This is a genomic window from Pseudomonas sp. ASL7 (assembly GCF_056680375.1).
Genome location: NZ_CM155279.1, coordinates 1,192,507 through 2,115,252 on the forward strand (window position 1 = coordinate 1,192,507; position 922,746 = coordinate 2,115,252).

Consider the following 922,746-nt stretch of genomic DNA (forward strand, 5'->3'; position numbering starts at 1 on the left):
GAGCTGAAACCCGATGTGGTGCTGATGGACGTCAAGATGCCCGGTATCGGCGGTCTTGAAGCCACGCGCAAATTGTTGCGCAGTCATCCGGACATCAAAGTCGTTGCGGTCACCGTGTGCGAAGAGGATCCGTTTCCTACACGCCTGTTGCAGGCGGGGGCTGCGGGTTATCTGACCAAGGGCGCCGGCTTGCCTGAAATGGTCCAGGCCATCCGCCTGGTGTTTGCCGGACAACGCTACATCAGTCCGCAGATTGCCCAGCAACTGGCGATCAAATCCTTCCAGCCGACCAACGATTCGCCCTTCGACGCGTTGTCGGAGCGGGAAATCCAGATCGCGCTGATGATTGTCGGCTGTCAGAAAGTCCAGATCATTTCCGACAAGCTCTGCCTGTCGCCAAAAACCGTGAACACCTACCGTTACCGTATTTTCGAGAAGCTCTCGATCAGCAGCGATGTCGAGTTGACGCTGTTGGCGGTTCGTCACGGCATGGTTGATGCCAGCCTCTGAAAATGACTGAAGCCTTCGATCCAAGCGCCTTTCTTTCAACGGTCAGTGGGCGCCCCGGTGTGTATCGCATGTTCGACAGCGAGGCACGCCTGCTCTATGTCGGCAAGGCCAAGAACCTCAAGAATCGCCTGTCGAGTTACTTTCGAAAATCCGGTCTGGCGCCCAAGACCGCCGCGCTGGTCGCGCGCATCGCCCAAGTCGAAACGACGATTACGGCCAATGAAACCGAGGCCTTGTTGCTCGAGCAGACGCTGATCAAGGAATGGCGGCCGCCCTACAACATTCTGCTGCGCGACGATAAATCCTATCCTTACGTCTTCCTCTCGGATGGCCCGTTCCCACGTTTGAGCATCCATCGCGGTGCGAAGAAGGCCAAGGGCAAATATTTCGGTCCTTATCCAAGTGCGGGTGCCATTCGCGAAAGCCTGAGCCTGCTGCAAAAGACCTTTTTTGTTCGTCAATGCGAAGACAGCTATTACAAAAACCGCACGCGTCCCTGTTTGCAATACCAGATCAAACGCTGCAAGGCGCCTTGTGTCGGCCTGGTGGAACCCGAGGTCTATGCCGAGGACGTTCGGCACTCAGTGATGTTCCTTGAGGGTCGCAGCAATGCGCTGACCGACGAATTGTCCGCTGGCATGGAAGAGGCGGCGATCAACCTCGAGTTCGAGCGTGCGGCAGAGCTGCGGGACCAGATCTCGTTGCTGCGCCGGGTCCAGGATCAGCAAAGCATGGAAGGCGGCACGGGTGACGTCGATGTCATCGCCGCGTTTATCAACCCGGGCGGTGCGTGTGTGCACTTGATCAGCGTGCGCGGCGGCCGCGTACTGGGGAGCAAGAACTTCTTTCCGCAGGTAGGCATTGAAGAGGACGTTTCCGAGGTGATGGCGGCGTTTCTCGGCCAGTACTTCATCAGCAGCCCTGAACGCGACTTGCCGAGTGAACTCATCGTCAACGTGGTTCACGAAGACTTCCCGACCCTGATCGCGGCCATCGAAGAGCTACGCGGTCGCGAACTGACCATCAGCCATCGGGTCCGCGGTACACGAGCCCGCTGGCAGCAATTGGCTGTCACCAATGCCGAGCAGGCGCTGGGTGCACGGTTGGCCAACCGTCAACACGTTGCGGCTCGTTTCGATGCCTTGGCAGAAGTCCTGAATCTGGACGAACCGCCACAGCGCCTCGAGTGCTATGACATCAGCCACTCCAGCGGCGAAGCGACGGTGGCCTCCTGCGTAGTATTTGGCCCCGAAGGCCCGATCAAGTCTGACTACCGTCGTTACAACATTGAGGGCGTCACCCCGGGTGATGACTACGCAGCGATGCACCAGGCACTGACCCGACGTTTCAGCAAGCTGAAGGACGGGGAGGGCAAGCTGCCGGACATTCTGCTGGTGGACGGCGGCAAGGGTCAGTTGTCCATGGCCCGCGATGTGCTCAATGAACTGGCGGTGCCCGACCTTATTCTGCTGGGCGTGGCCAAAGGCGCGACACGCAAGGCCGGTTTCGAAACCTTGTACCTGAACGATGCAGCCCATGAATTTACCTTGCGCGGTGATTCCCCCGCGCTGCATTTGATTCAGCAGATACGCGACGAAGCTCACCGTTTCGCGATCACCGGCCACCGTGCGCGCCGTGGGAAAACCCGCCGCACCTCTACACTTGAGGGCGTCGCCGGGGTCGGTCCGACACGTCGCCGCGATTTGTTGAAACATTTTGGTGGATTGCAGGAGCTGTCTCGTGCCAGCATCGAAGAGATCGCCAAAGCACCCGGGATCAGTAAAAAGCTCGCAGAGTTGATTTATGCAAATCTGCACAGCGAGTAGAATGCCACCTCACCTCGTAGCCAGTTGTGCCGATGAATATCCCTAATCTGATTACCGTTCTACGTGTCCTGCTCATCCCGATCTTCATTTTACTGTTCTACCTGCCCTACCAATGGAGCTACGTGGCGTCCGCCTCGGTCTTCGCATTTGCCGCTGCCACAGACTGGCTGGACGGGTACCTGGCCCGCCGTCTGGAGCAAAGCACGCCGTTCGGGGCCTTTCTCGATCCGGTGGCTGACAAGCTGATGGTCGCCGTTGCGCTGGTATTGCTGGTGCAAGAACACGGCAACCTGTGGCTCACGCTGCCGGCCGCTGTGATCATCGGCCGCGAAATTGTCGTTTCCGCACTCCGGGAGTGGATGGCCGAACTCGGCGCTCGCGCGCACGTCGCCGTGTCCAACCTGGGCAAATGGAAAACCGCCGCGCAAATGCTGGCGCTGGTGATCCTGTTGGCCAACCCGTCGGACTTCAGTTTCTGGGTCCTGGTCGGTTACGCGTTGCTGATGGTGTCCGCTGGCCTGACTTTGTGGTCCATGGTCCAGTACTTGCGGGCTGCCTGGCCTCATCTGAAGACCGACGTAGAAAAGAAATAAAACTTTTTTGAATCAAAGGGTTGACGGGGCTTCTGGATTCTATAGAATGCGCCACACCAAGACGCGGGAATAGCTCAGTTGGTAGAGCACGACCTTGCCAAGGTCGGGGTCGCGAGTTCGAGTCTCGTTTCCCGCTCCAAGTTTGTACACATTTGTTGTTGCGCTACATGACATCAAATGTTTGAGGCCGAGTAGCAAAATGGTTATGCAGTGGATTGCAAATCCACCTACGCCGGTTCGATTCCGACCTCGGCCTCCACTAATAAACAACCCCGTAGATCAATGATCTACGGGGTTTTTTATTGCCCAAAGGAAAGTGAAGTGTTCCGCAATTTTTGGGTGGTGTTCCGCAACTGCGAACGATGGAGCACCTGTGGTCATAGTCGACGGCCATCCCCCGAACACTATCCGCCAGAGTGGGCCAGTGCCATCGATCGATACATGTCAGTCCACGGTTATTCCGGGCAGAGGCGCCTGGGGACAATTGCCGACATATAGATCGAGGTTCGGGGGGGTGTAGTTGCACCTATTCAGGGCAGGGTCGGGCACGACCGGTCCGCTGTTAATGCGATCGAGTGCGGATTGGTTAAGTACTAGTCCGGGGCAGAATTGATGGGTGCCACTCAATCTGCGTTCAGTGCCGAGCGCGCTCCAGGGCTGATGTTGCCAAGGCGCATGGGCAGTGCCGCTAGCTAAAGGTGCGGGGATAACTGCTGATGGCGTCGAGAATATAAGCCCGCGAGTAGCGAGCTTTGTCATCATCCATAGGAGTGCCCCATCCGATAGCCCGGATTCATTGTTACTGGTCGGATAGCCTCCCCCTACATCCGCGTGAGCCCCCGGAAAAAGCGATTGCACGACTCGATCTTCCTGGTCCCACAGAGTGGGAGGGAAATTGATGCGCTGTTCGTCAATCGAAATCGCGTGGAAGCCGTAGCTGACATTGCTGCTCAACTGTGTGTCGACGAATCTCAGTGCATCTATTTGACTGGGCTCATCTGCGAATTGCGGGATTCCCATTGAACCGACCGTCTCCCAGACGGCTACGGAGTCGATAGGGACGTCCGCGATAAGTTGAGTGGGGTCTACCGGAGTCCTAAAAAAGCCCGGTAGCATTGAGACCATATCCTCGAGCTTGGCTACGCGGTTTAAATCCCCCGAAACCGCCGATCGGCGGAACGCGTACCACACTGCAGTTCCCAGCTTGTACGCGGTTGCCGGGTCGTTCAAATTGTTTTTCGCGGGATTAAGTAGGCCCTGCGCTTCGATTAAGCCGGCGAGCGCGCGTACGGTGTAGGCTCCGCGGCTGAATCCGATAAGGAAAATTTTGTCCCCGCTCTGATAGTTGCGCGAAAAAAACGTATAACCGCGAATGACACGAGTGATAAGCCCTGCACCGATCGCGCCACCTAAAAATTTGACCAGAAGGTTGTCGGAATCTCCGACGCCATGAAGATACTTGGCTATTTGCACAACATTGCCGGCGAAGTCCTGCAACGTGCGCTCTTGCTCGTCCGCTAAGCGATAACTGCCTATAGCGTCGACGCCACCCAGGTTCGAAAATATTTTTAAGACGTTTGTCGGGTCTGTTACATCGTCCGGTGCTTCGCTATCACCATTCCATGTGCCGTCCGCACAGAAAACTATGTTTTTTGACATGATTTACTCCTTGCCCACGAATGGGCTGCAACTTCTTCACATCTACTTCCATAGGCATAGTTGCTTCGGCTCTTTGAAAAATGAGGCCCGAAGTAAGCTTAGGCGAGTAGGAGGGAAGTTGTGCGGTCGCTGCTGCTATAAAAGTAGTTGCTACAAGGGGCAGGCCAGGGAGCCTTGCGGGCAAGCAGAGCACGTTTCAGGTGGAAAGCTATGCACAACCATCATTGGAAAGCTAATCGTCGCTGGTTGGGCAAGGAGGGGTATGTCGGAAGCAGTGGGGGCGGAATCAGTCCTATTCTAAAAGGCCGCTACAGATTCCGCTGTGCATCCATCCGATCATGCAATACGCGAATAATCGCAATTCCATAAGCTGTGATTCGAAAGTAAATCATGTGCCGTTCAACCCTGCAGCGGACGATATTCAACCATGCGCAGTCAACATTCTTTTCTTGAATGCGACGGGGTCGAAAGGGCGAGGTTTTCCGCTGGTTTCACCTTCCCGAAGGGCTGCGCGGATACTTTCAAGCTCAGCACTACGCTCTTGTTCGCGTCGTATCAGATCGCGGATGCATTCGCTGTCGTTGGTGTAGTGGCCAGCTTCGATTTGCGCTTTGATCCAACCGTCTTGCTGGTCGGTCACAGTGATGGTTTTCCGAACGGTTCCCATGATTGACTCTCCAGGAAATGATGAGCAGGGTAAAAAGCATCATACTATTGGTGCTTTTTCGAGCGGCGAAGCCTCTCTTGCTCATAGCCAGTAGCACGCCCGGATCGAAAAAAACTGTTCCGCAACCCAGAACCAAACCCCTGCAACCCGTGGGATACAGCTCGTTAAAAATCAGTAGCTTGCGGAACGCTAATGATGCTAACCTATTGAAATTGCTTGTGTTGTGGATGGATTTCAAATCGAAGTACGCTGGCTTGATTCCGACTTCGGCCTCCACTATAAACAAGCTCCGTAGATCTATGATTTACGGAGCTTTTTTATTTGCACCATCCTGAAAGATTTAGTCTTGAAAAGGATAGTTGCGAACTTGCTTCACCGGGACGGGATGTATATATTTCCCCCTCTGCTGCACAGGCGTCAAAAATGGCCAGTTGTTTAGCCGTTTTCAGACAGCTTTATCGCGCTACCGCCCGAATGGCGAAACTGGTAGACGCATGGGACTTAAAATCCCCCGCTCGTAAGGGCGTGCCGGTTCGATTCCGGCTTCGGGCACCATGAATATCAAGGGCTTGCATGAGATACCTCATGCAAGCCCTTCGTTTTTTATTGCCGCAATTTTCAAATCTTGCCGCAATTCCTATTTTGTTGACGTTACCTTCTTGCCTTTTCGGTTGCGGATGTAGTGCTCGGTCATCACGACTGTGGTGTGTCCCAGCTGGTCCATCGCCTCTCGAATGTTGCCGGTCGATTCTTCTTTGTCGGTAGCTGCCTTGGTGACGGTGCCCCAGTTCTGGAAGTCTGGCCAGATCACCATAACTTCGCGGGCGCCGAAGTTCTCGCGGTAGGCGGTCGCTTCTTCCTTGGTCTGGCAATCCCAGGCGTTGACGTAGGCAAAGGCACGCAGCTGCTGAGCGATAGCGACCAGAGCGGTGGCCAACCGGCAGGGTGCCGAGGCCAGGCACACCGAGAATGCGCGGGGAGACCTTTAGGCGCGACTTGGCCGCGAGCAGGGCTTTCATGCCCGTGTATTTGCCGGCCGCTGTGGTGGTGCCGATCAGGTTGCTGGTGGTCGCGGCGTCATCGGCGCCTTTCGCGACACGAACCACCACGGTAACCGGTTTGGTCTGGTCGGCGATCGCCTGCAGGCTGGCCGCCAGCGTGCCTTGGGTACCCGCCTTGCCGATCGCGGCTTGCACGTTGGTGATCAGGACCGGGGTGTCCAGAGGGAACATCGTGGCATCCGCGTCTTCGGCAGTACAGACCAGACCGATGACAGCGGTGGAAACGGTGCGAATGGGGCGCGTGCCCTCGTTGATTTCGAGGACTCGCACGCCGTGGTGGTATTCGTCGGCCATGGGGATTGCCTGCGCAGTGATTGAATGACACTGCACAGGCTGCCGCGCGCGCGTTGGTTGGGCGAGTTGGTGGGCTTGTACCGTCGGTGTCTAAAAGGTCGCCGGGTCGTTCAATGTTGGGGCTCTATCGGATCTACTCGGCGATCCAGGCCGGGGATGGGTAATTGCACGGACTTGCCCACCCATTTGCATTCGACCTGACCAGTCATTTACATCGAATTTGACGAGCACGATTCGTGGGCATGACCGGCAGAGAACGACCGATTGTGTTGAAAAAGTCGGTCCTTCCAGACTCAGACTGCCCGCGTACTGACTGCTGAAAACGCCTTTTTTGCGCGCAGTTACGCGAAATCTGAGCCCGGAATCCTCTGCTTAAAGTAAAGATTTCAATCTGAAGCGCGTACTTTTCTGCCGTGGAAACCATGGCCAACTTTTTCAACAGAATCGACCCAGGCTGTGTGAAAACGCACTGAATACGTCGAAAATTGAGGCCTACGGGCGTTGCCTGCGAAACCAGCAGACTGAAGCGCGAATTGCCCTCGTCAGCTACATAGGCGCCCGTAAATGCTGTTTGGGCCGCGTCAGAGGCCCAAACAGCCACTCACGGACGATCAAACGGCTGGATTCACGCCCTGATCGCTTCAAGCAGTCCTGCGATGCCGAAGATGCTCATCATTCGTTTGAGGTTGTAGGCGAGCACATGAAGGCTCATCTCGGTACTTACCCTCGGCAGAGTTTTAGTCAGGAAGTGGGTGGCTCCCATCCAATATTTGAGTGTTCCGAAAGGATGCTCAACTGTCTTTCGGCGAACCCTCATCATCGCTGGATCATGTGCTAGTCGAACCTGCATCGCGTCGATTACCGCCTCATGTTCCCAGCGCCTCACTCGGCGCTCCTTACCCGTCGTACATTGCTTTTGCATTGCGCAGGACTGGCAGCCCGAGAAGTAGTAACAGTGCAACAACATGCCGTCTTCCATCGACGAATGCCGCCGGGTCAGCAACTGTCCCGCAGGGCATCGATACGCGTCCGATGCAGCAACGTAGATGAAGTCCTGCTTACCAAATCGGCCTTCGGCTTTGCTGCCTGATGTCAGGGGTTTTGGTACAAAGGTGGTGATGCCCGCCTGCTCGCAGGCAAGGATTTCCAGACCTTTGTAGTAGCCTCGGTCGGCCACCACCGTTAGCGTTTCAGCCTCGATTTCTTCACGCGCCAGGTTCGCCATATTGCTCAGTTGCCCACGATCATTACCAACGTTGGTCACCTCATGGGCAATGATCAAATGGTGCTTGTCGTCGACAGCTGTTTGGACGTTATAGCCAACCGTTCCGGTGCCTCGTCCGCTCGTGGCCATTGAGCGTGCATCTGGGTCTGTGAGGGAGATTTGCTGGTCTGGACTGTCGTGGAGCTGCGCCTCGATATCCTTGAGTTTCTGCATCTGCTTTTTCAGCGTTTCGATTTTTTCTTTCAGCCGCTTGGCCTTGGCCTCGGCCACTTCGGGCGTTGCCCGATCCGCCGAATCCATCGCCGCCAGATAACGGTCAATGCTCTGTTCGATCTGCTGCATACGTGCCTTCACTTTGCCCTGGGTGAAGTTACGGTCACGATTGTTGACGGCTTTGAACTTGCTGCCATCGATGGCGATGATCGATGCAGAGAAAAGATTGAGGTTGCGACAAAGCACTACGAACTGACGGCAGACGCTGCGAATGGCTTTGCCGTTGTCTTTGCGAAAGTCGGCGATGGTTTTGAAGTCAGGAGCCAAGCGCCCCGTCAGCCACATCAACTCGACGTTGCGCTCGGCCTCACGTTCAAGCCTGCGACTGGACTGAATGCGATTGAGATAGCCGTAGATATAGATCTTCAGCAAGATCGCTGGATGGTAGGCCGGACGCCCCGTTGCAGCTGGATCAACACCTTCAAACCCAAGTGCACCCAGATCGAGTTCATCGACGAAAACGTCGACCACTCGGACCGGATTTTCTTCGGCTACATAATCGTCCAGGCACTCCGGCAGCAACGTCACTTGCGTCCGAGTCTCACCTTCGATGAATCGCTTCATGATCGCCCCCGATACGATCTAGACGATCAGAAGGTTAGACAATCACTCGCGTTTTCACACAGCCTGGACCCATAGCAGACGTTCACCAAGGCGTGCATAAGGCCTGAAACGATATTCGGTCTCAATCGAACTCTAACGTGAGATTAAAGGGGTGGCATTTGGTCCGTCCTGATTAAACCAAGCGAACGACCAGAAGTAAGCGTCCGCCCAACAAACCTTACGAGGGGGATGGTGGCAACCATTTTAGCCTTAATTAGCGGTTCACCATACGCCAGCGAATCTCTCTTCCAAAAGAGGGCCCAAAGAATTTTTGCCCTGTCTAGGAACCACAGGCATTTCAGTACTCCGAACGTTCATGGTGAAATTGGTAAATGCGTATCTCTCTTTACTAAATTTTAGTGGCTGGGCCCTTGGCTTAGTTTGCCATGAGCCCGTCGGGTTAAATTACCTTGTTTACTTCACTTGCTCGGTTGTGGGGGTGTTGTATGGATAAATCACGCGCCATTCGGTGGCCATGTTCACGACCGTCCAGCCACGGGCATCGGCTACGTCCAGTGCCTTGTCCAAACGGCCGATATCAGTATTGCGGTCATAGGCCCATTCGCGTTTGGCATCGGTGTGATGCACCAGCCCCATGAATCGTTTGCCCGGACCTGCGGCGGTCCATTGCAGCATCTGCAAGTCGCCATCGGAGTTGCCGAAGGCGAGGATCGGACGTTTGCCGATGATTGCGCTGATGCTTTCCGGTTTGCCCGGACCGTCATCGTAGTGGGCAAATTTTGGTTCGCGCAGGATCGAGGTGTTGCCGTCCTTATCCTGAAAAGTTGTGACAAATGAAGTGCCGATCACTTGTTCCGGAGGAACGCCGTAGACCTTCTGGGCGAAGGTACGCATGAAATCGGTATCGCCACCCGAGACGATAAAGGTTTTGAAGTTCTCGCTACGCAAATAATCGAGCAACTCCAGCATTGGCTGGAAAACCATCTCGGTGTACAGCTTGCCGGTCGTCGGGTGCTTGGCCTGGCTGAGCCAAGTCTTGGCGTAGTCATCGAACGTTTCGGTGGTCATTCCGGTGTGGGTCGCAATGAAGATTTTTATCATGCCTTCCATGCCGCCAGCCGCCAGCGCATTGTGATCGTCTTCCAGCACGGCCTTGAACGGCTGGGTGGTTTTCCACTCAGGGTGTTGCGGCGCGGTGCGCTTGACTTCTTCGAGGGCAAACAGGAATTCGAAGTACATCGGCTTTTCGCTCCACAGGGTGCCGTCGTTGTCGAATACCGCGATGCGGTCTTCGGGTTTGACGAAGTCCTTGCTGCTTTGGTCGGTGACGGCCTGGACGAACTCCATGATGTGTTGCTTCGACGGGCCGTCGTTCCACGAGGGCAGCGGTTCGGCTGCTTGCGCAAGTATCGGAAGCGCCAGAGCCAAGAGCAGTGTCAGGCCAAAACGGTGACAGATCGATAGGGGGGGCATCGTGGGAACTCCTTCTGGTAAACAGGGTTTAACAGCCGTAATGCCGATGTTCGGCCTGAGTATGCAGCGTAGACAACGAATCCTTGAGTTGCCGCAACTCCTGATTTCGGCTGGCGCACGACCGTAGCACGCGCTGCATTGATCTGGGTCTCCGGTGGTGGCCGTGTCTGATTTCAGGTGATCTGAAAATCCGACTTTTTCAACAGAATCGGCCGATAGCGACCAGCACGCTGGCCCATGTCAAACCGGACACCTATACCTCGTTAATTTATACCGGTGCCAAGCACCTACCCCACTTGCGCAGCACCCGGGTAAGACAACACGGCCTCCAACCAAGAATCTACTGCTACGCTCAAATCTTCACGCAGGAGTCGCGATGCCAATCTCAGCCCGCTCTTCTCTGCTTTCAATATCAGTAGAAACATCAAGCCCTCTAAGCTTCGACGGTCGAGCCTTAAGTGGCTGAAATAGTACAAGGGAGAAGGGCGGTCAGCGTTGTGTTTGAATGACCGGCGGCGCGAGCCCGGAGCAATCTATATGAGTCTTGCAGGTAAGACGGTCCTGTTTGTTTACTATACGTACAGCCAGCAGACGCGGCAGGTGGTCGAGGTCATGACAGATGCTCTGCGCGAACGAGGCTGCGAGGTACGACTGGCCAGGTTGGAGTTCACGGACCCCCGGTACGCGGGCCGGTTCTCCAGCTTTCCTCTGCGCCATGTGTACCGCGACATTTTCGGCATGATTCTCCCGCAACTACGGGGTGTGACCGGTCAGATCGTTATCCCGGATGAGGCTCGCGACAGCCACTTCGACCTGGTCTGCATCGCATCGCCGACTTGGTGGCTGCACCCCTGCATGCCGATTCGTACGTTTCTTGAGTCCGACGTCGCTGGGACACTGCTTGCCGGAAATCGCTTTGCCGCCGTTGCAGTGGCCCACCGCTATTGGCGTGATGACTTGAAAATCCTGAAACGGCTCGGCGTTAAACGAGGCGGCAAATACGTGGATGGCAGCCACTTCACTGCTGGCGGTGGCCCAGTTGATTCGATGCTGGCGCTGCTCAGCTTTCTCTCGACGGGTGTCACCAAGAATCGCTACTTGGGAATAAAGATTCCGCCAGCAACTCTGCCGCCCAGCTATGTCGGGCAGGCGCGGGCGTTCGCGAACGGTCTAGCAGATCGGCTCGCCGAGGTGAACAACTTATGATCACCCCAAATGCTAGAAGAAGTTGGCGACGCATTTGGTTGGTGAAAGTTTTGGCCGCGGAGGGATTTGCGAGAACGTATCCATTTAGGCGTTTCTTTCACAGTTCGCATCGGTCGCGCCTTGGGCGGGCAACTCGGTTCAATCGATTGGCCGTTATTGGCTGTTCTCTGCCGATCATGGTTACAACGCGTGTTGGTCAAATCCGATGCAATCGCTGGTCACCACTCCATACTAGGTAGCTCGACAGCCGGAAAACCTGGCAGTTTGGTGATATCGCGCAGAGCCTGCCGGTACTTGAGCAGTGCCTTCAATTGCGGCGATGCCAGCGTCGTTTCAGTTTCAGGACCAGAGAGAAGTTCGCTTCCCCGCAACATCGCCACCGACATTGGTGGGCCATCCTCTGTAACGATCAGCCGCGTCAAGCGGACCTTGCGTTCTGACTTTCGGGACATGATTCGATCAATCAATACCTTTAGCTCTCCCGTGATCTCAATCCACCGTTTGGCGTTTGTTTTCCCCTGAAGCACCCAAATTTGGCCATTGCGGACGTCTCGTTCGTCCATCAATCGCGTGTCCGTTACACGCTGGCCGGCCAGCTCGCAAACCTCCTCGTGCGATAAAAATTGAATGCTCATGAGCTATTCCATGCCGCGCGTGGCGGCAGAAGGTGGGTATTTGGAGTTCAGATGAAGGGCGTGTGGCACGCTTTGAAGGTGAGCTACGGTTTATTGGTTCATCTCGCCAGTTGCGTTACACACTCTCTCCCCTGAGGTGACTGGTGGGGTGAACCCTTATCGGCGCGGACCTTTGTAGATGAGCCAGAGCATGTAAAGCGGGGCTGCTATCGGTAGGAGGATCATCAGTAATCCCCCCAACCCAAGCCCTGAATGTATTCAGTTTGGCGAGTGCGCAGTTTCTTTCAATGATCGACAGCGAGGAAAAGGCAGCTATTCTCGAATTCATCGCCGGTCAATACGGGATCACTTTCCAAGTTGCCTATGCAGAAGTTGCTCAGTTACACACCACGCCCTGGCCTAAAACCGGGGCCGAGGACGTAGAAGGATGCCACCTTGGCGTGCATGGAAGAGAAACAACCCATGGCTAACGAGAAAGTTGTAGTGACGACCGACACCAAAAATGAAGGCATGTCGCCTGAGCCCGCAAAGGTGCCGGCCATAAAACAAGTTCCCAAGGCTCCCCCTAGACCTACTATAGGGGCAATTACCGTTACAATCGGGACCGCAAAGCCAGCCCTCACTGGCCTTAACGGATAGGAAGCGTGGGGGGGCCGGCTGACAGGCGAGCTTGGGCGATGCTGGTGGCGAAGGTTATTACTGTTTGCCTTCGGCACCTTCGCTGGCTTGATAGACCTTGGGATTTTCTGTGGGCATGGGGGAGCCTTGGCTGATGTTCGGCTACAGTAGGTAAGTCATCGAAATGGAGATCGGACATGCAATGCTTAATTTGCCAGGCGGCTTCTAAAATTGTTTACATGACAGGATGCTGGTCCGAGGTCAAATGCTCGGCCGGATGTGGACACTTTAGGGTCTCAGCGAACCTCGTTGCGAAAATGAAATTTAAAAGTGAACTCTTTGACATTGTACGAACAAGACAATGGCTTGAGATGTCTCGGAACGAGGGGCCAATGCCGTTGATATCGACCTACGATTACAACGTTTCTTTATTGCATCGTGCCACTAAATAGTGATTTTGCAGCTTGCCGAGTCGTTCTAGGAAATCGATCGAGGTAGGTGAGGGCGGGTCAGGTGGTTAGCGAGACTTTCAGTCGTCACATTCACCGGTCCATCAATACCATTAGCCCGTGAGGGGAGACCTCGCGGGCTAATGGGCAAAACATGTTCAAAAAAAGCGCACTAAGGCGCGCACAAACCGAAAATCACAGGTAAGGCTTAGCCGCCAATCTGGTGGCTTACAGCATTCTCTTGTTGGTTAAGGGTCCTTTGCTCCTGCTTGGTGATATGTCCGCTATTTTGGCTAGCCATGCTCCGTTCTTCCTGACGAATCTGATGGTCTTCCTTATGTAGATTGGCTGCTTGCCCCTTGGTTATTTCACCCTCTTTGACTTCGTTGCTGATTCGCTTGTTCTGGTTGGCCAGACGACCATTTACTTCGGCTCTACGGGGGTGATCTTTTTGCCACTGGCCTTCAGCAGCCATTACATTGCCGGCAGCCACGCCAACAAATGCGGACAACAAAATAGCAGCAAGCTTTTTAGACATATTTGATTCCAGGTGAGGGCTTTAAAGGCTGGCCGGTTGTCCTGCTCTGCACCAGCCATGTAGATACTGCGTCATCCCTAGTCTCGTAGACACGATTCAGTCCCGACAGTTCATCTTTCAAAGCGTCCATGGGGATGCTCGTGGCTGTCTCCAGTCAGGCGCCGTGTTGCGGTCTAATGAAACCGGACACCCATTTAGGTGAGAATGCTCGCCAGATCCTCCCAAATGCCGGCAAACAAGCCGGCGTTTTTGCGTCTGCGCTTAATCTGACCATGGATCGGTTCCAGATCAACACCCGGCTGCGCATGGCGGCGTTCATCGCCCAAGTGGGCCATGAGTCGGGTCAGTTCCGCTATGTGAAGGAGCTCGGGGGCGACCAGTACCTGAGGAAGTACGACGCCGGGCTGGTGGCCCAGCGGTTGGGCAACACACCAGAAGCCGACGGCGATGGGCAAAAGTATCGCGGGTGCGGGCTGATCCAGATCACAGGCCACGACCAGTCTGATCTGACCTTGATCGCCAATGCTGGCGCCGCACAGGCCAGGCAGGCACTCGAAAAGCAACAGGTAGCCGAACGGGCGCTCGCCGCACTCGACCAAAAAGCTCAGAAGGAAAAGACCGATGCTCTCACTGAGAATGAAACTCTGCGCCGCGCTGTTGCCGATGGTGCTCGCCGGCTGCGCATCGCGGGAAGTTGTCGTGCCAGTGGCGGCGACGTGCCCAGCACCGCCAGCGCCATCAGCCTGGACCCTGGCGGATCCTTCGAACTCGCTCCAGCTGCTGGACGAGCTGTTTTCGATATCCGAGCCGGGATCATTGCCGATCAAGCAGCCCTGAGGGCGCTGCAGCGTTATGTCGGTGAAGTTTGCGTTAAGTGAGGAGTGCGCGAAAACGTGCGATTAGAGTCCGGAATAGTTCTGAGCTTGCCGGGCTGCTTTTTCTTTTTTGTGGTTCTTCATGTCAAGTCTGGCGCCACAAGCTATGACGATGACTCCGAAGATGACCAACAAAATTATTTGACTGGTAGGCATGGCCCGCTCCTTGTAAAAAAACGCCCATTGAACCCACAGCCGTGGCCCTTGCCAAATTGAAGGGGTTACAGCATGTTTCAATGGAGAGCGCGCCGTTGGCTGAGCGTCGGCAGCGGATCGGCTATGGGTGGGAGTTGGTTGCGTCGGTTGGCGTGTGTCGATAGGGATTGTGTTCGTTCGGCAGGACGCCGGGGGAGGGGCTGAGGTGGGGTGAAGTGTTACCGGAACTAAATAGTATTCCAAAAACACAGAACCCCTGAACCTCTTTAAGAAGGTCAGGGGGGCTGCGTCTCCGTAGTCCAGCCTGGCTGTTTTCTGGTCTTACCGCTCGAAAGAAAAGAACGCAGAAACTACAGGTTATGTCATCGAGTCATTCCAGAAGTCCACGGCAGCCGTGTCAGCGTTGGTTCCAAATTTCCAGATAAAACTCGGTTTCACGAACTCAGTGGTTCGTAAACTGCTGGTATCACCACCGCCGCCCGCCACCGCATTATCTAGTATGGAGAACAGCACCGCTGACGCCGAGTTCACTCCAGCGTAAAGCGGTCCTTCGATCCAGCCGTCCAGAAAAAACGCTGATTCGCCGGCGAGAAACACGCGGCGGTATGGTTGCGGAATGACTGTGGTGCCAGTCTCCTCATCCTTGTACCTTTCTGGGCTAACCACCGTGTACTGAAACGCCAGAATCGCATTGTAATTATATTGCCCCGCCAGTAGGAGCCGGAAGGCACCCTGAATATAGGGCTCATTATGCCATTCAATTTTGAAGGTGTTGTCCCCACCAATGCCTGCGCCCAAAAAACTATGATTGATAGTGTTTCCGATATCATTTAAATCGGTGGCGCCAAGATTGTTGGAGGACATGCCAATGTAACTCAAGGTCAGCTGATTGGTCGCCAAGTCCCACTTTGGGGGGGCGATAGGGGTATAGTAGGGGATCGGCAATGGCAAGGGGTGATAGCGCAGCGAGTCAAACCCATTCTGATAGGTTAGCAATACCGAGTATTTTGATGCGTCTGCATTCGGGAAAATTGCCGTTTGCCCCAGCAAGCGGTCAGTCACGATCCATCGTACTTTCTGACCATCGGCTGTCGGCCAATCGGGATTAGACAATAAAGTACCGTCCGTTGCGGCCCAAATTTTGGTGGAAGGATAAAACTCCACATTGCGAATCGACTCCCGGATTTGCTTGGTGTAAAGAGTCAGAGGGAAGTTAAGATCGCTACCAAATGTTCCAAAAGGGCGGGGGAACCCCACCGTAGTGCCTTCGTCGAGTAACATGGGCTGCATCATGGCGGGATTGCCCGTGGCCACGATAACATAATCGAACTCTTTGCTTGTAACTGTGCCGGCATCTACATAGCTGACGGAAACTGTATCTGTTAGCAGCCGGGTTATGCCAAACGCAGCGCTCATGATGACTTTAATATTCGGATTCAAATCAGTACTAAGCTTAAGGAATGACTCGGCGAATCCTGAAGACGTGAACTCAGGCCCCCACCGATACAGTGCCTCATAATCCCACACGTCATAGCGAATAAAGTCCACCATGGACGTTGGAAAGTCCTGTCCCATCCCGCCGGTACCAAATCCAACCGCCTTGAACATTCTGACGTCACTTTCCGTCCAGCTAGGCTCTCCTTCGGGCTGCGGGGCCTGCAATTGGGTCCGGACAAACATCTCCAGACTGACCTTGTCGAATTTTTCGATAATTGCGCTCCAGTACGCTTTAATACGCGTCTCTTCCTGTGCTGTGAGCGTCGGCTGTTTTAGTACCCCCGCGGTGTGCTCTAGCGTCCAGAACACTCCAGTATCAGTATCGACCTCAATCGTTGTTTCGCGAATGAACACCTCGTCAAACTCGCCTCCGAGAGTATCGACACGTGCTGGTAGTCCGAAACTGGCGACAGCTGGGTCAGAAATCCAGGTTGAGGTGTTGCCTTCGACATTCAGTGCCGTCGCGACGATGCCAGGATTGGGAAATGGTTGAAAGATTGGATTCGCTGTACCGACGGTCTTCTTGAAATAGTGCCACATCAATTTTGCCGTATCAGGAAAACGCATTGCGCCCATTTCTGCCGGATCGGCCCCGGCTGCCAGCCCCGTGAACTCTTCGGTGAAACATCTGCCGCCAATGCGCCCCGAGGCCTCGAAGAGGGTCGGCGTCAACCCGCAGCGGGTGAGTTCGTAGAGGGCGCAGAGCCCGGACATGCCGGCGCCAATAATGGCCACTCGGGTTCCTTTCTGCGTGTCATTCAATACTGCAAATGGGGCATCAGGATTAGGTGGAGCCTCAGGGTTAGCAGTACTAAAACCATCTCGAACGATTGCCGCGTAATTCGCAGCATAGACGTCCACAATACGAGTGACGCCAGTATTAAGTTGGTTCAAGGTCTTCGGTAAACGCAAAGCTCGCTTCCGGCTCCCAAACGGTACAATTGAATTAACGAAACCGCCAAATGCATCATAGGTAGGAAATGACATGATCGCTCCTTTTATCAAGTGCGCGGTTTTAGGCACCATCTGTTAATGGTGGGAAGCCGCAGTACATCACTGTTATGAGGGTCGCCTCGGTATATACGGGCGTAAGTAATCCTTGACTTTTTCCTGCTCCAATACTGCGCTTGCTTCTGCTTCTTGTAATATCTCTGCCAGAATACTCAAGGTGAAACTTGAGGAGACAAATGTAAGTAACAGCAAAGTTATCCGTGCAAACGCCTACTTTCCGACTCGGAAAATATTTGTTATTTAGGTAACTGGTTAGGTTGGATCCAACCGCAATGGATCCAAGGGTAGCCCCGTCTTGATCGTTTGCTAAATAACATTAGGGAATTAAAAGAATTCCCAAAAGAGTTATAGAAAGACGAAGCTGAGGGGGCGGTGATTTGCGGGTTTTGGATTGTGCTCGGTTGGCCGGACGCCGGGGGAGGGACCCAAAAGGGGGGCTTTTTCGGGTATTCGCTATTTCCTGTTCATCTCTGTAAGGCACCGTTTGCAGCGATGTCACCGCTGGACTCAGCCTTGTCCCTCCCAGCCTTTGCACGTAATCGCGCATCATCTGGAAAGGGTGGAGGAGCTTGCGCCTTTCTGACAGGCAACAAAAAGCCCGCGCACGGCGGGCTTTCTGCATGGGGTCAAATCCTTTTGTCTGTTCAATTTGCGCTGCATTCTGTGAGAACTTCGTGAAAACCATGTCACTGAAACGAAAAGTATCCGGTCCAAGCCAATAAACTATTTTTGTTGATGCAGGTATTTTTGTATTGCATCCACTTCAAGTTTGCTTGGCATTGCACCGTTGTCAGATTTGAAGCTGGTGCCAGCCCAATGCGGCATTGGCGTCTTCAAAGGCTTTCCATGATCGTCGATACCGCTAAGCACGGCTCGCTCAAATATTTTTGATTTCCACTCACTGGCATCTCCGGCCAGCTTAGGTGCTGATCCCCCCATGCCTCGAGGCCCATGGCAGACACTGCAGTTATCTTGAAAAAGTGCTTCTCCATCTGGAGTTGATGCCATGGTCGATGAGCAAGAGAGTAGGGTCATGATTGCAAGAACTGCGCATTTCATTGTTGGCTCCTTGACGCCCCAGCAGCGACGCCGACTGCTTTGGGGAACGCTACGTGAGAGCGTAGCAGCAGGCGCATGAGGAGAGGGCGCGAGGACTGCGGATAATTAAAAAGCCACGCATTGGGCCGGTCTTCTATGCCAAGAATCCTAATGAAAGCGATAGTTGCCGCCACAGCTGCTGCCCTTCCACAGGACCTGGTTGTGTCCCTCTCGCACGGTCACACCATGCAGATCATGGTTCACTTGACGCAGGAATGTTTAGTAGTCACGCATTGAAGGTGCTCGGCGTTGAGTCGTTCGCATTCTGCATTAGCCTCTATTCGGTTTGGATAGCAGGCTTGAAGCCTGCACTTATCGTCATTGTCGTAAATGTTGAATTCGACAGAGTCGGTCGTGCAGTAGAAGCGTGATCCGTTGCGCGTTGATCCGGTTTCCTTCGGTACCGCGGGGACAACGACGAATCTCGACATCATGTTTTTCCCCTCTAGCAATAGTGTGTCAGTGAGCTTAAGGGATAGCGGCTATTGGCCACTGGATCAAGTGAATGCCTTGAAAATCCGATAAGCAGTCCGCCGCAACCAAAACTCATTTCGATTCACCGTGGTGACTACTACTCAATCATGCGGATCAGGAGCAACGGGGGAGGGGGGCGTATCTAGGCTGCAAGGGCACGCCCTGGCACAGATCCAGGTTCTGGTGGGGTGATATCGTTACTCTTTATAGATCGTCGCTACCAGCGGCATAGCGGGGAACCAAAGCCAATCACCGTCCTGGACTGGGGCGTCAAAGTTCCGGTTCACCTCGAACAAGTGGTTACAGTCTGTCCCGTTCGTATAGGACAGCTCAATACTATGGGTAGATTGCCAGCCTTCAAAACCTCCCGTTTGCAGACCAAGCCATCCGGCTCGCTGCACAATCCCGCCAGTGATTTCGGCCCCCCTGTGAAGCGATCGTCCGGCCGGGCTGAAATGAAATGGAATGCTGGGTAGTCGAACCAAGTCGCCATTCACCGTGTAAGCCATGATTTCTGCTTTTTTATATTCCATAGGCCTTACCCTGGTTTCACTTGACTCACCAATACCGGCAATCAGCCACTATTTCAATACCTGCCAATGCGAGGCACTAAAATTTCCAGATCCATTCCGTCGCTGGGGGTTCATTACGGGCCGGTAGCAGCCGAGCTGGTATTGCTCGGTTTCAACGCGCGCATGGTCACCATGGGCTTGTGATTCCAGGGCGATTGCCAACCCCAGCGGCCGACTGTTGCCAGCCTCGCGCCGCTTGCCGACTATCTGCAGCCTCGAGGCTTGTTCGCTGTTCGGGCGTAGAATAAGTGCGCTACCTCATCAATAGGAGCCGCGTATGCAATCCGACCAAGTGAGTACTCAGGCCGCTGAGAACAGAGCCGTCTGGGATCAATACTTTTGTGCTGCATTGATTGCGGAAAGCAATCTGACGGCACCGGTTATCGGAGGTCCAAATTCGAGTCACGAGGACAGGCAAAATCTGTTGGTCGAAAGAGCTACCGTACTCGCTGACAAGATGATGGAACATAGAAGATAAACAAAGCCCAGCCATTGCGCTTAATGCTGTTCATTTAAGCGATGTGATCCACTGTAGGAGCGAGCTTGCTCGCGATGGTTGTTACAGATAGCGCGTGGTTACAGGCTAAACGCAGCGCTCTTGAATCCATCGCGAGCAAGCTCGCTCCTACAAAATCCTTAACTGAACAGCATTAAGCCATTGCGCTGGGCTTTTCACATCTGGAGCCACCCTGGCTTCCTGCGACGAAATGGCCGTGAACCCTTGAGACGATCCCAGCGTTCGGCCAGCCATGGCCATCGGTGCAACCACCGTCGGCGAGTACGACCCGGGCAGCGGTGCGCATCACCTCACACCATCACCGAGCAGACCGGCCGTGCGAAACCGTCTACTAAATGTAATGGTTTTATATAGTTGGGATAGCTGCAAGCTCAACCCCGAGGGAGCTATTGGTCTTATCGTAAAAAAATATATTGTTGGTTTTTGATTTGCCTGGGATTAGAGCTAATGTTTCCTGTAGGGCTTAGCTAAAAAGGGTGGGAGTTGTGAATAAATTAACTGCTCCAATTGTTGTTGCATTGTTCATGGCTGGCTGCTCTTCTTCCGGCCACTAAGCTGCAACTGACGGCCACGCTGCCACGCTGCCGCCAAGCAGCTGAGCGGCAGCGAAATAAGCACTATGGTGATGTGTCGGAAGCTGGATTATTACCAATCATGTATTGTGTGTTGTGTATTAAAAGTACGATAAAAAATGTAATAAAGTTTGCAGTGATGTCGTTGCGATCTGGCAACTAATAACAAGTTTTCTCTTAATCTTAAGTAGTAATGGTGGCGAGTTCTTGAGTGCTGGCTGTCTGACGCAGGTGAACAGCTCGATTTTGGTGCGTCAAATTTTTCAGCGGTCTTGCCATACCAGGCTCCGGCGGCGGCTTGGCAGGCATGCGGCGCGCAATACCCGTGCGCAACGCGCCTACGGACCACCATTCGTCGCTTATGAAATGGCGCGCCAAATATACGACTATTCATGGCTTGAGGATTGCAAAGGACGGCGTTGTTGGCGCCAGATCGACGTAATTCTGACGCGAAAACAACTACACTAGGCTTAAGAATTGCCAGCAATGCGCTGTGCCAGTCACCGGAGGATGTAACGTGTCAACTCTCAATGAAATCGCAGCGAACCACGCGAAAATGGCTAAAGCATCGGCAGGAGAGTCGACCGAATTATCCGAGCGACAAACCCAAAGGGTGGGTGGTTTTGAAGTTCCATCCATCGAGTCGCAACAACACGTTCCACTGCATCTCATCGTCGGTGCTCAAGACAACCACCAAGCACCGGTAATCGGCTACTTGTGATGGCTGCGCGGGATCGAGTGAAGTAAATATTCCTTTGGTGGCGCCGATACTTCCGTATCCCCTATCAACGGAGTAACCATGCTGCGCTGGCGTTCGGCTCTGGTGAATAAGGGTTGGCAGGCGACGGCTGATGCAAACCCTTAATTCTTTCACGCCGCCATTTTCGCGGGGCAGCGGCTATTGATCCGGATCAGCCCCGCGCCGATCTTTTCCGGAAGGGTTGCCGGTATCGACAAGCCTTCTCTCTAACAGGACATTTTGAAGTGCCTGCCGGGCTTCCGGGTCCAGTTGATGCTCCCTCTCCTTGAGCTCAAGCAAGATTGGGCTGGACCAAGCGCGATAGGTTTGTTCGGCAGTACGAATGGGTGCCATCGATCTCCTCCTGATTAGACGTCATCCAACAAAGGCGCTGCAGTTCTACGCGTTAGAAACCCTAGTTGATGAACCTGTTTGCTGCCATTAAATGACAGGGGTTCTTCGCACCCGAGGACGGGCGGGGGGATGCACTCAAGCGCATGTCGTTGCGAGAAATCATGCCGTCAGGGGCTGAACCGAGCGCACTCGATTCAGCCCACCGAAGCTTTCAGCTAAACGAATGGTTGACCGGTAAATCCACGAGGCAATCTTTGCAGTCCGGGCATCGCCGTCAGACGCTGCACCCAGGCTGCGCGCCAATCGTTGGCGGTGTGGGTGACTTTGGCTTTGCGTGCGGCTCGGCGTGCCGCGTTGCGTTCGTTGCGGCGCGCCTCTTTGAACGCGTCGGTGCTTCGGCAGCTTCTGCATTTGACGCGAGTCAGTTCGGTGCTTGAGGTGAGGTTACTGCCTTTGTGACCGCAGGCCAGGTGGCCGCCAACTTTGTAATGAGTGACCATAAGATGTCTCCTTCATGACATGTGATCGTTTGACCTCCGGGCGGCGACGTTCGTTGCGTGCGCAACAGGCAAAAAAAAGCCCAGCGTGGAGCCGAGGCGGGGTGTTTTCGGAGACGATCAGGCAGGGACGCACTCGGTGACGGGACGTCGCCGTTCATGCGTCCTGAATCAGACCCTGTACTCGCGTCGCGTGTCCGGATCGAATCATCTGAACCTTGGCAGAGGCGGGTCTACAGGTTTGAGTGAAGACAGTGTGTTGCGAATCAGTGGTGCGTCCTTTTCGATATCGTTCAGGCGATCACGAATTCTCAGGGCAGTCGGGTGTCCGCCTTGATGATCAACCCAGTCGGCGATCTCCTTGCATGCCGCTGCCAAGCGAGCCTGGCGAGAGTCGAGCAGGGTGAGCAGGGTGGTGATGGACTCTTTTTCGGACATGGCAAACACCTCCGTTCAAGAAACCTGGCAAATGGCAACAAAAAGCCCGCTGGGAGCGAGCTTTCTGCCGATGGGGTCGCTGATCCTTCAGCAGTTTTCAGTATAGACCCGGAAAAGGCAGGTGATTTTTCAGCCTTGTCGGGCTGTCACGTGTGACCTTGCGTTCAGCTGTCGACATTCTCGTTGGGCGTCTTCTTCACGATCAAAGCCATCACCGATAAAGCCGCGAGTGCGCGTATCGGCGATGCGGTACCAGACGGCGGCGTCAGGTGGCAGATGACCGGCGTCTCCTGCTCGGCGGCCGTGGATGATGATTTTGTTGCAACGCTTCACGACAAAAATGTCTTCCATGGCTCACCGCAGCAGATTCGTTCAGATCAACTATAGAAGCCATTTGCAATCGTGCAAAAAATAGACAGGTCAGTTCGTCGGTTCAGTCCTTTCGATCATCTTCTCCAGGTACATCGCCAGTCCGGCTTCCTCGGCTCTGAGTCCTTTGCGCATTCTTGGCCGAGGCAGTTCCGCCAGCGCTCCCAGCATGAATCCATCGAGTACCGCCGGATGGATGTAGCACTTGCGGCAAACGGCCGGGGTATTGCCTAACTGCTTGGCGACGTTCTTGACCATCTCCACAACATGCCGCTTGGCATCCGACTCCGGCTCCCATTGCAGTTTGCGCAACAGCGCTAACGCCAGCACGCTGCCGGCCCAGGTTCGATAGTCCTTAGCGGTGAAGTCGGCACCCGTGAGGGTTTGCAGGTAAGCGTTGACGTCAGAGGAGCTGACAGTATGTCGCTCACCGTTTTCATCGAGGTACTGAAACAGGTTTTGCCCGGGAATCTCCAGGCAGCGCTTGATGATCCGCGCCAGTCGCCGGTCTTTCACAGTGATCCGATGCTCGACGCCGCTCTTGCCGCGAAACTGGAACAGGATCGCGCTGCCGTTGACCTCGACGTGACGGTTGCGCAGGGTGGTCAGGCCATAAGAGCGGTTGTCCCGTGCGTACTGCGAATTGCCGACGCGGATCAGCGTTGTATCGAGCAGGGTAATGACTGTGGCCATGACCTTGTCGCGACTGAAGCCGGGAGCGGCCAGTAAGGCTTCCAGTCGTTTGCGCAGTTTCGGCAAGGCCAGGCCGAAGTCCCGCAGACGCGAGTACTTGTCGGCATCGCGCACCTCTCGCCAGCGCGGGTGATAACGGTATTGCTTGCGACCTCGGGCGTCACGGCCGGTGGCCTGCAGATGGCCGCACGGGTCGGCACAGATCCACACATGGGTATAGGCCGGCGGTACGGCGAGGGCATTGATGCGTTTGATTTCGTCTTGATCGGTGATGCGCTGACCTGCCGGGTCTAAGTAGTAGAACTTGCCACGCAGTTTCTTGCGGGTAATGCCGGGCTGGGTGTCGTCGACGTAACGCAGGTCGGGGGGCAGCACATCGGGCAGCGCGGTATCGGGCATGGCGGTAGTCCTTGGCCTGCAATCAGTGACCGTTACAGCCATTGACCGCAGGCTTCTACAGACGTGCCAGCGGATTTACGCCAGCACCGCCACTGCCTTGATTTGCGCCCAGAGTTGCTGGCCGGGGTGCACGCCCATTTGGTCTCGGGAGTAGCGAGTGATCCGCGCCAGCAGCGGTGTGCCGTCAGCCTCCAGGCGGATCAGCACGTGAGCGGCGTTGTCCGCGCCCATTTCACTGATCACGGTGACCGGGAGGCGATTGAGGATGCTGCTTTGCTCGACGCTTTGCAGACTCAGGCTGACATCCCGCGCTTGAACCTTGCAGCGCAGCGCCTGGCCCGCAGTCATCGGTGAGTGAGTGACGCGAATGTTCAGGTGCGTGCCGGGCAGTTGCAGGGTCAGCAATTGGTAGTCAGTGTCATAGGCACTGACGCGTCCCTCGATCACCACGCCGGCGTCGTCGCCCAGCGCCAAGGGCAGATCAAGACGCGCCAGGGTTTCGCCAATCGGGCCGCTGGCCAGCGCCTTGCCATTGCTGAGCAGGACGAGGTGATCGGCCAGTCGCGCGACTTCATCCTGTGAGTGGCTGACGTACAGCACCGGGATGTCCAGTTCATCATGCAGTCGTTGCAGGTACGGCAGGATTTCGCTTTTGCGTTGGGCGTCCAATGCTGCCAGCGGTTCGTCCAGCAGCAACAGTTTCGGGCTGGTGAGCAGGGCGCGGGCGATACCGACACGTTGACGTTCACCGCCCGAAAGGTGTTGCGGATGGCGACCCAGCAAGTGGCCAATCCCGAGCAATTCAGTCGCATGAGCCATATCGACGCGGCGCTGTTGTTTCGGGATTCGCTTAAGGCCGAACTCCAGGTTGGCCAGTACCGACAGATGAGGGAACAGGCTGGCTTCCTGGAAAACGTAACCCAGCGCGCGTTTGTGCGGCGGTACGAAAATCTTTTTGTCGCTGTCCTGCCAGACTTCATCGTTGATCTGGATGAAGCCCTGATCAGCCCTTTCCAGGCCGGCGATACAGCGCAGGCAGGTGGTCTTGCCCGAGCCCGAATGGCCGTACAGTGCGGTGACGCCGCGGCCGGGCAATTGCAGATCCACCTCCAGGGAGAATCCCGAATAACGCAGTTTCAGCTGTGTCCGAATCATCAATCAGCTCCAGCCCGCTTTGGTTTTGCGGCTGGAGTAAAGCGCCAGCAATACCGCAAAGGAGAACACCAGCATTGCCCCGGCCAGCCAATGGGCCTGTGCGTATTCCATGGCTTCGACGTGATCGTAGATCTGCACCGAGACCACGCGGGTCTTGTCGGGAATATTGCCGCCGATCATCAGCACCACGCCGAATTCACCGACGGTATGGGCGAAGCCGAGAATGGCCGCCGTGATAAAGCCCGGTCGGGCCAGCGGCAGGATCACGCTGAAAAACGTATCCCAAGGATTGGCGCGCAAGGTCGCGGCCACTTCCAGAGGGCGCGTGCCGATGGCGGAAAAGGCGTTTTGCAGCGGCTGGACCACGAACGGCATCGAGTACAGCACCGAGCCGATCACCAAACCTGTAAAGCTGAACGTCAGGGTGCCGAGCCCCAGTGACTGGGTGAAGTGGCCAACAAAGCCGTTAGGGCCAAGCGCCAGCAACAGATAGAAGCCAATCACGGTGGGTGGCAGCACCAGGGGCAGGGCGACGATCGCACCGACCGGGCCGCGCAGCCAGGATTGGGTACGCGAGAGCCATAAGGCAATCGGTGTGCCGATAACCAGCAGGATGGCGGTTGTCAGGGACGCCAGCTTCAGGGTCAGCCAAATGGCGGAAAAATCGGCACTCGAGAGCGTCATTTAGAGTTGGTAGCCATAGGATTTGATGACCGCGGCGGCTTTTGGACCTTTGAGGTATTCAACCAGCGCCGTGGCGGCCGGGTTGTCCTTGCCTTTGTTGAGGATCACCGCGTCTTGCTTGATGGGGTCGTGCAGGGCAGCCGGAACAATCCATGCCGAACCACCGGTGACTTTGCCGTCTTTGTAGATTTGCGACAAGGCTACAAAGCCGATTTCGGCGTTGCCGGTGGACACGAACTGGTAGGCCTGGGTGATGTTCTGGCCTTCAACAATCTTGTCTTTGACCTTGTCGGTCAGGCCCAGTTTGGCCAACACCTGAGTCGCGGCCAGACCATAAGGCGCGGCTTTCGGGTTGGCGATGGACAGGTGTTGATACTGATTGTCGCTCAGCACTTTGCCCTTGGCATCGACGTAACCTTCCTTGGCCGACCACAGCGCCAGGGTACCGATGGCGTAGGTGAAGCGTGAACCCTTGACCGTGTCGCCTTCGCTTTCAAGTTTTTGCGCGGTGGTGTCGTCGGCCGACAGGAACACTTCGAACGGCGCGCCATTCTTGATCTGGGTGTAGAACTGGCCGGTTGCGCCAAAGGAAGTGACCAGTTTGTGCCCGGTGTCTTTCTCGAAGTCAGCAGCGATAGCCTGAATCGGCGCGGTGAAGTTGGCGGCGACTGCCACCTGGACTTCAGCTGCCTGGGCCGACCCGAAGGCGAATACGGCGATCAGGCTCGCAAGACAAGTGGGGGCAAAGCGTGAGGCACGAAAGGTCATGAAACGGCTCCATGTTAGGCAATTGCGGCGAAGGGCGAAAACGCTATATAGAGGAATATATAGCGAATGGTCTGTAAACGGAATGTTCTGGATACGCATTGCTTGGGGCACGCTTGCGTTCAATGTAGGAGCGAGCTTGCTCGCGAAGGACTTGAGAGCAACGCGTTTATTCAGGAAGAACGCATTATCGTTAACGTCCATCGCGAGCAAGCTCGCTCCTACATCGAACGCGGCCTAATCAGGCATAGGTCAGCTTCGCCAACCCATCCTCCGCCAGGCGCCGAGTCAGCTCGGCCGTGGTCATTTCGACGCCCAGGGTGAACGCCTGCCCGGCCCAGAGATTACTGAAGTCCGCTTCCCCCTTGGCCCGCAGCGGCATCAGCGCACCACCGGCCAGCGGAAAGGCCGGGGCTTTGTCAGACATCGGCCCGAGCTCACGCATCACTCGATTGAGAATCCCGCGCGCCGGGCGTCCGGTGAAAATATTGGTGACCGCTGTCTCGCTTTCCCTGGCCGTACGCAGCGCCTTGTGATGAGAGGCGCTGACCTTGGCCTCTGGCGTGAACAAATACGCGGTACCTACTTGCACTGCCGAAGCGCCCAACAGAAAAGCCGCCGCGACACCGCGTGCATCAGCAATGCCGCCCGCCGCAATCACCGGCACTTTCACCGCGTCGACAATCTGCGGCACCAAGGCAAATAGACCCACTTGGCTGCTCAAGTCGTCGCTCAGGAACATCCCGCGATGACCGCCTGCTTCGTAGCCCATCGCGATGATCGCGTCACAGCCATGTTGCTCAAGCCAGATGGCTTCTTCTACGGTGGTGGCTGAGGACAGCACCTTTGCCCCGGCCGCTTTGACACGGTCCAGCAAGGATTTTTCCGGCAGCCCGAAGTGAAAACTCACGACTTCGGGGCGAAACTCCTCGATCACTTCGCAGGTCGCGTTATCGAACGGTGCGCGATTGGATACCGGCGTCGGTGCGTCGAAGTCGACACCCAATTCCCGGTAGTACGGTTCCAGCAGATTTTTCCAGTCACGGGCGCGTTGCTCATCGGCGGCGGGAGGCTGGTGGCAAAAGAAGTTGACGTTTATCGAGCGTTGGCTGTGTTGGCGAATCGTCCTCAACTCTTCACGCAACTGTTCGGTGCTCAACATGGCGGCAGGCATGGAACCCAGCCCGCCCGCGTTGCTTGCGGCAATCACCATGGCCGAACCGGTGGCGCCGGCCATGGGCGCCTGGATGATCGGCAGTTCGATTCCGAGCAAATCAAGAATGCGGGTGTCGGGCCATTGGTTCATTTGAAAGGTTCTCCGGCATGAAAACAGGGCAGGGACGGTAGAGCCGGTTTTGTATCATGACTGGTGCAAGGCCGGCCGAGTTTTCAGAGCCGCCGACGGGATAAAGGCCCGGTTTGGCTTAAAGTCGAGTACGGCAAAATGTTGCGTTGTGCTATTTCATCTCGACAAGCTAAGCAATTCCTTTTGGGAGGCAGCAATGTTCAAAGGTATTTTGATCGACAAAGACGACAGCGGTTACCGGGCCACACTGCAAGAGATCAATGACGATCAGCTTCCGGAGGGTGATGTGACAGTGCGCGTCGCGTACAGCACGCTGAACTTCAAGGATGCCCTGGCAATCACTGGCAGCAGCCCGGTGGTGCGAAAATTCCCGATGGTGCCGGGCATCGATCTGGCAGGTACTGTCCAAGTCAGTGGGCATCCGGACTACAAGGTCGGCGACCAGGTGCTGCTTAATGGCTGGGGCGTTGGCGAAGGGCATTGGGGTGGATTGGCGCAGAAAGCCCGCCTGAACGGCGACTGGCTGATCCCGTTGCCGCCGCAATTCAGTGCCGCCCAGGCGATGGCCATTGGCACGGCCGGGTACACGGCGATGCTCAGTATCCTGGCGCTGGAACATAACGGCGTGACGCCGGAACAGGGCGATATCCTGGTCACGGGCGCCAATGGCGGCGTAGGCAGTTTCGCCATTGCGCTGCTCAGCAGGCTCGGCTACCGGGTGGTTGCGTCCACTGGCCGTACCTCCGAACATGACTACCTCAAACAGTTGGGCGCCAGCGAAATCATCGATCGTGCCACGCTGTCCGAACCGGGTAAGCCCTTGGCCAAGGAGCGTTGGGCGGCGGTGATTGACTCGGTCGGCAGCCACACGCTGGCCAACGCCTGCGCCAGCACGAAGGCCAACGGCACTGTCGCTGCGTGTGGGCTGGCTCAAGGGATGGACTTTCCAGCCTCCGTTGCGCCATTTATTTTACGCGGTGTGACACTCGCTGGTATTAACAGCGTGACCCAGCCGAAGGCCAGGCGAGTATTGGCCTGGAGTCGACTGGCCAAGGATCTGGACTTCACCTTGTTGTCGCTGATCAGTCACGAAATCGGTCTGAGCGAAGCGATCGATGCCGCACCTCGATTACTCGCGGGGCAGTTGCGGGGAAGGGTTGTCGTCGACGTCAATCGCTGACAAGGTAGGCGCCGTTGCGGTTCGTCAGGGCCGCAAATCTGAATAACAGGGAGTGGCGCAGCAATGGACATCAAACAGGCCTATGTCGCACCGTTCATCGTTTCGGGGCTGAGGGTACGAACCCTCAACAGCGCGGAACAAGAGGCTGAAACGGCGAAGATTGGCCCGATGTGGGGGCGTCTCTATAGCGAAGGGTTGATTGAGCGGATTGCGCCGCAACAACCCGCTTCACCGGCCTACGGCGTGTACTCCGGGTACGAATCGGATGCGTTGGGGGCGTTCGATGTGACGGCCGGGATTGCTGTTCAGGCACCGGCGCAAGGTTACGAGACAATCCGCATCGAAAACGGCCAATACCTGGTGTTCGAAGGCAAGGGGCCGATGCCAGATGCCGTCATCGACGCCTGGCAGCGAATTTGGGCCTATTTCGAAGCGCACCCGCAGATCAGGCGCCGGTTCGCGACCGACTTTGAAGCCTATACAAGCCCGGATTCCGTGGCGGTGTACATCGGCATCGTCTAAGGCAGTGCTTCTCGCTCCAACAACTGGCGTTTGCGTTCCACGCCCCAGCGATAGCCTGAAAGATCGCCGTCGCTGCGCACCACGCGATGGCACGGAATTGCCACCGCGAGGCTGTTTGCGCCGCAGGCCTGGGCCACGGCGCGGAAGGCTTTTGGTGCGCCGATGCGCTGGGCGATTTCGGCGTAGCTGGCCGTGCTGCCGACGGGGATCTCTCGTAGCGCTTGCCATACCCGTTCCTGGAACGCGGTTCCGCGAACATCCAGTGGCAGGTCCAGGCCAATGGCCGGTGCTTCGATAAAACCGACCACCTTGGCGATCAGTTGCTCGAATGAATGATCGGCACCGATCAGGTTGGCCTGTCGAAACTTGTCCTGCAGATTGCACACCAGTTGGTGTGGATCGTCCCCGAGCAGGATCGCGCAAACCCCGCGTTCACTTTGCGCGACCAGAATCGCCCCCAGGGAGCATTGGCCGACGGCAAACCGAATGTCGTTGTTCTGGCCTTCGGCGCGGTAGTCTCCGGGTTTCATGCCCAATAGCTGATCCGCGGCCTCATAGAAGCGGCTGTTGGAGTTGAAGCCGGCGTCATACAGGGCGTCGGTCACCGAGCCGCCGTTCGCCAACTGTTCACGCACTCTGCGCGAGCGATGGGCCGTGGCGTAACCCTTGGGGGTCAGGCCGGTGACTGCCTTGAATATCCGGTGGAAGTGAAAACTGCTGAGGCCTGCGCTGTCAGCCAGCTCGCTGAGTGCAGGCAAATGCTCGGCGGTTTCAATCTGACGGCACGCGGCTGCCACGATCGCTGCATGTTGCGCGGCGACGTCGCTTTGATCCTTTGTCGCCCGTTTGCTCGGGCGATAACCCGCCGCCTGGGCTTGCTCGGCGGTATCAAAAAATTCAACGTTCTGCGGTTTCGGCAAACGCGCCAGGCTGCTGGGGCGACAGTAGATGCCAGTGGTTTTCACTGCATACACAAACTGTCCGTCTGCCCGGGGATCGCGCGCGACGACGGCGGCCCAGCGAGGATCGTTTTCGATGGCGATTGTTGTCGAGTGGATTGTCATGGCTTCATCTCCGTTGACCCGTTTCATTCAGAGTAACCAGCCGGCAGGCGCAGAACACTCCGGGTCTTGCGGTCGAATTCGAGGGCTTCATCCCGCGGTGCGAAAGGTGAAGTTGATCCGTTGTTCACCCATGCAGGGGTGCTGGCCTTCCTTAATGGGCAGCACGCCGTGATAACGCAACCGATCCACCCCACCCCAGACCACGATGTCTCCATGTAACAGGGGCACGCGTTGGGTTTTTTCGCGGCGTTCAAAACCGCCGAACAGGAACATCGCCGGCAATCCGAGGGACACTGACACAATCGGCGCTGCGTAGGACTTTTCGTCCTTGTCCTGATGCAATGACATCTTGGCCCCAGGGATGTAACGATTGATCAGGCAGGAATCCGGCTCGAAATCGGCAAACCCTGCTGCCCGTGCGGCCGCTTGCGCCAGTTCGAAAAACACCTCGGGCATGCTGGGCCAGGGCTGGCCGGTCTGCGGATCCTGGTGGGTGTAGCGATAACCGCAGCGGTCGGTGGTCCAGCCCAGCGTGCCGCAACTGCTCAAGGCCACCGACATGGTAAAACCACCCGGGGTGATCATCTGTCTTAACGGCGCCGCGGCCAGTACCGCTTGCAGTGCGGGCAGCAAACGTTCTAGCCACGGCAGGGCGAAGCCTCTCAATACGTAGGATTGCTCGCCTATCCGGTCGCGTCTGGGCCGCTGCTCAAGTTCCGCATCGGCAAACAGATCCAGGGTGTTCGGGCTCATGGGGTCATAACGCATCGTGAAAGATGATTCCAAGGGTATGCCGTTTTCCGCTGTGCAGGCGACTTACGCCATGGCGCAGGGTGACGCGGTAATAGCCGCGAACGCCTTTGACCGGGCGCTGGTTGACGGCAAAGACCAGTGCGTCGCCTTTCTTCAGACGGATGACTTGAGGGCGTGACTGCATCCGGGGGCGCTGTTCGGTCAGGACGAATTCGCCACCGGTGAAATCCTCGTCTGGCTCCGACAGAAGAATCGCAACTTGCAGCGGGAAGACGTGTTCGCCATACAGATCCTGATGCAAGCGGTTGTAGTCCTGCGGGCCGTATTGCAGCAACAACGGCGTCGGACGATCCTGACCGGCGGCATGGCAGCGCTCTAAAAACGCCTCATGCGTCTCGGGGAATCGGGTCGCAAGGCCCATCTGTTCGTACCAGCGATTGGCAATCGGCACCAGTCGAGGGTAGAGCGCGCCGCGCAAACGGGCTACCGGGGCGGGCAGTGGGTAGCTGAAGTATTTGTACTCGCCGCGGCCAAAACCATGGCGGGCCATGATGACGTGAGAACGGAAAGGCTCGCGCTGGTTGTAGAGGGCGCTGATGTCGTCGCATGTCTGGTGGCTTAAAAGCGACTGGATGATCGCGCAGCCATCCTGATCGAGTTGTCGTTCCAGCGCGTCCCAGTCGCATGCGACGAAGTGATGCTCACTAAACACATTCTGACTCCTTAACCCAACGTTGAGGTGGTCAGTCTAGGGCGCGGTACCTTCGTTATCACTCCGGTGCTTGCGGTCGAACTTCACCGCGTGGAGCAGACGTCCTTGTTGTCGCTCCGGATCGCTTTACAGCGCTTTGCTGACACTAATCTCGCTGATCACGTCTTCGCTCTGGCCATGAATGGCGTCCAGCGCGGCCTTGGCTTCTGCTTCGGTGCCGTTTTCAAGCTGGGCAAATTCAAAGCGGCGCTCACCGTTGAGTTTGTACTTGATGACGTATTTGGTCGTTTGAGTCACGGTCATTCCTGCCTGTTCTCTTGGTGGGGTGTCACTCAGCTCAGTTTCGAGCTGGAGCGGCGAATGATCTTGATCGAGTGAGTCAGGCTCGGTTTGCGGGTTACGCTAATCGCCTTGCGGCTGACCATGTCGATGGTAATGTTCCAGAACCCGGTACTCGGTGCAGTAATCCGGGCCGGGAAGGTGTCGAATGCACCACCATGGTAAGTGTGCCGGCCGCCATTTTTGAAGCTGCGGAAATTGGCGTCGTTCATCAAGCGGATGTTGCAGGTTTGGGAGCACTGGATGACGACGATGTCGTCTTCGTTGAGGTGCTCGCGCTGGTGGATAAATTTCATGAGGCGCCTCCAGAAGGGCTTTTTCTACAAAATCAAAACGATAGCGTTGGGCGATTGGCGCAGTTTATCAGCCCGAACGGGTTATTATCCGACCGTCGAGGTCCGCTTTGACAATTAAAAACAGTTATTCGCAATTCTATGCGCGATAACAGCAGTGAGCCTCGGAGAAAAACGGCATTTGTGCTGTCGGAGAGGCTTTATCGGAGGATTGGTATGAAGTGGGGTGTAGTGTTACTGCCGTTGGCATTGGCAATGACGGGTTGTGCAACAGTTTCGGAAATCAACGAGTCGCTGCCCACCATGAGCGTGATCTCAGGCAAGAAGCCCCATGAGTACGCGCATTGCCTGAGCGAGAAGCTGGCCGATAGTCGCGGCGCCCTGCAAATCGAGCCACAGAAGGACGGCGTGCGAGTCATCGTTCCGCAGAAATATTCGTCGGGTCCGGCCGCTGTATTCGATATCGAAAACCGCTCCAGCGGCAGCAGCATCAAGTTGCATGAGCGCATCTCCAACGTGCCTATTCGCCCACATGATGTACGCAACGCCGCCACTGAGTGCATATCCGGCTGATAGACTGTCGACCGTCAGCACCAATGCCGTCCAAGCGTCGCTTTGACGGCATTGTCATTTCTGGAGTCGAGCATGAAGCGAGAGCAGGTACGGGAGCGTCATGCAGAGGGTCATATCTCTGCCACTCACGTGATTCAGAACCCGGCAAATTCGGGAGAATGGATCGTGTTTTTCAAGAAAAGCGCCGGGCGCAGCTATTTCCTGGTGGATGAAAACGATGAAGTCGAATCCTTCAGTCGCCTGGACGACTTGATCGAGACCGTGCGCGGGCTTGGGATCAAATTCGCCGAGATTCACATGTAGGGCAGGGCGCCTTACTTGCAGACCACCACGACGGTGCGGGTCTTATAGTTGCCGACGTCGACGCCAAGGGTCTTGTCGCTTTCCTTGGTCGAAGGTGTTCCGTCGGTACCGACGATTCGATAGCCGGTGCCGGCGCAAGAGGCATCGGCTTTTTCGTAGCAAGTGGCCCAGGAGTTGGCTTCTCCGGAGCAGTCGATGCTCAGGCCCTGTTCGCCATTGTTCAGTAAAGTATTTTCGGACGTCGCACAACCGCTCAGGGCCAGCAATGCAATCAGTGGCAGAAATCTAGTCATGTCATTGTCGTCGTCAGGATGATGGGGCTAAGCGTGTGACAGCGCCGGGATCAAAAGGTTATAGCGATTGGCCACTTCGTTGCAGGCAATCACAAAAAAGCCCTGCGCTGCGACAGGGCTCCAGTCGAGTCAGGCCCGTCTCAGGACTTGTCCTTGCCGCGTCGCTTCGGCGCTGCCGGTTGATCCTGCAACACCGATGCCACCTCAATCGCCAACGCTTCGGTAGGGAACGGCCCGGCGATATTCTCGCCGCCGACGCTGTCTACCCACCACTGGCCGTCTTTTGCCTGATTGATCAGGTACCCGTTGACACTCTTTGCTACCGACATCTATCTGCCTCGTTGACTGGTTCTATCGCGCAATGATACCGCCAAATGCACTCAACAGGTGCTGATGGGTGTAGGGTGGTGCGATTGTGTGGTCGTGCATATCTGACGGTCTGTGCTATCAATAAAGGCGCCGAAGCAATCCGGGGAACTATCCGCGAGAATATTTCTCTATGATGGCATCGGTTAGCCAGCGCGGGGCATTGTAAGGTGCACGCCGCCTGATTAGACTGCGACCGAAACTCGTACACACAGCCCTATCAAGGACTTATATGATCAAGAAATGCTTGTTCCCAGCAGCCGGTTACGGTACTCGCTTCCTGCCAGCGACTAAAGCCATGCCCAAAGAAATGCTGCCGGTGGTAAACAAGCCACTGATCCAGTACGGCGTCGAAGAAGCACTGGACGCCGGGTTGACCGAAATCTCCATCGTGACCGGTCGTGGCAAGCGTGCCTTGGAAGACCACTTCGACATCAGCTACGAGCTGGAAAACCAGATCAAGGGCACCGACAAGGAAAAATACCTGGTCGGTATCCGCAAGCTGCTCGACAACTGCTCGTTCTCCTACACCCGCCAGACTGAAATGAAAGGCCTGGGCCACGCGATCCTGACCGGCCGTCCGCTGATCGGCGACGAACCGTTCGCCGTGGTACTGGCGGATGACTTGTGCGTCAACCTCGAAGGCGACGGCGTCCTGACCCAGATGGTCAAGCTGTACAAGCAGTACCGTTGCTCGATCATTGCGATCCAGGAAGTCGATCCGCTGGAAACCAACAAGTACGGCGTGATTGCCGGCGACCTGATCGGTGATGACCTCTATCGCGTTCGCAACATGGTCGAGAAACCAGCCCCGGAAGACGCACCGTCGAACCTGGCGATCATCGGTCGTTACATCCTGACACCGGACATCTTCGACCTGATCAAACAAACCGAGCCAGGCAAGGGCGGCGAAATCCAGATCACCGACGCCCTGATGAAACAGGCGCAAAACGGTTGCGTGATCGCCTACAAATTCAAGGGCAAGCGTTTCGACTGCGGTGGCGCTGAAGGCTACATCGAAGCCACCAACTTCTGCTTCGAGAACTTCTACAAGACTGGCAAGGCCTACTGATAGGGTTTGACCTGCTTGTACTGAAAAAGCCACCTTAGGGTGGCTTTTTCATTTTCCGCCCTCATATCGTCTGCAGCGCTTGCCCAACAGATGTCTGCAGGTATGCTGGTTGCCTGCCGAGGAGATTGAAGATGGCCTACGATTTTGACCTTTATGTGATTGGTGCCGGTTCCGGCGGTGTGCGGGCTGCGCGATTTGCTGCCGGGTTTGGCGCGAAAGTGGCGGTGGCCGAGAGTCGTTACCTGGGCGGTACGTGTGTGAACGTCGGTTGTGTGCCGAAAAAGTTGCTGGTTTACGGTGCGCACTTCGCCGAAGACTTCGAGCAATCTTCTGGTTTTGGCTGGACGCCAGGCGAGGCGAAGTTCGACTGGGCCACGCTGATTGCCAACAAGGACCGCGAGATCAATCGCCTGAATGGCATCTATCGCAACCTGCTGGTCAACAGCGGTGTGACCTTGCATGAAGGCCACGCCAAAATCGTTGATCCGAATACCGTCGAGATCAATGGCGAGCGTTATTCCGCCAAGAACATCCTGATCGCGACCGGCGGCTGGCCGCAGATTCCGCAGATTCCGGGGCATGAGCACGCAATCAGTTCCAATCAAGCGTTCTTCCTGAAAGAACTGCCCAAGCGCGTTCTGGTGGTGGGCGGTGGGTACATCGCCGTCGAATTCGCCGGGATCTTCCACGGCTTGGGCGCCGCGACCACGCTGTTGTATCGCGGTGAGTTGTTCCTGCGTGGCTTCGACGGTGCCGTGCGTAAGCATTTGCAGGAAGAATTGACCAAGCGCGGTATGGACCTGCAATTCAACGCCGACATTGAGCGCATCGACAAACAGGCTGACGGCAGTTTGAAAGTCACGCTCAAAGACGGCCGGGAGCTGGAGGCGGATTGTGTGTTTTACGCCACTGGCCGGCGTCCGATGCTGGACAATCTCGGGCTGGAAAACACCGGCGTCAAACTCGACAAGAAAGGCTTTGTCGAGGTCGACGAGCAGTATCAAACCGCCGAACCGTCGATTCTGGCGCTTGGCGATGTGATCGGTCGTGTGCAACTCACACCGGTCGCGCTGGCCGAGGGCATGGCTGTTGCGCGGCGTTTGTTCATGCCCGAGCAATATCGTCCGGTGGACTACAAGATGATCCCGACGGCCGTATTCAGCCTGCCGAACATCGGTACCGTAGGCCTCACCGAAGAAGAGGCTCGCGATGCAGGCCATGAGGTGGTGATCTACGAAAGCCGTTTCCGCCCGATGAAGCTGACCCTGACCGAATGTCAGGAGCGCACGCTGATGAAGCTGGTGGTAGACGCTAAGACCGACAAGGTGCTTGGCTGCCACATGGTCGGGCCGGACGCCGGCGAGATCGTCCAGGGCTTGGCGATTGCCTTGAAGGCCGGCGCCACCAAGCGCGATTTCGACGAAACCATCGGTGTGCATCCGACGGCCGCCGAAGAGTTCGTCACCATGCGGACGCCGGTCGCGGGTTAATCGCCCTTCGTCGGCTCTGATGCGTCTGGCGCTGTCGCAATGACAGTCGCCCGACGCACGCACTCATCGAGGCTCGCCTGAGTCTTGAGGCATTCAATTTCCAGCGCTTTGTTTATCTGCGACTGCTCATCGACGCTCTGCTTTAACGACTGGCTTTCCAGCAGTGCTGTACGCAAGCGTTCCTGGAGGAGGGTGCGCTCGTTGTCGATGCGATTGACCTGTTCAAGCAACTGATCCTGACGGGTGTGAGTCTGCTTGAGCTGTTCCTGCAGCAGGCTCAACTCCCGCAGCGTGCCACGGTTTTCGGTCAGCAGACGCTCATTGTCGCGGTGCAGTTGGGTGATTTCATCCTGGCGCACGAGCGCGCTTTGTTGAGCCTGGCGCAACTCCATCTGAACCTGTTGCACCTGGCCTTCGTGGCGACGTTGTTCCTGCTCGCGCTGGTCTTTGACGGCGTTGCGATAGTGCTCCAGCGCATCGCGCGCATGCAGGTGTTTTTCTTCAAGAGAGCGAATCTGCTCGTCCTTGTCTTGCAAGCGTAATTCGAAATCAGCCAGCGCCTGGTTCAGTCCGGCGTTGCGGGTTTGCTCGGTCTGCAAAATGGCCAGCGTGTTGTGCAGGGTGTCGGATTCCTGCGTTAGTGCGAGGGTTTGAATTTCGTATTGCTGCTGCAGTTCGGTGTTGGCCTCTTGAGCGACGGCCAGTTGGCGGTCCAGCTCTTTTCGTTGCTGATCGAACTGGGCGCGCGCCTGGTCGATAGGTTCCTGCGCCTGTTCTTTGAGGCGCTGTGCGAGGCGCGAGACCAGTCCCGCCAGCTCGTCATCGATGGGTTCGGAGGCCGTATCGGCGGGCTCGGCACCGTCATCCAGCTCCTTCAAATACCGGTGAATAGTGGTTTTCGAGCCGGTATTGCCCATCTCGATCCGTACCGCGTCGATGCTTGGGTTTTCGCCGCGGGCGAGGATTGCCAGGCGTGCGGTTTGAACCACCGCTTTGTTGATGCCGCCACGGGCCATGAGTGCTCCTACGATTTCGTACTGTGGTATGTATTGCGATAATACACGATGTGCTACAGCAATATAAAAATTAAAATACGTCAAGTATTCATGCGGGATATACTGGTAATACCCCGTGTGAATGCAGTTCCTAAATGTTTGCCGCTCCATATCCGTACGCAATACCACTGTAGGAGCGAGCTTGCTCGCGAAAAAACCGAGAGCGCCGCGGGGTATCAGGCTGGCAGCGTTATCGTTAACGTCCATCGCGAGCAAGCTCGCTCCTACAAGGGCATTCCCATGAGCGAGCTGGATCGCTATCTGCAAGCCGCCACGCGCGATAACACCCGTCGCAGCTACAGGGCGGCCATCGAGCATTTCGAAGTCAGTTGGGGCGGTTTTTTGCCGGCCACCGCCGACAGCGTCGCGCGCTATCTGGTGGCCTATGCGGGGGCGTTATCGATCAATACGCTGAAGTTGCGCTTGTCGGCATTGGCTCAGTGGCACAACAGCCAAGGGTTTGCCGATCCCACCAAGGCGCCGGTCGTGCGCAAGGTCTTCAAGGGCATTCGCGCACTGCACCCGATGCAGGAGAAGCAGGCCGAGCCATTGCAGCTGCAACATCTGGAGCAAGTCGTTGACTGGCTTGCGCAGGAAGCGCACACGGCAAAAGCTGAACATGACCGGCCGACGCTGCTACGGGCCAGGCGCGACACAGCACTGATCCTCCTCGGCTTCTGGCGCGGCTTTCGTAGCGACGAGTTGTGCCGCGTACAGATCGAGCATGTACAAGCCGTCGCCGGCTCCGGCATCAGCCTTTACCTGCCGCGTAGCAAGAGTGACCGCGAAAATCTTGGCAAAACGTACCAGACTCCGGCGTTACAGCGTCTCTGCCCGGTTCAGGCGTACATCGCCTGGATCACCGAAGCGGCACTGGTACGAGGGCCGGTATTCCGTGGCATCGACCGTTGGGGGCATCTGAGCGAAGAGGGGCTGCACGCCAACAGCGTCATTCCTCTATTGCGCCAGGCGCTGGAGCGCGCGGGCATCCCCGCCGAGCACTACACCAGTCATTCCTTGCGGCGAGGTTTTGCTACCTGGGCGCACCAAAGCGGCTGGGATTTGAAGTCGTTGATGAGTTACGTGGGTTGGAAAGACATGAAGTCCGCCATGCGCTATGTCGAAGCCAGCCCATTTCTCGGAATGTCCCGGCTCGCCGAAAAGCCGTTGGCACCTGAGTAGTCAGGTTGCAATACGACCCGTAGCAGCTGCCGAAGGCTGCGTTCGGCTGCGAAGCAGTCGTAAACCCTGAACACACGGATTGCCTGACAAACCGCGCTGCCTGATTTCACGACTGCTACGCAGCCGAACGCAGCCTTCGGCAGCTGCTACAGATACCGAATTCTTCTATTAATACAGTCGGCTAATAGCGAAAACAAATCAGCAGCATGAGGTTTGCCAATGAGCCTTCCGGGCGTCGGGTGGGTAGAGTTCTCTCCATCAACTTCTTAACCCCTGACGGAGAGTCAACGATGCCTATCATCAACAGCCAAGTTAAACCGTTCAAAGCTGACGCATTCAAAAATGGCGACTTCGTAAAAGTCTCGGACGCTGACCTGAAAGGCAAGTGGTCTGTGGTGTTCTTCTACCCAGCCGACTTCACCTTCGTTTGCCCAACCGAGCTGGAAGACCTGGCTGACAACTACGACGCGTTCCAGAAACTGGGCGTCGAGATCTTCAGCGTTTCCACCGATACCCACTTTGCCCACGCTGCCTGGCACAACACGTCGCCAGCCATCGGCAAAATCCAGTACACCATGATCGGCGACCCGACTCACGCCATCTCCCGCAACTTTGACGTACTGATCGAAGAAGCCGGTCTGGCTGACCGTGGCACCTTTGTGATCAACCCTGAAGGCCAGATCAAAATCGTCGAGCTGAACGACGGCGGTGTGGGTCGTGATGCTTCTGAACTGCTGCGCAAAATCAAGGCCGCTCAGTACGTGGCTGCGCACCCAGGCCAGGTTTGCCCAGCCAAGTGGAAAGAAGGCGAAGCCACGCTGGCCCCGTCCCTGGACCTGGTCGGCAAGATCTAAGTCTGTGAGTCGCGCTGCATCAGGGCGCAACGCCGCACCTACTCAGTAAGCTGCACCGCCCTATAAAACGCCCGGGCGAGATTCGCTCGGGCGTTTTTTTATGTCTGCTTTCCATGAAACAGAACAAAGGAAATCGCCCGTATGTTGGACGCCAATCTTAAAGCCCAGTTGAAGTCATACCTGGAACGGGTCACCCAGCCGATCGAGATCGTAGCCTCCCTCGACGACGGTGCGAAATCCCGGGAAATGCTCGACCTCTTGAAAGACGTTGCCAGTCTTTCCAGCCAAATTACCTTGCTCGACAACGGTGACGATGCGCGCAAACCATCGTTCTCGATCAATCGCCCGGGTGCCGATATCAGCCTGCGTTTCGCCGGTATCCCAATGGGCCACGAATTCACTTCGCTGGTGCTGGCCTTGCTGCAAGTCGGCGGTCACCCGTCGAAAGCCAGCGTTGAAGTGATTGAACAGATTCGCTCGTTAAAAGGCGAGTTCAGCTTCGAGACATACTTCTCGCTGTCCTGCCAGAACTGCCCGGACGTCGTCCAGGCGCTGAACCTGATGGCGGTGCTGAACCCGAACATCCGCCACGTCGCCATCGACGGCGCGTTGTTCCAGGCGGAAGTCGACGAGCGCCAGATCATGGCCGTGCCGAGTGTCTACCTGAACGGCGTTAACTTCGGCCAGGGTCGCATGGGCCTGGAAGAAATCCTCGCCAAAATCGACACCAGCGGCATCGAGCGTCAGGCCGAGAAGATCAGCGCCAAACAAGCCTTTGACGTGCTGGTCGTCGGCGGTGGCCCGGCCGGTGCGTCGGCAGCGATCTACGCGGCGCGTAAAGGCATTCGCACCGGCGTTGCGGCTGAACGTTTTGGTGGGCAGGTGCTGGATACCATGGCCATCGAGAACTTTATCTCCGTGCAGGAAACCGAAGGGCCGAAACTGGCCGTGGCACTGGAAGAACACGTCAAGCAGTACGATGTCGACATCATGAACCTGCAGCGCGCCGACAAACTGGTACCGGGCAAGCAGGGTGAGCTGCACGAAGTTCACTTCGCCAGTGGCGCGAAGCTCAAAGCCAGGGCTGTGATCCTGGCGACCGGTGCTAGATGGCGTGAAATGAACGTGCCGGGTGAGCAGCAATACCGCAACAAAGGCGTGGCGTACTGCCCGCACTGTGATGGTCCGCTGTTCAAGGGCAAACGCGTGGCGGTGATTGGCGGCGGTAACTCCGGCGTCGAAGCGGCCATCGACCTGGCCGGTATCGTGTCGCACGTTACGCTGCTTGAGTTTGATGTACAGCTGCGCGCCGATGCGGTTCTTCAGCGCAAATTGCACAGCCTGCCCAATATCACCGTGATCACCCATGCGCAAACCACTGAAGTGACCGGCGATGGGCAGAAGGTCAATGGCTTGCGTTACAAGGATCGTCAGTCGGACGAATTGCGTCATGTCGAACTGGAAGGGATCTTCGTGCAGATCGGTCTGCTTCCCAATACCGATTGGCTCAAAGGCACTGTCGAGCTGTCGCCTCGCGGCGAGATCATCGTCGATGCCCGCGGTGAAACGTCGATGGCCGGGGTGTTCGCTGCCGGTGACGTGACCACCGTGCCGTACAAGCAAATCGTGATTGCGGTGGGCGAGGGCGCCAAAGCGTCGCTGAGCGCATTCGATCACTTGATCCGGACGTCGGCCCCGGCCTGAAACCGGACGCTGAAAACACAAAACCCCATGAGCGGTCATGGGGTTTTTTGTGTTCTGCCCATTCCCAATGTGGGACTGGCTTTTGTAGGCGCGAGCTTTCTCGCGATAAACCCGAGACCGCCGCGGGGAACCTGTCCTCCAGCGTTATCGTTGGCGACCATCGCGAGCAAGCTCGCTCCTACAGCGGGGCGGGCTGAATGATCTCGACCCAATAGGCATCCGGGTCTTTGATGAAGGCCAGGCTCTTCATACGTCCGTCATTCAGGCGCTTCTGGAAATCGCAGCCCAGCGCTTCAAAGCGCTCGCACGCGGCGACGATGTCCGGCACCGAAATGCAGATGTGGCCAAAACCGCGCGGGTCGGTGTTGCCGTTGTGGTAGGCGAAATCCGCGTCATTCTCGGTGCCATGGTTGTGGGTCAGTTCGAGAATGCCCGGGATCGATTTCATCCATTGCGTGCGCGCAGCGGCGTCGGCCGGGATCTGGTTTTTATCGACCAGTGCCAGGAAGTACAGGCTGAATTCGGCTTCCGGGAAGTCGCGTTTTTCCACCAGCGAGAAACCGAGGATGCGCGTGTAAAAGTCCAGGGACTTGGTGATGTCCTTGACCCGCAACATGGTGTGGTTGAAGACGAACTTCTGGGTAGCGGTGTCCGGTTGGGCGGTGACGCCCGGGAAGGTGTTCAAATCGTGCAGGCTCATGGGCCCTCCGGAGATAATGGGGCTAACGAATGACGATAATGATACGCAAGGGCTCTGACATCACCAAACCCAAAGCGTCGGCTATTGCCTGACGGGCGGGCGAGGCTCAGACTTTACGGCTTAATCCGTGAGTGTTCATTGCAATGATTCGATTGTCCAAATCGCTGTTCGCCCTGATGTGTGTGCTTTCAGGTATCAACAGTGCTCACGCAGACGCGCCCATCGTGACATGGCCAGAGGGCTGGGTGGTCGAAGCGGTCGCGCCCGATGAAGCCAAGCCAGAAGTCTCCCGTCAACGCGCCGTGAAAACCGACCAGGGTGGCACGCCGGTAATGGTGATGGAGTTGACCATGACCCAGGTGGAGAGTGGACATGAAGTGAACCTGCAAGGCGTCTTGCTGGAAATGCGCAAGTCGGTGCAAAAGGGCTTTTTTCAAGGCGGCTATCAAAGTGTCTGTAACAAAATTCACCAGACTACCCTGAGCCGCTTATCGGCGCTGGAAACTACCTGCACGATCACTCAAAACGGAAGGCATGTGCTCTCGCAAACATTGGTCGCTGCGGTGGATGCCGATAAGGCCTATGTTCTTTCGTACGCGGGGCAGGCCGAGGTTTATAAGGCAAGTCAGAACGAAATTGAGGCAGCACGTAACAGCTTGAAACTTTAGTTAAAGATTTTTCGTGGTCGTGATTTTTCAGCGGGTTCTGTAGTTTTTAGATAGCCAAAAGGATTAAGTACAAAGTTAGTGAGCAAGTAGCGAGTTGATTGGAAATCTTCGTTGAATTGAGAGGGTTTCCATGAAAAAGCCCTGCATTGGCAGGGCTTTTGGGGGTACCACGAGTGCTTAGCCCCGCAGCCAGGAGTCAACGGTAGCTGCGCCGTATTGTTCCTTCCAGGCTTTCAGGCCGCGATGGTTGCCACCTTTGGTTTCAATCAGTTCACCGGTGTGCGGATTGTGATAAACCTTGACCACGCGAGCGCGGCGGGTTTTAGGCGCAGTAGCGTGTTGCAGACCGGATTTTGCCGGGTTCGGATCGAGAATGGCGATGATGTCGCGCAGGCTTTTGCCGTAGGTTTTCATCAGCCCCTGGAGCTTTTCTTCGAATTCGATTTCTTTCTTGAGCCCGGCGTCGTTCTTCAGCGATTCCAGCTGCTTGAGCTGTTCTTGAAGGGCCTTTTCAGCGGCACGAAATTCAGCGAGTCTGGACAATATCTTTACTCCAATAGTGTATTTGGCTGATACCAACCGCAAACAAAGCTATAAGCCAAGAGCCTTGAAGCGACCCGGTGATAATGGCTCACCTGCCAATCTAGCGCAGGCATGAAAAATTGTAGTAGTTAATTGGCAAAGAGTAAATCCTGACGTTTTCTGCATGTAACGGTAGTAGTGTTTTGATTCAAATCGGTGCGCCGTTTCGTTGTCTCGTCGCTTAAAGGTGCTAGTTAATGGTGGCTTAATGCTGTAATGAACTCTGCGCCGGGCATTGGACGGCCAAAGAGATAACCTTGCAGGAAGTTCACCCCGTGAGCGGTCAGGTAATCACTCTGCTCTTGGGTTTCCACGCCTTCGGCGACGATACCCAGGTCGAGTTTGGCGCAGAGTTCGATGATGCTGTCCACAATGTGCCGGGAGAGGGCGTCGGCACCGATCATGGCGACAAAACTCTGATCGATTTTCAGATAATCCACGTTGAACTGACGCAGATAACCCAGGCTCGAGTGTCCCGTGCCGAAATCATCGATGGCGATCATCACGCCGAGTTCATGAAGCAACTCGAACAATTGGTGGCTGATGGCGGTGGGCACGATGAGTTCGCGTTCGGTCAACTCCAATACCAGGTGAATGGAGCCCGGTGCGAAGGCACTCAGGAACTCGCGGCAATCTTCGACCAGTTCAAGGTCTTTGCAGTGACTGGCGGTGATATTGATACCGATATGAAACGGCCCGTCGAACGACGAAGAGAGCGGCCCTAGCAAGGCTGCGGTTTGTCGCATCAATGAGCGGGTCATCGGCACGATCAGCCCCGAGTGTTCGGCAAACGGGATAAACAGGTCCGGGCGCACCAGGCCTTCCTTCGGGTGATTCCAGCGCATCAGGACTTCGGTCCCCGACCATTTTTTGCTTTCGCCATGGACCACCGGTTGAAAATACGGAACGAACTCGGCGGCTTCCAGCGCACGCATCAGTTCATGGCTCGGCGACGACGAGCGCTTCTGCAGAAAATGCCCGATAAAGCCGGAAATCACGCCGAAAAAAATCAGCAGGCTGAACAGCGGCGGGTACTCACTGCTCATGTAGCGCCAGGTTTCACCTGCGGGAAATCCGGCGGCCACGTTGAAGGGGTAACGTGAGGACGTCCGTGCGCTTGGCGCCACCGGGAAGGCGGGCAGGGCGCCTTCGTGGAACGTTGTATCGGCGGATAGCCAATGGGGGCCGACTTGCAGCACCAGCAATGTGTTGCGGCCGATGAGGCGCAGTACGTTACTCAGGTGATAACCGTCCAGATTACTCAGCGCACCCTGTTTTCCTTCATTGAGCCGGTACACCAACAACGCGGTATCAGGCGTCACCCGGTTGCCCTTCATCAACAACAACTCGCCGTGGGTGTAGTCGCCGGCACTGATTTTTTCCTGATAATCACCAAACAAAGAACTGCAGTAGATGGTGTTGTCCCACACCAGGCTGGTCGAACGCACAAACGGACGGCGGGTGACTTGTTCGCGCAGGGCAAGCGTAACGTCGTTGCAGTTCTGACCGGCCAAGGGCAGCAATTCGCGCGCAGCCTGGGCGTTGTTGTCGAGCATCAGGTCGAACTGGCGGATGGCGGCTTCGGCGGTCTGCTCGCTACTTTGTTGGAGCGTGCGTTCTGCTTGCAGGTAGAGAATGGCAAACCCCAGCAGCACCGGGAGTAATCCGCTCAACAGTGTCAGCGCGATCTTGGTCCTGCGTTTGCGGCTGGTCTTGACGCTCAGTGGCATTGATGAAACCTGTCACGATGAAAGAGGGCTCTCAAATGCTGGCAGGGCGAGTCGCCTCCCAAAAGAGTTCAGGTACGGGCCATGATAGTTGGCCTTTGATGCCTGTGTGTTCAAACCCCTTGCGCGAGTAGGGGAAAAGGGGATTTGATACAGAAGACGGACAAATCCATTTACGCTGTGTAGAATCCGGTTACGCATACAATAATAAACGGCCTCTGGCAGCAGACGTCTCGCCCCCACGGGCCTTGGATCGACAATGAAGAGTTTCGGGTTTCAATTGATCTACGGTGACTTCCTCGCTCGCAGCGTGAGAGGCATCTCCTGTGCGCCACCCGCCGGTCTCAGCATTGCTAGTAACTAACGTTCCGTTATTTCTAAAAAAGCATGATGAGGCGCCAACCATGGCAGATTTATACGAAAACCCAATGGGCCTGATGGGCTTTGAATTCATCGAATTCGCATCGCCGACCCCCAATACCCTGGAGCCGATCTTCGCGATCATGGGCTTCACCAAGGTCGCGACCCACCGCTCCAAAGACGTGCACCTGTATCGCCAGGGCCAGATCAACCTGATCCTCAACAACGAACCGCACAGTGTGGCTTCGTACTTCGCGGCCGAGCACGGCCCGTCGGTGTGCGGCATGGCGTTTCGGGTCAAGGACTCGCAAAAGGCCTACAAGCGGGCGCTGGAACTCGGCGCCCAGCCGATTCATATCGAAACCGGCCCGATGGAACTGCACCTGCCGGCGATCAAAGGCATCGGCGGTGCACCGCTGTACCTGATCGACCGTTTCGGCGAAGGCAGCTCGATCTACGACATCGATTTCGTGTTCATCGAAGGTGTCGACCGCAATCCTGAAGGCGCGGGCCTGAAGATCATCGATCACCTGACCCACAACGTGTACCGCGGTCGCATGGCCTACTGGGCCAACTTCTACGAGAAGCTGTTCAACTTCCGCGAGATCCGTTACTTCGACATCAAGGGCGAATACACCGGCCTGACCTCCAAGGCCATGACCGCGCCGGATGGCATGATCCGCATCCCGTTGAACGAAGAATCGTCCAAGGGCGCCGGGCAGATCGAAGAATTCCTGATGCAGTTCAACGGCGAGGGCATCCAGCACGTGGCCTTCCTCAGCGATAACTTGCTGGATACCTGGGATCGCCTGAAAAAAATCGGCATGCGCTTCATGACCGCGCCGCCGGACACCTATTACGAAATGCTGGAAGGCCGTTTGCCAAACCACGGCGAGCCGGTCGATCAGCTGCAAGCGCGCGGGATTCTGCTGGACGGTTCGTCCGAGTCGGGCGACAAGCGTCTGCTGTTGCAGATCTTCTCGGAAACCCTGATGGGCCCGGTGTTCTTCGAGTTCATCCAGCGTAAAGGCGATGATGGTTTCGGTGAAGGCAACTTCAAGGCACTGTTCGAATCCATCGAACGCGACCAGGTTCGTCGTGGCGTGCTCTCGACCGATTAAGCCGAGTCAGCGATAAAACTGTAGGAGCGAGCTTGCTCGCGATGGTGTGTCAGTTGACATCTATTTAGCTGACCCACCATCGCGAGCAAGCTCGCTCCTACGTTGTTTTGAGTAGCTTAAGGCCTGCGTTGCCGCATCAAATGTTTGAACCCTTCAAACATCAGCACCAGCACCGCCATCCAGATCGGGATATAGGTCAGCCATTCACCGGGCTTGATACTTTCCCCCAGCAACAGGGCGACGCCGAGCAACAGCACTGGCTCGACATAACTCAGCAGTCCGAACAGGCTGAACGGCAACAGCCGGCTGGCGATGAGGTAGACCACCAACGCTGACGCACTGATCACGCCGAGTATCGGGATCAACAGCGACAACCACGGATGCTGGTTGAACACACCAAAACCTTGTTCGCCACTCTGAACGAACCAGAACGCCACGGGCAACATCATTGCCATGTCCAGCCATAAGCCACCGAGGTTGTCCGTCGCCAGACGCTTGCGCAGGACGAAATAGGTCGGATAGCCAACACAGACGAGCAAGGTTGCCCAGGAAAAACCACCGACCTGATACAGCTCATTGATCACGCCAAGGCAGGCGAACACCACGGCAACTTTTTGCAAATAGGAGAGGCGCTCGCCATAGGCGATCCGCCCGGTCAGGACCATGGTCAACGGCAACAGGAAATAGCCGAGCGACACATCGAGGCTGTACCCGTTGAGTGGTGCCCACATGAACAGCCAGAGTTGCACGCCGAGCAGGGCCGAGGAGGTGACCACGCCGCCAATCAACTTCGGTTGGGCGCGGACCCGGCGCAGTAGATCAACCACACGCCTCCAGTCGCCGGAGACGACGATGAACACCGTCATGCAGGGCACGGTGAGCAGCATGCGCCAGCCGAAAATTTCCACGCCACTCAACGGCGTGAGCAACGAAGTGTAGTAATACATGACGGCAAACAGCACCGAGGCTGTGACCGATAAAGCGATACCTTTAGACAAACTGCCCTCGCGAGGTTGAACGTAAAACGGGCGCAGAGGATACGTGGTTTTCGAGGTGAATATTGACCAACTGATCAACACGACTCTCCTGTAGGAGCGAGCTTGCTCGCGATGGTGGGTCAGCTACATAGCTGTCAACTGACACACCATCGCGAGCAAGCTCGCTCCTACAGTGGTTAGCGCGGTATACGGCCGGAGACGAAATGGCTCACGTCATTGAACCCCGGCGTCGACGCGTGCCCCGGCGTGACCAGCGAATCGATAAACGCCTCGTCCTCAGCCGTGATCGTCACCGCCTGAGCCTTAGTGTAGGCATCCCATTGGGCTTCGGTGCGGGGCCCGACGATGGCGGAAGTCACCGCTCTGTTGTTCAGCACCCAGGCAATCGCGAATTCGACGATGCCCACGCCACGGCCCTGGGTGTACTGCTGGATTTGCTGGGCAATGCGCAATGACTCGACGCGCCACTCGGTTTCCAGAATGCGTTTGTCGGCACGTCCTGCGCGGCTGTTGGCGTCAGGCTTTACATCCGGCGCGTATTTGCCGCTGAGCACGCCGCGCGCCAGCGGACTGTAAGGCACCACACCGAGGCCGTAGTTTTGGGCTGCGGTGAGCTGTTCGGTTTCGGCCTGGCGGTTGACGATGTTGTACAGCGGCTGGCTGATCACCGGCCGGTCGACACCCAGTTGGTCGGCCACCCGAATGACTTCGGTGATGCGCCAGCCGCGATAGTTCGACAACCCCCAATAGCGGATTTTGCCTTGGCGAATCAAATCGCCGATCGCGGATACCGTGACCGCAAGCGGCGTGTTGTGGTCTTCGCGGTGCAGGTAATAGATGTCCAGGTAGTCAGTGCCCAGACGCGTCAGGCTGGCGTCGATGCCATTGAAAATATGCTTGCGGCTCAAACCGCTGCGGTTCGGCACGCCGTCCACCGGCCCGAAACCGACCTTGGTGGCGAGCACCCATTCGTGACGATGACTGGCGATCGCTTCCCCGACGATTTCTTCGGAGCGGCCATTGGTGTAGACGTCGGCGGTGTCGATGAAGTTGATGCCCTGGTCCCAGGCCTTGTCGATGATCCGCAGGGAATCTTCGGTACTGGTCTGTTCGCCGAACATCATGGTGCCCAGGGTCAGGGTGGACACCTGCAAACCCGAATGACCCAGCGTGCGGTAGCTCATGACGAAATCCTTTTGCCGGTTGGAAAGGCTCAATCAAATACCAGAACAACCATGGGGGGCAACCGGATTTATCACTGTAGGAGCGAGCTTGCTCGCGATGGAGTATCAGCCCACACCTGTGTGGCAGACATACCATCGCGAGCAAGCTCGCTCCTACAGGGGATTGGTGTCAGGCGCGCAGGGTACGCGTCATGCGCAACGCCAGCAAACTCCCGCAAACAATCACACCCGCCAGCAGGTACAGCGCCGCATCGGTCGACCCGGTGCTGTCCTTGACCCAGCCCACCAGGTACGGGCTGAGGAAGCCCGCCATTTGCCCCATGGAGTTGATCAACGCCAAGCCACCCGCGGCAGCGCCAGCACTGAGCAATGCGGTCGGCACTGGCCAGAACATCGGCAGGCCGGTGAGGGCGCCCATGGTGGCGATGGTCAGGCCGAGAATCGCGATGGCCGGGTGGGCGGCGAAGTTCACCGCGATCAGCAGCCCCAGCGCCCCCATCAACATCGGCACCACCAAATGCCAGCGCCGCTCTTTGCGCAAATCCGCCGAGCGACCAACCACCAACATGAACACCGCCGCCAGCAGGTACGGAATCGCGCTCAACCAACCAATGACCAGGTTATCGCTGAAGCCCAGGTTCTTGATGATCGACGGCAACCAGAAGTTGATCGCGTAGACGCCGCTCTGGATGCAGAAATAGATCAAGCCAAAGGCCCAGATCGCCGGATTCTTGAACACGGCGAGTAGCGAGTCGGTGGTGGTTTTCGGCTTGTTGGCCAGATCGATCGCGTGGTCCGCTTCCAGCACCGAGCGCTCAAACGGCGTAAGCCATTTGGCGTTGGCGTAACTGTCGCTGAGCAGGAAGTAGGCGAGGGCGCCGAGGATCACCGTCGGAATGCCTTGCAGCAGGAACATCCACTGCCAGCCCGCCAAACCGGCTTGCCCGGCACCGAAGTGGTTGAGGATCCAGCCAGAAAACGGGCTGCCGAGCAGGCCTGACACCGGGATCGCCGACATGAACAATGCCATGATCCGGCCACGGCGAAAGGTCGGGAACCACTGCGAGAGATAGAGCACCACGCCCGGAAAGAACCCGGCTTCGGCCGCGCCGGTGAACAGGCGCAAGGTGTAGAACTCGGTCGGGGTGGTGACGAACAGCAGGCAGGTGGACAACGAGCCCCAGACCATCATCATCAAGGCGATCCAGCGGCGCGGCCCGAATTTGCTCAGGGCCAGGTTGCTGGGTACACCGCACAGCACGTAGCCGATAAAGAAGATTCCGGCGCCGAGGCCGTACACGGTTTCGCTGAACTTCAGCGCGTCGAGCATCTGCAGTTTGGCAAATCCAACGTTGACTCGGTCAAGGTAGTTGAACAGGTAGCAGATGAAAATGAAGGGGATCAAACGCAAGGTAATGCGTTTGTAGACGGCATTTTTGTCGTCAACGATGGCCTGGGTATCGGCAGCGCTCTGGGACATGGCGGCTCTCTCTTTATTATGATTTTTTGCGATGCAAAGGGTAACGTTGATCGCCCTGAGAGTCTCGACCACCCTCGAGGCTGCTGTCTTTGTGCCTGAGCACAGGGTTTGCTTGCAAGGCCTGTGCGGGTGAACAAGCCGTCCCACCACGCGTTCAAGGATCACCGCTATGTTCGAACTCGATCACGACCTGGCCCAGGACATCGTCGACAGGGCGATGGCCATCCTGCCATACAACGTCAACGTTATGGACAGTCAGGGCCTGATCCTCGGCAGCGGCGAGCCGGAGCGCGTCAACACCCGGCATGAAGGCGCGCAACTGGTGTTGGCCAACGGTCGCGTGGTGGAAATCGATGCGCAAACGGCGATCCACCTCAAAGGCGTGCAGCCGGGTATCAACCTGCCGTTGTTGCTCGATCAACGCTTGATTGGCGTGCTGGGCATCACCGGCGAACCCGAGCAATTGCGCACCTATGCCGAGCTGGTGCGCATGACCGCCGAGATGCTGGTGGGCCAGCGCAATCAACAGGCCGAACAGCAATGGCGGCGCCAGCGTTGCGATGACTTGCTGGCGTTGCTGCTCAGCGAGGCCGGCAGTTCGCCGCGTCTGATCGACGAAGCACAACAACTGGGGCTCAAGCCACACATGACGCGAGTGCCGTACCTGTTCGAACTGGGCCTGGAGCACGGACCGGGGCAAACCGTCGAGGCGCTCAGTGCCTGGCTGACGTCGCGCTACCCGGACAGTTGGTGCGTGAGTTCGGCCAAGTCCTCGTTGTTGTGGTGTCGACCCGCCAGCCAGACCGTCGAGAATGATCGGCTACTGGAAAAACTCGACGGCCTCGGCTGGAACATCCTGCGCATCGCCGTGGGCGGGCAGGCGGATGGCTTGACCGGCTTGCGCCGTTGCTATCGCCGTGTCGGTGATTTGTTGGCCTATGGACGCGACGTGTTGCCGCGTTCCCGCCTACTGACGCTCACCCGCTATCGACTGCCGGTGATGCTCTGGCGGCACCGCAACGACGATGCCCTCGACGAACTGCTAAGCCCGTTGCGCAAAGTCATCGCCAGGGACAACAACGGCCAACTGCTGGCGACCCTGCGCAGTTGGTGTGACCACGACGGCCAAAGCCAGGCCTGCGCCGATTCCCTGGGCATTCACCGCAACAGCTTGCGCTATCGGATGGAGCGGATTGCCGAGCTCAGCGGCGTTGATCCACTCAGGCTGGACGGCATGCTCGCGCTCTACCTCGGTGTCCAACTCCTCCCGCAAACCGACACACCGAACACCAATCCGTAGCAGCTGCCGAGCCTGCGAGGCTGCGTTCGGCGGCGCAGCCGTCGTGAAATCACGCGCCGCGCAGTTTCAGGTAAACGGTGCTAGCAGGATTGACGACGGCTGCGCCGCCGAACGCAGCCTCGCAGGCTCGACAGCTGCTACATCGAAAGGTGTGAGGGGGAAGGTTTTGTGAAAATGAACAATAATCCTCCGTGCCGCTTGTGCAGCAGCCCGGCGTTATTGTTTATATCGGCTGGCAGCATGAGCGCATTGGAACTGGAGAATTCACATGAAAATCGTCATTGCCCCCGATTCGTTCAAGGACAGCATCAGCGCACAAGGCGTAGCGGACGCGATTGCACGCGGTCTGGCTGAAGTCTGGCCTGATGCGCAGTTGGTCAGATGCCCGATGGCCGACGGCGGGGAGGGCACCGTCGCGGCGGTGCTGGCAGCCTGCGGTGGCGAACTGCACCGAGCCGAGGTGTGCGGACCACTGGGCGAAACGGTCAATACGGCGTGGGGCTGGTTGCCCCATAGCCATACGGCGATCATCGAAATGGCCGAAGCCAGTGGTCTGCAATTGATCCCGGTCGACCGCCGCGATGCCTGCATCAGTAGCACCTTCGGCACCGGTGAACTGATTCGTGCGGCACTCGATGCCGGAGCGCAACGGGTGATTCTGGCGATTGGCGGCAGTGCCACCAACGACGGCGGTGCCGGGGCCATGCAAGCCTTGGGCGTGAGGCTTCTCGACGCGCAGGGCCAGGCACTGCAACCCGGCGGCCTGGCGCTCGCGCAATTGGCCCGCATCGATCTCGGCGACCTCGATCCGCGTCTGGCCACGGTGCGTTTCGACATCGCCGCCGACGTCAACAATCCACTGTGTGGCCCTCACGGTGCGTCGGCAGTTTTCGGTCCGCAAAAAGGCGCCTCGCCCGCGCAGGTCCAGCAACTGGATCGCGCCCTCGGGCACTTTGCCGATCACTGCGCGAAGGTCTTGAAAAAAGACGTGCGCGACGAACCGGGCAGTGGTGCGGCAGGCGGGTTGGGGTTTGCCGCCAAGGCGTTTTTGGGTGCGCAATTCCAGTCCGGGGTGGACGTGGTGGCGGAGCTGGTGGGCTTGGCAGAGGAGATCGAAAATGCCGATCTGGTGATCACCGGCGAAGGCCGTTTCGACGCACAAACCCTGCGTGGCAAAACACCGTTTGGCGTCGCAAGGATTGCCAAGCGACAGGGTGTGCCTGTGATTGTCATCGCCGGTACCTTGGGCGACGATTACCAGCAGATGTATGAGCATGGCGTCGATGCCGCGTTTGCCCTGGCGAGCGGGCCGATGACGCTGGAACAGGCCTGCGCCCAAGCGCCGCGCTTGTTGCAAGAGCGGGCGGCAGACATCGCTCGGGTCTGGCGGATGGCCGCCCGCACAATCTGACATCTACCGCTACCCTGTAGCAGCTGCCGAAGGCTGCGTCCGGCTGCGCGGCAGTCGTGTTTCCTGACAGACCGCCAGGCGACCGCTTCGCGCTCGAACGCAGCCTTCGTCAGCTGCTACAGGGATTCGATTGTTTCAGAGAAAGCGCTCGTTAGTCAGGTGGGTCGACTTGATCCAGCACCCGGTTCGCCGTGATCTCCGCCAGCATGATGCTGTTGGAAATGCCCAGCAGGGCGTTGCGCGAACCACCGTCCAGAAGATCCACCAAGTGATGGACCATCACATCGACCGAGGCCAGCGTTTCGACCAGATAAACCATCAGGGTTTCGGTCGTGGCTGCTGGGTCGACGGTGAACAGCGTGCTGGGTGTACGCGGCGTGGCTTTGATGTCGGCAGTCGAAGGGAAGTGAAAGTCGAGGGCGCGTTCGGCAGCCTCGTTGAGTTTGTTTGAATCGGGTTCGTACGGGGAGACCGGATCGGTGTCCGGCGGGTTTGGTGTGACCTTGAACATATTTAAGTCTCCAACAATGTGGAGCTGTCACCGAACCGCTGCTAAACGAATGAATGGTGGCAGCTGTGTGCAGGTTAGCAGACCGGCGGAGACGAACCCGGCGCGCCCGAGGGCGCCCTGCGCACAGCTACCATAAAGTGCAGTCATCAAATGACCTGACTATCTGGATGCAGATGCGCTTCGTCACGACGGGCTGCTAAACCCGATCACTGATGGGCAGTGACACGAATCAAGTTACCGGGCGACCCCAAGGCGCACAAGCCGGCGGATTCTGGCGTAACCGTAGGCAATGACGCAAGGTCTTGTAGCTTTCATGAAGTAACCCAGAGCGGTTTTAAACAAGCGCTCTGCGAGGGTGTTGAACGAGCAGTTTCACCCACCGCGAGACAACGTTTTCCAACGCGGATCACGCAGCCTGTACAAATCGCCACCTGTCAACTCTGACAGTTTCGCTTTTTTTTCAACGAGCGCTTAATCCGTCCAGGGTCATTTCGGCATGCGGCGCGTTTGATGTGCCTGCAGAGCCCTGCTGTTGACCGACGGACGGCCATGGCCCTGCCTATGGCTCAAATGGCGTGACAGGAGAAAAAGCATGGCGACTGAACAGCGCGAGCGTAAGGACCAAGAGGCAAATAGCGCGTACCTGAGAATGCGCACCGAGTACCGGGCAACGTTTGCCGATATGGAGTTGGAAATCGACGACGATGATTTTGCCGACCCCGCGACCGGTCTGCTCCATGGGCCGAATCTAAGAGATAAAGGCGGTTTGACGGTGTACATCCCTGCATGGGATAACCTGCCGCCGCCCGGCGACAGGGAAACAATCGTGGTTGAGCTCGCCATTGGAGCGGACGGCTTCAATGAGGTGGCCAGTCATGAGTTCCAGATGAATGCGGACGGAACAGCTTTTCCGGAAATCTTCCCCCACCCAATGCTCATTGAGACCGCAAAACTTCCGGAAGAGGCTACGTGCCGCCTGAGGTACTGGCTGCACAGCTACAACAACGGCGAAATAGAATCGAACACTACAACTGTCATTTGTGATCGGCTGCCCCCCTATAAACACGCTCCGCCAAAGGCTCCGGCGTTTACCGGCGATTTCCTTGAGGACAGTAACCTGCCAGCCGGAGGCAAGCTGACGGTGACTGTTCCCGGCTACCCTGATTGGAAAGCTACTGATGAAATCGCCTTTTACCTGGTTGACTCGCAGAACATTCCCGACGATCCAACCACTGCCGTGCCCATCTACGCAGGCCTTGCTCCAGCACCGGGTACTTCCGATAGCACTGTAGAAATACCGGCCGACAAAATCCGGGCTTTTGGCGATACCAATGCACTCATTACCTATGCTTTGCGCGATTCGGCACAAAACCCCAGTCCACCGGCGTTATATAAAAAGGTAAGCCTCACCTTCGGGCCGCTCCCCATCCTTATTGCAAAGCCGAGAGTCCCGCAAGCCACCTCGCCTGGGCCGTTGAAGATGACGCATGTGCGCGATGGCGTGAGTGTCTGAATCGATAAGTACAACAACTTCAAAGGCGGTGACCACATTCGGTTGAAATGGGGAGGCAAGGTCCTGGATGACTTCCCCATCGGAAACAATCCGCTTCTCAATATTGAGGTCCCAGTGTTGCCTGCGCTGCTGATGCTTGAAGACTACGGGCAGACGACGACGGGGGTGAAAAGTACCGTGGTGAGTTATCACGTGGTTCGCAGCGGACGGGAGTTCGGTCCTCTATCGGATTCTTTCAATGTCAACTTCCAGGTTGCTCTGCCATGGCCCGACCCTTGGCCACCAGTGGACTGGCCCGACCCGGTTCATCCCGACCTGCTCGAAGGTGAAGTCAAGAACTTCGATGACAGCAGAACCAACCAGTTGACACGGGACGACAAGGACGAAGATGCGAAATTCTTCTTCACCTGGTATGTGGGCGCCGTCGATGGCCATATCGTTGATTTTTTCTGGAATGGCGTGCCGATCGTCGAAGCCCAAATCATCTTTGATAGCACGAACCCTAAGCATGTAGTGGGCAATCTTCAAGAGGTGGAAATACCGTGGGCGTATATCAAAAATGGTAAAAACGACGCGGCCTTACCGGTGCATTACCAGGTGAGTGCTGCCACTTTGGAAAATGATCTGTGTTCCGAGACGACCTACGTTGATGTCAATGCGATTCAAATAGAGTTGCCACCTGCCAGTTTCCCTTCGTTCGGCGATCCACCCACGAATTGGCCAGGCTGTGGTGCACTGGAAGCCGATGGCTCGCTAATGGTCGAGATCCCGGATCTTACGGGCGTGCTTAAGGACGGAGACAAAATCAGCGTCAAGTTCACGCCCATGCGCGGGCAAGTGCTGAATGCACCGGATGATCCAATCCGTGGTGCAGAATTCGAGGACGACTTTGTACTGGGTTCTCCCGGTCACCCCTTGACTGGGTTTACTTTTTTGGTAGAGCCCTACGCAACACATATCAAGCCGCTTTACGACCAAAACGCGGCAACCAGTCGAAGAGGCCGCGTCAAGATCGAATATTTCTTTGATGACGGTACGGATACGATTTCGTCCGAGTTCAAGGCCACCACGGCGTTTCATGGGCCGAATGATGAGTGCCCGATCCCCCGACCGTAGCGTTGTTTCCTGAGTTGGCACGGGTGTTTTTTCGCCCGTGTCGACGGCTGACAATCGCCAGTCACTCACTGGATCATTCAAATAACTTGAGCAATTTTCCATGCATAACAGGATTAGTCCTACATACCTTGAGTAAGAAAGTTCCTAGGATCGCCGCCCTTGAACGCCAAACCCTGTTGAAAGAGGCTGGGAATGGTGGTTTTCGCGAACAGTATTTTGTATGAACCCAGGAGCGATGCTATGCCCGTTAGCCATTCATTCACCGTCACGCCATTCGCACGCTTGTTTAAGCTTGCCACATTGACGCCGTTGCTTTTGATCAGCCCGTGTGTATTGGCGCAGACCTTGGTTGATGGAAAGCCAAAGTCCATCGACTCCTCCACCGCGGTGGATGATTATTTGGTGCGCACGGGCGGCGCCCTCACGGCCAACACTGCCGTTACCGACTTTATTCGTGCAACAACGGGCTCGAGTGTCACGCTTGATAACAACACACGGGTGATAGCCACCGGTACGAAAAACGGCGTTGAGCTGTCCGCCAGTCACGCAACGATTTCCAATAGTTCGGTGGTTAGCAGCGCTCGTACCGGATTGGTTCTGGCAGAGACGGCCAATGGCAGCTCCACTGCACTGGTCAGTAACAGTACGATCACGGGTGGCGAGGTGGGCGCTAGCCTGAGCGCCAACAGTATCCTGTCCCTGCAATCAAACACCAAGGTCATCGGCAGCGATGCCAATGGCATCGGTATCAAGACCTTCGGCGGTGCAATCTCGGCTACCGACAGCAGTGTGACTGGGGGACGCAACGGCATCAGCCTGTTTGCCGATGGTCATCTGGCGGCGGGCAATGGGCTCACTCTCAATAATTCGCACGTCGAAGGCCTGACCGGCTCGGCGATCATCATCGATGGCCGGACTCAGACCAATAGCGAACAGGTGAATGTCGAAGTCAACAATGGTTCCACGCTCAAAGGTGGCAATGGCAACCTTATTGAAGTCGTCAGGGGAGCTTCTGCCAACTTCAAGGCCAGCAACAGCCAACTGGTCGGTGACTTTATCGTGGCGGCCGGCAGCAGCGCCGATGTGCTGCTCGACAATTCCGCCACACTCACCGGGCGCCTGGAAAACGTCCAGAGCCTGACAGTCAACAACGACGCCCGCTGGGTGATGGTCGGTGATGGCGTTGTTGGCAAACTTGACCTCAACGGCGGTGGGGTTCAATTCGGCAATCCCGGCGAATACTTCAAGTTATCGCTGACTCAATTGACGGGTAGCGGCACGTTCTACATGCACAACAACTTCAGCACCGGCCAGGTCGATACCCTGGACGTGACGGGCACGGCCAGCGGCAGCCACAAGGTTTCGCTCGACAGCAGCGGCTCCGAGCCTGCGGCGGCGGGCGCCAAACCGGTGGTGCATATCGCGGCCGGCGACGCCCAATTTGCGTTGTTAAACGGTCCGGTGGAGCAGGGCGCCTTCTCCTATGACTTGATCAAAGTCGGCGACAACGATTGGTTCTTGAACACGGCCTCCCGGGTTATCAGCCCAGGCACTCAATCGGTGATGGCGCTGTTCAACGCTGCACCAACCGTCTGGTACGGCGAACTCAGTACCCTGCGCACTCGCATGGGTGAAGTGCGTATGGACAATGGCAAGAGCGGTGGCTGGATCCGTGCCTATGGCAACAAATACAACGTGAGCGAGAGTTCCGGCGTAGCGTTCCAGCAAACCCAGCAGGGCCTGTCATTTGGTGCCGACGCGCCGCTTCCAATCGGAGGCGGGCAGTGGTTGGTCGGTCTGTTGGCCGGCTACAGCAAATCCGACCTGAACATGAGCCGTGGTACGACCGGTGAGGTCGACAGTTACTACGCCGGTGCTTATACCACCTGGCTGGACGAGCAAAGCGGTTACTACTTCGATGGTGTCTTGAAGTTCAACCGTTTCCAGAACTCGTCTGACATTCAACTCAGTGACGGTAAAAAAACCAAGGGTGATTACAACAACAACGGTGTCGGTGCGTCGCTGGAGTTTGGACGGCATATCAAGCTGGCCGACAATAACCTGATCGGCTTTGTCGAACCGTTCGCTCAGCTGTCAGCCGTGTCCATCGGGGGCGCAAGTTACGACCTGGACAATGGATTGTCTGCTGAAGGTGATCGTACGCATTCCTTGCTCGCAAAGGTGGGTGCCACTGTCGGACGCAACTTCGTATTGAGTGAGGGCAAGGTCGTACAGCCTTATCTGCGTGCCGCCTATGTGCACGAGTTCGCCGACAACAGTGACGTTGAGGTCAACAACTATCGCTTCAACACCAACCTGTCCGGTTCTCGCGGTGAACTGGGCGCGGGCGTGGCCATGACAGTGACCGATAAGGTATCGATTCATGCTGACTTCGATTACAGCAATGGCAGCAAGATCGAACAGCCTTGGGGTGCAAATGTAGGCGTGCGTTACAACTGGTAAGCGAATGATTTGAGGCCACTGCACGGGAAAAAACAGTGGCCTGGCAAGTTCAATGTTCTTTATGTAAAGCGAGGAAGTTGGTTACGGCCTTTGTTCCTCGCTCTTTTCTAAGGAGTTTTGTTCATGAGCGAGTCAAAAATAAACCTGTCTTCCAGCAACCCCAACCTGATGCCCGAACCTCGTGTTGATGGATTGCTTGCCGATATCCCAGGCGGTGAGGTGATCGTTGCCGAACCGATGTACGTAACCTATGAAGGCGTGTTCGGTGCCTGCGGGGCGAAAGTAGTGCCGGTGGCGGTGCGTCCGGAGAACGGCTTTCGGGTTGATCCGGCAGATGTTGCAGCACGGATCACCGCGAAGACTCGCGCCATTTTGCTCACAGTCTGAACAATCCTTCCGGTGCCAGTTTGCCGTTATCGGTCTGGCAGGAACTGGCATTGCTGTGTGTTCGTCACGACCTGTGGCTGATCAGCGATGAGGTCTACAGCGATCTGCTGTATGAGGGCGAGCACATCAGCCCGGCCAGCCTGCCGGGCATGGCCGAGCGCACCGCGACCATCAACAGTTTGTCCGAATCCCACGCCATGAGCGGCTGGCGAGTGGGCTGGGTGATTGGCCCCAAACCGTTGAATGACCATCTGGAACATCTCTCGTTGTGCATGCTGTTTGGCATTCCGGAGTTTGTTCAAAAGGCCGCGCAATTGGCGCTGGATGAAGACCTGCCGGAAGTGGCGCTGATGCGCGAAGCGTATCGCCAGCGCCGCGACCTGGTGTCTGCGAGCTTGAACCACTGTCCGGGTCTCCGGGCCATTCGGCCGGATGGCGGAATGTTCGTGATGGTCGATGTGCGCCAGACCGGGTTATCTGCCCAGCACTTCGCCGAGCGACTGCTGGAAGGTTATGGCGTGTCGGTGCTGGCGGGGGAGGCGTTCGGGCCGAGCGCGGCGGGGCATATACGGCTGGGGTTGGTGGTGGATCAGCAGAAACTGGCGGAGGCGTGCCGGCGGATAGTGTTGTGTGTGGCTGACCTGTTGGAAGCGCGGCGGGCCTGATAGTTTTGTGTCGACATTGCCGGCCTCATCGCGAGCAGGCTCGCTCCCACAGGGGATCTGTGGCGTTCACACATCCCCTGTGGGAGCGAGCCTGCTCGCGAAAGCTATCTGACAAACGTCAAATCCATCAAGCCTTCCACACAGCGCCATTCACCAAATTAGCCGGCCGCTCACCCGCCAGCGCCGCCAACAGATTCTCCACCGCACACCCGGCCATCGCTTCCCGCGTCTCATGGGTCGCCGAACCGATGTGCGGTGTCGCCACCACATTGCTCAGCTGCAACAACGGCGAGTCATGGTTCAACGGCTCACGCTCGAACACATCCAGCCCGGCCGCGCGAATCTGCCCCGCACGCAGCGCCTCGATCAACGCCGCTTCATCCACGACCTTGCCCCGGGAGATGTTGATGAAGATGCTTTCCGGGCGCATCAGGGCAAATTCCTCGGTGCCGATCAGCCGCTCGGTTTCCGCAGTCAACGGCAACGTCAGGCACACGAAATCCGCCTGCTGCAACAGCTCCGGCAAGCAGCGGTACTGCGCATCGAATCGCTGCTCCACCGCCGGTTTCGGCGAATGGCTGTGGTAGATCACCGGCATGCCGAACCCGAAATGCCCACGCTGGGCCAACGCTTCGCCGATGCGTCCCATGCCGATGATGCCCAGGGTTTTACCATGCACGTCGCTGCCAAAATGCGCGGGCCCGATGTTGCGGTTCCACTGCCCGGCGCGAACCATGTTCGCCAGTTCCACCACGCGCCGGGCCGTTGCCAGGATCAGCGCAAAACCGGTGTCGGCGGTGGTTTCGGTCAACACGTCCGGGGTATTGCTCAGCAGGATGCGCCGCTCGGTCAAGTAGTCGATGTCGTAGTTGTCGACGCCCACCGAGACGCTGGCGATGGCTTCGAGATTGGGTGCCAGGTCGAGCAATCCGGCATCCAGTTTCAGACTGGCACCGAGCAAGCCTTGGGCGCGGGGCAGGGCATCGCGCAATTTGGCCAGTCCGTCGGCGTCGAGGTTGTCGATCAGCGTCACCTCGGTCTGCTCATGCAGACGAGCCATCAGCAGCGGCGAGAGTTTCTTGTACAGGACGACCTGCTTTTTCATCTGAGTGATCTCAACATCAATTCATGGATGGGCAGCGGTACGGCGGGTCAACGCGACTGTGGGCCGCTCCCGGTCACTGGCGCCGGGTTTGAGGAAAATCGTCAGCACCACCGAGAGCATCAATGCGCCGCTCATCAGCAGATACGACGCGCCGGGCGAACCGGTGGAACTGTTCAGGTAACCGACCAGATAAGAACCGCCGAACGATCCCAGCGCGCCCATGCTGTTGATCAGCGCCATGGCGCCACCGGCGACGTTGGCCGGGAGGATTTCCGGGACGATGGCGAAAAACGGCCCGTAAGGCGCGTACATGCAGGCACCGGCGATCACCAGCAGGATGTAGGACCACCAGAAATGCTCGGCGCCCAACGCGTAGGAACCGTAGAAGGCAATCGAGGCGATCAGCAGCGGTGGCCACACGAAACGTTTACGTTTTTGCAATTTGTCCGAGCCCCAGGACACCAGTAGCATTCCGATCACCGCCGCCAGGTACGGCAGTGCCGAGAGCCAGCCGGCTTCGATCATGTCCATCTTCGCCCCCGCCTTGAGAATCGACGGCAGCCACAACACAAAGCCGTAGACGCCAATGCTCCAGCAGAAAAACTGCAGGGCCAGGATGATCACCTTGGGCGAGCGGAAGGCTTCGGCGTAGTTCTTCACCGCTTTGATGCCGACCTGTTCGGCGGCCAGGGCGCTTTCCAGGTCCTGCTTCTCCTGATCGCTGAGCCACTTGGCCTGGGCCGGACGATCATCCGCCAGGCGCCACCAGATAAACGCCCAGAGCACCGCGGGCAAGCCTTCGACGATGAACATCCAGCGCCAGCTGAAATGCTGCACCAGATAACCCGACACCACCGACATCCACAGCATCGTTACCGGGTTGCCGAGGATCAAAAAGGTGTTGGCACGTGAGCGTTCGGCACGGGTGAACCAGTGGCACAAGTACACCAGCATCGCCGGCATCACGGCGGCTTCGACCACGCCGAGCATGAACCGGATGACGACCAGCCAGTAAGCGTTGGAGACAATCCCGGTCAAGGTGGCCAGGCCGCCCCAGAGGATCAGGCTGACGAAAATCAGTTTCTTCACGCTGTGCTTTTGCGCGTAGATCGCGCCCGGCACCTGGAAGAAAAAGTAACCGAGGAAGAACAGCGCGCCGAGCATCGACGACAGGCCTGGGGTGATCATCAGGTCTGCCGCCATGCCAGAGGCAGCGGCGAATCCGTAGTTGGCGCGGTCCAGATACGCCAGGCTGTAGGTGATGAACACGATGGGCATGATGTACCACCAGCGGCGGGCGGCGAGCGTTGCGGTTTTCATGTTGATGCTCCTGAGCTTGTTGTTTTTGTCGCAGCAGGTAACGGTTCGATCTTCAGTGACTGTGCGGGCCTCATCGCGAGCAGGCTCGCTCCCACATTGGATCTAGGTGCGGCACAAATCCCCTGTGGGAGCGAGCCTGCTCGCGAAGGCGGCCTCAAATTCGACGATCATTTCGGCCCGGGTAGGCAACCCCTCCATATCCCCGCGACTCTGCACCGCCCGGCTGCCAATCCAGTTGGCGCGCTTCACGGCGTCGGCAAAACTGTGGTTTTCCAGGAGGGCGCTGATCATGCCGACCGCAAAGCCATCACCGGCCCCGACGGTGTCGACCACCGTTTCCACCGGCACACCGGCGACAAAACCGGCATCCAGATGCGTGCGGTAGTAAGCGCCGTGCGGGCCCAGCTTGATCGCCACGGCCTCGGCACCCTGATCCAGATAAAACGCCGCAATGTCGGCCGGGTCTTCAAAACCGGTCAGCAAGCGACCTTCACTCAAACCCGGCAGCACCCAGTGGGCGAGGGCGGCCAGGCGGTTGATCTCGGTAATCATTTGTTGCTCGCTGGCCCACAGGCTCGGGCGCAGGTTTGGATCGAATGACACGCTGCACCCGGCATCGCGCATGCGGGTCATCAGTTCGAACGACAGTTGCCGCGCGGTTTCAGAAAGCGCCGGGGGAATGCCGGTGGCGTGCAGGTGTCGGGCCTTGAGCAATTCGGGAACGATCGAATGCGCCGAAAGATGACTCGCCGCCGAACCGCGCCGGAAATATTCGACGACAGGGTCGCTGCCATCGTCGGTGCGGGACTTGAGCTGAAAACCGGTGGGATGCGCCGTGTCGGTATCGACGTGGCGGCAATCCAGGCCTTCCTTCTCCAGGGTGTCGATCACGAAGCGACCCAGCGAATCAGCGCCGACCCGACTCAGCCAAGCGACCTTGAACCCCAGCCGCGACAAGCCGATGGCGACGTTACTGTCCGCCCCGGCAATGCGTTTGTGAAAAGCGCTGATGTCGGCCAGATTGCCGGTCTGCTCCGCAACGAACATCGCCATGGTTTCGCCGAACGACAGAATATCAATCTCAGACATGAGCGCTCTCCAGTCGCGATTGGCCCAAATGGGCGAGGGCGGTGACATGTTCGGTGGTCAGTTGCACCAAGTCGTCGCCCTGCAACGGATACTCCGCTGCCCGCATAACGCCTTGGGCCATGTGCCGCAGCAGTTGTTCCCACTGATAAAGGTCGCTGGCGACCGGCGGGATCGCAACCAGTTTGCCATCGGCGCGGCGCGTCACCGCTTTGCAGTGCACGTAGCCGACGTGGCGTCCAAGCAATCGCGCAGCGCTGGCAGGCGCCTGGTCCTGCCAGTGCCAATTGCCGATATCGAAAGTCATTTTGATCGGCAGACTGTGCTGCTCGACTTCATCGAAAAAGCGCTGGAAGGGTTCGATGCGGCCACCCTGCAGGGTCTGGTCGTTCTCTACCAACAACTGTACGGCGCTCTGCGCGAGTGTGCGGGTCAAGGCCAGAAGGTCACTGTTGTCGGTGAAGTAACCCAGCGATACCTTCAGCCATTTGGCGCCGAACGCCTGGGCGCGTTGCAGCGCGATGATCAGGTCCGGGTTGGGTTTCGACTGGCCGGCCAGCCACAACTCCATCGGCGAGGAATACACGCTTTCAAGGCCCCGGGCCTGAGCGGCGTCGGCCAGTTGGGCGGGGTCTTCGACGGTCAGCAACTCTTCACGCCATTCAATGCGCGTGGCGCCGGCGGCGGCCAGTATGTCGATGAAACTGCCCTGGCCGCGCTGGCGCACAAGGTCGGCGCCGTAGCTGGACAGGCTAATGGAGACAGCGGGTTTATTCATTGTTGTATACCTCTGAAACCGGTTTCATTTTTGTTCAAAAAAATATCGAATTTGATTTTTGTAGTGTTTTTTCGGGCCCCATCGCGAGCAGGCTCGCTCCCACATTGGATTTGTGAACACAGGCCCACTGTGGGAGCGAGCCTGCTCGCGATGGGGCCAGTCCAGTCACCGAGAACTTCCAAGTGTGGATCCCCGCACAATCAACCGCGCCGAAAAATCCAGCGTCCGCACCGGCTCGTCATCCCCGCGCAATCGCTTGAGCAAACACTCAAACGCACTCGCGCCAATCTCGGCTGTCGGCTGGGCAAGCGCGGTGATGCCGCTGCCCACCAGCGGGTACCAATCGAGGTCATCGAGGGCGATCAGGCCGACATCCTCGAACAGGTTGCAGGTAAGTTCACGCAATGAATGGGTGCTGGCCAACGCCGCGATTCCGTTCGCGCAAAACAGCGCTTTCGGGCCCGGGCCGGGTGTGTCGAGGAAAGTTTTCAGATTTGCCGTCAGGTCGCTGCCGGTTTCAATGATTGCCCCGCGAAGCGACGGCCGCTGCTCGATCTGCGCCTTGAAACTGCTGACCCGTTCGATCCGCGAACTGGTGCCGTCAAACGGTTCGGTCACCAGCAACACATCGCGATAACCGCGTTCTTCAAGGTGATTGAGGGCGATGTCGATGGCCTGCGGGTTGTTCAGCCCGACCATATCGCTTTCAAGGTGCTCGACCTTGCGATCCACCAGTACCAGCGGCATTTCCCGGTGCAGTTCGCGCAATTCGTCCCGGTGATGGCCGAGGGTGTTCACGATCAGGCCTTCGATGTTGTAGGAGCGCAGCAGGGCCAGGTGCTGGCATTCCTGCTCGTCGTCGCGGTCGGTGTTGCACACCACCAGGCTGTAGCCATGTTGACGGCAGGCGGTTTCCACCCCGTGCATCACGGCAATCGAATAAGGGTTACGGATGTCGGCCACCAGCATGCCGATCAGGCGGGTTCGCCCGCGTTTCAGGCCGCGGGCCATCTGGTTCGGGCGGTAGCCGAGTTCGGTAATTGCCTGTTCGATGCGCTGGGCAATGGCATCGGAGAGCAACGCGCGGTCATCGCCGATGAATCGCGACACGCTGGCCTTGGAGACCTTGGCGTGTTCGGCCACGTCGAGCATGGTCACGCGGCTGCGCTGGGCGGCGGAGAAGTCGTTCACGGTCTGAAACCTTCTTATTGGATGTATAAGGTCGAGTGCTTGGCACTGAAACCGGTTTCAGAAGACACCAAAAACTAATCCCTCGTCAAGTGCCTCTGGCGATTCAGGCCGACGGGTGGCGTTTAAGTCAGCACACTCAACCACGCGGAAACCAACAGCAATAGGGCCATGCAGCGATTGAAGCATTGCATCGCTTGCGCCGAGCGCAACCCTTCGAAATGCGCGCGCAACGTCTCGATGCTGGTGTCGGCGTCCTGCGCCAGTTCGAGCCAGTTGTGAGTCGTCATGCTGCATCTGTGGGGCGGATTGCCGATCTGTTTAACGCGCGTTGCGAGGGCGGTGACTAGAACGTTTGTGCAGGAAGCTTCCACTTCTACTATGTCGGACAGATCGGCTGTAGCACAAACCGTCTGCGGCGCCACTATCAGATTTGATAGTGGCGTCGGTGGCAGGGGCGGACTTTACTGTGCGGAAGTTTAGCTGCACCGAGAAACACGACATGAGCAATTTTGATTCCCCTGATAGCCCAATTGAAACGGCAGTCAACTCCGGGCCTTACTCCGAGGTACGAATCTGTGCTCCGGGCAATGTAAGAGGCTGCCGCAATTCGTCAACGACCGCCCGGTTGAGTTGGGACGAACCCTATGCGACATGCAATCTGTGCCCGGATGCCATCGGTTACGAAGTGTATGGAGAAGGTATCGCACGAAAAAGTGTGGTCCGGCCGCCTTGTGAAATAACGGGATTAAAAGCAGGGGTCGAGTACCTGTTTTATGTCACGGCAAAAGCAGCCGGAAATAATGTTTCAACACCCAGCCCTTTCTTGCTGCTGAAAATGCGCGCCCCGACTACGCCAGGCACTCCAGAGCTGAGCGCCATAACTCATGCATCGGTGAGCTTGTTTTGGGCGCCTTCAGGTTATGAAGGGACCATCCGCTACAGAGTTTATTTAAACGGGTTCCTCGTTAAGCAGGTCACCGAGCCTCTGGTCAACCTCGCGCACCTGCAAAGTCATACCGATTATCTCGTCGAGGTGCGAGCCTTCAACGAAGCCGGGGTGTCCGAATCGAGCTTCGCTCATTTCAAAACCAGGGTGCGTCCGCCTATCAACCTGAGGTTCAGCCACCTTAACGGAATCTGCAGACTGGCCTGGGATCCGGTTTTCAAGCAACTCCCGGTTCATGAGGTCTCCATCAACGGCAAAACCTTCACCGCCTCCCCCGGCCGTTGGGGCTACAACTTCCTGTTGGCGGCGGTATCGCCCGGCCCGGTTCCGCACCACTTCAAGTTTGCAGTCCGAGCGCTATTTGATGGGGAATCCTCCGAAGTGGCCTTACTCGAAGCCTCTTTGACCGACGGGGTACCGCCGACAAAACCTGGTGGACCGGTGGTCAGCAATATTACGGATACATCGGCGACACTGACTTGGGAACCCTCAAGTGACAATGTCGGTGTGACAGGTTATCGAGTCGCCCTGTATGGAATCGTCATTTATCCGACCCAGAATACTCATCACACCCTTACCAATTTGGCCAGTGGCGCCTATCACTGGGTGTTCATACGTGCGCGAGACAAGGACGGAAACCTTTCGGACGCCAGCCCAATCACGGTATTCAAAACCACCGGACAGGCGTCTTCGCCACGGCCCTCGCCCCCACCGGTCGAGATAACGCCGCTGACGTCCACCACCGCCAGACTGGATTGGTCATTTGACGAAAATGGGGGAGTCCCCTCGGGCGTAAGGATCGTGATGAATGGTCAACGCTGGAGAGATATTGTGCTCCTCCCCGGCGTGCCTTTAAGCGACTTGGTTCCGGACTCTGAATACACCATCAGTGTGTCTGCTTTTGACCTGTACGGTCAGCTATCTGAACCCACCACCCTGGTCTACGTGCCCAAGGACGTCACACCGCCCAGCATTCCGGGAGATTTGCGTCAGACGGACTTGATCCCGGGGTCGGTCACCCTGGGGTGGGAGGCGTCAACGGACGACGTCGGACTGTGCGGGTACGTGATCTACAACAATCACGAATATTTCGACAGCACACCGCTCACCCGTTACACCGTCGTTGACTTGCTTCCCGGCACCTATTCGTTTGACGTGTGTGCCATGGATCTTTCAGGGAATGCTTCAGAGCCGGCTTCAATCAGCGTTGAAATCCAAGGCCAGCCATCGAGCCCCCCCACCAACTTCCGGTACACCCAAACAGTGTTGATACCTACTCTGGAATGGGATGCACCGAGTGATGTGGAAGATCTGATCCGTTACGACATTGTCTTGACTGGACCACAGGGGACCAGCCTCCCTTACCAGACAGCCAATACCTTTCTAAAACCGGTTTTGCTTCCACGCACCCGTTACGACGTCAGCATTACGGCGGTGAACGCGTCGGGACGCTCACTGCCATTGATTGGCGAGTTGATCACGAAGTAAAGGATTGCGTGCTTGGTGGGTAAAAACTCATCGTGCGATTACCCAAAGAGCCCCGCTGCAATGTTGACCGAGAACCCGAGGATCGCCGTGTTGAACAAAAAACCGATCAGCGACTGCGCCAGCACGATCTTGCGCAGTTCCCGAGTTGCCACACCGACATCGGACGTCTGCACCGCCACGCTGATGGTGAACGAAAAATACAGGAAGTCCCAGTAATTGGGGGTTGTGAGCCCTTCAGCAAAACGCAGCGCCTGGTCTTTGCCGTCCCAGGTGTAAAAGAGGCGGGCGTAGTGCACGCTGAAAATCACCCCGATCAGAAACCAGGAACCGATCACCGTCAATGCGGTAAAACCGTAATGCAGCAGCTTGCGGGAGGTTTCCAGGTCCTTGGTGCCGGCCAGTTCGAGGGTGATGGTCGCCAGGCTGGCAATCGCGGCGATGCACACCACGAACAGCACCAGTCCAGCGTTTTCGTCTTCGATTTCAGCGATGCGTTTCACGTCCGGTGCTTTGGACCGCGCGGCGAGCCAGAGCATCAGCACCAGGTACGTCCAGACCCCGGCATTCCAGCCGAACAGGATTTTGCTGATGATCGAATCAGCCGGAGCCAGAATGCCCACCGCGACACCGAGGATGGCGGCGGCGGACAGGCGAGGGTGAGTGCGGGCGAGGAAAGGCATGGAGGCTCGATGGGTCAGGGTTTTGCAAACACCTTAGCCCAGGGTGGTCAGTTATGGCCACAACCCCGAAGCAGGCACAAACTTTTGTAGGAGCGAGCTTGCTCGCGATGGTGTATCAGCCGACAACAATGTGGCTGACACACCATCGCGAGCAAGCTCGCTCCTACAATGGGAGGTGTGTGGGTTAGATGTTTTTGTGGCGTCTGCCCACCAGCTTCATCACCACCACAAAAAACACCGGCACAAACACCACCGCCAGGGTCGCCGTGATCATCCCGCCGATCACCCCGGTGCCGATCGCCTGCTGACTCGCCGAACTGGCACCGGTGGCAATCGCCAGCGGTACCACGCCGAGGATGAACGCCAGGGACGTCATGATGATCGGCCGCAGTCGCAGGCGCGCTGCTTGCAGGGTGGCGTCAATCAAGTCATGGCCTTCGTCGTACAGGCTCTTGGCAAACTCAATGATCAGGATCGCGTTTTTCGCCGACAGACCGATGATGGTGATCAACCCGACCTTGAAGAATACGTCGTTGGGCATCCCGCGCAGCGTCACCGCCAGTACTGCGCCGAGTACGCCAAGTGGCACCACCAGCAGCACCGAGGTCGGGATCGACCAACTCTCGTACAACGCCGCCAGGCACAGGAACACGATCAACAGCGACAAGCCGAGCAGGATCGGCGCCTGGCTGCCGGACAAACGCTCCTGCAACGACAGCCCGGTCCATTCCTGGCCCAGTCCCGCCGGGCCTTGCGCCACCAGCCGCTCGATTTCCGCCATGGCCTCACCGGTGCTATGGCCGGGCGTCGGTTCGCCGGAAATGCTGATCGCCGGGTACCCGTTGTAACGGGTCAACTGCGCCGGCCCCTGAATCCATTTGGCCTGGACGAAGGCGGATAACGGCACCATTGCCCCGGCGTTGTTGCGCACGTGGATCTTCAGCAAATCGTCCACCTGACTGCGCTGATCGCCTTCAGCCTGCACCACCACCCGTTGCATCCGGCCCTGATTGGGGAAGTCGTTGATGTAGGCCGAACCGACGGTGGTGGACAATACGTTGCCGATGTCGGCAAACGAAACGCCCAGCGCATTCGCCTGTTTGCGGTCCACGATCAATTGCACCTGCGGCGCTTCGGCCAGGGCGCTTTCGCGCACGTTCATCAGGATCGGGCTCTTCTCGGCGGCCGCCAGCAATTCCTTGCGCGCCTGCATCAACGTGGCATGGCCGAGACCACCACGGTCCTGCAAGCGGAACTCGAAACCGCTGGAGGTGCCGAGACCGTTCACCGGCGGCGGCAGGATGGCGAAGGCTACGGCGTCCTTGATCTGGCTCAACGCAAGGTTGGCGCGGTCGGCAATCGAAGCCGCCGAGTCGTTGCTGCCGCGATCAGACCAGTCCTTGAGCGTGGTAAACGCCAACGCCGCGTTTTGCCCGCTACCGGAAAAACTGAAACCGAGAATCACCGTGCTGTCACCCACACCCGGTTCAGTTGCATTGTGGGCTTCGATTTGCTCAACGACCTGCACCGTGCGGTTCTTGCTCGCGCCGGGAGGCAGTTGAATGTCGGTGATGGTGTAACCCTGGTCTTCCACCGGCAGGAACGAGGAGGGCAGGCGATTGAAGCTCACGCCGAGGCCAATCAGCAACACGCCGTAGATCAACAGGTAACGACCGCTACGTTTCAGCGCATAGGCGACCCAGCCCTGATAGCGCTCGGTCAGTTGCTCGAAACGCCGGTTGAACCAGCCGAAGAAACCACCCTTGGCATGATGCTCATCTTTGGCAATCGGCTTGAGCAAGGTCGCGCACAGCGCTGGGGTCAGGGTCAGGGCCAGGAACGCCGAGAACAGGATCGAGGTGGCCATCGACAACGAGAACTGCCGGTAAATGACCCCGACCGAACCCTGCATGAACGCCATGGGAATGAACACCGCCACCAACACCAGCGTGATGCCGATGATCGCGCCGGTGATCTGCTTCATCGCCTTGCGGGTTGCTTCTTTGGGCGACAGGCCTTCGGTGACCATGATCCGCTCGACGTTCTCCACCACTACGATGGCGTCATCCACCAGGATGCCGATCGCCAGCACCATGCCGAACATGGTCAGCACGTTGATCGAGAACCCCAGCGCCAGCATGATCGCAAAGGTGCCCATCAGCGCCACCGGCACCACCAGGGTCGGGATCAGTGTGTAGCGGATGTTTTGCAGGAACAGGAACATCACCGCAAACACCAGCAGCATCGCCTCGCCGAGGGTGTAAATCACTTTGGTGATCGAGACTTTGACGAAGGGCGAGGTGTCGTAAGGAATCTTGTATTGCACGCCAGCCGGGAAATAGCGCGCCAGTTCGTCCATCTTCGCCCGCACCAACGTCGCGGTGCTCAGGGCATTGGCCCCCGGCGCCAGTTGCACACTGACGGCGGTCGACGGCTTGCCATTCAGGCGGGTGGAGAATTGATACTCCTGACTGCCGATCTCGACCCGCGCTACGTCGCCGATGCGCACGGTGGAACCGTCGGGATTGGCCTTCAGAACGATGTCGGCGAATTCTTCCGGCGTCGACAACTGGCCTTTCACCAGAATGGTCGCGGTGATTTCCTGCGTGGTGCGGGTCGGCAAATCGCCGATGCTGCCGGCCGAAACCTGCGCGTTTTGCGCAACGATGGCCGCGTTGACATCGGCCGGGGTCAGGTTGAAACCGATCAGCTTCTGTGGATCGATCCAGATGCGCATCGCGCGTTCGGCGCCATACAACTGTGCTTTGCCGACACCGTCCAGACGCTTGATCTCGTTCATCACGTTGCGCGCCAGGTAATCGCTGAGCGCCACGTCGTCGAGCTTGCCGTCACTGGAGGTCAGGGTGATCAGCAGCAGGAAGCCGGCAGAGACTTTCTCCACCTGCAAGCCTTGTTGCGTCACGGCCTGGGGCAAGCGTGATTCCACTACTTTGAGGCGGTTTTGCACGTCGACCTGCGCCATTTCCGGATCAGTGCCCGGCTGGAAGGTGACGGTGATCGTTGCGCTGCCGAGGCTGCTCTGGGATTCGAAGTACAACAAGTTGTCAGCGCCGTTGAGTTCTTCCTCGATCAGGCTGACCACGCTTTCATCCACGGTTTGCGCTGAAGCACCGGGGTACACGGCGTAGATTTCGACTTTCGGCGGCGCGACATTCGGGTACTGCGCCACCGGCAACTGCGGGATGGCCAGCGCACCGGCCAGCAGGATGAACAGGGCAACCACCCAGGCGAATACGGGGCGGTCGATAAAGAACTGCGGCATAAACAAGCGTCCTGCTTACTGACCAGAAACCTGGGCAAGTGGAAGAGGGGTGTCGTCGATTTGCACTTTTTCGCCGGGCCGGGCGTGTTGCAGGCCCTCGGTGACAATGCGGTCGCCGGGCTTGAGGCCGCCGGTGACGATCCAGCGATCGTTTTGCACGGCGCCCAGTTCTACCGGTTGCTGGCCGACCCGTTGTTCGGCGTCGAGCAACAACACATGGGCAATGCCGGCGCTGTCACGCTGGATGGCCCGTTGCGGCACGCTGATACCTTGCGCAATCACCGCTTGCTCCAGACGCACGCGAACGAAACTGCCCGGCAGCAAGTCGAGGCCCGGGTTGGGGAACTCGCTGCGCAGGATGATCTGGCCGGTGCCGGGGTCGACGGTGATGTCGGTAAACAGCAACTTGCCGGGCAGCGGATAGAGGCTGCCATCGTCCTCGATCAGCGTGGCTTTGGCCTGGCCCTGGCCGACTTGCTGCAACTGGCCGGAACGAAAGGCTCGGCGCAGTTCGTTGAGTTCGCGGGTCGACTGGGTCAGGTCGGCATGAATCGGGTTCAGCTGCTGAATCAATGCCAGTGGCGTGGTTTCGTTCTGCCCGACCAGTGCGCCTTCGGTGACCAGGGCGCGACCGATGCGCCCGGAAATCGGCGCTGTGACGGTGGCATAACCCAGATTGAGTTTCGCCCGCTCGACCGCGGCTTTGTTGGCGGCGACGTCGGCCGCGGTTTGTCGGACGCTGGCCCGGGCGTTGTCGTAGTCCTGGCCGCTGATGGCGTTGCCTTCGATCAACTGGGCGTAACGCTGCTCTTGCAAGCGTGCCTGAAAGGCATTGGCCTCGGCCTTGCGCAGCGACGCCTCGGCGCTGTCCAGGTCAGCCTTGAACGGCGCCGGGTCGATCCGGAACAGCACATCGCCTTTCTTTACGTCGCTGCCTTCACGAAAGGCCCGTTGCAACACCACGCCGGCGACCCGGGCACGGACTTCGGCAATGCGCGGCGCGGCAATCCGCCCGCTCAGTTCGCTGCTGATCGACAGTGGCCGCGCTTCGATAGTCTCGATGCGAACCGTGGCAAGTGGCGCCTGTTCTTCGGCGTTCGAGGACTTGTCACAGGCGCTCAGCGTCAGCGCCAGTGCAAGCAGACTGAGTCTGGCCAGCAGATTCTTTGACATGAATTACCCCAATAATGACCCCCAGCATCCTACGGGTCGTCGACGAGGGTAGCGGTGAAGCTTTGTAGGTGCTGTGTGAAATTGTGTAAGGGTTTTACTCAGGTGTGGGTGAGGGCGTATATCCTTGGCGACTTGATTTCTTTTGCGACTGTTATGCCGCCATCGCGAGCAAGCTCGCTCCCACAGGGATCTGATGTGGACACAGATTTTGTGAACACCACCTGCCACTGTGGGAGCGAGCTTGCTCGCGATGAGGCCCGAAAGGTCGCCACCGCACTTTCTGGAACACCCCATGCCCAACATCCTCCTGGTCGAAGACGACTCCGCGCTCTCCGAACTGATTGCCAGCTACCTGGAACGCAACGGCTACTCCGTCAGCGTGATCAGCCGTGGTGATCAGGTGCGCGAGCGTGCGCGGGTCAATCCACCGGACCTGGTGATTCTCGACCTGATGCTGCCGGGGTTCGATGGCCTGCAAGTCTGCCGCTTGCTACGCGCCGATTCGGCGACCTTGCCGATCCTGATGCTCACCGCCCGCGATGACAGCCACGACCAGGTGTTGGGGCTGGAAATGGGCGCCGATGACTACGTCACCAAACCCTGCGAGCCACGCGTTTTGCTGGCCCGGGTGCGGACGTTGCTGCGGCGCAGCAGCCTCAGTGATCCGCAAACCGCCAACGACCGCATCCTCATGGGTAATCTGTGCATCGACCTGTCCGAACGCACCGTGACCTGGCGCGATCAACTGGTCGAACTGTCCAGCGGCGAATACAACCTGCTGGTGGTGCTGGCCCGGCACGCCGGCGAAGTGCTGAGCCGCGACCAGATTCTGCAACGCCTGCGCGGCATTGAATTCAATGGCACCGACCGCTCGGTGGACGTGGCGATCTCCAAGCTGCGGCGAAAATTCGACGATCATGCGGGTGAGGCGCGCAAGATCAAGACCGTGTGGGGCAAGGGTTACCTGTTCAGTCGTTCCGAGTGGGAATGCTGAGCCGATGTTCAGAATTCTCTTTCGCCTGTACCTGGTGACCATCGTCTCGTTCAGCGCCGCGATTTATCTGGTGCCGGATCTGGTGATCAAGGTGTTCCATGAACGCTTTGTCACCTACAACCTTGATTACTCCCGCGGGCTGCAGACCCTCATCGTCAAACAGTTTCATGCCGTTCCAGCCGAACAGTGGCCGGTAATGGCTGAGGAGATGGACAAGGAGTTCGATCCGCTGCGCATCGTGCTGACCCGCAATGACGATCCCGACTTCACGCTGTACGAGCGTGAGCGTTTGCAACAGGGCGAGAACGTGGTGCGCATCGGCGACTGGGGCTGGCGCACCCTGGCGGTGGCACCGCTGAACGAAAACACCGTGGTGAAAATGGTCGTGCCGCCGGACCCGATGGACGTCAGCCTGTTGTACTGGAGCATCAACGTGCTGATCGGCGCGACCATGCTCGCTTGCCTGCTGCTGTGGCTGCGCCCGCACTGGCGCGATCTTGAACGTCTCAAAGGCACGGCTGAACGCTTCGGCAAGGGGCATCTGGACGAGCGCACGCAGATTTCCGCCCGTTCCAACATCGGCAGCCTGGCCAACGTCTTCGACACCATGGCCGGTGACATCGAAAAGCTGCTGAACCAGCAGCGCGACCTGCTCAACGCGGTGTCCCATGAATTGCGCACGCCACTGACGCGACTGGATTTCGGCCTCGCGCTGGCACTGTCCGACGATTTGCCGGCCGCCAGCCGCGAACGCTTGCAGGGTCTGGTCGCGCACATTCGTGAACTCGACGAGCTGGTGCTGGAACTGCTGTCTTACAGCCGCTTGCAAAACCCGGCGAAGTTGCCTGAGCAGGTCGAGGTGTCGCTGGATGAATTCATCGACAGCATCCTCGGCAGCGTCGACGAAGAACTGGAATCCCCGGACATCGTCATCGACGTGCTGCTTCACGGCCAGCTCGAACGCTTCAGCCTCGACCCACGCCTGACCGCCCGCGCGTTGCAGAATCTGTTGCGCAATGCGATGCGCTACTGTGAAAAACGCATTCAAGTGGGTGTGCAGGTGTGTGCCAAAGGGTGTGAGATTTGGGTCGACGATGACGGGATCGGCATTCCGGATGACGAGCGTGAGCGGGTATTTGAACCCTTCTATCGGCTTGACCGCAGCCGTGATCGGGCGACTGGCGGGTTTGGTCTGGGGCTGGCAATCAGTCGACGAGCGCTGGAAGCGCAAGGCGGCACGCTCACCGTCGAACCGTCACCGCTGGGTGGTGCGCGGTTTCGTTTGTGGTTGCCCACCCCGGTCTGAGTCCGTGGTTATTGCCGATTGCGAATATCGGAATTCGTCGTATTGATCGATGACGAAGACGATACGCTTCCACGACTCAGAGAATTCCCAATTGACTGAGCAGGCCGTTCAGGTAAATACATAGTATTGGCGTCGTAGGTATGGACTGTTCTTGGGACCACAGGCCACCCGAAACGCGAGTAAGGAGGAGGTAAAGAATTAGTCCGGGGAGGAGTCATAGCGCTTAACTCGTAGGGAGGAGGCAGGACAGATGGCGGATTGTTGGGCCAGTAGGATGGCGGCAGTTCGGTATGCGAGGAACCGGGTGGAAGCTCCTGCAATGCCATTTCCCTTTGCAGGGAGGGGGCACGCTCCGACCGGAAGGCCCCAGTCCTGCTCGGCTGACGAGTCTTCATTATTTTCGATATACCACCACCAACCCCAATGCCAGTCGCAATAATTGAAAGACCCATGAGCGCCCAAGACGTCGCCTCGTCTTCAACGAATAAACTCCCAATTGCGCTTCCGATCCCGACAATGCCGGAAACTGCGTAGAACACTGAAAGAACGGGAAAATGCCCGGTCGGATCACTCCGATTAATCGGATCCCCCACGCAATACCCATACGCATTCAACCCACCGTCCCCAAACGGACTCCAACTGTCCGGGCTGTTGAACCGCATCAACACCGGGTTGAACTGACGATACCCATTACCCAAATGATAATGCCCGGTCAGCGGATCCGGCCGTTCGCCGTTGAACCCGAGCAGGCTGAGCAAGCCGTTTTTCGAGGGTCGATGGCCGTAGGGTGTGAGGGCGAGGGGGTGCGGCCCAGCAGCGTCGAGAGCATTTATCACAGAACGTTGTTGGTCAGTCGCCAGGAGATTGGTGTCGACCTTGCCGTTTTGGCGCAGCTGTTGGGCCAGTAACTGGTCGTCGTGCTGGAAGATGCTGCGGTGAACCGCGCCTTGAATTTCGTTAGCCAGGCGCGTCTTGCAGTAAAACCGCTGGAGCCTATCCGTTGCGGATGGGGCGCAATCAACCTGACGGTCCAGCGGATCATAGCCATAGCGGCACAGCACGGTATTGCTGGAGGAAAGTGGCATCGATGCAGCTCCATGCAAAGTTCGCCATCGGGAGTCTTAGCATCGGCGGTTTTTCAATCGTTGCCTACTATCAGAACTGCTAGGGCTTGAACTGACAAAAGGCCCCGTTTTGTCGCAGTCATGGGTTGAAACTGTAAAACCTGACAGTAGTCATCCTCGCCACTTAAGCGCTTCATTGTCCCTTCGCAGTCGGGCTTTCAAGGCTGGGCAGGAGAGCGGGCATGGGTGATCAAATAACAAAAAGAAACAGTGAGGGCACGATCAACGCGATCAGGAAAGTCTGGGTTGATACAACGTCGACGAAGTTCGCCATGGTCACCCCTGATGATGGTTTTTGTTCCAGGCTGGCAATCCGCATAGGGACCAATACCACGGCGGGTGGCGATGACTATTTTCTCGTCGGAGACAAGGTGAAATACACCGTGCTAATGGGGCCGGCAGGAAAATGTGCAGGAGCTCAGGATCTGGTGAAGTTCATAGCAGGTGCCTCGGTTAATTGATGAATTCTGATGTAGCAGCTGCCGAGCTTTCGAGGCTGCGTTTGGCTGCGCAGCAGTCGTAAATTCAGGCAGACCGCATAGACAGGATTTGCGAGGACTGCGGTCGAGCGCGACCCCGGTCCGAACGCAGCCTCGCAGGCTCGGCAGCTGCTACGGTTCAACCGCAAGCGATCATTCTCAATGTTGCGCCCGAATCTGCCGGCCCAGCACCTCCATCACATCACAGCCATCACGCAGCAACATCGCCGCCGCGTGGGCCAGTTGTTGCACATCCGCGCCGCGGGCACGGGTGATGTCCAGACTGGCCAGGCTCTCCATCATTTGCGTGACGGCCAGAAAACGTGTGGCGGCATTGCTGTGCAGCACATCCAGCGGCGCCTGGGTGGCCACTAACAGCACCGGGATGTCGCAATCGTTGTTGGTCATCGGCATGTGTGGGTTCATGCGTCACCTTCCCCTAGCGCTGTGTGCAAGCCGTCGATTGAGGCCTGGACCAGTGAGCGTGCAGTACCGAGCATCTGCCGACTGGCCCAACGCATCGACGCTGTGTGTTCTGGACGGGTGGCGTGGGGGGCTTGATGGGCGAGATCTTCGGCACAGCTCAGGTAGACGGAGGCGTGTTCGAGGGCATCGAGTAATGGAATGCCCGGTTGAACGGCGAACAAATCATGGTCGACGTGATCGCAGCGGGCGAATGGGGTGGATTTTGTGGTTGGGATTTTTGGCTCGGTCATACGGATCTATCCTCAAATAAAGAAGTTTCCTAGAGAATGGAGCCGTCAACCTCCATCACGAATGTGTCGTGACAGGCGCGAGGATAGGGAGCGAGGTTTGGGCAGTCAACCGGCCGAACGCCAGAAACAGCCTGTTTGTTTGTAGGTTTGTTCCGGCGCTGACCGGAAACACCGACACCTGTAGCAGCTGCCGAGCCTGCGTCCGGCTGCGCAGCAGTCGTAAAATCATGCAGCGAGGTTTATCAGGCAAACCGCATAGACAGGTTTTGCGAGGACTGCGTCCTCGAACGCTGCCTCGCAGGCTCGGCAGCTGCTACAGTGTTGCGCCAGAATGGATGGGGAGAGAGACTCAATCAAAATGTAGGAGCTGCCGAAGGCTGCGATCTTTTGATCTTGCTTCTCCGGCCAACATCAAAATCAATAGATCGCAGCCTTCGGCAGCTGCTACATGGGGTCCACCGGTTCGCTCAGGCGCTGAGTCGGCTTCGCAATTGTTTGGCCATGTCCTCCAGTTCCGCCATGGGGTTATGCCCGATCAGCATCCACGCATGCTCCCTGTCTGCCCAGTAAACAATGTTCATCTCGTGCCGACGCTCCTGGGCAAAATCCCGCTGGCCGCTGTTGGAACGGGTGACGCAGAGCGCCATTGGGCCGTGTACCGGGTCCAGGTAGGTAATCTGGGCAATGGCCACGCCGTCGTATTCGAGGATCTGCGCACGTTTGAATTCGGGGCGCGGCAAGGTCAGTTGTGCGGGCATAAGGTTCAGGCCGAGGCGCGCATCGATGGTGCTCAGTTGCACACGCTGGGCAGCTTCGTCGCTGGGCAAGTGGTCGAGGGTTTGCGGCACATAGAGCGACATGTAGTCGGCCACCAGACCGCGCCAGTTGTTTTTCTGCTGGCTCATTTGCCAGACGATGAACAAGCGGTCCGCCACCACACCACTTGCCACCAGCCCGGCCGCTGCGGCGAGGAACCAGCGTCGACTGAGCGCCGGACGGGCCGGAGCGGGCAAGGTATCGAGCATGGCTTGCAGACGATCCTTCGGTGCTTGTCGGCCCAATTCGTCATAGGCAGCCTTGAACGGCAGGTTGCTGCGAGCCAGCCATTGCAGGCGCAGGTTGAGCATCGAATCCTCAGCAATGGCGGCGTCGATGCAGGCGCGTTGTTCGGCGTCGAGCTGGTCGTCAAGGTAGGCCACCAGCTGCTCATCCGAAGGTATCGCGTGATCGTTCATCGACGTTCTCCAGTGGAGGGGTTCGGCACAGTGTGCAGCGGTGGATACTCGGCCAGTTTCACGCGGGCGGCGGCGAGGCGGCTCATGACCGTGCCGATGGGCACTTGCAATACCTCGGCGACTTCGCGGTACGACAAGCCCTCGACATAGGCCAGAAACACCGTTTCGCGCTGGGTTTCGGGCAGCGCATCGACGCGCCGGATTACCTGAGCCGCCAGAACGTGAGTCTGGGCCACGTATTCACCGTCGAACGACAAGGCGTTGTCGGCATCCACCCACCCGGTGCCATGGCGCACTCGACGCGCGCGGACTTCATTGAGCCAGATCGAATGCAAAATGCTCAGCAGCCAACGGTCCATGCGTGTGCCCGGTTCAAACTGCCCGGCACGTTCGAGCGCGCGCACGCAGGTCGCCTGTACCAGGTCTTCGGCGACATGCCGTTGTCGGGACAACAGCAGGCCATAGCGCCATAAACGCGCCAAATGCTGGCCCAACTCTGCCCGTATTGCCTGATCGCTGGCGATGGCGACCTCCGTCTGCTCGGTGTCAGGTTTTCGATGAGTCGTTGATGGCTTCGGCCAGGTCCTGGTATTCCTCGCAGGTGTCGCCGCAGATCGATTTGATGTGCTGCAACTGCTCTTGAGCGAGGTCCAGTCGGCCTTTGATCACATACGCTTCGCCGAGGTATTCGCGCACTTGCGCATACTGCGGATCGAGTTTCACCGACTGCAAGTAGTAACCGATGCCTTCGTCGGTGCGCCCCAGTTTACGCGTAGCGTAGCCGCGATAGTTCAAGGCTTTGGCGGTGTTCGGATCTTTCAGGGTGTCGAGCAGGGCCAGGGCTTCTTCGTAACGCCCGTCCTTGGCCAGCTGATAGGCGTAGTCGGTGCGGTCGGCGTCCGGCAACAGGCTGCTGGTTTGCTTGAGGCATTTTTGCGACTTGGTGTCCAAAACCTGGCCTTTGGGGCAGCTGGGTTTGGCAGGGGCGCTATCGCCGCCGCCATTGGCCAAGGCAAGCGAACTGGATAACGCGACAGCCAGCAACAACGGAGTGGCAATAACAGCGAAACGGTTGTTCATGGGTGATGCTCCACAGGTGCTTCATGGGGGATATAGCAATGAACACCACAGTGTGAACAATTATTCATTTCTTTCTGCAGGTCTTTGCAAGGAAAGCTCAAATCGAGGCGCTATGCTCGACGGCATCGTTGTCGATCTGGAGAACCGCCATGAAAGATCATGTCCATCACGCTGCGGCTGCGGGTTATAAAGTCGGTGCTGATACTTACGTCCGTGGTCGTCCGGACTACCCGCCGCAGGTGGCCGATTGGCTGACGGAGACACTCGGCTTGAACGCGGATAAAGCCGTTATTGATCTGGGCGCGGGGACCGGAAAATTCACCGGTCGGTTGGTGGCGACCGGAGCACAGGTGATTGCTGTGGAACCGGTGGCGCAGATGCTCGAGAGATTGTCCGAGGCCTTTCCTGACGTACTGGCCGTGAGCGGCACCGCCACGGACCTGCCGCTGCCGGATGCCAGCGTGGATGTGGTGATCTGCGCCCAGGCCTTTCACTGGTTCGCCAGCACCGAGGCGCTGACTGAAATTGCCCGAGTGCTCAAACCCGGCGGAAAACTGGGGCTGGTCTGGAACCTGCGTGATACTCAGGTGAGTTGGGTGCCGAAGCTGGATGCGATCGTCAATGCGCTGGAGGGCGATACCCCGCGTTATTACACCGGGGCCTGGCGCCACGCATTTCCACATGCGGCGTTCGGTCCGCTGCAAGCGCAGCAATTCAGCCATGGGCACACGGGTTCGCCGGAGGATGTAATTTTCAACCGCGTGCGCTCCACCAGTTTTGTCGCGGCACTGCCGGCGGCAGAACGGGAAAAGGTTGATGAGCGGATCAGGGCGATGATTGCCGCCGAGCCCGATTTACGGGGTCGGGACGTGGTGACCGTGCCCTATGTGACGGCAGCGTTTGTGGCGGTGAAGGGCTGTAGGAGCGAGCTTGCTCGCGATGGATCATAACGATAACGCGTGCTTTCTGAATCAACGCGGTGCCTTCCTTTCCATCGCGAGCAAGCTCGCTCCCACAGGGGTTGCGGTGTGCAAGTAATTGATTGGTATCACCCCAGCAGGCGAATGGGTTCGCCCGCAGACCAGGCCTGAATGTCCTCGATCATCTGTGAAAAGAACTGCTGGTAATTGTGCTGGCTGACGTAGCCAACGTGAGGCGTCGCCAATACATTCTCCAGCGTTCTGAACGGATGATGCGCAGGCAGGGGTTCCTGCTCGTACACATCCAGCGCCGCGCCCGCCAGTCGCCGTTTTTGCAGTGCCTTGATCAGTGCAGACTCGTCGACAATCGGCCCACGGGCGGTGTTGACCAGTAGCGCAGTGGGCTTCATCCAGTCCAGCGCCTGAGCGTCCACCAAGCCCCGGCTGCGATCACTGAGCACCAGATGGACCGACAGCACATCGGCCTGTTCGAACAGTTCCTGTTTGCTGACATAGGTCACGCCGACTTCAGCGGCTCGTTCAGCCGTCAGGTTTTCGCTCCAGGCGATGACCCGCATGCCGAACACCTGGCCGAACTGGGCGACACGTTGGCCGATGCTGCCTAGCCCGAGGATCGCCAGGGTTTTGCCGTGCAAATCACCACCCAGGCCTTGTTGCCACTGGCCGGCACGCAGGGCGTTGGCTTCGACCACCAGGTTGCGGGTCGCCGCCATGATCAGTGCCCAGGTCAGTTCCGGGGCGGCGTGTTTATAGCTGTCGGTGCCGCTGACTTGTATGCCCAACGCGGTGGCGGTTTTCAGGTCCAGGGCCGCGTTGCGCATTCCGCCGGTGACCAGCAGCTTGAGTTTCGGTAACCGCCGCAGCAGGTCTTCATCAAACCGGGTGCGCTCGCGCATCACGCAGATCACTTCAAATTCGCTTAGACGTGCTGCCATCGTCTCGTTGTCAGACGGATAGTCATGAATAAAACTCACCGGCCCTATGGTGTCCAGAGCCGACCAGTCCACCACGCCACGGGCCACGTCCTGCCAGTCATCAATTACCGCGATCTGCACAGCCATCAGCCTTACCTCATCAACGAACGGGGTTGGTTTTGTTCAGCCAGGCGAGCAGGGCCTGGTGGAACTCTGCAGGTTCTTCCATCTGCGGCGCGTGACCCATGCCAGGGAATTCGACCAGCGTCGACTGCGGGATCAGTTTCGCCACTTGCTTGCCGAGGACATCGTAATGACCGATTTTCGCCTTGACCCCGGGTGAGGCGATGTCGCTGCCGATGGCGGTGGTGTCGGACGTGCCGATCATCAACAACGTCGGCATCTTCAGGTCCTTGAACTCGTAGTACACCGGTTGGGTGAAGATCATGTCGTAGATCAGCGCCGAGTTCCATGCCACTTGCGTATGCCCAGGGCCTTTGTTCAGGCCGGCGAGCATGTCTACCCAGCGATCGAATTCCGGCTTCCAGCGGCCACCGTAATAGGTGTTGCGCTCATAGGTGCGGATGCCGTCGGCCGTGAGTTTCAGTTCGCGTTCGTACCATTGATCGACCGTGCGATAGGGCACGCCGAGCGCCTTCCAGTCTTCCAGTCCGATAGGGTTGACCAGCGCCAGTTGCTCGACTTGATCGGGATATTGCAACGCATAGCGGGTGGCGAGCATGCCGCCGGTGGAGTGCCCGAGCACGCTGGTTTTCTGGATGCCGAGGGCTTTGAGCAACTGGTGGGTGTTGCTGGCCAGTTGCTGGAAACTGTATTGGTAATTGTCCGGTTTGCTGGAGGTGCAGAAACCGATCTGGTCCGGGGCGATCACCCGGTAACCGGCCTCGCTCAGGGCTTTGATCGAACGGTCCCAGGTCGCGCCGCAGAAATTCTTGCCGTGCATCAACACAATGCTGCGACCGTTGGCCTTGCCATGCGCGGCGACGTCCATGTAGCCCATCTGCAGGGCTTTGCCCTGGGACTGGAAGGCGAAATGCTTGAGCGTGTAGGGATACTCGAAGCCTTGCAGTTCCGGCCCGTATTCCGGGCCTTCAGCGTGAGCGATGACGGGCAGTGCGGCGGTCAGCATCAGGCCAGGCAGCCAGCGGGTGAGGGCGAGGGGCATGGGGCTACTCCATAGAAAATCGGCCGATGCTGGAACGGCACGATTAGGGCGACATTAAACACAGGCAATCGCCGTGCGTGATCGTTCAACCGATCCAGCCCAATGCCGACGAACTTCAATGGGCAGGGTAGTCCGCCACCACGACGTCAGTACCATCCTTTTTCAGACCGATTACCTGGTACGCATCACTCATGCCGTCCATTTCCATGCCGGGCGAACCCATCGGCATGCCGGGGGCGGCCACACCCAACAGATCATCGCGCTTGCTCAACGCCAGCACCTGATCGGCCGGCACATGGCCTTCGACGAATTTGCCGTTGATCAACGCCGTGTGGCAGGACGCCAGGCGTGGTGGCACACCGTGCTGTTGCTTGAATTGGCTCATGTTGGCTTCAACGTGGTCTTCGACCTTGAAGCCGTTGGCTTCCAGGTGGCTGATCCATTTTTTGCAGCAACCGCAATTGGCATCGCGGTGGACTTCGATCGGAATCAGGTCGGCAGCCTGGGCGAGGGAAGAAATGAACAGGGCGCTGAGAGCAACCAGACGTAGGTGGTTTCGCATAAAATCTCGCGTCGAATGACGGCCAAAAAAATGCATTCTGAACGGTTTTTTCGATAGTGAGTTACGAGATTGTTTCGAGTTAATACTGCAAACAATCCCCCCCTGTGTGCCTCTTGTGGGAGCGAGCTTGCTCGCGATGGTGTATCAGCTACGTTGATGTCGACTGACACACCATCGCGAGCAAGCTCGCTCCCACAGGGGGGACTGTTTGGGTGAGGAATCGGTCAGCGGTCGAGCAACTTCATCACCTCTTCCGGATAACGCAAACCGGCCGTGGCATTCGCCGGGAATATCGCTTCCAGCGCGTGCAACTCCTCGCGACTCAGCTTCACGTCCAGTGCCGCCACATTTTCTTCCAGGTATTTACGCTGCTTGGTTCCCGGAATCGGGATCAGGTAGTCGCCTTGGGCCAATACCCACGCCAGCGCCAGTTGGCCGGCGGTCACGCCTTTTTCTGCGGCCAGGGCCTGTACTTGCTGCACCAGCAGCAGATTCTTCGCGAAGTTTTCTCCTTGAAAACGCGGGCTGAAGCGACGGTAGTCGTCCGCTGCGAAATCATCCGGGCTTTTCAGGGCCCCGGTCAGAAAACCCCGGCCCAAGGGGCTGTAGGGGACAAAGGCAACGCCCAGTCGCTGACACGCCGCGAGGCAGCCGTTTTCCTCCTGATCGCGGCTCCACAGCGAGTATTCGCTTTGCAGCGCGCTGATCGGGTGCACCTTGTGTGCTCGCTCCAGCGTCGCGGCCGAGGCTTCGCTCAAACCCAGGTAACGCACCTTACCGGCCTTTACCAGTTCGGCCATGGCGCCGACGGTTTCCTCGATGGCCACCTGCGGGTCGATTCGGTGCTGATAGTACAGATCCAGCGTTTCGACACCGAGGCGTTTGAGGGTGCCGTCGATGGCTTGGCGAATGTATTCCGGTCGGCCATTTACGCCGCGTGCGCCGGGGTTGGCCGGGTCGCGGACGATGCCGAACTTGCTCGCCAGAAACACCTGGTCGCGCTTGCCGACAATCGCTTTACCGATCAGCGTTTCGTTCGTATGCGGCCCGTACATATCGGCGGTGTCGAGCAGGGTGATGCCCAATTCCAGCGCACGATGCAGGGTGGCCGTGGCTTCGCGGGTGTCAGTGCCTGTCGTATAGAAATCGGTCATGCCCATGCAGCCCAGGCCGATTGCTGACACTTGCGGACCGTTTTTGCCCAATTGACGTGTTTGCATGAGATCAGCTCCCTGTGAATGTGAAACCCATTGTTGACCTCGACAGAAACAAGATAAACCGGCTAAAACTGCTATCACTATTCGTAATTTCTAAATAATTAGCCGGGATAGCAGTAATGGACCGTTTCAACGCCATGCGCGTGTTCACCCGAATCGTCGAACTGGGCGGCTTTGCCAAGGCCGCCGACAGCCTGCAACTGCCCCGGGCCTCGGTGACTATTTTGATCAAGCAGCTCGAGGCCCACCTCGGCGTGCAGTTGCTGCAACGCACGACGCGGCAGATCAGCTTGACGCTCGACGGTGCGGCTTACTATCCCCGTTGCGTCAGGTTGCTGGCGGACCTGGAGGAAACCGAAGCGGTGTTCTCCGCTGCCCGCCACAACCCCAAGGGTTTGTTGCGGGTGGACATGCCGGCGGGGGTAGGGCGCCTGATCGTGATCCCGGCATTGCCGCAGTTCACGGCGCGGTATCCCTTGATCGAGTTGGAAATCGGTCTGAATGACCGGCCTGTCGACCTGATTCGCGAAGGTGTCGATTGTGTGCTGCGGGGCGGCTCGTCACTGGACGATTCGCTGGTGGCGCGGCCGCTGGTCATGCTGGATCAGGTCACGTGCGCCAGCCCCGACTATGTGCAGCGTCACGGGATGCCGTTGTGTCTGGCGGATCTTCAGGGGCACCACATGGTGGAGTACGTTTCGAGCAGCAGCGGCAAACGCTTCGGGCTGGAGTTTGTCGTCGATGGCGAGGTACAACCGGTCAACCTGCCCAAGCGGGTCTCGGTCAACAGTGCCGATGGTTATCTGGCGGCGTGTGAGGCCGGGTATGGATTGGTCCAGACCCCGTATTATCACGTGGCCCGGCAATTGAAGGAGGGACGTTTGATTGAAGTCTTGAGGAAGGTGCCGCCACCGGGTATGCCGTTGACGGCGCTCTATCCTCCTCACCGCCAGTTGTCACGGCGGGTCAGGGTGTTCGTGGACTGGATGGTGGAGCTTTGCACGCAGTCGGAAATTGATTTTTTCAGGAAGGCCTCAGGCCGCTGAAGGTAACGCTAGCGATGTTGGTAGTAACCCGGTCCGCCTTGTTCGTAATAGTGATCGTGGTGCCAGCCACCGTGGGGGAAAATAATGCAGCCGCTCAAGGACAATATGGCAAGCAGGGGAATCAGCATTGTGATTCGACGGAACATTTGTAGATCCTCATGGTTAAAGCCGCAATGAAGCTAATGCTCTTCATCGGCTGTAACATAGACCCTGATTGCCGCGCCTCATTCCCGGAGAACGGTAGGGGCTTGGCATGCAGTCGGATACAAAGCGGATACAATTTTCAGCTTCAGGCTCACGTACAGGCTTACGTTAAAGGAAAGTGGCAATGACTCAGTCGCAACGTTTGAAATACTCGATTCTGATCTCGCTGGTGGTGCTGGGGATCATGTTCGGCCTTTCGTATCTGCAGAACACCGGTGTCATCAGCGAAAAGCTGTTCCAATACATCGCCATTGGGGTGGCAGTGATCGTGGTGGTGGTCAATGGCGTGATGCGCCGCAAGGTCAAGCCCTGAGCGACGCGTCGGGGGCGGGTTACTCGCCGTGGAGAACGGCGAGCGCCTGCGGGTGCAGGCTGTAGCTTTTGTCCGGGTTCAGGATAATCAAACCTTCATCGCACAAGCGTTTCAAGACTTCTCTCACACTCAAAAAGGACATGGGAACACCCAGGTCCAACAGTTGAGTGTGCACGCCGCGCGCGCCCAGGCTGCGATCGCTTTCGGCGGCGATCAGCAAGGCGTCGATGACTTTCAGGCGAATCAGACTGGTCCGCAAGCCAAAGCTCTTGAGTACAAACCGGATCCGCTCATTGCCAGGGCGTTCGGTACGTCGCTCGAAAACGACGGTGCTCATGAAGTGCCCTTTGGTGCAGGGTAACCGTCCGTTGGCGTTTGCGAGTGGTACATGCAACAAACTCCTTTTCAGCGCCTGATCAGGAAAAAATGGGGGCTCTCGATCAATGAGAGGTATGAGCTTGGCAAATCATGAAGGCTCAAATGTAGAAATTTTGTCACCGACACGTCAGCAACCTGTGAGATGCCGCACAAACGCCTTCCAAGCTAGTACCCGTCAGTTAAGCCGTAACACGATCTGTAATTGAATGAACTCGCCCAAGCCTGCGTCCGGCGGCCTGTAGGAGCGAGCTTGCTCGCGATGGTGTGTCAGTCGAGGGATATGTAGCTGACACACCATCGCGAGCAAGCTCGCTCCTACAGGCAGCCGGACGCAGGCTTCGCCATTACGGGATGCTGGTGTGTAACTGGCGTCCCAAGTGGCTGATCAGCCAGGTCACGCTATCTGCGTTAGCCAGTTGCACTGCCAGCCTGATCATTGGATCTTTTTTGAAGATTGTGCGAGCACCGGCCAGATTGTCCTGGCCGGTCAAGCTCAAAATATGATCCTTTACCCGGTCAGTATCGTCATTAACCGTACTGCCCAGATCCTCCCACTCACCGTTATCGGGGGTCAGAACGTTGAACAGCTGTGTATAGGGAGTTTTGGTCGACAGTGCGGTGTCCTGTAGTTCGGTCAAGGCGGTCTTGAGATCAGTGGCAGCAGGGCTGGCTGTTCCTATCAGGTCGACGAAAGGCCTGCCAGAGTCAAGGTAAGCAATGTCCTCGGTGTTGCCGTGAAGGTGCGAAACCTCATGGATCAGCGTGGCCGCCCGGGCATGGGTGTTGATGGGAAAGGCCGCGTGGGACAAATGCGGGCGGTATACGTCGAAGCGGGGGGAGAAGAATCTCTCTGTCAGATAGATTTTCTGTTTAGGGTCGTTTAGAAGGGTAAAACCGAAGCTTTCGTCCGTGCGATCAAGGAGGCTGCCGACGACAAAACGCCTGGAGTTCGGATTTCTGAGCGAGGGGTCCAACAAGGCCGCAAAAATGTCGCCGAGCATTTTCTCGAGTTTCTCCACGTGCGCGGGCAACACGGCAGGCACATCAATAAAATCCTTGATGAGTTGATGCACGGGGGTAACCGTGTTGTCAGTCGCCTTCAGCAGTTGCAGGTTCCGGATGCTGTTCCAGGCATAGGTGGTTGCCAAGTCCAGCGCCTGCTCAATCTGACGAGCCTTGCGCGGAAAAATTTGCCGGATTTGGGGCATTCCATGTGCTTCGACATTCATGCTCTCCCACACCATCAGTGCGTTCTGAAACCGGTTGATGAGGCTGAAGCGGGGGGCGGGTGTGCCTTTATCCAGAACCCATTGCCTGGATGCGTTCTGACGGAGATAAGGGCCACGGTTTTTTGTGTCGCCGATACGCCAGCGGGTATCGTGCTGTGCGACGGGATACACCTTGCCTTCAACGGGTCCGTAGTGTTTTTTTGTCGATGGATCCGTGTAGAGCCCAAGCGTGGAATCGAGTGTAAGCGAACCCAGATCGATGTCGATGCTCTCATGACGCTTCAACTGTGTGCGTACGGGGGCAGTGACGTCGATGTCATGCCATTTGAGGGGTGTGGCGGGTGTTTGTGGCGCAGACGCACGGGGCGTCGAAGGCAACTGCAGTTGAGTATCCATCGATTGGCGCAACGTCGCGAGTTGCGCAATGCCGCTGATGAACGCTTTGATTGCCGCGCCCCACTTGTGCATTTGCAGGTCTTCGGCGGATTGCTTGATGTCGCGGTAGCTGCGCCATACCGTGAGCGGGTAGGCAAGCTTGCCGGCCAGGAACGTGAATGCCTCTCGCAGATCTTCACCCAACACATGCTTGATGGTTGCCCATTCGCGGTGCTTTTTGTCATCGGACTGACAGCCGAGCAATCGTGCCAACAGCTCGGCATTGTCGTTGAACAAGTGTTTGAACAGATTCCCCTTGATCGGATTGGACCCCAGCGTCACTTCGGTGAGGCGGTTGCTGGTGGTACTCATCCGGTTTTGAAGATGCAATCGATCAGCCGGCGGCAAGTTCATGACTACCCAGTCGAGCAATTCGCCACGCGTCTTCAGTTCTGCCAGCAGTTGTGTTTCATCCTTGTATTCCCGCAACCCGTGCCGAGGGCTGTGAGGCGCGATAAGGACCTGTGGCGCGGTGCTATCAACCGATGAGCCGATCAGATAGACGCCGGGCACTTTAATCGTTTGGTCGCTTTTGATGCCCAGGAACTCAAGGGGGCGGATGATTGCGTGGGCGCCATCGACGGTTGCACGGGCGATGGCGTCGGGCATGTCCATGACTTGCCGAATCAGATCGAACCCGGTTTTACTCAAGCGCTCTTGCAGCTTTTCGCTGTGGGCATAGTGCAGCAGCTGCCAGGGCAACTGCGCGTAAAACCGCTTCCTGCGCTCCGTTGCACTAGCCTGGGTGTCTGCAAAGGCTTCGCTCAGTGCTTTCTTTTGATGCTCGCCAAGGTTCAGGTTTCGTATCAGGTCGCTGATGTAGCGTTGGTCCATGTCCTCTGGAATCACGGTGGTATCGAGCGACACCAATTTGAAATGGGTGTTGTCCAGATCGTTGAAGTGGGTCAATGCAAAGTCGGTCAGGGTTTGGGGGCTGGTCGCGGACCTCGGGCGTGTGCTGATCTGGATCTGGACCTTGTCCGGATCGATCTCGAAGTTGTCTGCCTTGAGTTGTTTTTCAACTTCATCGTGAGCGGTGCGCGCCAGGGAGCGGATGCCGGTGAGATAGTCCTTATCCTCGGTGACACTGTTGAGGTACTGCTGAAGCAGCTCCCCATGCAGTATCTGATCTTCAACAGAGGCCTTGGCCAGCCAGGCCGGCAATTTTTGCTGGGTGGTCAGGGACCGGGCAATGTCCGTTGCACGGACTAACCCCGTCATCGGTTGGCGTAGCGCTACCAGTTTCAGAAGGCTGGCCAGGGCCGTCTCGGGGACCCTCGTGGCCAGCGCACGGGTGACGCACGCCTTATCCAGCTGGAGATAGGGCTTTTGCACGTGATCGAAAAAATTGTCGTCTATTCGCTGCAACGGCGCAAAAGTGTAGGTCTGGCCGGGCAATCGTTCGCTGCGTCCAAGGTTCTCCAGAAGGCTGGTGCGATCATTTTCGTCCTTGAGGCGTCGTTCCAGCTCTGCCAGTAACGGCTTCAATGTGATGAAGGCTTCAAACCCCAACGCCGGTGTCCACAGAATCGCCTTACCCGAATGTGTCGGGTCCAGGCCTCCGCGTTCGGTCAACACAAAGCAACTGGCCAGTTTCAAGGGGGACGTCGCGTCGCCAGCCTTCAGTGCCAGGGAAAACACGTCAGGCAGAAAACCGTTCAAGGCTGCTCGCTGCAAGCGTACCGGCGTATCGAGCACGGCGTTGATGATCGCCTGTGCCGTCGGAGCCAGGGAGCGCATGACGGTGTGCAGCTTCAATTCACTGCGCAATGCCGTTGACAGGGTGTGAGTGAAACTCGATTGCAAGCGTTCGATCGACGAATTGACGATGTGCTCCACCTCGGCAATCGTGCTGGTTTTTACCGGAATGACCGGGTGATTGTCGAGGCGTTGGTCGAGCGCCTGTTCAACGGCGCAGAGTCGTGCCAGCTGCTCGGTGGCCGACTCGGCGCGCACGGTGGCCGGTTGTGCGCTCCAGCGCTGGTCTGCGTGGGTACTCCAGCGTCCCGCGGCATCGGCAGCCAGTAGTCGATCGTCGATCAATCCCCGGACATCCAGTGCGTTGTCGAGCAGGGCATGGGGATCCTGCGTGCCTTCGCTTTCACGGTAACGGCTCAGCGCATGGGACAGGTTCTCCCGTTGCTTGTCCAGGATGTCGTCCATCAATTGCGCAAACACCGGGGCGGTGATGGGTTCACCGATAATCACGCGCTCATCGGGTTTAAATGAAAGAAACGTGCCGCGTTCGTCCAGTGACATGTAGTTGAGTAGCGTGTCTTCATGCCCTTCGCTTTTCATCATCTCCAGGAGGATTTTCCTGACGGCGGGCAGATCGCTCGTGGCCTCGATGCCTCTGGACTGGGTGTACAAAAAGCCCAGCGTGTCGCTGCTGCCGATCATCACGGTCGCGGCCAGCTCCGCGTAATGCTTGAAGGGCGCGGTGACACGCACTTTTTCGATGTGCAGAGGATTGTTGGCACCAGGTTCGAGGCTGACGTTCATCAGTCGCAGGTATTCCTGTGTCGTTAAAACACCTTCCTGACGCTGAAGTAAAAGTCTCAGGTGAAAGGTGTCACGCAACCCCTCGGCAAAAAATGTCGAACGTGACAGCCCATTGCTCATCGGTGTGTTCCAGAACGTCTCGAGCAGGCTTTGCAAGTGAGGTGTAAAACTTTGCGCGATCTCTTTGACTGCGCTTTCCCAGGCCAGGTTGTCGGCCTCGCTGCTCACACTGTGTCCAGGATTGGAAAAAGTCCTGGAATCGCCCATCGGCCACTGATTGGTCAGGTAGTACTGCAGGAGGGCATCGCTCAGAGACAGCGAGGAAAGCGGGTGCAGGTATTCGCTTTCGTCGAAGGCTGAAACCGTTTTGATAAAGCTCTTCAGACGAGTCTGGCGCTGGTCCAGTGTGGGAAATGGTTTGAGCAGTGCGTTCTTGAGGGTTTCATCCAGCATGGATTGCAGTGTGGGCATCTTCAACAGTTCGCCCAACATCGTCTTGAGGTTCTGAGCCTGATTGTTCTCGAGGGTGAGCGCCTGGTCCTCGAAAATCCCGCCTTCGATTTCGTTCGTGGAAATGTCCGGTGCCGTTGCAGCGGGTAAAGCACAGCGTTGCTCGATGGAGAGAAAGCGCAGCAGCTCATGCTTGGCGGTGGTCTGCGTCAACCACGCCTTGAGTTTGCTTTTGAGGTCTTCCATGTCCGCGCATTTGGTCAGGCCTTTCCACGGTGTGTAGAGCGTAACCTCACCTTTTTCGGACTGGCTCATGGCGAATGCGCCGGCCAAAGGTACATCCGGCTTGTCCGTCCCGCTCAGCAGCAACTGGTAAACGTACATCGGTACTTTTTGCGCGGTACGGGCGGCCTTGGTGGCCAGGTAAATGTTCTTCAACCACTTCAGGTCGTCGATCGTGAAGGCGAGCGCTTTCTCGCGATTGCCAGGTTGTTTGGCCATGGAGGCAAGGGCTGCCTCGTCGAAAAAATACGGCAGTGGGGGGGGTGTCATGTGTTTCCTCGAGTGCTGCCATGGATAGGCAAGCGCAGGTCGTTAAGTCGAGGAAAAACAGTAAGGTCTGTGGAAGGTTGCGGTGCGGTACATATTGCTTGCGTCGAACAGGCGGTCGAGACTTGACAGGACGCCAGTAAAACAGCGCTTAATCGGCGACTGCTTTTGGTTGCCCTGCAACCGCGTTCCACCCTGTTGCCCGTACTCAATAATAAAACTGGAGCTTCAGATGACCGTTACACCCGAAATGGCCACGCAAACCCTCGATTTCGAGGCGCTCGTTGTTTTGCTGGAACAGATTTTCCTGCGCCATGGCACATCCGCCGATGTCGCCCGAACACTGGCGCTCAACTGCGCTGGCGCCGAACGCGATGGCGCCCACAGCCATGGCGTGTTCCGTATTCCCGGTTATGTGTCGACGCTGAACAGTGGCTGGGTCAATGGCCTTGCCGTGCCGGTGGTCGAGGATGTGGCCTCGGGTTTTGTCCGGGTCGATGCAGGCAACGGTTTCGCCCAACCCGCCCTCGCGGCGGCACGCGCGTTGCTGGTGGAAAAGGCCCGCAGTGCCGGCATTGCGGTGCTGGCGATCCGTAACTCCCATCACTTCGCCGCCTTGTGGCCGGATGTCGAACCTTTTGCCGATGAAGGGTTGGTGGCGCTGAGTGTGGTCAACAGCATGACCTGCGTGGTGCCGCATGGCGCCGATCGCCCACTGTTCGGGACCAACCCGATTGCCTTCGCCGCGCCTCGGGCGGACGGTGAACCGATTGTCTTCGACCTGGCCACCAGCGCCATTGCCCATGGCGATGTGCAGATCGCCGCGCGCAAGGGCGAGCGCTTGCCGGCGGGTATGGGCGTGGACAGCCTGGGTCAGCCGACGCAGGATCCGAAAGCGATTCTGGAAGGGGGGGCGTTGCTGCCGTTTGGTGGGCATAAAGGTTCGGCGCTGTCGATGATGGTGGAACTGTTAGCGGCGGCGTTGACCGGCGGCAATTTCTCCTTCGAATTCGATTGGTCGAACCATCCGGGGGCCAAGACACCCTGGACCGGCCAGCTGTTGATCGTGATCGATCCGAGCAAGGCCGCCGGGCAGAATTTTTCCGAGCGCAGTCAGGAACTGGTCCGGCAGATGCACGGCGTAGGGCTCAAGCGTTTGCCGGGTGATCGACGTCACCACCAGCGGGCCAGGTCGAAGGCTGACGGCATCCCGCTCGACCCGCAGACGCTGGCGAGCCTGCGGCAGCTGGCAGGGCTTACCGAGGCGTGACAAACCTCATCATGTAGGAGCGAGCTTGCTCGCGATGGACTCAAGAGCGCCGTGTTTAGCCAGTAAACATGCGTTATCGTTAACGACCATCGCGAGCAAGCTCGCTCCTACAACCTACAAAAAGCAGAGGCGATCAGCGCCGACCCAGCAACAATCCGACCACCAGGCCGAAGCCCGCGGAAATGGCTACGGTCTGCCACGGATGACCACCAATGTAGATTTCGGTCGCGTCGACGGCGGGTTTGGTCCGAGCACGCACATTGGTAACCGAATCCATTGCCTGCTGGAGTTTCTGGGCGATTTGCCCACGCAGTGTCTCGGCTTCCTCACCCACCAGTGAGGCGCTGCTCTTGAGTAGTTTTTCCGACTCTTCGATCAGAGCCTGAAGTTCACTGAAGGCCTGATCCTTGATTTGGTCATCGGCGACTTGTGCGGCGGTTCTTCGGGCCATTGGAGTACTCCTTGCGGTGAATGGGCAGTGAACAATGGAGTCTGGCGCACCTGTAAAAGTTGCAGCCATTTTGCGTGAAAACGCCGTCCGGCAGGAAAATCCAGCGCAGGACATTTCCTTCTACAGTGTAAGATGTCGCCTATTTTACGCAGCAGGTAACCCCCATGAGCTTCAATCTGGCCGACAAACCCCTCGCCGAGCGCGCAGCGCTTGAAGATGAGAAATCCCGTCTGTTTGATCTTTGGCAAAGCAACCTGGGTAAATCCAAAGGCGAAGCCGCACGGTTGTTCGGTGAGCGCGCAAAACGCAAAGGCAAATGGGCCGAGTGGGTCCGCGCTGAACTCGATGGCATGTCGCCGCCGGAATTCGCCAACATGGTGCGCAGCGAAGTCAATCGCCTGATGGCTGCCAAGTAACCTGGACCCTCCTGTGTAGGAGCGAGCTCGCTCGCGAAGGACGTGAGAGCAACGCGTTTATTCAGGAAGAACGCGTTATCGTTAACGTCTTTCGCGAGCTAGCTCGCTCCTACAAAGCTCGCGACAATGGCTTCGCGCACTTTCAGCACCACTGGATCGAGCTGGGTGCTGGTGCGCCAGCCCAGTTCAATCGGATAACGCGGTAACGCCAACGGGCAGGGCAGCAGCGCCAGACCGCTGAGCGCCGCGATGCTCCGGGCCGCATGGGCCGGGATGGTCGCCACGGCCTGACTGCCCTTGAGTAAATACGGCAACGCCGCAAAGTGCGTGGTTGACGCACACACCCGCCGACTCAATCCCAGCGCCGCCAAACCCTCATCGGTGATCCCGATAAAGCCACCGGCCGACACCAGAATGTGTTCACGGGCGACAAACGCCTCAAGACTGATGGCCTGCTGTCCTTCGGCCAGACTGAGGGGATCCACCAGGCACAAATAGTCGCCTTCCCCCAGCACCTGACGGCTGAGCAAACGCTCGGTAAACCCGCCGGCGGTAATCGCCAGGTCGATGCTGCGCTCGATCAACGCCTGGGCGACGATCTGGCTGTGGGTCTGACGAAAGATCAGCCGCAGCTTCGGCGCAGTCGTTGCAATGTGCTCGATCAAGCGCCGACCGTAGGCGATCTCGAAATCATCCGATAAACCCACCGTGACCGAGCGGCCGTCGTAATGATCAGCGGCGGGGTCAACCATCGCCAGGCTCTGCCGGCATTTGTTCAGCGCATCGCTGACCACCGGTTTGAGTTGATTGGCCTTGAGCGTCGGGGCAAGGCCTCGACCGGTACGCACGAATAATTGATCGCCATACAGCGTCCGCAGCCGGCGTAACGCCGCGCTGACGGCCGATTGCGTCACGCCCAGGCGAAGCGCAGCGCGGCTGGCGCTAGACTCCTCATGCAAGGCTTCGAACACTTTTAGCAGGTTGAGATCAACGGTGGCGATATTCATTGGGTTCATATCATTCAGCAGCGAACAGGGCTTTATTGATGATCCAGTGCCGGCAGAAAATGAGCAACACCCGACACCAATGGAGTTACCCAGATGCCCTCGTCAATCGTTGCTGCACTGCAGATTGGGTCCTTGCCCGGTGGCAAGGCTGAGACCCTGGAGCAGATCCTGTCGTATGAAAACGCCATCATTGAATCCGCTGCGGCGCTGGTGGTCATGCCCGAAGCGTTGCTCGGCGGTTATCCGAAAGGCGAGGGGTTTGGCACTCAACTGGGCTACCGACTGCCGGAGGGGCGTGAGGCCTTTGCCCGGTATTTCGCCAACGCCATCGACGTGCCCGGTGTGGAAACCGAAGCGCTGGCCGGGTTGTCGGCCCGCACCGGGGCCAACCTGGTGATCGGCGTCATCGAACGCGCCGGCAGCACGTTGCACTGCACGGCGTTGTTTTTCGATCCGCAGGCCGGGCTCGTGGCCAAACACCGCAAACTGATGCCGACCGGCACTGAGCGCCTGATCTGGGGCAAGGGCGATGGTTCGACATTGCCGGTGATCGACAGTCAGGTCGGGCGGATCGGTGCGGTGGTGTGCTGGGAAAACATGATGCCGTTGCTGCGCACCGCGATGTACGCCAAGGGCGTGGAGCTCTGGTGCGCGCCGACGGTGGACGAGCGGGACATGTGGCAAGTCAGCATGCGCCATATCGCCCATGAAGGACGCTGCTTCGTGGTCAGTGCCTGCCAGGTTCAGGATTCGCCACAGGCCTTGGGCGTGGAAGTCGCCAACTGGCCGGCGGACCGGCCGCTGATTGCCGGCGGCAGTGTGATCGTCGGGCCGATGGGCGACGTACTGGCCGGACCGCTACGTGGCGGGCCGGGTTTGCTCACCGCACAAATCGACACCGATGACCTTATTCGCGCGCGGTACGACTTTGACGTGGTCGGCCACTACGCCCGCCCGGACGTGTTTGAGTTGACGGTGGATGAACGGGCCAAACCCGGTGTCCGCTTCAACACATAACTCCCTGTAGGAGCGAGCTTGCTCGCGATGGTGTGTCAGTCGACATCAATGCATCTGACACACCATCGCGAGCAAGCTCGCTCCTACATCGGTTTTACCAGGTGCCGGCGGACGATGTAGGCAGGCTCAGTTTGCCACTGTCGACGAAACGCATCGTGCCAAACAAGCCGCCGGCCAGTTTGCCGTGCAGCACGTAAGGCAGGTTGTCCAGCGTTTGCGTCCGGCTCAGGCCCAATGTCTGACGCAGCACCGAGAACGCTGAAACGCTCAGCGGCACGGTCAGTACGGTTTCGGAAAAACGTGCAATCGAGCCTGACTGATCGCTCACGCCAGAGGCGAGGGGCTGACCGTTAACTTCCAGATCCAGGGCGACGCCGTTGTAGTCGATGGGGGTGTCATTGGGATTCTGCACGCGAATTTTCACCGCAAAACGCACTTCCATGTCCTGGCTTTGCAGCGGTTCGATGCCGACCACGTTGATGTTGAGCGGATCGCGATTGGGGAACAGCGCACAGGCGCTCAGGGAGAGCAAAAGCAGGGAAAGAATGACGGCGTGGACACTGCGCATTGAGGTGCTCTCGTATAAAAAAGGGCTGAGCCGACTGCGGCTCAACCCTTGAGCACGGCTAGCGGTTCAACTGTGCGACAGCCACCGGCGTGGCGGGTTCACCTTTGGCCTGGGCATCCGGGTTTTCCATGACCTGAAGGATCGAGGCTTGCGGGTCGAAATCGTCTTCTTCCAGCGCAATGAATTCCTCGGGCAGGAAGATGTTCAGCACGATAGCGCACAACGCACCGACGGTGATCGGCGATTCGAAGATGTTATGCAACGCCTTCGGCAGCTCGCGCAACACTTCCGGCACGGCCGCCACACCCAGGCCCATGCCGAGTGAAATCGCCACGATCAGCATGTTGCGCCGGTGCAGCCCGGCTTCGGCGAGGATCTTGATCCCGGCCACCGCGACGGTGCCGAACATCACCAGCTCGGCACCGCCAAGCACTGGTTTGGGCATCAATTGCAGCACCGCGCCGATCATCGGGAACAACCCCAGCACCACCAACAGGCCGGCAATAAAGAATGCCACGTAGCGACTGGCGACGCCGGTGAGCTGAATCACGCCGTTATTCTGGGCGAAGGTCACCATCGGCATGCTGTTGAACACCGCCGCCATGGCCGAGTTGAGACCGTCGGCCAGCAAACCGGATTTGATTCGGCGGAGGTAGATCGGACCTTTGACCGGCTGCCCGGAAATCATCGAGTTGGCGGTCAGGTCGCCAGCCGCTTCCAGTGGCGATACCAGGAAAATCACCGCCACCGGCACGAAGGCCACCCAATCGAAATTGAAGCCGTACTTGAACGGCACCGGCAGGCTCATCAATGGCACTGCGGGCAGGCTGCTGAAATCCACATGGCCCATGAACCAGGCGACGGCATAGCCGAGGGTCAGGCCGATGACGATCGCGCCAAGGCGCAGGAACGGCACATCCACCCGGTTAAGCACGACGATAGTCCCGAGCACCAGTGCCGCCAGCGCCAGGTGACTGGCTGCGCCGAGGTCCGTTGCACCGAAACCGCCGGCGATGTCGGTCATGGCGACTTTGATCAGTGACAGGCCCATCAAGGTGATGATGGTCCCGGTCACCACTGGGGTAATCAGCATCCGCAGCTTGCCGATGAACTGGCTCAACAGCACTTCGATGAACGCGGCGAAAAAGCACACGCCGAAGATCGTCGAGAGGATTTCATCGGTGCCGCCGCCCCGGGCCTTGACCATGAAACCGGCACTGAGAATCACGCTGATGAACGAAAAACTGGTGCCTTGCAGGCACAACAACCCGGACCCGACCGGGCCAAACCGCCGCGCCTGGACGAAGGTGCCCAGGCCTGAGACAAACAGCGCCATGCTAATCAGGTAAGGCACTTCGCTTTGCAGGCCTAGCGCGCCACCCATGATCAGCGTCGGGGTAATGATGCCGACGAAACTGGCGAGTACGTGCTGCAGGGCGGCGAAGAGGGTGGCGGTCAGATGGGGGCGATCGTTGAGGCCGTAAATCAGGTCGCTGTTGCGTGAAGCAGGGGCTTTTTCAGAGGCGGTCATGGGTTTTGTGCATGCCAGAAGGCGGGCCGGGTCAGAAAATGGAGGCGCAGGATGCCAGAAAGCATATTTTGTAGCGAGCGATGAGCCAAACACACCAAACGCTCCCACAGGAGCGTCGCTGGCATCAGGCGAACGCCGCGAGCAAATCCTCTTCGAAGGCCTTCTGCGCATCCCCCGGCACCTGAGCGCGGTGTCGGGCCAGATGAAACGCCACCTCAAAACTCATATCGCTGCAACGCACGGCCTTGAGCAGGCCTTTGTCTTCCCAGCTGCGCGCAAAGTGACTGGGCAAGTAACCGACGTGCTTGCCGGACAGAATGAAGGCGAGGGTGCCTTCGACCTGTTCCGAGCGCGCCGAACACTGCTTGCCCTGGAATGGCTCGTCGCTGCGCAGGAAGCGGTAAGGGTGGTCGACCCGGTCACACGCCTGCAGCGCTTGATCGTCAGGCGCGTCATCGGTGAACAACGGATGACCGGGTGCGCAATACAAGTGCTGGGTCTCGCTGAACAGCTCGCGGTAGTCAAACGCACTTTGCACCTGTGAGAAATAACCGATGGCCAGTTCCAGCCGTTGTTGCAGCAGCAACCGTTCCATTTCACCGGGCATGGCGCTGATCAGCTCGATGCGCACCGACTCGTCCCGCTCACGAAAGCGCCGGATCGCATCGGCCACCCGTAGCAGCACGGATTGATCCAGTGCTTCGGACAAGCCCAGGCGCACCTCGCCGATCAAGCGTCCGGCCACGCCATTGGATTGATGGCGGAACGCTTCAATGGACTCGAACAGCCCGCGTGTCGCCGTGAGCAGTTGTTCGCCCTTGGGGGTGATCTTGAATCCGCCCTTGCCGCGACTGCACAGGCGATAGCCGAGTCGGGTTTCGAGCTTGGCCATTTGCTGGCTGATGCTCGACTGGCTCAGGCCCAGCTCACCCTGCGCCGCGCTGAAGCCGCCGCACTCCACCACATTGACGAACAGACGCAGCAGGTGCAGGTCCAGGTCATGCAATTGACCGAGCATCAAACATTACTCCGTAATAAAGTCAGGTTAACAAACTTGATATTTCCTCAATGTATCCGACGACGCATTCTGCAGCCACTTCCTCAGGTCAGGTGTTCGTCATGGCTCCTCTGTTCAAACTGTGTTTCCCCGCGCTGTTCCTTGCCATGGCCGTGTCGGCACAGGCCGAGGAAAAAGTCCTCAATCTTTACAGTTGGGCCGATTACGTCGCCCCTGAAACCTTGCAGCGTTTCGAGAAGGAAACCGGGATTCACGTGCGCTACGACACCTTCGACGCACCGGAAGTGCTCGAAACCAAACTGCTCACCGGTGGCAGCGGCTATGACGTGGTTGTGCCGTCGTCCAGTGTGCTGGCCCGTGGGTTGGCGGCCGGTGCGCTGAAACCTATTGATCACCAGGGGCTGAAGGGCTACGCCAACCTCGACCCGGATCTGTTGGAAAAAATGGCCGCGGTCGACCCCGGCAATCGTTACGGTGTCCCTTACACCTGGGGCACGCTGGGGCTTGGAATGAATGTCGAGGCGGTGCAGAAGCGCTTGCCGAACGTGCCGCTCAACAGCCTGGACCTGCTGTTCAAACCGGAATACGCCAGCAAATTGAAGGACTGTGGGATTGCGATCATTGATTCGCCGCAGGAGGTGATCGGGCTGGCGTTGCACTATCTGGGTAAAGATCCCTATAGCACCGGCAAGAGCGATCTCGACGCGGCGCAAGCGCTGTTAAACCAATTGCAGCCTTCGGTGCTGTACGTGGCCAGCGGACGGCAGATCAACGATCTGGCCAACGGCGATATCTGTTTGGCGTTGGCCTACAACGGTGATGCGAGCGTGGCTGCCGAGCAGGCGCGCAAAAACAAAAAGCCGTACGAAATTGCCTACCGGATTCCCAAGGAAGGCACCCTCGTGTGGCAGGACAACCTGGCGATCCCCAAGGACGCGCCGCACCCTGAAGCCGCGCGCCAGTTCATTGAGTTCATGTTGCGCCCCGAATCCGTCGCGGCGCTGACCAACACCCTGTTCTATGCCAGCGCCAATCAGGCCGCCACACCACTGGTGGATGAGGCTGTGCGCACCGACCCGGACATTTACCCGCCCGCCGACGTTCGCGACCGGCTGTACGCCGACCGCAGCATGAGCCTCAAGGACATGCGTCAACGCACACGCTTGTGGACCACTTTCCGTAGCCATCAATAATAAGGAATCCGAGATGGATGCCCCCATGCAAAACGACCAGGCCATGACCCGCGACAGTCTCTATGGCACTGCCGCAGAAAGCACCTACGCCGGTATCACCAGTTTCATGCGTCGTCGCTACAGCCGCGACTTGCGCGGCGTCGACGTAGCGGTCAGCGGTGTCCCGTTCGACACCGCCACCAGCAACCGCCCTGGCGCGCGTTTCGGACCGAGAAGCATTCGGGCCGCTTCCACCGGCATTGCCTGGGAACGCCACTGGCCGTGGACGTTTGACCCGTTCGATCATTTGGCGGTGATTGACTATGGCGATTGTGACTTTGACTACGGTTCGCCGCAGTCGACGCCAGAACGCATCGAAGCCCACGCCGAGCACATTCTCAACGCCGGCAGCGCGATGCTGACGTTCGGCGGCGATCACTTCATCACGTATCCGCTGCTTAAGGCCCATGCGCGCAAGCATGGACCGTTGTCGCTGATTCACTTCGACGCCCACAGCGATACCTGGCCGGATGAAGAGGGTAAGCGGATCGATCACGGGACCATGTTCTGGCATGCGGCCAAGGAGGGTTTGGTGGCCCCGTCACGTTCGGTGCAGATCGGTTTGCGCACCACCAACGACGATCATCAGGGCTTCCAGGTGTTGGACGCGCGGCAGGTGCATCGGCAAGGGTGTGAGGCGATTGTCGAAGCCATTCGGGCGCGGGTCGGTGACAACCCGGTGTACTTGACGTTTGACATCGATTGCCTCGATCCGGCCTTCGCGCCGGGCACTGGGACGCCGGTGTGCGGTGGCTTGAGCACGGTGCAGGCGCTGGAGATTCTCGGCGGGTTACGCGGGATCAATCTGGTGGGAATGGACGTGGTGGAAGTGGCTCCGGCCTACGACAATGCGGACATCACCTCACTGGCGGCGGCGACATTGGCGATGGAAATGCTGTGCCTCTATGCCGCTAAACATAAGGTAGATCGGTAAAACACAATCCAAAATGTAGGAGCGAGCTTGCTCGCGATGGGGTGTCAGCTGAATCAATGTCGACTGACACTCCATCGCGAGCAAGCTCGCTCCTACAGGGGAAAGGTGTCTGGCCACAGTTGATTGCACTGCCAACGCACCCAGGCCATAGGTCGTGGCATACTGCCGCGCATGAATGTCGACTCCCCCCTCAGCGCCTGGCAGCATGCCATTGAACAAAAGGGCTTCGTCCAGGACGAAGCTCAGGAACATGCTGTCTGGGCGCTCCAGAAATGCTACGAAGCCTTGCATGAAGGTCGCACGCCGACGATGGGTGTGTACCTCTGGGGCCCGGTCGGACGCGGCAAGACCTGGTTGATGGACCAGTTCTACCAAACCTTGACGGTTTCTGCCCGACGCCAACACTTTCACCACTTCATGGGCTGGGTGCATCAACGTTCGTTCCAGCTGACCGGCACTGCCGACCCGTTGAAGGCACTGGCCCGGGAATTGAGCGAGGAAGTGCGGGTTCTGTGCTTCGACGAACTGTTCGTCAACGACATCGGCGACGCGATCATTCTCGGGCGCTTGTTCCAGGTCATGTTCGAGCAGGGCGTGGTGGTGGTCTGCACCTCCAATCAGCCACCGGACCAGCTCTATGCGGACGGTTTCAATCGTGACCGGTTCATGCCTGCCATCAAGGCGATCAAGCAGCACATGCAGGTGATTGCAGTGGATGGCGCTGAAGACCATCGCCTGCATCCGGGCGCTGGCTTGCAACGTTACTGGGTGGCCGTGCCCGGCCAGCCCAGCGCGCTGAATCAAGTGTTCAAGGCCTTGACTGCCCGCCAGTCGGTGTCTGGCGACCCGATCAAGGTCGGTTACCGTTCGCTCGATGTGGTACAAGCCAGTGAAACCGTGCTCTGGAGTCGTTACGCCGACCTCTGTGAACAGCCGTTTGCCGCGATGGATTTCATGGCCCTGTGCGACACCTTCAGCGCTATTCTGTTGAGTGACGTACCCAATCTCAGCGCGCAGAAACGCGAAGGACGCATCGCCCGCGGCACTGAAGACGGTGCCGAGCGAGTGGTGGCGGGGGATCGCGAGTTGCCGCAGTTATCGGTGCATGACGACGGTGTACGGCGTTTCATTGCCCTGGTGGATGAGTGTTACGACCGCAAGGTGCCGCTGTACCTTGAAGCGCAGGTGCCCATGGTGTCGCTTTACACCGAGGGCTACCTGGAATTCCCGTTTCGCCGCACCCTCAGCCGTTTACAGGAAATGCAGCTGCAACGTTTTGCCGACGCTTAAACCCAAGGAGTCGTGAACATGAATCAGCCCTTGTCCCATCATTTGCTGACCATGGCCTATCAAAACGCCTGGGCCAATCATCGACTCGCCAAGGCCTGGAGCCAGTTGAGTCGCGCCGAACTGGCGGCCCCCCGGGTCAGCTTCTTTCCCAGCCTCAGCGCTACCCTCAATCACATCCTGACCTGCGACTGGTTTTACATGGATGCGCTGGAGCGGGAGTTGCGCGGCGATGACCCGCATCCCGAGTGCACGGTGTTTTTCAAAAAAGATGAACCGTTTACCCAAGCGACAGACCTCAAGCGTGAGCAAGCGCAGGTGGACCGTCGACTGATCGCCTATTGCGAGCAAATGCGCGACGCCGACCTCGGAAAAATCGTGACCATCGCTCGGGACACGCCGCAACATGACAGCCGCTTGCGCCTGCTCTCCCATGTGTTTGAACACCAGATCCATCATCGCGGGCAGGTTCACGCCATGCTCAGCGGTACTTCGGTCAAGCCGCCGCAGCTGGACGAGTTCTTCTGTGCCGGTGAGTCGGCTTTGAGGGCCGAGGATTTTGCCGAGCTCGGCTGGACCGAAGCACTGATTTGGGGGCACTGAAGATCAAAAGACCACACCCCAAAAGGGCGTCCCTTGGGACTTAATGTAGGAGCGAGCTCGCTCCGGGCGGCGTTCCGACGATGGATTCGAGAGAGGCGCGTTTGTTCAGAAAGAGCGCGTTATCGTTAACGTCCATCGCGAGCAAGCTCGCTCCTACAGGGACCGTCATTTGGGCCTGTAGGATTCGGTCACTTGCGCGGTTTGATCGTCTGGCACCCAGATTTCGCCATTCTTTCTGGCCTTGGCCTTTTCCTGTTCCTGATGGTGGCCAACCGGGAAGTTCGCGTAGTAATACCGCATACGTTCAGCTCCCCCTTCAGCAAATGCGGTGCATGAGACGAACGTCATCAAGCCAGCGATGATCAAGGGGGAATGTTTCATGGTGTGCCTCCCATTACGGATGTCGGGTGCCTTGAATCAATGTAGCAGGCACATGATCTGCCGAACCCGTTAAATGGGAATTAATCGGGGCTGGAGCTGAGGGCATATGGAACAAGCATCGGCGCAAGCCAGAGGAGTGAGTTGCCGCAGAGGGCGAAGCGGGCAGCGTCTCGGAAACAGCAGCGAGCTGTTTCCGGATCAGGCGAGGGGATTAAGCGTGAGGGGCACGTTGTGTCACAGGCAAGGGCTGGGTTTGATGGCCCGTTAGCAAGCGCAGTTGCGCGAGTTCCTGCTTTAGCTGGTCGCGCTCGTCTTTCAACTGGCGCAATTCATCGCGACGGATCGTGACGTAAAGGGTTTGTGCTGGCCGTGCTGCTTGTACTGTGCCCATTGCTCACCTCGCAAATGGCGTGCCTCAACTGTAAGTCTCGCACCGAGATCGGGTGCTGACTGACTATCGGCGCTGATTTTGATTTCTTTTGCCCCCGATGGGAACTTTTTTATTTTTAACGGTCGTTGTGTCTTCGGCTTGATTCGCGACGTTATCAATCGGGATCGGGCACAATGCCCGGAAACTATGTGCCTCTACGCTGGACTAACCCGGATGAGTCACGTTGGGCTATAACCTTTGACACACATTATTTGTAGTAGGGAGCATCAGCACATGCAACTCGGGATTATTGGACTGGGCCGCATGGGCGGCAATATTGCGCGGCGCCTGATGCTCAACGGGCACACCACCGTTGTGTACGACCGCAACACCGCCTTCGTCGAGACCTTGAGTGAGGAGGGCGCCACGGGCGTCGCCGACTTGTCGGCGCTGGTCGCTGGCCTGGCCAAGCCACGAGCGGTGTGGGTCATGCTGCCGGCAGGCGCACCGACCGAAGACACTATCGACACCCTGAGCACCTTGCTCGAAGCCGGCGATACCATCATCGACGGCGGCAACACCTTCTATAAAGATGACATCCGCCGGGCAAAAACCTTGTTGGAAAAAGGCCTGCACTACATCGACGTCGGTACCTCCGGCGGCGTCTGGGGCCTGGAGCGTGGTTACTGCATGATGATCGGTGGTGAAGCCGACGTCGTGAAGCGTCTCGACCCCTTGTTCGAAAGCCTCGCCCCGGGCTTGGGTGACATCCCGCGGACCAAGGACCGCAAGTCCGAGGATGATCGCGCCGAACGCGGCTATATTCACGCCGGCCCACCCGGCGCCGGGCACTTCGTGAAGATGATCCACAACGGCATCGAATACGGAATGATGCAGGCCTTCGCCGAAGGCTTCGACATCCTCAAGACCAAATCCAGCGTCAACCTGCCGGAAGATCAGCGTTTCGACCTCAACGTCGCTGACATCGCCGAAGTCTGGCGCCGTGGCAGCGTGGTGTCCTCCTGGTTGCTCGACCTGACCGCCGACGCCCTGGCCAGCGACCCGAAACTCGACGGTTACACAGGTGCCGTGGCTGACAGCGGTGAAGGTCGCTGGACCATCGAAGCCGCCATGGAGCAATCGGTGCCGGTACCGGTGCTGTCGAACTCGCTGTTCTCGCGCTACCGTTCGCGCGGGCAAGGCACCTTTGGCGACAAGATTCTCTCGGCCCAGCGCTTCGGCTTTGGCGGCCATGTGGAGACTTCGAAAAAATGACCCGTCTGATCCGCAATAAATCCAAGGCAGAACCTGCACCACCGACCACGCTGTTTCTCTTCGGTGCCCATGGCGATCTGGTCAAGCGCCTATTGATGCCGGCGCTGTACAACCTGAGTCGCGACGGTCTGCTGGGCGATGGACTGCGGATCATCGGTGTTGACCACAACGCTATTACCGATGAGGCCTTTGCGCAAAAACTCGAAGATTTCATTCGAGCCGAAGTGGCCGCCAAGGTCGGCAAGGGCGACCAAAACCTTGATCCGGCGTTGTGGGCAAAGTTGGCCAAAGGCATCAGTTACGTCCAGGGCGATTTCCTGGACGACAGCACCTATCAAGCGCTGGCGGCGAAAATCGCTGCCAGCGGCACCGGTAACGCGGTCTTCTACCTGGCCACCGCACCACGTTTTTTCAGTGAAGTGGTGCGTCGTCTCGGCGCCGCCGGCTTGCTCCAAGAAACCCCCGAAGCCTTCAGAAGGGTGGTGATCGAGAAACCGTTCGGCTCCGACCTGCCCACCGCTGAAGCCTTGAACGCGTGCTTGCTCAAGGTCATGACGGAAAATCAGATCTACCGGATCGACCACTACCTGGGCAAGGAAACCGTGCAGAACATTCTGATCAGCCGGTTCTCCAATAGCCTGTTCGAAGCGTTCTGGAGCAATCATTACATCGACCACGTGCAAATCACTGCCGCCGAAACCGTCGGCGTGGAAACCCGTGGCAGTTTTTATGAGAACACCGGCGCCTTGCGGGACATGGTGCCCAATCACCTGTTCCAGTTGCTGGCGATGGTGGCCATGGAACCACCGGCCGCCTTTGGCGCCGACGCGGTTCGTGGCGAGAAAGCCAAGGTGGTCGGGGCAATTCGTCCCTGGTCCACGGAGGAGGCGCGTGCCAATTCGGTACGCGGCCAATACGCGGCAGGTGAACTCGATGGCAAGCCGTTGCCGGGTTATCGCGAGGAAGCCAACGTAGCCCCCGATAGCAACACCGAAACCTATGTCGCGCTGAAAGTCATGATCGACAACTGGCGTTGGGTCGGCGTGCCGTTCTACCTGCGTACCGGCAAGCGCATGAGCGTTCGCGACACCGAGATCGTCATCTGTTTCAAGCCGGCGCCCTATGCACAGTTCCGCGATACCGAGGTGAATGAACTTCAGCCGACGTACCTGCGGATCCAGATTCAACCCAACGAAGGGATGTGGTTCGACTTGCTGGCCAAACGGCCCGGACCGGCGTTGAAGATGGCCAATATCGAGCTGGGATTTGCCTACAAGGATTTCTTTGAGATGCAGCCGTCCACCGGCTACGAAACCCTGATCTACGATTGCCTGACCGGCGACCAGACCCTGTTCCAGCGCGCCGACAACATCGAGAACGGCTGGCGCGCGGTGCAGCCGTTCCTCGATGCCTGGCAGCAGGATTCAACGGTGCAGAGCTATGCGGCGGGCGAAGACGGGCCTTTGGCAGGCGAAGACTTGCTGACCCGCGATGGTCGCGTCTGGCACAGCCTCGGATGAGTGGTCCGACGCAACACCCCATCCGTTTTTTGCTCAGTGACATGGACGGCACGTTGCTGCTGCCCGATCACAGTCTCAGTCAGCGCACCGTTGATGCGGTGCGCTCCTTGCGCAAAGCCGGGGTGCTGTTCAGCCTGGCCACCGGCCGTCCACCGCGCGCTATGTTGCAGCAGATCGAGGCGTTGGGCGTCGATCTGCCGACGGCGGCGTTCAATGGCGGGACTATCGTCAATCCAGATGGCAGTGTGCTGGTTGCGCATTACTTGCCTGTAACGGTCGCGTTGACCGCCTTGACCCTGTTTGCCGATGTGCCGGACATCGAGGTCTGGGTGTTCAGCGGCGGCGACTGGCTGGTAAAAGACCCGTCCGGCCCCATGGTGCCGCGTGAGCAGCATGGACTGGGCTATCCGCCAGTGGTGGTGGAGAGTTTCGAGCCGTACCTCGAGCAGATCGACAAGATCGTCGCCACCAGTCACAACACTCAATTATTGATTGAGCTGGAAGCGCAATTGCTGCCGAAGGTCGAGGGCCAGGCGCAGGTCTCGCGTTCGCAGCCGGTGTACCTGGACGTGACCGCGATGCAGGCCAACAAAGGCCAGGCGCTGGCGACACTGGCGGAGTTTGTCGGTGTACCGCTGGCGCAGACGGCAGCGCTAGGTGACGGCGGCAATGATCCGGCAATGTTTCATCGCGCCGGGTTCTCGATCGCCATGGGGCAGGCGGAGGAGGCGGTAAAGCGGCAGGCTGATGTCGTCACTGGGGCCAACACCGAAGACGGCGCGGCCCAGGCCATCGAGCGCTACATCCTCCCTCGCTAACAACACCACCCCTTGTAGGAGCGAGCTTGCTCGCGATGGCGTGTCAGCCGACATCAACGTATCTGACACACCATCGCGAGCAAGCTCGCTCCTACAAGGTCGTGTTTATAGCCAGAAACTTACCCCATACCAGCCAAGCACACCCATCACCACCGTGTACGGCAACGCCATCCACACCATCTGCCCATATGAAAGCCGAATCAGCGGTGCAATCGCCGAGGTCAGCAAAAACAGAAACGCGGCCTGACCATTGGGCGTCGCTACGCTCGGCAGGTTGGTGCCGGTATTGATCGCAATGGCCAGCGTCTCGAAGTGTTCACGGCTCATGTGCCCGGCGAGGAAGGCCCGTTTCACTTCGGTGATGTAAATGGTCGCGACGAACACATTGTCGCTGATGGCGGACAGTAAACCGTTGGCAATAAACAGCATGCCCGGTTGTTGGTCCGCCGGCAGGGCTAATACCCACTGGATCAGGGGGGTGAACAGCTGCTGGTCGTGGATCACCGCCACCACTGCAAAAAACACCACCAACAGGGCGGTGAATGGCATGGCGTCCTTGAACGCATTGCCGATACGGTGCTCGTCAGTGATGCCGGTAAACGCGGTGATCAGCACGATCACCATCAAGCCGATCAGGCCGACTTCGGCAATGTGAAACGCCAGCCCGGCGATCAGAATCAGCGCTGCCAGCCCCTGAACGATCAACGCTGCGCGTTGACGCGAGGTGCGCTCTGCATTGTCTTCGGCCGCGTAGTTGGCCAGCACGGTTCGTACAGTGTCCGGCAGCAACGTGCCGTAACCGAACCAGTGCATTTTCTCCAGCAGGACGCAGGTCAGCAGGCCCGCCGCCAGCACCGGCAACGAAACCGGGGCAACCTTCAGAAAAAACTCAGAGAAGTGCCAACCCATCTCGTGACCGATCAGCAGGTTCTGCGGCTCGCCAACCAGCGTGCAAACACCCCCCAATGCGGTGCCCACGGCGCCGTGCATCAGCAGGCTGCGCAGAAAGGCACGGAACTGTTCGAGGTCCTCGTGATGAAGCTTGGGCAGATGTTGATCATCGCTGAATCCACTGTCTTGACGCGGATCGTTGCCCGAGGCCACGCGGTGATACACCGCGTAAAAACCGACGGCCGCACTGATGATCACGGCGGTCACGGTCAAGGCATCGAGGAACGCCGATAAAAACGCCGACAGAAAGCAAAACATCAAGGCCAGCATGGCCTTGGAGCGAACACCCAGCAGCAGGCGCGAGAACAGGAACAGCAACAAGTCCTTCATGAAATAAATGCCAGCCACCATAAACATCAGCAGCAGGATCACCGGGAAGTTGTGCACCAGTTCGTCGTAGAGTGCCTGGGGCGTGGTCATTCTCAGCAACAACGCTTCAATCAGCAGCAGGCCACCGGGCATCAATGGATAACACTTGAGCGCCATGGCCAGGGTGAAGATAAATTCCAGCACCAGCAGCCAACCCGCCATTGCCGGGCCTACCGTCCACAGCACCAGGGCGTTGAGAACCAGGAAACCGACAATGCTCGCCTTGTACCAGCGGGGTGATTGCCCAAGAAAATTGTGCGCGAACGCCTGGGCCATTGAGCCGGACATCGGCTGCTCCTTGTTTTAAGAAGCGCGCAAGTTGCCGTAAGTGGCAGGGAAGTTCAAGGGCAGGAAAAAACCATTGGCCTACCCCAGGTAACGTACGACGACAGCCCGATAGTTGCCGTCCAGAGAGTAGCCGGCGACCACCACATTTCCATCGGCCTGTACGACCAATGAGGTCGCGGTATCCAGGCTGCGTCCGAGGCGGGTGCGTACCCAGCCGCCGTCGCCGAAGTCCTCATCGAGCAACCCGTCAGGCCGATGTCGGGCCACAATGAAGTCGGCTTCGACACCGCCAATCGTAGTCCCCACCGTCAGTAAGCTGCCGTCCGGCAGTGCATGGGCCGCGGTCCACCGACAGCCACTGTGGCCGATTTCCAGCAGCCGGGGTTGGCCGCCGTTGCAATGACTGTCCAGGCGACCGTTGCTGTGTACTTTCAGTGCCATGCAACGCATTGGGTCACGGCTGCTGCCAACACACTGCACAGTGCCATTTTCGGCTTGAACGATCTGGCTGACCTGAGTGCTACGCCCCCGCGCGTTGAAGGTCATAAAGCCATCCACGGCGAAACTGTCGTCGAGCTTGCCGTCGGCGTGATAGCGAGCCAACAGGCCCTCTTCAGGGAAATTCATCGTTCCGCCAACCAAAATCCGGCCATCCTGTTGTACGAGCAGACTGGTTATCCAGCTGTTCATCAGCAAGTGCCTGACAATGACGAAGCCGCGACCGTTGAAGGTGTTGTCCAGTGAACCGTCGGCGTTGAGCCGAATCAGCAGGCCGACATGATCAGCCAGCTCAAAGTGATGATTGGCCAGCAGCAGGATTCGACCATCCTCCTGCACGCACACATCACAGGTCTCGACACCCGGTATTCCGGGTGGCAGCCAGGCGTCGCGCATGCTCTCGGAAAGATTGCCCGGCAGGCGAACCACGCAGTACCCGTTGTCGCCAAATCGTTGGACTGGGTGGCCTTGCTGATCAAACAACGCCAGGGCGGGGAGGGTCCTGTGCGCATTTTCGTACTGTAGACCGGTCACTAGTATGTGTCCGTCGGGCAGAAGCTGGACGTTGTCGGCCATGGCTTCGAAGCCTCGTTCGAATTGGCCGATCACGCTGCCTCCCTTGCCGAATGCGAGGTCTGCCGAGCCATCCTCAAGCAGGCGAGCCAGGCCAAAACGGCTACCCTGCGGCGTTCCGACTTTAGCCGCTACCAGCAACCGGCCGCATGAATCAATTGCGATCCCGTTGGCCATGCTTGATGTGCTGTCAGCAAAATACACTTGGGTTTTGCCGTTGCCGGCAAAGGTGGCATCGAGGTGTCCGGGGGCACCTCGTGTGGCAGGTAAGGCAAACGCAGTCTGGATAGACATGCACGCATCTCCTTGCGAGTCGTCCTGATCCAGGAGTTGGGGCAGCGACCGTATAGCATTCAATGCCTGAATGATGGGATGCACAACTGTAAGAACGAACAGGCGGAGGGTCGCTGTGTGCCAGAACGATGTCTTTTCGAACCACTGGCAAACCTACCCAGTAACGGAAGGGCCTGGGAGTTTTAATAAATAGATGTCGTCAGTGTTGATGGCGAGAAAGGCCAGCTAACTAATGATGAAGGGAGGGTGCGGATTACCACGAAGTAATCCGCAAAACAATTAGTGCGGCATCGACCATGACTCGAGTGTGTAGCCTTCCTGGTTCAACTCGGCGCGGGCTTCTTCGAGCAGGCGTTCAAGTTGTTCAGGATCGGTATAGGTGCTGCTAGGAACCTGCTTGCGGCCTATTTTGTTGTTGGTGCGGTCGATAACGGTCAGGCTGAGTTCGCCGTTACCGTCCTGTGGCGCCCAGGCCACGCACTGGAAAGGCAGGAATGCGCGGTCGGCAATCAAAAGAGCTTCATTGATGCGGAGCGGAGCGTTCATGGGGTTTTCTCTCTGTATGCCCAATCAAGTGATGTGCCGACGGTTGGGCGTACCGATCGGCTGGTTACTTGTACTGATGCCCGCAACCCGGGTCCGGGTCACACACAATCAAAAGAAATTTCAACTTTCTTTCATATACTCAAGCTGCAGGCAGATGTTGAAAGCGCAATGAAAGCCAGGACTCGTTAGGAAACTAACATAGTCCCTTCTTATAACTCGATAGCTAATACCCCTATAGTCAAACGGTACAAGGACACGTCAAATTCTTGCTAACGTTACAGCCAGGACCGCCAAATGACTGTTTTTAATAATATTTCATATAATTTGGCGTCAAGGATTAGTCATGAGCGAAGCGCCTGCCTTAAGACGTCTGTTAGTGGTAGATCCTTGCGACGACTGCCATCGTCTGTTACCCGGTTTACGTTCTGTGGGTTGGGACGTTGATAGCTGTACGCTGGAAAATGCTGGCGACAAAACCTGCGATGTGGGCCTGTTGCGTTTGCACCCTTTTCATCTGGAACGCCCGGATGCCGTCAAAGAGTTGATCAGTCGTAGCGGCACTGAGTGGATCGCCGTTCTGAATCAGGAAGTCCTGCGGCTGCAGAATGTCGGGGACTTTGTTTGCGAATGGTTTTTCGATTTCCACACCTTGCCATTTGATGTGTCCAGGGTTCAGGTGACGCTGGGTCGAGCGTTCGGTATGGCCCGTCTACGTGGGCAGGGCACCGTTCACATCGATCAGCCTGAGCACGAGCTACTGGGCGACAGCAAGCCTATTCGTGAACTGCGCAAGCTGCTGAGCAAACTCGCTCCCACCGAATCCCCGGTATTGATTCGGGGTGAAAGCGGCACCGGTAAGGAACTGGTGGCCCGGACACTGCATCGACAATCCCAGCGTCACAACAAACCCTTTGTCGCGATCAATTGCGGGGCGATTCCCGAGCACTTGATCCAGTCGGAACTGTTTGGTCACGAGAAAGGCGCCTTTACCGGCGCCCATCAACGTAAGGTCGGACGGATCGAAGCGGCGAATGGCGGAACGTTGTTTCTCGACGAAATCGGTGACCTGCCGCTGGAACTGCAAGCCAATCTGCTGCGCTTCCTGCAGGAAAAACACATTGAACGCGTGGGCGGCAGTCAGCCGATTCCAGTGGATGTGCGGGTATTGGCGGCCACTCACGTGGACCTTGAGGCCGCGATTGAGAAGAAACGCTTTCGCGAAGATTTGTACTACCGCCTGAACGTACTGCAAGTCGTCACCGCACCGCTGCGTGAGCGCCATGGCGATTTATCGATGCTGGCCAACCACTTTTCCCACTTCTACAGCCATGAAACCGGCCGCCGTCCGCGCAGCCTCAGTGAAGACGCCTTGATTGCCATGGGCAAGCATGACTGGCCGGGCAACGTTCGCGAGCTGGCCAACCGGGTACGTCGCGGGTTGGTACTGGCCGAAGGGCGGCAGATCGAAGCGCGAGACCTGGGGCTGATCAGCCAGCAGGCCGTTGCCGTACCGATGGGCACGCTGGAAAACTACAAGCACCGGGCAGAGCGCCAGGCCTTGTGCGATGTACTTAACCGCCACAGCGATAATTTGAGCATCGCCGCCAAGGTGCTGGGGATATCCAGGCCTACCTTCTACCGTTTGTTGCACAAGCATCAGATACGTTGAGCCGCAAGTTTTAAACGGCAAGTAGAAGCGCTGAAAACGCGCAGCTATCAAAAAAAAGCCCGCTGAGAAAGCGGGCTTTTTGTGGGTGCCGGATTAGAAGTAGTACGGGAATTTCAGGCTGAAGGAAAAGTCTGGCGCGTCTTCGGTCAGGCCCATGGCCAGGTTGGGAACGATCGTCAGGTTGGGGGATACGGCCAGGGTCAGGCCGATGTTGAAGTTGGCCGAGTTGTAATCGCTGTTGGTGATCGATTGCCACTCGCCACCGTCCGGCTTGATCTTGCTCTTGCGGGCGAACTGATCGGTGAACGAGAACGACATACTCATCTTCTCGTTCAAGGCGAATGCAATGCCGGCGCCGACCTGCCAGGAGTCGCCCAGTTTCACGTCCCCAGGCACCTTGGAGTCGACCTGAGGGCTGATATCGCTGAAAGAGTTTTCAATGTTGTAGGTGTAGGCCAGGCTGCCGAACAGCACTGCCGGGTCGAAGGTCTTGACCAGCGAAATCCCCGGGGTTACCGACCAGACACCATTGCCGGTAGGCAGGCTCTGGGGGACCGAGAGGTTATCGTTGCTCGGGTCATTGACCAGCTTGATGCCGTAAGGGTTCTGACCGGTCGGCGCCTTCACGCGAAATGTAAAGACCGAATCGGGCGTTTCGGCCGATTCATCCAGAAACTTGTAAGCAACGCCAAAGTTCACATCGCCGATGGTCGGGTCGCGGGTAACGGTTGCGTCCGACGTCACCGGGCCTGCGCCCCCGGCGCCGCCGGAGGAATACGTTGACTCGCGATAAATGATGGGGACGTTAATGTCGAACTGCCAACGTTGCGCCACGTTGTAGCGGGTCGTCAGGTCCAGTGTCCAGTTGTCGGCCTTGATGCGGTCGAGGTTGATGTTGCCGAGAAAAATCGAGTCCAGTGCCAGAAAGCCATTGAGCGCCAGCGCACGGGTATCGTAGTGCGTGTAGGTCAGGCCGGTTTCGAGACTGAACTTGCCGCCACCAAAAAAGCCGCTGGCTTCGTCATACAAATTGGAAACGCTTTGCGCCGGCGCCGAATCATCCTTGAGTGATTCCCCATAGGAACTGCCCTTGGTTCCGCTGGTGGCCACCGTCTGAGCGCCTTTTACCGGTTCGGCAGGGGAGCGGGTCAGGCGTTTAGGGGGCGGTGTTGCAGGTGCTTCTTCGACTTGTTTAACGCGCTGTTCGAGTACCATCAGCGCGTTCTGTTGTGCTTCGTAACGCTGTTTCAGCTCCATGAGTTCTTGTTTTAGGGCTTCTACCTGGGGGTCCGGTGCTGCTTGCAGCAAAGTGGCCGGAGCCAGGGTACTTAAACAAACGACAGCTCTGAGCGTGAACGATCTGTGCATAGGTAAGCCGTCCCTTCTGACTACATTCGATGAGACTGAGCGTAGATCAATATCCGAGAGCGTGGAGGCCTTTAAGTTGATCCAGATTGCCGTTCATCGAGCCGGCTGACGGCAGGTTATCGCGCAGCACAACGTTGATCGACATCAGGTTGTTTACCTGGTTGCCCCCGCCGAGCAAGGTCGTGTTTTGCATCAGCCCACCCTGGGCGAGGCGTTGCGCGGTGCTGCCCTGGTTGTTGTTGGCCACGATGTTGAGCAGCACACCCGCGCCGTTAGCGGAAATGCTCAGCGCCCCGGCGCCGTTGCTGCTGGTCATGGTTGTACCCGGGGTCAACGCTTGCCCCTGGGTGTTCATTTGTGGTGCCTGGTCACCTTTTTGGACGTTGATTGCAACGTTGTTGTAAGCGCCGTTGTTGTCGCCGGCAGCGCGCACAACTTGAGTGACGCCCTCGGTCGTATTCAGGCCGCTGCCGCCGCTGACGGTGCCGGTGCCCTGAGAAACCGCCGAACCATTACCTTTGCTGTCGATCATCGTGACGTAGAACTGAGGCTTGATGGTCGATTGTTGAATTTGCATCGTCGAGGTTGCCCCGATCACTTCACCGCTGGCATTTTGCCAAGTGCTGGTCATGGCAATCCCGAAGCTGATGATTCGTCCCGGCATGACATAGCGGCCACGCAGGGTTGCCAATTCCTGATCCTTCAGTTCGATAGGCTTGAACGTTTGAGCCTGCGTCGGCAGGCTGGCGGCCAGGCAGATGATGGCCAGCCAATAAGGGGTCTTCATTGGATGCTCCCGGAGCTTCATGCTCCCTTGTCATTAGAAGAAGTCGCTCTGAATGAATCCGAAATCCAGCAACTCCGCGTCCGGCACCGGGTTGAAGGCGTTGATCTTGTTCCGGGCGGTCAAAGGCATCGGTGGGTCGAGCAGCGCATTGGTCTTGTCATAACCCTGGCCGATGACGGCGAAAATAATGCCGTTCCAGCCTTTGATGAAATCGTCGAACTTGTAGCGTTTGTGACCCAGTACCGGATCACCGACATACACCCAGTCCTTGTCGGTTTTTTGCAAGACGACGAAGTGTTTGTAGCCACGGATGTCCATGAGCACCACGACCGGAATCCGGACCTCTTTCAAAGTCTCTGGCGCTACCCGGTAACCGCGGGCGCGCATGCCGATACTTTCCACGTAGTGCTTCATGTCGAGCATGGAAAAGCCCTGGACGCGGACAAGTTTTTGATCGGAGTGTTCCAGCATGCCTTCGATGATTTGTTCTTCGTTTACGTCCAGCCAATAGGCCTGGCGCAATATGGTTGCCAGCGCAGCTGCGCCGCAACTGAAGTCGGTTTTCTGTTGCACCAGGTCGGCAAATTTGCGCTCGCGTATGCTTTGGAGCGGCTTATACACCAGCGCGCCGCCCGGCAGGACGGCAAGCGGCATTTGTGCAGCCTCGATCACACTGGCCACGCAAAGCAAAAATGCCAAGGCGATAATGCGCATGGTGGGGCGCCTTCTGGTTGGGGTGAAAAAGGCCCCCATAAGGGGGCCTCCAGAGACAGCATTAGAACGATTGATTGGCAATCGACAGCGAGTTGCTTTGTTGGTTACCCACACCGGCAGCCACGTTGACGCCCAGGTTGCCACTGCCGCCATTCACCGAACCGCTCAGGGTTGCAGTGTTGGTCACAGGGTTTGCCCAGCCAGTTGGAGTCAGCACTTGATAAGAGTAGGTGTTGCTCAAGTCAAACGCACTGCTCTCACTGTAGCTCTTCGTAACGTCTTTCGAAGACGCCGACGCTTTCTGGCCAGACTTGTCGTACGAGGAGTCATACGCCGCTGTGAACGACGAGCCTCCCGCTTTGGTGAACGACGAGTCTGCCGATTTTGTGTACGAAGAATCAGACGCTTTTTGGTGCGCTGTGGCAGCAGATGCATCGAGCGATGCGTTTAGCGACGCGTCAAGCGATGCGCTTTCAGTTGCACTGCGGGTGTGAGCGCCGCTGCCATTATTCCAGGTAACACTTCTGGAAGCATCGGCCGCTGCAGTCAAAGACGCGGCCAAAGTAGCACTCAAGGAAGCACTGCTAGAAGAGCTCGAGTTCTTGCTCTGGGAACCGCTCGCATCAAAGCTATTGGTACCGTTCGCATTAAAGCTATTGGAACCGTTTGCACTGACGCTATTGGCACCGCTCGCAGACCAGCTGCTGGAAGCGCTCTTATCAACGCTCAAGTTGGATGCACTACTGCGAGACTGGCTACCGCTGGCTGTATTGGTAACCGTCAGCGTATCCACGCGGTACGTACGATCGGCACCGTTATTTACTGTCAGGCCAGGGCTGCTTTGATCGGCAGAGGCGGTGGCTGATGCGCTACCAAGCGGGGAATTGGAGTTGGCAATTGCCATGGTGTTTTTCTGTTGGTTAAGGTCGCCACCAGCAACGTTGATACCCATGTTGCCGCTGCCGGCATTGCCCGATCCGCTCATCACACCAGAGTTTGTGGTGGAGTAGTTGTCGACCTTGTTATTGTTGCCAAATTGCGTGACTTTAGAGGTGGCATTGGCAGTCCCGAACACAAAGCTGTTATCAAGACTGGAGGTGGAGGCCGCGTTGGCGATGGCGGCGGCGTTGTCTTGTTGGTTGCCAGAGCCTGCAGCCACGTTGACGCCGACGTTGCCGCTGGAGCCTGAGGCAGAGCTGCTCATATCGGCTGAGTTCTGAGTCCCTTCGTTGCCGATGTAGTTGCCGGTACTGCTCTGCTTATCGCTCGCATTTGCAGTCGCGTTGACCGGGATCATTGTTGGAGGAGGAGTGCCGCGGCCACCACGGCCATTGCCATTGCCATTCCCATCCTGTCCAGCTTGTACAGCAACAGCCATGACCGCAGCGATTGCGAAAACCAGAGGCTTTATTGCCATTGAAGGTTTCATGCTTGTTCTCCGTACTCTATTTTTAGGTAGTTAAGTGTTGTTATTACCTGTTTGGGTCAATCCGCGACCCGTACGCTCAGGGTGTTGGCCGTTCGGTTTCCCACCCCGGCGCTCTGATTCAACTGAATCACCCCACGGCTACCGGTGAAGGCCTGATCGCTGGTAGCGATCTGGCGATAGCCAGGTGCAGAGTCAGTTGGATCGGAGTTGGTGATCAGCGCCACGTTCTGTTGCATGAGGACGCTGTCGTCGATACTTTGCGGCTGTGCACTGATGCTTATCCGCAGGGCATTGGCTTGCTGGTTGCTGGCGCCCGCACTCTGGTTGACGCCCAGTGCGCCGTTGCCATTGCTGAAGGAGTTGCCTTGAATGCTGGATCGAGCATCGATCCTGGGGTCGACCTGTGAACGCAGCCGTTGGCGAATCTGTGTGGTAGCACTGGCGTTGTTGCCAACGGCGAAAGCCCGGGCGTTGGCCTGTTGCTGCTGATCGCCCGCAGCCTCGTTGACCGAGAGGTTGCCTTGGTACTGCGTGCCCGAACCGTCGATTTCGGCGTTATTGGTCGAGGGAGGTTGGGCAAAGGTCGATGCACTGCAAAACATAGCGATAATCAGCAGCGTACGATTCATGTTAACGGTCTCCCGTCATGACTTTCATAGCACCCATGCCTTGCTGGATGCTTGAATTGACCATGTTGGCAATACCGTTGCCCGAATTTCCCGAGTGTCCCGCGGCGAGGTTGGACAACTGGGACTGGTTGCTGACATTGCCGCCCAGGTTGTTGGTGTTTTGAGTGATCAGGCCCGAAATGCCTGCACCACTGGCGACACCGGCAAAGTCACCGTCGCTCAACTCGTTCGTTTGGCTGAGGATATGTTGGGACGGGTTGGCATTGACGGTCGTGGGGTTTGGGTCGGGAACCAGCGGCGCACGCGTTGCCATGCGCGGTTGGACATCACGTTTGATGATAATGATGCCGTTGTCAGCCTGTACTGGCAGGCAGACACTTGAGCCCAGTGCGCATCCGATCAGCAGCAGGCTATAAATGCTTTTATCAAATTTCCCCACGGCGGCAATTCCTTCTGTAAGTGGAACGCTGGCCCTTATCAGCGTTGCGAGGAAGACAGCAGAAGGTGTGCCGGTTTTGGTTTTACTTTTTAAAACAGTCGGTTGGCTTTAATTGTCGAGGTGGTCAAATTAATTTTGTAACGCCACTGAGACAGAGCCACGCAAAAGCGCCGTCCATGCTGGCGGCATTGCTCGTCAAGGGCGCTGAAGGCAGGTTGTATCAGTGGCGAAACATTTTTTTTGCGCAGTGCTCGGGCCGCTTTAGTTCGCGGGTTTGAGCTGGGAGGGGTGTTTCAGGAATGGACATTTGCGGCAGGGCCGGGCACCCCTTGTCAGGCCTTGAGCAAGCGCGTCACAGCCTCGAATGCCGCGTCCTTGCGCTGTTTCCAATCACCTTGCAGTACCTGGAAAGGCTGGCGGTGCAGGTCAAGCCATTGGCGGCTGGCCTGGAAAAACGCCTGGCGTTGTGCCAGTTGCGGTTGGCAACGCTGTCCGTCGTCGTGCCAGGCCACGGTTTCAGGGCTCAGCAGCAAATGCAGGTCGTAGTGCCGTGCCAACAATGCTTGCTCGATCCACGTCGGGCAAGCGCCAAACAAAGTGCGACTCCAAAGGATATTACTTAAAAGGTGCGTATCGAGAATCAACAGTGACGGTTGTGTCGCGCGAGCTTCATCTTCCCAAGTCAGCTGGCCATGTGCTATTGGCGCAATGTCATCGTAGCGGGTTTCGCGGGCTTCGCTTTCGATAAAATGCCGAACGTACTCACCGACCAATATGCCGCCAAAATTGGCGTGAATCTCGCCCGAAAGCCAGCTTTTTCCGCTGGATTCCGGCCCTGCCAGCACCAAAATCTTCATGGGCACAGCAGCGGATCGCTGCGCCATGTGCGCCAGCCTTGAATGGCCAGCAGGGTGAACAGACCATACAGGGCGGCAGTCAGGTACATCCCCTTGTACACGAACAGGCCGACGAAAATACAGTCCAGGACGATCCACAGGGGCCAGCACTGCACGCGTTTTTGCGCCATCCATAATTGCGCCACCAGGCTGAAGGCCGTCAGCGCAGCATCCAGCCAAGGTTGCGCGGCGTCGGTCCAGTGGGCCATGGCCGCGCCCAGCAACAGACTACCCATTGCACCGACAGCCAGGCCGATTGCCACGGATCGAGCATTGAGCTGACTGACCCGCCGACCCTGTTGCGCATCACCCGCGCGGGTCCACTGCCACCAGCCATAGAGCTGCAGGGTGGCGTAGATCACTTGCAGCAGCATGTCCGAATACAGCTTCACTTCGAAAAAGATCCAGCTATAAAGCAGCACCATGACCAGGCCGATCGGCCAGCACCAGGGGTTCTGTTTGACCGTCAACCGGACGGCAATGACACCGAGGGCGGCGGCAAACAGTTCAAGCCCGGACATGGGGTTCCTTGGGGGAAAGTCGAAGAGGGGGCGGATTGTAACGGCAGACGCTGCCAAGTAGAACCGCGTCGCACGGTGTAGCAGCTGCCGAGCAGCGCGAGACGGCGCAGCCGTCGTGAAACCAGGCGATACGCAATGTCGGTTGAACCGCGTTCACCGGGTTTACGACGGCTGCGCCGCCGAACGCAGCCTCGCGCTGCTCGGCAGCTGCTACAGGTTGTAGTGCCACGTGCTGGTTGCGCTTGATAGGGCCCATTCGACCCAAGTCACGGCAGCAGTCATGAGACTTGTCTGATACGATTTCGCCCCCGCGCGGTAAATCTGAATCCAGTTGATTTTTCATAGGATTTTTACAGTTCTGTGTGGATCCTGTGCGCGCCGGACTTCAGCTACGCTGATCGCAGTGAACGCTCTACAAAATATTAACGGGGCATGCCTGGGGGCATCGCTTCTTGGGGGATTGATGGATATTTGGACCGCCATGCAGGCATTGATTCTTGGCGTTGTAGAAGGGCTGACGGAGTTTTTGCCGATTTCCAGTACCGGACACCAGATTATCGTGGCCGACTTGCTCAACTTCGGGGGTGAACGGGCTATCGCGTTCAACATCATTATCCAGTTGGGGGCGATTCTGGCAGTGGTCTGGGAGTTTCGCCGTAAAATCCTCGACGTGGTGACCGGCTTGCCGACCCAGCCGAGTGCTCGTCGCTTTACCGCGAACCTGCTGATCGCATTTATGCCCGCCGTGGTCCTCGGTGTGATTTTTTCCGATCTGATTCACCACTACCTGTTCAACCCGATTACGGTTGCCACGGCGTTGGTCGTAGGCGGGATAATCATGTTGTGGGCCGAGAAGCGTCAGCATGAAGTACATGCCGAAACGGTCGATGAAATCACCTGGCAAGACGCTCTGAAAGTCGGCTTCGCCCAGTGCCTGGCGATGATCCCGGGAACATCGCGTTCCGGTTCGACGATCATTGGTGGCTTGCTGTTCGGGCTGTCGCGCAAAACCGCTACCGAGTTCTCGTTCTTTCTGGCCATGCCGACCATGGTGGCTGCGGCAGTGTATTCGGGGTTCAAGTATCGCCACCTGTTCGTGCCGGCAGACTTCCCGGTGTTCGCTATCGGTTTCGTCACCGCGTTCATCTTCGCGATGATCGCGGTCAAGGCCCTGCTCAAGTTCATTGCCACCCATAGCTATGCGGCATTTGCCTGGTATCGCATTGTGTTCGGCATTGTAATCCTGGCGACCTGGCAATTTGGATGGGTCGATTGGGCTGGCGCGAAACCATGAATGACTCCAGCACGCGCCACAATCCCGGGCGCCCATCCGGGGGGGAGACTCAGCATCTTCGGCTAAAACTTCTGGTGTTCGCGGTCTTGTGCGCGCTGCCACTGTTTGGCTCGATCTCGCTCTGGCTGCATCGGGTATCGGTGATCCCTTTGGCGGCGTACGGGATTGTCAGCGTGCTGGCGTTTTTTCTGTATTGGAGCGACAAGCGCAAGGCGCGCTCCGACCGTTGGCGTACACCGGAGAACGTGTTGCATGCGGTGGAGTTCGCGGGCGGTTGGCCGGGGGCCTTGCTGGCGCAACAGGTGTTTCGGCACAAGACGCGCAAAGTCTCGTTTCAGCTGGTGTTCTGGATCATCGTGCTGATGCATCAAGTGTTCTGGATCGACCAGCTGTTCCTCGGTGCACACCTGTTCGCTTTGTTCTAAAAGAGCGTTCTACAACAGCAGGCCGACCTGAGTGCGCTTGGGCAGCTTGCTCACCACCAGTTGATGGGAACGTTGCAGTAAGCCCTGCAGCTCTTCGGCTGCCAACGGGTAGGGCGTTTCCATAATGATCCACTGGGCTCGCGCCAGATACGGCGCGGGATGGATGCCCGGGCGGTCGCAATGTCCGAGAAACAGGTCCTTGTCGACCTTGAACGCCAGGGACGCGCCGCGCAGGTTCTGCAAGGCGAACATCTTGTTCCCGGCAATCGAAAACACCCGCACACCTCCCCACTTGTAGTCTTCCCGCGCACCCGGCAGCGCGAGACAGAATGCGGCGACTTCCTCTTCGCTCATGCGTCCAGCCTTCATATCAGTCGGTCCCCACAGGTATTGAATGATTCGATCAAATGGTCGATCCAGGCGCGCACCGCCGGCATCACTCCGCGACGGTGAGGGTAGACAGCTTGTAACCAGCCGCCAGGTAACGACCATTCAGGCAGCAATTGCACCAGCGAACCGTTTTCCAGTTCCTGCTCGCAATACATCATCGGCAGCATCGTAAAGCCCTGGCCGGCGAGGGTGCAGGCCCGGCGCACGATGAAGTCGTCGATGCCCAGTCGCGCTTCCAGGGCTACGTCGAAGCTTTTGCCCTGTTGATCGAGCATGCGGATATGCACCATGCGGTCGGCTTCCAGTGCGCCGAGTACCGGCACGCCCTTGAGGTCCTCGGGATGATGGATCTCCCGGCCAAGGAGAAAAGCCGGACTGGCCACCAGGAGCATCTGCGCCTGACGCAGGCGCCGGGTCACCAGCAGCGGATCTTCATCGCCCAACTCGCGAACCCGCAAAGCGACGTCGACACCCTCGGTCACCAGATCGACCCGGCGGTTGAGCAGCATGACTTCCAACTGAACCTGCGGATGCTTTTCAAGAAATCTGCTGATCACCATCGGCAACATTTCGTGGGCCAACCCGACCGGGCAGGACACCCGCAAGCGCCCACGAGGTTCGCTGGACATGCTGGCCACCGCCTCATCGGCCATTTCGGCTTCCAGCAACATCGCTTGACAGTGTCGCAGGTAGCGCTCGCCCACCGCTGTCAACTTCAGTTGCCGCGTGGTGCGTTGCAGCAGGCGCGCGCCAAGGCGTTCTTCGAGTTCAGCGATGCGTCGCGAGAGCCGCGACTTCGGAATTCCCAGCAAACGTCCGGCCGCCGCAAAGCCACCGGCTTCAACCACTTTGGCAAAATAGTAGAGGTCATTGAGATCTTGCATGAGAATGTCAGCTCGATTGTTCTATCAGTGAGACAAACTATCGCATTGTTGCCGTCTAATCAGCTATTGGTTTCGCCTGTAGGATTGTTTCCATCAGATCGCCCCGTGGCGATCCTCACCTGGAGATCCCACATGAAACTGTTGCATATCGATTCAAGCATTCTTGGTGACAACTCGGCTTCCCGTCAGCTGAGCAGTGAAGTCGTTAAAGCCTGGCAAGCCGCCGAGCCGTCTGCCATGGTCACTTACCGCGACCTGGCTGCCGACGCTATCAGCCACTTCTCCGCCACGACACTGGTTGCCGCCGGCACCACCGCTGAATTGCGTAATGCCGCTCAACAACACGAAGCCGAGCTGAGCGCGTCGACCCTGGCCGAATTCATCGCGGCGGATGCTGTTGTGATCGCCGCCCCAATGTACAACTTCACCATTCCGACCCAACTCAAGGCCTGGATCGACCGAATCGCCGTTGCCGGTCAAACCTTCCGCTACACCGAAGCCGGTCCTGAAGGCCTGTGCGGTGGCAAGAAAGTCGTGATCGTTTCGACTTCCGGTGGGATGCATGCTGGCCAGGTGACTGGCGTCGCTCACGAAGAGTATTTGAAAGTGTTGTTCGGCTTCCTCGGTATCACTGACATCGAGTTCGTCCGCGCCCACGGCCTGGCTTACGGTGACGAAGTGCGTACCAAAGCCATGAGCGACGCGCACGCGCACATCAGCGAGCAGTTGTTCGCCGCCGCGTAAGGCTTTCGTAAAGTCGTCAATTGGCGCAGGCAACACCCCAAAAAACTCTGTATTCTGAACACGCAAGTGTCAGATACGGAGTTTTTTGTTTCTTGTCATTTCTGTTTTGATGAATTGTTGGCCCGCGTTATGCAGTCAACGGTTACCGTCTCCGGTCAAGTAACAAGGTGGGGCATCCCATGGTGCGTCTTTGTGCAATATTACTGATTTGCCTGCTCAGCAGCCTGAATTCAGTGCACGCCGCGCATGCGCTACGTCCTCAATGGAGCGTCGGCTTCCATGAGATGACCTTTCTCGACCCGTTGGATCTTCAACCCATGCGGGCCATCGCTTTCTATCCCTCCAACGACCGCGAACATACCAGCAAACTCGAGGGTTACTCGGTCGAAGCCGGCGAAGACACGCCAGTCGCCATGGGTCGCTTCCCGATGCTGATGCTGTCCCACGGCAACACCGGAACCCCGCTGGCCTTGCACGACCTGATGACCTCGCTGGCGCGCAAAGGTTTTGTGGTGGTGGCGGTGTTCCATCCCGGTGACAACTCCAAAGATCACAGCCGACTCGGTACCTTGAGTAACCTTTACGGCCGACCGATCCAGATTTCCGAAGCAATAACCGCGACCTTGGGCGATCGTATGCTCGCACCTTTCGTCAATGCCGATCAGGTGGGCGTGATCGGTTACTCGGCCGGCGGGGAGACAGCGTTGATCCTGTCCGGTGCCACGCCAGACCTGGATCGCTTGCGCCGCTATTGCCAGGAGCGCCCCGATGATCGCGATGCCTGCAACACGCAAGGTGAGTTGATCGTCGACCGCGATGACCTGCAACCGATCGCTGACCCGCGCGTCCACGCGTTGCTGTTAATGGCGCCACTGAGCTTGAAGTTTGGCCGTTCCACGTTGGCCGATGTGCATGTGCCGGTGCTGCTTTACAGCGGTGATGGCGACAAACTGGTGGCGTTCGACAAAAACGCCGCAGCCCTGGCGCGTAAACTGCCCATCGCACCGGACTTCAAGTTACTGGCCGGGGCAGGGCACTTCGTATTCATGGCACCGTGCGACGAAGAACAGTCTATCGCTACGCCTGCGCTGTGCACTGATGCCGATGGCGTCGACCGTGAAGACATTCACCGCAATCTGATTTCCGAAGCCGGGAGTTTCTTTTCCCGCACGCTGGTCAAAGCCACCCGCGCCGGGATGCAAACCGCCGATCAATAGACAATCCTTGTGTAGGAGCGAGCTTGCTCGCGAAGGACGTTAACGATAACGCGTTCTTCCTGAATGAATGCGTCGCTCACAAGTCCTTCGCGAGCAAGCTCGCTCCTACACAGTGGGGTGTAAAGTCAGGCCATTGCGCGACGTTGCAATAACAGGGTCAGGCCCAGTCCCGTCACCGACAGCAACGCTGCGCTGAAGAAAATCCACGAGTACCCCAGGTTCAACGCCACCGCGCCCATCAACGGCCCGGCAATTGCCAGCGCCAGATCGAAAAACACCGCATAAGCACTCAAGCCCGCTCCGCGACTGGAGTTAGGTACTTGTTTGATCGCCTCAACCCCCAGCGCCGGATACACCAATGACAGCCCAAATCCGGTCAGCCCCGCACCGATCAGGGCATAGCCGGTCGAAGGCGTCAGCCACAGCAGTACAAGGCCGACTGTTTCAATGGTCATGCAGGCGATGGCCGAGGTGAAGCCGCCGAAGCGACCAATCGCCGAGATGAACAGCAGTCGCGACAAAATGAAGCAGATCCCGAACACCGTCAGGCAATAGGCCGCGCCAGTCCAGCCTCGGCTGACGTAATACAAAGTGATAAACGTCGTCAGCGTGCCGTAACCGATCGAGGCGAGGCTCAGGCTCGCACCATACGGCGCGATCCGCCCGAAGACTGCCCAGAACGGCAGACGCTCGCCGCGAATCACCGGCACCGAGGGTTTGTTGCGGATGAGCACCAGTGCCGCCAAGGCCAGCAGCGACAGTACGATCCCCAGGCTGGCAAAGCCATAGTCTGCGACCATCACCACACCCAGCGGCGCACCAATCGCAATGGCACCATAAGAGGCAATGCCATTCCACGAAATCGAGCGTGCAGTGTGTTCCGCACCGACCTGGCCCATGCACCAGCTGATGGTGCCGACGCCGATCAAACCCTGGGCAATCCCGAGCAGCAAGCGACCGGCAATCAGGATCAACAAACTCAGCAGCGGAAAGCTTTGCAGCAGCGTAGAAATCAACGTCAGCACACCGCTCAGCACAATCCCCGTTAACCCGTAAACAATTGCCCGCTTGGTGCCGATGGTGTCCGACATGCGCCCGGCCATCGGACGGCTGAGCAGCGTGGCCAGGTATTGGGAGCCAATAGTCAGCCCCGCAACAATGGCACTAAAGCCCAGCTGTTCGTGGACATACCCCGGCAACACTGCAATCGGCAGACCGATGCAGAGGAAGGCAACAAAGGTATAGAAAACGATGGAGACGATCTGCAGGGTGATCGCCATGGAGCTTTGCGGGGGCAGTTGCTGCGCAGACATGAGGGCTCGTTCGCGGGCGGCGGTGGGAGAGCTGCATCATGGCGTGGGTGAGAAATAAAAGGAAGCAGGCTAACTATGTTCGTCGAGCCTAAGGGCCTCATCGCGAGCAAGCTCGCTCCCACAGGGGAACGCAATCCACTGTAGGAGCGAGCTTGCTCGCGAAGGTTTCAGCACCACAGAAAACCATGGGCCTGAAATAAAAAATGCCCCGTCACCAGGACAGGGCTTTTCAGTTTCAGCAGACGCTTAGAACACTACGCCTTGGCTACGCAGGTAATCGTCATAAGTACCGCTGAAGTCGATCACGCCGCTAGGGCTGAGTTCGATGATGCGGGTGGCCAACGACGACACGAACTCACGGTCGTGGCTGACGAAGATCAGCGTGCCCGGGTAGTTCTCCAGCGCCAGGTTCAGCGCCTCGATGGATTCCATGTCCAAGTGGTTGGTCGGTTCGTCCATGATCAGCACGTTCGGCTTTTGCAGGATCAGCTTGCCGAACAGCATGCGACCTTGTTCACCACCGGAGATAACCTTGACCGATTTAAGGATCTCGTCGTTGGAGAACAGCATCCGGCCAAGGGTGCCGCGAACCAGTTGCTCGCCGCCCTGGGTCCATTGACCCATCCAGTCGAACAGGTTGCAGTCATCTTCGAAGTCGTGCGCGTGGTCCTGGGCGTAGTAGCCCAGTTCCGCGGCGTCGGTCCACTTCACGGTGCCGGCATCCGGGGTCAGTTCGTTGACCAGGGTGCGCAGCAGGGTGGTTTTACCGATACCGTTCGGGCCGATGATCGCAACGCGCTCGCCAGCTTCAACAACGAAGCTGAAATCCTTGAACAGCGGCTTGCCGTCGAAGCCTTTGGCCATACGCTCGACGATGACCGCTTGACGGTGCAGCTTCTTGGTTTGTTCGAAACGGATGAACGGACTCACACGGCTCGAAGGCTTGACCTCGGCCAGTTGGATCTTGTCGATCGCCTTGGCGCGGGAAGTGGCCTGCTTGGCTTTCGAGGCGTTGGCCGAGAAGCGGCTGACGAACGATTGCAGTTCCGAAATCTGCGCTTTCTTCTTGGCGTTGTCCGACAGCAGCTGCTCGCGGGACTGGGTCGCCACGGTCATGTATTCGTCGTAGTTGCCCGGGAACAGACGCAGTTCGCCGTAATCCAGGTCAGCCATGTGGGTGCACACGCTGTTCAGGAAGTGACGGTCGTGGGAGATGATGATCATCAGGCTGGAGCGCTGGGTCAGAATGTTTTCCAGCCAGCGGATGGTGTTGATGTCCAGGTGGTTGGTCGGTTCGTCGAGCAGCAACACTTCAGGGTCGGAGAACAGCGCCTGAGCCAGCAATACGCGGAGTTTCCAGCCCGGAGACACTTCGCTCATCGGGCCGAAGTGCTGCTCGATGCCGATACCCAGGCCCAGCAACAGCTCGCCGGCACGGGATTCGGCGGTGTAGCCGTCCATTTCGGCGAATTCGGTTTCCAGTTCCGCCACGGCCATGCCGTCTTCTTCGGTCATTTCCGGCAGCGAGTAGATGCGATCGCGCTCGGCCTTGACCTTCCACAGCTCTTCGTGACCCATGATCACGGTATCGATCACGGTGAATTCTTCGTAGGCGAACTGGTCCTGGCGCAATTTACCCAGACGCACGTTCGGTTCCAGCATGACCTGGCCGCCGGATGGCTCGAGGTCGCCACCGAGGATTTTCATGAAGGTCGACTTGCCGCAACCGTTGGCGCCGATCAGGCCGTAGCGGTTGCCCGCGCCGAATTTGACCGAAACGTTTTCGAATAGCGGCTTGGCGCCGAACTGCATCGTGATGTTAGCTGTAGAGATCAAAGGTTTTTCCTGCGAAGCATTCAGAGTAGCTAGGGTTGCGGCAGTACCGATTCAGTACCCGTTTCCGGTTTTCGAACCACAGGAAATGCATCCCGGTCAGAAGCGGAAGGTCCATCTGGCAATAAGTGGACAGCAGCATGTGGAGCGCTTGGCCCGAGTCGAAGTGCGCTGAGACGGGGTTCATTTCCGTCATCAACCAAGGGGGGCGCGTAATGTTTGGCGGCGATTGTACTGGTCTGGCTCTTTAAACGATAGGGCATTGAGGCCACACGGACGCTTTGGCGGTATCAGCGGACAGATTTTCGCATCGCAAGGTTAACTATTGGTTACAAACTGTGGCTAAAATGCGATTTATCAGCCGCAGGCTAACCGTTGGCACAGGCTCAACGACGCGCTTGCGGGACCGTTGTTTCGTATTCAGACGCTGCATAAAAACCTTGGGCCCATTGGCTGGCAGGGAACGCAGTTTGTTCACTTCTGACGTGTGACGACTTTTGTGAAACTCATCATCGCCGTTATTTACGTTGTATCCATTGCTTACGTCCATCTGCGGGGGCGGGTGCGCCATAAGCTGGGCCGCCAACTGAGTGATCACTCCACGTTTCTGGCGCCGGTCAATTGCTTCCTTTATATGTGCTCGAAAATCCCCAGCAAGCCTTATCTCGATCCTGTTGATTTTCCGGACCTGAGTCCGTTACAGGATCATTGGGAAGAAATCCGTGCCGAAGGCCAGAACCTGATCAAGGCCGGAGAGATCAAGGGCTCGAGTCAATACGATGATGTCGGCTTCAACTCGTTCTTCAAGACGGGATGGAAGCGTTTCTACCTGAAGTGGTACGGCGACAGCCATCCGTCGGCGATGAAACTCTGCCCGCGCACTACGGAACTGGTGCAAAGCATCGGTTCGATCAAGGCTGCGATGTTTGCCGAGTTGCCACCCGGTTCCAGACTGGTGCGTCACCGCGATCCCTATGCCGGCTCCTATCGTTATCACCTGGGCCTCGAAACGCCCAACAACGCCGGTTGCTATATCAACGTCGATGGCGAGCGCTATCACTGGCGCGACGGCGAAGCGGTGATGTTCGATGAGACGTTCATTCATTACGCCGAAAACACCACCGAGCAGAACCGCATCATTTTGTTTTGCGACATCGAGCGCCCGATGAAGTACCGCTGGGCGGCTGCAGTCAATGAGTGGTTCAGCCGTCATGTGATGTCGGCAGCGGGCGCGCCCAACGATGCGGGAGACAAAACCGGTGGCATCAACCGCCTGTTCGCCAAAATCTACAAGATTCGCCTGCGTGGCAAGGCGCTCAAGAAGCGCAATCGCAAGCTCTACTACCTGGAGAAATGGGCGGTTTTTGGCGGGTTGCTGGCGGTTTTTGTGCTGATCTGATTTCTGTGTTGTGCTTCAAGACGCCTTCGTCGGATCGCCGCCCGGAGCCGGCTCGCTCCCACAGTTGATCTGTGTCGGTCACAAGACCAATGTGGGAGCGAGCCTGCTCGCGATGGGGCCGTATCATTCACCGCAAACCCGAATCAGCCACGAGAAGTCTTCGTGGCTTTTTTGTGTGCGGCCGGCTTTGTTTTACCGGGGCTTTTGCCCCCGAGGCTACGTTTGAGCAGCTCGGTCAGATCAATAACATCGGCCGTCTTGCGTTCTTCCTCACCCGTCGCCGATTCGACATCCTCAATCTTGCCTTCATTGGCCTTCTTCTCGACCAGCGCCATAATCTTGTCTTCGAAACTGTCGTGGTAATCCTCAGGTTTCCAGTCGGCGCTCATGTCTTCCACCAGGCGTTTGGCCATGTCCAGTTCGCCCTTGGCCAATTCCGGCTTGGTCACCTCGCTGCCCAACTCAAGCGTATCAAGGCTGCGCACTTCCGCCGGCCAGCGCAGCATCACCAGCACCATGGCCGATTCCAGCGGCATCAGCGCGGCCAAGTGCTGACGGGTATGCAGCACGACTTGGGCGAGCGCCACTTTTTTGGTCTTGCTTAACGTTTCACGCAACAAGGCATAGACCTTGCCACCGCGTTTATCCGGCGCGAGGTAGTAGGGCGTATCGATGTTTTGCAAGGGGATTTGCTCGCTGTCAACGAAGGCAAAAATGTCGATGGTCTGTGTGGACAGCGGGTGCGCCGACTTGATTTCCTCTTCGCTGAGCACGACGTACCGGCCCTTTTCGTATTGGACCCCTTTGACGATGTGCTCCTTGGTGACTTCCTTGCCAGTGACCTTGTTGACGCGCTTGTAGCCCACCGGGTCCATGCTGCGGCTGTCGAGCCAGTCGAAATCCACCCCGTGAGAGGAGGTCGCCGAGACCAGCGCCACAGGGATGTGCACCAGTCCGAAACTGATTGCGCCTTTCCAGATTGCCCTGGCCATCGTCGTCTTCTCCCATGTGATGATCAGGTGACCTGTGGCCTGGCGCAAAAGTTTCAGCAGCGTGTGGTCAGGCCCAGAGGGCAGATCAACGTCGTGTCACATCTTGCGGGGAAGGTTTTGGTTAACAAAACCCGACCCCGGGCGTAGCGTGATATCAAAGACCCTATCCATGCATACGTCGAGAGGCTTCTCCATGAATCGCTTCGTGCTGGGCATTACGGCGCTGGCATTGACTGGCGCGCTGAGCAATTTGCCCCAGGCTGACGCCGCACCCGCCAGTTTGCCATTGCGGGTTGCCCAGAACCTGCCGGGCAGCACTAACAACAATCCTTACGACAGCCCGATTCACCGAGCCAATCCCAACAGTATGCAAGGGACTCAACCCAGTGCGCCGGTTATCCGAGGGCCGAACACGGTGCCGGTGCCTCGACCACCCACTCTGGACAACGGCGGCATTGGCAATCGCTATCCCCAGGATCGGTCGGCTCCCGCCAGCCCACCGAAATTCATACCCAATCCGGCCCCTCGAGACGCAGACGACAGCAGCCGTTGATTGGAAAAACGCAGGTCTGCCAGCGGCCCTCTTCATTCCTTCAGACAGTAATGTCGGCAGCTGTGAAATTGCCATCGCGAGCAGGCTCGCTCCCACTATGGTCTTCGCCATTCATCAATCTTGTGTCCAATTGGGGATCCATTGTGGGAGTGAGCCTGCTCGCGATCGCTATCTGACGGACGCAAATTCTGATCCTGCAAGTCACGAAGCCATTGACTTGCCATCAGCACCCGGCTAGTTTTCAGCCATGACTTCCACCGTATTGCGCTGCCAGCCAAGCATTATTACCGCCATTCCTTATTTGGCGGGCTAGCTCACGACTGCAGCACCCAACCCGCCCTAGAGGCGGGTTTTTACTTTCTGTCTCTTGGGTGTGAAAACCGGACTTCCAGGAGACGACCATGAACAACACGCCCGACCAGCAAGCCTTGCTTGAGCACTACGTAAAAAAGATCCTCGCCGCGCCGGTCTATGAGCTGGCGGTGCGGACACCGTTGCAACTGGCGCCCGCCTTGTCCCAAAGCCTGGGCAACCAGATCCTGCTCAAGCGCGAGGATTTGCAACCGACCTTTTCCTTCAAGATTCGCGGCGCTTACAACAAACTGGTGCAGCTGAGCGAAGAGCAAAAGGCGCGTGGCGTGATCACCGCTTCGGCCGGGAATCACGCTCAGGGTGTTGCCCTGGCGGCACGGGAGCTGGGGATTGGCGCAATCATCGTCATGCCCTGTACGACCCCGGAGCTGAAGGTGCTGGGCGTTCGCAGTCGCGGTGCCGATGCCGTGCTGCACGGCGAGAGTTTTCCGTTTGCGCTGGAGCATGCCTTGCACCTGGCTCGGCAAACCGGACGTACCTTTGTCTCGCCATTCGACGACCCGGACGTGATCGCGGGGCAGGGCACGGTCGCCATGGAAATCCTCCGTCAGCACCCAGGGCCACTGGACGCGATCTTCGTTCCGGTGGGCGGCGGTGGTTTGATCGCCGGTATCGCGGCGTACGTCAAATACCTGCGACCCGACGTCCGGATCATCGGCGTCGAGTCGGAGCACTCCGCGTGTTTGGCCGCCGCCTTACACACGGGTGAGCGAGTTGTCTTGCCAAGCGTAGGAACCTTCGCCGATGGCGTGGCCGTTGCGCAGGTCGGCACCTACGGTTTCGAGGTCTGCAGGTTTTGCGTTGATGAAGTGCTGACGGTCAGCAACGACGAACTCTGCGCCGCGATCAAGAACATCTACGACGACACCCGTTCGATTACCGAACCCTCCGGCGCGCTGGCCGTGGCCGGCATCAAGAAATACGTTGCGCAAACCGGAGCCACCGGTCAGACCCTGGTGGCCATCGACTCGGGTGCCAATATCAACTTCGACAGTTTGCGCCATGTGGCCGAGCGCGCCGCGTTGAGCGGCGCCCCGGTGTGAGGGGATGGCTCGTTTATTCCTGGACGGCGTTTTCGACCTTGCTCGACGCCGACCAGATCCGGTAGCGCACTTCCACGTCCTTGGGCACGTAGAGCACGATCGGCAGTTTGCTGTTGTAACGCAGCATGAAGCCGTCACCGACGACCGGCACAAAGTCCTTTTTGCTCTTGCCATCGGGGCAGGCCATCAGCGTACTCATCGGGCCGATCACCTTTTCCAGTCGGTAGAAGGGGTAGCCCCAACCCTCAAGGTTCTTCTCTTCAAGAAGCCCGCCGAGGCGTTGGCGGTTGCAGTCAACGCTCAGTGTCTTGCCCGCGAGGATTTCGACCTGGTAGCTGTCTTCCTGAGTTTGCGGGGTGAGGTGAATGACCTGGCGGGTAAAACCGCTTTCAGGTTTGGGGTATGGCGCTACTGTTTCGAGATTCGCTGCATGAGCGAGGGTCGACAGTCCGGCAACGATCAGCCCGACGGTAGTGATATAGGTCAAAGAACCCATGATGCCTCCTTGCTTGTGTGTGGTCAAAGCGGATACTGAACAGTATGGCCGCATGCGCGCTGCCGTCTGACGCTAACGCAAATTGCAGCGCAATCCGCGGCCTTTCTTGCAAATTGCATGAGGGCGTTCGCTGGAAGTTTCGCTAAACCGTTGATTTACCGATGAGCTGCACGGCGAAATCCAAGGCATGTTTTATGCTGTAGCTGGTCTTTAAGCTGACCGACGTTTTCAGAGTCAGTGTTGATCGTTGATTGGCAATCTCACAATAAGGAGAGGGTCGCAATGTTTTTATCTGCCTTGGAACTTCGCAATATCATCGAAAGCAGTTTTCTGCCAAAACGCTGTTTATGCACACTGTCTCCCGACCTGGCGATGACAGTAAAAGTGTATGCAGATGGTGAAACCGATCACCTTGATCTCATGGTGACCGGCATCAATGCCCAGCGGCTGAACAGCTGTCGGGAAATTCACGAACTGATCGCCGAGCTGCGTTCTGACATGCAACATCGCGCGAGCTTTCAGCTTTTACACCTGAACAGGGCTGCGCCTTAGTTCACGGTTTCGAGTTCTACCGACACGCGCCGGGTCTGGAAAAAAGCCAGACCCAGCGCCAGCTCGACCACCACCGACACCAGTATGCCGGGTCCGGCATGGCCATTGAGCCATTCGCCGAAGCCCAGTACTGCCAATCCCAAGCAGCCGGCAATGAAACCATTACTCAGCGCGTTGCGGGTGACGGAGGGCGCCTCGTTTCGAACCCCATATAAGATCATGCCTAACGCTGCGAACAGTACGGCGCTACGCCGGGCGACCAGACCGGTCGCAGTCGAGTACTCAATGCTCCCGATCGCCAGCAACCTGTCGGGCGCCAATCCCCAGACCAGGGCCAGCAGCAAACACAGGGCGGCGGTAAACGTCGACAACGTACGAAACGATAACTGCATGGCTAATCCTTGCGGCAGTGAGGGAAGGCGCTAGAGCATAGCGCCAGATCCCTCTGAGGAATACCGCCAAGGCGTGTTTCAGTCAGTTTTGAAGACTGCAGGCATCGGAAAGTTTTCGGTAGTAGAGTTCTGCAGGCTTGCCGGTGTTATCGATGTACTTCATGTCAGCCGTCACCACTTTGCAATCCAGGGTCGTAGGCTCGGTCAGTGAGACAACCTTGGCCACATGCAATGGCATTCCGTAGTGATAGAGCACGGGTTGAGGGGGCGTAGTGTCGTTGGCCTGGGTAAAACCGGTAAAACCAATGCAAGCGAAGGCGGCGGTAACCAGCAATATGCGTGTGTTCATGAACGATCTCCAGTGCGGGCGGAAAGTCAGCCCGACGTCGTGGACGTCGAACTTGCCGCACTGGGCGTCAGGGGAGTCTGAGGGCGTGCGGTCCAGTAAAGTTTTGGACCGCAACGTTAAGTAATGGTTAACTCGGCTGAACGCCGCCTGTCGCCTGGCCAGCAGCGTCGGCAATCGGTGTTACTGGACAGTTTTGCCTTCTAACTGGTGGCGATATGGCAAATCCGGCCCGGTCTTGCTGCACGTCAACGCCGCCGCCTGGACCGCGAACTTCAGCATCCCGTCGATCTGCTCGCGGCCGAGCGATTGCACACCCTCCACCGAGTCGAGCTGGTGCTCGGTCAACCAGGCAATCAACGCCGCCTGGAAGGTATCGCCTGCGCCCACCGTGTCGGCAATTTTTACCGAACAGGCCGGCACCGACCACGAACCTTGTCCCTTGCTGAACACCGTCGCCCCCGCGCCGCCACGGGTCAAAAACACCAGCTGGCAGCGATGCTGCAGCCAGCGTTCAATGACCCGCTGAGGCTCCTGGCCGGGATACAACAGGCTCAAATCCTCATCGCTGACTTTGATCAGGTCGGCCAGCTCAACCAACGTTGCGATCCGCGTACGCCACAGCTCGATATTCGGTTCTGGATTGAGGCGCACGTTCGGGTCAAGGCTGATCAAACGCTGGCCGCTTTCCCGGCGCACCAGCGCCAGCAAGGTATCGGCAATCGGCTGCACCACCAGCGAAAACGAGCCAATATGCAAGCCGCGCACCTCGGGCCCCAACGGCGGTAGATGCTCCGGTTTTAACTGTCGATCCGCGCAACCTTCACCCCGGAAACTATAGTGGGGCGAGCCGTTGGCGCCCACCGCGACCATCGCCAGGGTCGTGGGCGCAGCAAAATCCACCAGGTAGTCAGCACGCACGCCTTCGTCCTGCAACACTTGCTGCAAACGCCGGCCCAGATAGTCGGTGGACAACCCGGCAAACAATGCCGAATCCACACCCAATCTACGCAAGCCCACCGCCACGTTGAACGGCGAGCCGCCGGCAATCGCCTTGAAATTGATTTGTGAAGCCAGGCCGCTGGCATCGTTCTCACTGAAGAAATCAAACAGCGCTTCACCACACACCACGTACATAGTTGCTCGCTCTTTAAAGGGTTACGACCCGTTGTTGATAACGTTCATAGGCCTGCTGAAAGGCGGCCACATTGTCTGCGACGGGCTGGGTTTCGCTGGTCAGATCGAGCTTCACGCACCGCCCGCAAATATCCGCCAGCCTGTCCTCGTGCCCGGTCGCCCAAGACGTACACCACGCCGCCTGAATCGCTGCGCCGAGGGCAGCGGCTTCGCTTTGTTCAGTGCAGACCACCGGGGTGTTCATGATGTCCGCGACGATCTGCCGCCACGCCGGACTTTTCGAGCCGCCGCCGATCAGGCAGATGCGCACGCTTTGTAAGCCATTGCGGCGTAGCAGGTCCAGCCCATACCGCAAACCGAAGGTCGTGCCTTCCACCACGGCGCGGCACAGGTTGGCCCGCGTCAGGTTGCTCATCGTCAGCCCCAACAGGCTGCCGGTTGCCTGGGGCAGGGCGGGGACGCGCTCGCCGTTGAGAAACGGCAGCATGCACACGCCTTCGGCACCGATGGGCGCTTGCGCGACGAGGTCGTTGAATGGCTCGATATCCAGCTCGAACAACTCGCGAACCACCCCGGTGGCATTGGTCAGGTTCATGGTACAGATCAACGGTAACCAGCCACCGGTGGAGGAACAGAACGTGGCGACCGAGGCGTCCGGGCTGACCTTCGGTTGGTCGGCATAGGCGTAAATCGTGCCCGAGGAGCCGAGGCTCATGGTGATCGCGCCGGGCTGTATGTTGCCGGTGCCGATGGCGCCCATCATGTTGTCGCCGCCGCCGCTGGAAACCAGTGCTTGTGGGTTGATGCCAAGATGTTCCGCGATACCCGGAAGAATCGTGCCGACTGCTTGATGGGAATCGATCAACTCCGGTAATGCCGCTTGCAGGCGGCCGGTTGGGTCGATGTCGCGTAGCAATTGCAAATCCCACTGGCGAGTACGTACGTTGAAATAGCCGGTGCCCGAGGCATCGCCATATTCGCTGCAACTGCGACCGGTGAGCCAATAGTTGAGGTAATCGTGGGGCAACAGCATGCGGGCGATCCGGGAAAAAACCTCGGGATGCCGTTCTTTGGTCCAGAGTAGTTTGGACACCGTGTAGCCCGGCGCGATCACCACGCCGAGACGTTCAAGTGAGCCTCTTTCGCCGCCAAGGTGAGCAAGCAGTCGGTCATTTTCCGCGGTGGATTCGGTGTCGCACCAGAGCTTGGCGGGACGCAGTACCTTGCCTTGATCGTCGAGCAGGACCAGGCCGTGTTGCTGGCCGGAGACCCCGATGCCAAGGATGTGCTGGCCGTCGACATTGGCGGCGAGCAGGGCGCGGCGGGTCGCCAGCGTGAATGCTTCCAGCCACTGATCGGTGTCTTGCTCGCGACAGCCATTGGCGCCGCTGATAAGCGTGTGCGCGGCGGCGCCCAGGCCGAGGACCTGACCGCTGTGCGCGTCGAGGACGATGGCTTTGGTGCCTTGGGTGCCGCAGTCGATGCCGAGGAAAAGTTGTTGGTTTGCCATGGAAGATCCTTGGTGTGTCAGGTCGATCTCGGTGAAGGCATTCGCGAGCAGGCTCGCTCCCACAGGAAATCTTCAGAGGACACGGACTGATGTGGGAGCGAGCCTGCTCGCGATGACGGCGGCAGATTCACCGCCGTGCTTACGCCAGCACCCGCTCCAGCGTCCGCGTCACACCCACCTCGCGCAAGCTGTTGCAACACCACTCAAACGCCACCACAAACTCGGGCGAATGCGCCATCGCCGTACCAAAAATCTCCTCGACCCCCAGCAACCGCTGCGTCATCAACGCATCATCCGCCACCAGTGCCTGACAAAACGCCGCCCGTGGATCCGCAATGGTGTAGGTATCGCCATTCTCATCCACGCCCTTCAAATACAACGCCCAAGCCGCCACTACCAACGCCGCGCGCCGTGTGTCCTGGCCGTCGGCAATCAAGCGGTTGATGGTCGGCACCGTGAACTTGGGAAACTTCGATGAACCGTCCGAACACACCCGTTCCAGTTGATCGGCAATCGCTTGATTGGAGAAGCGCTCCACCAGCGTGTTCTTGTAAACGCTCAGGTCGATGCCCGGAACGGATGACAGCTGTGGTGTCACGTCCAGGTCCATGTAGGCGCGCACGTAACGCTCAAACAGTGGGTCGTTCAGGGTTTCGTGAACGAAGCGGTAACCCTTCAAGAACCCCAGATACGTCAGGGCCAGGTGACTGCCGTTGAGCAGTTTGATCTTCATCTCTTCATAAGGCGTGACGTCATCAGTGAATTGCACGCCGACCTTTTCCCAGGCCGGGCGACCGTTGACGAACTTGTCTTCCAGCACCCACTGCACAAAGGGTTCGCAGACCACCGGCCAGGCATCGTCGACCGCATGTTTGTCGGCCAGTTGCAGGCGATGTTCGGTGCTGGTCATCGGCGTGATGCGGTCGACCATGGCGTTGGGGAAGCTGACATGGTTGGCGATCCAGTCGCGCAGTCCGGCATCGCGCAATGCAGCGAACGCCAGCAGGGCTTTGCGGGTGACGGCGCCGTTGTGCGGCAGGTTATCGCAGGACATCAGGGTGAAGGCGGGTGTGCCGGCAGCACGGCGCTTGGCCAATGCCGCGCAGAGAAATCCGAACACGGTTTTCGGCGTGTTCGGGTTGGCCAGGTCATGCTGAATCTGCGGCAGGTGCGCCATGAACTCGCCGTTGCTGTCGTCGATGCAGTAACCGCCTTCGGTGATGGTCAACGAAACGATGCGGATCTCGGGGCTGGCGAGCTTGTCGATCAGCGCTGTCGTGCCGTCTTCGGCCAGCAGCATGTCCCGGATTGCGCCGATGACCCGGACTTCGGTGTCGTCGGTATCGCCGAGTTCGAACAGGGTGAAGAGGTAATCCTGTTCTTTCAGGTCGTCCCGTGCACGGCGATCTTCAGCGCGCAGGCCAACCCCGCAAATGGCCCAGTCCAGGCCTTCGCCCAAGTTCATCAACGCGTCGGTGTAATACGCCTGATGGGCGCGGTGGAAGCCACCGACGCCAATGTGCGCGATGCCTTGGCGAGTGTCGCTCAGGGCATAGGCGGGCAGGATGACTTGCGCCGAGAGGCGGTTGAGGTTGTGTTTATTGAGTTTCATCACATGCTCTCGACATCAGGCCGCGGCGCGCAGTGGGCGGGTCAACGCCACGCCATCGGCATCAAATAAATGGCAGTGTCCGGCGTCCAGGTGCAGGCTCAAGGTTTCGCCATAGCGGCTGGCCAGGTCACCGCGAACGCGCAGGGTCAGCGCTTCACCGGACGAGGTCAGCACATGGCAGAAGGTGTCGCTGCCCAGGCGTTCGCTGACATCGGCAGTGACTTGCAAGGTGCAATCGCCGGTGTGTGCCAGCTCCAGGTGTTCGGGACGAATGCCCAGCGTCACCGCGCCGCCGACACTCAGGTTGGCGCCACTCAACGGCAGGGTGATGCGGGTGCCGGCATCGAGTTGCACCTCGCAACTTTGACGTTCGACGCGGGTGACTTTGCCCTTGAGGAAGCCCATTTTCGGCGTGCCGAGAAAGCCAGCAACAAACAGGTTGGCCGGTTGGTGATAGAGGTCCAGTGGCGAACCGACCTGTTCGATTTTGCCGCCATTGAGCACCACGACTTTGTCGGCCATGGTCATGGCTTCAACCTGGTCGTGGGTTACGTAGATCATTGTGGCTTGCAGTTCTTTGTGCAGGCGCAGCAGCTCCAGACGCATTTGCACCCGCAGGGCGGCGTCGAGGTTGGACAGAGGTTCGTCGAACAGGAATATTTTCGGGTTACGCACGATCGCCCGGCCGATGGCCACGCGTTGACGCTGGCCGCCCGACAGCTGCTTCGGTTTGCGTTCCAGCATCGGGCCGAGTTCAAGGATGCGTGCTGCTTCGCCGACTTTTTTCTCGACTTCAGCTTTCGGTACGCCGGCCAGATCGAGGGCAAACGACATGTTTTTGCGCACGCTCATGTGCGGGTACAAGGCGTAGGTCTGGAATACCATCGCCAGGTCACGCTTGGCCGGGCTGACCTCAGTGATGTCGCGGCCATCGAGCTCAATGGTGCCGCCGCTGACTTCTTCAAGGCCGGCGATGAGACGCAGCAAGGTGGATTTACCGCAGCCCGACGGGCCGACAAAGACCACGAACTCCTTGTCGTTCACTTCCAGGTCGATGCCTTTGATGATGGAAAAGCCTTCGAAGTGTTTTTGCAGATTCTTGATTTTCAGGTTGGCCATGGTGATGGGCCTCCGTTTGTTTTATTCGTTAAACCGGACTGTTTTCTGTAGGAGCGAGCTTGCTCGCGAAAAACGTCCGGACTATGAGTTCTTCCAGGCAGCGCGCGTTATCGTTCACGTCCATCGCGAGCGAGCTCGCTCCTACAGGGACTGTGTTCATTTCACGGCGCCGAACGACAGGCCTCGGACCAATTGTTTCTGGCTGATCCAGCCGAAGATCAGGATCGGGGCGCAGGCCAGTGTCGACACGGCCGACAACTTGGCCCAGAACAGCCCTTCAGGGCTGGAATACGAAGCGATCAGCGCGGTCAGTGGCGCGGCTTTCGACGAGGTCAGGTTCAGTGACCAGAACGCCTCGTTCCAGCACAGGATCAGCGACAGCAGAACCGTGGACGCCAGGCCACCCTTGGCGATCGGCAGCAGCACCCGGACCATTTCCTGCCACAACGTTGCGCCGTCGAGGCGCGCGGCTTCGAGGATGTCTTTGGGGATGTCCTTGAAGTAGGTGTAAATCATCCAGACCACGATCGGCAGGTTGATCAGCGTGTAAATCACGATCAGGGCGATGCGCGTATCGAGCAGGCCGAAGCTCTTGGCCAGCAGGTAAATCGGCATCAGCACGCCCACCGGCGGCAGCATCTTGGTGGAGAGCATCCACAACAGCGTGCCCTTGGTGCGTTGGGTTTCGTAGAACGCCATCGAGTAAGCCGCCGGCACCGCGATCAGCAAGCAAAGCGCAGTGGCGCTAAAGGAAATCACCACCGAGTTCCAGGCGAAGCTGAAGTAATCGCTGCGCTCGTTGATGTGCAGGTAGTTCTCCAGCGTCGGCATGAAGATGAACTGCGGCGGCGTGGCGAACGCGTCGATTTCGGTTTTGAAACTGGTCAGCACCATCCAGAAAATCGGAAAGAAGATCAGGATCGCGATGGCCCAGGCCAGGGTGCCCAGCAGCAGGCTTTGCAGACGACGGGATTGTTGAAGGGTCATGGCGCAGGCCTCAGGCTTTGTCTGTCAGGTTTTTGCCAATCATCCGCACCAGCACGATGGCCGCGATGTTGGCAATCACCACCGCGATCAAACCACCGGCGGACGCCATGCCGACGTCGAACTGCACCAGCGCCTGGTTGTAGATCAGGTAGGCGAGGTTGGTCGAGGCGTAGCCGGGACCGCCGTTGGTTGTGGTGAAGATCTCGGCGAACACCGAGAGCAGGAAGATGGTTTCGATCATCACCACCACCGCAATCGGCCGCGCCAGGTGCGGCAGGGTCAGGTGCCAGAAAATTGCGATGGGCCCGGCACCGTCGAGACGCGCGGCTTCTTTCTGTTCCTGGTCGAGGGACTGCATGGCGGTCATCAGGATCAGGATCGCGAAGGGCAGCCATTGCCAGGACACAATGATGATGATCGACAGCAGCGGGTAGTGCGCCAGCCAGTCCACCGGTTGCGCGCCGAACAGCTTCCAGGCGTAGGCCAGAATCCCCGAGACCGGGTGGAATATCAGGTTCTTCCAGATCAGCGCGCCGACGGTGGGCATGATGAAAAATGGCGAGATCAACATGACCCGCACGATGCCGCGACCGAAAAACTCACTGGCCTCCAGCAATGCACTGATCAAGACGCCAAACACCACGCTGATCAGCAACACGCTGCCTACCAGCAACAGGGTGTTGGTCGCACCGGGGAGGAAGCCAGAGTCGCTGAGGAAGTAGGTGAAATTCTCCAGCCCGATGAATTCGTTTTCACCCGGATTGAGCAGGTTGTAGCGAATCATCGAGAAGTAGAGGGTCATGCCCAGCGGTACGATCATCCACAGCAGCAACAATGCCACCGAGGGGCTGACCAGAAACCAGCCGGGATTGGCCAGCCGGCTTTTGCGCACGGGTTGGGGAATGTCCATTTGAGCGTTGGCAGTTGAAATATTCATGGCGTTAAAACCGATTAGGAACAGACAAATGAAGATCAACTGTGGGAGCGAGCCTGCTCGCGATGGTCTGTCTGGTGCATCGATGTCGACTGACACACCATCGCGAGCAGGCTCGCTCCCACATTGAAATGGCGGGTTACTTGGGGTAACCGGCGCGCTTCATCTCACGTTCGGTGGTTTGCTGGGCGGCGGCCAGGGCCTGGTCGACCGTGGTCTGGCCGATCAACGCTGCCGAGAAGAGCTTGCCGACCTGGGTGCCCACGGCCTGAAACTCAGGAATGGTCACCAGTTGAATGCCGATATACGGCACGGGCTTGAGGGTCGGCTTGCTCGGGTCCGCCGTTTTCAGCGACTCCAGCGTGACCTTGGCGAACGGTGCAGTGCTCATATAAGCCTCGCTGTAGGTCGAGGCCCGCGTGCCTGGGGGAACGTTGGCGATGCCGTCTTTTTCAGCAACCAATGCGCCGTATTCTTTCGACGTCGCCCAGGCACTGAAGGCTTTCGCCGCGTCCTTGGCCTTGGAACTGGTCGGGATCGCCAGTGCCCAGGAATAGAGCCAGGCCGAACCTTTATCGGTGACTTGGTGCGGCGCGTAGGTAAAGCCGACGTGGTCGCTGACCTTGCTTTGGGTCTTGTCGGTAACGAAGGAGCCGGCGACGCTGGCGTCGACCCAGATCGCGCACTTGCCACTGTTGAACAGCGCCAGGTTTTCGTTGAATCCGTTGCTTGAGGCGCCCGGCGGGCCGGAGTTTTTCATGGTGTCGACGTAGAAGTTCAGCGCGTTTTTCCACTCGGCCCCGGTGAACTCCGGCTGCCATTTCTCATCGAACCAGCGGGCGCCATAGGCATTGGCAACGGTGGTAATCAACGCCATGTTCTCGCCCCAGCCGGCCTTGCCACGCAGGCAAATGCCGTACTGTTCTTTATCTTTGTTGGTGAGCTTGCTGGCGAATTCGCCGATCTGCTCCCAGGTCGGGTGCTCGGGCATGGTCAGCCCGGCGTCTTTGAACAGGTCGGTGCGGTAATAGGTGATGGAGCTTTCGGCGTAGAACGGCAGGGCATACAGCGAACCCTTGACCGAGAGGCCTTCGCGCACCGAAGGGAACACGTCGTCCAGGGCATACGAGGCCGGCAAGTCCTTCATCGGTTCCAGCCAACCCTTGGCCCCCCAGAGTGCGGCTTCGTACATGCCGATGGTCAGCACATCGAATTGCCCGCCCTGCGTCGCGATGTCAGTGGTCAGGCGTTGGCGCAAGACGTTTTCTTCCAGCACCACCCAATTGAGCTTGATGTCCGGGTGCTCGGCCTCGAAGGTTTTCGAAAGCTTTTGCATGCGGATCATGTCGCTATTGTTGACGGTAGCGATGGTCAGGGTCTGGGCGCCAAGGCTGACACTGCTGAGGGTCATGCAAGAGAGGGAAAGCAGAGCTTTTACAGAAGGTTGCATCGTGCACTCCTTTTCTGCACCCGATGGGGCTGCAGAAGGACAGTTATTGTTTTTGTGTCTTCCGAGGGCAGGAAGAATGTGCACTGATTACAACGTTCAATTGATGATGAGACAAATCATCCATCGCACTTTAATCGATACTATTTTGCACTGGGCTTTACAGCGGTATACGCAGGGAAGGGCATTTCGGCGATGTGCAGTTATCGAATACGTACAGGTTTCGGGTCGCAATACATCACCTGTGGGAGCGAGCCTGCTCGCGAAAGCGGCGCCACATCTTATGTAGATGTGACTGACAGACCGCCTTCGCGAGCAGGCTCGCTCCCACATGGATTCTTGGGTATCAGCCGAGGTTCTGCTCAGTCAACCGCTGCACCGCCAGACGCCGGTAGTGCGATGGCGTCATGCCTTTCAATTGCTGAAAGCGCCGATTGAAGTTGGAAATATTGTTGAACCCCGACTCGAAGCACACATCGGTCACCGGTTTGTCGCCATCGGCCAGCAGCTCACAGGATTTGCTGATGCGCAGGCGATTGACGAATTCGATAAAACAGCGCCCGGTGGCTTGCTTGAAGACGCGACTGAAATACGTCGGCTTCATGCCCAGGTGTTCGGCGACTTCTTCCAGCGGCAGTTCCCGGGCGTAATGCGCGAAGATGTAATCCACGGCCCGGTTAGTGCGATCGACATTGTGTTCGTCGGCCAATTGCGGGGTCGTCGCGCCAGAGAGCAACTGATAATCGTCAGAGGCTGCCAGCAACTCCAGCAGAATGAAAAAGTGCCCCAGCCGGGTCATGCCTTGGGTATCGGCAATTCGTTGCATCAGGTCCATCGCTTGCTGAATCGTGCGCTTGCAGCGAAATTCGATGCCGTACTGCGCACGCTCCAGCAAGGGCGCGAGCGTCTTGAGTTCGGCGAACACCACATGGCCGCTGTCGAACAACTCGTCGGTGAAGTTGACCAGCATGTCGCGCTTTGGCACCACTTCGTTTTCGGCCACCTGACTGATCCAGTTGTGGGGCAGGTTGGGGCCGGTGAGGAACAGGGATTCGGGGTAGAAGTTGCCGATGTAGTCGCCAATGAACACTTTGCCGGAGCTGGCGACAATCAGGTGCAGTTCGTATTCCTTGTGGAAATGCCAGCGCACCAAGGGGCAGGGGAACCCGTGCTGGCGATAGATGATGGACAACCCGTTGTGGTCGTCCATCAGTTCGTAGGAAGGATCGGTGACTCTGGCGGCTCGGGTCATGTCAGGCGTGCTTTTTTTGTTATCGCAGCCTGATCATGCCTCTTTCCGGACGTCGAAGGCCAGCCTGCGAAACCCTTGCGTGTCTGCGTGCCGATGCAAGGCATCGCCATACACCATCATTTGGCATACGCCCGTACCAGATTGGCCATCAGGCAGTGGCGTACCACATTCGATGTTTCAAAAAAATCTGTATTGATAATGCTGCTGTTTGTCGCCCAGTCATTAAGCTCGGGATCAAACCACTGATCAATATACGCCCCGATGTTTACCGGACCTGTCGCAACTTGGTAGCTGGTCGCGGAAAGTGACCATGGTAAGGCCCTGCTCGGAGGGTACTTCATGACCTGCGTTATATACGCGTTCAGCTCACTGACACTGGTCGTCGAAATTCCGCTCCATTTGTGCTCGATTTTTCGATGGAAATAGGTCAAGTCGAGCTGCGGATGATACTCGGCAGCCACCAGCACCCGCCGGGCAGGGCTCAATTGCTTGAGCTCACCCAGTGACAGGAAAGCATTTGCATATGGAATGATCCTGTTACCCAAATGAGTCAACAACTGCCTGTTGAATTCTTTGTAGTCGAATGAATGGCTGCCGGCATTCAATTGGTGAAAATCCAGCACGATAAACTCGTCAGGATTTTCCTGAAGAAACCGGATCACACTGGTGATCAGGTTCTCCAGGGAGCGAGAGGAACGAAAGCCGTTATGCTCAAACCAGAATGTACCGACACCATTACCCGCGATTTCATACCCTAGTCTCAAATCAAGGGCGCGCGCTCCTGAGTTCAGTTGATAATAAAAAGAGTTGTTTTGGCAGGCGACCCAGTTGCTCGCGCCGGGTGCGAAGTAAGAGGCTTTCTTGTCCACGCCGGCATTATGAGCGCCTGGTAGAACCAGTTGAGCAAGCGATAATGAATCGATAATAGGAATATCGCTCATCCAGCTATTAAGTGCGAAGCCTTGGGCTACAGAAGAGAGGTTGGCCGTAGTTGTATTGATAGCAATATTCATAGTGCATCCTTGCACAGTTAATCAGGCTTAAACGGAGAGGGTTCTCACATGGGGGAGTTTAATGATTAGGCGTCTTCACGATACTTGTTTTTCGCTTCAATCCATTGCGCCATGTATTGAGTGCTCTTATGTTGATGATGGCGCAGCATACTGCCGGTGAAATTAGCGCTTCTGATTGACGACAAATGTTGGCGGCAATAGTCGAGTCGTGCGATCAATGCCGGACCATGGATGTGTTGCTGATAACGACTCGCCAGAAGGTCCAACCCAAGGGCCTGGGCCTCGAGCCACTGTGTCTTGTCCTGGTAGAGCTGCACGGCGCAATCGGCGAACGCCTGGGCCGTTCGGGTCACCGCTCCGGGCCATTGCGCTTCGCCGTGCATGCCTTCGGCACCCATCGGCGTGGTGACGTTCGGCGTACCACAGATCATCGCGTCGACGATTTTGCCTTTGATGCCGGCACCGAAACGCAACGGCGCCAGGCACACGCGTGCCGCCGACATGACCTGCAGCGCATCTTCGGCCCAGTTCATAACGTGAAACCCCTGGGCTGCGTTGTGCAGCGCGGTGGCTTTGGGCGGGGTGTAAGCGCCGTAGATGTGCAACTGAGCGCCGGGTAATTGCTGACGGATCAGTGGCCAAATAACGGTCTTCAGCCAAAGCACCGCGTCCCAGTTGGGTGCATGACGGAAGTTGCCAATATGAAGAAAGTGCGCCCGATCCTCGAAGGTCGGCGCAGGCGTGACCGGCAGATCAACCATCAGCGGGCACCAAAACAGCAGGTTGCGTGGGACGTTGAACTGTTCGACCAGCAGCTCGATTTCCACTTCGGAGATCATCAGGTTCAAGTCGCAACGATAAATGGCAGCGATTTCCCGTTTGGCCACATCGGTATCGGCCATGAACTCAAACTCTTCGCGCAACGCCGGCGCGAACAAGTCGCTGAAATCATTGGCGTCGTCACTGGCTTTCAAACGCTCCTTGAGTCGTCGCTGACGGGCATTTCGCAGGCTTTGCAAGTCTGAGGTCTCAAGCACGCGCACGGCATCGGGGCAGTGTTTTTCGACGCGCCAACCGAACTGCTCTTCCATCATGAAGCGGTCGAACAGCACAATATCCGGGGCCAGTTCGCTGATGAAGGTGTCGAAACTGCTGTTATTCAACTCGATAGCCACTTCGCGAATACCCAGCGCCGCAAGATCCGCCCGGTGTTCGCCGGTGCCGGCCGGGCTGCTGAAAGTGATGTCCCAGCTCTGCTGCAAGAAGGTCTCAAGGATTTGCATCATATGCCCACCGGCCGCGGAAGAGCGGGGCTCAGGCCAGACGTAACCGATGACCAGGACTTTGGTGGCGTGGGGTTGACTCATGCAGGGTGGTTCCTTGAAGCGGGCAGGGGATGCGGATAAAAACGGGCCGTGATTAAACCACAGCCGATGGCGAACCTTGTGCCTGCACGGCCCGAAACTAGGGTCTTACGAGAATGTCTTTTACCTTGTCCCGCAACTGGTCAATGGAGAACGGCTTGCCGATGATCGCCATGCCCGCCGGCACCTCGACGTTTTCGGCATAACCACTGGCGAACAGGATAGGCAACTCGGGTCGCAGCATACGCGCTTGCTTGGCCAGTTCACGGCCATCCATCACCGGCAAGCCGACGTCGGTCATCATCAGGTCGATGTACTGGTCTTCATCATTGAGAAACTCCAGCGCCTTTTCGCTACTCTCGGCCTCAAGCACCTCGTACTCCAGTTCCTCCAGAACATCGATGATCAGCATCCGCACGATGTCGTCGTCTTCGACGACCAGGATGATGGATTGTTCGGCGGACATAATAGGAGTTCTCAACAGTTGATTTCGCGGTTGCCGGTCAATGGAATTGCCGGGCTCTTGCATGAGTAAGTGGCAGAACCCGACAAGTTCCCACTGCGTTACAAAAAAGAATAGCCACACAAGACACGGCAAGGATAACCGCTCCTTTGCATCGGCGCGTCTGAATGTAGGGTTTTGCGCGAAAACGTATCAGAAAATTGGAACAATGTGCCGTTTTTGGGGCAAACTCCTTGGTTTTCAACAGTTCGACAAGGCCTCCCCATGACCCCTCCGTCTTCCGTTGATGAGCAACGATTCCGCAAGCTCCTGAGCCGCAACATCAGCCTGCCGTTGGGCCTCGGCGTGCTCAGCGCGGTATTCTTTGTTTCACTGATCACTTATTTGCTGTCGGTGATCCAGTGGGTCGAGCACACCGACCGGGTGATCAATAACGCCAATGAAGCGGTGAAACTGACGGTTGATCTGGAAACCGGGTTGCGCGGCTTTCTACTCACGAGTGACGAGCATTTTCTTGACCCCTACGAAACGGCCAAGCCGAGAATTACCGTCGCCCTCAACACCCTGTTGGAGTTGACAGCCGACAATCCGGTTCAGACCGACCGTCTGCACAGGCTGGAGGCCATGCAGAAGGAATGGGGCGATTACGCACAGTCAATGATCGATTTGCAGCGCAGTGCCGGTGATTATCGCAGCGCGGTCAAGGCCGGGCGCGGCAAACGGTTGACCGATGATATTCGTAAACAGTACGAAGACGTGATCGACACCGAGCAGCAGTTGCGCACCACGCGTAACGAAGAAGTGCGCAGCGCCACGATCTGGAGTATCGGCCTTTATCTGTTGTTCATCGCCGGTATCAGCGGGTTGCTGGCCTATATCGGTCGTCGGGATTTACTCACCCTTTCCCAGAGTTACAGCACCAACCTCGCCGCCCAACAGGCCAGTGCCCGTCGCCTGGAACAGCAAGCCTGGTTGCGCAACGGCCAGACCGAGCTGGCCGAACAAGTGTTGGGGCAACTGAGCCTGAATGTACTGGGCCGCAATATTCTGCAGTTTTGTGCGCAATACCTCGGCACCGCCGTGGCCGCTATCTATGTGCGTGAGGATCATGGCGGTCTCAATCGCATCGCGTCTTATGGTTTCTCCCGCGAGGAAGAAGCGCGCGAACAGCATATTTACAATGAAGAAGGGATTGCCGGGCAGGTGGCGCAACAGGCTCGCCTGATTCGCCTCGACTCGGTGCCTGAGGGCTACTTCAAAGTCAGTTCCGGAATCGGCGAAGGTCTGCCGCACAGCGTGCTGGTGGTGCCGACCTGCGATGACAATCGCGTCAATGGTGTCATCGAGTTGGGCTTCCTGCGCCCGATAACCGACCGTGACGTTGAATTGCTCGAGCTGATTGCCGGTAACATCGGCACCTCGATCGAGGCCGCCCGCTATCGCCAGCGCTTGCAGGAAGTGCTGGCCGAAACCCAACAACTCAACGAAGAGTTGCAAGTCCAGCAAGAAGAGCTGAAGACGGCCAACGAAGAGCTCGAAGAGCAGTCGCGGATTCTCAAGGAGTCCCAGGCGCATCTGGAAACCCAGCAGGTCGAGCTGGAACAGACCAACGAGCAGCTCGCCGAACAGGCGCAGATCCTGGCCGACCAGCGCGACGCCATGGACCTGAAAAATACCGAACTCAGTCAGGCCCAGATACAGCTCGAAGACCGCGCCGAAGAGTTGCAGCGTTCAAGCAAATACAAGTCCGAATTCCTCGCCAATATGTCTCATGAATTGCGCACGCCGCTGAACAGTTCGTTGATCCTGGCCAAATTGCTGGCGCAAAACCCCCAGGAAAACCTCACCCCTGAGCAGGTCAAGTTCGCCGAGTCGATTTATTCGGCCGGCAATGACTTGCTCAATTTGATCAACGACATCCTCGACATTTCCAAGGTCGAGGCCGGCAAGCTGGAGATGCGCCCGGAGAACACCAGCGTCTCTCGTCTGGTGGACGGCTTGCGCGCAATGTTCGAGCCATTGGCGGCGGATAAGAAGCTGGACTTCCACGTCGAGTTGCAGCCAGACGCGCCGCTGATGATGTTCACCGACCGCCAGCGTCTGGAGCAGGTCATCAAGAACCTGCTGTCGAACGCGGTGAAGTTCACTGAAAAGGGCTCCGTCAGCCTGACGGTTGCCAGCCAACCCAAACAAGGCATCGCCTTTATTGTCCGCGATTCCGGGATCGGCATTGCAGAGGATCAACGGGAAAGTATTTTTGAAGCGTTCCGTCAGGCCGATGGCACCACCAATCGCCGGTACGGCGGCACGGGCCTGGGGTTGTCGATTTCTCGAGACCTGGCCGCATTGCTGGGCGGTTCCATCAGCATCACCAGCGAACCAGGGCAGGGCAGCGTGTTCACCCTGGTCTTGCCGCAGCAATACGTTGAACGGGGGGAATGTCCTGTCGAGCCGATGAAAGCTTCGCCGGTTGCCGTAGCGCCGAGAGTGGCGCCCGCCGCCCCGGTGCCGTTGGTCGCGGAGGCTGCCATCGCGCATTTCGATGATGACCGCGCGAAGGCACCGTTCACGACGCGTTGCATGCTGGTGGTGGAAGATGAGCCGAACTTTGCGCACATTCTCTACGACCTGGCGCACGAACTGGGTTATCAGTGCCTGGTGGCGCACGGCGCGGACGAAGGCTACGACCTGGCCAAGGAGTTTCTCCCGGACGCCATACTTCTAGACATGCGTCTGCCGGATCATTCCGGGCTGACCGTGTTGCAACGCCTGAAGGAGCACGCTGAAACCCGGCACATTCCGGTGCACATTATCTCCGTCGAAGATCGAGTCGAAACGGCCATGCACATGGGCGCTATCGGTTACGCGGTCAAACCGACCACCCGCGAAGAACTCAAGGATGTGTTTGCCCGTCTTGAAGCCAAACTGACACAGAAAGTCAAACGGGTCCTGCTGGTCGAAGACGATGATTTGCAGCGCGACAGCATTGCCCGGTTGATTGGTGACGATGACATCGAAATCACGGCGGTAGGTTTCGCTCAGGAAGCCCTGGACCTGCTGCGCACAACGATTTTCGACTGCATGATCATCGACCTGAAGCTGCCTGACATGCTCGGCAACGATCTGCTTAAGCGTATGTCGACCGAGGATATCTGCTCGTTCCCGCCAGTGATTGTCTACACCGGCCGTAACCTGACCCGGAATGAGGAGAACGAACTGCGCAAGTATTCCCGTTCGATCATCATCAAGGGCGCGCGCTCACCCGAGCGTTTGCTGGACGAAGTGACACTCTTTCTGCACAAAGTCGAATCCAGGTTGTCTCAAGAACGACAGAGGATGCTCAAGACCGCGCGCAGCCGCGATAAGGTCTTCGAGGGTCGCAAAGTACTGCTGGTGGACGACGATGTACGCAATATCTTCGCCCTCACCAGTGCGCTGGAGCAAAAAGGCGCAGTCGTGGTCATCGGCCGGAACGGTCGTGAAGCGATTGAAAAATTGAATGAGGTTGAGGACATCGATCTGGTGCTGATGGACGTGATGATGCCTGAGATGGACGGTTTTGAAGCCACCCTCGAGATCCGCAAGGACCCGCGCTGGCGCAAACTGCCGATCATTGCGGTGACGGCCAAGGCCATGAAAGACGATCAGGAACGCTGCCTGCTGGCTGGCGCCAACGATTACCTGGCCAAGCCCATTGACCTGGACCGCCTGTTCTCGCTGATTCGTGTGTGGTTACCGAAAATGGAACGTATCTAGTGGAGCGAAATACTGAAATTGAATTGCGCTTGTTGATCGAGGCGATCTATCTCAAGTACAGCTATGACTTTCGCGATTACTCCGGCGCCTCGATCAAGCGCCGGGTCAGCCACGCATTAAGCCAGTTCGAGTGCGCGACCATTTCAGCGTTGCAGGAAAAGGTGCTGCACGATCCCACCGCGTTCATGCAATTACTGCAATTGCTGACGATCCCTGTCAGCGAGATGTTCCGCGACCCTTCGCACTTCCTGGCACTGCGTCAGGAAGTGGTCCCGCTGCTCAAGACCTATCCCTCGATCAAGATATGGATCGCCGGTTGCAGCACCGGTGAAGAGGTCTACTCGATGGCGATTTTGCTGCGCGAAGAGGGCTTGCTGGATCGCACCATTATCTACGCCACCGACATCAATCCGCGCTCGCTGGAAAAGGCCAAGCAAGGAATTTTCTCGATGGAGAACGTCCGCGCCTACACTTCTAACTACCAGCAGGCAGGTGGCCAGTGTTCGTTCGCCGACTACTACACGGCGGCGTACGGGTACGCGATTTTCGACAAGACACTGTGTGAAAACGTGACCTTCGCCGATCACAGCCTGGCCACCGACAGTGTTTTTTCAGAAACTCAGTTAATTTCGTGTCGTAACGTTTTGATTTATTTCAACAAAAAGCTTCAGGATCGTGCGTTTGGCTTGTTCCACGAGTCCCTGTGTCATCGGGGCTTCCTGGTGCTGGGCAGCAAGGAAACCCTGGATTTTTCGGCCTTTGGCAACCGGTTCGAGCCCTTGGTCAAACACGAACGGATCTACCGCAAATTATGAGCAGTGCAGCGGGCTTGCCTTCCATAGAGGCTATCGTGATCGGCGCTTCTGCTGGCGGTGTGGAGGCATTGCTGAATATCCTCGGCCCACTGCGAGAAGGGTATGCCCTGCCGATCATTGTGGTGCTGCACCTGCCGGATGAGCGTCGCAGCCCATTGACTGAAGTGTTTGCGCGGCGAGTTTCACTGCCGGTTCTTGAAGCCCGCGACAAGACGCGGGTCGAGGCCGGAACGCTGTATTTCGCGGGCCCGGGCTATCACCTGTCGGTGGAGCAAGACCGCAGTTTTTCCTTGAGCCTGGAACCCCGCGTGCACCATTCGCGACCCTCCATCGATTACCTGTTCGAATCGGCCGCCGACGCTTACGGTGCCGCGCTGGCAGCGGTGCTGTTAACCGGTGCCAATCGCGATGGTGCGCGCGGCCTGGCTCAGGTCAAACTTCGCGGTGGCATGACCATCGTGCAGGACCCGAACGAGGCCCAGGTCGCGACGATGCCCAAGGCTGCGCTTGCCATACACCAGCCAGACCACATTCTCCCTATACGCGGCATCGGCCGTCTGCTTGTCGAGCTGGAACAAATCGCATGTTAAGTAACTTCCAAGCCAAACTGCTGATCGTCGACGATCTGCCGGAGAACCTGTTGGCGCTCGAAGCGCTGATCAAGCGTGAAGACCGTCTGGTCTACAAAGCGCTGTCCGCTGATGAAGCCCTGTCGTTATTGCTGCAACACGAATTCGCGCTGGCCATTCTCGACGTGCAGATGCCCGATATGAATGGCTTTGAGCTGGCCGAGTTGATGCGCGGCACGGAAAAGACTAAAAACATCCCGATCGTCTTCGTCAGCGCGGCGGGCCGTGAACTGAACTATGCATTCAAGGGCTATGAAAGCGGCGCCGTGGACTTCCTTTACAAACCTTTGGATATCCACGCGGTCAAGAGCAAGGTCAACGTATTCGTCGAACTGTTTCGCCAGCGCAAGGAAATGAAGCTGCAGGTCGAAGCGCTGGAGGAGAGTCGCCGGGAGCAGGAAGCCTTGCTCAAACAGTTGCAGAGCACCCAGCTGGAGCTGGAGCAAGCGGTGCGCATGCGCGATGACTTCATGTCCATCGTCGCCCACGAAGTCCGCACGCCGCTCAATGGCCTGATTCTCGAAACCCAGCTGCGCAAGATGCACCTGGCCCGAAATAACGTCGCGGCGTTCACCATGGATAAGATGCACGCGATGGTCGACCGCGACGAACGGCAGATCAAAAGCCTGATCCGTTTGATTGAAGACATGCTCGATGTGTCGCGCATTCGTACCGGCAAACTGTCGATTCGACCGAAACGCTTCGATCTCTCGGCACTGGTTCGTGGCCTGTTGCAGAATTTCGCACCGCAGATCGACGCCGCACAATCTTCGGTCACCCTGGAGGCTGAGCAGCCCGTGGTCGGCAGCTGGGACGAGTTTCGCATTGAACAGGTGATTTCCAACTTGCTGACCAACGCGTTGCGTTACGGCGCCAAGAGTCCGATCACCGTTAAGGTGTACAGTGAAAACAATCAGGCGCGGGTGGACGTGCGCGATCAGGGGATCGGTATCGGTGAGGAGAACCAGAAACGTATTTTCCAGCAGTTCGAGCGTGTCTCGGCCAAACACGCCGTTGCCGGGTTGGGCCTGGGCTTGTTTATTTCTGAACAAATTGTGACCGCCCATGGCGGTTCCATTACCGTCGAAAGCCGGATTGGCGAAGGCGCCTTGTTTCGCGTTTGTCTGCCGCTGTAGGAAAACAGCCAGGTAAACGCAACCTCTGAGCGACCTCACGGTCGTATCAGCAGCTACTGACCGAACAAAGGCTTCCCATGAGTGAAGATGCACAAGACGTCGTATTGATCGTCGAAGATGACCCCTCGATCCTGATGGTGCTTTCTGCCTATCTGTCAGGGGAGGGCTACCGGGTACTGCAGGCCGAAAACGGCGAGCAGGCCTTTGAAATTCTCGCAAGCAAACCGCACCTGGACATGATGATCACCGACTTTCGCCTGCCAGGTGGAATCTCTGGGGTTCAGATCGCCGAACCAGCGGTGAAACTGCGACCGGAACTCAAGGTGATCTTTATCAGCGGTTATCCGCAGGAAATCCGCGAGACCGATAGCCCGATCACCCGCAAGGCACCGATCCTGGGCAAGCCGTTCGATCTGGATGTTCTGCAAGAGCTGATGCAGGAAATGCTCTCGTAACGTTCTTTGTAGGAGCGAGCTTGCTCGCGATGGACGTAAACGATGACGCATACTGTCTGGAAAAATGCGTCGCCTTCGAATTCTTCGCGAGCAAGCTCGCTCCTACAAGGGCACGCATCAGATCCGGATCATCTCTCGCACCTTTGCGGTCAACAGGTCGAAGGTGAACGGCTTGGTGATCATCTGCATGCCTGGATCGAGGAACCCTGCGCGCACCGCAGCGTGTTCTGCATAACCGGTGATGAACAACACCTTGAGGTCAGGCCGATACTGTCGGCCAATTTCTGCCAGTTGCCGGCCGTTCATGCCCGGCAACCCGACATCACTGATCAACAGGTCGATACGTTGCGTGGAATCCAGAATCGGTACCGCGCTGTCGCCATTGCCAGCCTCGACAAAGGCATAACCCAACTCGCTCAGCACCGTGCTCACCAGCACCCGTACCGCCGGATCGTCCTCGACGATCAAAACGGTTTCGCCATTCTGTGCAAAGGGTGCGTGATGGACATTCACCGGGCTGTGCTGCGGTATATCACCACCGAAACGCGGTAGAAACAGCGTCACGGTGGTGCCTTCGCCGACGTCGCTGCGGATGGCAACGTGGCCGCGCGATTGCTTGGTAAAACCATAGATCATCGACAGCCCAAGGCCCGTGCCCTGGCCAATCGGCTTGGTGGTAAAGAAGGGGTCGAAGGCGCGGTCAATAGTGCTTTGCGGCATGCCACATCCGGTGTCGGTGACACTCAAGACCACGTAATCACCTGGGTCCAGGTTGCCCTGGGTTTCGGTGGCGCCGATGGCCAGGTGCTGATTTGCGGTATTGACCACCAGTCTGCCGCCACCGGGCATGGCATCTCGTGCGTTGATCACCAGATTGAGCAGGGCGCTTTCCAGTTGGTTGGGATCAGCCTCGGCGACCCACAAGTCTTCGCTCAACTGCATGTCCAGCTGAATACTTTCGTTAATGCTGCGTTGCAACAGTTCACCCATGGACACCACCAGCGTGTTCATCTCCACGGGTTTGGAATCCAGCGACTGGCGACGGGAAAACGCCAGCAAACGGTGGGTCAGGGCCGCCGCCCGGTTGGCCGATGTCACGCCGAGGTCGATCAGGCTGTCCAGATCGTCTGTACGTCCACGCGCCAGACGCCTGCGCAGCAGCTCCAGGCTACCGATGATGCCGGTGAGCATGTTGTTGAAGTCGTGGGCAATACCGCCAGTGAGTTGGCCGACGGCTTCCATTTTCTGCGACTGGCGCAGGGCCTCTTCTTTGTGTCGTAGCTGTGCAGTCCGTTCCTCGACTTGCTGTTCGAGGGTTTCGAGGGTGGTTTGCAGGCGCAGTTCGCTTTGACTCAAGTCGATCAGCCGGTCTCGGGCTTCATACTGTCGTCGGCGACCGCGCAATGCAGTGGTCACCAGACTGATCAACGTCACCGGATGAAAAGGGCGTTCAAGAAACGTGACGTTGCCCAGTTGCGGGCCGAAGCGCGACGCAGGGTCCTGTTCCGGGCCGCCATGGTGGGTCAGCAATACAATGGGCAGGTCCGACCAGGTGGGTTGTCGCTCAATCAGACTGAACAGCGGTTGAAGATCACCCCCCAGGATCGCCTCGGAGGCGATCAGCAGTAATCCGGCGCCATGCACCAACTCGCTGCAAAGTCCGGTCAGATCTCGTGTAACGACGCCATCGTAGCCAGCCTCGTTGAGCATCATCAGCGCAATCTGGCCGTCGCGTCCCAGCGGCGCGAGAATGATCGCGCGCTCAGACATCGCTTCCTCAACCGTCACGGGGTTTCGTCCCCGAGCAATGGCTTGTTCGCACCCAGATAAGTCGGCACGCCGCGCAATACGCCCTGGAACGCGTCCAGAGGTTCACCGATGGTCATGCCGCGACCGCTGATGCGGTATTCGCGAATGGTCGACTCATGGCTGCCCGTGCGCTTCTTGATGATCGAAATTGCCCGCCGAACCTTGCCGAGCGCTTCGAAGTAGCGCAGCAGGATGACCGTATCGGCCAGGTAAGTGATATCGACGGGGGCCTGCATATCACCCACCAAGCCATGCTGGGCGACGGTCATGAAGGTCGCGGCACCCTGGCGATTGAGGTAAAGCAACAATTCGTGCATGTGCAATATCAGGGTGTTTTCTTCAGGCATCGCCGCCTGGTAGCCGTTGATACTGTCGATGACCACGGTCTTGATACCGCGCTCGTCAACGCAGCAACGCACCCGGTGGGAAAATTCGCCGGGGCACAATTGCGCCGCATCCACTTGCTCGATCAGCAGGTTGCCGGTGTCTTGGAGTGCCTGCAGGTCGATGCCCATGTTTTTCATGCGCTCGAACAACAAGCCCAATTCCTCATCGAAAATAAACAGCGCGGCTTTCTCCCCCCGGGCCACGGCGGCCGCCGCGAAGATCATCGAGATCAAGGATTTGCCAGTCCCGGCGGGGCCCAATATCAAGGTGCTGGAACCGGTCTCGATACCGCCCCCGAGCAGGGCGTCCATTTCCCGGATGCCGCTGGTCAATTGCTGACGGGTATACCCCCCTCGATGCTCGGCGGCCACCAGGCGCGGGAACACATGCACGCCGTCACCCAAGAGGGTGAAGTCATGATAGCCGCCACGGTATTTCTGGCCGCGGTACTTCACCACGCGGATCCGCCGACGTTCAGCGCCATAGTTGGGGGTCAGTTCTTCCAGGCAAATAACACCGTGCGCCACACTGTGCACGGTCTTGTCGAGGGACTCGGTGGTCAGGTCGTCCAGCAGCAGCACGGTGGCGTCATACCGCACAAAGTAGTGTTTGATCGCGAGGATCTGGCGACGGTAACGCAGGGAACTTTGAGCCAGCAGACGTATTTCCGAAAGGCTGTCGAGCACCACACGGGTAGGCTTGACCCGTTCAACGACTTCGAAAATCTGCTTGGTGGCTTCACCCAACTCCAGGTCGGAGGAGTACAGAAGGCTCTGCTGATGCTCGGCATTGAGCAGGCTTTCCGGCGGCGTCAGTTCGAAGATGTGGATGTTCTCATCCAGCTCCCAACCATGGGACAACGCCCCCTGGCGAAGCTCTCGCTCGGTTTCCGATAACGTGATGTATAACGAGCGCTCGCCGGCTTGCGCGCCGGCCAACAGAAAATGCAAGGCGACAGTGGTTTTGCCGGTTCCGGGTTCACCCTCAAGCAAAAACACATGGCCGCGAGACAATCCACCGGCCAAAATGTCATTCAGACCGTCAATGCCCGTGGCGGCTTTTGCGCTGAACAACTCGTTTGATCCAGACAAAAAATGCCCTCTCATGACTAGGGGAAACGAGGCAGCAGGTCTTACGTACCTGAATGAGCTGCCTGTTCACTTGACCCTTGGCCGCGACGAGCGTTCAACACTTTTTACGCTAAAACTGTAGGAGCGAGCTTGCTCGCGATTGACTTTAGAACAATGGGTTTGTCCAGCAAGAACACGTCATCGTTCACGTCCATCGCGAGCAAGCTCGCTCCTACAGGGGGATCTTTTAGAGCCCTTGCTGCAACGCCGGATCGTCCGGGTTCATCTGTTCCAGCTGCGCCAAGAGGACCTGCACGTTCTGCAGTTGTCCGCTTTCCTTCCAGTAGTTGATCAATAACACCCGTGCCTTACGGTCGGCGGGGTGGCGCTGGACGATTTCCTGCAGTTGCTTTTGCGCCGCTTCAAGCTCTTCCTCGCCATGCAGCGTGGTGGCCAGGTCGTAGCGGTAATCCTTGTTATCGGGCTCAAGCTCCACGGCCTTGGACAGACCGAGCACGGCGAATTCACTTTGGCCGTGATGCAGCAGCCATAGGCCCAAGGCATGTTGCAGGTAGGCCGATTGGGGTTGAGTCTGCAGTTGCTTGGCCAGCAGTTGCTGGGCAGCGTCGCTTTGACCTTGTTTATCCAGCACATCGATCTGCATCACCAGTGCCGGCAGGCTGTCGGGGTCCAGCTGCAATGTCTGTTCGAGTGCCTGTTGTGCTGCTTTCAATTCGGCGTTGTGCAGATGCAACCGCGCCAGTTGATAGAAGTTGGCGGCGCTTGGCGGCGCGGTTTTGAGCGCCTGTTCCCAGGCATCAATGGCTTGTTCCAACGGTCCGAAATACAAACCCAGGTCATCCGGCGAGAGTCCTAGCAACGCGTTCACTGCGGCAAGCCGTACGCTTTGTTCACTGTCTTCGAGCAATGGCCCGAGCAACAGGCTGCGTTGCCCGTTGGGCACTAGCTCACTAACGCTTTTGATCGCTGCGATGCGCACCTCGGGCGCCGGGTGTTGCAGGTCCGCATCCGCCAGTTTCAAGGCCACGGAGCTTGGGTAGTTAGGCAGCTCGGCAAGCAGCCAGATGCGCCGTTTGGGTGAAATGTCGGGGCGGCCGAGTTGCTGGTACAGAACCCGCGCGGCCCCCGGTTGACCTGCGCGAGCCTTTGTAAGCGCTTCACTGTAGCCGCGCTGGATCGCCTCCGGCACCACAGGGGGGGTGTTGCGCAGGAAAAACCAGGCAAGGCCAATGGCGAACAAGGCGCAGACGCTGATGAGCAGGTAGCGGCGGAACTGGGGCATGCAGGAATCCGGTAGCTGGCAAGCTTTTGCAAAGGTGTCAGCTTCGGTCAGGCAAGGCTGTGAGTCAAACCCTGACTCAGTTCAGCACGTACTCAATCGGTTCAAGGGCCGGCGGCAACTCGGTTTGCCCCAATGCCGCCAGCACTTCACGCTCCAGGGTACGCAAAATCGCATTGCACGGCAGATCGTTCTCATCGAAGCCGAACGGGTCTTCAAGGTCGTCGCCGATTTCGTCGAGGCCAAAAAAGGTGTAGCTGACAATGGCGGTGAACACGGGTGTCAACCAACCCAGCGGTTCGGCCATGGCAAACGGCAGCAGGATGCAGAACAGGTAAATCGTGCGGTGCAGTAACAATGTGTAGGGGAAGGGCAGCGGCGTACTTTTGATTCGTTCACAGCTGGCTTGAACCTGACTCAGGCTGACCAGCCGGGATTCCAGTTGGGTGTAACGCCATTCGCTGATGTGGTCGCGTTGGGCCAGTGCCGAGAATTGGCCACCGATGCGCTGGAGCAGCGCATCCGTCATGTTCGGGTGACCGGTATCCATGGCGTGTTGCGTCCAGGGCTTGATGGCAGTCAACTCGTCCTCCACGCGCAGGCGGGCGATCAAACCATGGGCGAAACCACAGAGCTCGCGCAACAGCAGCGTTCGTTCAGCCGCATCCATCAGCCCTTGGGTCTGGCGAATCAGCGAGCGCACTTCGATGATCAGCTGCCCGAGCTGCTTGCGGCCCTCCCACCAGCGGTCGTAACAGGCGTTATTGCGAAAACTCATGAAGATCGACAGCGACAGGCCCAGCAAGGTGAAAGGCGTGGCGTTGACCTTGGAGAAGTACGCGGGATGCCAGGTCTCCACCAGCACAATCACTGAGGCCAGCAGCGTGACCAATAGACTGCGCAAAGCAATGCGCTTGGCAATCGAGCCTTTTAGGGAAAACAGGATGCCGATCAGGTTCGGCTTGGCACGGACAATCATGGGCAGGGCTTTTTTTCAAGTGACGCTTTCGCAGCGGTTGCAGCGTAGGAGTGCGGTGAGGGTCTGTCCAATCGTTATGGCTGACGGGTTCATCGAGCGTATCTATCGATAACGACTGCTCCATCGGCGTTTTTGTCTAAACGTCGTGTCGACAGTGAAACCCGTCAGCACACCGATGGAGTGACTACGCTTGCTGGAGATGCCTCTGCGAGCGCTCCCATGCAACCGCTGCTTCAATACTTCAAGGCGATGCTCAACCCCGGGCCAGGTGTGTTGTTGTTTGCCTTGAGAACCATCGCGGCCGGGCTGTTGACGCTGTATCTGGCCTTCCTGTTCGACCTCGATCAGCCCAAATGGTCGATCATGGCGGTGGTCATCGTCAGCCAGCCCTTGGGTGGCATGGCCCTCGCACGAAGCTTCGGCCAGGTCATCGGCACCACGTTGGGGGCGGTGGTTGCGGTGTTGATCATGGCGATTTTCCCCCAGGCGCCACTGCCTTTCATCCTCACCCTGGCCTTGTGGCTGGCGCTGTGTACCGCCGGGGGCACGTTGTTGCGCTACACCAGTTCTCAGGCATTTGTGCTGAGTGGCTATACGGCGGTGGTCGTGGCACTGCTGGCGGTGCCTGATCAGGAGGGCACGTTTCTGCTGGCGGTCACCCGTGTGACCGAAACGCTGCTGGCGGTGGCCTGCGTGTGTGTTGTGAGCCTGCTGACAGCCCGACCGGAGAGCGTTGCCCGGGATTACTTCGCCAAGATCGATCAAGTGATCAAGCTGCTCGCGACCCACGCGGCCGCTGTCATTCGAACCGAAGAAAGCGAGGCTGATTTTCATCGGCGGCAAATGCAGCTGTTAGGTGCGATCAGTGCCCTGGAGGGTGTGCGTCGGCACTTGTATTTCGATGCGCCACGTTTGCGCAGCGCCAACGGGCTGGTGCAATTGCTGGGTAATCAGTTGGTGCTCCTGACCTCGCGGCTGACGGCTTTGCGCCACCAGCGGGAGCTGCTCGCCGAGCGCTGGGAAGGAGCGCTGCCGGAAGAAATACAGCTATTGCGTGCCGAAGAGCTGGCCTTTCTTGACGATTTGGCCCGTCGGGGACGCTCATTATCAGCTGAGGCTCGCCAGCATTTCGGTACGCTGCAACAGCGTTTCGATGACCAGGCCTATAAGGCTGAACAACTGACCGAAACCATGCCTGCCACGTTGCGTTCACTGGCCTGGGCACTGCGCTGGGAGCAAGCGCGGATGCTGGAGCAACTGGGGCAGATTCTGGAGTTGAGCGACGCTATTCAGGAGGAGCGCGAAGCAAGTTGCGTGTTTCGCGGCCAGGATAACCCTTTGCATCTGGACTTCACCTTGGCGGCGATGAATGCAATCCGGGCCTTTACTGCGTTACTGGTCGCCGGACTGATATGGATCGAGACCGGTTGGGACGGGGCTCGTGGCGGGATGGTTGTGTTGGGGATTCTCTGCTCGCTGATGGCGACGTTTCCGCGACCGTTACTGGCCAGCCAAAGCTTTGCCAAGGGATTGGCACTGGCCTTGGTGGTGTCGGCGCTGTATCTGTTCTTGCTGGTACCCATGATCAGTGACTTCGAGTTGTTCGCCTTGTTGCTCGCCCCCTTGCTGTATGCCGTTGCGGTGGGGCTGTCCAGTCCGGCAACCACGGGCACAGGCATTGGACTTGGCCTGACGACGATTCTGTTGCTGGGCCCGCAAAACGTAAGCGTCGGCCAAAACACGGCCATTCAGTGGTTCGAGTTTGCCGGTGCGTATATCTGCGCTGCCGCATTGGCAATGAGTGTCTACGCCTTGATTTTCCCGTTCAGGCCCGTTTTGCGGATGCGCCGCCTGTTCCATGAGAACTGCGAGCAGGTCTACGCTTTGTTGAAGACACCGGCCACCGACGAGCAGCAATTCGCGTTTGAAAGTCGCCTGGTCGATCGCTTGACCATGATGTTGGGATTATTGCCAGCCGCCAACGACAAACCATCCAGAGAACTGTTCGAAGTCAGCCTCGGGTGCATGGCACTGGGAGTGGCGTTGAACCAACTCCGGCAACAGGGGCAAAACAACACGATGCTCAGTGCCGGGCAACAAAGCCGTTTGTTGGTGTCCGTCCGTGAAACGGGACGATTGGTCGCCGGGCGCCATGGAATTGACCTTGAGCAACTGCTCGAAAACTTGCGCATCCTGGGCGATGAATTGGACGACTTGCATCTCGATGTTCATGAGCACTTGTGGTCGGTATTCAGGATGCGTGTGGCGCTGCTGATTGTGGTGTCATTTCTGGAGCGCTACCGCGATCACTTTCAACCCGCAGCCGTAGAAGGAGTGCCAGTCCTTGCTCATTGATCTGGAAGTGGGGGGCGTTTACGTGCCGCCAATCGCCCAGGCATTGCTGTTGGCCTTGCCGATTTTCTTGCTACTGGACTGGATCCTGCGCCGCTTGGGCGTGCTGCGGTTCGTCTGGCATGAAGCGTTGTTCGAAGGCGCGTTGTACGCCTGCGTTTGCGCGACGCTGATTCTGGTGATGGGAGCTTGATGCGTTGAAGAAGATCCTTTCCCGACTGGTGACTGTGGTGGTGGTGTTGCTGGCCTTTGTCCTCGGCTGGTTTGCCTGGGAACATTACACCCGCGCTCCCTGGACCCGGGATGCGCGGGTGCGTGCCGACGTGGTGACCCTGTCTGCCGATGTCTCGGGGCGCATCGTCAGCCTGAATGTCCAGGACAACCAGCATGTGGACAAGGGCCAGTTGCTGCTGGAAATCGACCCCGCGCGGTATACGCTGGCGGTTGAGCATTCCAGGCGTTCCGTGGAAGTAGCGAAAGCCGCGCTGGGTCAGTCCGAAGCATCGATTGTTTCCAGCCAGGCGCTGCTCAAGCAGCGCCAGAGTGAGGAAGTCAGGCGACGGACCCTCAAGCAACGGTTTGCGATCTCGGGTGAAGAGTGGGAAAAATCCAGCACCGAGGTGGCGGTGGCTCAGGCCGAATTGCTGCGAGATCAGGCGAACCTCGGCCTTGCTCAGGCCAATGTGCAATTGGCAATCGCCGCGCTGACCCAGGCTGAACTCGATTTGCAACGTACTCGGGTCGAATCGCCTGTCAGTGGTTATGTCACCAACCTGCTGACCCGTCAGGGCGACTATGCCGCCACCGGTGGCGCGCTGTTGGCGTTGGTGGACAGCGACTCGTTTTACGTCAGCGGCTACTTTGAAGAAACCAAGTTGCCACGAATCGAGGAGGGCGATCGCGTCAAAATCGAATTAATGAGCGGCGAGACCTTCGGCGGTACCGTGCAAAGCATCGCCTTCGCCATTGCCGACCGGGAAAACCTGCCGGGTGGTCGATTGCTGGCCAACATCAACCCCAGCTATACCTGGGTCAAACTCGCGCAACGGGTACCGGTGCGGATACAGATCGACGCCGATTACGCCGCCAAAAACCGACTGCGTGCCGGGACCACGGCCACGGTGACAGTCCTGGAAAACCAAGAGCCATGACCCCCTGTAGGAGCGAGCTTGCTCGCGAAGGACTTGAGAGCAACGCGTTTGTTCAGGAAGAACGCGTTATCGTTAACGTCCTTCGCGAGCAAGCTCGCTCCTACAGGGGGCTGGTGTTTTCATCAGGCAAAAAAAACCCCGCGACCGAATGAGGCGCAGGGCTAAAAAATGGTCGGTTGCGGCCAACCACGGAGCTGGATAAAGATTACTTGCTGGCGACGGTCTCTGGTTGCCAGCCACCGCCAAGGGCTTTGTAAATCGCGACAATGCCGCTATACAGTTCCACTTCGGCCTGGGCCTGAGTGTCTTCGGCCGCCAGACGCTCGCGTTGTGCATCGAGCAGGACGAGGAAGTCCACGGTGCCTTCGCGGTAGCGAATTTCGGCCAGGTCGGCTGCGGCGCGACTGGACTCGCTCTGACGAATCAGCGAAATCAGACGTTGCTGACGTTTGCCGTAATCGCTGAAAGCATTTTCTGATTCTTCCAGCGCCAACAGTACTTGCTGTTCGTAGGTTGCCAGTGCGCCTTCGGCATCCGCATCGGCGCCGCGTATGCGAGCGCGCACACTGCCCAGGTCGAACGCGGCCCAGGTGATGCTTGGGCCAAGCGTCCAGGCGTTGGCGGCCGGGGTACCGATCTGTGAGCCCCGTTGAGCGGTAAAGCCAAGGAAGCCGCTGAGGCTGACGCGAGGAAACAAATCAGCCGTGGCTACGCCGATACGGGCCGTGGCGGAAGCCAGTTTGCGCTCGGCGCTGAGGATATCCGGGCGACGTTGCAGCAGTTCGCCCGGATTACCGATGGGCAGTGCCTTCGAAATCGCCGGCAAGGCTTTCGGACTCAGGTCGACGCTCAGTTTGTCCGGACGTTCACCCAGCAGGGTGGCGATGCGGTTTTTCTGCCGAACCTGTTCAGCCTGCAGTTGCGGCACGCTGGCTTCGACGGACGCCAGGCGTGCATCGGCGCGTTCCACATCGAGCTGATCGCCAACGCCGGCATCACGCAGGCTTTCGGTGATCTTGCGCGACTCCTGCTGGTTGCTCAGGTTGGCCAGCGCAATTTTTTCCCGCAGTTGCGCACCGCGCAATTGACCGTAGGAGTCCACCAGTTCGGCAATCATCGTGACTTGCAGTTGGTACAAATCGGCTTCGAAGGCCTGCTGTTCGGCGTTGGCCGATTCCAGATTGCGCTGGATACGGCCAAACAGATCGATTTCCCACGCCATGTCCAGACCCAGGTCATAGCGTTCGCTGTTGACCCGACTGGTAGTGGTGCCAGGAATCTGACCCTTGGCCAGCTCGCTGCTGGCACGGCTGGTGACGGTCGGCATGGCGTCATTGCTGACGTCATCGCGAATCGCCCGGGCGGCTTTCCAGCGAGCGAAGGCCACGCGCAAATCACGGTTGCCTTTGAGCGATTGAGTCACCAACTGGTTGAGCGTCGGGTCTTCGAACTGCTGCCACCAGATGCCTTCGAAACGCGAGCGGTCGAAGTTCTTCTGGCCGGCGGCGCCATCGGTGGCCGTCGTGATGTTGGCCGGCGCCGTGTCGGGCGTCTTGTAGTCCGGGCCGACGGCGCAGGCACTCAGGGCCAGTACCAGCAGGCTCGGCAGGAAGGCTTTCAAGCTCATTGTTGCGCCTCCAGTTTCAGGGCCTTGGCCGCTTTGCGTGCTTCACCGCGCTCCACAAAGTTGCGAATCAATACGTAGAACACGGGCGTCAGCAACAGACCGAAGAAGGTCACTCCGAGCATCCCGGAGAACACCGCCACACCCATGGCATGACGCATTTCGGCACCGGCACCGCTAGAGAACACCAGCGGCACAACCCCCATGATGAACGCGAAGGAGGTCATCAGGATCGGCCGCAGACGCAGACGGCACGCTTCGAGTACCGCCGCCAGCGGGTTCATGCCTTCTTGCTGTTTATCCTTGGCGAACTCGACAATCAGAATCGCGTTCTTACAGGCAAGCCCCACCAGTACGATCAAGCCGATCTGAGTGAAGATGTTGTTGTCACCGCCCGAGGCAATCACCCCGGTAATGGCGGACAGCAGCGTCATCGGTACGATCAGGATCACCGCCAGTGGCAGGCTCCAGCTTTCGTATTGAGCGGCGAGTACCAGGAACGCCAGCAAGACGCAGAGCGGGAACACGAACAGCGCGGTGTTGCCGGACAAAATCTGCTGGTAGGTCAGGTCGGTCCACTCGTAGGTCATACCGTTCGGCAATTCTTCCTTGAGCAATTTCTCGATGGCTTTCTGGGCTTGGCCGGAGCTGTAGCCTGGCGCTGCCGCGCCGTTGATTTCAGCGGTGATGAAGCCGTTGTAGTGCATCACGCGGTCCGGCCCCGAGGTGTCGCTGACCTTGATGAAGGTCGCCAGCGGGATCATCTCGCCTTTGTTGTTACGTACTTTCAGCTGGCCGATCTGGTCCGGCTCGAGACGGAACTGCTGCTCGGCCTGGACGTTGACCTGATATGTACGACCGAAGCGGTTGAAGTCGTTGGCATACAGCGAACCCAGATAGATCTGCAAGGTGTCGAAGATGTCGCTGACGGCCACGCCGTGGGTCTTGGCTTTTTCACGGTCGATAGCGGCATCGACCTGTGGCACGTTCACGGTGTAACTGGTGAACAAGCCCGCCAGTTCCGGCACGGTGCGACTTTTGTTGATGATGTTCATGGTTTCTTTGTACAGCTCGTCATAGCCCAGGTTGCCCCGGTCTTCGATCTGCAGGCGGAACCCGCCGATAGTGCCCAGGCCTTGTACCGGCGGCGGCGGGAAGATCGCCATGTAGGCTTCCTGAATCTCGGCGTACTTGCCGTTCAACGCACCGGCAATGGCACCGGCGGACATGCTCGGGTCTTTGCGCTCATCAAACGGTTTGAGGGTCACGAACACGATGCCGGCGTTAGGACTGTTGGTGAAGCCGTTGATCGACAGGCCAGGGAAGGCCACCGCACTTTCCACACCCGGCTGTTTCAGCGCCAGGTCGGACATGCGTTTGATCACGTCTTCGGTACGGTCCAGGCTCGAGGCGTCCGGCAGTTGCGCGAAGGCCACCAGGTATTGCTTGTCCTGGCCAGGGACGAAACCGGTCGGAGTATTGGCGAAGCCGAAGAACGTCAGCACCATCAGGCCTGCGTACAACAGCAGGGCGATGCCGCTGCTGCGGATAACCCGGCCTACAGTGCCGACATAACCGTGGCTGGCTTTGTCAAAGAAGCGGTTGAATGGACGAAACAGCCAGCCGCCGAAGATCTTGTCGAGGACCTTGGAGAAACGGTCTTTCGGTGCGTCATGGCCTTTGAGCAACACCGCAGCCAGTGCTGGCGACAGCGTCAGCGAGTTGAAGGCCGAGATCACCGTCGAGATCGCAATGGTCAAGGCGAACTGCTTGTAGAACTGCCCGGTCAGCCCGGAGATAAAAGCCGCCGGGATAAACACGGCACACAGCACCAGCGCCGTCGCGATGATCGGGCCGGTCACTTCACGCATGGCCCGTTTGGTCGCTTCGACCGGGCTCAGCCCCAGGCCGATGTTTCGCTCGACGTTCTCCACCACCACGATGGCGTCGTCCACCACGATACCGATGGCCAGTACCAATCCGAACAGTGACAGGGCGTTCAACGAGAAGCCGAACAGGTGCATCACCGCAAACGTACCGATCAGCGAAACCGGCACCGCCACCAACGGAATGATCGACGCGCGCCAGGTTTGCAGGAACAGGATCACCACCAGTACCACGAGGATCAGTGCTTCGAAGAGGGTGTGAACCACCGCTTCGATAGAACCGCGCACGAAGATCGTCGGGTCATAGACGATGCTGAAGTCCATGCCTTCCGGGAAGCTTTTCTTCAGCTCGGCCATTTTCGACCGCACTTCGTTGGAAATCTCGATAGCGTTCGAGCCTGGGCGCTGGAAGATCGGGATGGCCACCGCCGGCTGGTTATTCAGCAAGGAGCGCAGGGCGTATTGGCTGGAACCCAGTTCAACGCGGGCGATGTCCTTCAGGCGAGTGATTTCACCGTTGTCGCCTGTGCGAATGATGATGTTCTCGAACTCTTCCTCGGACACCAGACGACCTTGGGTGTTGACTGACAACTGGAAGGCCGTGGCATTCGGCGCAGGCGGCGCGCCCAGGGCACCGGCAGCGACCTGACGGTTCTGCTCACGGATCGCGGTGACCACATCGGTCGCGGTCAGGTTGCGCGAAGCGGTCTTGTTCGGATCAAGCCACACCCGCAGCGAGTAGTCGCCCATACCGAACAGCTGCACATCACCGACACCGCCCAGACGCGCCAGCTCATCCTTGATGTTGAGCAAGGCGTAGTTGGACAGGTACAGCATGTCGTAGCGTTTGTCCGGCGAGGTCAAGTGCACAACCATGGTCAGGTCGGGCGATGCCTTGTCCACGGTGATACCGATGCGCGTCACTTCTTCTGGAAGTTTCGGCTCGGTCCGGGTCACACGGTTCTGTACCTGCACCTGGGCGTTATCCAGGTCAGTGCCCAGCGCGAAGGTGATGGTCAGGGTGATCTTGCCGTCAGCGGTGGACTGCGAGGACATGTACAGCATGTTCTCGACGCCAGTAATGGCTTGCTCCAGCGGGGCGGCGACGGTTTCACCGATGACTTTAGGGTTGGCACCCGGGAAGTTGGCGCGGACCACAACGGTCGGCGGCACGACTTCCGGGTATTCGCTGATCGGCAGCTGGAACAGCGAGATGGCACCGGCAATCAGGATCAGCAGCGACAGCACTGCTGCAAAGATCGGCCGTGAAATGAAGAATTGGGAAAAATTCATCGCAGTTGTTGCTCCCTTAACCGCGTGGAGTCGCAGCAGCCAGTTTTACAACCGAACCCGGCGCGACCTTGGCAGGCGCGACTTGGGGCAGGTTGCTGGCTTCCAGCGCTTGTCGTTGTTGTGCGAGTGCCGCGAGGGTTTGCTCGCTGGCCATCGGGATCACTTCAGGGGTGACCGGTGAACCAGGACGAACCCGTTGCAAGCCTTTGACGATGACGGTGTCATCCTTGTTCAGGCCGCTGCGCACGATGCGCAAACCTTCGATCTTCGGACCCAGTTCAACCGCGCGGTACGCCGTTTTGTTGTCGGCATCCATCACCAGCACAAACTTCTTGCCCAGATCGGTCCCGACCGCTTCGTCGTTGATCAACACCGCGGAGTAGGTGCCGCTGCCAACCAGTTTCAGGCGTGCATACAGGCCAGGGGTGTAAGTGCCGTCAGTGTTGTCGAACACGGCGCGACCACGGATGGTGCCGGTTTTCGGGTTGACCTGGTTGTCGACAAAGTTCATTACGCCCAGGTGCGGGTTACCGTCTTCATTGGACAGGCCGAGGTAAACCGGGGTGGTTGCACCGCGTTTGCCCTGGCGAGCGAGCTCGGTGTACTTGAGGAACACACGTTCGTCAGCATCGAAGTAGGCGTAGACCTTGTCGGTGGATACCACACTGGTCAGTGCGGTGGTGTCGGCAGTCACCAGGTTGCCGGCGGTGATTTCTGCGCGACTGACGCGCCCACTGATCGGCGCGGTCACGCGGGTGAAGCTCAGGTTCAGTTTGGCCAGGTCCAGTTGCGCCTGGACGGCTCCGACCGCGGCGCGGGCTTCTTGAGCAGCGCTGGTGCGCGAATCGGCCAGCTCGGCGGAGATCGCGTTGCTGGTACGCAGGCGCTCACCGCGCTGGGCTTCGCTTTCGCTGCGAATGGCATTGGCGCGGCCCTGAGCGACTAGTGCTTCAAGGCGGCGGACCTCGGCCTGGAACGGGCGTGGGTCGATCTGGAACAGCAAGTCGCCTTTTTTGACCAGTGCGCCTTCGGTGAAGGCGACTTCATCGATCTGGCCGGACACCCGTGGACGGATTTCTACGGTTTCCGGCGCTTCAAGGCGCCCGGTGAATTCGTCCCACTCGTTAACCGGTTGTTCCAGCACCTTGGCCACGCTGACCTTGGCTGCGGGCAGGGTGGCGGCAGTCTCTGGCGCCTTGCCGCATGCGCTCATCACCACCACGGCCAACAGGGCCAACGGGAAGCGCAAATATTTGAATGACTGTTCCATGGATGCATCCGCCAATGTATTGAGAATGGGCGGATGATGCTCGGCGGGGGGGGATCTCACGAATCGAATGAAGCAAAGGTAACTATCATTCGGAATGATATAGGCGCCGGGCGAGCCCTCTAGCCTGCGCCTTGGATCGGAACGCGATCAACTTGATTGATGACAATTCAGTGTTGCCGAGGGTGCAAGAATAAGACCTCAGACCGAGTCGCGGCCTTCGCGAGCAGGCTCGCTCCCACAGGGAAACGCTTTCCAAATGTGGGAGTGAGCCTGCTCGCGATAGGGCCAGGCGCCTTCTGTCCGCCTCTCTAGCCGTTGGTCGCAACAGAACCCGTTACGGGGCTGCAGCCCGGTATAAACGCAAATCTGTCATCAATAGCGAAGTAGATGACGTCAAATGAGAAGCGCCCCCCGGTGGGGTGACTCTTAATAACAGCACAAATGAAAAACCGCTGGCGATTAAAACTGATACGCCCACTGCACCACCTGGTTCACGGGTTGTTCAGTTCGCTAGCAGGAGAATAACAATATGATATTCGTGAAAAAATTACTGGCTGCTTCGTTCATCATGGCACTGGCCATCGGTGCCCAGGCGTCTGTTCCGAGTCAAGAAGCCGCCAAGCTGGGTGTCAGCCTGACCCTGGTGGGTGCCGAAAAGGCCGGCAATGCCGATGGCTCCATCCCGGCCTATAACGGTGGCCTGAGCACCGCGCCTGCCAGCTTCAAGGTGGGCGATAACATGCGCCCGGACCCGTACGCCGGCGAAAAACCGCTGTTGGTGATCAATGGCAAGAACCTCGACCAATATAAGGGCACGCTTACGGCCACCACGGCGGAGTTGGCCAAGCGTTTTCCCGACTACCACATCGACGTGTATCCGACCCACCGCAGCGCAGCACTGCCACAGGCGGTGCTGGACAACAGCCGGAAAAATGCCACCGCTGCCAAGTCCCTCAACGGCGGGTTGGCCATCGACAACGTACTGCCCGGTGTGCCGTTCCCGATCCCACAGTCGGGTGCCGAGGCGATGTGGAATTTCTTGCTGCGCTACCAGGGCGTCACCATCACCTCCAAGTATGACTCCTGGAGCGTCGACTCGGCTGGCGTGCCAAGCCTGATGGTCACCGGCCAGGCGTTCATCTCCTTTCCGATTTACGAAGACATGTCCAAGCCCATCAACGACACCGACATCTACTATCAGATGAAGCTGTCCTACACCGGCCCTGCACGCCGGGCCGGCGAGTCGATCATGCTTAAAGACGCCGCCAATCCGACGCAGCAGCCGGGTCGTGCCTGGCAATACTTGCCTGGCCAGCGTCGCGTCAAACTGATCTCGATCCTGGCCTACGACACGCCTAACCCCGGTACCGCTCGCGCATTGGAACTTTACGACTGGACGCTTAAGGGCAAGCAAGAAATGATTGTGCCCTACAACACCTACAAGTTGACCTACGTCCAGGATGCCAAGTCATTGACCACCCCCAATTACCTCGCACCCGATTTTGTACGTTGGGAGAAACACCGTGTCTGGGTCGTGGAGGGCAACCTCAAGCCCGGCGCGCAGCACATCTATCAGAAACGTCGCTTCTACCTGGATGAAGACAGTTGGGCCGCTCTGGCCTCCGATCAGTACGGCGCGAATGGCCAGCTTTTCCGTGGCTCCTTCGCCTTCCTGAGCCAGAGCTACGACCATAAGGTGCCCGATGCCACCCCTTTCATGACTTACGATCTGGAGCGCGGCTCTTACAACATCAATGGTGTGGTAGGCCCTCACGGCGGCATCAAGTACATCGACCCGTTGTCGACGGCACAGTGGTCGCCGGATTCCATGGCGGGTGCCGGCATTCGCTAAGCGTTAGCGGAAAAACGCCTGCAGATCGCTGTTTACTGTGTTGATCGCCACTTTGAAGTCATTGGTAGTAACAGGTTGACTGGCATTTTTCAGGGTTTCACCAAAGACTTTACGCACGACTTTGGCCACCGTTTGGCCGTTGCTCGCATCGATCAATTCGGCTTCGATATAAAGCTCGGTGTCCTGGTTGCGGTGGCCCGTGGCAGCACTCACGCCGCCGACCAGGGCAGCGACCGGGACGACTTCATACCAGTGCATGCCTTCGTTCGCCGCCGTTACGCCTGTGATGGCGGCGCGGATGATCAGCGTGCGCGAACCGGCAGGCGCAGAGTAGGCGTTCGATACGATCAGGTATTTCTGACCCAGGACGTTCTTGGCACTACGGGTCATATACGCCTGCAGCTCTTGAAGTGTCTTGAGGTTGACCCTGTCGTCCGGTTGAGGTGCCGGGTAGAGTTCAAATTGCTTGAAAGCGATCGTATCGTAGGCGTCCGGGTTCCACGAAGGGGCGACCCAACGCATCGTCTTCTGGCCGCTGGTGGTAGTGACTTCATGCAGGGTGCTGGAGTCGCCCAAGAAGTCGGTGTACTGCTCTTTCTTGGTGATTCGCGAGGTGCAACCACCTAGCATCAAGCTACCCAATGCGACACCCAGTAAAAGTTTATTGACGCTGTTCATGTGTTTCTCATTTTTGCGTTGGTTGCTGTCCGCCCCATCAAACGGTGCGCGACGTATCGTTACCCTGTACCTGAGCTTGCGGCTCGCCATGGGTGGTCAGCCAGTTCAGCATGTCGGTCACCGACACCCGGTGGCTGCTTTCCACCCATTCCACGTCGTCGTGGTTGTAATGCTCGACATAGCGGCTGAGGATCACTTCACGCTGGTCTTCCGACAGCTTCAGGCTGGTTTCGCGAACGTGCAGGGCAGCGTTGGCGTCTTTCTCTACCTGTTGTTCCAGTAGCAGTGACTGATACTTGGGCGGCATGGGTTGTGGTCTCTTCACTGGAAGGGGCGCTTGACGGATGAGGGCAGGGGCGCGCTTGGGCAAAGGCATGGCAAACCGTCTTGGCAGGAAAGGAATCAAATACTGGCATTCGCTCCTTGCTTGAGAATGTCTGTTTTTTTACCGGGCCGACACTTTGTTACCGAGTTGAAATATATGACGGATCGCATCGAATGGTTTTAGATGTGAGGTCTTTCAGAACTGAAGTGATACGCGCCGGTGAGCAGTCTTTTGATCGTGGACGATGACCTTGAGGTCCTTGCTCTGCTGAAGAAATTTTTTGTGCAACACGGCTATTCGGTGGAGGTCGCCACCGATGGCACCTCACTGTGGTCAGCCATGGAACGTCAGGCACCGGACCTGATCATTCTCGACCTGATGCTGCCGGGGGAAAACGGATTGACGCTGTGCCAGCGCCTGCGCCAGCAATACCCCACGCCGGTGATAATGCTGACCGCCATGAGCGAGCTGAGTGATCGGGTGGTGGGGCTGGAGATGGGGGCCGACGATTATCTCGGCAAACCCTTCGACGCTCGCGAGCTGTTGGCCCGGGTGCGCGCGGTGTTGCGTCGGGCCGCAGAGAGCCGGCCGTTGTCCGGGCAGATGCCGCGGCCGCTGATCAAGTTCGCCGACTGGCAGCTGGACCTTACCCGGCGGGAGCTACGTTCGCCGGATCAGGTGATGATTCCGTTGTCGGCCGGGGAGTTTGATTTGTTGCTGGTATTTGTCGAGCACTCGCAGCGCATCCTGACCCGGGAACGGTTGCTGGACCTGGCCCGAGGTCGCAGCCATGAAGCATTCGACCGGAGCATCGACGTTCAGGTCAGCCGCTTGCGACGCAAGTTGGCGTTCGACAGCAAACGCGTGGAGATCATTCGCACTGTGCGCAACGTCGGCTACCTGTTCACTCCCAATGTGACTCGCCAATGAAGGGGAGCAAGGCCGGCCGGCATCTGCGCGCGCGCGATACAATCGCTCGCTGGATCGCTCTGACTACTATCGCCGCCATGCTCACTTCGCTGGGCTTCAACGCACTGTTCACCCAGCTGGCGGGCGTATGGGCGTATCCGCCGCTGACCGAGACCGGGTTGCTGGAGAAGGTTTCCTTACTGAGCAAGCTGATCGAAGCTTCACCCGCCCCGCAGCGTGAACGCCTGGCCGCCGCCGCCAGTGACAGCAACTTGAACATCAGTTGGCACGCCAGCCGTGAAGAGCTGAATGTGCCGACGGTCCCCGACGCAATCCGTCGTGCGGCCACACTTCAGGTGCAGCGCCTGTTCGAGGCCCCTAAACGCCGACTTGAAGCCTATCAACCCGGCGACTGGCCACAGCAAAATGGCCACTACACCTTGCTGGTGCAACTGATGGATGGTTCCTGGCTGATGTTCAGCATTTCTTCGCGCAGCTGGGGACTGGGGCAGTGGCAGCGTGACCTGATCCTGATCGTACTGGTGCTGCTGTCCACCGGACTCGTCGCACTGATTGCCACCCGCCGCCTGGCCAGGCCCTTGCAGCAATTCGCCCAAGGCGCCCGACGTTTTGGTGTCGACTTCCGCGCCCCGCCCATCGAGCCGGTCGGCCCCCAGGAGATCCGCCAGGCGATCCTCGCGTTCAACGCGATGCAGGCTCAATTGCAACACTTCATCAACGACCGCACCCAAATGCTCGCCGCCATCTCCCACGACCTGCGCACGCCCCTGACCCGCATGCGCCTGCGTGGCGAATTCATTGAAGACCCCGAGCAACAGCAGCGACTGTTTCGCGACGTCGACGAAATGCAGGCCATGATTAACTCCAGCCTGCAATTTTTTCGCGACGATGCCCGACTGGAACAGGCCACGCAGTTCGACCTCGCAGAATTGCTGCAAACCCTCATCGACGACTACCGCGACCAGTCCATCGACATCACCTTCAGTGGCCCGCCCCATCTTGTTTTCTTTGGTCGTCCGCTGGGCCTCAAGCGCGTCATCACCAACCTGCTGGACAACGCCATCAAATACGCCTGCGACCCGGCCGTCGAACTGCGTGGGAACGATGAGCAGGTGACCATTCTCGTACTGGACCGCGGGCCGGGGATCCCGGTCGAAAGCCATGAGCAGGTGTTTGCACCTTTCTTCCGGCTGGAAAGCTCGCGCAATAAAAGCACCGGTGGTGTGGGGTTGGGTTTATCGGCGGCAAGAGCGATTGTGTTGGAGCAAGGCGGGGCGTTGACCCTGAGCAGTCGCAAGGCTGGAGGATTGGAGGTGAGGGTGGTGTTGCCGGTGTTGAAGGGGGAGGCGGTTGGGCAACGGAATAACTGATGATTCAGGCGTCAATCGAGTCGCGGCCTTCGCGAGCAGGCTCGCTCCCACAATTGACTGCCTTCCCCTGTGGGAGCGAGCCTGCTCGCGAAGAGGCCGGCACAATCACCGTAAATCCCAGCCAAAATAAACACACCGGATGGCATTCGCCGATACGAAAACAGTGTCAATCGTCATCGTGCCAAGAGGAAGTCCGACAATGCTTGAAGATCACTCTTCGCCGCTCCCCACTTCTCGTTCTTCGAATGCGGAGCGCACGGCTTCCACAACACGTTCCGCCCGTTGAGCGTCGTCCAGTTGCGGATACGCTTTCTTCAATTTGCCAGATACCTGCCAGCCATTTTCCTTGAGAGAGCGAATGATGCGGTTCGCGTCCTGATCCGGCATTTCCAGCACCTCTTTGAGTCGCTCCTGGGCGCGCTGGAAAATGACCAGCACACGGGCCTCATCGGCCATCTCGGTACGGACCGTATGCGCCACGACCTGTGCCGTGTACAGGACGTGTTCGGTCAAATCGGGATAGCGCCATGCAAATTGCGCGTCGTCATAGTCATCGAAGACCAGGTTGCTCGAGGTGCCGTCCTCGTAGACGACGAGTTCGCCAAACCGATAGGACGCTGCGTAGCGTTGCATGAACGGCCGCGAAAACACCTCCAGCGTACGATCGTAGCGCGCCCGAAAATCAATCGAGCTCGTGATGGTGGCCGACACCGGCAGGATCACGCCATCAGGCAATGCCTTATCGCGGATCAGGGTGTCGTTGATCAGGAAGCGATGGATCCGGCCATTGCCGTCCCGCATGGGGTGGATATACACAAAGGCGAAGGCGATTGCAGCTGCCCGGGCCAGCGGCTCGGCGCCCCGTGTTGCCAGCTCGAATGCTTTCAGGCCATCGAGCAGTTGCGTTAGCCCCTCAAATTGCGGCGCAATGTAGTGCACGATGTCCTCGCGCATGGTCGCCTGTCCTACGAAGACCGGCGAGTACCGCAGGCCCAGTCCGAAGGACTCATGACCCAAAATACCGGCTTGCAACGTGTGCAGGCTATCGTTGCTCAACGGATCCTTGATATGGCCACAGTACTTGGCGATCACGTGGGCAAACCGCTGGATCCTGTCGGCTTGGTCTGCCTCTTTCTCGATCAGAAAGCTTGCACGCGACTCCTTGAACGTCAGCCAACTGGCCGTGCGCATCAGAATGTCGGCGCCAAAGGTTTGGTTCAGCTCGCGCAGTGCTGCATCCAGGTCAAATTGCAGCGCTTGCTGTACGGAATTGGTACGGCGGACCAGGGGGCAGAACTCCGGCACGCCGGGCAGATTATCGTTGATGCGCCAGCGCCGTATCCGCAGTGGCTCAACGCGGGTCAGGTACTGCTGCGATGAAACAGCATCGACATAGCCGCCATTGGTCACATCTGGCACATCCAGATGCTGTCCGGTTAGCCACTCGTAAAGGAATCCGGCGCGGCGGGCATATTGGCCAAAGGGCGCTTGCCGGCACCAGGCTTCGATGGACTCTGGGCCAGCAGCCGCAAAGAGACGGGCGAAAAACTCGAGGTGAATTTCTTCGTACTTGAGCCCAAACTCGAAATGCCCCGCGAAATTGTCCACCGGCTGGTAGCTGGCGGGATACTTGTTCTCGACATGTCCGTTGCTCTCGCGGCTCATCCGTGTCGTACCGATCACCGATTCGACACGTAGGGGTTGTGCAAGCGCGATAGCGTAGCGATCGGCGAGTGCCTTGAAGCCTACTTGCATAGTCGAATCCCCTAACGAGAGCTAAAAAATGATAACCAGAAGGGGATAGTACGCGAAAACAATAATTCGATGGACGCGAAAACGCTAACGCTCACTAAAATTTGATAACAATTCAGCTACTCTCGCCGAAAACGATAACGGCCTCTGCCAAAAGCGGTCCCAATACCCTCCCCGAAGGGCACTTGCTCGGCATCCATGTTGCGGAACGCATCAGCTTTCGGCGGTACTCTAACTCTCCGGTGGGACACGATCAGATAGCTCGGATCCCGTCCCCCTCTGTTTTATTTGAAAGCCCCCCATTTTCGTAGCTGACCGGTGGCGTAATAACGCACGCCTCAAGTGATATCATCTGGCCTTCATCGTAAAATGTGTCAATTTGACATCGGCTTTTGAGTCCTTGTGTCAAGGCAATGCCGATGCGGGTCCGTACGGGTAGACTCAATCGCCACACTCCTGACGTTGTGTTCATGGCAAGGAGCCTGAAATGAGCATGTTCTGATTTTCAGTGCTGTCCAAAAGGGCGAAAAATGCCAAAAACTGCTGTATCGCCACAGGCTCCAGCGTCATTAATCGAGTTGTCCGCACATACCCGTGCGCACAATAAGCGCGTGGCCCTCGCCGCCGCTATCGGTAATGGCCTGGCGACTTATGATTTCACGGTCTACAGCTTTTCTGCAGTGGCCATCGGCAAGTTGTTCTTTCCTTCCGACAGCGCGTTTGGATCGCTGTTGCTGTCATTGCTCACCTTTGGTGCCGGGTTCGCGATGCGTCCGATCGGCGCGTTGTTCATCGGTCATCTGGCCGATCGCAAAGGGCGAAAGGCGGGCCTGACCTGCTCTATTGCGTTGATGACGCTGGGCACCGCGTTGATGGTATTCATGCCGCCCTATAGCGTCATGGGGCCAGGGGCCACGCTACTGATCGTTGCCGCGCGGCTGATGCAGGGGTTCGCGGTGGGCGGCGAGATTGGCGTTTCCTCGGTGGTGCTGATGGAGCTGACCGCCCGGAAGAATCGTTGTTATGGGGTCAGCTGGCGTGCGGCGAGCCAGGCTGCCGCCGCGCTGGCAGGGGCTCTGGTCGGCGCATTTACCACGATGATGCTGAGCCCTGAGGCTTTGCTCCAGTGGGGCTGGCGCATTCCGTTTGTTGTCGGACTGTTGATCGGACCGGTCGGCTGGTACCTGCGTCGGCAAATGCCCGACGCTGTGATGAAAAAGTCCCGTCGCCCGGCTATGAAGACACTCTTGGTGCAGCACTCCCGGCCGTTCTGGCTAGGCATACTGTTGATGGCAACACCGACAGCTGGCATTTATATACTGGTGTTTTACATGCCCATTTATCTGGCCGGCACGCTGCACATGCCGGCGACCGTCAGCCTGCTATCCTCCTGCCTGTCGAGCACCCTGATTTTCATCGGTGTGCCACTGCTGGCTCGCATCACCGACAGGCAACGCCTGCGCAAGCCGATCCAGTATTTGACGATGATCAGCAGCATTGTGCTGGTTTACCCGGTTTTCCTGCTATTGACGACAGGGATTGGCGAGCCACTCTCATTGCTGGTCATTGGTGGGTATTCACTGCTGTTGCTGTGTAGCAACGCCGCAACCACTGTGATGATGTTGGAAGCCTTTCCCCGTCATTATCGGGCGACTTCCATTTCGACGATCTACAGCCTGGGAACACTGATTTTTGGCGGCTTTTGCCCCTTTATCGTGACCTGGATGATCGGCGTGACCGGTAATCCAATGGCGCCTGCCTGGTATCTGTTGGCAGTCATGTGTATCAGCCTGTTTGCACTGATCCTGTTTCCAGACAGCCTTCAACGATTACGTTCGATCAGGTCCGCGAACTATTGCGCAGACGCTGCGACGCGATGAACCGCAGATCTTGTGGTGCCATTTCGTAGGTCCGACGAAAGGCCCGGGTAAAGTCCGAAGCACTTTTGAAACCCAGCCCATAAGCGATATCCATCACCGGCAGGTTCGGGAATTTGACCAACTCATCGGCCGCCTCGCGCAGCCGGCGATTGCGGATATAGGCGCCGAGCCCTCCCTCATGCTCGAACAGGCGATAGAGCGAAGGGCGGGGCAACTGCAATGCTTCCAACAAGCTTTCCGGGGACAGCGAGTCTCGATGGAGGTTGGCCTGAACATAACGCCGAGCTTTGTCGAACATGGCCGCGCGCACCGCGGCACGTGCATTGCCGCTGAGTTTGGTTTGTTTGCCAAGCGCGGCGAGCAGCAGTTGCACAGTCACATGGAAGGCGCTGTCCGCTTCATGTTCCCGCAGCCCGGGAAGGTTTCTGGAAAACGCCAGCAGATGCTCGATGAACAACTGCGTCAAGGGTGAAGTGTTTTCAAACGCTCTGCCGTGGATGGCTTCTGCATGGGGAAAGGCTGTGTCCACAACCGAGCGGGGCATGACCAATGTCAGCACCTGGCAAGCGCTACGTTGCATGCGTATCGGCTGATTCAGATCGATGGCAAAAATACTGGCGGTCGAATGCCTTCGTCCGCGTGACCGATCGCCCCTCCCAACGGACTCGATCCCGCCCGCCGTGAATACCTGAAAGACATAATCGCGCTGGGTATCCGTGGAGATACGCGCCACTGAACGATCAAGCAGCAGGCTATCGCTGACGCAGTTGGTGAAGCGACTAGTGCCGAGATCGTATCGATCGATGGCCCCATGGAAAGGCAGTTCGACTTGTGCCAATGAAGGCAGCACATCGATGACATGACCGACCCGCTCCCGCCAGGCCAGCAACTGCCGAGGTACTGACTCACCACTGACATTGAAGTGATGGTGCTTGAGTTCGAGAGCAGGCAATGGAGCACCATTAGGTTTTTTGATCGTGGTGCTATCCATTATCCATCCAATTGTTTCCGCCAAGACCTCAGTCGCGCGACACGTTAGCGTAACGCGACCCACAGGTTCAAAAAAAGTTCAAAAACTGAGACGCACGGTCAAGTGCCCTCCGTAACCCCCCGCAAAATGCCACCAAAAAACCTAGAGCCTAAAAAACTGCCAGTCAGGTCGTGATTCAGGAGGACGTGCTGTTACGCATGGTTGATCCCGAAAATCGCAACGACCCGTTCATTAAAACCGGGGGAAACATCACATGCACTCGTTCAAACACTCACCGTCACGCATACCAGGCCGATTGACGGTCCTGGCCATCGCCATTGCGTCGGCATTGGCCGCAGGCCAAGCCAGTGCCGTTAATTCGTATGGTAATTACAACAGCAGCCCGACTCCCTCGCTGGACAACCCGGCACTGACCACTCTCCATGGCAACAGTGCCGGTGTTTACAACACCAGCAGCATTGGGACGTTGAGCAACAGCGGCAGCATCACTGGCAACAACCTTGGCATTAGGAACAGCAGTAGCGGCAGCATTACCTCGCTGAACAATAACGCTGGCGGCACCATCAGCAGCGGTGGCTCCTCTAGCATTGGCAACACCGGTAGCATCGGCACGCTGAACAACAGCGGCACTATCAGCAGCAGCAACATGGGTATTTCCAACTACAATGGCGGCCTCATCGGCACGCTGAATAACAGCGGCAGCATCACGGGCCCCGGCGCTGGCATTAACAACAACAGTACCATTACCTCGCTGAGCAATAACGCTGGCGGCACCATCAGTGGCGCTAACACCGGGATTTACAACGGTGGCAGCATCGGCACGCTGAGCAACACCGGCACCATCAGCGGCGCCAGCTCTGGTGGTATTAGCAACAACGGCAGCATCGGCACGCTGAGCAACAGCGGCACCATCAGCGGTTACGATGGCATTTACAACTACGGTACCATCACCTCGCTGAACAACAGCGGTCTGATCACGGGTACTGGATTCGCCATTTATAACGATACACACGGGACCCTGAGCACTGTCACCAACTCCGGAACCATCGCCGGCGAGATCCGCAATCTCTCCACGCAGAACCTGACGATCAATGGCGGCACCGGCTCGGTGTTCGGCATCCTGACCGGCTCCGGCACAGGCGTGGGTTCGGACAACCTCGGCCAGATCACCAATAGTTTCTCGAACCTGGTATTCGGCTCGGGCAACCTGTTGCTCAATGACAACATCAACGTTTCGGGTGAACCTACCCATACGGTGTCTAACCTGGCGGCAACGCTGCAGGTCAATAACACGATCGCTATCAACGGCAATTACCAGCAGGGCGCCAATGCCAGCCTGATCTTCGGCGTGGCCAGCAACCCAGTCGCCACCGGTAATGCCGTGACCGACAGCGGTTATGGCCGCCTGGTCGTGTCCGGGACGGCGAACATCGAGGCGGGCTCCACGGTCGGCCTGCAGACGCTGGGCAGTTACGGTTTTGCTCAAGGCCAGCGTTACGTGGTGGTTCAAGCCAACGCCACCGGCACCAACTACAACGCCAGCAGCCTGCATTACACGGCCCCAGGGTATAACGTGACGGGCGCCAGTGTGGCGGATAGCACTCATGCCGACTTGTTGCTCACCGTGGGGGCGGCCATACCGGTGACTCCAGTGACCCCAGTTACTCCGGTGACTCCAGACACTCCAGTCGTTGTGGTGACTCCGGTCACTCCAGTGGTTAATCCAGTGTATGCCCCGCTCAATCAGGCCACCACGGCCAACGGCAGCGCAACCCTGGCCGGGCTGTTCAATTACGGCGGTTACAATCCCGGCCTGATGAACCTGTTCAACGCCGCCGCCGCCCTCGATTCCCCGGCCGCCGGCAACCACGCCGGTGCCCAGCTGAGCCCGACCGCGAACGCCAGCGCCGCCACCCAGGCGTCGACCGCGTCCACCGTACAAGTGCTGAATGTCACGTCGGCGCACCTCGAAGGCCTGCGCACCGCGCAGAACGACACCTTCGGCAGTGGCGTCGCCACCGGCGAAAGCGCCAACAACAGCGGGCTCTGGGGCCAGGCCTTTGGCGGCAGCTCTCGTCTGGAGAGTGACGATGTCGCCGGCTACCACGCCCATTACAGCGGCCTGTTGCTCGGTGCCGATGGGTTGATTAACGACAGCTGGCGCGCCGGCGGTCTGTTCAGCTACACCAAGACCACGGTGAACAACGACGGCGACAACACCGGCAGTTCCGCCGACGTGAAGTCCTACGGCCTGTTCGGTTATGCCAGCTACCAAGGCCAACCGTGGTACCTGGACCTGTCGCTGGGAGCTGTTCAGCACCAATACGACACCTCGCGTGAAATCGATTTCACCGGCTTTAACGGTGGTTCGGCCACCGGTCAGCACGAAGGCATGCAGTACATCGCGTCCGCGGTGGCCGGTTACCCGATCGACCTCGGCGCGGCGCTGGGCCACACGGTCCTCACGCCGATTGCCGGTTTGACCTACAGCACCTTGCGTCAGGACAGCTACACCGAATCCGGTGGCAGCGGCGCGGCCCTGCACATCGACTCCACCAGCAGCACTTCGCTCAAGAGCGACCTGGGCGCCAAGCTGGAACGCTCCTTCGCCACGTCCTACGGCAGCGTCGTGCCGTCGGCGCAACTGACCTGGCGTCATGAGTACCACGACACCAGCCTGCAGTCGGTCGCCAACTTTGCCGCCGATGGCTCGGGCGCCACCAGCTTCACCAGTCCGGGCGCGAAAGCGATTGACGACACCGGGGTGCTGGCGCTGGGCGTCACGCTGCTGCACAGCGAAAACCTCAGCCTGGGGGTGAAGTACACCCTGGAAGCGGCGAGCGGTTACACCGCCAATACCGGTGATGTGCAGGTGCGCTGGAACTTCTGATCCGCTACATTCCCGTCATCCGGTAGCGCCCATGGTTCAGGGATGAACCATGGGCGTTTATCTGTCGGTCGGCAGCGGATGTGGACGAAAATTCTTTGCACACTGGTCGCTACTCCCTATTTGAAGGCCCCGTATGAGCAGCACACCGACAACTTCCGGCACCCCACAACTGACGTTTTCCGAAGCCATGACCCTGGCCCATCAACACTGGAGCGCGGGTCAGGCACAACAGGCCGAGCAGTTGTGTCTGCGCATTCTGGCGCAATGGCCACAACAGGCCGATGCCCTGCATTTGCTCGGGCTGATAGCCCACGCCTTTGGTCGGCTGGAGTTGGCCGTGACCTACTTGCGTCAGGCGTGCCAAACGCTGAGCGCACCGGCGATTTATTTCAGTAATTTAGCCGAGATGTGCCGGCAGCAAGGCCTGCTGGCCGAGGCCGAACAGGCGGGTCGACAGGCCGTTGCGCTGGATCCTGCGCTGGTGGATGCCTGGAGCAACTTGGGGATCATCCTGCAGGAAAGCGGCAAACTGGACGACAGCCTTGAGTGTTTGCAGCGCGTCGTGACTATGCGGCCGGACGCTGCACAAGCCCACAATAATCTGGCCAATACCTTTCGCCGCCTGGATCGACAAGACCGCGCCGAGTGGCATTACAAACAGGCGTTGATCCTCGATCCGAATTACGCCGAGGCTTACAGCAACCTGTCTTTTTTGCTGAGTTCACAAGGGAATTTCGACGAGGCGGTGGCGGTCGGTCGACGGGCCATCGAACTCAACCCGCGGCTGGTCGATGCGTACCTGAATATCGCCGAAGCCGAAACGCAACGCTTGAATCATGGCGAGGCGTTGCGCTGGCTGGATGCACTGCACACGTTTGCCCCCCAGCATGTCGGTGGCCTCACGGCACGCGCCCTCGTTTTGAAAAAGGGCGGGCTCCTCGACGAGGCCCTGCGCTGCGCGCGGCAAGCGCTGGCATTGGCACCCCATGACGCCAGTGTCCACCATGCCATGGGCAATGCGCTTCAGGCTGTCGATCTGCACGATGAAGCGCTGGAGCATTTCAATCAGGCGATAGCATTACCTGGCTCGGTGACCGAAGAAGCGATGATCGCGCGAGCCGTATTGCTCCTGGAAAGTGGCCGCAAGGAAGAGGCCGCCGTGGCCTTCGAGCAGGCGCTGAGCGCGTTCCCGGGGTCAATCCGCGCTCTGACGGGGCGCTCGGACAGCAAAACCTTTAAACCCGGCGATGCCGATATCGCAGCCATGGAGGCGGGGTTGGTGCGTGAGGAAGGTCTATTACTGGCCGACAAGCTGACGACCCACTTTGCCTTGGGCAAGGCGTATCTCGACACGGGTGATTCCGTGCGCGCCTTCCATCACCTGGATACAGGAAACCGGCTCAAGCGTTCCACCTTCACCTTTGATTCTCACACTGCACAACACTGGATGCAGAACGTCGCCGGGTTGTTCACCGAGGAATTTCAATCCGCACACCAAGGCATGGGCGCAGCATCGTCGCTGCCGGTCTTCATCGTCGGCATGCCACGTTCCGGCACCACGCTGGTCGAGCAGATTCTGGCTTCCCATCCGCAGGTGCAGGGCGCAGGCGAACTGTCGGCGTTACGCCTGGCGGTGGAACGCCAAGGGGCATTCCCGCAAAACCTGGTCAACTGTTCAGCGCAGGACCTGGCCAGGACCGGTCATGACTATCTTGCGCGAATCAAGCCACTGGCCGACGGTCGGGATCGACTGGTCGACAAGATGCCGGGCAATTTTGTCTATGCCGGCCTGATTCCGTTGATCCTGCCCGGCGCCCGCATCATTCACTGCCGCCGCGATCCGGTCGATACCTGCCTTTCCTGTTACAGCAAGCAATTCAGCGGTGAGCAACTGTTCACCTACGACCAGGCCGAACTGGGGCAGTTCTATCGCGATTATGAAGTCTTGATGGGGCACTGGCGGCAGTTGCTACCCGCCGAGTCCTTCATTGAAGTGGACTACGAGTTGGTGCTGGACGATCTTGAAGGGCAGGCGAAACGCTTGATCGACTTCATTGACCTGCCGTGGGACGAGGCCTGTCTGGACTTTCACAAGACCCAACGGGTGGTGCGCACCGCCAGCGTCAATCAGGTGCGCCAGCCCCTCTACAAAACGTCGAAAGGTCGCTGGCACGCGCATGCCGAACAGCTCGAGCCGCTGTTGGCGGCGCTGGGAATTACCGAGGGATGAAAAGCCTGAGCACGTCACTGCCACAGGGTCTGCTGACGGCGCTCACCTGTCTGTGTGTGATGCTGGGGATGCTCGCAGGCTGTGCCGATCCGAACCAGCACGCCGAAACCCTGGCGCACACCGGTAACTTGCAGCGTGACCAGATCGATACCGACAGCTTTGTGCTGACCAGTTTTTACCGGATAACCCGTCCAGACCTGCCGTTGACTGTCTATATCGAAGGTGACGGAATGGCCTGGCGCTCGCGTACCGTCCCAGCCGAAAATCCGACACCGCATCAGGCCGAGGGCCTGGCCTTGGCGGTGATGGACCCGGCGCCCAACGTCGTGTATCTGGCTCGCCCCTGTCAATTCACGCCATTGGCGGTCAATCCACGCTGTGATAAAGCCTACTGGACCCACAAGCGTTTTTCCGAGGAAGTGGTCGAGGCCATGGATCAGGCCGTGACCCACTATGCGAGGAGGGTGCCGGGACAGCGCATCCATCTGGTCGGCTATTCGGGCGGCGGTGCGCTGGCGGTGCTGATCGCTGCCAGACGTCATGACGTCGTCTCGCTGCGTACCGTGGCTGGCAACCTTGATCATGCCGAAGTCAATCGACTGCATCACGTGTCGGCGATGCCGGAGTCGCTCAATGCCATCGACGTTGCACGCCAGGTTGCGTCTATCCCACAGCTTCACTTCAGCGGCGGCGATGACCGTGTCGTGCCGTCGTTGATTGCACAGCGTTTTGTCAGCGCCACGGCCAGTCAATGCGCGCATAGCCAAATCGTGCCGGGCATGAGCCATGAAAGCGACTGGGCTCGCCGCTGGCCGGAATTACTGCTAACCCCTCTGCCATGTTCCACTAGTCCCTGAGGATGAATAACAACCTGGCCGCCGTACCGCATGCACTGAGTGCATTGGACCGCGAAGCGCATTATGGCCACTGCGGCGCGGTAGTGTGGCTGACCGGACTGTCCGCTTCGGGTAAGTCCTCCTTGTCCATGGCGTTGGAGCTCGCGCTGACGAAGCTGGGGTATTTCTGTTATGTCCTCGACGGTGGCAACGTGCGCAGAGGCCTGAATGCGAATCTCGGCTTCAGTGCCGAAGACCGGACCGAGAACATCCGTCGCGTGGGTGAGGCTGCGGCCTTGTTTGCCGATGCGGGTCTGATCTGCACACCGCGTTCATTTCACCCTACCGCGCTGTGCGCTTTCTCTACTGGCTCCCAATAGGTCAAACACCGCGCATCAAAGACTCTCAGGGTCCCCGAAAAACATTTTGACTTGGCTCTAGGGCGGTGTTTTCAGGTCGATAAATCTTTTGTTTGCCCCCACTTTTGCCCCCATTCGCACCGAGTGTGCGAGTGATCGCGAATGGCGATCTTCGACGCACTCCAGTATGGAAGTGGCTGGTATTCAGTGCGCATCCGTATATTGGATGAGTAACCCGTATCTGGCAAACCCTTGCTCGTTCGGAAGAGGACATGGGTAATGAGTCGATACCCTTAAGCGGTGTTGTCGGGTCTGTTTCTCAGCACTTATCCTGAAATTGACTCGCGAAGTGTTCGTGCTCTGCGTGATGTTGCCAAGGCGCTGGTGGTCATGGGTATCGATCCGCGTGCCCATCGAGAGCTGGAGCGTAATGTTAGGCGCCTGGTCACGGAAAACGCCTGAGAAGCGGTTGTTCAGCATTGAAGTGGAACGCAAAGTTGAAAATGGTATTTCTGGTCTTGGGTCTCGATAGTCCGGTTAGGCCCAGAACCTCCCGCTTCAATTGGCCGCCAAGTCGGCTGACAACGAGGGCGCTCAGGTTGAGATGTAGAGGGGGCGCCTTACCTTCTCTGTTCTTGGCCAATTAAGCCGTTGGGCCAGGTCGCTGATCAGTGATTAGGCAAATGCAACTGCACTTCCATGACGTCATTAAGGAGTCGGACGATCTCGATCACGTCGTCGTTTGCCACACGATAGAACACGATATGGCGTAGACTTTTGACCGTCCCACGCGGGAGCGTCGGCAGAGAGCATGCACATGGCGCCTCGGCAATACGCAATGATAGTGGAATGATCTGGAAGGGTAGTAACCCAAGTTTCCAGGTCCTCCAGCTCAATGTTTAATGCGCCGGGCAGATGACCTGCTTCAAATTCATCTCCATGGCGCACATCCAAAAGAAAGACCGAGCCCTCTTTCATCCGTTCAGAAAGCTCATTCAGAGTGATCGCGTCCGCAGACTTAATGTTGAAAACCTGATAAACCGCACGATGGGCGAGTACGTCACAGGTAATACACAGCGTTACCTCGGTAGCTTCGAGCGACCTACCGCCTGAGTGCAGCGACTGGAAACGGCCGCAGCGGTGGGGTAGAGGCGTCGAGCTTTCGACCTTTCGACCTTTCGACCTGAGGGTCGGCTGCTTTGGCGTACCCCGGAATAAGGCGAATACTTCGGTAGCCCCCTAGCCGCGATGGCTTGGGGGCAGCTTGATCCTTCAGTTTCAGATTTATCCGGTCACCGATGCCACAACCCATCCATCGAGCGGCGGATATGTTGGATAGCTACGGGGCTCGCGCTCATTGAGCAGTTTGAGCCGCAAGGCTTCAATCTCCGTCAGCAACTCTCGGCTGTCTATGTTTAACTTCTTGACCATCCGTTCGATGTATTGGCAGGTCGCCCAATGCCGAGGTGGCTGTACCTCAAGAAGCTTCCGCAATACATCGGTAAGATCAGATGCATATGACGGTACAACGGCGTCAGAGTCCGAGGAACTGTTTGGCAACTGAGACAGCCTTTGCAAGAGCTGCATGAACCTCATATCTGGTTCCATATGCTTCAGAAACTGCTCTATGAATGCTCTGGGCACCCACTCATCAACTTCTGTAAGATCGTCCAGGACCCAAGGGGCAGCCTTGGCCATTAGGCCGATCCACTGTGCGGTGAGCTGTTCATCTGCTGCGACCTCAAAGAGCGATTTCCATGCCTTCGGCAGAAAGTCGCCTGTGGTCTGCATATTCCGCGCAAGCATGATGTCGAAAAGGCGCGGAGCATGTTCAGCGCCGAGGGCTTTGATGGCCTCCGAGAGCTCAACGGTGTCCCCTGAGGAAAGCATTGTCTCCCAGCAAATCTCGAACAGGGGATGGCTGGCTTGTTGAGCGAAGTGTGCCACGACAGGGCGCCAGATCTTGTGCGGGCCACCATAAACTCCGATGTACTGAACCTCTGGATGCCACCCTGTGAACACGTGCACAGCAGCATTCAGCAGCGCCGTTGGGGTATTCAGGATTGCCGGCAGTGAACTCAGCGCAAGCAGACCTTCCTCTGGGAGGATGAGTGTCAGGATCTCAGGAGGGACTGACTTTCTCGTGATCGCGGTCGCACGGAGCCAGTCAAGGTCTTCGGCCGCGGTTTCTAGCTGCTGCAGCAGCGCGTGTTGTTCTGCAGGTGTCAGCAAGTTCCACCGGGGAACCAGGTCGGCGACAACACGCATACGAGCGCTGGTGCCCGGTAATTCCAACAGCCTTTCCACGCGGCCTAAGCGTGTCGAGGGTTCAGACGTTGTACCTTCAATCAGAATGTCTGTCACACCAAGCATGTAATCGCTGAGTCGGCGAGTTGTGACACTGTTGTGCAGCAAATCAATCCAGTGATCCGCAATTCGTAGGAGCGCTTCATTTGGTATATGTGCCAGCCCCTCGGACAGCACATTGTAAAGGCGAGCTTCGCGAAAAACGGCGCCGGTAGGTAGCGCTTTCATGACTTGGCTCATCAACTCGCTGAACAGTTCCCAAGGGGGGGTGTCTCCGGTTTCCTCGATACGGTCAAAAAGCACAAGGCGTTCGATGAACGCTAAAGCAGCAATTGGAGAGTTTGCCATGGCTACCAGACCACCTTGGAGCTTGAGGCGCCTTTCTGGCTCGCAATCACCCCAAACAGCCAAGACCGACTTGAGAGCCTCAGTCGCTACAGCTGGATGCTCTTCTCCGAATATACGATCTAGCAGATCATCGTCATCGGCACGGGGTACAGAAAGCCACGCAGCGGCAGCTGGCGCTCGGATCAACGCAACGTCATAGCTGAGGAGGCGCCCCGCAGAGCTATGAGTCATTTTTTTCGGATGATGGCTTAAGTGTGTCAGCGCAGCCGCGGCTTGCTCCGGCGAAATGACAGTGGCTTCGGCGTTGTCGAGAGCTCGAACGACGTCCTTAATTTCCTCCCAGGGCCTTTCTTTGGTGAATATGCCACTTTCTATAGTGGCCCCCATGGTCCCAGCAGGAATACGGGGCTGCCCGTTAAACCATTCCACATCGTCAATATTAAAATAGGTGACAGCTGAAACCCATTTAGAAATCTGACTTTGCTTTTCGGAAGGCAAATGCGTGAGTCGCTTCACCAAGAAGCCAAAACAGTCATCGCGTGTTCTTGGGAAGATCGAGCTCAGGCCATCGATTGCGATTTCAATCACCGCCGCGCGACCATCCGGGGAATCAAGTCGATCGTAGAGCCAGGAAAGATTCCTGGCGGCCGCATCAGAGCTTTCCGGGGACAGGCTCAGCAGCGTACGACCCACTGTTTCGAGAGCACTTTTTGCTGCGCGCGCAGTAGCACCGTCAATCAGCGACTCAGAGCTCGCTCGGTAGAATGGGTGAGTAAATGCATACAAGCCGCCTGCTCGAATTTCCAAAATTCGGCGTGACTCCAGAATTTCAACCAATATATCCGTGCCAGAAACGAGTTCCGGTAATGGATCGTACTGTGGTTCAGGACGTCTGCCCCGAGTCGTCGGGGCACCAAAGGAAATTGATTTGCCAATGACCTTACTCCTGCCAGGACGATCAGGGCCGCCAGCACCCATTGCGAATGCCAGCTCTGTAGGGGATACCGGCAGGTCGGGTGTGGTCGAGATGGCCAAGGCAGTGACAAGAGGGCCAAGCCCCTCTGACTTCAAGGCTCGGCCAAGCGTCTGAGCGTCTTCGCGCGCGAGCCGAATTATCTCTGGCAGCGTTGCACCCGCTGACAATTTATGGTGGTTTGTAGCTAGATAAAGCAGGCAGCCTGGTTCGAGATCGAGTGCCGAAGTGGAGAGGGCAGATTGCACACACTCACTCAGCCATTTCGGTACGGAGTAGGTTGTGCAGGCCTGCGTCCAGACACTTGATAAAAAAACGCAGTCCAGGTGGCTAAGTTCTATCCACTTCACGCCGCGTGTTTCCATCTCATCGACGGACTTCTTGCGCGCGATCTCCAGCAACCGGTCCTGCGCTTGGACGACGATAAGCCTACGGTTTGTGCGGATCGACCCAAGCAATTGCTCAAGTAGAGCCAGCTCTCGTAAGGCATCGTCAGTGGCGTGCGCGCCACCGAATGGATCATCCACAACGGCAAGGCGATTCTCGTCCACCGGGTCCATCAAGAACCGTTGAGCCGATTGAACGCTTTCGGCAATTTTGACGATGAACCCCATTTGTTCAAAGTCACCCGCAAGTTGTCGCGATGTCATGGTCTTACCGATGCGTGGCCGACCGGCGAGGAGCAGTACTTTTTGCGCGGTTAATTTGAGTTTTAGGTTTTCCTCATCTCCTCGGGCTATATAGCCAGCGGGAGCCAGGCGTTCGTCGGGTCTGGCCGCCCGTATTTGCATCCGGATCGCTGGCAGCACATCGGCGCCGGTGCCTTTCGCGTCGAAGATGATGGTCTCCAGGGCCGTCAACGTCCCGGCGATAAGGTCGGGAACGACTCCGTGAACAGACTGGAGAAGACTTTCACACATTTGCTGCACCGTGCTTTCGTCCAGCCGCTCGATTACGCGTACACGTCGCACGGCTTGACGCAGCGCTGGATCCTTCAGCAGAGAGAAGAGGGTGCCGATGGCCTTTCTGCGCTGTTGTTGCAGAGGGCTATCCCCATTGAGGGGCACCTCATAAGACGCAAAACATTTTCGGATATTCGCCAGGTCTAGCGTCTTGATTCGAGTTGCTGGCCAAGGGGCAATCGGATCGCCAAGATCGGCTACATAAGTGGATGTGGCGTCATCACAGCGGCCAGAAGCGATCATCATGACGTTTTGGGTAGGGGTATTGACCAGACGTGCAATCAAAGGATCCTCGGCCTCGTGTGCCGGGAAATGGGCAAGCCAATCGGCGAGGGCATCAACAGTGACTTTAGCTTTCGCCCCTTTGACCTGAATTTCAAAGACTTTGCGACTCACGCTGTCGTCAAAAACCAATTGCGCATCTTCGCCACCGCGCGGTTCGATTTCCAATTGCGCGTGTGCGTTCTGTGCATGTTGCAGCGCCAAAAGCAGACATACACGATCCTGGAATTTGTATTTTTTGGGGCCAATGATTTCGATAGACATCCAGTTCCTCATGGATCTGCAGTGTGGTGGTGCAATCTAGCCGAATCATCCTGCCTCGACCATGGTCCTGAAGTTCGGTTGACAGCAAAAATCAGGATGGGTAAGGACTATTGCGGTCAACTGGCAGTCAGATCCGGACTCCCCCAGTTTTTATTTAGCGGTTCTATGAGGCTGGTCACCCCGGACCGCTGGTTGTTCTCCAGCAATCGCATCTCGCACGTGCCCTCTACGATTCGAGTGCGAATTTCCGTGGTGCAAAACTACCTGCAGTCACTGTTGATCGCCCTCAGAGGGCGCGCGCCATCGTTGCTAAAAGCATTTTGCAAAGAGAAACTAGAAAGCCATCATTCGATTAATATGTGTCGCGAGTGAAGGAGGGTCCTGACGAAGGCTTTAGAAGGAGCGGGAATTTTGATTACGACACACATGGGCTCCTTGAGCGCCGCTCATAGGGGCTATGCCTACCAAGATTTGGTTACCGCATACTTACTGGTTCGAGCACTTGTTCACCAGCATGAAGCGGTCATCGTGGATCGTAAAACTGTCGAAGACGACCGCTTCGACGATCTTGAGGTGACGGCCAATGGAACCAGAATCCGGCGCCAGCTAAAATCCAGCCTGAACCCCGACGTCGCACTGAAGCTTCAAGATTTCACAGGCCATGCCTCCTCTCTTCGATTTGACCGCTTGGTTCAGACGTTCACCCATGCAGGCATGGACGCAGCTGACGAGTACAGGCTCTGCGCGACCTGGCAGGCCCCTGTTATAGCCGACGCCATGTCCGCTTTATTTGAAGTGTCAGATGCCGCTGGCACGTTCGCAGGGTTTACTACAAAGCGATATCGCATCGATTCAGCTCGAATATGGCCAGATGCCGAAGGCCCCAAACTCTCGGTACTCTGCCCCTCCAAGGAGGGCCCAGCACCGCTTACCCGAGATCAGGTTGTCGCTTTTTGCGAGCGCTTTGTCATTGAACTTGCTTTGCCCTCAGCAACGCTTGATCTTGATAGCCCCGGCCCGTTAGAGGATTTACTGCTCGACTTGTTGAAGAAGGATGTTGGAATAGGGCGATACCCCAACGCCGAAAGACGGCCTGAGGATGTTGCAGCGTTAGCTATTCACATCGCCACCAACGCGCGCATTCAAGGCGAGAGACTGACTCCTGGGGACGTAGCAAGTCGTTTGATGCTGCGCACAGATTTCGGGCGAGTACTTCAACAGTTCCCGATTGATAATTCTGTGCTACAGCCGCGACCGCACGTTCGCGACAATCTGGCTGAAACGGTGCTGCAGGGCGGCGTTCATTTGATCCTTGCTGGCCCAGGATCAGGTAAATCTTGGGAGTTGACGCAGCTTGCCGATTTTTTGCGAAATCGCGGTGTTGTTGTAGCGCAGCACTATTGTTTCCTTGCCCCTGGAGACGGTTTGGCAGAGAAGCGGGTTAGCACCAACATCCTGTTTGCAAATCTTCTGGGGGACATCCAGGACTGGTTGAGTGAGCAAGAGAGCGTATCTGCTCGGCAAACCTTCGCGGCAGGAGCTGATGTCCTTGAAGAAAGCCTGCAGCAGGTCGTTGAAAGCGGTTCCCGAGTCGTCATTATTGTCGACGGTCTGGATCACATTGCGCGAGTACGCAGCACCTCTCAAAGCCTAAATGACAATGAAACGGATATCGTGGAGCGCTTATCTACACTTGCTTTACCCGAAGGTGTATCGCTTGTCATTGGCTCTCAACCTGGCGAACATCTTGATCCTCTCCGAGATCGTTTCAAGGACTCACTGCACCAGCACACCCTTCAAGCGTGGCAACGCGAAGAAATAATTTCTCTGTGTGACAAGCACGGCGTTTCACAAGCATTTGAAGACGTCGCCATTTGCGACCAAGGTGAACGAGACGAGTTACTCACCTTACTGGCGTCGAAGGCCCAAGGAAATCCACTCTACACCCGCTATTTGTCGGTTGGCCTCGTTGAGGGGTTAAAGAGCGGGCGCATTCAAGCGCCTCATGAATGGCTATCGTCAGCGCCAGCCTTGGACGGTGACATTACCCGTTACTACCAACACTTGAACCTGACCGCCAGCCGCAACACCATCCCCGTGGCTAATATCCTAGGTGTTCTTGATTTCTCGGTGACGGAGGCAGAGCTGCAAGAAATTGTCGGGAGCTTGATGCAAGACTATGTTCCCGAAGCGCTGGCCATGCTTTCCCCCATCCTTTCCCGCGCCACAGGTCAAGGCGGTGTGCGGATATTTCATGAGAGCTTCAGACGCTTCATTCTTGACGAGTTACAAGCCGCAGGCAAAAGCGTTCGCAATATCCTGAATCCGGTCATCGCCTGGCTAGAATCCAAGGACTTTTTTCAGGACGCTCGCTCATACCGCTTTTTGCTTCCCTCTTTGCGCCGGGTGGGGCGGGACGATGAGATTCTGGAGCGGGTCTCTGCCACCTTTGCGCGTGACAGTCTCGTTCATGGACACTCTCGAACGTCTATTGAGGACGGCGTCTCGCTTGCAGCGGACATTGCGGCAAGCAGCGGAAACTGGCCAGTGCTGCTCAGGTGCTCTGAGATCTTCCGTTCACTCGACATGTGCTTTGATGAAGGTACAAATCGCTGGCATCCGTATTGGATCACCTACCAGGCGCTACATGGGCCGCACGCTCTCGCACAACGCATGCTTTTCGATGGGGAACCAACTCTGGATGCGACTCAAGGACTGCTCGCGTGTGAGGCGGTCGAGGCCCAAGGCGCAGTAGCACCTTGGGCGGAATACCTTGAGTTGTGGTTTGACGGCCACCGCAGCAGTCACTCTGATCACTTCGATCCTGAGGCTGATCTGTATGAGGAGGAGAAGGTTTACCTGGCGTCGCTGCGTGGACAACTGCGCTTAGGGTATACGTTTGGTGTCGCCCGAGAGGTTTGTGATCAGTTGTATTTCGAGGAAGAACTCAAATTCATCTTCGTACGTAGGCTTTCGAGCATGCTCTCTCACGAGCTACCTATGTCTTCCGTTGAACGTCTCGCTGGGCGAGTGCGCGTTCAACCTGATCAGCGATTCGGCTTAAACGATGAGCGCGCGTGTGCGACTTGGTTGGGGCTGTCAGACGTTGCATGGGAGGCGAGCAACCTTGTGGCAGCAGCAGATTACGCCAGCAACGCGCTGCGTCACGCCAGAGGGGTAGAGCAGGCTGTCTGGTGTCTTGAGCGAGGCGCTTCAGTTGGAAATGGCCAGCCATTTTTGGTCGAGCCAGATACGCTCGACATCGCTCTGGGCGACGATGGCCACCTACACAGCGCCCAGCCAGTGCGTGACTGGGTCGCATCCACACGTCTACATGCCTTAACTGGCAACTCACAAACCCTGGACGCAGAGCGGCATCGTGTTCAAGGAGAGGGCTGGTACCGTTGCTGGCTACGTTTCGTGATAGCAAGCGCAGAAGCTGAAGCGGCGACCACCCAAAACAGGCCATACGACTCTAATGCCGTTTTTGCACAGTTGCTCGGGGATCTTCGTCCCTTCGTGGGATCTCCTCGGGCATGCGACCTCTATCTAATCCATTCAGTTATAGCCGATAGCCTCGCCCGAGCACTGAGTCTCCCTAGAACGCTGGAGGAATGGGAATACGCCATTTCTTCCATATCCGAGGCTCGTCTGGGTATTGCGACCCAGATGGACAGGGAAGACGGCGGGGCTATTTCGGCCAACACTTTTTTTTCGATACTGATTCCCTACGCTAAACATGAATCAGCGTCGCAGTTGGTGGTCGACGCTTTAGATCGTGAACTCGTGGCGGAGGAGATAGACGGCGGTACTTACTACAGCAACCATGCCGAGTTTTCCATGCGGGTGGCACAGGCGTTAGCAGTTGCAGGGCAACCTGAGGCGGCGGCCAGTTATTGGCGGCACTCTTGTGGGTTTCTACTGGGGTACGGGTTTCACAAAGACACCTCTCTATTTGACCTGATCGAGAGTGTGAGCGCCTTGAAGAGTGGGTCTTCCACCGCAGCGCTTGATGGCTTAATCAAGTTACAGCCGCTCGTGCGGGCAGTAAGGAACCATACCGACGGCAGAGAGACAAAGCATGCGCCGAATGCCTGGTTCAGTGCGCTCATGGCTGTTGACCCGGTACGCGGTGTTCGGCTTTTAGCGTCGACGTTGGCACGTGAGCGTGGGGGTGAGTCCTGGGTCACGCTCGCCGCGCTGACCAGCGCATTGACGAAGGTTGCCGAAACGGCAGATCCGCTCTTGCTCGATGGGGTTTGGGGCTCAATCTTGTTCGTGGTTGACCACGATGGTGCCGGCAGTAAGCTTGTCATGGAGCGGCTCAGACCGCTCGAACGGCTTATCCCGAGCAACCTGTCCTACGTCCAGGATCGATTCACACAACTATGTGCAGAAGTGTTAGATGACGCTACGGGGTATCGGATCGATGCCGTTGAGCGACTTCTTACATTTGCATCAGAGCATGCGCTTACAACTCCAGCAGCCCTGCGTGATTACCGTCATCCCACGCAGATAGTTCGCAGTGAAAGCAGATCCCGTGAAAACGACACCACAGGTGAGGAGCTTCGTCCCGCCTTTCCTCAAACGCGTACCTATACGGATGTGCTGTCTACGCTTCGCAGGCTAGGTGAAGCGAAAATCTCGGATTCCGAGATCGACGGGGTAGTGACACTACCTCTGGCTTATATCATCAGCGAAATGGTCGATGCAGGCGATGAATTAGCAGCCCAACGACTGATCCACTTTTATGTGCACGATACGGATTACTGGTTTCGGGATCGTTACCAGGCCATCAAAGGCCTGGCTGACGCGCTTGATAACGCCGGTCATGTACAATTGGCCGCCATCACGTACGTGCTTGCGTATAGCTGTGCAAAAGGCGGCGGTGGCTGGCATAACGTCGGCGGCCGTAAGCACGCAGCTTCGGTAGGCAGAGCGCTTGAGCTTGATCCTGCGCAAGCCCGGCAGGTGCTAGCAGACGAGACGGCCCGTAAGCTGCGGTCTGGCAATGTTCATGGTGTGACGCAACGTCTGGTTGAGCATCTTGCCGAATGGGAGGCTCCAGGCATCGCAACACAGGCTTGGGCGGAGGCATTCGATGTGATGGAGCTTCGTTTGCCGCTGCCGGGACGCTACCTTGGGTTTGAAGATCTTGAGCCGGGGGGCTGCGACTGGTCAGTGGACGAGGCCTTGATCAACCTGCTCCTGAATCGCCTGGGCAATCCGGTCTTGCCACGCAAAGGGCTGGTCTTGAGTGCCATAGCACGTCTGCTGCGTGATCGTACTCATCTATTCGCGCGTCCTTTGAGCCACTGGCTACTGGCTGATACATCAGTGTCCTCGCTGCATCTAGTGCTTCGCGTGTTGCTTGAGTCTCCAGTCGATCTTTCACACCTGATTGCCGATGTCACACCCGAGCTTACGCTGTGTGCCGAGTCCGACTCATGGGCAGTGGCGAGCATGGCGCAACTACTTCTTGCCAGGATAGATGTGACAGTTGCAGACCGAACTGATCCGACGATGTCGTCCACACCGGTCGTTCGTCAACAGTTACGGATGATCGCGGCACTTGAGCAGCTTGAAGTGATGGAATTTCTGGCGCAGTTCTGGCCTGACCTCCCGTACATCATCGAGGGACGTCTGAATAACATCGTGTGGCGTGATTCTATTCCAGGTCGCCGGCGATGGGAGCTCAGTGTCGGTCGTGATGGCAATACCCGTCTTCCAGCCCAAGTCTTGCTATGGCAAATGGAACTCTATCTATCCATTCTTGACTCCATGCTCGTTAGCCTTCCGCATCCCGTAGGGCTGCCCGAAGGCTTCGAATCAGAGTTGGTCGAGGAGATGCTCCGCTACATCCTGCCAAATATTCCGGCGCACTTGATGGCTGTCGCCAGCAGGACGCCGCGCCCTAAATGGGAAGCCAGCGCACGCAATGGTCTTAACCCGATCGTCACAGTTGCCGACGATGATCCGGAGTACAGTGGTTGGATTCGACTTGGCTTCTATGAGGAGGAGCATCCTCAAAACTCACGTATAAAATCGGATCGGCAGCGAATGATTATTCGTATGGGCGGGATTGTCGCAGTGCATCCTGATGAAGATATCCCGCCCGATGCGTGCCCTTTCAACGAAGGGTATGTTGAGGACTGGTTGATCAGTGCGGGCAGTCCAGATGAGCTAATGGACGAGCGTAGTCTTTGGTTAGTAAACCGGGTCCCGATTGATGACTGGTTGGGAAGGACTTCATTACTGGTCCCTCCGGCAAGTCTTCAAATGCTCGCTGATCTGCGACATTGCGGATACGCAGGCTCTATGAGATGGGTGGATACCGCCGGAAACCTTGCGGTGGTTCAACGTACGTGGCGAGTGCGGAGCGATCAGATTTCAGTTGAGGACTCGTACTGCGTAGAGGGGTGTGACGTACTGATGCGACCGGATCTACTACCTACGCTACACCTAGCGTATGGGCCTTGGTTAACGGAGTTGAGTCAGGTCATGTGACCTTTGTCGTGAGTGGCAGCAAACGACCCAGAGTGTTTAAAAACACCTTTGCGAACACTTGCTATGATTTCTGAGGATTTCATCGCAGGGATCGCCCATGAAGCGCTTTATCCAAGGTGAACATCGAGGGCAAGGCACCTTACTTCCCGAGAGCCTCGACGACTACGTCAGCGATACCAATCCGGTGCGCGTAGTCGACGTCTTTGTCGACGAACTCAACCTGGTCAATCTGGGTTTTGAAGGTCCATTCCAGCCGATACTGGCCGGCCTGCTTACCATCCCGCGATCTTGCTGAAGATCTACATCTATGGCTATCTCAACCGCATCCAGTCGAGCCGACGTTTGGATCGAGAAGCCCAACGCAACGTCGAGCTGATGTGGTTGACCGGGCGGTTGATGCCGGACTTCAAGACCATCGCCAACTTCCGAAAAGACAACAGCAAGGCCATCCGAGGCGTCTGTCGGCAGTTCGTTGTGCTGTGTCAGCAATTGGGACTGTTCGGAGACCACCTGGTCGCCATCGATGGCAGCAAATTCAAGGCCGTCAACAACCGCGACCACAATTTCACCAGCGCCAAACTGAAGCGGCGAATGGAAGAAATTGAATCGAGCATCAGCCCCTGATTCCCAAGGCTACAAAACGGCCTGCTCACTATACCGGTGGGACAAGTGAGCGTAACCCAGATGTGATAACGTCTCGTGCCTCAGCAAACCGCGTAGACAAAGGAGTTCGTGTGGATAGGGATTGGGTAAAAGATCTGATTGAGAATTTTTCTTCGGCCACGATCGGTGACATGGACATCCCGAAGCTAATCAACGACAAGCACCTGAACACGCCCAATCGACTGTTCAAAATCAGAGCCTGCGGCGAGTTTGCGCTGAAGAACCTGGCTGAGAAAACCCTCTATCTGGGCGTAGCCAATGAATTCAACGATCCCTACGACACGGCATTCTGGGTTGACTACCGGAAGCTCGCTGCTTGGGAAAAACTCGATGAACTTGGCTTTAGCGATGATCAAGTCGCCACTGCGCTTGAATCCGAGGATCCGATCTCAGCTGTAGTAGCATTGGTTTCGGCTCAAGAGCCCCCAATCATGAACGTTGCTCACTGGCTCCATGAAGTCGGAGTCTTAGCGCCAAATCACCAGGCCGGGCAGCTCCCATGGCTAATTGACCAGCTCAAAAGCAGCTACAAAATCTGCAGCTTGAGCGAGCGTGTGGATTCGGTGTTGATGTGGAGCCACTATGGCTACAACCACACTGGCTTTGCCATGGAATACGACTTCACAGGGCTTCATCGGAATCAGCTTCCGACCCCTCACGCTATGGCCCGTCGCATACACAAATCAACTGTTCGACGTCACGCACATTCTCAGAGCCCAACGCCGGGAGAAAAACTACAACGAGCTTTATGGAATTGCCGCCTCGTTGTGCAAGGCTGTCGATTGGCAGTACGAGCGAGAGTGGCGTTTAGTGGTTCCAGACGACGATAGTGAGGTCAAAGGCTTCAATGTTGCTGCGCCCCTGAAGGCCGTTCATCTTGGGGCTAGAATCTCGGATTCTCATGCGCTCGAGATCTTGAGGATATGCGGTGAAATCGACATCCCGGTCTACAAGGTCACGCTTGCGCCTAACGAGTACCGGATGATCTCGGAGCCTACTAACCTGGACGATTGGTGTTCCTATCGTTGAAGGAGAGGTGCCAACGTACCTGGTAGACACCATCGTCCCTAGTTTCTAAATTTTGAAGGGGGCTGTGCGAGACCCTTACGCATCATTTCACGGGAAATCACAATCAGGGGACTTGCATGGACGTGAAGTGGGAACCGTTGGTTTTAAAAAAAAAACACTGGGCTAGATTCCCTTCGGGGCTACCTGACAGAAGAAGGGAAGCTGTTTGTGGAGAACACGCCGGACGCTAACCTCGTAGGCTTTATGCCTGGTGCATGGCGTCCGACGGCCGAAGCTGTGAAAAATCCTGAGAATGCCCTTATCGTCGCGGGCCCACAGCCGTTTGTGGGGGAATGGCTGTGTGAGGGTCGGGACAATGAGCACGCAGACGCATACACCTATCCGTCATTCATTTTCTACCGAAAATGATGATGGCGGACTAAGTCCTAGCCTCCGACCTGTTGTCTGGGGAAGCCAAGTCCCAGATTCGGTCAAGTAAACCCATCATGAGTGTTCCCAAGAACGACCGCGAAAGCCAATTACATGGGCGGCGAGCTGGGATTGCTGCGGGTTTGAAGGGGAGGGATAGCAAGAGCTTCACGAGCCGCTACACCACACTGCTTGTGAAACTCGATCGGGATTTACGGTTCTAGTCCGAGCGCTTGCCTCATTCGGATGATCGCCATATCCGCCTCGCCGTTGGGCAGCGTCTCCGCTCGATACGGGACGTCTAAGGCTGACATATAGCAGGGCGTGGTTCGGCTCCAGCGTTGGCACCACTACGTGCCAGATCGAGCACCACTATTTTTACACGCCCTTGTGCGAACGCCTGGCAACGCTCTTCAAGCATCTTCGACATTTCCTCCGCAGAGGATGGACGACGCGAAAGAACACGAATACGCCGGTAGTCAAGGAGGAACTGCAAAAACTCTCTATATCAATGCTCTCTGAGATGGCTATATTGTCCATGTCCGAAAGTAATACGACGATGTCATAACAGGGAGAAGTGGTAGACATGGCTCCAGCTCCAACGGCTAATGACATTGCGGTGCGTGAGGTGCTTGAGAAACTCGAGTCCGATTTCGCTCCGGCTGCCAGCGCGGTCGCGAATGGCGAATTTGCGCTATGGGTAGGCTCAGGGATTTCAAGGCAAGCTCCAAACCTCGGTAACCTCATAGAACGAGCATTCGATTATATTCGAGAGAGGGCAGTTGCAGTTGAGACTGCCGCTGCGTACTTGCCCGCACTTGAAGAAGCCCTCGGGCTTGCTGAGATAGAGCCCGCGACAGTTCAGGCGCAGTACGTACAACCGCTCGCGTCTTGGCCAGAGCATGACAGCATCATTGACCGGCTCTGGAACAAGTACGCGCGTGTTCTTGACATTCGTATCGTGGGAACGAACGCTGATTTTATCCTGTGGGATGCGATCAATATCAGGCTGGCCTTCCAAGATCCCGCGCCGCCTGCCGCCGAACATCTTTGTATTGGGATCCTAATTCTAGAGGGGGCAGTACAGTCGGTCGCCTCGGCGAATTGGGACGGATTTATAGAGGCGGCGGTCGATCGTTTGAGCAACCGTGTTCCTGGTGTGCTGCAGGTGGTCGTTGACCCCGACCAGCTTAGGGGGCCTGCCGGGCGGGCACGATTGCTGAAGTTTCATGGCTGCATTGTGCATGCTTCGCGTGAGCCATTAGTTTTTCGCCGATTCTTAACCGGAAGCTACACCCAGATAATGGATTGGCCGGAGAAGCCTGAGTTCTTAGCTATGTGCAATGCTGTAGTCGGGCTTGCAACAGCTCAAAAAACGCTCGTGCTCGGACTATCGATCCAAGACAACAATCTCCAGACTCTTTTCGCGCGAGCCAAGGCGGCGCATGCTTGGCCTTGGCCGTGTGCACCGGCTGCTCCAGCGCATATCTTCTGTGAGGATAAGATCCAGCAGGGACAGCGAGATGTGTTACGCCTCTCTTATGGTGAGGCATACAACGAAAATGCCGCTGCCATTCATGAAGCTACGCTGCTGCGCGCCTGGGGTGAAAAGGTATTAATCGCGCTTGTTCTTAAGGTCCTCGGCGATAAGATCACTGCATTAATGCAGCTTGCTCTTACCGAAATCGGTAAAGGCCTGGTTGCAAGCGAACTCGAGCCTTTCCTGAAGTCGTTACGAGATAACATGGCAGAACTTGCTGTTCCCACTCCTGGGGATTGGAACCGAACTGACGTTGTAAACCAAGCTGTCAGGCAATGGTCCCGTATGCTCTCTTTGTTTCGAAGTGGCCGCCTACCTTCAAACGCGGACGCTTACGAGACGCTAAGCAACTCAACTCTCAACCTCATCGCCACTGACCAGAACGCCAAAGCTATGGGTTTGGGACGTCTTGGGGTCGCCTTGTCGCTGTTGCAATGTGGGCGAGAAACGGGGCTTTGGGATATTTATAAACCCGCGGATGAAGATCTGAAGTCAGGGGCAATATCTGCGTGCGCATTACGTCCTGACGGAATAAATCGACCAATTTTTGTCGTGAAGTCGGCCACTGAGGCGATTGCTTTAAAAATGAACGGTGGATTCGCCGACAACAATGCAATCATCCTACATGCTGACGATGCCTGGTATCAGATGGGCGGGAACGGAGGGAGTGCGAGACGCGTCCGTGCTGCTCCGGGACGAACCGGACGCATTGGCGAAACGCATGTCAGCCTCGGTAATCTACTCGCGAACTGTGGTGATGCCGCGACATTACAGCAGGAGTTTGTTAAGGAGATGATGCTGTGAGTGTTGCACCTATCATACATGCGATTCAGGAGCGACTTCACGGCGCTGATTACACTGACTTGACGATCCCTTTCAAGGTTGCTGGTGTGGAGTTCGCGTTCACCGCTGCGATGCGTGGCCACGATGGTAGGGCGCTAGATCTAGTGCTAGTGGTCGACACAACAACGGGGGAGAACGGGGACCGCGAAGGCGCAAGTGTCAAACAACGTGTCGAAGCGTTAAGTCGCGCGCTCGACGTAACCGGCTCACGTTATGTGGTAACGGTAGTCCTTGCAGGTGCAGTGCTGGTGGAGGGGATTGAGGCTCTGTCTGAAATCTGCCGTGTACTGCATGTCGAAGGAGTCTCACTTGATGATCAAGGGAGGCCGACAGGCGAGGCTGCGCAACGCCAGTTGGACGATTGTATACGTGTGCTACTACCGCTTACGCTTCCTGCTCCGATAGGACAATCCCCAACTGGTAATGGCCCTGCCTTAGAACAGCTTATTCTTGCGCTTTCCGCAAACACTAATAGCGAACTGATAGATGCTGTTATCGCCGCATCAACAGACGGAGAACAAGCGGTGATCGATACCATTTCACAGGTGATCAGCGGTGCCTTCCAATCCGATCTGGGAGCGAAGCAGTCTTGAGCGATTTCATTCTTAAAAGCCTCGACATCAACAATTTCCGAAGCATCCGCGGAAAGATTCATGCACCGCTTGACGCCAAGGTTGTGCTTATCCATGGTGAAAACGGTGCGGGAAAGACGAGCATTCTTTCAGCTATCGAGCTCGCCCTGACAGGGAAGGTTCATTCGCTGGAGCGTGCTGATCCCAGCTATGAGAAGCAACTACTTCATCGATCAGCTTCTGAGGGCAGTGTTCTGTTGTGGGCCCTCAGCGGAATTTCAGAACAAAGTTTCAACGCTACTCTCAATGTAACCGGTGCGCAGTCCATCAACGCGCTTGACAATATGCGTGCGACATTCTTCCGTGAGCGGGCATTCCTACCGCAGGCTCTGCTTGGTCAGTTGCTTCAGATCTATCAAGAAGCGGGGCACGATGCGACATCCCCCCTAGCTCAATTTGTAGCCAAACTTCTAGGACTGGATCGCCTTGACGCGCTCGAAGCTGGGCTAAAGCCGCTTGCAGATGTGCGCAACGTCCGCAAAAGTGTGGAAGGCTGGCTTACTGCGGAAAATGAAAAATTACGCCTAGATCGCCTGCTCACCGAACAACGCAAGGCACACTCAGTTTTAGACGAGCAAGTTCAAACCGTGGCTGATGAGCTTGCAATCCTCTGTGCGGAGTTGGAATTATCCGTGGAGGTGCGGGAAGAAACACTCGATGAAGTTACCACTAGCCTTTCAGATGACAAAGACGCGGATGCTTTTTCACTGCTGACGGACCAGCAACGAAAACTAGCTTCCATTCGGCGTGAAATTGAGGGGGCGCAGGCTGCAACCGGAACCACCGTGGACCTCATTACTATTGGCGCGGATGAAGCCAGTGAGGAGTTTTCGCATTGGGAAGCGACATATGGAGATCAAGTCAAATCTCTACGCAGTCGTGTCGAAGAGGTGTTATCAAATATTTCGCTTCCAAGCGACCCGGAGCAATTCGCAGAAACGGCACTGGTGCGATTAGGCACTGAGCAGCAGCATGTTTCTGAACGTGTTACTCAAGCACGGACTGATATTGCAGGGCGCGCGAAAGCGCAAGATGAACGTGATGTGGCTCTGCGCCAGAGGAACACGATAGATGAAGAAGTCGTTCTTTTATCCAGTAGTGCTGGCAGTCTGGCGGCGGCACTTTCGGAGCTGACATCATTTATTGCTGATGATACGTGTCCAGTTTGCGATCGAAATTTCACCGAAACGGGCTTGGCTCCGTTAAGCGAACATGTCCATGACAAGGTTCGAAGTTTATCTGCATCGGCAGAGCGATTACTGACACTCGGACGTGCGCGCAGTGAAATGCAAGTCGCCATTGAACGACTGGAGCGAGACATTGAGACGATTGCGGCGCGCAGTCCTGAAGAGAGTGACCTAGCTAACCTTGACCGGCGGCTAGCTGTTATCAATGTTCTGATCAGCGAACTCAAGAGTATTTTCGACGCATTGCAGTTGGGTGGAAAATTACGCGCGGCCGATGTCGCCGCGCGTCGTTCAGTGAGCGACGCCCAGATCCGCGATGTTTCTCTAGTCGCAGCGCACGACATTTTGAATGATTTTGCGCTTTCAATTCGCGCACCTGAGTTAGGTGAAGGAGAGTCCTTCGAGGCCGGAGCGACTAGGTTGGAATCGCTTTTGGCTACCCAGGCGGCGCGATTTGAAAAGCGTCTTTCATTGCGGCGAAAGGCTGCCGATTTAATCGCTACGATTCGCGCCGCGATTAGGCAACGATTAGAAGTGGATGCAAGGATTTCTGCCGATGACGAATCTTGGAAATCCGCTAACGTTGCCCTCGAGCGGGCGCAAGTCCTACGCGAGCAGGGCAACACGATCCGTAGTGCCGTTGATAAGGTGCGTTCCGCAATTATTCGTCGGGAATTCAATGATCGGCTCAACCTTGTGTGGCGCGATCTCTTTGTACGCTTGGCGCCAGGCGAACCATTTGTACCGGCATTTCGCATTCCAGAATCATCCACTCAGAGGCTACAGCCTAAATTAATTACTGAGCATAGAGATGGCGGCGAAGCCGGTGGGACACCAGGTGCAATGCTGAGCGCAGGTAATCTTAATACCGGAGCCCTCTCGTTGTTTATCGCCTTGCATCTATCAGTCCCGCGTGATCTACCGTGCCTCATTCTCGATGACCCGGTGCAATCGATGGACGACGTGCATATCGCCCACTTCGCGGCACTTCTGAAGACCTTGTCAAAGGAACATGGTCGGCAGGTTGTAATAGCTGTCCATGACCGCCAACTCTTCGAGTACCTCAAACTAGAGCTCAGTCCTGCATTCCCCGAGGATAGCCTCCTGACACTTGAGCTATCACGAGGTCCTCGTCGAGATAGCGTGTGCATCTCGGAGCGGTTCTCGTTCAAGCAAGAGACTGCGCTTCATGCTGTCGGTTAATTCTCGATCTCTCAAAGAGGTGCTGACGCGCCTCCCAACGCAATGTGCGAGTGAGATTGCGAAGGTGACCTGCCTGCTATTTTTTGTGGACGATTAGGTGATCTGAACCTGCTGAAGAGAAAGCGCTAGCCATATGATTAGCAGTCATGAAGTGCCTATCTCGCCGCGCAAATTTCAAGCGCGCCATTGAAGGGCAGGTTGGCGGCAAGCGGCCAGCGAACACACCTTGCACAGATCAGGCAGGCATCCACTGACGCGGCAGCAGTTGCTCGATCTCGCTGGCTCGCTGCGTTGGTAACCACGTCAGTACATCTTTGAGATAAGCATACGGATCATGCCCATTGATGCGCGCTGACTGGATCAGGCTCATGATCGCCGCCGCCCGCTTGCCGCTGCGCAGCGACCCAGCAAACAACCAGTTCGACCGCCCAAGCGCCCACGGCCGGATCAAGTTCTCGATCTGGTTGTTGTCGATGGGCACAGCACCATCTTCTAGGTAGCGCGTCAGCGCTACCCAGCGTTTAAGGCTGTAATCCAGAGCCTTGGCCGTGGCAGAACCCTCGGGCACAAGTTCGCGTTGGGCCAGCAACTACTCATGCAGTTTTTCAGCGATGGGCACTGCTGTTTCCTGGCGTAATCGCCAGCGGTCTTCGTCGCTCAGTTCCTTGGCGTGTCGCTCGACTTCGTACAGCCCACCAATCGAGTGAAGCACCTGCTCCGCCAACTGACTTTTATTCGCCACGTGCAGGTCGAAGTACTTGCGGCGCGCATGAGCTACGTCTGCATCGAAGGATCAGGTCCCGAGATCCAGATTAGAAAGTAGTGCTGCCGCTATTTCCAGGGCACGGCATTTCGACAATTCCGCTATGATGGCACTCTGTCCGGCATCAGGACTTGGCTGCAAGGATCGAACGTCAGATGAGCGTCCCCAAATACGACCTTCACCTCCTGGGTTGGCATAGCTTTCAGCAGTTATGCATGGCCGCAGCCTCTACGGTATTGGGTCAGACGGTCGAGACGTTCCTTGAGGGAAATGATGGAGGTCGCGACGGTGGGTTCAAGGGGACGTGGTCTCCTCAGCCAAATGAGTTGTATGAAGGCGCGTTCGTCTTTCAGTGCAAGTTCACATCGCGCCGTGATCATAATCTCACGCTGTCAGATGTAGCTGGTGAGCGTGAAAAGGTGCGCAGACTCGTCGCCAAGGGACAGTGTGATGTCTATGTTCTGATGACGAACGGCGACTGGACTGGGGAGAGCCATCTAAAGATCAAGCAGGCGTTTGAAGATGCTGGGGTCAAGCATGTTCTGCTACTGGGCTCCACATGGATCTGCGAGAAGATCCAGCTAAACAGTAACCTGCGCATGAATGTGCCTCGGCTCTATGGTCTGGGTGACCTCAGTCAGATCTTGGATGAGAGACGGTACAAGCAGACGAAGGCGCTGCTGACGGAGCTTCCTGAGCTTTCAAAGCTTGTTGTGACTGGCACCTATCGCAAAGCACTCCAGGCCCTTCAGCAGCATGGTTTTGTTCTCCTGGTTGGAGAGCCCGCTGCCGGAAAGACGACGATTGCCTCACTTATGGCCATGTGTGCGATGGATAAGTGGGGAAGTAGGGTATTGAAGCTGGAAAAGCCCGAGCAAATTCGAGATCACTGGAATACGGACGAAGCATCGCAGTTCATCTGGGTTGATGACGCCTTTGGGGCGATGCAGTACGAAGCCGACCTGGTGATGGAATGGAACCGGATACTCCCAGCGCTCTCGACGATGATCCGAGTGGGCCATCGGGTAGTCCTGACTAGCCGTGATTACATCTACAACAGCGCACGGCGTGATCTCAAGAGAACGGCATTTCCTTTGATCGAGGAAAGCCAGGTGGTCATCGACGTGAAAGATCTGACCACACGAGAAAAGTCAGAAATCCTCTACAACCATGTGAAGCTTGGCAACCAACCGCGGCGGGTTCGGACGGCTTTAAAGGAGTTTCTTCCTGCGGTGGCAGCTCACAGTCGGTTCGCTCCCGAGACAGCTCGGCGCCTGGGCAGTGTTGAATTCACCAGGGCCCTCAAGATCGACCAAAGAAGTATCGATGAGTTTGTCGCCAAGCAGGAGCGATGGCTCGTTGAGACAATGCAGGGCATGGATGACGAAAGCCAGGCCGCATTGGCTTTGCTTTACATGAAGCACGGAGCAATCGAAAGCCCGGTAAACCTCTCAGGGGATGAGGTGAAGACAATTGAAAGATTGGGCGGTAACCAAGCCGGTTGCATCCGTGCGCTTGAGAGTCTCCGGGGAAGCTTTGTACAAGTGGCAGATACTGCTGAAGGACGCTTTTGGCGGTACAAGCACCCAACGATTGGAGATGCATTTGCGTTAATACTCGCCCAGAGTCCTGATCATCTGCAGATTTTTGTAGATGGCACACCTCTTGAACAGTTGATGGAACTTGTGACGTGCGGCGATACGGGCATTCAGAATGCGACGATTTTGCCCTCGAGCATGTTTGCAGCGATCGCACAACGATGCTATCAGTACGTCACTTTTGGGGCCGACGTGGAGCGTATGAGGCGGGGCAGACTGTACTCTTTCCTGCTGCGCAGGACTGACCACGTATTCCTGGCCATGTACTCGAAAACTGATGGAGAATTGGCCTCCAGCCTGGTTCGAGATTTCGCGAGAAACCTATTCACGAAGTCGTCTGACCTGGCTCTGCGCTTGCTTCGGCAAGGTCTTTTACCGGAGTCAGCCAGAGATGCTATCTCGACCAAAATTCACGGCTTTGTGTTCGATGAGGATGACCTTGGGTACATCTACGATCAGGACATGCACGAGTTCTTTAGTGACCAGGAGCGGGAAGACTTCTACAGTGATGTACTGAAGCATGTCTTGCCTGACCTCGATAGGATCCGCCGGTCTCAGCAGGAAACGTACAGCTATGAGGAAGATCCTGATTACCACCTTTCTGATTTCGTTGATCAGCTAGAGGGAATACGTGCCGCGTTCCCTGAATGGCCCGGTGTGGATGATGTGGTCGATACCCAAAGGTGCCGAGTTGACGATTGGGTAAATGAGGTATCACAGGAGCGGGGAGCAGAGCCTGCAGTTGGCCGAAGCGATTTGATTCGTCCATCTGCACAAGAGGGCGGTCGAAACATCTTTGACGATGTCGATCTCTAGACCAGCTAAACGAGGGTATGCCGGTACCCGATCAAGCTTTTGAGTAACGAACTCTCAACGCTCAGAACGACATAAAGTCATGGGCGGAGAGAAGCGACCTCTGGGACGAGATCAGCTTTATGGTGATGTAGATGGCAGTCCGCCACTTTTCGACATCATCTCGCCGTGAAAAACGGAAAATGAGGTGACTTAATCACCTCAATCTGGACAAGAGATCGATACAAATCAAAATTGTTAGCTGGGTCAAACTCGTGGTCGGCGGTGTTCATCGCAGTCGCAGCCGCTATAACCCAGAAGGATGCTGTTGTAGTTTCTGGGTTTCACTTCAACTTTCGTGTGGATGCATTTGAACCTATAAGTGACGTGTTGAGACGCAGTTTTCCACTCGGTATCCACTAAGTTCAGGCCAATGACTCGGGCCCTCTCTCGAAGCGCCTCAAGGTATTCACTACCCTTTGCTTTCATCGTGTGTCGGCGTCGCTCTTTCACTTCTGGATGATTTCTCGCGCAGCGGGGACAGCACTTCCACTTTGCAGCTTCACGCACGATATAAGGCGCTTTAAAATCGTTGTCGCATATCTTGCACTGCCATGAGTAGGTATGCCATTTCCCGTACCATGCCGTTTCTTTCACGCTGAGGTTATGTTCCTCCGCCAGTGCCAGCAGCTTTTTTTGGCCATTCAGGTTGAGCATTGGAATGTGCGATAGCAGCAGCAAATGCTCTGGAACAACGCATTGCTTTCTCAGCCCGACCTTTTCAATGCCTTCCATAATCTTTTTCCTCACATCTGCAGCCTGAAACGGATACATGAACTCGTTTATCACAATTAGTTTGATTTCCAGCTCTCTGCACATCACAGCCTTCTGCTCATCTCGCTGAAGCTGGCGCTGGTAGCTCGCTTCCGTGCGGTGTCGGGCTTTTTGGGAGTGCCATGCGCCTTGGTATTCGAACGCGATTTTGTACTGCGCGTTGTATCCATCCAGTTCGAGGCTGGCGTGGGGCTGAATCAAGTGGGGATGATCTTTCTGCTTAAATCGCCGTTTCTGCAGCGAAAATCCGAAGCCTTCTTCAAGAACACTCCGAGTAATCGCCTCGCCAACGAAAGGAGAGCAATTGGGGCAGCTTCGACCACTAAAAATTTTCTGCGGGACTACGTTTACCTCATGGCCTTCATTGCAGCGAACCAACATGGATTCACCCTGGCTCTTGTAATCATGCTCTGGGGTAAGAAGGCTGAAACCATGTTCGGCCAATTTTGCTTGGACTTCTATGTAAGGTTTGCGGTAGCGCAGTCGAGAAATGTCTCCCTTGCAACGCTGGCATCCTGAGGGTGCTCGGTTGCCTGTTTGTACGTGCGCCGCTGCAGACGGGGTAAATGTAAAATCATGCTGCTTGCAGTAGGCAGTGATTTTGCTGACACGTGTGACTAGCTCCTCCTCTAAGTTAGGATATTCGTACTTTCCAGAGTGGGCCGCGAAAGCCTCCTCTCTAAAGTTTTGGAGCAAGGAATTTTGGTTAGCACGGCGGTTTTGTTCGGTGGTCAATACCCGGGAATTGCTCTTGCAAACCCCACAAAACGACGTACCACGCAGATGGAGTGCGGCGCTGATGCTGCCGCGTACGCCATGCTCAACGCAGAGGATACTGACTTTTTCTTGACCACTGGCATGGCTGAAATTCGTTTGGCCGTAATCGAAGCGGTCAGCGAAGCGTTGGCGTGCCGACCTGATGAACTGGTCTTGGTAGGCGCAAATATGGCATCCCGTGCCTCCCAGATGCTCTTCAGGCTTTAATTTGAAGGCTCCGTGGGTGTGGCAGATCACTTGGCACGGCCGGGAAAACGAGATAAAGAGGTTTTCCTCGTAGCGGTACTGAGCTCGGTGTTTGCGCGTGGCGTCGATGCTAAACCTCAGAAAATCGGGGTTTCGGCTGGTTTCCAAATAACGGAGTTCGGGGGGCAAGCTGCTCACCAGCGCTGCTAAAGCAGGCTGATTTTTAAGTTCGTTTACGCAGTGGCGACAACCACCGCCTGAGAGCAGAGCACTCGCAGTTAAGCTCCAGCTATGTCTATGTCGACTGCAGAATGCCTGGACAATGGTTTTGAAGCCTGACCAGGCACCGAATCGGACCGAAAGAATCGAGCCAAATTTCTGCTCGATACGCGACCGAAGTACTGGCTCGGTGATCTTGAGATTATCAGCCACGCACTTCTTGCACTTACTACCGCTCGCGTGTCGCTTGGCGCGTTGAGAGAACACGCCATGCTTGGGACAAATGATGCGAACGTTCTTGCCAAATCCCACGTAGCTCTCGGGCTCATACCGGTAGTAACCGTTATGCGTCAAATTTGCCCTAGTCAGGAATTCCTCATACTTCACGCTCCGCTGGTCGTACAGCTCCGCGTTGCTCTTTTTTAACTTTGCACTCTTGCAGGCAGGGCAGCCACCGCCTTTCAAATGGACCTCGGGGAGTTGCCAGAACTCGATGCAGTGCTTAAGGCAGTATATGAGTACTTCTGTCTTGGCATTGACATATACCAGTTTGCCGTAATCGAAGGCTTCACCGTGCCTGGCTTTGGCCTCGGCGATGAAGACCTCCCGGGTCTTGCCATGTCGAGCCCTCGCGCTGTCAGCCTTGCATTGCCTGCAGCCGCCCTTCTTGCGCAGGTGGTGATCGGGATTTATCTCTACTTTTTCGGGGGGATTGTGCCTCAGGCAATGAAGAACTACAGGTGTGCTCGCCGAGTGCCAGAGGGTCTCGACGTAATGGAACTGCTGGCCAAATTTCGCCTTGGATTTTGCGATGAAAGCCTCGGTGTCCTTAATACGGCTGATGACTTTTCTCCTTGAAATCAATCTGAGCGGCAAATCTTAGCAGAGCATTGAGTTGACGGCTGGACGGCAGTGCCGCCAGAAATACAAGCGGTGGCAGCACTGCTGTCGTCTGCTTATTCCATTCACACAGCGTGTGTCCAGGGCACGTGGTTTTTGATAGACAAATATTCTCCAATCCACAGGTATTATGGAAATTACATATTTGTACATGCAATATTCATATGATGGATAGTTTCGAGGGGCAGGGCCGTGCGGCACAGATGCGCTCAGTAGACTGACCATGGCTGCGGTAGATCATGGTTTTTGGTTTGGCTTGAAGTAAGGATGTGCTAACGCTGTTGCCTATCCAGAAGGCCAGCGAAACCGGGCAACTGCTGCCGCATCAGTGGATGCCGACCTGACTTACGCAAGGTGAGTTGGGCGCTTGCTTACGTGGGCCCTCAGGCTGGGGGCATCCTTTTCAAACCATCCAAAGTATGCCCTCAGATGTGCCCCCAATGTAGCAATCCACTGGAAGTGAATGGAGCTCCATGGTTTGTGGAAAGGCAAAAATGATCAGATGAACAGCCTGCCCGACGACGCCTAGAGACTCTCAGGGTCCCCAAAGAACATCTGAATCCTCGACCGCAACCAACGCTCGCCCGGGTCGTTATCTTGCGAGCCGCGCCAGGCCATGTGCAGCTCAAAACTGCGCACCGGCAACGGCGGATCTTCAGCCCGCACCCCGCCAGCGGCTGTCAGCGCTTCAGCCGTGTAGTCCGGCACGGTCGCCACAATATCAGTGCCGCTGATCAGCGTGCTCAGGCCGTTGAACTGCGGCACCGCAAGCACCACATGACGTTTGCGTCCGAGTTTTTCCAACTCTTCATCTATGAAACCACTCAGGTCGCCTGCGAATGACACCAGCGCGTGAGGCCGTGCGCAGAAGTCATCCAGGCTCAACGGGCCGGGGACGGTGTCGGCACGCAACAGCTTCGGCAAGCTACGCCGCAGCACCTTGCGCTTGGCGTTGGCCGGCAGGTCGGCGGTGTAGCTGACGCCGATGGAAATTTCGCCCGAGGCCAGCAGGTTCGGCATCAGGATGTAGTTGGCCCGACGCACCACCAGCACGATCCCCGGCGATTCGGCACGCAGGCGTTTGAGCAGCATCGGCAGCAGGGCGAATTCGACGTCGTCCGAAAGGCCAATGCGGAATACCGCCGTGCTGGTGGCGGGATCGAATTCCGCCGCACGGCTGACCGCGGTGGAAATCGAATCCAGTGCAGGGGAGAGCAGGGCGAAGATTTCCACCGCGCGGGCGGACGGCTCCATGCTGCGCCCGGTGCGCACGAACAACGGATCATCGAACAGCCCGCGCAGGCGTGAGAGCGCCGCACTGATGGCCGGCTGGCCGAGGAACAGTTTCTCCGCCGCGCGGGTCACGCTGCGTTCGTGCATCAATGTTTCGAATACGATCAACAGGTTCAGGTCGACACGACGCAGGTCATTACGATTCATCTGGAGTCCTGGCAGAGTCAGCAAGCTTGACGTGAGCGGCCATATAAGAACAATGGCCGGCATGAATCTTACGGGTAAAGGCTGGTACTCTGCACCGAGTAATTCAGTTTTCCTGAAAAGGCTGTTTCGGTTTTTTTGGCATTTGACGATGCCGCCGGTGCTACGGAATCAATGACAGGCATGTCGACTATTAATAGCCACTGATGGTCTTGGGTACAAAGCCCAGATAGAGTTCATGGCATTAGAGGTTTCTTTGACGAGGTTTGCGATGTCCCGCACGATCCGTTTTCACAAGTTTGGTCCAGCCGAGGTGCTCAAATGCGAAGAGCATCCAGCCGCTCTGCCTGCGCCGGGCGAAGTGCAGGTGCGCGTCGAGGCGATTGGCATCAGCTGGTACGACATTCTCTGGCGTCAGAACCTGGCCTCGTCCCATGCTCGTCTACCTGCAGGCCTGGGCCATGAAATGTCCGGCATCGTCACCGCAGTCGGTGAGGGCGTCGATGACCTGGCCGTCGGTGACAAGGTTGCCAGTTTCCCGGCCCAAAGTGCGAACGACTATCCAGTCTACGGCGAGCAGATCGTCATGCCTCGCTCGGCACTGACCCGCTACCCGGACGTGCTCAGCCCGATTGAAGCCAGCGTGCATTACACGCCACTGTTGATCGCCTATTTCGCCTACGTCGATCTGGCACGGGTCAAACCCGGGCAATTTGCCTTGGTGACTGACGCCAGTCACTGTGCCGGGCCTTCGTTCGTACAGCTGGGCAAGGCCTTGGGCGTGCGAGTGATTGCCGCTACCAAGACGGCTGAAGAACGTGAATACCTGCTGTCCCTGGGTGCCGAGAAAGTGATCGTCACCGAAGAAGAGGATCTGCTTCTGCGGATCAACAAAATCACCGATAACCGCGGTGTGGATGTGGTGTTCGATGGCCTGGGTGGCCCGCAGATGTCACTGCTCGGCGACGTGCTTGCGCCTCGCGGTAGCCTGGTGTTGTACGGCCTGCAAGGTGGCAACCAGACGCCATTCCCGGCCTGTGCAGCGTTCCAGAAGAACATCCAGTTCTTCGTGCACTGTATCGGTAACTTCACCGGTAAGCCGGAACTGGGCATCATCCAGGATCAGGTCGCACTGCAACGTGCCTTGCGCGATATCAACCAGATGACCGCCGACCGCGTGCTGCTGCCGCTCAAAACCCGGGTGTTCCCTTTTGCCGAGTTTGTCGAAGCACACCGCTACATGGACGAATGCCCATGCCGCGAACGGGTCGCCCTCCAGGTCGAACCCGCGTAACCCTCCCAACAAAAGTCCGTGCTCGCGCGGACTTTTTTGCAGCCGCGTCCCGAAATGAGACTGCCCATTGACCTGTCGATGGGGCCATTCAGCAACTGAACTGGTTTTTGCTCTCGATCTGTATCTTCTAATCAGTTTGTAAGCCTTGATAATTGAATGATTACTTTCATCTCAAGGAATGAGTCATGGCTGGGTATCAGGCTGATACTTTTCAATGCTTACCGTTGATATATGTCTGGCAAATAGTTCGTTGTTACGCAGTTTCCAAAAAACAATGGGCGACTTATTTCTTTATTTCTTGTGCTAAATGTCTGTGGGACGCTGTCAGACATTTCCTAGGATATCCCGCGCGGGCGCAAGACACCGGCATTACGCGCCTTTGCGGCGTTCCACCTGTGGTGGGGATGCGGGTGGCGCCCGAACATTTCAAATAATTACTAAAAACTTAAGTGTTAGCATTTGGCCATAAAGTCCAGTGCTTCAAACGCGTCAGGCTGTCCCGGCGGTGGCGGCTGTCGTTGTTTGCGCGATATCGAACTTACGAGCATCAGGTAAATAAAAAATGACCAATATTCATGATCAAGCGATGAACTATGTCTATCAGCAAGTACTGCAACGGTTGCTGGGTTTTTTCTCCCGGGCAGAACGCACGGCGTTACAGTTGATGATTCAGCGGCTGGTGGTCGCCGCCGGGGGCATGGAACGCATTGGCGAATACAAGGTGCTGGCCATTCAGTCCGGGTCGCGTGACAGTTGCTACACGCTTGCGCTGCTGCGTGCCGCACAACTGAGTATCGCCGGGCGGGCGCCTGTCACGTTCCAGTTGCGAGTAGCGTCCTTGGGCCTGAACGGCACCAGCTCGAAGGCCCGGGAAAATATCCATCGCAGCTATAGCGCACTGTTTCTCTACGACGATCCGCGGGTCGAAGTGTTGATGGTCGATAACCGAGAGGTGCTGCCGTTCAATCATCTCGCGCCGCTCTCGAGTGCCGGTCGTGAGTCCAACCGGTTGAACCTGCTGATGGTGGGGCATCGTCGAGTCTGGGACGGGCCGCTCGATCTGTGGGATGACGGGTATCTGGCTACCGGAGAATTCTACGGGCAAATCGCTCGTTGGGACGGCGGTGTCGACGCATTGATCAGTGGCGATACACCGCGCCAGCAGAAACAGTTTATCGATGGTTTGAAGCGCGCTGCGGCCAAGGCCGGGTTAATCGCATCGAACCACAACGAACCAGGTTATGAGGTGCTGTTCGAGCTGCTTGACGAGTTGGGCTGCGACAGCTATCGCGCGTTTTATTCCGGGCATGAGCAGGCGGCATGGCGGCCGGCCGAACAATTTGAAGCCTGTCGCCGCACTACGTTCATCGACCTTCACGATGTGTTGGTCAGTAACCTGGAAGAGCGCTGGCCGTTGCTCACCGAGTTTCTCGGTTTTCAACCGGATGAACTGACGGCTCAGCTCAGCGACAACGAGTTCGTCAGCCTCTCCATTTGCGCACACCTTCGAGGTTTGCAGGCGTGCTTCGCGCATGGGCGGAACTACGAAGCCGGGGTCGCCGAATACCTGCAACGGGCATTGGTGATGATGCGTCGCAAACGACTTCCGGAGCGTTTGTGCGAGCAAGCGGTGAAAGTGTTTGGCAACCCGGCGACGCAGGCCGATCAGCGTGCACTGGCAACGGCTGAGGTGCAGAAATATTTGGGCTTGAGTGAGGCGCAACTGGTGTGTCTGCTCTTTTCACCTTTTGTCGAGCAGGGCGCAACGCTGGAACGTTTTCTGCGCCAATGCCACCCCGGCATGCTCGTGGCGATGCCTGAATTACACCGGGCAATGCAGGGCAATCCGGTGCCGGAGCAGGTTCTGCAATGGATGGTCGATGTCAGCGGATTGCCTGTCAATTTGATCAGCACGCTTTATCGCATGGGCCCGGTGGTCACCAATGATGGCCGGGTGCCCGATACGCAAGCAGCTGGCGCACCAGCATCCGATGATGACGATGACACCGCCCAGGCAGGTGAATGGTCAGCGGGACATTGACGGTGCCGGATTCGATGAGCACTGCAGTCGGCCACTGCCCATGAAAGGGCCTCGAGAAACCGACTTTGCGTATCAGGCGGTGTATCGATACCTGACCCAGTTGATCGGCGAGCCCGCCAGCGAAGATCGCGTCCGTCTGCCATCGCTGCGGCAGTTGGCAGAACGCCTGGCGGTGTCGATTTCAACCATTCAGTACGCTTACTCGCTGCTGGAGAAGGAAGGGCGCGTGTATTCGGTCGCCAAATCCGGCTACTACGCCGTTCCGGTGTCCACTCTCAATACGTTCAGCAGCGGCAATGACCTGCTCGAAACCGTCTATGTCAACGCCAGGCGTCCCGGAATGCTGGTGTTGAGTGCCGATGAGCCGGCGTTGTTGCAACCGCTCGACAGTCCGTTGTTGCTACTTGAGAGGGAGCTGTTGCGCCAGTATCCGCGCCAACCGCAACCGGCTTCGCAACCCTGCGGCGAACTGGAGCTGCGTGCCGCACTGGCGGCACGCTATACAACGTCGCCAGTGCGCTGCTGGCATGCCGACGATGTCTACATCGGCGCAGACCTTCGCGGCGTGCTGGAAATACTGATCGCGGTGTTGAGCCTCAAAGACGCGACAATGTTGGTGGAGTCGCCGTGCGACTGGGTGATTCTGCGTTTACTCCAGGCCGCGGGCGTCAGGGTGCTCGAGCTGCCGGTAGAAGCCAATGATGGCCTGGACCTTGAGCGACTTAAGGAACTGCTGGAGTCCGAGCCGGTGCGATTGGTGATGCTGTCTTCGGGGCTGAATATGCCGCGCGGTAGCCTGGCGCCCGATGACAACCGGCAGGCCGTCGCGCAGTTGCTGGCGCGACACGGCAGTTGGGTATTGGAGAACGACTGTTACGGGGAGCTCGGATTCGAGCCAGACAGCGTGCGCTTTCGTGACCTGCTGGACCCCGATCGGCTATTGGTGTTTTCCACCTTCGAGAAAACCATCGGGCCGGAGGCACCTTACGGCTATTTGCTCTCGCGGCATCTGCGCGAGGAATTGCAACGCCACTTCCTGCTGCGTTCGTTTCGCCTGTCACCCATTCGCCAGAAAGCCATTGCTCGTCTCTACAGCAGCGGACGTATCGACCAGCACCTTCAGGTGTTACGGCGGTTGCTCAAGGATCGCAAGGTGCAGATGACTCAGCTGTTGCAGGAACGTTTGGGCGATGCCTTGCAATTCGTCGAGCCTCAGGGCGGCGCAACGATCTGGGTGCGTTCACTGCGCCAGGTTGATGTTCGTCGCGTATTCCAGCGCCTGCTCAAGCATCAGGTAGTCATTGCGCCGGGAGAACTGTTCAGTCTTCAAGGGCTGCACACGCAACATCTACGCCTGAGTCATACCTTCGCCGGCGACCATGACCTGAGCGCAGCACTGGGTCTTTTGGGGACTGCGCTGCGCCTGGAATCGATTGATTGAGGCAGCGCCAAGACATCCGCGACACACGTGGGATCGATCCCATCGCGTTACGGTCAAACTGCCAGTAAACTGCATCCCTATTCCTGAACCACTCTCTCTCAGAGGTTTTGCATGACACTCAGTCCTTTTGCGGGCAAACCGGCACCAGCAGAATTGTTGGTCGACATCCCGCGACTGGTAACGGCTTATTATACCGGCCAGCCCGATGCCGCCATCTCCACCCAGCGCGTAGCCTTTGGTACGTCCGGGCACCGGGGTAGCTCGTTCGACTTGAGTTTCAACGAGTGGCACGTTCTGGCCATCAGCCAGGCGATCTGTCTGTATCGCGAAGCCCAAGGTATCGACGGCCCGTTGTTCGTCGGCATCGACACCCACGCGCTGTCTACCCCGGCAGGTGCCAGCGCCCTGGAAGTGCTGGCGGCCAATGGCGTGACGGTGATGATCGCCGAAGGCGACGAATACACGCCGACGCCCGCTATTTCCCACGCGATTCTTTGCTATAACCGCGGTCGTACTTCGGGTCTGGCAGACGGCATCGTCATTACGCCGTCCCACAACCCGCCGCAAAGCGGTGGCTACAAATACAACCCGCCCAATGGCGGGCCGGCCGATACCCACATCACCAAGTGGATTGAAGCAAAAGCCAATGAGCTGCTCGGCAACAAGCTAGCCGGCGTCAAGCGCATCAGCTATGAGCAGGCCTTGAAGGCCAGTACGACCCATCGTCATGACTACCTCAACACCTATGTCGCCGACCTGATCAACGTGATCGATTTCGATGCCATTCGCGATGCCAAGCTGCGGCTGGGTGTCGATCCGCTGGGCGGAGCAGGGGTGCGCTACTGGTCGGCGATTGCCGAGCGTTACAAGCTGGATCTGGACGTGGTGAACACACAGGTCGATCCAACTTTCCGCTTCATGACCGTCGACTGGGATGGTCAGATCCGCATGGACCCTTCGTCCAGTTACGCCATGCAGGGTCTGATTGGATTGAAAGAGCGCTTCGATGTGGCGTTCGCCTGCGACCCCGACCATGATCGCCATGGCATCGTGACGCCGTCCGGTGGTTTGCTCGCGCCGAACAACTACCTCGCGGTGTCGATCGACTACCTGTTCCAGAACCGGCCGCAGTGGCGCGCCGATGCGGCCGTGGGCAAAACCGTAGTCAGCAGCGGCTTGATCGATCGCGTTGCAAAGCGTTTGGGGCGACGCCTGTACGAAGTGCCGGTTGGCTTCAAATGGTTTGCGGATGGCCTGTTTGACGGCTCGCTGGGCTTTGGTGGCGAAGAAAGCGCCGGGGCCTCGTTCCTGCGCAAGGATGGCAGCGTCTGGTGCACCGACAAAGATGGCTTGATTCCGGCACTGCTGGCGGCAGAGATGACTGCCCGCACAGGTCGTGATCCAAGCCAGGCCTATCGTGCACTGACTGACGAATTGGGCGAACCGTTTTCGGTACGCGTCGATGCCAAGGCCAATCCCGAGCAGAAAGCACTGCTGAGCAAGTTGTCGCCGAATCAGGTCACCTCGACTCAACTGGCGGGCGAAACGATCCAAAGCATCCTCAGCCACGCGCCGGGGAACGACCAGGCCATCGGCGGCCTGAAAGTCATGACCGAAAATGGCTGGTTCGCAGCGCGTCCGTCGGGCACTGAGGATATCTACAAAATCTACGCCGAAAGCTTTGTGAGTGACGACCACCTCAAGCAGTTGGTGGCGGAAGCCCAGACGTTGGTGGATGGCGCTATTTCTGCGAAGTGATTGAGTCCGCTTTCGCGAGCAGGCTCGCTCCCACAGGATTGCGCATATCCCTGTGGGAGCGAGCCTGCTCGCGAAGGCGCCGGACCGGATCAGTCAATAAAAAAAAGGGGCGACCATCACGGTCGCCCCTTTTTTTGTCCCGCGTTTACCCGATCAAGCCAGATCCACCAGAACAATTTCACTGTCCTCGATGGCGGTCACTCGCAACACCTGCTCATCCGCAATCGCAACACCATCTCGAGCGTGTGCACGCAAGCCATTGACTTCAATCACGCCAGTGGCCGGCACGAGGTAGGCACGACGTCCACTGTCCAGGTGATACTCGGCGGACTCGCCGGCCTTGAGGTTCGCCGCCACCAGTCGCGCATCGGCACGAATCCGCAGGCTTTGATCGTCACCGGCCTTGCCGCTGGCCAGTGTCACGAAACCTTCGCGCTGGCCTTTCGGGAAAGGTTTCGCGCCCCACGAGGGTGCCAGTCCGGTTTCGTTCGGAATGATCCAGATCTGGAAAATCCTGGTTTCGGTGGCTTCCAGGTTGTACTCGCTATGGGCGATCCCCGTGCCGGCACTCATGACCTGGACGTCGCCCGCTTCGGTGCGGCCCTTGTTACCCAGGTTGTCTTCATGGGTGATCGCGCCTTCACGGACGTAGGTAATGATCTCCATGTCCCGGTGCGGGTGTTTCGGGAAACCGGTGCCGGAGGCAATCACGTCGTCGTTCCACACTCGCAGGTTGCCCCAATTCATCCGTTTTGGGTCATGGTACTCGGCGAACGAAAAGTGGTGATGAGCATCCAACCAGCCATGATGGGCGCCGCCCAAGGCATTGAAAGGTCTGAGTTCGAGCATGATCGTCTCCTGAAAAGAGGGGTTGATGGCGAGTATCATCCATCAAGAACTAATCGATAAAAAGCGTAAAAAATGCCTCAATACAATCGATAAAATTGATCTTGGTTCACCTCGAAATGCTCTCAGCCAACCTTCACTTCATCGCATAAGCCAATGAGCTATAAGCATTTCACTAGAACTCGGCGGCAAATGCAGACACCATAGCCCCCAGCAGCCTCACACCCTGGAGACAGTCCGCGTGCCGCAACACACCCCCGATCTTCCTCCTGAACTTCGCCCCCTGGCTGAGATGCCATTGCTCAAGCGTCTGGCCGCCCGGTTCTTTGGCCATGGCCTGACCCGCCTGCGCGCACAGCACCGCGCGTCCTGGCTGCACGGACAGGCCGACGGCTTCCGCAGTGGCCATAGCGCCGGGGTGGATTATGGCTATAAAGAAGGCAAGCTCGAGGGGTTGGAGGAAGGCCGGCAGGTCTTGTTGATACGCGACTCGCGTTCCACCGAGCACCGGCGGCCTCAGGTTGATGAAAACCTGTTTGATGATTGGCGCCTGCCCTTGAGCGCTGAGCTGAAAAAACGCATGAAGGCCGATGTCGCCCGACTGCTTGCGCCACACGCCCAGCCCAGCGCCGCTCAGTGGAAAATGATCTTCAGCGATACGCCTTCAACGTCTGTGATCGCCGGTGCCGGTGCGGGCAAGTCAACGACCCTGGTCCTGCGCATTCTGCTGCTGACCCAGTATTTGGGCTTCGAGCTGAGTTCGATGACGGTCGTGACGTTTACCCGCGAGTCGCGCAAGGACTTCATTAATAAGCTGGTCGAGTTGTTTGCACTCTGGGGGCGGACGCTCAGTGCCAAAGAGGCGCGGGAACTGGTTCGCACCTTTCACTCGCGAATTCTGCCGATGGTTCGCAGCCTGCCAGGCTTTGAGCGGCTGCAAGCCTTCGAAAACCTGAGTCTGCGCTTACAACAGGGTGATGAGGAGGTCGACAGTAATCCTTTTGACCTGCGAATCAACGACGCCCAGCGCCAGCAGCTCAACGCCTGCTTCCACAACCTGCACGCCCGTGATGAGCGTTTCCGCGATGTGATCAAGCCGTTGTCGCGGCATGCGTTGCAGCTCAAGGAGTTGGAGCGCGATCATCCGGACGTGCAAAAGCGCATGGCCGTAACCGAACTGGCCGCCAAGCGAGACGAAGAGCTTTGCGACGCCATTGAAGACCTGTGGTTTCGCGCCGATGCCTGGCCGATCAAGGGCATCGAGCCGAATCGCCAGTCGTTCGACATTAACGGCTCGACGTTTCATTGCCATGGCTACATCCCGAGTCTGGACGCGTGGGTCGTACTGGGTTTCGATCCTCGGGAAAATCCACAGCTCAGTCGTCCTGACGCAAAACTGACCCTGCGGGCAGAATGGGCCGTAAAGCGCACGTTGTTTCAAGCTTTCTGTCGTAAGCCATTGATATGGCTTGATAGTTACGAATCATCAAGACGAGTGCTGGCCTCGATTGCTGGCGATGCCAGCGCGGGGCCGGGTTTTGATTACAAGGTCAAGGGCGAGCTAGGTTCTGCGCCGTTGCTGGACTGTTTTGTCGCCGCGGCGGGGTTTATCGAGAACCTGGGGCTGGATGTACCGAACGCCGTGAGTCAAATGAGTTTTGCCAAGGACGATCCTGATCGGTTTTTTTTCGAGGCCTTGAGCCTGTTCTGGCGGGCGCTGGAAGATTATCTGCTGGATCAGAAGCCCCCGATCATGACGTATAACCGGATGTTTGCCTTGTTCAGCGAGCATTCCCCGGAAAATCTGAAGCTGCTGAGCGATGAGCTGCTCAGACCGATGTCGCACCTGATGATCGACGAATTTCAGGACGTATCGCCGCAGATCGTTTCATGGGTCCGCGCCAGCCTGGCAGAGATTCGCAGTCGTGGACCGGCCATGCACGTGGGGCGCGGCGCCCAACGTTCCTCGTTGCTCTGTGTGGGCGATGACTGGCAGTCGATCTACGGCTGGCGCGGTAGCTCACCGACGTACTTCATGGAGTTCAACAAGGAATTCCCATCGCCCAGCACCACCAAAGTCATGCTCAGCGACAACTATCGAAGCCATCAGCACATTATTGATGCCGCCGAACACATCGTTCGCGCGGCACCCGCGATCGCCGGCAAGAAGGCCAAGGCCGGCGGCGAGCCCAAGGCTTTACTGCCAGTGAGCGTGCATGATCGGGATGATCAGGGCATGGCCCGGCGTTTGATCGAGCACTACAGGCGGGGCGATTCCATCTTGATGCTCTATCGAAAAAGCAGCGATAAGCTATTGATAGAAGAGCATATTAAGTCTGTAGTTAATGTAGATTCTAGCCTGCCATACGAGGCGCGAAGGCTCAAACAACTGACCTATCACAGCGCCAAGGGCCTGCAGGCTGATGCAGTGTTCTTGCTGGGAGATTGTCAGCATCTGACCAGTTCGCCTTACAAAAATCAGGTTTACCGTATGGCGGGTCTGGGCAAAGTCGGTGATAGCGAGGCTTACGACAATGCTCAGAAAGACGAGATCCTGCGATTGGCTTACGTTGGTATTACTCGGGCGGTGAGTCATTGCTACTGGTATGTCGATGCTCAGGACGCCCAGTCGGTGAATCTGCCGAAAGCCTCTGACCGGATTGGCAAGGGCAAGGCGTTCTTTGCTGATCATCGAGAAGGCAAGACGGTGGCGTAAATCGCAGCTTCTGTAGGAGCGAGCTTGCTCGCGAAGGACTTGAGAGCAATGGGTTTATCCAGGAAGAACGCGTTATCGTTAACGTTCTTCGCGAGCAAGCTCGCTCCTACAGGTACAAGTCAATCCATGCAGGCTTGTCCGCGTTCGGGCGCAACAAAAAGCCCACGTTATGTGGGCTTTTATAGTTTTGCCTGAAGCGTCAGGCATAACTCCTGAGGGCCATTGGCGGAATGAACGCTTCAAGCTCATCCTCCACTGCTTCAATTATTCGTTCCACATCTGCTGCATTCATGACAGTCGCGCAGGGAATACCGGCAATGGCGATCATGGTCTCGCCCGTGGCACGGTCAAAAAGACGGGCGATCATACTGCCCGGCGCATCCATGCTCGCCTCGAATCCCATGGGATGAAAATGCCAGCGCATCAGCTGGCAGGCGTTTGGAAAAGTGACCTTGCTAAACCCTTTATTCATCTGTTGCCCGCCTTTCTCATCGAGCCCTTCCATTAGCTCAGGTTAGGAGGGAAGAACCTTCATTGGCTCAACCGGTGTTTGCCAATTAAAAGTAGCACCCAGATGTGAAAACAATGTGGATTTCCTCAGTCCGTTTAGCGATTGCCAGCGCTTTTTTGATGCGGGTCAATAAAAGCGGGGGGTTTGGCGAAGAGTGAGCAGAGACCAGCCATTGAAGCCAAAGCCGTTATTGGGCAAGCTCGGCCTTTTCTCGCCGAGTCCTTTATGCAATCCGATGATGATGGTCCGCAGCAAACGCACACTACCGGCGAGACGGTCATGCGGTATCACCTGTGCTGGAAACACCGGGACCTGGACGGCGTCATGGCGCTGTATCACCCGGACATTCAATACAATGACTTTTTCCAGAACCGAGCGATGGCGCTGGACGAGTTACGCGAGTATGTGCGCAGCAGCATGCCTCGCAACCCCGACGAAGCGCTGGAGCATTCGGACCGCATTCGCCTCGACGGTAATACGGCGTTCATCCAGTACCAGATGACGTTACGCGGTGGCGAAGGGCTGGTGTCTTTCCGCTCCAGTGAGGCCATTACGGTACGCGACGGGTTGATCTGGCGCGTCAACGAATATGCCTCGCTGGTGCGCGAACAACCTTTAAGCAGCGCAGCCGCAAACTCGCGCCCGGCCGCCAGCCGGCTTGGGTTGTCGCCACGCCAGCTGAGTTTCATGGCGCAAGACCTGCAACAGTACTTCCAGCATCAGCAACCTTATCTCGACCCGGAGCTTGACCTGCAGCAGGTGGCGAAGGAGTGCGGGTACAGCCGCAATCAAATCTCCTATCTGCTGAACCAAGTGCTTGGCCAAAGCTTCTACCGTTATGTCAACCGGGCGCGGTTGCAGCACCTGCTTGCGGCACTGGATAGCGCCACGCCGCCGCTGCGTATCGACGATTTGGCCTTTGCCGCCGGGTTCAATTCATTGTCGGCGTTCTACAGCTGTTTCCGTCAGCACACCGGGCTTTCGCCCAAGGCCTACGTCAAACAAATTTCTTTGCGTGCACGCGCGCAAGACAGCCTCTAAGCCTGCGCTCTAGGATCGACGCCATCGAAGTTTGAATGGCGGAGTCTTACATGCCGGCGTGGCGCACTATCAGTTTGTGGATGGACCAACTCGACGAGCCATTACTGGCACGTCAGGCGCTGGAGCAGGATCTGGACGTCGACGTTGCCATCATCGGCGCGGGATACACCGGCCTGTGGACCGCGTATTACCTCAAGCGCCAGGCCCCGGAGCTGAATATCGCCATCGTTGAAGCGCAAATCGCCGGGTTTGGCGCCTCAGGACGTAATGGCGGCTGGTTGATGGGGAACATCTTGGGCGAAGATCGCCTGCTCGCCGGTTTGTCACCCGAACAGCGCCGGGCGTCTTTTGATCTGCTGCACAACATTCCTGATGAAGTCGGGAACGTCCTGGAACGTGAAGGCATTGACTGCGATTACCGAAAAGGCGGGGCGCTGTATTGCGCCGCTCGCTATCCGGAGCAAGAAGCCAGCCTGCGGCATTATCTGGACAGCCTCTATCGTCAGGGTCTGACCGAAAACGATTACCGCTGGCTCAGCCCTGAGCAGCTGGCGCTACAGATCAGAATCGCCAAGCCCTATGGCGGTATCTATGCACCGCACGTTGCAACTATCCACCCGGCAAAGTTGGTGCGAGGTCTGGCGCGGACGGTGGAACGCATGGGGGTCAGGATTTACGAAAACAGTCCGGTCACTCAGTGGCAGTCCGGCAGCTTGCGCACGGCCAAGGCCCAGGTCCGTAGCCGCTGGATCGTCCCGGCGGTTGAAGGGTATGCGGTCGACTTGCCGCCGTTGGGGCGTTATCAGTTGCCGGTGCAAAGCCTGATCGTCGCAACCGAACCGCTGTCCGCCGCGACGTGGGACGAAATCGGCCTGAGTCGCGGCCAGGCCTTCGGCGAAAGCAGTCGTCAGGTCACTTACGGCCAGCGCACGGCGGACAACCGTCTGGTGTTTGGCGCGCGCGGCGGTTATCAGTTCGCCGGCAAGCTTCGCCATGATTTCAATCTGACCACCGGCGAAGTGGAGCTGCGGCGTTATCTGTTTGGCGAACTCTTCCCACAACTCAAGAACGTGCGGATTACGCATGCCTGGGGCGGCAATCTGGGCATGTCCCGACGTTTCAAGCCCCACATGCTCTGCGATCAGGCCAGCGGCATTGCGATTTCCGGAGGTTATGGCGGGGAGGGCGTGGGCGCCAGCAACCTCGGCGGGCGGACGCTGGCGGACTTGATCCTGAAGCGCGACACCGAGTTGGTGCGCCAGCCGTGGGTCATCCCGCAGGGTGGTCTCGACGCACTCAAGGCGTGGGAGCCGGAACCCTGCCGCTGGCTCGGCTACAACGCGATCATCCGCAGCTTCGTCCACGAGGACCAAACCCTGGCCAATCCAGCCACCGCGCCATGGCACCGCAAGCTGGCCAGCAGCGTGGCGGGGTTCATGGAAGGTTTCATGCACTAAACGGCGCGCTCTTCATCTATAGGCTTCATCGACAGGTACTCCCATGAGCATCACGCAATTCAAGAACACCGCAACCTTGAAACTGGACGAATCGAACCCGGTCGCTGTGCCTTTGGGTACGCCCGTGGCGGTCGCTTCGACCACCAGCGTCGAACGCGACGACGGTGTCGAAACCGGTGTCTGGGAGTGCACGCCCGGGCGCTGGCGGCGACAGATCGTTGCCCAGGAGTTCTGCCACTTCATCCAGGGGCGCTGCACCTTCACCCCGGACGACGGTGAAACCTTGCACATAGAAGCCGGCGACGCACTGATGTTGCCAGCCAATAGCCTCGGCGTTTGGGATATCCAGGACACCGTGCGCAAGACCTACGTTTTGATTTTTTGATTTTTGAACTTCTGATTGCCTGCCAACAAAAAAAACCACACAGGAATCGACTCATGATCCGAAAGACTCTGACGCTTGCTCCACTTGCACTGATCGCGACCCTCAGCCAAGCGGCTGAGACCGTCAAGATTTACAACTGGTCGGACTACATCGCCCCGGACACCACCAAGAACTTTGAGAAGGAAAGCGGCATCGCGTTCAGCTACGACGTCTACGACAGCAACGAAACACTCGACGGCAAGCTGATGACCGGTAAATCCGGTTACGACGTGGTGTTCCCGTCCAACCATTTCATGGCCCGCCAGATTCAGGGCGGGGCGCTGAAGAAGCTCGACAAGAGCCAATTGCCGAACTGGAAAAACCTCAATCCGGTGCTGCTCAAGGCTTTGCAAACCAACGATCCAGGCAACGAACACGGGTTCCCATACCTGTGGGGAAGCACCGGCATCGGTTACAACATTGCCAAGGTCAAAGCGGTGTTGGGCGATAGCGCCCCGGTGGATTCCTGGGACCTGATTTTCAAACCCGAGAACATGGCCAAGCTGCAAAAATGCGGCGTGGCCATTCTCGACAATGGCCCTGAATTGCTGCCGGCAGCGTTGAACTACCTGGGGCTGCCGCATCACAGCAAGAATCCTGAAGACTACAAAAAAGCCGAAGCGCTGCTGATGAAAGTCCGGCCTTATGTCAGCTATTTCCACTCATCGAAGTACACCAGCGACTTGGCCAACGGTGACATTTGCGTGGCGGTCGGTTTCTCCGGCGACATCCTTCAAGCCGAAAACCGCGCCAAAGAAGCCAATAACGGGGTCGACATCGGCTATTCGATTCCCAAGGAAGGCGCAGCTATCTGGTTCGACATGGTCGCCATGCCCGCCGACGCCCCGGACGAAAAGGCCGGCTACGCCTTCATGGACTACCTGCTGCGCCCGGACGTCATGGCCAGCATCAGCAACTACGTGCACTACGCCAACGGCAACGCACAGGCCGACAGCCTGATCGATCCCTCCATCAAAAACGACACCAAGGTTTACCCGAGTGCAGAAATGATGGGCAAACTCTTTGCGCTGGAAGCGATGCCGCTGAACATCGACCGGATTCGCACGCGGGTGTGGAACAAGATTCGGACGGGGAGTTGATGATTCATATGTTGTAGCCATTCCAGTCAGTCGGGTGGGCAGGCAACGCTGTAGATTCCAGACCTGCTATCTATTGATGAGGGGGCAATGGAATGCCTGTCTGTCTGAATGCGGGAAATCTGCGCATGGGTCGTTTTTCTGAACCTGGACGTATCTATTTGCTAACGGCGGTCGCTCACCAGCGGCAGCCGTTTTTTGCCGATTGGCGGGTGGGAAGATTGGTTGCTTTGCAGTTGCGTCAGGCACAGGACGAGGGGGTGGCCGATTTTTTAACCTGGGTTGTGATGCCGGATCATATGCATTGCCTTGTGCAATTGCGCGATAAAACAATGGCCGAGCTGATGTGCCGAATAAAATCCCGAAGTAGCCTTGAGGTCAATCGTGCATTAGGTCGGCAAGGGCGGTTGTGGCAGAAGGGCTACCATGATCGCGCCGTTCGGCGGGAGGATGACGTGAAAGGTCTTGCGCGATACGTGGTCGCCAACCCCGTTCGCGCAGGACTAGTGACACGCGTTCATGATTACCCGCTGTGGGATGCGTGTTGGTTATAACGGCTTACGACTGCTGCGCAGCCGGACGCAGCCTTCGGCAGCTGCTACAGAGTGGACACCGCGCTTTTGTAGCAGCTGGCGCAGCCTGCGTTCGGGCGCGTAGCGGTCGCGAAACCATGCAACCCGGTTCCAAAGTGATGCTTGCGATGGGCTGGCGGGATTCGTCTGCTGCGCAGCCGGACGCAGCCTTCGGCAGCTGCTACAGAGTGGACGCCGCGCTTTTGTAGCAGCTGGCGCAGCCTGCGTCCGGGCGCGTAGCGGTCGCGAAACCATGCAACCCGGTTCCAAAGTGATGCTGCGATGGGCTGGCGGGATTCGTCTGCTGCGCAGCCGGACGCAGCCTTCGGCAGCTGCTACAGAGTGGGCCCCGCGCTTTTGTAGCAGCTGGCGCAGCCTGCGTTCGGGCGCGAAGCGGTCGCGAAACCATGCAACCCGGTTCCAAAGTAATGCTTGCGGTGGGCTGGCGGGATTCGTCTGCTGCGCAGCCGGACGCAGCCTTCGGCAGCTGCTACAGAGTGGGCCCCGCGCTTTTGTAGCAGCTGGCGCAGCCTGCGTTCGGGCGCGAAGCGGTCGTGGTTAGTTAATCTTCCTTGCGAATCGTGGCTACGTCATTGGAGTTGACCCGGATCTTGGCCCCGGAAATATCTTCGAACTCGAAGAAGCCGTCCTTGGTCTTGGTTTTAGGCATGTCCTTGGTCAAATACTGGGTGCCGTTTTGAAGAGTGACCACCGTTGGCGTCGAGCACCCGGCCAGGGCCAAAAAGGCCGCTACTGCCAGGGGCAAACCCAGAGTCTTGATGTTCATACCCACCTCTCATAATTCAAAAAAAACACAGTGCGACGGCTTCGAACGAGCTTCATCATCACTGTAGCTCTAACGCGTTTGGTGCGATGGATCGGCAGAAAGTTCGACAGGTCTTCGAAAATAACCGAATAGCGCCGCCGCTTATCCTTTTCCGTTTGCACGTCGCAGGGCGTACTGGTATCTGTACGCATAACCAGTATTCGCTTGCCATGGCCCATTGACTCCGTGACTGAAAATCCTCTCGACGATCCGTTCTACTACTTGAACAACTTCATGCAAGTGATTGATTGGCTTGAGCATCGCTATGCCGATGTATTGAGCGTCGAGGAGCAGGGCTTTATCCGCGATTTCCATCGGCTGCCCCGCGAGTCTAAGGCGTTATGCGTGCGGATGGTGATGCGCAAGGGGATTCATTTTCGTGCGAGCAAGCTGCATTACGTCGAGATCGGTGACATCGCTCTCGCCGCTGGCCCCTTGCTGGCGCTGGGCTGGATCGATGAGCAATGGCCGCTGCCGATCGAGGCGTTGTTCGATGTGCTGCTCAAGGCTGAAATACTCCAGTGTTTTGGCGCCGTCATCGATCAACCCAAGGGAAAAAAGACGGATTGGCTGCCGGCGTTGAGCGAGCAGTTCCCAGAAGCTCAGACTTTCGCTCAGTGGTGCGCGCCACTGGAAGACCGTTTGTTCAGCCTGACCATCATGGGCCTGTGCGACCGTCTGCGCTTGATGTTCTTTGGCAATCTTTACCAGGACTGGTCCGAGTTCGTGCTGGCTGACCTTGGCATCTTTATCTATGAAAAAGTCGAGTTTTGCGCCGACTCCCGGGGGTTGCGCAGCCGTGAGGACGTGGACGCCTGCCTGTTCCTTCATGACTGCCAGCAGGATTTCGAGGCCGGTGAGGCGGTGGCCGAGGTTGTCGAGCGAATCAACCTGCTCATGCTATCCAACCCCTGGCTGCAAAGGCGTCGCGCCAAGCTGTTGTTTCAGATCGGTCAGCACTGCGAGCGCATCGCGGCGTTTTCCTCGGCCCTGACGATCTACCGTGACTGCGCCTATCCGGGCGCGCGAGTGCGGCTGATTCGCGTATTGGAGCGCTGCGCCGAGTATCAACTGGCGCTGGAGCTGGCCACGCAGGCCGAGCAAGCCCCGCAAAGCGCTGCCGAACAGCAGCAGTTGCAGCGGGTACTGCCCCGACTGCGACGCAAACTCGGCGGTCCGGCGATCAAGCGATCGTCCCCTCGGGAAATGGTGCGCCTGGACCTGCAACTGCCCAGAGTCGACCCCGCGCTGTCGGTGGAACATTACGTTCAGGCGCACCTGGCTGAAGATTCGGCACCGGTGCACTACGTCGAAAACAGCCTGATCAATTCATTGTTCGGCCTGCTGTGCTGGCCGGCAATCTTCGCGCCTTTGCCGGGAGCGTTTTTCCACCCGTTCCAGCGTGGGCCGGTGGACCTTTTGAACGAGGACTTCCATGCTCGCCGGGCGGACCTGTTTCAGGCGTGTCTCGCCGAGCTCGATGACGGTCGCTACGTTCAGACGATCCGCGAACGTTTTACCGCGAAGTGGGGCGTGCAGTCGCCGTTCGTGTTCTGGGGCGCGTTGAGCGAGGAACTGCTCGATCAGGCGCTCGGTTGCTTGCCGGCCGACCATCTCAAGCATTGGTTCAATCGCCTGCTGCTCGACATCAAGGCCAATCGCGCCGGTATGCCGGACCTGATCCAGTTCTGGCCGCAGGATAAGACCTACCGCATGATCGAGGTCAAAGGCCCCGGCGATCGTCTGCAGGACAACCAATTGCGCTGGCTGGAGTTCTGCCATGAACACCAGATGCCGATTGCCATTTGCTACGTGCAATGGTCGGAGCAGGACGCGTGAGCTACAGCATTGCAGTGCGGGCGTTGTGCGAATTCACCGCCAAGGTCGGCGATCTCGACCTGCGCTTTACCCCGTCGCCCACCGCCCTGGAAGGGATCGTCGGGCACCGCACGGTGGCATCGCGCCGCAGCGAGGGCTACCAGAGTGAAGTGGCGCTGGAAGGCGCGTACCAAATGTTGAAGGTCAAGGGCAGGGCGGACGGCTACGACCCCGCGCAAAACTGCCTGGAAGAAGTCAAAACCTATCGCGGCGACCTGAGCAAGCAACCGGCCAATCACCGCCAGTTGCACTGGGCGCAGGCCAAGATCTACGGCTGGTTGATGTGCCAGAAACTGGATTTGGCGCGGATCAATCTCGCGCTGGTGTACTTCGACGTCGCCAACGAAAAGGAAACCTGTTTGGTCGAGGCGTTCAGCAGCGAAGCGCTGGGACAGTTCTTCGAGCAGCATTGCGCGCTGTTCCTGCACTGGGCCGAGCGGGAAATGGCCCATCGGGCATCACGTAACAGCGCGGCGCAGCAGTTGGCGTTTCCACATGCCGACTTTCGACCGGGACAGCGACACCTGGCCGAATCGGTGTTCAAGGCGGCCAGTACCGGACGCTGCCTGATGGCCCAGGCGCCCACAGGTATCGGCAAAACCGTGGGTACGCTGTTCCCGATGCTCAAGGCCCTGGCACCCCAGCAACTGGACAAAGTGTTCTTCCTCACCGCGAAAACCCCGGGGCGCAAACTGGCACTGGACGCTGCGCAGGTCATTCTTGATAGCGCCGATGCGCCGCCGTTGCGGGTACTTGAAATGATTGCCCGGGACAAAGCCTGCGAGCATCCGGACAAAGCCTGCCACGGCGACGCCTGTCCGCTGGCCCGGGGGTTCTATGATCGCTTGCCGGCTGCTCGCCAAGCCGCCAGTGAGCTGGCGTTGTTGAATCAGAGCGCATTGCGCGAGGTGGCCCTGAAACACGACGTCTGCCCCTATTACCTGAGCCAGGAAATGGCCCGCTGGGCAGATGTGGTGGTCGCCGATTACAACTACTACTTCGATTTCAGCGCGCTGCTGTTCGGCTTGGCCCAGGCTAACAACTGGAAAGTTGCGGTGCTGGTGGATGAGGCACACAACCTGGTCGAACGCGGCCGCCAGATGTACAGCGCCAGCCTCGACCAGGCGACGCTCAATGGCGTACGCAAATCGGCCCCGCAAGCATTAAAAAAATCGTTGCAGCGCGTCAATCGAGAGTGGAACGCCCTGCATAATCTGCAACCGGGCGCCTATCAGGCTTACGACAAGGTGCCGGAAAAGCTGTTGCAGGCGTTGTCGTCTTGCACGGCCAGCATCGGCGACTACCTCAACGATCACCCGCAGGGTCTGGACAACGCATTACAGACCTTCTATTTCGACATGCTGCAATTTAGCCGGGTGGCGGAGCTCTTCGATGAGCAGTTCCTGTTCGACATCAGCAAACGCGACCTCGACCGCAAGCGCAATCTCTCGCAGCTGTGCTTGCGCAACGTGGTACCCGCCGGGTTCATCCGCCCGCGCCTGACGGCTGCACGCAGTACCGTGTTGTTTTCCGCAACGCTGAGCCCGCGTCACTATTACGCCGACCTGCTGGGGACTCCGGCCAATACGGTGTGGATCGATGTCGAATCACCGTTTCACGCCGACCAGTTGCACGTCCATATCGTCAGCCAGATTTCCACGCGGTTCGTCCATCGTCAGTCATCCCTTGCGCCCATCGTCGAGCTGATTGCCCGGCAATTCACGCAACGCCCTGGCAACTACCTGGCGTTTTTCAGCAGCTTCGACTATTTGCAGCAAGTGGCGCAGTTACTGGCGCAGACACATCCGCAGATCACGCTGTGGTCGCAGTCCAGAGGCATGGGGGAAGGGCAGCGTCAGGCGTTTCTCGACCAATTCACCGCCGACAGCCAGGGTGTCGGCTTTGCGGTGCTGGGCGGGGCCTTTGGCGAAGGCATCGACTTGCCCGGTGCGCGACTGATCGGTGCGTTTATCGCCACCCTTGGACTGGCTCAACTCAACCCGGTCAATGAGCAGCTGAAACATCGCATGGCGGCGATGTTCGGGGCCGGTTATGACTACACCTACCTGTTTCCCGGTGTACAGAAAGTCGTCCAGGCGGCGGGGAGGGTGATCCGCACTCAGCAGGATCAGGGCGTTGTGATGTTGATTGATGACCGGTTTGGTGACAGTAAGGTGAAGCAGCTATTGCCGCGTTGGTGGACGGTTGGTCCGGCGATTTGTCACACCGTTCAGTAGGATTTATTACTTTAAAAAACAACGACATATCTTGAAAGACACGTCGATTTGAACATTCCGCGAAAGCGATCTTTATTCAAGGGGCGGGTTATCACTTTCAGTTTGATTCTTTGATAAGGAAATCAGGATATGTCAAAAGCACCGAAATATACGTACACCCCTGAGCAAGTCACAGCGGCATTCGACGAAATAAAAACCACGCTGTTTAGCGGCATTACTGCCGAGAGCATCCCCAAGATCCTGATCGTGGCCGGACTACAGGGTTCGGGCAAAACGTATTTGCTGGAAAAGTCCCTGCTGCCTTCTAACCGCTACAGCAATTATGTTCGTCTGTACTTGCCCGATTACCGGAAAAAACACCCCCAATACGCAGAGATGATCAAACTTGGCGTCTTGCATGCGTACGAGCATACAGAGGCGTTCGTCCGTGAGGTCAGCGGGAAGATCCATGCGCATGCATTCGATTGCAAATACAACATCATCATGGAGTGCGCCTTCGATAGCATCGACTTCGCGTCCTTCCCTCCATCAGCGACTACTGCGGGTTATCAGTTCGAGACGCACATCGTTGGCTGCACTCAAGCGTTCGCCCATGTATCGAGCATCAAGAGAGCACTCAAGAGCCTCGAAAACCAGGAACTGGAACGGTTTGTCTCCTTCGCGGCGATGGACGCCAGCATGAACAACGCGCAAGCAATCATGCTGGCGTTCGAGACCGCCGCCAAAGCGGTGAGCGGCTCACAAACCACTTTGTACGAGCGAGGCTTCGGCGATTTGAAAGAGCGGACCCTGCGCGCCCAGAGCACCTACACCAAAGCCACCGACGGCTCGCTGAACACCACGGCATCGACGAAGCCCTTTTCCTACAGCGCTTATGGCGAAATCATCAACAATTACCTCTACGCCATGAGTGACCGCAACGAAATGGTCAAGGAGTGCCACATCGCGCTGCACAAATCCCGGACTCACTCCCGATATGTTCCGGACTTCGTCTACAACGACCTGTACGCCTATATCGTCAAGCACGTGTACCGGTAAGCAGATGAACCCAATCGGCAGCGAAGCGATGACAGTCTCCCGGCCAGCGCGCGGTCAACAGCTGGCCATCACGGACTGTGAAACCGGGTTGCAGCCGATCCGCCGAATCACGCACCGCCAGCAATGAACCCCGCAGGAAATCCGTTGGGCTGGACAGCACGGCCGTGACTTCTTCCTCAACGGTTTGCGGATACGTGCGGTAATAGCGGCCCAGCCAGGGAGCTGTCATTACCCAGGCAGGTAACTCCATGGTCGCCGCCAGCAACGCGGTGACCTTGCGCCCATGCAACACCGAACGCCCGCTGTCGGGATCGAGCGTGCGGGCCAACAGCAGCACGCCATGGCAGACGGCGCCTACCGGTTTGTCTGCCTTGAAGAAGTGCAGGGCAATCGCCCGGGCCTGCTCGGATTCAAGCAGGCTGCGCATACCCTTGGCATGCCCGCCCGGAATCAGCAGCCCGGTGAATTGCTCAGGGTCGACATCGGCATAGGCCAGTGGCCGGCGAAACGAATCGTCTTCGGTCATCCGGGCGTAACTCGCAAGGTCGGCGTCGCGCGTCATCAGTAGCGGGTTCAGTGGACCAAAGCCGATATCCACCAACCGAGCGTCGGCATAGGCCGGTAACCCCGCAGGCGTTGCAAAGCACACGTCGAGTCCGGCATGACGCATCGCCTGCCAGGGCACGCTGCTTTCGGTTGGATCATAGTCAGAGCTCGGCAACAGAATCAGGATCATCGGGACGCCTTTTATCGAGCAACAACGGCCGTTGGCATCGAGCATAGGTGGAACGAAATCCACGCTCTACTGCTCAACAGTATTACGGCTTTCCAGACCTGCGGTTTGTCGCATACTTCACCTAAATAACAATGACAGGTGTAATCGATGACTGATATCCGGTCCAAACCCAGTTCTATCGAAGATGGGCGCTTTCGGCTGTTGATCGATGCCGTAGTTGATTACGCGATCTATATGATTGATCCCGATGGCATCATCACCAGCTGGAACTCCGGTGCCAAGCGTTTCAAGGGGTATGAGGAGGCGGAGATTCTCGGTCAGCACTTCTCGCGTTTTTATACCGACGAGGATCGCCGTGCCGGATTGCCCCAACGTGCGCTGGATACGGCGATTCGCGAGGGACGTTTCGAGGGCGAGGGCTGGCGGGTGCGCAAGGACGGCTCGCATTTCTGGTCCCACGTGGTGATTGATCCGATTATTGATCCGTCGGGCACCTTACTGGGTTTTGCCAAGATCACCCGCGATCTCACTGACCGCAAGATGGCTGAAGAAGTCCTCAAGCAAAGCGAGCAACAGTTTCGGTTGCTGGTTCAAAGCGTCACTGACTACGCCATTTACATGCTCGCGCCGGATGGCCGACTGACCAACTGGAACCCTGGCGCTCAACGAATCAAGGGTTACCGGGCCGAGGAAGTCATTGGCCAACATTTTTCGATGTTCTACACCGCCGAAGATCGCGCAGCCGGCGAGCCGCAACGGGCGCTGGAAACGGCTACGCGCGAAGGTCGTTTCGAAAACAAGGCCTGGCGCGTGCGCAAGGATGGTACGCGGTTTATGGCGCATGTGGTGGTCGACCCGATTTGGGGGGAGACAGGCACCTTGCTCGGTTTTGCCAAGATCACCCGCGACATTACCGAGGCGACACTAACGCAGCAAGCCCTTGAAAAGACCCGTGAAGCGTTGTTCCAGGCGCAAAAGATGCAGGCCATTGGTCAACTCAGCGGCGGTATTGCCCACGACTTCAATAATTTGCTGACGGTCATCCTCGGTAATCTGGAAATCGTCCGCAAACGCGTGGGGGACGATCCGAAAATCACCCGGCTGGTCGACAACGCCACTCAGGGGGCCTTGCGCGGCGTATCCCTGACCCAACGCATGCTGGCGTTCGCACGGCGTCAGGAACTCAAGTTCGAATCGGTGGAATTACCGGTGCTGGTGGAAGGTATCAGCGGCCTGTTGCGCAGTTCTCTCGGGCCTTCAGTGATACTCGAAACACGCTTTTCCCCTGAACTAGCACCGGTCATGGCCGACATCAATCAGCTCGAACTGACGATGCTGAACCTTGTGACCAACGCCCGCGATGCGATGCCCGACGGCGGTAAAATCGTCATCGATGCGAGGGTGGAAGACGTCCCTGATCAAACAACGTTATCGCTGGTGGCTGGCCAGTACATCTGCCTGAGCGTCACTGATACGGGCGAAGGGATGGATGCCGACACCTTGGGCTGCGCAATGGACCCGTTCTTTACCACCAAGGGTGTCGGTAAAGGCACAGGCCTGGGACTGTCGATGGTTCACGGGTTTATCGAGCAATTGGGCGGCAAATTCATACTCAAAAGCGAAAAGAACAAAGGCACAACGGCTGAACTCTGGATTCCCGTCGCGACAACCGCATCGGTCGCCAAACCCGTTACAGACTCCGCCGAAGCGACACCCGTGTCCGGGCTGTGCGTGTTGGTAGTGGACGATGACAGCCTGGTGCTCACCAGTACCGGGCTGTTGCTTGAGGACCTCGGCCACCGCGTCATCAGTGCGGGGTCCGGTGCACAAGCGCTTGCGATGTTCGACGCCAGGCAAGACATTGACCTGGTCATTACGGACATGGTCATGCCAAAAATGAATGGCGCGCAACTGGCACAGACGATCCGTATGATGAAGCCGAGCCTGCCGATCATTCTCGCCACCGGTTACGCCGAACGCCTGGAAGGCTTCGCAGCGGACCTGCCGCGCCTGTCCAAGCCTTTTACGCAACTCAACCTGGTGGAAGTCATCGCGTCGGCCATGAAACCCGAAAAACCCAAGGCCCGGCATATGCCACTGTAGGAGCGAGCTTGCTCGCGATGGTCGTTAACGATAACGCGTGTTTACTGGCTAAACGCGGCGCTTTTGAGTCCATCGCGAGCAAGCTCGCTCCTACAGCAGGCTGCGATTTTTTGACCCGGGTTCAGATTTTTCGGTGGAGCAAACTGCGCTCCATCCGCGCAATACCTTCCTCAAGCAAGGCGCGTGGGCAGCCAAAGTTCAGGCGCACGAACTGTTGGCTGTCGTCGCCGAAATCCAGTCCCGCGCTCAAACCGACTTTGGCCTCGTCAAGGAAGAACTGCTGCGGGTTATCCAGCCCCAGCGCCGAGCAATCGAGCCATGCCAGATAAGTACTTTGTGGCACATTGATCGTTACCCCCGGCAGACGCGTGCGTACCGCCTCCACCAGATAATCCCGGTTGCCTTGCAGGTACGCCTTCAAACCGGCCAGCCAGGGGCCGCCTTCGGTGTAGGCCACGCGAGTTGCTTCCATGCCCAGCGGGTTGACACTGTCGACCATGCCGCAGCGGGCGTGGTTGACCCGTGCACGCACTGCAGCGTCTTGGATAATCATGAAAGACGTCTTCAGACCGGCGATGTTGAAAGCTTTGCTCGCCGACATCAGCGTAATGGTGCGCCGGGCGATTTCCGGGCTCAGGGCGGCGGTGGGAACGTGCACGCGCCCGTCGAAACACAGTTCGGCGTGGATCTCGTCAGAGATGATCCACGCGTCCTGTTCCAGACAAATATCGGCGATGGCTTGAAGTTCTTCACGCGGGAAGACTTTGCCCAGCGGGTTGTGCGGGTTGCTCAGCAGCAACGCGCCGCCGCCGGCCAGGGACTCGCTCAAGGTCGCGAGCGGCGTGGCATACGTGCCGTCAGCCAGCGCCTCGAAATTCAGCTCGACTTTGTTCAGCCCCCAATGCCCCGGCGCGTGGCGTAGCGGTGGGTAATTCGGCACCTGAACCACAACGTTCTGCTGCGGCTGGACCAGCGCCTTCAGGGCCATGTTGAAACCTGACTCTACGCCCGGCAGGAAGATCAACTCCTCAGGCAATACGCGCCAGGCGTATTTGTTCCATAGGTCGGCAACGATGGCGTCGCGCAAATTATCCTGGGGCACGCTGTAGCCGAGCATCGGATGTTCGAGACGTTTTTGCAGGGCCTCGCGGATCACCGGCGGCGCCGCGAAGTCCATGTCCGCCACCCACATCGGCAACACGTCCGCCGGGTAGCGGCTCCATTTGGTACTGCCGGTGTTGTGGCGGTCGAACACCTGATCAAAATCGAAAGTCATGCTCAGTCTCGTAACAGCAGGTTGGTTATGGCGGCCATGATAAACGCCAACCCCCTGTAGGAGCGAGCTTGCTCGCGATGGACGTTAACGATACCGCGTGTTTTCTGAATAAACGCGCCGCCCTTGAGTCCATCGCGAGCAAGCTCGCTCCTACAGTTGATGTGATTGCGGCCGACGGTCGGTTTTCAGGCAGTCAGTTCTTCCATTGACTAAAGTTTGTAGTGTCGGCAGTCACGCTGCCGTGACCGTGTTTGCCCAGAGAAACCCGGCAAAAATACCGGGTATCCACCTGATCAGGAGTGCACGATGGACCTCAACCGTCGTCAGTTCTTCAAGGTCGCCGGTATCGGCCTTGCGGGCTCGAGCCTCGGCGCGCTGGGCTTGCTCCCCGCGCCAGCCTTCGCCGAGCAAGTGCGTCATTTCAAACTCGCCCACACCCATGAAACCCGTAACACCTGCCCGTACTGCTCGGTCGGTTGTGGCTTGATCATGTACAGCCAGGGTGACCAGGCGAAAAACGTCACCCAGAGCATCATCCACATCGAAGGCGATGCTGACCACCCGGTGAATCGCGGCACGCTCTGCCCGAAAGGCGCGGGCCTGCTGGACTTCATTCACAGTCCCAGCCGCCTTCTGTACCCGCAGGTGCGCAAGCCCGGCAGTACCGAGTGGACGCGCATCTCCTGGGATCAAGCGCTGGATCGCGTCGCCGACCTGATGAAGGCCGACCGCGATGCCAATTTCATCGAGAAGAACGCGCAGGGCCAAACGGTGAACCGTTGGCTGACCACCGGTTTCCTCGCGGCCTCGGCGGCGTCCAACGAAGCGGGCTACATCACCCACAAGGTCATTCGCAGTCTCGGCATGCTGGGGTTCGATAACCAGGCGCGTGTCTGACACGGTCCGACGGTGGCAAGTCTTGCCCCGACGTATGGCCGTGGTGCCATGACCAATACCTGGACCGATATCGCCAATGCGAATCTGATCCTGGTGATGGGCGGCAACGCAGCAGAAGCGCACCCCTGCGGTTTCAAATGGGTGACCGAAGCCAAGGCGCACAACAAGGCGCGGCTGATTGTGGTCGACCCGCGTTTTACCCGGACCGCCTCGGTGGCCGACTATTACGCGCCCATTCGCACCGGCACCGACATCGCCTTCATGGGCGGGCTGATCAATTACCTGCTGACCGAAGACAAGATCCAGCATGAGTACGTGCGGGCTTATACCGATGTGTCGTTCATCGTCAAAGCCGGGTTCAGTTTCGAGGACGGGATTTTCAGCGGTTACGACGTCGCCAAACGCCTGTATACCGACAAATCCGGCTGGGGTTATGAAGTCGGCGAGGACGGCTTTGTCAAAGTCGACCCGACATTGCAGGATCCGCGCTGCGTTTATCAGCTGATGAAAACCCACTACAGCCGCTACAACATCGACCTGGCCAGCCAGATTTGCGGCATGCCCGTGGACGCGATCAAGAAGATCTGGGAAGAAATCGCCACCTGCTCGCAACCGGGCAAGACCATGACGATTCTCTACGCGCTGGGCTGGACCCAACATTCCATTGGCTCGCAGATCATTCGCAGCGCCGCCATGGTGCAACTGCTGCTGGGCAACGTCGGCATGCCGGGCGGGGGCGTCAATGCCTTGCGCGGGCACTCCAACATCCAGGGCCTGACCGATCTTGGCTTGCTCTCCAACTCGCTGCCCGGCTACCTGACCCTGGCCACCGATGGTGAGCAGGACTACAACGCCTACATCACCCAACGGACGCTAAAACCGTTGCGGCCAGGGCAGTTGTCTTACTGGCAAAACTACGGAAAATTCCATGTCAGCCTGATGAAGTCCTGGTATGGCAACAATGCCAGCGCCGAGAACCACTGGGCCTATGACTACCTGCCAAAACTCGACATCCCCAGCTACGACATTCTTAAAATGTTCGACCTGATGGGGCAGGGCAAGGTCAACGGCTACATGTGCCAAGGCTTCAACCCGATTGCAGCGTTGCCGGACAAAAACCGGGTGATGGCGGCGCTGGCCAAGCTTAAATGGCTGGTGGTCATGGACCCGTTGTCCACCGAAACCTCGGAGTTCTGGAAAAACGTCGGGCCGTACAACGACGTGACCAGCGCCAACATCCAGACCGAAGTCATTCGCCTGCCCACGACCTGTTTCGCCGAAGAAGACGGTTCCCTGGTCAACAGCAGCCGTTGGCTGCAATGGCACTGGAAAGGTGCCGACGGCCCGGGAGAAGCCCAGACCGACATCAAGATCATGAGCGAGTTGTTCCTGCGTCTGCGCAAACGCTATCAGGCCGATGGCGGTGCGTTTGCAGACCCGATCCTGAAATTGTCGTGGCCGTACAAAATACCCGACGATCCATCGCCCGAAGAACTGGCCAAGGAAATCAACGGCTACGCTACCACTGATTTCACCGACGCCACGGGGGCAGCGGTCAAGGGCAATACGCAACTGGCCGGTTTCGCCCAGCTCAAGGATGACGGCAGCACCGCGTCTGGCTGCTGGATTTTTTGCGGCAGCTGGACCGAAACGGGCAACCAGATGGCCCGGCGCGACAACAGTGATCCGTACGGCATGAAGCAACACTTGGGCTGGGCCTGGGCCTGGCCAGCGAACCGGCGGATTCTCTACAACCGTGCCTCAAGCGACCCGCAAGGCAAACCGTGGGCGGACAATAAACGGTTGGTGTGGTGGAACGGCAAGGCCTGGGCCGGCACCGATGTGCCGGACTTTAAGGTGGACTCGCCGCCGGAAGCCGGGATGAACCCGTTCATCATGAACCCCGAAGGCGTGGCGCGGTTCTTCGCCGTCGACAAGATGAACGAAGGACCATTCCCTGAACACTACGAGCCGTTTGAAACGCCCATCGGCATCAACCCGCTGCACCCGACCAACAAGAAAGCCACCAGCAACCCGGCGGCGCGGATCTTCGACTCGGTGTGGAATACCCTCGGTGTGGCCAAGGATTACCCCTATGCCGCGACCAGTTACCGGTTGACCGAGCATTTCCACTTCTGGAGCAAGCACTGCAAGCTCAACGCGATTACCCAGCCAGAACAATTCGTCGAGATCGGCGAAGTGTTGGCCAAGGAAAAGGGCATTGCCGCGGGTGACAAAGTACGGGTCAGCAGCAAGCGCGGGTTCATCGAAGCGGTGGCGGTGGTGACCAAGCGGATTCGTCCGCTGCAAGTCAACGGCCAGGTGGTGCACCACATCGGTATCCCGTTGCACTGGGGTTTTACCGGTGTCACGCGTCACGGCTATCTGACCAACACCCTGGTGCCGTTCCTCGGCGATGGCAATTCCCAGACCCCGGAATCCAAGTCGTTCCTGGTCAACGTGGAGAAAATATAGATGGCCAGCCAAGACATCATCGCCCGTTCGGCCACCACGACAGTCCCGCCTTCAGTGCGCAATCAGGAGGAAGTGGCCAAGCTGATCGATACCACCAAATGCATTGGCTGCAAGGCCTGCCAGGTCGCCTGTTCGGAATGGAACGAGCTGCGCGACGTGGTCGGCTACAACCTTGGCACCTACGAGAATCCACAGGACCTGAGCGCAGAAACCTGGACCTTGATGCGCTTCACCGAGCATGTAACCGATGCCGGGAATCTGGAATGGTTGATCCGCAAGGACGGCTGCATGCATTGCGACGAACCGGGTTGCCTCGCGGCCTGCCCGAGCCCGGGGGCGATCATCAAGCATGCCAACGGCATCGTCGATTTCGATCAGGACCATTGCATCGGCTGCGGGTATTGCATCACGGGCTGCCCGTTCAACATCCCGCGAATTTCGCAAAAGGACCACAAAGCCTACAAATGCACGCTGTGTTCGGACCGTGTGGCGGTGGGGCTGGAGCCGGCTTGCGTGAAAACCTGCCCGACCGGCGCCATTGTGTTCGGCACCAAGGAGGACATGAAAGAACACGCCGCCGAGCGCATCGTCGACCTGAAAAGCCGGGGCTTTGAAAACGCCGGTTTGTACGACCCGGCCGGGGTGGGCGGTACTCATGTGATGTACGTGTTGCACCATGCCGACACACCACAGGTGTACGCCGGGCTGCCGAAAGATCCGGCGATCAGTCCGTTGGTAGGTTTGTGGAAAGGTGTGAGCAAACCCTTGGCCTTGCTGGCCATGGGCGCGGCGGTGCTGGCGGGGTTCTTCCACTACGTGCGAATCGGGCCGCAGCGGGTTGAGGAAGATGAGCATCCAACGGTTAACGATCCAGCGGTGCATGAAGTCGATCCGTCGGTGCACACCTATGATCCGCGCGGGGAGGACAGACCATGATTCGCAAACAGATCCTTCGTTACACCTCAAACCAGCGCACCAATCACTGGCTGGTGGCGATCCTGTTTTTCATGGCGGCGCTGTCCGGGCTGGCGTTGTTCCATCCAGCACTGTTCTGGCTGAGCAACCTGTTCGGTGGCGGTCCGTGGACGCGCATCCTGCATCCGTTCATGGGTGTGGTGATGTTTGTGCTGTTTCTTGGACTGGTGATCCGTTTCTGGCGCGCGAATTTCTTTATTCGCAACGATGGGCTGTGGCTCAGGCGAATAGGGCGGGTGATTAAAAATGAAGAGGAGGGCGTACCGCCCGTTGGCAAGTACAACCCTGGGCAGAAGCTGCTGTTCTGGACGTTACTGGCCTGCATGCTGGTGCTGCTGTTCAGCGGATTGGTGATCTGGCGCGCGTATTTCAGTCTGTACTTCGGCATCACCACGATTCGCTGGGCGATGTTGTTGCATGCGCTGGCGGGTTTTGTGTTGGTGCTGAGCATCATCGTCCATATTTATGCCGGCATCTGGATCAAGGGGTCGGTCAACGCTATGTTGCATGGCTGGGTCAGCCGTGCCTGGGCGAAAAAGCACCACGAGCTGTGGTACCGCGAAGTGACCCGCGACGAAAACCCCGACCGGCCGATCAGCAAAAAAGGATAAGCACTTGGCGACGATTCTTGAGCCTGGAGAGATCGAAGCGGCGGCGAGTTCACCGCCGTTTCTGCACTTGCCGCCCAATAACCTGTTCACCTTGCGTGCGTTACGCCTGGAGAAATTGGCTGACGGGCATCCATTGGCCGATTACCTGCGGCTGGTGGCGGAACTCTGTCAGGTCCAGCAGAGCCTGATGGATGATCCATCGATTGCCGCACCCCTCGATCCCGAACGTTTGCGCCTTTGTCAGCAACACGGCTTGCCACCGTTTGCCGCCGACTCGTTGGTGCGTGAGGACCATTGGCTGCCGTACCTCAATGGATTGTTGCAGCGTTTCCTGCCACGCCCGGATTCAGCGATTGAAAAAGCTCTCGCCACGTTACGCCACGCCAATAACGGTCAACGCAAAGCCTGGGCGATTGCCTTGCTCAGCGGTCAATATTCACTGCTGCCAGCCGCTGTGGTGCCGTTTCTCGGCGCGGCATTGCAGGCCGCCTGGAGTCATTGGTTGTTGTGCACGCCAGACCTTGTGCTGAAACCCGGTGACAGCCTCAGTCAATGCCCGGCCTGCGGTTCGCCGGCCATGGCGGGGGTGATTCGCCATCGTGGCAAATACAACGGTTTGCGCTATCTGGTGTGTTCGCTGTGCGCCTGCGAATGGCATGTGGTGCGGGTCAAGTGCGTGTATTGCGAACAGAGCAAAGGCCTCGAATACGTCAGCCTCGATGACGACCGCCACGCGGCCAATCAGGCTCCGTTGCGGGCTGAGATGTGCCCTGGCTGCAACAGCTACCTGAAACTGCTTTACCTGGAAAACGACGCCGACGCCGAAGCGCTGTCGACGGACCTGACCAGTCTCATGCTGGACATGCGCCTTGAGCAGGAAGGCTACCAGCGATTGGCGCCGAATCTGTTGTTCGCCCCCGGGGCAGACTGAGCACAGCGGCTACACTCAGGCGGTCAGCCGTTTTCGGGAGCCCCTGATGTCCACCAGACCCGCCAGCCATGCCTTGCGCCTGCCTTCCATCGACAGTTTGTTGCGTCATCCGGCGTGCCAGCCGCTGGCCGAGCGCTATGGGCGTGACGCGCTGTTGGCCAGCTTGCGGCAATTGCTCGACGACCTGCGCGAGCCGGTGCTGAGCGGCCAACTCGGTGCCGTAGAAATCATCCCGCCAGTATTGGCCGGCAGGGCGGGCGAGCGTCTGGCTGTCCAGCATCGCAGTCATGTGCGCCGTGTGTTCAACCTGACCGGTACCGTGCTGCACACTAATCTGGGGCGCGCGTTATTGCCCGAGGAAGCCATCGATGCGGTGCAAATGGCCGCCCGTTATCCACTCAATCTGGAATTCGACCTGCACAGCGGCAAGCGTGGCGACCGTGATGATTTGATCGAAGGCCTGATCCGCGAACTTACTGGCGCCGAAGCCGTGACCGTGGTCAACAACAACGCCGCCGCCGTGTTGCTGACGCTCAACAGCCTGGGCGCGCGCAAGGAAGGCATTATTTCCCGAGGGGAACTGATCGAGATCGGCGGCGCCTTCCGCATTCCCGACATCATGGCCCGCGCCGGGGTGAAACTTCACGAAGTCGGCACCACTAACCGCACACACGCCAAGGACTACGAAGCGGCCATCGGCCCGCGCAGTGGCCTGGTCATGCGTGTACACGCGAGTAACTACGAGATTCAGGGGTTCACCACCCGTGTGCCCACCGCTGAATTGGCAGCGCTGGCGCATCAGCACGGTTTGCCGTTGCTCGAAGACCTCGGCAGCGGCAGCCTGCTGGACCTCACGCGCTGGGGCTTGCCTGCCGAGCCGACGGTACGTCAGGCGTTGCTCGATGGCGCGGACATCGTCACCTTCAGCGGCGACAAGTTGCTCGGCGGTCCGCAGGCCGGGTTGATTGTCGGCCGCAAGGACTTGATCGCCCGGATCAAGAAGAACCCGCTCAAGCGCGCGCTGCGGGTCGACAAGCTGACCCTGGCCGCGCTTGAAGCGGTGTTGGGCTTGTATCGCAATCCGGATCGACTGGCCGAAAGGCTGCCGAGCCTGCGACTGCTCACGCGCGCGCAAGCCGACATTCTCGCTCAAGCCAAACGCCTGCAACCGTCATTGGCGAAGGTGTTGGGCGAAGGCTGGGACGTCGCCGCCGTCCCGGCTCTGGGCATGATCGGCAGCGGCAGCCAACCGGTGGCACGCTTGCCCAGTGCCGCGCTGTGCCTGCGACCGCACACCTCCAAACGTCTGCGCGGGCGACGATTACAGGGGTTGGAAGCAGGATTTCGGGCCTTGCCGATTCCGGTGCTCGGGCGCATCGATGACGACGCCTTGTGGCTGGACCTTCGGCAACTGGATGACGAAGCCACATGGCTGGCGCAACTCGATCAATTGCAGACGCAGGACCGCGAAGCGTGATCGTCGGCACGGCGGGGCACATCGACCACGGCAAAACCGCGTTGCTCCAGGCATTGACCGGGCAGGCGGGGGATCGGCGCCGGGAAGAGCGTGAACGCGGCATGACCATCGACCTTGGTTACCTCTATACGGCGCTGGAGCCGGGTGCGGCCCTGACCGGTTTTATCGACGTGCCCGGTCATGAACGTTTCACCCACAACATGCTGGCGGGGGCTCAGGGCATTGATCTGGTGTTGCTGGTGGTGGCGGCGGATGACGGCGTCATGCCGCAAACCCGCGAGCACCTGGCCATTGTCGAACTGCTGGGCATTCCTGGGGCGCTGGTCGCGATCACCAAATGCGACCGGGTTGATCTCGCCCGAGTGCACGCCGTGCGCCAGCAAATAGAGGCCTTGCTGGCGCCGGGACCGTTTGCCGGCGCACCGCAAATTGCGCTGTCGAGTGTGACTGGCGAGGGTATCGAAATTTTGCGGAAGGCTTTGCTGGATGCACAAAAAGAGGTCCTTCAACGCAGCTCGAGTGGAGGCTTTCGCCTGTCGATTGACCGCGCCTTCAGTGTAGCCGGCGCTGGTGTCGTGGTGACCGGCACTGCGCTGTCAGGACAAGTGGCCGTGGGCGATACGCTGCTGCTCGGTCCGCAAGGCAAACCCGTGCGCGTGCGCGGTCTGCATGCGCAAAACCAACCCGCAGAAGGTGCGGTAGCCGGCCAGCGCGTTGCGTTGAACCTGAGTGCCGAGCGCCTGGCGCTTGAACAGATTCACCGGGGGCACTGGTTGCTGGCCGACTGGCTGTTCGCACCCACCCAGCGTCTGGATATCGAGATGCAGCTGCTGGCCTGCGAACCTCGCGTCTTCGAGCACTTTCAATCCGTGCATGTTCATTTGGCAACTCAGGACGTCACGGGGCGGGTGGCGTTGCTGGAGGGTTCCAGCCTCGCGCCGGGTGAGCGGATGTGCGCGCAACTGCTGCTCAATGCACCGGTGCAGGCTGTGAAGGGCGATCGATTGATCCTGCGCGATCAGAGTGCCCAGCGCACTCTTGGTGGTGGACGGGTACTTGACCCCTTCGCGCCGAGCCGACAACGCCGAAGTCCCGAGCGATTGGCGCAGCTGCAGGCTTTGATCTCAACGGATACGCTGGAAGCCGCATTGCCCGCGCTGTTGGCCAGCAGCGACACGGGACTGGATCCGCAGCAGCTGGAGCGCCAGTTCAACCGTCTGCGCACGACGTGGGTGCTACCGCCTGACGTCCGCCTGATCGACACCCGCCAAGGTCAGCGGTTGTTCAGTGCATCTCGTTGGGAAGCCCTGAAAGCGCCGTTACTGGAACATCTCGCACGCTTTCATCAACTGGAACCGGATCAAATGGGCCCGGACCGCGATCGCTTGCGTCGATTCACCGGCACCGCACTGGCTCGCCCGACCTTTATCAGCCTGCTCGACGAATTGCTGACCAGCGGCGCCATAGCGGCCAGCGGTCCATGGCTGCACTTGCCCGGTCATCAGGTGCATTTGAGCGCTGAGGACGAAGCCCTGTGGCAACAATTGCAGCCGCTGTTCGAAGCGGCCGGTTTCGACCCACCGTGGGTGCGCGACCTGGGGCATGATGAGGCGACGGTGCGCTTGTTGCTGCGCAAAATGGCGAGGTCAGGACAGGTGCATCAAGTCGTGCGTGACCTGTTCTACACCGAAACGGTGATTAGGCGATTGGCGGCTATGCTGTTGCAACTGGCCGCCGAAAACCCGGTGATTCAGGTGTCGGCGTTTCGTGATGCGGTGGGGTTGGGGCGTAAGCGTAGTATTCAGATTCTCGAGTACTTCGACCGGATTGGCCTGACTCGACGCTTGGGTGATCAGCGTCATATCCGTTTCGACAATGCCTTGGCCCAGGTAAACGGGTTCTGATTTCAAGGAAGGCAATCGCGCCCGGTGGCGCGGCCGGGCTTCAAACCCGGTTGGGGACGGCATCCGTTCCTGGGCAGGTTCGACTCCGGCTGCCTTCCGCCATTTACTGCTTTTTGTTTGTGGGCTGTTGGTTTGGGTGTATATCCGGTTTTTTGGGTGCGGCGGCTATTGGTGCTGGAAAACGAGCACCGTCTATGACGAAAAGGCTTACTTGCAGGCTTTAACGCGTCGCGGATCAACGTTGATAGAGGCGCCGATGGAGGTGGCCACAGGTTGACGGAGAGGCTCAGGGCGTGAGGGGGCGGTGCATCGAGATCAAAAGCTGAAGGCGAGCTAACGCTCGGCCTGATGAGTGGTGAGAAGCGGATGTACACCAATCTGCTTTTATGTGGGAGCGAGCCTGCTCGCGATGGACGTGAACGATAACGCGTGCTGTCTGGAAAAATGCGTTGCCTTCGAATTCATCGCGAGCAGGCTCTCTCCTACAGGGGAATGCGTACGCTCTGTAGGCGCTGCCGAAGGCTGCGATCTTTTGATCTGCCTGCCCCTTTCCCAGAGGCCGAACGCAGGCGTTGCGCAGGGGGCACCGCGGCAAGGATGCCGCGGTAGCCGCCCCCGGTGCAATGCCTGCGTTATGGCATGCCGAGCCTAAGCGAGGCACCGAATGGAGGGGCAAATCCTTTTTGGCGTTTGAAAAAGGGACGCGCTGTAAAAGCGAAACCACCAGCCGCCGCTACCCAAAAAACGGATATGCCCCCCATCTAATCCCAAAAAACATCTCTATCACGGCTGACTCTTGGGAAAAATCAGAATCTCCAACTTACCGCGTACGAAGCGCTGCCCATCCACCGGCAATAGTTCGACCTCTTCAATTTCCTGGACACTGTTGACCCGCATGACCACACCCACCGGACCTTTTTTACGGGCCTCGGTCATCCATTGCACGACGTTGTCCTTGGTGATGATCCGCGGAGCCATGGCCGGATCTTCCAGGCCATATTTCAGCTCTCCGACAGTATTGAAAAGGAAGATCTCCGGCCGTTTCACCCGCCAGGACAGCGCAGACGCGGCACCGAGATCGTTGCTGAGCAACGAGGTGGTATTGTTTAACGCGTCCAGATGCTCGGCAATAAACTGATCCGGCATCTTGCTCTCGACGATCTGTGCAGGCATGGCTGCCGGCAACAACGCTACCAGCATCCCGATGCCGATGGCCGGCGCGGCCCAGAACCGTAGTGGACGCAAGACTTGCAGGGCATTGGTGATAATCCAGCTGACCAAAACGATATACACCAGCGACAAGGCGAACGTGTCGGTGTTTTCGTAGATCTCTTTGGTGGCTTGTAAAAAGATCAGGGCGATCAGGGCAATGGTGGCCAGGGTTGTGTTGACCACGCCATTGATGCGAATCGCTCGCCCTTGCTGCTGATTCAGCAGGTCTATTACCGCGTGCCCCATCAGTAAGGCCAGCGGAAACAGGCACGGCATGATGTAAGTCGGCAGTTTGCCGCTGCTCATGCTGAAGAACGCCAACGGTAGCAGCACCCCCATCAACAAAAATGCAATTTCGGGCTGGCGCTTTTGCTTCCAGGCTTTAATGAAGGTTACCGGCAACAACGCCGCCCACGGCAAGCTCGACGCGACCAGCAACGGCAGGTAAAACCACCACGGCCGCGCGTGTTGCGCATTTTCGGCGGCGAAACGGCGAATGTGTTCGTTCCAGAAGAAGAAGTTCCAGAAGTCCGGTTCTTGATGGTGAATGGCAAGTGCCCACGGCAGGCAGACCAGCGTCGCAACCAGCACCGTCAACATCCCGTAACGCACCAGTTCGAGAAAGCGGCGTTGCCAGAGCATGTAGGGCAGGGCGACCAATACCGGCAATAACCCGGCGAGAAAGCCTTTGGTCATGAACCCCATGCCACAGGAAAAGCCCAACAGCGCCCATGCGGCTGTTTTGCTGCGAGATGATTGACCCTCGATGGCAAACCACAACGCGACCAGGCTCAGGTTGGCCCATAACGTGAATTGCGGGTCCAGGTTGGCATAGCCCGCCTGACCGGCAATCAACCCGAAACTCATGTAGAACAACGCACAGACCGCGCTTTTGCGCGGATCGTTCCAGATACGACCGGCCAACAGGTATGCCAGCCAGACACTCAGCCCGGTGCTTATCGCCGATGCAATTCGTACCCCGAACAGATTGTCGCCAAACACGGCCTGACCGATAGCGATCATCCAGTACCCGGCAATGGGCTTCTCGAAGTAGCGAATACCCATGAAGTGCGGGGCGATCCAGTCACCGGTCAGGCGCATTTCCTGGCTGATCTGGCCATAGCGGGTTTCGTCAGGAATCCACAGGCCATGGAACATCAGCGGCAGCAGATAAAAAGCGACAAAGGCCAACAGCAGGCCCGGCACGAGCCAGCGGTCGATGAGTGACGGTGTGTGAGACGCAGGACGGGATAAATCATCCGCAGGGTTACGCAACGGCTTATGGGACGTCATTGTAGGGCCTTGGTGCAAGAGAAATTGCTCTAGATTACTTGATTTTGCTTTCGCTGTTTAACAGGGTAGGCCATCCGTCGGTATTCACAATACCGAGAACTTGAAGTTCTCCTTTGGCATCAATACTGACGAATAACGAACTTACATACTGACTCTTCTGCGCATGCCGAAAACCGGTCTCGACTTCGAAGTCCTTGATGCAGCCACTGTGGGTGACGAGCAGCAGATTGCGATGGGCTTGTTTGTGCGCCAGCACTTCGTCGCGCAGGCCGTGGCCACACGTGGCGAGCCACTCCTGGGCGACCGCATCGTGGCCGAACATGTAGCGCGAAGTTTGTGCCGTGCGCGTGATCGGGCTGCTCAACACGTCAGTCTGTTCCATGCCCATTTGCTCAAAGCCGCGACCCAGCGCTGCCGCCGCTTCGCTGCCGGCACGGGTAATGCCATCGGGAGGCCCCAGACACGGGTTGCTGGACCGGTCGCAACGCTCGGCATGCCGAATAAGCACTACGACTTCACCGGCGTGCCAGCGCTGCATCAATTGAGCGATATCCTTGGTGCTTGAATGTCCCAGATTGGTGGGCGATCTCTGCAGCCAGAAATAACCTGTTACTAAAATAACGATCGCCAGGGTAGCGATAAAAAACACCAATTTTTTTAATCGGGAGTTCATGTCTTTATCTGAAGTAGTGAGCGTGCGGGCAAATTAAGATCAGAAGGGTAGCCGAGGGGTGAAACGAATGTGAAAAAATTGCTAAGAAAGTACAAAGCGCCTATTTAGTTGGTTTTTGATAATCCTTATCCTTTGCAGGCGGCCGGTGTGTGTTCAACGGTGACACGATCCACCGTTGAACAGAGGATGGATTGATCAGGACGACGGACACCCTCTTTGTGTCCCGCTGGTTGCCTGGCTGATCAACACGGCCAGACGTTTGACATTGTTCTGCTGAGCCGCCACCAGCTCATTGATGGAAGGGCCTGAAGGCGTCTGCAACGTACTACGGCAAGTCACCAGAGTGCCGTCGCCTTCACCGGCGTTGCGCAGACGCCATTTGACGTCGATCAATCCGTATTGGCCGGGAATCGAATCAAAGCGCAGCACCTCCACCCGTACCGACACTTTACGTTGCGGATGGCTGTTGACCAGTTGGTCCTCCAGGGCGCTATGCAATTCTTCCACCAGACTGGCGCTCCACCACTCAGTGTCAAGGATAGCGATGCCGGTATTGCTCTGTCGAACCACAATCTGCGGACGATCGACCTGAGGCGGAACCGTAAGGCTTTCGATCTGGATATCCGCAGTGGTCCTTGAGCCGCTGCTCGATAGAGCCGGGGTCAACGTATGGAACTCAATCGGAGCACTGCGGCAAGCGGCGAGCAACGACAACGCTGCGACTAACATAATCTTCAGCGAAAAAGCCATGGGTGATGCTCCTGTGGTCATTTGCTCGGTGGTCCTTGCATATCAATTGGCGCGGCATTGTCCGGGCGGCCGCGAATCAGCGATTCCGGATGCCGTCCCAGGTAATTCGCGAGGTCGCGCAAGGAGCGCGAGGTGCGTCCGAGCTCATACAGGGTCTGGGACAACTGTTCCTGTTGCGGCGAGCCTTCGGTCAGCGTCGAGTTGGCCGATTCCAAGGTCTTGCTGGCGTTCGCCAGGGTGGTTTGCACGCCCGGGAGGGTCTTGGAGTTGAATTGCGCCAGGCCTTTGCGCAGTTCAATGAGGTTGCTATCAAGATTGCCGGCAATCCGCTCGATGGGCAGCTGGTTGATCTTGTTGACCATCGCTTCGAGTTTTTCCTGCAATTGTTCCAGGCTGCTGGGTATGGTCGGAATGCTGACTGGGCGTGCGGTCTGATCGAACACGACTTTTTCGGCTTTAGGGTAAAAATCGAGGGCGATATAGAGTTGCCCGGTCAACAGATTGCCGTTACGAGCCTGGGCTCGCAGACCACCTTCAATGAAAGAGCCAATTATCGCTACGGCAGCGGCTTCGTCATTCGGATCATGATTCAATGCCTTGATCATTTGGGTGTGGGCTTTGCCGAGTCGTTGCGGGTAAATGACAATGCCGACAATGACCGGGAAAGTGCGTTTTTTCGCGTCGAAGTCCAGATTGACCGAGACGACTTTGCCAAGCTCAATGCCGAGGAATTCCACTGGAGCCCCAACCTTGAGCCCGCGCAGGGCCTGGTCGAAACGCAGTGTCAGGTACTGTCCCTTTCCATTGGGCGGGGCGAGGGCGGTTTGCTGATCGTCGAACAATTCATAGGCATATTCCGCCGCGGCCGGCTTATCATCGGGGCTGTATTCTGGTGCGCGAAACGCGATGCCGCCGACCAGCAGCGAGGACAACGATTCAGTCTTCAGCGCAAAGCCGTCGGCACCGACGCTCACATCGATACCACTGGCATTCCAGAAGCGGGTATTTTCGGTGACGTAGGCGTCATTGGGTGCGTGGACAAACACTTCGACGTTCACCCCCTTGCCATCCGGGTTCAGGGCATAGGCGACCACTTGACCGACCGGAATCTTGCGGTAGTAAACCGGGGATCCGATGTCCAGCGAGCCAAGGTCCTGGGTGAACAGCGTGAAGCGCTTGCCCGGCTCACCGTAGGTGATCGGGGGTGGGTTTTCCAGGCCTGTGAATGTTTTTGCACGAGCGTTGCCCTGGCCGATATCAGCGCCAATGTAGTCACCGGAGAGCAGGGTATCGATGCCCGACACGCCGCCAGCACCGATGCGAGGACGCACGACCCAGAACTGCGAGTCTTGTCGGGTAAAACCTTCCGCCTGCTTGGCCAATTTGATCGTGGCATTGACGCTCTTCTGGTCACCGCTCAACTCCACGTCCGAGACTTGACCGATCACCACGTTGCGATACTTCACTTCAGTTTTATTGGCGGTCAGGCCTGCACCGGTCTTGAAGTTGACAGTGATCGTCGGGCCTTCCTGCAAGATGCTGTGAACCACCAGGGAAATGCCGACCAAAACGGCAACGATGGGCACGATCCATACCAGCGAAATGCTGAAACGACGGGTCTTGATTGGGGCCTGGCCGGGAGGCTGTGGCCCATCAGTGGCTTGCGACTTCATCCATGGACTCCTCGTTTAGTGGTCTTTTTGGCTCTGGGTGCGGTGCTTTATCTGGCCCTTTATCAGGCCCTCTATCCCGCTCTCTATCCCGCTCTCTATCCCAAATCAGACGCGGATCGAAACTCATCGCCGACAGCATGGTGAACACGACCACAAGGCCAAAAAACAGAATGCCGGGGCGTGGCTCGATATCCGCCAGGGCCTGAAACTTCACCAGCGAGGCCACCAGGGCCACCACAATGACGTCGAGCATTGACCAATAGCCAATGACCTCGACGAAACGGTATAACTTCGACCGTTCCTTGCGTGCCCACAGGCTGTCGCGTTGCACCGTGACCAGCAACAGCGTCAGGGCGACGAACTTGATGCCTGGCACCGCGATGCTGGCGATGAAAATGATCAGGGCAATGTCCCAGGCACCTGCCTCCCAGAACTCCAGGACGCCGCTCATGATGGTGCTGTCCGCGCCATGGCCGACCATCTTGGTGTTCATCACCGGCAACAGATTGGCCGGGATATAAAACACCAGGGCGGTGAACAGGAAGGCCCAGGTACGGGTCAGCGAATTGGTTTTGCGCCGATGCAGCGGTGCGCCGCAGCGCTCGCATTCGTGAGGATCAAGGGTCATGTCACAGGCCAGGCCGCAGCTGTGACACAGGCACAGGTTGAGTTCGCTGGCGACCGGAGGCGTTGTCATAGGATCTCCCACAGGTCACGGATATCGTGCCCGGCGATGCGGATCATCATCAGGCTGAGAATGGCCAGGGCAAACAGGCCGATGCCGGGCAGCACATCCAGCAATCCTGCGAGTTTGATCACCGCGACCATCGCCCCCAGCAAACAGACTTCCAGCATGCTCCAGGGCCTGAGGGTCTCCAGCCAGCGCATGCAGAATTTAAAACCGGGCGAGCGTCGGGAGGCGAGGGCGAAACTCAGGACCCAGATCAGCAGCAACAGCTGGAAAATCGGCGCGATGATCATCGCGATCGCCGCCACCATTGCGATAAAAGTGATCGGCCCCAGGCTCAGGGCCAGCACCGAGTCCCACAGCGTGGCGCTGTTCTTCAGGCCTTTGAGGCTGATGCTCATGACCGGATAGAAATTGGCGAAAATCCACACCATCAACGCAGTGAAGGTCAATGCCAGACGCTGTTCCACGGTCAGGCCGTTATAGCGCTGAAGCACGCCGCCGCAGCGCGTACACAGGGTTTTCTGATGTTTGGCGAGCGTGACTTTTTCGTATACGCAGTCACAGTGCTCGCAGATGATCAGTGGGTCAGTCTTCGCCATTGGCCGCGCTCAATAGGAGGCATAAAAGTCAGAGCACCCCCTCAATATAGAAGTGACTCGCAATTGAGCAAATTAAAAAGGCAGATCAACAGGACTGGCAGGGCGAATGCTCTCGTTGTAGGAGCGAGCTTGCTCGCGAAGGACTTCAAAGCAACGCGTTCATTCAGGACGAACGCGTAATCGTTAACGTCCTTCGCGAGCGAGCTCGCTCCTACAGGGGGAATGGCGATTGGTCGTTAGCCGAGCAGTTCGCGCAGGCGATACCAGAACATGCCGAGAGCCAGCAGGGGAGAACGCAACATCGGTCCGCCGGGAAAGGTCATGTGCGGTACCGCGCTGAAGGCATCGAAACCTTGGCTGTGGCCGGTATGGATCACCTCGCCCAGCAGTTTTGCGCACCAATGGGTCACGTTCAGCCCATGCCCGGAGTAACCCTGGGCGTAGAAGACATTTGGATGTTCGCTCAAGCGCCCAACCTGTGGAAAGCGATTGGCGGAGATGCCAATCTTGCCGCCCCATTGATAGTCGATGCGCACGTGCGCCAATTGCGGAAAAACCTTGAGCATTTGCGGGCGCATGTAGGCCGTGATGTCCGCCGGATCGCGCCCTGAATAATGGCAGGCGCCGCCGAACAGCAAGCGCCGGTCTGCCGAGAGACGGTAGTAATCCAGGCCGACTTTCTGGTCGCAGAGCGCCAGGTTTTGCGGGATCAGTCGGCTGGCCACCTCTGCCGTCAAAGGCTCGGTGGCAATGATGTAGCTGCCCGCCGGGAGCACTTTGCCGCTCAATTTCGGTTCGAGCTTGTCCAGGTGCGCGTTGCAGGCCAGCACCAGACTGCCGGCGCGCACCGTGCCGCCGGCACAGCGAATCTGCACGGTACTGCCATGGAGCAGTTCCAATACCGGGCTCTGCTCGAAGATCTGCACGCCGAGGGATTGCGCCAACCGCGCTTCACCCAGGACCAGGTTGAGGGGGTGCAAATGACCGGAGCCCATGTCGATCAGGCCACCGGCGTAGACGCCAGAATCCACCACCTGCTGACGGATCTGTCCGGGGCCGACAAGTCGGGTTTCATGGGCATAACCCGACTCACCGAGATGTTCGTGCTCAGCCTTTAGCGCCGTGAACTGCGCAGAGGTGTTGGCCAGTTCGCAGAAGCCCCATCGCAGGTCGCAATCGATCTCGTGTTCGCGAACGCGATTGGCTACCACTTGCACCGATTCGATGCCGGCGCGCTCCAGATACCGCACGCCGTCCTGACCGACATGGCGGGCGAAACCTGCGATGTCATGGCCAATGCCTCGGATCAACTGCCCGCCGTTGCGCCCGCTGGCGCCCCAGCCAACGCGTCGCGCTTCCAGGACAATCACCGAAAGCCCGCGTTGCGCCAGTTCGATCGCCGTGTTGATGCCGGTAAATCCTGCGCCGATCACGCACACATCGGCGAACAGATCCTCGGCCAGCGTGGGGTAAGGGGCCACGCTTTTGGCCGTCGCCGCGTAATAGGAATGTGCATGTTCGTTATTCATTTGTTGGACTTCACTTTGCTCCAGGAACGGGTCATCAAACGCATGATCGCCTGGGGCGGGGTGGTCGAAATGTAGAGCTTGTCGAGGACTGCCTGCGACGGATAGACCTCTGGATTGCTCACCAACTCAGGGTCCATGTATTGCTTGGCCGCCGGGTTCGGGTTGGCGTAACCGACCGAGGCGCTGACCTTGGCAATCACTTGTGGGTCCAGCAGGTAGTTGACGAAAGCATGCGCTTCTTTCGGGTTGGCGGCGTCAGCGGGAATGGCCAGCAGGTCAAACCACAAGTTACTGCCTTCCTTGGGAATCGCGTAGGCAATGTTCACGCCGTTCTTCGCTTCCTTGGCCCGGTTGGCGGCCTGGAACACGTCACCGGAGTAACCGAACGCCACGCAAATGTCGCCGTTCGCAAGGTCGGACACGTACTTCGAGGAATGGAAGTAGGTGATGTAGGGCCGGATGCTCATCAGTTTGGCCTCGGCTTTTTTGTAGTCCTCGGGGTTTTCGCTGCGCGGGTCCATGCCCATGTAGTTGAGAATCGCCGGGTACACCTCATCGGCCGAGTCCATCATCGATACGCCGCACTGGCTGAGTTTCTTGATGTTTTCCGGTTCGAATAGCACGGCCCAGGAATCGATGTGGTCAATGCCCAGCACTTGCTTGACCTTGTCGACGTTGTAGCCGATGCCGTTGGTGCCCCACAGATAAGGAACGGAGTGTTCGTTACCCGTATCGTTTTTTTCCAACAACGCCAGCAGCTTGGGGTCGAGGTTTTTGAAGTTGGGCAGCTGCGAACGATCCAGTTTGAGGAACGCACCGGCCTTCACCTGGCGAGCGAGGAAGTGGTTCGACGGCACCACCACGTCATACCCGGTGCGACCAGCGAGCAGTTTGCCTTCCAGGGTTTCGTTGGAGTCGAAGACGTCGTAGATCACCTTGATCCCGGTTTTTGCCTGGAAGTCGACGAGGGTGGTCTCGCCTATGTAATCGGTCCAGTTGTAGACGCTGACTGTGGGCTGAGCGTGTGCAACGGCGCTGAACAACATCGCCAGCGCGACCGGGACCACGGATTTCAATAGACGCATTTCGACACCTCTTGGAATTATTGGATTTTCAGGCGTTTCTTTGGTGTTCTGGCGGCCGTCTTCGCGAGCAGGCTCGCTCCCACATTTGGAATGGGGTCTCCTGTGGGAGCGAGCCTGCTCGCGAAGAGGCCTTTACGGACAGCTAAGGGGTTAAACGCTCAGCAGCAGGAACTCGCGCTCCCAGGAACTGATGACGCGCTTGAAGTTCTCGTGTTCGGCGCGTTTGACCGCGACGTAACCGCGGACAAACTTACTGCCCAGATAACGCTCGATGGTTTCGCATTCCTCCATCTGCGTCAGCGCGTCCTCGATGGTGATTGGCAATCGCAGGTTGCGGCGTTCATAAGCCCGGCCCTGTACCGCAGCGCTCGGCTCGATGCGCTCGACCATGCCGAGGTAGCCGCACAACAGGCTCGCGGCGATGGCCAGGTACGGATTGGCATCGGCACCCGGCAAGCGGTTTTCGACGCGCATCGCGTCCGGACTGGAGGTCGGTACGCGCAGGCCGACGGTGCGGTTTTCTTCGCCCCATTCGACGTTCACCGGTGCCGAGGTGTCCGGCAAGAAACGGCGGAACGAGTTGACGTTGGGCGCAAACATCGGCAGCACTTTGGGGATGTATTTTTGCAGGCCGCCAATGTGATGCAGGAACAACTCGCTCATCTGCCCGTCGCCATCGGCGAAGATCGGCTGACCGGTAGCGATGTCGACCACGCTCTGGTGGATATGCATCGCGCTGCCAGGCTCATCACCAATCGGCTTGGCCATGAAGGTGGCGGTCACGTTATGTTTGAGCGCCGCTTCTCGCAGGGTGCGCTTGAACACGGTGATCTGGTCCGCCAGGTCCAGCGCGTCGCCGTGGCGGAAGTTGATTTCCATCTGCGCCGGGCCGTCTTCGTGGATCAGCGTATCGAGGTCCAGGCCCTGGAGTTCGCACCAGTCGTAGACGTCTTCGAACAGCGGGTCGAATTCGTTGGCCGCATCGATGGAAAACGACTGACGACCACTTTCCGCGCGGCCTGAACGTCCCAGCGGTGCCTTGAGCGGCAAGTCCGGGTCTTCACAACGCTGAGTCAGGTAAAACTCCATTTCCGGCGCAACAATCGGCCGCCAGCCTTTGTCGGTGTATAGCTGCAAGACTTTCTTGAGCACGTTGCGCGGCGACAGCTCGATGGGATTGCCGAACTTGTCGAACGTATCGTGGATCACAATCGCTGTCGGCTCGATGGCCCATGGAATCACGTAAACCGCATCAGAGACGGGCTTGCAGACCATGTCGATGTCGGCCGGGTCGAGCAGGTCGTAGTAGATGTCGTCGTCGACAAAGTCCCCGGTTACCGTTTGCAACAGCACACTTTCCGGCAGGCGCATGCCTCGCTCATGCAGGAACTTGTTGGTGGGTGCGATTTTGCCGCGTGCAATGCCGGTCAGGTCGCTGACGACGCACTCGACTTCGGTAATCTTGTGATCTTTCAGCCACGTGAGCAGCTGATCGAAAGGGACATTCATAAAGACCTCGTTATTGGTTTTATTTAACGCCAGGGAAGACGGTTTCATCCGCCGGACACTTCCCCTGTGGCGCGTTGACGACTATCTTGGGCGAGCCTTGCAGATCCATCTATCCACTTTCAGCAGCACCAAAACGCACCAAACGAGTGCGTAAGGTCTCCCAATGTCAACGTGCACTGCCTTACACGTCCAAGCCTTCAACACCGCCGATGTCGCCGAGCAAATCCGCGCCACACCGGGTTGGGTGCAGCAGTACCAACAGATGTCACCGGGGCATTTCGCCGGGTTGGTACGCTATCTGGACTTGCAAGGCGTAGAGATTTACGAGGAACACATGAACACCCGGGTCGAGCAAAACTTCAGTGCGCCCGAAGGCTCGCTGGCGTTCTGTTTCGATCGCAGCGACAACGCGCTGTACCTGCTCAATGGTGAAAGCCGCAACATCTGGATCACCCCGGAGAACTACCAGGAAATCGCCGTGGTGTTCGGTCCGGAGTTCGTTCAGCGTCACGGACTGAATGTCGCCAGGCTCGAAGGGTTGTTCATGGCGCCGCTGAATTCGGGGCAAAACGCACTGTTCAGCCGTTGGCTGAGCGGGACCTTGACCCGACTGGCGCAAACGCTCGATCCGCCAAGCAAGGAAGCGCTGACTCAGCAGTTGCTGGAGGACTGCCTGTACCTCCTCGACAACGCATGCGTCTGTCTTGATCGCGGCGGTTTGCAGCGCCGGACCGAAGAACGCGCGGTGATGAAACGCATCGGTGAGTGGGCGGCGGATGCTCCGGAAGACACCTTGAATCTGTTGGAGCTTTCGCAGATCGCCGGGGTTTCGTTGCGTCAGTTGCAGCACGCGTTCAAGGCATACACCGGGATGACTCCGACGCATTGGCTGCGTTTACGCCGCCTCAACAGTGCGCGTCGCGAGTTACTCAGCCGTACGCCGATGGACACCACGGTGGCGGAGGTCGCGATGCGCTGGTCGTTTTGGCACTTGGGGCGGTTTTCCAGCAGTTATCGGGCATTGTTCAACGAACTTCCCAGTGAAACGTTGAAACGGTAGGGGGGGGTGATTGTGTGTATATCCGTTTTTTTGGTAGCGGCGGCTATGGGTTCCGCCCTTACGGCGGGTCACTTTGAAAAGCCTGTGCGGCCCAACCCAAAGTAACCAAACGCTTCTGCCCCTTTCGTTCGGTGCCTCGCTGTGGCTCGGCATGCTCTCGCTCCGGTCCTGCTCCGTGGGCCCGCCGCCATCGGCCATCCATGGCCGGGGGCGGCTAACCCGGCATCCATGCCGGGTTGCCCACTACGCAGAACCTCCACTCGGCCTCTCGAGGGGGCGGTGCATCGAGATCAAAAGCTGAAGGCGAGCTAACGCTCGGCCTGATGAGTGGTGAGAATCAAAGCTCCACGCCGATCTGCTGTATGTGGGAGCGAGCCTGCTCGCGATGGACGTGAACGATAACGCGTGCTGTCTGGAAAAATGCGTTGCCTTCGAATTCATCGTCGGAACGCCACCCGGAGCAATGCCGGAGTGAGGGCATGCCCCCATTGTGTAATTAGCAGCGATGCTGTGTTACCTGCCTGCACTTTTTCGTGCCACAGGCCACAACGTGGGGCATTTCAACCCGTTACCAGCACTGAAAAACCGCTCGCCCGTTGTCCTCTGACTCATCAATAAATCAATCAATTCAATTACCTGAATGCCATTTTCAAAATCTGGCATGCAATATGCTTTTTGGCTACATGGATAATTGGATACAAAAATACAAAAGGTGCATTCGATGAAATTCGCCCCCGTCTATTCCGAGCGTCAGCCCATCACAGCCGAGGAGGAGGCCTACAACTTTCTTCTCGAAGCCATTTGCAAAGGACGCTACCGCACCGGCGAGCGGCTGATTGCCGAGGACATCGCCGGTGAAATCGGCATGAGCCGGATGCCGGTGCGTGAAGCTTTCAGGCGTTTGGACGCCGATGGTCTGGTGATTCTCAGGCCCAACCGTGGTGCCATCGTCCGTGGCTTGAACATCGATGAAATGCGAGAAGTCTTCGAAATGCGCAGTGCGCTGGAAGGCCTCGCCATTCGGGTCGCCGCCACGAAAATCACCGAGCGCCATTTTAGCCATCTGGAGCGCTTGCTCGATGAGATGGATGACTACCGCGAAGACGGTGCCGAGTGGGTCAGTCGTCATCGCGCCTTCCATGAATACCTGTGCAGCTTGAGTGAGCGTCCGCGGCTGATGCGGCAAATTTCAGCGCTGTACTCGGTGATCGAGCCGCACATGCGCCTTTGGTTACAGCACGCCGACAAGCCCCGTAGCGCGCGGGATGAGCATGCGTCGATTATCGCTGCGCTGCGCTGTGCTGATCCGGATAAAGCCGCGCAAGTGGTGTGTGAACACATCGAAGGCACCATCCCGCGCCTGATCCAGTTCCTCGAAGCCCACCAATAGAAAACATTCCACCGCGTAGGCGCTGCCGCAGCCTGCGGCAGCTCCTACGCGGGACATCCGTTGCAGCACACCTGGAGTCTTGCCATGCACAAGCCTTGCGCGTTAGTTGCCGTATTTACCATGAGTCTATGTTCTCTATCGGCGCTCGCCGCCCCCCAGCTACCTGAGCGATTAAGCAAGAGCGACAAGATCGTTTATTGCTCTGGCATGGACTCGCCACCGCTGGTGTCGTTTGACGTGAAGCAGAAACCCGTGGGGCTCCAGGTCGATATGGGGGAAGCGATTGCCCAGCGTCTGGGGGACAAGAAAGTCGAATGGCGCATCTCTCCCTTCGCCGGGCTAATCCCGGCGCTGCTCGCGCAGCAATGCGACATGATCGTCGATCAATTGTTTGATAAGCCCGAACGCCGCGAAGTGATCGATATCGTCAACTTCATGTATTCCAGCCAGTCCATCGTGGTGCCCAAGGGCAATCCGAAATCGGTGAGCACCCTGGAAGATCTGTCCGGTCTCAAGGTGGCGGTCAGCAATGGTTCGACGATCCGGGTCTTGCTCGGCAAGGAGAACGAAAAGCTTGAAGCCGCCGGCAAGGCGCCGATGAAGCTGGTGGTTTACAACGTCGACGCCGATGCATTCCAGGCGTTGCGTATCAATCAGGTCGATGCCTTTGGCACTACGGTTGAGTCCGCCGGGCACTATCAGCAACTCGCGCCGGACCTTTTCCAGTCCGCCGTCCCCTCGTTCAACAGAATCCTCACCGGCTTCGGCGTGCGCAAAGGCGATCCACAGCTGACGGCAGCCTTGACCGAAGTCCTGCAAGGCATGCGCGCCGACGGCAGTTACGCCGCGCTACTCGGTAAGTGGCATGTCGACGGTGACAAACTGGACTGAGGGCGTACTCGATGAACTTCAATTGGAATGTGTTCTGGCAGTACCTGTTGCAGCCTAGCGATGTCTACCTGACGGGGTTGTGGCTGACGTGCCTGATCAGCGTGTCGGCCATGCTGCTGGGGTGTACGTTGGGGCTGGTGGCGGCGTTGATGAAATTGTCGCGCAATCCGCTGTTGCAGTACCCCGTGCGCTTTTATGTATGGCTGATGCGCGGCACGCCGCTGCTGGTGCAGATCGTTTTTCTATACACGGCACTGGCGGCCGGGGGGATTTTTCGATTCGAAGACCTGGACCTCGGCTGGTTCATCGTACCGGGCAACATCCAGGCTGCAATCATCGCCCTGGGACTCAATGAAGGCGCCTACATGGCCGAGATCATCCGTGCGGGTATCGGCGCGGTGGACAAGGGCCAGTACGAAGCCGGGCGTTCACTGGGCATGACCTTTTCCAAACTGATGCGCCGCATCGTATTGCCCCAGGCATTCCGGGTGATCGTGCCGCCGCTGGGTAACGAGTTCAACGTGATGCTCAAAAACACCACGCTGGTCAGCGTGATCGGCGTGCAGGAACTGTTGCTCAGTACGCAAATGGTCACCTCGGCAACCTTCCGGGTGTTCGAGTTGTACCTGGTGGTCGCCCTCTACTTCCTCACATTGACCACGCTCTGGGGGTTTTTCCAGCGCTGGCTCGAAACCCGGTTCGGACAGTCTGACCGGCCCGCACCGGCGGCCAGCCGCCTGTTCGGTCGCAACACCATGAAACTGCTGAGAGGGCGTTGAACATGGCGCACATGAGTGAAGAACTGGTCATCGAAGCGCTGGATATTCACAAGTCCTTCGGTGACCTGGAAATTCTGAAAGGCATCTCGCTGCAAGTTCGACGGGGCGAAGTGGTGGTGCTGATCGGCGCATCCGGCTCCGGCAAAACCACGTTTATCCGCTGTATCAACTTGCTCGAAGACATTCAGTCCGGGCAGATACGCGTCAGCGGCCGACCAATGGGTTATCGCACCAAAGCGAACGGCAGTCTGGTGAAGGATTCGGAACGCAATATCGCGCGCCAGCGCCGAGACATCGGCATGGTGTTCCAGCGCTTCAATCTGTTCCCGCACATGACGGCACTGGAAAACATTATTGAAGCACCGATTCAGGTGCTGGGCGTGTCTCGTCACGCGGCGGTGGAGCAGGCCAGGGCGCTGCTCAAGCGCGTGGGTCTGGCCGAAAAAGCCGACCACTATCCGTCGATGCTATCCGGCGGCCAGCAGCAACGGGTCGCCATCGCCCGGGCATTGGCAATGAAACCTCAAGCCATGTTATTCGACGAACCGACCAGCGCCCTGGACCCGGAGACGGTGGGCGAAGTGCTGCAAGTCATGAAGGAGTTGGCGCTGGAGGGTATGACCATGGTGGTGGTGACCCACGAGATGGGGTTTGCCCGCGAAGTGGCTGACCGCGTGGTGGTGCTTGATCAGGGCGAGTTGATCGAACAAGGCCCGCCCGAACAAATCTTCAGTCAACCCCGGCACGCTCGCACCCGCGCCTTTCTCAGTCGAGTGTTGTAGGAGCGAGCTTGCTCCGGGCGGCGTTCCGACGATGGTCGCTAACCATAACGCGTGCTAGCTGAATAAACGCGGCGCTCTCAAGTTCATCGCGAGCTAGCTCCTACAGTTTTTTCTGACCACTACTTTTGCGTGAGTCCTGCCATGTTCAAATTTTCTGCCCACGAGTATCCCTACGCTTCACAACGTCAAAGTGTTTTCGCAAAACGCGGCATGGTCGCCGCCTCCCAGCCTCTGGCCGCCGAAGCCGGCATTGAAATCATGCGTCGCGGCGGCAACGCCATAGACGCCGCGATTGCCACGGCGGCGGCGCTGACGGTGGTTGAACCCACCGGTTGCGGTATCGGTGGCGATGCCTTTGCGCTGGTCTGGACCAACAATAAACTGCATGGCTTGAACGCCAACGGCTCAGCGCCACAAGCCCTGAGTATCGACGCGGTGAAAGCGGCCGGGCACGAAAAAATGCCCTTGCACGGCTGGACGCCCGTGACCGTTCCGGGGTGCGCGTCAGCCTGGGCTGAACTATCCAAACGCTTCGGCCGTCTGCCGTTTGCGCAGCTGTTACAACCGGCGATCAGTCTGGCGCGCGACGGGTTCCCGGTGTCGCCAGTGGTTGCCTTGCAATGGCAAACGGCGCTGGAGGGCTTCACCCCGGATCGCGACGAAGTGCTCGATAGCTGGTTCGACACCTTTCTGATCGATGGCCGGGCACCCCGAGCCGGCGAGATGTTTCGCAACCCTGCCCAGGCTCGAACCCTGGAGGACCTGGCGGCCACAGGCTGCGAAAGCCTTTATCGTGGCGCACTGGCGCAGCGGCTGGATGCGCATTCGCGGGCCACGGGCGGTTATCTGCGCGCCAGTGATCTGCACACCTATCGCGCGCAGTGGGTCGACCCGATCAAGGTCAACTATCGCGGCGTCGACGTTTGGGAGATCCCGCCCAGCGGGCAAGGTCTCGTGGCGTTGATGACGCTGAAGATTCTCGAAGGCTTTGACTTTGATCATCGCGATAGCCAGCAAACCTGGCACCGTCAGCTTGAAGCCATGAAACTGGCTTACAGCGACGGGCTCCACTACATCACAGACCCCGAGCACATGCGGGTGGCGGTGGAAGATTTGCTGAGCGATCAGTACGCCGCTCTCCGTCGCGGGCAAATCGGCGAACAGGCTGTGGCGCCGCAGCCGGGCGAGCCTCACGCCAGCGGCACCGTGTACCTGGCCACCGCTGATGCCGAAGGCAACATGGTCTCGTTCATCCAGAGCAACTACCACGGTTTCGGCTCAGGCGTGGTGCTGCCGGACAGCGGCATTGCTCTGCAAAACCGTGGTGAAGAGTTCAGCCTCGATCCCGAACATTCGAACTGCCTGGCACCCGGTAAAAAGACCTTCCACACCATCATTCCGGGCTTTCTCAGTAAGGACGGCGTGGCAATGGGGCCGTTCGGCGTCATGGGCGGCTATATGCAACCCCAGGGGCATGTGCAGATGGTCATGAACCTGGTGGATTTCGGCCTCAACCCGCAAGCGGCGCTGGATGCACCGCGCTGGCAATGGTTGGGAGGATTGAAGGTCGGCATCGAGCAGGGCGCTTCGCGAGATATGGCCGCGGCATTGGCGCGGCGCGGGCACCAAGTGGAAGTGGCGTGCGACCTGACCAGTTACGGGCGCGGACAGATCATCCTGCGCGATCCCGATACTGGCGTGTTATGCGGTGGAACCGAGCCACGCACGGACTCGCATATCGCCGTGTGTTAACGGGCAGTGGCGAGGGTATCGCGCCCTCGCCACTACGCAGGCGTGGCCGGTTTGGCCAATTCGATACCGGCCGCACTCAAGCGCTTGAGAATTTCAAACAACAGGTCGCTTTTCGTGATGCCGACGATTCTCGGGCTGCTGACGTATCCCGTGATTGTCAACGTGATGCCGTCGGGCGAGAGTTTGCTGAATCGAACATAAGGGGCCGGTTTATCAAGGATGGTTTCGTTCTCGTTATACGTGTCGCACAACAGGCTTTGTACTTGCTCGGGGTCAATGTCCAGCGGGAACATCAGTTCGAGTGTCGCTACACCCTGCGCACTGCCGCCCAGCGTCACGTTACGCAAGTTTTGCGAAATCAATTGTGAGTTCGGAACGATGACTATCGAACGGTCGCTGAGTTGAATTTCAGTGGCCCTGACATTGATTCGCCGGATGTCACCTTCAACCCCGCTGATACTGATCATGTCGCCAACCTTGACCGGGCGTTCGGTCAGAAGAATCAGGCCGGAAACGAAGTTTTTGACGATTTCCTGCAAGCCAAAACCAATACCGACGGACAGGGCGCTGACGATCCAGGCCAGGTTGGTCCACTCCACGCCCAGTGACGACAGTGCCAGCAGAATGGCCAGGACATAGCCAATATTGGCGAACAGTGTACTGAGGGAATCGCACATGCCGGGGTCCATATCGGTCTTGGGTAGTAATTCGTTATCCAGCCACCGGCGTAATGAGCGAATCAGGTAGATACCGACCAACAGGGCCAGCAATGCATTAAATACGTGGCCAGGGATGATATTGAATTTGCGCAAGCCATCACCGCCGAGGATGGCGAGCACTTGGGAGACCAGTTGCCCGAGTGTCGTTCCTACGCCACCCACAAACAGTGAAATGAAGGCGAGCAGTAACAACGTGGCGCGACCCGCTCCGGACAAAATGATCGACACTTGCTCAAGACGCACATCACCAATCCCGAGCGATTGTTTAAACGCTTTTCCACTGGGACTCTTGGGGGAGAACAGGTACTCACAGCTGTCTTTGAACAACTGAATCAGCAGGTAAAAACCGGACAGGATGGTAAAGCCCCATACCAGTTCGTAGGTGATGAATCTGGCCAGGGAAACGTAGCCGATCAGCAGGGCGAACAGCGATACAACAACCGCAATGCCGGCGAAGGAATAAATCACGCCGGCGAGGGTGGTACTCGATTCGGGGGCTTCACCGCTGGCTGCCACGGCCCTTCGGACGTTGCTGGCACGCCGGAATAACGTACCGAGAATCAGCGTGACAACGAGTCCGATCACGCCGCGACAAAAAAGCACGACTGGGGTGCTCATGTTGGTGACATTGGTAATTTGCGTCAGCCCCACCAGCACCAGGAGCGTACCGGCCAATAGTCTGGGAAAGGGTTCTATCGCCAGGGCGACAGAGTCGGAGATAGCCGGTAGCCGCCAGGAGGGATGTTTGGTCGAGAGCATCGCCCGGCTTAAACCGGTGATCAGGACACAGGTATAAATAAGCTTTTCGAATTCATCGGCAAAGTTCTGCATCATGGGCGACAACGGAAGTTGTCGAGTCAGTGCATAAAACAGCACCTGCATCGCGCAGGCAGTGGTCAATATCGTCGCCACCACTGAGGCCAGTGCAAGGGTACTTCGACGCAAACGCCCTTCGGGCATTCGATGTATGCACACCCAGGTCAGCCCGCGCTCCGCGACGTTCCGGCCCCAGGTCCAAATGAGCAGTGCCAGAACCATCAGTGTGATGGAAAACAGGCGCTGGCCGGGCTGCCAGGTTATTTTGATCGAATGACTGGCCTGCTCGATGAAGTCGCGCAGTCGCTCACGGTCCTCCATTAGCGGGTTAAACATCGGTGCCCAAAACTCCGGCCCCAGAATACTGCCGCTACGAAGCGTTATTTCGGACTCCAGAAGGCTGCGTCGAATCGTAGCAATCTGAGCCATGAGGTCGGAGGCATTTTGTCTAAGCACTGCCAAGGTTTTCAAGCTGGCATCGACGGCCCTCTTTTGTTCGGAAAAAAAGGCTCTTTGCGTTGCGATATCCGACTTTTCCGGCGTGAGATCGCCAGCGTTGACAGGGCCTAACACATCAAGTTGAGCTTGTAATTGCCTCTGTTCAGGCAGCAGCGATGACTGCAGGCGGTCCACATCACTGATCAAAGATTGAATGGAATCTTGCAGACCCACCATCTGGGAGAGGTTATCCGCCAACGAAGCCTCTTGTTTGATCCGGTCAAGCCGAATTTGAAGTTCTTGCAGATCACTTGGGGACACTGTAACGGACGAAGTGCCTGGCGTGTCGGTTGAAGTCACTGCGATGTCGGCAGCCGACAGCTCACTGATGCTCGCACCCCACAATGTAATCATGAAAATCAGGATTAATTTCAATGCAGGACACATTGGCATGCTCCAGCGACTTTAACCATTGATGTTAGGCCATGGCGGGTGCTGGCGCGAAAAATAAAGAGTTTCAGGCATTGCCTGCAAGGGCAGGGGTATCAGGTCAACCCTTGAACGTCTTTTTGCTGACGCCGGTCGAGTAGATGGACCATCAGGCAGGCGTATAGCGTCACGAAGATGAACAACCCCATGCGCACGGCAAATGCGGTGTAGACGTCTTTGCCCGCCGCGCTGTCCTGAACCGACTGCCCCAGCAGGATAATCAGCGTAATCAGGGTGTTGAGCCAGAACCCCGGGGTTTGTCGCGTCGGGTTCAAGGCATAGAGCTTGCGCGCCAGCACCAGGCCGAACAGCAGCGTCCACAGAAAGAACATCCACAGATGGACAAACAGACTGAGGGCGCACCAGAACAGGATGGCCAGCAGCCCGCCGAGCAACGTCGACCCGATCAGCTCACGACCTGCGGTGCGGGCTGTGGTTGTGGCGCTTTGCTGACCCAGGCTGACGGCCTTCAGGATAATCGGCAAATAGGTGGCGGGATCGATCAGCGCCAGCACGAATGTCGGCAACACAATCAGGGTGGCACGCAGTGCAATCCTGGTCACCTCGTCAGCCGACAGGGCAGGGGCGGCCGGTGGCGACGGGGCGTTGGCCGGTTCTGGAAAAAGCTGATGACTTAAAGCCACCACGATGACGGCAAGGAGCAGCCCCTTGACCAGTGCACCAATCACCATCATCGCCAGGTCAAAATCGGCCACACCCGCCGAAGAAATCATGGTCAAGCCAATCACCAGAAAGGTCACGAGCAAGTTGTTACCGCCGCGCAGCCCAAAACCAAAGGCCAGGAACAGGCTGACACCGATCAGCAACACACCCGTGAAGGGGTAGTAGCGCAGGACTGGAATCAACACCAGGCCGACGCCCGTGATCAACATCGCAGCCAGTGCGAGAACCAGTCCAACCTTGAAGGGCAGCGGCCGATTAAGTGTGCCAAGCAACAATACACACAGTACCGGTGCAAGAAACGGGATCGGCAACCCCAGGCCGAAACTGGCAGCGAGGCAGAGTGCCGTGCCCAAGGCCAGACGAAGCGCGCGCTGAGCCCGGGGATTGCGCTCAGTCGGCCTGCTCTTAATAGGCATAGCTCAGCCAGCTCATTAACCCGAAAAACACGCGACCGAGCACATTCAACGGGTTGCCCTGAGTCGGGAACGCCATGACTTCAGCCTGTCCGCCGGCCCGGATGGCGCGACTGTCCCGCAGCATATTCATCGAGTCCTCGGAAAATTCGATAATCACCGGAAAACGCTGTGCCGGACGCAGCCAGTCACGGCTGTTCTGTACGCTCGGCAGACTGCCGGCCGGGGTGGGCGGACCGACACTGACGCCAAAGCCGACACTGCGCACTCGGCCCTCGTACGTGTGGCCCGGCATCGCGTCGAGGATGATCCGCACCGGCGTGTCCGGGGCGACCAAACCCAGGTTGTTCTCAGTCATGTCCGCACTGATCCACACATCGTGGATCGCGATCAGGATCATGACCGGGCTGCCGGCGGCGGCGAACTGTCCGACGTCAGTGCGCAGGTCGGTAATCAGGCCTGCCGAGCGCGCACGGATCTGCGTATTGGCCAGGTCCAGTTCGGCTTTGGACAACGCCGTGGCCGCGCTGCGCAGCTTGGCGTTGTCTTCATCACTGCCGCCTTCTGTTTCGCGCGCCCGCTCAACCTCGGCACGGGCGGCGGCCACCTGACTGGTGGCCTGTTCGCGGTTGGCGCGTGACACTTCCAGCAGGCGCACGGAAATGGTGCCCGGGTCTTCGCGGTACAACCCTTCAAGACGCTGATTGTCCTGCTTCGTCTTCAGTTCATTGGCTTGGGCCGCTCGCAGCGAGGCTTGAGCCGAGGCAATGCCGGCGGTACCGGCGCCGATCTGCCGGCGTGTCGATTCAAGGTCCGCGCGCGCTCGGTCGACGGCGATTTGATAAGACTGCGGATCTACTTCAAACAGGACATCGCCCGCCTTGACGTCCTGGTTGTTGCGCACGTTCACCCGGGTCACCCGGCCCGCCACCTCTGCGGCCACCGGAATCACAAAGGCCCCCACGCGAGCCTGTTGCGTGTAAGGCGTGAAGCGGTCAGCCAGCAAGTACCAGACCAGGCTGAGGAAGATCAGCGCCAACACCCACTGGAGGCCTTTTTTTGAAGGATCGGCGGCCGGCTCTGGCGACTCGGGGGAGGGCAGGTCGGGAGCGGGCTGCGCGGCTTCACTCATCTTCATTTACCTTCTGAGGGAGGGGAAAGGCTGGCTGTGCAGCGGCGGGTTCCAGTAAATTGCCCCAATCCGTGCGTTTTTCCATTTGTTGGCGGGTGGCCTGATCCACTTTGGGTTGGCCGCTGTACCATCCACCGCCCAGTGCTTTGTATAAGGCAATCACATTGCTGACGGCGTTGCTGCGGGCTATCAGGTAGTTGTCTTGTTGATTGAGTAGCGCGCTCTGAGCATCCAGTACCCGCTGGAAATCTGAATAACCTTCCCGAAACTGAGCGCTGGCCAACACCAGCGAACGCTGGGCGGCCACTGCGGCCTCACCCAGGATTCGTTCACGCTCCAGGGATTTGATCAGGCCGCTGGCGGCATCGTCAGCCTCGCGTGCAGCCTGGCGAACCAAGTCCCGGTACGCCTCGATCAGCTGCTGCAATCGCGCATCCTGAACACGTACGTTGTTGGTGATCTGACCGTGATCGAACACGTTCCAGCGTAGACTCGGGCCGCCAATCAGGTCCAGATTATTGGCAGTGCCTCCCAGCGAATTGGCTGACCAGATGATGCTCCCGAACAAGCTCAGCGATGGATAAAAATCACTTTCCGCCACGCCGATCAGCGCCGACTGGGCGGCAACATTGAGCTCGGCCGCGCGCACATCCGGTCGACGCAACAGTAGAGTGGCGGGTACATCTTGCAGCACGGCGCGGTCGACCAACGGGATCAAGCCGACATTCTCCACCAGTTGCGGTAGCGCACCGGGGGGCTGGCCGATCAGCACCGCCAACGCATTGCGGGTACGCAGGAACTGGTCTTCGAGGTCGGGGATGGTACTCAACGTTCCCAGGTATTGGGTCTTGGCTTGTTGCAGGTCGAGTTCGGCATTCTGGCCGCTTTTAAAGAGTTTCTCGGTGATCTCGAAGCTGCGCTTTTGCTGGCTGGCATTCTCCCGGGCGACGCGTAGACGGGCTTCAAGGGTGCGCAATGAAAAATAGGTATCGGCCACTTGGGCCCGCAGCAGTACCAGGGCATCTTCATAGTTGGCCTGGGCAGCGAAATAGCTGGCATCGGACGACTCGATTGCGCGACTGAAACGACCCCAGAAATCCAGTTCCCAGCTGACATCAAAACCCGCACCGTATTGCCAGAAACGGTTGTTCTGAGGATTTCTCCCACCGGATTGCCTGCGGCTGTCGTACAGGCTGTCGGCGCTGACTTGTTGCTGTTGCGGATAGAGCCCCGCCTGGGCAATGCCCAGTTGTGCACGGGCTTCCATTACGCTCAGACCGGCGATTTTCAGGCTGGTATTGTGCGCATCCGATTCGGCAATCAGGCGGTCGAGCACCGGATCGGCGAACACTTTCCACCACTGACGGATGTCCGGGCTCGGGCCCCGCTGACTGGATTGCTCAAGGGCAGGGGTGTCCCAGTGCTTGATCCATTCTTCACCCGGTGGCTGGAAGTCCGGCCCCAACCGCACGCAGCCGTGGAGGGCGAATACGCCCACCAGCAGGAAGGGGGCCGACCGTTTCAGCATGGCGGTACGTGAAAGCATCAATGGCGATCCATGAAGGATGATGAGTGGGAGCATAGACGTCTGAACGGGCGTGCACGTTTGTCATCAAATGACAAGCCATTGTCGCCTGATGAGAAGCGGCCAGTCCGCTTGCGACCTAAAGTCCAATCAACGCATAACGCCAAAAAATGGCTGATTGGAGAATAAAAACATGGCTAAAGCCGTACGTTTCTACGAAGCCGGTGGTCCCGAAGTCCTTCGCTATGAAGACGTCGAAGTCGGGGAGCCCGGCCCAGGCCAGGTTCGTCTGCGTCACGTTGCCGTCGGACTGAACTATGCCGACACCTACTTTCGCAATGGCACCTACCCGATCCCGCTGGCGAACGGCATGGGCGTTGAAGCCTCTGGCGTGGTACAGGCGATCGGCGAGGGCGTGACCCAGGTCGAGGTCGGCGATCGCGTCACCTACACCGGATTTCTCAACACGCTGGGTGCATACAGTACCGAACGTTTGATTCCAGCCGCGGCGCTGATCAAACTGCCGGAAACCATCGGTTTCGAGACTGCCGCCGCCATGACCATGCGCGGGCTGACTTCAGCGTACCTGATGCGCCGGATCCACAATTTCAAGGCCGGCGACAGCATTTTGCTGCATGCCGCTGCCGGTGGCGTCGGCCTGATCGTTTCGCAATGGGCCAAGCTGCTGGGGCTGACGGTCATCGGCACGGTATCCACCGAGGGCAAGGGTGAAATCGCTCGGGCCCATGGCTGTGACCATGTCATCAATTACAGCCATGAAGATGTCGCCCAGCGCGTTCGCGAGCTGACTGACGGTGTCGGCGTCAACGTGGTGTTCGACAGCGTCGGCAAGAATACTTTCATGGGGTCCCTGGACTCGCTTAAACGCCGCGGCCTGATGGTTTGCGTGGGGACTGCATCCGGCCCGATTCCAGCCTTTGACCCGGTGCTGCTGGCCATGAAAGGTTCGCTGTTCCTGACTCGTCCTGCGTTGGCCGACTACATCGCCGACCCGCAAGAAAAAGCCGCCCTGGCAGGCGAACTGTTTGATCACGTCGGCAGCGGTCGAATCAAGATCGAGATCAACCAGCACTACGCCTTGCAGGATGCCGTGCAGGCCCATCGTGACCTGGAATCGCGCAAGACCACCGGCTCCTCGATTTTCGTCATTTAAGGGAGTCGCCTGCCATGAAAGTCGAACAATTGACCTGCAACATCGGCGCGGAACTCATCGGCGTCAATCTCGCCGACGCCGTCCATGACGACGGTCTTTTTGCCGAGATTCGTGCTCAGTTGCTCAAGCACCGAGTGGTGTTTTTGCGTGATCAGGAGATCAGCCGCGCCGAGCACGTCGCCTTCGCTCGTCGCTTTGGCGAGCTGGAGGATCATCCGGTGGCGGGCACTGATCCGGACCATCCGGGGCTGGTGCGCATCTACAAGAACCCGGACCAGCCGATGGACCGCTATGAGAACGCCTGGCACACCGACGCCACCTGGCGCGACGCGCCGCCGATGGGTTGCGTGCTGCGCTGCGTGGAGTGTCCACCGGTGGGCGGCGACACCATGTGGGCCAACATGGTTCAGGCCTACGCGAACTTGCCGGACGACGTAAAGGTGAAGATCGCCGACCTTCGCGCTCGGCATAGCATCGAGGCCAGCTTCGGCGCGGCCATGCCGATCGAGAAGCGTCTGGCGCTCAAGGCCATGTATCCGGACCCCGAGCACCCGGTGGTGCGCATCCACCCGGAAACCGGCGAAAAGGTGCTGTTCGTCAACGCGTTCACCACCCATTTCAGCAACTACCACACCCCTGAACGAGTGCGCTTCGGCCAGGACGCCAACCCGGGTGCCGGCGAGCTGTTGCGCTACCTGATCAGCCAGGCCTACATCCCCGAGTACCAAGTGCGCTGGCGCTGGAAACCCAACAGCATTGCCATCTGGGACAACCGCAGTACCCAACACTACGCCGTCATGGATTACCCGCCGTGCCATCGCAAGATGGAACGTGCCGGCATCATCGGCGACAAGACGTTCTGATCAACCCGTTCGTACTCGCCTATCCGTTTGCCCGGCATCGCCCGCCGGGCAGGCAATCATAATAATAGGAGTCACTCATGCAATTCTTCGACGATTCGCTGCACCCGGAAAACATGGAAAAGGTGGTAATCACCGTAGCCCCATACGGCCCTGAATGGATGCCGGAAGACTTTCCGGAAGACATTCCGCTGACCATGGATGAACAGGTGCAGAAGGCGGTTGATTGTTATGAGGCAGGTGCCACCGTTTTGCACCTGCACGTACGCGAACTGGATGGCAAAGGCTCCAAGCGCCTGTCCAAGTTCAACGAGCTGATCGCGGGTGTGCGTGAAGCCGTGCCGGACATGATCATTCAGGTTGGCGGGTCGATTTCCTTCGCCCCTGAAAGCGATGGCGAAGCCGCCAAGTGGCTGTCTGACGACACTCGCCACATGCTGGCTGAACTGACGCCAAAACCGGATCAGGTGACAGTGGCCATCAACACCACCCAAATGAACATCATGGAGCTGCTCTATCCGGAATACCTGGAAGGCACCTCCCTGGCCAATCCGGCTTTTCAGGCCGCCTACAGCGAGATGACCGTACCGGCTGGCCCAGCTTGGGTTGCTGAACACCTTAAGCGCCTGATGGACAACGACATTCAGCCGCACTTCCAGCTGACCGGCATGCATGCCATGGAAACCCTCGAACGCCTGGTGCGCAGGGGTGTGTACATGGGCCCGCTGAACCTGACCTGGATCGGCATTGGTGGCGGTTTCGACGGTCCTAACCCGTTCAACTTCTTCAACTTTATCCACCGCGCGCCGGACGGCTGCACCCTGACCTCCGAGTCGCTGCTCAAGAACGTAATGCCGTTCAACACCATGTCGATGGCCATGGGCATGCACCCACGTGTGGGCAATGAAGACACGATCATTGATCACAAAGGCGATCGTTTCGGCTCGGTTGCGCAGATCAAGCAAACCGTGCGCATCGCTCATGAACTGGGTCGCGAAATTGCCACCGGCAAAGAAGCCCGTGAGATCTACCGCATCGGTGTGAAGTACCAGAGCATTGAGGAGACCCTGTTGGCCAACGGCATGTCCCCCAACCGCAAGGTTGGCCAAAAAGGTGTGCCGCAACGCGGCTGACCGGTAGCGGGGCGGAAGGCCGACGGCTTCTCGCCCCGCTGCACCGCATACCCTATAACAATAAGAAGCACTAGCAACATCCGAGGAGGCAATATGGCCTTTTACCCCGGCGCAGCAGACGATGACGAGCCAGGCTCGGTCGGTGTTGCGCGCAAATATGCCTGGATCGTCTTCGCGCTGACGTTCGGCCTGTTGATTTCCGACTACATGTCTCGCCAAGTGCTTAACGCAGTGTTCCCGCTGCTTAAAAGCGAGTGGACGTTGAGCGACGGCCAGCTCGGTCTGCTCAGTGGTATCGTCGCCTTGATGGTCGGACTGCTGACGTTTCCCCTGTCACTGCTGGCCGACCGTTTCGGGCGGGTCAAAAGCCTGGCGCTGATGGCCTTGATGTGGAGCCTGGCAACCCTGGGCTGCGCGTTGGCGCAAGACTATCAGCAGATGTTTATTGCCCGGTTCATGGTCGGCGTAGGCGAGGCGGCCTATGGCAGCGTCGGCATCGCCGTTGTGATTTCCGTATTTCCCAAGCACATGCGTGCCACGCTTTCCAGTGCCTTTATGGCCGGAGGCATGTTCGGCTCGGTGTTGGGCATGGCCTTTGGCGGAGTGATTGCCAACAAGTTGGGCTGGCGGTGGTCCTTCGCCGGCATGGCGCTGTTTGGCCTGTTGCTGGCGGTGCTTTACCCGATCATCGTGAAGGAAGCGCGCATCGCTCCACAGCGCGCCACCATGGCCGCGAACAAAGCTGCTGCCGCAGTCAAGCGTCCGTTGCGCACGTTGTTTTCCAGTCGTTCGGTGATCGGTGCCTATGTCGGCAGCGGCTTGCAGCTATTCGTCGGTGGCACGGTGATTGTGTGGATGCCGAGCTACCTCAACCGTTATTACGAAATGGGCACAGACAAGGCGGGGGCGGTGGCCGCCATCATCGTGCTGTGCAGCGGCGCCGGGATGATTCTGTGCGGGATGCTCAGCGATCGCCTGTGCCACCAATCGCCTGAACGCAAGATCGCCCTGGCCATCGCTTATTGCCTGGGCAGCTGCCTGCTGTTGTCGTTGGCATTCGCCTTGCCGGTCGGGCCTGCGCAACTGGCGCTGATCTGCCTGGGCATGCTGATTGCTGCCGGTACCACAGGGCCTGCCGGGGCGATGGTTGCCAATTTGACCCACTATTCGGTCCACGGCACGGCGTTCGCCACGCTGACCCTGGCCAACAACATGCTGGGACTGGCCCCGGGGCCATTCATTACCGGCAAGGTCTCCGATTTGATCGGCCTGCATGCAGCGTTCCAGTTGGTCCCCCTGATCAGCATCGTGGCGGCGGCGGTGTTTTTCTACGCCAAGTGTCATTACAACAACGACATTGCTCGGCTTAACGGCGAGCCCGTCGCTGACACCGTCGGTAAAAAAGTAGTGTTTGAGGTGAAGTTGTGAGTCGTCGTTTACAGGTAGATGTGTTTTTCGATTTCATTTGCCCCTGGTGCCTGATCGGTAAGCGCCAATTGGAGCATGCGCAGGTACAGTTTCGCAGTCGCCAACCGGATGTGCAGATCACCACGGTGTGGCACGGCGTGCAGTTGCTGCCTCAGTTGCCGGTACAAGGGGAACCCTTCGCCGACTTCTACCGTAAACGTCTGGGCAGTACCGAAGCCGTGGGCATGCGCCAGGCCCAGGTCCGGCAGGCCGCTGCGGCAGTCGGGTTGGCTATCGACTTCAGCCGCATCGCGACGATGCCCAACACCGCAGACGCGCATCGAGTGTTCGAGCGTCTCAGCGCGCAGGGCAATGCTGTCCAGCGGGACGTCCTGCTGGAGCGACTGTTTGCCGCTTATTTCCAGAAGGGCGAAGACCTGGGCTGCCGTGAGACGTTGCTTGCGATTGCCCGCTCCTGCGGCTTTGATACTGACGCCTTGGCCGACTGCCTGAAGGGTGACGCCAGTCCGTTTTCAAGCCTCCCGGGCGCGGCGGGTGGCGTGCCCAGCTTTCAGTTCGATCACCGCATGACGCTAGTGGGCGCGCAACCCGCCGAGGTCTTACTCGGGGCCATGAGCCGGGCACTGAAAGAAAGTGATCACGAGCGGCAACCGGCATGACGCGCCGCATTCCTGTGCCTGCCGGAAAACTCCCGCAAGCGGGTGGTCGTGCGCTGGTTGAGTTCGATGACAAAAGCCTGGCGCTGTTCAACGTCGACGGGCAGTTGTTTGCCATCGACGACAGCTGCCCGCATCAGGGCGCCTCGCTGTGCGGCGGGCGTCTTGAGGGCCGGGTCATTCAATGCTGCGCCCATGGTTTGCGCTTCGACCTGAGCAGCGGCTACCTGCTCAACTCAACCGCGCTCAAGGTTGCCAACTACCCGGTCGAAGTCATCGACGGCCACGCATTTATCGTTATTGTTCCCGAGGAGTCCGCGCCATGAGCGCCATTGCTATCAGTAGCATCCACAGCCGCGTGCGCGAATTAGCGCCAGGCTTTATCGTCAGTCTGATCGTTGCTGCTGCGGCGTCCTTCCTGTCCGAACACTACGGCGCGCCGGTCATGCTGTTCGCGTTGCTGGTCGGCATGGGGCTGAACTTTCTTTCCGGTGACGGTCCATGCAAAGCCGGCATCGAATTCACTGCGCGCACCGTGTTGCGCCTCGGCGTGGCCCTGCTGGGGATGCGCATCACCCTCGAGCAGATCGCCGCGTTGGGCTGGAAGCCTTTTGCACTGGTTGTGATCCTGGTGGTGGTGACCATCAGTGTTTCAGTGGTGGCAGCCAAGGCCCTGGGCTTCTCACGCTTGTTTGGGATGCTTACCGGCGGCGCTACGGCAATCTGTGGCGCTTCGGCGGCGATGGCGCTGGCGGCGGCGTTGCCCAATCATCCGCAGAAAGAACGTGCCACTCTGTTCACCGTTATCGGGGTGTCGGCGCTGTCCACCACGGCAATGATCCTTTACCCGATGATTGCCAACTGGTTGGCGTTGTCGCCACAAGTGGCAGGAGTGTTCCTCGGCGGGACCATCCACGATGTGGCGCAGGTGGTCGGTGCCGGATACAGCCTGTCGACCGAGACCGGAGACATCGCCACCGTGGTCAAGCTGATGCGCGTCGCCATGCTGCTACCGGTGATCCTCAGTGCCACCCTGATCACGCGTATGCAGGGCGCCGACACGGGCGGCAAGCGGCCGCCGCTGCTGCCTTGGTTCGCCGTCGGTTTCCTGGTGCTCGCCTGCATCAACAGTACCGGGTGGGTTGCCCCGGCGGTGCAGGGCTCCATCAACGAGCTGTCGCGCTGGAGCCTGGTGGTTTCGATCAGTGCCTTGGGCATGAAAACCCAGCTCAAGGAGCTGGCCTCTGTCGGCATCAAGCCCATCCTGTTGATGATCGGGGAAACCGTATTCCTTGCCGTTCTCGTGTTGCTGTTGTTGCACTGGGGGCTGTAAGCCCGGCTGCACGCAGCACTGTCTGGCAAGCAGCGCCGCTTTGCGTTTACTCCGACGCGGAGTGGCACGAGACCGGTGTCATAAGCTCCGGTTCTTTTGCGGCGACTGTATTAGCAGTCGCCGTTTTTTTTTGGCAATTCAGGCGGGGGGACGTCCACGAGAGCGAGCTGTATTGCCGGCGCCAGCCACCGATTATTCGAAGGCTTGGCGGGCTCAGGGCTTTTTGGAGCCGGCGAGAGTTTTTGAGATGCGTTTTGTCTGTGCGCGCCACGCTGCGGGCGGCATTCCGAATTGGGTGATGAACCAACGCGTAAACGAACTCGCCATGGAGTAGCCCAGCATGTCGGCAACCTGGCTCAGCGAATAGGTCGGGTTTTCCAGGTAGCGCAGCACCAGATCGCGGCGCACATCGTTGATCAGGTCATTGAAGGTGCAGTCGTCTTCTTTCAGGCGGCGCTGCAACGTGCGCACGTTCATGCCCTGACTCTGGGCGATCTGCTCGATGGTCGCGCGTCCCATGGGCAGCAGCATGTAGATGGCTTTGCGTACCTCGAACAGGGCCGAAGGCCCTTCGTTGCTTTGCAGTGAATCGAGATAACGCTGGGCGTAACGTGCCATGCCCGGATCGGCATGGGGATTGGTTATGTCAAGGTTGAGGTCAGGGCAGACGATGCCATTGAACTCACTGCCGAACTCCAGCTTGCAACCAAACAGCCGGCGATGCAGTTGCAGGTTGTTGGGGGGCTGGTGGGTGAAGTTGACGCTGTAGGGGTGCCAGTGGGCACCGAGCAGGGCGGCGCAGAGACGAAACATCACACCGATTGCCAGTTCATTGGCTTGCCGACAGGGCATTGGCGAATCGGTGACCACCTCCTCGCGGATGATCACCATTTTGCCCGCTTCCTCGACAAAGATCGCCAACGACTCGTTCATCAGGTGACGGTAATGCACCAGCACTTGTAACGCATCACGTAGCGTTCGCTGATGGGTGAGCAACAAGCTGACGACACCAAAATCGGAGAGCTGGCGTGATTCGGCCATGCTCAAGCCAAAGTACTGGCAACCGCTGGCGATGGAGGAGTTTTCCAGCAGGCGCACCGCCGTATCAATAGGAATTCGGTGTTCGGGGGTTTGCAACAGGGCTTTGTTCAAGCCGACGTCGAGCAGCATGGTCTGTGGGTTCAATCCCTGGTTTTGCGCCACCTCCAGGTAGTTAGTCAAGACAGCGGCGCGTACGAGCTTGGTCATGCTGGACCTTTTTTCTTGTAGTGATTGCGACCGAACTTAACGTGACCGGCTACATCCGGCAAGTCATGAAATGAAAAGTTTTGAAGGGAGGCTTTCAGTTCCTTTTTGTCCTCGGCAGTTCATCCGAACAACCGCAAACTTGTCATCAAAAGAAAAGTCGCTGACGTCAAATGCAAAGCATTGTGGGAGGGGGCTCTTTAATGTCGGTACTACAAAAAGATTCTGGCGAAATAGCCAGTCGAGTCATCGTGAAGACGAAGGTGTTCAAGTGGACAAACTGCAAACTAGCGCAACCGTTCTGATCGTCCCGGGTCTGCGTGACCACGTTGCCGAGCATTGGCAAACACTACTTCAAGCCCGATTGAGCAAGGTGCGCAGCGTCCCGCCGCTTGAAACCGACAAGCTCGACTGCGCTGCCCGGGTCCGGGCGATCCAGCATGAACTGGAACAAATCGACGGGCCGGTAATTCTCGTCGCTCACAGCGCCGGGGTGCTGATGGTCGCGCACTGGGCCGCCCGGCACAGCGGTTTGATCAAGGGCGCTCTGCTGGCCGCACCGCCTGATCTCGATGCCGCCTGGCCGCAGAACTATCCGTCACCTGAATCCCTTAAAGCCAATGGCTGGGACCCTCTGCCTGCCGGTGCGCTGCCGTTTCGCAGCATCGTGGCAGGCAGCACCAACGATCACCTGGCCAGCCTCGAGGCTGTCACCCGTATGGCTCACGGCTGGGGCAGCGAACTGATCAACCTCGGCGAAGTCGGCCACCTCAACCCGGCTTCCGGCTTTGGTCACTGGCCGCAGGCTGAAGCTCTGATTCTGGAATTGGATCGTTAGTCAGGAGCCGGCCTGGTCGCAAGCCACCGGCAATTGCCCTCATTCCTGAAAGCACTGGCTCTTTCACCGGCTGCCAGTGCGAGGGCTACTACGCTTTAAAAAAAATACAAAAAGGCGGAGCCAACTCAATGCATAACAATAAGAGTCACAGTTACAACCCGTTGCGTCTAAGTCTGTTGGCCTCGGCTATCTTGGCCGCGTCCATGCCGACAGCCCACGCCTTCGAACTGGATACCGGTAGTCCCGATTGGTCAGTGCGCTTTGATAACACCGTCAAGTACAACTACGGTGTGCGTACCGAAAACGCTGACAAGCGCATGCTCGCGACGCCGAACAACAATGACGGCGATTATAACTTCCGCGGGGCGGGTACCAATATTACCAATCGCCTTGACGTGCTGACCGAGTTGGATGTGGTCAACCAGGGCAAACAGGGGTTTCGTGTCAGTGCCGCGAGTTGGTACGACCAGGCCTATGATGACATCGGCTCCAGTTCCAATCCCTTCGTCAATGGCAATGGCTCGACCTCCGGGCTGGTTAACAATGACACGCGCCCTTTGATTGGTAGTCGCGTCAACCCCGGCGTCGGCAACGGCAGTCCCCACCTGAGCAACTATGCCCAGCGCTACTACAGTGGTCCGTCCGGGGAAATCCTCGACGCCTTTGTGTTCTGGAACCATGAAGTGGGCGATGAGTCGCAGATCAGCCTGAAGGCAGGTCAGCACAACGTGTTCTGGGGTGAGACCATTCTGAACCCGGTGCATTCGATCAGCTACGGCCAGTCGGGCCTGGACCTTGCCAAGCTCGCGGCTTCGCCGGGTACCGAGGCCAAGGAACTGTTCGTTCCGCGTAACCAAATCTCGATGACCTTCACCGTCAATCCCGAGCTGACCGTAGGCGCGCAGTACTTCATGCATTGGGACGCCGCCCGCCTGCCCGAGGCTGGTACCTACTATGGCGGCTCCGATCTGGTGGGTACCGGTGCACAGTCTTTCCTGCTGGGTAATACCAATGCCACCGTACCAGGTAGCGCTCTGGGCTGCGGTCTGGCGCCTTGCAACGGTCTGACCAATGTGCGTCGCGGTCACGACCTGACGCCGGATAACAGCGGGGACTGGGGGGTTATGGCCAAATGGTCGCCGGCCTGGCTGGACGGGACACTGGGCGTCTACTACCGCCAGACCTCGGATATTTTGCCCCAGGTGTGGATGAACGCCACCGGTATTACTTCGGCTAACCCCAATGGGACTGTGCCCAATTTCAGGACCGCAGCGGGGCAGGTGCAGGGAGTGGCCAATACGCTTAACTCGCTGAACACCGCCACCTATCAAATGGCCTATGCCGATGATATTCATATTTTCGGTTTGAGCCTGTCCAAGGACGTGGGCGGTGTGAGTGTTGGCTCGGACCTGAACATCCGCGAAAACATGCCACTGGCCAGCATTCCGGCAATCGTCGTCAATAGCAACACGTTCGGCCTGGGCCAGGGGCTAGGCCTATTGCCTCCTCGTACGGCGGACACCGGTGTTGTCGATGAAATCCCAAACAATAACAACTTGAGCGCCACCGGTGAGACGTTGCACTGGACACTCAACGGCCTGATGACCCTGCCAAAAACCCCTGTGTTCGATCAGGCAACCGTGCTCGCCGAGCTCTATTACAGCAACTTGCTGCACCTCGATAGCCAGAATGCCGCGCTCTACAAGGGTAATAGCAGCTACCAAGGCATCGATAAGCCGACTCGCGACAACTGGGGTATTGCGGTCAACTTCACGCCGACGTGGTACCAGGTATTCCCTGGCGTCGACCTGAACATGCCGATGTCTGTCAATGCGGGGCTTGCTGGCGTGTCACCGGTAAGCGGAGGGGGTGCAAAAGACACTGGCAACTATGCCTTCGGCGTCGGCGCGATTGTTTACAACAAATACTTCGTCGATCTGAAGTATGTGGACTCCTTCGGCAAGACTGACAAGTGCAACGTCAGCGGCGTGAGCACAGGTCCAAACGGTGGCGACGGCTCCACGCCGAACGCCTTCAGTGGTAACGAAAACTACGCGTGTTATGGCGGTGGCTACTCGTCCTTCTCCGGTGCGAGCGCGACTACAGCCGACCGTGGAGCCGTTTACCTGACGCTTAAAACCACTTTTTGATTCGCCAATGGCTTACCTCAGTAAGCAGGAGAATAACAAGATGAAATTCGTGCACACGTTGCTGGCCGCATCCCTGGCCATGGCTTTCGCCGCTCATGCGCAGGCCGCCGTCTCGGCTCAGGAAGCGGCCAAACTCGGCAGCAGCCTGACCCTGATCGGGGCCGAAAAGGCCGCTAATGCCGATGGCTCCATTCCGGCGTATACCGGCGGCTTGACCACCTCTCCGGCTAACTTCAAACCCGGCGACAGCATGCGTCCGGACCCTTTTGCCAATGAAAAACCGCTGCAGGTGATCGATGGCAAGAACGTCGATCAATACAAGGGTTCGCTGACAGCCACCACTGCGGAGTTGGCCAAGCGTTTTGCGACCTATCACATCAATGTGTACCCGACCCACCGCACGGCAGCACTGCCTCAGGCGGTGCTGGACAACGGCCTGAAAAATGCCAGCGGTGCCAAGTCGCTCGAAGGCGGGTTGGCCATCGACAACGTCCTGCCCGGCGTGCCATTCCCGATCCCGCAATCGGGTGCCGAGGCAATGTGGAACTTCCTGCTGCGCTACCAGGGCGTCAGCATCAACTCCAAGTACGACTCCTGGAACGTCGACTCGGCGGGCGTACCAAGCCTGGCGATCACTGGCGAAGCGTTCATCGCTTATCCGATTTATGAAAACATGACGAAGCCCATCAGCAGCAGCGACATCTACTATCAGATGAAGCTGTACTACACCGGTCCTGCGCGCCGGGCCGGCGAGTCGGTCATGCTCAAGGACGCCGCCAACCCGTTGCAACAGCCGCGCCGTGCCTGGCAGTACCTGCCAGGACAACGTCGGGTAAAACTGGCACCGGACCTGGCTTACGACACGCCTAACCCGGGTACTGCCGGCGCAGGTACCTATGACGATGTCTTCGTGTTCAACGGTGCACTGGATCGCTACGACTGGAAGCTGGTGGGCAAGCAGGAAATGATCGTGCCGTACAACACCTACAAGCTGACCTATGCCCAGGATCCGAAGTCGCTGACCACCCCCAACCACCTGGCACCCGACTTCGTGCGCTGGGAAAAACACCGCGTCTGGGTCGTGGAGGGCAACCTCAAGGCCGGCGCACGGCACGTCTACCAGAAACGCCGCTTCTACCTGGATGAAGACACCTGGACCGCTCTGGCCTCCGACGAGTACGACGCCCGTGGTCAGCTGTACCGTGGCTCTTTCGCTTTCCTCAGCCAGAGCTATGACAAGCAAGTCCCGGACGCCACGCCCTTCATGATTTACGACCTGGTCGGTGGCTCCTACAACATCAATGGTGTGGTAGGCCCGTACGGTGGCATCAAGTACATCGACCCGCTCTCGAAGGTGCAGTGGTCACCTGACTCCCTGGCGGGCGCCGGTATTCGCTAAGGCCTGTCCGGTCCACTGCCTCCCCGGCAGTGGGGCCGGGCAACTCTCGGCATCAAGCCGAGAATCCAGGGGTGCCTGATTTCAACGCTGGGTTGCACGTTCGTGCCCCAGCGCAGTTCCCTCAAGAGGACGCCGTATGTGTTCGTACAAAAAGTGCGTGTCGATGGTGCTGGGCGCCACGCTGGCACTGTTGCAGGGATTCGCCCAGGCGACCGGCTATGTTGACGTGCTGGACCTGCCAGCCAAGGCCAGTACCCTGGCGGTGCGCAGCCCCCTGCTGGATGTGGCCCGCGCGGGAGAGCGACTGGTTGCTGTCGGCCAGCGTGGACACATTCTTTATTCCGATGATGCTGGCAAGAGCTGGCAGCAGGCTGCTGTACCGGTCAGTTCCGACCTGACAGCAGTGAATTTTCCTACAGCAACACAAGGCTGGGCGGTCGGCAATGACGGTGTAGTACTACACAGCGACGATGCCGGTGCGACCTGGAGCAAACAGATCGATGGTCGTCAAATCGGTGCATTGCTGGTCAAACACTACGGTGACTTGGCCAGTGCCGATCCGGCCAACGAACAATGGGCGCAGCTCGTCAGCGAAGGCCAGCATCTGGTCGAGGAGGGCGCCGACAAGCCACTGCTGGGCGTCTGGTTCGCCAACGCCAAACTCGGTTATGTCGTCGGTGTGTTCAACCTGATCTTGCGTACAGAAGACGGTGGTCAGCACTGGACGCCCTTCGAGGACCGCACTGAAAACCCGCAAGGCTTGCACCTCGAAGCCATAGCCTCCACCGGTGACGCGCTCTACATCGCCGGAGAACAGGGCCTGCTGCTCAAGTGGGATGAGTCCAGTCAGCATTTCATGGCCGTGCAAACGCCCTATCAGGGCAGCTTTTTCGGCGTCATTGGCAAGCCTGGCGAAGTGCTGGCCTACGGCCTGCGCGGACATGTGTTTCGCAGCGTCGATGCCGGCAAGAACTGGAGCGAGTTGAACGCCGGGCTGCCGGTCAACATCACCGCCGCCACGCTGGACGCGAAAGGCAACTACCGGTTGTTCACTCAGGCCGGTCACATGTTGGTGGAGCAGGAAGGCAGTACGACGTTGCAATTGGTACCGCAGCAGGGCCAATCACCCGTAGCAGGTGCCACGCTGGCCGCCGATGGTTCGCTGGTGTTGGTGGGCAGTCGTGGTGTGCGTGCACTTCGCGTCGAATAAGAACTGGATCAATTAGAGCGAGTACCCTGACATGGGCAACATCAAGCAAGACACCATGCCGGTGATCCGCCACTTGCGTGACTTCGATCAGCGCTCCGGCAACCGTCTGGAACGCTGGGTGTTCAATCACCGTCCGCTGTTCATGCTGTTCATGGTGATCGTCACTCTGCTGCTGGGTTATATGGCGCTGACGCGTCTGGAGCTGCGTCCCAGCTTTGAGAAAATGATCCCGCAGAGCCAGCCGTATATCAAAAACTTCCTGGAGAACCGCAAGTCGCTGCGGGGTCTGGGTAACTCGGTGCGGGTGGTGGTGGAAAATACCCAGGGCGACATTTTCGACCCTGAGTATCTGAGTGTGCTCAAACAGGTCAACGATGAGTTGTTCCTCACCGAGGGCGTCGATCGCGCCTGGATGAAATCGCTGTGGAGCCCGTCGGTACGCTGGACTGAAGTCACCGAGCAGGGTTTTCAGGGTGGCCCGGTAATGCCCGATGACTACAAGGGCTCGCCGTCAGACATTGAGAAGCTGCGCCAGAATATCAACCGTGCAGGTCTCGTCGGGAGTCTGGTTGCCAGCGACTTCAAGTCGAGCATGATGGTGGTGCCATTACTGGACGTCGCCTCGGCCACCGGCCATGGCATCGACTACTACCAATTCGCCCAGACCCTCGAGCAGCAACTGCGCGACAAGGTTGAGTTCGCCGGTGACAGCGCCGCGCGCAAGGCCGGAAAAGAAGGCACCGGAAAGTACAAGGTGCATGTGATCGGTTTCGCCAAGTTGATCGGTGATCTGATCGACGGCCTGATCCAGGTGATGATGTTCTTCGGCCTGGCCGTGGTCACCTCGTTCGTCATCATTTATCTGTACACCCGTTGCATCCGCAGCACACTGCTGGTGATCTTCTGTTCACTGACGGCGGTGGTCTGGCAGCTGGGCATCGTGGCCTGGCTGGGTTATGCGATTGATCCGTACTCGGTACTGGTGCCGTTCCTGATCTTCGCCATCGGCGTCTCGCACGCGGCGCAGAAGATGAACGGCATCATGCAGGACATCGCCCGCGGCACGAATAAATTGGTGGCGGCGCGCTACACCTTCCGTCGCTTGTTTATCGCCGGTGTCACCGCGCTGCTGGCCGATGCGGTGGGTTTCGCGGTGCTGATGCTGATTGACATTCCGGTGATTCAGGACCTGGCCATTACCGCCAGTATTGGTGTGGCGGTGCTGATCTTCACCTCGCTGCTGATGATGCCGGTGACGCTGTCCTACATCGGTGTCGGGCGCAAGGCGGCCGAGCGAGCACTGAAGATCGACACACGGGCCGCCCATAATCGAGGCTTCGGCCAATTGTGGAACCTGCTCGACCGCTTCACGACACCCAAGTGGGCTACCGGCACCTTAGTGGTCGCGGTGTTGCTGGGGATCGGTGGCTTCGTGGTCAGCCAACGGCTGCAGATTGGCGATCTCGACAGTGGGGCCCCGGAGCTTCGCGCGGACTCGCGTTACAACCGTGACAACGCCTACATCACCAGCCACTACGCGCTGTCCAGCGACCTGTTCGCGGTGATGATCAAGACGGCACCCGAAGGCTGCCTGAACTACAAGACACTGATCCTGGCCGACCGCCTGGCCTGGGAGCTGCAGCAATACCCAGGCGTGCAAGCAACTTCATCGCTGGTCAACGCGGTACGCCAGATCACCGTTGGCTCCTACGAGGGCAACCCTAAGCTGAACAGCATCCAGCGCAACCAGAACGTGCTGAACTACGCCGCGCAGCAGGCCTCGGTGAATGCGCCGGAATTGTTCAATACCGACTGTTCCGTGATGCCGGTGATCGCCTACCTCAAGGACCACAAGGCTGAAACGCTGGATGCAGTGGTCGCCATCGCCGACAAGTTCGCCAAGGAAAACAGCAATGAGGATCGTCAGTTCCTGCTGGCTGCGGGCACTGCCGGCATCGAGGCGGCGACCAACATTGTGGTGCGCGAGGCCAATCACACCATGCTGCTCTACGTCTATGCGGCGGTGACGCTGTTCTGCCTGATCACTTTCCGCAGCGTGCGTGCGACGCTGGTGGCGCTGCTGCCACTGGTGCTGACCTCAATCCTCTGCGAGGCGTTGATGGTGGTCATGGGCATTGGCGTGAAAGTGGCGACCCTGCCGGTGATCGCGCTGGGCGTGGGGATCGGCGTGGACTACGCGCTGTACCTGCTCAGCGTACAGCTGCATTACCAGCGCCAGGGCATGTCGCTGTCTGAGGCCTATCGCAATGCGGTGGCCTTCACTGGGCGTGTGGTCGGTCTGGTCGGCATCACGTTGGCGGCCGGTGTGGTGTGCTGGGCCTGGTCACCCATCAAGTTCCAGGCCGACATGGGCATCCTGCTGACCTTCATGTTCATCTGGAACATGCTCGGCGCATTGATCCTGATTCCAGCGCTGTCCTGGTTCCTGCTGCGAAGCGTCGGCACCCAGTCAATCAACGTGCACTCATTAGAGGAAGCCCACGGATAGCCCCTTCAATTTTTTTAGTACGCACCCGAGAGGGTGACACTTCCACTGACCAGGGCATGTTCAATGCCCTGATATTGCCTGAGTATTTCAATCATGTCTGATTACAAAGCCCCTCTACGTGACATTCGTTTCGTACTCAACGAAGTGTTCGAAGTATCCAGGCTGTGGGCCACAATGCCGGCCCTGGCCGAGGTGGTGGATGAAGAGACTGCCCATGCCGTGCTCGAGGAGGCCGGCAAGCTCGCTGCGCAGCTCATCGCACCGCTCAATCAGAGCGCAGACGAGCAGGGCTGTTCCTGGACTGATGGCGTGGTGAACACCCCGGCTGGTTTCCCTGCTGCCTACCGTGCCTTTGCCGAAGGCGGCTGGGGTGGCGTCGGGGGCGATCCAGCGTACGGGGGCATGGGTATGCCCAAGGTGATCGGTGCCCAGGTCGAGGAAATGGTCAACTCGGCCAACCTTTCATTTGGCCTCTACCCGATGTTGACCGCCGGTGCCTGCCTGGCCATCAACGCTCACGCCAGCGAAGCGCTGAAAGCCGCGTACTTGCCAAACATGTATGCCGGCATCTGGACCGGTTCCATGTGCCTGACCGAGCCTCATGCCGGTACCGATCTGGGCATCATTCGCACCAAGGCCGAACCGCAAGCCGATGGTTCCTACACGGTCAGCGGTACCAAGATTTTCATCACCGGTGGCGAGCAAGACCTGACCGAGAACATCATTCACCTGGTACTGGCCAGACTGCCTGATGCACCGGCAGGCCCGAAAGGCATCTCGTTGTTCCTGGTACCGAAAGTCATGGTCAACGCCGATGGCAGTCTGGGCAAGAACAACGCAGTGTCGTGCGGCTCAATCGAACACAAGATGGGCATCAAGGGCTCGGCCACCTGCGTGATGAACTTCGACGGCGCCACAGGCTGGATCGTCGATGCGCCGAACAAGGGCCTGGCAGCGATGTTTACCATGATGAACTATGAGCGCCTGGGTGTCGGCATCCAGGGGCTGGCCTGCGCTGAACGCTCCTATCAAAGCGCCGTCGAGTACGCCCGTGATCGTCTTCAAAGCCGTTCACCCACCGGTCCCCAGAGCACGGACAAGGTCGCTGACCCTATCATCGTCCACCCGGATGTGCGTCGGATGTTGCTGACCATGAAAGCCACGAATGAAGGGGGACGGGCGTTTTCCACGTACGTGGCGATGCAACTCGATATAGCCAAATTCGACGAAGATGCCGCCACGCGCAAACGCGCCGAGACACTGGTGTCACTGTTGACCCCCGTTGCCAAGGCATTCCTCACCGACCTGGGCCTGGAGTCCACCGTGCTTGGTCAGCAGGTGTTTGGCGGTCACGGCTACATTCGCGAGTGGGGGCAGGAGCAACTGGTGCGCGATGTGCGCATCACCCAGATCTATGAAGGCACCAACGGCATTCAGGCGCTGGATCTGGTTGGGCGCAAGGTCGTCGGCACAGGCGGCGAGTTGTACCGGCTGTTCGCTGATGAGATCCGCCATTTCGTCGCAACCGCCAGTGCTGAGCTGGCTGAGTTCACCAAACCTCTGAACGCTGCGCTGGACAACCTCGACGAACTCACCGCCTGGGTGCTGGATCGCGCACAAAACAATCCCAATGAAATCGGCGCGGCGTCGGTCGAGTACCTTCATGCCTTCGGTTACACCGCCTATGCCTACATGTGGGCGTTGATGGCCAAGGCAGCCATGGGCAAGGAGGCTCAAGACGATTTTTACGCCAGCAAACTGGGCACCGCACGCTTCTACTTTGCCCGCCTGCTGCCGCGTGTCCATTCGTTGGCGGCGTCGGTCAAGGCCGGTAGCGAATCGCTTTACCTGCTCGATGCCGCGCAGTTCTGACCCAGCGAACCGCAGATGATCTCCAAACAACAGATTCAGGAAGCCCCCCCCGTGGTAACAACAAAAATTATCCCGCCCGCACAGGGCGCGTACACCTATCCACTGTTGATCAAGAGCCTGTTGCTCTCGGGCGCGCGCTATGCGCCCGATCAGGAAATTGTTTACGCGGACAAGCTGCGCTACAGCTATCGAACACTGAATGAGCGCATCAGGCAATTGGCCAACGCGCTGACGAATGCCGGCGTCAAGGCCGGGGATACCGTGGCGCTGCTGGATTGGGACAGCCATCGCTATCTGGAGTGTTTCTTTGCCGTGCCGATGATTGGCGCCGTGTTGCACACGGTCAATATCCGTCTCTCCCCGGAGCAGGTTCTCTACACCATGAACCACGCCGAGGATGACCTGGTGTTGGTGCACGATGATTTCCTGTCCTTGATCGAGCCGATTCAGGATCAGCTGACGACCGTCAAAGGCTACATCCAACTCAGTGATGTCGGCGCGGCACCGACCGGGCTGCCGGTGGTGGGGGAATACGAGAGTCTGCTGGCGAACGCTGCGCCTCACTTCGATTTCCCGGACTTCGATGAACACTCGGTGGCGACGATCTTCTACACCACCGGCACCACCGGAAATCCCAAGGGCGTTTACTTCACCCACCGCCAGTTAGTGCTGCATACGTTGAATGCGGTTGGCACCCTGGGCGTGTACCAGGGCTTGCCCTTGTTACGTTCCGACGATGTGTACATGCCCATCACGCCGATGTTTCATGTGCATGCCTGGGGCGTGCCCTATGTGGCGACGTTGATGGGGATCAAGCAGGTTTACCCTGGTCGCTATGAACCCAATAGCCTGGTCAGGTTGTACCGTGAGGAAAAGGTCAGCTTCTCCCATTGCGTGCCCACGATTCTGCAAATGATCTTGCAGTGCGACGAAGCGACCGACACTGACTTCAGCGGCTGGAAGATGCTCCTGGGCGGCAGTGCATTGACCCACGGGCTTGCGGCCCAGGCGACGACACGGGGAATGCGTGTCCATAGCGGATACGGGATGTCCGAGACCTGTCCATTGCTGTGTTTGACTCACCTGACTGAGGCCGAGCTTGAACAGCCGGCACAGGCGCAGGTGGCCGCTCGTATCAAGACCGGGGTGGCGGTGCCGATGGTGGACTTGAAAATAATCGATGCCAGCGGAAACGAGGCGCCTCAGGATGGCGAGACGCAGGGTGAGATCGTGGTACGCGCCCCTTGGTTGACCCAGGGTTACCTGAAGGAACCTGAGCAGGGCGCGCAACTGTGGGAGAACGGGTGGATGCATACGGGTGACATCGGCTCCATCGACGCTTTGGGTGTCGTGGAGATCAAGGATCGAATCAAAGACGTGATCAAGACGGGAGGGGAGTGGATCAGCTCGCTGGAACTGGAGAGTCTGATCAGCGAACACCCGTCAGTCAGTACGGTCGCGGTCGTGGGCATTCCTGATCCGCAGTGGGGGGAGCGGCCCATGGCGCTGGTGGTTTGCGAACCTGGAAAATACGTCGATAAACCGATGCTGGAAGCCCACCTGAAACAGTTTGTGGAGCTTGGCCGTATTAACAAATGGGCGATCCCCAAGCAGTTCAAATTCGTCGCCGAGATCCCTAAAACCAGTGTCGGGAAGATAAACAAGCGGTTGATCCGCGAACAGGAACTGAGCCGAGAGAAACTGGACATCCGCTGATCAGAGTTCCTCGTCTTCAGCTCCTGCGTAAAAACCGTGCAGCAGGCGGTAGCGATCGTGCCGTATCTGGTCGACCCTGTCCCGCACTCGCTGCTCGGGATAACCCAGCAGGACCAGCGCATGAGAGGAGAGCATGAGGCTGGATTCCAGCAACTCGGGCACGACTTCGGTGGCGCCGGCCTCCTTCAGCTCGGGCCCCTGACTGTCGTCCCGAGTGCGCACAAGGATCGGCACGCTCGGGTTGATTCGGCGTGCTTCCTTGAGGATGAGCAGTGCGATGTCTGTTTTGTCCACGGCAATCACCAAAAGGCTGGCACGCTCCAGCCCCACCGCGACCAGCAGATCACCGCGATGTGAATCACCATAGTGAATATTGCTCTCGCCAACCGCTGCTTCTTCAACCCTGACCGGGTCGTTATCCAGGGCGATGTAAGGCTGCTGGGCATTGAGCAACATGCGCCCGATGGATTGCCCCACACGCCCGTAACCACAAATCACCACGTGACCCTGCACTTGCGCGTTGAGTGCACTGATTTCCTCAAGCCTTGCTTCTTCGTTGGGCTTGCGGTGCAAGCGTGCGGCAATGCGAGGGGCGGCACGTAGCAACGATGGCGTGACCACCATTGAGCAGAAGGTCGCGGCAAGCAGCAGACCGCCGAGATCGGCGGGCATCAGCTGATTTTGCTGCATCTGCGACATCAGTGCGAAACAGAATTCCCCGCCCTGGGCCAATGCCAGTCCGCTGCGCCAAGCGGTTTCACTGTCGCTGCCGCGCCATTTGACCAGCAACGCGACCACGCAACCCTTGATTGCCAGCAACCCCAGGGTCAGGCCGAGAATCAGCAGGCCGTGGCTGGCAAACAATCGCAAATCGATCAGCATGCCGATACTGACGAAAAACAGCCCGAGCAGGATGTCTCGGAACGGGCGAATGTCGGCCTCGATTTGGTGTCGGTAGTGGCTTTCCCCCAGCAGCATGCCGGCGAGAAAGGCGCCCAAAGCAGGGGAGAGGCCAAGCAGGTGAGTCAACACGGCGGTCAGCAATACGATCACCAACGTCAGCAGCACGAACAGCTCTGCGGAACGGGACGTCGCCACTTCATGAAACAGGCGTGGTAATAACCAGCGACTGGCCAGGGATAGCCCGACGAACAGCACGACGGTTTTGCCCAGCGTCAGGGGAAGCGCCCAATACCAGGCCTGGTCGCTGGTGCCAGCGAACACTGGCACCAGGGTCAGCAACAGCACGGCCACCACGTCCTGGAACAGCAACACACCAATGGCATTCTGGCCATGGCTGCTGAAAATCTCGCCGAGGCTACCCAGTTCTTTGCTGACAATTGCAGTGGAAGAGAGCGCCAGGCCGGCACCGAGTAGACACGCAGCGGGAGTCGTTACGCCAAACATCATCAGCAAAGCGCCAAGCACTGCCCCGGATATAAGCACTTGAAGGCTACCAAGGCCAAAGACCACCTGACGTAGCGCGATCATTTTCGACAGCGAAAACTCCAGCCCCAGGGAGAACAGCAAAAACACCACGCCCAACTCGGCGAGCAGTGGCAACGCATCACTGTCGTTCACCCAGTCGAATGCCGTCGGCCCGACGATCAGCCCCACACAGAGGTAGCCCAGCACGGGTGGCAATCGCAGACGATGGAACAGGGCGATGACGACCAGCGAAGCGGTGAAGATGATCAACAGGCTGACGAACATAAAAACTCCATGGCGGTCTTCGACGGGCTCGACAGTGCCGCCAACGGCGGAACGACCCGCTGATCACGATGACAATGGCGACACTGCCAAAGGGATCAAGTGCCTGATCATGGGTGTACTCCCGCCCCATCAGCCGCCGTCAGCTTCTCCGCCTCGGTCACCCAACCCCCGCCGGTTGCCTTGTATAGATCGATCATGGTGGTGAACACCGCGCCGCGGGTTTGGGTGTAACTCAACTCGGCGTCAAACTGGGTGCGCTCAGCGTCGAGGACTTCAATGTAGCTGGTGTAACCGTTTTCATAGCGCAACCGCGCGTAATGGGCGTAAGTACTCAATGCTTCGACCTGCCGTTCCTGGTAGGCCATTTGCTCTCGGGACTTGCTGGACGCAATCAGGGCATTTTCTACATCCCGGAAGGCCGACTGAATCGCTTGCTGGTAAGTAAAGAGCGTTTGCTGTTGAACAGCTTCTGCTTGTTGGACTTCCCCGGCGATACCACCGGCCGTGAAGATCGGCATGCTCGCCGCGACGCCATAAGACCAGGTGGCGGCGGGGCCGGTGAACAGGTTCGAGAGTTGATTGCTGACGGAGCCAAAAAGCCCGGTCAGGGAAATGGTCGGGAAATACAGGGACTTGGCTGCGCCGATACGGGCATTTGCCGCGATCAGGTTCAGCTCCGCCTGTTGCAGGTCGGGTCGGCGCTCCAGCAAGTCTGACGGCAGACCGGCGGGCACACCCGGCAAGGCCAACTGCGTCAGGTCGCGCCCTCTGATAATGGGGCCCGGGTTGCGACCCAGCAGTACGGCCAGCGCGTTTTCCTGTTCCGCCACCTGAGGTTCTAACGCCGCCACCGCCGCTCGGGTCCGTTCGTATTCTGATTGGTTCTGGGCCAATTCCATTTCGGAGATGACGCCGGCGCTATAGCGCTGTTTGAATATTTCGAATGAATCACCCCGCGCCTTGGAAGTGGTGCGGGCAATTTCCAGTTGCCGGTCAAGATCGCGCAGGTTCACGTAACTCGATGCCACCGACGAAACCAGGGTCAGAATCACGCCACGGCGACCCTCTTCCGAAGCCAGCAGATCGGCACGGGCGGATTCGCTGAGACGCCGCAAGCGACCCCAGATATCCAGCTCCCAGTTCACACTGAGGAGCGCTTGGTAGTTGTTGGACACCGGGTCCACGGACGGGTCCAGAGGCACAGGTCCGTTGTCTCGGGGCGCTCGGTTGCGCTGGCCTTGCGCGTTGAGTCCGACTTGTGGAAACAACTCGGAATGCACTACGCCGTAACGACCCTGGAATTCTTCGACCCGTGCGGCGGCAATCTTGATGTCTTTGTTCTCGAGCAATGCGGTGCGGATCAGGTCATTCAGGACGGGGTCCTGGAACTGCTCCCACCAGAGCGTATTGGATAGATTCCGCGCTTCCTTGTCCGCATAACGATAGGCCGCTGGCGTCACGGTTTCAGGGCGGTGGTAGTCCGGGCCGACCATGCACCCTGTCAGGACCACGCACAGCAACAGTGGGAGAGGGGGCTTACGCATCTCAATCCCCCTCATGTCTGTTTTGCGCTGCACCGTCGGGAATCGGCGCAGGCAGTACGGGTACTTCCGGCTGAGCGGCCTTTTTGGCGCCGTCCTTTTCCCCGAACATCCGCTCCGCCAGGTAGTAGAACAAGGGGATGAAAAAGACTGCAATCACCGTCGCTGCGAGCATCCCGCCAATCACCCCTGTACCGATGGAGTGGCGACTGTTTTCAGAGGCGCCAACGGCAATGGCCAGCGGGACGCACCCCAGAATGAACGCCAGGGACGTCATCACGATAGGCCGCAAACGCTCCCTCGCTGCCGTCATCGCGGCATCGTAGGCGGACATGCCGTTTTCCCGGTTCAGTACCGCAAACTCGAAAATCAGGATCGCGTTCTTGGCAGCCAGGGCAACCAGCATCGTCAAGCCGATCTGGAAGTAGACGTCATTGCTCAACCCCCGCATCAGTACGGCAACCAGCGCGCCGAACAATGCAAAGGGCACCGCCAGCAGTACGCCGACGGGCAGGGACCATTTTTCGTACTGGGCCGCCAGGATCAGGAACACCATCACCAGACCAAAAATGAACACTTGAGAGGAGGCACCGCCGCTCTTTTTCTCCTCGAACGCCTCGCCACTCAACGCCAGTGCGTAGTCGTTGGTCATGACTTCAGCGCTGACTTCTTCCAACGCCTTGAGTGCCTGGCCGGAACTGTAGCCGGGGGCCGGATTGGCGGTGAGTTTGACTGCCGGGAAGTTGTTGAACCGGGTCAGCAGGTCGGGCCCGGTCACATAGCGAGTGGTCAGCAGGGCTTTGAGCGGCACCATCTCAAGGTTTTTGCTGCGTACGTAGATCTGTTGCAGATCCTCGGCCTTGAGGCGATAGGCGGGTTCAGCCTGCAGGATGACCTGCCACAGACGGCTGAATTTGTTGAATTGCGAGACATACAGCGAGCCGAACATGGTCTGCATGGTGCTGTAGACATCCTCCACCGGCACACCCAGGGTCTCTGCTCTTTCCCGGTCTACGTCGACCAGCAATTGCCGTGAAAACACGTTGAAGGTGGAGGTAATGGCGCCGAGTTCCGGCCGCTGTCTGGCCTTCGCGACAAGATTGCCGACCATTTCCGCCAGTTGGTCGACGTTGGCGTCGCCCTTGCTTTGGACCCATACCTCCATGCCGCCGGTGGTACCCAGGCCGGGAATGGACGGTGGGTTGACCGGCAGTATGATGCCGCCCTGTACCGTGGAAAAAGCACGGGCGGCTTTCTGAATCACCGCCGGGGCGCTTTGTTGCTTGATCGTTTCCGAGTTCTTGTAGCGTCCCTCGAAATCCTTGAACCCGACGAAGAAGGCACCGGCGTTGTTCTTGTTCTGGCCGTCCAGCAGGCTGTAGCCGTTAACGATGGCAACGCCTTCGACGGCCTCATCGTTCATGAAGAAGTCACTGGCCACTTTGCCCACGTCGCCGGTGCGATCCAGGCTCGCGGCATCGGGCATGATCACGGCGCCGAGCAGGTAGCCCTGATCTTCCGGTGGCAGGAAGGCGCTGGGTATGCGCTGCGCCATCAACAGGATCAGCACGATCATGCCGACAAAAAGCAACAGCGCCAGCACGAAGCGCTTGATCATGAAGGCCACCGAGCGCGAGTAGCCCTCGGTCATGCGCTCGAAGCTGCGCTCGAACCAGCGGAAAAAAGCGTTTTTATCGCCGTGCTGGGGCTTGAGCAGCAGCGCTGCCAGAGCCGGCGACAGCGTCAGAGCGACCAGGCCGGAAATCACCACTGAAATGGCGATGGTGATCGCAAACTGTTTGTAGAGTTGACCGGTGATCCCCCCCATGAATGCCACAGGAATGAACACCGCACACAACACCAGCACGATGGCCACCACCGGGCCTGCCACTTCATCCATGGCCCGTTTGGCCGCGTCCTTGGGCGTCATTTTATGGACATGCATGTTGCGTTCGACGTTTTCGATCACCACGATGGCGTCGTCCACCACGATGCCGATGGCCAATACCATGCCGAACAGCGTCAGCATGTTCACCGAAAATCCCAGGGCCGACATGCCGATGAAGGTGCCGACGATCGATACCGGCACCGCCAACACCGGGATCAACGTCGCACGCAGGCTCTGCAGGAAGATGTAAACAACGATGACCACCAGCACCAGGGCTTCAAAGAAGGTGTATATCACCTCGGAAATCGAAGCGCGGGTAAACGCCGTGGTGTCCATCACGATCTTGTATTCGATGCCCTCGGGGAAGCTCTGTTTCATTTGCGCCAGGGTCGAGGTGACCGCGGCTGAAACGTCGAGCGCGTTTGCGCCGGGTTGCTGATACACCGCAATCAGTGTTGCCGGACGCCCCTGGTAGGTACTGCGCAGTGAGTAGTCTTTTTGTCCGAGCTCGGCCCGGCCGATATCTTTGAGTCGTACGAGGGCGGCGCCATTGTTACTGGCGCGCAAGATGATGTTTTCGAACTCTACAGGTTCGGTCAGTCGTCCCTTGGTGGTCACGGCAAAGGACTGTTCAACCGGTTGCCCCGTGGGGGATTGGCCCACGCGGCCTACCGCGAACTGCTGGTTCTGATTGGCCACGGCTTTCTGCACGTCGGCGGCGGTGATTCCCAACTGGGCCATTCGGTCAGGCTTGAGCCAGATCCGCATGGCGTAGTCCGGGGTACCAAAGATGCTGGCCTGGTTGGCACCCGGAATGCGCTTGATCGCATCCAGAATATAGAGGCTGGCGTAGTTGGCAACGTAGGTGCTGTCATAGCGATCGCCGGCGGAATACACGGCGAGCACCATCATGAACGCCGACGATTTTTTCTGCACCTGTATGCCCTGGCTCTGAACTGCCGAGGGCAGTTGCGGCAGTGCCAGATTGACCCGGTTTTGCACATCCACCTGGGCAAGAGAAGGGTCGGTGCCAATCTCGAAGAAGACGTTGAGGGTCATGTTGCCCGTCGCGGAGCTCGACGAGTTCATGTAGATCATGTTGTCGGCGCCGTTGACCTGTTGCTCGATGGGCGCTGCCACGTTATTGGCCACGACCTGTGCATCGGCGCCCGGATACGTCGCTGCAACGGTAATTTGCGGCGGCGTGATATCGGGGTACTGGGCGACCGGCAGCTTGAGCATGGCCACTGCACCGGCCAAGGTAATGATGATAGAGATCACCGAGGCGAAGATGGGGCGATCAATGCAATAGTGGGAAATGCTCATGGCGTATTCCCAGTGTCTTGCGCCGCCGTACCGGCTTTCGTTTTCGCAGTCGTCTTGTCTGCCTGCGCCGGGGGAGGAGGGCCGATGATATTCAATGGGCCTCCGGGTGTAACCCTGATCGCGCCATCGACCACGATGCGCTCGCCGGCTTGCAACCCTTGGGTAATGAACCAGTCATCGCCATGCCAGTCACCTACTTCCACAACGCGTTGCTCGGGCTTGCCCTCGGCATTGACCACCCACACGAAATGGCTTTTGGCACCTTCCAGAACCGCCTTCTGCGGCACCACAATGGCGTTAGGCCTGGTAGCGCCTATTGCCCGCGCCCGCACGAATTGTCCGGGACGCAGCAAGCCATTCGGGTTGGCCAGCACGGCGCGGACCTGAAAGGTACCGGTATCCTGGCTATAAGAGGGCGCGGCAAAATTCAGGCGACCACGCTCAGGAAACACTGAGCCGTCGGCCAGCACCACCTCTACGACAAACTCACTGCGCAGGGGGAATATGAGATGTCCCTTGGCAATCTCGTCGCGGTATTTGAGGTTCTCGTTTTCCGAAAGACTGAAGTTGACATAGATGGGGTCCATCTGTGACACGGTGGTCAGCAGCCCGGATTCGCCTGGCGTGATGTAGCTGCCTTCCTGTCTTTTGGCAAAACTTGAAAGGCCGGTGAGGGGAGAGGCGATGGTGGTGTAACTGAGGTTCAACTGCTCGGTGCGAACCGTGCCCTCGGCGGCAAGTACAGCGGCCCGTGTCTGACGTTCATCGCCGACGGCGTTGTCCAGATCCATCTTGCTGACTGCATTCTGCGCCGCCAAGGGGCGGACGCGGGCCAACGTCGACTTGGCCAGTTCCCAGCGTGCCTGTTGTTGAGCCAATTGCCCCTGGGCCGACAGCAACGAGGCTTCAAAAGGTTTGCGGTCCATTTGGAACAGCGTTTGCCCGACCTTCACCAAATCGCCTTCTGTGTACAGCCGCTTTTCCAGGAAGCCGGCGACCCGGGCGCGGATCTCCACCTCGCGAGAACTCTGTGTCTGGGCAACAAATTCGAAGGTGACGGGGGTATCGCGGGCGGTGACGGTCATGACCGTCACATCCGGAGGCCGACGCGCCGGGGAGTCCGGCTCTTTACCGCAGCCGGCCAGCAGGATGGAAATCCCCATCAGACAGGCCATTGGCAAGCCGAAACGGATCGAATACTTGACGCTTTTATTGCCAAGGGCAACGAACAGCGAAAGCCGCCAGTTTCCTTCGATCCATCCGGCAATGTTCACGCCCATGGCCGTGCTCCCTGAAACTCGATCAACGAAGCGTAGCTACTAATACTGCATATTTCCCGAGCATGCTGAGTTGATTGAAAAGCTGACGCGGGAATGAGAGCACGGCAGCTTTTTGTAGCAGCTGGCGAAGCCTGCGTTCGACGGCTTCGCCGCCGAACGCAGGCTTCGCCAGCTGCTACAGATCGCATTGCGGCTTAACTGATCGGCAGTAGCCACGATGGACACTTTTCCTTCACCGTACTTCAAATGGCCAGGAAGCCCGGTGTGAGATGTCTACTGCAATGGGGGTAATGTTTCGCTGCTTTGTATAAAGGCGATTAAAAGAGACGGATATTTATCTTGCCTGTTTAGCTCGTGCTTCCGAAAGAATACACAACATTTCAAACATGAGCGTTGCAGCGTTGAGCGCTGTAATGCCCGACGGATCGAGTTCGGGCGCTACTTCAACCACATCGCCGCCAATCAGGTTCAGGCCACGCATCCCCCGGATCATTCGAAGCGCTTCACGCATCGTAATGCCGCCCGCCTCTGGTGTACCGGTGCCAGGGGCATAAGCAGGATCTAATCCATCGACATCAAACGAGATATAGGTTTTACCGTCCCCCACAACGCGCTTGATTTCCTTCAATACGCCTTCGACACCCAGCTCATCAAATTCATCGATGAAGATCACTCGCATACCGCATTCAAGACTGAAATTAGGGGTTCCCGAGTGTTCGGACCCACGGATGCCGATTTGAATGGTGCGATGAGGGTCTAGCAGTCCATCTTCAACGGCCCGTCTGAAGGGCGCCCCATGGAAAAATTTCGAACCGTACAGGCTATCCCACGTGTCGGTGTGCGCGTCAAAGTGCACCATGCCGATTGGCCCGTCTTTCGCCAATGCTTTAAAAATCGGATAGGTGATGGAGTGATCCCCCCCCACCGTCAGGGGCATGATATTTCGCGCACATATTTCCTGGTAGTAACGCTCGATGCAGGCGTGTGCGTCTTCGATGTTATACATACGATCAATAAAGACATCGCCAAGGTCTCTGACTTTGGCGATCTCAAACGGAGCAATATCAGAAAAATGGCTTTTGGTACGCATCAAGCACGATTGCTGTCGTACGCCACGTGGTCCAAAACGGGCGCCGGGTCTAAAGGAAGTCCCGCCATCAAACGGAACACCGATCAAGCCGATATCGACATCGTCCAGCGACTCCGCGACGGGGGCACGCATAAAGGAGGCGATTTCATTAAAGCGAGGTCGCTTTTGCGGGTCGTAAAATTCACCACTAATAACGTCTTTTTTCATATTGGATTCAGGCATGACCTTCCCTCTGGCTTTAGGAGCTGCGCTTTTATTCTGAATATTAAGCGTATAGTTCATCAGTGGCTTGTTGAGGCATGATTTTAATTTAAACCAAACACCATGATGTATAACTGGCGTATTTACGCCACTAAGCGAGTAACTATCGGTACATAAAGATCTGTTGAAGACAGATTTAAGCCTAAAGCGGCGAGGTGTAAAATCCATGTTTTTCGATTTGATAGTTCAAGATTCCTTGAACTATCCCGGAGGTGAGCCCCACGGCACCGCCTTCACGACCGTTGGTCGCGCAAACCAATACATCGCAAGCCGTATTTTAACGTTTTCAAAAGCTGAACTCAGGCAAAAAACGCCAAGATAAGCGCGGGACTTTTTTCACCATTCCTCATTTCAGTCATCTATAATCTCAGCTTATCTACGCTCAATTAAAAATTCACTGGGTGAATTAAAATTATTAAAAGCACTTATGGGTAAGCTGATGAAAGAGTCGCTATACAATATCCGCCTCTTAAGAATTTTCCTTACGGTTGCTGACAACCAAGGGTTTTCCGCCGCGCAACAAGATTTAAACATGTCAACTTCTGCCATTAGCACCTATATGAATCAACTTGAATCCCAGTTGGGCATGCAGCTATGCAATCGTGGGCGAGCTGGATTCGGTTTGACCAGTAAAGGGTTGCTGGTTTATGAAGAGGCAAAGAAGCTGGTTGGCCAGATAGACAGCTTTGAAAACTATGTAGCGGAACTAAACGGTGAGTTACGCGGCACTATAACGTTCGGCATTCTAGACTCCATGCTGACCGATGAGAAATTCAACATACCCGATCTTCTTGGGAGCTTCAGCCAAAAAAGCGATAAGATTCACGTCAACCTGAAGATTTCAAGCCCTTTTGAGTTACAGAAAGAGGTTCTGGAGGGGAAGATCGACCTTGCTATTGGTTCGTTGCCCACGAAGATGAGCGGGCTTAAATACATGTCACTCTATATCGAACAGCACTGGCTTTACTGCAGCGATCGTCATCCTCTCTATTCACTGAAAGAGTGTTCGGTTGAACAAGTCACAGAGTACGCATTGATAAAGCGTGGCTACTGGTCCAACTCCGAGGGGATGCGGCATGGCTTCACTCGTTATTCAGCCACAATTGATAGCATGGAAGCCGAGCTGATATTGATTTTATCAGGCAACTATATTGGCTATTTACCAGATCACCTCGCTAAACGATGGGAAGATGAGGGGCGGTTGCTTCGGATAATTCCAGAAAATTTTGGCTACACAGCTGAGTTTTCATTGATCGTTAAAAATGGCAGATCGAGAGAACCGTTGATACAGGCCTTCAGGGCAGAAATCGATACTGCCTTTGGGCTGGTCGACAAATTCAAGGCACAAGATTCTATCGGGCAATAATCTATACGCCCGGACTGAGTTGTCCAGACCGTTTGATGTAAACACCCAACCGGGCGAAGCAAAGAATAAAAAGTAGCAGCAGACAATTTTTGATAGAGGAGGGTGACCGCCCACATCATCAAAAGAATGTCTGCTCCTGCGAAAGGCGTATACCCCCGCCAATCAGCGGGATCTACCGAGGGCATTGGGTGCAAGCAACGGCTTGTCTGTTCCCGATTATGGTCAGTCAGCAGGTTTGAAAAACACTACCTGAAGTGGGGGGGCAGTCAGGGTGGCGGCTGCATCGCCCTGCGTTATGGACGCCGCACCCCAATGTGTTTTTTGGACACGTCAGCCAACGTGGCCGGTCACCTGGGCGCATAGCCTTGTCAGCTGTTCGGCCAGATCGATCACGCGGCGTGGTGCATCGGGGCGCAGGTGCAGCGCGATTTCCAGTGCCGCCAGTTCCGGGAAGGATTCGTCCACGCCCAACCGTCGGTGGCCGGGCAGTGCAAGTCGCGAGGGGAGCACGCTGACGCCGAGACCATCGGCGACTGCCGAGCGGACGCTCGCGAGGCTCGCGCTGCTGTAGCCGATGCTCCAGCGTCGGCCGGCGCTCTCGAGCGCGTGGATCATTTCATCGCGATACAAACCGCCAACCGGAAACACCACCAGTGGCAGCGGGTCGCGCTCGTACGTCGGCTCGCTGAGGCTGTCGAACCAGGCAAGCGGTTCGGGCCAGGCGGCGTGCCCCACCACCTGTCCCGGGCGCTGTTTGACCAGCACCAAGTCGTAGTCGCCTGCACAAAACTGTTGCCATAGCGTGTTGCTGAGCCCGCTGCTGATCTCAAGCCTTATCGACGGGTGCGCGCGTGCGAAGGCGCCAAGCGTCGGCGTCAGCAAGTCTGACGCGAAGTCTTCCGGCACGCCGATGTGCACCTCGCCCTGTGCATGGCCCTTGCGAAACTCTTCCACCACCTCTTCCATCAGCCCCAGGATCCGGCGCGCATAACCGAGCAAGCGCTCGCCGTCCTCGGTGGTGACAACGTAGCGCCCGCTGCGGTTGACCAGCTCGCAGCCGAGTTGCTCTTCAAGTCGCTTCAACTGTTGGCTGATGGTTGACTGGCTCAGGTGCACGCGCTCGCCAGCGCGGGTGAAGCTGCCGCTCTCGACCACCGCGACGAAACTCTTGAGCAGCAACGGATCGATCAGCGTCGACGTCATTACGTTCCCCACTAATTGTCATTCGAACATTTAATTTCCGAATAATAGCACCTGCTCTTAATCTTCAGAACAGCCGCTGATGCGGCCTGTTGACCAGAATCCCCAAGGTAAATGTGATGACAAGTGACGAGACGCTGATGCAGCAGATGCTGCCGAGCCCGCCCCCGCACCGGCGGGAAAGAAGTGCGCGCCATGACTGACCGCGGATCGGTTTTCATCGCTTCGGGCGTATCGAGCAAGGATGAGGTGTCACTGGCCGCATTGGTGCTCCTGGTGCTACTCGGCTTGAATTTGCGGCCATTTTTGACTTCGGTTGGGCCGGTGCTCGATCTGGTGCGCGCCGACATTGGCCTCGATTTTCGCGCCGCTGCGATGCTGACCACCTTGCCCTTCGTGCTGATGGGCCTGATTGCCTTCATTGGCATCGGTGTCGCCCGTCGCTTCGGCGAGCGGCGGGCGCTGGCTGGCGCATTGTTGCTCTTGATGCTCGGGTGCGCCTCACGCGCCGTGGTCAAGGACGGCGCTCAGTTGATCGTCGGCGCCGGCATCGCCGGCACCGGCGTGGCGGTGATCCAGGCCTTGATTCCGGGTGTTGCCAAACGGTGGTTTCCTGAACGGATAGCGATGGTGATGGGGCTCTATTCCGCGGCACTGGTCGGCGGCGGGGCGCTTGGCTCGCTGGCAAGCACGTGGCTGAATGCGTATGGAGGCTGGAGGCTGGGGCTTTCCATGTGGGCGTTGCCAGCGCTGGCTGTGCTCTTGCTTTGGCTGGTGTACGCCCCACGCACACTGCCGATAGCGGCTTGCGGACCGGCACCGGTCTTGACCGGCAGGTTCTTCAAGAATCGGCGTGCGTGGCAGTTGGCCGCCTACTTTGGACTCACCAACAGCGGCTACTCAAGTCTGGTGGCATGGCTGCCTTCCTTCTACCACCAGCAGAACATGGGCTTGCAGGCTTCGGGCAACTTGCTCGCGTGGTTGGCGATGTTCCAGGCGACGGCGGCGTTCGCGATGCCGATGCTTGCCCGCCGCAGCGCTGACCGGCGCGGTGCCTTATGGCTGACGATAGCGTTGCAGGTCGCGGGCTTTGCCGGCTTCGCGCTTGCCCCTAACGCAGCGCCTTGGTTGTGGGTCGCACTGGTCGGGTTTGGTCTCGGCGGGTTCTTCTCGCTCAGCCTGATTGTCAGCCTCGACCACTTGTCCGGTGCGCAAGCGGCCGGGACCTTGGCGGCCTTCGTTCAGGGTGTCGGTTTCTTGCTCGCATCGAGTGCTCCCTGGCTGATCGGCTGGCTGCGCGACTCCGGCGGGAGCTTCATCACCGGCTGGTGGTTGCACATTGGGGTGCTCGCAGCGATGGCGGTGCTGACGATCAAGTTCTCCCCGGCGAGCTACCGACACAGCATGCAACACGTGTGACCCAGGTCGGGTCGGCCACTTTTAACCCCCCCCAGTACCCTTGTGCTTACGGAGAATAATATGAAGAAGTTCGCAGTTTCAGTTGTTCTGGCCTTGGCCGCCAGCGGCGTATACGCGAAAGACTTGCAAGTCATTCGCTTCGGCGTCGACCCCACTTACGCCCCATTCGAATCGAAGGCGCCCGATGGCAAGCTTGTGGGCTTCGATATCGATCTTGGCAACGCGATCTGCGAAAAGCTGAAGGTCAAATGTGTATGGGTCGAGAACTCCTTCGACGGCATCATCCCGGCGCTGAAAGCCAAGAAGTTCGACGGCATTCTTTCCTCCATGAGTGTGACTGAGAAGCGTCAGGCGCAGATAGCCTTCTCCGACAAGATCAGCAATGTCTTGCCCCGTCTCATTGCGAAGAAAGGCTCTGATCTTCAGCCGACGATCGAATCTCTTCAAGGCAAGCGTGTAGGGATCGAGCAGGGCTCCACCCAGGAAACCTATGCCAGGACTTACTGGGCACAGAAAGGCGTCACCATCACGACGTACCAGAACCAGGACCTGGTTTACCAGGACTTGATGGCCGGCCGCCTGGATGCAGCACTGCAATCCTCAGTCCAGGCCGACCTGGGTTTTTTGAAAACCGAGAACGGACGTGATTTTGCTTTTGCCGGCCCAGAGTTGCGCGACCCAAAAACCCTCGGTGTAGGTGCAGGGATTGGTTTGCGCAAGGAAGACAACGAACTTCGCGAACAGATCAATGGGGCGCTTGCCGAGATTATAAAGGATGGAACTTACCAGACGATCTCCGATAAATATTTCTCCTTTGATGTCTACAACTAATTGATTTACGTCGTATACGACTCCAGGTTTTTGCGGCATTCAAAAACAACAAAAATACTATTGAACAAGATAGGCAGCATCGGCTGAACTATCGTATTCAAGGAGAGTGCAATGTCCTTGGCAGACTATGGGCCGCTGATCGCGAGTGGCACCTGGATGACACTAAAACTGGCCACATTATCGCTGCTGGCCTCGGTACTTATTGGATTGGCAGGCGCCAGTGCCAAGTTGTCTGGTAATCGGTGGCTGCGCAATATCGCCACCCTCTATACCACGATGATCCGCAGTGTTCCCGATCTGGTGACCATGCTGTTGCTTTTCTACAGCATTCAGATACTCCTCAACCAGGTCACCGAAGGGCTTGGAATGGATCAAATTGATATTGATCCCTTCCTCGCGGGTGTAGCGACGCTCGCGTTTATCTACGGTGCTTACTTTACCGAGACCTTCCGCGGTGCATTCCAGGCGGTCCCACGCGGCCAGACAGAGGCGGCCATGGCCTATGGCCTCAGCCCATGGCAGGCGTTCTATCGTGTTCTATTCCCGCAAATGATGCGTTTCGCCTTACCTGGTATTGCCAACAACTGGCAGGTCATGATCAAGGCAACCGCGCTGGTGTCCATCATCGGTCTGTCCGATATCGTCAGGGCCACTCAGGATGCCGGAAAGAGTTCCATGCAGCTATTTTATTTTACCGTGATCGGTGCGCTGATTTATCTCTTCATTACCACTGTTTCGAACGGCGTCTTGATCTGGCTTAAGCATCATTACTCTGTCGGAGTTCGGGAGGCTGAACTGTGATCGCTATTATCCAGGAATATTGGCAAGCGTATTTGTGGTCGGATGGTGCCAGCTTTTCCGGTCTGGCAATCACCTTGTGGCTGCTGGTGCTGTCCGTCGCGATCGGATTCGTACTGTCGGTGCCGTTGGCCGTGGCTCGCGTGTCAAAAAACCGGTTTATCCGACTTCCAGTCTGGTTTTACACCTATATATTTCGTGGCACACCGCTCTATATACAACTGTTGATCATCTACACCGGTGTTTACAGCCTGAGCGTGGTGCGCGAGCACGAGTTCCTCGACATGTTCTTTCGCGAGGGCTTCAACTGCACGGTGCTGGCGTTCGCGCTCAATACCTGCGCCTACACCACGGAAGTCTTCGCTGGCGCGATCAAGTCGGTACCGTTCGGCGAGGTAGAGGCGGCCCGGGCCTTCGGCATGTCGAAGTTCAACCTGTACCGCCGCATCATCCTGCCCTCGGCGCTGCGTCGCGCACTGCCGTACTACAGCAACGAGGTGATCATGATGCTGCATTCAACCTCGGTGGCGTTTACCGCCACGGTTCCCGACATCCTGAAGGTCGCCCGCGACGTCAACTCGGCGACCTACGCCTCGTTCGAGGCCTTCTTCATCGCCGCACTGTTGTACGCGGTGATTGCGCTGTCGCTTGTCTGGCTATTTCGTCGCGGTGAAACCCGCTGGCTGGCCTTCCTGAAACCCCAGGCCGCCTGAAGGCCGCATACGCAGGGACAAACCCATGTACAAACTGACCGTAGACGATCTGTACAAGAACTATGGCAAACACGAGGTGCTCAAGGGCGTTTCGATCAAGGCCAAGGCAGGCGATGTGATCAGCATCATCGGCTCCTCCGGTTCGGGCAAGAGTACCTTCTTGCGTTGCATCAACTTCCTCGAGCAGCCGTGCGCCGGGCGAATTACGGTGAACGCCGAGGAAATCCGAACCGAGAAGGATAAGAGCGGTGGGCTGCGCGTGGCCAACCAGAAGCAGCTGCAAAGCATGCGCACCAAGCTGTCCATGGTGTTTCAGCACTTCAACCTGTGGGCGCACATGTCAGTGCTGGAAAACGTTATCGAGGCGCCGATGCATGCGCTTGGCCTCAGCCGCGATGAGGCGGTGGCCCGCGCGCGCAAGTACCTGGCCAAAGTCGGCCTGCCGGCCAGCATGGAGGAAAAGTACCCGTCGCACCTGTCCGGCGGCCAGCAGCAGCGGGTGGCGATCGCCCGGGCCTTGGCAATGGAGCCGGAAGTGATGCTGTTCGACGAGCCGACCTCGGCGCTCGACCCCGAGCTGGTGGGCGAGGTGCTGAAGGTGATGCAGTCCCTGGCCGAAGAGGGGCGGACCATGGTGGTGGTGACACACGAGATGGCCTTTGCCCGCGAGGTGTCCAACCACGTGATCTTCCTGCACCAGGGCAAAATCGAGGAAGAAGGCAACCCGGAGCAACTGTTCAAGCACACCAAAAGTGAGCGCCTCAAGCAGTTCCTTGCCGGCAACTTGAAGTAGCCCTTTGGGTGACTCCGTAAACAGTGCCCCCGTTGGCTATCTGGCGGCAGGGGCTCGCTCAAACAGTGATGAGGTTCAAATGATCAAATCGTTCTGGTTGCGTAATGTCCGCCCCTACGGCGGCGACATTGAAGACATACAGATTATTGAGGGTCGTATCGGCGATCGTCAGCCAGCCAGTGGCAATCCCGTCGTTGACGCTGACCTCGACGGGCAAGGTCAATTACTCGTTCCGTCGCTGGTAGAAAGCCACATCCATCTGGACAAGACCCTGTGGGGGCAACCGTGGCGGCCGCACAGCGCTGGCCCAAATCTTAAAGCGCGCATAGCGAATGAGCGTCAAATCCTGCGCGAGCTCACATCACCCATTGCAGAGCGAGCGGGTGCTCTGCTGGAGCAATGCATCGCTCGCGGCTCGCTGATGTTGCGCTGTCATGTAGACGCCGATCCTGAGTTGGGTATCCAGCATGTGGAAGCCATGTTGGAGCTGCGCGAACGCTACGCCGACCTGGTTGATATCGAGTTCGTCACCTTCCCTCAGGTTGGCCTGGTTAACCGCCCTGGGGTTGAGGCATTGATGCGAGAAGCCCTGGAGCTGGGGGTTGAGGTAGTAGGGGGGTTGGACCCCTGCGGCATAGACAATGATCCCATCGCGCACCTCACAATCCTGTTCGAACTCGCGGATAAGTTTGATCGCGGTATCGATATCCATCTGCATGACGGTGGTGAGCTGGGGCTTTGGCAGATTGCTCGTATCATTGATTTCACCGAGCGCTATCAGCGTCAGGGGCGAGTCATGATCAGCCATGCCTTTTGCCTGGGCATGAAAAACTGGGCTCAAGTGGTGCCGTTGGCTGAACGGTTGGCTGCCAATCAAATTTCACTCATGACCACGGCACCCTCTGATATTGCCATACCGCCTTTTGCTGAGCTGCTCTCGGCGGGGGTAAACGTCTGCCTCGGTTCAGATGGCATTCGGGACGCTTGGACCCCAATGGGAAATGGCGACATGCTTGAACGCGCGATGCTGCTCGCATTGCGCTGCGGCATGAGAACGGACCCTGAAATCTGCGCAGCGTTCGAAGCCGCTGCCAGCAATGGGGCTCGGGCACTTGGGCGAAGTGATTACGGGTTGGCGACGGGGCAAACAGCCAACTTGTTGTTGCTGCCTGCAGAGACACTGAGTGAAGCCGTTGTGGCTCGTCCGCTAGCGCGGACGGTGATCAGCCGCGGAAACGTCGTGGCGAAAAATGGCAGTTTGCTCCAGAGCCGCTTGTGACTCAAAACACGCGCCCACGGATGTTTTTCCAATTGCCCCCAGTCTGAACCGGATGCCCTGTATGACACACCACTACGACGTCAACGCCCCCCTCAACAAAGTAGACCTGCTGATCGAGCACGGTGTGGTCATCACCGTGGACGAGCAACGGCGTGTAATTACAGACGGCGCAGTGGCCCTGCTCGGCAACCGCATCGTAGCGGTGGGGCGCACGGATGAACTGCGGGCTCGCTTCACTGCTGAAAAAATCATCGATGCACGCAACAAGGCGGTGCTCCCAGGCTTGATCGACAGCCACGCCCATGCCGGCCACGCGATGCTGAAAACCATCGGCGGCGGGGAGGGCGATGCTTGGATGGAGGCTTGCCAGACCATCTACACCTCGGCCTCCGGCGTCGAGTTCTGGGAAGTCGATGCCAGGTTGTCGGCACTGGAGCGGCTGAAATGCGGCACCACCACCGGCGTGTCGCTATTGGGCGGAGGCGATTCGATCATGCGGGTCGACGACCCGGTTTACGCGCAACGCCACGCCCAGGCTATCGCCGAAATCGGTACTCGTTCGGTGGTGGCCGTCGGGCCGTCGGGGCCGCCAGCGCCGCGCACCTACCTGGACTGGTCGACCGAACCGCCCACTCGGCGCGACGTCAATTTCGAGACCATGTTCGAGGTCTGCGAAGAAATCGCCAGGAGCTGCGACGGTATGGGTGACGGCCGGGTGCGCATCGCCATCACGTTGCCGGTGTACGCGCCACAATACGAGCCCAGCCATCGGGAACTGGCACCTCTGTTCCGCCAGCAAGCACAGGATTACCTGGCGCTGGCCCACCGTTATGGCCTTACATTCACCCAGGATGGCCACCGTGCCGGTACGCTGGCGCTGGCCCACCGCGAACTGGGCCTGCTCGGCCCGACATCCTTCATGTCGCACTGCATTGACCTGACCTCGGAAGACATCGCCCTGTGCCGCGAGACACAGACCAAGATCGTGCACAACCCGAGCGCCATCATGTCGATCCTGGGTCGCTGCCCGGTACCGGAACTGATCGAGGCCCATGTCACCGTCGCCCTCGGCTCCGACGGCGCCGCCCCTGACCGCGGTTACGACATGTTCCGCCACATGTTCCAGTGCATGCACTACCACCGCCGCCATTTCCGCGACCCGGACATCCTGCCGCAGGGCAAAGTGCTGGAAATGGTCACTATCGACGCCGCCAAGGCATTGTCGATGGAACATGAGATCGGCTCGCTGGAAGTTGGCAAGAAAGCCGACATCATTCTGATCGACCTGTTCAAACCGCACCTGATGCCGATGAACATGCCGGTCCACCGTGTCACTTGTTTCGCCAACGGCGGGGACGTATGTACCACCATCGTCGATGGCAAGATCCTGATGGAAGACTACGTCGTACGCGCCGTCGACGAGGCTGCTGTGCTGGCTGCGGTGCAAGAGGAGTCGGAACGCATGTTGGACCGTAGTGGCTTGCGCCATCTGACAGAAGAATCGAAAAACCTCTGGCGGGCGGCACGGTATCACGCGGCAGGTTGAGTAATGCGACTGAAATGCCGGCTCAATTTTTCTTGAATCCGTTATCTCAGGGCCGTTGATTTTCCTCGGGCTCAGTGATGATCGAAGCTCGGATCGTTGAGTTGGATTGTTGATAGGGGCAGCCAGATTTCTAATGCTGGAATTGGGTTTGTTTCAAGCGCGTTGATTCTGGATTTGGAATGGGTAGCGATGGAGAAGGGTGGTTACAGCAAGGTTATCTCACGTCCGCGAATATTGCCTCTGACAGGCAGCATGCTCGCATCTACAGCACGAAGTTATGCCGGCTGCTGGACGTGAAGGGTGGACATCGAAGGATTCAGGAAACTCCTGACATATAACTAAACTAAACAGATATTTAGTTTAGTTATAATTCAGGGTTATTATTAGATGGCAGTAGGAAGGTTAGAGTGTCTTCTTAATACTGGAACAACGGCGAGCGCTAAATGACCATTTCGGTAACTATTGATAGCTGCGTGTGGAATTATTTCTTCGACAATGATTTTGACCTATCCGTTGAATTGCCCTCTGAAAAGTTTTCCTTGTACATCACTAGGGAGGTTGAAATAGAACTGCTTCAGATCCCTGATATTTCCAAACATGGTGACGACAAACGTCCCTTCAAAGCTTACGTCCGTAAAGTATCGGGCTTTGTGAGGTTGAGACCACCGCTGTGTTTGGCTTTGCTGAAGCAAACGTCCCAGGAGAGCCCGCGCGTTATGCGGGCTTTGGTCAGGGAACCTTCGAGTCCCAGGTTGAACGTGAATGGCGGCAATGTGAGGAAACGCAACGTTTTTTGCGTAACAGCTCCAAACGGAAATCTACCTCACTAGGGAAAAATGAGGCCGATGCTTCCTTGGCTGTAGCATCTTTCACGTCTGTGCTTATCACTGCAGACAAGAAGGAAAATGCTTCTAGTGGTTCAAAAGGTCCAATATATGATGCTGCTGTCAATGGTGGTCGAGTCCTGTATTTGCAGGACTTCGTGTCCAGTGGTTTCACATTGGGTGGTTTTATTGAAAAATATCTTGCCGATGCTGACGCAGCCAGCACACGAGCTCGATGAGGATTCTGTAGAGGCATCAGAGCCCACCGTACCTGTATAGGAAAGTTCGCATAATGTATATTATGTTAAATCACGTATTACTCTATAGTTGCGCATAGGTGTCACCGGCACCTAAAAACCGGACTTTGCCACTAATTGCCATACTCTCGAGAAATCAACGACATACCATCCCTACCTTGCATAGCTCTTGAGGTTTGGCCCAGTGCGTTGCCAATTGCATGGACGTAAAAGCCAGAATCCCCCAATACCCTGCGCAGCAGTTTTGCAACCAAACGCCCAACCAATCTAGTCACACGGCCCGCACTGATCCTGTGCAGGACTTCACACTAAAGTCTACGCTTCTATGGCCGATGCGGCTGACCGCTCGGCGCCTGCCTGTCATACCGAAGCGACGATCAAAACGACTGCCGAGCATATTGGCCCAGGGCTTGTTACATATGGTTGACCCGCCAGCTCCTTATCCATTGTTTCCTCCTTTGACCCTGCTCTATGAGCATGCAGGATCAGCACATCCCATCAATCATGATGTGCACAACCGTCTTGATGAAGTTCCTACTCATCTAGAGGCTCTGAGCACCTGGCGTACAGGCTTAGATTTTCTCGTGGCGCAGCGTCGACACTCTGATTTCAATGAAAGGCATTACAACATTCTGTGTCCTATCATCGAGTCAATGATGCACTGGAGTTGGTCGATTCGCCGCAAGGCCTTGTCAGATTGGCATGCCAATGATGCTGAAGATTTTATCAAGTTCATTATGCGGCCCCCCTTATCCTGGGTATCTAGCGCTGGCGGTTCTCGTTACTCAAGAAAGGCCAGGCAGGATTTTGCCGACAAGCCGATTAACGATGCTTGGCGCCCGATCTTCAGGAAAGGTCTATCGGGTACTGACCCTGGTCTGAGCTCCCGGCATCATCTCACTTGGTTCATTGCACGAGGACGGGAATTCTTTGATTACTTGGCTTCAGTGGCTGGCTCTTCTGAGGCAACCATGCTGAAAGGAAATCCCTTTCGTGACATCCGGTCGAAAAACTTCGACAAACGTGAAAAGAAGCCCAGAACGACTTTTACATCGGAACAGTTGGACGATTTGCTGAAAATTGCTGAGTCATTGGCACAGCGGAACGGAAAATGGGAGCCCTTCCTGTTCATGGTCGCTGTGGCAGTCCACTCGGAAATTCCCATGCGCGCGCTGGGTTCGACAGCGACTGTCAAAGCCACTTTTTCACATTTTAGGGCCCATACCACGGATAAGGGCGATGGCGCTCAAGATGCAGAACCTGGCTGCTTTGAAAACCCTCACTATCCCGGTAGGAGTTATATGTTGAGCCCGGCATTTGCCCCCTGCTACCGTCGTTTTGCTCTATATAGGCATAAAAACGATCCAGCTGTGAGTTCCCGAAGCTTCCTATTTCCCTTGGATCACGGCGCTGATGCTTACGGGAATGGCAGCCTGATAGGGTTGTTCAGCGACTTCACTGCCAATATCTTGAAGGAACTCCGGTCAGGGCAGCTGGCTACTCGCAGGTACTGGATATGGTCTGAAAAACTCTGGCCTGATGCTTCACTTACATTCCTTGAGCTAAGGAAGTCTGCTCAGTCCGCTGGGATGCTGCCGAAGGCATTTACACCCGTTAAGGTTGAACACGACACCAATATTTGGCCAGATATTGGTATCCGTCGGGAGGCTCCGACATCACAGTGGTTTCGCGAGCATTAAAGCTCATTGTAAAGGCTTGAATCGTGATACGGAGCGCAAGTACACGCCCTAGCGAGGTGATCTCGCCATTAACCTTGGGCCGAACTGCCCACTTCCCCTAGCCCCCAGTGTTCGTGACGGTCATAAGGGGATCAACACCTCGCGGATCGCATGATGCGGCTACGATCGGTTTCACATTGAACCAGCAAATGAGGTATAGCCTTCTCTACTGATATCGCGCATGTTTACATTGGACTCGACCAGCATTCGCCATGGGTTATATCTACACACCAAGTATCTGTGCATAGCCTCACCAATCATCCGGTGCTTCCGGATCTACCGCAAGATTGTCCGAGCCTGCCCCTGCGTTCGCACCGCCCGGCTCCCCCTCCTCCCCCTCCTCATCTGGGGCAGCGGAATCGAAATATTCTTCATCCATACTGTCGAACTTAGATTCGCTGTCAATTTCTTCGTCCGAGTCAAAATCTACAGCGTTCGATGCGTCGGGCTTAAGCTGGAATATGGCAGGCAGTTTGGCTCCCTGGTCATAAAAACTGACGTCCGCGTCAAGCAGGGCCGCGAAGCATGAATCACCTTGGATAAAGGCAAGGTTGGGGTTGCCGAGCCACTGCCTGCGTCCCCCTTCATAAGCCAGCAACCAGTTGTTCCCTCTGAGCGCCTGTTCCGTGACGGGTAGCGCAACCAGTTCAGTGAGATCCACTTCTCCGTCTACCAAACCTGAATTAATAAGATCAAATGCGACGAGCGAGCATACGGAGCTCTCCATTTGGAGCACCTGTAGGATCAGCGGTGAATCGAGGTGGATGCTGAGCTCCTTGCACAGCCATAGGAGCCAGGCGGTCTCACTGTGGTGATTCGCTGCAGCAGCTGATCCAAGCAGGTTTCGGCTGAAGTCGCCCAGCGCTTTCATATTCAATGGATATTGATAGCCATGGTAGGTCGTGAGGATCTGAGTGATGACCTGCAGGGTGTTCGGAAATCCGTACCCGCATTTCAGAAGATACGCCTCAGCGATCGCCCAGTTGGATTTCTTGATAATGGTCGATGACAGCTGCTTCAAACCGTATTTGACCAAGCTCTCGCCCTTGAATCTGGACTCCAGCGAGAAAAGCATTAGAACAGCCTTCTCTATTAGATGAGGCGAGGTGTTGATCGGAGCAGTCTGGGTAACGGAAAACTGTAATGAGCTTTCCAGGCTTTCTTAGGATGGTTGCCTGATTTGTGAGGGTCAGTCTTGTGATATTTGCGAATTTGGCCAACAATCCAACGCTCAAACTCTTCAATAGTCATGGGCGAATGCGGTGAATTGCCTGATAGGCCAGCCCCCGTCTCATTAGAGACAGTGCGCTTATAGAGATAGCCAGCGAATCGTTCGCCGGGACATCCCCACAGACTTGGTTTGCGACACTGTAACTCAACTCCTAGTTTCATTAAAACGTTGCGAACACGTTTATGGGTAACCTCAGAGGAATTATCAGTCGTGATGGTTGCGAGACAAATGGAATGCGAGTTCTCATATTCGCTGGGAGGATTTGCGTCCAGTGCGCGCTTCGCTCGCTCGATTACTTTTATTGCTGCGAGATGCTCTTGATTGTCCAACGAGATTGCATAAGAGATAACAACACCAGTATCGACATCGATTAGGTAGGCAACGTTAGGTCGTACGACGGCGTTCTGAGTTTCGACGTATTTATCGACTATCGTAATGTCCAGAAAAGCGTTTATAGGGTGTGTGGTCATGCTAATCTCCAATATTTTGTCATGGAGCTGCGGCCCAGCCTAGTTATTTTGTTTAACGAGTAAGCTTGGAAAAGCCTAAGTTATATAGACTATTCTCCCTTAGAGCTGCGGCTGAAGGAGCGGATCATCACTGGGCTTGGTTTCAGGAACTATCATCATGTCGTCCAAGCCCGGGATGCTTACGTGGACGCTAACGATAGTTCTGGTTACGTTCTCTACGATCGTGGTCATAGTAGGAGGCCCATACGGTGGCCCTCCCGGGCGGTCGGGCGAGATGAGAACATCTATTGGCGTGTGGTCAATTTGGACTTGATCCTCGGTCATTGATAGAGTCTCCAATGAGCTATCTAAGCTACTAAAGGGATAATCACTCGACGTGCTGGTATTGATAAAAGTGCTGTGTGCGAGGCTGATGATAGATCGCGATGACGAGGTGTCAAGGATGATAAAAGTTAGGTGCCTAACATGTCGGCACTGTATCGGGTGTGGCGGCTCATGTCTTTCTATCATTATTGATGGAGATGTAATTATGTATAAATGAATTAATTAAATATTCCTGATGCATTTAATGGCCCTGTGATTTTTCTGGTCGTTGCGGATCAAGAGGTTACGACCCTAAGATATACGTAAATTGAATGTATACTTAGTGTATTAATCGTTTAGATGGGTGTTTTTCAAAGCCTTTCTTTATGTGCGTGCCTATAATTGCTCTCTATGGATTAAAATTATCCGATAGATTTATTTCACTAACCATATCGATCTTGATCAAGTGCCAGTCAGTTAATAAGAAATTAGGGAGCTTCTTCAGGCATATCTTCGTTGCTGACCACTCACTGGAAATCTGCAAGACAATGTATCAGTCATGACGAATCATCGCCTAACCCTCGAGGTGAAGATCTGATTTGGCTGGCTCCCTGCAGCGGACATAGCTACCTCGAAAGCCCGAGAGCATACACTCCCTGACGATGTTTACTGGGATATAGGGGTTGCACACCGTCACCGATAATGGCTCTCGAACCTCTGGATTTTTGTGCATGTGTTACCCCTGCACACCGCAGCGCCCATGAGGTTCCAGCGGATCAATGCGGCCGGGCAAGCTTTACCGGTGGTTTAAATATTCCGCGTTTGCAGCCCCGAAAGGCAAGGTACACCGGGATCGTGACCATACCTCAACCCTGCATTTTCCCGGATTCCTGTCTTCCTCACCAAGCAAGATCAGGCAGACGATGACTCCCATGCTGATCGACCTCCTGCCGCTAAAATCCAGCGTGATGCGGGCAGAGTTTTAGACGCCGCCAACTCCCGCCCCGCCTGTCCGTACATTCCCTAGCGACGTCCCTGACCTTTTGTCTTCCTCCCCTTGAGACTCCGCCAGGGGATGGAGTACATTTGTACTCACTGTACATTCGAACAGCTTTTGAGTGGGGGCTGCCATGGAAAACGATCTGATTGACTGCAGTGGATTTGAGGATCTTGGCATCCCTTCGCCCCTGGAATGCTGGAAACAACAAGCGCACATGTTGGCCAGCGAAGTAGGCCATCTGCAGAAAAACCTGTCGGACGCGCGCAAGAACATCCACAAATTGGTCACGATGCATGCTGATGCAGCTAGGGAGCGGGACACGCTCTCGCTAGAGGTGACCCGCCTTACGTGGCAGCTGAGCGACATGCGGTTGGAAGCATCCAGAATCAATACTTCGAGGCTCAATCCACAACTCAATGCTCAGCGACATGGCGGTCGGTGACAGGAATCGCAAGGTCTGTATTCCCTAAGCTCGCAGCGAGTCCTTGCAGCAGAAGTCCTAATAAAAGAAGACAGGCGCGCTTGCGTGGTAGCCTCCCCGCCGCCGTTTTTTTTAATCTGGCCGGCCAAACTTGACGAAAAACGAACCAAGGCAGGAGGCTTTTTATGTCACTCAAAACCGCTTTTGCTTTTGCCCTCAAAGCCACACGCGCCTTTCGTGGACTTTCGCAAATGCACCTCGCACAGGTCAGCAGCAGGACGTACATCTCGAAGCTGGAGCGGGGCCAGTGCAGCCCAACCCTGGAAATGATTACAGCCCTGAGCAGCCCCCTCAGTTTGAGTCCGCTGACGCTCATCGCGTTGACGCTAGGTGCCGAGAGTGGTCAGCCGGTCAAATCGCTGGTTACTCGCTTGGAAAGAGAACTGTCCGAGTTAGCCGACGCAGGTGTGCTTAACAACCTGGCTATCCCGGTTGAAGGCCACTCTTACGGCCGGGCACCTTCGCTCTGGACTGAGAGCAGGGATTCCAGACGTATCTCCCAGCAAGGGGAGCTTTGCTTCGCTGATTAATGGAGCTACAGATCTTTCCTGCTGACCGAGGTGCTTAATCACTGAGGATGACGGTGGCGTCCCTTACGTTGCGCGTTGCCAGAGACGCTCGGGGATTTTAGATTGTGTAGATAATCTAAGATTTTTCTGGCTGCGGCCTACAACGCAGCCCACTTTTTTTCAACTTTACCTAGATGACCGGCCCACGCGGATGGACGCTGCATCGGGAGCACTGGGTGCCCGGGCTACCTGTGCGGAGGAACATGCTTGAGACGTCGCGCAAGTCGCTCAGTCGATCCGGAGACTTTCGCTCTGTTCAAGGACAGTGATCGAGCTGAGCAATTTTAATCAGACAGAGCACTTGGATCGTCATGCATTCACTGACACACCCCATGAATCTGTTGGATGGCCAGAGCGATCTGTTCAGCGACAACAGTGCCGAAATTGCGATCGATACATCCTTTCGCACGGCAAAGCGGATTGATCTGGATGAGCATTCTTGGATTGAGATCGTGCCTGGTTGGGTGTCGGGTTCTTCCCTACTATTCGATCAGATGTGCACCAGTGTTCCTTGGGCAGAGCACGAGAGACGGATGTTCACCAAGGTTATTCGCGAGCCGCGACTGACGGCGGTCTACAGAGATCTCCAGAAGATGACTGAGCATGGCCTCCAGCAGGCCGTCGACGCACTCACACGTCACTATGGCATTACGTACGACAGCGTGTGGATGAATCTGTATCGCGATGGGCATGACAGCACTGGTTGGCACCGTGACTACCACGCGTGCAGGAAGCTCGAATGCGTAGTTTCTGTTCTCACGCTTGGTGCCTCTCGGCGATTCCTGATCAAGCCATTGAAGGGCGGCCACTCGATGACATTCATTCCCTCTTCCGGCGACCTGGTCGTGATGGGTGGACGTGCCCAGGAGGATTGGGTGCACTGCGTACCGAAAGAGCCGGGCATTTCAAGTGCGCGAATCAGCGTCAATTTCCAGAGTAAGGCGCAAGCTGTACGGGACAAAAGTTGAGTAATGTTGGAGTTCGGAAGGTTTGTTGGCTGGACGCTTATGGGGTTGGTGAAGAGAAAACTCCTAGGCCCTTCGTAGCCGCGTACGACAAGTTCATCTACATCGAGTTGCTGCGCGAAGACGTCGCCGGGCCTATCAATGAAGAGGCTTTGCCTGGGCCGATCGTAAGCACTGACTCCGCGAAACCGGTTGCAGTTGCCGAGCCGAGAAAAACGGCCAAGGCGCCCGTGGGATTCATCGCCAAAATCCTGGACGATATTGCGGATGAGGATGGTTGGGCCCACTTGGGTGCGCAGGGAACAAACATTCAAAGCTAAGAGCCGAATTTGATCCGCGCACTCATGGCTACAAAAAGCTAAGTGATCTGATCTAGGGATACCCTCACACCTTTGAACTACAGGCCAGGGGGGCATCAGGCATGACGGCGGTGATGTACGCTAGGCATAAACGAGATAGCTAAAAGCATGGTCACTGCGTTCCCACTGGCCGACCACCGTGATGCTGGGTCGGCCTACCGCAGACTCGATGAAGTGGGAGTCACCGGTTGCCGCACCTCATGGGAAATCAAAAAATCAATTACCCAAGGCGAATGCAAAACCACGCCGAATAGATCTTTGTCAAAAAAGAGAAAGCAGAAGTGTGGCTCGACCAGCCCAAAGCAGTTCTGAGTAATCAAGCGTTAATTGTCGTCCGGCCGCGAGTGCGACCCGGGCTATATTAGACGGTCTCCGTTGAAGCTCGCTCGGCGCTATGCCGAGCTGTGAAGGGGGGTAATCGGGGTGCAATCGAAATGGACGCCTCAAATAGCGGTGAATGATGACGATCCTCGACTGCGAGACTTACGACTCCACCATCAGTAGTCTATCTACGATTTTCTCCACAGGCGTTCGAGACATTGAGTCGCTCCTTCGAAGCGTCAACCTGGATGCGACATATGCCAGCGGCGGGATCGCCTGTGCCCCTGATACTTACTTGCTGGATGTGTGTCAGCAACAACTGCGTGTTTCCCCGTTGCCGATCAGCGAGGTCTGCTGGTTTCATCTGACGCGGGTGCATCCGGATATCGATTTCGCACAGGGAATATTGCCTCTGGGTGAGATATTGGATGAGATCTGGGCAATGCTTGATAGCCTGATGGAGACGCCGGAACAGAAGGCCAATCTTGCGGCATTAAGGCGGGACGGTGTGGGTGACTTTCAGTACGGGCTCAAATCCGCGGATCCCTTCCATCATGGCCCCTATGCCATGCTCGTTCGCGAGGTGGCGTTCAATTCGGCACTGGTGTCCAATCACGACTACCTGCACATGCCTGAGATCATCGAAGACATCTGCAATGGCTACCGAAAATGCTTTGGCGAGTCTGTGGATGTCATTGTGGCTCGGGGCTTGCGCAAGTGCATTGTGAAATTTCGATCGGAAAAATACACCGATGAACACTTGCTTGGCGTTGCCCTGCTCTACTGCTGGGGCAAGATCAACAATCGGGAGTTCTCCTCATTCGCCAACACCTGCTTTGATGCTGAAGCTCAGCGCATTCCGACCGATGCCATTCTAAGCGTCACCAAACTGTGAGGTCTGGTATCAATAAGCACCTGGCAGCGTACTCCCCATCTTAGGTAGAAGTACCAGGTGCCTCCATGAGCGATGAGCTCTGAAGGTTCGCGGGATGCCAAAAGCCCAGAGGACGCAGGAGCAGAAGCGTATCGCGAGTAATCGCAGCACGCGACACCGCGACCTTGTGACTTTCCACAATCGACCAAGGACGCCCATGCAAACTGTATTAGTAATTCAAAGCCCACCGGACGACATTCACGATCTGGTGAGTGCACTGAACAAACATGGTGTGGTGGTCGTTCACACCGTCATGCGCCGCCAGGGATTGACCCTAAATGATCAGATCATCACGGCCATGAGGCTTGCAGGCCGCAAAGACCCCGTTGTGAACTACCTGGAGTTCAAGACGTATGTCGGTGGTGAGATATGGTTCGTACCGACCTTCCTCTACGAACCAAAACATTATCTATCCACCAACACATCAGCGTTTATCCAGCGAGCAATGGATGCGTGGGTCGGGTCTGGATCAGATCCGGTCTACCAATACCTAGAATCCTCAAGCCCCAATCACTGACATATCTCTGGAAAGAACACACTCAGAGGCAGAGACCTGCGGATTTATGTATCAGATCAACTCGAGAAAGCCGACCTCGGTTTCCTGGCACTTATTGTTTTCCTCTGAAGTGCCCAAAACTGATCGACAACAGCATGAGCTTTTGATGAATCCAGGACAACGCTCGCTGTGACTGTCACCAGAGCGACGTTTACCCCTTGTGCTTTGGCGCTGTCGAACATACCCAGTACCAGCGCACGGATTCCGACTGGCCAACCCAGTCGTGCAATCAGATCAATTGATAGAGGTGTTGAGAGCGTGACATGGTTCAGCGGCCTGGGTGTGTACGCCAACTTGCCACCCGTACTCGTACATCAAGAGCATCTCGGGTTCGGATATCAAAGTCATCGTCAGCCCGTAAGATCGCTCCAGTTGCCCCGTTGTATCGTGAGGCGCGATGGCAGTGAAGTCCCGGGCGGGTGATCATGACAAGGTGACAATGTTGATTGAGGTGGACGTAAGCCAAAATGACTGATGCCCTCCTTCGCCATTGCCGATCCTTTCTGCCTTACGCGCCAGCGGGCGGGATGGGCCCGCGAAAAGCGGAGCAGCCAGTCGAACCAGTTGCCAGGGATAAACGCCATGAGTCAGGGCAAGCCATTTTTCCAAGATAATAGTAAGGCGGAGCTTGAGCGGATCATCCGTGCGCAGATTGCTCAGTACGCGTTCCTGGAGGAGTTCGAATTTGAGCTTGTGTCTGATCTGATTGTCGCAAAGCACTACTATTGCGCACTGCATCAATTGCGCCCCATTCGATTTCGCAAGCTCCCCCGTCCAGGTGAGAAGAATTATGACTTCGATGGCTTCTTCCCAAGCCATGGATGGCATTTGGTTTCCTGGGCTCAATGCATCAGGCCCCGTAACCATCATGACTGGCTAACCAGGATTCTCAGAGATGCGGCACAGCCTCTGGTGGCGCCACGTAAGGCGGGTAGCTTATGTGAGCTTTGTGGTGTGCTGCCGGCGCAAGAGGTTGATCATGTGGAACCGGAGTTCAAAGTCATTGCCGAAGGGATTATTGGCCAGTTGAGCGAGTCCGAGATTTGTCAGATATTCGCGCGTTTCGACTGGTGGGCTGAAGAAGCCTTTTCCTTGCCATTGGGGCATCGAGCAGGAACGCTGCTAATTGAGGCGCACCGTACAGCTACTCTTAGGGCTGTATGCAAGGATTGTCACATCCATTCTGCTAGGGCGCGTAGGGCATAGAAATTTCTGCCTGACTAAACGTCACCAGCACCCAGATGAATGGCGCCGAGGCTACTCTCTCGTTCGTTCCGGTGGCGTCGCCGTGAAGTGGACGCCATGACAGGCCAGGAGTAATTTGATCCCCTGGGATGCTTGGCCGACCAGCCAGCCTCCTCAGTATCCGCTGCTTCAAGTTGTAGCCACGCTCAGGTCTGTGGCTTTCTCATAAGGGACTAGAGAAATGATCGATTCACTGCGCCTGGCAAACATTGCCACATACGGAAACGCCCCGATCGATGTAGGCAACCTCAAGGAGATCAACTTTTTCTACGGTGCCAATGGCTCCGGTAAAACCAGTATCAGCCGTCTCATTGATTCACCCTCCTCCTGGCCAAGTTGCGAAGTTAAGTGGCGCAAAGGCGCGCCCATTGAAGCCATGGTGTACAACAACGAGTTCATTGAGCAAAATTTCACCAAGGCGACGGATCTGAAGGGCGTGTTCACGCTCGGTGAGGCACAGCAAGCCCAATTGGATCAGATAGCCGATACCAAGGTAGAAATTGGCAAGTTGGAAGCCCTGAGGGACTCACTTCGCGAGACACTGAGTGGAGCTGACGGCACTGGTGGGAAGACGGCTGAGCTCAAGAAGCTTGAAAGTGCTTTTAAGGATAGGTGTTGGGATCAAAAGCGAAAACATGATGCTGCATTTCAGGAAGCCTTTGCGGGGTTCAGAAACAGCGCTGACAGCTTTCGAGGTAAAGTTCTATCGGAACAAAAGTCCAACACATCAGCCCTGACCACCCTGGATTCCCTGGCCGAACGGGCGGTGCTGTTATATGGCGATACCCCTGCGCTCGCGTCTGCCATCCCCCCGATCATCCTCGATTCCATCTCGGCTCTACACAGCAATCCTATCCTGCAAAAGCGAGTCCTTGGTAAGGGCGATGTTGATATTGCGGCCATGATAGCCAAACTCAACAACAGCGACTGGGTCAGGCAAGGCCTAAAATATTTTGAGGGGAATGGGGATACTTGCCCTTTCTGTCAGCAAACGACCACGAAAGACTTTGAACACAGTCTCGCTGAATATTTTGACGAAACCTTCGAGGCTGATACGCGAGCTATTGAGGAATTGCAGAGCGCCTACCACTCCAAGGTCGCACTGTTGAATGAGCAAACAAGCCTCCTGCTCGCGCTTGAATCTTCGTTCCTCGACGCTGACAAGCTTGTTCCACGCATCAGTCATTTGCATTCGTTGCTGGTCATCAATCTGCAGCGCATTCATTCGAAAAAAATTGAGCCTAGCGGTCAGGTTACTCTGGAATCATTAAACGTTGTCGGTGAGGAAATATCGGCAATCATCAATGCCGCCAACCAGAAAATTACAGCCCAGAATAAAATCGTCGCAAGCTTCGGGGCAGAGAAGAAAAAGCTCACCGGAGAGGTCTGGAGATACGTACTCGACACGGAATTGAAGGCTGCGTTGGTCGATTTTGATACCAAAAAAGATGCCTTGGACAAGGCGATGGTAGGGATTAACACAAGGCTGCAGAAAATCGCGACGGAAATCTCACAGAAAAACCGGGAACTGGGGGCGCTTGAGAAAACTACCACCAGCATTCAGCCAACCGTAACTGCTATCAACCACCTACTGAAGAGCTTTGGTTTCCGAGGCTTCCGCTTGGACATCGCTTCGACGGGAAGCGCATACAAGCTTGTGCGTGCAGATGGCAGCGATGCTAAGCACACGCTCAGCGAAGGGGAAAAAACATTTGTCACCTTCTTGTATTTTTATCACCTGCTTAAGGGTAGTTCCACCACCACAGGAGTGACTGCAGACCGGGTGGTCGTCATAGACGATCCAGTATCGAGCTTGGACAGCGACATCCTTTTTATTGTCGGCAGCCTCATCAAAAGGCTGTTCACCGAGATCCGGAGCAAAACCGGGTACATCAAACAGATTTTCATACTTACCCATAACGTCTACTTCCACAAAGAAATCACCTTTAACCAGGATCGACGCGAGTTGGCCCTAAAGGATGAAAGCTTCTGGATTGTGAGAAAGCCAGGGCTGGAATCGACGCTTGAGCGCTACCCCGCCAACCCAATCAAGACTTCATACGAGTTGCTTTGGGCAGAGCTTAGGAAACCTCAAGTTCAGAGCTTAACCATCCAGAACACGTTAAGGCGGATATTGGAAAACTACTTTAAAATCTTGGGCGGTGTCGACCTGAACAACCTCTATCAGCATTTTGAGGGCGAAGACGTAATCCATTGCAGGTCGCTGATTTCATGGGTGAATGACGGCTCCCATTACACTCATGACGATCTGTATGTGGCAATTGAAGAGCCTATGGTCGCCAGTTATACGAAGATTTTCTTCAAGATATTCAAGGCGACTGAGCAATTGCCTCATTATAAAATGATGATGGGTGACCAGTACGTGGATTTGGATGCCTTGCCGGCTCCCGCAGACGCTCAACCGTCTGAAGTGACACCGCAACAAAATGAACCCACAATCGAGGCATTGGGCGCTGCGCAGCCCATAGTAGTTGACCAACAAGCACTGCATGATGGCAGCGCTAGTACCTCCGCGGTCTCGCTACCTCAAAACCAAACTCCTCCGAGCTTACCAAGCTCAAAGGAAGAACTAGATATTCCCTTGTGAGTAGATTGACTACCTAAACCGCATCGGTCGACGTTATAGCGTCGGGGTTACATACATTCTCAGCCAACGCCTGCCCCCGAAGTCCACCAAAACCCTGACTTTGGGCTACAGGTGTCGGCTTGACGGCCAGAAGGTACAGATAGCTTGCCTGGTTGTCCTCAAACGCGGTGATGGCACCATATCCACGGGCACTACCATCGTTTTTACGCGTCACAGACTTACGATCAGAACTCAGGCAAATTTCCTAGGTTGTCTCTTTTTGTGCTGTTACGATCAGTTGTCAGATAGGTGCCCTCCAAAACGTGGACATGTGCACCGTGAACAAATTTCCCCGTGGCGTTTTCAATCCGTGTTTGAAAACTGGATTTGTTGAGTCTGATGAGATCCGCGACGAAGGCACGCGCCACTGTACGAGGCAGGCCGATCGAGTCTGGACGTTCTTCGCGTACTTGCACCCATTCTATGTGCTGTCGATCTTTGCTGAAGCTAACCGCCGTGATGCAAAAGTCCGTCATGATCACTCCTTGGTTGTAGTGCCTCCGATTGAGGTGATAGCAATATGGTGTCCAGCTCTTACATTGCAATGGTTAAGGGTCATCTTTTTTTGCAAGCGAAGAGACTACTCGAACGGTAAGCTGCTTCGGATCATTCTGATTGGCATGAGATGCCCCGTCACGATTCCGCTTACGTAGATCTTTTCCGCTCAGCAAGATTGGGTCGAATCGAAACCTCAGTTGATCACCACGCATAGATGTCGACGGCAGATCCGCGCCCTCCTCCAAATCGTTTTCGACGATGCTTGGGAAGGGATGCGTATTGAACGGCGAGAAAGGCTGTTGGTGCTGGATCAGCAGCAGTCTGCTCCCGATGTCTTCCAGAACATGGACATTCGCGAACAGGCCTGCGTCGCTGGTTTGAACAGAGCCCTCAAGTGGCTCTGAGGCGTCAGCGACCGGTTAAACTTTCCAATAGATGCTCTCCTGGCCAACCTCTGAACCCCCCAATTCTCTTTTAAACCGCCTGTTTGAAAATACTTTGGTCTTTTTGGGAGACCGGCTTTTTCGACGCTTTGTAGTCACACTCCGGGAAATTGTTGCACTTTAGGAACTCGCCGTATTTACCATTCTGCACAACCACGTCGCCGACCGTACATTTTGGACAGGGGATGATGGTTACCAGCGCCCCATTCACATCTTCGATCTGAACTGCGCTGTCTTGCACCAGCTCTTTCAAGAACAGGGATACCTTATAGCGCGCCGTAAACATAACAACTGTGCGTCTAGCCCGGGTCAGCGCGACATAAAAGAGGCGCCGCTCCTCACCGAATGGATATGAATCCCCCCCGGGCATCACGATGCCTAGCACAGGATCATCTGTCATCGTGCTGGGAAAACTTCTTCCCCGTTTGACACTGACCATAGCTGGCAAGATCACATAGTCTGCCTCAGCTCCCTTGGAACGATGGATACTGAGGAAGGACAGCTCGATGTGCCGACCGAACCGAGCCTTCCAGTCTTTCGGTATTAACTTCTCATCATCGTTGTAGCGCCCCAGCACGTAGACCTTTATGAGACGGCCTTTCTCAGGAGGTATGGTTCCATCCTTAAGGCCAGCAACAAGCGTCTCCAAAAATGTGGTGATGGCATGCTGTGTTTGGTTCGACTCCTCGACCATGATCACGCGCACCGCCGGCCCGACTGGCAGCGTTTCGGAGAACACCGTTTTAGGGAGCTGAACAGGGTTTTTGCTGACAAATTGACTAGAAACATCACATAGGGCTTGCGGGCACCTGTCGAAACAGATCACCGCTCGGGCCTGCTCCTCATTCAGTTTTAGCTTTTCCACCTTGGCGAACAACTTATTAGACGCTATCAGCTCTCGTTTGGTGTGCACTTCGTTGACTTGACTCCACATCATCTCCCAGTCAGCCCGCCAAAACTCGAGCAAGCTCTGGGCATCCTCACGCAGGATACCCAGCGCCTCCCTCAGGTTTTGATCATCGAGCAGTAGATCAAGCTCATGATCAACAATTAGCAAGCTCGGTCTGTTAGCTTCCAGTGCCAACTGCTGTTCGTAAGTAACCCATCGCCTTTGTGCTTCGGACTCGTTGACCCTGCCGCGTACCTCCGCCGACCAAGCACTGATCTGCTCATAGGCTTGCTTGACACGCGCCACACGGGCTTGATTAAGCAGATCGGCCTCTCGCAGTTTTTCTTCTTCTAGCCTGTCGTGAGCCGCCATCAGATCTGCAATTACATTATTGAGCCCCGGTACCAATGCGTTGGGCAATCCGCCCAAGCTGCCCCCGGGATATTTCAATCGCCCCAAAAACAGCCCGCGACCAGCTACAATCCGGTCGCCTTTATCCAAGCGAATCGCAACAGGCTGACCGTCAACACTCAACTCAAAGCGCCCTTCCGCCAAGCGCAGATACCAACGACCAGACCCTGTCAGCATTCGACCAATAAAAGATGGGGCCCAAATATATTCCCTGCTCAACCTCTACCTCCACCAAAATGACCAGGTGCAGGCGTAACCCTGCTTGCTTCCCTGTGAGGCAGGCATTCTGACCGCAATGGAGATCAATCCCAACGGTCAGGAACTGAAAACTGGCCCTAATGAGTCAATTTTTTCCCCAGCCGCGCTATGCGTTGCGGTGTAACGGCAGACTTTTTGATTTCCTCGTTGGCAAGAGCAACAGATGCGCTGGCAAGGCGAAGCCAGGACGCTGACTCTTTGAGATACGATGATCGTCGGCCCAATAATCTAGAACAATCGCTTATGCAGAGAGTGCTGCCCCAATGATCGTGTCCGACTAAGGCTGTCCGATATGGTTCGATTCTGTTGAAAGCGCTACGCCTTCAGTGAGAGGTTGCCAGCAAACCAAGATGTCGACTTTGTAGAGTCCCGCTTACTTAACATCCGCAGACAACGCTTGCCCCACGAAGTCCACGAAAACCCTGACTTTGGGTGATAGGTGTCGGCTTGACGGCCAGACGAGGCTAAGTGGATTGGAGCCTTTGATGCAGTCGCTCAGGAGCGTTTTAAGCGCCCCCGTGGCCAAGGGTTCACGAGCCAGAAAATCTGGCATGCACCCGATGCCTAACCCGCTGATTGTTGCCCTGCGCAAGGCTTCCATGTTGTTGCAGGTAAACACGGTGTGGGTGCGCGGCTCAGCCTGTCCGGGCGCCAGATCCAATGGAAAATCTTGCAGTTTGCCGCTGTTGGGAAAGCGAAAGCGCACGGCAGAATGTCCCGTGAGGTCTTGCGTGCATTCAGGCGTGCCATGCAACTCAAGATAAGCCGGCGCGGCACACACCAGCAATTGAACCGGACGCAAAGGCCTGGACATAAAACGTGAGTCCGACAAAGCGCCACTTCGAAGTGCTACGTCGACACCCAGGTCGATTAGATCGACCATGTGGTCGTTGAAATCGATATCGAGCTCGATGTCCGGAAAGCGCGCGAGAAGCTCAGGGATGAGGGGGAGAAGCAAATGGTAGGTGACGGTTGGGGTACTCACTCGCAGATGCCCGCGAGGTTTTTCGGCGCTGCGGGAAATCGTTGCCTGGGCGTCGTCCAGGTCGTCCAGAATACGCCGGCAACGCTCTAGAAATTCACTGCCCTCGTCCGTCAGACGCAGGCTCCGAGTCGAGCGCTGAAACAGCCGGACGCCCAGTTGCTGTTCAAGCCTGGTCACACCCTTCCCAACCGCAGATGCTGAAAGCCCCAACGCTCTACCTGCAGCGACGAAGCTACCAAGCTCCGCCGTTCTCACAAAAGCCATGAGCCCGCTCAGCCGATCCACAGTCGCGCTTCCTCATTCGATCATTTGGTTCCGTTATGCGCGGAATTTATAGCGTTATTTAATGGATTGCGAGACCTCTATCCTTTCCCCATCTTTTTGCCGGCACCGAAGCAATCGCTGGGCGCCGCACTTTTTTTGATTTGAGGATCGTCACAATGTCCACCCCTGCCGCCCTGAGTGCGGTGCAGAAAACACTGCTGCTGATAGCCGTGTGCATCGCATCAATCACCATGCCTCTTAACTTCACCGCGGCCGCCGTCGCCATACCCGCCATTGGCCGGGCCTTCGATGGAACACCCATTGCGCTTAACTGGGTCACCAATGCGTTCATGCTGACCTTTGGCAGTGGATTGATGGTGGCGGGTGCGCTCGCTGACAACTACGGCCGCAAAGCCGTGTTCATTGCGGGTATCGCCGGTTTCGCTGTTTTCTCGGCCTGTTCAACCTTCGCTCCCAACCTGATGTGGTTCGATATTCTACGAGCGGCCCAAGGCGTTGCTGCCGCAGCGGCCTTTTCCGGCGGCATGGCTTCACTGGCACAAGAATTCGATGGCGCTGATCGGGTTCGTGCGTTCAGCTACGTGGGTAGCAGTTTCGGAATCGGGCTGGCATTCGGGCCCATTGCTTCGGGGCTAATGATCGCATCCTTTGGCTGGCAAACCGTCTTTCTGCTGATCACGTTGCTGGCGGTAATCGCGACGGTCTTGGGCCTACGCTACATGCGCGAGTCCCGTAACCCTGATGCGAACGGCATCGACTGGCCAGGTGCGTTGAGCTTTACCTGGGCGCTTACCGTATTCACCTACGCAATCCTGAGGGCACCCGATAGCGGCTGGAGCGACCCTACCGTGATCGCCCTGCTGGTGTGTTCATTCATTTCCTTCGTGGCGTTTGTACTGATTGAACAACGTGTCGCCCAACCGATGCTTGACCTGACACTGTTCCGTTATCCGCGGTTTGTAGGCGTTCAATTGCTGGCAGCCGCGCCCGCCTATGCCTACGTGGTTTTGCTGATTCTGCTGCCGATTCGTTTCGTCGGCATCGACGGCATGAGTGAAATTGCCGCGGGACAACTGATGATTGCACTCTCGGCCCCCCTGCTGTTTCTGCCAATTGCTGCCGGCCACATGACCCGGTGGTTCAAGCCGTCCACTATTTGCGGCGTGGGATTGCTGATCTCGGCAGCAGGTCTGTATTGGCTGAGCCACGTCCCGGTTGGTAGCGCTACGCTCGATGTGATGTTGCCCATGCTGGTCATTGGTATTGGCATCAGCTTGCCTTGGGGCTTGATGGATGGTCTTGCCGTCAGTGTGGTTCCCAAGGAGCGCGCCGGAATGGCAACCGGGATATTCAGTACCACCCGGATTGCAGGGGAAGGTGTGGCGGTGGCCGTTGTAAGCGCAATTCTTTCGGCGCTCACGGCTCAGCACCTGACCGAGTCTGCAGGCGGCGCATCGATAGGAGTGGTTGAGGCGGCACAACGACTGGTAACAGGAGATTTCGCGACGGCAGCTTCCATCTTGCCTAACACGTCCCATGATCTGCTCATCAGTGGCTACAGCGCTGCTTTCAGCACGTTGTTGCTGATACTGACGGCCATTACCGTCCTGACCGCTGCCGTGGTGTTCCTGTTCCTTGATCGTGGCAACGTCGACGACGAAACCGAGATCGAAAGTGATGGACTGGATCAACTCGCTTAATTGAACCGCCTATCCCGAGGCGTTCAGTATTGATCACGAAAATCCTGGGATTACTGACCTCCTCGCCGTCAGCCAGGATTTCCCGGGGCTCGATGTCCGAACTCTGAGCACGTCGCTCTCCTCCTGCACCTATGTCTTGTGGACGCTCGTATCCTATACGCTGCAGGCCTGATAACGCCGTTCACAGAAATAGCCCATGTCATGGCGTCCAGTAAGGAATACTAGTCGGCGAGGTATCGGCCATTCTCCGGACAATGACTGGAGCCATCGGTAAACGGCCGGCCCTTACTATCTCGGCCAGCCTCTGATGGGCGACCTGTAATATCAAATGCGCCACTTTTGAACGTGGTGGGTTTTGACCGCAAGAGTTTTCAATCACAGCAATCTCCATTTCTGAGTAAGCGACCATTTGAGGCGCAAGGCGCAGGTAAAGTGATCAGGAGCGTTGCGCCTCGAAGAGCTATCTTGCAGCCTCTGCCTGCATCTGCCGAAGATGTGTAAGTTCTGCGTTAGACGCGTCTAAAAGTGCCGTGACCTCAGCTGACTTTCGTTGCGCCTGAGTCGATGCATCGATGAGCGACTTTGCCTCCATTTGAAGCCTGGCTATCTGTTCCTGCAGCATCTCCTTTGCACCCTCTGCCCTGGCAACGACCGTTTTCATCTCGTTGATTTCGCCTGCCAGGCGCTGCATGGAATCGTCTTGTGCCGCGATAGCCTTGGATTGCTGTCGAGCCTCGCTCAACAATCGCTCGTTATCCCGATTCAACCGAGTCAGCTCATCCTGCTTGATGATCATTGTTTGCTGGAGCTGGCGCAGCTCAACCTGAATCTGTTGCAGTTGGCCCTCGTGGCGGCGCTGTTCCTGGTCTCGCTGCTCCTTGATCGAGTTCCGATAGTGCTCCAGCGCATCGCGTGCGTGGACGTGCTTTTCTTCCAGCGAGCGGATGTGCTCGTCCTTCTCGTGGACGCGAAGTTCCAGATCACTGCAGTTCTGGCTCAGCCGGGCATTGCGCGTGAGTTCGGTCTGAAGACTGCTACGGCTGGTCTGCAATTCAGCAGACTCGGTCTCCAAGGCAACACGCTGAATATCAAACTCTCGTTGCAAGGCGGCCAAGGCCAACTGACTGACTTCCAGCTTCGCCTCAAGGGTGGCCTTGTCGTGATTGAACTGAGCCTGGGCCTCGTTGACGTAGTCGCCGCCCTCCTCCAACACCCGATTCAACATCTGCGATACCAATTCGGTGAGCTCATCACTCAGCCGTTCACGCGAGGATTCAGGGCGCGGATCGTGCGCCTCGATCTCTTTGAGATAACGATGAATAGTGGTTTTTGAGCCTGTATTACCGAGCTCAACCCGCACCGCATCGATGCTCGGGTTCTCGCCACGGGCCAGCAGCGCCTCACGGGCTTTCTGCACAATTGCCTTGTTTACACCGCCACGGGCCATTTTTGCTCCTACGATTTCGTACTGTTTTACATACTACGTATTTATGTACCATCTTAATGGAAAAACAAGGCTTATAAAAGACGAATTATTTGATAAAATAATAGAAGATTATTGCATCATGAAACTGATTCTCGCCTTTCCTGACATCGGGAAAGGTACGTTTGCCGTGGAAGGGTCGAGATGAACAAGGCTGATCGCTACCTGCAGGCCGGCACCCGGGAAAACACCCGCAAGAGCTATCGCGCTGCGATAGAGCACTTCGAGGTGACCTGGGGCGGATTCCTGCCGACGACCGGAGACGGCATCGTGCGCTACCTGGCCGAGTACGCCGATCAGCACGCCATCAGTACCTTGAAGCAACGCCTGGCGGCTTTAGCCCAGTGGCACATCACTCAGGGTTTCCCTGATCCGACCAAAACGCCGACAGTGCGCCAGATGATCAAAGGCATCCGGACGCTGCACCCAACCCAGGAAAAACAGGCAACTCCCCTGCTTCTTAGTCACCTTGAGCAGGCAGTGGGATGGCTTGAACGAGAAGCGGCACTCGCAGCCGAGCGCAATGACTTCAAAACTGTGATGCGGTGCCGACGTGATATCGCGCTCGTACTGATTGGGTTCTGGCGAGGCTTTCGCGGCGACGAGTTGGCGCGCCTGCAGGTCGAGAACACCCAGGCGCAAGCCGGCACAGGTATCACCTTCTACTTGCCGCACACTAAAGGTGACCGCCAGCACTTGGGCGCGAGCTACCAAACACCGGCGCTTAAGAAGCTGTGTCCGGTCGACGCTTACATCAACTGGGTCACCGTGGCCGGGATGGCGCGCGGGCCGGTGTTCAGGAAGCTCGATCGCTGGGGAAATCTGGCTGACGGCGGTATCAATCCCAACAGCCTGATCCCAATGCTACGGAGGATATTCAAGCAGGCGGGCGTCCCGGCTGAGATGTACAGCAGTCATTCGATGCGCAGAGGGTTTGCGACCTGGGCTTCTGCGAATGGCTGGGATATCAAATCGCTGATGAGCTATGTGGGCTGGAAGGACATCAAGTCAGCGATTAGATACGTCGACTCGAGCTCTTCGTTTGGAGGATTTGCTGTGCAGGCCCCCATCGCGCGCATCGAAAATGCTTAGCAGCATGGTATGTCGAATAAACACTTGCTGAAGATGGACGTTTCTTCAGCGGTAAAGGAAGCGAGAGCCATGCTCGATGCGGGTTTTGATAACATTCAGCGCAAGGGCTGGCGACTGGGGATGAATGAAATGAATTATGTTGAGCAGATCCAGCAACAAGCCGAGCAGATCTTTGGCAACAAAAAGAAAGCGGAAGCGTGGCTGACCCACCCCAAAAAGGCTCTAGGTAGCCGATCGCCTATGGAGATTGCTCACGATGCCGAAGGATATCTGCTGGTCATGGATACGCTTGAGCAAATTAACCATGGATACCCAGCTTAATGATCGTTTTTGACCTCAATCAAAACGACGCAGACGCCCTGCTCCACCATGTCGAATCGTTCAAACCAGGCTCAGGCGACGCTCGTGAAGATGCTCGATTGCGAGATGCTTTGTCCGAATTGCACACGGCTTTGGTGGCGCATCTGGAAGATTCCAGTGCTCCAAGATTCCTGGCACCAAAACCCATTCCTCAATGAATCCGTGCCCGCGCGAATGATGATTTGACCCTTGTATGAAGATAACTACATCCCAGGAAGGGCAGCTGTGGAAGCTGGCAGTGGCCACGCTTGGTGCAGAACCCCTAACGCAGTTGGTCGCTGATCTCCTCGGGGGCTATGTGAGAACGCGCGGGGTCAATCTGTACGGTTTTCTACGCCTTGAATGGTTAGGCGCCGAAGCGTTAGAAGCGTTGCGCAACGGTCAGCGGCGAGCGGGAGCTGAATTGGCGTTCTGGGGAGATGACCCGGCCAACGTCGCCATACTTAATTGTCATTCTGCTTATTTGCTGCGGGGTATCGTCCAAGCCTTACCTGCGCAACTGCTGTCAGCAGAGATGCTTGAGTGGCGTATGCAGCTCGATATGGGGCTATGACCCCATATCCCTCACACGCTCGCCCTTAGATATTTTTGCATCCAAGAATTCGCCTTGATCAAGAGATAGGCTGCCGTCTACAACATTGGACTTACGAGCTGCGGTCATCCACTTTCGTACCAGGGCATGAGGATCTGAAAGTACCTTTGGGACATCGATCCTAATACGCGGCTCTGGTGGTCTAGGTGTCGGCGCTTCGGCGATGAACTTGGTATCTAGCACCCGAAACTCGACAGTGCTGGTGGACGTCGGCGGCTTAGGTCGCTTCGGGCGCCTGGACTCCTGCTTTGCCCAATGACCACGTGGCGCCAAGATTATCCCTGCCTTGCGACATGCCTTGGAAAGTCCCGCGTCAGAGACACCAATCTGCCGAGCCAGAACCAGCACTGGTGTCTCCCATACCATGGCGAACAGTTGTTGTGGCGTAAAGCTTTTTGAGATGTACATCGTCGACCTCGACAGATCACATTTTGATAAGCGATCGGTCAGAATCATCGTAGCCTAAGCACGCAGTAGTACTGACCAGCCAAGATTTTTTGCCGGCAAAACGACCTTTGGTAATAACGCTCAGCATGGTTTGATGGGAGGCCCACTCACAGGTAATCGGTTTTGGAACAAAGCAAAGACACGGCACCGAGTCTCACTCCCCCGAGAGGTTTATCAGGTGCTGCGTTATGTGGCCGTAGGCACGCTTACGATGAGAAGAATTACCTTGCAGTCGTGGATTGATATCTACGCTGGCCTGGTCGTCTTTGAGGTGGATGGATGAATAATTACGCTGTACAACTGTAAGCATCCGGGGAAGTCATTTTCTAAACCCCAGCATTACAGGCCCAGATTATTTAAGAATGCCTGCAACTCGGCGCGACCCTTTCTAGCGTTGCCATTGCTCATGGCATCTATGCCAACGTCATTTGCAAATGGCTGACGCCTTATCGAGACAATCCGACGGCATGGCCAGCGTTTGTTCTTTTGTCTGTGCGGCGAAACCGCATTGCGCTTATCTCTTTTTAATCAACGGGCTTGCATAAGGAGCGCTAGCTTTCTCATCCGAGTTCATCTGCCAAAGGTACTTTCATGAGCGTCGTCTACGATACTGCCGCAACAGACCCTGCACGCCTCAGGCCCAGGGTCATGATCTACGGGGTCGGATACTACGGTATGGAGGCTGTGCGCATTCTCGTAAAAAAAGGCTGGCCAATCGTTGCGGCGGTGAACCGGGCAGGCCCCAAAATCGGCGAGGATCTAGGGCGGCTCGCCGGGCTGAACGAAGACTTGGGAGTCGTCGTACAGGACTGTGAAACCGCCGACTACGCGACCATGGGTGCGGACATCGCGTTGGTGGTGCAAACCGAGAGGCTGAACCTTAACTTTGCGGCTTATCAACGCCTCTTGGGAGCCGGCATCAATGTCATCTGCCACGGCTCAGAGTCCTATTTTCCGCAAGGCGCCGATCCTGACTTAGCCGAAAAAATCGACGCCTTGGCTAAGAGCAACGCTGTCACGTTCACCGGGACTGGCATCTGGGACTTCTCCCGCATCTGGGCGGGATTGCTGATTGCGGGGCCGTGCACAGAGCTTCGCTCGCTCACGCATCGCAGCTTAACGAACGCAGAGTTAGCGAACGAACGCATGATGCGCGCCTATGGCGTTGACATGACGCAATCCGAGTTTTTAGAAAAAGTAACCAAGGTACCCGGTCAATTAGGAGAGCTGTATAAAGGCATACCGACGCACGTGATGCACGCGCTTGGCTTTACTATCAAAAACGTGACCGAGCTGCGCGAGCCGGTACTTTCCGATCAACCAGTGTGGTGTCGTATCCTCAACAGGTTTTTGGAGCCTGGCACCTCGCTCGGTCTGCGGATCACCGTATCTGTCGAAACCGTAGAAGGGCCTACGGCAAGCGCGCACATTGAACTGCGTCTCCTCGCGGAAGGCGAGTCCGAAAACATGACGTGGGCCGTTGATGGAAGGCCACCATCCAAAATCCAGATCGACCGTGCCGATGGCGTACATACCTCAGCATCATGCATGGTGAACCGCATTCCAGATGTAATGGCTGCTCCGCCCGGGATAAAGTTGATCTCGCAGCTTGGCCCACTGAAACCGTCGCTGACCTAAACTTCATCGCGGATCTCAACGTGACTCAATGACAAAAAATCTCGGTTAGTTGGCTATACGCAGACGTGAGGCATCATGATGCCTTCCAACAAATCAATTTGTGCGACAAGTTTGTGGGGGGTAAGCGGCCAGCGTACATACCTGGTACAGATCAGGCAGGCATACACTGATGCGGCAGAACTTGCTCGATCTCGCAGTGGCGCTGCCGCCATTTATTCCATTGAAGCCTGAGCCTTTGAGCCCATCAAATTGGCCTCTGCCTCCAGACCGATATCTGCATTGAGGGCAGATCCTTTCACCTGCGTGGCCGGCTGCACTCGGCCCTGCGCTTGCTGCACCACATGCCATGCCTCATGCGCCAGATGCGTCTCCTGTCCCGACGCCAAATCAATCTCATCGCCCTGCGCGTAAGCTTGAGCATTCAATTGTGCAGGCATCCCTGAGTTGTAGTGCACCCTGACTTGATCCAGGGAGATGCCCGAAAGCGCCTCAATGCCCGTTACTAACTGATCGGGCAGCCCGGTGTCTGCTCGGCTTGAGGATCTCTGTGCAAACTGCATCGGTGAAGCGCCTGCACCCTGCAGAACCAGGACATGTTGCGACTTCTCCTGATTACCTTCGACCGCCGCCGAATTACGCTGAGCCGTTAGATTGTCTTGGAGTTCCGCGCCCTCGGGGTTCAGTGTGACACCCTCGGGTTTGCGGCTTCGATGCGGTTTCTTGGGTGCGCCTAGCTCAGCCATTGAATCTCACTCCTGATCATTTTCCGCAGCAGCATAAGCTGTCCTTAACCACCCAAGTACGGCTCGGAATCCATTCGTTCATTACAGCGCGACCACCCTTTAGCCGTCACCACCGTACAGCAATATCTAGTACCACCAACGTGCTGACTGACGCCCTTACGGCGAGAAAAAGCGATACCGGTGGGATGCACTGCATGCCTACCCTACTTTCTCATCAACCGGTCGCTTAGCTGCTTCCTCGTCCACCACAGTTTTCCATCTTTATGCATTAACCACGGGTTGTAAAACTCTCGAATATCACGAGTCATACGATCCGGCGCAGCCTGCAAGCGCTGGTGTTCAGCACGGCGAAATGCTCGATGCCAGCAAGCCTTGTCGAAGGCTTCTGACTTTGCAGTGGTAATACCAAGGATGCGGGTTTTGCGTCGACTTCTGCTCATCGGATACGCTCAGGGCTAGTGAGACGCATCTGGTGTACGCCGCCCCGAATGTGTCAGAGCCGATCAGGTTATCAAAAAATTACGGAGCCCCAGAGCTCCTAATGTGCTGCATCTCCAGGAACCCCTACACGCGCATTGATCGATTCATTACGGATCGTGAATACTGACATTACCTGTGCAGTGAGATGCCTAGTTATATTCGTATGTATCGCGGCCCCGATGGCTGGCTGATCATGCGTCTCAATCGGTAGCTAGATTCAGTCCGGTAGTGCGTTAGCTACAATTCCGCAACTCGATGATAAGGATATCCATGCAATCGCTTTCGCTTCAGAAATTGCCCACATGGGTAGCAATTTTCGCCCTGCTTTCCGGAGCATTTGTGGCGGCTGGGCTAGCTCCACATGACCAGGAGTGGTTCGCCCTCAACTTTCTATATTACTGGGCGCCGCATGTGGCCGTGCTGTTTTTGCTGTGGGTGGTTCGTGCGTCTCCCCCATTGATCGCGGGGGCCGCTATCGCCCTTTCTATCTACCTGGCCCTATTTGGGACATGGGTTTTCTCGGCTCGCCACCCCGACTCGATGGCGTGGCTGGGATACTTTTTGTCCTTCCCCGGCGCCCTAGCCGGTGCTGCGGTAGCGCGCATCCTAGAATGGCGAAAGCCTCTGGTCTCTATCGCCTTACCGCTTGGCATCGGATGTGCCTGCGTGGCTATAGGCCTAGCGTTGAATCAGACTTTTATCTGTATGACGGTCATGGCTTGCAGGCTCGAATAGTCAGCTAAACCGCGAGATTCGGTTGCCCCGTAGACGTCATACCGCCTTCCTGACAAATCGGTTATGCCGTCAGTGATTGTGCCCACTGGGTCTTTGTGAGCCCGTAACATTTCGCTTCCTGAGGTGCAGTCGAAACCTTCAGTACAGCGTTATACATATGTGCCGCACCGAGCTTCAGCATGGCCGTCTGTGATCTAATATTCGTGGGGGCGACGTGAAAGTACACGATGTCAAAAGCTGTGAACGCATGCTCAACCATCAGCTGTTTTAGTTCGCGATTCGCAGTACCACCCCACTTTTCGCGAATCAAAAATGTGAATCCGATGGCGATGCTGTTGGGTAGGTCTGGCGGGGTGTAGTAGCTCGAGGTACCCACGATTTCGCCAGAGTGAATGTCGAAGACTGTAAGCGCTGTTTGGGTTGAAAGAAGGAATTCAAAATAAGGCTCGAAGACTTCTCGCTTATATCGATCCTTAGCCGGGTGGCCCGACCAGATCTCTGGATCACCAGCGGCGCCAAACATACCCTCAAGGTCGCTATGCCTGAGGGCGCGAAGCGTCAAGGTGGTTCCGCGTAGGGTGGGCTGGCAATCGAACGAGTGTGTAAGCATGGTGTAATCAAACCCTAGTTTGAGGTTAGAGCCCTAGCCTAACAAAGAACACTCAAGTCCACCTCGCCCCTCGACCTTCACTTCCAATGCGATGAACTGCTCAATCAGTATCTCAGCACGTCGCAGTGTCTCGGAGTTGGTAAAAACACCTGATTACCGGAGCCCCAACTGCACGAAACCAAAACCCGCCGGTTAGGATCGATTCAACGCGCGGCTGCGCTGATGAGCCTGATCCAATCGGCCAAGCTTAACGGGCATGATCCGTATGCTTATCTCAAAGATGTACTAACGCGGCTGCCGACGCAGCGCGCCAGGGGATCGCCGAGCTGCTGCCGCATAACTGGTTGCCGTTACGCAACCTGTACCTACCGCCTGCAACACAGCACCTTGGCCGCCCAGACAAAGATCAAGTCACGGGAACGAAAGCGTAAGGACGGAGATGGTATCGAGGACGATGAGCCGTTTTGATCCGCACCATAAGTGCCCTGCTGCATGCCTGCATGCCTGCATGCGGTCGGGCCCGATGCGTCTTCAACCGGAACACTGCTGCTAAGCTTATCCTCAATTGCTGGGGCAAAAGTCAGCAATCCGTCCTGGGTCAATTTTCAATCGGCAGGGTGGGTCAGTTTTCAATCAGCGCCAACACACAGTGCTTTGTTACTCAAAACCGCCCAGTCTGAAAGTCGACAAACGCCTGTTGAATCTCTTCCTCTGTATTCATCACGAATGGGCCTCCAAGAGCGATAGGTTCGCCTAATGGACGGCCTGAGAAGAACAGCAACCGGGCATCCGTATCCTCGGCGCTGAGCGTGACCTCTGACTGCCCACTTTTCCCAGAGCGGGTCAGCCATGCCAGTTGGCTGGCCGGGACGAGCCTCCCAGCCTCCCCAATTTTCGGTATGCCTGCCAAGACGTACATGAAAGCGTTGTCTGTGGCTGGGAGCATCTGCCGAAATGACGCTCCGCGCTCAATCCGCACATCCAGCATTATGATTGGAACATGGTTGAGAGTGGATGAGATTACGCTACCGGACTGACCCGAGAAGACCCGAACCTCGACCCCCGGCTCTCGCCTGACGGGCATCGTGCTGCCCGCTAGATCCTGATAACGTGGCTCGGACATCTTCAGTGCCGCTGGCAAATTCACCCATAGTTGCAACGTATGGGCCATCGTTCCTGGAAGCGCATTTTCTTCGTGGTATACCCCTCGGCCCGCTGTCATCCATTGAGCATCGTCCGCTTTGATCATGCCCCTATTCCCGGCGCTGTCGCGATGCTCGACAGCCCCATCAATCACAAAGGTCACTGTCTCCATGCCTCGGTGTGGATGACGAGGAAATGCTCCACGGGGCATCCAGTCTTCGGCCATCACTACGAAGGGATCGGAAAAGGCTGGATCGCCATCTATTAGTCGGCGAGCCCGATGCCCGGCCATACGTCCAGCTGAGGTGTCAGGGTTAGCAACACGAGCTACCTCACGAACGAACATCGGCTCGTCAGTCTTCATGCTCATCGCCTTATTTGAGTGGATGCTCGATCAAGTTGTGGAGCACCAGTGGGCCAGGGATGTGAAGAAGGCGGCCACCTTCATCGATTCGGCCGACAAGGATTGGCGAGAACCCGAGTCGTTCTGCTAAGGCTTTGACGGTGGAGGCAGCTTTTTCGTCGTTGCTAGAGACGAATACGACACGCCGTCCGCCGTCCTGAGAGGGATCTCGGGCCAGTACGCCAGCCGGAAGTTGGTTGAAAGCTTTGACGACCGAAGCGCCTGGCAGCGCTTGGGCAACAATGTCAGAAGAGAGCCGTCCCGCAAGTGTTTCCGGTGCTACACCATAGGCGTTGGTCTGATCGATGATGATCTTGCCAGCCCAGTCAGATCGACTACGAGCTAGAGCCTCCACTGCGATGAATGGAAGTGCCAGGAATAGAACGTCGGCAGAGAGCGCCTCTGCCAAAGAGGTGGCTGTGACCACCTCTCCCAACTCTGCTGTGAGGGGAAGAATCGTTTCCGGCCCTCTCGTGTTCGCAATAGATACTGGAATCGCGACACGGGCAAATTGGCGAGCAATGGCGGTTCCGACGTTACCGGAACCAATAATGGCGTATTTCATTTTTTAACTCCTGAAGAAAAATGAAAGTAGATTTGATCAGGCGCCAATCGTGGCGATTTGTTGAAGAGCCCTATTTATCGCCTCATCCTTGTCCTCAGGACTTACAGCCAAGCCTTCCGCGCGCACGACTCGTGTATCGATGACGCCCAGGAATCCTAATAGCCCGATCAAGTAACTCTCTTGATGTTCTAGAGCTGCCGCTGGACTACCAGGCGAATACACACCGCCCCGTGACGAGGCGATGTAAGCCTGCTTTCCATTCAAGAGGCCTTCTGGGCCGGTGGCGGTGTATTGGAAGGATTTGCCTGCTATCGCGACCCGGTCAATCCAAGCCTTGAGTGTGCTCGGGATAGTCAGGTTGTACATAGGCGTGCCGATTACCACGATCTGCGAATCAAGGAGTTCTTGCAGATAGGCATTTCCCTTGAAAAGGTCGTTTACCAACACGGCGTCTCTGGCCACAGTGCCCTGCCAGGCTGACAGATGCTCCATGGAAAGGTGTAGTGCAGGATCTTGGCCGAGATCTCGGTAAATCACCTTGCTGCCCGGGTGGAGCGAAGCGAGTCGCGCGACGATCTGCGAAGACAGGGTACGGCTGACAGATGCGGCGCCTAGAATGCTGGCGTCAAGATGGAGGATTTGCATTTCAGTCACCTAGCTTTCGGTTTAATGGGCAGGTGAAAGATGAGCTGTTCTTGAGGATCTTAAAAGACGGTATATTGAGATGCTATGTATCGTTAATTGAGATTGATGGGGGCGAGATGCTCGACGGTGTATCGCTTGATCAGCTAAGAACATTTGTCGCTGCCGTAGATGAAGGCAGTTTTTCTGCGGCCGCGAGGAAACTCAACAGAGTGCAATCGGCAGTGAGCGGCTGGGTGAGCGGCTTGGAAGATCAGATTGGGGTAACGCTTTTTGACCGTTCAGGTCGTTTCCCCAAATTGACACCCCAAGGTGCTCTGCTGCTGACGGATGCGCGCAACATCATTTCGGCAGTCGACACTCTGAAGGCCCGAGCCAAGCTCATGACGTCAGGGTTGGAACCTGAATTATCCGTGGTAGTCGACGTATTCTTTCCGACGTCCGCCGTTACTGCCGTAGTCAAAGAATTCGCCGAGCGCTTCCCGCATACTCGCCTGAAGATTTTCGTCGAAGGCCTCGGTGCGGGCTATCAGCCGATACTCGATGGTCGGTGCAGCCTTGGCATTCTGGCGTCACTGCCAGTTTCATTTCCCACCCTATCAATCGAACGAATTGGCGAATTCTCTTTGGTGGTGGTGGCATCAGTTGATCATCCGCTATCCAGACTGAGTGGGAAAATTTCTCGGCGGGAATTGGCCAAGCACGTTCAACTGGTGCTGACGGATCGATCAGAACTACTGGCGGGGAAGGACTTTGGCGTGCTGTCGCCTTCGACCTGGCGTCTGGCGGATCTATCGACGAAGTACGCGTTCCTCAAGGATGGAGTTGGATGGGGCAGCATGCCTTGGCACATGGTCGAACAGGACGTAGCGGCTGGCGCTCTGGCTCCGCTCGATGTGGAAGGTTCGCCGCAGGAGGGAGTTAAAATAGATATCTGCGCAGTTCACGCACCAGACTCACTGCCGGGGCCAGCTGGACAATGGCTGATTGATCGCCTCAGTTGCTCCCCAATCGATTGACCACGATGCTCGAAGTTTCTGGGCCTTGGTCGCGGAGATTTTCGTGTTGACTGAAGACTGCCAATGGAACGGGGGGTAGTGTTGAGGGGGAGTTTGTATCAGGAGAGGCGCGGGTCAGTTTCAAAAGGTGTGTTTGGTGTTCGCTTACCCGGATCGCGTGGAATGCGCACTTGGGGATTCCACGGCCATCCGGCCATCCTTACTCGTTCCATACTTTTGCGCAATTACCACCTGTTAGAACAGGGAGGACACAAAATCAGCCACCGGCTCTGGCAATAAGTCTTGAGGTTCATCCCCGCCGAAAGTAGCCAGCCCGCTCTTGCCCTTGATAATGCCCGAGCTGATTACGTCGCCAGATCTAACCTGCACGACCTCTACTTTGATCTCCACTTTGTCGGGGATCATCGACCACTCTGTTGCTCGGTCTTCCCAGTGCAAAATCGTCGGGAAGATCAAGATGTCCTGATCGGTGCGCTGAGCCTCCGCGATAGCGTCCTCGAAGTTTTCAGCCAAGCCACCGATGCGTACCAGGTGGGATTTGGCGCTTGCGGCGTCGTAAATAATCTTCGAGGTGTTGCGGCCAGAGCCGTTATAGACGTGATCGCCATACTCGCCATCAGCAGGCGTCGAGACGTAGATTCGATCAGTTTTTGTAATGCGTAACGAGCCGTTCTGCTGCGGTGACCAGTTGTGTGAGTCCGCGCAACCAGAGAGCACGGCGACCAAAGCGAGAATCAGGGAGGTGCGCATCAAACATCCTTGTATGGGCCTGGATGGCCTATCGACATCCTTGAATATAACAAAGCGTTAAGGCACTCGTGCAAAAAACCTAAACCAGCAGAACCGCGTTTAGCTACGGCGTATAGCTGTAAACCGCAAGCCCATAGTTCGAGAAAAGCCCGCGTTCTAATGCCCCCGAAACGGAACATCAAGACCGATTACATGGATTAATGTCCCGTTTCTGGAACCTTGTGGTAGGTCGTCTCGATGGGTACTTTCCAGGATACACCTGCAGCTTTTCGATTCGCATCGCCGATGAGGCCCAGCAAGAATCTGGTGTGGAGGTCGGTGATTCGCGTTATATGAGCGAGGAGAGCGCTGACAACAGCCGATTGCCTGATTTAGTTGAATCCACCTAGCTATGACAGGATGGGTGAGCTGGTCGAGGCATGGGCAGTGCCGAGACAGGTAGCAACGGAAGTCAGGAATAGGCTGCCGTTTGAGGTATGGTGATGGTTTAGCTCATCAAGGATGATCCATGGCAACTCACACCCCCAATAGCAGCCAGAAACACCTTGCCGTCTTGATCGATGCCGACAACGCGCCAGCAGCCATTGTCGAAGGCCTCTTTGAAGAGATTGCCAAGTACGGTGTCGCAAGTGTCAAACGCATCTACGGCGACTGGACTGGGCCACAACTCGGCGGCTGGAAGAAAGTCCTTCTGGATCATTCTATTCAGCCCATCCAGCAGTTCGCCTATACCAAGGGTAAAAACGCCACCGACAGCTCGCTGATAATCGACGCGATGGACTTACTCTACACACGGCGATTCGACGGATTTTGCCTGGTATCCAGCGACAGTGACTTCACTCGCCTGGCGTCTCGATTACGTGAGGAAGGATTGACCGTGTACGGGTTTGGGGAAGAGAAAACCCCTAGACCTTTCGTGGCCGCATGCGACAAGTTCATCTACATCGAGCTGCTCCGCGCAGACGTCATCATGCCGGGCAATGGTGAGACTTTTCCTGGCTCAACCGTAATCACCGACTCAGCGAAAACCGTAGCAGCTCCCGAACCCAGAAAAACGCCAAAGGCACCTGTGGGATTCATCGCCAAAATCATGGACGACATCGCGGACGAAGACGGCTGGGCGCATCTCGGCGCTTTGGGAGCAAACATTACCAAGGTAAGACCTGAATTTGACCCTCGTACCCATGGCTACAAAAAGCTGAGTGATCTGATCAAAGGGTATCCCCAGACCTTTGAGCTGCAAGCCAGGGGAACATCGGGCGGGACTGCGGTGATGTACGCCCGGCATAAGCAGCAAAGTAAATAGTCGAACAGCCGCTTGCCGTCCACCGATCATGAAACCAATTTACTTGCCATCCGCCGAGTGCGCTTGTCTTGGGCCAGGCGGAGACCAATTTGGGATAACGATGTAGTCGTTCCTCTGTACTACGCCCGCGTGGGCGCCCTCCACCAAATGGACGTAACGGCCACCCACCTCATCGATTGGCAGGCAGTCATCGACGTCAATCACCGTATCGGTGTGGGGTTGAGCCCATTGGGCCAGCATGTGTCGCTTCCCCTGAAACATTGCCTCTCTCTTGGTCTCAGCAACAACAAGCAAGTAGTGATGAGCCTCCCCAAACGATCTCGATTCATAACCGCCTAGATTGATGAAGAACAAGCGTGGCGAGTTCGGCGACGGGGCAAGCTGACTTAGCTCCACTTTCCATTTTTCTACACCGTCGACTTTCATCCACGCATCGATGTGTAAGCCAGCGGGGCTACCAAACCAGCTTTCACGTAGTTGCGAATATGTCGCCTCCAAACTGTCGGCCACCACAAACGCTACATCGTGCACCTCAATTTTTGCTCTAGGATGCTTGCCGCCCAGCATCACAACGAACAGCATTTTCTGGCCTCCGTGAGAAATTGTGCGCATTCGTAAAGCAGTGTCTCGTTTTTGGCCCTGGGCAAGCGGCCCCCAGTACTCATTTCGTTGATTTCAAGGCATGGATTTTTATCACTTGGCCTTCACAGTCCAAAGCTGATCTACCTTTGTCGTGTAGCTGCAGCTCATCAGGTCTCGGCGCATCGCCCAACCCGGGGACACCGGCACGCTCGCCGCACGCAGCGTTCCCCTTCCCCACCGTCCGTTGATGTCGTCCAAAACGCTCATCACTTTGTCAGCCGCAGCAGGCTGCGATAACGCGAACAAGTCTTCGGTGAACTCGCCCGGCTGCCGCAGATCCATGAGCAGAACTTCGGCTTTGCTGTACTTGAAACCAGGCCGGAACAGGCGATTGACCGCCTCCGTCGCAGCCTTGATCATCAGTCGAACGTCATTGGTGGGATATGGCAACTCGACTAAGGCGCCATTCGCGTACTTGGCCTCCTCCGGGTTGAACATGCCCGTCCTGATGCTCACCCGAATTTTCTTGCACAGCGAGTTCTGAGCCCGAAGCTTTTCCGCAGCACGTTGCGTATAGGTGGCAACGGCTTCCTTAATTGGCTCAATGTCAGTCAGCCGATTACCGAACATTCGGCTGCAGCAAATTTCTTGCTTAGGTGGTTCGGCCTCCCCTAGCTCCAGGCATGGCGTGCCAGCAAGCTCGCGCGCTGTCTTCTCAATCACCACGCTGAATTTCTGGCGAAGCGTCCACGCGTCAGCCTGGGCCAAGTCCATGGCAGTTTTGATGCCTATGACCTCAAGGTGCGCCTTCATCCGCTTACCGACACCCCATACCTCTCCGACATCGGTATTGCGCAGCGTCCAATCGCGTTTGAACTGATCGCAAAGATCGACCACTCCACCTGTCTTATCGAGCAGACGCTTCGCTGTGTGGTTCGCAAGCTTGGCAAGCGTTTTGGTACGAGCGATCCCGACACCCACAGGGATGCCTGTGCCTTTGAAGATCGTCGCTCGGATCTTGCGACCAAAGGCGGTCAAGTCACCAGGAATACCAGTCAGATCCGCAAACGCTTCGTCGATGCTGTAGACCTCAAGCGCTGGCACCATAGACTCGATGATGGTCATGACGCGCTCACTCATATCACCATAGAGCGCGTAATTACTGCTGAACGCGACCACGCCATTTCGCCGCAAGTGATCTTTGATCTGAAAGTATGGTGCCCCCATTTTCACAAATGGTTTTGCGTCGTAGCTGCGCGCGATCACGCAGCCGTCGTTATTCGACAATACTACGATCGGAGTGCGTGCAAGGTCTGGCCGAAAGACTCGCTCACAGCTTGCATAGAAGCTGTTGCAGTCAATCAAAGCAAAGACCGATTCAGGAGTTGTCATGATCACGAACGCTGTATTTCACGACTCCCCAAATCACCAACTCGTCACCCTCCATAACGTGCCTTGCCGGATACTTCGGGTTCTCCGACAGAAGGATCACGGCGTTCTCACGCAGATACAGTCGCTTGCACAGCGGCTCAGTGTTCAGCGCTGCGATAACAATGTCGCCGTGCTTACCTTCGAGGCTTCGATCAACGATCACCAGGTCGCCGTCATAAATTCCGGCCCCCTGCATGCTGTCACCATCAATCTTCACCAGGTACACGTGGGGGGCTCGGATGTCGAACAGCTCATCCAGCGAGATATGCTTCTCGATGTGATCAGCGGCCGGAGACGGGAAGCCTGCTGGCACGTGAAACGAGTAGAGGGGCAGCTTTTCGCCGCCGGCTGACAGTGGGCCCAAGATAGTGATGCTCATGGTGCAGACCTTGTGATGATTAGCTGTATAAATATACAGTTAACGATTTACTCCGCTTGCGGTCAATCTCATAAGCAGGAAATTTCGACGGGTGACAGTAATGTGCGGACGCTACTCGATCTACGAGCCCATGGATCACTACCTAAAAGAGCTTGCGTCCAAGCAGCTCGTGATCAATGGCTACGACCTCTGGCCGATCGACCGGTACAACGTGGCACCGACAACCCGTGTCGAGATCATCCGCCCCAGCGGGGAAGGCTTGAGCGTGGACAAGGTACGCTGGGGCTGGTCTCCATTCTGGGCCAAGGGCAAACGCCCCGACCCCATCAACGCCAGAGTCGAGACCGTAATGACGGGCAAATTCTTCAAGCAGCTCTGGCCAAATGGCCGCGCCCTCGCACCGGCGAACGGATGGTATGAGTGGGTCAAAGATCAACGTGATCCGAAAAAGAAGCAGCCCTACTTCATCACGTTGAAAGAGCAGATTCCGATGTTCTTCGCAGGCCTGGCTGAAGTGCATCTCGGACTTGAACCGGACGAGCGCGACGGATTTGTCATCATCACGGCTGCCAGTGATCAAGGCATGGTTGATATCCACGACCGAAAACCATTGGTGTTGGCTCCGGCACATGCCCGGGAATGGATTGACCCGAAGACAACGCCCGAACGCGCGCGAGAAATCGCGCTGGAGCACTGCCGACCCGTTGAGGACTTTCATTGGTATCCCGTTGGCAGGGACATTGGGAACGTGCGCAATCAGGGGCCTCATCTGATGGAACCCCTCTCCTTGCCTTCAAGTGCCGATGACTAGAGAACGCGTGCATTGAAGGACTCTATGGCCCTCCTCCCTCCCGAGAATTTCACCATGCGCACTTACACGATTGAGTACCGATTCAATGGCGAGGCACGCCAGCATTCTTTCGAGCTCGGCCAGACAGATCTTCCTGTTCATGAAGCAGCGATGCATCTGCTCCAACTTCAATTTGGGGACGGCGAGAACAGCCTGATCATGCCAAACGCGGATGCTACGCCAGCAGAGGTGCTGGAACAGGCCGAACTGCTGGGGCTGACGGAGATTGAGGTCGTGGCTCAGGGCTAATGATGTCTAGCCACGGTGATCCGCTGGAGTTTCACTCATGAACCCTGTGACCCCGGATGGCCGCTATTTCGTTGTCAGCGGACAATTGTGGCGATGCTCTAACCCATCGCTTGATGAGCAAGAACGCCAGCGTCTGGTGAGCGACCTTATGGGCGCGCGGCGAGCCGTGAAAGCAGCGAAAGCCTCGGGTGATCCACGTGAGATGACTCTCGCTCGAGCTAGCGTACAGGCGGCCAAAGTGGCACTTGGAGAGCGTGGGCCGGTTTGGTGGATGGATGGATCGCCGGACTTGAACAGGCACAAGGTGGAGAACTCTTCATATGCCGATTGGTACCGCTCACTGAGCGCCACAAAACCTTGATCCTAACTGCGGACTTTTCTGTCTCTGAGTTATCCAATACCGGGATTGCCACTCGGCCTTCAACACTAAACTGCTGCGGCAAAGGACTACGAATGACCTTTTACATCTTTCTCATCGCTTGCTGTGCTGCGGCGAGCACCGGCATCTTTTTCAAGCCAGGCGCTTGGTATGCCTCACTTCAAAAACCTAGCTTCACTCCTCCGAATTGGCTGTTTCCGGTTGCTTGGACGACGATCTATTTGCTTCTCGCGTGGGCAGGATATCGACTGACTCTGATGCCAGGCAGCCAAACAGCATTGGCGCTATGGGCCGCTCAGATAGCGCTGAATACACTGTGGACGCCGGTGTTTTTTGGAGCAAATCGTATCGTCGCAGGCATGATGATCCTCTCGCTGCTATGGCTAGTGGTCGCAGCGATGGTAGTGATGGCATTGCAGCTTGACGTCATGACAGGGCTAATCCTTTTCCCATATCTAGTGTGGCTCACCGTCGCTGCCGCGTTGAATTTCTCGATCCTGCGTCACAATAGGTAAGGAGGTGCAGTGACGTTAGATCGTGATCGAATCTGAGGTTAGTCGGGAGGCTAGACAACCTACCGGGTGACGTTGCGCTGCCTCTCCGGGCCTCAATCTATAATCGCTCTATAATTCCCTATAATCGCTGAAAGTGTCCAAGGCAATTAGCCTGATTTCCATCTGCCACGTCTGGCTGCAGTGGTTCGACTGTAGCCACTCGTGATAGACGGTAATCAGTCATGAACGGACGAATAAGCCGTTGTCGATACGCTTCGGAAGCGGTGTCGACAAAGCCCTATCGCGAGCAAAGGAAGCTCTACTATGGAAAGTAGCCCCACATTGAAGACTCGCCGCCTCGTCCTTACACCCCTTCAGCTGACCGATGCTTCGGCCATTCAGCGATTGTTCCCACATTGGGAAGTGGTGCGTTTTCTCGACTGTCGCGTGCCGTGGCCCTATCCGCCTGATGGCGCGCTGACTTATGTTCGTGACACCGCTCTCCCCGCCATTGCCGCTGGCCACGAATGGCATTGGATGATTCGCCTTGCTGAAGATCCGGCCAACAGCATCGGTAGCATTTGCCTATATGACCAGCCCGGCAACAACCGTGGCTTCTGGCCGGCCCCTCAATGGCAGGGCAAGGGTTATGTTCGCGAAGCCTGTGAAGTCATCAATGCCTATTGGTTCCAAACGCTCGTGCGCCCCGTTATGCAGGTACCCAAGGCGGTGGGCAACCAGGCTTCGCGCAAGGTTTCGGAACGTGAAGGCATGCGGCTGATTGAAACGCAGCCAGGCAACTTTGTCAGTGGGCCGTTACTGAAGGAGATCTGGGAAATGACGCGTGAGGAATGGCTTAGAAAAGAGGCGATTCTCTAAGCCCGTCAAGTGGATGAAATCGAGTGGATTTCGTCATGGATTACGTTCATCAGCCAAGATGGCATCCATTGAGTTCTCTGAGCACGTGATGGTACTGACCCAATCTCCATGGTAATCGCCAATGCTTTTTTCACTGGTATCGAACGGTCGTTCACTTACGCCTAAGCGGCTGGACACAATAATTCCTTGGTAGAGTTTTACCAAGACAGTCCTGGCCGCGACCGACCAGCCGGAGAGGATGCGACTCGTCTTTTAGCCCTATTAGGTAAAGCACGCATTGAGGATTATATGTTTCCGCACAAATGGCCGAAGTCAGCGTTCGTCGCCGGCGACCCCGTACTCGACTTCCTTAATACGGTTGATGCTGAAGGTCGGTCAGATGATCAGAACCGTCTGACAAGCTACAGCTCGCTTCTTGCATGGGGCGAAGCAGCGGGCGTGATCGACGCTACGGAACACAAGGAGATCGTCGAACTAGCTTCAGCGGCTACGGATGACGCAGGACAAGCATTGGCCAATCTGGTGGAGTGGCGCGAAGCGGTATATCGAGTATTCGAATTCATCGCCCAAAACCAGAGCCCACCGGGCGACGACTGGAGGACTGTCGAGACGTCGATCAAAAGAGCAATTTCTGATGGCTTCCTATCGCGGGATGAAAACGGCGACACATGCTGGAAAACACCTCCCGGCGCTATCTATTTGACGACCATCTTGCAGCGACTCGCGCTCGGCTTGCATGAACTGCTCCGCAGCGATTTGGTTGCAAATCTAAAGCAGTGTGAAGGGTGTACCTGGCTGTTTATCGATACGTCGAAAAATCATAGGAGGCGCTGGTGCTCGATGGCGACGTGTGGGAATCGGGCGAAGGTGGAACGGCATTATCAGGCAAAAGCAGCAGCTTATTGTTCCCACGAGTAGAGCACTCGACTCGAGTAAGATAAAGGATTGGGCGCAGCCAAGACGGCAAGCAGCAATCATCTCCCCTACTGAGAAGTCCACGGAGACTAAAGCATCATGGAAGAGACCATCAACTACCGAATGGCAACCATCAAAGATGCTCTGGTCATCAGTGAACTGGGCCAGTTGCTCAATGCCATACACCACGCTGCCAGTCCAGATATCTATGCCGAAGCCACCCCAGAGTTTTCACGTGACCTTCCCCACTGGATGGGCTTTTTCGAGAAAACGGGCCAAATTGCGTTCATTGCAAATCTGGGCAATACGCCTACTGGCTTCATCACTGCCAGCCTGACGACGAGCTCAGGCCCGTTGATGCAGCCGCTGATATTCGTACGCATTGGATCGGTGTGCGTAGCTGAAGAGTATTGGGGCAAAGGCATCGGTCGAGGCCTCGTAAGGCTTGTGAAAGACTGGGCAGTCGAGCAAAAAGCCAAAGATTTAAGGCTGTCGGTGTGGGCCTTCAATGCACGGGCAACTCGCATGTACTCAGGGTTGGGTTTCGAGATCCGAGCATTCGAGATGGGTATGCGCTTGTAAGCGCTTTTCCACCGTGGCGAAAAAAAGTCTGACCGATAGCCAGGGGGATGACCATGGCCATCCGCGACAGACTGAAAACGGAGTTGAGTGGACGCTAGCCAGCTCCACGTCAAACGATCAAGAGGGCTACGGCATGGATGCTATTGTCGATTACTCAAACGAACACCATCGACGTCCCGTCATTGAACTCTGGGAAACCGTATTCGGTTACGAAACCGCGCATAACACGCCAAGCATTGCTATCGACAAGAAACTGGCCGTGTCCGATGGGCTCTTTTTTGTGGCGCTTGTTGGGGATGTGGTCGTGGGCACGGCTCTCGCTGGATACGATGGTCATCGTGGATGGTTATATTCGATCGCGGTGCATCCTTCGCATCGCAGGCAGGGTTTGGGGGCGTCCCTCGTCCGTCACTCTGAAAACACTTTGACCGCGCTAGGCTGCATGAAAATCAACCTACAGATTGTCAGTGCAAATGAGAGAGTCAAAACGTTCTACGAGTCTTTGGGCTACTTGATCGAGCCACGCATTAGTATGGGGAAAAAGGTCGACTCCAATATATTGATATGAGTGGAGCAGCCCTAAGCCCGTTAGGGGTCGATATCAGCCCTTTGTGATTAACGGCGACCCTCCAGCTCTGTTCTTGTGCGTAATTGCATGGACTTGACCACGCATTTGCATTGTCACTGACCAGTCAATTGTATTCGTGCCGACCAACCGCTTGCATTCGACTTGACCAGCACACGCGGTAGAGAGCACCGGCAGAGAACGGCCAAAAGCAGTCACGCTCTCGAGGTTCGCAGTTGCCCAAGAGTTCCACAGTTGTGATGCTGGGTTCGCAGAAAATTAACTAAACTCGCCCGCAAGCATTTCCCGCACCGCCCCTACAAAGTGGGACTCGCCAGGACGAGCAGGTAACAAACTGAACTCGACACCGGGCAATACCGGTAAATGCAGTGCCGATCGACATACCTCTGCCCCAACTGGAATAGCGGATGCATTCAAACAAGCGACCCCCAGCCCTGCTAATAGCGCTGATTGCAACCCTGCGACTCCAGACGCGGAGTGAGCGACCACATAAGGCACGTCGCGGGCCTCTAGGGTCTCTCTGGCGAGGCGCTGTAGATTGCATCCCTGAGGCAGTACCAAAAGTGGCAGAGGAGTATTTTCCTCTCGCTCAAGCTCGAACCCAGCGACCGACACCCAATGCAACGCCTCCCGTCGAACCGATATGCCCTCAGGAAGGCTGCGTCCGTCGAGAATTCGCATTGAGAGGCCGATGTCGAATTCACCCGAATCCGCACCGCTCTCAATTTGCATGCTCTTGCGTACAGACACATGCAGGCGCAGCCGTGGATAGCGTATCCGCAGTTTTTTCAGCAGATCAGCTATAGAACTGGGTAGAAAGTAGTCGGTGATGGCGAGCCGCAATTCACCGGCAAAGGTCACCCCGCGCACGTCTTCGAGGGCGCGATCACTCAAGGTAAGCATTTCTCGCGCATGCACCAACAAGCGTTCGCCAGCCGGTGTTGGCTTTACGCCTTTTTTGCCTCGCTCCAGCAACGTCACCCCTGTGAAGGCCTCAAGCTTGCGCAGTTGCTCGCTTAACGTTGATTGCGACCGACATAGCTTAGGCGCGGCTTCCGCGAGGCTGCCTGAGTCCATCGCAACCACGAAGGATCGCAAGAGTTCAAAGTCGAAAGGGCGCATGCTGATCCTACCGTTTTTCCGATAGATACGATCATATCTTCCGGCTTTTCAGCATTCAACAAGTTACTTACCCTGAGCCAGACATCACATCCAACAAGGATCTCAACATGCCTGGTATTACACTCAAAATTTCTGGCCAGCCGGACATCGCGCTAGTCCAGAGCATCGTCCCCCAGCTAACCGCGCTTACATGTGATGTACTGGAGAAACGCCCGGAACAGACATTCGTGATGGTTCATTTCATACCTCATGAACTGTGGTTCATCAGCAGTCGTTCGCTGGCCGAGCTCGGAAACAACTCGTTCCGCCTGGAAGTCACCATCACTGACGAGACCAACACCAAAGCGCAGAAAGCGCGTTTCCAATATGAGGCTTTTGCGTTATTGGCCGGGGAAATCGGAAACCTGCATCCACACTCAAACATCCATGTCATTGATTGCCGGGCCAGTGCGTATGGCTATGGAGGCATGAGTCAGGAGTTTAAGCATCACCACTCTGTTTCCAAAATTACTAACTCTGGCAATGATGTGTGAGCGAAGGCCGGTCTCTCGAACCGCTACTGGAAACTCCTATCGATGCGGATAGCCCGGAGTAATCAGAGTCCAGCAAGCGTGTCACCTTGCGCACCCACAAGCTCCAGTGGGCAATTCCATAGCTTTCTAGCATCGTTGCAAGCTGATCAAGAACGCCGATCGGATCTTCGGTTTTCGGCCCCATTTCTTGACTTCATCCAAGATGACATACGCCGTGATAGTGGATACGGTGCCGAGTGAGGTGTTGCTAACTTTCAGGAAGATCATGGAAATTCGATCGACGGAAACAACAGACTGGATGCTTTTGAAACAAGTCCGACTCGCCGCGCTTTTGGACACACCAACGGCGTTTGGTGTGAGTTACCAAACTGCCGCCAAATACAATGATGCACAGTGGGAAGAGCGAGCGTCATCAGCCGGAACAGAGTTCTGGTTGGCCTTCGATGGAGACAGGCCGGTCGGAATGATCGGTGCCGGAGTCAGTAGCGCGAATCGCTACAACTTGATCGGGATGTGGGTTGAGCCCGCCGCACGGGGCTCTGGCGCGGCAGCCCGGCTGGTTGAGACAGTAAAAGCTCGCGCTTTGAGTAAAGGCTTTAATCGCGTTTTTCTCAATGTCTCTCCAGGCAACGCCAGGGCTTCGAACTTCTATCTGAAGGAGGGTTTTGCTTTCCTGGATGAATGGGAGCCATTAGAAAGTCATCCGCATATTACGGTTCAGACCATGCTCTGGCTCGGGAACTGATTCGCATCCAGTGAACCTGAAAGATAGGAAAGCATGCATACCTACTACCTCCGGTTGAGTGGTGCAGAAGATGTGGTGTTATGCCGTCTCTCGGCTGAGGCTCGTCTGCGTTACAGGACTATTCCATACCCTACCTCCCCATCCAAGCTAGGCTACCCCAAAAACAGCGCAACCGGATTTGCGAAACCACTCAAGGATAGAAAATGTCAGACGAATTATTCGACACCAGCCGACGGTGCTTACGTACACCGGTAGCACAGGTACTCGATGCTGTTCGATATTTAGATGCTGCAGTATCAGCCCACACGACGGGCCAGGTTGAGCTCGCTGAGCACTTGATCCGAGCAGCAGACATGGACGAAGTCAGGGAATGGACAGAATCGCTGTGGGGAAAAAATAGTCCTTATGTGCAATTCAGGGTCATCCCTCATGCCCCTCCCACATTGCCGAAAATAGACAGAGTCCCGATCAGGATGCCCAATGCGGCTGAGAAAAAGCTGATCCACCTACGGGATGGGTATCACTGCAGGTTTTGCGGCGTGCCAGTCATCAGGCCAGAAATACGGATACACCTTGCACTGAGCTATCCAAATGCGCTGCCCTGGGGGAAGAGCAACCTCGGGCAACATGCTGCCTTCCAAGCATTGTGGGCGCAGTACGACCATGTTCTAGCGCATGCTCGTGGAGGTGATAACAGCCTCGGAAATACCGTATTGACCTGCGCTCCCTGCAATTTTGGCAAGATGAATTACACATTGGAGGAGTTGAATCTTTTCGACCCGCGAGATTTCGAGCCGGTGAAAAGCACCTGGGATGGTTTGGAACGGTTGTTGCGGTGATCTGCTGATCGCTCCCCAACCTCGATTAGACACCGGATGCTGCCGAATACCTGGATGCTTCGGTAGCAGCTGACGCCCATTTCTAGGAAGGATCAAATGGCAGAGAAAGTACACAACTACGAAGTCCAGGTATCTTGGACGGGTAACGAAGGCACAGGGACGTCATCGTATCGCGCCTACAGCCGAGCGCATGCGATCCGGGCAAACGGCCAGACACCGATTGACGGGTCGTCCGATCCCAGTTTCAGGGGAGACTTGACACGATGGAACCCAGAGGAATTGCTTGTAGCCTCTCTGTCCGCACGCCACAAGCTTTGGTACCTAGGCCTATGTGCTGAGAGGCGGGAATTGTGGTCTTGGCATATGAGGACAATGCACAGGGAGCCATGTTCGAAGAAAGCAGCGGCGCCGGCCAATTTACCGCTGTTATTTTGAGGCCAAAGGTAATCTTGGCTTCGGGGTCTGACATTGAAAAGGCTCAGGCACTACACCACGCAGCACATGAAAAATGTTTTATTGCACGCTCGGTTAATTTTCCAGTGACCCATGTACCCGAGATATCAGTGGCTCTGGATTCCTGATCGCGTCCCAATGGTGCCCGCCAAGAAGGGCACTATTTTTTATCGCGGAACTAGCCGCAGTGACCTAACGAACGATGGATTGAAAAAGGCCACCAAAGCGTCGCTGTGGGCTGACCCCAGTCAGCAGGAGCCGGGGCTACTGTGAAGATCACTCAACCCTCATAAACGGAGGCTCGCATACGTTGACATTCCCGTTCAATGCCCTACACCTTTGATAACACCCAGATCAGATTTTCCGGCGGGATAGCCGAACGGGCGGTTGATTGGGCCTTCCGACAATGGACTGCTCCTCTTCCCTGCGAGAAAAGTCATGATCAAAGTGGCGCTGGCTATTTGGGTAATCACCTTAACAATGTGGGTGGGCAGCGTTCGAGCCGACGATGACCCGTTCTCTAAAGGCGGATGTTTTACGGTCGCACAGGCCGATGCCATCATCAAAACCCATTCCGGACAAGTCATCATGAACATGTACGGAGAGAGAAACGACAGTCGATACAAGGATGAATATCGGTGGACGTTCATACACTACAAGGTAGGTGATCAATTTAAGATGGCCTTGTTTGAACGCGACTTGCCGCAGTCTATGTCACCAACCAAGGTATGCGTCTGGTTGCTCCCCAAAACAGAAAACGCCGTATTCAAGAATCCCGCAGCCGGACAACCACCAGCCGAGAACACCATCGCCCCCGTCGACGAGAGGGTAGCTCGGTCACAATGCCCCAAGTGGTTGGGCTTGATGCAGGAGGCTCGTGGCAAACGACTCGAGAAACTCGGCGGCCAATGGGTGACCACTGATGATGCACTGAACTCGATGCGCGAAGTCGCCGGAGTTTCTGCCGCTGGCGAAGAAGAGAAGCGCCTCAAAGAAAATGCGCAATCCGCGAAAGGGGGCGACCCACGTTGCGACAGCTTGGCAGGGATAATTCGGACTCGCAAAGCTGAAGGAATGAAACTGGTGGCGTTATTTTTCGATAAATTTTATGTCGATAACACCGGCAATCAAGCTGTGGACAGCCTTCATACTCTCTTTGTAAGTGACTCAGGCGCTGGAAAATGGCAACTGTATATTTACATTAATGGAGGTGTATCTGCTCTTCAGGCGTCTGGTGATCGGTTCGTGGTTGAGCCTGGAGTCTTCAAAAAATAACCGTCATCCGGCCCCATGCTGCCCCTTGCTCAGGCACTCATTGCTCCTATATGTCAGGAGGAGCAATGAACCGGTTTACTCATGTCATGTGGCGCAGAGCCTTTGAAGCAGCGCTGGATGATCGCGCATCTACCCTCCCCCAATACCCTGCTCGATCAGCATTTTGGCGAACTGCTCACCGTCGACGAGTTCGATGGGTATGCCGGTCGTTTCGGTATATTTCTTAGCAGCGAGAAATGCCGAATCTGCAATAGTTCCTGACGTAATGACCATACCTAGATTGGCATCTGAATCTTCGATACCCCTGATCAATTGCTCAACCACTTGTTCGTTGGCCGCAACACTATTATCCCAATGCTTTGCCTGCACGGCCAATTTATAGAGGAAGGTGTCGGCGACCCGGAAGGTCGCGAGTACATCGGCACCTTTGTCTATACGGCGGGCAACAACCTCCGCCGTTTTAGCCCCCATGCCCATTAACAGATCCTTGATGAGGTGCTCAAAGCCAAAGCTATCCATGTGACCTGATTGCAATTCGTTGACGGTCTCTTTGACCAACCTCGCCTGCAGTTCATCCTTGAAGGATGGCTTGCTACCAGCGATAGCACGCTCGAGGGCGTCCGAAATTTCGTCCAACAGGTCTGTGGCGGAGGCCGATGCCCCTTGAATCTTCATCCTGGATATCAAGGCCGCTTTGGCGTAACTGCGCGGTATGGGATTTTTCCCGTTCAGCCAACGAACTGGGCGGCGGTAGCAGGTATCATCACTCTGCATGTCTGGAAGATAGATCGGATCCCCAGTCACCTCAGCAACATAAAAATTTGAGCCGTACGGAACTACCACTCGATCACCTTCCACCATTTCACGGACAAATCTCCACATATGACCTGCCGCAGACCCTGCGCGGTGGAGAGTTTTGTCATCCGAATAGTGAGCAACACTGAGTAGTTTGCGGAACTGCTGCCAGGACAAATCGTTGTCCAGTAGGCCTTGGGTCGCCGACCAACCTATTATGATCTGATCGTTTTCAAGCGCCTCAGGCACCTTGTCGTTACCACTGGGTGAGATCCGCAAAATAAATGCTTGCATTACAAGTCCTTTTGAAAGATTCCTGACGATCGGGTCGATCGGCATAGTGCCCCAAATCCTGAACATCACCTACCCCAATGACCAATTTCAGATGCTTCTGCATCCTGAGTACTTCATCGGGTATCTGCCACACGTGTGACGAGAACGGCGTTCCGTGCACCATGACGACGGGAGAGCCAGCCCCACCAAGGTGCCCCCAGCGAACAGCCTGGCTCTCGAAATGAAAGATCTCTGATAGAGCTAGCTCGGAAGACATTTAACGCTCATAAACGCTTTTAACGGTTAGATAAGCTATAGTCCTGACTAACCTGTAAAGCAAGCATTGAGGGTTATATGTTTCCACATAAATGGCCAAAATCCGCGTTCGTCGCCGGCGACCCTGTACTGGACTTCCTCAACACCGTTGACGCTCAAGGTCGGTCAGATGATCAGAACCGTCTGACAAGCTACAGCGCGCTCTTGGCATGGGGAGAAGCGGCCAGCGTGATCGACGCTACGGAACGCAGCGAGATCGCCGAGCTGGGCTCTTACATGACTGCTGATTTAGGACAAGCGTTGACCAATCTGATTGAATGGCGGGAAGCGGTATACCAAGTATTCGTAGCCATCGCTAAGAACGAAAGCCATCCTGGCCACCATTGGGAGACGATTGAGACCTCGATCAAGAAAGCAATTTCTTGCGCCGTCCTATCCCGTAATGAAGCAGGTCACGCCTATTGGCAAACGCCGCTGGACACGATGGATTTGACGACTCTTCCACAGAGACTTGCGCTAGGTCTGCATGAGCTTCTTGCCAGCGATTTGGTTGCAAATCTAAAGCAATGCGAAGGGTGTACCTGGGTGTTTATCGATACGTCGAAGAATCATCGGCGACGTTGGTGCAGCATGGCCACGTGCGGGAATCGGGCGAAGTCGCAGCGGCATTATCAGGCGAACGCAGTATCCGAATAATTGCCGATTACGAAGATCTACGTCTCCGTCGGAAGCTTTAAATGAACATCGTGCCTGGTTGTTGCACCGTTTAACCGCCTGTACCGAAAGAAGCCATCGACCAACTGATCAGAAACCTACAAACGTTTGTTGGGCAGAAGCTTAATGCTCTAGCCACTCAGGTAGCGACTTAAAATCATCTATCGAAGCCTGCCATAGGCTACACCCTAATCTCTTGAATTCAATCCTCTTTTGGCATTGTGTAAATAAAGTCTAGCCATACCGACAACACCGTTTGAAATGTATCAAGACTGACCAGCCTTAAAATAATCTTCATCATAAAGCGAATAAATTTTAACCTGCACCTTCGTTATTTCTGCGCCCCACGCCTCGCGACGCCAATCCGCGAATTCAACTTCCGATGCCCTGACTGATTCTATTTGACTTACACCCTCATCCAGCTAAAAGATCGCATGAAATAGCCTAAGACCGCCGTCATCAGTCAAGAGACAAGCGAGCGGACTAACGCCGCCACTATTAAGACTACTTTAAGTGCAGGCAGGTGAAAGTCTTCCAGCTGAGTTCTCCCACGAAAAGCACAATTTCATTTACCCCTCCTAATATAGAGGATAATGGTAACTTTAGGGCTTAAACGCCCTCTCACCTTAACACCACCAGGTGTTGTTCCAGTCGACACATTTGCTTGCAACCACTGACCCTATCTGATCCGAATGGACTATTATAGACGTACCAACAGTTAAGAGGTGAGTGCCTAGCGATTTAGATTAGAGTACACATTCTCTGCATCAAGATTTACTGTCGCATTATCAACATTATTTTCAGTAAGCGCTCTTTTTTGTGTTTCGTATAACGCAGCTCCTTTGCCAAAACCTTATCTTGAAAACCTGAACTTGCTAACAGATTTTCGCGACATAGCGCTGCGGCGGCTATAGCTGAAACTTCCGAGGTCTCTGGACAAAGCTTGAACACCTGTTGCTATACGAGGCACCTCAACAGACACTGGCGAGAGAGTGCATTTTCGGGGGATCCACCGGGGACTATCCTTTTCCCCTCGGGTGCTTAATTGATCCGTAGCCGATTTTACCAATATAAATAACACTACATCGGCATCAATTAATTTACTACCATCAGCTCTGCATTCGCCTACCAACCAAAATATCAATGTATACAGCTTCAACTCTGGCCAGCTTACCTTGCTCGGGTAACTCAGGGGCAAAAAAACAAATCCTCCCCTCACCAACACTAAAACCACTACCATCGTTATCGTAAGAAATATCCATACCCTCGCTGGTCAAAAAACGGACAACCTCATCTACATTCACTCCAAGCAACTGGTGACCCAGCAAGTAAAACTCAGCATTCGGATAATAAAGCTGTACGCCGGAGATCAAATCGCCTGCATCGTACCAAACCTTAAGAGTTGCTCCACCAAACGCGTCAGTAGAGTTCTCCGAGAACACCGTTTTGGGGAGCACTACAAATGGGAGCCCGACTGCGAGCCTGATGCCTTCTCGATCACGAACCCCCAAAAACGCATCTAAACCATCAGATTCGCTATAGTGAAAAACCATAAACTACTCCTTGATGAATTTAGCCGGATCTAACGTTTCGACATAATCCAACATTTGCTTTATTGCTCCATCGTACTTATTACCAAATTTTGAGCGAATATCATCAACATCCATTTGGATTGCCTCATCTAACTTCCCCTCCTGCAGCAACTGCTCCTGTTTAGCTCGATAGGCCTTTGCTTCTGGTGAGCTACCATAACTGGCAGTTAACCTGTGGTCAGCAGGATCCATCTTAATTGCAGGCCCATCCAAACTACTAATTGGCGCACCAGAGTAGCAGCTTTTGGCGGGGCAATGATGAGAATCAAAACCATCGTTCACGGGCGCGGAGGTATCACGGTGAGGGCCTCCCGTTATCGCACCATCGCCGGTAGTGCTATCAATTCCTTTACCCTTGGCAACCGTGATAACTTTACTTGCAACGACACCCTCAGCTGACCCTATCAGCAGCGTGCCCAAGAGCGTTCCGCCGCCCAACCTCCAGGAACCGAGCTCGGTCTTAGGGTCAAGCGGTTTACCCTCTATCCCGTCAGCAACTTCTTTACCTACTGCCGCTGCAAGCTCCCCCTGAACCTTCGCAACAGCCTCACCAAACGAGGTGGCCCCCAGAGCTTTCTGTGCGGCCCACAAGATAAGCCCTTTAGGGCCTTGAGCCGCAGCCAAAACAAGTCCTACCGCTTCCGCTTGGTCAGGGTTTTCTTGAATATATTTGTTAATGTCAGATATACGATCTAGTGCCAATTTGTCGTTGGTGATAGCAGGAAGCGCAACGTTGATATTTTTTTCTGCTAACCCTGCCTCAACCTTGGCGATAAGCTCAGGATCATCTTTGTATATGGCGGCTATCGAGTTTAGGTTCTGGAGAACACCGGCTTGAAATTTCGGATCAGCCAAGGTGGCCTCTGCCTCACTTAAGCTAGCCCCCCCACGAATTAGCCCTTCAAAGGCTTGCTCGGCAATATCCTGACCACCTGCAGCAGTCGCGCCTTTAGGTAATTGTTTTCCGGTGATCGTTTCTATTGCATGCAGACTGAGATTGATTGAAACACCAATTTCCTTGAAGTTGTTAATCGTAGTCTGATCGTAGCTAGCGAGTGCCTTACCCCAAGCTTTAGAGGTTTCAACTGGGCTACTCACCGCGGTTAAAGACGAACCACTGACGTACAGATCCGTACGGCTGCTCTGATCTTTGGTGACTTCGTAAGCCTTGCCGACATCACGGTTTAGCCCTAGCGTCGAATCCGCCCCGCTGTCTTTGTCACTACGTACGACGATCTCGCCAGCACCTACCGTTCCTCGAACAATCTGCTCACGGTCTTTTTGGTAGTCGTAACCACTAAGGCTCCACCCGCTTTCGCCGGTTGTGCCTTTGCCTACCTGGCTAGAGTCCTGTTGGGCATTACCACCAGGGCCATAAGTACCGCCCACGTTCAGGTAGTAACCGTGCTCCTTGTCCTGACCCGCGATGTCACTGAACCCCAACGTGCCGGTGTCCAGTTTGAGATTGCCGTTGTCAGCGGAGAGCAGTGCGCCGTCGATTTGGGTGTGATTTTCGGTGCGGATATCCAGCTGGTCTTTGGCGGTAATGCTGGTCTGTTGTGCCACCCAGTTAGTCTTGCCCGTGGTTTCCCCATAGCCCACAGAGCCGCTGAAACTGCCGCCAAAGCCTACGGTTGCGGTGGCACTGAGATCAAACTCCCGACCTTTGACGCTACCGGTATCGGGCGCTGACGAAACTGTCAGATCACCACCGACCCGACCGATGACCTCATTTCCCCGGAGGTCTGCACCGGCAATGGTCGTGTCCTGACCGCTGGTGAAATTCAGATGAGCCCCAGCATCGAGGTTGGCTTGTTGTTGTTGCTGACCTTCGCGTTCGAGATCGCCCATCCCGAAGTTGACGCTGCCATAGACGCCAATGCCGCCAGGCCCAACGGCAATTCCTGCTTCGCCACCCAGGTTGTGTCGCTCGTTGTCACTGGAACTGGCGTTCTGGGCGGAGAGAATGTTCAGGTCGTTACCGGCGGACAGATTGATGTCCCGCCCGCTCTGAACTTGAGTACCCACCAACGTCAGGTCATTGCTCGCGTCCAGGTTGACGTCGCGACCGGCGCTTAACTGCGCAGCATCTGAAGTGCCTTGGCTGGAGGTGCCGCTAGCGACCCCCATGCTACCGCCCACACCCAGTTTGAAACCGCCGCTGGTACCGCCATGTACGCCGCCGGTGTGCTGGCCTTCGTTACTGTTCTGAGTGGAAACTCCCTGAGCCACGTCGATAACGACATCGCGACCCTTCACATTGATGTCCCAGCCCGCGTCGAGCTGACCGCCATGCACGCTGACGTCGTTGCCAGCGGTCAGGTTCAGGTTTCCGCCGGCATCCAGGGTGGATACCCGATTGCTCTGTTCGCCAAGTTGCTGGCTGGCACTTTGACCGGTAGTGCCGAGGCGTAGATCGGCAGTGGGGCCACTAAGAAACTGTCCTATTGCGTCGACTGACTTCAGAACGCTGGAACCCTGGCTGATGGCATTGTCGCCCTTACCGGTGCCCTTAAGCGCATCAGACGTGTTCCCAAGGTTGTGGTTGAGGGTAACGCCGAGGCCTTGACGCTGTTCCTCTTGCTCCTGCTCCTGCTGACGCATTTCACGCGTGGCATCGATATCGATATCGCGCCCGGCGCTGAGGCTGATGTCGTTGTCGGCCTGGAGATCGGAGCCTGACTGATAGATATCGCGAACCGCTTTGATGTTCAGGTCTTGCCCGGCCTGGATCAGGCTGGCCGAGGCAGTGCTTGATGTGTCGAGCGTCTTGCCCTGCAGTTGATCGTTGCCGATGAACACCGACACGCCGTTGCGATCGCTGGAAAAACCAATGCCGGTTTTACTTTGGCTGCTCCAGGATCCATTACCTTGCGAGTCTTGGGCGGCAACGATATTTACATCACGCCCGGCATCGAGGTTGGCGCTGCCTCCAGCACTGACCGTACTACCCGCAACGTTGATGTCACGCGCCGATTGCAGCGTGACATCTCCTCCGGCGGTAATCTGACTGCCCACACTGGTGCTGCTTTGAGCTTGTTTACCGCCTTGCTGTTCGGACGCTACCGAGAGCATGCCGCCGGAAAAAGAAAAGCCGACTTTACTTGATTGCTTTTGTGATTGGCTGTCCGCCGTGTTGCTGGCCGACTCCAGGTTGATGTCACCGGTTTTGGTAATTATCCCGGCGTGCAGTTCCACATCATTTTGGGCATCGACATTACTCGCTCGCAGATTCACATCGTTGCCAGCGGCAATCACCGCATCGTGGCCCGCACTCAGTTCGCTGGCGACTTGGGTGGTACTGGACTCTGATTGGCTCTTGGCGCTTTTTGATAGACCGCCAAATCCGGACTTGCTGCTCGCGCTGGAAGCACTGTGTTCATTGGCATCCGAGACGACTGTTACATCGCCCGTTGCTCCGACCAACAGGTCATTGCCGGCCTTGAGCTGGCTACCGATGACATTGACATCACGACCACCATCAATACTCAGATGGCCATCGGCGGACTCGCTGGTATTGAGGGTAAGGTTATGTCCCGCCTCGACCACCGAAGCGACACTGGTCGTATCATCGTGTTGGTTCTGCGTGGTTTTGCTGCGACCAAAGGAACCGGACTTTTTCTTCGAATAAAAGGACGAGTCTTCATTCGCAGCCGACACCACGTTGATATCGCGTTCTGCGTCAAGCGCAACGCTACCCTGAGCCCCCACTTTACTGGCGATGAGGGTCAGATCGTTGCCCGCACTGAGCGTCACATTGCCGCCAGCAGTCAGCGTCGTCGATACCTGGCTGACGTAGTCTGTCTGCTGAGTGACGTGATGGGTCTTCGAGTAGAAGTAGGCCTCGTTTGCGGCAGAGCTGAGCGTCAGGTTATCGACGGCGGCCACAGCGATGTTTCGCGTGGCATCAATCTGGCTCGCGACGGCGGTGACGTCACGCCCGGCTTTGATTGACAGATCCCCACCGGCGTTGACGCTGCCACTTAATTGGGCGGTGTGGTCGTCGGTGTATTTAGTGCCAACGGTGTAGTTGTTTTCCGTTTGCGCCGACACGAGGTTGACGTCGCGACCCGCTGTGATTGTGGTGTCGCGGCCGCTCTGCAGCACGCTACCCACGTTGTTGACGTCACGACCCGCTTGAATGCTCAGGTCGTTGGCCGCTGTGATCCTCGCGACACTGTCGGCGTAGTCGTTGCTGGTGCTGCGGTAACCGTCGGAGGCTTGGGCGGTGGTGACGGTGCGTTCGTTGATCACGTCGCCGCTGACGGTGGTCAGGCTGACGTCGCGGCCGGCGATGATGCCACCCGCTTTGTTCGTCAGGTCGTTGCCAGCGAGCAGGTCAAGGCGGCCGCTGGCTTGGAGCAGGCCGCTGTTGACCATGTCATTGCCGGCAGTAGCGGCCAGATTATTGGTGGCTTTGAGCGTGCCGGCGTTGTCGAGGTTCTGGCCGGCGATCAAGGTGACATCGCGTCCTTGGATCAACGCACCATTGGGTGCGAGGTTGTTATCGGCCTGGGCCAGGTAGACCACAGGCACCAACACGTGTTGGCCGTCGACCACTTGGTCTTCCATCCACACGATGTCGTGGGTCAGCGCGGCGACTTGCTCGGACGTGAGGCTGACGCCCACGGTCAGATTCAGTGCGTCCTTGCTGGCGATGGCGTTGTCCATCAGGTACTTGAGCTGGGCCTCGTTGGAGGTCTGGCCGTCGATGAAGGCTTGGCCGGTACGGGCAACGATGGCCTGATCCACCAGACGCTGTTCGTAGAGGCCATCGCCCAAACGTTTTTCGCTGTCGTCCGGGTTGTAACCCAGCGCCGAGAGCATGTAGTCCGAGCTCATGAACTGCTTGAGGTCAGTGAGTGCCGGGTTGGTTTCGATCAGGTATTTCTTTGGTTGCGACGGCGTGGCGCTGCTCGGCAGGCCTTGTACGCGGGTCAGGCTGGTGCTGCCACCGGTGGTGGTTGATTGATGTTGACCGGTGCTGACGCTGGCGCCACCCACCGTCCAGGTTGGGCTGCTGCCACTTGGGGTATCGGTGCCCTGCCCGCTCAGGCGGAACAGGCCGTTTTGACCGGTTGGTAGGCTGAATCCTGGAAGCGTGGTGGGGTTGACTTGTTGCTGTGCCAAGTCGGGCGGCAGTTGGGCGTTGAGGCTGACTACCGTGGGCGCTGGGTGACCACTGAGTTGGGTTGAGCCGACGCGCGATGGATCGACGTTCAGGGCCATGCCTTCGCGGATCACACTGTTGGTGAGGTTTTGCGAGGCGGTGATGCTGACCGCACCACCGGCTTGGACTACGGCGTTGGCGTAGGTTGATGGGCTGATGCTGATTTCAACCTGATTGAACGGTGTGGCGTTTTGAATATCATCCGGTATGGCCGCGGCCACACCGTCGCCGTAATGAGCTAATGCAAAATCACCTGCTTTATCTGTATCGACAAAGATCGAGCCAAAGCGAATGCCGTGATCCGTATTTTTGCCGCCAAGACGATTCTGTACAGCTATTACGGATTCGACGCCAGAACTGTTCCAGAAGTGGATGTTAGGGTTTACGAAGTCAGGGTCGCTACCAACCGGCTGGGCATAGGCAGGGTCATAGGCGGCGTTGTAAGCCATGATCTGTTGCCAAAACCATAAGGCACCACTCTGTTGCCCCTTTGTAAGCGCTATGTCGCGAACCACGCTGTAGTCGCCTACAGAAGCACCTTGGTTGGTGAATGTCTGCAGGTTCAGGGTCAGGTTGTTTCCGGCACTGAGGGTCGATGCCTGGTTGCTAAGGTCTCCACCATTGACTATGAAGCTTCTCCCGGCAGTGATGCTGGATGAAGCCGAATCCTGAACGATCTGCGAGCTGTAGTTTTCGACCCAGACTGCATAGCTATCCGAGGGTGCGGAAAAAAGATCACCTGTCCCGGAGCAGGCGTAACACTCCACGCCTATATAACTACTCAGCAACCCACCCACCGCCTCAAACACATCCTTCCTGTTCTCAATGTGCCCCGCCGCCAGCGTCATATCCCCCACGCTCTCAATCGTTGCCGACACGTTGGCAATCGATGAACTCCAACTACCGCTGTCGTCCTTGGCGATGTTGATGTTGCCGAGGCTGTAGACGTCGGCGTAGCGGTTGGTGAAGGTGTCGGTGCGCAGCGCCATGTCGCCGCCGCTGAAGATCAGGCCGTTCTGGTTGAGGATGGTTGGGGCGTTGATGCGCAGATTGGCGCCACTGCCCAGAGTGCCTTGGTTATTGAGGCTGGCGGTGTTGACGGTTACGCGACCGAAATCAGCAACGTTTGCCACCAAATTTCAATGGCCTATCCTAAACGTGGAGACTTGCCGTTAAAGATGGCGAAACCATCGGCCCGTCGAAGCCTAGCCCTGTGTGACCCGCCTCTGACGCGGAGTATGACCGCCAAATTTCGCTCATCCCTTGAACCATGCGAGCGATCAGTATACTGTTCATATATACAGCTTAAATGGGTTGAGCGACTATGGACGAGATTATTGCCGACGAGACATTCACGCCTTTTCAGACCTTTCAGGAGATGAGCGAGCATCGATGCAACTTGTTGCAATCCGAGCTTGATGAGACCAACCGCGAACTCCGTGCATGCCGGCAACGCATTGCATTTTTGGTCGTTCAGCACGGGCAGGACAGCAACGAATTGTCGCGGCTTAAAAGTGAGTTAGCCCGAACTGCACGCGAACTTTCGCAGACACAGTCAGAGGTGTGCCAGGCGAAAAGTGAATGACAAGGCCGAAAGCTCATTGATCATTATGACAACCTGAGGGCCCTCCCGCCGCATCCCCTGTCCGGATTGGTTGGAACACTCGCCAGTCGCATTCCTAACCCGGTCGGCCATTGATCGCGCCCAAGCCCCTCATTACTTTCTCGGAGGCTTCTTGTTGAATGGCAGAAAAGAGATCTTCGGTGTACACGTCTTTTTGGCATGGTTGATTAAGAGTCCCTCCTCTTTGCCGTATTTGAGTCTGGTCGGAAAACTCGATCAATCGCCTCCACGGCGACTACAGCCCTAAATCTCGTTCCAGCAGATCTGCTTTCATTTCATCATTGGCCAAACCGCCCATCAGACTGTGCAACTGCAACTGATCTCTCAAATGCATTTTCAAACGAAACCTAAGCTCGACGTAGTCTGCTGAAGGGCCGGCATAGATATCATGACGTTTCAGCGCATCACGTAGCACCCTGACACCCATCATGCCAATCCCAGATGCGTGTAACCGCACGATAGGATCGAACCCGGGCTCTCTCTTGAAACCGTCGACCGTCTCTTCAATCAGTCGCACAAACGCTGACGTATCACACGTTTGCTGCGCCAAGTGCCATACCTCAAACTCAAGTTCGTCAGTCATCAGCCTTCCCTCCCTATGCCCGCATCCCACCCGCGCCGAAGTTGTCCAAAATGGGTATTTTTTAAAAAAAGGGGGCGGTTATTTGGAGTCAAACGGGGAAGCAGCGGCTGCCGCCGCTGAGATAACGATTTTGCCAAGCCCAAAGGGCAGCAGTTCGTCAGCGCCAGACAGAATGAACGCAGGAAGAACTAACGCAGGAGCAACAGCAAAAGCGAACGGCCCCCTTTTCCTCGATGTGTTCTCCGAAAGCAGGGTCTTCGAGATCGCTGCTTTTTTGTTGTCCTCAAATATAAAGATCCGTCGCACAAAAATTTTTTCAAGGGGCACATTGAAAATATATTTTTGTTGACATGGCAGAAGCAGAGGATTGCAGACGCCTGCCAGTACACCTCGCCCGATCAAACGGACGCTGTCGGATGCCTAGTTCCCGTTTTTATCCAATGTATGGATAAGCGATCCTCGCCCGCGCAGTGTCGGATCGAAATCCAGGCTACATGAGCTTTCCTGGAGCATGGAAGGCGGGCCGGCCAGGACTACCTGCGGGAATGCCAAAGCTAGCCTGGATTTTCAGAGCGTCTGCGGCGTTGAAATCCACCGGACTAAGGTGAGATAGGCTTATCTTAAGGCCGAACTTCTTGAATACAGCTTCCAGGGTCGCGAGAGTCGGATTGCCGCGATCGACTTCCAGCTGCGACAGGGCCCGCTTTGAGATCTTACTGGCCATCGCGAACCGCTCCTGGGTCACGCCCAAGAGATCTTCACGAAGACGCTTAACGGCACCGCCAAGCGTCAACTTTCCCTGAGCGACCTCATTAGCCACTGCCTGAATGTAGGCTTTGCGCTCTTCTAACGTCATATCTTTCACATCAACCCCCATTCCTTCGGGCGAATATCCAGATTTGTTAAACGGAATGCTCTTCGCATTACGAACGCTATCCGGCAGGTTCACGAGTACCTTGGCCCGGCATCCACACCGTATGCTCGTCGCAACGGACGCTAACCCAGCGAGCCCCTACCATCCGCCCCTGCCGACCACATACTTCGCAAATCGACAATGATGCCTCTTGTGATTCGTCGACAGCAGCGCGACACCAGTCGTCACCACCCTGATAGTAGAAACGCAATCCGCCAAATTTTTCTTTGACCTGTCGTATTAACACGGGAGGCACATCAGGGTTTACACCGAGGTGATCCGCAAGGCTTTGACAGAGTTCGTCAATCAAGCCCAACCACCCTGGGTAGCAACCTATTTCCCGCAGATGCTCACTGGAAAACATCTCGGGATAGCGCCCTCGCAACAACGGCAGCAGGTCTTCCGTCACGAACCACCCCCGCTCAATGCACGGCGAACCAGCGGATCTCGCAGTGCGGCTAACCCAGGCGAGTTCATAAGCTGTCTCGCGCCACGACTGGCGAGTCCACCCAGCGTGTTTTTGCTTTCAAAAGAGCCGGCGTTGACCAGCCCGTGTGGTCAGGACAGCTCAGGCTAAATCGCCGTTTTCCAATCCGCTTTCCCTTCCCACCACATACCTTGCAAATGACCAGGGAAGTCTTCATCGCCTTGTCTATCATTTGCCGGCGGACATCATCACCACTGCGATAGTAAATCCGCAGCCCGCCCCACTTTTCTTTTACCCGTACCATCAGGATCGCTGGAACGTCATGATGCTCACCTAGGTTGCCCAGGAGCGACTGACAGAGTTTGACGAGCAGCACCCACCAGCCTGGCATAAATGCAATTTCGCGGATGACCAGGTTATCCAGCAGAAGGCGGTGTCGCCCCTGCGAAATCAGCGTCAGATCATTGTCCATCGTCAACCCGAAATTCGCCGCCGCAATGCTGCGACAACTCGAATACTGCAGGTAATTCGGCAGACTTGCGGGAACCTCTACCCGCAAGCACGTAGAGGATGTTTTCTGTTAAAAAAAAACAGTCTTCGTAGCTGGCTTGAAAACCAGAGAGCACGCCACTGTGCATCTCGCCTGCCGCTTCGCTGTCGCTAACAATAGTATTGGCGTACAACACAGTAGGTTGCAGCCCATTTCCTCTAATCAGGTCATCGTGTCGTTCGGTCAATTCAACGTCGATGATCATCCAATTTCTGACGATGCAAAACGGCCTAGACCCAAAGGTTTCCCGGGTAACCTGCAGCAGCTTTTCGTCTGTAAGTTTTGATCCATACAACGTGTGGGCTGGGCCATAAAGAAGATCACCCAGTAGTTCAATATCCAAAAATATCTGCCTTACCTAGTCTAAAAAAGCGGGAACACACTGTTGTTGTCCCTCGTGTCGCTCAGCTAATGATCGCCAACACTGCCTCGACGCTGGCCTTTTTCCTCATGCCAGGCCCCATCAGCACATAGGTTGTGTTCTTCGTTTCAAACAGGAAGCCTTGGGTGAGCGATCGCTGGAATGTGCTCCGCACCCAATCGCCTGGGCTGCGCTTACCACCGCTGTGAAGAACGACATCGGCGGCATAAAGTACATGAGGCGACAATCCATCTGCCGCAAGTGAAGCCAGGTAATCTTCAGTGACCTCCACCTCAATAATGCTCCACGCTCGAACCAAACAATATGGACGGCCACTGAAACACATGATCGCCTCTACCTCGGCTTCAACTTGTCCCCCGTCAAAGCCTTCTGCAGGTTCGCCACTGCTATCCAGCAGAGCTGCAACTTCCTGCAAAATATCAGTCATGCGAATGCTCCTTCATAGTGAGGTACTTGAGTCGCTCAATCGCCTGAGTGAAATTAAGTCCGGCCAGACGAGATTGTTTGAGGCTTGTGGTAATCAGGATCGACAGCGATGGCAGCCCTATGCTGTCCACACCGCTCCAGTCCAAAACTTCAGCAGCGCCGTTAGACCCAGTTTCAGCGCAGCGGACAAGTTGGGCGGCACGACGTCGAGCATGAAGATAGCCAGGTTGATTCAGAACCTCCTCTGCATCAACCGAGACCCTTCCACCCCTCATGGTTAGGGTTTTCAATGCCTTGATCGAATTCGAGACCCCCTGCTCTTCTGGGGTCAGAGCCTTCACGTTCCAGAACCAAAAATTCATACCTGCTCCTTTGCTGGTCACCCGAGAGAGTCAGTGCAACTTGCCGGTGAAACGAGGGCCTGACTCGTCATGAGCCCAACTGCAGACGACGTAGCGGCTATTAAGCGTCTGAACGACCACATACCCACTCACCACGGTTTTACTCAGAATGTTCGACGTGCGGATACCGTGACCATTGCCAAACCGGCCGAACATATCGTGGAAAATGATGCCGATGGCGTGGTACCCCTCAAAATCTGCGCAGCATAGGTATCCCGTGACAAAGACCCCAAAATCAACCTTCAGGGCTTCAGTCACGACGCTCGGAATCCCAACAAGCTCGTCTGCGTCTGTAATCACACGACTGCCAAGCAGTCCCCTTCTGTTCTTCTTCATCACTGCACTTTATGAAAGGGGCCTAATGCGCCGTTTTCAAACCACCAATGCGCAACGACATAAAGACCACCGCCCTGAGCCACGACCACAAGGTAACCATCGCGGTAATACCGTCGTTCGATGGGCGGCGTATGTACGGGAAGGCCTTCAGGAAATTGATGCCGATGGTCACAAAACATCAGCCCAGTCATTCGCGGGGGGCGCTCTAGCGCGCAAGCGAGGAACCCGACGATGTCGTAGTCATTGATGACATCTCTGGCTTTCTGAATGACGGTAGGCAGACGCGAAAAACGAACGTCGGCAAGAGTCGCTCCAAACGTTTTAATCATGTAAGACGCGTAACCGGGAGCGTTCTTATCGACAATAGAAAACGTCATCAGATCTCAACCTCAAAATCAGCGCGAAAACCCGTTTCTTCACCCGGATAACCCCTTGGATTAGAGATGACCCTGCACCCGGAGAGATCCGCATCGACCCCACGGTGCGTGTGCCCAAAAACCCAAAGATCCGCTTTCTCAATCAACTCGGGCCAGCTATTGGCGTATGCAGCACTTAGATGCCCTTCCTGTTTATCACCCAAAACGTGTGGTGTTGGGGCGTGGTGGCTGACGACTACAGTTTTTCCTTGGAAAGGCTTATCAAGCTCTAGCGTCAACCACGTACGGGCCTGCTTGTTTCGGGTAACGAGGTCGTCCGGGCGCAAACGACGATAAGAAGCATCAGCTCTGATAACTCGAAAATCGTTCATCCCATGCCAAGCGGTACGCGTGGCAGCGACAACGTCACCACTGGATGTGAAATCAGTCCAAGCCGTGGTGCCGAGAACCCGAATGTGCTGCCAAACAAACACCTCATTTTCAAGAACATGAACATGAGGCGCTGCCGCATCACGCATTTTTCTGAGCGTACGGTCTATGTGGCCACCGTAAAATTCGTGGTTACCGCAAACGTAAATCACAGGACAGTCGAACGTCTCATTAGCCCACTTCACGCCGCGCGATTTTATGTCGATGTCCCCTGCCAGTATCACCAGATCGGATGAATTTGAGGGTGGACAGAACACAGAAAACTCGTTGTGCAAATCCGACCAGATATGGATTTTCATACACTCGCTCAAATTTGATTTAGACCTATATTGCTCGTAGCGCCCGCTGTGTTCAGCGCTGCTTGCACGCTAATGAAGAGGGCATGCGCTGGCTTACGGCTGCGACGCATCATAAACCAAGATGATCCGATATTACTAGTATTTGATATTTATCGGAACTGCCTTGTTGTGGCCCCATCCTTATTTTTGGATAGTCATGTCACTCAGGAACGAGGTCGCTGCGGCGATCAGAGTCATTCGCCGTTTACGAGGCCTCGGGTACGAAGAGTTGGCTGAGGCCAGCGCCCAAGCCAACATCAGCTTGCTTGAGCAAGGCAAAACAAACATCACGCTCGACAAGCTCACCAAGCTTGCGGCCGCTCTCGATTTCGATCCCATCACCCTAGTTACGATATGCGTTGCGTTGCACAAAGGTGTGACGCCGCGTGAAGTGCTGGACGATGCGACTCGCGAGCTTGCACTGTTTGATGCTGCTGGCGGCCTTGACACGATCCGGGAGCAGTTCGAGGGCGAAAACCTTTCTAAACGCTCGCGTGGCAAACCGGCCAATGCGCAGAATGCTGCAGCAGTGCTGAAACTGAAGGCGCAGGGGATGAGCCAGGCAGAGGTTACCCGGGAGCTGGGGCTGGCTAAATCGACGGTTCAGCGGTATTGGAAAGACTAGAGCGGTGGGTAAACACTCGATCTAGCCTTCTGCGTTCCGCCGGGGACACGACGTAATTGGGTCGTTCTCCCCAATCGCTTGCAATGAGGCCGGGGTAAGAGCGGAGTACCGGCAGCGCGGTACTCCGAATGGGCTACGTCAGCTAGCAAATCCAAGTTGACTTAGCTGCGAGCGCAAAAAGGTTTCGTTCAGCACCTTTGGAAAAGACACAGCCAATTTCCACATCAAATAAACGAACCCGACCGGGACGATAATGCCGAGCCAGCCTCCCATGAGTAGGCCAACAAAGCTCAGCGGGATGAAGAGCAACGCCAACAAAGCTGCACTCCAGCGCATTTTTTTAATCCATGTCGAGAACCCATTCTCTTCATAGATTTGATGGCCATCGTCTTTTTTGATGGCAAACAAAATGTAGCCCAGTCGACCCAGCTTGACGAAGAAGAAGTCACCCTCGACACCCCGCTTCATGTAGGACTCGATGAGCTGCCCTACTCCCACCTTTTTGACCAGTTTTGTAGTGCCGTCACGCTGGGCAATTCGCAAATAAGTATACTCGCTGCCATCGGACTTGTTTTGAGACGGGCCAAGCACTTCCAATTTGCCACTAACCACACTGACATCCGACATACTGCACTCCATTGGAAAATGCGCAAACGCACTGCCGCGCTAAGCGTGTGCCAACTATTGAAATGAATCGCGGCTCCCATCAGGGTCAGCAGCGATTAACAGAGCTATTGATTCTTTCAGTACGAACACGCCGCTCTGACTCAGCATCACCCATGCATCGCGCCAGCCTTCGGGCGGTGATCCCCACTAGAAGGCCAAAACACGGCATATGGCACCTCGCCATACGGCTTCGCGCACTATATTGCATGGTTCCGTAATCGGCAATATGGCTACATCCTCGCTTTTGAGGATTTCCCATGCCGCTGATGCGCCCGCTTGCAGCGGTGCTACGGCTTGTTCGCGTAGCACGAGGCCTGTCTCAGGAAGAGTTTTCGGGCGTGGTGGAAGCAAGGCACATCCACAACCTCGAACATGCCAAGAGCAGCATCACGCTCGACACCTTGGAAACGTTGGCCGCCAGGCTGGACATTGATCCCGTTGCCCTCCTTGCCTTCGCTTCGCGAATTGAAAGTGGCTCCTCCACCGCGGACTACGTTGAATTCCTACAGCGTGAATTTCAGAAACTCTTGGCTCTGGGCGTGGAGGAGCAGATCGGCGAGCACTATCGCGACGGTAATGTCGTGACGCACAAGCCAGGCCGGCGTACCGATCCTGCGAAAGTAAGCGCTGTTTTGGAGGCAAAGGCCGCCGGGAAGAGCAAGAGGGAGGTCTCGGAGGAGCTTGGGATTCCCAGGTCGACCGTAAATGATCTCTGGAAGAAGTCGTGATCTGGAGTGCGTCAGGTAACGCTTATAAAGTGGCACTCACCGTCATCCTAGGCGAGTCTTTTCCGCTCGAAATCATCTGAATACGAGCTCATCTCAAAGGGCCCGTTAGCTATTCCTGCTCGTTGTAGCTATCCAGGTTCGCGTGTTCCAACACATCGGTCACGTAACTGTACTCCAGCGTCCAAAAGCACCCCTGGATACTTTTGCCTTCAAAAGGCCCCATGTCCACCCGGCACTGATCGAGCTCGAAGATAGCCGACCATGACTGTCTCAATCGTTCTTCGAGTTGCAGTGCAGCCTCTAACCCCTCCTCGGCAACCTTCAAAGCGCAGTCAAAATCTGCATCGTCCTCATCCGACGCCGGCACATACCAGCGATTGAGGACAAAGTGCCACAGATCGAAACACGTCAACGCAACTAGGTCGGACGGGATCGAGAGCTTGAGGACTACGGGGTCTTCGTGGCCTGCCAAATCTTCGATGTAGGGCTGAGAGTGATCTGCTTCACGTCTGACCCAGCACCACCACGGTGCCTGATCCGTGCCCGGCGCATGAAGACCGGCATCGGCCATGGCGGTTTTCATCCAGGCATAGGCCTGCTGGAATATGGGATCGTCGTTGACCCTGTTCGCTGGGCAATTGAGCGTGCCATTGGCGACGAGTAACTGCCAGGTCGAGCGTTCCATGACTGTCCAACATTCGATATGGCCGTCGATGGAGAACTGGGATTGCCAGATTTGAATGTGGGAGGACAAAGGAAACCACGCGCTGTGGGCGATGCTGCCTCGATCGGGGCAGTATAAAAATTTGGAGAACAGTATCAACTAAAGCGACTGCCTCAGAAAGGGTATGCTGCCCGGGCGATTGCCCTCGATTCAACTTTCAGCGCACGCATGGAATAGAGCCAAACATGCCCTACAACACTGTCCTCTTCGATGCCTTCGGCACCCTCCTCCAGATATCAAACGGCGTACATCCTTACCGCCAAATTTTGAAGGCGGGCATCCGCCAAGGCCGCAGGCCCAAGCCCGACGATCTTCACGCGCTACTGACTCAGACGCTCGATCTACAGCAGGCAGCCGACTATTTTGGGGTCAAAATTGAGCCTGACCATATGGCTGAGATTCAGCAAGCGCTTGACGCGGAATTAGCGAATATCCACGCTTTTGAGGATGGCCTTAGGGCCGTCGAACTCTTGCAGCGAGAGGGTGTGCGAGTAGCTGTTTGCTCCAACCTTGCAGCTCCATACGCAACCCCGTTAAAGCGGCTGTATCCGAACCTGGATGCGTACGGCTTCAGCTTTCAGTTGGGGATGATGAAGCCGGACAAGCGTATCTACCGTGCTACGTGTGAGCTTGCGGGAGCCCGGGCTGACGACTATTTCGGTTCGGATCGCGTGTTGATGATCGGCGACTCGCCTAAATGCGATAAAGCAGGGGCACGCGCAGCAGGCGTGCGAGGTTTTCTTCTCAATAGAACCGGTGCGGGTGACTTCAGCAGCCTTGTCGAATTTGCTGAGGCCGTTTTGAAACAAAACTCGAAGTAAGAACATGCCGATTTCATTGATATCGGCATGTTGATGATCCGGGCAAGAGCACCGCCACGCTGAGCTGTAGTAGTTGGCCCTCAGGACAGGCTGCGATCAAAAACTATTAATACCCTGCCCCAGTTTTAGACCCCTTTCATCACCGCCCGATGACTAGTCGACATATAACTAAAGCCAAAGCAATGTCAAGCCGAAAGGTTTTGTAAGCAATTATTCGTCCATGATAGCATTCAATCAATAACAACAATAAAGAGCTAAATCATGCAAGACGTTAATATCCACGTCGAACTTTTAGGCGTCGCTGACTCTCTCAAGGCAGTTCAGATAGCAGTTTATGACCTCAGCTCGGGCGAAGACTCCACGAGTCTCTCCGACTTCCAACACATCGGCCGTATTTTACGTATCGTAGATGCTCTAATCGACAAAACCGGAGCAGAGACATTTTGGCAGAATCACGGGAAAGAACTCCTGCTCTGTATAGTTGGCGTTGATGACAAGCTGGCCAAATTGCTCGTGAGTGCTCCAGACTGGGATTCACGATTCATAGCCGCTTGGCCAGCATTGAAATCCGAAGAGCTCAAGAATGCGCTGACCCTCGATTATAATAGATACCAGAATTATTGGCCTGATTTCGAGGAGCGTTTGAGGTGGGCCTTCGAATATGTAAGTGCGTCTGATGGCGTCCCAAGCTAGCAGGGCTGCTGGCTTATCCTGATGACACCGCTGATATTCAGCTATCGCACAGCTATCTAACAAACGGCCGGGGTGCTGTCTTCCTAGAGGTAGCATCCGCTTCGAGGAAGGCCATAAACGAACCGCAGCGCCCGTACCCTAGCCGCTTTATTCGTAAGTTTACCGGCCCACTTTCGCCGCCAGGAAAACTCCGCTCTAGCCAACGTAGGCCGCCTGAGCCATCACAGACAAAAGACATGCGGGCAATTAGTCGCTCTTCATACCGTCCTTCTGACCTTTGTCTTTACCGCAGCAACCAGTTACCCCTTCCCTTTCAAAATCCTTTCCGTTTTCGTGAATACAAATTCTGATCCAGACCTGGCTAGAAGCTCTTAAATAGGTACGTATGTCTGCCCCGAAAACTGATCGATATTAATTTACTTTCTGACTTCACGGCAGCTGAGGAGTTTGACGCAAAGTTCTGCTCCTCCACACTTTAAAAAAATATAAGACACCTAAAAGCACAAGATAAACTACATCATCCCGCCAATATCGACCCTCCCTGGCGGCGGAAACTCTTAGCTTCAAAGCTTCGCATTGCGGCGGGGAAGCGCATTTTGCAGAACAGAGCTCTTGGCCATCCAGACCACAAATCAGAATTTGGTCATTTATAATAGATAGGTCAAATATTTTGCCTTTATCCCTGTCGAACCTAATCGAGTCGCTGGTGAAAAGGTCATAAAGTTTCTTGAGCTTTCCCGTTTGAGTGTCTTCAAACAGGTATTGAGTCACAGGATACTGTCTCGGGCCGGGCGCAATCGCAAAGACCAACTTTCCATGCATGGTTTGAATGCTTGCTTCGCGATACCCGAATGGGCCGGGCTGACGACTAGACAGGCAGAGCTGCCCGAATATGAATGCTCCGCCTAGCGCAAATAAAACAGAAATCGCGTAAAAGCCTTTTTTGCTTAACCGCATATCTAGCCCCGTATGTGCACAAATCACAGCATAGCCAGAAACACTGCGCGTACCTAATAATTCCAAGCGATCGGCCGAGATGCTGAGGTCTGCGCAAACCCGACAAATACAGGGAGAACATATCCATACATTCAAGCCGGGGCTTGCCAACGTCGATGACGCTTATGAAATCATCGACCTTCCCCCCCTACTTTTCGTAATAAGTCGCAGGACAATGGCGATGACATCACCGAAAAAAGAGTGGACGATGCGTTTGAGCTCCCAGTGATGCTGGCGGCCAAACCGTAGACACAGACGATGGGCCACAGCCTTCGCATCCAAAGGACAACTGCACACATGGACGATTTGTTGAACCGCTCAGACGAGCTCCACATCGAGATTTTGGCGTTGCTGGAACGCGTAGAAGCCTTTCCCGGCATACGTCATGAGGTCGCGTTGGTCGCGTGTGGCATGGCGCTGGAGCACGCGTTGAGTCTGCGTCTGTTGATCAGAACACAATGTTTCACATCGGCGCTCTCTTTGCTGCGGTTGCAATATGAAGCCCTGACCAGAGGCGTATGGTTGCTGTATGCCGCTACCGATCTTCAGGTTGAAACACTGTCGTCGGCGTTGACCATCGAGGCTGAGCATTGCGCGAAGAAGATGCCCATGTTTTCCGCCATGCTTGACCAGGTCATTGAGAAGGCTCCAGTGCAAGCGTCAAGAATGCTGCTGAATTTCAAGGAAGTGAATTGGCACGCGATGAATTCGTTTGTTCATAGCGGCATCCATCCCCTGCGTAGGCACGCAGAGGGCTACCCGGCAGGACTGATTGATGGTGCCATTAGAAACTCCAATGGACTGAACATCATGGTTTTGCAGCTGGGAGTCATTCTATCGGGAGAGCCGAGTTTCAAAGGGGTTGTGAGGGCCATGCAGGAAAAGTATCACGAGGTACTACCCGGTCTGATTTCACCCCTTCCTCAGGACAAAGAGCTTTAAACAAAAGGGCCTTTCGGCCCTTTTCAAAACTAACTCATTGCGCTTGCCAGGATTTCACCGCGTCCGCGCCGTACTCTTTTTTCCACTCGTTCAACGTCCGGTGATTCCCACCTTTCGTCTCAACCATTTCCCCATTGTGTGGGTTCTTGTAGATCTTCGTGGCCCGTGTCTTGCGCACAGACTTCGCAGGTGTCGCGGAAATTTTGCGTGTGGATGTCTGAGGATCCAGAATCGAGACCACGTCTTTCAAGCTCTTGCTGTACTCACCCAAGAGAGTCCGCAATTTGCTTTCAAACTCGATTTCTTGTTGCAGGCCAGCATCGCCTTTCAAAGCTTCAAGCGCCTTGATTTGCTCGGCAAGGTGTTGCTCAAGCTGGCGGAACTCTGCAAGTTTTGACATTTGTTTTCTCCTCGGGTTTTTCGAATCATAGATCATGTCTGTAGTGAGACTATAGCATTGCCACTGGAGGCCAGGTTATCCAGTTATTACCCGGCCCGAATCGCCTTTTAACTTTAGAATTAATGACAATGGCTTGCTTGAACACCCGGCGATTAGAGTTCAGCGCGACGGCTTGCGCTACCCGCTTCAATCATTTTTTCATCCCGGATCACCTGAGTAGTGATGATGCACAGTCGCTATTCTTCTTTTGTCTGCGCGACCTCGGGAAGTGGATAGACTACTTCTTGGGTATCCAGATTTCGTATCTCGGATTTGATGGTGATGGTCGACACTTCGCGTCCCGGAGGCCCTTTGATGTCGCCTCGGGTCGAGAAATCCACTACGTAGCGCTGACCTGCGCGAAATTCGACATCCCGGGCACTGAAGCCGCATTGGGCGCCGCCCGTACCCAGTGCATTCATGGATGCCCAGCACCAAGTCAATGAGTGCCTACCCGGTGTCAGCCGAAGTGCCTGCTTGCCAGAAACGTCCAGAATTGAGCGACGTCCGGCGCCTTCCAGCAATTGATCATCCACGTGTGTCGCCAGCAACAGTCGGTGGAACGGTACACCCAGCTCACGATATCGAGTGGTCGCGAAATACACTACCGGCGCATTGGCTGAGTGATCAGACACGTCGAATGGAGTCATCGACTCCGGCATCCAATCGCCCTGGTAATCCTTATAGTGGTAGTTAGAGCTGCACGCAGTGGAGAGGCCTATGGCCAACAGGGCGGCCGGCAGCTTCAGTTGGGATAAAATCTGCGAGAGTCGCATGGGTTGTCCTTGTTAACTACGCTTCGTAGGATGCCGCAGTGCGGCCCGCCACATACCTTGGGCGGCGATGTCCATATGCTATCACTTTCATTCTAAGCAGAGCACGAACACCCTTTTGACGCCGATCGCGACCAGCCCGAACTGTGTATAGACGTTGTTGTCTAGCAGCAGCGTTAACGCTGGTAAACCACGTTCTGCGTGCGATTAGAGCGGTTTCTGAGTACGGTTACCGGCATGAATGAGCGAGGCTTGAGTACCTTCGCCGAGTGAACAGCCACCATGCGGCACCGTGACCTCATTGCTTTGGGTGTGCAGTGGCTAGCTTGTATGTAGACGGAGCTCGGTATTGTCGAACCTGAAAGCGGAAGACATTGCAAAGCGCCGATGAATGCCATTAGCCCCAGATGTAATTAAAAAGCGACCTAGGTTCCCAGGCCGCTTTGTTGGCTAATCTAGGATATGTACTTGATCGCCAACAACGCCACAATCACAGCTACAAACATTACTCTCACCGCCCCAACTCTTCCTATATTGCTGATCTGAAACAGCCCACTATGCTCAATCAGGGCTTTTATCTCGCCGGGATGATATTGCATGTTATCAAGCGCGGCCGCTGTATGCTCAATTCCCTGCCGGTTGTACCCGCCATGCCAAAAAAAGAAAGCCGCTGGCATAATGAATAAGGAATACGTCACAGTTGCTTCCGCAAGATCGAGCGGCCCCAACCAGAATTGGGCCTGTATCAAGTAACCAAATACTGAGTTGACGTTGTGGACTGACGCATCATGTGCAGAAAATACAAAGACCAGTCCCGCCCATACGCCACCCAAGCTAAGGGCTGCCCCTGCGATATTGGCCATGTGGGCGCTGGCGTAATAACTTCTTGCGCTGGCACCACTGACCATTCCGTGAACTTCCATTCCCATCAATGCGCGAGGTACTAGGGCAATAGCTCCGATCAAAGAAGCGATCAGCATAATTACGTGATCGAATGAGTTTCCATGATGAAGTACGGGCATAATGAACATCCCCACTAGCGCGGTATACAGCGCCGACTCCCACGTTGGAATAACTTTAGCAAACCAGTTACCGGCAGTCCCCTCGCCATAATACAGGTTGATTTTTCCCTTTTGGGTGCGTGCAACACCCAAGCTTTTGTTTGTTATCGCAGCAATTGCGTACAACCGGCCGCCACCATTCAATGCATGACTCGACGCCCATGGCACTACCACGTTTTCAGTCGCAGGGAGATTGATGCAATCAGTCAGCACGTCATTTAGAATTTCATTACAAGCCTTCGCCATCATTTCCCCAAAGGAATCTAGAAACCGTTATTAAAAGACTATTGAATTACATTTATCAGTGACGTACGTGACCATTGGTGTGACAGTTTCTATCTACCGGCGAGATACCAAGGTCTAGAAGCATGGTTTCTCATGCGTTAGCGTCCGGCCTCAGATCTTCGGTCTAACGCTTGCCGCTTGTAGATGCGTGATCTCCTTTTTTCATGCTGATGTTGAGTGCTTCTGCCCTTTCCATCTGTGATGGCACCTGAATGCGGTCGTGGGTAGCGCAGATGAATACAGCACACGCGGATGAAGAGGTTCAGGATTTCCGTCTAACAAAAAGCTCGAACGCCAGTCCTGCAGCCCCAATCCAAGAGATCAGTGATTTCCAGGTGTCCAGCTCTTGCCAAAGTACGGTGCCAGCCGCAAGCCCAGACAAGAACATACAGGCGACCCAAAACTGCCAGGCGCGGGCTACCAGCTTCACCAACCCCCAGGCGCTTGTATTTTTCAGAATATCGTCGACGTGGCGGCCGTATTCCCTCCCTGTGCACAGCGCGACGAAGACAACCATCGCGAGCGCCACCCAGGCAAGCGCTGGCGTCACCACAAAGGTAATGACCTTGCTCCCCGCCACGGCCATGACGGTATGACCAATCGTATTGAGCGTGACCATGCGGCTTACGCCGACTGCTTGGGCTTTGGAAGGCAGGATCGGATCGAAATAGTGCCTGAACTTCATCGGTTTTCCCTGTTGGATGGCACGCAGCAAGAATCTACTTGGCGCTTCAAAATTTGCAATAGGGCCCGATACGCTGCCTTGAAGCTAAACAACCTGTCTCCCTGAGGGATTAATCAGTCGGCCGTCATCACCGTCTGTATGGCCAGGCCGCTGCCAGTCTGACGTGTGAACGTTGTATTAGTTTTTGAAAGCCGTCATTTCACGCTTTGGGCGGCCGGCCCATTTTACGACTAAAGTCCAATGCGACTAAGTTCTCGCTAAGAGTGATCGCGTTGGTCTGCCGGCCGCTCAGCACAGTGCATGTGGGTCAAAGGTGCCCACCTAGGATGCAGACGAAATAACTTCGGCGCTGCTAGATCCGATACCGCCAATGTAGTAGCGTTGTGCCACTCATTATGCGCGGCTCCTACTGAGTCATGCTGTTCTAAACGTTTTCTCGGTCGTTGCGCTTTTGGTACTCACTAATTCGCACGCCTTTAAGAACGCTGAATTATCACTTTTGATGATATGGAAATCTCATGCCAAATCTCATTTTCGAAATTGCAGTCGATCATTCCTTTATTGATCAGTTCGAGGCTGGCGTCCCTGGGTTCCCCGATCAAACGCTTTTGAATCCTACGACAGGCTTACGGGACCCTTCCGTGCTCGATCGAATGCTTGGGCTGTCTCGTTTGGATCGCCGTGCTGAAGCGGCCAAACACAAGCCTGGTGCGCGTCCGATGGATTTTCAGCACAAACCTTCCGGGCGAATGCTGTTGCTGATTAATGACCTGTTGCTCATGCGGCAGATCGTGAAAAGGAAGCAAAAATCTTCTGCGGGTTTTCGCAGCTGGGAAATGGTGGTTTTTCGCAGAATAGACAACTCCTGGTTTGATACTGCAGGGGCTGCCGCTCACCGATATAACGAACTCTCGCAGGAAGACCGGGACGCGTTGCAGGCAATGGCCGAGCCTCGTCTGGCCTGGTTACAAACACTCAAGACCACCCCTGCGCAAAAAGCGTTCATCAATGATCGTTCCTGGTATCCACAGTTCGCCGGCATCGCGGGCCTTGTGCTAGATAAGCTGATCGATTGGGACGTGCTGGACAGCAACTCACGGCAGAACTTGGCCGACGGCGCGTTCGCGTGCATGTCCCTGTTCGGTGATGAGATATTTGCGCTGTTTCTCAGCCAGCAGCCAGCTCTGATGGGCTATTACACCGAGGTGCTTAAAGACGCAAAGGCTGCAAAAGAGCACCCGTCTGAGGCCAGTGTAGAGGCGGATTCAAACGCAGCTGGAATTGAAGGGGCTACCCCTTTGAGTCTCTTCGACCTCTACAGTGAGCTTTTGCAGATTGCTCAGCGAGCTCAGGCAGATGCGGGCAACATTGATTACGCCGAACAGATCGAAGCACTTATCGCCGCAAACCTGCCCCGAATCAAGCAGGAATATTCGCTCGGCGAGGATGCCATCCGCAGGATCTTAGGAGAGTGTATCCACGTTCTGGAAGCGATCGGCCGTAACCTATCCCTGCCCGATTTTGACAATCACGAGTTCATCGCTGCCTTCCGTTCGGCGTGGCTCAGTTACTTCAATACCATTCTAATGGAAGACATTCCCGAAACTCTGTTGAGGGACGTAACGGTCGAGCGTCAGGTCGGATCAGAAGATGTTCAAGTGCGCCTTAGCACGGCGCAGACCAGGCGATTGTCGGTCGAGGCTGACCTTGCCGGCCTCAACGAAAGACTCAAAGCAGCAAGCTTTCGCGAAAAGAGCGAGCTGCGCACCAGTATCACCCAGGCAGAAGAACAGCAGGTACAAAGCAAACGACACCATCAGGAGGCTGAACAGGATGGCTTTGAGCTTCTGCTGCCTCCGGGGATGGACGTTGGCTCTTTGCCTGAAGGGCATGACGTTACCCTTAATCCAGAAAGCTACCACCCGAGTGCAAAGGCCGCCCTTGAAGCGTGGTCGAATGCGCCGGCGCGGACTGATTCCGTTACAGAACGGCGGCTCGATGATTCCGAAACCCTGAAAATGGCGCACCACGCCGCAGTAGAGGCTGATATCGGTATGTCCGAGCCGGATAATATTGATGTCCTTGAAACAGAAGGGCCCGACGCAAGTGAACCGTCCTCACTCACAGCGCTGCCGGCTACATTCGAGTCCGAGCTATTTGTCCAAGCGGAAACGGCGCTGGAGCATGAATCGTCATCCGACCTGCAAGATATCGCAAGTACAGAGTCGTCTGAGCATCTGGCAACACCTGACGCTTTGATAGAGACACACGCCGATGAGCTGGAAGAAGGGATAAACGTCTCCCAATATCTACGCACGCCGAGCGAAGCGTGTGAACGATTCGAGCTCTGTAAGCAGTCCATGGATGCTATCCCGGCCATTGCCGTGGAAAACATCGCGATGCTCTGGATTAAGCAGGGCCAACTTCCACTCGCCAGCAAGACGCTGGAAGTCGCGGGTCGGATGGGTCTATCAGGCGAGCTATTGTCGTTGCCCTTGGTTCAGGCGGCTTACCACGGCATGCATGTGTGGCGCGGCGACACGGGTAGCGTAAGCCGTGTCCAGCAGAGCACGAACCAGCTTTCAGCCGAAATCATTGAAACGTGGATCTATCGTCGTCCAGGCGGACGCGTTGTCCCCTATCTGGTCTTTGCCGCTGCGTTTCAGCCAACGCTGTGCTGTGGGCATATGACGAATGCACCCCGCCTGTTGGCGTCGGTAGCCAGCAATTTCGACGGCCCGATCCTTCGCCTCATCGAGGAGGTGGTCGACTTTTCCAGTCACAACCTTCGACTTGATCTGGACACCTTACGTGCACTACCCACCAGCAATGACAAAGAGGTGCGTACTCGCCTTGCTGCGCGCCTTGTCGAATGGCACGACCGGATCCAGAACAAACTGACAGGCTGGGCACCAGCGCGTAAAGCTATGAAAGAGTGCCTTGCGCACGACGAATTTGATCTGGTTTATCAAAGCATCACCAAGAACGATGCATCGGCGCTGAATGAAGTTCGGGACTTTGCTGAAAAATATCGTGACCAGGAAGAACAGAGTCGCCTGATGCACTCCGAAATCCTCAAGGTGATGAGCGAGAGCACAGCAGCGCCCCAGATCGAGGGTAACGCACGTAACTGGTTCCTGCGCACGCTCGACGATGTGGTCGCCATCGCCGACTTGTGGATCGAGGGGCATGCGCAACAGAGCCAGCGCAACGATGAACTCAACAAGTTCGCACCTCGATTCCTGACAATGGTGGCCACGGCGCTGAGTCATGTCAGTGACCGTCTGGCTCGCACCGATGACCCTGAGCAACTTGCTGGGTTGCATCTCGTGCAGAAAGTGTTGAGTGACATCAGCCGCGTCGCTGAAAGTCAGGATGACCTGAACTGGGAAGGCACACGCATCAACAGCTGGTTGGCGTGGCCGAACGAGTGGCTCGCTACGCTTGAGGCCCATGAGGCAGACCAGCAGATAGCGCTGCTAAGTTCATTGCTGGAAAGAGGATTCGACGAAGTTACGCTGAGTGAGCAGGCCCTCGAGCGCAAAAATTTCCGTCATGCGCTGCTGCTAACTCTTCATCACCAAGAGCGAACCCTTGAGCCTGCGGGAGAAAAGATCGAGGCCATCAAGCGTTTATTTACTGAAGAGGTACACCGTTGCAACAACCGCAGCGTGGAAATGAAAGGGTTGCTGGACAACGCCAACGTTGCCTCGCTTATCGATGACGAGCGCCACTACCAGCTCCGCGGCGAGCTTGAGCACCTGCAGGATCAGCTCAAAGGACTGCGAATGCTCGATGATCTTTGCGAGATACATGACAATCTTGATGAGCTTGAATCGAGCATCGTTGCCAAGTTCACCGCAAAAAAACAAAAGCTGCGAGAGATGCTGGATGGCCTGGTAAACCAGGCCTTGGTAGATCGCGGGATGGACTGGGTGCCTGCGTACTGGCTGGAACAGGTTCAGTCTGCCCTGCACGCGCATGACACCACGGTTGTCGAGGAGATGCTGGAGCACCTTAAGCATTCACTGGAGAACGGAAGCTCGCTGGTAGGCCCTGTAGAAGCCGGCACAGAGCTTTTGAAACAGTTTTTGAGGATTGAACCGCAGCTATACAAGGCCCTGAGCGCTAATCATAACCCCAGGGAGGTCATTCGCCATCTTGGAAGCGAGGAAATTGAAGGGCTGGCGTTAAGTACGCTCCCCAACTACGCCAAACATGCCATTGAGAATCTCGTTGGTTTGCGCCAGCGCATCAAATCGCTGGACAAGGCAACCTATGAGGAACTGGTAAGTGTGCTGTATGCGCTGGGCCTTGAAGCATCAACATCGACCTTCGACAACTCCATACCGAATAAAACGGGTTTCACGACGCATAACAAATTCTGTCGCTTGGCCATGCCAGTGAAGCGACGCGATACCGGACGAGGTATCGTCTTCTTCAACCAGAAATCGGAAGCACAGGCGATCAATGTTTTGATTGCGGCAGGCGAGTGGACGGTCGCCGACCTGAACGCACTGTTGACTGAGCAAACTCAGTTTCTGCACGACAGAACCATCCTGATTTCCGGGAGAGATCTCTCCAATGATGAGCGCAACGAGCTTGCCCGCTTCTCCAAACGCGAAAAGCACACACTCTTTCATGTTGATCCGGTATTGCTGGCCATGCTGGCTGGCTTGAATGTTTCTGAAGCTGATCGTCTAAAAACATTCCTGCAGCTGAGTCTGCCTTGGACATTCTTCAATCCATATACGGGCAACCAGATGCAGCCCGCGCCGCCGGAGATGCGCTACGGTCGTCAGAACGACATCAAGATGCTCACCACCATGCGCAATGGTGCCGCCATGATCTTTGGCGGTCGCCAGTTGGGCAAGACGACGCTGCTTCATGAGACCCAGCGTCGTTTTCACAACCCTGAGCAACACCATCATGCCTTTCTTCATCAAATGGACGGCAACCTTGATCGTGCCAACCTCTCGGGCGATGAGCTTGAGAAGCATCGCAAACATGTATGGAAAACCATCTATAGCGATGCGGTGAACAGCAGGCTCATTAAGGGTAGCTACGGCCTCGATACCGCTGGCATGGTGGCAGAGCTCCAAGAGTATTTTCATCGAGAAAACCCCGATGCTCTCATGGTATGCCTCGATGAGATCGATCCGATCTTGGGGCTGGATGCTGCCAACGGCTTCCGTATTTTCCGGGAATTGAGCGGACTGGTAAACAATAGCAATGGCCGATTCAAGGTAGTGATTGCCGGGCTGGAAAACGTGCGCCGCTTTGCGGATGCCCCCAACTACCCACTGCACCAGCTAGGAAGCGCCATTCAAGTGTCGATCATGACGCCAATGGAAGCCGTCCAACTGATCCGCGAACCCTTGGGATACCTCGGCTATGAGTTCGAAAATCCACTATTGATCAACCGCATCCTGGTAGAGACCAACCGTCATCCGGGATTGATTCACATCGTATGCCACGAGCTGATCCAGAGCCTGAGCGCGCGACACCAGAACCGTATTGGCAGCCTGACCATCACCGCGGACGACATCGAGCAGATTCGAAAGGATCCCGGCATTCGTCAGTTGATATGTGATCGTTTTGATATCACGCTCAACCTCGACTTGCGATACAAGCTAATTGCCTACAGCCTGATCGCGCATAGCACCAGCAGCTTCTCTCCAAGCCGCGCCAAGGCAATCGTTGAGGAGTGGGCCCCCGAAATTTTCGAACCCATGACCGAGGCGCTGTTCGAGGCGTTCCTTGACGAGCTTTGCGGTCTGGGTGTGTTGCAGTACATGCGTCGCACTGAAGGGGGCAAGGAATACGCGCTGCGCAACGCCAACATCATGAATCTGGTAGGTGGGCCGCAGAAGAAGATCGAAGACAAACTGCTTGATGCACTCGATGCCATCAATGAGAGCGATCCGCTGTCTGCACATGCGTTTCCTGAAAAAGCTCTACGCCCTTCCCCGTTAACCCTGCGAGACGAAAAGCTCCTCATCAGTGAAGAGAAAATTGAGAGGTCTACAAAGAGTTCGGTAGAGGCCCGTTCCTCCAACTATTCCGTCGGCATTATCACTGGGTCTGAGGCCTTGGGTTTAAACTCGACATGGATGGTGGAGTCGCTGCTTGCCATTGGTGAAGAGGAGCCAGTGATCAATGCCAATTCGTTCGGCCGTTACCAGCCGGCCCTGAAAAAAGATACCGAGTTGGGTAGCGCCAGTGATTTCAAGAAATTGATCAATGACAGCATCCTGGGGGTGCAGGCGCTTACCAAGCACATCATGCTGTTTGTAGAACTCACCGGTGATCAGCCAGTTAGCAAAACCCTCGACTTGCTCGATGTTGCGCATGAGGCGCGGCTCAACATCAACTCCAAACGTAACCGCGTGCGCGTGATTTTTCTCATGACGCCGAAAGCACTCTGGCAGTGGGAAACTCACTCGGAGCTGACGTCAGGGCGCGAACTGATGCAACCTTTCGTTGCATTGGATGTGTGGAAGAAGACTGCGCTGGTGCACCTTCTCAACAAATTGGGCTTGGAAAACACCTCGACGTCCGTCGATACCCTCGCAACCTACAGCCAGGGCTGGTACTTCTCACTGGATCGCCTGCTGGAGGCAAAAAAGAAAAAACCGGACGTCGAGCGCATCCATTCCTTCGGCCAGTCCTATCAGTCGCTCTTGCAAGCCAAGCCCAAAAGCATGGAGGAGTTTCTGGTTAAGACTGGCATTTCCGAGGTGCCGTGGGCACGGACTGTTCTGAGTGCGGTTAGCGAGCAAAAACAATTTGATGCAGACGACATTGAGTTGCACCTCATGGATCAGTACCCGGATGTGAAACCTCAGGAAGCGCTGCGCTGGCTTTCACGCCTGCGCCTGATCGCGCCGGAAAAAAACAAGAAGAATGTCTATAAGGTGCCCGCCAGTATCAGAACGGGGTTGTTGGCCAAATCCGCACAGGAAGTCAAAGCCTGACATGGCCAAGGAAATCGCAAGCCCAGCCGGATGGCTGATGGCGCTGCAGGACGGCTGGGGAGCCGTTCCTGCCAGCGATCTGCTGGAACCCGCGTCCCAGGCCTGGACGTCAGTTGGGCTTACCCCTCCAAGTGTTGCTGAAGCCGCGAGCTTTGGTCTGGCGGGGCGTGCCTTGAAATACGGACAGTCCGTGGCCCTCGCTTTGCCTGTGCTCAGTGCAGAGGGCATCACGCGGCTTATAATCTATTTGCATCGCATCCGGCTGGATGCGCTTCAAGGGGGTATTCGCGCGCCTTGGCTCAATCCCGCAAATGTTGAGCAGAGCCCGGACATTGTATTCATTTCCAGGCCACGTCAGGGCGTTCAGGATTTGTCGCGCGTGGCTGCGTTACACGCTCGCGGGCTGCGTCCTGCCAATCTGAAAGAACGCAGGGTCGGCCATACCTCGCACACGCTGGTCGTCGATGGCTCTTCTGATTTGATGGAGCTCACTGACATTATCAGCAAGGGCAGCCGCCCCTTCGTCCTAGTAGTGGATGGCACGCGTGGTGGTAATGATAATGCCTGGGCAGTCGATATGGCGCTTGAAGAGTGTTTTGCGCGAATACCTCGTATCACGCTGCTGTCGCTAGGGGACGGGGATTCGATCGCCAAAATGCGAACAAACCGAACTCGCACCCAACTCTGGATAATGCGACTGGCGGACATGGCCGCACTTGGCCCGCAACCAGCAGAGGGTGTAACCGTCCATCAAGCGCTGATAGGCGATGATGTCGCGAATGCGGCACTGGAGAACCTTGCAGCGCGTTTCTTCGTGTTGCGACGAGAGCTTGAGCGATCCAAAGATCCGGTGCTCAAAGAACGGTTGGCAATCATTGGAAAAGTCTTTCGCGGACTGAATGAGCTATCCGTGCCCCTCACCTATCTGGAAGATGCGTTGCAAGCGGCGACACGCCCTGGCCTGTTTCCCATTCACTGCCTGCACCGCTGGCTTGAAATTGCAACCCAGGGAAGTTGTCAGTACGGCGAAACGGAAATGGGCTCACGCAACCTGATCAAGCAGTTCTGCGAACATCAAGAGCTGATGATGCAAGCGGTGTCGGGCAAGGCGGGCTGGCTACGTCATTACCTGCAGACGTGCCGAGAGTCAAAGCGCAAAGTCCTCGTGTTATGCGGGAGCCCTCATGAGGTGACAGCGCTTGGGAACTGGCTGGACACCACTCTCGATCCAGACTGGACTGATACGGTTCAGATTATGGCGATGGACGGAGTTAAAGCGTATCGGCAATCGCGCCGTGATATCGATGAAGTCGTAATCACCGGCATGCTGTGGCCTTCGCGTCAGCATTGGTTGGCTACGCCATGCAAAAAACTCACGATTCCGGTGTATGGCTACGAAAAAAATCATGTAGAGCGAGCGCTGCACCGTTGGTGGCAGGAGCATGGTGCCGCGAGCCTGGACACAGGCGATAAACTCAAGCATTGGCAGCTTGGCTGGAACGATGACCGATGCTTTGATCGCGACACCCTCGCACAGCCCTTGCCGTTTGTTGTCACTCCTTGCGCCGATTACAGCGAATACCCTCCCCGAAAGCATCATGCAGTGGTGCCGCTCAAGGTGGAGTTTGACAATTGGATGGAGCTCTTGCTTGAGCAGCCGACAGAACCCACCCAAAAAGTTCAGGACGGAGAAGTTCTCAGTCCAAACCTTGTCTGGATCTATACAGCCCAGTCAGACGCCCCGCTACCCTGGAGCAAAACTCGTCCGGTTCTGGTGCTAAGAAACGAGGACATTCACCCTACTTTCCCGGAGCGACTGGAGGATGGTGACCAGATCATTCTGCTCAGGTACACCGAAGAGCGGTTGGCGACGCAGGACAAGCTGTTCGAAATGCTCGCGTTATCCGAGGGCATGCAGCAATTCATTCGCGTTGCCGAGCGCTGGAAATCGATGGTAGAGGCTGTCTCAGCTCGCCTGAACCCATCCCAGGTGCAGGTTCATCTGAAAAAAGAGAATGTCATTGTCAGCGATGCCACCGTCTCCAATTGGTACCGACACAACGTCTATGGCCCTCGAGATCGCACAGCTGTTTTGGTGTTTGCTCGCTTGGCAGGTTTGAAGCAGCCAGAGACCGCCGCGGGTTATGTATCGAACGCGATTGAGCAACTGCGCAGTGCTCACCAGCAAGTGGGCAGACAATTGCGCAAGGCGCTTCTGGATCGAGGCAAGGGTGCAGCGACCATCACAATCGGCGAACTGACGATCGATGGCCACGCGTTCGACGACATGATTGAAATCGCCACTGTGACCTCCGTTCGGGTGTCGACCGCTCGCTTGGTTGCCACCAAAGACGAGGGGTTGAGCGAGGTAGCGAAGAGCATCCTCTCGCAGCACCCAGAGCGCATCCTTCTGACAATACCCGCGCTTAAATCCATGCGTGATTCGGTATACCGAGATACCGAGAAATTTCGCGCCTGCCTTTCGCTGATGGCGACGAGACTTTACGACCATTACCTGCACAAAACTGTTCGGCTTCACGACGTCCTCGAACACTTCACGCAAGAAAGCATCGAGTTTCATCCCCGGATGTCGAATGTGACCATGGGGATGTTTTCAGACAATCGCAAATATAAGGGGCGACCTGCGGATATCAATAGGCATTTTTGTCTGGGTAACGCACGCGACCCTTCACGCACGCTGCGCATTCACTTCGATTGGGATGAAGAGGACAAACTGCTTGTCATCCATCACGCCGGCAAACATCTGGAAACTACGCAATCTTAAGGACAATCCATGGCACTCAATTATCGTGAGCAAATGGGGCTGACGTCCGCATTTCTCAAAGAAATGCGTTTGAGACTCAGCGACAAGGACGTAGACGTACTGCCACCTGATGGCAAGGCATATGACAGTATTGAGCCAAATCGCCTGAGCTTGGTCGGTTGTCTTGGCCCGTTACCTGACGTCGATTACACCGGCCCTCAGCCTCCAAACTCGATTGGTATCGTATTGCTCGTCACTCCGGACAGCGATGGCCTCATTAGGTGCGAGCTGAGCGGTCAATTCGATGTCGTGCACAGATACATTCCTGATGTGCAGTACATGGTGCGAGATCTCGTGTTAGAGGCTGCCGGGCCGCGCAAAAGCCAGACAATTCCAATGATGTTCAAGCGTTATACCGTTTGTTTTTCTGCAATAACGTTGCGCTTCGATTCGTTGAAACCCAATGAATGGATGTCCGCCAAAGCGGCTATGAACACTTTACTGGGTGATGAGAAGAGACAGTGGTTGGACGATCCCCGGGTCATGCGTCGCTGCCGCCTCAATCGCAACGGAGGCGCCAAATTCAGTTTCGACTGGAGCGAAGAAGCTTTGTCCGATCAGCCCGGATTAAACCGAGCGGTGTACGGACAGATAATCGATGACCCTTACGAGATCCTGAATTACGAGGTCAATGTTCGGGGACGCCTTCGCCCTGCCCCGAGCGCATTTGGTGCGCTCCAGGAGGGGCATTTTCTTCTTGAGTTGTTTCTTGAAAACCAGACTGTCCTCGCCAATGCAAGAGCCTTTGGAGTTGAGTTTCCGTATCTTCTGGACGCGCGCCTTAGCGCAACGCTGGTGTCAGGCCAAAGCCATAAGGTGCCGCATCGTCTGCAACCAGAGGATTACCGATATCGGGATAACGACGGCCTCCCCGGATATGGCGTCAGCTGCGGTGTCGTGCAGACCGACACAAACCGGTTCGTGACCGACGGGATGCCCGTCAGTGCGCAGGCGCGGGTCGATGCGCCCCAGTCAGGCGATGTGGGGATGGATTACGCCCCAGATTACAGAATGCTTGCCCGCGATCCATTAGTCGTGTGTGACAGCTTACTAATGGCGCAGGAGCAATACCTGGGACTTTGGGCAAGTCGCATTCAGTCGATGGAAGCCGCTGGCCTCCTGGCCGACCGCGATATTGCGATGGCAGACAGGGACGCATTCCAGCTTGAAATCGCTCGAATTCGGGATGGTGTCGAGTTGCTGCGCAACCACGACAACTTGAGGCAGTGCTTCCAGTGGATGAACGAAGCGATGGCCGAGGCTATCAAGCTGCAAGGCAAGCGGTTTACCGGTTGGCACCTGTTCCAGCTGGGGTTCATTCTGACCCAGGTGCGTTCGATCTTCGAGCGCCATGCCGAGGTTACGGAGCTCAGGGGCAGCATGGAAACAGCCGATGTACTGTGGTTCGCAACAGGCGGAGGCAAGACCGAGGCGTACCTGGGTATTATCAGCATGGCCCTGCTGTTTGGACGAATGAGCGGTCGTGATCATGGCACCACCGCTTGGATGCGCTTTCCGCTGCGTATGTTGTCGGTGCAGCAATTCCAGCGACTGTCCTATGTCCTTGCCCAAACTAACAAGATCCGCCAGCGTGAGCATCTGGGTGGCTGGCCCTTCACCATCGGTTATTACACAGGGGAAGGTACGCCCAGCCGGATCAGTAGCACCTATGGCGATGACATCCAGAAAGGCTTTTTACCGTCGATTAGCGAAGAGCGTCTGAAAGCTTATCAATTCATCAGCGACTGCCCTTACTGTGGATTGGCGAGCTCGATCAATATTGAAAAAGAGCTTGCGCGTGCGCGTATCAAGCATGTCTGCAGTAATCAGGATTGCTGGTCTAATACTGAGGCGGATGCCGGCGTTCATGGTGAGGGGATCAGAGGCGAGATCGGTATCTTTGTCTCGGATGAGGAGTGCTATCGCTACCTGCCATCCGTTCTGGTAGGCACCGTAGACAAGCTTGCGGTCATCGGTCACAACCGCCGGTTTGTGAATTACTTCGGAGGTGCTCGGTTCTTTTGCCCAGAGCATGGTTTCTCCCAGAAAACTAAGTGCGAGCATCGTCGCATCGTCAGCAAGAATGGCAACTGGGAAGCAGTGCAGTGCGGCAACAACACTCGAACCAGCGAGGTGAAGGTAGTCTCTGTGGCGCCGATGAAAGATCCGGGTTTTGCGCTACTGGTTCAGGATGAATTGCATCTGCTTCGTGAATCGCTCGGGAATTTCGACGCCCATTACGAGACACTTCTGAATGCGCTGCAGATCAGCCACGGTGGTCGCGCGCCTAAGGTTCTGGCCGCAACAGCCACGATCAAGGATTTTGAAGACCATATTCACCATCTGTACCTGAAGCACGCCGTACGGTTCCCTGCCCCCGGCGTCAATCAGGGCGAATCGTTTTATGCGCGCAAGGCCTTGGATAGCGGAACAGACGTGCCGTTGATCCGCCGCTGGTTTGCCGGGATTCTTCCGATCGGCCGCGGCAGAATCGCAATGCAAGCGGTGGCCGAAATTAGCTCGCGTTTCCTGGATCAGGTCGATCAGTGGCGAGCGCGCTTTGCAGCCACCGATATTCTCCTACTGGGACAGTGCGGGTTAGCGGCCGCCCAAGCCGATGACGCGTTGCGCTATGTCGAAAAAAATCTCAACACCGACCTCGTGTATGCCAACAGCAAGCGCAACATCACTGAAATCATGCGCTACATGGAAGAGGTCAATAACAAGACCGGCGACGAACGTCACGCTCGCCTTCTGGATGGCGAAACACGCTTGGACATGATCCTGGATGCCATCCGGCACGTGGAAACCAAATCAGCGGAGGACACCTGCCGGCATATCATTGCGACCAGCGTCGTGTCCCACGGCGTGGACATTGCCGAGCTTAACTTCATGATCATGGCAGGATGGCCCAAGTCCACGTCCGAGTACATCCAGGCGTCAGCACGCAGCGGTCGTGTGCATCCGGGCATCGTATTTTGCGTTCTGTCTTCTCATCAGTTGTTCGAATCAGGCGTGTTCATGAATTTCGGGGACTACCACACGTTCCTGGATCGGCTGGTTGATTCAGTGCCAATCAACCGGTTTGCCCCCAATATCATTGATCGAACACTGCCCGGTATCCTGTCATCAGTTCTTCTCAACTGGGCGCCCCAGCAACCTTGGGGATTTGATTTGACCAACAAGGTCAGCCCGTTGGTGTCGCTGCTTCGTGACACTAACGGTAAGACGGTGGCTAGTCAGGTGAAAGCCGTCGTGATTAATTCGCTAAGAATCCCGGCGGCCCTGGAAACCCGTTTCGATGCACGGGTGATAGCCGGCTTCGATTCAGCGCTTCAGGAACGGGTGGACAACGCGTTTTATGAATTGGAAAACTGGCCGGGCAGTAAAAATGGTCAAACGCTAAGCGAAGCGCTGGGCGACATCTTTGGTCATGCGCCGTTTCGCTCATTCCGCGATATTGAAAACCAGATATTGATCAAGCCGGTTAACAGCTCAGCTGATCAGATCCTCTCGGCATTGGCCAGGTAAGGACACGAGCATGGACAAGGAATATGTGAGTCGCAGCCGACTTTTCCGGGAGTCTTTTCTTCCCGGGGCCTACACCCGTTTGCGGAACCAGGCTTACGGCCAAGTGAGGGGCGTGCTGAGTAGCGGATCTTCGCTGGAGGGTGTCGACAAAGAACAGCTGCGGGAAGCAGTCATGAACTTCGTTAACGACTGGGCGCGGCTAGGCGGCACGATTGATCCAATCTTCATGGCGTCAGCTGAAAAGAAACGGTTGGAAATACAGTCGCCTTCTGAAATTTCTGTGACACCGGCGCCTCTGATGCTCAGTTGTAAAAAATGCAAGGTCATCGATTTTTACGAAACCTGGCTATCGGAGGATCAGGCACTTTCTAAAATGGAAAAGCGGATCAGGCAGCGAGCCGGTCGAAGCTATATCGCGTGTAAGCGACCTGAGTGTTCGGGCGAGATGATTCAGATTCCCTACCTTGCCGTACATCGATGCGGTTATGACAGCCCGATCTACGTTCACCATTCGGCGAGGCGTAATCAAAATATTGGTTACCGTGACGCTGGTTCGTTCATCCATTCATCTTTTTTCGACGTACAGACCGGCGACAAGCTTGCTGCTTCGCTGCAAGACAACTGCCCCGCGTGCCAGGATCACTATGCGCTGGAAACCAACAAGCGCGGTACACCGCTCACCAGTGGTGAATCATTCTATGCACAAAGCACGCAATACATTGCCTTGAGTGAAGAGCGAGGCAAACTCATTGCGACATTGTTGCGATGCCTGCATGACGATCAAGGTGTGGCACAAGGCCCGGCCCAAGACATCGCTGAAGGTGTTGCGCTGGCGTTGCTGCGCAAAATAACGGGCCGTGAGCTTGAGGAAAAACTCACCCAACTGCTGTCATCCAGCGTTTCCGACGCTGATGAACAGGCAGCACTGCGAGCGTCAAGGGCCAAGAAGCAGGAAAGTGTACTGAAGTACGCGGCCCTCGCCGAGGTCGATGAGCTCATGGCGCAGATGCTGGAGTCCACGCAAAAAGACATCGCCAACATCGACGCGAAGCTTGCCAGTTCTTCCGGCTGTTTCAATGCCGTACACGAACTCATTCCCGACGACGGAACCCTGATTAGCTTAATGCAGCACCGTCGCGCCCTAGAATCAGTTTTCTTGCAGCAAGACGTCAGTGGCATATCGATTGAGCAACAAATCGAAGCCACCAAAGACACGGCGCAGCGAGGTGCCTTGATCGAAAACTGGGCAACCATTCGAGAGCGCTACGGTGTCGAATCGATTTCCCATATCCCTGATTTGCGCGTTGTCCTGGCGACATTGGGTTATACCCGCGAAAAGAGCAGCCCTTCCATTACTCCGAACGTCCCGCCAGTGGTACTGAACGCATTTGCTGACAGGGTTGATGAGGCCATGCGCGGCAAGACGTCGGTATACGCGATGTCGGCCAAAACTGAAGCGCTCTGGATCCGGCTTGACCCTCGCAAGGTCTTGCACTGGTGTGTCGAGTCGGCTCATCTGCAGGCACCCGGTGACGATGTACTGAATGACAGATCGAAAAGTCACGCCTATCTATTGAGTCAGTATCCAACATTGTCGATACACCCCGGACTGGTCAGCAAATCCATTCCACCGGGATCCCCTGAGGAAGGTGCACCCTTCCATCTGCTGCACACGATCAGCCATTCGCTGATGCTCACGGCGCGGCGCCATACGGGGTACGACTCCAAGAGTATTCAGGAGTATTTGTTACCCATGGATTTGTCGGTAATTCTGTACGTGTCGTCGGTGCAGAATTATACAGCGGGCGGGCTACTGACTTTGTTCCAACACTATCTGAAACGTTGGTTCGATGATGCCAGCCTGTTTGCCTTCAACTGTGCGTTTGACCCCGTCTGCACGGATGTCGGCAGTTCATGTAGTGGCTGCGTGCAGGTGGAGATCGGTTGCGAGACATTCAATCAAGGCCTATCACGTGCTTACATTCATGGCGGGCCGGCGAACAGAGACGCTTCGCTCGTTATCCGCAAAGGGTTCTGGAGCGCGTCATAAGAAGGTTTGTAGATGCGCCGCCCGACGGTTAGCGTTGGGCAGCTGGGAGGCTTCTGATCGAGGCTGTGTCTTCATGGTCGTCTGACCTTTCGATGCTTATCCTCTGACCCTGCACATGGTGCTGAAAGCGAACATATCGGTAGACGAGGATTTAGCAATCGACTGATTTGGAAAAAAGGTAAAAACTTTACTTCTCAAAGCGTCTCGTGAGAGACGCATTTATACCCTCAATCGCCAGCAAAATCAGTCATCAATATGGTCGAGAATCTTCTCAAGCTTGTCTTTTGGCCAGTACAAGCCACTGCCGTTGTCTCGGGACACGTTGAGGATTTGACCTGGATTCATTTGATTGAGCTGCCGCACAATGCTCGTAACCGTAACCTGATGTACTTTCGCCGCAATGTTGAGATCGTGTGTTCGGAGCGTTTCAGTCGTAAAAACTTGAACATCCGGGTTCTTGCTCATATCACGGCCCTCTCTGATGTGGTTTCAAGTCTAGCGATCTACCGTACAGCCATCTTGAAAAAACTGCCACGGCTCCGGGACAAGCGGCGTGCGCCTAGCCGGAGTAACCATAATTAATCGCGCGAAGCACTGTGGCTAAGGGGTTCAGCAGCCCAGCTTAGAGCGCCATAACGACCTGCGTCCTATCGCGAGAACCATCTGCCGATAGGATCACCGGGCGCAGGCTGCATTCAAGCAGGCATGCGCGCTGCATGCGTCATTCAGATGTGCACGATGCTGAAAACGATAAGGGAAGGTTCCGGCTTGAGCATCGCAGCGTTAGCTGAGAGGTGTCAGTTAGGCCGCTCAGGGCCTAAGTGCAAGCGGGAGGGCCAGGACGTTTATCGGATCGCAACGCTCGATACTGCATCGTTCGAAACGACCTGTCGCTCCCCTCTCCTTCCGCGGCCCTAAGTAGTCCCCCCAGAACGTTAGGGCAAAATTGGCATGACGCAAAGCCGAGCGGGAATGGCAAACGAGAACTATATGCCTTGGACTTGTCACTAGCACATAGGCGCCTAGATCTCTCTCCAAGAAGTCACCGCGTTGGCCCCAAATTCTTTCTTCCATTCTTTAAGGCGATTGTGATTCGACCCCCGGGTCTCAACAATCTCACCTGTGTGGGGATTTTTGTACCTTCTGAGGGGCTTAGCAGTGGTACTAGTGGCGGTAGCTTGCTCTTCCTTTGAAAGGAGCAATTCATACAAGCTTTCTGTGAGGGACGATGACGCAAATGACTTACCGGGTTTTAACAAGCGGAGAACTTCTGCGGCAGTGAAATTATACTGAGCCTTCAGTGCCATGAATTCAGACAAGAATGCTGCATCTTTTTCAAGAGCAGCGTCGTTCTCCAGCTTTTTGATTCGTCCCATAAGAGATGAATAATCCACTACGGCTGTCATCAACTCTCTCCATTCTCAACAGATTTTAATCAACTGATACACCACCCTCGGTTTCAGCTCCAAATCTGCCACGCTAAAACTTTGATACGAGGCCATTTATGCCCAAGATTTTGACACCGACTCATCTTCCAACCCTGCGTATAGGTCACGACACCTGTGGTGTGCGGCGCATCAGCTCTGTTATGGCAGTGTTGCCTTCGGCCTCATACTCCTGGACAAGCTCCACAATCTCCACAACCTCCTGATCCGTGTAGCCATACCGACTGATCAGTTCATCAAACTTCCTGCTGAACTCACGATCCAGCTTATAGTTAACGTCGCTGGCCTCAAGCTCGCGCATCTCGCTGACTACCCTTGTCAGGAGGAACTGAAGCTCTAAATGCCTTACGAAGGTATGGGATCGTTTCATGGTTCCGCACCAGGCCCGGGTTCAAACTGAGTGTAGCGCATGACCTACGCGCGTTAAAGGCTTCGAGCCGATTTGAGATCCAAGCCGCAAAGCTCAACCTTTGGGTAACCGAAGGTTTGCCGTCCCTCCTCATCTGCACCCAGTCACGAACCAGCAAATGGGCGCCTCTAAAGCCATCCGGTGGAACTGATAGCAAATAGGCATTGGCGAAGGGTTTTATCTAGGATAATCATAAGGTTAACTTGACTGTATCGGACTTTGTAATAATAGCTACCACCCATTTTCAGATGTGAACATGCCTCCATCATTGCCCTTGGAATGTTGATCAATTGACACTTGTCAATTTAGGTCAAAATGATCCCCAAACGTCTTATCGACCAGACCGTTTTCCAACCAGTTTTCGGGTTCAATTTCGCTTTTCTTGAGAGCCCACAGCCCGGCCCGGGAAATAAAGGGTAGCAATTCGAAAAATAAAACCGCTCTACCTCAAGGCTTTTCGACGTTTTTAGAATTCTCGGGTAATGCATAAATTGAGAAAACTTCCGCTTGAAGGGTGCAAACGAAATGCCGGGTTTAGCTAAAGCCCTTCCTTTCGCCACTGTGCCCTACTGACACGTGTTGGCCTGTCAGCGGCCGGCTTGTTTCTCCCGCCGCCCTGTTCCCTCGTACGCTTTGGCGGCTAAGCGTCCCATTGATTACATCTATCAAAGAGCTGAACGACTTCGCTTAAAGGTGACCGTGAGGTAGCGGGTTAAGCCAGGCTCCAAAGCTTTATGTTGTGATAAGCCCTTTATGTAGCCGACCATACTCTCACCCAAACAAGTGTGAACGTTGCTGCGAAGCTTCCTGTACCTCCAGCCAGCCTTGGAATACCTAACCAACTTCCCCTATTAGCACGTAGACATTGCTACAGACTAATGCTTCCTTAATAACCAAGCCAAATGGATCAGATCCTCTGCCGATAGATTGCGACTTGCGCTCTCCCACACAGCGTTCATATGGTAAGATTGAAAGCAATGCGCCAGAGCTTTCAGCTCTTCACGATCCGCGGGGAATAAGTGACCTGTGAACATTAAAGCTCTGCGAAGTAATTCACCCTCCTCTTTCGTAATCAGTGTAAACGCACACCCTAACAGCAAGTAAGCTACTGCCAGTGAACGTGGGCTTGCTGATTCGATATTCTTGACCATTTGAGAAACTGTCGGTTTGCTATACCCATGGGAGTTCAGCTTTGAGCGAGGTGCTGCCCTGAAAAACCACCGGGCGACTCCGCCATCGCTCACGAGATTTCCCTGATACAAGAAAAAGCCTAACAGGAAATAAAGGGCGTACTTAGACGGCTGCAGAGCGTTCGGTAACGCTGGCGCATACTCAACCCATTCCTGAATCCGCCGGACAATTCGGCAAACGTTGGTTTCAATAGATGTACCTTGATAGCCCTTGCTGCTCCGGGAAACCAGGCCAACACCATGATCAAAATCATCTCGCTGGGTGTGCTGCATATAGGCTTGCCATGCTCCCGAGAGCTGACTCAGGCTCCCCTTTTCCAACTGCTGAAGCAGCACTGGGTGCCGATGCGACGTACAGACTGCAGCACCTCGTTTACGCCATTCACGCCGCAACGCCGGCGTTCTCATCGCAGCAACATCGTCCGCCAGGCATTGTGCGCAAAAACGGTTGTTCTCATGTCGTCTTACCGAATTGCTCGGCAACACGAAACGCATAGCAAGATGAGCGCGTAATGGGTCAGGAAAGACGTCCAGAAAGACTTGAGAGCAGTAAAGCTCATCGTATTCTAAACATTTGGCATGATCACCGGAATCTGGATGGCGTGCATTGCCTAGAAGGACATCAGGATTCCACGGCGTCTCTTCTACCGCATCAGCCATTCCGGGCCCCGGATGGTTTGCCCAATGCGTTTGCTGGCTAAAATCGCGACCAGGCCTTGATCCTTGGGGCTCTGCGCCTTCTTGAAGCAATCCCGTGCACCAATCAAGAAAGCCGTTGTGGAGGCCTCTGACGGAACCAGCCGTAGCACTTCGTGAAAGCCATGACCCCAGGGTTTCATCGTGAACAGGCTTCAAAAAGGCATAAAAGGGCTGGCTCTGCTTGGGCTTGAAACGCACTGACTGACTAGTCAAAGCCGGGTTATTACCGGGTAGGCCATCCCAAAAGACTTGCGCAGGTACTGCGGCTGGCTGTTGGTCTGAGAGTCCACTCGAAAGGCTGATCCTCGATGTACTTGAGGATCTAAGTATCACTCCAGGAGGAACTCCAAGCGTAAGCTCCAGCTGCACCTCCATCTGTTGTAACCGCGGCGTTGCGGGAGGATTTCGAGACCGATCATGCTGGTTACGGGACGGCTCTGCCGATCCAGCGGCCTGTTGGCCGCGACCTGTGGTGTTTCCGTCATTTGGGAGCGATTGATCGGTGGAGCGTTTGAGCACGTCATCACCAAGGTGCGTGAATGAACCGCTGTTTGATGAAAGATGGTGGGAGACTGGAATTTTTGGTGGCTTTGATTCTGGCGAACCGGTAAAAAGCCCTGTGCCGTGGAAAACCCCACCCAACCTAGAAGTTGCGGCCACGACGACATCGGATTTTATTTGTTGCCCGCCGACTTTCAACCCTGCAATAAGCCCTCTCACCACTGACACAGTATTGCCGACCAACCCCTTCGTATGAGTATGCAGGGTACGGACATCGAGTCCCTTCCTTGTCATCGATACAGACTGAAGCGCTAGGAACGACGCTGCTCCAAGCTGAGCCTGGCATTCAGCACCGGGGGCCGACTCAATGGCAGGTGCTGCTGCAGGCGATTCGGTCGCCGTGGATGGGTATGGGGCCTGTGAAATTAAGACAGCCGGTGGCAGGTATGGGTGGATGTTATTTGAACGATCACAAGCCGTTGCAACATCCCGAACAAAGCTCAGATAAGTTTCGTCGCAGCTCATCGCTTCAAGGTCTACGAACTCCACTTCCATACCCATGCTTCGGGCCCGAATCCCCACAGTCGTCAACACATCGTAGAGACCGCACAGCACCACGCAATGACCATATGAAGACTTTGTCAGCTGGTGGACTGAGTCGTAGGTACCTTGGATTTTGGTCTGATACTTACGAAAGTAGTCATGAGCATCCTCAAAAATAACTGCTTTGTACTTTCTGAGATGAAAGGCTGCGACGTAATGGCGTCCTACCCGTCCCCCCGAGATGATATCTGCAGAGAAAGTGGGTAATCCTAGAGATTTCAGCAGATGAGAGGAAAGGACAAAATCAGTGTTGAATGGTGAGCGGAGGACGCATGCAGATCTTATTTGTCTGCGGATCAGCACTGAATGAAGGTGTGAAGCGAAAGCGCTTGTACCCGCTCCCGCTTCACCCCGCACGATGATTAACTTGCCCTGAGTATCCTCTCCTCGCTCGCCAATTGAGGCAAGCACGCGCTCAAACGGTGCCTGGTTTAGAGAACTGTTAATCCAGGACAGCCCCATGTCGATGATTAGTCTATGTAGCCTGGAAGCCTGGCTTCCAGGCACACGTTGAGCAAATCTTCATCAATGCACTCTTGCCCGAGTTCAATGGACACCTTGGCGGCACTGATAATAGCCCGCACGATATCTCGAGTGCTGCCCCTGCAGTTATTTACCAGCGTCTCCTGAATTTCCTTCGCATCCAAAACCGAAGATTTCCTCAGCGGTATAAATCGAATAAAAGCTTTGAGGAATCGGGAGAAGTTTTCCGCGTCCGCCTCCCACGCAGGTACTTCCCAGACCCCAAAACGAGAGCGAAGCTGAGGATCCATACCCAAAAACACCTTCAGTTCCTCAGTCCCCGCGACCACCAAACTGAGCCCAAAATCACGATTCGCGATGGCACGCAGATAGGTGTAATTAGGTTGGAGAAGCATGTTCTTCACTCCGGCTAGAGCATTACCCTCATCAAGAATGCACACGGCCAATCGCATCTGTTTGATCCTCTCACTGATACGGTTGATGCCGCTGGCCGTGCACAGCGACTTAACCGACTCCGTGAACCCCAAGCGGCTCAAGAAGATTTGTTGAAGGTCGATGTGGCGACCGTAGTCCGAGAGATCAATGTTCAAAATCTGGGTAGAGTCTGGAGTATTGAGCAATTCCTCGGCCCGCTCGATCATCCTTGTTTTGCCAATGCCGCTGATACCGATCAGTGCCATGCAGCTCCGGGTGCCCAGACGGGTCAACTCAACCAGGCGCTCAACATCACTGATAAATGAACGGCTGCTGTCCGTCCTGATCCAGACAGGGTTATCGCAATACGCAATGCGCTCAGCAGCACCGAGCATGGCCACCTGTTGAACCTTTGGAGCGAGATGCGCCAAGTCCATAGCTATTCTCCTTCGAAAGGTTCGATATCGACGGAGAAATTGCGAAGGGCGACCTTGCGTTTTTTTGCCGACCGTTCGTGGTGGTGCAGGAGAGCATCCTCCTTGTCATCCGCGCTGATTTCACGCTGCTTCCGCATGGCAGGGGTATCGAGCAAGATTACTTTACGAAGCTGTTCGGAACGGGCGAGAAAAGCCTTGACCGCTCGTTCGCCCAGCTTGCCGGCGCGCTTCAGGTACTTCTGCAAGATGGCTTTGGCCGTCAGCGTTCCGGTGGTCTTCTCGCAGGCGGGCACTTCTATCCACTCGCCCTCGAACCGTGCAAGAACGGCAGACAGATTTGCGGGATCGTATTTGACCCGGATAGGCTTGCCGATCAGGTGGCGAAGCAGATTGTTCGAATAACGGAAACCGTTGACCTTGATCCCGGTCTTGCTGACCGTAGGGTATTTTTCAGGCAAAACCTCAATAATGAAGTTCTTCGCATCGTGCACATTGCGAGGGATCATGACGCGGCCGTTCTCGTCCCGCATGGCTTCAAGCCAACGGTCACGGGGCGTTTTCCCATCCTCACCAGCGGTGTCATGATATTCACACACTGCCAGGGTGAAGTAATGGAGGAGCTCCTCCAGCGTCAGGACTTTGTGTTTCTCAGGGTTGTAATCCCGATCCTTTCGCGTCCGGGACGCCGTCCCGCCGGGGAGCATCTGAACATAGCCGATGTTCAGCGTGCCGAGCACACGCTCACAGATCCCGCCATCTTGTTTCTGATGACGATGCAGCAGCTTGATACCTTCCATGGCGCAAGCGGCCACCAGATTTCCGGAACGGAATTCACGCGCGTTGTCGGTCAGCAGTTCATCAAACACACCATAGAATTCGTAATCGTGATCCTCCAAGCCCAGGCTCTTCATAAACTCTGCCTTGCTCAACACTGAGTGTTTCAGAGCATGAGCAACGCTGCACAAGCTGGGATACCGCAGGCTGATGTAGTACCCGAGTATCACCTTTGTTTTTGCGCATATAGCCAATGTGATCCAAGGTCGACCAACGGGATGCTGACGGTCAAAACGGCTAGCAAGGAAAACGTCTGCCACCGTGTGATCCATTTGTACCTGTTCAAGGGGACGACTGAGTTCGCGAAATCCATCACGCAGCTTGAAGTGATCATCTGCGTGATTTTTGCCATGAACCTGAAGATCCTTCTGATGCTCGGGCAGATTGTTCATACGATCACATATCGTTTCGTATGAAGGTACGTCTTTGATCTTGAGCTCAAAGCAAGCCGACTGGACGCCCTTCCACACTGTTCGGTATGAGGCACCATGTCCCCGGTAAAGCCAGGTTTGATCAGCAATGATCTTTTCAACTTCCTGAGTAATGACCTTCGTCCCTTTTTTTCGCCCACGCTTTTTCCCAAGAAGACTGATAGGGCCCATCTCCGCACTGAAGCTTCGCCGCACTTCGTAGTAACGCTGCAAGCTCAATCCACACTCTTTCGCCGCGTCTTCCGCTGACGCCCCGCCCCCAAGTTGCTTCTCGATGATTTCAAAGCGGTGACGCGCTTGTTCCTTCTGCTCGGGAGTAAAGTCTTCCCCAAGGATTAGCGTTCGCTTGGCTGCCTTGTCCGCGATCTTCGCTGCGGCCGCTTGGAGTAACGTGTCGTGATCAACTGGTTCTACAAGCGCAGAATTCACCAGGCGCAGCGTGTCGTTACGAAGATTCTTGAGATGCAACTTGCGGGTTATAGGATCAATATCCTCAACAACCCAAATGTGTTCATCATAACTTACGAGCTGCTTGCTACCGTCTGGATTGGTGTATGTGCCCATGGCACACCTCCTGGGCGACGTAATACGGCGCCGCTATTGCGCGAGCGCCGTACTAGTCGGTAAACCCAGCAGTTTGACTACATGGCAAAACTGCCAGGATTGAGTTTTAGAGCTAGTCCGCTGGATAGCCCCTTGGGTGGTTAAAATGACTTGGCCGGGTCAATGGGTGGAATCGCAAAACCTCACGCGAAAACAAGCAATCCACTCGCGACGCCACGATCCTGTAGGACGGTGCCTTGATACCTATTTCCTGGCACTTGGCCCTGACCATCTCCCAAACCGCACGCTTACCCATACACTGGCGTAGATAGCCCAATTGGAAAGCGTGCACGACGACGCCCTCTGCCTCAGGAGGAAGCGGTGATTGCTCACCCGCGCGCTCCATGATTCCGCGCAACGCCCGGGCGTCAAGCGACTGCATATCAATCTGGACGTTGTGTGGCCACGGCTCCTGGGTCATGGATAGATCAGCATATGCCAGCCCTTTTACCGCACCAGGAAAGATGTCCGCATTTACGAAGCCGCTCAATATAAGCACCGGTTCGGGATCTCGTTCGCCGAGATACTGAATGCAAAACATGGGCAAACCATCAAGTCTCATAAACCTGAGCTTCGGCAGCAACTCATATTTCTCCGGTACGCGGGGAACAAAGTGATACGACTTGTTCAAGCTGTTGTTCTCACGATTCCTAGTTACGGAGTCGGTCTTGACGAGTCTGAGGGTGGGTCGTTCGTCAGCCATGATGAGCCTCTACTAGTCCGCATTGCTAAAGGGATGAGGAAGCTGCTTATGCCACTGCATCTATCACTACCCGGTTTAAGCATCACTCCCCAAATTTAGGCTATGTATGTTTAATCAGTAGTGGCACAACGACATAATACTGCCAAACAAAAAGCCATATTTGAGGTCTAGCACGCAAAACTAGCCCGTCAATCAAAAAAAGTTCTTCTTATTAATTATCTAATAAAATCAATTAGTTATGGCGTGAAATTTTTATTGTCATGGAATTGAAATGGAGAAAATCCCTAAAGTTTTTTCTGCTTTTCAACTCGCGAGGGGACGATGTTCAGGAAAATCGGGGGCTGAGGGGAAGATCGGGATTTAGGGGCTGGTCACAATAGGTGTTCATTTTTGCGACCCCGCGAAATTGAAACTTTTTGCCCCCAATGCGCCAATCGCGGTTTAAGTGGAAAGCCCCTTGCTATTCCCCTCAAACCCTTGATGCCCGAGGGCTTGAGCGCATTCAGCATGCCAATGCGACAGGTTTTTTTAACGAAATCAGTGGAAAAATCTGTTAGGTAAAAATTCGTAAACTACTGATTAACAACAATATTTATTAATTAAACTCAAATGTAATAGCTCCCTAGCCCAAGGAGAAATTAATGGACTGAGATCCGAAGGTGCGAATCCATGGCTGCCCTGAAACCCACGAAAGACAGGGGTTCCAGCGATTTTTGAGGCAATGAGTGGACATTCCCACCCTCCGTTTCCTGAGACGAAACAAGTGGACATTCCATGCCAACAGAGCGCTGCCAAGGTCTTTCCGTAGACCTGCTGAAACTCAGCGTCCGCTTGCACACCAGCCCCTAAACCGAAGCCTCTCAAAGCCGCTGCAACTTCCTCAAAGCCCCGTAATACCGGGCCAGCGCCATATCCACCATCGTTCGTGTTGCAATCACGCACTGATGCATGCCTGCTCGCCGCCGCTCCTGAACGACATGATCAACAACACGTAGCTGGATCGTGGCCTCCCTCGATGGCGCCGTTGTTTATTAAAACAATAAGTGGAAATGCCATGTGCTAATCGTACTTAAAACCCGTGAAACCCACGAAAACAGGGCTCTCTCAGGTATTCAACGAAATAAGTGGATGTTCCAGAGGGCGTTTCCATTTAAAGATTTAAATGGAAAAACCATTCGTGCTTTTCCACTCATTTATTGAGATCTGCCTGGACTACGTTGCAGCGCATATCATTCGGTCAATGCAGAGCCTGAAGCATGAATTACACAACAATTGCCACTGACCGTGTGCCGAGAAAAGCCGCTCCAACAAGCCTAACTCCGCTTTAAGCCCACAAACCCCAAAGAAGCAAAAACAGAATTCGCACACTCTGACAATATTAGGTTAAGTGATTTTTGGAATAATTCAGAAAGATCTCAATCCATAAATGGTACGGAGAATTAAGCTGGATCTGACAATACATAGTTAAATAAAAAAATCCCGAGCACGACATAAAGAGAAAAAATCCACACAAAAAAATTAGCGGAAAAACCAACAGAGCAACCGCTCTTAGTGCACGCTTCAGGCTTTTGTCAAGTTGAAACTAAAAACTATATCCGCTGAGCAAGGGGAGTTGCAGCGGTGTCTTTCTGGGGCTACCATCGATCAATGTTCATCAGTTCAGATTAGGGAAGATGAAAAATGCAGCCGCCCTGCCCTAACTTCCAGTTACTTCCATTATTGGAAGTTTCCAATCACAGCCAAATCATACGGTATGCACCAAGATGTCTACGCAACCAATGCCTATTTTTGAGACCTATGAAATTTTCATTGATATGGACTTTAGTTTGCGTGAACCTAGTATGACTTGCATTCGCCAGTATATTGAAAAGTTTCCCGCGTTAGTGGAGGCCAACAAGGGTTATCTGACGACGCGGGAATTTCTTCGTGCTTTTTCGGACAATAGCCTGACTTTCACTTCTTATAGAACTCATGTCGAGCGGTTGCTGTTATGGGCACTTATCATAAGGCAAAAAGCTTTCTCTCAGCTCAAACGACAAGATGCTGAAGATTATCTGGAATTTTGCCGTAATCCTCCCGCTGAGTGGATAGGCCCAATTGTGCGCGGTCGGTTCGTGACTTGTGACCATACCGAATCAGCGTGGGGTGAGCCCGTCATTCCGAATCCAAAATGGAGACCATTCAGCCTAAAATGTACTAAGGATATATCGGACGGACTGACACCGGCTCCTGACGATGCCTCCCAGGATATAGAGCTTGGCGCGGCTCCCGGTGTCGTCACGCGATACAAGGCTTCCCAAAGCACCATTAACCAGATTTACACGATTTGCAGCCGTTTCTTTGAGTACATGTTTGAAGACGGAACGGTTGCAGCCAACCCTTTCCGGATGATCAAGAAGAAAAGCCTCAACCGTGGAACCCCTCAGGAGGAAGGGACTAACCGTGCTCTGACCCCTTTGCAGTGGGACTATGTGCTGGAAACCGCTGAGCATATGGCAGTTGAGGAACCCTACCGGCATGAGCGCACATTGTTCATTGTCGCGACCTTGTTCGCTATGTATCTGCGGGTGTCCGACATCGTCGGCAGACCGAACTGGCATCCGGTCATGGGTGATTTCCGACTCGATCCTGAGGGCAACTGGTGGTACCACGTGATCGGGAAAGGTAACAAGGCCGGGAAGGTCGCGGTCAGGGAAGAGTATATTTCCAAGTATCTGACGCGCTACCGGCGTTTTGTTGGGCTGTCTCCGCTGCCTGAGTGGAATGAACAGACGGCTCTGCTCATGACTCTGCGTGGTCGTCCAGGGCTCTCCGGTCGGCAGGTGCGCGCCCTCCTCCAATCGGTATTCGATAACGCGTTGGCGCGGATGCGCGAGGAGGAGCGCGGCGAGCACGAGACGAATAGTCTGCGGGTGGCTTCCGCGCACTGGCTCAGACATACCTCTGCGACGCTCGATGCGCCGCTGCGAAGTCCCAAGGATCTGCAGATGGACTTGCGTCATAGCAGTCTCAGCACAACTCAGGATGTCTACTACCACTCGCACGACCAGGAGCGCAGTCGTTCGGTGCGAGGCATAGGGATGCGCGACAGAGGTTAAAGAAAGTCCCGGATACTCGATCTGATCGATCCCTTTCCGGGCTCGTGACGAAGCTATTTCCCAAACGGCTCCTCATCCGCCTCTCAAAGATTCGTGGCTGCAACTAGGCTGGAGGCCTACATCAACTGGATAACAGTTGCCGGGATCGCGAAAGGCCCGGTGTTCCAGCGGATTGATCGCTGGGGCAATCTGTCAGGCAAGGCCATGCAACCGCATAGCTTGATCCCCGTTCTTCGCCGCATTTTCAGAGAGGTTGGATTGCCAGCGGAGCTGTATAGCAGCCACTCGATGCGGCGAGGCTTTGCGACCTGGGCCTCTGCGAACGGTTGGGACATCAAGGGTTTGATGGGTTATGTGGGCTGGAAGGACATGAAATCCGCATTGCGCTATGTGGATGCTAGCGTGTCGTTCGGCGGAATTGCTTTGCGCGCGGCCCAGCAGACGCCCTCCATTGAGAGTAGAAGAATTTCCGGTGATCACCCACGCACTGATTGACTCCTAGGCATGCGAAGCCTACAGGTGTTCTGCTCTTCCCCGGTCGGCGCCGCACGTCACTAGCCGCCAGTGTTACCTTGCGTGCTATGTCGATGCTGGGGGGGCATTTGCAGGGCTGGCGGTTCGAGCCCCAATGGCGCAAATCGATGCGCCCTAAGCTACACAACGTGAAGGCAAGTTAGAGAGGAAGGAGTAACGCCATGGCATGGTTTACTGATGATCGTTCGGAGCGGGAGAAAAACAGAGAAAAAGCCTTCATCAAAGCTGTTAACAACCTCAAGACCCTCGCCGTCACCGCGGATGGAGGCATGTCCATTGACCCAATTGAGATCCAGGACAAAGTCATAGCGGCGCGCTTAGGGCTTCGGCATTTCGTCACACTGAAAAGGGACAAATAATTTCTATGCAAGGTGAAGTACGCTGTTGTGTTTGAGATCCGCAGGCCGAGAGGAACGCCATGTCAGATAAAAAAATGCTCACCGCTCGGGAGGTCTACGTAGTGCTGCGCGATGCCCCCACGATTTCACGCTCAATGCGCAGAATTACAAACGCCACTTGGGATGAGATCCATTGCGGGCTGATGACCGTTAACGTCGACGACTGGGTGATAACGCTCTACAACGACTGCGGAGAGTTAGACTACTGCGATAGCTGTTACAGCCCCGAAGGCCGAAGGTACGAATTCAACTCAAGAGATGCATCCGATCCTATCGACCTTCTGACCCCTGCCGAGCATCGCCAGCTCGAGGAGCTCCTCCGCCGTATCTGATTCCACCTCAACGTATCACTCGACAATCCCCGTGGCGAAAACGCTCTGCGGAAAACAGGACTTCACAAAAAGCCCAGCTGATTGCACAGAATGGACTATAGCTACACTCGGATTTCAGCTGGATGGATGCCTGCCATAGGACTGCAACTCATGCTCGTTGTCTCCAGGGTATCTAGTGGTTCACGCCCCATCGCTTCCATTAGCGCATTAGCAAGCCAAACCGCGTCGAGCATGCTGAATGAATAACCAATGAAGTCGAACACAAGCTCTACCCCACCGCCTTCAATTGTATAGACCCCCACCCTCTCAGTTTTGTCGCTCTCATCCACTGCAAGCTCAACAACATAGACTTGATCTTCTGTCTCATGGCCGTCGAATCGGCCATCAGAACTGTAGCTCCATTCGCCCGACACCCTTTTTCGAAATGTCCTCTCAAGCTTGCTGTCGCGTGCGGTAGGCGTTGGTACAAATCCTGCCAAATTCCCAACGGTAACGAGCACGGCATCGTAGAGACAGCGCGCGATATCTTCAGCTATGGCGTCGGAGAGCCTGATGGGCATGATGTCTAAAATCAGACCGACATAGTGATCCCCCTGCCTGGACACCTTGCACGAATACAGCTCGTCATGTTCCCGCCCACGCCAGCAAACAAATTCGCGCTCCGCAAAAAACGTTGCTGGTCGTACTTCATTTTTGCCAACAAATTTCACCAATACGTTGTTCTTGAAAATAACAACGGACGCTGTGCAGGAAAACTTTAGCGACGGGTGAAATATTTGAGGACTAGGCCTCTGAACCAAGCGGCCAGATAGTGGCTTAGGCTCGTGCAGGCTGGTACGGCGTATCGCGAACTCGCTTCGAAACGCTAGCCGATCGATCTATCGCTGCCAATTGCCTAGTCTGGCAAAATCGGCACCATCACTTCTATTCCCACTTTTGACCATCTGACACCTGAGCAACTGCGCGCATTGGCGGCGCAGTTGATGCAACGTGTCCAGACGCTCGACCACCAGGTCGACACGTTGGGTAAGAAAGTTGAGACAATGGGTAAGACTGTCGAAACGATGGGCAAGAAGATCAACCGCGATCAAACGGTGATAGAGAAACTGACCCTCGAGATCGCGCAGCTCAAACGTATGAAATTTGCAAAGCGCAGTTAGCAGATGAGCCCTGAGCAGGCCAGTTTGCTCGATGACCTGATCGACACCGATATCGCCGCGATTGAAGCCGAACTTCAAGCCTTGCAAATAGTGATAAATACGACCGAGAAAAAGCAGAAGCCGAAGCGCACTGCGTTGCCGGCAGAGTTCCCCGCGCACGTTGATCCATCACGAACCGGACAACACTCACTGCTCATGTGGCTGCGCACTCAAGCGCATCGGTGAAGATGTCAGCGAGAAGCTGGACTACACGCCCGGCGTGTTTACCGTTGAACGCCATGTGCGGGGCAAGTGGGTATGCGATGAATGCGAAACGCTGATCCAGGCACCTGTTCCGGCGCAGGTCATCGACAAGGGCATCCCGACTGCCGGGTTACTTGCGCACGTCATGATCGCGAAGTTTGCTGACCATCTGCCGCTTTACCGTCAGGAATCGATTTTTGGTCGGGCAGGCCTGGCGATCCCTCGCTTCACTTTGGCTCAATGGGTTGGGCATGACTGGTGTGCAGTTGCAGCCTCCTGGTCGATGCGCTGCGTGAGGTAATGCTTAGGCAACAGGTCATCCACGCCGATGAAACACCGGTGCAGATGCTCATGTCGGGAACAAAGAAACCTCACCGTTCCTATGTTTGGGCGTACGCCACTAGCCAGTTCTGCGGGGCAGCGGCTGTAGTTTATGACTTCAGCGCCAGCTGCGCCGGTGAGCATGCTCGCAACTTCCTGAAAGACTGGAGGGGCAAGCTGGTCTGCGATGATTTTGGCGGCTACAAGGCCAGCTTTGAACTCGGCGTGACCGAGACCGGATGCATGGCCCATGCTCGACGTAAGTTCTTCGAACTGCATGCTACGAATAAAAGCACGCTCGCCGAGCAAGCCCTGCGCCATATCCAGTTGTTGTACGAAATCGAGAGCGAAGTCCGCGATCTGGAGCCGGATATACGGCGCCAAATACGGCAAGAAAAAGCCGTACCGCTGATAAATAGGCTGCATGCCTGGATGCTCGCCCAGCGTGACCTCGTGCCCGAAGGTTCAGGCATCAGCAGAGCACTCCATTACAGTCTGAAACGCTGGACAGCGCTATCGCGCTACCTGGATGACGGCGCCGTACCTATTGATAACAATTGGTGTGAGAACCAAATCAGGCCATGGGCTCTTGGGCGCAAGAACTGGCTCTTTGCAGGGTCATTGCGCAGCGGCAAACGGGCAGCCGCGATCATGAGTCTGATCCAGTCGGCGCGGCTGAATGGACATGATCCGTACGCGTACCTGAAGGATGTGCTCACACGCCTGCCGACGCAGCGGGTGAGTGAGATTACGGAGTTGCTGCCGCATCAATGGACGCGAGCTTAGCAACACAAGTTAACGCCTTCAGGACTCGACTAAAGAGTATGTCCTACGCAGAAAAGGGCAACTGGAAAGGTTGGGGCCTCGAGCTTTAAGGTCTTGCCCATTTTCAAGTCATCAAAACCCATCACTACTACCCCGCCTAGGCCAGCCGCCGTGGCGGACAAATACATATTTTGAGTTACTGCCCCAGCTTCGAAATCAACGTAGCGAGCCCCTCTCAAACCGTCAGATTGCTGACCGGCGAAATGACGAATTGCCGCCTCTCGGTCGGCGACAATAGCGATAACGGCAGGTGCGTCTTCGAGCCACTTTTCATCGCCTAAAGCCGCTGAATTTAATGATCCTTCATCGATCGCATCTCCGGAGCGAGAGAGCTTCCCTGTATGCCCGTCGTATGTGTATACCCCTGGTGTCAACCCTTGCACTCGACGTACCACCACAGTCAGTCCAAGTGGATGCAGGGCGTGGGCCGATGGTGCGGTTCGTTTTCCGTCAGGAGACGTATGACCTTGTCCAGCATGCAGCAACGTCTCCAAACTGGTTAAAGAAAGCGGGTGCTCTCTGAAAGATCTAACACTCCGTCTGGCAGACAGGAGGCTTTTCAATACGGCTACATTTGGAGTATCCACCACTTTCTATCCTTGCAAGGTTTTCATCTGACCATAACAGACTCGCGCACCAAAAAAATGAAACAATTTCATAGCTGCAATCACCGCTATAGGGCGACGCTGAGTACGTCCTGCTCAGCGCCTAAGGCCGCGATTAGCTAACGCTTTGGAGGGTAAAAATTAGGTTCAGATGCTTTCAGGCAGCCACAGGATTGTCTTCACCGTCCGCTTATCTGTCGCTTTCATACTGATAGAGCACGAAATCCTGCAGGAGACGCGCCATTCCCTAGGTGTCGTCGATAATTATTCTTTCGTGCACTATGTAGGGTGAGTGAGGCATTGTCTGGTTCTCGCGAGGCTCGAATTACCAGCCTAGCAACCCCCTTCTGAAATGCATACCAAAGCACTTAAGTCATCAGGGCCGAAATTGATGATCTCCGCTATCCGAATTACAAATATAGAGTCACATCCTCAGTCCAAAGAAAAATTTGAATCCCACCAAGCGGTCACTCGTTCCGAGCCCGGAGTGCTGGGTTTCTGAAAGGAATAGAAAATTGCTGAATCGACCTGACAAAGACGCGCTACGCCCAATGCTGGAAGCGAGTGGCCGAAGCCATGCGAGTATCATATTAATGAAGCATGTGAGGCTTAATACGCCACGTGGAAAGCGCCGCGAACGCCGGTGAAGCTACTTTGGATCACGCGACCATTCTGCTCACGCCGAAGGGGATTGAACAAGCGAGCTTGGTCGCTCGGTCGTTCCCCTACACTCCGGCTCTGATTGTCTCCTCGCCGTTCTCCCGAACGCGAGGAACCGCGATGGCCACCGTAGCTGCCTTCCCTGACACCCCGATTGAAATTTCGCCCATACAAGAGTTCACGTACCTTGAACCAACGCGGTGTGCCAACACGACCGTTGCCGAAAGGCGAACCTAGGTAGAAGAATATTGGTCTAGGTCAGACCCCGCTTTCAAGGACGGTGCAAGCGCCGAATCGTTCTTGCACTTTATATCTAGGGTTCAGTCATTCCTAGGGCGACTTGCAGAGCATCCGGCCCAAGACATCGCGGTATTTTCCCATGGGCAGTTTATCAATGCAGTAGCTGGGCTAATCGAGCGCAAGACGCAGGGCATTGATGCCCAAGCGATGGCTGACTAGCGTGAGTTTGAAATCGCGAACCACGTTCCTAACTGCTGTGGCTACAAGATCGTACGTAGTAATGCAGACTTCAAAACGGCGCATGCGTTTTCATCCTAAACCCTAATTACTGCCGACAGAGTCATTTGTCACCGCAATGCGCGCCTTAGGGTTTGGCACCCCCAACGCCAGCCTTAGCATGTCGTTGTTTTGCTCGGCGCGCATCACTCTTCGTTTTGGATAGAGCGGTTAGCTCTTGTCGATACTTTGTCTCTGGACAGCATCGTAATCGAAGGGTTTAGTTCCATAGAAAGAATGGATTTCTGTAGCCCAAGACTTGTCGGCCATATTAGGCCAGCTGTCCTTGTCAAAGCCTGGTGCATTTTCCAAACGCTCTTTCTCTATATTTAGTACGAATCGCTTATTGAGTGTATCGAGTGCCAATGCATTCCAAGGTACCGCAAACAGCTTTTCTCCCATGCCAAGAAAACCACCAAAGGATAGAACGGCATAACTCACTCTACCGCTGCGAACATCGAGCATGATTTCCTTAATATCTCCTAAGTCCTCTTCATTATGGTTATAAACATCATTTCCAATGAGTGTGTCTGCACCCATTAGGTCGGGCCCAGGCCCCTGTTCCTCGGAGCCGGAAGCTCGTAGGAGGTTGGTTTTGTACATGCCATAGGTATCGCGATCTTCATAGTTCATTGCTATCTCCTATCAACAACCAACAATCAATCAGAAAATATATATGCAGCCTTTATGACTGTATTAATGAGATTCGCCCGCTTTCGAATAGTTTGAATTTTTTTTCGCGTGACGACGAACGGTAGGTTGGGAATAAAATAATATTTAATTAGCTTTTACTTGGGATGCTTTGTGTTGTTTTATATATTGGCACTTACCTACATTGCTTATCGTAGATATCTGAATAAAGCGATTTACTGTTGTGGCAACTATGTCTCATGCATGCATATGACATCATAAATATGACGACTAAGTTTCGCCCGCGACTGTAACCGACCTCGGTCAGCGAAGCGAACTAATTGAGTGATAGTCCATATAGGGAGCTTCAGTAAAGTCCGGAGCAGGACATCAAAGCGGCAGGCGAATGTCGATCTTTTCCAGCACCGTTTGCAGCCAGCGATCGCGAGGTAAACGCTGCCGCCAGATGGGCTGCTCATGACGATCCACTCTGTGAATCTGAAACACGTTCTTGGCCAGGTCGACCCCAATGCGCATAAGCTTCATGTGTGGAGCCCTTCTCACGGTTGACTGTGCGTTTCAACCATATCAAGGGACGTTTACCAAGACCACGAACAGATGATTTCATCCATCCACTTGCAGCGCTGACGTCGCCTTCAAACAGGGCAATGGCTTCCTGAAAAACAGCTACCAATGCAATCAGGCGGTCGCTTTCAGCGGTTTTAAAACAACCTGTTTTCGCCCTGCGAGCCAACGTTGCATGAGACACACAAATAGCACTGGCGATAACCCCAGGCTGCACCTGCAGTAAGCTCGCTATCCGCTCGAGATTCGAAAGGCAGTCCTTCGTGAACCAGGTCATGAAGCTTGGTACCGCGTGATGGCAGCCCGAGGGTTATCCAAACACTCGGTGGGATCTGGGGCTCTGGTTGGTATTCCTTGATCGATGACAGCACTCTTATCTCCATCTGAAAAACCTCGGGCTAGCCGGGCCAAGGGCCCGAATCAGCGACACCCCCCCTCGGCGATACGCACTGCTTTACGGCTTCCGAAGGCAGAGCATGACAAGAGCTTCAAGCGCAGATAATGTCAGTGCCATGAACGATTCAAATCCTACTCCATCCATTTTCACGATCCACTCTCGCAATGCGTCGGGGCACGTAGGCGCCTCAGAGAATGACCGGGAGCTTTGCGGGTTTCTGAAATTGCTGGAAGACGACATATTGAGCAACCCTGAGAGTCTGATCGCCCTCGATTCAACTTTCCTGGCTCGCCTCGACTCTTTAGTCGGCGGTATCGATGTCGACATCAACTCTCCGCTTCCAGCGGATGATGAGTGAAGCAATCGTCGGCTACAACGTGCAGACAGCGGTCGATACTCAGCACCATTAATCGTTGCGCACGAGGTGACTAACGTCGGTTCCCACCGCGATCAACTCTGCTCGATGGCCAAGCAAGCCCGCGAGGCGATGGCGTCAGATACGTTGTCGGTTGTGGCTGACCGAGGTTATTCAAAAGCGAACAAATCCTCGCTTGTCACAATGCAGGTATTACCGCCTATGTGCCCAAGCCGATGACCTAAGCAGCCAAAGCCGATGGGCGTTTCAACAATGATGCCTTCATCTACGACGTTTCAAAAATGAATACATGTCCAGCTGGCGAGGCGCTGATCTGGCACTACTCCTACGTTGAAAAAGGCCTGAAGTTGCATCGTTACTGGAGTTCGAAATGCCAGGGCTGCGCGTTGAAGTCGCAATGCACACCGAGCACGGAACGACGAATTCGGCGCTGGGAGCATGAAACCGTATTGGATGAAATGCAGCTTCGGCTGGGCAAAGCCCAGGAGATGATGCAAGTCCGAAAACGGACGGTTGAGCACCCCTTCGGGACGCTCACCAATGGAAGGGTGCGACGCATTTCCAGACGCGAAAGCTGGCCGGGGCGAGTGCGGAGATGAGCTTGAATGTGCTCGCCTACAACCTGAAACGGGTCATGAAAATCATCGATGCCAACGGTTTGATGAAAGCACTGTCGGCCTAAAAAAAGGCTGATTTTGGCCCATCCCAGAGCCTGTAAAAACGGCGTTGACGTGTTCCAGGTCGCGACCGATGCGACCGATGCGACCGATGCATTGACCGTGCGATCGCTCAGCCAACGCGCGTCTATGATCCAAGACGATGAAGGCCATGAGCGTTTTTACACACTTTGGGCCAGAAGCGGCCATTCACCCCCAAATTCTGCTCCAGTTATCGCAGCACCAACGTTTGCTATCTATTTACTTGAAATCTAATGTGCGGCGAACCTTTTCCAGTAGTTCGCTGATCTGGAATGGCTTGACCAGCATTTCCATGCCGCTGCCCAGAAACACCTGACGGTTGACCGCGGTCTCGGCGTAGCCAGTCATAAACAGGATCGGCAAACCCTCACGCCAGCCTCGCGCCACATCTGCCAACTCCCGGCCGCTCATGCGCGGGAGGCCGACGTCGGTCAGCAGTAGGTTGATCGTCAGATCATTCTGCAAGCTCTCCAGCGCGGTTTCGATATCCGCTGCCTGGGTGCATCGATAACCCGCGTCCTCCAGCACTTCGGTGACAAACATGCGCACCGACGGCATGTCCTCGACAATCAGCACATGCTCGCCAGCACCCGGCGGATCGACAACGAGCGGCGCGACATCAGCCCCCGTCGGGTCACTGGTGGCAGGCAGCATTATTGTCACTTCAGTACCGCGACGTGCCACGCTACGGATGTGCGCATCGCCGCCGGACTGGCGGGCGAAACCGTAGATCGTCGACAGCCCCAACCCGGTGCCCTGGCCCAGCGGTTTGGTGGTAAAGAACGGGTCGAATACCTTGTCGATCACGCTGTGCTCGATGCCGGTGCCGTCGTCGCGTACCGACAGCGCGACATACGCGCCATCGGCCAGATTCGGATCGCCATGGGAATACGCCGCATAGGTGTTGACCCAGATATTGCCACCCTTGGGCAGCGCATCCCGGGCGTTGATCACCAGATTCAGCACCGCGCTTTCCAGTTGTACCGGATCGACCAGCGCAATAGCCGGTTTGGTGGTCAGTTCAAGCTTGAGGGTGATGCGTTCGCCGATGGTACGTACCAGCAGTTCTTCCAGCGAGCGCACATGCTCGTTGATGTCCACCGGCCGCGTATCGAGCGGCTGCTGACGCGCGAAGGCCAGCAGACGATGGGTGAGGGACGCCGCGCTCATCGCCGAATTCAGCGCTGCTTCGGCGTAGTACTGCACCTTTTCCGGACGCGCATCGGCCATTCGCTTCTGGATCAGTTCGAGGCTGGTGATAATGCCGGTCAATAGGTTGTTGAAGTCGTGGGCGATGCCGCCGGTGAGCTTGCCCAATGCGTCCATCTTCTGCACTTGCAGCAGCTGCGATTCGGCGCGAACCCGTTCGGCGACTTCCTTGGCCAGTTGCGTAGTGGTGTCGTCCAGCCGCGCCAGATGCGAGCGCTCGCGGTGGCGGTGTTCGGTGACATCCTCGACAAACACTAGGCTCAGCTGCGGCGTGCGGTATGGCGAAATCTGCCACTCGGTTTCGCGGATCTCCCCCTGCACGCGCATGTTCAGCGTGCCTTTCCAGCGCTCGCCATCGACCAGCCGAAGGCGCAGCTCATTAAGAATCGCGCCCTGGTCTTCTTCGAAGCATTCGCTGAGGGTTTCTAGGGCGAGGTTGTCCTGGATCATCTGCGCGAAGGCGTGGTTGCACTCATGCACTTTCAGGTTGGCATCGAGCACTGCAATCGGCGCCGAGACGTTGACGAAAATCTCGCGAAAACGGGCCTCGCTCTCACGCAGCGCGTTCTCGGTATCACGCACTCGCAGCAAGGTGCGCAGGGTCGCCAGCAGCACGTCCGGATCCACCGGGTGAATCAGGTATGCGTCGGCGCCAGCGTCGAGGCCGGTGATGATGTCGCCAGTCTGGATCGATGCGGCGGAAACGTGGATCACCGGCAGCAACGCGGTGCGTGCATCGGCGCGCAGGATGCGCACGATGTCGAAGCCGCTCATATCCGGCAGGTTGACGTCGAGGATCAGTGCATCGAGTGGCTCGCTCTCGATCAGAGCCAGGCCCTCGCTGCCGGTGCCGGCCTCCAGCACCTCGTAGCCATGGCGTTCCAGACGCCGGCGCAAGGCGTAGCGAGTGGCGACGTTGTCGTCGACGATCAACAGACGGATGTCACGTTTCATCGACGTTCTCCAGGGCGAGCGCCAGTGGAATGATCACGAAAAAGGTCGAGCCGACCCCCGGTGTACTGTCCAGCCCGACCTCGCCGCCAAGCAGGGCGGCGAAACGCTTGCACAGTGACAAGCCGAGGCCAGTGCCGCGCAGGCGTTTCTGCAACGGCGAGTCGACCTGAGAGAAGTCCTCGAACAGTGCACCATGCAGCTCCGGCGCGATACCGATACCGGTGTCGCTGACGGCGAAGCGCACCCAGTCCAGACCCTCAAGACGCGCCGAGACCCGCACTTCACCACGGGTGGTGAACTTCAGCGAGTTGGAAATGAAGTTGCGCAGGATCTGCGCGAGTTTCTTGTCGTCGGTGTACAGGCGCGGCAGGCCGACCGGCTCTTCGAAGATCAGATCCACAGCCGACGCATCAACGATCGGCCGGAACATTCCGCGCAGGGCGGAAAACAGGTCGAACATGTCGAACCACGCCGGAGAAATAGTGATCCGTCCGGCTTCGATCTTCGCCAGATCGAGCAAGTCATCGACCATATCACTGAGTTCGCGGGCGGCGCTGCTGACGAACGCCACCTGCTTGTGCTGCTCGGGGCTGAGCGGGCCGTCGAGTTCATCGGCGAGCAGGCTGTTGATGCTCAGAATCGAACCCAGCGGCGTGCGGAACTCGTGGCTCATGTACGACAGGAAGCGGCTTTTCAGGTCAGAGGCCTGGCGCAGTTGTTCGGCCTGGGTGTCGAGTTCGGCGTAGAGCGCCAGCACGCCCTGGTTGGTTTCGTCGAGCTCTTCGCGCAGAGCCGCGGTCTCGCTCTGCAACTGGACGATTAGCGCGGCCTGATCGGCGGGGTTCAGGGTTGGCGACTCAGCCATGGGCGGCCTCCAGGGCAACGACCAGCACCGTTACATCGTCGCGCCCGCGACAGAAATCGCGGTGCAGGACGCAGGCTATCACGGCGGGATGGCGGTGCACCAGACCGGGGTAGTCTTGAAGATTCCAACGGGACTGCAAGCCGTCGCTGTACATGATCAATAGATGTCCGTTCACTTGAGCATAGTCAAAGGGTTGGGCTTTCCGATATTGGCCGCCGACGATGCCTGGGTGCGAGGCCAGGCCCCGGGAATTGCCGGCAACGATCAAGCTTGCTCCAATGTTGCCAACTCCGGTAAAGGTCAGGCCGTCGCGGGCGGAATTAAACTGGGCAAACGCTGCTGCGCCGCCACGGGTGCCGATCATATCGCGGTGCATATCCTCCATCAGCAGCACCGGGGTGGCGAACGGTGTCTGGGCGAACACCCGTTCGCCAGCCTTGGCCGCGCGTTCGGCATCCTCGCCGTGGCCGAGGCCGTCGATCACCAGCGCACTGACGTTGGCGCCGTTGTACGCCAAGTGCCAGGTGTCCCCGCATGCCGGGTCGTTGTGCAAAGAGTGCTGGCTGACTCCGTAGCGCAAGTCTGGCTGCCGATCGCCGCGCGGATACAAACGCGCCAGCAGCACCGCGCCACGGGCGTCGGCGTACACATCGAACACTTCGGTCTGGCGGGCCACGGCGCCAAGACCGATGCCTTGGGTGCCACCGGTGGAAAATCCATCGGTCAGGCAGGCGTCCAGATCAAAGCCCTTGGCGCGGTCGACCGCGAGCATCTCGATGCCGAATCCGCCGCCGTGGCGAGGCAACAGGCGCAGGTGAAACTCGCCGCGACTGGCGTGCTTGAGCACGTTGCTGGCCAGTTCGGTGGCCACCAGCGCCACGCGCCCTGCATCGGTTGCATCAAAGCCGTGTTGCTCGGCGAGGCGCTGCGCGGTGCGCCGGGCGTGGCCGATCTGGCTACTGTCTTCGATCAGCAGCACCTGGGTCAGCGACCCACCGATATTCATGTCCATCGGGTGATCGTGATGCGCGTGCCCTTGCCGGGCTCCGTATCCAGTTCAAACTCGTTGACCAGCCGTTTGGCGCCGGTAAGCCCCAGCCCCAGACCACTGCCCGAAGTCCAGCCGTCGGTCATCGCCAGTTTGATGTCGGCGATGCCCGGCCCCTCGTCGCGGAAGGTCAGGCGCAGGCCGACCTTGCCGCTCTCGTCAAGGATCTGCCAATCCATGTCGCCGCCACCACCATAGACCATGGTGTTGCGCGCCAGCTCGCTGACGGCGGTCACCAGCTTGGTCAGGTCGATCAAGCGCATGCCGCATTCGGTGGCCAGTTTGCGCGCCGTCTGCCGGGCGAGCACCACGTCTTGTTCGATGTTGATCGGTTGAGTCCCGCTACTGCGCACGGTCATTGTTGGCGTACTCGTTCCTGCAGCAGCTTCATCCCGCGCTCGACGTTCAGCGCGGTGCTGACGCCGGGCAGAGTTAAGCCGAGTTCGACCAGGGTGATCGCCACGGCCGGTTGCATGCCGACCAGCATGGTTTCGGCGTCCATGATTTTCGACAGGCCGGAGATGGTGCCGATCATACGGCCGATGAACGAGTCGACCATGTCCAGCGCGGAAATGTCGATCAACACTCCGCGTGCCGAGGTCTTGCTGATGCGCTCGGACAGATCGTCTTGCAGGGTCAGGGCCAGTTGGTCATGCATGTCGACCTGGATGGTGACGAGCAAAAAGTCGCCCATTTGTAGAATCGGGATACGTTCCATCGGCTCAGACCGCTTTGCCGAGGCTGATGCCCAGGCGGGTGAGGGCAAGTTTCAGCGCGTCGGCCAGATTGGCCTTGGTTACTACGCCTTGCAAGTCGAGGCCCAAATGCACGATGGTCTGGGCGATTTGCGGGCGCACACCGCTGATGATGCAGTCGGCGCCCATCAGGCGGATCGCGGTCACGGTTTTCAGCAGGTGCTGAGCGACCAGGGTGTCGACGGTCGGCACGCCGGTTATGTCAATGATGGCGATTTCCGAACCGGTGTCGACGATGCGTTGCAGAAGCGATTCCATCACCACCTGAGTGCGTTGCGAATCGAGGGTGCCGATCATCGGCAGCGCCAGCACGCCGTCCCACAGCTTGACCACCGGCGTGGAGAGTTCCAGCAGTTCTTCCTGCTGGCGTTTGATCACTGCCTCGCGGGACTTCTGGAAGATGCGGATGGTATGCATGCCGAACGCGTCGAACAGTTCGGAGATTTCCCACAACTGTTCGGCGAGCAGAGCCGGTTGCTCACGGTAATGATTTTGTAGCAGGGCAAACAGCGGGCCCTTGAGGGCGAAAATGAAACTGGCGGTCTGTTGCGAATCCTGACCGAGCAGGGCGCGGCTGTGTGAGAGTTTTTCGAGGAACTGGCGGGTGGACTCCCAGCCCGGCGCGTTGATATTGGTGCCGTTGTCGTCCTGCAGGCCGCTGATCACCAGTTGCAAGAATTCACTGGTCTGTTGTTGCAGGTCGTGGTCTTTGATGTTGCGGGTGGCGCCCCTGGTTTCCAGTCCGTTAATCCATTCGCCCAGCAGTTGCGCCTGTTTGTTTTTCATCGCATCAAGCGTGGTGTTCTGCAGTGCTGCCATGTGCCTGTTGCTCCGTACTTATGGGGTGCCGGTAAGCAAGTGCGACCGGCACGAATTGAATGAGCCTAGCCATCGGAAATAGTTTTGCGAGTTGTTTTGTGAATTTACAGCGGCTTAGCAAATGACGCTTGTAATTTCTATTCACTTTGCTTGGACGCTACTTATAGCCGTAATACTTCGTGAGTAAGTGCCGCCTTTTGGCTGAATTTTGCTTGTCGCCACCGGCAGCATGGGTCGTTTTTTGCCCCTCATGACAGGCAAGAATCGCCCAGAAGCGGACATTTGGGTAGAAATATGCACCATGGGTATGCCTACGCTCTTTGAGAAGTTACGGAGGCAGGGGGTAGCGACTTTCCGGCCATTTCCAAGCCTTACATTCCTGGCGATCTGGCCATGAAAATTCGGCAGGCCATTGAAGGAGCAAATGGTTTCAGCTGAATGCACGGTGATGACATCACATTGCCGATGTTCCGGAGCATTGGGCGCAGCAGTAGCCGTACGCCTGTACGCGCTCTGGCCCACGACTTGTATCGCCACCTTCTAGCGTGGGCTCCAAATATCGTACAAATGCTGTCGTTCACAATTCGAATCGATCAGCCTCGGACTCCGAGGCGTAGCTGATGACCTATTTAGAATGTCCAGCCCTCAGTACCTATTGGTCATCACCCAAAGCCCATCTCGACGCATCAAAAAAATTTGAACCGCTTTTGGACGCGCTCGCCTAATGATCAGCTTGTGGATAATCCCACAGGCAATGTGCCAATACCGGCATACTCCGAGAGGTGGTCAACATGGCTAAAGACGATAAAAAAAGCAAAGGTGAAGCTTCGAAAGCCAGCAAGGAAGTGAAAGACAAAAAGTCGTCACCGGCAAAGAAATCAGCTGCGGGCTCGGCTTTTTCGAAATCTTCCGAAAAGAAAGACAAGAAAAAAGATGCCGAACCAAAGAAATCTGCAAAAAAAGCTGATAACAAGACAGAAAAAACAAAGAAATCAGAGAAGGCAGAAAAGCCGGCGAAAAAGAAAAAGTGACATCTGCTTCTGCTAGGGCTTTACGCCCTAGCTTTCTCAGGCTGAGTTGTCTTCGATAGCAAGCATGGCGTTTTCAAGGTTAGGACAGAGGCAGACGCTGTTTGCTCGACATTGAATGCTCAGCATCCGAGGCAGTTGGCAGTGCGTAATGTTGATTCGCGTGTTACCCACTGAGCCAGATCAGTATCTCACTCGCTGCTATGCGGATCTGCTCGAAGAGACTGGTCTCCGAAAGTGGTGACATCAGACGCCAGTTAGCTTGAACGAGAATAGTACCCGCCTGCTACGCTGTCCTCTTCCACGGAGGAATCGCGATGCCAAATTCAGACCTGCTCCCTTCCCTACTCTTCAAGATCAATCAAAACCAACTCGCCCTCGAGGCAGCCATTATGGAACTCACCCTTTGAGTCGAGCAGCGTGGTTGCAGTGAGGCGGGAGGCAATGTGCGCGGAGCGTTGGAGACGTTCACCAAAAACGAAGAGTTCATCAATATGACGCTTGCGGTGCTGATGACACCTGAGTGAGCTGGTGAGCCTAAGCTCCACTCACCACCTAGCAAACCTGACTCGCTGTCATAAATTGTCTCAGCTCAGTCCTGCGCAGTTGTTGAAATCCTGGAGTCTTACCGGTACTTCTAGACCACCATTCTTTAGCGGGGAATGCACAATACATCCATGATTCAGGGTTATCGAGACCACCGGATTGGAAGATGGCCTTAAGCGATACAGAGTCATAAATCTTGTCGAGGGAGGCTCAGCTAGCAAGCATGGTGTGTTCAAAGTCAGGACGGAGGAAGAGCCTGCGTGTTCGCTCCTGAACGCCGAGCCTCCGCGTCAAAGTGGCACACACATCGTCCGTCCCTGAGCATTTGATCCACTCGGTATGGAACTCTAAAAATCGGATACCTTTGTGAGAGAGATAAATTCCTACAACGCAGTCATGGATTCTCGATCCGAACGTACGTTTTGAAGGCGCTCCAGATTCAGTCGCTGACACTCATTCTCAGCTTCTTCTCGGGCCTGGTAGGTAGTCGTCAGACGTAGTTTCTCTTCGTTGTCATAAATGTTGAAACCTATGGACACAGTCCGGCAGTAGAAGCGCGCTCCGTTACGCATTGATCCCGTTTCTGTTGGTATTGCAGGGACAACAACAAATCTCGAAATCATCTTCACACCCTCTCCTCATGGAGTTCGTAAATTACAGTTTCATGCCAAGGCAGGCCTCTCCAGCCCGGATGCTGCCAGCGATGAGCTTGTGAATCGACCACAACGCTGTACTCATAGGTATCCTCTGCTTGGGCCCGGGAAGCGGTCTGGCACCTCGACCCCATGGTTGATCTAGTATTTGTAAAGGGTGCCAGTAGGACGTAGGGCTTCGAGGACAAACCAGCCGTCGTTTTCCGCAACATCGCCAATATATTTGGCCATCGCTTGCCTCAACACTGACTGCCTCTGCATCAGGAGCCTAAAGGGCAACCGAGTGCCTTTTCGTGGGCCGCTTGCGTAGGCGTGCGCTCAAACACTCATTCAGTGCGCTGCTGGCGCTTATGGTAGATCGACTGAAATAACCGGCGGAAAGTTCGGGGCGTTGACGCTTTTCGGCCAAATAGGTCGTATCCCGCCCACAATTCACGTCGTCGGCATTGTGCAAGTAGCGATAGATACGATCAGTAGAGATGAAGAGTTCATCAACGGGACGCCTGAATCGCACCGGAGTGACTCAATCCGCAATGGTTAAACAGGGTACGGTCAGTCACAGACGACTTTGTAACGCTGGACTCTCAATGCCACAAATATGAGTCGTATAGGTAAGATCACCTCGCCAGCTGCTCAGGGACGAGCTGATCAGGCTGCAACTGGCGAGGTGAACAAGTAAACATTAGCTCACTCTTTGAATAATCCCATTCCACTCGTCCACATCCCATGCAGGACAATCTCTCAAACCTTGGGCTTATGACCTACACCGCGCGCTTCAGGACGCAGCGGTGCTCGCGAATAATGTTTCGGCTTGCTAAACGAGCTTGCGCCGCTCAGGGCTTGAGATGAGTCCTTTGCGCTCCATATCATCAGCAGACGTCAACAGCCTGTCGTAACTGTCCTCAGCGTCGACGCGGTTATCGGGCAGATTAAAAAGCTGTCGCCAAGCAGTTATGGCCAGTCTTCTTAGCTCTTCTTTCATTTGCCCCCAAACGGTCTGTATGGGGATCGAGATCCTCGACGCTCCCACGTTCAATTTATCTAATGCGGGTGACGACCAGCGCACTCAAAAACTGCCGCTGCTGGGAAGGTTCTGGTGATTACCTGAAATCGCTAGCCCAGTAACTATTAGTAAGTCTCCGCAAGGTCAATCGAAGTTGGCTTGCGGCTCCAGTACTCGAGTAAAAAGTCCGCATCTTCATGACGCACCAACCGATATAAGTCCAGATGATCTCCAAGTGCTGTGTGCACGTCATGACCGTTCTGACAGCACCCTTCAATCGGATGGAGCCAATGGCAGGCCAGTACACCTCCGTCATGGCTCAAGCTACGCAACGTGTTTTCGATAACTTGGTTCCATTCGCTGGAGTCCAGAAAGTACCCCACCTCACTCAATACGATCAGGTCAAAGGTGCCGTCAGGCCAATCGTTGGGAATACGTGCCTGCTCGACTCGAACATGACGCAACGCAGCCAATCGACAGTGCGTCAAACTCACTGCTTTCTGGTTAATGTCCTGACACAGCAATGAATCAGTGCGTTCAGCCAGCAATGCGCTGAGCTCACCATTGGCGCAAGCCGGTTCGAAGACCCGCTGATAACGTTGTCGAGGCAGGCTAGCCAACGTCAGATCACGTTTGCGCTTTTCGTACCATCGACTCCGGAAAGACCAAGGGTCATCACTGTAGTCGAACATACGCTCGAAATAGTCAGGCGAGAGACTCATACAAACACCAGTTCAAAAGGCTGCAGCAGCCGATCCAGAGTCTCTCGGGTTAGCACTGCCGAGGTTTCCCCATCCGTTGTGGTCTGAGAGACATGTGCGTTAGCGGCTTCTCGCTTTCGTGCCAACACCTGCTCACTAAGCATCAACTTACGCGCGCGTTGCCAAGGTATTTTCTGATCCTGTGGTCTCGCCCAATGCCATGCCCAAACCGGCACCTCGATAAAACAGGCCTCGATCTGTGATGCTGCACAAGCAGTTGCCCGGCCAGTGGCTTCGTGGTCGCAATGCCCGTCCATTTGCCAAGTCGAAACAACGCAATCTCCAGGGCGAATCAAAGCCAGGAGCAGCTTAACCAACTGATCCTCCCTGCCTGCTACACCAGCGTCGGGCAAACCCAGACGCTGGCAGTCCATCGCATTGACATCGAGTCCCAATAGATTGAGAGCACAGGCGCTTTCCAGTGGGCGCTCCTGGCGAAGACGTGAGCTTGTCCATCTGAGGGATCCCGGATGACTGGCTTCGCCATCGGTGACTGCAATCAGTAAGACATCCGACTCTCTGCCTTTCATCCACGCCAAAATGCCCCCACAGCCAAGGACTTCATCATCAGGGTGAGGGGCAACAACCACCAGCCGTTGACCTACCGGAATCAGTTGCGAATAGGTCATGTGTGGCACGCGTGCCAAGAATGTACTGGTCTGCCATTCGGCCAGAGTTGTACCGGAGCCTCGAATAAGGTTTTCTGCCTGGGCTTCCCGCTGAACTGTCACAACAACCACCCGTTTACCGATTGCCTAGCGATAAGTTTTCCCAGCTCTGCAAGATCTTTCTCGGCATGACTTTGCCGTACGAATACAGGAAGGTCGGCGGCGAGTCTTGCGAAATGACTGTTTCGACAAAATGGTGTTGCGCCGAGAGCACGCCCGACATGCTCCAGAACAACACTCACCGCGACTTCCACTTGGGCACGGACACGCCGGACAGGAATCTCTGCTGAGTGATTGGGGTTGAGGTCAATCCACGTGGCAGTTTCTCTAAGAGATGCCGCTGCGGCGCATAATGCCGCATCGACGGCACCCAGGTGAACTTCGGCATGGACGTCGTGGTATGGCTTGGTGCAATGCTCACGAAGGTAACCAGCAAGCCCGCACGCAGCCCCATACCAACACGCAGCTATGCCCCCTCCACCCTGCCAAAAGCCGGGACGATCCACATACATGCCCGGTGCCCCTACGCATCGACCAAGTGTTCCCTCAAACACCACGTCGATGCTGGCTGTACTACCCATGCCAACCGCCTCCCAGCCATCGTCAATTAGCCTTATCGTTGGCTGCTGCAACTCGACCGCGACCAATTGCGATCGCAGTTGCTCATCCCATACGGTAAGTAGTGCTTGATCTAGCATTGGCGCACCGGAACACCAGGCTTTGCGTCCGTGCAAATGTACTTGGCCTCCTTGGCGATCAACTATTTTTACCCTGGCGAATGGCGGCTCTGCCGCCCAAATACCCCAACTGCCGGAAGCCACAGCTTCGGTAGACTGGAGCTCCGCCATAATAGCCATCGCATCGGTATGGCCTTCGAACAACTTGACCAACGCTAGATCACAGCCGGCGACCTCTGCCAAAGTCCGCCAGCGATCCAACGTTTGCCCCTGACCAGGCATTGGCAGGTTTGCAAACCCACTACGGACGAGCTTCTGCATCAATTGTTGCAGAACATTATCTGGTGTTTGCACCACGCGCCGAGAAGTAAACGTCTCAAGCAGATTTTTGAGAGGTGCGGATCTGCTCATGGTCACTCTCCCTGGTAGCGGGGGTCGTTACGGAGGTTTCAGGAGCATTTGGCGAAATGTGTATTTTGAACTTTCGACGGAATGCCCTTATGTTCAGAGATGGCTCGCCTACAGGAGTTCATTGAATTATTGGGGCAAATACCATGAGCAGAATCTTCAAGCATAGGTATGCGAGAGTTATTTAGGCTATAGAGGCTTTTTTAACAATTGTGTTCTGTCTAATCAGATGAGTGCTTGAGTCGAAATGAACCGGTCGTCGGTGTTATCTATGGCAACCATGAGGCTCGTGAATCGGCCAGTTATTGTGTTTCTCGCGAAGGTCTGAGGACATTACCTAGAAAGGTTTTTCAAACCCGTATAGAGGCCAGGCTTTAGAGAATTGGTTTTCCGCCCGTAACACCGTAACGTTCGCCTGAGATATAGCTGCCTTCATCCGATGCCAATAGCACATAGATCGGTGCAACCTCGACCGGTTGTCCAGGGCGGCCCAATGGTGTGTTTGATCCAAAGTTTTTCACCGTGTCTTCTGGCATCGTGGACGGGATCAATGGCGTCCAGATTGGCCCTGGCGCGACACTGTTGACTCGAATACCCCGCTTACCCAACATTTGCGCGAGGCCGGCAGTGAAGTTTGCAATCGCCCCTTTGGTGGTGGCGTAAGGCAGCAGGGTGGGATTAGGAGCATCGGAGTTCACAGAACTGGTATTGATGATCGAGCTACCTTCCGCCATGTGGCGAAGCGCAGCCTTGCAGATACGAAACATCGCAGTGACGTTGACATCGAATGCCTTCAGCCATTCTTCGTCGGGAATTTCTTCCAGTGTCTCGTATGTCATCTGAAAGGCTGCGTTGTTAACGAGTACATCAATGCGCCCGAACTTTGCCACCGTGTCGTTTACTATCCCTGCACAGTGCGCATGGCTGCTAAGGTCTCCCGGCAATAGAAGACATTGGCGTCCAGCATCTTCTACCCACCGTGCGGTTTCTTTCGCATCCTCGTGTTCATCGAGATAGGAGATCGCGACATCAGCGCCTTCGCGCGCGAAGGCTATCGCCACTGCACGCCCGATACCGCTATCACCACCGGTAATCAATGCAATTTTGTTGGCCAGACGACCCGACCCCTCGTAGCTACTTTCACCGCAATCGGGGTTTGGCTCCATTCGGCTCTGCTCACCAGGAATAGGCTGCTGCTGTGGTTTAAAGGGTGGTTTGGGATAGTCTTTCATCACAATTGTTCCTTTCATCTTTAACTCAATTCCGGACATGACGACGGCCCGTTTGAAATGGTTTGTAATCACCTACGGACTACTTCGGTGGTTCAGCTTCCACGGTTAAAGAAATACGCCGGCTTTTGCGCAGCCGGCGCAGGCATCGCATTGACGACTCAGGCGGCCGGCTTAAGCACAACCTTTGTCCAGCCATTGTCACGCGCATCGAAGTGCTTATAGGCGTCAGGCCCTTCCGCGAGTTTCAGGCGATGAGAGATGATTTGCGCCGGATTGGCACGACCGTGGTGAATGAGCTCCGCCAAGCGCCGGTTGTAGACTTTGACGTTGGCTTGACCAGTGCGGATCTGCTGTCCCTTGAACCAGAACGCTCCGAAGTCAAAAGCCATCTTGCCCTGCTTCGCGAGCTCGTCTTTGGCACCGGGATCTTCGGGAACAAATACGCCGACGACACCTATTCCCCCAGTAGCCTTGGTCGATGCAACGAGATTGTTCATGGTCAAGTGATTGGCTTCATGGCCATGGTGGTCGCAGCATTGATATCCCACACATTCGCAGCCGCGATCAGTTCCTTTGCCATGCGTCAAATTGAGGATCTGATCCACGGCTTGCTTCTCCAGCGAGTTGATTGGAGTGGCGCCCATTTGGGCGGCCAGCTTCAAACGGTCGGGATGGTTGTCGACCACGAATACCTGTGAGGCGCCTTTGATCATGGCTGAGTGAGCAGCCATAAGACCGACCGGGCCTGCGCCGTAAATGGCTATGCTCTCACCAGGTAACAGACCCGCCAATTCCGTAGCGTGCCAACCAGTCGGAAAGATGTCAGACAGCATGACGTAGTCGTCTTCACGCTCTTGCGCGTCCTCGGGCAGCACCAGGCAGTTGAAGTCCGCGTAAGGTACGCGGAGCAGCTCCGCCTGCCCGCCCTGATACGGCCCCATCTCTGCAAATCCATAGGCAGCGCCTGCGTTTCCGGGGTTGGCGGTTAGGCAAAAACCAGTCAGGCCTTTCTCACAGTTCTCACAAAACCCGCAGCCGATGTTGAACGGCAGGCACACACGATCACCGACCTTTACCCGGTCAACGCCGGTGCCCACCTCAATGACCTCTCCGAGATTTTCGTGTCCGAACACGCGCCCTGTCTCCATCGATGTACGTCCTTCGTACATGTGCAGATCTGAACCACAGATGTTGGTCGTGGTGATCCGTACCAGGACATCGGTAGGTTTTTCTATTTTGGCGTCCGGGACATTTTGCACGCTCATGTCACGAGGGCCGTTATAAACGATGGCTTTCATGTTGTTCTCCCATTAGCAAAACGAAGGAAAAATTTCGTCTGCTCAGACTTATCTGTCAGAAGGAATAAGGCGTATGTTCAAACGATTGAGGGGATGCCGGACGAATGGTTAGTCGGCGGTCATGACGTCGGAAGTACTGAATTTTCTGATCAGGCTGGAATCTCTTTTCGAGCGCAAGCGGCCATCCGCTGGAGAAGCGAGAAAAAATCAGAGGTTAGTGAAAGTGCAGAACTTGGGCTTCTGGATTGAGTTCAATGGCCCATGCGGGATGCTGGTAGTGGCAGCGTGGATCATCGGTTCACAGCGGCCACGCAGGCGCATGACCGGATTTGTTTCTTTCAGTCTGAGCAATGTTTTGTGGGTGATGTGGGGACGTGCTCTGGCGCGTATGCACTGATCGTTTTGCAAATCTGCTTGTTCCTGATGAACCTTCGTGGACTCCAGAAGAATCTCGACGGACATTAGGTGGATCGATTGGCTTTCATCAGGAGTGCCTTAAGTTCCAGCGCATTATTCAGCGCAGCTCCACTGGCTGTATTGTCGAAAATGCACCACACGTTGCCTTCGAATGCCGCACATTGAAGCTGGGCTGCAAGTCTTTGCAAAAACGCTGAATCATAGAGACTGTGATAGGTGCGAGGGGAACCGTGCAGTCGCCAGTAATTGACAGTAGTCGTTCCTCGTGGCGCCGCGTCGGTAGGAATACGCGATGGGTCGACGGCCGCTTGTGCAATGCGAAAGGCAATCAACAATGACTCGGCACTTATCCATGATGGATGCCGTGGTTCCAATACCACCGACCCCGAGTACTGCGCTCTGAGCGCCATGAAAAACCCTTCTGCGACCCTTTCGTCAAATACCAGCGACGGCGGCAACTGCACGAGCAAACAGCCCAAACGTTCGCCCAACCCTGAGCATTCAGCGAGAAAGACTTCCAGCAAATGATCGCAGTCGACCAAGCGCAACTCGTGTGAGATGCGCTTAGGTACCTTCACAGAAAAACGCAAGTCTAGTGGCACAGAGTCGGCCCAGCGCGCGTAAGTCTGCTGACGATGCGGCCGATAGAACGAGCTGTTGATTTCAACGCCATTGAATTGCGCGGCGTAGCGCTGCAGGTGAGTCCCGTCGACAGGGAACGCGGCCGCCTGCTCGTGCCCAACGCTCCAGCCTGCACAGCCAATGAAAATCGGATGAATGCTCAAAAGATCACCTTCGCCGCTTCCCGCATGAAAATCTCGATGGTCTTCGGGCCAATCCCCTCGAAGGCAGAAAGACGTGTTTCAAACTCTTGGCGATCAGCGCTCGCCGTTACGATGTTGCTAACCTTTCCGGCGTATTCATTGGTGAGTTTGTGAGCCAATGCCAGTAGGCGGGACGCGGTGGTTTCGTCATAGCGCACATAATGAGCTTCACCGAGCATCACAACCAATTCGCGGTGCGTGCAGTGGCTGAGCTTTCGAGGCGTATCACACTGATGTTTTTCTACAACTACCTGATAAGCCTTGGCGGCAATCTGTCCCTGGATTCGTTTGCCCATCAGAAAACTGGCGACCAACCACTTGAACAACCCTTCTTCGTTCGCATCCACGAGACTGATTTGCAGATCCTTTGCGCTAATGATTTTGGACATTCGGCGCCTCTCTACAAACTCGGGATACGATCTGCTCCATTCAGGGCACCAGCAGTGCTTCATGGATCTCAATAGAGGGGACGAATCCATCTACACGCCTGCTAGCTAGCCAGCCTCTGGTTTTGCTCACATCGAAAATCTGGCCCTGCTCCATCAAGGTCAATAAAAGCTCGTCCGAAACCCGGTAGCGTCCACAGTCCGGACAATCTCTTTCTTCCCATGGGCCAGTGCACTGAATGCGCTCAGCAACACCTACACAGATAAGACAATTCATCGGCATCACCATTTGATAGTTGTATCCGATCTACTCATGAGCAGCCTGCCATAGCATGCCCACTGATACGCAATTGAATGCGATGATCAGACTGGTGTTTGGTCGACTTAGAAGATCGAACGAAAGTTCTGGGAGATGACGTTTTCAATGCAATCAGGTCGTATCCATCCATCTAGCCCCCCCCCCCTCCCCCATAACCAGGATCACATTCGCTCGCGATTGCTGCTTCTGACCGACTGTAGTCATTGAATGTCGACGCCCCCGTACCGTGACTAAAGGTCATGTGCAGAAGCTTTCGATTGATCTTCATGGTCAGCACTAAGCGTTCATCGGCGTACAACCCATCCACGCTTTATTTATCCTTCTCGAAAAGACGGCACTATGGCCCGCCTCTCGGGTCTTTGGCTTATGAGAGAACACGAAAAATCTAATGGAGACGCCTGTGAGCATCAGAGACAACCCGCAGGACTACCATGACCTGAAGCGGGCCGTTGGTTTGCTGGAGTCACCCTCCCTGACGGCAAGGCTGTCCGGCATGATCGGCTCACCCATCGAAAGCGCGGTGAAGGCATTGCCGGGTATGGTTTCAAAGAGGATCAATGGTGCAGTGGCGGCGGCGCTGCATTCGTCCGCTGACGCGGCGCTGTGGAGCCTGGAGAACAGCCCGAAAAAGCCTGCCTCGACCCGGTTGCACAAGGTCTATGCCGCGACGTCGGGCGCCATCGGCGGAGCTTTCGGTATTGCCGCGCTGTTTGTCGAACTGCCGATCTCCACCACCATCATGATGCGCTCGGTCGCCGACGTGGCCCGCAGTGAAGGTTTTGACCTGGGTGACTTTGCCACCAAGCGGGCATGTATCGAGGTGTTTGCCATGGGCGGTAACAGCCAGGCCGACGATGCGACGGAGACGGGCTACTACATGACCCGCAGTTTCACCACTCAGGCTATGCAACAGCTGTCCAAGGAGCTGGCGGGGATAGCCGCCAAGCAGGGCTCCAAGGCCATCAGTAGCATTTCCCCGGGGCAGGCTGGGAAATGGCTGGCGATACTGATCGATAAAGTCGCGGCACGTTATGGTTTTACCATTTCCAGCAAGTTCGCGGCGCAGGCCGTTCCCGTGATGGGGGCCTTTACCGGGGCGACGATCAATGCACTGTTTACCCATTTCTATCAGGACATGGCGCGAGGGCACTTCATCGTCAAAAGGCTTGAGGACAAATATGGCTTTGAGCAGATCAAGAATGAGTACACAGCCATCAAGGCCGCGCCTGGGGTGAGCTAAAAGCGGGCGATTTGAGTCAACAATGCCATTCATCGTTCTTGAGAGCAGAGGGGGGTGCAACGTGTTAAATCGCCTCGCCGCGCTCCAGTCAGCGGTTTTTGATGATTGCTCTTGGTCGACAGTGGCTTAGCGCTGAATGTCTGCTTCTGGCCGTTCTCCCGATCATGGTTACAACGCGTGTAGGTCAAATTTGATGCAATCGCTGGTCATAACGAATGCAAGTGATTGGTCAGGTCGAATGCAAACGGGTGGTCAAGTGGAGCGCAATTTCGCAGCGTGCTCAGAAGCACACACGTCAGGTTCTCGCGGGATGATTGATATGTCGTTGCATTCGATGGTCGCAAACTTGATTTCGTCCTAGCTTTTGATGCCCATGGCTGGAACGTGCGGCCTCCATTGCATCGGCTTCCGACAATCGGGCGAGGCGGATCCGCATGGGAGCAAACATCAGCCGCTGGTCGGAAGCTTTTTTCTCCAAAGCCTTGGCACAGTTTCGTGGCTTGACCCGCGACATGGATGTACATGCGATATCTGACCAACAGCAACGATTAAGCCCGTCTTGACGCCTATCCTGAATGCTGTGACGAATAGGAGGCATCACTGCTTTCTCCCTTTGTCCCGAAATTCACTCAGTGAGCAAAGGGAGGAACTTGATGATGGATGAACAAAAAATTCGAGAAGCTGCGTATCGGCTTTGGGAGAAAGAAGGGAAGCCGCAAGGACAAGACCTGGAGCACTGGTTCACTGCTGAAAAATCAACCGGCGAAGAGGATTTTGACAGTTCAACCTCTGGCTCCACGCTAGGCAGCGAAGCTGACTCGTCCAAAGCTGACTCTACTACCGAGGCTGAAGACCAAAATAAAGACTGACGTTGAAGCTTCAGTTGAAGATAAAGATCAACGACTGGCAGATTCCCATCGAAAACGCGCACCGTCGAAATGCGGGCCATCAACTGGGTTGATCGACGATATGCATCAGCCCTACCAGCGCAGCCTGCTTTAAAAATTTCCGTCGGCGTAGCGTCCGCAGTGAGCATGATCAGGCTGTTCACTCCATCCCCAAAATGCAGCTGTAGCAGGCGCATCGCCGCCTCATGGACGGGCAGCTGAGGCTGCTTGAATTCGAGCATGTATGTGCGGGGCTCGCCGTTGAACAGGTATTCAAGGGACTAAATGCGCATAGTGTGATCCTCGTAATGGGAGAAGTGCAGCAGACTATCCTGACGTGATAATCAGCAGTCATCTGCTCGGCTTTGCCTTTTTCATGCACACCCCAACTTTTGGGTATCGAGGATCCCTATATGCGTCTTGGTACCTCAACCAGCACTTGCACGTTTGCGCATCCAAGGGATCACCCCCAACTGCCCTCCTATTGCCGAAACCCAGAAGGTCTGCGCGTGTGTAAGTCGGCGTTTTCCTATTCAGGGACGCTCTGGTTTAGTGAGCATCACTCCTAGCAAACGAGTCATCGCTTGGAATAGATATCTTCGGCGCTCCCGCGTTCAATTTTACTAATGAATAAGCACGGTCGAAATCGCTGGGAATCGGCCATATCCGCCCGTCAGAGCAGGCTAGACTTCGGACACGTTCAAAGATGGCCCAGTTCGCACGCCAAGTGTTGAAGCGGCATTTCATGGTGAGAGGTTTGCGACCAAACGGTGTCAGTTACATGGAATAGCGTGATTACCGCGATGAAGGAGAAAATCTTGGCATATTTAGATTGGGTTCAATGGCCAGCGATGGTGGTGACAGTGTTTGCCGCGTGGTTGATCGGATCTCAACGGCCAGCGAGACGAATGACAGGATTTGTATGCTTCAGCTTGAGCAATGTGCTCTGGGCGATTTGGGGGGTGTACGCGGAAGCGTATGCCCTGATCGTCCTGCAGATTTGTCTTTTCCTCATGAACCTACGCGGGTTCAAAAAAAACCTCGAAGGTCAGTAGGGAAAAACGAACTACTCCATGAATTTTCATGCGCGAATCAAATTCAACCTCGGCAATCCCTTACGATGCGCGGTAGCCATTGACATTTTTTGTGAAGCCACGGGCGTTCATGCCCAAAAGTACGCACTCGACCAGGATCAATGCATTGGCGTTCGAATGCAGTTCCCAGATTACCCAGAGAGCATTAGTCGCTACGAAGCCGTGAAGGCGATCATCCGCTGACATGGCTGTTGAGACCCAACGAACTAGGCTGAAATTACCGTCACGACCATCGCAGGCCATTGCACGAGATAGATGTATCCCATTTCTGGATCTTCCCTGTTCTTTTGATTCATGGAACGGCGTCGCCCCCCCCTTCGGACTGAAAGGTCGTAGATTCCAGCGCCGCGCCGAGAGACATCAAATAGTCGCCGAAGCCACCCCGACATTTGTAGTCCTTGCGAGCACTTGTAATTACCGGATTGGTTGCTGTCCAGACAACGTGTGCACTGATCCGTTCTAGATCAGCGACCAAGTGGACATCTTCGTGGGCAACCAGAGGTTGGAATCCGCCCGTGCTTCTATACGCTGCGGCGCTCAGTCCGAGATTGGCGCCGTGGATGTGCCGATGGTTCTCGATAAACTGGTAGCTCTGCATGTATCTGGAACGAACCAATTCCCCATGCTCACTCCAACTATCCACTTCGACAGTTCCACATACCGCGTCAGCCAAGAACTCCATCTGACGGACAAGCCACTCAGGCGGAACGACAGTATCGGCATCAGTGAACGCCAACCATTGGGCTCCGGCGCTGAGCAGTTCTTCGGCTCCCGTAGCTCTTGTCTTACCGACGTTGCGAAAAGAGACCTTAAGCGTGGTGACTTGCATAGCGCAAACCAACCTGCCGGTGTCGTCTGAGCAGTCGTCCAAGACGACAAGCACGCTGACCTGTTGACCTCCAAGTCCTGGATGCTTCGCGGCGAGTAAGACGGACGAGAGGCAGGCGGTGATGTGCTTCTCTTCATTATGGGCGGGTATCACGACACCGATCATTGACGTTCCTCGATATGCGAAGCTTGTGGTCTCCAACTATCGACACGGCTATCTGTGAGAAGGTTTAAAGAATGTCTGTGGCATCCCGCAAAATTGTCTCTGGAAGGCGGCAGACCTCTAAATTGTGGATACACTCAGAACGTAACTTCGGACGCGTCGGCTTTTGTGCCCGACTAAGGAATTGAAGAGTGAATGTTAATTGGGCAGGGATATTACCGATCCAAGGAGCGATTATTGTCGTCGAAGACGACCCAATGTTGCGCTCGTTGATGGTGGATATTGTGGCTGAGATAGGCGCAAAGGCATTGGCATTCGAGGCTGCTGATGATGCATTAACCTATCTTTTGCAAGCGCATGGCCAATGCTGCCTCGTGATCGCTGATCACGGCGTACCGGGGCAAATCCAAGGAACAGAGTTCGTTGAAATGGTTAGGGGTAAATGGCCCTCCATCGGGGCAATTTTGACATCTGGGTATTTGCTTGACCCCGCGACGGTGCCGCCTTCAACTATTTATTTGCATAAGCCTTGGTCTCTGGACGACTTGGTCGTCGCGGTAGCGTCTCTCCTTCAGCCTGGCCACCCCATCCGTAAAATTTGAGCCTCTCCAATCGGCACGACATTAGGCTCTTACGCGCTCGGTTGGCGATCAGAGTCGAACCTTTGCCATGCCATCAAAGACTGCCGCTGAACGATGGAGGTTGCCTTACATCAGCCTACCCTCGGCAAACCCACGCGCATCGCTGTCGCTCTCATGTAACAGCGTGGGGCAAGCGGCCATTTCAGCCCGAAGCTCACCAATCAAATGTGCAATCGCACGACTGGACGTCAGATTTCTGGTCGTCACTGCGGTAACCAAAAGATCAACGCGCCCAGTGGATGGGTCGAACACTTTGATCATTAGGGATCCATCCGGATTCACAGTGCAAATGCAGGAAAGAGGTAGAAAACCGCATTCGATGAGGTGGCGTAACTCAAGAATGGAAATCACGACGTTCGTCCTTAGGGTCAAGGTTTGGTAATGCAGTTCTATGAAGAATAGTTTTTCTGCAGACATAGCGCGACTAGCAGCTTGCTCTTATCGAGTCTAAAAGCTCCGTTAGCCCTTGGTGTTGAACTCGAACATCAATCGCATCGTCTTGCGCAAAGGCGAGGCCAAAGCGTAAGCCCTCAAACCGTGTTCGTCTTAAGGACATTGCCATGCCAATCAAGTGCATATGGAAAACCTGGACATCGTAAGAGGTCGTTTCGTGAACGAGGCAGATGCCTGTTCATAGGATCACTTGCCTCTCGCGTGAACCTTTCGATGATCTTGGCGCCAATCCCATAGAAAGCGGTAGAGCGATTCTTAAAGTCCTGACGATCGGTACTCGCCTCTACGATATTGCTCCCCCCCAAGCATATTCGTTTGCTGAGTTGTGAGCCAAGGCTCGGATCGCAGTATTGGCCGGCAATATCGAAATCAAGCCCCGAAAGATTCGGGGCTTGATGAGGTCATGTGGCATCAGGGTTTGCGTCCTCCACCTCCGCTCCCCCCATCGTCCTTGCGTCCCATTTCAGAGGACTTATCGTTGTCATCGGAAAGACTGCTGTCGCGCCCGCTCCCTTTTCCACCGCTGGACGATTGATCAGCCTTGTTGGGTTGTTGTCCGCCTGAAGCGTGGCCGCCTTTTTGGCCTGGTTTGGACATGTTTTCTTTATCGTCGGCAAATTCGCCTCCGCGATTTGTACCCTGTCCGCCTCCGGACTTATGATCGCTATCGCGGGATTGTTGTCCGCCGGAAGCTTGGCCACCTTTTTGGCCTGCTTCAGACGCGCGTTGTGGATCGTTGGCAAAATTTCCGCCAGAGGCTTCTCCACCTTTCTTACCGGCTTCAGAAGCCTTGTCCTGGTTATTAGAAAAATTGCCTGGATTTTTGTTTCCAGTATTGGCCATTTTTGCTCACCTCTACATCGTTAGTACGAGCATTGGCTCGTCTAATTCGGAGGACGCACAAAATAGAAAGTTTGAACGGAAATATGGGGCTCGCGACGAGTGGAATTGGATATTTGGTTCCATTGAAAAAGCATGCATTCGATGGACGGCGTGTCCTTAATTGACGTGCAACTGAATCGGATTTTTTCAGACCAAAAGGATCGATGTTTACTAGGCTTAATAACTCGTAGAAGCCTTCCATGCATCACACTCAGGCGGTCAATCGATGACTGAACACATCGTGCATTTTCATTGCCAGATCGATCAGGGAACGACTGAGCGCTTCCGGGACTGCTGCCTTGAAGCCATCGATCAAGGCGCCACCTCCTTGCTGCTCAATCTTTCTACAAGCGGGGGTAGCACTAACTGCGGCTTTGCCCTCTACACGTTCCTGAAGTCGTTGCCGGTACCGCTATGCGCGATCAACGCGGGCAACATCGAGTCAATGGGCATCATCATGTTTTTGGCGGCAGGCCGACGTATCACCTCGCCCCACTCACGCTTCCTGATTCATCCGATGAATTGGTATTTCAGCCAAAAATCCGTCGACCATCAGCGCTTGCGTGAATACCTGTCGAGCCTCGACAACGACCTCGCGCGTTACGGGCAAATTTTCACACTCGAAACTGCTGACGCAGAGACCAAGCTCGATATTTTTCATTGCCTTTCAGCAGAAGAAAAAGTCATCGCTGCACACGAGTCTCTGGCCTACGGGATTGCGCATGAGATGAAGCAAATGATGTTTGCAGATGATGTCAAACATTGGAAAGTCAGTGGTGGATAATCGGAGCGCCCTCCTCACTCCCTGATTGGGACAGCAGGCTTGGATCCATAGCCCTGAGAAGAAAAAGGCGCGCGCTGACGCTTGACGCAATGGAGAAGCCATTCAGATTGCTGTTCGCCGCTTCATCACGACTATGAAGCTATGACGAGGCATTTGGATATAGTGGACACCACCGCTCCTAAGGCGATGGCGTTAGGAAGACGTATTTACCAGACGCTTACGGTATTGCGAGCGTGCCAGGCGTTTATTCAGGATTCATTCATGGCTTCTTGTTCGGTGATGCGTTCGACAAGGGGCTGACATTCAAGATGGGGCAGACGCATGTGCAGCGATACCTTCCAGAGCTTCTCGATCATATCGAAACTGGACGCCTTGCCCCGGAGGTAATCATCAGCCATCGAATGCCGCTGGAACAGGCTGCTGAGGAATACAAGATTTTTGACAAGAAAGAGGAGGATTGCAGGAAGGTCATCCTGACTCCGGGTGACGATCACGTAGTGTTACCAGTGAGCGACTCTAGCGCTGGAGTTCTGGCTACGTAGGTTGAGTATCAGTTGGATATATCTGAGATGAATCATTATCGAGAGCCGTAAGTTCAAACATCTTGCGGCTCGATCTAAAAGCGATCCTCAGCTCCTGGCGCAATCGTCGGGGCCGGGCCGTTTGAAATCGTTGCCTATGACATTCCTGAAGGGCTAAGAATTAACCCGTCGATTTACGAGGGTTAGCAGCACGAGGAAACGTCCTTTTTTCCTCAAAAGTACCGTCCTCCTTATGGATCTTGAGCGACACTGTCTTGCCCTGGAGGAATCACTGGCAATAGCAGTGATTTCCGCCTGGCGCATCCTGGATGCTCTCTGCGCGCCTTCCTTGATAAACGTCCAGATCTTAGCGTTGCAGGTCGTGACTTATGCATGGCTCTTCCGAGGTTTCCGTGAGCAACTGATCCACTACTTGCGATAGAGCGGCATGGACATTCTCTCCGTCACGTAAGACTCGCTCGTAGACGTTCCTCTGTCGCTCCGCACTGGTACCGTCTCGGAGAATTCGGCGAGCTTGAGAAAAAACAGTCTCCACTCGCATCTTCCGCGCCTCTTCGCCAAGAATCTGTTCCGCCAATGAAAGCCATTGCTCTGCAGAGAAGAGTCGGTCGTAACCTTCAATAATGAATGATGAATGGATTCCAAAACGTTTCGCCCGCCAGCGATTTTCTTTAAGTACCCATTGGGATGCATGTGAGTAAGCCAATCCTGGGCGAGGTTGATCAATTGCGTAGGCGACCAGCAATCGAAAAAATGACGCAATGCATAAGGCTTCGTCCAAGCGTGGGCAAGCATCCGTAATGCGTAATTCAATGGTCGGATACCTGGCAGCGGGCCGTACTCCCCACCAACACTCGCCGGCATGCCTGATGGTTCCGGTACGGATCAGCAAGGCGATGTAAGCGTCATAGGCAACCTCATCTTTGAAGAATTCAGGAATACCCATCCTCGGCCATTCATCACAGGCCGTTTGGCGATAGCTCATGAAGCCGCTGTCGGCGCCGTCCCAAAAAGGTGAGGAGCTGCTCAGTGCGAGCAATAACGGCGTCCACGGCAAGACTTCATTCATCACTTGGATGCGATCCAGGTGACCCGGAACCTCAACATGCACATGCAGACCAGATAGCAGACTACGCCGAGCGACGCGCTGGTAGTCTTCAAACAGCTGCAGAAAATGATTTTGGTCAGTGGCCTGTTGCATACGCCAGTCAGCCAAGGGATGACTCCCTGCACTAAGCACTGCCAGGCCAAAAGATTCAAGCGTACGCCGCAGCCTTCTGCGAGCAGTAACCAGGTACTCCTCAGCTTCTGGCACGCTGGTAAATATGGGGGAAGCCACTTCGATTTGCCCCTGGAACATCTCATAGGCAAAGCACTGGCCCATTTCCAACTTGCACTCCTCAATCGAAGTACAGGGTGGCCGCTCGCACATACGTCGAGTGTCCAGATCGGTGATGAAATATTCCTCTTCGATGCCGAACTTAAAGTGTTGATTCATCGATGCGCCCTCGGCTTTCACAAAGGCCGTTATGGAGCCGTTCTCACCATCAACCGACGCACTGTCGCCTCACATTCTGAAACTCCAGTTCGATGGCTTAAGTGATAATCCTCTCCCGCTACTGCGCGCAAAAAAGCCTGATCAGCCTCGATTCTTAAGTCTCGCCACTCTTCCCAACTGACTAACCCCTGGCGATCCATTTCGTCCGATTGTCGAAGCAGCTCTTCATGATATGCATCAGGAGACTCCATGCGCAGTGCGATGTCTTCGAGCGCTTGGTGCCAGGAATCCAATGCACGAAGTCTTTGTTCCTGAGCCGGCGTCAGCAGGTTTCTGAAAGAGTTCATGGCCGTGGAATCCTGAGTTATTTCTGAATGGATCAACAACGTACGAACTGGGTTCATGAGTACCGACAAGAGGTGTTACCCAAGCGCTAAGTGGACTTGCCCCTACAAAACCGGACACCAACTCCCCGTTAAATTGATGCAGCTGCCAAGCGCCTGAGCGATACGACTTCGGCGTAGATGCCGAAGGATAGAAAGACAGCCCCATCAATGTGTACGCCTTTTGGTCATGTCGACGGAACATTGTTTACAACCCGTCCTCTATCGCAACACCAGCCGAACCTGAGGATGTCACCATGATTCACTCACTAACCGGTATGAAGCCAGGCGAGCGTTACGCCGTCGAAAGCCTCGAACGCACTCGTAATTTTTCAGGCTTCTTTCTCGATGGAAAGTATTTCCTGGAGCCCGAGTTAATGACCGCCGTCGGGTGGCTGGAAGGTCAGCAATTTTTGTATGACGAACTTGACCCTTCAGGTGAACCGGTGTTTCCAAATCGGGTCGCTGGCACCATCGAAGACCTGACATTAACCTTGGCCGATGGTGCACGTCTGAGGTTGAATCAGGTGCGCTATACAGCCCGAGTGGATCCCCCCACACAAAGAATCAACGCCACCCCTGATCTTTACCATCGCAAGGCGTCTGGGCCACTCTGTGACAAACTGGTGGTCATCACCGGGGCATCAAGCGGCATAGGTCGTGCGGCGGCACATGCGTTCGCCAGCGAGGGCGCCCGTCTGGTGCTTGGTGCTCGCGATGAAGCGGCGCTTGCCGAGGTCGTCGAAGAATGTGCTGCACGCGGTGCCACAGCCCTACCCGTCCGAACTGATGTGACAAACAGCGAACAAATGCGAGCGTTGGCCGATCAAGCTGCCGCTTTTGGTGGCGGTCGCATCGACATCTGGATCAACAATGCAGGCGTCGGTGCGGTGGGCAACTTCGAGGAAACACCTCTTGAGGCTCATGAGCAGGTGCTGCAAACGGATTTGCTCGGTTATCTGCGCGGCGCCTATGTGGCCTGGCCTTACTTCAAGGCGCAAAAAAACGGCATTTTGATCAATACCCTTTCACTCGGGAGCTGGGTCGCACAACCCTATGCAGCAGCTTACTCGGCCAGCAAATACGGCCTGCGCGGCTTGAGCGAAGCGTTACGTGGTGAACTGAATGAATATCCCGATATCCATGTCTGCGACATCTATCCAGCCGTAATGGACACTCCGGGATTTCGTGACGGGGGGAATTTCACCGGTCATGCCCTTAAGCCACCGCCCCCCATTTATGATCCGCATCTCGTCGCCCAAGCTATGGTTGCTTGCGCGTTACGTCCTAGGCCGAGTACCACCGTGGGTGGTGCCGCCACGATGGCGCGGTTAGCGCACTTTTTGGTACCGGGTTTTCCCTTTCTGTATGGATGGTTGACTCGTATGGGGCTTGAGCACAGCCCGCAGTCGGCATCATCATCAGGCAACCTTTTCGCGCCGCCAAGCGGTCAACGTCGCGTTGAAGGTGGCTGGCGTGCAGCCAAGCAGAGGCCTTACTTGCTATTGGCAGTCGGCGCAACGCTATTAATTGGCGGAGCTCTGTTTGCGCTCAATCGTCATGGACGGCGAGAACGTGCACTCTACGAAGAGGATGATTAGGGGCATGGAACTGCGCGGCCGGCATTGTCAGAGGCGCTGCCAGCATCCCTGACAGCCAGGCCGCTGCTTATTTTTTGGAACCTCCAGGCATTACAGCACCAAGAATCTGCTTGGCGGTTTGCACAATGACACCAGCTTCATCCGGATCGCCTTGCAGCAAGGTCGAGGCAAATTTCTTCGCCTGTTCCAATTTGATATGCGGCGGGAGTGGCGGCACATTCGGGTCAGTCTTGAATTCGATCAGCACAGGAGTATTTGAAGCAAATGCTTTTTCCCAAGCATCGGCAACGTCCTCTTCGCGATCTACAAAAATGCCCTTCAGCCCGATGGAAATGGCGAACAGGTGATAAGGAACGTCGGGAATGTTTTGCGAGGCTTCGAATTTTGGATCGCCTTCCATGACTCGCTGCTCCCATGTGACCTGATTGAGGTCTTCATTATTGAAAACAGCGCAAATCCATTTTGGGCTTTCCCATTGCCGCCAGTATTTGGCGACGGTGATCAACTCGGCCATGTTGTTCATCTGCATCGCACCATCCCCGACCAGGGCAATCACGGTGCGTTCTGGGTGAGCGAATTTCGCCGCAATCGCATAGGGTACGGCGGCGCCCATGGATGCCAGGCCACCAGAAAGCGAACACATCATGCCGCTCCGAATCTTCAAGTCACGCGCGAACCAGTTGGCGCACGACCCTGAGTCGCTGGTGATGATGGCGTGCTCCGGAAGGCGTGGTGACAGTTCGTAAACCACCCGTTGCGGGTTGATCGGATCAGCCTTGACCAAGGCGCGTTTTTCCAATGTTTTTTCCCAGGTGGCGCGCCAGCCTTCGACCTTTTTACGCCACTTGCGTGGGGTCTTGTGCTCCAGCAACGGCAGCAACGCCGCCAGAGTCTCGGCCGCATCGCCCACCAGGTTAACCTCCATCGGATAGCGCAAGCTCAGCATGTCAGGTTGAAGATCAATCTGGACACCGCGCGCCTGGCCTTCTCTAGGCAGAAATTCGGAATAAGGGAAGCCTGACCCGATCATCAGCAAAGTGTCGCACTCAGTCATCAACTTGTAGCTGGGCTCGGTGCCGAGCAGGCCGATGCTGCCGGTGACCCACGGTAAATCGTCGGGCAGTACCGCTTTACCGAGCAAGGCCTTGGCGACACCAGCGCCGAGCTTCTCGGCAATTGCAATGACTTGATCAGTTGCAGCCAATGCGCCAGCGCCCACCAGGAGGGCGACCTTTTCGCCGGCATTCAGCACATCCGCCGCTCGCTGTAGATCCGCCTCATAAGGAACGACTTTCGGTTTGCTATATCCGACCCCTGAATGGACTGTGCCGTGTTCTCTGCCTGGCGCTTTGTACTCGGCCTCCTGCAAGTCATTGGGCAAGATCAGCGCGGTCACCCGCCGCTCGCCAATTGCGGTACGCACCGCCCGGTCGACCAAGTGCCGGACTTGCGACGGCGTCGAGGCTTGTTGCACGAATGCACCGGCGACATCCTTGAACATCGACAGCAAATCCAGCTCTTGCTGATAGTGTCCCCCAAGCGCCGCACGCGCTTGTTGGCCGACGATGGCCAACACCGGCATGTGATCCATCCGCGCATCGTAAAGGCCGGTGATCAAATGCGAAGCGCCGGGGCCAGAGGTCGCAATGCACACGCCCAGCTCTCCCGTGAACTTGGCATGAGCGGAAGCCATGAACGCAGCCATTTCTTCATGCCGGGCCTGAATGAATTCGATCTTGCCTTGGGCACGCCTCAGCGCACCAAACACACCGTTGATACCGTCACCCGGATAACCAAAAATCCGTGTGACGCCCCATTGGCTGAGTCGTTCAACCAGAAAATCGCTGACTGTCGTTGTCATTAAGACCCCTCGTCTTTCATCGATGCGTAGAAAGCTTCTAGAACCGCAGGTGCAGGTCACCCAACCTTGTCGTTGTCCTGTTCAGGCGTTTCAATACCGAGCTCTTCTTCAGGGACTTCGTGCGGGTATCCAGGCAACCCTCGGGGAACATTCGGCCCTTGACGTTGGCTTATCGAATTCCTTTTCTCGTCCAATCCGTAGTGGCATTCCGATCTTCATCACGGCCAGCCGTGCCTGGCACGCGGCCGTCATCATTGCGGTTGCCCGGATCCTCTATGGGTTTGCCCGGGGTAGTAGATGGCGACGTTTTCATAGATGCCTCCAATACAAGGTCATGAGACTCTTTGGAGACACCGTCGGCGCCAGAGTGCAGCTCAATTGACGAATGGTGTCCGCGACTTTCATCACCGATTCTTTCGTTAGAAAAAACCGAAATCCAGGTTGCAGCGTTGATGACACTTCTGAGATCGACGCACCCTCCGAACAGTAGTGCATAGTGACGGCAGACATCTTGCCTAACGCGGTATTCTCCGCCATTCACAACCATTCGCTCTGAGCCTTTCAAGGTGATCGTCGGCGCTCCCACAGGGGATAGCGCAAGACGTGAGTGAACGCCTCTCGCCGCTTCTACTTAAGCCCAATGTGAAGGGGTAGTCACTTGGCAAAAAACTCTGAAAAAATGCCGGAACTCCCGTTAAAAATCCTTGGTCAAAAACTTGGTGTGGCAAGCCCCCGAGAAACGAAAATGAATAATAAAGAACTCATCGATAAGCCTCCGGTTGTTGCCCATCGCTCATGGTTAAAAAAACTAGGGCCCGGCCTTATCACAGGTGCAGCGGATGATGATCCAAGCGGTATAGCAACCTACTCGCAAGCAGGCGCGCAATTTGGCTTTAATACACTCTGGACATTGTTTTTCACTTTCCCCCTGATGGTCGGTATTCAGATCATCAGCGCCAAAATAGGCCGAGTCAGCGGGCACGGACTCGCTACCAATATCCGTCGCCATTATCCACGGCCTTTGTTATATGGCATCGTCATCCTTTTGATGTTTGCCAATACCATCAACATTGCGGCAGACATCGCTGCAATGGGTGCTGCTCTGAAACTGTTGATAGGCGGATCGTCGCACTTTTATGCCGTCGGCTTTGGCTTAGTTTCGCTGCTACTGCAGGTGTTCATTCCATATAAACGCTATGTGCGGGTACTTAAATGGCTGACACTCGTGTTGTTGGCTTATGTGGGCACTATGTTTGCAGTACACATTCCGTGGGGTGAGGTCGCTCACCGGACGTTCTGGCCCCACATGTCCTTGAAGGCGGAATACATAACCATGGTGGTTGCGATTTTTGGTACAACCATCAGCCCCTATCTCTTTTTCTGGCAAGCATCACAGGAAGTTGAAGACGTGGAGGCTGACCCCAAAGCGCAGTCACTGATTGATGCCCCAAACCAGGCGCGAGCCAGCTTTACTCGTATCAACATTGACACAGTAGTGGGAATGGGTATCTCTAACATCATTGCGTTTTTCATTATGTTGACCACCGCTGTCACGCTAAATATGCATGGCATCACCGAGATTCAATCGTCCGAACAGGCAGCCAATGCATTACGACCGATTGCGGGCGAGTTTGCATTTTGGCTGTTCAGTTTAGGTATTATTGGCACGGGTCTGTTAGCGGTTCCCGTCCTGGCCGGTTCTGCTGCTTATGCAGTAGCCGGCACATTTCGATGGAAGAATAGTTTGGCGGCCAAGCCTGAAACAAACAAAGCGTTTTATAGCATTATCGCTGCGGCAACATTGTTGGGCGTGTTGATCTGCTTTGCACCGATTGACCCCATCAAAGCATTGTTTTGGAGTGCAGTTGTCAATGGTGTGATTGCGGTGCCTGTCATGTTTATCATGATGTTGATGGCATCGCACAAAGAAATAATGGGCTCGTTCATCATTCATCCCGGGCTGAAAGTATTGGGCTGGAGCTGCACTGTTGCGATGGCGTGTGTCGTCATAGGTATGTTCTGGGGCATGGTTTCAGCATAAATCCCTTCTCTGAAACTTAGTCCCTTGCTTCAGTCATAGCCAGTAGGGAGCTCATCAGAAAATTTGCAGCTTGGGGCGTCAGCTGTTGCACTCAAGGCTTGGCCCGGTGAGTCTCTGACCTCTCTCATTTCGCTCAGTGCCCGAGATATGAGTTCTCCGACTTAAAGGATATGAGAGTTCAGTAGCGATGACTCATTGAGATGAAAACTCCAAGCGGCATAGGATGGTTTTGCGGTACGTTTTTCGGACATATCCTCTTATGGCTTTCGCTTCCGTTTGCCGCCTACTTTTGCTTTGAGATATGACTTCGGGCCTACAAGGCAAAGCTTGATACCGGGGCCGCTGAACAACCGCCGTTATGATCGCCATGTGGTTGAAGCTTTTGATTTTTATCAAACCCACAACGAGCACGCATCATCCGAATCAAGATGTGTTAGGCAGACGCTTACGTTTTATTCTAGTAGTAGCTTTCAAGGCTTCCCACTAGCAATAACAGACCTAGACCGCCATCCGGACATTGGAACAAGCTCTATCCTATTTGCCTCGAGAGCTTTTAACTTACACAGTGCGAGTAACGATTAACTCCACAGCCGCAATTCGATCCACATTTTCGTATCCTGGCTCCAGCAGTTCCTCTCCGAATACATCAGGATCGAGCTCTCGGTAACGCCAAGCTAGCGTTGGCTGCTCCAGCGTTTCTTTCACTGATGCGAAAAATGGATCGTGGCCATCAACAATTGCAACACCGGTATACAGAACCAATGATCCACCTTTGGATAACCGCTCCACTGATTCGTGAACGATCCTCACGGAGAGATCGGCGCCTAATGTGTCACCGCCATGCCTATAAGCGCGCTGCTTTGAATCCTTCATATAAGGTGGATTGGCAACGATTAAATCGAACTTTCCTTCCACCTCACTGAGCACATCACTTAGGTGGCAAACCACGTTACTCAAGCCTGCCAGCATGGCATTGACTCGAGTAAAACTGAGCGCTTTGGGATTGATATCTACAGCAAAGACGTCCACATGTGGGTTCGCTTCAGCAATGAGCATCGCACCCGCGCCTGTACCGCACCCGATGTCAACAGCGCGGCGAATAACGAACGTGTTCAAGCTTAAATGCCGACCTATCGATTGAGCAAAACGATAGGTATCTGGGCCGAAGAAAACGGAGTCTTCTTGGGTTGTCGGAAATGCTGAATGCACTAACAAAAAATTATCTAGAGACGACCATCGTACGGTGCTTTTGAGTTTTTCTAGGTCGCACTCAAGCGCCCCGCTAGCAACCAATACTTTCTCATCGTTCGGTGGCAGCAGACCACGTTCGAACGATCTATTCCAACCAAACGCATCACGGAGCGTTTTGCCTTGGATGTGACCTGCCCTCTCGTTTACTCGTTGATGAGTGAGTGGAGTCGGCGTAATGAAGGTATACCCATATTCCCGTAATAGGTTACCTAGCTGCAGCAGTGCTGACTCTAGGATGGAGTGGTCAACGAGCCCCTCTCTTTCAAGGTCTTGATCATGGCCATTCATGCAGGCCGCCCTTTCACACTTTCGCTCATCACCTTGACGAACTCCCTCGTGGCATAAAGCCCAACCGGTGTTGCATGCACTGCCGGACGCATAAAGTCCTTTAGCACTGACATCCGCTCATTGGGAAGACATTGCTCAAGCTGATTGAGCAACTCCAGGAGGTCTGGGTCGGCTTTATCCATCGACGAGTGCAATTCGGGAGTTTCCTGTTTCCCCAGTGCCTTACTCCTAAACTGATAGCGAAACGTGCTGGCAGTCGTGCTTTTCGGATCGTCCTGGACTTCCAGCAATTGGTTACCTGCAATCCAGTCCCAAAGTAACTGCCTTTCGTAACCATTGAAAACGCCGAACATAGGAGCTCCAGCGCCGCTGACCAACTGCCAAAATCGACTACTGGAAGGATCCTCATTGCGCTTGATCCACCCTCTTTTTTGCAAAGCTTCAAGAAACGATGGAATCTGATCGGGCTTAGCCAACCACTCATTTACCGTCATGCCCTCGAGCCGGCAGTAGTCCGAATGCATGTGCTGCCCGAAAGACCGCTTGCGTTCGAGCATGGAGATGACCTCCTGCTCCAGATCGAATGATCGAATGATAGCTAATGAGCCAATGCCTAGTTCATTGAGCTTGTATCCTCGCATCACCCGGCGATAAAACTCATCGCGTTCCGACCCCATGGGCATCAGCGAGAGCACACTCTGAGCAGCCTTGCGTGCATGACCGGTGCTGGCGTTATCAATCGTTACGTGCAAGGTGAAATAGTATGGGTCTATCCCCAGCTCATTCAATTCGAATGCGGTGATTAGCAAGTGCAATGGAAGCTGTTCATAACCCAGGTTGTAACCCATGACTTCAGGCAGGAAATCCGCTCCCTGATGTCCTAGAGCGAGCTGTATGGCGCCCTGGACGTAGTAGATGTCCGCCAATGTATCGCAAGGGGCACAGTCCATATCTGCTAATAGTTTTCTGTACAAAGACACATGATTGAGAGCGGGATCACCGTCACCTAACTCCTCTAGATAAGTCCGAATCAGGCCACGAAATCGGTAATCCGCCCAATGAGGCAACATTCCGTATAACCAAGCACCATCCACGAGCTTTGTGGGCGAGACATGCTGAAGGAAATACATTGCATGACTGCGCCCCTTGAAAAATCGCCGAGGAGAACCCGCGTGGCGTTCCCGCAGGTATTCCGAGTATTGATCGGCGACTTTCGCGACACCACGACCTATCCAGTTTTCAAGCTGTTCTGGAGCAGGGACATCACAGCTCTCGCTTGAGGCTCGCGCTAGTTCTCGCTTGAGGAAATCGGCAACGCCGACAGGCTGCAACTGCACGCTTGGCTGCATCAAAGCATCGTAGACGGATTTTGCTGGTTTGCTGCCGTCTACCTTGGCCCTATCCACAGGCGTGCCTATTAGTGTCTGAAGGGATGTCATAGGTCACCTAGAAGTGTAAAAACTTAAAAATCTCGGCCATATCTACTATGCCGCTCTACCTAATACGATTCGCCGCATATCAGAAGATTCATTGAGATTCACTGCTGCCAGGGTTTGGTCATCGACGCAACGAGAGGCTCTGTGCCGGTGTGAATCCAACCGTAATGAAGGCCCATTAGCGGTGCCAAGATTTAACTGACAAGGGATCTTGGGACGCGGGATCTGCCTACCGAGGTGATCGAGCCCCAAGCTTTTGGGCCAGGAGTGGCGGCGCCCCTGGAGCCCAGAGCAAAAACTGGCCATGGCTCGCGAGAGTCTTGAGCCAAGGACAAAGCGTTTCGGTGGTCGCTCGGCGCAACGGCATCAATGCCAACCAGCTGTTCCTGTGGCGCAAGCTTTATCAGGATGGCAGCTTGTCGGCGGTGTGAAAACCAACGATACGCGCTGGTGCTCGGACGGCTTTGAGTTCCGGTGCGAGGACGGCGCCAAACTGAGACCTTCGCTCTGGACTGCTGTGATCGCGAAACCATCGGCTGGATCGCGAGCCCGACCAGGTAAAAGCGGTGATGATATGCTGGAAAGCGTGGAGAAGCGCTTTGGTGATCAACTGCCCGCCACGCCGGTGCAATGGCTCAGCGATAACGGCTCGGCCTACACCGCCGAACAGACGCGCCTGTTTGCCCGGCAGATCGGTTTGCAACCGGTGACGACCCCCGTTCGCAGCCCGCAGAGCAATGGCATGGCCGAGAGCTTCGTGAAAACGATCAAGCGAGATTACGTGGCGCACATGCCCAAGCCGGATCGAGAAACGGCGTTGCGTAACCTGGCAATTGCCTTCGAGCATTACAATGAGCAGCATCCGCACAGCGCCTTGAACTATCGCTCACCGAGGGGGTTCAGGCGCTTGGCAACCGCATCAATTTAACAGGGAGTTGGTGTCCGGTTTTGTTGGGGGCATCCCTCTTTCAATGCTCAAGCGCATAACGACGACAGTGCTCCAAATAACCTCTCTCATGACTCCCAACCAGTTGAACGACACTCGACCAAAGCCAAGAAGGTGCTTCCAGAGTCCTTGAACGACAAGCCTGTAGGTCGCTAATCCAGGAAGACCGAGTAGCCATTTCCATCTGCCTTGCATGAGCAATCCCCACCACTCTTGCGAGGTACCCAGCCGCAAGCATCGCATCCCGTTGGCTTAATTGATCGAGCTCTAGTTTCATATCCTGCGGGAGGAGCTCGCGGATAAAGAATCCGTGGTCGAGCAGCCGCGCCGCAATCATGCGATTTCCAAGGGCTGGCGAAAGAGACCTAGCCCCTTCGACCACTCGTTTACCGTTATCCCTTGGCATGGCCGCCCTGGCAGCGCGAGGGGCCGCCGCACTCACAGCTTCCTTGATATCAAGCAGACAATATTCTTGATCATCCTCATCGCCGACTCCCAATAGCACCGCGTACCGCTTTAGTCCCAGCGAGCTGCAGCCTTTGACCCAGTACGCAGAGTCCAGCATTTCCACATAGTGATCCTTTGACCTGCCCTTAAGCGCGGTTACCAACGTATGGATTTCAGGTGTGGAGCAAAGCGCCTCCAGAGCGTCACGCTCAGATGTTGAGAGTGACCAAAAACGCTTTCCAAGAGGAATGGTTGGCCGGGTGTCTTCAATGCGCTCTTGAGCCAGATGCTTCCACGTCCGCTGTACCGCGCTGCGCATACCGGCCTTTACCTGGGCAGGTCGGGGAGGCTCTTCATCAACATCGCCTTCAAACGCAAGCTCATATCCACGCATCATTTCCTCAAGCATTCGCGCGGTTGCCACCCCAGGTAGATCTGACCCTCGAGCCGCCGTCGCTAAAGACAACGCTAGCCTGACCAGATCGTGCGCGGGATTGCCAATGACGGTCTGATCAAGATCACGAATATGTATGTCAATTCGTCCTTTCAAATCGCCAGTCGGCCCCAAGTTCCCCGCATGGCAATCTCCACAAATCCAAACTGCGGGCCCACTTGGAAGACGCCGCCCGGACTGGCTATGCAGCCACTCATAGAACTGCACCGTGCTGCCTCGAACGTAGGCATGTGCGGATCTGGCCATCTTAAGATTTCTAAGCTGGGAAAGTGGTTCTAATCGTGCGGACGGACGAGGGGTTTTCATGAGGAATTCTTAGAGGGCTGAGATCTGTTGACTCACTCCTCGTCTTAGATGTTTCAAAAAATTACAGCGCATCACGTGAACTAGAGGTTCTCAACGAGGAAGACACGCCGCAGTGGGCACGCGGTAGGGATGGCAGTTGCCGCCACCCCCGCACCGATCCGTACGTGCGATTCACTACACCACCTACTGCTCACCCGCTGCCCCGCATAGATGAGCGCGTTGCACTGTCATAAATTGTCTCAGCTTAAGCCCCTCCCGTTCTTGAAATCGTCTCCTTTTGCCGGTACTTGTAGTACACCAATCTCATGCAGGGAGCGCATCCATGCAAGCAAGATTCAGAGTAATTGAGGCCAGCACACTGGACGATGGCAGCAAGCGATACAGGGTCGTTGATCTTGTAGAGGGAGGTTCTGCTAGCAAGCATGGCGTGTTCAAGGTTAGGACACAGGCAGACGCGGTTTGTTCGACATTGAACGCTGAGCATCCGAGGCAGGCGGGAGCGCGTGATGCTGCATTGCGTAGCGCCTACTGATTCGGTGCATTTGATATTGCTATCTGTTTCTCCTTGTACCCCATCACTCAAAGGAAAGCAGAGTGTTCAAACGCAAAGATCCGCCCTCCCGTATGACCTATCTCCTCTTGATCGCATTGATGCCGTGCCTGATCCTCTCCGGCCTATGGAAGCAAGGAGACCTGAACCTGCAGACTGCCTCGGTTGCACTCACCGTCAACGCGCTTTTCTACTTGAATCTGAAGTTCATACAAGACTTCTTTCGTGCTGGCTGGAGCCGTGAGTACGAAGAGAAACTCGCATTTGAGCTCTCAACTCGCTCGTGATGACCTGTCTTCGAAAGAGCGTGGCCACCTAAAGCGGAAACTGGCCCGCCTACCTAATCGCTACCACCTCGTCACTTCGCCAGATGCAACCTACAGTAAGATCAACGCCATTGGCTCTCTCCTATACGCAAGTACAAAGGTTCTAAAAGCGATGATGCGTTGATCAAAATTCCATAACTAAGAAATATCGGATCGTAAGATTTAAGGGACGTAGGAACCATGTCACTGGATGTCGCTTACAGTATTGAAGCAGACGATTATGTTGACCTGACCGAGCCTGTGACCTCTATTGGTCAGGTGTCATAACGAGTAACCAGGCCCACTACCGTTCCTTCCCCTACCCACATTGAAAGGATACTGTAGTGGACTTCTACCCGGACAAGCCAGACGCGAGCACCGTCCATCGAACAATGGAACGGTTCTATACAGTGCACTGAAAGAAGAAACAAAAAGCAAAATCACCGCTTCAACATCAAGATAACGTAGCTAATATTATTAGATATCCTGCACAACCAGTCACGACACAAAACTGTTACCGGGACTCTTTAATCCAAGGCGATCCCTTAAAGTGCCGCCCTCATACTCCTCGCGAAAAACTCCCTTACGTTGAAGCAAAGGAACAACACTGCGAGAAAACCTTTCGAAATCGACTGGCAGGAAGGGGAACATAAGATTGTAACCATCCACAGCGTTTGCCTCATACAACTCGGCAAGCTGCTCGGCAACATGCTCAGCGGAACCTATCACCAGCCAAGTACTTGAGCTTTTCAAAAGCAGGCGTCCTAACTCTCGAATAGACAAAGTAGGGTCGTACTTCTTGATTATAGCCAACTCTGTGCGAATACCATCGAACTGAGACTCGTCTGGCAATGGAGGTAAGGGTTCGTCAGCAGAAAGCTCGGTTAAGTCAAGACGTGTATAGCTTGATACAAGGTCAATCGCGAGAGCATCAATGACCAAACTATCCACTAACCGTTGACGGAGTTCTGCTTCAGTTTCATCGTGTAAAACGACAGGCAGCACACCGGCAATAATTTTCAAGTCACTGGGATCTCTACCCTGCAACGCAAGCCGACGATTCAGATCGGCCCTATAAGCTAAACCCTCTTCAACAGTCTTTAGGAAGCAGAAGTGAACGTCTGCATGAGTGGCCGCTAAATTCTTACCGGCTTCTGAGGATCCAGCTTGTGCAAGCACAGGATGACCTTGCGGTGAGCGAGGGACATTAAGTGGCCCACGCACGTTGAAATGCTCACCATTATGATGGATAGCATGAATCTTCGAAGGATCCGCAAAATCAGCAGTGAGTTTATTGAACTCTAAAGCGCCATTCTCCCAAGAGTCCCAGAGCTTTTTGACTACGCGGATGAACTCATCTGCCCGTTCATAGCGATTGCCATGCTTGGGCACCGCAGGTAATCCGAAATTAGCGGCCTCCTCTTCTAACCAGGAGGTGACAATATTCCAGCTGGCTCGCCCACCACTGATATGATCCAAAGATGCGAAGTATCGTGCAGTGTTAAATGGTTCGTTATACGACGTTGAAGCTGTCCCCATCAGGCCAATATGGTCGGTAACTGCTGCCAGGGCGGACAAGAGCGTAATAGGCTCCAATCGAGGATTGGCATAGTGCCTCAAGCCATTAGCTGTGTCCCAAACAGCAACGTGATCAGCAATGAAAATCGCATCAAATTTAGCCGCTTCGGCTTCTTGAGCCAATTTTTTATAGTAGCCGAGATCAAATATTTCTTTTGTCGGAGATAACGGATGACGCCACGAAAACCGGTAATCCCCTTGCGGATTAAAGAAAAACAAATTAAGAATCATACTTTTCCTGGACATGACATCCTCCTTGCAATACATAAAATTACATTAATATCTTGAGCGCCGATATTTAGTTTGCGACTTTAACGGTATTTTTAGCTACCCATTGCTCAGCGACTTTCGCAGGGTCTTTGTGATCAATATCGACTAAGCGATTGAGCTCCTTGAGATCATCGTTCGTCAGCTTTTGAGATATGTCGTCCAGCGCCTTGACGACTACTGGATCTAGCGATGATTTTCGGATGAGTGGAGCAATGTTTTGAGGGGGTTGTTGGTGGCGGTCATCCTCTAGAACAACCCAGGATTCTTTTGCCAATATTCCTTGCGTGGATACAACCGTAGCGACATCGATAGCGCCTGAGTTAAGCGCTAAACGAGTCAAAGGGCCGCCCATATCCAGTGATTTTACCAACTTGAAGTCGATACCATATACAGCTTTCAACCCAGGCAGACCTAAAGCCGACGTGGTCACTTCAGGAGGGCCGCCGAGTGTCAGATCTTTTGAAACGGCTGCCAGGTCTGACAGTGTGTGGAGGCTGTACTTGTCTGCCGTTTTCCTTGTAACTGCCCATGCGGTCGTAGAACCTGCAGACGAGGGCTCAAGCAATTTAAGACCTTCCGGTAATTTTTCTTGCAGTGAGGTTACGATATCTTTCTGATCAGTAAGTTGTGTTTTACGATCATGAAAACTGAGCAGTGACCCTATATACTCTGGAGCTACATCGATATCCCCACCTTCCAGAGCTTTTGCAATGATCTGACGGTTCCCCAGGTTAAGCCTCGTTTCAACCTCAACACCTTGCGCCCTTAATGCGGAGGCGTAAATGTTTGCCAGGATGGATTGCTCCGAAAAATTCGCACCTCCCACTGTAATAGATTGTGCGTTAGCGATTGTGCTGGCAGCGAGCAAGCTCAATCCCAGCAAAATAGAAGTTGATGGAGTACTCAAATAATCGGACAGCATTTTAATTTTCATCTTAATTTCAGCCTCTATAAACAACACTATTTAATTAAACCAACAACCATCAAGCTTCGATGTTTTATGGTAACGCCTCACTTGGCCGTATTTTCTTCATGATGCGTTTTTCTACGTTGGAACAAACCGTTTCACTCACAATTGCAAGAGTTGAAACAACCAGCGCACCACTAATAATCTGGGGCGTATCATTCCGACCAAGACCATCAATGAGAAACCTGCCCAAGCCTCCAAAGCCTGCATAAGCGGCAATAGTCGCTGTTGCAATAAGCTGTACCAACGCCGCACGAAATCCGGCAAAAATCAATGGAAACGCCATGGGCAATTCAACCTGGAGGAATATTTGCCATCTTCGCAACCCCATCGACGCAGCCGAAAACTTCAACGTCGACTCCACTTGCTGAATCCCGACAATTGTATTGGTTAATATAAGAGGCACACTCATAGCCACTAAAGCGATTATGACCGTAACCGTGTCATACCCGATAACCATGATTGCAAGTATGACGACCCCGAGGGATGGCAATGCCCGCCCAACATTAAATATCCCCATGGCGACCTGGGCGCCCTTGCGATAATTAGCCAGAAGCACACCTAATGGAAGAGCAATTGAGCTAGCAATGACAATACTAAGAGACACATAATAAATATGTTCTTGAAGCCTACTCAGCAAGCCTTCTGCGCCGAGCCAGTTTTCGGGTAGCAAAAACCATTGCCAGACATCCCTAAAAATACTCATTATCGTACCCACGGAACTAGAACTTTATCTATGGCATAAAACAAAAAATCAAAAGACAAGGCTAACAGCACTGTTAGGACTAAACTAACCACCACAGGCGTCGTAAAACTCAAGGTGAGACCCGTGACAAATAACTGCCCTAGACCTCCTTGACCTATTACTGCCGTGACGGTGACTAGCCCAACCAACATGACTGCTGTAGTTCGCAAGCCGGCCAAGAGGGATGGAACGGCGAGTGGCAACTCCACCCCAAAGAATCTTTGCACCCGCGTGTATCCTAATGCACGAGCCTCCTCTAAAACATCTACTGGAGCACTTGCAATCCCGACCAAAACGTTTTGCAGAATGATCAACAGAGAATACAAACTTAAACCAATGACTGAAGTGGTCTTCGTCAATCCGGTAAATGGCATCAATAAAATGAATAGCGCCAGGGACGGAACGGTATATAAAATCCCACTGATGTAGATTAGTGTGCGTGCCAGCGCGGGCTTCCATAAAGCAAGAAGCACCATTGCGCTTGCCAAGACCGTCCCTAACGACATACCCAACGCGACCAACTGGACATGATCAATTAAAAAGCCAACAATCTGTCGCCAATTATCGTTTATCCAAGACCAATCAATCATTGTATGCTCTCGAGGCGACTATCATTCAGCGCCTTGTAAAGGCTACTTATGGAAATGCAGCCCTCATACTTCCCCCTCTGATCGACACGAACCACTATGCCGTTTGGTGTACTGAGTATCTTTACCAACGCGTGATGCAATGACTCCTCGCCAGACACAAGAGTTAGCGTTGGGACGGGAAATTCTCGTTCACCAACCCACTTTAGCGGCTCAAATCTTTCATTGAGCAGCAACTCAAAATTGCTATCAATTTCGGCTTCTTTATCGAAGTCTGCGACTACACCACCAGCCTTGACTAAAGCTACACTACGCCGCTGCAACTCAGAGACCTTCATCAAGGTAAGTCTTTTCAGGGATGGATCTTTCCCAATGAATCTTTTAACAAACTCGCTGGATGGATTTGCAAGAATATTTTTTGGCGAGCCTATCTGAACCAGCTTCCCTTCCCCCTCAAATATCGCTATTCGATCGCCCAACTTTATTGCTTCTTCCATATCATGCGTGACCAATACGATCGTTTTTTTCAAACGCCGCTGGAGTGCGATTAACTCGTCCTGCAATCGTTCGCGAATAACTGGATCAAGCGCAGCAAATGGCTCATCCATCAATATGACAGGCGGATCTGACGCAAGGGCCCTTGCAAGAGCAACACGGCTTTGCTGACCTCCTGACAATTGATTTGGGTATCGATTCAAAAACTCAGGGTGTAGGCCAACCAATGAAATCAGTTCGTTCACCCGTTCCTGAATTCTCTCTTTACACCAGCCCAAAAGCCGTGGAACCGCGCCTATATTTTCTGCGACTGTTTTATGAGGAAATAAGGCTGAATTCTGCATCATGAAACCTATGCCACGGCGTAACGCCACCACATCGACCTCATGTGTTGCCGTTCCATTGACACTAATACGACCACTATCCTGAGCGTCAAGCCTGTTAATCATCCGCAAAATGGTGGTCTTGCCACACCCACTTGGGCCGATAAATACGCAAATTTCCCCCTTCGCAATATGTAGACTTAAATTACTTACAGCAGGATTATCTTTTCCCTTGTGGTACTTTCTAACAGCCTCAAAACGTATCATTTGAATCACCCGGATCAGTTTGTATAGAAGTACTTTTACCATCACTACTCGGTTGGATGACGGGGACAGTCCACAGGCGTGATCAAATTCCTGTTAAAAAGCCGCAGGTAGCCAGGAATCACATAACCATTATTTCGAGCTACCCAATGCGAACGCCTTGACCTATAAACTCGCGGCAAGTAATACCAAGGCAGACCGGGAAGATCATGATGAACCAAGTGGAGATTATTGTTGAGAAAAAGCCAATTCAGCGGTGCTGAGGATTCGTTAATTACTGTCCTGTGCTCCGCTCGATCTGCTGGGCGATGTTCATAAAAAGATCTGACCATTCCTACAGACAATGCTGGAATTGAAACGCAAAGCACGTACTGGCTTGCACTGATCGCGCTAAAATAATCGACTGCCGCCAAGACCATGCCAAGACTTATTACATGGCCTACCCACATCTTCAACCCACTGCAATTGTTTTTCAGAGATCGATTTATCTCCGTCTTAACAAGCGCCAAGATCGCAAGAGGCGCTCCAATCACCAATCGGCCGATCAGCGTCTTGTTAGCCAACAACGATAATCTGATATACCCAGGCGCCCGCACCCAAAACTCTTTTGTAACATATCGGCTTTCTGGATCAACGCCTGGAACAGTTAACATTTCATCGTCGTGATGTGCTAAGTGAGAGTTTCGATAAAGTTTATAGGGGTACCAAATGGCGAATGGTAAGTACCCTAAAATTTTATTGACCAAGGGCCAACGTGTGGGATGCCCATGAATAAGCTCATGCTGAATAGACATCCAAAGTGTTATCAATGGAATGAAGAGAAGAATCGTAATTACTTCCCCCAGCGTATCACCTGAAAACACAATCCACAGCCAAGCAGAGTAAAACCCGATCAGCAAGAGCCACGTTGGCCATTCAGTTTTGCTAGTCATCGAATTGGCCAATTTAACAATTTCGGCTCGATGAATTTCATCCAAATAATTTGGCATTTTTTTGAGCTATAAAAGAATATTGGCTTTTTGGATATCGCCCTTCTACTTCCGCAGTTCGCAACACTATCGCTTGGAAAAGAAATTATCCTTAGAGGCGATTTGAATGTGAGCGTCCATGCACAACCAAACTAGGCTGAACACAAGATAAATGCGGCGTAATGACGTATCTGCGCTGGGGTCGACGAGAGTCGATTCACATGGCGTAGTAGAGAAAGGACAAACCTTCGCTAACCGCACTGGAAGCTTCGCTAACAGCCTGACAAGGAATAGGTTTGCTAGGAATAAGTTGGGAAGTGACAGCTGAGTCAAATACAACGCTGTCTTTAGCGGCGCAGGGGATCATAGTACGAGTCCTGCCATAAGGCAGAGCTTCAAAGCTGATCTGGAGAATTCCGGAGCTGGACATAGTCGTACCATAGAAACAGGGTTGAACAATATCCGGCTGTCCGGTGAAGGCAATCTAGCACAACTCCTAATACGATCAAATAATATAAATAGCTATGTTTATGCGATTTTTGCATAAGTCATCTTTGAAAAACGCCTCCTTTTTTCAGAGGCCGTTTAACGGCTCAATCGCATTAGCATTGTATGAGTCCCCCTCTTTGCTCGCCTTCTCCGAAATGATTGGAGCCAGCGCTCTTCGGCGATATGTGAACGATCAACACTCGTGATCGTGGCACAGGCACACGACCAATCAGAGTGTGCGAATGGCGCACAGCGTCAAATGCGAGACTGGAGTGCGTCGAAATCCATACCAGTCAAAACCTCGCTATTACGCCACAGTTGCTGCGCAATATCATCGCGGCGAGCAAGTTTTGATGGTTCAGGCCAGGTCAATACACCTCTTACCAGAGACGCATACAGACGTTATTTTGGCGGAACAATTCGGCCCAGTGTGGACTTGCCGCTACAAAACGGGACACCAACTCCCTGTTAAATTGATGCGGCTGCCAAGCGCCTGAACTCCCTCGGCGAGCGATAGTTCAAGGCGCTGTGCGGATGCTGCTCGTTGTAATGCTCGAAGGCAATTGCCAGGTTACGCAGCGCCGTTTCTCGATCCGGCTTGGGCATGTGCGCCACGTAGTCACGCTTGATCGTCTTCACGAAGCTCTCGGCCATGCCGTTGCTCTGCGGACTGCGCACTGGGGTGGTCACCGGCTGCAAGCCGATCTGCCGAGCAAACAGGCGTGTCTGTTCGGCGGTGTACGCCGAGCCGTTGTCGCTGAGCCATTGCACCGGGATGGCGGGCAGTTGATCACCGAAGCGCTTTTCCACACTTTCCAGCATCAAGTCGCGGATATCATCGCCGCTGTACCCGGTCGGGCTCGCGACCCAGCCGATGGCTTCGCGATCACAGCAGTCCAGGGCGAAGGTCACGCTCAATTTGGCGCCGTCTTCGCAACGGAATTCAAAGCCGTCCGAGTACCAACGCGTATCGCTGGTTTTCACGGCGATACGGCCCTCGTGCCGACGCGGCACGCCGGGCTGTTTGATTCGGCGTTCAAGCAACAAGTTGTGATCACGCATCACCCGGTAAACCCGCTTCACGTTGATCGCAGGCAGCAACTGGGTTTCACGGGCGCGACGCAGCAATCCCCAGACACGACGGTAGCCATAGCTGGGCAGTTCGCTGACCTGTTGCTGGATTTCGGCCACTAACTCAGCATCGTTCACAGGCCTGCTTCGCCGTGTCTCGGGCGATAGCGATTGCTTGATTCGCACCGCTAATTGCGAGCGCGCCACACCGAGACATTCGCTGACCAGCTTCACTGGTCGTCCCCCGGCAACAAGGGTGAGTGCGCAATCCATTTTCGCGACCGGGCGATCTCCACGGCCTCTTTGAGGATTTCTGCTTCCATCGTCTTCTTGCCCCGCATCCGTTGCAGTTCACGGATCTGCTTGAGCGCATCGCTCAGCTCGGAGGCCGGCACGACGGTTTCACCGGCGCTGACTGCCGACAGGCTGCCGTCCTGATACAGCTTGCGCCACAGGAACAACTGGTTGGCATTGATGCCGTTGCGCCGAGCGAGACCGACACACTCTGTCCTGGCTCAAGGCTCTCGCGAACCATGGCCAATTTTTGCTCTGGGCTCCAGCGGCGCCGCCGCTCCTGGCCGATTCCTGTCCCTGTAACGACTAACCAAAGTCGGCCAAAAACAGCCCTTCAAATCTGCCGAGGCGCGCGTTGCTGGTCGCTGCACCTGGCATCAACTGGGTTTATTAATGACCTTAATCTGCGTCAGCCCTACCAGCTCAGCCTGCTCTAATATCTCCTCCGGCGTCGCGTCCGCAGTGGGCATGAGTAGGCTGTTCTCTCCATCCCCAAAATGCAGCTGAAGCAGGTGCATCGCCGCCTCATGCAAGGGCAGCTGAGGCTGCTTGAGTTCGAACATGTGGGTGCGGGTCTCGCCGTTGAACAAGTATTTCAAGGTGTAGTGGCGCATGGTGTGATCCTCGTAATAAGACAAGTGCAGCTGACCATCCTGAATTGTTAGTCAGCTTGTACCTCAACTGCAGACCCGAGATTGGTTATCGAGAAGCTATAGATGCGCCTCGGTACGTCGGCCTGCACTTGCACGTCTGGGATCGGTCAGCCCTTGGCGTTGAACTCTTTTGTCATAGCTACCGTCTGGCGCATAGGTGAGCACAGAAACTACGCCTCCAATCCCTGGCATTAAAGGACGTAGCCATGACAGACCACGCACGTTTGATTTACTTAAACGACACCCTTCTCGGCCCTATCGCTAAAACTGTTGATTGCGACCGGAAAACGCTGATTTGGAGTTACAGCACGATGTATGAAAATCCATCGCCGTAGCCAAGTTTCGGAGATCCTTGAATGAACAAACCGCAAGCTGTGACCGCTACCGTTCAAATCCTGATGTTTGAACGCAACAAATGGGTTCCTGACAATCCGCGCCTACCGTTACTCATTTACCCCAACGCGATTGCCGTTCAGGGTGGTGCCCCGACTGCGTTGTTCGAGAAAACCTTCAGCGCCAATGGCTGGCCGCCACAATGGCGATACGGGGTTTATAGCTACCACCACTACCACACCGAAGGTCATGAAGTGCTTGGCATCGCCAGCGGCCAGGCCCGGTTGATGCTGGGCGGCCCAGATGGCCACGTGTTGGCCAGCATTTAAAGGCTATGGTCAATCACGGGCGGTACGAACCTTTCCACTGAAGACTCTGAAGCCGTAGGTATTGTAGATGAGCGTCACTGGTATCAGCACGGCGAAACCGACCAGCATGAAAATCTGGCTGGTCGGACTGGAGGCGGCAGCTTGCAAACTCAGATGCGGCGGGACAATTAACGGAAAAAGCACCGCGATCATCACTGCGAATGCAACAACGAAGATTCCCAATGCAGCGAACAGGGGAAGATAATGTCGGCGACTGCGAAATCCCAGGACGAAGCCGATCAGCAGTGCAATGAGCAGGGTTGCTGTCGGTAGCCAGACAAGACGATCTGAAAGCCGCTGTGCATACCGAGTATCCAGTGTCGCTGTCCAGACAACCAACCCGACCAATAGCACTAAGATAATGCTTGCCAGCGCCCTCGCCTGCCGCCTTGCCCGCCGCTGGAGTTCTTCTTCCGTTCGCCAATAAAGCCAGCAGGCGCCCAGCCACGTGTAGCCCACCACAAGCACTGCGCCACAGTACAGCGGAAACAGACCCAGCCATTCCCACCCGTTACCGTTGTACTGCCCGGCATCATTAGGTACGCCTTGTACCAGCGTACCCAATACGATTCCCTGAGATCCGCCGGCGAGCAGTGAACCGCACAACAACAAGCCATCGACCGCGCGTTTGATTCCGTGGCTTGGCGCGTAGTCACGAAACTCCAGCGCGACCGCTCGAAGAATCAACGCCAAAAACATTAGGATAAAAGGCAGATAAAGCGCCGGCAGCAGAATGGCGTAGGCCAGCGGAAATAATGCCAACAGACCGCCGCCACCCAGCACGAGCCACGTTTCATTAGCATCCCATATGGGCAAGATAGTCACGGCCATGGCACGACGATGCTTGCTACAACGGGTAAGGCCCATTAGTACGCCAACGCCAAGATCAGTGCCGTCCAATAGCACATAGTTCAGCACCGAAAACCCCAAGGCTGCGGCAGAAAGTAGTGTTATCCAGTCATTGTCCAACATGGATTCATGCCCTCAGGATTCACCCGTCTCGTCAGCCAAAGTGGGTTGCGGCCCGGGCTCGCCCTCGTGAGGCGGCTCACGCAATAATCGCAGTAGCACCCACAGACCCACGCCGAAGATCACCAGGTAAAACGACAGGATTGTCCAGGTCGCCCCTACCACCTGCTGTCGAGACACCGAAGACAGGCTATCAGCCGTGCGCAGCAATCCGTAGACGATGAAGGGTTGGCGGCCAACCTCGGTCACTACCCAGCCACTGAGCATCGCGAGAAAACCAGCTGGCGCCATCAACACACCGACTCGGAGCATCCAACGCGTTGCGTACAACCGTTGTCGCCATCGCAGTACCAAGCTGGTCATGCCCTGTCCCAACATCAAAAGGCCCAAACCAACCATGAAGCGAAAAGCAAAGAACACCGCTGGCACAGGTGGTATGTCCTGAGGTGGGAATTCGTCCAGGGCGGCAATAGTGCTACTTAGGTCATGCCGCAAGTACAGCGAAGCTATGCGCGGAATCGCCACTTCCCAATGGTTTTTCCGCTCAGTCATGTCTGGAAGGGCGAACAAGCGTAACGGCTCCCCTGCCCCTTCCGCTGGGCGAGTCCAGGAGCCTTCTATGGCAGCGACCTTCTGTGGCTGAACTTTGAGGCTGTGTTGACCATGGAGATCACCCACCACGATTTGCACAGGCATGAGCACGACGATCGCCCACAGGGACATGGAGTAGACAAGCCGTGCTCTCGGGTTTTCAGGCGCACGTAACAGCTGCCAGGCGCTGACACCGCCCAGCAGCGCAGCGGTGCCGAGCAACGCGGCCAACGTCATATGCACAAGCCGATAAGGGAAGGAAGGATTGAAGATGATTGCCCACCAATCCTCGGCGATGAAGCGGCCATCTGTGCCAAGGGAGTAACCGACGGGTGTCTGCATCCAGGAATTGGCTGACAAGATCCAGAAGGCGCTGATGAGCGATCCAATTGTTACGGCGCAAGTAGCAAAAAAATGCAGACGCGGGCCAACCTTCTTCAATCCGAACAACATGATGCCAAGGAAGCCAGCCTCAAGAAAAAATGCGGCAAGTACCTCGTAGAACATCAACGGGCCAAGGATATCTCCCGCCTGGGTCGACAGCCGCGACCAATTGAGCCCGAATTGGTACTCCAGAATCAGACCCGAGGCGGTGCCCACCGCCACGTTGAGAGCAAAAACCTTTAACCAGTAAAGATAGACGTCCAAGTAGATCTTTCGCCCACGCCACAGCCAAAGCGCTTCGAGCACCATCAGAAAGTTGGCCAACCCGATGGTGAATGCCGCCAGTACGATATGAAAACTGATGGTGATCGCGAACTGGGCACGCGCTGCCATCAGCGCCGAATCAATCGCGTCCATGCCCAGGCCCCATCGTTAGCCTGCGCGCACAGGAATCAGCCATTGGAAGCAGCGAGCGATGGTTTGGAATAAAGGCGGTGTGGGCGGATATAGGCATGACACCTGTCCGATACAGTATTTGTCGGTTGACTATCCCCTGCACCAATGATTCCGAAAGCCAAACGCTTAGGCTCGAAATACTTCTCCTTGGTGAACGGAATCTAGGTAGAGGTTCCTGATTAAAGTATTGGAACTGGCCCTAAAGCTCGCGCGTCAAGCGGGCTTTTTTTGCGGTTCGACATCTCCACCTCATTACGTGCCCCTCACGATTTAGGTCAGCGAATGAGATTCACGGCGGTGGCACGGATCAGAATGTCCTCCTGTTGAAAACGCTCTTCAAGATCGCGCTCATAGCTTTGCCACCAAAGCCGATCTACAGCTTCAACCATTACCTCATAAACGATGATGGTCTTGGGGCCAATTCCTTCGAAAGCGGTAGAGCGATTCTTAAAATCCTGGCGATCGGCACTCGCCTCTACGATATTCCTCACGCCCCAAGATTGTGAGCCAAAGCTTAGATCTCAGTATTACCCGGCAATATCGAAATCAAGCCCCGAAAGATTCGGGGCTTGATGGGTTCAGACAGCATCAGGGTTTGCGTCCTCCACCACCGCTCATCCCACCGTCCTTGCCCCCCATTTCAGAGGATTTATCGCGGTCATCGGAAAGATTGCTTTCCCGTCCGCTTCCTTTCCCACCGCTGGACGATTGATTAGCTTTGTTGGCTTGTTGTCCGCCCGAAGCCTGGCCGCCTTTTTGGCCTGGTTTGGACATTTTTTCTTTATCATCGGCAAATTCGCCTCCCCGATTCGTACCCTGCCCGCCTCCGGACATGCGATCGCTATCGCGGGATTGTTGTCCGCCGGAAGCATGACCACCTTTTTGGCCTTCCTCAGACGCGCGTTGTGGATCGTTGGCAAGATTTCCGCCAGAGGCTGCTCCACCTTTCTTACCGGCTTCAGAAGCCTTGTCCTGGTCTTTAGAAAAATTACCTGGATTTTTGTTTCCAGTATTGGCCATTTTTGTTCACCTCTACATTGTTAGCACGAGCATGGGCTCGTCTAATTCGGAGGGCGCAGAAAACAGAAAGTTTGAACGGAAATACTGACTCGCGACGAGTGGAGTTGGGTATTTGGTTCAATGAAAATGCGCGCATTCGATGGACGGCGTGTGTGGCACTGAGGGACAACTTACGTCGGATTTCAGATCAAAATGATCGATTTTTACTAGACTCAATAACTCGTAGAAGTCCTCCATGCATCAAACTCAGGAGGTCAATCGATGACTGAACACATCGTGCATTTTCATTGCCAGATCGATCAGGGAACGACTGAGCGCTTCCGGGACTGTTGCCTCGAAGCCATCGATCAAGGCGCCACCTCCTTGCTGCTCAACCTTTCTACAAGCGGGGGTAGCACTAACTTTGGCTTCACCCTCTACACGTTCCTGAAGTCATTGCCCGTACCGCTATGCGCGATCAACGCGGGTAACATCGAATCGATGGGCATCATTATGTTTTTGGCGGCCAGCCGACGTATCACCTCGCCCCACTCGCGCTTCCTGATTCACCCGATGAATTGGTATTTCAGCCAAAAATCCGTCGACCATCAGCGCCTGCGTGAGTACCTGTCGAGCCTCGACAACGACCTCGCGCGCTACGTGCAAATCTTCACACTCGAAACTGCTGACGCAGAGACCAAGCTCGATATTTTTCATTGCCTTTCAGCGGAGGAAAAAGTCATCGCAGCACACGAATCCCTGGCCTACGGCATTGCGCATGAGATGCAGCAGATGGTATTCGCCGATGATGTCAAACATTGGAAAGTCAGCGGTGGATGAACCGAGCGCATTCCTCATTCCCGATCTAGAGACGTGTTAAGCCCAGACTCGATAAATGTTCAGATAAATCAGAGATTAATCGCGACACGACAATCGTTTTGAGTTTTTTGACACGACCACTCCTTTGTCTATGAGCATAGGGAGGGGGGCCATGAGCCAGGTTCGAAGTAGAAGTAGCATGCCCTAAGCCTCTGCTCCGTGGAAAGGCCCTGACGCTCAACTTCTTTTGCACCGAGGAGGACGCCGTACTGCCGCCTTCAGTCGGCGCGCGACTGGCGGTCGAGTTGGGGTGCGGCAAGGCTGGGAACGCTACATTGGCGCTGGTGGTGACATGCTTGGGGTGGAACGTTTCGGCGCCTCGGCACCGGCCGACGTCTTGCTGCGCGAATACGGCTTCACCATCGACAATGTCTGCGTGCGCGCCAAGGCGCTGCTGGCACGGTCGTAGGGTGTTTCTCAGCGCTCCATCCAACGCGCCAGCCGTAGCCTGACCCGCGACGGCAGGCGCGTACGATTGTAGGCGTCGGCGGCCTTGCGAATCGCCTCCGCCTGCGTGGGGTAAGCATGGATCACCAGGGCCAATGTACGCAGGCCAACCCCCGCGACCATGGCCAGGGTGATTTCGTTGATCATGTCGCCCGCATGGCGGGCGACGATGGTGGCGCCGAGAATCCGATCTGTACGCTCCCGGACATGGATTTTCACGAAACCATCCTCCTCGCTGTCAGTCACCGCACGATCGACCTGATGCATGGGAATGGTGAAAGTCTTCACCGGAATATCCTGAAGATTGGCCTCGCGCACGTACAAACCGACGTGAGCGATTTCCGGATCGGTGTAGGTACACCAGGGAATGACCAGCCCGCTCATTCGCTCGTGACCGCGCAGCAGTGCGTTCTGCACGACGATGCGCGCCGAGGCCAAGGCCGTATGGGTGTACTGGTGTTTGAGGCAGACATCCCCGGCAGCGTAGATCAGCGGATTGCTGGTGCACAGAAAGTCATCGACATGGATTCCCACCTCGGCGTCGTAGTCGACACCCGCGGCTTCCAGGCCCAGGCCCTGGACATTCGGCGAGTGACCAATGCCGGTGAGGATCGCATCGACGGCGACCGTATTGCGGTAATCGTCGCTGATCAGGTCAACCAACTTCTGCCCGCCTTCTACGCGCACGGCAACCACGTTCGTGTTCAAGCGCACCTCGATGCCGTCGCGGGCGAACGCATCCGAAAGCAGTTGCGCGGCGTCCCGCTCCTCGTTGCCGAGGAACAGCGGCAGGTCCTGCACGATGGTGGTTTTCGCCCCCAGCCGGCAGAACGCCTGAGCCAATTCACAGCCAAGAGGACCACCCCCGATCACCAACACGCGGCGCGGCAACTCGGTGAGATCGAAGACGTTTTCATTGGTCAGGTAACCTACCTGCGCGAGCCCGGGGATCAGCGGGATGGTCGGGGCCGAACCCGTCGCGATCAGGGCCTTGCGAAAGCGCAGGGTCTGCCCATCGACCGTCAGCGAATCGGCTCCGGTGAAGCGCACTTCGCCAAAGAATACATCCACACCGATCGCTCTCAGCCGCGCGGCAGAATCGCCGCCACTGAGGTGACTGCGGATACGCCGCACGCGCGCCATCGCGGCAGCGAAGTCGACCTGAATATCGCCTGGAACTTGCGCGCCGTAGCGCTGGGCATCGCGCATTTCGGCATATAACTGCGCCGTCCTGATGATCGCCTTCGACGGCACGCAACCATAGTTCAGACAATCGCCGCCCATCAGCCTGCATTCGATCAGCGCCACCCTGGCACCGAGGGCGATGGCGGTTTTCGCGGCGCCCAGGCCCGCCGGGCCAGCACCGACTATCACCAAGTGGTAGCGGTCGGCGGCCTGCGGATTGACCCACTGCGGCGGATGCACATTGGCCAGGCGCTGGCGCTCATAGGCATCCTGGGGGGTGGTGATCGACCCATCGTAGTCTTGCGACATCAGCGTTCTCCCTGGCGTGGCGGCTGTTGCAACCAACCACCGTGGAATCCGGCGCGCAGCAAACCGTCGCGGATGTAAGGGCAGGCGCGCATCAGCTCCCAGATCCGTTGGCTACGATGGTTCTCGATCATCATCAGTACGATGCCCTGATCAAGCCCGTAATGCCCTGCGGACACCCAAGCGCGTCCATTGGCATCGCAGAGGCTGGGATTGAAACTGCTGGAGAAGCGCCCTTCGACGCACATTTCCGGGTAGCACGCCATCATATGTCGCACCGCGTCGAGGACGATCTGCGGCGCAAACGGCAGCGACGCCAGCACTGATGGTGCGCACAGGGTGCCGTCGTCCGGCCCGTACGGCACGCCACGGGCGGCATAACCGAACAGCCGTCGCCGCTCATTGGACAGCTCCGGCTGCTCGTCGCTCGGCCCATCACAAGCGGACAGGCCCCAGCAGTTTTCAGCGTAGCCGGCGAATTCACGGGGGTTGCGTCGTGCGTACTCGCGCTGGATGTAAGCGGCGCGCCGACTGTTCTGGAAATAGTCCGAGCGTTTTTTGTGCATGAAACCATCGCGGATGCCGCGAAAGTCTATCCATGCATGGGAGAAATGGTGGACGAACAGCGGCCCGGCATAGAGATAGTCGTGATCGTAAAGGTTTTCCCACTGGTAGGTGGCGGTCCATGCCCGATAGCAGTCGCCGACGATCGGGTTACTTGGCGAACCAAGAGCGAGTACATACAGCAAGATGGCCTCGCTATACCCCTCCCAGCCGTAATGCAGAAACCCGCATTCGGGTTTCCAGCCCTGCCTGATCGTCTCACCGCTGTCCTGCGCCCATTGCCAGTCGATGCGTCGATAGAGAAAATCCGCCAGTTCCCGCAGTTCGTTCTCCTCGGCGGTGTCCGCGCCAAAGTACAGGCTCGCTGTCAACACGCCAGCGATCAGCAGTGCGGTGTCGATCATCGACAGTTCCGAGCGCCAGACGCGCACGCCCGTATGGAAGTCGAGGAAGTGATAGTAAAACCCCTTGTATCCGGTCGCCGAGGGGCTAGCGCTTTGATCGCTGGCCTGGAAAAAACGCAGCGCGGCGAGGCTGCGCTGTAGCGCATCGGCCCGGGTCAGCCAGCCCCGATCCACGGCCAGCGGATACGCTGACAACGCGAACCCGACCACGGCGATGCTGACCGGTGAGCCGGGACGCGAGGTGTCAGCCACCAGACCGTTGAGCGGGTTCAGAGTCTGCAGGAAATAACCGAAGGCGGCACATTGCAGGCGATCCAGAAGTACGTCATCGGCAAGCGTGGACAGGGGCATTATTGTTTGCGACATACTGATTCTCCAGTGGCGCACTCGTGTCCCCAGGGGCTAAAGATCAAGCTCCAGGCGATGCGCACATCCATCCAGCGGCACTCGAACGGATCCTTCCTCGCAGCTCTGCGGGACACCATCAAGCAGCGCCTGCACGAGGCCCCGGCAACGGACTCCGGCCGACTTCAAACTGACCTTATAGTCACTGCCGTCCAGCCTCAGGCTGGCGTCGAAACCCGGCCAATGACACGGGATACAGGGGTCGACAACAAGAAACGCACCCTCGCGGCGCAACCCCAGGATGCCCTCCACGCCGGCGCGGTACATCCAGCCGGCCGAGCCGGTGTACCAGGTCCAGCCACCCCGGCCGATATGCGGCGCGACGGAATAGACATCCGCGGCGATCACATAAGGTTCGACCTTGTAGCGCTCGACCTGCTCTGGGGTCTGCGCATGGTTGATCGGGTTGAGCAGCGCAAAAAGCTCGGCAGCCTTGTCACCCTCCCCGAGTCGGGTCAGCGCCAGGATCGTCCACATCGCCGCATGGGTGTACTGCCCGCCATTCTCGCGCAGGCCTGGCGGGTAGCCTTTGATATAGCCGGGGTCAAGCGGCGTGTGCGAGAACGGTGGCGTGAACAGCAGCGCCACGCCGTCCCGGCGGCGAATCAGCAGACGCTCCAGCGAGGCCATGGCCAGCCTCTCGCGGGCAGGCTCGGCGCCTCCGGAGAGTACCGCCCACGACTGCGCGATGGAGTCGATCCGACATTCATCGCACGCCGCCGAGCCGAGCCAGGTGCCATCGTCGTAGGTCGCCCGGCGATACCATTCGCCATCCCAGGCCTCACGCTCCAGCGCCTCGCGCAGCAGCGCTGCATGAGCCCGCCACAGCCCCGCACGCTGATCATCGCGGCCGTCGGCTAAAGGCGCAAAGCATTCCAGGGTGCGCAACAGTAACCAGCCGAGCCAGACGCTCTCGCCCTGCCCGCCCGCGCCGACTCGGTTCATACCGTCGTTCCAGTCACCACTGCCGATCAGCGGCAGGCCGTGGGCACCGGTCAATTCCAGGCACTGGTCGAGGCCGCGAGCGCAGTGTTCGAACAGCGAAGCCGATGTGTCCGAAGGCATCGGCTGGAAAAATGCGTCGCTCTCGTCGGCGTGCAACTTCGGCCCTTCGATGAACGGCACGCTCTCGTCCAGCACCTTGCAATCCCCTGAGGAAGTGACATAGGTGGCGCAGACAAAGGCAAGCCAGACACGATCATCGGAAATCCGCGTGCGAACCCCCTGCCCCGTCTGTGGCAACCACCAGTGCTGTACATCACCCTCGACGAACTGTCGGGCGGCAGCGCGCAACAGATGACTTCGGGTTTGCGACGGGCACGCAAAAGCCAGTGCCATGCAGTCCTGTAACTGGTCGCGAAAGCCATAGGCACCGCTGGCCTGGTAGAACGCCGAGCGAGCCCAAATGCGGCAGGCCAGGGTCTGGTAGAGCAGCCAGCCGTTGAGCAGGATGTCCAGCGTGCGATCGGGCGTGCGCACCTGTACCGCGCCGAGCACCTCGTCCCAGTGCCGCTTGACCGCTGCGAGCACCTCGTCCAGATCACGCTCGCGGTAACGCAGCACGATCTCCCTTGCAGCGTCGGTCGAGCCGGCCTGACCGAGCAACGCCAACACCTCGACAGACTCATCGGGGCGTAGCTCGACAAAGCACTGCAACGCTGCGCAAGGATCCAAGCCGGCACCGCAGGCCCCGGACAACGGCGTTCTGCCGAGCAGCGCCTGGGGCGCCGCAGGCCCGCAATGGCGACCGAGAAACTCGCAACGGTCGGCGGTCCAGGCGCTTTGCCGGCCGCCGAGGTCAGCAAATGCCACGCGCCCCGGGAAGGCAACGCTCCACGGATTGTGCGCCAGCAGCGCACCACTGCCCGCGTCGATTTCTGTCTGGATAAAGGGTCCGCTGGCGCCCCGCGAGGTGCCAAGCACCCACTCCACATAGGCTGTGACTGACAGCCGGCGAGGTCGCCCCGAGAGGTTGCGCAGGGTCAGCCGGGAAATCTTCACGGGGTCGTCCAGCGGCACGTACTGCAGCAATTGCGCCTGGATACCGTGTGCCGTGTGGCTGAAGCGGCTGTAACCAAAGCCGTGCGCAGCGCGGTAGACACCGCCGTCGCGGATCGGTTGCGCGGTGGCGCTCCACAGCTGGTAGCTTTCCTCATCACGAATGTACAACGCCTCGCCCGCCGGATCGACGGTGGGGTCATTCGACCAAGGGGTGAGCTGGTTGTCCCGGCTGTTCTCGGCCCAGACATAGCCACTGCCTTCAACCGAAACCTGGAAGCCAAACGCCGGGTTGGCGATCACGTTAATCCACGGTGCCGGCGTCGTCTGGTCACGGTCGAGGACAGTCAGGTATTCCCGCCCGTCGCAGTCGAAGCCTCCCAAGCCATTGAAAAACTCCAGGTCGCTACCCTCGGCCGTCGACACTGGTGATGGCCACGCCGGCATTGAGGGCGACTGACGGACGCTGATCCCGTTGCGCGGTGGCGGCTGTGGCAGACGTGCGAGCTGGGCGGCAATAGAGCCACGATGGGCGACCAGTTCAACACGCGCCACGGCCTGCAACAGCGCCCGCGCCTCAACGCTCATCAAGTCGGCTCGCAAGGTGAACACCGCACCGCGCCGGTGATCCTCGCCAAAACGTACGCGCGACTGGCTGCTGCGCACTGCAGTTTCTATTGCCACCTGCAACTCCTGCACATAGGACGACGCCCGCTCGTTGACGATGACCAGGTCGATGTCCAGGCCCTTCATCCGCCAATACTCGCGTGCGCGCAGCAACTGCCGGACCTGGGCGATGTCCTCGACTTCGTCGATGCGCAGCAGGACGATTGGCAAGTCGCCGGAAATGGCCAGCGGCCACAACCCCGATTGGCACCCCGCGCCACGTTTGAGGGCGTCCGCCGATGCGCGAAAACGTAGGTCGGCATAGAGGATCGGCGTGGCCAGGCGCTGGAAGTCCGCCGCCTCTTCGGTGTCGATGCCCAGGTCGCGCAACTGCACCTGGGCCTGGGTCCAGGCCAGGGTCTTGGCGCGCGCGAAGGCATTGCGCTCATGGTGTTTGTCGATCAGGTCCAGTAGAGCCTCCCGCGAGCTTGCGACCACGGTCCAGAAAGCCACCCGTGCGACTTTGCCGGGCGCAACTCGCAGGGTCTGGCGCAAGGAGAAGATCGGGTCCAGGACCGTCCCCTGGCTGTTCGACAGCGCCCGGTGCCCGGTGATCGCCAGCGCCTCGCGCACGCTACGGTTTCTGCCCAGAAAGCGCGCGCGGTCGGACTCGAACTGCGGATCGGCGATCAGCTCGCCTTCCACCACCGCGAAATGCGCCGCCCACACTGGCGTGTCCTGCGGCGTACGCGGGCGTCGGGTGGCGACCAATGCAGTGAATTCAGCCAGGTATTCGGTCTGCACAAACATTCGCGAAAAAACCGGGTGCGCGCTGTCAGCGGCCGGTGTCGCCAGGACCACCTCGGCATAGGACGTCAGCTCGATGTCCCGTGGCCGCCGTCCGTTGTTGATCAGCGAAACCCGTCGCACTTCACCGTCGTCCTCCCCTGATACCAGCACTTCCAGACGGGTCACCAGCGAACCTTCGCGATGGATGAACTCGGCATGATCCTCGTCGAACAAGACCTCGCCGTTTTCCACCTCGCGGCTGCTGGGCTGCAGTGTCGCTGACCAGACGGCCCCGCTCTGGGTGTCACGCAGGAAAATAAAGCTGCCCCAGTCATCGCGTGTGGCGTCCTCACGCCAGCGTGTCACGTCGATATCCCCCCAGCGGCTGTAACCCGCGCCCGCCGAGGTCAGCATCAACGCATAGCGACCGTTGGACAGTAGCTGCGTGAACGGCGCGCCGCCGGCCACCGCTCTGATGCGCCGCAAGGTGGGCGTCTCGCTGCGGTTCTCGGCCGCGGAAACCGTCACCTCTTCAGCCCTTGGATGTGCCAGTGCAACGTCCCGTGGCACGCGCTCCTGCAGCAGCAGCTCGCAGGCCTGGATCATCGGCTCACGGTGAAAACGGCAGCGCATCCTTCCATCGTGCAAGGTATTGGCGATGGCGACGATGGTCATGCCCTGGTGGTGGGCCATGAAGCAGCGCACGATCGCCACGTCCTCGTCGTCCGGCAGCCGCGAGCGGGTGAAGTCCAGCGCTTCGTAGAAACCATAGCGGCCTTGCGCGCCCATCCCGGCCAGCCGATCGTAGTTACGTCGTGCCGCCTGCGGGTCGATCATCGCCGCCAGACCGGTCGCATAAGGCGCGACCACCACGTTTTCGGAAAGCCCGCGTTTGAGGCCAAGCCCGGGCACACCGAAGTTGGAGTACTGATAGGTAAACTCCAAGTCACGGGCATTGTAGGCTGACTCCGAAATTCCCCAGGGGATGCCCAGCAAGCGACCATAGGATTGCTGCAACGCCACCACCAGGCGGGTGCTTTGCTCCAACAGACTGCCGGCCGGCGCGCGCATCACCAGCGACGGCATCAGGTATTCGAACATCGAGCCGGACCAGGAGATCAGTGCCGAGCCACCGAGGACCGGTGTTGCGGTACGCCCAAGGCGGAACCAGTGACGACTCGAGACATCACCCTTGGCAATGGCGAACAGGCTTGCCAGCCGTGCTTCTGAGGCAAGCAGGTCGTAGCAGCTGGGGTCGAGACGATTGTCGATCTGGGAGTAGCCGATTGATAGCAGCTTGCGTTCCGGGTCAAGCAGAAAGCCGAAGTCCATCGCCCCGGCCATTGCCCGCGCAGTATTGGCAAGGGTCTGCAAACGCTCTGCCAGCGTCGGCTGCGCCTCGTCCGGCACTTTGCGGTCACGCAGGTGTTCGGCCACTGCCTTGCGCAACGCCTCGATCCAGAACAGCAAGTTGCCGCCCTCTCCGCTCTCGCCCGCCGGGACGACCCTGCCGGCTACTTTGGCGGCCTTCTCGGTCAACCGTTTCAGATTCGGCAGCAGCGCGTCGAACGCTTGCATTCCCTCCAAATGGACGTGAATTTCCTCCAGGTCGTCGTGCAGTTGCCGCAGTGACTCCCCGGCTGCGACCGGCAGCACGGCGATGGCCTCCCGCACTAGCCACAGGTCGTCCATCAGACCGCTGCACGCCTCTTCTGCCAACGGGCTGGTCTGCCATTCCTCGCAGGCGTTGGCAAGCACGATCAGGTGCCCGGCGAAGTTACCGCTATCGACCGAAGACACATAGGCCGGATTCAGGGCTCGCAGGTCGCGGGTCGCATACCAGTTGAAGAAGTGCCCGCGGTAGCGCGGCAGCCTCTCCAGGGTGGCCAGGGTCGCCTCCAGGCGTTCGACCGTCTCGATGCTGCCGGCCCAGCCAAAGTCACGGGCAGCGACTGCAGAGAGCAGGTAGAGCCCGATATTAGTCGGCGAGGTGCGGTGTGCCACCGCCGGTTTTGGCTGCTCCTGGAAATTGTCCGGCGGCAGCAGATTGTCCTCGGGTGTAACGAAGGTTTCGAAGAAGCGCCAGGTGCGCCGCGCGGTCAGGCGTAGGGCATGGGCGTCCAACGCTGAAACCGTGCGCAGGCGTGCGACCTGCGATGGCCGACTGCTGAACAAAGCCAGCGCCGGTGCCGCCAGCCAGAGCAACGCCAGTGACCCGATCAGCGGCCAGGAGGCTGGCACCGACGCCAGTCCGGCTGCGCTCATCAGCAGCGCCAGCGCAGTGCCACCGGCCATTTGCCGGTAGCTGCCGTGCAGGTCCGGCAGCGGGCAACCGGATGACTGCGCCGCTGTGGTCCATTCGAGCAGGTGATTGTGGCTCAAGAACAGCCGTACCAGCGTACGCCCGATAGCGTCGCCCATGCGCCACGCCTGGTCTGCCAAAAAGGCCAGCGACAGCAGAATCTGCAGGGCTGCGCGGCGCAGATCGGCGCCGAGTATCGCGAAGTGATTGCGCAAGCGGATGCCGCGCCGCCGCGGTATCAGGGAGCAGGCGATCGGCAGCAGGGCCGGGACCGCCAGGGTAACCAGTACGAAAAGTGTGGCGAGCAGCGCCAAGGGTAACGGCAGCCACCAGCAAAGCACGAGACTGGCCAGGGTGAAAGGCGCCAACAGCGAGCGGCGCAAGTTATCAAGCATCTTGCAACGGCCGATCGGCGGCACCGCCTGGGCCCCCGTCCAGTGTCCAAGCACCCAAGGCAGCAATTGCCAATCACCGCGCGTCCAGCGGTGCAGGCGCTTGGCGGTGACATCGAAGCGCGCCGGGGGCTCCTCGACCACTTCCACATCCGAGGCCAGACCGGCACGGGCAAAGACGCCCTCGAACAGGTCATGACTGAGCAGCCGGTTGTCGCCGACCCGTCCACCGAGCGCGGCTTCGAAGGCATCCACATCGTAGATGCCCTTACCGGTGTAGGAACCTTCGCCGAAGAGGTCCTGGTAGACATCCGAAACCGCCGCGGCATAAGGGTCTATGCCGCCGGGACCAGAGAACACCCGCCGATAGAAGGAGCCCTCGCCGCCCATCGGCAGAGAGGGCGTTACCCGTGGCTGCAGAATCGCGTAGCCGCTGACGATGCGCTTCAGCACCGCGTCGAAACATGGGTGGTTCAATGGATGAGCCATCTTGCCAATCAGCCGCAGCGCCGTGTCCCGTGGCAGGCGGGTATCGGCGTCAAGGGTGATCACGTAGTGCACCCCGGACGGCACATGCGGTTCCTCGCCAGCGATGGGCATGAAACTCGTGTCGCTACTTCCTCGCAACAAGCGGTTTAGCTCGTGCAGTTTGCCGCGCTTGCGCTCCCAGCCCATCCAGCAATGCTCACTGGCATTGAACAGCCGCCGCCGACAGAGCAGGAAAAAGCGCTGGCCGCCAGGGCCGGGGCCATAGCGACGGTTCAGCCGCTCGATTGCCTCGGCTGCCACGCCAAGCAGATGCATATCGCTGTCGAGTTCCTCTTGCGGCGCATCGACGCCATCGGCCAGCAGGACGAAAGCCAGATCACCGCCAATTCCCGCCAGATGATGGACCTCCAGCCGCTCTATCTGCTCCAGCAAGTCTGCCTCGCTGGTCAGCAGGGTCGGCATCGCGACCAGCGTACGTAACGCCTGCGGCACACCGGCAGACAGTTCCAGCCCCGGCAGGATAATGGCGCCGAAGCTCCAGGTGATTGCACGATTGACCAGTGCCGTGGCCACCTCGCTGACCGGCACGAACATCCATAGCACGAACAACACGATCCAGCCCACCATCACGGACGGAACCGCCAGCGCCCAGGCCATCAGCGCCAGCAGCAGTGCACTCATCACAAAGATGCCGCCGACATAGCCGCCGATGCCCAGGCGAATATTGAAGCGGCTGATGCGCAGGCGTATTGGCGGGTGAAATCCGATGGCCCGCTCCAGCGCCGGGCGGCCCTCGGCGATCAAGTGGTAGCCAGGATCGTTCGCACGCTCATCATCCCCCTGCTCGCCCGGCCCGTCGCTTTCGGCTTGGCGGGCGGCCTTTAATGCCCGGTCGGCGACCTGCAGTTCCGAGAGTGTGCAACCGCGCGCCAGTTGTTCGATGGCACTGCGGTACAAGTTGCGCGTCGGGAAGTCCATGGCGGCGAACGCACTGCCCGCACGCAAGTGCACGTCGACCAGGCTGACGCTTTCGAACAGATTGGCCCAGTCGATATCGGAGATCAGCCGCATGCTGGTGATAATGTTGCGTATCGTGACATTCGAGGCGCCCTGGCGTTGCTGGGCATGCTGCACAACGTCCTCGACCCTGACGCCCTGTTCTTGCAGGCGTTCGTCCAGCCAGCCCAGTGCCGGGGTCGTCCGCGGGTCCTGGTCGCGCAGGCGCTTGGCGAGCTGGGCGGCGAACATCTCGGACAACCGCCCGGACGGGCGTGCGGCGATATCCGCAACCAGCGCCGAGCGGGCGCAGCCGGGCGCGAGCAAGCGATCGGCCAACCCATCGGCGTCGGCGCGAGCCGCGCGACCGTCGTCGATCTGCTCGGTGAGACGGCGCAAGTTCTCGATCAGGACGATACGCAGGGTGATCGCCACCGCCCACAGCTCGCCGATGGTCAGCGGCTGAACGCGCTGGTAGGCGACGATGAAGCGCCGCAACATGTCAAGATCGAGATGACTGTCGGTATGAGCGACGAAGGCCCAAGCCAGGCCAAAGACCCGCGGGTAGCCGGCGAACGGCCCCTCGGCCAGTTTCGGCAACTGGCGGTAATAACCGGGGGGCAGGTCATCGCGGATCTCTCGGATCTGCTCCTCGACAATATGATAGTTGTCCAGCAGCCATTCAGCGGCGGGCACCACACTATGGCCGCTCTCAAGCTCCGCAGCGCTCGCCCGGTAGGCGGCGAGCAGGATCGCGGCATTGTCGTCAAGGCGCACATGCAAGGAAAGTACGGCGGGTGGCCTGGGCGCTATCCGCTGGGCGACGGCTAGGCTGGCGGCATGTTGCTCAAGCCGCTCAATACCGAAAAGCGTCTCCCGTACTGGCGCGTGATCACTCCATGGTGGTGATTCAGAGCGCCGCCCAAAAGCCCGGCGCAGGATCGAACGCATCGATACCGCTGCGCTGTTCAGCCCAGCCAGGTCCCTGTCAGTCAAAGTCGCCCCATCAAGACCAGCACGATGACGATGACCAGCACAATACCCAACCCACCGGTTGGTGCGTATCCCCAACTCCTGCTGTGCGGCCAACTCGGGAAAGCGCCGATCAGTAGCAGAATGAGGATGATTAACACGATTGTGCCCAAGCTCATGACTATCTCCTTGGTCGCATGAAAAAGCGCGCTTGCTGGCTGTCACTCAGAGAGCATCCGGCCAACCGACTGACACCAGATTGCGCACCTTCATGGGGATGAGTCTGTACGCTGACGCACACAAGCCGTAAAGGACGGCGATACCTCGCCTTGACGGATCTTTGGTGTGTACGCCAGCAAATCCCTGACCGAGTCTGTGTGTCGATCAAATTGATCTGCAGCCACTATGTGCTGCAGCGAACAGATCATCGGCGAGCGGTCAATCAGACTGAGGACACGGGATTGCCAGGCACCTTTTCCCGGGCCACCTACCGGCTTGCTCTGTGCTATGGGACGCCCGCATGCCAACCGTCCTTCCGACTCAAGAAGGCAACTGCCTGATCGACAGCCTGTCTGGCAGGGAGCACAACAGAATCCTGCGGCATTGTGAACCGGTGGACCTTGTGTATGGCAGCATCCTCAGCGAATCCGACCAACCCTTGCGCTATCTGTACTTCCCGCTCACTGGCTTTATCTCGCTGGTCACCACACTGGAATGCCATCGTCCGCTGGAGCTTGGCCTGATTGGCAATGAGGGTATGCTTGGCGCCACGTTTGCACTGGGTGTCAATGCCGCCCCTACCCGCGCAGTGGTCCAAGGCGCGGGCCGTGCATTGCGGATAAACGCGACGCTGCTGCGCCAGGAATTGCATGCGTATCCTGGCCTGCTTCGTGCGCTCAAACGCTATCTTTATGTGTTAATCGCGCAATTGGCGCAGAACGCAGCCTGCGGCCATTTCCATGAGATCGAACCACGCTTGGCACGTTGGTTGCTGATGGCCCATGACCGTGCACACGCTGATCACGTCTATCTGACCCATGAACGGCTCTCGGACATGCTTGGGGTACGAAGAAGCGGCGTGAGCATTGCCGCGGGCGCATTGCAGCAGCGACAGCTCATCCGCTACAGCCGTGGTCAAATCACCATTCTGGACCGGCAAGGCCTGGAGGCAACAGCCTGTGGGTGTTACGACGCGCTGATAGCGGTTCACGCGCGACTGCTTTCTTCGCACGTTCGACACTAGCCTCGCAGCAGTCTGTGTACGTTAGCAGACAGACAACCTCGGGCAACGCTAGCACACTGAAACTTCAGTAACTGGAAGGAGGTCATCATGGAAACGCCAGTCACGTCCAAGAGGGTCACAGCCGACACGGAATGCCTGCAGCCGGCCCCTACGCTGAACAGTACCTCTGCCTCGGGGAACAGGGAGGCCGAAGCACAACACATCTTCGAGAGGCTCATCATCGGGAGAAAGGTACTCAGAAAAGGCTGGCGGCTTTGGGTGATGAGCGAGTTGTTCAAGCTCAACGACGGACTGTTGAGCATTCAGGTGAAAATCAAGCTTCGTACTTTTCTCAAGGACACTCATTACAATTGAATATCAGCGTGGGTAGCCGCGCCACGCGCCGACAATGCCTGAGCAGCCTGTCATTTCTAGTGGGTGCCCTGCGATATTAATGAGTCGTAGGAACGTGGAGGTAGGGCAGCAGACGGTCGGTCTCGGCCTTCACCACCGCGTAGCATTCGCAGCTCAGTTGCTCCAGCTTGGGCCGATCGAGTACTTTGATATGCCCGCGGCTGTATTCGATGGCGCCCAGGCGCTGCAATTTTCCCGCTGCATCGGTGACACCCTCGCGACGTACCCCAAGCATGTTGGCGATCAGCTCCTGAGTCATCGTCAGTTGATTGCTGGGCAGGCGATCCAGAGACAGCAGCAGCCAGCGGCACAGCTGCTGATCGATCGAATGATGACGGTTGCACACTGCCGTCTGGGCCATCTGAGTGATCAATGCCTGGGTGTAACGCAGCATCAACTGCAGCATGTCACCGTGACGGTTGAATTCGTCCTTGAGGCGTTGGTTCAACAGCCGATAGGCATGCCCGGCGCTCTGCACGATGGCCCGGCTGGGCGTGCTTTCGCCACCCATGAACACCGCGACGCCAATCAACCCCTCGTTGCCCACCACCGAAATTTCCGCCGAGGCGCCGCTCTCCATTACGTAGAGCAGCGAAACGATGGAGTCCGTGGGAAAATACACATGACGCAGCGCATCGCCCGACTCGTATATAACCTTGCCGAGAGGCAGAGGTACCAGTTCGAGATAAGGGAGCAGACGGTCTTGTACCTCCGCTGGCAATGCAGCGAGGAGGTGGTTCTGTTGGGGGGCAGGCTTTGCGGACATGATCACCACCGTGTCGGAAAGAATCTTCCGGTTTCAGCAGGATAGACCAGTATTTTCGGGATTACCGAGTCTTTGATCGGCCCGTCCACTGCCTGAAAATTGCAGAAAACGCTTCGCTGAAAATCATGACTCGGGGAAGGTCATGAGCGCGAAACGCAGATAAACGAGTGATCAATTCGATGAGTCCAAAGGTCAAACCACCAGCCAGCAAGCGTTCAGTGCAATGTGGTTTGATACAGCCTTCTGCTTCACAGGTCATTCATCCGAGAACGCATTCCATAGCGCGATGACCGTCACGTCGGGGTGGTGGAGATCGTAGGTGAGAATGCTGAGCGATGCCGTATCCAGTGGAAAATGCTGCGCCGCGATCAGCGGTAAACCAATCCATCGCACGGCCAGGACGGAAGCGAAATGACCATGGGAGAAGAGTGCAATGTTGCCTTCCAGGGCCCGCAGCTGGGTGATAACCCGGTCAGCGCGACTGGCAATTTGCGCAGGGCTTTCACCCTGCGGACAGCCATCGCGAAAAATATTCCAGCCCTTTCGCTGCCTGAGAATGTCTACTGATCGCTGCCCTTCATAGGCACCATAGTCCCACTCCGCCAAGTCCGGGACGATTACGGCGTGCGCCCCCTGCCCCGCCAACGCGCAGGTTTGTTGCGCACGTCGTAACGGGCTGGTCAGAACATGGGTGAATGGGATATCCCGCAGGTGCAGTGCAAGTTTCTTCGCCTCGCTCTCGCCGCGCGCAGTCAACGGAATATCCGTGCGGCCCGTATGCTGACGGGAAAGCGTCCATTCAGTTTCACCGTGCCTGACAAGATAAAGGTGCACGGGCGCGGGTATGATGGGAGCGGTCATACGGCCAGCCCTTCCAGAGCAGCGTCGTATTCACCACGACATGCCGCGTGGTTACACCTGAGCCGGTGCAACAACGCCTGTTGTGCTGCCACTACATTGGCCTGCTCGCCGCGCCAAATCTCCAAAGCCGGTTGCTGGACGGCACGAGCAAACGAAAACGCCAATGCCCAGGGCAGTCGTGACTTGAACTGAAGATTCATGGCATTCAATCGGGCCGAAGCCAACGCTCCCGATTGGCCCCCCGACAAGAACGTAATGCCTGGCACCGCGGCGGGTACCGTTCGCAGGAGACAATTCACAGTTGCCTCAGCGACCGCGACCACCGTTGTCGGTGTGGTGCAATCCAAGCCGGGAAGCACCATATTAGGCTTCAAAAGCATCCCTTCAAGCAGCACTCGTTGGGCGTGCAGCTGATTGAAGACGATTCGTAGAACGTCCTCCGTGACGGCAGCACACCGTTGCAGGGTATGTTCACCGTCCATCAGCACTTCCGGCTCGACGATGGGGACCATCCCCGCCTCCTGGCACAACGCGGCATACCGGGCCAGCGCCTGAGCGTTGGCCTCAATGCAACCGGTGCTGGGCATGTCACTACCGATGGTGATCACCGCGCGCCACTTGGCAAACCGGACGCCCATTTGAGCGTATTCTTTGAGCCGATCACGCAGCCCGTCCAAACCCTCGGTGATCTTCTCTCCAGGATAACCGGCCAAATCTGTTGTACCGATGTCCACTTTAATGCCAGGGATAATGCCCGCATCGCTCAGGGCTTTACTGAATGAGGCGCCATCTTTGGTTCGCTGACGGATTGTTTCATCGTAGAGAATTGCACCGTTGAGGTATTGACCCAGACCCGGCGTGGTCACAATGAGCTCCCGATAGGCGCGCCGAGCCTCCTCGGTCTGAGGAATACCCAACGGGGCAAAGCGTCGGTTGCACGTAGGGTTGCTTTCGTCCATGGCCAGCAACCCTTTGTCGTCTGAGACAAGCGTCTTCGCGGTGTTTATTAGTGCTTGCGCATTCATACTCAACCCCTTGTTAACAGCGGAATCACGCGCTCCAATGTGTCCCATCGCCCAACAGCCATGCGGTTCATGATTGCCCTTGCCTGAGTTGACGGTAGCGTCGGATGAGCGCATTGGTCGAACTGTCATGCTTTAGCAAAGGCTCAACATCGCTGGTCAACTCAGCGAGGGTTATCTGCGCCATCGACTTGCCAAGTTCGACGCCCCACTGATCGAATGAATCGATGTTCCAGATTGTTCCTTGAGTAAAGACACTGTGTTCGTAAAGTGCGACGAGACTCCCCAACGTTTCCGGCGTCAGCCGTTCGGCAAGGAGGGTATTGGTGGGGCGGTTGCCTTCAAAAATGCGATGAGGTACCAGCCAGTCAGGTACTCCCGCCGCCTTGACTTCTGCTTCCGTTCTGCCGAAAGCAAGCGCCTCAGTCTGGGCGAACAGATTCGCCATCAACAGATCGTGATGCGCCTGCAAGGCGTTCAATGACTGGCAGAAACCGATAAAGTCACACGGGATCAACGGCGTTCCTTGATGCATAAGCTGATAGAACGAATGCTGGCCATTGGTGCCGGGCTCCCCCCAATAGACGGGGCCTGTTGGATAATCGACGCGTGCGCCATCGAGCGTGACGTGTTTGCCATTGCTCTCCATCGTCAACTGTTGCAGATAGGCCGGAAAGCGCTTCAGGTATTGCTCATAGGGCAGCACTGCGACGGTTTGAGCACCGAAGAAATTGTTGTACCAGACGGCGAGCAACCCCATCAGGACCGGCAGATTCTGGTCGAACGGTGTGCTGCGAAAGTGCAGGTCCATGGCATGAAAGCCGGACAGCATCGCGCGGAAATTTTCCGGCCCGATGGCCAGCATCGTCGACAAACCAATCGCCGAGTCCATCGAGTAGCGACCACCATCCCAATCCCACAAGCGAAACATATGCTGGGTATCGATGCCGAACTGGGTAACCGCCTCGGCATTGGTCGAAACGGCCACAAAATGCTTTGAGATTGCCCGCTCATTTCCAAGTTTGCTTAAAACCCAATCGCGCGCGGTGTGAGCGTTGGTCAATGTCTCGAGTGTTTTGAAGGTTTTCGAACAGACAATGAACAGCGTTTGTGCGGGGTCAAGATCGCGTGTCGCCTCGACAAAATCAGTACCGTCGACATTCGAAATGAATCGCATTGTCAGGTTGCGCTGACGGTAATGGCGCAACGCTTCATAGGCCATCTCCGGCCCGAGATCAGAGCCGCCTATGCCGATGTTGACCACATTGCAGATCGGCAGGCCTGTAAAACCCAACCATTCACCACTGCGAACTTTGCGAGCGAAATCGGCCATTTTATCGAGCATCGTGTGGACTTCCGGCACGACGTCGATGCCATCGACCACAATTCGCGCCTCCTTGGGTGCGCGCAGGGCGATATGAAGTACCGCGCGTTGCTCCGTTACATTAATTTTCTGGCCCGTGAACATTGCTTCGATACGCTCGCGCAAGCCACGCGCCTCAGCCAGTTGCAGAAGCAAATGCATCGTTTCATCGGTGACGCGGTTTTTTGAGTAATCGAGGTAAAGTCCGCACGCTTGCGTGCTGAAGCGCTCGCCACGTTTAGGATCGTCGCCAAACAATTGTCGCAGGTGCAGTTTGGACACCGCCTGATAATGCACCTGAAGTGCTTTCCAGGCAGGGCACTGTGTCAGAGATGGCGAGCACGCTGCATTTGACTTTTTCATGACTTGCTTGCTCAGACGGGCGCGTCAGCGGTGGCGAGTTTCCGGCAGCTAATCGCCGTGAAAAAATGATCGAGGCGCCAGATTCATGTTCGCTTTTCAGTGTAGTCAGAATGCACAACAACCAATGTGTGATCGGTACGCTGCCGCACTTAGAGATGTGTACCGCGCCGTCAACCCCCATGTCAGGCACACCTCATCCGACCGTCTGCGCCGGGTAGACAAGGGAATGCCCCGCAGGGGTCGCGGCCCGATTCAATGTTGCTGATTCAGCTTTGGCCCGGCCCATCAGATGAACGACTATCCGGCCGCGGTGGAGAAGGTAGTCAGCAACGATCCGACGATGGCAACGCCACCAGACGGTTTCCGCACACATGATCACGCACTGCCGGTCCTGACTGAGCGCTGACAAACGTGAGAGTCCCGATTCAAAATCATCGGACAATGCGTAATCCGCATAGTTATGAAAACTTTGGTTGATCCAAAACCCGTTAATATCCGGCGCCACTGAACGTCTACAGTCTCCCGAGGAGCGCGCCAAGCTCGACGGGCTGTATGAATGCATCCTCTGTGGTTGCTGTTCCTCGCAATGTCCATCCTGGTGGTGGAATCCTGAAAAGTTCGTAGGTCCAGCCGGGCTGTTGCAAGCTTGGCGTTTCATTACCGACAGCCGTGATCAGGCCACGGCGGAACGGCTAGAGCGGCTGGAGGACCCGTTCAGCTTGTTCCGTTGCCGCAGCATCGGCAACTGTTCATGGGTCTGCCCCAAGGGCCTCAATCCCATGGGGGCCATTGGAAAAATTCGCCAGGAGCTGTTCCGAAAATCCACCTAGGACGTTGGATCAACGCAATGAATCGGCTCGGCTTCCAAGGCCCTGAGTGGTATTGCCGAAGAACGCTGCCTGAACCCACTTGCGGTCGCAACCGGCGTCCTTGAGCGCGTCCTCCACTGCCCAAGCGGTCAGGGGCTTCACGCTGCCTCCAAGCGTGGGACTGACTTTAGCTATCAAGCGACGGTGAATGACTTCCTTCCCGCCGCGCTACGTAACTCCGGCGTTCGCTGACCCTTTAGCCTGTTCCGCAATCCCCTTACGATGCCCTGCTTGCAGGGCATCGTCATTTTCGACAGTCTTGGAAAGCGCCCCACAAGGCCCTCTCCGACCGGGCGGTTGAAGGTGCATGATTTGACGGGGAAACGGATGTTGATCAGCAAGCACTGGTTGGCAGCTTGCAAGCCATAGGGTCGCAGTCCAACCGGAGGCCGCCGGTCAGGCGGGTGACGCGGAATCTGGAGTCGCCACCGTCCTTAGACGGCCCGGGGTGAGGTCTCAATGGATCAGGAGTCGCAGCGGCTGAGCGTACTGTATGGGTCAAACGGCAGGTAGCGTGATTGTCGGTCACGCATGACCTTGATCATCGCAACTTCAGGATCACTGGAAAAAAACAGACGACCACCGTTGGCCACCAAGTGGTCCAGTAGCCGCTCCTTCTCGCCGACCAGCCCCTCAGGATTTCGGTCGTTGCCCGTGGTGACATCCAGGCGCAGCCAATGAGTACCCGGGATCAGGTCCCCTGCGAACACCACCGGTCCGCCTGGCATGGCGATTTTCGGTATCAGTTGCCCCGGCGTGTAACCATCGCTGAAGTGGAAATGCCAACCATCGCCAAGCTCACTGCAACGATCACCATCGAGCAGGGCCAGGCAGTAAGGCATGACATCAATAAGGTCGCGGGCGTCCTTGGTAAGTTGTTTCTTCAGATTGGCGCCTTCAGCGGCCGCATTCGGGTATTCAATGGCGCTCATCTAAGTGGCTCCTATTTTTTTAGAAGCCCCATGCTTTCATTTTCCCGTCGCCGGGATATCCCCTCTTTATGGGTGGCTGCTGACGAAACGCTAGTGTTCGAGTTGGCGGCATATTTAGGGAAGGACCGTGGGTCGAAACTTATTGCCCTCACTAAAAGGAGCGACCATAGGGTTGATGCGCTAGCGGCGTTTTAAAGGTGGACGATGCGCAGGATTTACATGAAGCGCTCATTCCCGCTATTGCTACGGCGCAGACAACCCCAGCGTATGAAGCTCTTGATGCGATTCGAAATGAAGCAACCGACAACCAGGCAATCCAAAAAAATCCCAGGGCTGAACGTATCAAGTGTGTTTTCACACAGCCTGGGTCGATTGCCGTCCCTCGCAACAGGCAGAACGGCTGCAGTCGACCCCGAACGGACACTCGTCAACGTCAGCTCAGGGTCGAAAGCTGCTTGCTCCGCTATTGCAGCGGAACATACACATCTGTTTGCCATTGATCCTGCGGTGTCTCGGGATAGACGCTCAGGTAATTGAAGAACAGCGGCTGGTCACGAAGTTCCTCTCCACTGGCAGGAAGCCAATCGCGGTAAATCGGATAGATCGTTTCGCCGATGTGATCCGGTGACCCCACGTGTCGCACCACGACGCAGCGACCGCCAGGAATGACGATCTCGCGCACGCCGAACTCATTCGGCGCCACGGCCTCGTGAATCTCGCCGCAGATTGCGAAGCGGAATGCTTGCGCAGGTGTCGTATCGGGGTTGCCATAGGGAATGCCAAAGCTGCGACTCGATGCCACCGGCGACTGTCCGCTCTGCTTACGCCACTCGATGAACTTGCGCACGCTCTCATTGACGAGCCCGGCGGGTCCGCGGTGTTCAAGCGCTGCGACCCTGACTTCAGGGAACTCCACGATTCGTATTTGCATGATGATAGTCCTGGAAAAGTGAGGGATTGCGAACACCGCATTCCAGACCTGCCAGTTCGGTTCCTTCCTGAACGCACTCGGCGTCGTACCGAACGCCCGCCTGAACGCCCTGCAAAATGCCTCGGGACTTTCAAAGCCAGCACCGAGTGCGGCGTCCAGTACCGAGTGACCCGCGAGGGTGGCTAGGCTATGTGCCGCGCGTCGTAGTCGCATCAGTTGCACATAACGTGAGACAGGCACTCCAACGAACGCGGTGAATTGTCGATGGAAGTGAAACGCCGAAAAGTTCGCCACATGGCTCAACGTCTTCACCGACAGGTCACCTTCGAGATTGGCATCAATGTAGGCGAGTACGGCGTTGAAGCGTTTTGTGTAAGCGAAATGGGTCGGCAGGTCAGACACTGGGAAAAGCTCCTGGAAGTACGGTCGGCAATAGAGTCGACTATAGCGGTGCGAACGCGCCTAGCCGCGCTTGCTCAAGGCACGTTTTGGGTTGGCCAATGCGATCTCTTCCAAGGCGATGTAAAGGTCGTGGGCATTTCAGGTGTCCACTTCTGGCCGATTCTGTTGAAAAAGTAGCTCCCCTGACTGGCCTGCGGCAAAATCTCTACATTGGCCAGCAGGGAAGCACGCAGCATGATGGGACAGTTATCGAGTGGGCAGGAACGACTGTTTTACTCGTTGAACCTTGAAGATCACATTCCAGCCAATCACCTTCTGCGCAGCATTGATCGGTGTCTTGATCTGAGCGACCTGCGCCATTACCTCGCCGATTTCTATAGCTCGATTGGGCGTCCGTCGATTGATCCTGAACTGATGATCCGCATGCTGATCGTGGGCTATTGCTACGGCATTCGCTCTGAGCGGCGGTTGTGCGAAGAGGCCCATTTGAACCTGGCGTATCGCTGGTTCTGCCGGTTGAGCCTTGAAGATGAAGTCCCCAACCACTCGACCTTTTCCAAAAATCGACACGGCCGTTTTCGGGACAGTGATCTGTTTCCTGCCGGATTGACTGATGTCAGCCAGTCTTGTCGAACAATCCACACATTTAGATAGCACACTAATTACAAGCTAAACTATGATGAGGTAACTCCTTAGCCGCAGACTTCGACATGACTGATACATTGACACTTGGCTTTGCCCTGCATGACAGCGCACGGTTGATGCGCAAACGCTTTGAGCAACGCGCGCGGCATGTCGGCCTCACCCGCTCGCAGTGGCAAGTACTGGCCATGTTGTCGAAGAACGAGGGCATCCATCAAAAAGGCCTCGCAGATTTACTGGAGCTGGAATCGATCACCCTTGTGCGCCTGCTGGACAAAATGGCGGAACGCGGGCTGCTTGAACGACGCAGTCATCCTACGGATCGACGCCTGTCCCTGCTTTTTTTGACCGAGCAGGCACACCCGCTTCTGGAACTCATGCGTGACATGGGCCGATCGACACGCCTGGAGGCCACGGCCGGATTTTCTGAAGAAGAAGAACAACGGCTGCTGCAGATGCTCAAGCGGATGAGGTCCAACCTGATCGAAGCCTGCAGTCTTCCCATCGACGACGAGGAGACGCGCCGCCATGACTGATCAACACCTGAAGTCACCGGTGCAGGCGCCTGTGATGCCCGCGACCTCACGACTGGAAGCCCCCTCTTCAACCGAGGCGCGCAAACCAACCCCGGGGCAAACTGAGGGTGGCCAGAGCAATGCCTCACCTGCCCGTCCAAAGCGGCAGATGGTGCGTACTGCACTCTTTACCCTGTTACCCATCGCCCTACTGGTCGGTGGTTACCTGTATGTCACGGGCGGGCAAGTCATTTCCACCGACAACGCCTACATACAGGCTGATCATGTCGGCGTCTCCACGGATGTCTCGGGCCTGGTCGCTTCGGTGGTTGTCAAAGACAATCAGCGGGTCGTCAAAGGTCAAGTCCTGTTCACCCTGAAACCCGAGCCGTTTCAGATTGCGCTGGCGAGTGCCAAGGCGCAACGGGACAACGTGCGCAATCAGATCCTCAATCTCAAGGCCAACTACAACCAGGCACTGGCCGAAATCGATCAGGCGCAAATCGACCTCGCGTACTACCAGGTCAGTTTCCAGCGCCAGCAAACCCTGGTCAGCGTTTCTGCGGTGTCCAAAACCAACTTCGACGATGCCAAGCATGCGCTGGACAGCACCCGGCAAAAAATCGCCGTTGCCAAGGCCACGGCGCAAATGGTGCTGGCGCAATTGGGTGGGCATATCGAGACACCCGTCGAACAGCAATCCACGTTTCTACAGGCACAGGCCGCCGTCGACGAAGCGCAGCGCAACCTGAACAACTCAGTCGTCAGGGCGTCGTTCGACGGGGTCGTGACCAACGTTGATTCGCTGCAAGTCGGCTCCTATCTGCAACCCCCACAATCGGGCATCAGCCTGGTGTCGGCCGATCACCTGTGGGTGGCAGCGTCCCCCAAGGAAACCGAACTGACCCACATGAAGCCCGGTCAGCCCGTCGATATCAGCGTCGACAGTTACCCCGAGGTCCGGTGGCACGGCACTGTCGAAAGCATCAGCCCGGCGTCGGGTTCAAGCTTCTCGTTGTTGCCTGCACAAAACACCACGGGCAACTGGGTCAAGGTCGTGCAACGGATTCCCGTGCGTATCAGCATCGATGATGCCGCGAACAAACCGTCGCTGCGCACTGGCATGAGTGTGCAAGCAGAGATCAACACAGGCTCGGCACGTGGCCTTCCGCACCTGTTCTCGGGGCTGTTGGCGAGCGAGGCCCCCGCCCATGAGTAATCCGGCAACGACGCAACCGGTGGCCCATCGCGGGATGATCACCGCTTGCGTCGTGCTGGCCGTGATCATGCAAGCGCTCGACACCACCATTGCGAACGTCGCCCTGCCCTACATGCAAGGCAGCATCTCGGCCAGCTCGGACCAGATCAACTGGGTGCTGACGTCCTACATCGTCGCCGCTGCCGTCATGACGCCGCCCTCTGCCTTCCTGGCCAGACGCTTCGGTCGCAAACGCGTGTTGCTGTGGGCGATTGCCGGCTTCGTCGTCTCGTCGATCCTTTGCGGCCTGGCGCAGTCGCTGGAGGAAATCATCCTGGCCCGTCTGCTGCAGGGGCTGGCGGGCGCGGCGTTAGTGCCATTGTCCCAAGGCATTCTGCTGGACATCTACAGCCTCAAAGAGCGCGGCTCAGCCATGGCGCTGTTTGGTGTGTCGGTCATGGTCGGCCCGGTACTGGGCCCGATGCTCGGCGGCTGGCTGACGGAGAATTTCAGTTGGCGGTGGGTGTTTTTCATCAACTTGCCCATTGGTTTGTTGGCGCTGGCCGGGATCGTCTACTACGTCAGCGAAACGTCGACCGACACCTCGTCACGACTGGACTGGCTCGGCTTTGGTTCCTTGAGTGTGGCGATCATGGCCCTGCAACTGTTTCTGGATCGAGGTGAGCAACTGGGCTGGTTTTCTTCCGGTGAAATCCTGATCGAAGCGGTGGTGGCCGCTGTCGCCACCTACGTGTTTCTGGTCCATACCTTCACCAGCGATGCGCCCTTTATCAGTCCGAAGCTGTTCAAGGATCGTAACTTTTCGATCAGCGTCATCTTCATTTTTATCGTCGGCATTACCTACCTGGCCTCGCTGGCGCTGATGACCCCTTACCTGCAAACCCTGATGGGCTATCCGGTGCTGACCGCCGGCATGGTGATGGGCCCACGCGGGTTGGGCACGATGCTGACCATGTTCCTCGCCGGCCAACTGCTGGGCAAAGTCGATACCCGCCTGTTACTGCTGACGGGGCTGGGTTTGTCAGCGCTGTCGATGTGGCTGATGACTGGCTGGACGCCTGATGTGTCGATACAAACCATCATCGTGGTCGGCTTCATTCAAGGCACCAGCCTGGGCATGCTGTTTGTACCATTGACCACGGTTGCCTTCGCGACACTGCCCGCCTCCTTGCGCGCAGAAGGCACCGGGCTTTACAGCCTGTCACGAAACGTCGGCTCCAGCGTCGGGATTTCCATCGTGACCGTGCTGCTCACTCAGAACATCCAGGCCAATCACGCAGAAATAAGTGCCTACGTCACGCCATTCAACCGCGCCTTCGAGGCGTGGCCGATCAAGCACTTTCTGGACCCGATGATCGCTTCCGGACGCGCAACACTGGACGCAATGGTCACGGTGCAAGCCAGCTGGATCGCTTACGTGGATGACTTCAAACTGCTGATGGTGTTGTCACTGGCAGTCATGCCGCTGCTGCTGATTATCAAAACGCCGAAAATTCAGTCGAGTGCAGAACCGGCGGCGGTCATGGAGTAACTAGAGTCCGCGTCCGGGCCAAAAGCACACGATCAATTTTCCCGCTGAACCATAATGCGCTTGCGAAGCGGCACCCAATAACAGCCAGCGGCGCATTCAGAAGATGATTCATTGATCATCGTAAAGTCCAGATCCTTTGTACATGGTGGTCTCAGGTGCTTCACCAGCAACGGCACGAATGGTCTTGAGCACCAACATGGCTGCCGGGGACAATGTTCGTCCACTCAAATGCACGATGCCGATTTCAGTAAATAGCGCTTCGGTCTCGGGAAAAGGTAAGGCAACCAGGTCTCCAGCCAACAGGTCTCGCTGCACTGCGGCGTGTGTTGCACCCAGAATGAGGTCGTCGTTAATCGCGAGGTCTTTCAGCACAGAGAGGTTGTCGCATTTCAGCACCACCGGCAGTGACTGATCGGGTGACAATTCAAGCAGGCGCCTAAGTTGGACGAGCGCCGCATTGGGGAACCAACTCAAGGCGAAGCCATAGGACAAACAATCTTTCAGCATGCGCGACGGATTGCCTATCAATGGATGACCTGGGCGGCAGAAGAATGCTCCGCGCTGACGACAAAGTGGTGTGATGGCGAGGTCTGGTTCATGTGAAATTTCCTGCGTGTCGGCAACAAAGAACTCGATTTCTTCAGCCCGCAGATGGAGTAGCAAGTAGCGCCAGTTGTTTGTATCCACGGTGAAGCAAATGCCGGGGCTCTGTAGTCTGACCTCCCGGAGCACCTGCCGCACCAGCCCATAGGTTGGCGAAGGTCCGACCCCGAACGCGACGTGCCCTACATCAGCGTCGCGTATTTGCACCATGTCCAACTCAAGCGTGCGCATTTGGTAAGCAATACGCTTGGCGTGTTCCAGAAATACTTCACCCACTTTGGTTATCGAAACCGCTCGATTGTCACGGTCGAACAAGGACAGCCCCAGCTCTTCTTCCAATGCCTGAATGCCACGACTGAGTGCGGGCTGGCTAAGATGCAGCTTTTCGGCTGCACGGGCGAAGTTCAGTTCCTGCGCCAGCGCGAGGGCATAGCGAATACGCTTCAAGTCCATCTATCACCTCGTAATGTCCTTGGGTTATTGCTTCAATGTTTATAATGCATTGGACGCATCACTCTAACAAAAATTACAGTTCGCCCGTACCCAATAAGGCAACTGTCCCATGTCAACGATTGCTTGCGATTCCGCATCGCCAAATAGCTATCAACTGATCATCGAAGGCACCGAGCTGCAAGCGAATGTGGCACCGGGCGAGACTGTCCTCAAGGCCGGTTTGCGCAGCGGTGTAAAAATTACGCATTTGTGCATGGTCGGCGAATGTGGCTCCTGCCGTTGTCGTCTGCTGCGGGGAAAAGTCAGGCTCAAGAAAGACATCTCCCAACATGTGGACCACGATGCATTGCGCAACGGCTATCTATTGGCGTGCCAGTCCGAACTCTTGAGCGATGTACTGCTAGCCGTGCCGGGCTTGTCCTCGGATATTCAGGGGCCGGCGCTGGTCACACGCTCCGGACGGATCAAATCTGCCGTTTCTCTGAACCACACTATTCGCCACCTGGTGCTGGAGCTTGATGCGCCGATGTCCTACGAGGCTGGACAGTACGCCCAATTGAGCATTCCAGGGCATCCGGCCCTGGCCCAGGAACCGCGCTGCTATTCCTTCTGCTCAGCACCATTGAGTCCTCCGCAAATCGAGGTGGGATTTCATGTCCGTCTGGTCCCCGGCGGACAATTTACCGAATGGTTGTTTGCCGAGGATCGCATCGGCGAACGCATAGAGTTGACTGGCCCGCTCGGGGATTTCACCGTCCAAAACGCTCTGCGCCCGATGGTACTCATCGCCGGTGGAAGTGGTCTTGCTCCCATCAAGTCAATTCTTGAACACTTGAGCGCTCAGCAAAGTGCCCCGGATGTGACGCTGTTTTTTGCCGCGCGCACCCAAAACGATCTGTACTGCCTGGGCGAAATTGCACACCTACAGGCCAATTGGCCTGGTCCCGGTCGGATGCTGTTCGAGCCCGTCCTGTCACATGAGCCCGGCGATTCCGCCTGGGGTGGACTGACTGGGTATTGCGGCGAACATATTTCCAGATTCTGTAGCCCAGCCGACAGCAGTTTCTATCTCTGCGGTCCGCCACCGATGATCGATTCGATTCTTCGCTCATTAGAAGGCGTTGTGGAGCCTCATTACATCCACTACGACCGTTTTATTGATCGCAGCAATATGACGCAGCAATAAGTTCTCCCCGCCTTCATTGACTTTGGATAATAAAAAATGAAATCGAAATTGTTTCCTACCTTAATCCTGTGTGCAGCATTTTCGCAGGCACAAGCGGCAGATACGCCCATCACGCTTGAGTTTGGTGCTGCCGTAAAAAACGTCTCTGAAGTGAATACTGCTACCGGAACGTCAAGTTTGAACATGATTGCCGAGGGCGCGGGAAAGCTGGTGTCTCAAGGTGAGTCGGTACGTTTCTATGCCCTGTGTGCCATCACCGACACATTGAAGGGAAAGGCCGTTGTTGCGGGATTTGGCGACTGTGAATTCAAAACGACCGATGGCGGCGTGTTGTATGCGCATTTTCAGACAACGTCAGGACATGGAGACCAGGGTCAGATTACGTTGAGTGGCGGCAGCCAGAATCTTGAGCGTTTCAACGGCATCGTTCCCGTCGAAATTACAGTCAATCCAGCCAAGGTCGGCAAGCTGGTGTTTTTTGCTGAAAATCTGAAATGAACAGTGCTCTTGGCTCGCCACTCAGTAAAAGGAAACAGCGATGGGGATGACCATTGGGTTCAGTGTCTTTGCCCTGCTGCTTGTACTTGACATTGTCATGGGGGAGTTCAGGAAACCCCGCGCATTGAGCAAGAATGAACTAGGTGTGAACCTGATCAGCATGGGGATCGGGTTCTCCATTCGTGCTCTTCCTTTCGCGGTGATTACCTATTTGCTGGTCACATTTCTCCCCGAGTGGAGAAACGCTCTCGCTCACGCTAATTTCGCCTTATTGTTCCTCGCGGTCCTGTTGCTTGATGATTATGGGAATTACTGGTTTCACCGCCAGGCACATCAAATACCCTGGCTGTGGCGCCTGCACAAACCCCACCATATTCCAACACGCATGAACGTACTCATGGGTGTTCGCGAAAGCACATTTTATTACCTGCTCATTCCCGTCAATGTGATGGCTCCGCTACTGGTTTTTGTCGGTGCCGAAGAAGCGGGTGCGGCCATGTTGGGCCTCAAGCTGACCGTAGGTTATCTCCAACATGTGGGTTATCGCTGGGACCTGTGGTTGCGCCGTTTCGCGCCTGGCCGTCTGTTTCTCGATCTCGCGGAAAACCTGTTCTCGCTCCAGGATTTTCATCATGTGCATCATGGTGTTGGCCGCTACGGCAATGCTTCATCCAACTATGGCAATGTGCTCAATATCTGGGACAAGCTTCACAAGACGAGCAGCGGCCATCCGCACTGCGCCCAAGATGCTTACGGACTGCCAACAGGTGCAAAGGTAGAGTCTTGGGCAGTGCAATTGTTCTGGCCACTTTGCCGCGAGCGGAAGGTGAAACCCGACGCATCCTCGATCATCGTCCAGAGTTCGTCCGATGAACTGGAAGCAGCTCAAGCCATCATTTTTACCGCTGACGGTCTGGCAATCGCAGTGAGATGATGGTCCGAGTTGAATCAAGGTGAAGGTCTGCAATGGGTCGATTGTGTTGAAAAAGGCGACCCGGCCTGGCTACCCATGTACTAAGCGGTGAAAACGCGTTTTCAGTGCGCTGCTACGTAAAATCTGAGCCCTGAGCCTTCTGCGCAAAACTCGGATTTAAATCTCAGACGCGTACTTTTCTGTCGCGAAAACTGAAGCGGACTTTTTCAACAGAATCGGTCGGTTGCCGTCGTTCGCGACAGGCAAAAAACGGCCAAAAGCAGCCGGCGAGTACCAACAAGAGTCGGAGATCAGTGGGCGTTCGGTTGCGTCCATTAAGCCAGGGGCTATTCAATGCTACGCTTCCTGCGATTCGTACTCGAATCCTCATCCAGGGCCAAAAAATGACAGCACTGAAGTTCTTTTCCGTGAAGTACAGATATCGCCTCAAGTCGTCACTCGATAGCGAGTCCTGGTCCGAAGGCACAAGGCCGATTCGGGCGGATAGCCAAGAAGATGCCAATTACAGTGCTAGGCAAATGCTCCCGCAGGAGATGCCAGATCATGTGATTGAAATTTTGAGTTAGGTATACGGACCCCGGTAAAAAGAGCCGGTCCAGTGCCATGCGTTGTTGTACGACCCTAGGCATCGAGATGGTTCTGGCTGGCATGCTGATATGCAACGATGTGGGCGGTCAACTTCCGCTACTACTAATATCCGCTATATTGGGTCGATTGCATCCGATTGCATCCGATTGCATCCGATTGCATCCGATTGCATCCGATTGCAACAGACAGTAGTCGGCCACAAGCAGTCGCTGGGATATCCCTGTTTGATCATATACCTTGCCCCAACGCCCGGTTCCACCTTGGCTAATGTGTTCAATGACTTTCGCAACGGCTTGTCCATCGTTTTTATAGCGTTGGGCGACATCCTTAAGGCTTTCGACCACCACCGGCCTTGGGATAGTACGGTTTGATCAGCGTCAGCAAACCGCTCCATTCCATCTCAGCCAGAAAGCGTTCACGTCGGGTTTGCTAGCGCTTGCAGGCATTTTCGACGTCGGAAAAACTCATCTGGCTCATGGGCAACTCGGTCAGGTGGTGAGCGCATATTTCATCGCATTCAGGAACTTATTCGGAGAGTCCTTATCGCTATTGCCTTAGTAGCGACACCATCCGTTTAATATCTTTACGATCGGCTTTCATAGTGGGTACAAACGCGCAGTAGGGATGCCCAAGTTGTAGCGATATCGGTGACAGTGCAATCAGACGCCCCGCCTCTAGGTCTGCTTTTGCGGTGATTCTTTGGCCCAGTGCTATTCCTAGACCGAGACGGGCTAGTGAAATCGAAAGAGTGGACAATCCGGCTCGCTGCCCTTGCGTGGGATCGGGGTGATATTTACTGGCGATATGAGTAAACCAATCGCTCCACGTAGGATGGGATGCGTAGCTTGCGCCCCAATGGGTATGGATGAATAGATTCTGCGGTACTTTAGCGAGATTAAATTCATCATTACCATGGGTGTACCAAAATTCGGGAGCGCAGACCGGGGTTACCTCGTCATGTACAAGCTGTATAACCTCGAGCCCTGGGTAGTGATAAGCTCCATAACTGATTCGAACATCGATATCGTGACGCATGAGATCCACGGGGTCGTCCTCTACGCGAATCTCGATCGATAACTGCGGGTAATATTGCAACAACACACTCAACTTCGGTGCGAGCCAGACTTCAGCAAGAGAATACGGCACACTTATAATTAGTCTACGAGCATTTAAATCTCCTTCTAGTATCCGCACGGTCATCGCAGAGAGATCATTGAGTGCCCGACAAGTCTGCGGATAAATGGCATGCCCGGCGTCCGTCAGTGTGAGACGGTTGCCTGTCCGTACAAAGAGCTGTCGACCCAGAAAGTCTTCAAGGTGCTTTACCTGTTGACTGATAGCGGCAGATGACACGCTCAGCTCCTTGGCCGCCAATACGAAGCTGTTCAAGCGAGCCGCCACTTCGAACGCCTTTACCGCATTGAGCGGCGGGAGTCTATTCATTGGGGTTTCATCCGAAAGATTTTCTTTTGAAAGGCTAACAATTTGTGCCGTTGTTGCACAGTTTTTTTAGGGTTACTTTTTGGCCTCACAAAAAAAAAGAGAGCCCCCCCATGCAAAACATTCTGGATCTGGAGCGCTACCCGCTTGATCGGGAAGGAAGCCCTGAATGGCAAGCCTTGGTTGACCGTGCGATCCTAGAATTGAACACTACTGGTATGTTCAATCTGAATCAGCTCGTCATACCGGCTGCCGCCCAAAAGGCAGTTGCTGAAGTCAGCCCCATAATGGACACTCAGTCGCACGTCCATAAGCGTTTACACAATATTTATTTTAAACCGGATATTCCTGAACTTGCCCCGTCTCATCCTGCCTTGCGCAAGGTCGAGACCATCAGTCACACCCTATGCGCAGACCAGATACCGTGTAGCACAGTGTTGGCGATCTACGAATATGAACCCTTGGTCCGGTTCCTTGCGGCTACCATGGGCAAGCCTGCCCTTCACGTGATGCAGGATCCCTTGGCCCGGGCCAATGTAATGAGTTATCGCGAAGGGGAAGCACTCAATTGGCATTTTGACCGTGCGGAATTTACTACAACTTTGCTTTTGCAGGCACCGGAATCGGGTGGTAGTTTCCAATATCGCAGCAACTTGCGCTCGGACAATGATCCGAACTATGCCGGTGTGGTGGAGTTGCTCGAGGGACGGGACCCACAGGTTCAAACCCTGGAATTGGAAGCTGGAACCCTGAACGTATTTCGTGGCAAAAATACAGCGCATCGTGTCACTCCCGTGCAAGGCCAACAAGAGCGCATGATCGCGGTGTTCTCTTACTATGAAAAACCCGGCGTGATGTTCAGTGACGAGGAGAAAATCGGTTTTTATGGGCGCGCATTCTGACGCGCATTAGCGACGCACATCGAAATAATGATAGCTTTATATTATCTACTCGGTTCGCCGCCACAGGTTCTTACTATGCCATTCTTCCTTCAAACATTGGAAAAAACCATGGACATAAAGAGTAAGGCATCACTGAAATTGGTAATTTTTGCGCTAATCGGCGCGGCTTCATTCTTCGCGTCAACGTCTCAAGCTAAGGAATGGACTTCAGTGGTCATCGCCACAGAAGCCGCTTATGAGCCGTGGAACATGACACTCCCCAGCGGCGCAATCGCCGGGTTTGAACCGGAGTTAATGAAAGACCTTTGCGCCCGTATGAAGCTTGAATGCAAATTACAAGCGCAGGACTGGGACGGGATGATTGAGGGCCTTAATACGAACAAGTACGACGTGCTCATGGACGCCATCGTAATTACCCCGGAACGCCAGAAAGTCATCGATTTCTCCATCCCTTACGCAACTACCCCGGGCGTATTTGTTACAGGAGACCCTAAGTTAATTGCGGGTGCAGGCGTATCTAACGAAGTTATAAAACTTACCGGCAACACTGCAACGGACAAGCCCTATATCGACAAACTCCGCGCACTCGTTAAAGGTAAAACCATCGGTATTGCTTCAGGCACAGCCTACACCGCGTTTATCGAAACAAACTTCAAAGATGTTGCGACTATTCGCGAGTACAAAAAATCCGGCGAGCACGCTCTTGACGTACTGGCGGGCCGTATAGATTATTCATTCGACGACGTAACTTTTTTCAACTCAATACTCGACAAGCCTGAGAATAAATCGCTGTCTATGGTCGGCCCGAAGATTGGCGGTCCTATTTGGGGGCCAGGTGAAGCGTTTGCGTTCCGTACCCGCGATCCTGAACTCAAGGCGAAATTCAACGGAGCGCTGAGCGCTGCGTTAGCGGACGGGACAGTGAAAACCTTGTCCGAAAAATGGTTTAAGTCTGATATTACGCCTTGAACTATCGCCTCCTAAATCGGCAACTAAAAAATACAAAACAATTAAGGCGCGATACAAGTTCTTAATCGACGAATGTATCGACGACGCTCACACAGTACGTCGCTGCCGCACTGATCGGCGCGGATCTTATAGCGAGTAGGTACCTGAAATGATCAAGTCACGTGCAGCCGTAGCTTTTGGCCCCAACCAGCCACTGCGAATTGTTGAGGTTGAAGTAGCCCCGCCACGAGCAGGAGAGGTTTTGGTCAAAATCATAGCCAGCGGCGTTTGTCATACAGACGCTTATACGCTTTCCGGCGCGGATCCCGAGGGGATTTTTCCTGTCATCCTCGGCCATGAAGGGGGTGGCGTTGTCGAAGCAATCGGGGAAGGTGTCACCTCTTTAGCCATTGGAGACCACGTCATCCCCCTCTACACAGCCGAATGTAGAACGTGCAAGTATTGCCTCTCTGGCAAGACCAATCTCTGCCAGGCTGTTCGTGCGACCCAAGGTAAGGGTTTGATGCCCGACGGAACTTCCAGGTTTTCGTACAAAGGCGAGATCATCTTTCATTACATGGGCACATCGACGTTTTCGGAATATACCGTTCTACCTGAGATTTCCTTGGCGAAAATCCCTAAGAGTGCTCCTCTAGAGAAAGTATGCCTCCTAGGGTGCGGTATAACGACTGGCATTGGGGCAGTTTTAAATACTGCAAAAATTGAAGCTGGAGCCACCGTGGCCATTTTCGGACTAGGCGGTATTGGATTGTCCGCGATCATCGGCGCCAAGATGGCTAATGCTGGTCGCATCATCGCTGTTGATATCAACCCATCTAAATCTGGTATTGCGAAAGCGCTTGGAGCGACTGACTTCATTAATCCCAAGGAAGCTAATCGTCCGATTCAAGACGTCATAATTGATATGACTGACGGCGGCGTGGATTACTCGTTTGAATGCATCGGCAATGTTGACCTCATGCGGGCAGCGCTCGAATGCTGCCATAAAGGATGGGGCGAGTCGATCATCATTGGCGTTGCTGCTGCCGGTAAGGAAATCAGCACGCGACCGTTCCAATTGGTGACAGGTCGTGTTTGGCGCGGTAGTGCATTCGGCGGCGTTAGGGGGCGTACCGAACTTCCTACTTATGTGGAGATGGCTGAGAAAGGCGAGATCCCGTTGGATAAATTTATTACCCACACAATGGGCTTGGAGGACATTAACAGAGCGTTCGATCTAATGCATGCTGGTGAAAGCATTCGTTCCGTCATTCACTTCTGAACAACTTTCTAAAGTCCTTTTTCCACCCACGTATTTCGTCTCTACCCATGGTTCGATCTTATTCTTAACAACCCTGAAACTGGAGCTATAAATGTCTGTATTCACACACGTAACTGTTGGCACCAACAACCTTGACCAAGCGCGTAAATTTTACGATAAAGTGCTGGGTAAACTCGGTATGAAACGCATTGCAGATTTGGGTGATAATGGCTCGATCTGGGGTGTGGACAAACCCTCTTTTTTTGTATTAAAGCCCGCTAATGGGCAACTAGCCTCCGTAGGGAATGGCAGTACTGTTAGCTTCGAAGCCCCCAACCGAGAGTCAATCAAAGCTTTTCACCTAGCTGCGTTGGATGAAGGTGGAAAAGACGAGGGTGCAGCGGGTATCCGAGATTGGGCTCCGAACGCCTTTGCCGCCTATGCCCGAGATCTAGATGGCAACAAACTGGCTGTTTACTGCTTTAAACCAGAGTAACAGCTTTGCTGCAACCCCCCTTCGGCCCCCCTATTCCGAACAGACCGAAAACTGGATATCGAAGCTAAGCAGCTTAACAGGTAAGGACAAAAGAGCAGTGTCAAAATCTTTTGTCGCGGTAAAAAATCTTGCCTCATCTAACTCATCGTTAAAGCGACCAGGTCTCTGACTGGCATTTAGTTCAAAGGACGATAGAAAGGGCCTTGTTTGCAAGGCCTTACCGCTGCAACCCTCTTCCACTTATCTCCCGCTGTCGGCGCTTAGCCAACAGCGGCCGAGGCTGGCGTCCTGCAAACGTAAAAAGTCCATTACGACAAGCACAAGGCTCCACCGGCCCCGCCGAAGATCGACTGGCCAAAACCCACACCCACCATGAGCGACACCCCGGAACTGTTTCGCTATTTGAATTTCATGCTGTCGTTCGCCCCGTCCCAGGACGTGGAAGAGGATCTGCTGGGGCGATTCGCAAAAATAGACACCGAAGCCGGCAAGCCGTTCAGCGCAGTGCCAGCGGAAACGCCGCGCGGTTCGCGTAGTCGAGGACAGTCTTCTGCACGTGATCGACGATGGGCTGATTGCGCGCAACTGCAATGAAGTACATGAGGCGAAGGCGTGGCACCAGCTCTAACTGGCGGGGCGAACGTTTGCTCGCCGCGCTCTGAGCCTTTACGCAAAAAGCACGTTACCATTGCCGACTCAGATGTAATGGAGACCACACGTGAGAAAGCCACCTATGAGAATCATCATCGAAGAGTGGGATGGTGACGGCGCAATACGAATTCCCGATGAGGCGCTGCAAGAGTTGGAACTGGATGTCGGCGACGCCGTGTATCTGCTAGAAGAGTTTGTCGGCCACACGCGATGCCTTGTCCTATCAAAAAAGCCTCAAATCGCGGATCGAATAGACGAGCTCACGCAAGCCTGGAATGGCGAGCAGCGCGGCAGCGCCGAGGACAAATGAGGAGTTTCCTCAACATCAATCGAGGGGCCCGCGATGAAACTCGTTAGGTTGATTCGTCATGCTGAGAGCGCCGCAAATGCGGGGCTCGCCACGACAGCACCGGACTCAATACCGCTGACTGAAAAAGGCAAGCTTCAAGCTCGAGCGTTTGCTGACTCCATCACCTGCGCGCCCGACCTGATCATCTCATCTCCCTTTGAACGCGCTACCGCAACCGCCATACCAGCAGCAGAGCGCTTCCCTCACACTCGATTCGAACTGTGGCCCGTCGAAGAATTTACGTATCTGACCCCAAACCGCTTCTCTGGTAGTACCTAAGCCGACCGAAAGCCACATGCGCAAAGCTATTGGGAGAACGGTGACGCGGAGTTTACCGATGGGCCTGGCGCAGAGTCTTTCGATCATCTGCTAGAGCGCGCAGATGCGATGCTGACCAAGCTTGCAGATAGCGATGTTCAGAACATCCTGGTTTACAGCCATGGTCAATTCATCAGAGCAGTTGCTTGGCTGATCAAGCATGGAGGCCACGCTCGTTCATACGACCTGATGCGTGAATTCCGAGCCCTCGATGTGAGGGAACCGTTTAGAAATTGTTCAAGTTATCAACTTGTGTTTAGCGACGGCGGATGGACAGTAGAATGCCAAATCGACTCATCTGGGCGAGAGAGATTTATCGACGAGTTCTGCACAAGATAGCTTCTCGGCTAACCGCTACATCGCAAGCCCGCAAGTATCTCACCCTCCGTAGTTAAGCAGTGAAAGAGAAGCTCAAAGTATCGGGGCTGTCGCGCGCCCGATTTGATTATCCATGCGGCTCCGGATGCGGTTGCCTAGGGGCCACACCATCAGTTGGTTGCGAGCTGAGCGACTTCGCTGGACGTAACCAGCGCCTTCAGCGACACATCGAATTGTTTCAGGGCATCAACTTGCAAGTCACGTTGCTGGTTAATTTGCGCGGCAATCTCCGGAGCCGCTTTGCCATGAACCCAGACAGAAGGCATTTGTTGTTCACGCGAGCCTTCAGCCTTGCCGATATATTGCAGGTTCGAGTCGTAGAACTTGGCCATGAATCGCGCTTCAACCTGGTTGTTGCGCTTCGATACCAGACGGCTGTATGTGTCCAACATCACAACCGCGTCAGGATGGGCTTGCACCAGCGCATCGAGGTTGTCGTAGACGGTCACCGAGGCGAACTCTTTCTGTAGCGAACCCATGAGCCAGTTGATCGCCAGTTTCGGATCGGAGCTGTTGACGAAGGCGTTGCTGATGCGCGAATCCAGCGCAGGGCTCTTCGCGCCGTTCAGCGCTACAGCGTGGTACTGCTCCAGGTATTCGAGAGTGTTGACGGTGTTTTCGCTGTAAAGCACACCCAGTGTTTGGGCATGCCGCAGGCCGGCGGTGCTGTCCGCCATCGGCAAAAAATGGCAGGACTGCGGGTCGCCAGCATAGGCCGGTGCGGTAGCGGCGAAACCGACGGTCAATACTGCAACAAGGGCCAGCCAGGTTGAAATTCTCATCGTGCAGGTTCCTTACAGAAGCGGCTTCAGTATAGCGCCATCCTCCTCCTTTGCCGGCAAAACAGAACTTGCATTCCTTGATGATAACTATCGACTGAACGAATGGTGGAAAGCGGCAGGTGCATGAACTGACGATCGCGCTGGCTTGCTACAGACTCAGCAGTACGTTCGACCAACTCTGACGACGGCGATCATCAAGAGAACAACAAAAAAGGTGGGATCCGTGGGGACTGCAGGCTGGTCACCCTCATAAACAAAAAGGGCCGTCGAAGGGCCCTTGCTTTGTACTCAAAACGATCACTTGGTCAGCCAGGACTCGACTGTGTCGGAGCCGCATCCAGCATCCCAGACCTTTGCTGCGCTGACCTCTTCCACGGAGCAATCGCGATGCCAAAGCTACCATTGCGGCGCTAAATCCCCCTTCGATCCTGCTAACGATCTATATCTACGGCTATATCAACCGCATCAAGACCGGCGCAGCGAACTTCGCCTGCGCGGCATCGAAGGACTCTATAGATCTCAGAAACCACCTGCATCGTTGCGTCTTCGATCGTTCCTTCATTACGGCATAAAACCCAGCCGTGATCTGCAATCGCTCGCTCGAACGCCTTGGTACAAGCGACATGTTCTTCCAGCTTATGGATCACAGTACTGTTCAGCCCACGCCGTCGTGCCGCTGCCCTCCCCCATGAAATATCCGGGGCGGTGACAACCCCGACATGCAGGTCTGGCACTCGCACGTTTCGATCAATGTTCAACTGTAGAATCTCTGCAAACGGGACTATCCGGCGAAACGCGGCATCCGACGGGTACCAGCGATCGATCAGGATGATGCTGCCTGGCGGCTGTTTAGCCAGCACGTGCTGGGAAATCCAGGTACGGCTATCAGCAAAGCGCTCACAAACCCCCAACTCCAAATCCCGGGTGGGATTTCTGACGAGTTTGTTAACGAGGGCCATTGTTTCACCCCTATAGGGATCGCTTTTTTTCTCGCACAGTCGGATCACCTTTTTGTTGTCTGCCCTCAGTACTTTCGTAATGGCTTCCAACAGTGTGGTTTTGCCGGTTCCCTTGGGCCCATCTAGAGAAACAAACAGCGGACGATTCATTCTTCAAATATCGATTGATATACGGTTTTTTTTGCCCGGGTCGTTCGCTGGAACCGCTTGGCGCGACTACGCGACTCGAGTGGAGGGCCCTTATGAACAGGCATTGATGAACACTCTAACCTTGTTTCTGGCTAACCGGACTTAAAATCCAGGGTTACAGCCGCTTATGAACATCGGTCGTCGCTCTTCGGCGGCACAGAAGTGGGTTACACGGGCTATCCTTTCCATACTGAAGTTGCGTGATAATCGGCACCACTGGTAACTGCGGTCATAGTGTCCCAGCTACCTCCCCGCAAAAAAATCACTCACCCAAGCAGCGATGCGCCAGCTTACTGCCCGTTTCACAGCAGCTTCTGCCAGCGGACTCAAGGCACATACTGGCTGATGGAAGGTGCTAACGCATGAAGGACCTTTTCTCCTACAAGCTTTTCACAAGGGTGGCGCGACTGGGCAGTTTTTCGGCTGCGGCACGCGAAGTGGGCCTTTCTCAATCCCAGGTCTCCAGGATTGTGGCCGAGCTTGAAGCCGATCTTGGCACCCTGCTACTGGCGAGATCGACACGTGCAGTCGTACCGACTGAGGCAGGAGCGGATTTTCTGGTTCGTATGGAACCCATCCTCGCCGCGGTGGAAGAAGCAGAGCAAAGCGTTCGCGGCGGCGCGGAGCTGCGTGGCGTCGTCCGGATCAGCATGCCAACGAGCATCGGCGTAAGGGAAATCATTCCGCGTATAGCTCCGTTCGCAGCGATACACCCCAACCTGCATATCCAGGTCCTGCTCGCCGATCATTGGCAGGATCTGGTGCGCGAAAATATCGATGTAGCCATACGGTTGGGACGGCTGGTCGATTCCAGTGCTACGAGCCGTCAGATCATGACGATCTCCAGATTTATTCTCGCCTCCCCGGCCTACTTGCGCGCCGCTGGGGAGCCGACTACGCCGGAAGACCTGCAATCACATCGAATCATCGCCGGTCCAGCCTCGACGGTTCCGAGCGGGTGGACGTTCAAACGCGATGGCGAGACCAGGACGATTCAGCTCGAGGCGCACTTCTCGACCGACGAAAACGAAGGCGCTGTAGCGGCGGCAACTGCTGGGCTGGGGATCACCTCGACAACGGCATGGGCGTGTCGGCGGGAGCTGGAAAGCGGTGAACTCGTCGCGCTGCTCACCGATTGGGAGACCGAATCCATACCTGTTCATGCCTACTACCCCCACGGCTCGCGAACTCGCAGTGCCGGCCGCGCCCTGATCGAACATCTTGTAGCCAGCCTGGTTGGCGAGGGAAGTGACGTTTCAAGCCAGCATCAGGCTCGATGATTGATCCCGGGCGAACCAAGTGGATTGACTGTCCCTTTGCCGAGCATCTCCTTCCAGAAAGCCGGTGGCGACCGCCCTTGCAGCTTCAGGCAGTCTGGAATGGCCATCCGGATTGACCGCGACCTCTCCTCCCCTAGGTCACAGAAATGCAACCTCTCGGCATAGCGCAGCAATGCCTATGCATCTTTTACATAAATGATAGCGAAAAAGAGTGGCTACTCCGTTCACGCCGAAGCTGCCAACTTAGCGTCACTGCCTGCACGACACATCGTTCGACTTGTCCGTTCGTGGCGGCATTTCCTTACTTCATCTCTTCAGGAGAAGCGTGATGCGTATGACCGGCAATACTATTTTCATCACTGGCGGCGGCTCCGGCATCGGCCGGGGCCTGGCCGAAGCCTTCCACAAGCTCGGCAATAAAGTGATCATCTCCGGACGGCGCAAGGAGCGACTGCAGCAAACGCTCGACGCCAACCCCGGCATGGCAGCCATCGAACTCGACATCAACGACACGGCTAGCATCCAGGCAGCAGCGCAGCACCTCATCGCCAATTACCCTGAGCTCAATGTGCTGATCAACAATGCCGGCATCATGTTGCTCGATCATGCTGAAGGTCCGGTGGACGATGAGCTTGCCCTGTCGACCGTCACCACAAACCTGCTGGGTCCGATCCGCATGACCTCGGCGCTGGTCGAGCATCTGAAGGCGAAACCTGATGCGGTCATCGTCAACGTATCCTCGGTGCTCGGCTTCGTGCCAATGGCCGTGACGGCGGTCTACTCGGCGACCAAGGCAGCACTGCACTCCTACACCTTGTCGCAGCGTTACCTGCTACGCGAACACGGCATCCAGCTGGTCGAGATCGCACCACCGTGGGTACGCACCGAGTTGCTTAACAGCAGCGAGGAGGAACGTGCCATTCCCCTCGACCAGTTCATTACGCAAGCGATGAAACAGTTCGACAGTGGTGCGGACGAAATCCTCGTCGCTCCGGCCGAAGCCATGCGCGCCAATCCTGGCCCGAACGAGCATGCGTGGGTCAATCAGTTCAATGACATAGTCGCAAACGGCCCGGCTCTTGGCTGATCGCGACGGCATAAGAATGTCCAGGCCCACGTTGACTTCATCTTCAGTGGGATGATCGACGGTACCGGTTCATCAATATGACGCTTGCGGGGCTCATGGCACCCGAGTGAACGGGTCGACTTCCCCACTGTGGATGACGCGAGTCACTCCAGTAGATAAATCAACTGAGGCTCAATTGAAGTCGCAGAGACCTCAAGCAGGGCCAGCGTCACCGGCAGCTTGAAGCGTCGTCGTCCCGCGCTGCCGGGATTGAGGTAAAGCTGCTCACCACGCCATTCTATGCACGGCTTGTGGGAGTGGCCGGTGATCACCAGCTTTATGCCATGATCAAGCACGACCGGGACATCGACAATGTCATGCACCAACAGCGCCTGCCATCCGTTGACGTCGAAACGTAGAAGATCAGGGAGATTGTCTGCCCATGGTGCGTCTTGGTCGTTGTTGCCGCGTACGACGTGCAGAGGCGCGATAGTCGCCAGTTGATCAAGAATCTGCGGGCTACCAATGTCACCCGCGTGAATGATCAGCTCACATCCCTCCAGGACAGCAACGGATTCAGGACGAAGCAGGCCGTGTGTATCAGAAATCACGCCGACTTTCATACCGTCTCCAGAAATGGTTCAGATTGCCCCTATCGTACGCCAGCAATTGATCAAGGCCGGTCACGCGAGTTTGATGGCATTACCCTGGATATCATCGCGCGCCATTCGTAAGTCATTAGCATCTTGGTTGAGCTGATGAATCAAGTTGAGCAACCGTTGGCGCAGCACTTCGTCTTGGAGCTGCTCAGCAGCACGCATCACATCAAGCGCCGCTGTCTCATTGTTGTTGGCAACGGCGTCGAGCAGTTTGCGCATGCTTCTTGATGGCCGGTTCATCTATAGCCCCTCTGAGTTTTCAGTGACGCTAATCATAGGGGCTGAATGTTTCGTCAACGTTTCAGTGCATGAATCGGTTTTGTGCTGCCTGATCCAGCTGAATGGGCGCTAGCTGGGAGGACTGCCTGAGGGCAATGATATGGTTATGGGTCACCGGCGACAGCAGCTTGCCCCGCCCAAAACTACTTCAACCGCCCTGCCCCATCCAGCCAACCTGGCGCGCCTTTCTGCAACCATTCAGTGGCCGCGGGATTGTGTTTGATGCGGCTATCCAGAAACGCCACACCAATTGCCTGAATCGCAGCAACTTGTTTGGGATCCGGGGCCGGCTCGCCCACCATCCGGCTATGGGAACCGCCGCCGGAATTGGCGCCGTGCTTGTGCCCTTTACCTTTGGAAGCATCGCCGGACTGATCGCTGCCCTTGTCGCCCTTTTTAACCGGCCGGTTGAACAACTCGGTACCGGACAAGGTCTTGTGCGTCGCGTTGTTCAGCTCCAACTGAACACTGCCCGCCACCGTAACTGACTCGCCCAACACTTGTCGCTGGTGATAAGAACTGACCCAGTTGAACGGATCTTCATCCTCCTGACCGGTCATCGACAGCACGGGCGCCGACATATGGGCGAACACTTCTCGCCCGGCACCGGCTTCAACATAAGGGCTGAGCAGCAACACCGCTTTGGGCTGAATCGCGACCCCCGACGTAGCGCCAGGTTCCAGCGCCCCGGCCAGTGCCTCAGCGGTCTGCGCCCCAATATCAAAGCCGGCCACCACGACTTGGTTCCAGTCAATGGCAGCCAGTTGCGCGTCTCCTTTCGCGGCCCGTGCTCGAACCTCGGTCAGGACTTTCTGCAATGTAGACAGCCTGTCGCGTAAGGCGGCGGCGGTGTAATGACTGCTTGCCACCTCACGGAAGTCGCCATCCAACGCCTGCCTCGACGCAAAAATCGAATGATCATAGGCGTGCCCCTGAACAGACAGCACCGCATAACCGGCTTGCGCCCATGCATTGCGCCACTTTACTCCGCCCGAGGCCGGCTCCCCCAATCCCGGCAGGTAAATAATCAGCGGCAAGCGCTCATGGGTAGCCGGCGCCAACCACGCAACATCCACCGATTGCTGATCGAGTTGCCAGATAGCGCCCCAGCCAGCCGTTTCGTTGTGGGACGGTTGATAGGCGGTGGTCAGCTCTTTATTGACCCGCTCGGTGAACTTGGTACGCGGGTCTGGCGGATCGCCCGCACAACCAGAGATCAATCCCAGGCTACCCACTAAGGCGCCCACAGCTAGCCAGTACCGAGGTTGAAGGTTCATTCGATTCACAAAGTCGTCCAGATCAAGATGGCTAGCAGCCTAACCGACCCGCTGGCGAACGAGGCGCAAGGACAGGTAAAGAATGGGTAAAGGGTGATGTCAGACTCACGGCGCACATACCGCCTGGCTCTCGCCAGCTTTCACAGCTCGATAATCAGATCAGGATCAAAACCGGTGTGCTGCCCTGGATAACCGCGTGGATTTGAAACAACCCGGCATCCATTTTTGGTGAAGCTTGCTGCTACGTGAGTGTGGCCATAGACCCAAAGATCAGCCTTGCCCAACAAATCTGACCAGTTATTTGCATAGGCAGCCGCCAGGTGGCCGGCATGGTCTTCAGACAGATAGTCTGCTACTGGCGCGTGATGGGTGACCACCACTGTTTTGCCGTCGAAAGGTGTACCTAATTCCTGAGCTAGCCAGTTGTAGGAAATCCTGGATTTGCTGATCAGATCAGCAGGCCGCAAGCGTCGGTAGCTCGCGTCAGCGCTAATCACGCGAAAATCGTTCATCCACTCCCATGCTGTGCGGATCGCGGCCTGGACATCTCCAGTCGAGGTGTAATCCGTCCACCCCGTAGTAACCAGAAAACGAGTCTGATCCAAAATCAGCACCTCATTTTCCAGCACATGCACATGAGGTAAGGCCGCCTCCTTCATCTTGCGCAGTGTGTGATCGATGTGACCACCGTAGTACTCGTGATTTCCGCACACATAAATCACCGGGCGCTGGAATGTCTCATTAGCCCATGTCACTCCTCGCGATTTCAGATCGATGTCACCTGCGAGAATAATGACGTCAGCATCGCTTGGGGTCGGATCGAATCGAGCAAATTCGTTGTGCAAATCTGAATAGATTTGAAGCTTCATTGGGATATCCGCCCTGTTTCCGATGCTATCCACCCAGTACTCCCTGACAGGAACCCGACCTGGTCATTTCAACGGGTCACACGAGACCAATGTCTTCGGCTCAAGATACGCGCTCATCCCCCACCTGCCCATTTCGCGCCCAAGGCCTGAATGCTTGAATCCACCGAAGGGGGCACGCGGTTCGTGGGCCAGGGTGTTGATGAGCACACGTCCCGAATCGATCTGACGGGCGATATTCACACAGCGTTCGGGGCTCTTTCCCAGCACCAGGGCGCTCAGCCCATAGTCCGTATCGTTGGCAATGCTGATCGCATCAGCGTCATCCTCGTAGGGGATGATAGTCAGCACGGGGCCGAAGATTTCCTCACGCGCGATGCACATCCGGTTGTTGGCATCTGTGAAGATCGTGGGTTTGACGAACCATCCGGCGTGCAAGCCTTCCGGGCGACCTTCGCCACCGGCCAGCAACCTCGCGCCTTCTTCCTGGCCGATACGGATGTAGCGCTGCACCCGTGCCCATTGTTTCTGGCTCACCATCGGGCCGATGTCGGTGTCGGCGTTGCGCGGATCGCCCGATTGAATCTGTGAGACGCCCTCCTTCGCAACCCTCTCGAACTCTGCCAACCGTCTGCGCGGCACAAGGATGCGAGTGCCCGCGATGCAAGCCTGGCCGCTATTGAGAAATCCGGCTTGCAGCACCAACGGCATGACCGCCTGGAAATCCGCATCGTCGAGCACCACGGTGGGCGACTTGCCGCCGAGTTCGAGCGTCACGCGCTTCAGGGTGTCGGCGCCGGCTCTTACCAGATGCTGACCGACTGCGGACGAACCCGTGAACGAGATCTTGGCAACGTCGGGATGGCGGGCGATTTCTTCGCCAACCACATCGCCCCGTCCGTTGACGATATTGAATACACCCGGTGGCAGTCCCGCTTCATGCAACGCCCTGACCACGACCTGCGTCTGCAACGCGCTCATCTCGCTGGGCTTGATGACGGCAGTACAGCCTGACGCCAGCGCAGTGGCCAGCTTGTTGCAGATGAAGCCCGCATTGCTGTTCCAGGGCGTGATCAGACCGGTAACGCCCACGGGCGTCAGAATGACCCTGGCCCTGCCGACCTGTTCCTCGAAATCGAACGCCTCCAGTGCGTCGATCGCTTGCGCAATCACATCCGCCGGATAAGTCGCCATCCAGCGCCCACGAACTGCAGGTGCGCCGTATTCCAAAAGGATGGCTTCCAGCAACTCTTCCTCTCTTGCCGCCACGGCCCGGTGCATGCGTTGCAGTGCTGCAATGCGTTCCTCCCGACTGGTACGAGACCAGGCCGGGAACGCAGCCTTGGCAGCTGCAATGGCACGCTGGGCGTCCAGGGCATCGCCCAGCCGAACCTGACCGATGACTTGCTCGGTGCTCGGGTTATGGAGGTCGAACCATTCCTGACCATGCGGAATGACGAACTCGCCGTTGATGTAGATGTGTTCAATGCGCTGCATGGCAACTCCTCGTTCAAAATGACTCGCCTGAATCGAGCCTCTGTGAAGCGAAGTCTAAGAAGGGTTCATTGTTCCGATAAGCTATCCTTTGGCTTATGAAGCATCCGCATTTTCAGGACAATCCATGCACAGAACAGGAATGACCGAGCTGGAAGTGGTTCTGGCCGTTGCGCGCCGCAGCAGTTTTCGTGGCGCGGCACAGCAATTGGGCATGTCCACCACCGCCGTGAGCAGCGCGGTGGCCGGCCTGGAAGCGCGGCTGAAAGTACGCCTGTTCAATCGCTCCACGCGCAGCGTTGCCCTCACCGACATCGGGCAACGCTATGTGGAGCGCATTGCCCCTGCATTGGCGCAGATCAAAAGTGCCGACGAAGAGGCCAGCGTCGGCCTCGACGAACCCAGCGGTACACTGCGCATCAATGCACCGCATGGCGCGGCCTACCTGCTGCTGGAACCGCTGTTCAAGCAGTACGCTGAGCGCTATCCCGAGGTGCGCATCGACATCGTCAGCGAATCAAGCATGGTCGACATCGTCGCCGGGGGCTTCGACGCCGGGATTCGCCTGGCAGAGTCTGTACCGCAAGACATGATTGCCGTGGCGCTGTCAGGTGACATCCGGATGCTCGTGGTGGCAACGCCCGAGTATCTCGAACGCCATGGCGTGCCCGAGCACCCGCGAGACCTGCTCACCCACCAGAGCATCGGCATGCGCATGGCCCACGGTGGCCTCTACCATTGGGAACTGGAGCGCGACGGCCAAAAGATGCAGATGGATCTGCCGGTGCGCTTCGCATTCAACGAGTTGCTGGCCATCAAACAGGCCGTGTTGTTGGGCCTTGGCATCGGTTTCATTTCCGAGTGGTTCATCCAGGAAGAACTGGCAAGCGGCGCCCTGGTGCCGGTGCTGATGCCGTGGAGCCCGTCGTTTGGCGGGTTGAGGCTTTATTACTCGGGTCATCGCTTCGTGCCGGTGCGATTGCGAGCACTGATTGATCTGGTGCACGAGATGCGGCCCAATCTGGTTTGATTCGGGCGACGAGTCGCAACGGGAATCTTTCAATCGAACCTTGGCAATGATTCGCAAACCCATCACGTCGGCAGCTCAAATCAAGATGAGCTCGAAAGGGTACTGGGTCAAAAAGTCGTCAAGAAGGTGGTGCGGCCTACATGGCCGAAGCCTATGGCAAACTGACTGGTGAGCCAGGCATATGCTTCGTCACCCGAGGCCCAGGGGCTACAAACGCCTCTATTGGCGTTCACACCGCGTTCCAAGACTCATCGCCCATGATTCTGTTCATTGGCCAAGTAGCTCGCGATCAACAGTATCGCGAAGCCTTTCAGGAAATCGACTTTCGCCAGATGTTCGGCCCCTTGGCAAAATGGGTTGTCCAAATAGACGACACCCGCCGAATTCCGGAACTGATAAGCCAGGCGTTCCACCGAGCGGTGAATGGTAGACCGGGGCCCGTAGTGGTCGCATTACCAGAGGACATGTTGACTGAAATGGCGGAGGTAAGTGATGCCGGGCCTTTCAAGCGTGTCTTGATGACGCCAGCGGCCGAGCAACTGGCCTCGATGCATCAACTACTTGAGCAATCAGAGCGACCATTGATGGTGCTGGGTGGCAGCGGTTGGGATGCAGAATCAGTGCACGACATTCGGCTCTTCGCTGAACAGCAAGACATCCCGGTTGCAGCTTCCTTTCGCTGCCAAGACCTTTTCGACAATCGACACCCCAACTATGTGGGAGACCTTGGATTCGCCGCGTCAGCGCAGCTGTCGTCAGCGGTCAGAGAGGCTGACCTTTTACTCGTAGTCGGTTCTCGAATGGGCGAGGTTTCGACAGGTGGATATGCTGCTTTGGAGATCCCGGTACCCAAACAAACCTTGATTCATATTCACCAAGGTATCGAGGAACTTGGACGGGTTTACCAACCTGCGTTGGCGATAAACAGCAGCCTGTCGACCTTTGCTAAATCAGCAGCAAAGCTCCCAGCAGCTAACCCCCAAAGAAAGCGCGAATGGACGCGTACACTGAACAGCTACTATCAGCAAAACCTGAAGCGGACTCCCTCCCCTGGCAGCGTCCAAATGGCCGAAATCATTGAGTGGCTGAATCGTAGACTTCCGGACGACGCGATCTTAACCAATGGCGCTGGAAACTATGCCGTCTGGCTTCAACGCTTCTATCAGTTCCGCCATTACCGTACCCAGCTAGGCCCTACAAACGGCTCAATGGGATATGGCGTTCCTGCTGCGGTGGCGGCCAAACTGACATGCCCGGATAGAGTGGTTGTTTCTTTCTCAGGCGATGGTTGCTTCTTGATGAATGGTCAGGAGATCGCCACTGCAGCGCAGTATGGTGCCAACGTGATTTTCCTTGTTATCAACAACGGAATGTACGGAACAATCAGAATGCACCAGGAGCGCAACTACCCAGGGCGCGTTTCGGGAACTGAGTTGCACAACCCGGATTTTTCAGCCCTTGCTCGAGCCTACGGACTGCATGGCGAGGTAGTAACCAACACATCCGAGTTTGAACCAGCTTTTGAACGCTGCCTTAACATGTCTCGACCATCGTTGATTGAGATCAGAGTCGACCCTGAAGCACTGACACCTCGACTCAGCTTGACTCAGATCAGAGAGCAATCAAGCAAAAGATAAGCTCGTACCCGTTTCCTCCCTATGGGCGCCTGATTTACGACTTACCAGGCGCCTTTTTTCTCAAAGTCCCCCCCAAGTCTCCGCGACAGCTGCCAAGAATCGACAGCAGACGATCAAATTAGCGTTTTCCACTGGTGAGCTATCGGCTTCAGCCTCGGACAAGATTGCATTACAACTTTGTCATTGTGCTGTTCGTCGGCTGTTGGAGTTGCCTTGTTACCGTGAACTCACTGCCAAACAACAGGCAGCCCACCTTAGACAGGGAGATACTGCCATGAAACTGTTCATGCTCGGGTTCGCCACCCTCCTCGCCACCGGTTCAGCCTTCGCCGACACCACCGACACCACCGACACCTCGGCGGTGATCCACGACAAGACCGGTTTCTTCGTTCACTTGGACGTTGCGAAAGTCAAATCCATGACTGACATGCCGGACCAATGCGGCGTCATTCCGGCCCGTCTCGATTACCTGGATCATCAGGGCCAGGAACATGTACTGGACTACTTGGTTCAAGGACGTTGCACGAACGAAAACTGATGAAGTGCACACGACTGTCCGCGAGCAGGCAATACGCAACACCACCTGATGGCAGGGCTATACTTGCGCTACCTGCTCGTGGCGTCCAGGTCCGCTTTTTGTGGATCGAATACCGAAACCGAACCAAGGTCATTCTCATGAACATCCTTGTCGTGGAAGACGAACCCAAGGCGGGCAACTACTTACTCAATGGTCTGCAAGAGCAGGGATACTCCGTCAGCCTAGCCCGCGATGGTGTTGATGGTTTACACCTGGCCCTGGAAACGCCTTTCGACGTCATTGTGCTGGATGTGATGATGCCGAAGATGGACGGCTGGGAAGTACTGCGCCGCCTGCGCAAGGAAGCCGACACGCCGGTACTGTTCCTCACTGCGCGAGATGATATCGCCGACCGAATCAAAGGCCTGGAGTTGGGGGCCGACGACTACCTGATCAAACCCTTTTCTTTCGCCGAACTGGTCGCACGCCTGCGCACCCTGACCCGCCGAGGTCCGACCCGGGAAGAAGAGCAACTGCATATCGCTGACCTGCAGATTGATGTAATCAAACGCCGCGTCACCCGTGCGGGCGTGCGAGTGACGCTGACAAACAAGGAGTTCGCATTGTTGCACCTGTTCGCCACGCATCAGGATCAGGTGCTGTCTCGTTCACTGATCGCCTCCCGGGTCTGGGACATGAACTTTGACAGCGACACCAATGTAGTGGACGTGGCGGTGCGACGCCTGCGCCTGAAAATCGACGACCCTTTCCAGCTGAAGCTGATCCACAGTGTGCGGGGCATTGGCTACCGCTTTGATACGCAACCATGAACCATCGCCATTACTCCCTGACGTTACGCCTGGCCGTGGTGTTTGCCTTGCTGGCCTTCGCCCTGCTGGCAACCACCGGCGTCGCACTGTACCGCGATCTTGAACGCGAACTGATACAACGCGACGAGTCCACCCTGGTTTACCGCGTAGATCAGCTGCGTAATTTTCTCAATGGCGGTAATACGCTGGAACTGATCAGGACCAAACCTGTGCTGTTTCAGAACATGCTGGGCAATCGCGAGTACGTACTTACTATTGGCGTTTCAGGGGAAGCCCCTTTACTACAGGTCAATCCAAGAGATATCGATATTCCCGACCTCACTCCCGTGGCAATGGACCATTCCCTGGCTCTGACAGATGTGCAGCATCTACCCGCCGTGAACGGTACCCCCTTCGCGGCCATCTCCGCGAGTATCGACTCGGGCAAGCTGAAAGTGACCATTGGCTGCCTGATGACCGAACGAACCGCAGTGCTCGCCAGCTATCGTCTCAGCGTATACGTCCTCGCCGGTCTCGCGGCCCTTGTCCTGGCGCTGACTGGATATGTAGTGGTTCACCGCGGTTTGTTGCCTCTCAGACGCCTGGCGCATCAAGCCCACGGTATCGGCATTGGCAATCTGACAGAGCGACTCGACGGCCGAGGCGCCCCGAAGGAGTTGCTCCCGATGATCGACTCTTTCAACACCATGCTTGAGCGACTCGCCAAGGGTTTTGCGCAACTGAGCCAGGTCTCGACTGACATGGCCCACGAACTGCGCACGCCCATCAACAACTTGCTGGGTGAAACCCAGGTCGCCATGCAGCAGAATCGTAGCGTGGAACATTACCAGCAGCTGCTCGCCTCCAACATCGAAGAGCTCGAACGCCTGACTCGCATGCTCGACAACATGCTGTTCCTCGCTCGCACTGACCCCGGTAGCGCTCGTGATCAGCGCCAGGAGCTGGGCGCCGCCGACGAACTGGAGCGCGTAGCCGATTACTTTGAAGGCCTGGCCGCGGAAGCCGACATCACCATCCGTGCGGAGGGCGACGGCCTTATCTGGGCCGAGCCAATGTTGCTACGCCGCGCCTTGGCTAACCTGTGTGCCAACGCGATAAAACATGGTGCACCTCATTCCGAACTGTTGATCCAGGCCACACCCTCCGAGGGTGGCATCAATCTGCGCGTGCGCAACTACGGAACAACCATTGCGGCGGAACACCTTCCGAGATTATTCGAGCGTTTCTACCGCGTTGATCAATCACGCGAGCGCTCGGCGCAGTCCAATGGCCTGGGGCTTTCGATCGTAGCGACTATCATGCAGTTGCACAGTGGCCGCTACAGCGTCACCAGCGAGAATGGCGTGACCTGTTTCGAGCTGTTTTTCCCCATGCGGGATCAGCAAGAGCGTCAGGCCGGCTTTCAAACCGGCCCGGACGCCCCTCGCCTCAGCATCGACGTGAAGCGCCCCTCCCCCGGTTGATCTTCATCGAACTTCCACGGCGAGCTCGGTGGAGTCCCATCCCCCACCGAGCGCTTTGACGAGGCCGACATTGGCACTCAATTGTTGTGCCTGCAGGTCAAGGCGCCCGCTGCGCCTCTGCCGAACTAACGTTTGAATGGAGATCGCCGGATAGATGTACGCGGCCCCATGAAACACGGTCCCGCATCCGGCAACGTAATGATGCAATGGACATGGCTGCTACTCACTGAGGTCTACCAGGCGGCGCAGCTATCAAGGAATCAGTAATTTCCTCTTGTGCTTTCCCTCGGCCAATCAACCAGCGTTGAAATGCCCGACATTGCGCTTTCTGCAGCGTGTTGGGGTGCCAACTCAGGTAATACGGCGAAGGAAGAGGCATGGCGCGCTGCCAAGGAATGATCAGGCGCCCTTCATCGATGTCACGGGAAATCATCGAAAACTGCGCCAACACGATGCCTTGGTGATCGATGGCGGCTTGAATAGCCATGCTGGACGAAGAAAAACTACGACGTATGGCAATCGTATGCTCGACAGAAGCGCATTCCAGCTCAAACCATTCGGCCCATGAGGGGGGGGAGTCAAATTTCGGCCGTGAATCGATACGCAGAAGAGGGTATTGGAGCAGGTCACTCGCCTGCTTCACATTGCCGGGATGGCCTAAAAACGTTGGTGAGCATGCCGGCACTACACAATCGCGGAACAGGACAACGCTATGCCCGGCATATTGGCCAGGTTCGCCATAGCCGATTCGAAAATCTGCGTTTTCCTCCTCCGAAGTATCCGCCAGCGTGCCATCCAGATAGATGTCGAGATCATCATCTTCATGCTGCCATTCGTAGGTGAGAGGCGCCAGCCACTTGGTCATGAGAGAAGGCAGGCCACTGACATATAAATTGTTGGGGTTTTTCGACCGCTCTACTTCGGAAACGGCGGCTCTCAATTCTTCAAATGCTATAGAACACCGCGCATGAAAACGCTGGCCAATGGCGTTCAGTCGCAAGCGTTGTCCCTCCTTGACCGTCAGGCTCATACCCAACGCCTCTTCAAGCAACTTCATTTGCTGACTCACCGCGCCCACGGAAATGTTCAATCGCATTGCCGCTTGGGAATTACTGCCGCAGTGACCGACGGCTTCAAATATTTGGAGGGATCGTAAGGGCGGTAAGCGACTCATGGCGATGCGAAGGCCTCGAAAGCATTTTAGGTTTAGTAAAACTACTAATACTGACAGAAATTACCATATTTTCTTCATTATAAAATCGCTTTAGTCTTCTCGCACACTCAATCGGGCTGACGACTCAGTCCGCCCTACCCCCTCAATCATTTCGTTTCTCGGGAGTTAGCAATGAAAACTCATCCTCAGCAAATCACTCAGGTCATCCTCGGCGATAGAGAACCTTCCATCGAAGAGTTCGTAGCGGTAGCCCGTTATTCAGCCAGGGTGTCGTTTTCCGAGGCCTACAAGAACCGCGTGAAAAAGTCCCGTGGTTTGGTCGAGCGTTTCCTCGATGAAAATCGCTTGGTCTATGGTGTGACCACGGGGTTTGGCGATAACGTTCGGCATGTGATTTCTGCGCAGAATGCCAAGGAGCTCCAGGTCAACATCGTGCGCTCCCACGCCGTTGCAGTGGGCGAGCCGCTCAAGCGTGAGCAGGTTCGTGCTATCCAGTTAATGATTCTGGTCAGTCTTGGCAAAGGTTTTTCGGGGGTGCGCCTGGAGTTGTTGGAGCTGATTGCCGGCCTGCTCAACAACGAAGTAGTGCCGTTTGCGCCAGGTGAGGGGTCGGTGGGCTATTTGGCAGTCGAGGGGCACCTGGCATTAGTGCTGCTTGGCGAAGGTCAAGCCAGGGTCAATGGCGGCGAATGGGTGGATGGCGCCACCGCGCTTAAACAGGTCGGCCTGCAACCGACAGACCTGCAGTGCAAAGAAGGATTAGCCCTGCTCAACGGCACCACGTCAGTGACCGCCATTGCTATTCTGGCACTCTACAACGCCATGCAGACAGCCTCTATTGCCGATGTCGCTGCGGCTATTTCGCTTGAAGCGTTAAAGGGCACGATTCGCGCATTCGACCCTCGTTATCACTCGGTCAAAGCACACAAAGAGCAGGCGCAAACTGCCAGGGATATAAAGGCGATGCTGCATGACAGCCAACTGATCGCCGAAAACATTGATTACCGGCTTCAGGATGCCTACAGCCTGCGCTCCATTCCCCAGGTGCATGGTGCGTCGAAAAAATTCATTGATCACGCACGCGAAAACATCGAGAACGAAATTCACTCCTCGGGCGATAACCCGGTCATTTACCCGTTTGACGACGGCGACGGCATTGCCATCTCCGGCGCCAACTTCGACGGCACCTACATCGGCATGTCAGCGGATTCGTTGTGTGTGGCGCTGGCCAACCTGGCGAAGATTTCCGAGCGCCGTATCGACCGTATGGTCAACTCCCACTTCAGTGAAATGCCGGCCTTTCTGGTGCGCAACCCGGGCCTTAACAGCGGGTACATGATCCTTCAATACACGGCAGCTGGCCTGTATGCGGAAATGAAGACACTGTCGTTCCCTTCCTCTGTTGACAGTATCTCGACCTGCGGCAATCAGGAGGATCTGGTCAGCCTCGCCTATAACGCCGTCATCAAGGCTTACAAGGTTTCCGAAAAACTTGAGTCGGTGCTGGCAATTGAACTGCTGGTCGGTTGCCAGGCCTTGGACTTCCATGATGTGCGCAAGGCGTCTAGCGTCACCAAGGCGGTTTATGACCTGGTGCGTAGCCGAGTGCCGGTCGCCGACAACGATCGTGCATTCTATTTGGATATGGTGAGTGTTACCGAGCAGGTACGTAGTGGTGAAGTCCTTACCACGGTGCTGAAAAACCTGAAGTAAATGTGTTGGACTCCAAGGCTGTCCTTTGGCTGTCACGGGTATGCATTTCGCTACCTCCCGACGACTGAAGGATTGCCTTGGGGCCGAACCTGGATCTGCATCACCGCTTTCGCAAGCGTGGGGCCCCTTCCTCCGCGTGCTCATCAAGCAGCAAATCGGGAAGTCGATCACCTCTCCCGCTTTACCCCCTGGCTTTAAGCCGTTTCCAAACCGCACCAACTTGTTACCGAATGCCCCAGCGTGGCGCAAAATCACATTCAAGTTACAACCAGCACGCCTTCGCAAAAACCTTCCGGAAAAAATTCGATACCTGGCAAACCGTTGTTCCTAGGGCTTTTCAGCATTTCCAACACTTTATTGAGCGACTATTCAATAAGTTGGCCGCTTGATTGCATATGCTTGTATGTACAAGTAAAGACGTATGAATGCGGGCACTCGGCCAGGGCTGGTTTGAAGGCACATGGAGATGGGGGCGCTGTCCAGGCTGAAACCATTATGGGTGCGAATTGAACGGCTTAACTGACCGTTGGCTTTTATGGTTTTGTCCTGTGTGCACAAAAATAGTTGTGCGCACAGATATTGGAGATTCGGCCTGAGCCGGATCAGTTCGCAACACTCCATTGATTAGGCAGGAAGTAGCAAGATGTCGAAGAAATCAAGCTGGTTGGGTTCTGTAGCGCTCAGTGCAATGGTCCTGGCGTGTGCTCCGGCACTGCAGGCCAAAGAGTGGACCTCGGTGAATATTGCAACAGAAGGCGCCTATGAACCCTGGAACCTGACGCTCCCGGGTGGGAAAATCGGCGGCTTCGAACCTGAGCTGATGGATGTCATCTGTCCGCGCATGAAGCTCAAGTGCAACATCGTTGTACAGAACTGGGACGGGATGATCGCCAGTCTCAATGCCGGTAAATTCGACGTGCTGATGGACGCCATTGTCATCAACGAAGAACGCCAGAAGGTCATGGCCTTCTCGGTCCCTTATGCCCAGACACCGGCCAGTTTTGTCGCGCTCAAATCCGATCTGTTGCCGGGCAAAACCGGTGTTGATGCCGCCATTACACTGGGTACCGATACCAAGGAAGTACGCGCCGGCGTTGAAGAGCTGCGCAAGGCTCTCAAGGGCAAAACCATTGGTATCGCCTCGGGCACGATTTACACATCATTCATTGATCAAAACTTCAAGGATGTGGCGACCATTCGAGAGTACGGCAGCTCAGCCGAAGCCATTCTCGATCTGCTGGCGGGCCGTATCGACGTAGCATTCGATGACGTGACCTTCTTCAACTCGGTCATGGACAAGCCTGAGAACAAACCGCTGGTCTTTACCGGCCCGGTCATCAAAGGCCCGATCTGGGGTGAAGGCGAAGCGCTGGGCTTCCGTCAGAAAGATACTGACCTGAAAGCCAAGTTCGACGCTGCCCTCAAAGAAGCGATGGCTGACGGTACGATCAAGAAACTGAGCGAGAAGTGGTTCAAGGCAGACCTTACCCCTAAGCAATAAATCTGAATGTCCCGGCACCGTAAAGGTTGCCGGGTCTGCTTAAACCTTTTCATAAGTGGGACCCTCTATGAACCTCTTGGAGCTACTCAGTTTCGGTGACTCAGGCTGGGGAATGGCGTTGCTCAAAGCGGCGGGCATGACCGTGATATTGACCCTGGCAGCCCTGCTGGTGGGTGCGGTATTTGGCAGCCTGGTTGCTGCTGCCAAGCTATCCCGTCAGCGCAGTTTGCGCTGGCTGGGGGATCTGTATTCGATACTGTTCAGGGGTATCCCCGAGTTGCTGGTGATCTACCTGTTCTACTTTGGCGGAGCCAGTGTGGTCACAGCGGTTGGCCATTGGTTCGGCGGTGAAGGCTACATCGACGTGCCGCCTTTTCTGGTCGGTGCATTGGCTGTCGGGCTGATTTCGGGCTCCTATCAGGCCGAAGTCTACCGTGGCGCTTTTCTCGCGGTGTCCAAGGGCGAACTTGAAGCCGGGCTGGCCATTGGCATGACCCGTGCGATGCGCTTCAAACGGATTCTGGTCCCCCAGGTACTGCGATTCGCGCTGCCCGGGCTGGGTAATGTCTGGCAAATGAGCCTGAAAGACTCCGCGCTGATTTCAGTCATCGGCTTGGTGGAATTGATGCGTGCCAGTCAGGTCGCGGCCGGGTCGACGCGTCAATATTTTACGTTCTATATCATCGGGGGCGCCGTGTACCTCATTCTCACTGGCCTGTCCGGTCGGCTTTTCAATATGGCTGAAGCTCGCGTGCGTCGCACGCAGCAACGCAGCCCAGTCTAGTTCGAGTCGGGAGCGCCATTTATGTTCGATTTTCCGTTCCTCGCTGACACCATGCTCAAGCTTTTGGCAGCGTTACCCACAACGCTGACGCTGTTTTTCAGCTCATTGGTGATCGGCCTTACCCTGTCCGTAGGCATTGTCAGCCTGCGGGTCAGCCGCTGGTGGTTTTTCAGCTATCCGGCGCGTTTCTACATCATGTTGTTTCGCGGTACGCCGCTGCTGATTCAAATGTTCCTGATTTACTACGGGCTGGGCCAGTTCCCTGCCATTCGCGACAGTTTCGCCTGGGTGCTGCTCAAGTCGCCCTATGGTTGCGCGGTAGTGTCACTGGCCTTGTGTACCGCCGGTTACACCGCCGAAATCATTCGCGGCGGGCTGCTTAGCGTGCCAAAGGGGCAGATCGAGGCGGGCAAGGCCGTAGGCATGTCGCCCTGGGAGCTGCTGCGCCGGATCATTGCGCCGGTTACCTTGCGCCAGGCCCTGCCGGCCTACTCCACCGAAGCCATTTTGCTGGTCAAGTCCACTGCGTTGGCCAGCCTGGTGACTGTCTGGGACGTCACTGGCGTTGCGCAACAGATCATCCAGCGCACCTATCGCACGATGGAGGTGTTCATTTGCGCGGCCTTGATCTACCTGGTGCTGAATTTCCTGGTCGTCCGTGCTGTCGCCTGGCTCGAGTATCGCCTCTCGCCGCACTTGCGTGAGCGGCCAGTCGACGCCATCAAAAAAGTCAGCCCCTCGCTGCCTACCCATTCCTGATTTTATACGGAGCATGCCATGAGCACTCAGCCCGCTTCAGCCTTGTCGGTCACTAACATTCAGAAGTCCTTCGGCAACGCACATGTCCTCAAGGGCATTTCCCTGGAAGCCCACAAGGGCGACGTAATCTCGATCCTCGGCGCCAGTGGATCCGGTAAAAGTACTTTCCTGCGTTGCATCAACCTTCTGGAAACACCCGATCAAGGCATCATCAGCGTCAATGGTGAAGTGATCGAAATGAAGCAGCATGCCGACGGCCGCCAGACCCCGAGCAACGGCCGCCAGGTTGAACGGATGCGTAGTTGCCTGGGCATGGTGTTCCAAAGCTTCAACCTCTGGTCGCACATGACGGTGCTGCAAAATGTCATTGAAGGCCCGATGCGGGTGCTCAAACGTTCCCGCGCCGAATGTGTCGAGGAAGCCGAGGCACTGCTGCACAAGGTCGGGCTGTACGATCGCCGCGACTACTACCCCGCGCACCTGTCCGGAGGCCAGCAGCAACGCGTAGCGATAGCCCGTGCATTGGCGATGAACCCACAAGTCATGCTGTTCGATGAGCCCACCTCGGCACTTGACCCTGAACTCGTTGGCGAGGTGTTGCGGGTGATGCGCTCTCTGGCCGAAGAAGGCCGCACGATGCTGGTCGTCACGCACGAGATGGGCTTTGCCCGGCACGTGTCAAATCGGGTGGTGTTCATGCACGGCGGCCTGATCGATGCCCAAGGCACGTCAGCAGAACTTTTCGAAGGTTTGCCTACCGAACGCTTTCGGCAATTCGTATCTAGCCATAACGATAGAAGTGCCGAGTAAGTATTGCCCTGAGGGGAGACGCCTTCCACAAACCTCGTCAGCAAACCCCGCCAGCGCCGGGGATTCAAGAGCCCATGCCCGTCGCCGAGACGTTCGCCGTCCTTGCCCCCGAAGGATTCAGCCTCGGCGAAAACGGAAAAGCCAAGAGACAGGTTTGTTGAACGGAATTGCGAATGGAGGTGTCGTCTGTAATAGACACCTTCGTGTCGGAATCCCGTTCATATAGAGAGGTGGTTTCATGAACAGTATTATCTACATCGTCGGCGCAGTTGTGATCGCCCTCGTTATTCTGTCGTTTGTTGGTCTTGTATAGACCGGGCCGCTGAGCACGTTGCTCGCTCATTTGGGAGCAGCGAGTTCAGGAGGAAGACCGGAACGCCGGCCTTCGCGTCTACGTGCTGAACTCAAACGAGTGACGAGGAACGGGGCGATTCACTTTTAAGCTCGCCCACCCTTTCCTCGAGAACTAATTCGCGCAACGTATCAAGAAACAGCTTGAGCACCGGCGAGTCATCGTCCGCGCGATACGTGGCGTATAGCGGCACTTCCGGCAATGCCGGTGTCAGGCGACGAAACACCAGCCCGGCCGGCGCCATCTGCTCGATGGACGCTGGCAACAGCGCCACACCGAAACCCGCCCGCACCAGACTGAGCAAGGTCTGAACCTCGATCACCTGCTGACGAATCTGCGGAATAAATCCGGCCTTGATACAGCACTGGTAGAGAAAATCGGCAAACCGCGACTGCTTGAGCTCCAACGCGACGAATGGCTCCTGCGCCAGATCTGAAGGCGCCAGGCTTTCGCGTCCGGCCAACGGATGATCGATGGGCATGACCACCCGGATCGGCTCGTAGATCAGCAATTCATTTCGCAACTGTGGATCGTCATAGCCGACCCTGAATACACAGGCATCGATGCGTTTTTCCTTCAATGCCATGACCTGTGCCGCCGGAGTCATTTCGTGCAGACACCAGGTGACGTGCGGATAGCGCTCGCGAAACAGATGCAAGGCCCGTGGGAGCACTCCGACCATCACCGAACTGATCATGCCGATTTCCAACTCTCCCAACTGGCCGCGACCGGTCTGACGAGTCAGATCAAGCGCGCGATTCAGTTGTTCGAACACTAGAGGCGCCTGTTCCTTGAGCATCGCCCCGGCCGCCGTCAGCTCGACCCGATGATGGCTGCGCTCGAACAGCGGCGTACCCAGTTCCTCTTCCAGCAGACGAATCTGCTGGCTCAGCGGCGGCTGGCAAATGTGCAAACGCGTGGCCGCCCGGCCGAAGTGCAGCTCTTCCGCCAGGGCCATGAAGTACCGCAGCAATCGCAGGTCCATCGCGGCTTATCCCAGAGTCAGTGGCGTCGAGCGCTGACGCACGCCGGTCAGGCTGAACAGTGCATTGGCGATGGCCGGGGCCACCGACGGGCTGCCCAGTTCACCGACGCCGCCGGGTTTGCCCGGCTCGCCGTCCAGCACCAGGATGTCCACTGCCGGCATGTCCGACATGCGGGTCACCCGATAGTCATGGAAGTTGCTCTGCACCACCCTGCCCTGTTTGATGTCCATGCGGTCGAACAGTGCATGGCCGAGGCCCCACATCAGGCCGCCATAGATCTGCTCTTCGACACCGCCCGGCGACACCGCAAGGCCACAATCGACCACGCAGGTGAGCTTATCGACCTTGATTACACCGTCCTTTTTCGAAAGCCTGGCGACCACCGCGATGAAGCTGGTGTAACCCTGATTCGTGGCGATGCCCAGCGCCGTACCTTCCGGCAATGGCTGGCCCCAACCGGCGCGTTCAGCGGCGCTTTTGAGTACCGCGACATGCCTGGGCCGTTCCTGCATGTTGGCCAGGCGAAAGGCCAACGGATCCTGCCCGGCGCCATGGGCCAGTTCGTCCATGAAGCTTTCCACGGCGAACACGTTGGGGATGAAGCTCACCGAGCGATACCACCCGCTGGGCACGTTGCTTTCATGCTTGACCCACACCAAGTCCAGATTCGCCGGGCGATAGGCAAAGTCCCACGCGGTGATGGCCTCGGTAGTGCTGTAGTCCATCTGGTCGGGGCGTTCGAAGTAGCCGGGTTCCCACTGTTCCGGCGAGGCTGGCGATACGGCATTGAGTTGCAACGCCGTCAACCGGCCCTGCGCGTCCAGTGCGCCTTTTGCGCGATGCAATGTGGCCGGGTGCATGAACAGTGCACGCATTTCATCTTCGCGGCTGTTCATCAATTTGACCGGCACCTTGACCTGCTGTGCGAGATACGCCACTTCGAACAACCAGTATTTGGCCTCACGCGCGCCGAAACTGCCGCCGGAGACCCGCTCGTTGATGGTGACCTTGACCTTGGTGATCTTGCACACCGTTTCTGCGGCTTCCAGCGCGGACGAGGGCACCTGCACACCACCCCAATAGGTGATAGCGTCATTCTTCACCTGTGCGGTGATACACACCGGTTCAAGCGGGTTTTGCACCTTGTGCGGCATACGATAATCGGCTTCGAGCAGCTTCGCCGCTCTTGGCCATTGAGCGCTTACGTCTCCCGCCGCCATGGCTGATACTCGCTGTGCAGTCTTGTCGTCGATAGCCGCTGCTTGCGCAGTTGCCAGTTGATCACTATCAAACCCGGCCAGGGGCGAATCGCTCCATTGCACCTTCAACAACTCGCGGCCCTCATGAGCTGCCCAGTAATTGTCTGCGAGCACCGCGACGCCTTCCTGATTGCCTCCCAGCACCTCAGGCCGGCCTGGAATCGCAATCACTTTACGCACGCCTGGCACTTGTAGCGTGGCGCTGGAATCCACCTTCAGCACTTTCGCGCCGATCACGGGCGTGCGCTGTATCACCGCCACCAACATCTCCGGCAGATCCACGTCGATGCTGTACTTGAAGCGACCGCAAACCTTGGCCGCTGCATCGCGCTTATGCCGTAGTTTGCCGATGTATTTGAACTGCGCCGGGGCCTTCAGCGTGACCTTGTCCGGGGCCCGCAACAGCGCGGCGGCACCTGCCAGTTCGCCGTAACCCAGGCTGCGTTTGCTGGCGGGATGCACCACGCGGCCTTCTTCGGTGTTGCAACTGTCGGGGCTGACGTTCCACTGTTTGGCTGCCGCCGTGATCAACAGTGCTCGGGCCGTGGCGCCGGCCATGCGCAAGCGCTCGTATTCCAGCGACACGCTGGTGCTGCCCCCTGTGGAATAGACTTTCCAGAGGGGATGAATGTAGGCCTCGAAGAACGGATTTTCCGGGGTAATGACCTGCACCGTCATTGGGTTGACGTCCAGTTCCTCGGCCACACAAGCGGCCAGCGCGGTCTGGGTACCGGTGCCGGAATCGTGCTTGTGCACCACCAGTTTTACCGTGCCATCGGGCAACACGCGGACCCAGGCGTTGGGCTCGAATTCCCCCACCGGTACAGGCGTTGCCGCCATGCCTGAGGGCAAATGGAAAGCAATCGCAAGACCCGAGGCTACAGTAGCCGCTTGCTTGAGAAAGAGTCGGCGCGGCAGTTCGACTTGAGTGTCATCAATGAACGTCATCACGCCTCCTTCGGCGCGGACGCCGCACGCTTGATGGCTTTGTTGATTCGACCGTAAGTGCCGCAACGGCACAGGTTGCCGGACATGGCGTTGCGGATCGAATCATCGGTGACAGCCGCCCCTGTGTTGAGCAACGCGGCGGCGGACATAATCTGCCCCGATTGACAGTAACCGCATTGCGGAACATCTTCGGCAACCCAGGCCAGTTGCAGTGGATGCTGTTCAGTGGGTGACAAGCCTTCGATGGTGGTGATGCTGTGCCCCGCCACGGCGGCGACCGGCAGTTGGCAGGAACGCACCGCGACACCGTCCAGGTGCACGGTGCAGGCGCCACACAGGCCCATGCCGCAACCGAACTTGGTGCCGGTGAGTTTCAAGTGATCTCGCAACACCCATAACAAGGGCATGGAGGGCGACGTCTCTACCAGCTCGTGTCGTTCGCCGTTTACCGTGAATTCGATCATTGTCAGGCTCCAAGAGAGCGGCCCGTCTTTGTGCAGGCCTGGTGATCAATTATTGGAAGCCTGCGCTAAAGCGGGCCAGCGACGATTTCTGCCATCCTGTGTAAGTAGGACTAACAGCATGTACAAGCGATACCCGTCGGTGCAGTCCATGAGCGCATTCATCCAGGCTGCCCGCAGCGGCAGTTTTTCCAGTGCGGCGCGCACACTCGACCTGACCCATAGCGCCATCAGCCAACAGATCCGCTCGCTGGAAGACTTCATCGGACAGCCGCTGTTTGTGCGTGAAGGCGGCGGCAGCAACCTGACCGATGCCGGGCAATTGTTTGCCAGCGTGTTGTCCGACGGGTTGGCGCAGATTGATCGGGCGTTGTCCTCGGTGAAAAACCGCAGCGTGGCGCAACGGCTGACCATTGATGTGGACAGCGAATTGGCCCAGAGCTGGCTCAATCCGCGCTTGCCCGAGTTGCTGGATTTATTGCCGGACCATGAGGTGGTGTTGCTGTCGATGCCGCGCACGGATCGCAGTACGTTTGAGCGGCTCGACCTGGCGTTGCGCTACGGTTATGGCGATTGGGACGACTGCGAGATGACGCAGATTTGTGGCGACAGCGTCCGGGCCGTGGCCTCCCCTGCGTTGCTGGAACGGCATGGTTTGCAGGTGCCGTTAACCCCGGCGCAGGTTTTGGGATTGCCGTTGTTGGGGTATACGCGCCGGTCGTGGATTCCCTGGCTGGACGCCTCCGGCATGACCCCGACCGAGCCGGGAGCGCGGGTGATTTTTGATAATGCGGCCAACCTGATAGCCGCCGCCGAGGCTGGGGTTGGCGCGGGGCTGGTGCGTGGGTTGCTGGCGGCGGATGCGTTGCGTTCGGGGCGCTTGGTGGAACTGAACGACGCGAAGATTGCGGCACATTACAACCTGTATGCAGTATGGCCGCCGGGGCAAGCTGAGCGGGTGGCACCGGTGGTCGAAGTGATCAAGCAGCTGGCTTTGCAAACACTTTACTGACGGTCTCTTCGCGAGCAGGCTCGCTCCCACAGTGGTTTTGTGTACGGCGATATTTCCCTGTGGGAGCGAGCCTGCTCGCGAAGAGACCGCCAGACTCACTAAAACAACCCGCCCATATCGAACACGTATCAACACGCCGCCCAATTAATATTGTACGAACCCGACACCTCCTTCCAATACTTCCCCCCAAGCAACCAGCGTCCCGAGCCGGATGCGACCAGGCGAGGGAATGCGCATTCGTGCGCATAGAAATGGCCGATGACCCGGGACGCGGTTGCTGTGAGCCCAGAGGCTCCCTTCCCCGCTATCAGGAGATCGACTTCAATGATCATCGATATCAGTTGCTATCCCACCGACCTGGTGGACCTCGCCTGGAGGCATGACGGTGACCCGTTCACCGGCGAGCGTCTGCTGGAGATGATGGATGGCCCGTACATGGTCAACGGCAAACCTCGCCGCATCGACAAAGCCTTCATCCAACCGCCGCAAGGCAACACCATTTACACCTGGACCGACGGCGACCTGACCGGTCGCGAGTCCATCGACGCCTACATGGCCTACACCCTGAAAATGGTCCAGACCTACCCGGATCGCTTTATCGGCTGCTTCGTCTACAACCCGCGCTGCGGCGTGGAAAACGGCGTTGAAGCGATCGAGCGCTACGTCAAGGAACACGGTTTCAAGATGGTCCAGATGCAAGCCAACATGCATGCCTATCGTCCGGACCGCGCGCTCGACTGGGTGCGCCCGGCCTTCGAGAAATGTGCAGAGCTGGGCATCCCCGTCAAGCTGCACACCGGTGACGGTCCGTACAGCATCCCATCGGAATGGGTGCCGATGATCAAGGAGTTCCCCAACGTCGATTTCATCATGGCCCACTTCGGTGTACAGACCGGCGGCGTCTATGTGTTCGAACCGATGCAATGGGCGATGGAGCTGCCTAACGTCTACTGCGAATCGGGCTGGTGCCTGCAATCGCGGATTGTCGAGTTCGCGAAGGTCCTGCCGACCCACAAAATTCTGTTCGGCACGGACACCCCGCCAAACGAACCGGGCATGTGGCTGCGCCTGCTCGAAGTGCTCTGCCATGAGCCACCGCAAGGCCTGAACCTCGACGAGGACACGCTCGAAGAATACCTGGGCAACAACACGGCACGGATGATCGGCCTGGAGCCAACTCCGCCGCCGCGTTCCGTGTCCGAAGCCGAGGCGCAGTTGAAGCGCCCAGTCACCACCCCACTGGCCAGGAGCTGAACCGATGATTATCGACACCCATCTGCACCCTACCAACCTGGTCGACGAGGCCTGGCGCCACACCGGCGAACCGTTCACTGGCGAGCGCATGCTCAAGCTGATGGACGGCCCCTACATGATCAACGGCAAACCGCGCCGCATCGACATGGGCTTCATCCAGCCGCCACCCGGCAACACCGGTTATCGCGATGGCAACCGTCGAGGTCGTGAAGGCGTGCGGGACTACATGTCCTATGTCGCCGAATTGTGCGTGAAGTACCCGGATCGCTTCATCGGCAACTTCAACTTCAACCCGCGCTGGGGACCGGAAAACGGCGCGGCGGAGCTGGAATTCCACATCAAGGAATACGGCTTCAAGATGCTCAAGCTGCACGCGAACATGCACGGCTATCGCCCGGACCGCGCCCTCGACTGGCTGCGTCCGGCCATGAAAGTCTGCGCCAAGTACAACATCGTGGTGCTGATCCACACCGGTGACGGCCCGTACACCATCCCGACGATGTTCTACCCGATCATCCGCGAGTTCCCGATGGTCAACTTCGTCATCGGCCACTTTGGTATCCAGACTGGCGGCAACTACTCGTTCGAAGCGTTCTGGATGGCCATGGACACGCCGAACGTGTACTGCGAATCCGGCTGGTGCTTCCAGTCGCGGATCGTCGAGTTCGCCAAGGATCTGCCGCGCAACAAGATCGTGTTCGGCACCGACTCACCGCCGAACGAACCCGGCATGTGGCTACGGGAACTGGAAGTGCTGTGCTCACCGGCGCCGCAAGGGTTGGGGATCGATGAGGATCACCTTGAGGATTACCTGGGCAACAACATCGCCCGGTTGTGCGGCATCGAACCGACACCGCCACCCAAGGACCTGATCGAGGCGGACATTCGTCTGACCACGACGTACCTCTAGGTTGGAACACAACCCATGGGGGAGCGAGCTTGCTCGCGATGAGGACGTCACATTCAGCATGAATGTCGACTGACACACTGCCATCGCGAGCAAGCTCGCTCCCACAGGTTCTGAGTCTTTACCTACTGGCAGTACAGCGACCCTTCAGGCGTTCAGATGACCCGGCGTTCAATCGACTGGCAGGCCAACGGCTTGTCGATCGAACGGCGCTCTCCCTGCGCGCCTGCTTATTACGAGGTGAAACCATGACCCTCTCTACGCTCGGCGATACCCAGGACTTCCACGACTTCATCGACGCCTATCGCCGGCAGTACCCGGACGATGTGCTGACCATTCACCAGTCTCTGTCGGCCGATCAGAATGTCACTGCCCTGGTCGATGCCCTGGCCACACAAGGCCGCGACCCGCTGCTGATCTGCGAGAACGTCGGCAGGCTCGGCGTGCCCGTGGCCACCAACCTGTTCGCATCCCGGACCCGTATCGCACGGATTTTCGGCGTCAGCCCGGCGCAATTGCACGAAACCTTCCAGGCCCGCGCAAATAACCCCATCCCGCCGCGTTACGTCGAAACCGGTCCGGTACTCGATGAGATCTTCGAAGGCGAAGCCGTGGACCTGGCGCTGCTGCCAATGCTCAAGCATTTCGACAGCGATCGCGGGCCATACATCACTAACGCAATCATCATTGCCGAAGACCCGGTCACCGGCGTCGCCAACATGAGCTATCACCGCTCGATGCGCCATGCCCGCCAGACCCTCGCCACGAGCCTGCACTCACGCGGTCACCTGTGGCGGATGCTGCAAACCGCTCGCGAGCGCGGTGAAGAGTTGCGCGTGGCCATGGTGGTCGGCGCGCATCCGTTGTTCATGCTCGCCGCGGCGGCACGCTTGCCCTATGGCAGCGACGAACGCGCGGTGGCCGGTGGCCTGTTTGGCGCACCGTTGGAACTGGTCAAGACCCCGCGTTACGGCATCGGTGTGCCGGCCTATGCCGAGTTTGTGCTCGAAGGCGCCATCGACCCGACGGCCTACGCCGAGGAAGGGCCGTTTGGCGAGTTCAGCGGTTATTCCTCAGACCGTTCGACCAATAACGTGTTGCGGGTCGATACCCTGATGCGGCGCAAGGATGCCTGGTTGGTGGACGTGGTCGGTGGACGTTACGCCGAACACCTGACCCTGGCACGGCTGCCCCGAGAAGCGGAGATGAGCGAGAAACTCAAGGCGCGTTTCCCTGCCGTCACCGCGGTGCATTACCCCAATTCCGGCACGCACTTTCATTGCTACGTGGCGCTGGATCAAAGTCGTGATGGCGAGGCGCGGCAAATCATGCTCGCCCTGCTTGGCTGGGACCCGTACCTGAAAACCGTGATCGCGGTGGACAGTGACATCGACATCACCGATGACAGCCAGGTGCTGTGGGCACTGGCCACGCACTTCCAGCCGCATCAAGACATCTTCGTTATCGACGGCTTGCCCGGCAGTCCGCTCGACCCGTCGTCCTCGGTCAACGGCACCACCTCGCGCATGGGCCTCGATGCGACGCGCGGCTCGGGCTTCGACGGGATCAAGGCTCAGTTGGATCAGGCCGTGGTCGAGCACGCACGCAACCTGCTCAGGAGCTATCAGTCATGAACCGCCAGCGGATGGTGGTGGGTATCAGCGGTGCGTCCGGGTTCATTTACGGCGTGCGTCTGCTGGAGTTGCTGGCCGAACTGAACATCGAAAGCCACCTGATCATCAGCCGTGCCGCGCTGCTGACCATGGCCCATGAGACCGACTACAAACTGGCCGATGTCATCGCCTTGGCCAGCCACTACCACCGCGCCGACGACGTTGCCGCCGGCATCGCCAGCGGTTCGTTCCGCTGCCTGGGCATGGTGGTCGCGCCCTGTTCTATGCGTACCCTGGCGGAAATCGCCACCGGCACCTCCTCGGGGCTGATCGGCCGTGCAGCGGACGTCACCTTGAAGGAACGCCGCACGCTGGTGTTGATGGCCCGGGAAACCCCGCTGACCCTTGCCCACCTGCGCAACATGACTGCCGTCACCGAGATGGGCGGGATCATTGCCCCGCCGGTGCCGGCCTTCTACGCCTGCCCGCAAAACCTTTCGCAAATGGTCGATCACAGCCTTGGCCGTGTCCTCGACCTGTTCGGCCTCGACGCCGGCGCTGCGCTGCGCTGGGGTGAACCTCAAGAAAAACCCTGTGGGAGCGAGCTTGCTCGCGAAAGCGGTTGATCAGTCGATCATCAACGTTTCAACGTTGAATGACACAGCGCATTCGCGAGCAAGCCCGCTCCCACAATGCGTATCCCCCCAACACATCGTGTACCGGTCAGTCCGTCATTAAAGGAACTCTCATGAACACACCTTTCAACGCCCCAACCCCGAACCGCAAAATCCCGGTGACCATCCTCACGGGCTTCCTCGGCGCCGGCAAAACCACCCTGCTCAACTACATCCTCAAGGAAAACCATGGGCGCAAGATTGCCGTCATCGAAAACGAATTCGGTGAAGTCGGCATCGACGGTGACCTGGTGCTGAGTTCCGAAACCGAAGAAATCTACGAGATGATCAACGGTTGCGTGTGCTGCACCGCCGAAGTCCGCGAAGACCTGGTGCGTATCGTCCGCGAACTGGTGGCTCGCCCGGTGCGGCTTGATCACATCCTGATTGAAACCAGCGGCCTGGCCGATCCGTACCCGGTGGCGCAGAGCTTTTTCATCAATGACCCGATTGCCGACGAAGTGGAACTGGACGCCATCGTGACCATGGTCGACGCCAAGCACATCGCACAACATCTGGAGGATTTGCAACTCGATGGTGTGGACAACCAGGCGGTGGATCAGATCGTCTGCGCCGACAGGATTGTGATCAACAAGGTCGATCTGGTCAGCGCCGAAGACGTGGAGGCGCTGCGCGGAAAGATTCGCGGTTTGAACGCCACGGCGGAGTTGGTCACCTCCAGTTATGCCGAGATCGACCTGACGAAAATCCTTGGCATCGGCGCGTTCGAATCGACTCAGAAGCTGATGGAGATCGGTTCGGAGCATGACCATCACGCCGACGAACATCATCACGATGAACCGGACCATGAGCACGACCCTAGCGTGTCCTCAGTCGGAATTGCCGTGGACGGCGCGGTGAACCTGGGCGCGTTCCATCGCTGGATCAGCACATTGCGCACCGAGCAGGCCGACAACCTCTATCGCATGAAAGGCGTTTTGTCGGTTGCGAATCAGGACCAACGCTACGTGCTGCAAGGCGTTCACAGCCTGGTCGAGTTCCGCGCTTCCACCTCGTGGGGCACCGAACCGCGCTCCAGCAAGATTGTGTTCATCGGCCGCGACCTGGACCGCGCAGCGCTGAACCAGGGCTTTGTCGCCTGCCTGGCAGGTTAAAAAAACGGCATCGGAGCCGGTGGATGGCGGTTCCGGGCACATAGAACGAAATGCCTGAAACCAGGCCGCGAGTGACGCAAAACCCTGTGGGAGCGAGCAAGCTCGCTCCCACAAGGTCGCAGCTTCGCTGCCTGGCATCAGAACGAATACCCCTCTCTACAACACAAAAACAGCAAGAGGTGATTCTCCATGTCGTCAGCCACTACCGTCTCCACCGTCCACCCGGTCGACCAGATTCTGCCGGTCAGGCAAATGCTCACCCTCGGCCTGCAACACATGGCCGTCTCCTACATCGGCGCCATTGCCGTGCCGTTGATTGTCGCCAGCGCCTTGAAAATGTCCCAAGCCGATACCGTGGTGCTCATCAGCACCACGCTGTTCTGTTCCGGCATCGCCACCCTGTTGCAAACCGTGGGTTTCTGGAAATTTGGCGTGCGTTTGCCGATTCTCCAGGGCGTGGCGTTTAGCAGTGTCGGCCCGGTGATCGCCATCGGCAGCAACCCGGACGTGGGGTTCGCCGGGGTCTGCGGGGCGGTGATCGGTGCGGGGGTATTTACCATGCTCGCTGCGCCGTTCGTGGGTCGATTACGGCGGTTCTTCCCGCCGGTGGTCACCGGGTGCATCGTCACCGTGATCGGCTTGCAGCTGTTTCCAATTGCCTATGAGTGGGTCGGTGGCGGGCGTAACGCCAGTAATTTCGGCGCCCCGGCCTATCTCGCAGTAGCCGCCGTGGTGCTGGTGACCATTCTGCTGGTCAACCGCTATGGCAGCCCGCTGATGCGCAACATGGCGGTATTGGTCGGCATGTTGGTAGGCGCGGGGCTGGCTTACGGGCTGGGCATGGGCAATTTACACAGCGTGCAGGAATCACCCTGGTTCACCGTGCCCTACCCGTTCTACTTCGGCTTGCCTACGTTCAGCCTGATCCCGATCGCCACCATGGTCGTGGTGATGATTGTGCAGATGGTCGAGTCCATGGGGTTGTTCGTGGCCATCGGCGACATCGTCGACAAATCGGTGGAAGAGAAACAAGTCATCAACGGCCTGCGCGCCAATGGCCTGGCCAGCACCATCGCCGGCATGTTCGCGGCCTTTCCGTTTATTGCCTTCATGGAAAACGTCGGGTTGGTGATCCTGACCGGCGTGCGCAGCCGTTGGGTGGTGGCAATCAGCGGCTTGCTGATGTGCACCGTGGCGCTGGTGCCCAAGGCCGGGGCAATCATCGCCTCGATGCCAACGGCCGCGCTGGGTGGAGCCGGCATCGCGATGTTCGGCGTAGTCGCCGCGGCAGGCATTCAGACCCTGGCCAAAGTCGATTACGAGCGCAATCGCTTCAATGTGCTGATCGTCGGTTTCACCATCGCCGCCGCCCTGGTGCCGGTGCTGGCGCCGACGCTGTTCAAGCAAATGCCCGAGTGGTGCCAGCCGTTCCTGCACAGCAGCGTGGTGATCGCCTGCCTGGTGTCGGTGTTGCTCAACGCCACGCTCAACGGCGTCAGCGTTCCCGATAGCGCGGCCACCAAGCCTGCGTCCCACAGCCTCTGACTGGAGTAGCCCATGACTCAACTTCAAAACATCCTGATCAAAAACCCGCTGGCAGTGATGACCGGCCTGCGCGGCCCCCGTGCCCGAGCCGGCAACGTCGACATTCGCATCGTCAATGGACGCATCGCTGACATGGCGGTTGGCTTGGTGGCGCAACCGGGTGAGCGGGTAATCGATGCGCGGCACTCGGTGGTCTATCCCGGCTGGATCAACACCCACCATCATCTGTTCCAGAACCTGCTAAAAGCCGTGCCCGAAGGTTTGAATCAAGACCTGCAAGGCTGGCTCGCCAGCGTGCCCTACCCGCGCCTGAACCGCTTTACCCCGCAACTGACACGGATCGCTGCGCGGCTGGGAATGGCGGAGTTGCTGCTGTCCGGCGTCACCACCTGCGCCGATCACCATTACCTCTACCACGCCAACGGCACCACCGAGACCGGTGACCTGCTGTTCGACATGGCCGATGAGTTCGGCATGCGCTTTGTGCTGTGCCGGGGCGGGGCGCTGGAATCGGCGAGCGCACACCCGGGCTTTTCGAAAACCGCTCTGCAACCCGAGACGCTAGACCAGATGGTCGGTGATATCGAACGACTCAAGTCGCTGTACCACCAGGACACCCCGGATGCGATGCGCCGGGTGGTGATCGCGCCGACCACGCCGACCTTCTCGCTGCCACCAACGCTTCTGCGCGAACTGGCCCAAACCGGACGTGGCCTGGGCCTGCGGTTGCACACGCACCTTTCGGAGACTCAGAACTACGTCAACTTCTGCCGTGAGAAGTACAACTGCCTGCCGGTGGAATTCGTCGCCGAACACGAATGGCTCGGCCCTGACGTCTGGTTCGCCCACGCGGTGCATTTGCAACCGGGGGAAATCCGCATGCTCGCCCAAACCGGCACCGGCATTTCCCACTGCCCGGTGAGCAATGCGCGGCTGGGCAGCGGCGTCGCGCCGGTGCCACAAATGTACGACGCGGGTGTGCCAATTTCCCTTGGGGTGGATGGTGTGGCGTCGAATGAGTCCGGGAGCATGGTCGGTGAAGCGCATAGCGCGTGGCTAATCCATCGTGCAGAGCAAGGGGCGTCGGCTACCACAGCCGAAGACGTGATTCATTGGGGTACGGCCGGAGGCGCACAGGTATTGGGGTTGGGTTCGGTCGGCACACTAGAAGTCGGGCAAGCGGCGGACCTGGTGATCTATGGCCTTGATCATCCGCGTTTCTTTGGCTTCCACGATATTGCGGTGGCGCCGGTGGTCGCGGGTGAGCCGATTGCCGTGCGGTACAGCATGGTCGGGGGGCGACTGGTGGTTGACGACGGAGTGATACCAGGACTGGATCTGAAGCGCATGCGCGCTGAAGCGTGGGATGGGGTGCAGCAGTTGATGCAGGTCGACGACTGATCCAATCGCCAACACAACCTCTGTAGGAGCTGGCCTGCCAGCGATGGTGGTCGGAAGGCCAGTGCCTGGTTCAAGGGCCCGTCGCCAGCAAGCCGATACCTACAGAATCAGCACCAATCATTGGATAACACACTATGTCCAGCCTCAACGACCTCCTCCAAGCCATTGAAACCGCCGCCCGGCAAGGCGAAGAAACCATCCTCGCCACCGTGGTCAAGGTCGAAGATTCGGCCTACCGTCGCCCCGGCGCACGCATGCTCATCCCCGTCCACGGCCGCACCATCGGCACCGTCAGTGGCGGATGCCTGGAACAGGAACTGGCAAAAAAAGCCTGGTGGCTGACCGATTCCGGCGAGCCGGTGGTACGCCGCTACAGCACTGGCGCCACCGAGGATGAAGACGACGAACAAAGCAACCTGACCTTTGGTCTCGGCTGCAACGGCACGGTATTCGTCATGCTCGAACGCCTGCGCGCGAAAACCCCGTCACCGGCCGTCGAACTGTTGCGGCAGGTGCGTGACAGTCGGCAACCCGCCGCCATGGCGACCATCATTGCCACGTCACGCAATGCCTTGGTACGGGTCGGTGATCGGGTGTTGTCGGACGCAGCGCCCTCTCTTCGAAATCCAGCACTGGAAAGCACTATCCGCAAAAAACTGCGCAAAACTCTCACCGAGAAAAAGTCCTCCTTGCGGCTCTACACCGATGCCCGTTGCGAAGTCGAAGTGTTCTTCGAGTATGTCGCCCCGCCCCCGCGCCTGGTGATCTTCGGCGCCGGCCATGACGCCCAGCCGCTGGTGCGTATGGCAAAACTGCTGGGCTGGCACGTCAGCGTCATCGATAGCCGTAGCCACTTTGCCCGGATCGAGCGTTTCCCGCAGGCGGATGAAGTGATCTGCGCGAACCTGGACACCCCCTTCATCCTCGGACCGCTGATCGAGGGCGCCGCGGTGGCCGTCATGACACACAGCTACCGCCAGGACCGTCACTGGCTCGGCCAGTTGCTGCAAGCCGCACCGGCCTACATCGGCCAACTCGGTCCCCGAGAGCGGACCGAGCGATTGTTGAGCGACATTCGCCAACACATTCCGGTGCTGAATGCGTTGCAACAGTTGCACTACCCAATGGGCCTGGACCTTGGCGGCGATGCGCCCGAAAGCGTGGCGCTCTCGAATCTGGCGGAGATGACGGCAGTGTTGAATCAGCGTCATGGCGGGATGCTGAAACATCGGAGCAAGCCGATTCATCAGGTGGACTTGCGAGTGTGTGAAAAGCTTGAAGAGGCGGCAGCGGTTAATTGAGGCAAATATAAAAAACAGCCCTTTATTCGAAATGGGCGACCACTCAAGGAAATATAAGATGAATAACCATAAGTTGCTCGTCCGCCAGACCTTTGCCTTCAGTACTCTATTATTAAGCGCAGCCACTTCAGTACAAGCGGCCGATTGGAGCGATAGCTCCATTAGTTACTTGTATGGCACTCGTTTCGCCGAGCCGGGTATCAATGGTCCGATTGCCAAGAATATAGTTGAGTTCACTCACAGTGATGGATACAAATACGGCAGTAACTTCTTCGACGTACAGACGCTATTTTCCGATACACACGATCCAGCCAACGGTGGCGACAACGGCGCTACCGAGGTGTATGTGGTGTATCGCCATCAACTTTCACTCAACAAAATTTCCGGCCAGAACTTCAAGTGGGGGCCCGTTCGGGACTGGTCACTCTCAGGCGGCCTCGACTGGAACACCAAAAACACTACCTTTGCGCCGGCAAAACGCATGCTCGTCATTGGCCCGACGATCAATTTCGATGTGCCGGGCTTCTGGGACTTTAGTGTGATGTACCGCTCCGAGAGCAACCACAATGGCCTGTCGTTCGCCCAGGAGCACGATATCCGCTTCAACAACACTTATTACCTTGAAACCGCTTGGGACATTCCATTCCAGCTCGGTTCGGTACCGCTCAAGTTCAAGGGCTTTGCCAACTTCGTCCCGCCCAAGGGTAAGGACGGCTTCGGTAACGGCACCGTGAGTGAGACGCTCGTGCACGCATCCTTACTAGTGGACGTGGGTGAACTCACTTTTGGCAAGAAAAACACCTTTTTTGCCGGGGTGGGTTACGAATATTGGAAGAACAAGTTTGGCAACAACTCTGCCAACACACCTGGTACCGAGGCCAATACGCCATTTCTGAACCTGGAATGGCATCTGTAAGCCGCAATTCCACTACGTCAATGACATCGCCCCGACTGTTTACGACGTGCTGTCACGCCGCCCAAAGAGGTCTACGCTTTCCCGAGTTCGCCTTCAACCGCAAGGTCAACGACGTTCACGTAACGTATGTGCCGCCGTTTCAGCGCCGCCCGGATTATCCGGGCGGTCCCTTTTTCCTCCTACCGACGAAAATCACCCCCTCCACGCTCGGCTTGGGTTTGGCGGCGACTCTGGGCTGCACCTCTCTGTCGATTCTGCCTGTCCTGATCCAATTCACCCACGGACGCCTGCCCGTTTGATCGGCTAGAGCCACTTGCCGGGCGTTGTGTAGAACCGCTGCTCGGCCTTTCAGAGGTCGACGGCACCGAGCGCTGTTGTTGAGCGCCCTGCACTCTTTGCTGTGTGGTCGCTGAATTGTTTGACTGGTTAACTTCGGTGCGCTGCTGTTGAGGTTGTTTTACTCGTTGCTGGTTGGTCGCTGAATTGGGCGCCTGTCCCACGTTGCTGCGTTGTGGTTGAGCACTTTGTGCTTTTGGTGACGTGCCTTTTGGCGTGGGTTTGTTGACCGAAGACCAGGAGCCATCCTGGTATTTCTGCCAGCTGCCATTGGTGTTCTTATAGACATTTCCATCACGTCCGGCATACATATCGCCGCTCGCGGTTTTAGCCGCCGCCGCACGGCCATTGATACTCGTGCTGGCAATTGCCTTACCGCCTGCCGAATTCTGATACGTACCGACCGCGCCTCTCGCCGTCGTCGCATGCTGAGTCGCCGCCCACTGGTTGCCCTTCGTCACGACGGAACTGCCCCATTGACCATAAGCATTCGAGCCTTGGCGCGTAGCAGCATAGGCCCCGGTGTAGGGGTTGTATGCCTGCCCGACACCCGCGCTGCCGTATCGCCCGTTCACCGCTGCGCCCCGAGCGTAGGTGCCAGTGTAGGGGTTGTACGACGCCCCCCATTGCCCACCGCCATTCGGTCCATAAGCGCCTCTTCTTATGCCGCTGGCCCCCGTGTAAGGGTTGTAAGTACGATAGGCGTAGGGCATCGGACGTGGATAATAAGCAGGATAACGACCGCGCCCTATACCGATGTAAGGCGGATAGTAATACCCATTACCTTGCGCGATGATCGCGCCCACCACTGCGCCGGCGATGAATACACCCAGATATCCCGGCGTGTAACTCGCCTGTACAGTGCCGGTGGGCGTGACTTGCTGCGTGACATAAGTCACGTTGTAGACGGGCGAACTGGGCGGAATTGTATAGATGACAGGTGGTACCGAGGTCGTGGTTTGCCAAGGTCCAGCGGGTGTCGAAGAGTCGAACCACACTCCCTGAGCGCAGGCATAGTAACGATTCTCGACCTTGATCACTTTGTCAGGTGTATTGGTTGCGTATGAGAGTGCAGTGCCTTCAATTGGCTGGAACTCCGGTTCTCCGCTGTACGAGACCTTGACTGCACTCGCAGCGGCAGCGGCGTTCACCTCAACGGTTGTCGGGATTTGTGCGAGCAGTACCGCATCCGCGGCTTCCGGTGTGCCGGGCACGGAACTGAGGACCCAGGCAGCTGCGCTGTCACGCGGTATCCGGGCAAAGTCAGGTGGCAGCTCATTCGTTGCGAACGTCCATGGACCGCCGAGGCCTGGAGCGGAAAACCATCGGCCGGCGGTCAGGTAGTAGAACGTCCCGGTCGGTGAGTAGACGAACACACTGCTATCGGTGTTCTTGGCAAACACCAGTTGGGTGCCGGGTATCGAGGTATAGACCGGCTGCCCGTCAAAGACAATCAACTCGGCAGGCGGACTGCTGTAGAACACGCCAAGGGCCAAGGCTTTTTGTGCTTTCGGCATCGGAATGTAGGGCTTCAGATCTGCCCAGGCAGGATCGGCCGGCACCGTTGACATCGAGGCGGGAAGCGCCTTCGTTTCCACCCAGCCACTTTTCAGGTCGGTCGACGTCATCCATGAATGCCCGTTGAACAGATAGTACTGGTGGCTGGCAGTGTCGGCGAACAGTGGCCAGTTGGCATTCACCACGAACGAAAGGTCTGAATGTTGAATCGGTGCGAGCGTTGGCTCCCCGTCCACATACAGCAGGATCGCCGGTCCATAACTCACGAGGATTGCTGGCGGGTCGTTCTTGACCTCTGCAACGGGAGGCGTGTTTTTTTTCTCCACACTCGCGACCAAGCGGTCGACGGACAGGGTCAGCGAAACCTGTGGATTGAGAAACGTGCGCACAAGCTGATCCAGCTTTTGGCTTGTTGCCTGATCCACATCGGGGAATGCGGTGCTGGTAATTTGAGGATTGGTTAACAGTGCAGTGCGGCTGTCGAGATCCACATCGGTATGCGCCTGTATTGTGACCACACCGACCTGTGGCTTGTGGCCGCTCGGGGTAATGCTAATCGCCATGCGACCGCTCAGTTCCTTGAAATCTCTCCACTCGTCGACCTGTGGTTGGTAGTAAATGAGGGTCGCGTCGGCCCGGACAAGTTCACGTGGCCAGCCGGGGTCCGGTGTTGCGGCTCGGAGCGGCGGGACGACAAACAATGCAAACATCAGCATCAGTGCACGGATAGGCCGATTTGATGTTGTCATAACGCGCTCCGAACCTGTTTTAAGGATATTGCCGCTTCTTGGTCAGCCCCATGGAGGGTAGATGATGAAAATGTCGCCGGCTGAGACTGACGGATGGGTTCACATCGGCGTCAGTGGGCGGAACTATAAAGATAGGCCATTTAATTTCGTCTGCAACGCACCGCCAGTGACAACTTAGTGAGGGTGGACGGTTTTACTCAAAGGCTGGACTAGCGTGAGGTTTTTACCTTCATTACTTCGGTGTAAATGGCATTGACCGTCTGACCAACCCGCAGCTTCTTCATTCGGGCCCGAAGCTTGGGGTCCTCGACCTTCAGAACGGTCACTTTTCCTTCTGGAGGAAGCAAGGTCACTTCATGCGTTTTCAAGTCAATGTGAGTGATCTTCGAAGTGACCTTGACCCGGCGAACCGCCTCACCGCCCGGATTAGGATTGTCCTTGTTGGCGCGGATAGTCGTTGATTCGTCGCTTATGCCTGGCGCGCCATCGACATCAGTGTCGAGCACGTAGGCGATTGAGCGAATAACGTGTATATCGACCTCGTCGCCGACTTTCAAATTGTGCAGGGCCTTGGCTTTGTCCGTGAGTTGGATGGAGACCGGGCTTTTGTTGGCGTCTTCTATAGTGATTTGATCATTCGCCCGATCAACGGCCAGCACCCGCGTAATGATGTGACCTTCCATAGTATGGCTTCCCAGCGGCACATCGGCTGCACGGGCGGTAAGGCTGGCAGTGGAGATGATTGAGGCAAGGGCAACAACGCAGGTAAGGGAGCGGATCGGTTTCATAGGCCTGCTTTTCCATGAGATGGCTGAGACAACAGCGCGATGGATCTCGAGTCAGAGAAGGGAATAAACGAGCCTACGGAGAGTGCAATAGTTGAGTATTGTTATTGATAATGGTTTGTACAATCTCTACCGATCCGTTGATAGCGAATTGAACCCCCATGCACACGAGCAAAAAGCCCATTAAGCGTGAGATCGCATCAATGCCTGACTCACCTGTTGCCTTCATAATCAAGTCCGAAGCGTATAAGCAACACCACAATAATAAAGCGGTTAAAAGAAAGATTAATGGAGGTGCTGCCAACAATACCCAGGACGGAAACGATGTGTTGTTTTTAATGGTGGCAGAAGCACTAATGATCATCGCAATAGTACCAGGGCCAGCCGTGCTGGGCATGGCTAATGGTATGAATGCAAAGCTGGTTCGCTTTGCCCCGCTATCGCGAGAAGAAGAGGCTTCTGGGGGCTTGGGGAACAACATGCTTGAGCCGATTACAATGAGAATCCCACCGCCGGCAATCCGCAAGCCAGGGATGGATATACTAAAAACCCCCATAACAAATTCACCAATGTAATAAGTAAGTAACATAATGGTAAATACGTAAAAGGCTGTCAGGAATGCCTGTTTATTTTTTTCTTCTCGACTGAGCCCTTGGGATAAGGCTAAAAAAAGTGCCACTGTCGTAGGGGGATTGATCAAGGGCAGCAGTGCCAGTAATCCGAGCAAAATTGCGTCAAATAAACTAGTCATCGCTGTATATCCTGCAAACACCTGAAAACACTTCGTAACAAGGAGCTGCGGAGTTTAATGAGTTCCGGCATTGTTTTTACCTAACATTATCTTTCGAAATAGCACTGGACTTCCAAATGAGTTTAGGCATGATTTGGATTTTTACCACTAGCCCGTAGCAGGTGGGCAAGGCCGAGAGAACTATTGCTTCTCTTCATCTGCAGTAACTATCTTCCAGCTGTCGTCTGGATCAAAGCGTTTCATCGACTGAGCCAATTTTTCACCACTGGGTCCCAGGTCCTTCTCGAACACCTCACCTTCATGACTGATCATGAAACTCATCACCCCAGTGTCGTCGTATTTCGTCGGCCAGGCGATCAGTGCAAAGCCACGGCTCATCTTGTCACCGATCAAGTAACTGTAGGCGCCACCCGGTGCCGAAGGACCTTGGCCTTCAAGGATGCGGAAGTGATAACCATGCCAGTCTTCGCCGGCAATAGTTTTGCCGAACAAGGGGCCCAACGGGCTAATCTGACCGCTATCGTCGTCCGCCCAATAGAGTCCGTCGTGCTTGCCGGCGGTGCTGAAGATTTTCTGCGCATACTCAAGGGCGCCGTCACCGTCACGAGGCGGGAGGCGGGAGGCGACGCAGGATAGGGCCAGGTGCCGTAGGTTGTTGTCGGGTTGTAACTGGGGACGTACACGCCGCCCCCCATTTTGGTCAGGCAGGCTTGAAATGAGCCGATAAATATCAGGGAGGTGAAAGCCGACTCTGCAAGCCACAGAGCTCAGCCTCGATGCCGTTCGTTAATGGTAGCAAACATATAAGCGTTGCCAATATTTCACTGCATCCACACGTTACTGGCTACGCTTTCACTGGCCTCGATGATCCCTGTCCGCTCGGGCAAGGTTGAGCCAGGGGTTGGCTTACTGATGAGTCCATGCACAAGGACATGATCAGCTCGCAGCTACAAGATCTATGTGGTCAAAAACCAGGGTTTAGCCCCTCGCCCGACGACAAGTAGTCAGCGCCGGATTCAGGGTCAATGCGTTGAGCAGATCAAGGAGTTTCCGATGGCCGACTCAAGCAAGAAAATGAGCCTCATGGGGCTTACCACACTGGTAACGGTGAACATGATGGGCTCGGGCATCATCATGTTGCCGACGAGCATGGCCCAACTCGGGGCCGTTTCATTGCTGTCATGGATCGTCACCGCCATAGGCTCCATGGCCATCGCCTACTGCTTCTCCCAGTGCGGCATCTACTGTCTGCGCTCAGGCGGATTGTCCGCCTACACCGAAGAAGCGCACGCAAAATCAGGGTTCTTCCTTTGCTCGTATCTGTACTTCCTTTCGCTGGCCATCGCCAACGTGGCGGTCGCCATCTCCGCTGTCGGGTACATGACATCGTTCGTACCCTGGCTGGGGAGTGGCGCCATTCCGCTGTTCACAGGGACGGTCGGCTTGCTCTGGTTGACCACCGTGGCAAACTTTGGTGGCCCCAGCATCACCGGCAAGATCGGTGCGATTACCGTCTGGGGGGTGATCATCCCGGTGGCCGGCTTGAGCATCATCGGTTGGTTCTGGTTCAAGCCCGATCTGTTTGCCGCCGCCTGGAACCCGAACACCCTGCCAATCTCCGAAGCCATCAGCAAGGCTATTCCCCTGACCCTGTGGGCCTTCCTCGGCATGGAGTCCGCGGCACAGGCGTCCGATGCAGTGGAAGATCCCAAGCGCACCGTGCCGCTGGCCTGCCTGTTCGGCACGCTGGGTGCGGCAGTGGTCTATGTGCTGTCGACTACGGTTATTCAGGGCATCATACCCAACGCCGAACTGGCCAACTCATCGGCCCCTTTCGCGCTCGTCTATGCGCACATGTTCAACCCTTTAGTGGGCCACATCATCATGGCCCTGGCGGTGATCGCCTGTGTTGGTTCGCTGCTGGGCTGGCAATTCACCCTGGCGCAAACGGCCAAGATGACGGCTGACCAAGGTTTGTTCCTGAAATTGTTCAGCAAGGTCAACGCGCTGAATGCACCCATCGTCGGCATGCTGGTCTGCGGTGTGCTGCAGACATTGATGGCGCTGTCGACCATTTCGCCCAATGCCAGCGCCCAGTTCGGAAAACTCGTCAGCCTCGCGGCAGTGACCAACCTGATCCCCTACGTGACGGCGACCACCGGCCTGCTGGTCATGATGTACAAAGCCAAAGTCAGTGCAGGCGTATACATCCGCAACACCACGCTATTACTGGTTGCCGTGGCCTATTCCTTGTACGCCCTGTATGCCTGCGGCAAAGACGCCGTGTTCGGCGGCACCCTTGTCCTTGCGTTCGGTTACCTGCTCTATGGCTTCCTCGCCAAACGTTTTGTCGAGGTATCTCCAACTGCTCAGATCCGGGCCGACAACCCTTGACCGTTGTCTTCAGGACTGCACAGACATCTGAATTCGGGGAACCAGGACATGAACGTAAAACTGACCAAAGCCAACCACCTGCTGCTCGCCTGCTTGCTCACGCTAGTACCGGTACTGGCCGATGCCAACACACTTGAACGCGTGCGGACGAGCAATATCTTCACCCTCGGCTACCTGCCGGACTTCGCACCTTTTAGCGTCCAGGCAGCCGATAAAGCCAGCGGTTATGCCATCGATCTCTGTCTGAAAATCGCCGACAAAGTCAAGACCGAGTTGGGTTTGCCCGGGTTGCAAATACGCTACCAGCCCGTTACAGCCACCGACGAGATGAGTGCCGTCAGCTCGGGGAAAGTCGACATTCTTTGTTCGCCCACTCCCCCCACACTCAAGCGGCGCAAGGTTGTGAGCTACTCGGTGCCGATCTACACGGCCGGCCTCTCGGCGGTGGTGCGCCAGGATGCATCAGAGGAGTTGCTCAATGCGCTTAATGGCAAGGTGGCTAATACCGGGCCAGCGTGGCGAGCGACTGTCAACCGTGGGCTGTCCAACCAAACCTATGTCACCACCGCTGGCGGAATCACCGAGACATGGATCCGTCAGCAGATGCGATTACTGGGTGTGGTAGCTACTCTGGTCACAGTAGAGAACACTGACGCAGGCCTTAAGCTGGTTGCCGAAGGCAAAGCCGATGCGTTCTTCTCTGAGCGCATGATGCTCAAGAACCGCCTCAGTACACATTACTCAGCAGGAAATCTGATTCTACTGGAGCGTATTTTTGAGTACGCACCGACTGCAATGGCGGTGGATCGAGACGATGAAAGTTTCCGTTTGCTGGTCGACACCGCGCTGAGCGACATGTACCGCTCCGGCGAAATCGAGCAGGCATTCGACAAATACCTGGGTGGCGCCGGCGACACGGCCAAAAAGCTGTTCAAGGTCTATGCGATACCTTAGGTACAAGCGAGAAATATCGGGCTCGATAATTACACCGTGTCGGACAGGCAGGTTGTCCACCGCCAGGGGCTGTCGCAGCAAGCCTGGCGAGCGGGTTTTCAACTTGGCCTGGGTGGAATAGCGCCCGATGCTTCAGCTGCTACGCTTTGAAGAATGGTCGTTGTCGATGGACATTGATGCCCGTGAAAGGCTTGTTCGTAATGGCGATTTACGTCTGTTGAGCAAAGGAGAGGAAATGTCGCCCGCCAAAACAACGACTGTCGCAAGCTCGACAAAAACTGCGAAAGGCATAGGGGACGAACCAATCTTTCGCTCGCGCAAAGAACGTTTGAGCGCCGGTGAGCAATTATGCAAAAGCGTGCCACATTCGTCTCACGCTGTATGGAAACCACCGAGCAAGCACCGCGACCCTATCGAACTCCTTGAAGAGTCAAACCGGTTTCGACTCCCCAATCTAATCCCGGTGCGCTACGGTCGCATGCTGCGCAGCCCTTTCACCTTTTTACGCGGCGCTGCCGGGTTGATGGCCCACGACTTGGCGACTACACCGAACACGGGCATTCGGGTACAGGCGTGCGGGGACTGCCATCTGTTGAATTTCGGACTGTTTGCGACGCCCGAGCGCAATCTGATTTTTGACATCAATGATTTCGACGAAACACTTCCGGCCCCATGGGAATGGGATGTTAAACGTCTAGCGATCAGCTTTACCGTGGCCGCGCGCAATAACCAACTCACCGATAAGCAAGCGCTGGCTGTCACCGTCGAATGTGTTCGTGCTTATCGTGAACGGTTGCGCCAACTCTCGAAACAAAGTCCGCTGCACGTCTGGTATGACCGCCTTGATACCCAAACAATTATCGACATGGCTCCCAATGCCAACGTCAAAAAACTCCGTGAGCAAGTTGTGGCGAAGGCGAGGATTCGTGTCGGCGACTACCTTTATCCAACAATCAGTAGTGAGGTCGCGGGGCGACGGCGCCTGATCGATCAACCGCCGTTACTTTTTCACATTTACGAAAAAGGCTTCGAGCACAGAGTTCAGCTGGCGTTGCAAGCCTACCGATTGACGCTGCCTGATGAGCGGCGCGTGCTGTTTGATCGCTATCGCCTGGAAGACTTTGCCGTGAAAGCCGTGGGCATCGGCAGCGTCGGTACGTATTGTTTTGTCGGGCTGTTTTTTTCTGCGGAAAATCACCCGTTGCTCCTGCAGTTCAAGGAAGCGTGCCCTTCCGTGCTGGCGCCTTATGCCGGCAAAAGCATCTACGGAAATCAAGGGCAACGCGTGGTCACCGGGCAACGGCTGATGCAGTCGTCCAGCGACATTTTCCTGGGCTGGACGCAAGGCAAAAAAGATCGCCATTATTTTGTGCGCCAATTGCGGGACATGAAAATGTCCGCGCCTATTGAAGGCGCATCGGCCGCGCAAATGAAGTTGTACGCCGAGTTGTGCGGTCTCACACTGGCTCGCGCACATGCCAAATCCGGAGACGCCGCACTCATCAGTGGCTATTTGGGAAAATCGGACACATTCGATCAGGCCATCGGAAAGTTTGCAGCGAGCTATGCAGATCAAAATGCGAAGGACCATGCGGCGCTGGTGGCTGCAGAAAAAACAGGGAAGATCAAAGCGCTGAGGGAGGATGATTAGCCTCGCTATATTGCCCAGGCTCGTAGCGATAAATTACTCACCGGGCAGTTGTACATCGCGCTGGACGCCTACCCGAACGCAGAAAAATAATCCCACGTGTGGAACCCGGAACGTCGAGATCTAAGGCAAATGAAGTGTCGCATGAGCTGTGAGCCTATCGAGAAACCGGCTTACGGTACGTTTTTGCTCTACGCCTTGGCGGGTAATGCAATGAAAGGCAGAACGATAAGCTAACCGTTGCGGCATGATTGATCGAAGCCTGCCTCGCTCGACCCAGATCGCCGCATAGTGGGTTGGCAGATAACCAATATAAGTGTTGGAAAATATCAGCAACGCAATGGCTTCCATGGAAAAGGCACTGACTGCACTGGCGAACCTGAGCTCGCACGGTCGTTTGTTCTCTGCGACATAACCTCTATCGACATAGTCCGCCGCGCATAACGCTTCAAAAGTCAGGTTCTGATCCGAGCCCAGGAAAAACGGGTGACCGCTGCCGCAATACAAATGCTGCTCTTCTTCGAACAGCGCCTGATAGTGGAGCCCGGACAAACGATGGTGGAACGCGCCAATGGCGACCTGGATGCGCTCTTCGAGGACCGCCTGTTCAAGCTCGTCGGGACGCATAACCTGCAAATCGATATGGACGTCGGGCTGTTCAGCGCGCAACTGAGCAATGGCTGCAGGGACAGGGCTGTGTTCAAGGGTAATCAGGCTGTCGACCGTGCCGATGCGCAGCAACTCCCGATGACGCCCACTGAGCACTGCAGTGCGCTGGCGAAAATGACCGATATTGGAGAATAGCTCCTGGGCCGCGGCGTAGGTTTCTTCACCTTCTTCAGTCAGCTGGAAACCGCTTTTCCCGCGTTTACACAACGAGTAGCCGAGCCTGACCTCAAGGTCTCGAACGAGCACGCTGAGGCGTGACAAGCTGGTGTTCAACGGAACCTGTGCAGCCGTAAAGCCTCCAGCATCCACGATTGCGCAGAAAATCCGCAGCATGCGCAGATCCACATCCGTCAAATTCACCAGCATGCAGCCCTCTCCTCGTTTTTGTCGGCCCGACCACAATTAGCCGTTCATCACGCCACCGCCATTGACACCCAATATCTGCCCGGTCATGAAACTGGCCTTCTGCGAGGCAAGGAATACTACTGCGGCCGCCACTTCTTCCGCCGTTCCGAGCCGCAGCATAGGGTAACGTAGCGCTTCTTCGCGAATATAAGCCTCACCCAAGCGTTCGACCATCGGCGTCAGCGTGCCGCCGGGGGCTACTCCGTTTACCCGTACACCCTGAACCGCCAACTCTCTCGCCAATGACTTGGTCAGTGCAATGATTCCGCCTTTGGCAGCCGAATAATGGCAGAGATTAGCGCACCCAAGTTGCCCGAGGTCAGAGGCGATATTGACGATCGCACCACTGCCCTGGCTTGTCATCAAGGCCGCCGCCGGCTTGCAGAACAAGAACGCACCATAGAGATGAACACGGATCATCCGGTCCCAGTCCTCGAAACTGAGCTCGCTCAGCGGCGCTTCTTGCAAGAATCCCGCATTGTTGACCAACACATCCAGGCGTTCCAGCCCGGCAAATGCGCGTTTTGCCGTTGCGGGGTCCGACACATCGCCCACGACAAGACGCACCTCCACGTCTCGCGCCCTCAGCTCATCGGCCAAGGCCATCAGCGCCGGGCTTTCGTGCAAGTCGTTGAGAATGGCAAGACTGCCGCGCTCACCGAGCGCGAGCGCGACCGCGTGGCCGATTCCCTGGGCAGCACCGGTTACCAGAAAGGTTTTCATGAATCACCTCAGCCTTCAGACTATTAGTAAGGATGCTGTTCCAGCCACTGCGCATACATGGCAATGCCTTCGTGCAGGTCGAACTGGGGGCGGTAGCCCAATTGTTCGCCTGCCGCCGAAATGTCGAAACGCGCATTTTCATCCAGCACGTTCAAGGTCCCGGGGCCGATGCTGAGCTGGGCATGGGGGTAGGACTTGCGAATCCGCGCCGCGACCGACCGGTAGCTGTCCTGCTCGCCGGCTGTCACATTGAACACCCGCTGTTGCAACCTTTCTTCCTGAACGGTGGCAGCCAGCACACACGCGTGGGCGACGTCCACGACGTGCACGTACTGAAAACGGTAATCGCCGCCCTCCTCCTCATGCCACGGCTCGTTGTCGATCGCGCTTCTGAGCATGCTCTTCAAATAGCACTGCATGAACTGGCCAGGCCCATAGATCCAGCCCGGACGCAGGGACACTACGCTGACCTGGTACAGGTCGCTGTAAACCTGGCCCAGCTTTTCTGTAAACACTTTGGTACAGCCATACGGCGTGGTCGGTTCGAGGGGAGCTCGCTCATCGATCACGTCCATTTCCCGGTTGGGGCCATAGGCGCATTCGGAGCTGAGGTTGACCACCCGAGGGATACCACTGAGCCGGGCGCACTCAAATACATGGGTGGTGCCCAGTGCATTGGTCAGCACGGTCTGCAAGGGAATACGCCGCGAGTCCACCGGGTGCGAGATCGCCGCGGTATGAACGATCGCGTCGACCGGACGGCTCCGGCAGCTCTCCAATAAGCTCGCCAGGTCAGCCAGATCGCCTTGTACGTAACGATAAGCAGCGTGCTCAATGGCGCACACCAGGCTGCGGTCGTAGCCCACCACTTCATTGCCCTGAGCCAGTAACTGCCGTACCACTTCCTGGCCAAGAAATCCGTTGGCCCCGGTTACCAGTATGTTCATGATCCGTCCTTCAGTAAGGATGCAGCGGCAGAGTCAAATCGCCCGCCTGCCAGCGTGAGTAGATATCGTCAGGCGTGCAGATCCAGACATCGTCATAGCGTTGAACCTGTTGGATCAGCCGCTCAAGCATCGCGATGCGCGACGCACGGCCGATCAATTGCGGGTGCATGGTCAGGATGAAATGGCTGCCGTAGTGACGCATCCCTTCCAGCTCCGCCGACCAGAGTCGAAAGACCTTTTCCGGGTCTTCGATCACACTGCCCACCGCAGGCTCTGCCGAATAAGCGAACTGCTCCCAATCGTCCAGCAACCAACTGACAGGCAACTCCAGCAGGCTCTTTTCGGTGCTACCGACGCGGTACGGCCGGTCATCGCCCATCAAGCTGCTGTCACTGTGAAAGCCCAGGGCAATGAGCGAGTCAATGACGTCCGGGGTCAGCTCCCATAACGGTGCGCGGTAATGGGTGACTGGCCGGTCGATGGTGGCTTCGAGTAACGCCTTGGAGTCTTTGAGAATCTGCAGGTTTTGCTCGGGCGTCTGTTCATCGACGCGCTCATGGAAGTAACCGTGGCAGCCAATCCCGTGGCCGGCAGCGGCAATGCTGCGGACCACATCTGGGTCGATCTCGGCCACCCGGGCGGGAATGTAGAACTGCGCTCGAACACCGTAGCGGGCCAGCAACTCCAGCAGGCGCGGCACCCCGACACGGCGACCGTAGGCGCCCATCGACAGCAAGGAGAGCCGGCGCCCGGAGAGGCTTAATGGCTCCCAGGCGCTTTCTGCATCCAGGTCAAAACTCAAGGTCACGGCAAAACGTTTGTTCTCAGGCCAGGCAGTCATCAATAGATTCCTTCTACGAGCGGCGCTTGATTGAGTCGGCGAGAATGCACAGCAACTCGAACATCATGGTCGCGCCCACCAGCGCCGTGGCCCCGCCCACGTCAAAGGGCGGCGAAACCTCCACGACATCGGCGCCGACCAGATTCAGGCCCTGCAGGCCCCGGATCAGTTGCTGCGCCTGCAGCGTAGTGATGCCACCGATCTCAGGGGTGCCAGTGCCCGGGGCAAACGCCGGGTCCAAAACATCGACATCGAAGGTGATATAGGTCGGCTCGTCGCCCACGATGCGTCGCGCCTCGGCAATCGTTGCGGCAACGCCGATGTCGGCGAACTCCTCCATATGGATCACACGGATACCGCAGTCCTTGGCGAAGTCTTCGTCTTCTGCCGAATAGATCGAGCCGCGAATACCGATCTGTACCGTGCGTTTGGGGTCGAGCAGCCCCTCCTCGATCGCACGGCGAAAGGGCGTGCCATGGGTGTAAAGGTTGTCGCCGAAGTAACGGTCATTCGTATCGGAGTGGGCATCGAAGTGGACCATGCCGATGGGCCGATCCCGGGCGATGGCGCGGAAGATCGGCAGGGTCACCAGATGATCACCACCGACGGACAACGGCACCGTACCGACCTCATGGATCTGTCGATAGAACGCTTCGATGCGCTCGAGCGAGTCGAGCAGATCAATCGGGTTGACCGGCGCGTCGCCCAGGTCGCCGACCCGCACCAGGTCGTAGGGAGCGATATGGCTGACGTGATGAACCTTGCGCATCATGCTCGACTGGTTGCGCACCTCCCGCGGACCATGTCGGGCGCCCGCGCGGTTAGTGGTGCCGCCGTCCCAGGGGATACCCAGCAAAGCGATTTGCACATCGGCCGGATCGGTGAATATGGGCAGGCGCATAAAGCTCGGGATGCCTGCAAAACGTGGGATGACGGAGGCATCCAGAGGTTGCGGGAAATCATTGGCCATCAAGATTACTCCTGGCTATCAGCAGATGAATTGAAAATAAAGAAGGGATTTACAGGACAGCATTCACGCCTTCGCCGGCACCGCACCGACCTCTCTGCGGCGGCGTTTACCCGAGAGCACGATCAGCGCGCCGGTCACCAGTGACAGCGCTCCCAAATACCAGGCGGTATAGAGATCGTCCGGGGAGACCGGGTTGGCCCCTGCGGTGTAACCGATGTAAGCGAGTACAAAGAGCGCCAGCAATGCGGGGATCGAAAGCAGTGTTGCGGTGAGCACCTTGTGTTGCTTCCAGGTCATGACCATGAATGCCGCCAGCGCCGAAATGTAGGACATCACCAGGGTGATGGTGACGACGTCGTAATACCAAACGATCTTGTCCAGCGGCTTCCACCAGAGTAAAGCGATGCCGGCGAGCGACACCAACCCCAGGGTGAACCACGGTGCCTTGAAGCGGTTGACGGCGCGAAAGGCGCCCGGAAGGTGCCCTTCTTCACTCATCCGATACAGCGTGCGCGCCGATGAATTGGAAGAAATCTGCAGGCCGGCGCAAGCCGACGTAATCACCACGAACAGCGCGAGCCAAGCCATGGCCGGTGGCAGGTAGACATTGGCGACAGCAGCGATAGGCCCTCCGTTGCCGTTTTCAACAATGGCAGCCAGTTGCTCGACCGGAACAGCGTATTGCCAGCCGATGGCCGCCAGGCTGTAGATCACGAAGGCCGAGCTCAGAACGATCAACAGTGAGCGCTGTACGGTTCGAACCGGCACGCGCGCCTCTTCGATGTAGTTAATGGCTGAATCGAAGTTCGCCAGCATCCACACACCAAACAGTACGCCCGGGCCAATCGCCGCCAAACCACCGGCGCCTTGCAGTGAATACATCGAGGTAAACGACAGATTCTCGACCTGAGGATGGATCAACCCCATGAAGCCCAGCCCGGCTACCACGGCAATTTCGAAGACCAGAAAGGTACTGGCGAGCTTCGCGGTCACACCCACCCCGCGTACTGACACCGCAAAGAAGGTCACGATCAACAAGGTGCCGATTATCTTCGCGTTGAGTTCTCCCGCGAGCGAAGGAATCAGCGCCTGGATGTACTCGGAGCCGATCAACGCACACATCGGCGTTACGGCGATGCAGGCGACGGCATAGGTCCAGCCCAGAATGCAGCCGATATCCGGATGCAAAAAACGCGAACAAAAGGTAAAGATGCCCCCCGCCGAAGGTGCCTGGCGCGTCAGCGAAACCATGCAGACGGCCAACACCAGCATAGGGAAAAAGAACGCAATCAAGATCGCCAGGGGCGCCTGATGGCCGGAAATAGAATAGAGGATCGACATCGACGAGGCCGCCACCCAGGCAGGAGCGTTGAACCCCAACGCGGAAAAGCTGACATCCTTGGTATTGAGCTTTCCTTTGTTGAGCGCAGTATCAAGCTCACTGACTACACCGTGACGGTCGTAACCGAAAAGTTCGTAGAGTTTCATGTTTGTTCCCAGGCTCGTTTTTTATTGGCAGTTAGCGAAAACGCTTCTTGTAGGACAGAGCTCTTGAGTAACACCCGATTCATGTCGGGTATTTACGCCAGTTCAAGATAGGGGGGATGTCGCGGAGCAGCCATTACCAAAGACGAAAGCTGACTTGCGCAAAACAGCACGGATGGCCACTACTTGACCTCGGCTGGCAACTTGCCAATCGGATTTTTAGTCCACACATCCCCATGGCCGATGTGCTGAACGTCATAAGCGACCTTGTAGTAAAGGTATGACCATGGTTATGGTGACCCATGAAATGGACTTCGCCATGTCGATATCCGACTGGATGCTGCACCTGAATCCATATGTTGCGATGCCGGAATCGAGCGTGCGGCGCTCTATGGGAATCAGTACTCGTTAGCCAAACCTGTCTACGACTGAGGATCATGCGCGAGCATGGTGCTGCAGTAGGCAACCACTTTCTTTGAGCTTCCTTCTTTCAGGAAAACACGCATGAATCTTGGAATAGCTGGACGCTGGGCGCTGGTATGCGCCGCCAGCAAAGGTCTGGGCAAAGCCTGCGCACAGGCACTCGTCAGCGAAGGCGTGAACGTGGTGATCACCGCCCGCGGCGAACAGACGCTGAATGAAACAGCCCGTCAACTCAGAGCGATAAATCCTGATGTGACGGTCATCGCCGTGGCCGGGGACATTTCAACGCCTGAGGGTCGGGCGGCCGCCCTCATGGCCCATGAGCATTTCGATATTTTGATCAACAACGCTGGAGGCCCTCCTCCCGGGGATTTCCGCGAATGGAACCGCGACGCCTGGCTCAAGGCACTGGATGCCAACATGCTCACCCCTATCGAGTTGATCAAGGCAACGGTAGACGGTATGGCGACACGCGGATTTGGCCGAATCATCAACATCACGTCGAGTGCCGTGAAGTCCCCGATCGAAAGCCTGGGTCTGTCCAATGGCGCGCGCAGTGGTCTGACCGGGTTTATCGCAGGGCTTGCCCGGCAAGAAAACATTGCCAGTCGTAATGTGACGATCAACAACCTGCAACCGGGCTCATTCGATACCGATCGACTGCGTGGCAACCTGGTCGACGCTGCCCAGGAGTTGGGGCAAGACAGTGAGGCATTCCTCGACGAATGCCGCAGCGAAATCCCTGCCAAGCGCTTCGGCTCACCCGAGGAATTCGGTGCGCTTTGCGCCTTCGTTTGCAGCAGTCATGCGGGCTACCTGACCGGGCAGAACCTGTTGATTGATGGCGGGGCCGTTCGCTCCAGCCAATAAAGGCCCCAGGCACAATTAAGTGGAGCGGATGGCAAAGATGCTTTCGCCATTCGCCTCCTGTGTCCGATGGGGTGGATTGCGGGATCGCAATCAGATGGCCTCTGCCCACCCGAGTCGGTTGTGTGCTTCTGCCAGGTCCAGTATCAGTGCCTTTGTCGCGTGTTGCGGCGCAATGCCGCACGCATTGTTGATGCGTTGTGCTTGTTACCATTGTTTGTCACCCTTAGCGCCGACGAAGGACGAACGTCGCGGGATCACTGTAAGCGTTCGCGAGCTGGGCACCCGGTTTGAAGTGCACCCGAGGCAATACCAGTATTTCGATTTTGCCATTTCGGCCTAATAACAATTAGCGACGTTCATTTCGTGTCCATGTCCCGGGTTCCCCACTCATTGCGTCAGCTCGCCATGTGCCTGGCCATGCTTGCAGCATTGCTGCCAAGCGTGATGCTGATGCTGCCTGCTATACATGGGCAGCCGATGGAGATGGGCGAACACTGCGACATGGCCGGCATGACCGGGCACGCCCAGGCTCCAGACAGTCGCAAGCCCGCGCCGGATCAGTATCACGAATGCCATTGCCTGTTGTGCGTCGTGCATGCGGTAGACATCGGTTTACCGCCCAGCGTCGTACAGTGGCAGCTTTCCGGCCGCGCAGAGATAGCCCTTGCGCAAGCGGCCTATAAACCGTACGTCAGCGCAGTCTGGCTGATCTCAGAGCCGCGCGGCCCACCTGCTTTTTCCTGATTTCTTTTGCGATGACAAACCATCCCCAGCCTGCTCGGGAGGTTTGCCCCTATGCGTTGCAACTTAATCAAGGAATGTCACCTCCATGGTCATGCCATCACGCCGCCGTACCCGGCGTACCGTATTGCCGTTCACGGTTTTGTCTATCACCGCTTTATTCCCGCACGTTGCGTTGGCTTGCGCTAGTTGCGGCTGCACCCTCAGCTCTGATTGGGACAACCTCGGTATCAGTAACTCGTCCGGGCTGAAACTGGATCTGCGCTACGACTACCTGAATCAAAACCAGTTGCGCAGCGGTACCAGTACCATTTCTCCGAGCGCCGCGAGCCAAGTCTCCAACAACGGCAACCCGCAGGAAGTGGAGAAGTACACGCGCAATGATTATCTGACACTAGGTCTGGATTACAGCTTCAATCCGAGCTGGGGTGTGGATCTGCAAGTGCCCTATATCTTTCGCAGCCACAACACGCTGGGAACAGCATCGAACGGCTACACGCCGGGTGATGGTGGCGGCCAATACAGTTCCAAAACCTCCAGTCTCGGTGACGTCAAGATCATCGGCCGTTACCAGGGGTTCACACCGCAGCATAATCTGGGAGTGTTGTTCGGCTTGAAACTGCCCACCGGCGCCCATGACGACACGGGTACGTCGACTGACCCTACCGCTCCAGGACCTGTGGCTATCGATCGCGGCCTGCAACCCGGCTCTGGCACCACTGATGGCATCCTGGGTGTCTATTACATGGATACGCTCAACAAGAACTGGGATTATTTTGCACAAGGTTTGGTGCAGAAGGCGCTGGATTCAAGCGATCACTATCGCCCCGGCGACGGCGTCAATCTGAATGTGGGTCTGCGTTACATGGGCAGCGCCTACGTCATACCGCAAATTCAGCTGAACGTGCGACACGTTGAGCACGACGACGGCGCCAATGCCGATACCACTAGTACCGGCGGAACGCTTGCCTACCTCAGCCCAGGCGTGACGGTGCCGCTCGGTAAAAAGGTTTCGCTCTACAGCTTCGTGCAGGTGCCGGTGTATCAAAACGTCAACGGCGTGCAGCTTGCTCCGCGCTATACCGCAACCATGGGCGCACGCTACGCGTTCTAGTTCGCCGACTGTCGGCGGCTCGCCGCCGACACTCACCGGGTGACGGGTAAGCACACCCTCCCTCGGTACTACCCTGAGTTTGTGATTCGAGATAAGGCGCATACAGCCCTGCCGGGCTCGAAAATGCCGAGTTGATACACCACCTGTCCCACTATCGAGGTACTTGAAGATGTCTGCTCATTTCACCAAGAAAGCCATAACTGCTGTCGCCCTGATTGCCTCTCTCGCATCGATCAGCAATGCCTTTGCGCATGCTCACCTGAAAAGCGAAATGCCTGCCGCCGATAGCAGCGTTACGGCTCCCAAAGAGCTGCGTTTGAATTTCTCCGAAGGCGTCGAAGCAAAGTTCACGCAAGTGACCATCACTGACGACGGGAAACCGGTTGCCATCAAAGGGATCGAGACGGATACGAACGACAAGAAACTGTTGATCGTTACCCCAGAACAACCATTGAAGCCAGGATCTTACAAAGTCGAATGGCATGCCGTTTCAGTCGACACCCACAAAAGCGAAGGCAACTACACGTTCAAGATCACTGACTGATGATGTCGGGCGTCGGTAGCACTTACCGACGCCTCGTCACTGTATTTTTATGATCGGAAACCGACTGAGCCTGCTGTGCTGAGCACATGAAGCCGAGGGAACCCTGATGTCGACAAAAAGACTACTGCCATTGTTCTTATTCTGTTGCAGCCTGGTGGGTCTGCCTGCATGGGCGATTGATGTAGGCGAGCACGCTCCGAGCCTGACCGCAAAAACTCTGAATGGCGAAACGTTTGACTTGCACAAACAGGTTGGTCAAGTGGTGATTGTGAATTTCTGGGCGTCGTGGTGCGAGCCGTGTCGTGAAGAAATGCCGGCCATGGAAACCTATTACCAGCAGCACAAAGCCGAAGGGCTAAAGATTATTGCGATCAGCATGGATGAGCCGGAAGACGACGCTATGGTGCACAAGGTCATGGCCCATTACAGCTATCCTGCGGCGTTCCAGCGAGATGCCGACTTCCAGGGCTTTGGCCGAATCTGGCGTATGCCGATGACCTACGTCATCGACAGGCAAGGTGTGGTGCGCAAGGACGGCAGCGTGGGGGACCCGAAAATAGATCTGCCGTTACTGGATAAACTCGTGACGCCGTTACTGACAGCGCATTGAGTCTCTGCTCAGGCATAATGTTTTCATATGTTGCAAAACGAGAAGCCGGTTTAATCCCGGCACGGTCGCGCCACTGTATCTGGATCGAAGGCTTTGAGCCGAGTGAGTCCAGGAGTCAGACCTCGTTTTGTGCTCTCCTGAATCCAACCGGGGCGCGTATTCCCTGAGGGTAATGTCTGATGATTCTTCGTCTCGCTCAGATTTTCAGCGACTCAAATAGCCATGTTCGAGCCAAGCTTTTTGGCATCTATAGCGTATTGATCGGTATTAACGTTCTTGCCTGGGTGTGGGCGCTCGTGGCTTTCCACGACCACCCGATATTGCTCGGCACCGCTCTTTTGGCCTATGGTTTTGGGCTCAGGCATGCGGTAGATGCTGACCATATTGCCGCTATCGACAACGTCACTCGCAAGCTGATGCAGGAAAAGAAGCGTCCGGTCACTTTGGGCTTTTTCTTCTCCCTCGGTCATTCTGCCGTTGTTGTGCTCGCCTCCATTGGTGTCGCCTTCGCCACGTCAGTGTTGAAAGACAACTTTGCGGGTTATAGGGAGATGGGGGGCGTTATCAGCACCTCGGTTTCCGCCTTGTTCCTTTTCGTCATCGCACTGATGAACCTGATTATTTTGAGGTCGATTTATAAGGCATGGCGACACGTCAGGCAGGGTGGTGCTTATGTCGAGGACGACTTTGACATGCTGCTGGCAGATCGTGGTCTTCTTGCGAGAATTTTTCGGCCATTGTTTCGCTTGGTCACCCGCAGCTGGCACATGTTCCCTTTGGGCTTCCTGTTCGGCCTGGGTTTCGATACCGCCACTGAAATCGCCCTGTTGGGAATTTCCGCCAGCCAGGCCTCCCAAGGATTATCGCCGTGGGCAATCATGGTGTTCCCAGTTCTTTTCAGTGCCGGCATGTCCTTGGTCGACACACTGGACGGTCACCTGATGCTGGGCGCGTACGGCTGGGCTTATATGAAGCCGATTCGCAAGATCTACTACAACATGACAATCACTCTGGTGTCGGTTGTGGTCGCAGTGGTCATTGCAAGTATCGAAGCGCTGGGGCTGATCTCGAGTAAGCTGGCCTTGCAGGGCCCAGCATGGGATGTGATCGGCAAGCTCAACGATCACTTTGGCCTGCTCGGCTACATCATCATCGGGATCTTTATCACCAGCTGGGCCATTTCGGTGATGCTCTACCGCATAAAAGGGTTTGATGCGTTAGAGGTAAAGCGTTGAGTTCAAGCGGCCGGTGCAGCCCTCTGAACACATTTCGCAGCGGCCGCTGCGTCCTTCGCCCAGCAATGGTTTCCAGCCTGTTCATAATGAATCCCCATATAAACGAGAATATATTTTCAGGTATCAGGCAGCGGCCACTACCGTGATTTCAATCAACAACTCCGGCAGCGCCAGACGCGACTCGACCGTTGCACGGGCGGGAGTGTGACCTTCGGGCACCCACGAATCCCACACCTCGTTCATTGTTGAAAAATCAGAATGAATGTCCGCAAGCCATATCTGCGCGGAAACAATGCGTGTTTTATCCAGTCCCGCCTTTTCCAGAAAACCGTCTATTTTTTGCAGGACTTGAGCGGTTTGGCCTTTGATGTCTTGCGTAGCGTCTGACGCTGTTTGCCCGCCGATAAATACAAAGCCATTACAGACAACCGCCCGACTCATACGATGATTGCTGTCAATACGAACAATATCTTTCATTTTAAATTCCTGGTGTGGAGTGTCAGTAAGTCCAGGCGGGCAATCCGCAGAGCTACCCGCATTCGATCCAAATTCATCGATGCCCTTATTTCGGTACAAACGCCTCCAACGGCGCCGCATTCGCATCCGGAACGTAAGCGTTTGCCAGATCAATCAATTGCACGGGTTTGATCGGAGGACGAATCCGGTAATAACCCACCTTCTGCATAGGCGCATGCCTGGCCTCAGCCAGTATTTCCCCAACAGTGATCCCGCACATACGCCCCTGACAGGGCCCCATTCCGCACCGCGAGAATGACTTGGTCTGGTTAGGCCCACTGCAGCCCAATCGGCTCATTGCACGGATATCGCCCGCGCTGACTTCTTCACAGCGACAGACGATGGTCTGATCTGCTGGCCGACGAAAAATGTCCGCAGGCCGATACAACGTGTCCAGGAATGGCCGTACTGCCCGATGGCGATTCAACTGGCGCTTTAGTTGACGCGCCTGGCTGTCGCGAACTGCTTCTGTAAAACAGCCCAGCTGCAGGCTGATCTGTAGGGCGGTCAGTGCCCCCGAAAGCTCTGCTACTTTGGCGCCATCGATGCCACCACCGTCTCCAGCGACGTATGTCCCGGTTAGCGACGTCTGCCCCCACTCATCAAGGTCAGGGCGCCAGCAGAGCTGTATTTCGTCCCAAATATGCTCGCAGCCCAGCGAACGCGTCAGCTGTACGTTGGGAATGACGCCCTGATGGACAAGCAGAAGGTCCGAGGCAATGTGCGCTTCGCGACCGCCAATTGAATAGCGAACGCTCTCGACAGCGCCCTGCCCCAGCGCAGAGAGAGATTCGACATGATGGATATGCGGTATGGAACTACCGCGAATCGTCCTCAACAAGCCCATCCCCTTGAGCAAATAGCCCGGCGCCCGCAACGCTGAAAATAGATAGCTCAGCGCAGGAAAACGATTGGCTCGGGGCGTGGTGTCGAGAATCGCCGCCACTGAACTGCCCGACCTGATCAACTGCCAGGCAAACAAATAGAGCAATGGCCCGCTACCCGCGAGCACCACGCGTTGGCTCGGCAGCAATGCTGCGGACTTCAACAGCGTTTGCGCGGCACCGATGCCCATTACGCCCGGTAACGTCCAGCCGGGAAACGGAACGGGCCGCTCCTGGGCGCCATTGGCAATGACGAGTGCGCGAGCCTGGATTTGGCCACTGCCGCCGCTGGGTCCGTTGCGAGTGAAGCTCACCTGCCGGTCGTGGGTAATCTGCCACGCCAAGGTGCCGGGCCAGTAGGTCACACCGCTTGCCAGGAAGCGCTTAACCAGTGCCGCGCCGGCGATATAGTCCTTGCCCAGCAAATCAGGATCAGCCAGCGGCGACTGAGCCACGCTGCGATAAATCTGCCCGCCGGGCTGCTGGTTTTCATCCAACAGCAACACATCGAGGCCCGCTTCTCTGGCTTGCAATGCACAGCTCATGCCGGCCGGACCGGCACCGATGATCAGCAGGTCAACATGGATCATGGTCATTTCAGACTCCTGGCACCGATCATCGATCGGATCGTCATTCCCGGCTGCACCAGCGTCATGCAGGCTTGTTGATTTGGTACACCGTCGATTTCCACCAGGCATTCGAAACAGGCGCCCATCATGCAAAAAGGCGCCCGCGGTGCGTTCGACACCGGCGTTTCACGTAGCTGGGTAACCCCCACGCTCAGCAGCGCCGCGGCGACCGTCATGTATTTCGGCACGCTGAACGGCCGGTCATTAATCAGGATTGAGACCTGGGCGGCTGGCGCAGCGGCGAGCGCGCTAAACAGCGAATCGTTTGGCATAGAAATAGTCGAGAAGTGAGGGACGAGGCGCACCCATGAGCCAGGGCACGAGTTTTTCGCAATGGGCGGCCGCCAGCGTTACGCCGCTGTGGCACAAGGCAACAAACGCCCCGGGATGCTCGAGCGACTCTTCGTAAACCGGCATGCTGTCGGGGGTCATGATCCGCAACGATCCCCAGGCGCGCACTACGCGGACGTTCTTGAGCATCGGAAAAGGCGCAATGGCTTTTTGGGCGATATGAGCAATGATCCCCGGCGTCACGCCGTCATCCATGTCCACGTCTTCCGCCGAATCCCCCAACAGCAACGAGCCCTCAGCGGTCTGACGGACAGAGAGCGTCGGGTAATCCAGAAAGCGTTTGACCCGCTCGGTGACCAGAATCTGCCCACGTAGCGGCACTACCGGTGCCCGCAGGCCTACCATCGGTGCCAGCTCGCGATTTCCTAGGCCGGCGCAGAGGATCACTTTCCCGGCTTCGATGGTCTGCTTGCCTGCGGTCAGCCGGAAGCCGCCGTCACGCGGGACGATCTGATCGACGCGCGCATCGGCGCGATAAACGCCCCCGGCGCGTTCGAAACCAGCAAACAAACCGCGCAAGGTGTAGAGCGGACTGACATGCCCGTCGTGGGGCGAGTAAACCGCGCCCGCCACGTCCGGACCCACGGCAGGTATACGCTGTGTTAATTGCGCATTATCGAGAACTTCATAGGTCAAGCGACTGTCTTGCGCATGCAGCTTTGCCAACGCCGCCGCACTGCTGGCCAGGCTTTCCTCGTTCATGGCGATCATTATTCCACCGGGCTTTTCGTAACCCAGCTTCATACCGCTCGCGTCTTCGAGTTCCTGGCAGAAGCCGGGCCACAGCTGCGATGACTCCAATGACCAGCGCGCATAATCGATTTGCCGCGAACCTTTGCTCGAAACCCATACCAGGCCAAAGTTGCCCCGAGCGGCACGTATGCTTGAATCCTCGCCATCGAGCACCAGTGTGCTGACACCTCGTTTGGCCAGTCCGTAAGCGATGGCCATCCCGACCAACCCGCCACCGACCACTACGTAGTCGTAGTCGTTCTTCATCAGTTTTTCCCCATCAGAACTTTGTCGAGCCCCACCAGACGGTCAAGCACAAACATCAAACCCAAAGTGACCACGATGATCACCACCGCTACCGCAGCCACCATAGGATCGATGGTTTCGGTCATGCTCATGTAGATGCGCACCGGCAACGTGATCGTCGCCGGGGAGGCGAGAAAAATGGTGGCGGTCAGTTCGTCGAAGCTGCTGGCAAAGGCCAATACCCAGCCGCCGAGAATGCCCGGGAGCAGCGCTGGCAGCGTGATGCGTCGAAAGGTCGTCCAGGCGCTGGCGCCCAAAGACATCGCCGCATGCTCCGGCTCACGGGACAAACTCACCATCGACGCCATGATCAGGCGCAGTGAATAAGGGAAAATCAACATCACATGGGCCAATACCAACGAGGTAAACGAACCGTTGACGCCAAACCCGTTGAACAGCCGCAACAACGCGACCCCCAATACCACGGGCGGAATCATCAACGGCGACAACAACAAGCCGTTCAACGCTGCCCGACCGGGGAACGAGTAACGCAACAGTCCCAGCGCGGCGGGCACGCCAAGCAGTGCCGCGCCGGTCGCGGCAAGCGTCGCCAGGCCCATGCTGTTGCAGAACGCCGTGGTGAAACCGTTGTCATTGAACAGCGCAACAAACCAGCGCACTGAAAAGTGCAATGTAGGGACGCTCAGCATGTTGTCCGGGGTAAAGGCGACCAGGCAGACGATGATTAATGGCGCAGCCAGGAACACTGAAAACAGGGTGTGAAAAACCAGCGCTAACATTCCATTCTTGTTCATCTCAGCGCCCCAGTCGTCGTTGGATTCTGCGTTCAACCAGCTTGCCGTACACGCCGATTACCAGCAGATTGAGCAGCAGCAACAGGACAGCGATGGTCGCGCCGACAGGCCAGTTCAAGGTATTGAGAAATTCATCGTATGCAGCGGTGGCTGCGACTTTCAGGCGCCGGCCACCGATCAGCGCGGGGGTGGCAAAGGCACTTGCGCTGAGGGCGAACGTCATCAGGCTACCGGACAGCACGCCGGGTAAAACTTGCGGCAAGACGATCCGCCGCCAGACCGTCATCTGCCCAGCCCCCAGGCTAAGCGCAGCATCACAGCTTTGCGGGTCAATGCCTTGCAACGAGGTCCATACCGACAAAATCACCAGTGGCACCAGCGCGTGGATCAAGACGATGACCACAGCCCAAAACGAGAACAGCATCTGCGCGTTGCCGTCGATAAGACCCAGCCACACGAGGGTGGTGGAAACGACCCCGTTCTGACTCAGCAGGATTGACCAGCCCAAGGTTCTGACGACCGCCGAGATCAGTAACGGTGCCAGGGTCATGATCAAAAAGAACGCACGCCAGCGCGGTCGCATCCGAAAAATGATGTACGCCTCCGGCACGCCGAATAGCACGGCCCCCACCGTTACCGCCAACGCCAGACCCAGGGTCCGCAGAAAGATGGTTTGGTAATAAGGATCGAACAGCACCAGGGCGTAGTTGTGCCAGGAACGCGTCTCAAGCATGGCGCTGGTTTCAACATTGAAACCATGCAGGCTCAGTTCGCCCGTCATCAGCATCGGAATGGCCAGCAGCGCGATGAACAACAGGCTGGCTGGCAGCAAGAGCAGCAATGCTCTGCCGCTGAATTCGAAGGCGCGTCGCCGGGGGATCAACACAGTCGCCAGACTCATCGCGCCACCCCGGAATGTGATGTCGTCAGATCACTATTGGACCTCATGTGGCGCAGGGCCGAAGGTTCCCACGACAAACCAACCTGGGCGCCGGGCAACACGGCCACCTGACCTCGATTGGCCCGCATGACTTGCAGAACCCCCAGCTCGGTCATGACCGTGAGCAGCCAGCAATTCCCCTTGAACACGCAACCCACCACCTTTCCGTAAAGGATGGCGGCAGGGCCTTCAACAAAATCGATACGCTCAGGCCGCAACGAGAAGGTTGCGCGACCACATGGCAGCTCGGCGTCCAGAACCAGGCTGCCGGCACCGCAGACGAACTGTCGCTGACCGTCACGCAGCACTATTTCGCCGTCCAGCAGATTGGCACGGCCAATGAAATCAGCGGCGAAGTGCGATCCCGGATCGTCGTACAAATGGTTGGGCTTATCGAAGCGCACGATTCGACCACGGTCCAGCAGCGCAACCCGGTCACTCATGGCCAGGGCTTCGTCCTGATCATGGGTGACCATTATCGTCGTGGTGCCCACTTGGCGCTGGATGCTGCGTAACTCGGTTTGCATGTCGTGACGCAGTTTGGCGTCCAGGTTGGATAACGGCTCATCGAGCAACAGCAGCGGCGGCTTGATGATCAGTGCCCGGGCCAGTGCGACCCGCTGCCGCTGTCCGCCGGACAGGTCGCGAGGAAACTTGTCGCCGTGGGCTCCCAGTTGCACCAGCTCCAGCGATTGACTCACCTGACGCATTCGCTCGGCGCGTGCCACGCCACGCATCTGTAGACCAAATTCAATATTTTCCCGAACCGTCATGTGCACAAACAACGCGTAGCTTTGAAACACCATCCCCAAGCCACGCTGTGCTGGCGGCCGACCCAACAACGATTTGCCTTGTAAACGGATATCTCCATGGCTGGGGTCGATGAAGCCGGCGATCATTTGCAATGTCGTGGTCTTGCCACACCCCGAAGGCCCCAGCAGCGAAATAAACTCACCCTGCTCGATGCTCAGATTGACCCCATGCAGGACCGTCACGTCCCCATACGCCTTGCTCAGGCCTTCGATACTCAAATAACTCATTTTTATTAGACTCACTATTCGCTTGTGCGGGCGCGTGCAGGCCCAGGCAAGACGACCTTCGGCCGCCCTGCCTGTGACGCAAATATCATTGCTCGATCTGGCGATTCCACTGCTGTATCCAGGTGGGGCGCATGGCGTTGACGATGTCCCAGTCAACGCTCAACATCCCCGCGACGGTCGCTTGGTCAGGCACCTTCGCCAGCACTGGGGGTGGTAGCTCGGTGTGCTTGTTGACCGGTGCCACACCCTCTTCATCGGCGAACAGTGCTTGTACTTCCGGGGTCAAGGTGTACTGAACAAACTTCTGGGCCAAAGCGTTAACGGTATCGTGCTTGACCGGACAAACACTCAAGCCGAGAGCCATCGCGCCTTCCTTGGGAGCGACGAATTTCACCGGCACGCCTTGGTTGCGCAGTGATTGGGTGCGACCTGCACCCCAGGCGCCGATCCAGAGGCTGTCGTTCTGGAACAGCTCGGAAATTTTGCCCGGTGATGGATCGAAGGACAGAACGTTAGGGGCCACGCTGGCTTTTATCGAAGCGAAACCCGGCTCGATGTTCTGCTCACTGCCGCCATTGAGACGCGCAAACATCACCAGGCTTTCAATCCCGTAGCCGTTAGTGACGCTGGGAAACTGCACGTGCCCCTTGTACAAAGGGTTGGCCAAATCTTTCCAGGACGTGGGCGGTGCCCAGCCCTTGGCGGCAAAGACCCGCTCGTTATAGACAATGCCCGTGCCGTCGAGACCGATCGTTACGGCCTTGTTGCTTTTGAAATGAGCAGCGTCGTACAGGTCTTTGTATACGGGGGCATCGTTCAACGCTTCGCAATAATCCAGCTGCGCGGCCTGGGACATGGGACCGTCATCCAGAAACGCCACGTCCAGCGTCTGCTTACCTTTCTGAGCTTGCATACGAGCCATCGTGGTGGTCGTGTCGCCCGGAACCAGTATCACTTTGCTGCCGGTCGTCTTCTCGAAAGGCGGCACAATTTGCTCTTTAAGCAATTGCTCGAAAGAGCCGCCGAAAACAGCGACGTAAAGCGTGGGTTGCTCGGCTTGTGCGTGACTGGCAAACAGCGAGGCCGCGATGAGTGCGGGGGCAAACCTTCTGATCATGTTGACTCCTGATATGAGTACCACTGTCGATGCCCGCACCTTCCGGGCAGCCCCAGTGTCTGCAATTGATATCAGGGGGTCCAATCACAATTAACACATAATCAATGTCTAAATGTTATGGTTTTTTTCAGTGCCATCGAGCCCAAATAATTTGCTTAAACGCTTATTCCACCTAAGTAAAAAGCTATTATCTGCGTCGAGTCCTGCGTTAACCGATGAGTTCCGTCTCAAAATAAGCATACTCACGGCAAAATTTTATTAAAACAAATGTCAAAATATAATGAGTAGAAAATCGCTATGAAAAACAGGCAGCTAGAGGCGTTTCGCGCGGTCATGATCAGGCACTCGGTCACCAGCGCAGCGGAGATGATGAGCGTGACTCAACCCGCGGTTACCCGGCTGATTGCTGATCTGGAAGAGGATGTCGGGTTCAAGCTCTTCGTACGAGAAAAGGCCCGTCTGTTTCCGACCTCCGATGCCGAACTGCTGTATCGGGAAGTGGAGCGCTCGTTTGTCGGCGTCGAACGGATTGCCCATGCCGCGCGCCAAATACGCTCACTGAACAAGGGCGCACTGACCGTATGCTGCGCCCCTGCCCTGGCCGCAGGATTATTGCCCGCCTGGATCTCGGAATTCATGGCTCTGCATGAAGGGGTTACGGTGATATTCACCATCCATGGAACCAAAACCGTGAGTGAAATGGTGGCCAACGAACAATGTGACGTCGGCTTCGTGACCTATACAACCTGGCAACCCGGCGTAAAGCTCGAGCGGCTATTCACCGCCCCCATGCGTTGCATTCTGCCGATCGGCCACCGACTGGCAGACCATGCCCATATCACTCCGGAGGACTTGGCCGGTGAGCCTTTCATCTCCTTTCCTCAAGAACTGGATACCCGACGCATTATTGATGAACTGTTTGCGAGGTATCAGGTGGAGCGCCGACTGAGCATTGAAAGCCAGCTATCAACGGTCATCGCTTCCTTTGTCAGTTTCGGCGCCGGCGTTTCCATCATCGATCCTGCGGTGGCCGATACGCTGGGCGACAAAGTTCTAGTGCGTCCATTCATGCCTGAGATTGACTTCGAATATGGAATTGCTACTTCTGAGCGCTTAGTGGCCTCACGTTTGACTCAGGCATTTTTGGAGTTTGTAAAGGAGAAGGTCATCGCCATGTCGCATCCAGGCTGAGTGGCATGGGTTTTCCGATGACCAACCCGACCGGTAGCATCTGTAGGACTCTTGGCAGGACTAGCCCTTTTGACAGGCAGCTATCGGCCCAGAGTGTGTAAAAACACATTCAGCGCCAACAAACGTCTGTGGATTCAACCGGTCATGGTTTCATTGGTAACTTCGTTAGCTGATGTCTTGACTGAACCAATCTCAAATATTATGGCTAGCGCCCCCATCCTCCCATTTCGGGTTGCCCCCCAAGAGGTAACCTTCCGCATTTGCTATGGAAAGGGCTTCGAGCAGCACCTGCTCCAGGATGGCAAAAAAACATTTGATGTGAGCTTGTTTCAATGCCTGAGGCCGGGTCACCAGATAGACTTCCATATCTGGAAGTTGGAGATCCGGGAACAACTCGATCAGGTCCTTTGCCAGAATACGGGGCAGCACGGCCACACCCATTCCTCGCCTCACCGATTCGAGCTGAACCGCGAACGAGTTCATGCTGATCTGCGCGCGTTCCAGGCCCGCAGCCTTTGCCGCACGCATTTGCGGCAACATGTCCAACGGAGGAAGCAAGGCAATATTGACCGCAGTGGCCGGGGTCACCCCTGGAAACCGCTTCAGATAACTTGCATCAGCGAAGACACCGTAGGCGAGCCGGCCTATGGGTCGATAAATCAGCGACGGCTCACCCAGATGAGCTGTACGTACAGCAATGTCTGCCACGCCGCGGACGATCTTGTGAAAGTCGGCTGTTACCATCAGCTCCACCGAGCAACGCGGGTGCAGAGAAGTGAAGCGACTCGCGGCCTCCAGCACACAAGACGAGAACCCCTCTCCTGCACTGACCAGGACACTGCCAAATAGCCCTGTGTGTAGCTCGGATAAGCCAGCAGCGGTTTGACGCCTCAAGCCAGCCTCCGCAGCCAGGGCAACTTCCACGAGGGATTGGCCCCGCGAGGTCAACCAGCATCCTTCAACGCCCCGCTCGACGAGTGGCTCGCCCAGTGCGACCTCAAGTTGGGTCAGGCGGCGGGACACGGTAGACGCCGCGATACCCAGCAACTGGCCAGCTTGAAGGAAGCTGCCACGCCGCGAGACTGCCAACAGCAGACGAAGATCGTCCCAATTTGCTTGCAACGCCATGCGTCCTGTCCTCCCTGGTCTGCATATGTGCAAATCCATTATGCAGTAGTCGCTGTTTTTCGGGAGATGCCTCAAAGGTATATCTACAGGCCCTCGAAACGAATGGAATGGATTGTATGACTACTGGCCCCGACGACTATGCGGAACTCGCCTCAAGAGCCTTCAATCACCGTGATGTGGAGGCGATGCTTGCGTTGGTTTGCGAAGACTTCATCTACCTCGATGGCATGGGGATTCAAACCGGTCGCGAAGCCATGCGCAAACGAGAGAACGCATTGTTCGAAGCGCTCCCCGATGCCCAAGTGATCTTCAGCCCATTCGCCGTCGGTAACGATCGTTTGGCGCTGACAGCCGTCCTGACCGGCACCTTCGCCGCACCCTTGGTGCTGCCAGGCCGGGTGATTCCACCTCTTGGACGCCATATTACCGTGCACTACGCCGCACACTTCACCTTCAGAGACGGACTGGCCATCCGTGAAGAGGCCTTCTTCGACAGTGCGGTGCTGATGCCGTTAGCCTATCCGGCTGAGGGTTGAGCCATGCACAGCGCATTCGTTACTGGCGCAACCGGCTTGTTGGGCAACAACCTGGTGCGTGAATTGGTCGCTCGTGGCTACGCGGTCAAAGCCCTGGTCCGTTCAAGAGCCAAAGGTGAACAGCAGTTCAACAATTTGCCGGGTGTGGAACTGGTCGTTGGGGACATGGCCGATGTCGACGCATTCGCAGCGTCGCTGCAAGGCTGCGATACAGTGTTTCACACCGCGGCGTTTTTTCGCGACAACTACAAGGGCGGCAGCCACTGGAAGGAACTCGAAAAGATCAATGTCAACGGTACGCGGGACCTGATTCACCAGGCCTACCGCGCCGGTATACGACGGTTCATCCATACGTCTTCCATTGCCGTGCTCGACGGCGCACCTGGCACATCCATCGATGAGACATGTCTGCGGGCCGACGCCGATGCGGATGACTACTACCGAAGCAAGATCCTCGCCGACCGTGTCGTCTTGTCGTTCCTGGAACTCCATCCCGAGATGCATGCCTGCATGGTCCTGCCTGGCTGGATGTGGGGCCCTGCCGACATTGGCCCGACCTCCTCGGGACAGTTGGTTAACGATGTCGTGCACGGCAAATTACCCGGACTGATCCCCGGTAGCTTCTCCGTTGTTGATGCCCGCGATGTAGCATCAGCGCAGATTGCCGCTGCCAAACATGGGCGGCGAGGTGAGCGCTATCTCGCGGCGGGCCGGCATATGACAATGCGTGAGCTGGTGCCTATTCTTGGACGTATAGCGGGCGTCAAGACACCCGTTCGACAACTACCGCTCCCCTTTCTATTCACCTTGGCGGCTGTGCAGGAGATTTATGCGCGTCTGACCAGCAAGCCCATTCTGCTGAGCATGGCCACGTTGCGCCTGTTGGTACGAGAGAAGGACCGCACCTGTTTCAACCACCGCAAGAGTGAACAAGAGCTTGGCCTGAGTTTCCGGGCGCTAGAACTGACAATCACCGACACCGTAGCGTGGTACTGCGATCACGATTGGTTTGAGAATCAAACCTTAAATTCCCGGAACAGCACTTCTTCCACATTGACCGCACACCAGAACAAGGACGTAAACATACTGTGAGTAGGGAAATAATCCTGATGCGTCACGGCCTGCCAAAGCGGGTCGCAACCGACAAAATGTCAGCGCTCGATATGAAAGACTGGATCGAGCAATACAGCCAGTCCGAAATTACCAACCAACCCGTGCCGGATGCCAGCATGCAGCTCGCCGCAACCGCCACGGTGATTGTCTCAAGTAGCGCACCTCGTGCGCTCACCTCCGTCCAGGCTCTTGGCCTGAAGCCGGCCCTCGTCGACGCGCTTTTCTGTGAAGCGCAACTGCCTTATGGTCACTGGAATCTGCCTCGGCTATCGCCGTTTACCTGGGCATTTATCCTTCGAGTCTTATGGTTGTGCGGCTACTCACGCAGAGTCGAATCCGCCGGCAATGCGAGGATGCGCGCCAGCACAGCAGCTCGACGACTTCAGTCCCTTGCCAGCGAAGGACCGGTTCTGCTGCTCGGTCATGGCTTTATGAATCGAATGATCGCCAAACAACTGGCGGCCGATGGATGGATTTGCCAAAAACGTAACGGCAGCCAGTATTGGGGTGCGACGGTGTATCAATATAGCGGTGTTTAAAAGGTGCCATCTGGCGCGGGGTTCAAACGGGCGGGCTCTCCCGTCATAGGCGTCAATGAGCAAATTCACCAAAATTTTCAGTGTGCAGATACTGCACGATCGCCGGGCCTTCCCGAAGCCTGGCTCCATCTGTCAATTCAAGGATCGGCACATAGCCGAGAGGATTTACATCGTAATAGTCGACGTTACCGTCCACCGTGTGCTCCCGGTGATCTACCTTGAGCAGCGTGACATCAAGACCAAGTTCATTGATCACGATATGAGGGGAAAGGGAGCAGCTGCCAGGGATGTAGTAAAGCTTCACGAGCGATCTCCTAATAGGTCTGGTACATCACTTCCACCCAGAAAGTGATGAATGACCATCTTAGGGACAAGGTATATAAATGGAAGAAGGCACTTTTTTATCACCTAGGTACATAAAATATACCTGCAATACCCTGAGGAAAATTCCATGAGAAACAGAGTGGGAAAACCCTGATGCCGTTGAATCACGAGAGCTAGGCTCGATCAGTGCTTGGCGTACAAGCAAGCAATGTCCGCAAAGGGTCGATTTCGCTCAGTCGTAACAGGCAGAAATCGGCCAGAAGCGGTCACTGGGATGCGCCTAGAGAACGAGTTGATTCAATGGGCATCAGAAATGACTGTGTTTGCCGACACGATGGCTGATATCTTTCCCGCGCGCCAAATCGCATCCAATCAATGCTGATCCCATCAAGGAAGATAAAAACAATGAAAATATTATTCATCGCTTCGCTAGGGATTTTATCGCTAATTCAAACATTACTATCCTTCGCTGATAACATTAATGGAAAAAATCTATATTTACAGCGATGCACCATGTGCCACGGGATAGATCTCAAAGCAACAGGACCATTGGCTAACAAAAGCAATCCTCCTACACCTGATCTAACAACATCCGCTTTCAAAAAACGATTAAATGATTATCCGGGCGTGATTGTATCATCGATAATACTTCGTCCAAATGGAGACTTGATTCCAAAAACCTTGCGAGAAAATGGTGTAAAGCTATCGCCGTACTCATGGAGTATTAAAGATCTGCGCGATTTGAATCAATACATGGGGGGTGTGATTTCAAAAAATCGATGATTTTTGAGATGAGAGGCAGGCACAGAAATCTAAAAGCGATTTCAGGTTTGAGGGCTTGTGGGGCAATGCCGGTGAGCCAATCGACCTCTCGCGTGCAAATCGCTAATGAACAATCTCGGAATACAAGCTCGGGCGGCTCTTCGCATCCAGCAGCAGTCGGCTGCGGTCGTGACAGGCAAGTAACGGCCAAATGAAGACATTTGCCGAGCCAAATGCAAGCACCCAGCAAGAACGGTCCCTCACCCTGTTGCCCCCGAAACAACAAAGCCCAACACTAGACCGGGTTTCAAGATGAGCGAGGATTGCTTATCAAGTATTCATTAAGGGATGTGCATGATGAACCGAACCAGTCATATCCGCCTGATGGCGACCTATAACGAGTGGATGAACGCAAAGATTTTTGAGGCAGCCAGATGCCTGCCAGATGAAGAACTCTCAGTGGATAGGAAAGCATTCTTTGGTTCAATTCTCGGGACGTTGAACCACCTGGTGGCCGGCGACACTGTCTGGCTAAAGCGATTCGCCAAGCACCCAGCGAACTACTTGGCTCTGGGACCGATTCGGCAGCTTCCTGCCCTCAAAAGCCTCGACCAGTTGCTGTTCTCGAATATTCGAACACTTTCGGCACATCGAGTACGGTTTCTGACTGACTGCCCTGCCAATTTTGTTTACCAAGAGGCGATCAAGGGGGGGTAGTAGGGGCGATGGATGTCCGCTTTGGGTTGTGGATTTCGGTCATCACAGGCAGCAAGTGGCCAAAAGCGGTCCTCGAGCTGTAGAAGATCTCCCTGGGTCATACGATCAATGAGACGAGCATTATCATGCCCATTGTGGAAGCCTCCAGCTCGATCCGGAGCGCATGGGATTGGGTTCTGAAATCTTCTATCAATATCATTGCATGAGCCCCGGGCGGGTATTACCGCCATTGAAAAGCAGCTGTTCCTCAGGCGGCGGAGTACAGACATTGCGAAAGTTTCATATCACCTGACGGTCGGTCATATTTATTTTCCTCAGTGTCACAGAATAAAACGCTTGCTCACTGTGGAAAGTCTCCTGAGCTGCTCTACGCTCTACGACAGGGCGCTCCGACCAACTTGCAGGCCTAGCCTGACGTTGGTTCCCTGTTATCAGCAAAACTCGGCCCCCAAGACTGTACTGAGCCCCCTAGCTGATAACAGGATGCGCCCCACCTTTTGACCGCGAATTATGTCAAATGGAGAATTGCAAATACTCGACCTATTACTATTAGGTGGTCCCTAAATTGAACGAATTCATTCCTGACGCTGTGCGGTTGTCGCACATCTTTTCACAAGCAACAGCCCCGACGTTTTTCCTCGGTGCAATAGCTGCGTTCGTTTCGTTAATGACTTCGAGGTTATCAGCTGTCATCGACCGTACACGGGTACTCAATGCGATCCCCGAAGACGACCCGAGGCGTGCGCATCTCAGGGCTGATCTGGATAGATTGAGGCGGCGGGCTAACTTATTGAACGCTGGCATCCTGTCTTCTCTGCGCGGCGGACTTTGCGCCACCCTGCTGCTCGCTATCATCTTTTTAACTGAGTTCATGGGCTTCAAGTACGCCTATGGTGCCGGCCTTCTTTTCATAGTCGCCACATGCTTCCTCGGTGCGGGTCTGTTTCGCTTCGCCCAAGAAGCTAAAATCAGTGTCAGTGCGGCGGATGAACACCTTTGACCGATTCAAATTTTTGATGTCCGGAGCCCCCGAGGCACTACCTCCTGACGCGACGAATCTCCCCTGACTTCGGGGCATCTCTGATAGTCCGCTTCACGCCCTGAGGAAGTCAGTCAACCTAAATCGAGGTTCTTCAGGAGCGGTGAACCGCGCGTCCTCAAGGCATTCAAATAGGTGGACATCAGTTCTGCCTTCGCTGCGTATCATTCTATAAATGCACATCGAGGCGCTCGTCCATACCACAGAGCGTCTCGCGCAGGTATTGTGGATAGGCGCTGAGTCAGACTCCATTCGCGCCCCCCTCTACTGTTCCCATTGTGGGTGGGCAAATCGCTCAGCCAGAAAATTGATCAGCACCCGGACCTTGGTCGCCAGGTGCTTGCGGGTGGGATAGACCACGTAGATGCCCAGTTCGACCGACTGATATTCAGGCAGGATTTCCACCAGCCCCCCTGTCCGCAAATCCTCGGCCACCATGAAGCTGGGCTGCAAGGCAATACCGCCTCCCGCCAAGGCAATACTGCGGCAGGTATCGCCATTGTTGCAGCGAACGATCGAGCGGGTGCGCACACTTTCGCTGCCGTCAGGCCCCTGAAACTGCCATTCATTGCCGCTGGCGAAGTTGGTGTAGGCAATCACTCCGTGTTCTGTCAGGTCAGACAAAGTGCGCACTTGAGGGTGGCTCGCCAGATAATCGGGTGAAGCGCACAGGCACATCCGCGTGCCCGCCAGACGGCGCCCGATCAGGGAAGAGCTTTCCATGCGCGCAATACGAACAGCGGCATCGAAGCCCTCCTCTACAAGATCCACCAGTCGGTCGTTCAAGCTGATATCCAACTCGACGTTGGGGTAGGCCTTCATGAAGTCGCCCCATAGCGGCGCCAAGTGCAGCACGCCGAAACTGACCGGCGCATTCACCCTTAAAACGCCACTGGGTTCCGGTGCGGTGGACGATACGGCTTCCTCGGCCTGATCCATGAGCGCCAGGACTTCACGCGCCTGGTGGTAAAACTGGCGCCCCTCCTCCGTCAATGAAAGCCGTCGGGTCGTGCGGTGCAGAAGCCGCGCACCGAGTCGTTCTTCAAGGCCGCTCACATAGCGCGAGATGGCCGCCTTGGACATTCCAAGGGGCTCGGCTGCACCGACAAAACTGCCTTTATCAACCACGGTACAGAAGACCTGCATCTCCAACGCTCTGTCCATCATTGTCTCAGTAAGTGGAACGGTTAGTCGCATTTGGCCTTATTTATCTCAATATCTCAATCTATAAACTGAGCCCATCGAAACGCACGTCAAAGCAACTGAGGTCACTATGAAAATTACAGTAGTGGGTATCTGGCTTAACAAGTAATCAGTGAGGAGCATTCACTATGAACACTTCGTTCCCCCTGTTGTTTGTGTCGCATGGTGCGCCGATGTTTGCCATCGAGCCTGGCCTGGCGGGTCAACGTCTGGCCGAGCTCGGTCGCGAACTGCCGCGCCCGGACGCCATCGTCATCCTCTCCCCGCATTGGATGACGCGTGGCGAAGTCAGCGTTACGGCGAGCACCGCCCTTGAAACCATTCACGATTTCGGTGGTTTTCCCGACGCGTTGTACCAGTTGCGCTACCCCGCACCGGGCGCACCGGCCCTAGCCGCTCATATCGTAGACCTGTTGCAGAACGCGGGATGGAAGTCCCGGCTTGATGCCCGCCGAGGTCTGGACCACGGCGCCTGGGTGCCTCTGCTGTATCTGGCCCCTGAGGCCGACATACCCGTCGTTCAGGTATCGATGCCTGCCGGCCTCGATACCCATCAGGCCTGGAAATTGGGCCAGGCCCTCAAGCCATTGCGGGAGATGAATGTGCTGATCGTGGCTTCCGGAAGCCTGACCCATAACTTGTATGAGTTTCGGGGGGCTGCCAGCCATGGGGCTGACTACGTGAAAGAGTTTGCTGCCTGGACAGCTCAAACCCTGCAGGCGGGCAACACCGATTTCCTGCTGGATTATAAACAGCACGCCCCTTCAGCAGAACGTGCCCACCCTACTGATGAGCATTTTTTACCGCTGCTCATCGCCCTTGGCGCGGCCGGCGAACACTACCAGACCCGGGTCCTGGAAGGCGGCGTGAGCTACGGCGTACTGGCGATGGACAGCTACCTGTTTTCTTCGACCAACCCTGTTGGTTTCGACTCCACTCAACCCAGCCAAGGCGTTACTGATCATGCGTGACACCTCATTTTCCGAAGCCGTTCGCGAGCCGCAAACGGGCCTGTTTTTCCGCAAAGGGGGCAGAACGTCGACCCCCAAGGGCCGCCTGCTTCTGCTGCATGGCGTCGGTTCAAACGAAGCGAATCTCGTGTCATTGGCCGCTTCGCTACCCGAGGAGCTGGAAGTGATTCTGCTGCGCGGGCCGCTGCAGGTTGGCCCCCAAGGCTTCGCCTGGTATCAGGTGAGCTTCACCGGCAACGGCCCTTCGTTCAATCAAGTGCAGGCAGAATCCAGCCGCAAATTGTTACACCACTTCATCGAAGCGCTGCCCAAGCTGCCGACCGTGATTGCCGGCTTCAGCCAGGGCGGCATCATGAGCGCGAGCCTTGGGGTGACCGAGCCCGAGCTGGTTGCCGGTTTCGCGATATTGAGCGGCCGGATGCTGCGCGAACTTGATTTTCGGATCGCTTCAGCCGATCGGCTCAAGTCTGTCAGCGCGTTTATTGCCCATGGTCATCAGGACAACGTTCTACCCGTGACGTGGGCGAAAGAAGCGGACGACTGGTTGAGTCGAATCGGCGTCGCACACGAAACGCATTTCTACGACATGGGCCACGAGATCGTCGCTGAAGAACTGGCGGATTTCTCGCAATGGCTGACCCACACGCTGTCACTCTCCAAATAAACAAAAGGAACTGCACCATGATCGACATACGTACCGCTCCATACGCTGCCTTCGCTATGCGCCTGGCCCTCGGCCTCATGTTCATTGCCCACGGCCTGACCAAAGTCCTGGTATTCACCCCGGCAGGTACCGCTGGCTTTTTTGAATCCATCGGTTTTCCTGGCTTTCTGGCGTACCCGGTCATGGCCTTTGAAGTGATCGGCGGTTTAATGCTGGTGATGGGGGTCTACGCACGATGGGTGGCCGCGCTGGCGGTGGTCCAGCTGTTCGTTGCCGCGACCGTCCACTTCGGCAATGGCTGGAGCTTCACCAACGCCCATGGCGGCTGGGAATATCCTGTCTACCTGTCCGTGACGGCGCTGGTCGTAGCGTTGTTGGGTGACGGTGCCTTTGCGGCAAAGGCATCCAGCAAAGCGTAAGTCACTGCAGATTCAAAGCCTGCCGACGCTCTGGGAGCCGCCAGCGCGTTGGCAGTTTGCGTTTGGGCAAACCGAATGAGATGCCCTGGTTACCCCGAGAACGTCTATTCCCAACCTCAAACAACAGACATCCGTTCCGTAAGGTTTTGCTGCAAGTAAGCTAGAAAACGGCGCTGAAACAGCATCGTATGTTCATGCGCCGCGTGCTCGGCTTCATCAGGCTTGCGGGCCGCGATGGCATTCACCATTTCATCGTGGTCTCGACCTAATCGAGTTGAGGGGCTGGCTGCGCTGATGATGTAGTCAAAGTGCAAATGCAGCAGGCGCTGGCCCTCACCCAACAGCTTTTCGTAGTAACTGATGAAGTACGGATTTTTCCCGGCTTCGGCGATGGCCATGTGAAAGGCCTTGTTCGTTTCGGACATCGCCTGGAAGTCCCCGGTACTGACCGCCTCCAGATAGGCCGCATCGGCCTCGCGTATACGAACCAAATCGTCATCGGTGTGCTGCAGGGCCGCAAGCCTGGTCACCGCGCGCTGAATCAAATCCAGGGCAGAAATATAGTTTGGAAACGCTTCGATTTCGAAAGGCGTCACCAACAGCGTGCGGTTAGGCAGAATAGTGACCAGACCTTCGCTGATCAAACGGGCAAGCGCATCACGCACCGGGGAGCGGGAAAGACCGAATTGGGCGGCCAGGGACACCTCATCCAGCGACGTGCCTGGCTTAAGCTTCAGTGTCAGAATCTGCTTGCGCAACTCTTCATAGATATAGCGACCGCCATGGCGTTTCGCACCACTAGCGATCTCAGTCGGTTCTTTGCTCATAAGGTCATGCTCTCAGCAGTGCCGGCCAGTCATCTGTCCAGCGTGCAACTTTAACACCTGCCTTGGGCGAGTTAGAAACCCTCACCCCAGGTATCACTCAGCATGAAACCGGCGGCCAACGGGTCGTCGGGATCGACGCCGATCTGATGCAGGCCGTAAATCCAGGCGCGCCCGGTGATTCTCGGTAGCACCGCCGGTTTACCGCCCACTTCTGTCAGCCCCAGCAGCTCGACCTGAAACTCACCGCCAATGGTGGAACGAGAGGTGAGCTTGTCACCCACCTCGACCAGGCCTCGCAGGCTCAAGGCCGCCAGATTGGCGGAGCTGCCCGTCCCGCAAGGCGAACGGTCAACCCGCCCGGGAGGCAGCGTGGTGCAGGTCTGATAGGTGTTCTTATCCAGACGGTTGCGGAACATCACATAAGCCACTTCGTTGAGCTCTTTGAACAGCGGGTGACTCACCTTGACTTGCTGGTTGATCAGCCCTTTCAGGCGAACACCCTGGGTCGCCAATTCACGGGCGTTTTCCGGGGCGATGGTCAAACCGACCTGATCAACGTCCACCAGCGCGTAATACACACCGCCGAACGCAATATCAGCCTTGATTACGCCGAACTCAGGTGTCTGGATCGGGGCATCCAGCTGTTCGACAAAGGACGGCACCATATCCAGCGAGACACTCTGGCAGCGCCCGTCCTCGCATACCGCACGGGCGGTCACCAAACCGGCAGGCGTATCCAGCACAACCGTGGTAACGGGCTCCACCATCGGCAGCATGCCGAGTTCCAGCAACGCGGTCACCACGCAGATGCAGTTGCTCCCGGACATGGGATGAGCCTTGTCCGCCTGCAGCACGATGAAACCCGCTTGGGCTTCAGGCCGGGTCGGTGGCAATAGCAGGTTCACCGACATTTGCAGGCAACCGCGCGGCTCAAGAATCACCAGCCGTCGAAGACTGTCATCGACTTCGTTGATGTAGTTCATCTTGTCGAGCATGGTCTTGCCGGGAATATCAATGACACCGCCGGTGATGACCTTGCCGATCTCCCCCTCGCAGTGCACATCAGCCATTTGCAGCGTTTTTTTCCAGCGCATAGCGGGCTCCTTTACTTGATGTACCAGCCCCACGGCTGCTCGCTGTCATAGCGAGTGATCTGCTTGGTTTCCAGGTAATTGTTCAATCCCCACTCCCCCAGCTCACGCCCGATGCCGCTTTGTTTGTAACCACCCCAAGGGGCTTCGGTAAAGGTCGGTTGCGAGCAATTGATCCAGACAATACCCGCCCGCAGACGACGAGCGACACGCTCGGCCCGCTCCAGATCCCGCGACATCACAGCAGCGGCGAGGCCAAAGCGTGAGTCATTGGCACTGCGCAGCGCTTCAGACTCATCGTCGAAGGGACGAACACACACCACCGGGCCAAAAATTTCTTCTTTCCAGATCCAGCTGTCCTCCGGCACATCGGCAAAGATCGCCGGCGTCAGAAAGTAGCCTTTCTCACAGTTCGCCGGGCGAGTCCCACCGGTGAGCAGCGTTGCGCCCTCCTCTCGCCCGCGTGCGATGGCTTCCAGGATTTTGTCATACTGACCGCGACTGACCAGAGGCCCGAGCAATACACCCTCGTTCATCCCGTTACCGATGCTCAGGCTTTGAGTCTGCGCCACCAGACGCTTGAGCAACGGTTCATACAGCGCCCGCTGAACAAGCACCCGGGAGGTTGCCGAACACACCTGGCCCTGATTCCAGAAAATCCCGAACATGATCCACTCGACAGCCGCTTCGAGGTCACTGTCATCGAAGATGATAAAGGGCGACTTGCCGCCCAGTTCCAGACTGATGTTTTTGATATCGCGAGCGGCTGCTTGCATGATCCGGGTGCCGGTCGGAACGCTGCCGGTAAAGGCCAGTTTGTCGATGCCTGGATGTTCGCTCAGCGGCGCGCCGGCCTCAGGCCCCAGGCCGGTCACGACATTGAGCACACCGGCAGGCAAGCCCGCCTGATGGGCAATGTCTGCCAGTTCGAGGGCGGTCAGCGGGGTCAGCTCCGACGGTTTGAGCACCATGCAGCAACCCGCGGCCAAGGCCGGTGCCACCTTCCAGGCGGCCATCAACATTGGGAAGTTCCAGGGAATGATGGCCCCCGCGACCCCCATCGGCTCCTTGCGTGCGATCGACGTGAAGCGTTCATCCGCGAGTGAAATGCGCTGTTCACGGTGACCGTCCAGGTCGTCTGCCAAATCGGCGTAAAAATCGAAACAACCCGCCGTATCACCAATGTCCCAAAGGGCTTCGGGTAATGGTTTGCCGTTGTCACGCACCTCAAGCTCAGCGAGTGTGTCCTGACGTGCGCGAATACCGGTGGCGATGGCCCGCAGAATCGTCGCACGTTCGGCTCCGCTCATTTGCGGCCACGGGCCTTCATCGAAGGCACGGCGCGCGGCTTTTACCGCCAGGTCGACATCCTCCGCCGTTGCTGCAGCGACCTGAGTGATGACCGACTCAGTGTTGGGGTCGATGGTGTCAAACGTGCCACCTTTGTTCGGGCGAACCCACTGGCCGTCGATATAGAGCTGGTCATAGGATTTCATGCGTGGTCTCCAAAAAGGGCAAAGCGCCTGGCGCTAAAAGGGGTCAAGTCCTGGGCGGGGGTGCGACCGGCCACCATGTCGGCAATGAGTCGCCCGGTCGTCGCGCCCAAGGTCAGGCCGAGCTGGCCGTGGCCGAATGCCAGGAATACGTTGGAAAAACGGCTGCTGCGGTCAATGACGGGTTTGGTGTCGGGAAGAAACGGGCGATAACCGATCCCGTACTCAATGTTGTCCAGTTGCAACTGCGGAAGGATCTTTCGGGCCTTCTCAAGAATGATGTCGGCGCGCTTGAAGTTGGGTTCGGCATTCTGGCTGGCGAACTCGATGGTTCCTCCGATCTGCAAGCCTCGGGTCATCGGGCTGAAGCCGAACCCGCCATCGGCATAGATCACCGAGTGCCGAAGCTCCACCCCTGGCGTCGGCAGCAGCACTTGATAACCCGCGATCCCGGCCAAGGGAATCTGCGCGCCAATCTGCTGGAAAAACTGTCGCGAACCTGTACCTGCTGCAATCACCACATGGTCGGCAGCGTAGCGCTCACCGTTGGTCAATGTGACGCCACTGGCACGGTCGGCCACTTCATCGAGCCGTTTGACCTGGGCACGCACCCGCACGCCGCCCTGGTCGATAAAGCTTTGTGTCAGCGCCTCGATAAAGCCTTTGGTGTCGCTGACCGAGCGCCAGTCCGAAAACAGCAGGCCATGGCTGAATTTACCCGCCAGGGAAGGTTCAAGGTCGGAGATTGCAGCGTGATCGAGTACCTCGGACTTGAAGCCCAGCGCCTTGCGCAGCTCCAGGTGTGGACGTTCGTGATTCAGCCCCAAGGGCGAGTCGAACACCTCGATGATCGGCCTCTCCCCTATCAGGTTCTTGTCCGGGCAGACCTCCAGCAAGGGCGCATAGTCCTCGTAGACATGATGCGTGAGGGTCGCCATGTCCTCGGAAATCTCGACGATTTTCGAATGCCTGGCACACGCCAGAAACCGCAGGAACCACGGTAAGATGCCGGGCAACGCGCCGGGTCTTAGCGCCAGAGGGCCTTTTTGGTCGAGCAGCCAACCGGGTATTTTTTTCAGAATGCCGGGCTTGGACAGCGGGATGACTTCGCTGACCGCCATCTGTCCGCAACTCCACTTGGCGGTGCTGTCACCCGCCGCTGCGGGGTCGATCAAGGTCACCGCATAACCTTCTCGTTGCAGATAAAGGGCACAACAGACGCCAACGATTCCCCCGCCGACCACGACGGCCTTTTCACGCAAGAAAGGTGCTTGTGCAACGGACTGCAGAGGTGTCATAGCGAATTCTCTTGCGCCGAGGCCGCAGCGGCAAAATCTTCCAGACTGAAGCCATCCCACCAGGGTTGGGTATCGTCGACAATAAACTCCGCGCTTCCGGTGATCCACGCCCGTCCTTCAATGCTGGGGCGAATCGCAGAACGGCCATCTTCCAATTGAAGCTGCTGCGCCACACGCCCCACGAAAAAACTGCCAATCAGGCTTTCATGGCGATAGGCGCCGTTTTCGGCAAGCCAGCCACGGGCAAATCGCTGAGCGACCCGGGCCGAACTGCCGGTGCCACACGGGGAACGATCGATGAGGCTGTCCCCTGCAATAACCACCGCCCGCCCCTGGGACTCGGCCGATAATGGCGCGCCTGTCCACATGCAGTGTTTGACACCTTTGATCGCCGGGTTTTCTGGATGGACTACGTCCACCGATTGGTTGACCAGATCCTGCATCTGCCGCCCCCAGTCCAGCAGCTGCTGCGGGCTGAAATGTTCACAACCCGGGTAATTGGGTTGCACGTCGACAATCGGATAAAAATTGCCACCGTAAGCAATATCAACCTTCAACGGCCCCAATGGCGCAAAGTCGATGATCAAATCACGGTGCAGCAAGAATGACGGGACATTGGTGAAACACACCGAACTGACCTTGTCACCGCTGCGGGTGTAGGTGGCGTGAATCTGACCCGCTGGAACATCCACCACCACCGTACCTGGAATTTTCGGTTCGATCAGGCCGGCCTCCAGTGCGAAGGTAATGGAACCCAAGGTGGCATGCCCGCACATCGGCAGGCAGCCGGAGGTCTCGATGAACAGCAGACTGAAGTCACTGTCGGCCCGCATCGGCGGATAGAAAATCGTGCCCGACATGTGCGAATGGCCGCGAGGTTCGAGCATCAAGGCGCGGCGAATCCAGTCGAACCTGGCCATGAAATGTTCGCGTCGTTCACTCATGGTCGCGCCTTCAAGCTCCGGCGCTCCGGCGACTACCATACGCACGGGCATCCCCTCGGTATGGCCTTCGATGCAGTTGAATACGTGTCGGGTCATCTCATATCACTCCGTAGAGCCGCACCGGTCGGGCGTCGCCACCGATGCGGCAGTCGCCATTAACCCTGAGCCAGTTCGAAAGCTTTGCGGAAGCTGGCTTTCTCTTCGGTGGTCAGGGGTTGCAACGGCATCCGTGCCTTGCCGGCGTCGAAGCCTGCCAACTCACAGCCGTATTTGACCTTCTGAATGAACTTGCCGGATTCCATATCCGCCAATACCGGAAACAGCGAGCGGACAATGGACTGGGCGCCAGACAAGTCGCCGCTGCTGTAGCGGGTGTAGAAGTCGCAGACCTGCTGGGTCAGGCAATTGGCCGGGCCGCAGATCCAGCTGGTCGCGCCCCACAGGAAGAAGTCCAGTGCCTGGTCATCGGAGCCGCAGGACAATTGGTAGTGATCCTTGTAGGTGCCGCCGATTTCGATGGCACGCAGCAGGTTGCCGCTGCTTTCCTTGATGCCGATCACGCGCTTGTTGTCCTTGAACGCATCCAGCACGCCAAAACCGACTTCAACGTTGGTGCGTATCGGGTAGTTGTACAACACCACATTGATATCGGGTGCCGCATCGAGGATGGCCTGATAGTGACCGATCAGCTCGTCCTGGGATGGCAGCGCGTAATACGGCGGAGCGATCAGCAGATTGGTGTAGCCCGCGTCACGGGTCTGCTTCACCTGCTCAATGACCTCACGGGTGCAGGAACCGTTGGCACCGGCAATCAGCACACCACGGTCACCCACCACTTCGCGCACTGTGGCCAATACCTGGCGCCGCTCTTCATTGGTCAGTGCGTAATATTCACCGGTGGAGCCCAGCGGCACGAAGCCTTTGACGCCGGCCTTGAGTTGAAACTCGATAATGTTGGAGAGCATGTCGTAATCGACATTGCCGCTCTTGTCGAAAGGCGTGACCAGGGCAGGCAGGATGCCTTTGAGTTGAGTCATTGAAGACACTCCACTGAGTTGGATGACAGGGTTGGGGTTAGTACGCATAGCGGCGCAGCATCCGCGTCTCGATCACGCTGACCAGACGGGTCAACGGGAACGCGACGAGGAAGTAGATGACAGCCACCGCCGAGAGAAACTCGACCGGGCGGGCTGTACTGTTGGAGATGTTCTGGCCCACGAACATCAGGTCGGCGATACCCACCGAAGAAATCAGTGCGCTCTCCTTGAACAGCGAAACCACATTGGAGAGCAGCGGAGGAATGCCCCTGAGCAAGGCTTGGGGAAATACGACGAAGATCGTTTTATTCCACGATGCCAGCCCTAATGCGACGCACGCGTCATGCTGTTCGCCGGGAATCGATTTCAGGGCGCCACGGAAGGTCTCGCTGGTGATGGCGGTCATGTACAGGGTCAGGGCCAGCAACACCGAAACGTAAGGTGGGACATCGATGCCGAACACCACCGGGAAGCAGAAGAACACCCAGAACAACTGAATCAACAGCGGCGTGCCGCGAAACAGCTCCACATAAAGCCCGGCAGGTACGCTCAGCCAGCGACTACGGGACGATCGCAACAGGCTCAACAAGAAGCCGAACAAACTGCCGAGGATGGCGCACCCCACGGTGAACGCCAGGGTCAGGGCCAACCCCTGCAACAAGGCGTGCCAGTAGGAGAACACCACGGTGAAATCAAGATTCATGACAGTCTCCTCAGCGCGCGAGCGCAGCGTCCTGACGACGCTCCAGCCACTGCACCAGCTGGGCGATGGGCAGCGACAGGGCGAAGTAGATAAGTGCGATCAGCGAGTAGGTTTCCAGCGGGCGGTAGGCTTCAGTGGCGATGCTTTTGCCGACATACATCAAATCCCCTACGGCGACGATCGCCACCAGTGCGCTCTGTTGAAGGATCGAGATGCCGTTGGTCATCAACACCGGTATGGCACTGCGCAGCGCCTGCGGAAGAATCACGTAGAGCGTGCGCTGCCAGGGGCGCAGACCTAATGCAACGCAGGCATCCAAGTGTTCACGCGGTACGGCCTGCACGCCGGCCCGGTAGGCTTCGGCGTTGAACGCGGTGAGGTTCAGGCCCAGGGCGAGCACGCCCATGGTGATCGGGTCGATGAACACGTCAAACAGCATTGGCACGCAATAGAAGAACCAGACGATTTGCAGCAGCACCGGCGTACAACGAAAGAACTCAATGAACAGCTGTGCCGGCCAGCGCAAGAAAAACCAGCGGCTCAGGGTCAGCAGACACAGGCCAAAGCCCAGCACCAGACCGACAATATTCGACACCAGCGCCAGCTGCAGGGTGACTTTCAGGCCATCCCACAACAGACCGAAATTGCCGTTAAGGAAGTTGAAGTCAAATTGATAATTCATGATCGCCGTCCTCAGTCCAGGTGCAGCACTTTTTCCAGAAACTCGCGGGTGCGGGGTTCCTTGGGGTGCGTGAACAGCTGATCGGGATGGCCTTGTTCGACCACTTTGCCGTTGGCGCAAAACACCACGCGAGTCGCGATATGACGGGCGAAGTGCATGTCGTGGGTGACGATGATCATCGCCATCTTCTGCTCGGCCAATTGCAGCATCACGTTCTGCACCTCGATGACCATCTCGGGATCGAGCGCGGAGGTGACCTCATCGAACAGCATCAACTTGGGCTCGAGCATCAGCGCCCGGGCAATTGCCACACGCTGTTTCTGGCCGCCGGATAACTGACTGGGGTAAACATTGAGCTTGCTCTCCAGCCCCAGCCGAGCCAGTAACTGTCGAGCCTTTTCAATCGCCTGAGCCCTGGACAGGCCATGCACTTTCATCGGCGCCAGAATCAGGTTGCCCAGCACTGACAGGTGCGGAAACAAGGTGTAATGCTGGAAGACCATGCCCACCTGGGTTTGCAGCGAGCAGTCCATTGGCTTGCCTTTGCCTCGAGCATTGCCATCGATGTAGGGCTTGCCCTGAAAGCGGATGGTGCCGCCCTGAATGCTCTCGAGTCCCATCATGACCCGAAGCAACGAGCTTTTACCGCTACCGCTCGGGCCAATGATGACCAAGCGATCATCGGCCCGCATATCCAGATCCAGGTGATCCATCACCACCAGGTTTTCACCGTAGGATTTATAGACGTCGCGCAGTTGAATGAACTCACTGCTCTTCGTTTCATAGGCGTGCTGAGCCCGCGGCGGTACCGCCGCTAGATTGGAAGCTTTCATCGAACATTCTCCGAGAGCGCGCAGCCCGCTGCGCGCCCGGCATCAGCGGGGTTTACTGAGGGGTTTTGTCGGCGTTGGCGAGTTGCGAGGCTTTATCGACCAAAGCGTCGATTTCACCGGTTTCGCGCCGCTGGGAGAGATAGATGTTCAGCGTCTGCAAGTCCGCGGCACTGACATCCCGGCGGACACCGAACGCGACACCCTGCTTGGCCAGCGCGGGTTTGGGCAGTATTTCCTTCGACCAACCCGGGTTGGCCACGGCAAACAGATGGTTGGTGTCACTGGCATCCACCAGGACATCGGCACGCTTGGACATGACCGCCAGACGCACTTCGTCCATGCCTGGCAGGCGCATGATCTTGCCTTGCTTGACGACCGACGAAATGGCCTTGTCCTGAGCGGTGCCGGACATCACCGCGAAGGTCACGTCCGGCTTGTCGAAGTCGGCGATGGAGTTGCCGACACTCGTCAGTTTCGGGTTGTCCTTGTTGATCAGCAACGAGACTTGGTAGTCAGTCGCCGGCACTGAAAAACTCACAGCCAGCGCGCGTTCCGGGGTCTGGTTCAGGGCCATGGCCATATCCCACTTGCCACCCTGTAGCCCTGCCACGAGGTTGTCCCAGTTGGTGTCGACGAATTCGACTTTCACCTTCAGCACTCTTTCGCCGAAGTCGCGGCACAGATCCACGAAGTAGCCACTGTATTCACCCGAACGGGCATCACGCATGACGTAAGGCGCAGCCACGGCTGCCCCACACTTTAGAACCCCCGCTTTCTGAATGTCTTTCCAGAGTGAAACATCAGACGCCTGGGCTGGAACCTGAGCGAGCAATGCGCCGATGGCGCCAGCACAAACGAGCATGTTGCGGATGGTGCGAGGAAGAAACTGAGCCATTTTGACCTCTCCGATGATTTCGTTCTTGTAGGCAGGAAGGTACAAATTCAACAACCATGTGCGCCGACATGTGTGCAGCGCTGTATGCAGACTAGAATCGAACGCAGCGACCTGTCAACACGCGTCGAAAAAAATTTATCAAGAAGATGACCGAGCGGTCGGACGAGCGTTCTCAGGTGGGGAAAACGTCTGCTGAGACTTATGTCAGAGGGAAATGAGCGCATGCATGTCGAGGCCCGCCCCAGACGCTTGAAGGCAGTGGCCATGTGCACAACCCAGCCATGGGTTGTCTGTTGCTCTTTGATATCAATGATCTGGTTTCTGCAATGATCGACGGGTGCTCTACGCCCCCTGACGCTAATCTTGTAAGGGTGAGTGTCGCGAATTCGTTTTGTCCTGGCAGACCAGCGCAGATGAAGTTCGCCGTCTGCCTTCTACCGAAGAGGAGTACTGGAAATGAGCGATTCCACGAAAAAAATGCCGGTCACCTCCGAAGAAAAATCCAGCCACCATCCGGTGACGACAGACCTTTGGCGGCCCCTGGAAAAACTGCGGCGCCAGGTCGATCACCTGTTCGAAGACTTCAATCGTGGTTCGGGGCTTTCACCCTTTGGTCGGGGATTGTTCGATGTCGATCCACTTTGGCGTCGTGAACTGATCGGCCATAGCATTCCCGCCGTGGACATCACCGAGAAGGAAAAAAGCTTCGAACTCACCGCCGAATTGCCCGGGATGGATCAGAAGAACATTGAGATCAAACTGTCCAACGGCAGCCTGATCATCAAAGGGGAAAAGAAAGAGGACAAGGAAGAAAAAAGAGAGGGCTATCACCTTAGCGAGCGTCACTATGGCTCCTTCGAGCGGGTGTTCAACTTGCCCAAAGGGGTCGATGCCGAGAAGATCGAAGCGAGTTTCAGCAAAGGCGTGCTGTGCATCTCGATGCCGAAAAAGCCTGAAGCCATGAAAGCGGATAAAGTCCTGCCAATCAAAGGCGAGTGAATCCCTGGCTGCCCTGCCCCTTGCCGGGAAACCGGCAAGGTTTTTTTGTGCGCGTGATCCGTGTGCAGGAATAAGCTAACAGGACAATGCTATGTGTCGAGAGCCTGCGTGTTGATTACGGGCGGTTGAGCACTCGATGAAAAGGCACGCGCAATGCCACTGGCGGTAACCCACTTTTATGGGATAACGGTCATGAACACCCCCTCCCAAGACCTGCTGGATAAACTGTATGGCTCATCTCGGCACATCGACGAGGCGACCATCGTACCTCTTTTGCGCCAATACGCTGAGCCACTGCCCACACTGGATTCTCCCGCTTTTGGTGAAATGTTCGATCGCTACGCGGACGCGCGTGTGGTGATGATCGGTGAAGCCAGTCATGGCACCAGCAATTTCTATCGAACCCGGGCGGCGATTACTCAACGGTTGATTGAGCAGCACGGGTTCAACATTCTGGCCGTTGAAGCGGACTGGCCCGACGCCGGCTATGTCGACCGGTATGTCCGGGGGTTGGCGCACACGGCCTGGAAGCGCCATATTTTCAGCCGATTCCCAACCTGGATGTGGCGCAACACCGAGGTAAGAGCCTTCGCCCACTGGCTGCATCAGTTTAACCACCAACACGCCCCTGAGCGTCGCGTCGAGTTCCGCGGTCTGGACGTTTACAGCTTGCGCAACTCGATTCATGAGGTGTTGAGTTATCTCGACGGAGTCGACCCGCAGTTGGCCCATGAAGCCCGGCGCCGCTACGGCTGTTTGACGCCTTGGCAGGATGAACCGGCGCAGTACGGCCACTTCGTCGAACGTGGCGGCTTGATGCCCTGTGAGCAGCCGGTGATCGAGCAGCTCAACGCCATGTTGGCCGAACAACTGGCCGGGCTCATCCAGGACGACGAGGCGTTCTTTAATGCGGCGCAAAATGCCCGTGTAGTACAGGCGGCGGAACAGTATTACCGCGCGATTTATCGAGGCTCGACCACCTCCTGGAACCTGCGTGACCGGCACATGTTCGACACACTACGTGCACTGCTTGAGCACCGGGGCCCGCAGGCCAAAGCCGTGGTCTGGGCGCACAATTCTCATATTGGCAACGCGGCCGCCACGGAAATGGGCCGCAAGGGCCAATTCAACATCGGTCAGCTGTGCCGCAGTGCCTATGGGCGCGATGTCGTGCTGATCGGCATGAGCACCGACCGTGGCCAGGTGGCCGCGGCCGACGACTGGGACGGCGACATGCGCATCAAGGACATCCTGCCCTCTCGCCCGGACAGTTGGGAACATCAGTTTCTCAAGGCCGGTGTGCCGGCGTCATTGACCGACTGGCGAGCCCCTCAGCGCAAAGAACTGCGCCGGGTGTTGTCCAAACCGCTGTTGGAGCGGGCCATCGGGGTGATTTACCGCCCCGAAACCGAGCGTGGCAGTCACTACTTCGAAGCGATGCTGGCCGAACAGTTCGACGCCATGATCTGGATTGAACAGACCCAGCCAGTGACAGCTCTGGCACTGCCGAAAAGCCAGCAACTCGAACCGGAAGACGAAACCTTTCCGTTTGGCGTGTGAGGCTAATCAAGGGTTGCTGCGTAGATGCTTTTCAAACCAGTCGCCAGCCAGTCTGGCGACTTCCTCAAGGGCTCCGGGTTCTTCGAACAGATGGGTCGCGCCTGCCACAATGTCCAAACGCTGCTCACACCGCAAGGCATGACGGCTTTGATCATTCAGTTCGAGCACCACGGGGTCCTGTGCGCCAACGATCTGCAGAGTGGGTGTCTTAACCTGCGACAGTTGCGGACCCGCCAGGTCGGTGCGCCCTCCCCGGCTGACTACCGCATGCACCACCTCCGGGCGCACGGCCGCCGCTACCAGCGCCGCCGCAGCGCCAGTGCTTGCGCCGAACAGACCGATTCGTAGCGAATGCAAGGCTACGTCCCGACCAACCCAGTCGATCACCGCCACCAGTCGCCTGGCAAGGAAGGCGATATCGAAACGTAATTCCCGAGTGTGGTTGTCCAGGCGTTGCTCTGGCTCCGTGAGCAAGTCGAACAGCAACGATCCCAGCCGCCGCCTGGCCAGCGACTCTGCGACATACTGATTACGCGGGCTTGAACGCCCACTGCCGCTGCCATGAACGAAGACCACCAGACCGCTGGCGTTGGTCGGCAGCCGCAAATCGGCTGACAACACAACGTCCTTCAGGTCCAACTGTCGAGATTGAGATTCAAGCATCGAAATGCTCCTGAGTGGAGGCCCCGGCATCAGACTCTCGCTGCCAGGCCCGCCGCAACAGATCAATGACCTCCTCATCTGAAGTCTGGGAGAAATTCAAGTACCAATAGCCGATCGACATCATCCACTCAGGCGTGAGTGGGCAGATCACCTCATCGACTTCGCTGCGCAGCGCCTCTGCCGTATCCACTGGCGCAACCGGCACCGCAATGACGATGCGAGCCGGCGCCTGCAATCGCACCGCCTGGATCGCCGCCATCATGGAGGCGCCAGTCGCCAGACCGTCATCGATCAAAATCACCACCTGATCCTTGAGTTGCACAGGTGGGCGGGTTCCCCGGTACACCTGCTCGCGACGTAACAGCTCCCGTGTTTCCCGTGCGACCACGGCGTCGAAACCGGCCTGATCAATCGGGTGCGCCCGTAGTGCGTCTTCGTTAACGATTTGTATGCCGCCACTGGCAATGGCGCCCATGGCGTACTCCGGGTGGGACGGAACGCCCAGCTTGCGGACCAACATGAGGTCCAGGCGCACCTCGAGCGCGGCGGCCACTTCATACGCCACCGGTACACCGCCACGGGGCAAGGCGAGGATGATGACATCGCGTCGATGCGCGTATTTGAGCAACGGTTCCACCAGACGTTGGCCGGCGTCTACCCGGTTTTGCAAGGTGGTTTGCAATGAGGGGATCTGAGTCATTGGAATACCTCCTCAGGCGACTGCGCCTGTCGTTTCGTAATACAGGACCTTCACTGCCCCGTTGCCGAGGCCCGTCGTGACGCCTGCGCCGAATCCGGCGCCAGCGTTGATTCAGAGTCCTCTGTTGAGGCTACTCTGGCGTTGATTTTTATCAAATGCCCACGCAAAACCCGTCCACTGGAGCGACGTCCTACGCCACTAGGCCGAGCGCCGCCCTCCCCCTTCAGCGTATGCGGCCAAGGGGCGTCGCCGGAGCCACGCGCCGAGCGCCGGCCGTAGATGACCTTGTCGATGTTCATGAGCGCAGACCTCAAATAGGGTCTTTTCATAAAATCGTCCACCCATGAGGCCCTGCTGTCGACTTAAATCAAATCAATGCGGAACGAGCTCTCGTTTCATCTGACAACTCGCTCACGTGTGGACGACGCCACGTCGAGCGAAATTGATCTGCATCAGATGGGCGCTGTGCGCTCACTGCACACTGGGTACGGTTGGCTCGCTCTCGCAAGACGGGCAACACGGTGAAAATGGCTCGCGCAGGAGCGCTGACATGTGTGGAAAAATCATGATGTATCTCCACCGAAGCACCGTGTTCCAGCTGTTAATGCGCGCCGTGCTGGTGTGCGTTTGCGGACTGGCCTGGGGCGCGGACAGCGCTGAACCACACGTCACGATCCTGGTTTACCACCGTTTTTCGGAGACGGCGGACGACTCGATGACGGTGCGCATGAGCACCTTCGAATCCCAACTACGTGTCCTGCGCGAGCATGGCTACCACATCGTGCCACTGCGTGAGGTGGTCGACTGGCTACGCGATCCCAATGCGACGTTGCCGCCCAAGCCAGTGGTGATCACCGTCGATGACGGGCATCGGTCGGTATACGAAAAACTGCTGCCGGTGATGCTGCGCGAGCGGTTCGCGGTCACGCTGTTTATCTACCCATCGGCGATCTCCAACGCGTCCTATGCCATGACCTGGGAGCAATTACGTGCCCTCAAACAGACCGGGCTCGCGGATATCCAGTCGCATACGTACTGGCATCCCAATTTCAACGTCGAGCGTCGACACCGTACGCCAGCGGATTTCCAGCAATTCGTGCGCACACAACTCGACAAATCACGGCAACGTATCGAGTCGCAAACCGGCTCCCATGTCGACATGCTCGCGTGGCCGTTCGGTATCTACGACGACGAATTGATCAAGCTCGCCGCCGATGAAGGCTATGCCGTCGGCTTGACACTGGACGCGCGAAAGGCCGATCGGCACGCACGGCTGCTTGCACTGCCGCGCTTTCTGATGATTGATGCTTACGGCGCAAACACTTTCGCGCGCCTGCTCGGCGAACCGACCACCCAGCCAACGCCCGCCGCAGGGAGCGCACCATGACCTTGATCCGCGCCTTTCGGCGTTTGGCCGCCCCGGCGTTGCTCGCCTTCACCGCCCTGCTGGCGGATCAAGCCCTGGCCCTCAGCGGCGTCGTACTCGACTCGAGTACCCGTAATCCGATTGCCGGCGCGACCATCACGACGTCGGCCGGTGTGACAAAAACCGATGACCAGGGGCGGTTCGAGACCGCTGACGCGGCCGAAAGCGTCGCGGCCCGCGCCCCAGGGTATCTGCGCACCGAGACTAAGGTGTCCGACGAAACCCCTGTGACGCTCGAATTGACTCCATTTCGTCCGAAAGCCGTTTATCTGTCGGTGTTCGGTGTGACCAGCGCACCCCTGCGCAACAGCGCCACCGCCCTTGCCGACAGCACCGTGATCAATGCACTGGTCATCGACGTCAAGGGTGACCGCGGCCTGACGCCCTATCGCAGTGCGGCACGCGAGGCCATCGGCGCGGAGGCCCTTGTGACAACGCGCGCACCTCATGCACGGGATTTTCCTGGGTTGCTTGCCAGGCTGCATGATCAACACCTCTACCTGATCGCGCGCATCGTGGTGTTCAAGGACGATCCACTGGCCGACGCACATCCGCAGTGGAGCGTGCATACCGCAGACGGCGAACCCTGGCGCGATAGCGAAAACCTGCAATGGATGGACCCGTTTTCCCACGACGTCTGGCAGCACAATATTGATGTCGCCGAGGAGGCGGCGCGGATGGGCTTCGACGAGATCCAGTTCGACTATGTGCGCTTTCCCGACAAGAGCGGGCTACGCTTTGCCCTCCCGAACACCCGGACCAACCGCACCGCGGCGATCGTCGAGTTCCTGCAGGCCGCACGTACGCGGCTCGCGCCCTATAACGTGTTCATCTCCGCGGACATCTTCGGCTATGTCTGCTGGAACCTCGACGACACCGCGATCGGCCAGCAAATCGAACGGCTTGGCGCGCCACTCGACTATATTTCTCCCATGCTGTATCCGTCCGGCTTCACTTGGGGGCTGCCGGGGTTGACCGACCCGGTCGCCGATCCCGGCCAGATTGTCAGGCGCTCCCTGACAAAGGCGGTGCATCGCACCCACCTGCCAGGCGTGCGTTTCCGCCCGTGGCTGCAAGCCTTTCGCGACTATGCGTTCGATCATCGCGTGTTTGACGCGGCGGCAATCAGTCCGCAGGTAAACGCCGCTGATGCCGCCGACTCCGATGGATGGATGTTATGGAACCCACACAATCACTACAACGCCGCAGATCTGCCAAGCCGTTGATCGGTACACTCAAACGCTGGGCACTGTTGCTTGGCTTCGCGATGGCGACGGCAATGGCTACGCAGATCGCGGATGCCGCCGAGATCGATGCGGCGACGCGCCTGCAAGTCGCCGGGATCGTCGAGGGACAGATTGCCGCCGGACGTATTCCGGGCGCCGTCATCCTGATCGGGGACGCCAGGCATGTATTCTATCGCCAGGCCTTTGGACAACGGGCGACGACGCCCTCCTCTGAACCGATGACGCTGGACACCGAGTTCGATCTCGCGTCGTTGACCAAGGTCATCTCGACCACCACAGCGGTGATGCAACTGGCCGAAACGGGCCGTATCAACCTGAACGCACCCGTTGCGCAGTATTGGCCGGCCTTTGCGTCATTCGGCAAAAACGCAGTGACGGTGCGTGACCTGCTTGCGCATACCTCCGGGCTGCCACCAGACCTGCCTGCACGCCCCCCGCAAGCCGGCCGGGAAGCCGTATTGAGCGCGATCGCGGCGCAGCGTCCGCGCAGCGCGCCCGGTGAACGTGTCATCTACAGCGATCTTAATTTTGTGGTGCTTGGCGAACTGGTCGAGCGCATCACCCACCTGCCGCTTGACGCGTATTGCCAGGTGCATATCTTCGGCCCACTGGCTATGCGCGACACCGTCTTCCTGCCGGACGCCGAACGAGCGGCACGCAGCGCACCGACCATCGTCAACCAGGCCGGCATCCTGCGCGGACACGTGCACGATCCGACGGCCCAATGGATGGGCGGCGTTTCGGGTAACGCGGGGCTGTTTTCCACCGCAGACGACCTCGCCCGCTTCGCGCAGATGATGCTCAACGACGGGCGCGCGGGCACCGTGCGTATTCTGCGGCCAGAGAGCATCGCCGCACTTTCGGCGGCGTCCTCACCGCTCGCGGCCACGCCGTGGCGCGGCCTCGGCTGGGAACTGGCCGCACCGTTCGTGCAGAATCATGACCGCCTGCCGCCGATTGGCGTCATCGGCCACACCGGCTACACCGGTACGGGTCTGTGGATCGATCGGGTAACAGGCCAATTCATTGTTATCCTGACCAACCGTGTGTACCCGAACGACCGCGGTGATGCTCGCCCGCTTCGTGCGCAGTTGCTCGCGTTGCTGGCAAGCCGGGCCGCGCCTGTGAGCGCTGCACAAATCGGTCGGTCGTTACCGTCAGCGTTGCCGGCGCTGCGTGAAGCCAATCGCCTGCCGACCTCAACGGGACCCGTGCAGGCCGGCATTGACGTGTTGGAGGCGCAGCAGTTTGCACCGCTCGCCGGCCTGCGCGTGGGTTTGATCACCAATCGCAGCGGCTTTGACGCCGAAGGCAGACGCACCGTCGACGTACTCGCGCATGCACCAGGCGTTACCCTGGCGGCGCTGTTCTCGCCGGAACACGGGCTTGATACCGATGTGGACGAACGGGTCGGCGACACACGCGACGCGGCGACGGGCCTCACCGTACACAGCCTGTACGGCGCAACGCAGCGCTTCCCGGTGGAGTCACTTCATGGGCTGGATGCGCTGATCTTTGACATACAAGACGCCGGCGTGCGCTTCTTCACCTATGAAACGACGCTCGGTTACGCACTGGAAGCCGCCGCGGCGCGAGGCATTCCGCTGTTTGTGCTGGACCGGCCCGACCCGCTGGGTGCGCAGCGCTTCGGCGGACCGGTGCTGGACAGCGGCCATGAATCCTTCACTGGCTATTTCCCCGCGCCGCTTCAGCCCGGCATGACGGTCGGCGAACTGGCGAACCTGTTCAATCGCAACAAACACATTGGCGCGGATTTGCGCGTGGTGCCGATGCAGGGCTACCTACGCACAATGACCTTTGCCGACACCGGCCTGGGTTGGGTGCCGCTATCGCCGAACCTGCGCACGCTGTCCCAACTCGACCTGTACCCGGATGTCGGTTTGCTCGAAGGCGCAAATGTGAGTGTCGGGCGTGGCACACCGCATCCGTTTGAGTGGCTCGGCGCGCCGTGGATCGACGCACGCCGGCTCGCCACCGCGCTGAATGCGCTCGATGCGGGCGCGCATTTCGAGCCGGTCGACTTCGTCCCCACCGAGTCCAACTGGCACGGCCAACTCTGTCATGGTGTGAGCATCACTCGCGACGCGGCCCCCGATCGACATCCTGTGGCAAACCTGGGACTGTCGCTGCTCGCCACACTGCACGCGCTCTACCCCGACAGATTCAACCTTGCGGCGACCCACGGTTCGGTCGGTTCGCAAACCGTGTGGCAAGCGATTCAGGACGGCGTAAGAGCGGATGCGGCGCAAACACTCGACGCCGCGGCGCTTGCGCACTTCGCCACACTGCGGCAGCAGAACCTGCTCTATTGAGCGTGCGCGCAGACGTCAATCCCTATCAACGTTAAAGGAGAAGCGCGAAGGCCGAATCATGAACACGGTATTAGTCGGTCGTGGTGTACGGCAAACAAGGCGATGAAGAGATTGCCCAGACCGAGTTTGAGACCATCAACGGCGCGCTGTCGGCGGACCTGTACACGATCTGGGGCAATTCCAATCCGAAAGTCTTGAAGTCCAGATAAGGGAGACAAAAGAAGGTGCGCAGGCACCTAATGCCGATCAGTTAAGCGGTAATGCGATCTGTAGCAGCTGGCGAAGCCTGCGTTCGGCGGCGAAGCCGTCGTGAAATCAGCCAACGCGGCGCATCAGAAACACCTCGTGCGCAGGTTTTACGACGGCTGCGCCGCCGAACGCAGGCTTCTCCAGCTGCTACAGACCGACATTCAGGTTTTAGCCAGTCAGCTTCACCGCAGTTGCGATCTCTTCCCTGAAACCCGGCGATGTCATGTGATCGAGGCGGCACGTACGCTAAGCGAACGCACCGCCCCAATATTGCTCAGTCAGTTAGCCGTGCGTCGCTCCCGGCCAGCCCGCCTGATGCAAGGCTTTGAGCAGCGTCTCGGCATCCAGCCCCGGCACCGCATGCCCGTTGCCTTCGGCGGTGTCGGCGGCCAGCAAGGCATTGATGATGGCTTCTTCCACGGCTTCAGTGGCGGCCAGGAACAACTCGCTGATGTGGTCGTTGTTGACCATGCTCAGGTTGTCGGTGGTTGGCGCGCGCTTACTCTCGTAAGCAGCCGGTGGCACGTGTTGATTGCCGGTGGCGAAGGCAATGAAAATGTCACCGCTGTGGTCTTCATTACCGCCGCCGGTACGGGCGAGGCCAAGGCTGGCACGCTGCGCCAGGCGCGTGCATTGGTGCGGCAGCAACGGCGCATCGGTGGCCAGGCAAACGACGATCGAGCCCATGCCCGGATGCGGCAGTGACGCTTTGAGAAACGGCGAGTCGACCTGTTCCATGTAGCGTCCGACGGGGTAGCCATCGACGCGCAATTCATTGCGGATGCCGTGGTTAGCCTGGACGATGGCGCCAACGGTCCAGCCGCCCTGGGCAGCGTTCAGACGCCGTGAAGCCGTGCCGATCCCGCCCTTGAATTCATGACAGATCATGCCGCTGCCACCTCCCACCGCGCCTTCAGTGACCGGGCCGCTCACCGCCGAGCGCAGGGCTTCGGCCACGTGTTCGGGTTTCACATGAAAGCCGTTGATGTCGTTGAGCAAGCCGTCGTAGGTCTCCAGCACCACGGGCATGTTCCAGTAGAGCCGCCCGTCATCCGGTTGCTGCTCACGGTCCAGCACAATCAGCGCATCGCGCACCACACCCAGGCTGTGGGTGTTGGTGAAGGCGATCGGGCTGGTCAACAGTCCCGCCTCGCGAATCCACTCCAGACCGGTGGCATCGCCGTTGCCGTTCAGCACATGGACGCCGGCGAAGCACGGTTGCTGGCTGGTGGAACCGGCACGCGGTTCGATCAGGGTGACGCCGGTCAGGATGTCACGGCCGTTGGCGGTGCGTCCTCGCACATTGCTGTGGCCGACCCGTACGCCCGGCACATCGGTGATGGCGTTGAGGGGACCCGGTTGCAGTTGGCCGAACTGGATGTTCAGATCGCGAGCACGCGGTTTCATCGTGTCTTTCATCATCTGTCTCTTGTTTGACTTGTTTCAGGAAAAGGATTGGTGAGTCAGCAGCAGAGCCGCGTCTGCCAATCAAGCGCCGGTCTTGACTGTGTTCCAGGTGCGGGTACGCACGCGCTCCATCTTCAGCGGGAGTGGTTCAAGCGGAAATAGCGTGTCCAACACCTCTTTGGACGGATACACCCCGGGGTTGTCGCGGATTTTCTGCTCGACAAGCGCGGTGGCATCCTTGTTGGCGTTCGGATAGCTCAGGTAGTTGGATGACTCAGCGATGACTTCGGGGCGCAGCATGTAGTTGATGAACGCTAACCCTTGTTCCGGGTCCGGCGCATCGTTGAGCTGCACCAGACTCTCCACCCACACCGGGGCACCTTCACGTGGAATGCTGTAGACCAGGTGGCGTCCACTGCCAGCAAGTTCGGCCGCTTTTTGTGCATCAGAGACCCCCCCGGCCCAGCCGAGCACAACACAGACGTTGCCATTGGCCAAATCAGAGATGAACTTGGAAGAATCGAAGTAGGCGATATGGGGACGCAGTTTCAGCAGCAGTTCCTGGGCTTTTTTGTAATCCTCCGGGTTCTGGCTGTTGTAGGGCAGTCCAAGGTAGTGCAACGCGATGGGAATGATCTCGCTAGGGGCGTCAAGCATGGCCACGCCGCATTGACTCAGCTTGGCCAGGTTTTCTTCCTTGAAAATCAGGTCCCAGGAATTAACCGGCGCATCCGGGCCGAGGATCGATTTAACCTTGTCCGCGTCATAGCCGATGCCCGTGGTACCCCACAGATAAGGGGCCGCATAGCTGTTTCCGGGATCGTTGGTCTGCAACTTGGCGAGGATGGCAGGGTCGAGATGGGACCAGTTGGGTAACTTGCTGCGATCCAGCTTCTTGAGCACACCCGCCTTGATCAGGTTCGGTAGCAGGTCGGCACTGGCGACCACTACGTCATAGCCACTTCGCCCTGCCATCAGTTTGCTTTGCATGACGTCGCTGTTGTCGAACACATCGTAAACAGCGCTGACGCCCGCTTCTTTCTGGAAGTCTTTCACCGTGTTCGGGGCAATGTAGTCATACCAGTTGTAGATATGAACACTGGGCTTGGCAGCGTCATCGGCCTCGGCGCAGACCAGGCCGAAACTGAACAGTGAGGCCAGCGCGAAATGCATGTAACGAGTCGGTTTCATCGGGATGCTCCAGAGCGTCAGTACCGGGTCCAAGGACACCCGCACTGCTCCTGCTAGTGTGTGAATTATTGTTGTGGTTGGGATGAAATCAGGGGATCAGTAGTTCACGCAGACCCTCTTCGTGCTCAATCTGCTCGCCTGGAAGGAGCAGGCGGCGGTCACTGAGGTAGTCATAGTCGCGGCGGGCCGTGCGCAGCAGGTCGAGGTCCAGCTCTACCACCTGACGGCACTCTGCGCGCCCTGCTTCGAACAGCGTGCGCCCGAAGGGATCGATTGCTGTACTCCCACCGGCAAAAACCAGGCCTTCATCACCGTCGCCAACGCGATTGACCATCACCGCGAATGCCTGGTTTTCCTGAGCGCGAGCCATGATCGCGGTGCGGTGGACAGGGCCGTAGGGATCCATATTGCCGTTAGTAACCAGGATCAGCTCGGCACCGAGTTGACCGAGGGCTCGGGCACTTTCCGGCAACTCAATGTCGTAGCAGATCAGCAGTCCAACACGGACGCCCTTCCAGAGCGCGGTGGCGTAGCGGTCTCCCGGCTGGAACACGCCGCGTTCCGAAGGCCAAAGGTGAGTCTTGCGATAGCTCAAGGCGATCCCTTCCGGGGTTACCAGCAGGGAGGTGTTGTAGAAGGTGCCGGAGTCATTTTCAGCCATGCCGACCACCACCGAGACGTTCCGCTCATTTACGGCTCGCTGCACAGCCTGAACACTGGGTCCGTCCAGGGGCTCGGCGACTTCGGCGAGCTGTCGCGCGCTGGCGAATCCCATCAACTGGGTTTCTGGAAATATCAGCAGATCGGTATCATCTGCACAGGTAGCGATGGCCTGCAAGGTACGCTCTAGGTTATAAGCGGTGTCGCCATCGCGACCGGTAAGTTGTACGAGTTCAATCTTCATCGGTGATCCTTTCACGTGTATGTGGGCTCGCCAAACTGCACAGCACCCGCCAGGGCTGGATGGAGTATGGAGAGCCACAGAATGGAAAGTAATCACATCGATGGGGTAACCCCGTATGGGTAGAAACGTGAGCATGACCTTGCAGGACATGGCCTGGCACCAGGCGATTGGCAGGCTGATTGAAGCGCTTGACCGTCCTGGTTTCTGGCTGTCCCTGGTGCGTCTGCTGGACCGATACATTCCGGTGGACAGCTGGGTCGTGCTGATTTTCAGCAATGGGCGGCCGCAGGTGCTCGCCGAATGCCCTGGCAAGGATGGCGGGCCGGACCCGCTCTTTCAGGACTACCTCAAAGGCCTGTACCTGCTCGACCCCTTTTACCAGGCCAACCGGGAAGCACCGCAGAACGGTTTATTCTGGCTTGTTGATGTGGCGCCGGAGTGCTTCGAACAGACCGACTACTACCAACGCTATTTCCGCCTCAATGTGGTTGCCGACGAAGTGCACATCAACGTCCAGCTGGACGCAGAACGCACCCTCAGCCTGTCGCTGGGAAGCGAGGGCCGCTTCAGTCCAGAGCAGATCGCCTTGCTCAGCCTCATCCAGTCCTGGGTCGCCGCCCTGATGCGTCAGCGCATGGCGTTCGAACGAGAGGTACCGGAGCAGCCCCCGGCGCCGACACCACGCTGGCAGAACTGGCTGGATGCCACTGACCAGCAGTTGGACTCGCCGCTCTCTGCCCGCGAACTGGAAGTGGGTCGGCTAATGCTCAGCGGCTGCTCGAACAAGGAGATCGCGCGCAAGCTGGCGATTTCCGCCGAGACCGTGAAGGTCCACCGCAAGCACATGTACAGCAAACTCGGGATTAAATCCCAGACCGAGCTGTTCTCACTGTTTCTGAACGCGCAGAGCTGAGGTCGCCGTTATCGAGGGACGGTTGCGGTATTGAGTTTTCCGCAACTTTATGTCGAGATGAGGCTGAATGGAAAAAGTCAAAAATACAGTTTTCAGCCTGTTATGCAGTAGCGCATTCTTTGATCTTTAGTCTGTCTACTCCTCATGATCTGGGTAACGCCCACATGAAAACGGTCACAGCCCTTCTTGCCTGTCTGGTCACTGCCAGTATGTTCGCGGTGACGAGCACCTGTGCGAACGCAGCGTCCTTCAAGACCAGCTTCGACTGCGCCACGGCAAGGGCGTCCATCGAAAAGCTGATCTGTCGCGATTCGCAACTCGCGCAGATGGATATCGAATTGACGCGTCTTTATCGCCTGGCACTCACGGATGAACATTCAGTACCGCGTCCAGACAAAGTCATGATCGACCAGCAGTTCTGGATCGACGCCCGCAATCAGTGTGCCTCCGATCGGGAGCCCAAGACGTGCACGATCCGCAGTTATGCCGAGCGCGCCCATCAACTACGCCAAGGCTCGGCCATTGTGCGAACCAAGGACCCGGACAGACTCACCGAAGGCCCTCTGGCTTTTCGTTGTACAGGGTTTAACGCGCTGATTGCCGCCACCTTCTTTACCACGCAACCGGGTGTCGTGTACCTGAAATGGGCGAACACCTCGATCACCCTGAACCAGGTGCCGAGTGATTCCGGAACCCAATACACGGGCAAGGATTCCCTCGGGAACTATCGCTTCTGGCAAGACGGTGATGTGGTCCTTTTCCAGAAACCTGGCTCAGCGCAAATGAGTTGTACTGCCGAGCCGGTAGGCTGATTTACCGCGCATAACAATCGATGCGGCCCCCGGTTCACAGGAAAGCCGCATCGACTCAACGGGTGTGCTTCATTTGTCGTCCGGTTTTTCTGACGATTGTGCGCGACTCTCCATGTTTTCCTCGGCGTTGGGCGGTGTTGGAACACTGCCAGGCGTGAACACGTGAGTCAGCAATTCCCGGGCATCGATTTCGACGACACCCGGCACCGTGCGGGCCAGAGCAACAGCCTGCTCACACTGTTTATGGGTGTTGACGCGACCGCTCAACGCCACTGTACCCGCATAGGTTTTGACATGGATCTGCAGGCCAAGGGACGGCTCGCCCAGTGCCAGGGCCGACTTCACCCGGGCGGTAATCCACGCGTCGTGAGCGACTGTTTCCAGTTGATCAGAGTAATGCTTAAAGGATTGAAGTTTCATGGCAGACCCCTCTCTCGAATCACAGACACAAACACCTATTAAGTATAGTTCGGCGTCAGGATGTTCAGCGTTTGACTGACAGATCGGTCTGGGTCATGCGACTGCGGATGGTAAAGACCCCATCTCCCGAGAGAATGGCGCTGCGAGCAAACAACCTGCCACTCTCCCAGTTCGAAAGCCCCAGTTCTGGCTTGTTCAGCGCGTACTGGCCATCGACCCAGCGGGTGATGCCGTTGCCGACAAAAGGTGCGTTGACCGCGTTGTAGAAACGTTCATGCGCGACACCGTCTTCACTGATCAGCGACACGGTAAATTGCGGGCTGTAGCGATTGAACAAGGCGATCGCCGTGTCCAGGTCGTCGACGATCTTCAGGCTGACTTCCGGGGTTTCCTCCCATTCCCATTCGCGGCCCAGCTGATCTTCGGGCAGTGGCTCGGCCAACGCTTCGGTCTGGTAGCCGTCGGCACGGTAGACGTCGACCGTTTCGGTCAGCCAATTGCCAGGCAAATATGATTCGCTGCCCTCGACGATGTGCAACTTGCAGCCCTCTTCCCGGGTGGCGCCCGCCTGTCGCAAGGCGTCCAGAAACAGCGGCACCAGTTCGGCCGCGCGATCGCGGTGAATCAGGCAGACATTCAGGGTGTTGCAGACTTTGCGGTCCAGGGAATGGCGCACCACAGCGGCGAAACGCTTGGCGTCGGCGTCCTTATCGGCAATCAACCAGGCGCCACCGGTGCCGTGCAGGCTGACGGCGGTGCCCGCCTGCTGCGCGATGCTGCCCAGTTGACTGACGGCGCGACCCGAACCACGGGCCACGGCCAGCGACAGACGCCGGTCGGCGAACATCGCCCAACCAGCGGCGTGGTTGACGCTTTCCACCAGCGACACTGCGCCCGCCGGCAACCCGGCGTCACTCAGTGCCGGGTTCAATGCGTGAGTGACGATGGCTTGCGCCGTGCCCAACGCATCGCTGCCAATGCGCAGCACGGCGGTGTTGCCGGTGCGCAATACGCCAGCGGCATCGGCGAAGACGTTTGGCCGGCCTTCGAAGACGAATGCGACAATGCCCAGGGGCGAGACCACTTGCTCGACTTTCCAGCCGTCATGCTCTACGCAACTGATGACTTTGCCGCGCGTGGCTGACGCATCGCGCCAGGCCCGCAGGCCGGCGATCATGTCACGGCGCATGCGCTCATCGGCGAGTAACCGCGTGGTCGAACGTCCACGCGAGATGGCCCACTCGATGTCGGCCAGGTTGGCAGCCTCGATCAAGGCCCAGCAATCCGGATTCTCCAGACGCTGGGCAAAGCAGTCGAAGAACGCGCTGATCGCCTGGTCCGACACAGCGGACATCGCCGTAAAGGCCGCTTCGGCCCGCTCGATCGCCACCGCCGCCGCTTTCTGGTCGGCGACGGGAACCAGCAACAATTCGCCACTGACCTGTTCCACCAGAAGGTGGTCGCCGGGCTGAAAACGCGCCGCCAGTTCGGGGCTGACCACAGAGACACGATTACCGGCAAACGGGATCGGCGTGCCAGCGATTAGACGTTCGAGCGCAAGAGACATGAAGCGGTTTCACCATGCAGGGGGCGGTTGGAAAATGTATAGGAAAAGCCATTCACCGTCATCAGCCAGCCACCGGCTGCGGCGCCCCCCTCCTGCCTGGAAGATTGAGTCAGGTGCCCAGCGGCTTACGGGGTGTCGTCCACCCATTGCCAGAACAACTGATAGCCGACCGCAAGCACCACCGGCCCGATGAATAGCCCGATGATCCCACCCGTGACCATGCCGCCCAAGGCGCCGATCAGCACCACCGGCATCGGCACATCGACTCCGCGCCCCAACAGCAACGGCTTGAGTACGTTATCGACCAGCCCGGCGACGAACACGTAGATGGCAAAGATGATGGTCGCCGTGCTGGCCCCTTCAGTGGCAAACACAAACGCAATCACGGGCACCGTAATCAGCGTCGCCGGCAGCTGCAAGATGCCGAGCAACAACACCCCCAACGCCAGCAAACCGGCCCCCGGCACCCCCTTGATCACGAACCCGACACCCACCAGCAGCATCTGAATGAAGGCGATGCCCACCACGCCCAACGCGACCGCCCGGATTGTTGCCGTGCACAGTGCGGCGATTGTCGGCCCTTTGTCCGGACCGCTGACGCGCGAGGCGATCTGCACAGCGCTGCGGCTACCCGCTTCACCATAGGCCATGAAGATGCCGGCAATTATCAAGGCAAAGATAAAGGTGAGAAACCCCATGCCGACACCGGCAATCTTGCTTAGCAGGGTCAGGCTGACGTCTTTTATTTGCGGTAAGTACTTCTGTGTCAGCCCCGGCAGATCATTTGAGGCTTGCAGCCAAATACCGGACAGACGCTTACCCACCAACGGCAAGCCGGCGATTGAATCGGGCGGTGGAGCAATTTGAAAATCGCCTGCCTTGACCGTGCTCATCGTATTCTGGACCGAGTCTGCGATCGAGGTCCCCAACAGGTAGATCGGCACCATGAGAATAATGATGGAGATCAACACAATCAGTGTGGCAATACGCCCTTCTTTGTGGCCCAGCGGGCCCATGAGCTGCTTTTGCAGGGGATAAAGGGTGATCGCAAGGATCACCGACCACAGCATCAAGTCACGGAACGGACGGAATATCTCGAAGCAGAACAGCACCAGAACGACAATCAGCCCGGCGCGAATAAGGACATTGAGCAGGTCTCGGGAGAAGGATTTTTCAGGCGTAGACGAGGGCACCATGCTGCCTCCTTGCAGGTCGCTGCAAAGGTTTGGGATCGGTTTGCCCAGCATAGACGCCAAATACGCAGCGTGACGGTTCAACGCAGCTTTAGCGGATCGACCATTTCAGCCGCGATGGCCATGCCCACCAGGTCCGGCAACGTATTGGCCTGCATGCGCTTCATCACGCGCGAGCGGTACAGGTCGACGGTTTTTGCACTCACGCCCAGTTGCTCGGCGATTTCGCGGGTGGTGTAACCCTGCACCAGCGGCAGCAACACATCGCGCTCCCGTGGTGTCAGTGTGAGCAGACGCGCCTGCAAGGCGTCGTGGCCCTGGTTACCGGAGCGGTTGCTCGCGCAGTTGCTGAGTGCCTGCTGCACGCTGTCCAGCAGCAACTGCTCGTTATAGGGTTTCTCGATGAAGTCATGGGCACCGGCCTTGAAGGCGCGCACCACAATCGGCACGTCCGCGTGCCCGCTGACGAAGATAATCGGCAGGTTCAACTCACGCACACGCATTTCTTCCTGGACGTTCAACCCCCCCATGCCCGGCATGCGCACATCCAGCAGCACACAGGCATCGAGCGTGGCATCACAGGCATTGAGAAACTCGACGCCACTGGTAAACGGCAACGCCTTGAGCCCGACCGACTCCAGCAGCCAAACCGTTGAATCGAGCATTCCCTGGTCATCGTCGACCACGTACACCACGTGCTCCGTCACACCTGCCATTGCATTATTCCTGTTGTTGTTTTGGTGGGCCGGCGAGCGGCAAGCGGCAACCCATCAGCAGCCCGACAGACTGACGCCGGGCCTGCAATTCGCCACCGAACCCTTCGATGATGCTGCGACTCATGGACAAGCCAAGCCCCAGGCCGTCGGCCTTGCTGGTATAGAACGGGGTAAATATCTGCTCCAGTTCGGACTCGCTGACGCCCGGCCCCTGGTCTTGCACACTGATTTCCACCGTTGCGCCACCGCCCTGCTCCGCCGCCATCACAATCAGCGAAGGCAGCCCCGGATGTTGTTCGCGATTGGCATCGATGGCATTGCGCAGCAGATTGAGCAGCACCTGCTCCAGCAACACCCGGTCGGCATAAACGGGCGGCAGATTATCCGGCAGTCGATCCTCGATTGTCACTTGGCAATTGCTCGCTTCCCAGGCACATAAACGCACCGCCTCGCGGGCGACGTCGGTAAAATTCAGGGCCTGCATGCGCCGCTGCCCCTTGCGCAGAAACGCCCGCAACCGCTTGATCACTTCCGAGGCATGGGTGGCGTGATGGGTGATGCGTTGCAGTCCTTGCGCCACGCGTTCGGCCGCTTGAGGATTGGAGTCGAGTGTCTGTAAGTAACGCTGGCTGGCATTGGCATAATTGACCACGGCCGCCAACGGCTGGTTGATTTCGTGGGCGATGCCTGAGGCGAGTTCACCCAACGTGACCAATCGCGCGGTGTGCGCCAGTTCGTCCTGATGGCGGCGCTGCTGCACTTCGCGCAGTTCACGCTCGGTCATGTCCCGCGCCACCAGCGAGTAATAGCGCTCACCACCCGCCGAACGGTGCGCCAGCAACACCAGCGACACCGGCACGGACGTGCCACCACCCGGTGGTTGCAAGCGTGCATCGGTGCTCCAGACACCCTCACGTTCGGCGCTGCTCCAGCCGTCCCGTTGCAAACGTGTCAGGTCGGCGCTGGCGAATAACTCGGCCAGTTCCGGCATCGGTTGTTGCTCGTCGATCCCGAGGATGCGCCGCGCCGCCGGGTTAAGGTAAGTGACCTGCCCCTCGGGGTCGATGAACAACACCGGGTCGGTATTGGCCTCGACCACTTCAGCCAGGCGACGCTTGTTCTCTTCGGCCTGCACACGGGCGGTGATGTCCCGGGAGACGCTGACCACTTCGACGACCGCGCCAGTATAGGTTTCGCGGATCGCCCGGCTGGCGGTTTCGAACCACAGGTAATGCCCGGCACGATGACGGATGCGATACGTCATGGTGTGATAGCCGTCCTGCTCCAACGCGTCCCGCGCGCGCTGCACCAGGATGGCGAGGTCCTGGCCATGGAACAAACCCTGGGCCATTTTGCCGCGCAGTTCTTCGGGCCAATAGCCGAGCAACGTCCAGGACGCGGGTGACGCATCAAGAAAGCGCCCGTCCGGTGTATGCCGGGAAATCAGGTCGGTGGTGTTCTCGATGATCAGCCGATACAGCCGTCGTGCCGTGGCCGCTTCACGCTCGGCCAGCACTTGTACCGTGGCATCGCGGCAGCGCGCGAGCACGCGGTTGTCCTGGGGATCGGGAATAAACGTCCAGATCAGGATCCGCGTTTCGAATTGAGCCTCGACGCCTTCGATGGCGCGTTGCTGGTCCAGGCACGCGCGCACCAGCACCCGGTGATTCACCGGTAGAAAGCCCAGCACTTCAGTCAGCGGTTTTTCAGCGAGCAATGCCAGCAGCGCCGCGTTGAACTCCAGCGGTCGGCCCTGTGCATCGAGTAACAGGCTCGGTTGCGGATCGTGCCCCAACAGCGGTGAGCCGCGCAGCATGCCATTGACGCTACTCAGCAAGGTGGTCAGCAAGTCCTGCACCCAACCCAACCAATCGAAACTTACGCCCTCGCACACTTCTACCAGCAACAACCCTGCCTGCCCTGGCTGTAACGCCAGATTAAACACCTGGCCATGGCTGATCGCGGCCCGGCGCAACCGACCCGACAGCCAGCAATCGAGTTGACGGACTTTCGCCAGGTCCAGCCGCCCGGCCTCAACCAATCCATCGAACAGCAACTGATCACTGGCCAGCGTCGGCTCACCCTGGCCGGGTGGGAAGTGCTGGGCGGAGCCTTCATGGCTGTAAATCCGCGCTTGGGGTTGCCAGCTCAGATAAACCGCCCGGCGCACCTCGGGACACTCCTGCAACGCACGGCACAAGGCATCGGCCCGAGCAGCCAGCGGCATACCCTCGCGCTGCAGGCGCAACCAACTGTGCAATCGAACGGGAGTCAGGGTCATCACAGGTCCGCTTCGTCAGGGAAGATAAGGATATACCGACCTTAGCAATATGACTGTAGTCATTTAGATCAGAAAGAATCAAATATAGTAGTTATTCTATACGATATAGGTTGTACTTCCATATCCATTGGCAGCTGTTATATAAAGCACACCGGACATAAAAGGTGACCTCAGCGGCTAAGCTGAAAGGCCACCGATAGAGCTAACAATCAGCCACCGAGTACCCGTCATGTCGATCTATGAACAAGGGCTAGGCCCTACGGCTGTCAATCACATTGCCTTGTCTCCGCTCAGCTTCATCGAGCGTACCGCCAGCGTTTACCCGAACTACCCCGCCGTCATCCACGGCTCGATTCGCCGCACGTGGGCGCAGACCTACACCCGTTGCCGCCGCCTGGCCTCGGCGTTGGCCGGTCGCGGCATCGGCCAGAACGACACCGTGGCGGTGATGCTGCCCAATATTCCAGAGATGCTTGAAGTGCATTTCGGCGTGCCGATGATTGGCGCCGTGCTCAACCCGCTCAACGTGCGCCTGGATGCCGAAGCCATTGCCTTCATGCTGCAGCATGGCGAGGCCAGGGTGCTGATCACCGACCGTGAGTTCCATAGCGTGATTCACGCTGCGATCGGCATGCTGGATCATCCGCCGCTGGTCATCGACGTCAACGACCCAGAGTACGGCGAAGGTCAGGCCGTCAGCGACCTGGACTATGAAGCGTTGCTCGCTGAAGGCGACCCGGACTTCGCCTGGCATTGGCCGGAAAACGAATGGCAAGCCATCTCGCTGAACTACACCTCCGGCACCACCGGCAACCCGAAAGGCGTGGTCTACCACCATCGCGGCGCTTACCTGAATTCATTGGGCAACCAGATGACCTGGTCCATCGGCAACCATCCGGTGTACCTCTGGACGCTGCCGATGTTCCATTGCAACGGCTGGTGCTACCCATGGACTATCACGGCGCTGGCCGGTGTGCACGTGTTCCTGCGCCGCGTCGATCCGCAGAAAATCCTCACGCTGATCCGTGAACACCAGATCACTCACCTGTGCGGCGCGCCGATCGTGCTCAACGCGCTGGTTAACATGCCGGAATCGGCGAAAGCAGCCATCGACCACCCGGTCAACGCCATGGTCGCAGGCGCCGCACCGCCGGCCAAAGTGATTGGCGCTGTAGAGGAAATGGGCATCAAGGTCACACACGTCTATGGCCTGACCGAAACCTATGGCCCGGTGACGCTATGCGCCTGGCATGCCGAATGGGATGAGTTTTCCCTGGATGAGCGGGCACAGATCAAATCCCGTCAGGGCGTGCGTTACCCGACGCTCGAAGGCGTAATGGTCGGCGACTCCACGACACTGGAACCCACCCCGCGTGACGGTCAGACCATCGGCGAGATCTTCATGCGCGGCAACACCGTGATGAAGGGCTACCTGAAAAACCCGACCGCCACCGCTGAAGCCTTCGACGGCGGCTGGTTCCATACCGGCGACCTGGCGGTCTGTCATCCGGACGGGTATGTCGAGATCAAGGACCGACTCAAAGACATCATCATCTCCGGCGGCGAGAACATTTCCACCATCGAACTCGAAGGCGTGCTCTATCGCCACCCGGGCGTGATGGAGGCGGCAGTGGTTGCACGTCCCGATGAGAAATGGGGCGAAACGCCTTGCGCCTTCATCACCTTGAAAGCCGATCACCAGGACGTGCGCGAGGCGGACATCATCAGTTTCTGCCGCGAACACCTGGCCGGCTTCAAAGTCCCACGCACCGTGATCTTCACCCTGTTGCCGAAAACGTCCACCGGCAAGATTCAGAAATACGTTCTGCGCGACAGGGCCAAAGCCCTCTAACCCGAACGTGAATTTCATCCACCCGGCGGCTGGTGCTTTACCTGCCGCTTCGGGTTCGTGCAGGCCAGCCTCGGTGTCGCCAGCGCTTCCAGTCATTGATTGAAATGGCACGGCCCGCTCAAGTGCACCGTGTTTATCGCACAACCGTCCATTGAGGTTTACGTCATGCCCCAATTCAACGCCCCGCTGCGCGACATGCGCTTTGTCCTGCATGAAGTATTTGACGCCCCGGCCTTGTGGGCGCGGTTGCCGGCCCTGGCCGACACCGTCGATGCCGATACCGCCGACGCGATTCTTGAGGAAGCGGCGAAAGTCACCAGCCACCTGATCGCGCCGTTGAACCGCAGTGGCGACGAAGAAGGCGCGCATTGGGTTTACGGTGAGGTCACAACCCCCGTGGGGTTCAAGCAGGCCTATGCCACCTACATCGAAGGCGGATGGGTGGGCCTGTCCGGCAACACCGAATTCGGCGGCATGGGCATGCCCAAGATGCTGGCCGTGCAGTTTGAAGAAATGCTCTACGGCGCCAACTCGAGCTTTGCGCTGTATTCGGCACTGAGCTCCGGGGCCTGCCTGGCGCTGGATGCCCACGCCAGTGAGCCCCTTAAAAACCTGTACCTGCCGCCAATGTATGAAGGCCGCTGGGCCGGTTCCATGTGCCTGACCGAAGCCCATGCCGGCACTGACCTGGGAATTATCCGCACCCGCGCCGAACCTCAGGTCGATGGCAGCTACAGCCTCACCGGCAGCAAGATCTTTATCACCGGTGGCGATCAGGACCTGACTGAAAACATCATCCATCTGGTGCTGGCCAAACTGCCGGACGCGCCTGCCGGCCCCAAAGGCATCTCGCTGTTTGTGGTCCCCAAAGTGCTGGTCAATGCCGACGGTTCCCTCGGTCATGCCAACGCCGTGAGTTGCGGTTCGATCGAACACAAAATGGGCATCAAGGCTTCGGCCACTTGCGTCATGAATTTCGACGGCGCCAGCGGTTGGCTGGTCGGCGAAGCCAATAAAGGCCTGGCGGCGATGTTCACCATGATGAACTACGAACGCCTGTCCATCGGCATTCAGGGCATCGGTTGTGCCGAGGCGTCTTATCAGAGCGCTGTGCGCTATGCACGCGAACGCGTTCAAAGCCGCGCACCAACCGGTGCCATCGCGCCCGATAAAGTGGCCGATCCGATCATCGTCCACCCCGATGTGCGACGCATGCTGTTGAGCATGAAGGCGATGACCGAAGGCGGCCGCGCGTTCGCCAGTTATGTCGGCCAGCAACTCGATCTGGCGAAGTTTTCAGCTGACGACCAGGAGCGCGACACTGCCCAGACCCTGGTCGCCCTGCTGACACCTGTTGCCAAGGCCTTCTTCACCGACACCGGTCTGGAAAGCTGCATCAACGGCCAGCAAGTGTTCGGTGGCCATGGCTATATCCGCGAATGGGGCCAGGAACAACGGGTCCGTGACGTGCGTATCGCGCAGATCTACGAAGGCACCAACGGCATCCAGGCACTGGATCTGCTCGGGCGCAAAGTGCTGGCTGACAATGGCGTCGCCCTGCGTCAGTTCACCGCTGAAATCCGCCATTTCGCTCATCAGCCTGACGCGCCCTACAGCGCTCAGCTGTTCGACGCGGTGCAACGCCTGGAGGACCTGAGCGACTGGTTGCAGGAGCGGGCCACCACCAATCGCAATGAAGTCGGCGCTGCCTCGGTGGAGTATTTGCATCTGTTTGGTTACGTCGCCTACGCCTGGCTTTGGGCGCGCATGGCCCAGGTCGCGCAAAAAAAACACAGCGACGACCCTGAGTTTTACGGCGCGAAGATCGCCACCGCCGACTTCTACATCCACCGCCTGCTGCCGCGCATTTTGAGTCTGGAGCAATCCATTCGCGCCGGCAGTGGCTCGTTGTATGGCTTGAGTGCCGAACAGTTCTAACCGATCTGGTGAGTCAGTTCAGGCTTCACAAAGGGGGACTCGGTCAACGGTGGGAGCGAGCCTGCTCGCGAAGGCGCCCTCAAGGGCACCAAAGATGAGAGTAGGATAAGATGCCTGCAAACCAGGCTCGCCACGAGACGCCCCGCATGACAGATAACAGTCGGAACACTCCCCGCCTGATCAAGAAATACCCCAATCGCCGGCTGTATGACACTCACACCAGCAGCCATTTGACCCTGGCGGACATACGCCAATTGGTCGTCGATAAAATCGCGTTTCAGGTGGTCGATGCCAAAAGTGGCGAGGATCTGACTCGCAGCATCTTGCTGCAAGTCATTCTGGAGGCTGAAAGCGGCGGTGAGCCCATCTTCACCAGCGAGATGCTGATGGGGATCATCCAGTTCTACGGCCCCTATCAGGGTGTACTGGGCAGCTACCTGGACAAGAGCATTCAGACCGTCATCGATGTTCAATCCCAGACGGGTGCACAGTCATCCGAGGCCTGGAGCACGTTCATGCACCAGCAAGCGCCGGTGATGCAGGATTTGATGCGCCAGTACGTCGACCAGTCCAAGGCGCTCTATCTGAACACCCAGAACCTGTTCGGCATGTTTGGCGGCAAGCCTGACGCGGATGGCGCAAAGAAAAAAAATGGCGATGGGGAATAATCCCATCGCCATCGGTGTTGCCGAACTGATTTGACTTACTTGTTACCGCTGGTGGCCTTGGCGCTTGCTTCCGGAGCCGCTTTTGCGGCGGCGGCAGTCGCGCTCTCGAAACCACTCTGGGCCACATCGGCAGCCTGTTTCACTGCTTTCTGTGCGCTTTCAAACACCGTACCGGCATTCGCCAGGCCCGACTTGAACGCGGCCACGACAGGCTCGGAGCCGGCCGGTGCATTCTTGCTGATCGCTTCAACGAACTCTTGCACCTGCTGGGTGCCCGCCTCGACCTGACTCGACGTCAGTTTGGCGATGTCCGACTGCGTCCCGACGATCAGCGCTTGAACCTGACGATTGAACTCGGCCAGACGTTCGCTCTGCGCGCTCGGCTGGGTGAAAGAAGCCTGCAGCTCAGCGAACCCTTGTGGATCACGCACAGCCAGCAGCTTGCGGACACCGTCAAAGTGCTCTTCGGTGGAATCACGCAGTGCCTTGAACTGCAACTGGCTGAGCTGTTCAACACTGGCGAAGACTTTGCCGCTGATTTGCTGCAAAAGATCGAGGTTGGCTTTCTGAGCGGCTTGCAGTTTTTCCGAGTTGAAAAAAGACATGCTTGAATCTCCTGGTACTGGAAGGCCCAGAGGGGCCTGAGGACGCGACAGCGATCCGGCCAGTCATCGCGCTAGCCTTGATATTGCAGCGCACAAAATTATTTGGCAACGTCTATTTTTGTGCAGTGCAAAATAAAGCTTGTCTGTCCGGCCTCTATTAACGATAAACTCCTGAAAATCGAACGGCCCGCCTTACCTTATTGAATTAAAGGGATGAAACGGACCGCTCCTCATGTACGGCGTCAGGAGATCACGATGGGTCAGGAAGGAAATATTGCAGCGCACGATGAAAGGGTTTCCACACCCGCTGGCTTGTTCGACCACCTCAATCATCTGCAGCAACTCAATACCCGCAACCTCCTCGACGCCGTGCAAAAGCGCCAGGCAAAAACCTTCGCACCGTTAAGCCTTGGGCAGCTCAGACAACCAACGTCCGCTGACTGGCAGGAATACTTCACGGATCTCGGCCAACGCAGCGTGCTGTTCTGGGACACTCTGCGTCAGCGCGGTGACAACACGCTGGCCCACGAGCAAGCCGGGTATCCGCTGCTACTGAAGTTCAATCATGAGCGGCTGGTCGCCGGTGAAGACCTGCCCCGTCCGGTCAATTACTCGTTGTTACAGATCCTCCCGGGGCCCGGGCAACAGATCGATGCCGAAAAACAGCCCGTGATCATCATCGATCCCCGTGGCGGCCACGGCTCGGGGATCGGCGGCTTCAAGCAGGACTCGGTCATCGGCGAAAGCCTGCGAGCCGGCCATCCCACCTACTTTGTTTCGTTCAGCCATTCGCCACGCCCTGGGCAAACCCTGGCGGACATCGTTGACGCTCAAGCCCGGTTCATTGAGGTCGTCAGCGAGCGGCATCCAGACAGCGCCAAACCGGTGGTAATCGGCAATTGCCAGGCGGGCTGGGCGTTGATGGGGTTGGCGGCCACCCGGCCAGAACTGCCAGGGCTGATCATCATCAACGGTGCGCCATTGTCGTACTGGGCCGGCGTCAATGGCCGCAACCCGATGCGCTACACCGGTGGTTTGCTGGGCGGTGGCTGGATGGCGCGCCTGGGTAGCGACCTGGGCAATAATCGATTCGACGGGACCTGGCTGGTCAGCAATTTCGAGAGCCTGGACCCGGCCAACACCTGGTGGGGCAAGTACTACCATCTGTTCAGTGAAGTCGACAGCGAAGCTGCGCGGTTTCTCGATTTCGAGCGCTGGTGGGGCAGCCCGACCCTGCTCAATGGCGAGGAAATCGAGATGATTGTCGACGACTTGTTCATCGGCAATCAGCTGTCCGGCGGACTCGGGCGCAAAAGCAGCGGGCTTGACCTCAAGCTGATTGAAGTCCCGGTGGTGGTGTTCTGCTCGTACGGTGACAACATCACCTCCCCGCAACAAGCGCTGGACTGGATTACCGACGTGTACCCCAGCGATCTCGCCTTGCAAAGTGCCGGACGCACCATCGTTTACTTGCGCCATGCCACCATCGGCCATTTGGGCATCTTCGTTTCGGGCGAAGTGGCCCGGCGTGAGCACCGCGAATTGCTCGGTGCGGTCGACGCGATCAACGCCCTGCCCGCCGGGCTGTATGAAATGCTCATCGATGATCTGCCGGACGCATCAGGCAGCGCCGATGCGCGGTATGACGTCAGGTTTGAACCCCGCCTGATCGCCGACATCCATGGCGATGTCCAGCCTGCGCGCGATGACGATCGTGAATTCGCGCTGGTCGAACGCGCCTCAGCGATCAACAACAGCCTGTATGACGGGTTCATACGTCCATGGCTGCGTCAGTTGATCAACGAACCCAGCGCCGAACTCATGCGCAGGGCGCACCCCTTCCATCAACAGCAAGTGATGTGGAGTAGCTTGAACCCTGCGATGTGGTGGTTGGCAGGAAGCGCCGCGCAAGTGAGTAAGGATCGTCATCACGCCAGCCCGGATAACCCGTTACTGGCCTGGCAGGCACTGTTTTCCAATCAGATGCAGGATGCCTTGAACGGTTATCGTGATCTGCGCGATGCCGCGCAGGAGATGTGCTTTTACGGCGTGTACGGCGCGCTTAATAGCCTGAACGGCAATCCATCCGGGCGAAATCTTCAGGCCCATGCCGAGCAGCACGACAAAGCGTTGATCGAGCGTCTGCACGACAACCCGCTGCCGCCAGTGCTGACAGCCACTGCAGCCATCGAAGAAGACCTTCCGGCGCCACGCCCTGAACCACGGGCCAAGGTTGCGAGACCGCTGAACAAATCGGCCAAACACAAGAAAGGTGCAAAGAAGCCACTCTGAATCGTTGACGAGAACCGCGTCAGACCGACGCGGCAACCTCGATGCCGAACGACTCATCGGCCCGATACTGACCAGGTGTCATGCCAAACCAGCGACTGCAAGCCTTGTTAAAGCTGCTGTGGTCATGAAAGCCTAGGAGATAGGCAACATGCTTCATATTGAAGTGAGAATGGCGCAAATAGAAATCGGCCAACTGCCGACGCACCGCGTTCTGCACGTCCTTGAATTGCGTTCCTTCCTTTTCCAGGGCGCGCTGCAACGTTCGCTTGCTGATGTTCAACGCCGCGGCAATCGACTCCATGTCGCATTGCCCCTGGCCCTGGCTCAAGCGCTCGGTTATCAGCGCGCGAACACGGCCGACAATGCAGAAACCAAACAGCAGATCCAATTGGGCCTCGGCAAAACTGTCATGCATGACCGCCAACGCTTCGTTGGCCATGCTCAACGGACGCAGCAGCTCCTGCTCGTCAAACACAATGCTGTCGTACGCCGCGTCGAAATGCAGCGCACAGTCAAACAACCGTCGATGCTCGGAGGTGTCTTCAGGTTCGGGATAGGTGAATCCGACGCTCAAGGGTTGCGGTGAGTTGCCTCCCACCAGCTTACGGCAGAAACCCAGCAATGAAGCCAGCCCTGCATCGGTGTATTGGCGAGGTTTGACCGAACCTTTTTGTTGATGATCGAGCCCGGACAGCCGGTAATTCTGCTGTTCCGATGTAAAGAAAAGGCTGAAGCCAGTGCCAATCAACGGACTGAAACGGACCAGGCGTTCAAGGGCTTTTTTAAGATTCAGGCTGGACATCATGGTGTAGCCGACAATCTGAAAGCTGCCGGGGTGGAAACTTCCAGAAGCCTTCAAGCCGATGTCCGGATCGCCCGAGGCCTGAGCGGCCAGATTCCATAGTCGATAGATCGCCCTTCGCTCGCAAAATGCTCCTGGTTTGTTCGCGAGATCAATGTCTAGCCCAGCCTCCCGACACAGACTGGCAACATCCAGTCCTTGAGCCGAGAGCGTATTTACCAGCACGCTGGCATAGCCTGAACTCATTCTATACATGGCGTCCTCAATGACCCGTGGAACCGAACATCCTGTCCGGAGCCATGACTGATCTACGTTACAGCAAATAGTACCCGCAGGTTTAATTTGAAGAATTGATCTGAGTATAGGTACTCACGCTTTTTTGCCACATCTGCACTTGTAGCAGCTGCCGAGCTCCGCGAGGCTGCGTTCGGCGGCGCAGCCGTCGTAAACCCTGCATGCGAGGTTGTTCTGACACACCGAGGTGACCGATTTCACGACGGCTTCGCCGCCGAACGCAGCCTCGCGGAGCTCGGCAGCTGCTACGCGACGACAAAAGTATCGAACAGTTCTATTTCATTCCGGGCATGGCACCGTTGGACACCAGACAGTCACCTCTCAACACTTCCGCACATCCCGCCAATACCGAACAATCCTCCCATCTTGCAGCGCAATATAAAAAAGGGAAGAGAGTGTATGAAGTCACTTGGTCGTATTGCGTTGGTAACGGGTGGTATGGGTGGGATTGGCACTGCGATAAGCCAACGCCTGTACAAAGAAGGATTCAAAGTCATCGTGGGCTGCAGCTCTGATTCCGCCCGCAAGAACGACTGGATTGCCGCACAGCTGGCGGCGGGTTATCAGTTCGAATGCATCTACGGCGACATCACCGATTGGGAATCGACCCGCAAAGCTTTCGAGATGGCACGTGAACAATTCGGCCCGATCGATGTACTGGTCAACAATGCCGGCATCACTCGCGATGCCTCCTTCCGCAAACTCACCCCAGAAGACTGGAACGCCGTAATCGGCACCAACCTGACCGGCCTGTTCAACACCACCAAACAGGTGATTGAAGGCATGTTGGCCAAGGGCTGGGGACGGGTTATCAATATCTCCTCGATCAACGGTCAGCGCGGTCAGTTCGGCCAGACCAACTACAGCGCCGCCAAAGCCGGAATCCATGGTTTCACCATGGCCCTGGCCCGGGAAGTGTCCGGCAAGGGCGTGACCGTCAATACCGTATCCCCAGGCTACATCCAGACCAGCATGACCGCGGCCATCCGCCCGGACATTCTCGACGCCATGATCGCGGCCACTCCGGTCGGGCGTCTCGGCCAACCCGAAGAAATCGCTTCCATTGTGGCGTGGCTGGCTTGCGATGAATCGGGCTACAGCACCGGCGCCGACTTCTCGGTCAACGGCGGCATGAACATGCAATAGGCCTGTCGGGGCTTGGACGCCCCGCTCCCGTTCGAGACAAATTTAATGAGGTCATGCATGAACGAAGTCGTAATCGTTGCCGCTACGCGTACCGCCATTGGCAGTTTTCAGGGTGCCTTGTCGGCGATTCCCGCCACCGAACTGGGGGCTGCGGTGATTCGCAGCCTGCTGGAACAGAGCGGTGTCGAACCGAGCCAGATCGATGAAGTGATCCTCGGCCAGGTGCTAACCGCAGGGTCTGGACAAAACCCGGCACGCCAGACCGCAATCAAGGCCGGCCTACCCGTTACCACCCCTGCCCTGACCCTGAACAAGGTTTGCGGCTCCGGCCTCAAGGCTGTGCAGCTAGCGGTCCAGGCGATCCGCTGCGGCGATGCCGAACTGGTGATTGCCGGCGGCCAGGAAAACATGAGCCTGGCCCCTTACGTTCTGCCGAAGGCACGCACTGGCCTGCGGTTGGGTCATGCGCAACTGCAAGACAGCGTGATTCAGGATGGTTTGTGGGACGCCTTCAACGACTACCACATGGGCATTACCGCTGAGAATCTCGCCCACCAATACAGCATCAGTCGTGAAGAACAAGACGCCTTCGCCGCCACCTCGCAACAGAAAGCCGCAGCGGCCATCGAAGCGGGTTACTTCAAGCGTCAAATCACCCCGATCCTGATTCCTCAGCGCAAGGGCGATCCGCTGGTCTTCGACACCGACGAACAACCGCGCCCGGACAGCACACTCCAGGCACTCGGCAACCTCAAGCCTGCCTTCCAGAAAAACGGCAGCGTGACCGCCGGCAACTCGTCGACCCTCAACGATGGCGCCGCCGTGTTGTTACTGGCCAGCGAAGCCAAGGCGCTGGCACTCGGTTTGCCCGTACTGGCGCGCATCAAGGCATATGCCAGCGCTGGTGTGGACCCCAAGATCATGGGCATCGGCCCGGTACCAGCCACCCGACTGGTCCTGACAAAAGCCGGCTGGAGCCTGGATGACCTCGACCTGATCGAAGCCAACGAAGCCTTCGCCGCGCAGGCGCTGGCGGTCGGCAAGGAACTGGGCTGGGACACCAGCAAAGTCAACGTCAACGGTGGCGCGATTGCCTTGGGTCATCCGATCGGCGCATCGGGCGCGCGGATTCTGGTGTCGCTGGTGCACGAGCTGATTCGCCGCGACGGCAAGAAAGGCCTGGCCACGTTGTGCATCGGTGGCGGCCAGGGGGTCAGCCTGGTCATCGAACGATAGAAGAAACGCAGGACTGCTTGCTTGACTGCTGACGCGGCGCCGAAGTCCGGCGCCGCGGTTTTTTTCTGCCCGGTTTACTGATGCGGGCAAGGAGTTCCATGGACAACAACGCGCATACGTTCAACACCTTCTGGTCAGGCCAGGTCCCGTTCGTTGCCTCCTTTGCAGTGCAACAATTACGTCTCTGGGTCAGCACCAATCCGTGGTTCACGGGGCAGGAATACAACGACTGGTTCGAGTTGCCGCGCGGCACCCTCGACAGCCTTCAGTCCGACTATCAGATGCAATGGGGCGAGCTTGGCCAGCGCCTGTTGAGCGGTCAGCCCTTCACCTTTGAAGATCGACGTTTCGCCAGCGGAAACTGGAGCGCGCCGATGTTCGGCTCCCTCGCGGCGTTTTACCTGCTCAATGCCGGTTTTTTGCTGAAACTGCTGGACACGTTGCCCATCAAAGAAAAAAAACCGCGTCAGCGCCTGCTGTATCTGGTTGAACAGGCCATTGCTGCCGGTGCACCGAGCAACTTCCTGGCCAGCAACCCCGATGCACTGCAGCGCGTGGTCGAGACCCAAGGCGGGAGCCTGATCACAGGCCTGTTGCACCTGGCCAGCGACCTGCAGGAAGGCAAGATGCGCCAGTGCGACAGCGGCGCCTTCGAAGTGGGGGTCGATCTGGCCAACACCCCCGGCGAAGTGGTGTTCGAGAATGAACTTTACCAGCTGATTCAGTACTACCCGCAAAGCGAAACCCAGTATCGGCGCCCGGTGTTTATCGTTCCGCCGTCAATCAACAAGTACTACATCCTCGACCTGCGCCCGGAAAACTCGATGGTTCGCCATCTGCTGCTGCAAGGACACCCGGTGTTTCTGATGTCGTGGCGCAACTTCGATCAGGAACACGCCAATACCACCTGGGATGACCTGATCGAAACCGGCATCATCAAAGGCTTGCAAGTGACCCGTGAGATCAGCGGTGAGCAACGGCCCAACTGCGTGGGTTTCTGCATCGGCGGCACGCTGTTAAGCTCGGCGCTGGCCGTGCTGGCTGCCCGTGGCGACAAAGACATCGCCAGCGTGAGCCTGCTCACCACCTTCCTCGATTACCTCGATACCGGCCCCATCGACATCTTTGTCGACGAACAATTGGTGGCCTACCGCGAGCGCACCATCGGCGGCCTGAATGGCCCCATCGGTCTGTTCAAGGGCGAAGACATGGGCAACACCTTCTCGCTCCTGCGCCCCAACGACTTGTGGTGGAACTACAACGTCGACAAATACCTCAAGGGCCAAAAACCGACCGCCCTCGACCTGCTGTACTGGAACAACGACAGCACCAACCTTCCGGGGCCGATGTACTGCTGGTATTTGCGCCACACCTATTTGCAGAACGACCTGAAATCCGGCGAGCTGGATTGCTGCGGGGTAAAACTGGACCTGCGCGCCATCGAAGCCCCCGCCTACATCCTCGCCACCCACGACGATCACATCGTGCCCTGGAGAAGCGCTTACGCCAGCACCGAGCTGCTGTGCGGCACCAAACGCTTTGTGCTGGGTGCTTCGGGCCATATCGCCGGGGTGATCAACCCACCGGCCAAGGAAAAGCGTCACTACTGGACCAACAACCGGGTAACGAAGGACCCTGAAACCTGGTTCAAAAATGCCCAGCAACACCCCGGCAGCTGGTGGAATGACTGGTTCGTCTGGCTGGCCGAACACGCCGGCGAACGCCAGCCCTCGGTAGTGCAAACCGGAAACCCCCAGTACCCGGCACTGGAGCCAGCACCCGGGCGTTATGTCATGCAATGAGCATCAGCCCCCCGAGCTCGGTCGCTGGAAAATGGGCGAAAGATCTAAAGGCAAAGCAAAGCAGCAGCAAGATCAACAGCTTCGCGAGCAGGCTCGCTCCCACAGGGGCTGTGTCAGTCGATATCAATGTAGCTGATAGATCATCGCGAGCAAGCTCGCTCCTACAGTGGGTCTGCGTACCGCTTTTGATTCTCACCACTCATCAGGCCGAGCGTTAGCTCGCCTTCAGCTTTTGATCTTGACGCACCGCCCCCTCGAGAGGCCGAGTGGAGGTTCTGCGCAGTGGGCAACCCGGCATGGATGCCGGGTTAGCCGCCCGCGGCCATGGATGGCCGATGGCGGCGGGCCCACGGAGCAGGACCGGAGCGAGGGCATGCCGAGCCTAAGCGAGGCACCGAACGAAAGGGGCAAGAGCGTTTGGTTACTTTGCGCTTTTCAAAGTGACCCGCCGTAAGGGCGGAACCAATACCCGCCGCACCCAAAAAAACGGATATCCCCCCCAATCCCCCCAGCGAATCCAATCACACAATTTAACCGTTATTTTCACATTTTTTTCTCATTTCAAACTCTACATTCGCCGCGCTTCAAACATGCAAATGATTCGTATTGATCTACAATAATCGACGACCTTCCCCGTCCAATCTCTCAAGTCTGTAGCACGATTCTAAAAAACTGGAGCTGTCAGCGCATGAATTTCCCCCTGCCTTCTTTCCTGAAAAAAGCACTGCTGGTCACCGCCCTGTTGAGCGCCGGTCACGTGTATGCCGAAGATACCGACGGCATCGTGGTCTACAACGCCCAACACGAAAGCCTGACCAAAGCCTGGATTGATGGCTTTACCAAGGAAACCGGCATAAAAGTCACCGTACGCAACGGCGATGACACCGAGATGGGCAACCAGATCGTGCAGGAAGGCGCCGCCTCGCCGGCAGACGTGTTCCTCACCGAGAACTCCCCGGCGATGGTGCTGGTCGACAACGCGGGCCTGTTTGCACCGGTTGCGCCGACCACTCTGGAACAAGTAGGCGCGGCCTACCGTCCGGCACATGGCAAATGGGTGGGTATCGCAGCGCGCTCCACCGTTTTCGTCTACAACCCGAGCAAACTGCCAGAAGCCGAACTGCCCAAGTCGCTGATGGACCTCGCCTCCCCGCGCTGGAAAGGTCGTTGGGGTGCTTCACCTGCAGGTGCTGATTTCCAGGCCATTGTCGCCGCCGTGCTCGAACTCAAGGGTGAAGCCGCCACCCTCGAGTGGTTGAAAGCGATGAAAACCAATGCCACCGCGTACCGGGGCAACAGCGCAGTGCTCAAAGCGGTGAATGCCGGGCAGATCGACAGTGGCGTGATCTATCACTATTACTACTTTGGTGATCAGGCCAAGACCGGCGAAAACAGCAATAACGCCGCGCTGTATTACTTCAAGCACAAAGACCCGGGAGCGTTTGTCAGCGTGTCGGGCGGCGGCGTGCTGGCTTCCAGCAAACACAAGGAACAAGCACAGGCGTTCCTCAAGTGGATTACCGGCAAAGACGGCCAGGCAGTCCTCAAGAACGGCACATCGTTTGAATACGCTGTGGGCAAGAACGCCGAATCCAACCCAAAACTGGTGCCTTTGCAGCAGCTCGACGCGCCGACTGTCGATGCCTCAAAACTCGACAGCAAAAAAGCCGTGGAACTGATGACTCAGGCGGGACTGCTTTAATTGATCCCTGAAACCTTACCGGCGGGTGTCGCCCAGGCGATACCCGCGAACTTGCGCCGACGCTCCCGCGGTCTCTTTGCGGGCCGCGGTGGCGCGTGGGTGACCGGTTTGTCGGTGCTGGTTTCACTCCTGGCACTGCTGCCGATTGCGTTCGTGATCGGCGTGTCCTTCCAGACAGGCTGGGCAACCCTTGTGACGCTGGTATGGCGGCCACGAGTCGGCGAGTTACTGATCAACACTGTATTGCTGGTGGTGATCACCATTCCCTTGTGCGTCACGCTCGGCGTGGCGTTGGCGTGGCTGACAGAACGCACCAACCTGCCGGGGCGGCGCTGGTGGTCGTTGCTGGCAACCGCGCCGCTGGCGGTCCCCGCCTTCGTTCACAGCTATGCTTGGGTCAGCCTGGTGCCGCCGATTAATGGGCTGTTTGCCGGGGTTCTGGTCTCGGTCATCGCCTATTTCCCGTTTCTTTACCTGCCGGTTGCTGCGACGTTGCGCCGGCTTGATCCGGCGATCGAAGATGTCGGAGAGTCACTGGGGCTCAAGCCTTGGGCGGTGTTTTTTCGCGTGGTGCTGCCACAATTGAGGCTGGCAATCTGCGGCGGCGCGCTGTTGGTGGGTCTGCACCTGCTGGCTGAATATGGCCTGTACGCGATGATTCGCTTCGACACCTTTACCACGGCGATCTTCGATCAGTTCAAATCCACCTTCAACGGCCCCGCCGCCAACATGCTGGCCGGGATTCTGGCGCTGTGTTGCCTGGCAATGCTCACCGCCGAATCGGCGGCTCGTGGCAATGCGCGTTATGCCAGAGTGGGATCAGGAAGCGCACGGGAGCAGCGAATCGTGCACCTCGGCAGCGCGACAACCGCGCTGGCGCTGACCTTGCAGATCGTGACCTGTGCACTGGCGCTCGGCGTGCCATTGATTACCTTGGGCAAATGGTTGATCGCGGGCGGATCGCAAGTCTGGGAGTCCGCCGATTTGCTGCCGGCACTGGAGCAGACGCTGCTGCTCGGAGCCGCAGGTGCGGTGCTGACCACCTGCGCGGCGATCCCGATTGCCTGGTTGTCGATTCGCTCGCCAGGGCGGCTGCAACGGCTTCTGGAAAGCTGCAACTACATCACCAGTTCGCTGCCCGGAATTGTCGTCGCCCTGGCCCTGGTGACGTTTACGATCCATGTTGCACGACCGATTTACCAGACCACGATCACGGTGTTGCTGGCGTATCTGCTGATGTTTTTGCCCCGTGCCCTGGTGAGTCTGCGTGCGGGTATCGCCCAGGCCCCGGTGGAACTGGAAAATATGGCCCGTAGCCTCGGGCGCTCGCCGGCTCGGGCGCTGTGGCTGATCACTCTGCGACTGGCCGCGCCTGGGGCGGCGGCCGGTGCTGCGCTGGTGTTCCTGGCGATTACCAATGAACTGACCGCCACGCTGCTGCTCGCCCCCAACGGCACGCGGACCCTGGCAACCGGGTTTTGGGCGATGACCAGCGAAATCGATTATGCCGCCGCAGCGCCTTATGCCTTGCTCATGGTTTTGCTGTCGCTTCCGTTGACCGGGCTTCTTTATCACCAATCCAAACGAACGGCAGGCCGATGAACGCTCTTGAACTGCACTCGATCTCTAAGTCCTACGGTTCACATCGAGCCCTGGATAACATCAGCCTGTCCGTGCCCACTGGCAGCCGGACCGTCATCGTCGGCCCCTCAGGCTCCGGCAAGACCACCTTGCTGCGGATGATTGCCGGCTTCGAATTTCCCGATACCGGCCGCCTGTCGCTCAATGGGCAGACGCTCGTCGACGGCACGCATGAGGTGCCAGCGCATCAGCGTTTGATTGGCTATGTTCCACAGGACGGTGCGCTCTTTCCGCACATGACCGTAGCGGCCAACATCGGTTTCGGACTGTCGACCAAGGGGCTCGAAAAACACGAGCGCATTGCCGAGTTGATGGACAGTGTTGCCCTGGACGCGAACATGGCTAATCGCTGGCCCCACGAACTCTCGGGCGGTCAGCAGCAACGTGTGGCGCTGGCGCGGGCCCTGGCACAACAACCGCGCTTGATGCTACTGGACGAGCCGTTTTCCGCACTCGATACCGGGTTGCGCGCCGCCATGCGAAAATTGGTCGCGCGACTGCTGGCCGATACTGGCGTCACCACCATTCTGGTCACCCATGACCAGAGCGAAGCGTTGTCGTTCGCCGATCAGTTGGCCGTGATGCGCCAGGGGCGACTGGTACAGTCCGGGCATCCGCTGGATCTCTACCGGTATCCCGACGACGAGCAAACCGCGTTGTTTCTCGGAGAAGCCGTGGTTATGCCCGCCAGAATCGAAGCCGGCTGGGCTCATTGCGATCTGGGACGGGTACCGGTCAACAACCACAGGAATAACCTCTGCGCACAGATCATGTTGCGACCCGAGCAACTCCAGGTCAGCAACCCAACGACTGGCGCGGAGCATCCGCAAGGCTGTAAAGGCGTGGTGACGGACCGCGATTTCGGCGGCAATACCTGCACCTTGACCGTGGAACTGGAGCCTCTGCTCGCCGCAGACACCTCAGGGCGCTCGATACTGGTGCGCAGTTCCGGCCTGCACGCTCCGCCTGCGGGGAGCACGGTTCACGTTTCGACGATTGGCCACGCCCACGTACTGAGAGAGCCTTGAACCGCGCCCTTCAAAGATCGAAGCGATCAACCGCTCGACGCCGCTCGTTGTCATCGCGCACATCGTAGTTGGCCGTCGTCTGGATATTGCTGTGATGGGCGAGCTTTTGCGCGATCGACAAATCGTGCTCTTCAATTACTCGGGTAATGAACGAGCGCCGAAAATCATGCGGCATGATTTTCACCCCCACCTGCGCGCCCCTCTGCCGGGCAATGTAATAGATCGCATGTTTGGTGATGCGCTCGCGGGTGATGTGGCTGCCGCGACGGATCCGGTTGAACAGGAACGGATCATCGTCCTGCCCCTCCCCCAGTAGCGACCGCCGCAGCTCCAGCCAGGCATCCAGCTTGGCAAAAGCCCAGGCGGGTGCGTACTTGATCAATTGTTTGTTGCCCTTGGCAGTCACCCGCAGGCTGCGCTCGGTGAAATCTACCTGATCGAGGTCCAGGTTCACCGATTCGGATTTACGCATTCCCGAACCGTACAAAATACCTATGATCGCCGCATCCCGCAGGCCTTGTGGCCGTGGATCGGCGGCGCAGACCGCCATCAACTCCTGGATCAGCGTGCGCTTGAGATTGCGGCCCTGGGACAATCGCGTGCCGGCAATGCCCTTTACCGAACGCATTTTCAGCAAGTGCTCCTGACTGATCAGGCTCATGCGCCACGCTTCATTCATGACCCCGCGCAGCGCGTTGACGTACAAGGATGACGTGTTCGGTGCAAAGCCGTCCTCGCGCAGGGTCGCCACCAGCGCCACAACGTTTTCAGGCTGAAGTGCGTGCCAGGGTATTTCCTCGACGTTCATGTCTTCGAAGCCCAGGCGGTCAGCGGCATCCTGCAAAATGTAGCGCATGGTCAGCTGGCTGGAGGGAGCAAGTCGCGCCAGGTACAGCGTCAGCGGATTGGTCTTGGCAGCACTTGAATCAGCTACAGGTAGGTCAATCAAACGTAACAGCCTTGAGTGAAAAACAGCTTATTAAAACAACTAAGAATGGAAACAACCTTCATATAAAACAGAGTAGTTCCGTAGGACATTTCTACATAAAGGGCGTGATGAGCGGCAGAAGTCTGAACATTCGCTTAATCGTCCTCAGATAAATGATTCCCCGACCGGTTTTTCATGTTCCTTTCACAAAATTGGGCCTAATCTCAGAGGATTACGCGCGACCCCCTGCGAGGCTCCAACCTGCCGCTCACAGAAGGAAAAGTCAACTGATGTAGTTTCTCTGCAGATGCTCGTAACTTATTGATACCATGTGTGTTTAGCGTCTATCCTTATACTGGATCCACATTTGTAGCCTCCAAGGCTATCCAATTTACGCCCCGAGGTGCCCATGAGTCAGGCGTTTCTCCCGTTCTCCAGACCCAGTATCGGCGATGAAGAAATAGCCGCCGTCGAGCAAGTATTGCGCTCCGGCTGGATCACAACCGGGCCAAAAAGCCAGGAACTGGAAGAACGATTCGCCAACTACGTTGGGTGCAAGCATGCCGTTGCACTTTCCTCGGCTACCGGTGGCATGCATATCACGCTGCTGGCAATGGGCATCGGTCCCGGCGACGAAGTGATCACACCGTCCCAGACCTGGGTCTCCACGGCCAACATGATCAGTCTTCTGGGCGCGACGCCAGTGTTTGTCGACGTCGACCGCCACACCCTGATGAGCGACCTTTCAAGCATCGAGGCCGCCATCACGCCTCGCACCCGGGCGATCATTCCCGTGCATTACGCCGGCGCGGCGTTCGATCTCGACCCGCTCTATGCGCTGGCCGACAAACACGGCATCCCTGTCATCGAAGATGCCGCCCACGCGGCGGGCACGTACTACAAAGGGCGCCACGTCGGCGCCAAGGGCACGGCGATCTTCTCGTTCCATGCGATCAAGAACATGACCTGCGCCGAAGGTGCAATGTTCGTCAGCGACGATGAAGCGCTGGCCAATCGTGTGCGCATGCTCAAGTTTCATGGCCTCGGTGTCGACGCCTACGACCGCCTGACCCACGGGCGCAAGCCTCAGGCACAGGTTATGGAGCCCGGATTCAAATACAACCTGGCGGACATCAATGCCGCCATTGCCCTGGTGCAGTTGCAGCGTCTGGACGAGATCAACGCCAAGCGCACGGAACTGGCCCAGGCCTACTTGCAGCGGCTCGAAGGCCTGCCCGTGCAACCGCTGGCCGTGCCTGCCTACCCGCAGCAGCACGCCTGGCACCTGTTCATCCTGCGTATCGACGCCGAGCACTGCGGGCTCGACCGCGAAGCGTTCATGAAGGCCTTGCAGGAACAGAACATCGGCACAGGTATTCACTTTATCGCCACACACCTGCACACTTACTACCGCCAGCGTTACCCCGAGATTTACTTGCCAAACACCGAATGGAACTCGGCGCGATTGTGTTCGATCCCGTTGTTCCCCGATATGACCCTCGATGATGTTGATCGTGTCGTCGGCGCCATTAAAAACACACTGGACAAAAACCTGTGAAACCTTATCCCATCCGCTGCGTGTCGATCGTCATCCCGGTCTACAACGAGCAAGATAGCCTGCCGGAGCTGCTACGGCGCACCGAAGCGGCGTGTCAGCAGCTGCAACATGAGTATGAAATCGTGTTGGTGGATGACGGCAGCCGCGACGACTCGGCGCAACTCCTCGAAGACGCCGCCAATCGTGAAGGCAGTTCGGTGGTGGCGGTCATTCTCAATCGCAACTACGGCCAGCACGCCGCAATCATGGCCGGGTTCGAACAGTGCAAGGGTGATGTAGTCATCACCCTCGACGCGGACCTGCAAAACCCTCCCGAAGAGATCCCGCGTCTGGTGGCCCAGGCCGAACTGGGCTATGACGTCGTTGCCACAGTGCGTAACAACCGTCAGGACTCTGCCCTGCGTCGCTGGCCGTCGAAGTTGATCAACCTCGCCGTGCAGCGCTCTACCGGCGTCGCCATGAGCGACTACGGCTGCATGTTGCGCGCCTACCGGCGCACCATCGTCGACGCGATGCTCGCCTGCCGCGAACGCAGCACCTTTATCCCGATCCTGGCCAACAGCTTCGCCCGGCACACCACGGAAATCCTGGTGATGCACGCCGAGCGCGAACACGGCGAATCGAAGTACAGCCCGATGCGCCTGGTCAACCTGATGTTTGACCTGGTGACCTGCATGACCACCACGCCCCTGCGGCTGTTGAGCATCGTCGGCTTCGCCATGGCCGCACTGGGCGTTCTTTTCGCCGTCGCGCTGGTCATGCTGCGCCTGGTCTTCGGCGCCGGTTGGGCAGGTGGCGGTACGTTCGTGTTGTTCGCCGTGCTGTTCGTCTTCACTGGCGGGCAATTCATCGGCATGGGCCTGTTGGGCGAGTACCTGGGTCGCATGTACAGCGACGTCCGCGCCCGCCCCCGGTTCTTTATCGAAAAGGTCTTGCGTAGCCAATCCGCCACGCCTGCACCTGTCGTCCTCGTTGACGGTCTCAATTCCACTTCTTCAGATCAGGTTCTCTCATGAGCGCAAAAGCTGTTGTCTTCGCCTACCACGATATCGGCTGTGCCGGCATCGAAGCCCTGCTCAGCTCCGGCTATGACATCGCGGCCGTGTTTACCCACGCCGATGACCCGAAGGAAAACGCCTTCTATGGCTCCGTTGCGCAATTGTGTGCCCGCAACGGTATCCCGGTGCATGCACCGGAAGATGCCAACCATCCGCTGTGGATCGAGCGCATCAGCAAGCTCAACCCGGATTTCCTGTTCTCGTTCTACTACCGCAACCTGTTGAGTGAACCGCTGCTGGCCACGGCCAGTAAAGGCGCGTTCAACCTGCACGGTTCGTTGCTGCCACGCTACCGTGGCCGCGCACCGGCCAATTGGGTCCTGGTCAAAGGCGAAACCGAAACCGGCGTAACCCTGCACCGCATGGTAAAACGTGCCGACGCTGGCGCAATCATTGCCCAGCAACGGGTGGCGATTGAGCGCAGTGACACGGCACTGACCCTGCACGGCAAATTGCGTTCGGCCGCTTCCGAGCTGCTGCGTGAAACCTTGCCAGCGTTGCTTCAGGGCAAAATCAGCGAAACTGCACAGGACGAATCGAAAGCGACGGTGTTTGGTCGTCGTACGCCTGAAGACGGCAAACTGCTGTGGCAAAAACCGGCCGAAGAACTGTTCAACCTGGTCCGCGCCGTGACCCAGCCATACCCGGGCGCTTTCTGTGCCGTAGGCGAACACAAGCTGATCGTCTGGAGCGCCGAAGTTGTCAAGGGCAATGAAGGCCTGGCACCTGGCCGTGTCATCAGCGTCGACCCACTGCGTATTGCCTGCGGCGAAGACTCCCTGGTGGTCAACGCCGGGCAGCGTAACGAAAACGGCTTGTACCTGAGCGGCCCACAGCTGGCCAATGAGCTGGGTCTGGTGGACGGCTCCGTGTTGCGTGGCGCCGAGTCAGGTCGTGCCCCGCGTCGCACCCGCGTGCTGATCCTGGGTGTCAACGGCTTCATCGGCAATCACTTGTCCGAGCGCCTGCTGCGTGACGACCGCTACGAAGTGTATGGCCTCGACATCGGCTCGGACGCCATCGAACGCCTGCGCAGCCATCCGAACTTCCACTTCGTTGAAGGCGACATCAGCATCCACTCCGAGTGGATCGAATACCACATCAAGAAGTGCGACGTGGTCCTGCCGCTGGTGGCGATTGCCACGCCAATCGAATACACACGCAACCCGTTGCGCGTCTTCGAACTGGACTTCGAAGAGAACCTGAAACTGGTTCGTTACTGCGTCAAATACAACAAGCGCGTGATCTTCCCTTCGACTTCGGAAGTCTATGGCATGTGCCAGGACGGCAACTTCGACGAAGACACCTCCAACCTCATCGTTGGTCCGATCAACAAGCAACGCTGGATCTACTCGGTCTCCAAGCAATTGCTCGATCGTGTGATCTGGGCCTACGGCCAGAAAGGCCTGAACTTCACGCTGTTCCGTCCTTTCAACTGGATGGGTCCACGCCTGGACCGTCTCGACTCGGCGCGTATCGGCAGTTCCCGGGCCATTACCCAGCTGATCCTGAACCTGGTGGAAGGCACGCCGATTCGTTTGTTCGATGGTGGTGAGCAAAAACGCTGCTTCACCGACATTGCCGATGGCGTAGAAGCCCTGGCGCGGATCATCGACAACGACAACGACGTCTGCAATGGTCAAATCATCAACATCGGCAACCCGGACAACGAAGCCAGCATTCGTCAATTGGGCGAAGAGCTGCTGCGCCAGTTCGAAGCTCACCCGTTGCGCAGCAACTTCCCGCCGTTCGCCGGTTTCCGCGACGTGGAAAGCAAGGCGTTCTACGGCACTGGCTATCAGGATGTGTCCCATCGCAAGCCGAGCATCGACAATGCCAAACGTCTGCTGGACTGGGCGCCAACCGTGGAGATGAACGAGACCATTGGCAACACACTGGATTTCTTCCTGCGTGAAGCCATGCTCGAAATCGCGGACAAGCGCTGATGCAGGCAGGCCTTCGGATCGATGTCGATACCTACCGAGGCACCCGTGAGGGGGTGCCTCGGCTGCTGGAAATCCTTGATGAAGCACAGGTCAAAGCGACCTTTTTCTTCAGTGTCGGTCCGGACAACATGGGGCGCCATTTATGGCGCCTCATCCGCCCGCAATTTCTCTGGAAAATGCTCCGTTCCAACGCAGCCGGCCTTTATGGCTGGGACATCTTGCTGGCCGGCACCGCGTGGCCAGGCAAACCGATTGGCCGCGACCTCGGGCACTTGATGCGTCAGGCCCAGGCCGCCGGGCATGAAATCGGTCTGCACGCCTGGGATCACCATGCGTGGCAGGCCAATGCCGGGCGCTGGAGCGATGCACAGCTGGTCGAGCAGATTCGTCAAGGCGTGGACGAGCTGAGTGACATTCTCGGGCAGCACGTCACGTGTTCGGCCTCCGCCGGTTGGCGGGCGGACGAGCGTGTGATCGAAGCCAAGCAAGGTTTCAACTTTCGCTACAACAGCGACTGTCGCGGCCACAGCCTGTTCCAGCCAACCCTGGCCGGTGGAGGCCTGGGTGCACCGCAAATCCCGGTGGACCTGCCGACCTTCGATGAGGTCGTCGGCCCGATGGTGGCGTCCAAGGATTTCAATGCGTACATTCTTGACCGCTTCACCCCTGAACAACTCAACGTTTACACGATTCATGCCGAAGTAGAAGGGATTCTGATGGCCAACGATTTCCGCCAACTGCTGGCCGACGCACGCCAGCGAGGCATCTGTTTTCAACCTTTGGGCGATTTGCTGCCCGAGGCCCCCGGCACTCTGCCGATCGGCAAAGTGGTACGTGGCACGCTCGCAGGCCGCGAAGGCTGGCTGGGAGTCCAGGGCGCATGACCAAGCGCTGGGCGTTGCCGTTATTACTGATTGTTTGCGCGGTGGCCTATTTGCTGCCACTGGGCACCCATGGCTTATGGATTCCCGACGAAACCCGCTACGCCCAGATCAGCCAGGGTATGCTCCTGAGCGGCGACTGGGTGTCGCCGCATTTCATGAGCCTGCGCTACTTTGAAAAGCCGGTGGCCGGTTATTGGATGATCGCCATCGGCCAAGCGGTGTTTGGCGACAACCTGTTTGGCGTGCGCATCGCTTCAGCTGTCAGCACCGGGCTCAGCATGCTGCTGTGTTACCTGATCGCCCGCAAGCTGTGGAACGAGCCGCGCAAAAGCTTCGCCTGCGCGTTGCTGTACATGAGTTTCACGGTGATTGCCGGCCAGGCCGGTTACGCCAACCTCGATCCGCAGTTCACCTTTTGGGTCAATCTGAGCCTTGTCGGTTTGTGGTTTGCACTGGACAGCGTCAACCGTGGCCAGCGCCTGACTGGCTGGGTCGTGACGGGCCTGGCTTGCGGCATGGGGTTCATGACCAAGGGGTTCCTCGCGTGGCTGCTGCCCGTGCTGATCGCCCTGCCCTGGATGATCTGGCAAAAACGCTGGCGTGAACTGTTGATCTACGGTCCGGTGGCGATTGTCGTGGCCGTTGCGGTGAGTCTGCCGTGGGTGTTGACAGTGCACGCTCAAGAGCCCGATTACTGGCGCTTCTTCTTCTGGCACGAACATATTCGACGCTTCGCCGGTGACGACGCGCAGCACGATTCACCGTGGTGGTTTTATTTCCCGTTGCTGGTGGCATTCAGTCTGCCGTGGGCGGGGTTGCTGCCATCGGCGCTCAAACAAGCCTGGGAAACACGACGCCAGGCGAGCATCGGATTCCTGTTGCTGTGGCTATTCATGCCGCTGTTTTTTTTCAGCCTGAGCAACGGAAAACTGCCGACCTATATCATGCCGTGCCTGCTGCCGCTGGCGTTGTTGCTGGGCAATGTACTGGCAGACCGCTTGAAACTCGAGCAAGGCCGGGTGCTGGGCATCAATGGCTTGCTGAATATGGCCCTGGGCCTGATAACCCTGCTGGCACTGGTCTACCTGCAACTGAAAAAGCCGCTGTACAATCATGAGCTGCATCATCTGATGCTGGTGTTCATCGGCCTGACCGGCTGGATCATGGCCAACCTGCTGCAAGCCTTCCGGCCTCTGCAATGTTGGGCAGCGCCGTCAATCGGCAGCCTGCTGTTCATTGGCTTGTTGCCGGCGGGGCTGCCCGAATCGGTGGTCGCCAACAAAATGCCGGATCAATTCATCCTTGAGCATGCGCCGGAACTCGGCCAGGCCGGCGAGTTGCTGAGCAATGACCTGGGCGCAGCTTCGGCGTTGGCCTGGCGCCTGAAACGCCCGGACGTGGCGTTGTACAACACGATTGGCGAACTGAAATATGGCCTTGCCTACCCTGACGGCGCGCAGCAACAGATTGATCTGGATAAGGTTCAAGCGTGGATGCACGAAGCCCGCCGGAAAGGCTCGGTCGGTGTGGTCATGCGCGTCAAGGGTGACGACGAATTGCACGAAGTCGAACTGCTGCCAAAGGATGGCAAACGCTATGAACGAGGCAATATCGTGATCCTGATCTTCCCACAGGAGCCGTCATGAGTCTGCTTCTGTTGTTGGCCGCGTGCCTGCTGACGTGCCTGGGCCAGATCGCCCAGAAGTACGCCGTGGAAAGTTGGCGCGGCCAAACCACAGGCTGGACCGAAAAACTGCGCTCACCGTGGCTCTGGCTGGCGCTCGCCGCCCTGGGGTTGGGGCTGCTGGTCTGGTTGCTGGTGCTACAGCGTCTTGAAGTCGGCGTCGCCTACCCGATGCTGAGCCTGAATTTCGTGCTCATCACCCTGGCCGCCCGATTCGTGTTCCACGAAACCATCGACCGTCGCCACTGGCTGGGTGTGGCACTGGTGATCGGTGGCGTGGTTCTGCTGGGGCAACACACATGAGCCTTCGTCGCGGAATCACCTTCGCGCTGGGCAGCGTGCTGTTGGTCAGCACCGCGCAGTTGGGCATGCGCTGGAGCATGAGTCGCCTGCCCGTCCCGCAACAATTATTGAGCTCCAACATCGATTTGTACGCCGTCGCCGTGGTGCTGGCAGCGATCTTCGCTTATGCCCTGTCGATGCTTTGCTGGCTGGTTGCCCTACGGGATGTGCCGTTGGGCCGGGCTTATTCACTCCTGAGCATCAGCTACGCGCTGGTGTACCTGTTGGCCGCCAGCCTGCCGCTGTTCAACGAAGATTTCACTCTTTCAAAAAGCCTCGGGGTGGCCCTGGTCATACTAGGCGTCATCACCATCAACTCTCGACCTGCTCGCGCGCGCGAACTCAGGAGTACTCCATGAAAATCAGTGTATTTGGTAGCGGTTACGTTGGCTTGGTGCAAGCAGCCGTCCTGGCTGAAGTCGGCCATGATGTCGTTTGCATGGACATCGACGAGAAGAAAGTCGAGCTGCTCCAGCACGGCCACGTGAGCATTTTCGAACCTGGGCTGGCCAGCCTGGTTCGCGAAGGTCTGGAAAGCAAACGGTTGCAGTTCACCTCGGACGAGAAATTTGCCGTGCAGCACGGCCAGGTGCTGTTCATTGCGGTCGGCACACCATCACGGGAAGACGGCTCGGCAGACTTGCGCTACGTGCTGTCCGTGGGAGACGCGGTTGCGCGTCACCGCGAACAACCGGTGATTCTGGTGGAAAAATCCACCGTGCCGGTGGGTACCGGCGATACCTTGCGTGCACATATCGACCAATGCCTGGACAAAGCCGGCCGGTCGCTGCAGTTCGATATCGTGTCCAACCCGGAGTTTTTGAAAGAAGGGTCGGCCGTGAACGATTGCCGGCGTCCCGACCGGATCATCATCGGCTGCGAAAGCGATGCTGTGCGTGATGTGATGCGTGATCTCTATGCACCGTTCAACCGCAACCACGACCGCGTCATGTTCATGGACTTGCGCAGCGCCGAGCTGACCAAGTACGCCGCCAACTGCATGCTGGCGACCAAGATCAGCTTCATCAACCAGATCGCCGAACTGGCCGAACACCTGGGTGCCGACATCGAATCGGTGCGCCTGGGCATCGGTGCCGATTCACGCATCGGCTACCACTTCATCTATCCCGGCTGCGGTTATGGTGGCTCTTGCTTCCCCAAGGACATGCGCGCCCTGATTCACAGCGCTGAAGAAGCCCATTGCTCAAGCGATCTGCTGCAGGCGGTGGAAGCCATCAACGAACGGCAAAAAAACAAACTGTTTGACCGCATCAATGCGTTCTACAAGGGTGAGTTGCAGGGCAAGACCTTCGCCGTGTGGGGCCTGGCGTTCAAACCCAACACCGACGACATGCGCGATGCTCCGAGCCGGGTGCTGCTGGAGTCGCTGTGGGCGGCCGGCGCCAACGTTCGCGCGTTCGACCCGGAAGCCATGCAGGAAACCCAGAAGCTGTATCCAGACGAATCGAAACTGATGCTCATGGGCACGCCGGAATCGGTGTTGATCGATGCCGATGCGCTGATCATCTGCACCGAATGGCAGCAGTTCAAAGCGCCGGACTTCGACCTGATCCAGCAGCGCCTCAATGCACCGGTGATCTTCGACGGACGCAACCTCTACGACGCCGACCGCCTGGCTCGCAACGGGTTCACGTATTTCCCGATGGGACGCGGTGAGTCACGCAAACTGCCGATTCCACATCAACAGTGGCCGGTGACTCCAGCCATCACTGAATTGTGATGTCCATACCGGTTCGCCAGCAGTCGCTCATCCTCGGGCTGCTGGCGCTGGTGCTGTTCAGCGCCGGGGTCTATCAGCAGGCGCCGATCGGCTTCGATTCGCGGTTTGTGCTGTTTGCCCAGGAAATGCTGCGCCATGGCCCGACGGTGTTTCCGACCACCTACGGCCAGCCTTACGCTGATTACTCGGCGGTCTCGACGCTGTTTATCTGGTTGTTGTCCCTGCCATTCGGGCAGGTCAACAGCTTCAGCGCCTGGTTCCCGAGCGCCATCGCCGCGGCGGTGATTGTCACGTTGATGTACCGGTTGTTGGCGCCCTACTCCCAACGATGGGCGCTGCTGAGCATCGCCCTGTTGTTGCTGACCAACTCCTTTGTCACCGAAACCCGTGCCGTGTCTCAGGACCTGATACTCGCGGCAGTGGCGTTTTCGGTGTTCTATGTGGGTTATGCCGCCGATCATTTTGGGTCGCCTCGACGCTGGCTGCTGATCTTTGCCCTGTTGCTCCTGGGTTTCGGGGTGCGTGGGCCGATTGGTTTGGTCGTTCCGACCGGCATGCTGTGCAGTTACTTCTTGCTCAATCGTCAATGGCAGCGGCTGTTCGGTTTCGGCCTGACGGCGGCCGTGCTCCTCGCGGTGTGCGTCGGCGTTCTGTTATGGCTGGCCGAAGTAAGTGGCGGCCCGGTCTTTATGCAGGACGTGGTGCGCATGCAGTTCATGGGACGCATGAACGGCAGTGAGGGCGTCAGTGGTTCGCTGTATTACTTCACCAGTTCGATGGGTAACTATGCGCTGGCGTACCCGTTGGCGCTGTTGGCATTGGCGGCGGTGTTCCTGGTCAAACCGCGTCAGGCCGGACCCGAGCTGCAGCTGTTGCAATACTGCGCAGCTGCCGGACTGATCGTGATGGTCGGGTTGTCGATTCCCCAAGCGAAAAAGGCCCGTTACCTGCTGCCGATGTTGCCCATGGCGGCGATTATTGCGGCGTATCCGTTTGAGGTTGCGAAGGGTCGGGTATTCGGTTGGTTGCGGGGTTTGATGCAAGGGTTGTGGCTGGTGATTCCAGCGCTACTGATCGGCGCGCTGCTCTTCGGCCATCGACGGTTTCCCGAACAGCTGACCATGACCGCGCTCACGCCTGCCCTGATGGTTCTGGGCCTGCTGCAAGTCGTCGCACTGGCAGCGCTTTTCAGGCCCCGCTGGCGGGCGCAAACGCTGGCATTTTGCGCGGCCCTCGGATTGTGGTCGATGTATATCCTGGTGTTCGAACCGGTGGAACGGCAGCTCTATGACTCGCGGACCTTCAGCCTTGACACGCTTGCGCTTGTACAGAAAGAACCCGCGCCACTGGTGTTGCATCGCATGGGCCAGGACGCCAAGGCCATCAAGTTTATGGTCAATACCGAGCAAGACCTGAAACCGGTTTTCACGGAAACGACTCAGGAACTGGAAAGTCTGGCGGGACCTGCCTGGTTGATGATGGATCTGAACGATTACAACGCACTGCAAGGCACTGTTGTGGGTGCGTTACCACCCGTGCTGAGTGGGCGTTTCGATAAGAATGATTTCGTCTTGCTGCATCTCCCAAGCCCCTTGTAGGAGGTAGGAGCGAGCTTGCTCGCGAAGAACTTAAGGACAACGCGTTTATTCTGGAAGAACGCGTTATCGTTAACGACCATCGCGAGCAAGCTCGCTCCTACAGTTAAACCGGCGCTTTCAGATCCACCCCCAACGCTTGGGCAAATGCCTTCACCAGCGGACTGCGCACAGTGTTGTGACGAAGGATCAGATTGAACGGTGTGATGATGCTGATCAGGTCCGGGCGCACCGCCCGGAATTGCCCCTGGGCCACCCACGGCGCGGCGTAATGTTGGGGTAGAAAACCCACGAAACGGCCGGTCTTGATCAGCAAAGCCACGGCTTCCACCTGAGTGGCCGAGGCGGAGAAGCTGTCGTAATGGGCGAAGTTCAGCTTGTCCCGATGAATCGCATAGCGGTGGTTGATGCACGCGTGATCCTTGAGCACCTGACTGTCCATTTCCGCGTCCGGCATCGAGAACAACGGATGTCCGACGGCGCAATAAACCTCCGAGCGTTCTTCATACAGTGCGTAGTAATCAAACTCTTCCCGTTTTTGATAAACCGGAACAATCCCCGCTGTTAGACGCCCCTCCACGACGCCTCTTTCCACTTCATCCAGTTGAGAAGTTTGAAGTTGAAACCTTACTTTCGGCGACGCTTCATTAATTCGTCTAAGCGCCGCAACTAACGGCGAATTAATATCGGTAATCGTATTATCAATAACCCCCACACCCAGGTCGCCGATCAGTTCGTTTTGCGCGGAACTAAGCCTGTCCCTGAAGTTATCGACAGAGGCAAATAAATCGATGGACGCCTGATACACCAGACGGCCCTCTTCGGTTAGATGAAAACCTTCTCGGCCTCGGGTGCACAGGCGCATGCCGATGCGGATTTCCAGGTCGGAGATCTGTTTGCTGATGGCTGCCAGCCCCACATTCAGCTCGTTCTGCGCCGCACTGAAGCCTCCGGCCTCGACCACTGCCTTGAACACCTTGAGCAGTTTGAAGTCCAGACCGCTGAGGGCCAGCGGTGCCCGATACGCCGTTTTCGGCGGCGGGTTTCCGGAATTGGAAAGTGGGGTTTCCATAATGCTTATTTACCTCTGGCGCGCTATTCAACAACCTGTGTCCAACAACAAAAACATAGCTGGCCAATAATAATGAACACAGAAAACCAAGCTTGGCAACCGCTAATAATTTTCGCACTTCAGTGCCAACCCACTGATTTCGCACCATTAAAAGTTGACACTACGATCAACTCTCGCCACTTCGCAACTGCCCTCATCAAACCTGCTTGAGCCGAACCACGCCCGAATGATTTCCGGCGGATGTTCCGGGCTTGGCACACCGATTTCAGTTCGCTTTACCGACGAGGAAAACAACAATGTCTCAAACCACCGACCGTCTCTGGGGTGCTCGCTTCAAAAGCGGCCCATCCGAAGCCCTGGCGGCCCTGTCCCGTTGCCCTGAGCGCTACTTTCGCCTCACGCCGTATGACCTCGCCGGCTCCAAGGCCCATGCCCGTGAACTGCAACGCGCCGGGCTGCTCAGCGAGCAAGAAACCCTGAGCATGCTCGACGCCTTGGAGCGCATTGGTGATGACTTCCGCGCCGGCAGTATCGCGCCGACCCTCGACGACGAAGACGTCCACACCTTCATCGAACGCCTGTTGACCGAGCGCCTTGGCGCACTCGGCGGCAAACTGCGTGCCGGTCGTTCACGCAACGACCAGACGGCCAACGACCTGCGCCTGTTTCTGCGCGATCACGTCCGCACCCTGGCCGTCGAGGTGCTGGCCCTGCAACACGCACTGGTCGATCAGGCCGAGCAGCACATCGAAAGCATCTGCCCTGGGTTCACTCACCTGCAGCAAGCCCAACCCATCGTCTTCGCGCACCACTTGCTGGCTCACGCCCAATCGATGCTGCGTGACGTGCAACGCTTGGTGGACTGGGACGTGCGCACTTCGCTGTCGCCACTCGGTGCGGCGGCCATGGCCGGCTCCGCCATCGCTCGCCTGCCTCAGCAGTCGGCCAAGGAAATGGGCTACAGCGGGGTCTGTGAAAACTCCATCGATGCCGTGGCCAGCCGCGACCACGTCGCCGAATTCCTGTTTATCGCCAGCATGTTGGGGATCAACATTTCCCGCCTCGCCGAAGAATTCTGCCTGTGGTCGTCGCGGCAATTTCGCTGGGTCGCACTGGACGATGCCTACGCCACCGGTAGCTCGATCATGCCGCAGAAGAAGAACCCGGACATCGCTGAGCTGGCCCGGGGCAAGGCTGGTCGCTTGATCGGTAACCTGACCGGTCTGCTCTCCACCCTCAAATCCCTGCCGCTGTCCTACAACCGCGACTTGAGCGAAGACAAGAACGGCGTGCTCGACAGCGTCGACACCCTGCTGTTGGTGCTGCCGGCCATGGCCGGAATGGTGGCCACCATGAAGGTCAACGTCGAGGAGCTGCGGCGCCAGGCACCGCTTGGCTTCACCCTCGCCACCGAAGTCGCCGACTGGCTGGCCGTGCGCGGCGTACCGTTCAAGGAAGCCCACGAAATCACCGGTGCGCTGGTACAAGCCTGCGAGAAACGCGACATCGAACTGTGGGAAGCGTCGCCGGCGCTGCTGGCCGAGATCGACCCGCGCCTGACACCCGAAGTGCGTGACAGCCTGACCCTTGAAGCCGCCATCGCTGCTCGCAGCGGTTGGGGTGGCACCGCGCCGCAACAGGTGCGTGAACAAATCGGCCGCTTGAAAACCGCCCTCGCCGCCCAGCAAGCGTGGACCGAGAACTATCAGGGCTTCCGCCTTTGATTCACGGCGAAAAACCTGTAGGAGCGAGCTTGCTCGCGATGGCGGCGAGTCAGTCAACATGGATGTTGAATGTGCCGCTTTCGCGAGCAAGCTCGCTCCTACAGGGATTACCAGTGTACGGAGAAGCAACATGAGCCAGACCCAGGCAGAACGACTCCAGTCGGAGCGAAAACTGGCGGAAAACCAGTTCGACATTACCCAGTACCACCACGTGCCTCGGCGCTATTACGGGCGGATTTTCTTTGCCACCGTCATCGTCATCGCCCTTCTCGGGCTGGTGCGCGCCTTTGCCGAAGGCAAGATCGAATGGTCGTACATCGGCCAGTTCGTCACCTCGCAAGCGATCATATGGGGGTTGTTCAACACCATCGTCATGGCGGTGCTGGCGATGGCACTGGGCATCGTGTTCGGGGTCATCACGGCGATCATGCGCATGTCGGCCAACCCGATCCTGCGCTACGTGGCGGTGACCTACACCTGGCTGTTTCGCGGCACGCCACTGATCCTGCAACTGCTGTTGTGGTTCAACCTGGCGCTGATTTTCCCCACCATCGGCATCCCCGGCCTGTTCGAAATGGACACCGTGAGCCTGATGACCCCGTTCGTGGCCGCCCTCCTCGGTTTGAGTATCAACCAGGGCGCCTACACCGCCGAAGTGGTACGCGCCGGCCTGCTGTCGGTGGACACGGGGCAGTACGAAGCGGCCAAGTCGATCGGCATGCCGCGCTTGCAAGCACTGCGCCGAATCATCCTGCCCCAGGCCATGCGGATCATCATTCCGCCTGTCGGTAACGAATTCATCGGCATGGTGAAAATGACCTCGCTGGCGAGCGTTATCCAGTATTCGGAACTGCTCTACAACGCCCAGAACATCTACTACGCCAACGCCCGCGTGATGGAGCTGCTGATCGTCGCCGGTATCTGGTACCTGGTCGCCGTCACCGTCCTGTCCTTTGGTCAAAGCCGTCTGGAGCGTCGTTTCGCTCGCGGCGCCGGCAAGCGTTCTTGAGGAGTTCACCATGAGAAGCATCGTCAAGGCCGTGAGCCTGAACAAATATTACGACCAGTACCACGCGCTCAAGGACATCAATATCGAAGTCGAACAAGGTGAAGTGCTGTGCATCATCGGCCCGTCCGGCTCGGGTAAAAGCACGTTGCTGCGTTGCATCAACCAGTTGGAGAAGATCGACAAGGGCGGCCTCTGGGTCGACGGCGAGCTGGTGGGTTACCGCGTGGTCGGCAACAAACTGCACGAGCTCAACGAGTCGCAGATCGCCCGCCAGCGCCTGTCCACTGGCATGGTGTTCCAGCGTTTCAACCTGTTCCCGCACATGACTGTGCTGCAAAACATCATCGAAGGGCCGTGCCAGGTGCTCAAGCGTTCGCCCAAAGAAGCGCACGACGAAGCGGTGGAATTGCTCGCCCGCGTCGGCCTGGCCGACAAGCGCAACAGCTACCCGATCGAACTTTCGGGGGGGCAGCAACAACGCGTTGCCATCGCCCGTGCGTTGGCCATGCGCCCCAAGCTGATGCTGTTTGATGAACCCACTTCGGCACTCGACCCGGAATTGGTCGGTGAGGTGCTGTCGGTGATGCGCGATCTGGCGCAAACCGGCATGACCATGATCGTCGTCACCCATGAACTGGGCTTCGCTCGCGAGGTTTCCAACCGCATGGTGTTCATGGACGGCGGCCAGATCGTGGAGGCAGGAAGCCCCGAAGAAATTCTAATAAGTCCGCAAAACCCGCGCACCCAAAGCTTCATTTCTGCCGTTCGAACCTAAGTGCCCTTTGGCGCTCACAACATTCATAAGAGAACGACCATGAAGAACTTCGTTATTCCAGCAGTACTCGCAAGCTTGATGGCGTCCAGCGTCAGCTTCGCCGCCGAATTACCGGCCAGCATCAAGAGCAAGGGCGAGATCGTCGTCGCGATCATGCCGAACTACCCGCCGATGGACTTCAAAGACCCGGCCACCAACACCCTCACCGGCCTTGACTATGACCTGGGCAACGCCCTGGCCGAACGTCTGGGCGTGAAAATCAAATGGCAGGAAACCGGTTTCGAGCAAATGATCAACGCCTTGACCACCGACCGCGTGGACATGGTGCTGTCGGGCATGACCGATACCGTCGAGCGCCAGGCCAGTGTCACCTTCGTCGACTATTTCACCAGCGGCCCGCAGTTCTATACCTTGCAGAAGAACAAGGATTTCAACGAAATCACTGATCTGTGCGGCAAGAAAGTCGGCACCAGCCGACGGACCACCTTCCCGGCGGAAATCGCTGAATACAGCAAGGCCCACTGCGAAGCCGCCGGCAAACCGGCCATCGTGGTGATCGGCACCGAAGGTTCGGCGGATGCGCGTGCGCAACTGCGTCAGAGCCGTATCGATGCGGCGATGCAAGGCAGCGAGACGTTGTCCTACCTGAAGACTCAGGAAAAGGACATGTACAAGACGGTCGGCATGCCGATTTCCGTGCAGTTCACCGGGCTGGGTGTGAGCAAGAAGAAGCCTGAGTTGAGCGACGCGGTGAAGGTGGCGTTGCAGAGCATGGTGGATGACGGCAGCTATCAGGCGATCCTGAAGAAATGGGACTTGGAGCTGGGTGCGATCAAGACCGTGAGCATCAACGCCGGGAAATAACCTCAGTAACCGACGCAATCTCGGTCGGTGTAGCAGCTGGCGAAGCCTGCGTTCGACTGCGAAGCAGTCGTGAAATCAGACAACGCGGTGTGACCGAAAAACCTTTCGTGTAGGGTTTACGACGGCTTCGCCACCGAACGCAGCCTCGCAGGCTCGGCAGCTGCTACAGGTGTTTCAACCATAAATTCCGGAGCGCCACACGATGTCCTCCTCAACCCGACCCGCCTGGCCCGACCAGCACAACGCCTGTCTCGCCCTGGCCTTCGACCTCGACGGCCCCACCGGCGATGCCATGCTTAATGGCTCGATCTGGCACAAGCCCGAGTACTTCGGCTTCGGCGGTTACGGCCCCTACCGAGCGTTGCCACGCCTGCTCGATGTACTCGATGAGTACCGAATCCCGACGACGTTTTTTATCCCGGCCTGGGTCGTGGAAAACTGGCCGAAACAGTGCCAGGCCATTGTCGAGCGTGGGCATGAAGTGGCCTACCACGGCTACAAACACGAATCTTTTTACGCCCTGACGCTGGAACAGCAAAAGGACGTGATGAATAAATCCCGCGAGGTGTTCTGGACACACCTGAACATCCGCGCCGAAGGTTTCCGCACGCCGTCAGGTGACTGGCGCGCCGAAACCCCGGCCATGTTGGTGGAAGCCGGCGTCACCTATTCCAGCAGCATGCGCGGCGATGACCGGCCCTACCTGGTGAAAGTGCCCGGCTTTGATACACCACTGGTGGAAATTCCCGGCCGCTGGGAAATGGACGACTACGCCTCCCTCGCCTACACCCGCGCGCCGGATTTCCCTTCCGGACTGGATCGCACCGCCAGCTACGAATTGACGCTGGACAACTGGTGCCGCGAATACGACGGTGCGATGAATGAAGGCTTGTGCCTGACCACCCTGTTCCACCCCAAGATCACCGGCAAGCCGGGGCGCATCCTGCTGCTGGAAAAACTCTTCGAACACATGCGCCAGCGCGACGACGTCTGGTTCGCCACCTGCCGCGATGTCGCGCAGTGGTGGCTGAAGGAGCATCACCATGGCTGATTCCCCTCTCTGGCCCAAAGGCTACCGATGCGCCGTGGTACTGACCGTCGATTACAACGACATCCACGGCATTTTGACCCAGGCCCCGGAAGTCGCGGGGCGCGACAAGACCCTGTCGGTCTGGCGCTATGGCACTCGGCGCGGTGTCGACCGTTTGCTGGCATTGTTCGCCGAACTGGGGGTTACCAGCAGCTGGTTTGTGCCAGGCATCGTCGCCGAGGAAAACCCGGAACACCTCCGCGCGATCCAGGCCGCAGGGCATGAGATTGCTTGCGCAGGCTATCGCCATCAGCACTACGACGCACTGGACCTGGCCGCGCAACGTGCGGAAATCGCCAAGGGCTGCGAAGCCTTGAAAGCGCTGACCGGCCAGCGCCCGACAGGTTTCCGCATTCCGGCGGGCAATGGCGCTCCGGGTTTTAGCCAAGCACTCAGGGACCAAGGCATTCGCTGGTCATCGTCATGGCGCGGTGATGATTTGCCGTTCGCGCACCCGACGGCACCCGAAGTGATCGAGCTGCCCCTGCATTACGAACTGGAGGATGAGCCCTACTTTGCCTTCAACCTGAGCCCGGCGGTGCCACCAGCGCAATCGCGGATCGCCTCCTACAGCCACACCTTGGGCAACCTGCAAATGGACTTCGCCGGGTTTCACCGGTTTGGGCTGTGTTACGTGCTGCGGCTGCACCCGGAGATTATTGCCACCCCCGGGAGAATTGGCGTGTTGCGCGAGTTGCTCCAGGGCATTCAGCAGCACGATGACGTGTGGATTGCCACGGGCGCTGAAGTGGCCCGGTGGTGGGCGCAATCGGCCACAGCGTTGACCGAGGATCACCCGGCTGCGGTCTATGAACGGCACTATCGGGAGTACATCGCATGACGGAGCGCATGCAGCGACTGGCGCAGTTCTGCGTTGACAGCCGATTTGAAGACTTGCCTGCGGCGCTGGTGGCACAAGCCACGCGGCACATTCTCGATACCTTTGGCGTGACGCTCGCCGGGGCCAATAGCGATGTCGCCAGACAGGCGCGGCAGGTTTTCGATGGTGAAACCGGCCAAACGTCAGTCTGGGGCACCGAGCTAAAGGTCGGTGCCGCTCAGGCGGCGATGCTCAACGGTGTCGCCGCTCATGCACTGGAGCTGGATGACACCGGCGGTTGCGATCATTCCGGCGCAGTGGTGCTGCCGGCCGTAATGGCCGCCGTGTCGATGCTTACAAAGCCGGTCAGCGGTCGCGAGCTGATTGCAGCGGTGGTCATCGGCTACGAAGTCGGCCGTCGGGTGCTCGAAGCCTGCGGCGGTTACTCCGCGCATAACGGCGCGGGTTGGCACTCCACCGCGACCTGCGGCGTGTTCGGTGCGGCCGCTGCCAGTGCACGAATTTTGCGGCTGGATATTGGCCAAACACAGTCGGCGCTGGGCATTGCCGGCAGCTTCAGTGCAGGGCTATGGGCCTTTATTCATGACGGTTCGCAAAGCAAAAAACTTCACACTGGGCGCGCGGCTGAAGGCGGGTTGCTGGCGGCCCGGTTTGCCCAACGGGGCATCACCGGGCCGAGCCGATTGTTCGATGATGTCTGGGGCGGTTTTTTGAAAACGTTGGCTGGGGTGAGTTCACAGCCTGAAGCGCTGGATGCCGACCTGGGCGTGGTGTGGAAGCTCGCCCGCTGCTCGATCAAGCCCTACGCCGCGTGTCGGGGGACTCATTCGGCGATCGACGCGTTGGGTCTGTTACTCGAGCAACTGCAGGTGGGGGCTGATCAGGTCGAGGATGTTCACGTTTCGTTGTGCAGCTTTCTTCTGGGTATGTGTGGCGGGCGTGACGTCAGCACCTTGGCAGCGGCGCAGATGAGTCTGCCGTATGCCTTGGCCGCGCGGCTGGTCCATGGTCATTGCCAGCTGGAGGCTTATGACGATGAACAACGTGGCGATCCGCGTATCGCGCACTGGGTGTCGCGCATTCACCTTGAAGTGGATTCGCAACTGTCAGAGGATGGCGAGCCCGTCGTCAGCGTAGGGACCGTGGACGGTCGACGGGCGAGCCTGTGTGTCGATCCGCCACTGGGGGCGCCGGCGAATCCGCTGAGTGATGCAGCGCTGGAACAGAAGTTTTTTAGTTTGGCGACGCGGGTAATGCCTCAGGCGCAAGCCGGGGAATTGCTTGAGCAGTTGTGGCGGCTGGAAACGCTTGAGTCAGTTCGTTCGCTGGATCGGTGGCTGGGTTGAGACTTGCGTTGCCTGATCGGGCCTCTTCGCGAGCAGGCTCGCTCCCACAGGGGAACGCATTTCAAATGTGGGAGCGAGCTTGCTCGCGATGGCAGCGACACGGTTTCGCGTCGAACACTACAACACCTGAATAAGGACATTTGCCCCACTGTGGCCACTTACTCGCTCGTTATCCGCCGACTGATGATCGTCTCCCTGACAATCGTCGTCAGCCGCGCCATCACCAGCCCGTTGCTCACGTTGTTCCTGAGCAACAAGCTCGGCCTCAACCAGCAGGACGTTGGTTTGCTGCTGGGGATCGCGGTGTTCATCGCCACCCTGCTCGCTCTCTACGGTGGCTACATCATCGACCGCCTGGAAAAGCGCCGATTGCTGATCCTGGCGATGCTCTCCAGCGCCATCGGTTTCGTGCTGCTGACCTTTGCGCAAAACCTCTACCTGACCACCGTCACCCTGGTGATCACCGAAACCGCCTCGGCGTTGTTCCTCATCGGTTCGAAAGCGATTCTCAGCGAAAACCTGCCCATGGGGCAGCGCGCCAAGGCCTTTTCCCTGCGCTACACACTGACCAACATCGGTTATGCCACCGGCCCGATGCTCGGCGTAGTGATCGCTGGCGTGTATCCGATTGCTCCGTTCCTGATCGCTGGGGGCATCGCGTTTTTCAGCATTTTCCTGATGATCGGCATCCCCAGGGACTCGGCCCAGACACCCGCCATCGGCCAGCCGCAAAGCTTTCTCAAGACGCTGATCACCCTGAAAAACGATCGCACCCTGATCATGTTCACCGGCGGCTGCCTGCTCAGCACGGTGGTTCATGGCCGCTTCACGTTGTACCTGTCGCAATACCTGCTGGTGACCCACGATTCCAAGCGCGCCCTGGAAACCATGGCCGCCCTGCTCGCCTGCAATGCCATCAGCGTAATCCTGCTGCAATACCAGATCGGCCGCTTTCTCATTCGTGAACAGCTGCGCTACTGGATCGCCGGCGGCACGAGTCTGTTCATCGTCGGGTTAATCGGTTTCAGTCTGGCCGACAGCCTGCTGAGCTGGTGCGTGGCGATGTTCATCTTCACCCTGGGCGAAATGATCATTTACCCCGCCGAATTTCTCTTCGTTGACACCCTGGCCCCGGAAGAACTGCGCGGCAGCTACTACGGTGCACAAAACCTCGCAGCCCTCGGCGGCGCCTTGAGCCCGGTGATTTGCGGCTACCTGTTGATGCACACGCCCGCGCCCACCATGTTTTATGCACTGAGTGCGCTGACCGCCATGGGCGGCTCCCTGTGTTTCCTCAGTGGCCGACGGGTGGCGATACTGCAAAAATAGTGCATTGAAACTGCATTAATATGAATTTGTCAGCATCGGTAATGAACGGCACACTGTCGCCGTTCCTCCCCCAATAGTTGGAACACCTTCAAGGGCTTTCTGGGTATTCCAGCTAAGCCCTTTTTTTTCCTCGGTTTTGTTAACGGATCGGTTTTCATCATGCTTGCTCGCTGGTTACCCGCCGCCATCAACACCCGCCCCACCGAATGGAGCCGCGCCGCCATCGGCATGGCCCTTGGAACGATGCTCAGTGTCTGGGTCTGCGGGCAGGTGTTCGGAATCGACGTGGCGCAACACTTGATCGGCCCGTTGGGGGCGTCGGCGGTGCTGCTGTTCGCCGTATCCTCCGGTGCGCTCGCCCAACCGTGGTCGATTGTCGGCGGGTATTTGAGCGCCGCAGTGGTGTCGCTGCTCGTGGCCCACGTGCTGGGCCGGACGCTAGGTAGCGCCGGCCTGGCGGCCGGCATGGCCTTGTTGCTGATGTGCTGGCTGCGTTGCCTGCATCCACCGGCCGGCGCGTTGGCCCTGACGCTGGTATTGGCAGACCCGGCTACCATTGCCATGGACTGGAACGCCCTCGGCCCGGTGATGGTGGGCGCATCGACCCTGCTGCTCAGCGCCCTGGCGTACAACAACCTGACGGGCATTCGTTACCCTAAACGCGCCAGCGAGCCGGCGGCCGTGGTGCCGGCCGATCATCCCCCCATCGACAGCCACGCCATTACCGCTCAAGACCTGAAGCTGGCATTGGCCGACATGGAGGCCTTCTTTGACGTCACGCCCGAAGACCTTGAACAGTTGATCCATGCGAGTGAATTGCACGCCAAGCGTCGTAGCATTGGTGAGGTGCTGAGCCCCAGACTCTGATCGCAACCATCGCAACTATCGCAACCTGTAGCAGCTGGCGAAGCCTGCGTTCGGCTGCGCAGCAGTCGTAAAATCAGAGGACGGGATACTTCAGGAAGACCGTGCACTCTGGTTTCACGACTGCTGCGCAGCCGAACGCAGGCTTCGCCAGCTGCTACAGACTTAGGCCGCTGATTGCTGCTGGACAGGCACCGCCAGACTCACCGCGCGCACCGATGCGCCGACATTCAGGCCCAGGGTTTTCGCGGTGTCTGCATCGACGATCAACGTACCGGCAGCCACCCGCGCCGTTGCCGTGGTAATCCGGCATTCGGCGAACTGGCGGTTATGAATCAGGTAATTCTCCGCCTGGTCACCCGGCGTGCCGATGCTCAGTTGCAGTACCTGGCTGTCGCGCACCGCACGAATATCGCCGGTGGCGCATTCAATCAGCGGGCCGCCGTCGAAGATGTCGATGTAATCCCGGTGTTCGAATCCTTCAGCCTTGAGCATGCCCAGCGCCGGCTCGGTGTTGGGGTGGACGCGGCCAATGGCCGTTCGCGCCGCTTCCGGCAACAGGCAGGTCGGCAGCGGAAACTTGGGCATCAATTCCGCGATAAAGGTCTTGTTGCCCAGGCCCGTGAGGTAATCGGCATCGGCAAAATCCATCTTGAAGAAGTGCCGCCCCAACCCTTCCCAGAACGGTGAAACCCCCTCTTCATCTGAGTAGCCGCGCATCTCCGCGATCACCTTGTCCCCGAAGAGCTGACGAAATTCCGCCAGGAACAGGAATCGCGCCTTGGACAGCAAACGACCGTTCAGACCGCTGCGGTGATCGGCGTGCAGAAACAGCGAGCACAGTTCCGAATGGCCGGTCATGTCGTTGCCGAGGAACAACGTTGGCAGGTGCTGGTTGATTCCGAGGTTTTTCGACGCGGCGACAAACAAACCCAATCGATAGTTGTACCAGGGCTCGCGCAGACCGACAGCGCCGGCCAATGCACAGATACCTATCGCTTCATGCTGCTCGTTTTCCAGCACAAACAGGTAATCGGCATCGGCGCGTTCGGCTTCGCCGGCAAAGGTTTTCGCTGCCCATTCCAGACGATGACGCAAGCGCGACGCGTCGGCCGGCAAGGTGGTCAATCCAGTGCCGGCGCTATGGGCCAAGGCTAACAATGCCGGCAGGTCGGCCGGTGTGGCTGGACGGACGATCATCGTGTTTGCTCCTGGGTAGCCTGTTGTTTGGGTAGAAAAACCTCGGCCAACATGCAGCGTGCGCTGCCTCCACCGATGCGCTCGATGGTGTCGATGTTCACCGGCAGCGGCGTCGTGTGGGCTTCGATCAAGCGGCGCTGCCCGGCATCCAGCGATTGCCACGCCGTGCGCGACATCACCAATACCGGGTCCCCTGCCGAGTTGTGGACTTCCAACATATTGCCGGCGAAGGACTCCAGTTGTGCCCAGTTCAGCGCGATCACCTGCTTGCCGCTGCTTTCCAACCGTGAGTGCAAGGCCTGGCGCTCGTCGGTTTGCGCGACCGACGCCAGACAGACCACGGCCAGCCGCGTGCCGACGCTCATCATCACGTTGGTGTGGTAAATCGCGACGCCCTGGCGGTCCACGGCGTTGAATGCACACAGCTCGTACCCAAAATGTTCGACCACCTGATCCAAGGCGCGGGCGTGGGTGCGGGTGGAATAGCCGGCGTAGCAAATCCGCTGCTGACGATCCAGCACCATGCTGCCAGTGCCTTCGAGAAACACTTCCTGCTGTTCAAGGCTGGACAGGTCCAGCAACTGTTCGACTCGAAATTCGTTGCGCAGCCAGTCGAGTGCGCCTTTGTCCCGCTCCAGGCGCCGGTTATGGCCTTGCATCGGGTACAGCACCAACGTGCCGTCCGGATGGCTGCTCCACCAGTTGTTGGGGAAAATCGAGTCCGGGGTATGCGGTGCTTCGAGGTCGTTATGCACCAACACTTCGACACCCTGGCTGCGCAGCGCAGCGACGTAGCCATCGAACTCTTGCAAAGCCTTGAGCTGCACGTCTTCGGACGCGGCCGCCGGGCGCTGGAAACGGTTGTTCGCCGCCGTGTCCTGATTGAAGGAGAAACGTGTCGGGCGAATCATCAAAACAGTATTGGTGGTTTGCATGGGCACAGATTCAATGAGGGTTGAGAAGTGCTCATTGTCTGTTTCGGGGCGGGGAAAAGCCGGTTGATGAGGGCACTGGCGGTGATGGAAACGGCTGAAGATTCTGGTTGCCTCAGCCGATTCGGCGCGGGTCGGGAACCCTGAATTGCAGTACCTGAATACCACAATCCTTGTGGGAGCGAGCCTGCTCGCGAAGACGGCCTGTCAGGCGACATCCTCGTTGGCTGACCCACCGCTTTCGCGAGCAGGCTCGCTCCCACATACAGCGTTCGATGCCTATTCCATCGTGGTCTTGACTGTCGCCAGTTCAGGATGGCTCACCAACTTGTCGATATGCAATTCCGGGTCGTCAAACCACACTTCGGTCAGCACCCGATAATGCTCCATGTCCCGGCACCGCATGCGCAGGCTGTAGTCGAACGCACCGCTGATCAAGCGGCATTCCAGCACTTGTGGGCAGGCGCGGACCTTGGCCTCGAAAGCCTTTTGCGCCGCCCGCCCACTCTGATTCGACAGCGCTACCAACACCAGCAAAGACAAGCCCGGCGTCAGTTTCTTCTCATCGAGAATCGCGCCGTAACCACGGATAACCCCGAGCTGTTCGAGCTTGCGCACCCGTTCCAGGCAGGGCCTTGGGGTCAAGTGCACGCGCTCGGAGAGCTTTTGATAAGTGATGCGCCCATCGTGGCGCAGCACTTCGATGATTGCCTGATCGATACGATCAAGCACGATCGACAGATCGCGGATTTCCGCCATGTACGTCTTGCCTCACTTCAAACGACCCGATAGGAATTGCTGTAAACGTTCACTGTTTGGCTGGTCGAGGATCGTCGCGTCACCCTGCTCCTCGACCCGCCCCTGATGCAAGAACAACACTTGGCTGGAGACCTGCCGGGCAAAGCCCATTTCGTGGGTCACCATCAACATGGTCCGGCCTTCTTCAGCCAGCGCCTGAATGACCTTCAGCACTTCGCCCACCAGTTCCGGATCGAGTGCCGAGGTCGGCTCGTCGAACAACAGAATCTGCGGTTCCACCGCCAGCGCCCGGGCAATGGCCACTCGTTGTTGCTGACCGCCGGACAAAAACGCCGGGTATTGATCGGCGACTCTCAGCGGCAATCCGACTTTGTCCAGGTAAGCCCGCGCGCTATCTTCGGCGGCCTTGCGGCTCATCCCCAACACCCGACACGGCGCCAGCACGATGTTCTCCAATACCGTCAAGTGACTCCACAAATTGAAATGCTGGAACACCATCGCCAGCCGAGTACGCAAACGCTGCAATTGCGCCGGATGGGCGACGCGCATGCCGCCCGCCCCCGGGCGCGTGAGGATCCGCTCGCCATCGAGTGCGATGGCGCCTTCGTCCGCGCGTTCCAGGAAATTGATGCAACGCAGCATAGTGCTTTTACCTGATCCGCTGGCGCCGATCATGCTAACCACATCGCCGGCCTTGGCATTCAACGAGACGCCCTTGAGCACTTCGTTGTCACCAAAACGTTTATACAGATTTTCAACCGTGAGTTTGTACATGCAAGCACTCCTGGAACGGCGCCCTTATCGGCGTCGCTCTGGATAAAGAATGGAATTCAGTGAGCCGGACCGAGAAAGCTCAGCCAGCGTTTCTCTGCCAGCCGGAAGGCGCCGACCAGACCGAACGACAGCGCGAGGTACAACAGGCCGGCAATGCCGAAAGCCTGGAAGGTCATAAACGTCGCGGCATTGGCATCCCTGGCGATTTTGAGAATGTCGGGAATGGTGGCCGTGAACGCTACTGAAGTGGCGTGCAACATCAGGATCACTTCGTTGCTGTAATACGGCAGCGCCCGGCGCAGTGCCGAGGGCAAAATCAACCGCAAATACAGGCGCCAGCCGCTCAGGCCATAGGCGTGGGCCGCTTCGATTTCACCGTAGGGAATGCTGCGAATCGCCCCGGCGAAAATTTCCACGGTGTAGGCGCAGGTGTTGAGGGTGAACGCGAGCAAGGTGCAATTCATCGCATCGCGAAAGAATGCTTCGAGCAGCGGCTGCGAGCGGACCACGGCGATGCCATAGACGCCGCTGTAGCAAATCAGCAACTGGATATACAACGGCGTACCCCGGAACACGTAGGTAAACAGTTGAACCGGCCAGCGCAGCAAGCCCCACCGCGAAACGCGGAGGATCGCCAACGGCAACGACAGGAAAAATCCCATCGCGATACTGGCCACCAGCAACCACAACGTCATGGCCAGTCCGGTGAGGGTGTCGCCGTCGGTGAACAGAAAGGGTTTCCAGTATTCGGCAATCAATTCGATCATCGCGTCATCCCCCGTACGCCCTGGTTATAGCGGCGTTCCAACACGCGCAAGACGTAGTTCGAGGCGCTGGTGATCAGCAAGTACAGAGCCCCCGCCAACAGCAGAAAGTCGAGCATGTTGAAGGTGCTCTTACCGGCCTCTTGCGCGACCTTGACCAGGTCCGACAAGCCGATGATCGACACCAGCGCCGTCGCCTTGAGCAGCACCAGCCAGTTGTTGCCCAGGCTGGGCAAGGCGAAGCGCATCATTTGCGGGAACACCACAAAGCGAAAACGTTGCCAGCGATTCAAACCAAAGCACGCGGCGGCTTCCTGCTGACCGCGTGGCACGCTCATAATTGCCCCGCGAAAGGTCTCGGTGAAGTAAGCGCCGTAGATAAAACCGAGGGTGACGATGCCGGCCACGAACGGGTCGATTTCCATGTAGGGCCAGCCCAACGCTTCCGTCAGGCTGCTCAACCAGCCTTGCAGACTGTAGAAAATCAGTAGCATCAGCACCAGGTCAGGCACCCCGCGAATCAGCGTCGTGTAAAAGGTTGCCGGCAGGTTCAACAGCTTCAGTGGCGACAGCTTGGCCGCCGCGCCGAGCAATCCCAGCGCCATGCTCACCAGTAGCGAAAGTGCCGATAATTTCAGGGTGACCCAGGTGCCGTGCAGCAACAACGGGCCATAGCCTTGCAAGGCCGAAAGATCGAGCCCCAGAATATTCAGGAAGGAATTCACGCCAGTCACCTGTCTTGATGCCACCGGGACGGGCGCTGCAACACAGCGACCGTCAGGTGGCGAGGCTCAGTTGTTGTAGAGGTCCAGATTGCCGAAGTGCTTCTGCTGGATCTGCGCATAGATGCCCTTGTCATGCAGGGCCTTGATGGCGGCATTGAGCATGCCTTTGAGTTCTTCGTTGTCCTTGCGTACACCGATGGCGATTTCCGACGGCACCAGCGGGTCACTGATGCCTTCGCTGTTTTGGAAATTGGCCCCTTGCGGTGAAGTCAGAAAGCTCATCTGCGCTTGCAGTTTGTCCTGGATCGACGCATCGAGACGACCATAAACCAGGTCGGCGTAGACCTGATCCTGATTCTGATACGCCCGCAGCTTCACCCCGGCCGGGGCCAATTTGGCCTTGGCGTAGGTTTCCTGAATGGTGCCCTGCATGTACCCGATGGTCTTGCCGCGCAGGGAGTCAGCGGTGGGCTGCAGCCCGGAGTCCTTGCGGGTGACGATAGCGGTCGGCCCGGCGTACAGACGATCGGTGAAATCAATCTGTTTTTTGCGTGTGTCAGTGACGGTCATTGAGGATTCGATGGCGTCGAACTTGCCGGCCTTGAGGCCTGGTATCAGGCCATCAAAGTCATTGCTGACCCAGACGCACTTAACCTTAAGTTCGGCGCAAATCGCATTGCCCAGGTCCACACCGAAGCCTTGCACACCGCCATCGGCGGTGGTGGATTCAAACGGAGGGTAACTTGGGTTGACGCCGAATCGCAGCTCTTTCCACTCCTTGGCATTGGCGCCGGTGGTGCAGCACAGCAGCGCGAGTACCGACAAGCTCAGCCATTTAGTCTTCATCTTCTTGAATCCCGATTTGTTTGGAGTTATTGCGGCCAGGCGAACCGAGCCACTTTTATGGGCAGGAACAGAGAGTCGATGCGGCGTAGGCCGCAACCGCGTTCTTATTGTTTTATACGGTGGGCCGCACAAGGCGGCACCCAGCCTGAAACCTTCGGCACAGACGGTTTCAAACCCGCGGCCAGAATGCCAACAGATGACCGGGCACAGGTGTCGTAAGCGCCGAGATAGACACCCCGATTGCGCTGATAAGATTGTTTTCGCAGCCGAATCGGTCGCGAGCCCGGTCCAGGGCGGTATCGAGGGGAAATCCTGCACAGGTATTACAAAAATGCACACGGGACCTGCACATATCCGGGTTGTACATGGCAAATTTGCACTGGTACGATCCGGCATCGCTCGCGCGCGAGCTTCTTTATAAAGAACAATAAAAGCAGGGAGTTAGTGATGACTGCTCAGGTATCTTCTCCGGGGACTCAGTCCATGGATGCCACGCAAAACGACGTGCTGGCCGAGGTTCGCAATCACATCGGTCACCTGACCCTCAATCGCCCCGCCGGCCTCAATGCCATTACCCTGGACATGGTTCGCAACCTGCAGCGCCAACTCGATGCCTGGGCGCAGGATGAGCAGGTCCACGCGGTGGTGTTGCGCGGTGCGGGCGAAAAAGCGTTCTGTGCCGGCGGCGATATTCGCTCGCTGTACGACAGTTTCAAAAGTGGCGACACGCTGCACGAAACGTTCTTCGTCGAGGAATACGCACTCGACCTCGCTATCCACCACTACCGCAAACCCGTGCTCGCCTTGATGGACGGATTTGTCCTGGGCGGCGGCATGGGCCTGGTGCAAGGCGCCGACCTGCGGGTGGTCACCGAGAAAAGCCGTCTGGCGATGCCGGAAGTGGGCATCGGTTATTTCCCGGATGTCGGCGGCAGCTACTTCCTGCCACGCATTCCCGGAGAGCTGGGCATTTATCTGGGGGTCAGCGGGGTGCAGATTCGCGCCGCCGATGCGCTGTATTGCGGCCTGGCCGACTGGTACCTGGACAGCACCCGCCTGGGAACGCTGGACGCGCAACTCGATCAGCTCGAATGGCACGACACCCCTCTCAAAGACCTGCAAGGCCTGCTGGCGAAACTCGCCGTACAACAGTTGCCCGATGCGCCATTGGCGGCTTTACGCCCGGCTATCGATCACTTCTTCGCCCTGCCCGATGTGCCGAGTATTGTTGAGCAACTGCGTGAAGTGACGGTCGCCGACAGCCATGAATGGGCTGTTGCCACTGCCGACCTGCTGCAAAGCCGCTCGCCGCTGGCGATGGCAGTGACCCTGGAAATGCTCCGCCGTGGTCGGCACTTGAGTCTGGAAGACTGCTTCGCCCTTGAGCTGCACCTGGACCGTCAATGGTTCGCGCGCGGCGACCTGATCGAAGGCGTACGCGCCTTGCTGATCGACAAAGACAAGAACCCGCGCTGGAACCCGCCGACCTTGCAGGCGCTGGACGCCGAGCACGTTGCGAGTTTCTTCAGCGGTTTTGACCCAAGCTGGAGCTGAGCCATGCACGATATCGAATTGAGCGAAGAGCAAGTCATGATCCGCGATATGGCCCGGGACTTTGCCCGCGGCGAAATCGCGCCCCACGCACAAGCCTGGGAAAAGGCCGGCTGGATCGATGATGGTCTGGTGGCGAAGATGGGTGAGCTCGGTCTGTTGGGCATGGTGGTGCCCGAAGAATGGGGAGGCACCTATGTCGACTACGTCGCCTACGCCCTGGCGGTTGAAGAGATTTCCGCCGGAGACGGCGCCACTGGCGCGCTGATGAGCATCCACAACTCGGTGGGTTGCGGACCGGTTCTGAACTATGGCACCGAACAACAGAAACAGACCTGGCTGCCGGACCTGGCCAGCGGCCAGGCGATTGGCTGCTTCTGCCTGACCGAACCGCAAGCCGGTTCCGAAGCGCATAACCTGCGCACCCGCGCTGAACTGCGCGACGGCCAGTGGGTGATCAACGGGGCCAAGCAATTTGTCAGCAACGGCAAGCGGGCGAAACTGGCGATCGTGTTTGCAGTCACGGACCCGGATCTGGGCAAGCGTGGCATCTCGGCATTCCTGGTGCCAACGGATACCGCGGGTTTCATTGTTGATCGCACCGAACACAAGATGGGTATTCGCGCCTCTGATACCTGCGCGGTGACCCTGAGCAACTGCACGATTCCCGAAGCTAACCTGCTGGGCGAACGGGGCAAGGGCCTGGCGATTGCCCTGTCCAACCTTGAAGGCGGTCGCATCGGCATTGCCGCGCAGGCGTTGGGCATTGCCCGGGCAGCCTTTGAAGCAGCGCTGGCCTACTCGCGCGATCGTGTGCAGTTCGGCAAGGCGATCATCGAGCACCAGAGCATCGCCAACATGCTGGCCGACATGCACACCCGCCTGAACGCGGCGCGGTTGCTGATCCTGCATGCCGCGCGGTTACGCAGCGCCGGTAAGCCGTGTTTGTCGGAGGCGTCACAAGCCAAGCTGTTTGCCTCGGAGATGGCCGAGAAGGTCTGCTCGTCGGCGATGCAAATTCATGGCGGGTACGGGTATCTGGAAGACTATCCGGTGGAGCGCTACTACCGGGATGCGCGGATTACACAGATCTATGAAGGGTCGAGCGAGATACAGCGAATGGTCATCGCCCGCGAGCTGAAAAACTATCTGGTGTGATATATGGTAGGAGCGAGCTTGCTCGCGATGAATTCGAAGGCGGCGCATTTTTCCAGACAGTACGCGTCATCGTTTACGCCCATCGCGAGCAAGCTCGCTCCTACAGGAGCGGGCTTGTCCGCGAGAACCCGCATTACTTGCCGATGAACTCCGCCTCACGCTTGGCAATAAACGCCGCCATCCCTTCCTTCTGATCCTGCGTCGCAAACGCCGCATGGAACACCCGGCGCTCAAAACGTACGCCTTCCGACAGGCTTACTTCAAACGCGCGGTTAACGCTTTCCTTGACCATCATCGCAATCGGCAATGATTTTTTAGCAATTAACGCCGCAACTTTCAGTGCTTCGTCCAGCAACTCATCCGCCGGCACGATCCGCGCGACAATCCCGCAACGCTCCGCTTCCACCGCATCAATCAAACGCCCGCTCAGGCACATTTCCATGGCCTTGGCCTTGCCCACGGCGCGGGTCAGGCGCTGGGTGCCGCCCATGCCCGGCAGCACGCCGAGGTTGATTTCCGGTTGGCCGAATTTGGCATTGTCACCGGCCAGGATGAAATCGCACATCAGCGCCAGTTCACAGCCACCGCCCAAGGCAAAGCCGCTGACCGCTGCGATGATCGGCTTGCGGCGGTTGGCCACGCGATCGCTGTCGCTGAACAGGTCATCCAGGTAGATCTGCGGATAGGTCAGCTCGGCCATTTCCTTGATGTCGGCGCCGGCGGCGAAGGCTTTTTTCGAGCCGGTCAACACGATGCAGCCGATGTTCGAATCCGCTTCCAGGCCATCGAGGGCGTGGTTCAGTTCGCTGATGATTTGAGCGTTCAACGCGTTCAGCGCTTGCGGACGGTTGAGGGTAATCAGGCCCACGCGACCGTGGGTTTCCAACAAAATCGTTTCGTAATTCATAAACAACTCCGGTTTAAAGATTGCGCGAAATGACCATGCGCTGAATATCGCTGGTGCCTTCGTAGATCTGACAGACCCGCACGTCACGGTAGATCCGCTCCAGTGGGAAGTCGTTCAGGTAACCGTATCCGCCGAGGGTTTGCAACGCCGAAGAGCAGACCTTTTCGGCCATTTCCGAGGCGAACAGTTTGGCCATCGAAGCTTCGACCAGTGCCGGTTTGCCACTGTCTCTTAACGCCGCGGCGTAATGCACCATCTGCCGGGCCACGGCGATCTGCGTCGCCATGTCCGCCAGACGAAACGCTACGGCCTGGTGTTCGATGATCGGCTTGCCGAAGCTCTCGCGTTCACGGGCGTAATCGCGGGCCGCTTCAAACGCGGCACGGGCCATGCCCACCGATTGCGAGGCAATGCCGACACGGCCGCCTTCAAGGTTGGCCAGGGCGATCCGATAACCTTCGCCCTCCTCGCCCAGCCGATTGGCCACCGGGACTTTCACGTCCTCAAACAGAATCTGGCAGGTGTCGGACGCGTGCTGACCGAGCTTGTCTTCAACCCGCGCGACTTTATAGCCCCGGGAGTCGGTCGGCACGATCAGCGCCGTGATCCCGCGTTTGCCGGCACTCGGGTCAGTGACCGCGAATACGATCACCACCCCGGCGTTTTGCCCGGAGGTGATGAACTGTTTGCAGCCGTTGAGGACGTAATGATCGCCTTCCAGACGCGCGCGGGTCTTCAGGCCGCTGGCGTCGGAACCGGCCTGCGGTTCGGTCAGGGCAAAAGCGCCGAGCATCGCGCCGCTGGCCAGCGGCTTGAGGAAGCGTTCTTTCTGATCGTCGTTGCCGTACTTGAGAATCGGCACGCAACCCACCGAGTTGTGCACGCTCATGATGGTCGAGCAGGCGCCGTCGCCTGCCGCGATCTCTTCCAGCGCCATGGCGTAGGCCAGGTAGCCCGTGTCGCAACCACCCCATTCCTCCGGCACCAGCATGCCGAAGAAGCCCAGTTCAGCCATCTCGGCGATGGCTTCTTTGGGGAAGCGATGCTCACGGTCCCACTCGGCGGCGAACGGTTTCAGCCGTTCCTGGGCAAACAGCCGGGCCGCGTCGCTGATCTGAAGTTGTTCGTCATTGGGAATCATGCCAAATCCTTAAAAATTTGATCGCCCTTCTGTTGTAGGAGCGAGCTTGCTCCGGGCGGCGTTCCGACGAAGGGCGTGAGGGCACCGCGTTCAATCCAGGCAGCCCCCGTCATCGTTAACGTCCATCGCGAGCAAGCTCGCTCCCACATGGGGATAGCGTCAGTCTCAATACAGGCACTCAACGGCCATGGCCGTGGCTTCGCCGCCGCCGATGCAGATTGCTGCAACGCCGCGTTTCAGGCCTTTCTGGCGCAGGGCCGAGAGCAACGTCACGAGGATCCGTGCACCGGACGCACCGATCGGGTGGCCCAACGCGCAGGCGCCGCCGTGCACGTTGACTTTCTCGTGTGGGAGTTCCAGTTTGGTCATGGTCACCAGACTGACCACGGCGAAGGCTTCGTTGACTTCAAACAACTCGACCTCGTCCAGCGACCAGCCGGTTTTCTTCATCAACTTTTTGATTGCGCCCACCGGAGCCACCGGAAACAGGCCCGGCGTGTCGGCAAACGCGGCGTGGCCGTGAATCACTGCCAGCGGTTTGAGACCGCGCCTTTCAGCTTCAGAGCGACGCATCAGCACCAGTGCCGCCGCGCCATCGGAGATCGAGCTGGAGTTCGCCGCTGTCACGGTGCCGCCGTCTCGGAACGCCGGTTTCAACGAGGCGATTTTGTCGAGCTTGGCCTTGGGTGGCTGTTCGTCGTTACTGATCAGCACCTGCTCTTTGCCGACAGTCACGGTGAGGGGCACGATTTCGTCCTTGAAGCTGCCGTCTTTGATCGCTTGCTGGGCGCGGGTGGTCGAGGCGATGGCAAACGCGTCCTGGGCTTCGCGGGTGAAACCATTGGTGTCAGCGCACTCTTCGGCAAAGGTGCCCATCAGGCGGCCCTTGTCGTAGGCGTCTTCGAGGCCGTCGAGGAACATATGATCGAGCACACGACCATGGCCCATGCGGTAACCGCTGCGGGCGCGGTCCAGCAGGTATGGCGCGTTGGACATGCTTTCCATGCCGCCCGCCACGACCACGTCGGCACTGCCGGCGACGAGCATGTCGTGGGCCAGAATGGTCGCTTCCATGCCCGAACCGCACATCTTGTTCAGCGTGGTGCAACGGGTTGATTTATCCAGGCCCGCGCCCAGTGCAGCCTGGCGCGCCGGGGCCTGGCCAAGGCCAGCGGACAGCACGCAGCCAAACAGCACTTCTTCAACCGCATCGGCGGCGACACCGGCGCGCTCAACCGCTGCGCGAATCGCCGCAGCACCCAGTTGTGGAGCGGTCAGGCTTTTCAGTTCCCCTTGGAAACCGCCCATTGGGGTGCGGACGGCGCTGACGATAACGATAGGATCGTTGGCAATAGTCATGATAAATCCTCCTTATTTGGCGGCCATGCGCAAGGCGCCGTCGAGACGGATCACCTCGCCATTGAGCATGCTGTTTTCAATGATATGCCTGACCAGCGCGGCATACTCGCCCGGTTTGCCCAGACGCGGCGGGAATGGCACGCCGGCGGCCAGCGATGCGCGAACTTCCGGGGTCATGCCGGCCATCATCGGGGTTTCGAAAATGCCCGGGGCAATGGTCATCACGCGGATGCCGAAGCGTGCCAGTTCACGGGCAGCAGGCAACGTCAGGCTGACGATCGCGCCTTTGGACGCGGCATAGGCCGCCTGGCCGATCTGGCCGTCATACGCTGCTGCCGAGGCGGTGTTAATGATCACGCCGCGTTCGCCATCGGCGTCCGCGTCCGTTTCGGCGATGGCCGCTGAAGCCAGGCGCAGCATGTTGAAGCTGCCGATCAGGTTGACGTTGATCACCTGGCTGAAGCTGGCCAGTGCGTGGGGGCCGTTCTTGCCGAGGATCTTCTCGCCACGCACGATACCGGCGCAGTTGACCAGACCGTTGAGGCCACCGAAGGCTTTGACCGTCGCCTGCACGGCCGCTTCTGCCGCGGCTTCGTCGCTGATGTCCGCGACCACGCTTTTTGCGCCGAGACGTGCGGCCTGAGCCGCAACAGCTTCAGCATTCATGTCCACCAGCATCACTTTGGCGCCCGCCGCGACCAGCATCTCAGCCGTGGCCGCACCGAGTCCGGAGGCACCGCCGGTGACGAGAAAAACCTTGTTTGCGATCTGCATCATTGTTTCCTTGATTCAAGCTGAAACGTTCTTCGCGGCGGCCTCTTGAGCCTTGGCGATTTCCTGGTTGCGCAAGATAAAGCGCTGCAATTTGCCGCTTGGGGTTTTCGGCAATTCACTGACAAATTCGATTTCACGGGGGTACGAATGCGCGGCCAGACGTTTGCGCACGTGTTGGCGCAGCTCTTCGGCCAGCTCCGGGCCGGCCCGGTATTGCGGGTTGAGCACGACAAAGGCTTTGACCAGTTCGGTACGCTCTGGATCAGGCTTGCCGATGACCGCTGCTTCGACCACTGCGGGGTGTTCGATCAAGGCGCTTTCCACGTCGAATGGGCCGACCCGGTAGCCGGAGGTGGTGATCACATCATCACTGCGGCCGACGAAGCTGATGCTGCCGTCCGGATTCCACTCGACGGTGTCGCCGCTCAGGTAATAGTTGCCGACAAAGGCCTTGGTCGGTGCGCCTTCGTAACCGGCGAACCAGCACATCGGCGACTGGGTGCGGTCAATCGCCAAAATGCCCGGTTGGCCGACGCCCAGTTCCTTATATTCCTCGTCCAGCACCACGATACGGTGGCCGGGCGAGGCAAAACCGGCGGCGCCCATGTGGATGGGATGCTCCAGACCATGGTGATTGCACAAGACCATGCCCAGCTCGGTCTGGCCGTAATGGTCGTGAATGACCACGCCGAGGTTGTCGGCGAACCAGCGGATGACTTCCGGGTTCAGTGGCTCGCCAGCACTGCTGACGATGCGCAGTTTGCCTTTGATCGAACGGGCGAACTCGTCGCCTCCCGCGATCAGCAGACGGTAAGCCGTCGGTGAACCGGTGAGGTTGGTGATCCCGTACTTGTTGATCACCCGGCAGGTGCTTTCGAGGGTGAACGGGCCATCGTAAAAGGTGATCGGATGCCCCATCGACATCGGCCCGGTGACGCCGAAATAAATGCCGTAGGCCCAACCCGGATCGGCGACGTTCCAGAACGCATCTTCAGGGCGCAAGTCCACCGCGTCGCGGGTGTAGCTCTGGAACGCAACGATGGCCTTGAGCGGCACCGACAGTGCTTTCGATGGCCCGGTGGTGCCCGAGGTGAACATCAGCAGGAACGGGTCTTCGCCCGTCAGCAGTACCGGTTCGCACACCGGGGAATAATTGGCCAGTTCGGCCCAGAAACTGAAATCGCCATGGACGATGCCTTGTCCTTTGGCACCAGCGACAGTAACGATGGTCGGGCAGTCGGCGACTTCAGCGAGTTTCGGGCGGTTGACCGCGTCGGTCACCACCACTTTGGCGCCCGAACAATTGAGGCGGTGCTCGATGGCTTTCGGGCCGAACGCGGTGAACAAGGGCTGGTAAACCGCGCCGATGCGCCAGGTAGCGAACACGGTGATCAATAATTCGATATTACGTGGCAGGAGACCGGCGACTTTGTCGCCTTTCTTCACGCCCTGGGCCAAGAGGTAGTTGGCGAAACGCGCGGCTTTGTCTTGCAAGTCGGTGAAGGTATACGTCGCGCCGTTACCGTCGCGGCCTTCCCAGAACAACGCGATACGCCCCGGCAAGGCATGCCGGTCACAACACTCGACGCAGGCGTTGAGGGCAGTCAAGTCGCCAGCGAGTGCGGCCTCGACGGTGTGCTGATAATTGAACTGTGATGCAGCAGACAAGTAATCGCGCATTGCCAGAATCCCTCTGTGTTTTTATTAGGTTGGGGAACCGTAATTAACAGGGAAATACTCGCTCTACGCGTAGAACACGGCAATGGTCAAAGTTATCAAGTTGCTTGACTGGTTTGGCCAAGGATTGAGAGATGCGGCGCCTGTCAGGGCCTCTTCGCGAGCAAGCTCGCTCCCACAGGGGAAATGCAGTCCAAATGTGGGAGCGAGCCTGCTCGCGATAGCGTCAGCTCAGGCACCACAGGCCTTGGATCAGTCAGCCTCATTGAGAATCAGACTACGGTAATGCCCCGGATTCGACCCGGACCACTTGCGGAACGCCTTGTAGAACGAACTGGTATCGGCAAACCCCAGGCGGGTGGCGATCTCGGCGAAGCTGATGCTCGGTTCAGCCAGCCAAACAATGGCCAACTCCTTGCGCACGCTGTCTTTGAGCGCTTGATACGTCTGCCCCTCTTCCGCCAGCCGACGACGCAACGTCGACGCCGACATGCACAACTGTTGCGCCAGCGGCTCGGTTTCAGGCCAGTGTTCGGCGGGCAGCTGCCGCAGGTCATGTTTGATCCGGCTGGCCAGGCTCTGCGGATCACGGTACTTCACCAAAATGTTGGCCGGGGCATGTGCCAGAAACCGTTTGAGTTCCTCAGCGCTGCGTTTGATCGGCAGGTCCAGGCAATCGGCCGAGAAAATCATCCGCGTGCGCGGCCGGTCGAAGCGCAGGTTCTCGGAGAACATCACGCGATAATCGTCGCAAAAATCCGGCTCTGAACAACGCAACTCGATGGCCAGGATCGGAATCCGCCGCCCCGCCAGCCAACAGGCGACGCCATGGACGATCATCCAGTAAGTGAAATAGGTGAAGGCGCGACGCGGGGCCTGCTCGTCCTCCAGTAACACGATTTCGGCGAGGCTTTGCTGACGAACCAACTGCGCGGGGATGTGTTCGAGCATCAACGACAGGAAGCTCAGGCCCGAGGTCAATCCCGCCGCCAGGCTCGGCTGGATCATCGAGCAGCGACACAGAAACTCCAGACTGCCAGATTTGAGTTTGCGCGGGTCCATGCCAAAAAACTCATCGTCACCGCGCCGGGCCAGCAACCGCCACAAGCGAGCGTAAGCGGTGGCCGGGACTCGCCCATCGCTAGTGTCCAGCAGCGCCGGATTGATGCCGACCTTGTTCAGCACTTCGTCGGTGGCCTGTCCGGGGGCGCAGCTTTGCAACAGTGCTTCGCGCACCAGTTGAACGGCGATGGTGTCTTTTTCTGACATTGAGCGAGGCAAGCCCTATTGTTTTTCGAGTGCCAGCATCTTACCGCACTTGTAGGAGCGAGCTCGCTCGCGATGGACGTGAACGATGACGCGTGCTGTCTGGAAGAATGCGCCGCCCTCGAGTTCATCGCGAGCGAGCTCGCTCCTACATTACAGGGGGTGATGTGCACGGCAGTTCAGCTTGGGTTCAGGTAATGTCAATCAAATGCGTATGCGAATGAGTGTCATTATGTTACAAATGCGCACCTTCTCTACAGACGCGACGGTGCTGAATGCTTGTTCCTTTTCTGATCATGCTGCGCGAAGGCATTGAAGCCGCGTTGATCGTTGGCATCATCGCCAGTTATCTCAAGCAGACCGGCCGTGGCCAGTGGATGCCCGCCGTGTGGGTTGGCGTATTCCTTGCCGTTGCCCTGGCCCTGCTGGTGGGCGGAGGCCTGGAACTGGTCAGTGCTGAATTCCCGCAAAAACAACAGGAACTGTTCGAGGGCGTCGTCGGCCTGGTGGCCGTCGGCATTCTCAGCTCGATGGTGTTCTGGATGCGCAAGGTGGCGCGTTCGATCAAGCATTCGCTGCATGTTTCCCTCGATCACGCGCTGACCGGCTCAACACATCAGGTCACAGCGCTGATCGCCATGGTGTTTTTCGCCGTGGCCCGGGAAGGCCTGGAAACGGTGTTCTTCTTGCTCGCGGTGTTCCAGCAAAGTGAAGGGCCGGCGGCACCGATCGGCGCCCTGCTCGGCCTGATCCTGGCGATCATCACAGGCTTCCTGATCTACACCGGCAGCATGCGCCTGAACCTCGGTGCGTTCTTCCGTTGGACCGGGCTGTTCATCCTCGTAGTGGCCGCCGGCATCCTCGCCAACTCAGTACAGGCGCTGCATGAAGCCGGGGTCTGGAATCACCTGCAAACCGTGCTGTTCGACGTCAGCGCGACACTGCCAATGGATGGCCCGCTGGGCTCGGTGCTGGCCGGCATGTTCGGTTATCAGGACGCGCCGACCCTCAGCACCCTTGGCGCTTATTTGATTTATCTGGTGGTGGCCCTGGTGATGTTCTTTCTCCCGGCCCCGACACCCGCCAAACAATCTTCTTCCGTTTCTCTGTAGGAGCAAGCTTGCTCGCGATGGTCGTGAACGATGACGCTGCGAGCCTGACACTCCGCGATGTACTCCGGTTTATCGCGAGCGAGCTCGCTCCTACAGGGTTGCGATATTTCAGCAGTTATTTACAGCCAATAAGGGCGCCCATGCCAAATCAAGCCTCTCCTCAGGCCTCGCCTCCCCGTGCCTTGCGCTGGGTGGTGGCCGGTTCGGTGATCGTGATGATCGCTGCCGGTGGCCTGTTTTATTACGCCTCGAAAATGGCCGCGGCCAAGCGCCAGACCCACCATGACGAAGTGACGGTCACCATTCACCCGCACAGCTGCGAGCCGAATGCCCTGACGGTGCCGGCGGGTCACGCCAGTTTCCGTATCGTCAACCGTTCGGATCGGGCCGTTGAATGGGAAATCCTCGACGGCGTGCTGGTGCTCGAAGAACGGGAAAACATCGCCCCCGGCCTGAGTCAGGTGATCAACGCCAACCTGTTGCCTGGCGACTACGCGATCACCTGCGGCTTGTTGAGCAACCCGCGCGGCACCTTGCATGTCACGCCAACCTCGGCGTCCGACGCCGCGGCCAAGGCAAAACCTTCGATGGTCGCTTTCGTTGGACCGTTATCGGAATTCCGCGTCTACCTTAGCAGCCAAAGCAGCGCGCTGATCAAGGCCGTCGCGGCGCTGGAGCAAGCGATTAATGCCGGCGACCTCAGCCAGGCACAAGCCTTGTACGTGCCGGCCCGCGCCGCTTATCAACGAATCGCCCCGGCCGCCCAGCGCCTGGCCGAACTGGATAACGCGATCAACGCACGCGCTGATTACTTCGAGAAGCGCGAGCAGGATCCGGATTTCGTTGGTTTCCACCGCATCGAATTCGCCCTGTTTCAACAGCGCAACCTCGACGGTCTGGCGCCGATTGCCCAGCGCCTGGTCGCCGATGTCACTGCGCTCAAACAACAACTGTTGGCCCAATCCCTGCCGCCGGAACAACTGGTGAGCAGTGTGGTGCGTAACCTCAACAGCCTCGCCGACGTACGTGCCAGCAGTGGCGAAGAAGAACGCTACAGCCACCTCGATTTGAACGGTTTCGCCGCGAACCTCGAAGTGACCCATAAAGTCATCGACCTGTTGCGTCCGTTACTCACCAACACCGCCGTCGAACTGCTGCCGAAGATCGACAGCGCCGTCACTGCCCTGGATGCCGAGCTCAATGGCTTGAAGGTCAAGGACGGCTACGCGACTTACGACACGATCAGTGCCGAACAGCGCAAACAGATCGCCGACAAGGCCAAGACCCTGGCCGATGCACTCGATGGTATCGATCCCGCCCTTGGCCTGTCCGGCCTATAAGCAGAAGACGACTTATCAGATGAACGATTTAGAACACTTCAACCTTCAGCGTCGCCGGGTATTGATGGGCATGGGCGCGGCCGGCGTGGCCCTCGCCGGTTCGGCATTGAGCTGCCCGGCCATGGCCGCAAGCCCGGCCCAAGTGACTGAAGCACCAAGCAGCGACAAGACCGAAGATCGCCACGCGTTCCATGGCCAACACCAGACCGGCATCATCACGCCGCGTCCGGCGTCTGGCATGCTGGTGTCATTCGATGTATTGGCCAGCGACCGCGAGGACCTGGAACGCCTGTTCCGCACCCTCAACCAACGCATTGCGTTTTTGATGAAGGGCGGCCCGGTGACTCAGGTCGACCCGAAACTGCCACCCGTGGATTCAGGGATTCTGGGCCCGGTGGTGACGCCAGACAACCTGACCATCACCGTGTCGGTGGGCGAGTCGCTGTTCGACGAGCGATTCGGCCTGGCCAACGCCAAACCGAAGCGGCTGATCCGCATGGTCGGCTTCCCCAACGATGCGCTGGAAGCCGATTGCTGCCATGGCGACCTCAGTTTGCAGTTCTGCTCCAACACCACCGACACCAACATTCACGCGCTGCGCGACATCCTGAAAAACCTGCCGGACTTGCTGTTGGTGCGCTGGAAACAGGAAGGCAGCGTGCCGCCGCAGGCTCCGGTGAAACCGGGTGTGCCGGCGCAGAGCGCGCGTAACTTCCTGGGTTTTCGCGATGGCTCGGCCAACCCGAATTCCAACGATGCCAAGGCCATGGACAGCATCGTCTGGGTCCAGCCTGGCAGCGATGAACCGGCATGGGCAGCTAACGGCAGCTATCAAGCGGTGCGAATCATCCGCAACTTCGTCGAGCGCTGGGACCGTACGCCGTTGCAGGAACAGGAAAGCATCCTCGGCCGGGTCAAAAGCACCGGCGCACCGATGGGCTGCGTGCATGAAACAGAGGTCCCGGACTACACCAAGGACCCGGAAGGCAAGCTGACCAAACTCGATGCGCACATTCGCCTGGCCAACCCGCGCACCGCCGCGACCCAGGCCAACTTGATCCTGCGTCGACCGTTCAACTACTCCAACGGTGTGAACAAGAATGGCCAGTTGGACATGGGCCTGTTGTTTATCTGCTACCAGGCCGATCTGCACAAAGGTTTCATTACCGTACAAACCCGCCTCAACGGCGAACCGCTCGAGGAATACCTCAAGCCGGTCGGCGGCGGGTACTTCTTCACCCTGCCGGGTGTTACGGGCGACAAGGATTTCATCGGTCGTTCGCTGCTTGATGCCACACAACCCGCACTTCATCTAAAAACAAACGCATGAAAAACCCCACACGGAACCGTCTCATGAAAAAGTCGCCTCTCGCATTATTGCTGACCCTTGGTTTGCTCAACACCCCGTTTTCGGCGTTCGCGGCGACGGCGCCGCTGGATTTGGTGGGGCCTGTCTCGGACTACAAAATCTACGTCACCGAGCAACTGGGCGAACTGGCCAGCCATACCCAACAGTTCACCGACGCGGTGAAAAAAGGTGACCTGGCCACCGCGCAAAAACTCTACGCACCGACCCGCGTTTACTACGAGTCGATCGAGCCGATTGCCGAACTGTTCAGCGACCTGGATGCGTCCATCGACTCCCGTGTCAACGACCATGAGAAAGGCGTGAAAGCCGAAGACTTCACCGGTTTTCACCGCATCGAATATTCGCTGTTCACGGAAAAAAGCACCCAAGGCCTGGGCGAACTGGCCGACGGCCTGAACAAGGACGTGAAAGACTTGCAATCGCGCGTAGCCGGCCTGACCTTCCCGCCTGAAAAAGTCGTCGGTGGCGCTGCTGCGCTGCTGGAAGAAGTGGCAGCGACCAAGATCGCCGGTGAGGAAGATCGCTACAGTCACACCGACCTCTATGACTTCCAGGGCAACATCGACGGCGCGAAGAAAATCGTCGACCTGTTCCGTCCTCAGATCGAGAAACAGGACGCCGCGTTCATTGCCAAGGTCGACAAGAATTTCACGTCCGTCGACAAAACCCTGGCCAAGTACAAGACCAAGGATGGCGGTTTCGAGACGTATGACAAGGTGAAAGAGAACGACCGTAAAGCGCTGGTCGGGCCGGTGAATACACTGGCTGAAGACCTGTCCACGTTGCGGGGGAAATTGGGTTTGAATTAAGACTTTCAGCGTCTGGTTTGGCCTCATCGCGAGCAAGCTCGCTCCCACAGTGGATGTGTGTCAAATCACAATAATGTGATCGACACAAAACCCTGTGGGAGCGAGCTTGCTCGCGATGGCTTCCTACAAATAACACCGCTATCAGGCCGTGTTAATCCTCACAACATCCGATAGAGCAACCGCTCGATCCGCACACGACTGACACGCTTGAGGAACTTGGCCACTGCCGCCGGGTATTCCAGCAATGTTTCCAGGTCCTGATAACGCTCGATACGCGTGGTGTTCTGGAAGATCTCCGCCAGTTCCTTGTTACGCGGCTCGAGCAATTCGCCTTTCGGGTCATCGATCAGCAACGCGTTTTCCAGGTCGAGGCGAAACGCTCGCGGATTGAGGTTGTTACCGGTCAGCAAGGTGTAGCGCTGATCGACCCACATGCCTTTGAGGTGGTAGGTGTTATCGCCATGCTTCCACAGGTGCAGGTTCAACTGACCGCTGTCGATGCTGGGTTGATGCCCTTTGGCAAAGCGTCGCAGGCTGATCTCGTAAAGATACGGCAACGCCGCGATCACCTTGAACGGTTCGCTCGGCGGGATGTAAAAGTCGTTGGCCGTCTTGTCGCCGACGATGATGTCGATCTTCACCCCCCGCGCCAGCGCCCGGTTGACTTCCCGGGTGACGGCCAGCGGCAGGTTGAAGTACGGCGTGCAGATGATCAGATGATGTTGGGCGCTGGCGATCAGCTCGCAAATTACCCGGTTCAACGGGTTATTCTTGCCCAACCCCAGCAACGGACTGACTGACAGAGCCCCCTTCATCGTGCTGCCTAGCGTGGTGTCGTAGGTCGCGTGCTTGAGCCGACTGCGCAGGTCACCGATGTCATTGCGCAGGCTGCGGGTGGTCGGCAAGTTCGGTAAATCGAGACGATGCACCGCTTTTGACGTCATCAGCCCATGCTGAATCAGGTGCTGCATCGAATCGGCCAGCGCTCGGTTCTGCAGCAGGTGATAACGGTCGTACCGGTACTTGTCGAATTTGTGCAGATAGACATTGTTCAGACTTGCACCGCTGTAGATCACGCAGTCATCGATCACGAAACCTTTCAAATGCAGCACACCGAACAGCTCGCGAGTCTGCACGGGCACGCCGTACACCGGCACCTCACTGTCGTGAGTGCGGGTGGTTTCCTGATACCAGGCCGAGTTGCCCGGCTGCTTGCCGGCGCCGATCAAACCACGTTGGGCCCGCAGCCAGTCAACCACCACGACGACGTCCAGTTCCGGACGCGCCAGTTTGGCGGCGTGCAAGGCGTCGAGAATTTCCTGGCCGGCCTCATCCTGTTGCAGGTACAGCGCGACGATATAGATGCGCTGAGTTGCGCTGGCGATTTTTTCCAGCAGGCAACGACGGAACGCGGCAGCGCCAGAGAGGATGGTGACGGCATCCGCGTTCAGCGGAAAACTGCGCAGTTTGGGCAGCAGAGAGCGTTTGAAAAGCGACGGCATAGGGCTCGCAATGGGTCGAATCCGAAGAACCCGAGAGCTTACACCATGGATGGGTTCGGGTCTTGTTACTGTCTGTAATGGCCCCTTCGCGAGCAGGCTCGCTCCCACAGGGGAACGCATTTTAAATGTGGGAGCGAGCCTGCTCGCGATGGCGATTTCATTGGCGCTTAAAATACCCGCTTGACCATGAAGAACGTTCGTTCTACTGTTCACCACATGAACGAACTAACCAGCAACGACACACGCGACATCATTCTGGATGTCACCGAAAAGTTGATCTACAAAAGTGGCATCGCTGCCACCGGCATGGATCTTCTGGTTAAAACCGCCGGCGTCTCCAGAAAGAGCATTTACCGTTACTTCGCCAACAAAGAGGCGCTCATCGTCGCGGCCCTGCAACGCCGCGACCTGCGCTGGATGCACTGGTACCGAAGTGAAGTCAACCAGGCCCAGACCCCGGTCGACCGATTGCTCAACCTGTTTACCGTACTCAAGGCCTGGTTCGCCTCCGAAGGCTTCCGCGGTTGTGCATTCATTAACACCAGCGGCGAAACCGGCGACCCACAGGACCCCGTTCGCCTGGTCGCCAAGAACCACAAACAGAAGCTGCTCGACTACGTGCGCGAGCTCTGTACCGAATATGGCGCTACAGACCCGGAGAGGCTGGCCAAACAGCTGCTGATCCTGATCGATGGCGCCATCACCGTGGCGCTTGTCATGGGGGATCACAGTGCGGCCGATAATGCGCAATGCATGGCGCGAAAGTTATTGGACCTGTCATGACTCAATCAAGCCCGACACTGTTTTGAACTGTACGTTGATAGGGAGACTTATATGTCTAACGCTGAAGTTCGTCCGCCATTGCCGCCCTTCACTCGTGAATCGGCGATTGAAAAAGTTCGTCTGGCCGAAGATGGCTGGAACTCCCGCGATCCGCAGCGAGTGTCCCTGGCCTATACCCTGGACACAAAGTGGCGTAACCGCGCCGAGTTCGCCAACAACCGTGAAGAAGCCAAAGGTTTTCTGACCCGTAAATGGGCCAAGGAACTGGACTACCGACTGATCAAGGAACTCTGGGCCTTCACCGGCAATCGCATCGCCGTGCGCTACGCCTATGAATGGCACGACGACTCCGGCAACTGGTTCCGTTCCTACGGCAACGAGAACTGGGAGTTCAATGAAGACGGATTGATGGCCAACCGGTTTGCCAGCATCAATGACCTGCCGATCAAGGAAAGCGAGCGCAAATTCCGTTGGCCGCTGGGACGCCGACCGGATGATCATCCGGGCTTGTCTGATCTAGGCCTGTAAACACGCCCTCCCTTGTAGGAGCGAGCTTGCTCCGGGCGGCGTTCCGACGAAGGATGTGAGAGCAACGCGTTTATTCAGGAAGAACGCGTTATCGTTAACGCCCTTCGCGAGCAAGCTCGCTCCTACAGATGCTCTGACCGGTCGCCGCAAAAGTTGGATATAGGTAAGATGTCGCCCCTTCCCGCAGTCCTTTCCTGCGCCCCGCCGAATAAGCCGATTCCATGCCTTTCGAACTCAGTGTTGACCTCACCACCCTGGCCATTCTGGCCTTTGTCGCGTTCATCGCGGGTTTCATCGACGCCATTGCCGGTGGCGGCGGTCTGTTGACGACGCCGGCGCTGTTGACCGCCGGCCTGCCGCCGCATCTGGTGCTGGGTACCAACAAGCTGAGCTCGACGTTCGGCTCGGCCACCGCCAGTTTCACCTTCTACCGCCGCAAGCTGTTCCATCCCAGGCAGTGGGTGCACGCGATTGTCGGCACCCTGGTCGGGGCGTTGACCGGTGCCGTGGTCGCGCATTACCTGCCGGCAGAATGGCTGAACAAAATGCTCCCGATCATCGTCTTCGCCTGCGGCCTGTATTTGTTGTTTGGCGGCACGCCGAAAGCGCCGCTGGACAGCGACGCGCCGATCAAGAAAAAGTGGCAATCGACCCAAGGCTTCAGCCTCGGTTTCTACGACGGCGTGGCCGGCCCCGGTACCGGCGCGTTCTGGACGGTCAGCAGCCTGCTGATGTACCCCATCGACCTGGTGAAGGCCAGCGGCGTGGCGCGCAGCATGAACTTCGTCAGCAACATTGCGGCGCTGTCGGTGTTCGTATTTTCCGGGCAAGTGGACTGGATCATCGGCCTGAGCATGGGCCTGTCGGTGATGGTCGGCGCCTTCTTCGGCGCCCGCACCGCCATCAGTGGCGGTGCAAAATTCATCCGGCCGGTGTTCATCACTGTCGTGCTGGGGCTGACCGTGCGGTTAGCCTGGCAACACTGGTTCAGCATGGCCTAAACGCCGCGCCACGTAGACGTCGATCAGGTAACGGGCAATCGAGCGGGACGCCGGCAACGGCGGCAGCTCGTGAACGTTGAACCACTGGGCGTCTTCAATCTCGTCTTCCTGACAAACAATCTCGCCACCGGCGTACTCCGCGTGAAAGCCCAGCATCATCGAATGCGGGAATGGCCAGCACTGGCTGCCAAGGTACTGGATGTTCTTGACCTCGATCTGCACTTCCTCGCGCACCTCGCGAATCAGGCAGTCTTCAGCGGATTCGCCCGGCTCGGCAAACCCGGCCAGCGTGCTGTAGACACCGCTGACAAAGCGCGGTGAGCGCGCCAACAGGACTTCATCGCCTCGGGTGACCAACACGATCATGCTCGGCGAAATCCGTGGGTAATAGCGTATATCGCAGGGTTCGCAATACATCGCACGCTCCCGGATGACCTGGTTCGTCGCCTGCCCGCAATTGCCGCAAAAGCGGTGCTCACGGGCCCAGGTGCCGATTTGCGCGGCATAACCCAGCACCTTGTAGACCGTGTGGTCGCCGTCGAGCATAAACGCTCGCAGGCCTTTCCAGTTGCAACCCGGCACTTCGCTGTGACTGTGCAGTTCCAGCAAATAGACCGGCTCGCCATCCAGATGGCCAATACCGTGTTCGGCGAGGATCGTCAGGTCCTGACGCTTGAGCCATTCGCGCGGGAACAGTGCGCCATTGTCATCGAACAGAAAGCCTTCAGGGCCGCGCGCTACGGCCCAGCCGCCCGGTTGATCGGTATCCAGTACTGCGGTGGTCCAGCGTGAAGTCATTTTTCAATCAATCCAGAAATTCGGGTTTCTGTTTGCTCATATGGGCGGCCATGGCCACGCGCAGATCGGTGGATTGAAGCATGGCGGCGTTCCAGGTGGCGACATATTCAAGGCCGTCGTCGATGCGATGATCGCGCATGTAGCTGATCATCTCTTTGGTACCGGTGACGGCAATCGGTGACTTGCTGGCGATTTCACGGGCAATGCCCATGACCCCGTCGAGCAGGCTGGCCGTGTCGTTGTAGACCCGATTGACCAGGCCCATGCCACGCGCTTCTTCGGCACCGAATGTGCGACCAGTGTAAGCCAGTTCACGCAGCATGCCGTCACCGATGATCCGCGGCAAGCGCTGCAAGGTGCCGACGTCCGCCGCCATGCCGATGTCGATTTCCTTGATCGAGAATTGCGCATCCTCGGCGGCATAGCGCATGTCGCACGCCGCAATCAGATCGATGGCGCCGCCCAGGCAATAACCCTGAATCGCTGCCAGCACCGGTTTGCGGCAGTTGTCGACGGCATTGAACGACGCCTGCAAAGCAAGAATCTTGCGGCGCAGCAAGCGTGCGTTACGCCCGACATCCTTGCCCAGTTCATTGGCCACATTCGCGAGCATCATCAGGTCGATGCCCGATGAAAAATGTTTCCCGGCCCCACTGAGCACCACCACCCGCACTTCGTCGGTGTCGTCGACCCACTGGAAGATATCGATGATCTCGCTCCAGAACGCGGCATTCATCGAATTGATCTTTTCCGGGCGATTGATCTGCACGTGGGCGATTTTGTCGGCCAGTTCGACGGTGAATGCAGTGTACTGAGACATGGTAGTGATCCTTTACCGGGCAAAAATGAGCTCGGAACTATATCAAGGCCTCAAGACAAAATCCTGTAGGAGCGAGCTCGCTCGCGATGAACGCCGGAGCACCGCGTTTACCCAGTAAATAGGCCACTTCGTTAACCACCATCGCGAGCGAGCTCGCTCCTACAGGGTTGCGGAGCGCACCAATACAGTGCGAGTCGAGCGCAGCACCTCGCACATTAATGTGACTGCCAGGTTACTTTTTGGGGCCTTATCGCAAAAAGACGTGCCCTTCGTCGGAGCGTTGGCGCTCCGATTCGGTACGTCCGTACCTCTTTTAACCGATTGTCGAACAATTTTGCCATCTGGCCTGCACCGCTCTAACTTCTGGCCTAGACTCATTTCCGCGGGGCAAAACCGGTCGGTCACAAAGTGTAAAAAAAATCGAAACTTTTGCCGTTTGTGATCGGTCCTCTGAAAGGTAAGTGCGTTGCGACTGGTGCAATCCTTGCAACGACCACTCCAGCCATTCTGCTTCAACGTATGGGCAGCATTTGCTTACCGATGCGAAGCGCGTTTGCGCCCGGCCACAGGAATTGGCCACGAAACACCGTTTGTGCCAGACCTAAGAATTAGATCAACAACACGGGAGATTCATATGATCAGTACGGCTTTAGATATTCAGGGAGAACGTGCTCATCAGCAGGTCGGCGAATCGAACGCCGTGAGTGCACCTACGGCCCAATCGGTCATCGTTCCCGGCACCAAGACACTGGCACCACTTGCCAGTCAGAATCCCAACAGAAAGAAAGTGTTGTTCGTGACCTCGGAAATCGCCGACCTGGTGAAGACCGGTGGTTTGGGTGACGTCTCTGCAGCACTGCCCCGGGCCATGGCCCAATTGCACGATGTACGCGTGTTGATCCCGGGCTACCCGCAGGTGCTGCACAGCGAAAATCCGATTCATATTATTGGCGAGCTAGGCGGTCACGCCGCATTGCCGCCCTGCAAGATCGGGCGCATGGACATGCCTGATGGTCTGGTCATTTACGTGTTGATTTGCCCTGAACTCTACGAGCGCGAAGGTTCGCCTTACGGCGCCAACAACGGCCGTGACTGGCCGGACAACCATATCCGTTTCGCCCGTCTGGGCCTGGCCGCCGCCGATATCGCCGCCAACCTTGCGCAAATTCACTGGTGCCCGGACCTGGTGCATGCTCATGACTGGCCTGCCGGTCTGGCGCCCGCGTACATGCACTGGCGTGGGCAGCGCACCCCGACGCTGTTCACCATTCATAACCTCGCCTATCAAGGCGTGACCAGCCTGGGCTCCTGCCCGGAACTGGGCATTCCACTGCATGCGCTGCAACAGGAAGGCATGGAGTTTTACGGCAAGATGTCGTTCCTCAAGGCCGGCATGGCCTATTCGAGCCACATCACCACGGTCAGTGCCACTTACGCCCAGGAAATCACGACCCCGGACTTCGGCTGCGGTCTCGACGGTTTTCTCGCCGCCAAGACCCAGCAGGGTTTGCTCAGCGGGATTCCTAACGGCATTGATGAAAGCTGGGACGCCGCCACCGATCCGCACTTGTTGTGCCCCTTTGCCATCGGCGATTGGGACGGCAAAGCGGTCAACGCAGCGCATGTGCGCGAACTGTTCGGCCTGGACGACTCCGAAGGTCCGCTGTTCGCCGTGGTCTCGCGCCTGGTGTATCAGAAAGGCCTGGACCTCACCGAGGCCGTCTCCGAATACATCGTCAAGTCGGGCGGCCAGATCGCGATCATCGGTCGGGGCGAGCCGGAAGAAGAACAAGCCATGCGTGAACTGGCCCTGCGTTTCCCTGGCCAGATTGGTGTGCGTATCGGCTTCAACGAAACTGATGCCCGCCGCATGTTCGCCGGCAGCGACTTCTTGCTGATGCCCTCGCGTTACGAGCCTTGCGGCTTGAGCCAGATGTACGCCCAGCGTTTCGGTTCGTTGCCGGTAGCACGCAACACAGGTGGGTTGGCCGATACCATTGAGAACGGCGTTACCGGATTCCTCTTCGACGAGTCCACGGTAGAGAGCTATGAGGAAGCCCTGAGCCGCGCGTTCAAAGTGTTCGCCTTCCCAGAGTTGCTCAATGCCATGCGCTGCCGCGCCATGGCGGCGCCTTTCAACTGGTGCAAAGCCGTCGAACCGTACGCCGAACTCTATGAGCAGCTGGTCGCCAAGGCGTTGGGTAAATCGGGCCATAAATAGGAAGAGGTTTTCAAAGATGCCGTTACGGACCCTTGAGACCTGGCCCCACGGCGCAATCATGCTGGACGCAGAGCACACGCGTTTTGCGTTGTGGGCGCCCGATGCGTTTTACGTCAGTGTCGAACTGGAAGATGGACAATCCTTGCCGCTACTGCCTCAGGACGATGGCTGGTTCGTGATCCAGACCCGGTGCCCCGCTGGCACGCGTTACCGCTACAACATCGACGGTGAAATCGAGGTGCCCGATCCGGCCTCCCGCGCACAGGCCGGTGATATACACCGGCCAAGCGTGGTGGTCGATCCCTTCGCCTACCGTTGGCAACACAACGCCTGGTCCGGTCGCCCTTGGCATCAGGCGGTGATTTACGAACTGCACGTCGGTGCGCTCGGCGGCTTCAGTGCCGTCGAGCAGCACCTGGCGCGCCTTGTCGAGCTGGGCATCACCGCGATTGAACTGATGCCGCTGGCGCAATTCCCTGGCGAGCGCAATTGGGGCTACGACGGGGTTCTGCCCTTCGCGCCCCAGGCGTCCTATGGCTCACCCGAACAACTCAAACACCTGATCGATACCGCCCACGGCCATGGCCTGGCGGTGATACTCGACGTGGTTTACAACCACTTCGGCCCTGACGGCAATTACCTGCACCGCTACGCTAAAAGCTTTTTCCGTGAAGACAAACCCACCCCGTGGGGTGCGGCTATTGATTTCCGGCGTCGCGAGGTGCGGGACTTCTTCATTGAAAACGCCTTGATGTGGTTGTTCGAGTACCGCTTTGACGGCTTGCGCCTGGACGCGGTGCACGCCATCGAAGACCCGGACTTTCTTCAGGAATTGGCGCAACGGGTGCGCCAGCAAACCGATCCGGCGCGGCATGTGTGGCTGACCGTGGAAAACGAGCACAATCAGGCCAGCCTGCTTGAGGAAGGATTCGACGCCCAATGGAACGACGATGGCCATAACGCCTTGCATGTATTGCTGACCGGTGAAACCGACGCCTATTACGCCGACTATGCCCAGAACCCCACCGAACAGTTGGCCCGTTGCCTGAGCGAAGGCTTTGTTTTCCAGGGGCACGTCACCCGCCACGGGACACCCCGCGGAGAACCCAGCGGTCATTTGCCGCCGAGTGCGTTTGTGCTGTTTCTGCAAAATCACGATCAGATCGGCAATCGCGCCTTTGGTGAGCGACTGCATCAACTGGCCAACCCTCAAGCGCTGCAGGCAGCCACGGCGCTGTTGCTGTTGTCGCCAATGATTCCCCTGATGTTCATGGGCGACGAGTTCGCTGCCGAACAACCGTTCCTGTTCTTTACCAGCCACCACGGTGAACTGGCGGAGTTGGTGCGCGAAGGACGGCGTAACGAGTTTGCAGCGTTCAGTGCGTTTACTGATCCGCACAAACGCGAACAGATCCCCGACCCGAACGCGCCCCGCACCTTTGAGGCTTCACGGCCGACGCTCACCCCTACCCGACAATCGGCCATGCACGAGGTGTATCGCGACCTGTTACAGATCCGCCATCAGCAGATCGTTCCACACTTGCCCGGCGCCCAGGCCCTGGGTACCGATGTATTGGCCGAAGGCGCCGTCTCGGCGCGCTGGCGACTGGGCGATGGCAGTCAGCTGCGCATTGATCTGAACCTCGGCAATACGCCCGTGGTCCACACCCCACAGGCTGACGCCAAGGTGTTGTTCGAATACCCGCCAACATCAGCCAGGCTATTGGATCAGGGCACACTTGCCCCGTATTGCGCGCTTGTCAGCCTCACGGCCGCAGCCCCTTTGCTACCCCCGGATGGAGAGCGCCCATGAGCGACGCGCAACTGGAAATACTGGCCACCCGAGCGGGCCTGGCAGTCGACTGGATCGACGCCAACGGTCGCCCGCAAAAAGTGACATCCTCGGTATTACGCACGGTCCTCACCTGTCTCGGCCACCCGGCCGGCAGCGCTCAGGAAATCGACGCCAGCCTGGTGCAATTGCAGCAGGTGCAACAGACTCACCACCTGCCGCCGCTGATCACTGCAGACGCCGGCGTCGGGCTGAATCTGGCCCATTACTTTGGGCCCGAAACACCTTGCGAAATACACCTCGAAGATGGCTCGCGGCTCAACCTGAAACTGGATGCCAATGCGGTACTTCCCGGCCTGATCCCGGTTGGTTATCAGCATGTCAGCATCGACGGACAAACATTCACCCTGGCGGTCGCGCCAGCGCACTGCTACAGCGTAGGCGACGCCGTTGGCAGCCCGATCCCCCGTGCCTGGGGATTGAGCGTGCAGCTGTACTCGCTGCGTCGTCCGGGTGATGGCGGATTCGGCGATACCCAGGCACTCGAAGACCTGGCCCGAGTAGCCGGCGAGCGCGGCGCCGATGCGTTGGCGATCAGCCCGCTGCATGCAATGTTCAGCAACGACACCCAGCGTTACAGCCCGTACTCGCCCTCCAGCCGATTATTTCTCAACAGCCTTTATGCGGCACCGGGGGCGATCCTTGGCGAGCGAGCATTGCGTGCGGCGATTGAAGCCACCGGCCTGGCCGATGAGTTGAAGCATCTGGAAGACATGCCGCTGATCGATTGGCCGTCCGCCGCCGAAGCCAAGCATCGTCTGTTGCAGGCGCTGTACGAAGCATTCGTCCAGGGTGAACACCCACTGCACGCCGACTTCAGCAGCTTCCGCCATACCGGTGGCGAAGCCCTGGAAAATCACTGCCGCTTCGAAGCCATTCAAGAGGCCCGCGCCGCCACAGGTGAAAACCTCGACTGGCGGGAATGGCCGGAACAATGGCGAGACCCGCGCAGTGCTGCGCTGGCCGAATTTGCCGAAGAGAACGCCGGTCGCATCGGCTTTTTCGCCTTCTGCCAATGGCTGATCACACGCTGCCTGGAGCGGGCCCAAGCTGTCACCCGCAGCAGTGGCATGAACATCGGGCTGATTGCCGATCTGGCGGTCGGTGCCGACGGCGGTGGCAGTCAGGCCTGGAGCCGGCAGGACGAACTGCTCGCCTCCCTGACCGTTGGCGCGCCGCCGGACATACTCAATCGCACCGGCCAAGGCTGGGGAATTTCCGCGTTTTCTCCCGAAGGTCTGGTACGCAATGGATTTCGTGCGTTCATCGAAATGCTCCGAGCCAACTTCGCCCATGCTGGCGGCCTGCGGATCGATCACGTCATGGGCCTGCAAAGGCTGTGGGTGATCCCCAATGGCTCACCGCCCGCCGACGGTGCCTACCTCTATTATCCAGTGGACGACCTGCTGCGGCTGCTGGCACTTGAGTCCCATCGTCATCAGGCAATTGTGCTCGGCGAAGACCTCGGCACTGTGCCGGACGGTCTGCGGGAAAAACTCATCGCCCGCTCGATCCTAGGCATGCGCGTGTTGCTGTTCGAACAGGACAACGCGCACTTCAAGCCCATTCTCGACTGGCCGGACAACGCCCTCGCGACCACCAGCACCCATGACTTGCCGACCCTCAATGGCTGGTGGCATGGCCGCGATATCGACTGGAATGCCCGCCTCGGCCTCACCGATGCCAACGGCGAAATCGACTGGCGCCATCATCGTGAACGGGAACGCGAGGGCTTGCGTCGAGTGTTGAGCCAAGACCCGCAAAACTTCCGTGAAGAGTCTCACGAAACCGATCAGGTGCTCGACGCTGCAACGCGCTTCCTTGGGCATACCCGAGCACCGCTGGTGTTGTTGCCCATGGAAGATGCCCTGGGCATCGAACAGCAAGCCAACCTGCCAGGCACCATTGACACACACCCCAACTGGTCCCGCCGACTACCCGGCGACAGCGAAGCGCTGCTCGATAACGCTGACGCGGCCCGACGTCTCGAACTGCTCGCCTGCGCGCGACTACAGGCGGCCGAGCGTGACCAATGAATCAGACCTTGGTCCAGCCGCTGCGAGCCACCCTGCGACTGCAATTTCATAAAGGCTTCACGCTGGACCAGGCGGTGCCGCTGGTGCCGTACTTCGCCCGCTTGGGCATCAGTCACGTTTACGCCTCGCCATTGCTCGCCGCCCGTGCCGGTTCCCTGCACGGCTATGACGTGGTGGACCCGACCAGGGTCAACCCGGAACTGGGCGGCGAAGCGGCGTTGCGTCGTCTGGTGGCCGCGTTGCGTGAACACAAGATGGGGTTGATCCTCGACATCGTTTCCAACCACATGGCCGTCGGCGGTAGCGATAACCCCTGGTGGCTGGACTTGCTGGAATGGGGACGCCTGAGCCCTTATGGCGAGTTCTTCGATATTCAGTGGCATTCGCCCGATCCGTTAATGGAAGGCCAGTTGCTGCTGCCATTTCTGGGCAGCGATTACGGTGTAGCGTTGCAGGACGGCACCCTGCCCCTACGCTTCGATGCGCAGTGCGGCGCGTTTCATGTCGAGCACTACGATCATCACTTCCCGATTTGCCCGATGAATTACGGCGAACTGCTCAAGTCGGACGCCGAACGGCTCAAGTCTCTCGCGGACCGCTTCAGCACCTTGAGTTACCAGACCGACGCACACAGCCTGGCCATTCCCTTGCAGGAGGAACTGCAGGAACTGGCGCGTGATCCGGCTATGCTTCAGGTCATTGAGCAGAACCTGAACGCCTACGACTCACTCACGCCGGAAGGTTTTCAACGCCTGCACAACCTGCTTGAGCGCCAGAGCTATCGCCTCGCCAGTTGGCGCACGGCAGCGGATGACATCAATTGGCGGCGCTTTTTCGATATCAATGAACTCGGCGGGCTGCGAGTCGAACGCCCGGCGGTGTTCGAAGCGACCCACGCGAAGATCTTTGAGCTGGTGGCTAAGGGCATGGTGGACGGCTTGCGTATCGACCATATCGACGGCCTCGCTGACCCGCGCGGTTACTGCCGCAAACTGCGGCGTCGGATCGATAGCCTGGTGCCGGAGCGGCACCTGCCGATCTACGTCGAGAAGATCCTTGGCGAAGGTGAAACCCTGCGCCGCGACTGGTCGGTGGACGGCACCACCGGTTACGAATTCATGAACCAGTTGTCGCTGCTGCAACAGGCACCCGAAGGCGCCCAGTTGTTGGGCGATCTCTGGAGCCAGTACAGCGAACGGCCCGCCGATTTCCGCCAGGAAGCCCAACTGGCTCGCCAACAGATCCTCAACGGCTCACTCGCCGGGGATTTTGAAAGTGTCGCCCAAGCCCTGTTGCAAGTGGCCCGTGACGACCTGATGACCCGCGACCTGACCCTCGGCGCGATCCGTCGGGCCTTGCACGAACTGATCGTGCATTTTCCGGTGTATCGCACCTATATCAGTCCCTGTGGCCGCTCGGCCCAAGACGATGTGTTTTTCCAGCAGGCTATGGACGGTGCACGGCAAACCCTCGGCGAAGCTGACTGGCCAGTGCTCGATTGCCTGGCCGGCTGGCTGGGGGGGGAGCCTTGGCGCAAGCGCCCGGTAGGTCGCCCGCGCAAACTGCTCAAACATGCCTGCGTACGGTTTCAGCAACTGACTTCACCGGCAGCCGCCAAGGCCGTCGAAGACACCGCGCTCTATCGTTCGGCGGTGTTGCTGTCACGCAATGACGTCGGGTTCAACACCGAACAGTTCAGCGCGCCAGTGGCCGACTTTCATGCAGCCTGCCTCAATCGCCTCAAGGAATTCCCGGACAACTTACTGGCCACGGCCACCCACGATCACAAACGCGGCGAAGACACCCGCGCGCGATTGGCGGTCGTGAGTGAACGCAGCGACTGGTACGCCGGGCAGGTCGATCATTGGCGCACCCTCGCCATGCCGCTGCGCACCGACGACAGCGCACCGTCGGCCGGCGATGAGTTGATTCTCTATCAAGCCATCCTCGGCAGCTGGCCGCTGACACTGCGCAGCGACGATCAGCCGGGTCTGGAGGACTACACTAAACGCCTCTGGCAGTGGCAGCAAAAAGCCCTGCGCGAAGCCAAATTGCAAAGCAGCTGGAGCGCCGCCAACGACACGTATGAGCAAGCGACCGAGGTTTTTCTCAAGCGGCTGTTGTTGAGCCCTGAGGGCCAGGCATTGCGCTCGGCGCTGGGTCAGGCCGCTCAGACAATCGCCGCCCCCGGCGCGCTCAACGGTTTGGCGCAAACCTTGCTGCGAATGACCGTGCCGGGAGTGCCGGATCTCTACCAGGGAAATGAGTTCTGGGACTTCACCCTGGTGGACCCGGACAACCGCCGGCCGGTGGATTACGCCAGCCGTCAGCAGTCAATGCAGGTGCCGCTCGACCTGCCCGGTTTATTGGCCAACTGGCGTGATGGGCGCATCAAGCAAACGTTGATTGCGCAGACCTTGAACCTGCGCGCCGAGCATGCCGAGCTATTCCGTCGAGGGACTTATCAAGCCCTGGAGATTGTCGGCAGCCAAGCGCATCGGGTCCTCGGTTTCGTGCGAGAACAAGCAGGTGAACGGGCCATCGTGATCGTACCGATACACTGCGCCGACCTGCTGGAAAACGATGCCGGGCCACACATTGGCGCGCCGCTGTGGGGCGATACGAGAGTCAGATTGCCATTCGCCGCCCCTGATAAAAATCTGAAGGGACTTTTTTCAAGCGTCGCAGTCACAAATCACAGGGAGCTGATGATCAGCGCCGCGCTGGGGGATTTCCCGGTCAATCTCTTTATCGAAACTAGTCACACTTGAGTTCAGTTCAGGAGCATTGCGATGAGTACAGACGATAAACGCGTTCGCGAATTTGCCTATCAGATCTGGGAGTCCGAAGGAAAACCCGAGGGCCAGGAAGCCCGTCACTGGGAGATGGCACGCAAGCTGGCCGAAGCTGAAGCGCTGGCACCCAGCAAATCGCCAAAGGCCACTGGCAGCAAAACCGCCACCACCAAATCGCCTGCCAGCAAAGCCCCCAATGGCAAGGCCGGCGAACCCAAAGCCCAGGTGAAAGCCAAACCTGCAGCGGCTTCCAAGGTGATTGCGCCGGGCGAAAAAGCCACCGAGAAAAAGCCTCGAGCCGCGCGCAAACCGCCCGCTGTCTGACGCTTCACCTGGTTGCCCTGATTGACTTCGTGGCGAGCCCTCTCGCCACCGAGGGTTCGTTCGCCCTAAAAAAGAGCGATGAATCAAACACCGTTTCTCCTGTGGGAGCGAGCCTGCTCGCGATGAGGGCTGCACATTCAACACCTATGTTGGCTGCCACACCGCCATCGCGAGCAGGCTCGCTCCCACAGGGATTGCGTACCTACAGGAACGAATTCACCCGATCCCCCATTTGCAGGAGCACCTATGACCAGTCCAAAGAAAGCCGCGCCAGAACCTCTTGCCGAGGCCTCGCGAATCCGTGAAGGCTTGCCCTTCCCGCTGGGCGCGACGTGGGATGGCCTGGGGGTCAATTTCGCCTTGTTTTCCGCCAATGCCACCAAGGTCGAGCTGTGCATCTTCGATGATGCCGGCGAGGTCGAACAGGAACGTATCGAGCTGCCGGAATACACCGACGAGATCTACCACGGCTACCTGCCCGACGCTCATCCGGGGCTGATCTACGGCTACCGCGTCTATGGGCCGTACGATCCGGCCAATGGTCATCGCTTCAACCCCAACAAACTGCTGATCGACCCCTACGCCAAGCAATTGGTCGGTAAATTAAAATGGTCCGAAGCCTTGTTTGGCTACACCATCGGCCACCCCGACGCCGACCTCAGTTTCGATGAGCGCGACAGTGCGCCCTTCGTTCCCAAGTGCAAGGTGATCGACCCGGCACACACCTGGGGCCACGACCATCGGGTCAGCGTGCCCTGGGACAAGACAATCATTTATGAGACCCACGTCCGTGGCATCAGCATGCGCCACCCTTCTGTCCCCGAGAACGTGCGAGGCACCTTCGCCGGGTTGATGGTCGATGATGTGCTGGAACACATCCGCAAACTGGGCGTGTCGACCGTGGAGTTGCTGCCGATCCACGCGTTTGTCAACGACCAGCATCTGTTGCACAAAGGCATGACCAATTACTGGGGCTACAACAGCATTGCGTTCTTCGCCCCGGACCCGCGCTACCTGGCCAGCGGCAAGATCGCCGAATTCAAGGAGATGGTCGCACACCTGCATGAAGCCAATCTCGAAGTGATTCTCGACGTGGTCTACAACCACACCGCCGAGGGCAACGAACAAGGGCCGACGCTGTCGATGCGCGGCATCGACAACGCCTCTTATTACCGCTTGATGCCCGACGACAAGCGCTTCTACATCAACGACTCCGGTACCGGCAACACGCTGGACCTGAGTCACCCGTGCGTCCTGCAAATGGTCACCGACTCCCTGCGTTACTGGGCCTCGGAGATGCACGTGGATGGTTTCCGTTTCGACCTGGCGACCATTCTCGGGCGCTACCACGATGGCTTCGACGAGCGTCACAGCTTCCTCGTCGCCTGTCGCCAGGACCCGGTATTGCGTCAGGTGAAGATGATCGCCGAGGCTTGGGATTGTGGTCCCGGCGGGTACCAGGTCGGTAATTTTCCGCCGGGCTGGGTCGAGTGGAACGATAAATTCCGCGACACCGTGCGGGCGTTCTGGAAAGGTGACGACGGCCAGCTCGCCGACTTCGCCAGCCGCATGACGGCGTCCGGGGAGATGTTCAATCAGCGGGGGCGGCGACCGTATGTCTCAGTGAACTTCGTCACCGCCCACGATGGTTTTACCCTTAACGACCTGGTGTCGTACAACGACAAACACAACGAGGCGAACGACGAAAACAATCAGGACGGCAGCAACAATAACCTGTCCTGGAACCACGGCGTCGAAGGCCCGACTGACGACCCCGAGATCAAAGAACTGCGTCTACGGCAGATGCGCAACTTCTTCGCCACGCTGCTGCTGTCCCAGGGCACGCCGATGCTGGTGGCCGGTGACGAGTTCGCCCGCACCCAGGAGGGCAACAACAACGCCTATTGTCAGGACAGCGAGATTGGTTGGGTCAATTGGGACTTGAGCGACGACGGCAAGGCTCTGCTCAAGTTCGTCAAACGCCTGATCAAGTTGCGCCTGGCCTACCCGATCCTGCGACGCGGACGATTTCTGGTGGGCAATTACAACGAGGACATCGGCGTCAAGGACGTCACCTGGCTCGCCCCGGATGGCAGCGAGATGTCGACCGAACAGTGGGAGGAAGGCCATGGCCGCTGCCTCGGCATGTTGCTCGATGGCCGCGCCCAGGAAACCGGTATCCGTCGCAAAGGCGCCGACGCCACCCTGCTGTTGGTGGTCAACGCCCACCACGACATTGTCAATTTCCTGCTTCCGGAAGTGCCCGACGGCGGTTTCTGGACCTGCATGATCGACACCAATCAACCGTCGATTCGCGGCCAGGAACGCTTTGAGTTCGGTCACGAATATTCCGTCACCGGCCGTTCGCTGCTGCTGTTCGAATTGCAGCATGAGGAAGAAGAGTGAAATGGACCTTCAGGGGGTTCCCCGGCACCCGCCAGCGGACTACGCCGACACACAGGCGTTAGGCCGCTGCCTGCGGGCGCTGGTAGAGGCCGGATAAAAAAACCTGCCAGAAGTTACATAGAGGCGACGGATAGCGATTCATGAGCAATACTCTGCTCGCGGCAATCCAGGGTTTGGAGCGCTGCACACTGCTATCAACCAGAACAAGGACGTAACCCCATGAAGCCGGTTTCCATCAGTGAAAACAGCCTGCCAGCACAGATCTGGAACAGCGCCCCGCAACTGGACAACATCCCCGTCATCAGCACTCAGACCCTGGTCCCCGCCGGTGCACGCGCCGTGGTGATCGCCCCGCATCCTGGCGATGAAGTCGTGACCTGCGGCGGTCTGCTGCAACTACTGAACACGCTGGGCCACCCTCTGCAATTGATCTCGATTACCGATGGCAGTGCCAGTCATCCAGGGTCGCAGCAATGGTCGGAAAAACGCTTGAGTGTGTTCCGCCCCCAGGAAAGCGTCGAAGCCTTGCGGCGACTCGGCTTGCCGATGCACAGCCTGAAGTGGATTCGCGGTGGTTTCACCGACAACGCCCTGGCTGAGCGCGAGGTTCAATTGAGTCAGTTCATTGCCCGCTATTTGCGCCCCGGCGACGTGGTATTCAGCACCTGGCGCGAGGACGGTAACGTCGACCATGACGTCGTTGGTCGTGCCAGCGCCAAGGCCGCCGCCCAGGTCGGCGCTGCATTCAACGAAGTGCCCGTGTGGGCCTGGCACTGGCCGACTCGCGATCGAGGGTTGATCCCTTGGCACCGTGCACGCAAGGTGCGTCTGGACACCTGGACCGTCGCACGCAAAAGCCACGCTACCCACGCCTACGCCAGCCAGCTGGACGGCGAGCCGGCCATCGGTCTCGCGCCGCTGCTGCCGCCAGTGTTGCTGGAGCGCATGCGGTTGCCTTATGAGATTGTCTTCGTCTAACTCCGCATGCTGTAGCCGCGCTGTAGCCGCGCTGTAGCAGCTGCCGAGCCTGCGAGGCTGCGTTCGGCTGCGCAGCAGTCGTGAAATCAAACAACAGGATCTATCAGTAAAAAACTGGCGCTCAGGATTACGACTGCTGCGCAGCCGAACGCAACCTCGCAAGCTCGGCAGCTGCTACAGGGTTGCGGTGATTTGTTGTCACGACGAAGCCCCCGTGATCATTGCCGGTGACTTCAACGACTGGCAGCTCCAGGGTAACGCCGCCCTCGCCCGCTACGACTACCTGCACGAGGCCTTTGAACGTCGGCCGATCCGGGCATCGGGGTCGTACTCAGTCTGGCGTCGACCGCCATTGTGTATGCCAGTGCCGACTAAATTCGCAATATCGACAGTAATAAGCTGCGAAAAACGGTATCAAACGTCGGCGTAAGACGTCAGTTGGAAAGCCGATAGCGTGCTACCGAAAGTGTCTAGGACGGGGGTATTTCGACGTTTTTTCGTACAAACAATCACTTAGAGAGGCCACTCAAATCAATAACTTACAACCACTAAAATAGACATACCATTTATCGGCCACTTTCTTGACGCAGTGGCTTGGGTCTTCTTAGCTACACCGTACTACCCCCGGAAACTCCACCAGGGACAACCTTGCAGCTTCCCGCAAAAACGGGCGGTCAGAGGCTTGCCCCCAATCCATTCGGTCGCCCCTCATTCGGGGTAGGAGAGACGCCAGAGCGAGATATGGAATAGATTGCAAGGTAGACCCCCATGAGAACTTCATTCACCCAACATGAGATCAAAGTCACTTTTTGCACAGTCTCGAGTTCACTCCTGTTGTGCTCATCGATGGAAGTGCAGGCCTCACCTCCCGAGGCAGATGTAACCCCCTGGTATCGCCAGGATGTCCCGACCCTCGCCTTGACCGCTCTCCCGACCACATATCCCGGCCGCTTCAGCGCCATGCCAGACTTGCGAAGTTCACACCTGACGACCGAGGATGCTGCGCCCTTGGCCTGGGACCAACTCTATGGGCAGGCTTCGCGGCAGGCACAAACCAATTACCAGAACCAAAGCGCTTCTCTCGCTGGCGGCGGCGAATTAAAAGGCCCGCCCATTCTGACGTTACAAGGCAGCAGCGGCCAAACCCAACGGGTCGGCCTGGTCAGCGGCACCACTCAGCTCCAGAGCAACAGCAATGGGGTACTGACCAGCCCCACCCTTGCCGATCCGAACAGTAACACCCTCAACCTTCAAGGCCAGAGCCTCGGCGCTTACTGGAGCCTGACCGGTTCCGAGGGCTGGCACATGGACTTGACGGCCAGTGGCGGCAGGGTCAACGGCTACAGCCTCAACAGCCAAGGCGCTCGGCAAGCCACCGAGGGCACCGCGATGATCCTCTCGGCGGAGGGCGGTATCCCGATTAGCCTGAGCGATCACTGGGTGATCGAACCCCAGGCGCAATTGATCAATCAGCGCGTCACCCTGGATGCCCCCTATGCAGGCTCGGGCAATGCGTCTTCGACTGACTTGATCTCCTGGACCAGTCGGATCGGTGCCCGATTGACAGGTAGTTACGATATTGACGGCATGCCCGTCGAACCTTATGTGCGGACCAACTTGTGGCACACGGCGCACACTGGCAGCACCATGTCCCTTGATCAGGTCGACAAGATCAGCAGCAGCCGCAATTCATCGACGGTCGAGATGGGATTGGGATTGGTGGCCAGAGTGACGCCGACAATGAGTGTGTTCGTCAGTGCCGATTACAGCAGCGATGTGAATGCCGGTGATTTGAACGGGTTCATCGGGAGCCTGGGCGTGCGGATGCGGTGGTGAGGACCTGACTTCGAGAACTGTGTTGTTTGGGCTGGCGCCTTCGCGAGCAGGCTCGCTCCCACAGGGATCACTGTAAACCTGTGGGAGCGAGCTTGCTCGCGATGGCAGCGACTCGGTCTTGGATCAGCCTTCAGGTCGCAACATCAACACCGCCAACGGCGGCAAATTCAGCACCAGTGACAGCGCCTGCCCATGGCTCGGCTCTTCTTCGGTAGACGCCCCGCCACTGTTACCGTAATTGGAGCCGGCATACATCGCCGCATCGCTGTTGACCACCTCCGTCCAGCGTCCGGCAAACGGCACGCCAATGCGGTAGGCCTGACGCGGTACCGGCGTAAAGTTGGCCACCACCAACACCGGCCGCCCCTCTTTGCTCCAGCGCAGGAAGGCGTAAACACTGTTGATCGCATCGTCACCAATCAACCACTGGAAGCCTTGAGGCACATCGTCCTGCTCATGCAGAGCAGGCTCCTGGCGATAGAGCTGATTCAGATCGCTGACCAGTTTCTGCACCCCCTGGTGTTCGGGGTACTGAAGCAGGTACCAGTCCAATTGCTGATCGTGATTCCACTCGCGCCACTGGCCAAACTCGCACCCCATGAACAACAGCTTCTTGCCCGGATGCGCCCACATGAAACTCAGGTAGGCCCGCAGGTTGGCGAATTTCTGCCAGCGGTCGCCAGGCATCTTGTCGATCAGCGAATGCTTGCCATGCACCACTTCATCGTGGGAAATCGGCAGGATGAACCGCTCGGACCAGGCATACACCAGGCCGAAACTCAGCTCATTGTGGTGGTGAGCGCGGTACACCGGGTCCTGCTGAATGTAGTGCAGCGAATCGTGCATCCAGCCCATGTTCCACTTGTAGTTAAAGCCCAGTCCGCCCTGTTGTGTGCCCTGACTGACACCCGGCCACGCCGTTGATTCTTCGGCAATCACCAGCGCGCCGGGGGCTTCGAGGTCGACCACATCATTGAGATGGCGCAGGAAGTCGATGGCTTCGAGGTTTTCCCGACCGCCATGGCGATTGGGCACCCATTCGCCCGCCTTGCGCGAATAGTCGCGATAGAGCATCGAGGCGACGGCGTCGACGCGCAGTCCATCGACGTGGAAATGTTTGAGCCAGTGCAACGCCGAGGCCAGCATGAAGCCATGCACTTCAGTCCGACCCAGGTTGTAGATCAGCGTGTCCCAGTCCTGGTGAAAACCTTCCATCGGGTTGCCGTATTCATACAGCGCGGTGCCGTCGAATTGCGCCAGGCCGTGAGTATCGGTCGGAAAATGCGCGGGCACCCAGTCGAGGATCACACCGATCTCGGCCTGGTGGCAGGCATCGACGAAGGCGGCGAAATCATCCGGCGACCCATAACGGGCACTCGGGGCGAATTGCGAGAGCAACTGATACCCCCAGGAACCGCCGAACGGGTGCTCCATGATCGGCATCAGCTCGATGTGGGTGAACCCCAATTCCTTCACATAGGGAATCAGTCTTTCGCCCAACTCATGCCAGGTGTACTGACGGGCGACCTCGCCCAGGTCATCCAGCTCACATTGCCAGGAGCCGGCATGCAGCTCATAGATCGACAGCGGCGCACTTGAATGCTGACGATCGCCACGCGATTGCATCCACGCCTGATCCTGCCAGTCGATCGTCAATGGCGAAGCGACTTTTGACGCCGTATCGGGCGGCAGAGAGGTGGCTAAGGCCATCGGGTCGGCCTTGAGCGGCAGAATGCCGTGAGCCCCGAGGATTTCGTACTTGTACGCCTCCCCCGCCCGCATCCGCGGAATGAACACTTCCCACACGCCGGTAGGATGACGCAACCGCATCGGGTGACGACGGCCGTCCCAGTTGTTGAAATCTCCGACCACCGACACCCTTTTGGCATTCGGTGCCCATACGGCAAACCGCACACCCTCCACGCCGTCGACCGTCATCAGTTGCGCACCAAGGCAAGCACTGAGGTCCCTGTGATTACCTTCGGCGAACAGGTACAAATCCATTTCGCCGAGCAACGGGCCAAAGCTGTAAGGGTCCTCGGAGAGTTGCTCGCCACCGGCCCAACGGGTTCGAAGCAGGTACGGTTGCGTCCGCTCGAAATGCCCGACGAACAAACCCGGCGTCTGGGTGGCCTCAAGGTGACCGAGTTCTTCCCCGGAGTCCCTGGCGACCACCTGCACGCTCAACGCGTCGGGCAGATAAGCCCGGATGAATTGACCGCCACCGCCATCGCCGTGGGGGCCGAGAATTGCAAAGGGGTCGTGATGTTCGGCGCGTACCAGCGCGTCGATGTCCCGCGATCTGGGCAGCAACGCCTCTTTAGCGTGCCCCTGTTCCTTGTTCGAGAAACTCATGACTACTCTCCACCAAGATCGGAAAAGGGTTTAAGCCCACTCAATAATCCAAACAAACCATGCAACGGCACAGGCAGCCACGTGGGGCGATTCTCAGCCTCATACGCCACCTCATACGCTGCCTTTTCCAGACCGAACAACGCCAGCGCGGCGTCATCACCTTCAGGATCTTGCCATGCATGAGCAAGACTAGCTGCCGCCAGCCGATAAGCGTCGATAAATGCTTGTCGCGCCTCACTTAAATAACGGTCAGCGACGCGCTGGCGAGCGGCCCGTGCATCGGCGGTGTTATCGACATTCTGCACGTTGATCGTCATTGCCGCCGCGTAATCGAAGGAACGCAACACCCCGCTCACGTCTTTATACGGGCTGTGCTTGCCTCTTCGCTCGTGCAACGGCCGTGCCGGCTCGCCTTCAAAGTCGATCAAGTAAGCATCGCCCTTGATCACCAGCACTTGCCCCAGGTGCAGATCGCCATGGACGCGAATGCGCAATCCACCGGCCGTTTTTTTGCCCAGCTCCTGCACATGACTGAGGATGGCTTTTTTGTTATCCATTAAACGAGTGACCAGCGCTTTGTCTGTCGGGTTCAGTTCGTTTTGATGCTGCTTGAGTAACTTCAGTGCATGTTCCAGTTGCGCAGCGACGGCCTTGGCCGAGGCCAGTGCGTCTTTTGGCGTGGTCACTTGGGGGGCGAAGTCCGGATTATCGGTGGGCGCTGCCAGCACTTGGTGCATTTCACCGAGGCGCTGGCCGAGCATGCTCGCAAAGTCCTTCATCTCGCCTAGCGCGTTGTAGTGCTGTTCCTGTTCCGACACGGCGTCAGCCAATTCATCGCGCAACGCCCGTTCGAGGTTGTTTTGCGTCCACTCCCAGGCGTCGCCCTGATTGCTCAAATAGCCTTGGGCGATCATCAACAGCGTCCCATCTCCCGCCGTGTCGTGGCGCACCACCGACCCCAGCAACGGCGAAATATTGCGGTAACCGGCATGGGTCAAATACGCGCTCATCTCCAGTTCCGGGTGGATGCCCGTGGCCAGTTTACGGATCAGTTTCAACACCAGGCTGTTGCCGATCACCACCGAACTGTTGGACTGTTCGGCGGACAGATAACGCACTTCGGACTCGCCCGTCAGGCCCAGTTTTGCCAGCTCTGCAGTCGGTTCGAAACGGATCTCGCCAGCACTTGATGGCAATACCGTGTCGGCCTGCATGCCTTGCAATACCGCCTGGATAAACGTTTCCAGGCTAAACGCATCGGTGATCAAACCGACCTGGCGCACGCGCCGAACCCGCGACAGCGCCAGTTGTTGTGGCAACGCCGCACCGACCTGATCTTCGGAAATAAAGCCAAACGGCAGCTGATAGCGGCTGGTCTGCCCGCCGCTGGTGACATCGATTTCACTGAGCAACACCGGGTGCAGTGGATCGCCGAAACGCACGCCGTAAGCGATGCTGACCTGCTCGATATCCGCGTCTTTTCCCGCGAACCAGCGGCGGTTCTGCAGCCAGCTCGGCAAGATACCCTGCTCGAGCATGCCCCGCGACGGCGCTTCGAGCAGCTCTTCCATGCGTTTTTTCAACACCAGCGTGGTGAAGTCCGGCAGGCTTTGCGCCGGTTCGACGTGCCAGCTTGGCATCTGGTTTTCAGCGGCCAGCACGAACCAATAGAAGCCGTAAGGCGCCAGCGTCAGCAGGAAATTCAACTGGCCGATGGGCGGGAAGGCATTACCGCCGAGCATTTCCACCGGCACCATGCCGACGAAAGCCGACAGATCCAGCTCCGCCGCCTGCGCGCTACGCGATACGTTAGCCACGCACAGGATGATTTCGTGCTTGCCGTCTGCCCCGGTGAATTCCCGGGTGTAGGCCAGAATCCGTCGATTGCTCGGCGACAGCATTTTCAGCGTGCCGCGCCCGAAGGCCTTGGACTGCTTGCGCACGGCGAGCATGCGTCGGTTCCAGTTCAACAACGAATGCGGGTCGCCGGCCTGGGTTTCAACGTTGACGGACAGGTAACCGTATTGCGGGTCCATGATCGGCGGCAGCACCAGGCTCGCCGGGTCGGCGCGGGAAAAGCCGCCGTTACGATCGATCGACCACTGCATCGGCGTACGCACGCCGTCGCGGTCGCCAAGGTAGATGTTGTCACCCATGCCGATTTCATCGCCGTAATACAGGGTCGGCGTGCCGGGCATCGACAGCAGCAGGCTGTTGAGCAGTTCCACACGGCGGCGGTCGCGCTCCATCAACGGTGCAAGGCGGCGGCGGATGCCCAGGTTGATCCGCGCACGACGGTCAGCCGCGTAATAATTCCACAGGTAATCACGCTCCTTGTCGGTGACCATTTCCAGGGTCAGCTCATCATGGTTGCGCAGAAAGATCGCCCACTGGCAATTGGCGGGGATTTCCGGGGTCTGCCGTAAAATATCGGTGATCGGGAAGCGATCTTCCTGGGCCAGCGCCATGTACATGCGCGGCATCAACGGGAAGTGGAACGCCATGTGGCACTCGTCGCCGTTCAAGCCCTTGGCATCGGTGTCACCGAAATACAACTGCGTGTCTTCCGGCCATTGATTGGCCTCCGCCAAGAGCATGCGGTCCGGGTAGTTGGCGTCGATTTCGGCACGAATCTGCTTGAGGACGTCGTGGGTCTCGGGGAGGTTCTCGTTGTTGGTGCCGTCGCGCTCGATCAAGTACGGAATCGCGTCCAGGCGCAGGCCGTCGATGCCCATGTCGAGCCAGTAGCGCATCACCGACAACACCGCTTTCATGACTTGCGGGTTATCGAAATTCAGGTCGGGCTGGTGGGAATAGAACCGGTGCCAAAAGTATTGGCCAGCCACCGGGTCCCAGGTCCAGTTGGACTTTTCAGTGTCGAGAAAGATGATGCGGGTGCCGTCGTACTTTTGATCGTCATCAGACCAGACATAGAAATCCCGCGCCGCCGAGCCTTTTTTGGCTTTGCGCGCACGCTGGAACCAGGCGTGTTGATCCGAGGTGTGGTTAATAACCAGTTCGGTAATCACCCGCAGGCCGCGTTTATGCGCCTCGGCGATGAAGCGCCTGGCGTCGGCCATGGTCCCGTAATCGGCGTGTACGCCACGGTATTCGGCGATGTCGTAACCATCATCGCGACGTGGCGACGGATAAAACGGCAACAGCCAGATGGTATTGACGCCCAGATCGGCAATGTAATCGAGTTTGGCGATAAGACCGGGAAAATCGCCGATCCCGTCATTGTTGGAGTCGAAAAAAGACTTAACGTGAACCTGGTAGATCACCGCATCCTTATACCAGAGAGGGTCCTTTATGAAGGCGGCTGCCTTGGGTTTCTTCGCCATTTGAAACTCCTGTTGAATTCGAAAAAGCCTCTGAGCCGATCACCTGCTTCAAACGCGATGATTACCCTGTAGGAGCGAGCTTGCTCGCGAAATTTTTCAACGATAACGCGCCAAGCCTGATACACCGAGGCGCTCTCAGGTTTATCGTCGGAACGCCGCCCGGAGCAAGCTCGCTCCTACGGGTCGTGCGTCTAGACAGTGATACGCCAAATCCCGAACGGCAGGTATGCCGGGTCAATCCGCATGAACTGGTACTTGCCGTGCCACGTCCAGCGGTGGCCGTTCATCAGGTCTTCGCCCTGGGTGCTGGCGTCATCAGGCAAGCCCATTTCCCACAGCGGCAATTCGAAATTCGCTTCCTGAACGTTATGCGGATCAAGACTGACCGCCACCAGAATGAAGTTGCTGCCGTCCGCGCTGCGTTTACCGAAATACAGAATGTTGTCGTTCCAGGCGTTATAGACCTTCAGGCCCAAATGCGTGTGCAGTGCCGGGTTCTGCCGGCGAATGCGATTGAGCTGAGCAATCTCGGCAATGATGTTGCCCGGCGCGTTGAAGTCCCGTGGACGGATTTCATACTTTTCCGAGTTGAGGTATTCCTCTTTGCCCGGCACCGGCGCGGCCTCACAAAGCTCAAAGCCTGAATACATGCCCCACAAACCGGAGCCCATGGTCGCGAGCGCCGCGCGGATCAAAAATCCCGCACGGCCGGACTCATGTAAAAACGCCGGGTTGATGTCCGGGGTATTGACGAAGAAGTTCGGGCGGAAGCATTCACGCCACGGTGACTCGTTGAGTTCGGTGAAATACGTCGCCAGTTCGTACTTGGTATTGCGCCAGGTGAAGTAGGTGTAGCTCTGGGAATAACCAACCTTACCCAACCGCGCCATCATCGCCGGCGTGGTGAAGGCTTCGGCGAGGAAAATCACGTCGGGGTACAGCGCTCGCACATCCGCGATCAACCACTGCCAGAATGGCAGCGGTTTGGTGTGAGGGTTATCGACGCGAAAGAGCTTCACGCCCTCTTCGACCCACCCCACCACAATATCGCGCAATTCGACCCAAAGACTGGGGATCGCTTCGACGGCGTAGAAATCGACGTTGACGATGTCCTGATACTTTTTCGGCGGGTTTTCGGCGTATTTGATCGTGCCGTCCGGCCGCCAGTTGAACCAGCCAGGATGCTGCTTGAGCCACGGGTGATCCTGAGAACACTGGATCGCGAAATCGAGGGCGATTTCCAGGCCATGGTCAGCCGCAGCCGCCACCAACTTGCGAAAATCTTCGCGGGTCCCCAGTTCCGAGTGAATCGCTTCATGCCCACCCTCTTCGCTGCCGATAGCGTAGGGGCTGCCCGGATCGTCCGGGCCGGCAGTCAGGGAGTTGTTCGGGCCTTTACGGTAGCTGCGACCAATCGGGTGGATCGGCGGGAAGTAAAGGACATCGAAGCCCATGTCCTGGATCATCGGCAGCCGCGAATGCACGTCGTTGAAAGTGCCATGGCGAGCCGCATCGTCAGTGATCGAGCGCGGAAACAATTCATACCAACTGGCGAACTGCGCCAGTTCCCGTTCGACCTCCAGTGGATACTCGGGGCTGAGACTCACGTAGGCACGATGATTAGCCTGGGCCATCAGCTCCGCGCTATGCGGGTGCAGAAACAGCGCGACCTGCTCGGTTTCGAGCAGCCCGGCCAGTTCAAGGTGCAACGCCGCCAGATCCTCGCTCAGCGAGCCATCCGTGCGCTCGGCCGCCTGTTGCACCAGGGTTCGCCCCTCCTGCAGTTCAAGGCTGACCGGTACCCGCGCCGCGTGCTTTTTTTCCAGCTCATAACAAAAACTGGCGAACTGATCGATCCACGCCTCAATGCAAAACACATAACGGCCCTGGCGCACCACACGGAACTGGCCTTGCCAGCCGTTATTGCCGAGGTCGCTCATCACTTCGCTGTGCCAGGTCTCATCGCCCTCGGCGCGCCAGCGGATGCGCACTGCCAATTTGTCGTGACCATCGGCAAACACCTTGCTGGTCACCACCACGTCCTGACCGACCACGGCCTTAACGGCAAACTGCCCGCCATCAAGGGTTGGCAGGGTGTTTTCAATCACGATACGCGGCAGCAGCAACGCCTGCGACAGCGGCATATGAGGGTTGTAATTCAGCTCTGTCGGTTTTTCAGCAGTCATCGAGCATCTCTCCTTTACGCCCAATGGACGCTCTTGTGTCTGATGTTCCGTGAAAAAACTCACTTAGGTTCGGAGCGGCAGGCGGAGGTAAAAGTTCACAGGGATTTGCCTGGAGCCACAGGGGAATCAATTCCTTCGCGCAGTGGTCAACCTACTTAAGCACGACTTACGCCATGTGCCACCCGGAGGCTTTAACAATGAGTATTCCGATCCCACCGGAAACACCGGATCCGAACATCGATCAACCCACCGTCCCGCCAACGGAGCCGCAACCCGTGCCGGAGCAAGACCCGCCGGGCACGACCGCGCCGCCGCGGGAGGAACCGCCAAGTGCAGTGCCGCCGGTGATTGTGAATCCGGAATGAAGACAGTTGATCGATCCCTAAAGCAGCAAAGGATGCAAAATCGGACGTTCCGAGTCTGAACTTCGGATGAGACGCCACGTGTCGCTGGCTGCGCTCCTTTGCTGCACATGGGAACGATCGAAATAAAAACTGAATGACTTTTCCTGAAAAGCTGTAGTCCCCATCCGATAGTGGCTTTTGCACCCCTTCCCTTACTTTACGCACATGCGTCGGATGCCCCTATATAGCCGCTCCCTCTCCAGCCGTGAGCGTAGTCAGCCATGACGACACTATTTTTCAGAGTCAACAGCTTCACAGAAAGTGCGAGCGCACAGAGAAATGCGCTCAACCGTGGACGACTGACTGACGGCTGGCCTCACTTTGAAAAACGTCAACTACGAACTCCTTTACTTCCATACGAAACGTAGCCTTTCAGAAAAATCCCCAAGAAGCTCAATCTTCAAGGAGCTGGAAATGTGTGATACCGACTTTAGCCAGCATGAGCTTTTAGACACCGGGACAAAGGAACACATTTTAGAGCTTGCTGAGTCACCCAACCCCCATACCACCAGCCGCTCATGATGCTGTCCTGTGAAAGGTGGATTGAGAATGGCCCGCGCCGACCATTAATCAGTTGCACAGAACGATGTCCGGCGGATGCGCCCTAACACTGTAGAACCCGCAGAAAAAAGGACCTCTCTATGACCGTGCGCATCGAAAACCAGGCCTGCTTCTTCATCACCGAGGACGGCGAAGAAATTCGTTTGTGTCCCGACGTGACCATCATCACCGACTCGGAAAAAGCCATGTCCGCGGTGGAAATCAACGGCCAGCGCTTTTACATTACCGAAGCAGAAGCCGACGCATTGACCGTAGCAGGCGCCGTTGACGGTCGTAAACATTTGAAGGCTAGCGACAGTGGTTCGGTGATTTGACGGATGCAGATCAGTAACACTCGCCGGTGCCTGATTTAGGCACCCGTGTCCTGCAATAGCGGGTGCATCAACTTGTCGCAGGCAGCGGATCAGCGCTCATCTGATCCGCTTTTTATTGCAATACCTGAGTCTGTTATGCAAACAGATCGCCGCTCATAGTGCTCTGGCCTGATGGAGGCTGATGAGCGAAAGACCATGAGCGATAGAATCCCCGTCCGAATAGTTGAAAGCGCCCCTTTAGTACAGAACTTTGAGCCTTCGCGTCCAAAAATGAAGGCCAAGTCCAGCGACAACCTGATCCACACCCGCAGTTTCACCGGACTGTTCCGTACCTTGCGCATGAGCGGCGCGGGGTTTCTGTTTTTGCTGTTCTTCGGCACGGTGTGGTTGAACTGGGGCGGTCGCCAGGCGGTGCTCTGGGACCTTAGCGAAAGCAAATTCCACATCTTCGGCGCGACCTTCTGGCCGCAGGATTTCATTCTGTTGTCGGCACTGCTGATCATTGCTGCGTTTGGCCTGTTTGCGATCACCGTGTTTGCCGGCAGAGTCTGGTGCGGTTACACCTGCCCGCAGAGTTCGTGGACCTGGATCTTCATGTGGTGCGAGAAAATCACCGAGGGCGAGCGCAACCAGCGTATCAAGCTGCAAGCCGCGCCCTGGGGCCTGAACAAATTGATGCGCCGCTCGGCCAAGCACACGCTGTGGCTGGCCATCAGCCTGCTGACCGGCCTGACCTTCGTCGGTTACTTCACGCCGATCAGGCCGCTGGCCGAAGAGCTGCTGACCTTGCAAATGGGCGGTGTCAGCCTGTTCTGGGTGCTGTTCTTCACCGGCGCGACTTACATCAATGCTGGCTGGCTGCGTGAAGCGGTGTGCATGCACATGTGTCCGTATGCACGGTTCCAGAGTGTGATGTTCGACAAAGACACCCTGACCATTTCCTACGACGTCGCCCGCGGCGAAAACCGTGGTCCGCGTAAACGTGAGGTTAAGCCCGCCGAAGCCGGCCTTGGCGATTGCATCGACTGCCAGCTCTGCGTGCAGGTCTGCCCGACCGGCATCGACATTCGCGACGGTTTGCAGATGGAGTGCATCGGGTGTGCGGCGTGCATCGATGCCTGTGATTCGATCATGGACAAAATGGGCTACGCCCGAGGGCTGATCAGCTATACCTCGGAGCATCAGTTGCAGGGAGGCAAGACTCGCCTGCTGCGCCCACGACTGATCGGCTACAGCGCCTTGCTGTTGCTGATGATCGGGGCGCTTGCATTGGCGTTGGTGGAACGGCCGATGGTGTCGCTGGATGTGAGCAAGGACCGGGGTCTGTTCCGCGAGAACAGTCAGGGACAGATCGAAAACATCTACAGCCTGAAGGTCATCAACAAAACCCAGCAACGTCAGGACTACCGGCTGAGCCTGGTGGATGGCGACGGCTTCCAGCTGCAAGGCAAGACTGAACTGAGCCTTGCACCCGGTGAAATTGTGGATGTGCCTGTGTCGGTGGCGATGACGGCGCAGCGGCCGAGCAGCAGCTCGCAGACGATCAGCTTCAAGATTGTCGACAGTGATGAGCCGGGTATTTATAGCGTGGCGAAAAGCCGGTTTGTGGCGCCGATGAATCGTTGATCCCTTAGACTGCGGTGCTGCCATTCGCGAGCAGGCTCGCTCCCACAAGAAACACGCGGCCCCTGTGGGAGCGAGCCTGCTCGCGAAAAAAGGCGACTCGATCTTCCAGAATGAAATCAATCCAGGCACTCGATGAAACGCTACGAAAAATTCGCCGACGACATCGCTGAACTGATCCGCTCCGGTGTCCTCGGCCCTGGCCAGCGCGTGCCTTCGGTTCGCTACGCCAGTCAGACCTACGGGGTCAGCCCCTCCACGGTGTTCCAGGCCTATTACCTGCTCGAGCGTCGCGGGTTGATCCGCGCCCGGCCGCGTTCCGGCTACTTCGTCAACGCGCATGCACCGAGCCCGTTTTCGGAGCCGGTGATCAGCAGCCAGGTCAACGAATCCACCGAAGTCGACGTCAGCGAACTGGTGTTCTCGGTGCTCGACTCCATCAAGGACCCGAACACCGTCCCCTTCGGCTCGGCGTTCCCCAGCCCGACCCTGTTTCCCTTGCAGCGGCTGTCGCGATCTTTGGCGAGCGCTTCCCGGGAGATGGACCCGCGCATGGTCGTCACCGACATGTCGCCGGGTAACCCGCAACTGCGTCGGCAAATCGCCCTGCGCTACATGGTCGGTGGCCTGATGCTGCCCATGGAAGAACTGCTGATCACCAATGGCGCCCTCGAAGCCCTGAATCTGTGCCTGCAAGCGGTGACCGAGCCTGGCGACCTGGTGGCCATCGAAGCCCCGGCGTTCTACGCCTGCCTGCAAATACTGGAACGGCTGAAACTCAAAGCCGTGGAAATTCCCGTGCACCCGCGTGATGGCATTGACCTTGGCGTACTCGCCCAGACGCTCGAACGCCACCCGATCAAGGCGTGCTGGTGCATGACCAGTTTCCAGAACCCCGTGGGCGCGACCATGTCCGAGTCGAAGAAACAGGAACTGGTGGCGCTGTTACGCAGCCATCAAGTGCCGCTGATCGAAGACGACGTCTACGCCGAACTCTATTACGGGCAACAAGCACCGAAACCGGCGAAAGCCTTCGACACCGAAGGGCTGGTGATGCATTGCGGTTCCTTCGCCAAAAGCCTCGCGCCCGGTTATCGCATCGGCTGGGTCGCTGCCGGTCGCTACGCGCAGAAAATTGAACGCCTGAAACTCATGACCTCGCTCTGCGCCTCGATACCGGCCCAAGCCGCCATTGCCGATTACTTGCAGCACGGCGGCTATGACCGGCATCTGCGTAAGTTGCGTTACGCACTGGAAGAACAGCAAAGCGCAATGCTCGCGGCCATCGCCCGTTACTTTCCGGCGCAGACGCGCGTGAGTCAGCCGGCTGGCGGTTATTTTTTGTGGCTGGAGTTGCCGCCACAGATGGATTCGTTGAAGTTGTTCCAGATGGCATTGGCGCAGGGGATCAGCATCGCGCCGGGGCCGATTTTTTCACCGACGCAGCGGTTCAGGAATTGTATTCGGTTGAACTATGGCAGCCCGTGGGATGAGGCGGCGGAAAAGGCGATGGAGACGTTGGGCAGGATTGTGCGGTCGTTCTGAGGGGGGCGCTGTCTGGTCTATCGCCATCGCGAGCAGGCTCGCTCCCACAGGGGTTTGGTGCCATACACAATTATTGTGTTCACATCCATCCACTGTGGGAGCGAGCCTGCTCGCGAAGAGGCCAGAACAAACAACCCAAATCTTGAGGACTAACGCCCACCACCCAGATCAACAAACGTGCCGGTCGCATAAGAAGCCTTGTCCGACAACAACCACACAATCGCTTCCGCCACTTCATCCGGCCGGCCACCCCGGGCCATTGGAATCGCCGACTCTAGCTTGCTGACCCGATCCGGATCACCGCTCAACGCATGGAAATCGGTGTAGATGTAACCCGGCCGTACGGCGTTGACGCGAATGCCTTCGCCGGCCACTTCCTTGGACAGGCCGATGGTAAAGGTGTCGAGCGCCCCTTTGGACGCGGCGTAGTCGACGTATTCGTTGGGCGCGCCCAGGCGTGCGGCGACCGACGACACATTGACGATGCTACCGCCCTGCCCGCCATGCCTGGGCGACATGCGCAGGATCGCGTGCTTGGCGCAGAGGATCGGCGCCAGAACGTTGGTTGTAAGGATTTTGAGGATGCGAAATTCGGACATTTCGTCGACACGGGACTTATGCCCCACAGTGCCGGCGTTGTTCACCAGTGCCGTGACCCGGCCAAGTTCGGTGTCCACGCGATGGAACAGACCGATCACTTCGTCTTCGATGCTGACATCGGCACGTACTGCAATGGCTTGGGCACCCAAGGCGCGGACTTGCTCCAGCACACGCTGCGCGGCCTGTTCATCGGCCTGATAGTTGATGCAGATCCGATAGCCTTGTTCGGCGGCCAACAGGGCTGTGGCAGCGCCGATGCCGCGGCTGCCCCCGGTAATGACGATGACTTTGTCCATGTGAGCGTTCCCCCGTTCCAAGCGTAAGCGGTCGGGGCAAAGAATAACCGCCATTGCCGTTTTTTGCATGGGCTTATCCCGTAGCAGCCGCCGTCAAATCAGACAGCGTGGTGTTTCAGGAGGATCTGGTTCTCCGGGTTTACGACGGCTGCGCCGCCGAACGCGGCCTCGCAGGCTCGGCAGCTGCTACGGGTAATTTTTCAGTCGTCACCAAGCGCTCTGCGCGATGAATATCCACCATGAACCGGTCGGCCGGCAGCGGGTGGCCGAGCAGGTAACCCTGCAACGAGTCACACCCGAGCTGGGTCAGGAAGTCCTGCTGAACGTCGGTTTCCACCCCTTCTGCGACAATTCGCAGGCCCAACGCCTGGCCGAGGGCGACGATCGCGGAAACGATGGCGGCGTCATCGCTGTCCCGTTCCAGATCGCGAACAAAACCCCGGTCGATTTTCAGCTCGTTGGCCGGTAAGCGCTTGAGGTACATCAAGCTCGAATAGCCGGTGCCAAAGTCATCGATGGAAAGGTCAACGCCCATTTCCGACAACTCCTGAAGCACCGTCATGCTCGCATCGGCATCGCTCATGGCGGTGGTTTCGGTGATTTCGAGCGTCAGGCTGTTGGCCGGCAAACGGTGGGTGGCCAGTGCCTTGGCGACGCTCTGGACCAAGCCGACGTGGCAGAACTGCAAGGCCGAGAGGTTGACCGCGATGCGCCAGTCGGTATACCCGAGAACATACCACTCGCGCATCTGACGGCAGGCTTCGTTCAGCACCCACTCGCCAATCGGAATGATCAGCCCGGTTTTCTCCGCAAGTTCGATGAACTTGTCTGGCAGCAACATGCCCTGGGTCGGATGCTCCCAGCGCAGTAGCGCCTCGGCACCCACCGGCCGGCCGTTGCTGGCGTCGAACTTGGGCTGGTAATAGAGGCTGAATTGCTGTTGATCGAGGGCCGCGCGCAAGTCTTGCAGCAATTGCAGTTGTTTGCGCGCGTTACTGTTCATCGAAGCGTCAAAGAAGCTGTAACCGTTTTTGCCGGCGCCCTTGGCGTGATACATCGCCGCATCGGCGTTCATCAGCAGTTCCTGGGCGGTTTGGCCATTGCCCGGATAAATCGCGATGCCCACGCTGGCGGAAATCTGCAACTCATGTTCGGCGACCTGGAACGAGCGCGCGATCAATCCGACCTGACGGGCCGCCAGACTCAATGCGTCGTTCTGTTCGCCGAGTTGCACCAGCAGCACAAACTCATCGCCGCCGATTCGCGCAAGGGTGTCCTGGCTACGCAAATCTTCACGCAGTCGCAGGCCGACTTCGCGCAACAATTGATCGCCCATGTGATGGCCGAAGGCATCGTTGACCGGCTTGAAACCGTCCAGATCGATGAACATCAAGGCAAAACAACCGCCCTGCTCCTGCACCCTCGACATCGCCTGATCAATGCGATCGGCCAGCAATACCCGATTCGGCAGGCCGGTCAGGGTGTCGTGCAAGGCCAGTTGGGTCAGCTCGCGATTAGCCTCGGTCAACGAGTCGGCAAGACTGGCAGTGCGGGCTTCCAGACGCGCATCAAGAATCGAGGTCAACAAGGCAATGCTCAGCACCGCCAGGGTGGTGATCAGCACCAGGCTGTCCAGGCCCTTGCCGTTCAGGCCGCCGATGGCCGCCCCACAGAAACTGCCATCCGGGAAGCGGGCCGCCGCCATGGCGGTGTAGTGCATACCGACAATGGCGAAACCCATGACCACCGCCGCGCCGCCGCGGATCAGGCCGACATAAGGCGTGTGCTGTCGCAGCCGGAAGGCGATCCATAACGCCGCGCCCGAGGCGACGACCGCGATCAACAGCGACGTACCGAACAGCGTCGGATCGTAATCAATGCCCGGCTGCATGCGCATGGCCGCCATGCCGGTGTAGTGCATGGCACTGATCCCGGCGCCCATGGTCAGCGCGCCGAACGCCAGTTGCCAGGCAGGCAGCCGCGGCTGACTGACCAGCCACAGGGCAAAGCCGCAGGAAAGAATCGCGATCAGCAGCGACAGCACCGTGATGCTGAGGTCGTAGCCAAGATCGATGGGCAGTTTGAACGCGAGCATGCCAATGAAATGCATCGACCACACGCCGACCCCCATTGCAAACGCACCGCCCGCCGTCCACAGATGAACCGCCCGCCCCTTGGCCGTGGCAATGCGGCCGGTCAGGTCGAGCGCGGTATAGGAGGCAAGAATCGCTACAAAGAGCGAGATGACAACCAGCGTGGAGGAATAGCTACCGATGAGCATTGGAATTCTCGCAAGCACCCACCTTACGGCGTCCAATCCAGGCGGGCAAATGCGGCGATTGTACTGATTGCGCAAAAGAACGCACTGACAAAATTAGCAAAAGGCCATCAACCTGATGAAACGCTTGTTTGACCCCTTGATTGCCTGTAGCAACTGCCGAGCCTGCGAGGCTGCGTTCGGCTGCGTAGCAGTCGTAAATCCTACACACACGGTCTTCCTGAAACACCGCGCCGCCTGAATTCACGACAGCTACGCTGCCGAACGCAGGCTCGGCAGCTGCTACAAGGTTTTGAGGTGCGATGGCTATTCGTTTTCGCTCATCTGCAACGCCCCATCCCAACCACCACCCAATGCCGCAATCAATTGCACGCTGGCAATCAGGCGACTTTGCAGCAGGTCCAGCATGTTGCGTTCGTTGCTCAACGCCGTAGCCTGAACCACCACCACATCGAGATAAGCGATCAGCCCGGCCTTGTACTGGTTCTGGGTCAAACGCAAGGATTCACGTGCCGCATCCAGTGCCTGCTGGCGCACTTCGGATTCGTTTTCCAGCACCTTGAGCTGGACCAGAAAGTTCTCCACTTCACGGAAACCGTCGAGCACGGTCTGGCGGTACTTGGCCACGGTTTGATCGTAAGCCGCTACGCTGCTGTCGACTTGCGCCGAAATCTGGCCGCCGTCGAACAGGGTCATGGCCAATTGCGGCCCGACCGACCAGAAGCGATTGGGCAGGCTAAACCAGTTCGCATACGTGCTACTGCTATAGCCACCGTTCAGACTCAGCGTCAGATCCGGGTAGTAGGCGGCCTTGGCCACGCCAATATTGGCGTTGGCTGCCATCACCGAGCGCTCGGCAGAAGCAATGTCCGGGCGGCGTTCCAGCAGCTGCGAAGGTACGTTCAGCGGAATCTGCGGTAACGCCGGGATGTCCCTGATTTCGGCCAGGCTGAACTCGGCCGGAGGCAGTCCGATCAGAACGGCGATGGCGTTCTCGAATTGGGCACGCTGCCAGATCAGGTCGACCAGGTCCGCTTGAGTGCCTTTGAGCTGAGCCTGGGCCTGAGCCACAGCGTTTTTACCGGAGACACCGGCGCGGTACTGGTTCTCGGTCATTGTCAGTGAGCGCTGATAGGCCTCGACCGTCGCTTCCAGCAGACGCTTCTGTTCATCGATGACCCGCAGTTGCAGGTAGTTCTGCACCAGTTGCGATTGCTGGCTCAGACGCATCGCCGCCAGGTCGGCAAAACTTGCCTCGGCGTTGGCGGTGTCGGCTTCGAGTCCACGGCGCAATTTACCCCAGACATCGGCCTCCCAACTGACGCCGGCCTGCGCGGTGTAAGTGTCACGAATGCCGCTGGAAGAACTGGTCAGGCTTGAGTTGCTGCTACCGGTGCCCTGGCTGGAGCGATTTTTCCCGACCGTCAGGTCCACGGTCGGGAAAAATGCACCACGGGCGCTGCGTACCAAGGCTTGGGCCTGGCGGTATTGCGCTTCGGACTGGGCGACCGTCTGGTTGGCGCTGTTGAGTTTCTCGATCAGGCCATTGAGCTGCTGATCGCCGTAAAGCTCCCACCAGGCACCTCGTGCCAGGGAATCGCTCGGGCTGGCCTGACGCCAACCTGCCGCTTCCTTGTATTGCGCCGGCGCGGCGGTTTGCGGCCGATGATAGTCCGGGCCAACCGCGCAAGCGCTGAGCATCGCCACGCACAGCGCCAGGCTCAGCAAACGCGAACCCCGACCCGCGATCAACGGGGTGGCCAGATTGATAAGCGAACGGTCAGTCATAGCGGAGTTTCCAGAGCAGCATCGGTTCGCACCCCACGCCATTTATTGAAGCGATGGCGCAGTTTGTCGAGATAGAGGTAAACCACCGGGGTGGTGTAAAGGGTCAGCGCCTGGCTGAAGATCAGCCCGCCAATAATGGTCAGGCCCAACGGTTGACGCATTTCCGCGCCTTCGGCACGGCTAAGCAGCAACGGCACCGCGCCGAGGATCGCCGCCAGGGTGGTCATCAGAATCGGTCGCAGACGCTGCAAGCAAGCACTGCGAATCGACTCCAGCGGTGCCAGGCCTTGATGGCGTTCGAGTTGCAGCGCGAGGTCGATCATCAGGATCGCGTTCTTCTTCACCACGCCGATCAGCAAAAACAGCCCCAGCAGTGAGATCAGACTGAACTCACCACCCAACGCGTAAATCGACAACAATGCGCCGACACCGGCCGACGGCAAGGTGGACAGAATCGTCAGCGGGTGAATGTAGCTTTCATACAGCACACCCAACACCAGATACACCGCCACCAGCGCACCGAGAATCATCCACGGCTGGCTCTTTTGAGTCGCGGCGAAGGCATCGGCGGTGCCGGCCATTTTCACGATTACGTCTTCCGGCATGCCGAGCCGGGCTATCGCCCGCTCAATGGCGGCCGTGCCCTGCTCCACGGTCACGCCTTCGGCCATGTCGAAGGAAATGCTCTCGGAGGCGAACTGGCCTTCGTGACTGACGCGATCATCTTCCAGGCTGTTTTCGTAATGGGCGATGGTCGACAGCGGAATCCGTGCACCAGCAGCCGTGATCACCTGAACCTGTTTAAGCGTGATCGGGTCCTGGGCGTATTTCGGGTCGACCTCCATGACCACCTGATACTGGTTAAGGCTGTCGTAAATCGTCGAAATCTGCCGCTGGCTGTACGCGTTGTTCAACACGGCGGTGACCATGCTCATGTCGACGCCCAGGCGTTTGGCCTGATCCCGATCGACGATCAGGGTCACCTGTTGCGCGCCGCGTCCCTCGCGGGCATCGATCGCGGTCAGCTCCGGCAAGGCCCTGAGCGCGGTCACGACCTTCGGGTACCACTGGCGCAGCTCGCCAAGGTCAGCGCTTTGCAGGATGTAGGAATACTGCGACGTGGTCTGCTCGCGACCGCCACCGAACTGCAGATCCTGATCCGCCATCAACATCAGTTGTGCACCGGCCACCTTGGGCATTTCCTTGCGCAGCCGCTCGATGACTTTCTGCGCGGACAGGTTGCGTTCCTTGATCGGCTTCAGACGCACCAGCATGAAGGCGTTGTTAGTGCCGTTGGTGCCACCGATGAAGCCGGCCACACTTTCCACTGCTTCGTCCTTGAGCACGGCACGGCGGAAAGTCTCCATTTTCGGCTGCATCACGTTGAACGACAGGCCATCGTCGCCACGCACGAAACCGATCAGCTGGCCGGTATCCTGCTGAGGAAGAAATGTTTTAGGAACAACCACATACAGAAGAATGTTAATGCCAATTGTCACAAGCAGACTTAGCAACGTCAGGCGACGGTGGCGCAGCACCCAGTCAAGGCTGGTGGCGTATTTGCCCACCAGCCATTCGTTGGCCCGCTGACTCGCCCGTTGCAGGCGATTTTCCTGACCGGGCGTATGCGGCTTGAGCCAGCGGGCGCAGAGCATCGGGGTCAATGTCAGCGAGACCAGCAGCGACACCACGATGGACGCCGCCAGCGTGATGGAGAACTCACGGAACAGGCTTTCGATGATCCCGCCCATAAACAGGATCGACAAGAACACCGCCACCAGCGAGACGTTCATCGACAGCAGCGTGAAACCGACCTCCTGAGCCCCGAGGTACGCGGCCTTCATCGGCGGCACGCCTTTGTCGATGTGCCGCGAAATGTTCTCCAGCACCACAATGGCGTCGTCCACCACCAACCCGGTGGCCAGAATCAGCGCCATCAGCGACAGGTTGTTCAGCGAGAACCCGTAGAGGTACATCACCGCAAAGGTGCCGACCAGCGACACCGGTACCGCGAGGGTAGGAATCAGCGACGCACGCAAGTTACCGAGAAACAGGAACACCACCAGAATCACCAGCGCCACCGCAATCAGCAGGGTCATTTCCGCCTCGTGCAGCGTAGCCTTGATCACGGGTGAGCGGTCCATTGCAAGATTCAGTTTGACGCTGGCCGGCAGCACGGCTTGCAACGCCGGCAATTGGGCCTTGATCTCGTTGACCGTCTCGATGATGTTGGCACCGGCTTGACGGTTGATCACCAGCAACACCGCCGCGTCATCGTTGAAGAAGCCGCTGTTGTAGCGGTCCTCGACGCCGTCACTGACCTTGGCCACATCCTTCAACCGCAGCGCCGCGCCATTGTTGTAGTGAATGATCAGCGACTCGTAATCCTTGGCTTTCTCCAATTGATCGTTGGCCTGAACCTGCCACAAGCGCTGGTCGTCTTCGACCGACCCCTTGGGCCGACGCACGTTGGCATTGGCGATGGTGTTGCGCACATCGTCCAGCGCCACGCCGTACTGGCTGAGCGCCTGGGGTTCGAGTTCGATACGCACCGCCGGCAAGGAGCTGCCGCCAATTTGCACTTCACCGACGCCCTGCACCTGGGACAGGCTCTGGGACAGAATCGTCGAGGCCAAATCGTAGAGCTGGCCCTTTTCCAGCACATCGGACGTCAGCGACAGCACCATGATCGGTGCCTGGGACGGGTTGACCTTCTTGTAGGTCGGCATGCTGCGCATCCCGCTCGGCAGCAGGTTGCGCGAGGCGTTGATCGCCGCTTGTACTTCTCGCGCCGCGCCGTTGATATCGCGGTCGAGGTCGAATTGCAAAATCACCCGGGTCGAGCCCTGGCTGGACCGGCTGCTCATGGTGTTGACCCCGGCGATGGCGCCGAAGGAACGCTCGAGCGGTGTGGCCACGGTCGAGGCCATCACCTCTGGGCTGGCGCCGGGAAGACTGGCCTGAACCACGATCACCGGGAAGTCCATTTGCGGCAGCGGCGACACCGGCAACAGGCCAAAGCTAACGCCGCCCAGCAGCATGATCGCCAGGCTCAGCAGCATGGTCGCGACCGGGCGCTTGATGAAAGGTCCCGAGAGGTTCATGGCTGCTCTACCGCTTCCATGGACTCAGACTTGCGGCCCCAGCGCCGGCCGAGGCGGTCGAAATACAGATAGATCACAGGTGTGGTGAACAGCGTCAGCACCTGACTGACCAACAAACCACCGACCATCACCAAACCCAGCGGCTGGCGCAGTTCTGCGCCGGAACCGGTGGCCAGCATCAACGGCATCGCACCGAACAATGCCGCCAGCGTGGTCATCAGGATCGGCCGGAAACGCAGCAGCGCCGCCTGATAGATCGCCGTCTCCGGGTCTATGCCCTGATTGCGCTCGGCGTCGAGGGCGAAGTCGATCATCATGATCGCGTTCTTCTTCACGATGCCGATCAACAAGATAATGCCGATGATTGCGATCATTCCCAGGTCATTGCCGCTCAACAGCAACGCCAGCAAGGCGCCTACCGCCGCCGAGGGCAAGGTCGAGAGAATGGTGATCGGGTGGATGTAGCTCTCGTAAAGCACGCCCAGCACGATGTACATGGTCACCACCGCCGCCAGAATCAGCAGCAAGGTGCTCGACAGCGACGCCTGGAACGCTTCGGCCGCCCCCTGGAACTGGGTCTGCACGCCAATCGGCATGCCGATGTCTTTCTGCACCTGATCGATGACCTGCACCGCCTGCCCCAAGGCCACGCCGTGGGCAAGATTGAAGGACATCATCACGGCCGGGAACTGGCCAATGTGCGTAATCGCCAATTGCGCCTGACGCTCCTCGACGTGCGCCAGGCTCGACAGGCGAACCTGCCCGCCATCGGTAGTCTTGACGTGGATCTGGTTCAGCGCACTGGGGCCGATTTTCTCGCCGGACTGCGATTGCAGGACCACGCGGTACTGGCTGGCCTGGGTGTAGATGGTGGAAATCTGCCGCTGACCGAAGGCGTCGTACAGCGCGTCGGTGATATTCGATACCGACACGCCGACCCGCGACGCCGCATCGCGGTCTATCACCAGATAGACCTGCAGCCCCTTGTCCTGCAAGTCGCTGGCGACGTCGGTCAGCTCAGGCCGCTGGGCCAATGCCGCCACCAAGCGACCGCTCCACAGGCTCAACAATTCCGAGTCCGGTGATGACATGCTGAACTGGTACTGCGTGCGGCTGACCCGATCTTCGATAGTCAGGTCCTGCACCGGCTGCATGAACAGGCGGATGCCGAGCAATTTGTCGAGTTCCGGTTGCAGGCGGGCAATCACTTCGGTCGCGCTCAAGTTGCGGTCGCTGTGGGATTTGAGGTTGATCAGCAAGCGACCACTGTTGAGCGTCGCGTTGTCGCCGTCGACGCCGATGTAGGACGACAGGCTTTCGACCGCCGGGTCGGCGAGGATTACCTTGGCCAGTGCTTGCTGACGCTCGCTCATCGCCGTAAAGGAAATCGACTGCGGCGCTTCGGAAATACCTTGAATCACGCCGGTGTCCTGCACAGGAAAAAAGCCCTTGGGCACGACTGTGTAAAGGAACACGGTCAGGGCCAACGTGCCCACGGCCACCAGCAGAGTCAGCGGTTGATGCTTGAGAACCCACTTTAACTTGCGCCCGTAAGCCGCGATCATCCAATCAATTGCGGCACCACTTGCGCGGTAAAAACGCCCCTGTTGCTCTTCCTTGGGCTCTCGCTTGAGCAAACGCGCGCACATCATCGGCGTCAGGGTCAGGGACACCACCAGGGAAATCAGGATCGCGACCGCCAGGGTAATGGCGAACTCGCGGAACAAGCGCCCTACTACGTCGGCCATGAACAGCAGCGGGATCAGTACCGCAATCAGCGACAGCGTCAGGGAGATCAGGGTAAAACCAATCTGCTTGGCGCCCTTGAGCGCCGCGTTCAAGGGGCTGTCACCCTCTTCGATAAATCGCGATATGTTTTCCAGCATGACGATTGCATCGTCCACCACGAAACCGGTGGCGATGGTCAGGGCCATCAGGGTCAGGTTGTTGACCGAGAAACCCGCGAGGTACATCACGCCAAAGGTGCCGATCAACGACAACGGCACGGCGACCGACGGGATGATCGTGGCGCTGGCCCGCCGCAGGAACAGGAACGTGACCATCACCACCAGTGCGATGGCGATGAGCAATTCGTGTTGCACGTCTTTGACCGAGGCACGAATGGTCTGGGTCCGGTCGGTAAGGACTGTGACATCGAGGCCGGCCGGCAGGTTGTCGGTAATGCTCGGCAGCAACGCCTTGATCCGGTCGACCACCTCGATGACGTTGGCGCCGGGCTGACGCTGGATGTTCAGCAGCACCGCCTGGTTTTCGTTGGCCCAGGCCGCCAGACGTTCGTTCTCGGCACCGTCGACGATCTCTGCCACGTCCTTGAGCCGCAATGGCGCGCCCTTGGCGTAGGCGAGGATCAGGTTGGCGTAGTCCTTGGGCGAGGTCAGCTGGTCGTTGGCATCCAGCATCGAGACCCGGGTCGGGCCATCAAAGTTGCCTTTGGGCTGGTTGACGTTGGACGCACCAATCAAGGTGCGCACATCCGACAGGTTCAGGCCGTTGGCCGCGAGGGCTTCGGGGTTGACCTTGATTCGCACGGCCTGACGCTGCCCGCCCGCGATGCTGACCATCCCGACGCCGCTGATCTGGGCGATTTTTTGCGCCATGCGGGTGTCGACCAAATCGTTGAGTTTGGGCAGCAGCATGGTCTTGGACGTGATGGCAAGGGTCAGCACCGGGGTGTCCGCCGGGTTGACCTTGTTGTACACCGGCGGCGCCGGCAGGTCCTTGGGCAACAAATTGGTCGCGGCGTTGATCGCGGCTTGCACCTGCTGCTCGGCGACGTCCATGTTGATGTCGAGGCTGAAACGCAGGGTCAGCACGGACGCGCCGCCAGAACTGGTCGAGGCCATTTGAGTCAGGCCGGGCATCTGCCCGAACTGCCGCTCAAGGGGTGCGGTCACGGCGCTGGTCATGACATCCGGGCTGGCACCGGGATAGAGCGTCATGACGCGGATGGTCGGGTAGTCGACCTGAGGCAACGCCGACACTGGCAGCAGGCGATAAGCGATGAGGCCGGCCAGCACAATGGCCAGCATACTCAGGGTGGTGGCAACCGGACGAAGGATGAACAGCCGCGAGATGTTCATGCGCCGCCCTTTTTCGCCTTGTCGGTGGTCGCCGGCTCAGTCGCGCCGGCCGCCGATTTACCCTGCAGGTGGCCGGTCGGGGTGGTCGGTACGTCCTGAGTGTCGTTCACTACTTCCACGTCGCTGCCTTCTTTCAGGCGGTCAGTGCCTTCCAGGACCACCCGGTCACCGGGAGCCAGGCCTTCAATAATCACCGTGTTATTGCCGTCACTGGCGCCGACTTTCAACTGACGGATCGTGACCTTCTTGTCACCGTCCAGCGCATAGACAAACGTGCCGTTGGTGCCGAACTGGATCGCGGCCGAGGGCGCGAGCACAACGTTCTTGAGGGTATCGGCCAGCAGGTGGACGTTGACGAACTGATTAGGGAACAACGACTGATCGCGGTTTTCGTAACGCGCTTTGAATTTCAGCGTGCCCGTGGTGACGTCGATCTGGTTATCCAGGCTCTGCAATACGCCGCTCGCTTCTAATTTCGTATCGCCGCGATCCCAGGCTTCGACGGGCAGTTTTGCACCGGAGTGATAACGGGCCAGCACGGTTTCCAGGCTGTTTTCCGGCAAGGTAAACGCCACACTGATCGGCTGGGTCTGGGTGATGATCGCCAGCGCGGTCGTGTCGTTGGCCGCCACCAGGTTGCCGACGTCCAGCTGACGCAGGCCCACACGCCCGGAAATCGGTGCGCGGATCTGAGTGAATTCCAGATTGAGCTTGGCGTCGTTTACCGCTGCCTGATTGGTCTTGACCGTGCCCTGATACTGGCCCACCAGTGCTTCGGCGGTGTCCAGGGTCTGCTTGGCGATACTGTCTTCGCGATACAGGCCGCGATAACGCTCGACATCGAGCTGGGCGTTTTTCAATTGCGCCTGATTCTGCAACAAAGTGCCTTCGGCTTGAAGCAAGGCGTTTTGGTAAGGGCGCGGGTCGATTTCAGCCAACAAGTCGCCCGCCTTGACCATTTGCCCCTCTTCGAAGGCGATCTTCATCAATTCGCCGCCAACACGGCTGCGCACATTGATGGTATTCAGCGCCGTGACGGTGCCCAGCGCCTTGTAGTACAGCGCAAAGTCACCTTTGACCGCCGGTGCCACACGCACCGGGACCGGCCCGGTCGCCCCGCCGAACCCCGGACGCATTGACCCCGACCTGCCGGTATGTCCGGCGACGGCCTTTTGCCCTGCACCCGCTTTATGGCTGCTGCCGGCGGGCCAGAGTTTCCAGCACAGACCCGCGATGACCAACAGGACAAGCAGGCCAAACAGCCAGCGACGGGGATTGCGGGAAGCGGAGGATTGCATTGAATGATCAACCATTGGGCGCGTGGGCTTCTTTTACATGAGGCTGAACGATAAGCACTGGCGACTATTAAGCAAAGCGCCTTTACCGGCAATTTACCTTCGGCTTACGTAACAGGATGTTTATCCAAGACACTGAATCACAAATGAAAACGGCCTGGACAGGGCCAGGCCGTTAACAAGTGTAAAACTGCGCTTATTTCAGAACGGCGAGCGCGGCTTCGTAGTTCGGTTCTTGACCGATTTCGCTAACCAGTTCGCTGTGCAACACAGTGTCGTTTTCGTCCAGTACCACAACGGCACGGGCGGTCAGGCCTTTGAGTGGACCATCGGCAATTGCCACGCCGTAGTTTTCGATGAACTCGGCACCGCGCAGGGTCGACAGGTTCTGTACGTTTTCCAGACCTTCAGCGCCGCAGAAGCGGGCCTGGGCGAACGGCAGGTCAGCGGAGATGCACAGCACCACGGTGTTGGCGACGTCGTTGGCTTGCGCGTTGAACTTGCGAACCGAGGTGGCGCAGGTCGGGGTGTCGATGCTCGGGAAAATGTTCAGCACTTTACGCTTGCCGGCGAAGCTCGCCAGGGTCACGTCGGACAGATTGCCGGCAACCAGGGAAAAGGCTGGCGCCTTGGAACCGGCTTGTGGCAGTTGGCCGTTGACTTGAACCGGGTTGCCTTTAAGAGTGACTTGAGCCATGAACGGAGTCCTTCTGAACGTTGATGTAGAGAATTTTGACGAGGCCGAAGTTAACCACGAAATGGCCCGACGACCTATGCCCAGATACAAATTGTGATGTATCGCCGCATCAATTGGATACAACCGTGCCTGCCAACACAAAACCCTGTAGGAGCGAGCTCGCTCGCGATGGCAGACCGGCAGTCACTTTATGTGTTGAGTGTTATACCGCTATCGCGAGCAAGCTCGCTCCCACAGGATCGCATACAGACTGATATAGGGTACCCCCTCGCCTGCCACCACCCGATGTTCGTGACGAAAGGCTGTTTCAACAGTCTTTTATTCGAAGCTCTGTCGATTTTGGAAACAGCCATTCGACTAGACGGTGAATCACTCAAATCCAGCGGAGATAACACCATGCGATTCATGATCATCATCAAAGCCAGCCAGGATTCCGAGGCCGGTGTAATGCCAAGCCAGGAACTGCTGACCGCAATGGGCAACTACAACGAGGAACTGGCCAAGGCCGGCATCCTCCTCGCGGGCGAAGGCCTGCACCCCAGCAGCAAAGGCGCCCGCGTGCGTTTCTCCGGCGACAAACGCTCGGTGATCGACGGCCCGTTTGCCGAAACCAAGGAACTGATCGCTGGTTATTGGTTGTGGCAGGTGAAGTCGAAAGAGGAAGCCATCGAGTGGGTCAAACGCTGCCCCAACCCGATGCCGGGCACCGAGGCTGAGATCGAGATTCGGCAAGTGTTTGAGATGGAAGATTTCGGTGCGCAGCTAACGCCGGAGCTTCGGGAGCAGGAAGAACGAGCATTTGGGAAAGGTAAAAAGTGCTGAGCATATAAGTCCTGCGCGGGCACCCCGCTCCTATACTGATTTTCTGCGCCCACAAAATACGCGTACGACAACAATCAACTGTGGGAGCGAGCCTGCTCGCGAAGGCGGACTGACAGTCGACGATGATGTCGACAGTTATGGCCTCTTCGCGAGCAGGCTCGCTCCTACATTTGGTTTGTGGCCGGTCACAAATCTCCGGTCCAACCTGATCCCCTGTGGGAGCGAGCCTGCTCGCGAAAGCGTAATGGCCGGCGACATCTTCTCGACAGAAGCATAGATATAGCGCACAAGCCATTGACCTTAATTAACTTTCCAGTACACAAAATTAACGAGAACCTACGCAAAAAAACCAAAGAATTAATCCCTTCGACTGGCTAACCCGTGGCTAGCTGCTAACTTCAAGAGATTCGTCCTACAGGCTTGATCGGAAAGAGATTACGCAGTAACGGCCAAAGATAAGGGCCGAGTCGTCCAATGAGCCACCAAGGAATCGGGGAATCATGTCGAAGAAAATGGGGAAGCACGCCTGTCTGTTGGCGACTTTTATTGCGCCTGCGTTTTGCGCTCAAGGCGATAACGCCGGCATCCCCATTCAAAGTAACAAGCCGCTGAGCCTGGCCCCGGGCGCCAACCTTCAGAACGCCTACACGCCGAAACTGTTCGCCACCAACGCCCATACCAACGACGCCTTGTTGCGTGCCACCTTACCGACCAGCACGGGCACCTGGACTTTCGACCTGAAGAATGACAGCCGCTACATCCCACTCGGTTTGGGTGGCGGCAAAGCCTGGAAGTCCGGTTCTAATATCCTCAACGCCTTCATCGAACCGCAGCGGACCGTCGAGCACAAAGGCGATGCGCAGCCGCAGTTCACGCTGTTCGCCGGAATCAACTTCACCTTCGGTAAATAAGGACCTTTTATGCACGGTGCAATTCGCGCAGCCGGCTTCAGCCTGATGACCATGTTCGTCAGCTGTGGCGTCGGCGCTCAGGACCTCGATACCCGAATCGGCAAGATCGCGATGGAAAGCGAACTGCCGGCCCATGAGTCGATTGCCAAGCTCCACGCCCAATGGCAGGAAGCGCTCCGCGACAAGCCAGGTGGCGATGGGCTTGCCCCGTGAAGTACCCCAGGATCAGGCACACCGCAGGCACTACTTGAAAAGGATTCGACATGCTGTTTGAAAAAACGCCACACCTGATGCTCATCGCACTCTCGCTCGCCCTGAGCACCGGCGCCTGGGCCAACTTCACCGCCACCCCGGAAGAAGCCCGGGGCATTGCCAAGGAAGCCTACCTGTATGGCTTCCCGGTGGTGGAGATGTACAAGACTCTCTACACCCAGGCCGTGGACAAGAAGAGCCCGAACTTCAAGGCACCGCTCAACCAGATCGGCAACACCGCCAAGGCATTCACCGCCAAGGACACCGCGTTTGTCACGCCGAACGCCGACACGCCCTACTCATTTGTGTGGATGGACCTGCGCGCCGAACCGATTGTGCTGACCCTGCCGCCCATCGAAGAACACCGCTACTACTCGGTGCAATTGATCGATGCCTATACGCAAAACTTTGCCTATCTGGGCACCCGCAGCACGGGCAACAACGGCGGCCATTTCATGATCGCCGGGCCGAATTGGCAGGGTCAGCAACCGGTTGAAATGGACCGTTTACTGCGCAGCGAAAGCAACATCGCCTACGCGCTGTATCGCACGCAGCTGTTCGATGAGAAGGACCTGGCCAAGGTTCAGCAGATCCAGAAAGGCTACAAAGTCGAAACGCTAAGCCACTACGTCAAACAGAAGGCCCCGCCAGCGGCGCCGAAGATCGACTGGCCAAAACCCACGCCGACCATGAGCGAAACCCCGGATCTGTTTCGCTACCTGAACTTCATGCTGTCGTTCGCCCCGGCGCAGGACGCTGAAAAGGACCTGCTCGGGCGCTTCGCCAAAATCGGTATCGAAGCCGGCAAGCCTTTCAAGCTCAGCGAACTCACGGCCGAGCAGCGCAAGGCCCTGGAAGACGGTATCAGCGATGCCAAAGCCGAATTCGCCCAGTTCAAAAAAGACAAAGTCGATAGCCACCAGGTCACCAGCGGTGACTTCTTTGGTACTCGCGACCACCTCAACGGCAACTACTTGTACCGCTACGCCGGCGCCAACATGGGGATCTTTGGCAACTCCGCCGAAGAAGCGAATTACATCGGCTACTTCGTCGACAAGGACGGCCAGCCGGTCGACGCATCAAAAAGCGCTTACACCCTGCATTTTGACAAAGGTGCCCTGCCCCCGGCTGACGCGTTCTGGTCCCTGACGATGTACGATGGCAAGACCAAGTTGCTGGTGGCCAATCCGCTCAACCGTTACCTGATCAACTCGCGCATGCTGCCGAACCTCAAGCTCGACGCTGACGGTGGCCTGACGCTATACGTCCAGCACAAGGCACCGGCCAAGGACTTGCAGAACAATTGGCTGCCGGCACCGAACGGTCCGTTCTATGGCGTTCTGCGCTTGTACCTGCCAAAACCGGAAGTCACCAACGGCCAATGGAACATGCCTCCGCTGACCCCCGTCACCCAACAAAAACAATAAGCAGAGTCAGTCATGGTCAAGCCTTGTGTAGTACGTCCTTTACTGGCCCTGTTTGTAATCGGGGCAAGCCCCTTGGTGCTCGCTGTCGAGGGTGGCGTCGGCCGGCCAATCACCGGCCAACAAGTGTTTTCCAACGCCGGGATCGTGCCGCCGGAAGCTGGCTGGGTCACGTCCTTCACCAGCATCTGGTATGACGGCAGTCTCAAGGGCAGCAAAGGCGTGCCGATTTCCGGAACGGTCGGTGTGGACCTGGACATGAAAGTCTCTTACACCATGGCCAACCTCACCCATGTCTGGGATACGGGCAAGGGTCGCTGGAACTATGCGTCGGCGATCGGCGTGCCGGTGCAGTACACCGATGTGTCCATCAGCATTACCGGCCCTCGCGGTCGGACCCTCGGCACCGAAGACACCGGCACGCAGTTTGCCGACATGCTGGTGACGCCGATTGCCGCCGGTTATCACATCGATGAAGTGAACCACCTCTCGTTCTCCCTGCCGATCTACGTGCCGACCGGCGCGTATGACGAAAATCGCCTGGCCAATCCGGGTCAGAACACCTACACCTTCATGCCGACCGTTGCCTACACCCACCTGGACGGCAAGGGTGGCGAGTTCACGCTATCGAGCGGGCTGGAGTTCTACACCGAAAACAACGCCACGGATTACCGTAACGGCGACATCTTCACCCTCGACGCCCTCTGGACCCACGGTTTCGGCAACGGTTGGAGCGCCGGCCTTGTCGGCGGTTATATCCAGCAGATTACCGACGACACAGGTGATACCGCTGACACTCTAAATGGCTTTCGTGGCCGTTCTGTCGGTGCCGGTCCGATCATCGGCTGGGCCGGTAAGTTCAACGATGCCCAAGCCAGTGTCAACGCGCGTTGGGTGCCCGAATTCGACACCAAGAACCGGCCTGAAGGCAACGGTATTGCGGTTAACCTCACGTTAGCGTTTTTCTAGGGAGTGACCAGGGATGGCCATCGGTTCCCGATTGGCTTTATGCAGCGTGTTATTCAGCGGGCTCGCCTGCGCCAACGGCGATTTTCCCGCGCTTGGCGGCACCCCTGCGCAACATTCCCGGCCTGTCTACTGGAAGGCTCCAGTCATTCCGACCTTTATGTTCCAAGCAAGGTGTTGCCCATGACCGCACTTAACGACCTCAACGCCCTGCAAGCCAGCATCGCCGAAGCCGTGCTCGGCCAGGATCAGGTTATCCGGCAGATTCTCCTTGGCCTGCTGGCCAACGGGCATTTGTTGCTGGAAAGCCTGCCGGGACTGGCCAAGACTCGCACGGTGAAGATGCTGGCCAGGCACCTGGACGCGAAGATGAGCCGTATTCAGTTCACGCCCGACCTGCTGCCATCGGACATCACCGGCGCCGAGGTGTTACACCAAATCGATGGCAAACACGAGATCCAGTTCCAGCCGGGTCCGCTGTTCGGCAACCTGATTCTGGCCGACGAAATCAACCGTGCCCCCGCCAAGGTACAGGCCGCGTTGCTCGAAGCGATGGAAGAACGGCAAATCACCGTGGCCGGCAACAGCCACGGATTGCCGGAACTGTTCATCGTACTGGCCACGCAGAACCCGATTGAACAGGAAGGCACTTATCCGCTGCCCGAGGCGCAGATGGACCGGTTCCTGATGAAAGTCTTGCTGGATTACCCAAGCGCAGAAAACGAGAGCCAAGTGCTGCGCCTGTTGCGCGAAGAAGAGCAGGCGTTCGGCACCAAAACCGTTGCGGTGCAAGGTTTCGCGCTGTCCCAGGAGGTGATTTTCGCGGCGCGCCGTGAAGTCAGCACCGTGCACGTGTCCCCGGCCATCGACCGTTACCTGATCGACCTGATTAACGCCACCCGCTATCCCGCCGATTACGACGCCGATCTCGGTCGCTGGATCGCCCTCGGCGCCAGCCCTCGCGGCGGCATCGGCCTGGACCGTTGCGCCCGCGCCGACGCCTGGCTGCAAGGGCAGGATTTTGTGTCGCCGGACAACGTGCGCGCGGTGGTGCACCCGGTGCTGCGTCACCGCTTGCAGCTCAGCTATGACGCGGTTGCCGACGGTGTGACGGCCGATCAGGTGCTTGATCGTCTGCTCGACAAGGTAGCAATTCCCGCATGATGACCGACGGCCTGGTCTACGTCTCTCTGGCGCAATTGATGGCGCTGGAGTTCAAGGCCCATGACCTGAGTTTTCTGGCCCGCCAGCCGCAAGGCAGCATCCTCGCCGGCAACCATGCTTCGCGCCTGCGTGGCCGGGGTTTGAATTTCGATGAGCTGCGCCGCTATCAGCCGGGCGACGACTTGCGCCACCTGGACTGGCGAGCCTCGCTGCGCACCGGCAAACCGGTGGTTCGCACCTTCACCGAAGAGCGCGACCGCCCGGCGTTGATTCTGGTGGACCAACGCATGTCGATGTTCTTTGGCTCGCAACGCAGCTTCAAATCCGCCATTGCGGCTGAACTCGGTGCCTTGGCAGCCTGGATGGTGTTCAACGCGGGCGATCGAGTCGGTGGGCTGGTGTTCAACGATTCACGCATCGACGCCATTGCCCCATTGCGCAGCCGCAAACGGATTGAAGCGCTGTGCAGCCGTATCGCTCAGCAAAATCAGGCACTGAACGCCACAAACCCGGACGCCGAGGGCGAAGATCAACTCGACAAGGTCTTGCAGCATTGCCTGGCCGTGGCGGGCCACGATCACCTGATCTGCATCGTCAGCGACTTTGCCGGCGCCGGCGAGCGCACCTTGCAGTTGATGCGGCAATTGGCGGCGCACAACGACGTCATCGCCATGCAGGTCTATGACCCGGTGGCGCTGAACCTGCCGAAGAACGGCCGCTTGCTTATTACCCAAGGCCAGTTGCAAGTGGAGTTGGCCGTGGACCAGCGCAGCGTTCACCAGCCGCTGGGCGATTTTCTCAGGGGCCGGCTGAAGGATGTGGCGACACTGCTGCGGCGCAGTCAGGTGCCGCTGATGATGTTCAGCACCGCGACCGATGCACAGGAACAACTGCGCGCTGAGTTGGGCAAGCTCGGTGGAGGTCGGCGATGAACCCGAACATTCCGAGCATCGATCAACTCAAGGAAATCGCCCTGCCCGCACCGGTCAGTTATGCGCCGCAGACGTGGGGTTGGTGGGTGTTATTGGCGGTGCTGGTTGGCGTGGTGTCGCTGATGGCGGCACGGCGTTACTGGCAATGGCGGCGTGATCGCTATCGCCGCGAGGCGCTGATGCGGTTGGCGCAGTTGCAAAAACGCAGCGATGACTTGAGCGCATTGCGCGAATTGCCTGAACTGCTCAAACGTGTCGCCCTGTCGATGCCATCCCCTTGGAATGCAAAACCTGTGGGAGCGAGCCTGCTCGCGATGGCGTCCGGACATTCGACATCTAAGGTGACTGACACACCGCTATCGCGAGCAGGCTCGCTCCCACAGGGGGGAGTTGCTGCGCTTGGAGGTGAGGCGTGGCAGGCGTTTCTGGTGCGCCACTGTTCACAGGCCTTGCCTGCCGATTTCAGTCAGCAACTGGCGCAACTGGCCTACGCACCGGATGCAACGTTGCGAGCCCTGCCAAGCGATAAACGCCAAGCGCTTTTCGCTACCTGCAAATTCTGGGTGGAGCGTCACCATGTGGCAGCTTGATTACCCGTGGCTGTTGCTGTTGCTACCGTTGCCGTGGTTGGGCTATCGCTACCTGCCCGATTACCGTGAGGCTCGCAGTGCCGTACGCGTGCCGTTTTTCGGGGCCATGAGCCGCGCGGTCGGCCAGACCCCGAGCCAGGCCGGAACTCGCAGCAATCACTGGCAGCTGCTGCTCAATCTGCTGGTTTGGGCGCTGTTGCTGTTGGCCGCAGCCCGACCGGTGCTCGTGGAAAAACCCATCGAGCACCAGCAACCGGTGCGCGACCTGATGCTGGCCATCGACCTTTCCCAATCGATGGAAACTACCGATTTCACCGACGCCAACGGTCAAAAGATCAATCGTCTAGCAGCGGTCAAAGACGTGGTCCACGGCTTTATCGACAAACGTAAGGATGATCGCCTGGGCCTGATCGTATTCGGCAGCGGCGCTTATCCGCAGGCGCCGTTGACCCTGGATCACGCCAGCCTGTCGCTGTTGCTCGACGACACCGGCATCGGCATGGCCGGCCCCAATACCGCCATCGGTGACGCCATCGGGCTGAGCCTGAAAATGCTCGACCAGGCTCACGAACAGGAAAAAATCCTGATCTTGCTCACCGACGGCAATGACACCAGCAGCGCTATCACCCCGGATCACGCCGCCGACATGGCCGCGGCCAAAGGCGTGGTGATTCATACCATCGGTATCGGCGATCCGACGGCTGAAGGCGAAGCCAAGGTTGACTTGCAGGGTTTGCAGCAGATTGCCAAAGCCACCGGTGGGCGCTTCTTCCGGGCCGAAGACCGCAACGCGCTGGATCAGGTCTACAGCACGCTCGACACGCTCACCCCGCACCAAGTGAAAACCCTCAGCCACCAGCCCAAAAAGGACCTCTTCGGGTGGCCACTTGGCGCTGCCATCGGCTTACTCGCGCTGTATCACCTGGGCGCCTTGCTTCGGCCGCACCTGAAACTCCCGCGTCAGCGGCCGGAGGCTTGAGATGGACATCAACTTCAGCGACTTCCATTTCCTGCGCCCGTTCTGGCTATTGCTGGTGCCATTCGCCGCGCTGCTCCCTGTGCTCTGGCGCCGCAGCCGCGACGTGCAACAGCGCTTGCGCAGTAACATTGCCGAGCACCTGTTGCCGCATTTATTGATCACCCCGCAGGACCACCACCGGTTGAGGCCGGTGCATCTGCTCTGCACGTTATTGTTGCTGGGCGCCATCGCCGCTGCCGGCCCGACCTGGGAACAGGATCGTCCGGACTTCCTGGAAAACCGTGCGCCACTGATCATTGCCATCGACCTGTCGCCATCGATGGACGCCAGTGATGTACAGCCCAGTCGCCTGGAAGCGGCCAAGCACAAGCTCCACGAGCTGATCCAGCGTCGCAGCGGTGCCCGGACCGGTTTGATCGCCTACGCCGGCAGCGCCCACCTGGTGCTGCCGCCAACCGACGACCCGGCACTGCTCGACACCTTCATTCAGGCCCTGGGCACTACCCTGATCAACACGCCGGGGAAAAACGTCAGTGCCGTGATTGATCAAGCCACGCGCCTGCTGGCGGCGGAAAAAACCCCGGGCACGCTGTTGCTGGTCAGCGACGGCGCCGACACCACGCAACTGCCAGGGCTGGACAGGCAACTGAACGACAGTGAACTGCAAGTGTTGATTCTCGCGGTGGGTAGCGAGGACGGCGGGATCATTCGCGGCCCCGGCGGCACTCCCGTCATTGACAGCAACGGCCGCCCGGAACTGGGCAGCTTTGACCCGGCCGCGCTCAAGCAATTGGCGTCTGCCACCGATGCACCGCTGGGCAGTCTGACCCTCAACAACGACGATCTGGACTGGATCGAACTGCATGCCCAGCACCACTTCCAGAATGCCAGCGCCGAACAGCGTGAGTTGCACTGGAAAGACGCCGGGTACTGGCTGTGCTGGCCACTGCTGCTGATCGCGTTCTTCAGCGTCCGCAAAGGCTGGAGCCTGAACTGGATGGCCGCGCTGCTGCTGAGCGCAGGCTTTGGCTTGCAACCGGCGCCCGCGCAAGCCAATGCCCTGACCGACGCGTTCTTCACCGCCGACCAGCAAGGCCGCTGGGCCTTCGAGCATCAGCACTTCCCCGCCGCTGCAAAACTGTTCAGCGACCCGTACTGGAAAGGCATCGCCGCGTACAACGCCGCCGACTACGATCTGGCCTTGGCCACCTTCGCCAGGCTCGACACGCCACAGGCCTACTTCTATCTGGGCAACATTTACGTGCGGCGCTTCAAGTTCGACGACGCGATAGACGCGTACACCCGGGCGCTGAAGTTGCAACCGCAGTTTCCGGAAGCCACCGCTAACCTGACGTTGGCCATCGCCCTGAAGAAGGACACCGACAGCGGCCTGAAAAACGCACCTGAGCCTGAGGATGAAGATGGCACGAAGGTGATGCATGAAAAAACTGGCAAGGGCCAAAGCATGGAAGTGCAACCTCAGCAGCCCGACTCGGATGAACAGTGGCTGCAGAGTCTGACCACCTCTCCCGCTATGTTCTTGCGACAAAAATTCAGCTTGCAGGACCAACGTGCGGCCCAGCCCGGGGGCCAGCCATGAGAGTGAGTGTGCTGCTGTGCAGCCTGCTTTCGACCTGTGTCTTCGCCGCCGAACCGCAGTTGCGGGTGCAGACTACATTGCAGCCCGGCGATACGGTGATGGTCGGCGCCGTCCTGCAATTGCAGGTCGAAGTGCTCACCGACAGCTGGTTCACCAGCGCGCCGACACTTCCAGACCTGAAGTTGCCCGGTGCGCTGGTCATGCCGCCCAATGGCTTGGGCCAACACACCACCGAAACGCTGGACGGCAAGCCGTTCTTCGGCATCCGTTACAGCTACCTGATCGTCCCGAACCAGGTGCAAGGTTTCGACATTCCGGCACTGACCATCAGCGCCACTCCCGGCCAGGCCAGTGCAGAGTTGAGCGTCCAGAGCCAACCGCTGCACTTCACCGCACAGCAACCGCCAGGGTTCAAACCCGGTGAGCCGGTGCTGGTGGCACAAGGACTGCGTTTCACCCAAAAAATCGTCAACTCGGCGACACCCTTGAAGGTGGGCGACAGCATCACCCGGCAACTGACGCTTCAGGCGGACGGAGCCTTGGCCATGTCGTTACCAACGCCGTCACTGGGGGACGTCAGCGGTTTGAGCCGTTACCCTAAAAGCCCACAGATCAGCAATCTGGACGACGGCCGTGGCAACTTCAACGGTGGCCAGCGCATTGACACCGCGACTTACCGGATCGACACCGAAGGCCGCCACAGCCTGCCGGCCATCGAGCTCAAATGGTGGGATGCCAATACCCAACAGATCCGAACCGCCGACGTCCCGGCAGTGACCTTCGACGCCGTTCCCAACAGCGCTTATCGGCCGGTGTTCTCGATCACCGAAGACCTGAAAAAGCTTGGCCAGCAACGTCGTCTGCACCTCTCCGGGCATGGGTTGGTCATCGTGGGGTTGCTGTTGTTCGTGGTGCTGCTCGGCTGGTTTATCCGTCCACTGATCCAGCGTGCGTACCTTGCAGCCCTGGCCCGTCGCCGCGCTCGACACGACGCCTGGCTGCAATCCGCCGACTACGCCTGGCGGCAAATACCCGCGCAAATCGATGGCAAACCCGCACAACTGAGCGCGCTGTACCTCTGGGCCAGACGCAGCCGCATGGGCCTGAAACTGAACAACTTCGGCCCACGTCTGCAAGCCCTTCTGCGCGCCTGCTACGGCCGTGTTCCCAACGAAGATCAGGCGCTGCGGCAACTCAAGAATTCCTTGGCTGCGCTGCACAGTAAGGCGCAACGCAACACGGTTTCAAGCACGCCCGCGCTTCGACCGCTCAATCCCGTTGATGAAAAGGACTTGCCATGACGAACCCGATAGCAAACCGCCCACGTTACGGACTGAAACTGCTCTTGGCACTGGCCTTGAGCCTGCCGCTGTTGGCCCTGGCCGCCGAGCCATTACCGTCGTGGAACGACGGCCCGTCGAAAAAGAGCATCATCGAGTTCGTCCAGGCTGTCACCGATCAAAGCAACAAGGACTTCGTCAAACCCGAGGACCGCATCGCGGTGTTCGATAACGACGGCACCTTGTGGAGCGAGCAGCCGATGTATTTCGAATTTCTGTTTGCCCTGGAAGAGGTCAAGCGCACCGCGCCTCAGCACCCGGAGTGGAAAACCACCCAACCGTTCAAGGCCGTTCTGGAAAACGACCACAAGGCGCTGGCCGCCGCCGGTATGGGCGGCCTCATGAAAATTTTTGTTGCGACTCACACCGGCATGACCACCGAAGCCTTCGATGACTACGCCAAGACCTGGCTAAGCCAGGCCAGGCACCCGAAGACCGGCAAGCTTTACACCGAGATGGTCTTCCAGCCGATGCTGGAAATGCTCGACTACCTGCGCAGCCAGGACTTCAAGACCTACATCGTTTCTGGCGGGGATACCGCGTTCATGCGCGCCTTTGCCGAGAAGGTCTATGGCGTTCCGCCGGAGCAAGTGATCGGCACCACGTTCGTCACGACGTTTCAGTACAAGGACGGCAAAGCGTCGATCATGCGCACCCCCAAACTGGCGCACTTCGATGACGGCCCAGGCAAACCCGAGAGTATCGACGCGGTGATCGGCAAGCGCCCGATCCTTGCGTTCGGTAACTCCGATGGCGACCTGCAAATGCTGCAGTGGACCGCAGCGGGGCCAGGCAAACGATTCATGGGGCTGGTGCATCACACCGACGCCAAGCGCGAATGGGCCTACGACCGCCACTCCGACATCGGTCGTCTGGACAAGGCCCTGGATGAAGCGAAATCACGTGGTTGGACTGTCGTGGACATGGCCGCCGAATGGCGCCGGATCTATCCGTTCGACGCCGCTACACCCGAGCAAGTGCAATAGAAAGCGTTACGCAGGACAGCAAAAACGTTTGTCGCATTCAGCGACGTCAGTAAAAGGAGCTAGTCAGATGACTCGCATACACAAGTGGCTACCGAAACTCGCCCTGGTGGCGGCCTCGTTGATGGCGATTTCGGCAACGGCCGGGGCCGCTGAGAAACCCAACATTCTGGTGATCTTTGGCGATGACATCGGCCAGACCAACATCAGTGCCTATTCGATGGGCCTGGTCGGCTACAAGACGCCGAACATCGACCGGATTGCCAAGGAAGGCATGATGTTCACCGACTATTACGCGGAGAACAGCTGCACGGCGGGACGCTCATCGTTCATTACCGGCCAGACGCCGTTGCGGACCGGCTTGTCGAAAGTCGGCATTCCGGGCGCACCGGTCGGCCTGCAAAAACGCGACATCACCATCGCGCAAGCGCTTAAGTCTCAGGGTTATGCGACCGGCCAGTTTGGTAAAAACCATTTGGGCGACAAGGACGAATACCTGCCGACCAACCACGGTTTCGACGAGTTCTTCGGTAACCTCTACCACCTCAATGCCGAGGAAGAACCTGAACGCCCTTACTGGCCAAAGGATGATGCCGAATTCGTCAAGGCCAACACCCCGCGTGGCGTGATTCACAGCTTCGCGGACGGCAAAATTGAAGACACCGGCGCGCTGACCGCCAAGCGTATGGAAACCATCGACGACGAAACCGTCGCCGCGGCGCAGGCGTTCATGGAGAAACAGGTCAAGGCGGACAAACCGTTCTTCGTCTGGATGAACACCACCCGTATGCACGTGTTCACTCACATTCGTGATTCGATCAAGGGCCAGAGCGGCATGCCCGGCAACGACTATGCGGACGGCATGCTTGAACACGACGGTGACGTCGGCAAACTACTGAAAACCATCGATGACCTGAAAGTCGCCGACAACACCATTGTGGTCTACACCACCGACAACGGCCCGAATCAGTTCACTTGGCCGGATGCGGCGACCACGCCGTTCCGCAACGAGAAGAACTCCAATTGGGAAGGCGCTTACAGGGTTCCAGCGATCATTCGTTGGCCGGGCAAAATCAAGGCCGGTGAAGTATCGAACGAAATGTTCTCGGGCATGGACTGGTTCCCGACGCTGCTCGCCGCTGCTGGCGAAACCGACGTGAAAGGCAAGTTGCTTAAAGGCTGGGCGCCGACTTCGGGCGGCACCAACTTCAAAGTGCATCTGGACGGCTACAACCAACTGCCGTATCTGACTGGCCAACAGCCTAAAGGCGAGCGTAAGGAGTTCTACTACTTCAACGATGACGGCATGTTGGTAGCCATGCGTTTTGACAACTGGAAAGTGGTGTTCTGCGAACAACGTGAACCAGGCGGTTTTAAAGTCTGGAGCGAACCGTTCGTGTGTCTGCGCGTACCGAAAATCCTCAACCTGAGAATGGATCCGTACGAGCGCGCCGACGTGGTTTCCGATCAGTATTACGATTGGAGTTCCAAAAACGTCTATCTGGCCGCTCAAGCGGTACAGAAGGCTGCAGGGTTCCTGCAGACCTTCATCGAGTACCCGCCAAGCCAAAAACCGGCCAGCTTCAGCATCGATCAGATCCGTGCTGCAGTAGACGCCAAAATCGCAGAAAAAATGAAAGCTGCACCGGCTGCACAGTAAGATCGCTTGACCGCCGCTCGCCCTCACCGGCGAGCGGCCCCATTCAATGTGAACACGCCCCCTGTAGCAGCTGCCGAAGGCTGCGTTCGAGGACAAAGTCCTCGCCGATCGAGCTGCGGTGTATCCGGGACACCGCGTTGTCCGGGTTACGGCTGCTTCGCAGCCGGACGCAGCCTTCGGCAGCTGCTACAGAGGTCGGTGTTCGCAGTGAGCAGACGTCTATTTTTCGAATTTGCACAAGGCAATCCGCAATGTCCTCACGTGTCGCCAGCAAGTCGTCGGCCATACCTGCCCCTCACACCGCCGCGCCCCCGGCCCTGCTGATCCCTGCCCTGCTGCTGTTCGTCTCAGGCAGCGCCGCGCTGGTGTATCAGGTGCTGTGGATCAAGCAGCTGTCATTGGTGGTGGGCGTCGAGGTATACGCCATCACCACCGGCATCAGCGCGTTTTTTGCCGGATTGGCCTTGGGCGGTTTGTTGTTCGGTCGCTGGGCGGATCGCTTGCAGCAACCGGTGCTGTTGTATGCGGGGCTGGAAGTCCTGGTGGCCGTACTCGGCGTTGGCGCGACCTTCGCCATGAGCCTCGCGGCCAGCCCCTTTGCCTGGCTGCAACAGCACGTGGGCCTGCTGGCCTGGGTCTTGCCGTTTGCCCTGGTGGGCATTCCGGCGCTTTTGATGGGCGGAACGCTGCCGGTGCTGGTTCGCTCATTAGCTGCCGACCCGCAGCAGTTGGGCAAGGCCGGTGGCCAGCTCTATGCGGCGAATACCGCCGGGGCCATTGCCGGCACCCTGCTCGCTGCGTTCTTGCTGATCGCGACCCTCGGCGTACGCGGCAGTGCCCTCGCGGCGGCGATGCTGAACCTGCTGGCCGCCGCCGGTGCCTTGTGGTTCCAGCGCCATCGTTCGCTGCCGACCGAGGCGCCGGTCAAGCACCACACAAACAAAGCGCCTGATCGTCTGGCACTGTGGCTGTATTCGATCGCCGGTGGTGTGGCCCTCGGGTACGAAGTGGTCTGGTCGCAGTCCATCGTGCAATTCATGAGTACGCGCACTTACGCCTTTGCGGTGGTATTGGCGACTTACCTCACCGGGTTGTTTCTCGGCAGTGCGCTGCTGGCCCGTCGGGTTGATCGGCTTCGCGATCCCTGGGGTGTCTTCGGTTTGCTGATTGCCGGCGCGGGGCTGATTGCCCTGCTGGAAATCGCTTTGCTCGGGCGTTGGCTGGTGCTCGCCCAAAGCCTGGCGGAAACCTGGGTATTGTCGTTGGGTGCGAGTGAGTTGCTGGGCATGAGCGCACGGTTTGCGGTCGCGGCCTTGAGCATCGTTTTCGTCCCAACCTTGCTGCTGGGCGCCGCGTTCCCCGTGGCCCTGCGCCTGAGCGTGGGTCGCGAGCGGATCGGCCGTGATGTCGGTGCGGTGGTGGCGTTTAATACGCTGGGCGGGATTGTCGGGGTGATGCTCTGCGGGTTTGTGCTGATCCCGCTGCTGGGGCTGGTGCACACGTTGGGGCTGCTGGCGATTGTCGCCGCCGGGATAGGTTATTTCGCGGTACGCAAGGGCCATCACGTCAAGAAAGGACGGCGTCAGGCCGTGGTTGCCATCGGCTTGTTGTCAGTGGCTGTGGCGATTTTCACTCCGGTCGACAAACTCGCCGGCCTGCTCCCCGGCGCACGCAACGGCACGCTGGCGTTCTATGAAGAAGGCCGCGGCGGAACCGTGGCCGTGGTCACCCAGGGCAAGGGCCAGAAAGCGTTCCAGCGCTTGTACATTCAGGGCGTGTCCAACACCGGTGACGCCATGCCGTCCCTGCGCTACATGCGTATCCAGGCGTTGCTGCCGCTGCTGATCCACAACGGCGAACCACGCTCGGCGCTAGTCATCGGTTTCGGCACGGGCATCACCGCAGGTGCGCTGACCCGCTATCCAGGGCTGGAACATCGCGTCGTGGCTGAGTTGCTACCCTCAGTCGTCAAAGCCGCGCCTTTATTCAAGGGCAACTTCAACGCCGCCGCCGACCCGGCGGTCGATGTGCGCCTGCGTGACGGTCGCCAGGAACTGCTGCGCAGCCCACAGCATTACGACCTGATCACCCTCGAACCACCACCGCCCTCCGCTGCCGGCGTGGTGAATCTGTATTCCCGGGACTTCTACCAATTGGCCGCCAGTCGTCTGGAGCAAAAGGGCCTGGTCGCCCAATGGCTGCCGTTGCCCACTCAGAACATCGACGATTCGCGCTCACTGGTGCGCAGCTTTCTGGATGTCTTCCCCTACGCCACCCTGTGGACCAGCGAGTTTCACGAAATGCTGCTGGTGGGCTCGATGGAACCGATTGAACTGGATGCGGCGAAAATCAGCCAACGCTTCCAGCAGGATACCGTGCGCAGCACCTTGCAGGACGTAGGCATCGGCTCCGCCGCCGCGTTGCTCGCCACTTGGGTGACTGATCGCGCGGGGCTGGAACGTTTTGCTGCTGACGCGCAAGCGGTGACCGACGATCAACCGCGTATCGAATATGCGCCATGGGTGCGGGCCAAGGAAATCACGCGTGTGCTGCCGGCCCTGCTGGACTTGCGTATAGCGCCGCCATTGGTGAATGCCGACGCAGGTTTTATTGAGCGGATGAACACGCACCAGCAGCGGTTGATGCAGTTCTATCGGGCGAGTTTGCATGCCTATGACGGTGACCGCGAGGCGTGGGCCCGGGATGCGCGCGAAGTGATGCGCGGGGATGGCGGCAACCCGTATTTTCGGTGGTTCATGGGGGAGTGATGCGGCGGCAAAACTGCCTTCGCGAGCAGGCTCGCTCCCACATTGGTTCTCGGGTGTTCACCCGCCCCGTGTGGGAGCGAGCCTGCTCGCGAATGAGGCCATCAGCTTCAATATCCATCTAACGCTGACTACCCGTTCACAACCGTCATTTGACAGACGCCGGCCATCCGGCAAAGCTGCATCAGTTAAAAGCCGCGCCTGACGGCAAACGCCCCTGGACTACGGAAGTCGTAATGCCGAAACATAAGAATAATGCGGTAAATCCAAAGCCTGACTCGCAACCGACCCTGTTTAGTCGCTACCTGTTTCCCGTCACCATCGGTGTCTTGTTATCGGCCGTTGCGGGCATTGGATGGTTTTTGCTGAGCAGCAAACCGGCCCCTGTGACTGCCGCTCCGATCAGCGCTCCCATTGCTCAGACGGTCAAGCCAAAACCGGCCGCCGTCGCACCGGCGACGATGGTCGAAGAGCAACAATGCCAAGGCTGCCACAGCGAGCAGGTCAAGGACTGGCAAGGCTCCCATCACCAATTGGCGATGCAGGAAGCCAATGCCGATACGATGCTGGGTGACTTCAACAACGTCACTTTCAAAGCGGAAAGCGAAACCACCCGTTTTTCACGCAAAGACAACGGATTCTGGGTCAACACGCCCGGCATCGATGGCAAGAACGCTGACTTCAAGGTGGCCTACACCTTTGGCATTGCGCCGTTGCAGCAATACCTGATCGAAGTCGGCGAAGGTCGGTTGCAAGCGCTGGGCATCGCCTGGGATACCGAGAAGCATCGCTGGTTTCACCTCTATCCCGGTCAGGGCGTGAACTTCAAAGACCCGCTGCACTGGAGCAAACCGAGTCAGAACGCCAACTTCATGTGCGTCGAGTGCCACACCACCGGGTACAAGCGCAATTTCGATGCGGCGAAAAACACCTTCGACAGTCACTGGAACAGCCTCGGTGTCGGCTGCCAGGCCTGTCACGGCCCCGCCTCGAATCACCTGGAATGGACCGCCGGGAAAACTGACCTGGTCCATGCCGGTTTTGCCGTCGACCTCAAGGACAAGAACGCCACCGTCGAAATCGAAACCTGTGCCCGCTGCCACTCGCGCCGCGCGCCACTGGATGACGGTTTTACCGTAGGCAAGCGCCTGATGGACGACTACCTGCCAAGCGTCTTGACTCGCGAGCTGTATGCACTGGACGGCAAGATCAAGGATGAAGTGTTCGAACACGGCTCTTTTGCCCAGAGCAAAATGTTCGACAAAGGCGTGCGCTGCAGTAACTGCCACAACCCTCACAGCACCGAACTGAAGGCACCGGGCAACGGCGTCTGTCTGCAGTGCCACAACACTGCCGGCAAAACCGCCGTCGAAGGCGTCGACGGCAAAGGCCTGCAAGCAAAGAACTACGACTCCATCGAACACACCCGCCACACCATGGGACAACCGGGTTCGCAGTGCGTGGATTGCCACATGCCCGGCAAGTTCTACATGGGCAATGACTTCCGGCATGACCACAGCTTCAGCATTCCCAACCCTGAACGGGCGAAAAAGCTCGGTACGCCTGACGCCTGCCTGAACTGCCACCAGGGCAAGGCTGGCGACAAGGTCACCGAACAGTTCAAGCTCTGGAACACGTCCACCGCCGCGCAAGCCCCGCGCTACGACGAAAGCCTGTGGCTGATTCGCAACGGCCAGCCCGGCGCGGCGCAGGCTTTGTACGAGCAGCTGCAACGCAGCAACTTGCCCGCGATTCAGCGGGCGACCCTGCTGGCGGAGTTGGCGCTGTACCCGAGCGAACAGGCATTGAAACTGGCCACCCAGGCCCTGAGCAACCCGGCACCGCAAGTGCGCGAAAGCGCCGTTCGGGCCATCAGTGCGTTCCTGCCCCCGCCCGAACGTGCGCCGCTGCTGACGCCGTTGCTGAGCGACCCTGTGAAGGCTGTGCGCATTGCCGCTGCCCGGGATTTGCTCAGCGTGGCCCGCAATGGTCTGGGTAATGCCCAGGCCAACTGGAATGCCGCCATCGCCGAATACGAGGACGTGCAAAAAAGCCTGGCCGAACGCGCTGAAGCCAACCTCAACCTCGCCATGCTTTATCAGGCCAACGGCCGTAGTGGCGAAGTCGAAGCGCTGCTGCGCACCGCGCTCAAGCGAGACCCCGATTTCTACCCGGCCCTGGTGACACTGGTGCAATGGCTGGAGGCCAACGGACGCAGCCAGGAAGCTCAAGCACTACTGGCGCAGAGCCTGAAAGAACACCCTGACGCTGCGCTGCTGCAACACACCCAAGGCTTGTCGCTGGTACGTGCCGGCAAATCAGACCAAGCCATGGCCGCCCTGCGCAAAGCCGCGCAACTGGAGCCACAAAACGCCCAGTACGGCTATGTACTGGCGGTGGCGTTGCACGACAGCGGCAAGATCGATCAGGCCTGCGCAGAGCTGGAAAGGTTGTTGAAGGTGCAACCGGCCAATCGCACTGCACGCCTGGCGTTGATCCAGTACTACCTCAACAACGGGCAGGAACCGAAGGCCCAGGTGTTGCTGCAAGGCTGGAAGAAAATGAACATGGGAGATCCGGCGTTGAAGTGATTCACACAAACACCTGTGGGAGCGAGCCTGCTCGCGAACGGGCCAGAACATTCAACATAAATGTTGACTGTGATACCGCCTTCGCGAGCAGGCTCGCTCCCACAGGGGAATGTGCGTCGTCCGGTGGGTTTAGCTGCGTTCGCGGGGGATCAAACTCTGCAACTGCTGCGCCAAAAAGTTCGCATCAAATGCAAATGTGTCCGGGTCTTTCAAGCCATTGGTCTTGCGCCACTGCCAACTGCTTGACGGCGGCAGGCACACCAGCGAGATGCTGCCATACCGCGCGGCGGTCAGGCCCATCACCGCCAATGAAATCTGCCCACCCGCGCCCATCACGTCCGGCACGAACTCCACGGGTTTGCCGGCGATCACGATGCCCAGTTTCTCGGTCTTGAACGTTGATGTTTCGACCGGAACGCTGGGACCCGATGCGACATACGCTTCGCGGCTGACTTCCAGCAGATTGGGTGCCTGGACCGGTTCAAGCCACTGCTGGATCTGATCGAACAGCTCACCAATACGCGTCGCCCACACGGCCGATTGCGACTCAAACAGTTGCTTTTTGTGCGCTTCGCTTTCTGCATAGTGGCGAAGCATCTCGCCCAGTTGCTGTACGTCGTCCATTGCGGTGTTCCTTTGGTTGAAGCGGTGCTGCGGACTTTGAGCATGGCAGATGCGCGTTGCCAGCGTACAACTAAACGCCAAGAGGTACATCAGAGGTTTGCATCACGCAAAATTCGCGGGCACTGTAGGAGCGCCCGTCAGCCCTCAACAGGAACACAACATGCGCACTATCGGCCTTATCGGCGGCATGAGCTGGGAGTCCAGCGCCGAGTATTACCGTCTCATCAACCAACAGGTACGCGACCGGCTCGGGCCGTTGCGTTCGGCAAAACTGCTGATGTACAGCGTCGACTTCGGGCCTGTCGAGCAGGCGCAACATGCCGGACGCTGGGACGATGCGGCGGCGATTCTAGTGGATGCGGCGCAGCGATTGCAGGCGGGCGGCGCCGATTGCGTGGTGCTGTGTACCAACACCATGCACAAGGTCGCCGGGCAGATTCAGGCCGCGATCGACATTCCATTTCTGCACATCGCCGACCCGACCGGTCAGGCTGCCGTCGATGCGGGTGCGCTAAAGGTCGGTTTGCTCGGCACGGCGTTTACCATGGAGCAGGACTTTCTGAAGGACCGCCTGACCGCGCAAGGGTTGACCGTGCTGGTGCCGGAGACCGAGGAACGCCAGGCGGTCCACCGGATCATCTATGACGAGTTGTGTGTCGGGGTGATCAGCGAAGCGTCGCGCAAGGTGTACCAACAGGTCATCGAATCCCTGACCCGACGTGGCGCCCAGGCGATCATCCTCGGCTGCACGGAAATTGGGATGCTGATCAAACCCGAGCACAGCGCCCTGCCCTTGCTCGACACCACCGAACTGCATGCGCAGGCGGCGGTGGCGTTCGCACTGGGCGACTGAGTCAATGAGCCTTGGGCGCTTGCTCGCGAAGGACTAGAGAGCAACGCGTTTATTCAGGAAGAGCGCGTTATCGTTAACGTCCATCGCGAGCAAGCTCGCTCCTACAGTTGGATACAGGTTCGAACCATTCCCTGCGCTCGCTGAAGGTGCTGCGGATCAGCTCGACGATCATCTGCACCTGCGCCTCTTCCCGGGATTGGGCATTGACCGCCATCCACACCTGACGTTGCGGTGGTTGGTCGAACAACCCCGGCAACGCAATCAGCCCCCGGTCGAAGTGACTCATGTACCCGGGCAACAGGCCAATGCAGGCGCTGCAACGGATCATTTCCAGCATCAGCTCGTAGGAATGCAGCTGCACCACCCCGGCCAGACGCTGTTCCACGAGGGTATTCCACGGCCGGAAACTGTCGACCCCGCGGTCATGCTGCCATTGCACCAACAAAAAATCAGCCAGATCATCGAGGCTGTCCGGGCGTGCCGCCACCCGTGAGTAACGCTTGGCGATGTGTGGAAAGTAATCCAGCCGCGCCAGACGCTGCGGTTCAGCGACGGCAAAACTCGGACCTGGTAGCGGCGAATCGGTGCCGCCCAACCAGACCACCACATCGGCGCTGATTGCTTGCAAGGACAGCTCGCTGTCCAGGCTGATGATGTCCAGGCGCACGCGGGCGTTGCGTCGCAGCAAGGCAACCAGATCGCGGCCGAGAATGTCATGCAGGATTGATTCGGCGACAGCCAGGCGAATCACTGGCTGTTCGAGCACCGGCAAATCGCGCTCGCGGGACAGGGCAATCAACTGCGAATGGAGCTGCAACCCTTCGCGACTGAGGGAAAAACCATTGTCCGAGTGACTGAACAGCGAACAGCGCAGGTGCGCTTCCAGCTGCGCCAATTGTTTGCGCAGCAGCGTGGCCTTGATGTTCAGACTACGAGCCGCTTGCATAAAGCAGCCACAACGGGCACTGACCCGGAAAGCGTGCGCGAGCACCGGATCGATGGCGGCGACGAATGTGGATTCCATGACTGACATCGATGACTCCCTGTCCTTCTATAAGCGCAAGTGAACCACTGTAGGAGCGAGCTTGCTCGCGATGGACTAAAGAGCGCCGCGTTTAGCCAGTAAACACTCGTTATCGTTAACGACCATCGCGAGCAAGCTCGCTCCTACACAGTGAACAACATTGCCATCGTGCTCAGCGTTTATGAAGCTGATGTGACACTTGCGGTAGAAAATCGATTCAGCCGCTGGGGGCTTGCCGAAAGCTCACCGCCAGGCGATTCCAGCTGTTGATGGTGGTGACCGCAATGGTCAGGTCGACCATCTCGCTTTCGCTGAACTGATCCCGCGCCTGTGCGTAGACGTCGTCCGGCACATGGCTTTCGGCGAGCAAGGTGACGGCTTCGGTCCAGGCCAGCGCCGCGCGCTCCCGAGGGTTGAAGAAGCCGCTGTCGCGCCAGACCACAATCGAATACAGGCGACGGTCGGTCTCGCCGAGCCGGCGCGCATCCACCGAATGCATGTCGGTGCAGAAAGCGCAGCCGTTGAGCTGCGAAGCACGGATTTTAATCAGGTGCAGCAGGGCCGGCTCGATGCTGAGGTTACTGGTCAAGGCTTCCATGGCAATCATGGCTTTCATCGCTTTGGGCGATGCGCTGTAGTAGTCCAGACGGGGGTTCATGGCGCGACCTCCAGGATCGGATCTGTATGCCTAAGTTAGAAGGTCACGGACGGCCGTCACAGATCCAATTGCGCGAAAAACCAGTGCACCACCTGACAACAGACCAATCGGAGGTTTTTCGACCACACAACTACTGTGCAGCCGCGCATGCGGGTAATCTGGCGCGACGCACACGCGCCTCACTCGCCCAGGAAACTCGTCGGTATGGAACTTCATGTCGTCATCAACGGCCGTAAGGACCTGGCAGGCCAGCTGTACAACCAACTGCGTAGCGCCATCGAAACCGGCCGTTTGGGCGCCGGCACGCAGCTGCCGCCCACTCGACTGCTGGCGGAACAGCTGGGCATTTCGCGCAAGACCATTTCCGACACCTATGCGCAACTGACCTACGAAAACTTCCTCACCGGGGTGATCGGCAAAGGCACCTACGTCAACGCCCGTGCTGCGAAAGTCACCCGAAAACAGAGCCATTCGGAGCTGGCGAGCTTTGAGGTCATCGAATCCTGGCGCAATCTGCCGCAATTTTTGCGTCATCCGACCCTGGAAGGCTCATTACGCTACGACTTTATCGGTGGCGCGACCAGCAAGGGCCAGTTTCCCCAGGACGACTGGCGGCGCTGTACGTCCCACGCGTTGCGCCAGATCGCCGGGTCAAAAGGCTTGTACAGCCAGCCCGAAGGCCTGCCGGCGCTGCGCAATGCCATCGCCCGGCACATCGCATTTTCTCGCGGGGTCAATTGCCAGGACGATGACGTGGTGGTGTGCAACGGTGCTCAACAGGCGCTGGACTTGATTTCGCGGGTGCTGACCCAGCCAGGCAGCATAGTCGCCATGGAAGACCCCGGTTACCCACCGGCGCGCTTGCTGTTCGGCACCCACGGGGCCACCGTGATCGGGGTTCCCGTGGATGACGAAGGCATTCAAGTCGATAAAATCCCCTTGGGTACACGACTGATTTACGTTACACCGTCCCACCAGTTTCCACTCGGCATGCCGATGAGTCAGGCGCGCCGGTCTGCACTGCTGGAACGGGCCTATGAACTGGGTGCGATCATCATCGAGGACGATTACGACAGCGAATTCCGCTACGAGGGCCGCCCGACCGATTCGCTGCAAAGCATGGATGAGCGCGGCATCGTCGCCTACGTCGGGACCTTTTCCAAAACCCTGCTGCCGGAGCTGCGGCTGGGCTATGCAATCCTGCCGCCGGCGATTCTTGAAGCGGTGATCCGCGCCAAGCAACTGACCGACCTGCACACCTCCACCCTGCCCCAATGGGCGCTGGCCAAATTCATCGCTGAAGGCTGCCTGCTCAAGCACATCCGTCGCTGCCATACGATCTATGCCGGGCGTCGCGAGCGGATTTTGACGCGTATCGCCAGCGATCTTTCACCGTGGCTGGAGGCGGTACCCTGCACGGCGGGGTTCCACATGGTGGTTATATGCAAAGTGCCTATCGATATTCCATTGGTGATCGACCTGGCAAAAAAGGTCGAGGTCGGCCTCTATTCCATCGATGGCTTTTTCTACCAGCACCCGCCGCGGGCCGGGCTTTTGCTGGGCTTTGGTGCCATCGAAACCCTCGACATCGACATCGCCCTGGACCGCCTGCGGGACATTTTGCAGCAGGTCGGCTGACGGATTGGTCTGTGGCTTTATCCGGCGATTGGCTATTGGCGCCCCAAGGGGGCAGGCCTATCCTGCATAGGCGTTATCCCTCAATGAGCAGGATTCGTCCGGCCTGATTCAGGAGTGTGAGTAATGTCCTACGAAGTGATCAATACCGTAAAGGTGCAGGCCACCGCCGGCCGCTCGGATGAACTGGGCAAGCAATTGCAAAAGATTGTCGAAACCCTGCGCGAACAGCCGGGCTGTGACTCCTATATGGTCGACCGCTGCCCCGAGGACAGCAATCTGTGGAACGTCAGCGCCCACTGGCAATCGGAAGCGGCCATGCGCATGCATTTCAATTGCCCTGAAGTACAAGGCTTTATCGGCCTGATCGACAACCAATTGGCGAATGCCGTGGATTTCAACAGCTTTCCTATCCGCTAAAACAATCTGTGGGAGCGAGCTTGCTCGCGATAGACGTTAACGATAACGCGTGCTTTCTGAATAAACGCGCGGCGCTTGAGTCCTTCGCGAGCAAGCTCGCTCCTACAGGTTTCGGGGTTGCGGATTGGCCCCCTCACCTTCCCGAAAATTGGCTGTTTGATCGCCCCAATCTGCGGACTATCGTGGTCTCTCACAACTAACGACCGCAGGTGATGAACCATGAACCCATTGCGCTTCTGTGCTGCCTCCTTCGCTGCCCTGGCCCTGATTATTTCAGCGTCGGCATTTGCCCACGACCCTTCGGAAAAAGTCACGGTGTTGCAGGACGAGATGCTGCAAAACGTGCCCGGCAAAAAGGCCATGATGATCGAGGTCGACTACAAACCCGGGCAATCGTCCATTGCCCACAAACACGAAGGCACGGCCATGGCTTATGTGCTCTCGGGCTCGGTCACTTCTCAAGTCAAAGGGGGTAAAGCGATCACCTACAAGACGGGCCAGTACTGGTACGAACCCGCAGGCTCGGAACATCTAGTGTCGAAAAACGCCAGCATGACCAAACCTGCCAAGCTGTTGGTGTTCATGGTGTTGGGCCCGGACGAGAAAGTGCTGATTCCCTTGGAAAACTGATCGCTGGACGTACAGCCATAAATAAAAGGGCCCGAATTGATGATTCGGGCCTTTTTATTTCTCCACGCAATTAACCGTCTCCGGTTAATCCAAATAAAACTATTCGCGGCCTGACAAGTACTGATATTGGCTATTTTATTCAGCCGCCCACGGTCTAGTCTGACATCACCGCCGACAACTTTCGGCCACTTAAATGTTCAGACTGAAGTTGTTTCACTGGAGAACCACCATGAAACTTTCGCTGGTCAGCACCTTGACGATAACAGCCGTTTTAACCGGCTGCTCAATTCCCACCGCGCCGACAGCGGTGTCTTCACTGGACGGCATCTTCACTGAGCCTGTTGGCCGCAGCACGGCGACGAGTATTCCCAATGGCCGCACTGTCTCGCTGGGCATTGTCTACAGCCGCAACACCCAGACCAACCGTGCCTACCTCGAGGATTACCAGGCCAATGCCGGCACCGGTTTCGGCCAGAGCCTGCTGGTGCAATCGATTCACGACGCTTATGTGGCCACCTCCAGGCCCGACATGGCGGTGGATTGGGTCAAGGCTTCCTTGCAACGTCAGTTCGGCGCGGTGACGGTGTATCCGGACATGCAAAGCCTCAAAGCCGCGAAACCGGACGTGATCGCCATCGTCGACAGCCGCAGTCAATTGATGACCTCGCGCAGTTCGGACATCAAAGCCGATGTCAGCGCGGAATTCTACGACAAGCACTTTAATTACATTGGCACCGCGCAAGGCCATGACGCCAAATCGTTGAGTCCGTTATGGGCAGATTTCAAGCCCAGTGAAGAGATAGTGGCGGATATTAACGAACAACAAAATGTACAAGTTCGGGCGCTGCAGAAGTTTGACCAGTCGCTCAGTAATTTATTGACCAGGCCGACAGATAAAGTGTCGATGATTGATAACACTTCAGGCCAAAAGTTGTATTAGGACTAATGGCCCCATCGCGAGCAGGCTCGCTCCCACAGTTGAAATGCATTTCAACTGTGGGAGCGAGCCTGCTCGCGAAGGGGCCCGACCAAACGCCATAAAAACAACAGACAAAAAAAACCCCGCATCTCTCAATGCGGGGTTTTTTCATTCAGCGCCTGATCAGGCAGCAGGCTCCAGTTCGGCACTGGCTGTGGCAGTGGCAGTGGCAGGCACTACCGCTTGCCCGCTCAATGCCAAATCCAGCAGCTCACGGTTAGCCACCGCGTACATGGCGTAGTCCGTGCCGCTGGCGGCACGGATTTCCACCAGCATGGCGCGCCAGCGTTCGATCATGCCTTCGTGCTCTTCCATCCACAGCGCCAGGCGTGTTTCCACGTCTTGAGTGCCGTCGCCCTGTTGCAGGACGGAGATGGTGATCGCACGTTGTTGCCAGTCGACGTCGTCACGGAACGCTTCACGGGCCAGGGCCTGCCAGTTGTTTTCAACCGGCAGAGCGCTGATCTGTTGCAGGTACCAGGTGATGTCCAGCGCGCTGCCGACAGCGAAGTAAGCCTTCGCCACGTCTGCCGCGTTCTGGCCGGTCACATCCGACGCTTCGATGATCGGCAGCAAGGTGTACAGGTGAGTAGTGCCTGCAACCATGCGTGCCAGCAACTCAGGTACGCCAGCCGCAACGTAGGCCTGATAACGGGTCTGCCAGCCTTCGCGGGTCGGACCTTCCAGCAGTTCGTCGAGCTTGAGGCCCAGCGCCGCCAGGTGTGGACCGAAGTGCGCGACGTCACGGGCAGCGTTCTGCTCGTTGCGACGGCTGCGCAGGAACCAGCGCGTCGCGCGACGGCCCAGACGCATCAGCTCGTCCATCAGCTCCAGTTGAACGTCGGCCGATACCTGGTAATCCAGGGCTTCGATCTGACGGAACCAGTGCGGGAGGTGGAAGATGTCACGCACGATCACATACGCACCGGCTACGTTCGCCGGGCTCATGCCGGTCGACTCTTTGAGTCGTTGAACGAAGGTGATGCCCATGTGGTTTACCAGATCGTTGGCGATCTGGGTGCTGACGATTTCGCGCTTCAGGCGGTGACGGCGCATGGCGGCGGAGAACTTGCTCACCAGGCTCGGTGGGAAAGCGGTTTCCATGTCGCGAGTCAGGTAGTCGTCGTCCGGCACCAGGGAGTTGAGCAGCTGCTCCTTGAGGTCGATTTTGCTGTAGGAGATCAGCACCGACAGCTCGGCACGGGTCAGGCCTTGGCCTTCCAGGACGCGCTCGTTGATCGCCTCTTCAGACGGCAGGAACTCGATGGCACGATCCAGCTTGCCACGGCTTTCCAGGTCGTTCATCAGGCGCTTGTATTCAGCGATCCGCGGCAAGGCGCGACGGGCCGCCAGGGACAGGGCCTGGGTCTGCTTGTAGTTGTTACCGAGCACCAGATTGCCCACTTCGTCGGTCATGCTCGCCAGCAACTGGTTACGTTGCTTGTCGGTCATGTCACCGGCGTGAACCACTTCGTTCAGCAGGATCTTGATGTTCACTTCGTGGTCGGAGCAGTCCACGCCACCGGCGTTGTCGATGAAGTCGGTGTTGGAGCCGCCGCCATTGAGGCCGAATTCGACACGACCCAGTTGGGTCATACCGAGGTTACCGCCCTCGCCCACGACTTTGCAGCGCAGCTCGTTACCGTTTACGCGCAGCGCATCGTTGGCCTTGTCGCCGACATCGGCGTGGCTTTCGGTGCTGGCTTTGACGTAGGTGCCGATACCGCCGTTCCACAACAGATCCACCGGTGCCTTGAGCAAGGCATTGAGCAGTTCGGTCGGGGTCAGCTTGTCCGCCTGAATGTCGAAACGCTCTTTCATCTGCGGGGAAATCGCGATGCTTTTCGCGCTACGGGAGAAGATCCCGCCGCCTTCGGACATGATGCTGGTGTCGTAATCCGACCAGGCCGAACGCGGCAGGTCGAACAAGCGCTGACGCTCAGCGAAGCTGTTCGCAGGCTCAGGGTTTGGATCGATGAAAATGTGCAGGTGGTTGAATGCCGCGACCAGTTGCAGCTTGTCGGACATCAACAAACCGTTGCCGAACACGTCACCGGCCATGTCGCCGACGCCCACTACAGTGATGCTGTCTTCCTGAACATTGATGCCGCGTTCGCGGAAGTGGCGTTGCACGCCGACCCACGCGCCCTTGGCGGTGATGCCCATTTTCTTGTGGTCGTAACCGGCGGAACCACCGGAGGCGAACGCGTCGCCGAGCCAGAAGCCGTAGTCGATAGCGATGCCGTTGGCGATGTCGGAGAACGTTGCAGTGCCCTTGTCCGCCGCCACTACCAGGTACGGGTCATCGTCATCATGACGCACGACGTTGGCCGGCGGCACCAGCGCGCCGTCTTTCAGGTTGTCGGTGATGTCCAACAGGCCCGAGATGAAGATGCGGTAGCAGGCGATGCCCTCGGCCGCGATCTCGTCACGGCTGCCACCCAGTGGCAGGCGACGCGGCAGGAAGCCGCCCTTCGCGCCCACTGGCACGATGACCGAGTTCTTCACTTGCTGGGCTTTTACAAGGCCCAGGACTTCGGTACGGAAATCTTCTTCACGGTCAGACCAGCGCAGACCACCGCGAGCAACGTTACCAAAGCGCAGGTGCACGCCTTCGACGCGTGGCGAGTAGACGAAGATTTCGAACTTCGGTACCGGCTTCGGCAGCTCAGGGATCTGGTGCGGGTTGAACTTGAAGCTGAAGTAGGACTTGTTCTGACCATTGGCATCGGTCTGATAGAAGTTGGTCCGCAGGGTGGCTTTGATCAAGTCCAGGTAGCGACGCAGAATGCGGTCTTCGTTCAACACCTGGACGTCGTCCAGTGCGCTCAGAATCGCGTGTTCCAGACGTTGCTGCTTGTCTTCCAGATCGTCAGTACCGAGCTTGCGGGCCAGGTAGAAACGGGTTTTGAACAACCGGGTCAACTCGCGAGCGATGTCGGTGTGGTTGTTCAGGGTGCTGGCGATGTAACCCAGGTCGAAGCCCAGGCGGATCTGCTTCATGTAGCGCGCGTAAGCACGCAGCAGCGCCACATCACGCCATGGCAGGCCGGCGGTCAGCACCAGGCGGTTGAACGCGTCGTTCTCGGCATCGCCACGCACGATGTGGACGAAAGCGTCCTGCAAGGTGTCGTTGAGTTGCTGGATGTCGAGTTCCAGGCCTTCTGCCGCCGTGAATGCGAAGTCGTGAATCCAGAACTCGCGGCCATTGTTGTGGCGCAGGCGGTACGGGAATTCACCCAACACGCGCAGACCGAGGTTTTCCAGGATCGGCAACACGTCCGACAATGCCAGCGGGGTATCAGCGTGATACAGCTTGCAGTGCAGCTCGCGCTGACCGGAGACCTGACCCAGCGGCTGATAAAAACTCATCACCAGCGGATTTTTTTCGTTCAGGCTCAGCAGGTGCTGCATATCGACCACAGCCGAGTGCGCGGCGAAACGCTCGCGGTAACCGGCCGGGAAGCCTTTCGGGAAGTCGGCCAGCACGTTGGTGCCGTGGGCTTCGCCGAAGCTTTCGACGATCAGGGCGGCGTAATCGTCCTGCCAGCTGCGGCAGGCCTGTATCACTTCTTTTTCCAGCAGCAGCGGGTCGATGTCGAGACGGTTCTTCGGATCGACGCGCAGAATCAGCTGCACGCGGGCCAGCACGGACTCGGAGAAGAAGGTCCAGAACTCGCAGTCCGAGGCTTTCAGGCGATCCATCAGCACTTGCTGGATCTTCTGGCGCACTTCGGTCGAGTAGATGTCACGCGGCACGTAGGCCAGGCAGTAGCAGAAACGACCGTACGGGTCTTTACGCAGGAACACGCGGATCTTGTTGCGTTCCTGGATCTGCACGATCGACATCACGGTGCTGAACAGCTCGTCCACCGGGGTCTGGAACAGATCGTCCCGTGGCAGCACTTCAACCACCTGCGCCAGTTCCTTGCCCAGGTGAGCCTTGGCCTGGAAGCCGGAACGGCGTTCGATTTCTTCGACCTTGCGGCGGATGTACGGAATGACCCGCACGCTCTCGCCATACACCGAGGAGGTGTACAGGCCCATGAAACGGCATTCCTTGATGACGTTGCCGTCGGCGTCGATTTCACGGATCGACACGTAGTCCGGGTAGGCCGGACGGTGTACGCGGCTCGGGTGCGCAGCCTTGGCGAACGACAACAGGGTCGGTTCGCGCAGGTAGTTCACCGCGTAGTCTTCGATGCGCAGGTCATCGTAGGTCAGGCCGGTGCGCAGCAATTTGGTCAGACCGAGGAAGGAATTCTGGTCGTAAACAATGTGGCCGCCGTCGGCTTCATCACTGACCACGAACTCTTCATAGCCAAGGAAGGTGAAGTGATTACCCACCAACCATTCGAGGAAGCTTTTGATCTCGGCTTTTTCTTCGGCGTCGACAGCGAACTGGCTGTTGTCCAGACCGGTCAGGATTTCCTGGACCTTGGCTTTCATCGGCTCGAAATCGGCGACCGCCACGCGGACCTCACCGAGAACCTGCTCCAGCTCCTTGCTCAGCACGTTCATTTCGGCCGCGTTGGCGCAACGGTCGATTTCCAGGTACATCAACGACTCTTGCAGAACGTCGTCGCCATGGGTGCCTTTCGGCAGGATTTCCAGCAGCTCGCCCTTGCTGCCGCGACGTACGCTCAGCACAGTGGTTTGCAGGGTATGAATGCTGTAGCCGCGACGGTTCAGCTCGGTACGCACCGAGTCCACCAGAAATGGCAGATCGTGGTGCAGCACTTCGACCGCGGTGTGGGTCGACTGCCAGCCGTGACGTTCGTAATCAGGGTTGTAGACGCGAACCTGTGGTTGCGCGTGATCGAAGCGCTCAAGCAGGCGCCACGCAGAAAGGGTACAGCCAGCGAGGTCGGACAGCCGACGCTGGGTCAGCTCGTCAAGGGAAATGATGCCGAAAAATTGTTCCGCGAACAGCGCCACTTGTGGCAGTGCCTGTTCACTGATGTGCTGCGCCAGTGCCGCTTGCAGTTGGTGCTGGAAGTCGGCTTTGCTGGCTGCGGTGAAGAACGCCATCTGTGGTACTCCGCTTGGGCTTGTTATTGATGGAAGCGTCGCGTGCAAAACCCCTTTCGGGGCGATCCGTCACCCTGCTCCTGATTCTCGGGCAGAGGAAACAGGATGACAGGTGGGTGAAGCTGGACGAGACACTCGGGTCACATTCACCTTCCATGAATGGGCATCTGCAAAAACGACTGGGCTGCGTGCAGCGCAATGTCTTTACGGGTGCTCATCCGTTGCGCAGCTTAACCAGTGCGGCAAGACCCATGCTTGCGATGCTGCGACATATTCGGTCATCGGTACGCTGCTTGCGACCTGTGCATGACAACACTAGCAGCCGAGCGGGGGAAATGAGCGTTTCAGGATGGATTTTTCGGTGCTTTCGTATCGGAAATGACTAATTAGTGAAATCCGTTCACGGACGAACGAATTATTATTATTTCCGGCCATTGAGCTCGTTGAAGGGCGAATGGTCAACAAGTCACACGAGGAGCACCTATGGGTGTCTTGAACCTCTGGCCGCCAGGAAAACAATTCTGCGAAACTGGAGCGCTACCTCCGGATTTTATTACTTGTTCTACCGGTCCCATCAAAGATAACGGGACGATAGTTTGGATAGTTTATTTCATTAGGCAGTGGTCTTTTTGCTACACCAAAATAATGCGGTCCCTTATAGGTGTTGCCAATCGCAAGGTCTGGTTTCTCAAAATTTAAAGGTGTAGAAACGATCCCCTCGTAACCTTTGACAGGTCGACCTACGATGTCATAAAACTCTTGGCCGAACGGAATACCATTCGAACCCTTGTTAGCTGAATGACACATTATCAGACGATAACTATCGAATTTCCTGACAGGTATACCATGGCTTTCCGCTAGAGTGATGAGCTCTAGTGCGTCTAAACCTTGACCGTCCCCTCGCCCGATCAATTGATCCTCAGCATTCCCATGCCCCCAAAAATTCAGCCTGGAGCCTTTTTTATACTTGTCTTGAAACACCAAGATCCCCTCGGAGATCCTAGTAGTTTTTTTAACAGATTTACCAATTACGCCAGTCACATCGTCGTATACATATTTCGGCGCACGCCTAAAAAGTAGTTTGGCTATGCTAGAAAACAAGTGCCCCGTAGGGTCACTCCGATTAATTGGATCCCCCGCACAATATGCATACGCATTCAACCCGCCTTTATCAAACGGGCTCAAATTGTCCGGACTGTTGAACCGCATCAGCACCGGATTAAACGCACGATAGCCATTACCCAACAAATAATGCGCGGTCACCGGATCCGGTCGTTGACCGTTGAAACCCGACAAACTGATCAACCCACTATCGAATGGGCGATGACCATAAGGTGAGTAGGCAATGGCACATCTCGAATTCATTTGAAGCGCATTAAGGACAGAGTTCTGCTGATCAGTGGCCAATAACGTGCTACTGACCCCGTCGCTCTGGCGCTGTTGTTGCGCCAACAGTTGAACGCCGTGCTGAACAATCGTCAGCTGCTCACCCCCTTCGATTTCGGTGGTCAAGCGGCTATCGCAATAGAAGCGCTGACGCTCGAGATGACCCGACTGGCTATGACTGGTTAGCCGATCCAGAGCATCGTATTGATAGCGGATGAGCGGGGCTTTCGGTTGGCTGGACATGGGGAGCACTGACATTCCAGGATCGACAAAACGTCCATAACTGTCGACCGTTTTGCCGAAAACAACAACTAGCAGAACTGCTAGGTCCAACACACTCCAGCAAAAATTTCCCGACGCTGGCAAAATCGCGATTTGTCGGCCAACACCGCGCACAGCGCCAGGACTCCCCTATGCAAATGACTACCGCCCTTTTGATCGTCAACCCGTGCGACGACGAAGAAGACAACATGGCCATGCTCGCCTGCCACAGCGAACAGGGCGAGATGTTCCTGATGACCCGCTACCCGGACGAAGACGAACTGGAAATCACCCTCGATGGCGAGCCTTCGACCCTCGATGGCGTGAAAGTCACCCTCAGCCCTACCCGTCTGCTGATTGAAATCGCGGCGGCGGATGCCGATGCGCTGAACGGCGATGATTCGCTGGAGATCACGCACAGCACCGCCGCGAGTGATTTGGCGGAAGTGGAGGAAACGTTGCAGAACATTCTTAAAGGGACTGGCACTTATATCAGCGAGCTCTGAATTTCAGCGCCGGTGCCGGCCTCATCGCGAGCAAGCTCGCTCCCACAGGGGGACCTGCTGCGGATACAAATTTCGCTTCCAGCACAGATCCATTGTGGGAGCGAGCTTGCTCGCGATGAGGCCCGAGAGCTCTCCGCCGTTCCCCCTGCCTACACATTTCAAACAATTTCACCCACCAATTCCCACACTTTGCACAAAATGCCGTTAGTCGCCGCACCCCACGATGCATTAAAGTAACGCCCCCAACCCTGGCGTTATTCGAACGTCTTCGGTCACCCTTTCCAGGAACAGTCATCGATGGAACATCGTGAAGCGCTGCTGGCGCTGCGAACCTTTCTTTCAACGCAGATTCTCGGCCAGGAAAAACTCATCGAGCGCTTGCTCATCGCCTTGCTCGCGGACGGCCACATGCTGGTCGAGGGAGCCCCTGGCCTGGCCAAGACCAAGGCCATCAAAGAACTCGCCGAAGGCATCGAAGCCCAGTTCCACCGCATCCAGTTCACCCCCGACCTGCTGCCGGCCGACATCACCGGCACCGAAATCTATCGGCCGGAAACCGGCAGTTTCGTGTTCCAGCAAGGCCCGATCTTCCACAACCTGGTGCTGGCGGACGAAATCAACCGTGCCCCGGCCAAGGTTCAATCTGCCCTGCTTGAAGCCATGGGCGAGCGCCAGGTCAGCGTCGGACGCAGCACTTACGAGCTGTCACCGCTTTTTCTGGTGATGGCTACGCAAAACCCCATCGAGCAGGAAGGCACTTATCCGCTGCCCGAGGCCCAGCTCGACCGCTTTCTGATGCACGTAAAAATCGGCTTCCCGGACGCGGCCGTCGAACGGCGGATTTTGCAACAGGCCCGTGGCGAAGCGTTGAACGGCGAAACCAAACCCGAGCGCAGGGTCAGCCAGCAGGCGATCTTTGCCGCGCGCAAGGAAATCCTCGGCTTGTACATGGCCGACGCCGTGGAGGAATACCTGGTGCAACTGGTCATGGCCACGCGCACCCCGGCCAAGTTCGACCCGGAGATGGCCGAATGGATCGCCTATGGCGCCAGTCCACGCGGTTCGATTGCCCTCGACCGCTGCGCCCGGGCCCACGCCTGGCTGGCCGGTCGCGACTTCGTCAGCCCGGAAGACATTCAGGCGGTGCTGTTCGACGTGTTGCGCCACCGCATCATTCTGTCCTTTGAAGCCGAAGCCGCTGGCATCGATCAGGACCGGGTGGTCCAGCGGATTCTCGACGTCGTAGCCGTCGCTTGACCCCGATGAACGCCACCCTGCCGCCCGAACCGGGCATCCGTGTCAGTCTCGCCGAGCTGATCGAGATGCGCCATCGCGTGCGCGAAGTGCAACTGTTTTCCACGCCGAGTCAGCGCAGCCCGTTGATCGGCCTGCACCACTCCAAGCTGCGCGGCCGTGGCGTGGATTTCGATCAGGTGCGGGTCTATCAGGCCGGCGATGACGTGCGAAGCATCGACTGGCGCGTCACCGCGCGGACCCAGGAACCCCACACCAAGCTGTTCCATGAAGAGCGCGAGCGGCCGATTTTCATCATGGTCGAGCAAAGTCGTCGGCTGTTTTTCGGTTCGGGACTGATGTTCAAATCGGTGCTCGCCGCCCAGGCCGCGAGCCTGATTGGCTGGGCGGCGCTCGGCCATAACGATCGGGTTGGCGGACTGGTGTTCGGCGACAACGAGCACTACGAGATCAAACCCCGCCGTAGTAAACAAAGCCTGCTGCAATTGCTCAACCGTCTGGTGCGGGTCAATCAGTCGCTGAACACCGAAAGCGAAACGGACCGCGACGCCTTCGGCATTGCCCTGCGGCGTGCCCGGGAAGTGCTGCGCCCCGGCAGTCTGGTGATCGTGATCTGCGACGAGCGCGCCTTGAGCGAGGGCGCCGAGCAACAGTTGAGCCTGTTGTCGCGCCATTGCGACCTGCTGCTGCTGCCCGTGTCCGATCCGCTGGACCACGCCCTCCCTGCCGCCGGCCTGCTGCGCTTTGCCGAACGCGGCGCGCAACTGGAACTCGACACATTGAATTTCGACCTGCGCCAGACTTACCGCGCCCAGGCCGAAGCGCGCATCGCCCGCTGGGAACTGCTCGCACAGAAGCTGCGTGTACTGCTGATGCCATTGAGCACCCAAAGCGAAATGGTCGAGCAATTGCGCGAGTACCTGAACCCACAGAAGCCGGGGAAAGGGCGATGAGCAGTCTCGATCAACTACAACCACTGATCTCCCCGCCGCCGATCGATTTCTGGCCCCCGGCGCCGGGTTGGTGGTTATTACTGCTGTTGCTGCCGCTAATCGGTTTTGGCCTGTGGAAGGCACGGCGCTTCCTTCCGGACAAGCGCCCGGTGGTACGCGCTGAACAACCGCTGGACCCGGTGCGCGTCGCCGCTCTCGCCGAACTGGCGCGCATGCCCAAACCCTACGACGGCGCGCCGGCCGGCGCCTGGTTGCAACAACTCAACGGTTTGCTCAAACGCTTGTGCCGCAACCATTACCCCTATAGCCAGAGCCACACCCTCAACGGTCGCAAATGGCTGGCGTTCCTCGACAACCGTTGCCCGGCCGCCGGCCTGACCCGCTGGATGGTGCTGGTGGAAGGCGCCTACAAACCCGAATGCAAACTTGACGACAAGGCCATCGCCGGCCTGACCCAAGCCGTCGACACCTGGATTCGCAAACATGTTTGAGTTCGCCTGGCCGTGGATCTTCGCCCTGCTGCCACTGCCGTGGCTGATGCGCGTGGTCCTGCCGGTTGCCGACAGCGGCGAGCCTGCACTCAAAGTCAGTTTTCTCAGCGACCTCGAAGGCCTGGCCCGGCGCCGCGCCCGTGCCAACCTGCCGGCCTGGCGCCAGCAAGCGCCGTTCATCCTGCTGTGGCTGTTGCTACTGATCGGCGCCGCGCGCCCGCAATGGCTTGGCGAACCGCTGCCGATTGCCGCCAGTGGCCGCGACCTGCTGGTGGCGGTCGACGTCTCCGGTTCCATGGAATTCCCCGACATGCAATGGCAGGACGAGGACGTCAGCCGCCTTTCGCTGGTCCAGCATTTGCTCGGTGACTTCCTCGAAAGTCGCGAAGGTGATCGGGTCGGCCTGATCCTGTTCGGCAGCCAGGCTTACCTGCAAGCGCCGCTGACCTTCGACCGCCACACCGTGCGTGTCTGGCTCGACGAAGCGCGGATCGGTATCGCCGGCAAAAACACCGCCATCGGCGATGCCATCGGCCTGGCCCTCAAACGCCTGCGCATGCGTCCGGCCCAGAGCCGCGTGATGATTCTGGTCACCGACGGCGCCAACAATGGCGGTGAAATCGACCCGCTCACGGCGGCGCGGCTGGCGGCTAAAGAAGGCGTGAAAATCTACCCGATCGGCATCGGCGCCGATCCGGAGAAAAGTGGCACCTTGGGTTTCCTCGGGGTCAATCCAAGCCTGGACCTCGACGAGCCCTCCTTGAAGGCCATTGCCCAAGCCACCGGCGGCCAGTACTTTCGCGCCCGCGACGGCAAAGAGCTACAAGCCATCAAGGACACCCTCGATAAACTGGAACCGGTGACCCAGCAACCGACTCAGGCCCGTCCGGCCCAGGCGCTGTATCAGTGGCCCCTGGCGATGGCACTGCTGTTAAGCATGCTGCTGGTGGTTCGTGAGCGCTGGCCGGATAACCCGTTGCAGCGGTTGTTTACCAAGGAGCTGTTTCTGCAAACGCAACTGCCCGACTGGCGCCAGCGGCTGAACCGCCTGCGTCTGCGGAGGCGCCGATGAGTGCGCTGTGGCCGTACTGGTTCCGCCCTTGGTGGCTGTTGCTGTTGCCGTTGCTCGGCTGGTTGCTGTGGCAACTCTGGCATCGACAGAAGCGTGCCGGGCGCTGGCAGATGATTCTGCCGCCCGCCTTTCATGCCGTGCTGCTCAGTGGCGGCAACGGTCGCGACAGTAAGTTGCCGTGGGTGGTGCTGGGCCTGGCCTGGGTGCTGACGGTCCTGGCGCTGCTGGGTCCCAGTTGGGAGCGTGTCGAGCAGACTAGCCAGAAACCGGCCGATCCGCTGGTGGTGATCCTTGAACTGACTCCGGAAATGCTCGCCACCGATGTGGCGCCCAACCGATTGGAACAGGCCCGACGCAAACTGTTCGACCTGCTGCAAAACCGCAGCGACGCCCAGACCGCGATTGTCGTCTATGCCGGCAGTGCCCACACGCTGGTACCACTCTCGGATGACCTGGCCACCAGTCATAACCTGTTGGAAGCGCTCAAGCCTTCGCTGATGCCCGAAGCCGGCCATCGCGCTGACTTGGCGGTGACCAAGGCACTGACGTTGCTCAATCAAGGCGCACTCGGCGACGGCAGGATCCTGCTGATCGGTTCCACCTTGACCGAGCAGGAGCGCCAAGGCATTCGCCGGGCACTGGACGGCAAGTCGACCCAATTTCTAATGCTCGGGATCGGCACCGCCGAAGGCGCGCCGATTGCCCGCGAGGACGGCAGTTTCCTCAAGGACGATCAGGGCGCGATTCTGGTCCCGCGCCTGGACGAATCCAGCCTGAAAGCCTTTGCCAACGGACTGGACGGGCGCTATCAGCACGCGCGCCTGGATGATGCCGACCTGCGCGCCCTCGGCCTTCTCGACGGGCCACGCTCGCTGCGCAACGACGGCCAGACCCTGCGCCTCGACACTTGGGCCGATCAGGGTTACTGGTTACTGTTGCCGCTGTTGCTGCTGGCAGCCTGCGCCGGTCGTCGAGGCTGGTTGTTCTGCCTGCCGCTGCTGTTTCTGGTGCCACAACCGAGCTACGCTTTTGACTTCCAGGACTTGTGGCTGCGCCCCGACCAACGGGGTCTGCATTTACTCAAGCAAGAACGCCCGGCCGAGGCTGCGCAACATTTCGAAGACCGGCAATGGCAAGGTATGGCGCTCTATGAGGCGGGCGACTACAGTGGCGCCGCCCAGCGGTTCGCCGAAGGCAGCGACGCCCACGCCCACTACAATCGTGGCAATGCCCTGGCCAAAAGCGGAGAGCTGGAAGCCGCGCTGGATGCGTACGAACAAGCGCTGGAACTGCAACCGGATTTACGCCCGGCGCAGGCCAACAAGGCGCTGGTGGAAAGCCTGATCAAACAGAAAGCCACAGCGCCCCCCGCTGAACAGGACAAAAACGACAAAGGCGAGAGCGAGACCACCACTCAGGAGCCACCCCCAGGCGCCGCCACGCAACCAACGAGCAGCGGCGAACCGAAAACCGATGCGCAGCAGCAGTCTTCAGCAGACGCCGAACAGTCGTCGACGGTGCGACCGAAAGCCGGCACCAATGAAGTCCCTGGCAGCGAGTTGGGGGATGAACAAAGCACTACGCCGCCCATGCGTCCAGCCAACGCCACAATCGACGGCGAACAACTCCAGGCACTGGAGCAGTGGTTGCGCAAAATCCCGGATGATCCGGGTGAATTGCTCAGGCGCAAATTTTGGTACGAACAGCAACAACATCAGGATCAGGGAAAAACTCGATGACCCGCTTCACCGCTCTCTCACTCGCGCTGTTGCCCGCCCTGCTGCTCTGCACCGTTCAGGCGCAGGCCGCGGGGCTGGTCGCCAGTGTGGATCGCAGTCGTCTGAACTCCGGCGAGACCGTCGAACTGACCCTGGAATCCAACGACGTGACGCTGTTCGGCAAACCGGACCTGACCCCCCTGGAACCTCTGTTCGAAGTCCGAGGCACCCGCCAGGTCAACCAGTTGAATACCCTCAGCGGCGACAACCAGGCCACCACCCGCTGGATCATCACCCTGCTGCCTCGGCAAAACGGCAGCGTGGTGATTCCATCACTGAAACTGGGTGACGTGCAAAGCCAGCCCATCACTGTGCAAGTGGTCGAGAGCGAAACCCAGGACACCGCGAACACGCTGGCCCCGGTGTTCATCGACGCCAGCCTCGATCAAAACAGCGTCTATGTGCAAGCCCAGGCGGTCCTGACCTTGCGCATCTACCATTCGGTGTCGCTGTACGACGACAGCAGCCTCCCTCCTCTGCAGATCCCCGATGTGCGCATCGAACAGTTGGGTGAATCGCGGACCTACGAGAAAGCCATCAATGGCGTGCGCCATGGCGTGATCGAAATGCGCTATGCGATCTATCCGCAGCACAGCGGCGTATTGACCATTCCCGCGCAGACCTTCAACGCGGCATTGGTCGACGCACAGCCCGCCCAGGACGCCACCACCCAAGCGCCGAAATCCGGCAAACTGATGCGTGTCAGCTCCACCGAGTTACTGCTGACAGTCAAGGCCAAGCCCGCCAGTTACCCGGCTGACACGCCATGGTTGCCAGCGCGCAGCATCAGCCTGAGCGAAAGCTGGAATCCTGAACCGGACCACACTCAAGTGGGCGATTCGCTGACCCGCAGCCTGACCCTGAAAGCCGAAGGTCTGGCCAGTTCACAACTGCCCCCGCTGCCCGCCACCGACGTTAACGGCCTGCGGCGCTATCCGGATCAACCCGTGCTGGCCAATCAAAACGGCGAGCGCGGCTTGATCGGCAGTCGCGAAGAGCGCGAGGCCCTGGTGCCGACGCGAAGCGGCTCAATCGAATTGCCGGCGGTGGACGTGGTGTGGTGGAACACCTTCGAAGATCATCTGGAACACAGCAGCCTGCCAGCCCAAAGCCTGGAAGTGGCGAACAACCCGAGCCTGGCGGTCGATACCCCGGCCGGCGCACCTCAAGTCAGTTACGCTGCCGACAGTGAGGTCCTTTGGCGGTGGAAACTCAGCACCCTGATTCTGGCCTGCACCACCCTGCTCGGCTTCGGCCTCTGGTGGCGCGCACGCTGGCAACCGGCGATCCTGCGCGTCGCGCAAACCGGCCCGAGCCCACGCACCGTCCTCGACGACCTCAAGCGCGCCTGCCAGGCCAACGACTCCCACGCCACCCGCCAGGCTCTCGACGCCTGGGCCCGCCAACAACCGGAAACCCTGGCCGATATGGCCGCACGCTTCGTGCCACTGTCCGACGCGCTCGACGGCTTGAACGGCGCGCTGTACAGCGAAACCGGCCAGCACTGGCAGGGTGAAGACCTGTGGCGCGCGATCAAGTCAATTCCGATTGCCGAGCGGGTTCAGGATCCGGTGGGTGACAGTGGGTTGCCGCCGCTGTATCCCAAATAAACCCCCACCGCAGTCGATGTAGCAGCTGGCGAAGCCTGCGTTCGGCTGCGTAGCAGTCGTAAATCCTGCTTGCGAGGTTCGCCAGATACACCATATGTGCTGATTTTGCGACTGCTGCGCAGCCGAACGCAGGCTTCGCCAGCTGCTACATAGGCTGCGGCGTTGCTGATCACGATGTCAGCGCTTGGCCACATCCGGCGGGTTTGCCAGTAAACTCTCCCCCCTTTAGCCGCCTTCATTTTCCACGCGGCCATTACTTTATTTCCTACGGAGTTTGCCTTGCGTCTGTTTCACACCTCCGACTGGCACCTTGGGCAGAACCTGCACGGCCAGGAACGCGATTTCGAGCACGGCTGTTTCCTTGAATGGCTGCTGCGTCAGCTGAAGCTGGATCAGCCTGATGTGCTGCTGATCGCCGGCGATATCTTCGACACGGTCAACCCGCCGGTCAAAGCCCAGGAACGGCTTTACGATTTCATCGTCAGCGCCCATGAGCAGCAACCGTTGCTGACCATTGTGATGATTGCCGGCAACCACGATTCCGGCTCACGGATCGAACTACCCGCGCCGTTGATGCGGCGTTTGCGCACCCATGCGTTGGGTCGGGTGCTGTGGCTGGACGACGGCCAGCTGGATGCCGAACGGTTATTGCTGCCGTTGCCGGATGCCAGCGGCGACATTGTCGGCTGGTGCCTGGCGCTGCCGTTCCTGCGTCCGGCCGAAGTGACTGGCGCGCAGTTGGGCGACAACTACCTGCGGGGCATTGGTCAGGTTCACGAATGGCTGATCGAAGCGGCAAACGCCAAACGCAAACCAGGCCAGGCACTGATCGCCATCAGCCATGCCCACATGGCCGGCGGCTCGGTCTCCGAAGACTCGGAGCGCAGCCTGATCATCGGTAATGCCGAAGCCCTCCCCGCCAGCCTGTTCGGGCCGACCATCAGCTACGTCGCCCTCGGCCATTTGCACAAGCCGCAGAAGGTCAACGGTGAAGAGCGTATTCGCTACAGCGGCTCACCGATTCCGTTGTCGTTCTCCGAGATCGGGTATCAGCACCAGATTCTCGACGTCACGCTCGACGGCGAAACCCTGATGAGCGTCGAGCCGAAACTGATTCCACGCGCGGTAAATCTGCAACGCGTCGGCCCCGCGCCTTTGGCAGACATCCTGCTGCAACTGGCGGACCTGCCGAACATCGACCTGCTGGCCGATATTCAACGGCAACCCTGGCTGGAAGTCCGTGTGCGTCTCGATGAGCCGCAACCCGACCTGCGTCATCAGGTGGAAACTGCCCTGCAAGGCAAAGCCGTGCGCCTGGTGCGCATCGCCGCCGAGTATGCCGGCAACGGCAGCCGCGAGGGTGTCGATGACGGCGCCATGTTGATCGAACTCGACCAGCTCACCCCTCAGGAATTGTTCAGCCGCGCCTGGCAGGACAACTACGGCAGTGAGGTCGATGAGCAAACGCTGAAGGACTTTGCCGAGCTATTGCAGGACGTGCAGATGGAGAGCGAACCCGTATGAAAATCCTCGCGATTCGCCTGAAAAACCTCGCGTCACTGGCCGGGCCTTTTGAGATCGACTTTACGGCCGAACCACTGGCCAGTGCAGGCTTGTTCGCCATTACCGGGCCGACCGGCGCGGGCAAAAGTACCTTGCTCGACGCCTTGTGCCTGGCGTTATTTGGCGCCGTGCCTCGACTGAGCAACGCTCAGGTGTCTGCCAAAGCACCGGACGCCGACGGCGAAATCAGCACGGGCGATCCCCGCACATTGTTGCGTCGCGGCACGGGTGAAGGGTATGCCGAAGTGGATTTCGTGGGCATCGACGGCCGTCGCTATCGCGCGCGCTGGGAAGCCAATCGTGCCCGGGAGAAAGCCGGCGGCAAGCTGCAAGCCAGCCGTCAGAGCTTGCGCGACATCGATCTGGATCAATTGCTGGCCAGCCAGAAAGTTGAATTCAAAACCCAGCTCGAATCTGTGCTCGGCCTGAACTTCGAGCAGTTCACTCGCGCCGTACTGCTCGCCCAGAGTGAATTCAGCGCGTTCCTCAAGGCTAACGACAACGAACGTAGCGAGCTGCTGGAAAAACTCACCGACACCGCCCTCTACACCCGCCTCGGTCGCCGGGCCTTCGACAAGACCAAAGAGGCTCGCGAAGCCCAAAAGTTGTTGCAGGATCAAGCCACCGGGGTCACGCCGCTGTCGTCCCAAGCCCGGGCCGAACTCGATGAGCGCTTCAACCAGGCTCAACAGCAACTCAAGACCCAGCAGGCACAGCTCAAGCAGTTGGAGTTGCAACACACCTGGCTCAAGGACCTGCATCAGCTACAGGACCAGCAGCTAAGCGCCACCGAGCAGCTGACCAGCGCCCGCCAACATTGGCAAAGCATGACCGGCGAACGCCTGAAGCTGACGCGCCTGGAACAACTGGCTCCGCAACGCCACCAGTTCGCCCGCAAGACCGAACTCACCGCCCAGCTCACTCCACTGGCCGAGCAGATTCAGCAGTACACGCAGCAGCAAGCACAACTGAACGAGCGTCAGGCTCAACTCGAACACACCCTGGGCGCGGCGCAGGCCGCCCTGGTCGACGCTCAACGCCAACACACGACCAGTGCGCCATTGCTGCGTCAGGCCTTCGAAGAGCAAAGTGCCCTCGCCCGACTGGCCAAAGACACGGGTCTCAGTGCCGACCTCAAGCAGCGGACCGAGTTGGCCTGGACTGAAGGCCAAAGCACCATTCAAGGTTTGCTCGACCAACAAGAACGGGTCGTTTCACGCCTGGAGAGTATCGCCGTAGCACTTGAGCAAAGCACTCACCTGGCGCCGTTAAGCGATGCCTGGAATGCCTACCGCGATCGTCTGCAACAGCTGATGTTGATCAGCAATCGGCTGAACAAGGGCCACGCCGAACTGGCTGCCCTTGAGCAAAGCGCCTTACGTGCCACTGAAGAACTGGCAGCGCAACGACAGAATCTTGAAGTGCTCTACAAAGAAGCCGGCGCTGAGCCTGAAGCCGTGGCTGAACAGATCCAGTTGCTCGGCAACCTGTTGCAGGACAACCGCAAGCAACTGCGGGCGCTGGAAGAACTGACGCGCCTGTGGACCCGCCAAAAGGAACTGGATAAGCGCGGCGCAGAACTTCAGCAACGACAACTCGCGGCGCAGCAGGAACGTGATCGCCTGACGGAGGACGGGGTGAAAACCAAGCGCGAATTAGCCGTTGCCGAGCAGACCCTGACGGTGACGCGCGAACTGCTGGAGCGCCAGCGCCTGGCGCGCAGCGCGAGCGTCGAGGAACTGCGCGAGCTGTTGCAGGACGATCAGCCCTGCCCGGTTTGTGGCAGCCCCGACCATCCTTATCATCAGCCCGAAGCGCTGCTGCAAAGTCTCGGCCGGCACGACGAAAGTGAACAGGCCAACGCCCAGAAAGCCGTCGACCTGCTCAAAGAAAAACTCACTGATTTGCGCGCCGAAGTCGGCGGTTTGATCGCGCAGCAAAAAGAATTTCTGCAGCAACAGGAACAGCTTGGCGTCCAGCAACAAGGCCTGACACCGATTCTCGAAGCGCACCCGTTGTCCACGCAACTGCTGGCTCAAGACGGGTCCCGGCGCGATGCCTGGCTGACGCAACAAGACAACCAGTTGAACCAGAGCATCAGCCAGGACGAACAACGGCAAACCGCGTTGCTCACACTGCAACAGGACGCGGCGCGACTGGCGCAGCAACTGCGCAATGCCGAATCGGCGAACCACCAAGCCACCCAGCATCTGGCCAACCAGCAACGTGAACTGGGCAGTGATCGCCAGCGCCTGGACGAAGAGCTGAGTGCCTTCAGCGCCCTGCTTCCGGCCGAGACCCTGCAAGCCTTGCGCAACGAGCCCGCAGCAACCTTCATGCAACTCGACCGGCAAATCGCCCAGCGCCTGGAACAACTCGAGCAACAGCGCGATGAACTGGGCGAACAGCAACAGCGCCAGCAAACGCTGGAGAAGGAACAGGATCGCCAGCAGACGCGCGCCCAGCAGTTGGAAGCCGCCCGGCAGCAGTTCACCGCCCTCGCCGAGCAACAACAGACTTGCCAACACAAACTGACTCAACTGTTGGGCACGCACACCAGCGCCGAGCAGTGGCAGCAGCAACTGGATACCGCCGTGGACCAGGCGCGCAGCGCCGAAGCCGCTGCCAATCAGGAGCTGCAAACCGTGCGCACACGGTTGGTGCAACTGGCCGCCGAGCTTAAAGCGCTGCAAGAACGCTCACTGGCACTTGAGGCCGAAGATCGTGATCTGGGCATCAAGATTGCCGACTGGCGGGCCTTGCACCCGGAGCTGGACGACAGTGGGCTGGAAGACTTGCTAAAGGCCGACGATCAGCACGTCAACGCGTTGCGTCAGCAGCTGCAGCAAAGCGAAAAAGCCATCGAACAGTTCGAGGTGTTGTTGCAGGAGCGTGACCAGCGCCTGCTCAACCATCAAGCGCAGCACAACGGCAATCTCGATGCCGCGCAGCTCGCATCCGCACTGACCGAGCTGCAAACCCTGTTCACCGCCAACGAACACCACTGCGCCGAACTGCGTGCCGAGCAGGCCGAGGACCAGCGGCGCCAAACGGCCAACCAAGCCCTGGCGCAGCAGATCGCCGACGCCTACAGCGAGTACCAGCGCTGGGCGCGGTTGAATGCGCTGATCGGCTCGGCCACCGGCGACACCTTCCGTAAAATCGCCCAGGCCTACAACCTCGACCTGCTGGTGCATCACGCTAACGTCCAGTTGCGCCAACTGGTCCGTCGCTATCGCCTGAAACGCGGTGGCAGCATGCTCGGTTTGCTGGTGATGGACACCGAGATGGGCGACGAATTGCGCTCGGTGCATTCATTGTCCGGTGGCGAGACGTTCCTGGTGTCGTTGGCCCTGGCCCTGGGTCTGGCATCGATGGCATCGAGTACGCTGAAAATCGAATCGCTGTTCATCGACGAAGGCTTCGGCAGCCTCGATCCGGAATCCCTGCAACTGGCCATGGATGCCCTCGACGGCTTGCAGGCTCAAGGACGCAAAGTCGCGGTGATTTCTCACGTACAGGAAATGCACGAACGGATTCCGGTGCAGATTCAAGTGCGCCGTCAGGGCAACGGCCTGAGCACCCTGGAGGTGAAATGAATACGCTGTACTCCTTTCGTCGCTGCCCGTACGCCATGCGGGCGCGCATGGCCCTGCGGTATTCAGGGGTTGCGGTGCAGATCGTCGAGGTCAGCCTGAAGGCCAAGCCGGCCGACATGCTCGCGCTGTCGAGCAAGGGCACGGTGCCTGTGCTGAGTGTCGACGGTCAAGTGATCGACGAAAGTCTGGAAATCATGCGCTGGGCGTTGGCGCAGAACGATCCGCAGGATTGGTTGCTCAAGGATGATCCTGTCGGGCAGCAACACATTGCCGGGCTGATCGACGAAAACGATCACGTGTTCAAGGTCTATCTGAATCGCTACAAATACGCCGAGCGTTACCCCGAGCAACCGATGACGTTTTATCGTGCCCAGGGCGAGGCCTTTTTGCGCAAGCTCGATGCGTTGCTGGAAGGCCGGGACTATTTGCTGGCGGCGCATCCGAGCCTGGCGGATGTGGCGTTGATGCCGTTCGTGCGGCAGTTCGCCCATGTCGATCGCGAGTGGTTCGCACAGACGCCTTACGTACGGTTGCAAGCCTGGTTGCAGCGGTTTCTTGAGTCGGCGCTATTCGTGGGCGTGATGCAGAAGTAGCTGCACTTGCCTGTAGCAGCTGGCGAAGCCTGCGTCCGGCTGCGCAGCAGTCGTAAAATCAGAACACGCAGTGTTCCAGTAAGAATTGACGTAACGGCTATGCGACTGCTGCGCAGCCGAACGCAGGCTTCGCCAGCTGCTACAAAGAGCATCGCTGCGCACTTACGCGAACACTTCGCACATCTGCAACACCGAGCAATCCACCTGGAACGGCCCGAAGAAATCGGCCTGGCGTTTGCTTGGCGGATTACCGGCCGGCAACCCCATGGCCTTGGCCGTTTCAATATTACGAGCAAGGTTGTGATTGGCTTCGATGGAGCGTGCCACGGACCCTGCCGAGCCCTGCCCGATTCCCAACAGGGAAGCGCCATTGGTCATGAATGCCAGGAAGGCAATGACCCAGAGTTTGCGCCCTTTCATGCCCCCACCACTCCCGCCACGTCTGCGGGATCGACCCTCACGTTTTGAGCGCGATGTTCGAACTGGATGGCGGGATAAGCGACCTGAATCGGTGCTTCAACGGACTGTCGCGATTGAGTCGACAGGCTCACGATCAGCACCAAGGCCACATAAAGACCAATGGCCAAGTAGGCGCCGTATTTGGCAGAAGTGAGGATTGCGCTGGCCATGGTGTTCTCCGTGGGCATGTTTCAGAGCCCACAGAATCGATCAAAAAAGCAGGGATAACCACTCAGGGCTGTCCATAGTAAACATCAGCTTCGTTGATCATTAAGCCAGTCTATTTCAGTCTTCGATAAAACTCATCAAGCGCTCGCGCGCTGCCTCAGGCTCGCCCGGAACGGGCTGGACGGCCGAAATAATGGGCGTTGAATAGAGCAACAAAAGCACCACTGTCAGACGCATCGCCATGCTGTCGATCCTTGTGACGGGAAGGAGTCAAAAAATAAGCGTCAAATTTAAACTCACAGCTTTTTGATATCAAGGAATACAGTGATATCAATATGATGCTGTCGTAAACGCGTTATGCAGGAGCGACATCACTCACGTTTCCCGGTGCTTTTCAGCTCGATCGACGCAAGTGGCTTCGCTCCTGCATAAAAGGTGCAGGGCTGGAATTTCAGGCGTGGGTTTTGTGGTCCAGCGCCGCGTAGAAGTTGGCGCTCTGTTGCAGGTATTTCTGGGTGTAGCTCTGGGTGTGGGATTTTCTCTCCTTGATTTCAACGTTGGCGCTGGCCGGCAGCGCAACGGTGGCGGAGATAGCGGAAGCAGCAATGATGGAGAAGAGATTGAAGTTCATGGCGGTATTCCTCGGATTCAGTTGGCTTGCTTGCCCGGTGGGGCCGTGAAGCAAACTTAACCTCCGAGGGTCCGTGCCTGAAATGCTTTGTAGCATTAGCACATATCAGCGTCATTGATAGAACAATGCAGGCCCCATCAACCGGGGCCTGCGGCCTATTGACGCAGCATAAACTTGAGGTCGCTCGGGGCGTCCATCGGTAGCTTTTGCACGGTTTTACCTAAAAGACCGGTCTTGGCATCGCGCTCGACGACGACAATCTGATTGCTCTTCTGGTTGGCAATCAACAGGAACTTACCCGTTGGATCGAGGGTGAATTCGCGCGGGTGGTCGCCTTCAACCGAGCGGCGCTGCAACTCCTTGAGGTGGCCGGTCGCAGGGTCGATAGCGAACACCAGCAGTTGATTGGCGGTGCCACGGTTGCTGACGTAGAGGAATTTTCCATCCGCCGAGGCGTGCAATGCCGCAGCCGCCTTGTCCGACGTTGGTTGCCCCGCTGCCAGGTCGACCATCTGGGTTGGCGTCAGTGTGCCGTCCTTGTAGTCGAACACGGCCACCTGAGCGTTCATTTCCATGGTCAGCCAGGCGTGCTTGCCATCGGCGCTGAACAGCAGATGCCGCGGCCCGCTGCCCGGAGGCAGCTGGACCGATGCGGGAGTCGCGGCGGTCAACGGCAGCTCGGGATTGCCCTTGGGGTTGAAGCGGTAGACAAAAATCTTGTCCGCCCCCAGGTCATTGGAAAACACGTAGTTGCCATCCGGTGACGAGATCGTCGAATGCACATGGGCCGACATCTGCCGCTCGGGATTGACCCGACTGGAAGGATGGCTGCTCATTTGCACCACTGGTTTGAGCTTGCCATCGGCGCTCACCGGTAACACCGCCAAGGTGCCGCCCGGATCTTCAGCGACCGAATAGTTGCTGACAAACAAGTGACTGGCATCACCGCTGAGGCTTGAATGCGTCGGTTCGTTGCCCAGGCTCTGCACTTGATTGATCAGGCTCAGTTCATGGGTCTTGGCGTCGATCGCATAGCTGCTGACACGCCCTACCGGATCAGCCTGGCCCGGGCCGTTTTCGTTGACCACGAACAGGTGACGCTGATCTTTGGACAGGGTCAGCCACGACGGGTTTTCGCTTTTGACCACTTGCAACGGTTTGGCGTTGATCTGTCCGGTGGCGCTGTCGAAACTCAGGCGATAAATACCCTGGCTCTGGCCGGCAGTGTAAGAACCGACCAACAATTGATACTCGTCGGCGAACGCTGCCTGAACGCCCATCGCGCCCATACTGCCGGCCATCAACAGCGGCCAGAGCTTACGCATCCTCATTCTCTTCATCCTCGTCATCACCACCACCGAACGCAGTCAAGCACACCAACCGGTGCTCGCCGGAATCACCGGTGATCAGCCAGCTTTGCAGGGTCGGATCGAAAGTCGCCGCTGCAATCTGCGCCGGGGTGAACTCCCAGTGTTTGGCCGCACGGCCATCCATGCATTCGATGTGCAGGTTGTCGTCTTCATCGAGGGAAAATTCAAAGGCGTGCAGCCCGTCGATTTCCACCATGTCGCAATGTTCGAGGGTGTTGAGCAAGGTGTCGGTTACGGCAGTCATGGCAGTCAATCTTTGAAGGGGAAAAACGCAATGATAGCTCAATGTGGGGCGCCCCAGCGCTGGGGACAAAACTCACCAACCTCAACCCCGATTAATGTGGGAGCGAGCTTGCTCGCGATAGCGGAGTGTCAGTCAACAAAGATATTGAATGGTAAACCGCAATCGCGAGCAAGCTCGCTCCCACAGGTTTTGTGTTAACGCTTCAGGCATAAAAAAAGCCGCAACCTGGGTTGCGGCTTTTTTTGTTTCAGCGTCCGATCAGTGAGCAAACAGCGAGTTGCCCTTCTGCCCCGCCAGTTTCTCGGGTTTGATCAGGAACCGCGCCAGTGCAGGCAGCAGCCACAGCGCACCGAACATGTTCCAGAGCAACATGAAGGTCAGCATCAGCCCCATATCGGCCTGGAACTTGATGGCCGAGAAGATCCAGGTGCACACGCCGATCGCCAGGCACAGGCCGGTGAACAGTACCGCTTTACCGGTCGATTTCAGCGTCTGGTAATAAGCTTCTTGCAACGGCAGACCAGCACGCAGGAAACTTTCCAGTCGGCTGTAGATGTAGATGCCATAGTCCACGCCAATCCCTACACCCAGCGCCACGACCGGCAGCGTCGCGACTTTTACGCCGATGCCCATGAAGGCCATCAGTGCGTTGCCAAGCACCGAGGTCAGCACCAGCGGCAGCACGATGCACAAGGTCGCCGCCCAGGAACGGAAGGTGATCATGCACATGGTTGCGACGCAGATGTACACGAGGATCAGGATGGTCAGCTCGGACTCCTTGATCACCTCGTTGGTCGCCGCCTCGATCCCGGCGTTACCGGCAGCGAGGATGAATTCCAGCCCTTCCTTGTTGTTTTCCTTGGCGAAGTCCTGGACGGCATGGACGGCGCGGTCCAGCGTGGCAGCCTTGTGATCGTTGAGGAACACCAGTACCGGCGCCAGGGAACAGTTGTTGTTGTAGAGCCCGTCAGCACGAGCGATGGAGTTGTTCAGCACGTCCGGGTTGCGCGACAAGGTTTCCCACTTCAGGTTGCCCTCGTTCATGCCCTTGATCATCTGCTTGGACACGGTCACCAGAGAAATCGCTGACTGTACGCCCTCGGTGTTCTGCATCTTCCACATCAGTTCGTCGATCGGCGCCATGGCTTCGTAGCGCGAGCACCCTTCAGCCTTGGTCTTGACCATCACCACCAATACATCCGAGCTGGTGGAGTAGTTGTTGATGATGAAGCTGTTGTCCTTGTTGTAGCGCGAGTCCGGACGCAGCTCCGGAGCCCCCTGGTCAAGGTCGCCGATTTTCAGGTTCTGGCTGTACCAAAGGCCGCCACCGAAGGCCAGCAAGGCCAAAACGATCGACACCGGAGCAACTTTGGCGCTGGCAAAGTTCGCCAGCAGACGCCAGAACGGGTGCTCGCGGGTTGCATCTTTCTTGCTGCGGGCCACAGCGCGTTTGCTGATGCCGACATAGGAAATCGCTACCGGCAGCAGGATCAGGTTAGTGAACACGATCACCGCCACGCCGATGGAGGCACCGATCGCCAGCTCACGTATCACACCGATATCGATGATCAACAGCGTGATGAAGCCCACCGCATCCGCGAGGATGGCGATCATCCCTGGCAGGAACAGTTGGCGAAAGGTGCGCCGCGCTGCCGTCAGGGCGTTGTCCGCGTCGCTGGACTGCAAGGCAATCCCGTTGATCTTCTGCACACCGTGGGAAATACCAATGGCGAAGATCAGGAACGGAACCAGCATCGAATACGGATCAAGTCCGAAGCCGAAGAAGTGCATCAAGCCGAGCTGCCAGACCACCGCCACCAGCGTCGTACTGAGCACCGCCACGGTGCTGCGCATGCAGTTGGTGAACCAGTAGAGCAGGATCAACGTGATGATGAAGGCGACGCCAAAGAACATCACCACCATGACCAGGCCATCGATCAGGTCGCCGACTTTCTTGGCGAAACCGACGATGTGGATCTGCACGTCAGGGTTCTGCTTTTCAAACTTGTCGCGGATCTTTGTTTCCAACTCATGGGAGAACTGGCGATAGTCCAGGGCCAGCAACTTGCCTTGGTCCTGCGGGTCCGGATAGGACTCGAGCAGCGGGATATCGACAATGCTCGACTTGAAATCGTTGGACACCAGACGCCCGACCTGGCCGGACTTGAGCACGTTGTTGCGCAGCAGGTCGAGGCTTTGCTGGGAACCGTTATAGCTCTGCGGAATGACTTCACCACCGGCAAAACCCTCCTCCGTCACTTCGGTCCAGCGCACGCTCGGGCTCCACAGCGACTTCAGGCCGGAACGGTCAACGCCGGAGATGTAGAACACTTCGTCGTTGATCTGACGCAGGGTCTCCATGTACTCCTTGGAGAAGATGTCGCCATTGGTGGCTTCCACCGAGATCCGCACCGTGTTGCCCAGGTTTGCCAGATCGTTGCGGTGCTCCATCATGTTTTGAATGAATGGATGCTGGAGCGGGATCATTTTTTCAAAGCTGGTGGACGGCCGGATCAGCGTCGCCTGCCAGAACAGGAAAATACTGACCAGCAGGCAGATGGTGATCACAGCCGGACGGTTGTTGAATATCAGGCGTTCAAGAAACGTCGCCTTGTCTTGGTGATGACTTGTCATTGATGTCATAGCTCCGCCCTTCTTGTTATTTGCCCAGCTCGGCGCCGGTTGGCGAAGTGGCGCGAACGCCGCCCTGTCCTGCCAGAATCAGATTGCCGTTGCCCGCCGCGGTGACCGCCGAAACGGAAATGCGATCCGGACGGTTGAACACGCTAAAGGTTTCGCCGTTGTCGTTACTGCGGATCACCGAACCTCCGTTGCCGACGATCACGAGGGTGCCGTCGTCGAGCAACGTTGCGCCGGACAGCCCAAACTCCAGTGCGCCGCGAGTAGCCTTGAGCTCGACCGGCTGCCAGGTGGTGCCGAAATCGGTCGAGCGGAACAGGTTGCCCCGCAGTCCATAGGCCAGCAGCGTGTTGGCCTGGGCGGTGCCGATCACGCCGAACAACGAACCTTGGTACGGGCCTTCGAGCTTCTCCCAGGTCTGGCCCCAGTCAGCGGAGCGGAACATGCTGCCCTGCTCGCCGACGATGAACAGCCCGGCATCCTTGACCGCTGCGATAGCGTTGAGGTGGTACTGGTCTGAGTTGTCGAGGCGGTCGCTGGCGTCTTCCCAGTGCTTGCCGCCATCGGTGGTTTCCATCAACGAACCGTAAGCGCCCACGGCAAAGCCACTGTTGACGTCCTTGAACCAGACGTCGAGCAGCGGTGATTCGCGTTTCAGATCTTCAAACTGTTTGGTCCAGGTGACGCCGCCGTCCTCGCTGGCAAGGATCTGTGCGTCGTGGCCGACAGCCCAGCCGTGTTTGTCGTCGACAAAAAATACCGATGTCAGCAGCTGACGGCTCGGGACTTTGGCCTGGGCCCAGGTCGTGCCCTGGTCATCGGAAAACAGAATGTGCCCACGATCGCCGACCGCCACCAGACGCTGACCGGCGTGCACGACGTCGAGCATCAGGCTTTTGCTGGCCTTGGCGGATTCAACGGAATAAACAACGTCGGTTGCTGGTGCGGCAGCGGCCAGCACAGGTGCCGACAACACGGCACAGCCCAACAGCGAGAGCGCTGTAGCCAGCAACGCGAATTGGCGTATTGCCGGCGGGCGGCAGAAACCCACACCCATGACAGGCTCACTCATAGACCTTCCCCCATTATTATTGTTAGGTCGTTCAACCTTTCAGGGCGCCGCAAGGGCTGCTCGTTGGGATTGGCGTTGGAGCGTGGTCCTGAAACGCGCAATCTAGAGCCCCCTTCGGAAGCTGGCTTATCCTATCGGGGTTTGGAAAGGCCTGACAATCGACGCCACGTTATGTTTTGTTAACCTGGGGGGGCTGGGGGGGTGGCTGAATGATTGGGTATCAGGCGGGGTGATTTGGGGATTGGATTTTGGGGGGCATATCCGTTTTTTTGGTAGCGGCGGCTATTGTAGGAGCGAGCTTGCTCGCGAAAATGTGTCAGCTACATTGTTCTCAACTGACACACCTTCGCGAGCAAGCTCGCTCCTACAGAGGCCGGGTGGACCCTGGGGGAGCGAAACCAGACTCAGGCCAGACTTTTACTGACCACTTCAAACACATCACTGGACAGCTGACCCGAAGCACGAATCCGCTCCAGCTCGCCTTTCATCAACGCCTGACGAGCGTCGTCATATTTGCGCCAGCGAGTGAGCGGCGCCAGTTGGCGAGAAGCGATCTGCGGGTTAAACCCGTTCAACTCAATCACCAGATCCGCCAGGAAGCGAAACCCCGAACCATCCGCCGCATGGAAGTTGATCAGGTTCTGCCCGGCAAACGCACCGACCAGTGCCCGCACCTTGTTCGGGTTCTTGATGTTGAACGCCGGGTGCTGCATCAACTGACGAACCCGCTCCAGGCCACCCGGCAATGTGCTGCCCGCTTGAACACTGAACCACTGATCCATAACCAGCGGATTGGCCTTGAAGTGCTCGGCGAAGCTGGCCAGCGCCTTGGCTTTCTCGTCTTCGAAAGACGAGTTCACCAACACCGCCAACGCCGTCAGGCGCTCGGTCATGTTGTCGCTTGTTTCAAATTGTTCAAGCGTCGCGGCCAACACTTGCGGCTTGCCGCTCAGCATCAGGTACGACAGCGCGATGTTCTGCAACGCACGACGAGCAAAGTGCTCCGCCTCGGCCACATAAGGCGTCTGTTTCGACAGATCGCGGTTGGCCTGGTAACGCAGCCACAACGCGTCAAACAAACCCTCGGCCAACTGCTTGCGAGCAAACTCGCGAGCAATGTGAATGGCATCAACATCAGCCACTTCGCTGATTTCAGTCAGATACGCCTCACCCGGCAGCGAGAGCATTTCTGCAACCATCGCCTGGTCCAGCGTCTCGTCGGACAATACGGTGCGCAAGGCTGACACCAGACGCTGATCCAGCACCAGTGCCTCACCCTTCTGCTGTTGAGCGATCAATTCTTGCAGCACCTGCACCGACAATTGCTGACCCGCATCCCAACGATTAAAACCGTCGCTGTCATGCTGCATCAGGAACATCAACTGATCACGGTTATACGGGAAGCTCAGTTTCACCGGTGCCGAGAAGCCACGCAGCAATGAAGGCAATGGCTGTTCAGCGATGTCGACAAAGGTGAAAGTCTGCTCGGCCTCGGTCACCGAAATAACCCGCGAAGTGCCCTGCGCACTGGCCTCACCGGAAAGGCGCAACGCAATCGCCGCCCCTTTGGCGTCCAGCAAGCCCAACTCGACCGGGATCACGAATGGCAGTTTTTCAACCTTGTCCGGCGTTTCCGGGCAGCTCTGACGGAACGTCAGGCTGTAGGTTTTCGCTGCCGCATCGTAGGACTCGCTCACCGCCAATCGCGGTGTCCCTGCCTGGCTATACCAGCGTTTGAACTGGGTCAGTTCGACACCATTGGCGTCTTCCATGGCCTTGATGAAGTCATCGCAGGTCACCGCCTGGCCGTCGTGGCGATCGAAATACAAGTCACTGCCTTTGCGGAAGCCTTGCGCGCCGAGCAAGGTGTGGATCATGCCGACCACTTCCGAGCCCTTTTCGTACACGGTCAGTGTGTAGAAGTTGGAAATCTCGATGAAGCTCTCCGGGCGCACGGCGTGGGCCATGGGGCCGGCGTCTTCGGCGAACTGGTGGGTGCGCAGGTACGCCACGTCCTGAATACGCTTGACCGTGGCCGAGTTCATATCGGCGGAGAAGCCCGAGTCGCGGAACACGGTGAAACCTTCCTTCAGCGACAACTGGAACCAGTCGCGGCAGGTCACGCGGTTGCCCGACCAGTTGTGGAAGTATTCGTGGGCAACGATCGCCTCGACCCGCTGATGCGCGGCGTCAGTGGCGGTTTCGGCCCGGGCCAGCACGGCGCTGGAGTTGAAGATGTTGAGGCCCTTGTTCTCCATGGCGCCCATGTTGAAGTCGTTGACCGCGACGATCATGAAGATGTCCAGGTCGTACTCGCGACCGTAGACTTCTTCGTCCCAGCGCATCGACTTTTTCAGGCTGTTCATGGCGTGCTGGCACTTGTCGATGTTTTCCGGTTCGACATAAATGCGCAACGCCACGGCGCGCCCGGTCATGGTGGTGAACGTGTCTTCGACGCACCACAAGTCACCGGCCACCAGCGCGAACAAATACGCCGGTTTCATGAACGGGTCTTCCCACGTTGCCCAGTGCCGGCCCTCCTCGCCCGGACCACTGGCAATCGGGTTGCCGTTGGACAGCAGCATCGGATAACTGTGCTGCTCGGCGACGACCGTAGTGGTGAATTTGCTCATCACGTCCGGGCGGTCGAGGTAATAGGTGATCTTGCGGAAACCTTCGGCCTCGCACTGAGTGCAGAACATGCCGCTGGACTTGTACAAACCTTCCAGCGCGGTGTTGCTTTCCGGGTGGATCTTGACGCTGGTGTCGACAGTGAACGTGGTGCTGGTCGGGTGCAGGGTCAGGTGATTCTCGGTCAACTGATAATCAGCGGTGCTCAGCTCGCGGTCGGCCAGGGTCACCGACAGCAAATCGAGCTGCTGGCCATCCAGCACCAACGGCGGCAGGCCAGGGCCACGTTCAGGATTGCGGCGCATCACCAGTTGCGCATGGACCAGGCTGTGGTCCTCGAACAACTCGAAGGTCAGGTGCGTCTCGTCGATCAGGTACTCAGGCGCCTGATAGTCCTTCAGGTAGATCATCTTCGGTTGTTCGGTGCGCATGCTGGAGTCCTTACTGATGCACGGCGAGCTGATAGGCCGTGTATTTACGAATATTGATCACGCCGGTATCGAAGATCAGGTATTGGCCCTTGATCCCCAGCAGCGTGCCTTCGGCAATCGGATTCTTGTCCAGGTTGAAGCTGACAATCTTCGTCGGGTATTGCTCGACCGGGTAGTGGATTTCGAGCGGTTCTACGTCGCAAATGGTCTGGATGGCCTGTAGGCCGAATCGTTCCTGCAAACCTTGCAGCCCTTCCGCGCAGCGATCGAACAGCTGATCGCGAACCTCGGCCAGGTCCACCGACACCGCTTCGCCCTTGAGTAAAGCACGCCAGTTGGTCTTGTCCGCCACCTGACTGCGGAACAGGTCTTCGACGAAGCCCGACTGCTGACGAGTCGACACGCGCATGATCGGCAACGCCTGACGTGCGCCTTGATCGATCCAGCGAGTCGGTAACTGTGTGGCGCGGGTAATCCCGACTTTCACGCCCGACGAATTCGACAGGTACACGATGTGATCGGTCATGCAAAACTTCTCGCCCCACTCCGGCTCACGGCAGGTGCCGGCGTCATAGTGGCAGCGCTCCGGGCTCATGATGCAGACATCGCACTGAGCCAGCTTGGTCATGCACGGGTAGCAGTAACCCTGGCTGAAACTGGTTTTGGTCTTGCGCCCGCAATGAGAGCAAAAGATCGCCCCCAGGTATTCCAGGCGCACTGTGGTGCCAATCAACGGGTTGACCGGAACCTCGACGTCGCCCAGGCGAAACGCGTACTGCACGTTCGACCCGTCAAGGCGCGTCGACATTTTACTGATTGCACCGCGGCCAATCTCAATCAATGGATGGCATCCGACTTGAACAGAATATTCGGCACACTGATCGACTTCGAACTGCATTCCTGCGGGCCCATGTAGCCGGTGCGCTGTTCTTCGGGCAGGTTCTGGATTTCCCAGGCGATCATCGCTTGCAGCGACAGTTCGCGTTGCTCGGCGGTGAGTTTGCCGCCGTCAGACCATTTACCGATTTCCACCGCCAATTTGAGGTTCTGGTAGATATCGTGGGTGATGTTTTGAATCATTTCGTTAAAAGAGGACATCAAGGTCTCCGCGCTCTTTAATTCACATAGCTTGTTTAGGCGTGCAGTTTACGGCGGTTGTACAAACCACCCAACAAACCGGTCAGGCATCCGACGAGCAACCCGCTGACGTGGGCCGCGTTGGCAATTTCACCGAAGCCGATCATCGAGATCAGCCCGGACAGGCACAGCAGCAGCCACACCAGCATCATCACCAGCACGCCACGCGGCAGGCGATAAGCCCGGTTCGGCGACAGCGTCTGAAAGATCCAGCAATGACCGAGCAGGCCGTACAGCACCCCGGACAACCCGCCAAACAACGTCGGGCCGCTGAAATAATATTGGGCGTAGTTGGAGGCCACGCTGAACAGCAACGTCAGGCCGATCAGGTTGATGCTGCCCTGGCGCGACTCGATACGCCGCCCCAGCTCCCAGTACCACATACCGTTCATGGCCAGGTGCAGGATGCCGAAGTGAATCAGCATCGGCGTCACCAGACGCCACCACTGCCCCGCCGCCAGGCTGTCGGCCAAGGGCACGAAATGGATGTACTCGCCGACCACGTGGAAATCCAGGAAGGTCAGCCAGCGCATCGTGTCGAGGTTTTCGCCAAGCAGCGTCACGGCACCAACGATCAGGCTCAACAGCAACACCAGACCCGTCGCCCGGGCGTGGCGCAATTGCTCGGCAAAACCGGGGCGATTCAGGGTTTGCGCCACCGGGATGTCCAGTTGCTGATCAGGGTCACCCGTCGGGAAACGTTCGTACAAAGCACGAACGTCTTCGCTGATGCTGGCGGGCACCCACAACACTTGCTCGCCTGCTTCTTCGCTGACGCGAAACGGCACCTGCATGCGTTGCAACAGATTGACGAATCCGCTCAAATCTACCGCCAACGGCAGCCGCAATACGGCAACAGTACTCATTGCAACGCCTCCGGCCGTTCAACATCGACCCAAACAAATTTATGCGGATCGAGCCGGGTTTCCTGGTCCAGGCGATAGGCAACCAGTTTGCCGTAGAGCACCGCGCTGTAATCCAGGCACGCCAGGTTAGGGCGGATCGGTGCCGGTTTGCCGCTGCGCCAATAGTGGCCGACGAACAACAAGGGTTCGTCAATGCCATAGCGCAACAACGTGTTTTTCTCAGTGGAAGACAGCGGGGTCCGGGCCACGGGTTCGGGCAAAGCGTCAGGCTGAAACACGATATCACCGTAGGTTTGTGGGTCGTCTTCCCAGAACTTGGTGCGAAAGAAGGAGCGCACCAGCCCATCGCCGCTGGTCATCGTCAACCCGTGAGGCAAGCGCATGTCGGTGCCGCGCAACAGGCGGTCGAACACCGTGCACGCAAAACTGCCCGGCACGGCCGAAGCCTGGAGAAAATGCTCATCCACGCAACCATCGGAAAACAGCGCCCGAAGCGGTTCGATCAGGCCGGAATCCCAGCAGGCGTGCACGACCCGGAAACGCCCGGCATCGATGAACAACGGCATTTCATAAAACCATTGCTGGAAGTCGTGCCAGTCGCCTGGATGATCTTCAAATTGAGCCAGGGTCTCACCGAGCAGGCGCGCGTGACGCGGAGTGTGTTCGCGCACGAACTGCTTGCCGCTGCCTGGAGGCGCCGGGGTGCTCCAGCCGAGTGCGTTGAATTCATGGTTACCCATGATGCACAACGCCTGACGGGCCTCGACCATGTCATGCACGATGTGCAACGCCTCGCGAATCCGCGGGCCGCGGTCGATGATGTCACCGACGAACACGGCCATGCGCGATGGATGCTGCCAGACACCCGCTTGTTTGTGATAACCGAGTCGGTCGAGCAAGTGCTCAAGGGTCAGAGCGCAACCGTGCACGTCACCGATCAGGTCGTAGCTACGCGCGGGATCGAGCATCAGTCGCCTCCACCACCCAATCGACTGCCCCAGCCGAGCTTGGTCCGGCAGACTTCATAGTAATTGTGGTCGAGTGGGTGAATCAGCCGCAGTTTCTGCGCCTTTTTGCTGACGGTGATGGTGTCACCCGGCGCGCAGGTGAAGTGGTTCTGCCCGTCACAGGACACTTGCGGGTAGATCTGCATATCCTTGGACACGACGATTTTCAGCTCACTGTTGCCGTCGACCACAATTGGCCGGCCTGACAAGGTATGGGGGTACATCGGCACAATCACAATAGCGTCGAGCTTTGGATGCATGATCGGGCCACCCGCCGACAGTGCATAAGCCGTCGAACCGGTCGGTGTGGCGACGATCAGGCCGTCGGCCTTCTGGCTGCAGACGAACTGGCCATCGATGTACAGCTCGAACTCGATCATCCGCGTTGACTTACCGGGGTGCAGCACCACGTCGTTCAAGGCATCGCCCTGACCGATGGCCTCGGCGTGGCGACGCACTTCGGCTTGCAGCAGGAAGCGGTTTTCCACCAGGTAGTGGCCGTCGAGCACTTCGGCGACTTTGACTTCCAGCTCATCAGGGCGGATATCGGTCAGAAAGCCCAGGCTGCCACGGTTGATACCAAGCACCGGAATATTGTGTCGGGCCAAGGCACGTGCGGCGCCAAGCAGGCTGCCGTCACCGCCGACCACAATCACCATGTCACAGACTTCGCCTAGCATTTTGCGCGACGAAGTTTGCAGGCCATGACCGGGCAGTACTTCGGCGATGGTGTCTTCGAGGATCACGTGCAGGTGACGATCGAGCAGAAACCGTTTCAGTCGGCGGACGGTATCCAGCACCTGCGAACTGCCCAGGCGACCGATGATGCCGATATTACGAAATTGCTCCATGGGGCTCCTAACTAAGGGCAGCGACGGCGAAAAGCACGATTATGGGCGAAAGCGCAGGATAGACAAAATCCTTTCAGCCGCAAGGATGTACTCCTGTTTGAGGCTATGCTCGCAAGATGATCCTATTTCCAGATTTGTTGCAGTTACCCCACCAGTTACGCCACCCCGAAGTGCGTGACCTGGCGTGGGTCATCCTCGCACCGCCGATGCTCAGCGACACGCCGTGGCCGCAGCGCCATCCGCTGGCCGGCAGCGATTGGGCACAGGCACCGGAACGCCTGGAGCGGTGGTTGCGGCAACTCGATCACGACAGTTATGACTTGCTGCACTGGCTGGCCCAGGCGCGAACCCGGCGCCTGGGCTTGTATTACGAGCGTCTGTGGCAATACGCCGTGCGGCACGCGCCGGGCATCGAACTGATTGCTGCCAATATGCCCATCCGCCGCGAAGGTCATACCTTGGGCGAGCTGGACATGCTTCTGCGTGATCGCGACGGCGTGCATCATCTGGAGTTGGCAATCAAACTCTACCTCGGTCCGCAAAATGGCGACGGCCACGACACCGCGCAATGGCTCGGCCCGGGCTGCCACGATCGGCTGGACCGAAAACTGGCGCACCTGACCCAACATCAGTTACCGATTTCCGCACGACCGGAGAGCCGCGAGGTGCTCGCAGCGCTGGATATCCAGCAGTTCAGCGCGCATTTGTGGCTGGGCGGTTATTTACTGTATCCATGGCCGGGACAGGCCGAGCCCCCCATCGGCGCCCATCCGCAGCATTTGCGCGGTAGCTGGTTGCATCAAAAGGACTGGCCGGCGTTTGTCGTGCAGCGGCCATTCGGTCGCTGGCAGCCCCTGCCCCGACACGCCTGGCTGGCGCCCGCGCACTATCCTGTCGAGCAGACCTGGAGCACTGAACAGTTGGCGGCGTGGCTGAGTGATCTGGAGCCGCTGGCGCCTGCGCAGTTGCTGGTTCGATTGGTTGAGAATGCTAAAGGCGACTGGGAGGAAGCAGAGCGGTTGTTTCTGGTGGCGGATCTTTGGCCGAATGTGCCGGGCCAAGGTTGAGTTTTACGGTGACTGGACTGACCTCATCGCGAGCAAGCTCGCTCCCACATGGACAGTGGTGATCCTGTGGGAGCGAGCTTGCTCGCGATAGGGTCAACCCGGTCTAAACGGACAATCGCAAAGCCAGCGCCGCCAGGGTCACCAACAACACCGGCACCGTCAACACAATCCCGACCTTGAAGTAATACCCCCAGCCAATCCGGATGCTCTTGCGCTCCAGTACGTGCAGCCACAGCAACGTCGCCAGACTACCGATCGGAGTGATTTTCGGCCCCAAATCGCTGCCAATGACGTTGGCGTAGACCATCGCCTCCTTCACCACCCCGGTTGCCTGGCTCGCATCAATCGATAACAGGCCAATCAGCACCGTCGGCAGATTGTTCATGATCGACGACAGCAACGCCGTCAGCACGCCCGTGCCCATGGCCGCGCCCCAGACGCCGTACCCGGCAAAACCGTCCAGCCAACCGGCCAGATAGCCGGTCAGCCCGGCATTGCGCAAGCCATACACCACCAGGTACATGCCCAACGAGAAAATCACGATGTGCCACGGCGCTTCTTTCATCACTTTGCGCGTGGAAATCTTGTGTCCCCGGGCAGCAATGGCCAGCAGTAATGCCGCGCACACTGCCGAAATCGCGCTGATCGGAACCCCCAGCGGTTCCAGGGCAAAGCAGCCGAGCAACAAAATCACCAGGACCGCCCAACCGGCATAGAACGTCGCGCTGTCGTGGATTGCCGACTGGGGAGATTCAAGCTGCTCGGGGTCGTAATCCTTGGGGATGTCGCGACGGAAGTACGCCATCAATACCGCAAGCGTTGCCGCGACACTCACCAGATTGACTGGAATCATCACCGCGGCGTAGCGGTTGAAGCTGATATGGAAGAAGTCCGCGGAGACGATGTTAACCAGGTTCGACACCACCAGTGGCAGGCTGGCGGTGTCGGCAATGAAGCCGGCCCCCATGACGAATGCCAAGGTCGCCGCGGGCGAAAAACGCAACGCCAGCAACATGGAAATCACAATGGGCGTGAGAATCAGCGCCGCCCCGTCATTGGCGAACAGCGCCGACACCAGTGCCCCGAGCAGCACCATATAAGCAAAGAGCTTGCGTCCGCTGCCCCGCCCCCAACGGGCCACATGCAGCGCCGCCCAGGCAAACAATCCCGCCTCGTCCAGCAGCAGACTGATGATGATCAGTGCGACGAAGGTGCCCGTGGCGTTCCAGATGATCTGCCACACCAGCGGGATGTCGGACAGGTGCACCACGCCGAAAATCAGCGCCAACACCGCGCCGAATACCGCACTCCAGCCGACACCAAGGCCTTTGGGCTGCCAGATCACCAAGGTGATGGTCAGCAGGAAAATCAACGACGCTACGAGCATGCAAAAGCAGCCTTCAATCAGGGGCCGCTAAAGTAACGCAGATCACCCCACGGGTGTAGCAGGCTGCGTCTGTAGGAGCGAGCTTGCTCGCGATGGAGTTGAAGGCAACACGTTTATCCTGAAAGAACGCGTCATCGTTAACGTCCATCGCGAGCAAGCTCGCGCCTACAGGGGGTTGTCACATTTTCTTGTGCTGCTCGACCCACAGGCCATAAGCATTAATGAAACTTTGCAAAAATGGCTTCACCGACTCGGACAGTTTGCCCGCCTCGTCAAAGGCCGAACCGGCGCCGCTCAGATAGGCTTCGGGTTGCTGCATGCACGGCACGTTGAGAAACACCATGGACTGGCGCAAATGGTGGTTGGCGCCAAAACCGCCAATCGCTCCCGGTGAAACGCTGATCACTGCGCCAGGTTTACCGTTCCAGGCGCTTTTGCCATACGGACGCGACCCCACGTCAATTGCATTCTTCAATGGCGCCGGCACCGAACGGTTGTATTCCGGGGTTACGAACAGCACCGCGTCGGATGAACTCACTTGTTGTCGGAAAGTGCTGTAGGCTGCCGGCGGTGACGCACCATCGATGTCTTCGTTGTAGAGCGGCAAATCGCCAATTTCGACGATATTGAGCTTGAGATTGGCCGGCGCCAGGTCCACCAGGGCCCGCGCAACCTTGCGATTGATCGATTCCTTTCTCAAGCTGCCGACCAAAACGGCGATCGTATAGACGTTGCTCATGGCAGATTCTCGACTGTTCGATGGAAAGAGCTTGTAGTTATAGATGACGATTCAACCAGCGGGCGACTGTAAATGGCCGCCCCTGACTATTTTTTTCCTGTAGGAAAACTTACTTCGCCCAAGCACGGTCTACAGAACCGCAAATTGAGTGATTTATCTCCAGAGGTTCTAAGCAGATGGCAGCAGTACTCGTCGGTCAGTTCCATGCAAGAGACGCGGAAGGCCGTGTTTATTCCGTGCATGAGTTCCAGGATTCCACCCCGCCGGCAGACGGCCTCACCGGCTCCGTGCCTGTCAGCACCTATAAGCTGGCCATTGGCGACCGCGTTAACAAGCTCGATGACAACCAGTTCTTGCTGGTGCAATCGAATGTCACCATCGTTCGCGAACCGGATACCTACGTCGCTGGCGTGACGCAAACCACCGTCGCCTCATAACCGCGTGTTATGAGCTGAAGTCATATGGGCAGACTTGGGTTAGGATTCAGCCACTGGCTCCCCACCTGCTGAACATGGACTTCACGCATGCGTTTACGTCATATCGAAGTGATCCAGGCGCTCTTGCAGACCGGTCATCTGGGTACCGCAGCCGAATGGCTGCAGTTGCCAGTGGCCGAGGTTGAACGCACGCTGCGTGACGCTGAGGATCAGTTGGGTTTCATGCTGTTTTCCAGCGTGCGTGGACGCTTGCAGGCCACTCGCGAGGCGCGGGAGTTGCAACTCGAGATTGCCCACGTCTACGACGCGCTCGAACCGGTCCAGCGTCTGGCTAACAGCCTGAAACAATATCAGGCGCCGCCGCTTCGAATCATCTGCACACCGCCCCTGGCGCAGCAGCTATTGCCACAGAGCATCGCGGCGCTTCGCCGACGCTTGCCCGACGCGCCTTGCACCCTCCTGAGCCAACCTACCCGCGACATCGTCAAAAGCCTGCTGCTGCGCGAAAGCGATTTGGGGTTGAGCCTGCATGATCCCGATCACGCCGACATACATTGCCAGGTGATCGCCCAAGGCAAGCTTCAGTTACTGGCGCCGCATGGCTGGCTGCAACCGAAGCAGAAATACATCTCGTTGCAGGATCTGGCGGGCCAGTCGATGGTGGGGCTGGAAGGTCATGATCCGTTAAGCCCGGCGCTCGATCACAAACTGCATGCCTTGCGCCCTGCCCCGCTCATTCAGATCCGGGTACAGACTCATCAGATGATGCGCAGCATGGTCGAGGCCGGTGAAGGCCTGGCCATCGTCGATCCTTTCACCGCCCTCGGCGCCAGGTCGGCTGGACTGGATGCCTGCCCACTGGCGCCTGCCGTGCCGATCAGCCTGTATGCCCTGACCCTGAAGAACGGCGGCCCATCACCGGCCGTTCAGGCACTGCTGGACATCGTCACGGAACAAGCCGCGGCGATGCTGGCGAGCTAAGCGGGTTTTCCAGCGGGTTCTCAAACAATCGATACCAGAACAGCGCCACTTCGGCGGTGTTCGGGTCGATGCCGCGATAGCGCAGATGATCGATCCCACCTATCACGTAACCACTGCGCTCGTAGAGCCGGCAAGCGCCCAGGTTGTTGTTCTGGGTTTCGAGCATGATGCCCGGCAGTTTCTTTTTGCGACTCCAGAATTGCGCCACATCCAGCAGCGCCTTGGCCACGCCATGTCGCCGCGCCGGTGCATGCACTGCCAGCTCGTCGATATGGGCAAAGCCGTTCCAGTTGGTGCTGACCACCAAATGGCCCACCGGCTCGTCATCGAGATAGGCCATGAAAATGGCGCTGTCCGCCGCGTCACGGAAGCTGCTGAACTCCTCGGGGTCAATGCCGTAGCACTTGCGATAAGGCGTGATCGGTGTCACCCGCCACTGCTCCACCGGTTTGCCGATTTCGGGCGCGCCATAGGCCGCGACTTCAAAACTGAAATCGCTGCCCCAGATGTAAGCGGCGAAGCCGTCGTCGGCAACTCGCACCGACAGCCCTGGGTATTTTGGATTCATGAGCGGTTGCATACTGGGAAAGGTCCTCATTCCTTGATGCAATCGACGGTGTAATGCCGTCCATTGCCCTCGTCTTCGTGTTGCAAGCCGTGCACATCAGCGACAAACCCTGGGAAGCTGCTGTCGAATGTACGGGCAAACGCCAGGTAATCGATAATCGAGCGGGTCGACTGGGTGAAACGCTCGCCAGGCATGATCAATGGGATCCCCGGCGGGTATGGCACCAGCATCACGGCAGCGATCCGCCCATCCAGAGCATTGATCGATACCGCCTCAACGTCACCACGCACTAATTGATCATAGGCGTCAGCCGGCTTCATGGCGACTTCCGGGAGCACCGTGTACATGCGCTTGAGGTGTTTGGCCGTGGCATTGCTGCGATAGCAGGCATGCAGTTGATCGCAAAGATCGCGCAACCCCATGCCTTGATACCGAGCCACGTTCTGTTGCGCCACACAGGGCAGGCAAGTCGCCAGACTGACGTTGGCGTCGTAGCTGCGCTTGAACTCCAGCAACTCGGTCAGCAGCGTGCTCCACTTGCCCTTGGTGATGCCCATGGAAAACAGCACCAGAAACGAGTACAGCCCGGTCTTTTCGACCACCAGCCCACGCTCCCAGAGGAATTTGCTGACCACTGCCGCCGGAATCCCGCGCGCGCTCAAGGCGCCGCCAGCGGTCAAGCCAGGCATCACCAACGTGACCTTGATCGGATCGAGCAGCACGTAGTCATCGGTTACACCGCCGAAGCCGTGCCAGTCAGCATCTGGCTGCAGCAGCCAGTCTTCGGTCACCACGCGATCAATGCCTTCGACCGACGGCGGCTGCCAGATGGAAAACCACCAGTCATCGGCGGCGATGTGCTGTCTCAGATTGGCCAGGGCCCGCCGAAAACTCAGGGCCTCATCAAACATTTCCTGCAACAGCGACCGCCCGGCCGGCCCTTCCATCATGGCCGAGGCCACATCCAGTGAAGCGATGATGCTGTACTGCGGCGACGTGGAGATGTGCATCATGAACGCTTCGTTGAAGCGGTCGCGGTCCAGCTGCCGCGCGCCGCCGTCCTGGACGTGAATCATCGAGGCCTGACTGAACGCGGCCAACAATTTGTGGGTGGAGTGGGTGGTGAACACCAGCGGGCTGTCTTCGCTGCGGGAAGTGCCCATGCCGTAGCGCCCGGCGAAAAACTCGTGAAACGCCGCATAGGCATACCAGGCCTCATCGAAATGCAGCACTTCGACGCTATTGCCCAGGTTCTGCTTGATCAGCTCGGCGTTGTAGCAGAGACCGTCGTAAGTCGAATTGGTCACCACCGCGAGTTTGACCTTCGGCTCACGTCCCTTTGTCAGCGGGCTGGCGTCGATTTTGGCCTGAATCGATTCGCGGCTGAATTCGCTCAGCGGGATCGGGCCTATGATCCCCAGTTCATTGCGCTCCGGGCACAAATACAGCGGGATAGCGCCGGTCATGATGATCGAATGCAGTACCGACTTGTGGCAGTTGCGATCCACCAGCACCAGGTCATCGCGAGCCACCATGGAATGCCAGACGATCTTGTTGGCGGTCGAGGTGCCATTGATCACGAAAAAGGTGTGATCAGCCCCGAAGTTACGGGCCGCGCGGGCTTCCGCTTCTTCCAGCGGGCCGGTGTGATCCAGCAGCGAACCGAGCTCCGGCACCGACACCGACAAATCCGAGCGCAAGGTGTTTTCGCCGAAGAACTGGTGAAATGCCTGACCGACCGGGCTTTTGTGATAAGCCACGCCGCCGCCGTGCCCAGGCGTGTGCCAGGAGTAATTGGAGTCGGCCGTGTGCTGAACCAGCGCTTTGAAAAACGGTGGCAACAGACCATCCAGGTATTTACGCGCGGCGCGGGCGACCTGCCGGGCCAGGAACGGCACGGTGTCTTCGAACAGATAAAGGATGCCACGCAATTGATTGAGTTCATCCATTGCATCGGCGGGTGCGTTTTCCAGGGTTACCTGCTCCCCCAGGGCGAAGATCGGCAAATCCGGGGCACGCACTCGTGCAAGACCAATCAATTCGGCCATGTTCTGTAACAAATGGGAGTGAGCGCTGGCGTCTTCGGAGGCGATCAACATGCAGGAAAGACCGTGATGGGTCGACGCGACCAGACGCCCTTCGGTGTAATCCACTGCCGAGACAATGCTGAAGCCTTCCTGCTCCAGCTCCCGGGCGATGCCACGCACGCGATCACCGGCGACCGTGTCGGCCTTGATGTCGCGGTGGACGATCAGGACCGGAAATTTCAAATCTTTATACATGAGGCTCAGTGTCCTGAGGCGGCGGGCCGTGGCCTGCCAATAACCTCAGGGTAGAGGGTTCGAGCGCATGTGGCGAGCGCGACGCCCCGAAGCGGGACGGTGGGTGCACCCTAATGTCGCATGATTGCACGCCCCGTAGCAGCTGCCGAAGGCTGCTACTAAGCTAAGCCTGAGCCTTGGCCTCGGCCAGTTGCTGCCACAGCGATGGGGCGCCAGCGGATTTAGCGATAGCTTCCAGACGCGCCATGTGTCGGGCCAGATCGTCTTCGCTGGCGCGCAGGATCCGCGTCGGCTGGCGATCGGCGGGCAGGCGCCGGATTTCGGTAGCCGAGTTGTCGGCGCCTTCACCGGAACCATTGCCATCGGAGGCATTACCCGCCAGCGACAAGCTGGTCTGGCCGCCCGTCATGGTCAGGTAGACGTCGGCGAGAATCTCGGAGTCGAGCAAGGCGCCGTGCAGTTCACGACCGGAGTTGTCGACGCCATAGCGTTTGCACAAGGCGTCGAGACTGTTGCGCTGCCCCGGGTGACGTTCCCGGGCCATCATCAGGGTGTCGAGGATCGAGCAATGCTGGGTGATATCCGCACGATCGTGCTGACCCATCAGGGCGAATTCGTTGTTGATGAAGCCAACGTCGAACGCCGCGTTATGGATGATCAGCTGCGCGCCCTTGATGAATTCGAAGAACTCATCGGCCACTTCCGTGAAACGCGGCTTGCCCACCAAAAACTCGTTCGTGATGCCGTGGACGCCGATGGCGCCTTCATCACTCTCACGATCCGGTTGCAGGTAAACGTGGAAGTGCCGGCCCGTCAGGCGCCGACCGATCAACTCGACACAACCGATTTCGATAATCCGGTGGCCGTCGGTCACCGGCATGCCGGTGGTTTCGGTATCGAGTACAACGGATCTGGTGGCCATCAGTGCTCAGCTCTCAACGGGTCATTCGTGCAAAAGCGGCGATGTTAACACGCTCGCCGGGGTCTTTCAGGTACACCGCGTCGCGGCCATCGCGAGCAGGCTCGCTCCCACACTTGATCGTTGCTGGGCACAAATTCTGCCTTCACTGAAGATCTAATGTGGGAGCGAGCCTGCTCGCGAATGGCGGCGACGCGGTACATCGGCAGAGTCGAAATCAGGCCTGCTTGTAACCGCGAACTTCATCCACGCCACGGTTGGCGAGTTGATCCGCACGCTCGTTGCCGTGATGGCCAATGTGCCCGCGCACCCATTTCCAGGTGACGTTGTGGCGATTGACCTGCTCGTCGAGCAACTTCCACAAATCGGCGTTTTTCACCGGCTCTTTCGCTGCTGTTTTCCAGCCGCGCTTCTTCCAGTTGTCCATCCACTCGTTGATGCCTTTCATCACGTACTGCGAGTCGGTGACCAGCAACACGTCGCAAGAGCGCTTGAGCTCTTCCAGGCCGCGGATTGCGCCCATCAGTTCCATGCGGTTGTTGGTGGTGTTGGCTTCGCCGCCCCAGAGTTCTTTTTCAACACCCTTGCACACCAGCAATGCGCCCCAACCGCCAGGGCCAGGGTTGCCTTTGCAGGCGCCGTCAGTGAAGAGTTCTACGCTATCGCTCATGCCAATCTATCCAGAAAATGCGGTGGCTCGTCGATCGGTGACCGACGATGCCCGAGGCCGGGGCAATCCCGGCCGGGAATACAAAAAGTGTTTTACGGCTCGATATGGCGACGGTTGACCTTGGCCATCGGCAATGGAATCAGCTTGCCCATCGGTTCGCGCCGCACCTGGCGGACCGGCCGCAGGCCTACTACGATCTTGCGCGCCACCAATAAATAGAAGCCGCCGCCAGACAATTGCCATTCGCCGGCCTTGCGTTCCCAACCGGCCAGACGGGCTTGCCAGGCGGGTGACGCAATCGGCGGACGATAGCACCCGAAGCGGCGTTTCTCCAGCGCGAAGCCCAGCAGGTTCAGCCAGTCGCTGACCCGGGAGGGGGAAATACAGCGCGCCTTGCGCAAGGCATCATGGGCAAACACATGCCGCAAACCCCAACTGCTCCAGGGATTGATGCCAATGATGACAAGGTGCCCGCCGGGCCGCACGCTGCTGGCTGCTTCACGCAGCAAACCGTGGGGTGACAGGCAGAAATCCAGCCCATGCTGCAACACCACCACATCGGCCGCGTGCTCGCTTAAAGGCCAGGCCTGCTCTTCGCAAACAATCTCGACCCCCGGCAAGGGTGCGCCAAGCCGCACATTGCGCTGCACCTGCGGCGCCGAGGGCGGTGTCTGGGCCGACGGACCGTAATGCACCAGATAGCCGCCAAAAAAACGCCCCAGCTCGCCTTCGAGCATGCGCCGTTCTTCATCCAGCAAAAATTGCCCGAGAGGGCCGGACAGCCACTCACGTGCCGCGCTGATCAACGCCAGCCAGTCAGGATCGGCCTGAGCGAACGCTTTATCGGTCATTGCATTCTCCAACGCGCCAGGAAGCTCTAAGATGCACCATTGTTTTCCGCTTGGCGAATCCGACGATGATACAGATCAGTGCCCTGCCCGCCTTTACCGACAACTACATCTGGTTGTTACAAGATCCCCTTTCCCGGCGCTGTGCAGTGGTCGATCCGGGCGATGCCGCGCCAGTGCTGGCCTGGCTCAAGGCCAACCCGGAATGGGTGTTGAGCGATATTCTGATCACTCATCACCATCATGATCATGTCGGTGGTGTCGAGCAGCTGAAAAAAGCGACAGACGCGCAAGTCTATGGCCCCGCCAGCGAAACCATCCCGGCGCGGGACATTGCCCTCAAGGACAACGACCGAATCAGTGTGCTGGGCTGTGACTTTGACGTCATTGCCGTACCCGGCCACACCCTGGGTCATATCGCCTTCTATCATCACGGGCTGCTATTTTGCGGTGACACCCTGTTCGCCGCCGGTTGTGGGCGGTTGTTTGAAGGGACACCCGAACAAATGTACACCTCGCTGACACGCCTCGCGGCGCTTCCTGAAGAGACGCGGGTCTACTGCACGCATGAATACACCCTGAGCAATCTGCGCTTCGCCGCGGCGGTCGAACCGGGCAACACCGATACCGCGGCTCGCCTCGAAAAAGTCACCCGCGAACGGGAAGCCGGAATCATCACGCTGCCTTCCAGCATCGGCCTCGAAAAGCTGACAAACCCGTTTTTGCGTACTGGCGAAACATCTGTTAAAGAAAAAGCGGACGAACGGACGGGTACCAATAACCGGGCTCCGAGTGCGGTTTTTGCTGCCCTACGCGCTTGGAAAGATAAGTTCTAAGTAGTTTGCGTAAGGGTCCAAAAATTCTGAATGGTTGACCGCAGGGGGTACGCTTTCTAGAATCGCCCGACATTTTTGCCCGGAACTTACTTCCAGCCAATGTCGTCATCTATTCGTAAAGCCATCAATTCAGACGCATTGACCCGCCTGGCTCAAGCCATCGCGGTGGCTGTGTCCGCCACATTGGCGGGCTGCTCGAGCCATGTTCCGCAAACCGACGCGGCACACACGCCGAACATCGCGGCTCGAGCCAAGCAAAAACCTGTATGGCTCAGCGAAAAACCAAGCCCGCAATTAGCCCAGGATGTCTGGGAGCGCATGCGCCAGGGCTTCCAGTTGCAGGACGGCCTGGGCGTCAACCCGCGCATCGAACAACAGCGCCTGTGGTTCGCCAGTAATCCGTCCTTTCTCGAAAACGCCGGCGAACGCGGCAGCCTGTACATTCACTACATCATCGAACGCCTTGAAGAACGCAACATGCCGCTGGAGCTGGCGCTGCTGCCAGTGATTGAAAGCGCCTACAACCCGATGGCCTATTCCCGGGCCGATGCAGTGGGTCTTTGGCAATTCATCCCGTCCACCGGGCGTTACTACAACCTGCGTCAAACCCGTTTCTATGATGGCCGTCGCGATATCACCGCCTCGACCACTGCGGCGATGGATTACCTGACCCGCCTGCACGACATGTTCAACGGTGACTGGCTGTTGGCCCTCGCGGCCTACAACGCCGGTGAAGGCACCGTCAGCCGCGCCATCGAGCGTAATGAAAAGCTCGGCCTGCCGACCGACTACTGGAACCTGCCGCTGCCTGCCGAAACCCAGGCCTATGTGCCGAAGCTGCTGGCACTCTCGCAAGTGGTGCTGGCGCCGGAAGCCTACGGGGTGAACCTCAGCCCGATTGCCAACCAACCGTATTTCCAGGTCGTCGAAATCAACCAGCGCATGGACCTGTCCAAGGTTGCCGAGGTGGCCAACATCGACGAAGACGAGCTGTTCCAGCTCAACCCGGCCTTCAAACAGCGCACCACCATCGACGGTCCCCAGCATTTGCTGGTGCCAACGTCCAAGGCACAGTTGCTGACCGCGAGCCTCTCGACCATGCGTCCTGAGGATTTGATCAGCAAGAAGCCGCTCAAACCCGTATTCGAAGGCGCCGACGAATCCGCAGTCGCCAGCGTCAAACGCGCCTACCGCGTTAAGCGTGGCGACAACCTGGGCACCATTGCCAAAGCAAACAAAGTCGATATCAAGGATCTGCAGCGCTGGAACAAACTGTCCGGCAAGGAGCTCAAGGTGGGCCAGACGCTGGTGATGCGGGACACGACCAAACGCAACAGCGGTCGAGTCAACACCGTTGTGGCGGCTAACAGCAAAGCCGACAAAAAGAAGCCGCAGACCCAATACAAAGTCCAGCAAGGCGACTCGCTGTACATGGTCGCCAAGCGCTTCAATGTCGAGATGCAACACCTCAAGCGCTGGAATCCTCGGGTTGGCCAGGCGTTGAAGCCGGGGCAGATGTTGACGGTTTACTCCCCGCACTAAGAGAACCCCCTGATTTCAGGGTTTTTTTTTGCCCGCTAAGCAGCTCAACTCCCTGTAGCAGCTGGCGAAGCCTGCGTTCGGGGGGGGGGGGGGGGTAGGAGCGAGCTTGCTCGCGAAGATGGAACATCCGACACATTTTCTGTGGCTGGACGACCATCGCGAGCAAGCTCGCTCCTACACACAGCCGAACGCAGGCTTCGCCAGCTGCTACAAGGCATCCGCCTGCGCTATTAACAGCGCATTAAGCCCCTGTCTTTTTCCTGTCCAAACAAGCTGTTACTGTACGGTCCATAAAGCCCAAGCCGCCTGGATCGGATCTCTGACTTGAAGCGTCCCCTCCTCCTGCTCCTGATCAGCCTGGCCTTGAGCTCCCCCGCGAGTGCGACGATCAGCGAAAGCCATGGTTACGCGCAATTCGGCACGCTCAAGTACCCGGCCAGATTTACCCACTTCGACTGGGTCAACCCGCAAGCGCCGAAGGGCGGAACGTTGCGGGTGATGGCGTTTGGCACCTTCGATACGCTCAACCCTTACACGCTCAAGGGCTCGAGCCCCGTTTCGACCCCCAATTTCCTGCAATACGGCATCAACGAACTCAACGAACCCCTGATGGTCGGCACCGGTCAGTACGCACCTTCCGGTGACGAACCGACGTCCAGCTATGGCCTGATCGCCCAATCGGTGGAATACAGTGAGGACCGCAGCTGGGTGGTGTTCAACCTGCGCCCCGAAGCACGGTTCCACGATGGCACGCCGATTACCGCGTACGACGTCGCGTTTTCCTACCGCTTGCTGCTCAAGGAAGGTCATCCGCAGTACCGCACCAGTCTTCAGGAGGTGTCGCGGGTCGATATCCTCAACCCCCTGCGCATTCGCTTTGTCTTCAAGCACGCCGGCAATCCGCTGCAGATCCTGCGCCTGGGCGAGTTGCCGGTACTGCCGCAGCATTACTGGAAAGGTCGCGACTTCAAGGCCACCACGTTCGAGCCGCCACTGGGCAGCGGGCCGTATCGCATCACCTCGGTAACGCCCGGACGACAAATCGTATTTGAACGCGTCAAGGATTACTGGGGCAAGGACTTGGCGGTCAATCGTGGCAAGTACAACTTCGATCGCATGGAGGTCGAGTTCTACCGTGACAGCGACGTCGCGTTCGAAGCCTTCAAAGCGGGCGAATTTGACATCTACATCGAACATCAGGCGAAGAATTGGGATAACGGCTACAGCTTCCCCGCCGTCACCCGTGGCGACGTGATCAAGGCACAGATCCCGCATCAGATTCCGACCCAGAGCCAGGGCCTGTTCATGAACAGCCGTCGCCCGACCTTCTCCAACGTCAAGGTCCGGGAAGCCCTGGGGCTGATGTTCGACTTCGAGTGGACCAACCGCACGCTGTTCAGCGGCGCTTACGAACGCGCCTTGAGTTACTACCCCAACAGTGAGTTCTCCGCCACCGGCCTGCCGGTCGGCCAGGAATGGCTGATGCTCAAGCCGTATCGCGAGCAGTTACCCGCCAGGCTGTTCACCGAGCCGTTCAGCCTGCCGCAGACCCAAGGGCGCGGCATCCCCCGGCAAACCCTGCGCAAGGCCGTGAGCCTGCTTGCCGAGGCCGGCTGGAAGCTCAACGGTCAGCGACTGCAGAACACTGCGGGCCAGCCGTTGCAGGTGGAAATTCTGCTGGTCAACCCGAACCTGGAGCGGATTCTTCAACCTTACGTCGAGAACCTCGTGAGCATCGGTATCGACGCGCGGTTGCGCACGGTCGATCGCGCCCAATACAAGCAGCGCCTCGATCAATTCGATTTCGACATGATCCTGATGACCCTCAACCAGACTCTAAGCCCGGGCCTGGAGCAATGGCAGTACTTCCATTCCAGTCAGGTCGGGGTCAAGGGCAGCAAAAACTACGCGGGCATCGCCAACCCGGTGGTCGACCAGTTGCTCGACCAATTACTCGCCGCCCAGACCCGCGATGAACAAGTCGCCGCCGGCAAAGCCCTGGACCGGGTGTTGTTGTGGCAGCACTACATCATTCCCAATTGGTACCTCAATTATCACCGCCTGGCCTACCGCAACCGGTTAGCCTTCGTCACCACGCCGCCCTATACCCTGGGTCTCAGCGCGTGGTGGCTGAAATCTTCGGAGAAAGATCAATGAAAACCGTACGCGCCCTGCTCCTGCAGGCCAGCGGTCTGCTGTTCGCCGGGCTGGCCTGCGCCGCCCCGCAGAATGCCCTGACCCTCTACAACGAGCCGCCGAAATACCCGGCCGACTTCAAGCACTTTGACTACGTGAACCCGGACGCCCCCAAAGGCGGGATCTTCCGTCAGGCCGGTTTCGGCGGCTTCGACAGCCTCAACCCCTTCATCAGCAAGGGCGTCGCGGCCGACGACGTCGGCATGATCTACGACACCCTGGCCAAACAAGGCCTCGATGAACCGTTCACCGAGTACGGACTGGTCGCCGGCAAGATCGAGAAAGCCCCGGACAACAGCTGGGTGCGTTTCTACCTGCGCCCCGAAGCCCGCTTCCACGACGGTCATCCGATACGCGCCGAAGACGTGGTGTTCAGCTTTCAGACCTTGATCAAGGACGGCGCGCCGATGTACCGCGGTTACTACAACGACGTCGATCAAGTGATCGCTGAAGACCCGCTCACGGTGCTGTTCAAATTCAAGCACAACAACAACCGTGAGCTGCCATTGATCCTGGGCCAGTTGCCGGTGCTCCCCAAGCATTGGTGGGCCACGCGCGATTTCACCAAGGGCAATCTGGAAATACCGCTGGGCAGCGGCCCTTACAAGGTCAGCCAGGTGAAGGCCGGGCGTTCGGTGCGTTATGAGCGGGTCAAGGACTACTGGGGCAAGGACCTGCCGGTGAACCGTGGGTTCTACAACTTTGATGTGATGACCACCGACTACTATCGCGACAACACCGTGGCGCTGGAAGCGTTCAAGGCCGGGCAGTTCGATTATTGGCTGGAGATGACCGCGAAGAACTGGGCCAACGCCTACAACATCCCGGCGGTGACCGAAGGCCGGTTGATCAAGGAACAGATCCCGAACGGCAACCCGACCGGCATGCAAGGTTTCGTATTCAACCTGCGTCGCCCGGTGTTCCAGGACGTGCGCGTGCGCCAGGCGCTGACCCTGTTGCTGGATTTCGAATGGACTAACAAGCAACTGTTCAACGGCGCCTACGTGCGCACCCGTAGCTATTTCGAGAACTCGGAGATGGCCGCCACCGGTTTTCCGGACGCCGATCAGCTGGCGATTCTCGATCCGTTCCGCGGCAAGATCCCCGAACAGGTGTTTAGCGAGGCGTTCCAGAACCCGGTGACCGACGCCAGCGGCATGATCCGCACCCAGCAACGCAAGGCCTATCAATTACTGCAAGAGGCCGGCTGGCGGATCGTCGACGACAAGATGGTCGACACCACCGGCAAACCCGTCACCCTCGAATTCCTGCTGGCCCAGACCGAATTCGAGCGTGTGCTGTTGCCGTTCAAGCGCAATCTCAGCGACCTGGGCATCGACCTGGTTATCCGTCGGGTCGACGTTTCGCAATACATCAACCGCGTGCGTTCACGGGACTTCGACATGATCGTCGGCAGCTTCCCGCAGTCCAACTCGCCGGGTAACGAACAGCGCGAATTCTGGATGTCTGCTGCCGCCGACAAACCCGGCAGCCGCAACTCCATGGGTTTGAAGGACCCGGTGGTGGATGAGTTGGTCGAGCAATTGATCAACGCTGACTCGCGCAAAAGCCTGGTGGCCCACGCCCGCGCACTGGACCGCGTGCTGCAATGGGGCTATTACGTGGTCCCCAACTGGCACATCAAGACATGGCGGGTCGCTTATTGGAACCACATCGGCCATCCGAAAATCTCGCCCACGTACGACATCGGTATTGCCACCTGGTGGATCAAACCCAACGTCACGCCGGCGATAGAGATCGAAACCAAACTGCAAGTCGACCCTGCGGGCACGGAGTAATCAGATGCTGGCATATATTTTTCGGCGACTGCTGCTGATCATCCCGACGTTGTTCGGCATTCTGCTGATCAACTTCGTGATCATCCAGGCGGCCCCCGGTGGGCCGGTGGAACAAATGATCGCCAAGCTCGAGGGCTTTGAAGGCGCCACCAGCCGCATCGCCGGTGGCGGCGCCGAAGTCTCTGTGGCCGGGTCCACCTATCGCGGTGCGCAGGGCCTGGACCCGACGCTGGTGAAAGAAATCGAGCACATGTACGGCTTCGACAAATCGGCACCGGAACGCTTGTGGATCATGGTCAAGAACTACGCCACCCTGGATTTTGGCGACAGCTTCTTCCGCGACGCCAAGGTCATCGACCTGATCAAGGAAAAGTTGCCGGTGTCGATCTCGCTCGGGTTGTGGAGCACGCTGATCATGTACCTGGTGTCGATACCGCTGGGGATCGCCAAGGCCACCCGACACGGCAGCCATTTCGACGTCTGGACCAGTTCGTTGATCATTGTCGGTTACGCGATCCCGGCGTTTCTGTTCGCCATTCTGTTGATCGTCGTCTTCGCTGGAGGCAGTTATTTCAACTGGTTCCCGCTAAGGGGCCTGACCTCGAACAACTTCGACGAGCTGAGCATGGGCGCCAAGGTGCTCGATTACTTCTGGCACCTCGCGTTACCCGTGACCGCGCTGGTGATCGGCAACTTCGCAACCATGACCCTGCTGACCAAGAACAGCTTCCTCGACGAAATCAATAAACAGTACGTGGTGACCGCCAAGGCCAAGGGCCTGACCCAGCATCGAGTGCTCTACGGCCATGTGTTCCGCAATGCGATGCTGCTGGTGATCGCCGGTTTCCCTTCGGCGTTCATCGGGATTTTCTTCACCGGCTCGCTGCTGGTCGAAGTGATCTTCTCGCTGGATGGCATGGGCTTGATGAGCTTTGAAGCGGCGATCAACCGTGATTACCCGGTGGTCTTTGGCACGCTGTTTATCTTCACATTGTTAGGGTTGGTGGTGAAATTGATCGGCGACCTCACGTACACCCTGGTGGATCCGCGCATCGACTTCGAAAACCGGGAGCATTGAGATGAACCTGTCCCCGCTCAATCGACGCCGTCTCGAACTGTTTAAAGCCAACAAGCGAGGCTGGTGGTCGTTGTGGCTGTTTTTGGTGCTGTTCGGTGCCAGTCTCGGCGCCGAGTTGATCGCCAACGACAAACCGCTGGTGGTGCACTACGACAACAGCTGGTACTTCCCGGCCCTCAAGCGCTACCCGGAAACCACTTTCGGCGGCGAATTCCCGCTGGAAGCCAACTACAAGAGCCCGTACATCCGCGAACTGCTCAAGGCCAAAGACGCCTGGGTGCTGTGGGCGCCCATTCCGTTCAGCTACCAAAGCATCAACTATGACCTGAAAGTGCCTGCACCCGGGCCGCCCTCGGCCGACAACTTGCTGGGCACTGACGATCAGGGGCGCGATGTACTGGCCCGGGTGATCTACGGCTTCCGGATTTCAGTATTGTTTGCCCTGACGCTGACCATCCTTAGCTCGATCATCGGTGTGATCGCCGGGGCCTTGCAGGGTTTCTATGGCGGCTGGGTCGACCTGGCCGGGCAGCGGTTTCTGGAAATCTGGTCCGGCCTGCCGGTGCTGTATCTGCTGATCATTCTGGCCAGCTTCGTGCAGCCCAATTTCTGGTGGCTGCTGGGGATCATGTTGCTGTTTTCCTGGATGAGCCTGGTGGATGTGGTCCGCGCCGAGTTCCTGCGCGGACGCAACCTCGAATATGTACGCGCGGCCAGGGCGCTGGGGATGCAGAACGGTGCGATCATGTTCCGCCATATTCTGCCCAATGCGATGGTCTCGACCATGACCTTCATGCCGTTCATCCTGACCGGCGCTATCGGCACCCTGACCGCCCTGGATTTCCTCGGCTTCGGCCTGCCGCCCGGCGCGCCGTCTCTCGGCGAGCTGGTGGCGCAGGGCAAATCCAACTTGCAGGCGCCTTGGCTCGGCATGAGCGCGTTTGCCGTGCTGGCGTTGATGTTGAGTTTGCTGGTGTTCATCGGCGAGTCCGCTCGCGATGCCTTCGACCCGAGGAAGTGAAATGAATCAGGACAATCTGATCGAAGTGCGCGACCTGGCCGTCGAATTCGTCGTCGGTGACCGCTGCCAGCGAGTCGTCGAGGGCGTCAGTTTCGACATCAAGCGCGGTGAAACCCTGGCGCTGGTGGGCGAAAGTGGTTCCGGCAAATCGGTCACCGCCCACTCGATCCTGCGTTTGTTGCCCTACCCGCTCGCCCGGCACCCGTCCGGGACCATCGAATATTCCGGGCAAAACCTGCTGAGCCTGAAAGAGAAAACCATCCGCCACATCCGCGGTAACCGGATCGCGATGATCTTTCAGGAGCCGATGACCTCGCTGAATCCGCTGCACTCGATTGAAAAGCAGATCAACGAGGTACTGAGCATTCACAAAGGCCTGGTCGGTAAAGTAGCGACCAAACGTACGCTGGAATTGCTGGAACTGGTCGGTATTCCAGAACCGCATAAACGCCTCAAGGCCCTGCCGCACGAGTTGTCCGGTGGTCAGCGCCAGCGGGTGATGATCGCCATGGCCCTGGCCAACGAACCGGAATTGCTGATTGCCGACGAGCCGACCACCGCTCTGGACGTCACCGTACAGTTGAAAATCCTCGAATTGCTCAAGGAATTGCAGGCCCGCCTGGGCATGGCATTGCTACTGATCAGTCACGATTTGAACCTTGTGCGAAGAATTGCGCATCGCGTATGTGTCATGCAGCGAGGTTGCATCGTCGAACAGGCATCGTGCGAAGAGCTGTTCCGCGCGCCGCAGCATCCGTACACTCGGGAATTGCTGGCAGCGGAGCCCAGCGGCAAGCCGGCGACCAATGTGATTGGCCCGCCCTTGCTGCAAGTCGAGGACCTGAAAGTCTGGTTCCCGATCAAAAAAGGCTTTCTCAAAACCACGGTGGATTACGTCAAAGCGGTAGACGGCATCAATTTCAGCCTGCCCCAGGGCCAGACCCTGGGGATTGTGGGAGAAAGCGGTTCCGGCAAGTCGACACTGGGTTTGGCGATTTTGCGGTTGATTGGCAGCAAAGGCGCGATCCATTTTGAAGGCAAACAGCTAGACTGCCTGACGCAGCAACAGGTTCGACCGCTGCGCCGGGAGATGCAGGTGGTGTTTCAGGACCCGTTTGGCAGCCTGAGCCCGCGGATGTCCGTCAGCCAGATCGTTGGCGAAGGCCTGCGGATCCATAAGATGGGCACCGAGGCGGAACAGGAACAAGCGATTATTGCGGCACTCAAGGAGGTAGGCCTGGATCCGGAAACCCGGAACCGCTACCCCCACGAATTTTCCGGCGGGCAACGGCAGAGAATCGCCATTGCCCGGGCACTGGTGTTAAAACCGGCGTTGATTCTGCTGGACGAGCCGACTTCGGCCCTCGACCGGACAGTGCAACGCCAAGTGGTGGAGCTACTGCGTTCACTGCAAACCAAGTACAACCTGACGTACCTGTTTATCAGCCATGACCTGGCTGTCGTCAAAGCGCTGAGCCACCAGCTGATGGTGGTCAAGCATGGCCAAGTGGTCGAACAGGGAGACGCGCAAAGTATCTTTGCCGCCCCCCAACATCCGTATACACAGCAGTTGCTGGAAGCCGCTTTTCTGGCACCAGCCACTGCGCAATAACCTGAAAGAGAGGAGCAACACATGGGTTTTCTCGCCGGTAAGCGCGTACTGATCGTCGGTGTCGCCAGCAAGCTGTCCATCGCATCCGGCATCGCTGCCGCCATGCATCGCGAGGGCGCTGAGCTTGCCTTCACTTATCAGAACGACAAACTGAAAGGTCGTGTCGAAGAGTTCGCACAAAGCTGGGGTTCCAACCCGGACCTGTGCTTCCCGTGCGACGTGGCCAGCGATGAAGAAATCGCCAAGGTCTTCGTCGAGCTGGGCAAGAAGTGGGACGGCCTGGATTGCATCGTGCACTCCGTTGGCTTCGCGCCGGGCGACCAACTGGACGGCGACTTCACTGAAGCCACCACCCGTGAAGGTTTCCGCATCGCTCACGACATCAGCGCCTACAGCTTCGTGGCCCTGGCCAAGGCTGGTCGCGAAATGATGAAAGGCCGCAACGGCAGCCTGCTGACCCTGTCGTACCTGGGCGCCGAGCGCACCATGCCAAACTACAACGTCATGGGCATGGCCAAGGCTTCCCTGGAAGCTGGCGTGCGTTACCTGGCCGGCTCCCTGGGCCCGGACGGCACCCGCGTCAACTGCGTATCGGCTGGCCCGATCCGCACCCTCGCGGCTTCCGGCATCAAGAACTTCCGCAAGATGCTGGCCGCCAACGAAGCGCAAACGCCGCTGCGTCGCAACGTCACCATCGACGAAGTCGGCAACGCCGGCGCGTTCCTGTGCTCGGACCTGGCGTCCGGCATCAGCGGTGAAATCATGTACGTGGACGGTGGCTTCAACACCACGGCCATGGGCAGCCTCGAAGAGTAATCTTCGGCTAGCCAACTAAAAAACCCGCCTCTTCAGGCGGGTTTTTTTATGGCCGATCCCTTGTAGGAGCGAGCTTGCTCGCGATGGGCGTTAACGATAACGCGGCGCCCCTGATTTACCGAGGTGTGCCGACCACCATCGCGAGCAAGCTCGCTCCTACAGGGGGTTGGTGTTTAGTCAGCTTTGGGTCAGGCAGTTAGCAAATAGCTGCTGGATCGGCTGTGTACGCTGGCTGTAGCGCTGTAACAGGACGATCTCACGGTTGAACGTCAGTTCGCCCAAGCGGATGATTCTGACCTTCGCGCCATACTCGAGCCACAACCCGGCTTCGGGAAGTAAGGAGATACCCAGGCCGCATTCGACCATTTTCACAATGGCTTCCAGCTCATCCAGCTCCAGGGCTACTTGCACATCGATGTGCTGTTCGCGCAAAAACCGTGTCACCAGGCGTCCACCGAATGAATTACGGTCGTAGCGCACATGCGGATGCTGTGCCAGCAACTGCAAGGGGTCATCACCTTCGAGGTTCGCCGGCACAATCAACACGAACGGTTCCCGGCGAATGACCTGCGCCGACAGCTCCTTGGGCAACTCGAACGGCGGTTTGATCAGAATCGCCAGATCCACCTCCCCGGTGTCGACCTGGCTCAACAAGTTCAGTGAGACGCCGGGCACCAGTTTCGCCTCCAGCAACGGCGCTTGTTGCCGTAATCGAACCAATGCTTGCGGCAACAACCCTGTCTGCGCCGTCGCCACGGCGCCGATTTTCAACTCGCCACGGTATTCGCCAACGTCATCGCAGACGGCCATTCGGCTGAAGGTTTCCAGCATGTCCCTGGCCATCGGCAATGCCCGTTGCCCCGCCGCATTGAGAATCGCCTGACGCCCGGTGCGGTCGAACAGCCGAATACCCAATGCGTGCTCCAGATTGCGCATCTGCGCGCTGACTGCCGACTGAGTCAGGCCGATGTGCATTCCGGCCGCCGCGAAGGTGCCGTAACGGGTGACGGCGATGAAGGTCTTCAATTCCCGCAACATGGCGTTCTCGATCAATCGAAATAATTTGTGCTCGACGCAAAAACTATCGTCTTTCAATCAAAAAGCACAGCGCTAAACTCAGCCCATCGACCGACAACTGCGAGGCAATTCGATGCAACTCTCTCCTTTTCATTTGGCCATCCCGGTGTATGACCTGGCGGCTGCGCGCAGTTTCTATGGTGAAGTGTTCGGTCTGGAAGAAGGCCGCTCCAGCGACCATTGGGTCGATTTCAACTTTTTCGGTCATCAACTGGTGATTCATCTCGCGCCAAAAAATGCCTCGCAAGAAGCGGCTCACACCAACGCCGTGGATGGCCACGACGTGCCGGTGCCGCATTTCGGCGTGGTATTGGGCATGGCGCAGTGGGAAGCGTTGGCCGAGCGGTTGCAATCGCTGAAGACGCGTTTCGTGATTGAACCGGGGATTCGTTTCAAGGGGCTGGTGGGCGAGCAGGCGACGATGTTTCTGTTCGATCCGTGCGGCAATGCGCTGGAATTCAAGGCGTTCAAGGATATTGAGCAGTTGTTTGCCAAATAGTGTTATCCGCACGACCGCCTTCGCGAGCAGGCTCGCTCCCACAGTGGGTTTGTGTTGCATACAAATTTATGTAATCACAGAAAATCAGTGTGGGAGCGAGCCAGCTCGCGAAGGGGCCCGCCGACTCAACACCACACTAGTGGCTCATTACCCTCTCTGCCTCATCTAAAAGCTCTTCAACCGAACCATGAAGAACCGGGTCATATTCGATCTGCCCAATGCTGAAACGAATCTCATACCCGCGATGCGCGATGGCATTGCGCTCATCGAGCATTTCTTCAAGGCGCGCCTTGATTGCGCTGACTTCCACTGAAGCGGACCCTATGAGCAAGGCCACGAAGGTGGCACCGTCCAGCCGCCCGACCACATCGCTTTCCCGAAAGCCGATGCGCAGCACATCGGCAAAGGTTTTCAGCGCGTTGTCGCCCTCGGTGCGGCCGAACAGGTAATTGATGCGCTTGAACTCGTCGAGGTTGAAGAACAGCAGCGTCGCCGGCCTGCCCAGTTGTTGGCAGGCGTCCAGGCCCAATTGAGCCAAGGCAATGAAACCGTGCCGATTGGGCAGCAGCGTCAGCTCATCCATGCTCGCCATCTGCACCCCGATCAACGCTTGCTCGGCTTTGCGGGCCAGATCGCGCAGCAGCTCGCGCTCCTGTTGTGGCGTCCCTACACGTACACCTGATTTGTGCGGTTTGCCTGAGATCAGCATCACATACTCCATGGGTGGGTATGTTGTTTAGAGTCCTCGATACCGGGTTTGACTCCCTGTCTACGGGCCGTTGGTCAGCTTCCCGTCACCGGGCACGGCCCACCGGCCTCCGCCCAGAGCTTGAATTGAGTCACGAAAATGTCGTGCGGCACCGGCACCGGCGCGCGATTGCCGCCTGGGTTCCAGCCCCACAGCACCAGTTTGTCGTCGCTCACATGTTTGATCAGCGCCGCGAAATCGCGGTCGCCGTTGCTGGAGTGGTCCTTGATCAGGGCACACAACCTGTCGGCCGGCAGGCCGATCCAGGCCATTTTGTGCGCAGCCGGCGGCAGGCCCCAGTGCGGCGCTCCCGGTGCGGCATGAGGGCCGTAACTGGCCGGCGGGTTGTTTTCGGCGTGGCAGGTGGCACAGGGCAATCCGGCGGCGCCCTTGCCATCCATGCCACGCACCACGTTCATCGCATGGGGAATGCCCGCGTCGAACTGCAACGGCGAATCACCGGGGATATGGCAGTTCTGGCAGCGCGGGCTCTGGAAGACTTTCTGCACGATGTCGAAAGCCTTCAAGGCTTCCTTATCGTCAGCTAACACTTCCGAGGCGTAGACCGCGAGGCCGACCAACACCACCGCACCCAGAATCAGATGGCGTCTCATCTCACACCCCCGACAGTTGCAAGGGCAGTTCCCGCAAGCGCTGCCCGGTCAGGGCAAACACCGCGTTGGCGACTGCTGGCGCTGTGGGTGGGACACCGGCTTCGCCGATGCCGCCGGACCTTTCGGTGCTCGGCACGATATGCACTTCGACCACTGGCATTTCGTTGAGCCGCAGGACCTGATAGTCGTGGAAATTGGATTGCACCACCTGACCGTCCTTGAAGGTCAGCTTGCTGTGCAAGGTGAATCCGAGGCCGAAGGTGATGCACGACTCCATTTGTGCCGCGATGCTCATCGGGTTGACCGCAATCCCGCAATCCACCGCACACACCACCCGGTGCACGCGGATCGCCAGGTTGTCCTGGGATACCTCGGCAACGTGGGCCACGTAACTACCGAATGACTCATGCACCGCCACACCCAACGCATGGCCGTCCGGTAACGGCGCGTTCCAGTTGGCTTTCTCCACCGCCAGATTCAGCACACCCAAGTGCCGCGGATGCGCCTTGAGTAAGGTTCGTCGGTATTCCACCGGATCTTTGCCGGCCGCCTCGGCCATTTCATCGATCAGCGATTCCATGACGAAACCGGTATGAGTGTGCCCCACCGACCTTAGCCACAACACGCTGATCCCGGTTTTTGGTGAGTGCAATTCCACCTGATGATTGCCCAGGTCTTCGAGGTAAGGGCTGTCGGCGACGCCTTCGACCGAGGTTTTGTCGACGCCGTCCTTGACCATGGTTGCAGCAAACGCAGTGCCGTCCATGATCGACTGCCCGACCATCATGTGTTTCCAGGCAATGGGCATACCGTCGGCCCCCAGCCCGATGCGTGCCTGATGCAGGAAGGCCGAGCGGTAATAGCCACCGCGAATGTCGTCCTCCCGCGACCACACCGTTTTCACCGGCGCGCCCGCAGCCTTGGCCACCTGCACCGCTTCAGCGACAAAATCCGAGGTCGGATTGGCCCTGCGGCCGAATCCGCCACCGAGAAATTCGGTATGAATCTTGACCTGCTCAGGTTTGAGCCCGGTAATTTTCCCTGCAATCATTTGATCCAGCGTCTGAAACTGGGTGCCCGTCCAGATTTCGCAGGTGTCCTTGCTGATGTTCACCGTGCAATTGAGCGGTTCCATCGGCGCGTGGGCCAAATACGGCACGCTGTACTCGACGTCGATCGTCTTGACCGCCTTGCCCAGTGCGGCAGTGACATCGCCCGCCTTGCTGGCCGAAATGCCCGGCGTGGCGGCGAGTGCGCGGAAGCTTTCCAGTAGCTTCTGACTGTCGAGCCCGGTGTTCGGCCCCAGATCCCACTCGATTTTCAGCGCGTCGCGCCCCAGCTTCGCGGCCCAGTAATGATCGGCAATCACCGCCACCCCGGTGGGCACCTGCACGACTTTGTGCACGCCCGGAATCTCTAGCGCTTCGGCGCCTTCGAAGGATTTGACGCTGCCACCGAACACCGGCGAGCGCGCGACCGTGGCAGTCATCAGCCCGTCGAACTGCACGTCCATGCCGAACTTGGCGCGGCCGGTGATTTTCTCCGGTGTGTCCAGGCGCTTGGTCGGTTTGCCGATGAGTGTCCAGTCCTTGGACTCCTTGAGCTTGATCGAGGCCGGAGCAGGCACCGGCAGCTTGCCAGCGTCATCGGCCAGATCACCGTAAGAGGCGCGATGGTCACCGGCAATGACCACGCCTGACTCGGTATGGATCTCGGAGGGCGCGACGTTGAAGCGCTTGGCGGCCGCATCGATCAGCATCAAACGCGCCGCCGCGCCGGCCTGGCGGTAGCGGTCAAACTCCATCCAGGTCGACGTCGAGCCACCGGTGATCTGCATCCCGCCAAATGCGGGCAGCCCGTAGTCAGCGGCCGAAGCGGGCGCGTGTTCGACGCGGATTTTCGACCAGTCGGCCTCCAGCTCTTCGGCAATCAGCATGGTCAGACCGGTCCAGATACCCTGCCCCATCTCCGAATGGCCAAGCAGCACCGTGACGCTGTTGTCATTGCCGATTCGCAAAAAGGCATTGGGCGCGAACACGTTGCCTTGATTCTCGGCGCCTTGGGCAAAGCGATGGGCGCCGGGAATGACGAACGCCACCACCAGACCACTGCCCAACAGCGCACTGCCCTTTAGAAATCCCCGACGCGACAGACGATTGATGCTGTTCATTGCTCAGTCTCCATCAACCAACGTGGCATCAACCGATCTCGGCGGCCCGTTTGACTGCGGCACGAATTCTTGGGTAGGTGCCGCAGCGGCAGATGTTGCCGGAGAGCGCCTGATCGATGTCGCTGTCGGTGGGTTTGGGGATTTTCGCGAGCAGCGCCGCGGCCGACATGATTTGCCCTGACTGGCAGTAACCGCACTGGACCACATCGAGTTCGGCCCACGCTTGCTGCACCGGGTGCGAACCATCGGTGGACAGGCCTTCGATGGTGAGGATTTTCTGCCCATTGGCTACCGCCGTGGCCGGCGTGATGCAGGAACGCAGTGGCGCACCATCGACGTGTACGGTGCAGGCGCCGCACTGGGCCATGCCACAACCGAATTTGGTGCCGGTGAGGTGTGCGACATCGCGCAGGACCCAGAGCAGCGGCATGTCTGCGGGGACATCCAGCTCCTGATCCTTGCCGTTAATGTTGAGGGTCAGCATTGCGAATTTCCTCAGACTCACGGTGACGCCGTTTTTGTTTTGGTAGGAGCGAAGCTTGCTCGCGAAGAACGTTAATGCGGTGTGTCAGGACTGACGCCTTCGCGAGCAAGCTTCGCTCCTACAAGGCCGGCTTATCCTTTCAGCTAAGCGCAAATTACCGGGCGAGACCGGTTCATCGACCACCGGTCACACAATGAAGGCGAACTGGATTGCTTTGTAGCAGCTGTCGAGCCTGCGAGGCTGCGTTCGGCGACGAAGTCGTCGTGAAATCAGACCCCGCGGTGCGTCAGGAAAATCGCGTTCGCAGGGTTTACGACGACTTCGTCGCCGAACGCAGCCTCGCAGGCTCGGCAGCTGCTACATACAGCGGGTTTTGCAACCGTTTGTACCGTTGAGTTCGGCGTTGTACCTGTACTTCCCCAGTCGCACGCAGACGCAACCGAAACTGCGCCTTTATCGACATGGCGACGCAGTGGATCGCGGACCAGGGCGGTTTGCGGCGCTAGACCCGCGGTTTGAGCAAGATCCCGGTGTAATGCGCCAGGAACAGGGCAAAAGCCCCACACCAAAGCAACGCCGACAACCCCAATCCAACCGCGGAAAACGGCACGAGAAACACCCGGCACACACCCGCGATCGACACCAAGGCAAAACCGAAAATAATCCCTTTCGAAGGCTGCAACACTCGCCCGGTATGGCCCAGGCTGACCCGCGCAATCATCGCCAGGATCAGCCCGCCAATGCCACCCACCGCCAGCGAATGCGTCACGAGACTTTGTTGCGGCATGACGCCTGCGTGCCACAGCGCCATGGCCAATGTCGCCAGCACCAACCAGACGTAAGCCAGATACAACGACCAGAGCAGCGGCACACGCCAGATGCCCCGGTCATGCCAGCGCCACAGGCGCAGTAGATGCAACGCGCTCATCAATAGAAACAGCACCGCCAGCCAACGCCGGGGGACGTCGTTCAGACCGGCGGCAAACGATACCGCTGCCAGTAAGCCGCTGATCAATAGGGCCTTGGTTGGCCATGGATTCGCCGCGGGTGCGGCGGGACGGTTCAAGCCACGTTGAATGAAGAAGGGTATCACCCGCCCGCCAATGACACTCATCAGCGCCCCCACCAACCACAATGCCGCCAGTACCCCCCGCCGTTGCAGGCCGGTGTCATCCGTCGATAGCCCCCACAAGGTCATCGCCTGACAGCCGGCCAGCAGCGCGACCATCAGCAGGATCGGGTAATTGTCGCGTTTGCCGGACGCCACCAGATCCCGCCCCAGCATCCAGGCCAGCAACGGCAGAAAAGGCATCTGCAACAGCAGCAACAACGCCGCCGGTAGTGGCATCAGCCATGCCAGTCTGGCCACCAGCCACACCAGCAGCAGCCCGATCAGCGGCCAGCCCTGGAGCCCCGGACGCCCCGTCCAGTTTGGCACTGCCGTCAGCAGGAACCCGGCGATGATGGCAGTGGCGAACCCGAATGGCATCTCATGTCGATGCCAGGACAGCATCCCGCCGATGGGTTGTGCGCTGGGTAAACGGCCGTACAACCAAAGCGCCCAGATCGCCACCGCAATGGCCGCGAACCCGGCGCCGGCGAGAAAGAAAGGCCGAAAACCGAGACTGAAGACGGGTGCGGCAGCGAACTTGCGCATCAGGCCATTGCCCCGACCAGGTTTGGGCTCAACCGATGCTGGGACAGCAGACGCATGACGTAGCCGATTTTGAGCAGGGTTGGCCCGATGATGGTCATGGCGTGCATCGACACCAGCGCGACGATAGGCAGGTGACCCGCGTAGACGTAAGCACCGTAGATGCCAGCCAACAGCATCGCCAGGCCAACGCCCAGCACTCGGCTCGACAGACGCAGAACGTTCTGAGGATTGCTGAAGAAATCGAACATTTTCCGTACTCCTGAAGCAGTTCAGTTGTACGTGTGACGTATCAAGTGTCGTGCCAGTTATTGAACCCTTGTAAATCAAGGCCCTGACATCACTCGATGTCAAAACGACCACTCCCAGAAATGGTCGTTATGACTCCATCAGTAGTCATATCGACTTAACTGAACGGGATTAATCCGCCGCATTTGTCGATCTACGGTACGGCCAGATGACCAGAGCCTGACTACGCTGAAGGTCCGGCATGCGTAACCCGTAGAGGAGCACCACCATGCAACGCGTTCAAAAACTGACTCCCTGCCTCTGGTTCGACGATCAGGCTGAAGCAGCGGCAACGTTTTATTGCTCGATCTTCGATCACTCGAAAATCACCGCCATTACCCACTACGGCAAGGCTGGCCAGGAAACTCATGGCCGGCCAGCAGGCTCGGTCCTGACGGTCAGTTTCGAACTGGATGGGCAGCCGTTCACCGGCCTCAATGGCGGCCCTGTATTCAAGTTCAGCGAAGCGATCTCGTTTCAGGTCAATTGCCAGACCCAGGATGAAGTCGACCATTTCTGGGGGGCACTGTCCGCTCATCCGCAGAACGAGCAATGCGGTTGGCTCAAGGACAAATTCGGCCTGTCGTGGCAGATCGTGCCGATCGCAATGATGGACATGCTGAAAGACCCGGACACGGCAAAATCCCAGCGCGCCATGCAAGCAATGATGCAAATGAAAAAACTCGATATTGCCACGTTGCAACGAGCCTTTAACGGTGAGAGCTAATACACTCCTGTGCTCGCCGGCCGAGGATACTGACGATGAAGCACACTGTTGCCAAGGATGCTGACAAAGCCCCGCGCTTCTGGCGCGACGACGCCCTGCCCTTCATCGAAGCCCGGTCCATCGCCGATGGACGCGAGGTCTGCTACACCCGGCATTCCCACGCGCACTTTTCCATCGGTGCAATCACCGCCGGGTGCAGCACTTATATTCATGAGCAATCGGAGTTTCAGGTCAGCGCCGGCACCGTGGTGCTGATGAATCCGGGCGATGTTCACGCCTGCAATCCGATTGACGATCAGCCCTGGTCCTACCTGATGCTGTACGTCGACACGGCGTGGCTCACCGATTTGCAGCACCAGCTAGGGTTCAGCCACGACCTGGCCTTCCGCCGGTTCGCCGTCAGCCACAATCGCGACGCCAGCCTGTTTCACGGCCTGAAGGGTTTGTACGAGCTGTTGGTCGATCCACAGCAAGACGTGCTGGGCAAACACAGCGCTACGGTGGAGTTTTTCACCGAGGTGCAGCAACGACTCAACCCCAGCGATCAACCGCTGCGCGAGCCCAATTTCAAACTGGAGCGCGCCGCCGAATACATCCGCGACCACTGCACGCTCCTGCTTAAGCTCGAAGACATTTGCGAAGCCGCTCAGCTGTCGCCGTCCTACCTGATTCGCGCGTTCAAGCAACATTACGGCATGACGCCCCATGCGTTTCTGGTCAACCAGCGCATCCAGTTCGCCCAGGATCAATTACGTAGCGGCAAGTTGATCGCCGATGTGGCACTCGAAGCCGGGTTTGCCGATCAGGCGCATTTCCAGCGTGCGTTCAAACAACACCTGGCGGCGACCCCGGGGCAGTATCGCGGCTAGAACAGCAGGTACATCGCGCTCGCGGCCAGCAGCAACGCCATGCTCCGATTGAACAGGCGCATGCCCGCCGGGTTACTCAGGTAGCCGCGTAAAAATGTCCCCGCATACGCCCAGCAACCGACGGACAGGTAGCAAATCACCAGATACACCGCTGCAAACTGCCAGACCAGCCGCGCTTCGCCGTCGGCGACAAATGCGCCCATGCCGGCCACACAGGCCAGCCAGGCTTTCGGGTTGAGCCACTGCATGACGGCGCCGTACACCATCGACGGCGCCCGGCCTGACGCCTTCACCTCCATAAGCCCATTGTCGGCCGCCAACTTGAAGGCCATGTACAACAGGAATGCCACGCCCGCCCATTGCACGACCTGCGTCAGCGCTGGCCATCGCTGCAACACTGCATGCAGGCCTAATCCCATCAACACCAATAACGCGACGAAACCCAGCGTTGCCCCGGCGACATGCCGTTGACTGGCGCGAAAACCAAACTGCGCGCCAGAACTCAACGCCACGATATTCACTGGCCCCGGCGTAATCGACGCCACCAATGCGAACGCCGCCATGGAGATAATCAGACTCATCACAGACCTTCTTCACTTCAGTTGAACGAGGCCTCAAGGTAAATAGCAACCTGATGGCTGTATTGAACAAAACACCCCTCAGCTGTACCGCGACCGGCGTCTACCACTGTATGGGTCAAGCCACCCCACGCCTGTGATAAAAATACCGTGCCTGCTTTTGGAGCCCCGTCATGGACCTCGCCACCCTCACCCTGTTTCTTCCGGCCTGCTTTGCCTTGAACATGGCGCCCGGGCCGAACAACTTGTTGTCGGTCAGCAATTCGACCCGCTACGGCTATCGCACCGCCTGTGTCGCCGGGATCGGTCGGCTGCTCGCGTTCGCCGGCATGATCGCCCTCGCCTCGGCGGGGCTGGCGGTGGTGCTGCAAACGTCGCGGTTGTTGTTCTACGGGATCAAGATTCTGGGGGCGGCGTATTTGCTCTACCTCGCCTGGCAATTGTGGCGCGCGGCCCCTGGGGCGGGCACCGTGGTGGCGGGCGCGCCGATGGGGATTCTGGCGTTGGCGCGGCAGGAGTTCCTGGTGGCGGCCGGCAATCCGAAAGCAATCCTGATCTTCACCGCGTTCCTGCCCCAGTTCGTCGACTCGACCCACGCCGTATCGCCGCAATTCGCCGTGTTGGGCGCGTTGTTCCTGGTGCTGGAATGGATCGCCATCGCTGCCTACGCCTACATGGGCCTGCACATGCGTCGCTGGTTTGCCGAACCCCGGGGCAAGCGGATTTTCAACCGTTGCTGCGCAGGTTTGTTGTCGGCGGCAGCTTCGGTGTTGCTGATGGCGCGGCGAGCCTGAGGTTATCGATTGACGGGATGCAACACAGGTTCAAACTGCGCTTGATCCCGAATCAATACCCAACGAGCCTTTAATGAACCTGAACATTGTCTACGCCCTTGGCGCTGCCGCTCTTTTTGGTGCGAGTACGCCATTGGCCAAGTTACTGGGCCTGAACCTTTCGCCCATCCTGCTGGCCGGGTTGTTGTACATGGGCAGCGGTGTGGGCCTGACGCTTGTCAGACTGTTGCGTGACCGCGGCTGGCAGCGCAGCGGCTTGAAATCGTCGGAGTGGCCATGGCTGATCGGTGCCATCGCGTTTGGTGGCGTGCTCGGGCCGGTGGCGCTGATGTTCGGTTTGACCCTGACCTCCGGCGCCACGGCCTCGTTGCTGCTCAACCTTGAATCCGTATTGACCGCGGTGCTGGCCTGGGTGGTATTCAAGGAAAACGCTGACCGGCGCATCGTCGCCGGAATGCTGGCAATCGTCGCCGGTGGCTTGCTGCTGGCCTGGCCCCAGAACTCGGCTCAGCCACAGGGCTGGATCGGACCGTTGGCGGTAGCGCTGGCCTGCGCCTGCTGGGCGATCGATAACAACCTGACGCGCAAGGTATCGGCCTCGGACGCGCTATTTATCGCCGGCATCAAGGGATTGGTCGCCGGGGTGGTGAACTGTTCTCTGGCGCTGGTGCTCGGCGCAACACTGCCACACATGACGGTGCTTGGACCTACGTTGATCGTCGGTTTCCTGGGGTATGGCATCAGCCTGGTGTTGTTCGTTCTGGCGCTTCGAGGCCTGGGCACTGCGCGTACCGGCGCCTATTTTTCCACGGCACCTTTCCTCGGCGCAGCGATTGCCATCCTGCTGCTGGATGAACCCGTCACGCTGACATTTTGGGCCGCGTCGCTGCTAATGGGCCTTGGGGTATGGATTCATCTCAAGGAAAGTCATGCCCATGAGCATCAACATGAGGTGCTCAAGCATGCTCATCGCCACGTGCACGACGAGCACCATCAACATGAGCATTCGTTTCAGTGGGACGGAACCGAACCCCACAGTCACGAACATGAACACACGCCGCTGCGCCACAGTCATGCACATTTTCCGGACATCCATCACCGACATGACCATTAGTCAGCCGTGATGATGAATGACTGGAATTCCCTGTCGATTTTCCGGTGGAGGCGTTAGACGACGCGCCTTATGCTCACTTCATGAACCTACAAAACGCTTTTCTTCCGCCCCACGCCGAGATGGTTCGCGCCATGCTCGAACGAGACACCGCCTACGAGGGGGTGTTCTTTACCGCGGTCAAAACCACCGGCATCTTCTGTCGCCCCAGTTGCACGGCGCGCAAACCGAAACCGGAGAATGTCGAGTTCTTCGCCAATGCCGATGAGTGCATGTCGGCCGGCTACCGCGCCTGTCTGCGCTGCAAACCGCTGGACGCGGCGGCCATTGCCCCGGACTGGGTGCAGCGGCTGCTCAAATCGGTAGACGCCGAGCCTGACCAGCGCTGGACCGATGCCCAGTTGCTGGCCGAGGGCATCGAGCCGCTGAAACTGCGCCGCTGGTTCAAGCAGCATTTCGGCATGACCTTCCACGCCTGGCTGCGCACCCGACGCCTCGGCATGGCGCTGGGCGGCATTAAGCAGGGTGATTCTATCGACGCCGCCGCGTTCGACTCCGGCTACGAGTCCCTGAGCGGCTTTCGCGATGCGTTTCAGAAATCCTTCCACATCACGCCGGGGCGGGCCGCTAGCAGCGAGCCGCTGCTGTTCACGCGCCTGACCACACCACTGGGGCCGATGATCGCCATGGCCGAGCGACGCGGGCTGGTGCTGCTGGAGTTTCTTGATCGACCAGCGCTGACCAGGGAAGTCGAAGAATTGCAGAATCGATACGGTTATGCGGTCGCGCCAGGACATAACGCGCATTTGCAGCAAATCGAAAAGGAGCTGGCGCAGTACTTCGCTGGCGAACTCACTGACTTCAACGTTCCACTGCACTTGCCTGGCAGCGATTTCGCTCGAGGAGTCTGGGCCGAGCTGATGAAAATCCGCTACGGCCAGACCAGCACCTACGGCGCCATCGCTGCCCTGTTGGGCAAACCCGGCGCCGGTCGCGCCGTGGGCCTGGCCAACGCGCATAACCGTCTCTCGATTGTGGTGCCCTGTCACCGGGTGATCGGCGCGGACGGCTCGCTGACGGGCTATGGTGGAGGACAGGCGCGCAAGGCATTCTTGCTCAGGCTGGAAAAAGTGGCGGTGCAGATCACGCAACAATTTGCATTCTGATTACTGGCAGGTTTCTCAAAAAGTCATAAGGAAGGACATTCGATGGACACCCTATTTCACCAGTTACACCAAAACGGCCTGTTGATTCTCACCAACGTCGCCGATGCCGCTGGCGCACGAATCGTCGAGCAACTGGGCAGCAAAGCCGTTGCCACCAGCAGCGCGGCGGTGGCTTGGGCTCACGGTTATCCGGATGGCAACGCCCTGCCCCTTGAGCGTCTGGTATCAACGGTCGAGTCCATCGCCAGGGTGATTTCGGTGCCATTGACCGTGGACATCGAGGCCGGTTATTCCGATGACCTGACGCGGGTTGCCGAAGTCATTGATGCGGTTATGGCCGCCGGGGCCGTCGGGATCAACATCGAGGACGGAGCGTCCGCGCCAGAGTTGCTGGTGCGCAAGATTGAAATCGCTCGCGAAGTTGCCAGTCGCCGCCAGGTAAAACTGTTCATCAACGCCCGAACCGATGTGTACCTCAAAAGTCTGGTGCCCGCCGAAGATCGCGTGGCAGAGACGCTCAAGCGCGCCGCGTTGTATCAGGCGGCCGGTGCCGATGGATTGTTCGCCGCTGGCGTCACGGCAGAGTACGAGATTGCTGCGTTGTGCCAGGGTACCTCGCTGCCGGTGAACGTGCTCGGGCTCCCCGGCCTGCCATCGCCTGAAGAATTGAAAGCGCTCGGCGTACGTCGCTTGAGCGCAGGTTCGGGTATCGCCGAGTTTCTGTATGGTGCCATGGCATCCCTGGCCAAGAGTTTCCTGCAAACAGGCAAGCTCGACACCAGCCACCTCAAGGCCTTCACATACGGGGAAGTTAACGCCTTGTTGGCACCGACCAGGAACGTTTAACCACTATGCCCGCTACCTATCTGGCCGCCACTGAGTTCATGGCGTCCATCGACGACGATTGGCGTCGCCACATCGCTGCCATCGGCCCCTGCCTGCACCAGCCCCATGCGGCGCGCGATCCTTATGAGTCGCTGGTGCGGGCGATTGCCTACCAGCAACTGCATGCGAAGGCCGGGGATGCGATTGTCGGTCGGTTGCTGGCATTGTTTGGGACGGGCGCGTTTCCGAGGCCTGAACAGATTGTCGCGACTGAGTTCGATCAACTGCGCAGTTGCGGTTTTTCCGCCAGCAAGATCGCGACCATTCAGGGCATTGCTCACGCGGCGCTGGACGGTGTGGTGCCCGATTACGCCACAGCACTGGCTATGGAGGACGAGGCGCTGATCGAGCGCCTGATCACCCTGCGCGGGGTCGGGCGCTGGACGGTTGAGATGTTGCTGATCTACAGCCTGGAGCGGCCGGATATTTTACCGGCCGATGACTTTGGCGTGCGTGAGGGGTATCGGCGCCTCAAGGGATTGGAGGTGCAGCCGACGCGTAAGCAGATGGTCGAGATCGGGTTGGGGTGGAGTCCGTTTCGGACGGTGGCTTCCTGGTATTTGTGGCGGGTGCCCAACCGGTAGACCGCATCATCGTTCTTCGCGAGCAGGCTCGCTCCCACAGTTAATCTCCAGTGTTCACAAATCCCCTGTGGGAGCGAGCTTGCTCGCGATGGCGACCGAAAGGTCAATACATCACTCACAACCCTGACTTCAACCGACTGAACGCCCGAATCAAAGCCCGGTTAAATGCCTTGCCGTTGTCATTCTTGCTATACAACGAGGCGCGAACCTCCGCCGTCGGGTACGTCCCTGGATCATTGCGAATCGCCGGGTCAATCAAGTCATCCGCCGCCGTAATCGCGTTGGCGTAATGTATGGTGTCGGTGATTGGCGCTATCACTTCAGGCGTCATCAGATAATCCATCAACGCCAAACCGGCCTGGGGATGCGGTGCATCCTTGGGAATCACCATGGCGTCAAACCAGATCAACGTGCCCTCCTTCGGTATCCGATAACTCAGCTTGAACGGCTTGTTCGCAGCCGTAGCCTGCCCGGCTGCGATGGCCACGTTGCCGTTCCAGGACATCGCCACGCAGGTGTTGCCGTTGGCCAGGTCGCTGATGTTCAGGTCGTTGTCGAAGTAACGGATGTAGGGTCGTATCTTCGCCAATTGCTGTTCGGCCAGCTTCAAGTCATCGAGGTTCTGACGGTTGATGTCCAGGCCCATGTACTTCATGACGCCGGCGAACACCTCGTTGGGATCGTTGAGCAGGCTGACCCCGCAATCAGCGAATTTCGACACCACCGCCGGGTCGAACAGCATCGACCAACTGTCCCGCGGTGCATTGGGCAGACGTTTATTGACCGCCTCCTCTTGATACCCCACGCCCGTGGTGCCCCAGGCATAGATGCCGGCATAACGATTGCCTGGATCAAACACCGCCATGTGCTGACGGAACTCCTCGCCAACGCCGGCAAAGTGCGGCGTCTGCCCAGGGTCCCGGGCCTGGATCGCCCCGCTCTGGATCGCCCGCGACAGGTGCTGTCCGGCGGTCAGCACCAGGTCGTAGCCGCTACGGCCGGTGAGCAGTTTGGTCTCGACGGTTTCCAGGGAATCAAAGTGATCGGCGACCACGTGAATGCCGGTTTTCTTCTCGAAGTTGGTCAGGGTATCCGGGGCCAGGTACTCGCCCCAGATGTACAGGTTCACCACCGGTTTGGCGGAGTCGGCGGCCTGCACACACAGGGGTGCAAGCACCAGCAATAACGCTTGAGTCAGTTTGTGCAGGCCCATGCTTACACTCCTTTTTTGTTGCAGGCAGCGCCAGCGTATTGCGGCATGGTGATGCAGGCGACGTTGCCGCCACCCAAGAGGATTTCCCGGGAGTTTTCGATGCCGACGATTGTGTGGTTCGGGAACAGTTCGGCCAGGGTCGCCTGTGCCACCTGATCATGGCGGTCGCCGAACAGTGGCACCACGATCGAGGTATTACCGGCGTAGTAGTTGATGTACGACGCGCAGATTTTGGTCCCGGCCTGACGGGTATGAGTGCTGTCTTGCTGATCCAGACCTTCGGCTTCTTCAGCAGTCCATTCCAGCACGTCCGGTTGTGGCAGCTTGTGCACGATCAGCTCGCGGCCACGGCTATCGCGGGTACTGCGCAGGATGTCGTAGGCCTCCTGATAGATTTCCCACTGTGGATCATCTCGATTATCGGTCCATTGCAGCACCACTTCGCCCGGGCGTACGAAGCAAGCGAGATCATCGACGTGACCGTCGGTTTCATCAAACTTGCAGCCGCGTGGCAACCAGATGATTTGCTCGGCGCCGAGGTAATCAGTCAACCGGCGAGTGACCTCTTCTTTGCCCAGATGCTGATTGCGATTACGGTTGAGCAAGCATTGCTCGGTCGTGAGGATGCTGCCCTGACCGTCGCTCTGGATACCGCCCAGTTCGGCAATCAACGGTGCGCGGTAGCGGTCGAAACGCTCGATTTCGAGGATCTTGCTGGCGATCTGATCATCCTTGTCCCATGGATAATACAAGCCACCGTCGAGGCCGCCGTAAGCGTTGAACTCGAAGTCGACCCCACGCACCTCACCACTGTTGTCGTTGACCACGAAGCACGGGCCGCTGTCGCGGAACCACGTGTCATTGCAGGTCATTTCCACGACCCGCACCTGGGGTGGCAGCTGCCGGCGAGCGGTGGCGAATTGCGCGGCAGAGGCGCACACAGTGACCGGTTCACTCATTGAGATGGCGGTGACGATTTGCACCCAGACTTTCTGCGCAGGCTTGGCGCCGTTGCGCCACACGTCGGTGCGCTCCGGCCAGCCGAGCCAGCAGCCGGACTTGGTTTCGAATTCGCCGGGCAGGCGAAAACCGTCTTGTTTGGGCGTGGAATCAAGCAAACGTGCCATGGTCAAACCTCATCAGCGGGGATTGGAATGACCACAGGCTAAGTGCGCGAGCGCCCTGCTCGCCAACGATGATTATTTCGGAATACTTGAATTCAACTCATCAATCGATCAGCTGATCGTTGAACCATTCCAGCATCTGCGCCACGGCCGGGCGCTCCAGCCGCACTCGCTCGCACACCAACGCGTATTGGCCGAGCGCAGTCATGCTGGAGGTGAACGGCCGGACCAGACGGCCGCTGAGCAAATCCTCCTGCGCGGTCAAATTATCACCCATGGCCACACCCTGCCCTTGAGCCGCTGCTTCCAGTGCCAAACCCGCATGGGCGAAATACAGCTGCCGTTCGGGGCGCTGATCACCGGCATGGCTGGTGAGCCAGGCGGTCCAGGTCTTGCCGTCCTGATCGTCGTGCAACAGGCAGTGACGGGCCAGATCCTTCGGGTTTTTCAGGGTGCCCTGGTTGAACAGGCCGGGGCTGCACACCGGGAAGAACTGCAGTGCCGGCAAGGGCCTGACGAAGTACGCGCTGCTGTCCACCGGACCAGTGCCGTAAGTGATCGCCAGGTCGATGTCTTCCCCCGGCGCCGTGGCATCGATCGGTTGCTCGTAGAGGTGCAAGGTGATGTGCGGATAGCGGGCGTAGAAATCCGTGAGGCGACTCATCAGCCACTTTTGCGCGAGTTCGGCGGTGACCGCTAAACGCAAAACCGCCAGGGATGACGGATCGCGCAGTTCATCGCAGGCATCGCCGATCAGCTCGAAAGCCTGCTGCAAGCTTTGCATCAGACGCCCGGCCGCCATCGTCGGGCGTATCTGCCGGCCTTCGCGGACGAACAGTGTCACGCCTAATTGCTCTTCGAGTTGGCGAATCTGGTGGCTGACAGCGCTGTCGGTCACGCACAGCTCTGCCGCGGCCCGGCCGAAATGCGCGTGGCGCGCGGCGCACTCGAAGGTTCTGAGGGCTGCCAGGGAGGGGAGTCGTCGCATGAGTCAGCTTCCGATGTCGAGGCGCGCATGCTGACCGGGCCACCGGCGGGCGTCCAGTGCCACCGCGTTATCGTTCATCGCGAGCAAGCTCGCTCCCACAGGGGAGTGATGTCATATACAAAACTTGTATTCACTGAAGATCCCTGTGGGAGCGAGCTTGCTCGCGATGAGGCCTGCACAGCCACCGCAAATCCAACCTAGGCTGTCTGAGGTCAGTCCAAGACCCATCGGAGATCCCCATGCAACTCGAAGGCTCCTGCCATTGCGGCGCCGTGTCGTTCAGTCTGAACAGCGCAACCCCCTACCCTTACCAACGTTGCTACTGCTCGATTTGCCGCAAGACCCAGGGCGGTGGCGGTTATGCGATCAACCTGGGTGGCGACGCCGCGAGCCTGAAGGTTCGCGGCCGCAAGCACATCGCGATTTACCATGCGCGACTCAAGGACGAAGGTGACAGGCGCGCCCACAGCAGCACGGCGCAGCGGCATTTTTGTTCACTTTGCGGGTCAGGTTTGTGGTTGTTCAGCCCTGAATGGCCAGAGCTGATTCACCCGTTTGCGTCGGCCATCGACACTCCATTGCCAGTGCCGCCGGAGTACACGCATTTGATGCTGGGTTCAAAAGCGCCGTGGGTCGAGGTCGAGGCACATCCCGGCGATCAACAGTTCGATGTCTACCCCGAAGAATCCATCGCCGACTGGCACCAACGCCTGGGTTTGAATCGCTAAGGGGGTACTTGTAGGAGCGAGCTTGCTCCGGGCGGCGTTCCGACGATGGTCTTCAACGATAACGCGTGTTTACTGGCTAACCGCGGCGTTCCTGAATCCATCGCGAGCAAGCTCGCTCCTACAAAATGGACCACGCGTCAGGCCGCGGCAGGCACACCGCTATGGAAACGGAATTCCACGTCCGGCGACTCGATCAGTTCCTGCTCGGCGGCGCGGACTCTGTCGATCACCTGAGCGATATCCTTGGCGTCACCGTATTGATAAGCCAGTTTCAAGTAACCCTGAAAATGTCGTGCTTCGCTTTTCAGCAGGCCGAAGTAGAACGTGCCGAGTTCTTCGTCGAGATGCGGCACCAGCGCTTCGAAACGCTCGCAGCTGCGAGCTTCGATAAAGGCGCCGACCACCAACGTGTCCACCAGTTTCACCGGCTCGTGGCTACGTACCACTTTGCGCAGGCCCGAGGCGTAACGCCCGGCGGACAGCTGACGCAGCTCGATCTTGCGTTTTTTCATCAGGCGCATGACCTGTTCGTGATGCACCAGCTCTTCCCGGGCCAGACGCGACATCAGGTTGATCAGATCGACATGGGAGTGATACTTGGCAATCAGGCTCAACGCCGTGCTGGCGGCCTTGAATTCGCAGTTCTTGTGGTCGATCAGCAGGGTTTCCTGATCAGCCAGCGCGGCCTGGACCCAGCCGTCGGGAGTACGGCAGCCGAGGAACTCGTGAATTTCGGGAAGGATCATGGGGCTCACGGATAAAAGGTTCAAAACGAAGGGCGCCGATTATACCGGCCTGCCCGCAGACCACCAGTCGCCAACCGTTGATATGCATCAAGTCCCGAATACCCGACCAGCAACTATAGTTGTTCCACGCAGTATTTTTTACTTCCTGGAGATCCCGATCATGCAAGCCATTCGCAGCATTCTGGTGGTCATCGAGCCCGAACACTCGGAAAGCCTGGCGCTCAAGCGCGCCAAATTGATTGCCGGCGTGACCCAGGCCCATTTGCACCTGCTGGTCTGCGACCGCAAACATGACCACAGCGCCATGCTGGGCGTGCTCAAGGCCGCGCTGCTGGCAGACGGATACAGCGTCACCACCGAGCAGGCCTGGAATGAAAGCCTGCATGAAACCATTGTCGATGTGCAGCAGGCGGAAGGTTGCGGGCTGGTGGTTAAACAGCATTACCCGGACAACCCGTTAAAAAGAGCGTTGCTGACTCCCGACGACTGGAAACTGCTGCGCACCTGTCCGAGTCCGGTACTGCTGGTAAAAACCGCCGGTTCGTGGAAGGACAAAGTGATTTTGGCGGCAATCGATGTGGGCAACACGGATGGCGAACACCGCCACCTGCACAACACCATCATCGATTACGGCTATGACATCGCCAGCCTGGCCAAGGCCAAATTGCATGTGATCAGTGCCCACCCGTCACCCATGCTGTCGTCGCCCGACCCGGCGTTGCAGCTGAGCGAAACCATCGAGGCGCGCTATCGCGAGCAGTGCAAGGCGTTCCAGGCTGAGTTCGACATCGACGACAACCACCTGCATATCGAGGAGGGACCGGCGGATGTGTTGATTCCGTTCATGGTGCACAAACTGCAGGCGGCGGTGGTCGTGATCGGCACCGTGGCGCGCAGCGGGTTGTCGGGCGCTTTGATCGGTAATACGGCGGAGGTGGTGCTGGATTCGGTGGAGAGCGATGTGCTGGTGCTGAAACCGGATGAGATCTCGGACCATTTAGAGGAAGTTGTGACCCGGCATTGAGATTTTGCGGTGCGGGTTAGACCGCTTTCGCGAGCAGGCTCGCTCCCACAAGGGATTTGTGAACGACGAAGATAACTGTGGGAGCGAGCCTGCTCGCGAAGCGCTTAGCCGCCGAAGGCGTCCTTGAGGAACCCGGGGGCGATGTACCGCTGGTAATGCGCCTCGGAGAGCAGAAAGAATTCCCGATCAATGGCGTCGCGCAGTTCTGGCAAATTCCAGTCGCGGAACTCCGGCATCAGCACCATCCCATAGGCTTCCAGATTGTTAATGACCCGCGCCCCCCGAGCGATCAGCTGATAAGCCCAGCAATATTCCGACTGATGCGGCACAAAGCGAATCTTGCGCTGCTCCAGCTGCAGACGCAGGCGTTGAGGGTCAAAAACCTCCAGCTTGCTGGCCATCACCTGCGATAACAGCTGCTCCAGACGCAGCCACACCGCGCGTTTTTCTTCCTCGTTGTAACCATTCCAGTTGATCACTTCATGGTGGAAACGCTTGCAGCCACGGCACACCAGATCACCGTAAACAGTGGAGCAGAGGCCTACGCATGGGGTCTTGATGGTCTGATTGGGCATAAGGAAAACACGGGGAAGCAGAACAGAGTGGCATGTTAGCCCTTTGTCTAACATTCATCACCCCTGAAAATTCAGGGCCTAACTTACCTTTAATTTTTTTTTGCCGTAGAATCAGCCAGCCTTTTAAGGCGCCAATGTCCGTTAGAAGCTGTTTTCAAAGCGTCACGAGCACAGTCGTTCCTTCAGAGCGGTGTTGGCGAAGGGTTTTTCCAGCGGGGAAAAGCCCAACGTCAACCCTCATCAGCTCCCGTTCTGCAGGCGTAAAACTTTGAAAGCAGCTTCTGTAAGGAATTGTCGGTAATTCTGGCTAAGTGGCCCACAACGCCACGCAGCGCATGAGTACGGCAATTTCGGGATGAGCGTCCCGGACACCCATTTGGGACCACTGATGAGGGTAATAACTGTGCTTGAAGCCTACCGCAAACATATCGAAGAGCGCGCAGCACTGGGTATCGTTCCCCAGCCGCTTAACGCCGAACAAACTGCAGGCCTGGTCGAGCTGCTGAAGAATCCCCCGGCTGGCGAAGAAGCTTTCCTCGTTGACCTGATCACCAATCGCGTTCCGCCTGGCGTGGACGAAGCAGCCTATGTAAAGGCCGGCTTCCTGTCTGCCCTCGCCAAAGGCGAAGCCAAATCCCCTCTGATCGACAAGAAGCGCGCTGTTGAACTGCTCGGCACCATGCAGGGCGGCTACAACATCGTCACTCTGGTCAACCTGCTGGACGACGCCGAACTGGCGCCAGTGGCCGCCGAAGAACTCAAGCACACCCTGCTGATGTTCGACGCCTTCCACGACGTTGCGGAACGAGCCAAGAACGGTAACGTTCACGCTAAAGGCGTGCTGCAATCCTGGGCAGATGGCGAGTGGTTCAAAAACCGCCCTGTACTGGCCGACAAGATCAGCCTGCGCGTGTTCAAGGTCACCGGCGAAACCAACACCGACGACCTGTCCCCTGCCCCTGATGCCTGGTCCCGTCCAGACATCCCTCTGCACGCTCTGGCCATGCTGAAAATGGCCCGTGAAGGCATCGTGCCTGACGCCCAGGGCGTCACCGGCCCGATGAAGCAGATCGAAGAAATGCGCGGCCAAGGCTTCCCGATCGCCTACGTCGGTGACGTGGTCGGTACCGGTTCTTCGCGTAAATCGGCGACCAACTCGGTGCTGTGGTTCTTCGGCGACGACGTGCCTTACGTGCCGAACAAGCGTGCTGGCGGTTTCTGCTTCGGCAGCAAGATCGCTCCGATCTTCTACAACACCATGGAAGATGCCGGCGCCCTGCCGATCGAATTCGACGTCACCAACATGAACATGGGCGACGTGATCGACCTGTACCCACATGCTGGCAAAGTCTGCAAACACGGTACCGACGAAGTCCTGACCACCTTCGAAATGAAGACCCCGGTGCTGTTGGACGAAGTCCGTGCCGGCGGTCGTATCCCGCTGATCATCGGCCGTGGCCTGACCGAGAAGGCGCGTGCCGAACTGGGCCTGCCACCTTCGACCCTGTTCAAACTGCCGGAAGTCCCGGCTGAAAGCACCAAGGGTTACACCCTGGCGCAGAAAATGGTCGGCAAGGCGTGCGGCGTAGCGGGCGTTCGCCCGGGTACTTACTGCGAACCGAAAATGACCACCGTCGGTTCCCAGGACACCACCGGTCCCATGACCCGTGACGAACTGAAAGACCTGGCGTGCCTGGGCTTCTCCGCTGATCTGGTGATGCAGTCCTTCTGCCACACCGCGGCCTACCCTAAGCCGATCGACGTGACCACCCACCACACCCTGCCAGACTTCATGATGACTCGCGGCGGCGTTTCCCTGCGTCCGGGCGACGGCATCATCCACAGCTGGCTGAACCGCATGCTGCTGCCGGACACTGTCGGTACCGGCGGTGACTCGCACACCCGTTTCCCGATGGGCATTTCGTTCCCGGCCGGTTCCGGTCTGGTCGCGTTCGCTGCAGCCACCGGCGTTATGCCGCTGGACATGCCGGAATCGATCCTGGTGCGCTTCAAAGGCAAAATGCAACCGGGCGTCACCCTGCGTGACCTGGTTCACGCCATTCCTTACTTCGCGATCCAGGCTGGCCTGCTGACCGTCGAGAAGAAAGGCAAGAAGAACGCCTTCTCCGGCCGCATCCTGGAAATCGAAGGCCTGGACAACCTGAGCATCGAGCAAGCGTTCGAGCTGTCTGACGCTTCGGCCGAACGTTCGGCTGCCGGTTGCACCATCAAGCTGTCGAAAGAGTCGATCACCGAGTACCTGAGCTCCAACATCACCCTGCTGCGCTGGATGATCGGCGAAGGCTACGGCGATGCGCGTACCCTGGAACGTCGTGCTCAAGCGATGGAAGCCTGGATCGCCAACCCTGAGTTGATGGTTGCCGATGCTGACGCCGAATACGCTGAAGTCATCGAAATCGACCTGGCCGACATCAAAGAGCCTGTGCTCTGCGCGCCAAACGATCCGGACGACGCCCGTCTGCTCTCCAGCGTTGCTGGCGAGAAGATCGACGAAGTCTTCATCGGTTCGTGCATGACCAACATCGGTCACTTCCGCGCTGCCGGTAAATTGCTGGATCAGGTCAAGGGTCAGCTTCCAACCCGTCTATGGCTGTCTCCGCCGACCAAGATGGATGCTCACCAGTTGACCGAAGAAGGCTACTACGGCATCTACGGCAAGGCCGGCGCACGCATGGAAATGCCAGGCTGCTCGCTGTGCATGGGCAACCAGGCACGTGTAGAGCCGAACTCCACTGTGGTGTCGACGTCGACCCGTAACTTCCCGAACCGTCTGGGTGACGGCGCGAACGTCTACCTGGCTTCGGCCGAGCTGGCGTCTGTTGCTTCCATCCTGGGTCGCCTGCCGACCGTCGAGGAGTACATGGAATACGCTGGCAAGATCGACAGCATGGCGGCCGATGTCTACCGCTACCTGTCCTTCGACCAGATCGCCGAGTTCCGTGAAGCTGCTGCGAACGCCAATATTCCGGTCGTTCAAGCCTAACGTTACAACGCTATAAAAAACGCCGCCCATCGTGAGATGAGCGGCGTTTTTTTATGCCTGCCAGGTTTGACCTGGCCCCCTGTGGGAGCGAGCCTGCTCGCGAAAAACTTCAGAACAACGCGGTTATTCAGGCTAATCGCGTCATCGTTGAAGACCATCGCGAGCAGGTCGAATCGTCGCACCGTCGCTCCCACAGGTTAAGCGCAAGCTTCCGCCGACAACTTAAGTGCTTGTTGCACCGCACCGTCGACACTCAAATCGCTGAGAAGCACCTGCTCCAGCTCCTGCGCCGGCAACAGCGCGAGAACGGCTTTAGCCTGGTCCTTGAGCCGCGCCAGAATCAGTAATTTGTCTTCGGCACGCACCCGCAAAAAGAACGCTTCCAGCGCTTCGATGCTCGTGCCGTCCAGGTCCGGAGATTCTTCCAGGCTCAAAATAATCGTATGAATCGGCGGCGAGGCGTGGCGAGCCAAGTGCAAGGCGCCGCCCAGAATGCGCTCCACATTGGCGTAAAACAGCGCTTCACTCGGCCTGACGATCAGCATGCCCGGTATTTCCCTGGCTTGAGGATGGAGGTGCAGGTCGACAAAATCGTGACCGCCAGCCATTTGCCCCAGCACTTGAATATCCGCCGATGACATCTGTTTGAGCATCAGCAGCACGCTGATCGCCACTGCAACCAACAAACCGTCCAGCACGCCAAGCACCAGCACCGCTGCCACTGCACAGATCACCAGCAGGCGGTCGCGGCGCCAGATGAAATAGCGACCCAACGGTTGCAGACTCAAGCCCCGGGCCAAGGCGTGAATGACGATAGCGGCCAGCACCGGCTCGGGCGTCAGTGCAATGTAAGGCAACGCCGTCAAGACGATCAGCAACACCACCCCCGCCGCTACTGCGCCCGCCATGCGCGAACCTGCACCCGCGGCCTCATTGGCCGAGGTCGCGGAGTAGCCTGCGCCCGCTGGCATGCCGTGGAACAAGCCCGACAGCAGATTGGCCGCACCGAGGGCCAACAGGTCGCGGTTCGAGGAAACCCGGTCGCCGTGTTTGAGCGCAAAGGAGCTGATCGATCCGTAGGACTCGGCGTACAGAATCATCACCATGGCAAACGCCAACTCCCCAAGACGCAGCCAATCAGTAAACGGCAACACCGGAAGATGAGGCACATCCAGGCTTAAATCGATCACGCCAATCAGCTTCACTCCGTAGGCCGACAAATCCAGCCATTGACCGGCTGCAATACCGAGCGCCACCACCAGCAACCCACCCGGTAATCGCCGCACGCGTGCGCACAGCCACAACACCAGCAATGACACGGCCGCCACGAGCGCGCCGACCCTATTCCACTGGGGCAATTGCTCCAGCAATTGCGGCACGAAACGAATCAGATTGGCGCTGTCCAAGTGCACATCGACGGCACTCGCGACCTGTTTGAGGATGATGGTGATGGCCAGGCCCAACGCAAAGCCGCGTAATACCGGTTTGGAAATAAATGAAGTGATGCTGCCGAGTTTGAACAGCCCGGCCAGGAGGAAGTAACCACCGGTCACTAACACCAGGCCGACCGCCAGGATCATGCGCAAGCCCGAGTCACCATTGGCCAGCGTGGCGGTGGCGGCGGCCAGGACCGCTGCCGACGATGAAGTCGCGGAAACGATGGCAAAGCGGCTGGTGCCGAACAGGCCGTAGCAAAGCAGACCGGCAAACAACGCAATGACCCCGGTCTGTGGCGGCAGCGCGGCAATGCTTGAATAGGCGACAGCCTCGGGCAACAACAAGCCGGCAATCGATAACCCGGCCAGGACGTCCAGCCATCGGTTGGGCGTATCGATGCGAGGTTGAGTCGATACGCCGTGAGCACCTGCCATGAAGCGTCTCCAGATAAAGATCAACAGGTCGTATACGACGCGTCAATGTAGGCTCTAGGGTAGCCGTTTATCCGGTTGGATGTGTGCTCCAGGTCAGGTGCTGGGTGCACGCCATAAAAAACGCCGCCCATCGTTAGAAGAGCGGCGTTTTTTATTGAAGACCGCGTCGCCCCATTCGCGAGCAGGCTCGCTCCCACAGAGACTGCACACAACGTGTGGGAGCGACGGTGCGACGATTCGACCTGCTCGCGAAGGCGGACTCACACTCCCACAGGATCAATCAGGCAGACAGCGAATAGATCAACGCCGAGATCGCCACCAGGCCCACCGCCGTCACGAAGACGTTGGACGCCTGACCGCGATAACGCGCCATGGCCGGCACTTTGCGGATCGCGTACATCGGCATCAGGAACAGGATCGCCGCGATAACCGGCCCGCCAAGGGTTTCGATCATCCCGAGAATGCTCGGGTTCAGCGTCGCAACGATCCAGCAAACCACCAGCATGAACCCGGCAGTCATACGGTTCAGCGTCTTCGGCGCCGGGCGTTTGCCGCTTTTTACAATCAAGCCCTTGAGGCCTTCACTGGCGCCAATGTAGTGGCCCAGGAACGACTTGGAAATGGCCACGAACGCAATCAACGGCGCCGCGAAGGCGATGGTCGGGTTGCTGAAGTGGTTGGCCAGGTATGACAGGATCGACAAGTTCTGCGCCTTGGCCTCGGCCAGTTGTGCGGGCGACAGGGTCAACACGCAGCTGAAGACGAAGAACAGCACCATCACCACCATCAAGGCGTGGGCGCGGGACAGGATTTGCGAACTGCGCTCCTCGGCGTGCTCACCGTAACGGCGTTTCTGATCCACGGCGAACGCCGAGATGATCGGTGAGTGGTTGAACGAGAACACCATCACCGGAATCGCCAGCCACAAGGTGTGCAGCAACGCCGACGGCTCAGGCAGGGTCGATGCAGTCGCAAGGATGCCGCCATTCCAGTGGGGAATCAGGAACACCGCCAAAAACAGCAGCGCAACAATAAACGGATAAACCATCAGGCTCATGGCCTTGACGATCGCTTGCTCGCCGCAACGCACCACGGCCAGCAGGCCAACGATCAGCACCAACGACAGCACGGCGCGCGGTGGCGGCATGATGTGCAGTTGGTGTTCGAGGAAACTGCCCACGGTGTTGGTCAGCGCCACGCTGTAGATCAACAGGATCGGGAAAATCGCGAAGAAGTACAGCAAGGTGATCAGCGCACCGGCCTTGATTCCGAAGTGTTCTTCCACCACTTCGGTGATGTCCGCGCCTTCGCGTCCGGACAACACGAAGCGGGTCAGGCCACGGTGCGCGTAAAACGTCATGGGGAACGCCAACACCGCCAGGACCAGCAATGGCCAGAACCCGCCCAGTCCTGCGTTGATCGGCAAAAACAGGGTACCGGCGCCGATGGCGGTGCCAAACAGGCCCAGCATCCATGTGGTGTCATGGCGATTCCAGTTCGAAAGAGTCGCTGGTGTCGCCGCTACATAGCGTTCGTCGACGCTATTGGCCTGATCATTCATCCGGTGAGATCTCCGCATTCCGGTCATTTGCTACCCGGTCAGAACGAGTCGGAAAAATCCGACAGGCAGCGTCCTGACCGAAACAGGGGCGCGATTGTCCGGGATTAGTGAACAGAAGCAAAGACTTAGCTGAGGAGTGGTGCTACGGATCAGGTTTTTCGAGCGCTATTGAATAGATGCTTTAAAATTTCCATTTAATAAAAGATTAGCGTCATGTCACTAGTGCCAGACCTACACTCAGGGGCTTGAAGCGTTGCTGCTGATGGGTGACGATCTGCCCGAAGCCAATCGGCAAAAAGCACGGGTGGATTATTCGTTAATGGTCGGTGCCCTGACCTTGGCCCGCGCCACTCGGGCTGACGCATTGTCCGACGAAACTCTCGATGCAGCGCGGACTTTTCTGACGCCGCACGGCTCCTCTGCCTAAGCTACAGCGTGCAGGAGTTTTGGCCATTGCCAAACGGCGTTGGAGCCAGCAATCTCCAGTGATATTCGAGTCTCGACATTCCGCCGCCTACAGGAGCCCAGCATGCCTGCAACCGTTCTGGTACTGGTTGAAACCATTAATGATTACCTGCCGATTCTCGAACATCAGGGCTTTCACCTGATACTGGCTCCCACCCCTGCCGAGCGCGCCGCGGCCATTACACGGCACGCCGGGCAAATCGATGCGGTCCTGACGCGCGGCCCGCTGGGGCTGTATGCCGATGAAATCGCCGCCTTGGCCAATCTCAAGATCATTTGTGTGATCGGCGCCGGTTATGAACACGTCGACTTGCAAGCCGCCGCAGACCGGGGCATCACCGTCACCAACGGTGCCGGGGTCAATGCCTCTTCGGTCGCCGACCATGCCATGGCAATGCTGCTGTCACTGGTGCGAGACATTCCGCGCTGCGACGCCGCCGTGCGCCGCGGCGAATGGCCAAAAATCATGCGCCCCTCGCTGGCTGGCAAACGCCTGGGCATCCTCGGCCTCGGGGCCGTCGGCATGGCCATCGCCAAACGTGCCGCCCACGGTTTCGACATGACGGTGAGTTACCACAATCGCCAGCATCGCAGCGACGTGCCTTACACCTTCTGTTCGACCCCCACCGAACTGGCACGCGTCTCGGACTTCCTGATGATCGCTACGCCCGGCGGCCTTGCCACTAAACACCTGATCAACCGACAGGTGCTCGACGCGTTGGGCCCCAAAGGTTTCATCGTCAACATCGCCCGAGCCAGCGTGATCGTCACTGCAGACCTGATCAATGCGCTGGAGCAGCTGCGGATTGCCGGCGCCGCGCTGGATGTCTTCGATGCCGAACCCCACGTGCCGGACGCCCTCAAGGGCCTGACCAACGTCATCCTGACCCCGCATGTCGCCGGTCTGTCGCCGGAAGCCACGCAAGGCACGGTGGAGCTGGTGGGCCGCAACCTGATGGCGTTTTTCTCCAATCAACCGGTGCTGACGCCAGTCGCCCTGCCTCCGGCAATGAGCAAGGCCATGTTCTGAAGCTCTTTCAAACGGGTGTATCAAAAGCAATGATTGGCAGGCAACACGCTCACCTATAAGGGCTGCTCGTGGTTGTGGGTGTCGGGTGTGCGCATTAGATTAGCCAATAGTCTCAGGCCTCCAGAATAAGCAGAAGGGATAAGCATGGCGCTTACTGACCAGTCCACCCGTATCCGCACCGGCGAAGAGCTCGATGCCAGCCTGATCGATCCGTACCTCAAGGCCCATATTCCGGGCCTGAGCGGTTTGCCACGGATCAGCCAGTTTCCCGGCGGCGCATCGAACCTCACCTACTTGCTGGAATACCCCGAGCAGGAGTTTGTCCTGCGTCGGCCTCCGTTCGGTCACAAAGCCAAGTCCGCCCATGACATGGGCCGCGAATTTCGCATCCTCAACCAACTCAAGGACGGCTTTCCGTACTGCCCCAAAGCCTACGTGCATTGCACGGACGAATCAGTGATCGGTGCCGAATTCTATGTAATGGAACGGGTCAACGGGATCATCCTGCGCTCCGAACTGCCGCCGGAACTGGGCCTGGACTCGGCAAAGACCGAAGCCCTGTGCAAGAGCTTCATTGACAAGTTCGTGGAGCTGCACCAGGTCGACTACAACGCCTATGGCCTGGGCGACCTCGGCAAACCCGAAGGGTACGTGGCCCGGCAGGTCAAAGGCTGGAGCGAGCGCTACGAAAAAGCGCTGACTCCCGACGCGCCGCAGTGGGAAGCGGTCAAGGCCTGGCTCAACGACAAGATGCCGGCCGATCACCCGACCTCCAGCATCGTTCACAACGACTATCGCTTTGACAACGTGATCCTCGACCCGAACAACCCGATGCAAATCATCGGCGTGCTCGACTGGGAACTGACCACGCTCGGCGACCCGCTGATGGACCTGGGCAACACCCTCGCCTACTGGATCGAAGCCAGCGACCCGGCGCCCGTGCAACTGATGCGCCGCCAACCCAGCCATGCCCCGGGCATGTTGACCCGCCGCGAGTTCGTCGATTACTACGCCGAACGCTCAGGCATCCAGATCGACAACTTCGACTTCTACTACACCTACGGCCTGTTTCGTCTGGCCGGCATCGTGCAGCAGATCTATTACCGCTTCTTCCATGGTCAGACCCAGGACAAACGCTTCGCGCAGTTCATTCACATGAACAAACTGCTGGAGCAGATGAGCCTGCAGGTCATCCAGAAATCCAGCCTTTGATTGCGCCCCTGGCTAAATAACAAGACTTTTTATAAGAGAATCCCATGTCCAAGACTCAGTTGTTCGACCTCGACGGCAAAATCGCTTTCGTTTCAGGTGCCAGCCGCGGCATCGGTGAAGCCATTGCCAAACTGTTGGCCCAACAAGGCGCTCACGTCATCGTCTCGAGCCGCAAGCTCGACGGTTGCCAGCACGTGGCCGATGCCATCATCGCCGCTGGCGGCAAGGCCACCGCTGTTGCATGCCACATCGGTGAGATGGAACAGATCAGCCAGGTGTTCGCCGGCATCCGCGAACAGTTCGGACGCCTGGACATTCTGGTCAACAACGCCGCGACCAACCCGCAATTCTGCAACGTGCTGGACACTGACCTCAGCGCCTTTCAGAAAACCGTCGATGTGAACATCCGCGGCTACTTCTTCATGTCGGTGGAAGCCGGCAAGCTGATGCGTGACAACGGCGGCGGCAGCATCATCAACGTCGCCTCGATCAATGGCGTTTCGCCGGGGATCTTCCAGGGCATCTACTCAGTGACCAAGGCGGCGGTGATCAACATGACCAAAGTCTTCGCCAAGGAGTGTGCGCCGTTCGGCATCCGCTGCAACGCCCTCTTGCCGGGCCTGACCGACACCAAGTTCGCGTCGGCGCTGGTGAAAAACGAGGCCATTTTGAACACCGCGTTGCAGCAGATTCCGCTCAAGCGCGTGGCGGACCCCAGTGAAATGGCCGGTGCCGTTCTGTATCTCGCCAGCGATGCGTCGAGTTACACGACAGGGGTTTCGCTGAATGTGGATGGTGGTTTCCTGTCCTGAGATGCATACCTTGTATAGGAGCTAGCTTGCTCGCGATGGTCGTGAACGATAACGCGTTCTTCCTGAATAACCGCGTTGCATTCACGTCCTTCGCGAGCAAGCTCGCTCCTACTGGGTGACGCAACGAGTCGTGGTCGTAACCCGGGTCACCTGCGCGTCAGCTCTCGCGTCGCCTTGCACATCGGTGTTTTCATTGGTTTGGCAGGTACGCACGGGATCGGGCGGCGGTGCGGCAGGGGGTGGCGGTGGTGGACTGGCGCAACCACCGAGGATCGCTACGCAGAGCGCGAGCGACAGAGGCGATAAAATACGTTTCACAGGACTGTTCATAGGTTGACCCGCTATAAGTGATCGACACCCTTGTGTGACAACAAAACATCACTGGAAAGTCCATTCACAGAACAGTAACCGTGTTTTCCTGATGGTTTAGGCAGTCTTCAACGCCAGTAAACCCCGCAATTCCTACGAAATCGCGCCGGGGCGATGCAAGCAACTGCTCTCAAGTTCATAACGCAGTTCTTCAATCAGTGCATTCACCGCGTCCGGCGTCCTTAGCGTTGCCAGGTTCAGCCCGCTGACCACCAGGTCCACCTGCCCTGAAACCGGGTGATAGAGCTTCACCGTCAATGAATATTCACCCGTGACAGTGCAATCACAGGCCAATGGCGAAAAACTACGCTCCAGATGCATACGCAATTGCGCCAGATGAATCATTTTGCTCATTCCTGTAGCTGTTCCAAGGATGCGATCCCGGCCTGAACACCCCCTATCGCACCTTCACAGGCTAAGCACAGACGCAATGCGCCAACACACGAATTTGCACCTCCCCAATTAGTGCATTTGCACCTTATCGCTGCGCCTTGGGCCGCCACTCACCGGAGAATAAACCACGTTCTCGCGCCCAGACAATCGCCTCGCTGCGACTGTGAACGTCGAGCTTGGAATATACCGTCGACACATGATTGCGCACTGTATTGGGCGCCAGTTTCAACCGTGCAGCGATCTCCTTGTCGGCCAGGCCTTCGCAGATAAGCCCCAGCACATCGCGCTCCCGGGCGGTCAGCTCGGTGAACGTGACGCTGGGTAACCTGGGCGAGTTTACGTTCTTCACGTTGGCGAGTTTTTCGATCAGCGTGCGACTGAACCACGAAGCGTCTTTCATCACCTCTTCGATCGCCGCCACCAACTCCAGCTCCGTGCGTTTACGGTCGGTGATGTCCATCAGCACCAGCAAGTAACAAGGGCTGTCCTGAATGTTCACGGTGTCGGCCGACACCGCGCAATCGATCAGTTCGTTGTCTTTTTTACGCACGCGAATATCGATGCGATCCAGTCCACCGCTTTTCTCCAGCGCCGCGAACAGCCGTACCCGTGCGCCCTTGTCGTGAATGAAATCGATCTCGGCGATGGTCTTGCCAAGCACTTCTTCGCTGGGAAATGCGAGGGTGTCGAGAAACGCTTCATTGACGTCCATCACCACCTGATCAGCCGCATTGCACACCAGGATTGGCACCGGTGTCAGGCGAAAGGCTTTGGCGAACCGCTCCTCACTCTGGCGCAGGGCGACCTCGGCCTTGCGTCGAGGCTCCATGTCGACGAAGGAAAACAGCATGCACGCTTCGTCATTGAGCTCCAGGGGCTGACCGGCGACGATCACCTGCTTGCTCCCGCCCTCGGGCAATTGCAGCTCGGCCTGCATCTGCGGAATGGTTGCCCCCTCACGCAAACGCTGCTTGGCCAAGTCTTTGTTTTCGGCGCCTTCGAGCACGTCCAACTCATACGTAGAACAGCCGATCACCTGATCACGCGCGTAGCCGGTCATTTCCAGAAAACCGGAATTGACCTTGATGTAGCGCAAATCACTGAGTCGGCAGATCACCGCGGGGGCCGGGTTGGCGCTGAAAGTCTTTTCAAAGCGCTGCTCGGCGCTGGCCCACTCGGTGACATCGTCCATGATCAGCACCAGCGACTCCGGGTCGCCCGCACTATTGGCCAACACCATGCTGCGCACGCTGTGAACCCAGGTGCGTTCCGGGTCCTGATCCGAACGCACTTGCACCACCACATCGCTGAACGTCTCGCCACGGGCGACACGGTTGATCGGGTAATTATCGACCGGGACTGGATGATTATTGCGATAGCGCAAGGCGAAGCGTCTGGCGTACGCCTTGGCATTCGCGCCCAATTCGCTGATCTGCGCGACACCGTGCATGGCCAGCGCGGCGTCATTGGCCCAAAGGATCGTCTGGTCGAGCTCCAGCAAAATCACGCCATCGGACAAGCCGGCGATGATCTGCTGCAACTGCCGGCGATTGGTTTCGGTGATCAGGACGTCCTGGCTCATTGGATCTCCACACGTGCGCCGGCGCATTCACGCGCCGGCCTGTGAAGATGTCGACCGCAGGGGGTCGGGATAGTGCAGCAAACATCCTGAAGCAGCGACGCGCCCCCTCACCACAGAAGCATCTTGTGATGCTTCAGGCCGCGAGCTCACCGCCGGCAATCGCGGCCGACGCCGCCAGCATCGCCCGCAACAACACCGCACACCCGGCCGCCAAATCATCCGGCGCGGCGTTTTCGATTTCGTTGTGGCTGATGCCGCCTTCGCACGGCACGAAGATCATCCCGGCCGGGCCGAGTTCGGCGAGGAAGATCGCGTCGTGCCCTGCTCCGCTGACGATGTCCATGTGCGACAGGCCCAGACCTTGTGCCGCACCGCGCACCGCCTCGATGCAGCCCTTGTCGAAGTACAGCGCAGGAAAGTCGGCAGTGGGTGTGAGTTCGAAGGTCAGTCCGTGTTCTTCACAGGTGGTTTCAATGACCTCACGGACTTCGGCGATCATCGAGTCCAGACGCGCCGGCTCCAGGTGCCGGAAATCAAGGGTCATGCGCACTTCGCCGGGGATGACATTGCGTGAGCCGGGGTAGGCTTGCAGGCATCCCACGGTGCCGCAGGCGTGCGGTTGATGGCTGAGGGCGGCGCGATTGACGGCGCCGACGATCACCGCCGCACCGACCAGAGCGTCCTTGCGCAGGTGCATCGGTGTCGGGCCGGCGTGGGCTTCGACACCGCGCAGTTTCAGGTCGAACCATTTCTGGCCGAGGGCGCCCATCACCACGCCGATGGTTTTGTGTTCGTCTTCAAGGATCGGGCCTTGCTCGATGTGAGCCTCGAAATACGCGCCGACGGCGTGACCGCTGACCTTACGTGGACCCGCGTAGCCGATGGCGTTCAGCGCTTCGCCGACGGTCACGCCTTCGGCATCGACCTTGGCCAGGGTTTCTTCGAGGGTGAATTTTTCTGCAAACACACCGGAGCCCATCATGCACGGGGCGAAGCGCGAGCCTTCTTCGTTGGTCCAGACCACCACTTCCAGCGGCGCTTCGGTTTCTACGCCGAGGTCATTGAGGGTGCGCAGTACTTCGACGCCGGCCAGTACGCCAAAGCAACCGTCGAACTTGCCGCCGGTAGGCTGGGTATCGATGTGGCTGCCGGTCATCACCGGGGGCAGGTTTGGGTTGCGGCCGGCGCGGCGGGCGAAGATGTTGCCGACGGCGTCGATGCTGACCGCGCAGCCTGCTTCCTCGCACCACTTGACGAAGATGTCGCGGGCCTGGCGGTCGAGGTCGGTCAGGGCCAGGCGACAGACGCCCCCCTTGACCGTGGCGCCGAGCGTGGCCAGTTCCATAAGCGACTGCCACAGACGGTCGCGGTTGATGTGCTGATGGGTGGACTGCAGAACGTCTACGGCAGCGTTCATGATGATCTCCTCAGGCAGTTTTTATAGGTTTCTTCAGGTAATTATCTGGTGCATTTGAGGCCGCCATCGCGAGCAGGCTCGCTCCCACATTTGAAATGCATTCCCCTGTGGGAGCGAGCCTGCTCGCGATGAGGCCATCCATCACACCGGAGATTTCACGATTGACGGAGTGGGCCGCATCGAGCACAACCCGTAATAGATCAGCCCGCCCAATGCCGAGCCGGTGAACCAGCCATAGCTGTAAAACCAGCTGAATGCATTGCTTCCCAGCGACAACAGCGTCAACACCACCGGCACGCCGAAGGCGGTGAACCCGAACCAGTTCCACGCCGGATAGACGTCATCGCGATACAACCCGGCCAGGTCCAGCTGCTGTTTCTTGATCAGGAAATAGTCCACCACCATGATCCCGGCGATGGGTCCGAGCAGGCTGGAGTAACCCAGCAACCAGTTGGAATAAACCGTTTCCAGGCTCACGTCCGAGACAATCAGCCCGAGCTTTTTCAGCAGTTCATGGCCCATCAGCAATAAGCCCACCAACCCCGTCAGCAATACCGCTTTCGTGCGGTTGATCACCTTGGGCGCGATGTTCTGGAAATCGTTGGTGGGGGACACAATGTTCGCCGCGGTGTTGGTGGACAGCGTGGCGATGATGATCAGCGCCATGGCCAATGCCACCCACACCGGGCTCTGGATATGACCGATCAGGCTAACCGGATCAGAGACGGTGACACCCACCAGTTTCACCGAGGCGGCGGTCATGACGACGCCCAGGGAAGCGAACAGGAACATCGTCAGCGGCAAACCAAAAACCTGCCCGAGTATCTGGTCTTTCTGGCTTTTGGCGTAGCGGCTGAAGTCGGGGATATTCAGGGACAAGGTGGCCCAGAATCCGACCATGGCGGTCAGGCCGGCGGCAAAGTAGCTGACGACGCTGGCCCCTTCCGGTCGCTTGGCCGGAATCGCCAACAGTTCGGTCATCGATACATTCGGCATGGCCCATACCAACAGGCCCACACCCACCAGCACCAGCAGCGGCGCCGAGAGGGTTTCCAGCCATTTGATCGACTCGGCGCCGCGTAGCACCACCCACAAATTCAGCACCCAGAAGATCATGAAGCCGATCACTTCACCGGTGCCACCGAGGGCTTTCCAGCCTTCGAAAATCGAACCCAAAAACAAGTGAATGGCCAGGCCGCCGAACATCGTCTGAATGCCGAACCAGCCGCACGCGACCAGCGCCCGAATCAAACAGGGCACGTTGGAACCGAGAATGCCGAAGGAGGAGCGCAATAACACCGGGAACGGAATGCCGTACTTGGTGCCGGCAAAAGCATTCAACGTCAGCGGGATCAATACAATGAGATTGGCGAACAGAATTGCCAGCAGCGCTTCGCCCACGCTCAGACCGAAATAGGCCGTGAGCACCCCTCCAAGGGTGTAGGTCGGCACGCAGATCGACATGCCGATCCACAGCGCGGTGATGTGCCATTTGTTCCAGGTTCGTTCGTGGACCTTGGTCGGTGCCATGTCGTGGTTGTAACGGGGACTGTCGAGGACGTCGCTGCCGGCTTCCAGCTCAAACAAGCCGTCGCGCTCGGTCACTTGCGATCTGATCTGTTGCATGGCCGCTCCACTGTTCTTTGAATTATTTTTTGCTCATCAGGACTTGCGGCATCAATAACCGTGCCGCGCACCCCGTTTGCGCATCGGGCAGTTCCACTAAACTTTGCAACCCACTGATGTTTATCAGTTTTATTGGCATACCTAATCAGTCCACGGTGACTTGCCTGCTCACTCAGGCTGAATGCCAGGCACGTCGTCCGAAAAGTCAGGACTCAATCAGGTGCATCGAACTTTTTTTGAATGTAGCGCATCAACCATAGACCTTTCTCAACCGGCTGATTTCACATAGGAAATCTCGTCTATTTTTGGAACCTGTCAAGTGCGTCAAAATGGTGAGTGCGTGAACCATTTTGGGTATTTCAAACTTTAATCGTTATTTATCAGACACTTATTAACGTTATAAGCTTATAAAAAATATTCTTGCTCATTCCTGAATCTCAGACTAGCGTCTATTCCTGACAGCGTTGACAGGAATACACCTGTTTGCGCCAGCTTCATATAAAACATTTAGAACCGGCACCAGTCGGTCATTGCCTGCGAGGAACTCGGAATGTCTCTGTTGATCCGTGGCGCCACCGTTATTACCCATGATGAAAGTTACCGAGCCGACGTCTATTGCGCCGACGGCGTGATCAAAGCCATCGGTGACAACCTCGATGTTGCGGCGGGTGCCGAAGTGCTCGACGGCAGCGGCCAATACCTGATGCCCGGCGGCATCGACCCGCACACGCATATGCAACTGCCCTTCATGGGCACGGTGGCGAGCGAAGATTTTTTCAGTGGTACAGCGGCGGGACTGGCCGGCGGCACCACGTCGATCATCGACTTCGTGATTCCCAATCCGCAGCAATCGCTGATGGAGGCGTTTCACCAATGGCGCGGCTGGGCCGAGAAGTCGGCCGCAGATTATGGTTTCCACGTCGCCATCACGTGGTGGAGCGAGCAGGTCCGCGAGGAAATGGCGGAGCTGGTCAGCCATCACGGGGTCAACAGCTTCAAGCATTTCATGGCCTACAAGAACGCGATCATGGCGGCCGACGACACCCTGGTGGCGAGTTTCGAGCGTTGCCTGGAGCTTGGCGCGGTGCCGACGGTGCACGCGGAAAACGGCGAACTGGTTTATCACCTGCAGCGCAAGTTGATGGCCCAGGGCATGACCGGGCCTGAAGCGCATCCATTGTCGCGGCCGTCGCAGGTGGAAGGCGAAGCCGCGAGCCGGGCGATCCGCATTGCCGAAACGTTGGGTACCCCGCTGTACCTGGTGCACGTCTCGACCAAGGAAGCCCTCGACGAAATCACCTACGCCCGCAGCAAGGGCCAACAAGTCTACGGTGAAGTGTTGGCAGGGCATCTGCTGCTCGACGACAGTGTCTATCAACACCCGGACTGGCAGACCGCCGCCGGTTACGTGATGAGCCCGCCCTTCCGTCCTCGTGGCCATCAAGAAGCACTATGGCACGGCCTGCAATCGGGCAACCTGCACACCACCGCCACTGACCACTGCTGCTTCTGCGCCGAGCAAAAAGCGGCGGGGCGTGATGACTTCAGCAAAATCCCCAACGGCACCGCCGGTATCGAAGACCGCATGGCCGTGCTTTGGGACGAAGGGGTGAATACCGGCCGCTTGTCGATGCAGCACTTCGTCGCGCTCACCTCCACCAACACCGCGAAGATCTTCAACCTCTACCCACGCAAGGGTGCGATTCGTGTCGGGTCTGACGCAGACCTGGTGCTGTGGGATCCGCAGGGCACGCGGACCATTTCAGCGACAACTCACCACCAGCAGGTCGACTTCAACATCTTCGAAGGCAAGACCGTGCGCGGCGTGCCGAGCCATACCATCAGCCAGGGCCGAGTGGTGTGGGCCGATGGCGATCTGCGCGCCGAGCGTGGTGCCGGGCGGTATGTCGAGAGGCCGGCGTATCCGGCGGTGTTTGATTTGTTGAGTAAGCGGGCTGAGCAACATAAGCCCACGGCTGTGAAACGCTGAGAGCGGCCTTCGGCCTATCGCGAGCAAGCTCGCTCCCACAGGGATCTTCAGTGTTCACTAAACCACTGTGGGAGCGAGCTTGCTCGCGATGGCGTCGGCACAGGCAATACAAAGACCAATGCCCGTCAGAGGCATAACCTCAAACAACATGAGGCCTTAAACCGTGATCAAGACCCTGAACCATCTCCCGCATCCCCAAGAGAGTGCGGCCGCCCTCGCCGGTCATTTCACCGACCTGGCGCCGCCCCTCAATGACCGGCAGGCGCATCTGGAAGCTTCGCGCTGCCTGTACTGCTACGACGCGCCGTGTGTGAATGCCTGTCCGAGTGAGATCGACATTCCGTCGTTCATCCGCAATATCCATCAGGACAATGTTCAGGGCGCGGCGCAGAAAATCCTCTCGGCGAACATACTCGGCGGCAGTTGTGCCCGGGTCTGCCCGACGGAAGTCCTCTGCCAGCAAGCCTGTGTGCGCAACAACGACCACGAGTGCGCCCCGGTACTGATCGGCCTGTTGCAACGTTACGCGGTGGACAACGCGCACTTCAGCGAACACCCGTTCCAACGCGCCGCCGCAACCGGCAAGCGCATCGCCGTGGTCGGAGCAGGACCGGCCGGGTTGTCTTGTGCCCATCGCAGCGCCATGCACGGTCACGACGTGGTGATTTTCGAGGCACGGGAAAAGGCTGGCGGCCTCAATGAGTACGGGATTGCCAAGTACAAACTGGTGGATGATTACGCGCAGAAGGAACTGGAGTTTCTGCTGCAGATCGGTGGCATCGAGATCCGCCACGGCCAGAAACTCGGCGAGCAATTGACCCTCAGCGACCTGCATCAACAATTCGATGCCGTGTTCCTCGGCCTCGGTCTCAACGCCGCAAAACACCTGGGCCTGGCCCATGAAGACGCACCCGGTCTGCTCGCCGCCACCGACTACATCCGCGAGCTGCGCCAGTGCGACGACCTGACCCAACTGCCACTCGCCGACCATTGCATCGTCCTCGGCGCCGGCAACACGGCCATCGACATGGCCGTGCAGATGGCTCGTCTCGGCGCGCATGACGTCAACCTGGTGTATCGCCGCGGCGCCGAAGACATGGGCGCCACCGGGCACGAACAGGACATCGCCAAAGCCAATCAGGTGCGTTTGCTGACGTGGGCTCAACCCGAAGAAGTGCTGCTCGACGATCAGGGCAATGTGCGCGGCATGCGCTTCGCTCGTACAACAATGTTCGAAGGTCGCTTGCAAACCACCGGCGAGACCTTCGAGCTGGTGGCCGACGCCATCTTCAAAGCCATCGGCCAGGCCTTTGATGGCAGTGCCCTGGCCGATCCACTGGCCCGGGAGCTCAAGCGTCAGGGTGATCGAATCCTGGTAGACGAGCACCTGCGCACCAGCATCCCCGGCGTGTATGCCGGAGGCGATTGCACCAGCCTCGATCAGGACCTCACCGTACAAGCCGTGCAGCACGGCAAGCGGGCCGCCGAAGCCATCAACGCTCAACTCATGCTCAACGTGGAGGCTGCGTAAATGGCCGATCTCTCGATTGTCTTCGCTGGCATCAAAGCCCCCAATCCGTTCTGGCTGGCCTCTGCGCCGCCCACCGACAAAGCCTACAACGTGGTCCGCGCCTTCGAAGCTGGCTGGGGCGGCGTGGTCTGGAAAACCCTGGGTGAAGACCCGGCGGCGGTCAACGTCTCGTCGCGCTACTCAGCACACTTCGGCGCCAACCGTGAGGTGATGGGCTTCAACAACATCGAGCTGATCACCGACCGTTCACTGGAGATCAACCTGCGGGAAATCACCCAGGTCAAGAAGGATTGGCCAGACCGTGCGCTGATCGTTTCACTGATGGTGCCCTGCGTTGAAGAATCGTGGAAAAACATCCTGCCGCTGGTGGAAGCCACCGGCGCCGACGGTATCGAGCTGAACTTCGGCTGCCCTCATGGCATGCCGGAACGCGGCATGGGTGCGGCGGTCGGCCAAGTGCCGGAGTACGTCGAACAGGTCACGCGCTGGTGCAAGACGTATTGCTCGCTGCCGGTGATCGTCAAGCTCACGCCGAACATTACCGACATCCGCGTCGCCGCCCGCGCGGCCCATCGTGGCGGGGCTGACGCGGTGTCGCTGATCAACACCATCAACTCGATCACCAGCGTCAACCTGGAGCAGATGGTCGCCAATCCTGCCGTCGGCAGCCAGAGCACCCATGGCGGATATTGCGGCTCGGCCGTGAAGCCGATTGCGCTGAACATGGTCGCCGAAATCGCCCGCGACCCGCAGACCCAAGGGCTGCCGATCTCCGGCATTGGCGGCATCGGCAGCTGGCGCGACGCGGCGGAGTTCATTGCGCTGGGCAGCGGCTCGGTGCAAGTGTGCACGGCGGCAATGCTGCACGGATTCCGGATCGTCGAGGAAATGAAGGACGGTTTGTCACGCTGGATGGACAGTCAAGGCTACGCCAGCGTGTCGGATTTTGCCGGGCGCGCGGTGGGCAATACCACTGACTGGAAGTACCTGGACATCAACTACCAGGTGATTGCGAAGATTGATCAGCAAGCGTGCATCGGTTGCGGGCGCTGCCACATCGCCTGCGAAGACACCGCGCACCAGGCGATTGCCAGCCTGAAGCAGGCGGACGGGACGCATAAATATGAAGTGATTGACGATGAGTGCGTGGGGTGCAATTTGTGCCAGATCACCTGCCCGGTGCAGGATTGTATCGAGATGGTGCCGATCGAGAACGGCAAGCCGTTTCTGGATTGGAACCACGATCCGCGCAATCCCTACCATGTTGCAGTCTGAAATCTGCGGCGCCTGAACGGGCGCCTTCGCGAGCAAGCTCGCTCCCACAGGGTTCTCGGGTGTACGCGGGATTTGTGTACGACATAAAACCACTGTGGGAGCGAGCTTGCTCGCGAAGGCGTCGGCAACAGCAGCGCAAACCTCAAGGCTCCAACCCGATCCCCCGCAAAATAACACTGGTCACTGTCTGAATCGCCCGCTCAAACTGCATGTCCGACAACGGCTGATGATCGTTCAGAATATTCACCTGATGATCGAAGTCAGCGTAATGCTGGGTTGACGCCCAGATCATGTACAGCAGGCTTGAAGGCTCCACCGGCAGGATGCGTTTGTCGTCCACCCACTGGCGAATTTTCGCCTCTTTCATCTTGGCCCAGTCGTACAGACTGACGTCGAGTTTCTCACCCAGGGTCGGCGCACCGTGGATGATCTCGTTGGCCCAGACTTTCGAGCCATAAGGCCGGCTGCGGGAATGGTTCATCTTGGCGCGGATGTAGCTGCTGAGCACCACGCGCGGGTCATCGAACATCTCGAAGCACAGCGCATCCTGCTTCCACACCTCCAGCAGATCGAACAGCACCGCGCTGTACAACTCACTCTTGGTGCTGAAGTAGTAATGCAGATTGGAGCGCGGCAGTTGCACTTCGGCGGCGATGTCCGCCATGGCGGTGCTGCCGAAGCCTTTTTCGGCGAAGACCTTCTCGGCCCCCAGCAGAATTTTCTCGACGTTACTGCGACGAATCTCGATCTTGTGATTGCCCATGAGGGCTCCCTGACAACAGCATGGGTCAAGACTAACACCCGCTCTACATCGCGGCGACAGGGGAAAACGAAACTTCGTACAGCCCGCCTCTCGCAGGTAAACTGACACCCCTTCGACCCCGCCTCAGAGGTATTCCACGATGCAGCTCAAGACCACCCTGACCACCGTCGCCCTGCTGGGCTCGCTTCTCGCCGCATCGTCGGTGTTTGCCCATGCCCATCTGAAAAAGCAGACGCCGGCCGCCGACAGCACCGTGAGCCCGCCGTCGGAGCTGCGCCTGGTGTTTTCCGAAGGCGTTGAATCAACCTTCAGCAAGGTCACGATCAGCAAGGACGGTGCCGATGTTCCGGTGAAAAGCCTGACCACCGAAGGCAGCGACAAGAAAACCCTGATCGTCACACCAGCCGCCCCTTTGGCAGCAGGTGCCTACAAAGTCGAATGGCACGCCGTATCGGTCGACACCCACAAAAGTGAAGGCGCCTATAGCTTCAAGGTTGGCCAATAATTCATGACGAGTGCGATGGTGCTGTGCCGCTTCCTGCATTTCACCGTGGTGTTGATGCTGTTCGGGGCCTGCCTGTTCAGGCCTCTGCTGCTGGGCCGTGAGGCGGTGCTGGACCAACCGCTGTCCAGTGTCACCCGATGGCTGGCCTCCGTGGCATTGATCAGCGGCGTCTGTTGGTTGCTGCTGATCACCGTCAGCATGGCCGGAAGCGGGAGTGCAGCATTCGAGCCATCGACCCTGGGCCTGGTGCTGGGTAAAACGTTCTTCGGTCAGGTCTGGCGCTGGCACCTGCTGATAAATGCGTTACTGGTGGTGCTGGTGCTGACGCCATTGCGTTCGAACTTCCCGCTACGCATCGGCCTCACCAGCCTTTTGTTGGCGACCCTTGCCCCGGTCGGCCACGGGGCGATGCTCGATGGTCTCAGCGGCCAATTGCTGATCTTCAATCAAATCGTCCACTTGATCTGCGTCGGCGCCTGGCTTGGCGGGCTGATGCTGTTGGTGATGATCCTGCGTCAACCGGCCGGCCATGCTGTCGGCGCTATCCTGGGGCGATTCAGCGGTGTCGGCTACGGCTTGGTCGCCGGGTTGGTCGTGACCGGCCTGATCAACGTACGGGTGCTCACCGGGGCTTTTTGGCCGACGCCGTTGCTGACAGGGTTCGCGCTGATTCTGCTGATCAAGGTGTCGCTGGTCGCCGTGATGCTGGGCCTGGCGCTGTTCAATCGACTGTGGATCAACGACAGCGAACAACGCCTGACGACCTTGCGCGCCAGCGTGGTGCTGGAGTGGTTTCTGGGGATGGGCGCTGTGGCAGCGGTTTCGTTGCTGGGGACCATGCCACCCATGATCGCAGGCTAGAACACAAATCCGGTGTGGGAGCGAGCCTGCTCGCGATGAATCCGAAGGCGGCGCATTTTCCCAGGCAGCATGCGTCTTCGTTTACGTCCATCGCGAGCAGGCTCGCTCCCACGGGTTAATCCAAACCCCGCCTAGTCATCGTACAACTTCTGATTGACAACCCCTGAAAGCCTCGCAAATAATCGCCCCCTTGTTGTACGACGACGTACGACAATTATAAAAACAAAAAGCAACAAGGGAGCGTTACTGTGAGCAAGCTCGTCCGCCATTCCGTCTGCACCCCTCGCCCGACCTTCGCACGTCGCCATACCTTGAGCCTGATCGGTTGCAGCAGCCTGGCACTTGCCCTGCCGATGACCAGCCATGCCGAAGGGTTTGCCGATGACGCTAAAGCGACGTTGAACCTGCGTAATGCCTACTTCAATCGCAACTTCACCAACCCGGCGTACCCCCAGGGCAAGGCCGAAGAGTGGACGCAAAACTTCATTCTCGATGCGAAGTCCGGCTTCACCCAGGGCTTCGTCGGTTTCGGCGTGGATGTGCTGGGCCTGTACTCGCAGAAACTCGACGGCGGCAAAGGCACTGGTGGCACACAGTTGCTGCCGATCGGCAGCGATGGCCGCCCTGTCGATAACTTCGGCCGCCTGGGTGTGGCGCTGAAAAGCAAAATTTCGAAAACCGAAGTAAAAGTCGGTGAATGGATGCCGGTGCTGCCGATCCTGCGCTCGGATGACGGCCGCTCCCTGCCGCAAACCTTCCGCGGCGGCCAGGTGACGTCCAATGAGATCAGTGGCTTGACGCTCTACGGTGGCCAGTTCCAGCAGAACAGCCCGCGCAACGATGCGAGCATGGAAGACATATCGATGAACGGCAAACCGGCGTTCACCTCGGACCGCTTCAACTTCGGCGGTGGCGAGTACACGTTCAACGACAAGCGCACCCAGGTCGGCGTCTGGTACTCGGAACTCAGCGACATTTACCAGCAGCAATATTACAACCTCAACCACAGCCAACCGCTAGGCGACTGGACCTTGGGCGCCAACCTTGGCTTCTTCAATGGCAAGGAAAACGGCAGCGCCTTGGCCGGCGACCTCGACAACAAAACCACCTTCGCCCTGCTCTCGGCCAAATACGGCGGCAGCACCTTCTATGTCGGCCTGCAAAAACTCACCGGTGACAGTGTCTGGATGCGCGTCAACGGCACCAGCGGCGGCACCCTGGCCAATGACAGCTACAACAACAGCTATGACAATGCCCAGGAGAGATCCTGGCAGGTGCGCCACGACTACAACTTCGTCGCGCTGGGCATTCCCGGACTGACAATGATGAACCGCTACATCAGTGGCGATAACGTGCACACCGGGGCAATCACCGATGGCAAGGAATGGGGTCGCGAATCGGAGCTGGCTTACACCGTGCAGAGCGGCGCGCTGAAAGACCTCAACGTCAAATGGCGCAACTCGAGTATCCGCAAAGATTTCAGCACCAACGAGTTCGACGAAAACCGCCTGTTCATCAGCTATCCGATCTCGTTGCTGTAAGACAGGCTGACACAAATTTTTGTAGGAGCGAGCCTGCTCGCGAAGGACTCAAGAGCCGCGCGTTTATTCAGAAAATACGCGTTATCGTTAACGTCCATCGCGAGCAGGCTCGCTCCTACAAGGGAGAGGATAACCCTCCGTCATTTTCAACCAACGTTGCGTTGACAAGACCCGGAAAGCCTAACGATACTTCGATTTAGTCATACGACAACCTACAACGAACCCGCCAACAATAACTGCGCGCCCAGGACTTCCATGACCACCCCTTCTAAAGCCCCTTTCAACCGCCTACTGCTGACCGGCGCCGCCGGTGGCCTCGGTAAAGTGCTGCGCGAAAGCCTGCGCCCGTACGCCAACGTGATTCGCCTGTCGGACATCGCCGACATCGCGCCGGCCATCGATGACCGCGAAGAAGTGGTGCCCTGCGACCTTTCCGACAAGCATGCCGTGCATCAACTGGTCGAAGGCGTAGACGCGATCCTGCATTTCGGCGGTGTGTCGGTGGAGCGTTCCTTCGAAGAGATTCTCGGCGCCAACATCTGCGGCGTCTTCCACATCTATGAAGCCGCACGCCGTCATGGTGTGAAGCGCGTCGTTTTCGCCAGCTCCAATCACGTGATCGGTTTCCATAAGCAAGACGAAGTGATCGACGCCCACTCCCCACGCCGCCCGGACAGCTACTACGGGCTGTCCAAATCCTACGGCGAAGACATGGCCACGTTCTACTTCGATCGCTATGGCATCGAGACCGTCAGCATCCGCATCGGCTCAGCGTTCCCGGAACCGCAAAATCGCCGGATGATGAGCACCTGGCTGAGTTTCGGTGACCTGACTCGATTGATTGAACGTGCGCTGTATGCTCCAGGCGTCGGCCACACCGTGGTGTACGGCATGTCCGATAACAACAACGTCTGGTGGGACAATCATCTGGCAACTTGCCTCGGTTATGCCCCGCAGGACAGCTCCGACGTGTTTCGTGAAAAGGTCGAGGCGCTGCCACTGCCATCTGCCGATGATCCGATCCGGGTCTACCAGGGTGGGGCCTTTTGCGTGGCCGGCCCGTTCGGCGACTGATCCAGAATCCCAGCAATAGACACCAGGGTAAACCGTTGCCATGCAAGCCGAATTGATTGTCGATGCCCGTAACGCGGTCGGTGAAAGCCCGGTCTGGGTTCCCGAGGAAAACGCCCTGTACTGGGTTGACATTCCTGCCGGAGGGCTACAGCGCTGGCGTGCCGAAAGCGGCCAAGTCGACACCTGGACGGCCCCGGAAATGCTCGCCTGCATTACCCGCAGCCGCGCAGGTGGCTGGATGGCCGGGATGGAAAGCGGCTTCTTTCATTTGCGTGCGCACGACGACGGCAGCCTCGACAGCGACCTGCTGGCCCACGTCGATCACGCCCGCACCGACATGCGCCTCAACGATGGCCGCTGCGATCGTCAAGGGCGTTTCTGGGCCGGCAGCATGGTGCTGAACATGGGCGCCAACGCCGCCGCCGGCACGCTTTATCGCTACAGCGCCGGCCAGCGCGGCCCGCTCGATCCACAACTGCACGGGCTCATGGTGCCCAATGGCCTGGGTTTCAGCCCGGACGGAAAAACGATGTACCTGTCGGATTCTCATCCCTTGGTCCAACAGATCTGGGCCTTCGATTACGACATCGACAGTGGCACACCCTCGAACCGTCGGGTGTTTGTCGACATGAATCACTTCAACGGACGCCCCGACGGCGCCGCCATCGACGCCGACGGTTGCTACTGGATCTGTGCCAACGACGCCGGGCTGATTCACCGCTTCACCCCCGACGGTCGACTGGACCGTTCGCTGACCGTGCCCGTCAAAAAACCGAGCATGTGCGCCTTCGGTGGCAGTCGACTGGACACGCTGTTCGTGACCTCGATCCGCCCTGCTGACGATCATGACGAACAATCGCTGGCCGGCGGCGTGTTCGCCCTCGACCCGGGCGTCAAGGGCTTGCCTGAACCTCTTTTCAAGCAATGAAAAACATCCGCCCCTTGTAGCAGCTGCCGAGCACCGCGAGGCTGCGTCCGCAGTCTGACTGAAGGAACCTGGCTGCAGGGTTTGCGACGGCTGCGCCGCCGAACGCTGCCTCGCGGTGCTCGACGGCTGCTACAAGGCTCAGCGGTGTTCTCACATCAGAGTTCAATTGACATGACGCCAACACTCCTCGAACTCGAAGACGACTTCACCCGCCTCACCCTCGCCCCCGACACCGGCGCGAGCATCGTCAACTGGACCGTTCGCAGCACCGGCCAACCGCTGTTGCGCCACAGCGACGCCCACGCCCTGAACACCGGGCTGCCCGGGAAACTTGCGTGCTATCCCTTGGCGCCCTGGTCAAACCGGATTGCCCAAGGCGGTTTCAACTGCCCCGAGGGATGGCTGGCGCTGACGCCCAACAGCCTCACCGATCCCCTGCCGATTCATGGCAGCGCCTGGCAACAGCCGTGGCAGGTGATTTCCCGGACACGCAATGAAGTCGTCCTGCAACTCGACAGCACAACCCCCTTCGCCTACCGTGCCCGCCAACGCTTCCATCTGAGCGAAGGCAAGCTGAGCATCGAATTGCACGTTACCCACCTGGACGAACGGGCTGCCTGGCATGGGCTGGGTTTGCATCCTTACTTTCCGCGCACCGCCCGAACGCAGTTGCAGGCGCCGGCTCGACACGTCTGGTTATGCGATGCCACAAAACTGCCGACCCACCTGAGTTCATTACCCGCCGAGTGGGATTTCCAGCAATCAAAGGGATTGCCTGACACGCTGGTCGACAACGGTTTCTGCGAATGGGACGGCCATTGCCTGATCCAGCAACCCGACCTCGGTTATGAACTGGACTGCCAGGTCACCGGCAGCGACTACTACCTGCTGTATTGCCCGGTGGACCTGGCCTTTTTCTGTATCGAACCGGTGAGTCATCCGGTCAATGCGCACCATCTGCCGGGTCGGCCGGGGTTGCGGTTACTGGGCCAGGGGCAAACCGCCGAGTTGGGGTTCAGCCTGCACTATCGCGCACTTGACGACCCCAGCATCTGACTCAGCACCGCACGCAACTTGCCGGGTTTCACGGGCTTGTTCAGCAGCGGTGCGTCGAGCCGTTGCAACGCACGCCGACACTGGTCGGTGCGGTCGGCGGTGATGATGACCGCTGGAATCGTCTGGTTGAAATGCTCGCGTAAATGCCTGACCACATCACAGCCCACAACGCCGTGATCGAGGTGATAGTCCGCCAGAATCAGCTCCGGCGCCTGGCCCTGTAACGCGGCCAGCGCTGTGACCTCATCGGTGGCGGTGAGCACTTCGCAGCCCCACTGCCCGAGCAATGCGCGCATGCTTTCAAGGATGCTCACCTCGTTGTCCAGCACCAGCAAACGCCGGCCTGGCAATGGGTTGCCCATCCCCGGCTGCGGTGCCGCCAGACTGATGGGCAGCGGAATCTCATGGGATATCGGCACGTCGATGCTGAACATCGAACCGCGCCCCGGCAGCGAATGAACCTGTATCCGGTAGTCGAGAATTTTGGCGATCCGCTCGACTATCGCCAGCCCCAGCCCCACGCCTTTGCGGTCGGCGGCGCGTCCGACGTCCAGTTGGTTGAACTCGAGAAAAATCGAGTCGAGCCGATCGGCTGCAATTCCGCGTCCGGTGTCCCAGACCTCGATACGCAACACGTCGCCCCTGCGTCTGGCCCCCAGCAAGATGCTGCCCTGGTCGGTGTAGCGGCAGGCGTTACTGAGGAAGTTGCGCAGGATGCGGGTCATCAAACGCAGGTCGGTATGAACGGCGTAATCGCCGATGCGCGAGCGCAGGGTCAACCCGGCCGCTTGCGCCACTGACTGGAACTCCGAAACCAACGGCCCGAGCAATTCGTCGAGCCGGTACAGTGCGATGTCTGGCTTGACCGCCGCCTGATCGAGCCGGGAAATGTCCAACAGATCCGTGAGCAAATCCTCCGCGCCTTCCAGGGCCTGGTGCGTGCGCTCCACCAGCACCTGCTCGACGTCGGGCAGCCGGCGCTCGCGCAAGGTCGAGATCAGCAACCGCGCGGCATTCAGCGGTTGCAGCAGGTCGTGGCTGGCGGCCGCGAGGTATTTGTCTTTGCTGCGGTTGGCGGCCTGGGCGGCGTCACGGGCATCGCGCAGCGCCTGCTCGACCTGCTCACGCTGGGTGATCTGCTGTTGCAGATTGCGGTTGGCTTCCAGCAACTCATCGGTACGCGCGGTGACCCGTTGTTCCAACTCGTCATTGAGTTGTTGCAGGCGTTGCTGGGCCAGTTTTCGTTCGGTGATGTCGGCAACGAAACCTTCCACCAGACCTTCCTGATCGGGTTTAAGCAGCAGGTTCATCAGCACGTCGAGGCTGCTGCCATCCTTGCGGCGCAACTGGGTTTCATAGCCGTGCAGACTGCGTTGGGTTTTCAGGATTTCGCCAATGTTTTCCAGTTCTTCGGCACCGCCGATAAACAGGTTGCTCGCCAGATCGGCCAGGGAGAACAGCACCTCTTGCGGGTCCTGATAGCCGAGCATCCGCGCCAGCGCCGGGTTGGCGGCGCGCATGCCTTCGAGCAGGCTGGCCTGGAAGATCCCGTGCACCGCATTTTCGAACAGCCATTTGTAGCGATTGCGCTCGGCTTCCAGTTCGTCGAGGCGCGCGGCCAGTTCCGGGTAATGGCTCTTGCGCGCCGAGTGGTTGCCTAATCCCAGTAACCCGGCCAGCGCCCGTTGCTGTTCGTCAGAGGGCTTCGCCATAGACGACCTCGACATCACGCTGACTGGACTCTCGCGGGTTGGTCAGGATGCACGGGTCGTGCATGGCGTGTTGCGACAGGAAGGGGATGTCTGCTGTGCTGACCCCGTGCAAACCGAGGGTTTCATGGAAGCCGATGGCACGTTTTAGAGCGATCAGGTGTTCGACCAGACGCCCGCAAATCTGCCGGTGATTGAGGCCCCGGCAATCAATACCGAACGTCTCGGCGATCACCTTGAAACGCTCCGGTGCCGACGTGTAGTTGAACGCAACGACGTGTTCCACCAGCACCGCGTTGCACAAGCCGTGGGGCAAATCCAGAAAGCCGCCCAGGCTGTGGGACATGGCGTGCACCGCGCCCAGGATCGCATTGGAGAACGCCAGCCCGGCCTGCATGCTGCCCAGCATGATTTTTTCGCGCAGGGCAATGTCCGTGGGGTTGGCGATCATCTGCACCAGGTTGCCGTTGATCAGCCGCATCGCCTCCAGTGCATGGGGGTCAGTCAGTGGCCCATGACCGGTCGAGACAAACGCTTCGATGGCATGGACCAGCGCGTCGATCCCGGTACAAGCCGACAGGAACGGGTCCATGCTCAGGGTGGTTTCCGGGTCGATCAGCGACACGTCCGGCACGACAGCCTTGCTGACGATGGAGAACTTCATCCGCTCTTGCTGGTTGGAAATGATCACGAACTGCGAGACATCCGCCGATGTGCCGGCGGTGGTCGGAATCAGGATCAGCGGCGGGCTTGGGACGCGGATGGTGTCCACGCCCTCGAACTCAAGGATGTTGCGTCCATGGGCGACGACAATGCCGATGCCTTTGCCGCAATCCATCGGGCTGCCACCTCCGACCGCCACGATGACATCACAGTGGTTTTCCCGGTACAGCTCGGCGCCGAGCATGACTTCCTCGACCCGCGGATTGGGTGAAACGTCGCTATATAAAAAATAATCGATGCCCTGCGCTTGCAGGCTGGCCTCGACATCGGCGACCCACCCGGCGGCAATCACCCCGGGATCACTGACCACAAGCACCTTACGCGCACCAAAGGTCTTGGCGTAGTTGCCGACATTGTGCCGGCAACCGGCACCAAAGATGATTTCAGGTGAAACGAATTTACGCAGCTGGCTGAGATTCTGGCTCATTGGAAAGCCTGTTTTTTATTGTTTTGAAAGGTAGATTCCACACTAAAGCATCCGGCTGCGAATGCAATCAGACCAATGGGTAGCACTTGCTTCCATTCTCTAAAGATTCATTGTAGGAGCGAGCTTGCTCGCGAAGGACGTAAAAACACCGCGGACATACAGGGAGTACCCATCATCGTTGACATCCTTCGCGAGCAAGCTCGCTCCTACAGTGGCGCTGTGCGTGATTCATCCGCGGTAGATCAGTCGCGAGGCCTTTTCGTTGCGCAACGTCAGGTGCTCCATGCCCTGCCCCGGCGCATCGGCTTCCTCGCGGGCCTTGAGGATCACGCCGTGATGCGCTGACTTGCTGCACACCGGGTCGGCATTGCTGGCATCGCCGGTCAGCATGAACGCCTGGCAGCGACAGCCGCCGAGATCCTTGTGCTTTTCATCGCAGGAACGGCACGGCTCTTTCATCCAGTCATCACCGCGAAAACGATTGAAACCGAAGGAGGCGGTCCAGATGTGTTCGATGCTGTGCTCGCGCACATTGGGAAACTCGACCGGCAACTGCCGGGCACTGTGGCAAGGCAACGCGGTGCCGTCCGGGGTGATGTCGAGAAACAGATTGGCCCAGCCGTTCATGCAGGTCTTGGGGCGCTCTTCGTAGTAATCCGGGGTGACGAAGATCAGCTTGCACGGGTGGCCCTGCGCCTCCAGGCGTTGTCGATATTCGTTGGTGATGCGCTCGGCGCGCTGCAGTTGCTCGCGGGTCGGCAACAGGCCGACGCGGTTGAGTTCTGCCCAGCCGTAAAACTGGCACGTCGCCAATTCGACGAAATCCGCTTCCAGCTCCAGGCAAAGCTCAATGATCTGAGCAATCTGATCGATGTTGTGCCGGTGGGTGACGAAGTTCAGCACCATCGGATAGCCCTGGGCTTTCACCGCTCGAGCCATGGCGAGTTTTTGCGCGAAGGCTTTGCGCGAGCCGGCGAGCATGTTGTTCACCGCTTCGTCTGCCGCTTGAAAGCTGATCTGGATATGGTCCAGCCCGGCGACCTTGAAGTCGCGCACTTTCTGCTCGGTCAGACCGATCCCCGAGGTGATGAGGTTGGTGTAGTAACCCATGTCCCGCGCCGCTTTGATCAGCTCTGCCAGATCCGGTCGAACCAACGGCTCGCCACCGGAAAACCCCAGTTGCGCGGCGCCCATTGCTCGCGCCTCGCGAAAGACCCGAATCCATTCTTCGGTGCTCAGCTCTTCGCCTGATGCGGCGAAATCCAATGGATTGGAGCAGTAAGGACATTGCAGCGGGCAGCGGTAAGTCAGCTCTGCCAACAACCACAAAGGTGGGCCGGGGCGCTGATCAATCTGCCTCACAGGGCGATCCCCCGGTGCCAGACGTTGTGGGGGGTGACGGTGTGATAAGGCGGGCGTTCCAGTTCGTAGGCCATGCTCATGGCATCGAGCATGCTCCAGAGAACGTCGAGCTTGAACTGCAGAATCTCCAGCATCCGTTGTTGGCCTTCGGCGGTGACGTAATGCGCCAGCGTGATGCGCAAACCGTGCTCGACATCCCGCCGCGCCTGCCCCAGCCGCGTACGGAAATAGTCGTAACCGGCGACGTCGATCCACGGATAGTGAGTGGGCCAGGCGTCGAGCCGGGATTGATGGATCTGCGGAGCAAACAGCTCGGTGAGTGAACTGCTGGCGGCTTCCTGCCAACAGGCGCGACGCGCGAAATTGACGTAGGCATCCACGGCGAAACGCACACCGGGGAGCACCCGTTCCTGGGACAGCAGGTGCTCGCGTTCCAGCCCCACCGCTTCTCCCAAACGCAGCCAGGCCTCGATGCCACCTTCGCTGCCGGGCGCACCGTCATGGTCGAGGATGCGCTGCAGCCATTCACGGCGCACGTCGCGGTCCGGGCAGTTGGCCAGAATCGCGGCATCCTTTAGTGGGATATTGACCTGATAGTAGAAGCGATTGGCGACCCAGCCCTGAATCTGCTCGCGGGTGGCGCGCCCGGCGTACATGGCTTGGTGGAACGGATGATGAATGTGGTAGTAGGCGCCTTTGGCACGCAGGGCGGCCTCGAATTCGGCGGGGGACATGGGGGTGTTGGTCATTGCAGTTCTCCGGATTTGGCGGCGTTTGGACTGGCCTCATCGCGAGCAAGCTCGCTCCCACATTGGATCTGTTGCGCAAACAAGCCCCCTGTGGGAGCGAGCTTGCTCGCGATGGGGACATTCGCTACAACACAATGTCCATGCCGTCATAGGCGACCTCAATCCCGCGCCGCTCCAGCAACGCCCGCTCCGCCGAGTCTTGATCAAGGATCGGGTTAGTGTTGTTGATGTGGATCAGCACCTTGCGCTGGCGGGTGAAACCCTCCAGCACCTCAAGCATGCCGCCGGGTCCGCTCTGTGCCAGATGGCCCATTTCACTGCCCAGACTGTGGCCGACTTCGCACACGCGCATCTCGTCATCGCGCCATAACGTGCCGTCCAGCAGTAGGCAATCGGCGCGCTGCATCCAGCTCAACACGTCGTCATCGATCTGCCCCAGGCCCGGCGCATAGAACAGTGAGGCACCGCTGCGCAGGTCTTCGACAAACAGGCCGATCGTGTCGCCGGGTTGCGGATGGCCGCGATTAGGCGAGTACGGCGGTGCGTTGCTGACCAGGGGAATCGCCCGAAACTGCAGGTGTTCGCAGGCCGCAATGCTGAACGGCTCGCGGTCCAGGCCGATGGGTTGCCACTGCAAGCCGCCATTCCAGTGCGTCAGCATGGTGAATAACGGGAAGCCGCTGCTCAGGTCCTGATGGACTCGCGCGGTGCACCACACTGAATGCGGGCAACCTTCGCGCAGGCTCAACAGGCCGGTGCAGTGATCGATCTGACTGTCCAGCAGGACGACACCGGCAATCGCGGTGTCGCGCAACCGGCGTGCCGGTTGCAGGGGCGCGAAACTCGCGAGTTGCGCGCGGATGTCCGGTGAAGCGTTGCACAGCACCCACTCCACACCGTTGTCGCTCAGGGCAATGGAAGACTGCGTGCGTTGGTGCGCCCGCAAGCTGCCGTTGCGCACACCCGTGCACTGGCGGCAGTTGCAGTTCCATTGCGGAAAACCGCCGCCAGCGGCGGAACCGAGAACGCGGATATGCATGGTCGATGCTCCAGAAGGCAGGCCCGGCCAACGCAACGGTTGGCCGGGTGAACAATCAGCGGTTGGCGAAATACATCGTCACTTCGAAGCCAATGCGCAGGTCGGTGAACGCGGGTTTATTCCACATGGGTCAATCCTCTTCTTGTGCCGGTCAATTCCGGTAAAGCCATTAATGCACGGGGGGCCAGGTGACCGAATGCTACTTTCGAAGGAGATGGCGGCGTGCGTTGGTAGGGGGTGCCGAAAGACTTCCAGGCATTACCCAAAACCACTGTGGGAGCGAGCTTGCTCGCGATGAGGCCAGTACATTCAACATTGATGTTGACTGTCAGACCGCTATCGCGAGCAAGCTCGCTCCCACAAGTTTTTCAGTGTTTTTACGGGGGGGGTTAGAAGAACCCCATCGGATTGATGTCGTAGCTCACCAGCAGGTTTTTGGTCTGCTGGTAGTGGTCGAGCATCATCTTGTGGTTTTCACGGCCGACCCCGGATTTCTTGTAGCCACCAAACGCAGCGTGGGCCGGGTACAGGTGGTAGCAGTTGGTCCAGACACGTCCCGCCTTGATCGCCCGACCCATGCGGTACGCACGGTTGATGTCACGGGTCCACAAGCCGGCGCCGAGGCCGAACTCACTGTCGTTGGCGATCGCCAAGGCTTCAGCTTCGTCCTTGAAGGTGGTGATACCCACCACCGGGCCGAAGATTTCTTCCTGGAACACGCGCATTTTGTTGTGGCCCTTGAGCAGCGTCGGCTGGATGTAATAGCCGCTGGACAGGTCGCCTTCAAGACGTTCGGCCGCGCCGCCGGTGAGCAACTCGGCGCCCTCCTCCTGAGCGATTTTCAGGTACGAGAGGATCTTGTCGTATTGCTGCTCCGAGGCCTGGGCGCCGACCATGGTCTCGGTGTCCAGCGGATTACCGCGCTTGATCTTGACGATCTTCTTCATGACTTCGGCCATGAACGGTTCGTAGATCGACTCCTGCACCAGCGCCCGTGACGGACAGGTGCAGACTTCACCCTGGTTGAAGAAGGCCAACACAAGCCCTTCGGCGGCCTTCTCGATGAACTGCGGCTCGGCGTTCATGATGTCTTCGAAGAAGATGTTCGGTGATTTGCCGCCCAGCTCAACGGTGCTTGGAATGATGTTCTCGGCAGCGCAATGCAGGATGTGCGCGCCGACCGGGGTGGAACCGGTGAAGGCAATCTTCGCGATACGCTTGCTGGTGGCCAGCGCCTCACCGGCTTCGCGACCAAAGCCTTGAACGATGTTCAACACCCCGGCCGGCAGTAAATCGGCAATCAATTCAGCGAACACCATGATCGACAGCGGCGTCTGCTCGGCGGGTTTGAGCACCACGCAGTTGCCCGCCGCGAGGGCCGGGGCGAGTTTCCATGCGGCCATCAGCAGCGGGAAGTTCCACGGAATGATCTGCCCGACCACGCCCAGCGGTTCGTGAAAGTGGTAGGCGGTGGTCAGTTCGTTGATCTCGGCGGCACCCCCTTCCTGCGCGCGGATGCAACCGGCGAAGTAACGGAAATGGTCGGCGGCCAGCGGCACATCGGCGTTCAGGGTTTCGCGCACGGCTTTGCCGTTGTCCCAGGTTTCGGTGACCGCGAGGATTTCCAGATTCTGTTCGATACGGTCGGCGATTTTCAGCAGCACCAGGGAACGGTCCTGGGCCGAGGTCTTGCCCCAGGCATCCGCGGCGGCATGAGCAGCGTCGAGTGCTTTGTCGATGTCGGCGGCGCTGGAGCGCGGGAATTCAGCAATCACTTCACCGGTGACCGGCGACGTGTTGGTGAAGTACTGGCCATTGACCGGCGCGACGAATTCGCCGCCGATGAAATTGCCGTAGCGCGCTTTGAACGAAACGACGGCGCCAGGTGTTCCGGGTTGTGCGTAGATCATGGTGGGCCTCTGTCTGGGTCGATGCCTGTCGGGCAAACAGGCGATGAATCGATGGTAGCGAGCCCCGCGTGCCAGACGAATGCGCCGTTGGCAGGGGGAGTCTCGTTATTTGGTCGTAGGAGCGAGCTTGCTCCGGGCGGCGTTCCGACGATGGTCGTCAACGATAACGCTGGAAACCTGACACTCCGCGGCGTTCTCGGGTTCATCGCGAGCGAGCTCGCTCCTACAGGGTTATGCGGTGGGTTCAGGGTTAGTGTTTGGCCACCAGATCCTTGGGCAACTTGAACGTCCAGAGCATGCCGCCCTGGTTGAAATCCTTGATGCGCTTGGCCACTTCGCCGCCCCAGAGCGGAACAGCACCGCCCCAGCCGGACAGCACCGAGACGTACTGTTCGCCGTCCATTTCCCAGGTCACAGGCGAGCCGAGCACGCCGGAGCCGGTCTGGAATTCCCAGACTTTCTCGCCAGTCTTGGCATTGAACGCCTGGAGGAAACCTTCCGGCGTGCCGGTGAACACCAGGTTGCCTTTGGTGGTGAGCACACCGCCCCACAGCGGCGCGTAGTTCTTGTGGCGCCAGACTTCCTTGCCGGTTTTCGGGTCGATGGCGCGCAGCACACCGATGTAATCTTCGTTCAATGGTTTGATGGTGAACCCGGCTCCGAGGAACGCCGCGCCTTTCTTGTAGGCGATGCCTTCATTCCAGATGTCCATGCCCCACTCGTTAGACGGCACGTAGAACAGCCCGGTGTCCTTGTTGTAGGCCATCGGCATCCAGTTTTTCGCGCCGAGAAAGGCCGGGGCGACGAACACTGAACTGCCTTTGGCTTCTGTGCCTGGGGCGCCGGGACGGCTGGCTTCGTTGTAGATCGGCCGGCCATCTTTATCCAGGCCAGAGGCCCAGGTGATCTTGTCCACGAACGGGAAGCCGCGGATGAATTTGCCGTTGGTGCGGTCCAGCACGTAGAAGAAACCGTTGCGGTCGGCGGTGGCGGCGGCTTTGATTTCTTTGCCGTTTTCGGTGTAGTTGAACGAGATCAATTCGTTCACGCCGTCATAGTCCCAGCCGTCGTGAGGTGTGCTCTGAAAGTGCCACTTGATCGTGCCGTCGTCTGGATTGAGGGCCAAGCGCGACGATGAGTAGAGGTTGTCGCCCGGACGCAAGTGCGAGTTCCATGGCGCCGGGTTGCCGGTGCCGAACAGCAGCAGGTTGGTTTCCGGGTCGTAATAGCCGCCCAGCCAAGGCGCCGCGCCGCCGGTTTTCCAGAGATCGCCGGGCCAGGTCTTGCCCGCTTCACCGCCGGAGATACCGTTTTCTATCGCTTTGCCGTCCTTGTAGACGTAGCCCATGTGGCCCTCGACCGTCGGCCGGGTCCACAGCAGGTCACCGTTTTTCGGGTCGTAGGCCGAGATCTTGCCGACCACCCCGAACTCGCCACCGGCCACGCCGGTAATCAGCTTGCCGTTGATCACCAGCGGCGCGGCGCTGATCGAATAGCCTTCCTTGTGGTCGGCAACCTGCTTGCTCCACACCACTTTGCCGGTGTCTTTGTTCAGGGCCACGAGTTTGGCGTCGAGGGTGCCGAAGAACACCAGGTCGCCATACAGCGCCACGCCACGGTTGATTACGTCGCAGCACGGACGGATGTCGTCGGGCAGGCGCGCATCGTATTGCCAGAGTTTCTTGCCGGTGCGCGCATCCACCGCGAACACCCGCGAGTAAGAGCCGGTCATGTACATCACGCCGTCCTTGATCATCGGCTGTGCTTGCTGACCGCGTTGTTTTTCACCGCCGAAGGAGAACGCCCACACGGGCCGCAACTCCTTCACGTTGTCGACGTTGAGAGTGTCCAGCGGGCTGTAACGCTGACCCTGGACGCCCAGACCGTTGGTGACGATCTGCTCCGGGTTCTTGGGGTCCTGGAGGATGTCTTGATCGGAGACGGCGGCCAATGCCTGGCCGGACAACAGCATGGCACTGAGCAGCACACTCAAGACGAAGGGTTGGCGACGTGCGGGTTGGGTCATGACGGCTACCTCTGCGGTTTTTTGTTATACCCGGGAAATTTTCCCGGTCTGGTGCAGATTCTTGGGCGCCGCCGCCTTTGCAACAATTACCCGCAATGCTGAGATTGCTAATCCCTTAGTACCGGGTCGGATGAGATGAGTCCCGGATTTGTGATCAACACTGCCCCCCCTGTGGGAGCGAGCCTGCTCGCGATGGTGGGTCAGTCGACATCAATGTAGCTGACCCACCATCGCGAGCAGGCTCGCTCCCACAGGGGGTTCTGTGTTTGCTCATTTTCCTGCGGTGGAATCGACTCGGGTCATTTGTGCGCGCTCATAGCGCGGGTACAAATGGCTTACGCTGCGGATCAGTTCATAGCGGCTCAGGTTGATGCCGGCGAAACGTTCGGGGATGGGACTGCGGATCATCTCGGCCATGTCGCTGCCGTTGGCGGCGCCGTCACGCATCAGTTGGTCGAGCCAGGTCAGGTAGTCATGCATTTGCTCGAAGGGCTTTGAGTCCGTGGCCACCGGCCCATGTCCGGGCACGATCAGCGTCCACGGCAAGCCTTGCAGCGTCGCGATGTCTGCCAGCCACACCGACAGCCCTGGGCTGTTGGGCGTGGTCAGCGCACGCTGATAAAACACCAGGTCCCCGGCAAACAGCACGCCGGTTTGCTGGTCGAGAATAGCCAGATCCGCGCCCGTGTGCCCACCCAGGCTCAGCAGGCGTAGATCGTGATTCCCAAAATGTCGCACGCCGGGTGTCAGCGTCTCTGACGGCAACACCACTTCGGTGCCGCGCATCCAGTCGCCCACCAACCGATACAGGTTTTCGGCCATGGCATCGCCCTGTTCATGCAGCAGCGCGGTGGTGTCGGCCAGCGCGCCAATGGGCACATCGCTGAAGGCTTGATTGCCCAGCACATGGTCCGGGTGATGATGGGTCAGCATGACCTGGATCACCGGCTTGTCGGTGGTCGCGGCAATCGCTTTGCGCATGGCCTCGCCGTAGCGCTTCGACGGCCCGGTATCGATCACCACCACGCCGCGTTCGGTGACGATGAAGGCGGTGTTGACAATGTTGCCGCCGTTGGCCTTGGCGAAATTGTCGGTGCTGCCTTCCAGCAGCCAGGTGTCTTCGGCGATTTGCCGAGGCTTGAGTACGTAGTCGAGGTCGGCCAGTGCCGGCAGACTCAGGCTTATGAACAACAACAGCATCCAGCGCATGATGCGTTCCTCGGGGTCAGGGTATGGCCGCATCGAATTGATTGCCGCTGTTGTCCCGCAGCAACAGGCGCGTCTGCCCCGCCCCTTCGATGTCGAAGGTCAGGTTGGGGTTTTCGCTGACGGCGGGAAACAGTTCAAGGCGAGCCAACACCTGACCGTTCTGATCCCGCAGCTCGGCATGGTTGATAAAGAATTCCGGGATGCCGCTCACCATGCCGTTGTCCATCGGATGCGCCACCTGCAAGCGCAAGCGGCTGAACTCACCACGGGGGTAGCGACCGCCCAGCACTTCGCCAATGTGCTCCTGCCAGCCTGGCTGGGTGCGCACTACGCTGGGCGCCGTGCAACCGCCGCCCGCCGCGTCAATCAGGGTCGAGCCGACGTGCCAGAGCCCGTCGCGGGTCAGGACGGCGGCACGCAACGGTGTGGCTTGTTCGATACGGATGCGGATCGACAGCCAGGGCAGCACGCGATCCACGGGTTGGAAATCGACGATTTTCGGCAAGGGATTAAGTTCGGCCCAGGCGAGGATTTTCACCACCTCGCCCTTGAACGCCCGGGCGTCGATTTCCAGGGGCACTTGCCGCGAGTCTTCGGCGAACGGCGGTGCGAGCAACTTGACCCGCTCATCGAAAACGAACGGTGCATCACCGAGCATCTGCTTGTGATAGAAGTCCCACATCACTGACGGCACCGGGTCTTTCCCCGGCTCGATCTGCGCCGCCTGCGCGGCGATGGGTAGCCAACAGGCCAACAGGCAACTCACTCGCCAGTTCACTATTGGTACATCTCGGGCACGTCATACCGCAGGCCGTAACGGGCATAAATGGCTTTGACCGAGCCGTCGCGGATCAACGCTTCCAGCGCCTCTTCCACGGCGTAAGCCAGTTGACGGTTGCTCTCGTGCACCGCCATGCCGATTTCCCAGAGCTGCTTGCCCATGTTCGGGTAGGCGTTTTCGGCCAGCGCCACTTGCGGGTCGGCCGCTTCGTGCACTTGCCAGTCAATCTCGCCGCGCATGGCCATCACCGCGTCGACTTCACCGGCCTTCATCGCGGCAAACGCCTGGGGCACACCCGGATAATGGTGGGTTTTGCCGGCGAGCATGCCGTTGAACACCGAGGTCAGGTAGAACGAGGGCACGCTGTCGACTTCGACACCGATCGGGTGCTGCTCGAACACCGCGACACTGCCCACCGAGTCCAGCCGGCGACGATCATAGGCGACTTGCCATTGCTCGTTCTGGTACGGACCGAACATCACCACGTGGTCGTTCTCCAGCTCGCCCAGTTCATTGCGTTTTTGCGAGTAGTCGCGGTCGTACGGCACGCGCATCATCAGGTCGGCCAGTTGCTGGTTGTGCAACTGACTGGCCCGCCAGATGTAGTCGCGCAAATCGTCATCGAGTTTCTCGCCGGCCGGCGCCCAGATCAGCGTCAAGTGCACGCCCAGTGCCTTGGCCAATGCCTCGGCGAGTTCGACATCCACCCCTCGTGGCTGGCCGGCGTCTTCGAAGCTGTAGGGCGCGAAGTCTTTGTAGACCGCGACTTTCAGTTCCCCGGCGGCGATCATTTGGTCAAAGGTACGGACCTGCGCCTGCGCCATCTGGCAGCACAGCAACATGGCGCTGATCAACACGGTGAGCAGGCGCATGGGTTACTCCTCGGAGTGCACGCTGTCCAGGTAGGTCCGCACCGCCCACAAAGCTTCCTGGCTCAAGTAATCGGCCATTTTCGGCATGTAGACGCGGCCATCACGCACTGCACCGTTACGCACCCGCTGGACAAACCATTCATCACCGGCGTCGCCGACATCCAGCAGGCGCAAATCGGGAGCGATGCCGCCGGATTTGGCTTCCAGGCCATGACAGGCCGCGCAGTTCTGGTTGTAGGCCGAAGAACCGATTTCCAGCGCTTTATCGTGTTGCGGCGAGGACCGGTAGGGGTTCACCTGCGCCCAGCCATCGGCATCGACCGGCACGCCGGCGTCCTTGATCGGGGTCAGGCCCGGGGTTTCGACTGCTTGCGGCACCACGTTACCGTGGGCCCAGACAGAGCCTGCGCTGATAAAACCGGCCAGCAGTCCGGCAACAAGTAAGGCGTTGCGTTTTGTTGTCATTGTTATGCCCTCAGGATTGCACGCAAAACCTCTTGGCAGAGGCTATGGCACCCATCTTAGGAACGCCGTCGCGTCGAACCCATGCTGCTTTGGTGGTCGCCGTCTAGTTCCTTGGTAGTACGCCTGACGCCGAGCCGTAACGCGTTCTGTAGCCGCAGGCTTCGCCAGCGGCTACAAATCGCGTTACGCCGATGTTTTGCGGGGGGAGTTACGACCTTGGTACTGGCTCTCCGATACTTTCTGCATATTTCTTCCCTGCCACAGGGTTCCTATGCTGGCGTTACCTGTAATGGAGTGACTTATGCGCCAGCTTGCCCCTTACGCCTTGATCTACCTGTTGGCGATTGCCTGCGCCGCCGGGTTGGCGACCCAGAGTCAAGCCGCAGACGCGCCGTTGCAGGTACGGATCGGCTACCTGGGCTATCGACCCGACCCGGGGCCGCTGCTGTCGAACATCATTCCCGAACCGACTGATGCCGGGCTGCGTGGCGCCGAACTGGCGATCACCGACAGCAACAGCACCGGGCGCTTTCTCAACCACAGCTACAGCCTCGTCAGTGCCAGCACCGACAGTGCGGATGCGCTGATCGACGCGGCCAAGGCGCAACACGAGCAAGGCTTGCGGCTATTTGTGGTGAACGCGCCGGTGGAAACCTTGCGCCGGCTCAGCGCAGTGCTGCCCGACAGCCTGCTGTTCAATGCCGGTAGCCCCGACGACAGCTTGCGCACCACCGATTGCCTGCCCAACGTGCTCCACAGCTTGCCAAGCCGGGCGATGCTGGCCGATGCGCTGGCGCAATTTCTGGTGGTGCGCAAATGGCAACGGGCACTGCTGATCGTCGGCCCGACCCCGGACGATCAAGCCTATGCCGCCGCCCTGCGACGTGCCGCCAAACGCTTCGGTCTGCAACTGGTGGCGGAAAAAGCCTGGAGTTTCGACAACGATCAACGCCGCAGCGCCCAGGCCGACATGCCGCTGTTCACCCAGACCGCCGAATACGACGTCGTGCTGGTGGCCGATGAACGCGGCGATTTCGGCGAGTACGTGCCCTACCAGACCTGGTACCCGCGCCCGGTCGCCGGCACTCAAGGGCTGACCCCGGTGGGCTGGCACAAAACCGTGGAAACCTATGGCGCCGCCCAACTGCAAAAGCGCTTCGAAGCAATGGCCGGGCGCTGGATGAACGATCGCGATTTTGCAGCGTGGGTCGCCGTGCGCAGCATTGCCAGCGCGGTGAGCAAACTGCGCCAGACCGATCCGATGGCGATTCGTCAGCTGGAAATCAGCGATCAACTGCCGCTGGATGGCTTCAAGGGTCGCAAGCTCAGCTATCGACCATGGAACGGCCAACTGCGCCAGCCAATTCCCATCGTGCAACCCCGGGCACTGGTCAGCACCTCGCCACAGGACGGCTTTCTGCACCCTTTCAACGAGATGGACAGCCTGGGTTACGACAAGCCCGAGGTCAGTTGCCGCTTTCCCTGATCCGACAATCATAACAACAAAGGAATCTGCCATGCGCCGCACCCTGCTTTCTTGCGCCCTGCTACTCGCCGCTGGCCACGTGGCAGCCAGCACCGCCTGGGTCTCTAACGAAAAGGACAACAGCCTGAGCCTGATCGACATGCAAACCTTGCAAGTCACCGATACCCTGCCCGTCGGCCTGCGCCCGCGCGGCCTGCTGCTGTCCCATGACAGTAAGTTGCTGTACATCTGCGCCAGCGACTCGGATCGGGTCCAGGTGATGGACGTTGCCACGCGCAAGATCATCAAGGAACTGCCGTCGGGCAAAGACCCCGAGCAATTTGCCCTGCACCCGAATAATCGCTGGCTCTACGTTTCCAACGAAGACGATGCGCTGGTGACGGTGATCGACACCGAAACCTCCAAGGTGCTCAGCCAGATCAACGTCGGCGTCGAACCGGAAGGCATGGCGGTCAGCCCCGATGGCAAATGGGCGGTGAACACCAGCGAAACTACCAACATGCTGCACTGGATCGACACCAGCACCCAGACCCTGGCCGACAGCACCCTGGTGGATCAGCGGCCACGCTTTGTCGAGTTCTCGCCCGATGGCTCGCAACTCTGGGCCTCGGCGGAAATCGGCGGCACGGTGACGGTGCTCGACGTGGCGACCCGCAAGATCCTCAAGACCGTGACCTTCCAGATCAAGGGCGTGCATCCTGACAAGGTCCAGCCGGTGGGCATCAAGCTCAGCGCCGACGGCAAGTACGGTTTCGTAGCGCTCGGCCCGGCCAACCATGTGGCGGTGGTCGACGCCAAGACGTTTGAAGTGCTCGATTATCTACTGGTGGGCCGGCGCGTCTGGCAGATGTCGTTCACTCCCGATCAGAAGCAATTACTGGCCACTAACGGCGTCAGCGGCGACGTCTCGGTGATCGATGTCGACAATCTCAAGGTCAGTAAATCGATCAAGGTCGGGCGCTATCCGTGGGGCGTGGTGGTGACGCCATGAACGCGCTGGAAGTCAGCGAGCTGAGTTTTGCCTATGGGGCGAAAGAGGCCTTGCGTCAGGTGAGTTTCAACTTGGCACCCGGGCGTTTTGCGGCGCTGCTCGGGCCGAACGGTGCGGGTAAATCGACGCTGATTGCGCTGCTGACCCGGCTCTATGATTTGCAACGCGGGGATATCCGGGTCGGCGGCTGCTCGTTACACAATGCACCGCGCCCGGCGCTCAAGCAATTGGGCGTGGTGTTTCAACAAAGCACCCTGGACCTGGACCTCAGTGTCGAGCAAAACCTGCGTTATCACGCCGCGCTGCATGGCCTGTCCCGGCGGCAGACCGGCCTGCGGGTAGAGGCTGAACTGGCCCGCCAGGCCCTGACCGAACGCCGTCGCGAAAAAGTGCGCGAGCTCAATGGCGGCCATCGCCGCCGGGTGGAAATTGCCCGGGCGTTGCTGCACGAACCGCGTTTGTTGCTACTGGATGAAGCCAGCGTCGGCCTCGACCCGGCCAGTCGCCTGGCGCTCAATCAACACATCCGCAGCCTGTGCCGCGAGCAAAGGATCAGCGTGCTCTGGACCACTCACCTGCTTGACGAAGTGCAGGCCAGCGACGATTTGTTGATCCTGCATCAAGGCCGCCTGGTGGCCAGCGGGCAGGCCGACACCCTGAGCCTGGAGCACGGCGGCGACCTCGGTTCAGCCTTCGCTCGACTGACAACCTCAGGAGCCGCCCGATGAATGCCTATTGGTACTGTTTCAGCGGCATCGTACTGCGCGAATGGCTGCGGTTTGTTTTGCAGCGCACGCGGTTTCTCAGCGCGCTGGTGCGGCCACTGTTGTGGCTGCTGGTGTTCGCGGCAGGTTTTCGCGCGGCACTCGGCATCGCGATCATCGAACCCTACGACACCTACATTCCCTATGAGGTCTACATCATTCCGGGGCTGGCCTGCATGATCTTGCTGTTCAACGGCATGCAAGGTTCGCTGTCGATGGTCTATGACCGGGAGATGGGCAGTATGCGGGTGCTGCTGACCAGCCCCCTGCCCCGAACCTTTCTGCTGTGCAGCAAACTGTTGGCCACCTCCCTGATTTCGCTGTTGCAGGTGTATGCCTTCCTGGCAATTGCCTGGGTGTACGGCGTGCAACCGCCGGCCATGGGTGTGTTGATCGCGTTGCCGGCGCTGTTGTTGGTGGCATTGATGCTCAGTGCCCTGGGCTTGTTGCTGTCGAACGCGATCCGCCAACTGGAGAACTTTGCCGGGGTGATGAATTTTGTGATCTTCCCGCTGTTTTTCCTGTCGTCGGCGCTGTATCCGTTGTGGAAAATGCGCGAGTCCAGTGAATGGTTGTACTGGTTGTGCGCGTTGAACCCGTTTACTCATGCGGTGGAGCTGGTACGGTTTGCCCTGTATGAACGCTTCAATCCGTTGGCGCTGGCGGTGTGCATGGGGCTGACGCTGCTGTTTACGCTACTGGCGGTACTCACCTTCAACCCGCAGCATGCCGCCTTGCGTAAATCCAGCTAACCCCACAATCCCCCTTGTGGGAGCGAGCCTGCTCGCGATGGTGTGTCAGTGGCATTGGTGTCGACTGACACACCATCGCGAGCAGGCTCGCTCCCACATTTTGATCTTCATTGATCATGCGATAGGGGAAGAAGCAGGACAAATTACTACTTTAGTACGGGTTTACCTGTCTATCGTCGCATTCCAATCGCACCGTAGCTGGCATGTAATAGGTTCATAACTACAAGGATTGAACCTCATGTTGCGTGCCCGACATCGTCTGTTGCGCCCTTCTCTCGCTGCGCTATCGCTGAGCCTGTTGCTGGGCGTCGCGCACGCCGAAACAGACCTGTTCTCCGCCGACGGTTACCGCATCAACCTTTACCGCAGTCCGACACCCCATCAGGTCGAGGGCGCGGCCATCATCGACACCGCCGCCCTGCAAACGCTGCTGACCCGCACGCCGCGTCCGGTGTTGATCGACGTTTACCGCCGCCAATGGCTGGAAGGACGCTTCATCGAAGACCAGCCCCATGAGAACCTTCCCGGCAGCTACTGGCTGGCCAATACCGGCGACGGTGTCCTGACGCCCGCCTGGCACGACTATTTTGTGCGTCACCTGAACACCCTGAGCGCGGGCGATCTCGCGCAACCGCTGGTCTTCTACTGCCGCGCCGATTGCTGGTTGAGCTGGAACGCGGTCAAACGCGCCGCCGCCATGGGCTATAAGTCTTTGTATTGGTATCGCGATGGCCTGGACGCCTGGCAAGCGGCAAACCTGCCCGTGACGCCGGCCCAACCTGAACCCTTTCCCTGACCTTTACGCTGGCGTGTTGTTGCCACACCCTAAACAAAATAATGAGGTGAAAGGCTATGTATAAAATTCTGATTGCCGACGATCACCCGCTGTTTCGCGAAGCCATACACAACGTCATCAGCGATGGGTTTCCCGGCAGCGAAGTCATGGAGACCGCCGATCTAGACAGCGCCCTGCTGCTGACTCACGACCATGACGACCTCGATCTGATCCTGCTCGACCTGAACATGCCGGGCATGCACGGCCTCAACGGACTGATCAACCTGCGCAACGAAGCCCCGACCATTCCGGTGGTGATTGTCTCGGCCGAACAAGACAAACAGATTGTGCTGCAGGCCATCACCTACGGCGCGGTGGGGTTCATCACCAAGTCCTCGCCGCGTGTTCAGATGACCGAAGCCATCCAGCAGATTCTCAACGGCAACGTCTACCTGCCCCCGGACATCATCCGCACGCAAAAAAGCGGCACCCACCGCCGGATGAACGACACCCCGAGCTTCCCGCCGGAACTGCTTCAGGCCCTGACCCGCAAGCAGCTGCTGGTACTGGAACGCATGACCAAGGGCGAGTCGAACAAACAAATCGCCTACACCCTGGAAATCGCCGAAACCACGGTCAAGGCCCACGTCTCGGCGATCCTGCGCAAACTCAACGTGCACAATCGGGTGCAGGCGATTTTGAGTGCGGGGGATATTGATTTCGGGTCGTATTTGCGGCGTTAACCGCGTCGTGCCCTTCGCGAGCAGGCTCGCTCCCACAGTGACCGCGTCGACTCAGATCCAATGTGGGAGCGAGCCTGCTCGCGAAGGGACCAGCACAAGCACCACAAGCATCAAGGCCTGCCCAGCAAATGACTCATCGCCGTCTTGAGCTTCATCGGCCGCACCGGTTTGTGCATCAAGGTGTGGCCCAGTTCGCGGATTTGCTGCTTGAGCTCGTTGCTGTAGTTCGCCGTAATCATCATCGCCGGAATGGCCGTGCCACGGCGGGCGTTGATCCTGGCCACGGCATCGACACCGTTCTGATCGTTATCCAGGTGATAGTCAGCAATGAGCAGATCGGCTTCTTCATGGTAGTTGTCCACCTGCCGCGCCAGGTCCTCCTCCGATAACGCCGTCACCACCCGACACCCCCAGCCTTCAAGCAACGTGCGCATACCCGCACAAATCGCCGCGTCGTTGTCCAGCACCCACACGCGGGCCCCGCGCAGACGCTCCAGCATCGGTTCGCTCATCAACAGGCTCGGCAATGCCTTGGGCGCCGTGGCGCTCAAAGGTACTTCGACGGAGAACATCGAGCCCTTGCCCGGCCACGAACGCACGTGAATCCGGTGGCCGAGGATCCCGGCAATTTTCTCGACAATCGCCAGCCCCAGGCCTAAGCCACGGTCCTGGTCCGGCCGCTGCACGTCACCGCGTTTGAACTCCTGGAAAATCTCTTTCAGACGGTCTTGCGCAATGCCCATGCCGCTGTCCCAAATCTCGATCGACAGCCGCTGGTGATGACGCCTGCACCCCAACACCACCCGACCGCTGTAGGTGTAACGAATGGCATTGCTCAGCAGGTTGCGAAGAATCCGCGCCAGCAATTGAATGTCGCTACGCACCAATGCTGAACAGGGGATGAAATGCAATTCCAGGCCTTCACTGCGGGCCACCTGGGTGTACTCGGCCGCGAGGTTGTCCAGCAGTTCACTCAGGGCGAACGGCGCAATATCGGCCTTGATCACCCCGGCATCCAGCTTGGAAATGTCCACCAGCGTGCCCAGCAGGTTTTCCACATCCTCCAGGGAATTGCTGACATTGCGCACCAACACCGCGTTAGCCAGCGGCTCCCGGCGTTCAAGCAACGCGCTGGTAAACAGTCGCGCGGCATTCAGCGGTTGCAGCAGGTCATGACTGACGGCCGCGAGAAACTTGGTCTTCGACAGATTGGCCTGCTCGGCCTCGAGTTTGGCTTCGCGCAAGCGCGATTCCACGCGCCGACGCTCATCGATTTCACGCAGTAACTGGTCATTGAGGGTGGTCAGCTCGGTCGTGCGTTCGCGCACCCGCAGCTCTAGATTCTGATAGGCCTGATGCAGCGCCTCGGCCGTGCGTCGGCGCTCGGTGATGTCGCGGATCAACACGAAAATCCCCACCACTTCCCCGGTGGCCAGGCGATTGGGCACGTAGGAGCGCAGCATGTAACGCTCCTGATTGTTGATGTTCATTTCAGCGAACTCGAACGTCACGCTCTCACCCGCCAGGGCCCGAGCCACGTAGGCCTCCAGGCGCTGGTAATGCTGTTCACTGTGCACTTGCCGCAGGCTCTGCCCAAGCATCACGCCACGGGGCCAGCAGTACCACTCTTCATAAACCTTGTTGGTGAATTCGTAGACCAGATCGGCATTGAGGTAGGCAATCAACGCCGGCACATGGTCGGTAATCAGGCGAATCCAGCGCTCGCTTTCGATCAGCGCTTCGGCGTGCTGGTAGCGTTCGGTGATGTCGGTGAAGGTGTTGACAAAGCCGCCGGTGGGCAACGGATGCGTGCGAATTTCCAGCACTCGGCCATCGTAGAGACGTTGTTCGCACTCTTGCACGTGCCGCCCGTTTGAATCGCGACTGGCCGGGGTCAGCAGGTCCAGTTCACTGTCGGCGATCACTTCGACGAACGGGCGATGGGCCGCCACCGGCGCCAGGCCGCTGAGCTCCAGAAAACGCCGGTTCCACAATTCCAGAATCCCCTCGGCATTGACCATCGCCACACCTTGGGACAGGTTGTCGACCGCCCGTTGCAACAAATGGGATTTCTGCGCCACCGCTTGCTCACGACGCACGGCTTCACTGTGCTTGACGTCGGTAATGTCGGTGAACAGGATGACCCGCCCGCCTTCCTGTGTGGGCCGCTCGCTGGCTTGCAGCCAGCGCCCGTCCTGCAGGCGATAAAGCAGATTTTCGTCGGCATGCCCCCGAAATTCCTCGGTGAACAGTCCGGTGCTCGTCATCAACCGCTTAACCTCACCCAGGCGCATGCCGGCGTTGATCCGCACCCGACTGCTGCCCCACAACGCCCTGAAACGGCTGTTGAACAGCACGATCCGTTGCTCGGCATCGAACAGCACAAAGGCGTCGGAAATGCTCTCGATGGCATCGATCAAATGTTGGTGGGCGGTTTCAGCCCGCAGCCGCGCTTCGCTGAGCAGATGATTACCGGCCCTGAGTTCGGCCATGGCCTGGTTCAAGGCGTCGGTGCGCTCACGCACCTGCTCGGCCAACACCACGGAATGCTGGAACGCCGCGTACGGGTCGTTACCCCGCGTGATGCCTGACTCGATCCGTTCGATCAGCGCGTCATTGATGCGTTGCAGTTTGTGGTTTTCGTGGCGCAGGCTGGCGATCTGCGCCTCAAGCTCAACGGTGTCCAAGGGAGCGGCCTCGGGCAATGGCAACCCCGGTGAAGGTCTGGTTGATGTGCATGCCATTGAACTGTTCTCCGTAGGTGTTGAAACCCATCACCCGTTGGTCGCGCAAAAACGCCCCGATCTGCTCCAGACGGCCGTCGTCCTCCAATTCCAGGCGCCTGAGAAAGCAGTCGCAGCCAAGGGTCAGCAACAGATCGCCGAGGCGTTCCTGCAGCCCCTCGAACAGCGCTTGCAGGTTTGGCAGCATCGGGCCGGGGGTCATGACCGTGAGCACGATGCCGTTCTCCACCGCGCAGTAGAAACTAAGGCTGAGGTCCGGATTAACCTGCTGGATCGCCCGCACGTAATACTGATCGTGGATCCGCACCGCCAGCGGGTGCGCGGCGAAGACTCGGTGGTCGAGTTCGGTCACCGGTACGCCGATGTGGCGGGCGTACTCCTCGGCGGCGGGCTCGGCATTGAGTTCAAAGACCCGGCGCGAAGCGCTGTCGGCACCGGTGACCACCAGTTTTTCCGCCCGTGGCAGGATGTGATGGGTGGTGAACACCTCAAAGTCGAGCCAGGTATTGACCAGGACCACCACCGCCGCGCCGCTGTGGAACTTGCCATTAAAATAGACGTGGGTGTGGGTCAGGTAGTTATCGTCACCGGCCGAACCGCCGAAATGAGGAATGTCGCCCAACGCCGCGCTCAAGGCGGCGAGGACCATTTCTTCACGGCTGGACAAACCATCGAGCAGGGTCAGGGCAAAGCTGTTGCCCTTGATTGGCGCCAGGGTATTGCTACGACAGCCACGGACCAGTCGCTCGACCATGTGCTGGGCATCGATCAGGCTGAAGCGTTCCATTTCGTCGATCAGCTCGGCGTCGATGGAAAAATGCCGATGGTCGAAACCCACCGCCGTCACGCAGTTGCGGCCGTAACCCAGCGGGGTGATTTCTCCGGCACTGGTGCAACCCACCAGACGAATGCCACCGAAGCTTTCCTGCAAGGCCTGCCCCAGTGCCTGCAAGTCGTACTCGGCGGAACAAAAGAACAGCACAAACCCCAGGTGCGGGTGCAACAACTGTCGCGCCAGCTCCTGAGCCACCTGCTGGGCCTCGGTGGCCTGGGACATTGCACTGACGACGCCTTCGCTCTGGACCTGTTGCATTGTGGCCTCCCGCGGGTGCGCCTGTATGGAGCACGAGTGTACGAAGCCTGTGGGCGGCGACGTATGCTACTTGGGTAGCGGTCAGGCGCTTCGATGGGATGAGAGAAGTGTCGGATTCAGATCCCCTTGTGGGAGCGAGCCTGCTCGCGAAGGTGGCCATCCAGTCACCAATGAAGTTGCCTGATACTCCGCCTTCGCGAGCAGGCTCACTCCCACTCTGGATCTCCAATGTCCTTTGCCAAGGGTTACCAGGTCAACACCGCCCCACGTAGGTGACGGAATTGAACATGGAATCGGTAATATCCGGAGCCTGGTAGCGGGATGTAAGCCCTCCTACGCGGCCGTTCTGAACAACATGTAAACGGCGACCACGATGCAAACGGCGGCAAAGCCTGTTTGCAGGGCCCGATGCGGTACGCGCGCGCACAGCTTTCGACCAATGATCATGCCGACGATGCTCGCGGCGATGAAGATGTAACCGAGGCTGTCGATACGCACCCCGGCTTGAAACGCGCCGACCACGCCGATCGCGGAAATCAGGCTGATCACCATCAAGGACGTGGCGACGATCCCGCGCATTTGCACATCGGTCAGCTGCTTGAACGCCGGTACGATCAGGAAACCACCGCCCACCCCGAGCAAACCGGACACGACCCCGGTGACCGCGCCCAGTGCGGCGAGCGTCGCGGTGCATTTGGCGGTCCAGGAAAACCGCCCGGTCTGTTGATCGAGCATGCAGTTTTTCTGCCCCCAGTTGGCGTGGCCGTGGTCGCTCGGTCCTTCGTCGTGTCGCTCACGGCGCAGCATTCGCGAAGCGACCAGGACCATCAGCAGGCTGAACAGGACCATCAACACCTTTTCCGGTAGCTGATGGGCGAAGAAAATGCCCAACGGCGAAAAAACCGCCCCCAGCAGCGCAATCAACAATGCCGCGCGATAGCGCACCAGACCGTGGCGCAACCCGTCGATGGCCCCGATAGCCGCCGCACTGCCTACCGCGAACAGCGCGACGGGCGCTGCCTGGGTCATCGTCCAACCCAACCCCAGCACCAGGGCCGGTACCGCCAGAATGCCGCCACCGGCCCCGGTCAACCCAAGCACTAACCCCATCACCACGCCGAAGAAACTCGCCAGCAACATAGAACACTCGTGATCTGTGAAAAAAGGCCGGGAGCGCCCGGTATCGATGACTGACAGGATAGAGCCCGCGCGACTTTTTTCCTTCATTGAATTGATCGGGGGCTGGTCAGCGAGGGGAAAATGAATCTAACCTCAAAGTCTGCCCTCATAGAATCGGCCACCATGCCTGCCTTGATAGAAGCTTTTTTTGATCCCGCCTCGTCGACCTATAGCTACGTGATCCATGAGCACGATGGCGGGCACTGCGCAATCGTCGACCCGGTGCTCGACTACGACCCGGCCGCCGGACGCACCGCGACCGTGCAAGCCGACAAGATCATCGCCTTCGTCCGCGAACATCGATTGCAGGTGCAATGGCTGCTGGAAACCCATGCCCATGCCGATCATTTATCCGCCGCGCCTTACCTGCGCCGGGAGCTGGGCGGGAAGATCGCCATCGGCCAGTCGATCAGCAAGGTTCAGGGCGTATTCAAGACCCTGTTCAATCTGGAACCGGAGTTTTGCGTCGATGGTTCGCAGTTCGATCATCTGTTCGCCCCGGACGAGTCGTTCATGATCGGCAACCTTAAGGCCACGGCGCTGCATGTGCCCGGCCACACCCCGGCGGACATGGCCTACTTGATCGACGGCGATGTGATTCTGGTGGGCGATACGTTGTTCATGCCGGACGTGGGCACCGCGCGCTGCGACTTTCCCGGTGGCAACGCCAATCAGCTGTTCACGTCGATCCACAGACTGTTGGCGTTCCCGGCCAGCGTGAGTTTGTACGTCTGCCATGATTATCCGCCGCAGGGCCGCGAATCCCGCTGCATGACCACGGTTGGCGAGCAGCGCAAAAGCAATATTCACGTCCACGACGGCATCGACGAAGCGGCCTTCGTCGCGATGCGCACCCAGCGCGATGCAGGGCTGGGCATGCCGACGCTGCTGCTACCGGCGATTCAGGTGAATGTACGGGCGGGGAATTTGCCACCGGCCGAAGGCAACGGCGTGACGTACCTGAAAATCCCGATCAACAAACTCTGACATCCCCCCACAACCCGTAGCAGCTGTCGAGCAACGCGAGGCTGCGTCTGCGGTCTACCTGAAGGAACCCGGTTGCAGGGTTTGCGACGGCTGCGCCGCCGAACGCTGCCTCGCGGTGCCAGGCAGCGGCTACCGAGGTTGGGTTTAGCCCGCCAGGGTCAGGCCATTGGCTGGCAACGGCAGCGCCGTCTTATAGCGCACCTGCTTGAGCGCAAAGCTTGAGCGGATATTCGCCACGCCCGGCACCTTGGTCAAAAAGTCCATCATGAATCGCTCCAGCGACTGGATGGTTGGCACCAGCACGCGGATCAAATAGTCCGGGTCACCAGCCATCAGGTAGCACTCCATCACTTCCGGGCGATCCGAGATCGCCTCTTCGAAATGCGCCAGCGCCTCTTCCACTTGCTTCTCCAGGCTGACATGGATGAACACATTGACGTGCAGCCCAAGCAGGTCGGCATCCAGCAGGGTCACTTGCTCCCGAATCAGGCCCAATTCTTCCATCGCCTTGACTCGATTGAAGCACGGCGTCGGCGACAGGTTGACCGAGCGTGCGAGGTCGGCGTTGGTGATGCGGGCATTCTCCTGAAGGCTGTTCAAAATGCCGATATCGGTACGGTCCAGTTTACGCATGAGATAAAAACACCTGTTTTTTTTGTTTGTGCAGATTTTTTATCCTCAAATGATCTCCAACGCAACGAAACAGAGATAAATATTCTTCTGGGCCGGGCCTATGATTGTTGTAGGACAAGAATTCCTTTATCGAAGGAACTCTGTCAGCTCACTACAAGAAATTCACAAGATCGAGCGTAGAAGCCATGAACCAAGCGTACGAACCGCTGCACCTGCACGTTCCCGAACCATCGGGCCGCCCTGGCTGCAAAACCGACTTCTCCTACTTGCGTCTGACCGATGCCGGTACGGTGCGCAAACCCGCCATCGACGTTGAACCTGCCGACACTGCTGATCTGGCCAAGGGCCTGATTCGCGTGCTCGACGACCAGGGCAACGCCCTCGGTCCCTGGGGTGAAGGCGTTCCGGTAGAGATCCTGCGTAAAGGCATGCGCGCCATGCTCAAGACGCGGATCTTCGACAACCGCATGGTGGTCGCCCAGCGTCAGAAAAAAATGTCGTTCTACATGCAGAGCCTTGGCGAAGAAGCCATCGGCAGTGCCCAGGCCCTGGCCTTGAACATCGATGACATGTGCTTCCCCACCTACCGCCAGCAAAGCATCCTGATGGCGCGGGAAGTACCGCTGGTGGACCTGATCTGCCAACTGCTGTCCAACGAGCGCGATCCGCTCAAGGGCCGTCAGTTGCCGATCATGTACTCGGTCAAAGAGTCCGGTTTCTTTACCATTTCCGGCAACCTCGCCACCCAGTTCGTCCAGGGTGTGGGCTGGGGCATGGCGTCGGCGATCAAGGGCGACACCAAAATCGCCTCGGCCTGGATCGGCGACGGTGCCACCGCTGAGTCCGACTTCCACACCGCCCTCACCTTCGCCCACGTTTACCGGGCGCCGGTGATCCTCAACGTGGTCAACAACCAGTGGGCGATCTCCACATTCCAGGCGATTGCCGGTGGTGAAGCCACCACGTTCGCCGGTCGTGGCGTTGGCTGCGGGATCGCCTCCCTTCGGGTCGACGGCAACGATTTCGTCGCGGTCTACGCCGCCTCGGCCTGGGCCGCCGAACGAGCGCGCCGCAACCTCGGCCCGACCATGATCGAATGGGTCACCTACCGCGCCGGCCCGCACTCCACGTCCGATGATCCGTCCAAATACCGTCCTGCCGACGACTGGAGCCACTTCCCGCTGGGCGACCCGATTGCCCGCCTGAAGCAGCACCTGGTGAAAATCGGCCACTGGTCCGAAGAGGAACACGTCGCCGTCAGCGCCGAACTGGAAGCCGAAGTCATCGCGGCGCAGAAAGAGGCCGAACAGTACGGCACCCTCGCCGGTGGCCAGATTCCAAGCGCCGCGACCATGTTCGAAGACGTCTATAAAGAGATGCCGGAGCACTTGAAGCGCCAGCGTCAAGAGTTGGGGATCTGACATGAACGACCACAACAACAATATCCAGTTGGACACCGCCATGACCACAACCACCATGACCATGATCCAGGCCCTGCGCTCGGCCATGGACGTGATGCTCGAACGTGACGACAACGTGGTGGTCTTCGGCCAGGACGTCGGCTACTTCGGCGGCGTGTTCCGTTGCACCGAAGGCTTGCAAACCAAGTACGGCACCTCCCGGGTGTTCGACGCGCCGATCTCCGAAAGCGGCATCGTCGGCGTCGCCGTCGGCATGGGCGCCTACGGGTTGCGTCCGGTGGCTGAAATCCAGTTCGCCGACTATGTGTACCCGGCGTCGGACCAGATCATTTCCGAAGCGGCACGCCTGCGCTATCGCTCGGCCGGCGAGTTCACCGCGCCGATGACCTTGCGTATGCCGTGCGGCGGTGGCATCTACGGTGGCCAGACGCACAGCCAGAGTATCGAGGCGATGTTTACCCAGGTCTGCGGCCTGCGTACCGTCATGCCGTCCAACCCCTACGACGCCAAAGGCCTGCTGATCGCCTCCATCGAAAACGATGACCCGGTGATCTTCCTGGAGCCAAAACGCCTGTACAACGGCCCGTTCGACGGTCACCACGACCGCCCGGTAACCCCGTGGTCGAAACACCCGGCCGCGCAAGTGCCGGACGGTTACTACACCGTGCCGCTGGATGTCGCCGCCATTACCCGTCCGGGCAAGGACGTCACCATCCTGACCTACGGCACCACCGTGTATGTGTCGCAAGTAGCTGCCGAGGAAACCGGCATCGACGCGGAAGTCATCGACTTGCGCAGCCTGTGGCCGCTGGATCTGGAGACCATCGTCAAGTCGGTGAAGAAGACCGGCCGTTGTGTGGTCGTCCACGAAGCGACCCGCACCTGCGGTTTCGGCGCCGAATTGGTCGCCCTGGTGCAAGAACACTGCTTCCACTACCTGGAAGCGCCTATCGAGCGCGTCACCGGTTGGGACACCCCCTACCCGCACGCACAAGAGTGGGCGTATTTCCCTGGTCCGTCCCGTGTGGGCGCGGCTTTGCATCGGGTTATGGAGGTCTGAATGGGCACGCACGTTATTAAAATGCCGGACATTGGTGAAGGCATTGCAGAAGTTGAATTGTCGGTGTGGCACGTCAAAGTCGGCGACATGGTCGTCGAGGATCAGGTGCTGGCCGATGTCATGACTGACAAGGCGATGGTCGACATCCCCTCGCCCGTGCATGGCAAAGTGATTGCGCTGGGCGGTGTGCCGGGCGAAGTCATGGCGGTCGGCAGCATCCTCATCAGCATTGAAGTTGAAGGCGCGGGCAACGTCAAAGAGTCGGCCCAGCCGGCGGTTGCCGCTGCCGTGAAAGAAGCGCCGGTTGCAGCCCCGAAAGTTGCATCCGTTGTGGCAAGCAAACCGCTGGCGGCCCCACTCCCTGCCGCCGCTTGCCAGGGTCCGATGGTCGCTCGCGAAGCCGATGAACGTCCGCTGGCGTCCCCGGCGGTGCGCAAACATGCGCTGGACCTCGGCATCCAGTTGCGTCTGGTGCGCGGCACCGGCCCTGCCGGTCGTGTCCTGCACGAAGACCTCGAAGCCTATCTGGCGCAAGGTCAGCAGCCGCAATCGAGCGCTGCCGCCGCTTACGCCCAGCGTCACGATGAAGAGCAAATCCCGGTGATCGGCATGCGCCGCAAGATTGCCCAGCGCATGCAGGACGCCACCCAGCGCGCCGCCCACTTCAGTTACGTCGAGGAAATCGACGTCACTGCCGTCGAAGAACTGCGCGCTCACCTGAACGAAAAACACGGCGCAACGCGCGGCAAGCTGACCTTGCTGCCGTTCCTGGTTCGCGCCCTGGTCGTCGCCCTGCGCGACTTCCCGCAGATCAACGCTCGTTACGACGATGAAGCCCAGATCATCACCCGCCTCGGCGCGGTGCATGTGGGGATTGCTACACAAGCCGACATTGGCTTGATGGTGCCGGTGGTGCGTCACGCCGAAGCCCGCAGCCTGTGGGACAGCGCCACCGAAATCGCCCGTTTGGCCACGGCGGCCCGAAATGGCAAGGCCAGCCGCGATGAATTGTCTGGCTCCAGCATCACCCTGACCAGCCTCGGTGCCTTGGGCGGCATCGTCAGCACGCCCGTGCTGAACTTGCCGGAAGTGGCGATTGTCGGCGTCAACAAAATCGTCGAACGCCCGATGGTGGTCAAAGGCCAGATCGTGATTCGCAAGATGATGAACCTCTCCAGCTCCTTCGATCACCGTGTGGTCGATGGCATGGACGCGGCGCAATTCATCCAGGCCGTTCGCGGCTTGCTCGAACAACCCGCCACGCTGTTTGTGGAATAAGCATTTGTGGAGCAAGGCATGCAACAGACTTTGAACACCACGCTGCTGATCATCGGCGGCGGCCCTGGCGGTTATGTGACGGCCATTCGTGCCGGCCAGCTGGGCATTGCAACCATTCTGGTCGAAGGTCAATCGCTGGGCGGAACGTGCCTGAACATCGGCTGCATTCCGTCCAAGGCGCTGATCCACGTCGCTGAACAGTTTCACCAGACGCAACACCACAGCAAAAATTCAGCCCTGGGCATCAGCGTCTCGGCGCCTGTTTTGGACATCAACAAAAGTGTCGAGTGGAAGGACGGCATCGTTGATCGCTTGACCACCGGCGTTGCGGCGCTGCTGAAAAAGAACAAAGTCCAGGTCGTTGAAGGCTGGGCCAAGGTCATCGACGGCAAAACCGTCGAAGTCGGCGACGTGCGGATCCAGTGCGAGCACCTGGTGCTGGCCACCGGTTCGAAAAGCGTAAACCTGCCGATGCTGCCGATTGGCGGGCCGATCATCTCCTCCACCGAAGCCCTGGCACCGACGTCCGTACCAAAACGGCTGATCGTGGTCGGTGGCGGTTACATCGGCCTGGAGCTGGGGATTGCCTACCGCAAGCTCGGCGCCGACGTCAGCGTGGTCGAGGCTCAGGACCGTATCCTGCCAGCCTACGATGCCGAGTTGACCCAGCCTGTTCATGACGAATTGAAAAAGCTCGGGGTAAAGCTTTACTTGAAACATAGCGTTCAAGGCTTTGATTCTGCTGCAAATACCCTGCAAGTGCTTGAGCCTGGCGGCGGCACCTTGAACCTGGAAACCGATCAGGTGCTGGTGGCTGTCGGTCGCAAACCGAATACACAGGGCTTTAACCTCGAAGCGTTGAACCTGGACATGAACGGTTCAGCGATCAAGATCGACAATCGCTGCCAGACCAGTATGCGCAACGTCTACGCCATCGGCGACCTGAGCGGCGAACCGATGCTTGCGCACCGGGCCATGGCCCAGGGCGAGATGGTGGCTGAACTGATCAGCGGTAAAGCCCGCGAGTTCAACCCGACCGCTATTGCTGCCGTGTGCTTTACCGACCCGGAACTGGTGGTGGTCGGCAAGACTCCGGACGAGGTCAAGGCGGCCGGTCTGGACTGTATCGTTTCCAGCTTCCCGTTCGCGGCCAATGGCCGGGCGATGACACTGGAATCGAAAAGTGGCTTCGTACGGATCGTCGCTCGTCGGGACAATCATGTGATTGTTGGCTGGCAGGCCGTTGGTGTTGGCGTTTCGGAGTTGTCGACGGCGTTCGGTCAGAGCCTGGAAATGGGCGCGCGGCTGGAAGACATCGCCGGCACCATCCATGCGCACCCGACGCTGGGTGAAGCGGTCCAGGAAGCGGCGTTGCGTGCCCTCGGTCACGCGTTGCACCTGTAAACCGGACGCAAAACCCCGTAGCAGCTGACGAGCACCGCGAGGCAGCGTCCGGCGACGAAGTCGTCGTAATCCGGCCGCGAAAGCAGATTTTGCGACGGCTACGCCGCCGAACGCTGCCTCGCGTTGCTCGACAGCTGCTACATCGGGGTGCATCGATGGTCGCAGAGATCGCATTCCGGGCTGCGAAATCGGCTCGGAATGAAGTATTGTTGTCCCCATCCAGAAAAACGTCAGAAGCCTTGAACCGTTTCGGCGGTTGTTAAGTGATAGAGGGTGTCATGGGTAACGAAAGCATCAATTGGGACAAGTTGGGTTTTGACTACATCAAGACAGACAAGCGCTATCTGTCGCACTGGCGTAATGGCGAGTGGGACAAAGGCACCCTGACCGAAGACAATGTGCTGCACATCAGCGAAGGCTCCACTGCCCTTCACTATGGCCAGCAATGCTTCGAGGGCCTGAAGGCCTATCGTTGCAAGGACGGTTCGATCAATCTGTTCCGCCCGGATCAGAACGCCGCACGCATGCAACGCAGCTGCGCCCGCCTGCTGATGCCACAGGTGTCCACCGAGCAGTTCATCGAAGCGTGCAAGGAAGTGGTCCGCGCCAACGAGCGTTTCATCCCGCCTTACGGCACTGGCGGCGCGCTGTACCTGCGTCCGTTCGTGATCGGCGTGGGTGACAACATCGGCGTGCGTACCGCGCCCGAGTTCATCTTCTCGATCTTCTGCATTCCGGTCGGTGCTTACTTCAAGGGTGGCCTGACCCCGCACAACTTCCTGATCTCCAGCTACGACCGCGCAGCCCCACAAGGCACCGGCGCGGCCAAGGTCGGTGGTAACTACGCGGCCAGCCTGATGCCAGGTTCCCAGGCGAAGAAGGCGCATTTCGCCGACTGCATCTACCTGGACCCGATGACCCACACCAAAATCGAAGAAGTCGGTTCGGCCAACTTCTTCGGGATCACTCATGACAACAAGTTCGTCACACCGAACTCGCCGTCGGTACTGCCGGGTATCACCCGTCTGTCGTTGATCGAGCTGGCAAAAACGCGTCTGGGCCTGGAAGTGGTTGAAGGTGACGTGTTCATCGACAAGCTGTCCGACTTCAAGGAAGCCGGTGCTTGCGGTACGGCTGCCGTGATTACCCCGATCGGCGGCATCAGCTACAAAGACCATCTGCATGTGTTCCACAGCGAAACCGAAGTCGGCCCGGTCACCCAGAAGCTCTACAAAGAGCTGACTGGCGTGCAAACCGGCGACATCGAAGCGCCAGCGGGTTGGATCGTCAAGGTCTGATCCAGCCCCTGAAGCACTAAAAAACCCACCCCTCGCGAATGCGTCGGGTGGGTTTTTTTATGCGCCGGTCATCTATAGGCGCTGGCGAAGGCTCGGTCAGACGATCTTTTGATCTTCAAATCACCCTGCAATCAATTGCCCCACCTGTCCGGCATCCTCTTCGATCCGGGCAAACAGCCACTCCACAAACACCCGTGTTTGCGTCGTCACATCCGGCGCAACACCGTAGTAATAACGCGGCAACGGCATGCGCATCTCGGGCAGCGGGCAGATCAGGCGCCCACTCAACAGATGGGTGCCCAGCAAGGAGGTCGGGCACAAGGCTATGCCCTGTCCCTCCACAGCGGCCTGCAGCACCAGGTGCATATGATCAAACTGCCGGGTTCTCTGAGTGGCGGACTGGCTTTGACCAAAGTGCATGGCCCAATTGTGCCAGTCCTCGCGACGCGCCTTGGCGGTCAGTAACGTGTATGGGGTCAGGTCAGTCAGGTCCTCAAGGTCCTGGCGCCCAATCAGCGATGGCGCCGCGACCAGCAACAATTCGTCGTCGAACAGTGCCCGTGCCTCAATCGCTGGCGCCCAATCATCACGACCACGGCGAATAACGACGTCAAACCCGTCGCGCGCATGATCGGGTGCCTGGGTTTGGGTGATCACCTGCGGTTTGATGCCCGGGTGCCGCGCCATGAAATCCTCCAGCCGGGGCGTCAGCCAAAGCATGGCAAAGGACGGCCGGACATTGATTTTCACGGTCGGCAGCGAGGCATGCTGCTTGAGCGCTGCGGCGGCGTTGGCAATCTGCAACAGCCCGGCGCTGACCTGCTCATAAAAGCGCTGGCCGGCGGTCGTCAACAGCGATTGACGGACACGCCGCTCGAACAGCTGCACGCCCAGGTGCTCCTCAAGCAATTTGATGTGCCGGCTGACGGCACTGTGGCTGACATGCAGCTCTTCGGCCGCCAGGCTGAAACTCTGATGACGAGCGGCAACGGCGAAGGCGCGAACAGCATTAAGCGGGGGTAGTTGATTGATCATGCGTCTAATTTAGTCACATATGCGGCGCAATTAAAGCGTTTGTCACGCACCCGTCGTCAGGCCAATCTGCCAGCACGCAGCCAGCGTCATCTGACGGAGCAAGACATGAACAGCTACGGACTCTTTCTACTGTTTGCCACCCTGACCATTCTGAGTCCAGGGCCTGGCGTGGTCCTGACCTTGTCCAATGCGGTACGCCACGGCTGGACGGGGGCGATACCCGGAATTCTGGGCATCGCGTCGGGTGCATTTGTCGTCGCAGCCATCAGTGCCACCAGCGTGGGCTTGATCCTCAGCACCTCCGCGCACGCCTTCACCCTGTTGAAGTACGCAGGGGCAGCTTACTTGCTGTACCTGGGTTACAAAAGCTGGCGCTCCGATCGTTTTAACAGACTGCTTGAAACGCGCCCCTCCAGCCCTGGCTATCGCTATCTGGAGGCGGCTTCGATTCAGTTTTTGAACCCCAAGGCGGTATTTTTCTTTTTGGCAGTGTTCCCGCAATTTATCGACACCTCGGCGCAGTTCTCCGCCCAGTTTTTCAAACTGGTCGCCTCCTATGTTGCCTTGGTGATTTTCGTGCATGGCGGCTATGCCTTGCTCGCCAATGCCGCCAAAGGCTGGCTCTCCAGCCCTCGGGGTTCCTGGCTGGCAGCAAAAGTCTCGGGGGTGACCTTCGCCGGTTTTGGTGTGCTGATGGCTTCGGCCAGTCGCTAAGGTAAAAGGCTGGCCTGTGCGCGGCGTCGGGTCTCGATGGACGTGTGTTGTGCTGTCGCGACCTGCAGTGGCAACTCAAGCGCGAACCGGCTGCCCAGTTCCTTTCGCCCCATCGCCGTCAACGTCAGCGCCCGACTGTCCAGATCCTGCGTCACCCATTTGCGCTTGACCGCCATTTGCAGCAACGCTGCGCCCAACGAACCACCCAAATGAGGCCGGCGCATGCTCCAGTCCAGGCACGGGCAGGCGAACCGCCGGCGCAGGGAGTTCAGGTCATTGACCTCAATGCCTAATCCTTCCAGCAACGCCTCGCCACTGTCGCTCAGCCGATAAGCCTGGTCACCGGTTTCCAGCAACCATCCTTCTTCCAGCATCCGGTCATGCAACAACACCGCCAATGTGCCAGCCATATGGTCGTAGCACGTGCGGGCAAACTGCAGGCGATCCGGGGTGCGGGAGGTGTAGGTCGGCGCAGCGTTCTGGCCGATCACCATCAGCGCTTCCAGGGCCTGGGCCACGCGCTTGTCCGCGAGGCTGTAATAGCGATGGCGACCTTGTACGTGCAGCCGCACCAGCGCCAGTTCCTTGAGCTTGGCCAGGTGCGCACTGGCGGTAGAGGCGCTGACTTCGGCAATCGCTGCCAGCTCGGTGCTGGTGCGGGCGTGGCCGTCCATCAACGAGCAGAGGATTTTCGTCCGGGCCGGTTCCGAGATGGCCGCCGCCACGTGAGAGACGCCGATGTCGTGTTGTTCTACGTTCATATTTCGCTCCCGGACGAATCAAGGGCCTTTCGGACTGGAGATAGTAGCAACTCTTTCCCAACCACGAACAAGGCTGCGACCCATGGACCCGATCATCGCTGCGACTCATGCCGATCCTTATCCCTACTACGCGCAACTGCGCGCCGAGGGCGGGCTGGTGTTTCATCAAGGGCTGAAAATGTGGGTGGCCAGCAGCGCCAGGGCTGTAGAGGCGGTGCTGGCACATCCTGATTGTCACGTCCGGCCATCCGGCGAGCCGGTGCCCAAGGCGATTGTCGGCGGCATGGCCGGCGCAGTGTTCGGGCAATTGATGCGGATGAACGAGGGCGAACGGCAGCGCTGCCCGAGGTCGGCGATTCAGCCGGGGCTGGCGTTGATCGATGTGGACGAGGTCAATGCGTTGGTGGGTGCACGGTTGATTACGCCGGATGCCAATGGGTTGTACAAGGCGATGTTTCGGGGGCCGGTTTGCGTTGTAGCCGGTTTGCTGGGGTTCTCGCCGGCTCAGGGTCGGGCGATCAGCGAGCTGACGCAGGCCTTCGTGGCGTGTCTGTCGCCGCTAAGCGATCAGGCTCAGCTGGATTCTGCACAGGCTGCGGCGGAGCAACTGAGAGGTTATTTCGTTGAGCTGCTGGATGAACCAGGCCAAAAAAGCCCGCTGCTCGCCGGGATTGGCAAGCGCTTCGCTGGCGACCAGGAAACGCTGATAGCCAATTTGATTGGCTTGTTCTCCCAGACCTATGAGGCCACTGCCGGGCTGATCGGCAATGGGCTTGTGGCGTTGATTGGTAACCCCGCGTTATGGCGAGGTGCGGCATGCGTTGAGGATTTGATCGCCGAAACCCAGCGTTTCGATCCGCCGGTGCAGAACACTCGTCGGTTTGTCGCCGCGCCGTGTGAGATCCAGGGTGTGAGCCTCAATTCAGGCGATGTGATTCTGGTGTTGCTGGCTTCGGCTAATCGCGATCCGCTGCTTAATGACAGTCCCGACACTTTTATTCTGGACCGTGCGCAGCGGCGCAGCTTTACCTTTGGCGCGGGGCGACATCAATGTCCGGGGCAGATGTTGGCGTTGACTATTGCCAGCGCCACGCTGAAGGAAATTCTGGCTATGAAACCCGCGCCAGACCAGTTGGAATGGCACTATCGCCCTTCTCTCAACGGGCGCATTGCGCTTTTCAGCGACTGCCCCTGAACACGTATCAGCCGTTGCGATGCTCGACCGTCAGGTGGGACAACTCATGAACCGGCGCCAGGCGCTCACGAACCATGTCGGCACTGACGCCAGCAGCGGCCACGACGCTGACAATGGCTGCCCGCGCCTGAGGCCCGACTTGCCAGACGTGAAGGTCGCTGATGCGCACATCATCCGATGATTCCAGCAGTTCACGAATTTCCTCGGCAACATGCTCATCGGTGGCATCGAGCAGCACTGAAGCACTGCTGCGCATCAGGCCATAGGCCCAGTTCGCGATGACCATGGCGCCGACGATACCCATCACCGGGTCAAGCCAGACCCAACCCAGGAAGCGTCCGGCCAACAACGCGGCGATGGCCAGGACCGAGGTCAAGGCATCAGCGAGCACATGGACGTAAGCCGAGCGCAGATTGTTGTCGTGATGATGCTCGTGGTCATGACTGTGCCCGTGATCATGGTCGTGATGGTCGTGATGACTATGCCCATGATGACCGCCCAGCAACAGCGCACTGACGATGTTCACCGCGAGCCCGACCACTGCAATCAACGTCGCCTCTGTAAACGCCACGGTAGTTGGCTGAAACAAACGAAAAATGGACTCAGCGGCAATGCCGAGCGACACCAGGCCCAGCACCATGGCCGAGGCAAAACCGGCCAGATCACCGACCTTGCCGGTGCCGAAACTGTAACGGGTATTGTTGGCATGGCGTCGGGCAAAACCGTACGCCGCCGCGGCGATCCCCAAGGCTACGGCATGTGTCGCCATGTGGAATCCATCGGCCAGCAGTGCCATGGAGCCTGTGATGTAGCCGGCAGCAATCTCGCCAATCATCATGACGAAGGTCAGTACCACCACCCATAACGTGCGGCGGGCATTTTCATCGTGGTTGGCGCCGAGAAACATATGATCGTGGGCAAAATGCGAAGCCTGTGGCGTCAGTGTCATGTGCGCGGGTCTCTATTTCGAATAACGACGGATGGCTTGCAGTAAATCTTCCAGACCTTCAGCGCGCTCTTCATCGCTCAGTCCGGGATGCGCCACGTGTTCACGGGCGTGGGCCTCGATGAATTGATCCAGCAAGCCGTTGACCGCACCGCGAACGGCCGCGACCAGATGCAGGGTTTTCGCGCAATCGGCGTCGGACTCAAGCGCCCGCTCAACGGCCTGGACCTGCCCTGAAATGCGCCGAACGCGGTTGAGCAAGTCATCTTTGTGTTCGTGGATATGCGACATACCTATACCCCCTACCCCTATTTTCCGCGCATAGTCACCGATCCTGACGGAACTGGCAAGCGGACAATCCAACGAATTAGATACATCAGGTAATAGGAGTAATAACCCACGATACATTTATCCCGAATGGCTTTGTCCTTACAGTCACTTGGATAACAGTGAACAACGAGGCTCCATTGATGCAGACCCTACTGGACAAGGCGCTGAGTTCTTTTCCACGGACAGACCTCCTGCAAGGCCCCACGCCCATCCAGCGGGCCGAACGTATCGAACAGTTGTTGGGCTTGAAGTCGCAGGGAATTGGCCTGTTTCTCAAGCGCGACGATCACATGTTGATAGGCGGTGGCGGCAACAAACTGCGCAAACTTGAATTTCATATCGGCGCAGCATTGGCCGCGGGTGTCGACACGGTCATTACCATCGGCGGCCTTCAGTCCAACCATGCGCGCCTGACCGCCGCCGTGTGTGCTCGCCTGGACATTGCGTGCGAATTGATCCTGACCCGGTCAGTGCCTAAAGCCGAAGTGGATTACGAACTCAATGGCAACGTCCTGCTCGACCAGTTGTTCGGCGCAGAAATGAGCGTGTTTCCCGCTGGCACCGACTCACTCGCCAAGGCCGAACTACGTGCAGCGCAGCTGCGGGACGCGGGGCGCACCGTGATGGTGCTCCCCACCGGGGGCTCAACGCCGTTGGGCAGTCTCGGTTATTCGCGCTGTGCAACCGAGATCGCGCAGCAGGAAACGCAACTGGGCGTCACCTTTAACCAGGTCGTGGTACCCAACGGCAGCGCCGGCACCCACGCCGGGCTCGCGGCCGGCTTCCAATTGCTGGGCCGAGGCACGTCTATCGTCAAGTCTTACGCGGTTTTATCCGACCGGGACTCATCGGCGGCCAGGACCGTGCAATTGACCCAGAACGCGCTGGCGTTGTTGGGCAGCAGCGCCATCGTGCGAGCTGACGAAATCACCATTGACGGCAGCCAACTGGGCGATGGTTACGGCCTGCCAACGCCAGACATGCAGGACGCGGTACGCCTGATGGCCCGCGCCGAAGGTCTGTTGATCGACCCGGTGTATTCCGGCAAAGCGTTCGCCGGGTTGTTGGCCGATCTCAGGCTAGGACGCTACCGCTCCGGGGACAATGTGCTGTTTGTGATGACCGGCGGCACCCCGGGTTTGTATGCCTACCGGGAATCTTTTCAGGCCTGACCGTCAATCGTCCCGCGTGAGCACTTCCAGCAATTCAATCTCGAAAATCAGCTTCGAATTCGGCGTGAGGGCCGCCACTTGTAACAACGGCCAAAGTTTCAGATCAGTCCTACATCTATCAAATGACCCTTGATATAGCGTCCGCATCGCCTTCAAACGATGAAACAAGGACGCTCATGGCTCGCAAAACAGACATACCCAGGGTTCAAAACCCACCGTCAGGCGACGGGCACCACATCACCAGCCGCTACATGACCGCCTCCGAACTGGCACAGCGGGATGCCAGACAAAAAACGTATGACGACATGTTGGCTCGACAACAGAAGTATGAGGACCGTTTCATCAGGCAACCTCAACAACGGGACAATCCTGGCTCCATGGGTTGCGTGTTCGCCAAAAGCTGCAACCTCCCAGACGGCGTAATCAACCACGACAACCCAACCGGGTTTGTCCCTGTCGAGAATCTGGCTGATTACGGAAAATTCTCCCTGCTGGGTGGCCGCGCAAGGGATGCAGCGGGAAACATCCCTCTCAAAAAAATCAGTGGTAGCGCGTTACCTGCTGCGCTGGGAACGCTTCTCCTAGGCCAACTCGCTGGCACCGGGACAAGTACTGCTGGAGCAGGCGTAGTGACGGCTGGTGTTGTTGCTGGCGCATTGGTGGGAATGGTTGCCCTGCTCTGGCCGTCGAGTCTCGCGGATAGCTCGCTGTACACAGAAGAACAACTTAAGTCGCTCAAGGAAGGCCGTACACGTGTTCGACTGCATGTCGAACAACAGGCCGATGGCACCCTGAAGGGATACGGATACAACACCCAAAATCGCAGCGATTGGGAAATGATCCCTGTAATACAGTTCGTAGCTCAAGGCTCTCAGCAAGTGGCTGACTTTGGTAATGGGACAACTCTGATATGGACACCCGCCGTAGATCCGTCCGGTATTTCAGGAATCCCTCCGCTAGAAAGTGCGCCACAAGCCCCGCACATCTGGATTTATCCGCCTACTCCAGCCGCCGACAGCATCATCGTCAACCCGATCCACCCGCCAGAATATAAGGATTTCATCCTTGTATTCCCGGCGTATTCCGGTGTCCAGCCGCTGTATGTTGTGATTTCAAGGCCTGCTATCGGTGGTGATATAAAGTACCACCGGCCGCCGCTGTCTTTACCTGCATTCCCAGATGCCCTCCCTGTTAAATCAAAAAGCAGTGTTCAGGGCGGTGGAGGTAAACGAAGTCGGTGGAAGGATCGAAAGGGGCGAATATATGAATGGGATAGCAAGACAGGCGCCATAGAGATTTATGATAAGCAAGGAAAGCATCTTGGTGAGTTCAACCACGAAACAGGTGAGCAGATAGACCCCGCCACACCCGGCAGATTCACCGAGAAATAAATGAGGAGAATATCGATGTTTTTATGGATTAGTGGATTTTTAAAAGGTGATGACGAGGATGACTCGTTAAAGTACGAACTTACTGTTCGACCAGAGTATGAAACCTTGGTAATGAGTGTTTTGGGCTGGGAAAATCTTGATGAATGTGCGGATGGGGAATGGTTGCTAACCGACTTGCAAGTTCAACAGATCGCTATAGCTCTCAGTGAGCAGTTACCGACTGAGCTAGACCTCTTCATAGGAGTTCGGGAGTAGCTACAACTGTTTCCGGGAGTAAAAAAGTGAGCCTTCGCTATCAAGATCCATCAATGAGCCACGATGAAGCGACGAAGCTTCTTGCCAGCGGCAGGGATATGAATGTCATTGCGGGATTGATTTCTATCGGTCTGAATGAAGGAGACAGAACCTGGGCTCAGGACACTTGCCTTAAGTACCTCGCAAGTGAGACTGAATCGGTTGCAGCATCCGCCGTCACCGCTCTTGGTCATATAGCTCGCAGGCATAGCGAACTGGATAAGGAAACGGTCCTTCCGGCACTCGAAACCGTGAAGAAAAAATTCCCTTCCTTGGAGGGAGTTATTGCGGACACGCTTGACGACATTGACGCATTCACCTGACCCCACCGAAAGTTCGAATACAGGACATTGTGGTGAGGAAGCTTGCCCCTCACCACAACAACTCAATTCAGCTCTCGCTATCCTCAATCATCCCGCGTGAGCACTTCCAACAACTCAATCTCGAAAATCAAATTCGAATTCGGCGTGATCGCCCCCATCGAACGCTCGCCATAGCCCAGGTGCGCCGGCACCAGCAGCTTGCGCTTGCCGCCGACCTGCATGCCCATAATCCCCTGATCCCAGCCCTTGATGACCCTTCCAGTGCCAATCACGCACTGGAAAGGTTTGCCTCGACTGTAGGAAGAATCGAATTCGCTGCCGTCTTCCAGCCAGCCGCGGTATTGGGTGGTGATCAGCGCACCTTTGACCGCGGCTTTGCCTTCGCCCACTTCAAGATCGATTACCTGCAATTCCTCATTCATCACGTTCACTCTATTGTGCACCCATCCAACAGGGCGTAATGGGCGCCGTTTTCCCAGAAATCCGCACGATTGGCAACCCATTCGACCTGTTTCCGGCATTCACCGTGAACTAAGATAGGCAACAACCTACCCGACGGTTCAATACGCCATGATGGCAATCCCTGAATGAATATGGACTGGACCAGCGCGGTCATCGCCTTGGTGATGCTTGCCCTGATCGTCGCCTTGATCTGTCGCGAGCGCGCGTTGCAAAAACAGCTGGCCGAGCTTCGCGTGCTGGTTGCCAGCCTGACCGATGGGCAAAACATCCACCAGGACGGTGACGCCGAACGCTTCAAACGCAGCCAATATTTCGCCCGCATCGGCACCTGGGACTGGGATGTCGACACCGACAAGCTCTACTGGTCGGACGCGATTTACGGCATGTTCGGCTTCAAAATCGGTGAAGTGACGCCCTCCTACGCCCTGTTTTGCGCCTGCGTGCACCCGGACGACCGTGCAACGGTTCGGGCCGGTGAATTGCGCTGCCTGGAAACCGGCGACAACCATGACGAGGAATACCGGGTCGTCTGGCCCGATGGCACCATCCGCTGGCTGAGGGAGACCGGCAATGTGGTGAAGAACGATCACGACATGACCATCAAAATGATGGGCGTGGTGCGCGACATCACCGAGGAAAAAGCCTCTGCCAGTTACCTGCAACACCTGGCCCACTACGATCCGCTGACTGGCCTGCCCAATCGCCTGGTGCTGGAGGAGCGCCTGTGCGAAGCCCTGGAGCAGGCCCGTGTCAGCGCCACGCGTGTCGCGCTGGTGTTTGTCGATCTCAATGGCTTCAAGGCAATCAATGATCGCTACGGCCATGCGGCTGGCGACCGGGTATTGATCACCACCGCCACCCGGTTGAAGCGGATCCTGCGTTCAACCGACACCGTCGCCCGGATTGGTGGCGACGAATTTGTGGTCATCCTGCAAGGCCTGCCACAGGGCAACAGCCTGCAAGACGAAGCCCGCGTCATCTGCCAGAAAATTTTCGTCGAACTCTCACCGCCGATCACCATCGGCAATGACCAGCGGCACATCGGTACCAGCCTTGGGGTCGCGGTGTTCCCGGACCATGCGCCGAGCATGGACCGGTTGATTCACATCGCCGACCTGGCGATGTATGAAGCCAAGCGCAGCGGGAATAATCAGTATCGGTTGGGTGATCAGACGGTGAGTCATATTCGAGTTGAGTAAACGCTTCAGTCCTTGCGTTGGCCAAAAGGAATGCCGTTAAACGTGTGGGTGCAACAATGACAATAAGGAGTCATGCGCTCAGCCGTCAGCTCAGGATTGACGATTCGCAGAAGCCCCTGGTCATCCACAAACAAGCCACTGAAATAGCTCGACTCCCCTAGACACACCTGCTCCTGCCTTTCGCTTTCATGCAGGGCAACCATCCAGAACACCGGTTCATGCCGGTCGAGACGAGCCACCGCCTCACTGAAAACTTCATCCCATTGCCTACCGACGCGAGACAACAGAAACCGAAAGAGCGGCGTGTAATCAAACCCGTGCCGACGAGTTCCATGCATAGAACTGCGTTGCACATCATTATGAATTTCAGCCTTAGTGTTGCGCTGATGCCGATAATGTCCCGTGAAATCGTTACGCCAAACTCCCCACGTGCGGGTATTGACCTTGCGGTAGAGGGGTTTCTTTTCCAACGGGTCGCTCCTGACATCCAGTCAACAAAATCGCCCTCGAGCTTTACCGGAACGCAGGATGATTTCAATCAGCCTTCCATGGCCAATTGTTACCGGCGACTTACCGCTCCACCGGCGTGATGTCCATGATCGTCCCGCTGGTGATCATTACCATCATGTACTTATCGTTGATCTGCACCCACTGGGCCTGATCCTTCGGTGCCTTGAGCCCTTTCTGCTTCCAGTTGACCAGGGCTTTTTCGCTGCGTTGGTAGACCTCCGGCGCGCGGTCGCCGACCACCAGATTGCGGGCATTGTTGACCCCGGGCTGGACGGTTTTTTGCGGTGGGTCATCGGCTTGAACGATCGGGCTGATACCGGCAATGCCCGCGACTAGGGCCAGGCTGGCGATAAGGGTCTTGCTGTTCATCGGTGAACCTCCTGTGATGTCGTGGTACCCGAACTCCGACTGCGCGCGGACGCAATCATTCATTACTGTTGCGATGATTCTGTGCCGGACTGTATGGGATGCTTCGCGCATCGTCGGCGTAGGCTGCGAAAAAACACTCGGGATTCGCCATGCACATCGCCATTCTGACTTTTGACGGCTTCAACGAACTGGATTCCCTGATCGCCTACGGAATGCTCAGCCGGATTTCCCTGATCGGCGACAAGGATTGGCGGGTGAGCATCGCTTCACCGACCGCTCGGGTCACGTCCATGAACGGTTTGACCATCGACGCTCATATCGATCTGGCCGAGGCCTGTCAGGCCGATGCAGTGCTGGTGGGCAGTGGCATGAAAACCCGTGAAGTGGCCAATGATCCAGCAATCATGGATCAGTTGTGTTTCGATCCGTCCCGCCAGTTACTGGGCTCTCAGTGCTCCGGAACCTTCCTGCTGGCCAAGCTTGGGCTTCTGGGCGAGGCACCGGCCTGCACCGATACCACCAGCAAACCCTGGGTGCAGGCGGCGGGCGTCAACATTGTTAATCAAGCGTTCTACGCCAACGGCAACATCGCCACCGCCGGCGGCTGTTTCTCCGCGCAATACCTGTCGGCGTGGGTGCTGGCCCGGCTCAAGGGTGCAGAAACCGCGCGGGAAGTGTTGCACTACTTCGCCCCGGTCGGCGAAAAGGACGAGTATGTGGCCAGGGGGATGGCGCATATCGATGCGCATCTCTGACAGACGGATCGCCAATTAGGCCGCCATCGCGAGCAGGCTCGCTCCCACATGGGTTCTGTGAATGACACAAATTCATTGTGGGAGCGAGCCTGCTCGCGATAGCGGTGTGTGAGTCAACAACCATTTATGTTCAGGCTGACGCCTGTGCCTGCAACCCTTATCCTTGACGCTCCGCCGCACCGAGTCTTTGGAGTTCGTCATGCCCCACGAAGGCAACCTGTTGCAAGCCGCTGTCGTGTTTCTGTTCGCAGCCGTGCTCTCCGTGCCCTTGGCCAAACGTCTGCAATTGGGGGCGGTGCTGGGTTATTTGTTTGCCGGCGTGATCATCGGGCCGTCGGTGCTCGGCTTGATTGGCAATCCGCAAAGCGTCAGCCACATCTCCGAACTCGGCGTGGTGTTACTGCTGTTCATCATTGGTCTTGAGCTGTCGCCACGCCGTTTGTGGGTGATGCGCAAATCGGTGTTTGGTGTGGGCCTGGCGCAGGTGCTGCTGACGGGCTCGGTGATTGGCCTGCTGGCGTTGCTGGTGTTTGGCCAGCCGCTCAATAGCGCGATTGTGCTCGGCCTTGGCCTGGCGCTGTCGTCCACTGCATTTGGCCTGCAAAGCCTGGCCGAACGCAAAGAGTTGACCAGTCCCCACGGGCGACTGGCGTTTGCGATTCTGCTGTTCCAGGACATCGCCGCGATCCCGTTGATCGCCATGGTGCCGCTGCTGGCGGGCGGTGATCACTCCACCAGTGCTGCCGAAAATTTGAACCACGGCTTACGGGTGTTGGGCAGCATCGCGGTGGTGGTGATCGGCGGGCGGTATCTGTTGCGGCCGGTGTTTCGCGTCGTGGCCAAAACCGGGTTGCCGGAGGTTTCTACCGCCACCGCGCTGTTGGTGGTGATTGGCACGGCATGGCTGATGGACCTGGTCGGTGTGTCCATGGCGCTAGGGGCGTTTCTCGCCGGTTTGCTGTTGGCGGACTCTGAGTATCGCCATGAACTGGAAGCGCAGATCGAACCCTTCAAAGGCCTGTTGCTGGGGCTGTTTTTCATCAGTGTCGGCATGGGCGCCAACCTGAGTCTGTTGCTGAACGCGCCGATCACTGTGCTGGGCCTGACGCTGCTATTGATCGCTATCAAACTGCCGCTGCTGTTCATTGTGGGTCGATTTGCCGGTGGTTTGGGCAAGGTCAGTGCGATTCGGTTGGGCATCGTGCTGGCGGCCGGGGGCGAATTTGCGTTCGTGGTGTTCAAGATCGGCCGGGATCAGGGCTTGTTCGAACCGCGCCTGTACGACTTGCTGGTGCTGACGATCACGTTGTCCATGGCGGTGACGCCGCTGTTGCTGCTGATCTGTGCGCGACTGGTCAGCCCGAAGGTGCAGCCGGTGGTGGTGCCGGAAAAATTCCGTGACATAGACACCGACGAACCCCGCGTGGTGATCGCCGGCATGGGCCGAATGGGGCAGATCATCGCCCGTATCCTGCGCGCGCAGAACATCAAGTTCGTGGCCCTCGACACCTCGGTGGAAACCATTGAGCTGTCACGCAGTTTCGGCGGCGTGCCGGTGTTCTACGGCGATCCGATGCGCCCGGAAATCCTCAGCGCGGCCAAGGTCGGGCAGGCGGAATACTTTGTCATCGCCACTGATGATCCGGACACCAACATCAAGACCGCCGAGTTGGTACACAAGCTGTATCCCCACATCAAAATCATCGCCCGCGCCCGTAACCGCCAGCATGTGCACCGCTTGATGGACCTGGGCGCCGAAGCGATTCGGGAAACCTACTATTCGAGCCTGGAAATGAGCCGGCGCACGCTGGTCGGACTCGGGCTGACCCAGGCCCAGGCCGATGCGCGGATCAAGCGTTTCAAACATCACGACGAACAGGTGCTGGAAGCACAGCATGCGGTGTATGACGACGCGGCGAAGGTGTTGCAGACGGCGCAGGAGGCCCGGGGGGAACTGGCGAGGTTGTTTGAGGCCGATCAGTTGGAGGAGCAATCGGCCAGGCGTTGAGGTGTATTTGAGGGCCTCTTCGCGAGCAAGCCCGCTCCCACAGGGGCTCTTTGGTAAACACATGATTTGTGTACGACTGAGAACCCATGTGGGAGCGAGCCTGCTCGCGAAGAACGATAACGCGGTAATTCAGACAAACCAGGATGACTGCGGTCCAGCACGGGCCTGGAGATTATCGCTGACGCTGACTGACGCCATTGCCGGACCGGCCGGGCAGCATGCGCGTCAGGGTGTTGTCGCCAACCCAATAGTGATGGAACAAACCCATTGCCGCGTGTAAGCCGATCAACCAGTAGCCGGTGCTGCCGAGCAGTTCGTGCCAATGCTTGAACTGCTTGGCCTGGTCCGGATCAACCGCGACCAGTGATGGCAGGTAGAAATCAAAATAGGGCATCGGCTTGTCCCCCGCCGAGAGCATCAACCAGGCGAGTACCGGTGTGGCGATCATCAGCACATAGAGCGCCAGATGCATCAGGTGCGAAGCGCCGATCTGCCACTTTGGAAGCGCCGGGGTAATGGGCGGCCGAGGCGTCAAGCGGCCGAGCAAACGCACCCAGACCAACACAAAAATGCTCAGCCCGAACACGCCGTGCAACCCAAGAAACAATCCCCTCAAGGCGTTGCCCTTTGGCACCAGGCCTTTGATTTCGATGCTGGCATAAACACAAACAAACAGCGCCAGCATCAGCCAGTGCAAGGTGATCGAGAGTTTTCCGTAACGCTGTGTCACTGATTCGCGGGTCATAAAGGGCCTCGTGAAGGTCATTGTCGGCTGTCGAGTCATTCGCGCAGCCTGGAATCCGGTATGTCACCGCTCCGCTGGGCGGCCACCCTGCCAGCGCAAGCTTAAGGCAATCTGAAGACAGCCGCGAACGCACCTCTTTGCCACCTTCAGGTTCCGTTAAGAAACGCCTCCGATACTCCTCCCACACTCACCCCGGGGAGGCGTCTTCCAATGCCCGATTTTGACTGGAAAATCCCTCTGCCCCTGCACTTCGGCCACGCCGAAACCCCGCCGCTGAGTCTGGCCAGGGCGTTGCAGGACGAGCCTCAGCGTCCAGTCTTCGAAACCTTTATCCAGCAACGTTTCCGCAAGGCCGCCCTGAGTCAGAGCGTCTGGGCCTTGGATAACGCTGACCCGCAACGCCTCTCCGGCATCCGGCCCATCGGCTTCGGTGACTCGGACAAGGCCGGGCAGTTACTCAAACAGGCCTTGCAACTCAACCCGAACGGCATCGATAGTCTGTACTTCTGGGGCGATCATCTTTACCGTCAGAAACGCTACGCTGACGCTAAATCGGCGCTGCAACAACCCTAGCAAGCGCCACCACGGCCAGGTCGGGAAACCGCCGATGCCGGACGCCGCAAGGAAATCGAAGCGTTGCTGGTGGACGTGAACAAGAAACTCAACTGACAGGAGTCCATGTGCGTTTATTACTGATCGAGGATGACGTGGCCCTCGGCGAGGGTATTCATCAGGCCCTGAGCCGCGAGGGTTATACCGTCGACTGGTTGCAGGACGGCAGTAGTGCATTACATGCGCTGCTCAGCGAAACCTTTGATCTGGCCCTGCTCGACCTCGGTTTGCCAGGCTTAGACGGTCTCGAAGTGTTGCGCCGCTTGCGTGACACCGGTTCCAACCTGCCAGTGCTGATCCTCACCTCCCGCGATGCCACCGAAGACCGCATCGCAGGGCTGGACGCAGGCGCCGATGACTACTTGATCAAACCCTTTGACCTGGCCGAACTCAAGGCCCGTCTGCGGGCCTTGTTACGGCGCAGCGCTGGCCGCGCCCAGGCGCTGATCGAACACGCCGGCATCAGCCTGAACCCCGGCACGCAGCAAGTCAGTTATCAGGGCGAACCGGTGGCTCTGACGCCCAAGGAATACCAGCTGCTCCACGAATTGCTCTCGCCACCGGGCAGGGTCATGACCCGTGATCATTTGATGCAGTTGCTGTACGGCTGGAACGAAGAAGCTGAAAGCAACACCCTGGAGGTACACATCCATCACTTGCGCAAGAAATTCTCCACTGACCTGATCCGCACCATCCGCGGTGTCGGGTACCTGGTGGAGGAGCGTCGTTGACTTCCATCCGGCGCCGTACGCTGACGCTGATCATCGGCCTGATGCTCACCGGCCTGGCGGTGATCAGCGCGTTCAACCTGCACGACAGCAACCATGAAATCGCCGAAGTCTACGATGCCCAACTCGCCCAGAATGCGCGGTTGCTGCAGGGTGTCATGCGCATGCCCTTGGCCGGCAGGGAACATTCCGAGCTGTATCAGGCGTTCAACAAGGCCTTGGGCGAAGCAGAGCCAAGGGTCGACGGCCATCCCTATGAATCCAAGATTGCCTTTCAAGTCTGGAATGCCGAGGGTGAAGTGCTGGTGCACACCGCCAGCGCGCCCTCCTTCACCGCACCTGCGGCGCAACCCGGCTTCAGCGATGTCGTGGACCTGAACGCCCGTCACTGGCGCGCGTTCATGCTCGAAGACAAACAGAACAACCTGCGCATCTGGGTCGGCGAACGGGACGACGTGCGCTCGGACCTGGTGGACCGGATCGTTCTCCATACCCTGTGGCCCAATATTCTGGGCAGCCTGGTGCTGGCAGCGATGGTCTGGTTGGCCATCGGTTGGGGCCTCAAGCCTCTGGCCGACATGGCGGCAACCTTGCGGGTGCGGCACAGCGGCTCGCTGGAACCGCTGCAAATGAATCCGTTGCCCAGCGAACTGGAACCGATGCAAGCGGCGCTCAACCGCATGCTCGCGCAGATACAGGAAGTGCTCGGTCGCGAACGTCGCTTCATCGCCGACGCGGCCCATGAAATGCGCACGCCCCTGGCGGTGCTGCGAGTGCATGCGCAAAACCTGCTGGAGGCCGGCACCGAACAGGAGCGGCGAGAGTCCCTGGAGTTTCTGATCGCGGGCGTAGACCGTACCAGCCGCCTGGTGAATCAATTGCTGACCGTGGCCCGCCTCGAGCCCAAAGCCGTGGCGCCGGTGTTGCACCGCATCGATTTGACCGAAACCGTGCGCGACAGCCTGGTACAGCTCACACCCTGGTTGCTGAGTAAAAACCTTGAGTTGGCGTTCGAGGTCAACGACCGGCCCTTTGAAGTGATCGCCGACGCCGCCGCCATCGACATTGCCCTGAACAATCTGATCAGTAACGCCGCCAATTTTTCCCCCAAAGAGGGCGTTATCACTGTGCAGCTAAGTCAGGGCGATGGCTTCTATTCGCTGAGTGTCGAGGATCAAGGACCCGGCATCGACGAAGCCGATCGCGGGCGATTGTTCGAACGTTTTTACAGTCGGGGGAATGCTCAGGGAGCGGGTTTGGGCCTGACCATCGTCAACACTATCGCGATCCGGCTGGGTGGGCGGATTACGCTGGTCAATCGGCCTGAAGGCGGGCTGCGGGCAATCCTGTCGATTCCGGACGGCCATCCATGCAGCCCATTGCAGCGGACCACTCGCGAACTTCCGCCTGAGGGGTGAGTGATCGCGGTGCTACGTTGACTCGGGTATGCAAGACACTTTGATTGGGCCCCAACCAACGACTCACCGCAAAAACGAAAGTGATGCGAGGCGAACGGCCAACGCCTTGGCCTGACTCGCCACATCGGTTACAGCCGTACTCTCCCACCACATCCCACGCAACGGCGGCCCCATGGCAAACAGCCGACTGGCGACCCGCCCCTGGGCATCCAAAACCGCCCCATCAACGGCCGCTGCAATCCCCAACGCCAACGGCCCAGGCCGAATCAACCCACGCGCCAGCAATTGCTGTGGCAACGGTCGCGCAACCCGGCGCCAGTCATATTCGATGCCACTGGAATTGATCAACGCCGCACCACTGACCACGCACGTTTCAGTCTCGCCACGACGGCGAATACGGATACTGACCTCACCGCCCAATGACGGCTCCAGCCCTTTGAACGACGCCGCCTGAATCCGCAAACGCCCTTCCCCGTGCAACCGCGCTACCCGTTCGGCACTCAAGGGTGGCGAGCGGTGGTGATGACTCTCCCACCACGGTCGAACATGCCGCACGAACTGCCGACGCTGCACGTCCGTGGCCTGATTCCACAACCGCCCGATATGCGCCCGCACGGTATCCAGTGGTGCTTGCCAGTCGATGCCTTGCGCGATGGCGTCCCGGCACTGCCGACGCAGCTCGCGCACCAATTGTCGCGGCGTGCGAAAGCTGTGATCCTCGGCGAGAAAGTCCACCCAGGCGGGTGGCTGTCGACGGACGTGCGGCAACAAGCCATGCCGGGAAAACACTTCAATCGGCCCCCGATGCCCGGCCTGCTCCAGCGACACCACGGCATCGACCATGGTCAGGCCCGAACCGATGATCAGTACCGTCGACTGCGGATCGAGCTGTCGCATGGCGGCAACATCCCACGGATCAAGTGCGGCGGCGTTCAAACCGCTGGACTCGATCTGTGCTGTACGCGCGGCAGGGAACATACCCGTAGCCAGCACGGCAAACGTGCCCTGCAGCCATTGTCCGTCGCTCAGGCTCAGCCGCACCGAATCATCCTGCGTTTGCAGATCCACCACCTCTGCCCGCACGTGCTCGACCGTTGAACCGTTCAGTGCCCCGACAGCTTGCGCCTCAGCCAGTCGCTGCTGCACATACAGGCCGAAAATCCCCCGAGGCGGGAACAATTCACTGACCGGCACATGCTGCTCATCCGACTCCGGCCAGCCGCCGGCTGCGATGTACCCGGTCAGCCATTGGGTCAGGTCGTCGGCGTTGTCCGGGTCGACGCTCATGCGCGCGGCATTGCCATTGAGCGTATGGCCCAACTCGACCGCGCTGTAGGCTTCCCCCCGTCCCAATTCGGCACGAGGTTCAATCACCAGCACCGAACGTTTGCCCGGCAAACGCAACAACTGCGCCGCCAGCATCGCGCCGCTGAGGCCGCCGCCGACGATCAGGATGTCTGCGTGACGGATGGCGGCAGTCGCCAGTCCGCTTTGGGGTTCAGTCATACCGTTCTCACTGGTCAGTGTCGAGGATGAAGGCCGCTAAGGCGTAGTTGAATGCCACATTAATGTGTTGCCCGGCAAACCGGAAGCTCGCGACGGGGTTCAAGCCACGGCCTCTTTTCTCTCATGCTGACGCAAGGCTGCCAGGTCTCGGTAACCGGCACCCGGATGAATGTCCGGCAAGCGCGGCCCTTCGCCGAACAACTTCTCGCGCAAGGTCCCCGGCGCATACTCGGTCTTGTACACCCCGCGCTTCTGTAACTCTGGCACCAGCAGTTCCACGGCGTCGATGAAGGTTTCGTGAGTCAGTGCATAAGCCAGGTTGAAGCCCTCCACGTCCGTCTCCTCGACCCACTCCTGAAGCAGATCGGCGACGGTTTCGGGGCTGCCGACGAACAGCGGCCCAAAACCGCCAATGCCCACCCAGTCCGCCAGCTCGTTGGGCGTCCAGACCTTGTTCGGATCTGCCGTGGAGAACGCTTCCACCGCTGATTGAATGGCGTTGGTGTGCACGTGCTTGAGCGGTTCGTCAGGTTTGAACTGACTGAAATCAATGCCCGTCCACCCGGAGATCAACGCCATGGCGCCTTCGTAGCTGACCCAGGTTTTGTATTCCTCGAACTTGGCTTTGGCCTTGGCGTCGGTCTCGCCGAGGATCACCGTTTGCAGGTTGAAAATCAGGACCTTCGACGGATCGCGCCCGGCCTCGGCGGCCCGTCGACGGATGTCCGCGACAGTCTTTTTCAGCAGTACTTTGGACGGCGCGGCGACGAACACGCATTCAGCATGCTCGGCGGCGAACTGCTTGCCGCGACTCGACGCGCCGGCCTGATAAAGCACCGGAGTGCGTTGCGGTGAGGGCTCGCAGAGGTGAATGCCCGGCACCTGGAAGTGTTTGCCAACGTGCCGGATCTCGTGGATTTTGCTCGGATCGCTGAAGATCCGCCGCTCGCGATCCCGCAGGATGGCGCCCTCTTCCCAGCTGCCCTCCCAGAGCTTGTAGCACACCTGCAGGTACTCTTCGGCAAAGTCGTAACGTGCATCATGTTCGGTCTGGGCTTTCTGGCCGAGGTTCTTCGCGCCGCTCTCCAGATAAGACGTGACGATGTTCCAGCCCGCACGTCCCTTGGTCAGGTGATCGAGGGTCGATAGCCGTCGGGCGAACGGATAAGGATGCTCGAACGACAACGACGCGGTGAGGCCAAAACCCAAGTGCTCGGTGACCAGCGCCATCGGCGGGATCAGTTGCAACGGATCGTTGACCGGCACCTGTGCGGCTTGGCGAATTGCCGCGTCACCGTTGCCGTTGTAGACGTCGTAGATGCCCAGTACGTCGGCAATGAACAAGCCGTCAAACTTGCCGCGCTCGAGGATTTTCGCCAGATCGGTCCAGTATTCCAGATCCTTGTACTGCCACGAGCGATCCCTTGGATGTGCCCACAAACCCGGTGACTGATGGCCAACACAGTTCATGTCAAAAGCGTTAAGACGAATTTCACGGGCCATCGAACGGCACTCCGAAATGAATACATCAGCGCTTTTGCAGGAGCCGTGCCTAAATACGATTTCCTTATAATTCAATTACTTATATATTTATTATAGAAACGCTTGCAACTGAAAGACAGCAAAGTGTTTATCCGCTGTTGATCGGCAAACAGTTAGATCACCACGTTTCGCACAAAGCGCGTGGCCACCGCCCCATCGTTTCGATAAGCATGAGGCTGGTGGCTGGCAAACATGAAGAACTCGCCGGCGGCAATGTCATGCGCCGTGTCACCCAGCATCAGCGTCAGGCAGCCTTCGAACACGTAGATCTGCTCACTCCAGCCCTCGGCATCGGGTTGCGACGGATAGATTTCGCCTGGTTGCAGGCACCACTCCCATTGTTCCACCTCGCGGGTGGCGGTGGCTTTGGACAGTAAAACGGCTTTGCTGCCGGGAATGAGGCCGGCCCAGGCCACTTCGTTGATGCGGCTTGTGTCACGGGCATCGGGTGCCTGGATCAAGTCGCTGAAGGCCACGTCCAGCGCTTCCGCCACGCGGTCGAGGGTGGTCAGGCTGACGTTCTTCTCGCCGGCTTCGATGGCCACCAACATTCGTCGACTGACGCCGGACTTTTGCGCCAGTGCGCTCTGGCTCATGTCGGCGGCATGGCGCAAACGTCGAACGTTCTGACTGACGTGCTGGAGGACCGAAGCCCGCGGCGTGGAATCTTTGTGCACTATATTGCTCACTTAGTGGGGTTGGGCAGTATACTGCGCAACATTCGGCGCATTGTGCGTCCCCCTCAGGTAGCGCGCAAGGTTATGACGTCGGTGAACTCTCCCCAGGCTTCTTCCCGTTTCTCACGGTTCAGCAAGGCCGAATGCGTGCTGGTGCTGATTACCATGGTCTGGGGCGGGACCTTCTTGCTGGTGCAGCATGCGATGACCGTCAGTGGACCGATGTTTTTCGTCGGCCTGCGCTTTGCCGCTGCCGCGAGTATCGTCGCCCTGTTTTCCTGGCGCAGCCTGCGCGAATTGACCCTGTTCGAACTCAAGGCCGGGGCTTTTATCGGCGTGGCGATCATGCTCGGTTATGGCTTGCAGACCGTCGGATTGCAGAGCATTCCCAGCAGCCAGTCGGCGTTTATTACCGCGTTGTACGTACCCTTTGTGCCCTTGCTGCAATGGCTGGTGCTGGGGCGGCGACCGGGGCTGATGCCGAGCATCGGGATCATGCTGGCGTTTACCGGGTTGATGCTGTTGTCCGGCCCTGCCGGCGCTTCGTTTAATTTCAGCCCCGGTGAAATCGCCACGTTGATCAGTGCTGTTGCGATTGCTGCGGAGATCATTCTGATCAGCACCTATGCCGGCCAGGTCGATGTGCGGCGGGTGACGGCGGTGCAACTGGCGGTGACGTCTGCGTTGGCGTTTGTGATGGTGGTGCCAACCCAGGAAAGGATTCCGGACTTTTCCTGGTTGCTGCTGTGCAGCGCGCTGGGCCTGGGCGCGGCCAGCGCGGCGATTCAAGTGGCGATGAACTGGGCACAGAAGAGTGTCTCGCCGACTCGGGCCACGTTGATTTATGCCGGGGAGCCGGTGTGGGCCGGGATTGTCGGACGGATCGCCGGGGAACGGTTGCCGGCGATTGCGTTGGTGGGGGCAGGGTTGATTGTGGCGGCGGTGATTGTCAGTGAGCTGAAGACCAAGGGTAAGGCGGCGGCGCCTGCAGAAGAGCTGGAGCGGGAAATACAAGGTTAAGGCGTGAAATCTGCGGCACTTGAACAATAGCTATCGCGAGCAAGCTCGCTCCCACAGGATTAGCGCAACCCCTGTGGGAGCGAGCTTGCTCGCGATGGGGTCTGACCGGTCGAACACAACCCTTTGAAACAATGTGAATCAGGGATTTTCAGTCTACCGTGTAGGATTCTGCGACAGCTTGTCGTTTGGTGATCCGGGAACTGGCACGTATGATGCTTCACAAACTTCCGCAGATTAGAAGCCTATGTCCCTGATAGTTCTACTGCTTCTGCCTTTTATCGGCAGCTGTGTGGCAGCATTGCTGCCACACAACGCGCGCAATACCGAATCGTTATTGGCTGGCCTGGTTGCCTTGATTGGCGCCGTTCAGGTCGCCTTCCTGTACCCGCAAATCGCCCATGGCGGCGTCATTCGTGAAGAGTTTTTCTGGCTACCGAGCCTGGGCCTGAACTTCGTCCTGCGCATGGACGGTTTTGCCTGGCTGTTCTCGATGCTGGTGCTGGGCATCGGCGCGCTGGTTTCGTTGTACGCCCGCTACTACATGTCGCCGGATGATCCGGTACCGCGCTTCTTTGCGTTTTTCCTGGCATTCATGGGCGCCATGCTCGGGCTGGTGATTTCCGGCAACCTGATCCAGATGGTGTTTTTCTGGGAGCTGACCAGCCTCTTTTCGTTCCTGTTGATCGGTTACTGGCACCATCGCGCCGATGCCCGGCGGGGTGCCTACATGGCGCTGATGGTCACCGGCGCGGGTGGCTTGTGCCTGTTGGCCGGGGTCATGTTGCTTGGCCATGTGGTCGGCAGCTATGACCTGGACAAGGTCCTGGCCGCCGGCGATCAGATTCGCGCTCATGCCCTTTACCCCATCCTGCTCCCCCTGATCCTGATTGGCGCCCTGAGCAAAAGCGCACAATTCCCCTTCCATTTCTGGTTGCCCCACGCGATGGCCGCGCCGACACCCGTCTCGGCCTATCTGCACTCTGCGACCATGGTCAAGGCCGGGGTGTTTCTGCTCGCACGACTGTGGCCGTCACTGTCCGGCAGCGAAGAATGGTTCTACATCGTTAGCGGGGCCGGGGCCTGCACCCTGTTGCTCGGCGCCTATTGCGCGATGTTCCAGAACGACCTCAAAGGCTTGCTCGCTTACTCGACCATCAGCCACCTCGGCCTGATTACCCTGTTGCTGGGGCTGAACAGCCCGCTGGCTGCCGTGGCCGCCGTATTCCACATTCTCAACCATGCCACCTTCAAGGCCTCGCTGTTCATGGCCGCCGGGATCATCGACCATGAAAGCGGTACCCGGGACATTCGCAAACTCAGCGGCCTCATTAAACTGATTCCCTTCACCGCCACCCTGGCCATGGTCGCCAGCGCTTCCATGGCCGGTGTACCGCTGCTCAACGGTTTCCTCTCGAAGGAAATGTTCTTCGCCGAAACCGTGTTCATCAACGCGACTGCCTGGGTCGAGATGACCCTGCCGATTGTCGCGACCATCGCTGGCACCTTCAGCGTCGCCTATTCGCTGCGCTTTACTGTCGACGTGTTCTTCGGCCCCACCGCCACCGACCTGCCACACACCCCGCACGAGCCACCCCGCTGGATGCGCGCGCCGGTGGAATTGCTGGTGTTCACGTGCCTGATCGTGGGGATCTTCCCCGCGCAGGTGGTCGGCCCTTTGCTCGCCGCCGCGGCCCTGCCGGTCGTGGGCGGCATCCTGCCTGAATACAGCCTGGCGATCTGGCACGGCTGGAACGCGCCGATGATCATGAGCCTGATTGCCATGTCCGGCGGCATCGTGCTTTACCTGTTGTTGCGCAATCAGCTCAAGCTCGGGCGCTTCAAGTACCCGCCATTCATCGGCCAACTCAACGGCAAGCGTTTGTTCGAGCGCAGCCTGGTGATCATGATGCGCCTGGCCCGCCGGCTGGAGCGGCGCATCAACACCAAACGCCTGCAAACCCAATTGTTCCTGATGGTACTGGCGGCGGTGCTCGCCGGGCTGATCCCGATGCTCCACAGCAGCTTGAGCTGGGGTGACCGGCCGAAGATTCCAGGCTCGATCGTGTTCGTGATCCTCTGGCTGCTGGCGATCGCCTGTGCACTCGGCGCGGCGTGGCAGGCCAAATATCACCGACTCGCCGCCCTGACCATGGTCAGCGTCTGCGGCATGATGACCTGCGTGACCTTCGTCTGGTTCTCGGCACCGGACCTGGCGCTGACGCAATTGGTGGTCGAAGTGGTGACCATGGTGTTGATTCTGCTGGGCCTGCGCTGGCTGCCTCGACGAATCGAAGAGGTGTCGCCGTTGCCGAGCAGCCTGCGCAAGGCGCGCATCCGGCGGATCCGCGACTTGCTGTTGTCGACCGTGGTCGGCGGCGGCATGGCGTTGCTGGCCTACGCCATGCTGACGCGCCAGACGCCGAATGATATTTCCTCGTTCTACCTCAGCCGCGCCCTGCCTGAGGGCGGCGGCAGCAACGTGGTCAACGTGATGCTGGTGGACTTCCGCGGCTTCGACACCCTCGGTGAAATCACCGTGTTGGTGGCCGTGGCCCTGACGGTATTCGCCCTGCTGCGTCGTTTCCGCCCTCCCAAAGAAAGCCTGCAGTTGCCAGCCCAGCAACGTCTGCTGGCGCCGGACGTGGTCACCGACCTGGTCAACCCGCGTCATGCCAGCGACACCGCGCTTGGTTTCATGATGGTCCCGGCGGTGCTGGTGCGCCTGCTGCTGCCGATTGCGCTGGTGGTGTCGTTCTACCTGTTCATGCGCGGCCACAATCAACCGGGTGGCGGGTTTGTCGCCGGGCTGGTGATGTCGGTGGCGTTCATCCTGCAATACATGGTCGCCGGCACCCAGTGGGTCGAAGCGCAAATGAGCCTGCGACCGCTGCGCTGGATGGGCATCGGCCTGCTGTTTGCCACGGTCACAGGGCTTGGGGCAATGGCGGTCGGTTATCCGTTCCTGACCACTCATACCTGGCATTTCGAGCTGCCGGTGCTGGGCGACATTCACATCGCCAGCGCGCTGTTCTTCGACATCGGCGTGTACGCCGTGGTGGTGGGTTCGACGCTGCTGATCCTGACCGCCCTCGCCCACCAATCGGTTCGCGGCCACAAAACCGCCGCCCAGCCTAAATCCGTCGCCACGCAAGGAGCCGTCTGATGGAAGAAGTCATCGCAATCGCCATCGGCGTACTGGCCGCGTCCGGCGTCTGGCTGATCCTGCGGCCCCGGACATTCCAGGTGGTCATGGGCCTGTGCCTGCTGTCTTACGGCGTCAACCTGTTCATCTTCAGCATGGGCAGCCTGTTCATCGGCAGGGAGCCGATCATCAAGGACGGCGTGCCGCAGGACCTGTTGCACTACACCGACCCGCTGCCGCAAGCGTTGGTGCTGACCGCGATCGTCATCAGCTTCGCGATGACCGCGTTGTTCCTGGTGGTGTTGTTGGCTTCCCGGGGGCTGACCGGCACCGACCATGTGGATGGCCGGGAGCCTAAAGAATGAATGCAATGACGCACCTGATCGCTGCGCCGATTCTGCTGCCGCTGTTGACCGCCGCCATCATGCTGATGCTCGGCGAGCGACACCGTCCGCTCAAGGCCAGGATCAACCTGTTCTCCAGCCTTCTGGGCCTGGGCATTTCCGTGTTGCTGTTGCAGTGGACGCAAACCACCGGCGTACCCGGCTCCATCGGCGTGTACCTGCCCGGCAACTGGCAAGCGCCGTTCGGCCTGGTGCTGGTGGTCGATCGCCTCTCGGCCATGATGCTGGTGCTGACCGGGATCATCGGTGTCAGCGCCCTGCTGTTCGCCATGGCCCGCTGGGACGGTGCCGGTTCGAGTTTCCATGCCCTGTTCCAGATTCAGCTGATGGGCCTCTATGGCGCGTTCCTGACGGCGGACCTGTTCAACCTGTTCGTGTTTTTCGAAGTGCTGCTGGCCGCCTCTTACGGCTTGATGCTCCACGGTTCGGGCCGGGCGCGGGTGTCGTCAGGCTTGCATTACATCTCGATCAATCTGCTGGCCTCGTCGCTGTTCCTGATTGGTGCGGCGCTGATCTACGGTGTCACCGGCACCCTGAACCTGGCCGACCTGGCGCTGAAAATCCCGCTGGTGCCGGAAGCCGATCGCGGGTTGCTGCATGCCGGCGCAGGGATACTTGCGGTAGCGTTCCTGGCCAAGGCCGGGATGTGGCCGCTGAACTTCTGGCTGGTGCCGGCCTATTCGTCGGCCAGTGCGCCGGTGGCGGCGATGTTCGCGATCATGACCAAAGTCGGCGTCTACACCTTGCTGCGTTTATGGACATTGCTGTTCTCCGGTCAGGCCGGCGCTTCGGCGTACTTCGGTGGCGGCTGGCTGATCTACGGCGGCATGGCGACCATCGCCTGCGCAGCGCTGGCGATCCTGGCCGCGCAACGGCTGGAACGCATGGCCAGCCTGAGCATTCTGGTGTCGGCGGGGATTCTGCTGTCGGCCATCGGTTTCGCCCAGCCGAACCTGATCGGCGCTGCGTTGTTCTACCTGGTCAGCTCGACCCTGGCGTTGAGTGCGCTGTTCCTGTTGGCCGAATTGATCGAGCGTTCGCGCTCGGTCAATGAAATGCCCTTGTTCGATGACGCAGACCTGCTTGCGCGACCGATGAAATCGCCGCAACCGCTCAAAGGCATCAACCTCGATGACGAACAGAAAGCGCTGGTCGGTCAGGTGATTCCCTGGGCCATGGCGTTCCTCGGCTTGAGTTTCATTGCCTGCGCGCTGCTGATCATCGGCATGCCACCGCTCTCGGGGTTCATTGGCAAACTCAGCCTGCTTAGCGCCCTGCTCAACCCGCTGGGCCTGGGCAATGGTAGCGACGAACCGGTGTCGAACGCCGCATGGGGCTTGCTGGCACTGTTGATCCTGTCCGGGCTGGCATCGCTGATCGCCTTTTCGCGCCTGGGCATCCAGCGTTTCTGGACGCCGGCAGAACGACCGTCGCCGTTGCTGCGACGGCTCGAATGCGTGCCGATCGTTGCCTTGTTGGGGCTGAGTATCCTGCTGACGTTCAAGGCTGAGCCGCTGTTGCGTTACACGCAGGCCGCCGCCGAGGCGTTGAACCACCCACAGCAATACGTGATGGCGGTGCTCGGCACCCGGGCGGTTCCGAGCCCTGAAGCCAAGGCAGCGATGCTGGAGGTGCAACCATGAACCGTCTGTTTCCGGCGCCGTGGTTATCGCTGGCGCTGTGGCTGTTGTGGCTGGTGTTGAACCTGTCGATGAGCCCCGGCAACCTGTTGTTGGGCGCCATGCTGGGGTTCTGCGCGCCGTTGATGATGCGTAAATTGCGTCCGCTGCCGATCCGCATTCGCCGGCCCGGGGTGATCCTGCGCCTGTTCTTCCTCGTCGGTCGCGATGTGCTGGTCTCCAACGTCGCCGTGGCCTGGGGCGTGCTCAACGCGGGTCGGCGTGCGCCACACTCGTGTTTTATCAAGGTGCCGCTGGACCTGCGTGATGCCAACGGTCTGGCTGCACTGTCGATGATCTGTACGGTAGTGCCTGGCACGGTCTGGTCGGAACTGGCACTGGACCGCAGCATTCTGTTGCTGCACGTCTTCGATCTGGATGACGAAGCGCTGTTCATCCAGCACTTCAAGACGGCTTACGAGCGTCCATTGATGGAGATTTTCGAATGAGCGAGTTGCTGTCGAACGCGGTCCTGCTGAGTCTGTTCATCTTTTGCGTGGCGATGATTCTGACCCTGATTCGTCTGTTCAAAGGACCGTCCGCCCAGGATCGGGTTCTGGCGCTGGACTATCTGTACATCCTCGCGATGCTGATGATGCTGACGCTGGGCATTCGTTACGCCAGTGACACTTACTTCGAGGCGGCACTGTTGATTGCGCTGTTCGGCTTCGTCGGCTCATTTGCCCTGGCGAAATTCCTGTTGCGCGGCGAGGTGATCGAATGAGCTCAGAACTGTCTCTATGGGTGGAAATTCCGGTGGCGATCCTGCTAGTGCTCAGCAGCCTGTTTGCGCTGATCGGCGCCATTGGCCTGTTGCGAATGAAGGACTACTTTCAGCGCATGCACCCGCCGGCGCTGGCGTCGACTCTGGGTGCCTGGTGCGTGGCCCTGGCGTCGATCATTTATTTTTCGGCGCTCAAGTCCGGGCCGGTGTTGCATGCCTGGCTGATTCCGATCCTGTTGGCGATTACCATGCCGGTGACCACCCTGCTGCTGGCTCGGGCGGCGTTGTTTCGTAAACGCATGGCCGGGGATGATGTGCCGGCCGAGGTGAGTAGCCGGCGTACCGAAAGCGGGAGTTGATCCATAGTATTGTGCTGATTGGGCTGGCCTCATCGCGAGCAAGCTCGCTCCCACAGGAGAACGCATTCCACTGTGGGAGCGAGCTTGCTCGCGATGCTTTTCAGATCCAGGCGACGGCCAACAACCCCACCCCCAACACCACGCACAACGGCGAATACGCCCAGGTATCCAGCCGGGCAAATCTCGAATTCTTGACCTGTTTGAAGAACCCCATCAGCTCCGAATCGCCGATTGCACGGGCGAACATCAGCATCGCGACGGCGCTGATCACCCATTGCAGCGACCAGTGATGCACCGTCGGCAAATAGAGGCCGACTCGCAGGCACACCAGCATCGCAATCAGCAATAACCCCACCGCCACCAGCAACGTTGCAAAACCCGAAGGCTTGAACGCCGGCCTTGATTTGCCGCCGCCCTCCCCAGGCACTCGCGGCACTGCCGCCTCGCTACCCAACTTGCCACCCGCCGCCCAATACAGGTGGACTAGGCTGATCAACAGGAAGATTGCAGCAATCCATTGCGCGATCATTAGGCTCATATTCAGACATCCAGCGTGAAATGTTGCAGGAGGATGAACTTCATTGAAGTATTTTGTAAGGGTATTCGTCAGTGGGGGCGGGCCGTCATCGTTGACTGATCGATGACGGCCCGCCATGACCCCCCTTTATTTCAACGCGCCAGACACCTTGTCCGCCACATCCTTGGGCACCCAGGCCCGCCACACATCCGGGTGCGCCTTCATGAACGCCTCGGCGGCCTGACGTGGTGCGGTGTGTTTTTCGCTCATGTCGGCCAGTGCCTTGTTCAATGGATCGATTGGTAAATCGACTTTGCTGAAGAAGTCAGTAATCTGCGGATACTGCTTCTGGAAGGGCGTGGAAACGCCAATGGACAGCTTGGAGGCCAACGAACGGGTTGGCTTGGGATTCGGATTGTCGGCGTCGGTCAGGGTTTTCCAGGCTTCGGCGTCAAACGGCGGCTCCTCCAGCTGGATCAGTTTGTAGCGGCCGAGCAATGGCGTAGGCGACCAGTAATAAAACAGCACCGGTTTGCCGCGATGGATGGACGAACTGATCTCCGCGTCCAGCGCCGCCCCGGAACCGCTGCGGAAATTCACGTAGCTGTCGTCCAGCCCATAGGCTTTGAGTTTCTGCTTGTTGACCACTTCCGAAGTCCAGCCGATCGGGCTGTTGAGGAAGCGCCCCTTGCCCGGGCTTTCCGGATCGCTGAACACGCCCTTGTAGCGCGGCAGGTCGCTGACACTGCGCAGGTCCGGTGCCAGCGGTTTGATGCCTTTGGCCGGGTCGCCCTTGATCACGTACTCCGGCACCCACCAGCCTTCGGTGGCACCCTTGACCGTATCGCCAAGACTCACGACTTTGCCTTCAGCCTCTGCCTTGACCCAGACCGGGCTGCGACCGGCCCATTCTTCGCCAATGACCTGAATATCATTGTTGGCCAGCGCAGTCTCCAGAGTGATGGTCGTGCCCGGCAAGGTATCGGTGGGCAGCCCGTACCCCTTCTCGACGATGATCCGCAGGATATCGGTGATCAGACTGCCGCTTTCCCAGTTCAGGTCGGCGAAGTGGATAGGCGTCTGGGCAGCGAATACCGGAACGGGTGAAGCCAACAAACCGAACGCGGCCAAGGACGCGGCCAACAACCGTCGAACTCCGTTCATGCTTTTGCACCTCGTGCTGTTCACAGCAATAGCAGGATGGCCTGTCAGAAGACCGCAAGCCTCAAAATACTCAGTCAATTGACTGTAGTAGAGGTTCCTGCTTTCGAGGAGGGAGTAATTAACTTCCGGAAAGATCCTGCAAGCCCGGAGCCATTATTCGCTGGCCTTGAAAGTCACCAGTTCACCCTTGCGCCACTTGGCAGCCTTGGCGGTTACGGCTTTCAGGGTTTTGGTCAGGCCTTCCTGCAACTGTTGGTGAGCAGCGAACACCATCACAACACTGTGGCCTTCCTTGAACACAATGGCGTGGCCGTCGGCTGTGGTCACGAATGCGTAGTCGCCCAATCCGTAAACCGTCAGTTTGATGTCACGGAACTTGATGTCCAACTTGCCGCCTTCGCGACTGGGTAACACCGAAGCGCTGAAATGATCGCCGACCTTCAGCTTGAGCCCTGGTTTGTCGTCCACTACGAGGGCTGACTCGGTGTCGATCTCGGCAATGTAGATGCCTTCAGCGTTCTGTTCGGTGATGTAAACAAAACGTGACTGGAACTGTTTAACCAGCTTTGCGCGCAAATCACCCAGCACGAACAAAGCATGCATATCGAGATTACTTACTGCCAAGGAAACATCCCCACATCTGAAAATGATGCCGCGCGCTGAAAAGTTCGCAGCAGAAAAAAAGCAGCAATAGGAAAACGTGCTTCTAGCGGTCAGAGAAAACCGGACTACCGACTTTAGGGAAAATACTCTTGAATAAAAGCACTTTTCCGACATATCGCTCGCAAAAAATTGCTTTAGATGAACATCAATCGTCGTCCAGTGACGGTGATTCTAGAGCAGTGATGCTCACTGAGACTACCCATAACGACGTACACACGTCGGCAAATCAACGAAAAGGACTTCATATGTGCACCCTGACACACTTCGCTTCCCCTCAGGCACCGTACACAAACAGCTCGCCGATGCTACACCCGGCGGTGTTTCCCCAGTATGAATTCCACCCTGAGGAGCCTGCCCCGCCTCGGTTTCAAGTGATTCTGGCCGGCAATTGCTTCTTCCACATCAAGGAAGTTTCCACAGGCCATGTCAGAGGATTTCGTGGCAACCACAACGACGCCTGCGCCCTTGCACGTGCTCTTGAGTTACGCCGTTGATGGGCTACGGCCATAGACGTTTCGTCATGCCGATGACTTAACTCAGCCGCCAGCAGGCAACTACTGCCATACTGCCCGACCAATGAAACCCGTCCCCATGGCGGACAGCGTTCAACACAACAGACTATTTCCAAAGGAAGGCGGCTACGTGACGGAATTTGATATCGGCGAATTTTTTATCCGGGGCGAAGCCAGAGAAATCGAAGGCGAATTCCAGGCAGTCATTGTCATGCGCGCCAAACCACCGCTGACCACCGTAACGTATCACCAGGTCGAGAAGGATCGCTGGTTCAAGACATCGGACGTCGCCGCCGTCGCCGCCCAGGACGCGGCCAAAGAGCTGAAGGTTGCGGTCGATGGTGGGGCTTTGAAAGCCTGAGACGGGATGGACTCGTCCGGGAACTGGCGCTGCACAGCGCGATTTTCAACGCCGCCAGTTTGCTGTTTCAGGCCAGACCCTGCCTCGCCGGCAGGGTCGACACCTCGGCCCGAGAGGTGTCTGCAGCGTGCCAACCGGGCGCAGGCAGCACGCTTTAATGTCGACAAATAATCAGATCAGCTTGCGCTTGACCGCTTCATCCAGCGTACTTTGGGTCAGGTGCTTGAGCAACACGTCCCCTCGTTCATTGAACGGCAACCCGACAATCAGCAGAATCTGCATCCAGGTGCGAGTGCTCTCCTGTTTGACGATTTTGCCCAGCACGTTGCCTTCCTGATCCTTGAACACTGTTTCCAGCGTGAAGGTATTGCTGAACGTCGTCGGGATCACGAACAACGTGAACCCCGTCAGCCAGGCACTGGCGATATTGCCCTGCTCGTTATTGGTCAGGGTACTCGCGACGTAGAGGTTCGAGTCGACTTTATCGGTGGTCACGTTTTTGAACTGTCCGGATTCCTTGAAGGTTTCCAGCATGTTCTTTTCCACCAGCGCCGCATTGCCCACGCCACCCGACAGTTCGCCGTTGAACTGCTGCTGAGTGCTCACGTGCAGATAAGCGCTGGGCTTGTCTTGTCGGGCCTGGGCCGGTGGCCACTGATCCACCGGAGGCAAATCATGTTGGGAATAGGAAATGCAGCCGGTCAGGGTGCTGCTGACCAACAACAGCAAAACCAAAAGGTATTTATTCATGTGCTGCCAATTCCTTTGACGGTGTATGCAGTTGAGGGGTGGCCCCGGCCAACAGATTAGCGATCAGTTCACGCAGCTGGGTACCGCCCAGGCGGGGATTGAAATAATCGGCGTTCCACAGTCCGACATTCTTGTTGAGCTTGATCTGCTGGACCGACCTGGCCAGTTGCTTGCCCTGACGGTCTTCGATGATCAACTCCCCTGCGAGGTCGTATTTGTCGATGTAAATCGGGCCGTCGACCCAGATCCAGAGGGTCAAGGTCACCAGCGCACCGGGAATGTAAGCCGGGTGCATGGTGCGTTTGCCTGCCAGCGAGGTCAGGTTGAACTTGAGCACCACGTCGTCCTCGCCCGCCTTGGCCGGGAACACCACGATTCGCTTGAAGTAATCGCTTTTGTCGACATAGGTGCTGATCTGCTCGGTCAATTGCCGGCTGCCGGCGACACGCACCTTCTCGTCCAGTTCGGGGGCGGAAATCACCACATCACTGATCTCGGCATTCCGATCGAGGGTGGATGGCGCGGGCTTCAAAGGTTCGCCGATAGGCCCCAGGGGTGTGAAGGACACACAACCGGTCAACGACAGGCCAAGCGCGATGGCCATCAAATAAACAAGACGCTTCACTGCTTACATCCTTTTCATGCGGGATCGGTGACGCGTCGGTTTGAAAGAAATCGCGCAAGGGATGGGCAATCCAGCACTGAAAGCGCAGTAAGCCTGGGGACGCGAGTCGCCTACTTCCTTGTTCGAACTCTTTGAATGGCGGCTCAATGACGCCAAAAACGCGACGGCATCGTAATCGTTGAAACCCCGACAAGCAATAGCCTAATGCCATCACTGTGGCGAATCCGCAGAAAGCTGCTAAACCCCTATCGAACGCTTGGCGCGCGGCACCCTCAGATGCAATGACTGCACTGCCGATTGCGCACTCGATATGCCTGAGTAACCTCTAGGAGATGAAGATGGATTCACCGACGCACGACTTGAAAGGCTTGTTCGACCAACTCGGCCTGGACTCCAGCGAGAAGGCGATCGACGATTTCATTGCCAGTCATTCACCCCTGGCGGACGACAAGAAACTCATCGATGCCGAGTTCTGGACCCCGCAGCAAGCAGGCTTCCTGAAAGAACAACTGCGTGAAGACGCCGATTGGTCACGGGTGGTCGACGACCTGAACCTGCGCATGCACCAGATTCACTAAAGCAAATGTGGCACTTGTAGGAGCGAGCTTGCTCGCGATGGTCGTTAACGATTACGCGTGTTTACTGGCTAAACGCGGCGCTCTTGAGTCCATCGCGAGCAAGCTCGCTCCTACAATTCATCGTGTCTAGCGAGTTTTTTCCGGCTTGTAACCCAATCGCAAGCCACCCCAATGCCGGCCTTTGACCATGATTGGCACCGAGAGGTCGTGCATCAGTTCACCGGTGTCGCGGGTGTAGGTTTGCAGCAGTACAGCCTGCTGGTGGCTGCCACAGCGAATGCCAGTGCGGTCGGCGAATTTGCGTTTGGTACGGTTTTGCAAGGTATCGATCTGCGCATCACCGGTCAGGGGTTGGCTGAAGACCTTGTTATGGGTCGGCACATAGCCCTGCTGCGTACAGGCGATGGCGAACACCAGGCCTTCATGGCGAGGCAGCAGCGGTTCCTGGATCGCCGGCAAGACTTGATCGGCGTAGCGATCGAAGCGGGTCTGGTACTTGGCCGGGATTGTGTTGGGAATGACCTGGTAATTGCGATCAAACAGATCATCGAGACTCACGCGGCCCTCGTCGATATCCGCTTCAAAGCGCGCCGCAATCTGACTCGCGCCTTCGCGGGCCAGGTCGTAAATCCGCTGGTGATAGTCATCCAGCCCGACTTCGGCGAGACGCTCGCTGATGGTTTCAGCCTGGGCTTCCATTTGCACTGCCGCCTGGGCCAGGCGTTGGGTCTGTTGGTCGCTGATCGCCAGGTCGCTGCGCATCTGTTCGATGGCGTGAAACAGGCTATCGAGTTGTTCACGGTTGGTGTCGGCCCCCTTGGCGATTTCCCCGACCTGGTTTTCGACGCCGGCCGCCAGACGCGCAATGTTCTCCAGGTGCTGGCCGGTGTGCTCGACCTGCTCGACACCGGTGTCGAGGTCGCTGGACAGTTGCCGGATCTGCTCCACCACTTGCGCGGTGCGTTGCTGAATATCGGCGACCATGTCCCCGACCTCGCCGGTTGCCGTCGCCGTGCGCGCGGCCAGACCGCGAACCTCATCGGCCACCACCGCAAAACCACGCCCGTGCTCCCCGGCCCGCGCCGCTTCGATCGCCGCGTTCAATGCCAGGAGATTGGTCTGGCTGGCGATGGACTGAATGACCAGGGTGACCCGCTGGATGTCGTCACTGCGCAGGCTCAGGGCTTCGATCAGTTCGCGGCTGTTACTGGCACGCTGACTGAGTTGATGCATACAGGCAATGGATTCGATCAACGCCGTGCGCCCTGCTGCGCTGCTCTGGTGAGCTTGGCTGGCGGCACCAAGGGCTTCTCGACTGAGTTTGGAGGTGGCTTGTTCGGTCGCGATCATCACTTCGGCGTTGCTGACAATCCGTGCCGCGGCACCGAGTTGCGATTGCAGCTTGTCGGCCAGTTGCTTGACCGAAAAGGCCACACCGGCGGCAGACAACGCGTTATGACTGGTGGTGTGGGAAAGATCGCGAGTCAACTCGACAATAGCGCTGACGCTGTCGGCGGGGGTTGCCTCGGGGATGGCACGCGAGCGCAGGCGAGGCAACCAAATAATCAGCACGGCCAAGGGCAGGCCAAGGTAAAGCGACCAGTCGCCCAGCGTCATGCCGCACAACAAGAGCATCAGGGCGATGCTTTGCAGGGTCGGCGTCAGCCATAGGTTTTTCGGCGAAAACACGGGTGCAGGCACTGCCGCAACCAGAGATCCGTCACGCGTCATCTTCGTCACCCCACCAATAATTCTAATTGTTCTATCAGCATTTAACGCCACCACAAGGCCATTATCTATGGTCCGTTAGTAGGGGGCATTGCCGAGGATCAATAGAAGTACTCAGGTTTCTTCAGGGCGAAAAAAAGCATCGCGGGCAAGCCTTGCTCCTACAGGAGCGGGCTTGCCCGCGATGCGGGGCGCTACGAAATCAGGCCTGACGCTGGTGCTTGTCGATCTGTTCGTGACGCTCTTGAGCTTCGATGCAGTACTTGGTGGTCGGGCTGATCAGCAGGCGTTTCAGGCCGATGGCCTCGCCGCTGTCATCGCACCAGCCGAAGCTGTCTTCTTTGATACGTTCAAGCGCCTGTTCCAACTGAGGCAGCATGCGCTGATCGCGGTCAATTGCGTTCACCAGCCAGGTGCGCTCTTCTTCGACAGACGCTGCGTCGGCCGGATCGGCCGGGGTGTCCAGGCTTTCGATGGCGATGCGGTTCTGTTCGATTCGCTCATGGGTTTCGACTTTCATGTTCTGCAACAGCTCAGAGAAAAAAGCATGTTGCTCGGCATTCATGTAGTCATCCGCCGGCATGGCCAGCAACTTGTCCTTTGTCATTGATATCTCTATAAAAAAACGTGCATTAAGGCGAATTAGGGAGCGTTCCGGCAGACCTGGGTCGGTCAGCGGAAAGGCGCCGTTTATTCCAAGCGCCACCCGGCACTCAATTTACGAGGGGCGGCAGTCTAAGGCCGACTTGAGGCCTCAGCAACTGAAAAGACAGCGAATTTGTCCGACAACGCCCGGAAAATGCTCTATAGCAGCCTTTGTGGCGGTCATCGGAGTGCGTTTATAGCAAGAAATTCAATCGAGCGGCTGTATATAGAAGACAAACGGCTGTAACGGCGCCACGCCGCTTGCAGCCCACCGAACCTCAGCTAAGGTTGTGCCTCCCGAAATGGCTCTATAAAGGAGAAGTTCAATGAAGCTGATCGGCATGCTGGATTCGCCCTATGTGCGGCGCGTCGCCATTTCCGCCAAATGCCTTGGCATACCGTTGGAGCACCAGTCGGTGTCGGTGTTTCGGCACTTCGAGCAGTTTCAGCAGATCAACCCGGTGGTCAAGGCGCCGACGCTGGTGCTCGACGGCGGTGGCGTGTTGATGGATTCGACGTTGATCATCGACTACCTCCAAGCGCTGGCCGGACCGGATCACAGCTTGATGCCCGGTGAGCTCGATCAGCGACTGCGCTCATTGCGCCTGATTGGCCTGGCGTTGGCGGCGTGCGAGAAGTCCGTGCAGCTCTATTACGAGCGCAATCTGCGGCCGGCTGAGATTCAATTCGAACCGTGGGTAGAACGGGTTGAAGGGCAATTGGCGGCAGCCTGGGCAGTGCTGGAGCAGGAGCTGGAAAAGCAGCCACTGAAAACCGACGGTTCGCTGACTCAGGATGGAATCACCCTGGCGGTGGCCTGGAGCTTTACCAATCTCGTGGTGCCGGATCAGGTGGAGGCTGGGCAATTTCCACGGATCGCTGAATTCACTGCGTATGCCGAGGGGCTTGAGGTGTTTGTAAACACCCCGATAGATTGAAGAACACAGAATCAAAAGATCGCAGCCTGCGGCAGCTCCTATATGGGAATGCCGTATACCTGTAGGAGCGAGCTTGCTCGCGAAGGGCTTAAGGGCAACGCGTTTACTCGCAAAGGGCGCGTTATCGTTAACGTCCTTCGCGAGCAAGCTCGCTCCTACAGGTATACGGCATTCTCATGTAGCTGCCGCAGGCTGCGATCTTTTTGCCTTTTAGCAGATCAGTGCATGAACAGGGCGATCAGGATGATGATCGGGATGGGTACGCCAAGAAAGAACAGCAACAGTGAGCGCATGATGATTCTCCTGGGTTAGCGAATAGGGGGAGTGGTGACGTAAGTCTCGGATTCGATATACACCACCGCATCCCGACGACGACCACCAAAGATTGCTGCGAAACTGGCGAAAAACGCACCGATCAGCAGCGCGACAAACATCCACAATGCAGTCATGGCCGCGACTTTGGCGGCGGTGTCTGCGGCTTGTTTAGCGGCGAGCCTGGCGTCTTCCAGGGCCTTATGGGCCTTGGCGAAAACTTCATCGACCCGACGCTCGGCGTCCGCCTGAGTCAGGTTGGTCCGTTGGGCCACCAGTTGCGCGAGGTAGGTCCGATCTTCGGCAGCCAGTTGGCCGTCGTTGCTCAAGGACCGAACGAAAATGCGGGTAGCGGTGGCACGGGAGGCGTCATCACCGGCGGCAGCCGGACGGTCGTCACGGAACAGGCTGTCAACGAAATAACCATACTGGTCACTGTCGGTGTTACCGGCCGCCGTGCCAGCGGCCTGAGTCAGGGTACTTGCAGCACCGCCGGCGACACTCGCACCGGCCCGCACACCTGCGCTGACCATGCCGCTGACCGAGCCGACCACTAGGGTCGCAGTCACCAATGTCGCCACACACCAGGCCAGGAAACCATGGGCGGTGTCACGGAAATAGACTTCATCACCGTGCATGTTCGCCCACTTCACCCGCAACCGACCGGCGATGTAACCGCCAAGCCCGGAAGCAACGATTTGGGTAAAGGCCAGCCAGACAATCGTTGAAATGCCCAGCCCCTTGGCGCTCACCCCTTCATTGGCCCACGGCGACACCGCCGAAAAACCCAGGCCAAAACCGAGCAGCACCAGAATCAGCGACAATGCCGCTGCCGCAGCGGCCCCGGCGAAGATCGCACCCCAGGACACACCCGAGCGCGTGCTTGATTCGTCTTCGGCAGGATAGAAACCATCAGAGGATCTATTCATTGTTATATCGCTCCAGGCAGGAAAGATGGTGTTACAACTCTTCAACGGAGGAATTGCAGCCACCGTGCCAATCGTCGATTTCAAATAAATCGTTATATTTCAATTTTTTATAAGCTTGGAACTTTCTACGCCCTTGCAAATTGCAAGGAACAGGTAATATCAGCGGGTTTTATGCATTGACCCGCATTCGGCTTTTCCAGGTGACGCGACGGAAATGAAGTTTAATTTAGAAAGCCTGCCATCATTTATTGGCAAAATGCCGCGCAATGTTTGTGAACACTTAATCAGGCAAGCCCTATGACCCGCATCTTGACCATCGAAGACGACGCCGTGACCGCCCGGGAAATTGTCGCCGAACTGAGCAGCCACGGCCTCGAGGTGGATTGGGTCGATAATGGCCGCGAAGGTCTGGAGCGTGCGGTCAGCGGCAACTACGACTTGATCACCCTCGACCGCATGTTGCCCGAGCTCGATGGCCTGGCGATTGTCACCACGCTGCGCACCATGGGAGTGGCCACACCGATACTGATGATCAGCGCCCTCTCCGACGTGGACGAACGTGTGCGTGGCCTGCGCGCCGGTGGTGACGACTACCTGACCAAACCGTTTGCCACCGATGAAATGGCCGCCCGCGTCGAAGTCCTGTTGCGCCGTAAGAACACGGTGACCGCCCAGGCCACCACGCTTCGAGTAGCGGATCTGGAGCTGAACCTGATCAGCCACGAAGCCAGCCGCGACGGTGAGTTGCTGATGCTGTTGCCCACCGAATACAAGTTGCTGGAATTCCTGATGCGCAACACCGGCCAGATTCTGTCGCGGATGATGATTTTCGAAGAAGTCTGGGGCTATCACTTCGATCCCGGCACTAACCTGATCGACGTGCACATTGGCCGGTTGCGCAAAAAGATAGACCCGCCTGGCAATGTCCCATTGATTCGGACCGTGCGAGGCTCGGGTTATGTCATTGCCGAACCCGTCTAAAGGCTGGCGCTCTTCCAACAGTCGCTTGCTGGCGCTCTACAGTTCACTGTTCGTGATCTGGAGCGCGATCCTCATGGGCGTCATGTATTACGAGGTTTCCGCTTACCTGGACAACCTGGCCAAACACTCGCTGATGCAACGTCAGCATTTGTTTTCGCGCTTTCAGGGCGAACAACTGGTAGATGCCCTCGCCGTCAGCATGACCTTCGACATTCGCGGCATCGACGCCTATGGCTTGTTCGATGGCGAGCATCGCTACCTCAGCGGCGCCATGCGCGAGATCCCCAAAGGCCTGCCGCTGGACGGCCAGATCCACACGCTCGGCGATTGTGTCGAGGCCGACGACCCGACCCTGCCCGCCGACAGCTGCGACGCGGTGGCAACCGAGACCAGGGACGGTCGCTGGCTGGTGCTGGTGCGGGACAACGGCTCGCTGTTCGCCGTCACCCGAATCATCCTCCACGCGTTGTTCTGGGGCGTGACCTTGACCATCCTGCCGGGCATCGCCGGCTGGCACTTGTTGCGCCGCCGTCCGCTGCGGCGAATTCGCGCGATTCAGGCCAGCGCCGAGGCCATCGTCGCCGGCGACCTGACCCGCCGCCTGCCCCTGTCCAATCGCCGCGATGAACTGGACATGCTCGCCGCCATTGTCAACGCCATGCTCGAACGCATCGAACGCTTGATGAATGAGGTCAAGGGCGTGTGCGACAACATTGCTCATGACTTGCGCACACCCCTGACCCGCTTGCGGGCGCAACTGTACCGGATTCAGCAGCAGGCGGACGAAGGTTCGACGCTGGCCGCACAGCTGGATTCGGTGCTCGCCGAAGCGGACACGCTGATGGCGCGGTTTCGTGGTTTATTGCGGATTTCCGAACTGGAGGATCGCCAGCGGCGTTCCGGTTTTGTGCAGCTTGATCCAGTGCCGTTGCTGCAAGAACTGCACGACTTTTACCTGCCGCTGGCAGAGGAAGACGAACTGATTTTCAGGTTGCAATTGCCGGCGTCGTTGCCTGCGGTGACTGGCGATCGAGCGCTGTTGTTCGAGGCGGTGGCCAACCTGCTAAGCAACTCGATCAAATTCACCCCATCCGGTGGCGAGGTGATTTTGCGTGGGATCAGTGAGGGTGGGCATACCCGCATTGAAGTGCTCGACTCCGGCCCCGGCATTGCGCAGGCCGAACGAGAGGTGGTGTTCCAGCGCTTCTATCGTGCCGAGGGCGGTCATCAGAAAAGCGGATTTGGGTTGGGGTTGTCGATCGTTGCGGCGATTGTCAGCCTGCATGGGTTTAAGCTTGACGTGGGGACCAGCGAACTCGGTGGTGCGCGCTTGGTGCTCGATTGCCGACAGCGCCTGATTTCCCAAACCTGACGCTAATTCAGGACCACAGTAGTCCCCCTGTGGGAGCGAGCTTGCTCGCGATAGCGGTCTAACAGGTAAAAATGTATCGCCTGACACTCCGCCATCGCGAGCAAGCTCGCTCCCACAGGGGATGGGTGGCGTTGTCAGGTTGGGTAGTTCGCCCGCAGAGCTTCGAGACCACCCTGGTAGATCCCGGTAAACAGCGCCACGACTTCTTCCTCACTCACTCCGACAGGCGCAAACCGCCCTGACCACGTCACCCGAGCCCCCTGCCCTTGCGCGTCAACCCTGATGGTCGCGAGGTACTCGGTGGCCGCTCTCTTAATCAACAATGTTCAGATCGCCATGCCGTCGACAACACCACCGCCAACACCAATCGCCAGCATCAACGATAACGATTCGGCAGAACGTTGGTTGCGCTCGCGAATTGCGGCGCACAGGTCGGCGTCACTGCCGGTGCACTGAGCGAGCGCAAACCCGGATTGGTCTCGCGCAGGAAGATCGGCAGGTCCGTCATCGGCGGCATGGCCGGAATGTCGAAATACATCTGGATCACCCAGCCACGGTGATAACTGGCGTGGTTGACCACGTGCAGCAGCATTGCGCCGGCGCTCATGGTGCCGCTTTCTCCCGAGACAAACCTGAACTCGACCGGCTGATCCAGCGTTGCCTCGGTCTGCCGCGCGCTCCAGTCGCAATACCAGTGGTCGATGTCCCTTTGCGCCTGGCGCAGGTCCGGGAGTTCAGCGTGGAGCAAATCATGCGAGGTTTTGAAGCCGTGCCCTCGGCCTTCGAGGTGGGCCTGCCAGATGCAGTCCACCACGTAGATATGGTTCAGGGTGCCGATCATGTTCTTGAATACCGACACCCGCTCTTTGTTGAGCTCGCCCGGCGGCAGCGCAGCCAGGCTGTCAAAAAGGCGCTGATCGGCCCATTGTTTGTAATCGGCAAGCAGGCGGGCAGTGCGTACGTTGATCATCGTCGTTCTCCCATTGTGATGGGCGCACTGCCAAGCATAGTCCGCACTGAGACTTGCATCTAAGACACTGATTACCGGTCGCCAGCCGTCACGCGACGTGTAGCAGCTGCCGAGCCTGCGAGGCTGCGTTCGGCGGCGCAGCCGTCGTGAAATCAGGTTCCGCGCAGTTTCAGGAAAATATTGCAGGCAGTTTTACGACGGCTGCGCCGCCGAACGCAGCCTCGCAGGCTCGGCAGCTGCTACATGTTCAGGTGTTCTACCACCCTGTCGGCCAGCGCCAGGCAACTGGTCAGGCCCGGGGATTCGATGCCGAACAGGTTCACCAGCCCGGAAATCCCGTGAATGGCCGGCCCGCTGATGACAAAGTCGGCGGCCGGCTCTTTCGGCCCGGTGATCTTCGGGCGGATACCGCTGTAGGCCGGTTGCAGGCTGTTATCGGGCAAGCCCGGCCAGTAACGCCGGATGGCGTCGTAGAAGGTATCGGCTCGCTGTGGATCCACACGGTAATCCACGTGGTCGACCCATTCGACGTCCGGTCCGAAACGCGCCTGGCCGCCGAGGTCGAGGGTCATGTGCACGCCCAGCCCGGCACTCTCTGGTGCCGGATAGACCAAATGCCGGAATGGCGCACGGCCGCTGAAACTGAAATAACTGCCTTTGCACAGGTGAGGCGTCGGGACATGCCGCGACGGCAACCCTTCAATGCGACTCGCCACCTCGGGCGCGGACAATCCGGCGCAGTTGATCAACTCGCGACAGCTCAAGGTCATCGGCTGGGCACCGCCCATTTGCACCTCGAAACCTTGCCCCCTGCAACGGGCCGACATTAGCGGTGTGTGAAAGGCAATCGACGTACCGCGGGCCTCAGCGTCCGCCTGGAGCGCGAGCATAAGCGCATGGGAATCGACAATCCCGGTGGACGGCGACCAGAGCGCGGCGACACAGGACAATGCCGGTTCAAGTTCGCGCGCCTGGCCGGCGTCCAGCCATTGCAAGTCATCGACACCGTTGCGTTGGCCTTGCTGAAGTAACGTTTGCAGCGCCACGCGCTGGTGATCATCGGTGGCAACGATCAATTTTCCCAGTCGCCGATACCCGACGCCGCGCGCCTCGCAGAAGGCATAAAGGCGTTGTTTGCCCTCCACGCAAAGTTGCGCCTTGAGGCTGCCGCTCGGGTAATAGATGCCGGCATGGATCACTTCCGAATGGCGCGAACTGATGCCTGTGCCGATGCCCTCGCCCGCCTCGACCAGAATCACTTCCCGCCCGCTCCGCGCCAGGGCTCTGGCAACCGCCAGCCCGACCACCCCGGCCCCGACCACCAGGCATTCGATATCGACGTTCACTTGCATTGCGCTCCTCTCAAGCCAAAAAAATCAGAAGGTAGCGGGATTTTCGGCTTTGGACTTATCACGCATCAACCGGGAACTCCTGTCGATCGCCAAGCATCCTAAATTATGAAAGACCTTCTTTTTTGCTTCACGCTTTCAGAGGACACCAACATGCGCCGTCTGATAATCATCTCTTCCCTGATGCTGTGTTTACCCTTCGGCTCAGCTATGGCCAGTGTGGATGCGGGCGATGTCGCCACATCGGCCGGGGTTTCTGCTTCGCTGTACTCGACCTTCAAGAAGCACAAACTGGTGATTCCCGCCCGGGATGACGCCTCCAGTTTCGTCGCCAGTGGCGGTGCGATTCGCGGGGTTTATCTGGAGTCGGTTTTACAACGGATTCGTCAGGAAAATCCTGGCCTCAACGCCAGCGACGAGGACTTGGCCAGAGCGATCCTCATCCAGGAAACCGATGCTGGCGGTCAATAAAGCAGCGGTAGGGCTCGCGAACACTGGATCGACTTTGCGGCCCTACCTTGCTTCCACGCTCGCCGATGAGCGCGCCCATCCAGCCACCAACGACGCATTGATGCTGACACCGCCGCACACCACGATCACCACGTCGTGGGCACCAGCGATGGCGGGGTGATCCAGGTAGCCGATCGCCAATGAAACGCCGCACGCGGGCTCGACCAACTGGCGCAAGTCGCTGGCATAACGAACCACGCCCATGATCGCCTGCTCATCACTGAGCACCACGCATTCATGGGGGAAATCGAGGATGTGCTGCACCGGCCACGCCGCCACTTGAGTCGCGCCGAGCGACTTGGCGATCGTATCGATCCGGGGGAATATCACCGGATGTCCGGCGCTCACTGCGGCGGCGAATGACGCCGCCCCTTGAGTTTCACACGCGACGATCCGGCAATCCATGCGATGGTGGCGGATCAATCCGGTGAGTATCCCTGACAGCAAACCTCCACCGCCCACCGACATCACGAACGCATCGACCCGAGGACAATCCTCGAGGATTTCATCGACCATCGTACTGTGCCCTTCCCACAACACCGGATGATCGAAGGCTGGCACATATTCGGTATCCGCCCCCTGCGCAAGCTCCTTGGCCCGTTGATTGGCCTCATCCCAGACCTTGCCATGGACGATCACCTCGGCGCCGGTTTTCCTGATCCGTGCGCGGGTCGCTTCCGGCGTGGTGTGTGGTACCACAATGCAGGCGTTCAACCCCAGGCGGGCGGCGGCCACAGCGGTGGCAAAACCGGCGTTTCCACCGGAAGGACAGACCACCCGGCGCTTACCCTGCTCCGCTGCCTGGCTGCACAACAGCCCTATGCCACGCAGTTTGAACGAACCACTGGGTTGCAGATTTTCCAGCTTGAGCCAGATTCGCCGGGATGGGGTCGACAGGTCTGGATGCAGAATCAAGGGCGTTCTGATGTGAAGCATGGACGGCTCCCTATAGCTCGCAGCCGACTCATCGAGGGTTCGACGAGTCGAGGGTGAAGGATCCTATTCCAAGTTTAGTTCACCCGGCCCCGGGCTCAGCGTCTCAGCGATTACGCGCAAGGCCTCGAATCGCCAATTCATGGTGCATCGAAGCCCGCAGGTCAAAAGATCGCAGCCTGCGGCAGCTACACTGAGGGGTATGTTCCTATTGTGGTGGCGTCCATGAAAATCTCGCCGAAACTGGCGTTCTTCGCCATCGTATCCACCCTCGCCTACCTGGCGCTTGCCGTTTGGGGGCTGGGTGGCTTGGCGGCTTACTGCTCTCATTCGGCGCTGGTGGCCATTGCGCTGGCGACCCTGGTGATGACGATTGTTTCGTTGTTCAGCGAAGTTAACCTCAGCTCCGGAGAACAAGAGGACCGGGCCAATCGCTGGGTACTTCCGGCCTTCGGGGTGATCGGGTTATTGAGCGGGTACCTGCCGGCCTACACCGACCGGGTCGACTTCTGGACGTTCGGTGGCGAAGGCGTGCGTTGGCTCGGGGCGCTGCTGTTCATCGTCGGCGGCGCACTGCGGCTGTGGCCAGTGTTTGTGCTGGGCAACCGCTTCAGCGGCCTGGTAGCCATACAACCGGAGCACCGCCTGGTGACCGAAGGGATTTACCGAAACCTGCGCAACCCCAGCTATTTGGGAATGTTGGTCATTGCGCTGGGCTGGGCGCTGGCGTTTCGCTCAGGAGTCGGCTTGGTGTTGGTGGTGTTGACGCTGGTTCCGCTGATTGCTCGTATCCACTCCGAAGAGGCGCTGCTGAGGGCGAAGTTTGGCAATGAATACGAGGCTTATTGCAGTCGCAGTTGGCGGTTGATCCCCGGCCTGTACTGAAGCCACACTTCAAATGTAGGAGCGAGCTCGCTCGCGAAGGACGTTAACGATAACGCGTTCATCCTGAATAAACACGTTGCTCTCAAGTCCTTCGCGAGCGAGCTCGCTCCTACAAGTTACGGTGCGACTTGAATGCGCTTTGCACGCAATCGAGCAATTGCCCAAGTGCCCAGGGTTTCTTGATGAACGAGACAGAATGCCTGACCCCGGCACTTTCCGGCGTTTCGAACCCGGACATGATCATGATCGGTTTGTCCGGCCAGCGGTCGCCGAACTCATTGGCCAGGTCCGCACCGTTGCGCTTGCCCGGCATGGTGATGTCGGTCAGCAATAAACTCACGTCCTGCGCATGCTGTTGCAGATAAATCGATGCGGCGTCTGCGCTGATCTGCGGTTCAACCACAAAGCCTTCTTCCTGAAGAATTTCGCAGAGAAACTCCAGGATCAACGGGTCGTCTTCAACCACAAGAATCAACCTGCCAGGAACGCCCTCCATCGATACTGGGCTCATGACCGTGTTACTCCCTGATGACATCAATGATTTCGCGGGCTCAAATCCGCTACCTATCAGGTATGAGCAGCGGACTTGGCGGAAATTCACTTTTGATACAGGTTGATGTGAAAAATCAGGCGTCCTGCAGAATCAGGTCAGCGCCCTTCTCTGCCACCATCAACACGGCGGCGTGAGTATTGCCCGATGTCACGTTAGGGAAAATCGACGCATCGACGATCCGAATTCCATCGAGGCCGTGTACTTTCAAACGTTTGTCGACCACCGATTGCTGTGTGTCCGTCCCCATCGAGCAGGAACCACACAGGTGATAAATCGAACCGCTGTTCTCCCGAAAATACTGCAGCATCTGCTCATCGCTTTCGATGGCCGGGCCGGGTAGCACTTCTTCGACGGTGATACCTTTGAGCGCCGGTGCCTGCATGATCTTGCGCATCAAGCGGCTGCCCTGAATCACCTCATCTATGTCCTTTTGGGTACTCAGGTAGTTCGGGTCGATCAGCGCCGCGTCGCGGGGATTTTTCGAAGCAATCTCGATGTGCCCGCGACTGGTCGGCCGGCACGGATTGAAGCACAGCAGGAAACCTGAATACGGTTCGGGCTTGAGGCTGGCCTTGTTGTTTTTCGGAATCTGGTACGACAACGGGTTGAAGTACAACTGCAAGTTCGGGTTGGCCTGCTGTTCGTTGCCTCGGAAGAAACCACCGGCCTGATTCACGCTCATGGCCAGTGCGCCCTTGCGGGTGAACAGGTATTTGAGGCCGAGTTTGAACTGACCGAACAGCGAGCTCAGCTCATCGTTGAGTGTCGGGATGCTGGCTTTGTAGTAATAACTGGCGCACAGGTGATCCTGCAGGTTCTGCCCCACCGCCGGTAGGTGTTTGACCAGCGGGATGCTGTGTCTGGCCAGCAGCGACTGATCGCCGACACCGGACAATTGCAGGATCTTTGGCGAATCCACGGCACCGGCGCAAAGAATGACTTCTTTGTTGGCGGTGAAGGTTCGCACAACCCCGTGTTGAGTAACGGAAATCCCGGTTGCACGGCCGTTATCGAACAGCACCCGGTCTACCAGGGCGAAATGCTCGACGGTCAGGTTTGGCCGGCTCAATGCCGGGTGCAAATGCGCAAAACTGCTGGAGCAACGCTGGCCATTTTTTGTGTTGACGTCGTAGATGCCCGCCCCCTCAAATTTCGGACCGTTGAAGTCGTCGCTGTGCGGGTAGCCGAGTTCGTCGCAGCCCTTGAGGAATACGTCGCAAATCGGATGCGTCTGGCCCTTCATCGGCGTGATGCTGATCGGGCCGCTGCCGCCGTGGTACTCGCTGTCGCCCAGCGGGTGGTTTTCCAGTTTGCGGAAGTACGGCAGCACGTCCTTGAAGCCCCAGCCGTCGTTGCCGTTGGCCGCCCAATCGTCAAAATCATGGGCCTGGCCACGGACATAGATCATCGCGTTGATCGACCCCGAACCGCCCTGCACCTTGCCGCGCGGTGCGTAGATTTCACGGTTGTTCAGCTGCTTTTGCGGCCGGCTGTAATACATCCAGTTGAAGGTCGGGTTGTAATACATTTTGGCAAAGCCGACCGGAATCTTGAACCACAGGGAACTGTCCTTGCCGCCCGCTTCCAGCAGCAACACCGAGTATTTCCCGCAGGCCGAGAGCCGATTGGCGAGGATGCAGCCTGCGGCGCCAGCGCCAGCGATGATGTAGTCGTAAGTCATGCACGGTTACCGCGTAAGTCGTTGTACAAAAAAACCGCCAATTAGCGCCGTTCCTATTGTGGGAGCGAGCCTGCTCGCGAAAGCGCCGGGTCAGTCAACATTGATGCTGAATGTGCTGCCGCCTTCGCGAGCAGGCTCGCTCCCACAATTTCCGTCAGCCGCGGGCTGGCGATGTGTCTTTGACGTCAGCCGGGGTCGGCGCCATTTGCAGGTGCAGGCGCTCGCCGGTGTACGGCGAATGCTTGCGCACCACGTCCATATTCAGCTCAACGCCCAGGCCCGGCTCGGTGGACGGAATGATGTAGCCGTCCTCCCATTGCAGCGGCTTGGTCAGGACCTCGGCGTGGAAACCGCCCCAGGTCATGATGCTTTCCTGAATCAGGAAATTCGGCGTGCAGGTCGCCAACTGGAAACTGGCGGCGGCGCCAATCGGCCCGTTGTAGAGGTGTGGCGCGATTTGCGCGTAGTAGGCTTCGGCCATGCTGGCGATTTTCTTGGCTTCCAGCAGGCCGCCACAACGCGCGACGTTCATCTGCAGAATCGACGCACCACCGGCTTGCAGCAGCTTGAAGAACTCGTACTTGGTGGTCAGCCGCTCGCCGGTGGCAATCGGAATGCTGGTCTTGGCCGCGACTTGCGCCATGGCGTCTTCCTGACCCGGCGGTACCGGTTCTTCGAACCACAGCGGGTCGTATTTCTCCAGACGTTTAGCCAGGCGGATGGCCGAGGACGGCACCATCTGCCCGTGGGTGCCGAACAGCAGGTCGCACTTGTCGCCCACCGCTTCGCGGATCTTGCGGCAGAAGGTTTCGCAGCGCTCCAGCACTTCCAGGGAAATCTGGTGCCCGGAGTACGCGGTGTAAGGCCCGGCCGGGTCGAACTTCACGGCGGTGAAGCCTTTGTTCATGTTCTCGATGGCGCATTCGGCGGCCAGGTCCGGGTCGTCGTAGTCGTACTCGCCCTTGCTGTTGACCGGGTACAAGTAGGTGTAGGAACGCAGGCGCTCGTTGACCTTGCCGCCCAACAGTTCATACACCGGCTTGTTCGCCGCTTTGCCGATAATGTCCCAGCACGCCATCTCCAGGCCGCTGACGACCCCCATCATGGTCAAGTCCGGGCGCTGGGTGAAACCGCTCGAATAGGCCTGACGGAAGAAGCGCTCGATGTGGTGCGGGTCATGGTTAAGCAGGTAGCGCTCGAACACGTCTTCGATGATCGGCAGCATGGCTTTCGGGCCGAAGGTCGCGGCGTAGATCTCGCCCACCCCGATGATGCCGCAATCAGTCTTGAGCTTGACGAACAGCCAGTACATGCCGCCAATGTGCGGTGGCGGAACGGCAACAATATGAGTTTCAAGGGCGACGATTTTCATCTCAGGCACCTGTCTTGATCAAAGATTTACGGTTGATACGAGCGCGCAAGGTCAGGGCCGCGAGGGTCCCGAGCAGGCCGACGAAAGCGATGTAGCCGAAATACAGCTTGTAACCAACGGCGCCGGGGAAATGCTCGGTGAGGTAGCCGTTGATCAAGGGAATGAAGGCATCCGGCAGGTAACCGACCACCGAGACGATGCCGATGGCGAGGCCGGTGATGCGCAGCGGTATGTTGCAGGTGTCGAGAATCGCCCAGTACAAACCGCGAATGGCGTAGGTCATCAGGCCGATGAAAATCACCGTACCAATCAGCAGGCCCATGCTGTTGAGCGCCGGGAACACGATCAGGCCGACCATCGCCAATGTCGCGCAGAACAGCGCCACGATCAGCACTGAAATATTCGAGAACTTGTCACCGAGCCAGCCACCGCCGATGCCACCGATCGGGCGCATCCACAACTTGATCGTGGTGATGGTGCCGGCCATGACCGCAGTCATACCGCCGCCCTGCAAGTAATCGGAGAAGCTGTAGGTGGCCCAGAAGATGTGATATCCGCAGAACACAATGGCCGTTACCAGCCACAGCTCGGGGATTTTCACCAGCGTCGTCAGATCGCTGAGCAGGTTGAACGTGCCCTTCTCCACCGGTGCCGTGTCTTCCATGGACTTCGGGTCCTTGATCAACACCAGCACACAGCCAATGGCGATACAAGTGAAGGCATAGAGGTAAACCACGTGTTTGAAGCCTTCGGCGGCCGATTCGCCACGGGTTTCGGTGGCAAAGGCAAACAACCCCAATGCGACCGTCGCCAACAACGCCTCAACCAACCCGCGACCGCCATCGAGGACGCCGAAAAACCGGCCTTGCTCCGTATGATGGGCGATCATTTTCACGCGCTTGAGCACCGAGGCCCAGAAGGTCAGGCCAGTGGTCAGGCCCCAGCAACCGAAGATGATCATCAACCCGGTCATCGATGGCGCAGTGGAATACCAGAGGCCCAACGCGCCGGTGGCGACCAACGAGAAGAAAATCAGAAAGCGTGGTGCAATCCGGTCCGCCAGCCAGCCGCTTGGAAGGTAGCTGAGCAGGAAAATCGTCCCCAGCATCGAGTACAGGTAACCCAGTTCGCTGTGGTTGATCTGGAACACTTCGAGCATGGTGGTCTGGTAGACCTGGCGCAGGTACAGGATCGGGTAGATCGCGCCGGCAGCCAGCACCAGAAGCATCAGTTGGAAATAGCGACTTCCCTTGTCACTGTGGCTTTTTGAAACCGCGTTCGATCCCTGAACAGCGGCAGCAGTGGATGCAGGCTTGGACATCTAGGAAACCTCGGGCAGCCCGGTGGTCCGGGCGCCCCTGAAAATTGTTTTTATAGGTCAGGCGTGAGGCGTATTTCAGGTGGTTCAGTACTTCATGACCACCAGACGGGTCTGGGTGAATTCAAGCATGCCGTGCTTGCCGTCATCCCCGCCCAGGCCCGAGCGTTTCCAGCCGGCGTGGAAGCCCTGGTACGGATCGGCCGGAGTGCGATTGACGTACAACTCGCCCGCTTCAATGGCGTTGGCGACTTTCATCGTGGTGCGGTAGTTCTCGGTGTACAGCACCGACGACAGGCCGAACTGATGGTCGTTGGCCATGGCCAGCGCTTCGTCGATGTCGCGGTACTTGAGCACCGGCAACACTGGCCCGAAGATCTCTTCCTGGATGATTTCCATGTCCTGGCGGCAGCCGCTGAGCAGCGTTGGCGGGTAGAAATGACCGTTGCCTCGCGGGATAAAACCGCCTGTTTCCAGTACAGCACCGTCAGCGACGGCGCGCTCGACCATGGCGTGGATGCTCTGTTGCGAACTGGCGTTGACCAACGGCCCCATCAGGCTGGCATCGGTGGCGCGGTCGCCGAACTTCACTGCGCCGATCTTGGCTTTGAGCAACGCGAGGAATTGGTCGTAGACGCTTTCCTGCACATAGACCCGCTCTACTGCCGTGCACAATTGGCCGCAATGCGTGGTCTTGGACGCGACGATCGCGGTAGCAGCGGCTTCAAGATCGGCGTCGGCTTCGATGATCGCCGGGGTTTTACCGCCCAGTTCCAGCGATGGCTTGGCGATGTTGGCCTTGCAGTAATCGAGCACGATACGCCCGGCGTTGACGCTACCGGTCAGGGTGATCAAACCGACCGCCTTATGGGTGCAAACCGCAGCCGCCGTGGCGTGGTCCATGGTCAGGATGTTCACCACACCGGCAGGTAAACCGGACTGCTGCACCGCCTTGGCGATTTCGAAGGCCGAGGTCGGGGTGTTGTTGCTCGGGCGTACCACCACGGTGTTGCCGGCAATCAGCGCCGGGGCGATTTTGCGCAGCAGCGTATAGACCGGGTAGTTGAATGGAATCAGGCACGCGACTACGCCAATCGGCTCGCGGTGCAGGAACAGGTTTTCGTCCGGGGTGTCGCTGGGAATGATCTCGCCTTCGATCCGGCGCGCCCATTCGGCGTGGTAGCGGGTGATCTGCGCCGCATAACGGGCTTCGTTGCTGGCGTCGACGACGCTCTTGCCGGATTCTGCGGCCAGGGCTTCACCGATGTTTTCGGCACAGGCTTCAAGGGCATCGGCAAACGAACGCAGGTGTTCGGCGCGTTCGATGCTGGTGAGTTTGCCCCAGGTTTTCTGGGCAGCAGCGGCCGCTTCGACCGCGGCGGTAGCTTCATCGGCAGTGGCCGCCGAGACCTGGCCAACCAGCGCTTCAGTCGCCGGGTTGTACACCGCAATCAGCGCATCGCTGGCAGGTTCAATGAAGTGACCGTTAACAAAATTTCGTTCGAGTCGCATGTGCATCGCCCATCGTTGTTTTTATCCAGTGCTTGCAGTCTTGGCATCTGGACTGCGTTGAACAAACGATTTATTGAGCGGTGTAAC

782 protein-coding genes, 4 tRNA genes and 41 pseudogenes (1 of these 827 only partly in view) are annotated in these 922,746 nt (G+C 57.7%); 420 read left to right on the forward strand and 407 right to left on the reverse strand.

The window, feature by feature from the left end:
• From gacA to AC1MDT_RS05510, 5 genes are all read left to right on the forward strand, one after another.
• Positions 1-510, forward strand: the 3' portion of a protein-coding gene (gacA, locus tag AC1MDT_RS05490; protein ID WP_008015884.1) for a response regulator transcription factor GacA. It extends 132 nt beyond the left edge of the window; 510 of the gene's 642 nt are visible here — the last part of the coding sequence; its start codon lies beyond the left edge, outside the window; it ends in the stop codon at positions 508-510.
• Positions 511-512: 2 nt separating this feature from the next.
• Positions 513-2,336: an excinuclease ABC subunit UvrC gene (uvrC, locus tag AC1MDT_RS05495; RefSeq protein ID WP_201119745.1), complete on the forward strand. Its 1,824-nt coding sequence runs from the start codon at positions 513-515 to the stop codon at positions 2,334-2,336.
• 32 nt (positions 2,337-2,368) lie between these two features.
• Entirely contained in the window at positions 2,369-2,929 is a 561-nt protein-coding gene (pgsA, locus tag AC1MDT_RS05500; RefSeq protein WP_414907123.1) for a CDP-diacylglycerol--glycerol-3-phosphate 3-phosphatidyltransferase, read from the forward strand.
• A 63-nt stretch (positions 2,930-2,992) separates the two neighbouring features.
• Positions 2,993-3,068 (forward strand) — tRNA-Gly (locus AC1MDT_RS05505).
• 46 nt (positions 3,069-3,114) lie between these two features.
• Positions 3,115-3,188, forward strand: a tRNA-Cys gene (locus AC1MDT_RS05510).
• 185 nt (positions 3,189-3,373) lie between these two features.
• On the opposite strand, the gene AC1MDT_RS05515 is transcribed toward AC1MDT_RS05510, so the two are convergent.
• The 3 genes and pseudogenes from AC1MDT_RS05515 to AC1MDT_RS05525 form a co-directional block, all read right to left on the reverse strand.
• A complete protein-coding gene (locus AC1MDT_RS05515; protein WP_480421068.1) occupies positions 3,374-4,588 on the reverse strand; it encodes a DUF2235 domain-containing protein in 1,215 nt (404 codons plus the stop codon).
• 308 nt (positions 4,589-4,896) lie between these two features.
• Positions 4,897-5,001 (reverse strand): annotated as a pseudogene (locus tag AC1MDT_RS05520) (type II toxin-antitoxin system RelE/ParE family toxin); the annotation flags it as partial.
• Positions 5,002-5,009: 8 nt separating this feature from the next.
• A complete protein-coding gene (locus tag AC1MDT_RS05525; protein WP_480421069.1) occupies positions 5,010-5,255 on the reverse strand; it encodes a type II toxin-antitoxin system ParD family antitoxin in 246 nt (81 codons plus the stop codon).
• 468 nt (positions 5,256-5,723) lie between these two features.
• Between AC1MDT_RS05525 and AC1MDT_RS05530 the strand changes: the two genes are divergently transcribed.
• A tRNA-Leu gene (locus AC1MDT_RS05530) sits at positions 5,724-5,810 on the forward strand.
• Positions 5,811-5,892: 82 nt separating this feature from the next.
• Here the strand turns inward: AC1MDT_RS05530 and AC1MDT_RS05535 are convergent.
• The 4 genes and pseudogenes from AC1MDT_RS05535 to AC1MDT_RS05550 all read right to left on the reverse strand — a co-directional run.
• Positions 5,893-6,027: pseudogene (locus AC1MDT_RS05535) on the reverse strand (integrase); the annotation flags it as partial.
• Positions 6,022-6,610 (reverse strand): annotated as a pseudogene (locus AC1MDT_RS05540) (phage tail sheath subtilisin-like domain-containing protein); the annotation flags it as partial. The pseudogenes AC1MDT_RS05540 and AC1MDT_RS05535, both read right to left, overlap by 6 nt.
• A 625-nt stretch (positions 6,611-7,235) precedes the next feature.
• Entirely contained in the window at positions 7,236-8,672 is a 1,437-nt protein-coding gene (locus tag AC1MDT_RS05545) for an IS1182 family transposase (protein ID WP_480421070.1), read from the reverse strand.
• 453 nt (positions 8,673-9,125) lie between these two features.
• Positions 9,126-10,145, reverse strand: a complete 1,020-nt coding sequence (locus AC1MDT_RS05550) for an HAD family hydrolase (protein WP_480421071.1) — start codon at positions 10,143-10,145, stop codon at positions 9,126-9,128.
• A gap of 537 nt (positions 10,146-10,682) precedes the next feature.
• On the opposite strand from AC1MDT_RS05550, the gene AC1MDT_RS05555 reads away from it, so the two are divergent.
• Entirely contained in the window at positions 10,683-11,351 is a 669-nt protein-coding gene (locus AC1MDT_RS05555) for a flavodoxin family protein (protein WP_480421072.1), read from the forward strand.
• A 218-nt stretch (positions 11,352-11,569) separates the two neighbouring features.
• On the opposite strand, the gene AC1MDT_RS05560 is transcribed toward AC1MDT_RS05555, so the two are convergent.
• The gene (locus tag AC1MDT_RS05560; protein WP_480421073.1) at positions 11,570-11,986 is read right to left on the reverse strand and encodes a hypothetical protein; all 417 of its coding nucleotides are present in this window, start codon (positions 11,984-11,986) and stop codon (positions 11,570-11,572) included.
• Between the two features lie 287 nt (positions 11,987-12,273).
• On the opposite strand from AC1MDT_RS05560, the gene AC1MDT_RS05565 reads away from it, so the two are divergent.
• On the forward strand, positions 12,274-12,456 hold the full coding sequence (locus AC1MDT_RS05565; protein WP_480421074.1) for a hypothetical protein: 183 nt from the start codon (positions 12,274-12,276) through the stop codon (positions 12,454-12,456).
• Positions 12,457-13,261: 805 nt separating this feature from the next.
• Here the strand turns inward: AC1MDT_RS05565 and AC1MDT_RS05570 are convergent.
• Entirely contained in the window at positions 13,262-13,591 is a 330-nt protein-coding gene (locus AC1MDT_RS05570; RefSeq protein ID WP_480421075.1) for a hypothetical protein, read from the reverse strand.
• Positions 13,592-13,767: 176 nt separating this feature from the next.
• Between AC1MDT_RS05570 and AC1MDT_RS05575 the strand changes: the two genes are divergently transcribed.
• Positions 13,768-14,469: a lysis system i-spanin subunit Rz gene (locus tag AC1MDT_RS05575; RefSeq protein ID WP_480421076.1), complete on the forward strand. Its 702-nt coding sequence runs from the start codon at positions 13,768-13,770 to the stop codon at positions 14,467-14,469.
• Between the two features lie 21 nt (positions 14,470-14,490).
• Here the strand turns inward: AC1MDT_RS05575 and AC1MDT_RS05580 are convergent, their stop codons facing one another.
• From AC1MDT_RS05580 to AC1MDT_RS05595, 4 genes are all read right to left on the reverse strand, one after another.
• A complete protein-coding gene (locus tag AC1MDT_RS05580; RefSeq protein WP_480421077.1) occupies positions 14,491-14,622 on the reverse strand; it encodes a hypothetical protein in 132 nt (43 codons plus the stop codon).
• 357 nt (positions 14,623-14,979) lie between these two features.
• Positions 14,980-17,106: a flavin monoamine oxidase family protein gene (locus tag AC1MDT_RS05585; protein ID WP_480421078.1), complete on the reverse strand. Its 2,127-nt coding sequence runs from the start codon at positions 17,104-17,106 to the stop codon at positions 14,980-14,982.
• 747 nt (positions 17,107-17,853) lie between these two features.
• Positions 17,854-18,189, reverse strand: a complete 336-nt coding sequence (locus tag AC1MDT_RS05590; protein ID WP_480421079.1) for a c-type cytochrome — start codon at positions 18,187-18,189, stop codon at positions 17,854-17,856.
• Between the two features lie 710 nt (positions 18,190-18,899).
• The gene (locus tag AC1MDT_RS05595; RefSeq protein WP_480421080.1) at positions 18,900-19,235 is read right to left on the reverse strand and encodes a hypothetical protein; all 336 of its coding nucleotides are present in this window, start codon (positions 19,233-19,235) and stop codon (positions 18,900-18,902) included.
• Between the two features lie 93 nt (positions 19,236-19,328).
• On the opposite strand from AC1MDT_RS05595, the pseudogene AC1MDT_RS05600 reads away from it, so the two are divergent.
• The 3 genes and pseudogenes from AC1MDT_RS05600 to AC1MDT_RS05610 all read left to right on the forward strand — a co-directional run.
• A pseudogene (locus AC1MDT_RS05600) lies at positions 19,329-19,418 on the forward strand (sn-glycerol-3-phosphate transporter); the annotation flags it as partial.
• Positions 19,419-19,551: 133 nt separating this feature from the next.
• Positions 19,552-19,752 (forward strand): hypothetical protein, encoded by a 201-nt coding sequence (locus AC1MDT_RS05605; RefSeq protein WP_480421081.1) that lies wholly within the window; start codon positions 19,552-19,554, stop codon positions 19,750-19,752.
• Positions 19,753-20,880: 1,128 nt separating this feature from the next.
• Positions 20,881-21,084, forward strand: coding sequence for a hypothetical protein (locus AC1MDT_RS05610; RefSeq protein ID WP_480421082.1), 204 nt, complete (start codon positions 20,881-20,883; stop codon positions 21,082-21,084).
• A gap of 177 nt (positions 21,085-21,261) precedes the next feature.
• On the opposite strand, the gene AC1MDT_RS05615 is transcribed toward AC1MDT_RS05610, so the two are convergent.
• The 9 genes from AC1MDT_RS05615 to AC1MDT_RS05655 form a co-directional block, all read right to left on the reverse strand.
• Complete coding sequence (locus AC1MDT_RS05615; protein WP_480421083.1) at positions 21,262-21,456, reverse strand: hypothetical protein; 195 nt, start codon at positions 21,454-21,456, stop codon at positions 21,262-21,264.
• Positions 21,457-21,671: 215 nt separating this feature from the next.
• Positions 21,672-21,956, reverse strand: a complete 285-nt coding sequence (locus AC1MDT_RS05620) for a hypothetical protein (protein WP_480421084.1) — start codon at positions 21,954-21,956, stop codon at positions 21,672-21,674.
• A gap of 204 nt (positions 21,957-22,160) precedes the next feature.
• A complete protein-coding gene (locus tag AC1MDT_RS05625; protein ID WP_010460746.1) occupies positions 22,161-22,391 on the reverse strand; it encodes a hypothetical protein in 231 nt (76 codons plus the stop codon).
• A 129-nt stretch (positions 22,392-22,520) separates the two neighbouring features.
• Positions 22,521-22,742 (reverse strand): hypothetical protein, encoded by a 222-nt coding sequence (locus AC1MDT_RS05630; RefSeq protein WP_480421085.1) that lies wholly within the window; start codon positions 22,740-22,742, stop codon positions 22,521-22,523.
• 69 nt (positions 22,743-22,811) lie between these two features.
• Positions 22,812-23,852, reverse strand: coding sequence for a DNA topoisomerase IB (locus AC1MDT_RS05635; protein WP_480421086.1), 1,041 nt, complete (start codon positions 23,850-23,852; stop codon positions 22,812-22,814).
• Positions 23,853-23,927: 75 nt separating this feature from the next.
• The gene (gene modC, locus AC1MDT_RS05640; RefSeq protein ID WP_480421087.1) at positions 23,928-25,007 is read right to left on the reverse strand and encodes a molybdenum ABC transporter ATP-binding protein; all 1,080 of its coding nucleotides are present in this window, start codon (positions 25,005-25,007) and stop codon (positions 23,928-23,930) included.
• Between the two features lie 3 nt (positions 25,008-25,010).
• Positions 25,011-25,691 (reverse strand): molybdate ABC transporter permease subunit, encoded by a 681-nt coding sequence (gene modB / locus AC1MDT_RS05645; protein ID WP_480421088.1) that lies wholly within the window; start codon positions 25,689-25,691, stop codon positions 25,011-25,013.
• On the reverse strand, positions 25,692-26,459 hold the full coding sequence (modA, locus tag AC1MDT_RS05650) for a molybdate ABC transporter substrate-binding protein (protein WP_480421089.1): 768 nt from the start codon (positions 26,457-26,459) through the stop codon (positions 25,692-25,694).
• 238 nt (positions 26,460-26,697) lie between these two features.
• Positions 26,698-27,762, reverse strand: a complete 1,065-nt coding sequence (locus AC1MDT_RS05655; RefSeq protein ID WP_480421090.1) for an NAD(P)H-dependent flavin oxidoreductase — start codon at positions 27,760-27,762, stop codon at positions 26,698-26,700.
• 196 nt (positions 27,763-27,958) lie between these two features.
• On the opposite strand from AC1MDT_RS05655, the gene acuI reads away from it, so the two are divergent.
• The gene (gene acuI / locus AC1MDT_RS05660; protein ID WP_480421091.1) at positions 27,959-28,942 is read left to right on the forward strand and encodes an acrylyl-CoA reductase (NADPH); all 984 of its coding nucleotides are present in this window, start codon (positions 27,959-27,961) and stop codon (positions 28,940-28,942) included.
• Between the two features lie 63 nt (positions 28,943-29,005).
• Positions 29,006-29,464: a GyrI-like domain-containing protein gene (locus tag AC1MDT_RS05665; RefSeq protein WP_480421092.1), complete on the forward strand. Its 459-nt coding sequence runs from the start codon at positions 29,006-29,008 to the stop codon at positions 29,462-29,464.
• Here the strand turns inward: AC1MDT_RS05665 and ada are convergent.
• From ada to AC1MDT_RS05690, 5 genes are all read right to left on the reverse strand, one after another.
• On the reverse strand, positions 29,461-30,528 hold the full coding sequence (gene ada, locus AC1MDT_RS05670; protein WP_480421093.1) for a bifunctional DNA-binding transcriptional regulator/O6-methylguanine-DNA methyltransferase Ada: 1,068 nt from the start codon (positions 30,526-30,528) through the stop codon (positions 29,461-29,463). The two genes, AC1MDT_RS05665 and ada, sit on opposite strands and share 4 nt — an antisense overlap.
• A gap of 87 nt (positions 30,529-30,615) precedes the next feature.
• Positions 30,616-31,296 carry a DNA oxidative demethylase AlkB gene (gene alkB, locus AC1MDT_RS05675; protein ID WP_480421094.1) on the reverse strand — a complete coding sequence of 227 codons (681 nt, stop codon included), beginning with the start codon at positions 31,294-31,296 and terminating at the stop codon, positions 30,616-30,618.
• Positions 31,286-31,993, reverse strand: a complete 708-nt coding sequence (locus AC1MDT_RS05680) for a 2OG-Fe(II) oxygenase (RefSeq protein WP_480421095.1) — start codon at positions 31,991-31,993, stop codon at positions 31,286-31,288. The genes alkB and AC1MDT_RS05680 overlap by 11 nt, the downstream gene beginning before the upstream one ends.
• Before the next feature lie 126 nt (positions 31,994-32,119).
• Positions 32,120-32,290: a hypothetical protein gene (locus tag AC1MDT_RS05685; protein WP_192416626.1), complete on the reverse strand. Its 171-nt coding sequence runs from the start codon at positions 32,288-32,290 to the stop codon at positions 32,120-32,122.
• Positions 32,291-32,325: 35 nt separating this feature from the next.
• Entirely contained in the window at positions 32,326-32,628 is a 303-nt protein-coding gene (locus AC1MDT_RS05690) for a DUF1883 domain-containing protein (RefSeq protein WP_480421096.1), read from the reverse strand.
• Positions 32,629-32,841: 213 nt separating this feature from the next.
• Between AC1MDT_RS05690 and AC1MDT_RS05695 the strand changes: the two genes are divergently transcribed.
• On the forward strand, positions 32,842-33,198 hold the full coding sequence (locus AC1MDT_RS05695; RefSeq protein WP_480421097.1) for a hypothetical protein: 357 nt from the start codon (positions 32,842-32,844) through the stop codon (positions 33,196-33,198).
• Positions 33,199-33,270: 72 nt separating this feature from the next.
• The gene (locus tag AC1MDT_RS05700; RefSeq protein WP_054597727.1) at positions 33,271-33,501 is read left to right on the forward strand and encodes a hypothetical protein; all 231 of its coding nucleotides are present in this window, start codon (positions 33,271-33,273) and stop codon (positions 33,499-33,501) included.
• Between the two features lie 11 nt (positions 33,502-33,512).
• On the opposite strand, the gene AC1MDT_RS05705 is transcribed toward AC1MDT_RS05700, so the two are convergent.
• Positions 33,513-33,794 carry a hypothetical protein gene (locus AC1MDT_RS05705; protein WP_480421098.1) on the reverse strand — a complete coding sequence of 94 codons (282 nt, stop codon included), beginning with the start codon at positions 33,792-33,794 and terminating at the stop codon, positions 33,513-33,515.
• A gap of 140 nt (positions 33,795-33,934) precedes the next feature.
• Positions 33,935-34,123, reverse strand: coding sequence for a hypothetical protein (locus AC1MDT_RS05710; RefSeq protein ID WP_480421099.1), 189 nt, complete (start codon positions 34,121-34,123; stop codon positions 33,935-33,937).
• A 269-nt stretch (positions 34,124-34,392) separates the two neighbouring features.
• On the opposite strand from AC1MDT_RS05710, the gene galU reads away from it, so the two are divergent.
• Both galU and gorA read left to right on the forward strand, forming a co-directional pair.
• Positions 34,393-35,232, forward strand: a complete 840-nt coding sequence (gene galU, locus AC1MDT_RS05715) for a UTP--glucose-1-phosphate uridylyltransferase GalU (protein WP_414906957.1) — start codon at positions 34,393-34,395, stop codon at positions 35,230-35,232.
• A 131-nt stretch (positions 35,233-35,363) separates the two neighbouring features.
• Complete coding sequence (gene gorA / locus AC1MDT_RS05720; protein ID WP_480421100.1) at positions 35,364-36,722, forward strand: glutathione-disulfide reductase; 1,359 nt, start codon at positions 35,364-35,366, stop codon at positions 36,720-36,722.
• Here gorA and AC1MDT_RS05725 read toward each other — a convergent pair.
• On the reverse strand, positions 36,719-37,738 hold the full coding sequence (locus AC1MDT_RS05725) for a DNA-binding protein (protein WP_480421101.1): 1,020 nt from the start codon (positions 37,736-37,738) through the stop codon (positions 36,719-36,721). The genes gorA and AC1MDT_RS05725 overlap by 4 nt on opposite strands.
• Positions 37,739-38,017: 279 nt before the next feature.
• On the opposite strand from AC1MDT_RS05725, the gene AC1MDT_RS05730 reads away from it, so the two are divergent.
• The 3 genes from AC1MDT_RS05730 to ahpF all read left to right on the forward strand — a co-directional run bounded on the left by AC1MDT_RS05730 (position 38,018) and on the right by ahpF (position 41,517).
• Positions 38,018-38,959 (forward strand): site-specific integrase, encoded by a 942-nt coding sequence (locus AC1MDT_RS05730; protein ID WP_480421102.1) that lies wholly within the window; start codon positions 38,018-38,020, stop codon positions 38,957-38,959.
• Positions 38,960-39,249: 290 nt separating this feature from the next.
• Positions 39,250-39,813, forward strand: a complete 564-nt coding sequence (ahpC, locus tag AC1MDT_RS05735; protein WP_480421103.1) for an alkyl hydroperoxide reductase subunit C — start codon at positions 39,250-39,252, stop codon at positions 39,811-39,813.
• A 141-nt stretch (positions 39,814-39,954) separates the two neighbouring features.
• Positions 39,955-41,517 carry an alkyl hydroperoxide reductase subunit F gene (gene ahpF / locus AC1MDT_RS05740; protein WP_480421105.1) on the forward strand — a complete coding sequence of 521 codons (1,563 nt, stop codon included), beginning with the start codon at positions 39,955-39,957 and terminating at the stop codon, positions 41,515-41,517.
• Positions 41,518-41,695: 178 nt separating this feature from the next.
• Here the strand turns inward: ahpF and gloA are convergent, their stop codons facing one another.
• Positions 41,696-42,217 (reverse strand): lactoylglutathione lyase, encoded by a 522-nt coding sequence (gene gloA, locus AC1MDT_RS05745; protein ID WP_480421106.1) that lies wholly within the window; start codon positions 42,215-42,217, stop codon positions 41,696-41,698.
• Positions 42,218-42,360: 143 nt separating this feature from the next.
• On the opposite strand from gloA, the gene AC1MDT_RS05750 reads away from it, so the two are divergent.
• Positions 42,361-42,885 carry a DUF4946 domain-containing protein gene (locus tag AC1MDT_RS05750; protein WP_480421107.1) on the forward strand — a complete coding sequence of 175 codons (525 nt, stop codon included), beginning with the start codon at positions 42,361-42,363 and terminating at the stop codon, positions 42,883-42,885.
• Between the two features lie 177 nt (positions 42,886-43,062).
• On the opposite strand, the gene AC1MDT_RS05755 is transcribed toward AC1MDT_RS05750, so the two are convergent.
• Both AC1MDT_RS05755 and AC1MDT_RS05760 read right to left on the reverse strand, forming a co-directional pair.
• Positions 43,063-43,428: a histone-like nucleoid-structuring protein, MvaT/MvaU family gene (locus tag AC1MDT_RS05755; protein WP_480421108.1), complete on the reverse strand. Its 366-nt coding sequence runs from the start codon at positions 43,426-43,428 to the stop codon at positions 43,063-43,065.
• Between the two features lie 233 nt (positions 43,429-43,661).
• Positions 43,662-45,197 (reverse strand): EAL domain-containing protein, encoded by a 1,536-nt coding sequence (locus tag AC1MDT_RS05760; protein ID WP_480421109.1) that lies wholly within the window; start codon positions 45,195-45,197, stop codon positions 43,662-43,664.
• Positions 45,198-45,598: 401 nt separating this feature from the next.
• On the opposite strand from AC1MDT_RS05760, the gene hppD reads away from it, so the two are divergent.
• The gene (gene hppD, locus AC1MDT_RS05765; RefSeq protein ID WP_480421110.1) at positions 45,599-46,675 is read left to right on the forward strand and encodes a 4-hydroxyphenylpyruvate dioxygenase; all 1,077 of its coding nucleotides are present in this window, start codon (positions 45,599-45,601) and stop codon (positions 46,673-46,675) included.
• A 116-nt stretch (positions 46,676-46,791) separates the two neighbouring features.
• On the opposite strand, the gene rarD is transcribed toward hppD, so the two are convergent.
• The 3 genes from rarD to AC1MDT_RS05780 form a co-directional block, all read right to left on the reverse strand.
• A complete protein-coding gene (gene rarD, locus AC1MDT_RS05770) occupies positions 46,792-47,673 on the reverse strand; it encodes an EamA family transporter RarD (RefSeq protein ID WP_480421111.1) in 882 nt (293 codons plus the stop codon).
• 176 nt (positions 47,674-47,849) lie between these two features.
• The gene (locus AC1MDT_RS05775) at positions 47,850-48,857 is read right to left on the reverse strand and encodes an aldo/keto reductase (protein WP_480421112.1); all 1,008 of its coding nucleotides are present in this window, start codon (positions 48,855-48,857) and stop codon (positions 47,850-47,852) included.
• Between the two features lie 169 nt (positions 48,858-49,026).
• The gene (locus AC1MDT_RS05780; RefSeq protein WP_480421113.1) at positions 49,027-50,337 is read right to left on the reverse strand and encodes an MFS transporter; all 1,311 of its coding nucleotides are present in this window, start codon (positions 50,335-50,337) and stop codon (positions 49,027-49,029) included.
• A 169-nt stretch (positions 50,338-50,506) separates the two neighbouring features.
• On the opposite strand from AC1MDT_RS05780, the gene AC1MDT_RS05785 reads away from it, so the two are divergent.
• On the forward strand, positions 50,507-51,637 hold the full coding sequence (locus AC1MDT_RS05785) for a sugar diacid recognition domain-containing protein (protein ID WP_480421114.1): 1,131 nt from the start codon (positions 50,507-50,509) through the stop codon (positions 51,635-51,637).
• 268 nt (positions 51,638-51,905) lie between these two features.
• Positions 51,906-53,048: a glycerate kinase gene (locus AC1MDT_RS05790; protein WP_480421115.1), complete on the forward strand. Its 1,143-nt coding sequence runs from the start codon at positions 51,906-51,908 to the stop codon at positions 53,046-53,048.
• A 151-nt stretch (positions 53,049-53,199) separates the two neighbouring features.
• Here AC1MDT_RS05790 and AC1MDT_RS05795 read toward each other — a convergent pair whose 3' ends face one another.
• On the reverse strand, positions 53,200-53,559 hold the full coding sequence (locus tag AC1MDT_RS05795) for a DUF6124 family protein (protein WP_480421116.1): 360 nt from the start codon (positions 53,557-53,559) through the stop codon (positions 53,200-53,202).
• 592 nt (positions 53,560-54,151) lie between these two features.
• Between AC1MDT_RS05795 and AC1MDT_RS05800 the strand changes: the two genes are divergently transcribed.
• The 4 genes and pseudogenes from AC1MDT_RS05800 to AC1MDT_RS05815 all read left to right on the forward strand — a co-directional run.
• Complete coding sequence (locus tag AC1MDT_RS05800) at positions 54,152-55,072, forward strand: hypothetical protein (protein ID WP_480421118.1); 921 nt, start codon at positions 54,152-54,154, stop codon at positions 55,070-55,072.
• A 117-nt stretch (positions 55,073-55,189) separates the two neighbouring features.
• A complete protein-coding gene (locus tag AC1MDT_RS05805; RefSeq protein ID WP_480421119.1) occupies positions 55,190-56,188 on the forward strand; it encodes a hypothetical protein in 999 nt (332 codons plus the stop codon).
• Between the two features lie 240 nt (positions 56,189-56,428).
• Positions 56,429-58,651, forward strand: coding sequence for an autotransporter outer membrane beta-barrel domain-containing protein (locus tag AC1MDT_RS05810; RefSeq protein ID WP_480421120.1), 2,223 nt, complete (start codon positions 56,429-56,431; stop codon positions 58,649-58,651).
• Between the two features lie 207 nt (positions 58,652-58,858).
• A pseudogene (locus AC1MDT_RS05815) lies at positions 58,859-59,703 on the forward strand (pyridoxal phosphate-dependent aminotransferase); the annotation flags it as partial.
• Between the two features lie 127 nt (positions 59,704-59,830).
• Here the strand turns inward: AC1MDT_RS05815 and AC1MDT_RS05820 are convergent.
• The 6 genes and pseudogenes from AC1MDT_RS05820 to AC1MDT_RS05845 all read right to left on the reverse strand — a co-directional run.
• The gene (locus tag AC1MDT_RS05820; protein ID WP_480421121.1) at positions 59,831-60,808 is read right to left on the reverse strand and encodes an NAD(P)-dependent oxidoreductase; all 978 of its coding nucleotides are present in this window, start codon (positions 60,806-60,808) and stop codon (positions 59,831-59,833) included.
• Between the two features lie 21 nt (positions 60,809-60,829).
• Positions 60,830-62,128, reverse strand: coding sequence for an MFS transporter (locus AC1MDT_RS05825; RefSeq protein ID WP_480421122.1), 1,299 nt, complete (start codon positions 62,126-62,128; stop codon positions 60,830-60,832).
• A gap of 102 nt (positions 62,129-62,230) precedes the next feature.
• Positions 62,231-63,217, reverse strand: a complete 987-nt coding sequence (locus AC1MDT_RS05830) for a sugar kinase (RefSeq protein WP_480421123.1) — start codon at positions 63,215-63,217, stop codon at positions 62,231-62,233.
• Positions 63,210-63,992, reverse strand: coding sequence for a sugar phosphate isomerase/epimerase family protein (locus AC1MDT_RS05835; protein WP_480421124.1), 783 nt, complete (start codon positions 63,990-63,992; stop codon positions 63,210-63,212). The genes AC1MDT_RS05830 and AC1MDT_RS05835 overlap by 8 nt, the downstream gene beginning before the upstream one ends.
• Before the next feature lie 165 nt (positions 63,993-64,157).
• Positions 64,158-65,183, reverse strand: coding sequence for a LacI family DNA-binding transcriptional regulator (locus tag AC1MDT_RS05840; RefSeq protein ID WP_480421125.1), 1,026 nt, complete (start codon positions 65,181-65,183; stop codon positions 64,158-64,160).
• Between the two features lie 122 nt (positions 65,184-65,305).
• A pseudogene (locus tag AC1MDT_RS05845) lies at positions 65,306-65,392 on the reverse strand (LysE family translocator); the annotation flags it as partial.
• A 290-nt stretch (positions 65,393-65,682) separates the two neighbouring features.
• On the opposite strand from AC1MDT_RS05845, the gene AC1MDT_RS05850 reads away from it, so the two are divergent.
• On the forward strand, positions 65,683-67,617 hold the full coding sequence (locus AC1MDT_RS05850; RefSeq protein ID WP_480421126.1) for a fibronectin type III domain-containing protein: 1,935 nt from the start codon (positions 65,683-65,685) through the stop codon (positions 67,615-67,617).
• Positions 67,618-67,655: 38 nt separating this feature from the next.
• On the opposite strand, the gene AC1MDT_RS05855 is transcribed toward AC1MDT_RS05850, so the two are convergent.
• From AC1MDT_RS05855 to AC1MDT_RS05865, 3 genes are all read right to left on the reverse strand, one after another.
• Entirely contained in the window at positions 67,656-68,297 is a 642-nt protein-coding gene (locus tag AC1MDT_RS05855; protein ID WP_480421128.1) for a DUF1345 domain-containing protein, read from the reverse strand.
• 184 nt (positions 68,298-68,481) lie between these two features.
• On the reverse strand, positions 68,482-71,580 hold the full coding sequence (locus AC1MDT_RS05860; RefSeq protein ID WP_480421130.1) for a multidrug efflux RND transporter permease subunit: 3,099 nt from the start codon (positions 71,578-71,580) through the stop codon (positions 68,482-68,484).
• Between the two features lie 15 nt (positions 71,581-71,595).
• Positions 71,596-72,753 carry an efflux RND transporter periplasmic adaptor subunit gene (locus tag AC1MDT_RS05865; RefSeq protein WP_480421131.1) on the reverse strand — a complete coding sequence of 386 codons (1,158 nt, stop codon included), beginning with the start codon at positions 72,751-72,753 and terminating at the stop codon, positions 71,596-71,598.
• Between the two features lie 292 nt (positions 72,754-73,045).
• Here AC1MDT_RS05865 and AC1MDT_RS05870 point away from each other — a divergent pair, with 292 nt between their 5' ends.
• A complete protein-coding gene (locus tag AC1MDT_RS05870) occupies positions 73,046-73,747 on the forward strand; it encodes a response regulator (RefSeq protein WP_480421132.1) in 702 nt (233 codons plus the stop codon).
• A gap of 4 nt (positions 73,748-73,751) precedes the next feature.
• Positions 73,752-75,053, forward strand: coding sequence for an ATP-binding protein (locus AC1MDT_RS05875; RefSeq protein WP_480421133.1), 1,302 nt, complete (start codon positions 73,752-73,754; stop codon positions 75,051-75,053).
• An 8-nt stretch (positions 75,054-75,061) separates the two neighbouring features.
• Here the strand turns inward: AC1MDT_RS05875 and AC1MDT_RS05880 are convergent, their stop codons facing one another.
• The gene (locus AC1MDT_RS05880; RefSeq protein ID WP_480421134.1) at positions 75,062-76,138 is read right to left on the reverse strand and encodes an RHS repeat-associated core domain-containing protein; all 1,077 of its coding nucleotides are present in this window, start codon (positions 76,136-76,138) and stop codon (positions 75,062-75,064) included.
• A 221-nt stretch (positions 76,139-76,359) separates the two neighbouring features.
• Between AC1MDT_RS05880 and AC1MDT_RS05885 the strand changes: the two genes are divergently transcribed.
• Entirely contained in the window at positions 76,360-76,638 is a 279-nt protein-coding gene (locus AC1MDT_RS05885; protein ID WP_480421135.1) for a hypothetical protein, read from the forward strand.
• Between the two features lie 177 nt (positions 76,639-76,815).
• Here AC1MDT_RS05885 and AC1MDT_RS05890 read toward each other — a convergent pair whose 3' ends face one another.
• The 5 genes from AC1MDT_RS05890 to AC1MDT_RS05910 form a co-directional block, all read right to left on the reverse strand.
• The gene (locus tag AC1MDT_RS05890; RefSeq protein ID WP_480421136.1) at positions 76,816-77,082 is read right to left on the reverse strand and encodes a short-chain dehydrogenase; all 267 of its coding nucleotides are present in this window, start codon (positions 77,080-77,082) and stop codon (positions 76,816-76,818) included.
• Complete coding sequence (locus tag AC1MDT_RS05895) at positions 77,079-77,372, reverse strand: DUF3077 domain-containing protein (RefSeq protein WP_480421137.1); 294 nt, start codon at positions 77,370-77,372, stop codon at positions 77,079-77,081. Before AC1MDT_RS05895 ends, AC1MDT_RS05890 begins: the two co-directional genes overlap by 4 nt.
• A gap of 467 nt (positions 77,373-77,839) precedes the next feature.
• The gene (locus AC1MDT_RS05900; RefSeq protein WP_480421138.1) at positions 77,840-78,607 is read right to left on the reverse strand and encodes an anti-sigma factor family protein; all 768 of its coding nucleotides are present in this window, start codon (positions 78,605-78,607) and stop codon (positions 77,840-77,842) included.
• Positions 78,604-79,101 carry an RNA polymerase sigma factor gene (locus AC1MDT_RS05905; protein WP_480421139.1) on the reverse strand — a complete coding sequence of 166 codons (498 nt, stop codon included), beginning with the start codon at positions 79,099-79,101 and terminating at the stop codon, positions 78,604-78,606. The genes AC1MDT_RS05900 and AC1MDT_RS05905 overlap by 4 nt, the downstream gene beginning before the upstream one ends.
• 52 nt (positions 79,102-79,153) lie before the next feature.
• Positions 79,154-79,687, reverse strand: coding sequence for a tetratricopeptide repeat protein (locus AC1MDT_RS05910; RefSeq protein WP_480421140.1), 534 nt, complete (start codon positions 79,685-79,687; stop codon positions 79,154-79,156).
• A 149-nt stretch (positions 79,688-79,836) separates the two neighbouring features.
• Between AC1MDT_RS05910 and AC1MDT_RS05915 the strand changes: the two genes are divergently transcribed.
• Positions 79,837-80,637 (forward strand): class I SAM-dependent methyltransferase, encoded by an 801-nt coding sequence (locus AC1MDT_RS05915; RefSeq protein ID WP_480421141.1) that lies wholly within the window; start codon positions 79,837-79,839, stop codon positions 80,635-80,637.
• A gap of 98 nt (positions 80,638-80,735) precedes the next feature.
• On the opposite strand, the gene AC1MDT_RS05920 is transcribed toward AC1MDT_RS05915, so the two are convergent.
• From AC1MDT_RS05920 to AC1MDT_RS05935, 4 genes are all read right to left on the reverse strand, one after another.
• A complete protein-coding gene (locus AC1MDT_RS05920) occupies positions 80,736-81,689 on the reverse strand; it encodes a D-2-hydroxyacid dehydrogenase family protein (RefSeq protein WP_480421142.1) in 954 nt (317 codons plus the stop codon).
• A 13-nt stretch (positions 81,690-81,702) separates the two neighbouring features.
• Complete coding sequence (locus AC1MDT_RS05925) at positions 81,703-82,728, reverse strand: alpha/beta fold hydrolase (RefSeq protein ID WP_480421143.1); 1,026 nt, start codon at positions 82,726-82,728, stop codon at positions 81,703-81,705.
• Between the two features lie 115 nt (positions 82,729-82,843).
• Positions 82,844-83,290: a DUF411 domain-containing protein gene (locus AC1MDT_RS05930; protein WP_480421144.1), complete on the reverse strand. Its 447-nt coding sequence runs from the start codon at positions 83,288-83,290 to the stop codon at positions 82,844-82,846.
• 224 nt (positions 83,291-83,514) lie between these two features.
• Complete coding sequence (locus tag AC1MDT_RS05935) at positions 83,515-84,510, reverse strand: aldo/keto reductase (protein WP_480421145.1); 996 nt, start codon at positions 84,508-84,510, stop codon at positions 83,515-83,517.
• Positions 84,511-84,626: 116 nt separating this feature from the next.
• On the opposite strand from AC1MDT_RS05935, the gene AC1MDT_RS05940 reads away from it, so the two are divergent.
• Complete coding sequence (locus AC1MDT_RS05940) at positions 84,627-85,553, forward strand: LysR family transcriptional regulator (protein ID WP_480421146.1); 927 nt, start codon at positions 84,627-84,629, stop codon at positions 85,551-85,553.
• 8 nt (positions 85,554-85,561) lie between these two features.
• Here AC1MDT_RS05940 and AC1MDT_RS05945 read toward each other — a convergent pair whose 3' ends face one another.
• Positions 85,562-85,699, reverse strand: a complete 138-nt coding sequence (locus AC1MDT_RS05945) for a hypothetical protein (RefSeq protein WP_480421147.1) — start codon at positions 85,697-85,699, stop codon at positions 85,562-85,564.
• A 182-nt stretch (positions 85,700-85,881) separates the two neighbouring features.
• Between AC1MDT_RS05945 and AC1MDT_RS05950 the strand changes: the two genes are divergently transcribed.
• Positions 85,882-86,070, forward strand: a complete 189-nt coding sequence (locus AC1MDT_RS05950; RefSeq protein WP_059405111.1) for a hypothetical protein — start codon at positions 85,882-85,884, stop codon at positions 86,068-86,070.
• 19 nt (positions 86,071-86,089) lie between these two features.
• Here the strand turns inward: AC1MDT_RS05950 and AC1MDT_RS05955 are convergent.
• Positions 86,090-86,460 (reverse strand): annotated as a pseudogene (locus AC1MDT_RS05955) (fe2+ zn2+ uptake regulation protein).
• 332 nt (positions 86,461-86,792) lie between these two features.
• Positions 86,793-91,616 (reverse strand): dermonecrotic toxin domain-containing protein, encoded by a 4,824-nt coding sequence (locus AC1MDT_RS05960; protein WP_480421149.1) that lies wholly within the window; start codon positions 91,614-91,616, stop codon positions 86,793-86,795.
• A gap of 229 nt (positions 91,617-91,845) precedes the next feature.
• Between AC1MDT_RS05960 and AC1MDT_RS05965 the strand changes: the two genes are divergently transcribed.
• Positions 91,846-92,883 carry an Ldh family oxidoreductase gene (locus tag AC1MDT_RS05965; RefSeq protein WP_480421150.1) on the forward strand — a complete coding sequence of 346 codons (1,038 nt, stop codon included), beginning with the start codon at positions 91,846-91,848 and terminating at the stop codon, positions 92,881-92,883.
• Between the two features lie 133 nt (positions 92,884-93,016).
• On the opposite strand, the gene AC1MDT_RS05970 is transcribed toward AC1MDT_RS05965, so the two are convergent.
• Positions 93,017-93,334 (reverse strand): ElaB/YgaM/YqjD family protein, encoded by a 318-nt coding sequence (locus AC1MDT_RS05970; RefSeq protein WP_480421151.1) that lies wholly within the window; start codon positions 93,332-93,334, stop codon positions 93,017-93,019.
• A gap of 164 nt (positions 93,335-93,498) precedes the next feature.
• Here AC1MDT_RS05970 and AC1MDT_RS05975 point away from each other — a divergent pair, with 164 nt between their 5' ends.
• The gene (locus AC1MDT_RS05975) at positions 93,499-93,750 is read left to right on the forward strand and encodes a hypothetical protein (RefSeq protein WP_008155229.1); all 252 of its coding nucleotides are present in this window, start codon (positions 93,499-93,501) and stop codon (positions 93,748-93,750) included.
• A gap of 98 nt (positions 93,751-93,848) precedes the next feature.
• Here AC1MDT_RS05975 and AC1MDT_RS05980 read toward each other — a convergent pair whose 3' ends face one another.
• Positions 93,849-94,766 (reverse strand): LysR family transcriptional regulator, encoded by a 918-nt coding sequence (locus AC1MDT_RS05980; protein ID WP_480421153.1) that lies wholly within the window; start codon positions 94,764-94,766, stop codon positions 93,849-93,851.
• A gap of 84 nt (positions 94,767-94,850) precedes the next feature.
• Between AC1MDT_RS05980 and AC1MDT_RS05985 the strand changes: the two genes are divergently transcribed.
• On the forward strand, positions 94,851-95,774 hold the full coding sequence (locus AC1MDT_RS05985) for a carbon-nitrogen hydrolase family protein (RefSeq protein ID WP_480421154.1): 924 nt from the start codon (positions 94,851-94,853) through the stop codon (positions 95,772-95,774).
• A gap of 94 nt (positions 95,775-95,868) precedes the next feature.
• Here the strand turns inward: AC1MDT_RS05985 and AC1MDT_RS05990 are convergent, their stop codons facing one another.
• The 3 genes from AC1MDT_RS05990 to AC1MDT_RS06000 all read right to left on the reverse strand — a co-directional run bounded on the left by AC1MDT_RS05990 (position 95,869) and on the right by AC1MDT_RS06000 (position 98,891).
• Positions 95,869-96,342 (reverse strand): LEA/WHy family protein, encoded by a 474-nt coding sequence (locus AC1MDT_RS05990; RefSeq protein ID WP_480421155.1) that lies wholly within the window; start codon positions 96,340-96,342, stop codon positions 95,869-95,871.
• 58 nt (positions 96,343-96,400) lie between these two features.
• Positions 96,401-97,873, reverse strand: coding sequence for a nucleobase:cation symporter-2 family protein (locus tag AC1MDT_RS05995; RefSeq protein ID WP_480421156.1), 1,473 nt, complete (start codon positions 97,871-97,873; stop codon positions 96,401-96,403).
• 124 nt (positions 97,874-97,997) lie between these two features.
• Positions 97,998-98,891, reverse strand: a complete 894-nt coding sequence (locus AC1MDT_RS06000) for a LysR family transcriptional regulator (protein ID WP_480421157.1) — start codon at positions 98,889-98,891, stop codon at positions 97,998-98,000.
• A 101-nt stretch (positions 98,892-98,992) separates the two neighbouring features.
• Here AC1MDT_RS06000 and AC1MDT_RS06005 point away from each other — a divergent pair, with 101 nt between their 5' ends.
• From AC1MDT_RS06005 to AC1MDT_RS06020, 4 genes are all read left to right on the forward strand, one after another.
• The gene (locus AC1MDT_RS06005) at positions 98,993-100,084 is read left to right on the forward strand and encodes a polyamine ABC transporter substrate-binding protein (RefSeq protein WP_480421158.1); all 1,092 of its coding nucleotides are present in this window, start codon (positions 98,993-98,995) and stop codon (positions 100,082-100,084) included.
• Between the two features lie 13 nt (positions 100,085-100,097).
• Positions 100,098-101,057: an agmatinase gene (speB, locus tag AC1MDT_RS06010; protein WP_480421159.1), complete on the forward strand. Its 960-nt coding sequence runs from the start codon at positions 100,098-100,100 to the stop codon at positions 101,055-101,057.
• A gap of 171 nt (positions 101,058-101,228) precedes the next feature.
• Positions 101,229-102,347 carry a cell division protein ZapE gene (zapE, locus tag AC1MDT_RS06015; protein ID WP_480421160.1) on the forward strand — a complete coding sequence of 373 codons (1,119 nt, stop codon included), beginning with the start codon at positions 101,229-101,231 and terminating at the stop codon, positions 102,345-102,347.
• 18 nt (positions 102,348-102,365) lie between these two features.
• On the forward strand, positions 102,366-102,947 hold the full coding sequence (locus tag AC1MDT_RS06020) for a DinB family protein (RefSeq protein WP_480421161.1): 582 nt from the start codon (positions 102,366-102,368) through the stop codon (positions 102,945-102,947).
• Between the two features lie 165 nt (positions 102,948-103,112).
• On the opposite strand, the gene AC1MDT_RS06025 is transcribed toward AC1MDT_RS06020, so the two are convergent.
• Both AC1MDT_RS06025 and AC1MDT_RS06030 read right to left on the reverse strand, forming a co-directional pair.
• A complete protein-coding gene (locus tag AC1MDT_RS06025) occupies positions 103,113-103,328 on the reverse strand; it encodes a hypothetical protein (protein ID WP_480421162.1) in 216 nt (71 codons plus the stop codon).
• A 211-nt stretch (positions 103,329-103,539) separates the two neighbouring features.
• On the reverse strand, positions 103,540-103,719 hold the full coding sequence (locus tag AC1MDT_RS06030; RefSeq protein WP_414906909.1) for a DUF6026 family protein: 180 nt from the start codon (positions 103,717-103,719) through the stop codon (positions 103,540-103,542).
• 249 nt (positions 103,720-103,968) lie between these two features.
• Between AC1MDT_RS06030 and gnd the strand changes: the two genes are divergently transcribed.
• From gnd to AC1MDT_RS06045, 3 genes are read left to right on the forward strand one after another with little or no spacing between them, the layout of a single operon-like run.
• Positions 103,969-104,973 (forward strand): phosphogluconate dehydrogenase (NAD(+)-dependent, decarboxylating), encoded by a 1,005-nt coding sequence (gene gnd, locus AC1MDT_RS06035; RefSeq protein ID WP_480422710.1) that lies wholly within the window; start codon positions 103,969-103,971, stop codon positions 104,971-104,973.
• The gene (zwf, locus tag AC1MDT_RS06040) at positions 104,970-106,493 is read left to right on the forward strand and encodes a glucose-6-phosphate dehydrogenase (protein WP_480421163.1); all 1,524 of its coding nucleotides are present in this window, start codon (positions 104,970-104,972) and stop codon (positions 106,491-106,493) included. Before gnd ends, zwf begins: the two co-directional genes overlap by 4 nt.
• On the forward strand, positions 106,490-107,311 hold the full coding sequence (locus AC1MDT_RS06045; protein ID WP_480421164.1) for an HAD family hydrolase: 822 nt from the start codon (positions 106,490-106,492) through the stop codon (positions 107,309-107,311). The genes zwf and AC1MDT_RS06045 overlap by 4 nt, the downstream gene beginning before the upstream one ends.
• Positions 107,312-107,416: 105 nt before the next feature.
• On the opposite strand, the gene nhaB is transcribed toward AC1MDT_RS06045, so the two are convergent.
• The 3 genes from nhaB to AC1MDT_RS06060 all read right to left on the reverse strand — a co-directional run bounded on the left by nhaB (position 107,417) and on the right by AC1MDT_RS06060 (position 110,830).
• A complete protein-coding gene (gene nhaB, locus AC1MDT_RS06050) occupies positions 107,417-108,919 on the reverse strand; it encodes a sodium/proton antiporter NhaB (protein ID WP_480421165.1) in 1,503 nt (500 codons plus the stop codon).
• 78 nt (positions 108,920-108,997) lie between these two features.
• On the reverse strand, positions 108,998-110,284 hold the full coding sequence (locus AC1MDT_RS06055; protein WP_480421166.1) for an NHL repeat-containing protein: 1,287 nt from the start codon (positions 110,282-110,284) through the stop codon (positions 108,998-109,000).
• 279 nt (positions 110,285-110,563) lie between these two features.
• Entirely contained in the window at positions 110,564-110,830 is a 267-nt protein-coding gene (locus AC1MDT_RS06060) for a hypothetical protein (protein ID WP_480421167.1), read from the reverse strand.
• A gap of 343 nt (positions 110,831-111,173) precedes the next feature.
• Between AC1MDT_RS06060 and AC1MDT_RS06065 the strand changes: the two genes are divergently transcribed.
• Complete coding sequence (locus tag AC1MDT_RS06065) at positions 111,174-112,499, forward strand: sigma-54 dependent transcriptional regulator (protein ID WP_480421168.1); 1,326 nt, start codon at positions 111,174-111,176, stop codon at positions 112,497-112,499.
• A gap of 93 nt (positions 112,500-112,592) precedes the next feature.
• On the opposite strand, the gene AC1MDT_RS06070 is transcribed toward AC1MDT_RS06065, so the two are convergent.
• From AC1MDT_RS06070 to pnuC, 8 genes are all read right to left on the reverse strand, one after another.
• Positions 112,593-113,867, reverse strand: coding sequence for a hypothetical protein (locus AC1MDT_RS06070; protein ID WP_480421169.1), 1,275 nt, complete (start codon positions 113,865-113,867; stop codon positions 112,593-112,595).
• 46 nt (positions 113,868-113,913) lie between these two features.
• Positions 113,914-114,654 (reverse strand): hypothetical protein, encoded by a 741-nt coding sequence (locus tag AC1MDT_RS06075; RefSeq protein WP_480421170.1) that lies wholly within the window; start codon positions 114,652-114,654, stop codon positions 113,914-113,916.
• A 33-nt stretch (positions 114,655-114,687) separates the two neighbouring features.
• A complete protein-coding gene (locus AC1MDT_RS06080; RefSeq protein ID WP_480421171.1) occupies positions 114,688-115,368 on the reverse strand; it encodes a C39 family peptidase in 681 nt (226 codons plus the stop codon).
• A 61-nt stretch (positions 115,369-115,429) separates the two neighbouring features.
• Positions 115,430-116,797 (reverse strand): heme utilization protein, encoded by a 1,368-nt coding sequence (locus tag AC1MDT_RS06085; protein ID WP_480421172.1) that lies wholly within the window; start codon positions 116,795-116,797, stop codon positions 115,430-115,432.
• A 56-nt stretch (positions 116,798-116,853) separates the two neighbouring features.
• Positions 116,854-117,426 carry an adhesin gene (locus AC1MDT_RS06090; protein WP_480421173.1) on the reverse strand — a complete coding sequence of 191 codons (573 nt, stop codon included), beginning with the start codon at positions 117,424-117,426 and terminating at the stop codon, positions 116,854-116,856.
• A 1-nt stretch (position 117,427) separates the two neighbouring features.
• Positions 117,428-117,865 carry a hypothetical protein gene (locus AC1MDT_RS06095; RefSeq protein ID WP_480421174.1) on the reverse strand — a complete coding sequence of 146 codons (438 nt, stop codon included), beginning with the start codon at positions 117,863-117,865 and terminating at the stop codon, positions 117,428-117,430.
• Positions 117,866-118,197: 332 nt separating this feature from the next.
• Positions 118,198-118,722, reverse strand: coding sequence for an AAA family ATPase (locus AC1MDT_RS06100; protein WP_480422712.1), 525 nt, complete (start codon positions 118,720-118,722; stop codon positions 118,198-118,200).
• On the reverse strand, positions 118,719-119,282 hold the full coding sequence (pnuC, locus tag AC1MDT_RS06105) for a nicotinamide riboside transporter PnuC (protein WP_480421175.1): 564 nt from the start codon (positions 119,280-119,282) through the stop codon (positions 118,719-118,721). The genes AC1MDT_RS06100 and pnuC overlap by 4 nt, the downstream gene beginning before the upstream one ends.
• 463 nt (positions 119,283-119,745) lie before the next feature.
• Between pnuC and AC1MDT_RS06110 the strand changes: the two genes are divergently transcribed.
• The gene (locus tag AC1MDT_RS06110; RefSeq protein WP_480421176.1) at positions 119,746-120,576 is read left to right on the forward strand and encodes an undecaprenyl-diphosphate phosphatase; all 831 of its coding nucleotides are present in this window, start codon (positions 119,746-119,748) and stop codon (positions 120,574-120,576) included.
• Positions 120,573-121,001, forward strand: coding sequence for a DUF1294 domain-containing protein (locus AC1MDT_RS06115; protein WP_480421177.1), 429 nt, complete (start codon positions 120,573-120,575; stop codon positions 120,999-121,001). The genes AC1MDT_RS06110 and AC1MDT_RS06115 overlap by 4 nt, the downstream gene beginning before the upstream one ends.
• 9 nt (positions 121,002-121,010) lie before the next feature.
• Here the strand turns inward: AC1MDT_RS06115 and AC1MDT_RS06120 are convergent, their stop codons facing one another.
• Both AC1MDT_RS06120 and AC1MDT_RS06125 read right to left on the reverse strand, forming a co-directional pair.
• On the reverse strand, positions 121,011-121,370 hold the full coding sequence (locus AC1MDT_RS06120; protein WP_480421178.1) for an MmcQ/YjbR family DNA-binding protein: 360 nt from the start codon (positions 121,368-121,370) through the stop codon (positions 121,011-121,013).
• The gene (locus tag AC1MDT_RS06125) at positions 121,367-122,275 is read right to left on the reverse strand and encodes a LysR substrate-binding domain-containing protein (RefSeq protein ID WP_480421179.1); all 909 of its coding nucleotides are present in this window, start codon (positions 122,273-122,275) and stop codon (positions 121,367-121,369) included. Before AC1MDT_RS06125 ends, AC1MDT_RS06120 begins: the two co-directional genes overlap by 4 nt.
• Before the next feature lie 132 nt (positions 122,276-122,407).
• On the opposite strand from AC1MDT_RS06125, the gene AC1MDT_RS06130 reads away from it, so the two are divergent.
• Together AC1MDT_RS06130 and AC1MDT_RS06135 are read left to right on the forward strand one after the other, a co-directional pair.
• A complete protein-coding gene (locus tag AC1MDT_RS06130; protein WP_480421180.1) occupies positions 122,408-123,019 on the forward strand; it encodes an FMN-dependent NADH-azoreductase in 612 nt (203 codons plus the stop codon).
• A 179-nt stretch (positions 123,020-123,198) separates the two neighbouring features.
• The gene (locus tag AC1MDT_RS06135) at positions 123,199-124,236 is read left to right on the forward strand and encodes an alpha/beta hydrolase family protein (RefSeq protein ID WP_480421181.1); all 1,038 of its coding nucleotides are present in this window, start codon (positions 123,199-123,201) and stop codon (positions 124,234-124,236) included.
• Between the two features lie 125 nt (positions 124,237-124,361).
• Here AC1MDT_RS06135 and AC1MDT_RS06140 read toward each other — a convergent pair whose 3' ends face one another.
• The gene (locus AC1MDT_RS06140) at positions 124,362-125,549 is read right to left on the reverse strand and encodes an MFS transporter (RefSeq protein WP_480421182.1); all 1,188 of its coding nucleotides are present in this window, start codon (positions 125,547-125,549) and stop codon (positions 124,362-124,364) included.
• Positions 125,550-125,795: 246 nt separating this feature from the next.
• Positions 125,796-127,385 carry an ABC-F family ATPase gene (locus AC1MDT_RS06145; protein WP_157713016.1) on the reverse strand — a complete coding sequence of 530 codons (1,590 nt, stop codon included), beginning with the start codon at positions 127,383-127,385 and terminating at the stop codon, positions 125,796-125,798.
• A 496-nt stretch (positions 127,386-127,881) separates the two neighbouring features.
• Between AC1MDT_RS06145 and lpxO the strand changes: the two genes are divergently transcribed.
• Entirely contained in the window at positions 127,882-128,781 is a 900-nt protein-coding gene (gene lpxO, locus AC1MDT_RS06150; RefSeq protein WP_480421183.1) for a lipid A hydroxylase LpxO, read from the forward strand.
• Between the two features lie 143 nt (positions 128,782-128,924).
• On the opposite strand, the gene ku is transcribed toward lpxO, so the two are convergent.
• Positions 128,925-129,773 carry a non-homologous end joining protein Ku gene (gene ku, locus AC1MDT_RS06155; protein WP_480421184.1) on the reverse strand — a complete coding sequence of 283 codons (849 nt, stop codon included), beginning with the start codon at positions 129,771-129,773 and terminating at the stop codon, positions 128,925-128,927.
• A gap of 193 nt (positions 129,774-129,966) precedes the next feature.
• Between ku and AC1MDT_RS06160 the strand changes: the two genes are divergently transcribed.
• Positions 129,967-130,326, forward strand: coding sequence for a hypothetical protein (locus AC1MDT_RS06160; protein ID WP_480422714.1), 360 nt, complete (start codon positions 129,967-129,969; stop codon positions 130,324-130,326).
• A 401-nt stretch (positions 130,327-130,727) separates the two neighbouring features.
• Positions 130,728-131,723, forward strand: a pseudogene (gene ilvA, locus AC1MDT_RS06165) (threonine ammonia-lyase, biosynthetic); the annotation flags it as partial.
• Positions 131,724-131,754: 31 nt separating this feature from the next.
• On the opposite strand, the gene eco reads toward ilvA, so the two are convergent.
• Positions 131,755-132,237 (reverse strand): serine protease inhibitor ecotin, encoded by a 483-nt coding sequence (gene eco, locus AC1MDT_RS06170; RefSeq protein ID WP_480421185.1) that lies wholly within the window; start codon positions 132,235-132,237, stop codon positions 131,755-131,757.
• 282 nt (positions 132,238-132,519) lie between these two features.
• On the opposite strand from eco, the gene AC1MDT_RS06175 reads away from it, so the two are divergent.
• On the forward strand, positions 132,520-132,789 hold the full coding sequence (locus AC1MDT_RS06175) for a DUF1652 domain-containing protein (protein WP_480421186.1): 270 nt from the start codon (positions 132,520-132,522) through the stop codon (positions 132,787-132,789).
• Here the strand turns inward: AC1MDT_RS06175 and AC1MDT_RS06180 are convergent.
• From AC1MDT_RS06180 to AC1MDT_RS06240, 13 genes are all read right to left on the reverse strand, one after another.
• Complete coding sequence (locus tag AC1MDT_RS06180) at positions 132,786-133,181, reverse strand: hypothetical protein (RefSeq protein ID WP_480421187.1); 396 nt, start codon at positions 133,179-133,181, stop codon at positions 132,786-132,788. The genes AC1MDT_RS06175 and AC1MDT_RS06180 overlap by 4 nt on opposite strands.
• An 82-nt stretch (positions 133,182-133,263) precedes the next feature.
• On the reverse strand, positions 133,264-133,530 hold the full coding sequence (locus tag AC1MDT_RS06185; protein ID WP_480421188.1) for a DUF2790 domain-containing protein: 267 nt from the start codon (positions 133,528-133,530) through the stop codon (positions 133,264-133,266).
• A gap of 180 nt (positions 133,531-133,710) precedes the next feature.
• Positions 133,711-134,664 carry a carbohydrate kinase family protein gene (locus AC1MDT_RS06190; protein ID WP_480421189.1) on the reverse strand — a complete coding sequence of 318 codons (954 nt, stop codon included), beginning with the start codon at positions 134,662-134,664 and terminating at the stop codon, positions 133,711-133,713.
• A gap of 13 nt (positions 134,665-134,677) precedes the next feature.
• The gene (xylB, locus tag AC1MDT_RS06195) at positions 134,678-136,174 is read right to left on the reverse strand and encodes a xylulokinase (protein WP_480421190.1); all 1,497 of its coding nucleotides are present in this window, start codon (positions 136,172-136,174) and stop codon (positions 134,678-134,680) included.
• Positions 136,175-136,313: 139 nt separating this feature from the next.
• Positions 136,314-137,786 (reverse strand): mannitol dehydrogenase family protein, encoded by a 1,473-nt coding sequence (locus AC1MDT_RS06200; protein ID WP_480421191.1) that lies wholly within the window; start codon positions 137,784-137,786, stop codon positions 136,314-136,316.
• A gap of 15 nt (positions 137,787-137,801) precedes the next feature.
• Positions 137,802-138,905, reverse strand: a complete 1,104-nt coding sequence (locus AC1MDT_RS06205; protein WP_480421192.1) for an ABC transporter ATP-binding protein — start codon at positions 138,903-138,905, stop codon at positions 137,802-137,804.
• Between the two features lie 156 nt (positions 138,906-139,061).
• Complete coding sequence (locus AC1MDT_RS06210; RefSeq protein ID WP_462023298.1) at positions 139,062-139,892, reverse strand: carbohydrate ABC transporter permease; 831 nt, start codon at positions 139,890-139,892, stop codon at positions 139,062-139,064.
• A gap of 10 nt (positions 139,893-139,902) precedes the next feature.
• A complete protein-coding gene (locus AC1MDT_RS06215; protein ID WP_480422715.1) occupies positions 139,903-140,802 on the reverse strand; it encodes a carbohydrate ABC transporter permease in 900 nt (299 codons plus the stop codon).
• 163 nt (positions 140,803-140,965) lie between these two features.
• Positions 140,966-142,276, reverse strand: a complete 1,311-nt coding sequence (locus tag AC1MDT_RS06220; protein WP_480421193.1) for an ABC transporter substrate-binding protein — start codon at positions 142,274-142,276, stop codon at positions 140,966-140,968.
• A gap of 343 nt (positions 142,277-142,619) precedes the next feature.
• Complete coding sequence (locus AC1MDT_RS06225) at positions 142,620-143,525, reverse strand: helix-turn-helix domain-containing protein (protein WP_480421194.1); 906 nt, start codon at positions 143,523-143,525, stop codon at positions 142,620-142,622.
• Between the two features lie 116 nt (positions 143,526-143,641).
• Positions 143,642-144,538: a phosphatidylinositol-specific phospholipase C domain-containing protein gene (locus tag AC1MDT_RS06230; protein WP_480421195.1), complete on the reverse strand. Its 897-nt coding sequence runs from the start codon at positions 144,536-144,538 to the stop codon at positions 143,642-143,644.
• A 65-nt stretch (positions 144,539-144,603) separates the two neighbouring features.
• Complete coding sequence (locus tag AC1MDT_RS06235) at positions 144,604-145,905, reverse strand: glycosyltransferase (protein ID WP_480421196.1); 1,302 nt, start codon at positions 145,903-145,905, stop codon at positions 144,604-144,606.
• 97 nt (positions 145,906-146,002) lie between these two features.
• Positions 146,003-146,368, reverse strand: a complete 366-nt coding sequence (locus tag AC1MDT_RS06240) for a response regulator (protein ID WP_480421197.1) — start codon at positions 146,366-146,368, stop codon at positions 146,003-146,005.
• 261 nt (positions 146,369-146,629) lie between these two features.
• Between AC1MDT_RS06240 and AC1MDT_RS06245 the strand changes: the two genes are divergently transcribed.
• The 5 genes from AC1MDT_RS06245 (at position 146,630) to AC1MDT_RS06265 (ending at position 153,156) form a co-directional block, all read left to right on the forward strand.
• A complete protein-coding gene (locus tag AC1MDT_RS06245; RefSeq protein ID WP_480421198.1) occupies positions 146,630-150,121 on the forward strand; it encodes a response regulator in 3,492 nt (1,163 codons plus the stop codon).
• Positions 150,121-150,936, forward strand: coding sequence for a CheR family methyltransferase (locus tag AC1MDT_RS06250; RefSeq protein WP_480421199.1), 816 nt, complete (start codon positions 150,121-150,123; stop codon positions 150,934-150,936). Before AC1MDT_RS06245 ends, AC1MDT_RS06250 begins: the two co-directional genes overlap by 1 nt.
• Entirely contained in the window at positions 150,933-151,526 is a 594-nt protein-coding gene (locus tag AC1MDT_RS06255) for a chemotaxis protein CheB (protein ID WP_480421200.1), read from the forward strand. The genes AC1MDT_RS06250 and AC1MDT_RS06255 overlap by 4 nt, the downstream gene beginning before the upstream one ends.
• On the forward strand, positions 151,520-152,701 hold the full coding sequence (locus AC1MDT_RS06260) for a hybrid sensor histidine kinase/response regulator (RefSeq protein ID WP_480421201.1): 1,182 nt from the start codon (positions 151,520-151,522) through the stop codon (positions 152,699-152,701). The genes AC1MDT_RS06255 and AC1MDT_RS06260 overlap by 7 nt, the downstream gene beginning before the upstream one ends.
• Before the next feature lie 77 nt (positions 152,702-152,778).
• Entirely contained in the window at positions 152,779-153,156 is a 378-nt protein-coding gene (locus tag AC1MDT_RS06265) for a response regulator (RefSeq protein ID WP_059405185.1), read from the forward strand.
• Positions 153,157-153,273: 117 nt separating this feature from the next.
• On the opposite strand, the gene AC1MDT_RS06270 is transcribed toward AC1MDT_RS06265, so the two are convergent.
• The 4 genes from AC1MDT_RS06270 to AC1MDT_RS06285 all read right to left on the reverse strand — a co-directional run bounded on the left by AC1MDT_RS06270 (position 153,274) and on the right by AC1MDT_RS06285 (position 158,701).
• Positions 153,274-154,926 (reverse strand): response regulator, encoded by a 1,653-nt coding sequence (locus tag AC1MDT_RS06270; protein WP_480421202.1) that lies wholly within the window; start codon positions 154,924-154,926, stop codon positions 153,274-153,276.
• A 14-nt stretch (positions 154,927-154,940) separates the two neighbouring features.
• Positions 154,941-156,443, reverse strand: coding sequence for an ATPase domain-containing protein (locus tag AC1MDT_RS06275; RefSeq protein ID WP_480421203.1), 1,503 nt, complete (start codon positions 156,441-156,443; stop codon positions 154,941-154,943).
• 226 nt (positions 156,444-156,669) lie between these two features.
• On the reverse strand, positions 156,670-157,725 hold the full coding sequence (locus AC1MDT_RS06280; RefSeq protein ID WP_480421204.1) for a tetratricopeptide repeat protein: 1,056 nt from the start codon (positions 157,723-157,725) through the stop codon (positions 156,670-156,672).
• Positions 157,726-157,801: 76 nt separating this feature from the next.
• Complete coding sequence (locus tag AC1MDT_RS06285) at positions 157,802-158,701, reverse strand: bestrophin family protein (RefSeq protein WP_480421205.1); 900 nt, start codon at positions 158,699-158,701, stop codon at positions 157,802-157,804.
• Between the two features lie 219 nt (positions 158,702-158,920).
• On the opposite strand from AC1MDT_RS06285, the gene AC1MDT_RS06290 reads away from it, so the two are divergent.
• From AC1MDT_RS06290 to AC1MDT_RS06300, 3 genes are read left to right on the forward strand one after another with little or no spacing between them, the layout of a single operon-like run.
• Complete coding sequence (locus AC1MDT_RS06290; RefSeq protein WP_480421206.1) at positions 158,921-161,056, forward strand: FUSC family protein; 2,136 nt, start codon at positions 158,921-158,923, stop codon at positions 161,054-161,056.
• Positions 161,046-161,246: a DUF1656 domain-containing protein gene (locus AC1MDT_RS06295; RefSeq protein WP_480421207.1), complete on the forward strand. Its 201-nt coding sequence runs from the start codon at positions 161,046-161,048 to the stop codon at positions 161,244-161,246. Before AC1MDT_RS06290 ends, AC1MDT_RS06295 begins: the two co-directional genes overlap by 11 nt.
• A 4-nt stretch (positions 161,247-161,250) precedes the next feature.
• The gene (locus AC1MDT_RS06300) at positions 161,251-162,204 is read left to right on the forward strand and encodes an HlyD family secretion protein (RefSeq protein ID WP_480421208.1); all 954 of its coding nucleotides are present in this window, start codon (positions 161,251-161,253) and stop codon (positions 162,202-162,204) included.
• A gap of 205 nt (positions 162,205-162,409) precedes the next feature.
• Here AC1MDT_RS06300 and AC1MDT_RS06305 read toward each other — a convergent pair whose 3' ends face one another.
• From AC1MDT_RS06305 to mexE, 3 genes are read right to left on the reverse strand one after another with little or no spacing between them, the layout of a single operon-like run.
• Positions 162,410-163,831 carry an efflux transporter outer membrane subunit gene (locus AC1MDT_RS06305; protein ID WP_480421209.1) on the reverse strand — a complete coding sequence of 474 codons (1,422 nt, stop codon included), beginning with the start codon at positions 163,829-163,831 and terminating at the stop codon, positions 162,410-162,412.
• Positions 163,828-167,007 (reverse strand): efflux RND transporter permease subunit, encoded by a 3,180-nt coding sequence (locus tag AC1MDT_RS06310; protein ID WP_480421210.1) that lies wholly within the window; start codon positions 167,005-167,007, stop codon positions 163,828-163,830. The genes AC1MDT_RS06305 and AC1MDT_RS06310 overlap by 4 nt, the downstream gene beginning before the upstream one ends.
• 16 nt (positions 167,008-167,023) lie before the next feature.
• Positions 167,024-168,277, reverse strand: coding sequence for a multidrug efflux RND transporter periplasmic adaptor subunit MexE (gene mexE / locus AC1MDT_RS06315; RefSeq protein ID WP_480421211.1), 1,254 nt, complete (start codon positions 168,275-168,277; stop codon positions 167,024-167,026).
• A gap of 529 nt (positions 168,278-168,806) precedes the next feature.
• Between mexE and AC1MDT_RS06320 the strand changes: the two genes are divergently transcribed.
• The gene (locus tag AC1MDT_RS06320) at positions 168,807-170,129 is read left to right on the forward strand and encodes a DUF1329 domain-containing protein (RefSeq protein ID WP_480421212.1); all 1,323 of its coding nucleotides are present in this window, start codon (positions 168,807-168,809) and stop codon (positions 170,127-170,129) included.
• 3 nt (positions 170,130-170,132) lie between these two features.
• Here the strand turns inward: AC1MDT_RS06320 and AC1MDT_RS06325 are convergent, their stop codons facing one another.
• Positions 170,133-170,807 (reverse strand): DUF3313 domain-containing protein, encoded by a 675-nt coding sequence (locus AC1MDT_RS06325; RefSeq protein WP_480421213.1) that lies wholly within the window; start codon positions 170,805-170,807, stop codon positions 170,133-170,135.
• 37 nt (positions 170,808-170,844) lie between these two features.
• Positions 170,845-171,114, reverse strand: coding sequence for a hypothetical protein (locus AC1MDT_RS06330; RefSeq protein WP_480421214.1), 270 nt, complete (start codon positions 171,112-171,114; stop codon positions 170,845-170,847).
• 237 nt (positions 171,115-171,351) lie between these two features.
• Between AC1MDT_RS06330 and AC1MDT_RS06335 the strand changes: the two genes are divergently transcribed.
• Together AC1MDT_RS06335 and AC1MDT_RS06340 are read left to right on the forward strand one after the other, a co-directional pair.
• Positions 171,352-172,062 carry a response regulator gene (locus AC1MDT_RS06335; RefSeq protein WP_480421215.1) on the forward strand — a complete coding sequence of 237 codons (711 nt, stop codon included), beginning with the start codon at positions 171,352-171,354 and terminating at the stop codon, positions 172,060-172,062.
• Positions 172,059-173,432 (forward strand): sensor histidine kinase, encoded by a 1,374-nt coding sequence (locus tag AC1MDT_RS06340; RefSeq protein ID WP_480421216.1) that lies wholly within the window; start codon positions 172,059-172,061, stop codon positions 173,430-173,432. The genes AC1MDT_RS06335 and AC1MDT_RS06340 overlap by 4 nt, the downstream gene beginning before the upstream one ends.
• Before the next feature lie 210 nt (positions 173,433-173,642).
• Here the strand turns inward: AC1MDT_RS06340 and AC1MDT_RS06345 are convergent, their stop codons facing one another.
• Complete coding sequence (locus AC1MDT_RS06345) at positions 173,643-175,187, reverse strand: Fic family protein (protein ID WP_480421217.1); 1,545 nt, start codon at positions 175,185-175,187, stop codon at positions 173,643-173,645.
• A gap of 527 nt (positions 175,188-175,714) precedes the next feature.
• Between AC1MDT_RS06345 and AC1MDT_RS06350 the strand changes: the two genes are divergently transcribed.
• Complete coding sequence (locus AC1MDT_RS06350) at positions 175,715-177,064, forward strand: MFS transporter (RefSeq protein WP_480421218.1); 1,350 nt, start codon at positions 175,715-175,717, stop codon at positions 177,062-177,064.
• On the opposite strand, the gene AC1MDT_RS06355 is transcribed toward AC1MDT_RS06350, so the two are convergent.
• Entirely contained in the window at positions 177,024-178,079 is a 1,056-nt protein-coding gene (locus AC1MDT_RS06355) for a helix-turn-helix domain-containing protein (protein WP_480421219.1), read from the reverse strand. The genes AC1MDT_RS06350 and AC1MDT_RS06355 overlap by 41 nt on opposite strands.
• A gap of 229 nt (positions 178,080-178,308) precedes the next feature.
• Between AC1MDT_RS06355 and AC1MDT_RS06360 the strand changes: the two genes are divergently transcribed.
• The 4 genes from AC1MDT_RS06360 (at position 178,309) to AC1MDT_RS06375 (ending at position 184,391) form a co-directional block, all read left to right on the forward strand.
• The gene (locus AC1MDT_RS06360; protein WP_480421220.1) at positions 178,309-180,945 is read left to right on the forward strand and encodes an autotransporter family protein; all 2,637 of its coding nucleotides are present in this window, start codon (positions 178,309-178,311) and stop codon (positions 180,943-180,945) included.
• 133 nt (positions 180,946-181,078) lie between these two features.
• Complete coding sequence (locus tag AC1MDT_RS06365) at positions 181,079-183,175, forward strand: tetratricopeptide repeat-containing sulfotransferase family protein (RefSeq protein ID WP_480421221.1); 2,097 nt, start codon at positions 181,079-181,081, stop codon at positions 183,173-183,175.
• Positions 183,172-184,032, forward strand: a complete 861-nt coding sequence (locus tag AC1MDT_RS06370) for an alpha/beta hydrolase (protein ID WP_480421222.1) — start codon at positions 183,172-183,174, stop codon at positions 184,030-184,032. Before AC1MDT_RS06365 ends, AC1MDT_RS06370 begins: the two co-directional genes overlap by 4 nt.
• Before the next feature lie 2 nt (positions 184,033-184,034).
• On the forward strand, positions 184,035-184,391 hold the full coding sequence (locus AC1MDT_RS06375; protein WP_480421223.1) for an adenylyl-sulfate kinase: 357 nt from the start codon (positions 184,035-184,037) through the stop codon (positions 184,389-184,391).
• Positions 184,392-185,038: 647 nt separating this feature from the next.
• On the opposite strand, the pseudogene AC1MDT_RS06380 reads toward AC1MDT_RS06375, so the two are convergent.
• From AC1MDT_RS06380 to AC1MDT_RS06390, 3 genes and pseudogenes are all read right to left on the reverse strand, one after another.
• Positions 185,039-185,158, reverse strand: a pseudogene (locus AC1MDT_RS06380) (type II toxin-antitoxin system RelE/ParE family toxin); the annotation flags it as partial.
• 19 nt (positions 185,159-185,177) lie between these two features.
• A pseudogene (locus AC1MDT_RS06385) lies at positions 185,178-185,489 on the reverse strand (rhodanese-like domain-containing protein); the annotation flags it as partial.
• 165 nt (positions 185,490-185,654) lie between these two features.
• Positions 185,655-189,506 (reverse strand): nSTAND3 domain-containing NTPase, encoded by a 3,852-nt coding sequence (locus AC1MDT_RS06390; RefSeq protein WP_480421224.1) that lies wholly within the window; start codon positions 189,504-189,506, stop codon positions 185,655-185,657.
• A 411-nt stretch (positions 189,507-189,917) separates the two neighbouring features.
• On the opposite strand from AC1MDT_RS06390, the gene AC1MDT_RS06395 reads away from it, so the two are divergent.
• The 6 genes and pseudogenes from AC1MDT_RS06395 (at position 189,918) to AC1MDT_RS06420 (ending at position 203,518) form a co-directional block, all read left to right on the forward strand.
• Positions 189,918-196,013 carry an NACHT domain-containing protein gene (locus tag AC1MDT_RS06395; RefSeq protein WP_480421225.1) on the forward strand — a complete coding sequence of 2,032 codons (6,096 nt, stop codon included), beginning with the start codon at positions 189,918-189,920 and terminating at the stop codon, positions 196,011-196,013.
• 97 nt (positions 196,014-196,110) lie between these two features.
• Positions 196,111-196,631, forward strand: a pseudogene (locus AC1MDT_RS06400) (transposase); the annotation flags it as partial.
• Positions 196,632-196,747: 116 nt separating this feature from the next.
• Positions 196,748-197,506, forward strand: a complete 759-nt coding sequence (locus AC1MDT_RS06405) for a DUF2971 domain-containing protein (RefSeq protein WP_480421226.1) — start codon at positions 196,748-196,750, stop codon at positions 197,504-197,506.
• 1,193 nt (positions 197,507-198,699) lie between these two features.
• Positions 198,700-200,457: an SIR2 family protein gene (locus AC1MDT_RS06410; RefSeq protein WP_480421227.1), complete on the forward strand. Its 1,758-nt coding sequence runs from the start codon at positions 198,700-198,702 to the stop codon at positions 200,455-200,457.
• Positions 200,454-201,089, forward strand: a complete 636-nt coding sequence (locus AC1MDT_RS06415; protein ID WP_480421228.1) for a hypothetical protein — start codon at positions 200,454-200,456, stop codon at positions 201,087-201,089. Before AC1MDT_RS06410 ends, AC1MDT_RS06415 begins: the two co-directional genes overlap by 4 nt.
• Positions 201,086-203,518, forward strand: a complete 2,433-nt coding sequence (locus tag AC1MDT_RS06420) for an AAA family ATPase (RefSeq protein ID WP_480421229.1) — start codon at positions 201,086-201,088, stop codon at positions 203,516-203,518. Before AC1MDT_RS06415 ends, AC1MDT_RS06420 begins: the two co-directional genes overlap by 4 nt.
• A 235-nt stretch (positions 203,519-203,753) precedes the next feature.
• Here the strand turns inward: AC1MDT_RS06420 and AC1MDT_RS06425 are convergent.
• Positions 203,754-204,296 (reverse strand): annotated as a pseudogene (locus tag AC1MDT_RS06425) (IS66 family transposase); the annotation flags it as partial.
• 140 nt (positions 204,297-204,436) lie between these two features.
• On the opposite strand from AC1MDT_RS06425, the gene AC1MDT_RS06430 reads away from it, so the two are divergent.
• The gene (locus tag AC1MDT_RS06430) at positions 204,437-206,695 is read left to right on the forward strand and encodes an nSTAND3 domain-containing NTPase (RefSeq protein ID WP_480421230.1); all 2,259 of its coding nucleotides are present in this window, start codon (positions 204,437-204,439) and stop codon (positions 206,693-206,695) included.
• A gap of 243 nt (positions 206,696-206,938) precedes the next feature.
• Here AC1MDT_RS06430 and AC1MDT_RS06435 read toward each other — a convergent pair whose 3' ends face one another.
• Both AC1MDT_RS06435 and AC1MDT_RS06440 read right to left on the reverse strand, forming a co-directional pair.
• On the reverse strand, positions 206,939-209,563 hold the full coding sequence (locus AC1MDT_RS06435) for a PDDEXK family nuclease (protein ID WP_480421231.1): 2,625 nt from the start codon (positions 209,561-209,563) through the stop codon (positions 206,939-206,941).
• A gap of 549 nt (positions 209,564-210,112) precedes the next feature.
• Positions 210,113-211,027: a LysR family transcriptional regulator gene (locus AC1MDT_RS06440; RefSeq protein ID WP_480421232.1), complete on the reverse strand. Its 915-nt coding sequence runs from the start codon at positions 211,025-211,027 to the stop codon at positions 210,113-210,115.
• Between the two features lie 268 nt (positions 211,028-211,295).
• Here AC1MDT_RS06440 and AC1MDT_RS06445 point away from each other — a divergent pair, with 268 nt between their 5' ends.
• The 4 genes from AC1MDT_RS06445 (at position 211,296) to pgm (ending at position 217,558) form a co-directional block, all read left to right on the forward strand.
• Positions 211,296-212,318: a zinc-dependent alcohol dehydrogenase family protein gene (locus AC1MDT_RS06445; protein WP_480421233.1), complete on the forward strand. Its 1,023-nt coding sequence runs from the start codon at positions 211,296-211,298 to the stop codon at positions 212,316-212,318.
• A gap of 562 nt (positions 212,319-212,880) precedes the next feature.
• Positions 212,881-214,359 carry a hypothetical protein gene (locus tag AC1MDT_RS06450; RefSeq protein WP_480421234.1) on the forward strand — a complete coding sequence of 493 codons (1,479 nt, stop codon included), beginning with the start codon at positions 212,881-212,883 and terminating at the stop codon, positions 214,357-214,359.
• A 40-nt stretch (positions 214,360-214,399) separates the two neighbouring features.
• On the forward strand, positions 214,400-215,800 hold the full coding sequence (locus tag AC1MDT_RS06455) for an aminotransferase-like domain-containing protein (RefSeq protein ID WP_480421235.1): 1,401 nt from the start codon (positions 214,400-214,402) through the stop codon (positions 215,798-215,800).
• 111 nt (positions 215,801-215,911) lie between these two features.
• Positions 215,912-217,558: a phosphoglucomutase (alpha-D-glucose-1,6-bisphosphate-dependent) gene (pgm, locus tag AC1MDT_RS06460; protein WP_480421236.1), complete on the forward strand. Its 1,647-nt coding sequence runs from the start codon at positions 215,912-215,914 to the stop codon at positions 217,556-217,558.
• A gap of 153 nt (positions 217,559-217,711) precedes the next feature.
• Here pgm and AC1MDT_RS06465 read toward each other — a convergent pair whose 3' ends face one another.
• A complete protein-coding gene (locus AC1MDT_RS06465) occupies positions 217,712-218,407 on the reverse strand; it encodes a pirin family protein (RefSeq protein ID WP_480421237.1) in 696 nt (231 codons plus the stop codon).
• 238 nt (positions 218,408-218,645) lie between these two features.
• On the opposite strand from AC1MDT_RS06465, the gene AC1MDT_RS06470 reads away from it, so the two are divergent.
• Positions 218,646-221,120 (forward strand): UvrD-helicase domain-containing protein, encoded by a 2,475-nt coding sequence (locus tag AC1MDT_RS06470; RefSeq protein WP_480421238.1) that lies wholly within the window; start codon positions 218,646-218,648, stop codon positions 221,118-221,120.
• Between the two features lie 199 nt (positions 221,121-221,319).
• Here AC1MDT_RS06470 and AC1MDT_RS06475 read toward each other — a convergent pair whose 3' ends face one another.
• On the reverse strand, positions 221,320-221,592 hold the full coding sequence (locus AC1MDT_RS06475; RefSeq protein WP_480421239.1) for a DUF1652 domain-containing protein: 273 nt from the start codon (positions 221,590-221,592) through the stop codon (positions 221,320-221,322).
• Between the two features lie 264 nt (positions 221,593-221,856).
• On the opposite strand from AC1MDT_RS06475, the gene AC1MDT_RS06480 reads away from it, so the two are divergent.
• The 5 genes from AC1MDT_RS06480 to AC1MDT_RS06500 all read left to right on the forward strand — a co-directional run bounded on the left by AC1MDT_RS06480 (position 221,857) and on the right by AC1MDT_RS06500 (position 226,204).
• Positions 221,857-222,672: a helix-turn-helix domain-containing protein gene (locus AC1MDT_RS06480; RefSeq protein WP_480421240.1), complete on the forward strand. Its 816-nt coding sequence runs from the start codon at positions 221,857-221,859 to the stop codon at positions 222,670-222,672.
• A 50-nt stretch (positions 222,673-222,722) separates the two neighbouring features.
• On the forward strand, positions 222,723-224,129 hold the full coding sequence (locus AC1MDT_RS06485; RefSeq protein WP_480422716.1) for an NAD(P)/FAD-dependent oxidoreductase: 1,407 nt from the start codon (positions 222,723-222,725) through the stop codon (positions 224,127-224,129).
• Between the two features lie 43 nt (positions 224,130-224,172).
• Positions 224,173-224,514: a cupin domain-containing protein gene (locus AC1MDT_RS06490; RefSeq protein ID WP_480421241.1), complete on the forward strand. Its 342-nt coding sequence runs from the start codon at positions 224,173-224,175 to the stop codon at positions 224,512-224,514.
• A 53-nt stretch (positions 224,515-224,567) separates the two neighbouring features.
• A complete protein-coding gene (locus AC1MDT_RS06495) occupies positions 224,568-225,653 on the forward strand; it encodes a polyamine ABC transporter substrate-binding protein (protein WP_480421242.1) in 1,086 nt (361 codons plus the stop codon).
• A 92-nt stretch (positions 225,654-225,745) separates the two neighbouring features.
• Positions 225,746-226,204 carry an REP-associated tyrosine transposase gene (locus AC1MDT_RS06500; protein WP_480421243.1) on the forward strand — a complete coding sequence of 153 codons (459 nt, stop codon included), beginning with the start codon at positions 225,746-225,748 and terminating at the stop codon, positions 226,202-226,204.
• Positions 226,205-226,784: 580 nt separating this feature from the next.
• On the opposite strand, the gene AC1MDT_RS06505 is transcribed toward AC1MDT_RS06500, so the two are convergent.
• On the reverse strand, positions 226,785-227,009 hold the full coding sequence (locus tag AC1MDT_RS06505) for a YgdI/YgdR family lipoprotein (RefSeq protein ID WP_480421244.1): 225 nt from the start codon (positions 227,007-227,009) through the stop codon (positions 226,785-226,787).
• 273 nt (positions 227,010-227,282) lie between these two features.
• Here AC1MDT_RS06505 and AC1MDT_RS06510 point away from each other — a divergent pair, with 273 nt between their 5' ends.
• The 3 genes from AC1MDT_RS06510 to AC1MDT_RS06520 all read left to right on the forward strand — a co-directional run bounded on the left by AC1MDT_RS06510 (position 227,283) and on the right by AC1MDT_RS06520 (position 232,201).
• Positions 227,283-228,887 (forward strand): VRR-NUC domain-containing protein, encoded by a 1,605-nt coding sequence (locus AC1MDT_RS06510; protein WP_480422717.1) that lies wholly within the window; start codon positions 227,283-227,285, stop codon positions 228,885-228,887.
• Complete coding sequence (locus AC1MDT_RS06515) at positions 228,884-231,163, forward strand: ATP-dependent DNA helicase (RefSeq protein ID WP_480421245.1); 2,280 nt, start codon at positions 228,884-228,886, stop codon at positions 231,161-231,163. Before AC1MDT_RS06510 ends, AC1MDT_RS06515 begins: the two co-directional genes overlap by 4 nt.
• Before the next feature lie 129 nt (positions 231,164-231,292).
• Positions 231,293-232,201: a zeta toxin family protein gene (locus tag AC1MDT_RS06520; RefSeq protein WP_480421246.1), complete on the forward strand. Its 909-nt coding sequence runs from the start codon at positions 231,293-231,295 to the stop codon at positions 232,199-232,201.
• Here AC1MDT_RS06520 and AC1MDT_RS06525 read toward each other — a convergent pair.
• Positions 232,182-232,937, reverse strand: coding sequence for a type 1 glutamine amidotransferase domain-containing protein (locus tag AC1MDT_RS06525; protein ID WP_480421247.1), 756 nt, complete (start codon positions 232,935-232,937; stop codon positions 232,182-232,184). The two genes, AC1MDT_RS06520 and AC1MDT_RS06525, sit on opposite strands and share 20 nt — an antisense overlap.
• Before the next feature lie 147 nt (positions 232,938-233,084).
• Between AC1MDT_RS06525 and AC1MDT_RS06530 the strand changes: the two genes are divergently transcribed.
• The gene (locus AC1MDT_RS06530) at positions 233,085-235,040 is read left to right on the forward strand and encodes a hybrid sensor histidine kinase/response regulator (protein ID WP_480421248.1); all 1,956 of its coding nucleotides are present in this window, start codon (positions 233,085-233,087) and stop codon (positions 235,038-235,040) included.
• 121 nt (positions 235,041-235,161) lie between these two features.
• Here the strand turns inward: AC1MDT_RS06530 and AC1MDT_RS06535 are convergent, their stop codons facing one another.
• Positions 235,162-236,316: a MalY/PatB family protein gene (locus AC1MDT_RS06535; protein ID WP_480421249.1), complete on the reverse strand. Its 1,155-nt coding sequence runs from the start codon at positions 236,314-236,316 to the stop codon at positions 235,162-235,164.
• A gap of 306 nt (positions 236,317-236,622) precedes the next feature.
• On the opposite strand from AC1MDT_RS06535, the gene fdnG reads away from it, so the two are divergent.
• The 7 genes from fdnG to AC1MDT_RS06570 all read left to right on the forward strand — a co-directional run bounded on the left by fdnG (position 236,623) and on the right by AC1MDT_RS06570 (position 245,688).
• Positions 236,623-239,688, forward strand: coding sequence for a formate dehydrogenase-N subunit alpha (fdnG, locus tag AC1MDT_RS06540; protein WP_480421250.1), 3,066 nt, complete (start codon positions 236,623-236,625; stop codon positions 239,686-239,688).
• Positions 239,689-240,624 (forward strand): formate dehydrogenase subunit beta, encoded by a 936-nt coding sequence (gene fdxH, locus AC1MDT_RS06545; RefSeq protein WP_480421251.1) that lies wholly within the window; start codon positions 239,689-239,691, stop codon positions 240,622-240,624.
• A complete protein-coding gene (locus AC1MDT_RS06550; protein ID WP_480421252.1) occupies positions 240,621-241,274 on the forward strand; it encodes a formate dehydrogenase subunit gamma in 654 nt (217 codons plus the stop codon). Before fdxH ends, AC1MDT_RS06550 begins: the two co-directional genes overlap by 4 nt.
• Positions 241,275-241,278: 4 nt before the next feature.
• The gene (gene fdhE, locus AC1MDT_RS06555) at positions 241,279-242,205 is read left to right on the forward strand and encodes a formate dehydrogenase accessory protein FdhE (RefSeq protein ID WP_480421253.1); all 927 of its coding nucleotides are present in this window, start codon (positions 241,279-241,281) and stop codon (positions 242,203-242,205) included.
• Between the two features lie 46 nt (positions 242,206-242,251).
• Entirely contained in the window at positions 242,252-243,682 is a 1,431-nt protein-coding gene (selA, locus tag AC1MDT_RS06560) for an L-seryl-tRNA(Sec) selenium transferase (RefSeq protein WP_480421254.1), read from the forward strand.
• Entirely contained in the window at positions 243,679-245,586 is a 1,908-nt protein-coding gene (gene selB, locus AC1MDT_RS06565; RefSeq protein ID WP_480421255.1) for a selenocysteine-specific translation elongation factor, read from the forward strand. Before selA ends, selB begins: the two co-directional genes overlap by 4 nt.
• A 6-nt stretch (positions 245,587-245,592) precedes the next feature.
• Positions 245,593-245,688, forward strand: a tRNA-Sec gene (locus tag AC1MDT_RS06570).
• A 681-nt stretch (positions 245,689-246,369) separates the two neighbouring features.
• Here the strand turns inward: AC1MDT_RS06570 and arnT (AC1MDT_RS06575) are convergent.
• The 9 genes from arnT (AC1MDT_RS06575) to AC1MDT_RS06615 form a co-directional block, all read right to left on the reverse strand.
• A complete protein-coding gene (arnT, locus tag AC1MDT_RS06575) occupies positions 246,370-248,091 on the reverse strand; it encodes a lipid IV(A) 4-amino-4-deoxy-L-arabinosyltransferase (RefSeq protein ID WP_480421256.1) in 1,722 nt (573 codons plus the stop codon).
• 34 nt (positions 248,092-248,125) lie between these two features.
• On the reverse strand, positions 248,126-248,764 hold the full coding sequence (pmrG, locus tag AC1MDT_RS06580) for a lipopolysaccharide core heptose(II)-phosphate phosphatase PmrG (protein WP_480421257.1): 639 nt from the start codon (positions 248,762-248,764) through the stop codon (positions 248,126-248,128).
• A gap of 195 nt (positions 248,765-248,959) precedes the next feature.
• A complete protein-coding gene (locus tag AC1MDT_RS06585; protein ID WP_480421258.1) occupies positions 248,960-249,514 on the reverse strand; it encodes a PqiC family protein in 555 nt (184 codons plus the stop codon).
• 17 nt (positions 249,515-249,531) lie between these two features.
• Complete coding sequence (locus AC1MDT_RS06590; protein WP_480421259.1) at positions 249,532-251,187, reverse strand: PqiB family protein; 1,656 nt, start codon at positions 251,185-251,187, stop codon at positions 249,532-249,534.
• Complete coding sequence (locus AC1MDT_RS06595) at positions 251,168-251,884, reverse strand: paraquat-inducible protein A (RefSeq protein WP_480421260.1); 717 nt, start codon at positions 251,882-251,884, stop codon at positions 251,168-251,170. Before AC1MDT_RS06595 ends, AC1MDT_RS06590 begins: the two co-directional genes overlap by 20 nt.
• Complete coding sequence (locus AC1MDT_RS06600) at positions 251,881-252,477, reverse strand: paraquat-inducible protein A (RefSeq protein ID WP_480421261.1); 597 nt, start codon at positions 252,475-252,477, stop codon at positions 251,881-251,883. Before AC1MDT_RS06600 ends, AC1MDT_RS06595 begins: the two co-directional genes overlap by 4 nt.
• A 236-nt stretch (positions 252,478-252,713) precedes the next feature.
• A complete protein-coding gene (locus AC1MDT_RS06605) occupies positions 252,714-254,006 on the reverse strand; it encodes an NAD(P)/FAD-dependent oxidoreductase (protein WP_480421262.1) in 1,293 nt (430 codons plus the stop codon).
• Positions 254,003-255,091 carry a polyamine ABC transporter substrate-binding protein gene (locus tag AC1MDT_RS06610; RefSeq protein WP_480421263.1) on the reverse strand — a complete coding sequence of 363 codons (1,089 nt, stop codon included), beginning with the start codon at positions 255,089-255,091 and terminating at the stop codon, positions 254,003-254,005. Before AC1MDT_RS06610 ends, AC1MDT_RS06605 begins: the two co-directional genes overlap by 4 nt.
• 150 nt (positions 255,092-255,241) lie before the next feature.
• Entirely contained in the window at positions 255,242-256,600 is a 1,359-nt protein-coding gene (locus AC1MDT_RS06615) for a glutamine synthetase family protein (RefSeq protein WP_480421264.1), read from the reverse strand.
• 163 nt (positions 256,601-256,763) lie between these two features.
• Between AC1MDT_RS06615 and AC1MDT_RS06620 the strand changes: the two genes are divergently transcribed.
• The 6 genes from AC1MDT_RS06620 (at position 256,764) to AC1MDT_RS06645 (ending at position 263,254) form a co-directional block, all read left to right on the forward strand.
• Positions 256,764-257,660, forward strand: a complete 897-nt coding sequence (locus AC1MDT_RS06620) for a helix-turn-helix domain-containing protein (RefSeq protein WP_480421265.1) — start codon at positions 256,764-256,766, stop codon at positions 257,658-257,660.
• 721 nt (positions 257,661-258,381) lie between these two features.
• On the forward strand, positions 258,382-259,050 hold the full coding sequence (locus AC1MDT_RS06625) for a GntR family transcriptional regulator (RefSeq protein ID WP_480421266.1): 669 nt from the start codon (positions 258,382-258,384) through the stop codon (positions 259,048-259,050).
• 84 nt (positions 259,051-259,134) lie between these two features.
• Positions 259,135-259,941 (forward strand): ABC transporter substrate-binding protein, encoded by an 807-nt coding sequence (locus AC1MDT_RS06630; RefSeq protein WP_480421267.1) that lies wholly within the window; start codon positions 259,135-259,137, stop codon positions 259,939-259,941.
• An 11-nt stretch (positions 259,942-259,952) separates the two neighbouring features.
• The gene (locus tag AC1MDT_RS06635) at positions 259,953-260,720 is read left to right on the forward strand and encodes an amino acid ABC transporter permease (protein ID WP_480421268.1); all 768 of its coding nucleotides are present in this window, start codon (positions 259,953-259,955) and stop codon (positions 260,718-260,720) included.
• Positions 260,721-260,722: 2 nt separating this feature from the next.
• A complete protein-coding gene (locus tag AC1MDT_RS06640) occupies positions 260,723-261,502 on the forward strand; it encodes an amino acid ABC transporter ATP-binding protein (RefSeq protein ID WP_480421269.1) in 780 nt (259 codons plus the stop codon).
• Positions 261,503-261,643: 141 nt separating this feature from the next.
• Entirely contained in the window at positions 261,644-263,254 is a 1,611-nt protein-coding gene (locus AC1MDT_RS06645; RefSeq protein WP_480421270.1) for a gamma-glutamyltransferase family protein, read from the forward strand.
• A 32-nt stretch (positions 263,255-263,286) separates the two neighbouring features.
• Here AC1MDT_RS06645 and AC1MDT_RS06650 read toward each other — a convergent pair whose 3' ends face one another.
• From AC1MDT_RS06650 to AC1MDT_RS06665, 4 genes are all read right to left on the reverse strand, one after another.
• Positions 263,287-265,674: a DUF3772 domain-containing protein gene (locus AC1MDT_RS06650; protein ID WP_480421271.1), complete on the reverse strand. Its 2,388-nt coding sequence runs from the start codon at positions 265,672-265,674 to the stop codon at positions 263,287-263,289.
• A gap of 98 nt (positions 265,675-265,772) precedes the next feature.
• Positions 265,773-266,816, reverse strand: coding sequence for a DUF2955 domain-containing protein (locus AC1MDT_RS06655; protein WP_480421272.1), 1,044 nt, complete (start codon positions 266,814-266,816; stop codon positions 265,773-265,775).
• Positions 266,806-267,945, reverse strand: a complete 1,140-nt coding sequence (locus AC1MDT_RS06660) for an HlyD family secretion protein (protein ID WP_480421273.1) — start codon at positions 267,943-267,945, stop codon at positions 266,806-266,808. The genes AC1MDT_RS06655 and AC1MDT_RS06660 overlap by 11 nt, the downstream gene beginning before the upstream one ends.
• Positions 267,938-269,473 carry an efflux transporter outer membrane subunit gene (locus AC1MDT_RS06665; protein WP_480422718.1) on the reverse strand — a complete coding sequence of 512 codons (1,536 nt, stop codon included), beginning with the start codon at positions 269,471-269,473 and terminating at the stop codon, positions 267,938-267,940. Before AC1MDT_RS06665 ends, AC1MDT_RS06660 begins: the two co-directional genes overlap by 8 nt.
• A 190-nt stretch (positions 269,474-269,663) precedes the next feature.
• Between AC1MDT_RS06665 and AC1MDT_RS06670 the strand changes: the two genes are divergently transcribed.
• From AC1MDT_RS06670 to AC1MDT_RS06700, 7 genes are all read left to right on the forward strand, one after another.
• Positions 269,664-270,644: a quinone oxidoreductase family protein gene (locus tag AC1MDT_RS06670; RefSeq protein WP_480421274.1), complete on the forward strand. Its 981-nt coding sequence runs from the start codon at positions 269,664-269,666 to the stop codon at positions 270,642-270,644.
• A 14-nt stretch (positions 270,645-270,658) separates the two neighbouring features.
• Positions 270,659-271,507, forward strand: a complete 849-nt coding sequence (locus tag AC1MDT_RS06675) for a TauD/TfdA dioxygenase family protein (RefSeq protein ID WP_480421275.1) — start codon at positions 270,659-270,661, stop codon at positions 271,505-271,507.
• 77 nt (positions 271,508-271,584) lie between these two features.
• Positions 271,585-272,637, forward strand: a complete 1,053-nt coding sequence (locus AC1MDT_RS06680) for a beta-keto acid cleavage family enzyme (RefSeq protein WP_480421276.1) — start codon at positions 271,585-271,587, stop codon at positions 272,635-272,637.
• 93 nt (positions 272,638-272,730) lie between these two features.
• A complete protein-coding gene (locus AC1MDT_RS06685; protein ID WP_480421277.1) occupies positions 272,731-274,065 on the forward strand; it encodes an MFS transporter in 1,335 nt (444 codons plus the stop codon).
• Complete coding sequence (locus AC1MDT_RS06690; RefSeq protein WP_480421278.1) at positions 274,062-274,724, forward strand: DsbA family oxidoreductase; 663 nt, start codon at positions 274,062-274,064, stop codon at positions 274,722-274,724. Before AC1MDT_RS06685 ends, AC1MDT_RS06690 begins: the two co-directional genes overlap by 4 nt.
• On the forward strand, positions 274,721-275,047 hold the full coding sequence (locus AC1MDT_RS06695; protein WP_480421279.1) for a Rieske (2Fe-2S) protein: 327 nt from the start codon (positions 274,721-274,723) through the stop codon (positions 275,045-275,047). Before AC1MDT_RS06690 ends, AC1MDT_RS06695 begins: the two co-directional genes overlap by 4 nt.
• Positions 275,044-276,054, forward strand: a complete 1,011-nt coding sequence (locus AC1MDT_RS06700) for a YeiH family protein (RefSeq protein ID WP_480421280.1) — start codon at positions 275,044-275,046, stop codon at positions 276,052-276,054. Before AC1MDT_RS06695 ends, AC1MDT_RS06700 begins: the two co-directional genes overlap by 4 nt.
• 213 nt (positions 276,055-276,267) lie before the next feature.
• On the opposite strand, the gene AC1MDT_RS06705 is transcribed toward AC1MDT_RS06700, so the two are convergent.
• Positions 276,268-277,302 (reverse strand): AraC family transcriptional regulator, encoded by a 1,035-nt coding sequence (locus AC1MDT_RS06705; protein WP_480421281.1) that lies wholly within the window; start codon positions 277,300-277,302, stop codon positions 276,268-276,270.
• Positions 277,303-277,570: 268 nt separating this feature from the next.
• On the opposite strand from AC1MDT_RS06705, the gene AC1MDT_RS06710 reads away from it, so the two are divergent.
• The 7 genes from AC1MDT_RS06710 (at position 277,571) to AC1MDT_RS06740 (ending at position 288,993) form a co-directional block, all read left to right on the forward strand.
• Positions 277,571-278,137, forward strand: a complete 567-nt coding sequence (locus AC1MDT_RS06710; RefSeq protein WP_480421282.1) for an RBBP9/YdeN family alpha/beta hydrolase — start codon at positions 277,571-277,573, stop codon at positions 278,135-278,137.
• 128 nt (positions 278,138-278,265) lie between these two features.
• Entirely contained in the window at positions 278,266-280,287 is a 2,022-nt protein-coding gene (locus AC1MDT_RS06715) for a DUF1302 domain-containing protein (protein ID WP_480421283.1), read from the forward strand.
• A 40-nt stretch (positions 280,288-280,327) separates the two neighbouring features.
• Positions 280,328-281,686: a DUF1329 domain-containing protein gene (locus AC1MDT_RS06720; protein WP_480421284.1), complete on the forward strand. Its 1,359-nt coding sequence runs from the start codon at positions 280,328-280,330 to the stop codon at positions 281,684-281,686.
• A 136-nt stretch (positions 281,687-281,822) separates the two neighbouring features.
• Positions 281,823-282,896: a WD40/YVTN/BNR-like repeat-containing protein gene (locus AC1MDT_RS06725; protein ID WP_480421285.1), complete on the forward strand. Its 1,074-nt coding sequence runs from the start codon at positions 281,823-281,825 to the stop codon at positions 282,894-282,896.
• A gap of 31 nt (positions 282,897-282,927) precedes the next feature.
• Entirely contained in the window at positions 282,928-285,405 is a 2,478-nt protein-coding gene (locus AC1MDT_RS06730) for an efflux RND transporter permease subunit (protein WP_480421286.1), read from the forward strand.
• A 93-nt stretch (positions 285,406-285,498) separates the two neighbouring features.
• A complete protein-coding gene (locus AC1MDT_RS06735) occupies positions 285,499-287,277 on the forward strand; it encodes an acyl-CoA dehydrogenase C-terminal domain-containing protein (RefSeq protein ID WP_480421287.1) in 1,779 nt (592 codons plus the stop codon).
• 51 nt (positions 287,278-287,328) lie between these two features.
• A complete protein-coding gene (locus tag AC1MDT_RS06740; protein ID WP_480422719.1) occupies positions 287,329-288,993 on the forward strand; it encodes a fatty acid--CoA ligase in 1,665 nt (554 codons plus the stop codon).
• On the opposite strand, the gene AC1MDT_RS06745 is transcribed toward AC1MDT_RS06740, so the two are convergent.
• The 5 genes from AC1MDT_RS06745 to speB (AC1MDT_RS06765) all read right to left on the reverse strand — a co-directional run bounded on the left by AC1MDT_RS06745 (position 288,994) and on the right by speB (AC1MDT_RS06765) (position 298,038).
• Positions 288,994-290,706: a cation:proton antiporter gene (locus AC1MDT_RS06745; protein ID WP_480421288.1), complete on the reverse strand. Its 1,713-nt coding sequence runs from the start codon at positions 290,704-290,706 to the stop codon at positions 288,994-288,996. It lies immediately after the preceding gene.
• Between the two features lie 107 nt (positions 290,707-290,813).
• Positions 290,814-292,250, reverse strand: a complete 1,437-nt coding sequence (locus AC1MDT_RS06750) for an efflux transporter outer membrane subunit (protein ID WP_480421289.1) — start codon at positions 292,248-292,250, stop codon at positions 290,814-290,816.
• A 1-nt stretch (position 292,251) separates the two neighbouring features.
• On the reverse strand, positions 292,252-295,461 hold the full coding sequence (locus tag AC1MDT_RS06755) for an efflux RND transporter permease subunit (protein WP_480421290.1): 3,210 nt from the start codon (positions 295,459-295,461) through the stop codon (positions 292,252-292,254).
• Positions 295,458-296,741, reverse strand: coding sequence for an efflux RND transporter periplasmic adaptor subunit (locus tag AC1MDT_RS06760; RefSeq protein ID WP_480421291.1), 1,284 nt, complete (start codon positions 296,739-296,741; stop codon positions 295,458-295,460). Before AC1MDT_RS06760 ends, AC1MDT_RS06755 begins: the two co-directional genes overlap by 4 nt.
• 334 nt (positions 296,742-297,075) lie before the next feature.
• A complete protein-coding gene (gene speB, locus AC1MDT_RS06765; RefSeq protein WP_480422721.1) occupies positions 297,076-298,038 on the reverse strand; it encodes an agmatinase in 963 nt (320 codons plus the stop codon).
• A gap of 493 nt (positions 298,039-298,531) precedes the next feature.
• Here speB (AC1MDT_RS06765) and AC1MDT_RS06770 point away from each other — a divergent pair, with 493 nt between their 5' ends.
• Positions 298,532-299,458 carry a LysR family transcriptional regulator gene (locus AC1MDT_RS06770; RefSeq protein WP_480421292.1) on the forward strand — a complete coding sequence of 309 codons (927 nt, stop codon included), beginning with the start codon at positions 298,532-298,534 and terminating at the stop codon, positions 299,456-299,458.
• Positions 299,459-299,788: 330 nt separating this feature from the next.
• Here AC1MDT_RS06770 and AC1MDT_RS06775 read toward each other — a convergent pair whose 3' ends face one another.
• The gene (locus AC1MDT_RS06775) at positions 299,789-300,661 is read right to left on the reverse strand and encodes a LysR family transcriptional regulator (RefSeq protein WP_480421293.1); all 873 of its coding nucleotides are present in this window, start codon (positions 300,659-300,661) and stop codon (positions 299,789-299,791) included.
• Between the two features lie 192 nt (positions 300,662-300,853).
• Here AC1MDT_RS06775 and AC1MDT_RS06780 point away from each other — a divergent pair, with 192 nt between their 5' ends.
• The 9 genes from AC1MDT_RS06780 to AC1MDT_RS06820 all read left to right on the forward strand — a co-directional run bounded on the left by AC1MDT_RS06780 (position 300,854) and on the right by AC1MDT_RS06820 (position 310,818).
• Positions 300,854-302,077, forward strand: a complete 1,224-nt coding sequence (locus tag AC1MDT_RS06780) for a cyanate transporter (RefSeq protein ID WP_480421294.1) — start codon at positions 300,854-300,856, stop codon at positions 302,075-302,077.
• Positions 302,078-302,137: 60 nt separating this feature from the next.
• The gene (locus AC1MDT_RS06785) at positions 302,138-302,908 is read left to right on the forward strand and encodes an ABC transporter substrate-binding protein (protein ID WP_480421295.1); all 771 of its coding nucleotides are present in this window, start codon (positions 302,138-302,140) and stop codon (positions 302,906-302,908) included.
• Positions 302,909-303,019: 111 nt separating this feature from the next.
• A complete protein-coding gene (locus tag AC1MDT_RS06790) occupies positions 303,020-303,709 on the forward strand; it encodes an ABC transporter permease (protein WP_480421296.1) in 690 nt (229 codons plus the stop codon).
• Positions 303,706-304,419: an ABC transporter permease gene (locus AC1MDT_RS06795; protein ID WP_480421297.1), complete on the forward strand. Its 714-nt coding sequence runs from the start codon at positions 303,706-303,708 to the stop codon at positions 304,417-304,419. Before AC1MDT_RS06790 ends, AC1MDT_RS06795 begins: the two co-directional genes overlap by 4 nt.
• Positions 304,420-304,444: 25 nt before the next feature.
• Entirely contained in the window at positions 304,445-305,212 is a 768-nt protein-coding gene (locus AC1MDT_RS06800) for an ABC transporter ATP-binding protein (RefSeq protein WP_480421298.1), read from the forward strand.
• 79 nt (positions 305,213-305,291) lie between these two features.
• A complete protein-coding gene (locus tag AC1MDT_RS06805) occupies positions 305,292-306,491 on the forward strand; it encodes an amidohydrolase family protein (RefSeq protein ID WP_480421299.1) in 1,200 nt (399 codons plus the stop codon).
• Positions 306,492-306,552: 61 nt separating this feature from the next.
• The gene (locus tag AC1MDT_RS06810; protein WP_480421300.1) at positions 306,553-308,037 is read left to right on the forward strand and encodes an amidohydrolase family protein; all 1,485 of its coding nucleotides are present in this window, start codon (positions 306,553-306,555) and stop codon (positions 308,035-308,037) included.
• A 670-nt stretch (positions 308,038-308,707) separates the two neighbouring features.
• Entirely contained in the window at positions 308,708-309,100 is a 393-nt protein-coding gene (locus AC1MDT_RS06815) for a hypothetical protein (protein ID WP_480421301.1), read from the forward strand.
• 437 nt (positions 309,101-309,537) lie between these two features.
• Entirely contained in the window at positions 309,538-310,818 is a 1,281-nt protein-coding gene (locus AC1MDT_RS06820) for a hypothetical protein (protein ID WP_480421302.1), read from the forward strand.
• 289 nt (positions 310,819-311,107) lie between these two features.
• Here AC1MDT_RS06820 and AC1MDT_RS06825 read toward each other — a convergent pair whose 3' ends face one another.
• On the reverse strand, positions 311,108-311,932 hold the full coding sequence (locus tag AC1MDT_RS06825) for a hypothetical protein (RefSeq protein ID WP_480421303.1): 825 nt from the start codon (positions 311,930-311,932) through the stop codon (positions 311,108-311,110).
• A gap of 17 nt (positions 311,933-311,949) precedes the next feature.
• Positions 311,950-312,558, reverse strand: a complete 609-nt coding sequence (locus AC1MDT_RS06830) for a hypothetical protein (protein ID WP_480421304.1) — start codon at positions 312,556-312,558, stop codon at positions 311,950-311,952.
• Between the two features lie 1,433 nt (positions 312,559-313,991).
• Between AC1MDT_RS06830 and AC1MDT_RS06835 the strand changes: the two genes are divergently transcribed.
• The 8 genes and pseudogenes from AC1MDT_RS06835 to AC1MDT_RS06870 all read left to right on the forward strand — a co-directional run bounded on the left by AC1MDT_RS06835 (position 313,992) and on the right by AC1MDT_RS06870 (position 321,899).
• Complete coding sequence (locus AC1MDT_RS06835) at positions 313,992-314,303, forward strand: hypothetical protein (RefSeq protein WP_480421305.1); 312 nt, start codon at positions 313,992-313,994, stop codon at positions 314,301-314,303.
• Between the two features lie 164 nt (positions 314,304-314,467).
• Positions 314,468-314,872 (forward strand): helix-turn-helix domain-containing protein, encoded by a 405-nt coding sequence (locus tag AC1MDT_RS06840; RefSeq protein ID WP_480421306.1) that lies wholly within the window; start codon positions 314,468-314,470, stop codon positions 314,870-314,872.
• 371 nt (positions 314,873-315,243) lie between these two features.
• Positions 315,244-315,879 (forward strand): alpha-ketoglutarate-dependent dioxygenase AlkB, encoded by a 636-nt coding sequence (locus AC1MDT_RS06845; RefSeq protein WP_480421307.1) that lies wholly within the window; start codon positions 315,244-315,246, stop codon positions 315,877-315,879.
• Between the two features lie 29 nt (positions 315,880-315,908).
• Positions 315,909-316,339: pseudogene (locus AC1MDT_RS06850) on the forward strand (OST-HTH/LOTUS domain-containing protein); the annotation flags it as partial.
• Positions 316,340-316,692: 353 nt separating this feature from the next.
• Positions 316,693-317,451 (forward strand): hypothetical protein, encoded by a 759-nt coding sequence (locus AC1MDT_RS06855; protein ID WP_480421308.1) that lies wholly within the window; start codon positions 316,693-316,695, stop codon positions 317,449-317,451.
• Between the two features lie 196 nt (positions 317,452-317,647).
• The gene (locus AC1MDT_RS06860; RefSeq protein WP_480421309.1) at positions 317,648-318,007 is read left to right on the forward strand and encodes a hypothetical protein; all 360 of its coding nucleotides are present in this window, start codon (positions 317,648-317,650) and stop codon (positions 318,005-318,007) included.
• A 621-nt stretch (positions 318,008-318,628) separates the two neighbouring features.
• Positions 318,629-319,252: a hypothetical protein gene (locus AC1MDT_RS06865; RefSeq protein WP_480421310.1), complete on the forward strand. Its 624-nt coding sequence runs from the start codon at positions 318,629-318,631 to the stop codon at positions 319,250-319,252.
• 220 nt (positions 319,253-319,472) lie between these two features.
• Entirely contained in the window at positions 319,473-321,899 is a 2,427-nt protein-coding gene (locus AC1MDT_RS06870; RefSeq protein WP_480421311.1) for an AAA family ATPase, read from the forward strand.
• A gap of 224 nt (positions 321,900-322,123) precedes the next feature.
• On the opposite strand, the gene AC1MDT_RS06875 is transcribed toward AC1MDT_RS06870, so the two are convergent.
• The 3 genes from AC1MDT_RS06875 to AC1MDT_RS06885 form a co-directional block, all read right to left on the reverse strand.
• The gene (locus AC1MDT_RS06875) at positions 322,124-322,414 is read right to left on the reverse strand and encodes a DUF3892 domain-containing protein (protein WP_480421312.1); all 291 of its coding nucleotides are present in this window, start codon (positions 322,412-322,414) and stop codon (positions 322,124-322,126) included.
• 496 nt (positions 322,415-322,910) lie between these two features.
• A complete protein-coding gene (locus AC1MDT_RS06880) occupies positions 322,911-324,398 on the reverse strand; it encodes a topoisomerase DNA-binding C4 zinc finger domain-containing protein (protein ID WP_480421313.1) in 1,488 nt (495 codons plus the stop codon).
• Between the two features lie 412 nt (positions 324,399-324,810).
• Positions 324,811-325,707, reverse strand: a complete 897-nt coding sequence (locus AC1MDT_RS06885) for a LysR family transcriptional regulator (RefSeq protein WP_480421314.1) — start codon at positions 325,705-325,707, stop codon at positions 324,811-324,813.
• 155 nt (positions 325,708-325,862) lie between these two features.
• Between AC1MDT_RS06885 and AC1MDT_RS06890 the strand changes: the two genes are divergently transcribed.
• The gene (locus tag AC1MDT_RS06890; protein ID WP_480421315.1) at positions 325,863-327,407 is read left to right on the forward strand and encodes an MFS transporter; all 1,545 of its coding nucleotides are present in this window, start codon (positions 325,863-325,865) and stop codon (positions 327,405-327,407) included.
• A gap of 460 nt (positions 327,408-327,867) precedes the next feature.
• Here AC1MDT_RS06890 and AC1MDT_RS06895 read toward each other — a convergent pair whose 3' ends face one another.
• Positions 327,868-328,854, reverse strand: coding sequence for a DNA-binding protein (locus AC1MDT_RS06895; RefSeq protein WP_480421316.1), 987 nt, complete (start codon positions 328,852-328,854; stop codon positions 327,868-327,870).
• Positions 328,855-329,034: 180 nt separating this feature from the next.
• Between AC1MDT_RS06895 and AC1MDT_RS06900 the strand changes: the two genes are divergently transcribed.
• The 6 genes from AC1MDT_RS06900 (at position 329,035) to AC1MDT_RS06925 (ending at position 333,019) form a co-directional block, all read left to right on the forward strand.
• Positions 329,035-329,982 carry a tyrosine-type recombinase/integrase gene (locus AC1MDT_RS06900; protein WP_480421317.1) on the forward strand — a complete coding sequence of 316 codons (948 nt, stop codon included), beginning with the start codon at positions 329,035-329,037 and terminating at the stop codon, positions 329,980-329,982.
• A gap of 9 nt (positions 329,983-329,991) precedes the next feature.
• On the forward strand, positions 329,992-330,303 hold the full coding sequence (locus tag AC1MDT_RS06905) for an antitoxin Xre/MbcA/ParS toxin-binding domain-containing protein (protein ID WP_480421318.1): 312 nt from the start codon (positions 329,992-329,994) through the stop codon (positions 330,301-330,303).
• Positions 330,303-330,500 carry a hypothetical protein gene (locus tag AC1MDT_RS06910; RefSeq protein WP_480421319.1) on the forward strand — a complete coding sequence of 66 codons (198 nt, stop codon included), beginning with the start codon at positions 330,303-330,305 and terminating at the stop codon, positions 330,498-330,500. Before AC1MDT_RS06905 ends, AC1MDT_RS06910 begins: the two co-directional genes overlap by 1 nt.
• 35 nt (positions 330,501-330,535) lie before the next feature.
• Positions 330,536-330,895: a hypothetical protein gene (locus AC1MDT_RS06915; RefSeq protein ID WP_480421320.1), complete on the forward strand. Its 360-nt coding sequence runs from the start codon at positions 330,536-330,538 to the stop codon at positions 330,893-330,895.
• A 580-nt stretch (positions 330,896-331,475) separates the two neighbouring features.
• Positions 331,476-331,664 carry a DUF7693 family protein gene (locus AC1MDT_RS06920; RefSeq protein WP_480421321.1) on the forward strand — a complete coding sequence of 63 codons (189 nt, stop codon included), beginning with the start codon at positions 331,476-331,478 and terminating at the stop codon, positions 331,662-331,664.
• Between the two features lie 308 nt (positions 331,665-331,972).
• Positions 331,973-333,019, forward strand: coding sequence for an NAD(P)H-dependent amine dehydrogenase family protein (locus AC1MDT_RS06925; RefSeq protein ID WP_480421322.1), 1,047 nt, complete (start codon positions 331,973-331,975; stop codon positions 333,017-333,019).
• 212 nt (positions 333,020-333,231) lie between these two features.
• Here the strand turns inward: AC1MDT_RS06925 and AC1MDT_RS06930 are convergent, their stop codons facing one another.
• Complete coding sequence (locus AC1MDT_RS06930; protein ID WP_480421323.1) at positions 333,232-333,762, reverse strand: eCIS core domain-containing protein; 531 nt, start codon at positions 333,760-333,762, stop codon at positions 333,232-333,234.
• A 1,276-nt stretch (positions 333,763-335,038) separates the two neighbouring features.
• The gene (locus AC1MDT_RS06935) at positions 335,039-335,539 is read right to left on the reverse strand and encodes a GNAT family N-acetyltransferase (protein ID WP_480421324.1); all 501 of its coding nucleotides are present in this window, start codon (positions 335,537-335,539) and stop codon (positions 335,039-335,041) included.
• Between the two features lie 240 nt (positions 335,540-335,779).
• On the opposite strand from AC1MDT_RS06935, the pseudogene AC1MDT_RS06940 reads away from it, so the two are divergent.
• Together AC1MDT_RS06940 and AC1MDT_RS06945 are read left to right on the forward strand one after the other, a co-directional pair.
• Positions 335,780-335,937 (forward strand): annotated as a pseudogene (locus AC1MDT_RS06940) (transposase domain-containing protein); the annotation flags it as partial.
• Positions 335,938-335,950: 13 nt separating this feature from the next.
• Positions 335,951-336,055: pseudogene (locus AC1MDT_RS06945) on the forward strand (AAA family ATPase); the annotation flags it as partial.
• 193 nt (positions 336,056-336,248) lie between these two features.
• Here the strand turns inward: AC1MDT_RS06945 and AC1MDT_RS06950 are convergent.
• The 3 genes from AC1MDT_RS06950 to AC1MDT_RS06960 are packed head-to-tail and all read right to left on the reverse strand — an operon-like array spanning position 336,249 to position 338,343.
• Entirely contained in the window at positions 336,249-337,094 is an 846-nt protein-coding gene (locus tag AC1MDT_RS06950) for a pirin family protein (RefSeq protein ID WP_480421325.1), read from the reverse strand.
• 10 nt (positions 337,095-337,104) lie between these two features.
• Entirely contained in the window at positions 337,105-337,698 is a 594-nt protein-coding gene (locus tag AC1MDT_RS06955; protein WP_480421326.1) for an NADPH-dependent F420 reductase, read from the reverse strand.
• 36 nt (positions 337,699-337,734) lie between these two features.
• Positions 337,735-338,343: an FMN-dependent NADH-azoreductase gene (locus AC1MDT_RS06960; RefSeq protein WP_480422722.1), complete on the reverse strand. Its 609-nt coding sequence runs from the start codon at positions 338,341-338,343 to the stop codon at positions 337,735-337,737.
• 32 nt (positions 338,344-338,375) lie between these two features.
• Here AC1MDT_RS06960 and AC1MDT_RS06965 point away from each other — a divergent pair, with 32 nt between their 5' ends.
• The gene (locus AC1MDT_RS06965; RefSeq protein ID WP_480421327.1) at positions 338,376-339,359 is read left to right on the forward strand and encodes a LysR family transcriptional regulator; all 984 of its coding nucleotides are present in this window, start codon (positions 338,376-338,378) and stop codon (positions 339,357-339,359) included.
• 234 nt (positions 339,360-339,593) lie between these two features.
• Here the strand turns inward: AC1MDT_RS06965 and AC1MDT_RS06970 are convergent, their stop codons facing one another.
• Complete coding sequence (locus tag AC1MDT_RS06970; RefSeq protein ID WP_480421328.1) at positions 339,594-340,109, reverse strand: DUF4823 domain-containing protein; 516 nt, start codon at positions 340,107-340,109, stop codon at positions 339,594-339,596.
• A gap of 508 nt (positions 340,110-340,617) precedes the next feature.
• Between AC1MDT_RS06970 and AC1MDT_RS06975 the strand changes: the two genes are divergently transcribed.
• Positions 340,618-341,415, forward strand: coding sequence for an NYN domain-containing protein (locus tag AC1MDT_RS06975; RefSeq protein ID WP_480421329.1), 798 nt, complete (start codon positions 340,618-340,620; stop codon positions 341,413-341,415).
• Between the two features lie 39 nt (positions 341,416-341,454).
• On the opposite strand, the gene AC1MDT_RS06980 is transcribed toward AC1MDT_RS06975, so the two are convergent.
• From AC1MDT_RS06980 to AC1MDT_RS06990, 3 genes are all read right to left on the reverse strand, one after another.
• On the reverse strand, positions 341,455-341,997 hold the full coding sequence (locus AC1MDT_RS06980) for a DUF1543 domain-containing protein (protein ID WP_480421330.1): 543 nt from the start codon (positions 341,995-341,997) through the stop codon (positions 341,455-341,457).
• Positions 341,998-342,108: 111 nt separating this feature from the next.
• Complete coding sequence (umuC, locus tag AC1MDT_RS06985; RefSeq protein WP_480421331.1) at positions 342,109-343,389, reverse strand: translesion error-prone DNA polymerase V subunit UmuC; 1,281 nt, start codon at positions 343,387-343,389, stop codon at positions 342,109-342,111.
• Positions 343,376-343,807, reverse strand: a complete 432-nt coding sequence (locus AC1MDT_RS06990; RefSeq protein WP_480421332.1) for a LexA family protein — start codon at positions 343,805-343,807, stop codon at positions 343,376-343,378. Before AC1MDT_RS06990 ends, umuC begins: the two co-directional genes overlap by 14 nt.
• Positions 343,808-343,907: 100 nt before the next feature.
• Between AC1MDT_RS06990 and AC1MDT_RS06995 the strand changes: the two genes are divergently transcribed.
• The 8 genes from AC1MDT_RS06995 to AC1MDT_RS07030 all read left to right on the forward strand — a co-directional run bounded on the left by AC1MDT_RS06995 (position 343,908) and on the right by AC1MDT_RS07030 (position 348,723).
• Positions 343,908-344,618 (forward strand): SOS response-associated peptidase, encoded by a 711-nt coding sequence (locus AC1MDT_RS06995; protein WP_480421333.1) that lies wholly within the window; start codon positions 343,908-343,910, stop codon positions 344,616-344,618.
• A 54-nt stretch (positions 344,619-344,672) separates the two neighbouring features.
• Positions 344,673-344,906: a hypothetical protein gene (locus tag AC1MDT_RS07000; RefSeq protein ID WP_480421334.1), complete on the forward strand. Its 234-nt coding sequence runs from the start codon at positions 344,673-344,675 to the stop codon at positions 344,904-344,906.
• Positions 344,907-344,943: 37 nt separating this feature from the next.
• Positions 344,944-345,267, forward strand: a complete 324-nt coding sequence (locus tag AC1MDT_RS07005; RefSeq protein ID WP_480421335.1) for a hypothetical protein — start codon at positions 344,944-344,946, stop codon at positions 345,265-345,267.
• A 92-nt stretch (positions 345,268-345,359) separates the two neighbouring features.
• Complete coding sequence (gene tspO / locus AC1MDT_RS07010; protein ID WP_480421336.1) at positions 345,360-345,800, forward strand: tryptophan-rich sensory protein TspO; 441 nt, start codon at positions 345,360-345,362, stop codon at positions 345,798-345,800.
• 303 nt (positions 345,801-346,103) lie between these two features.
• A complete protein-coding gene (locus tag AC1MDT_RS07015) occupies positions 346,104-346,658 on the forward strand; it encodes a GNAT family N-acetyltransferase (RefSeq protein ID WP_480421337.1) in 555 nt (184 codons plus the stop codon).
• Positions 346,659-346,946: 288 nt separating this feature from the next.
• Positions 346,947-347,576 carry a CGNR zinc finger domain-containing protein gene (locus AC1MDT_RS07020; RefSeq protein ID WP_480421338.1) on the forward strand — a complete coding sequence of 210 codons (630 nt, stop codon included), beginning with the start codon at positions 346,947-346,949 and terminating at the stop codon, positions 347,574-347,576.
• Positions 347,577-347,672: 96 nt separating this feature from the next.
• Positions 347,673-348,155: a GNAT family N-acetyltransferase gene (locus tag AC1MDT_RS07025; protein ID WP_480421339.1), complete on the forward strand. Its 483-nt coding sequence runs from the start codon at positions 347,673-347,675 to the stop codon at positions 348,153-348,155.
• Positions 348,156-348,288: 133 nt separating this feature from the next.
• On the forward strand, positions 348,289-348,723 hold the full coding sequence (locus AC1MDT_RS07030; protein WP_480421340.1) for a GNAT family acetyltransferase: 435 nt from the start codon (positions 348,289-348,291) through the stop codon (positions 348,721-348,723).
• A 276-nt stretch (positions 348,724-348,999) separates the two neighbouring features.
• Here AC1MDT_RS07030 and AC1MDT_RS07035 read toward each other — a convergent pair whose 3' ends face one another.
• Positions 349,000-349,863: a LysR family transcriptional regulator gene (locus AC1MDT_RS07035; protein ID WP_480421341.1), complete on the reverse strand. Its 864-nt coding sequence runs from the start codon at positions 349,861-349,863 to the stop codon at positions 349,000-349,002.
• Positions 349,864-349,970: 107 nt separating this feature from the next.
• Here AC1MDT_RS07035 and AC1MDT_RS07040 point away from each other — a divergent pair, with 107 nt between their 5' ends.
• The 4 genes from AC1MDT_RS07040 (at position 349,971) to AC1MDT_RS07055 (ending at position 353,708) form a co-directional block, all read left to right on the forward strand.
• Entirely contained in the window at positions 349,971-350,396 is a 426-nt protein-coding gene (locus AC1MDT_RS07040; protein WP_480421342.1) for a tautomerase family protein, read from the forward strand.
• 265 nt (positions 350,397-350,661) lie between these two features.
• Positions 350,662-351,141: a GNAT family N-acetyltransferase gene (locus AC1MDT_RS07045; RefSeq protein ID WP_480421343.1), complete on the forward strand. Its 480-nt coding sequence runs from the start codon at positions 350,662-350,664 to the stop codon at positions 351,139-351,141.
• 203 nt (positions 351,142-351,344) lie between these two features.
• On the forward strand, positions 351,345-351,980 hold the full coding sequence (locus AC1MDT_RS07050) for an HNH endonuclease (protein ID WP_480421344.1): 636 nt from the start codon (positions 351,345-351,347) through the stop codon (positions 351,978-351,980).
• Positions 351,981-352,871: 891 nt separating this feature from the next.
• Entirely contained in the window at positions 352,872-353,708 is an 837-nt protein-coding gene (locus AC1MDT_RS07055; protein ID WP_480421345.1) for a hypothetical protein, read from the forward strand.
• Positions 353,709-353,837: 129 nt separating this feature from the next.
• Here AC1MDT_RS07055 and AC1MDT_RS07060 read toward each other — a convergent pair whose 3' ends face one another.
• Positions 353,838-354,842: a restriction endonuclease gene (locus AC1MDT_RS07060; protein ID WP_480421346.1), complete on the reverse strand. Its 1,005-nt coding sequence runs from the start codon at positions 354,840-354,842 to the stop codon at positions 353,838-353,840.
• 288 nt (positions 354,843-355,130) lie between these two features.
• On the opposite strand from AC1MDT_RS07060, the gene AC1MDT_RS07065 reads away from it, so the two are divergent.
• Entirely contained in the window at positions 355,131-355,748 is a 618-nt protein-coding gene (locus tag AC1MDT_RS07065; protein WP_480421347.1) for a CGNR zinc finger domain-containing protein, read from the forward strand.
• A gap of 1,127 nt (positions 355,749-356,875) precedes the next feature.
• Here AC1MDT_RS07065 and AC1MDT_RS07070 read toward each other — a convergent pair.
• Positions 356,876-357,319: a hypothetical protein gene (locus AC1MDT_RS07070; protein ID WP_480421348.1), complete on the reverse strand. Its 444-nt coding sequence runs from the start codon at positions 357,317-357,319 to the stop codon at positions 356,876-356,878.
• A 3-nt stretch (positions 357,320-357,322) separates the two neighbouring features.
• Positions 357,323-363,661, reverse strand: a complete 6,339-nt coding sequence (locus AC1MDT_RS07075; RefSeq protein ID WP_480421349.1) for a hemagglutinin repeat-containing protein — start codon at positions 363,659-363,661, stop codon at positions 357,323-357,325.
• Between the two features lie 191 nt (positions 363,662-363,852).
• On the opposite strand from AC1MDT_RS07075, the gene AC1MDT_RS07080 reads away from it, so the two are divergent.
• Positions 363,853-364,113 carry a hypothetical protein gene (locus AC1MDT_RS07080; RefSeq protein WP_480421350.1) on the forward strand — a complete coding sequence of 87 codons (261 nt, stop codon included), beginning with the start codon at positions 363,853-363,855 and terminating at the stop codon, positions 364,111-364,113.
• Between the two features lie 274 nt (positions 364,114-364,387).
• Here the strand turns inward: AC1MDT_RS07080 and AC1MDT_RS07085 are convergent, their stop codons facing one another.
• From AC1MDT_RS07085 to AC1MDT_RS07125, 9 genes are all read right to left on the reverse strand, one after another.
• Positions 364,388-364,735 (reverse strand): hypothetical protein, encoded by a 348-nt coding sequence (locus tag AC1MDT_RS07085; protein WP_480421351.1) that lies wholly within the window; start codon positions 364,733-364,735, stop codon positions 364,388-364,390.
• A gap of 490 nt (positions 364,736-365,225) precedes the next feature.
• A complete protein-coding gene (locus tag AC1MDT_RS07090) occupies positions 365,226-365,684 on the reverse strand; it encodes a helix-turn-helix domain-containing protein (RefSeq protein ID WP_480421352.1) in 459 nt (152 codons plus the stop codon).
• 437 nt (positions 365,685-366,121) lie between these two features.
• Positions 366,122-366,547: a hypothetical protein gene (locus AC1MDT_RS07095; protein WP_480421353.1), complete on the reverse strand. Its 426-nt coding sequence runs from the start codon at positions 366,545-366,547 to the stop codon at positions 366,122-366,124.
• On the reverse strand, positions 366,537-366,968 hold the full coding sequence (locus tag AC1MDT_RS07100; RefSeq protein WP_480421354.1) for a DUF6957 family protein: 432 nt from the start codon (positions 366,966-366,968) through the stop codon (positions 366,537-366,539). Before AC1MDT_RS07100 ends, AC1MDT_RS07095 begins: the two co-directional genes overlap by 11 nt.
• Before the next feature lie 61 nt (positions 366,969-367,029).
• Positions 367,030-367,434: a DUF6957 family protein gene (locus tag AC1MDT_RS07105; RefSeq protein WP_480421355.1), complete on the reverse strand. Its 405-nt coding sequence runs from the start codon at positions 367,432-367,434 to the stop codon at positions 367,030-367,032.
• Positions 367,427-367,795, reverse strand: a complete 369-nt coding sequence (locus AC1MDT_RS07110) for a hypothetical protein (protein WP_480421356.1) — start codon at positions 367,793-367,795, stop codon at positions 367,427-367,429. The genes AC1MDT_RS07105 and AC1MDT_RS07110 overlap by 8 nt, the downstream gene beginning before the upstream one ends.
• Before the next feature lie 30 nt (positions 367,796-367,825).
• Entirely contained in the window at positions 367,826-368,170 is a 345-nt protein-coding gene (locus tag AC1MDT_RS07115) for a hypothetical protein (protein ID WP_480421357.1), read from the reverse strand.
• A complete protein-coding gene (locus tag AC1MDT_RS07120) occupies positions 368,170-368,547 on the reverse strand; it encodes a hypothetical protein (protein WP_480421358.1) in 378 nt (125 codons plus the stop codon). Before AC1MDT_RS07120 ends, AC1MDT_RS07115 begins: the two co-directional genes overlap by 1 nt.
• Entirely contained in the window at positions 368,547-369,275 is a 729-nt protein-coding gene (locus AC1MDT_RS07125) for a metallophosphoesterase (RefSeq protein ID WP_480421359.1), read from the reverse strand. The genes AC1MDT_RS07120 and AC1MDT_RS07125 overlap by 1 nt, the downstream gene beginning before the upstream one ends.
• 196 nt (positions 369,276-369,471) lie before the next feature.
• On the opposite strand from AC1MDT_RS07125, the gene AC1MDT_RS07130 reads away from it, so the two are divergent.
• Positions 369,472-369,939 carry a helix-turn-helix domain-containing protein gene (locus AC1MDT_RS07130; protein WP_480421360.1) on the forward strand — a complete coding sequence of 156 codons (468 nt, stop codon included), beginning with the start codon at positions 369,472-369,474 and terminating at the stop codon, positions 369,937-369,939.
• Between the two features lie 138 nt (positions 369,940-370,077).
• Here the strand turns inward: AC1MDT_RS07130 and AC1MDT_RS07135 are convergent, their stop codons facing one another.
• Positions 370,078-370,566, reverse strand: coding sequence for a hypothetical protein (locus AC1MDT_RS07135; RefSeq protein ID WP_480421361.1), 489 nt, complete (start codon positions 370,564-370,566; stop codon positions 370,078-370,080).
• 296 nt (positions 370,567-370,862) lie between these two features.
• On the opposite strand from AC1MDT_RS07135, the gene AC1MDT_RS07140 reads away from it, so the two are divergent.
• Complete coding sequence (locus AC1MDT_RS07140; protein WP_480421362.1) at positions 370,863-371,333, forward strand: helix-turn-helix domain-containing protein; 471 nt, start codon at positions 370,863-370,865, stop codon at positions 371,331-371,333.
• A gap of 109 nt (positions 371,334-371,442) precedes the next feature.
• Here AC1MDT_RS07140 and AC1MDT_RS07145 read toward each other — a convergent pair whose 3' ends face one another.
• On the reverse strand, positions 371,443-372,018 hold the full coding sequence (locus AC1MDT_RS07145) for a DUF3841 domain-containing protein (protein WP_480421363.1): 576 nt from the start codon (positions 372,016-372,018) through the stop codon (positions 371,443-371,445).
• A gap of 224 nt (positions 372,019-372,242) precedes the next feature.
• On the opposite strand from AC1MDT_RS07145, the gene AC1MDT_RS07150 reads away from it, so the two are divergent.
• Together AC1MDT_RS07150 and AC1MDT_RS07155 are read left to right on the forward strand one after the other, a co-directional pair.
• Positions 372,243-372,878 (forward strand): HAD family hydrolase, encoded by a 636-nt coding sequence (locus tag AC1MDT_RS07150; RefSeq protein WP_480421364.1) that lies wholly within the window; start codon positions 372,243-372,245, stop codon positions 372,876-372,878.
• 261 nt (positions 372,879-373,139) lie between these two features.
• Complete coding sequence (locus tag AC1MDT_RS07155; protein WP_480421365.1) at positions 373,140-373,571, forward strand: hypothetical protein; 432 nt, start codon at positions 373,140-373,142, stop codon at positions 373,569-373,571.
• A gap of 429 nt (positions 373,572-374,000) precedes the next feature.
• On the opposite strand, the gene AC1MDT_RS07160 is transcribed toward AC1MDT_RS07155, so the two are convergent.
• Entirely contained in the window at positions 374,001-374,528 is a 528-nt protein-coding gene (locus AC1MDT_RS07160) for a hypothetical protein (RefSeq protein WP_480421366.1), read from the reverse strand.
• A gap of 336 nt (positions 374,529-374,864) precedes the next feature.
• Here AC1MDT_RS07160 and AC1MDT_RS07165 point away from each other — a divergent pair, with 336 nt between their 5' ends.
• A complete protein-coding gene (locus AC1MDT_RS07165) occupies positions 374,865-375,509 on the forward strand; it encodes a DUF6988 family protein (protein ID WP_480421367.1) in 645 nt (214 codons plus the stop codon).
• Between the two features lie 34 nt (positions 375,510-375,543).
• On the opposite strand, the gene AC1MDT_RS07170 is transcribed toward AC1MDT_RS07165, so the two are convergent.
• From AC1MDT_RS07170 to AC1MDT_RS07185, 4 genes are all read right to left on the reverse strand, one after another.
• Positions 375,544-375,909, reverse strand: coding sequence for a histone-like nucleoid-structuring protein, MvaT/MvaU family (locus tag AC1MDT_RS07170; RefSeq protein ID WP_480421368.1), 366 nt, complete (start codon positions 375,907-375,909; stop codon positions 375,544-375,546).
• Between the two features lie 236 nt (positions 375,910-376,145).
• Complete coding sequence (locus AC1MDT_RS07175; RefSeq protein WP_480421369.1) at positions 376,146-376,724, reverse strand: hypothetical protein; 579 nt, start codon at positions 376,722-376,724, stop codon at positions 376,146-376,148.
• Positions 376,725-377,176: 452 nt separating this feature from the next.
• Positions 377,177-378,031 (reverse strand): hypothetical protein, encoded by an 855-nt coding sequence (locus AC1MDT_RS07180; RefSeq protein ID WP_480421370.1) that lies wholly within the window; start codon positions 378,029-378,031, stop codon positions 377,177-377,179.
• Between the two features lie 298 nt (positions 378,032-378,329).
• Positions 378,330-378,752, reverse strand: coding sequence for a hypothetical protein (locus AC1MDT_RS07185; RefSeq protein ID WP_480421371.1), 423 nt, complete (start codon positions 378,750-378,752; stop codon positions 378,330-378,332).
• 518 nt (positions 378,753-379,270) lie between these two features.
• On the opposite strand from AC1MDT_RS07185, the gene AC1MDT_RS07190 reads away from it, so the two are divergent.
• The 4 genes from AC1MDT_RS07190 to AC1MDT_RS07205 are packed head-to-tail and all read left to right on the forward strand — an operon-like array spanning position 379,271 to position 394,134.
• Positions 379,271-385,729 carry a hypothetical protein gene (locus AC1MDT_RS07190; protein ID WP_480421372.1) on the forward strand — a complete coding sequence of 2,153 codons (6,459 nt, stop codon included), beginning with the start codon at positions 379,271-379,273 and terminating at the stop codon, positions 385,727-385,729.
• Between the two features lies 1 nt (position 385,730).
• A complete protein-coding gene (locus AC1MDT_RS07195) occupies positions 385,731-388,514 on the forward strand; it encodes a DISARM anti-phage system protein DrmE domain-containing protein (protein WP_480421373.1) in 2,784 nt (927 codons plus the stop codon).
• A 9-nt stretch (positions 388,515-388,523) separates the two neighbouring features.
• Complete coding sequence (locus AC1MDT_RS07200; protein WP_480421374.1) at positions 388,524-392,084, forward strand: C-terminal helicase domain-containing protein; 3,561 nt, start codon at positions 388,524-388,526, stop codon at positions 392,082-392,084.
• Between the two features lie 10 nt (positions 392,085-392,094).
• Positions 392,095-394,134, forward strand: coding sequence for a hypothetical protein (locus AC1MDT_RS07205; RefSeq protein ID WP_480421375.1), 2,040 nt, complete (start codon positions 392,095-392,097; stop codon positions 394,132-394,134).
• Between the two features lie 243 nt (positions 394,135-394,377).
• Here AC1MDT_RS07205 and AC1MDT_RS07210 read toward each other — a convergent pair whose 3' ends face one another.
• The 7 genes from AC1MDT_RS07210 to AC1MDT_RS07240 all read right to left on the reverse strand — a co-directional run bounded on the left by AC1MDT_RS07210 (position 394,378) and on the right by AC1MDT_RS07240 (position 402,886).
• Positions 394,378-394,599 carry a hypothetical protein gene (locus AC1MDT_RS07210; RefSeq protein WP_480421376.1) on the reverse strand — a complete coding sequence of 74 codons (222 nt, stop codon included), beginning with the start codon at positions 394,597-394,599 and terminating at the stop codon, positions 394,378-394,380.
• 557 nt (positions 394,600-395,156) lie between these two features.
• Positions 395,157-395,540: a histone-like nucleoid-structuring protein, MvaT/MvaU family gene (locus tag AC1MDT_RS07215; RefSeq protein ID WP_480421377.1), complete on the reverse strand. Its 384-nt coding sequence runs from the start codon at positions 395,538-395,540 to the stop codon at positions 395,157-395,159.
• Positions 395,541-395,685: 145 nt separating this feature from the next.
• Positions 395,686-395,949 (reverse strand): hypothetical protein, encoded by a 264-nt coding sequence (locus AC1MDT_RS07220; RefSeq protein WP_480421378.1) that lies wholly within the window; start codon positions 395,947-395,949, stop codon positions 395,686-395,688.
• A gap of 914 nt (positions 395,950-396,863) precedes the next feature.
• On the reverse strand, positions 396,864-399,443 hold the full coding sequence (locus tag AC1MDT_RS07225) for a TniQ family protein (RefSeq protein ID WP_480421379.1): 2,580 nt from the start codon (positions 399,441-399,443) through the stop codon (positions 396,864-396,866).
• A gap of 8 nt (positions 399,444-399,451) precedes the next feature.
• Positions 399,452-400,315, reverse strand: coding sequence for a TniB family NTP-binding protein (locus AC1MDT_RS07230; protein WP_480421380.1), 864 nt, complete (start codon positions 400,313-400,315; stop codon positions 399,452-399,454).
• A 2-nt stretch (positions 400,316-400,317) separates the two neighbouring features.
• Positions 400,318-402,144: a transposase gene (locus AC1MDT_RS07235; protein WP_480421381.1), complete on the reverse strand. Its 1,827-nt coding sequence runs from the start codon at positions 402,142-402,144 to the stop codon at positions 400,318-400,320.
• 112 nt (positions 402,145-402,256) lie between these two features.
• On the reverse strand, positions 402,257-402,886 hold the full coding sequence (locus AC1MDT_RS07240; RefSeq protein WP_480421382.1) for a hypothetical protein: 630 nt from the start codon (positions 402,884-402,886) through the stop codon (positions 402,257-402,259).
• Positions 402,887-404,649: 1,763 nt separating this feature from the next.
• On the opposite strand from AC1MDT_RS07240, the gene AC1MDT_RS07245 reads away from it, so the two are divergent.
• The 4 genes from AC1MDT_RS07245 to AC1MDT_RS07260 all read left to right on the forward strand — a co-directional run bounded on the left by AC1MDT_RS07245 (position 404,650) and on the right by AC1MDT_RS07260 (position 407,248).
• A complete protein-coding gene (locus tag AC1MDT_RS07245; RefSeq protein WP_480421383.1) occupies positions 404,650-405,984 on the forward strand; it encodes a tyrosine-type recombinase/integrase in 1,335 nt (444 codons plus the stop codon).
• 93 nt (positions 405,985-406,077) lie between these two features.
• Entirely contained in the window at positions 406,078-406,479 is a 402-nt protein-coding gene (locus tag AC1MDT_RS07250; RefSeq protein ID WP_480421384.1) for a tyrosine-type recombinase/integrase, read from the forward strand.
• 200 nt (positions 406,480-406,679) lie between these two features.
• Complete coding sequence (locus AC1MDT_RS07255; protein ID WP_172790919.1) at positions 406,680-406,877, forward strand: hypothetical protein; 198 nt, start codon at positions 406,680-406,682, stop codon at positions 406,875-406,877.
• A 59-nt stretch (positions 406,878-406,936) separates the two neighbouring features.
• Entirely contained in the window at positions 406,937-407,248 is a 312-nt protein-coding gene (locus AC1MDT_RS07260) for a DUF7693 family protein (protein WP_480421385.1), read from the forward strand.
• A gap of 101 nt (positions 407,249-407,349) precedes the next feature.
• On the opposite strand, the gene AC1MDT_RS07265 is transcribed toward AC1MDT_RS07260, so the two are convergent.
• Positions 407,350-407,958 carry a hypothetical protein gene (locus AC1MDT_RS07265; protein WP_480421386.1) on the reverse strand — a complete coding sequence of 203 codons (609 nt, stop codon included), beginning with the start codon at positions 407,956-407,958 and terminating at the stop codon, positions 407,350-407,352.
• A gap of 207 nt (positions 407,959-408,165) precedes the next feature.
• Here AC1MDT_RS07265 and tnpC point away from each other — a divergent pair.
• Positions 408,166-409,758: pseudogene (gene tnpC / locus AC1MDT_RS07270) on the forward strand (IS66 family transposase).
• Between the two features lie 29 nt (positions 409,759-409,787).
• On the opposite strand, the gene AC1MDT_RS07275 reads toward tnpC, so the two are convergent.
• A complete protein-coding gene (locus AC1MDT_RS07275) occupies positions 409,788-410,384 on the reverse strand; it encodes a SagB/ThcOx family dehydrogenase (RefSeq protein WP_480421387.1) in 597 nt (198 codons plus the stop codon).
• A 611-nt stretch (positions 410,385-410,995) separates the two neighbouring features.
• Between AC1MDT_RS07275 and AC1MDT_RS07280 the strand changes: the two are divergent.
• A pseudogene (locus AC1MDT_RS07280) lies at positions 410,996-411,620 on the forward strand (histidine phosphatase family protein).
• 129 nt (positions 411,621-411,749) lie between these two features.
• Here AC1MDT_RS07280 and AC1MDT_RS07285 read toward each other — a convergent pair.
• A complete protein-coding gene (locus AC1MDT_RS07285) occupies positions 411,750-412,211 on the reverse strand; it encodes a PRC-barrel domain-containing protein (RefSeq protein ID WP_480421388.1) in 462 nt (153 codons plus the stop codon).
• 472 nt (positions 412,212-412,683) lie between these two features.
• Positions 412,684-413,070, reverse strand: coding sequence for a hypothetical protein (locus tag AC1MDT_RS07290; protein ID WP_480422891.1), 387 nt, complete (start codon positions 413,068-413,070; stop codon positions 412,684-412,686).
• Positions 413,071-413,305: 235 nt separating this feature from the next.
• Here AC1MDT_RS07290 and AC1MDT_RS07295 point away from each other — a divergent pair, with 235 nt between their 5' ends.
• The gene (locus AC1MDT_RS07295; protein WP_480421389.1) at positions 413,306-413,548 is read left to right on the forward strand and encodes a type II toxin-antitoxin system PrlF family antitoxin; all 243 of its coding nucleotides are present in this window, start codon (positions 413,306-413,308) and stop codon (positions 413,546-413,548) included.
• Between the two features lies 1 nt (position 413,549).
• Positions 413,550-414,248 (forward strand): annotated as a pseudogene (locus tag AC1MDT_RS07300) (transposase); the annotation flags it as partial.
• A gap of 235 nt (positions 414,249-414,483) precedes the next feature.
• Here the strand turns inward: AC1MDT_RS07300 and AC1MDT_RS07305 are convergent.
• The 6 genes from AC1MDT_RS07305 to AC1MDT_RS07330 are packed head-to-tail and all read right to left on the reverse strand — an operon-like array spanning position 414,484 to position 419,914.
• On the reverse strand, positions 414,484-416,427 hold the full coding sequence (locus tag AC1MDT_RS07305; protein WP_480421390.1) for a response regulator: 1,944 nt from the start codon (positions 416,425-416,427) through the stop codon (positions 414,484-414,486).
• Positions 416,417-417,292 carry a sensor histidine kinase gene (locus AC1MDT_RS07310; RefSeq protein ID WP_480421391.1) on the reverse strand — a complete coding sequence of 292 codons (876 nt, stop codon included), beginning with the start codon at positions 417,290-417,292 and terminating at the stop codon, positions 416,417-416,419. Before AC1MDT_RS07310 ends, AC1MDT_RS07305 begins: the two co-directional genes overlap by 11 nt.
• Positions 417,285-418,298 carry an ATP-binding protein gene (locus tag AC1MDT_RS07315; protein WP_480422723.1) on the reverse strand — a complete coding sequence of 338 codons (1,014 nt, stop codon included), beginning with the start codon at positions 418,296-418,298 and terminating at the stop codon, positions 417,285-417,287. Before AC1MDT_RS07315 ends, AC1MDT_RS07310 begins: the two co-directional genes overlap by 8 nt.
• A complete protein-coding gene (locus tag AC1MDT_RS07320) occupies positions 418,295-418,699 on the reverse strand; it encodes an anti-sigma regulatory factor (protein ID WP_480421392.1) in 405 nt (134 codons plus the stop codon). Before AC1MDT_RS07320 ends, AC1MDT_RS07315 begins: the two co-directional genes overlap by 4 nt.
• A complete protein-coding gene (locus AC1MDT_RS07325; RefSeq protein WP_025112567.1) occupies positions 418,696-419,058 on the reverse strand; it encodes an STAS domain-containing protein in 363 nt (120 codons plus the stop codon). Before AC1MDT_RS07325 ends, AC1MDT_RS07320 begins: the two co-directional genes overlap by 4 nt.
• 4 nt (positions 419,059-419,062) lie before the next feature.
• Entirely contained in the window at positions 419,063-419,914 is an 852-nt protein-coding gene (locus AC1MDT_RS07330) for an STAS domain-containing protein (protein ID WP_480421393.1), read from the reverse strand.
• Positions 419,915-420,696: 782 nt separating this feature from the next.
• On the opposite strand from AC1MDT_RS07330, the gene AC1MDT_RS07335 reads away from it, so the two are divergent.
• Both AC1MDT_RS07335 and AC1MDT_RS07340 read left to right on the forward strand, forming a co-directional pair.
• Positions 420,697-420,945 (forward strand): hypothetical protein, encoded by a 249-nt coding sequence (locus tag AC1MDT_RS07335; RefSeq protein ID WP_480421394.1) that lies wholly within the window; start codon positions 420,697-420,699, stop codon positions 420,943-420,945.
• Positions 420,946-421,259: 314 nt separating this feature from the next.
• Positions 421,260-421,469, forward strand: a pseudogene (locus tag AC1MDT_RS07340) (hypothetical protein).
• A gap of 1,800 nt (positions 421,470-423,269) precedes the next feature.
• Here the strand turns inward: AC1MDT_RS07340 and AC1MDT_RS07345 are convergent.
• The 5 genes from AC1MDT_RS07345 to AC1MDT_RS07365 all read right to left on the reverse strand — a co-directional run bounded on the left by AC1MDT_RS07345 (position 423,270) and on the right by AC1MDT_RS07365 (position 428,188).
• Positions 423,270-423,866: an SAM-dependent methyltransferase gene (locus tag AC1MDT_RS07345; RefSeq protein ID WP_480421395.1), complete on the reverse strand. Its 597-nt coding sequence runs from the start codon at positions 423,864-423,866 to the stop codon at positions 423,270-423,272.
• Positions 423,863-424,534, reverse strand: coding sequence for a PIG-L deacetylase family protein (locus AC1MDT_RS07350; protein WP_480421396.1), 672 nt, complete (start codon positions 424,532-424,534; stop codon positions 423,863-423,865). Before AC1MDT_RS07350 ends, AC1MDT_RS07345 begins: the two co-directional genes overlap by 4 nt.
• Before the next feature lie 98 nt (positions 424,535-424,632).
• Complete coding sequence (locus tag AC1MDT_RS07355) at positions 424,633-425,661, reverse strand: acyl-CoA dehydrogenase family protein (protein ID WP_480421397.1); 1,029 nt, start codon at positions 425,659-425,661, stop codon at positions 424,633-424,635.
• 371 nt (positions 425,662-426,032) lie between these two features.
• On the reverse strand, positions 426,033-426,890 hold the full coding sequence (locus tag AC1MDT_RS07360) for an SDR family oxidoreductase (RefSeq protein WP_480422724.1): 858 nt from the start codon (positions 426,888-426,890) through the stop codon (positions 426,033-426,035).
• A gap of 158 nt (positions 426,891-427,048) precedes the next feature.
• Complete coding sequence (locus tag AC1MDT_RS07365) at positions 427,049-428,188, reverse strand: glutathione-independent formaldehyde dehydrogenase (RefSeq protein ID WP_480421398.1); 1,140 nt, start codon at positions 428,186-428,188, stop codon at positions 427,049-427,051.
• Between the two features lie 121 nt (positions 428,189-428,309).
• Between AC1MDT_RS07365 and AC1MDT_RS07370 the strand changes: the two genes are divergently transcribed.
• Positions 428,310-428,585: a hypothetical protein gene (locus AC1MDT_RS07370; RefSeq protein ID WP_480421399.1), complete on the forward strand. Its 276-nt coding sequence runs from the start codon at positions 428,310-428,312 to the stop codon at positions 428,583-428,585.
• 64 nt (positions 428,586-428,649) lie between these two features.
• On the opposite strand, the gene AC1MDT_RS07375 is transcribed toward AC1MDT_RS07370, so the two are convergent.
• Both AC1MDT_RS07375 and AC1MDT_RS07380 read right to left on the reverse strand, forming a co-directional pair.
• On the reverse strand, positions 428,650-429,390 hold the full coding sequence (locus AC1MDT_RS07375; protein WP_480421400.1) for a DUF72 domain-containing protein: 741 nt from the start codon (positions 429,388-429,390) through the stop codon (positions 428,650-428,652).
• A complete protein-coding gene (locus tag AC1MDT_RS07380; protein WP_480421401.1) occupies positions 429,387-429,818 on the reverse strand; it encodes a DNA methylase in 432 nt (143 codons plus the stop codon). The genes AC1MDT_RS07375 and AC1MDT_RS07380 overlap by 4 nt, the downstream gene beginning before the upstream one ends.
• Positions 429,819-430,522: 704 nt before the next feature.
• Between AC1MDT_RS07380 and AC1MDT_RS07385 the strand changes: the two genes are divergently transcribed.
• From AC1MDT_RS07385 to AC1MDT_RS07400, 4 genes are all read left to right on the forward strand, one after another.
• Positions 430,523-431,374 (forward strand): EcsC family protein, encoded by an 852-nt coding sequence (locus AC1MDT_RS07385; RefSeq protein WP_480421402.1) that lies wholly within the window; start codon positions 430,523-430,525, stop codon positions 431,372-431,374.
• Positions 431,375-432,027: 653 nt separating this feature from the next.
• Positions 432,028-432,243: a DUF2934 domain-containing protein gene (locus AC1MDT_RS07390; protein ID WP_480421403.1), complete on the forward strand. Its 216-nt coding sequence runs from the start codon at positions 432,028-432,030 to the stop codon at positions 432,241-432,243.
• 821 nt (positions 432,244-433,064) lie between these two features.
• On the forward strand, positions 433,065-433,316 hold the full coding sequence (locus tag AC1MDT_RS07395; RefSeq protein WP_480422726.1) for a hypothetical protein: 252 nt from the start codon (positions 433,065-433,067) through the stop codon (positions 433,314-433,316).
• A gap of 18 nt (positions 433,317-433,334) precedes the next feature.
• The gene (locus AC1MDT_RS07400; RefSeq protein ID WP_480421404.1) at positions 433,335-433,538 is read left to right on the forward strand and encodes a hypothetical protein; all 204 of its coding nucleotides are present in this window, start codon (positions 433,335-433,337) and stop codon (positions 433,536-433,538) included.
• Positions 433,539-433,647: 109 nt separating this feature from the next.
• Here the strand turns inward: AC1MDT_RS07400 and AC1MDT_RS07405 are convergent, their stop codons facing one another.
• Positions 433,648-434,349, reverse strand: coding sequence for a glycosyltransferase family 2 protein (locus tag AC1MDT_RS07405; protein ID WP_480421405.1), 702 nt, complete (start codon positions 434,347-434,349; stop codon positions 433,648-433,650).
• Positions 434,350-434,537: 188 nt separating this feature from the next.
• Here AC1MDT_RS07405 and AC1MDT_RS07410 point away from each other — a divergent pair, with 188 nt between their 5' ends.
• Positions 434,538-434,948 (forward strand): response regulator, encoded by a 411-nt coding sequence (locus tag AC1MDT_RS07410; protein ID WP_480421406.1) that lies wholly within the window; start codon positions 434,538-434,540, stop codon positions 434,946-434,948.
• Positions 434,949-435,053: 105 nt separating this feature from the next.
• Here the strand turns inward: AC1MDT_RS07410 and AC1MDT_RS07415 are convergent, their stop codons facing one another.
• Positions 435,054-435,338 (reverse strand): DUF1652 domain-containing protein, encoded by a 285-nt coding sequence (locus tag AC1MDT_RS07415; RefSeq protein ID WP_480421407.1) that lies wholly within the window; start codon positions 435,336-435,338, stop codon positions 435,054-435,056.
• A 783-nt stretch (positions 435,339-436,121) separates the two neighbouring features.
• A pseudogene (locus AC1MDT_RS07420) lies at positions 436,122-436,232 on the reverse strand (con-10 family general stress protein); the annotation flags it as partial.
• Between the two features lie 316 nt (positions 436,233-436,548).
• Between AC1MDT_RS07420 and AC1MDT_RS07425 the strand changes: the two are divergent.
• Together AC1MDT_RS07425 and AC1MDT_RS07430 are read left to right on the forward strand one after the other, a co-directional pair.
• On the forward strand, positions 436,549-437,106 hold the full coding sequence (locus AC1MDT_RS07425) for an ATP-dependent Clp protease proteolytic subunit (protein ID WP_480421408.1): 558 nt from the start codon (positions 436,549-436,551) through the stop codon (positions 437,104-437,106).
• A gap of 221 nt (positions 437,107-437,327) precedes the next feature.
• Positions 437,328-437,648, forward strand: a pseudogene (locus AC1MDT_RS07430) (glutathione-dependent formaldehyde dehydrogenase); the annotation flags it as partial.
• 346 nt (positions 437,649-437,994) lie between these two features.
• Here AC1MDT_RS07430 and AC1MDT_RS07435 read toward each other — a convergent pair.
• Positions 437,995-439,146, reverse strand: coding sequence for a carboxylate-amine ligase (locus AC1MDT_RS07435; RefSeq protein WP_480421409.1), 1,152 nt, complete (start codon positions 439,144-439,146; stop codon positions 437,995-437,997).
• A 29-nt stretch (positions 439,147-439,175) separates the two neighbouring features.
• Positions 439,176-439,493, reverse strand: a complete 318-nt coding sequence (locus AC1MDT_RS07440; RefSeq protein ID WP_480421410.1) for a hypothetical protein — start codon at positions 439,491-439,493, stop codon at positions 439,176-439,178.
• Positions 439,494-439,786: 293 nt separating this feature from the next.
• On the opposite strand from AC1MDT_RS07440, the gene AC1MDT_RS07445 reads away from it, so the two are divergent.
• A complete protein-coding gene (locus AC1MDT_RS07445) occupies positions 439,787-441,130 on the forward strand; it encodes an SDR family oxidoreductase (protein WP_480421411.1) in 1,344 nt (447 codons plus the stop codon).
• 67 nt (positions 441,131-441,197) lie between these two features.
• Here the strand turns inward: AC1MDT_RS07445 and AC1MDT_RS07450 are convergent, their stop codons facing one another.
• Complete coding sequence (locus AC1MDT_RS07450) at positions 441,198-442,991, reverse strand: thiamine pyrophosphate-requiring protein (protein ID WP_480421412.1); 1,794 nt, start codon at positions 442,989-442,991, stop codon at positions 441,198-441,200.
• A gap of 658 nt (positions 442,992-443,649) precedes the next feature.
• Here AC1MDT_RS07450 and AC1MDT_RS07455 point away from each other — a divergent pair.
• A complete protein-coding gene (locus AC1MDT_RS07455; RefSeq protein WP_480421413.1) occupies positions 443,650-445,032 on the forward strand; it encodes an NRAMP family divalent metal transporter in 1,383 nt (460 codons plus the stop codon).
• 558 nt (positions 445,033-445,590) lie between these two features.
• Here the strand turns inward: AC1MDT_RS07455 and AC1MDT_RS07460 are convergent.
• Positions 445,591-446,571: a methyltransferase gene (locus AC1MDT_RS07460; RefSeq protein ID WP_480421414.1), complete on the reverse strand. Its 981-nt coding sequence runs from the start codon at positions 446,569-446,571 to the stop codon at positions 445,591-445,593.
• On the reverse strand, positions 446,568-448,010 hold the full coding sequence (locus AC1MDT_RS07465; protein ID WP_480421415.1) for an iron-containing redox enzyme family protein: 1,443 nt from the start codon (positions 448,008-448,010) through the stop codon (positions 446,568-446,570). Before AC1MDT_RS07465 ends, AC1MDT_RS07460 begins: the two co-directional genes overlap by 4 nt.
• A 341-nt stretch (positions 448,011-448,351) precedes the next feature.
• Between AC1MDT_RS07465 and AC1MDT_RS07470 the strand changes: the two genes are divergently transcribed.
• Both AC1MDT_RS07470 and AC1MDT_RS07475 read left to right on the forward strand, forming a co-directional pair.
• Positions 448,352-448,438: a transposase gene (locus AC1MDT_RS07470; protein ID WP_480422727.1), complete on the forward strand. Its 87-nt coding sequence runs from the start codon at positions 448,352-448,354 to the stop codon at positions 448,436-448,438.
• Positions 448,435-448,935 (forward strand): annotated as a pseudogene (locus AC1MDT_RS07475) (integrase core domain-containing protein); the annotation flags it as partial. The gene AC1MDT_RS07470 and the pseudogene AC1MDT_RS07475, both read left to right, overlap by 4 nt.
• A 40-nt stretch (positions 448,936-448,975) precedes the next feature.
• Here AC1MDT_RS07475 and AC1MDT_RS07480 read toward each other — a convergent pair.
• Positions 448,976-450,160 carry a DUF2252 family protein gene (locus AC1MDT_RS07480; RefSeq protein ID WP_480421416.1) on the reverse strand — a complete coding sequence of 395 codons (1,185 nt, stop codon included), beginning with the start codon at positions 450,158-450,160 and terminating at the stop codon, positions 448,976-448,978.
• A 594-nt stretch (positions 450,161-450,754) separates the two neighbouring features.
• On the opposite strand from AC1MDT_RS07480, the gene AC1MDT_RS07485 reads away from it, so the two are divergent.
• Positions 450,755-450,997 carry a hypothetical protein gene (locus AC1MDT_RS07485; RefSeq protein ID WP_480421417.1) on the forward strand — a complete coding sequence of 81 codons (243 nt, stop codon included), beginning with the start codon at positions 450,755-450,757 and terminating at the stop codon, positions 450,995-450,997.
• A 516-nt stretch (positions 450,998-451,513) separates the two neighbouring features.
• Here the strand turns inward: AC1MDT_RS07485 and AC1MDT_RS07490 are convergent.
• From AC1MDT_RS07490 to AC1MDT_RS07525, 8 genes and pseudogenes are all read right to left on the reverse strand, one after another.
• Entirely contained in the window at positions 451,514-452,839 is a 1,326-nt protein-coding gene (locus AC1MDT_RS07490; RefSeq protein WP_480421418.1) for an LLM class flavin-dependent oxidoreductase, read from the reverse strand.
• Positions 452,840-452,891: 52 nt separating this feature from the next.
• Positions 452,892-453,797 (reverse strand): ABC transporter substrate-binding protein, encoded by a 906-nt coding sequence (locus AC1MDT_RS07495; protein WP_480421419.1) that lies wholly within the window; start codon positions 453,795-453,797, stop codon positions 452,892-452,894.
• Positions 453,798-453,861: 64 nt separating this feature from the next.
• Positions 453,862-454,536, reverse strand: coding sequence for an ABC transporter permease (locus AC1MDT_RS07500; RefSeq protein ID WP_480421420.1), 675 nt, complete (start codon positions 454,534-454,536; stop codon positions 453,862-453,864).
• Positions 454,536-455,165 carry an ABC transporter permease gene (locus tag AC1MDT_RS07505; protein WP_480421421.1) on the reverse strand — a complete coding sequence of 210 codons (630 nt, stop codon included), beginning with the start codon at positions 455,163-455,165 and terminating at the stop codon, positions 454,536-454,538. The genes AC1MDT_RS07500 and AC1MDT_RS07505 overlap by 1 nt, the downstream gene beginning before the upstream one ends.
• The gene (locus AC1MDT_RS07510; RefSeq protein ID WP_480421422.1) at positions 455,162-456,289 is read right to left on the reverse strand and encodes an ABC transporter ATP-binding protein; all 1,128 of its coding nucleotides are present in this window, start codon (positions 456,287-456,289) and stop codon (positions 455,162-455,164) included. Before AC1MDT_RS07510 ends, AC1MDT_RS07505 begins: the two co-directional genes overlap by 4 nt.
• 2 nt (positions 456,290-456,291) lie before the next feature.
• Positions 456,292-457,233 (reverse strand): fatty acid desaturase, encoded by a 942-nt coding sequence (locus AC1MDT_RS07515; RefSeq protein WP_480421423.1) that lies wholly within the window; start codon positions 457,231-457,233, stop codon positions 456,292-456,294.
• A gap of 936 nt (positions 457,234-458,169) precedes the next feature.
• Positions 458,170-459,355: pseudogene (locus AC1MDT_RS07520) on the reverse strand (IS3 family transposase).
• 88 nt (positions 459,356-459,443) lie between these two features.
• Positions 459,444-459,680 (reverse strand): hypothetical protein, encoded by a 237-nt coding sequence (locus AC1MDT_RS07525; RefSeq protein ID WP_480421424.1) that lies wholly within the window; start codon positions 459,678-459,680, stop codon positions 459,444-459,446.
• 395 nt (positions 459,681-460,075) lie between these two features.
• On the opposite strand from AC1MDT_RS07525, the pseudogene AC1MDT_RS07530 reads away from it, so the two are divergent.
• Positions 460,076-460,369 (forward strand): annotated as a pseudogene (locus tag AC1MDT_RS07530) (cupin); the annotation flags it as partial.
• A gap of 21 nt (positions 460,370-460,390) precedes the next feature.
• Here the strand turns inward: AC1MDT_RS07530 and cydB are convergent.
• From cydB to AC1MDT_RS07550, 4 genes are all read right to left on the reverse strand, one after another.
• Positions 460,391-461,392: a cytochrome d ubiquinol oxidase subunit II gene (cydB, locus tag AC1MDT_RS07535; RefSeq protein WP_480421425.1), complete on the reverse strand. Its 1,002-nt coding sequence runs from the start codon at positions 461,390-461,392 to the stop codon at positions 460,391-460,393.
• Positions 461,393-461,404: 12 nt separating this feature from the next.
• Entirely contained in the window at positions 461,405-462,781 is a 1,377-nt protein-coding gene (locus tag AC1MDT_RS07540) for a cytochrome ubiquinol oxidase subunit I (RefSeq protein ID WP_480421426.1), read from the reverse strand.
• A 314-nt stretch (positions 462,782-463,095) separates the two neighbouring features.
• Positions 463,096-463,311 carry a hypothetical protein gene (locus AC1MDT_RS07545; RefSeq protein WP_480421427.1) on the reverse strand — a complete coding sequence of 72 codons (216 nt, stop codon included), beginning with the start codon at positions 463,309-463,311 and terminating at the stop codon, positions 463,096-463,098.
• Between the two features lie 97 nt (positions 463,312-463,408).
• The gene (locus AC1MDT_RS07550) at positions 463,409-463,840 is read right to left on the reverse strand and encodes a con-10 family general stress protein (protein WP_480421428.1); all 432 of its coding nucleotides are present in this window, start codon (positions 463,838-463,840) and stop codon (positions 463,409-463,411) included.
• Positions 463,841-464,101: 261 nt separating this feature from the next.
• Between AC1MDT_RS07550 and AC1MDT_RS07555 the strand changes: the two genes are divergently transcribed.
• Positions 464,102-464,659: an ATP-dependent Clp protease proteolytic subunit gene (locus tag AC1MDT_RS07555; RefSeq protein WP_480421429.1), complete on the forward strand. Its 558-nt coding sequence runs from the start codon at positions 464,102-464,104 to the stop codon at positions 464,657-464,659.
• A 289-nt stretch (positions 464,660-464,948) separates the two neighbouring features.
• Positions 464,949-465,107, forward strand: coding sequence for a transketolase-like TK C-terminal-containing protein (locus tag AC1MDT_RS07560; RefSeq protein WP_480421430.1), 159 nt, complete (start codon positions 464,949-464,951; stop codon positions 465,105-465,107).
• Positions 465,108-465,115: 8 nt separating this feature from the next.
• On the opposite strand, the gene AC1MDT_RS07565 is transcribed toward AC1MDT_RS07560, so the two are convergent.
• Genes AC1MDT_RS07565 through AC1MDT_RS07580 form a run of 4 tightly spaced genes read right to left on the reverse strand, consistent with a single transcriptional unit; the run spans position 465,116 to position 476,732 of the window.
• A complete protein-coding gene (locus AC1MDT_RS07565; RefSeq protein WP_480421431.1) occupies positions 465,116-466,639 on the reverse strand; it encodes a mercuric reductase in 1,524 nt (507 codons plus the stop codon).
• Complete coding sequence (locus AC1MDT_RS07570) at positions 466,639-467,970, reverse strand: glucoamylase family protein (protein ID WP_480421432.1); 1,332 nt, start codon at positions 467,968-467,970, stop codon at positions 466,639-466,641. Before AC1MDT_RS07570 ends, AC1MDT_RS07565 begins: the two co-directional genes overlap by 1 nt.
• A 36-nt stretch (positions 467,971-468,006) precedes the next feature.
• Positions 468,007-476,577, reverse strand: a complete 8,571-nt coding sequence (locus AC1MDT_RS07575; RefSeq protein WP_480421433.1) for a glycoside hydrolase family 94 protein — start codon at positions 476,575-476,577, stop codon at positions 468,007-468,009.
• Complete coding sequence (locus AC1MDT_RS07580) at positions 476,574-476,732, reverse strand: DUF3309 family protein (protein WP_480421434.1); 159 nt, start codon at positions 476,730-476,732, stop codon at positions 476,574-476,576. Before AC1MDT_RS07580 ends, AC1MDT_RS07575 begins: the two co-directional genes overlap by 4 nt.
• Positions 476,733-477,073: 341 nt before the next feature.
• Here AC1MDT_RS07580 and AC1MDT_RS07585 point away from each other — a divergent pair, with 341 nt between their 5' ends.
• Both AC1MDT_RS07585 and AC1MDT_RS07590 read left to right on the forward strand, forming a co-directional pair.
• Positions 477,074-477,796, forward strand: a complete 723-nt coding sequence (locus tag AC1MDT_RS07585; protein ID WP_480421435.1) for a Crp/Fnr family transcriptional regulator — start codon at positions 477,074-477,076, stop codon at positions 477,794-477,796.
• Positions 477,797-477,883: 87 nt separating this feature from the next.
• Complete coding sequence (locus AC1MDT_RS07590) at positions 477,884-478,150, forward strand: hypothetical protein (RefSeq protein ID WP_480421436.1); 267 nt, start codon at positions 477,884-477,886, stop codon at positions 478,148-478,150.
• Between the two features lie 76 nt (positions 478,151-478,226).
• Here the strand turns inward: AC1MDT_RS07590 and AC1MDT_RS07595 are convergent, their stop codons facing one another.
• The 5 genes from AC1MDT_RS07595 to AC1MDT_RS07615 form a co-directional block, all read right to left on the reverse strand.
• Entirely contained in the window at positions 478,227-478,955 is a 729-nt protein-coding gene (locus AC1MDT_RS07595; protein ID WP_480421437.1) for a Crp/Fnr family transcriptional regulator, read from the reverse strand.
• A 255-nt stretch (positions 478,956-479,210) separates the two neighbouring features.
• Positions 479,211-479,816 (reverse strand): histidine phosphatase family protein, encoded by a 606-nt coding sequence (locus AC1MDT_RS07600; RefSeq protein WP_480421438.1) that lies wholly within the window; start codon positions 479,814-479,816, stop codon positions 479,211-479,213.
• Positions 479,813-480,841, reverse strand: a complete 1,029-nt coding sequence (locus tag AC1MDT_RS07605) for a class I fructose-bisphosphate aldolase (RefSeq protein ID WP_480421439.1) — start codon at positions 480,839-480,841, stop codon at positions 479,813-479,815. The genes AC1MDT_RS07600 and AC1MDT_RS07605 overlap by 4 nt, the downstream gene beginning before the upstream one ends.
• A gap of 67 nt (positions 480,842-480,908) precedes the next feature.
• Complete coding sequence (pgi, locus tag AC1MDT_RS07610; RefSeq protein ID WP_480421440.1) at positions 480,909-482,564, reverse strand: glucose-6-phosphate isomerase; 1,656 nt, start codon at positions 482,562-482,564, stop codon at positions 480,909-480,911.
• A gap of 193 nt (positions 482,565-482,757) precedes the next feature.
• Positions 482,758-483,126, reverse strand: a complete 369-nt coding sequence (locus tag AC1MDT_RS07615; RefSeq protein WP_480421441.1) for a DUF488 domain-containing protein — start codon at positions 483,124-483,126, stop codon at positions 482,758-482,760.
• Between AC1MDT_RS07615 and AC1MDT_RS07620 the strand changes: the two are divergent.
• Positions 483,065-483,394 (forward strand): annotated as a pseudogene (locus tag AC1MDT_RS07620) (4Fe-4S dicluster domain-containing protein); the annotation flags it as partial. The gene AC1MDT_RS07615 and the pseudogene AC1MDT_RS07620 overlap by 62 nt on opposite strands.
• Positions 483,395-483,403: 9 nt before the next feature.
• Here AC1MDT_RS07620 and AC1MDT_RS07625 read toward each other — a convergent pair.
• The 3 genes and pseudogenes from AC1MDT_RS07625 to AC1MDT_RS07635 all read right to left on the reverse strand — a co-directional run bounded on the left by AC1MDT_RS07625 (position 483,404) and on the right by AC1MDT_RS07635 (position 485,698).
• On the reverse strand, positions 483,404-483,535 hold the full coding sequence (locus AC1MDT_RS07625; RefSeq protein WP_480421442.1) for a hypothetical protein: 132 nt from the start codon (positions 483,533-483,535) through the stop codon (positions 483,404-483,406).
• 362 nt (positions 483,536-483,897) lie between these two features.
• Positions 483,898-484,263, reverse strand: a pseudogene (locus AC1MDT_RS07630) (MBL fold metallo-hydrolase); the annotation flags it as partial.
• Positions 484,264-484,828: 565 nt separating this feature from the next.
• The gene (locus tag AC1MDT_RS07635) at positions 484,829-485,698 is read right to left on the reverse strand and encodes an AraC family transcriptional regulator (RefSeq protein WP_480421443.1); all 870 of its coding nucleotides are present in this window, start codon (positions 485,696-485,698) and stop codon (positions 484,829-484,831) included.
• Positions 485,699-485,932: 234 nt separating this feature from the next.
• Between AC1MDT_RS07635 and AC1MDT_RS07640 the strand changes: the two are divergent.
• The 4 genes and pseudogenes from AC1MDT_RS07640 to AC1MDT_RS07655 all read left to right on the forward strand — a co-directional run.
• Positions 485,933-486,328: pseudogene (locus tag AC1MDT_RS07640) on the forward strand (transposase); the annotation flags it as partial.
• Between the two features lie 80 nt (positions 486,329-486,408).
• A complete protein-coding gene (locus AC1MDT_RS07645) occupies positions 486,409-486,876 on the forward strand; it encodes a MarR family winged helix-turn-helix transcriptional regulator (protein ID WP_480421444.1) in 468 nt (155 codons plus the stop codon).
• Positions 486,869-488,074 (forward strand): HlyD family secretion protein, encoded by a 1,206-nt coding sequence (locus tag AC1MDT_RS07650; RefSeq protein ID WP_480421445.1) that lies wholly within the window; start codon positions 486,869-486,871, stop codon positions 488,072-488,074. The genes AC1MDT_RS07645 and AC1MDT_RS07650 overlap by 8 nt, the downstream gene beginning before the upstream one ends.
• On the forward strand, positions 488,067-489,605 hold the full coding sequence (locus AC1MDT_RS07655) for an MDR family MFS transporter (RefSeq protein WP_480421446.1): 1,539 nt from the start codon (positions 488,067-488,069) through the stop codon (positions 489,603-489,605). Before AC1MDT_RS07650 ends, AC1MDT_RS07655 begins: the two co-directional genes overlap by 8 nt.
• Before the next feature lie 108 nt (positions 489,606-489,713).
• Here the strand turns inward: AC1MDT_RS07655 and AC1MDT_RS07660 are convergent, their stop codons facing one another.
• Positions 489,714-490,661, reverse strand: coding sequence for a LysR family transcriptional regulator (locus tag AC1MDT_RS07660; protein ID WP_480421447.1), 948 nt, complete (start codon positions 490,659-490,661; stop codon positions 489,714-489,716).
• Positions 490,662-490,770: 109 nt separating this feature from the next.
• Between AC1MDT_RS07660 and AC1MDT_RS07665 the strand changes: the two genes are divergently transcribed.
• From AC1MDT_RS07665 to AC1MDT_RS07675, 3 genes are read left to right on the forward strand one after another with little or no spacing between them, the layout of a single operon-like run.
• Positions 490,771-491,847: a 2Fe-2S iron-sulfur cluster-binding protein gene (locus AC1MDT_RS07665; RefSeq protein WP_480421448.1), complete on the forward strand. Its 1,077-nt coding sequence runs from the start codon at positions 490,771-490,773 to the stop codon at positions 491,845-491,847.
• A gap of 36 nt (positions 491,848-491,883) precedes the next feature.
• Positions 491,884-492,345, forward strand: a complete 462-nt coding sequence (locus AC1MDT_RS07670; RefSeq protein WP_480421449.1) for a hypothetical protein — start codon at positions 491,884-491,886, stop codon at positions 492,343-492,345.
• Positions 492,346-492,385: 40 nt separating this feature from the next.
• On the forward strand, positions 492,386-493,279 hold the full coding sequence (locus AC1MDT_RS07675; RefSeq protein WP_480421450.1) for a sterol desaturase family protein: 894 nt from the start codon (positions 492,386-492,388) through the stop codon (positions 493,277-493,279).
• A 918-nt stretch (positions 493,280-494,197) separates the two neighbouring features.
• On the opposite strand, the pseudogene AC1MDT_RS07680 reads toward AC1MDT_RS07675, so the two are convergent.
• Positions 494,198-494,344, reverse strand: a pseudogene (locus tag AC1MDT_RS07680) (IS5/IS1182 family transposase); the annotation flags it as partial.
• Between the two features lie 69 nt (positions 494,345-494,413).
• Positions 494,414-495,310, reverse strand: a complete 897-nt coding sequence (locus AC1MDT_RS07685; protein ID WP_480421451.1) for a LysR substrate-binding domain-containing protein — start codon at positions 495,308-495,310, stop codon at positions 494,414-494,416.
• 110 nt (positions 495,311-495,420) lie between these two features.
• Here AC1MDT_RS07685 and AC1MDT_RS07690 point away from each other — a divergent pair, with 110 nt between their 5' ends.
• The 8 genes and pseudogenes from AC1MDT_RS07690 to AC1MDT_RS07725 form a co-directional block, all read left to right on the forward strand.
• Entirely contained in the window at positions 495,421-496,209 is a 789-nt protein-coding gene (locus AC1MDT_RS07690) for a HalD/BesD family halogenase (RefSeq protein ID WP_480421452.1), read from the forward strand.
• 75 nt (positions 496,210-496,284) lie between these two features.
• The gene (locus AC1MDT_RS07695) at positions 496,285-497,178 is read left to right on the forward strand and encodes a transporter substrate-binding domain-containing protein (protein WP_480421453.1); all 894 of its coding nucleotides are present in this window, start codon (positions 496,285-496,287) and stop codon (positions 497,176-497,178) included.
• A 148-nt stretch (positions 497,179-497,326) separates the two neighbouring features.
• The gene (locus AC1MDT_RS07700) at positions 497,327-498,439 is read left to right on the forward strand and encodes an S-(hydroxymethyl)glutathione dehydrogenase/class III alcohol dehydrogenase (RefSeq protein ID WP_480421454.1); all 1,113 of its coding nucleotides are present in this window, start codon (positions 497,327-497,329) and stop codon (positions 498,437-498,439) included.
• Between the two features lie 91 nt (positions 498,440-498,530).
• Positions 498,531-498,914 (forward strand): VOC family protein, encoded by a 384-nt coding sequence (locus AC1MDT_RS07705; RefSeq protein WP_480421455.1) that lies wholly within the window; start codon positions 498,531-498,533, stop codon positions 498,912-498,914.
• Between the two features lie 309 nt (positions 498,915-499,223).
• Positions 499,224-499,412: pseudogene (locus AC1MDT_RS07710) on the forward strand (DUF1254 domain-containing protein); the annotation flags it as partial.
• Positions 499,413-499,632: 220 nt separating this feature from the next.
• Positions 499,633-499,875, forward strand: a complete 243-nt coding sequence (locus tag AC1MDT_RS07715) for an AbrB/MazE/SpoVT family DNA-binding domain-containing protein (protein WP_480421456.1) — start codon at positions 499,633-499,635, stop codon at positions 499,873-499,875.
• A gap of 33 nt (positions 499,876-499,908) precedes the next feature.
• Entirely contained in the window at positions 499,909-500,193 is a 285-nt protein-coding gene (locus AC1MDT_RS07720) for a phosphoglycerate mutase family protein (protein ID WP_480421457.1), read from the forward strand.
• A 21-nt stretch (positions 500,194-500,214) separates the two neighbouring features.
• Positions 500,215-500,571, forward strand: a pseudogene (locus AC1MDT_RS07725) (histidine phosphatase family protein); the annotation flags it as partial.
• A 149-nt stretch (positions 500,572-500,720) separates the two neighbouring features.
• Here AC1MDT_RS07725 and AC1MDT_RS07730 read toward each other — a convergent pair.
• Positions 500,721-501,392 carry an ATPase gene (locus tag AC1MDT_RS07730; RefSeq protein ID WP_480421458.1) on the reverse strand — a complete coding sequence of 224 codons (672 nt, stop codon included), beginning with the start codon at positions 501,390-501,392 and terminating at the stop codon, positions 500,721-500,723.
• A gap of 431 nt (positions 501,393-501,823) precedes the next feature.
• Positions 501,824-502,501, reverse strand: a complete 678-nt coding sequence (locus tag AC1MDT_RS07735) for a dTMP kinase (protein ID WP_480421459.1) — start codon at positions 502,499-502,501, stop codon at positions 501,824-501,826.
• Between the two features lie 401 nt (positions 502,502-502,902).
• Between AC1MDT_RS07735 and AC1MDT_RS07740 the strand changes: the two genes are divergently transcribed.
• On the forward strand, positions 502,903-503,820 hold the full coding sequence (locus AC1MDT_RS07740; RefSeq protein WP_480421460.1) for a LysR family transcriptional regulator: 918 nt from the start codon (positions 502,903-502,905) through the stop codon (positions 503,818-503,820).
• A 328-nt stretch (positions 503,821-504,148) separates the two neighbouring features.
• A complete protein-coding gene (locus tag AC1MDT_RS07745) occupies positions 504,149-504,907 on the forward strand; it encodes an SDR family oxidoreductase (RefSeq protein WP_480421461.1) in 759 nt (252 codons plus the stop codon).
• A gap of 143 nt (positions 504,908-505,050) precedes the next feature.
• Here the strand turns inward: AC1MDT_RS07745 and AC1MDT_RS07750 are convergent, their stop codons facing one another.
• The 5 genes from AC1MDT_RS07750 to AC1MDT_RS07770 form a co-directional block, all read right to left on the reverse strand.
• Positions 505,051-505,509 carry a metallophosphoesterase family protein gene (locus AC1MDT_RS07750; protein ID WP_480421462.1) on the reverse strand — a complete coding sequence of 153 codons (459 nt, stop codon included), beginning with the start codon at positions 505,507-505,509 and terminating at the stop codon, positions 505,051-505,053.
• A 60-nt stretch (positions 505,510-505,569) separates the two neighbouring features.
• Entirely contained in the window at positions 505,570-505,785 is a 216-nt protein-coding gene (locus AC1MDT_RS07755; protein WP_480421463.1) for a hypothetical protein, read from the reverse strand.
• A gap of 182 nt (positions 505,786-505,967) precedes the next feature.
• On the reverse strand, positions 505,968-507,101 hold the full coding sequence (locus AC1MDT_RS07760) for an alpha/beta hydrolase family protein (RefSeq protein WP_480421464.1): 1,134 nt from the start codon (positions 507,099-507,101) through the stop codon (positions 505,968-505,970).
• Positions 507,102-507,241: 140 nt separating this feature from the next.
• Positions 507,242-507,970: a metallophosphoesterase family protein gene (locus AC1MDT_RS07765; RefSeq protein ID WP_480421465.1), complete on the reverse strand. Its 729-nt coding sequence runs from the start codon at positions 507,968-507,970 to the stop codon at positions 507,242-507,244.
• 63 nt (positions 507,971-508,033) lie between these two features.
• Positions 508,034-509,464 carry an aldehyde dehydrogenase family protein gene (locus tag AC1MDT_RS07770; protein ID WP_480421466.1) on the reverse strand — a complete coding sequence of 477 codons (1,431 nt, stop codon included), beginning with the start codon at positions 509,462-509,464 and terminating at the stop codon, positions 508,034-508,036.
• A 124-nt stretch (positions 509,465-509,588) separates the two neighbouring features.
• Here AC1MDT_RS07770 and AC1MDT_RS07775 point away from each other — a divergent pair, with 124 nt between their 5' ends.
• From AC1MDT_RS07775 to AC1MDT_RS07795, 5 genes and pseudogenes are all read left to right on the forward strand, one after another.
• A complete protein-coding gene (locus AC1MDT_RS07775) occupies positions 509,589-510,491 on the forward strand; it encodes a LysR family transcriptional regulator (RefSeq protein WP_480421467.1) in 903 nt (300 codons plus the stop codon).
• 125 nt (positions 510,492-510,616) lie between these two features.
• Positions 510,617-512,128, forward strand: a pseudogene (locus AC1MDT_RS07780) (thiamine pyrophosphate-binding protein); the annotation flags it as partial.
• 274 nt (positions 512,129-512,402) lie between these two features.
• Positions 512,403-512,666: a DUF2790 domain-containing protein gene (locus tag AC1MDT_RS07785; protein WP_480421468.1), complete on the forward strand. Its 264-nt coding sequence runs from the start codon at positions 512,403-512,405 to the stop codon at positions 512,664-512,666.
• A gap of 137 nt (positions 512,667-512,803) precedes the next feature.
• Positions 512,804-513,475, forward strand: coding sequence for a heavy metal response regulator transcription factor (locus tag AC1MDT_RS07790; protein WP_480421469.1), 672 nt, complete (start codon positions 512,804-512,806; stop codon positions 513,473-513,475).
• Entirely contained in the window at positions 513,472-514,938 is a 1,467-nt protein-coding gene (locus tag AC1MDT_RS07795; RefSeq protein ID WP_480421470.1) for a heavy metal sensor histidine kinase, read from the forward strand. Before AC1MDT_RS07790 ends, AC1MDT_RS07795 begins: the two co-directional genes overlap by 4 nt.
• A 223-nt stretch (positions 514,939-515,161) precedes the next feature.
• On the opposite strand, the gene AC1MDT_RS07800 is transcribed toward AC1MDT_RS07795, so the two are convergent.
• Positions 515,162-516,112, reverse strand: coding sequence for a LysR substrate-binding domain-containing protein (locus AC1MDT_RS07800; protein WP_480421471.1), 951 nt, complete (start codon positions 516,110-516,112; stop codon positions 515,162-515,164).
• A gap of 171 nt (positions 516,113-516,283) precedes the next feature.
• On the opposite strand from AC1MDT_RS07800, the gene AC1MDT_RS07805 reads away from it, so the two are divergent.
• The 5 genes from AC1MDT_RS07805 to AC1MDT_RS07825 all read left to right on the forward strand — a co-directional run bounded on the left by AC1MDT_RS07805 (position 516,284) and on the right by AC1MDT_RS07825 (position 521,679).
• Entirely contained in the window at positions 516,284-517,825 is a 1,542-nt protein-coding gene (locus AC1MDT_RS07805; RefSeq protein WP_480421472.1) for an HAL/PAL/TAL family ammonia-lyase, read from the forward strand.
• Between the two features lie 643 nt (positions 517,826-518,468).
• The gene (locus AC1MDT_RS07810; protein WP_480421473.1) at positions 518,469-519,326 is read left to right on the forward strand and encodes a transporter substrate-binding domain-containing protein; all 858 of its coding nucleotides are present in this window, start codon (positions 518,469-518,471) and stop codon (positions 519,324-519,326) included.
• A 67-nt stretch (positions 519,327-519,393) separates the two neighbouring features.
• Positions 519,394-520,110, forward strand: a complete 717-nt coding sequence (locus AC1MDT_RS07815; protein ID WP_480421474.1) for an ABC transporter permease — start codon at positions 519,394-519,396, stop codon at positions 520,108-520,110.
• A gap of 21 nt (positions 520,111-520,131) precedes the next feature.
• Positions 520,132-520,869, forward strand: a complete 738-nt coding sequence (locus AC1MDT_RS07820) for an ABC transporter permease (protein ID WP_480421475.1) — start codon at positions 520,132-520,134, stop codon at positions 520,867-520,869.
• A gap of 18 nt (positions 520,870-520,887) precedes the next feature.
• Entirely contained in the window at positions 520,888-521,679 is a 792-nt protein-coding gene (locus AC1MDT_RS07825; RefSeq protein WP_414908275.1) for an ABC transporter ATP-binding protein, read from the forward strand.
• A gap of 404 nt (positions 521,680-522,083) precedes the next feature.
• On the opposite strand, the gene AC1MDT_RS07830 is transcribed toward AC1MDT_RS07825, so the two are convergent.
• The 3 genes from AC1MDT_RS07830 to AC1MDT_RS07840 are packed head-to-tail and all read right to left on the reverse strand — an operon-like array spanning position 522,084 to position 525,688.
• Entirely contained in the window at positions 522,084-523,016 is a 933-nt protein-coding gene (locus AC1MDT_RS07830) for a LysR substrate-binding domain-containing protein (protein ID WP_480421476.1), read from the reverse strand.
• A 6-nt stretch (positions 523,017-523,022) separates the two neighbouring features.
• Positions 523,023-525,224: a xanthine dehydrogenase family protein molybdopterin-binding subunit gene (locus AC1MDT_RS07835; protein ID WP_480421477.1), complete on the reverse strand. Its 2,202-nt coding sequence runs from the start codon at positions 525,222-525,224 to the stop codon at positions 523,023-523,025.
• Positions 525,224-525,688 carry a (2Fe-2S)-binding protein gene (locus AC1MDT_RS07840; protein ID WP_480421478.1) on the reverse strand — a complete coding sequence of 155 codons (465 nt, stop codon included), beginning with the start codon at positions 525,686-525,688 and terminating at the stop codon, positions 525,224-525,226. Before AC1MDT_RS07840 ends, AC1MDT_RS07835 begins: the two co-directional genes overlap by 1 nt.
• Before the next feature lie 118 nt (positions 525,689-525,806).
• On the opposite strand from AC1MDT_RS07840, the gene AC1MDT_RS07845 reads away from it, so the two are divergent.
• The 10 genes from AC1MDT_RS07845 (at position 525,807) to AC1MDT_RS07890 (ending at position 537,423) form a co-directional block, all read left to right on the forward strand.
• The gene (locus AC1MDT_RS07845) at positions 525,807-526,697 is read left to right on the forward strand and encodes a LysR substrate-binding domain-containing protein (RefSeq protein WP_480421479.1); all 891 of its coding nucleotides are present in this window, start codon (positions 525,807-525,809) and stop codon (positions 526,695-526,697) included.
• A gap of 324 nt (positions 526,698-527,021) precedes the next feature.
• Positions 527,022-527,951, forward strand: a complete 930-nt coding sequence (locus AC1MDT_RS07850; RefSeq protein ID WP_480421480.1) for an amidohydrolase family protein — start codon at positions 527,022-527,024, stop codon at positions 527,949-527,951.
• Between the two features lie 4 nt (positions 527,952-527,955).
• Positions 527,956-528,861 (forward strand): amidohydrolase family protein, encoded by a 906-nt coding sequence (locus AC1MDT_RS07855; protein WP_480421481.1) that lies wholly within the window; start codon positions 527,956-527,958, stop codon positions 528,859-528,861.
• A gap of 245 nt (positions 528,862-529,106) precedes the next feature.
• Positions 529,107-530,492 (forward strand): UbiD family decarboxylase, encoded by a 1,386-nt coding sequence (locus AC1MDT_RS07860; RefSeq protein ID WP_480421482.1) that lies wholly within the window; start codon positions 529,107-529,109, stop codon positions 530,490-530,492.
• Complete coding sequence (locus AC1MDT_RS07865; RefSeq protein ID WP_480421483.1) at positions 530,489-531,097, forward strand: UbiX family flavin prenyltransferase; 609 nt, start codon at positions 530,489-530,491, stop codon at positions 531,095-531,097. The genes AC1MDT_RS07860 and AC1MDT_RS07865 overlap by 4 nt, the downstream gene beginning before the upstream one ends.
• A gap of 122 nt (positions 531,098-531,219) precedes the next feature.
• Positions 531,220-532,260 (forward strand): CobW family GTP-binding protein, encoded by a 1,041-nt coding sequence (locus AC1MDT_RS07870; protein WP_480421484.1) that lies wholly within the window; start codon positions 531,220-531,222, stop codon positions 532,258-532,260.
• 189 nt (positions 532,261-532,449) lie between these two features.
• Positions 532,450-533,805 (forward strand): nucleobase:cation symporter-2 family protein, encoded by a 1,356-nt coding sequence (locus AC1MDT_RS07875; RefSeq protein ID WP_480421485.1) that lies wholly within the window; start codon positions 532,450-532,452, stop codon positions 533,803-533,805.
• A 12-nt stretch (positions 533,806-533,817) separates the two neighbouring features.
• Positions 533,818-535,206, forward strand: coding sequence for an amidohydrolase family protein (locus AC1MDT_RS07880; RefSeq protein ID WP_480421486.1), 1,389 nt, complete (start codon positions 533,818-533,820; stop codon positions 535,204-535,206).
• A 134-nt stretch (positions 535,207-535,340) separates the two neighbouring features.
• Complete coding sequence (locus AC1MDT_RS07885; RefSeq protein WP_480421487.1) at positions 535,341-536,507, forward strand: XdhC family protein; 1,167 nt, start codon at positions 535,341-535,343, stop codon at positions 536,505-536,507.
• A 58-nt stretch (positions 536,508-536,565) separates the two neighbouring features.
• The gene (locus tag AC1MDT_RS07890) at positions 536,566-537,423 is read left to right on the forward strand and encodes a hypothetical protein (RefSeq protein ID WP_480421488.1); all 858 of its coding nucleotides are present in this window, start codon (positions 536,566-536,568) and stop codon (positions 537,421-537,423) included.
• 179 nt (positions 537,424-537,602) lie between these two features.
• On the opposite strand, the gene AC1MDT_RS07895 is transcribed toward AC1MDT_RS07890, so the two are convergent.
• The 5 genes and pseudogenes from AC1MDT_RS07895 to AC1MDT_RS07915 form a co-directional block, all read right to left on the reverse strand.
• Positions 537,603-540,026, reverse strand: coding sequence for a hypothetical protein (locus AC1MDT_RS07895; RefSeq protein WP_480421489.1), 2,424 nt, complete (start codon positions 540,024-540,026; stop codon positions 537,603-537,605).
• 209 nt (positions 540,027-540,235) lie between these two features.
• Complete coding sequence (locus AC1MDT_RS07900) at positions 540,236-540,814, reverse strand: hypothetical protein (protein ID WP_480421490.1); 579 nt, start codon at positions 540,812-540,814, stop codon at positions 540,236-540,238.
• A gap of 73 nt (positions 540,815-540,887) precedes the next feature.
• The gene (locus AC1MDT_RS07905) at positions 540,888-541,562 is read right to left on the reverse strand and encodes a MarC family NAAT transporter (RefSeq protein ID WP_480421491.1); all 675 of its coding nucleotides are present in this window, start codon (positions 541,560-541,562) and stop codon (positions 540,888-540,890) included.
• 180 nt (positions 541,563-541,742) lie between these two features.
• Positions 541,743-542,168, reverse strand: a pseudogene (locus tag AC1MDT_RS07910) (DUF2950 family protein); the annotation flags it as partial.
• Positions 542,169-542,182: 14 nt separating this feature from the next.
• Positions 542,183-542,257 (reverse strand): annotated as a pseudogene (locus AC1MDT_RS07915) (hypothetical protein); the annotation flags it as partial.
• 358 nt (positions 542,258-542,615) lie between these two features.
• Here AC1MDT_RS07915 and potE point away from each other — a divergent pair.
• The 3 genes from potE to AC1MDT_RS07930 all read left to right on the forward strand — a co-directional run bounded on the left by potE (position 542,616) and on the right by AC1MDT_RS07930 (position 546,561).
• Complete coding sequence (potE, locus tag AC1MDT_RS07920; protein ID WP_480421492.1) at positions 542,616-543,956, forward strand: putrescine-ornithine antiporter; 1,341 nt, start codon at positions 542,616-542,618, stop codon at positions 543,954-543,956.
• A 48-nt stretch (positions 543,957-544,004) separates the two neighbouring features.
• On the forward strand, positions 544,005-544,910 hold the full coding sequence (locus tag AC1MDT_RS07925; protein WP_480421493.1) for an amino acid ABC transporter substrate-binding protein: 906 nt from the start codon (positions 544,005-544,007) through the stop codon (positions 544,908-544,910).
• 127 nt (positions 544,911-545,037) lie between these two features.
• A complete protein-coding gene (locus tag AC1MDT_RS07930; RefSeq protein WP_480421494.1) occupies positions 545,038-546,561 on the forward strand; it encodes a DUF2252 domain-containing protein in 1,524 nt (507 codons plus the stop codon).
• A 120-nt stretch (positions 546,562-546,681) separates the two neighbouring features.
• On the opposite strand, the gene AC1MDT_RS07935 is transcribed toward AC1MDT_RS07930, so the two are convergent.
• From AC1MDT_RS07935 to AC1MDT_RS07960, 6 genes are all read right to left on the reverse strand, one after another.
• Positions 546,682-547,593 (reverse strand): LysR family transcriptional regulator, encoded by a 912-nt coding sequence (locus AC1MDT_RS07935; RefSeq protein ID WP_480421495.1) that lies wholly within the window; start codon positions 547,591-547,593, stop codon positions 546,682-546,684.
• 36 nt (positions 547,594-547,629) lie between these two features.
• Positions 547,630-548,355: an SDR family NAD(P)-dependent oxidoreductase gene (locus AC1MDT_RS07940; RefSeq protein WP_480421496.1), complete on the reverse strand. Its 726-nt coding sequence runs from the start codon at positions 548,353-548,355 to the stop codon at positions 547,630-547,632.
• A 23-nt stretch (positions 548,356-548,378) separates the two neighbouring features.
• Complete coding sequence (locus AC1MDT_RS07945; protein ID WP_480421497.1) at positions 548,379-549,302, reverse strand: NAD-dependent epimerase/dehydratase family protein; 924 nt, start codon at positions 549,300-549,302, stop codon at positions 548,379-548,381.
• Between the two features lie 10 nt (positions 549,303-549,312).
• The gene (locus AC1MDT_RS07950; protein ID WP_480421498.1) at positions 549,313-550,143 is read right to left on the reverse strand and encodes a polysaccharide deacetylase family protein; all 831 of its coding nucleotides are present in this window, start codon (positions 550,141-550,143) and stop codon (positions 549,313-549,315) included.
• A gap of 13 nt (positions 550,144-550,156) precedes the next feature.
• The gene (gene speB, locus AC1MDT_RS07955; RefSeq protein WP_480421499.1) at positions 550,157-551,113 is read right to left on the reverse strand and encodes an agmatinase; all 957 of its coding nucleotides are present in this window, start codon (positions 551,111-551,113) and stop codon (positions 550,157-550,159) included.
• Between the two features lie 63 nt (positions 551,114-551,176).
• A complete protein-coding gene (locus AC1MDT_RS07960) occupies positions 551,177-552,601 on the reverse strand; it encodes an APC family permease (RefSeq protein WP_480421500.1) in 1,425 nt (474 codons plus the stop codon).
• Positions 552,602-552,840: 239 nt separating this feature from the next.
• On the opposite strand from AC1MDT_RS07960, the pseudogene AC1MDT_RS07965 reads away from it, so the two are divergent.
• The 7 genes and pseudogenes from AC1MDT_RS07965 to AC1MDT_RS07995 all read left to right on the forward strand — a co-directional run.
• A pseudogene (locus tag AC1MDT_RS07965) lies at positions 552,841-553,010 on the forward strand (amino acid ABC transporter permease/ATP-binding protein); the annotation flags it as partial.
• A 92-nt stretch (positions 553,011-553,102) separates the two neighbouring features.
• Positions 553,103-553,891, forward strand: coding sequence for an SDR family oxidoreductase (locus tag AC1MDT_RS07970; RefSeq protein WP_480421501.1), 789 nt, complete (start codon positions 553,103-553,105; stop codon positions 553,889-553,891).
• 405 nt (positions 553,892-554,296) lie between these two features.
• Positions 554,297-554,635: a DUF2946 family protein gene (locus AC1MDT_RS07975; protein ID WP_480422728.1), complete on the forward strand. Its 339-nt coding sequence runs from the start codon at positions 554,297-554,299 to the stop codon at positions 554,633-554,635.
• 85 nt (positions 554,636-554,720) lie between these two features.
• Positions 554,721-555,746 (forward strand): TonB-dependent receptor, encoded by a 1,026-nt coding sequence (locus AC1MDT_RS07980; protein ID WP_480421502.1) that lies wholly within the window; start codon positions 554,721-554,723, stop codon positions 555,744-555,746.
• A gap of 169 nt (positions 555,747-555,915) precedes the next feature.
• Positions 555,916-556,290 (forward strand): copper homeostasis periplasmic binding protein CopC, encoded by a 375-nt coding sequence (copC, locus tag AC1MDT_RS07985; RefSeq protein WP_480421503.1) that lies wholly within the window; start codon positions 555,916-555,918, stop codon positions 556,288-556,290.
• Between the two features lie 106 nt (positions 556,291-556,396).
• Positions 556,397-556,900, forward strand: a complete 504-nt coding sequence (locus AC1MDT_RS07990; RefSeq protein WP_480421504.1) for a TlpA disulfide reductase family protein — start codon at positions 556,397-556,399, stop codon at positions 556,898-556,900.
• 179 nt (positions 556,901-557,079) lie between these two features.
• Entirely contained in the window at positions 557,080-558,135 is a 1,056-nt protein-coding gene (locus tag AC1MDT_RS07995) for a HoxN/HupN/NixA family nickel/cobalt transporter (RefSeq protein WP_480421505.1), read from the forward strand.
• A 123-nt stretch (positions 558,136-558,258) separates the two neighbouring features.
• On the opposite strand, the gene AC1MDT_RS08000 is transcribed toward AC1MDT_RS07995, so the two are convergent.
• The 8 genes from AC1MDT_RS08000 to AC1MDT_RS08035 all read right to left on the reverse strand — a co-directional run bounded on the left by AC1MDT_RS08000 (position 558,259) and on the right by AC1MDT_RS08035 (position 565,405).
• Positions 558,259-558,612 (reverse strand): RidA family protein, encoded by a 354-nt coding sequence (locus AC1MDT_RS08000; RefSeq protein ID WP_480421506.1) that lies wholly within the window; start codon positions 558,610-558,612, stop codon positions 558,259-558,261.
• Between the two features lie 85 nt (positions 558,613-558,697).
• Positions 558,698-560,131 carry an FAD-dependent oxidoreductase gene (locus AC1MDT_RS08005; RefSeq protein ID WP_480421507.1) on the reverse strand — a complete coding sequence of 478 codons (1,434 nt, stop codon included), beginning with the start codon at positions 560,129-560,131 and terminating at the stop codon, positions 558,698-558,700.
• Positions 560,128-560,436 (reverse strand): (2Fe-2S)-binding protein, encoded by a 309-nt coding sequence (locus AC1MDT_RS08010; RefSeq protein WP_480421508.1) that lies wholly within the window; start codon positions 560,434-560,436, stop codon positions 560,128-560,130. The genes AC1MDT_RS08005 and AC1MDT_RS08010 overlap by 4 nt, the downstream gene beginning before the upstream one ends.
• The gene (locus tag AC1MDT_RS08015; protein WP_480421509.1) at positions 560,414-561,514 is read right to left on the reverse strand and encodes an NAD(P)/FAD-dependent oxidoreductase; all 1,101 of its coding nucleotides are present in this window, start codon (positions 561,512-561,514) and stop codon (positions 560,414-560,416) included. Before AC1MDT_RS08015 ends, AC1MDT_RS08010 begins: the two co-directional genes overlap by 23 nt.
• The gene (locus tag AC1MDT_RS08020) at positions 561,514-562,308 is read right to left on the reverse strand and encodes an ABC transporter permease (RefSeq protein ID WP_480421510.1); all 795 of its coding nucleotides are present in this window, start codon (positions 562,306-562,308) and stop codon (positions 561,514-561,516) included. The genes AC1MDT_RS08015 and AC1MDT_RS08020 overlap by 1 nt, the downstream gene beginning before the upstream one ends.
• Position 562,309: 1 nt before the next feature.
• Positions 562,310-563,209, reverse strand: coding sequence for an ABC transporter permease (locus AC1MDT_RS08025; RefSeq protein WP_480421511.1), 900 nt, complete (start codon positions 563,207-563,209; stop codon positions 562,310-562,312).
• The gene (locus tag AC1MDT_RS08030) at positions 563,206-564,288 is read right to left on the reverse strand and encodes an ABC transporter ATP-binding protein (RefSeq protein WP_480421512.1); all 1,083 of its coding nucleotides are present in this window, start codon (positions 564,286-564,288) and stop codon (positions 563,206-563,208) included. Before AC1MDT_RS08030 ends, AC1MDT_RS08025 begins: the two co-directional genes overlap by 4 nt.
• Positions 564,289-564,373: 85 nt before the next feature.
• Positions 564,374-565,405: an ABC transporter substrate-binding protein gene (locus tag AC1MDT_RS08035; RefSeq protein WP_480421513.1), complete on the reverse strand. Its 1,032-nt coding sequence runs from the start codon at positions 565,403-565,405 to the stop codon at positions 564,374-564,376.
• Positions 565,406-565,702: 297 nt separating this feature from the next.
• On the opposite strand from AC1MDT_RS08035, the gene AC1MDT_RS08040 reads away from it, so the two are divergent.
• Complete coding sequence (locus AC1MDT_RS08040) at positions 565,703-566,596, forward strand: LysR substrate-binding domain-containing protein (protein ID WP_480421514.1); 894 nt, start codon at positions 565,703-565,705, stop codon at positions 566,594-566,596.
• Between the two features lie 192 nt (positions 566,597-566,788).
• Here the strand turns inward: AC1MDT_RS08040 and AC1MDT_RS08045 are convergent, their stop codons facing one another.
• On the reverse strand, positions 566,789-567,724 hold the full coding sequence (locus AC1MDT_RS08045) for a LysR family transcriptional regulator (protein WP_480421515.1): 936 nt from the start codon (positions 567,722-567,724) through the stop codon (positions 566,789-566,791).
• A 116-nt stretch (positions 567,725-567,840) separates the two neighbouring features.
• Here AC1MDT_RS08045 and AC1MDT_RS08050 point away from each other — a divergent pair, with 116 nt between their 5' ends.
• From AC1MDT_RS08050 to AC1MDT_RS08060, 3 genes are read left to right on the forward strand one after another with little or no spacing between them, the layout of a single operon-like run.
• Complete coding sequence (locus AC1MDT_RS08050; protein ID WP_480421516.1) at positions 567,841-568,260, forward strand: ester cyclase; 420 nt, start codon at positions 567,841-567,843, stop codon at positions 568,258-568,260.
• 3 nt (positions 568,261-568,263) lie between these two features.
• Entirely contained in the window at positions 568,264-569,352 is a 1,089-nt protein-coding gene (locus AC1MDT_RS08055) for an SDR family oxidoreductase (RefSeq protein ID WP_480421517.1), read from the forward strand.
• 17 nt (positions 569,353-569,369) lie between these two features.
• A complete protein-coding gene (locus tag AC1MDT_RS08060; RefSeq protein ID WP_480421518.1) occupies positions 569,370-569,912 on the forward strand; it encodes a histidine phosphatase family protein in 543 nt (180 codons plus the stop codon).
• A gap of 52 nt (positions 569,913-569,964) precedes the next feature.
• Here the strand turns inward: AC1MDT_RS08060 and AC1MDT_RS08065 are convergent, their stop codons facing one another.
• Complete coding sequence (locus AC1MDT_RS08065) at positions 569,965-570,216, reverse strand: glutathione S-transferase N-terminal domain-containing protein (RefSeq protein WP_480421519.1); 252 nt, start codon at positions 570,214-570,216, stop codon at positions 569,965-569,967.
• A gap of 425 nt (positions 570,217-570,641) precedes the next feature.
• Between AC1MDT_RS08065 and AC1MDT_RS08070 the strand changes: the two genes are divergently transcribed.
• The 3 genes and pseudogenes from AC1MDT_RS08070 (at position 570,642) to AC1MDT_RS08080 (ending at position 572,715) form a co-directional block, all read left to right on the forward strand.
• A complete protein-coding gene (locus AC1MDT_RS08070) occupies positions 570,642-571,019 on the forward strand; it encodes a c-type cytochrome (RefSeq protein WP_480421520.1) in 378 nt (125 codons plus the stop codon).
• 336 nt (positions 571,020-571,355) lie between these two features.
• Positions 571,356-571,652, forward strand: a pseudogene (locus AC1MDT_RS08075) (DinB family protein); the annotation flags it as partial.
• 628 nt (positions 571,653-572,280) lie between these two features.
• Positions 572,281-572,715 (forward strand): DUF2721 domain-containing protein, encoded by a 435-nt coding sequence (locus AC1MDT_RS08080; protein ID WP_480421521.1) that lies wholly within the window; start codon positions 572,281-572,283, stop codon positions 572,713-572,715.
• A 303-nt stretch (positions 572,716-573,018) separates the two neighbouring features.
• On the opposite strand, the gene AC1MDT_RS08085 is transcribed toward AC1MDT_RS08080, so the two are convergent.
• Positions 573,019-573,918 carry a LysR family transcriptional regulator gene (locus tag AC1MDT_RS08085; protein ID WP_480421522.1) on the reverse strand — a complete coding sequence of 300 codons (900 nt, stop codon included), beginning with the start codon at positions 573,916-573,918 and terminating at the stop codon, positions 573,019-573,021.
• Positions 573,919-574,085: 167 nt separating this feature from the next.
• Here AC1MDT_RS08085 and AC1MDT_RS08090 point away from each other — a divergent pair, with 167 nt between their 5' ends.
• From AC1MDT_RS08090 to AC1MDT_RS08100, 3 genes are read left to right on the forward strand one after another with little or no spacing between them, the layout of a single operon-like run.
• On the forward strand, positions 574,086-574,928 hold the full coding sequence (locus AC1MDT_RS08090) for a DODA-type extradiol aromatic ring-opening family dioxygenase (protein ID WP_480421523.1): 843 nt from the start codon (positions 574,086-574,088) through the stop codon (positions 574,926-574,928).
• Entirely contained in the window at positions 574,921-575,592 is a 672-nt protein-coding gene (locus AC1MDT_RS08095) for an alpha/beta hydrolase (RefSeq protein ID WP_480421524.1), read from the forward strand. Before AC1MDT_RS08090 ends, AC1MDT_RS08095 begins: the two co-directional genes overlap by 8 nt.
• Before the next feature lie 17 nt (positions 575,593-575,609).
• Complete coding sequence (locus tag AC1MDT_RS08100) at positions 575,610-576,011, forward strand: DoxX family protein (RefSeq protein ID WP_480421525.1); 402 nt, start codon at positions 575,610-575,612, stop codon at positions 576,009-576,011.
• Positions 576,012-576,127: 116 nt separating this feature from the next.
• Here the strand turns inward: AC1MDT_RS08100 and AC1MDT_RS08105 are convergent, their stop codons facing one another.
• From AC1MDT_RS08105 to AC1MDT_RS08150, 10 genes are all read right to left on the reverse strand, one after another.
• Positions 576,128-576,838: a GntR family transcriptional regulator gene (locus AC1MDT_RS08105; RefSeq protein WP_480421526.1), complete on the reverse strand. Its 711-nt coding sequence runs from the start codon at positions 576,836-576,838 to the stop codon at positions 576,128-576,130.
• Between the two features lie 71 nt (positions 576,839-576,909).
• Complete coding sequence (locus AC1MDT_RS08110; protein ID WP_480421527.1) at positions 576,910-577,932, reverse strand: proline racemase family protein; 1,023 nt, start codon at positions 577,930-577,932, stop codon at positions 576,910-576,912.
• Between the two features lie 11 nt (positions 577,933-577,943).
• Positions 577,944-579,425 (reverse strand): aldehyde dehydrogenase family protein, encoded by a 1,482-nt coding sequence (locus AC1MDT_RS08115; RefSeq protein ID WP_480421528.1) that lies wholly within the window; start codon positions 579,423-579,425, stop codon positions 577,944-577,946.
• Positions 579,422-580,720, reverse strand: a complete 1,299-nt coding sequence (locus AC1MDT_RS08120) for an NAD(P)/FAD-dependent oxidoreductase (RefSeq protein ID WP_480421529.1) — start codon at positions 580,718-580,720, stop codon at positions 579,422-579,424. The genes AC1MDT_RS08115 and AC1MDT_RS08120 overlap by 4 nt, the downstream gene beginning before the upstream one ends.
• Complete coding sequence (locus tag AC1MDT_RS08125; RefSeq protein ID WP_480421530.1) at positions 580,717-581,760, reverse strand: 4-hydroxyproline epimerase; 1,044 nt, start codon at positions 581,758-581,760, stop codon at positions 580,717-580,719. The genes AC1MDT_RS08120 and AC1MDT_RS08125 overlap by 4 nt, the downstream gene beginning before the upstream one ends.
• Before the next feature lie 59 nt (positions 581,761-581,819).
• Positions 581,820-582,701: a dihydrodipicolinate synthase family protein gene (locus AC1MDT_RS08130; RefSeq protein ID WP_480421531.1), complete on the reverse strand. Its 882-nt coding sequence runs from the start codon at positions 582,699-582,701 to the stop codon at positions 581,820-581,822.
• 37 nt (positions 582,702-582,738) lie between these two features.
• Entirely contained in the window at positions 582,739-583,404 is a 666-nt protein-coding gene (locus AC1MDT_RS08135) for an amino acid ABC transporter permease (RefSeq protein ID WP_480421532.1), read from the reverse strand.
• 10 nt (positions 583,405-583,414) lie between these two features.
• Positions 583,415-584,086: an amino acid ABC transporter permease gene (locus AC1MDT_RS08140; protein ID WP_414908260.1), complete on the reverse strand. Its 672-nt coding sequence runs from the start codon at positions 584,084-584,086 to the stop codon at positions 583,415-583,417.
• Between the two features lie 11 nt (positions 584,087-584,097).
• Positions 584,098-584,919 (reverse strand): amino acid ABC transporter ATP-binding protein, encoded by an 822-nt coding sequence (locus tag AC1MDT_RS08145; protein WP_480421533.1) that lies wholly within the window; start codon positions 584,917-584,919, stop codon positions 584,098-584,100.
• Positions 584,920-584,971: 52 nt separating this feature from the next.
• Positions 584,972-585,814 carry a transporter substrate-binding domain-containing protein gene (locus AC1MDT_RS08150; protein WP_480421534.1) on the reverse strand — a complete coding sequence of 281 codons (843 nt, stop codon included), beginning with the start codon at positions 585,812-585,814 and terminating at the stop codon, positions 584,972-584,974.
• 456 nt (positions 585,815-586,270) lie between these two features.
• Between AC1MDT_RS08150 and AC1MDT_RS08155 the strand changes: the two genes are divergently transcribed.
• Positions 586,271-586,813, forward strand: a complete 543-nt coding sequence (locus tag AC1MDT_RS08155; protein ID WP_480421535.1) for an Hsp20/alpha crystallin family protein — start codon at positions 586,271-586,273, stop codon at positions 586,811-586,813.
• A 192-nt stretch (positions 586,814-587,005) separates the two neighbouring features.
• Complete coding sequence (locus AC1MDT_RS08160; RefSeq protein ID WP_480421536.1) at positions 587,006-588,373, forward strand: erythromycin esterase family protein; 1,368 nt, start codon at positions 587,006-587,008, stop codon at positions 588,371-588,373.
• A 6-nt stretch (positions 588,374-588,379) separates the two neighbouring features.
• Here the strand turns inward: AC1MDT_RS08160 and AC1MDT_RS08165 are convergent, their stop codons facing one another.
• Both AC1MDT_RS08165 and AC1MDT_RS08170 read right to left on the reverse strand, forming a co-directional pair.
• On the reverse strand, positions 588,380-589,036 hold the full coding sequence (locus AC1MDT_RS08165) for a dienelactone hydrolase family protein (protein WP_480421537.1): 657 nt from the start codon (positions 589,034-589,036) through the stop codon (positions 588,380-588,382).
• Positions 589,029-589,736, reverse strand: coding sequence for a phosphoribosyltransferase (locus AC1MDT_RS08170; RefSeq protein ID WP_480421538.1), 708 nt, complete (start codon positions 589,734-589,736; stop codon positions 589,029-589,031). Before AC1MDT_RS08170 ends, AC1MDT_RS08165 begins: the two co-directional genes overlap by 8 nt.
• Positions 589,737-590,286: 550 nt before the next feature.
• On the opposite strand from AC1MDT_RS08170, the gene AC1MDT_RS08175 reads away from it, so the two are divergent.
• The 4 genes and pseudogenes from AC1MDT_RS08175 to AC1MDT_RS08190 all read left to right on the forward strand — a co-directional run.
• The gene (locus AC1MDT_RS08175; protein ID WP_480421539.1) at positions 590,287-591,123 is read left to right on the forward strand and encodes a polysaccharide deacetylase family protein; all 837 of its coding nucleotides are present in this window, start codon (positions 590,287-590,289) and stop codon (positions 591,121-591,123) included.
• Positions 591,120-592,388 (forward strand): putative glycoside hydrolase, encoded by a 1,269-nt coding sequence (locus AC1MDT_RS08180; protein WP_480421540.1) that lies wholly within the window; start codon positions 591,120-591,122, stop codon positions 592,386-592,388. The genes AC1MDT_RS08175 and AC1MDT_RS08180 overlap by 4 nt, the downstream gene beginning before the upstream one ends.
• Positions 592,340-594,742: an exo-beta-N-acetylmuramidase NamZ domain-containing protein gene (locus tag AC1MDT_RS08185; RefSeq protein WP_480421541.1), complete on the forward strand. Its 2,403-nt coding sequence runs from the start codon at positions 592,340-592,342 to the stop codon at positions 594,740-594,742. Before AC1MDT_RS08180 ends, AC1MDT_RS08185 begins: the two co-directional genes overlap by 49 nt.
• A gap of 77 nt (positions 594,743-594,819) precedes the next feature.
• Positions 594,820-594,951: pseudogene (locus AC1MDT_RS08190) on the forward strand (alanine racemase); the annotation flags it as partial.
• Between the two features lie 322 nt (positions 594,952-595,273).
• Here the strand turns inward: AC1MDT_RS08190 and AC1MDT_RS08195 are convergent.
• The 3 genes from AC1MDT_RS08195 to AC1MDT_RS08205 form a co-directional block, all read right to left on the reverse strand.
• A complete protein-coding gene (locus AC1MDT_RS08195) occupies positions 595,274-596,398 on the reverse strand; it encodes a DmpA family aminopeptidase (protein ID WP_480421542.1) in 1,125 nt (374 codons plus the stop codon).
• 81 nt (positions 596,399-596,479) lie between these two features.
• On the reverse strand, positions 596,480-597,589 hold the full coding sequence (locus AC1MDT_RS08200) for a polyamine ABC transporter substrate-binding protein (protein WP_480422730.1): 1,110 nt from the start codon (positions 597,587-597,589) through the stop codon (positions 596,480-596,482).
• A gap of 88 nt (positions 597,590-597,677) precedes the next feature.
• On the reverse strand, positions 597,678-598,493 hold the full coding sequence (locus AC1MDT_RS08205) for a carbon-nitrogen hydrolase family protein (protein ID WP_480421543.1): 816 nt from the start codon (positions 598,491-598,493) through the stop codon (positions 597,678-597,680).
• A gap of 127 nt (positions 598,494-598,620) precedes the next feature.
• On the opposite strand from AC1MDT_RS08205, the gene AC1MDT_RS08210 reads away from it, so the two are divergent.
• The gene (locus tag AC1MDT_RS08210) at positions 598,621-599,406 is read left to right on the forward strand and encodes a LuxR C-terminal-related transcriptional regulator (protein WP_480422731.1); all 786 of its coding nucleotides are present in this window, start codon (positions 598,621-598,623) and stop codon (positions 599,404-599,406) included.
• Positions 599,407-599,570: 164 nt separating this feature from the next.
• Positions 599,571-600,218, forward strand: coding sequence for an MliC family protein (locus AC1MDT_RS08215; protein WP_480421544.1), 648 nt, complete (start codon positions 599,571-599,573; stop codon positions 600,216-600,218).
• Between the two features lie 69 nt (positions 600,219-600,287).
• Here the strand turns inward: AC1MDT_RS08215 and AC1MDT_RS08220 are convergent, their stop codons facing one another.
• From AC1MDT_RS08220 to AC1MDT_RS08240, 5 genes are all read right to left on the reverse strand, one after another.
• Complete coding sequence (locus AC1MDT_RS08220) at positions 600,288-600,638, reverse strand: BON domain-containing protein (protein ID WP_480421545.1); 351 nt, start codon at positions 600,636-600,638, stop codon at positions 600,288-600,290.
• 64 nt (positions 600,639-600,702) lie between these two features.
• Entirely contained in the window at positions 600,703-602,205 is a 1,503-nt protein-coding gene (locus tag AC1MDT_RS08225; RefSeq protein WP_480421546.1) for an aldehyde dehydrogenase family protein, read from the reverse strand.
• 125 nt (positions 602,206-602,330) lie between these two features.
• Positions 602,331-603,401: an AI-2E family transporter gene (locus AC1MDT_RS08230; RefSeq protein WP_480421547.1), complete on the reverse strand. Its 1,071-nt coding sequence runs from the start codon at positions 603,399-603,401 to the stop codon at positions 602,331-602,333.
• Positions 603,402-603,478: 77 nt separating this feature from the next.
• Positions 603,479-604,114 carry a response regulator transcription factor gene (locus AC1MDT_RS08235; RefSeq protein ID WP_480421548.1) on the reverse strand — a complete coding sequence of 212 codons (636 nt, stop codon included), beginning with the start codon at positions 604,112-604,114 and terminating at the stop codon, positions 603,479-603,481.
• Between the two features lie 4 nt (positions 604,115-604,118).
• Positions 604,119-606,395, reverse strand: a complete 2,277-nt coding sequence (locus AC1MDT_RS08240; RefSeq protein ID WP_480421549.1) for a PAS domain-containing sensor histidine kinase — start codon at positions 606,393-606,395, stop codon at positions 604,119-604,121.
• A 229-nt stretch (positions 606,396-606,624) separates the two neighbouring features.
• On the opposite strand from AC1MDT_RS08240, the gene AC1MDT_RS08245 reads away from it, so the two are divergent.
• From AC1MDT_RS08245 to phaR, 3 genes are all read left to right on the forward strand, one after another.
• Positions 606,625-608,247: an acyl-CoA synthetase gene (locus AC1MDT_RS08245; protein ID WP_480421550.1), complete on the forward strand. Its 1,623-nt coding sequence runs from the start codon at positions 606,625-606,627 to the stop codon at positions 608,245-608,247.
• 165 nt (positions 608,248-608,412) lie between these two features.
• On the forward strand, positions 608,413-610,185 hold the full coding sequence (locus AC1MDT_RS08250; protein WP_480421551.1) for an acyl-CoA dehydrogenase C-terminal domain-containing protein: 1,773 nt from the start codon (positions 608,413-608,415) through the stop codon (positions 610,183-610,185).
• Between the two features lie 146 nt (positions 610,186-610,331).
• On the forward strand, positions 610,332-610,853 hold the full coding sequence (gene phaR / locus AC1MDT_RS08255; protein WP_480421552.1) for a polyhydroxyalkanoate synthesis repressor PhaR: 522 nt from the start codon (positions 610,332-610,334) through the stop codon (positions 610,851-610,853).
• Between the two features lie 35 nt (positions 610,854-610,888).
• Here the strand turns inward: phaR and phaP are convergent, their stop codons facing one another.
• Positions 610,889-611,458, reverse strand: coding sequence for a TIGR01841 family phasin (phaP, locus tag AC1MDT_RS08260; RefSeq protein WP_480421553.1), 570 nt, complete (start codon positions 611,456-611,458; stop codon positions 610,889-610,891).
• Between the two features lie 255 nt (positions 611,459-611,713).
• Here phaP and AC1MDT_RS08265 point away from each other — a divergent pair, with 255 nt between their 5' ends.
• Positions 611,714-613,750 (forward strand): DUF3141 domain-containing protein, encoded by a 2,037-nt coding sequence (locus tag AC1MDT_RS08265; RefSeq protein ID WP_480421554.1) that lies wholly within the window; start codon positions 611,714-611,716, stop codon positions 613,748-613,750.
• A gap of 19 nt (positions 613,751-613,769) precedes the next feature.
• Here AC1MDT_RS08265 and AC1MDT_RS08270 read toward each other — a convergent pair whose 3' ends face one another.
• Complete coding sequence (locus AC1MDT_RS08270) at positions 613,770-614,807, reverse strand: AraC family transcriptional regulator (protein ID WP_480421555.1); 1,038 nt, start codon at positions 614,805-614,807, stop codon at positions 613,770-613,772.
• A 438-nt stretch (positions 614,808-615,245) separates the two neighbouring features.
• Here AC1MDT_RS08270 and phbB point away from each other — a divergent pair, with 438 nt between their 5' ends.
• From phbB to AC1MDT_RS08300, 6 genes are all read left to right on the forward strand, one after another.
• Positions 615,246-615,992, forward strand: coding sequence for an acetoacetyl-CoA reductase (phbB, locus tag AC1MDT_RS08275; protein ID WP_480421556.1), 747 nt, complete (start codon positions 615,246-615,248; stop codon positions 615,990-615,992).
• Positions 615,993-616,049: 57 nt separating this feature from the next.
• Entirely contained in the window at positions 616,050-617,228 is a 1,179-nt protein-coding gene (locus tag AC1MDT_RS08280) for an acetyl-CoA C-acetyltransferase (RefSeq protein ID WP_480421557.1), read from the forward strand.
• A gap of 98 nt (positions 617,229-617,326) precedes the next feature.
• Complete coding sequence (phaC, locus tag AC1MDT_RS08285; protein ID WP_480421558.1) at positions 617,327-619,030, forward strand: class I poly(R)-hydroxyalkanoic acid synthase; 1,704 nt, start codon at positions 617,327-617,329, stop codon at positions 619,028-619,030.
• Positions 619,031-619,718: 688 nt separating this feature from the next.
• Positions 619,719-620,732 (forward strand): iron ABC transporter substrate-binding protein, encoded by a 1,014-nt coding sequence (locus AC1MDT_RS08290; RefSeq protein ID WP_480421559.1) that lies wholly within the window; start codon positions 619,719-619,721, stop codon positions 620,730-620,732.
• A 3-nt stretch (positions 620,733-620,735) separates the two neighbouring features.
• Positions 620,736-622,334, forward strand: coding sequence for an ABC transporter permease (locus AC1MDT_RS08295; RefSeq protein WP_480422732.1), 1,599 nt, complete (start codon positions 620,736-620,738; stop codon positions 622,332-622,334).
• Positions 622,331-623,401: an ABC transporter ATP-binding protein gene (locus AC1MDT_RS08300; protein WP_480421560.1), complete on the forward strand. Its 1,071-nt coding sequence runs from the start codon at positions 622,331-622,333 to the stop codon at positions 623,399-623,401. The genes AC1MDT_RS08295 and AC1MDT_RS08300 overlap by 4 nt, the downstream gene beginning before the upstream one ends.
• Positions 623,402-623,411: 10 nt before the next feature.
• On the opposite strand, the gene AC1MDT_RS08305 is transcribed toward AC1MDT_RS08300, so the two are convergent.
• Positions 623,412-624,350 (reverse strand): site-specific integrase, encoded by a 939-nt coding sequence (locus AC1MDT_RS08305; protein ID WP_480421561.1) that lies wholly within the window; start codon positions 624,348-624,350, stop codon positions 623,412-623,414.
• Between the two features lie 388 nt (positions 624,351-624,738).
• Between AC1MDT_RS08305 and arnB the strand changes: the two genes are divergently transcribed.
• Genes arnB through AC1MDT_RS08350 form a run of 9 tightly spaced genes read left to right on the forward strand, consistent with a single transcriptional unit; the run spans position 624,739 to position 635,140 of the window.
• Positions 624,739-625,887 carry a UDP-4-amino-4-deoxy-L-arabinose aminotransferase gene (arnB, locus tag AC1MDT_RS08310; RefSeq protein WP_480421562.1) on the forward strand — a complete coding sequence of 383 codons (1,149 nt, stop codon included), beginning with the start codon at positions 624,739-624,741 and terminating at the stop codon, positions 625,885-625,887.
• The gene (gene arnC / locus AC1MDT_RS08315) at positions 625,884-626,903 is read left to right on the forward strand and encodes an undecaprenyl-phosphate 4-deoxy-4-formamido-L-arabinose transferase (protein WP_480421563.1); all 1,020 of its coding nucleotides are present in this window, start codon (positions 625,884-625,886) and stop codon (positions 626,901-626,903) included. Before arnB ends, arnC begins: the two co-directional genes overlap by 4 nt.
• A complete protein-coding gene (arnA, locus tag AC1MDT_RS08320) occupies positions 626,900-628,891 on the forward strand; it encodes a bifunctional UDP-4-amino-4-deoxy-L-arabinose formyltransferase/UDP-glucuronic acid oxidase ArnA (protein WP_480421564.1) in 1,992 nt (663 codons plus the stop codon). Before arnC ends, arnA begins: the two co-directional genes overlap by 4 nt.
• Positions 628,891-629,775, forward strand: a complete 885-nt coding sequence (gene arnD, locus AC1MDT_RS08325; protein ID WP_480421565.1) for a 4-deoxy-4-formamido-L-arabinose-phosphoundecaprenol deformylase — start codon at positions 628,891-628,893, stop codon at positions 629,773-629,775. The genes arnA and arnD overlap by 1 nt, the downstream gene beginning before the upstream one ends.
• On the forward strand, positions 629,772-631,421 hold the full coding sequence (gene arnT / locus AC1MDT_RS08330) for a lipid IV(A) 4-amino-4-deoxy-L-arabinosyltransferase (RefSeq protein WP_480421566.1): 1,650 nt from the start codon (positions 629,772-629,774) through the stop codon (positions 631,419-631,421). The genes arnD and arnT (AC1MDT_RS08330) overlap by 4 nt, the downstream gene beginning before the upstream one ends.
• Positions 631,418-631,762, forward strand: coding sequence for a 4-amino-4-deoxy-L-arabinose-phosphoundecaprenol flippase subunit ArnE (gene arnE, locus AC1MDT_RS08335; RefSeq protein WP_480421567.1), 345 nt, complete (start codon positions 631,418-631,420; stop codon positions 631,760-631,762). Before arnT (AC1MDT_RS08330) ends, arnE begins: the two co-directional genes overlap by 4 nt.
• Positions 631,759-632,160, forward strand: coding sequence for a 4-amino-4-deoxy-L-arabinose-phosphoundecaprenol flippase subunit ArnF (arnF, locus tag AC1MDT_RS08340; protein ID WP_480421568.1), 402 nt, complete (start codon positions 631,759-631,761; stop codon positions 632,158-632,160). Before arnE ends, arnF begins: the two co-directional genes overlap by 4 nt.
• Positions 632,157-633,542 (forward strand): UDP-glucose dehydrogenase family protein, encoded by a 1,386-nt coding sequence (locus tag AC1MDT_RS08345; RefSeq protein ID WP_480421569.1) that lies wholly within the window; start codon positions 632,157-632,159, stop codon positions 633,540-633,542. The genes arnF and AC1MDT_RS08345 overlap by 4 nt, the downstream gene beginning before the upstream one ends.
• A complete protein-coding gene (locus tag AC1MDT_RS08350; protein ID WP_480421570.1) occupies positions 633,542-635,140 on the forward strand; it encodes an ArnT family glycosyltransferase in 1,599 nt (532 codons plus the stop codon). The genes AC1MDT_RS08345 and AC1MDT_RS08350 overlap by 1 nt, the downstream gene beginning before the upstream one ends.
• Before the next feature lie 103 nt (positions 635,141-635,243).
• Here the strand turns inward: AC1MDT_RS08350 and AC1MDT_RS08355 are convergent, their stop codons facing one another.
• The gene (locus AC1MDT_RS08355; RefSeq protein ID WP_480421571.1) at positions 635,244-636,209 is read right to left on the reverse strand and encodes a LysR family transcriptional regulator; all 966 of its coding nucleotides are present in this window, start codon (positions 636,207-636,209) and stop codon (positions 635,244-635,246) included.
• Between the two features lie 296 nt (positions 636,210-636,505).
• Here AC1MDT_RS08355 and argH point away from each other — a divergent pair, with 296 nt between their 5' ends.
• The 9 genes from argH (at position 636,506) to AC1MDT_RS08400 (ending at position 646,054) form a co-directional block, all read left to right on the forward strand.
• A complete protein-coding gene (argH, locus tag AC1MDT_RS08360; protein ID WP_480421572.1) occupies positions 636,506-637,933 on the forward strand; it encodes an argininosuccinate lyase in 1,428 nt (475 codons plus the stop codon).
• Positions 637,934-638,063: 130 nt separating this feature from the next.
• A complete protein-coding gene (locus AC1MDT_RS08365) occupies positions 638,064-638,942 on the forward strand; it encodes an amino acid ABC transporter permease (protein WP_414908196.1) in 879 nt (292 codons plus the stop codon).
• A 10-nt stretch (positions 638,943-638,952) separates the two neighbouring features.
• Positions 638,953-639,717, forward strand: coding sequence for an amino acid ABC transporter ATP-binding protein (locus AC1MDT_RS08370; protein WP_480421573.1), 765 nt, complete (start codon positions 638,953-638,955; stop codon positions 639,715-639,717).
• 39 nt (positions 639,718-639,756) lie between these two features.
• Positions 639,757-640,581 carry an ABC transporter substrate-binding protein gene (locus AC1MDT_RS08375; protein ID WP_480421574.1) on the forward strand — a complete coding sequence of 275 codons (825 nt, stop codon included), beginning with the start codon at positions 639,757-639,759 and terminating at the stop codon, positions 640,579-640,581.
• A gap of 202 nt (positions 640,582-640,783) precedes the next feature.
• Positions 640,784-641,632, forward strand: a complete 849-nt coding sequence (locus AC1MDT_RS08380; RefSeq protein WP_480421575.1) for a polysaccharide deacetylase family protein — start codon at positions 640,784-640,786, stop codon at positions 641,630-641,632.
• Positions 641,625-642,512 carry a polysaccharide deacetylase family protein gene (locus tag AC1MDT_RS08385; RefSeq protein WP_480421576.1) on the forward strand — a complete coding sequence of 296 codons (888 nt, stop codon included), beginning with the start codon at positions 641,625-641,627 and terminating at the stop codon, positions 642,510-642,512. Before AC1MDT_RS08380 ends, AC1MDT_RS08385 begins: the two co-directional genes overlap by 8 nt.
• Entirely contained in the window at positions 642,509-643,858 is a 1,350-nt protein-coding gene (locus AC1MDT_RS08390; protein ID WP_480421577.1) for an MmgE/PrpD family protein, read from the forward strand. Before AC1MDT_RS08385 ends, AC1MDT_RS08390 begins: the two co-directional genes overlap by 4 nt.
• A gap of 150 nt (positions 643,859-644,008) precedes the next feature.
• Positions 644,009-645,187 (forward strand): MFS transporter, encoded by a 1,179-nt coding sequence (locus AC1MDT_RS08395; RefSeq protein ID WP_480421578.1) that lies wholly within the window; start codon positions 644,009-644,011, stop codon positions 645,185-645,187.
• Positions 645,188-645,346: 159 nt separating this feature from the next.
• Positions 645,347-646,054: an HPP family protein gene (locus AC1MDT_RS08400; RefSeq protein WP_480421579.1), complete on the forward strand. Its 708-nt coding sequence runs from the start codon at positions 645,347-645,349 to the stop codon at positions 646,052-646,054.
• A 162-nt stretch (positions 646,055-646,216) separates the two neighbouring features.
• Here AC1MDT_RS08400 and astA read toward each other — a convergent pair whose 3' ends face one another.
• From astA to AC1MDT_RS08435, 7 genes are all read right to left on the reverse strand, one after another.
• Complete coding sequence (gene astA, locus AC1MDT_RS08405) at positions 646,217-647,251, reverse strand: arginine N-succinyltransferase (RefSeq protein ID WP_480421580.1); 1,035 nt, start codon at positions 647,249-647,251, stop codon at positions 646,217-646,219.
• Positions 647,248-648,186 (reverse strand): citrulline utilization hydrolase CtlX, encoded by a 939-nt coding sequence (gene ctlX / locus AC1MDT_RS08410; RefSeq protein WP_480421581.1) that lies wholly within the window; start codon positions 648,184-648,186, stop codon positions 647,248-647,250. The genes astA and ctlX overlap by 4 nt, the downstream gene beginning before the upstream one ends.
• Before the next feature lie 276 nt (positions 648,187-648,462).
• Entirely contained in the window at positions 648,463-648,942 is a 480-nt protein-coding gene (locus tag AC1MDT_RS08415; RefSeq protein WP_414908186.1) for an Lrp/AsnC family transcriptional regulator, read from the reverse strand.
• A gap of 12 nt (positions 648,943-648,954) precedes the next feature.
• The gene (locus AC1MDT_RS08420) at positions 648,955-649,716 is read right to left on the reverse strand and encodes an ABC transporter ATP-binding protein (protein ID WP_480421582.1); all 762 of its coding nucleotides are present in this window, start codon (positions 649,714-649,716) and stop codon (positions 648,955-648,957) included.
• Positions 649,717-649,772: 56 nt separating this feature from the next.
• A complete protein-coding gene (locus AC1MDT_RS08425) occupies positions 649,773-650,483 on the reverse strand; it encodes an ABC transporter permease (RefSeq protein ID WP_480421583.1) in 711 nt (236 codons plus the stop codon).
• Positions 650,480-651,205 (reverse strand): ABC transporter permease, encoded by a 726-nt coding sequence (locus tag AC1MDT_RS08430; RefSeq protein WP_480421584.1) that lies wholly within the window; start codon positions 651,203-651,205, stop codon positions 650,480-650,482. The genes AC1MDT_RS08425 and AC1MDT_RS08430 overlap by 4 nt, the downstream gene beginning before the upstream one ends.
• Before the next feature lie 66 nt (positions 651,206-651,271).
• A complete protein-coding gene (locus AC1MDT_RS08435; RefSeq protein ID WP_480421585.1) occupies positions 651,272-652,051 on the reverse strand; it encodes a transporter substrate-binding domain-containing protein in 780 nt (259 codons plus the stop codon).
• Positions 652,052-652,498: 447 nt separating this feature from the next.
• Here AC1MDT_RS08435 and AC1MDT_RS08440 point away from each other — a divergent pair, with 447 nt between their 5' ends.
• Positions 652,499-653,605 carry an enoyl-CoA hydratase/isomerase family protein gene (locus AC1MDT_RS08440; protein ID WP_480421586.1) on the forward strand — a complete coding sequence of 369 codons (1,107 nt, stop codon included), beginning with the start codon at positions 652,499-652,501 and terminating at the stop codon, positions 653,603-653,605.
• Positions 653,606-653,608: 3 nt separating this feature from the next.
• Positions 653,609-654,760, forward strand: a complete 1,152-nt coding sequence (locus AC1MDT_RS08445) for an acyl-CoA dehydrogenase family protein (RefSeq protein ID WP_480421587.1) — start codon at positions 653,609-653,611, stop codon at positions 654,758-654,760.
• A gap of 133 nt (positions 654,761-654,893) precedes the next feature.
• Here AC1MDT_RS08445 and AC1MDT_RS08450 read toward each other — a convergent pair whose 3' ends face one another.
• The 6 genes from AC1MDT_RS08450 to AC1MDT_RS08475 form a co-directional block, all read right to left on the reverse strand.
• Complete coding sequence (locus AC1MDT_RS08450) at positions 654,894-655,667, reverse strand: enoyl-CoA hydratase (RefSeq protein WP_480421588.1); 774 nt, start codon at positions 655,665-655,667, stop codon at positions 654,894-654,896.
• A gap of 13 nt (positions 655,668-655,680) precedes the next feature.
• Complete coding sequence (locus tag AC1MDT_RS08455; protein WP_480421589.1) at positions 655,681-656,808, reverse strand: acyl-CoA dehydrogenase; 1,128 nt, start codon at positions 656,806-656,808, stop codon at positions 655,681-655,683.
• 165 nt (positions 656,809-656,973) lie between these two features.
• The gene (locus tag AC1MDT_RS08460) at positions 656,974-658,167 is read right to left on the reverse strand and encodes an acetyl-CoA C-acyltransferase (RefSeq protein WP_480421590.1); all 1,194 of its coding nucleotides are present in this window, start codon (positions 658,165-658,167) and stop codon (positions 656,974-656,976) included.
• A gap of 12 nt (positions 658,168-658,179) precedes the next feature.
• Positions 658,180-658,941, reverse strand: a complete 762-nt coding sequence (locus AC1MDT_RS08465) for an SDR family NAD(P)-dependent oxidoreductase (RefSeq protein WP_480421591.1) — start codon at positions 658,939-658,941, stop codon at positions 658,180-658,182.
• Between the two features lie 15 nt (positions 658,942-658,956).
• Positions 658,957-660,621 (reverse strand): AMP-binding protein, encoded by a 1,665-nt coding sequence (locus AC1MDT_RS08470; protein ID WP_480421592.1) that lies wholly within the window; start codon positions 660,619-660,621, stop codon positions 658,957-658,959.
• Positions 660,622-660,870: 249 nt separating this feature from the next.
• Positions 660,871-661,887: an AraC family transcriptional regulator gene (locus AC1MDT_RS08475; protein WP_480421593.1), complete on the reverse strand. Its 1,017-nt coding sequence runs from the start codon at positions 661,885-661,887 to the stop codon at positions 660,871-660,873.
• Positions 661,888-662,159: 272 nt separating this feature from the next.
• Here AC1MDT_RS08475 and efeU point away from each other — a divergent pair, with 272 nt between their 5' ends.
• From efeU to efeO (AC1MDT_RS08495), 4 genes are all read left to right on the forward strand, one after another.
• On the forward strand, positions 662,160-662,996 hold the full coding sequence (efeU, locus tag AC1MDT_RS08480; protein ID WP_480421594.1) for an iron uptake transporter permease EfeU: 837 nt from the start codon (positions 662,160-662,162) through the stop codon (positions 662,994-662,996).
• A 140-nt stretch (positions 662,997-663,136) separates the two neighbouring features.
• Positions 663,137-664,336, forward strand: a complete 1,200-nt coding sequence (gene efeO, locus AC1MDT_RS08485; RefSeq protein ID WP_480421595.1) for an iron uptake system protein EfeO — start codon at positions 663,137-663,139, stop codon at positions 664,334-664,336.
• Between the two features lie 19 nt (positions 664,337-664,355).
• Positions 664,356-665,666 carry an iron uptake transporter deferrochelatase/peroxidase subunit gene (gene efeB, locus AC1MDT_RS08490; protein ID WP_480421596.1) on the forward strand — a complete coding sequence of 437 codons (1,311 nt, stop codon included), beginning with the start codon at positions 664,356-664,358 and terminating at the stop codon, positions 665,664-665,666.
• A 23-nt stretch (positions 665,667-665,689) separates the two neighbouring features.
• On the forward strand, positions 665,690-666,514 hold the full coding sequence (gene efeO, locus AC1MDT_RS08495; RefSeq protein WP_480421597.1) for an iron uptake system protein EfeO: 825 nt from the start codon (positions 665,690-665,692) through the stop codon (positions 666,512-666,514).
• Between the two features lie 158 nt (positions 666,515-666,672).
• On the opposite strand, the gene pssA is transcribed toward efeO (AC1MDT_RS08495), so the two are convergent.
• Positions 666,673-668,016: a CDP-diacylglycerol--serine O-phosphatidyltransferase gene (gene pssA, locus AC1MDT_RS08500; RefSeq protein WP_480421598.1), complete on the reverse strand. Its 1,344-nt coding sequence runs from the start codon at positions 668,014-668,016 to the stop codon at positions 666,673-666,675.
• 216 nt (positions 668,017-668,232) lie between these two features.
• Between pssA and AC1MDT_RS08505 the strand changes: the two genes are divergently transcribed.
• The 3 genes from AC1MDT_RS08505 (at position 668,233) to AC1MDT_RS08515 (ending at position 670,328) form a co-directional block, all read left to right on the forward strand.
• Entirely contained in the window at positions 668,233-668,799 is a 567-nt protein-coding gene (locus AC1MDT_RS08505; RefSeq protein WP_480421599.1) for a TetR/AcrR family transcriptional regulator, read from the forward strand.
• 51 nt (positions 668,800-668,850) lie between these two features.
• A complete protein-coding gene (locus AC1MDT_RS08510; RefSeq protein WP_480421600.1) occupies positions 668,851-669,327 on the forward strand; it encodes a nuclear transport factor 2 family protein in 477 nt (158 codons plus the stop codon).
• A gap of 221 nt (positions 669,328-669,548) precedes the next feature.
• Positions 669,549-670,328 (forward strand): TSUP family transporter, encoded by a 780-nt coding sequence (locus AC1MDT_RS08515; RefSeq protein ID WP_480421601.1) that lies wholly within the window; start codon positions 669,549-669,551, stop codon positions 670,326-670,328.
• On the opposite strand, the gene nudC is transcribed toward AC1MDT_RS08515, so the two are convergent.
• Together nudC and AC1MDT_RS08525 are read right to left on the reverse strand one after the other, a co-directional pair.
• Positions 670,296-671,126, reverse strand: coding sequence for an NAD(+) diphosphatase (gene nudC / locus AC1MDT_RS08520; RefSeq protein ID WP_480421602.1), 831 nt, complete (start codon positions 671,124-671,126; stop codon positions 670,296-670,298). The genes AC1MDT_RS08515 and nudC overlap by 33 nt on opposite strands.
• Positions 671,127-671,133: 7 nt before the next feature.
• Positions 671,134-671,946 carry a crotonase/enoyl-CoA hydratase family protein gene (locus tag AC1MDT_RS08525; protein WP_480421603.1) on the reverse strand — a complete coding sequence of 271 codons (813 nt, stop codon included), beginning with the start codon at positions 671,944-671,946 and terminating at the stop codon, positions 671,134-671,136.
• 634 nt (positions 671,947-672,580) lie between these two features.
• Here AC1MDT_RS08525 and glgA point away from each other — a divergent pair.
• The 9 genes and pseudogenes from glgA to AC1MDT_RS08570 all read left to right on the forward strand — a co-directional run bounded on the left by glgA (position 672,581) and on the right by AC1MDT_RS08570 (position 686,394).
• Complete coding sequence (gene glgA, locus AC1MDT_RS08530) at positions 672,581-674,167, forward strand: glycogen synthase GlgA (RefSeq protein WP_480421604.1); 1,587 nt, start codon at positions 672,581-672,583, stop codon at positions 674,165-674,167.
• Positions 674,168-674,183: 16 nt separating this feature from the next.
• Positions 674,184-675,980: a malto-oligosyltrehalose trehalohydrolase gene (gene treZ / locus AC1MDT_RS08535; protein ID WP_480421605.1), complete on the forward strand. Its 1,797-nt coding sequence runs from the start codon at positions 674,184-674,186 to the stop codon at positions 675,978-675,980.
• Positions 675,977-678,055 carry a 4-alpha-glucanotransferase gene (gene malQ / locus AC1MDT_RS08540; RefSeq protein WP_480421606.1) on the forward strand — a complete coding sequence of 693 codons (2,079 nt, stop codon included), beginning with the start codon at positions 675,977-675,979 and terminating at the stop codon, positions 678,053-678,055. The genes treZ and malQ overlap by 4 nt, the downstream gene beginning before the upstream one ends.
• Positions 678,052-680,826, forward strand: a complete 2,775-nt coding sequence (locus AC1MDT_RS08545; protein ID WP_480421607.1) for a malto-oligosyltrehalose synthase — start codon at positions 678,052-678,054, stop codon at positions 680,824-680,826. Before malQ ends, AC1MDT_RS08545 begins: the two co-directional genes overlap by 4 nt.
• Before the next feature lie 21 nt (positions 680,827-680,847).
• Positions 680,848-681,174, forward strand: a complete 327-nt coding sequence (locus AC1MDT_RS08550) for a DUF2934 domain-containing protein (protein ID WP_480421608.1) — start codon at positions 680,848-680,850, stop codon at positions 681,172-681,174.
• Between the two features lie 246 nt (positions 681,175-681,420).
• Positions 681,421-683,580, forward strand: a complete 2,160-nt coding sequence (gene glgX / locus AC1MDT_RS08555; protein ID WP_480421609.1) for a glycogen debranching protein GlgX — start codon at positions 681,421-681,423, stop codon at positions 683,578-683,580.
• A gap of 219 nt (positions 683,581-683,799) precedes the next feature.
• Positions 683,800-684,558, forward strand: a complete 759-nt coding sequence (locus AC1MDT_RS08560; protein WP_480421610.1) for a PIG-L deacetylase family protein — start codon at positions 683,800-683,802, stop codon at positions 684,556-684,558.
• A 202-nt stretch (positions 684,559-684,760) separates the two neighbouring features.
• A pseudogene (locus AC1MDT_RS08565) lies at positions 684,761-684,889 on the forward strand (endonuclease/exonuclease/phosphatase family protein); the annotation flags it as partial.
• A gap of 437 nt (positions 684,890-685,326) precedes the next feature.
• A complete protein-coding gene (locus AC1MDT_RS08570) occupies positions 685,327-686,394 on the forward strand; it encodes an autotransporter domain-containing protein (protein WP_480421611.1) in 1,068 nt (355 codons plus the stop codon).
• A gap of 123 nt (positions 686,395-686,517) precedes the next feature.
• Here the strand turns inward: AC1MDT_RS08570 and glgB are convergent, their stop codons facing one another.
• The 3 genes from glgB to AC1MDT_RS08585 form a co-directional block, all read right to left on the reverse strand.
• Positions 686,518-688,749: a 1,4-alpha-glucan branching protein GlgB gene (gene glgB / locus AC1MDT_RS08575; protein WP_480421612.1), complete on the reverse strand. Its 2,232-nt coding sequence runs from the start codon at positions 688,747-688,749 to the stop codon at positions 686,518-686,520.
• A 2-nt stretch (positions 688,750-688,751) separates the two neighbouring features.
• Complete coding sequence (gene treS, locus AC1MDT_RS08580) at positions 688,752-692,093, reverse strand: maltose alpha-D-glucosyltransferase (RefSeq protein ID WP_480421613.1); 3,342 nt, start codon at positions 692,091-692,093, stop codon at positions 688,752-688,754.
• 191 nt (positions 692,094-692,284) lie between these two features.
• Positions 692,285-694,279, reverse strand: a complete 1,995-nt coding sequence (locus AC1MDT_RS08585) for an alpha-1,4-glucan--maltose-1-phosphate maltosyltransferase (protein WP_480421614.1) — start codon at positions 694,277-694,279, stop codon at positions 692,285-692,287.
• A 197-nt stretch (positions 694,280-694,476) separates the two neighbouring features.
• Here AC1MDT_RS08585 and AC1MDT_RS08590 point away from each other — a divergent pair, with 197 nt between their 5' ends.
• From AC1MDT_RS08590 to mapR, 4 genes are all read left to right on the forward strand, one after another.
• Positions 694,477-694,644, forward strand: coding sequence for a hypothetical protein (locus tag AC1MDT_RS08590; RefSeq protein ID WP_480421615.1), 168 nt, complete (start codon positions 694,477-694,479; stop codon positions 694,642-694,644).
• Between the two features lie 680 nt (positions 694,645-695,324).
• Positions 695,325-695,558 (forward strand): DUF3203 family protein, encoded by a 234-nt coding sequence (locus AC1MDT_RS08595; RefSeq protein WP_480421616.1) that lies wholly within the window; start codon positions 695,325-695,327, stop codon positions 695,556-695,558.
• A 195-nt stretch (positions 695,559-695,753) separates the two neighbouring features.
• Positions 695,754-697,184, forward strand: a complete 1,431-nt coding sequence (gene ccoG / locus AC1MDT_RS08600) for a cytochrome c oxidase accessory protein CcoG (protein WP_480421617.1) — start codon at positions 695,754-695,756, stop codon at positions 697,182-697,184.
• 132 nt (positions 697,185-697,316) lie between these two features.
• Complete coding sequence (mapR, locus tag AC1MDT_RS08605; protein ID WP_480421618.1) at positions 697,317-698,726, forward strand: GntR family transcriptional regulator MpaR; 1,410 nt, start codon at positions 697,317-697,319, stop codon at positions 698,724-698,726.
• 149 nt (positions 698,727-698,875) lie between these two features.
• Here mapR and AC1MDT_RS08610 read toward each other — a convergent pair whose 3' ends face one another.
• From AC1MDT_RS08610 to tpx, 7 genes are all read right to left on the reverse strand, one after another.
• Positions 698,876-699,622: an SDR family oxidoreductase gene (locus AC1MDT_RS08610; RefSeq protein ID WP_480421619.1), complete on the reverse strand. Its 747-nt coding sequence runs from the start codon at positions 699,620-699,622 to the stop codon at positions 698,876-698,878.
• 139 nt (positions 699,623-699,761) lie between these two features.
• Complete coding sequence (locus AC1MDT_RS08615) at positions 699,762-701,903, reverse strand: putative bifunctional diguanylate cyclase/phosphodiesterase (protein ID WP_480421620.1); 2,142 nt, start codon at positions 701,901-701,903, stop codon at positions 699,762-699,764.
• Between the two features lie 303 nt (positions 701,904-702,206).
• Positions 702,207-703,688 carry an efflux transporter outer membrane subunit gene (locus tag AC1MDT_RS08620; protein ID WP_480421621.1) on the reverse strand — a complete coding sequence of 494 codons (1,482 nt, stop codon included), beginning with the start codon at positions 703,686-703,688 and terminating at the stop codon, positions 702,207-702,209.
• Entirely contained in the window at positions 703,685-706,792 is a 3,108-nt protein-coding gene (locus tag AC1MDT_RS08625; protein ID WP_480421622.1) for an efflux RND transporter permease subunit, read from the reverse strand. Before AC1MDT_RS08625 ends, AC1MDT_RS08620 begins: the two co-directional genes overlap by 4 nt.
• Complete coding sequence (locus tag AC1MDT_RS08630; RefSeq protein WP_480421623.1) at positions 706,789-709,893, reverse strand: MdtB/MuxB family multidrug efflux RND transporter permease subunit; 3,105 nt, start codon at positions 709,891-709,893, stop codon at positions 706,789-706,791. The genes AC1MDT_RS08625 and AC1MDT_RS08630 overlap by 4 nt, the downstream gene beginning before the upstream one ends.
• The gene (locus AC1MDT_RS08635; RefSeq protein ID WP_480421624.1) at positions 709,890-711,206 is read right to left on the reverse strand and encodes an MdtA/MuxA family multidrug efflux RND transporter periplasmic adaptor subunit; all 1,317 of its coding nucleotides are present in this window, start codon (positions 711,204-711,206) and stop codon (positions 709,890-709,892) included. Before AC1MDT_RS08635 ends, AC1MDT_RS08630 begins: the two co-directional genes overlap by 4 nt.
• A 178-nt stretch (positions 711,207-711,384) precedes the next feature.
• Complete coding sequence (gene tpx, locus AC1MDT_RS08640; protein ID WP_480421625.1) at positions 711,385-711,885, reverse strand: thiol peroxidase; 501 nt, start codon at positions 711,883-711,885, stop codon at positions 711,385-711,387.
• A 396-nt stretch (positions 711,886-712,281) separates the two neighbouring features.
• Here tpx and AC1MDT_RS08645 point away from each other — a divergent pair, with 396 nt between their 5' ends.
• From AC1MDT_RS08645 to AC1MDT_RS08715, 15 genes are all read left to right on the forward strand, one after another.
• Positions 712,282-712,707, forward strand: a complete 426-nt coding sequence (locus AC1MDT_RS08645; RefSeq protein ID WP_480421626.1) for a YciI family protein — start codon at positions 712,282-712,284, stop codon at positions 712,705-712,707.
• Positions 712,708-713,207: 500 nt separating this feature from the next.
• On the forward strand, positions 713,208-713,618 hold the full coding sequence (locus AC1MDT_RS08650; RefSeq protein WP_480421627.1) for a hypothetical protein: 411 nt from the start codon (positions 713,208-713,210) through the stop codon (positions 713,616-713,618).
• A gap of 9 nt (positions 713,619-713,627) precedes the next feature.
• Complete coding sequence (locus AC1MDT_RS08655) at positions 713,628-713,831, forward strand: hypothetical protein (protein ID WP_201117163.1); 204 nt, start codon at positions 713,628-713,630, stop codon at positions 713,829-713,831.
• Positions 713,832-713,884: 53 nt separating this feature from the next.
• Positions 713,885-715,297, forward strand: a complete 1,413-nt coding sequence (locus AC1MDT_RS08660; protein ID WP_480422733.1) for a DUF1254 domain-containing protein — start codon at positions 713,885-713,887, stop codon at positions 715,295-715,297.
• A gap of 12 nt (positions 715,298-715,309) precedes the next feature.
• Positions 715,310-716,263: a SphA family protein gene (locus AC1MDT_RS08665; RefSeq protein ID WP_480421628.1), complete on the forward strand. Its 954-nt coding sequence runs from the start codon at positions 715,310-715,312 to the stop codon at positions 716,261-716,263.
• Between the two features lie 180 nt (positions 716,264-716,443).
• Entirely contained in the window at positions 716,444-717,424 is a 981-nt protein-coding gene (locus tag AC1MDT_RS08670; RefSeq protein WP_480421629.1) for an AAA family ATPase, read from the forward strand.
• On the forward strand, positions 717,421-718,356 hold the full coding sequence (locus AC1MDT_RS08675) for a DUF58 domain-containing protein (protein ID WP_480421630.1): 936 nt from the start codon (positions 717,421-717,423) through the stop codon (positions 718,354-718,356). The genes AC1MDT_RS08670 and AC1MDT_RS08675 overlap by 4 nt, the downstream gene beginning before the upstream one ends.
• Positions 718,353-718,946, forward strand: a complete 594-nt coding sequence (locus tag AC1MDT_RS08680) for a DUF4381 domain-containing protein (RefSeq protein WP_480421631.1) — start codon at positions 718,353-718,355, stop codon at positions 718,944-718,946. Before AC1MDT_RS08675 ends, AC1MDT_RS08680 begins: the two co-directional genes overlap by 4 nt.
• Positions 718,933-719,925 (forward strand): vWA domain-containing protein, encoded by a 993-nt coding sequence (locus AC1MDT_RS08685; RefSeq protein ID WP_480421632.1) that lies wholly within the window; start codon positions 718,933-718,935, stop codon positions 719,923-719,925. Before AC1MDT_RS08680 ends, AC1MDT_RS08685 begins: the two co-directional genes overlap by 14 nt.
• Before the next feature lies 1 nt (position 719,926).
• Entirely contained in the window at positions 719,927-721,525 is a 1,599-nt protein-coding gene (locus AC1MDT_RS08690) for a VWA domain-containing protein (RefSeq protein WP_480421633.1), read from the forward strand.
• Entirely contained in the window at positions 721,522-722,826 is a 1,305-nt protein-coding gene (locus tag AC1MDT_RS08695) for a BatD family protein (protein ID WP_480421634.1), read from the forward strand. Before AC1MDT_RS08690 ends, AC1MDT_RS08695 begins: the two co-directional genes overlap by 4 nt.
• The gene (locus AC1MDT_RS08700; protein ID WP_480421635.1) at positions 722,823-723,851 is read left to right on the forward strand and encodes an HAD family hydrolase; all 1,029 of its coding nucleotides are present in this window, start codon (positions 722,823-722,825) and stop codon (positions 723,849-723,851) included. The genes AC1MDT_RS08695 and AC1MDT_RS08700 overlap by 4 nt, the downstream gene beginning before the upstream one ends.
• A gap of 67 nt (positions 723,852-723,918) precedes the next feature.
• Positions 723,919-725,508 carry an arylsulfatase gene (locus AC1MDT_RS08705; protein ID WP_480421636.1) on the forward strand — a complete coding sequence of 530 codons (1,590 nt, stop codon included), beginning with the start codon at positions 723,919-723,921 and terminating at the stop codon, positions 725,506-725,508.
• A gap of 251 nt (positions 725,509-725,759) precedes the next feature.
• Positions 725,760-728,276 (forward strand): fused MFS/spermidine synthase, encoded by a 2,517-nt coding sequence (locus AC1MDT_RS08710; protein WP_480421637.1) that lies wholly within the window; start codon positions 725,760-725,762, stop codon positions 728,274-728,276.
• A gap of 233 nt (positions 728,277-728,509) precedes the next feature.
• Entirely contained in the window at positions 728,510-730,864 is a 2,355-nt protein-coding gene (locus AC1MDT_RS08715) for a tetratricopeptide repeat protein (protein ID WP_480421638.1), read from the forward strand.
• A gap of 129 nt (positions 730,865-730,993) precedes the next feature.
• Here AC1MDT_RS08715 and AC1MDT_RS08720 read toward each other — a convergent pair whose 3' ends face one another.
• Positions 730,994-731,488: a hypothetical protein gene (locus AC1MDT_RS08720; RefSeq protein WP_201116790.1), complete on the reverse strand. Its 495-nt coding sequence runs from the start codon at positions 731,486-731,488 to the stop codon at positions 730,994-730,996.
• Positions 731,489-731,648: 160 nt separating this feature from the next.
• Between AC1MDT_RS08720 and AC1MDT_RS08725 the strand changes: the two genes are divergently transcribed.
• A complete protein-coding gene (locus tag AC1MDT_RS08725; RefSeq protein WP_480421639.1) occupies positions 731,649-732,341 on the forward strand; it encodes an aspartate/glutamate racemase family protein in 693 nt (230 codons plus the stop codon).
• Positions 732,342-732,414: 73 nt separating this feature from the next.
• Here the strand turns inward: AC1MDT_RS08725 and AC1MDT_RS08730 are convergent, their stop codons facing one another.
• Together AC1MDT_RS08730 and AC1MDT_RS08735 are read right to left on the reverse strand one after the other, a co-directional pair.
• Positions 732,415-733,374: a LysR substrate-binding domain-containing protein gene (locus tag AC1MDT_RS08730; RefSeq protein WP_480421640.1), complete on the reverse strand. Its 960-nt coding sequence runs from the start codon at positions 733,372-733,374 to the stop codon at positions 732,415-732,417.
• Positions 733,375-733,582: 208 nt separating this feature from the next.
• On the reverse strand, positions 733,583-734,023 hold the full coding sequence (locus tag AC1MDT_RS08735; RefSeq protein WP_480421641.1) for a carboxymuconolactone decarboxylase family protein: 441 nt from the start codon (positions 734,021-734,023) through the stop codon (positions 733,583-733,585).
• Positions 734,024-734,227: 204 nt separating this feature from the next.
• Here AC1MDT_RS08735 and pdxR point away from each other — a divergent pair, with 204 nt between their 5' ends.
• The 4 genes from pdxR (at position 734,228) to AC1MDT_RS08755 (ending at position 737,648) form a co-directional block, all read left to right on the forward strand.
• On the forward strand, positions 734,228-735,661 hold the full coding sequence (pdxR, locus tag AC1MDT_RS08740; RefSeq protein ID WP_480421642.1) for a MocR-like pyridoxine biosynthesis transcription factor PdxR: 1,434 nt from the start codon (positions 734,228-734,230) through the stop codon (positions 735,659-735,661).
• A gap of 123 nt (positions 735,662-735,784) precedes the next feature.
• The gene (locus AC1MDT_RS08745; protein ID WP_480421643.1) at positions 735,785-736,078 is read left to right on the forward strand and encodes an antibiotic biosynthesis monooxygenase family protein; all 294 of its coding nucleotides are present in this window, start codon (positions 735,785-735,787) and stop codon (positions 736,076-736,078) included.
• A 219-nt stretch (positions 736,079-736,297) separates the two neighbouring features.
• On the forward strand, positions 736,298-736,708 hold the full coding sequence (locus AC1MDT_RS08750) for a cupin domain-containing protein (protein ID WP_480421644.1): 411 nt from the start codon (positions 736,298-736,300) through the stop codon (positions 736,706-736,708).
• Between the two features lie 229 nt (positions 736,709-736,937).
• Positions 736,938-737,648 (forward strand): ATPase, encoded by a 711-nt coding sequence (locus tag AC1MDT_RS08755; RefSeq protein ID WP_480421645.1) that lies wholly within the window; start codon positions 736,938-736,940, stop codon positions 737,646-737,648.
• A 162-nt stretch (positions 737,649-737,810) separates the two neighbouring features.
• Here the strand turns inward: AC1MDT_RS08755 and AC1MDT_RS08760 are convergent, their stop codons facing one another.
• Entirely contained in the window at positions 737,811-742,718 is a 4,908-nt protein-coding gene (locus AC1MDT_RS08760; RefSeq protein ID WP_480421646.1) for an NAD-glutamate dehydrogenase, read from the reverse strand.
• A gap of 537 nt (positions 742,719-743,255) precedes the next feature.
• Positions 743,256-744,437 (reverse strand): RHS repeat-associated core domain-containing protein, encoded by a 1,182-nt coding sequence (locus tag AC1MDT_RS08765; protein WP_480421647.1) that lies wholly within the window; start codon positions 744,435-744,437, stop codon positions 743,256-743,258.
• Between the two features lie 80 nt (positions 744,438-744,517).
• Between AC1MDT_RS08765 and AC1MDT_RS08770 the strand changes: the two genes are divergently transcribed.
• From AC1MDT_RS08770 to AC1MDT_RS08815, 10 genes are all read left to right on the forward strand, one after another.
• Positions 744,518-744,871 (forward strand): hypothetical protein, encoded by a 354-nt coding sequence (locus AC1MDT_RS08770; protein WP_480421648.1) that lies wholly within the window; start codon positions 744,518-744,520, stop codon positions 744,869-744,871.
• A 297-nt stretch (positions 744,872-745,168) separates the two neighbouring features.
• Entirely contained in the window at positions 745,169-746,128 is a 960-nt protein-coding gene (locus tag AC1MDT_RS08775; protein ID WP_008150800.1) for an AAA family ATPase, read from the forward strand.
• Between the two features lie 5 nt (positions 746,129-746,133).
• Positions 746,134-747,078, forward strand: coding sequence for a DUF58 domain-containing protein (locus tag AC1MDT_RS08780; protein WP_480421649.1), 945 nt, complete (start codon positions 746,134-746,136; stop codon positions 747,076-747,078).
• A complete protein-coding gene (locus AC1MDT_RS08785) occupies positions 747,075-747,569 on the forward strand; it encodes a DUF4381 domain-containing protein (RefSeq protein ID WP_414908120.1) in 495 nt (164 codons plus the stop codon). The genes AC1MDT_RS08780 and AC1MDT_RS08785 overlap by 4 nt, the downstream gene beginning before the upstream one ends.
• Complete coding sequence (locus AC1MDT_RS08790) at positions 747,562-748,641, forward strand: vWA domain-containing protein (protein WP_480421650.1); 1,080 nt, start codon at positions 747,562-747,564, stop codon at positions 748,639-748,641. Before AC1MDT_RS08785 ends, AC1MDT_RS08790 begins: the two co-directional genes overlap by 8 nt.
• Positions 748,638-750,380 (forward strand): tetratricopeptide repeat protein, encoded by a 1,743-nt coding sequence (locus AC1MDT_RS08795; protein WP_480421651.1) that lies wholly within the window; start codon positions 748,638-748,640, stop codon positions 750,378-750,380. Before AC1MDT_RS08790 ends, AC1MDT_RS08795 begins: the two co-directional genes overlap by 4 nt.
• Entirely contained in the window at positions 750,377-752,029 is a 1,653-nt protein-coding gene (locus AC1MDT_RS08800; protein ID WP_480421652.1) for a BatD family protein, read from the forward strand. The genes AC1MDT_RS08795 and AC1MDT_RS08800 overlap by 4 nt, the downstream gene beginning before the upstream one ends.
• A 279-nt stretch (positions 752,030-752,308) precedes the next feature.
• Positions 752,309-753,553, forward strand: a complete 1,245-nt coding sequence (locus AC1MDT_RS08805) for an exonuclease SbcCD subunit D C-terminal domain-containing protein (RefSeq protein WP_480421653.1) — start codon at positions 752,309-752,311, stop codon at positions 753,551-753,553.
• Positions 753,550-757,191: an AAA family ATPase gene (locus tag AC1MDT_RS08810; RefSeq protein ID WP_480421654.1), complete on the forward strand. Its 3,642-nt coding sequence runs from the start codon at positions 753,550-753,552 to the stop codon at positions 757,189-757,191. The genes AC1MDT_RS08805 and AC1MDT_RS08810 overlap by 4 nt, the downstream gene beginning before the upstream one ends.
• The gene (locus tag AC1MDT_RS08815; protein WP_480421655.1) at positions 757,188-757,784 is read left to right on the forward strand and encodes a glutathione S-transferase; all 597 of its coding nucleotides are present in this window, start codon (positions 757,188-757,190) and stop codon (positions 757,782-757,784) included. The genes AC1MDT_RS08810 and AC1MDT_RS08815 overlap by 4 nt, the downstream gene beginning before the upstream one ends.
• 162 nt (positions 757,785-757,946) lie before the next feature.
• Here the strand turns inward: AC1MDT_RS08815 and AC1MDT_RS08820 are convergent, their stop codons facing one another.
• The 14 genes from AC1MDT_RS08820 to AC1MDT_RS08885 all read right to left on the reverse strand — a co-directional run bounded on the left by AC1MDT_RS08820 (position 757,947) and on the right by AC1MDT_RS08885 (position 771,291).
• Positions 757,947-758,204, reverse strand: a complete 258-nt coding sequence (locus AC1MDT_RS08820) for a hypothetical protein (RefSeq protein ID WP_480421656.1) — start codon at positions 758,202-758,204, stop codon at positions 757,947-757,949.
• The gene (locus tag AC1MDT_RS08825; protein ID WP_480421657.1) at positions 758,201-758,413 is read right to left on the reverse strand and encodes a hypothetical protein; all 213 of its coding nucleotides are present in this window, start codon (positions 758,411-758,413) and stop codon (positions 758,201-758,203) included. The genes AC1MDT_RS08820 and AC1MDT_RS08825 overlap by 4 nt, the downstream gene beginning before the upstream one ends.
• Positions 758,414-758,528: 115 nt before the next feature.
• Positions 758,529-758,654 carry a hypothetical protein gene (locus AC1MDT_RS08830; protein WP_480421658.1) on the reverse strand — a complete coding sequence of 42 codons (126 nt, stop codon included), beginning with the start codon at positions 758,652-758,654 and terminating at the stop codon, positions 758,529-758,531.
• A gap of 208 nt (positions 758,655-758,862) precedes the next feature.
• Positions 758,863-759,042: a hypothetical protein gene (locus tag AC1MDT_RS08835; protein ID WP_414908110.1), complete on the reverse strand. Its 180-nt coding sequence runs from the start codon at positions 759,040-759,042 to the stop codon at positions 758,863-758,865.
• A 155-nt stretch (positions 759,043-759,197) separates the two neighbouring features.
• Positions 759,198-760,367, reverse strand: a complete 1,170-nt coding sequence (locus tag AC1MDT_RS08840) for a lactonase family protein (protein WP_480421659.1) — start codon at positions 760,365-760,367, stop codon at positions 759,198-759,200.
• Positions 760,360-760,656, reverse strand: a complete 297-nt coding sequence (locus AC1MDT_RS08845; RefSeq protein ID WP_480421660.1) for a DUF5629 family protein — start codon at positions 760,654-760,656, stop codon at positions 760,360-760,362. Before AC1MDT_RS08845 ends, AC1MDT_RS08840 begins: the two co-directional genes overlap by 8 nt.
• 258 nt (positions 760,657-760,914) lie before the next feature.
• Positions 760,915-763,290 (reverse strand): efflux RND transporter permease subunit, encoded by a 2,376-nt coding sequence (locus tag AC1MDT_RS08850; RefSeq protein ID WP_480421661.1) that lies wholly within the window; start codon positions 763,288-763,290, stop codon positions 760,915-760,917.
• Positions 763,291-763,315: 25 nt separating this feature from the next.
• Positions 763,316-764,368 (reverse strand): WD40/YVTN/BNR-like repeat-containing protein, encoded by a 1,053-nt coding sequence (locus AC1MDT_RS08855; protein WP_480421662.1) that lies wholly within the window; start codon positions 764,366-764,368, stop codon positions 763,316-763,318.
• A gap of 404 nt (positions 764,369-764,772) precedes the next feature.
• Positions 764,773-767,430, reverse strand: a complete 2,658-nt coding sequence (gene pepN, locus AC1MDT_RS08860) for an aminopeptidase N (RefSeq protein WP_480421663.1) — start codon at positions 767,428-767,430, stop codon at positions 764,773-764,775.
• Between the two features lie 10 nt (positions 767,431-767,440).
• A complete protein-coding gene (locus AC1MDT_RS08865) occupies positions 767,441-768,271 on the reverse strand; it encodes a DUF2797 domain-containing protein (RefSeq protein ID WP_480421664.1) in 831 nt (276 codons plus the stop codon).
• A complete protein-coding gene (locus AC1MDT_RS08870; RefSeq protein WP_480421665.1) occupies positions 768,268-768,528 on the reverse strand; it encodes a YeaC family protein in 261 nt (86 codons plus the stop codon). Before AC1MDT_RS08870 ends, AC1MDT_RS08865 begins: the two co-directional genes overlap by 4 nt.
• A gap of 35 nt (positions 768,529-768,563) precedes the next feature.
• Positions 768,564-769,433, reverse strand: coding sequence for a rhomboid family intramembrane serine protease (locus tag AC1MDT_RS08875; protein WP_480421666.1), 870 nt, complete (start codon positions 769,431-769,433; stop codon positions 768,564-768,566).
• Complete coding sequence (locus AC1MDT_RS08880; protein ID WP_480421667.1) at positions 769,430-770,401, reverse strand: metallophosphoesterase; 972 nt, start codon at positions 770,399-770,401, stop codon at positions 769,430-769,432. Before AC1MDT_RS08880 ends, AC1MDT_RS08875 begins: the two co-directional genes overlap by 4 nt.
• Positions 770,401-771,291: an NAD(+) kinase gene (locus AC1MDT_RS08885; RefSeq protein ID WP_162436772.1), complete on the reverse strand. Its 891-nt coding sequence runs from the start codon at positions 771,289-771,291 to the stop codon at positions 770,401-770,403. The genes AC1MDT_RS08880 and AC1MDT_RS08885 overlap by 1 nt, the downstream gene beginning before the upstream one ends.
• 116 nt (positions 771,292-771,407) lie before the next feature.
• On the opposite strand from AC1MDT_RS08885, the gene AC1MDT_RS08890 reads away from it, so the two are divergent.
• The gene (locus tag AC1MDT_RS08890; RefSeq protein WP_480421668.1) at positions 771,408-772,358 is read left to right on the forward strand and encodes a DUF1853 family protein; all 951 of its coding nucleotides are present in this window, start codon (positions 771,408-771,410) and stop codon (positions 772,356-772,358) included.
• Positions 772,359-772,461: 103 nt separating this feature from the next.
• On the opposite strand, the gene AC1MDT_RS08895 is transcribed toward AC1MDT_RS08890, so the two are convergent.
• Together AC1MDT_RS08895 and AC1MDT_RS08900 are read right to left on the reverse strand one after the other, a co-directional pair.
• Positions 772,462-773,745: an arsenic transporter gene (locus AC1MDT_RS08895; protein WP_480421669.1), complete on the reverse strand. Its 1,284-nt coding sequence runs from the start codon at positions 773,743-773,745 to the stop codon at positions 772,462-772,464.
• Between the two features lie 178 nt (positions 773,746-773,923).
• Positions 773,924-774,484 carry an NADPH-dependent FMN reductase gene (locus tag AC1MDT_RS08900; RefSeq protein ID WP_480421670.1) on the reverse strand — a complete coding sequence of 187 codons (561 nt, stop codon included), beginning with the start codon at positions 774,482-774,484 and terminating at the stop codon, positions 773,924-773,926.
• Positions 774,485-774,660: 176 nt separating this feature from the next.
• Between AC1MDT_RS08900 and AC1MDT_RS08905 the strand changes: the two genes are divergently transcribed.
• Positions 774,661-774,921 carry a hypothetical protein gene (locus AC1MDT_RS08905; RefSeq protein ID WP_480421671.1) on the forward strand — a complete coding sequence of 87 codons (261 nt, stop codon included), beginning with the start codon at positions 774,661-774,663 and terminating at the stop codon, positions 774,919-774,921.
• Positions 774,922-775,008: 87 nt separating this feature from the next.
• Positions 775,009-775,902, forward strand: coding sequence for a LysR family transcriptional regulator (locus tag AC1MDT_RS08910; protein WP_480421672.1), 894 nt, complete (start codon positions 775,009-775,011; stop codon positions 775,900-775,902).
• On the opposite strand, the gene AC1MDT_RS08915 is transcribed toward AC1MDT_RS08910, so the two are convergent.
• The 5 genes from AC1MDT_RS08915 to AC1MDT_RS08935 all read right to left on the reverse strand — a co-directional run bounded on the left by AC1MDT_RS08915 (position 775,868) and on the right by AC1MDT_RS08935 (position 781,192).
• Complete coding sequence (locus AC1MDT_RS08915; RefSeq protein ID WP_480421673.1) at positions 775,868-776,482, reverse strand: GNAT family N-acetyltransferase; 615 nt, start codon at positions 776,480-776,482, stop codon at positions 775,868-775,870. The two genes, AC1MDT_RS08910 and AC1MDT_RS08915, sit on opposite strands and share 35 nt — an antisense overlap.
• A gap of 14 nt (positions 776,483-776,496) precedes the next feature.
• Positions 776,497-778,752, reverse strand: coding sequence for an Orn/Lys/Arg family decarboxylase (locus tag AC1MDT_RS08920; RefSeq protein WP_480421674.1), 2,256 nt, complete (start codon positions 778,750-778,752; stop codon positions 776,497-776,499).
• A 163-nt stretch (positions 778,753-778,915) separates the two neighbouring features.
• Positions 778,916-779,674: a DNA polymerase III subunit epsilon gene (dnaQ, locus tag AC1MDT_RS08925; RefSeq protein WP_480421675.1), complete on the reverse strand. Its 759-nt coding sequence runs from the start codon at positions 779,672-779,674 to the stop codon at positions 778,916-778,918.
• Between the two features lie 214 nt (positions 779,675-779,888).
• A complete protein-coding gene (rnhA, locus tag AC1MDT_RS08930; protein ID WP_008028618.1) occupies positions 779,889-780,341 on the reverse strand; it encodes a ribonuclease HI in 453 nt (150 codons plus the stop codon).
• A gap of 92 nt (positions 780,342-780,433) precedes the next feature.
• Positions 780,434-781,192 carry a class I SAM-dependent methyltransferase gene (locus AC1MDT_RS08935; protein ID WP_480421676.1) on the reverse strand — a complete coding sequence of 253 codons (759 nt, stop codon included), beginning with the start codon at positions 781,190-781,192 and terminating at the stop codon, positions 780,434-780,436.
• 65 nt (positions 781,193-781,257) lie between these two features.
• On the opposite strand from AC1MDT_RS08935, the gene gloB reads away from it, so the two are divergent.
• The 8 genes from gloB (at position 781,258) to fabI (ending at position 792,089) form a co-directional block, all read left to right on the forward strand.
• A complete protein-coding gene (gene gloB / locus AC1MDT_RS08940; RefSeq protein WP_480422734.1) occupies positions 781,258-782,025 on the forward strand; it encodes a hydroxyacylglutathione hydrolase in 768 nt (255 codons plus the stop codon).
• 99 nt (positions 782,026-782,124) lie between these two features.
• Entirely contained in the window at positions 782,125-783,567 is a 1,443-nt protein-coding gene (locus AC1MDT_RS08945; protein WP_480421677.1) for a transglycosylase SLT domain-containing protein, read from the forward strand.
• A 324-nt stretch (positions 783,568-783,891) separates the two neighbouring features.
• A complete protein-coding gene (locus tag AC1MDT_RS08950; protein WP_480421678.1) occupies positions 783,892-785,724 on the forward strand; it encodes an extracellular solute-binding protein in 1,833 nt (610 codons plus the stop codon).
• Positions 785,721-787,562 carry an extracellular solute-binding protein gene (locus AC1MDT_RS08955; RefSeq protein WP_480421679.1) on the forward strand — a complete coding sequence of 614 codons (1,842 nt, stop codon included), beginning with the start codon at positions 785,721-785,723 and terminating at the stop codon, positions 787,560-787,562. Before AC1MDT_RS08950 ends, AC1MDT_RS08955 begins: the two co-directional genes overlap by 4 nt.
• A gap of 4 nt (positions 787,563-787,566) precedes the next feature.
• Positions 787,567-788,640, forward strand: coding sequence for a microcin C ABC transporter permease YejB (locus AC1MDT_RS08960; protein ID WP_480421680.1), 1,074 nt, complete (start codon positions 787,567-787,569; stop codon positions 788,638-788,640).
• A gap of 1 nt (position 788,641) precedes the next feature.
• Positions 788,642-789,661: an ABC transporter permease gene (locus tag AC1MDT_RS08965; RefSeq protein ID WP_480421681.1), complete on the forward strand. Its 1,020-nt coding sequence runs from the start codon at positions 788,642-788,644 to the stop codon at positions 789,659-789,661.
• A gap of 1 nt (position 789,662) precedes the next feature.
• Positions 789,663-791,273, forward strand: a complete 1,611-nt coding sequence (locus AC1MDT_RS08970; protein WP_480421682.1) for an ABC transporter ATP-binding protein — start codon at positions 789,663-789,665, stop codon at positions 791,271-791,273.
• A 21-nt stretch (positions 791,274-791,294) separates the two neighbouring features.
• Positions 791,295-792,089 carry an enoyl-ACP reductase FabI gene (gene fabI, locus AC1MDT_RS08975; protein ID WP_008152082.1) on the forward strand — a complete coding sequence of 265 codons (795 nt, stop codon included), beginning with the start codon at positions 791,295-791,297 and terminating at the stop codon, positions 792,087-792,089.
• A 177-nt stretch (positions 792,090-792,266) separates the two neighbouring features.
• Here the strand turns inward: fabI and AC1MDT_RS08980 are convergent, their stop codons facing one another.
• Positions 792,267-793,127 (reverse strand): LysR family transcriptional regulator, encoded by an 861-nt coding sequence (locus AC1MDT_RS08980; RefSeq protein ID WP_480421683.1) that lies wholly within the window; start codon positions 793,125-793,127, stop codon positions 792,267-792,269.
• Positions 793,128-793,239: 112 nt separating this feature from the next.
• Between AC1MDT_RS08980 and AC1MDT_RS08985 the strand changes: the two genes are divergently transcribed.
• Positions 793,240-793,665, forward strand: coding sequence for a VOC family protein (locus tag AC1MDT_RS08985; RefSeq protein ID WP_480421684.1), 426 nt, complete (start codon positions 793,240-793,242; stop codon positions 793,663-793,665).
• A 136-nt stretch (positions 793,666-793,801) separates the two neighbouring features.
• Here the strand turns inward: AC1MDT_RS08985 and AC1MDT_RS08990 are convergent, their stop codons facing one another.
• From AC1MDT_RS08990 to AC1MDT_RS09005, 4 genes are all read right to left on the reverse strand, one after another.
• Positions 793,802-794,374, reverse strand: a complete 573-nt coding sequence (locus AC1MDT_RS08990) for a GGDEF domain-containing protein (RefSeq protein WP_480421685.1) — start codon at positions 794,372-794,374, stop codon at positions 793,802-793,804.
• A 74-nt stretch (positions 794,375-794,448) separates the two neighbouring features.
• The gene (locus tag AC1MDT_RS08995) at positions 794,449-795,027 is read right to left on the reverse strand and encodes a hypothetical protein (RefSeq protein ID WP_480421686.1); all 579 of its coding nucleotides are present in this window, start codon (positions 795,025-795,027) and stop codon (positions 794,449-794,451) included.
• Between the two features lies 1 nt (position 795,028).
• A complete protein-coding gene (locus AC1MDT_RS09000; protein WP_480421687.1) occupies positions 795,029-797,197 on the reverse strand; it encodes a xanthine dehydrogenase family protein molybdopterin-binding subunit in 2,169 nt (722 codons plus the stop codon).
• Positions 797,198-797,225: 28 nt separating this feature from the next.
• Positions 797,226-797,681: a (2Fe-2S)-binding protein gene (locus AC1MDT_RS09005; protein ID WP_310264818.1), complete on the reverse strand. Its 456-nt coding sequence runs from the start codon at positions 797,679-797,681 to the stop codon at positions 797,226-797,228.
• A gap of 364 nt (positions 797,682-798,045) precedes the next feature.
• On the opposite strand from AC1MDT_RS09005, the pseudogene AC1MDT_RS09010 reads away from it, so the two are divergent.
• Positions 798,046-798,187 (forward strand): annotated as a pseudogene (locus AC1MDT_RS09010) (LysR family transcriptional regulator); the annotation flags it as partial.
• Here the strand turns inward: AC1MDT_RS09010 and AC1MDT_RS09015 are convergent.
• Entirely contained in the window at positions 798,184-799,338 is a 1,155-nt protein-coding gene (locus AC1MDT_RS09015; RefSeq protein ID WP_480421688.1) for an NnrS family protein, read from the reverse strand. The pseudogene AC1MDT_RS09010 and the gene AC1MDT_RS09015 overlap by 4 nt on opposite strands.
• Positions 799,338-799,586, reverse strand: coding sequence for a transmembrane sensor/regulator PpyR (locus AC1MDT_RS09020; RefSeq protein WP_480421689.1), 249 nt, complete (start codon positions 799,584-799,586; stop codon positions 799,338-799,340). The genes AC1MDT_RS09015 and AC1MDT_RS09020 overlap by 1 nt, the downstream gene beginning before the upstream one ends.
• Positions 799,587-799,852: 266 nt before the next feature.
• On the opposite strand from AC1MDT_RS09020, the gene AC1MDT_RS09025 reads away from it, so the two are divergent.
• Both AC1MDT_RS09025 and AC1MDT_RS09030 read left to right on the forward strand, forming a co-directional pair.
• Positions 799,853-800,350 (forward strand): VOC family protein, encoded by a 498-nt coding sequence (locus AC1MDT_RS09025; RefSeq protein WP_480421690.1) that lies wholly within the window; start codon positions 799,853-799,855, stop codon positions 800,348-800,350.
• A 35-nt stretch (positions 800,351-800,385) separates the two neighbouring features.
• Positions 800,386-801,219: an AraC family ligand binding domain-containing protein gene (locus AC1MDT_RS09030; protein WP_480421691.1), complete on the forward strand. Its 834-nt coding sequence runs from the start codon at positions 800,386-800,388 to the stop codon at positions 801,217-801,219.
• Here AC1MDT_RS09030 and AC1MDT_RS09035 read toward each other — a convergent pair.
• On the reverse strand, positions 801,216-801,800 hold the full coding sequence (locus AC1MDT_RS09035; RefSeq protein WP_480421692.1) for a LysE family translocator: 585 nt from the start codon (positions 801,798-801,800) through the stop codon (positions 801,216-801,218). The genes AC1MDT_RS09030 and AC1MDT_RS09035 overlap by 4 nt on opposite strands.
• Positions 801,801-801,970: 170 nt before the next feature.
• On the opposite strand from AC1MDT_RS09035, the gene AC1MDT_RS09040 reads away from it, so the two are divergent.
• The 5 genes from AC1MDT_RS09040 (at position 801,971) to AC1MDT_RS09060 (ending at position 806,337) form a co-directional block, all read left to right on the forward strand.
• Positions 801,971-802,591 carry a LysE family translocator gene (locus AC1MDT_RS09040; RefSeq protein ID WP_480421693.1) on the forward strand — a complete coding sequence of 207 codons (621 nt, stop codon included), beginning with the start codon at positions 801,971-801,973 and terminating at the stop codon, positions 802,589-802,591.
• 73 nt (positions 802,592-802,664) lie between these two features.
• Positions 802,665-803,705 carry a DMT family transporter gene (locus AC1MDT_RS09045; protein WP_480421694.1) on the forward strand — a complete coding sequence of 347 codons (1,041 nt, stop codon included), beginning with the start codon at positions 802,665-802,667 and terminating at the stop codon, positions 803,703-803,705.
• Positions 803,706-803,785: 80 nt separating this feature from the next.
• On the forward strand, positions 803,786-804,868 hold the full coding sequence (locus AC1MDT_RS09050) for a bifunctional transcriptional activator/DNA repair enzyme AdaA (protein WP_480421695.1): 1,083 nt from the start codon (positions 803,786-803,788) through the stop codon (positions 804,866-804,868).
• Positions 804,869-804,910: 42 nt separating this feature from the next.
• Positions 804,911-805,714, forward strand: a complete 804-nt coding sequence (locus AC1MDT_RS09055) for an isocitrate lyase/PEP mutase family protein (RefSeq protein WP_480421696.1) — start codon at positions 804,911-804,913, stop codon at positions 805,712-805,714.
• Between the two features lie 5 nt (positions 805,715-805,719).
• Positions 805,720-806,337, forward strand: a complete 618-nt coding sequence (locus AC1MDT_RS09060) for a DNA-3-methyladenine glycosylase family protein (RefSeq protein ID WP_480421697.1) — start codon at positions 805,720-805,722, stop codon at positions 806,335-806,337.
• A 115-nt stretch (positions 806,338-806,452) separates the two neighbouring features.
• On the opposite strand, the gene AC1MDT_RS09065 is transcribed toward AC1MDT_RS09060, so the two are convergent.
• The 3 genes from AC1MDT_RS09065 to AC1MDT_RS09075 form a co-directional block, all read right to left on the reverse strand.
• Positions 806,453-807,550, reverse strand: a complete 1,098-nt coding sequence (locus tag AC1MDT_RS09065) for an extracellular solute-binding protein (protein WP_480421698.1) — start codon at positions 807,548-807,550, stop codon at positions 806,453-806,455.
• A 2-nt stretch (positions 807,551-807,552) separates the two neighbouring features.
• Complete coding sequence (aguA, locus tag AC1MDT_RS09070; protein WP_480421699.1) at positions 807,553-808,677, reverse strand: agmatine deiminase; 1,125 nt, start codon at positions 808,675-808,677, stop codon at positions 807,553-807,555.
• 100 nt (positions 808,678-808,777) lie between these two features.
• The gene (locus AC1MDT_RS09075) at positions 808,778-809,662 is read right to left on the reverse strand and encodes a LysR substrate-binding domain-containing protein (protein WP_480421700.1); all 885 of its coding nucleotides are present in this window, start codon (positions 809,660-809,662) and stop codon (positions 808,778-808,780) included.
• A gap of 239 nt (positions 809,663-809,901) precedes the next feature.
• Between AC1MDT_RS09075 and AC1MDT_RS09080 the strand changes: the two genes are divergently transcribed.
• Entirely contained in the window at positions 809,902-810,390 is a 489-nt protein-coding gene (locus tag AC1MDT_RS09080; protein ID WP_480421701.1) for a GFA family protein, read from the forward strand.
• 137 nt (positions 810,391-810,527) lie between these two features.
• Here AC1MDT_RS09080 and AC1MDT_RS09085 read toward each other — a convergent pair whose 3' ends face one another.
• Positions 810,528-811,136 (reverse strand): MiaE family protein, encoded by a 609-nt coding sequence (locus tag AC1MDT_RS09085; RefSeq protein WP_166589019.1) that lies wholly within the window; start codon positions 811,134-811,136, stop codon positions 810,528-810,530.
• A 160-nt stretch (positions 811,137-811,296) separates the two neighbouring features.
• Here AC1MDT_RS09085 and AC1MDT_RS09090 point away from each other — a divergent pair, with 160 nt between their 5' ends.
• Complete coding sequence (locus tag AC1MDT_RS09090) at positions 811,297-812,160, forward strand: universal stress protein (RefSeq protein ID WP_480421702.1); 864 nt, start codon at positions 811,297-811,299, stop codon at positions 812,158-812,160.
• A gap of 104 nt (positions 812,161-812,264) precedes the next feature.
• On the opposite strand, the gene AC1MDT_RS09095 is transcribed toward AC1MDT_RS09090, so the two are convergent.
• Positions 812,265-812,735, reverse strand: coding sequence for a DUF1289 domain-containing protein (locus AC1MDT_RS09095; RefSeq protein ID WP_008028699.1), 471 nt, complete (start codon positions 812,733-812,735; stop codon positions 812,265-812,267).
• Between the two features lie 403 nt (positions 812,736-813,138).
• Between AC1MDT_RS09095 and acnB the strand changes: the two genes are divergently transcribed.
• Positions 813,139-815,739: a bifunctional aconitate hydratase 2/2-methylisocitrate dehydratase gene (acnB, locus tag AC1MDT_RS09100; protein ID WP_480422735.1), complete on the forward strand. Its 2,601-nt coding sequence runs from the start codon at positions 813,139-813,141 to the stop codon at positions 815,737-815,739.
• A gap of 197 nt (positions 815,740-815,936) precedes the next feature.
• On the opposite strand, the gene AC1MDT_RS09105 is transcribed toward acnB, so the two are convergent.
• Both AC1MDT_RS09105 and AC1MDT_RS09110 read right to left on the reverse strand, forming a co-directional pair.
• Positions 815,937-817,610: a SulP family inorganic anion transporter gene (locus AC1MDT_RS09105; protein WP_480421703.1), complete on the reverse strand. Its 1,674-nt coding sequence runs from the start codon at positions 817,608-817,610 to the stop codon at positions 815,937-815,939.
• A 280-nt stretch (positions 817,611-817,890) separates the two neighbouring features.
• A complete protein-coding gene (locus tag AC1MDT_RS09110; RefSeq protein WP_480421704.1) occupies positions 817,891-819,171 on the reverse strand; it encodes a serine/threonine transporter in 1,281 nt (426 codons plus the stop codon).
• A gap of 262 nt (positions 819,172-819,433) precedes the next feature.
• Between AC1MDT_RS09110 and AC1MDT_RS09115 the strand changes: the two genes are divergently transcribed.
• From AC1MDT_RS09115 to AC1MDT_RS09130, 4 genes are all read left to right on the forward strand, one after another.
• Positions 819,434-819,598, forward strand: coding sequence for a hypothetical protein (locus AC1MDT_RS09115; protein WP_480421705.1), 165 nt, complete (start codon positions 819,434-819,436; stop codon positions 819,596-819,598).
• Positions 819,599-819,700: 102 nt separating this feature from the next.
• Positions 819,701-820,666, forward strand: a complete 966-nt coding sequence (locus tag AC1MDT_RS09120; RefSeq protein WP_480421706.1) for a 2-hydroxyacid dehydrogenase — start codon at positions 819,701-819,703, stop codon at positions 820,664-820,666.
• A 144-nt stretch (positions 820,667-820,810) separates the two neighbouring features.
• Positions 820,811-821,878, forward strand: a complete 1,068-nt coding sequence (locus AC1MDT_RS09125; protein WP_480421707.1) for a phosphotransferase family protein — start codon at positions 820,811-820,813, stop codon at positions 821,876-821,878.
• A gap of 44 nt (positions 821,879-821,922) precedes the next feature.
• A complete protein-coding gene (locus AC1MDT_RS09130; RefSeq protein WP_480421708.1) occupies positions 821,923-822,690 on the forward strand; it encodes an SDR family oxidoreductase in 768 nt (255 codons plus the stop codon).
• Between the two features lie 462 nt (positions 822,691-823,152).
• Here AC1MDT_RS09130 and AC1MDT_RS09135 read toward each other — a convergent pair whose 3' ends face one another.
• The 4 genes from AC1MDT_RS09135 to AC1MDT_RS09150 all read right to left on the reverse strand — a co-directional run bounded on the left by AC1MDT_RS09135 (position 823,153) and on the right by AC1MDT_RS09150 (position 828,077).
• On the reverse strand, positions 823,153-823,404 hold the full coding sequence (locus AC1MDT_RS09135) for a DUF1652 domain-containing protein (protein WP_480422736.1): 252 nt from the start codon (positions 823,402-823,404) through the stop codon (positions 823,153-823,155).
• Positions 823,405-823,537: 133 nt separating this feature from the next.
• The gene (locus AC1MDT_RS09140) at positions 823,538-825,034 is read right to left on the reverse strand and encodes a helix-turn-helix transcriptional regulator (protein WP_480421709.1); all 1,497 of its coding nucleotides are present in this window, start codon (positions 825,032-825,034) and stop codon (positions 823,538-823,540) included.
• A 133-nt stretch (positions 825,035-825,167) separates the two neighbouring features.
• Positions 825,168-826,451 (reverse strand): Zn-dependent hydrolase, encoded by a 1,284-nt coding sequence (locus AC1MDT_RS09145; RefSeq protein ID WP_480421710.1) that lies wholly within the window; start codon positions 826,449-826,451, stop codon positions 825,168-825,170.
• Positions 826,452-826,592: 141 nt separating this feature from the next.
• Positions 826,593-828,077: an NCS1 family nucleobase:cation symporter-1 gene (locus tag AC1MDT_RS09150; RefSeq protein WP_480421711.1), complete on the reverse strand. Its 1,485-nt coding sequence runs from the start codon at positions 828,075-828,077 to the stop codon at positions 826,593-826,595.
• A gap of 550 nt (positions 828,078-828,627) precedes the next feature.
• On the opposite strand from AC1MDT_RS09150, the gene hydA reads away from it, so the two are divergent.
• The 3 genes from hydA (at position 828,628) to preA (ending at position 832,873) form a co-directional block, all read left to right on the forward strand.
• Positions 828,628-830,067 carry a dihydropyrimidinase gene (gene hydA, locus AC1MDT_RS09155; protein ID WP_480421712.1) on the forward strand — a complete coding sequence of 480 codons (1,440 nt, stop codon included), beginning with the start codon at positions 828,628-828,630 and terminating at the stop codon, positions 830,065-830,067.
• A gap of 163 nt (positions 830,068-830,230) precedes the next feature.
• Positions 830,231-831,598, forward strand: a complete 1,368-nt coding sequence (locus AC1MDT_RS09160) for an NAD(P)-dependent oxidoreductase (protein ID WP_480421713.1) — start codon at positions 830,231-830,233, stop codon at positions 831,596-831,598.
• Positions 831,599-832,873 carry an NAD-dependent dihydropyrimidine dehydrogenase subunit PreA gene (preA, locus tag AC1MDT_RS09165; protein WP_480421714.1) on the forward strand — a complete coding sequence of 425 codons (1,275 nt, stop codon included), beginning with the start codon at positions 831,599-831,601 and terminating at the stop codon, positions 832,871-832,873. It begins immediately after the preceding gene.
• A 142-nt stretch (positions 832,874-833,015) separates the two neighbouring features.
• Here preA and AC1MDT_RS09170 read toward each other — a convergent pair whose 3' ends face one another.
• Positions 833,016-833,636, reverse strand: a complete 621-nt coding sequence (locus AC1MDT_RS09170; protein WP_480421715.1) for a TetR/AcrR family transcriptional regulator — start codon at positions 833,634-833,636, stop codon at positions 833,016-833,018.
• Between the two features lie 139 nt (positions 833,637-833,775).
• Here AC1MDT_RS09170 and copC (AC1MDT_RS09175) point away from each other — a divergent pair, with 139 nt between their 5' ends.
• The 6 genes from copC (AC1MDT_RS09175) to AC1MDT_RS09200 all read left to right on the forward strand — a co-directional run bounded on the left by copC (AC1MDT_RS09175) (position 833,776) and on the right by AC1MDT_RS09200 (position 839,601).
• Positions 833,776-834,141: a copper homeostasis periplasmic binding protein CopC gene (copC, locus tag AC1MDT_RS09175; RefSeq protein ID WP_480421716.1), complete on the forward strand. Its 366-nt coding sequence runs from the start codon at positions 833,776-833,778 to the stop codon at positions 834,139-834,141.
• A 3-nt stretch (positions 834,142-834,144) separates the two neighbouring features.
• Entirely contained in the window at positions 834,145-835,002 is an 858-nt protein-coding gene (gene copD / locus AC1MDT_RS09180) for a copper homeostasis membrane protein CopD (RefSeq protein WP_480421717.1), read from the forward strand.
• A gap of 248 nt (positions 835,003-835,250) precedes the next feature.
• Positions 835,251-836,543, forward strand: a complete 1,293-nt coding sequence (locus AC1MDT_RS09185; protein WP_480421718.1) for an OprD family porin — start codon at positions 835,251-835,253, stop codon at positions 836,541-836,543.
• Between the two features lie 255 nt (positions 836,544-836,798).
• Positions 836,799-837,617 carry an NAD-dependent epimerase/dehydratase family protein gene (locus tag AC1MDT_RS09190; protein WP_480421719.1) on the forward strand — a complete coding sequence of 273 codons (819 nt, stop codon included), beginning with the start codon at positions 836,799-836,801 and terminating at the stop codon, positions 837,615-837,617.
• 40 nt (positions 837,618-837,657) lie between these two features.
• The gene (locus AC1MDT_RS09195; protein ID WP_480421720.1) at positions 837,658-838,545 is read left to right on the forward strand and encodes an SMP-30/gluconolactonase/LRE family protein; all 888 of its coding nucleotides are present in this window, start codon (positions 837,658-837,660) and stop codon (positions 838,543-838,545) included.
• A gap of 171 nt (positions 838,546-838,716) precedes the next feature.
• On the forward strand, positions 838,717-839,601 hold the full coding sequence (locus tag AC1MDT_RS09200; RefSeq protein ID WP_480421721.1) for an aldose 1-epimerase: 885 nt from the start codon (positions 838,717-838,719) through the stop codon (positions 839,599-839,601).
• Here AC1MDT_RS09200 and AC1MDT_RS09205 read toward each other — a convergent pair.
• From AC1MDT_RS09205 to pedF, 12 genes are all read right to left on the reverse strand, one after another.
• Complete coding sequence (locus tag AC1MDT_RS09205; protein WP_480421722.1) at positions 839,571-841,313, reverse strand: PAS domain-containing hybrid sensor histidine kinase/response regulator; 1,743 nt, start codon at positions 841,311-841,313, stop codon at positions 839,571-839,573. The genes AC1MDT_RS09200 and AC1MDT_RS09205 overlap by 31 nt on opposite strands.
• The gene (gene ercA / locus AC1MDT_RS09210; protein ID WP_480421723.1) at positions 841,297-842,460 is read right to left on the reverse strand and encodes an alcohol dehydrogenase-like regulatory protein ErcA; all 1,164 of its coding nucleotides are present in this window, start codon (positions 842,458-842,460) and stop codon (positions 841,297-841,299) included. Before ercA ends, AC1MDT_RS09205 begins: the two co-directional genes overlap by 17 nt.
• 228 nt (positions 842,461-842,688) lie before the next feature.
• On the reverse strand, positions 842,689-843,822 hold the full coding sequence (gene pqqE / locus AC1MDT_RS09215; RefSeq protein ID WP_480421724.1) for a pyrroloquinoline quinone biosynthesis protein PqqE: 1,134 nt from the start codon (positions 843,820-843,822) through the stop codon (positions 842,689-842,691).
• The gene (pqqC, locus tag AC1MDT_RS09220; protein WP_480421725.1) at positions 843,819-844,571 is read right to left on the reverse strand and encodes a pyrroloquinoline-quinone synthase PqqC; all 753 of its coding nucleotides are present in this window, start codon (positions 844,569-844,571) and stop codon (positions 843,819-843,821) included. Before pqqC ends, pqqE begins: the two co-directional genes overlap by 4 nt.
• 124 nt (positions 844,572-844,695) lie before the next feature.
• On the reverse strand, positions 844,696-845,610 hold the full coding sequence (pqqB, locus tag AC1MDT_RS09225) for a pyrroloquinoline quinone biosynthesis protein PqqB (protein ID WP_480421726.1): 915 nt from the start codon (positions 845,608-845,610) through the stop codon (positions 844,696-844,698).
• Between the two features lie 55 nt (positions 845,611-845,665).
• Positions 845,666-845,737: a pyrroloquinoline quinone precursor peptide PqqA gene (pqqA, locus tag AC1MDT_RS09230; RefSeq protein WP_010455123.1), complete on the reverse strand. Its 72-nt coding sequence runs from the start codon at positions 845,735-845,737 to the stop codon at positions 845,666-845,668.
• Between the two features lie 262 nt (positions 845,738-845,999).
• On the reverse strand, positions 846,000-847,520 hold the full coding sequence (exaC, locus tag AC1MDT_RS09235; protein ID WP_480421727.1) for an acetaldehyde dehydrogenase ExaC: 1,521 nt from the start codon (positions 847,518-847,520) through the stop codon (positions 846,000-846,002).
• Positions 847,521-847,770: 250 nt separating this feature from the next.
• Complete coding sequence (locus AC1MDT_RS09240; RefSeq protein WP_480421728.1) at positions 847,771-849,546, reverse strand: PQQ-dependent methanol/ethanol family dehydrogenase; 1,776 nt, start codon at positions 849,544-849,546, stop codon at positions 847,771-847,773.
• Positions 849,547-849,816: 270 nt separating this feature from the next.
• Positions 849,817-850,755 (reverse strand): quinoprotein relay system zinc metallohydrolase 1, encoded by a 939-nt coding sequence (locus AC1MDT_RS09245; protein ID WP_480421729.1) that lies wholly within the window; start codon positions 850,753-850,755, stop codon positions 849,817-849,819.
• 16 nt (positions 850,756-850,771) lie between these two features.
• Positions 850,772-851,533, reverse strand: a complete 762-nt coding sequence (locus tag AC1MDT_RS09250; protein ID WP_480421730.1) for a quinoprotein dehydrogenase-associated SoxYZ-like carrier — start codon at positions 851,531-851,533, stop codon at positions 850,772-850,774.
• Positions 851,533-852,408, reverse strand: a complete 876-nt coding sequence (locus AC1MDT_RS09255; RefSeq protein WP_480421731.1) for a substrate-binding periplasmic protein — start codon at positions 852,406-852,408, stop codon at positions 851,533-851,535. Before AC1MDT_RS09255 ends, AC1MDT_RS09250 begins: the two co-directional genes overlap by 1 nt.
• Positions 852,409-852,411: 3 nt before the next feature.
• Positions 852,412-852,873: a cytochrome c-550 PedF gene (gene pedF, locus AC1MDT_RS09260; RefSeq protein WP_480421732.1), complete on the reverse strand. Its 462-nt coding sequence runs from the start codon at positions 852,871-852,873 to the stop codon at positions 852,412-852,414.
• 301 nt (positions 852,874-853,174) lie between these two features.
• Between pedF and AC1MDT_RS09265 the strand changes: the two genes are divergently transcribed.
• The 6 genes from AC1MDT_RS09265 (at position 853,175) to AC1MDT_RS09290 (ending at position 858,384) form a co-directional block, all read left to right on the forward strand.
• Positions 853,175-854,359, forward strand: a complete 1,185-nt coding sequence (locus AC1MDT_RS09265) for an ABC transporter substrate-binding protein (protein ID WP_480421733.1) — start codon at positions 853,175-853,177, stop codon at positions 854,357-854,359.
• 31 nt (positions 854,360-854,390) lie between these two features.
• Positions 854,391-855,350, forward strand: a complete 960-nt coding sequence (locus tag AC1MDT_RS09270; RefSeq protein ID WP_480421734.1) for a YVTN family beta-propeller repeat protein — start codon at positions 854,391-854,393, stop codon at positions 855,348-855,350.
• Positions 855,347-856,078 carry an ABC transporter ATP-binding protein gene (locus AC1MDT_RS09275; RefSeq protein WP_480421735.1) on the forward strand — a complete coding sequence of 244 codons (732 nt, stop codon included), beginning with the start codon at positions 855,347-855,349 and terminating at the stop codon, positions 856,076-856,078. The genes AC1MDT_RS09270 and AC1MDT_RS09275 overlap by 4 nt, the downstream gene beginning before the upstream one ends.
• Positions 856,075-856,866, forward strand: coding sequence for an ABC transporter permease (locus tag AC1MDT_RS09280; protein WP_480421736.1), 792 nt, complete (start codon positions 856,075-856,077; stop codon positions 856,864-856,866). Before AC1MDT_RS09275 ends, AC1MDT_RS09280 begins: the two co-directional genes overlap by 4 nt.
• A 238-nt stretch (positions 856,867-857,104) precedes the next feature.
• A complete protein-coding gene (locus AC1MDT_RS09285; protein ID WP_480421737.1) occupies positions 857,105-857,662 on the forward strand; it encodes a PQQ-dependent catabolism-associated CXXCW motif protein in 558 nt (185 codons plus the stop codon).
• A gap of 56 nt (positions 857,663-857,718) precedes the next feature.
• Positions 857,719-858,384 carry a response regulator gene (locus AC1MDT_RS09290; RefSeq protein ID WP_480421738.1) on the forward strand — a complete coding sequence of 222 codons (666 nt, stop codon included), beginning with the start codon at positions 857,719-857,721 and terminating at the stop codon, positions 858,382-858,384.
• Between the two features lie 110 nt (positions 858,385-858,494).
• On the opposite strand, the gene nahK is transcribed toward AC1MDT_RS09290, so the two are convergent.
• The 3 genes from nahK to AC1MDT_RS09305 form a co-directional block, all read right to left on the reverse strand.
• Positions 858,495-861,089, reverse strand: a complete 2,595-nt coding sequence (nahK, locus tag AC1MDT_RS09295; RefSeq protein ID WP_480422737.1) for a hybrid sensor histidine kinase/response regulator NahK/ErcS' — start codon at positions 861,087-861,089, stop codon at positions 858,495-858,497.
• Positions 861,058-862,221, reverse strand: coding sequence for a nitric oxide-sensing protein NosP (gene nosP, locus AC1MDT_RS09300; protein WP_480421739.1), 1,164 nt, complete (start codon positions 862,219-862,221; stop codon positions 861,058-861,060). Before nosP ends, nahK begins: the two co-directional genes overlap by 32 nt.
• Before the next feature lie 333 nt (positions 862,222-862,554).
• A complete protein-coding gene (locus AC1MDT_RS09305) occupies positions 862,555-863,361 on the reverse strand; it encodes a sulfite exporter TauE/SafE family protein (RefSeq protein ID WP_480421740.1) in 807 nt (268 codons plus the stop codon).
• A 162-nt stretch (positions 863,362-863,523) separates the two neighbouring features.
• Here AC1MDT_RS09305 and AC1MDT_RS09310 point away from each other — a divergent pair, with 162 nt between their 5' ends.
• On the forward strand, positions 863,524-864,387 hold the full coding sequence (locus AC1MDT_RS09310) for an MBL fold metallo-hydrolase (RefSeq protein ID WP_480421741.1): 864 nt from the start codon (positions 863,524-863,526) through the stop codon (positions 864,385-864,387).
• A gap of 144 nt (positions 864,388-864,531) precedes the next feature.
• Here AC1MDT_RS09310 and bkdR read toward each other — a convergent pair whose 3' ends face one another.
• Positions 864,532-865,020 (reverse strand): Bkd operon transcriptional regulator BkdR, encoded by a 489-nt coding sequence (gene bkdR, locus AC1MDT_RS09315; RefSeq protein ID WP_480421742.1) that lies wholly within the window; start codon positions 865,018-865,020, stop codon positions 864,532-864,534.
• A 185-nt stretch (positions 865,021-865,205) separates the two neighbouring features.
• Here bkdR and AC1MDT_RS09320 point away from each other — a divergent pair, with 185 nt between their 5' ends.
• The 5 genes from AC1MDT_RS09320 to AC1MDT_RS09340 all read left to right on the forward strand — a co-directional run bounded on the left by AC1MDT_RS09320 (position 865,206) and on the right by AC1MDT_RS09340 (position 871,481).
• Positions 865,206-866,441: a 3-methyl-2-oxobutanoate dehydrogenase (2-methylpropanoyl-transferring) subunit alpha gene (locus AC1MDT_RS09320; protein ID WP_414909233.1), complete on the forward strand. Its 1,236-nt coding sequence runs from the start codon at positions 865,206-865,208 to the stop codon at positions 866,439-866,441.
• Position 866,442: 1 nt separating this feature from the next.
• Positions 866,443-867,501, forward strand: a complete 1,059-nt coding sequence (locus tag AC1MDT_RS09325) for an alpha-ketoacid dehydrogenase subunit beta (RefSeq protein ID WP_201117091.1) — start codon at positions 866,443-866,445, stop codon at positions 867,499-867,501.
• Complete coding sequence (locus AC1MDT_RS09330; protein WP_480421743.1) at positions 867,502-868,779, forward strand: dihydrolipoamide acetyltransferase family protein; 1,278 nt, start codon at positions 867,502-867,504, stop codon at positions 868,777-868,779.
• Positions 868,780-868,797: 18 nt separating this feature from the next.
• Positions 868,798-870,183 (forward strand): dihydrolipoyl dehydrogenase, encoded by a 1,386-nt coding sequence (lpdA, locus tag AC1MDT_RS09335; protein WP_480421744.1) that lies wholly within the window; start codon positions 868,798-868,800, stop codon positions 870,181-870,183.
• A 278-nt stretch (positions 870,184-870,461) separates the two neighbouring features.
• Positions 870,462-871,481, forward strand: a complete 1,020-nt coding sequence (locus AC1MDT_RS09340; protein ID WP_480421745.1) for a branched-chain amino acid aminotransferase — start codon at positions 870,462-870,464, stop codon at positions 871,479-871,481.
• Positions 871,482-871,601: 120 nt separating this feature from the next.
• On the opposite strand, the gene AC1MDT_RS09345 is transcribed toward AC1MDT_RS09340, so the two are convergent.
• Positions 871,602-872,516: a LysR substrate-binding domain-containing protein gene (locus AC1MDT_RS09345; RefSeq protein ID WP_480421746.1), complete on the reverse strand. Its 915-nt coding sequence runs from the start codon at positions 872,514-872,516 to the stop codon at positions 871,602-871,604.
• 105 nt (positions 872,517-872,621) lie between these two features.
• Here AC1MDT_RS09345 and AC1MDT_RS09350 point away from each other — a divergent pair, with 105 nt between their 5' ends.
• The gene (locus tag AC1MDT_RS09350) at positions 872,622-873,230 is read left to right on the forward strand and encodes a LysE family translocator (RefSeq protein WP_480421747.1); all 609 of its coding nucleotides are present in this window, start codon (positions 872,622-872,624) and stop codon (positions 873,228-873,230) included.
• On the opposite strand, the gene AC1MDT_RS09355 is transcribed toward AC1MDT_RS09350, so the two are convergent.
• Positions 873,227-873,991 (reverse strand): ArsR/SmtB family transcription factor, encoded by a 765-nt coding sequence (locus AC1MDT_RS09355; protein ID WP_480421748.1) that lies wholly within the window; start codon positions 873,989-873,991, stop codon positions 873,227-873,229. The two genes, AC1MDT_RS09350 and AC1MDT_RS09355, sit on opposite strands and share 4 nt — an antisense overlap.
• A gap of 82 nt (positions 873,992-874,073) precedes the next feature.
• Here AC1MDT_RS09355 and AC1MDT_RS09360 point away from each other — a divergent pair, with 82 nt between their 5' ends.
• Complete coding sequence (locus AC1MDT_RS09360; RefSeq protein ID WP_480421749.1) at positions 874,074-875,186, forward strand: cytochrome P450; 1,113 nt, start codon at positions 874,074-874,076, stop codon at positions 875,184-875,186.
• A 7-nt stretch (positions 875,187-875,193) separates the two neighbouring features.
• Here the strand turns inward: AC1MDT_RS09360 and dmeF are convergent, their stop codons facing one another.
• Together dmeF and AC1MDT_RS09370 are read right to left on the reverse strand one after the other, a co-directional pair.
• Positions 875,194-876,135, reverse strand: coding sequence for a CDF family Co(II)/Ni(II) efflux transporter DmeF (gene dmeF / locus AC1MDT_RS09365; RefSeq protein ID WP_480421750.1), 942 nt, complete (start codon positions 876,133-876,135; stop codon positions 875,194-875,196).
• Positions 876,136-876,147: 12 nt separating this feature from the next.
• Positions 876,148-876,423: a metal/formaldehyde-sensitive transcriptional repressor gene (locus tag AC1MDT_RS09370; RefSeq protein ID WP_480421751.1), complete on the reverse strand. Its 276-nt coding sequence runs from the start codon at positions 876,421-876,423 to the stop codon at positions 876,148-876,150.
• Between the two features lie 179 nt (positions 876,424-876,602).
• Between AC1MDT_RS09370 and AC1MDT_RS09375 the strand changes: the two genes are divergently transcribed.
• Entirely contained in the window at positions 876,603-877,634 is a 1,032-nt protein-coding gene (locus AC1MDT_RS09375) for a D-cysteine desulfhydrase family protein (protein ID WP_480421752.1), read from the forward strand.
• Positions 877,635-877,637: 3 nt separating this feature from the next.
• On the opposite strand, the pseudogene AC1MDT_RS09380 reads toward AC1MDT_RS09375, so the two are convergent.
• Positions 877,638-877,712: pseudogene (locus tag AC1MDT_RS09380) on the reverse strand (FKBP-type peptidyl-prolyl cis-trans isomerase); the annotation flags it as partial.
• Between the two features lie 98 nt (positions 877,713-877,810).
• Here AC1MDT_RS09380 and AC1MDT_RS09385 point away from each other — a divergent pair.
• From AC1MDT_RS09385 to AC1MDT_RS09395, 3 genes are read left to right on the forward strand one after another with little or no spacing between them, the layout of a single operon-like run.
• Positions 877,811-879,025 carry a colicin E3/pyocin S6 family cytotoxin gene (locus AC1MDT_RS09385; protein WP_480421753.1) on the forward strand — a complete coding sequence of 405 codons (1,215 nt, stop codon included), beginning with the start codon at positions 877,811-877,813 and terminating at the stop codon, positions 879,023-879,025.
• Between the two features lie 15 nt (positions 879,026-879,040).
• Positions 879,041-879,280, forward strand: a complete 240-nt coding sequence (locus AC1MDT_RS09390) for a pyocin S6 family toxin immunity protein (RefSeq protein ID WP_480421754.1) — start codon at positions 879,041-879,043, stop codon at positions 879,278-879,280.
• A gap of 26 nt (positions 879,281-879,306) precedes the next feature.
• Complete coding sequence (locus AC1MDT_RS09395) at positions 879,307-879,642, forward strand: hypothetical protein (protein WP_480421755.1); 336 nt, start codon at positions 879,307-879,309, stop codon at positions 879,640-879,642.
• Positions 879,643-879,725: 83 nt separating this feature from the next.
• Here AC1MDT_RS09395 and AC1MDT_RS09400 read toward each other — a convergent pair whose 3' ends face one another.
• Positions 879,726-880,064, reverse strand: coding sequence for an FKBP-type peptidyl-prolyl cis-trans isomerase (locus tag AC1MDT_RS09400; protein ID WP_480421756.1), 339 nt, complete (start codon positions 880,062-880,064; stop codon positions 879,726-879,728).
• A gap of 165 nt (positions 880,065-880,229) precedes the next feature.
• On the opposite strand from AC1MDT_RS09400, the gene AC1MDT_RS09405 reads away from it, so the two are divergent.
• Entirely contained in the window at positions 880,230-881,303 is a 1,074-nt protein-coding gene (locus AC1MDT_RS09405; protein WP_480421757.1) for a diguanylate cyclase domain-containing protein, read from the forward strand.
• Positions 881,304-881,308: 5 nt separating this feature from the next.
• On the opposite strand, the gene AC1MDT_RS09410 is transcribed toward AC1MDT_RS09405, so the two are convergent.
• Positions 881,309-881,773, reverse strand: coding sequence for a hypothetical protein (locus tag AC1MDT_RS09410; protein WP_201112556.1), 465 nt, complete (start codon positions 881,771-881,773; stop codon positions 881,309-881,311).
• Between the two features lie 100 nt (positions 881,774-881,873).
• Positions 881,874-882,182, reverse strand: a complete 309-nt coding sequence (locus AC1MDT_RS09415) for an RcnB family protein (protein ID WP_480421758.1) — start codon at positions 882,180-882,182, stop codon at positions 881,874-881,876.
• A 149-nt stretch (positions 882,183-882,331) separates the two neighbouring features.
• On the opposite strand from AC1MDT_RS09415, the gene AC1MDT_RS09420 reads away from it, so the two are divergent.
• Positions 882,332-882,937 carry a DJ-1/PfpI family protein gene (locus AC1MDT_RS09420; RefSeq protein ID WP_201112552.1) on the forward strand — a complete coding sequence of 202 codons (606 nt, stop codon included), beginning with the start codon at positions 882,332-882,334 and terminating at the stop codon, positions 882,935-882,937.
• Positions 882,938-883,136: 199 nt separating this feature from the next.
• The gene (locus AC1MDT_RS09425) at positions 883,137-884,945 is read left to right on the forward strand and encodes a monovalent cation:proton antiporter-2 (CPA2) family protein (protein ID WP_480421759.1); all 1,809 of its coding nucleotides are present in this window, start codon (positions 883,137-883,139) and stop codon (positions 884,943-884,945) included.
• 172 nt (positions 884,946-885,117) lie between these two features.
• Here the strand turns inward: AC1MDT_RS09425 and AC1MDT_RS09430 are convergent, their stop codons facing one another.
• A complete protein-coding gene (locus AC1MDT_RS09430; RefSeq protein ID WP_480421760.1) occupies positions 885,118-885,690 on the reverse strand; it encodes a cytochrome b in 573 nt (190 codons plus the stop codon).
• Between the two features lie 417 nt (positions 885,691-886,107).
• Here AC1MDT_RS09430 and AC1MDT_RS09435 point away from each other — a divergent pair.
• The 3 genes and pseudogenes from AC1MDT_RS09435 to AC1MDT_RS09445 form a co-directional block, all read left to right on the forward strand.
• Positions 886,108-886,359, forward strand: a pseudogene (locus tag AC1MDT_RS09435) (tetratricopeptide repeat protein); the annotation flags it as partial.
• A gap of 11 nt (positions 886,360-886,370) precedes the next feature.
• Entirely contained in the window at positions 886,371-887,033 is a 663-nt protein-coding gene (locus tag AC1MDT_RS09440; RefSeq protein WP_480421761.1) for a response regulator, read from the forward strand.
• Positions 887,030-888,448: an ATP-binding protein gene (locus AC1MDT_RS09445; protein WP_480421762.1), complete on the forward strand. Its 1,419-nt coding sequence runs from the start codon at positions 887,030-887,032 to the stop codon at positions 888,446-888,448. The genes AC1MDT_RS09440 and AC1MDT_RS09445 overlap by 4 nt, the downstream gene beginning before the upstream one ends.
• A gap of 63 nt (positions 888,449-888,511) precedes the next feature.
• Here AC1MDT_RS09445 and AC1MDT_RS09450 read toward each other — a convergent pair whose 3' ends face one another.
• The 3 genes from AC1MDT_RS09450 to AC1MDT_RS09460 all read right to left on the reverse strand — a co-directional run bounded on the left by AC1MDT_RS09450 (position 888,512) and on the right by AC1MDT_RS09460 (position 892,173).
• The gene (locus AC1MDT_RS09450; RefSeq protein ID WP_480421763.1) at positions 888,512-889,954 is read right to left on the reverse strand and encodes an FAD/NAD(P)-binding protein; all 1,443 of its coding nucleotides are present in this window, start codon (positions 889,952-889,954) and stop codon (positions 888,512-888,514) included.
• 99 nt (positions 889,955-890,053) lie between these two features.
• A complete protein-coding gene (locus tag AC1MDT_RS09455; RefSeq protein ID WP_480421764.1) occupies positions 890,054-891,457 on the reverse strand; it encodes an LLM class flavin-dependent oxidoreductase in 1,404 nt (467 codons plus the stop codon).
• A gap of 152 nt (positions 891,458-891,609) precedes the next feature.
• Positions 891,610-892,173, reverse strand: a complete 564-nt coding sequence (locus AC1MDT_RS09460; protein ID WP_480421765.1) for a helix-turn-helix domain-containing protein — start codon at positions 892,171-892,173, stop codon at positions 891,610-891,612.
• On the opposite strand from AC1MDT_RS09460, the gene AC1MDT_RS09465 reads away from it, so the two are divergent.
• The 7 genes from AC1MDT_RS09465 (at position 892,168) to AC1MDT_RS09495 (ending at position 899,501) form a co-directional block, all read left to right on the forward strand.
• Positions 892,168-893,193: a DMT family transporter gene (locus AC1MDT_RS09465; RefSeq protein ID WP_480421766.1), complete on the forward strand. Its 1,026-nt coding sequence runs from the start codon at positions 892,168-892,170 to the stop codon at positions 893,191-893,193. The two genes, AC1MDT_RS09460 and AC1MDT_RS09465, sit on opposite strands and share 6 nt — an antisense overlap.
• Positions 893,194-893,437: 244 nt before the next feature.
• Complete coding sequence (locus tag AC1MDT_RS09470) at positions 893,438-896,356, forward strand: monovalent cation/H+ antiporter subunit A (RefSeq protein WP_480421767.1); 2,919 nt, start codon at positions 893,438-893,440, stop codon at positions 896,354-896,356.
• On the forward strand, positions 896,356-896,700 hold the full coding sequence (locus tag AC1MDT_RS09475) for a Na+/H+ antiporter subunit C (protein WP_007944721.1): 345 nt from the start codon (positions 896,356-896,358) through the stop codon (positions 896,698-896,700). Before AC1MDT_RS09470 ends, AC1MDT_RS09475 begins: the two co-directional genes overlap by 1 nt.
• Positions 896,697-898,382 carry a monovalent cation/H+ antiporter subunit D gene (locus AC1MDT_RS09480; RefSeq protein WP_480421768.1) on the forward strand — a complete coding sequence of 562 codons (1,686 nt, stop codon included), beginning with the start codon at positions 896,697-896,699 and terminating at the stop codon, positions 898,380-898,382. The genes AC1MDT_RS09475 and AC1MDT_RS09480 overlap by 4 nt, the downstream gene beginning before the upstream one ends.
• Complete coding sequence (locus tag AC1MDT_RS09485) at positions 898,379-898,867, forward strand: Na+/H+ antiporter subunit E (RefSeq protein ID WP_480421769.1); 489 nt, start codon at positions 898,379-898,381, stop codon at positions 898,865-898,867. Before AC1MDT_RS09480 ends, AC1MDT_RS09485 begins: the two co-directional genes overlap by 4 nt.
• Positions 898,864-899,142, forward strand: coding sequence for a K+/H+ antiporter subunit F (locus AC1MDT_RS09490; RefSeq protein ID WP_480421770.1), 279 nt, complete (start codon positions 898,864-898,866; stop codon positions 899,140-899,142). Before AC1MDT_RS09485 ends, AC1MDT_RS09490 begins: the two co-directional genes overlap by 4 nt.
• Positions 899,139-899,501: a Na+/H+ antiporter subunit G gene (locus AC1MDT_RS09495; protein ID WP_480421771.1), complete on the forward strand. Its 363-nt coding sequence runs from the start codon at positions 899,139-899,141 to the stop codon at positions 899,499-899,501. Before AC1MDT_RS09490 ends, AC1MDT_RS09495 begins: the two co-directional genes overlap by 4 nt.
• Before the next feature lie 100 nt (positions 899,502-899,601).
• On the opposite strand, the gene AC1MDT_RS09500 is transcribed toward AC1MDT_RS09495, so the two are convergent.
• The 3 genes from AC1MDT_RS09500 to AC1MDT_RS09510 all read right to left on the reverse strand — a co-directional run bounded on the left by AC1MDT_RS09500 (position 899,602) and on the right by AC1MDT_RS09510 (position 901,806).
• Complete coding sequence (locus tag AC1MDT_RS09500; RefSeq protein ID WP_480421772.1) at positions 899,602-900,039, reverse strand: DUF3995 domain-containing protein; 438 nt, start codon at positions 900,037-900,039, stop codon at positions 899,602-899,604.
• A 126-nt stretch (positions 900,040-900,165) separates the two neighbouring features.
• Positions 900,166-901,182, reverse strand: a complete 1,017-nt coding sequence (locus tag AC1MDT_RS09505) for an ABC transporter substrate-binding protein (RefSeq protein ID WP_480421773.1) — start codon at positions 901,180-901,182, stop codon at positions 900,166-900,168.
• A gap of 153 nt (positions 901,183-901,335) precedes the next feature.
• Entirely contained in the window at positions 901,336-901,806 is a 471-nt protein-coding gene (locus AC1MDT_RS09510; RefSeq protein WP_480421774.1) for a hypothetical protein, read from the reverse strand.
• Positions 901,807-902,090: 284 nt separating this feature from the next.
• On the opposite strand from AC1MDT_RS09510, the gene AC1MDT_RS09515 reads away from it, so the two are divergent.
• Both AC1MDT_RS09515 and AC1MDT_RS09520 read left to right on the forward strand, forming a co-directional pair.
• Positions 902,091-902,339 (forward strand): hypothetical protein, encoded by a 249-nt coding sequence (locus AC1MDT_RS09515; RefSeq protein WP_480422739.1) that lies wholly within the window; start codon positions 902,091-902,093, stop codon positions 902,337-902,339.
• 148 nt (positions 902,340-902,487) lie between these two features.
• Positions 902,488-902,718 carry a hypothetical protein gene (locus AC1MDT_RS09520; protein ID WP_480422740.1) on the forward strand — a complete coding sequence of 77 codons (231 nt, stop codon included), beginning with the start codon at positions 902,488-902,490 and terminating at the stop codon, positions 902,716-902,718.
• Between the two features lie 171 nt (positions 902,719-902,889).
• Here AC1MDT_RS09520 and AC1MDT_RS09525 read toward each other — a convergent pair whose 3' ends face one another.
• Entirely contained in the window at positions 902,890-903,468 is a 579-nt protein-coding gene (locus AC1MDT_RS09525; RefSeq protein ID WP_480421775.1) for a hypothetical protein, read from the reverse strand.
• Positions 903,461-904,093 carry a hypothetical protein gene (locus AC1MDT_RS09530; protein ID WP_480421776.1) on the reverse strand — a complete coding sequence of 211 codons (633 nt, stop codon included), beginning with the start codon at positions 904,091-904,093 and terminating at the stop codon, positions 903,461-903,463. Before AC1MDT_RS09530 ends, AC1MDT_RS09525 begins: the two co-directional genes overlap by 8 nt.
• A 338-nt stretch (positions 904,094-904,431) precedes the next feature.
• Between AC1MDT_RS09530 and AC1MDT_RS09535 the strand changes: the two genes are divergently transcribed.
• Positions 904,432-904,671: a DUF2789 domain-containing protein gene (locus AC1MDT_RS09535; RefSeq protein WP_201119587.1), complete on the forward strand. Its 240-nt coding sequence runs from the start codon at positions 904,432-904,434 to the stop codon at positions 904,669-904,671.
• A 126-nt stretch (positions 904,672-904,797) separates the two neighbouring features.
• On the opposite strand, the gene AC1MDT_RS09540 is transcribed toward AC1MDT_RS09535, so the two are convergent.
• Both AC1MDT_RS09540 and AC1MDT_RS09545 read right to left on the reverse strand, forming a co-directional pair.
• Complete coding sequence (locus AC1MDT_RS09540; RefSeq protein WP_480421777.1) at positions 904,798-906,402, reverse strand: methyl-accepting chemotaxis protein; 1,605 nt, start codon at positions 906,400-906,402, stop codon at positions 904,798-904,800.
• 199 nt (positions 906,403-906,601) lie between these two features.
• Complete coding sequence (locus tag AC1MDT_RS09545; protein ID WP_007907888.1) at positions 906,602-907,006, reverse strand: TraR/DksA family transcriptional regulator; 405 nt, start codon at positions 907,004-907,006, stop codon at positions 906,602-906,604.
• Between the two features lie 364 nt (positions 907,007-907,370).
• On the opposite strand from AC1MDT_RS09545, the gene AC1MDT_RS09550 reads away from it, so the two are divergent.
• Positions 907,371-907,982: a glutathione S-transferase gene (locus AC1MDT_RS09550; RefSeq protein ID WP_480421778.1), complete on the forward strand. Its 612-nt coding sequence runs from the start codon at positions 907,371-907,373 to the stop codon at positions 907,980-907,982.
• A 308-nt stretch (positions 907,983-908,290) separates the two neighbouring features.
• Here the strand turns inward: AC1MDT_RS09550 and AC1MDT_RS09555 are convergent, their stop codons facing one another.
• Positions 908,291-909,223 (reverse strand): hypothetical protein, encoded by a 933-nt coding sequence (locus AC1MDT_RS09555; RefSeq protein ID WP_480421779.1) that lies wholly within the window; start codon positions 909,221-909,223, stop codon positions 908,291-908,293.
• A 297-nt stretch (positions 909,224-909,520) separates the two neighbouring features.
• Here AC1MDT_RS09555 and AC1MDT_RS09560 point away from each other — a divergent pair, with 297 nt between their 5' ends.
• Positions 909,521-910,204 (forward strand): response regulator transcription factor, encoded by a 684-nt coding sequence (locus AC1MDT_RS09560; protein WP_480421780.1) that lies wholly within the window; start codon positions 909,521-909,523, stop codon positions 910,202-910,204.
• On the forward strand, positions 910,182-911,576 hold the full coding sequence (locus AC1MDT_RS09565) for a sensor histidine kinase (RefSeq protein ID WP_480421781.1): 1,395 nt from the start codon (positions 910,182-910,184) through the stop codon (positions 911,574-911,576). Before AC1MDT_RS09560 ends, AC1MDT_RS09565 begins: the two co-directional genes overlap by 23 nt.
• A 134-nt stretch (positions 911,577-911,710) precedes the next feature.
• Here the strand turns inward: AC1MDT_RS09565 and AC1MDT_RS09570 are convergent.
• The 3 genes and pseudogenes from AC1MDT_RS09570 to AC1MDT_RS09580 form a co-directional block, all read right to left on the reverse strand.
• A pseudogene (locus AC1MDT_RS09570) lies at positions 911,711-911,881 on the reverse strand (SRPBCC family protein); the annotation flags it as partial.
• Between the two features lie 71 nt (positions 911,882-911,952).
• The gene (locus AC1MDT_RS09575; RefSeq protein WP_480421782.1) at positions 911,953-912,546 is read right to left on the reverse strand and encodes a DinB family protein; all 594 of its coding nucleotides are present in this window, start codon (positions 912,544-912,546) and stop codon (positions 911,953-911,955) included.
• Between the two features lie 239 nt (positions 912,547-912,785).
• On the reverse strand, positions 912,786-913,892 hold the full coding sequence (locus AC1MDT_RS09580) for an NAD(P)/FAD-dependent oxidoreductase (RefSeq protein ID WP_480422742.1): 1,107 nt from the start codon (positions 913,890-913,892) through the stop codon (positions 912,786-912,788).
• A gap of 156 nt (positions 913,893-914,048) precedes the next feature.
• Between AC1MDT_RS09580 and AC1MDT_RS09585 the strand changes: the two genes are divergently transcribed.
• Positions 914,049-914,366 carry a DUF2388 domain-containing protein gene (locus AC1MDT_RS09585; RefSeq protein ID WP_480421783.1) on the forward strand — a complete coding sequence of 106 codons (318 nt, stop codon included), beginning with the start codon at positions 914,049-914,051 and terminating at the stop codon, positions 914,364-914,366.
• A 42-nt stretch (positions 914,367-914,408) separates the two neighbouring features.
• Here AC1MDT_RS09585 and AC1MDT_RS09590 read toward each other — a convergent pair whose 3' ends face one another.
• Positions 914,409-915,341: a pyridoxal-phosphate dependent enzyme gene (locus tag AC1MDT_RS09590; RefSeq protein WP_480421784.1), complete on the reverse strand. Its 933-nt coding sequence runs from the start codon at positions 915,339-915,341 to the stop codon at positions 914,409-914,411.
• Between the two features lie 222 nt (positions 915,342-915,563).
• Between AC1MDT_RS09590 and AC1MDT_RS09595 the strand changes: the two genes are divergently transcribed.
• Entirely contained in the window at positions 915,564-916,223 is a 660-nt protein-coding gene (locus AC1MDT_RS09595) for a methyltransferase family protein (protein WP_480421785.1), read from the forward strand.
• 109 nt (positions 916,224-916,332) lie between these two features.
• Here the strand turns inward: AC1MDT_RS09595 and AC1MDT_RS09600 are convergent, their stop codons facing one another.
• The 5 genes from AC1MDT_RS09600 to aldA all read right to left on the reverse strand — a co-directional run bounded on the left by AC1MDT_RS09600 (position 916,333) and on the right by aldA (position 922,659).
• On the reverse strand, positions 916,333-916,734 hold the full coding sequence (locus tag AC1MDT_RS09600) for a response regulator (RefSeq protein ID WP_480421786.1): 402 nt from the start codon (positions 916,732-916,734) through the stop codon (positions 916,333-916,335).
• A 115-nt stretch (positions 916,735-916,849) separates the two neighbouring features.
• Positions 916,850-918,457 (reverse strand): GMC family oxidoreductase, encoded by a 1,608-nt coding sequence (locus AC1MDT_RS09605; protein ID WP_480421787.1) that lies wholly within the window; start codon positions 918,455-918,457, stop codon positions 916,850-916,852.
• A 154-nt stretch (positions 918,458-918,611) separates the two neighbouring features.
• The gene (locus AC1MDT_RS09610) at positions 918,612-919,829 is read right to left on the reverse strand and encodes a mandelate racemase/muconate lactonizing enzyme family protein (RefSeq protein ID WP_480421788.1); all 1,218 of its coding nucleotides are present in this window, start codon (positions 919,827-919,829) and stop codon (positions 918,612-918,614) included.
• Between the two features lies 1 nt (position 919,830).
• On the reverse strand, positions 919,831-921,150 hold the full coding sequence (locus AC1MDT_RS09615; RefSeq protein WP_480421789.1) for an MFS transporter: 1,320 nt from the start codon (positions 921,148-921,150) through the stop codon (positions 919,831-919,833).
• 84 nt (positions 921,151-921,234) lie between these two features.
• Positions 921,235-922,659, reverse strand: coding sequence for an aldehyde dehydrogenase (aldA, locus tag AC1MDT_RS09620; protein WP_480421790.1), 1,425 nt, complete (start codon positions 922,657-922,659; stop codon positions 921,235-921,237).
• Between the last annotated feature and the right edge of the window lie 87 nt (positions 922,660-922,746).

Bases quoted from the DNA above. Each gene is read 5' to 3' on its own strand.
- AC1MDT_RS06200 (WP_480421191.1), bottom strand. From the start codon at position 137,786: ATGAAACTCAATAAACACAACCTCAACCGCCTCTCGGCGCAAGTCATC.
- AC1MDT_RS08585 (WP_480421614.1), bottom strand. From the start codon at position 694,279: ATGACTGCTGAAAAACCGACAGAGCTGAATTACAACCCTCATATGCCG.
- AC1MDT_RS06020 (WP_480421161.1), top strand. From the start codon at position 102,366: ATGAATCAGCCCTTGTCCCATCATTTGCTGACCATGGCCTATCAAAAC.
- AC1MDT_RS06320 (WP_480421212.1), top strand. From the start codon at position 168,807: ATGATATTCGTGAAAAAATTACTGGCTGCTTCGTTCATCATGGCACTG.
- AC1MDT_RS08055 (WP_480421517.1), top strand. From the start codon at position 568,264: ATGCACAGCGCATTCGTTACTGGCGCAACCGGCTTGTTGGGCAACAAC.
- AC1MDT_RS08655 (WP_201117163.1), top strand. From the start codon at position 713,628: ATGCACGGTGCAATTCGCGCAGCCGGCTTCAGCCTGATGACCATGTTC.
- AC1MDT_RS06785 (WP_480421295.1), top strand. From the start codon at position 302,138: ATGAAGAAGTTCGCAGTTTCAGTTGTTCTGGCCTTGGCCGCCAGCGGC.
- AC1MDT_RS06670 (WP_480421274.1), top strand. From the start codon at position 269,664: ATGGCTAAAGCCGTACGTTTCTACGAAGCCGGTGGTCCCGAAGTCCTT.
- AC1MDT_RS09555 (WP_480421779.1), bottom strand. From the start codon at position 909,223: ATGAATAGATCCTCTGATGGTTTCTATCCTGCCGAAGACGAATCAAGC.
- exaC (WP_480421727.1), bottom strand. From the start codon at position 847,520: ATGATCTACGCACAACCCGGAACACCTGGCGCCGTCGTTTCGTTCAAA.
- AC1MDT_RS08515 (WP_480421601.1), top strand. From the start codon at position 669,549: ATGCCTTTCGAACTCAGTGTTGACCTCACCACCCTGGCCATTCTGGCC.
- AC1MDT_RS09390 (WP_480421754.1), top strand. From the start codon at position 879,041: ATGTTTTTATGGATTAGTGGATTTTTAAAAGGTGATGACGAGGATGAC.
- efeB (WP_480421596.1), top strand. From the start codon at position 664,356: ATGAACGATTTAGAACACTTCAACCTTCAGCGTCGCCGGGTATTGATG.
- AC1MDT_RS09265 (WP_480421733.1), top strand. From the start codon at position 853,175: ATGCGCCAGCTTGCCCCTTACGCCTTGATCTACCTGTTGGCGATTGCC.
- AC1MDT_RS07795 (WP_480421470.1), top strand. From the start codon at position 513,472: ATGAACCATCGCCATTACTCCCTGACGTTACGCCTGGCCGTGGTGTTT.
- AC1MDT_RS07120 (WP_480421358.1), bottom strand. From the start codon at position 368,547: ATGACGTTTTCTATTGTCGATAAGAACGCTCCCGGTTACGCGTCTTAC.
- AC1MDT_RS05785 (WP_480421114.1), top strand. From the start codon at position 50,507: ATGTTCGAACTCGATCACGACCTGGCCCAGGACATCGTCGACAGGGCG.
- AC1MDT_RS05825 (WP_480421122.1), bottom strand. From the start codon at position 62,128: ATGAAAACCGCAACGCTCGCCGCCCGCCGCTGGTGGTACATCATGCCC.
- AC1MDT_RS05795 (WP_480421116.1), bottom strand. From the start codon at position 53,559: ATGTTCAAGGTCACACCAAACCCGCCGGACACCGATCCGGTCTCCCCG.
- AC1MDT_RS06990 (WP_480421332.1), bottom strand. From the start codon at position 343,807: ATGAGCATCACTATCTTGGGCCCACTGTCAGCCGGCGGCGAAAAGCTG.
- efeU (WP_480421594.1), top strand. From the start codon at position 662,160: ATGCTTGTTCCTTTTCTGATCATGCTGCGCGAAGGCATTGAAGCCGCG.
- AC1MDT_RS06210 (WP_462023298.1), bottom strand. From the start codon at position 139,892: ATGACCCTTCAACAATCCCGTCGTCTGCAAAGCCTGCTGCTGGGCACC.
- AC1MDT_RS08185 (WP_480421541.1), top strand. From the start codon at position 592,340: ATGGAACCCACACAATCACTACAACGCCGCAGATCTGCCAAGCCGTTG.
- AC1MDT_RS09120 (WP_480421706.1), top strand. From the start codon at position 819,701: ATGCCTGCAACCGTTCTGGTACTGGTTGAAACCATTAATGATTACCTG.
- AC1MDT_RS06775 (WP_480421293.1), bottom strand. From the start codon at position 300,661: ATGACGTCGACGCTGATCGATCCGTTGCTGCTCAAGAGTTTCGTCGCG.
- ahpF (WP_480421105.1), top strand. From the start codon at position 39,955: ATGTTGGACGCCAATCTTAAAGCCCAGTTGAAGTCATACCTGGAACGG.
- treZ (WP_480421605.1), top strand. From the start codon at position 674,184: ATGCCGTTACGGACCCTTGAGACCTGGCCCCACGGCGCAATCATGCTG.
- AC1MDT_RS06930 (WP_480421323.1), bottom strand. From the start codon at position 333,762: ATGGCTGAGCTAGGCGCACCCAAGAAACCGCATCGAAGCCGCAAACCC.
- AC1MDT_RS08945 (WP_480421677.1), top strand. From the start codon at position 782,125: ATGTCGTCATCTATTCGTAAAGCCATCAATTCAGACGCATTGACCCGC.
- pssA (WP_480421598.1), bottom strand. From the start codon at position 668,016: ATGCCGTCGCTTTTCAAACGCTCTCTGCTGCCCAAACTGCGCAGTTTT.
- AC1MDT_RS05810 (WP_480421120.1), top strand. From the start codon at position 56,429: ATGCCCGTTAGCCATTCATTCACCGTCACGCCATTCGCACGCTTGTTT.
- efeO (WP_480421597.1), top strand. From the start codon at position 665,690: ATGAAAAAGTCGCCTCTCGCATTATTGCTGACCCTTGGTTTGCTCAAC.
- AC1MDT_RS07105 (WP_480421355.1), bottom strand. From the start codon at position 367,434: ATGACTGATATTTTGCAGGAAGTTGCAGCTCTGCTGGATAGCAGTGGC.
- AC1MDT_RS05850 (WP_480421126.1), top strand. From the start codon at position 65,683: ATGAGCAATTTTGATTCCCCTGATAGCCCAATTGAAACGGCAGTCAAC.
- AC1MDT_RS06825 (WP_480421303.1), bottom strand. From the start codon at position 311,932: ATGCTTTTCTCGCTGGAGTCCAGATTCAAGGGCGAGAGCTTGGTCAAA.
- AC1MDT_RS06205 (WP_480421192.1), bottom strand. From the start codon at position 138,905: ATGGCCAACCTGAAAATCAAGAATCTGCAAAAACACTTCGAAGGCTTT.
- AC1MDT_RS08035 (WP_480421513.1), bottom strand. From the start codon at position 565,405: ATGATCAGAAGGTTTGCCCCCGCACTCATCGCGGCCTCGCTGTTTGCC.
- AC1MDT_RS09490 (WP_480421770.1), top strand. From the start codon at position 898,864: ATGAGCGAGTTGCTGTCGAACGCGGTCCTGCTGAGTCTGTTCATCTTT.
- AC1MDT_RS08000 (WP_480421506.1), bottom strand. From the start codon at position 558,612: ATGAAAGATATTGTTCGTATTGACAGCAATCATCGTATGAGTCGGGCG.
- AC1MDT_RS09080 (WP_480421701.1), top strand. From the start codon at position 809,902: ATGCAACTCGAAGGCTCCTGCCATTGCGGCGCCGTGTCGTTCAGTCTG.
- AC1MDT_RS08510 (WP_480421600.1), top strand. From the start codon at position 668,851: ATGTCTAACGCTGAAGTTCGTCCGCCATTGCCGCCCTTCACTCGTGAA.
- AC1MDT_RS08840 (WP_480421659.1), bottom strand. From the start codon at position 760,367: ATGCGTAAGCTCTGGCCGCTGTTGATGGCCGGCAGTATGGGCGCGATG.
- AC1MDT_RS05960 (WP_480421149.1), bottom strand. From the start codon at position 91,616: ATGACACCCCCCCCACTGCCGTATTTTTTCGACGAGGCAGCCCTTGCC.
- AC1MDT_RS06055 (WP_480421166.1), bottom strand. From the start codon at position 110,284: ATGTCTATCCAGACTGCGTTTGCCTTACCTGCCACACGAGGTGCCCCC.
- arnE (WP_480421567.1), top strand. From the start codon at position 631,418: ATGAGTCTGCTTCTGTTGTTGGCCGCGTGCCTGCTGACGTGCCTGGGC.
- AC1MDT_RS06870 (WP_480421311.1), top strand. From the start codon at position 319,473: ATGATCGATTCACTGCGCCTGGCAAACATTGCCACATACGGAAACGCC.
- AC1MDT_RS08445 (WP_480421587.1), top strand. From the start codon at position 653,609: ATGCACGATATCGAATTGAGCGAAGAGCAAGTCATGATCCGCGATATG.
- AC1MDT_RS08110 (WP_480421527.1), bottom strand. From the start codon at position 577,932: ATGCGCTGGAAAAAAACGCTGCAAATGGCTGATGTGCACTGCGAGGGG.
- AC1MDT_RS07800 (WP_480421471.1), bottom strand. From the start codon at position 516,112: ATGAGTCGCTTACCGCCCTTACGATCCCTCCAAATATTTGAAGCCGTC.
- AC1MDT_RS09535 (WP_201119587.1), top strand. From the start codon at position 904,432: ATGGATTCACCGACGCACGACTTGAAAGGCTTGTTCGACCAACTCGGC.
- AC1MDT_RS08665 (WP_480421628.1), top strand. From the start codon at position 715,310: ATGGTCAAGCCTTGTGTAGTACGTCCTTTACTGGCCCTGTTTGTAATC.
- AC1MDT_RS09505 (WP_480421773.1), bottom strand. From the start codon at position 901,182: ATGAACGGAGTTCGACGGTTGTTGGCCGCGTCCTTGGCCGCGTTCGGT.
- AC1MDT_RS08010 (WP_480421508.1), bottom strand. From the start codon at position 560,436: ATGCCAAACGATTCGCTGTTTAGCGCGCTCGCCGCTGCGCCAGCCGCC.
- AC1MDT_RS05790 (WP_480421115.1), top strand. From the start codon at position 51,906: ATGAAAATCGTCATTGCCCCCGATTCGTTCAAGGACAGCATCAGCGCA.
- AC1MDT_RS09600 (WP_480421786.1), bottom strand. From the start codon at position 916,734: ATGAGCCCAGTATCGATGGAGGGCGTTCCTGGCAGGTTGATTCTTGTG.
- AC1MDT_RS09400 (WP_480421756.1), bottom strand. From the start codon at position 880,064: ATGAATGAGGAATTGCAGGTAATCGATCTTGAAGTGGGCGAAGGCAAA.
- AC1MDT_RS07875 (WP_480421485.1), top strand. From the start codon at position 532,450: ATGTCGTCAGCCACTACCGTCTCCACCGTCCACCCGGTCGACCAGATT.
- AC1MDT_RS08615 (WP_480421620.1), bottom strand. From the start codon at position 701,903: ATGCTCATCGGTAGCTATTCCTCCACGCTGGTTGTCATCTCGCTCTTT.
- AC1MDT_RS08545 (WP_480421607.1), top strand. From the start codon at position 678,052: ATGAATCAGACCTTGGTCCAGCCGCTGCGAGCCACCCTGCGACTGCAA.
- AC1MDT_RS09270 (WP_480421734.1), top strand. From the start codon at position 854,391: ATGCGCCGCACCCTGCTTTCTTGCGCCCTGCTACTCGCCGCTGGCCAC.
- AC1MDT_RS08225 (WP_480421546.1), bottom strand. From the start codon at position 602,205: ATGTCTCTTGCGCTCGAACGTCTAATCGCTGGCACGCCGATCCCGTTT.
- AC1MDT_RS08460 (WP_480421590.1), bottom strand. From the start codon at position 658,167: ATGACTATTGCCAACGATCCTATCGTTATCGTCAGCGCCGTCCGCACC.
- AC1MDT_RS08645 (WP_480421626.1), top strand. From the start codon at position 712,282: ATGCGATTCATGATCATCATCAAAGCCAGCCAGGATTCCGAGGCCGGT.
- AC1MDT_RS06080 (WP_480421171.1), bottom strand. From the start codon at position 115,368: ATGCGCATTATCGCCTTGGCATTTTTGCTTTGCGTGGCCAGTGTGATC.
- AC1MDT_RS07350 (WP_480421396.1), bottom strand. From the start codon at position 424,534: ATGACCTATTCGCAACTGATTCCGGTAGGTCAACGGCTGGTGGTTGTT.
- AC1MDT_RS06180 (WP_480421187.1), bottom strand. From the start codon at position 133,181: ATGCAGTTATCGTTTCGTACGTTGTCGACGTTTACCGCCGCCCTGTGT.
- AC1MDT_RS09110 (WP_480421704.1), bottom strand. From the start codon at position 819,171: ATGAATGATCAGGCCAATAGCGTCGACGAACGCTATGTAGCGGCGACA.
- AC1MDT_RS07870 (WP_480421484.1), top strand. From the start codon at position 531,220: ATGAACACACCTTTCAACGCCCCAACCCCGAACCGCAAAATCCCGGTG.
- AC1MDT_RS06500 (WP_480421243.1), top strand. From the start codon at position 225,746: ATGCCTGTCTGTCTGAATGCGGGAAATCTGCGCATGGGTCGTTTTTCT.
- AC1MDT_RS09145 (WP_480421710.1), bottom strand. From the start codon at position 826,451: ATGAACGCTGCCGTAGACGTTCTGCAGTCCACCCATCAGCACATCAAC.
- AC1MDT_RS08960 (WP_480421680.1), top strand. From the start codon at position 787,567: ATGCTGGCATATATTTTTCGGCGACTGCTGCTGATCATCCCGACGTTG.
- AC1MDT_RS08670 (WP_480421629.1), top strand. From the start codon at position 716,444: ATGACCGCACTTAACGACCTCAACGCCCTGCAAGCCAGCATCGCCGAA.
- AC1MDT_RS06130 (WP_480421180.1), top strand. From the start codon at position 122,408: ATGAAACTGTTGCATATCGATTCAAGCATTCTTGGTGACAACTCGGCT.
- AC1MDT_RS07885 (WP_480421487.1), top strand. From the start codon at position 535,341: ATGTCCAGCCTCAACGACCTCCTCCAAGCCATTGAAACCGCCGCCCGG.
- AC1MDT_RS09055 (WP_480421696.1), top strand. From the start codon at position 804,911: ATGGACACCCTATTTCACCAGTTACACCAAAACGGCCTGTTGATTCTC.
- AC1MDT_RS07045 (WP_480421343.1), top strand. From the start codon at position 350,662: ATGGAAATTCGATCGACGGAAACAACAGACTGGATGCTTTTGAAACAA.
- AC1MDT_RS07845 (WP_480421479.1), top strand. From the start codon at position 525,807: ATGTACAAGCGATACCCGTCGGTGCAGTCCATGAGCGCATTCATCCAG.
- AC1MDT_RS08955 (WP_480421679.1), top strand. From the start codon at position 785,721: ATGAAAACCGTACGCGCCCTGCTCCTGCAGGCCAGCGGTCTGCTGTTC.
- AC1MDT_RS09045 (WP_480421694.1), top strand. From the start codon at position 802,665: ATGAACCTGAACATTGTCTACGCCCTTGGCGCTGCCGCTCTTTTTGGT.
- rnhA (WP_008028618.1), bottom strand. From the start codon at position 780,341: ATGAGCGATAGCGTAGAACTCTTCACTGACGGCGCCTGCAAAGGCAAC.
- AC1MDT_RS07305 (WP_480421390.1), bottom strand. From the start codon at position 416,427: ATGAAACGTGACATCCGTCTGTTGATCGTCGACGACAACGTCGCCACT.
- nhaB (WP_480421165.1), bottom strand. From the start codon at position 108,919: ATGTCCGGCTCAATGGCCCAGGCGTTCGCGCACAATTTTCTTGGGCAA.
- AC1MDT_RS08280 (WP_480421557.1), top strand. From the start codon at position 616,050: ATGAACGAAGTCGTAATCGTTGCCGCTACGCGTACCGCCATTGGCAGT.
- tspO (WP_480421336.1), top strand. From the start codon at position 345,360: ATGACCTTTTACATCTTTCTCATCGCTTGCTGTGCTGCGGCGAGCACC.
- AC1MDT_RS07070 (WP_480421348.1), bottom strand. From the start codon at position 357,319: ATGGTTTTTCACTATAGCGAATCTGATGGTTTAGATGCGTTTTTGGGG.
- AC1MDT_RS06370 (WP_480421222.1), top strand. From the start codon at position 183,172: ATGAAAAGCCTGAGCACGTCACTGCCACAGGGTCTGCTGACGGCGCTC.
- AC1MDT_RS05750 (WP_480421107.1), top strand. From the start codon at position 42,361: ATGATTCGATTGTCCAAATCGCTGTTCGCCCTGATGTGTGTGCTTTCA.
- xylB (WP_480421190.1), bottom strand. From the start codon at position 136,174: ATGGCAAACCAACAACTTTTCCTCGGCATCGACTGCGGCACCCAAGGC.
- AC1MDT_RS08980 (WP_480421683.1), bottom strand. From the start codon at position 793,127: ATGTTGCGGGAATTGAAGACCTTCATCGCCGTCACCCGTTACGGCACC.
- arnT (WP_480421566.1), top strand. From the start codon at position 629,772: ATGACCAAGCGCTGGGCGTTGCCGTTATTACTGATTGTTTGCGCGGTG.
- AC1MDT_RS09105 (WP_480421703.1), bottom strand. From the start codon at position 817,610: ATGGCAGGTGCTCACGGCGTATCGACTCAACCTCGCATCGATACGCCC.
- AC1MDT_RS05875 (WP_480421133.1), top strand. From the start codon at position 73,752: ATGTTCAGAATTCTCTTTCGCCTGTACCTGGTGACCATCGTCTCGTTC.
- AC1MDT_RS07785 (WP_480421468.1), top strand. From the start codon at position 512,403: ATGAAACTGTTCATGCTCGGGTTCGCCACCCTCCTCGCCACCGGTTCA.
- AC1MDT_RS08675 (WP_480421630.1), top strand. From the start codon at position 717,421: ATGATGACCGACGGCCTGGTCTACGTCTCTCTGGCGCAATTGATGGCG.
- tpx (WP_480421625.1), bottom strand. From the start codon at position 711,885: ATGGCTCAAGTCACTCTTAAAGGCAACCCGGTTCAAGTCAACGGCCAA.
- pqqB (WP_480421726.1), bottom strand. From the start codon at position 845,610: ATGCATATCCGCGTTCTCGGTTCCGCCGCTGGCGGCGGTTTTCCGCAA.
- AC1MDT_RS05575 (WP_480421076.1), top strand. From the start codon at position 13,768: ATGAAACCGGACACCCATTTAGGTGAGAATGCTCGCCAGATCCTCCCA.
- AC1MDT_RS06045 (WP_480421164.1), top strand. From the start codon at position 106,490: ATGAGTGGTCCGACGCAACACCCCATCCGTTTTTTGCTCAGTGACATG.
- AC1MDT_RS07165 (WP_480421367.1), top strand. From the start codon at position 374,865: ATGGACGATTTGTTGAACCGCTCAGACGAGCTCCACATCGAGATTTTG.
- AC1MDT_RS08240 (WP_480421549.1), bottom strand. From the start codon at position 606,395: ATGACCCTGACTCCCGTTCGATTGCACAGTTGGTTGCGCCTGCAGCGC.
- zwf (WP_480421163.1), top strand. From the start codon at position 104,970: ATGACCCGTCTGATCCGCAATAAATCCAAGGCAGAACCTGCACCACCG.
- AC1MDT_RS05925 (WP_480421143.1), bottom strand. From the start codon at position 82,728: ATGCCCCTCGCCCTCACCCGCTGGCTGCCTGGCCTGATGCTGACCGCC.
- AC1MDT_RS08730 (WP_480421640.1), bottom strand. From the start codon at position 733,374: ATGTCAGTCATGGAATCCACATTCGTCGCCGCCATCGATCCGGTGCTC.
- AC1MDT_RS07600 (WP_480421438.1), bottom strand. From the start codon at position 479,816: ATGACCGCTCCCATCATACCCGCGCCCGTGCACCTTTATCTTGTCAGG.
- AC1MDT_RS08195 (WP_480421542.1), bottom strand. From the start codon at position 596,398: ATGAAACCGCGTGCTCGCGATCTGAACATCCAGTTCGGCCAACTGCAA.
- AC1MDT_RS06925 (WP_480421322.1), top strand. From the start codon at position 331,973: ATGAGCGTCGTCTACGATACTGCCGCAACAGACCCTGCACGCCTCAGG.
- AC1MDT_RS06365 (WP_480421221.1), top strand. From the start codon at position 181,079: ATGAGCAGCACACCGACAACTTCCGGCACCCCACAACTGACGTTTTCC.
- AC1MDT_RS08820 (WP_480421656.1), bottom strand. From the start codon at position 758,204: ATGAAAGGGCGCAAACTCTGGGTCATTGCCTTCCTGGCATTCATGACC.
- AC1MDT_RS06755 (WP_480421290.1), bottom strand. From the start codon at position 295,461: ATGAGCATTTCCCACTATTGCATTGATCGCCCCATCTTCGCCTCGGTG.
- AC1MDT_RS09480 (WP_480421768.1), top strand. From the start codon at position 896,697: ATGAATGCAATGACGCACCTGATCGCTGCGCCGATTCTGCTGCCGCTG.
- AC1MDT_RS05885 (WP_480421135.1), top strand. From the start codon at position 76,360: ATGGGTGATCAAATAACAAAAAGAAACAGTGAGGGCACGATCAACGCG.
- potE (WP_480421492.1), top strand. From the start codon at position 542,616: ATGGCCGACTCAAGCAAGAAAATGAGCCTCATGGGGCTTACCACACTG.
- AC1MDT_RS05860 (WP_480421130.1), bottom strand. From the start codon at position 71,580: ATGCCGCAGTTCTTTATCGACCGCCCCGTATTCGCCTGGGTGGTTGCC.
- AC1MDT_RS06745 (WP_480421288.1), bottom strand. From the start codon at position 290,706: ATGTTCGTCAGCCTGTTGATCATCTTCACCGCTTCGCTGGTCGTCATC.
- AC1MDT_RS07940 (WP_480421496.1), bottom strand. From the start codon at position 548,355: ATGAAAACCTTTCTGGTAACCGGTGCTGCCCAGGGAATCGGCCACGCG.
- phbB (WP_480421556.1), top strand. From the start codon at position 615,246: ATGAAGTCACTTGGTCGTATTGCGTTGGTAACGGGTGGTATGGGTGGG.
- AC1MDT_RS07005 (WP_480421335.1), top strand. From the start codon at position 344,944: ATGAACCCTGTGACCCCGGATGGCCGCTATTTCGTTGTCAGCGGACAA.
- AC1MDT_RS08760 (WP_480421646.1), bottom strand. From the start codon at position 742,718: ATGGCGTTCTTCACCGCAGCCAGCAAAGCCGACTTCCAGCACCAACTG.
- AC1MDT_RS07015 (WP_480421337.1), top strand. From the start codon at position 346,104: ATGGAAAGTAGCCCCACATTGAAGACTCGCCGCCTCGTCCTTACACCC.
- AC1MDT_RS07670 (WP_480421449.1), top strand. From the start codon at position 491,884: ATGAAATCGAAATTGTTTCCTACCTTAATCCTGTGTGCAGCATTTTCG.
- AC1MDT_RS09075 (WP_480421700.1), bottom strand. From the start codon at position 809,662: ATGCGACGACTCCCCTCCCTGGCAGCCCTCAGAACCTTCGAGTGCGCC.
- AC1MDT_RS06820 (WP_480421302.1), top strand. From the start codon at position 309,538: ATGGTTGACCCGCCAGCTCCTTATCCATTGTTTCCTCCTTTGACCCTG.
- AC1MDT_RS05515 (WP_480421068.1), bottom strand. From the start codon at position 4,588: ATGTCAAAAAACATAGTTTTCTGTGCGGACGGCACATGGAATGGTGAT.
- AC1MDT_RS06430 (WP_480421230.1), top strand. From the start codon at position 204,437: ATGAGCGTCCCCAAATACGACCTTCACCTCCTGGGTTGGCATAGCTTT.
- AC1MDT_RS08455 (WP_480421589.1), bottom strand. From the start codon at position 656,808: ATGATTCCCAATGACGAACAACTTCAGATCAGCGACGCGGCCCGGCTG.
- AC1MDT_RS06970 (WP_480421328.1), bottom strand. From the start codon at position 340,109: ATGCGCACCTCCCTGATTCTCGCTTTGGTCGCCGTGCTCTCTGGTTGC.
- AC1MDT_RS07285 (WP_480421388.1), bottom strand. From the start codon at position 412,211: ATGAACTATGAAGATCGCGATACCTATGGCATGTACAAAACCAACCTC.
- pqqC (WP_480421725.1), bottom strand. From the start codon at position 844,571: ATGACCAACACCCCCATGTCCCCCGCCGAATTCGAGGCCGCCCTGCGT.
- AC1MDT_RS08905 (WP_480421671.1), top strand. From the start codon at position 774,661: ATGGCAGCAGTACTCGTCGGTCAGTTCCATGCAAGAGACGCGGAAGGC.
- AC1MDT_RS08715 (WP_480421638.1), top strand. From the start codon at position 728,510: ATGCCGAAACATAAGAATAATGCGGTAAATCCAAAGCCTGACTCGCAA.
- AC1MDT_RS09195 (WP_480421720.1), top strand. From the start codon at position 837,658: ATGCAAGCCGAATTGATTGTCGATGCCCGTAACGCGGTCGGTGAAAGC.
- AC1MDT_RS07225 (WP_480421379.1), bottom strand. From the start codon at position 399,443: ATGGGGCTGTCCTGGATTAACAGTTCTCTAAACCAGGCACCGTTTGAG.
- dnaQ (WP_480421675.1), bottom strand. From the start codon at position 779,674: ATGGCCACCAGATCCGTTGTACTCGATACCGAAACCACCGGCATGCCG.
- uvrC (WP_201119745.1), top strand. From the start codon at position 513: ATGACTGAAGCCTTCGATCCAAGCGCCTTTCTTTCAACGGTCAGTGGG.
- AC1MDT_RS07745 (WP_480421461.1), top strand. From the start codon at position 504,149: ATGCGTATGACCGGCAATACTATTTTCATCACTGGCGGCGGCTCCGGC.
- galU (WP_414906957.1), top strand. From the start codon at position 34,393: ATGATCAAGAAATGCTTGTTCCCAGCAGCCGGTTACGGTACTCGCTTC.
- AC1MDT_RS09245 (WP_480421729.1), bottom strand. From the start codon at position 850,755: ATGCGCTGGATGCTGTTGTTGTTCATAAGCCTGAGTCTGCCGGCACTG.
- AC1MDT_RS06085 (WP_480421172.1), bottom strand. From the start codon at position 116,797: ATGAAACCTTCAATGGCAATAAAGCCTCTGGTTTTCGCAATCGCTGCG.
- aguA (WP_480421699.1), bottom strand. From the start codon at position 808,677: ATGGCACGTTTGCTTGATTCCACGCCCAAACAAGACGGTTTTCGCCTG.
- AC1MDT_RS06410 (WP_480421227.1), top strand. From the start codon at position 198,700: ATGGCTCCAGCTCCAACGGCTAATGACATTGCGGTGCGTGAGGTGCTT.
- AC1MDT_RS09085 (WP_166589019.1), bottom strand. From the start codon at position 811,136: ATGATCCTTCCCGAAATTCACGAGTTCCTCGGCTGCCGTACTCCCGAC.
- AC1MDT_RS08150 (WP_480421534.1), bottom strand. From the start codon at position 585,814: ATGGCTCAGTTTCTTCCTCGCACCATCCGCAACATGCTCGTTTGTGCT.
- AC1MDT_RS07720 (WP_480421457.1), top strand. From the start codon at position 499,909: ATGAAACTCGTTAGGTTGATTCGTCATGCTGAGAGCGCCGCAAATGCG.
- AC1MDT_RS08355 (WP_480421571.1), bottom strand. From the start codon at position 636,209: ATGGAAACCCCACTTTCCAATTCCGGAAACCCGCCGCCGAAAACGGCG.
- AC1MDT_RS06695 (WP_480421279.1), top strand. From the start codon at position 274,721: ATGACGCGCCGCATTCCTGTGCCTGCCGGAAAACTCCCGCAAGCGGGT.
- AC1MDT_RS06730 (WP_480421286.1), top strand. From the start codon at position 282,928: ATGGGCAACATCAAGCAAGACACCATGCCGGTGATCCGCCACTTGCGT.
- AC1MDT_RS08910 (WP_480421672.1), top strand. From the start codon at position 775,009: ATGCGTTTACGTCATATCGAAGTGATCCAGGCGCTCTTGCAGACCGGT.
- AC1MDT_RS05705 (WP_480421098.1), bottom strand. From the start codon at position 33,794: ATGACTAGATTTCTGCCACTGATTGCATTGCTGGCCCTGAGCGGTTGT.
- cydB (WP_480421425.1), bottom strand. From the start codon at position 461,392: ATGTTGGACAATGACTGGATAACACTACTTTCTGCCGCAGCCTTGGGG.
- AC1MDT_RS06215 (WP_480422715.1), bottom strand. From the start codon at position 140,802: ATGGACATTCCCCAACCCGTGCGCAAAAGCCGGCTGGCCAATCCCGGC.
- AC1MDT_RS09385 (WP_480421753.1), top strand. From the start codon at position 877,811: ATGGCTCGCAAAACAGACATACCCAGGGTTCAAAACCCACCGTCAGGC.
- AC1MDT_RS06915 (WP_480421320.1), top strand. From the start codon at position 330,536: ATGAAGATAACTACATCCCAGGAAGGGCAGCTGTGGAAGCTGGCAGTG.
- AC1MDT_RS05590 (WP_480421079.1), bottom strand. From the start codon at position 18,189: ATGAAATGCGCAGTTCTTGCAATCATGACCCTACTCTCTTGCTCATCG.
- AC1MDT_RS06520 (WP_480421246.1), top strand. From the start codon at position 231,293: ATGTCAAAAGCACCGAAATATACGTACACCCCTGAGCAAGTCACAGCG.
- AC1MDT_RS06530 (WP_480421248.1), top strand. From the start codon at position 233,085: ATGACTGATATCCGGTCCAAACCCAGTTCTATCGAAGATGGGCGCTTT.
- AC1MDT_RS09355 (WP_480421748.1), bottom strand. From the start codon at position 873,991: ATGAACGTAGAACAACACGACATCGGCGTCTCTCACGTGGCGGCGGCC.
- AC1MDT_RS07855 (WP_480421481.1), top strand. From the start codon at position 527,956: ATGATTATCGACACCCATCTGCACCCTACCAACCTGGTCGACGAGGCC.
- phaR (WP_480421552.1), top strand. From the start codon at position 610,332: ATGACAGATAACAGTCGGAACACTCCCCGCCTGATCAAGAAATACCCC.
- AC1MDT_RS07750 (WP_480421462.1), bottom strand. From the start codon at position 505,509: ATGAAAGTCGGCGTGATTTCTGATACACACGGCCTGCTTCGTCCTGAA.
- AC1MDT_RS08385 (WP_480421576.1), top strand. From the start codon at position 641,625: ATGGCTGATTCCCCTCTCTGGCCCAAAGGCTACCGATGCGCCGTGGTA.
- AC1MDT_RS06855 (WP_480421308.1), top strand. From the start codon at position 316,693: ATGATGACGATCCTCGACTGCGAGACTTACGACTCCACCATCAGTAGT.
- copC (WP_480421503.1), top strand. From the start codon at position 555,916: ATGTCTGCTCATTTCACCAAGAAAGCCATAACTGCTGTCGCCCTGATT.
- AC1MDT_RS07880 (WP_480421486.1), top strand. From the start codon at position 533,818: ATGACTCAACTTCAAAACATCCTGATCAAAAACCCGCTGGCAGTGATG.
- AC1MDT_RS09050 (WP_480421695.1), top strand. From the start codon at position 803,786: ATGAACCTACAAAACGCTTTTCTTCCGCCCCACGCCGAGATGGTTCGC.
- AC1MDT_RS08200 (WP_480422730.1), bottom strand. From the start codon at position 597,589: ATGAAACCGACTCGTTACATGCATTTCGCGCTGGCCTCACTGTTCAGT.
- AC1MDT_RS07925 (WP_480421493.1), top strand. From the start codon at position 544,005: ATGAACGTAAAACTGACCAAAGCCAACCACCTGCTGCTCGCCTGCTTG.
- AC1MDT_RS06120 (WP_480421178.1), bottom strand. From the start codon at position 121,370: ATGAAGGCTGGACGCATGAGCGAAGAGGAAGTCGCCGCATTCTGTCTC.
- AC1MDT_RS06445 (WP_480421233.1), top strand. From the start codon at position 211,296: ATGTCCCGCACGATCCGTTTTCACAAGTTTGGTCCAGCCGAGGTGCTC.
- AC1MDT_RS06535 (WP_480421249.1), bottom strand. From the start codon at position 236,316: ATGACTTTCGATTTTGATCAGGTGTTCGACCGCCACAACACCGGCAGT.
- AC1MDT_RS08005 (WP_480421507.1), bottom strand. From the start codon at position 560,131: ATGACCATGATCCATGTTGACCTGCTGATCATCGGTGCCGGTCCGGCC.
- AC1MDT_RS07245 (WP_480421383.1), top strand. From the start codon at position 404,650: ATGTCTACGCAACCAATGCCTATTTTTGAGACCTATGAAATTTTCATT.
- AC1MDT_RS09515 (WP_480422739.1), top strand. From the start codon at position 902,091: ATGTGCACCCTGACACACTTCGCTTCCCCTCAGGCACCGTACACAAAC.
- AC1MDT_RS08350 (WP_480421570.1), top strand. From the start codon at position 633,542: ATGTCCATACCGGTTCGCCAGCAGTCGCTCATCCTCGGGCTGCTGGCG.
- AC1MDT_RS07830 (WP_480421476.1), bottom strand. From the start codon at position 523,016: ATGGACCTGCGATTGCTGCGGTACTTCATGGCCCTGGCGGAAGAGCTG.
- AC1MDT_RS09545 (WP_007907888.1), bottom strand. From the start codon at position 907,006: ATGACAAAGGACAAGTTGCTGGCCATGCCGGCGGATGACTACATGAAT.
- AC1MDT_RS05555 (WP_480421072.1), top strand. From the start codon at position 10,683: ATGAGTCTTGCAGGTAAGACGGTCCTGTTTGTTTACTATACGTACAGC.
- AC1MDT_RS06240 (WP_480421197.1), bottom strand. From the start codon at position 146,368: ATGTCCGCCGAACAATCCATCATCCTGGTCGTCGAAGACGACGACATC.
- AC1MDT_RS08475 (WP_480421593.1), bottom strand. From the start codon at position 661,887: ATGTCAGAAAAAGACACCATCGCCGTTCAACTGGTGCGCGAAGCACTG.
- AC1MDT_RS05880 (WP_480421134.1), bottom strand. From the start codon at position 76,138: ATGCCACTTTCCTCCAGCAATACCGTGCTGTGCCGCTATGGCTATGAT.
- AC1MDT_RS07695 (WP_480421453.1), top strand. From the start codon at position 496,285: ATGCCATTCTTCCTTCAAACATTGGAAAAAACCATGGACATAAAGAGT.
- AC1MDT_RS09425 (WP_480421759.1), top strand. From the start codon at position 883,137: ATGCCCCACGAAGGCAACCTGTTGCAAGCCGCTGTCGTGTTTCTGTTC.
- AC1MDT_RS08835 (WP_414908110.1), bottom strand. From the start codon at position 759,042: ATGAACTTCAATCTCTTCTCCATCATTGCTGCTTCCGCTATCTCCGCC.
- AC1MDT_RS06505 (WP_480421244.1), bottom strand. From the start codon at position 227,009: ATGAACATCAAGACTCTGGGTTTGCCCCTGGCAGTAGCGGCCTTTTTG.
- AC1MDT_RS05625 (WP_010460746.1), bottom strand. From the start codon at position 22,391: ATGTCCGAAAAAGAGTCCATCACCACCCTGCTCACCCTGCTCGACTCT.
- AC1MDT_RS09285 (WP_480421737.1), top strand. From the start codon at position 857,105: ATGTTGCGTGCCCGACATCGTCTGTTGCGCCCTTCTCTCGCTGCGCTA.
- AC1MDT_RS08415 (WP_414908186.1), bottom strand. From the start codon at position 648,942: ATGGCGGAAATCCGCGATCTGTCGATCGTGCTTGATCGTATCGATCAG.
- AC1MDT_RS08885 (WP_162436772.1), bottom strand. From the start codon at position 771,291: ATGGAGCAATTTCGTAATATCGGCATCATCGGTCGCCTGGGCAGTTCG.
- AC1MDT_RS08420 (WP_480421582.1), bottom strand. From the start codon at position 649,716: ATGTACAAACTCACGGTTGAAAATCTGTATAAACGTTTTGGTGACAAC.
- AC1MDT_RS06290 (WP_480421206.1), top strand. From the start codon at position 158,921: ATGCAACCGCTGCTTCAATACTTCAAGGCGATGCTCAACCCCGGGCCA.
- malQ (WP_480421606.1), top strand. From the start codon at position 675,977: ATGAGCGACGCGCAACTGGAAATACTGGCCACCCGAGCGGGCCTGGCA.
- AC1MDT_RS07825 (WP_414908275.1), top strand. From the start codon at position 520,888: ATGAGCACTCAGCCCGCTTCAGCCTTGTCGGTCACTAACATTCAGAAG.
- AC1MDT_RS06750 (WP_480421289.1), bottom strand. From the start codon at position 292,250: ATGCGTAAGCCCCCTCTCCCACTGTTGCTGTGCGTGGTCCTGACAGGG.
- ahpC (WP_480421103.1), top strand. From the start codon at position 39,250: ATGCCTATCATCAACAGCCAAGTTAAACCGTTCAAAGCTGACGCATTC.
- AC1MDT_RS08290 (WP_480421559.1), top strand. From the start codon at position 619,719: ATGAATTTCCCCCTGCCTTCTTTCCTGAAAAAAGCACTGCTGGTCACC.
- AC1MDT_RS06360 (WP_480421220.1), top strand. From the start codon at position 178,309: ATGCACTCGTTCAAACACTCACCGTCACGCATACCAGGCCGATTGACG.
- AC1MDT_RS06495 (WP_480421242.1), top strand. From the start codon at position 224,568: ATGATCCGAAAGACTCTGACGCTTGCTCCACTTGCACTGATCGCGACC.
- AC1MDT_RS05910 (WP_480421140.1), bottom strand. From the start codon at position 79,687: ATGAACAACCGTTTCGCTGTTATTGCCACTCCGTTGTTGCTGGCTGTC.
- AC1MDT_RS05780 (WP_480421113.1), bottom strand. From the start codon at position 50,337: ATGTCCCAGAGCGCTGCCGATACCCAGGCCATCGTTGACGACAAAAAT.
- pgm (WP_480421236.1), top strand. From the start codon at position 215,912: ATGACACTCAGTCCTTTTGCGGGCAAACCGGCACCAGCAGAATTGTTG.
- ada (WP_480421093.1), bottom strand. From the start codon at position 30,528: ATGACAATCCACTCGACAACAATCGCCATCGAAAACGATCCTCGCTGG.
- AC1MDT_RS07400 (WP_480421404.1), top strand. From the start codon at position 433,335: ATGAATTTTCATGCGCGAATCAAATTCAACCTCGGCAATCCCTTACGA.
- AC1MDT_RS09130 (WP_480421708.1), top strand. From the start codon at position 821,923: ATGTCCAAGACTCAGTTGTTCGACCTCGACGGCAAAATCGCTTTCGTT.
- mexE (WP_480421211.1), bottom strand. From the start codon at position 168,277: ATGGAACAGTCATTCAAATATTTGCGCTTCCCGTTGGCCCTGTTGGCC.
- AC1MDT_RS06345 (WP_480421217.1), bottom strand. From the start codon at position 175,187: ATGCAAGTAGGCTTCAAGGCACTCGCCGATCGCTACGCTATCGCGCTT.
- AC1MDT_RS09135 (WP_480422736.1), bottom strand. From the start codon at position 823,404: ATGATTCATCTGGCGCAATTGCGTATGCATCTGGAGCGTAGTTTTTCG.
- AC1MDT_RS06065 (WP_480421168.1), top strand. From the start codon at position 111,174: ATGAGCGAAGCGCCTGCCTTAAGACGTCTGTTAGTGGTAGATCCTTGC.
- AC1MDT_RS06060 (WP_480421167.1), bottom strand. From the start codon at position 110,830: ATGAACGCTCCGCTCCGCATCAATGAAGCTCTTTTGATTGCCGACCGC.
- AC1MDT_RS06705 (WP_480421281.1), bottom strand. From the start codon at position 277,302: ATGACCAAGCTCGTACGCGCCGCTGTCTTGACTAACTACCTGGAGGTG.
- AC1MDT_RS07080 (WP_480421350.1), top strand. From the start codon at position 363,853: ATGGACGAGATTATTGCCGACGAGACATTCACGCCTTTTCAGACCTTT.
- acuI (WP_480421091.1), top strand. From the start codon at position 27,959: ATGTTCAAAGGTATTTTGATCGACAAAGACGACAGCGGTTACCGGGCC.
- AC1MDT_RS05595 (WP_480421080.1), bottom strand. From the start codon at position 19,235: ATGGAATATAAAAAAGCAGAAATCATGGCTTACACGGTGAATGGCGAC.
- AC1MDT_RS08250 (WP_480421551.1), top strand. From the start codon at position 608,413: ATGCCCCAATTCAACGCCCCGCTGCGCGACATGCGCTTTGTCCTGCAT.
- AC1MDT_RS06140 (WP_480421182.1), bottom strand. From the start codon at position 125,549: ATGTCTGCGCAGCAACTGCCCCCGCAAAGCTCCATGGCGATCACCCTG.
- AC1MDT_RS07705 (WP_480421455.1), top strand. From the start codon at position 498,531: ATGTCTGTATTCACACACGTAACTGTTGGCACCAACAACCTTGACCAA.
- AC1MDT_RS08245 (WP_480421550.1), top strand. From the start codon at position 606,625: ATGTCGATCTATGAACAAGGGCTAGGCCCTACGGCTGTCAATCACATT.
- AC1MDT_RS07980 (WP_480421502.1), top strand. From the start codon at position 554,721: ATGGTCATGCCATCACGCCGCCGTACCCGGCGTACCGTATTGCCGTTC.
- AC1MDT_RS06610 (WP_480421263.1), bottom strand. From the start codon at position 255,091: ATGCGTCTATTGAAATCCGTGGTCCCGGTCGCGCTGGCGATGTTGTTC.
- AC1MDT_RS06905 (WP_480421318.1), top strand. From the start codon at position 329,992: ATGTCGAATAAACACTTGCTGAAGATGGACGTTTCTTCAGCGGTAAAG.
- AC1MDT_RS07365 (WP_480421398.1), bottom strand. From the start codon at position 428,188: ATGAAAGCCATCGTTTATAACGGCCCTCGTGACATGAGCGTGCAAAAT.
- AC1MDT_RS09405 (WP_480421757.1), top strand. From the start codon at position 880,230: ATGAATATGGACTGGACCAGCGCGGTCATCGCCTTGGTGATGCTTGCC.
- AC1MDT_RS06305 (WP_480421209.1), bottom strand. From the start codon at position 163,831: ATGAGCTTGAAAGCCTTCCTGCCGAGCCTGCTGGTACTGGCCCTGAGT.
- AC1MDT_RS09275 (WP_480421735.1), top strand. From the start codon at position 855,347: ATGAACGCGCTGGAAGTCAGCGAGCTGAGTTTTGCCTATGGGGCGAAA.
- ccoG (WP_480421617.1), top strand. From the start codon at position 695,754: ATGAGCGATAGAATCCCCGTCCGAATAGTTGAAAGCGCCCCTTTAGTA.
- AC1MDT_RS07515 (WP_480421423.1), bottom strand. From the start codon at position 457,233: ATGCCAAATTATTTGGATGAAATTCATCGAGCCGAAATTGTTAAATTG.
- mapR (WP_480421618.1), top strand. From the start codon at position 697,317: ATGAAACGCTACGAAAAATTCGCCGACGACATCGCTGAACTGATCCGC.
- AC1MDT_RS08780 (WP_480421649.1), top strand. From the start codon at position 746,134: ATGAACGCCACCCTGCCGCCCGAACCGGGCATCCGTGTCAGTCTCGCC.
- AC1MDT_RS07215 (WP_480421377.1), bottom strand. From the start codon at position 395,540: ATGACAGCCGTAGTGGATTATTCATCTCTTATGGGACGAATCAAAAAG.
- AC1MDT_RS06840 (WP_480421306.1), top strand. From the start codon at position 314,468: ATGTCACTCAAAACCGCTTTTGCTTTTGCCCTCAAAGCCACACGCGCC.
- AC1MDT_RS05990 (WP_480421155.1), bottom strand. From the start codon at position 96,342: ATGCGCAGTGTCCACGCCGTCATTCTTTCCCTGCTTTTGCTCTCCCTG.
- AC1MDT_RS08145 (WP_480421533.1), bottom strand. From the start codon at position 584,919: ATGAAAGCTTCCAATCTAGCGGCGGTACCGCCGCGGGCTCAGCACGCC.
- AC1MDT_RS07550 (WP_480421428.1), bottom strand. From the start codon at position 463,840: ATGGCCAATACTGGAAACAAAAATCCAGGTAATTTTTCTAAAGACCAG.
- AC1MDT_RS08025 (WP_480421511.1), bottom strand. From the start codon at position 563,209: ATGAGTCTGGCGACTGTGTTGATCCCCCGGCGACGCGCCTTCGAATTC.
- eco (WP_480421185.1), bottom strand. From the start codon at position 132,237: ATGGGTTCTTTGACCTATATCACTACCGTCGGGCTGATCGTTGCCGGA.
- AC1MDT_RS09560 (WP_480421780.1), top strand. From the start codon at position 909,521: ATGACCCGCATCTTGACCATCGAAGACGACGCCGTGACCGCCCGGGAA.
- AC1MDT_RS06760 (WP_480421291.1), bottom strand. From the start codon at position 296,741: ATGGGCGTGAACATTGCCGGATGGATCGAAGGAAACTGGCGGCTTTCG.
- AC1MDT_RS08775 (WP_008150800.1), top strand. From the start codon at position 745,169: ATGGAACATCGTGAAGCGCTGCTGGCGCTGCGAACCTTTCTTTCAACG.
- AC1MDT_RS08625 (WP_480421622.1), bottom strand. From the start codon at position 706,792: ATGAACCTCTCGGGACCTTTCATCAAGCGCCCGGTCGCGACCATGCTG.
- AC1MDT_RS09415 (WP_480421758.1), bottom strand. From the start codon at position 882,182: ATGAACAGCAAGACCCTTATCGCCAGCCTGGCCCTAGTCGCGGGCATT.
- AC1MDT_RS08015 (WP_480421509.1), bottom strand. From the start codon at position 561,514: ATGAAGAACGACTACGACTACGTAGTGGTCGGTGGCGGGTTGGTCGGG.
- AC1MDT_RS07510 (WP_480421422.1), bottom strand. From the start codon at position 456,289: ATGGTAAAAGTACTTCTATACAAACTGATCCGGGTGATTCAAATGATA.
- AC1MDT_RS07605 (WP_480421439.1), bottom strand. From the start codon at position 480,841: ATGAATGCGCAAGCACTAATAAACACCGCGAAGACGCTTGTCTCAGAC.
- AC1MDT_RS08380 (WP_480421575.1), top strand. From the start codon at position 640,784: ATGTCCTCCTCAACCCGACCCGCCTGGCCCGACCAGCACAACGCCTGT.
- AC1MDT_RS07290 (WP_480422891.1), bottom strand. From the start codon at position 413,070: ATGACCTGGTTCACGAAGGACTGCCTTTCGAATCTCGAGCGGATAGCG.
- AC1MDT_RS05655 (WP_480421090.1), bottom strand. From the start codon at position 27,762: ATGAACCAATGGCCCGACACCCGCATTCTTGATTTGCTCGGAATCGAA.
- AC1MDT_RS09330 (WP_480421743.1), top strand. From the start codon at position 867,502: ATGGGCACGCACGTTATTAAAATGCCGGACATTGGTGAAGGCATTGCA.
- AC1MDT_RS08800 (WP_480421652.1), top strand. From the start codon at position 750,377: ATGACCCGCTTCACCGCTCTCTCACTCGCGCTGTTGCCCGCCCTGCTG.
- AC1MDT_RS08135 (WP_480421532.1), bottom strand. From the start codon at position 583,404: ATGAATCTTGATTTCACCGTGGTGTTCTCCTACTGGCACGCCTTGTTG.
- AC1MDT_RS09325 (WP_201117091.1), top strand. From the start codon at position 866,443: ATGAACGACCACAACAACAATATCCAGTTGGACACCGCCATGACCACA.
- AC1MDT_RS08745 (WP_480421643.1), top strand. From the start codon at position 735,785: ATGTCCTACGAAGTGATCAATACCGTAAAGGTGCAGGCCACCGCCGGC.
- AC1MDT_RS07650 (WP_480421445.1), top strand. From the start codon at position 486,869: ATGACTGATCAACACCTGAAGTCACCGGTGCAGGCGCCTGTGATGCCC.
- AC1MDT_RS07895 (WP_480421489.1), bottom strand. From the start codon at position 540,026: ATGACAACATCAAATCGGCCTATCCGTGCACTGATGCTGATGTTTGCA.
- AC1MDT_RS09345 (WP_480421746.1), bottom strand. From the start codon at position 872,516: ATGATCAATCAACTACCCCCGCTTAATGCTGTTCGCGCCTTCGCCGTT.
- AC1MDT_RS07170 (WP_480421368.1), bottom strand. From the start codon at position 375,909: ATGTCAAAACTTGCAGAGTTCCGCCAGCTTGAGCAACACCTTGCCGAG.
- AC1MDT_RS09590 (WP_480421784.1), bottom strand. From the start codon at position 915,341: ATGCTTCACATCAGAACGCCCTTGATTCTGCATCCAGACCTGTCGACC.
- AC1MDT_RS08390 (WP_480421577.1), top strand. From the start codon at position 642,509: ATGACGGAGCGCATGCAGCGACTGGCGCAGTTCTGCGTTGACAGCCGA.
- AC1MDT_RS06310 (WP_480421210.1), bottom strand. From the start codon at position 167,007: ATGAATTTTTCCCAATTCTTCATTTCACGGCCGATCTTTGCAGCAGTG.
- AC1MDT_RS07060 (WP_480421346.1), bottom strand. From the start codon at position 354,842: ATGCCGATCGACCCGATCGTCAGGAATCTTTCAAAAGGACTTGTAATG.
- ku (WP_480421184.1), bottom strand. From the start codon at position 129,773: ATGGCCAGGGCAATCTGGAAAGGCGCAATCAGTTTCGGACTGGTGCAC.
- AC1MDT_RS08610 (WP_480421619.1), bottom strand. From the start codon at position 699,622: ATGGACAAAGTCATCGTCATTACCGGGGGCAGCCGCGGCATCGGCGCT.
- AC1MDT_RS07775 (WP_480421467.1), top strand. From the start codon at position 509,589: ATGCACAGAACAGGAATGACCGAGCTGGAAGTGGTTCTGGCCGTTGCG.
- AC1MDT_RS08505 (WP_480421599.1), top strand. From the start codon at position 668,233: ATGAACGAACTAACCAGCAACGACACACGCGACATCATTCTGGATGTC.
- AC1MDT_RS07115 (WP_480421357.1), bottom strand. From the start codon at position 368,170: ATGAAGAAGAACAGAAGGGGACTGCTTGGCAGTCGTGTGATTACAGAC.
- selA (WP_480421254.1), top strand. From the start codon at position 242,252: ATGTCCACCAGACCCGCCAGCCATGCCTTGCGCCTGCCTTCCATCGAC.
- AC1MDT_RS08370 (WP_480421573.1), top strand. From the start codon at position 638,953: ATGAGAAGCATCGTCAAGGCCGTGAGCCTGAACAAATATTACGACCAG.
- AC1MDT_RS08400 (WP_480421579.1), top strand. From the start codon at position 645,347: ATGCTTGCTCGCTGGTTACCCGCCGCCATCAACACCCGCCCCACCGAA.
- AC1MDT_RS06665 (WP_480422718.1), bottom strand. From the start codon at position 269,473: ATGCTGAAACGGTCGGCCCCCTTCCTGCTGGTGGGCGTATTCGCCCTC.
- AC1MDT_RS08630 (WP_480421623.1), bottom strand. From the start codon at position 709,893: ATGAACATCTCGCGGCTGTTCATCCTTCGTCCGGTTGCCACCACCCTG.
- AC1MDT_RS07990 (WP_480421504.1), top strand. From the start codon at position 556,397: ATGTCGACAAAAAGACTACTGCCATTGTTCTTATTCTGTTGCAGCCTG.
- AC1MDT_RS05865 (WP_480421131.1), bottom strand. From the start codon at position 72,753: ATGTCAAAGAATCTGCTGGCCAGACTCAGTCTGCTTGCACTGGCGCTG.
- AC1MDT_RS07425 (WP_480421408.1), top strand. From the start codon at position 436,549: ATGACTGAACACATCGTGCATTTTCATTGCCAGATCGATCAGGGAACG.
- AC1MDT_RS05760 (WP_480421109.1), bottom strand. From the start codon at position 45,197: ATGCCACTGAGCGTCAAGACCAGCCGCAAACGCAGGACCAAGATCGCG.
- AC1MDT_RS08170 (WP_480421538.1), bottom strand. From the start codon at position 589,736: ATGACTCAGATCCCCTCATTGCAAACCACCTTGCAAAACCGGGTAGAC.
- AC1MDT_RS09340 (WP_480421745.1), top strand. From the start codon at position 870,462: ATGGGTAACGAAAGCATCAATTGGGACAAGTTGGGTTTTGACTACATC.
- AC1MDT_RS05615 (WP_480421083.1), bottom strand. From the start codon at position 21,456: ATGGCACCCATTCGTACTGCCGAACAAACCTATCGCGCTTGGTCCAGC.
- AC1MDT_RS08155 (WP_480421535.1), top strand. From the start codon at position 586,271: ATGAGCGATTCCACGAAAAAAATGCCGGTCACCTCCGAAGAAAAATCC.
- AC1MDT_RS05585 (WP_480421078.1), bottom strand. From the start codon at position 17,106: ATGTCATTTCCTACCTATGATGCATTTGGCGGTTTCGTTAATTCAATT.
- AC1MDT_RS08450 (WP_480421588.1), bottom strand. From the start codon at position 655,667: ATGAATTACGAAACGATTTTGTTGGAAACCCACGGTCGCGTGGGCCTG.
- AC1MDT_RS09540 (WP_480421777.1), bottom strand. From the start codon at position 906,402: ATGACGCGTGACGGATCTCTGGTTGCGGCAGTGCCTGCACCCGTGTTT.
- speB (WP_480421159.1), top strand. From the start codon at position 100,098: ATGGATGCCCCCATGCAAAACGACCAGGCCATGACCCGCGACAGTCTC.
- AC1MDT_RS07360 (WP_480422724.1), bottom strand. From the start codon at position 426,890: ATGAAAGACTATCCCAAACCACCCTTTAAACCACAGCAGCAGCCTATT.
- pdxR (WP_480421642.1), top strand. From the start codon at position 734,228: ATGGAACTTCATGTCGTCATCAACGGCCGTAAGGACCTGGCAGGCCAG.
- AC1MDT_RS05690 (WP_480421096.1), bottom strand. From the start codon at position 32,628: ATGAAATTTATCCACCAGCGCGAGCACCTCAACGAAGACGACATCGTC.
- AC1MDT_RS08040 (WP_480421514.1), top strand. From the start codon at position 565,703: ATGAAAAACAGGCAGCTAGAGGCGTTTCGCGCGGTCATGATCAGGCAC.
- AC1MDT_RS07820 (WP_480421475.1), top strand. From the start codon at position 520,132: ATGTTCGATTTTCCGTTCCTCGCTGACACCATGCTCAAGCTTTTGGCA.
- AC1MDT_RS06895 (WP_480421316.1), bottom strand. From the start codon at position 328,854: ATGGCCCGTGGCGGTGTAAACAAGGCAATTGTGCAGAAAGCCCGTGAG.
- copC (WP_480421716.1), top strand. From the start codon at position 833,776: ATGCAGCTCAAGACCACCCTGACCACCGTCGCCCTGCTGGGCTCGCTT.
- AC1MDT_RS06860 (WP_480421309.1), top strand. From the start codon at position 317,648: ATGCAAACTGTATTAGTAATTCAAAGCCCACCGGACGACATTCACGAT.
- AC1MDT_RS08425 (WP_480421583.1), bottom strand. From the start codon at position 650,483: ATGATCGAATTGATTGCCGAATACTGGAAACCCTTTCTGTTCACCGAC.
- AC1MDT_RS08180 (WP_480421540.1), top strand. From the start codon at position 591,120: ATGACCTTGATCCGCGCCTTTCGGCGTTTGGCCGCCCCGGCGTTGCTC.
- AC1MDT_RS07805 (WP_480421472.1), top strand. From the start codon at position 516,284: ATGAAAACTCATCCTCAGCAAATCACTCAGGTCATCCTCGGCGATAGA.
- AC1MDT_RS08115 (WP_480421528.1), bottom strand. From the start codon at position 579,425: ATGAAATCCTATGACCAGCTCTATATCGACGGCCAGTGGGTTCGCCCG.
- AC1MDT_RS08850 (WP_480421661.1), bottom strand. From the start codon at position 763,290: ATGACAAGTCATCACCAAGACAAGGCGACGTTTCTTGAACGCCTGATA.
- AC1MDT_RS07525 (WP_480421424.1), bottom strand. From the start codon at position 459,680: ATGCGCCACTACACCTTGAAATACTTGTTCAACGGCGAGACCCGCACC.
- astA (WP_480421580.1), bottom strand. From the start codon at position 647,251: ATGATCGTCCGTCCAGCCACACCGGCCGACCTGCCGGCATTGTTAGCC.
- AC1MDT_RS07685 (WP_480421451.1), bottom strand. From the start codon at position 495,310: ATGAATAGACTCCCGCCGCTCAATGCGGTAAAGGCGTTCGAAGTGGCG.
- AC1MDT_RS08120 (WP_480421529.1), bottom strand. From the start codon at position 580,720: ATGACACCTCTGCAGTCCGTTGCACAAGCACCTTTCTTGCGTGAAAAG.
- AC1MDT_RS09485 (WP_480421769.1), top strand. From the start codon at position 898,379: ATGAACCGTCTGTTTCCGGCGCCGTGGTTATCGCTGGCGCTGTGGCTG.
- AC1MDT_RS07465 (WP_480421415.1), bottom strand. From the start codon at position 448,010: ATGACATCCCTTCAGACACTAATAGGCACGCCTGTGGATAGGGCCAAG.
- AC1MDT_RS08365 (WP_414908196.1), top strand. From the start codon at position 638,064: ATGAGCCAGACCCAGGCAGAACGACTCCAGTCGGAGCGAAAACTGGCG.
- AC1MDT_RS08755 (WP_480421645.1), top strand. From the start codon at position 736,938: ATGAAACTTTCGCTGGTCAGCACCTTGACGATAACAGCCGTTTTAACC.
- AC1MDT_RS06655 (WP_480421272.1), bottom strand. From the start codon at position 266,816: ATGCCTATTAAGAGCAGGCCGACTGAGCGCAATCCCCGGGCTCAGCGC.
- AC1MDT_RS06595 (WP_480421260.1), bottom strand. From the start codon at position 251,884: ATGACAACGCCTCCGGTCGCCAGCGAACTCAACCTGTGCCTGTGTCAC.
- AC1MDT_RS06110 (WP_480421176.1), top strand. From the start codon at position 119,746: ATGGATATTTGGACCGCCATGCAGGCATTGATTCTTGGCGTTGTAGAA.
- AC1MDT_RS07950 (WP_480421498.1), bottom strand. From the start codon at position 550,143: ATGACTGCCTGGCCTGAGAACAAACGTTTTGCCGTGACCTTGAGTTTT.
- AC1MDT_RS08030 (WP_480421512.1), bottom strand. From the start codon at position 564,288: ATGAGTTATTTGAGTATCGAAGGCCTGAGCAAGGCGTATGGGGACGTG.
- AC1MDT_RS06025 (WP_480421162.1), bottom strand. From the start codon at position 103,328: ATGAAACATTCCCCCTTGATCATCGCTGGCTTGATGACGTTCGTCTCA.
- AC1MDT_RS06645 (WP_480421270.1), top strand. From the start codon at position 261,644: ATGTTCAAATTTTCTGCCCACGAGTATCCCTACGCTTCACAACGTCAA.
- AC1MDT_RS09500 (WP_480421772.1), bottom strand. From the start codon at position 900,039: ATGAGCCTAATGATCGCGCAATGGATTGCTGCAATCTTCCTGTTGATC.
- AC1MDT_RS07690 (WP_480421452.1), top strand. From the start codon at position 495,421: ATGCAAAACATTCTGGATCTGGAGCGCTACCCGCTTGATCGGGAAGGA.
- AC1MDT_RS06255 (WP_480421200.1), top strand. From the start codon at position 150,933: ATGAGCAGTGCAGCGGGCTTGCCTTCCATAGAGGCTATCGTGATCGGC.
- AC1MDT_RS06890 (WP_480421315.1), top strand. From the start codon at position 325,863: ATGTCCACCCCTGCCGCCCTGAGTGCGGTGCAGAAAACACTGCTGCTG.
- AC1MDT_RS07160 (WP_480421366.1), bottom strand. From the start codon at position 374,528: ATGCGGTTAAGCAAAAAAGGCTTTTACGCGATTTCTGTTTTATTTGCG.
- AC1MDT_RS06980 (WP_480421330.1), bottom strand. From the start codon at position 341,997: ATGCTGTTCGTTGTGATGCTGGGCGGCAAGCATCCTAGAGCAAAAATT.
- AC1MDT_RS09020 (WP_480421689.1), bottom strand. From the start codon at position 799,586: ATGTTCGATTTCTTCAGCAATCCTCAGAACGTTCTGCGTCTGTCGAGC.
- AC1MDT_RS05975 (WP_008155229.1), top strand. From the start codon at position 93,499: ATGAGCTTCAATCTGGCCGACAAACCCCTCGCCGAGCGCGCAGCGCTT.
- AC1MDT_RS08125 (WP_480421530.1), bottom strand. From the start codon at position 581,760: ATGACCCGACACGTATTCAACTGCATCGAAGGCCATACCGAGGGGATG.
- AC1MDT_RS08915 (WP_480421673.1), bottom strand. From the start codon at position 776,482: ATGCAACCGCTCATGAATCCAAAATACCCAGGGCTGTCGGTGCGAGTT.
- AC1MDT_RS05620 (WP_480421084.1), bottom strand. From the start codon at position 21,956: ATGGTCACTCATTACAAAGTTGGCGGCCACCTGGCCTGCGGTCACAAA.
- AC1MDT_RS06780 (WP_480421294.1), top strand. From the start codon at position 300,854: ATGACTGACCGCGGATCGGTTTTCATCGCTTCGGGCGTATCGAGCAAG.
- AC1MDT_RS07580 (WP_480421434.1), bottom strand. From the start codon at position 476,732: ATGAGCTTGGGCACAATCGTGTTAATCATCCTCATTCTGCTACTGATC.
- AC1MDT_RS06185 (WP_480421188.1), bottom strand. From the start codon at position 133,530: ATGAACACACGCATATTGCTGGTTACCGCCGCCTTCGCTTGCATTGGT.
- AC1MDT_RS08105 (WP_480421526.1), bottom strand. From the start codon at position 576,838: ATGAGCAAAGAACCGACTGAGATCGCTAGTGGTGCGAAACGCCATGGC.
- AC1MDT_RS06070 (WP_480421169.1), bottom strand. From the start codon at position 113,867: ATGCACAGATCGTTCACGCTCAGAGCTGTCGTTTGTTTAAGTACCCTG.
- AC1MDT_RS07295 (WP_480421389.1), top strand. From the start codon at position 413,306: ATGAACGATTCAAATCCTACTCCATCCATTTTCACGATCCACTCTCGC.
- AC1MDT_RS06715 (WP_480421283.1), top strand. From the start codon at position 278,266: ATGCATAACAATAAGAGTCACAGTTACAACCCGTTGCGTCTAAGTCTG.
- AC1MDT_RS05870 (WP_480421132.1), top strand. From the start codon at position 73,046: ATGCCCAACATCCTCCTGGTCGAAGACGACTCCGCGCTCTCCGAACTG.
- AC1MDT_RS07395 (WP_480422726.1), top strand. From the start codon at position 433,065: ATGAAGGAGAAAATCTTGGCATATTTAGATTGGGTTCAATGGCCAGCG.
- AC1MDT_RS05855 (WP_480421128.1), bottom strand. From the start codon at position 68,297: ATGCCTTTCCTCGCCCGCACTCACCCTCGCCTGTCCGCCGCCGCCATC.
- AC1MDT_RS07655 (WP_480421446.1), top strand. From the start codon at position 488,067: ATGAGTAATCCGGCAACGACGCAACCGGTGGCCCATCGCGGGATGATC.
- AC1MDT_RS07240 (WP_480421382.1), bottom strand. From the start codon at position 402,886: ATGGCTGACGAACGACCCACCCTCAGACTCGTCAAGACCGACTCCGTA.
- glgB (WP_480421612.1), bottom strand. From the start codon at position 688,749: ATGAGTTTCTCGAACAAGGAACAGGGGCACGCTAAAGAGGCGTTGCTG.
- arnF (WP_480421568.1), top strand. From the start codon at position 631,759: ATGAGCCTTCGTCGCGGAATCACCTTCGCGCTGGGCAGCGTGCTGTTG.
- AC1MDT_RS08990 (WP_480421685.1), bottom strand. From the start codon at position 794,374: ATGCTGATCTCAGGCAAACCGCACAAATCAGGTGTACGTGTAGGGACG.
- AC1MDT_RS09170 (WP_480421715.1), bottom strand. From the start codon at position 833,636: ATGGGCAATCACAAGATCGAGATTCGTCGCAGTAACGTCGAGAAAATT.
- AC1MDT_RS07540 (WP_480421426.1), bottom strand. From the start codon at position 462,781: ATGGACGCGATTGATTCGGCGCTGATGGCAGCGCGTGCCCAGTTCGCG.
- AC1MDT_RS06135 (WP_480421181.1), top strand. From the start codon at position 123,199: ATGGTGCGTCTTTGTGCAATATTACTGATTTGCCTGCTCAGCAGCCTG.
- AC1MDT_RS06900 (WP_480421317.1), top strand. From the start codon at position 329,035: ATGAACAAGGCTGATCGCTACCTGCAGGCCGGCACCCGGGAAAACACC.
- AC1MDT_RS07020 (WP_480421338.1), top strand. From the start codon at position 346,947: ATGTTTCCGCACAAATGGCCGAAGTCAGCGTTCGTCGCCGGCGACCCC.
- AC1MDT_RS09615 (WP_480421789.1), bottom strand. From the start codon at position 921,150: ATGTCCAAGCCTGCATCCACTGCTGCCGCTGTTCAGGGATCGAACGCG.
- AC1MDT_RS05970 (WP_480421151.1), bottom strand. From the start codon at position 93,334: ATGGCCCGAAGAACCGCCGCACAAGTCGCCGATGACCAAATCAAGGAT.
- copD (WP_480421717.1), top strand. From the start codon at position 834,145: ATGACGAGTGCGATGGTGCTGTGCCGCTTCCTGCATTTCACCGTGGTG.
- AC1MDT_RS07085 (WP_480421351.1), bottom strand. From the start codon at position 364,735: ATGACTGACGAACTTGAGTTTGAGGTATGGCACTTGGCGCAGCAAACG.
- AC1MDT_RS07110 (WP_480421356.1), bottom strand. From the start codon at position 367,795: ATGAATTTTTGGTTCTGGAACGTGAAGGCTCTGACCCCAGAAGAGCAG.
- AC1MDT_RS07975 (WP_480422728.1), top strand. From the start codon at position 554,297: ATGTGCCTGGCCATGCTTGCAGCATTGCTGCCAAGCGTGATGCTGATG.
- AC1MDT_RS07900 (WP_480421490.1), bottom strand. From the start codon at position 540,814: ATGAAACCGATCCGCTCCCTTACCTGCGTTGTTGCCCTTGCCTCAATC.
- AC1MDT_RS09475 (WP_007944721.1), top strand. From the start codon at position 896,356: ATGGAAGAAGTCATCGCAATCGCCATCGGCGTACTGGCCGCGTCCGGC.
- AC1MDT_RS07495 (WP_480421419.1), bottom strand. From the start codon at position 453,797: ATGAAAATTAAAATGCTGTCCGATTATTTGAGTACTCCATCAACTTCT.
- AC1MDT_RS07145 (WP_480421363.1), bottom strand. From the start codon at position 372,018: ATGGAACGCTCGACCTGGCAGTTACTCGTCGCCAATGGCACGCTCAAT.
- AC1MDT_RS07790 (WP_480421469.1), top strand. From the start codon at position 512,804: ATGAACATCCTTGTCGTGGAAGACGAACCCAAGGCGGGCAACTACTTA.
- AC1MDT_RS07220 (WP_480421378.1), bottom strand. From the start codon at position 395,949: ATGAAACGATCCCATACCTTCGTAAGGCATTTAGAGCTTCAGTTCCTC.
- AC1MDT_RS06830 (WP_480421304.1), bottom strand. From the start codon at position 312,558: ATGACCACACACCCTATAAACGCTTTTCTGGACATTACGATAGTCGAT.
- AC1MDT_RS05635 (WP_480421086.1), bottom strand. From the start codon at position 23,852: ATGCCCGATACCGCGCTGCCCGATGTGCTGCCCCCCGACCTGCGTTAC.
- treS (WP_480421613.1), bottom strand. From the start codon at position 692,093: ATGGCGAAGAAACCCAAGGCAGCCGCCTTCATAAAGGACCCTCTCTGG.
- AC1MDT_RS05605 (WP_480421081.1), top strand. From the start codon at position 19,552: ATGCAATCCGACCAAGTGAGTACTCAGGCCGCTGAGAACAGAGCCGTC.
- AC1MDT_RS06955 (WP_480421326.1), bottom strand. From the start codon at position 337,698: ATGAAATACGCCATTATTGGTTCCGGTAACGTCGGAACCGCCATTGCT.
- AC1MDT_RS06330 (WP_480421214.1), bottom strand. From the start codon at position 171,114: ATGCCGCCCAAGTATCAGTCACTGCTACTGGAACAACAGGTAGAGAAA.
- AC1MDT_RS07185 (WP_480421371.1), bottom strand. From the start codon at position 378,752: ATGAAGTTCAGGCACTATTTCGATCCGATCCTGCCTTCCAAAGCCCAA.
- AC1MDT_RS05945 (WP_480421147.1), bottom strand. From the start codon at position 85,699: ATGTTCCGTCGAATCACAATGCTGATTCCCCTGCTTGCCATATTGTCC.
- ctlX (WP_480421581.1), bottom strand. From the start codon at position 648,186: ATGCAAACCACCAATACTGTTTTGATGATTCGCCCGACACGTTTCTCC.
- AC1MDT_RS07260 (WP_480421385.1), top strand. From the start codon at position 406,937: ATGTCAGATAAAAAAATGCTCACCGCTCGGGAGGTCTACGTAGTGCTG.
- AC1MDT_RS07155 (WP_480421365.1), top strand. From the start codon at position 373,140: ATGCAAGACGTTAATATCCACGTCGAACTTTTAGGCGTCGCTGACTCT.
- AC1MDT_RS06220 (WP_480421193.1), bottom strand. From the start codon at position 142,276: ATGCAACCTTCTGTAAAAGCTCTGCTTTCCCTCTCTTGCATGACCCTC.
- AC1MDT_RS09015 (WP_480421688.1), bottom strand. From the start codon at position 799,338: ATGCGCAAGTTCGCTGCCGCACCCGTCTTCAGTCTCGGTTTTCGGCCT.
- AC1MDT_RS09585 (WP_480421783.1), top strand. From the start codon at position 914,049: ATGCGCCGTCTGATAATCATCTCTTCCCTGATGCTGTGTTTACCCTTC.
- AC1MDT_RS05930 (WP_480421144.1), bottom strand. From the start codon at position 83,290: ATGCGAAACCACCTACGTCTGGTTGCTCTCAGCGCCCTGTTCATTTCT.
- AC1MDT_RS07130 (WP_480421360.1), top strand. From the start codon at position 369,472: ATGTCACTCAGGAACGAGGTCGCTGCGGCGATCAGAGTCATTCGCCGT.
- AC1MDT_RS07055 (WP_480421345.1), top strand. From the start codon at position 352,872: ATGATCAAAGTGGCGCTGGCTATTTGGGTAATCACCTTAACAATGTGG.
- AC1MDT_RS09125 (WP_480421707.1), top strand. From the start codon at position 820,811: ATGGCGCTTACTGACCAGTCCACCCGTATCCGCACCGGCGAAGAGCTC.
- AC1MDT_RS09610 (WP_480421788.1), bottom strand. From the start codon at position 919,829: ATGAAAATCGTCGCCCTTGAAACTCATATTGTTGCCGTTCCGCCACCG.
- AC1MDT_RS07740 (WP_480421460.1), top strand. From the start codon at position 502,903: ATGAAGGACCTTTTCTCCTACAAGCTTTTCACAAGGGTGGCGCGACTG.
- AC1MDT_RS08470 (WP_480421592.1), bottom strand. From the start codon at position 660,621: ATGCGCGATTACTTGTCTGCTGCATCACAGTTCAATTATCAGCACACC.
- AC1MDT_RS09320 (WP_414909233.1), top strand. From the start codon at position 865,206: ATGAACCAAGCGTACGAACCGCTGCACCTGCACGTTCCCGAACCATCG.
- AC1MDT_RS07210 (WP_480421376.1), bottom strand. From the start codon at position 394,599: ATGAGCAAGAACCCGGATGTTCAAGTTTTTACGACTGAAACGCTCCGA.
- AC1MDT_RS08525 (WP_480421603.1), bottom strand. From the start codon at position 671,946: ATGTCTCAGTACACTGCATTCACCGTCGAACTGGCCGACAAAATCGCC.
- AC1MDT_RS08725 (WP_480421639.1), top strand. From the start codon at position 731,649: ATGCGCACTATCGGCCTTATCGGCGGCATGAGCTGGGAGTCCAGCGCC.
- AC1MDT_RS07205 (WP_480421375.1), top strand. From the start codon at position 392,095: ATGGACAAGGAATATGTGAGTCGCAGCCGACTTTTCCGGGAGTCTTTT.
- AC1MDT_RS08130 (WP_480421531.1), bottom strand. From the start codon at position 582,701: ATGACTCAACTCAAAGGCATCCTGCCTGCCCTGGTCACGCCTTTCGAC.
- AC1MDT_RS06845 (WP_480421307.1), top strand. From the start codon at position 315,244: ATGAATCTGTTGGATGGCCAGAGCGATCTGTTCAGCGACAACAGTGCC.
- AC1MDT_RS08570 (WP_480421611.1), top strand. From the start codon at position 685,327: ATGAGAACTTCATTCACCCAACATGAGATCAAAGTCACTTTTTGCACA.
- AC1MDT_RS08685 (WP_480421632.1), top strand. From the start codon at position 718,933: ATGTGGCAGCTTGATTACCCGTGGCTGTTGCTGTTGCTACCGTTGCCG.
- AC1MDT_RS07050 (WP_480421344.1), top strand. From the start codon at position 351,345: ATGTCAGACGAATTATTCGACACCAGCCGACGGTGCTTACGTACACCG.
- AC1MDT_RS07315 (WP_480422723.1), bottom strand. From the start codon at position 418,298: ATGAATATCGGTGGGTCGCTGACCCAGGTGCTGCTGATCGAAGACAGT.
- AC1MDT_RS07815 (WP_480421474.1), top strand. From the start codon at position 519,394: ATGAACCTCTTGGAGCTACTCAGTTTCGGTGACTCAGGCTGGGGAATG.
- AC1MDT_RS07755 (WP_480421463.1), bottom strand. From the start codon at position 505,785: ATGAACCGGCCATCAAGAAGCATGCGCAAACTGCTCGACGCCGTTGCC.
- AC1MDT_RS09115 (WP_480421705.1), top strand. From the start codon at position 819,434: ATGGGTGACGATCTGCCCGAAGCCAATCGGCAAAAAGCACGGGTGGAT.
- AC1MDT_RS08810 (WP_480421654.1), top strand. From the start codon at position 753,550: ATGAAAATCCTCGCGATTCGCCTGAAAAACCTCGCGTCACTGGCCGGG.
- AC1MDT_RS08230 (WP_480421547.1), bottom strand. From the start codon at position 603,401: ATGGTGCCCTCGTCTACGCCTGAAAAATCCTTCTCCCGAGACCTGCTC.
- efeO (WP_480421595.1), top strand. From the start codon at position 663,137: ATGCCAAATCAAGCCTCTCCTCAGGCCTCGCCTCCCCGTGCCTTGCGC.
- AC1MDT_RS06635 (WP_480421268.1), top strand. From the start codon at position 259,953: ATGAACTTCAATTGGAATGTGTTCTGGCAGTACCTGTTGCAGCCTAGC.
- AC1MDT_RS05830 (WP_480421123.1), bottom strand. From the start codon at position 63,217: ATGTCTGAGATTGATATTCTGTCGTTCGGCGAAACCATGGCGATGTTC.
- AC1MDT_RS06640 (WP_480421269.1), top strand. From the start codon at position 260,723: ATGGCGCACATGAGTGAAGAACTGGTCATCGAAGCGCTGGATATTCAC.
- AC1MDT_RS06325 (WP_480421213.1), bottom strand. From the start codon at position 170,807: ATGAACAGCGTCAATAAACTTTTACTGGGTGTCGCATTGGGTAGCTTG.
- AC1MDT_RS06550 (WP_480421252.1), top strand. From the start codon at position 240,621: ATGATTCGCAAACAGATCCTTCGTTACACCTCAAACCAGCGCACCAAT.
- AC1MDT_RS06350 (WP_480421218.1), top strand. From the start codon at position 175,715: ATGCCAAAAACTGCTGTATCGCCACAGGCTCCAGCGTCATTAATCGAG.
- AC1MDT_RS08590 (WP_480421615.1), top strand. From the start codon at position 694,477: ATGAGTATTCCGATCCCACCGGAAACACCGGATCCGAACATCGATCAA.
- AC1MDT_RS08220 (WP_480421545.1), bottom strand. From the start codon at position 600,638: ATGAAACTTCAATCCTTTAAGCATTACTCTGATCAACTGGAAACAGTC.
- AC1MDT_RS06865 (WP_480421310.1), top strand. From the start codon at position 318,629: ATGAGTCAGGGCAAGCCATTTTTCCAAGATAATAGTAAGGCGGAGCTT.
- bkdR (WP_480421742.1), bottom strand. From the start codon at position 865,020: ATGCGTAAACTGGACCGTACCGATATCGGCATTTTGAACAGCCTTCAG.
- AC1MDT_RS07970 (WP_480421501.1), top strand. From the start codon at position 553,103: ATGAATCTTGGAATAGCTGGACGCTGGGCGCTGGTATGCGCCGCCAGC.
- AC1MDT_RS07810 (WP_480421473.1), top strand. From the start codon at position 518,469: ATGTCGAAGAAATCAAGCTGGTTGGGTTCTGTAGCGCTCAGTGCAATG.
- zapE (WP_480421160.1), top strand. From the start codon at position 101,229: ATGAATGTCGACTCCCCCCTCAGCGCCTGGCAGCATGCCATTGAACAA.
- AC1MDT_RS08160 (WP_480421536.1), top strand. From the start codon at position 587,006: ATGAACACCCCCTCCCAAGACCTGCTGGATAAACTGTATGGCTCATCT.
- AC1MDT_RS07450 (WP_480421412.1), bottom strand. From the start codon at position 442,991: ATGACAACGACAGTCAGCGATTTTCTGGTTGAACGACTCAGCCAATGG.
- AC1MDT_RS06660 (WP_480421273.1), bottom strand. From the start codon at position 267,945: ATGAGTGAAGCCGCGCAGCCCGCTCCCGACCTGCCCTCCCCCGAGTCG.
- AC1MDT_RS08710 (WP_480421637.1), top strand. From the start codon at position 725,760: ATGTCCTCACGTGTCGCCAGCAAGTCGTCGGCCATACCTGCCCCTCAC.
- AC1MDT_RS07480 (WP_480421416.1), bottom strand. From the start codon at position 450,160: ATGAAAACCCCTCGTCCGTCCGCACGATTAGAACCACTTTCCCAGCTT.
- AC1MDT_RS08830 (WP_480421658.1), bottom strand. From the start codon at position 758,654: ATGGCGATGCGTCTGACAGTGGTGCTTTTGTTGCTCTATTCAACGCCC.
- AC1MDT_RS08045 (WP_480421515.1), bottom strand. From the start codon at position 567,724: ATGGCGTTGCAAGCAAATTGGGACGATCTTCGTCTGCTGTTGGCAGTC.
- AC1MDT_RS09450 (WP_480421763.1), bottom strand. From the start codon at position 889,954: ATGACTGAACCCCAAAGCGGACTGGCGACTGCCGCCATCCGTCACGCA.
- gorA (WP_480421100.1), top strand. From the start codon at position 35,364: ATGGCCTACGATTTTGACCTTTATGTGATTGGTGCCGGTTCCGGCGGT.
- AC1MDT_RS06260 (WP_480421201.1), top strand. From the start codon at position 151,520: ATGTTAAGTAACTTCCAAGCCAAACTGCTGATCGTCGACGATCTGCCG.
- AC1MDT_RS08215 (WP_480421544.1), top strand. From the start codon at position 599,571: ATGAAAACGGTCACAGCCCTTCTTGCCTGTCTGGTCACTGCCAGTATG.
- AC1MDT_RS07175 (WP_480421369.1), bottom strand. From the start codon at position 376,724: ATGCGACTCTCGCAGATTTTATCCCAACTGAAGCTGCCGGCCGCCCTG.
- AC1MDT_RS08440 (WP_480421586.1), top strand. From the start codon at position 652,499: ATGACTGCTCAGGTATCTTCTCCGGGGACTCAGTCCATGGATGCCACG.
- lpdA (WP_480421744.1), top strand. From the start codon at position 868,798: ATGCAACAGACTTTGAACACCACGCTGCTGATCATCGGCGGCGGCCCT.
- AC1MDT_RS07890 (WP_480421488.1), top strand. From the start codon at position 536,566: ATGAATAACCATAAGTTGCTCGTCCGCCAGACCTTTGCCTTCAGTACT.
- AC1MDT_RS05890 (WP_480421136.1), bottom strand. From the start codon at position 77,082: ATGAACCCACACATGCCGATGACCAACAACGATTGCGACATCCCGGTG.
- AC1MDT_RS08720 (WP_201116790.1), bottom strand. From the start codon at position 731,488: ATGGACGACGTACAGCAACTGGGCGAGATGCTTCGCCACTATGCAGAA.
- AC1MDT_RS07615 (WP_480421441.1), bottom strand. From the start codon at position 483,126: ATGCATTCATACAGCCCGTCGAGCTTGGCGCGCTCCTCGGGAGACTGT.
- ercA (WP_480421723.1), bottom strand. From the start codon at position 842,460: ATGAGCCAGAATCTCAGCCAGCTGCGTAAATTCGTTTCACCTGAAATC.
- AC1MDT_RS07865 (WP_480421483.1), top strand. From the start codon at position 530,489: ATGAACCGCCAGCGGATGGTGGTGGGTATCAGCGGTGCGTCCGGGTTC.
- AC1MDT_RS06590 (WP_480421259.1), bottom strand. From the start codon at position 251,187: ATGAAGTCGCAAGCCACTGATGGGCCACAGCCTCCCGGCCAGGCCCCA.
- AC1MDT_RS08695 (WP_480421634.1), top strand. From the start codon at position 721,522: ATGAGAGTGAGTGTGCTGCTGTGCAGCCTGCTTTCGACCTGTGTCTTC.
- AC1MDT_RS09005 (WP_310264818.1), bottom strand. From the start codon at position 797,681: ATGCTGACCCTCAACATTAACGGCAAGGATCAGGAGCTGGATGTCCCC.
- gloB (WP_480422734.1), top strand. From the start codon at position 781,258: ATGATACAGATCAGTGCCCTGCCCGCCTTTACCGACAACTACATCTGG.
- AC1MDT_RS08095 (WP_480421524.1), top strand. From the start codon at position 574,921: ATGCGTGACACCTCATTTTCCGAAGCCGTTCGCGAGCCGCAAACGGGC.
- AC1MDT_RS06630 (WP_480421267.1), top strand. From the start codon at position 259,135: ATGCACAAGCCTTGCGCGTTAGTTGCCGTATTTACCATGAGTCTATGT.
- AC1MDT_RS07565 (WP_480421431.1), bottom strand. From the start codon at position 466,639: ATGTCGCAAGACTACGATGGGTCGATCACCACCCCCCAGGATGCCTAT.
- AC1MDT_RS09455 (WP_480421764.1), bottom strand. From the start codon at position 891,457: ATGGCCCGTGAAATTCGTCTTAACGCTTTTGACATGAACTGTGTTGGC.
- AC1MDT_RS09605 (WP_480421787.1), bottom strand. From the start codon at position 918,457: ATGACTTACGACTACATCATCGCTGGCGCTGGCGCCGCAGGCTGCATC.
- AC1MDT_RS07730 (WP_480421458.1), bottom strand. From the start codon at position 501,392: ATGAGAATTTCAACCTGGCTGGCCCTTGTTGCAGTATTGACCGTCGGT.
- AC1MDT_RS06440 (WP_480421232.1), bottom strand. From the start codon at position 211,027: ATGAATCGTAATGACCTGCGTCGTGTCGACCTGAACCTGTTGATCGTA.
- AC1MDT_RS06225 (WP_480421194.1), bottom strand. From the start codon at position 143,525: ATGACCCGAGCCGCCAGAGTCACCGATCCTTCCTACGAACTGATGGAC.
- AC1MDT_RS07665 (WP_480421448.1), top strand. From the start codon at position 490,771: ATGTCAACGATTGCTTGCGATTCCGCATCGCCAAATAGCTATCAACTG.
- AC1MDT_RS06230 (WP_480421195.1), bottom strand. From the start codon at position 144,538: ATGAATATTGCTATCAATACAACTACGGCCAACCTCTCTTCTGTAGCC.
- AC1MDT_RS06770 (WP_480421292.1), top strand. From the start codon at position 298,532: ATGAAAGAGTCGCTATACAATATCCGCCTCTTAAGAATTTTCCTTACG.
- AC1MDT_RS08680 (WP_480421631.1), top strand. From the start codon at position 718,353: ATGAACCCGAACATTCCGAGCATCGATCAACTCAAGGAAATCGCCCTG.
- fdxH (WP_480421251.1), top strand. From the start codon at position 239,689: ATGGCCAGCCAAGACATCATCGCCCGTTCGGCCACCACGACAGTCCCG.
- AC1MDT_RS08100 (WP_480421525.1), top strand. From the start codon at position 575,610: ATGATCGACATACGTACCGCTCCATACGCTGCCTTCGCTATGCGCCTG.
- AC1MDT_RS08435 (WP_480421585.1), bottom strand. From the start codon at position 652,051: ATGAAGACTAAATGGCTGAGCTTGTCGGTACTCGCGCTGCTGTGCTGC.
- AC1MDT_RS08920 (WP_480421674.1), bottom strand. From the start codon at position 778,752: ATGTATAAAGATTTGAAATTTCCGGTCCTGATCGTCCACCGCGACATC.
- AC1MDT_RS06685 (WP_480421277.1), top strand. From the start codon at position 272,731: ATGGCCTTTTACCCCGGCGCAGCAGACGATGACGAGCCAGGCTCGGTC.
- AC1MDT_RS08965 (WP_480421681.1), top strand. From the start codon at position 788,642: ATGAACCTGTCCCCGCTCAATCGACGCCGTCTCGAACTGTTTAAAGCC.
- AC1MDT_RS06920 (WP_480421321.1), top strand. From the start codon at position 331,476: ATGGGAGGCCCACTCACAGGTAATCGGTTTTGGAACAAAGCAAAGACA.
- AC1MDT_RS09090 (WP_480421702.1), top strand. From the start codon at position 811,297: ATGCAAGCCATTCGCAGCATTCTGGTGGTCATCGAGCCCGAACACTCG.
- AC1MDT_RS07935 (WP_480421495.1), bottom strand. From the start codon at position 547,593: ATGCTGGTGAATTTGACGGATGTGGATCTGCGCATGCTGCGGATTTTC.
- AC1MDT_RS07500 (WP_480421420.1), bottom strand. From the start codon at position 454,536: ATGAGTATTTTTAGGGATGTCTGGCAATGGTTTTTGCTACCCGAAAAC.
- AC1MDT_RS07345 (WP_480421395.1), bottom strand. From the start codon at position 423,866: ATGAGTCTCTCGCCTGACTATTTCGAGCGTATGTTCGACTACAGTGAT.
- AC1MDT_RS06280 (WP_480421204.1), bottom strand. From the start codon at position 157,725: ATGCCCCAGTTCCGCCGCTACCTGCTCATCAGCGTCTGCGCCTTGTTC.
- AC1MDT_RS08270 (WP_480421555.1), bottom strand. From the start codon at position 614,807: ATGTATAGAATGAGTTCAGGCTATGCCAGCGTGCTGGTAAATACGCTC.
- AC1MDT_RS07030 (WP_480421340.1), top strand. From the start codon at position 348,289: ATGGATGCTATTGTCGATTACTCAAACGAACACCATCGACGTCCCGTC.
- AC1MDT_RS07435 (WP_480421409.1), bottom strand. From the start codon at position 439,146: ATGAATCAACACTTTAAGTTCGGCATCGAAGAGGAATATTTCATCACC.
- AC1MDT_RS06075 (WP_480421170.1), bottom strand. From the start codon at position 114,654: ATGAAGACCCCTTATTGGCTGGCCATCATCTGCCTGGCCGCCAGCCTG.
- AC1MDT_RS07595 (WP_480421437.1), bottom strand. From the start codon at position 478,955: ATGTCCGCAAAGCCTGCCCCCCAACAGAACCACCTCCTCGCTGCATTG.
- AC1MDT_RS07835 (WP_480421477.1), bottom strand. From the start codon at position 525,224: ATGACGTTCATTGATGACACTCAAGTCGAACTGCCGCGCCGACTCTTT.
- arnT (WP_480421256.1), bottom strand. From the start codon at position 248,091: ATGACGTCCCATAAGCCGTTGCGTAACCCTGCGGATGATTTATCCCGT.
- AC1MDT_RS06455 (WP_480421235.1), top strand. From the start codon at position 214,400: ATGAAAGGGCCTCGAGAAACCGACTTTGCGTATCAGGCGGTGTATCGA.
- nudC (WP_480421602.1), bottom strand. From the start codon at position 671,126: ATGACTTCACGCTGGACCACCGCAGTACTGGATACCGATCAACCGGGC.
- AC1MDT_RS07645 (WP_480421444.1), top strand. From the start codon at position 486,409: ATGACTGATACATTGACACTTGGCTTTGCCCTGCATGACAGCGCACGG.
- AC1MDT_RS09305 (WP_480421740.1), bottom strand. From the start codon at position 863,361: ATGTTGCTGGCGAGTTTCTTCGGCGTGGTGATGGGGTTAGTGCTTGGG.
- AC1MDT_RS08175 (WP_480421539.1), top strand. From the start codon at position 590,287: ATGTGTGGAAAAATCATGATGTATCTCCACCGAAGCACCGTGTTCCAG.
- AC1MDT_RS09575 (WP_480421782.1), bottom strand. From the start codon at position 912,546: ATGATCAACGTACGCACTGCCCGCCTGCTTGCCGATTACAAACAATGG.
- AC1MDT_RS05580 (WP_480421077.1), bottom strand. From the start codon at position 14,622: ATGCCTACCAGTCAAATAATTTTGTTGGTCATCTTCGGAGTCATCGTC.
- AC1MDT_RS07200 (WP_480421374.1), top strand. From the start codon at position 388,524: ATGGCACTCAATTATCGTGAGCAAATGGGGCTGACGTCCGCATTTCTC.
- AC1MDT_RS07035 (WP_480421341.1), bottom strand. From the start codon at position 349,863: ATGCGCCCTTTCGACTTTGAACTCTTGCGATCCTTCGTGGTTGCGATG.
- AC1MDT_RS05565 (WP_480421074.1), top strand. From the start codon at position 12,274: ATGATCGACAGCGAGGAAAAGGCAGCTATTCTCGAATTCATCGCCGGT.
- AC1MDT_RS07025 (WP_480421339.1), top strand. From the start codon at position 347,673: ATGGAAGAGACCATCAACTACCGAATGGCAACCATCAAAGATGCTCTG.
- AC1MDT_RS08050 (WP_480421516.1), top strand. From the start codon at position 567,841: ATGACTACTGGCCCCGACGACTATGCGGAACTCGCCTCAAGAGCCTTC.
- AC1MDT_RS08995 (WP_480421686.1), bottom strand. From the start codon at position 795,027: ATGAGACGCCATCTGATTCTGGGTGCGGTGGTGTTGGTCGGCCTCGCG.
- AC1MDT_RS09470 (WP_480421767.1), top strand. From the start codon at position 893,438: ATGTCCCTGATAGTTCTACTGCTTCTGCCTTTTATCGGCAGCTGTGTG.
- AC1MDT_RS07370 (WP_480421399.1), top strand. From the start codon at position 428,310: ATGACGTCGGAAGTACTGAATTTTCTGATCAGGCTGGAATCTCTTTTC.
- arnB (WP_480421562.1), top strand. From the start codon at position 624,739: ATGAGTCAGGCGTTTCTCCCGTTCTCCAGACCCAGTATCGGCGATGAA.
- AC1MDT_RS09240 (WP_480421728.1), bottom strand. From the start codon at position 849,546: ATGACCCAACCCGCACGTCGCCAACCCTTCGTCTTGAGTGTGCTGCTC.
- AC1MDT_RS06835 (WP_480421305.1), top strand. From the start codon at position 313,992: ATGGAAAACGATCTGATTGACTGCAGTGGATTTGAGGATCTTGGCATC.
- AC1MDT_RS06615 (WP_480421264.1), bottom strand. From the start codon at position 256,600: ATGAATGTCCCTTTCGATCAGCTGCTCACGTGGCTGAAAGATCACAAG.
- AC1MDT_RS07735 (WP_480421459.1), bottom strand. From the start codon at position 502,501: ATGAATCGTCCGCTGTTTGTTTCTCTAGATGGGCCCAAGGGAACCGGC.
- AC1MDT_RS06100 (WP_480422712.1), bottom strand. From the start codon at position 118,722: ATGAAGATTTTGGTGCTGGCAGGGCCGGAATCCAGCGGAAAAAGCTGG.
- AC1MDT_RS09190 (WP_480421719.1), top strand. From the start codon at position 836,799: ATGACCACCCCTTCTAAAGCCCCTTTCAACCGCCTACTGCTGACCGGC.
- AC1MDT_RS09290 (WP_480421738.1), top strand. From the start codon at position 857,719: ATGTATAAAATTCTGATTGCCGACGATCACCCGCTGTTTCGCGAAGCC.
- argH (WP_480421572.1), top strand. From the start codon at position 636,506: ATGTCTCAAACCACCGACCGTCTCTGGGGTGCTCGCTTCAAAAGCGGC.
- AC1MDT_RS07945 (WP_480421497.1), bottom strand. From the start codon at position 549,302: ATGAACATACTGGTAACCGGGGCCAACGGATTTCTTGGCCAGGAAGTG.
- AC1MDT_RS08875 (WP_480421666.1), bottom strand. From the start codon at position 769,433: ATGAGTACTGTTGCCGTATTGCGGCTGCCGTTGGCGGTAGATTTGAGC.
- AC1MDT_RS08735 (WP_480421641.1), bottom strand. From the start codon at position 734,023: ATGAACCCCCGTCTGGACTACTACAGCGCATCGCCCAAAGCGATGAAA.
- AC1MDT_RS08935 (WP_480421676.1), bottom strand. From the start codon at position 781,192: ATGACCGATAAAGCGTTCGCTCAGGCCGATCCTGACTGGCTGGCGTTG.
- AC1MDT_RS08815 (WP_480421655.1), top strand. From the start codon at position 757,188: ATGAATACGCTGTACTCCTTTCGTCGCTGCCCGTACGCCATGCGGGCG.
- gloA (WP_480421106.1), bottom strand. From the start codon at position 42,217: ATGAGCCTGCACGATTTGAACACCTTCCCGGGCGTCACCGCCCAACCG.
- AC1MDT_RS08690 (WP_480421633.1), top strand. From the start codon at position 719,927: ATGGACATCAACTTCAGCGACTTCCATTTCCTGCGCCCGTTCTGGCTA.
- AC1MDT_RS09565 (WP_480421781.1), top strand. From the start codon at position 910,182: ATGTCATTGCCGAACCCGTCTAAAGGCTGGCGCTCTTCCAACAGTCGC.
- AC1MDT_RS06995 (WP_480421333.1), top strand. From the start codon at position 343,908: ATGTGCGGACGCTACTCGATCTACGAGCCCATGGATCACTACCTAAAA.
- AC1MDT_RS07930 (WP_480421494.1), top strand. From the start codon at position 545,038: ATGCTTCAGCTGCTACGCTTTGAAGAATGGTCGTTGTCGATGGACATT.
- AC1MDT_RS07505 (WP_480421421.1), bottom strand. From the start codon at position 455,165: ATGATTGATTGGTCTTGGATAAACGATAATTGGCGACAGATTGTTGGC.
- AC1MDT_RS06735 (WP_480421287.1), top strand. From the start codon at position 285,499: ATGTCTGATTACAAAGCCCCTCTACGTGACATTCGTTTCGTACTCAAC.
- AC1MDT_RS09150 (WP_480421711.1), bottom strand. From the start codon at position 828,077: ATGCAACAGATCAGATCGCAAGTGACCGAGCGCGACGGCTTGTTTGAG.
- AC1MDT_RS07180 (WP_480421370.1), bottom strand. From the start codon at position 378,031: ATGATGGCGAAGGCTTGTAATGAAATTCTAAATGACGTGCTGACTGAT.
- aldA (WP_480421790.1), bottom strand. From the start codon at position 922,659: ATGCGACTCGAACGAAATTTTGTTAACGGTCACTTCATTGAACCTGCC.
- AC1MDT_RS06650 (WP_480421271.1), bottom strand. From the start codon at position 265,674: ATGTGTCCTGCATTGAAATTAATCCTGATTTTCATGATTACATTGTGG.
- AC1MDT_RS07190 (WP_480421372.1), top strand. From the start codon at position 379,271: ATGCCAAATCTCATTTTCGAAATTGCAGTCGATCATTCCTTTATTGAT.
- AC1MDT_RS06340 (WP_480421216.1), top strand. From the start codon at position 172,059: ATGAAGGGGAGCAAGGCCGGCCGGCATCTGCGCGCGCGCGATACAATC.
- AC1MDT_RS07585 (WP_480421435.1), top strand. From the start codon at position 477,074: ATGCCAACCGTCCTTCCGACTCAAGAAGGCAACTGCCTGATCGACAGC.
- modC (WP_480421087.1), bottom strand. From the start codon at position 25,007: ATGATTCGGACACAGCTGAAACTGCGTTATTCGGGATTCTCCCTGGAG.
- AC1MDT_RS06605 (WP_480421262.1), bottom strand. From the start codon at position 254,006: ATGAATAACGAACATGCACATTCCTATTACGCGGCGACGGCCAAAAGC.
- AC1MDT_RS09280 (WP_480421736.1), top strand. From the start codon at position 856,075: ATGAATGCCTATTGGTACTGTTTCAGCGGCATCGTACTGCGCGAATGG.
- AC1MDT_RS08465 (WP_480421591.1), bottom strand. From the start codon at position 658,941: ATGCAGATCGCAAACAAGGTTTTTCTCGTCACCGGCGGTGCCTCCGGA.
- AC1MDT_RS09595 (WP_480421785.1), top strand. From the start codon at position 915,564: ATGAAAATCTCGCCGAAACTGGCGTTCTTCGCCATCGTATCCACCCTC.
- AC1MDT_RS05900 (WP_480421138.1), bottom strand. From the start codon at position 78,607: ATGAACGATCACGCGATACCTTCGGATGAGCAGCTGGTGGCCTACCTT.
- AC1MDT_RS07840 (WP_480421478.1), bottom strand. From the start codon at position 525,688: ATGATCGAATTCACGGTAAACGGCGAACGACACGAGCTGGTAGAGACG.
- AC1MDT_RS06700 (WP_480421280.1), top strand. From the start codon at position 275,044: ATGAGCGCCATTGCTATCAGTAGCATCCACAGCCGCGTGCGCGAATTA.
- AC1MDT_RS07325 (WP_025112567.1), bottom strand. From the start codon at position 419,058: ATGGAACGTATCCCGATTCTACAAATGGGCGACTTTTTGCTCGTCACC.
- AC1MDT_RS05695 (WP_480421097.1), top strand. From the start codon at position 32,842: ATGAAGTGGGGTGTAGTGTTACTGCCGTTGGCATTGGCAATGACGGGT.
- AC1MDT_RS06600 (WP_480421261.1), bottom strand. From the start codon at position 252,477: ATGGCGAAGACTGACCCACTGATCATCTGCGAGCACTGTGACTGCGTA.
- AC1MDT_RS07460 (WP_480421414.1), bottom strand. From the start codon at position 446,571: ATGAATGGCCATGATCAAGACCTTGAAAGAGAGGGGCTCGTTGACCAC.
- AC1MDT_RS07355 (WP_480421397.1), bottom strand. From the start codon at position 425,661: ATGAGCAGATCCGCACCTCTCAAAAATCTGCTTGAGACGTTTACTTCT.
- AC1MDT_RS07000 (WP_480421334.1), top strand. From the start codon at position 344,673: ATGCGCACTTACACGATTGAGTACCGATTCAATGGCGAGGCACGCCAG.
- AC1MDT_RS07490 (WP_480421418.1), bottom strand. From the start codon at position 452,839: ATGTCCAGGAAAAGTATGATTCTTAATTTGTTTTTCTTTAATCCGCAA.
- pepN (WP_480421663.1), bottom strand. From the start codon at position 767,430: ATGCGCACCGAACAACCGAAGATGATCTACCTGAAGGACTATCAGGCG.
- AC1MDT_RS05965 (WP_480421150.1), top strand. From the start codon at position 91,846: ATGACCGTTACACCCGAAATGGCCACGCAAACCCTCGATTTCGAGGCG.
- AC1MDT_RS07405 (WP_480421405.1), bottom strand. From the start codon at position 434,349: ATGATCGGTGTCGTGATACCCGCCCATAATGAAGAGAAGCACATCACC.
- alkB (WP_480421094.1), bottom strand. From the start codon at position 31,296: ATGCGTTATGACCCCATGAGCCCGAACACCCTGGATCTGTTTGCCGAT.
- AC1MDT_RS08300 (WP_480421560.1), top strand. From the start codon at position 622,331: ATGAACGCTCTTGAACTGCACTCGATCTCTAAGTCCTACGGTTCACAT.
- AC1MDT_RS05725 (WP_480421101.1), bottom strand. From the start codon at position 37,738: ATGGCCCGTGGCGGCATCAACAAAGCGGTGGTTCAAACCGCACGCCTG.
- AC1MDT_RS09350 (WP_480421747.1), top strand. From the start codon at position 872,622: ATGAACAGCTACGGACTCTTTCTACTGTTTGCCACCCTGACCATTCTG.
- AC1MDT_RS08700 (WP_480421635.1), top strand. From the start codon at position 722,823: ATGACGAACCCGATAGCAAACCGCCCACGTTACGGACTGAAACTGCTC.
- AC1MDT_RS08205 (WP_480421543.1), bottom strand. From the start codon at position 598,493: ATGAAGATTGAACTCGTACAACTTACCGGTCGCGATGGCGACACCGCT.
- AC1MDT_RS05730 (WP_480421102.1), top strand. From the start codon at position 38,018: ATGAGCGAGCTGGATCGCTATCTGCAAGCCGCCACGCGCGATAACACC.
- AC1MDT_RS06525 (WP_480421247.1), bottom strand. From the start codon at position 232,937: ATGATCCTGATTCTGTTGCCGAGCTCTGACTATGATCCAACCGAAAGC.
- AC1MDT_RS06390 (WP_480421224.1), bottom strand. From the start codon at position 189,506: ATGTCTATCGAAATCATTGGCCCCAAAAAATACAAATTCCAGGATCGT.
- AC1MDT_RS07660 (WP_480421447.1), bottom strand. From the start codon at position 490,661: ATGGACTTGAAGCGTATTCGCTATGCCCTCGCGCTGGCGCAGGAACTG.
- AC1MDT_RS08705 (WP_480421636.1), top strand. From the start codon at position 723,919: ATGACTCGCATACACAAGTGGCTACCGAAACTCGCCCTGGTGGCGGCC.
- AC1MDT_RS09000 (WP_480421687.1), bottom strand. From the start codon at position 797,197: ATGAACAGCATCAATCGTCTGTCGCGTCGGGGATTTCTAAAGGGCAGT.
- AC1MDT_RS09065 (WP_480421698.1), bottom strand. From the start codon at position 807,550: ATGGGCCTGCACAAACTGACTCAAGCGTTATTGCTGGTGCTTGCACCC.
- AC1MDT_RS07390 (WP_480421403.1), top strand. From the start codon at position 432,028: ATGATGGATGAACAAAAAATTCGAGAAGCTGCGTATCGGCTTTGGGAG.
- dmeF (WP_480421750.1), bottom strand. From the start codon at position 876,135: ATGACACTGACGCCACAGGCTTCGCATTTTGCCCACGATCATATGTTT.
- AC1MDT_RS09030 (WP_480421691.1), top strand. From the start codon at position 800,386: ATGAAGCACACTGTTGCCAAGGATGCTGACAAAGCCCCGCGCTTCTGG.
- glgX (WP_480421609.1), top strand. From the start codon at position 681,421: ATGACCAGTCCAAAGAAAGCCGCGCCAGAACCTCTTGCCGAGGCCTCG.
- AC1MDT_RS07860 (WP_480421482.1), top strand. From the start codon at position 529,107: ATGACCCTCTCTACGCTCGGCGATACCCAGGACTTCCACGACTTCATC.
- AC1MDT_RS07700 (WP_480421454.1), top strand. From the start codon at position 497,327: ATGATCAAGTCACGTGCAGCCGTAGCTTTTGGCCCCAACCAGCCACTG.
- AC1MDT_RS05570 (WP_480421075.1), bottom strand. From the start codon at position 13,591: ATGTCTAAAAAGCTTGCTGCTATTTTGTTGTCCGCATTTGTTGGCGTG.
- AC1MDT_RS06480 (WP_480421240.1), top strand. From the start codon at position 221,857: ATGCAATCCGATGATGATGGTCCGCAGCAAACGCACACTACCGGCGAG.
- AC1MDT_RS07765 (WP_480421465.1), bottom strand. From the start codon at position 507,970: ATGAAGCTTCAAATCTATTCAGATTTGCACAACGAATTTGCTCGATTC.
- AC1MDT_RS06030 (WP_414906909.1), bottom strand. From the start codon at position 103,719: ATGGGCACAGTACAAGCAGCACGGCCAGCACAAACCCTTTACGTCACG.
- AC1MDT_RS06115 (WP_480421177.1), top strand. From the start codon at position 120,573: ATGAATGACTCCAGCACGCGCCACAATCCCGGGCGCCCATCCGGGGGG.
- AC1MDT_RS09140 (WP_480421709.1), bottom strand. From the start codon at position 825,034: ATGAGCCAGGACGTCCTGATCACCGAAACCAATCGCCGGCAGTTGCAG.
- AC1MDT_RS07310 (WP_480421391.1), bottom strand. From the start codon at position 417,292: ATGGCTGAGTCGCCAACCCTGAACCCCGCCGATCAGGCCGCGCTAATC.
- arnA (WP_480421564.1), top strand. From the start codon at position 626,900: ATGAGCGCAAAAGCTGTTGTCTTCGCCTACCACGATATCGGCTGTGCC.
- AC1MDT_RS06235 (WP_480421196.1), bottom strand. From the start codon at position 145,905: ATGAGTCAACCCCACGCCACCAAAGTCCTGGTCATCGGTTACGTCTGG.
- AC1MDT_RS07040 (WP_480421342.1), top strand. From the start codon at position 349,971: ATGCCTGGTATTACACTCAAAATTTCTGGCCAGCCGGACATCGCGCTA.
- speB (WP_480422721.1), bottom strand. From the start codon at position 298,038: ATGAAAAAAGACGTTATTAGTGGTGAATTTTACGACCCGCAAAAGCGA.
- nosP (WP_480421739.1), bottom strand. From the start codon at position 862,221: ATGCAACAGGTCCAGAGCGAAGGCGTCGTCAGTGCAATGTCCCAGGCC.
- AC1MDT_RS07255 (WP_172790919.1), top strand. From the start codon at position 406,680: ATGGCATGGTTTACTGATGATCGTTCGGAGCGGGAGAAAAACAGAGAA.
- AC1MDT_RS08650 (WP_480421627.1), top strand. From the start codon at position 713,208: ATGTCGAAGAAAATGGGGAAGCACGCCTGTCTGTTGGCGACTTTTATT.
- AC1MDT_RS08595 (WP_480421616.1), top strand. From the start codon at position 695,325: ATGACCGTGCGCATCGAAAACCAGGCCTGCTTCTTCATCACCGAGGAC.
- AC1MDT_RS06975 (WP_480421329.1), top strand. From the start codon at position 340,618: ATGGCAACTCACACCCCCAATAGCAGCCAGAAACACCTTGCCGTCTTG.
- AC1MDT_RS06620 (WP_480421265.1), top strand. From the start codon at position 256,764: ATGTCAACGTGCACTGCCTTACACGTCCAAGCCTTCAACACCGCCGAT.
- AC1MDT_RS06465 (WP_480421237.1), bottom strand. From the start codon at position 218,407: ATGCTCGAACTCAGACCTTTCAATGCCTTGGGCGGCGCCCATCATGGC.
- AC1MDT_RS09495 (WP_480421771.1), top strand. From the start codon at position 899,139: ATGAGCTCAGAACTGTCTCTATGGGTGGAAATTCCGGTGGCGATCCTG.
- AC1MDT_RS06675 (WP_480421275.1), top strand. From the start codon at position 270,659: ATGAAAGTCGAACAATTGACCTGCAACATCGGCGCGGAACTCATCGGC.
- AC1MDT_RS07135 (WP_480421361.1), bottom strand. From the start codon at position 370,566: ATGTCGGATGTCAGTGTGGTTAGTGGCAAATTGGAAGTGCTTGGCCCG.
- AC1MDT_RS07590 (WP_480421436.1), top strand. From the start codon at position 477,884: ATGGAAACGCCAGTCACGTCCAAGAGGGTCACAGCCGACACGGAATGC.
- AC1MDT_RS07675 (WP_480421450.1), top strand. From the start codon at position 492,386: ATGGGGATGACCATTGGGTTCAGTGTCTTTGCCCTGCTGCTTGTACTT.
- AC1MDT_RS09420 (WP_201112552.1), top strand. From the start codon at position 882,332: ATGCACATCGCCATTCTGACTTTTGACGGCTTCAACGAACTGGATTCC.
- AC1MDT_RS09060 (WP_480421697.1), top strand. From the start codon at position 805,720: ATGCCCGCTACCTATCTGGCCGCCACTGAGTTCATGGCGTCCATCGAC.
- AC1MDT_RS07760 (WP_480421464.1), bottom strand. From the start codon at position 507,101: ATGAACCTTCAACCTCGGTACTGGCTAGCTGTGGGCGCCTTAGTGGGT.
- AC1MDT_RS07995 (WP_480421505.1), top strand. From the start codon at position 557,080: ATGATTCTTCGTCTCGCTCAGATTTTCAGCGACTCAAATAGCCATGTT.
- AC1MDT_RS08375 (WP_480421574.1), top strand. From the start codon at position 639,757: ATGAAGAACTTCGTTATTCCAGCAGTACTCGCAAGCTTGATGGCGTCC.
- AC1MDT_RS08845 (WP_480421660.1), bottom strand. From the start codon at position 760,656: ATGACTGCCGTAACCGACACCTTGCTCAACACCCTCGAACATTGCGAC.
- AC1MDT_RS07445 (WP_480421411.1), top strand. From the start codon at position 439,787: ATGATTCACTCACTAACCGGTATGAAGCCAGGCGAGCGTTACGCCGTC.
- AC1MDT_RS06285 (WP_480421205.1), bottom strand. From the start codon at position 158,701: ATGATTGTCCGTGCCAAGCCGAACCTGATCGGCATCCTGTTTTCCCTA.
- AC1MDT_RS08140 (WP_414908260.1), bottom strand. From the start codon at position 584,086: ATGAATTATCAATTTGACTTCAACTTCCTTAACGGCAATTTCGGTCTG.
- AC1MDT_RS05560 (WP_480421073.1), bottom strand. From the start codon at position 11,986: ATGAGCATTCAATTTTTATCGCACGAGGAGGTTTGCGAGCTGGCCGGC.
- phaC (WP_480421558.1), top strand. From the start codon at position 617,327: ATGGACAACAACGCGCATACGTTCAACACCTTCTGGTCAGGCCAGGTC.
- AC1MDT_RS07570 (WP_480421432.1), bottom strand. From the start codon at position 467,970: ATGTCGCAAACAATAATGCCCCTGTCCACGCTTGCCGATGACGTACTT.
- AC1MDT_RS09040 (WP_480421693.1), top strand. From the start codon at position 801,971: ATGGACCTCGCCACCCTCACCCTGTTTCTTCCGGCCTGCTTTGCCTTG.
- phaP (WP_480421553.1), bottom strand. From the start codon at position 611,458: ATGTCTTTTTTCAACTCGGAAAAACTGCAAGCCGCTCAGAAAGCCAAC.
- AC1MDT_RS05525 (WP_480421069.1), bottom strand. From the start codon at position 5,255: ATGGGAACCGTTCGGAAAACCATCACTGTGACCGACCAGCAAGACGGT.
- AC1MDT_RS08635 (WP_480421624.1), bottom strand. From the start codon at position 711,206: ATGGTTGATCATTCAATGCAATCCTCCGCTTCCCGCAATCCCCGTCGC.
- AC1MDT_RS06000 (WP_480421157.1), bottom strand. From the start codon at position 98,891: ATGCTCGGTCAATTGCATGACCTGGACCTGCACCTGCTGCGTCTGTTC.
- AC1MDT_RS06160 (WP_480422714.1), top strand. From the start codon at position 129,967: ATGAATCGCTTCGTGCTGGGCATTACGGCGCTGGCATTGACTGGCGCG.
- AC1MDT_RS08265 (WP_480421554.1), top strand. From the start codon at position 611,714: ATGGGTCAGGAAGGAAATATTGCAGCGCACGATGAAAGGGTTTCCACA.
- AC1MDT_RS06810 (WP_480421300.1), top strand. From the start codon at position 306,553: ATGACACACCACTACGACGTCAACGCCCCCCTCAACAAAGTAGACCTG.
- AC1MDT_RS09370 (WP_480421751.1), bottom strand. From the start codon at position 876,423: ATGTCGCATATCCACGAACACAAAGATGACTTGCTCAACCGCGTTCGG.
- AC1MDT_RS05980 (WP_480421153.1), bottom strand. From the start codon at position 94,766: ATGAACCCAATGAATATCGCCACCGTTGATCTCAACCTGCTAAAAGTG.
- hydA (WP_480421712.1), top strand. From the start codon at position 828,628: ATGTCTCTGTTGATCCGTGGCGCCACCGTTATTACCCATGATGAAAGT.
- AC1MDT_RS07850 (WP_480421480.1), top strand. From the start codon at position 527,022: ATGATCATCGATATCAGTTGCTATCCCACCGACCTGGTGGACCTCGCC.
- AC1MDT_RS06910 (WP_480421319.1), top strand. From the start codon at position 330,303: ATGATCGTTTTTGACCTCAATCAAAACGACGCAGACGCCCTGCTCCAC.
- AC1MDT_RS06175 (WP_480421186.1), top strand. From the start codon at position 132,520: ATGTTTTTATCTGCCTTGGAACTTCGCAATATCATCGAAAGCAGTTTT.
- AC1MDT_RS05800 (WP_480421118.1), top strand. From the start codon at position 54,152: ATGGCGACTGAACAGCGCGAGCGTAAGGACCAAGAGGCAAATAGCGCG.
- AC1MDT_RS07125 (WP_480421359.1), bottom strand. From the start codon at position 369,275: ATGAAAATCCATATCTGGTCGGATTTGCACAACGAGTTTTCTGTGTTC.
- AC1MDT_RS08895 (WP_480421669.1), bottom strand. From the start codon at position 773,745: ATGCTCGTAGCGTCGTTGATTTTCCTGCTGACCATCACCTTGGTGATC.
- AC1MDT_RS08345 (WP_480421569.1), top strand. From the start codon at position 632,157: ATGAAAATCAGTGTATTTGGTAGCGGTTACGTTGGCTTGGTGCAAGCA.
- AC1MDT_RS06485 (WP_480422716.1), top strand. From the start codon at position 222,723: ATGCCGGCGTGGCGCACTATCAGTTTGTGGATGGACCAACTCGACGAG.
- AC1MDT_RS09025 (WP_480421690.1), top strand. From the start codon at position 799,853: ATGCAACGCGTTCAAAAACTGACTCCCTGCCTCTGGTTCGACGATCAG.
- AC1MDT_RS08550 (WP_480421608.1), top strand. From the start codon at position 680,848: ATGAGTACAGACGATAAACGCGTTCGCGAATTTGCCTATCAGATCTGG.
- AC1MDT_RS05550 (WP_480421071.1), bottom strand. From the start codon at position 10,145: ATGCCCCCCCTATCGATCTGTCACCGTTTTGGCCTGACACTGCTCTTG.
- fabI (WP_008152082.1), top strand. From the start codon at position 791,295: ATGGGTTTTCTCGCCGGTAAGCGCGTACTGATCGTCGGTGTCGCCAGC.
- AC1MDT_RS09200 (WP_480421721.1), top strand. From the start codon at position 838,717: ATGACGCCAACACTCCTCGAACTCGAAGACGACTTCACCCGCCTCACC.
- AC1MDT_RS06125 (WP_480421179.1), bottom strand. From the start codon at position 122,275: ATGCAAGATCTCAATGACCTCTACTATTTTGCCAAAGTGGTTGAAGCC.
- AC1MDT_RS09430 (WP_480421760.1), bottom strand. From the start codon at position 885,690: ATGACCCGCGAATCAGTGACACAGCGTTACGGAAAACTCTCGATCACC.
- AC1MDT_RS07235 (WP_480421381.1), bottom strand. From the start codon at position 402,144: ATGGGCACATACACCAATCCAGACGGTAGCAAGCAGCTCGTAAGTTAT.
- arnD (WP_480421565.1), top strand. From the start codon at position 628,891: ATGCAGGCAGGCCTTCGGATCGATGTCGATACCTACCGAGGCACCCGT.
- AC1MDT_RS05995 (WP_480421156.1), bottom strand. From the start codon at position 97,873: ATGACCGCCTCTGAAAAAGCCCCTGCTTCACGCAACAGCGACCTGATT.
- AC1MDT_RS07065 (WP_480421347.1), top strand. From the start codon at position 355,131: ATGTTTCCACATAAATGGCCAAAATCCGCGTTCGTCGCCGGCGACCCT.
- AC1MDT_RS06950 (WP_480421325.1), bottom strand. From the start codon at position 337,094: ATGAAGACTGACGAGCCGATGTTCGTTCGTGAGGTAGCTCGTGTTGCT.
- AC1MDT_RS08900 (WP_480421670.1), bottom strand. From the start codon at position 774,484: ATGAGCAACGTCTATACGATCGCCGTTTTGGTCGGCAGCTTGAGAAAG.
- AC1MDT_RS08870 (WP_480421665.1), bottom strand. From the start codon at position 768,528: ATGTCCTCTTTTAACGAAATGATTCAAAACATCACCCACGATATCTAC.
- AC1MDT_RS07960 (WP_480421500.1), bottom strand. From the start codon at position 552,601: ATGAAACTCTACGAACTTTTCGGTTACGACCGTCACGGTGTAGTCAGT.
- AC1MDT_RS08560 (WP_480421610.1), top strand. From the start codon at position 683,800: ATGAAGCCGGTTTCCATCAGTGAAAACAGCCTGCCAGCACAGATCTGG.
- AC1MDT_RS06375 (WP_480421223.1), top strand. From the start codon at position 184,035: ATGAATAACAACCTGGCCGCCGTACCGCATGCACTGAGTGCATTGGAC.
- AC1MDT_RS08090 (WP_480421523.1), top strand. From the start codon at position 574,086: ATGAACACTTCGTTCCCCCTGTTGTTTGTGTCGCATGGTGCGCCGATG.
- glgA (WP_480421604.1), top strand. From the start codon at position 672,581: ATGATCAGTACGGCTTTAGATATTCAGGGAGAACGTGCTCATCAGCAG.
- AC1MDT_RS09095 (WP_008028699.1), bottom strand. From the start codon at position 812,735: ATGCCCAATCAGACCATCAAGACCCCATGCGTAGGCCTCTGCTCCACT.
- AC1MDT_RS08880 (WP_480421667.1), bottom strand. From the start codon at position 770,401: ATGCTCGATCCCGCGCGTAGCTACGACCTGATCGGTGACGTGCACGGT.
- AC1MDT_RS09205 (WP_480421722.1), bottom strand. From the start codon at position 841,313: ATGGCGAAGCCCTCTGACGAACAGCAACGGGCGCTGGCCGGGTTACTG.
- AC1MDT_RS09550 (WP_480421778.1), top strand. From the start codon at position 907,371: ATGAAGCTGATCGGCATGCTGGATTCGCCCTATGTGCGGCGCGTCGCC.
- AC1MDT_RS07330 (WP_480421393.1), bottom strand. From the start codon at position 419,914: ATGGCAGCACTGCAGAACACCACGCTTGATGCGATGAAAAACAAACAG.
- AC1MDT_RS07150 (WP_480421364.1), top strand. From the start codon at position 372,243: ATGCCCTACAACACTGTCCTCTTCGATGCCTTCGGCACCCTCCTCCAG.
- speB (WP_480421499.1), bottom strand. From the start codon at position 551,113: ATGGCCAATGATTTCCCGCAACCTCTGGATGCCTCCGTCATCCCACGT.
- AC1MDT_RS08890 (WP_480421668.1), top strand. From the start codon at position 771,408: ATGATCCTATTTCCAGATTTGTTGCAGTTACCCCACCAGTTACGCCAC.
- AC1MDT_RS06450 (WP_480421234.1), top strand. From the start codon at position 212,881: ATGACCAATATTCATGATCAAGCGATGAACTATGTCTATCAGCAAGTA.
- AC1MDT_RS06585 (WP_480421258.1), bottom strand. From the start codon at position 249,514: ATGGCTTTTTCGCTGAAGATTATGTTAGTCGCAGCGTTGTCGTTGCTC.
- pnuC (WP_480421175.1), bottom strand. From the start codon at position 119,282: ATGTCCGGGCTTGAACTGTTTGCCGCCGCCCTCGGTGTCATTGCCGTC.
- AC1MDT_RS07380 (WP_480421401.1), bottom strand. From the start codon at position 429,818: ATGTCCAAAATCATTAGCGCAAAGGATCTGCAAATCAGTCTCGTGGAT.
- modA (WP_480421089.1), bottom strand. From the start codon at position 26,459: ATGACCTTTCGTGCCTCACGCTTTGCCCCCACTTGTCTTGCGAGCCTG.
- AC1MDT_RS06625 (WP_480421266.1), top strand. From the start codon at position 258,382: ATGAAATTCGCCCCCGTCTATTCCGAGCGTCAGCCCATCACAGCCGAG.
- AC1MDT_RS07905 (WP_480421491.1), bottom strand. From the start codon at position 541,562: ATGACTAGTTTATTTGACGCAATTTTGCTCGGATTACTGGCACTGCTG.
- AC1MDT_RS08785 (WP_414908120.1), top strand. From the start codon at position 747,075: ATGAGCAGTCTCGATCAACTACAACCACTGATCTCCCCGCCGCCGATC.
- AC1MDT_RS06805 (WP_480421299.1), top strand. From the start codon at position 305,292: ATGATCAAATCGTTCTGGTTGCGTAATGTCCGCCCCTACGGCGGCGAC.
- preA (WP_480421714.1), top strand. From the start codon at position 831,599: ATGGCCGATCTCTCGATTGTCTTCGCTGGCATCAAAGCCCCCAATCCG.
- AC1MDT_RS05985 (WP_480421154.1), top strand. From the start codon at position 94,851: ATGCCCTCGTCAATCGTTGCTGCACTGCAGATTGGGTCCTTGCCCGGT.
- AC1MDT_RS06190 (WP_480421189.1), bottom strand. From the start codon at position 134,664: ATGTACGTGGTGTGTGGTGAAGCGCTGTTTGATTTCTTCAGTGAGAAC.
- AC1MDT_RS08750 (WP_480421644.1), top strand. From the start codon at position 736,298: ATGAACCCATTGCGCTTCTGTGCTGCCTCCTTCGCTGCCCTGGCCCTG.
- AC1MDT_RS05940 (WP_480421146.1), top strand. From the start codon at position 84,627: ATGGACCGTTTCAACGCCATGCGCGTGTTCACCCGAATCGTCGAACTG.
- AC1MDT_RS08970 (WP_480421682.1), top strand. From the start codon at position 789,663: ATGAATCAGGACAATCTGATCGAAGTGCGCGACCTGGCCGTCGAATTC.
- AC1MDT_RS06725 (WP_480421285.1), top strand. From the start codon at position 281,823: ATGTGTTCGTACAAAAAGTGCGTGTCGATGGTGCTGGGCGCCACGCTG.
- AC1MDT_RS09525 (WP_480421775.1), bottom strand. From the start codon at position 903,468: ATGAATAAATACCTTTTGGTTTTGCTGTTGTTGGTCAGCAGCACCCTG.
- AC1MDT_RS09360 (WP_480421749.1), top strand. From the start codon at position 874,074: ATGGACCCGATCATCGCTGCGACTCATGCCGATCCTTATCCCTACTAC.
- AC1MDT_RS05775 (WP_480421112.1), bottom strand. From the start codon at position 48,857: ATGAGCTACCGCACGCTGGGTCATTCGGGTTTGCAGGTGTCCACCCTG.
- AC1MDT_RS08620 (WP_480421621.1), bottom strand. From the start codon at position 703,688: ATGACTGACCGTTCGCTTATCAATCTGGCCACCCCGTTGATCGCGGGT.
- AC1MDT_RS07555 (WP_480421429.1), top strand. From the start codon at position 464,102: ATGACTGAACACATCGTGCATTTTCATTGCCAGATCGATCAGGGAACG.
- modB (WP_480421088.1), bottom strand. From the start codon at position 25,691: ATGACGCTCTCGAGTGCCGATTTTTCCGCCATTTGGCTGACCCTGAAG.
- AC1MDT_RS05935 (WP_480421145.1), bottom strand. From the start codon at position 84,510: ATGCAAACACGTCAATTGGGCAAAAACGGTCCGCAAGTGTCAGCAATC.
- AC1MDT_RS05630 (WP_480421085.1), bottom strand. From the start codon at position 22,742: ATGGAAGACATTTTTGTCGTGAAGCGTTGCAACAAAATCATCATCCAC.
- AC1MDT_RS08790 (WP_480421650.1), top strand. From the start codon at position 747,562: ATGTTTGAGTTCGCCTGGCCGTGGATCTTCGCCCTGCTGCCACTGCCG.
- AC1MDT_RS08165 (WP_480421537.1), bottom strand. From the start codon at position 589,036: ATGCTTGAATCTCAATCTCGACAGTTGGACCTGAAGGACGTTGTGTTG.
- AC1MDT_RS08235 (WP_480421548.1), bottom strand. From the start codon at position 604,114: ATGGCAGGTGTGACGGAGCACGTGGTGTACGTGGTCGACGATGACCAG.
- AC1MDT_RS08825 (WP_480421657.1), bottom strand. From the start codon at position 758,413: ATGGCCAGCGCAATCCTCACTTCTGCCAAATACGGCGCCTACTTGGCC.
- AC1MDT_RS08770 (WP_480421648.1), top strand. From the start codon at position 744,518: ATGCAAATGACTACCGCCCTTTTGATCGTCAACCCGTGCGACGACGAA.
- AC1MDT_RS05895 (WP_480421137.1), bottom strand. From the start codon at position 77,372: ATGACCGAGCCAAAAATCCCAACCACAAAATCCACCCCATTCGCCCGC.
- AC1MDT_RS06680 (WP_480421276.1), top strand. From the start codon at position 271,585: ATGCAATTCTTCGACGATTCGCTGCACCCGGAAAACATGGAAAAGGTG.
- pmrG (WP_480421257.1), bottom strand. From the start codon at position 248,764: ATGAACTCCCGATTAAAAAAATTGGTGTTTTTTATCGCTACCCTGGCG.
- AC1MDT_RS07440 (WP_480421410.1), bottom strand. From the start codon at position 439,493: ATGAACTCTTTCAGAAACCTGCTGACGCCGGCTCAGGAACAAAGACTT.
- AC1MDT_RS08855 (WP_480421662.1), bottom strand. From the start codon at position 764,368: ATGAGTGAGCCTGTCATGGGTGTGGGTTTCTGCCGCCCGCCGGCAATA.
- AC1MDT_RS09310 (WP_480421741.1), top strand. From the start codon at position 863,524: ATGCCTGCCTTGATAGAAGCTTTTTTTGATCCCGCCTCGTCGACCTAT.
- AC1MDT_RS08985 (WP_480421684.1), top strand. From the start codon at position 793,240: ATGCAACTCTCTCCTTTTCATTTGGCCATCCCGGTGTATGACCTGGCG.
- AC1MDT_RS07230 (WP_480421380.1), bottom strand. From the start codon at position 400,315: ATGGACTTGGCGCATCTCGCTCCAAAGGTTCAACAGGTGGCCATGCTC.
- AC1MDT_RS06510 (WP_480422717.1), top strand. From the start codon at position 227,283: ATGCAAGTGATTGATTGGCTTGAGCATCGCTATGCCGATGTATTGAGC.
- umuC (WP_480421331.1), bottom strand. From the start codon at position 343,389: ATGACAACTCCTGAATCGGTCTTTGCTTTGATTGACTGCAACAGCTTC.
- AC1MDT_RS07770 (WP_480421466.1), bottom strand. From the start codon at position 509,464: ATGCAGCGCATTGAACACATCTACATCAACGGCGAGTTCGTCATTCCG.
- AC1MDT_RS06875 (WP_480421312.1), bottom strand. From the start codon at position 322,414: ATGACGGACTTTTGCATCACGGCGGTTAGCTTCAGCAAAGATCGACAG.
- AC1MDT_RS08795 (WP_480421651.1), top strand. From the start codon at position 748,638: ATGAGTGCGCTGTGGCCGTACTGGTTCCGCCCTTGGTGGCTGTTGCTG.
- AC1MDT_RS09255 (WP_480421731.1), bottom strand. From the start codon at position 852,408: ATGCGCCTGCTCACCGTGTTGATCAGCGCCATGTTGCTGTGCTGCCAG.
- AC1MDT_RS06800 (WP_480421298.1), top strand. From the start codon at position 304,445: ATGTACAAACTGACCGTAGACGATCTGTACAAGAACTATGGCAAACAC.
- AC1MDT_RS06960 (WP_480422722.1), bottom strand. From the start codon at position 338,343: ATGCAAATCCTCCATCTTGACGCCAGCATTCTAGGCGCCGCATCTGTC.
- AC1MDT_RS07320 (WP_480421392.1), bottom strand. From the start codon at position 418,699: ATGACCGTGCGCAGTAGCGGGACTCAACCGATCAACATCGAACAAGAC.
- AC1MDT_RS05700 (WP_054597727.1), top strand. From the start codon at position 33,271: ATGAAGCGAGAGCAGGTACGGGAGCGTCATGCAGAGGGTCATATCTCT.
- AC1MDT_RS07095 (WP_480421353.1), bottom strand. From the start codon at position 366,547: ATGGACAATGATCTGACGCTGATTTCGCAGGGGCGACACCGCCTTCTG.
- AC1MDT_RS08020 (WP_480421510.1), bottom strand. From the start codon at position 562,308: ATGAACAAGAATGGAATGTTAGCGCTGGTTTTTCACACCCTGTTTTCA.
- pgsA (WP_414907123.1), top strand. From the start codon at position 2,369: ATGAATATCCCTAATCTGATTACCGTTCTACGTGTCCTGCTCATCCCG.
- AC1MDT_RS05710 (WP_480421099.1), bottom strand. From the start codon at position 34,123: ATGTCGGTAGCAAAGAGTGTCAACGGGTACCTGATCAATCAGGCAAAA.
- AC1MDT_RS05835 (WP_480421124.1), bottom strand. From the start codon at position 63,992: ATGAATAAACCCGCTGTCTCCATTAGCCTGTCCAGCTACGGCGCCGAC.
- hppD (WP_480421110.1), top strand. From the start codon at position 45,599: ATGGCAGATTTATACGAAAACCCAATGGGCCTGATGGGCTTTGAATTC.
- AC1MDT_RS06475 (WP_480421239.1), bottom strand. From the start codon at position 221,592: ATGAATAAAGGGTTTAGCAAGGTCACTTTTCCAAACGCCTGCCAGCTG.
- AC1MDT_RS06490 (WP_480421241.1), top strand. From the start codon at position 224,173: ATGAGCATCACGCAATTCAAGAACACCGCAACCTTGAAACTGGACGAA.
- pgi (WP_480421440.1), bottom strand. From the start codon at position 482,564: ATGAAAAAGTCAAATGCAGCGTGCTCGCCATCTCTGACACAGTGCCCT.
- AC1MDT_RS07385 (WP_480421402.1), top strand. From the start codon at position 430,523: ATGGAGACGCCTGTGAGCATCAGAGACAACCCGCAGGACTACCATGAC.
- AC1MDT_RS08070 (WP_480421520.1), top strand. From the start codon at position 570,642: ATGAAAATATTATTCATCGCTTCGCTAGGGATTTTATCGCTAATTCAA.
- AC1MDT_RS06270 (WP_480421202.1), bottom strand. From the start codon at position 154,926: ATGTCTGAGCGCGCGATCATTCTCGCGCCGCTGGGACGCGACGGCCAG.
- AC1MDT_RS08085 (WP_480421522.1), bottom strand. From the start codon at position 573,918: ATGGACAGAGCGTTGGAGATGCAGGTCTTCTGTACCGTGGTTGATAAA.
- AC1MDT_RS05820 (WP_480421121.1), bottom strand. From the start codon at position 60,808: ATGAAAAAGCAGGTCGTCCTGTACAAGAAACTCTCGCCGCTGCTGATG.
- AC1MDT_RS06245 (WP_480421198.1), top strand. From the start codon at position 146,630: ATGACCCCTCCGTCTTCCGTTGATGAGCAACGATTCCGCAAGCTCCTG.
- AC1MDT_RS09035 (WP_480421692.1), bottom strand. From the start codon at position 801,800: ATGAGTCTGATTATCTCCATGGCGGCGTTCGCATTGGTGGCGTCGATT.
- AC1MDT_RS07140 (WP_480421362.1), top strand. From the start codon at position 370,863: ATGCCGCTGATGCGCCCGCTTGCAGCGGTGCTACGGCTTGTTCGCGTA.
- AC1MDT_RS05665 (WP_480421092.1), top strand. From the start codon at position 29,006: ATGGACATCAAACAGGCCTATGTCGCACCGTTCATCGTTTCGGGGCTG.
- AC1MDT_RS06720 (WP_480421284.1), top strand. From the start codon at position 280,328: ATGAAATTCGTGCACACGTTGCTGGCCGCATCCCTGGCCATGGCTTTC.
- AC1MDT_RS07195 (WP_480421373.1), top strand. From the start codon at position 385,731: ATGGCCAAGGAAATCGCAAGCCCAGCCGGATGGCTGATGGCGCTGCAG.
- AC1MDT_RS08060 (WP_480421518.1), top strand. From the start codon at position 569,370: ATGCGTCACGGCCTGCCAAAGCGGGTCGCAACCGACAAAATGTCAGCG.
- AC1MDT_RS05920 (WP_480421142.1), bottom strand. From the start codon at position 81,689: ATGGCTGTGCAGATCGCGGTAATTGATGACTGGCAGGACGTGGCCCGT.
- AC1MDT_RS05950 (WP_059405111.1), top strand. From the start codon at position 85,882: ATGACTCAGTCGCAACGTTTGAAATACTCGATTCTGATCTCGCTGGTG.
- AC1MDT_RS05915 (WP_480421141.1), top strand. From the start codon at position 79,837: ATGAAAGATCATGTCCATCACGCTGCGGCTGCGGGTTATAAAGTCGGT.
- pedF (WP_480421732.1), bottom strand. From the start codon at position 852,873: ATGACAACAAAACGCAACGCCTTACTTGTTGCCGGACTGCTGGCCGGT.
- AC1MDT_RS06090 (WP_480421173.1), bottom strand. From the start codon at position 117,426: ATGAATCGTACGCTGCTGATTATCGCTATGTTTTGCAGTGCATCGACC.
- AC1MDT_RS09375 (WP_480421752.1), top strand. From the start codon at position 876,603: ATGCAGACCCTACTGGACAAGGCGCTGAGTTCTTTTCCACGGACAGAC.
- AC1MDT_RS06265 (WP_059405185.1), top strand. From the start codon at position 152,779: ATGAGTGAAGATGCACAAGACGTCGTATTGATCGTCGAAGATGACCCC.
- AC1MDT_RS06005 (WP_480421158.1), top strand. From the start codon at position 98,993: ATGGCTCCTCTGTTCAAACTGTGTTTCCCCGCGCTGTTCCTTGCCATG.
- AC1MDT_RS06790 (WP_480421296.1), top strand. From the start codon at position 303,020: ATGTCCTTGGCAGACTATGGGCCGCTGATCGCGAGTGGCACCTGGATG.
- AC1MDT_RS05545 (WP_480421070.1), bottom strand. From the start codon at position 8,672: ATGAAGCGATTCATCGAAGGTGAGACTCGGACGCAAGTGACGTTGCTG.